The organism is Clostridium sp. BJN0013, from assembly GCF_040939125.1.
Taxonomy (GTDB): Bacteria; Bacillota; Clostridia; order Clostridiales; family Clostridiaceae; genus Clostridium_B.
Window position 1 is genome coordinate 3,395,297 of record NZ_CP162495.1, and the last position, 706,395, is coordinate 4,101,691.

General features: G+C 30.6%; 663 protein-coding genes, 37 tRNA genes, 3 rRNA genes, 1 other RNA gene, 35 pseudogenes, 6 riboswitches and 6 other annotated features (1 of these 751 running past the window's edge). Of the genes and pseudogenes, 193 read left to right on the forward strand and 546 right to left on the reverse strand.

Translation table 11 applies throughout. The features are described 5' to 3' along the window. A protein-coding gene (locus AB3K27_RS17595) for a winged helix-turn-helix transcriptional regulator (protein WP_368488652.1) crosses the window boundary here: on the reverse strand, positions 1-376 show its 5' portion. 26 nt of this gene lie to the left of the window's left edge; 376 of the gene's 402 nt are visible here — the first part of the coding sequence; it begins with the start codon at positions 374-376; its stop codon lies beyond the left edge, outside the window. Between the two features lie 123 nt (positions 377-499). Here AB3K27_RS17595 and AB3K27_RS17600 point away from each other — a divergent pair, with 123 nt between their 5' ends. Next, positions 500-658, forward strand: a complete 159-nt coding sequence (locus AB3K27_RS17600) for a pyridoxamine 5'-phosphate oxidase family protein (protein WP_368488653.1) — start codon at positions 500-502, stop codon at positions 656-658. Then, the gene (locus AB3K27_RS17605) at positions 643-900 is read left to right on the forward strand and encodes a hypothetical protein (RefSeq protein WP_368488654.1); all 258 of its coding nucleotides are present in this window, start codon (positions 643-645) and stop codon (positions 898-900) included. Before AB3K27_RS17600 ends, AB3K27_RS17605 begins: the two co-directional genes overlap by 16 nt. A gap of 81 nt (positions 901-981) precedes the next feature. Here AB3K27_RS17605 and cobC read toward each other — a convergent pair whose 3' ends face one another. Genes cobC through AB3K27_RS17715 form a run of 22 tightly spaced genes read right to left on the reverse strand, consistent with a single transcriptional unit; the run spans position 982 to position 21,698 of the window. Continuing rightward, positions 982-1,563 (reverse strand): alpha-ribazole phosphatase, encoded by a 582-nt coding sequence (gene cobC / locus AB3K27_RS17610; RefSeq protein WP_368488655.1) that lies wholly within the window; start codon positions 1,561-1,563, stop codon positions 982-984. A 48-nt stretch (positions 1,564-1,611) separates the two neighbouring features. Then, positions 1,612-2,169, reverse strand: a complete 558-nt coding sequence (gene cobU / locus AB3K27_RS17615; RefSeq protein WP_368488656.1) for a bifunctional adenosylcobinamide kinase/adenosylcobinamide-phosphate guanylyltransferase — start codon at positions 2,167-2,169, stop codon at positions 1,612-1,614. Positions 2,170-2,224: 55 nt separating this feature from the next. Next, positions 2,225-2,944, reverse strand: a complete 720-nt coding sequence (gene cobJ / locus AB3K27_RS17620) for a precorrin-3B C(17)-methyltransferase (RefSeq protein WP_368488657.1) — start codon at positions 2,942-2,944, stop codon at positions 2,225-2,227. Between the two features lie 14 nt (positions 2,945-2,958). After that, a complete protein-coding gene (locus AB3K27_RS17625; protein WP_368488658.1) occupies positions 2,959-3,747 on the reverse strand; it encodes a cobalt-precorrin-6A reductase in 789 nt (262 codons plus the stop codon). After that, positions 3,744-4,499, reverse strand: a complete 756-nt coding sequence (gene cobM / locus AB3K27_RS17630) for a precorrin-4 C(11)-methyltransferase (protein WP_368488659.1) — start codon at positions 4,497-4,499, stop codon at positions 3,744-3,746. The genes AB3K27_RS17625 and cobM overlap by 4 nt, the downstream gene beginning before the upstream one ends. A gap of 15 nt (positions 4,500-4,514) precedes the next feature. Beyond that, positions 4,515-5,180: a cobalt-factor II C(20)-methyltransferase gene (locus tag AB3K27_RS17635; protein WP_368488660.1), complete on the reverse strand. Its 666-nt coding sequence runs from the start codon at positions 5,178-5,180 to the stop codon at positions 4,515-4,517. Between the two features lie 13 nt (positions 5,181-5,193). Next, positions 5,194-5,754, reverse strand: a complete 561-nt coding sequence (gene cbiT / locus AB3K27_RS17640) for a precorrin-6Y C5,15-methyltransferase (decarboxylating) subunit CbiT (RefSeq protein WP_368488661.1) — start codon at positions 5,752-5,754, stop codon at positions 5,194-5,196. After that, entirely contained in the window at positions 5,751-6,365 is a 615-nt protein-coding gene (gene cbiE, locus AB3K27_RS17645; RefSeq protein WP_368488662.1) for a precorrin-6y C5,15-methyltransferase (decarboxylating) subunit CbiE, read from the reverse strand. Before cbiE ends, cbiT begins: the two co-directional genes overlap by 4 nt. 30 nt (positions 6,366-6,395) lie before the next feature. Then, positions 6,396-7,493 (reverse strand): cobalt-precorrin-5B (C(1))-methyltransferase CbiD, encoded by a 1,098-nt coding sequence (gene cbiD / locus AB3K27_RS17650; protein WP_368488663.1) that lies wholly within the window; start codon positions 7,491-7,493, stop codon positions 6,396-6,398. Between the two features lie 11 nt (positions 7,494-7,504). Next, positions 7,505-8,131: a precorrin-8X methylmutase gene (locus tag AB3K27_RS17655; protein ID WP_368488664.1), complete on the reverse strand. Its 627-nt coding sequence runs from the start codon at positions 8,129-8,131 to the stop codon at positions 7,505-7,507. Between the two features lie 7 nt (positions 8,132-8,138). Then, positions 8,139-9,461: a cobyrinate a,c-diamide synthase gene (locus tag AB3K27_RS17660; protein WP_368488665.1), complete on the reverse strand. Its 1,323-nt coding sequence runs from the start codon at positions 9,459-9,461 to the stop codon at positions 8,139-8,141. Between the two features lie 4 nt (positions 9,462-9,465). Then, positions 9,466-10,965 (reverse strand): cobyric acid synthase, encoded by a 1,500-nt coding sequence (locus tag AB3K27_RS17665; RefSeq protein ID WP_368488666.1) that lies wholly within the window; start codon positions 10,963-10,965, stop codon positions 9,466-9,468. Beyond that, complete coding sequence (locus AB3K27_RS17670; protein WP_368488667.1) at positions 10,950-11,810, reverse strand: sirohydrochlorin cobaltochelatase; 861 nt, start codon at positions 11,808-11,810, stop codon at positions 10,950-10,952. Before AB3K27_RS17670 ends, AB3K27_RS17665 begins: the two co-directional genes overlap by 16 nt. Positions 11,811-11,821: 11 nt before the next feature. Beyond that, positions 11,822-13,294: a uroporphyrinogen-III C-methyltransferase gene (cobA, locus tag AB3K27_RS17675; protein ID WP_368488669.1), complete on the reverse strand. Its 1,473-nt coding sequence runs from the start codon at positions 13,292-13,294 to the stop codon at positions 11,822-11,824. Between the two features lie 28 nt (positions 13,295-13,322). Beyond that, positions 13,323-14,195: a hydroxymethylbilane synthase gene (gene hemC / locus AB3K27_RS17680; RefSeq protein WP_368488670.1), complete on the reverse strand. Its 873-nt coding sequence runs from the start codon at positions 14,193-14,195 to the stop codon at positions 13,323-13,325. Between the two features lie 28 nt (positions 14,196-14,223). After that, positions 14,224-15,090 carry a kinase gene (locus AB3K27_RS17685; RefSeq protein ID WP_368488671.1) on the reverse strand — a complete coding sequence of 289 codons (867 nt, stop codon included), beginning with the start codon at positions 15,088-15,090 and terminating at the stop codon, positions 14,224-14,226. Next, entirely contained in the window at positions 15,087-16,133 is a 1,047-nt protein-coding gene (gene cbiG, locus AB3K27_RS17690) for a cobalt-precorrin 5A hydrolase (RefSeq protein ID WP_368488672.1), read from the reverse strand. Before cbiG ends, AB3K27_RS17685 begins: the two co-directional genes overlap by 4 nt. Positions 16,134-16,165: 32 nt before the next feature. Then, positions 16,166-16,705 (reverse strand): cob(I)yrinic acid a,c-diamide adenosyltransferase, encoded by a 540-nt coding sequence (locus tag AB3K27_RS17695; protein ID WP_368488673.1) that lies wholly within the window; start codon positions 16,703-16,705, stop codon positions 16,166-16,168. A gap of 56 nt (positions 16,706-16,761) precedes the next feature. Next, positions 16,762-17,829, reverse strand: coding sequence for a histidinol-phosphate transaminase (locus AB3K27_RS17700; protein ID WP_368488674.1), 1,068 nt, complete (start codon positions 17,827-17,829; stop codon positions 16,762-16,764). Positions 17,830-17,861: 32 nt separating this feature from the next. Continuing rightward, positions 17,862-18,830 carry a porphobilinogen synthase gene (gene hemB, locus AB3K27_RS17705; RefSeq protein ID WP_368488675.1) on the reverse strand — a complete coding sequence of 323 codons (969 nt, stop codon included), beginning with the start codon at positions 18,828-18,830 and terminating at the stop codon, positions 17,862-17,864. A gap of 4 nt (positions 18,831-18,834) precedes the next feature. Further along, positions 18,835-19,722 (reverse strand): uroporphyrinogen decarboxylase family protein, encoded by an 888-nt coding sequence (locus tag AB3K27_RS17710; RefSeq protein ID WP_368488676.1) that lies wholly within the window; start codon positions 19,720-19,722, stop codon positions 18,835-18,837. Positions 19,723-19,748: 26 nt separating this feature from the next. Then, the gene (locus tag AB3K27_RS17715) at positions 19,749-21,698 is read right to left on the reverse strand and encodes an ASKHA domain-containing protein (protein ID WP_368488677.1); all 1,950 of its coding nucleotides are present in this window, start codon (positions 21,696-21,698) and stop codon (positions 19,749-19,751) included. Positions 21,699-22,061: 363 nt separating this feature from the next. Here AB3K27_RS17715 and AB3K27_RS17720 point away from each other — a divergent pair, with 363 nt between their 5' ends. The 3 genes from AB3K27_RS17720 to AB3K27_RS17730 all read left to right on the forward strand — a co-directional run bounded on the left by AB3K27_RS17720 (position 22,062) and on the right by AB3K27_RS17730 (position 26,780). Beyond that, positions 22,062-25,124: an insulinase family protein gene (locus AB3K27_RS17720; protein WP_368488678.1), complete on the forward strand. Its 3,063-nt coding sequence runs from the start codon at positions 22,062-22,064 to the stop codon at positions 25,122-25,124. 190 nt (positions 25,125-25,314) lie between these two features. Further along, a complete protein-coding gene (locus tag AB3K27_RS17725) occupies positions 25,315-26,121 on the forward strand; it encodes an amino acid ABC transporter substrate-binding protein (protein WP_368488679.1) in 807 nt (268 codons plus the stop codon). A gap of 20 nt (positions 26,122-26,141) precedes the next feature. Continuing rightward, a complete protein-coding gene (locus tag AB3K27_RS17730) occupies positions 26,142-26,780 on the forward strand; it encodes an amino acid ABC transporter permease (protein WP_368488680.1) in 639 nt (212 codons plus the stop codon). Positions 26,781-26,840: 60 nt separating this feature from the next. Here AB3K27_RS17730 and AB3K27_RS17735 read toward each other — a convergent pair whose 3' ends face one another. From AB3K27_RS17735 to AB3K27_RS17755, 5 genes are all read right to left on the reverse strand, one after another. Next, entirely contained in the window at positions 26,841-26,963 is a 123-nt protein-coding gene (locus AB3K27_RS17735; RefSeq protein ID WP_368488681.1) for a hypothetical protein, read from the reverse strand. A gap of 451 nt (positions 26,964-27,414) precedes the next feature. Next, on the reverse strand, positions 27,415-31,149 hold the full coding sequence (addA, locus tag AB3K27_RS17740; RefSeq protein ID WP_368488682.1) for a helicase-exonuclease AddAB subunit AddA: 3,735 nt from the start codon (positions 31,147-31,149) through the stop codon (positions 27,415-27,417). A gap of 16 nt (positions 31,150-31,165) precedes the next feature. Beyond that, on the reverse strand, positions 31,166-32,230 hold the full coding sequence (locus AB3K27_RS17745) for a diguanylate cyclase (protein ID WP_368488683.1): 1,065 nt from the start codon (positions 32,228-32,230) through the stop codon (positions 31,166-31,168). A 488-nt stretch (positions 32,231-32,718) separates the two neighbouring features. Continuing rightward, on the reverse strand, positions 32,719-34,209 hold the full coding sequence (gene thrC / locus AB3K27_RS17750; protein ID WP_368488684.1) for a threonine synthase: 1,491 nt from the start codon (positions 34,207-34,209) through the stop codon (positions 32,719-32,721). A 140-nt stretch (positions 34,210-34,349) separates the two neighbouring features. Next, positions 34,350-35,525 (reverse strand): MFS transporter, encoded by a 1,176-nt coding sequence (locus tag AB3K27_RS17755; RefSeq protein ID WP_368488685.1) that lies wholly within the window; start codon positions 35,523-35,525, stop codon positions 34,350-34,352. 220 nt (positions 35,526-35,745) lie between these two features. On the opposite strand from AB3K27_RS17755, the gene AB3K27_RS17760 reads away from it, so the two are divergent. Continuing rightward, positions 35,746-35,949, forward strand: coding sequence for a cold-shock protein (locus AB3K27_RS17760; protein WP_368488686.1), 204 nt, complete (start codon positions 35,746-35,748; stop codon positions 35,947-35,949). 105 nt (positions 35,950-36,054) lie between these two features. Here AB3K27_RS17760 and sdaAA read toward each other — a convergent pair whose 3' ends face one another. The 4 genes from sdaAA to dhaL all read right to left on the reverse strand — a co-directional run bounded on the left by sdaAA (position 36,055) and on the right by dhaL (position 38,791). Beyond that, the gene (gene sdaAA / locus AB3K27_RS17765) at positions 36,055-36,933 is read right to left on the reverse strand and encodes an L-serine ammonia-lyase, iron-sulfur-dependent, subunit alpha (protein ID WP_368488687.1); all 879 of its coding nucleotides are present in this window, start codon (positions 36,931-36,933) and stop codon (positions 36,055-36,057) included. Between the two features lies 1 nt (position 36,934). Then, complete coding sequence (sdaAB, locus tag AB3K27_RS17770; protein ID WP_368488688.1) at positions 36,935-37,618, reverse strand: L-serine ammonia-lyase, iron-sulfur-dependent subunit beta; 684 nt, start codon at positions 37,616-37,618, stop codon at positions 36,935-36,937. Between the two features lie 86 nt (positions 37,619-37,704). Beyond that, positions 37,705-38,103 (reverse strand): dihydroxyacetone kinase phosphoryl donor subunit DhaM, encoded by a 399-nt coding sequence (dhaM, locus tag AB3K27_RS17775; protein ID WP_368488689.1) that lies wholly within the window; start codon positions 38,101-38,103, stop codon positions 37,705-37,707. Between the two features lie 34 nt (positions 38,104-38,137). Next, positions 38,138-38,791: a dihydroxyacetone kinase subunit DhaL gene (gene dhaL, locus AB3K27_RS17780; RefSeq protein ID WP_368488690.1), complete on the reverse strand. Its 654-nt coding sequence runs from the start codon at positions 38,789-38,791 to the stop codon at positions 38,138-38,140. Between the two features lie 288 nt (positions 38,792-39,079). Between dhaL and AB3K27_RS17785 the strand changes: the two genes are divergently transcribed. Further along, the gene (locus AB3K27_RS17785) at positions 39,080-40,396 is read left to right on the forward strand and encodes an aminotransferase class V-fold PLP-dependent enzyme (RefSeq protein ID WP_368488691.1); all 1,317 of its coding nucleotides are present in this window, start codon (positions 39,080-39,082) and stop codon (positions 40,394-40,396) included. Between the two features lie 133 nt (positions 40,397-40,529). On the opposite strand, the gene AB3K27_RS17790 is transcribed toward AB3K27_RS17785, so the two are convergent. Continuing rightward, entirely contained in the window at positions 40,530-40,961 is a 432-nt protein-coding gene (locus tag AB3K27_RS17790) for a hypothetical protein (RefSeq protein ID WP_368488692.1), read from the reverse strand. 120 nt (positions 40,962-41,081) lie between these two features. On the opposite strand from AB3K27_RS17790, the gene AB3K27_RS17795 reads away from it, so the two are divergent. After that, positions 41,082-41,921: a sulfite exporter TauE/SafE family protein gene (locus AB3K27_RS17795; protein ID WP_368491274.1), complete on the forward strand. Its 840-nt coding sequence runs from the start codon at positions 41,082-41,084 to the stop codon at positions 41,919-41,921. Then, entirely contained in the window at positions 41,921-42,289 is a 369-nt protein-coding gene (locus AB3K27_RS17800) for a DUF1634 domain-containing protein (protein ID WP_368488693.1), read from the forward strand. The genes AB3K27_RS17795 and AB3K27_RS17800 overlap by 1 nt, the downstream gene beginning before the upstream one ends. Positions 42,290-42,350: 61 nt before the next feature. On the opposite strand, the gene AB3K27_RS17805 is transcribed toward AB3K27_RS17800, so the two are convergent. After that, on the reverse strand, positions 42,351-43,811 hold the full coding sequence (locus tag AB3K27_RS17805) for an aminoacyl-histidine dipeptidase (protein WP_368488694.1): 1,461 nt from the start codon (positions 43,809-43,811) through the stop codon (positions 42,351-42,353). A 458-nt stretch (positions 43,812-44,269) separates the two neighbouring features. On the opposite strand from AB3K27_RS17805, the gene AB3K27_RS17810 reads away from it, so the two are divergent. Both AB3K27_RS17810 and AB3K27_RS17815 read left to right on the forward strand, forming a co-directional pair. Continuing rightward, positions 44,270-45,148 carry a DMT family transporter gene (locus AB3K27_RS17810; RefSeq protein ID WP_368488695.1) on the forward strand — a complete coding sequence of 293 codons (879 nt, stop codon included), beginning with the start codon at positions 44,270-44,272 and terminating at the stop codon, positions 45,146-45,148. 409 nt (positions 45,149-45,557) lie between these two features. Then, positions 45,558-45,974, forward strand: coding sequence for a hypothetical protein (locus AB3K27_RS17815; protein WP_368488696.1), 417 nt, complete (start codon positions 45,558-45,560; stop codon positions 45,972-45,974). Positions 45,975-46,695: 721 nt separating this feature from the next. Here AB3K27_RS17815 and AB3K27_RS17820 read toward each other — a convergent pair. Together AB3K27_RS17820 and AB3K27_RS17825 are read right to left on the reverse strand one after the other, a co-directional pair. Then, complete coding sequence (locus tag AB3K27_RS17820; RefSeq protein WP_368488697.1) at positions 46,696-47,382, reverse strand: response regulator transcription factor; 687 nt, start codon at positions 47,380-47,382, stop codon at positions 46,696-46,698. 507 nt (positions 47,383-47,889) lie between these two features. Beyond that, a pseudogene (locus AB3K27_RS17825) lies at positions 47,890-48,072 on the reverse strand (IS3 family transposase); the annotation flags it as partial. 37 nt (positions 48,073-48,109) lie between these two features. Here AB3K27_RS17825 and AB3K27_RS17830 point away from each other — a divergent pair. From AB3K27_RS17830 to AB3K27_RS17860, 7 genes are all read left to right on the forward strand, one after another. After that, positions 48,110-48,367, forward strand: coding sequence for a hypothetical protein (locus AB3K27_RS17830; RefSeq protein ID WP_368488698.1), 258 nt, complete (start codon positions 48,110-48,112; stop codon positions 48,365-48,367). Positions 48,368-48,464: 97 nt separating this feature from the next. After that, entirely contained in the window at positions 48,465-49,130 is a 666-nt protein-coding gene (locus tag AB3K27_RS17835) for a YidC/Oxa1 family membrane protein insertase (protein WP_368488699.1), read from the forward strand. Continuing rightward, on the forward strand, positions 49,127-49,384 hold the full coding sequence (locus tag AB3K27_RS17840; protein WP_368488700.1) for a hypothetical protein: 258 nt from the start codon (positions 49,127-49,129) through the stop codon (positions 49,382-49,384). Before AB3K27_RS17835 ends, AB3K27_RS17840 begins: the two co-directional genes overlap by 4 nt. A 166-nt stretch (positions 49,385-49,550) precedes the next feature. Beyond that, positions 49,551-49,775 (forward strand): hypothetical protein, encoded by a 225-nt coding sequence (locus tag AB3K27_RS17845; RefSeq protein ID WP_368488701.1) that lies wholly within the window; start codon positions 49,551-49,553, stop codon positions 49,773-49,775. An 862-nt stretch (positions 49,776-50,637) separates the two neighbouring features. Further along, entirely contained in the window at positions 50,638-51,054 is a 417-nt protein-coding gene (locus AB3K27_RS17850) for a hypothetical protein (protein WP_368488702.1), read from the forward strand. Between the two features lie 296 nt (positions 51,055-51,350). Continuing rightward, complete coding sequence (locus AB3K27_RS17855) at positions 51,351-52,037, forward strand: response regulator transcription factor (RefSeq protein ID WP_368488703.1); 687 nt, start codon at positions 51,351-51,353, stop codon at positions 52,035-52,037. Beyond that, on the forward strand, positions 52,024-53,391 hold the full coding sequence (locus AB3K27_RS17860) for an ATP-binding protein (RefSeq protein WP_368488704.1): 1,368 nt from the start codon (positions 52,024-52,026) through the stop codon (positions 53,389-53,391). The genes AB3K27_RS17855 and AB3K27_RS17860 overlap by 14 nt, the downstream gene beginning before the upstream one ends. A 348-nt stretch (positions 53,392-53,739) precedes the next feature. On the opposite strand, the gene AB3K27_RS17865 is transcribed toward AB3K27_RS17860, so the two are convergent. After that, positions 53,740-54,315, reverse strand: a complete 576-nt coding sequence (locus AB3K27_RS17865) for a hypothetical protein (protein ID WP_368488705.1) — start codon at positions 54,313-54,315, stop codon at positions 53,740-53,742. 107 nt (positions 54,316-54,422) lie between these two features. On the opposite strand from AB3K27_RS17865, the pseudogene AB3K27_RS17870 reads away from it, so the two are divergent. After that, positions 54,423-54,569: pseudogene (locus tag AB3K27_RS17870) on the forward strand (IS982 family transposase); the annotation flags it as partial. A gap of 101 nt (positions 54,570-54,670) precedes the next feature. On the opposite strand, the gene AB3K27_RS17875 reads toward AB3K27_RS17870, so the two are convergent. Further along, positions 54,671-55,030 carry a GerW family sporulation protein gene (locus AB3K27_RS17875; protein ID WP_368491275.1) on the reverse strand — a complete coding sequence of 120 codons (360 nt, stop codon included), beginning with the start codon at positions 55,028-55,030 and terminating at the stop codon, positions 54,671-54,673. Positions 55,031-55,051: 21 nt separating this feature from the next. Continuing rightward, complete coding sequence (locus AB3K27_RS17880; RefSeq protein WP_368488706.1) at positions 55,052-55,738, reverse strand: DUF2953 domain-containing protein; 687 nt, start codon at positions 55,736-55,738, stop codon at positions 55,052-55,054. A 174-nt stretch (positions 55,739-55,912) separates the two neighbouring features. Here AB3K27_RS17880 and AB3K27_RS17885 point away from each other — a divergent pair, with 174 nt between their 5' ends. From AB3K27_RS17885 to AB3K27_RS17895, 3 genes are all read left to right on the forward strand, one after another. Further along, entirely contained in the window at positions 55,913-56,491 is a 579-nt protein-coding gene (locus tag AB3K27_RS17885) for a hypothetical protein (protein ID WP_368488707.1), read from the forward strand. Positions 56,492-56,688: 197 nt separating this feature from the next. Next, positions 56,689-56,997 carry a DUF4491 family protein gene (locus AB3K27_RS17890; RefSeq protein WP_368488708.1) on the forward strand — a complete coding sequence of 103 codons (309 nt, stop codon included), beginning with the start codon at positions 56,689-56,691 and terminating at the stop codon, positions 56,995-56,997. Positions 56,998-56,999: 2 nt separating this feature from the next. Next, a complete protein-coding gene (locus AB3K27_RS17895; RefSeq protein ID WP_368488709.1) occupies positions 57,000-57,785 on the forward strand; it encodes a lecithin retinol acyltransferase family protein in 786 nt (261 codons plus the stop codon). 72 nt (positions 57,786-57,857) lie between these two features. Here the strand turns inward: AB3K27_RS17895 and AB3K27_RS17900 are convergent, their stop codons facing one another. After that, complete coding sequence (locus AB3K27_RS17900) at positions 57,858-58,352, reverse strand: spore coat protein (RefSeq protein WP_368488710.1); 495 nt, start codon at positions 58,350-58,352, stop codon at positions 57,858-57,860. 383 nt (positions 58,353-58,735) lie between these two features. Here AB3K27_RS17900 and AB3K27_RS17905 point away from each other — a divergent pair, with 383 nt between their 5' ends. The 3 genes from AB3K27_RS17905 to AB3K27_RS17915 are packed head-to-tail and all read left to right on the forward strand — an operon-like array spanning position 58,736 to position 59,799. Beyond that, positions 58,736-58,957, forward strand: a complete 222-nt coding sequence (locus AB3K27_RS17905) for a spore coat associated protein CotJA (protein ID WP_242951402.1) — start codon at positions 58,736-58,738, stop codon at positions 58,955-58,957. A gap of 2 nt (positions 58,958-58,959) precedes the next feature. Then, entirely contained in the window at positions 58,960-59,214 is a 255-nt protein-coding gene (locus AB3K27_RS17910; RefSeq protein WP_011989245.1) for a spore coat protein CotJB, read from the forward strand. 12 nt (positions 59,215-59,226) lie between these two features. Beyond that, the gene (locus AB3K27_RS17915) at positions 59,227-59,799 is read left to right on the forward strand and encodes a manganese catalase family protein (protein WP_368488711.1); all 573 of its coding nucleotides are present in this window, start codon (positions 59,227-59,229) and stop codon (positions 59,797-59,799) included. Between the two features lie 107 nt (positions 59,800-59,906). Here AB3K27_RS17915 and AB3K27_RS17920 read toward each other — a convergent pair whose 3' ends face one another. The 6 genes from AB3K27_RS17920 to AB3K27_RS17945 all read right to left on the reverse strand — a co-directional run bounded on the left by AB3K27_RS17920 (position 59,907) and on the right by AB3K27_RS17945 (position 66,311). Continuing rightward, positions 59,907-60,782 (reverse strand): SDR family oxidoreductase, encoded by an 876-nt coding sequence (locus AB3K27_RS17920; RefSeq protein WP_368488712.1) that lies wholly within the window; start codon positions 60,780-60,782, stop codon positions 59,907-59,909. Between the two features lie 146 nt (positions 60,783-60,928). After that, positions 60,929-61,013, reverse strand: a tRNA-Leu gene (locus tag AB3K27_RS17925). A gap of 133 nt (positions 61,014-61,146) precedes the next feature. Beyond that, positions 61,147-61,725 carry a lytic transglycosylase domain-containing protein gene (locus AB3K27_RS17930; RefSeq protein ID WP_368488713.1) on the reverse strand — a complete coding sequence of 193 codons (579 nt, stop codon included), beginning with the start codon at positions 61,723-61,725 and terminating at the stop codon, positions 61,147-61,149. Between the two features lie 44 nt (positions 61,726-61,769). Beyond that, on the reverse strand, positions 61,770-62,369 hold the full coding sequence (gene coaE / locus AB3K27_RS17935; RefSeq protein ID WP_368488714.1) for a dephospho-CoA kinase: 600 nt from the start codon (positions 62,367-62,369) through the stop codon (positions 61,770-61,772). A 24-nt stretch (positions 62,370-62,393) separates the two neighbouring features. Next, positions 62,394-65,036: a DNA polymerase I gene (polA, locus tag AB3K27_RS17940; RefSeq protein WP_368488715.1), complete on the reverse strand. Its 2,643-nt coding sequence runs from the start codon at positions 65,034-65,036 to the stop codon at positions 62,394-62,396. Between the two features lie 78 nt (positions 65,037-65,114). Continuing rightward, positions 65,115-66,311 (reverse strand): DUF116 domain-containing protein, encoded by a 1,197-nt coding sequence (locus tag AB3K27_RS17945; protein WP_368488716.1) that lies wholly within the window; start codon positions 66,309-66,311, stop codon positions 65,115-65,117. Positions 66,312-66,591: 280 nt separating this feature from the next. Next, positions 66,592-66,731, forward strand: a riboswitch (cyclic di-AMP (ydaO/yuaA leader). 6 nt (positions 66,732-66,737) lie between these two features. Here AB3K27_RS17945 and AB3K27_RS17950 point away from each other — a divergent pair. Then, a complete protein-coding gene (locus tag AB3K27_RS17950) occupies positions 66,738-67,499 on the forward strand; it encodes a cell wall hydrolase (protein ID WP_368488717.1) in 762 nt (253 codons plus the stop codon). Between the two features lie 89 nt (positions 67,500-67,588). On the opposite strand, the gene AB3K27_RS17955 is transcribed toward AB3K27_RS17950, so the two are convergent. The 6 genes from AB3K27_RS17955 to AB3K27_RS17980 form a co-directional block, all read right to left on the reverse strand. Next, positions 67,589-68,245, reverse strand: a complete 657-nt coding sequence (locus tag AB3K27_RS17955) for a methionine ABC transporter permease (protein WP_368488718.1) — start codon at positions 68,243-68,245, stop codon at positions 67,589-67,591. Position 68,246: 1 nt separating this feature from the next. Beyond that, positions 68,247-69,203 carry a methionine ABC transporter ATP-binding protein gene (locus AB3K27_RS17960; RefSeq protein WP_368488719.1) on the reverse strand — a complete coding sequence of 319 codons (957 nt, stop codon included), beginning with the start codon at positions 69,201-69,203 and terminating at the stop codon, positions 68,247-68,249. 230 nt (positions 69,204-69,433) lie between these two features. Further along, positions 69,434-69,534, reverse strand: a riboswitch (SAM riboswitch). A 101-nt stretch (positions 69,535-69,635) separates the two neighbouring features. Continuing rightward, positions 69,636-71,456 carry a glycosyltransferase gene (locus AB3K27_RS17965; protein WP_368488720.1) on the reverse strand — a complete coding sequence of 607 codons (1,821 nt, stop codon included), beginning with the start codon at positions 71,454-71,456 and terminating at the stop codon, positions 69,636-69,638. Between the two features lie 56 nt (positions 71,457-71,512). Beyond that, positions 71,513-72,238, reverse strand: coding sequence for a DUF6385 domain-containing protein (locus AB3K27_RS17970; protein ID WP_368488721.1), 726 nt, complete (start codon positions 72,236-72,238; stop codon positions 71,513-71,515). Positions 72,239-72,341: 103 nt separating this feature from the next. Next, entirely contained in the window at positions 72,342-73,187 is an 846-nt protein-coding gene (locus AB3K27_RS17975; RefSeq protein WP_368488722.1) for a DUF6385 domain-containing protein, read from the reverse strand. 73 nt (positions 73,188-73,260) lie between these two features. After that, positions 73,261-74,112 carry a DegV family protein gene (locus tag AB3K27_RS17980; protein ID WP_368488723.1) on the reverse strand — a complete coding sequence of 284 codons (852 nt, stop codon included), beginning with the start codon at positions 74,110-74,112 and terminating at the stop codon, positions 73,261-73,263. Between the two features lie 171 nt (positions 74,113-74,283). On the opposite strand from AB3K27_RS17980, the gene AB3K27_RS17985 reads away from it, so the two are divergent. Beyond that, positions 74,284-75,921 (forward strand): glycosyltransferase family 39 protein, encoded by a 1,638-nt coding sequence (locus AB3K27_RS17985; RefSeq protein ID WP_368488724.1) that lies wholly within the window; start codon positions 74,284-74,286, stop codon positions 75,919-75,921. 49 nt (positions 75,922-75,970) lie between these two features. On the opposite strand, the gene ald is transcribed toward AB3K27_RS17985, so the two are convergent. The 7 genes from ald to AB3K27_RS18020 all read right to left on the reverse strand — a co-directional run bounded on the left by ald (position 75,971) and on the right by AB3K27_RS18020 (position 84,242). Further along, positions 75,971-77,086 (reverse strand): alanine dehydrogenase, encoded by a 1,116-nt coding sequence (gene ald / locus AB3K27_RS17990; protein ID WP_368488725.1) that lies wholly within the window; start codon positions 77,084-77,086, stop codon positions 75,971-75,973. 16 nt (positions 77,087-77,102) lie between these two features. Then, complete coding sequence (locus AB3K27_RS17995; protein ID WP_368488726.1) at positions 77,103-77,558, reverse strand: Lrp/AsnC family transcriptional regulator; 456 nt, start codon at positions 77,556-77,558, stop codon at positions 77,103-77,105. A 177-nt stretch (positions 77,559-77,735) separates the two neighbouring features. After that, complete coding sequence (gene hemL, locus AB3K27_RS18000; RefSeq protein WP_368488727.1) at positions 77,736-79,004, reverse strand: glutamate-1-semialdehyde 2,1-aminomutase; 1,269 nt, start codon at positions 79,002-79,004, stop codon at positions 77,736-77,738. Between the two features lie 23 nt (positions 79,005-79,027). Further along, positions 79,028-80,227 carry a glutamyl-tRNA reductase gene (hemA, locus tag AB3K27_RS18005; protein WP_368488728.1) on the reverse strand — a complete coding sequence of 400 codons (1,200 nt, stop codon included), beginning with the start codon at positions 80,225-80,227 and terminating at the stop codon, positions 79,028-79,030. 385 nt (positions 80,228-80,612) lie between these two features. Next, the gene (locus tag AB3K27_RS18010) at positions 80,613-82,844 is read right to left on the reverse strand and encodes a glycosyltransferase family 39 protein (protein WP_368488729.1); all 2,232 of its coding nucleotides are present in this window, start codon (positions 82,842-82,844) and stop codon (positions 80,613-80,615) included. A gap of 14 nt (positions 82,845-82,858) precedes the next feature. Next, entirely contained in the window at positions 82,859-83,290 is a 432-nt protein-coding gene (locus tag AB3K27_RS18015) for a GtrA family protein (RefSeq protein WP_368488730.1), read from the reverse strand. After that, the gene (locus AB3K27_RS18020) at positions 83,274-84,242 is read right to left on the reverse strand and encodes a glycosyltransferase family 2 protein (protein WP_368488731.1); all 969 of its coding nucleotides are present in this window, start codon (positions 84,240-84,242) and stop codon (positions 83,274-83,276) included. The genes AB3K27_RS18015 and AB3K27_RS18020 overlap by 17 nt, the downstream gene beginning before the upstream one ends. 274 nt (positions 84,243-84,516) lie before the next feature. On the opposite strand from AB3K27_RS18020, the gene AB3K27_RS18025 reads away from it, so the two are divergent. Together AB3K27_RS18025 and AB3K27_RS18030 are read left to right on the forward strand one after the other, a co-directional pair. Further along, on the forward strand, positions 84,517-85,194 hold the full coding sequence (locus AB3K27_RS18025) for a response regulator transcription factor (RefSeq protein ID WP_368488732.1): 678 nt from the start codon (positions 84,517-84,519) through the stop codon (positions 85,192-85,194). Between the two features lie 3 nt (positions 85,195-85,197). After that, the gene (locus AB3K27_RS18030; protein ID WP_368488733.1) at positions 85,198-86,415 is read left to right on the forward strand and encodes a sensor histidine kinase; all 1,218 of its coding nucleotides are present in this window, start codon (positions 85,198-85,200) and stop codon (positions 86,413-86,415) included. Between the two features lie 231 nt (positions 86,416-86,646). Here the strand turns inward: AB3K27_RS18030 and AB3K27_RS18035 are convergent, their stop codons facing one another. From AB3K27_RS18035 to AB3K27_RS18045, 3 genes are read right to left on the reverse strand one after another with little or no spacing between them, the layout of a single operon-like run. Then, positions 86,647-87,855: a M20 family metallopeptidase gene (locus AB3K27_RS18035; RefSeq protein ID WP_368488734.1), complete on the reverse strand. Its 1,209-nt coding sequence runs from the start codon at positions 87,853-87,855 to the stop codon at positions 86,647-86,649. A 41-nt stretch (positions 87,856-87,896) separates the two neighbouring features. Further along, positions 87,897-91,103: a carbamoyl-phosphate synthase large subunit gene (gene carB / locus AB3K27_RS18040; protein ID WP_368488735.1), complete on the reverse strand. Its 3,207-nt coding sequence runs from the start codon at positions 91,101-91,103 to the stop codon at positions 87,897-87,899. Positions 91,104-91,151: 48 nt separating this feature from the next. Beyond that, the gene (locus tag AB3K27_RS18045) at positions 91,152-92,201 is read right to left on the reverse strand and encodes a carbamoyl phosphate synthase small subunit (protein WP_368488736.1); all 1,050 of its coding nucleotides are present in this window, start codon (positions 92,199-92,201) and stop codon (positions 91,152-91,154) included. Positions 92,202-93,047: 846 nt separating this feature from the next. Between AB3K27_RS18045 and AB3K27_RS18050 the strand changes: the two genes are divergently transcribed. The 8 genes from AB3K27_RS18050 to AB3K27_RS18085 all read left to right on the forward strand — a co-directional run bounded on the left by AB3K27_RS18050 (position 93,048) and on the right by AB3K27_RS18085 (position 103,488). Further along, positions 93,048-94,460, forward strand: a complete 1,413-nt coding sequence (locus AB3K27_RS18050) for an amino acid permease (protein ID WP_368488737.1) — start codon at positions 93,048-93,050, stop codon at positions 94,458-94,460. Positions 94,461-94,889: 429 nt separating this feature from the next. Then, positions 94,890-95,861 carry an HlyD family secretion protein gene (locus AB3K27_RS18055; RefSeq protein ID WP_368488738.1) on the forward strand — a complete coding sequence of 324 codons (972 nt, stop codon included), beginning with the start codon at positions 94,890-94,892 and terminating at the stop codon, positions 95,859-95,861. Between the two features lie 24 nt (positions 95,862-95,885). Next, complete coding sequence (locus AB3K27_RS18060; protein WP_368488739.1) at positions 95,886-96,539, forward strand: HlyD family efflux transporter periplasmic adaptor subunit; 654 nt, start codon at positions 95,886-95,888, stop codon at positions 96,537-96,539. 14 nt (positions 96,540-96,553) lie between these two features. Beyond that, positions 96,554-98,143: a DHA2 family efflux MFS transporter permease subunit gene (locus tag AB3K27_RS18065; protein WP_368488740.1), complete on the forward strand. Its 1,590-nt coding sequence runs from the start codon at positions 96,554-96,556 to the stop codon at positions 98,141-98,143. Further along, positions 98,115-98,597, forward strand: a complete 483-nt coding sequence (locus tag AB3K27_RS18070) for a MarR family winged helix-turn-helix transcriptional regulator (RefSeq protein ID WP_368488741.1) — start codon at positions 98,115-98,117, stop codon at positions 98,595-98,597. The genes AB3K27_RS18065 and AB3K27_RS18070 overlap by 29 nt, the downstream gene beginning before the upstream one ends. Positions 98,598-99,078: 481 nt before the next feature. Continuing rightward, on the forward strand, positions 99,079-101,001 hold the full coding sequence (locus AB3K27_RS18075; RefSeq protein ID WP_368488742.1) for a serine protein kinase: 1,923 nt from the start codon (positions 99,079-99,081) through the stop codon (positions 100,999-101,001). A gap of 4 nt (positions 101,002-101,005) precedes the next feature. Then, on the forward strand, positions 101,006-102,217 hold the full coding sequence (yhbH, locus tag AB3K27_RS18080; protein WP_368488743.1) for a sporulation protein YhbH: 1,212 nt from the start codon (positions 101,006-101,008) through the stop codon (positions 102,215-102,217). A 5-nt stretch (positions 102,218-102,222) separates the two neighbouring features. Next, complete coding sequence (locus AB3K27_RS18085) at positions 102,223-103,488, forward strand: SpoVR family protein (protein WP_368488744.1); 1,266 nt, start codon at positions 102,223-102,225, stop codon at positions 103,486-103,488. A gap of 75 nt (positions 103,489-103,563) precedes the next feature. Here the strand turns inward: AB3K27_RS18085 and AB3K27_RS18090 are convergent, their stop codons facing one another. From AB3K27_RS18090 to AB3K27_RS18115, 6 genes are all read right to left on the reverse strand, one after another. Further along, on the reverse strand, positions 103,564-104,409 hold the full coding sequence (locus AB3K27_RS18090; RefSeq protein ID WP_368488745.1) for an HAD family hydrolase: 846 nt from the start codon (positions 104,407-104,409) through the stop codon (positions 103,564-103,566). 213 nt (positions 104,410-104,622) lie between these two features. Next, a complete protein-coding gene (gene panC / locus AB3K27_RS18095) occupies positions 104,623-105,501 on the reverse strand; it encodes a pantoate--beta-alanine ligase (protein WP_368488746.1) in 879 nt (292 codons plus the stop codon). Between the two features lie 14 nt (positions 105,502-105,515). After that, positions 105,516-106,343 carry a 3-methyl-2-oxobutanoate hydroxymethyltransferase gene (gene panB / locus AB3K27_RS18100; protein WP_368488747.1) on the reverse strand — a complete coding sequence of 276 codons (828 nt, stop codon included), beginning with the start codon at positions 106,341-106,343 and terminating at the stop codon, positions 105,516-105,518. Further along, a complete protein-coding gene (locus tag AB3K27_RS18105) occupies positions 106,333-107,199 on the reverse strand; it encodes a Rossmann-like and DUF2520 domain-containing protein (protein WP_368488748.1) in 867 nt (288 codons plus the stop codon). The genes panB and AB3K27_RS18105 overlap by 11 nt, the downstream gene beginning before the upstream one ends. Positions 107,200-107,671: 472 nt before the next feature. Then, positions 107,672-108,490, reverse strand: coding sequence for a transposase (locus AB3K27_RS18110; protein ID WP_368491276.1), 819 nt, complete (start codon positions 108,488-108,490; stop codon positions 107,672-107,674). Between the two features lie 51 nt (positions 108,491-108,541). Then, entirely contained in the window at positions 108,542-109,087 is a 546-nt protein-coding gene (locus AB3K27_RS18115) for a hypothetical protein (RefSeq protein ID WP_368488749.1), read from the reverse strand. 385 nt (positions 109,088-109,472) lie between these two features. On the opposite strand from AB3K27_RS18115, the gene AB3K27_RS18120 reads away from it, so the two are divergent. Together AB3K27_RS18120 and AB3K27_RS18125 are read left to right on the forward strand one after the other, a co-directional pair. Next, entirely contained in the window at positions 109,473-110,048 is a 576-nt protein-coding gene (locus AB3K27_RS18120) for a PadR family transcriptional regulator (protein WP_368487476.1), read from the forward strand. A 5-nt stretch (positions 110,049-110,053) separates the two neighbouring features. Beyond that, positions 110,054-111,652 carry a hypothetical protein gene (locus AB3K27_RS18125; protein WP_368487477.1) on the forward strand — a complete coding sequence of 533 codons (1,599 nt, stop codon included), beginning with the start codon at positions 110,054-110,056 and terminating at the stop codon, positions 111,650-111,652. A 192-nt stretch (positions 111,653-111,844) separates the two neighbouring features. Here AB3K27_RS18125 and AB3K27_RS18130 read toward each other — a convergent pair. The 13 genes and pseudogenes from AB3K27_RS18130 to AB3K27_RS18190 form a co-directional block, all read right to left on the reverse strand. Then, positions 111,845-112,120 (reverse strand): annotated as a pseudogene (locus tag AB3K27_RS18130) (IS982 family transposase); the annotation flags it as partial. A gap of 602 nt (positions 112,121-112,722) precedes the next feature. Continuing rightward, positions 112,723-113,070, reverse strand: a complete 348-nt coding sequence (locus AB3K27_RS18135) for a FlxA-like family protein (protein ID WP_368488750.1) — start codon at positions 113,068-113,070, stop codon at positions 112,723-112,725. Positions 113,071-113,354: 284 nt separating this feature from the next. Beyond that, the gene (locus AB3K27_RS18140; RefSeq protein WP_368488751.1) at positions 113,355-113,735 is read right to left on the reverse strand and encodes a DUF134 domain-containing protein; all 381 of its coding nucleotides are present in this window, start codon (positions 113,733-113,735) and stop codon (positions 113,355-113,357) included. Between the two features lie 183 nt (positions 113,736-113,918). Beyond that, positions 113,919-115,628 (reverse strand): acyl-CoA dehydrogenase family protein, encoded by a 1,710-nt coding sequence (locus AB3K27_RS18145; RefSeq protein WP_368488752.1) that lies wholly within the window; start codon positions 115,626-115,628, stop codon positions 113,919-113,921. Positions 115,629-115,755: 127 nt separating this feature from the next. Further along, positions 115,756-116,163, reverse strand: coding sequence for an iron-sulfur cluster assembly scaffold protein (locus AB3K27_RS18150; RefSeq protein ID WP_368488753.1), 408 nt, complete (start codon positions 116,161-116,163; stop codon positions 115,756-115,758). 23 nt (positions 116,164-116,186) lie between these two features. After that, complete coding sequence (locus AB3K27_RS18155; RefSeq protein WP_073537709.1) at positions 116,187-116,633, reverse strand: DUF134 domain-containing protein; 447 nt, start codon at positions 116,631-116,633, stop codon at positions 116,187-116,189. 3 nt (positions 116,634-116,636) lie between these two features. Beyond that, positions 116,637-117,077, reverse strand: a complete 441-nt coding sequence (locus AB3K27_RS18160; protein WP_368488754.1) for a Fur family transcriptional regulator — start codon at positions 117,075-117,077, stop codon at positions 116,637-116,639. Between the two features lie 11 nt (positions 117,078-117,088). Next, complete coding sequence (locus AB3K27_RS18165) at positions 117,089-117,445, reverse strand: NifB/NifX family molybdenum-iron cluster-binding protein (RefSeq protein WP_368488755.1); 357 nt, start codon at positions 117,443-117,445, stop codon at positions 117,089-117,091. A gap of 41 nt (positions 117,446-117,486) precedes the next feature. Beyond that, the gene (locus AB3K27_RS18170; protein ID WP_073537706.1) at positions 117,487-117,846 is read right to left on the reverse strand and encodes a C-GCAxxG-C-C family (seleno)protein; all 360 of its coding nucleotides are present in this window, start codon (positions 117,844-117,846) and stop codon (positions 117,487-117,489) included. Beyond that, positions 117,821-118,720, reverse strand: a complete 900-nt coding sequence (locus AB3K27_RS18175; RefSeq protein ID WP_368488756.1) for an ATP-binding protein — start codon at positions 118,718-118,720, stop codon at positions 117,821-117,823. The genes AB3K27_RS18170 and AB3K27_RS18175 overlap by 26 nt, the downstream gene beginning before the upstream one ends. Next, a complete protein-coding gene (locus tag AB3K27_RS18180; RefSeq protein WP_368488757.1) occupies positions 118,711-119,541 on the reverse strand; it encodes a P-loop NTPase in 831 nt (276 codons plus the stop codon). Before AB3K27_RS18180 ends, AB3K27_RS18175 begins: the two co-directional genes overlap by 10 nt. A 25-nt stretch (positions 119,542-119,566) precedes the next feature. Beyond that, positions 119,567-119,926: a NifB/NifX family molybdenum-iron cluster-binding protein gene (locus AB3K27_RS18185; protein ID WP_368488758.1), complete on the reverse strand. Its 360-nt coding sequence runs from the start codon at positions 119,924-119,926 to the stop codon at positions 119,567-119,569. Further along, positions 119,923-120,759, reverse strand: a complete 837-nt coding sequence (locus AB3K27_RS18190; protein WP_368491277.1) for an Mrp/NBP35 family ATP-binding protein — start codon at positions 120,757-120,759, stop codon at positions 119,923-119,925. Before AB3K27_RS18190 ends, AB3K27_RS18185 begins: the two co-directional genes overlap by 4 nt. A gap of 177 nt (positions 120,760-120,936) precedes the next feature. On the opposite strand from AB3K27_RS18190, the gene AB3K27_RS18195 reads away from it, so the two are divergent. The 7 genes from AB3K27_RS18195 to AB3K27_RS18225 all read left to right on the forward strand — a co-directional run bounded on the left by AB3K27_RS18195 (position 120,937) and on the right by AB3K27_RS18225 (position 126,690). Beyond that, entirely contained in the window at positions 120,937-121,512 is a 576-nt protein-coding gene (locus AB3K27_RS18195; RefSeq protein WP_368488759.1) for a class I SAM-dependent methyltransferase, read from the forward strand. Between the two features lie 26 nt (positions 121,513-121,538). Further along, a complete protein-coding gene (locus AB3K27_RS18200; RefSeq protein ID WP_368488760.1) occupies positions 121,539-121,955 on the forward strand; it encodes a HutP family protein in 417 nt (138 codons plus the stop codon). Positions 121,956-122,526: 571 nt separating this feature from the next. Continuing rightward, complete coding sequence (locus tag AB3K27_RS18205) at positions 122,527-123,543, forward strand: ABC transporter substrate-binding protein (protein ID WP_368488761.1); 1,017 nt, start codon at positions 122,527-122,529, stop codon at positions 123,541-123,543. Then, a complete protein-coding gene (locus AB3K27_RS18210) occupies positions 123,543-124,433 on the forward strand; it encodes an ABC transporter permease (protein ID WP_368488762.1) in 891 nt (296 codons plus the stop codon). The genes AB3K27_RS18205 and AB3K27_RS18210 overlap by 1 nt, the downstream gene beginning before the upstream one ends. Further along, positions 124,408-125,205: an ABC transporter ATP-binding protein gene (locus AB3K27_RS18215; protein WP_368488763.1), complete on the forward strand. Its 798-nt coding sequence runs from the start codon at positions 124,408-124,410 to the stop codon at positions 125,203-125,205. The genes AB3K27_RS18210 and AB3K27_RS18215 overlap by 26 nt, the downstream gene beginning before the upstream one ends. Before the next feature lie 271 nt (positions 125,206-125,476). Continuing rightward, positions 125,477-125,827, forward strand: a complete 351-nt coding sequence (locus AB3K27_RS18220) for a hypothetical protein (protein WP_368488764.1) — start codon at positions 125,477-125,479, stop codon at positions 125,825-125,827. Beyond that, positions 125,824-126,690, forward strand: coding sequence for a diguanylate cyclase (locus AB3K27_RS18225; protein ID WP_368488765.1), 867 nt, complete (start codon positions 125,824-125,826; stop codon positions 126,688-126,690). The genes AB3K27_RS18220 and AB3K27_RS18225 overlap by 4 nt, the downstream gene beginning before the upstream one ends. 208 nt (positions 126,691-126,898) lie before the next feature. Here AB3K27_RS18225 and AB3K27_RS18230 read toward each other — a convergent pair whose 3' ends face one another. Then, on the reverse strand, positions 126,899-127,447 hold the full coding sequence (locus AB3K27_RS18230) for an HD family phosphohydrolase (RefSeq protein WP_368488766.1): 549 nt from the start codon (positions 127,445-127,447) through the stop codon (positions 126,899-126,901). Between the two features lie 872 nt (positions 127,448-128,319). Between AB3K27_RS18230 and AB3K27_RS18235 the strand changes: the two genes are divergently transcribed. Continuing rightward, positions 128,320-129,708 carry a radical SAM protein gene (locus tag AB3K27_RS18235; protein ID WP_368488767.1) on the forward strand — a complete coding sequence of 463 codons (1,389 nt, stop codon included), beginning with the start codon at positions 128,320-128,322 and terminating at the stop codon, positions 129,706-129,708. An 84-nt stretch (positions 129,709-129,792) separates the two neighbouring features. On the opposite strand, the gene AB3K27_RS18240 is transcribed toward AB3K27_RS18235, so the two are convergent. The 9 genes from AB3K27_RS18240 to proS all read right to left on the reverse strand — a co-directional run bounded on the left by AB3K27_RS18240 (position 129,793) and on the right by proS (position 151,245). After that, the gene (locus tag AB3K27_RS18240) at positions 129,793-130,524 is read right to left on the reverse strand and encodes a protein kinase (protein WP_368488768.1); all 732 of its coding nucleotides are present in this window, start codon (positions 130,522-130,524) and stop codon (positions 129,793-129,795) included. A 524-nt stretch (positions 130,525-131,048) separates the two neighbouring features. Next, complete coding sequence (gene trpS / locus AB3K27_RS18245) at positions 131,049-132,059, reverse strand: tryptophan--tRNA ligase (protein WP_368488769.1); 1,011 nt, start codon at positions 132,057-132,059, stop codon at positions 131,049-131,051. Between the two features lie 450 nt (positions 132,060-132,509). Continuing rightward, positions 132,510-141,131, reverse strand: a complete 8,622-nt coding sequence (locus AB3K27_RS18250) for a glucoamylase family protein (protein ID WP_368488770.1) — start codon at positions 141,129-141,131, stop codon at positions 132,510-132,512. Between the two features lie 95 nt (positions 141,132-141,226). Further along, positions 141,227-142,522, reverse strand: coding sequence for a diaminopimelate decarboxylase (gene lysA / locus AB3K27_RS18255; protein WP_368488771.1), 1,296 nt, complete (start codon positions 142,520-142,522; stop codon positions 141,227-141,229). 44 nt (positions 142,523-142,566) lie between these two features. After that, the gene (locus AB3K27_RS18260) at positions 142,567-143,766 is read right to left on the reverse strand and encodes an aspartate kinase (RefSeq protein ID WP_368488772.1); all 1,200 of its coding nucleotides are present in this window, start codon (positions 143,764-143,766) and stop codon (positions 142,567-142,569) included. A gap of 229 nt (positions 143,767-143,995) precedes the next feature. Next, a riboswitch (Lysine riboswitch) is annotated at positions 143,996-144,169 on the reverse strand. Positions 144,170-144,275: 106 nt separating this feature from the next. Then, positions 144,276-145,319, reverse strand: coding sequence for a [FeFe] hydrogenase H-cluster radical SAM maturase HydE (gene hydE / locus AB3K27_RS18265; protein ID WP_368488773.1), 1,044 nt, complete (start codon positions 145,317-145,319; stop codon positions 144,276-144,278). A 256-nt stretch (positions 145,320-145,575) separates the two neighbouring features. Further along, positions 145,576-147,705, reverse strand: a complete 2,130-nt coding sequence (locus AB3K27_RS18270) for a UvrD-helicase domain-containing protein (protein ID WP_368488774.1) — start codon at positions 147,703-147,705, stop codon at positions 145,576-145,578. Positions 147,706-147,769: 64 nt separating this feature from the next. Continuing rightward, positions 147,770-149,602: an ATP-dependent zinc metalloprotease FtsH gene (ftsH, locus tag AB3K27_RS18275; RefSeq protein WP_368488775.1), complete on the reverse strand. Its 1,833-nt coding sequence runs from the start codon at positions 149,600-149,602 to the stop codon at positions 147,770-147,772. 206 nt (positions 149,603-149,808) lie between these two features. After that, positions 149,809-151,245 carry a proline--tRNA ligase gene (gene proS / locus AB3K27_RS18280; RefSeq protein WP_368491278.1) on the reverse strand — a complete coding sequence of 479 codons (1,437 nt, stop codon included), beginning with the start codon at positions 151,243-151,245 and terminating at the stop codon, positions 149,809-149,811. Between the two features lie 63 nt (positions 151,246-151,308). Beyond that, positions 151,309-151,537 (reverse strand) — a binding site (T-box leader). Between the two features lie 136 nt (positions 151,538-151,673). On the opposite strand from proS, the gene AB3K27_RS18285 reads away from it, so the two are divergent. Beyond that, positions 151,674-153,287, forward strand: coding sequence for a GxGYxYP domain-containing protein (locus AB3K27_RS18285; protein WP_368488776.1), 1,614 nt, complete (start codon positions 151,674-151,676; stop codon positions 153,285-153,287). A 77-nt stretch (positions 153,288-153,364) separates the two neighbouring features. On the opposite strand, the gene AB3K27_RS18290 is transcribed toward AB3K27_RS18285, so the two are convergent. Both AB3K27_RS18290 and AB3K27_RS18295 read right to left on the reverse strand, forming a co-directional pair. Next, positions 153,365-154,150 (reverse strand): polysaccharide deacetylase family protein, encoded by a 786-nt coding sequence (locus tag AB3K27_RS18290; protein WP_368488777.1) that lies wholly within the window; start codon positions 154,148-154,150, stop codon positions 153,365-153,367. Further along, positions 154,129-155,067, reverse strand: a complete 939-nt coding sequence (locus AB3K27_RS18295; protein WP_368488778.1) for a phosphatase — start codon at positions 155,065-155,067, stop codon at positions 154,129-154,131. The genes AB3K27_RS18290 and AB3K27_RS18295 overlap by 22 nt, the downstream gene beginning before the upstream one ends. Positions 155,068-155,220: 153 nt before the next feature. Here AB3K27_RS18295 and AB3K27_RS18300 point away from each other — a divergent pair, with 153 nt between their 5' ends. The 5 genes from AB3K27_RS18300 to AB3K27_RS18320 all read left to right on the forward strand — a co-directional run bounded on the left by AB3K27_RS18300 (position 155,221) and on the right by AB3K27_RS18320 (position 158,911). Further along, complete coding sequence (locus AB3K27_RS18300; RefSeq protein ID WP_368488779.1) at positions 155,221-155,367, forward strand: hypothetical protein; 147 nt, start codon at positions 155,221-155,223, stop codon at positions 155,365-155,367. 18 nt (positions 155,368-155,385) lie between these two features. After that, positions 155,386-155,508, forward strand: a complete 123-nt coding sequence (locus AB3K27_RS18305; protein ID WP_368488780.1) for a hypothetical protein — start codon at positions 155,386-155,388, stop codon at positions 155,506-155,508. 91 nt (positions 155,509-155,599) lie between these two features. Continuing rightward, positions 155,600-156,994, forward strand: coding sequence for a hypothetical protein (locus AB3K27_RS18310; RefSeq protein WP_368488781.1), 1,395 nt, complete (start codon positions 155,600-155,602; stop codon positions 156,992-156,994). A 467-nt stretch (positions 156,995-157,461) separates the two neighbouring features. Then, positions 157,462-157,818, forward strand: a transfer-messenger RNA (tmRNA) gene (ssrA, locus tag AB3K27_RS18315). Between the two features lie 115 nt (positions 157,819-157,933). Next, positions 157,934-158,911, forward strand: a complete 978-nt coding sequence (locus tag AB3K27_RS18320; protein ID WP_368488782.1) for a tyrosine-type recombinase/integrase — start codon at positions 157,934-157,936, stop codon at positions 158,909-158,911. Positions 158,912-159,150: 239 nt separating this feature from the next. On the opposite strand, the gene AB3K27_RS18325 is transcribed toward AB3K27_RS18320, so the two are convergent. From AB3K27_RS18325 to AB3K27_RS18340, 4 genes are all read right to left on the reverse strand, one after another. After that, the gene (locus AB3K27_RS18325; RefSeq protein ID WP_368488783.1) at positions 159,151-159,624 is read right to left on the reverse strand and encodes a DUF3888 domain-containing protein; all 474 of its coding nucleotides are present in this window, start codon (positions 159,622-159,624) and stop codon (positions 159,151-159,153) included. Between the two features lie 183 nt (positions 159,625-159,807). Continuing rightward, entirely contained in the window at positions 159,808-160,308 is a 501-nt protein-coding gene (locus tag AB3K27_RS18330; RefSeq protein ID WP_368488784.1) for a GNAT family N-acetyltransferase, read from the reverse strand. Between the two features lie 144 nt (positions 160,309-160,452). Continuing rightward, positions 160,453-161,688, reverse strand: coding sequence for a DUF2164 family protein (locus AB3K27_RS18335; protein WP_368488785.1), 1,236 nt, complete (start codon positions 161,686-161,688; stop codon positions 160,453-160,455). A gap of 231 nt (positions 161,689-161,919) precedes the next feature. Further along, complete coding sequence (locus tag AB3K27_RS18340) at positions 161,920-162,498, reverse strand: CD3072 family TudS-related putative desulfidase (protein ID WP_368488786.1); 579 nt, start codon at positions 162,496-162,498, stop codon at positions 161,920-161,922. 699 nt (positions 162,499-163,197) lie between these two features. Here AB3K27_RS18340 and AB3K27_RS18345 point away from each other — a divergent pair. Together AB3K27_RS18345 and AB3K27_RS18350 are read left to right on the forward strand one after the other, a co-directional pair. Next, positions 163,198-163,575 (forward strand): DnaA N-terminal domain-containing protein, encoded by a 378-nt coding sequence (locus AB3K27_RS18345; RefSeq protein WP_368488787.1) that lies wholly within the window; start codon positions 163,198-163,200, stop codon positions 163,573-163,575. Between the two features lie 63 nt (positions 163,576-163,638). After that, positions 163,639-164,061, forward strand: coding sequence for an HTH domain-containing protein (locus tag AB3K27_RS18350; protein WP_368488788.1), 423 nt, complete (start codon positions 163,639-163,641; stop codon positions 164,059-164,061). Between the two features lie 207 nt (positions 164,062-164,268). Here AB3K27_RS18350 and AB3K27_RS18355 read toward each other — a convergent pair whose 3' ends face one another. The 4 genes from AB3K27_RS18355 to AB3K27_RS18370 all read right to left on the reverse strand — a co-directional run bounded on the left by AB3K27_RS18355 (position 164,269) and on the right by AB3K27_RS18370 (position 167,855). Further along, positions 164,269-164,985, reverse strand: a complete 717-nt coding sequence (locus AB3K27_RS18355) for a stage II sporulation protein P (RefSeq protein ID WP_368488789.1) — start codon at positions 164,983-164,985, stop codon at positions 164,269-164,271. A 308-nt stretch (positions 164,986-165,293) separates the two neighbouring features. Continuing rightward, positions 165,294-166,496 (reverse strand): hypothetical protein, encoded by a 1,203-nt coding sequence (locus AB3K27_RS18360; RefSeq protein WP_368488790.1) that lies wholly within the window; start codon positions 166,494-166,496, stop codon positions 165,294-165,296. After that, complete coding sequence (locus AB3K27_RS18365; RefSeq protein ID WP_368488791.1) at positions 166,489-166,824, reverse strand: hypothetical protein; 336 nt, start codon at positions 166,822-166,824, stop codon at positions 166,489-166,491. Before AB3K27_RS18365 ends, AB3K27_RS18360 begins: the two co-directional genes overlap by 8 nt. Before the next feature lie 491 nt (positions 166,825-167,315). Further along, entirely contained in the window at positions 167,316-167,855 is a 540-nt protein-coding gene (locus AB3K27_RS18370; protein ID WP_368488792.1) for a hypothetical protein, read from the reverse strand. Between the two features lie 632 nt (positions 167,856-168,487). Between AB3K27_RS18370 and AB3K27_RS18375 the strand changes: the two genes are divergently transcribed. Continuing rightward, a complete protein-coding gene (locus AB3K27_RS18375) occupies positions 168,488-169,396 on the forward strand; it encodes a DUF3888 domain-containing protein (RefSeq protein WP_368488793.1) in 909 nt (302 codons plus the stop codon). A 309-nt stretch (positions 169,397-169,705) separates the two neighbouring features. On the opposite strand, the gene AB3K27_RS18380 is transcribed toward AB3K27_RS18375, so the two are convergent. Further along, complete coding sequence (locus AB3K27_RS18380; protein ID WP_368488794.1) at positions 169,706-170,107, reverse strand: hypothetical protein; 402 nt, start codon at positions 170,105-170,107, stop codon at positions 169,706-169,708. A 947-nt stretch (positions 170,108-171,054) separates the two neighbouring features. Continuing rightward, a complete protein-coding gene (locus AB3K27_RS18385; RefSeq protein WP_368488795.1) occupies positions 171,055-171,861 on the reverse strand; it encodes a zinc ribbon domain-containing protein in 807 nt (268 codons plus the stop codon). 486 nt (positions 171,862-172,347) lie between these two features. On the opposite strand from AB3K27_RS18385, the gene AB3K27_RS18390 reads away from it, so the two are divergent. After that, complete coding sequence (locus AB3K27_RS18390; protein WP_368488796.1) at positions 172,348-172,755, forward strand: hypothetical protein; 408 nt, start codon at positions 172,348-172,350, stop codon at positions 172,753-172,755. Between the two features lie 83 nt (positions 172,756-172,838). On the opposite strand, the gene AB3K27_RS18395 is transcribed toward AB3K27_RS18390, so the two are convergent. The 9 genes from AB3K27_RS18395 to AB3K27_RS18435 all read right to left on the reverse strand — a co-directional run bounded on the left by AB3K27_RS18395 (position 172,839) and on the right by AB3K27_RS18435 (position 180,561). Continuing rightward, on the reverse strand, positions 172,839-173,243 hold the full coding sequence (locus AB3K27_RS18395) for a hypothetical protein (protein WP_368488797.1): 405 nt from the start codon (positions 173,241-173,243) through the stop codon (positions 172,839-172,841). Between the two features lie 19 nt (positions 173,244-173,262). Next, positions 173,263-174,033 carry an N-acetylmuramoyl-L-alanine amidase gene (locus AB3K27_RS18400; RefSeq protein WP_368488798.1) on the reverse strand — a complete coding sequence of 257 codons (771 nt, stop codon included), beginning with the start codon at positions 174,031-174,033 and terminating at the stop codon, positions 173,263-173,265. Between the two features lie 24 nt (positions 174,034-174,057). After that, the gene (locus AB3K27_RS18405) at positions 174,058-174,348 is read right to left on the reverse strand and encodes a hypothetical protein (protein WP_368488799.1); all 291 of its coding nucleotides are present in this window, start codon (positions 174,346-174,348) and stop codon (positions 174,058-174,060) included. 53 nt (positions 174,349-174,401) lie between these two features. Then, positions 174,402-174,530, reverse strand: coding sequence for a hypothetical protein (locus AB3K27_RS18410; RefSeq protein WP_368488800.1), 129 nt, complete (start codon positions 174,528-174,530; stop codon positions 174,402-174,404). A gap of 36 nt (positions 174,531-174,566) precedes the next feature. Then, positions 174,567-177,044, reverse strand: a complete 2,478-nt coding sequence (locus AB3K27_RS18415; RefSeq protein ID WP_368488801.1) for a hypothetical protein — start codon at positions 177,042-177,044, stop codon at positions 174,567-174,569. A gap of 143 nt (positions 177,045-177,187) precedes the next feature. Then, positions 177,188-179,008 carry a phage tail protein gene (locus tag AB3K27_RS18420; protein WP_368488802.1) on the reverse strand — a complete coding sequence of 607 codons (1,821 nt, stop codon included), beginning with the start codon at positions 179,006-179,008 and terminating at the stop codon, positions 177,188-177,190. Then, positions 179,008-179,712, reverse strand: a complete 705-nt coding sequence (locus AB3K27_RS18425; protein WP_368488803.1) for a distal tail protein Dit — start codon at positions 179,710-179,712, stop codon at positions 179,008-179,010. Before AB3K27_RS18425 ends, AB3K27_RS18420 begins: the two co-directional genes overlap by 1 nt. Before the next feature lies 1 nt (position 179,713). Beyond that, complete coding sequence (locus tag AB3K27_RS18430) at positions 179,714-180,199, reverse strand: hypothetical protein (protein ID WP_368488804.1); 486 nt, start codon at positions 180,197-180,199, stop codon at positions 179,714-179,716. A gap of 11 nt (positions 180,200-180,210) precedes the next feature. Further along, complete coding sequence (locus AB3K27_RS18435) at positions 180,211-180,561, reverse strand: transposase (protein ID WP_368488805.1); 351 nt, start codon at positions 180,559-180,561, stop codon at positions 180,211-180,213. 146 nt (positions 180,562-180,707) lie between these two features. Between AB3K27_RS18435 and AB3K27_RS18440 the strand changes: the two genes are divergently transcribed. The 5 genes and pseudogenes from AB3K27_RS18440 to AB3K27_RS18460 form a co-directional block, all read left to right on the forward strand. Beyond that, positions 180,708-181,934, forward strand: a complete 1,227-nt coding sequence (locus AB3K27_RS18440) for an IS256 family transposase (protein WP_368488806.1) — start codon at positions 180,708-180,710, stop codon at positions 181,932-181,934. Positions 181,935-182,154: 220 nt separating this feature from the next. Beyond that, complete coding sequence (locus AB3K27_RS18445; protein WP_368488807.1) at positions 182,155-184,062, forward strand: FtsX-like permease family protein; 1,908 nt, start codon at positions 182,155-182,157, stop codon at positions 184,060-184,062. Positions 184,063-184,284: 222 nt separating this feature from the next. After that, complete coding sequence (locus tag AB3K27_RS18450; RefSeq protein WP_368488808.1) at positions 184,285-184,545, forward strand: hypothetical protein; 261 nt, start codon at positions 184,285-184,287, stop codon at positions 184,543-184,545. A gap of 94 nt (positions 184,546-184,639) precedes the next feature. Beyond that, positions 184,640-184,750, forward strand: a complete 111-nt coding sequence (locus AB3K27_RS18455; protein ID WP_368488809.1) for a DUF2442 domain-containing protein — start codon at positions 184,640-184,642, stop codon at positions 184,748-184,750. Positions 184,751-184,858: 108 nt separating this feature from the next. Continuing rightward, positions 184,859-185,053, forward strand: a pseudogene (locus tag AB3K27_RS18460) (transposase); the annotation flags it as partial. Between the two features lie 759 nt (positions 185,054-185,812). On the opposite strand, the gene AB3K27_RS18465 reads toward AB3K27_RS18460, so the two are convergent. After that, on the reverse strand, positions 185,813-186,379 hold the full coding sequence (locus tag AB3K27_RS18465) for a class I SAM-dependent methyltransferase (protein ID WP_368488810.1): 567 nt from the start codon (positions 186,377-186,379) through the stop codon (positions 185,813-185,815). A gap of 722 nt (positions 186,380-187,101) precedes the next feature. Next, complete coding sequence (gene hcp / locus AB3K27_RS18470) at positions 187,102-188,802, reverse strand: hydroxylamine reductase (protein WP_368488811.1); 1,701 nt, start codon at positions 188,800-188,802, stop codon at positions 187,102-187,104. Between the two features lie 117 nt (positions 188,803-188,919). On the opposite strand from hcp, the gene AB3K27_RS18475 reads away from it, so the two are divergent. Next, on the forward strand, positions 188,920-189,615 hold the full coding sequence (locus tag AB3K27_RS18475) for a Crp/Fnr family transcriptional regulator (RefSeq protein ID WP_368488812.1): 696 nt from the start codon (positions 188,920-188,922) through the stop codon (positions 189,613-189,615). A gap of 126 nt (positions 189,616-189,741) precedes the next feature. Here AB3K27_RS18475 and asrC read toward each other — a convergent pair whose 3' ends face one another. From asrC to AB3K27_RS18505, 6 genes and pseudogenes are all read right to left on the reverse strand, one after another. Further along, a complete protein-coding gene (gene asrC, locus AB3K27_RS18480; protein WP_368491279.1) occupies positions 189,742-190,689 on the reverse strand; it encodes a sulfite reductase subunit C in 948 nt (315 codons plus the stop codon). 18 nt (positions 190,690-190,707) lie between these two features. Next, positions 190,708-191,499, reverse strand: a complete 792-nt coding sequence (asrB, locus tag AB3K27_RS18485; protein WP_368488813.1) for an anaerobic sulfite reductase subunit AsrB — start codon at positions 191,497-191,499, stop codon at positions 190,708-190,710. Then, a pseudogene (asrA, locus tag AB3K27_RS18490) lies at positions 191,500-192,499 on the reverse strand (anaerobic sulfite reductase subunit AsrA). Positions 192,500-192,740: 241 nt separating this feature from the next. Further along, entirely contained in the window at positions 192,741-193,295 is a 555-nt protein-coding gene (locus tag AB3K27_RS18495) for a hemerythrin domain-containing protein (RefSeq protein ID WP_368488814.1), read from the reverse strand. Between the two features lie 4 nt (positions 193,296-193,299). Beyond that, positions 193,300-193,599 carry a hypothetical protein gene (locus AB3K27_RS18500; protein ID WP_368488815.1) on the reverse strand — a complete coding sequence of 100 codons (300 nt, stop codon included), beginning with the start codon at positions 193,597-193,599 and terminating at the stop codon, positions 193,300-193,302. 22 nt (positions 193,600-193,621) lie between these two features. Further along, entirely contained in the window at positions 193,622-193,834 is a 213-nt protein-coding gene (locus tag AB3K27_RS18505) for a DUF1858 domain-containing protein (protein ID WP_368488816.1), read from the reverse strand. A gap of 280 nt (positions 193,835-194,114) precedes the next feature. Here AB3K27_RS18505 and AB3K27_RS18510 point away from each other — a divergent pair, with 280 nt between their 5' ends. Continuing rightward, positions 194,115-194,525 carry a stage II sporulation protein P gene (locus AB3K27_RS18510; protein ID WP_368491280.1) on the forward strand — a complete coding sequence of 137 codons (411 nt, stop codon included), beginning with the start codon at positions 194,115-194,117 and terminating at the stop codon, positions 194,523-194,525. Positions 194,526-195,061: 536 nt separating this feature from the next. Here the strand turns inward: AB3K27_RS18510 and AB3K27_RS18515 are convergent. From AB3K27_RS18515 to AB3K27_RS18575, 13 genes and pseudogenes are all read right to left on the reverse strand, one after another. Beyond that, positions 195,062-196,714: an ABC transporter ATP-binding protein gene (locus AB3K27_RS18515; protein WP_368488817.1), complete on the reverse strand. Its 1,653-nt coding sequence runs from the start codon at positions 196,712-196,714 to the stop codon at positions 195,062-195,064. Between the two features lie 1,017 nt (positions 196,715-197,731). Next, positions 197,732-198,583, reverse strand: a complete 852-nt coding sequence (locus AB3K27_RS18520) for a pentapeptide repeat-containing protein (protein WP_368488818.1) — start codon at positions 198,581-198,583, stop codon at positions 197,732-197,734. A gap of 330 nt (positions 198,584-198,913) precedes the next feature. Beyond that, entirely contained in the window at positions 198,914-199,105 is a 192-nt protein-coding gene (locus AB3K27_RS18525; RefSeq protein WP_368488819.1) for a DUF6366 family protein, read from the reverse strand. A gap of 57 nt (positions 199,106-199,162) precedes the next feature. Then, entirely contained in the window at positions 199,163-199,924 is a 762-nt protein-coding gene (locus AB3K27_RS18530) for a PhzF family phenazine biosynthesis protein (RefSeq protein WP_368488820.1), read from the reverse strand. Positions 199,925-199,962: 38 nt separating this feature from the next. Further along, positions 199,963-200,142: pseudogene (locus AB3K27_RS18535) on the reverse strand (methyltransferase domain-containing protein); the annotation flags it as partial. A gap of 148 nt (positions 200,143-200,290) precedes the next feature. Beyond that, the gene (locus tag AB3K27_RS18540; RefSeq protein ID WP_368488821.1) at positions 200,291-201,121 is read right to left on the reverse strand and encodes a prephenate dehydratase; all 831 of its coding nucleotides are present in this window, start codon (positions 201,119-201,121) and stop codon (positions 200,291-200,293) included. Between the two features lie 571 nt (positions 201,122-201,692). Further along, on the reverse strand, positions 201,693-202,991 hold the full coding sequence (locus AB3K27_RS18545) for an IS110 family transposase (RefSeq protein ID WP_368487541.1): 1,299 nt from the start codon (positions 202,989-202,991) through the stop codon (positions 201,693-201,695). Between the two features lie 550 nt (positions 202,992-203,541). Then, the gene (locus AB3K27_RS18550; RefSeq protein ID WP_368488822.1) at positions 203,542-204,069 is read right to left on the reverse strand and encodes a DUF2127 domain-containing protein; all 528 of its coding nucleotides are present in this window, start codon (positions 204,067-204,069) and stop codon (positions 203,542-203,544) included. A 182-nt stretch (positions 204,070-204,251) separates the two neighbouring features. Continuing rightward, positions 204,252-204,449 (reverse strand): alpha/beta-type small acid-soluble spore protein, encoded by a 198-nt coding sequence (locus AB3K27_RS18555; RefSeq protein WP_368488823.1) that lies wholly within the window; start codon positions 204,447-204,449, stop codon positions 204,252-204,254. Positions 204,450-204,893: 444 nt separating this feature from the next. Beyond that, on the reverse strand, positions 204,894-205,040 hold the full coding sequence (locus AB3K27_RS18560) for a hypothetical protein (protein ID WP_368488824.1): 147 nt from the start codon (positions 205,038-205,040) through the stop codon (positions 204,894-204,896). Between the two features lie 302 nt (positions 205,041-205,342). Then, on the reverse strand, positions 205,343-205,873 hold the full coding sequence (lepB, locus tag AB3K27_RS18565) for a signal peptidase I (protein WP_368488825.1): 531 nt from the start codon (positions 205,871-205,873) through the stop codon (positions 205,343-205,345). Between the two features lie 144 nt (positions 205,874-206,017). Beyond that, positions 206,018-206,263 (reverse strand): hypothetical protein, encoded by a 246-nt coding sequence (locus tag AB3K27_RS18570; protein WP_368488826.1) that lies wholly within the window; start codon positions 206,261-206,263, stop codon positions 206,018-206,020. A gap of 164 nt (positions 206,264-206,427) precedes the next feature. Further along, positions 206,428-206,637 carry a hypothetical protein gene (locus AB3K27_RS18575; protein WP_368488827.1) on the reverse strand — a complete coding sequence of 70 codons (210 nt, stop codon included), beginning with the start codon at positions 206,635-206,637 and terminating at the stop codon, positions 206,428-206,430. 72 nt (positions 206,638-206,709) lie between these two features. Between AB3K27_RS18575 and AB3K27_RS18580 the strand changes: the two genes are divergently transcribed. Beyond that, positions 206,710-207,054: a transposase family protein gene (locus AB3K27_RS18580; protein WP_368488828.1), complete on the forward strand. Its 345-nt coding sequence runs from the start codon at positions 206,710-206,712 to the stop codon at positions 207,052-207,054. A 43-nt stretch (positions 207,055-207,097) separates the two neighbouring features. Here the strand turns inward: AB3K27_RS18580 and AB3K27_RS18585 are convergent, their stop codons facing one another. Continuing rightward, a complete protein-coding gene (locus tag AB3K27_RS18585; RefSeq protein ID WP_368488829.1) occupies positions 207,098-207,649 on the reverse strand; it encodes a sugar O-acetyltransferase in 552 nt (183 codons plus the stop codon). A gap of 512 nt (positions 207,650-208,161) precedes the next feature. Here AB3K27_RS18585 and AB3K27_RS18590 point away from each other — a divergent pair. After that, positions 208,162-209,411 (forward strand): IS3 family transposase gene (locus tag AB3K27_RS18590; RefSeq protein ID WP_368488830.1). Its coding sequence is split into 2 segments (ribosomal slippage): positions 208,162-208,450 and positions 208,450-209,411, totalling 1,251 coding nucleotides; the frame shifts between segments, so codons are not numbered across the junction. A 23-nt stretch (positions 209,412-209,434) separates the two neighbouring features. Here AB3K27_RS18590 and AB3K27_RS18595 read toward each other — a convergent pair. The 5 genes from AB3K27_RS18595 to AB3K27_RS18615 all read right to left on the reverse strand — a co-directional run bounded on the left by AB3K27_RS18595 (position 209,435) and on the right by AB3K27_RS18615 (position 214,974). Next, positions 209,435-210,151: a hypothetical protein gene (locus AB3K27_RS18595; RefSeq protein WP_368488831.1), complete on the reverse strand. Its 717-nt coding sequence runs from the start codon at positions 210,149-210,151 to the stop codon at positions 209,435-209,437. A 47-nt stretch (positions 210,152-210,198) separates the two neighbouring features. After that, the gene (locus AB3K27_RS18600; RefSeq protein WP_368488832.1) at positions 210,199-210,705 is read right to left on the reverse strand and encodes a hypothetical protein; all 507 of its coding nucleotides are present in this window, start codon (positions 210,703-210,705) and stop codon (positions 210,199-210,201) included. A 538-nt stretch (positions 210,706-211,243) separates the two neighbouring features. After that, positions 211,244-212,515: an APC family permease gene (locus AB3K27_RS18605; protein WP_368488833.1), complete on the reverse strand. Its 1,272-nt coding sequence runs from the start codon at positions 212,513-212,515 to the stop codon at positions 211,244-211,246. Between the two features lie 57 nt (positions 212,516-212,572). Next, on the reverse strand, positions 212,573-213,007 hold the full coding sequence (locus tag AB3K27_RS18610; protein WP_368488834.1) for a MarR family winged helix-turn-helix transcriptional regulator: 435 nt from the start codon (positions 213,005-213,007) through the stop codon (positions 212,573-212,575). Between the two features lie 530 nt (positions 213,008-213,537). Next, positions 213,538-214,974 carry an MFS transporter gene (locus AB3K27_RS18615; RefSeq protein WP_368488835.1) on the reverse strand — a complete coding sequence of 479 codons (1,437 nt, stop codon included), beginning with the start codon at positions 214,972-214,974 and terminating at the stop codon, positions 213,538-213,540. 131 nt (positions 214,975-215,105) lie between these two features. Here AB3K27_RS18615 and AB3K27_RS18620 point away from each other — a divergent pair, with 131 nt between their 5' ends. Beyond that, entirely contained in the window at positions 215,106-215,633 is a 528-nt protein-coding gene (locus AB3K27_RS18620) for a LysR family transcriptional regulator (RefSeq protein WP_368488836.1), read from the forward strand. Here the strand turns inward: AB3K27_RS18620 and AB3K27_RS18625 are convergent. Next, positions 215,563-216,812 (reverse strand): IS3 family transposase gene (locus AB3K27_RS18625; protein ID WP_368488830.1). Its coding sequence is split into 2 segments (ribosomal slippage): positions 215,563-216,524 and positions 216,524-216,812, totalling 1,251 coding nucleotides; the frame shifts between segments, so codons are not numbered across the junction. The genes AB3K27_RS18620 and AB3K27_RS18625 overlap by 71 nt on opposite strands. A gap of 77 nt (positions 216,813-216,889) precedes the next feature. Here AB3K27_RS18625 and AB3K27_RS18630 point away from each other — a divergent pair. Next, positions 216,890-217,345 carry a LysR family transcriptional regulator substrate-binding protein gene (locus AB3K27_RS18630; RefSeq protein WP_368488837.1) on the forward strand — a complete coding sequence of 152 codons (456 nt, stop codon included), beginning with the start codon at positions 216,890-216,892 and terminating at the stop codon, positions 217,343-217,345. A gap of 74 nt (positions 217,346-217,419) precedes the next feature. Here the strand turns inward: AB3K27_RS18630 and AB3K27_RS18635 are convergent, their stop codons facing one another. Beyond that, a complete protein-coding gene (locus AB3K27_RS18635; RefSeq protein WP_368488838.1) occupies positions 217,420-217,956 on the reverse strand; it encodes a GNAT family N-acetyltransferase in 537 nt (178 codons plus the stop codon). A gap of 270 nt (positions 217,957-218,226) precedes the next feature. Here AB3K27_RS18635 and AB3K27_RS18640 point away from each other — a divergent pair, with 270 nt between their 5' ends. Then, positions 218,227-219,498, forward strand: a complete 1,272-nt coding sequence (locus tag AB3K27_RS18640; RefSeq protein ID WP_368487573.1) for an IS110 family transposase — start codon at positions 218,227-218,229, stop codon at positions 219,496-219,498. A gap of 100 nt (positions 219,499-219,598) precedes the next feature. On the opposite strand, the gene AB3K27_RS18645 is transcribed toward AB3K27_RS18640, so the two are convergent. From AB3K27_RS18645 to AB3K27_RS18655, 3 genes are all read right to left on the reverse strand, one after another. Then, positions 219,599-220,048: a MarR family winged helix-turn-helix transcriptional regulator gene (locus AB3K27_RS18645; RefSeq protein ID WP_368488839.1), complete on the reverse strand. Its 450-nt coding sequence runs from the start codon at positions 220,046-220,048 to the stop codon at positions 219,599-219,601. Between the two features lie 511 nt (positions 220,049-220,559). Continuing rightward, positions 220,560-221,204, reverse strand: a complete 645-nt coding sequence (locus AB3K27_RS18650) for a flavodoxin family protein (RefSeq protein WP_368488840.1) — start codon at positions 221,202-221,204, stop codon at positions 220,560-220,562. A gap of 436 nt (positions 221,205-221,640) precedes the next feature. Continuing rightward, the gene (locus AB3K27_RS18655) at positions 221,641-221,793 is read right to left on the reverse strand and encodes a CPBP family glutamic-type intramembrane protease (protein WP_368488841.1); all 153 of its coding nucleotides are present in this window, start codon (positions 221,791-221,793) and stop codon (positions 221,641-221,643) included. A gap of 800 nt (positions 221,794-222,593) precedes the next feature. On the opposite strand from AB3K27_RS18655, the gene AB3K27_RS18660 reads away from it, so the two are divergent. Together AB3K27_RS18660 and AB3K27_RS18665 are read left to right on the forward strand one after the other, a co-directional pair. After that, complete coding sequence (locus AB3K27_RS18660; protein WP_368488842.1) at positions 222,594-223,442, forward strand: site-specific integrase; 849 nt, start codon at positions 222,594-222,596, stop codon at positions 223,440-223,442. Beyond that, positions 223,435-224,619: an IS91 family transposase gene (locus tag AB3K27_RS18665; RefSeq protein ID WP_368488843.1), complete on the forward strand. Its 1,185-nt coding sequence runs from the start codon at positions 223,435-223,437 to the stop codon at positions 224,617-224,619. The genes AB3K27_RS18660 and AB3K27_RS18665 overlap by 8 nt, the downstream gene beginning before the upstream one ends. A gap of 439 nt (positions 224,620-225,058) precedes the next feature. Here the strand turns inward: AB3K27_RS18665 and AB3K27_RS18670 are convergent, their stop codons facing one another. Next, entirely contained in the window at positions 225,059-225,310 is a 252-nt protein-coding gene (locus AB3K27_RS18670) for a hypothetical protein (protein ID WP_368488844.1), read from the reverse strand. A 259-nt stretch (positions 225,311-225,569) separates the two neighbouring features. Here AB3K27_RS18670 and AB3K27_RS18675 point away from each other — a divergent pair, with 259 nt between their 5' ends. The 8 genes from AB3K27_RS18675 to AB3K27_RS18710 all read left to right on the forward strand — a co-directional run bounded on the left by AB3K27_RS18675 (position 225,570) and on the right by AB3K27_RS18710 (position 230,616). Further along, positions 225,570-225,740, forward strand: a complete 171-nt coding sequence (locus AB3K27_RS18675) for a hypothetical protein (RefSeq protein WP_368488845.1) — start codon at positions 225,570-225,572, stop codon at positions 225,738-225,740. A 135-nt stretch (positions 225,741-225,875) separates the two neighbouring features. Then, the gene (locus tag AB3K27_RS18680) at positions 225,876-226,385 is read left to right on the forward strand and encodes an arsenate reductase ArsC (protein ID WP_368488846.1); all 510 of its coding nucleotides are present in this window, start codon (positions 225,876-225,878) and stop codon (positions 226,383-226,385) included. Between the two features lie 271 nt (positions 226,386-226,656). Continuing rightward, a complete protein-coding gene (locus AB3K27_RS18685) occupies positions 226,657-226,995 on the forward strand; it encodes an ArsR/SmtB family transcription factor (RefSeq protein WP_368488847.1) in 339 nt (112 codons plus the stop codon). 23 nt (positions 226,996-227,018) lie between these two features. Then, positions 227,019-228,077, forward strand: coding sequence for an ACR3 family arsenite efflux transporter (gene arsB, locus AB3K27_RS18690; protein ID WP_368488848.1), 1,059 nt, complete (start codon positions 227,019-227,021; stop codon positions 228,075-228,077). An 18-nt stretch (positions 228,078-228,095) separates the two neighbouring features. Further along, positions 228,096-228,506: an arsenate reductase ArsC gene (locus tag AB3K27_RS18695; RefSeq protein WP_368488849.1), complete on the forward strand. Its 411-nt coding sequence runs from the start codon at positions 228,096-228,098 to the stop codon at positions 228,504-228,506. Between the two features lie 188 nt (positions 228,507-228,694). After that, positions 228,695-229,903 (forward strand): mercury methylation corrinoid protein HgcA, encoded by a 1,209-nt coding sequence (hgcA, locus tag AB3K27_RS18700; protein WP_368488850.1) that lies wholly within the window; start codon positions 228,695-228,697, stop codon positions 229,901-229,903. A 10-nt stretch (positions 229,904-229,913) separates the two neighbouring features. Beyond that, positions 229,914-230,213 (forward strand): mercury methylation ferredoxin HgcB, encoded by a 300-nt coding sequence (gene hgcB / locus AB3K27_RS18705; protein ID WP_368488851.1) that lies wholly within the window; start codon positions 229,914-229,916, stop codon positions 230,211-230,213. Positions 230,214-230,412: 199 nt separating this feature from the next. Further along, positions 230,413-230,616 (forward strand): C-GCAxxG-C-C family protein, encoded by a 204-nt coding sequence (locus AB3K27_RS18710; RefSeq protein WP_368488852.1) that lies wholly within the window; start codon positions 230,413-230,415, stop codon positions 230,614-230,616. Between the two features lie 799 nt (positions 230,617-231,415). Here AB3K27_RS18710 and AB3K27_RS18715 read toward each other — a convergent pair. From AB3K27_RS18715 to AB3K27_RS18725, 3 genes are all read right to left on the reverse strand, one after another. Then, positions 231,416-232,063: a CatA-like O-acetyltransferase gene (locus AB3K27_RS18715; protein ID WP_368488853.1), complete on the reverse strand. Its 648-nt coding sequence runs from the start codon at positions 232,061-232,063 to the stop codon at positions 231,416-231,418. Positions 232,064-232,744: 681 nt separating this feature from the next. After that, complete coding sequence (locus tag AB3K27_RS18720; protein ID WP_368488854.1) at positions 232,745-234,844, reverse strand: M1 family metallopeptidase; 2,100 nt, start codon at positions 234,842-234,844, stop codon at positions 232,745-232,747. A 351-nt stretch (positions 234,845-235,195) separates the two neighbouring features. Next, on the reverse strand, positions 235,196-235,564 hold the full coding sequence (locus AB3K27_RS18725; RefSeq protein ID WP_368488855.1) for an ArsR/SmtB family transcription factor: 369 nt from the start codon (positions 235,562-235,564) through the stop codon (positions 235,196-235,198). A gap of 221 nt (positions 235,565-235,785) precedes the next feature. Here AB3K27_RS18725 and tlp point away from each other — a divergent pair, with 221 nt between their 5' ends. The 4 genes from tlp (at position 235,786) to AB3K27_RS18745 (ending at position 238,857) form a co-directional block, all read left to right on the forward strand. After that, positions 235,786-236,013: a small acid-soluble spore protein Tlp gene (tlp, locus tag AB3K27_RS18730; RefSeq protein WP_368488856.1), complete on the forward strand. Its 228-nt coding sequence runs from the start codon at positions 235,786-235,788 to the stop codon at positions 236,011-236,013. Positions 236,014-236,475: 462 nt separating this feature from the next. Then, positions 236,476-236,952, forward strand: coding sequence for a rubrerythrin family protein (locus AB3K27_RS18735; protein ID WP_368488857.1), 477 nt, complete (start codon positions 236,476-236,478; stop codon positions 236,950-236,952). A gap of 130 nt (positions 236,953-237,082) precedes the next feature. After that, on the forward strand, positions 237,083-238,072 hold the full coding sequence (locus AB3K27_RS18740; protein ID WP_368488858.1) for a hypothetical protein: 990 nt from the start codon (positions 237,083-237,085) through the stop codon (positions 238,070-238,072). Next, positions 238,069-238,857, forward strand: a complete 789-nt coding sequence (locus AB3K27_RS18745; protein WP_368488859.1) for a protein-glutamine gamma-glutamyltransferase — start codon at positions 238,069-238,071, stop codon at positions 238,855-238,857. The genes AB3K27_RS18740 and AB3K27_RS18745 overlap by 4 nt, the downstream gene beginning before the upstream one ends. 115 nt (positions 238,858-238,972) lie before the next feature. Here AB3K27_RS18745 and AB3K27_RS18750 read toward each other — a convergent pair whose 3' ends face one another. From AB3K27_RS18750 to AB3K27_RS18795, 10 genes are all read right to left on the reverse strand, one after another. Further along, positions 238,973-239,233: a hypothetical protein gene (locus tag AB3K27_RS18750; RefSeq protein ID WP_368488860.1), complete on the reverse strand. Its 261-nt coding sequence runs from the start codon at positions 239,231-239,233 to the stop codon at positions 238,973-238,975. Positions 239,234-239,520: 287 nt separating this feature from the next. After that, positions 239,521-239,667 carry a hypothetical protein gene (locus tag AB3K27_RS18755; protein ID WP_368488861.1) on the reverse strand — a complete coding sequence of 49 codons (147 nt, stop codon included), beginning with the start codon at positions 239,665-239,667 and terminating at the stop codon, positions 239,521-239,523. Positions 239,668-239,863: 196 nt separating this feature from the next. Then, positions 239,864-240,445: a flavodoxin family protein gene (locus AB3K27_RS18760; protein ID WP_368488862.1), complete on the reverse strand. Its 582-nt coding sequence runs from the start codon at positions 240,443-240,445 to the stop codon at positions 239,864-239,866. A 90-nt stretch (positions 240,446-240,535) separates the two neighbouring features. Continuing rightward, on the reverse strand, positions 240,536-240,910 hold the full coding sequence (locus tag AB3K27_RS18765) for a DUF6262 family protein (RefSeq protein ID WP_368488863.1): 375 nt from the start codon (positions 240,908-240,910) through the stop codon (positions 240,536-240,538). Then, positions 240,910-242,550, reverse strand: coding sequence for a tyrosine-type recombinase/integrase (locus tag AB3K27_RS18770; RefSeq protein WP_368488864.1), 1,641 nt, complete (start codon positions 242,548-242,550; stop codon positions 240,910-240,912). Before AB3K27_RS18770 ends, AB3K27_RS18765 begins: the two co-directional genes overlap by 1 nt. 68 nt (positions 242,551-242,618) lie before the next feature. Further along, entirely contained in the window at positions 242,619-242,858 is a 240-nt protein-coding gene (locus tag AB3K27_RS18775) for a hypothetical protein (protein WP_368488865.1), read from the reverse strand. Beyond that, entirely contained in the window at positions 242,859-243,986 is a 1,128-nt protein-coding gene (locus tag AB3K27_RS18780) for a tyrosine-type recombinase/integrase (protein ID WP_368488866.1), read from the reverse strand. Positions 243,987-244,249: 263 nt separating this feature from the next. Further along, entirely contained in the window at positions 244,250-244,585 is a 336-nt protein-coding gene (locus tag AB3K27_RS18785; protein ID WP_368488867.1) for a branched-chain amino acid transporter permease, read from the reverse strand. Then, a complete protein-coding gene (locus AB3K27_RS18790) occupies positions 244,582-245,298 on the reverse strand; it encodes an AzlC family ABC transporter permease (protein WP_368488868.1) in 717 nt (238 codons plus the stop codon). The genes AB3K27_RS18785 and AB3K27_RS18790 overlap by 4 nt, the downstream gene beginning before the upstream one ends. A gap of 19 nt (positions 245,299-245,317) precedes the next feature. Continuing rightward, on the reverse strand, positions 245,318-245,785 hold the full coding sequence (locus tag AB3K27_RS18795) for an Lrp/AsnC family transcriptional regulator (RefSeq protein WP_368488869.1): 468 nt from the start codon (positions 245,783-245,785) through the stop codon (positions 245,318-245,320). 296 nt (positions 245,786-246,081) lie between these two features. On the opposite strand from AB3K27_RS18795, the gene AB3K27_RS18800 reads away from it, so the two are divergent. The 5 genes from AB3K27_RS18800 (at position 246,082) to AB3K27_RS18820 (ending at position 249,829) form a co-directional block, all read left to right on the forward strand. Next, a complete protein-coding gene (locus AB3K27_RS18800; protein ID WP_368488870.1) occupies positions 246,082-246,990 on the forward strand; it encodes a PhzF family isomerase in 909 nt (302 codons plus the stop codon). Positions 246,991-247,548: 558 nt separating this feature from the next. Beyond that, positions 247,549-247,926, forward strand: a complete 378-nt coding sequence (locus AB3K27_RS18805) for a GntR family transcriptional regulator (RefSeq protein ID WP_368488871.1) — start codon at positions 247,549-247,551, stop codon at positions 247,924-247,926. Between the two features lie 5 nt (positions 247,927-247,931). Beyond that, positions 247,932-248,792: an ABC transporter ATP-binding protein gene (locus AB3K27_RS18810; RefSeq protein WP_368488872.1), complete on the forward strand. Its 861-nt coding sequence runs from the start codon at positions 247,932-247,934 to the stop codon at positions 248,790-248,792. Then, positions 248,789-249,439, forward strand: a complete 651-nt coding sequence (locus tag AB3K27_RS18815) for an ABC-2 transporter permease (RefSeq protein ID WP_368488873.1) — start codon at positions 248,789-248,791, stop codon at positions 249,437-249,439. The genes AB3K27_RS18810 and AB3K27_RS18815 overlap by 4 nt, the downstream gene beginning before the upstream one ends. Before the next feature lie 201 nt (positions 249,440-249,640). After that, on the forward strand, positions 249,641-249,829 hold the full coding sequence (locus AB3K27_RS18820) for a hypothetical protein (RefSeq protein ID WP_368488874.1): 189 nt from the start codon (positions 249,641-249,643) through the stop codon (positions 249,827-249,829). Between the two features lie 170 nt (positions 249,830-249,999). Here the strand turns inward: AB3K27_RS18820 and AB3K27_RS18825 are convergent. The 10 genes and pseudogenes from AB3K27_RS18825 to AB3K27_RS18870 all read right to left on the reverse strand — a co-directional run. Beyond that, positions 250,000-250,166 (reverse strand): annotated as a pseudogene (locus AB3K27_RS18825) (carbonic anhydrase); the annotation flags it as partial. 55 nt (positions 250,167-250,221) lie between these two features. Then, entirely contained in the window at positions 250,222-250,443 is a 222-nt protein-coding gene (locus AB3K27_RS18830; RefSeq protein ID WP_368488875.1) for a YdbC family protein, read from the reverse strand. Positions 250,444-250,745: 302 nt separating this feature from the next. Continuing rightward, positions 250,746-251,573 (reverse strand): lysophospholipase, encoded by an 828-nt coding sequence (locus AB3K27_RS18835; protein ID WP_368488876.1) that lies wholly within the window; start codon positions 251,571-251,573, stop codon positions 250,746-250,748. Between the two features lie 165 nt (positions 251,574-251,738). Next, on the reverse strand, positions 251,739-252,245 hold the full coding sequence (locus AB3K27_RS18840; RefSeq protein WP_368488877.1) for a DUF1097 domain-containing protein: 507 nt from the start codon (positions 252,243-252,245) through the stop codon (positions 251,739-251,741). Positions 252,246-252,257: 12 nt separating this feature from the next. Then, positions 252,258-253,019, reverse strand: a complete 762-nt coding sequence (locus tag AB3K27_RS18845) for a 5-oxoprolinase subunit PxpA (protein WP_368488878.1) — start codon at positions 253,017-253,019, stop codon at positions 252,258-252,260. 2 nt (positions 253,020-253,021) lie between these two features. Beyond that, the gene (locus AB3K27_RS18850) at positions 253,022-254,386 is read right to left on the reverse strand and encodes an acetyl/propionyl/methylcrotonyl-CoA carboxylase subunit alpha (RefSeq protein WP_368488879.1); all 1,365 of its coding nucleotides are present in this window, start codon (positions 254,384-254,386) and stop codon (positions 253,022-253,024) included. A 13-nt stretch (positions 254,387-254,399) separates the two neighbouring features. Next, positions 254,400-254,618 (reverse strand): acetyl-CoA carboxylase biotin carboxyl carrier protein subunit, encoded by a 219-nt coding sequence (locus AB3K27_RS18855; RefSeq protein ID WP_368488880.1) that lies wholly within the window; start codon positions 254,616-254,618, stop codon positions 254,400-254,402. Positions 254,619-254,652: 34 nt separating this feature from the next. Further along, positions 254,653-255,570, reverse strand: a complete 918-nt coding sequence (locus AB3K27_RS18860) for a biotin-dependent carboxyltransferase family protein (RefSeq protein WP_368488881.1) — start codon at positions 255,568-255,570, stop codon at positions 254,653-254,655. A gap of 91 nt (positions 255,571-255,661) precedes the next feature. Further along, on the reverse strand, positions 255,662-256,651 hold the full coding sequence (locus tag AB3K27_RS18865) for an allophanate hydrolase subunit 1 (protein WP_368488882.1): 990 nt from the start codon (positions 256,649-256,651) through the stop codon (positions 255,662-255,664). 127 nt (positions 256,652-256,778) lie between these two features. Continuing rightward, positions 256,779-258,028, reverse strand: a protein-coding gene (locus AB3K27_RS18870; protein WP_368488883.1) for an IS3 family transposase whose coding sequence is annotated in 2 segments (ribosomal slippage) — positions 256,779-257,740 and positions 257,740-258,028 — 1,251 coding nt in all. Because the reading frame shifts where the segments join, the coding sequence is not laid out codon by codon here. Positions 258,029-258,581: 553 nt separating this feature from the next. Here AB3K27_RS18870 and AB3K27_RS18875 point away from each other — a divergent pair. From AB3K27_RS18875 to AB3K27_RS18890, 4 genes are read left to right on the forward strand one after another with little or no spacing between them, the layout of a single operon-like run. Next, positions 258,582-259,967, forward strand: coding sequence for a flavodoxin family protein (locus tag AB3K27_RS18875; RefSeq protein ID WP_368488884.1), 1,386 nt, complete (start codon positions 258,582-258,584; stop codon positions 259,965-259,967). Then, positions 259,967-260,497 carry a hypothetical protein gene (locus tag AB3K27_RS18880; RefSeq protein WP_368488885.1) on the forward strand — a complete coding sequence of 177 codons (531 nt, stop codon included), beginning with the start codon at positions 259,967-259,969 and terminating at the stop codon, positions 260,495-260,497. Before AB3K27_RS18875 ends, AB3K27_RS18880 begins: the two co-directional genes overlap by 1 nt. 18 nt (positions 260,498-260,515) lie before the next feature. Continuing rightward, positions 260,516-261,064 (forward strand): LytTR family DNA-binding domain-containing protein, encoded by a 549-nt coding sequence (locus AB3K27_RS18885; RefSeq protein ID WP_368488886.1) that lies wholly within the window; start codon positions 260,516-260,518, stop codon positions 261,062-261,064. 12 nt (positions 261,065-261,076) lie between these two features. After that, positions 261,077-261,511, forward strand: a complete 435-nt coding sequence (locus AB3K27_RS18890) for a hypothetical protein (RefSeq protein WP_368488887.1) — start codon at positions 261,077-261,079, stop codon at positions 261,509-261,511. A 129-nt stretch (positions 261,512-261,640) separates the two neighbouring features. Here AB3K27_RS18890 and AB3K27_RS18895 read toward each other — a convergent pair whose 3' ends face one another. The 5 genes from AB3K27_RS18895 to AB3K27_RS18915 all read right to left on the reverse strand — a co-directional run bounded on the left by AB3K27_RS18895 (position 261,641) and on the right by AB3K27_RS18915 (position 267,233). Then, positions 261,641-263,140, reverse strand: coding sequence for a nitrogenase component 1 (locus tag AB3K27_RS18895; RefSeq protein WP_368488888.1), 1,500 nt, complete (start codon positions 263,138-263,140; stop codon positions 261,641-261,643). Between the two features lie 12 nt (positions 263,141-263,152). After that, positions 263,153-264,487 (reverse strand): nitrogenase component 1, encoded by a 1,335-nt coding sequence (locus tag AB3K27_RS18900; RefSeq protein ID WP_368488889.1) that lies wholly within the window; start codon positions 264,485-264,487, stop codon positions 263,153-263,155. 42 nt (positions 264,488-264,529) lie between these two features. Next, entirely contained in the window at positions 264,530-265,480 is a 951-nt protein-coding gene (cysK, locus tag AB3K27_RS18905; RefSeq protein ID WP_368488890.1) for a cysteine synthase A, read from the reverse strand. A gap of 30 nt (positions 265,481-265,510) precedes the next feature. Beyond that, entirely contained in the window at positions 265,511-265,936 is a 426-nt protein-coding gene (locus AB3K27_RS18910) for a NifB/NifX family molybdenum-iron cluster-binding protein (RefSeq protein ID WP_368488891.1), read from the reverse strand. A gap of 469 nt (positions 265,937-266,405) precedes the next feature. Then, positions 266,406-266,514: riboswitch (SAM riboswitch) on the reverse strand. Positions 266,515-266,774: 260 nt separating this feature from the next. Next, on the reverse strand, positions 266,775-267,233 hold the full coding sequence (locus AB3K27_RS18915; RefSeq protein ID WP_368488892.1) for a hypothetical protein: 459 nt from the start codon (positions 267,231-267,233) through the stop codon (positions 266,775-266,777). 266 nt (positions 267,234-267,499) lie between these two features. Here AB3K27_RS18915 and AB3K27_RS18920 point away from each other — a divergent pair, with 266 nt between their 5' ends. Beyond that, positions 267,500-267,994 carry a prolyl-tRNA synthetase associated domain-containing protein gene (locus AB3K27_RS18920; protein WP_368488893.1) on the forward strand — a complete coding sequence of 165 codons (495 nt, stop codon included), beginning with the start codon at positions 267,500-267,502 and terminating at the stop codon, positions 267,992-267,994. 192 nt (positions 267,995-268,186) lie between these two features. On the opposite strand, the gene AB3K27_RS18925 is transcribed toward AB3K27_RS18920, so the two are convergent. The 16 genes from AB3K27_RS18925 to AB3K27_RS19000 all read right to left on the reverse strand — a co-directional run bounded on the left by AB3K27_RS18925 (position 268,187) and on the right by AB3K27_RS19000 (position 288,417). Continuing rightward, on the reverse strand, positions 268,187-270,022 hold the full coding sequence (locus AB3K27_RS18925; protein WP_368488894.1) for an SGNH/GDSL hydrolase family protein: 1,836 nt from the start codon (positions 270,020-270,022) through the stop codon (positions 268,187-268,189). A gap of 333 nt (positions 270,023-270,355) precedes the next feature. Continuing rightward, complete coding sequence (locus tag AB3K27_RS18930; RefSeq protein ID WP_368488895.1) at positions 270,356-270,595, reverse strand: hypothetical protein; 240 nt, start codon at positions 270,593-270,595, stop codon at positions 270,356-270,358. 125 nt (positions 270,596-270,720) lie between these two features. Beyond that, a complete protein-coding gene (locus AB3K27_RS18935) occupies positions 270,721-271,974 on the reverse strand; it encodes a DUF6273 domain-containing protein (RefSeq protein WP_368488896.1) in 1,254 nt (417 codons plus the stop codon). Between the two features lie 36 nt (positions 271,975-272,010). Beyond that, positions 272,011-272,748 (reverse strand): OmpA family protein, encoded by a 738-nt coding sequence (locus tag AB3K27_RS18940; protein WP_368491281.1) that lies wholly within the window; start codon positions 272,746-272,748, stop codon positions 272,011-272,013. A 37-nt stretch (positions 272,749-272,785) separates the two neighbouring features. Next, positions 272,786-273,715, reverse strand: a complete 930-nt coding sequence (locus AB3K27_RS18945; protein WP_368491282.1) for a MotA/TolQ/ExbB proton channel family protein — start codon at positions 273,713-273,715, stop codon at positions 272,786-272,788. Then, positions 273,688-274,056: a hypothetical protein gene (locus AB3K27_RS18950; RefSeq protein ID WP_368488897.1), complete on the reverse strand. Its 369-nt coding sequence runs from the start codon at positions 274,054-274,056 to the stop codon at positions 273,688-273,690. Before AB3K27_RS18950 ends, AB3K27_RS18945 begins: the two co-directional genes overlap by 28 nt. Before the next feature lie 24 nt (positions 274,057-274,080). Next, on the reverse strand, positions 274,081-275,907 hold the full coding sequence (locus AB3K27_RS18955; protein WP_368488898.1) for an Hsp70 family protein: 1,827 nt from the start codon (positions 275,905-275,907) through the stop codon (positions 274,081-274,083). A 34-nt stretch (positions 275,908-275,941) separates the two neighbouring features. Next, positions 275,942-277,432 (reverse strand): Hsp70 family protein, encoded by a 1,491-nt coding sequence (locus AB3K27_RS18960; RefSeq protein ID WP_368488899.1) that lies wholly within the window; start codon positions 277,430-277,432, stop codon positions 275,942-275,944. Positions 277,433-277,471: 39 nt separating this feature from the next. After that, positions 277,472-278,308: a nucleotide exchange factor GrpE gene (gene grpE / locus AB3K27_RS18965; RefSeq protein ID WP_368488900.1), complete on the reverse strand. Its 837-nt coding sequence runs from the start codon at positions 278,306-278,308 to the stop codon at positions 277,472-277,474. Positions 278,309-278,361: 53 nt separating this feature from the next. After that, on the reverse strand, positions 278,362-279,930 hold the full coding sequence (locus tag AB3K27_RS18970; RefSeq protein ID WP_368488901.1) for an Hsp70 family protein: 1,569 nt from the start codon (positions 279,928-279,930) through the stop codon (positions 278,362-278,364). 24 nt (positions 279,931-279,954) lie between these two features. After that, positions 279,955-281,517 carry an Hsp70 family protein gene (locus AB3K27_RS18975; protein WP_368488902.1) on the reverse strand — a complete coding sequence of 521 codons (1,563 nt, stop codon included), beginning with the start codon at positions 281,515-281,517 and terminating at the stop codon, positions 279,955-279,957. Positions 281,518-281,625: 108 nt separating this feature from the next. After that, entirely contained in the window at positions 281,626-282,960 is a 1,335-nt protein-coding gene (locus tag AB3K27_RS18980) for a DUF445 domain-containing protein (RefSeq protein WP_368488903.1), read from the reverse strand. A 14-nt stretch (positions 282,961-282,974) separates the two neighbouring features. Then, entirely contained in the window at positions 282,975-284,204 is a 1,230-nt protein-coding gene (locus AB3K27_RS18985; RefSeq protein WP_368488904.1) for a DUF445 domain-containing protein, read from the reverse strand. 161 nt (positions 284,205-284,365) lie between these two features. Next, positions 284,366-285,355 (reverse strand): D-cysteine desulfhydrase family protein, encoded by a 990-nt coding sequence (locus tag AB3K27_RS18990; RefSeq protein ID WP_368488905.1) that lies wholly within the window; start codon positions 285,353-285,355, stop codon positions 284,366-284,368. 234 nt (positions 285,356-285,589) lie between these two features. Beyond that, complete coding sequence (locus AB3K27_RS18995) at positions 285,590-286,771, reverse strand: cation:proton antiporter (RefSeq protein ID WP_368488906.1); 1,182 nt, start codon at positions 286,769-286,771, stop codon at positions 285,590-285,592. Between the two features lie 44 nt (positions 286,772-286,815). Then, positions 286,816-286,872, reverse strand: a sequence feature (sodium ion sensor (DUF1646 type); this cis-regulatory element may regulate processes involved in with the transportation of sodium ions). Positions 286,873-287,052: 180 nt separating this feature from the next. Beyond that, complete coding sequence (locus tag AB3K27_RS19000; RefSeq protein WP_368488907.1) at positions 287,053-288,417, reverse strand: alanine/glycine:cation symporter family protein; 1,365 nt, start codon at positions 288,415-288,417, stop codon at positions 287,053-287,055. A 932-nt stretch (positions 288,418-289,349) separates the two neighbouring features. Here AB3K27_RS19000 and AB3K27_RS19005 point away from each other — a divergent pair. Next, entirely contained in the window at positions 289,350-291,266 is a 1,917-nt protein-coding gene (locus tag AB3K27_RS19005; RefSeq protein ID WP_368488908.1) for an ATP-binding protein, read from the forward strand. Between the two features lie 600 nt (positions 291,267-291,866). Here the strand turns inward: AB3K27_RS19005 and AB3K27_RS19010 are convergent. The 9 genes from AB3K27_RS19010 to AB3K27_RS19050 all read right to left on the reverse strand — a co-directional run bounded on the left by AB3K27_RS19010 (position 291,867) and on the right by AB3K27_RS19050 (position 298,649). After that, entirely contained in the window at positions 291,867-292,313 is a 447-nt protein-coding gene (locus AB3K27_RS19010) for a C-GCAxxG-C-C family protein (protein WP_368488909.1), read from the reverse strand. Between the two features lie 102 nt (positions 292,314-292,415). After that, positions 292,416-292,721, reverse strand: a complete 306-nt coding sequence (locus tag AB3K27_RS19015; RefSeq protein WP_368488910.1) for an NIPSNAP family protein — start codon at positions 292,719-292,721, stop codon at positions 292,416-292,418. 68 nt (positions 292,722-292,789) lie between these two features. Continuing rightward, positions 292,790-293,221, reverse strand: coding sequence for an Lrp/AsnC family transcriptional regulator (locus AB3K27_RS19020; RefSeq protein WP_368488911.1), 432 nt, complete (start codon positions 293,219-293,221; stop codon positions 292,790-292,792). A 390-nt stretch (positions 293,222-293,611) separates the two neighbouring features. Then, positions 293,612-294,064, reverse strand: a complete 453-nt coding sequence (locus AB3K27_RS19025; protein ID WP_368491283.1) for a transposase — start codon at positions 294,062-294,064, stop codon at positions 293,612-293,614. 157 nt (positions 294,065-294,221) lie between these two features. Then, positions 294,222-294,446, reverse strand: coding sequence for a hypothetical protein (locus AB3K27_RS19030; protein WP_368488912.1), 225 nt, complete (start codon positions 294,444-294,446; stop codon positions 294,222-294,224). Between the two features lie 582 nt (positions 294,447-295,028). Next, positions 295,029-295,226, reverse strand: coding sequence for a cold-shock protein (locus AB3K27_RS19035; protein ID WP_368488913.1), 198 nt, complete (start codon positions 295,224-295,226; stop codon positions 295,029-295,031). Positions 295,227-295,547: 321 nt separating this feature from the next. After that, entirely contained in the window at positions 295,548-295,904 is a 357-nt protein-coding gene (locus AB3K27_RS19040) for a hypothetical protein (protein WP_368488914.1), read from the reverse strand. A 304-nt stretch (positions 295,905-296,208) separates the two neighbouring features. Next, positions 296,209-296,898, reverse strand: coding sequence for a DUF421 domain-containing protein (locus tag AB3K27_RS19045; RefSeq protein ID WP_368488915.1), 690 nt, complete (start codon positions 296,896-296,898; stop codon positions 296,209-296,211). Between the two features lie 290 nt (positions 296,899-297,188). Next, positions 297,189-298,649: an IS1182 family transposase gene (locus AB3K27_RS19050; RefSeq protein ID WP_368491284.1), complete on the reverse strand. Its 1,461-nt coding sequence runs from the start codon at positions 298,647-298,649 to the stop codon at positions 297,189-297,191. A 785-nt stretch (positions 298,650-299,434) separates the two neighbouring features. Here AB3K27_RS19050 and AB3K27_RS19055 point away from each other — a divergent pair. From AB3K27_RS19055 to AB3K27_RS19065, 3 genes are all read left to right on the forward strand, one after another. Further along, positions 299,435-299,884 (forward strand): hypothetical protein, encoded by a 450-nt coding sequence (locus AB3K27_RS19055; RefSeq protein WP_368488916.1) that lies wholly within the window; start codon positions 299,435-299,437, stop codon positions 299,882-299,884. Positions 299,885-300,087: 203 nt separating this feature from the next. Then, entirely contained in the window at positions 300,088-300,354 is a 267-nt protein-coding gene (locus AB3K27_RS19060; protein WP_368488917.1) for a hypothetical protein, read from the forward strand. A gap of 523 nt (positions 300,355-300,877) precedes the next feature. Further along, positions 300,878-302,338 (forward strand): IS1182 family transposase, encoded by a 1,461-nt coding sequence (locus AB3K27_RS19065; protein ID WP_368491285.1) that lies wholly within the window; start codon positions 300,878-300,880, stop codon positions 302,336-302,338. Positions 302,339-302,537: 199 nt separating this feature from the next. Here AB3K27_RS19065 and AB3K27_RS19070 read toward each other — a convergent pair whose 3' ends face one another. Further along, the gene (locus AB3K27_RS19070; protein WP_368488918.1) at positions 302,538-302,876 is read right to left on the reverse strand and encodes a hypothetical protein; all 339 of its coding nucleotides are present in this window, start codon (positions 302,874-302,876) and stop codon (positions 302,538-302,540) included. Positions 302,877-303,361: 485 nt separating this feature from the next. On the opposite strand from AB3K27_RS19070, the gene AB3K27_RS19075 reads away from it, so the two are divergent. Continuing rightward, on the forward strand, positions 303,362-303,574 hold the full coding sequence (locus AB3K27_RS19075) for a hypothetical protein (protein WP_368488919.1): 213 nt from the start codon (positions 303,362-303,364) through the stop codon (positions 303,572-303,574). Positions 303,575-303,677: 103 nt separating this feature from the next. On the opposite strand, the pseudogene AB3K27_RS19080 reads toward AB3K27_RS19075, so the two are convergent. Continuing rightward, positions 303,678-303,755 (reverse strand): annotated as a pseudogene (locus AB3K27_RS19080) (hypothetical protein); the annotation flags it as partial. Between the two features lie 181 nt (positions 303,756-303,936). On the opposite strand from AB3K27_RS19080, the pseudogene AB3K27_RS19085 reads away from it, so the two are divergent. The 11 genes and pseudogenes from AB3K27_RS19085 to AB3K27_RS19135 all read left to right on the forward strand — a co-directional run. Further along, positions 303,937-304,221, forward strand: a pseudogene (locus tag AB3K27_RS19085) (ISAs1 family transposase); the annotation flags it as partial. After that, positions 304,218-304,463 carry a transposase gene (locus tag AB3K27_RS19090; RefSeq protein ID WP_368488920.1) on the forward strand — a complete coding sequence of 82 codons (246 nt, stop codon included), beginning with the start codon at positions 304,218-304,220 and terminating at the stop codon, positions 304,461-304,463. The pseudogene AB3K27_RS19085 and the gene AB3K27_RS19090, both read left to right, overlap by 4 nt. Positions 304,464-305,979: 1,516 nt before the next feature. Continuing rightward, positions 305,980-306,192, forward strand: coding sequence for a methyl-accepting chemotaxis protein (locus AB3K27_RS19095; RefSeq protein WP_368488921.1), 213 nt, complete (start codon positions 305,980-305,982; stop codon positions 306,190-306,192). Positions 306,193-306,261: 69 nt separating this feature from the next. Then, positions 306,262-306,444, forward strand: coding sequence for a hypothetical protein (locus AB3K27_RS19100; RefSeq protein WP_368488922.1), 183 nt, complete (start codon positions 306,262-306,264; stop codon positions 306,442-306,444). A 34-nt stretch (positions 306,445-306,478) separates the two neighbouring features. After that, positions 306,479-307,248, forward strand: a pseudogene (locus AB3K27_RS19105) (IS5 family transposase). Then, entirely contained in the window at positions 307,130-307,519 is a 390-nt protein-coding gene (locus AB3K27_RS19110; protein ID WP_368491303.1) for a hypothetical protein, read from the forward strand. The pseudogene AB3K27_RS19105 and the gene AB3K27_RS19110 overlap by 119 nt, the downstream one beginning before the upstream one ends. A gap of 730 nt (positions 307,520-308,249) precedes the next feature. Next, positions 308,250-308,411 (forward strand): hypothetical protein, encoded by a 162-nt coding sequence (locus AB3K27_RS19115; protein WP_368488923.1) that lies wholly within the window; start codon positions 308,250-308,252, stop codon positions 308,409-308,411. Positions 308,412-308,652: 241 nt separating this feature from the next. Next, positions 308,653-308,895, forward strand: coding sequence for a hypothetical protein (locus tag AB3K27_RS19120; RefSeq protein WP_368488924.1), 243 nt, complete (start codon positions 308,653-308,655; stop codon positions 308,893-308,895). 478 nt (positions 308,896-309,373) lie between these two features. Then, positions 309,374-309,985 (forward strand): annotated as a pseudogene (locus tag AB3K27_RS19125) (DNA polymerase IV); the annotation flags it as partial. Between the two features lie 194 nt (positions 309,986-310,179). Continuing rightward, on the forward strand, positions 310,180-311,304 hold the full coding sequence (locus AB3K27_RS19130; protein ID WP_368488366.1) for an IS4 family transposase: 1,125 nt from the start codon (positions 310,180-310,182) through the stop codon (positions 311,302-311,304). Positions 311,305-311,320: 16 nt separating this feature from the next. Continuing rightward, positions 311,321-311,563: a hypothetical protein gene (locus tag AB3K27_RS19135; protein ID WP_368488925.1), complete on the forward strand. Its 243-nt coding sequence runs from the start codon at positions 311,321-311,323 to the stop codon at positions 311,561-311,563. Positions 311,564-311,893: 330 nt separating this feature from the next. Here AB3K27_RS19135 and AB3K27_RS19140 read toward each other — a convergent pair. From AB3K27_RS19140 to AB3K27_RS19175, 8 genes and pseudogenes are all read right to left on the reverse strand, one after another. After that, positions 311,894-312,067 (reverse strand): annotated as a pseudogene (locus tag AB3K27_RS19140) (GMP synthase (glutamine-hydrolyzing)); the annotation flags it as partial. Between the two features lie 219 nt (positions 312,068-312,286). Next, entirely contained in the window at positions 312,287-312,856 is a 570-nt protein-coding gene (locus tag AB3K27_RS19145) for an Ig-like domain-containing protein (protein ID WP_368488926.1), read from the reverse strand. A 143-nt stretch (positions 312,857-312,999) separates the two neighbouring features. Next, positions 313,000-313,428 (reverse strand): hypothetical protein, encoded by a 429-nt coding sequence (locus AB3K27_RS19150; RefSeq protein WP_368488927.1) that lies wholly within the window; start codon positions 313,426-313,428, stop codon positions 313,000-313,002. 8 nt (positions 313,429-313,436) lie between these two features. Continuing rightward, positions 313,437-313,787, reverse strand: a complete 351-nt coding sequence (locus AB3K27_RS19155) for a hypothetical protein (RefSeq protein ID WP_368488928.1) — start codon at positions 313,785-313,787, stop codon at positions 313,437-313,439. 92 nt (positions 313,788-313,879) lie between these two features. After that, positions 313,880-314,146 carry a hypothetical protein gene (locus tag AB3K27_RS19160; RefSeq protein ID WP_368488929.1) on the reverse strand — a complete coding sequence of 89 codons (267 nt, stop codon included), beginning with the start codon at positions 314,144-314,146 and terminating at the stop codon, positions 313,880-313,882. A 398-nt stretch (positions 314,147-314,544) separates the two neighbouring features. Beyond that, positions 314,545-315,876: a hypothetical protein gene (locus tag AB3K27_RS19165; protein ID WP_368488930.1), complete on the reverse strand. Its 1,332-nt coding sequence runs from the start codon at positions 315,874-315,876 to the stop codon at positions 314,545-314,547. A gap of 137 nt (positions 315,877-316,013) precedes the next feature. Next, positions 316,014-316,199 (reverse strand): hypothetical protein, encoded by a 186-nt coding sequence (locus AB3K27_RS19170; RefSeq protein ID WP_368488931.1) that lies wholly within the window; start codon positions 316,197-316,199, stop codon positions 316,014-316,016. Positions 316,200-317,068: 869 nt separating this feature from the next. Next, positions 317,069-317,287 carry a phage portal protein gene (locus AB3K27_RS19175; RefSeq protein ID WP_368491286.1) on the reverse strand — a complete coding sequence of 73 codons (219 nt, stop codon included), beginning with the start codon at positions 317,285-317,287 and terminating at the stop codon, positions 317,069-317,071. 91 nt (positions 317,288-317,378) lie between these two features. Between AB3K27_RS19175 and AB3K27_RS19180 the strand changes: the two genes are divergently transcribed. Both AB3K27_RS19180 and AB3K27_RS19185 read left to right on the forward strand, forming a co-directional pair. Next, positions 317,379-317,510, forward strand: a complete 132-nt coding sequence (locus tag AB3K27_RS19180; RefSeq protein ID WP_368488932.1) for a transposase — start codon at positions 317,379-317,381, stop codon at positions 317,508-317,510. 159 nt (positions 317,511-317,669) lie between these two features. Continuing rightward, positions 317,670-318,179 (forward strand): IS3 family transposase, encoded by a 510-nt coding sequence (locus tag AB3K27_RS19185; RefSeq protein WP_368491287.1) that lies wholly within the window; start codon positions 317,670-317,672, stop codon positions 318,177-318,179. Positions 318,180-318,361: 182 nt separating this feature from the next. Here AB3K27_RS19185 and AB3K27_RS19190 read toward each other — a convergent pair. Further along, a pseudogene (locus AB3K27_RS19190) lies at positions 318,362-319,520 on the reverse strand (IS3 family transposase). A 63-nt stretch (positions 319,521-319,583) separates the two neighbouring features. After that, positions 319,584-320,114, reverse strand: coding sequence for a hypothetical protein (locus AB3K27_RS19195; RefSeq protein WP_368488933.1), 531 nt, complete (start codon positions 320,112-320,114; stop codon positions 319,584-319,586). Positions 320,115-320,377: 263 nt separating this feature from the next. Here AB3K27_RS19195 and AB3K27_RS19200 point away from each other — a divergent pair, with 263 nt between their 5' ends. Further along, on the forward strand, positions 320,378-321,649 hold the full coding sequence (locus tag AB3K27_RS19200) for an IS110 family transposase (protein WP_368487573.1): 1,272 nt from the start codon (positions 320,378-320,380) through the stop codon (positions 321,647-321,649). A 91-nt stretch (positions 321,650-321,740) separates the two neighbouring features. On the opposite strand, the gene AB3K27_RS19205 is transcribed toward AB3K27_RS19200, so the two are convergent. The 3 genes from AB3K27_RS19205 to AB3K27_RS19215 all read right to left on the reverse strand — a co-directional run bounded on the left by AB3K27_RS19205 (position 321,741) and on the right by AB3K27_RS19215 (position 323,483). After that, positions 321,741-322,727: an ATP-binding protein gene (locus AB3K27_RS19205; RefSeq protein ID WP_368488934.1), complete on the reverse strand. Its 987-nt coding sequence runs from the start codon at positions 322,725-322,727 to the stop codon at positions 321,741-321,743. A gap of 190 nt (positions 322,728-322,917) precedes the next feature. Beyond that, the gene (locus AB3K27_RS19210; RefSeq protein WP_368491288.1) at positions 322,918-323,097 is read right to left on the reverse strand and encodes a CFI-box-CTERM domain-containing protein; all 180 of its coding nucleotides are present in this window, start codon (positions 323,095-323,097) and stop codon (positions 322,918-322,920) included. A gap of 29 nt (positions 323,098-323,126) precedes the next feature. Beyond that, positions 323,127-323,483: a hypothetical protein gene (locus AB3K27_RS19215; RefSeq protein ID WP_368488935.1), complete on the reverse strand. Its 357-nt coding sequence runs from the start codon at positions 323,481-323,483 to the stop codon at positions 323,127-323,129. Positions 323,484-323,694: 211 nt separating this feature from the next. Here AB3K27_RS19215 and AB3K27_RS19220 point away from each other — a divergent pair, with 211 nt between their 5' ends. Continuing rightward, on the forward strand, positions 323,695-323,880 hold the full coding sequence (locus AB3K27_RS19220) for a hypothetical protein (protein WP_368488936.1): 186 nt from the start codon (positions 323,695-323,697) through the stop codon (positions 323,878-323,880). 74 nt (positions 323,881-323,954) lie between these two features. Here AB3K27_RS19220 and AB3K27_RS19225 read toward each other — a convergent pair whose 3' ends face one another. The 12 genes from AB3K27_RS19225 to AB3K27_RS19280 form a co-directional block, all read right to left on the reverse strand. Further along, positions 323,955-324,281, reverse strand: a complete 327-nt coding sequence (locus AB3K27_RS19225; RefSeq protein WP_368488937.1) for a hypothetical protein — start codon at positions 324,279-324,281, stop codon at positions 323,955-323,957. Between the two features lie 40 nt (positions 324,282-324,321). Further along, positions 324,322-325,014, reverse strand: a complete 693-nt coding sequence (locus AB3K27_RS19230; protein ID WP_368488938.1) for a metallophosphatase — start codon at positions 325,012-325,014, stop codon at positions 324,322-324,324. Between the two features lie 132 nt (positions 325,015-325,146). Beyond that, on the reverse strand, positions 325,147-325,383 hold the full coding sequence (locus AB3K27_RS19235) for a cyclic-phosphate processing receiver domain-containing protein (protein ID WP_368488939.1): 237 nt from the start codon (positions 325,381-325,383) through the stop codon (positions 325,147-325,149). Between the two features lie 43 nt (positions 325,384-325,426). Further along, positions 325,427-325,657 carry a type II toxin-antitoxin system MqsA family antitoxin gene (locus AB3K27_RS19240; protein WP_368488940.1) on the reverse strand — a complete coding sequence of 77 codons (231 nt, stop codon included), beginning with the start codon at positions 325,655-325,657 and terminating at the stop codon, positions 325,427-325,429. A gap of 530 nt (positions 325,658-326,187) precedes the next feature. Further along, complete coding sequence (locus AB3K27_RS19245; RefSeq protein WP_368488941.1) at positions 326,188-326,745, reverse strand: helix-turn-helix domain-containing protein; 558 nt, start codon at positions 326,743-326,745, stop codon at positions 326,188-326,190. 6 nt (positions 326,746-326,751) lie between these two features. Next, positions 326,752-327,123: a hypothetical protein gene (locus AB3K27_RS19250; RefSeq protein WP_368488942.1), complete on the reverse strand. Its 372-nt coding sequence runs from the start codon at positions 327,121-327,123 to the stop codon at positions 326,752-326,754. Further along, the gene (locus AB3K27_RS19255; RefSeq protein ID WP_368488943.1) at positions 327,123-328,094 is read right to left on the reverse strand and encodes a tyrosine-type recombinase/integrase; all 972 of its coding nucleotides are present in this window, start codon (positions 328,092-328,094) and stop codon (positions 327,123-327,125) included. Before AB3K27_RS19255 ends, AB3K27_RS19250 begins: the two co-directional genes overlap by 1 nt. 128 nt (positions 328,095-328,222) lie before the next feature. Continuing rightward, a complete protein-coding gene (gene guaA, locus AB3K27_RS19260) occupies positions 328,223-329,755 on the reverse strand; it encodes a glutamine-hydrolyzing GMP synthase (RefSeq protein ID WP_368488944.1) in 1,533 nt (510 codons plus the stop codon). A gap of 175 nt (positions 329,756-329,930) precedes the next feature. Next, the gene (gene guaB / locus AB3K27_RS19265) at positions 329,931-331,385 is read right to left on the reverse strand and encodes an IMP dehydrogenase (RefSeq protein WP_368488945.1); all 1,455 of its coding nucleotides are present in this window, start codon (positions 331,383-331,385) and stop codon (positions 329,931-329,933) included. A gap of 362 nt (positions 331,386-331,747) precedes the next feature. Beyond that, positions 331,748-333,388, reverse strand: a complete 1,641-nt coding sequence (gene groL, locus AB3K27_RS19270; RefSeq protein ID WP_368488946.1) for a chaperonin GroEL — start codon at positions 333,386-333,388, stop codon at positions 331,748-331,750. A gap of 65 nt (positions 333,389-333,453) precedes the next feature. Further along, on the reverse strand, positions 333,454-333,738 hold the full coding sequence (gene groES / locus AB3K27_RS19275; protein ID WP_011989032.1) for a co-chaperone GroES: 285 nt from the start codon (positions 333,736-333,738) through the stop codon (positions 333,454-333,456). Positions 333,739-334,094: 356 nt separating this feature from the next. Beyond that, positions 334,095-334,814, reverse strand: coding sequence for a TVP38/TMEM64 family protein (locus tag AB3K27_RS19280; protein ID WP_368488947.1), 720 nt, complete (start codon positions 334,812-334,814; stop codon positions 334,095-334,097). A gap of 207 nt (positions 334,815-335,021) precedes the next feature. On the opposite strand from AB3K27_RS19280, the pseudogene AB3K27_RS19285 reads away from it, so the two are divergent. Beyond that, a pseudogene (locus tag AB3K27_RS19285) lies at positions 335,022-335,791 on the forward strand (IS5 family transposase). 33 nt (positions 335,792-335,824) lie between these two features. On the opposite strand, the gene AB3K27_RS19290 reads toward AB3K27_RS19285, so the two are convergent. The 9 genes from AB3K27_RS19290 to AB3K27_RS19330 form a co-directional block, all read right to left on the reverse strand. Beyond that, entirely contained in the window at positions 335,825-336,733 is a 909-nt protein-coding gene (locus tag AB3K27_RS19290; RefSeq protein ID WP_368488948.1) for a DNA-3-methyladenine glycosylase, read from the reverse strand. A gap of 193 nt (positions 336,734-336,926) precedes the next feature. Beyond that, entirely contained in the window at positions 336,927-338,318 is a 1,392-nt protein-coding gene (gene gltA, locus AB3K27_RS19295) for an NADPH-dependent glutamate synthase (protein WP_368488949.1), read from the reverse strand. Next, positions 338,318-339,211: a sulfide/dihydroorotate dehydrogenase-like FAD/NAD-binding protein gene (locus tag AB3K27_RS19300; protein ID WP_368488950.1), complete on the reverse strand. Its 894-nt coding sequence runs from the start codon at positions 339,209-339,211 to the stop codon at positions 338,318-338,320. Before AB3K27_RS19300 ends, gltA begins: the two co-directional genes overlap by 1 nt. Positions 339,212-339,458: 247 nt before the next feature. Next, on the reverse strand, positions 339,459-340,301 hold the full coding sequence (locus AB3K27_RS19305; protein WP_368491289.1) for a 3-hydroxybutyryl-CoA dehydrogenase: 843 nt from the start codon (positions 340,299-340,301) through the stop codon (positions 339,459-339,461). 199 nt (positions 340,302-340,500) lie between these two features. Further along, positions 340,501-341,505 carry an electron transfer flavoprotein subunit alpha/FixB family protein gene (locus tag AB3K27_RS19310; protein ID WP_368488951.1) on the reverse strand — a complete coding sequence of 335 codons (1,005 nt, stop codon included), beginning with the start codon at positions 341,503-341,505 and terminating at the stop codon, positions 340,501-340,503. Positions 341,506-341,524: 19 nt separating this feature from the next. Continuing rightward, positions 341,525-342,304 (reverse strand): electron transfer flavoprotein subunit beta, encoded by a 780-nt coding sequence (locus tag AB3K27_RS19315; RefSeq protein WP_368488952.1) that lies wholly within the window; start codon positions 342,302-342,304, stop codon positions 341,525-341,527. 16 nt (positions 342,305-342,320) lie between these two features. Then, positions 342,321-343,460: an acyl-CoA dehydrogenase gene (locus tag AB3K27_RS19320; RefSeq protein ID WP_368488953.1), complete on the reverse strand. Its 1,140-nt coding sequence runs from the start codon at positions 343,458-343,460 to the stop codon at positions 342,321-342,323. Between the two features lie 182 nt (positions 343,461-343,642). Then, complete coding sequence (locus tag AB3K27_RS19325; RefSeq protein ID WP_368488954.1) at positions 343,643-344,422, reverse strand: short-chain-enoyl-CoA hydratase; 780 nt, start codon at positions 344,420-344,422, stop codon at positions 343,643-343,645. Between the two features lie 214 nt (positions 344,423-344,636). Next, complete coding sequence (locus tag AB3K27_RS19330) at positions 344,637-345,269, reverse strand: redox-sensing transcriptional repressor Rex (protein ID WP_368488955.1); 633 nt, start codon at positions 345,267-345,269, stop codon at positions 344,637-344,639. Positions 345,270-345,588: 319 nt separating this feature from the next. Between AB3K27_RS19330 and AB3K27_RS19335 the strand changes: the two genes are divergently transcribed. Further along, positions 345,589-347,499 carry an ABC-F family ATP-binding cassette domain-containing protein gene (locus tag AB3K27_RS19335; RefSeq protein WP_368488956.1) on the forward strand — a complete coding sequence of 637 codons (1,911 nt, stop codon included), beginning with the start codon at positions 345,589-345,591 and terminating at the stop codon, positions 347,497-347,499. Positions 347,500-347,698: 199 nt separating this feature from the next. On the opposite strand, the gene AB3K27_RS19340 is transcribed toward AB3K27_RS19335, so the two are convergent. The 6 genes from AB3K27_RS19340 to tsaD form a co-directional block, all read right to left on the reverse strand. Next, a complete protein-coding gene (locus tag AB3K27_RS19340; protein WP_368488957.1) occupies positions 347,699-348,238 on the reverse strand; it encodes a two-component system response regulator in 540 nt (179 codons plus the stop codon). 135 nt (positions 348,239-348,373) lie between these two features. Then, the gene (locus tag AB3K27_RS19345) at positions 348,374-348,661 is read right to left on the reverse strand and encodes an MTH1187 family thiamine-binding protein (RefSeq protein ID WP_368488958.1); all 288 of its coding nucleotides are present in this window, start codon (positions 348,659-348,661) and stop codon (positions 348,374-348,376) included. Positions 348,662-348,845: 184 nt separating this feature from the next. Continuing rightward, positions 348,846-351,767 (reverse strand): insulinase family protein, encoded by a 2,922-nt coding sequence (locus tag AB3K27_RS19350; RefSeq protein ID WP_368488959.1) that lies wholly within the window; start codon positions 351,765-351,767, stop codon positions 348,846-348,848. Between the two features lie 79 nt (positions 351,768-351,846). Then, on the reverse strand, positions 351,847-352,707 hold the full coding sequence (locus AB3K27_RS19355; RefSeq protein WP_368491290.1) for a patatin family protein: 861 nt from the start codon (positions 352,705-352,707) through the stop codon (positions 351,847-351,849). 406 nt (positions 352,708-353,113) lie between these two features. Next, complete coding sequence (locus tag AB3K27_RS19360; protein WP_368488960.1) at positions 353,114-356,563, reverse strand: pyruvate carboxylase; 3,450 nt, start codon at positions 356,561-356,563, stop codon at positions 353,114-353,116. Between the two features lie 479 nt (positions 356,564-357,042). Then, entirely contained in the window at positions 357,043-358,068 is a 1,026-nt protein-coding gene (gene tsaD, locus AB3K27_RS19365; protein WP_368488961.1) for a tRNA (adenosine(37)-N6)-threonylcarbamoyltransferase complex transferase subunit TsaD, read from the reverse strand. A gap of 157 nt (positions 358,069-358,225) precedes the next feature. Between tsaD and AB3K27_RS19370 the strand changes: the two genes are divergently transcribed. Next, entirely contained in the window at positions 358,226-358,858 is a 633-nt protein-coding gene (locus AB3K27_RS19370) for a RusA family crossover junction endodeoxyribonuclease (protein ID WP_368488962.1), read from the forward strand. A 58-nt stretch (positions 358,859-358,916) separates the two neighbouring features. Here AB3K27_RS19370 and AB3K27_RS19375 read toward each other — a convergent pair whose 3' ends face one another. From AB3K27_RS19375 to AB3K27_RS19405, 7 genes are all read right to left on the reverse strand, one after another. Beyond that, positions 358,917-359,537 (reverse strand): DUF1836 domain-containing protein, encoded by a 621-nt coding sequence (locus tag AB3K27_RS19375; RefSeq protein WP_368488963.1) that lies wholly within the window; start codon positions 359,535-359,537, stop codon positions 358,917-358,919. 171 nt (positions 359,538-359,708) lie between these two features. Further along, a complete protein-coding gene (locus tag AB3K27_RS19380) occupies positions 359,709-360,968 on the reverse strand; it encodes an NAD(P)/FAD-dependent oxidoreductase (RefSeq protein ID WP_368488964.1) in 1,260 nt (419 codons plus the stop codon). A gap of 279 nt (positions 360,969-361,247) precedes the next feature. Further along, a complete protein-coding gene (locus AB3K27_RS19385) occupies positions 361,248-362,102 on the reverse strand; it encodes a bifunctional 5,10-methylenetetrahydrofolate dehydrogenase/5,10-methenyltetrahydrofolate cyclohydrolase (protein ID WP_368488965.1) in 855 nt (284 codons plus the stop codon). A gap of 69 nt (positions 362,103-362,171) precedes the next feature. Next, entirely contained in the window at positions 362,172-362,804 is a 633-nt protein-coding gene (locus tag AB3K27_RS19390; RefSeq protein WP_368488966.1) for a cyclodeaminase/cyclohydrolase family protein, read from the reverse strand. 20 nt (positions 362,805-362,824) lie between these two features. After that, positions 362,825-364,501: a formate--tetrahydrofolate ligase gene (locus AB3K27_RS19395; RefSeq protein WP_368488967.1), complete on the reverse strand. Its 1,677-nt coding sequence runs from the start codon at positions 364,499-364,501 to the stop codon at positions 362,825-362,827. A 353-nt stretch (positions 364,502-364,854) separates the two neighbouring features. Next, the gene (locus tag AB3K27_RS19400; protein WP_368488968.1) at positions 364,855-366,045 is read right to left on the reverse strand and encodes a PLP-dependent aminotransferase family protein; all 1,191 of its coding nucleotides are present in this window, start codon (positions 366,043-366,045) and stop codon (positions 364,855-364,857) included. A 453-nt stretch (positions 366,046-366,498) separates the two neighbouring features. Beyond that, the gene (locus AB3K27_RS19405; RefSeq protein WP_368488969.1) at positions 366,499-367,752 is read right to left on the reverse strand and encodes a dicarboxylate/amino acid:cation symporter; all 1,254 of its coding nucleotides are present in this window, start codon (positions 367,750-367,752) and stop codon (positions 366,499-366,501) included. Between the two features lie 161 nt (positions 367,753-367,913). Between AB3K27_RS19405 and AB3K27_RS19410 the strand changes: the two genes are divergently transcribed. Further along, a complete protein-coding gene (locus tag AB3K27_RS19410; RefSeq protein ID WP_368488970.1) occupies positions 367,914-368,774 on the forward strand; it encodes an AraC family transcriptional regulator in 861 nt (286 codons plus the stop codon). Between the two features lie 70 nt (positions 368,775-368,844). On the opposite strand, the gene AB3K27_RS19415 is transcribed toward AB3K27_RS19410, so the two are convergent. After that, complete coding sequence (locus AB3K27_RS19415) at positions 368,845-369,807, reverse strand: hydroxyacid dehydrogenase (protein ID WP_368488971.1); 963 nt, start codon at positions 369,805-369,807, stop codon at positions 368,845-368,847. Positions 369,808-369,965: 158 nt separating this feature from the next. Here AB3K27_RS19415 and AB3K27_RS19420 point away from each other — a divergent pair, with 158 nt between their 5' ends. Next, complete coding sequence (locus AB3K27_RS19420) at positions 369,966-371,411, forward strand: DEAD/DEAH box helicase (protein WP_368488972.1); 1,446 nt, start codon at positions 369,966-369,968, stop codon at positions 371,409-371,411. A gap of 32 nt (positions 371,412-371,443) precedes the next feature. Here the strand turns inward: AB3K27_RS19420 and AB3K27_RS19425 are convergent, their stop codons facing one another. After that, positions 371,444-372,571 carry a class I SAM-dependent RNA methyltransferase gene (locus AB3K27_RS19425; protein WP_368488973.1) on the reverse strand — a complete coding sequence of 376 codons (1,128 nt, stop codon included), beginning with the start codon at positions 372,569-372,571 and terminating at the stop codon, positions 371,444-371,446. A gap of 193 nt (positions 372,572-372,764) precedes the next feature. On the opposite strand from AB3K27_RS19425, the gene AB3K27_RS19430 reads away from it, so the two are divergent. Both AB3K27_RS19430 and AB3K27_RS19435 read left to right on the forward strand, forming a co-directional pair. Then, a complete protein-coding gene (locus AB3K27_RS19430) occupies positions 372,765-373,043 on the forward strand; it encodes an ArsR/SmtB family transcription factor (RefSeq protein WP_368488974.1) in 279 nt (92 codons plus the stop codon). Between the two features lie 40 nt (positions 373,044-373,083). Then, positions 373,084-375,558, forward strand: a complete 2,475-nt coding sequence (locus AB3K27_RS19435) for a DsrE/DsrF/DrsH-like family protein (RefSeq protein ID WP_368488975.1) — start codon at positions 373,084-373,086, stop codon at positions 375,556-375,558. 59 nt (positions 375,559-375,617) lie between these two features. Here the strand turns inward: AB3K27_RS19435 and AB3K27_RS19440 are convergent, their stop codons facing one another. The 6 genes from AB3K27_RS19440 to AB3K27_RS19465 form a co-directional block, all read right to left on the reverse strand. Then, positions 375,618-375,983 (reverse strand): P-II family nitrogen regulator, encoded by a 366-nt coding sequence (locus AB3K27_RS19440; RefSeq protein WP_368488976.1) that lies wholly within the window; start codon positions 375,981-375,983, stop codon positions 375,618-375,620. Between the two features lie 112 nt (positions 375,984-376,095). After that, entirely contained in the window at positions 376,096-377,325 is a 1,230-nt protein-coding gene (locus AB3K27_RS19445) for an ammonium transporter (RefSeq protein ID WP_368488977.1), read from the reverse strand. Between the two features lie 658 nt (positions 377,326-377,983). Next, positions 377,984-378,433, reverse strand: a complete 450-nt coding sequence (locus AB3K27_RS19450; RefSeq protein ID WP_368488978.1) for a DUF134 domain-containing protein — start codon at positions 378,431-378,433, stop codon at positions 377,984-377,986. 418 nt (positions 378,434-378,851) lie between these two features. Further along, a complete protein-coding gene (locus AB3K27_RS19455) occupies positions 378,852-379,697 on the reverse strand; it encodes an Mrp/NBP35 family ATP-binding protein (protein WP_368491291.1) in 846 nt (281 codons plus the stop codon). 405 nt (positions 379,698-380,102) lie between these two features. After that, on the reverse strand, positions 380,103-381,341 hold the full coding sequence (gene ilvA / locus AB3K27_RS19460; protein ID WP_368488979.1) for a threonine ammonia-lyase: 1,239 nt from the start codon (positions 381,339-381,341) through the stop codon (positions 380,103-380,105). A gap of 93 nt (positions 381,342-381,434) precedes the next feature. Further along, positions 381,435-381,717, reverse strand: a binding site (T-box leader). A gap of 66 nt (positions 381,718-381,783) precedes the next feature. Further along, the gene (locus AB3K27_RS19465; RefSeq protein ID WP_368488980.1) at positions 381,784-382,287 is read right to left on the reverse strand and encodes a QueT transporter family protein; all 504 of its coding nucleotides are present in this window, start codon (positions 382,285-382,287) and stop codon (positions 381,784-381,786) included. Positions 382,288-382,718: 431 nt separating this feature from the next. On the opposite strand from AB3K27_RS19465, the gene AB3K27_RS19470 reads away from it, so the two are divergent. Further along, on the forward strand, positions 382,719-384,017 hold the full coding sequence (locus AB3K27_RS19470; RefSeq protein WP_368487541.1) for an IS110 family transposase: 1,299 nt from the start codon (positions 382,719-382,721) through the stop codon (positions 384,015-384,017). Positions 384,018-384,162: 145 nt separating this feature from the next. Here AB3K27_RS19470 and queC read toward each other — a convergent pair whose 3' ends face one another. The 3 genes from queC to AB3K27_RS19485 are packed head-to-tail and all read right to left on the reverse strand — an operon-like array spanning position 384,163 to position 386,640. Continuing rightward, positions 384,163-384,858 carry a 7-cyano-7-deazaguanine synthase QueC gene (gene queC, locus AB3K27_RS19475; protein ID WP_368488981.1) on the reverse strand — a complete coding sequence of 232 codons (696 nt, stop codon included), beginning with the start codon at positions 384,856-384,858 and terminating at the stop codon, positions 384,163-384,165. Continuing rightward, positions 384,855-385,619 (reverse strand): acyl-CoA dehydratase activase, encoded by a 765-nt coding sequence (locus AB3K27_RS19480; protein ID WP_368488982.1) that lies wholly within the window; start codon positions 385,617-385,619, stop codon positions 384,855-384,857. Before AB3K27_RS19480 ends, queC begins: the two co-directional genes overlap by 4 nt. A 4-nt stretch (positions 385,620-385,623) precedes the next feature. Next, a complete protein-coding gene (locus tag AB3K27_RS19485) occupies positions 385,624-386,640 on the reverse strand; it encodes a 2-hydroxyacyl-CoA dehydratase family protein (RefSeq protein ID WP_368488983.1) in 1,017 nt (338 codons plus the stop codon). Between the two features lie 519 nt (positions 386,641-387,159). On the opposite strand from AB3K27_RS19485, the gene AB3K27_RS19490 reads away from it, so the two are divergent. Together AB3K27_RS19490 and AB3K27_RS19495 are read left to right on the forward strand one after the other, a co-directional pair. Further along, on the forward strand, positions 387,160-387,387 hold the full coding sequence (locus tag AB3K27_RS19490) for a hypothetical protein (RefSeq protein ID WP_368491304.1): 228 nt from the start codon (positions 387,160-387,162) through the stop codon (positions 387,385-387,387). Next, positions 387,350-388,723: pseudogene (locus AB3K27_RS19495) on the forward strand (IS1182 family transposase). The gene AB3K27_RS19490 and the pseudogene AB3K27_RS19495 overlap by 38 nt, the downstream one beginning before the upstream one ends. Positions 388,724-388,816: 93 nt before the next feature. Here the strand turns inward: AB3K27_RS19495 and AB3K27_RS19500 are convergent. After that, a pseudogene (locus AB3K27_RS19500) lies at positions 388,817-389,338 on the reverse strand (DNA polymerase IV); the annotation flags it as partial. Between the two features lie 56 nt (positions 389,339-389,394). After that, entirely contained in the window at positions 389,395-389,724 is a 330-nt protein-coding gene (locus tag AB3K27_RS19505) for a tRNA-binding protein (protein ID WP_368488984.1), read from the reverse strand. 229 nt (positions 389,725-389,953) lie between these two features. On the opposite strand from AB3K27_RS19505, the pseudogene AB3K27_RS19510 reads away from it, so the two are divergent. Then, positions 389,954-390,894, forward strand: a pseudogene (locus tag AB3K27_RS19510) (IS982 family transposase). Between the two features lie 615 nt (positions 390,895-391,509). Here AB3K27_RS19510 and AB3K27_RS19515 read toward each other — a convergent pair. Then, complete coding sequence (locus tag AB3K27_RS19515; protein ID WP_368487541.1) at positions 391,510-392,808, reverse strand: IS110 family transposase; 1,299 nt, start codon at positions 392,806-392,808, stop codon at positions 391,510-391,512. A 433-nt stretch (positions 392,809-393,241) separates the two neighbouring features. Here AB3K27_RS19515 and AB3K27_RS19520 point away from each other — a divergent pair, with 433 nt between their 5' ends. Next, a complete protein-coding gene (locus AB3K27_RS19520; RefSeq protein WP_368488985.1) occupies positions 393,242-393,439 on the forward strand; it encodes a hypothetical protein in 198 nt (65 codons plus the stop codon). A gap of 461 nt (positions 393,440-393,900) precedes the next feature. Here the strand turns inward: AB3K27_RS19520 and AB3K27_RS19525 are convergent, their stop codons facing one another. The 4 genes from AB3K27_RS19525 to AB3K27_RS19540 form a co-directional block, all read right to left on the reverse strand. Next, a complete protein-coding gene (locus AB3K27_RS19525; RefSeq protein WP_368488986.1) occupies positions 393,901-394,212 on the reverse strand; it encodes an aminotransferase class I/II-fold pyridoxal phosphate-dependent enzyme in 312 nt (103 codons plus the stop codon). Next, a complete protein-coding gene (locus AB3K27_RS19530) occupies positions 394,212-394,352 on the reverse strand; it encodes a hypothetical protein (protein ID WP_368488987.1) in 141 nt (46 codons plus the stop codon). The genes AB3K27_RS19525 and AB3K27_RS19530 overlap by 1 nt, the downstream gene beginning before the upstream one ends. Positions 394,353-394,453: 101 nt before the next feature. Beyond that, positions 394,454-395,443, reverse strand: a complete 990-nt coding sequence (locus AB3K27_RS19535) for an NAD(P)-dependent oxidoreductase (RefSeq protein WP_368488988.1) — start codon at positions 395,441-395,443, stop codon at positions 394,454-394,456. Positions 395,444-395,542: 99 nt separating this feature from the next. After that, positions 395,543-395,962 (reverse strand): GyrI-like domain-containing protein, encoded by a 420-nt coding sequence (locus tag AB3K27_RS19540; RefSeq protein ID WP_368488989.1) that lies wholly within the window; start codon positions 395,960-395,962, stop codon positions 395,543-395,545. A gap of 87 nt (positions 395,963-396,049) precedes the next feature. On the opposite strand from AB3K27_RS19540, the gene AB3K27_RS19545 reads away from it, so the two are divergent. From AB3K27_RS19545 to AB3K27_RS19565, 5 genes and pseudogenes are all read left to right on the forward strand, one after another. Next, on the forward strand, positions 396,050-396,340 hold the full coding sequence (locus tag AB3K27_RS19545; RefSeq protein WP_368488990.1) for a transposase: 291 nt from the start codon (positions 396,050-396,052) through the stop codon (positions 396,338-396,340). A gap of 11 nt (positions 396,341-396,351) precedes the next feature. Continuing rightward, a complete protein-coding gene (locus AB3K27_RS19550; RefSeq protein WP_368491292.1) occupies positions 396,352-396,897 on the forward strand; it encodes an IS3 family transposase in 546 nt (181 codons plus the stop codon). A 572-nt stretch (positions 396,898-397,469) separates the two neighbouring features. Next, on the forward strand, positions 397,470-398,951 hold the full coding sequence (ltrA, locus tag AB3K27_RS19555; RefSeq protein ID WP_368488991.1) for a group II intron reverse transcriptase/maturase: 1,482 nt from the start codon (positions 397,470-397,472) through the stop codon (positions 398,949-398,951). A gap of 94 nt (positions 398,952-399,045) precedes the next feature. Further along, positions 399,046-399,327: pseudogene (locus AB3K27_RS19560) on the forward strand (IS3 family transposase); the annotation flags it as partial. A 598-nt stretch (positions 399,328-399,925) separates the two neighbouring features. Continuing rightward, a complete protein-coding gene (locus AB3K27_RS19565; RefSeq protein WP_368488027.1) occupies positions 399,926-401,047 on the forward strand; it encodes a transposase in 1,122 nt (373 codons plus the stop codon). A 244-nt stretch (positions 401,048-401,291) separates the two neighbouring features. On the opposite strand, the gene AB3K27_RS19570 is transcribed toward AB3K27_RS19565, so the two are convergent. From AB3K27_RS19570 to AB3K27_RS19665, 20 genes are all read right to left on the reverse strand, one after another. Then, positions 401,292-401,432, reverse strand: a complete 141-nt coding sequence (locus tag AB3K27_RS19570) for a Fic family protein (protein ID WP_368491293.1) — start codon at positions 401,430-401,432, stop codon at positions 401,292-401,294. Between the two features lie 2,065 nt (positions 401,433-403,497). Beyond that, a tRNA-Arg gene (locus AB3K27_RS19575) sits at positions 403,498-403,574 on the reverse strand. 23 nt (positions 403,575-403,597) lie between these two features. Then, positions 403,598-403,671: transfer RNA gene (locus AB3K27_RS19580), tRNA-Gly, on the reverse strand. 87 nt (positions 403,672-403,758) lie between these two features. Beyond that, positions 403,759-403,834, reverse strand: a tRNA-Pro gene (locus AB3K27_RS19585). Positions 403,835-403,843: 9 nt separating this feature from the next. Further along, a tRNA-Lys gene (locus AB3K27_RS19590) sits at positions 403,844-403,918 on the reverse strand. Positions 403,919-403,923: 5 nt separating this feature from the next. Next, positions 403,924-404,000 (reverse strand) — tRNA-Arg (locus AB3K27_RS19595). Between the two features lie 5 nt (positions 404,001-404,005). Then, positions 404,006-404,079: transfer RNA gene (locus tag AB3K27_RS19600), tRNA-Gly, on the reverse strand. Between the two features lie 18 nt (positions 404,080-404,097). After that, positions 404,098-404,172: transfer RNA gene (locus AB3K27_RS19605), tRNA-Gly, on the reverse strand. 69 nt (positions 404,173-404,241) lie between these two features. Continuing rightward, positions 404,242-404,325 (reverse strand) — tRNA-Leu (locus tag AB3K27_RS19610). Between the two features lie 40 nt (positions 404,326-404,365). Then, positions 404,366-404,441 (reverse strand) — tRNA-Lys (locus AB3K27_RS19615). A gap of 2 nt (positions 404,442-404,443) precedes the next feature. Next, positions 404,444-404,518, reverse strand: a tRNA-Gln gene (locus tag AB3K27_RS19620). A gap of 6 nt (positions 404,519-404,524) precedes the next feature. After that, positions 404,525-404,600: transfer RNA gene (locus AB3K27_RS19625), tRNA-His, on the reverse strand. A 10-nt stretch (positions 404,601-404,610) separates the two neighbouring features. Beyond that, a tRNA-Lys gene (locus tag AB3K27_RS19630) sits at positions 404,611-404,686 on the reverse strand. A gap of 5 nt (positions 404,687-404,691) precedes the next feature. Continuing rightward, positions 404,692-404,768 (reverse strand) — tRNA-Arg (locus AB3K27_RS19635). A gap of 5 nt (positions 404,769-404,773) precedes the next feature. Beyond that, a tRNA-Gly gene (locus AB3K27_RS19640) sits at positions 404,774-404,847 on the reverse strand. A 51-nt stretch (positions 404,848-404,898) separates the two neighbouring features. Beyond that, positions 404,899-404,974: transfer RNA gene (locus AB3K27_RS19645), tRNA-Pro, on the reverse strand. 127 nt (positions 404,975-405,101) lie between these two features. After that, positions 405,102-405,572, reverse strand: coding sequence for a metallophosphoesterase (locus AB3K27_RS19650; RefSeq protein WP_368488992.1), 471 nt, complete (start codon positions 405,570-405,572; stop codon positions 405,102-405,104). 3 nt (positions 405,573-405,575) lie between these two features. Continuing rightward, entirely contained in the window at positions 405,576-406,184 is a 609-nt protein-coding gene (locus tag AB3K27_RS19655; RefSeq protein ID WP_368488993.1) for an XTP/dITP diphosphatase, read from the reverse strand. Then, on the reverse strand, positions 406,181-406,930 hold the full coding sequence (rph, locus tag AB3K27_RS19660) for a ribonuclease PH (RefSeq protein WP_368488994.1): 750 nt from the start codon (positions 406,928-406,930) through the stop codon (positions 406,181-406,183). Before rph ends, AB3K27_RS19655 begins: the two co-directional genes overlap by 4 nt. A 45-nt stretch (positions 406,931-406,975) precedes the next feature. Further along, entirely contained in the window at positions 406,976-407,965 is a 990-nt protein-coding gene (locus AB3K27_RS19665; protein ID WP_368488995.1) for an AIR synthase family protein, read from the reverse strand. Between the two features lie 94 nt (positions 407,966-408,059). On the opposite strand from AB3K27_RS19665, the gene AB3K27_RS19670 reads away from it, so the two are divergent. Beyond that, on the forward strand, positions 408,060-409,469 hold the full coding sequence (locus tag AB3K27_RS19670) for a hypothetical protein (protein WP_368488996.1): 1,410 nt from the start codon (positions 408,060-408,062) through the stop codon (positions 409,467-409,469). Between the two features lie 579 nt (positions 409,470-410,048). Here the strand turns inward: AB3K27_RS19670 and AB3K27_RS19675 are convergent. Further along, complete coding sequence (locus AB3K27_RS19675) at positions 410,049-411,665, reverse strand: peptide ABC transporter substrate-binding protein (protein WP_368488997.1); 1,617 nt, start codon at positions 411,663-411,665, stop codon at positions 410,049-410,051. Positions 411,666-411,836: 171 nt separating this feature from the next. Here AB3K27_RS19675 and AB3K27_RS19680 point away from each other — a divergent pair, with 171 nt between their 5' ends. Further along, on the forward strand, positions 411,837-412,049 hold the full coding sequence (locus AB3K27_RS19680) for a hypothetical protein (protein WP_368488998.1): 213 nt from the start codon (positions 411,837-411,839) through the stop codon (positions 412,047-412,049). A 21-nt stretch (positions 412,050-412,070) separates the two neighbouring features. Here the strand turns inward: AB3K27_RS19680 and gatB are convergent, their stop codons facing one another. The 10 genes from gatB to AB3K27_RS19730 form a co-directional block, all read right to left on the reverse strand. After that, the gene (gene gatB, locus AB3K27_RS19685; RefSeq protein ID WP_368488999.1) at positions 412,071-413,501 is read right to left on the reverse strand and encodes an Asp-tRNA(Asn)/Glu-tRNA(Gln) amidotransferase subunit GatB; all 1,431 of its coding nucleotides are present in this window, start codon (positions 413,499-413,501) and stop codon (positions 412,071-412,073) included. 16 nt (positions 413,502-413,517) lie between these two features. Continuing rightward, positions 413,518-414,936, reverse strand: coding sequence for an Asp-tRNA(Asn)/Glu-tRNA(Gln) amidotransferase subunit GatA (gene gatA / locus AB3K27_RS19690; RefSeq protein ID WP_368491294.1), 1,419 nt, complete (start codon positions 414,934-414,936; stop codon positions 413,518-413,520). A gap of 93 nt (positions 414,937-415,029) precedes the next feature. Further along, a complete protein-coding gene (gene gatC / locus AB3K27_RS19695; protein WP_368489000.1) occupies positions 415,030-415,317 on the reverse strand; it encodes an Asp-tRNA(Asn)/Glu-tRNA(Gln) amidotransferase subunit GatC in 288 nt (95 codons plus the stop codon). Between the two features lie 232 nt (positions 415,318-415,549). After that, entirely contained in the window at positions 415,550-415,819 is a 270-nt protein-coding gene (locus AB3K27_RS19700; protein WP_368489001.1) for a hypothetical protein, read from the reverse strand. A 152-nt stretch (positions 415,820-415,971) separates the two neighbouring features. Then, positions 415,972-417,963, reverse strand: coding sequence for an NAD-dependent DNA ligase LigA (gene ligA / locus AB3K27_RS19705; RefSeq protein WP_368489002.1), 1,992 nt, complete (start codon positions 417,961-417,963; stop codon positions 415,972-415,974). 77 nt (positions 417,964-418,040) lie between these two features. Next, positions 418,041-420,278, reverse strand: a complete 2,238-nt coding sequence (gene pcrA, locus AB3K27_RS19710; RefSeq protein ID WP_368489003.1) for a DNA helicase PcrA — start codon at positions 420,276-420,278, stop codon at positions 418,041-418,043. 155 nt (positions 420,279-420,433) lie between these two features. Further along, positions 420,434-420,736 (reverse strand): YerC/YecD family TrpR-related protein, encoded by a 303-nt coding sequence (locus AB3K27_RS19715; RefSeq protein WP_368489004.1) that lies wholly within the window; start codon positions 420,734-420,736, stop codon positions 420,434-420,436. Positions 420,737-421,131: 395 nt separating this feature from the next. After that, complete coding sequence (locus tag AB3K27_RS19720; protein WP_368489005.1) at positions 421,132-421,848, reverse strand: pseudouridine synthase; 717 nt, start codon at positions 421,846-421,848, stop codon at positions 421,132-421,134. A gap of 357 nt (positions 421,849-422,205) precedes the next feature. Beyond that, on the reverse strand, positions 422,206-422,889 hold the full coding sequence (locus AB3K27_RS19725) for a lytic transglycosylase domain-containing protein (protein ID WP_368489006.1): 684 nt from the start codon (positions 422,887-422,889) through the stop codon (positions 422,206-422,208). Positions 422,890-422,958: 69 nt separating this feature from the next. Further along, a complete protein-coding gene (locus AB3K27_RS19730; RefSeq protein ID WP_368489007.1) occupies positions 422,959-424,965 on the reverse strand; it encodes a triple tyrosine motif-containing protein in 2,007 nt (668 codons plus the stop codon). Between the two features lie 137 nt (positions 424,966-425,102). Here AB3K27_RS19730 and pulA point away from each other — a divergent pair, with 137 nt between their 5' ends. Continuing rightward, positions 425,103-427,217: a type I pullulanase gene (gene pulA / locus AB3K27_RS19735; RefSeq protein WP_368489008.1), complete on the forward strand. Its 2,115-nt coding sequence runs from the start codon at positions 425,103-425,105 to the stop codon at positions 427,215-427,217. A 7-nt stretch (positions 427,218-427,224) separates the two neighbouring features. Here the strand turns inward: pulA and AB3K27_RS19740 are convergent, their stop codons facing one another. Further along, complete coding sequence (locus AB3K27_RS19740) at positions 427,225-427,683, reverse strand: YaiI/YqxD family protein (RefSeq protein WP_368489009.1); 459 nt, start codon at positions 427,681-427,683, stop codon at positions 427,225-427,227. Positions 427,684-427,958: 275 nt separating this feature from the next. Next, positions 427,959-429,307 (reverse strand): annotated as a pseudogene (locus AB3K27_RS19745) (glucose-6-phosphate isomerase). A 493-nt stretch (positions 429,308-429,800) separates the two neighbouring features. On the opposite strand from AB3K27_RS19745, the gene AB3K27_RS19750 reads away from it, so the two are divergent. Then, positions 429,801-430,412 carry a MerR family transcriptional regulator gene (locus tag AB3K27_RS19750; RefSeq protein WP_368489010.1) on the forward strand — a complete coding sequence of 204 codons (612 nt, stop codon included), beginning with the start codon at positions 429,801-429,803 and terminating at the stop codon, positions 430,410-430,412. Positions 430,413-430,531: 119 nt separating this feature from the next. Here AB3K27_RS19750 and AB3K27_RS19755 read toward each other — a convergent pair whose 3' ends face one another. Together AB3K27_RS19755 and AB3K27_RS19760 are read right to left on the reverse strand one after the other, a co-directional pair. Continuing rightward, positions 430,532-431,173 carry a YidC/Oxa1 family membrane protein insertase gene (locus AB3K27_RS19755; protein ID WP_368489011.1) on the reverse strand — a complete coding sequence of 214 codons (642 nt, stop codon included), beginning with the start codon at positions 431,171-431,173 and terminating at the stop codon, positions 430,532-430,534. Positions 431,174-431,215: 42 nt separating this feature from the next. Next, on the reverse strand, positions 431,216-431,452 hold the full coding sequence (locus AB3K27_RS19760) for a hypothetical protein (protein ID WP_368489012.1): 237 nt from the start codon (positions 431,450-431,452) through the stop codon (positions 431,216-431,218). A 109-nt stretch (positions 431,453-431,561) separates the two neighbouring features. Between AB3K27_RS19760 and AB3K27_RS19765 the strand changes: the two are divergent. Together AB3K27_RS19765 and AB3K27_RS19770 are read left to right on the forward strand one after the other, a co-directional pair. After that, positions 431,562-432,549 (forward strand): annotated as a pseudogene (locus AB3K27_RS19765) (M56 family metallopeptidase); the annotation flags it as partial. A 159-nt stretch (positions 432,550-432,708) separates the two neighbouring features. After that, positions 432,709-433,422, forward strand: a complete 714-nt coding sequence (locus tag AB3K27_RS19770; protein ID WP_368491295.1) for a DUF5301 domain-containing protein — start codon at positions 432,709-432,711, stop codon at positions 433,420-433,422. 58 nt (positions 433,423-433,480) lie between these two features. On the opposite strand, the pseudogene AB3K27_RS19775 reads toward AB3K27_RS19770, so the two are convergent. Further along, positions 433,481-434,844: pseudogene (locus AB3K27_RS19775) on the reverse strand (MATE family efflux transporter). Positions 434,845-434,950: 106 nt separating this feature from the next. Then, a complete protein-coding gene (locus tag AB3K27_RS19780; RefSeq protein ID WP_368489013.1) occupies positions 434,951-435,388 on the reverse strand; it encodes a MarR family winged helix-turn-helix transcriptional regulator in 438 nt (145 codons plus the stop codon). A 436-nt stretch (positions 435,389-435,824) separates the two neighbouring features. Between AB3K27_RS19780 and AB3K27_RS19785 the strand changes: the two genes are divergently transcribed. Further along, positions 435,825-436,088 (forward strand): helix-turn-helix domain-containing protein, encoded by a 264-nt coding sequence (locus AB3K27_RS19785; protein WP_368489014.1) that lies wholly within the window; start codon positions 435,825-435,827, stop codon positions 436,086-436,088. Positions 436,089-436,374: 286 nt separating this feature from the next. Then, complete coding sequence (locus tag AB3K27_RS19790; RefSeq protein ID WP_368489015.1) at positions 436,375-436,512, forward strand: hypothetical protein; 138 nt, start codon at positions 436,375-436,377, stop codon at positions 436,510-436,512. 65 nt (positions 436,513-436,577) lie between these two features. On the opposite strand, the pseudogene AB3K27_RS19795 reads toward AB3K27_RS19790, so the two are convergent. From AB3K27_RS19795 to AB3K27_RS19850, 12 genes and pseudogenes are all read right to left on the reverse strand, one after another. Continuing rightward, positions 436,578-437,347 (reverse strand): annotated as a pseudogene (locus tag AB3K27_RS19795) (IS5 family transposase). A 353-nt stretch (positions 437,348-437,700) separates the two neighbouring features. Further along, the gene (rodA, locus tag AB3K27_RS19800) at positions 437,701-438,822 is read right to left on the reverse strand and encodes a rod shape-determining protein RodA (protein WP_368489016.1); all 1,122 of its coding nucleotides are present in this window, start codon (positions 438,820-438,822) and stop codon (positions 437,701-437,703) included. Positions 438,823-439,266: 444 nt separating this feature from the next. Beyond that, a pseudogene (locus AB3K27_RS19805) lies at positions 439,267-439,530 on the reverse strand (integrase core domain-containing protein); the annotation flags it as partial. Between the two features lie 86 nt (positions 439,531-439,616). After that, on the reverse strand, positions 439,617-439,802 hold the full coding sequence (locus AB3K27_RS19810; RefSeq protein WP_368489017.1) for a reverse transcriptase N-terminal domain-containing protein: 186 nt from the start codon (positions 439,800-439,802) through the stop codon (positions 439,617-439,619). A 277-nt stretch (positions 439,803-440,079) separates the two neighbouring features. Further along, positions 440,080-441,243 (reverse strand): ABC transporter permease, encoded by a 1,164-nt coding sequence (locus AB3K27_RS19815; protein WP_368489018.1) that lies wholly within the window; start codon positions 441,241-441,243, stop codon positions 440,080-440,082. Beyond that, positions 441,221-442,138, reverse strand: a complete 918-nt coding sequence (locus tag AB3K27_RS19820; protein WP_368489019.1) for an ABC transporter ATP-binding protein — start codon at positions 442,136-442,138, stop codon at positions 441,221-441,223. The genes AB3K27_RS19815 and AB3K27_RS19820 overlap by 23 nt, the downstream gene beginning before the upstream one ends. A 348-nt stretch (positions 442,139-442,486) precedes the next feature. Continuing rightward, positions 442,487-442,663: a hypothetical protein gene (locus tag AB3K27_RS19825; RefSeq protein WP_368489020.1), complete on the reverse strand. Its 177-nt coding sequence runs from the start codon at positions 442,661-442,663 to the stop codon at positions 442,487-442,489. A 150-nt stretch (positions 442,664-442,813) separates the two neighbouring features. After that, complete coding sequence (locus AB3K27_RS19830) at positions 442,814-443,071, reverse strand: integrase core domain-containing protein (protein WP_368489021.1); 258 nt, start codon at positions 443,069-443,071, stop codon at positions 442,814-442,816. 130 nt (positions 443,072-443,201) lie between these two features. Continuing rightward, positions 443,202-444,683, reverse strand: a complete 1,482-nt coding sequence (ltrA, locus tag AB3K27_RS19835) for a group II intron reverse transcriptase/maturase (protein WP_368488991.1) — start codon at positions 444,681-444,683, stop codon at positions 443,202-443,204. Between the two features lie 525 nt (positions 444,684-445,208). Then, positions 445,209-445,847 (reverse strand): IS3 family transposase, encoded by a 639-nt coding sequence (locus AB3K27_RS19840; protein WP_368489022.1) that lies wholly within the window; start codon positions 445,845-445,847, stop codon positions 445,209-445,211. Next, entirely contained in the window at positions 445,844-446,128 is a 285-nt protein-coding gene (locus AB3K27_RS19845) for a transposase (RefSeq protein ID WP_368489023.1), read from the reverse strand. The genes AB3K27_RS19840 and AB3K27_RS19845 overlap by 4 nt, the downstream gene beginning before the upstream one ends. Positions 446,129-446,526: 398 nt before the next feature. Beyond that, entirely contained in the window at positions 446,527-448,290 is a 1,764-nt protein-coding gene (locus AB3K27_RS19850) for an ABC transporter ATP-binding protein (protein ID WP_368489024.1), read from the reverse strand. Between the two features lie 422 nt (positions 448,291-448,712). Between AB3K27_RS19850 and AB3K27_RS19855 the strand changes: the two genes are divergently transcribed. Further along, positions 448,713-448,973 (forward strand): transposase, encoded by a 261-nt coding sequence (locus AB3K27_RS19855; RefSeq protein WP_368489025.1) that lies wholly within the window; start codon positions 448,713-448,715, stop codon positions 448,971-448,973. A 489-nt stretch (positions 448,974-449,462) separates the two neighbouring features. On the opposite strand, the gene AB3K27_RS19860 is transcribed toward AB3K27_RS19855, so the two are convergent. Continuing rightward, positions 449,463-449,624: a hypothetical protein gene (locus tag AB3K27_RS19860; protein WP_368489026.1), complete on the reverse strand. Its 162-nt coding sequence runs from the start codon at positions 449,622-449,624 to the stop codon at positions 449,463-449,465. Between the two features lie 170 nt (positions 449,625-449,794). Between AB3K27_RS19860 and AB3K27_RS19865 the strand changes: the two are divergent. Beyond that, a pseudogene (locus tag AB3K27_RS19865) lies at positions 449,795-451,088 on the forward strand (transposase). 344 nt (positions 451,089-451,432) lie between these two features. Here the strand turns inward: AB3K27_RS19865 and AB3K27_RS19870 are convergent. The 3 genes from AB3K27_RS19870 to AB3K27_RS19880 are packed head-to-tail and all read right to left on the reverse strand — an operon-like array spanning position 451,433 to position 454,151. Further along, positions 451,433-451,624 (reverse strand): hypothetical protein, encoded by a 192-nt coding sequence (locus AB3K27_RS19870; protein WP_368489027.1) that lies wholly within the window; start codon positions 451,622-451,624, stop codon positions 451,433-451,435. Between the two features lie 43 nt (positions 451,625-451,667). Further along, positions 451,668-451,955, reverse strand: a complete 288-nt coding sequence (locus AB3K27_RS19875; protein ID WP_368489028.1) for a CXXX repeat peptide modification system protein — start codon at positions 451,953-451,955, stop codon at positions 451,668-451,670. Positions 451,956-451,979: 24 nt separating this feature from the next. Continuing rightward, positions 451,980-454,151 (reverse strand): radical SAM peptide maturase, CXXX-repeat target family, encoded by a 2,172-nt coding sequence (locus tag AB3K27_RS19880; protein ID WP_368489029.1) that lies wholly within the window; start codon positions 454,149-454,151, stop codon positions 451,980-451,982. A gap of 506 nt (positions 454,152-454,657) precedes the next feature. Between AB3K27_RS19880 and AB3K27_RS19885 the strand changes: the two genes are divergently transcribed. Continuing rightward, positions 454,658-455,974, forward strand: a complete 1,317-nt coding sequence (locus AB3K27_RS19885; RefSeq protein ID WP_368489030.1) for a helix-turn-helix domain-containing protein — start codon at positions 454,658-454,660, stop codon at positions 455,972-455,974. 178 nt (positions 455,975-456,152) lie between these two features. Here the strand turns inward: AB3K27_RS19885 and AB3K27_RS19890 are convergent, their stop codons facing one another. The 4 genes and pseudogenes from AB3K27_RS19890 to AB3K27_RS19905 form a co-directional block, all read right to left on the reverse strand. Beyond that, complete coding sequence (locus AB3K27_RS19890) at positions 456,153-456,551, reverse strand: transposase (RefSeq protein WP_368491296.1); 399 nt, start codon at positions 456,549-456,551, stop codon at positions 456,153-456,155. Then, positions 456,533-456,706 carry a transposase gene (locus AB3K27_RS19895; protein ID WP_368491297.1) on the reverse strand — a complete coding sequence of 58 codons (174 nt, stop codon included), beginning with the start codon at positions 456,704-456,706 and terminating at the stop codon, positions 456,533-456,535. The genes AB3K27_RS19890 and AB3K27_RS19895 overlap by 19 nt, the downstream gene beginning before the upstream one ends. A gap of 310 nt (positions 456,707-457,016) precedes the next feature. Continuing rightward, a pseudogene (locus AB3K27_RS19900) lies at positions 457,017-457,155 on the reverse strand (IS982 family transposase); the annotation flags it as partial. 3 nt (positions 457,156-457,158) lie between these two features. After that, complete coding sequence (locus AB3K27_RS19905) at positions 457,159-457,293, reverse strand: hypothetical protein (protein WP_368489031.1); 135 nt, start codon at positions 457,291-457,293, stop codon at positions 457,159-457,161. 716 nt (positions 457,294-458,009) lie between these two features. Here AB3K27_RS19905 and AB3K27_RS19910 point away from each other — a divergent pair. Then, the gene (locus AB3K27_RS19910) at positions 458,010-459,134 is read left to right on the forward strand and encodes a transposase (RefSeq protein ID WP_368489032.1); all 1,125 of its coding nucleotides are present in this window, start codon (positions 458,010-458,012) and stop codon (positions 459,132-459,134) included. A 209-nt stretch (positions 459,135-459,343) separates the two neighbouring features. On the opposite strand, the pseudogene AB3K27_RS19915 reads toward AB3K27_RS19910, so the two are convergent. Then, positions 459,344-460,490 (reverse strand): annotated as a pseudogene (locus AB3K27_RS19915) (multidrug efflux MFS transporter). Between the two features lie 386 nt (positions 460,491-460,876). Here AB3K27_RS19915 and AB3K27_RS19920 point away from each other — a divergent pair. From AB3K27_RS19920 to AB3K27_RS19935, 4 genes are read left to right on the forward strand one after another with little or no spacing between them, the layout of a single operon-like run. Continuing rightward, positions 460,877-461,554, forward strand: a complete 678-nt coding sequence (locus tag AB3K27_RS19920) for a TetR/AcrR family transcriptional regulator (protein WP_368489033.1) — start codon at positions 460,877-460,879, stop codon at positions 461,552-461,554. A 17-nt stretch (positions 461,555-461,571) separates the two neighbouring features. After that, a complete protein-coding gene (locus AB3K27_RS19925) occupies positions 461,572-462,690 on the forward strand; it encodes an HlyD family secretion protein (protein WP_368489034.1) in 1,119 nt (372 codons plus the stop codon). Between the two features lie 12 nt (positions 462,691-462,702). Continuing rightward, entirely contained in the window at positions 462,703-463,500 is a 798-nt protein-coding gene (locus AB3K27_RS19930; protein WP_368489035.1) for an ABC transporter ATP-binding protein, read from the forward strand. Then, the gene (locus tag AB3K27_RS19935; protein WP_368489036.1) at positions 463,497-464,630 is read left to right on the forward strand and encodes an ABC transporter permease; all 1,134 of its coding nucleotides are present in this window, start codon (positions 463,497-463,499) and stop codon (positions 464,628-464,630) included. The genes AB3K27_RS19930 and AB3K27_RS19935 overlap by 4 nt, the downstream gene beginning before the upstream one ends. Before the next feature lie 182 nt (positions 464,631-464,812). On the opposite strand, the gene AB3K27_RS19940 is transcribed toward AB3K27_RS19935, so the two are convergent. From AB3K27_RS19940 to cdaA, 16 genes are all read right to left on the reverse strand, one after another. Beyond that, a complete protein-coding gene (locus tag AB3K27_RS19940; RefSeq protein ID WP_368489037.1) occupies positions 464,813-465,358 on the reverse strand; it encodes a 3-oxoacyl-[acyl-carrier-protein] synthase III C-terminal domain-containing protein in 546 nt (181 codons plus the stop codon). Next, entirely contained in the window at positions 465,289-465,798 is a 510-nt protein-coding gene (locus tag AB3K27_RS19945) for a hypothetical protein (RefSeq protein ID WP_368489038.1), read from the reverse strand. Before AB3K27_RS19945 ends, AB3K27_RS19940 begins: the two co-directional genes overlap by 70 nt. 67 nt (positions 465,799-465,865) lie before the next feature. Then, on the reverse strand, positions 465,866-466,198 hold the full coding sequence (locus AB3K27_RS19950; RefSeq protein WP_368489039.1) for a hypothetical protein: 333 nt from the start codon (positions 466,196-466,198) through the stop codon (positions 465,866-465,868). 146 nt (positions 466,199-466,344) lie between these two features. Then, positions 466,345-466,434, reverse strand: a riboswitch (cyclic di-GMP riboswitch). A gap of 111 nt (positions 466,435-466,545) precedes the next feature. Beyond that, positions 466,546-467,952 carry an FAD-binding oxidoreductase gene (locus AB3K27_RS19955; RefSeq protein ID WP_368489040.1) on the reverse strand — a complete coding sequence of 469 codons (1,407 nt, stop codon included), beginning with the start codon at positions 467,950-467,952 and terminating at the stop codon, positions 466,546-466,548. A 23-nt stretch (positions 467,953-467,975) separates the two neighbouring features. After that, positions 467,976-468,974: an electron transfer flavoprotein subunit alpha/FixB family protein gene (locus AB3K27_RS19960; protein ID WP_368489041.1), complete on the reverse strand. Its 999-nt coding sequence runs from the start codon at positions 468,972-468,974 to the stop codon at positions 467,976-467,978. 2 nt (positions 468,975-468,976) lie between these two features. Next, positions 468,977-469,780 (reverse strand): electron transfer flavoprotein, beta subunit, encoded by an 804-nt coding sequence (locus AB3K27_RS19965; RefSeq protein ID WP_368489042.1) that lies wholly within the window; start codon positions 469,778-469,780, stop codon positions 468,977-468,979. 82 nt (positions 469,781-469,862) lie between these two features. Continuing rightward, positions 469,863-470,063: a binding site (T-box leader), on the reverse strand. A 49-nt stretch (positions 470,064-470,112) separates the two neighbouring features. Then, positions 470,113-470,232 carry a hypothetical protein gene (locus tag AB3K27_RS19970; protein WP_368489043.1) on the reverse strand — a complete coding sequence of 40 codons (120 nt, stop codon included), beginning with the start codon at positions 470,230-470,232 and terminating at the stop codon, positions 470,113-470,115. Next, entirely contained in the window at positions 470,223-470,567 is a 345-nt protein-coding gene (locus AB3K27_RS19975) for a hypothetical protein (RefSeq protein ID WP_368489044.1), read from the reverse strand. The genes AB3K27_RS19970 and AB3K27_RS19975 overlap by 10 nt, the downstream gene beginning before the upstream one ends. A 108-nt stretch (positions 470,568-470,675) precedes the next feature. Then, positions 470,676-471,212: a hypothetical protein gene (locus AB3K27_RS19980; protein ID WP_368489045.1), complete on the reverse strand. Its 537-nt coding sequence runs from the start codon at positions 471,210-471,212 to the stop codon at positions 470,676-470,678. A 163-nt stretch (positions 471,213-471,375) separates the two neighbouring features. After that, a complete protein-coding gene (locus tag AB3K27_RS19985; RefSeq protein WP_368489046.1) occupies positions 471,376-472,452 on the reverse strand; it encodes an ATP-binding protein in 1,077 nt (358 codons plus the stop codon). Then, positions 472,449-473,099, reverse strand: a complete 651-nt coding sequence (locus tag AB3K27_RS19990) for a response regulator transcription factor (RefSeq protein ID WP_368489047.1) — start codon at positions 473,097-473,099, stop codon at positions 472,449-472,451. The genes AB3K27_RS19985 and AB3K27_RS19990 overlap by 4 nt, the downstream gene beginning before the upstream one ends. Positions 473,100-473,407: 308 nt before the next feature. Continuing rightward, entirely contained in the window at positions 473,408-475,234 is a 1,827-nt protein-coding gene (gene glmS / locus AB3K27_RS19995; RefSeq protein ID WP_368489048.1) for a glutamine--fructose-6-phosphate transaminase (isomerizing), read from the reverse strand. Positions 475,235-475,800: 566 nt separating this feature from the next. Then, positions 475,801-477,150, reverse strand: a complete 1,350-nt coding sequence (glmM, locus tag AB3K27_RS20000) for a phosphoglucosamine mutase (RefSeq protein ID WP_368489049.1) — start codon at positions 477,148-477,150, stop codon at positions 475,801-475,803. A gap of 776 nt (positions 477,151-477,926) precedes the next feature. Then, positions 477,927-479,528 carry an NAD(P)/FAD-dependent oxidoreductase gene (locus AB3K27_RS20005; protein ID WP_368489050.1) on the reverse strand — a complete coding sequence of 534 codons (1,602 nt, stop codon included), beginning with the start codon at positions 479,526-479,528 and terminating at the stop codon, positions 477,927-477,929. Next, entirely contained in the window at positions 479,509-480,762 is a 1,254-nt protein-coding gene (locus tag AB3K27_RS20010; protein WP_368489051.1) for a YbbR-like domain-containing protein, read from the reverse strand. Before AB3K27_RS20010 ends, AB3K27_RS20005 begins: the two co-directional genes overlap by 20 nt. Further along, a complete protein-coding gene (gene cdaA, locus AB3K27_RS20015; protein ID WP_368489052.1) occupies positions 480,729-481,580 on the reverse strand; it encodes a diadenylate cyclase CdaA in 852 nt (283 codons plus the stop codon). The genes AB3K27_RS20010 and cdaA overlap by 34 nt, the downstream gene beginning before the upstream one ends. 136 nt (positions 481,581-481,716) lie before the next feature. Continuing rightward, positions 481,717-481,850, forward strand: a riboswitch (cyclic di-AMP (ydaO/yuaA leader). A 2-nt stretch (positions 481,851-481,852) separates the two neighbouring features. On the opposite strand from cdaA, the gene AB3K27_RS20020 reads away from it, so the two are divergent. Beyond that, on the forward strand, positions 481,853-482,377 hold the full coding sequence (locus AB3K27_RS20020) for a cell wall hydrolase (RefSeq protein WP_368489053.1): 525 nt from the start codon (positions 481,853-481,855) through the stop codon (positions 482,375-482,377). 52 nt (positions 482,378-482,429) lie between these two features. Here AB3K27_RS20020 and AB3K27_RS20025 read toward each other — a convergent pair whose 3' ends face one another. The 73 genes from AB3K27_RS20025 to AB3K27_RS20385 all read right to left on the reverse strand — a co-directional run bounded on the left by AB3K27_RS20025 (position 482,430) and on the right by AB3K27_RS20385 (position 538,504). After that, positions 482,430-483,287 carry an NAD(P)/FAD-dependent oxidoreductase gene (locus tag AB3K27_RS20025; RefSeq protein ID WP_368489054.1) on the reverse strand — a complete coding sequence of 286 codons (858 nt, stop codon included), beginning with the start codon at positions 483,285-483,287 and terminating at the stop codon, positions 482,430-482,432. 74 nt (positions 483,288-483,361) lie between these two features. Next, on the reverse strand, positions 483,362-483,679 hold the full coding sequence (gene trxA, locus AB3K27_RS20030) for a thioredoxin (RefSeq protein WP_368489055.1): 318 nt from the start codon (positions 483,677-483,679) through the stop codon (positions 483,362-483,364). Positions 483,680-483,765: 86 nt separating this feature from the next. Then, positions 483,766-485,001, reverse strand: coding sequence for a tetratricopeptide repeat protein (locus tag AB3K27_RS20035; RefSeq protein WP_368489056.1), 1,236 nt, complete (start codon positions 484,999-485,001; stop codon positions 483,766-483,768). Then, positions 484,994-485,770 carry a DUF4652 domain-containing protein gene (locus AB3K27_RS20040; RefSeq protein WP_368489057.1) on the reverse strand — a complete coding sequence of 259 codons (777 nt, stop codon included), beginning with the start codon at positions 485,768-485,770 and terminating at the stop codon, positions 484,994-484,996. The genes AB3K27_RS20035 and AB3K27_RS20040 overlap by 8 nt, the downstream gene beginning before the upstream one ends. A 101-nt stretch (positions 485,771-485,871) precedes the next feature. After that, on the reverse strand, positions 485,872-487,488 hold the full coding sequence (ptsP, locus tag AB3K27_RS20045) for a phosphoenolpyruvate--protein phosphotransferase (RefSeq protein WP_368489058.1): 1,617 nt from the start codon (positions 487,486-487,488) through the stop codon (positions 485,872-485,874). 128 nt (positions 487,489-487,616) lie between these two features. Further along, positions 487,617-488,330, reverse strand: a complete 714-nt coding sequence (locus AB3K27_RS20050; RefSeq protein ID WP_368489059.1) for a tetratricopeptide repeat protein — start codon at positions 488,328-488,330, stop codon at positions 487,617-487,619. A 93-nt stretch (positions 488,331-488,423) separates the two neighbouring features. After that, positions 488,424-489,119, reverse strand: coding sequence for a citrate lyase holo-[acyl-carrier protein] synthase (gene citX, locus AB3K27_RS20055; RefSeq protein WP_368489060.1), 696 nt, complete (start codon positions 489,117-489,119; stop codon positions 488,424-488,426). Positions 489,120-489,332: 213 nt separating this feature from the next. Next, positions 489,333-489,899 (reverse strand): Fe-S-containing hydro-lyase, encoded by a 567-nt coding sequence (locus tag AB3K27_RS20060; RefSeq protein WP_368489061.1) that lies wholly within the window; start codon positions 489,897-489,899, stop codon positions 489,333-489,335. Positions 489,900-489,975: 76 nt separating this feature from the next. Then, complete coding sequence (locus AB3K27_RS20065) at positions 489,976-490,818, reverse strand: fumarate hydratase (protein WP_368489062.1); 843 nt, start codon at positions 490,816-490,818, stop codon at positions 489,976-489,978. 41 nt (positions 490,819-490,859) lie between these two features. Further along, positions 490,860-492,149 (reverse strand): methylaspartate mutase subunit E, encoded by a 1,290-nt coding sequence (locus tag AB3K27_RS20070; protein WP_368489063.1) that lies wholly within the window; start codon positions 492,147-492,149, stop codon positions 490,860-490,862. Between the two features lie 68 nt (positions 492,150-492,217). Next, positions 492,218-493,195, reverse strand: a complete 978-nt coding sequence (locus AB3K27_RS20075; RefSeq protein ID WP_368489064.1) for a GntR family transcriptional regulator — start codon at positions 493,193-493,195, stop codon at positions 492,218-492,220. 288 nt (positions 493,196-493,483) lie between these two features. After that, positions 493,484-494,119: an N-acetylmuramoyl-L-alanine amidase CwlD gene (gene cwlD, locus AB3K27_RS20080; protein WP_368491298.1), complete on the reverse strand. Its 636-nt coding sequence runs from the start codon at positions 494,117-494,119 to the stop codon at positions 493,484-493,486. Between the two features lie 348 nt (positions 494,120-494,467). After that, a complete protein-coding gene (rpsI, locus tag AB3K27_RS20085; protein WP_368489065.1) occupies positions 494,468-494,860 on the reverse strand; it encodes a 30S ribosomal protein S9 in 393 nt (130 codons plus the stop codon). A gap of 24 nt (positions 494,861-494,884) precedes the next feature. Continuing rightward, a complete protein-coding gene (rplM, locus tag AB3K27_RS20090; RefSeq protein WP_368489066.1) occupies positions 494,885-495,319 on the reverse strand; it encodes a 50S ribosomal protein L13 in 435 nt (144 codons plus the stop codon). A gap of 178 nt (positions 495,320-495,497) precedes the next feature. Then, entirely contained in the window at positions 495,498-496,232 is a 735-nt protein-coding gene (truA, locus tag AB3K27_RS20095; protein ID WP_368489067.1) for a tRNA pseudouridine(38-40) synthase TruA, read from the reverse strand. Then, positions 496,229-497,041, reverse strand: a complete 813-nt coding sequence (locus AB3K27_RS20100) for an energy-coupling factor transporter transmembrane protein EcfT (RefSeq protein ID WP_368489068.1) — start codon at positions 497,039-497,041, stop codon at positions 496,229-496,231. The genes truA and AB3K27_RS20100 overlap by 4 nt, the downstream gene beginning before the upstream one ends. A gap of 12 nt (positions 497,042-497,053) precedes the next feature. Further along, positions 497,054-497,908 (reverse strand): energy-coupling factor transporter ATPase, encoded by an 855-nt coding sequence (locus AB3K27_RS20105; RefSeq protein ID WP_368489069.1) that lies wholly within the window; start codon positions 497,906-497,908, stop codon positions 497,054-497,056. Beyond that, positions 497,893-498,738 carry an energy-coupling factor transporter ATPase gene (locus tag AB3K27_RS20110; protein WP_368489070.1) on the reverse strand — a complete coding sequence of 282 codons (846 nt, stop codon included), beginning with the start codon at positions 498,736-498,738 and terminating at the stop codon, positions 497,893-497,895. The genes AB3K27_RS20105 and AB3K27_RS20110 overlap by 16 nt, the downstream gene beginning before the upstream one ends. 276 nt (positions 498,739-499,014) lie before the next feature. After that, positions 499,015-499,356 (reverse strand): 50S ribosomal protein L17, encoded by a 342-nt coding sequence (gene rplQ / locus AB3K27_RS20115; RefSeq protein WP_368489071.1) that lies wholly within the window; start codon positions 499,354-499,356, stop codon positions 499,015-499,017. 52 nt (positions 499,357-499,408) lie between these two features. Continuing rightward, the gene (locus tag AB3K27_RS20120) at positions 499,409-500,356 is read right to left on the reverse strand and encodes a DNA-directed RNA polymerase subunit alpha (RefSeq protein ID WP_368489072.1); all 948 of its coding nucleotides are present in this window, start codon (positions 500,354-500,356) and stop codon (positions 499,409-499,411) included. A 65-nt stretch (positions 500,357-500,421) separates the two neighbouring features. Beyond that, entirely contained in the window at positions 500,422-501,042 is a 621-nt protein-coding gene (rpsD, locus tag AB3K27_RS20125) for a 30S ribosomal protein S4 (RefSeq protein WP_368489073.1), read from the reverse strand. A 22-nt stretch (positions 501,043-501,064) separates the two neighbouring features. Continuing rightward, on the reverse strand, positions 501,065-501,463 hold the full coding sequence (gene rpsK / locus AB3K27_RS20130) for a 30S ribosomal protein S11 (RefSeq protein WP_368489074.1): 399 nt from the start codon (positions 501,461-501,463) through the stop codon (positions 501,065-501,067). Between the two features lie 17 nt (positions 501,464-501,480). Continuing rightward, complete coding sequence (rpsM, locus tag AB3K27_RS20135; protein ID WP_368489075.1) at positions 501,481-501,852, reverse strand: 30S ribosomal protein S13; 372 nt, start codon at positions 501,850-501,852, stop codon at positions 501,481-501,483. A gap of 199 nt (positions 501,853-502,051) precedes the next feature. After that, positions 502,052-502,165 carry a 50S ribosomal protein L36 gene (gene rpmJ / locus AB3K27_RS20140; RefSeq protein ID WP_102365587.1) on the reverse strand — a complete coding sequence of 38 codons (114 nt, stop codon included), beginning with the start codon at positions 502,163-502,165 and terminating at the stop codon, positions 502,052-502,054. Positions 502,166-502,183: 18 nt separating this feature from the next. Then, positions 502,184-502,402 (reverse strand): translation initiation factor IF-1, encoded by a 219-nt coding sequence (gene infA, locus AB3K27_RS20145; RefSeq protein WP_011988826.1) that lies wholly within the window; start codon positions 502,400-502,402, stop codon positions 502,184-502,186. Between the two features lie 102 nt (positions 502,403-502,504). Next, positions 502,505-503,254, reverse strand: coding sequence for a type I methionyl aminopeptidase (map, locus tag AB3K27_RS20150; protein ID WP_368489076.1), 750 nt, complete (start codon positions 503,252-503,254; stop codon positions 502,505-502,507). Then, positions 503,251-503,904, reverse strand: a complete 654-nt coding sequence (locus tag AB3K27_RS20155; RefSeq protein WP_368489077.1) for an adenylate kinase — start codon at positions 503,902-503,904, stop codon at positions 503,251-503,253. The genes map and AB3K27_RS20155 overlap by 4 nt, the downstream gene beginning before the upstream one ends. Before the next feature lie 26 nt (positions 503,905-503,930). Then, positions 503,931-505,211 (reverse strand): preprotein translocase subunit SecY, encoded by a 1,281-nt coding sequence (gene secY / locus AB3K27_RS20160; protein ID WP_368489078.1) that lies wholly within the window; start codon positions 505,209-505,211, stop codon positions 503,931-503,933. Position 505,212: 1 nt separating this feature from the next. Continuing rightward, positions 505,213-505,653, reverse strand: coding sequence for a 50S ribosomal protein L15 (gene rplO, locus AB3K27_RS20165; protein ID WP_368489079.1), 441 nt, complete (start codon positions 505,651-505,653; stop codon positions 505,213-505,215). Positions 505,654-505,674: 21 nt separating this feature from the next. Then, positions 505,675-505,854 carry a 50S ribosomal protein L30 gene (gene rpmD / locus AB3K27_RS20170; RefSeq protein ID WP_368489080.1) on the reverse strand — a complete coding sequence of 60 codons (180 nt, stop codon included), beginning with the start codon at positions 505,852-505,854 and terminating at the stop codon, positions 505,675-505,677. 12 nt (positions 505,855-505,866) lie between these two features. After that, complete coding sequence (gene rpsE, locus AB3K27_RS20175; RefSeq protein ID WP_368489081.1) at positions 505,867-506,364, reverse strand: 30S ribosomal protein S5; 498 nt, start codon at positions 506,362-506,364, stop codon at positions 505,867-505,869. A 16-nt stretch (positions 506,365-506,380) separates the two neighbouring features. After that, complete coding sequence (gene rplR / locus AB3K27_RS20180; RefSeq protein ID WP_368489082.1) at positions 506,381-506,740, reverse strand: 50S ribosomal protein L18; 360 nt, start codon at positions 506,738-506,740, stop codon at positions 506,381-506,383. An 18-nt stretch (positions 506,741-506,758) separates the two neighbouring features. Then, on the reverse strand, positions 506,759-507,301 hold the full coding sequence (gene rplF, locus AB3K27_RS20185) for a 50S ribosomal protein L6 (protein WP_368489083.1): 543 nt from the start codon (positions 507,299-507,301) through the stop codon (positions 506,759-506,761). A gap of 75 nt (positions 507,302-507,376) precedes the next feature. Beyond that, positions 507,377-507,775: a 30S ribosomal protein S8 gene (rpsH, locus tag AB3K27_RS20190; RefSeq protein ID WP_368489084.1), complete on the reverse strand. Its 399-nt coding sequence runs from the start codon at positions 507,773-507,775 to the stop codon at positions 507,377-507,379. A gap of 32 nt (positions 507,776-507,807) precedes the next feature. Then, positions 507,808-507,993: a type Z 30S ribosomal protein S14 gene (locus tag AB3K27_RS20195; protein WP_368489085.1), complete on the reverse strand. Its 186-nt coding sequence runs from the start codon at positions 507,991-507,993 to the stop codon at positions 507,808-507,810. Positions 507,994-508,005: 12 nt separating this feature from the next. Beyond that, a complete protein-coding gene (gene rplE / locus AB3K27_RS20200; RefSeq protein ID WP_368489086.1) occupies positions 508,006-508,551 on the reverse strand; it encodes a 50S ribosomal protein L5 in 546 nt (181 codons plus the stop codon). 23 nt (positions 508,552-508,574) lie between these two features. After that, positions 508,575-508,892: a 50S ribosomal protein L24 gene (gene rplX / locus AB3K27_RS20205; protein ID WP_368489087.1), complete on the reverse strand. Its 318-nt coding sequence runs from the start codon at positions 508,890-508,892 to the stop codon at positions 508,575-508,577. A gap of 18 nt (positions 508,893-508,910) precedes the next feature. Beyond that, positions 508,911-509,279: a 50S ribosomal protein L14 gene (gene rplN / locus AB3K27_RS20210; RefSeq protein WP_011988813.1), complete on the reverse strand. Its 369-nt coding sequence runs from the start codon at positions 509,277-509,279 to the stop codon at positions 508,911-508,913. A gap of 25 nt (positions 509,280-509,304) precedes the next feature. Then, complete coding sequence (gene rpsQ, locus AB3K27_RS20215) at positions 509,305-509,559, reverse strand: 30S ribosomal protein S17 (RefSeq protein WP_333861065.1); 255 nt, start codon at positions 509,557-509,559, stop codon at positions 509,305-509,307. 19 nt (positions 509,560-509,578) lie between these two features. Beyond that, a complete protein-coding gene (rpmC, locus tag AB3K27_RS20220) occupies positions 509,579-509,794 on the reverse strand; it encodes a 50S ribosomal protein L29 (RefSeq protein ID WP_011988811.1) in 216 nt (71 codons plus the stop codon). After that, positions 509,784-510,227, reverse strand: coding sequence for a 50S ribosomal protein L16 (rplP, locus tag AB3K27_RS20225; RefSeq protein WP_368489088.1), 444 nt, complete (start codon positions 510,225-510,227; stop codon positions 509,784-509,786). The genes rpmC and rplP overlap by 11 nt, the downstream gene beginning before the upstream one ends. A 17-nt stretch (positions 510,228-510,244) precedes the next feature. Then, positions 510,245-510,916 (reverse strand): 30S ribosomal protein S3, encoded by a 672-nt coding sequence (rpsC, locus tag AB3K27_RS20230; RefSeq protein WP_368489089.1) that lies wholly within the window; start codon positions 510,914-510,916, stop codon positions 510,245-510,247. 15 nt (positions 510,917-510,931) lie between these two features. After that, positions 510,932-511,267 carry a 50S ribosomal protein L22 gene (rplV, locus tag AB3K27_RS20235; RefSeq protein ID WP_368489090.1) on the reverse strand — a complete coding sequence of 112 codons (336 nt, stop codon included), beginning with the start codon at positions 511,265-511,267 and terminating at the stop codon, positions 510,932-510,934. Between the two features lie 23 nt (positions 511,268-511,290). Beyond that, on the reverse strand, positions 511,291-511,578 hold the full coding sequence (gene rpsS / locus AB3K27_RS20240) for a 30S ribosomal protein S19 (RefSeq protein ID WP_368489091.1): 288 nt from the start codon (positions 511,576-511,578) through the stop codon (positions 511,291-511,293). A gap of 132 nt (positions 511,579-511,710) precedes the next feature. Then, on the reverse strand, positions 511,711-512,544 hold the full coding sequence (gene rplB / locus AB3K27_RS20245) for a 50S ribosomal protein L2 (protein ID WP_368489092.1): 834 nt from the start codon (positions 512,542-512,544) through the stop codon (positions 511,711-511,713). 62 nt (positions 512,545-512,606) lie between these two features. Then, on the reverse strand, positions 512,607-512,903 hold the full coding sequence (gene rplW / locus AB3K27_RS20250; protein ID WP_368489093.1) for a 50S ribosomal protein L23: 297 nt from the start codon (positions 512,901-512,903) through the stop codon (positions 512,607-512,609). After that, entirely contained in the window at positions 512,903-513,523 is a 621-nt protein-coding gene (gene rplD / locus AB3K27_RS20255; protein ID WP_368489094.1) for a 50S ribosomal protein L4, read from the reverse strand. The genes rplW and rplD overlap by 1 nt, the downstream gene beginning before the upstream one ends. 24 nt (positions 513,524-513,547) lie before the next feature. Beyond that, positions 513,548-514,177 carry a 50S ribosomal protein L3 gene (gene rplC / locus AB3K27_RS20260; protein WP_368489095.1) on the reverse strand — a complete coding sequence of 210 codons (630 nt, stop codon included), beginning with the start codon at positions 514,175-514,177 and terminating at the stop codon, positions 513,548-513,550. An 87-nt stretch (positions 514,178-514,264) separates the two neighbouring features. Continuing rightward, positions 514,265-514,573: a 30S ribosomal protein S10 gene (gene rpsJ, locus AB3K27_RS20265; protein WP_011988802.1), complete on the reverse strand. Its 309-nt coding sequence runs from the start codon at positions 514,571-514,573 to the stop codon at positions 514,265-514,267. Positions 514,574-514,937: 364 nt separating this feature from the next. Continuing rightward, positions 514,938-516,131: an elongation factor Tu gene (gene tuf / locus AB3K27_RS20270; protein ID WP_368489096.1), complete on the reverse strand. Its 1,194-nt coding sequence runs from the start codon at positions 516,129-516,131 to the stop codon at positions 514,938-514,940. A gap of 44 nt (positions 516,132-516,175) precedes the next feature. Next, positions 516,176-518,242, reverse strand: coding sequence for an elongation factor G (gene fusA / locus AB3K27_RS20275; RefSeq protein ID WP_368489097.1), 2,067 nt, complete (start codon positions 518,240-518,242; stop codon positions 516,176-516,178). 78 nt (positions 518,243-518,320) lie between these two features. After that, positions 518,321-518,791 carry a 30S ribosomal protein S7 gene (rpsG, locus tag AB3K27_RS20280; RefSeq protein ID WP_368489098.1) on the reverse strand — a complete coding sequence of 157 codons (471 nt, stop codon included), beginning with the start codon at positions 518,789-518,791 and terminating at the stop codon, positions 518,321-518,323. A 144-nt stretch (positions 518,792-518,935) separates the two neighbouring features. Further along, on the reverse strand, positions 518,936-519,313 hold the full coding sequence (gene rpsL, locus AB3K27_RS20285; protein ID WP_011988799.1) for a 30S ribosomal protein S12: 378 nt from the start codon (positions 519,311-519,313) through the stop codon (positions 518,936-518,938). A gap of 226 nt (positions 519,314-519,539) precedes the next feature. Next, on the reverse strand, positions 519,540-519,779 hold the full coding sequence (locus tag AB3K27_RS20290) for a ribosomal L7Ae/L30e/S12e/Gadd45 family protein (RefSeq protein WP_368489099.1): 240 nt from the start codon (positions 519,777-519,779) through the stop codon (positions 519,540-519,542). A gap of 114 nt (positions 519,780-519,893) precedes the next feature. Then, entirely contained in the window at positions 519,894-523,430 is a 3,537-nt protein-coding gene (gene rpoC, locus AB3K27_RS20295) for a DNA-directed RNA polymerase subunit beta' (protein ID WP_368489100.1), read from the reverse strand. A 17-nt stretch (positions 523,431-523,447) separates the two neighbouring features. Continuing rightward, the gene (rpoB, locus tag AB3K27_RS20300; protein ID WP_368489101.1) at positions 523,448-527,152 is read right to left on the reverse strand and encodes a DNA-directed RNA polymerase subunit beta; all 3,705 of its coding nucleotides are present in this window, start codon (positions 527,150-527,152) and stop codon (positions 523,448-523,450) included. Between the two features lie 307 nt (positions 527,153-527,459). After that, on the reverse strand, positions 527,460-527,831 hold the full coding sequence (gene rplL / locus AB3K27_RS20305; protein WP_368489102.1) for a 50S ribosomal protein L7/L12: 372 nt from the start codon (positions 527,829-527,831) through the stop codon (positions 527,460-527,462). Between the two features lie 30 nt (positions 527,832-527,861). Further along, entirely contained in the window at positions 527,862-528,362 is a 501-nt protein-coding gene (gene rplJ, locus AB3K27_RS20310; protein WP_368489103.1) for a 50S ribosomal protein L10, read from the reverse strand. A 49-nt stretch (positions 528,363-528,411) separates the two neighbouring features. Then, positions 528,412-528,540 (reverse strand) — a sequence feature (ribosomal protein L10 leader region). A 38-nt stretch (positions 528,541-528,578) separates the two neighbouring features. Next, entirely contained in the window at positions 528,579-529,268 is a 690-nt protein-coding gene (rplA, locus tag AB3K27_RS20315; protein WP_368489104.1) for a 50S ribosomal protein L1, read from the reverse strand. A gap of 58 nt (positions 529,269-529,326) precedes the next feature. Further along, on the reverse strand, positions 529,327-529,752 hold the full coding sequence (gene rplK, locus AB3K27_RS20320) for a 50S ribosomal protein L11 (RefSeq protein ID WP_368489105.1): 426 nt from the start codon (positions 529,750-529,752) through the stop codon (positions 529,327-529,329). Between the two features lie 78 nt (positions 529,753-529,830). Continuing rightward, positions 529,831-530,352 carry a transcription termination/antitermination protein NusG gene (gene nusG, locus AB3K27_RS20325; protein ID WP_368489106.1) on the reverse strand — a complete coding sequence of 174 codons (522 nt, stop codon included), beginning with the start codon at positions 530,350-530,352 and terminating at the stop codon, positions 529,831-529,833. A 48-nt stretch (positions 530,353-530,400) separates the two neighbouring features. Further along, entirely contained in the window at positions 530,401-530,631 is a 231-nt protein-coding gene (gene secE / locus AB3K27_RS20330) for a preprotein translocase subunit SecE (protein WP_368489107.1), read from the reverse strand. Positions 530,632-530,673: 42 nt separating this feature from the next. Continuing rightward, a complete protein-coding gene (gene rpmG, locus AB3K27_RS20335; protein ID WP_368489108.1) occupies positions 530,674-530,823 on the reverse strand; it encodes a 50S ribosomal protein L33 in 150 nt (49 codons plus the stop codon). Between the two features lie 195 nt (positions 530,824-531,018). Beyond that, the gene (gene tuf / locus AB3K27_RS20340; RefSeq protein WP_368489096.1) at positions 531,019-532,212 is read right to left on the reverse strand and encodes an elongation factor Tu; all 1,194 of its coding nucleotides are present in this window, start codon (positions 532,210-532,212) and stop codon (positions 531,019-531,021) included. Between the two features lie 88 nt (positions 532,213-532,300). After that, positions 532,301-532,376, reverse strand: a tRNA-Thr gene (locus AB3K27_RS20345). A gap of 7 nt (positions 532,377-532,383) precedes the next feature. Further along, positions 532,384-532,458: transfer RNA gene (locus AB3K27_RS20350), tRNA-Gly, on the reverse strand. Positions 532,459-532,545: 87 nt separating this feature from the next. Further along, positions 532,546-533,178 carry an RNA polymerase sporulation sigma factor SigH gene (gene sigH / locus AB3K27_RS20355; RefSeq protein WP_368491299.1) on the reverse strand — a complete coding sequence of 211 codons (633 nt, stop codon included), beginning with the start codon at positions 533,176-533,178 and terminating at the stop codon, positions 532,546-532,548. Between the two features lie 83 nt (positions 533,179-533,261). Continuing rightward, on the reverse strand, positions 533,262-533,774 hold the full coding sequence (locus AB3K27_RS20360) for an NYN domain-containing protein (RefSeq protein ID WP_368489109.1): 513 nt from the start codon (positions 533,772-533,774) through the stop codon (positions 533,262-533,264). Then, the gene (rlmB, locus tag AB3K27_RS20365) at positions 533,771-534,589 is read right to left on the reverse strand and encodes a 23S rRNA (guanosine(2251)-2'-O)-methyltransferase RlmB (protein WP_368489110.1); all 819 of its coding nucleotides are present in this window, start codon (positions 534,587-534,589) and stop codon (positions 533,771-533,773) included. Before rlmB ends, AB3K27_RS20360 begins: the two co-directional genes overlap by 4 nt. Positions 534,590-534,629: 40 nt before the next feature. Then, positions 534,630-535,055 carry a Mini-ribonuclease 3 gene (locus tag AB3K27_RS20370; RefSeq protein ID WP_368489111.1) on the reverse strand — a complete coding sequence of 142 codons (426 nt, stop codon included), beginning with the start codon at positions 535,053-535,055 and terminating at the stop codon, positions 534,630-534,632. A 34-nt stretch (positions 535,056-535,089) separates the two neighbouring features. Then, complete coding sequence (gene cysS, locus AB3K27_RS20375) at positions 535,090-536,487, reverse strand: cysteine--tRNA ligase (protein ID WP_368489112.1); 1,398 nt, start codon at positions 536,485-536,487, stop codon at positions 535,090-535,092. Positions 536,488-536,697: 210 nt separating this feature from the next. After that, positions 536,698-537,387, reverse strand: a complete 690-nt coding sequence (ispD, locus tag AB3K27_RS20380; protein WP_368489113.1) for a 2-C-methyl-D-erythritol 4-phosphate cytidylyltransferase — start codon at positions 537,385-537,387, stop codon at positions 536,698-536,700. Between the two features lie 4 nt (positions 537,388-537,391). Beyond that, entirely contained in the window at positions 537,392-538,504 is a 1,113-nt protein-coding gene (locus AB3K27_RS20385; protein ID WP_368489114.1) for a PIN/TRAM domain-containing protein, read from the reverse strand. A 401-nt stretch (positions 538,505-538,905) separates the two neighbouring features. Between AB3K27_RS20385 and AB3K27_RS20390 the strand changes: the two genes are divergently transcribed. Then, positions 538,906-539,307, forward strand: coding sequence for a DUF1573 domain-containing protein (locus AB3K27_RS20390; protein WP_368489115.1), 402 nt, complete (start codon positions 538,906-538,908; stop codon positions 539,305-539,307). A gap of 36 nt (positions 539,308-539,343) precedes the next feature. Here the strand turns inward: AB3K27_RS20390 and disA are convergent, their stop codons facing one another. The 17 genes from disA to murD all read right to left on the reverse strand — a co-directional run bounded on the left by disA (position 539,344) and on the right by murD (position 557,568). Further along, on the reverse strand, positions 539,344-540,408 hold the full coding sequence (gene disA, locus AB3K27_RS20395) for a DNA integrity scanning diadenylate cyclase DisA (protein WP_368489116.1): 1,065 nt from the start codon (positions 540,406-540,408) through the stop codon (positions 539,344-539,346). 14 nt (positions 540,409-540,422) lie between these two features. Further along, entirely contained in the window at positions 540,423-541,778 is a 1,356-nt protein-coding gene (gene radA / locus AB3K27_RS20400) for a DNA repair protein RadA (protein ID WP_368489117.1), read from the reverse strand. Between the two features lie 178 nt (positions 541,779-541,956). Then, positions 541,957-544,395, reverse strand: a complete 2,439-nt coding sequence (locus AB3K27_RS20405) for an ATP-dependent Clp protease ATP-binding subunit (protein WP_368489118.1) — start codon at positions 544,393-544,395, stop codon at positions 541,957-541,959. A 20-nt stretch (positions 544,396-544,415) separates the two neighbouring features. Then, positions 544,416-545,453, reverse strand: a complete 1,038-nt coding sequence (locus AB3K27_RS20410) for a protein arginine kinase (protein ID WP_368489119.1) — start codon at positions 545,451-545,453, stop codon at positions 544,416-544,418. 2 nt (positions 545,454-545,455) lie between these two features. After that, the gene (locus tag AB3K27_RS20415; RefSeq protein WP_368489120.1) at positions 545,456-546,004 is read right to left on the reverse strand and encodes a UvrB/UvrC motif-containing protein; all 549 of its coding nucleotides are present in this window, start codon (positions 546,002-546,004) and stop codon (positions 545,456-545,458) included. A gap of 55 nt (positions 546,005-546,059) precedes the next feature. Further along, entirely contained in the window at positions 546,060-546,545 is a 486-nt protein-coding gene (locus AB3K27_RS20420) for a CtsR family transcriptional regulator (protein ID WP_368489121.1), read from the reverse strand. Between the two features lie 168 nt (positions 546,546-546,713). Continuing rightward, positions 546,714-547,349, reverse strand: a complete 636-nt coding sequence (locus tag AB3K27_RS20425) for a histidine phosphatase family protein (protein ID WP_368489122.1) — start codon at positions 547,347-547,349, stop codon at positions 546,714-546,716. A 103-nt stretch (positions 547,350-547,452) separates the two neighbouring features. Continuing rightward, entirely contained in the window at positions 547,453-547,692 is a 240-nt protein-coding gene (locus AB3K27_RS20430; RefSeq protein WP_368489123.1) for a hypothetical protein, read from the reverse strand. Between the two features lie 144 nt (positions 547,693-547,836). Further along, positions 547,837-549,927 (reverse strand): elongation factor G, encoded by a 2,091-nt coding sequence (gene fusA, locus AB3K27_RS20435; protein WP_368489124.1) that lies wholly within the window; start codon positions 549,925-549,927, stop codon positions 547,837-547,839. Between the two features lie 277 nt (positions 549,928-550,204). Beyond that, positions 550,205-550,280 (reverse strand) — tRNA-Ala (locus AB3K27_RS20440). Positions 550,281-550,283: 3 nt separating this feature from the next. Beyond that, a tRNA-Ile gene (locus tag AB3K27_RS20445) sits at positions 550,284-550,360 on the reverse strand. Positions 550,361-550,369: 9 nt separating this feature from the next. After that, a 5S ribosomal RNA gene (rrf, locus tag AB3K27_RS20450) occupies positions 550,370-550,486 on the reverse strand. A 111-nt stretch (positions 550,487-550,597) separates the two neighbouring features. Then, a 23S ribosomal RNA gene (locus tag AB3K27_RS20455) occupies positions 550,598-553,494 on the reverse strand. Positions 553,495-553,799: 305 nt separating this feature from the next. Then, positions 553,800-553,876: transfer RNA gene (locus tag AB3K27_RS20460), tRNA-Ile, on the reverse strand. 6 nt (positions 553,877-553,882) lie between these two features. After that, a tRNA-Ala gene (locus tag AB3K27_RS20465) sits at positions 553,883-553,958 on the reverse strand. Positions 553,959-554,068: 110 nt separating this feature from the next. Continuing rightward, positions 554,069-555,579, reverse strand: a 16S ribosomal RNA gene (locus AB3K27_RS20470). The 16S, 23S and 5S rRNA genes sit together here with 4 tRNA genes alongside, the layout of an rRNA operon. Before the next feature lie 612 nt (positions 555,580-556,191). Then, a complete protein-coding gene (gene murD, locus AB3K27_RS20475) occupies positions 556,192-557,568 on the reverse strand; it encodes a UDP-N-acetylmuramoyl-L-alanine--D-glutamate ligase (protein ID WP_368489125.1) in 1,377 nt (458 codons plus the stop codon). A gap of 640 nt (positions 557,569-558,208) precedes the next feature. Between murD and tnpA the strand changes: the two are divergent. Beyond that, positions 558,209-558,666: pseudogene (tnpA, locus tag AB3K27_RS20480) on the forward strand (IS200/IS605 family transposase). Between the two features lie 298 nt (positions 558,667-558,964). Here the strand turns inward: tnpA and AB3K27_RS20485 are convergent. The 38 genes from AB3K27_RS20485 to purR form a co-directional block, all read right to left on the reverse strand. Next, positions 558,965-560,356, reverse strand: coding sequence for a glycine--tRNA ligase (locus tag AB3K27_RS20485; RefSeq protein ID WP_368489126.1), 1,392 nt, complete (start codon positions 560,354-560,356; stop codon positions 558,965-558,967). 320 nt (positions 560,357-560,676) lie between these two features. Continuing rightward, positions 560,677-560,751: transfer RNA gene (locus AB3K27_RS20490), tRNA-Asn, on the reverse strand. Between the two features lie 151 nt (positions 560,752-560,902). Next, a complete protein-coding gene (lysS, locus tag AB3K27_RS20495; RefSeq protein WP_368489127.1) occupies positions 560,903-562,411 on the reverse strand; it encodes a lysine--tRNA ligase in 1,509 nt (502 codons plus the stop codon). 18 nt (positions 562,412-562,429) lie between these two features. Beyond that, complete coding sequence (gene greA, locus AB3K27_RS20500; RefSeq protein ID WP_368489128.1) at positions 562,430-562,909, reverse strand: transcription elongation factor GreA; 480 nt, start codon at positions 562,907-562,909, stop codon at positions 562,430-562,432. 237 nt (positions 562,910-563,146) lie between these two features. Next, positions 563,147-563,911, reverse strand: a complete 765-nt coding sequence (locus AB3K27_RS20505) for a hypothetical protein (protein ID WP_368489129.1) — start codon at positions 563,909-563,911, stop codon at positions 563,147-563,149. 59 nt (positions 563,912-563,970) lie between these two features. Beyond that, positions 563,971-564,933, reverse strand: coding sequence for a tRNA dihydrouridine synthase DusB (gene dusB, locus AB3K27_RS20510; RefSeq protein WP_368489130.1), 963 nt, complete (start codon positions 564,931-564,933; stop codon positions 563,971-563,973). Between the two features lie 8 nt (positions 564,934-564,941). After that, the gene (locus tag AB3K27_RS20515) at positions 564,942-565,721 is read right to left on the reverse strand and encodes a type III pantothenate kinase (protein WP_368489131.1); all 780 of its coding nucleotides are present in this window, start codon (positions 565,719-565,721) and stop codon (positions 564,942-564,944) included. 156 nt (positions 565,722-565,877) lie between these two features. Beyond that, positions 565,878-566,261, reverse strand: coding sequence for a thioesterase family protein (locus tag AB3K27_RS20520; RefSeq protein ID WP_368489132.1), 384 nt, complete (start codon positions 566,259-566,261; stop codon positions 565,878-565,880). A 133-nt stretch (positions 566,262-566,394) separates the two neighbouring features. Beyond that, positions 566,395-566,688 (reverse strand): UPF0236 family transposase-like protein, encoded by a 294-nt coding sequence (locus AB3K27_RS20525; protein ID WP_368489133.1) that lies wholly within the window; start codon positions 566,686-566,688, stop codon positions 566,395-566,397. 316 nt (positions 566,689-567,004) lie between these two features. Beyond that, positions 567,005-568,807: an ATP-dependent zinc metalloprotease FtsH gene (gene ftsH, locus AB3K27_RS20530; protein ID WP_368489134.1), complete on the reverse strand. Its 1,803-nt coding sequence runs from the start codon at positions 568,805-568,807 to the stop codon at positions 567,005-567,007. An 82-nt stretch (positions 568,808-568,889) separates the two neighbouring features. After that, entirely contained in the window at positions 568,890-569,435 is a 546-nt protein-coding gene (hpt, locus tag AB3K27_RS20535; protein WP_368489135.1) for a hypoxanthine phosphoribosyltransferase, read from the reverse strand. A 4-nt stretch (positions 569,436-569,439) separates the two neighbouring features. Then, positions 569,440-570,828, reverse strand: a complete 1,389-nt coding sequence (gene tilS / locus AB3K27_RS20540; RefSeq protein WP_368489136.1) for a tRNA lysidine(34) synthetase TilS — start codon at positions 570,826-570,828, stop codon at positions 569,440-569,442. A 178-nt stretch (positions 570,829-571,006) separates the two neighbouring features. Continuing rightward, positions 571,007-573,394 (reverse strand): stage II sporulation protein E, encoded by a 2,388-nt coding sequence (gene spoIIE, locus AB3K27_RS20545; protein ID WP_368489137.1) that lies wholly within the window; start codon positions 573,392-573,394, stop codon positions 571,007-571,009. Positions 573,395-573,664: 270 nt separating this feature from the next. After that, a tRNA-Met gene (locus AB3K27_RS20550) sits at positions 573,665-573,741 on the reverse strand. Positions 573,742-573,754: 13 nt separating this feature from the next. Then, a tRNA-Met gene (locus AB3K27_RS20555) sits at positions 573,755-573,830 on the reverse strand. 8 nt (positions 573,831-573,838) lie between these two features. Further along, a tRNA-Leu gene (locus tag AB3K27_RS20560) sits at positions 573,839-573,927 on the reverse strand. Between the two features lie 15 nt (positions 573,928-573,942). Beyond that, positions 573,943-574,019, reverse strand: a tRNA-Met gene (locus AB3K27_RS20565). A 14-nt stretch (positions 574,020-574,033) separates the two neighbouring features. Then, positions 574,034-574,109: transfer RNA gene (locus AB3K27_RS20570), tRNA-Met, on the reverse strand. Positions 574,110-574,116: 7 nt separating this feature from the next. Beyond that, positions 574,117-574,205 (reverse strand) — tRNA-Leu (locus tag AB3K27_RS20575). Between the two features lie 125 nt (positions 574,206-574,330). Further along, positions 574,331-574,741, reverse strand: coding sequence for a S1 domain-containing RNA-binding protein (locus AB3K27_RS20580; RefSeq protein ID WP_368489138.1), 411 nt, complete (start codon positions 574,739-574,741; stop codon positions 574,331-574,333). 179 nt (positions 574,742-574,920) lie between these two features. Next, positions 574,921-575,193: a septum formation initiator family protein gene (locus AB3K27_RS20585; protein WP_368489139.1), complete on the reverse strand. Its 273-nt coding sequence runs from the start codon at positions 575,191-575,193 to the stop codon at positions 574,921-574,923. A gap of 127 nt (positions 575,194-575,320) precedes the next feature. Further along, positions 575,321-575,731, reverse strand: coding sequence for a spore cortex biosynthesis protein YabQ (yabQ, locus tag AB3K27_RS20590; protein WP_368489140.1), 411 nt, complete (start codon positions 575,729-575,731; stop codon positions 575,321-575,323). Positions 575,732-575,762: 31 nt separating this feature from the next. Continuing rightward, positions 575,763-576,053: a sporulation protein YabP gene (gene yabP, locus AB3K27_RS20595; RefSeq protein ID WP_073537217.1), complete on the reverse strand. Its 291-nt coding sequence runs from the start codon at positions 576,051-576,053 to the stop codon at positions 575,763-575,765. A gap of 64 nt (positions 576,054-576,117) precedes the next feature. Further along, a complete protein-coding gene (locus AB3K27_RS20600) occupies positions 576,118-576,363 on the reverse strand; it encodes an RNA-binding S4 domain-containing protein (protein WP_368489141.1) in 246 nt (81 codons plus the stop codon). Between the two features lie 100 nt (positions 576,364-576,463). Beyond that, positions 576,464-576,739, reverse strand: coding sequence for an HU family DNA-binding protein (locus AB3K27_RS20605; RefSeq protein WP_011988753.1), 276 nt, complete (start codon positions 576,737-576,739; stop codon positions 576,464-576,466). Between the two features lie 411 nt (positions 576,740-577,150). After that, a complete protein-coding gene (gene mazG / locus AB3K27_RS20610) occupies positions 577,151-578,599 on the reverse strand; it encodes a nucleoside triphosphate pyrophosphohydrolase (protein ID WP_368489142.1) in 1,449 nt (482 codons plus the stop codon). Positions 578,600-578,612: 13 nt separating this feature from the next. Next, positions 578,613-580,148, reverse strand: a complete 1,536-nt coding sequence (locus AB3K27_RS20615) for an oligosaccharide flippase family protein (RefSeq protein WP_368489143.1) — start codon at positions 580,146-580,148, stop codon at positions 578,613-578,615. A gap of 305 nt (positions 580,149-580,453) precedes the next feature. Next, on the reverse strand, positions 580,454-581,005 hold the full coding sequence (gene spoVT / locus AB3K27_RS20620; protein WP_368489144.1) for a stage V sporulation protein T: 552 nt from the start codon (positions 581,003-581,005) through the stop codon (positions 580,454-580,456). Positions 581,006-581,270: 265 nt separating this feature from the next. Next, positions 581,271-582,296: a peptidylprolyl isomerase gene (locus tag AB3K27_RS20625; RefSeq protein WP_368489145.1), complete on the reverse strand. Its 1,026-nt coding sequence runs from the start codon at positions 582,294-582,296 to the stop codon at positions 581,271-581,273. A gap of 75 nt (positions 582,297-582,371) precedes the next feature. Further along, positions 582,372-585,893, reverse strand: a complete 3,522-nt coding sequence (mfd, locus tag AB3K27_RS20630; RefSeq protein ID WP_368489146.1) for a transcription-repair coupling factor — start codon at positions 585,891-585,893, stop codon at positions 582,372-582,374. Positions 585,894-586,030: 137 nt separating this feature from the next. Continuing rightward, entirely contained in the window at positions 586,031-586,594 is a 564-nt protein-coding gene (pth, locus tag AB3K27_RS20635; RefSeq protein WP_368489147.1) for an aminoacyl-tRNA hydrolase, read from the reverse strand. A 99-nt stretch (positions 586,595-586,693) separates the two neighbouring features. Next, positions 586,694-587,881 carry a S1C family serine protease gene (locus AB3K27_RS20640; protein WP_368489148.1) on the reverse strand — a complete coding sequence of 396 codons (1,188 nt, stop codon included), beginning with the start codon at positions 587,879-587,881 and terminating at the stop codon, positions 586,694-586,696. Between the two features lie 83 nt (positions 587,882-587,964). Continuing rightward, a complete protein-coding gene (locus AB3K27_RS20645) occupies positions 587,965-589,380 on the reverse strand; it encodes an ATP-binding protein (protein WP_368489149.1) in 1,416 nt (471 codons plus the stop codon). Further along, a complete protein-coding gene (locus AB3K27_RS20650) occupies positions 589,381-590,067 on the reverse strand; it encodes a response regulator (protein WP_368489150.1) in 687 nt (228 codons plus the stop codon). It lies immediately after the preceding gene. Between the two features lie 440 nt (positions 590,068-590,507). Then, positions 590,508-591,467 carry a ribose-phosphate diphosphokinase gene (locus tag AB3K27_RS20655; RefSeq protein ID WP_368489151.1) on the reverse strand — a complete coding sequence of 320 codons (960 nt, stop codon included), beginning with the start codon at positions 591,465-591,467 and terminating at the stop codon, positions 590,508-590,510. Positions 591,468-591,490: 23 nt separating this feature from the next. Next, on the reverse strand, positions 591,491-592,861 hold the full coding sequence (gene glmU, locus AB3K27_RS20660; RefSeq protein ID WP_368489152.1) for a bifunctional UDP-N-acetylglucosamine diphosphorylase/glucosamine-1-phosphate N-acetyltransferase GlmU: 1,371 nt from the start codon (positions 592,859-592,861) through the stop codon (positions 591,491-591,493). Between the two features lie 137 nt (positions 592,862-592,998). After that, positions 592,999-593,289 carry a septation regulator SpoVG gene (spoVG, locus tag AB3K27_RS20665; RefSeq protein WP_011988741.1) on the reverse strand — a complete coding sequence of 97 codons (291 nt, stop codon included), beginning with the start codon at positions 593,287-593,289 and terminating at the stop codon, positions 592,999-593,001. 103 nt (positions 593,290-593,392) lie between these two features. Further along, entirely contained in the window at positions 593,393-594,205 is an 813-nt protein-coding gene (purR, locus tag AB3K27_RS20670; RefSeq protein WP_368489153.1) for a pur operon repressor, read from the reverse strand. A gap of 283 nt (positions 594,206-594,488) precedes the next feature. Between purR and murC the strand changes: the two genes are divergently transcribed. The 5 genes from murC to AB3K27_RS20695 all read left to right on the forward strand — a co-directional run bounded on the left by murC (position 594,489) and on the right by AB3K27_RS20695 (position 599,250). Further along, on the forward strand, positions 594,489-595,862 hold the full coding sequence (murC, locus tag AB3K27_RS20675) for a UDP-N-acetylmuramate--L-alanine ligase (protein ID WP_368489154.1): 1,374 nt from the start codon (positions 594,489-594,491) through the stop codon (positions 595,860-595,862). 82 nt (positions 595,863-595,944) lie between these two features. Then, positions 595,945-596,265, forward strand: coding sequence for a hypothetical protein (locus tag AB3K27_RS20680; RefSeq protein ID WP_368489155.1), 321 nt, complete (start codon positions 595,945-595,947; stop codon positions 596,263-596,265). A gap of 369 nt (positions 596,266-596,634) precedes the next feature. Beyond that, positions 596,635-597,978 (forward strand): [Fe-Fe] hydrogenase large subunit C-terminal domain-containing protein, encoded by a 1,344-nt coding sequence (locus tag AB3K27_RS20685; protein ID WP_368489156.1) that lies wholly within the window; start codon positions 596,635-596,637, stop codon positions 597,976-597,978. A 141-nt stretch (positions 597,979-598,119) separates the two neighbouring features. Beyond that, positions 598,120-598,812, forward strand: a complete 693-nt coding sequence (locus tag AB3K27_RS20690; RefSeq protein WP_368489157.1) for an HAD family hydrolase — start codon at positions 598,120-598,122, stop codon at positions 598,810-598,812. A 33-nt stretch (positions 598,813-598,845) separates the two neighbouring features. After that, positions 598,846-599,250 (forward strand): hypothetical protein, encoded by a 405-nt coding sequence (locus tag AB3K27_RS20695; RefSeq protein ID WP_368489158.1) that lies wholly within the window; start codon positions 598,846-598,848, stop codon positions 599,248-599,250. 29 nt (positions 599,251-599,279) lie between these two features. Here the strand turns inward: AB3K27_RS20695 and AB3K27_RS20700 are convergent, their stop codons facing one another. The 3 genes from AB3K27_RS20700 to AB3K27_RS20710 are packed head-to-tail and all read right to left on the reverse strand — an operon-like array spanning position 599,280 to position 602,101. Then, complete coding sequence (locus AB3K27_RS20700) at positions 599,280-599,990, reverse strand: 2-phosphosulfolactate phosphatase family protein (protein ID WP_368489159.1); 711 nt, start codon at positions 599,988-599,990, stop codon at positions 599,280-599,282. Between the two features lie 36 nt (positions 599,991-600,026). Continuing rightward, positions 600,027-600,947, reverse strand: a complete 921-nt coding sequence (locus AB3K27_RS20705) for a TIGR01212 family radical SAM protein (RefSeq protein ID WP_368489160.1) — start codon at positions 600,945-600,947, stop codon at positions 600,027-600,029. A 47-nt stretch (positions 600,948-600,994) separates the two neighbouring features. Then, positions 600,995-602,101, reverse strand: a complete 1,107-nt coding sequence (locus AB3K27_RS20710; RefSeq protein ID WP_368489161.1) for a hypothetical protein — start codon at positions 602,099-602,101, stop codon at positions 600,995-600,997. Positions 602,102-602,439: 338 nt separating this feature from the next. Here AB3K27_RS20710 and AB3K27_RS20715 point away from each other — a divergent pair, with 338 nt between their 5' ends. Beyond that, complete coding sequence (locus AB3K27_RS20715) at positions 602,440-603,480, forward strand: transporter (protein ID WP_368489162.1); 1,041 nt, start codon at positions 602,440-602,442, stop codon at positions 603,478-603,480. Between the two features lie 131 nt (positions 603,481-603,611). Continuing rightward, positions 603,612-604,511: a radical SAM protein gene (locus AB3K27_RS20720; protein ID WP_368489163.1), complete on the forward strand. Its 900-nt coding sequence runs from the start codon at positions 603,612-603,614 to the stop codon at positions 604,509-604,511. Positions 604,512-604,557: 46 nt separating this feature from the next. Here AB3K27_RS20720 and AB3K27_RS20725 read toward each other — a convergent pair whose 3' ends face one another. The 3 genes from AB3K27_RS20725 to murI form a co-directional block, all read right to left on the reverse strand. Beyond that, on the reverse strand, positions 604,558-606,357 hold the full coding sequence (locus tag AB3K27_RS20725) for a heme NO-binding domain-containing protein (RefSeq protein ID WP_368489164.1): 1,800 nt from the start codon (positions 606,355-606,357) through the stop codon (positions 604,558-604,560). Positions 606,358-606,749: 392 nt separating this feature from the next. Beyond that, entirely contained in the window at positions 606,750-607,418 is a 669-nt protein-coding gene (locus AB3K27_RS20730; RefSeq protein WP_368489165.1) for a helix-turn-helix transcriptional regulator, read from the reverse strand. 73 nt (positions 607,419-607,491) lie between these two features. Continuing rightward, a complete protein-coding gene (gene murI / locus AB3K27_RS20735) occupies positions 607,492-608,265 on the reverse strand; it encodes a glutamate racemase (protein WP_368489166.1) in 774 nt (257 codons plus the stop codon). A 340-nt stretch (positions 608,266-608,605) separates the two neighbouring features. On the opposite strand from murI, the gene AB3K27_RS20740 reads away from it, so the two are divergent. Further along, the gene (locus AB3K27_RS20740; RefSeq protein WP_368489167.1) at positions 608,606-610,504 is read left to right on the forward strand and encodes a glutamine synthetase; all 1,899 of its coding nucleotides are present in this window, start codon (positions 608,606-608,608) and stop codon (positions 610,502-610,504) included. Between the two features lie 339 nt (positions 610,505-610,843). Here AB3K27_RS20740 and AB3K27_RS20745 read toward each other — a convergent pair whose 3' ends face one another. Both AB3K27_RS20745 and AB3K27_RS20750 read right to left on the reverse strand, forming a co-directional pair. Continuing rightward, positions 610,844-612,061, reverse strand: a complete 1,218-nt coding sequence (locus tag AB3K27_RS20745) for an IS256 family transposase (protein ID WP_368489168.1) — start codon at positions 612,059-612,061, stop codon at positions 610,844-610,846. Between the two features lie 118 nt (positions 612,062-612,179). Then, positions 612,180-612,728, reverse strand: coding sequence for a 2'-5' RNA ligase family protein (locus tag AB3K27_RS20750; RefSeq protein ID WP_368489169.1), 549 nt, complete (start codon positions 612,726-612,728; stop codon positions 612,180-612,182). A 218-nt stretch (positions 612,729-612,946) separates the two neighbouring features. Between AB3K27_RS20750 and AB3K27_RS20755 the strand changes: the two genes are divergently transcribed. The 16 genes from AB3K27_RS20755 (at position 612,947) to AB3K27_RS20830 (ending at position 629,264) form a co-directional block, all read left to right on the forward strand. Beyond that, entirely contained in the window at positions 612,947-613,111 is a 165-nt protein-coding gene (locus AB3K27_RS20755; protein WP_368489170.1) for a DUF1540 domain-containing protein, read from the forward strand. A 235-nt stretch (positions 613,112-613,346) separates the two neighbouring features. Beyond that, positions 613,347-614,609 carry a UDP-N-acetylglucosamine 1-carboxyvinyltransferase gene (locus AB3K27_RS20760; protein WP_368489171.1) on the forward strand — a complete coding sequence of 421 codons (1,263 nt, stop codon included), beginning with the start codon at positions 613,347-613,349 and terminating at the stop codon, positions 614,607-614,609. A gap of 22 nt (positions 614,610-614,631) precedes the next feature. Next, positions 614,632-615,429 carry an MBL fold metallo-hydrolase gene (locus AB3K27_RS20765; RefSeq protein WP_368489172.1) on the forward strand — a complete coding sequence of 266 codons (798 nt, stop codon included), beginning with the start codon at positions 614,632-614,634 and terminating at the stop codon, positions 615,427-615,429. A gap of 5 nt (positions 615,430-615,434) precedes the next feature. Further along, on the forward strand, positions 615,435-616,001 hold the full coding sequence (locus AB3K27_RS20770) for a GerMN domain-containing protein (protein ID WP_368489173.1): 567 nt from the start codon (positions 615,435-615,437) through the stop codon (positions 615,999-616,001). Then, entirely contained in the window at positions 615,985-616,146 is a 162-nt protein-coding gene (locus AB3K27_RS20775) for a CxxH/CxxC protein (protein WP_368489174.1), read from the forward strand. The genes AB3K27_RS20770 and AB3K27_RS20775 overlap by 17 nt, the downstream gene beginning before the upstream one ends. 56 nt (positions 616,147-616,202) lie before the next feature. Beyond that, complete coding sequence (locus tag AB3K27_RS20780) at positions 616,203-616,703, forward strand: SEC-C metal-binding domain-containing protein (protein WP_368489175.1); 501 nt, start codon at positions 616,203-616,205, stop codon at positions 616,701-616,703. Positions 616,704-616,803: 100 nt separating this feature from the next. Continuing rightward, a complete protein-coding gene (locus tag AB3K27_RS20785) occupies positions 616,804-618,024 on the forward strand; it encodes an exonuclease SbcCD subunit D (RefSeq protein ID WP_368489176.1) in 1,221 nt (406 codons plus the stop codon). Further along, a complete protein-coding gene (locus AB3K27_RS20790; protein ID WP_368489177.1) occupies positions 618,011-621,505 on the forward strand; it encodes an AAA family ATPase in 3,495 nt (1,164 codons plus the stop codon). Before AB3K27_RS20785 ends, AB3K27_RS20790 begins: the two co-directional genes overlap by 14 nt. Before the next feature lie 40 nt (positions 621,506-621,545). After that, complete coding sequence (locus tag AB3K27_RS20795) at positions 621,546-623,366, forward strand: DUF4434 domain-containing protein (RefSeq protein ID WP_368489178.1); 1,821 nt, start codon at positions 621,546-621,548, stop codon at positions 623,364-623,366. A 30-nt stretch (positions 623,367-623,396) separates the two neighbouring features. After that, positions 623,397-623,870, forward strand: a complete 474-nt coding sequence (locus tag AB3K27_RS20800) for a methylated-DNA--[protein]-cysteine S-methyltransferase (RefSeq protein ID WP_368489179.1) — start codon at positions 623,397-623,399, stop codon at positions 623,868-623,870. 97 nt (positions 623,871-623,967) lie between these two features. Beyond that, positions 623,968-624,212 (forward strand) — a binding site (T-box leader). 51 nt (positions 624,213-624,263) lie between these two features. Next, positions 624,264-625,655 carry an asparagine--tRNA ligase gene (gene asnS, locus AB3K27_RS20805; protein WP_368489180.1) on the forward strand — a complete coding sequence of 464 codons (1,392 nt, stop codon included), beginning with the start codon at positions 624,264-624,266 and terminating at the stop codon, positions 625,653-625,655. 24 nt (positions 625,656-625,679) lie between these two features. Then, positions 625,680-625,925 (forward strand): TM1266 family iron-only hydrogenase system putative regulator, encoded by a 246-nt coding sequence (locus AB3K27_RS20810; RefSeq protein WP_368489181.1) that lies wholly within the window; start codon positions 625,680-625,682, stop codon positions 625,923-625,925. Between the two features lie 310 nt (positions 625,926-626,235). Further along, entirely contained in the window at positions 626,236-626,715 is a 480-nt protein-coding gene (locus AB3K27_RS20815; RefSeq protein WP_368489182.1) for a dUTP diphosphatase, read from the forward strand. 140 nt (positions 626,716-626,855) lie between these two features. Continuing rightward, complete coding sequence (locus AB3K27_RS20820) at positions 626,856-627,287, forward strand: DMT family transporter (protein WP_368489183.1); 432 nt, start codon at positions 626,856-626,858, stop codon at positions 627,285-627,287. Between the two features lie 99 nt (positions 627,288-627,386). Further along, positions 627,387-628,586 (forward strand): S8 family serine peptidase, encoded by a 1,200-nt coding sequence (locus AB3K27_RS20825; RefSeq protein WP_368489184.1) that lies wholly within the window; start codon positions 627,387-627,389, stop codon positions 628,584-628,586. Positions 628,587-628,754: 168 nt separating this feature from the next. After that, on the forward strand, positions 628,755-629,264 hold the full coding sequence (locus AB3K27_RS20830; RefSeq protein WP_368489185.1) for a ferritin: 510 nt from the start codon (positions 628,755-628,757) through the stop codon (positions 629,262-629,264). A 320-nt stretch (positions 629,265-629,584) separates the two neighbouring features. On the opposite strand, the gene AB3K27_RS20835 is transcribed toward AB3K27_RS20830, so the two are convergent. The 13 genes from AB3K27_RS20835 to AB3K27_RS20895 form a co-directional block, all read right to left on the reverse strand. Then, on the reverse strand, positions 629,585-630,430 hold the full coding sequence (locus tag AB3K27_RS20835; RefSeq protein ID WP_368489186.1) for an acetyl-CoA carboxylase carboxyltransferase subunit alpha: 846 nt from the start codon (positions 630,428-630,430) through the stop codon (positions 629,585-629,587). 73 nt (positions 630,431-630,503) lie between these two features. After that, on the reverse strand, positions 630,504-631,379 hold the full coding sequence (gene accD, locus AB3K27_RS20840; RefSeq protein ID WP_368489187.1) for an acetyl-CoA carboxylase, carboxyltransferase subunit beta: 876 nt from the start codon (positions 631,377-631,379) through the stop codon (positions 630,504-630,506). A 122-nt stretch (positions 631,380-631,501) separates the two neighbouring features. Beyond that, positions 631,502-632,845, reverse strand: coding sequence for an acetyl-CoA carboxylase biotin carboxylase subunit (locus AB3K27_RS20845; RefSeq protein ID WP_368489188.1), 1,344 nt, complete (start codon positions 632,843-632,845; stop codon positions 631,502-631,504). Between the two features lie 25 nt (positions 632,846-632,870). Then, positions 632,871-633,323: a 3-hydroxyacyl-ACP dehydratase FabZ gene (gene fabZ, locus AB3K27_RS20850; RefSeq protein WP_368489189.1), complete on the reverse strand. Its 453-nt coding sequence runs from the start codon at positions 633,321-633,323 to the stop codon at positions 632,871-632,873. A gap of 14 nt (positions 633,324-633,337) precedes the next feature. After that, on the reverse strand, positions 633,338-633,850 hold the full coding sequence (gene accB, locus AB3K27_RS20855; protein ID WP_368489190.1) for an acetyl-CoA carboxylase biotin carboxyl carrier protein: 513 nt from the start codon (positions 633,848-633,850) through the stop codon (positions 633,338-633,340). Position 633,851: 1 nt separating this feature from the next. Beyond that, the gene (gene fabF / locus AB3K27_RS20860; RefSeq protein ID WP_368489191.1) at positions 633,852-635,090 is read right to left on the reverse strand and encodes a beta-ketoacyl-ACP synthase II; all 1,239 of its coding nucleotides are present in this window, start codon (positions 635,088-635,090) and stop codon (positions 633,852-633,854) included. A gap of 24 nt (positions 635,091-635,114) precedes the next feature. Continuing rightward, positions 635,115-635,861 carry a 3-oxoacyl-[acyl-carrier-protein] reductase gene (gene fabG, locus AB3K27_RS20865; protein WP_368489192.1) on the reverse strand — a complete coding sequence of 249 codons (747 nt, stop codon included), beginning with the start codon at positions 635,859-635,861 and terminating at the stop codon, positions 635,115-635,117. A gap of 10 nt (positions 635,862-635,871) precedes the next feature. After that, positions 635,872-636,810 carry an ACP S-malonyltransferase gene (gene fabD / locus AB3K27_RS20870; protein ID WP_368489193.1) on the reverse strand — a complete coding sequence of 313 codons (939 nt, stop codon included), beginning with the start codon at positions 636,808-636,810 and terminating at the stop codon, positions 635,872-635,874. Between the two features lie 15 nt (positions 636,811-636,825). Continuing rightward, a complete protein-coding gene (gene fabK / locus AB3K27_RS20875; RefSeq protein WP_368489194.1) occupies positions 636,826-637,770 on the reverse strand; it encodes an enoyl-[acyl-carrier-protein] reductase FabK in 945 nt (314 codons plus the stop codon). 23 nt (positions 637,771-637,793) lie between these two features. Next, entirely contained in the window at positions 637,794-638,018 is a 225-nt protein-coding gene (locus AB3K27_RS20880; RefSeq protein ID WP_368489195.1) for an acyl carrier protein, read from the reverse strand. 24 nt (positions 638,019-638,042) lie between these two features. Continuing rightward, positions 638,043-639,020 carry a beta-ketoacyl-ACP synthase III gene (locus AB3K27_RS20885; RefSeq protein WP_368489196.1) on the reverse strand — a complete coding sequence of 326 codons (978 nt, stop codon included), beginning with the start codon at positions 639,018-639,020 and terminating at the stop codon, positions 638,043-638,045. Then, positions 639,013-639,489, reverse strand: a complete 477-nt coding sequence (locus tag AB3K27_RS20890) for a MarR family winged helix-turn-helix transcriptional regulator (protein WP_368489197.1) — start codon at positions 639,487-639,489, stop codon at positions 639,013-639,015. Before AB3K27_RS20890 ends, AB3K27_RS20885 begins: the two co-directional genes overlap by 8 nt. A 41-nt stretch (positions 639,490-639,530) precedes the next feature. Then, positions 639,531-640,595: an NAD(P)H-dependent flavin oxidoreductase gene (locus AB3K27_RS20895; RefSeq protein ID WP_368489198.1), complete on the reverse strand. Its 1,065-nt coding sequence runs from the start codon at positions 640,593-640,595 to the stop codon at positions 639,531-639,533. 214 nt (positions 640,596-640,809) lie between these two features. Here AB3K27_RS20895 and AB3K27_RS20900 point away from each other — a divergent pair, with 214 nt between their 5' ends. Together AB3K27_RS20900 and AB3K27_RS20905 are read left to right on the forward strand one after the other, a co-directional pair. Then, positions 640,810-641,802, forward strand: a complete 993-nt coding sequence (locus AB3K27_RS20900; RefSeq protein ID WP_368489199.1) for a DnaD domain protein — start codon at positions 640,810-640,812, stop codon at positions 641,800-641,802. Then, positions 641,795-642,781 (forward strand): ATP-binding protein, encoded by a 987-nt coding sequence (locus tag AB3K27_RS20905; protein ID WP_368489200.1) that lies wholly within the window; start codon positions 641,795-641,797, stop codon positions 642,779-642,781. The genes AB3K27_RS20900 and AB3K27_RS20905 overlap by 8 nt, the downstream gene beginning before the upstream one ends. A 37-nt stretch (positions 642,782-642,818) precedes the next feature. On the opposite strand, the gene AB3K27_RS20910 is transcribed toward AB3K27_RS20905, so the two are convergent. The 8 genes from AB3K27_RS20910 to AB3K27_RS20945 form a co-directional block, all read right to left on the reverse strand. Further along, positions 642,819-642,894: transfer RNA gene (locus AB3K27_RS20910), tRNA-Thr, on the reverse strand. A gap of 4 nt (positions 642,895-642,898) precedes the next feature. After that, positions 642,899-642,975 (reverse strand) — tRNA-Asp (locus AB3K27_RS20915). A 6-nt stretch (positions 642,976-642,981) separates the two neighbouring features. Further along, positions 642,982-643,057, reverse strand: a tRNA-Val gene (locus tag AB3K27_RS20920). An 8-nt stretch (positions 643,058-643,065) separates the two neighbouring features. Next, a tRNA-Glu gene (locus AB3K27_RS20925) sits at positions 643,066-643,140 on the reverse strand. Between the two features lie 107 nt (positions 643,141-643,247). Beyond that, a tRNA-Asp gene (locus AB3K27_RS20930) sits at positions 643,248-643,324 on the reverse strand. A 6-nt stretch (positions 643,325-643,330) separates the two neighbouring features. Further along, positions 643,331-643,406: transfer RNA gene (locus AB3K27_RS20935), tRNA-Val, on the reverse strand. 9 nt (positions 643,407-643,415) lie between these two features. Then, positions 643,416-643,490 (reverse strand) — tRNA-Glu (locus tag AB3K27_RS20940). A 206-nt stretch (positions 643,491-643,696) separates the two neighbouring features. Next, the gene (locus AB3K27_RS20945) at positions 643,697-644,068 is read right to left on the reverse strand and encodes a CoA-binding protein (RefSeq protein WP_368489201.1); all 372 of its coding nucleotides are present in this window, start codon (positions 644,066-644,068) and stop codon (positions 643,697-643,699) included. 291 nt (positions 644,069-644,359) lie between these two features. On the opposite strand from AB3K27_RS20945, the gene AB3K27_RS20950 reads away from it, so the two are divergent. Continuing rightward, a complete protein-coding gene (locus tag AB3K27_RS20950; RefSeq protein WP_368489202.1) occupies positions 644,360-645,589 on the forward strand; it encodes an NAD(P)/FAD-dependent oxidoreductase in 1,230 nt (409 codons plus the stop codon). Positions 645,590-645,602: 13 nt separating this feature from the next. Here the strand turns inward: AB3K27_RS20950 and AB3K27_RS20955 are convergent, their stop codons facing one another. The 3 genes from AB3K27_RS20955 to AB3K27_RS20965 form a co-directional block, all read right to left on the reverse strand. After that, positions 645,603-646,352: an acyl-[acyl-carrier-protein] thioesterase gene (locus tag AB3K27_RS20955; RefSeq protein ID WP_368489203.1), complete on the reverse strand. Its 750-nt coding sequence runs from the start codon at positions 646,350-646,352 to the stop codon at positions 645,603-645,605. A 166-nt stretch (positions 646,353-646,518) separates the two neighbouring features. Beyond that, on the reverse strand, positions 646,519-647,805 hold the full coding sequence (locus tag AB3K27_RS20960; protein ID WP_368489204.1) for an adenylosuccinate synthase: 1,287 nt from the start codon (positions 647,803-647,805) through the stop codon (positions 646,519-646,521). A gap of 106 nt (positions 647,806-647,911) precedes the next feature. After that, complete coding sequence (locus AB3K27_RS20965) at positions 647,912-649,315, reverse strand: NAD(P)/FAD-dependent oxidoreductase (protein ID WP_368489205.1); 1,404 nt, start codon at positions 649,313-649,315, stop codon at positions 647,912-647,914. A 395-nt stretch (positions 649,316-649,710) separates the two neighbouring features. On the opposite strand from AB3K27_RS20965, the gene AB3K27_RS20970 reads away from it, so the two are divergent. Further along, on the forward strand, positions 649,711-651,018 hold the full coding sequence (locus AB3K27_RS20970) for a M18 family aminopeptidase (protein ID WP_368489206.1): 1,308 nt from the start codon (positions 649,711-649,713) through the stop codon (positions 651,016-651,018). Between the two features lie 86 nt (positions 651,019-651,104). Here AB3K27_RS20970 and AB3K27_RS20975 read toward each other — a convergent pair whose 3' ends face one another. The 3 genes from AB3K27_RS20975 to AB3K27_RS20985 form a co-directional block, all read right to left on the reverse strand. Then, positions 651,105-652,454 carry a citrate/2-methylcitrate synthase gene (locus AB3K27_RS20975; protein ID WP_368489207.1) on the reverse strand — a complete coding sequence of 450 codons (1,350 nt, stop codon included), beginning with the start codon at positions 652,452-652,454 and terminating at the stop codon, positions 651,105-651,107. Positions 652,455-652,839: 385 nt separating this feature from the next. Then, the gene (locus AB3K27_RS20980) at positions 652,840-653,568 is read right to left on the reverse strand and encodes an EcsC family protein (protein ID WP_368489208.1); all 729 of its coding nucleotides are present in this window, start codon (positions 653,566-653,568) and stop codon (positions 652,840-652,842) included. 64 nt (positions 653,569-653,632) lie between these two features. Beyond that, positions 653,633-654,229, reverse strand: coding sequence for a TraR/DksA C4-type zinc finger protein (locus tag AB3K27_RS20985; RefSeq protein ID WP_368489209.1), 597 nt, complete (start codon positions 654,227-654,229; stop codon positions 653,633-653,635). Between the two features lie 157 nt (positions 654,230-654,386). Here AB3K27_RS20985 and AB3K27_RS20990 point away from each other — a divergent pair, with 157 nt between their 5' ends. Further along, entirely contained in the window at positions 654,387-654,650 is a 264-nt protein-coding gene (locus AB3K27_RS20990; protein WP_368489210.1) for a hypothetical protein, read from the forward strand. Positions 654,651-654,847: 197 nt separating this feature from the next. Continuing rightward, positions 654,848-656,158 (forward strand): annotated as a pseudogene (locus tag AB3K27_RS20995) (2-isopropylmalate synthase); the annotation flags it as partial. 97 nt (positions 656,159-656,255) lie between these two features. On the opposite strand, the gene AB3K27_RS21000 reads toward AB3K27_RS20995, so the two are convergent. The 7 genes from AB3K27_RS21000 to AB3K27_RS21030 all read right to left on the reverse strand — a co-directional run bounded on the left by AB3K27_RS21000 (position 656,256) and on the right by AB3K27_RS21030 (position 658,878). After that, positions 656,256-656,759: a GNAT family N-acetyltransferase gene (locus AB3K27_RS21000; protein ID WP_368489211.1), complete on the reverse strand. Its 504-nt coding sequence runs from the start codon at positions 656,757-656,759 to the stop codon at positions 656,256-656,258. Between the two features lie 367 nt (positions 656,760-657,126). Beyond that, positions 657,127-657,252 (reverse strand): DUF2992 family protein, encoded by a 126-nt coding sequence (locus tag AB3K27_RS21005; RefSeq protein WP_368489212.1) that lies wholly within the window; start codon positions 657,250-657,252, stop codon positions 657,127-657,129. 180 nt (positions 657,253-657,432) lie between these two features. Beyond that, positions 657,433-657,639: a tyrosine-type recombinase/integrase gene (locus AB3K27_RS21010; RefSeq protein WP_368489213.1), complete on the reverse strand. Its 207-nt coding sequence runs from the start codon at positions 657,637-657,639 to the stop codon at positions 657,433-657,435. Between the two features lie 24 nt (positions 657,640-657,663). Then, complete coding sequence (locus AB3K27_RS21015) at positions 657,664-657,942, reverse strand: hypothetical protein (protein ID WP_368489214.1); 279 nt, start codon at positions 657,940-657,942, stop codon at positions 657,664-657,666. Between the two features lie 58 nt (positions 657,943-658,000). Beyond that, positions 658,001-658,162, reverse strand: coding sequence for a hypothetical protein (locus AB3K27_RS21020; protein WP_368489215.1), 162 nt, complete (start codon positions 658,160-658,162; stop codon positions 658,001-658,003). A 27-nt stretch (positions 658,163-658,189) separates the two neighbouring features. After that, positions 658,190-658,327: a hypothetical protein gene (locus AB3K27_RS21025; RefSeq protein ID WP_368489216.1), complete on the reverse strand. Its 138-nt coding sequence runs from the start codon at positions 658,325-658,327 to the stop codon at positions 658,190-658,192. Continuing rightward, positions 658,327-658,878, reverse strand: coding sequence for a DUF4334 domain-containing protein (locus tag AB3K27_RS21030; protein ID WP_368489217.1), 552 nt, complete (start codon positions 658,876-658,878; stop codon positions 658,327-658,329). The genes AB3K27_RS21025 and AB3K27_RS21030 overlap by 1 nt, the downstream gene beginning before the upstream one ends. 334 nt (positions 658,879-659,212) lie before the next feature. Here AB3K27_RS21030 and AB3K27_RS21035 point away from each other — a divergent pair, with 334 nt between their 5' ends. From AB3K27_RS21035 to AB3K27_RS21050, 4 genes are all read left to right on the forward strand, one after another. Beyond that, entirely contained in the window at positions 659,213-659,782 is a 570-nt protein-coding gene (locus tag AB3K27_RS21035) for an HAD-IC family P-type ATPase (RefSeq protein WP_368491300.1), read from the forward strand. A gap of 68 nt (positions 659,783-659,850) precedes the next feature. Continuing rightward, positions 659,851-660,975 carry an IS4 family transposase gene (locus AB3K27_RS21040; RefSeq protein ID WP_368488366.1) on the forward strand — a complete coding sequence of 375 codons (1,125 nt, stop codon included), beginning with the start codon at positions 659,851-659,853 and terminating at the stop codon, positions 660,973-660,975. Positions 660,976-661,351: 376 nt separating this feature from the next. Further along, positions 661,352-663,028 (forward strand): MFS transporter, encoded by a 1,677-nt coding sequence (locus AB3K27_RS21045; RefSeq protein ID WP_368489218.1) that lies wholly within the window; start codon positions 661,352-661,354, stop codon positions 663,026-663,028. 27 nt (positions 663,029-663,055) lie between these two features. Beyond that, a complete protein-coding gene (locus AB3K27_RS21050; protein WP_368489219.1) occupies positions 663,056-663,490 on the forward strand; it encodes a MarR family winged helix-turn-helix transcriptional regulator in 435 nt (144 codons plus the stop codon). 430 nt (positions 663,491-663,920) lie between these two features. Here the strand turns inward: AB3K27_RS21050 and AB3K27_RS21055 are convergent, their stop codons facing one another. Further along, a complete protein-coding gene (locus AB3K27_RS21055) occupies positions 663,921-664,118 on the reverse strand; it encodes a hypothetical protein (RefSeq protein WP_368489220.1) in 198 nt (65 codons plus the stop codon). Positions 664,119-664,351: 233 nt separating this feature from the next. Here AB3K27_RS21055 and AB3K27_RS21060 point away from each other — a divergent pair. Continuing rightward, positions 664,352-666,176 (forward strand): annotated as a pseudogene (locus AB3K27_RS21060) (ABC transporter ATP-binding protein). Beyond that, the gene (locus AB3K27_RS21065) at positions 666,169-667,920 is read left to right on the forward strand and encodes an ABC transporter ATP-binding protein (protein ID WP_368489221.1); all 1,752 of its coding nucleotides are present in this window, start codon (positions 666,169-666,171) and stop codon (positions 667,918-667,920) included. Before AB3K27_RS21060 ends, AB3K27_RS21065 begins: the two are co-directional and overlap by 8 nt. A gap of 390 nt (positions 667,921-668,310) precedes the next feature. Here the strand turns inward: AB3K27_RS21065 and AB3K27_RS21070 are convergent, their stop codons facing one another. Further along, positions 668,311-668,631 (reverse strand): hypothetical protein, encoded by a 321-nt coding sequence (locus tag AB3K27_RS21070; protein ID WP_368489222.1) that lies wholly within the window; start codon positions 668,629-668,631, stop codon positions 668,311-668,313. A 196-nt stretch (positions 668,632-668,827) separates the two neighbouring features. Between AB3K27_RS21070 and AB3K27_RS21075 the strand changes: the two are divergent. From AB3K27_RS21075 to AB3K27_RS21085, 3 genes and pseudogenes are all read left to right on the forward strand, one after another. After that, a pseudogene (locus tag AB3K27_RS21075) lies at positions 668,828-669,187 on the forward strand (ABC transporter permease); the annotation flags it as partial. A gap of 6 nt (positions 669,188-669,193) precedes the next feature. Continuing rightward, positions 669,194-669,527, forward strand: a pseudogene (locus AB3K27_RS21080) (undecaprenyl-diphosphate phosphatase); the annotation flags it as partial. A 123-nt stretch (positions 669,528-669,650) separates the two neighbouring features. After that, a complete protein-coding gene (locus AB3K27_RS21085; RefSeq protein ID WP_368491301.1) occupies positions 669,651-670,637 on the forward strand; it encodes a tyrosine-type recombinase/integrase in 987 nt (328 codons plus the stop codon). Between the two features lie 131 nt (positions 670,638-670,768). Here the strand turns inward: AB3K27_RS21085 and AB3K27_RS21090 are convergent, their stop codons facing one another. Beyond that, the gene (locus AB3K27_RS21090; RefSeq protein WP_368489223.1) at positions 670,769-670,948 is read right to left on the reverse strand and encodes a hypothetical protein; all 180 of its coding nucleotides are present in this window, start codon (positions 670,946-670,948) and stop codon (positions 670,769-670,771) included. Positions 670,949-671,140: 192 nt separating this feature from the next. On the opposite strand from AB3K27_RS21090, the gene AB3K27_RS21095 reads away from it, so the two are divergent. Further along, the gene (locus AB3K27_RS21095) at positions 671,141-672,199 is read left to right on the forward strand and encodes an IS4 family transposase (protein ID WP_368489224.1); all 1,059 of its coding nucleotides are present in this window, start codon (positions 671,141-671,143) and stop codon (positions 672,197-672,199) included. 239 nt (positions 672,200-672,438) lie between these two features. On the opposite strand, the gene AB3K27_RS21100 is transcribed toward AB3K27_RS21095, so the two are convergent. The 7 genes and pseudogenes from AB3K27_RS21100 to AB3K27_RS21130 all read right to left on the reverse strand — a co-directional run. After that, a complete protein-coding gene (locus AB3K27_RS21100) occupies positions 672,439-673,131 on the reverse strand; it encodes a hypothetical protein (RefSeq protein WP_368489225.1) in 693 nt (230 codons plus the stop codon). A gap of 49 nt (positions 673,132-673,180) precedes the next feature. After that, the gene (locus AB3K27_RS21105; protein ID WP_368489226.1) at positions 673,181-674,032 is read right to left on the reverse strand and encodes an HAD family hydrolase; all 852 of its coding nucleotides are present in this window, start codon (positions 674,030-674,032) and stop codon (positions 673,181-673,183) included. Positions 674,033-674,038: 6 nt separating this feature from the next. After that, entirely contained in the window at positions 674,039-674,278 is a 240-nt protein-coding gene (locus AB3K27_RS21110; RefSeq protein WP_368489227.1) for a DUF2188 domain-containing protein, read from the reverse strand. Positions 674,279-674,698: 420 nt separating this feature from the next. Beyond that, positions 674,699-675,634: a recombinase family protein gene (locus AB3K27_RS21115; protein WP_368489228.1), complete on the reverse strand. Its 936-nt coding sequence runs from the start codon at positions 675,632-675,634 to the stop codon at positions 674,699-674,701. Between the two features lie 126 nt (positions 675,635-675,760). Next, positions 675,761-675,836: transfer RNA gene (locus AB3K27_RS21120), tRNA-Thr, on the reverse strand. A gap of 283 nt (positions 675,837-676,119) precedes the next feature. Continuing rightward, positions 676,120-676,341, reverse strand: a complete 222-nt coding sequence (locus AB3K27_RS21125) for a hypothetical protein (RefSeq protein WP_368489229.1) — start codon at positions 676,339-676,341, stop codon at positions 676,120-676,122. A 208-nt stretch (positions 676,342-676,549) separates the two neighbouring features. Then, positions 676,550-677,035 (reverse strand): annotated as a pseudogene (locus AB3K27_RS21130) (IS21 family transposase); the annotation flags it as partial. 300 nt (positions 677,036-677,335) lie between these two features. On the opposite strand from AB3K27_RS21130, the gene AB3K27_RS21135 reads away from it, so the two are divergent. Beyond that, entirely contained in the window at positions 677,336-678,607 is a 1,272-nt protein-coding gene (locus AB3K27_RS21135; protein ID WP_368487954.1) for an IS110 family transposase, read from the forward strand. Between the two features lie 413 nt (positions 678,608-679,020). Here the strand turns inward: AB3K27_RS21135 and AB3K27_RS21140 are convergent, their stop codons facing one another. Both AB3K27_RS21140 and AB3K27_RS21145 read right to left on the reverse strand, forming a co-directional pair. Continuing rightward, positions 679,021-679,371 (reverse strand): hypothetical protein, encoded by a 351-nt coding sequence (locus tag AB3K27_RS21140; protein ID WP_368489230.1) that lies wholly within the window; start codon positions 679,369-679,371, stop codon positions 679,021-679,023. Between the two features lie 141 nt (positions 679,372-679,512). After that, positions 679,513-679,833, reverse strand: coding sequence for a UPF0236 family transposase-like protein (locus AB3K27_RS21145; protein WP_368489231.1), 321 nt, complete (start codon positions 679,831-679,833; stop codon positions 679,513-679,515). 337 nt (positions 679,834-680,170) lie between these two features. Between AB3K27_RS21145 and hsp18 the strand changes: the two genes are divergently transcribed. Then, the gene (gene hsp18 / locus AB3K27_RS21150; RefSeq protein WP_368489232.1) at positions 680,171-680,617 is read left to right on the forward strand and encodes a heat shock protein Hsp18; all 447 of its coding nucleotides are present in this window, start codon (positions 680,171-680,173) and stop codon (positions 680,615-680,617) included. A gap of 285 nt (positions 680,618-680,902) precedes the next feature. Here hsp18 and AB3K27_RS21155 read toward each other — a convergent pair. The 12 genes and pseudogenes from AB3K27_RS21155 to AB3K27_RS21210 form a co-directional block, all read right to left on the reverse strand. Then, positions 680,903-681,778, reverse strand: a pseudogene (locus AB3K27_RS21155) (transposase). Positions 681,779-682,128: 350 nt separating this feature from the next. Then, a complete protein-coding gene (locus AB3K27_RS21160) occupies positions 682,129-683,463 on the reverse strand; it encodes a replicative DNA helicase (RefSeq protein WP_368489233.1) in 1,335 nt (444 codons plus the stop codon). Between the two features lie 49 nt (positions 683,464-683,512). After that, the gene (lonC, locus tag AB3K27_RS21165) at positions 683,513-685,408 is read right to left on the reverse strand and encodes a Lon family ATP-dependent protease (protein WP_368489234.1); all 1,896 of its coding nucleotides are present in this window, start codon (positions 685,406-685,408) and stop codon (positions 683,513-683,515) included. A 12-nt stretch (positions 685,409-685,420) separates the two neighbouring features. Next, a complete protein-coding gene (rplI, locus tag AB3K27_RS21170; protein WP_368489235.1) occupies positions 685,421-685,864 on the reverse strand; it encodes a 50S ribosomal protein L9 in 444 nt (147 codons plus the stop codon). Further along, complete coding sequence (locus tag AB3K27_RS21175) at positions 685,865-687,850, reverse strand: DHH family phosphoesterase (protein WP_368489236.1); 1,986 nt, start codon at positions 687,848-687,850, stop codon at positions 685,865-685,867. 19 nt (positions 687,851-687,869) lie between these two features. Then, positions 687,870-688,856: a YybS family protein gene (locus tag AB3K27_RS21180; protein ID WP_368489237.1), complete on the reverse strand. Its 987-nt coding sequence runs from the start codon at positions 688,854-688,856 to the stop codon at positions 687,870-687,872. An 11-nt stretch (positions 688,857-688,867) separates the two neighbouring features. Then, entirely contained in the window at positions 688,868-689,185 is a 318-nt protein-coding gene (locus AB3K27_RS21185; protein WP_368489238.1) for a MazG-like family protein, read from the reverse strand. Between the two features lie 144 nt (positions 689,186-689,329). After that, a complete protein-coding gene (gene rpsR, locus AB3K27_RS21190) occupies positions 689,330-689,584 on the reverse strand; it encodes a 30S ribosomal protein S18 (RefSeq protein WP_368489239.1) in 255 nt (84 codons plus the stop codon). Positions 689,585-689,605: 21 nt separating this feature from the next. Further along, complete coding sequence (locus AB3K27_RS21195) at positions 689,606-690,046, reverse strand: single-stranded DNA-binding protein (RefSeq protein ID WP_368489240.1); 441 nt, start codon at positions 690,044-690,046, stop codon at positions 689,606-689,608. A 12-nt stretch (positions 690,047-690,058) separates the two neighbouring features. Then, a complete protein-coding gene (rpsF, locus tag AB3K27_RS21200) occupies positions 690,059-690,346 on the reverse strand; it encodes a 30S ribosomal protein S6 (RefSeq protein WP_368489241.1) in 288 nt (95 codons plus the stop codon). A 117-nt stretch (positions 690,347-690,463) separates the two neighbouring features. Beyond that, on the reverse strand, positions 690,464-690,673 hold the full coding sequence (locus tag AB3K27_RS21205) for a DUF951 domain-containing protein (RefSeq protein WP_368489242.1): 210 nt from the start codon (positions 690,671-690,673) through the stop codon (positions 690,464-690,466). 4 nt (positions 690,674-690,677) lie between these two features. After that, positions 690,678-691,526, reverse strand: a complete 849-nt coding sequence (locus AB3K27_RS21210) for a mechanosensitive ion channel family protein (RefSeq protein ID WP_368489243.1) — start codon at positions 691,524-691,526, stop codon at positions 690,678-690,680. Between the two features lie 377 nt (positions 691,527-691,903). Here AB3K27_RS21210 and ytvI point away from each other — a divergent pair, with 377 nt between their 5' ends. Together ytvI and yyaC are read left to right on the forward strand one after the other, a co-directional pair. Beyond that, positions 691,904-692,959 carry a sporulation integral membrane protein YtvI gene (gene ytvI / locus AB3K27_RS21215; protein WP_368489244.1) on the forward strand — a complete coding sequence of 352 codons (1,056 nt, stop codon included), beginning with the start codon at positions 691,904-691,906 and terminating at the stop codon, positions 692,957-692,959. 77 nt (positions 692,960-693,036) lie between these two features. Beyond that, entirely contained in the window at positions 693,037-693,624 is a 588-nt protein-coding gene (gene yyaC, locus AB3K27_RS21220; RefSeq protein ID WP_368489245.1) for a spore protease YyaC, read from the forward strand. Between the two features lie 171 nt (positions 693,625-693,795). Here yyaC and AB3K27_RS21225 read toward each other — a convergent pair whose 3' ends face one another. The 13 genes and pseudogenes from AB3K27_RS21225 to rpmH all read right to left on the reverse strand — a co-directional run bounded on the left by AB3K27_RS21225 (position 693,796) and on the right by rpmH (position 705,781). After that, positions 693,796-694,299, reverse strand: a complete 504-nt coding sequence (locus tag AB3K27_RS21225; RefSeq protein WP_368489246.1) for a DUF4446 family protein — start codon at positions 694,297-694,299, stop codon at positions 693,796-693,798. 323 nt (positions 694,300-694,622) lie between these two features. Further along, positions 694,623-695,483 (reverse strand): ParB/RepB/Spo0J family partition protein, encoded by an 861-nt coding sequence (locus AB3K27_RS21230; protein ID WP_368489247.1) that lies wholly within the window; start codon positions 695,481-695,483, stop codon positions 694,623-694,625. A gap of 7 nt (positions 695,484-695,490) precedes the next feature. Next, positions 695,491-696,216: pseudogene (locus AB3K27_RS21235) on the reverse strand (ParA family protein); the annotation flags it as partial. A 326-nt stretch (positions 696,217-696,542) separates the two neighbouring features. Then, complete coding sequence (locus AB3K27_RS21240) at positions 696,543-697,934, reverse strand: reverse transcriptase domain-containing protein (protein WP_368489248.1); 1,392 nt, start codon at positions 697,932-697,934, stop codon at positions 696,543-696,545. An 837-nt stretch (positions 697,935-698,771) separates the two neighbouring features. Further along, a pseudogene (locus AB3K27_RS21245) lies at positions 698,772-699,539 on the reverse strand (ParB/RepB/Spo0J family partition protein). 96 nt (positions 699,540-699,635) lie between these two features. After that, on the reverse strand, positions 699,636-700,349 hold the full coding sequence (gene rsmG / locus AB3K27_RS21250) for a 16S rRNA (guanine(527)-N(7))-methyltransferase RsmG (RefSeq protein ID WP_368489249.1): 714 nt from the start codon (positions 700,347-700,349) through the stop codon (positions 699,636-699,638). A 31-nt stretch (positions 700,350-700,380) separates the two neighbouring features. Continuing rightward, positions 700,381-702,267 carry a tRNA uridine-5-carboxymethylaminomethyl(34) synthesis enzyme MnmG gene (gene mnmG, locus AB3K27_RS21255; protein WP_368489250.1) on the reverse strand — a complete coding sequence of 629 codons (1,887 nt, stop codon included), beginning with the start codon at positions 702,265-702,267 and terminating at the stop codon, positions 700,381-700,383. A 10-nt stretch (positions 702,268-702,277) separates the two neighbouring features. Further along, complete coding sequence (mnmE, locus tag AB3K27_RS21260; protein ID WP_368489251.1) at positions 702,278-703,657, reverse strand: tRNA uridine-5-carboxymethylaminomethyl(34) synthesis GTPase MnmE; 1,380 nt, start codon at positions 703,655-703,657, stop codon at positions 702,278-702,280. A gap of 65 nt (positions 703,658-703,722) precedes the next feature. Further along, complete coding sequence (jag, locus tag AB3K27_RS21265) at positions 703,723-704,349, reverse strand: RNA-binding cell elongation regulator Jag/EloR (RefSeq protein WP_368489252.1); 627 nt, start codon at positions 704,347-704,349, stop codon at positions 703,723-703,725. Positions 704,350-704,365: 16 nt separating this feature from the next. Beyond that, positions 704,366-705,031, reverse strand: coding sequence for a membrane protein insertase YidC (locus tag AB3K27_RS21270; RefSeq protein WP_368489253.1), 666 nt, complete (start codon positions 705,029-705,031; stop codon positions 704,366-704,368). A 20-nt stretch (positions 705,032-705,051) separates the two neighbouring features. After that, positions 705,052-705,261, reverse strand: coding sequence for a membrane protein insertion efficiency factor YidD (gene yidD / locus AB3K27_RS21275; RefSeq protein WP_368489254.1), 210 nt, complete (start codon positions 705,259-705,261; stop codon positions 705,052-705,054). Next, positions 705,258-705,596: a ribonuclease P protein component gene (rnpA, locus tag AB3K27_RS21280; protein WP_368489255.1), complete on the reverse strand. Its 339-nt coding sequence runs from the start codon at positions 705,594-705,596 to the stop codon at positions 705,258-705,260. Before rnpA ends, yidD begins: the two co-directional genes overlap by 4 nt. A gap of 50 nt (positions 705,597-705,646) precedes the next feature. Then, positions 705,647-705,781, reverse strand: coding sequence for a 50S ribosomal protein L34 (gene rpmH / locus AB3K27_RS21285; RefSeq protein WP_012104240.1), 135 nt, complete (start codon positions 705,779-705,781; stop codon positions 705,647-705,649). Positions 705,782-706,395 lie beyond the last annotated feature (614 nt).

A 706,395-nucleotide genomic window follows, 5' to 3' on the forward strand; every position in this document is an offset into this window, starting at 1 on the left:
TTTTATGGCACCTTTGACAGGGGAATTTATTTAATATGCAAATATCCATATTGCAGTTATTTACTTTTTCAATATATTCTGCACCCCATTCTATAATTTGAACCATTATCGGAATAAAGTTTTTTCCAATTTCTGTAAGGGAATATTCCACTTTTGGTGGTACCTCTCTATATACCTTTCTATTAACAAGTTTATCCCGTTCCAATTCTCTCAATTGTTGTGTAAGTACACCTCTCGAAATTGTAGTCATCAATTTCTGTAGTTCATTAAAACGTTTTGTCTTATCTTTAAGAATCCATAAAATTGATAATTTCCATTTTCCCATCAATATATTTTGAGCTACAGATACCGGACAAAATTTAATTTTATCATCCATCAATACCCTATCCTTTCTCAATAGTCTATTTTTTATGACTATGTAATATAAATATGCGTACTTGTACTATATAACATATGTATTATACTAATAATGAGTGAAAAAATCAAGGAGGTATATATAATGGAAGAGGTAATAAAAATTTTTAAAGAAAATGGCTATGGATTTCTGGCTACAGTAGAAGATGGAAAACCCAGGGTTAGGCCCTTTGGATTTATGTTTTATGAAGATGGCAAGCTCTATTTTTGCACTAGTAATACAAAAAGGTGTATAAACAATTAATTAAAACTCCTTATATAGAGTACAGCACCACCTCTAAAGATATGGTTACAGCAAGAATAAGTGGTGAAATTATATTTTCAGAAGATATAGATAAAAAACAAAAAGCATTGGATTCATCAGAACTTGTAAAAAGCTTATATAAATCAGCTGATAATCCTATCTTTAAAGTATTTTACATTGAACATGGCACAGCATCAATTTCATATTTAACAGGAGAGCCCCCTAAAGAAATAAAATTTTAAACCATATTATTTTTTAAATTCCAGACAACAGACCCTCTTAAACAATATAGTTAATTATTAAGAGGGTCAAAATCATTATAATTATCCATTTAACTCTGTTAATACAGCATATCCGTCTGTTATTTGAATTTTAGTTATACCACAATTGTCTATACGAAAACGCCAGGATCCTGTCCTGCCCATACCAAGCAAGTGTGCTACAATATTTCTTATTAAGCCTCCATGGGTAACAATCAAAACAGTACCCTTTTTTTGTTTTTTGATTATATTATCAATAATATTTGCCGCCCTTTCCTGCACATCCTTTATGCTTTCTCCCTGTGGAAAAATAAATTCCTCTCTGTCATCTTCCATCCATAGTTCATACTCTTTTGGATATTTTTTTTCAATTTCCTCTAAGGACAGGTTGTCCCATAATCCAAAATTAATTTCCTTAAGTCCTTCATCATAAATTATATTTTTACTGATAATCTCAGCAGTTTTTTTAGCCCTTTTAAGTGGACTAGCTACTACGAGATCAAAATTTATGTTTTTTAGTTTATCTCTCACCCTCTCCGCCTGACTAATTCCATATTTATTAAGTTCTACATCTGTCCACCCTGAATATGTTCCCTTTCTATTGCTGTCAGTTTCCCCATGTCTTACCAAAATCAACTCTAACATTTATAAATTTCCTCCATAACCTAAAATGATATAAAAGACTTTCATCATTTATTTAATCCTCACCGGTATGCCAGAAATACAAAAGTATACTTCCTCTGCTTCCTTTGCTATAATCTGATTTATACTGCCTGCCAGTTCTCTAAATATTCTCCCCAGTTTATATTCCGGCACCAGAGCCATTCCCACTTCATTGGTAACCACAATAAAAGGTATGGATATGTTCTTTGAAATATTTATAAACTCTTTTATCTCCTCTTTAATGTATTCTTCAATCTCTACTATTTGAGAAGCTTTAATCTTTTCAATATCCCCACATTTTTCTAACAGAAGATTGGAAACCAAATTCGTTATACAGTCTAAAATTACCCCGGACTTTCCAGAAAGCATAGGTATTAATTTACTGTGAAAATCCTTATAAGCTTCCAGTGTACTCCAATTAGAAGGTCTTTGCTCCATATGCCTCTTTACTTTGAACTTCATTTCATCATCAAAGGGGATAGAGGTGGCCACATATAAAATATCACCCTTAATTTCCTTCGCCAGTTTTTCTGCATAGGAACTCTTGCCGCTCTTTGCCCCGCCTGTTACAAGAATCAACTTTCCCATTAACTATCTCCTTTCCGACTGTAATTGTGCATTGTAAATTGTGAATTGTAAACTCCTACAATACATATCCCCTTGGAGTTATCATTTTATCCCCCCTTATAAAGGTATTGCTATTTCCAATAACAACTATAGACAACATATCAACTTTATCTTCACAAAAAGTATCCAAAGTACACAATTTTACCTTTTCATTATCCCTTAAGGCATTTCTAACTACACCTACTGGTGTAGTTCCATGTCTGTATTTTCTTATTAAGTCAGTACATTCTTTTAAATAATAGGGTCTTCCCTTACTTCTAGGGTTATAAAAGGATATTACAAAATCCCCACAGGCTGCAAGTTCAACTCTCTTTTTTATTAGATTATAGGGAGTCATTAAATCACTTAAGCTTATATAGCAGCTATCATGCATAAGGGGTGCTCCAAGTAATGCCGCCCCTGCCACAGCTGCAGTTACTCCAGGTACAATTTCTACAATGTGACTTTCCTCCTTCATCTCAAAAATCAATCCCGCCATACCATATATTCCTGCATCACCTGTACTTATTATAGAAACTATTTTATTTTGTGACAGTTCCAAAGCTTTCTTACATCTTTCTATTTCACCTTTCATTCTTGTTTGAAATACTTCCTTATCCACAATTAAATCTTCAACTAACTTAATATATTTAGTATAGCCCACAATAACTTCACTTTCCTCTATAACCTGTTTTGCCTTCAATGTCATATGCTCTATACCTCCAGGTCCTATACCTACTACATATAATTTACCCAAATTTTTTCACCTTCTCAATAAAGTTCCTTCCCTTTTATGTATTTAACTAGTTCTTCCTGATCATAAAAAACATTTTCATATATTTTCTTCTTTCTTTCAATTATAAAAATATATATTCCTTTATGTAAAGCTGCTTTAATCTTTTCTTCTGTACCCCCTTGAACTCCGCTGTCCTTTAACACTATTGCCCCTGCATTATACTGGTCTATAAATCCTAAATTAAGTTCATAGCCTACAGGCCCTTTTATGGCAATAATATCTTCTGTATTTATGCCTAACTCAAAACAATTTTTTATTGCCTCAAGTGAAGGCAAAACCCTATGGACAATTCTATTTGAAATACCCGAATAAATAAATTTATCTATATTTTTACTGCCTGTAGTATTTAAAATAGTACTATTTGTATTCTGAAGTTCTTTAATGCCTTTTATTTTATCTATTAATTCTTCATAATCATCAGCAAAAATTATTTTATCTTTGTTTCTATACTTATTACATACAGAAGGCCTCTCATATCTCAAATAGGGTATATGAAGCTCCCTGCATAATTTTTCGCAGTTACAGGATATATCCAGGGCATAGGGATGGGATGCATCTACCAGAACTTCTATATTATTTTTTAAAAACAGTTCTCTTAATTCATTAAGGGTCAATACCCTTGTATTTAAAACTTTATATTTATAATTAGTAAATAATTCCCCACCATAGGCTGTAGCTGTAGAAATTAAGATATTATCAGTAAATCTATTGAGCCCCTCCACTATATTTTTTCCTTCAGAAGTGCCTGATATAAGTCCAATCATTTATGCTCACCTTTTCTAAACATGTGGGTAAAATTTTTATCATAAAGTAAACTCTTTTTATATTTACAATCTATAAAATCTCCCACCAATATTTGTGCACATTTTGTGATATTGGCTTTTTTTACTTTTTCACATATATCATCTAAAGTTCCAATTATAGCCCTTTCATCTTCCCAGGAAGCTTTTTCAACTACAGCAATTGGAACATTCCTTCCATATCCTTTTCTTAATTTTTCTACTACTTTATCAATCATACCAACTGATAAAAATATAGCCATTGATGCCCCGATACCCGCCAATTTTTCTATATCTTCCCTATCAGGCACCGGTGTTTTTCCCTCTATTCTCGTAAGAATTACTGTCTGACTTACCTCTGGCAAAGTAAATTCTTTTTTTATAGCTGCAGCAGCTGCTGTAAAAGAACTTACCCCGGGAACAATATCATATTTGATATTTCTTTTATCTAATTCATCCATCTGTTCTTTAATGGCACCATAAATAGAAGGATCTCCCGTGTGAAGTCTTACTGTTAACTTATTCTCCTTTTCGGCTTTTTCTAATATCTGAATTATCTGCTCTAAATTCATAGAAGCTGAATTATACATACTTACCCCTTCCCTACAAAAATCCATATGGGTACTACTCACCAGTGAACCTGTATATATAACCACATCTGCTTTTTTTAAAAGTTTTCTTCCCTTTACTGTAATTAAATCCACATCACCGGGACCCGCTCCAATAAAATAAATCATATTAAAATATTCATCTCACTTTCTATGAGCTATTATTATAGACATATATTCTTTGTCCTTTAATATTTCATCTTTATTTCGTGTAACCTTCTGCCCTTCTCTGCCGGCTTTTTTTACACACACATAATTAAAGCCTCTTTCTTCCAGATAATTTACTATTTCTTCTTCTTTTTTATAGACCTTCATTATTACCACATTTTTTTCATCTCTTATAGCATCCAATCTGTTTCCAGGAACTATTAAAAGAGGTTCGTCACCTATAACTAAAGCCTCCTTTGCAACACTGGCACAAGCACAAAAAGATGTAATTCCAGGAACTGTTTCTGTGCTATATCCTTTTTCTTCAATATATTTTAACAAATAAATATAAGTACTATATATCAGTGGATCACCAATGGTCAAAAAGGCTACATTTTTTCCTTCTTGTATTTTTTGCTCTATAACCTGAAAAGCTTCATATATTTTTCCCTCTTGCTGCTCTCCCCCCATTGGAAAATGCTTTACTATTATCTCTGAGTCTTCTCTTATAAACTGTTTTGCCGTGTCTAATGCAATACTTCTGCCACCTGCCATAGAACTTGGTGCCACTACAACCTCACACTTTTCTATTACCTTTAATGCCTTTAATGTCAATAACTCACTATCCCCTGGTCCTACCCCTACTCCATACAATTTAGCCATGCTGCAACCTCCATTACTTTTTTCCACTTAATATGTAAATTGAATTGTTTGAAAATAACATATAACCCTTATTCTTTGTTTTACTTATGGCCACTTGAATACATTCTGTTTCAAATTCCAGTTCTTTTAGTGTTTTCATAGCCTTATAAAGATTATCAATAGTTATAAAATTCATTACAATTTTTCCGCCCTTTTTTAACTTTGAACAGTACTTGATAATTATATCTTTAATATCCCCTCCGCTTCCCCCTATAAAAATAGCATCAAATACTTTTTTTATAGAAGATTCTACCAAAAGTGCATCTCCTTCTACTATATTGAGATTAAAAGCTTTAAATTTTCCCTTGTTTTTCTCCAGTATTTCAAGGGCTTCCCTATCTCTTTCAACAGCCGTTACACTACCTAAGGGACTGCATTTGCTCATCTGTATACTGAGGGAACCTGTCCCTGCACCAATATCCAGTAATGTATCATCCTCTTTAATTTCCATTTTTGCTATACTCAATATTCTAATCTCTTCTTTTGTCATAGGACAATTTCCTCTTATAAATTCTTCATCTTTTATATATATCATCTAATATCCTCTCCATTTTCAACCACCACTACACATAAACTGCTGTAATCACCTCTATACATTTCTTCTTCAGTTCCCTTTGAGATTTTCTCATCTTCATAGGACAGGTTTTCACCTACATATACTAAAGCTCTGATATGATTTTTTATCAGTTCACCGCAAATGTAATTAGGTGTATTATTCTTATCTGTGAGCCATACAGACAGCTTATTATTTCTAACTTCTTCAATAAATTTTTCATTTCTGCCATGCAAACTGCATAACTTGGCATTTTGCCAGGGCTTACCTAATTTTGACATTAAATATTGAAAAGAACTTATGCCCGGTATTACCTGGAATTCTCCATTGAAATTTCTATTAAAATATTCTGTAATACCATAAAAGCAGGGATCCCCCGAAGCTGCCACAGAAATATTTTTATCTTTGTTATCATCTATAAATTCAAATATTTTCACAAAGGAATTAAATATAATTTTCTTCTGCTTTATATAGTTTAAACTTTTTATAGCCCTTTCAAAGCCAATTATCACATGGCAATTTTCCATAATTTTTTCTGCTTTAGGTAGAATATACTCTCGTGCCCCTGGTCCAATTCCAACAATATAAATCACAGCATCTTATCTCCTTTTAATTTTTTTACTTTAGTTGTTTTCACATATTTTACTTCTTCCATCCCACAAAACTCCACTTGCCATACAATACATGATCACCTCAGCTTTTAAAGCCCCATAAGTAAAATTTTCTATTCTTTTTTTTATTTTACAGCCTATTCTCCTGTATATATCTTTATATTCCTCACTTATAATTTTCACTGCACCTTCTGTGGTTTTCTCATTATATACAGCTTCCACAATCTTCTTATCTGCTCCCATAAGTGCAAGTTCAAGAGCCATAACCTCAAGTCGTACATCACATACCCTGCTGTGGGTATTAAAACATCCTGCAGCAATTTTAGAGAGCTTCCCTATATGTCCTACTATGAGTACTTTCTCTATTTTATTTTCTACACAACAATCTAAAGCAAACCCCACATAATTAGACATTATAACGGATTTTTTCATATCAAGCCCAAGTTTTCTAGCTTTATCCTCCCCCATATTTCCAAATAAAAGTATTAAATCCTTGTAGCCACTGGCAACTTTTTGAGAAATTTCAAGCTTTACAGACTCTTTCAATGCTTCTTCAGACATAGGTACTACTATTCCCGTAGTACCTAAAATAGATATGCCCCCTACTATATTTAATCGTGGATTAAAAGTTTTTTTTGCAATTTTCTCTCCTTCTGGAACGAATATGGTTATGGTAACCCCTTTTCCCTGGGGTAGAACATTTCTTACTTCTTTTTCTATCATAATCCTGGGAACCGGGTTTATTGCAAAGTCACCTTTTTTAACATATAATCCTTCACCCTTCACTATTCCTATGCCTATCCCTGCCTTTAATGTATATTCCTTTTCACTTTTTTCAGCCCTGGCCCATATCTCAATTCCATCTGTTACGTCCGGATCATCTCCACCATCTTTTATTATGCAGCACTCTACATAGTCTGAACCTTTTTTTACACTTTCAATATGCAAATCCAGTTCAACATTTTTGGGTGTGCTTATGCTTATATGCTCTAAATTTTCCTGTGAATAAAGCATTTTAGCGGCAGCCTTTGCTGCAGCTGCAGCACAAGAACCTGTAGTATAACCGCATCTTAACTTTTTTCCTCCACAATTTATATATAAATCAAACATATGTATACTCCTTATTTCCTATTTACCAACATATATAAAAGGGCATTTACAATTGCCGCCGCCACTGTACTGCCTCCTTTTCTTCCTCTTACCGTAATCATGGGCAGTGTAAGTTCTTCAAAATCTTTCTTTGATTGTGCCGCACCAACAAATCCTACAGGAACCGCTATTACAAAAGATGGATTGCACTTTCCCTCTTCAACTAATTCTTTTAATTTATATAAAGCAGTAGGAGCATTTCCAATTACAAAAAAGTTTATTCCCTCCTCTGAAGCTCTTTCTATGGCTGCCATAGAACGGGTTATTCCTCTGTCTTTTGCAATTTGGGCTATTTCATCTTCTGCCACATAGGATACTACACTGCAATTTAAAGTTTTCAGTGCTCTTTTATTTATTCCTGCCAAAATCATATTTGTATCTGTATAAATTGTAGTTCCTTCTTTCAAAAGTTTAAGTGCATCATCTATAGCTCCAGGTCTGATATATAATAAATCCTTATATTCAAAATCCGCAGTGGTATGTATTACTCTCTTTATTATAAGTAATTCTCTATATGTAAAATTATTAGCTCCTAGTTCTTTCTCGATAATTTGAAAACTTTTTTCTTCAATTACCCCTGGCTTTTTAATATAATCCATGAAACTTTCACTTCCTTTTTATAATAACTAGATACTTCAAAAAATCCATATTCCCCCAAAAATGCACATGGGCATAAGCTGCCAGGGTATTATTTTTCAAATAACCGCATCTCCATTTTTTTTGTTTTCCATCATAGGTATCTTTAATCAATGTATATATTGTATTTTCTTCCGTTTTTACATAGGATTTATGAAATTCATGACAACTTATTTTCATACCTTTGGGAAATATATAATTATCAGTTTCAACTTTGATTTGTGCATATCCAAAATTATAGAGCTTTGTACCCATATAGGCATTTCCTTTTAAAAATCCCACCATACTTCTATGCTCTATACTTTCCATTAAATACATAAGTCCCCCACACTCTGCATAACATCTTGTACCTTTACTTAATAAAGTATTTATACTTTCAATCAAAGTTTTATTGTCACTTAATTCTTCTTTAAATATCTCTGGATAGCCCCCTCCAAGATATAAAAAATCTATATCCTCCGGCAAATTTTTATCACTTAAAGGACTAAAGTATTGAACTTCTCCAAGCTCTTCTAATAACTCCAAATTTTCCTTGTAGTAAAAATTGAAAGCTTTATCCTTTGCTACTGCAATTTTTAAATGTTTCCTTTCTATATGATAAAGATCCTTAAATTGCTGTGTCTCTGAAAAATATTTTAGTAATTCATCAATATTCACATATTTTTCAAGCAATTCACTGCACTTTTCAATTTTCTTATCCAGATCTCTTACTTCACTGCTTTGGATAAGTCCTAAATGTCTGCTTTTCAACCCCAATGTATCATCTTTAGGAAGGTAACCAAATACTTTAATTTTTCCCTTAAAGTTTTTTTCAATTATGGTTCTTAAAAGTTTATAATAGTTTTCATTTATATTATTTAAAATAATTCCAGCTATATTTACTTGTTCAAAATTTATAAGTCCGCTTATCTCTGCACAGAAGGTAACACTTTGAGCTTTCGGTGTAAGTACCAATACTACAGGAATTTTTAAAAGTCTGCTTACCACGGCTGTAGAGTACTCTGAATTTATGCCTTTTCCATCGTAAAGACCCATTACCCCTTCAACTATGCCATAATCTCCACTGCCCCTTGCATAAGAAGCCTTAACCCCTTCTTCACCCATTAAATATAAATCTAGATTTCTGGAAGCCTTTCCCGTTATATGTTCATGAAATGCCGTATCTATGTAATCGGGACCTATTTTATATCCCTGGACCAAAAATCCTCTTTTTATAAGTGCTCTCATAAGCCCTAAAGTTACTGTAGTCTTTCCCCCTCCACTGCTGCTTGATGATATAATTATACTTTTCATATTTCTACTCCATAAATTTACTTTTTACATTCAGTATCTCATATACTTTTTTCATATCCAAACTACTTCTCACAATATGAGCTAATTTATCAATTTCCCCATCTCTTAAATTTTCATAGATTATTGAGTTCTTGTGTTTTATTCCCTTTTTATCCCTTAATGTATTCATTATGTACTGTCTAAACTCAGCTCCATCAAAAATTCCATGAATATATGTACCCATAACATTTCTCTCTAGATTAATGGCCCCTTCTTTAAAATTACAGCTGCAGCCATTTTTATCAATTATCTCTACTAAAGGTTTTGCATTTTTACCATAATTACATAACCCCATATGGATTTCATATCCATAAATATTAATGTTTTCAGTCATCCCGCAAACTTTGCCCTTGACTCTTGTAGTCACTTTTTCCTTTTCAAACACAGTACTCACATCCAAAATATTCATTCCTTCTACAGCTTTAACTTTTGTCTCCACCTCCAAGGGATCTTCTATATATGTGCCAAGCATCTGATATCCCCCGCATATTCCAAATATAAATCCATCTCTACTGGCATACTTTTTAATCTTATCTTCTATTCCTACTTCTCTTATATAGAGTAAATCTTCTATGGTATTTTTACTTCCCGGTATTATAAGCATGTCAGGATTCCCAAAATCATCTGCATTTGTTACATAACGCAGTGACACATCCTCTTCAATTTTTAATGGATCCACATCCGTAAAATTTGAAATGTGAGGCAGCTTTATAATGGCTATATCAATAGGCGCGTTAATTTTTGTATTAAAATCCACTGCACTGTCTTCATCCTCTAAAGCCAGCCTAAAATATGGTATCACACCTATACAAGGTACTTTTATCTTTTCTTCTATCATTGATAAGCCCGGCTTTAATATATCCACATCTCCTCTGAATTTATTGATAATAGTTCCCTTTACCCGGCTTCTCTCCTTTTCAGTCAGCAGCATTATGGTACCTAAAAGTGACGCAAATACTCCCCCTTTATCTATATCTCCTACTAAAATAACAGGTGAATCCACCATATCTGCCAAGCCCATATTGACAATATCATTATCTCTCAAGTTTATCTCCGCAGGACTTCCGGCACCTTCAATTACAACTATGTCAAATTTATCTTCCAATATTTTAAAGTCTTTTTTTAACATTGGTGCAAATTCCTTTTTCATATTATAATATTCCCTGGCACTGGAATTGCAATAAATTTCGCCCTTTATAATAACCTGGCAATTTTTATCTGTAGTAGGTTTTAAAAGTATAGGATTCATATATACTTCCGGTTCAAGTCCTGAGGCATAAGCCTGAAGCACCTGAGCTCTGCCCATCTCTCTGCCATCTAATGTAATATAGGAATTTAAGGACATATTTTGAGATTTGTAGGGACAAACTTTAAAGCCATCCTGTTTGAAAATCCTACATAAAGCTGCGGTAATTATACTTTTGCCCACAGAAGAAGCAGTGCCTTGAATCATAATTTTGGGCATTCATATTCCTTCTTTCTGTGAAGTTTATAATCATATTTTGAATTTATAACATCTTGTATATGAGATATATAAATATCCTGAAACTCTTCAATTTCCCCCAATCCATGAACATAAGCTTCTACTTGGAACCCAAGTCTTGTTAAAATATTTTTCCAGGAATCTTCTTCATCCCCGGCCATATCAACCAAGGCATGGTTTCCAGCTACCAACATAAGAGGAATCAATTTAATTTTTTTATGTTCTTTTTCGGTAAAAGTATAATTTTTAGTTATATGGTTAACTACATTGTTAAAATCAGGGTAACCTTCTACATTGGCAATAAAAGAATTATTAAATCCCCTTTCTCTTAAAACAAGCTGGAGACAGGAGTAACAGGCATTAGCCCAATGGGTACTGCCATGGCCCATTAATATGCTTAAATTATCCTTTGGGATTATGTTTTCAATTGCATCTGCCATGACACCATAATCATCTGGAACTTCTTCATCTATTCCCTTATAAAATAATACCGGCCTTCCAATTTTTATTTCTTTAAAACTTCCTTTATATCTTTGAACTTCTCTTACAATAAAATCGTACTCTCCTCCAGGTATTATATGAAGCGGCTGTACAATTACCTTTTCAAATCCTTCATTTTTTAACTTTTCCAGAGCATCCCCAGGGGTATCTATCATTATTTTATCTCTTGACTTTAATGTACTTATTATTTTATAGGCCGTAAAAGCTCTTCTTATTTCATAGTCACTAAATTTTTTTCTTATTTTATTTTCAATAATATCAATGGTAAGTCTCCTTGTGTTTTCATAAGTTGTTCCAAAACTGATTACCAAAATTGCCTTTTTCACATAATCACTTCCTAATCCTTATTTTGCTTAAATTGCAAAAGCTTTTTAATCATACCTTCAGTAGTAAATTCATCACTTATAAGGCTGGATATACTGTGCTTTTCCAGTTCTTTAAAGGTAATAGGCCCTATGGCTATATTGATTTTTCTACGAAGCTTATCTAATCCCACCATATTTATCATATTCCTTACCGTAGAAGGGCTGCTAAAAAACACCACATCTACTTCATCAAAAGCTTTCTCACCAGACATTTCTCCCTGTACCGGTTCATAAATATGTACTTCATCTACCTGACACCCAAAATCAATTAAACTTTGTGCCACTTTTCTTCGTGATAGTTTGGAACAGGGTATTAATATGCTGTCAGATTTTTTAACCTTTTCCATAAGCGCTTCCTTTAAATTTTTACTTGAAAATTCTTTAGCCCTTATATCCGCATATATACCCTTTTCCATTAAAGCCTTTTCCGTAGCAGAGCCAATTACTGCAAATTTTCCTTTTATATTTCTCACATCATATTTTTTCTCTTTTAAATAATTGAAAAATATATTTACACTATTTACACTGGTCATAACTATAAAGTCATACCTGTGAAGTTTATTTAAATAATCATCCATATTTTCTGAGGTATTTAAAATTTTTATTGCATTGATTTCCGTCACTTCTGCCCCCAATTTAATCAGTTTATTTTTAACTTCATAAGATTGTTCTTTGCTCCTTGTGATACACACATTAGTGCCATATAATTCCATATTGTTATACCAGTTTAAATATTTACTAAGAGAGACCACTTCTCCAACTACGATAATACAAGGTGCTTGAAGCTTTTCATATTCTACCTTTTGTATTATATTTGTCAAATTACCTGTCACCATCTTTTGTTTTGAGGTTGTTCCTCTCATTATTACTGCCGCAGGGGTATTTTTATTTTTCCCATTTTCCATAAGTTTTCTAAATATTTCTCCCACATGCTCCATTCCCATAAGGAAAACCAAGGTTCCCGATAACTTGGAAATATATTTCCATTGGAGACTTGTTCCTTCCCTGGTCATAACTGTAAACACATGAAAACTTCTTGAAATGTCCCTATGGGTAATAGGAATTCCAGCATAATTTAAAACAGCTATGGCAGATGTTATTCCAGGAACAGTTTCGAAGGGAATATTCTCTTTGCTTAATCTTATGCCTTCTTCTCCCCCTCTTCCAAATACATAAGGATCTCCTCCTTTTATTCTTCCCACTATATGACCTTCTTTTGCAAACTTAACAAGCATATTATTTATTTCCTCTTGAGATCTATAGTGGCAACCTGGTTCTTTTCCACAATAAAATATTTTGCAATCCTCATTTAAATACCTAAGCAAGCTTTCCCCTGAAAGCCTGTCGTATAGCACTACCGTACATTCCTTTAAAACTCTTACTGCCTTTAAAGTAACTAATTCTTCATTTCCAGGTCCTGCCCCTATCAAGTACACTTTTCCCATAGTAGATATTTACTTCCTTTCACTTTAATTAACCATTTATAATCTTTTCTCCCAAACTTTTCCCTAATGCAACATAATCCCATTTATTTCCATGAATATCTTTTTTTATAAGTTTATTGCCCATTTGAAAGATACCGGTTATATTAAGAATTTCACCCTCAATTACGGAATACGCTCCCACAGGAGTATGACAATCCCCTTGAAGCTTTTTTAAAAAGCTTCTTTCTGCTTCAACACTTATTCTTACATCTTCATTATCAATTTTCTCTAAAGTATTTGCATATTCACTATTTTTTAGAACTTCTACTCCTATAGCCCCCTGGGCCACTGCAGGAACAAATTGAAAAGGATTAAAATATTCTGTTATAATTTCTGACATACCCAACCTTTTAACTCCAGCTGCTGCAAGAACTATACCATCCAATTTTTCTTCCTTCATTTTTCTTACTCTTGTTTCTATATTTCCCCTTATAGGAACTATTTCTATATCATGTCTTAAATTTTTTATCTGAACTGCCCTTCTTATGCTGCTGGTACCTATTACCGCTCCCTTGGGAAGATCTAAAAATTTTATACCTTCAGGGGATATAAAAACATCCCTTACATCTTCTCTCACAGGCATTGCAATTATTTCAAACAAATTTAGTAATTCATTTGGCATATCCTTCATGCTGTGTACTGCTGCCTGGGCACGTTTTTCTATTAATGCCCTCTCAATATCCTTTACAAAAACGCCCTTTCCTCCAATTTTATCTAAGGATACATCAAGTTTTCTATCTCCTTCAGTTTTTATCAAAACTTTTTCACATTGCATCTTAAACTTCAAAGTCAATAAGTCTATTACATAATCCGTTTGTACTAATGCCAACTTGCTTTTCCTTGTAGCAATTTTAAGACTCAAAGTATTACCTCCATAAATTATTCTGCTTTTATCCTAGACAATCACTACTGATCGCCTGAACAAGCTCCTCTTTATCAATGGTTTCAAGTTTATATATCTTATAATTTAAAATACCTTCAATACTTTTTATGGCCTTATCCACAGTTTGTGAATTTTCATAGATTATGGCAAGGCAATCTCCCGTATGGGCACCTATAATACCAACTCCCCCTGTGAAATCTTTAATGCTCATAATCTGGGACAATATATTATATTTAAGCCTGCTTTCATTTCTCAATATACTTTCTGTAGATGCTAAAGCCATATCTTTTAATGCTCTTTTTCTTAAGCCGTTTTTAAATATTTTTATTAAATCATCTACAGCATTCAAAGACTTATCTACTCTATTATTAAATTCTACAGTATCTATTGTTTTAATTCCTTCAAATACTAAAAGATAAAACTTAAAATATTCTCCTATACTCTCTTTAAAAGCTCCTTTTTTATAGTCAAATATGGTCATGGTATGAAATATTATACTGTCTGTAGGTTCCACTTCAATACAGAAGTCTATTAATTCCCTTTCATTGAATGTTTTGTTGAAAAGTTTTAAAAGTGCATAATAAGTGGCGCAAAGATCTGCAGTACTGCTTGCAAACCCCTTTCCCTTTGGAATTTGAGAAGTTATAAGCATATCCATATTTTTTTCATAAACGTCATAATTCCATCTTTTTAAAATATTGTTCATAAACTGCATGCTTTTTGGATAATTATATTTAAATACCGGACAATTACTTTCAAATAAAGTTACTCTGGTAAAGAAATTCACAGGGCAAGATATTAATACATCTTTCCCTCTAAAATTTCCCTGTATCATTTCACCTATGCTGCCTGGATAACTGGCGGTAGCTTTCATAATTTTCCTCTTTTCTTATCTATCCAAACATCATCAATTGTGACTTGTGAATTGTGCATTGTATCTACTCCTATACATAAAGTCATTCCTGATAAATTAAGTTTGCTAACCAAAATTTTACCCCCTGAAAGCTCAACACAAGGTTCACATACTGCTTTTACGCCAATATGATCCTCTACAAATTTACTCCCTTTATATTTATACTCAATGGATTTTATATCTTCCCTGCTGAAAGTTTTAAACTGTGCCCCCAAAAATTTCCCCAATTCTATAATAGCCTTTTCTTCACTTTTAATGTTACAAGATGTAACTGTTTTAACAGCTCTTTCATCTATATTGTATTCTTTAAGTTTTTCTCTTACTGTCTTTTGCATAGCTTCAATTGAATAATCTTTTCTGCAGCCAATTCCAATAATTACATTTTTTCTTATAAGCTTAAGCACGGCCATTTTGCCATAAGTATTAAAATAGTTTAATTTATTTGTTACATATACAACTCCACTGGCAGTTTGTAAGTTGCCTCCATAGCCTTTTGGAGTATGAATAAGATTTTCCTCATCTTCAAAAACAATATTTTCACCATTTACCATAAGGGCTGAAATGCACTTTGCATCATCCATATTATCTATTATAAGATTATTTTCCTTTGCAATAATATCTGGTGCTTTTAAATTCAAATTATCCGTTGCAGTGGTAATTATAGCCTCTGCATTCATTATTTCAGCTATTTTTTCTGAAAATTCATTGGCACCGCCTAAATGCCCACTTAAAAGGCTTATGACATATTTGCCCAGTATATCCACTACAATAATGGCAGGATCTTCAGACTTACTTTTTATAAAAGGCGCAATAGTCCTAATTGCTATACCCGTAGAAGATACAAAAATTATGGCATCATAATTTTTCATAAGTTCCTCTACAAGTTTTACAATATTAAAATTTTTAATTTTGTTTTTAGAAAATATATGTATGGGAATGGAATCCCCTATCTTCTTGCCAATTATATCTCCATATTTATTTAAACTAATTAGTGCCACATTCATACTTAAGATCTCCTCTAAAAACCCCTTAATTTTTAATATTCTATGCCTTCTCTTGCTAGTATACCTTTATCCATATAGTGTTTTATATTTTTCATCTCTGTTACAAGATCTGCTTTTTGTAAAATTTCTTCCGGTACATCTCTTCCAGTCAATATAAGTTCCATATTATCTGGTTTGTTATCTATAAGCTTGATAATTTTTTCTACAGAAAGAAGTCCATTTGAAAGTATAGCCATGATTTCATCCATTATTAAAATATCACAGGTATTATTTTGAAGAGTTTCCAAACAAAATTTATAAGCTTTTTCTACTTCTTTCCTTAATTCCTCTTTTTCACAATCATTTAACGTCCAAAAAAAGCCTTTTTTCTTTTCAAATCTATATATTTTAAAATTATTTTCCAGCTTTTTTGCACTTTCAATTTCACCTGTTCTAGATGTCTTAAGGAACTGAACCATACATACGCTATAATTATTTCCTGCAGCTCTCAATGCCAATCCTAGAGCTGCTGTAGTCTTGCCCTTTCCATCCCCTGTATATATTTGGACAAAACCTTTTTTCAATTTACCCATATTTTATTCCATCTCCTTTTCAAATGGAAACTTTACTTGTATTGTTATATAAAAATCTAGCATACAGGATAACTGTTTCTCTGAAAATGTCTTAAAACAGTTAACAATTTTTCATTAGAAATTCTATCTTTTATTGCAAGTCTTATAAAGTTTTTATCAAGTCCCTTAAAATTGCCAGCTTTTCTTATGATTATTCCTCTGTTTATACAATAATCATATACCTGCTGTTCATTTACATTTCTTATTTTACATAATACAAAGTTTGCATAGGTTGGAAATACCCTTTCTATAAAATATAATTTTTTAAGTTCTTCTGTCATGAATTGTCTCTCCCTATTAATCAACACAACAGATTCACTAATATAATCTAAATCACTTAAACAATATTTGGCGGCTATTTCTGCAAAACAGTTAATATTCCATGGATTTTGTCTATTCTTTATTCCATCTACAATACTGCTGTTTTTAGTTATACCATATCCAAACCTTATACCCGGCATGGCGAAAAATTTAGTCATTGCTTTTATTATAAAAATACTCTTATATTGTTCTATTTTATCCATAAAACTAAATTCAGTTTTTCCTGTAAACTCAATAAAGGTTTCATCTAAAATAATTGCCTTATCATTCTTTTCGCAAAAATCTAATATGGGTTGAAATTTTTTCTTGTCAATCACCCCTCCATTTGGATTATTGGGATTTCCAATTATAATTGAATCTACTTCTACCATTTTATCCATTATATCATCATAATCAATTTCCATATTAGAAGACAAATAAGAAAATTTAATCTTGCAATTCCATCTTTTTGCATCTATCTCATACTCTATGTAAGAAGGAACAATAACAAGTATACTTTTAAACAAACTTATAGATAGATCAATAAGTTCAGAGGCACCATTGCCTAAAAGGATACTTGCATTTTCAAGTCCAATATATTTTTTTATATATTTTCTTAAATTCCTATATTGAATGTCAGGATAAACTGCCACATTTTCCAAGGCTTCTTTTATATTTTTCAAAAAAACTTTGGGAAGCCCAAGAGGATTAATATTAGAACTATAATCCAATAATTTTTTCCCTTTGAAAACTCCTTCAGTGTAAATATCCCCTCCATGAATCATCCTCATATTCTCCCTTTAACTGTAGTTAATTATCAAGTTCTTCTAATCCACTTTGCTGCATCCATTGCATGATAGGTTATTATTATATTCGCTCCTGCTCTTTTAATGGATGTAAGCGTCTCAAGTACTATAGATTTTTCATCTATATCTCCAAGAGCCACCGCCGCTTTAATCATAGCAAATTCTCCACTTACACTATAGGCTGCTATTGTATTATCAAATTTATCTCTTGCCATTTTTATTATATCCAGATAGGACAAGGCCGGCTTTATCATAATTATATCTGCTCCCTCATCAATATCCTCCTGAATTTCCAGCATGGCCTCTCTGCTATTTGCAGGATCCATCTGGTAGCTCTTTCTATCTCCAAATTCAGGACAAGAATCTGCAGCTTCCCTAAAAGGTCCATAAAAAGCAGAAGAATATTTGGCACTATAGGCCATAATACTTACATCCTTGTAATTATTCTCATCTAAAATGCTTCTGATTGCCCCTACCCTTCCATCCATCATATCAGAAGGTGCTACCATATCAGCTCCTGCCTGTGCATGGGAAAGTGCTATTTTAGCTATATATTTTAATGTTTCATCATTATCTACATCATTATCTACTACTATGCCGCAGTGTCCATGACTTGTATATTCACACATACAAACATCTGTAATAACCCACATATCCGGTGCAATTCTTTTTATTTCACGCACTGCTTTTTGAACTATACCTTCATCATCATAGGCTCCGCTGCCCAAATCATCTTTATAATTGGGAATTCCAAAAATCATTATTCCTTTAATCCCCGTTCTAATTATGTCATCCATTAATTCACAAAGCCTATCCACAGACCAGTGGAAATTTCCTGGCAGAGATCTTATTTCTTTCTTTATATTATTTCCTTCTACAACAAATAAAGGATAAATAAAATCTTCTTCATTCAATACTGTTTCTCTTACCATACTTCTTATTGCAGGATTTTTTCTAAGTCTTCTATATCTTCTAAACATTTTCTCATCCTCCATAGTTATTATTTAAACTAAGTTTCCACACCACAGAATTTTCAACTATTTTATTAGTACACTGCATACATTTATGACCTAATATCTTAACATCTTTTTCATCTAACAAACTACAAATAGCTTCTCCATATTTAATATGTTCTTTAATTTTTATAGGGCTTGAACTACAAAAGCCTAACTTTTCTAAAGGCAAAGATGTCCTTGCACAAAGATGCATTATAGAATTATCCATATAATCTTCTAAGGTCTTTATAAGATTATAGGTTAACTCTCCACTAAATTTTCTATAGATTTCAGGACCCAAAATATTTATATCACCGCTAGGATCTGAATAAGATATTATTCTAGCACCTTTTTCCAAAGCTTTAATAATATATTTTTTAATACTATTTTGTATAGTTAAAAGTGAATCATAAATAATATCACTTTGATTTTTTAATGCTTTATAAATACTCAAATTATCTATTAACAAGGTTAATATAGTAAAAGGCCCTTCTACATTTAATACTACTGTATTTCCTCTTTTGCTTAATATTTCAATGCAATCTAATATTTCTTTTATTCTACCCTTATCTATATCAAATTCAACAAGATTTGAAATCTCTTCAATTGTAGTGTATTTAAAGCCATCTATCAAAATTCCATTGCTGCATTCATCTAATCTTACCTTGGAGCCAAAAGCTTCTGCTTCTACAGTTACAGAAAAAGGTACATAGCAAATACAGTTTTTATCAATTTGTTTTATCTTTTCAGAGACAGTTGCCATACAGTCTTTCTTAAAATGTGCATCTGCAAAATATATGCCAGTTCGTTTTAAGGCCTCTGCTGGAATCTGTTCCATACTTTCCCCTTTACATATTGAATCAACATTAAAATTCATCATTTGTCCTCTCATTCCCCGAAGTTTCACTTGATTACAGGAATACTATCAAGAATATGTTTAATATGTGGAAATTCATCCTTGCTATGTGGAAAATTCATAGCATTATAAAATTCAGCTTCAAAATCTTTTTCCGCTGCAGATTCAACAAAATGCACATTTTTAGCCACTTCTTCAGCTTCAGCTCTTTTATCTGTATTTAAAAGAGTTATTTTAGCTCCTTCGCTTGCTGCATTTCCCACAACTACTACATCATTTAAATCACAATCTGGAAACAATCCTATAACAAGAGCATTTTCTTTATTAATATAACTGCCAAAGGCACCTGCCAATATAATCCTTTCTACAGAGTCCACATTCCTTTTTTTCATGAGTATCTTTGCCCCTGCATATAATGCTGATTTGGCAAGCTGGACAGCTCTTACATCTTTTTGTGTTATGGAAATATCTTTTCCTATAGATGTGTGTTGTTCCCATACAAGGACATATTCCTTTCTTCCTTCTTCATCCCTGCGTATTCTAGGACATACTATGTTTTTATTAAATGTTCCGTCTCGTCCAATTATGCCGCTTTTATACATCTCTGCAACAGCATCAATTATTCCCGAACCACATATTCCTTTTGCTCCTCCCACTTTAGCTGTATTATTCCATTTATCTTCTCCAATCACCTTAAAATCAGGTTCTAAAGACAAAGGATTTATCTTTACTCTCTCAATGGCTCCTAGAACTGCCCTCATTCCATATTTAATTTGTGCTCCCTCAAGTGCAGGACCCGTTGCACAGGAAGTGGAAAACAACTTCTCTCTATTTCCAAAATCTATTTCCCCATTTGTTCCAATATCAATTATCATAAGCAGCTTCTCTTGTTTGTAGGGTTCCTGAGAAATTAATACAGAGACATTATCTGAACCTACAAAACCACCTTCAATAGGCAGACTGTAAACATAAGCACTATCACATATATTTATACCTAATTCCCTTGCTTTAATATTCAGTCCCTGTGCTGTGACAGGTGAAAAGGGAGATTGTCCAAGATATTCAGGATTTATGTTTAAAGCTATATGATGCATAACAGTATTAAATACCAATACCATATCATAAATCTGATTCACACCTGCATTTACTGAAGCAGCCATTTCCTCTAATAGTTTATTTATCTCTTTAATAATTAAATTATGCATTTCTTCAAGCCCATTTTTATTTATACTGCAATGGGAAATTCTTGATAGTACATCCTCTCCATATATAATCTGTGGATTCAAACTTGAGGCCTGCTTTACCACTTCACCGGTAGATAAATCACATAAAGTAGCTGCAATAGTTGTGGTACCTATATCCACAGCAGCTCCATATACCTTCTCATTCAATCCTGACTCCACAGATATAATTTCTTTATCCATCCACAATGTCACAGTTATTTTATACTTTTCTTTCCTCAATAATAAAGATAAAGTTTGCAGCACTTTATAATCAATAGATATATGTTTTTTTAGATTTCTGTATTTATGTAACAATGCATCTTTAACCCGGGTAAAATCATCTCTACAGTCCTCCAGTGTAGGTCTCTTTAATTCTATATAATATTTTTTCACCCCAGGGTTTAGATGAAATGATTTTGATTGTGAAACTTCAAGAACTTTTTGCTTTCCCATCTTACTTTCCATAGGCACAGAAATCACTATATCTCCAGTTATTTTAGTACAGCAAGCCAATCTAAAATTCTGTAATTGTTCTTCTTTTGTCAATATTTCTCTCTCTTTTTCTGTAATCAGTGAAACATTACTGCCATTAGAATTGATTCCTTTCTCAAAAGATACCTTTTCCAGTTTAACTTTACATTTTCCACAAGTTCCATTCCCACCACAAGGTGATTCCAAATTAATACCAAATTTTTGACAGGCCTCTAAAATAGTTTTTCCTGAACATATTTTACCTTTATGGCCTGTAGGTTGAAAAATAACATTTACCTGCATTAGTTCCACCTCTTTTAATTTAAAAGTTAAAGAATATGGTGATTCATTTTTTCTTATTATAACATAATTATTATAATTCTCCGTACAAAAGCTTAAGTCTTCTCACTCAAACTATTAATTCCCCCCAAATATACAATATATAAAATCTATAATTAAAATATAATTCGTGTTTGTCAATATATGTATAAAATTGAACAACTGGAAAATACATGTTATAATTCACTTAAAGTATCTATAATAATCTTTAAAAAGCATATCAAAAATAGATTTTTAATATATTGAAATTTTTTCACCTTAAAAAATTATTAAATTTAATAAAAAGTCAAATAATATATATATATAAATATAAGGGGGACATATGCTATGAAAATATTTTTTAAAAAAATCACTGCTGTTATGGTAATATCTTTTGTGTTATTTTCTTCCTTCGGTATAGTATTTACCGACGAAACTGTTTATGCATCAGATACAAACATTACAGCCTGTAATGAAATAGGAAAAACCTATTATGGATTTAAACTTACTTCAATTAAAGAAATACCAAAGATTAACTCTTCTGTTATGCTTTTTACTCATGTAAAAACAGGTGCAAAGCTTATGTATGTTAGTAATGAAGATATTCAAAGAGTCTTTGATATAAGTTTCCGTACGCCTACTTTAGATAATACTGGAGTAAATCACGTTATTGAGCATTCAGTTTTAGACGGCTCTAAAAATTATCCTGTTAAATCTCCATTTACAGAACTTCTAAAAAGTTCTTTAGGTTCATTTATTAATGCCATGACAAGCAGTGACTATACTACATATCCTGTAGCAAGCACAAATGAAAAAGATCTTAAAAATTTAATGAGTGTATATTTAGATGGAGTATTTTATCCAAACTTTACTACTAATCCCACTATATTTAAACAAGAAGGCTGGAGATATGAACTTCCATCTACAGACTCTAATCTTTCAATTAACGGTGTAGTATATAATGAAATGAAAGGTAATTACTCAAATCCAGATTATATTTTACATAACGCAAAAATGCAGTCACTTTTTCCTGATACTTCTTACAGGTGGGATGCAGGAGGAGCCCCTGCAGAAATTCCAAACCTTACAATAGACCAATTAGTATCAACATACAAAAAAAATTATTCACCTTCCAACAGCTATATATATCTATATGGTAAATTAAATATATCAGAATATCTTGAATTTATTGACCAAAATTATTTAAGTAAATTTGACAAAGTTGAAGTAGATACCTCCATAAAATCACAGGAGCCTCTATCAAACATACCTGCAAAAACAGCTTATTACTCCATACCAGAAGATAGTGATACAAAAGATAAAACCTATCTTTCCTTGAATTTTGTTACAGGAACTATAGATAATAGAGAAGAAAATATAGCATTAAGCTTTTTAAGTTATCTGCTTATAGGTACAGATAATGCTCCACTAAAAAAAGCTCTTACAGATAAAGGCATTGCGGTAAATGTAACTTCTTCCTTTAATATGGAAGGTATTCAGCCTGTATTTTCCATTGATGCTTCTAATTCAAATGAATCTTCTAGTGAGATTTTTAAAGAAACCATTTTTAATACATTGCAGGATATTTATAAAAATGGATTTGATCAGGATTTTCTTAAATCCGCTCTAGCATCTTATGATATAAGCGCTAATTCTAAAGAACTTATACTACCTTCTCTAGGTGGAACAGGTCTTGTATTATCACAGACTGCATTAGCTACATGGATATATGATAAAGATCCTACTATGTATTTTGATACAGATGACATAATGGAAAAAATTAAAGAAACAGATGAAAATGAGTATTTTAAAAATCTGATTAACAAGTATTTTCTTTCAAACAATCATTATTCACTAGTTATGTTAAAACCTGAAGCAGGTCTTGAAAGTACAAATTCCAAAGCTCTGGCAGAAAAACTTACAGCTTATAAAAATAACTTGGATGAAGCAACCATTAATTCTTTGGTAAAGGATACAGAAGATTTTACCTCATGGCAAAAAAGTGAAGATTCTAAAGAAGCATCAGACACCTTGCCAAAACTTTCTTTAGATGACATTGAACTTGAACTTCCTAATTTAAGCTATAGAGTTGAAAATCAATCTGGTGTAAAAGTTCTCAGTCATGTTCAAAATTTAAATGGACTATCCACTTTGAATCTTTACTTTGATACATCCAAGGTTCCTCAAGATGAATTGCACTACTTAAGTTTATTATCCTCCTTACTTGGAAATGTAGACACCAAAAAACACACTTCCAAGGAACTTTCAAATGAAATGCTGGAAAGTGCAGGAGCACCTATAAGTTTTATTCCATCTGCAGTAACAAATAGTAAAAATCTTAATAACTATTCTCCTAAAATGATAGTATCCATACTAATACCAGAGGACAATATTGGTAAATCTCTGGATATAATTAAAGAGATTATAAATGAAAGTAGCTTTGAGAACAAAGAAAAAATAAAACAGACCATACAACAAAATAAATCGGCCCTTCAGTCAATTTTTACTTCTGGTTCTGGAAGTGCTGCACTTATGGCCATGAACTCCTATATGAGCGAAGGTGGAAAATATAATGAAGAGCTTTCCGGTCTGTCATATTACAAGTTTTTGCAGGATTTGGATAATAATTTTGACTCAAAATGGAACGACATCTATAAAAATTTAAATGATACCTATAAACTTGCCTTTAATAGAAATGGACTTATAGCAAGCTGCAGTGGAAGTGACTCCTTCATCAAAAAATTTAAACCTGAATTAAACCGTATAAGTTCAGAAATTACAGCTAAGAATATTCCAAAACAAAAGTATACTTTTGTCGAAACCAATAAAAATATAGCCTTTTCCTCTTCTGCCAAAGTACAAACAATATTACAGGGAGGAACTTTAAAAGGTACCAGCTATAGTTACAGTGGAAAAATGATGGTACTTCAGAATATATTAAATACAGAATATCTATGGAATGAATTAAGAACAACAGGAGGTGCCTATGGGGGGCAGATTTCCATTTCATCCGATGGAGAAGTTATTCTTGCATCTATAAGAGACCCCAATCTAAAAGAAACTTTACAGACCTTTAAAAATACAGCAAACTATCTTAAAAATTTTGAAGCTTCAGATGATGAAATGACAAAATACATTATAGGAGCTATTAAGGAATTTGTAAATTTAAAAATTAGTGGACCTCTTGTGGAAAGTGCCCTTTGTGATTCAATATACCTTACAGGTTTTTCCTCAAACGATCTTTTGAAATATGAAAAAGAAGCTCTTTCAACCACACCGGAAGACATACGGGATTATGGAAATATGCTAGATAAAGTTTTAAATCAAGATATATATTTCTTAGAAGGTTCTAGTGACAAAATCCAGGAAAATAAAGAATTATTTAACGAAATTGTAGATACAGGAAGATAAAGATTAGCCATTCCCTTAAAATAGGTTAAAGTATTTAACCATATTTTAAGGGATTTTTCTTTTTGATATATTTTTCTATGAATTACTACATTATCATTGTTGATATGATAATTTATTGGTTTACAAATTTAATACAGTAAATTATAATGTTTAGTGTAATTAAAATTCTACAAATAGGGGGATATATAAAATGAAGAAAAAATTTGGAATTTTAACTATGGTAATATTCTTAATGGGAATATTGTTTACAGGATGTGGACAAACTCAAAAGTCAGATGATACATCCTGGGATGATATAAAGTCAAAAGGTAAATTTGTAGTAGGACTGGACGACAGCTTCCCTCCAATGGGATTTAGGGATGAAAAAGGTCAAATAGTAGGATTTGACATAGATATGGCAAAAGCAGTAGCAAAAAAACTGGGGGTTAAAGTTGAATTTAAACCCGTTGAATGGGATGGAGTAATACTTAGTTTGAATAATAAAGATATAGATGTTATATGGAATGGTTTAACTATAACTGAAGAGAGACAAAAACAAATAGACTTTTCAAAGGTATATCTTCAAAATAAACAGATAATCGTAGTACAGAAGAATTCCAATATAAACAGTAAACAGGATCTATCAGGCAAGACAGTAGGACTACAAATGGGAAGCAGCAGTGAAAAAGCATTAAAAGCAGATACTACCGTTTCTAATTCCTTAAAAGATCTTAGAAAATACTCAAACAATACAGAAGCACTTTTAGATTTAAGTCAAGGACGTACAGATGCAGTAGTAGTAGATGAGGTTGTAGGAAGGTACTACATAGAAAAGAAACCTGATCTATACAAAATACTGGATGATAACTTTGGAGTAGAAGATTATGGTGTAGGTATAAGAAAAACAGACACCAGTTTTAAGGAAAAATTAGATGAAGCCTTGGATGCTATAAAAAGTGATGGAACCGCAGATAAAATATCTCAAAAGTGGTTTGGTAAAAATATAGTTACAAAATAATTGATTAGGATGTGATTTGCGTGTCTGAACTTATGGACATTACAGGATTTATACTAAAGGGAAGCTTAATAACTATAGAATTGTTTTTTATAACTGCTATTTTTTCTATACCCCTTGGCGGTATAGTTGCTGTAGGAAAAATATCCAAGATTAAGCCTTTAAAAGTTATATTAAGTTTATATACCTGGGCTTTTAGAGGGACTCCTTTGTTGTTACAACTATTTTTTACATACTTTGGTCTTCCTGTAATTGGCATAAGATTGTCACCATTAGCCGCTGCAAGTTTAGCCTTTACCATAAATTATGCTGCATATTTGGCGGAAATATTCCGGGCAGGCATTGAGTCCATAAATAGAGGCCAATTTGAGGCTGCAAAGGCTTTAGGAATGAATTATTATGAAACTATAACAAGAATAATCATTCCTCAAGCTATTAGAAATGTACTTCCTGCCGTGTGTAATGAAAGTATAAATTTAGTAAAAGATTCAGCTTTAGTAGCTACTATTGGAGTTGGTGATCTTTTAAGGGCGGCAAAAGAGGTGGTAACCCGTGATTTTACAATTACTCCTTTTTTTATAGCTGCTGCTTTATATCTTCTTATAACTTCAGTTTTAGTTATTGGTTTTAGGCAGTTAGAAAAAAAATATTCAGTAAAATAATTTTATTTATACTCATTATAGACTTTATATTAGAACTAAATTTTGAGAAGTCAAATTTTGCTATCTACTGCTAACAAAATTTGGCTTTTCTTTGTTCTTATATATATTGTCATTTTCAAGACATTCTTCTAGACACTCTTCTATTACTTCCATGGTTATTTTAAATTTTTTAGTATCCTTCATTTTATCCCTCCTTACTTATAACCTATGTTAATTCTTCTAAAATCTTAACCTATTAAATTCTAAATCACTGCTTTGGAAAACGTATACATGTTTCATCCAATGGCTACCTGCTAATCTCCAACTTCTCTAAAAGCATACGATAAACACACCCTTTTATAAGTTCTTCTAAGTTCCAAAAGGAAAAGCATTGTTCACGAACAAACTCCATATAAAACTTTGAATTACTTGATATATTTACTCAAGAATTTACTTATATAATTAAGTACACTATAAATAACTATTAACTTAAATGAAACATTTTGGCTCTATAATAAAATTCACTTATTATACAGCCATAAAAATTTGTATATATTAAAATCTTTTATATTTATATAATATTAAAAACAGATAAAAAGGTTACTAAAAATTGTACTTTAAGTCAAATTACTTTTCTAACTATAATCTAATATCTTTAAGACAAGTCTAGTACACAGTCCTTAGAAAATAAATACAAATATTTGTTTTTAACTTTCTTATCTGTTAATTTTTCCAGTGCTCTTTGATAATAATAGATTTGAACTTGGTATCTTTTTTTTATTAAATCTATATCTTCTACATAATCCGTTTTATAATCTACAAGTATTAATTCATTGTTTTCTTCAAAATAACAATCTATTATTCCCTGAATTAATACTTTCTCATCTTTATATATATGCTGTGGCAACTGCTTATATAATTCTGTACTCTCTACTTCCATATAAAATGGAACTTCTCTATATACATTATTTGACCTTTTCATCCTTATTCCAACTTCAGAATTAAAAAATTTTAATATTTTATATATGGATATGGACTGGGCTTCTACTTCAGTTATAAATTCTCTAAATACTAGTTTATCTACTTGCTCTTTTATCTGTCCATAAGAACTAACTCTATCAATATCAATATGCTGCATAACTAGATGCATAATAATTCCTCTTTCAGCCGGAGTAAGTCCCTTGCTCTCCTTTAAAAAAACTGGCTTTTTTAAATATATTGGCTCCATAAATTCTATACTATTTTCTGTATCCATTAACTTGAATCTCCTTTTTAACTCCGATACTGAAAATTTAGCAGCTATTTTAGAAGATTCTTCATATCTATAGGTCCAATTAAGTCTTCTATTCACTTCATCTTGGTATAATTCTTCATGATGATTTAATTCTAAGCTTTTAATTTGATTTATTATATCCTCATCTATATTTTCATCAAATGTATTTTTAAAATTATCTTTACTGTATATAAATACTTTCCATTTAGAGTCATCTTCTACTATGGAAGTTAAATTATATTCAAAAGGACACATTTTTCTAATAAGTTCCCCACAAGGATGTCTTGCTACTGCAGGCCCTATCCAGTCTAAAAAATTCCTTGAATTTACAAGTGAATATTCCGGAAGTTTATCACCTTCACAGCAGGCAACTTCACACCATTTTTGAAAAGTATTTTCAATATTATCTACCGTTCCTGTTATTATAAGTTTTTCTTTAGCTCTGGTAAAAGCTACATAAAGTATTCTCATCTCCTCAGAAAGAGTTTCCATTTTCAATTTTCTTTTTAATACCTGCTTAACAATAGTGGGATAGGAAATGTGCCTTTTAAAGTTTACATACTCTGGTCCAAGTCCTAATTCTTTATGAAATAATATATTTTTATTTATATCTGTCAAATTGAATCTCTTTCCTGCTCCAGAAAGTATTATTACAGGAAATTCCAGACCTTTACTCTTATGTATACTCATTATTCTAACTACATTTTCATTTTCTCCAAGTATTTTTGCATTTCCCATATCAGTACTGCTGCTTTTAAGTTTACTTATAAAATTTATAAAATTAAAGAGTCCTTTATAACTAATATTTTTGTACTGTTTAGCTCTTTCGAACAACATTCTTAAATTTGCCTGTCTTTGTATACCTCCAGGCATAGCACCTACAAAGCCATAATAACCTGTTTCTATATAAAGATGCCATATAAATTCATCTATAGGCATATGTATTACTTTCTTTCTCCAAAGGCAAAGTTTATTCAAAAATTCTTCCACCTTGTATTCCAATCTTTCATCTATATGCTCTAAAGAATATTTTAACTCCAGACTGTGTTCCTTTATGGCCTTTAGTATTTCATAAAAAGATACATCTCTATTAACTATTCTTAAGTCTATAAGATCCTCTGGAGAAAATCCTCCTATAGGAGAACGAAGTACTGCTATAAAGGGAATATCCTGCAGTGGATTATCTATTATTTCAAGAAGAGATATTATAGTTTTTATTTCAATAGTCTGAAAATACCCTACAGAAGTATCTGCAAATACAGGTATTCCTGAATTATTTAGTTCCTCTACAAACACAGGTGCCCAATTTTGTGTAGTACGCATCAATATCACTATATCTTTATACATTATAGACCTATAGCTATTGATTTCCTTGTCATATACTTTAAAGCCATACTGTTCTGATGACTGATTTACTAGTTCATTTATCTTTGATGCCACCAATCGTGCCTCCACGGAAATAGCATCTAGAAGCTCTTCCTCATTTTCATCCTTTTCTAATTTATTTTTACTTTCTTTCTTATCCACTATATGAAGTTCTACATACCCACCGCAATTTCCTTCATAAGGTTCATAGCTTGCTGAACTCTTTAAACATTCTTCTTCACCATAATCAAGTTCTCCCACTTCTCTACACATTATTTGTTTAAATATATAATTTATGGCATCTATTATTTCTTTTCTACTTCTGAAATTTTCAGACAACTTTATTTTTCTATTTTTACTACCCTCTTTCTCACTATAGCTATTGTATTTTTCTAAAAATAATTCTGGTCTTGCCTGTCTAAACCTATATATACTTTGTTTTACATCTCCTACCATGAATAAATTTGCGCGATTTTCTTTTCTGCTTATCATACTCATTATAAACTCTTGAACTTCATTACTATCTTGATATTCATCTATAAATATTTCTTCAAAATATTCCCTATATTCTAAAGCAGCTTCTGAGGGAATTATATCTCCATTTTTATCTCTACTGGTTAATATTTGAAGACAAAAATGCTCTATATCATTAAAATCTATCATACCTCTTTCACTTTTTTTATCATGGTATTTTTTATAAAAATCCATAACAAGGGAAACCAGAGATTTCATTAAAGGATATACTTCCCTCAAATTTTCACATATATTATCTGTACATGAAATTAGATCTTCTCTTATACTAATTAATTTCTTTTTTACTTCATCTCTTGTATTCCTAGCTTTATCCTTATAGGATTTCAACAGAGGATCTGTTTTTTTAGAAGGAAGTTTATCAAAACTTAATTTAATAAATTCATTTCTTATTTCATCCCAAGAAGCAATTTCTATGAATCTATCTATGTTTTCAATATCATTTTTAAATGGTTCTAAATAATATTCCAATCCTTCTATATTTTCAATTATACTCAGCATATTTTTCATCTTATTTTTACAACCTTTAAGTTCTACAGTTATACCATGCATCAGTACTTTAGCCCACTTAGTAGCTCCAAAATTAAAATCATTGCCTACATTGAAGTCTTTCAAGACATCCTGAAGCCATTTTTCAGGCCATGGGTTACCCTGGGAAAATTCATATAGAGAAAGTATAGTATCTTGGAGCTTACTATCATTTTTCCCTCCATATCCATCCACAAGATTTAAGAATTCCAGATCTTCTTCCTCATACTTTTCCTCAAAAAGTTCTAAAATGGCATCCTGCTTTAATAGTTTAGATTCCGTGCCATCACATATTCTGAAATTAGGATCTAAATCTATTCTATGAAAGTTATTTTTTATAACCTTAAGACAAAAAGAATGTATTGTCATTATATTAGATTGGTTTAATAAGGCAAGCTGTCTTTGAAGATTTTTAGAAGTACAATTTAACTCCAACAGTTTAGAAAGTGCCTCTCCCACTCTCTCCTTCATTTCAGAAGCCGCTGCATTCGTAAATGTAACCACCAATAATTTATCTATATCAACTTCTTCACTGTTATTTGTTATTTTCTGTAGTATTCTTTCTACTAATACCGCAGTTTTACCAGTTCCAGCTCCTGCTGCCACTAATAAGTTGCAGTTTGGGGTAAATATGGCACTTTTTTGAGTTTCCGTCCACCTTGTATTCACACTTATCACCTTATCCAATTCCATAATTATTATCATCCTATCAGCATACTACTTTATTTTTTCCCGTATTTTTTGCCTTGTACAAATTTACATCAGCCTTTCTTATCATGTCTTCAATACTTTCTGCATTATTAGAAGATATGCTTATTCCCATAGAAACTGTCACATGAGATGAATTCTCATTATATTCTATAAGTTCATCTTCTATACGCTTTCTTATTACAGTCATTCTGTTATAAACATCTAAAGTTCCTTTAATATCATACATATATATTATAATTTCTTCTCCACCATACCTAGCTACTAGATCTTCCTTTCTAAGACTATTTTTTATTATACCACTTACAGTTTTAAGCACTACATCACCATACTGGTGGCCAAAATTATCATTAAATCTTTTAAAGTTATCTACATCCACCATTATAATAGCAAATCCACAGCCACAATTCTTTATTTTTTCTTTTATAACAGAAAAAAAGTAATTTCTAGTAAAAAGACCTGTTAAAAAATCTTTTTGAGAGTTTTCTTTTATCTTATTATAAAGTCTGTTATTTTCTATACATATGGCAATTTGGTTACTAAGTGCCGTCAAAAGTTTAATATGATCTTCATTTAAGTAATTATATATTTTATGTTCCACTATAATTGCACCAAGAAGACTTTGTTTTAAATATATTGGCATGAATATTGAAGAATGGATTTGAATATTATCATCTTTACATATATTATCAAAAGAATTATTTAATTTAGTATCTAACTTGTGTACTACTTTACTGTTATATTCATTTATACTGTAATGATGTTTAGTACTGCTTAAATTAGTACACTTTAATTTCAGCTTTCTATTTTCTAAAATATATACGGTAGAATAAGTTACTCCTAAAATTCCTATCATTATATCATGTATTTTAGAAACTATTTCCACACTGCCAAGACATTTATTTATATACTGACTTATCTCAACTATTAGAGACAACATATCTAGCTTCTTATCTAACTCTACAATTTTCATATTTTGTCTTTGTATAGTTTCTTCAGCCATTTTTTGATAACCTTCATAATCAAGCTTTAGTTGATTATACTTCTCTAATAATGATGCTAACATAAAACTCTCCTCTATTTAAAACTATTGATAAATTAAACTATTGGATAATTAATATAGTCATAAAAATTATTATATTCTATAATTATACTTATAAAAGTATCTATTCACAAGAAAATTTTTCCTTATAAGTATATATAATATTATCTAAATTATTCTTAATAATTTATACCACTTAAACAGCTTATTTAAAATAATATATAATAAAATTAAAATTTATATTACAATTATACCTCTTAATTTCACATTATACTACTTATAATGGATACCTAATAGATTTTTTATATTAAATTAACAGAGTATTTACGACTTTATTCTCCAAAATTCTAGTAATTTCTACTTAAATCTTTATATTAAAGTTTATTGACAATACAACTATAACCGAGTAAAAATCATAACATAATTTTATAAATAATTGATTAAAAAAGAATTTACCAAATAAAAATATAGAATTATCTGGTAAATCAAATATTATTTCATTATACAATCAATTATAATAAAAATTTTCTAATTTCTTCCTTCATATCTTCTCTCTTACATACAGTATTATGAACAACTTTACTATCTTCCAATTTTCTTATAGGTGCTGGAATTTCAAGTGATGCAATTTTACTCATCACTTCCACAAGTTCCATATCTTCGTCGGCACTATACTTAGTGTCCAAAGCACTCATTACAGATTTGGTGAACTTAAATGGACTTGCTGTTGAAACCACTATAGTCTTTGTATTATCACAGGTATCCCTTAAATAATTTTTATAAACAGAATATGCAACAGAAGTATGGGTATCCATAAGATAATGGTATGTATTAAAAGTATCTTTTATACACTGCAAAGTTTCTTCTTCACCCGCAAATCCCCCATAAAATATCCCTAATTCATCTTTCATATTTTCACTAATTGTATACTTATTGTGTCCATTTAAATTTGTCATTAATTTATTTACAACTGAGGAATCCCTGCCACTTATATCATATATAAGCCTCTCGAGATTACTGGATATAAGTATATCCATAGAAGGGGATATGGTTAAAATAAATTCTCTTTCTGCATCATAAGTTCCACTTTTAAAGAAATCGTAAAGTACCTTATTTTCATTTGACGCACATATGAGTTTATTAATTGGAAGTCCCATATTTTTAGCATAATAAGCTGCAAGTATATTGCCAAAGTTTCCTGTAGGAACAGAAAAATTTATTTTATCTCCAAAGTCTATTTCTCCTCTTCTTAAAAGTTCCATATATCCATAAAAATAATAAACTATCTGAGGAACAAGCCTTCCAATATTTATAGAATTGGCAGAGGAAAACATATAGGAATTCTTATCTAGTTCTTCTTTTAATTCATGATCATTGAAAATTTTCTTTACTTCGCTTTGAGCATCATCAAAATTTCCTTTTATACCTATAACCTTTGTATTTTTTCCCTGCTGGGTAACCATCTGCTTTTTCTGAATCTTGCTTACTCCCTGTTCCGGGAAAAATACTACTATTTTAGTTCCCTCTATATTTGCAAACCCCTCCAAAGCAGCCTTTCCCGTATCTCCGGATGTAGCTGTAAGTATTACTATTTCTTTATGTAGTTTCTGTTTTTTAGCAGCAGTCTTCATCAAATGTGGTAGAAGACATAGTGCCATATCCTTAAAAGCTAAAGTGGGGCCATGAAATAATTCCAGACAAAATACATCCCCAACCTTTTCCAAAGAAACTATTTTCTCTGATTCAAATTTATTATCATAGGCTAAATCTATGCATTTTTCTAATTCTTCTTTACTAAAATCTGTAAAGAATTTTTCAATTATACACAAGGCCAATTCCTTGTAAGTCATATCCTTAAGTTTTTTTAATTCCTCTTCATCTATAAAAGGTATGGTATCTGGAACAAACAATCCCCCATCCTCTGATATTCCATTTAATATTGCGCTGGATGCAGTAAAATTTTTATTTAAACCTCTGGTACTAGTATAATAAATCTCCTTCAAAATATATCACTCCTCCTAAAATTATAACACCATGTAATTAACACATATTAATATATATAATAACATATGATATATAACTTGAAAATTATAATCGAAATATATTCTTACTACTATGAGCAAACTTCATCTGAATTTCTGGATCACTTAATAGTAATTACATGATTAATTAGAGCAATAAATAAGAAAGTCAGTCCTGATATACATACTCCCGTCCAGCCGTATAAATTCCAGCTATAAGTACCTATAAAAGAGCCCAATGCTCCCCCGATAAAATAAGCAACCATAAAAACCGTATTCAATCTATTTCTGGCTTCTGGAGAAAGACTATGTACACGGGTTTGATTTGAAACCTGACCTGATTGGGTACCAAGATCTAATAATATTAATCCAATTATAAGTCCTATAATCTTATGTCCAAATATAAAAAATATTACAAATCCTGCTGCAGCAAAAAAAATAGAAATACCTACAGTAAATTTAGTTCCTTTCTTATCACTAAAACTACCTATAATAGGAGCAGCAATTACCCCAGATATACCAATTAAACTAAATAACCCTGCAGCTTTACTTCCCATATTATAATTGGGTGATTCTAAAAAAAATATAATAGTTGTCCAAAATATACTGAAAGCTCCAAACATCATAGCGCCACTTAGAGATGCCTCTCTAAGCAGGGGTTCTTTCTTAATTATATCCTTTAAAGAAATAAGTATATTTTTATAAGATTCCTTGGATAGGGGCTGACTTTTAGGTAAAAATTTAATTACTGCTACATATAAAATAATCATAAGTATAGTGGCAATATAATACATACTTCTCCATCCTAAAAAAGTTCCTATAAATCCACTTATAGTGCGAGCTAATAAAATACCTGCTAAAAGCCCGCTTAAAACAGTTCCTAAAACCCGCCCCCTTTCTTCAGGTGATGAAAGTTCTGCTGCAAAAGGCACTATAAGTTGAGGAATTACTGTTGTAAATCCAACTAAAAAACTACAGCCAATAAGAACCTTCGCATCTTTACAAGAAGCAAATAAAAGTAAAGATATTGCAGAAGCCAATAATAATTTTAAAATCATTCCTTTTCTTTCTATGATATCACCCAAAGGTATTATAAAAAACATTCCCATTCCATAACCTATTTGAGTAAAAGTAGATACTAAACCTATATCCTTTGTAGGTACATTGAGGCTTCTAGATAAATCTCCAAGCAAAGGCTGATTGTAATATAGATTTGCTACCGTTACTCCACAAATTATAGCCATAATCCAAACAAGTCTGGAATCTATACTCTTATGATATATTTCTTTATGTTCCATGATAAATTCCTCCATAAATGCTGATAAAATTTATTTCGATTATATCATAAATCTAATGTATAATGTTTTTACTAAATACCAATAATAGAAATAAATACTTTAAAATATGTTGTTAATTTTATTTCTTTATGATATACTAATATAATCAATAATTAATAAACACCTATATACGAAATTAAGATATATCAATTATAAGTGTTTTATCTTAGGAGGATAATAAATGAAAACAGGAACAGTAAAATGGTTTAACTCTGAGAAAGGATTTGGATTTATTGAAGTCCCAGGTGAAAATGATGTATTCGTACACTTCACTGCAATTCAGAGTAATGAGTCAAGAAAGAACTTAGAAGAAGGTCAGAAAGTTCAATTTGATGTTGAAGAAGGACCAAAGGGTCTTCAAGCTGCTAATGTTGTAAAATTATAATATAATTTTATAGCATAATAAAACATCTTAACATAAATGAACGAATGTTTTAACCACCTTTATTTTAAAAGGTGGTTTTTCATTTTTAGAAATAGCTTTTAATTCTTATATATTATTCCCTAGAACTTTTTCCTTCAATTTAAGCCCTGTATCTGTAACTGCAACCCCTCCAAGAGCCGTTTCCCTTAATTCACAGGGTAATTGCTTTCCCACTTTATACATGGCCAAAACAGTATTATCAAAAGGAATGTTACTGCAGACTCCTGCCATAACCATATCTGCTGTAGTTAACGCACTCACTGTTCCACCCACATTTCGCTTGGCACAGGGAATTTCTACAAGCCCTGCCACCGGGTCACATACTAAACCCATTATATTTTTTATTACTATAGCAGCAGCATCTAATGCTTGTTTGGGAGTACCCCCCATAATTTCAACTATTCCTGCCGCTGCCATGGCTGCCGCAGAACCACATTCTGCCTGGCATCCACCTTCTGCCCCGGACATACTGGCATTTTTAGCTATTATTATACCTACTCCAGAAGCAGTAAACAATCCCCTAATCATATCCTCATCTTTTTTATCTAGTATTTCTCCTGCAGTTATTATTGCTCCTGGGATTATCCCGCAGGAACCGGCTGTAGGTGCCGCCACAACTTTCCCCATAGCAGCATTTACCTCTGAACAAGATAAAGCTCTTGCCATAGCCTTTACCATATACTTGCCTGTAAGAGTTTCTCCCCTTTCATAATATTTATTTAATTTATAGGCATCTCCTCCTGTAAGTCCACTTATAGATTTCATTTTATGAGTTAACCCATACTCTGCAGAATCTTTCATCACATAAAAATTTTTTGTCATGGCCTTAAAAACTTCTTCTCTACTTCTATTCTCTGATTTCATTTCTTCTCCAATTACATATTCCCATATTTTTATCTTCTTTTTACTGCATATATCTATTAATTCACTGCCGGTATCAACCATATTACTCCTCCTCATTTACAGGATTTATAGCCCTTACCTTATATATATTAGGTATATTTTCTATTTCATCCACTACATCTTGCACAATAAAATCATCCACTTCAAATACCATAACTGCTCTGGAGCCTTTTATACTTTTTCTATATACTTTCATAAAAGCTATATTTATTTTATGTATATAAAGTATTTCCGATACTCTGGCAACCATACCTGGCATATCTAAATGATTTATAAGTATAGTAGGATAAACTCCTGTAAATTCTATTTTATCCTTATCCACTTCATTTATTACTATATTACCCCCTCCTATAGAGGAGCCCATTATTTGTGATACTTCGCCATTTTTTTTAGTTATAATAAATTTAACTGTATTTGGATGTACATCTCCTAAATCCTTTTCTATAAATTCTATGGAAATACCTCTTTTCTCTGCTATTTTCATAGAATTCTTTAAATTTTCATCCCATGGACTCATACCTAATATTCCAGCAACTAGTGCTTTATCTGTACCGTGTCCTTTATAAATTTTGGCAAAAGAACCATGAAGTAAAAACTGAACTTTTGAAATGTTACCTCCTGCAATAACTTCTGCAACTTTGGCCAATTTTGCCGCCCCTGCTGTATGAGAACTTGAAGGACCTATCATAATAGGTCCTAAAATATCAAAAACACTATATTCCCTCATAATTTAAACCAACCCCTTCACTGGAAGCTTTATATTTAAAATTAGTATACTATATTAATTTACATAAAATAAGTCATATTATACTATTAATTTGGTAAGGGCATTTTATCTATACACATACATTTTAAATGTTCCTTTATTTCTTCTATACTTTTACCTATACTGGCATCTACTACAGCTATTAGTGCTGATTCTACCAGTGCCCCATTTATTATTTGAACCTTAGATTGCATACTCTTATCTAAAAATTCAATTGCCATCTCCGCATTCATATATGCACTGCCTAAATCAAATAATATTAGCACTCCATCTTCACTATAAACCTTTTCTATAGCACTTTTTATCTTACATGCATCAGTACCAAGTCTGCCATCTTTTGTACCTCCAGCAGATGCTACATTACTATCTGGAGAAATTTGCTCAACCAGATTTTTTACTCCTCTAGCAATTTCACTACTATGGGATACGATTACAACGCCAACCATTAAAATAACCTCCTAATAAATTTAGTTAACTAAATTAACTCTTTTCTACTGCACATAGTTTTTTAACTCCTTCATAAACAGCATTCAATATAAGATAACTGGATGTAGCTCCAGGGTCTGGATACCCTATGCTTTTTTCTCCCAGATAACTGGCTTTTCCATTTTTACAAATTATACTTTCAGTGCTCTTTGCCCCTTTAAAAGCAGCATTTTTTACATTCTCAAGAGATTGTATACTATCTAATCCTTTACTTATAGAATATCTTAAAGAGTTCACCGCTGGTTCTATGGCATCTATCATAGTCTTACCTCCAAGCCTTCCTCTCCCTCTCATTTTAATCCCAGATAAAGCTTGTTCAAGCATTTTTAAAAAATCATTTATATCCACAGTTTGTTTTCCCTCTACTGTCATACCTGCTCTTATAAAAGCAGTACCATAAAGAGAACCTGACGCTCCTCCTGTATTTGATACCAAAATCATGCCAACTTTTTTAAGAATATATCCCACATCGCTTAGATCCTTATCCCTTAGTTTTCTTATCACAGCCGTAAATCCCTTGTCCAAATTCAAGCCATGATCTCCATCTCCTATAGCTGCATCAAGTTCAGTTAAATAATCTACATTTTCATTTATCAATGTAGCCATTCTATTTATTATTCCTATTACCTGTACTCCATTTATGCTCATATATATGTATCTCCTTCTACATTTATATTTTATATAAATAGCCATTTTTAGCAGCTACGTTATCGTTTACAGCTATACTATCTCACCATCATAATATCCTCTTTATATTTGTTACATATAATATATAAGAAATATAAAAAATGTGCAATGTTTTATTCATAAAATAAAAAAATAATTTGGTACATTTATAATTACAGCTACATAATATAAATAGAAGTAAAAGTACGCCAACTATACTTTTTAAATACTTTTACTTATTATAATAAAGCTAACAGGAAGTGATTTCAATTGTCCTATGGTGAAATAAATTACGGCTACAGAGGACTTATAACGGGCGTAAATGCAAAAATTCCTTTAAAAAATAATAAATTTGTAACTGCCATAAATTTTGATAACGCAGCTACTACTCCACCTTTTAACTATGTTTTAAAAAAAATAAATGATTTTTCACCATATTATTCCTCAATTCATAGAGGAACTGGTTTTAAATCTCAATTTTCCTCTGAAGCTTATGAACTTTCAAGAAATACTATATGTAATTTTGTCCACTGCGACAGCAAAGAAAATACAGTGATTTATGTGAAAAATACTACAGAGGCTATAAATAAATTATCCTACATTTTCAACGACTTATATAAGGATTCAATTATATTGACCACTCGAATGGAACATCATTCTAATGATTTGCCCTGGAGACATAAATTTAAAGTAGATTATGTGGAATTGGACGAGCTTGGGAAATTAAATTTATCAGATTTAAAATATAAATTAAAAAAGCATAACGGTAAAATCAAACTAGTATGTATAGCAGGAGCTTCCAATGTAACAGGCTATAAAAATCCAATATATGAAATAGCAAAAATTGCCCACAGCTTTGGAGCAGAAATTCTTGTAGATGGTGCGCAAACTGTAGCTCATTATCCCATATATATGAATCGTCCATTAAAGGAAGAGTGTATTGACTATCTAGCTTTTTCTGCCCACAAAATGTATGCTCCTTTTGGCATAGGTGTACTGATAGGCCCCAAAAAAACCTTTCAGAATAATATAGATCCAGAATACAGTGGAGGTGGTACAATAAAACTGGTAACAGATGATTATGTACTTTGGGCTGACCCTCCTGAAAAAAATGAAGCCGGAACTCCTAATGTAATAGGAGTAATAGCCCTCACAGCTGCAATAAAAGTATTAAATAAACTAGGTATGGATGCCATAGATAATAAAGAAATGCAGCTTTATAATTATGCTTTAAACAAAATGATGAAACTTCCAGATATTATTTTTTATGGTGATATAAAGCCCAATTGTGATAAAGTTGCCATATTGCCTTTTAATATAAAAGGCATTCATCACGAAACCACTGCAAAGCTTCTTTCAAGCCTTAGTGGCATTGCAGTAAGAAGTGGATGTTTTTGTGCTCACCCCTATGTACAAAGACTTTTGAAACTTTCTCCGGATGAAATAAATTATTTTAAATATAACTATAATGATTTCCGTCCCGGTATGGTTAGATTAAGTTTTGGATTATATAATACTTATAATGAGGTGGATATTTTAATTAATACCTTAAAAAAGATAATTAAAAACAAAAGTACTATAATATAATAAATTTGTCTTTATAATACAACATATATTTCAACAGAATATGTTGTATTATAATTTTTTGCATTATTAAAAGATAATTAATGTGTAATTAAATTCACAAGTTCCATAGTATACCTTAGATCTTTAATACCTATCATTTACCAGAAAGTCCTGCAGACAATATAAATAACATAATTATTGGAGTACTGTCACATATAATCCACCCTAAAAATATAAATATAAGGTTCATTTTACCATATCTTCTGTAAAAGTATAGTATAAGATTATATATAAAAAATAAATTGGTCATAATAAATATAAGTATTATCGGAATTGGGTTTGATATTCCATAAACTACTACAATATGGAGCATAAAAATTAATGCTAAAACAGTAGTTATTATGAAAAATATTTTAAGTCCGTCCCTATTTTTAACTTTAAAAAATATATAATATCCATCATATATACATAGTGCCAGAGGAATCAAAGCAATAATTTCTAATTTATCCACATAAAAATATGCTGCAGTCAAAGCTGCTACAAAAAACAATATTTTAATATTAAAATTCAAACTTTTGTCATTCATTATAAACTATCCCTTACCTCCATATATTTTTGATACTTTCATGTTTTTAAATATACCAAGTACATATTCCTTGTTATAATAATACTTGAAAAATAAAATTTATTCAACATAGGAGATGATATATTGTCACTTTTAATATTACAGATTTTTATTATATCTATACTTGCAGGCATAGTTGGATCCATATTAGGCCTAGGTGGTGGAACTATAATTACTCCTGCTCTTACTATTTTGTTTGGTATAGATATAAAATACGCTATAGGTGCCAGCTTAATATCAGTAATCGCTACCTCCAGCGGTTCTGCTGTAGCCTACATAAGAGATAAATTAACCAATATAAGAATTGGAATGTTTCTTGAAATAGCTACTACCCTAGGTGCTACAACAGGTGCTTTTCTGGGTGGAATTATAAATCCATATTATCTCTATTTTTTATTTGGTATACTTCTTCTATATTCTGCCTTTGCCATGTTTAAAAAAGGTAGGATGGAATCCACTGAAATTATTCAGGCTCACCCTCTTGCAGAAAAACTTAAACTAAATGGACAATATCATGATAAATTTTTAAATGAGGATATATCATACAAAGTATCCGGAGTCCCTTCAGGATTTGGAGTAATGTATGGTGCTGGAATTATTTCAGGCCTCCTTGGAATTGGAAGTGGAAGTTTTAAAGTTATGGCTATGGATTTATTCATGAAATTACCTCTAAAAGTTTCCAGTGCCACCAGTAATTTTATGATGGGTGTTACTGCCACTGCCAGTGCAGGAATATATCTTTCAAGAGGAGAAATTGACCCTAAAATTTCTGCTCCAGTTGCCCTTGGAGTTTTATTAGGTGCCACAATAGGCGCTAGAATTATGGAAAATATGAAAAGCAAAACTATCAGAAAAATATTTGTGCCTTTTCTTATTTATATTTCAATACAAATGATATTAAAAGGATTAGGAGGTAAATGATGAAGGATCATACCAGTAATGAAAAAAATGTACATAATATAGAATTAATAATAGGAATATTTTTAAGAATAGGAATAATACTAAGTTCAATTATAATCCTTACAGGTCTTATAATGTTTTTGACATTAGGTTATACAGGATATTCACCAAATTATTATCCCACCTCTCCTTTGGAAATATTAAAAGACAGCATCTATTTAAAACCCTATGCCATTATAATGTTAGGGTTATTGTCCTTAATATTGATACCTATGCTGCGTGTGGCAATATCTATACTAGTATTTTTAAAAGAAAAAGACTTTTTATATGTAAAAATCACCACATTAGTACTTTTAATACTTATATTAAGTTTTTTTACAGCAAGATGAGTCAATTTATAGTTTTAAATGCTTATCCTCCAGCTAGAAAAGTTGGAGGATATCTTAAAATCTATTTAAGTTCTTTTAACACCTCTAATAAATACTTCCATATTCTCTGTGTAGAAGATATGCTTAAGTGTTCATCTGGACTATGAATATCCAAAATATTAGGTCCCATGGATATCATATCTAATTCATCATTAAATTTTTCTGAAAAAATTCCACATTCAAGTCCCGCATGAATTGCACTTATTACTGGTTTTTTCCCAAATAATCTCTCATATACTCCTACCATAACCTCTCTTATTTTAGAATCATCTCTATATTTCCATTCTGGATAACTTGATTCAGCTACCACTTTAGCCTTTGTAAAATTTCCTATAGTCAATATGACACTAAATATATTATCTCTTAAACTTCTCACAGAGCTCCTTATTGAACTTAGACACTCCACACTATTCTCCCTAGTTACAACTGTACCTAAATTTAGTGAGCTCTCTACAAGTCCTTCTATATCCATACTCATACTTTGGACTCCATTAGGAATTAAATACATAAAATTAATTACATTTTCTGTAGTATCATTAGACATAACCTTTTCCGGTAATATATCTATAGATTGTACTTCTATCTTCAAATCTGAATCTGAGGTTTTAAATTCATCTTTTAAAACTTTTTCTAACATTGTCACCTTATCTTTCACTATAGATTCGTATTTAGAACATAATACTATAATAGCTTCTGAATCAGAAGCTATAACATTATGTTTAGTTCCTCCCTCTATCTTATATATTTTAAAATCTGTATCCTCCTTCAGGTTTTTGAGTACACGTGCCATAATCTTATTTGCATTTGCCCTACCCTTGTGTATTTCTGCACCAGAATGGCCACCTTTTAAACCTTTAATTTTTATTGAAAAAACTTTATCACTTTTATCTGGATTATCCCAGTTTATGGGAATACTTGCTTTAGCTGAACATCCCCCAGCACAACTTACAAGTAATACCCCTTCTTCCTCTGAATCTATATTTATAAGAATTTTTCCTTTTATATTTTGGGGATCTAATGCTACAGCTCCATTCATACCAGTTTCTTCAGAGGTAGTAACCAATAATTCCATTGGAGGATGAGGTATATTCTTAGAAGCTAAAATAGCAAGCCCCATTGCAACCGCTATACCATCATCTCCTCCAAGAGTGGTACCTGTAGCATATATCATGTCATCTACTACCTTTAACTTTAGTGGATCCTTAGTAAAATCATGCTCTACTCCTGAATTTTTTTCACATACCATATCCATATGTCCCTGTAGTATTACACCTGGACTATTTTCAAATCCTTCAGTCCCTTTTTTCCTTATGACTACATTTAATTCTTTATCCTGTATAGCTTCTAAATTATACTGTTTTGCAAAAGAAACTAAATAATCACTTATTTCTTTTTCATTTCCTGATTCTCTGGGTATGCTGCTAATTTCCTCAAAGTATTTGAATACTTCAATTGGTTCAATATCCTGTAATACTCCACTCATATTAATCATCCTTTCCTAGGGTAATAATAATTTTATTAAGTTTTCCTTAAATTCAAATAAAGGTTTTTTCCATTTAAACCTCAGAAGAATTTATCCTTAGACACAACATCGCTTACCTCTACTTTAAAGAAAATGGAGGTTATTGCACTGGTAACCTTAGGATAAAATTGAAACATACAACAATATACTTAATAAAGTATACTTACATTATACCACTTAAAGAAAACCATTTTATAGTTATATAGCATATCAAGTAATTTTTAGGTCCAGGTGGAGTTTACTCATTAAGAATGCCTTTTTCCATCTAGCCTTAGAAAAACTTATAAAGAGGTGTTCTTTAGATAAATCCTTAATTGGAGCATTTGACATAAAATATAAATATATCTAAAATATAATTGTATAATATATGAAAAAACAATTTAAAATATCCAAACACTTTATTTAAATGAGGTATACAAATGAAAATGTCTAAAACCATAATAGCAGATTTATCTTTATTATTTGCAGCCATGTTATGGGGAGGAGGCTATACTGCCACTAAAAATGCTTTAAATAATATAACTCCTTTTTATATGATGGCTATAAGATTTATTTGTGCCGGAATTTTAATTTCGGCTATATTTTTTAAAATAATTATAAAAACATCTATAGAAGATATTGTTCGTGGTTTTGTAATAGGCATATTTTTATTTTTAGCCTTTGCCGCCCAAACTATAGGGCTTAATTATACTACTGCAAGCAAACAATCTTTTTTAACTTCAGTTTATGTAATTATACTTCCATTTATATACTGGAGAGTATTCAAGACAAAACCAAAATTAAATGCCTTAGTTTCTGCAATAGTTTCTCTTATAGGAATATTTATTCTAAGCTTAAAACCTGGCATGCATTTAGATATGAATATTGGTGACTGGCTTACCCTTTTAAGTGCAGTATTATTTGCATCCCATATAATTTCCATAGCCTGTTTTGCTAGAAAATCAAATCCTATAATACTATCTGTATTGCAGATGTTTTCGGCTGGCATTCTTTCCATTATATTTGCCGGTATATTCGAGCCTAATTTGAGTCAAATACCAAAAAATGCCTTATTCTCGCTTTTATATTTGATAGTTTTCAGTACCATGATAGCTTTTTTAATTCAAAATATAGCTCAAAAATATACTAATCCTAATCATGTAGGTATACTATTATCTCTTGAATCTGTATTTGGTGCTATTTTTTCAATAATATTTTTAAAAGAAGTATTTACTTTAAATATGATGTTGGGATCAAGTATAATATTTTTATCTGTAATAATTGCAGAAATGGATTTTAATATATCTGTAAATAAATAATAGTATTATACCATCTTAAGCATATTTTCCTAAATGATTCTTAGATTAAAGTGAAATTTTCTCATAAGGAATGATTTTCTTAGAAGAACTTATTTAGGCGCGTAACAACTCCTATACCTCACTTTGATTTTGTATCTGAAGATATGTTAATTTTATTTTTATCTACAAAACTAATCTCAACAGATTTTTACTTGTATTTATGTTCCAATTTATATATAAATTGGAACATAAACTTTTTACCCGAATTTTTATAAATTTTATCTACTATATCAAATTACACAAATTTCACATTACTATGTCATATCATAGTCATAATCCTTAATTATAATTTGTATTGAAAAGAAACTTAAATAAAAGAAAGACTTAAAAAACATTACTGTATAATAAAAAATTTTAGGAGGTATTAGAAATGTTAAAAACAAGATACAAATTACTTTCAGCTTTAGTACTTGCAGCACCACTGCTAGTAAATACAGGGGTTGCTACAACGGTACAAGCATCTTCTGTTAATAATGCAAAGGCCAGTATAGTTTACAAATCTTATTATTCTTTTGAAAACTTTGAAACTAAATTAGATGGATTAGTAGCATCAGGAACTATAAGTCCAAGTCAGGAAAATATAATATTGAACCTATATTATAATAATAAAATAACAACCAGAGAAACTTTTAAGGCTCAATTAGATGCTTTAGTTGCAGCAGGAACTATAACACAAAATCAAGCAGTGTCTATATTAAATGCATTTAGTGGTTGGGGGCCTAGTTGGCAAATACCGGCACATAATAATCAGACTCATAATATAAAACCACATAATCCCTCTAAATAAAGTTTATTAAATTTAAAAAATTTTAAGTAAATATATAAACTTTAGTCAAAGGAAAATTATGCTTTTAGTTAAAAATGCACTTTATGAATAGGTGCATTTTTAACTCTAATAATTCTTTATCTTTTTTGATCTCTAATCTTTCTTTAATTGACGTGACATCTTGACCACATTCTCAGTATTTTTTTGCCTGTAAATTTACCAATAATTTATTCATTTCTTAGTTTGTAACTTTATAACTTTTGTATTCTTGTACTATCCCAACCATTGTATCAATTTTATTTTTATATTCCTAGTCTAACGCTTTAATATTATCATATTTTAAAATTTCAATCTTAGTTTGTAAATCCTTTAATTGTTTTTTGATTTTTCTAGTATATTAATACCAAATGCCAAACCAGCTATTTTTATAACTCCCTTCACGTTTCACACCAAGTCAAATAAAGTGTTGTTTAAAAGAAGAAAAAAGAATCAAATTGGGAAAGGAATTGTAAAGAACGATTAAAATTATTATCTTCTTTGCTATAATAACAAATGACAAAAATAACTGCATATTCCGTATATATAATAAAAGAAGCAATTAACCTAACCAAAATGATATTTCCCAAAATACAAATGCGTATTAACATACGCATCTTGTGAATAAAATATCAGCACGCTGATAACTAACAATTTTAGTGTTTAACAAAAAACTTTTGAACACCTAGCTATTAATGATTTTGTCTTAAGTATCTTTAGGGTTAAAAACCAACTTATATCCATATCCATATACCGTTTCTATAGTTAATTTACTTAATTTTTTCCTGAGTCTTCTTATTGTATCATCTATAACTCTATCAGAACCAAAATAGTTAATACCCCAAACATTTGTCAAAATTTGTTCTCTTAAAATCAAACTATTCTTATTTTCAGCAAGATAGCTTAATAATTTAAATTCCTTATTAGTAAGTCTGAGTTCTTCACCTTTAAATAAAACCATTCTTTGTTTTTTATTAATGAAATATTCTCCAATTTGTATGTTTAAATTTTGTGTTTCATTATCAGTACCATAAATTTTTGCCATAAGGTTATTGATTCGTATAATTAACTCCCTGGGTAAAAATGGTTTTGGTAAATAGTCATCACTGCCAAGTTCCAACCCCACCACTCTATCAAATTCCTCATTTCTTGCGGACATAAATATAACAGGTGTATTTTTGTTATTTTGTTTTATACATTTAATTAATTCATATCCATTTATATCCGGAAGCATTATATCTAGTATCCAAAGATCTGGCATGTCTTTTATCCTGTTTTTCGCACAACTTCCATCAGAAAAGGTAGTTACATCATAGCCCTCATTTTTAATATATTTTTCAAGTAAAATATTTAAATTATATTCATCTTCAACTAAATATATTTTTTTAGCCAACTCTATCACCTCAACTTAAATCAGCATTATAGTTGAGTAAAATTCTAAGGTCTTTATTTTAATAAATTCATAAGATTTATAAAAAGTAATTTTTATTATTAAAATGTACAACTAGAATTTCTATATATTCAAATTTTTTACATTACGACAATCACGTGATTAATGATTGTATGGTCATCTATAAAAAGTTAGAGAGAAACCTTTGACTTCTCTCCGATTTTTCATAAAATATCATTTATCGAGATACTTATTTAGATACTTTGGTATTATTACTGCTATCACATACATGTACAGTTATGACAATCTTTGTATTTACTAACAGTGGTGATGCAAGTATTAAAGCTGAAATAATTTGCATTTCATTTTTAATATTTTTGATCCCTCTTAAATTTTTTATTGTTATTTAATATTATAACTAAAAATTATAGTTATAGTATCAAATAGTAATGTGAACTTTATGTGATCTATAAATCAAGAACATAGTTTCTATCTATATATAATAATTCATTCTCTTGTAAATATATCTTTTACAGTTGCAAGGTATAGCCAGCCTTCATGTGTACCAATATAACTGATGTCAGTCACCCACACAGAATTTGGACTTTTAACTTTAAAACCTTGATTTAAAAGATTTTCAGCTACCGGAAGTTTATAAGCGGAGTATGTAGTTGCCTTGAATTTTCTTTTCCTTTAAATCTTTACAAAGAAGATATACCAATGTGATGCCATGCGTTTTATTAAAAAACTTAAAGTATTGGATACAATAAAATCTACAATTGATACATTAAAACTTAGAAATATAATTATCAATCGTTTAAATTTTCCTGTAAATACTTACTATAATAAAATAATGAAATATGAAAGATTTCTAAAAGCATGCCCTAGAATAATGATTGTAAATTTAGAAATTATAAATCAAAATATTAGAGGTGTAGTAAATGATAAAATCTATAAAATCAAAATTGCATTTAAAAATATATTCTAAAATTGATCTTAATAAGGGTACTAAAAATTATATTAAAAAGATAGAAAAAATATATACCTAATAACAATATTAGAAAAGATAAGAAAGGATAACTATTATGTTTGATTTTATTGCATATCCTACAGGGCATATTTTAAGGTTCATGTATGAAGTATTATCATTTAAAAATTACGGAATTGCCATTATTCTGTTGACAGTTATTATAAGAACATTACTGCTTCCACTATATATAAAGCAGTATAGATCAACCTCAAAAATTAGCGAAATTCAGCCGAAAATAAAAAAGATTCAGGAAAAATATAAAAATGATAGTGAAAAGTTAAATCAGCATATGATTGAACTGTATAAGGAAAATAACATAAATCCGGCAGAAGGATGTCTTCCACTATTACTACAAATACCTATTTTATTTTCTCTTTATTACGTTGTATCCCAGCCTCTAAAATATATGTTTGAAATAAATTCATCCATAATTGACAAATTATTCAATACTATACCTCATAACATGATTACTATAAAGAATATGCTTAATACATCTGAAAATAAAATGCAAGATTCTATTCAGAAAAATATGCTTTTATTATCGCCAATCATGACTGGATTTATTTCATTTCAGGTACCTGCAGGCATGGGACTTTACTGGATAATAAGCAATATATATCAAATATTTCAGCAGATGTTTATGAACAAATTTATTATAAAAAAAGAGCCAAATTTAAATGTAAAATATAATAATAAAGTTAAAAGGAGGACTTTTTTATGAAATTTGATTTAGACAATTCTAAAAGAAAATTAAAAGAAACCGCAATAAGAACCGGCTTTCAAATAATTAATAAAAATCCAGAAAAAGATGTAAATAAATTATTTGAGCTTGCTGAAAAGACAAGTAGAGATGAATTCACAAAGAGCAAAATTATAAGTATAAAAAAATACTACAATGAAATGCCATCAGTAAAAGAATATATCGAAAATATATTAAAAAATACAAATTGGTGCTTCAGTGGCGGTATCAAATAAGAATATAAAAACTGTTACTTCAGATGAGTTTATAGATATGTCAGTTGAAAATGGGACGAATATGTCCGACGGTTAAAAGAGTATCCAACTTCAATTTAAAAAAAGGTACTACAGAAAGTGAAAGAACAGTATATTTAATAGAATATTTCAAAGAAATTCAGAATCCTTGAAAAAACTTCTTAAAAATCTCTTTGATGGGCTAACTAAATTAATTGAAAAGTATATATTAAATAATTTTATAAATCATGAAGAACTAAAGACATATTCTTCAATTTCATTATCTAAGTTGATATTGGGTACACTTTTTAGAACATCCGTTCAAATGATGTTAAGTGATGAAAAAAAAGATTACATGAATACACTGTCTACATTAAAATTAATACTTATTTAAAATCAATCTTAGGTGCAGATTTGTTTTTGACATAAAAGAAATGAATTTGTAGAAAAATAGAAGATCTTATTACTCTTTTGCAAATTTTAAATCTAAACTAGATGCTTTAGTTGCATCAGGGACTATAACACAAAGTCAAGCAGTGTCTATACTAAATACATTTAGTGGTTGGGGTTCTAGTTGGAAAATACCAGCTCCATCTAAAGACTCACATAATAACAAAAAAATACTTGATAAGACAAACAATACTACTTCGTCATCTAATGTAGCTGGACAAAATAATGTTCATTAAACAAATTAAAAATTGATTACATTTATAAAACAATACCACATCGGCAAAAATAAGATATTGTTGTGTTAAAAATTAAAGTATTTCTTAAATTGTAAATGAGCTGTTGCATAATTAAATTATGCAATAATTCATTTTTTATATAAATTCAGAAATAGAAGAAGATTACTATCAGATATCAGTCAATATTTTGGTGTATTTTTCTTTATTGAATTTATTCAGTTGTATGTTGGCTACTTCACAGAGGCAAGGAAGCTTCTTGATCCAACCTTAATTTTAGTATAAAAGAGTTGGAGAGCTACACATAAATTACGAATTACAGATAAAATATTTATAAATTAAAAATACTTACTTAAATCATAAGTGAAAAATTAAATAAACATTTTTATTCTTTTGTAAACTTACTCCAGATACAAGAATGCAAGTTTTTACGGGTTGAACTATAAATTACACAAACTTCACATAACTATTTGATACTATGCCCACAATCATTAGTTATAATTTTTTAAAAGAAACAATTAAATAAAACAATTCATCACATATTATGTGGTAAAAAATTAGGAGGTATTAGAAATGTTAAAAATGAAATACAAATTACTTTCAGCTTTAATACTTGCAGCGCCCCTACTAGTAAATACAGGGATTGCTACAACGGTACAAGCATCTTCTGTTAATAATGCAAAGACCAGTATAGTTTATAAATCTTATTATTCTTTTGAAAACTTTGAAACTAAATTAGATGGATTAGTAACATCAGGAACTATAAGTCCAAGCCAGGAAAATATAATATTGAACCTATATTATAATAATAAAATAACAACCAGAGAAACTTTTAAGGCTCAATTAGATGCTTTAGTTGCAGCAGGAACTATAACACAAAATCAAGCAGTGTCTATATTAAATGCATTTAGTGGTTGGGGGCCTAGTTGGCAAATACCGGCACATAATAATCAGACTCATAATATAAAACCACATAATCCCTCTAAATAAAGTTTATTAAATTTAAAAAATTTTAAGTAAATATATAAACTTTAGTCAAATAATATTTTGTTAAATATAACACATAAAAAATTAGGGGGAAGTTAATAAAAAAACTTTTCTCTAATTTTTATGTATAACCATATAATTCTAATTATGTGATTAATCCTACGTAAAAAAATTTGAGTATAGAGGAATATCTGTATGGTTTAATAAAAGTCACCTATTATAAGTATTATGAACCTATTAGAATAAAAGCCTTAGAATTTTGCTCAACTATAATACTAATTTAAGTTGAGGTGATGGAATTGTCTAAAAAGATATATTTGGTTGAGGATGAATATAACTTAAACATTTTACTTGAGAAGTACCTTAAAAATGAGGGCTATGATGTAACTACTTTTTCTGATGGAAGTTGTGCGAAAAACAGGATAAAAGATATGCCAGATCTTTGGATACTAGATATAATGCTTCCAGATATAAATGGATATGCATTAATTAAATGCATAAAACAAAACAACAAAAATACACCTGTTATATTTATATCCGCAAGAAATGAAGAATTTGACAGAGTGGTGGGGTTGGAGCTCGGCAGTGATGATTATTTACCAAAACCATTTTTGCCCAGGGAATTAGTTATACGGACCAATAACCTTATTGCAAAAATTTATGGTACTGATAATGAAACACAAAATTTAAACATACAAATTGGAGAATATTTCATTAACAAGAAACAAAGAATAGTTTTATTCAAAGGCAAAGAACTCAGACTCACCAATAAAGAATTTGAATTATTAAGCTATCTTGCTGAAAATAAGAATAGTTTGATCTTAAGAGAACAAATTTTGACAAATATTTGGGGTAATAACTATTTTGGTTCTAACCGGGTAGTAGATGATACTATAAGAAGGCTTAGAAAAAAAGTAGATAAGTTAACCATAGAGACAATATACGGATATGGTTATAAATTGGTTAGCAGCCATGAAAATATTTAAGGCAGAATCATTAATGATTAGAATATGGGTAGTATTTACAATCGTAACTCTTACAATAATTTGCTGCATTTCATTTCTATATTTAGTGACTTTTAGAGTTTTTGATGAAAATGCTAAGATTGAAGATTTAAAAACGGCTCATGAAATATTATTAAAAAATAATATTTTAAATCAACCCTTAAAGTTTGATAAATTAAGAAATCTCACTAACATGCAAAATTTGATTGTTGATATAGATAAAAATAAAGTAATAATGATAGATGTACATTTCCCTCATGATAAATCACATTTACCAGAAGACTATAGAAAAAATGAAGAAAAAAAATGGTTAGCAGGCTTTATTAAATATATAGAAAAAGATGAGAAACAGTTTAAAAAATACCATAATAATGTTAAATTCCTTTTTATAATAAGTCCAATAAAAAGTCAAAATTCCGAAAAAGCATATTTGATCACCTATATGCCATATTTTTTAGATAAAAGTATACTTTATAAAGCTACCCTTACAGGTATTATATTTATCTTTATAGCTTTTTTTACTTCAAAACTTGTTGCAGGATACATCTCAAAACCACTTAAAGAATTAGAAGATTATACTAAGAAAATAGCTAATAAACATTGGGGAGAGCCAATTAAAATAAGAAGTAATGATGAAATTGGAAGCCTTGCAAATTCTATGAATGTGATGCAAAAAAAATTAAAGTATGCTGAAGAAAGTGAAAAGCTATTTTTTCAAAGTATATCCCATGATTTAAAAACACCAGTTATGGTTATCATGAGTCATGCTGAAGCAATCATAGAAGGTATGTATATAGATTCTGTTGAAAAAACAGCTGAAATAATAAAAGATGAAGCTATAAGTCTTGAAGAAAAAATCAAACAAATATTATATTTAAATACCCTAGACTATATGTTAGAAAATAATACAGAAAATAAAAATATGAATTTAGAAGATGTTCTTAACAAAATAATACACAGGTTTGAAACATTTAACAACAACATTAAATGGGATCTAAATATTAAAAAAAGTATCATTTGGGGCAATAGAGAAAAAGTAATAATTTCTATAAAAAATATACTAGACAATGCACTAAGATATGCAAAAACTACTATAAAAATAACGCTAAAAGAGGAAAATAATTTTGCTGTTCTTGAAATTTATAACGATGGAAATACTATTAGAAATAGTGATATAGAACGCATATTTGATAGCATGTACAAAGATAAAAAAGGGAATTTCGGTCTTGGACTTGCTATATCAAAGAAAATAATTAACTTTTACAGAGGAGACATTAAAGCAGTAAATAGATCAAACGGTGTAAGCTTTATAATTAAATATCCAAATTTATGCTAAACATCAAGTGATTCTTGGGTTCAGGTAGAGCTTATGAGAAATGCTCTTCTCCATCTGAACGTTAGAAAAACTTATCCATGCGCGTTATCTGTGCTTATCTCCCACTTTGAAAAAAATGAGAGTATTAGCTAATTACCGCGTTCGGATAAATTGTAGGCATATATTTATCTTTATTCAAATACATGTCTACAATATTTTTTATAGTTCAACAAAACTATAGACATTATCAATATAGTCTTAAAATATAGTTTAGTTATAGTTATAGATTGGTTAATCATTAAAATCCGCTAAATTCCATCTAAAACTTCCTAGGTTGTCCAAACTATTTAGATACATTAAGAGATACATTTATTTTGAATGCTTGTATCCTGAACAATTATTGGATGACCCACTATTGTGTCCTGAATTATTAGATGCAGAATCATTATTTTTAAAATTATTAGATACATGTTTGTCATTTTTTGAATTATTATCTAATGTTGGTGACGGTATTTCAAAAGTAGGCTGCCAGATAGTAAATAAATTTAATATAGATACTGCTTGACTCTGTGTCATAGTTCCCACTGCAACTAAAGCATCTAATTGAGCTTCAAAAGTTTCAAGCGTGATTTTACCGTCATAATATAAATTTAATATTATTGTCTCCTGAGCTTGCGTTATAGTTCCTGCTGTTGCTAAAGTATCTAATTTAGCTTTAAAGTTTTCGAAAGAAACATATGATTTATAAATTATATTTGAGCTATTATGTTTAAAAGCATTTTCGTCAAATATATTAGACGAACCTGTATTACGGAATACTACATTAGATACTTTGGTATTATTACTGCTGTCACATGCATGTACTGTTGTGGCAATCCCTGTATTTACTAGTAGTGGCGCTGCAAGCACTAAAGCTGAAAGTAATTTGTATTTCATTTTTAACATTTTTGGTCCCCTTTAAATTTTTATTGATATTTGTTACTATTTGATATTATAACTAAAAATTATAGTTATAGTATCAAATAGCAATGTGAACTTTATGTGATTTATAAAGAAGTTTTGGAGCCACTTATTGTAAATGTGCTTCCAAAAAGGAAACCTATCTTGGCTACAAGCTGCACATGCTGACTACATTAAATGGATTTATAACCGATTTTGTTCTTACTCCTGCCAATATAGATGGCCGTGATGGCATTTGGTTAATTAATCCAAGTATATTTTATGCCAGGGATACTCTGAATATTTTTGTTACTATAATATTCCTGATGGCTAAAATTTTTATTTAGCACAACAGGTTAACTTATTCACTTTTTCCTTTATCTTTTCTTATTTTACTAATTATTTCAGGTACTAATTCTATAAACTTGTCAATATTGGCCTTATTCTTTATAGGGAGCATTTTAACTGTATCATCTTTTATTACAAGTACAGCATCCGGAGTTATCTTTGCACCTGCACCAAGTCCTGAACCTACCCCTTCTTGCTTGTTTCCAGAATCAGAACCTTCTCCTCCTCCAGTTCCACATCCAAAGGTCACAGTTATAAATGGTACTAAAATAATACCTTCTACATTTATAGGTTTACCTACAACAGTTTCTGTTTTAAAAAAATTTTCTAATTTTGAGAATAATACTTCTGCATTTTCTTTGATATCCACGATAATTACCTCTCCTCCATTAATTTATTTTATTTCATCTGCACTTTTAAATTTACTTTTTCTCATCTTTGATTTTCTTTTAAATTTTACTTTTAATTTAATTATTATATTTTCACATGCATTACATACAAGGAATTTAAGTATTAAAATAATTAAAAGTATGATTCTTGTTTTTCCACTAATCTTTACTTTTAAATTAAAAACTTTATTGAGAAAGTCAGGATTTAATTTTATGGAATGTGAAGGTAAAAGTAAAGAAATAGCTCCTACAAATCCACTTAGTATTCCTGTTATGTAAGGATCTTTAAATCCATAACTTCCTTCTATTTTCATATATTTAGGTTTAATTATGGAGATAAATTTAACTAAATAATCTTTATGTTTATGAACTATTTTAATTGTATCTGCTACGTTAAAGGATATACCTCCCATATCATATTTTATCTTATCTTTATTGCGTTTATCACGTTTAAAATCTGTTTTTAATTTCTTTTTATAAAATAATATTTTTATGAAAATTTCTATATTTTCATTAGTACCTTTTCCTATTATGGAAATGATATTCAAAAATGTACTTATTCTTATATCATAGTCTATTTTATGTTCTATATAAATTAATTGAACTTTATACTTTATATTATTAAATATTATAGCCATAAAAAAAATCATAAGGAGCAATATTATAATTCCTATTATTTTAAGAAAAACCAAATCAAATATCCCCTCCCTAATTTAATACAATTTGATCTTTTCATCCTTACTTTCTATTTTAAAACTAAACAAGTTTATATGGCAATAACTCTTAAAAAAATATTTAAATATATATATTTTTGATATAGTTTCTGCTAAACTTTATATAAAGTTTACTTTATAGGGGGGTAAATTGTGCTTTTCTTTTTATATTTATCAGGAATATTAAGTATTTTATTAGGCTCATTGTTATTTAGAAGACAAAACAGAAAATTAAAAAATAAAAAATTTAACAAAAAACAACTGTTAGAATATTGGATAAAAAGAATGTTTGTAAATATAATTGTAATGTGCATATTGTGTATATTTTTATTAGTTATTGTTCCACTTTTAATATGGCTTATATCCCCTAAAGAAGTAGGTATTATGGACAAGATCACTGAAACTAAAAATTTATCTCCAATTTCAGCTTCTAATAAGAATTATACAAAACAAATAATAAAAAATAATATTAAAATTTACACTGTAAATATAGGAAATGCTAAAGAGCCAAATCTTATAGATTTTGAAAAGGATTCTGTAGAAATAGTATCTACTAAAAAAGAAAGTCCTAAATACGAAAAAATAGCTAGATATAAAATGACAAAACTAAAAGGTGATAACATAATATCATCTGCTGTAAATGATATATATGCTAATATATACACTCAATATGATGAAGGAAAATTTATAGAAAATAAAGTGAAAATATTTATACCATCAAGTGGCTCTTAGCTTCAGGTGGAGTTTGCTTATAAGAAATGCTTTTCTCCATCTGCTGAACCTTAGAAGAACTTATCCGAGCACGTAGCAGTGCTTATCTTCCACTTTGGAGAGGCTGGGAGTATTTGCTAATTACCGTATTCGGATAAAATATTACAGCATTTGTATATTAAAGTCATTATAACATATAAACTTCAAGGAGGTACTAAATGTTCAATTACTATGGGTTTATTATAGGATTATTTATGTTACTTTTAACAGGTATTGGTCATATTGTCGTAATAAAGGGTGAATATCATTTAGGAGCACGCATATGGCCTATATTTCTGATTATAAGCATCAGCAGCATACTGCTTTCTACCATAGTAGAAAATAATATACTATCTGCATTCTTGGGAATTTTAGGATTCACTTTCCTTTGGGGAATACTAGAGTTATTCAAACAGAAAAGAAGAGTTGAAAAAGGTTGGTTTCCTAAAAAAATAATAAAAACATATTTTAAAAGATTCAGAGGTTAAACATGAACAAACACTTTTTTATAAAACTAATAGGGTTATTGGCAGTAGTTATATCCTTACTTTTAATTTTTATATATAGAAATTATATATTAAAAAATGAAATAACCTATATCTATAAATACAGTCAAATTCAAATTCCCTTGAATAATAAAACTAAATTAAATAATAATGACACAAAAAATATTTCCATAAAAGACGAAACTAATAATAGTATTTATGCCTATGTATTTCTAAGTGTTGATGGTAAAACCCTCATAATAAATCCTCCTATAGATGGATTTCATGAAAATAGCAAAATTTGTATTGAAATAAATAAAGATAAAACATTATATTTTAAAGTAAAAGAACATCCTCCCATTAAAGTATCTAAATTTATAGGAGAACCTAAATATGGCGATATAGTAGGAACTACTGATAAATTTATGGGGTACAAGTACGATCATCTGGGAATATATATAGGCAATAACAAAGTTATTCACTATTGCAGCAGTACAGGTAATGCCATAGACGCTAAAATACAAGAAACAAACATGGAGCCCTATTTTAGAAAGGGAAATTACTTTATTTTAAATATAGAAAACACTGTGCCATTTAACTCTCGAGAAACTGTAAGAAGGGCAAAGACAAGATTGGGAGAAAAAAATTATAATTTACTACAAAATAATTGTGAGCATTTTGTTATATGGTGTAAAACAAATAATTCAGAATGCTTCCAGCTAGAAAATTTATCTGAAAAAGAAATGGTTCAAATAAAAATATTTACATCACTAGGTATAAATTTACAATAAAAGGTTGAGAGTTATGGAAAAATATTTTCCACAACTCTTAGTTAAATCACCGCTTTAAACTTAATACACCTTTTATTGAATTGTATACAGTCCTTTGCTTTCCATATACTTATAAATGGATTCTCCATGCTTTTGTTCTTCCTTTTGTATATGATTTAATACATCCCTGACATTTGTATCTTTAAATTCAAATATGGAAGTATCATATGTACCTGAAATATACTTTTCTGTCATAAGCATATCCTTGCACATATCCGCATCAGAAACCTGATTACCTGCTGGTAAAGAAGAACTAGAAGAATTATTCATACTTGAATTCACATTAGTTGTACTTTGTTTGTTATTTGTATCAGGCACCTGACCCTGTAAAAGGCTGTTAATGCTGTTTAAATGTTCCTGCTCAATTGAAGCATTATTTAAAAATAGCTGTTTTAACTGAGAATCCCTTGCCTGATTAGCGTAATTTGTATACTTCTGTATACATACAGCTTCATGGCTTTTCTGATCTTCTAATAATGACCTTTCCTTATTACTTAAACTTACCGAATTAGCTAAATTCATTGACATAAAAAACACCTCCAAAATTATTATGTATCCCCATTAATAAATTTATACAAAAAAAACTTCAAATAAAATATATTTTCATTTGAAGCCATACTAGTTACTTAATCGTATAATATATAGAAAGATTTATGTAAACTCCCGGTAAATAATAAATATATAAATTGGAGGGTACACAAATTATATAGTGAAAAACATTTATGGGAGTTTACACAAACTTATTTATTAAATTAGTCATTATAATATATTCATTAACATGATTATATCATTAAACCAATATATTTAAAACCTCTATATTAATAAATTTTTCAAGATATATCTTTGAAATAATTTACGTTAACACAATTTACAGCTTTGAATATATTATCATTGTAGAGAGAATATACGAGGTGAAAATATTGTATTCAAGATTTATTCCCTATGTAAATCCCCAGTTTATGCGTAATTCTAATCTTCCTCCTTCTTCGGGTAGAAGGCTTGCAAGAGCATACGTTCCTATGCAGCCTTATATAGGCCTACTTCCTTTAAATATTGCATTAAAAAAAGGTACTATATTCCCAAACCTTGTTATGCCTTACCCTGAAAATGAAGATTGTGTAGGAGGAAAATAAATATGGATAACCGCGAAAATTTACTGAATAAAATTCGTCAATTGGAATTTGCTACACTAGATTTAAGTATATTTTTAGATAACTTTCCCGATAACAAAAAAGCATTATCAGACTTCAATACATTCTCAAAACAGCTTATGAAACTTATAAGAGAATATGAACTAAACTTTGGTGCTCTATTTAATTTTGGCTTCTCCCAAAGTCAGTACCCCTGGACATGGGTAAATGAACCCTGGCCTTGGGAATCTGACATGTAGGAGGTAGTATATATGTGGATTTATGAAAAAAAATTACAACATCCTGTAAATATTAGATGTAAAGACCTTCAAATGGCAAAATATCTGGTTGCCCAATACGGAGGTCCCGATGGGGAATTAAGTGCCGGTATTAGATACTTGAATCAACGTTATACTATGCCTACCGGTAAAACCCAAGGACTACTTACAGATATAGGTACTGAGGAATTAGCCCATGTTGAAATTATAGCTACAATGATATATCAACTATTAAAAGATGCTACTATAGATGAAATTAAAGAAGCAGGACTAGCTTCCCACTATACCCAGCATGGTAAAGCTACTTTTCCTGTAGATGCCAATGGCGTTCCATGGACAGCTGCATATATTCAAGCTTCAGGAGATCCTATAACAGATCTTCATGAAGATATGGCCGCTGAACAAAAAGCCAGGACAACTTATGAACATCTAATAAAGTTAACAGACGATGCCGACATAATAGATGTTTTGAAATTTCTATGGGCAAGAGAAATTGTCCATTTTCAACGTTTTGGAGAAGCTCTTGTACAAATACAGGACTTCATGGATACTAAAAAATGCTTTTAATAATGATTGATAATTAACAAATTGAGAGTTAAGGATTACAAATAAGTATTTCTTTAACTCTTAACTTGTTATTTGAGGACTATTATTTTTTAGGAGTACTTGATATTCTACCCTCCTATAAATTGTCCTCCATTTATATGTATAATTTCACCTGTAACATAAGAAGATTCCGGTGAAGCAAGAAATACATAAGCTGGTGCTATTTCCACTGGCTGTGCAGGTCTTTTTATAGGACTATTGGAACCAAACTTACCTACTTTTTCAGCACTAAAGGATGACGGAATAAGAGAAGTCCATACTGGTCCCGGTGCTACTGCATTTACCCTTATATTTCTGCCTATCAAAGATAAAGCCATAGAACGGGTGAAAGACACTATGGCACCTTTTGTGCAGGAATAATCTAAAAGTGTTTCATTACCACTATAAGCAGTTATAGATGAGGTATTAATTATAGAACTTCCAGGATTAAGATATGGCAATGCAGCCCTGGTAAGATAAAACATACTAAATATATTAGTTTTAAAAGTCCTTTCCAGCTGTTCATTTGTTATATCTTCAATACTATTTTGGGTAAATTGTACTCCAGCATTATTTACTAATATATCTATCTTATTAAACTTATCCATGGTATTTTTAACTGCAGTACTGCAAAAATTATCATCTGAAATATCCCCTGGTAATAACAAACACTGTCTCCCATTTTTTTCAACAATTTCTTTTGTGTATTTGGCATCATCATGTTCGTCATAATAAATTATTGCCACATTGCACCCTTCCTTTGCAAAAGCTACAGCAACTGCCCTTCCTATACCGCTGTCTCCTCCCGTAATTAATGCGACCTTGTCTTTTAACCTATTGTTTCCATTGTAATTTGGATCTTCAAATACAGGTCTGGGATTCATTTGAGATTCTATACCCGGATGTCTATTTTGTATCTGTTCAGGAACAGCTTTAGGAAAGTTTAAGTAAAATTCATTATTCATATTTTATAAATCCTCCTATACTATTTTAAAATCAATTAACAATAGTATTGGTAGATATAAAAATTATAATTCATAAAATATAATAAATTAAAAAAGAGCAGGTTAAACCTTACTCTACTATTAGAAACTACTTAAATCATTTATTTTGGTGCGAAGGATGGGACTTGAACCCACACGATGTTACTCGCTACCCCCTCAAAGTAGTGCGTCTGCCTATTCCGCCACCTTCGCATTCTTCACATTATTTACATTCTTAAAATAATAAAAGTATTATTTAATTCATACAACTTCAAACATACCATATCTCCCAGCCTAACATTACAATAGTATTATAATCACTTTTCATAGGGCTGTCAACTAAGATTTAATAATGTATAATTGTTAAATTACTCATTAAGGGGTCTTTATATAAAAATTTGTAAATCCTATAATTTACCTCAACCCTTTTAATATATTTATCTGTTTCCTTAAACGGTATGTAATCAAGATTTTTTCCATCTGTTGAATGCTCCGAATTACTTAACCACTTTTGTACATTTCCTCTCCCCCCATTATATGCTGCCAGTACAAGCTTCATATCATTGTTAAATTCTGCCTTCAAGTCATTTAAGTACCAACATCCCATTTTAATATTAAATTCCGGATCATATAGCATGTCTTCATTAAAATCAATTATATTCATTTTTTCTGCTGCCCATTTAGCTGTATCTGGAGTTATCTGCATGAGACCTATGGCATCTTTATTTGATTTTACATATCTTTTAAAATTACTCTCTGTTTTAATTACAGCAATTACAAAATAAACATCCAGATTATACTCTTTAGAATACTTTACTATATAATCTGAATATTTTAAAGGAAAATAATATTTTACCACACTTTTTGCACTGAATATTGCCATTATTATTAATAGTACTACTACTATTTTCATTTTAGATTTCAATGTTATTTATGCCTTAAATATTGTATTTTAAGGCACTCCACCCCCTACAATTTCATAGTTATCTTATTTAATATTTCTTTTAACTGTTTTTTGGTTTCATCTAAGGTATTTGAGTTATCCAATACAAAATCAGCATATTTTCTCTTTTCTTCTAAAGACATTTGAGAATTTATTCTATCAATTATCTGATTTTTTGTCAATTGATCTCTCTCTTTTACTCTAAATATTTGAGTTTTTTTATTTACCCACACCAGTATAATTATATCTATATATTTATAAAATCCGCTTTCTATAAGAGTTGCCCCATCTATTACACAGATCTTATCTCCCTTTTTATATAACTCATCTATTTTTTCAAATATTTCTTTTTTAATAAAAGGCATTATTATATCTTCATATATATTTTTTTTATCCTTATTTGAAAATATATAATCTCCAAATTCTCTTCTTTTTAGCTTTCCCGAATCATCAATAAATTTCTCTCCAAAAGTAGACTTTATTCTATCCGTTATTACAATATATTTTTCCATTACACCTCTAGCTATAATATCAGCATCTATTATAGCTAGACCCTGTTCCCGCAATATATTAGAAACAGTACTCTTTCCACTTCCTATACCTCCAGTAAGTCCTATTTTAATCATATCTTCCCCTCACCCTTAACTATTTTATTTAACCTGATACCAATTATCTCCTATACTTATATCCACTTCAAGAGGAACTTTTAGATTAAACACATTTTCCATTTCCCATTTTACGATGTCCTTTACATTCTTTAATTCATCTTTATACACATTTAAAACCAGTTCATCGTGAACTTGAAGTATTATTTTACTTTTAAAATTATTCTCTTCCAACCTATTATAAACATTTACCATGGCTATTTTTATAATATCCGCTGCACTTCCTTGAATAGGGGTATTCATGGCAAATCTTTCCCCTAGAGCTTTCACTATTTTATTAGAAGATTTTATTTCTGGTATAAATCTTCTTCTATTTAGAATTGTGGTAACATAAAAATCCCTTTCAGCCTGATTTACTATATTATTCATATATAGCTTTACCTTAGGATATTTCTCAAAATAAGCATCTATATAAGATTTTGCTTCCCTTCTTGATATATTTAAATTTCTGGCCAAACTAAAATCCCCAATACCGTATACTATGCCGAAATTTACAGCCTTTGCATTGCTTCTCTGTGTAGGTGTAACTTCCTCTAAAGGCACATTAAACACCTCTGATGCAGTTTTAGTATGAATATCACTATGATTTATAAATGCATTTATTAAATTTTCATCTTCTGATATATGAGCCAGTACCCTAAGTTCTATTTGTGAATAATCTGCAGAAAGTATAACACAATCTTTATTATCCGGTATAAATATTTTTCTTATTTCTTTTCCCATCTCATATTTTATAGGTATATTTTGAAGATTAGGCTCGGTGCTTGAAAGTCTTCCTGTAGTAGTTACAGTTTGATTAAAATTTGAATGAATTTTACCATCTTGCTCTATTACTCCTTTTAATCCTTCAATATACGTAGAATATAATTTAGTAAGTTGTCTATAATAAACTATTTTTTCAATTACAGGATGTTTACCATGTAATCTTTCCAACACATCTGCGTTAGTGGAATATCCCGTCTTAGTCTTTTTTATAACAGGTAAATCCAACTTTTCAAATAATATTTTACCAAGCTGCTTTGGAGAATTTATATTAAATTCTTCCTCAGAGAGAAAATATATTTCCTTTTGTATCCTATCTATTTCTATTTTAAATTTTTCCTCCATCTCAGTTAACTTATTCTTATCTACCTTAAATCCTTCACATTCCATAGATGCCAGTACAAAAGTAAGTGGCTGTTCTACTTCATACAACAGTTTATCCATAGAAGAATCTGATATTTTCTCTTTTAAAATAGAGTATAATCTGTTAAACAACAAGGTTTCTTTTATAAAACAATCTTCCATTTCCTTAGAGATTTCTATACCCAGATACTCCTTAATAATATCTGGTAGTTCATAGTTGGTTCTAGCCGGATCCATTAAATAAGCTGCTATCTTTATATCAAATTCTATGCCTAAAAGCTTTATTCCTATTTTATGCAATATACTGCAAGGTACTTTTACATCATAACTCACTTTACTTAAGCTAGGATTTTCAAACAACATTTTAGCTGTTTCCACTGTTTTAATTTTATTTTCATCATATATTTTTTTTATGTGTATTTCAAAATTTTTTTCTCCTATATTTACAAATATTTCATCTATATAGTTTTTAGAATAACTATTTTCATTTATAACTTTAAAATTAATGTAAAGCAAATTATCTCTTGCATCATTAGACTGTAAAGAATCTATAAAATTATGAAATTTATTTAAATTATCTATAATATCACATTCTACTTGAAAGCTTTCCACTTCTATTTTATCCTGTTCCTCCACTTTAGGTATTTTATCTATTAAGGATTTAAACTGAAGTTTTTCAAATAATTTTCTTAAGCCTTCAGCATTATACTGTTCTTTGGATTCAATAGATTGTAAATCCATTTCTATAGGAACATCTGTGACAATAGTAGCAAGTTTTTTACTAAATACAGCCTGTTTCATATAATTTTTTAAATTTTCTTGAACTTTTTTTCCTTTAATGTTATCTATATTCTGAAGTACGTTTTCTATGCTTTTATACTCTTTTATCAACTTAAGGGCAGTTTTCTCTCCTATACCAGGCACTCCTGGTATATTATCTGAAGCATCTCCCATAAGCCCTTTTACATCTATAAATTCTGTGGGAGTTATTCCATAATTATCTATAATGCTATTTCTATCGTATATTTCCTTTTGTGTTATACCTTTTTTGGTTATGACAATCTTTACTGAATCTGTAGCCAGCTGGAGGGCATCCCTATCTCCTGTAACTATATATACTTCCATCCCTTTCTTTTCTGCAAAAACAGATAATGTCCCCATAAGATCATCTGCTTCAAATCCATCTATTTCAAAAATACTTATGGATAAAAGCTCCAATATTTGCTTAAGTATAGGAAACTGCTCTGACAGTTCAGGGGGCATTCTTTTTCTTCCTGCTTTATATTCACTATATTTATCATGTCTAAAGGTAGGTGCACTTCTATCAAAAGTACATACTATATGACTGGGCTCAATTTCCTTTTTCATTTTTAACAGCATATTTACAAATCCATAAATTGCATTTGTATGAATTCCCTCTGAATTAGTTAAATCAGGCAGTGCATAAAAAGCTCTATTCATTAAACTATGTCCATCCAATATCAATAATTTTTCCTGAGACATAAAATTACCTCCAAAATTCTACTTAAGTATCTAAAAATTAAATTTTTCTAACTTCTCTATTATAACATCTTACTATATTTACTCTCTACTGTTATTTTTCCCCAATGTACTATTCGGGATTTGTAAAATTTCAAACAGTTTTCTATAATTTATATCTGTTTGAATACCACTTTTATGCCAGTGATTTTTACATCCACAATAATCAAGAATAACACATTGAGGTACCAAATTCAAATTTCTTGCCTTTAATCCTCCTTCTATTAAATTCAACACACAGGCAATACCTACAATACCTACATCTCCATATCTTATATGTTTTTTATTAGAAAAAGCATTACTTTCATGAGGAACTATATAAACTTTAAAATTATACTTTTTCCCTATTCTATCCAACATATTAACTTTACAGTTTTCAGAGCAGTTCATACATACAAAACCTTCATCTGATTTTTTTCTTCTGCATACTCCATAAGGTTTTAAACACATACATGCAGGAAGAAGCACTTTTTTATCATTTGTTTTTAAGAATGTCTTTCTAAAAGCCTTATTTAAAATTTCTGCTCCCACCATATTGAGATGATATTCAACTTCTCTTCGCCCACAAAAAATATTATCTTCTCTTGTTCCATAAAACTTATATTCATTGTTTAAAAAACTTTTTACATTCAAAGTATACCTTCCGAGACTTTCCATAGATTCTTTCTCGAACCAATCTGCTATTTCAACAATAAGTTTACCTGCATTAAGTACATATTCCTTATTATTATGCTTAAAAAATGAATTCCATATCTCCATTCTTCTAACTTGAAATTTAAATTCTCCTGTAGATTTAAGCCATATTATCAATTTTTGAAAGTCACTTTCTATATATACTGTATTATAAATCCTATCTTTATGAATCTCTCTGTTTAAAAGATATCTATATGCCATTTTTCCTCTTATGTTATCTATACACTTTTTAAAAATCCAGGAGCGTTGTCTCATAATTGAAAGTAAAGATAAAGTTTTACAAGGTATTTTAGGTAAATCTAAAGATTTTTCTGAATACACATTCCACAAAACTCCTATGATCAAGACTTCTAGTTGATATTCTTCCCTACTTCTCAATTGTTCTATATTAAAATCTATAATATATGCCCTAAAATCGTCTATTATATTATTTGCTTTAATTTTGATTTTTTGTAACACCTGTTCTGAAAAATCAGGTATAAATTTATAATACTCATCAGAATCTTTTAATTTATCTCTAAGATTATAAGTTATATAATTTTTCATATATTTTCTCTCCTAATTGTGATTAACACACATTTTTACTAGAATTGATAACAATAGTTTTTACTTTTATAATTATTTCATTACTTTTTATTTATCCAAACACAACAATTAGCTAATATTTCCATATTCTTCACAGTGGGAGAAAAGCATTCTCATAAGTAAACTCCACCTTAACCTAAGAATCACTTTATTTTACATAATGATCCACATGATCATTTTAAACCCAATATATCCATCAATTTAATAAGGATATATTATAAAAATGCTGTTAAAATAACAACTATAAAACAAGCCTAAACTTCCAAAACTGGAATGAAGTGCGGGGGATAACAATATTTGAGGTGAATCTTTTTATTAAAAAGTAGGACAATCCCTCTCCGAACCTGTCAACTAACCTCGTAGGCTAATTAGGGAGGATATCTATTTATGAATTTCAAAAAAATCAGAACACTACTATTTGCATTAACTTTTTCTATGTTGTCTTTTACACAGGTATATGCTGCTAATTATACAGTAAAGTCAGGAGATTCTCTATTTAAAATAAGTATACTATTTAAAACCGACGTAGACACCATTATAAAAAATAATAATCTAAAAGGCAGCGAGATATATCCAAATCAAGTTTTATATGTGGATTCTAAAACATATACTGTAAAACCTTCAGATACCCTTTATTTAATAGCAAAAAAATACGGCATATCTCTTAGCACACTAATTGCGGCTAACAGCAATGTGGACAAGTATATTTATCCAAGTGAAGTATTAAACATACCTGCAGGCCGAATTTTTAAAAGTACAAGCTCCTTAGATCCTATAGTACCCTACAGTGAAAGTGACTTAGATTTACTGGCCAGATTGGTAACTGCTGAAGCTGAAGGAGAAGTTTACAAGGCCAAAGTAGCTGTAGCTGCTGTAGTATTAAACAGAGTTCAAAGTTCAAAATTTCCATCTACTATAAAAGATGTAATATATGAAGTATCGGGAGGTTATTATCAATTTACTCCTGTATATAATGGCTGGATAAACAAGTCCGCTTCCGAAGATTCAAAAAATGCTGCTTATGAAGCACTCTATGGTTCCGATCCAACAAATGGTGCATTATATTACTTTGATGATAGTACAACAAATACCTGGCTCTGGTCAAAACCCATTGCTTTAAGAGTTGGTAAAATGGTATTTGTATATTAGTATGAATTTGATTACATAAGTTCAATTAATTTTTAAAAATTAAGGCATGAGTAAAACTATAGTTTAATTTACTCACGCCTTATATATTTTTATCTATTAAGTTTTTTATATATTATATCTCCAATAGTTTGAAGCAGTTGGACAATTATTACAAGTATTATTACTGTATATACCATTATGTCAGTCTGGAATCTGTAGTATCCGTAATTTACCGCTACATTTCCAAGTCCACCTCCCCCTACTGTACCTGCCATAGCAGAATATCCTACTACACTTATAACTGTAAGTGTTATTCCAAGTACTATAGATGGAAGAGCTTCTTTTAGCATAACTTTAAATATTATCTGAGTATTACTTGCCCCAAAAGATTTAGATGCCTCTATTACTCCAGGATCCACTTCTTTAAAAGAGGATTCAATTACCCTTGCTGCAAAAGGTGCTGCAGCTATAGTAAGTGGAACTATCGCTGCTGTAGTACCTATAGCTTTTCCCACTATAAACTTTGTAAAAGGAAAGATGGCTATCATAAGTATTATAAATGGAAAGGATCTAAGCAAATTTACCACTACATCTAAAACTTTATAAACTGCTTTATTAGGTCTAAGCCCCCCTGGCTGCGTTATTATTAATAAAACTGCAGGTATAAACCCTATAATTACGGCAAATACTGTAGAAACTATTACCATATAAAATGTTTCTCCTACAGCAGGAAATAGTACCTGCTTAAATATTTCACTAAAACTCATACTATTCCACCTCCCATGTTACATTTTTTGAAGAAAGATAATTACATATTTGTTCCTTATCTTCTTGGTTTATATTTATCACTAGGCTTCCCAGTACATTATCTCGAAATCTCTCAAGTTTTCCCCATACTATGGAAAATTTTATATTTAAATCTATAGCCATAGAAGTTATTAAATTATCCTGACTTATTTCCTTTGGGAAAAATATTCTTATGTTCATTCCTTTTTCCGGCAATAAATTTTCACTTCCCAACAATTTTTTCAAATATTCGCCTGGCCTTAGGAATACTTCTTCCACATCTCCTTCTACCTTTATCTCCCCGCTGTCAATAATTGCCACCTTGTTACATATTTCTTTTATCACTTCCATTTGATGTGTTACTACTACTATGGTTAGTTCAAATTCCTTATTTATTTTCTTTAAGAGTTCAAGTATAGATTTGGTAGTATTAGGATCTAAGGCTGAAGTAGCTTCATCGCAGAGTAATATACTGGGATTTAAAGCAAGTGCTCTTGCAATAGCCACTCTTTGTTTTTGCCCTCCACTTAATTGCCTTGGCATGCTCTCGGCCTTATCCTCAAGTGCTACTAATTTTAATAATTCCCCTACTCTAGCTTTTATTTTCTTTTTATCATATCCCCATACCTCCAGAGGAAGTGATATATTATCATATACACTTTTCCTATTTAGTAAATTGAAATTTTGAAATATCATACCTAAATTTTTCCTAAAAACTCTTATTTCTTTTCCTTTTAAATCTTTTACCTCTTTGTCCATTATCTTTATACTTCCAGTATCATAGGTTTCAAGGCCATTTAAACATCTGAGCAGTGTAGATTTCCCCGCTCCGCTCTGTCCTACTATTCCAAATATTTCACCTTTTTTTATATTAAGGTTTATATTTTTAATTACAACTTTATTATCAAAACTCTTACCAACATTATTAATATTTATCAATAATATTCACCTTCCCTCCATAAATCAAGTAATTCAGAGGTTCAATTGGAGTTTGCTATAGAAAAATGCTTTTCTCCATCTGAACCTTAGAATAACTTATCCAGACGCATAGCAGTACTTATCTCCCACTTTGAAAAGGATGGGAGTATTAGCTAATTCCAGCGTTGGGATAAAATTATACAGCACTAAAAAATCTGAGGAAAACCTCAGATTTAACATCCATAACATTTCTCTCATCTTTCAGCCTTCGCTGCAGGACTTGGCACCATTATACAACGTATTGGTTGCCGGGCTTCAATGGGCCTGTTCCCTCCACCTCTCTTGATAAGTTCAAGATTCATATTCAATTTACGGATTTAATTATATCAATTTAATCCCATAATGTCAATGGTTACATTGTACATATCCCAGCTAAAAGATGACGGAGGAATTTCACAGCTTCAACTTAAATTGCAATGATTGTTTCATCATTTCGAGTCCTTCCACATCAATTTTATCATATATTTTTATAGTTCTTAAAAATTCATCATAAGCCAGATTCATATATCCATTTTTATAATACAATTTTGCAAGATACAAAAGTACATTGTCATCTTCAATTAAATTTAACAGCTGAAGTCCTTTCTCAAATTCATCAAAATAATTTATTTTTAATAATATAGCCAACAAATTAAATATAGCTTCTGAAAATTCTGTGGAAGATTCTTTATCTTCAGCCAGAGGTGTACACTTCTTTTCTTCAAGTAAATCCTCAAATTTCATATATACTAAATACTTTCTATCGTTATGAATACCTTTGGAATTATCAACTAATAGATTTTTAGTTGAAATATTATTTCCAAATGTAATGCAAAGCATACTATAATAAAAAGCTTTATCGATAAAATCATATTCTGTAATCTTCTGAAATGATTCATAAGCCTCATTAAACTTTTTCTGATAAAATAAACAAACTCCTTTATAATAGTATATTTTAGATGTATAATAATTATCTTTACACACTTTCTCCGCTTTTTCAGCATAATCATAGGATATACCAAATCTATTTTGGCTGTAAAATACATCCGATAAAAACAAATACACCTCTTCATCTGTATTTACGTCAAGATAGCTGTCAAGCTTGGATTTCATTTCACCTATAGAAAATTTTTTAATGCCCATTATTTGGGGAAATTTAGAAAATGCTTTAATATATTTAGGATTTACTTTTAATGTTTTATCACAATAATATAAAGCCTTATCATAATCTCTAAGATCAAAGTATACATTGCATAGTGTATAATAAGTTCTATAAGATCCTACTCCAATTAATTCTCTTATTTCGATTGGAGATTCACCCATTTCAATACATTTATTAAGTGAGTTTATGGCTTCTAAATATTTGCCCTGACCTACTAAAGTATTTCCTCTCATAAATTCTAATTCCGTAAAATTAGGGTAATATTCTAATCCTTTATTAATAAATTTATACTCTTCTTCAAAATTTCTCAATATTTGATTGCAAGATACCAGTCTTAATATAAGCTTAGAACTGAACCCCTCCTGAGGGACGAAATTTTCATAACTTCTCATATAATACTTTAATGCCTTTTCATACTGTGCCATAGCATAGTATTCATTTCCCATATTAAATAACATAAAAGAGCTATCAGGTTTTTTATCCAGTTCTTTTTGTATTAAATCCATATTCCTATTTCTCTTGTTTTTAGCATCTATAACTTCATTTAAATATCCATAATGATAAAATCTTACATTTCCAATTTTTACTGCCTGTGGATTATTCATATGCTTTGGTGAAGGTATTATCTGTTCATGTATATTACCTACAAATTTATATCCCTCTTTATTTCTTATAAGTCTTATATTTAAATTCATGGTAACATCATTATGGATAGGCCTTTTTCCAGAATAACTCAAGGTCTGTAGAAAGTATACATTGGTGTTATTATCTTCATTATTAATTAGTCCAAGTAGTTTGTCCGTATCTTCTTTTTCGAACTCATCATCTGCATCCATTATAAGAATCCATTTCTTGGTGGCTTTCTCCAGAGAACAATTTCTAGCATTGCTAAAGCTTCCATCCCATTTATAATAAAAAATTCTGGCACCATATTTTTTTGCAATTTGCACTGTAGAATCTGTAGAGCCTGTATCTACAATTATAATTTCATCTACAAAATGTTTCACACTTTCAAGACATCTATCCAGTACATTTTCTTCGTTTTTAACTATCATGCATAAACTTAAGGACACATCATAACCTCCTAACAGTACTAATTATGATGCTGTCAAAAACAGCATCATAAATACTAAACACTTGCATTATAATATGCTTCAAAATTAGCGGTATTGTCTCCCGTATCATAATACAGTCTTGTATATTGCATATAATACTCCGTAACTAAAACTGTAGCAGTGCTTGTACCTAAAGTAACAAATCCTGCACCATCATTAATAAAATACTCTGAACTACTAGTTGGAGAAATTTGAAGTGCCACTGTAATGGTATTTGTATTGTCATTATTTCTAATATAATATGAATACATCTTTTGTTGTGAAGTATCCTCCTGTAGTACTGAGCCTTCACCTATACCTGTATTTACGATAATATTATCTGTAGTAAACAAAACTCCACTAGTTATTGAACTTATGTTTCCAGCTACTGTCACCGTATTTCCTATATCTACTGTACCTGCTACTGTCACCGTATTTCCTATATCTACTGTTCCTGTTACTGTCACTGTATTTCCTACATCCACCGTCCCTGCTACTGTCACTGTATTTCCTACATCCACCGTCCCTGCTACTGTCACTGTATTTCCTACATCCACCGTCCCTGCTACTGTCACTGTATTCCCTATATCCACCGTTCCTGTTACTGTCACTGTATTCCCTACATCCACTATCCCTGTCATCATTAAGTTTCCTGAATTATCCATTTGTAGTGCTTCAATCTGGTTTGTGCTGATATTATATGCATACATTTGAGTTTTCAATTGCTCTGTCACTCTATTAAATACTAAATTATTGGGCATAACCTTCATCTCCATTTTACTATTAGAATATATTTAAAATGTTCTAAACCTAATAATTATAGTATTCCTTATTTTAGTAATTGTGATTTTATATTAAGTATATTTACTTATACACCTGATATATAAATCTTAGTTTCACACAACCATACTTTGAACAATTGAATCTTACCCTATAATATTTTGCATAATATTTGGCTATGAGAACCTCAGACTTATTAACATTGACTTCTATTTTCACATCTTCAATCCAATTACACAAGTCGGAACTTACCTCAACAGCAGCTTCAATATCATTATTTCCAACATTATCAACAAAAAATGTTCCCTGAATAATACGTTCCACATTTATTGGAGGAGAATATTTTACACTGTAGAATTCTAAATCCCAACATTTTTCTATTACATCTAAAATTCCCTGAAAATTATTATGACTTAATTGTGATATGTGAATTTCCAATTTAGGAATAAATTCATAATCGTAAATAAAGTTAGAAATAAAACTTCCCATAACTTTCTTTTTCTCACCAGATTTTATAATTATCCCTTTATTTTTCACATAATCCCTATTCCATTCATAGAATAACGAAGTTATATCTATGCGGAGTAACCCTTTAAATTTTCTATTTACCTCAAATCTAACTTGTCTGTTATAATATTTAGGCTGATTTTTGAATGTAGTATATTCATTAAACTCTTCTTCAAGAGGCTGTATATAAAAAGTCTCTCTAGAATGTACTGCATCAATTCCACTTAAATATATACATAGGTAAACAAAATTTACAATTAGATTTTTAGGTATATCATCTATATTAAAATACATATAACTTCTATAAATATTTTCTCCATCAAAGCCAACCTTTAAAATATTATCTTTTATATTATTTTGGGGTTGAAAATCTGTTATAGTAAGACTTTTCATACATATACTCTGTATTTTTTCATGCTCCATATTTAATTTCACCTCCCCTATACTATATTAGAATATGTATGAAATGAAAAAATTCTTTTATAAATATAAATTTTTATATTTTATCCTTATAACATATTCCAACTGTTCCTGGACCGGAATATACCCCAACTATAGGACTTATTTGACCTATCATATGTATATCTTCCACATTAGGCAATTGTGAAACCATATCATAAATTCTATCTGCATCTTCTCTGGCATTACCATGTACTATATATACCTCACATGGACTTTTATCCGAAAAATATTTACCCATATCTACCATTCTATTTAAAGAACGTTTTCTTCCCCTAACCTTGTCATAAGTACAGCAAACACCATAATTATCATCAAAATAAACAATAGGCTTTATATCTAACATTTCTCCAATAGTACCAGATATTTTTCCTATACGACCACCCTTTCTAGCATATTCCAAAGTACCAAAAACAAAAAAGAAATGCATTTTACTTTTTATTTTTGGTATATTATCTACAATTTGCTGAAAATTTTTCCCTTGTTCAATGAGTTTGCCACACTCTTTTAAAATAATTCCTTCCCCTACAGATGTTGATTTTGAATCATATATATGCGTGATCAAATTTTTATGTTTTTCGCTTACTATTTTCAAAGCATTATATGTACCTGAAAGTCCACTTGAAATAACTATGGCAATTACGTGAGTATAATTTTCTTCCTCAAGCTTTTTATAAATTCTTTCCATATCCTCCATTGATGGCAAAGAAGATTTAGGAATTTCAACTTTCATATTATCGTATACTTCCTTTGGAGTAATTTCAATTTTATCTATATATTCTCTATCTTTATATATAATTCTAAAGGACAGAATATTTATATTATATTTAGTTATAGTTTCTTCATCTATATCACAGGCTGAATCCGTCAATAATGCAATTTTTTCCATAAAAATGCCTCCATATATTTCTATTTATTTAGATTATAATATATCACAAAATATTATTAAAACTATATTAACAGAATTTTGTATTACTTTTTAAGCTTATTTTAAGCTTTGTTTATGAAAATATATTTAAATGGTAAAAATATAATTCTAGAAAAGGAGATTTAATAAAATATGATAAAAATATTTTTTAGAAAAAATCTACTTAAAATCGGTCTAATTCTTTTAATATTATTATCTGCATTTTTATGTATTTATAATATAAAAAATTACTCAACCAACACTAATACATACCATGGCAGATTGGAACAATTCAATTCAAACAATGGACAGAGAATGCAAAGGGATAATAATCAAAAAACAAAAGCGGGAAACAATTCAAATACACCTGATCAGAAAGCTGGCAAAAACTTTTCATCAAATAATAACAGTGTACCCGGTAATAACACTCAAATTCCCGGAGGAGGAAATCAAAGAGGCGAACTCATGGCCTCAAATGACAAATATGCCCCACTACTCACTTTATATTTAATAATATTTTTTACACTATGTATTATAGCATTTTATTTTTTTGCCTATAAAAATTTAAAAATACATAGTAATAGTACAAAAATATTAATTTTTTCACTACTTTGCGTAGGCTTGTTTTTAAGAATTTCATTATCCACAGTTATGGAAGGATACGGTGGAGATATAAGTTTGTTTAAAAGTTGGGCTTCCTCTGCTGCAAACAGTTTATCTCAGTTTTATGTAAATTCTAAATCAGCTGACTATCCTCCACTATATATTTATGTACTATTTTTAATTGGTAAATTAGCAAAAATAAGTTCAATAACTCCTTACTATACATTACTTTTAAAATTGCCTTCTATAATAGCAGACATTGTAACAGCTTATATAATATATAAATTGGCTAAAAAGTATTTTTCTTTAGAAATGGGTATTCTTTTAAGTGCTTTTTATATTTTTAGTCCAGCTATTTTTATAAATTCATCCCTTTGGGGACAGGTAGATTCTTTTTTCACTCTTTTTTTAGTTCTGTCTTTATTCTTTTTGTCAGAAGGGAAATTTGTTTTTTCATCTATACTTTTTACCTCTTTAGTACTTATGAAACCCCAGGGAATTATATTTTTTCCTGTACTCTTATTTGAACTTATAGCCAGGAAAAATTTAAAGACCCTTATTAAATGTGCAGCTTCATGTATTGTGACTTCTTTAGTTATTATACTCCCATTTTCCTTTAATCAAAATGCACTGTGGATTTTTAAATTATATAAAAATACCATATCAGAATACCCTTACGCTTCTGTAAATGCTTTTAATTTTTTTAATTTACTTGGCGGAAATTATAAAGAAAGTTCCACTACATTTTTTATATTCAGTTATAAAATTTGGGGAATAATTGCAATTATAGCAATTGCAGCTTTTTCCTGGTATATTTATATTAAAAGTAAAAACAAAATATTTTCCTTTTCCTGTGCACTTGTTCAAATTTCAGGAGTTTTTACTTTTTCTACCGGAATGCATGAAAGATACTTATTTCCTGCTGCAGCACTATCCATCTTATCTTTTATATATTTAAAAGATAAAAGGCTGCTAATACTACTGGCAGGATACACCCTTACAATCTACAGTAATATTTATTCTATACTTTTTGGAGGCTTTGGAAATACTACTTCACATACTTTAGTAAGTGATGGAACTTGCATATTGAACATAATTCTATTTGCATATCTTGTAAAAATATTGCTTGATATAGTACTTAAGAAGAAAGAATTTAATCCTGAATCTTTTGATATAAAATTCTATTAATCCAAAAGAGATGTTTCAGAACAAACTCTGGAACATCTCTTTTTTTACATTAAAATAAGCTTTCTGGTGCTCTATACTCAAGTTTTAAACTATCTGCCACTGCTTTATAAGTCACAAACCCTTTATATACATTGAGACCTTTTAAAAGAGCCTTATCATCTTTCATTGCTTTCTCTGCTCCTTTGTTAGCTATATCCTCCAAATAAGGAAGAGTAGAACTAGTAAGTGCATAGGTAGATGTTCTCGATACAGCTCCAGGCATATTAGATACAGAATAATGAATTACTCCATATTTTTCGTAGCATGGATTATCGTGAGTGGTAGCCCTATCTATAGTTTCCACAGATCCTCCCTGGTCAATAGCTACATCAACTATTACAGATCCTTTTTTCATTGTTTTAACCATTTCCTCTTTAACAATTTTAGGTGCTTTTGAACCTATTACCAATACTGCCCCCACTAATAGATCTGCTTTCTTGACCATCTCAGCCACATTAAATTCATTACAAACTAATGTAGACAATCTACCGTTAAATATGTCATCTACATAGGCTAATCTATCCTTATTTATATCAAGTATTGTAACCTTTGCACCAAGTCCTAGAGCCATTTTAGCAGCATTTGTTCCCACACCGCCTGCTCCAATAATTACAACTTCTCCAGGCAGTACTCCCGGAACTCCTCCAAGTAATATACCGGCTCCTCCATTATATTCTTGAAGCAGGTTTGCTCCTATCTGTATAGACATTTTTCCTGCTACCTCACTCATAGGAGTAAGTAATGGAAGACTTCCATTATCAAGCTGTACTGTCTCATAGGCTATAGATATAATTTTCTTTTTAATTAGTAATTCTGTAAGAGGTACATTGGCAGCAAGATGAAGATAGGTGAATAAAATTTGATTTTCTCTAAAAAGTTCATATTCTTCTTCTATGGGTTCTTTTACTTTCACTATTATATCTGATTCTTTAAATATTTCTACATTTGTATCTATTATTTTACCACCTACATCCTGGTACTCTCTATCCTCTATTCCACTTCCAATTCCAGCAGATTTCTCTATTAACACCTGGTGTCCGCCTTTTACTAAAGCATGTACTCCTGCTGGTGTTATAGCTACTCTGTTTTCATTATTTTTTAATTCTTTAGGCACTCCTATAATCACTATATACTCCCCCTAATTATTTAATTTGCTCAGGTATTATTGAATGGTTATTTTTAATTGTAGAAAGTGTAACTATTGTCTTAGTCTTTTGAACTCCTTTAATACACTTTATTTTATTTAAAACTTTTTCAAGGGTTTCTGTATTTTCAGTAATAATTTTCAATGCATAATCAAACTCACCCGCTAAATAATGACATTCAACAATTTCATTTTCAACCTGGATGATCTCTATAAATTTATCAATAAATGTTGGGTTTTCAAGACTTACAAACATTATAACCATGAGATTCTTATTAAATTTTTTATTGTTGATAATTATTGTATATTTTTCAATTAAGCTTGAAGCATCTAATTTTTTCAACCTGTCACTTACTGCAGGTATTGACAGATTAATCTTGCTGCTCATTTCCGAAATAGAAATTCTAGCATTTTCTTGCAGCAATTTTAGTATTTTAATATCAATATTGTCCACACCGTCACCCTCTTAAATTTATTAAGCAAATTATAATACATATATTAAAAAAATTAAATATATTTTATATAATTACATAAAAAATAAGGTTAAAAATTTTTTAACCTTATTTTATTAATCAATGTATATAAAATTATACCTTCAAATTAAATATTTTAAGTATTTCTAAATAAAAGCTTAAAAAGTATTAACTGCCTGTAAGAATTTATCAATGTGTTCTTCTGTATGTTTCACATTTAAAAATATAGCTTCAAACTGGGAAGGTGCTATATAAATACCTTGCTCAAGCATATGCTGAAAAAATTTAGCAAAAACACTGGTATCACATTTTCTGGCATCCCTATAGTTTTTAACTTCTGAGTCATTTGTAAAAAATATGGAAAACATGGCTCCACATCTATTTATTACCATAGGTATGTTTTTATCCTTTGATATTTGTTTTATACCTTTGTCTAATTTTTTACCCAGCTTTTCAAGCTTAACATAATAATCAGGATTTTCATTCAGCTTCTTCAAAGTTGCAAGCCCAGCAGCCATTACAATTGGATTACCTGACATGGTTCCAGCTTGATACACAGGTCCTAATGGAGAAAGTTTTTCCATTATATCTTTTCTTCCACCGTAGGCACCACAAGGCAGTCCTCCCCCCATAATTTTTGCAATGGTAGTAATATCAGGTTTTATTCCATATAAACTTTGAGCACCTTTATAGGCAACTCTAAATCCACTCATTATCTCATCAAAAATAAGTAGACTTCCATATTCATCACAAAGTTTTCTCAATCCTTTTAAAAAATCTATTTTTCCTGGAATTACTCCCATATTTCCTGCTACAGGCTCTACTATAATAGCTGCAATATCCTCACCATACTCTTGAAAAATATTTTCTACATTTTCAAGATCATTATATTCAGCTATAATGGTATTTTTTATACTATCTTCAGGAACTCCTGCACTTCCCGGGATTCCTTCTGTCATAACACCTGAGCCTGCTTCTACAAGAAAATCATCAAAATGGCCATGATAACAACCTGCAAATTTTATTATCTTATTTCTCTTTGTATATCCTCTGGCAAGTCTTACTGCACTCATAGTAGCTTCAGTACCTGAATTAACCATCCTAATCATTTCCATATTGTCTATAGTAGTACATATATATTTAGAAAGTTCTAATTCAATTTCTGTAGTAGCTCCAAAAGATATAGCACTTTCACTGGTGTATTTTATAGCCTTCACTACATCCTCATCACAATGGCCTAAAATCATTGGTCCCCAGGAACAGACAAAGTCTATGTATTTATTACCATCTTCATCATATATATAAGCACCTTTGCCCTTTTTTATTATAGGTGGATTTAAAGGGACATCCTTAAAAGCCCTCACTGGACTGTTCACCCCACCGGGCATATATAGTTTTGATTCTTCGAATATTTTATCATTTCTCATTTCATACTCTCCTATACACAATATTATTTACAGAATATCTTGTTTATCAATCTAAGACACTCTTCCTCCGTACCCTTTAATTTTTCTTCCTTCATTACCTCTATGGCTCTGTTGATATAGAATCTAGCAGTACTTTCTATCATCGTCTTTACAAGAATATCATTATCTTTGGTATACTTTTTATTTTTAAATGTATTTATTCTTTTTTCACATATTTCATGACCATACTCTTTTACTTTTTGTATTTCAGGAGAAAGTTCATATAATTTTTCCCACTTCACAAATTCATCTATGTGTTTTTTAAGGATATACTTATATTTTTCCATGATTTGTTTTCTTTTAATCTTGTTTTTTTCATCTATGACACTTATATCGTCAATATCATAAAGGTTGACATTATCCAAAGTTAACACATTCTTATCTACATCTTCAGGTACTGCCAAATCAAATATGGTTAATTTTTTACAGGGAAGATCTACTTTAGAAATTATTTTACAAGGTGCAGAAGTGCAACTTACAATACAATCTACATCACCATAATAATCTTTTCTATCCTGAAAAGGTATAAATCTAGCCCACCCATACTTTTTATACAAATCATCAATCTTGCTTAAATCACGCACTGCAATATATATGATTTCAACATGTAAATTATTTAGATATTTAAATAATAATTGTCCCATTTTTCCAAAGCCAATTATCATATATTTTCTAATATTCATATTTAAAATTTCTTTTGCAACTATTGACGGAATTGATACAGGTGTCTTATAACTTTCACAAATATGTTTAAATTCTTTGCCGCAGGTTACTGCATTTTGAAAAAGTCTCTGAAGTTTACCTTTTATAGTTTTAGCTTTCAAGGCTGCCTCATAGGCTGTTTTAATTTGTCCTAAAATTTGATCCTCCCCTAAAATTTTAGAGTGAAAACCACAGCTAACTTCCATTAAATGCTTAATTGCATGCTTATCTTTTATGTAAAAAATATACTGTACAAGCTCATAATCCCAACCCATTCCACAAAATACGGTATTAATAAGTTCTTTTTCTTCTAAATTTGAATCTACATATATTTCTGTCCTATTACAGGTACTTAAAATTAATACATCTCCTACAAGTTCATTAATATATTTTAATTTGCTCTCCAATACTTTGGAAGTAATAGAAAATTTTTGTCTTATTACAATATCACACTGACTTCTTATGCCAATAAGTTGTATCATTTTATCAACTCCAACATTTACAACTACAAAATATTCAGTTTCATTTTTAAAGAAAAAATCCTCTTAACTAAAGATGTTAGAAGGAATTTTATAATGTAACATCAAATAATTCTTAGATTCAGATAGAGTTTGCTTATAAGAAATGCTTTTCTCCACCTGAACCTTATTAACAGTATTCTTAGTGTCTTTAGCACTTAGAATACGTTATCCTTTAGGGGAAGAACTTATCCAGAGACGTAGTGCTCATCCCCACTTTGAAAAAGATGAGGGTGATAGCCAGAATTGCCGCCTTAGGATAAAATTATTTTTATTATAACATTATTGTAAAGATAATCAACTAAAATTAATAAGTAAAATTTTTTATCTCAAGATAATTATCAAGAGATTATTTCACACTACCTTTTAGATCATACAATACCTGTGAAGTCATACCATCAAATCCACCAGGACTATTATTTCTCATGCTGTTACCCAGTTTATCATTTATATTACTGTACATATCATAGTAGTTTATACCTGCATTTTTACTATAATTATCTATTTTAGAATTTACATCTTCTTTATTACCAGATTCAGTAGAATCCTTCCACTGATTTTCTGACACTATCTTGCCATTTTTCTCTACCCAATTCATAATATCATCCATGGAACCTCTTCCCATTCCTCCTGTAAGTACATATCTAACTTCCCCATTTTTAACCATAGCTTTAAATTTATCTAATGTAAGTATCTTATCAGAGCCTGTAAAACCACCTAATGCCATTATCCCCTTACCAGTTTGTAGTATTATATCTTGGGCAGAAGTTGCACTGGAAACTACAAGAATATATTTCTCATCTGTAATATTACTCTCAAGGAATTTTATAAGTTTCTTATTATTACTGCCCTCGGAACCTCTTCCTCCCATCATAAAATTACCAGATTCACTATTTGATAGAAGCTCCAATCCTGCTGAAGGCATAGTACCGTTCATCTTATGATTTATAGTAGCCGCAGAGCCAATAGCAGGTGTTATTAAAATTCCTATAAAAGCAATGGCTGTCAATACCTTTCCAAACTTTATATTCCCCGGCTGCTCCAAGTTACCTTTCTTTATTACCTTATATATTATAAGCAATACAGATGCTGCAAAACACAGTATTAAAGAAGATACAATGACAGTTTTAATTGCAGAGGATATATTGCTGTAATAAGATAACATTAAAAGCTGTACTAATCCATTTGCAATAAGAGATGCAGGTAGTAAAAGCCACCTTATATTTATACTCTTTTCCTTATAAAGTTTCCACATAGAGGCAAGTCCTATTCCTGACAAAGCTGCAATAGGCGGAGCCATCATGGTTAAATAGTATTGATGGAATAGTCCTTTGGTATAGCTGAAATATAAAAATTCAGGAACAAGCCACAAAACCCATAACATTAAATCTAGTTTTTTTCTATTGTTAAAAGGAAACTTCAGCTTTTCCACTATTGCTGCTGCAATAAATCCAAATACAGCCAGAGGTAAAAACCACACTATCTGATCTGATAAAATATTTTTAGAGAACAATCTGGTAATGCCTGATTCTGTCTGACCTCCAAAGTTTCCTGCCATTCCTCCTTGACCGCCTCTTCCTCCAGGCATCTGACCTTCTGGTAATTTCATTTCCTCTGGAATGTTGTCATTTCCACCTAGAAAATTAGGCATACCTCTATTTTTACTGCCCTCTGCAGTCTTTTGTCTATTAGCCCAATTCCCATTTTGAGCATTTCCATTGCCTCTTTGATTTTGTGTACCGTATATATTACTATTTCTAAATTCTCCCGGTGCTTGTCTTCCTCCCATACCACTATTATTAAATCTCTCAAGTCCATTATGTCCTAATATAAGTTCCATAACAGTATTATTTGTACTACTTCCTACATAAGGTCTATACTGTGCCGGCACAAAATCTACTATTACTGCCCAAGACAGAGATACTACCACAAGTACAACTGTACCTAAAGCTAGATGTTTTATTCTCTTTTTTACAGGTATTGCTGATGAAATGAGATAAATTACATATGCTGCCGGTATAATCATATAGGCTTGGAGCATCTTTATATTAAAGCCTATGCCTATAAAAACCAAGCTTATTATAAGATATTTAAATCTACCCTTTTCTGCAGCCTTAGAGAGGAATACACAAGCAATAAGCAGTGTCATTACCAAAAGATTATCTATGGTATTATTTCTACTGGCAGCCACAAAAACAGGGGTAATTGCAAGGCAAAGAGCTGAAATAGTTCCAGCTGTATTTCCAAAGGACTTTTTCACCATACAATATACAAGCCCAACAGATATAACTCCTGCAAGAGCCTGTGGAAACAATATACTCCATCCACTGAATCCAAATATTTTAGCTGATATAGTTTGTATCCAAAAACCTAAAGGAGGTTTATCAATAGATACAAATCCTGAGGGATCAAAAGATACAAAGAAAAAATTTTTAAAATTTACAAGCATGCTCTTTACACCAGCAGCGTAATATTCATTTCCATAACCTTCTATACTTAAATTTGTAAAATTCAATATGGCAGATAAAATTAAAACCACTGCTATTGGAAATTTTTCTTTTTTTAATTTTATGCTTTTCACACATCTTCCTCCCATTAACTGAACACCCAGAATTTATATAATGAAAAATTTATAACTTGAGCTATTAAAGTAACCATTACTTTGGATATATAAACATTTATACTAAAAGTATTTACTAAGAATTTCATACACAATACTGTAGTTACAAGAGAACAAATATTAACTACAATAAATTGAATCAATTCACGATATACTTTCTTGTTAGAGGTTTCACTTTCAAATGTCCATTTTTTATTCAATATAAAACTATTTATTATTCCAAAACTATAGCCTAATACCTGACTTAAAGTATAATATATACCAAATAAACTTTCACATATAGTAAATACGCAAAAATCTACCAGAGTATTTATTACTCCTGTAGCAGAGAAGCGACTTAGGCATTTAAGTTTACCATTAAAAATACGATTAAATATAGAATACTTTGCTTTAGTTAACTGAGTCATGATTTTTATCAACCTTTCTATCATTTATAATACTTTCAATAATATAGTTAGGCCTTCTTTTACTTTCATCAAAAATTCTACCTATGTATTGGCCAATTATTGCTATACAGCTTAACATTATACCGAACATAATTAAATCAATAGATATGATAAAGTTAAAATTTATTATATTTATTCCTCTAGTTAAATGTTTTATAATATCTAACACCATAATTAGTATTCCTATAAAAAAAGATATTCCCCCCAAGTACCCGGAAATGACAAGAGGTTTATATGAAAATGAAGTTATGCCATCAAAAGCTAATTTTAGCATTTTTTTAATGGGATATTTACTATCCCCTGCAAATCTCTCCTGTCTTACAAACTCTACAAAAGTCTGTTTATATCCAATCCAGCTTACCAGTCCTCTTACATACCTATTCTTTTCCGGCAGTGAGTTCAAAGTATTACACACCTTTCTATCTATAAGCCTGAAGTCTCCTGTATCCACAGGTATATCAACATTAGTTATGTTTTTTAGTAACCTATAAAAAGTTTTAGCAGTAAATCTTTTAAAAAAAGATTCCCCTTCTCTTTTTATTCTTTTTCCATATACGACATCATAGCCTTCTTTCCATTTTTTAATCATTTCAAGAATAACTTCCGGAGGATCCTGAAGATCTGCATCTATTACAACTATTGCCTCTCCTACAGAAAATTCCATTCCTGCAGTTATGGCACATTGGTGTCCAAAATTTCTAGAGAAATTAACAAGCCTTATATTCATATCCTTAACACACATTTTCTCTACCTTTTTTCGTGTACTATCACTACTTCCATCATTTACAAATATGATCTCGTAATTTTCTAAAGTAGAATCCATTATTTTTTTTAATCTTTTATAAGTTTCATCAACAACTAGCTCCTCATTATATAGAGGTACTATTATAGAGTAAATAATACTTTTATACATTTAATTCACCTCATATATAGTTTAATATAATTTTTATATTAAAACCTTAAAAAACACTTAAAAACACCATTAATAAATGTAAACTAACTTTGAACATATAGTATATAATCCCATAATTTTACTTAAACATGTATTCAATGTTGTTTATATTGAGAATTTATCGTATATTGTTAATATATAATATATAGTATTGTTACTAAAAATTTTCAAAGATTTAAAATTTACCAATTATAATTTTTATGTAGATATACCTTATCATAAGGAGTGAATTACTATGAGACTACTTTTAATTGAAGACGAAGTAATGCTTTCAGAGGCCCTAGTTTACATATTTAAAAAAAACAATTACAATGTGGATGTTGCCTACGATGGAATTAAAGGCCAAGAAATGGCAGAAATAGATATATATGATGTTATAATACTAGATAGAATGCTTCCTGGAAAAGATGGCCTGGAGATTTTAAAGGATATTAGAAACAGGGGCATCAGAACTCCTGTAATTATATTAACAGCTATGGATTCCATAAGCAGTAGAGTGGAAGGTTTGGATCAAGGTGCAGATGACTATTTAATAAAACCTTTTTCCACGGAGGAACTTCTAGCAAGAATACGAGCTCTTGGAAGGAGACATATAGATTTTATTCAATATGGAACCATACAGTTGGCTTCTTTAACTTTTGATCCTTTAAGAGGAGAACTTCAGTATAAAGAAAATAAAGTTAAACTTACCTCTAAAGAGTCCCAGCTTTTGGAACTTTTAGCCCGTAATAAAAATCAAGTACTGACCAAAGATCAGATACTAGACAGGGTCTGGGGACCTGATTCGGATGTAGAAATGAACAACAATATTGAAGTGTACTTTTCCTATCTTAGAAAAAAACTTAGAAAATTAAATTGTAATATTATTATAGAAACCATAAGGGGTATAGGTTACTGTCTAAAAGAGGTTTAAATTATGTTTCGAAAATTAAAAATAGAATTGATTCTAATTAATTTAGTACTAACAGGCTTGGTTTTAATAATCATATTTTCAGGTATATATGTATTAATGGAAAGAAGTTTTGAGCGTTCCTCATATATGCATATGATTAAAACATCACAGATGGAAGATATTCCTCCACCTCATCAATATCCAGACAAAGAATTGATATCCTCGGAAAATTTTTTTATTAAGACAAGCAAATCTGGTAAAATCAAAGAAACTTCTACCAATTTTGCACTATCTGAAGAGGTATCTTATAACATAATAAAAAATGTTTTTGATAATAAAAATCCAAGAGGTACAATTATCTATGAAAATTTCAATTTGAGGTATCTTAAAGTTCCAAAACAATATGGATTTATCATAGTTTTTCAAGATAAATCCTTTGACAGTAAAGTATTAAGGCAATTAATTATTATATCTGTACTAGTATGTATAGCAAGTCTTATACTGGTATTTATAATAAGTTTATTTCTGGCTAATACATCTTTAAGACCTATTATAAGTGCATGGGAAAAACAACAATCTTTTGTTGCAGATGCTTCCCATGAACTTCGTACTCCCCTAGCAGTTATAACTACCAATCTGGACATAGTTTTAGATAATGAAGATGAAACTGTAAAAACTCAAAGTAAATGGCTTGGAAATATCAAACTGGAAACAACTAGAATGACTAAACTTATAGAAGAACTTCTTTTTCTGGCAAGATCAGATTCACATAACACTGCATTATCTAGTTCCACCTTTAATTTAAGTAATGCTGTTACTGAATCAATAATACCTTTTGAGGCACTTTATATAAAACACAAAATAGCTATTGTATATAACATACAACAAGAGGTAATTTTTTCAGGAAATGAAGGACGTATCAAACAACTTGTAGCTATTCTCATGGATAATGCTATAAAACATACTCAGGAAAAAGGTTCTATAGAAGTAAAGATGTATACCGTAAAAAATAAAATTGAACTTACTGTATCCGATACAGGAGAAGGTATTCCAGGAGAACACCTAGATAAAATTTTTGAAAGATTTTATAAGATTGATAAATCCCGTTCAAACAGAAATGGTAATTTTGGTTTAGGTCTGTCTATAGCAAAATCTATAGTTAATGAACATAGAGGAAATATAACTGTATCGAGTACTTTAGGCAAAGGTTCTACATTTAAAGTTATACTTCCTCTCAATTAAGTTTTTATTCTTATGGTGTTATTAATTCATAATTATAACACCATATTTATCCGAACGCTGGAATTGACTAATACTCCCATTTTCTTCAAAATGGGAGATAAGCACTGCTATACACCTGGATAGGTTCTTCCCCTAAAGGATAACGTATTCTAAGTGCTAAAGACACTAAGAATACTGTTAATAAGGTTCAGATGAAGAAAAGTATTTCTCATAAGCAAGCTTCACCTGAACCTAAGAATCACTTGATTTCAATTTAGAAAGTAATTTTAAAGCTGCATTGGACATAACTTCAACTCCATATAGCAATGCCAATTCATCTATATCATATTTAGGATGATGTTGAGGATAAACAATCCCTTTTTTAGGATTCCCTATACCTATAAAAATAAAACATCCTGGTACTTTTTGCAAGTAATAAGAGAAATCTTCACTACTCATACACGGCTTTACTTCATGAGCTCCTTCTCCCATTATTTCTTTTCCCGCCTCAAGTACAATATCTGTAATTTTAGAATCATTGTTAAGCACATAGGTACATGAACTTCTTTCAAGCCTGCAGTGCGCTCCTGCCATATCACATATGTGTTCTACAATTTTTTTAATATGCAGAAGTACTTCTTTTCGCACATCTTCATCAAGGGATCTAATGGTTCCTTTTAATATAGCTTTTCCTGATATAGCATTATAAATATGTCCCGACTGGAATACCCCCACTGATACTACAGCCTGTTTCATAGGATCTACATCTCTTCCTACAATTGTATTTAAGGCAACAACTATTTGAGAAGCTGTTAATATTGAATCTATAGTTTGATGGGGCATAGAAGCATGCCCTGCTTTTCCCTCAATAACTATTACAAATTCATCACTGGCAGCCATTACAGGTCCCTTTGATATTCCTACGGTTCCAATTCCAAGGGGCTGCCATAGATGAGCTCCTATAATGGCCTCCACACCTTCTAAGCCTCCATCCGCTATAATGGCTGCGGCTCCTGAACCATCGGCGACCTCTTCTTCACTAGGCTGAAATATAAATCTTAAAGTACCTTCAATTCTATGGCGAATATCATACAAAACTTTTATAACACCTATGAGCATAGCAGTGTGTCCATCATGACCACAAGCATGACATACACCTTTATTTTTAGATTTATAATCTTTGTTAATTTCATCATCTATAGCTAAAGCATCCATATCCGCACGAATTGCCACTATTTTTCCAGGCTTTTCACCCTTTAGTTCCGCAATAACACCAGTTCCAGCTGCCTTTCTAATATTTAAATCCAAACCATTCAATACCTCAATTATTTTCTTTTGAGTGTTAAACTCCTTCTTGCTAACTTCAGGATATGTGTGAAAATATCTTCTTAATTTTACTACCTCAGAATAGTATCTATTGGCCAGATGCTTTATTTCTTCAACTTCGCACAACTGTTCCATAGCATAAACCCTCCCCATTTTACATTATCTTTTGATTTTATCTATTTATACTCTGAAAATACTTCCAGTGCATTATCACTTATATCTTTCTTTTTTACATAAGTCATAGCTCTAAAAGTATCCAGTGATGTTATAACTTCTATGTTCCTCTCTACAGCCAATCTCCTTATATGAAATCCATCTCGCGTAGAATCATTTCCCTTGGTAGGTGTATTTATTACTAAATCCACTTCTTCATTTTTTATAACATCTATTATATTTGGACTCTCCTCTTTCATTTTTCTAATCTTTTTTACTTCAATTCCATTATCACGTAAGAGTTTTGCTGTATTTTCCGTAGCTATAAATTTAATACCTAGTTTATGTATTTCTCTTGCTATAGGCAAAAACTCCTGTTTATCATGATCTCCTATAGTTGCAAGTATTACTCCATTTTTCATATTAAAAACCATATCTGCAGCCAAAAGTCCTTTATAAAGTGCACCTTCAAGGTTACTAGATACTCCTAAAACCTCCCCTGTGGATCTCATTTCAGGTCCCAAGGAAACTTCTACATTAGGAAGTTTTTCTGTAGAAAACACTGGAACCTTTACTGCTACTATATTAGGTTCTCTGCATATTCCAATTCCATATCCAATATCTTTTAATTTTTCCCCCAGCATTACCCTGGTAGCAATATCAACTATAGGTACATTACTTACCTTGCTTATATAAGGAACAGTCCTTGAAGCCCTAGGATTTACTTCTATAACATAAAGATTGCTTTCATATTCTATAAACTGAATATTTATCATACCTTTTATTCCTATACCTAAGGATAATTTCACAGTATACTCTAAAACTTTTTCTCTTATATCATCATTTACGTTTTGAGCAGGATACATAGTTATGCTATCTCCAGAGTGTACACCTGCCCTCTCTAAATGTTCCATGATTCCAGGTATAAGTACATCCTCACCGTCACATATGGCATCTACTTCTATTTCCCTGCCCATTAAATATTTATCTATTAATATAGGATTTTTCTTATCTTTATTAAAAGCCACAGAAAGATAATATGCAAGTTCTTTTTCCGTGTAAGTTATTTCCATGCCTTGTCCTCCAAGTACATAAGAAGGTCTTACAAGCACAGGAAATCCCAGCTTTCTTCCTTCTTCAAGTCCCTCGTCTATAGTCCATACTCCTTTTCCTTTAGGTCTTTTAATGTTTAATTTTTCAAGAAGATCATCAAATTTTTCCCGATCTTCTGCCATATCTATCTGGTCCGCAGTGGTACCTAATGTAACTATATTTTTTTCTTTTAAGAATTCTGCCAGTTTTATAGCAGTTTCTCCCCCAAATTGCAATATAACACCGTAGGGCTTTTCCTTATCCAATATACTTAGAACATCTTCTTCCGTTATAGGTTCAAAATACAGTTTATCTGAAATATCAAAATCTGTGCTTACAGTTTCCGGGTTATTATTTATTATTATAGTCTCTATACCGAGCTTTCTAAGTATTTTTATGCAGTGTACGGAAGCATAATCAAATTCTATACCCTGTCCTATTCTGATAGGCCCCGATCCTATCACTATAACTTTTTTATTGTTTGAAACTTCCACCTCATCATATTCTTCGTAGGTAGAATAATAATAAGGAGAAAGTGCTTCAAATTCCCCTGCACAGGTATCTACCATTTTATAAGAGGGATTTATATTCCATATTTTTCTGAGTCTATAAACCTCATCTGGTGAAACCTTAAGCATGTCTGCTATTCCCTTATCAGAGAATCCTTTTTTCTTCAGCAGGACAAACCATTCTTTATTAATATCACTTATACTGCTGTTTTTCAATTTTTCCTCTTCATCTATAATCCCTTTAAATTTATTTATAAAAAATTTATCTATACCGGTGATTTCAGATAATTTTTCAATTTTGTACTTTCGCCTTAATAGTTCTGACAGGGCAAATATTCTTTCGTCATCTGGATATGCTATTCTATTTTTGAGTTCGTCCATACTTAAATCTTTAAACTTTTTGTAATCTAAAGAATAAGTTCCTATTTCAAGAGATCTTATTCCCTTTAAAAATGCAGCTTCAAAATTACTTCCTATGGCCATTATTTCCCCTGTAGCCATCATTTTGGTTCCAAGTTCCCTTTCAGCTCCTTGAAATTTATCAAAAGGCCATTTAGGAATTTTTATTACCACATAATCCAGAGAAGGCTCAAAACAAGCATAGGTTTTCTGGGTAACTGCATTTTTTATTTCATCCAAACCATAACCAAGAGCTATTTTAGCTGCCACTTTTGCAATAGGATATCCTGTGGCTTTTGATGCAAGAGCTGATGAACGGCTAACCCTAGGATTTATCTCTATAACTACATATTCAAAGGAATGCGGATTCAAGGCCAGCTGAACATTACATCCACCTTCTATTTCAACTTCATTTATTATGTCAATAGATGCAGTTCTAAGCATTTGATATTCTTTATCTGATAAAGTCTGACTTGGTGCTACAACTATACTGTCCCCTGTATGAATCCCCACAGGATCTATATTTTCCATATTACATACTGTTATGCAATTCCCAAAACTATCTCTCATAACTTCATATTCTATTTCTTTCCACCCTTTTATGCTCTTTTCAAGTAATACCTGGCCTATTGAACTAAGTTCTAATCCAGATTCCAGTATGCTTTTAAGCTCCTCTTCATTGTCTGCTATTCCCCCTCCTGTACCTCCAAGGGTATAGGCAGGTCTTACTATAACAGGATAACCTATTTTTTCTGCAAATCTTATGCCACTTTCCATATCTGTAACTATATCACTTTCTACAACTGGTTGATTTATTTTATTCATGGTATCTCTAAAAAGTTCTCTATCCTCACCTTTTTTTATAGACTTTATAGAAGTACCTATTATTTTTACATTATATTTTTCAAGTATTTTATTATCGTATAATTCAACAGTAAGATTTAGTGCTGTCTGCCCGCCCATTCCTGCTAAAAGGCTATCCGGTCTTTCCTTTTTTATAACTTTTTCTATGAACTCTACTGTAAGCGGTTCTATATAGACTTTATCTGCCACTTCCCTATCTGTCATTATAGTGGCAGGATTACTATTTACAAGTACAACTTCCACTCCTTCCTCCCGTAGTGATTCACAGGCCTGAGTTCCTGAATAATCAAATTCTGCTGCCTGTCCTATTATTATAGGTCCTGAACCTATTACCAAAACTTTTTTAATATTTTTATTTAAAGGCATATAATCTTGCTCCCTTCTTTTCAATTCACAATGTACAATTTATAGTTTTTAAAGTGAATATTTACTAAATTCATCAAATATATAGTTATTATCCGAAGGTCCTGGACATGCTTCTGGATGAAACTGTATTGAAAATATAGGTAACTTTTTATGCCTCATCCCCTCAATAGTTCCATCATTTAAGCTTATATGAGTTACTTCCATCTCGTCAGGTAATTTATCCACATAATAACCATGATTTTGAGAAGTTATGTGCACTTTGCCACTGCCTAAATCCCTTACAGGATGGTTACAGCCCCTGTGACCAAATTTAAGCTTTGCCGTACTTCCCCCAAGTGCCAGAGCTAAAAGCTGATGGCCCAAACATATACCTGTAATAGGCTTTTTTCCTATAATTTTTTTTATATTTTCTATTTCCCAATTTAAATCACAAGGATCTCCTGGTCCATTAGACAAAAATATTAAATCAGGATTTTGTTTAAGAATATCTTCTGCCTTATAAGTTGAAGGAAATACCGTTACTTTATAATCTCTATCTAAAAATTCCCCTATTATGCTTTTTTTTATGCCAAAATCCAGTATAGCTACATGCTTTTTACCTTTACCTAATGTATAATTTTTCTTTGTACTTACCCTCTTCACTGCATCCTCATTGGAAAAACACTGTATTGTATCCTTTACTGTAGAAAAATTTACATTTTTCACAGTTATAATTCCTCTCATGGTACCATTTACCCTTAACATCTTTGTTAGTGCCCTTGTATCAATCCCCGAAAGCCCTACGATTTTATTTATCTTAAGATAATCCTCAAGTTCTAATTCAGCTCTAAAATTACTGGAATAATTACAACTTTCTTTTACTATAAAACCTTTTACCTTGGGACTATCAGATTCCACATCTTCTAAATTTACTCCGTAATTTCCTATAAGAGGATAAGTCATAGTAACAATTTGTCCATAATAAGATGGATCAGTAAGTATTTCTTGATATCCTGTCATACCCGTATTAAAAACTACTTCACCTATACTATCATTTAAATAGCCAAAGGCTTCTCCTCGGAATATATGCCCATTTTCTAATATAAGTTTTGCTTTCATAAAATATACCTCCTGTATTTTTACCTGTAAAAATACACTTAACTGAACCTAAATTAATACACAAAAAAGGTAATAGAAAAATCTCACTTGAAAATTATTTTTCTATTACCTACATCTAATTTTTTAATATAAAACATTTCACTTTTTTTAACAAATAATAACACCCATACATTATAGATATATACCCCTTTCTGGCCTCACAGGACCAATTTAAAGTGTATTTTTTACTTGATTCTTACGTTTTATTCTAATTAAAATACATTTCCATGTCAAGTACTTATCAACTTTTTAAAATATAGTTTTTAAAATATATTTTAAAACTATAAATTCACTCTTATATTATTAATATACTAAAAAATTTTTATACTTTTAAGAATAACTGCAAGTTAATTTTCATTATATTATTAATTTATTAAAATTATATCAGAATATTAGCTTGCAAAAAAATATACCTTGATATATTATTAAGACTTAAAAATATTAATTAAATAAATAAAATGACATAAATATATTAATTATAAATTTAATATCAAATAAATATTTACATAATAAATTTCATTTGAAATACGAGAAAACATCTCCAAAATCAAGAAAAATACTAGTATTTTATTAATATATCTAATTACTTGTAAAATGATATTTAAATATTATAAATTTTAAATATAAAATCTATTAATTCAACATGTATTTAAATAATAGTTGTTAAAAAGAAAAAAATATGCTAGTATTTATTTAAAAATGTTCTTAATAATGCATAATAAATACGAAATTTGAATGAATAAAATTTAAGCTGAATAATTTTGAATTAATACTTGCAAAAATTGTTTGGCTAGTAAGGAGAGTACGATGAGTAAACAAGATGCATTAAAAAATGAAAACTTAGAACGTGGTCTGGAAGAACGTCACATCCAATTGATTGCTCTAGGTGGAGCAATTGGAGTAGGATTATTCTTAGGATCAGCTACTGCTATTCAAGCAGCTGGGCCAGCAATTTTATTAGTATATAGTATAGCTGGATTTGCCATGTTTATTATTATGAGAGCTTTAGGTGAACTTGCAACTTCATATCCAGTTTCTGGTTCCTTTAGTGCTTATGCCAATGAATTTATTGGACCTCTAGCAGGATACTTGACTGGATGGACTTATTGGCTTATGTGGGTTGTAACCTGTATGGCTGAAATTACTGCAGTAGGTGTATATGTAAAGTTTTGGATTCCAAATATGCCTCAATGGATACCAGCCTTGGCAGCACTAGTTATTATGACTTGTGTTAATTTAATTGCCGTAAAAGCTTATGGAGAATTTGAATTTTGGTTTGCACTTATTAAAGTAGTTACAATTATTGTAATGATAGGCTTAGGTTTGCTTATGATTATATTTGGCATAGGTAATGGTGGAAAACCTATTGGTATTTCAAACCTATGGTCTCATGGAGGCTTTTGGCCTAAAGGTTTGTGGGGACCAATGCTTTCAATAGTAATGGTTATGTTTGCATATCTTGGCACAGAGCTTATAGGTGTTACAGCCGGTGAAGCAAAAAATCCTGAAAAGACTATACCAGCTGCAATCAACAAGGTGTTTTGGAGAATACTTATATTTTATGTAGGAGCACTTTTCGTAATAATGTGTCTCTATCCCTGGAATAGCCTTGGTACAATAGGAAGCCCTTTTGTACTCACTTTTAATAAACTTGGTATTTCAGCAGCAGCAGGTATTATAAACTTTGTAGTATTAACCGCAGCACTATCTTCCTGCAACAGCGGTATATTTAGCACAGGACGTATGCTTTACAATCTTTCTCTGCAGGGATCAGCACCAAAAGTATTTAGCAAACTTAGTAAATCACATGTTCCAATAACAGGAATTGTAGTTTCAGCATTTTTCCTATTAATAGGAGTTGCCCTTAACTATCTTGTCCCTGGTAAGGTATTTACTTATGTTACTAGTGTTGCAACATTTGGAGCAATCTGGGTATGGGGAATAATTTTAGTGGCTCAAATTAAATTTAGAAAAAGGCTTAGTCCTGAAGAAGTAAAAAAATTGCATTTTCCTGTATTTGGTTACCCATATTTGAACTGGATTACTTTAGCATTTTTAGCCTTTGTAGTTATAATGATGTTTTTTAATAAAGATACACTAATTGCCCTTATAGTTGCACCTATTTGGTTTGCTATCTTAATAGTTTGCTACTATGTGTTTGGTGTTACCAAAGTAAAATCTGTAAAAAATACTTCCTCAGTTGAAATTATGGGTAAATAAAAAAACTGACATGGCTACATATTGCAGAAACTGCAAAATAGACAAGCAGTTTCTGCTTAATAGAAACTTTTATATTATTTCCTATCAATGTTTTTATTTTCTATTCTATTTACATCAAATCATCCTAGGCTTAGTTAGAGTTTGCACATAAATAATACTTTTCATTTAAACCTTAGAGGAACCAAATTTAAAATATATAACTTTCCTCTTAATATCTTTAAAATTAAAAATAATTCTTACCTTTTACTATTTTTTTAAATAAATTATTTTTTTATCTTCCAAAACTACTGATTACTGCAAAATAATCAAAAAATTTCATAGTAGATAATTTAGAATAATTTTGTTGAATATGTAACTAAATGATCATATAATAAATATTGTTAATATACGAACAGTATCTATACAAACAATATATGAGGAGGGATAAGAGTGAAATACTCTATTTTATCTTGTCTAGTTGCAGCAATACTTTTAAGTGGTTGTAGTTCTGTTACTAGTACAAGCACCATTACCAATAAAATTGTTAAACAAAGTACCAGTACCCAATTTTTAATGGGTGGTAAAATTGCGACAAATGAAGAAGCAGATGTAACTGCAAAGGTGTCAGCAAAAGTTTCCGAAATATCAGTAGATTTAGGTTCAAAGGTAAATGAAGGAGATATTATTATTAAGTTAGACACAACAGACCTACAAGGTCAGGTTGACCAGGCAGAAGCTGCCCTCAATACTGCAAAAGCTAACTTAACAAATGCACAAAATAGTACACGCCCTGAACAAATAGCACAAGCACAAGCTACCCTAGACAGTGCATCCCAATCCTATGAAACAGTTAAAAAGAATTATAATCGCGTGCAAGCTTTGCTTAATGAAGGAGCAGCAACTCAACAAGAACTAGATACAGCTAATCAACAGTTGTCTGCAGCTGAGGCACAATACAAAACTGCCCAGGAACAACTTATTATGTTAAATAATGGCCCTACCAAATCTTCTATAGATGTTTATCAGGCTCAAGTAACTCAAGCTGAAGTAGCCTTAAAAACTGCTCAGACATCACTTAATAATGCTATTATTACTGCACCTATTTCAGGGATAGTAAATACAAGAAATATCAATGTAGGAGACGTAGCCTCTGCAGATAAAGTACTTGTTTCTATAACTAATGTCAGCAATCTGTATGTAAATGCCTATGCACCAGCAGATATAATAAGTAAAATTTCTGAAGGACAAAATGTAATTATTAAAGTATCCGAAGTACCTGACAAAAAATTCCATGGTAAGATAGCTGTTATAAATTCCACCTTAAATTCCCAGAGTAGAGACATTCTGGTGAAAGTAACTTTAACAGACAAAGATCCAAATCTAAAACCTGGAATGTTTGCAGAAATTGGTCTGGATAAATAAATCAAGAAAGAGGGTACCTTAATTATGAAAGAAAAACGGAAAATATTGATTATAGGAATATTAATAGTAATTGTAGCAGCACTTGGTAGTATTGGATGCTACTATTGGTATCAAAATACCTATTACGTTTCCACTGACGATGCAACAGTAAGTGCAGATTTAGTTAATGTAACTCCACAAATTAGTGGAAAATTATTAGAACTTAATGTAGAAGAAGGAGATACTGTTATAAAAAATCAAATACTGGCACGCCAGGAAATGGTTAATCTTCCTGATTCAAGTGTAGATGAATCTTTAATAAGATCTCCTATTGACGGTATAGTCATTAAAAAGCAGGGAACCATCGGTGAAATTTGGTCATCGGGTCAAACCTTGGCTACATTAATAGATCCAGATAAGCTTTACATAACTGCTAATATCGAGGAAACAAAACTGGGCAAAGTAAGAATTGGACAATCTGTTACCATTACCATAGACCAATATGGCTCAAAGAAATTTACAGGGAAAGTAAAGTCTGTAGGGGAAGCATCACAATCTGCCTTATCTATACTACCTTCCTCAACTAGTGGTACATTTACAAAAGTAGTTCAAAGAATACCTGTAAAAATCTCCATTAATAAATTTAATAATAAAATACTTCCAGGCACCAATGCTGTTGTGAAAGTCCATGTTAAGTAATGAGGTGATACATAATGGAAGAAAATAATCATGATTCTCTATACAGCTGGCTGGCATTAATTGTAGTTGTAATTGGTACATTTATGTCTATACTAGATAGTAGTATAGTTAATATTGCAATTCCCAAGATGATGGCTGTTTTTGGAGTATCAATGGATGATTCAAAATGGATACTTACAGCATATACCCTGGCACTGGGAGCAATTATACCTCTTACTGGATATCTTCAAGATGTTTTTGGCTCTAAAAAAATATATATGTTTGCACTGGCAGTGTTTACTTTAGGCTCTATGTTGTGTGGATTTGCCTGGAACAACACATCAATGATATGTTTCCGTATTATTCAGGCCATTGGTGGAGGCATGATAATGCCTGTTGGGATGGCCATGATATATGAAATATTCCCAAGAGAAAAAATAGGCCTGGCCCTTGGCATCTGGGGAATAGCCGCTATGGCAGCCCCTTCCATAGGACCAACACTAGGTGGATATATTATTGAAAAAATGGATTGGAGACTTATTTTTAATATAAATGTACCTATAGGCATAATAGGTGTATTATTGGCTGCCATTTTATTAAAAGATTCAAAAAGAAAACAATTGAAATCCTTTGATATAATAGGGTTCTTATCTTCTACAATAGGTGTAGTCAGTCTACTATATGTACTAGGTGAATGGACCTCCATTGATTGGGGAGAAGTAAAATATCCTATACTTTTGACTCTGGGATGTTTAAGCATTGTATTATTTGTAGTAAATGAACTTACTCATCCGGATCCACTGCTTGATTTGCGGGTTTTTAAACTATTTGATTTTAGTGCAAGTCAAATTATAACTTGCATTTTAACACTGGCATTAATGGGGGGAGTATATGTATTGCCTCTATTTTTACAAAATATAAGAGGTTATACTGCTATGGAAACAGGCATAATTATGCTGCCAGCCGCCCTAGTCACGGGACTTTTAATGCCCATAAGCGGTAATTTATTTGACAGAGTTGGTGTAAAACCACTTGTAATACCTGGTATAATAATATTAGGACTAAGTTCCTATCATATTTCAACTTTAATAAACATGAATTCCAGTAGAGAAATGATAACTCTTGTTTTATGCTTGAGAGCAGTTGGAATAGGGCTGGCTATGATGCCAATTAATACTGTTGGAATGAATGCAGTGCCAAAAAATTTAATTGGAAGGGCATCCGCTCTTTCCAATACTATACGTCAAATATCAGGTTCACTCAGCGTAACTATAATGTCGACAATAATACAGAGTAAAACCAATTATAATTACTTGAAACTATCTGAACAAATAAATGTTTATAATGCAACTTCTAATAATACTATAAGCACATTAACACAAGCCTATATGTATGAGGGAGAATCTTTAAAAACAGCTAAGTCTTCTGCAATATCCACATTAGCAAAAATGCTTCAAGGTCAAGCTACAATAGATGCCATGGCCTATTCCCTGGCCATAATTTCTATTGTATTAGTTTTAGCTATAATTTTAACTTTAATGATGAGAAACAAAAAAATACCTAAAAAACAAAATAAGGAAGGTGAGCAGAACCATAATGAAGGAAGAACCGTCATGTTGGAATGATGAATTAATAACCAAACAATCTGATGAAATAATTAATCTTTTTAAAACTATCCATAGAACTTTTAGGTGCAAATTTAAAAAGATAGCACAACAATATGGATTCACAGCCCCTCAGCTTACTGTTATATTTCATTTATATAAAACACCGGATATAACTCTTAATGAATTAAGTGACCGTCTAATGCTCACTAAAAGCACAGTTTCAGGTATAGTGAACCGATTGGTCAGCCAGGGTGTAGTAATAAGAGAAATACCTGAAAACAACAGAAGAATCGTAAAACTCTCTGTTTCTGAGGATTTTAAAAGAAATAATGATATAGTCAGAATGAAAGAACATTTTATTACCTACTGCATATCTAATACTATAAAGAATATAGATCCAACCAGCGTAGAAAAAATTATTCATGCATTAGAAAGTTTTATTTTATTATTAAATGAAGAGAATTGTAATTAATCTACATTATCTAACTTTTTATATAACTGGGAATTAAATTTTCCAGTTATATTTTTATTTTTAAATATTTAATTATAAGTGCCAAAAAAATTTAATCTTCATATAATTTAGTAAACCTTTATTACGAAAATAATACTCAGTTAAAATTTACCTATGACAAATATATTGACAATAATAACGGAAAACCATATAATAGTTGCAATAAACCCCTCATTATAATAAATTAAATACTTAAATTATTAAAGTATAAATTTATCTAATTGCAATTATATAAAAATAACTATTTTTATTCTACTTTAAATCAACTCTTTGAAAATCTAATAATATATACTCCTTTTTAACATAACAACTACGTAAAGGATGATTTGAACATATTTACTTAATTAATTTGAATTGTACAGTTATCTATTATCATAATCATACATAATAAATATTCATCATGCGTAGTATGTAATAGATAAAGTAAAAAGGAGAGGAGAATATGAACTTTAAAGATATAATTGAAAAAGATAGAGAGCTAAGAAAAAAACATGAATTTGAAGGCACTTTTTTAGAATATCTACAAATCGTGAAGGATAATCCTCAAATAGTAAAATTAGCTCATAAGAGAATGTATGATATTATAATAGATAAAAAATACGAGGTATTAAACCCTGAAGAAAACCCTAAAATTAAAAAATTGCATGGAAATGAACCTATAAGAAGATATAACTTTTTTAAAAATGATTTTTTTGGTATTGATAAAGTGATAATGAAATTGGTTAATTACTTCCATTCAGCTGCAATGAAAGGAGAAGAATCAAGACAAGTACTCTACCTAGTAGGACCTGTAGGTGCTGGAAAATCTTCTTTAGTTGAATCCATAAAAAAAGCCCTTGAAACATCAGAACCAATATATGCACTTAAAGGTTGTCCTATGAGAGAAGAACCTCTTCATTTAATACCCAATCATTTAAAACATGATTTTGAAAAAATTTTGAATGTTGAAATCGAGGGAGATCTATGCCCTATTTGTAAATACAGACTTAAACATGACTATAATGGGCAATATGAAAAATTTCCTGTAATAACTACTGATTTTTCTATTCGTTCCAGAAAAGGAATCGGCGTAGTACCTCCTGTGGATCCTAATAATCAGGATACTTCTGTACTCACAGGTTCTATTGATATATCAAAGATGGACATTTACCCTGAAGATGACCCTAGAATATTTTCTCTTAATGGTGCATTCAACGTAGGAAATCGAGGATTGGTAGAATTTATAGAGGTATTCAAAAATGACGTTGAATATCTTCACACTATAATTACAGCTACCCAGGAAAAATCTGTTCCATCTCCTGGAAAAGGATCAATGATTTATTTTGACGGAATTATTTTAGCACATTCTAATGAATCAGAATGGAATAAATTTAAATCGGATCATACCAATGAAGCAATTCTTGACAGAATAGTAAAAATAGAAGTTCCATATTGTATGGAATTAAACGAAGAAGTTAAAATATATAAAAAAATACTTGGTAAAAGTCAATTTAACGCCCATATAGCACCACATACTATGGAAATTGCAGCAATGTTTGCCATTTTATCCAGGCTTTCGCCTTCGAACAAGGTGGATCCTATGACAAAATTAAAAATTTATAATGGAGAAGATATAGTAGAAAAGGGAAGTACTAAAAAAATTGATTTTTCAGAATTAAAGGAAGAAGCTGGCATGCGAGAAGGTATGACAGGAATATCCACAAGATTCATTATAAAAGCTTTAGATCAGGCACTTTCTAATTCAGAATATAATTGTATAAATCCCCTAAGTGTAATGGAAAGTTTAATAAAATCAGTTAAGGATTTAGATATTGCAGAAGACGACAAAAAGAAATATCTAACATTTTTAAAAGATACCATAAGAAAAGAATATAATAAACTGCTTGAAAAGGAAGTGACTAGAGCCTTTATACACAGTTTTAAAGAACAGGCAGAAAGTCTTTTTGATAATTATCTGGATCATGCCGAAGCTTATGTAAATAAAAATAAAATCAAAGATCATTCCACTGGAGAAGAACTTGAGCCTGACGAAACCTTTATGAGATCTATAGAACAGCATATAGGAGTTTCTGAAAGCTCCTCCAAAGGTTTTAGAACAGATGTCACCTCATATATGTTCTACATTATAAGAAATGGGGGTAAAATTGAATATACTTCCTATGAACCACTTAAAGAGGCTATTGAAAAAAAGCTTACGGCATCAGTAAAAGAATTATCTAGAATTATAACTAAATCCAGAGTTAGAGATAAAGACCAAGATGTAAAATACAATTCCATGGTAGAAGAACTAAAGGCAACAGGTTACTGCGATCACTGCTGCGATGTTATCTTAAAATATGCTGCCAACAATTTGTGGAAGGATTGATCTTATGGCTATTTTCAGAGAATTTGATGTTAATGATCATCATGACAGATCTTTAGAAGATAGAAGACGCCATAGACAATTGGTAGAAAAATCTATTAAAGATAATTTGGCGGACATAATATCTGAAGAAAGCATCATAGGTCAAAGTAAAAACAAAAAAGTTAAAATTCCCATAAAAGGTATAAAAGAATACCAATTTATATATGGAGACAATAATTCCGGAGTAGGCAGCGGAGATGGCTCCCAAAAAAAAGGGGATAGAATTGGAAAAGCCATAAAAGACAGAGATGGAAAGGGTAATCAAGGTGCAGGTAATCAAGAAGGAGAAGATATGTATGAAATAGAAGTTACCATAGAAGATGTTTTAGATTACCTGATGGAAGATCTGGAGCTTCCTCTAATGGATAAAAAGAAATTTTCACAGATTCTCTCTGAAAATTCTCCTAAAAAATCCGGTTATCAGAGAAGAGGAATAAACCCAAGACTTGCTAAAAAAAGAACCATGGTAGAAAAATTAAAAAGACAGCAGGGTACTAAAAGAGCTTTACGTGAAATTCATGGGGAATTGGAGTCTGAGCCTAAAAATAAACTGCCAGAAGATACAACTATAAAATCCAGATTTCCATTTAAACAAGATGATTTAAGATATTTCAGAGTAAAAAGGAAACCAAAACTAGAACTAAACGCTGCAATTATTTGCGTAATGGATACATCAGGTTCTATGGATAGTACTAGAAAATTTTTAGCTAGATCTTTTTTCTTTGTCTTATATAGATTTATAAAAATGAAATACAATAATGTAGAAGTAAAATTTATTTCTCATTCTACTTCTGCTAAAGTAGTTACAGAGAATGAATTTTTTCATAAGGTAGAATCTGGTGGAACTTATATATCCAGCGGCTTAAAAAAAGCTTTAGAAGTAATTGAAGAAAATTATAACCCTGCTTACTGGAATGTCTATACTTTTTATGTTAGTGATGGAGATAATTGGAGTGAAGATAATAGTCTGGCATTAAAATGTGCTAAGGACCTATGTAAAGTATGCAATCTTTTTAGCTACGCTGAAATTATTCCAAGCCCTTATGGAAGCAGCATAAAACACATTTTTCAGAATAAAATTACTGATAATAATTTTACCGTAGTGACTATTCATGAAAAACAAGACTTATGGAAATCCCTGAAAAAAATACTGAGTAAAGAATTGGAAGAGAGGTGATTTCCGTGGAATATACAAATAAGGACTTAGAAACCTGGGGGCATATCATAGAGTCCAAAGCTGAAGAATCAGGCCTTGACTTTTACCCTCAGGAATTTGAAATCATAAGTTATAAGGATATGATTGCCTATGAAGCTTATGTGGGCATGCCCTCTAGGTATCCCCATTGGAGCTTTGGAAAGGCCTACGACAGATCAGAATCACTATATAAATATAATCTTACAGGTCTTCCTTATGAAATGGTGATAAATTCAAATCCTTGCCTTGCCTATTTGATGAAAGACAATACACTGCTTCTACAAATTCTTACTATGGCCCATGTATATGGTCATAATGATTTTTTTAAGAATAATAGACTATTTAAAGAAGGTACTAATGCATCCTATGCTATCGAAATGTTTAAAAACCACGCAGATATGATAAGAGAATATGTAAATGATCCTAGCATTGGATATGAAGAAGTAGAAAAAATTTTAGATACCGCCCATGCCATAAGATTTCAAACAGTGAGAACTGTTGGAATTAAAAAAACAGAAGAAGAATGTAAAGATGATATTATTGCATTTATAATAAATCACGGTACTTTAGAAGAATGGCAAAAAAATGTTTTAAATGTGGTTAGAAATGAAACCTTATACTTTATACCTCAGATTGAAACAAAAATTATGAATGAAGGCTGGGCAAGCTACTGGCATTACAAAATTTTAAATCAACTTAATCTCACAAGTTCCCTTTATGTAGAATTTATAAAAAGGCATAATGACGTCATAGCACCTACTATGGGAAGTGTAAATCCTTATTATGTTGGTTTTAAAATGTTTGAAGATCTAGAAAAAAAATATGGACTGGATAAGATATTTGAAGTACGGATGTTGGAACGGGATGAGTCCTTTATAAGAAGATACCTCACCGAAGAACTATGCTATGAATTAAACTTATTTGAATATGGCAAAAGAGGAGATGACTATGTAGTAAGAGAGATTCCAGATGGAGACGGCTGGCTTAAAATTAGAAATACCCTTTGCAATCTATGCGGTATGAATTTAATCCCTAATATTGTTGTTGACAGCATATCAAAAAAAGATACTGCCCTTGTTTTAAATCATATTTATGAAGGAAGGGAATTAAATTCAAGTTATATGGAAGCCACTTTAAAATACCTTTATGAACTTTGGGGATATCCAGTTAAATTAAATACAAAGTTGAAAGATGAAAGTGTACAGGTTTGCTGTAGTGAAAATAAAAAAATTTCATATACAACTTTGAGATAATTTTAAAAAAGTCTTTAATAAATTAAAGAGCATTTAGCATTTATTGAAGACTTTTTTAAATTCTAATTTTCATACCTAAATTAATTTACCTTTAAAATTTTTATATTTATGGTAAAGAAATTTAGCTACTCCATCCCTATCATTAGAGGGAATAATTCCAGTGGCAATATCCTTCAATGGTTTGTAAGCATTTTCAACTGCATACCTTTCATCCGCTAATTCAAAAAGAGATTTATCATTTAAGTTATCTCCAAAACAAATAAGTTCATTAATCTTTAAATAATCTTTCAAAAATTCTGCAGCAGATTTTTTATTAGCATAGGAATTCGTAACCTCCAGCCAGAAAAAACCTTTTGAATAAATTTCTTCTGTATAATGGCAGGTAGCATCTATAGTATTTTTAAATAATCTATAAGAATAATCTAATTGACTTCTTTTTTCTATGGCAAATATATTTATAATATTGTATTCTCCAATCTTTGAAAAATCCTTTACTATAGTGAGTCTCTTATCCTCTTGTCTTTTTCGCGAATTTATATATATTCTCTGACCTTCATTAAAAATACCTTTATAAAATATTTTTTTATTTCCATTAAAATCTATTCCAGATACAAAAGGAGAAATTTTCTTTAAACTATAATGCCTTAAAATAAACTCAACTATACTTTTATCTAAATAATTTTCTCTGATATTTTTATTCAAAGAAGGATCATATATAAAAGATCCATTATTTAAAATTATAGGTAAATTCAAATTCAGTGGCTTTAATATATTTTTTGAAGCCTCATAGGATCTGGCAGTAGCAACAGTGAATTTTATACCCAGTGCTATTAATTTATTTACAATTCTAATGGAATACTCACTTATAACCTGCTCTGAATTTAACAATGTTCCATCTAAATCTGAAATATATAAAGTCAAAATATTTTCCTCCAATTTAATTAAATCATCAATATTGAATTTAGGTACATTCTTTATTTCATTGTAATTTATCTTTATTATATTCTAGCATAAATAATTGCTCTACATACATTAGAGTATTTTATTGTATTAAAAAAGTGGATATCAAGAAATAAAATGCCATTTAAACATATTTAATCTTAATATCCTAAAATACATAAATATATTACACCTTTATGCTTTAAAAGTAAAATTATCTATAAGCCTAGTTATTCCTATATATACTGCAATTGCAACTAAAATAGAAGAATGTATACTCTGTACAGGTTTCAAGCTTAAACTATCCACAATTTCAATATAATCTATCCTGACTAAAGGCTCTAAGCTTAACTTTTCAGTAATTATATCCCTTATTTTATCCGCATTTCTTTCTCCTGAATTTAAAGCCTTTTTAGCTAAAACAAGACTTTTATTTAATATAGAAGCTGCCTTCCTTTCTTTTAAAGAGAGATAAGTATTTCTTGAACTTTTTGCAAGACCATCAAATTCTCTCACTATAGGACAGCCTACTATTTCTATATCAAAATTTAAATCTTCTACCATTTTCTTTATAACTGCAAGCTGCTGTGCATCTTTTTCACCAAAATAGGCCCTATCAGGAGTTACAATATTAAATAATTTTGAAACTACCAAACAAACTCCCCCAAAATGAACAGGTCTTTTTGCACCACATAACCCTTCTGTCAAACCATTTACATTTACAACAGTACTTGCATCTTTATAATACATCTCTGAAGGTTCTGGATTAAATATTAAATTAGCCCCAGCTTTTTTACACAAAATCTCATCTCTATTTATATCTCTAGGATAGGATCCTAAATCTTCATTTTTGCCAAATTGTGTAGGATTTACAAATACACTAACTACTACCTTGTCATTTTCTTCTGCCGCCCTTTTAATAAGACTTTCATGACCTTCATGCAAAAATCCCATAGTTGGTACAAGACCAATAGTAAAGCCTGCTTTTTTCCATTTTTTTATCTTCCTTCTCACTTCTTCTACTGTCTGTACTCTTTCTATATTACTATATTTTTTTAATACAACCGTTTCCATTTTATACACCTTCTTTAATACAACTTATCTATAATACTATCATCTATTTTAAAGCTGTGTTTTTCATCAGGAAAAATACCCTCTTTAACTTCAGTAATATAATCTTTAAATGCTTTTCTTATAACCTCTCCTGCATTTCCATAAGATTTCACAAACTTAGGTCTAAAATCGGAAAATAATCCCAACATATCCTGATATACCAGTATTTGTCCATCACAATACTTTCCTGCACCTATTCCTATAGTAGGTATAGACACTGTTTCTGTAATAATTTTAGCCAATTTATAAGGTATTCCTTCCAAAACAATAGAAAAAGCTCCTGCTTCTTCAAGTCTTTTTGCATCTTCAATTATATTTTTTGCCTTAGATTCATCCTTGCCCTGAACTTTAAAGCCACCAAATACATTAACAGACTGAGGGGTAAGACCTATATGTCCCATTACAGGAATTTGAGCTTTAACAATGGCTTTTACCTGTTCATACACTGAAACACCCCCTTCAAGTTTTACAGCTCCTGCCAATCCTTCCTGGATTATTCTTCCTGCATTTTTTACAGCATCATATACTGAGGTTTGATATGACATAAAGGGCATATCTCCAACTACAAGTGCATTCTCTGCCCCTCTTGTAACTGCTTTTATATGGTGAAGCATATCTTCCATAGTAACACTTAAAGTATCCTTATATCCCAGACATACCATTCCCAGAGAATCACCTACTAAAATACCATTGATGCCAGACTGATCCATGAGTTTAGCCATAGAATAATCATAGGCAGTAAGCATTGTAATCTTTTCATTATTAAGCTTTGCATTAACAAAAGTAGAAACATTATTTTTCATGACATTCCGTACCTCCAAGTTCATTTTTTATTTTATTCCATTTTGTTCCCCCATGTTTTTTTTCCGATAAATCTACTAGATTTAAAGATAATATTCTATATAAATTTTTATGTGCCTCTGGTATAACTTCAAGATGATGTCTAATAGTCTCTATATCCCCACGCTCCACAGGACCAGTTAATGCATTTATAAAACCCTTGTTCTTTATATTAGTTAAATTATTGTCAATCAAAGGCATAAGTGCAGTAATTGCATCATCTTTATTAATACCACAGTCTTCTAAATACGCACATCCTATATTCAATAGAGAAAGCACTAAATTAGAAACTGTCACATTAGCAAGGTGATATAAGGGTTTTTTGCTTTTATCCAGTACAATAATTTTATTGCCCATTTTTTCAAAAAGCCCTTTTAAAGCTGTAATATAAGTATTATGTCCTTCAATGGAAAAATAAATCTTATATAATGTTTTATAGGTATTAAACTTATCTGAAAAAGCACACATGGGATGGATAGAATATCCGAATGCTCCTAAAGTGTCAATATCTGAAAAGATTGAAGAGGACAAAGAACCACTTGAATGGCAGATTATTTTATCTTTTAGTTTGTATTTTTTTATTTTATTCCATATTTCTTTTATAATATCATCAGGGGTTGTTATAAAAATAACATTACAATCTTCTATTAAGGTTTCCAGTTCTTCATAATAATTGCTGGATGTAAAATCAGCGGCTTCTTTTGCTGAACCTTTACTTTTACTGTAATAACCTTTCAATTTTAATCCATTAACAGAAAAATATTTACCCAAGGTTACTCCTACTCTACCAGCTCCAACAAAACCAATATTAAATTCCATGGCATCACCATCTCTTTACAATACAAAAATACAAACAAAATTTTAAAATCAAATCGTAACCTGTCTCTTTCAAAAATTGATATGAGCAGAATATAAGTTATTAACACTTATGGTGCAGCTCAAAATGATACTACCCAAAGTTATTTTAGCACACATTAAATTTCTATTCAAGTACTTATATTTTGTTTAATTTCACGGTATAGTATGTTTAAAGTCCAGATAGAGAAAAGCATTTCTTATAGGGGTAATACCCCATAGCCATCAAGCTAAGCCATATTAGATAATAATGGACTCTCATTAGGGACTATATTTTACTAATATTGTTTGACTTCTATGAGTACCGATAATATATTATTAAGTATACATTAGTATTTAAACAATTTTATGGCATAACAAAAAAAGCCATGTATGGGGTGGGAAAAATTACAATTATATTCAGTTAATTTACGAAGATAATTTAAACTATGCCGATTTATGCTACGATTTTAGTCCTCTCTAATATTCGTTTACAACGAATTCCTAAAATATCAAAAACAGTTTTCTTGTCTTTCCTATGAGCTTTCACACCATTTTTAACTACATTTTCAAACACTAATTTTATAAGTTCAAAATATAGTCTTTCAATATATCCATAGACTATCTGAGAAACTTTCATTTCACTGACTTCAAGTCCTTTGTTTTCTACAGCCAGAGTCCTCATTTTAAACATCACAGTAGAACTCAAGAGCAGCAAAATGAGCTTCTCATAAAGCTGACATTGAAACCGTTCTATTTTAACTGGCCTTACAATCTGTACATGAAATATAGATTTCCATGTTTTAAATATTATTTCCACCTGCCAGCGTAATGAATAAAACTCATGAACTTGTTCTGTACTTAAAACTTGTCCATCAATATTCATTATATAAATAGATATACCCAACAATCCAATTGTTGTAGCACTCTTTTGAATACCTTTCTTTTTAGAATTTTTCTCGCATTTTTCTGTTCTTTTTTTCAATTGTTCTTTTGTTAGTTTATATAAAATAAGTCTGGTTTTTAACTTCTTTTCCTTGCTTATATAGGCATCCTTAATTTCATAGCGTTCCTCATCTTCCATCTGTTTCATAATGTCAGAAATATAAATTCTTTTAAAGAGGCCTGATTTTTTAGGGGTGCCATTCTTATAATACTCCATATCATTATTTTCTATATATACTGCTATATTAGGTTTGAGTCTTGATATATAAAAGGCTTTTTTCTTCTCCATATCCAAAAAATCTTCAAAGCTAAAATATCCAGATCTCTTAATATAAGCTCCCCTGCTTTGATGCTATCTCTTACCTTGCTTCCAAAAGTATTATCATTTTCTGAACCAGCGCCCTACTTCTAAATTAATAAAATTTCCTGATCTTAATTCATATTCAAGTCGTATTTTTACCCCTGAAGGTTGAGAGCACCCACCAGAACCCGGATAAGTATCTTTATATCTTTCTGGTACTTGGAAAGCAGTAGAATCAAGTATTCTTATCCGTTTAAAATGCTTATCCCATGCACTTTTTACACAAGTATTTTTTATTATTGTCTGACGTAATAGTTTTTCAAAAATCTTCTTTAAAAACTCCACACATGCTCTATTTAAACGTTGATCTAATGCCTGACTAGAAATAACTACACCTATTTTGGCACTAAGTTTTGTACATAAAATGACGGGTGTATTATGAGCAACCTCTACATCCATAAAACAGCATAGACAAACGAATTGCCATGCTTCAATTTTGCCTTTTCTTTTCACAAAACCTGTTTCTCTTGCTATTTCTTCAATTTCCTCTTTTGAAAAACATTCTTTGAGCTCATCTCCTAAATGTTTTATATTTTCATCCAATGTTAATTTCTCTTCTTCTATCATTTGTAAGTTTCTCCCTTATGATATAATATTTATAAGAAAATAAAAGATTTTTAGTTAGCCACCTTCCAGGTTTTATTTCTCACAAAGAGGTCATTGCGATTAATTGACAACAGAAGAGGTGGCACAATGAGTGATGATATTGTTATTACATCTATAGTACGGGTACAGCCGACATACATGTAAAAATAGGCCACATACTGGAATTAATCTCCACAATGTTGCCTATTTTTATTTCATTAGTAACTGGTGAACATTATTAGAATAATGAGAAATTAGCATAAATGAGTAAATCTTTTATAAATGCTTAAAACATTATTTGCTTTAAAATTGATTATCTATTCTACTTATGCTATAGTGAATGTATAATAGTTTAAGGAGTGATTTCATGTCATTATCATACACCCTATTAGGTTTGCTAAATTATGCTTCTATGACTGGTTATGATTTGAAAAAGATTTTCGATGATTCTATTAACTTTTTTTGGTCGGCTCAAACAAGTCAAATTTATCGTGAATTAAAAACATTAGAGGAAAAAGGTTACATAGTTTCTGTAGTAAAACCAAGTGATAAGGGTCCATCTAAGCGTATATATAGCATTACTGAACAAGGGTTATCTTACCTGAAAGAATGGCTTACTAATGTCCCTGATGAAATAAACGAGGATAACCGTAATGCTTTTTTATCGAGAGTTTTTTTATCCTCAAATGTAGGTTTTGAAGAATTATTTTTTCAGCTTCAAGAAAGATTAAAAAAGTATAAAAGAGATTATGAAAGCCTTAAATCAGTTGAAAATAAACTTGGAGAATATCTACAAATGTTTGATAGAAAGGATGAAGTTTATTATTGGAAAATAGCACTTAGTAGAGGTTTTCATGATGTTGAATCTCACATTCATTGGGCTGAAGAAAGTTTAGATTATATTCGAGAAATAATTAATAATAAGAAAAGTGAGGATAGTTAAATATAATGAAAAAAAAACGTTTAATTACAATAATATCTATACTTGTAATGATAATTTTAATTTGTTTAGGAAGTTTTATTTATAAAAGTGTTACGTCAATTTCAGAAATATTTCGTTTAAACAGCAAACTTCAAGCTGAAGGCTACTATATGGGGCAATTTGAATTTAAAATGCTTGGATGTGCTTATTATCTCGACAAGGGACATTACATAACAGCATTTTCTAAATTGAATCAAATACATAAGCAGTTAGAGACTAAAGAAGGTTTAATAAAAGTTCCGAAATTCACTAGCAAAAAAGAGGAATTTGAGTTTTATATTGGTCTACAAAATCCTAAAACGGGGGCGTTTATGGATAACTCTTACCCACTTTTTACATATATTGGCTCAACTTTAAACATGATTAAGCATCTTGAATCTTTATCAGATGATACAGGTCAGCCTATAAAACTTAAATATCCAATTAAATTTTTGGATGAAATCAATTCACCTGAAAAGCTAAAGCCCTTTTTAGATGACTTATCTACAATTGGGTTTATAGCATCTAAACTTCCAAGAACACCTTATGTTGAAATAGCTGAACTATGCTATTATAACGACTTTGAACATACTAATTTATACACTTTTTCTCCTGAGTGGAAACAAGCACTCTTACAATGGCTATACAATAATCAAGATAGTAAAACAGGCTTTTGGGGTCCAAGATTAAGGAGCAACGGAAAGCTTTTAGATTCTGGGGACTTAGGATCTACTTTCCATATTATCAAGTTGTTTGTAAATGAAAATGGAGACAACATACATAGTGAGTTTCCTTTACGCTATAATAATGAGATAATAACAACAGCCATTAATAAACTTTCTCAGCCTGCACCTAAAGATGCAAATTTGAGTGAACTACATGACTGGAACTTAACAAGGTATCAAGGAATAAGCTTGATTACAAATTATTTGTGGCAAGGCATTTCCACTGAAAATAAAAATAAATCTAAGGAATTCATGGAGAATATCGTAAGAAATAAATTCGAAAAATATTATATTGAAAGTGAAGGAGGTTTCAGTTACTATCCTGGATTAGCAGAGGCTACTTTAGATGGTACTGGAGATGCATTATCTTTACTTAGAATTGTTGGTGCATTATCTCTGAACAGGCAAAAGCAATTATGGACAACTCCAACGAATAACATCATAGACTTAGGCGTGTACAAAATTTCAGAGTTAAAGGAAAATGACTTTACTTCAATTAAAAAATTCCAAGACATAAATTCATTACGTTTATATAGTAGTGAACCAGGTCCAGATGATTATTTATCTAATGTTGTTGGTATTATTTATCCTAAAAAGACATCAGTCCTTGATATTATGGACTTGTTGCTAAGAGTAACTCAATGGGTTAGTACAACATCACAGAGCATGGGAAACTGGACAACAAAAGAACAGATTATACAAGACCTTTCTACTGTAAAAATATCATCTGTTCAAGTTTTAAATAGAAATAATTTTCTTAAACAAGCAAATGGACTGCTAAATAATAACGGGAAATTGATCGTAATTGGATTTGATATTCTCCAAGTACCAAAATACAAAATAACATTTTATATTAAATAAACATTTAATATCTCTTAATAATTTTAGTAAAAAATTAAATGAAGTTTTATACCATATAAATTTAATAGCCATTACTTAAATTAACCCGTTGAGCTAAAAGATGAATTTTCATAACCAGAATATATAATCCATAATAAAATAGTATAGTATTCCTAAAAATTCTAGAATATATATTTATATATTTAAGAAAATTTAATCAAATATCAATTCTTTGATTTTTGATATATTTGGATTAATATTTAGTGTTTTATTGATAAAATAGCACAGATTGTGAACTAAAATTTTATTTGTTATTCTGCTTATTAATCCCCAAATAGATTTGGCAAGTACTCTTTGTATACTTAGATGAATGGATAATTGAGAAAAAGTTGTTTCAATTCTCCGTCTTGCTTTAAATATTAATTGCCTGAATCCTTTTGGAAATTGATTTGTATCTTTCTTTCTCTTTATTGTAACAAGGTTGATATTTCTGTCAGATTGTAAATGTTGCTAGTCAATTTAACTAGCACAACGGGTTAATTTAATTATGAAATATCTATACCATTTTTTAATATAGCATTTTTCATACTAATACCTTTTGTATTTGAAGGTCAACCAAGGTATAACTTTCCTGTATTATTTTTACTTGCAATATGTACAACTAATTATATAGAAAAAATATTTAATTTTATAAAAAACAATCAACTTATAACAAATTTAATTGGAAGATTCCGTTTAAATTGATATACTCAGCAGAAACTTCATGGGGTAATGGAAGGGTATAACTGATGTGTACTGCAAAGTAAATGAAATTAATTTGTATAGTAAAAGCTATAAGGGATGTAGCCAACATTTCCGACATATCTATACTTCACCTTATGAAAGCAGCTTACTTAGCCAACTTCAACGTTACTAATATGTACTCAATGTAGTGTTAGAAATGCCTCCAAGATTTGAAGTTGGAGGCTAACTTTTATCATAAATTTTTCCCTGTAAATACATAACTACTTTGCCCCTGGTTACAGAGCTGCTGGTATTACCCCTTATAAGCAAACTCCACCTGAACTTTAGAATCACTTGATAAATATTCCTTAAGCAAATACATCAACTATATTATCAGAATTATTCCCAGTAGTATTTGTTTTATTAGTATTGTTATTTTCCATTATTTCTGACTTTATATTATTCATAGAAATTTCACTTTTTGATACTTTTTGTGATTGCATTTGCTGAATTTGTGATTCAATTTGCTGTAATTGCGCTTGTAACTGCTGAATTTTAGCCTGTTTTATCTGCTCATCATCATCACTTGCACTTTCTTCTTGTATTTGCTGCTTAATACTAGCTGCTTGCTTTTCTAACTGGCTTGTATCACTACCGCTATTATATGAAGTTATAGTTGTACTGGTTGACATAGAAGAAATTGATGAAATATTCATATTAATACCTCCTAAAAATTTCATTATTATATTCCTTTAGGTAAATTTACTATATTAATATTAATATTTCCTTAAAATTTATATCTTTGTCGAAGATACAAACTAAAATTTTTTAAAATTATAATGTTCTTAATATATTTATCAGAATTCTATCTTTACTAACATCCTCAGCTTCTTCGAAGTGGGAATGAGTAATGCTACGCCCTTTATAGATTCTCTAATTTTATAAGTTCTTTAAGGTTTAAATGGAAAAAACATTCCCTATGAGTAAATTCTATCTGAACCTATGAATTACTTGATTTAACACAGCCATCATACTGTCTATATTTATTACAAATACACTGACTGCAATTCTCTTTATTATTAAAATCACTGCAAAGTTTATAACTACCTCCCTCTATTTTTAATATTTTCCCATTTACTAGGCTTTTTGCTATCTTTCTACGGGCATCATCATATATTCTTTGTATAGTAGACCGTGCCACTCCCATTACACTTGCGCTTTCTTCTTGATTTAATCCTTCCAAATCCATAAGCCTTATAGCTTCGTATTCTTCTACAGTCATTACTATTGATTCATTTATACATTTTGATACATCTACAGGCCCAAATTTGCTGATTTGTGGCAATTTACAGACTTTTCTCCATTTTCTCGGCCTTGCCATTTTATCACCTCTTTAGTTTTATCATACCAGAATATTATAATGCAATTCTTGACTTTTTTACATACTAAAATAAGAGGTGAACAATCACCTCTTACAAAATTATCCGAACGCTAGAATTAGCTAACACCCCTAATTTCTTCAAAGATGGGGAATAAGCACTGCTATGCGCCTGGATAAGTTCTTCTAAGATTCACTTGATAAATTCTTTTTTAAAGCCTCAGTAAGTAGTGGTACAATTTCATATAAATCTCCTACGATACCATAATCTGCATTTGAAAATATAGGAGCATTTTCGTCTATGTTTATAGCAGTTATAATTCCAGCATTTTCAATACCTTTTAAATGTTGAACTTGTCCTGATATACCAATGGCAAGATAAAATGTCCCACTGAATTTCTGTCCCGATATACCTACATAATGATCAAGTGGCAGCCACTCTCTTTCCTCAGCCACAGGCCTGGAGCAGCCAAGTTCAGCACCAATCGTATCCGCTAGGGATTGTATTAAAGGCAAGTCCTTTTTATCCTTTAAGCCCATTCCTATACTGCATACTTTATCTGCATCTCTGATACTTCCTCCAGAAATTACAGTTCTACTAATATTTATATTTTCACTTTTAATATAATTTAAAAATGCATCTACCTTTTCTTTTGGAGAGCCTTCTTTTATAATAACCCTCCTACGGTTTCCCGTTATAGGTTTTGCTTTATTAACTTTATTCTCTTTATTTTCCTCAATGGGTTCTTTTTTAGGTTTGCCTAAAATATCACTGGAGATAATAAGTTTTTGAATCTCATTAGTTCCTTCATATATTGTACAGATCTTAGCATCACGGTACATACGCTCTACAGGGAAACCTTTAATAAAACCTGAACCACCATATATTTGTACTGCATCATTAACAACTTCCAGACAAATATCAGAAGCGTACAATTTCGCCATAGCAGATTCCATTCCATAATTTTTATGTTCCTGCTTTAATACAGCTGCACTATATACCATAAATCTAGCCGCCCGAATTTTAGTAGCCATATCCGCAAGTTTAAATGCTATGGATTGTTGTCTTGAAATAGGTTTTCCGAACTGAACCCTTTCCTTGGAGTAGCTTAGTGCTTTCTCATAAGCACCCTGGGCAATTCCAAGTGCCTGTGCCGCAATACCTATTCGCCCGCCTTCCAAAGTCTGCATGGCAATTTTAAAACCTTCATTTTCTTTTCCCAAGAGATTATGTTTTGGTACCTTCAAATTTTTAAATAAAAGTTCTGCAGTAGCGGAAGAACGTATACCCATTTTATTATAATGAGTACCAAAAGTAAATCCATCCATACCCTTTTCAATAATAAAGGCACTTATCCCTTTGGTTCCCAAACCCGGAGTTGTAACTGCAAATATTACATAAGTATCTGCATAATCCGCATTTGTTATAAATACCTTAGAGCCATTTATGACATAATGATCACCTTCTAAAACTGCTGTAGTTTCTGTCTTGCCGGCATCACTTCCAGCATTAGGTTCTGTAAGACCAAAAGCAGCAATTTTTTTGCCAGAAGCCAATGGAACCAGATATTTTTCTTTTTGTTCTTTCGTTCCAAATTCCATAATAGGCCATGTTCCAAGGGATGTATGTGCAGATAATATAACACCCACACCTGCATCTACTCTTGATAATTCTTCTACAGCAATAGCATAACTTAACACATCTTTGCCAGCTCCCCCATATTCCTGGGGATAGGGAAGACCCATAATAGATAGTTCCCCCATTTCATTAACTATTTTTTCGGGGAACATATTTTTTTCATCTAGTTGAAATGCAATAGGCTCAATTTTTGTTTCTGCAAATTTTCGAACAGTGTCTCTAATCAATTGCTGTTCTTTAGTAAGTTCAAAATCCATAAAATCATCTCCCTATAATATAATTTTCAACATACATGCAAATAAGAAAAGCACATTCACTAATTACAATAATAGTTACAAGTAAATTATATCATTATGTACCTGAATTTACTATATAGTATAACTCTTAGCCTCCATATTTTAAAGCATTTGATTTTTTATCCCTATGCAGATAATCTTCAATAGCACTTCTTAAGGCTTTAACACCAAGATTAGAACAGTGTTTTTTATGATCCGGCAATCCTCCTAGGGCATCTATTATATCATCTTCTCCAATGGATAATGCCTCTTCCAAGGTTTTCTTCTTTGCTAGTTCTGTTGTCATACTGCTTGTGGCTATAGATGCAGGACATCCATAAACTAAAAAACTGATATCTTCTATTATATTGTTTTCTACTCTAATATATATATTTAATGAATCTCCACAGGATGCACCTCCAGCTTTTCCCTCACCATTTGAATCATCTATGATACCTACATTTCTAGGACACATAAAGTGCTCAATAACAGTATCTGTATATTCACTTGTAAACATACTTTTCATCCCCCTAAAATATACTACTCACACTTATTATTCTTACACCATTTTGTGCAAAAATCTGCTTTTTTACTGCATAAAACCCTTTGTGAACCACAAACAGGACAAAGAAGTCTGTCCTGTTCATAATTCACTTCATATAGTTCACCACAATCAAAACACTTGAATTTACAAAAATTAGTTGTGTAATTTCCTCCACTTATTCTTATAGCATTTCCCTGTGTCAAAGCTACAGCCACCTTTTTTCTTGCACTATCAATTATATTTTGAAAAGTCTGTCTGGATACCTGCATCTTTTCGGCACATTCTTCCTGATTCAATTCCTCAATATCTTTTAACCTCATGGCCTCAAGCTCTTCCACTTTTAAGACTGTTTCACTAATTTTGCATTTAGCCTTTCCCCAAGGTACAAAATAGGTGCTTTTAGGGAAAAATTCTACTTTCCTAAATTTTATTGGTCTTGCCATGTCTTATCCTCCTTTGCATTTACTGCATAGTCCTGTTAACATGATATCTACATCGTATATTTCTAAATTATTTTTCTCTTCAATTTTTTTATTTAACTTGATATATGAAAGATCTAGATCAAAATTATCTACATCTATTATACTATTACACTTATTACATTTAAAATGTATATGGAGAGGTTTCCCGCTAAAAATTTTTATTTCATAGTAATTGATATCATCAATATTAATTTTTTTTACTATGCCCAATTCATTAAATATCTTTAGACTTCTGTATATTGTAGCAAGGCCAATATTTTTGTCTTTAATTCTTTCATAAATTTGCTTTACAGATAAATGAGTATTGGCATTTATCATCTCTAAAAGTAAAATTCTCTTTTGTATAGTGAACTCATATCCATTATTTTTAATTAACTTCTTGTATAACGAAAGATCCTTATCCATATTATAAAATATTACTCGCCGCAGTGACCTTCATGGGCATGTTCAGTACATACACTACCTGTGGATTTAAGTTCACCTTTTATAAATTTTTCTACGGCAGCACCGCATAAACCTTCAGCTCCTACCACAACCTCTATTCCATTTTCATTGAAAAGCTCTTGAGCAGTAACACCCATTCCTCCTGATATTACTACATTTACATCAAGTTCCTTTAAAAATACCGGTAAATATCCTGGCTTATGTCCTGGATTAGGTTTAAATTCCTCATTTTTTATTTTTTCATTGTCTATCTGATAAATTGTAAATCCATCACAATGTCCAAAATGTCCACTTATATATTTTCCCTCACTTGCAACTGCTATTTTCATAAAAATATCCTCCTTAAATAGTATGTTTTATTATTATAAAATTAATCTATATACTCTTTTAAAACACCATGGGTATATTCAATTATTTCAGCACAGGATACACCCTTTTTCTTTAATTCTGCACACTGGAATGTTCCATATTTCTCCTTTATTTTACCCATAATTTTTTTTGTATAATCTCTTGACTGATTAGGTTCCACTGCTTCTTTTCTTCCTTTTATTGCACCTAAAGCCATAAGTGCTCCTGTTATTGCCCCACAACTGCTTCCCACAGTCATACCCCTTCCAAAAGGACTTGCTATTGATACGGGAATATTTAAATTCTTTTCCTCATTTACCACCTTTATTATAGATTCTGCGCAATTATATCCTTCTTCATAAAAGTCCACTGCTTTTTTCATTTATATATTCCTCCATTCTAAAATTTTTAGTAAATATGTTTTTTATGTTAACCCACATTTCCTTAACGGATCTACAGGCCTCACTATCTTCATAGTATATAATTGATTTCAACTCATTTATTGATTTCATTACGGTATCATCATAAGGTATTTTTCCCACTAACACTAACTCTTTTTCTGCCACAAACTTTTCTATTTCTACGGTGATATTGTAATTTATATCATACTTATTTATACACACCATAATAAATACCCCAAAACTCATACATAATGCAGTTACTCTCATCAAATCCTCAAGTCCAGATTTTGTAGGTTCAGTAACAAGTAATACTGCATCACTGCCAGTTATAGATGAAATAACAGGACATCCTATTCCAGGGGAAGCATCAATAATTGTCAGTGTATCTTCTGCAGCAAATTTTTTTCCATTATTTCTTAAAAAAGTAACTAACTTTCCTGAACCATCGCTGCCTATATCTATCTGCGCTCTAGAAATTATACCCTTGTCTGTACTTGTAATAAAAGTTTCAGCTGACTTATTCTCCACCAGCTTAATTGCTTTTTCAGGACATATTAAAGTACATGCCCCACAGCCTTCACAGAGAAAATCATCTACCATATAATCTTTTATGACATTAAATTTACATGTGATTTCACATTTTCCACATCTATTACAATAATCCTCATTTATAACTGCCTTTTTACCACTATAAAAACTTTTTTTTTCTATATCCACACCCTTGTAAAAAAGATATAAATTAGGGGCATCTACATCACAATCTATTCTGACCACATCTTTGGCAAGTTCTGATAACGCTGTTGCAATTGTGGTCTTTCCGGTGCCTCCTTTTCCACTTAATATTACTAGTTCCATTTTAGCACCTCCAATACACTTTCTGCCATGTCGTCAAACGCCTTTTTATATTCTGCATTATTATATAGAATTTCTCCCTTTGAATAAATTTCAGCTATATTTTTGCTATAGGCAATACTGCCTATTAAAGGTATATCTTTTTCCCTGCAGTACTTTTTTATTATATTGTCTTCACCATTATCTTTATTTATGACTATTCCAAAAGGAATATTAAACACTTTTACCAGTTCTATAGCCATTTTAAGGTCATGAAATCCAAATTCAGTTGGTTCTGTAACGAGTATTGCCCCTTTTGCATATCTCATAATGTTTACTACATTACATGAGGTACCTGGACTGCAATCAACTACATTTACTCCCTGTGGAACATTTTCCAAGAGCTGTTTTATTACAGGTACTGCCATAGGTTCTCCTACATTAAGTACTCCTCTTAGACATTCTATATTTTGTGCGTAACCCTTTTCTATTTTACCGGTATTTCTATACCTATAACTTAAAGCATCCTGTTTACATATAATTTTACAGGCTCCACAACCATGACATAACTTCTGAAATAATATAATATCATCTTTAACCTTTGCAAGGGCATTAAATTCACAGACCTTTACACATAAGCCACAGGAAATACATTTTTCATCATCTATAAATGGATATTCTACCTTAACCTGTTCTGTCTCTTCAATATGTGGTTTCAAAAATAAAAATCCATTTGGTTCTTCTACATCACAATCTACATAATTGGCCTTTAATGCAAAGGCAATATTTGTAGACACAGTAGTTTTACCTGTACCTCCTTTTCCACTTAATACTGCTATATTCAAGTTACTTCCTCCTTAAAATTCTATTTTAAATTCCATGATGCGCCGTTCCTGACTGTGTTAGCTCTTTAAGTTCACCCTTTTGAAATTTTTCTAAGGCAGAACTCACAGCAATACTTTCGCACTTATAAACTTTAATTCCTGATTTATCAATAATTTTAAAAGCATTAGGTCCTAGACTTCCAGTGATTATAGCCTCCACATTTTCATCAAGCACTTGTTGTGCCGCCACAATACCGGCACCTCCCCCTGAAAATTGGCCTTTATTTTCCAGTATCTTAATTTCTCCTCCTTCAGTATTATGAATTTGAAAATACTTACACCTTCCAAATCTAACATCCAATAAACTGTCTACTTCTGCTCCATGTGCCGAAATTGCTATCTTCATTTTTTTTCCTCCAAACCATTTATAATATTAGTAACAATAGGACTAAAAATCTTTTTAAGACTTTCATCTATATTCTCATTTCCCTGCTCTGACAAATTGCTTACACTGTTTAGCATAGGAAGTTCTCCTAAAAACTTCAAATTCATCTCTTTTAAAAACTTCTCTGTATTTTTCCCATTGAAGAATTTTATCTTCTTTCCACAATCAGGACAAGTTATATAACTCATATTTTCAATAACTCCCAAAATATTAATATTCATAGCTTTAGCCATATTCACAGCCTTTGAAACTATCATAGAAACTAACTCCTGCGGTATAGATACCATGACCAAACCACTTATAGGAATAGACTGCATTACTGTAAGTGCAACATCTGCTGTTCCAGGCGGCATGTCAATTACCAGATAATCAAGTTCTCCCCATATTACATCTGTCCAAAATTGTTTTACTGCTCCAGATATTAGCGGTCCCCTCCATATAACCGGTTGGTTTTCATCTTGTAAAAGTAAATTTAATGATATCGTTTTTATTTCACTTTGTGTTTCCACAGGTAATATAAATTCTTCATTGGTTTCTGCTTTCTTCCCTCTTAAACCCATTAAATTAGGAATACTTGGTCCTGTCACATCTGCATCTAAAATTCCTACACTATAACCCATATCTTTCAAGTGTCTGGCTATAAGAACAGATATTGATGATTTTCCCACTCCCCCTTTGCCACTCATAACACCAATAATTTTCTTCACATTGTTATAGGGATTGTTTTTAACCATACAATTTTCCTTATCCTTGCTGCACCCATCATTTGACGGGCATGAATTGCACTCTGACACAAAATCATCTCCTATATCTATATTGGCATTTGCCATTTTCATAATATCACTATTTATCGTTATTGTCAAATGCTAATTTAAAAAAATTGAAAATAAATTATTCATATAGTATTATGAGAGAAGAAGCACTAAAAAATAAACTCATTAATAATATATTGGGAGGTGATTTTGTAACTTATGGCTCATAAATTTGATGCAAAAAACAAGCATAAATTGGATAATGCCACCAGGAGGAGATTACTTCCCCCTGAAGAAACCCTTATAAAACTTGGATTACAACAGGGCGATATAATGGCAGATATAGGCTGTGGAATTGGATATTTCTCAATACCAGCATGTAAAATTGTAGGAGAGAGGGGAAAAATATTTGCAATGGATATTCTGCCTGAAATGCTCCAAGAAGTTGAAATAAATAAAAAGAAACATAACATTGTTTCTAGTATAAAGACTTTATTAACAACAGAAAATAATTTAAAATTGGAAGACGGCACAATATCTTTTGCCTTTATAAGTAATGTACTTCACGAAGCATTAGATAAAGAAAAACTTCTAAATGAAATTAGAAGAATTCTCTCTCCTAAAGGACGACTAGCTATTGTAGAATGGGAAAAAATTCAAGGAGAATTTGGCCCTCCCCTAGAACATAGATTAGATAAATTTCACCTTATGAAGGTATTAGATAAAATTAAATTTTCAAATATATCCCTTGTAAGTATAGGTGAAAACTTTTATGGCTTAACGGCACAAAAATAATTTATTTAATTATGGAGGCGAAATATATGATTATAGAAAGTACTGATGTGGCAAAGGCTTCTATAGAAATGTCCATCTCCTCTAGGGAAAATGAAAAAAAATTAGAGGAGTTTTTTGAAAATAAAGGTATTTTAACTGCTGCTGTAGACATAGGTGGAAATATCAACAACAGTATACCAAAAATAATTGAAAGAGCCCTGGTAGCATCTAAAAAGAGAGGACTTATAAGAGAAAATTATCATGTACATGATGGTGCTATAGCAGGTGCTACAAGAGAGGCACTTTTTCAGATTATTCAAAAAGCAAATGGACTGAATGTAGGGGGTAAAATTGGTATAGCCAGAAATAAGGAACATATAAGTGTATGTATATTTATGAGCATAGGATTGTTGCATTTAAATGAAGTAGTGATTGGCCTGGGACATCGTTCTATTCCCATATAATCTTTTGCAAAATAATTTAAAAATGATGATAAAGGCCGCCAAGAAGTACATTTATGGTGTTTGACAAGCTATGATATATAAAGTATAATTATGTCGTGTATTTTATATATTGTAGTATTGTAGGCTAGTTTTATGTTAAAGGACATAATGTAGTATAACAAAATTTGTAGCATAGTAATTTTTTAATAAAAATACTATATTAAACTTAATTAAGTAGAATTGGTAGTTTATGTAGAACATAATATAGTCTAAAGATATAAAAATTTTAAGTTTCACAAAATTTTTTTGTTATCTAAGTTCTGCTAACACAGAACTTTTTTTATTTTTATTATATAACGTATACACTGCAACTAAAATTCATAGCAAAAGTATATGTTGTCAAGTAATTTTTAAATTCAGATGGAGTTTCCTATAAAAAATACTTTTCTCCATCTGAATCTTAAAAAAACTTATCCAGGGACACAACAGTGCTTATACCTCACTTTGGAGAAAATAGAGAATTAGTTACTTCTGGCCTTCGGATAAAGTTTTTTTCAGTATATATAAATATTATTTTTGGAGGATGAGTAGTATGGTAGGAAAGAAAAAACTTTCATTTCTTGCAGCATTTTTATTGGCTGCATCAATTTTAGGTGGATGTACTAGAACATCGTCAAGCAATTCTAAATCAACTCTTAAAGACAAAGAAGTAATTAAGATTGGTATTACCCAGGTTACAGAGCACCCGGCTCTTGATTCTGCTAGAAAAGGTTTTATAGCGGCATTAAAAGCTAAAGGATATGAAGATGGTAAAAATATTAAGATAAATTATCAGAATGCCCAAGGTGACATGCCTACAACCCAGAGCATAGCTCAAAACTTTGTATCCCAGAAAGAAGATTTAATCCTTGCAATAGCAACTCCTTCTGCCCAGGCAGCTTATAATGCTACCAAGGATATTCCTATACTTATAACTGCAGTAACAGACCCAGTTAAGGCAGGAATTGCAAAATCTCTTAAAAACTCTGGAACTAATGTAACAGGAACTTCAGATGATCTACCAATAGGAAAACAATTTGAGCTTTTAAAGAAATTAGCACCTAATGCTAAAAAAATAGGTATTGTATACAATACCAGTGAAACCAACTCACAAATTCAGGTGGAAAATGCTAAAAAAGCTGCTCCATCTTACGGAATGGAAATCGTAACAGCAGGAGTTACAAATGTAAGTGAAGTCCCTCAATCTTTAGATTCTATAGTCGGAAAAATTGATGCATTATATGTACCTACAGATAATGCAGTGGTTTCATCCATAGCTACAGTAGTAAACACATGCTACAAGAAAAATATACCTGTAATTGGTTCTGAAAAAGGACAGGTAACCAGCGGTGCTCTTGCCACTACAGGTATTGATTACACTAAATTAGGTTACCAAACAGGTCTTATGGCAGTAGAAATAATAAATGGTAAAAAACCTAGTGAACTTCCTATTACAACTTTAAAAGACATGCAGCTTGTTATAAATGAAGATGCAGCTAAAAAGCTCAACATAACTATCCCAAGTGATTTAAACTCCAAAGCTGAAAAAGTAAAGGGAGGAGTTAATTAGTGGATATACTAGTAAGTGTATTACAACAAGGACTTATATTCTCCATAGCAGCTTTTGGAATATATATAACATTTAGAATATTGGATTTTCCGGATTTATCCGTAGACGGTACATTTCCTTTAGGCGCCGCTGTAACTGCTATGTTCATAGTAAAAGGAATGAATCCCTTTGCAGCATCTATTTTATCCTTTGGAGCAGGATGTATTGGAGGACTTTTTACAGGAATTCTCCATGTTAGATTAAAGATAACTAATCTTTTATCAGGTATTTTAGTTATGATAGGCCTATATTCTATAAATTTAAGAATAATGACAAAATCCAATGTACCTTTATTTGGACAAAAAACTATATTCTCGAATAATATAAATCTTCTATTAATACTGTTTATTATTATGATTATAGTAAAAGTAATTTTGGATTTATTTTTAAAAACCAAAATGGGATTTGCATTAAAAGCCGTAGGAGACAATGAACAATTAGTAACTTCTCTTAGTCTTAATAAAGATACTATAAAATTAATCGGACTTGCCATCTCAAATGGACTGGTGGCTTTATCTGGTTCGATGATGGCTCAATATCAGGGCTTTTCCGATGTGGGAATGGGAACTGGAACTGTAGTAATGGGTCTTGCAGCAGTTATTTTAGGAGAATCTATATTTGGAAAGATAAAGTTATTGAAACCTACAACTACGGCATTATTGGGATCAATACTATATAAGGCTGCAATAGCATTAGCTCTACTATGTAACCTTCAGTCCAACGATTTAAAATTGGTAACTGCCTTAATAGTAATTTTGGCTTTATCTTTAAATGGAAAGAAATTGAGCTTTAAAACCAAGAATAATAATCTTGGAGGTGAGTCTTATGTTAAAAATACAAAGACTGCGTAAAGTATTCAACAAGAATACTTTAAATGAAAATATATTATATGATAATTTATCCTTAACTGTAGAAAAAGGCGATTTTGTTACCATAATAGGCAGTAACGGTGCTGGAAAATCAACCCTTCTCAATTTAATATGTGGCACTTTAAGTGCCGATGAAGGTTCTATAATATTAAATGGTGAAGACATAAGTAAACTGCCTGAATATAAAAGAACCAGACACATAGGAAGAGTATTTCAGGATCCTTCAAAGGGCGTTTTGCCCAATATGACTATACTAGAAAATATGTCTATAGCCTACAATAAAGGAAAGAGATATGGACTCACAATGTGTGTAAATAAAAATAATACTAAACTTTTTATTGAAATGCTGTCCCAAATCAATCTGGGATTGGAAGATAAACTCAATACAAAAGTAAATCTTTTATCCGGCGGACAAAGACAGGCTTTATCTTTAATAATGGCAGTAATGTGTAAACCAGAACTCTTACTTCTAGATGAGCATATAGCAGCTTTGGACCCCAAAACTTCAGAACGTATAATAGAAATTACAGATAAAATAATAATGGAAAATAAAATAACTACACTTATGGTTACCCACAACTTGAATCATGCCATAACCCTAGGAAATAGATTATTTATGATGCACGAAGGAAAAATAATTATGGATGTAAGAGGGGAAGAAAAAAGCAGACTAACTATAGATAAACTATTGAAATCCTTTGAAAGAGTTCAAGGAAAACAAGAAGGGTTAAGTGACAGAGTTTTATTTTCCTAAAATAGTAAGAAAAAAGGTCATGAGATAAAGGTTAAATCACCTTTAATCATGACCTTTTTAATTAAATGACTCTTAGGTTTAAATGGACTTTGTTCATAAGCACTGTTTTTTCCATTAATAATAAATGACTAACTTTGACATAATAAACACATAGGTAAATTGTTTCATCAAAATTTTTAAATAATTTAACTTAAAATATAATATGTATAATAGAAAAATTAGACAAAATATGATAACATAATATGTGAATTATGTAGAAGGTGGCAAGATAATGAAGAGTAAAATAGAAGGAACAAAAAGAGCAGAGATAAATATGCATTTTTCAGAATTTGAAATGCCTCCAATGCAGGATATATTAATAGTGGGCAAACATGCCCCAATTGGACCTGAAGCTGCAAGAAGAATGGTAGACGTATTATCTCCGGAACAATATGACATAATAAAAATTAAACATGATTATATCGAAGCAATTGTTGTTAGAAAATCTCTATTAAATATGCTTTCAGAAGATAAACTTATTCCCATAATAATGGAGGAAGGAGGAAAGATTGCTAACGAATCAATTATTGTAAAAGCACAGGTTAATATTATTTTACATGTTAGTAAATCTGTAGATTTATGAATAAAAAGGCTATTAACATAGCAGAAAAAAATTTTATGAAGGTAGACATTTTAGATGGGGTAAGGAGAACTCAAAATATTTTTTGTGAAAATGATATAGACTGCTTCATAGTCTATGAAAACAAAAAATTAGTAGGTATAGTTACTAAGAAGGAATTAGTCAGAGCACATCCAAATAGGATACTTGCAGATATTATGTCTGATAGATATATTTGCATCAATTGCTATGTACATATTTGGAGAATTAAAGAAACTTTTGATTTGAATAAAAATATTAACGTTATACTTTTAGAAAATGAACATGATATTATTGGTTACATATCAAGGACAAGCTTAAATGTTGAATTTAACAAACATATTGACTTACTTACAGGACTATATAAAAGTGACTATATATTTTACAATGCACATAAATTTATAGAAAATAAACAAAATACAACCATTATATTTTTAGATCTAAACAACTTTGGCTTTATAGATAAGAAATACGGTCACATAAATGGAGACATTATATTAAAAAATGTGGGTAAAATATTGAAAAAAAGCATTCCATCAGACTGTTATCTGTGTAGATATGCAGGAGATGAATTCGCCATATTAACCCCATATTGTATAGATAAAAGCAAATTAATTTGTCAAAACATATTAAGCACTATTAATTCATATAAATTTCCAAATAATATACAAGTTTCTGCATCTATTGGCATTGCAAGTTGTAATGTACATAATTGTAATAAAACAATTGATAGTTTAAACATAATAAATAAATTAATAAATACAGCAAGTTTATTATCTACAAAAGCAAAACAAAACACCAACACTCCAATTATTACTGGTAATTTAGATATAGATGCAATTGCTTAAATCATGATAAAAAGCTGCTAAAATTCAATTATTGGCAGCTTCCAAAATTATATAGTATTTAATTTAAATTCACATGCAGGTCATAATGTTTAATATTACATCATCTGCTTCTTTTAATCCCTTTGTACCAAGTTCACATAAATTTTTTATGGTCTTTGTGCAATGATTTAATCATTCCTTCATACATAGCAACATTCCTTTTTTAATTTTATTTAAATACCTGTATATGGTAGCCTTCTGATGAAATTTTATTCATAAGCCTGTAAATACTATCCTTACTATGAAATTTAACAACTTCCGTAGATGCACAATATTTATCCACGAGCATCACTATAAAAGATTCCTTATATTTAGGTAATTTCAACGTTAAAGGCCACATGTGTTTTACTATAATATCTTTTTCCATGTCATTTAACTGAAAAATCCTGCTTGCATTCTCTAGTGCAGTATAGGGATGGGTAAATCCATGCAATCCCTTATCATACCTTTTTACATGCCAGTCATATAGAAAGAAATCATGCAGTAATCCTCCTCTGGCAGCAGAATTATAGTCAAGACTTAAATCCTTACAAACTAAATAACTTATATATGATACATATATACTATGTTGAAGACAATTTATATCACTATGCTGTATGAAATTTCCCATGGAAATTACATCTTCATGTTGGATCAAATCACTAATACATTTCTTATATTCATCATAATTATCTGAATCTCCTTTTAATGTCCAAATTGATTTTATTAAATCTATCACTATAATCCTCCTCTGTATAGCGGAATAATGCTATAAAACTTAATTTAAATTAAAAATATATATCATTATTGATTTTACTTCATTTATAAAAAAATACAATTATATAAATGTTAATTTTCCCGAAACACTCTAATATAATACACAGGCTCATACCATCAGGTGTTAGCAATAATAGATTTCGAATAAAAAAAGATTGATAACCATGTATGTATAGGTTTATAATAATCTTATTATAAGAAGTAATTATAGCCCTAAATATAGAAAAGGGGGTGATAAAATATAATAGAAAAGATGTCATTTAACTCAAAAAATACTAAACACAACTTTTAATTTCATGTACTCTAAAGGTTTACGGTAATGTATCTTTGAAAAGTATATTAGTAAAGATTAATATTTATCTTCCACTTTGGGAAAGGTGGAAGTGTTAGGTAATTGCAACCTTCAAATAAAAAGCTAAAACCCAATATTATTCTGAAGTACTGTCTAAATGATACTGGAAACTTTTATAGGTACTGTAATTCAGGTTGTAGTTGACCATGAAAAGTATCCTTTAATTCATTAAATGCACTCATACTATATTTAAATGAAAACACTATATTAAATCGACAATTTATTAAGTAAGCTACAGTATAATTGGTAATACTTAAAATTGTTATGTTACAACTTTTTTAATCCAAGCATCTTAATTATTATTGCATAAATTAAAATATTTTATTTAAAATAAATAGGATTACTACTTCTGACTATTGCATTTTCAATAGGATGGTTCTTAGAATTTATCCATAAAAGTACCCTACATTTAAAAATTATAAATTTTCTGTGAGAAAGGGATGAATTTAAGGAATAACTTAATTATAAGGAGGAACTTTTATATGGAACTTAATTTAGATAATTTTAAAAGAAAATTAAAAGAAACCGTAATAAGAACTGGCTTTCAAATAATTGATAAGAATCCAGAAAAAAATATAAATAAATTATTTGAGCTTGCTGAAAAGGCAAGTGGAGATGAATTCACAAAAAGCAAAATTATAAGTATTAAAGAATACTACAACGAAATGCCATCGCTAAAAAGATATATTGAAAATATATTAAAGAATACAAATAAAAATTGCTTGAAAAAATTCTATTCCAATTTTATTGGCAATGCTATATGGTATGGGGTTGCTAAAAGAGAGACAATAGGTATAAAAAATGACACAAAGATTCCCTTTGTACTACTTATCAGCCCTTCAATGAGATGCAACCTAAGGTGCACTGGATGTTATGCTGCAAATTACAGTAAAAAAGATGATATTACTTACGAAGAAGTAGATAGACTTATTAAGGAAGCCAGAGATGCAGGGATATACTTTGTAATTATTTTAGGTGGGGAACCCTTTTTCAATGAATATATGTTAGATATTTATAAAAAATATAATGATATGTATTTTGCACCATTTACTAATGGTACTCTATTTAATGAAAAATTAGCTGATAAATTAGCTGAATTAGGTAATGTAATGCCAATGTTGTCAATTGAAGGATGGCAAAAAGAAACAGACTCAAGACGTGGAGGTGGAATTTTTAATTCTGTTATAAGAGGTATGGAGATGTTAAATGAAAGAGGCATACTCTTTGGGGCTTCTTCAGCCACATCTAATAGCAATGTTAATGTTGTTACTTCAGAAAAATTTATAGATATGCTTGTCGACAAGGGATGTAAAATGATCTGGTATTTTATGTTTATGCCTGTTGGAGATAATCCAGTGAAAGAAATGGATTATATGCTTTCTCCAAAGGAGAGGATAGAGCTTGGAAGAAGAAGTAGAAAAATCAGAACCACAAAGGAAATATTTACAATTGACTTTTTTAATGATGCTCCCTATGTAGGAGGATGCATCGCCGGTAAATATTATTGTCATATAAACTCAAAAGAAGATGTAGAACCATGCATATTTTCTCACTTCGCTACAATAAATGTTAAGGATAAACCTCTCATGGAGGCATTTAAATCACCTTATTTTAAGAACTTAAGGAACAGACAACCCTATAACAAAAACTTATTAATGCCGTGTCCTATGATTGATAATCCTCAGTGTATTCGGGATATTGTAAAAGAAACAGGAGCTTATCCTACTCATCCTAGTGCAGAGTTGATGATTAAAGATAAAGAATTTATGGAAAAATTAGATAAGCTAGCCGAAGAATTCAATCCTGTTGCAAAACAAGTATTTAAAGAAGATTTTGATAATAATGGTAACTACAATATGTCAAAAGGTTAGACATAATATTATAGAAAATAGGGTCTTGATATAATTTAACTTATTTTATCAAATTATTCATTTAAATGGATAAATATATTTTTTCTATAACTGAGTTATCTTCAATTTTAAAAAATCTTTTTCTATATCAAAAATATTTTTATAGGCACCACCTAATCTCAGTAACTTTTTTAAAAAATTTAGTTCTTCTAATGATAATTGAAGTTCATTATACCAGGGCCTTGATTTTCTACTAGTTCTCTTAAAAGAAGAATAGTATAGATAAATAAGCAAATGACCTAAATATGAAAAATCCTCATAACATACATATTCTTTGTTATCTATAGGTCTTGCAAGTCCAAAATCAATAAGATACACATTTTTTTCATTAATAATCACATTGGGCAATCTTATATCTCTATGCACAATATTCTTTTTATGAAGATATTTTATTATTTCTATAAGCTTAATTCCTATAGTATAAATTTGATACGATGTAAATTTATGATTATCACCAAAAATCATCTGCTCTAATGTACTACCTTCTTTATACTCTAAAATATAACCATACATATTATCTCTATTTATTATATCAATTATTTTAGGAATCAAAGGATGATGAACATCTGAAAGTATTTGTTGTTCAAATATAACTTTATTTTTATATTTTTTTATAATTTTAGGTTTAATTTCTTTAAATACATACTCTTTGTCATGGATATGAACTAGGTAGCATATACCAAACCGTCCTTCACCTATTAATTTTATAATTTTGTATTTGCCAACTAAATAGTCTGGTGGATATATTCTCTGCCTAAAAATAGGAATTAAGACCACGAGCTTTTATATCTTTTCCTATAATATCCTCTGGGTGGATACTTTCTTTCGTCATAATGGTATCTTTCACCTGGACTATAAGAATAATATTTTTTATATCTTCTACGTGAATTAGAACATGAATCAAACATCCTTAATATACGGCTAAAGAACCCCTCCCTTTTATAGTACCTGCTTCCCTGGTGATTATTTGCATATTTTCTTTTTCGTGATGATCTTGAAAAAAAACCCATTATATACACCTCTTTTTAGACTATTTTCAAATATACACTCAACTAATTATCAATTAAAAACATTTTTAATATTTTCATAATATGATATTCTTTTATATATGTCAACATTCATAACAATAAGTTAAATCAAAGTTAATTGTTAATTAATAAAGATAGATACCATTACTCATCATTCCCTTTAAAGAAACCGGTGATGTTAGATGATTACATCCTTGGGATAAAATAAAAGGAACCGGTAATAAAATATGCATTTACTGCCCTCATTCTAATTCCTTTTATTGAACCATATATTTATTTTGATACAGGTATACATCCTATTTTCTTTTGCATCTTTCTCAATATTTTGCTAGATACATAGTATGCTTTTTCTGCTCCTCTTTTATATATATTCTCTAAATACTCTTTATCCTTAAGTAAATCATTTACTCTTTCTTGAAGAGGTTTAAGTTCATTTATTATAGACTCTGCAGTATCATTTTTAAACTGTGCATATCCTTTTCCTACATATTTTTTTTCTATTTCTTCATGAGTTATTCCAGTTATTGCACTTAATATAGTTATGAGATTTTTTATTCCAGGCTGATCGTCACTATATCTTACTTTTCCAATACTATCCGTAACACATCTGTTAATCTTTTTTCTTATAATTTCAGGACTATCCATAATTAGTATATAGCTGTTCGGATTATCCGAGGATTTAGACATTTTTTTTGTAGGATTTTGCAAGTCCATTATTTTTGCACCATCTTCTGGTATATATCCTTCTGGTATATTAAATGTAGGGCTATAAAGATTATTGAACCTTTCTGCTATATCCCTTGTGAGTTCAATATGCTGCATTTGATCCTTTCCCACAGGAACAAGATCTGTATTATAAAGCAATATATCTGCGGCCATCAACACAGGATAATTAAGAAGTCCTGCACGTACAGAATCTCCTCCTCCAGAGTTTTGCGATTTACTTTTATATTGGGTCATCCTTTCAAGTTCCCCTACATAAGTAAAACAATTCAAAATCCAAGCTGCCTCACTATGTGTTGGCACATGGGATTGAATAAATATTGTATTCTTATCCGGATTTATCCCTGCCGCCAAATATATAGCCAATACTTCAAGGGTTCTTCTCCTTAGATCTTTTGGTTCTTGTTTTACAGTTATTGCATGTAAATCCACTACACAAAAATAACAATCATATTCATCCTGAAGTTTTACCCAATTTTTTAAAGCTCCTAAATAGTTACCTATGGTTAAATTTCCTGAAGGCTGAATACCACTAAATATTACTTTTTTTTTCTCTTCCATAATTTTCGCTACCTCCATATTTCAACGTCTAATGTATGAAAAATCCCTATGATACATAATCATAGGGTATTATTGGCACTGTATCACCTAAATCCCAAAAGATTTAAATTTCACTAAATATCATCATATATTGTACTATAAACATTTAAAAATTGCTATGTTAATTTCTACCATATAATATTATATAATATATACTCCTAATTATTAGATTTATCCGAACGCTGAAATTAGCTAATACTCCCATCTCTTTCAAATGGAGATAAAGCACTGCTACGCGCCTGGATAAGTTCTTCCCCTAAGGGATAATGTATTCTAAGTGCAAAGACACTAAGAATACTGTTAATAAGGTTTAGACGGAGAAAAGCATTTCTTATAATCAAACTCCATCTAAACCTTAGAATCACTTAATTTAAAATTATAACCTCCCAAATAAATTTAGGAGGTATAATTCTATATATTTACTTTTACTTCATGTTCTCCTCCATTTAGAAAGGGGACAACTTTATTGTGAATCATATTTCCATCAAGCCATATTCCTTTTTTGGAATCTCTCTCTACTTTTATATTATATATACATTCTCCTCTGGTATATTTTATAGTATATCCCTTCCAGCTAGTTGGTATACAAGGGGAAATTGTAAATCCATAATTTTCATTAAGCTTCAATCCCAGAATTGTCTCTATGCCAGTTCTATACATCCATCCCGCAGCACCTGTATACCAGCTCCAGCCCCCCCTTCCCATCTGGGAGTCTATTGCATATACATCTGCTGACATTACATAAGGTTCTACCTTATAAATCTCACAATTCAAATAGGTTTTAGTATGATTTATAGGATTTATCATGGAAAAAGCTTTATAAGCTCTATCATTGTGACATATCTTAGCAAGTGCCAAGACAGACCATATAGCGGCATGGGTATATTGACCTCCATTTTCTCTAACTCCAGGTATATATCCTTTAATGTATCCAGGTTCCAGGGAAGATTTATCAAAAGCTGGAGTAAGCAATAACATAACTCCTTTATCTTCTCTTATAAGATTTCTTTCCAGAGCATCTACAGCCTCTCTGGCCCTTGATTCCTTTGCAGCTCCTGATATAACTGCCCATGATTGTGAAATTGCATCAATCTGACATTCATCATTTTCAACAGAACCAAGTGGAGTCCCATTATCAAAATATGCCCTTCTATACCAGCTTCCATCCCATGCATTTCTTTCTATATTCTCTCTTATAAATTCTTTTAACTTAAAATACTCATCTGAATGTTTATCGTCTTTCTTAAATTTACATATGGATTGAAATCTATCCAATATACTATATAAGAACCACCCTAGCCATACACTTTCACCCTGACCTTTATTTCCCACGGTACTCATACCGTCATTCCAATCTCCTGATCCCATGAGAGGTATATTGTGAGGGCCAAATCTTAGAGATCTTTCAATAGCCTTTATACAGTGTTCATAAATTGTTCCTTTCTTATCAGAAACATTGGCTATCTTATATCTTTCATCCTCTCCCTCTTTCAACTGTTCATCTTCAAGATATAGAACTTCTTCATCCAATATACTGTAATCTCCCGTATTTTGTATATAATCTGCTACTACATAAGGCATCCACAACAGATCATCTGAAAACCTAGTTCTTATTCCACTCTCCACATAAGGATGCCACCAATGCTGCACATCTCCCTCTAAATACTGTCTGGAAGCACTATATACTATATGCTCTCTTGTTATATCAGGATTTAAATAACAGATAGCCATTACATCCTGAAGCTGATCTCTAAATCCATAAGCTCCACCAGACTGATAAAATGCAGTTCTTGCAAAGTATCTACATGCTACCACTTGATACATAAGCCAGCCATTTAACATAATATTCATAGAAGTATCCGGAGTAGTAACCTGTATAACATTAAATAGTTTTTCCCAATAATCTTTAACTTTACCTAATTCTTTAACACAGTTTTCTATATTACTGTATTTTTTAATAATTCTGCTTATTTCTTCAAAACTGTCTTCCTGTCCCAAAAGAATTAAAATCTCATTTTCACTATTCTCATCTAACTCTATTTTTATACTTTCAGCAAAGCAAGGGTCAAACCCGACTCCTATCTTACCAGAAAAATTTTCATATTTTAAACCTTTTGGAGTTGATACGTCTCCCCCTCTTCCTATAAACTCTTCTCTACTTGAAGTATAGGACAAGTCCCTTCCTCCTAAAATCTTCATATAACATATGCCTTTGTTGAAGCATTCACTATAAGGATTTATAGCATATATATATTCTTCTTTACTGTTGAATCCTGTGTATATATACTGAGCTGTTTGTTCATGGCAAACTCCCAGTACTAACTTTGCATAATAAGTCAATGAAAGTTTTCTCTTACCTGCTCCAATATTTTTTAGTTTCACCCGACAGATTTTCACACTTTCCTCCATATCTGCAAATACAGTCATTTCCCCCAATATTTCATTAGCCTCATGCTTGAATGTAGAAAATCCAAAACCATGCTCTATTATATATTCTCCCGAATCTCTCACTGGTTTAGGAGATACACTCCATATCTGTTCTGTAATATCATCTTTTATATATAGCGCTTCAGCTTCTCCATCCACAATTGGATCATTTGACCATGTGGTAAGTTTATTTTCTCTGCTGTTTTTATTCCATGTATAAGACACTCCATTTTCAGAAATATGGAATCCAAATTTTTTATTTGAGATTACATTTATCCAGGGAGCAGGGGTATTACTATAATTTTTCAGTATTATAAAATATGATTTTCCATCTTTAGAAAATCCCCCTATATCATTAAAGTACTGAAGTTCCGAAATTTTAAAACTATAATTTGAAGTATTCTTCTTATACCTCTTATTTGTATTTCCATAAAGCCCTACTTTTTTCTGTTCAGTATCTTTAATATGCTTTATTAGTTCTCCCCTTTCAGCATCTATTACAACTCTGGATACAGCCATAAAAAATTCTATATCCTTCTTATTCATAGTACTGTTGTTATATATAAATATTCCTCCATGTATATTCTTTTTACTTGCTCTTCTTGAATTTACTGTATCCCTTATCTTATCCTGAAGTAATTGTACATAGGAGGTACCCTGCAGGTTCAACAAAACCAGATCTACTGACAATCCTTTTAAACTCCAATATTCATGTGCACTTATAAGCTGCCTTACCAATTCCATATGTTTTTCATCTCTTATAATAAGAAGAACTATAGGTAGATCTCCTGAAATTCCATAAGGCCACAGTGCTGACTGGCCTTGTTCTATTTTAGTAATATATTCATATTTATCTTGAAACAAATTATTTATAAATAGAATCTTTGAAGCTATTTTTTGATACATATTTGCCTGATTTGATTTTATGCCCAAATATTTCATCTCCAATTGAGCTTCTGTCCAGGAAAGCTGGAATATTCTATCCACGTTGGACATATTCCTATACTTATTGGCAAGTTCAATTGCTTTTTCTCTGGAATTTGCAGTTATAGTGCTATAAGCCACTTTACAAGTCTTCCCAGGCTCTATAAGTACTCTAACTCTCATACTTATTATAGGATCAATTACTGCACCTACAGATTTAGTTAACTGTGCATCGGCATCCATAGCTCTGGGATTTGTAAGATTTCTATTCCTGCCTATAAAGTTAACTCTGCTGGTCTCATATTGAACAGAGCCTATCTGCTTTCCTTCTACTGCTATGGTTTGCATAAGCCACAATCTCTCCTCCTTCGATTTAGGCCTTCTGCTTGCAATAATGCACATTGGTTCTTGAACAAATTCAGTTTCTATAAACAGATTACCAAAAGCAGGATGAACTAAATCTGCATTATAGGGTGCAAGAGTTACTTCTAAATAGCTGGTAATTTCAACTTCTCTTTTATGACTACTGCTATTTGTAATTGAAATTCTTCTTACTTCTCCTTCATCCTCTTGAGATACGGTAACTTCAGTATAGGTTCTTAAATTGCCATCCTTTCTTTTAAATTCACACTTATCAGGAAGAAATACAACTTCATAATCTTCTCCCTCATATTTACAAGGTTCAAAAGTAGCACTCCAATACTCATTTGAATTTATATTTTTTATATAAAAGAACATTCCTGTATTATCGATGGTAACATCTTCGCGCCATCTATATACCATAATATCTTTTCTTTTACTATATCCGCTGCCGCTATTTGTCATCATTAAATAATAATTTCCATTTGAAATTATATTTGTCTCCGGAGCTTTAGTAACTGCAGTAGTATATTTTCTCCCCACCATATTTTCCTCTTTAAATAAAGGTTTGGCTTCTTTGCTATGCTCTTCTCTATTATAAATAATAGTTTTGGTAACTTTTTCTTGCAGAAGAAGTTCCACAGATTTCACCCTTGGAATTTTATGAAACCTTTCTTGTAAAATATTTTTCATAAGTACATTATCCAGAGACATAAAACTCATTCCCTGATGGTGTATCATAAAACAATTTACTATAGCACTTTTCCTACCTTTAGACAACCTTTCGGAAGTATAGTCTATAGCATCATAAAATCCATATATTCCTTCAGCTTTAAGTTCTATAAGTCTTTTTATATTATCCAGTGCATTTTTAAAATCAACCTGAAGTGCCATTACAGAAGCATAAGGAGAAACCACCAACTCATTAGTAAGGCCTCTTTTTAATCCTATGCCCGGAACTCCAAAAGCCTTATATTGATATATGGAATTTATATCAAAATCATAATATGCGGATTCTGATATACCCCAGGGTACATGTTTTTTATCTCCATAGTTTTTTTGTACCTCAACTATATATTCATAAGTTTCACTAAACAAAGTATCGGGAAATTTTTTCATAATTATAAGAGGCATCAAATATTCAAACATAGTTCCCGACCAAGAAACTAATCCTTTACCTCCGCCTACAGAAGTCATGGCCCTTCCCAGGTTAAACCAGTGGGCCTGCTCCACTTCACCTTTAGCTATAGCTACAAAACTGGCTTGCCTTGCTTCTGATGCAAGCAGATCATAATAATTTTTACCCTGAGTATCTTTTTCCACATCATATCCTATGGCAAAAAGCTGTCTCTTTTTATTATATAGCATACTGAAATTATGTTCTTTTCCCATATTGGATAAAGTATTTTTTATAGTTCTTATTTCAAATATAATCTTTTCTATATTTGACTTAGTCTGTAACAAACTCTCTTTCAAAGCATTTACATTATTATTTCCCTTTTGATGATCAAATTCATTAATTAATTTATCGACAGCTGCTGGAACTTTTTCTAAAGGTACTTTAACTGCTAAATCATTAAACCTATGTTTAAAATCCTCAAATTGTAAATTTTCATCTATGAATCCAATGCAGGGGAAAATATTATTTAATTCTTCTAAAAACTTTATAGCCATATTGTAGACTTTCATATTCCAATACAACTTTACAGATTTTTTATCGAATTCCATAGATTTTTTTATTAATTCATACAAAAATGACCTCAATAGGAATACATCGATTTTACCTTCTCCTCCAAATTTATTCAAATCATCACTAGAAAGCTTCTCTATAAAACTTTTGTATACCTGTTTAACTTTAAATTCTTTATAAATTTCATCTTCTGCTAATTTCAAAGTATCCTTTAAACCTAGAGGTAAATTTTTATTTATCAGTGGATATCCCATATATTCATCTAAACTTTCTTCTACAAGCCATATATATCCTACTAGATTGCCACTATCTACTGTAGATACATACCTAGGATAAAGAGGAGTTTTATTCTTTATATTATACCAATTATAAAAATGACCCTTATACTTTTCTAAGGATTCCATATTTAAAAGTATATTATGGAGTCTGTACTGCAGTTCTGATATGCCTATATATCCCAGGTCATAAGCCACTATATTTGAAGTAATACCCATAGCCATGTTAGTTGGAGAAGTCCTATAGGCTATTCCTTTATAGGGTTTTTCCTGATAATTATCCGGTGAAAGCCAATTGGTTTCTGAGGTTATAAAGTCTTCAAAATATGCCCAGGTTTTTCTGCTGAGTTTTCTTAATAAATCCCTATCTTGACTGCTTATTTGTTCATCTTTGTTATTATTTCTATCTGCACTTATATTAAACGCTATCCATGGTGAAAAGAACCAAACTAAGCAAAATGGCAATATTAAAAATGCTGTCTCTAAAGAATTCATGAATCCCAGAAAACCCACCATAACTGCAATAGCACTACCTATCCACATTGATTTCAAATAATGGCCAAATTCTTTTTTTGAAGTTGCTTCCACATCTGCGGCAGTTTGCCATTGAAGCAAATTTTTCTTGCTTATAAAAACCCTATAGAGTGTCCTTATTATAGCATCTAACATTAAATATGCCTGATAAGGCAAAAAACTCAATATAAGGAAAAACTGTTCTATAGCAACTTTAAAATTGCTTACTTTTCCTGAAAGACTTATACCTTTTACAGGAGAAACAACACTCTCTGATACGTCAAAAAATATAGGACAGAGTAGTGAAATAAGGGCTATTAAAAGCAAATTATCTGAATTAGAAAATAGAGTTAAAGTTGCTATAATAAGTATTATAACTGCTGGACTTACAGCACTTCTCCTCAAGTTATCTACTATTTTCCATTTAGATAGTTTATTTAAAGAACTTTTCTTGAACAGCCATGGTAGAAGCTGCCAATCTCCTCTAACCCATCTATGAAGCCTCTTACAACTGGAATCATAATAAGCAGGATATCCATCTATAAGTTCTATATCTGTTACCAGCCCTGCCCTTACATAAGATCCTTCCAGCAAATCATGACTCAACACAGTATTTTCAGGTATTTCATTTCCTAAAATATTATTGAATATATCCACATCATAAATACCTTTTCCTGTGAATATACCTTCATCAAATAAATCTTCATATACATCGGAAATAGCACAGGTATATATATCTATACCTGTTTCGCCGGAAAAAATATTAGAATAAACTGTTTTATTTGCACTTAATACACTTACACTTACCCTAGGCTGCATTAATCCATGCCCTCTTAATACCTTTTTACTGTCTTTATCAACATAAGGAACATTTAATGGATGGGCCATAGCTCCTATAAGCAATTTAGCCGTATCCTTTGGAAGTTTGGTGTCTGCATCTAATGTTATTATATATTTTGCACTGCATAAACTGGTTATATCTCCACTGATAACATTATAGCTGGTATTGTCGTTCCCCCTTATAAGGGAATTAAATTCCATAAGCTTTCCCCGTTTTCTTTCCCAGCCGATCCATTTTTCTTCTTTTTCATTATATTTTCTATATCTACTCAAAAAATAAAATTTATCTTTTTCGCCATTGCCATATTTTTTATTGAGATTTTTCATTTCCTTTAAGGCAGTTTCTACTATTAATTTATCTCCGCTTTCCTCTTCATAGAAGCTATCTTTAAAATCCCCCAATAATGCAAAGTACAAATTCTGTTCCTCATTAGCTAAATAATATACCTCCATATCATTTATAAGGCTTTTTAACCTATCTACATCGTTTATAAGAGCTGGAATTACAACTATAGTACTAAATTCCTGCGGTATACCCTGTTTAAATTCCATTTTAGGTATAAACCTGGGTTCTACAAGTTTATTTATACTCCAATTAAATAAGGATATAAATATTTCACTACTTGGTATTAAAAATACTATAAATGCAACTAAGTATTTCCATAAGGACAGATTCTGAGTATAGAAGTTCATCCCATTTATCAATAAATCCAAAAAAATGGTACCAAATATTATAGTCCCTATGTAGAGATCTACTGTTATATTATTTCCAATTTCAGAATTAACTTTTTGGTACTCTTCTCCACTGGATTTTATCTTTTTCTTAAGGCAGGATATACCTTTGTCAATGAGATAATATCCTACATGCTTTTCATATACCTCTCCCGATGCTTCCTTTGCACATTCTATAGCCTTCCTTGCTATGAAGGATTCAGGTACATTTATCTTCTTAGATAATTTCTCTACTTTATGTCTGTAGTAATCTCTGGAATTAAAGTCCATAAGTTCATACATCCCTGAAGGATCTTTCCTTAACACCTGTTCTACATAACTTAAGCGTTCAAAATTTTCCTTCCAGTTCAACGCACCTACTTCCCTTATTCCATTAATGGAATTTTCCATGGATACTTGATATATAGCCTGCTTTTGATGGTTGATATTTACCACTCTTGTAGCATTGCTATCTTCTTTGTCTAATTCTTCATCTATCCAATCATATATTTCAGCACTATCTATAAAATTATCTCTTAATATTTTTATAAATCTTTCTGTAAAGGGTGAAGTAAATTTTATTCTCTTTTTTCTGAACCGTTCAATTTCAAAATCTACATTACTGCCAGAATTTATAATACCTTCTGCTACAGATTCTGCTCTTTTTCTTTCCTTTTGCATAAACACTATATTTTCTGTTATATTACTTATATTCTGAATCAAGGCTATTCTAAGCATTATAGGCAATGCCCAGAGTTCACAGCTTTTTAATACTGTATTTTCCTCATAGGCATTTATAAAAGTCTCTATAGTCTCTTCACTTACTGTGCCATAACTGCACTGTAACATTTCCTTTGCTATGTAATATATTCTAGGGTATCCTTTCATAGCTCCTTTGGTGATTACAGGAAGATCCCTGTAATAATTTCCTGGCATATTGGTCTTTATATCTTTATACTCTTTTTTAATCAAATACAAATTATCTAAAAGCCATTCAGCACAAAATACTATATCCCCTCTGTTTTTAATTTCCATGTTAAAAAAATTATATCCATCTAAAATATTTTTATAACTTTTATCTAAACTATCAATTAATTTTTTCTTACAGCTTCTTTTCTTAACTTGTGCCGGTATAATTGATATTTCTCTAGCATAATTTTTTAATTCTTCCTTACCTAAATTAAGTGTAGGAATATCATCTACCATATTTTCATCCACATCACTACACTTATTTAAATTTTTATAAATTATTGCAAGGAATATAATTATAGTTATACCTATAATATAAAGCATAAAAAATCCATCCTTTCTTGTGAAAAAGAATTGTACTTTCATTATTGTTCCCAATAAAGGTGAAAATATAAATTCCCAAGCAGGATGGAATTAAATTACAACATTATTTGATTTTCTATCATATTATCAAAACTCTGTCTTTTAGAGATTAACTTTGCCTCTCCATCTTTTACTAAAACTACTGCTGGAATTGGAATCTTATTGTAATTACTCGCCATAGAATATCCATAAGCTCCCGTAGTAAATACAGCCAATATATCTCCTGACTGAATCTCCGGAAGTTGTATATCTTTTATCAATATATCTCCTGATTCACAGCACTTTCCAGCTATAGTCACCTTTTCTTTATTGCTATCCTCTACTCTATTTGCTATGGCACACTCATAGGGAGCATTATAGAGTGCAGGTCTTATATTATCTACCATCCCCCCATCTACAGACACATATTTTCTTATACCTGGAATTTCCTTTATTGCACCTATGGTATAAAGAGTTGTTCCTGCATTCCCTATTATAGATCTACCAGGTTCTATTACTAAGGATGGTAATCTTATATTTAATTCCTTTGATTTCAATTCCGCCCTTTCCAGTATAATACTACAGAAATCTTCCACGGTCTTAGGCTTATCCTCCGGAGTGTAATATATGCCAAATCCTCCACCAAGATCCAGCTCTTCTACTTCATATCCAGTTTCATCCTTTATCCTCCTTACCAGATCCAGCATAATTTCAACTTCATCTTCATAAGGCTTGGTTTCAAATATCTGTGAACCTATATGACAGTGAATACCTGTAAGTTTTATATTAGAAAGACCTATAGCTTTTTTTACTACATCCATGGTTTCACCGTTTACCATAGTAAACCCAAACTTTGAATCTATCTGTCCTGTTTTTATATACTCATGGGTATGAGCTTCTATTCCAGGAGTTACCCTTAAAAGTATCTTCTGTATTTTACCTTTTGCCTTTGCCAGAAAATTTATCTTATCCATTTCATAAAGATTATCTACTACAAATCTTCCCACTTCAAGATCTATTCCCATTTCTATTTCTTCTAATGTTTTATTATTTCCATGAAAATAAATTTTTTTCATAGGAAAACCACTTTTCAACGCAGTATAAAGTTCTCCCTCTGACACCACATCTAAATATAGTCCTTCACTATTTATTATCTGACACATAGCTAGATTTAAAAAGGCCTTACCAGCATAAGTGACTTTATTATTTTTATGTGCTTTAAAAGCTTTATAATATCTTTTGCATTTATCTCTAACTAGTTTTTCATCTATTACATAAAGTGGGGTTTTATAGTCTTTTACTAATTTTTCCGCACTTATTCCCCCAATGTATAAAACATTATCTTTAATTTCCATATTACCTATTAATCTCACACTGGTTTCCTCCTAAAAGTTTTGCTAAAGACATAATTAAACCACTATAAATTAAATTTTTCTGCTATGATGCTTATTGTTTTCATTTTATCTTCTTGCTTTATAGCACAGGTAATTCTTATTTCCGATGTAGTTATCATCTTTACAGTTATATTATTTTCTCTAAACAACTTAAACATTTTTGCAACTACTCCTGAAGTAGTTTTCATTCCTATACCTACTACTGAAAACTTGGTTATGTCTTCATCTATATCCACCTGATTATTATCAAAATAAGATTTTAAAATATTTAAACATTCCTTCATATCATCTTTTGGTATGGTAAAGGATACATTAACCTTACCATTTATAGGTGCAGTCTGGCTTATCATATCTACATTAATCTTTTTCTCTGCTACACTTTCAAATAAATTTGAAATAATATTTATATCATTTTTAATATCTTTTACTGTAATTGCAATATCCTCATCACTGGTAGCAAGCCCTGTTACTGGTTTACTTTCTAAATTCATTGTATCTACCCCCTTAATAACTGTTCCTCTTATATTACTATTGCTTAACCCTACATACACAGGTATATTATATTTTTGTGCAAGTTCTATAGATCTAGAATGCATAACCTGAGCCCCTAAACTTGAAAGCTCCAACATTTCTTCATAATCTATTTCGTCTAATTTTTTAGCATTTTTATATTTTCTAGGATCTACACTATATATTCCATCTACATCAGTGTATATTTCACACACTCCATTTAATTTTACAGCTATAGCCACTGCTGTGGTATCCGAACCTCCCCTGCCAAGGGTAGTTACATCTCCCTCATCATTTATGCCTTGAAAACCCGCTGCAATTATAATTTTGCCTTCATCTAAGCTTTTCTTCATTCTATCTGCATTTATATCATCTATAAGAGATTTACCATATTGACCACTGGTTTTTATTCCAATTTGATAAGCTGTATAACTTATAGCATCATATCCCAAATCTTTGATAGCCATTGCAAGCAGTGCACAGGACATCATTTCTCCTGTGGATAAAAGTGCATCCAGCTCTCTTTTATCCGGATTATCCGCAATTTGTCTTGCCAGAGCTATTAAATCATCCGTAGTATCTCCCATAGCTGACACTACAACTACCAGACTATTTCCGGCCTTTACTTTATTTACTACGGTATTTGCTACATTTTTTATTTTTTCTGGAGTGCCTACAGAACTTCCTCCATATTTTTGAACAATAATTGCCATAATACTCCTCCCTAATTTTTTAATCATCAAGTAATTTTAGGTTCAGGTGGAATTTGCTCATAGAGAATACTTTTCTCCATCCGAACCTTAGAAGAATTTATCCATGTGCACAGCATTGCATATCACTCAACCTTAAAAAAGCTGAGGTGTTAGCCAATTGCCGTCTCAGGATAAAAAATAAGTGCAGTAAAGGAACACAGACCTATACTGCACATTATGCACAGCTGTGTACCTTTGTAGCTCTCCACCAAGATATATCTCAGTGACAGCCTTACACATATTATATGCAAAGCCAAAGTTAGATTCGCCAAACTAACTTTTCGGCTGTAATTCCTTTCTTTATTCCTCAAACATCTGCCGATTAAAAATAAATACTATTAATTACAGCACCTCTACCCTAGGCAGCCAAATTATTAAATTGTCCTAAGTTTATCATAAACTTTTACTAATTTCAACTTTTTTAGTCAGAAAACTTTTTTCCATTATCTTCAGACAATTGTTTTGATTTACTAAACCACTGATTTTATTCTAAATCCTTTAGAGTCAGAAATACTTCTACCTATATTATTTATTTTTCCTGTAATGCAGCTTCTGCAATGAGCCGGTGTATCTCCGGTACAAATTTTACCTGGATAAAGAGCATAAAGTTTTCTATACACCCCTTCTGTTACATTGGGCATAACTACATTTGCCCCACTTTGAAGAGCTATTTCCCTACCATTTAACTCCAAACTTTCCATGGCTGTTGTAGCCGGAATATTTATATCCGGCATTAACAATCTAATTACAGCCATAACTTTTATGCTAGTTATAAAATTCCCTCCCATTTCATCTTTTAATGGAGTATCTTCATTTGGAATGAAAGGCCCTATTCCTATCATATCCGCATCTATTTCTTTAAAAAACAATATATCCTCTGCCAAAGATTCAACACTCTGATTTGGAAGTCCTATCAAGCATCCTGTACCTACTTCATATCCTAAAGTTTTAAGATCTTTTAAACATCTCTTTCTATTTTTATAACTCATACCCGGATGCATCTCCTTATATAACTTTTCATCTGTAGTTTCTATCCTTATTAAATATCTATCTGCACCCGCTTCTTTAAAAGATTTGTATTCTTCAAAGGTCTTTTCTCCTATACTTAAAGTTAGTGCCATATCCATTTTCTTTATATTTGATATTATATATTTAAGCTTATCTACAGTATAGTAATCATCCTCTCCAGACTGCATAACTATTGTTTTATATCCATATCCCTCTGCCTTTCTAGCCAGTTCAATTATATCGTCTGGAGATATCCTATACCTTTCAATATTCTTATTATCACATCTCAGCCCACAATACATGCAATTTCTTTTACATATATTTGAAAACTCTATTAATCCTCTTAGATGAACCTTATCCCCCACATATGTTTTTCTTACCCTGTCTGCTGCCTTAAAAAGTTCTTCATTGCATCTATCATCCTCAATCAAATGAACTATTTCATTTTTGTACAATCTATGGCTATATTCTGCTTTTTCAATTAACTGCACTGATTTATCTATCATAATTTTATAAACTCCTTTATCAAGTGATTCAGAGGTTCAGGTGAAGTTTACTCATAGAGAATACTTTTCTCCATCTGAACCTTATTAACAGTATTCTTAGTGTCTTTAGCACTTAGAATACGTTATCCTTTAGGGCAAGAACTTATAAAGGGGCATAACATTGCTTATCCCCCACCTGAGGTGTTAGTCAATTCCAGCCTTCGGATAAAACACTAAGCTTCAGGATGATTTAACAAAACCTGAAGCTTAGAAATCTTTAATTAATCGAGGAAGTCTTATACACATATAACTCATGTAGAGCTCTTGTAGCCATTATATATTTTAATGTATCATTATTACTTTGAGAGGTATCTACCATTATAACAGCATCAAATTCCAGACCTTTAGCAAAATAAGATGGAAGTATAACTTCTCCACTAGAATAAACCATATTTTCTCTGTCTATAAGATTTATATGCATTCTTCTTTTAATTAAATTACTTAAAGCTTCTGTATTTTTTAAATCCCTACATATTATAGCAATACTTTCGTAACCTCTCTCCTTTAATTTTACAACATCATAGAGTATTTTGTCCACAAGTTCTTTATGATTATCTATTTGTTTTTCTATAACTTCCTTTCCATTCCTCACTAAAGATATTATTTTGTTATGTTTTAAATATTTATTTGCATAACTGATTATTTCATCAGTGGATCTATAACTTCTGTCCAATGAAAAATTCTTCACTTCTATATCAGTAAAAATATCTTTCAATCCCATCATGGCAGATTTGCCCTGTGAAGGTATAATTCTTTGATTTACATCCCCTACTATGGTAAATGACTTACAATCTGTAAGCTCTTTAATAATCCAAAACTGCAGGGGTGAATAGTCCTGAGCTTCATCTATCACTATATGCCTTATTTTATTGTTGTATTTGAATCCCTCTAATTTTATTTTTAGGTATAAAATAGCGGCTAAATCATCATAAATCAGCGGCTTATTTTTATTAAAGTAATTATATATATCAAGCACATTCGGTTCATTCATCCATTTTAATTTTTCCTTTTTAATGTTTATTATCTCATATATTACATTTCTTATTTTATTTCGCCTTTTATATTCTAAATCAGTTTGAAAATCATTAAGTTCTCCCTCTGTCATATTTTCAATTCTGTCTTTATAGTCTTTTTGAATAAGGTCCACTAAAATATTTCTTTCATCTCTTATTTTTGAATAAATAACCCTTTTTAATCTCCTAACTCTTTTAAATAAAGGCATACTTTTAAAATCATATGTTAACATTTTATTTATCTGTTCCTTAGACACTATTACTTTATTATAAAATAGTACATCCTCCATTTTAAAATAAGATTTTTCCATAACATCAATTAATTTGTTCATATCATCAATATAACTCAAAGAGCCTTTATATATAACTTCACTAATAAACTCACTATTCTTATTTACAATATTTTCTGTATACTCTCTGAAACTCATTATATATGGCAGGTTTATCATACTGCCAAAGAATTCTCTGAAAGTTGTTTGAATAACTTTTTCCTCTCCTAAACTAGGAAGTACTCTTGAAATATAGTCTATAAATATGCTATTAGGTCCTAGTATAAGTACCTTTTCCTGTAATATTTTTCTGTAATTATACAGAAGATATGCCACCCTATGTAAAGCTATGGTAGTTTTACCACTTCCAGCTACTCCATTTACCACAACTGCCCCTTTTCTAGGCTGTCTTATTATATTATCCTGTTCTTTTTGTATAGTCATTACTATATCTTTTAATTTTTCTCCGGCATTTTTACTTAGTACCATTTGTAATATTTCATCTTTTATATCCAGACTGGAATCAAACATTCCCAAAAGTCTGGATTTTTTTATAATAAACTGTCTTTTTGAAAGTACTTCTGCCTCTATTTCGCCTCCAGGAGATTGATATTTTATAGTTCCTAATCTTCCTTCATAAAATAGGGCACACACAGGAGATCTCCAATCTATTATAATGGGTTCATAGTCTTCCTTTCCTGTCATGCCAAATCTTCCTATGTATATACTCTCTTCTCCATAACTATCCTTAAACTCAATCTTCCCAAAATAAGGTGAAGACTTAAGTATGGAAAGTTCTCTTATATTTTTATTTACCAGTCTGTATTGTTCTTCTCTGGCATACATTTCATGGCTAAAATATTTTACATATTGGTCTTCATCATCTCTATATTGTTCTAAATTTTTTTCCCTCAAGTCAAGTATGGAACTGACGATTTCCTTTCTAAGATTTATATAGTTCAATATTTGAATTTTAATTTCCTTTAATACTTCTTCCAGCTTTTGCTTTTCTAAATTGAGCTCAAATTCTCTGTCTAAATCCTTTTTTGAATTCTCCTCATACATATTTATATCTCCATTTCATTGACTTTTAATTATTAAAGTCTGTCACTTTAACTATGATAAAGATCTATCTTCCCTTATCTCTGTACTCTCTTATTATGCCCATAAACTCATCTCCCATTAAAGTTTCCTTTTCCATAAGTTTTTCTGATATTTTTACAAGTAATTCTATATTATTTTGAAGAAGTTCTCTAGCTTTATTATGACATTGCTTTATTATATTTAAAGTTTCCTCATCAATAATCGAAGCTGTTTCTGCACTACAATTTTGTACTGGACTGCCATTTAAATATCTGTCTTGTATGGATTCCAGTGCCATCATGTCAAATCTTTCTGTCATCCCATAAATAGTAACCATGCTTCTGGCAGTTTCAGTTGCTCTTTCAATGTCATTTGCAGCTCCTGTGGATATACTATTGAAGTTAACCTCTTCTGCGGCCCTTCCAGCCAGCATAACACATATCTGATCTATCATCTCTTCCCTGGTAATTAGATATTTCTCTTCTATAGGAAGCTGCATTGTGTATCCAAGGGATCCCATAGTTCTTGGCACTATAGTTATTTTATGAACGGGATCTGTATGTTTTAATAGTGTTGCTACCAATGCATGCCCTACCTCGTGAAAAGCAACCTGTCGTTTTTCTTCTGGGGAAAGTATTCTGTCTTTTTTTTCCTTACCGGCTATAATTAGTTCTACAGCATTTTCCAGATCATCCTGAGTTACCTCACACCTGTGATTTTTAACAGTTTTAAGTGCTGCTTCATTTATTATATTGGCAAGGTCTGCTCCTACAGCCCCAGGGGTGGATTTTGCTATAGCATTTAAATCTACATCCTTTGAAACCCTAACTCCCTTTATATGAACCTTTAATATATCTTCTCTGCCCTTTAAATCCGGTCTATCAACTACTACTCTCCTATCAAATCTTCCTGGCCTTAAAAGTGCCTTATCTAAAACTTCCGGTCTATTTGTAGCAGCTAATATTACCACACCCTTTGAAGAATCAAATCCATCCATTTCCGCCAGAAGCTGATTCAAAGTCTGTTCTCTTTCATCATTTCCTGATATATTTCCTCCCCTGCTCTTACCTATTGCATCTATTTCATCTATAAAAACTATGCAAGGGGCTTTTTCCTGTGCCTGTTGAAATAAATCTCTTACCCTGGCAGCACCCATACCTACAAACATCTCTACAAAAGCAGAACCGGATATGGAGAAAAAAGGAACCTTTGCTTCTCCTGCCACCGCTTTTGCCAGTAAAGTTTTTCCTGTACCTGGAGGACCTACAAGAAGTGCACCCTTAGGTAACCTAGCTCCTATGGAGGCATATTTTTGAGAGTTATGCAGAAAATCTACTATTTCAATAAGAGATTCTTTGGCTTCTTCTTGACCTGCTACATCTTCAAAATTAACACCAGTCTCACTTTCGGCATATATCTTAGCAGTATTTCTACCAAAGGACATAACTCCGCTGCCCATCCTTTTACCTAATGCTCCCAAAATAACTTTTGCAAAAAACATAAGTATAATTACAGGTAAAATCCAACCTGTAAAAATGTTCTTCATTACAGCATTTTCCTGGGATGCCCCTTCAAATTTAATTTTGGCATTATTTAATCTCTGTACCAAATCAGGATCATCTAGTTTTTCCGTATAAAGTATTTTTTCTTCTTCTTCATTTTGCTTATTCTTAAGTGTTATGAACAATTTATCTCTTCCTATTTTAACTTGCGATATTTTATTCTGGTTAATATAATTGACAAAATCACTGTATTTTATATGCTCATATTTTAATTCGTTAAAATATTCATTAACTATAAATACAATTATAATAGCTAACAATGCATAACAAATAAAATATATAAATTTATTGTTTTTGAATTTTTTACCATTCAGCATAATTTGTATGAGCCTCCACATCACTATGACTTATAATTCTAGTTATATTATAACAATAAATGTTTTCTTTCTTAATACTTTATAATATATTTTCAAAGTTATTTATTGATATAAAAAAGAAATACTATGAAAATTCACAGTATCTCTTTTCATTATAACTATTTACCAAGTCATCTATATCTAGCAGTATTTTCTAAATAATTATTTTAATATGCCCTACCCCAATAAACCAATTTATCTGCTTTCTTTCCACAGCATACACAATTATCTGAAATATGCTCCTGATTAAACGGAATACACCTTGAAGTTGCACCAGTAAGTTCTTTAATTTTCTCTTCACACCTGGCATCCCCACACCACATAGCTCTAATAAAACCTTTCTTATTGGTCTGTATATCCTTAAACTCTTCTATATTTACAGCATCATGTGTATTTTCTTCTATAAATTTCTCTGCTCTTTCCAGCATGAAATTGTGGATATTATCCAATAATGCTGGTATTTCATTCTGAAGGTCACTCATAGGTACTACTATCTTTTCTCTGGTATCTCTTCTTACCAGTACAACCTGATTTTTTGCAATATCCTTAGGTCCCACCTCTAAACGAATAGGTACACCTTTCATTTCATGTTCACTAAACTTCCACCCTGGCATTTTATCACTATCATCAATTTTTACCCGTACAATTTTACTTAATTCTTCTTTTAATTCATTTGCCTTTTCAAGTACTCCTTCTTTATGCTGTGCTATAGGAACTATAATCACCTGCAGGGGAGCTATTCTTGGTGGAACTACCAACCCATTGTCATCTCCATGCACCATTATAACAGCACCTATAACACGGGTGGTAATTCCCCAAGAAGTTTGATATACATACTGTAGTTTACCATTTTTATCTAAATACTGTACTTCAAAAGGTTTTGCAAAATTCTGACCAAAATAATGTGATGTACCAGATTGCAGTGCTTTTCCATCGTACATTAATGATTCTATAGTATAGGTAGCTTCTCCACCTGCAAATTTCTCACTTTCAGTTTTCTGTCCTTTTAAAACGGGAATGGCCAACATTTCTCTGCAGAGATCTTCATATATATTAAGCATACTTATAGTTTCCTCTTCTGCCTCTTCTTTAGTAGCATGTATTGTATGACCCTCCTGCCACAAAAATTCTGTAGTCCTTAAAAATGGTCTTGTGGTCTTTTCCCATCTTACCACAGAACACCATTGATTATATAGTTTTGGAAGATCTTTGTAGGATTGAACTATTTTAGCATAATGCTCACAAAATAAAGTTTCTGAAGTAGGTCTCACACATAATTTCTCTGTAAGCTCTTCATTTCCTCCCTGAGTCACCCAGGCCACTTCAGGGGCAAATCCTTCTACATGATCTTTTTCCTTCTCAAGGAGTGACTCTGGAATAAAAAGGGGCATATATACATTTTCATGACCTGTCTCTTTAAATCTTTTATCTAGATAACCTTGGATATGTTCCCACATGGCATAAGCATAAGGTCTTATTATCATACATCCCCTTACACTTGAGTAGTCAGCCAGCTCTGCCTTTTTTACAATATCCGTATACCACTTAGCAAAATCCTCATCTCTTGATGTTATTTGCTCTACCAATTTTTTATCCAATTTAATTACCTCCAAATTTAATTATAATTTTTATCAATTATTTTAGATACAAAAAAGCCTCCAATCCCATAAAGGGACCGAGGTTATATCGGCGGTACCACCCTGATTAGTATATCTGCTGATACTAAATATACTTAATATACTCACTTAAAATTTTAACGGTCATCACCGCTGTATTCTAATAATTAAAATACAGAAACTCCAGGGCAGGTTCAAAATAATTCTTTAAAAACTTTCACCATATGTTTCCTCTCTCAAAAAGAATATAAAATTTACTAATCCCCTTCTTTGCATTTTTAATATTCAATTAAATGCAATAACATTTTATATAATAGGTTATAAAAAATTTATTGTCAATATATTTTTTCAACAATAATATATACACATAAATTATTTAAAAAATTTACATAATAAGCACTAAGGAGGTGTAATTTTTGAAATTAAAATATAAATTTAATAAAATTTTCACCATAGTTATTATTTTCACCCTGTGTATCAATATATTTAATTCAGGTGCAAGTGCTTCTTCTCTACACTCTTATTATATAAAAAATCCAAAAAAACCTACTCATCTTTATGCAATATATGAAAATAATTTAACTCCAGAAGAAAAAACCATGATAGCTACCCTGCAGGGAGTACTATCAAATAGTTCATATTCCCAGATATATATTTTAAGCAAAAGTCACCCTGATTACAATATATGGCTGGATGACTTAAAACAAAACTATGGGGTAACTTATGATATAGTAAAAGATCCCTGGTATTTGTTGGACAAATTTAAATCACATGTAAAAGGATATGTGCTTTACAGTAATTCTTCCTCTAAAGATCCTTCAATAAATAACGCCTGTTCTCTAGCTTCTTTAAAAAACTACTTAGCCATTGATGAATCTATAGAAAATAAGCTTAAAGATCATGGTATAAAAAAATTAAAAGGTGATTGCAGAAACACTGATAAATACTGGGCTTATAATAACCTATGGAATTCTAAATTAAGTCATTCTACTGCAATTGAACTATCTCCAAATAAAAGCATAGCTTTAAGAGATTATGCCATAATGAATAAGTGTCTTGTATTTTATGAAGATACCCCTAAAGAATTTCCCCTGCGGGATAAAATATTTAGTTCTATGGAAAAGGACTCTATTTGTTTAGGTTGGGGACCAGACGAATATGAAAATGTAAAAGAGGCCTCAAAACACGGTGTGAGCGTCGTTCCCGCAGACTGGTCCTATAATTTAACTGTACTTAGTGCATTTCCTTCCACACCTATAACCCAAAAAGGTACTTCTTTAAATAATTTTTCTTCAAAGAATAACCACTATGTAACATTTATTATGTCAGATGGTGATAACCAACAGTGGACCCTTGGAAGCAACTATAGTTCTGAAAAATGGTACGGTTCTTCCAGCCGCGGCAAATTCAACATGGGATTTACCATAAGTCCTTCCATATATGAATTAGCCCCTACTGCATTTAAGCTGTATTATAAAAGTGCCACTTCAAATACCTATAATGATAATTTTATTGTATCTCCTTCTGGAAGTGGGTATATGTATCCCAGTGAATTCAAAGAAGATGCTCTTAAACTAAATATTAAAAGATTGAACAATTATATGAAAAATGCAGATCAAAAATACGTGTCAATTTTAGATAACTGGTCTTTTGATAATATAGATCTATGGAATAAGTATACTATATATCCTAATATACAAGGTATATTTTATTTAAATTATCACAGACAGGATGATTATAAAGGAAAGATCCTTTGGAGCAATGGTAAACCAATAGTATCATGTAGAAATCTTCTATGGGCTAAACTAGAAGAAAACAACACTTTAATTGAAAAGATTAATTCTTATGTAGAGCAAGGATATACTGATATAGCCAACCCCAATGCCTATACTTTCGTATATGTGCATGCCTGGAGTAAAACTATGAAAGATGTTGAAAAAGTTATAGATGAATTAAATAAAAATCCTAAAATAAAAGTAGTTACACCGGATATTTTCATGAAACTTATAAAAACTAATATTAAACATTAGCACCATTATGAAAATAAAAATATAAAATTGCATAGTTAAAGCAAGACATATTATAATTTAATGTCTTGCCTTAATTTTTAATTTGTAAGTATTTTTTTGAAGAATCCTGAAGTTCTTTTAGTGGATATAGAAAAATATAACTCTTCCGTATCTTCCGTTATAACTTTAAATTCATATCCTTCATCTTTATAATAGTCTATTATCTTAGGAAGAGCAATACAAGTATTTTTATGCATATAATCACAGTGCATTAAAAGTATAATTGAATTAAGATTTTCTGGGTTAGTGGTAGTCTCTTTAAATAATTTATAAGGAGATGTCTTAGCATTAATCCCATCAGAAGCCTGTATGTTCCAATCATATATTTTAAAGTTCTTTTCATGCAACTTTTGTAAAAGCTTATTATTTAAATGCTTTCTGCTGCCACCTGGAAACCTTATTATGTGACTTTCCACTCCTGTGACCTCTTTAACCATATCACTTGTAATAGTCATCTCTTTAATAAAATTATCATTATTTTTATAAATACTATTATATTTATGAGTATATGTGTGAAGCCCTATACTATGTCCTTCACTTGCAATTCTCTTTATTATATTCTCGTTATCCGGTATTTGATTTCCTATAACAAAAAATGTGGCTTTTACATTATTTTCCTTCAACGCATTCAAAATATTACCGGTTATATTACTGGGACCATCATCAAAAGTTAGATAAATAACTTTTTTTTCATTGGCACTTATGGATTTCTGTGTATCTTGCTTTGCATTCTCTGCCATAACTGCATTTACTCTTAAATTAACTGCTGCAAAAACCATAATAAATATCATAACATTTATTATTATGCTGTTTTTATATTCCAATCCAATACGCCTACCTCTCTCTCATCCTTTATCCATTGAGACCAGCTGGTATTAAATCCATCATTATTTTCCTTTACATATTCATAAAAATCTTTTATAAACTCAGATCTTTCTGAAGAATGACTTCCTGGTTTATAGGAAGGCTTAAGAAGATTTTTTCCTCCAATTGACACCTGTCTTTCCATTATATCCTCTAAACTTACCTCTTTACCATTTTTCATAATATCATACATCACCATAAAAGTAGTAGTTCTTCCAATACCGGCTTTACAATGAAAGTGCATCCAACTGTCTCTGGGAAGTTTTTTCACTAATTTTATAAAATAGTCTACCATTTCATCTCTAGGTTTCTCATTGTCAGTGACAGATATTCTTATATAAAACATCTTATTCTTTTCTACTAATTCCTTTTCACTTTGCACTTCAGTAGGTATTATTTCCTTATTTTTGATGGTAATTGGTTTATTTAATTTAATGCTTTTCAATCTCCTTGCTTCATCCTTTAATACTTCTTCTTTTGTCAATCCCTTATTAGCTTTGTTTTTTCCATCTTCCCCTAGCCAGCTCACTGCAAAATGATTAATAAATCCATGGGATTCCTCTCTTAAATCTACTATAAATATAGGTACATTACCTATAGCCTTTTTCATAAGTCCTATATTTTTTGTAGTAAATTGTGCACTTCCCGACTCATTTAATGAAGAAAATCCTGTTAAATTCGGGAGATCATCTTCATCTTTAATAGTATCTGTTGTCTTTCTAAACCTTTTTGGCATCTCATCTTCCCTTTTAGAATCTATTCTAATCTGTACATCTTTATTTTGTGATTTAAAAATACCTTTAGAATATACTACAGACATTGATACAAATGATACTGCAAATATAATCAACATAAATATGCTAAGTTTTTTCTTCATAGATAGCACCTCTCTTAAAAATTAATAGTTAAATTTAACAGTATATCTTTTTAATAATTCATATATATCTTTTCAATTTTTCACAAATAATATTACTGAAAGGAATATAAAATATAAATTATATTTCAAATAAATTTTAAGGAGGATGTCTCTATGGCTAAAGCAGGTACTAGAAGACCTGATCCAAAAGACCCACATGGAACTGAAAGCAATAGAAAAACACACATTAAAAAGAACGCCTTAGAACCTGTTCCGGAAATTCAGGGAAAAGCTAAAACCGGAAATAAGAAAGCATATTAATTTAGGAGGTTTAAAATAATGCCAAAAGATAGTCAGCCTGACAATAAAAAAGCCAGGAAAAGAAAAAGCAAAGGACAGATACCTATTACGGAAGAAGCACAAAACCATAATAAAAATACAAAAAAACAATCAGCAAAGTAAAGTATTTTAGATGATCACCTAACTTTTTAATCACCAGGAAAATTTTCTCCGCATAAATTATTAGTATATTTATTTTATGCGGAGGATGAATATGAATGTTGTATTGACCAATTTGCACTATATATACCTCATTTTTATTTTAGTGATAATCATAGCTATGATTCTAAAAAAGGATATATCTCTCATATGTATAGTTGGTATTTTCACACTTGGAATATTCTCAACCCATTCTATATATATATCCATTATACAAATTTTCAATAGTCTTATTTATGCTACTAAAGAACTTATGCCTACCATCTTTATTATTTCCATAATAACCGCCATGAGCAATGTGCTAGTTGTAGCAGGAATAAATAGAGAATTAGTATCACCTTTTAAGAAAATAATTAAATCCTACTGGATGTGCTATTGGATCATAGGTATAGTTATGATGGCATTGTCCTGGTTTTTCTGGCCTTCTCCTGCAGTAGCCCTCATAGGTGCGTTATTTTTACCTATAGCCAAAAAAGTGGGTCTTCCACCTATAGGAGCTGCAGTAGCCATGAACTTGTTCGGCCACGGTATTGCCCTGTCCAGTGATTTTATAATACAGGGAGCCCCTAAACTTACGGCAGATGCAGCAGGAATAGGAGTCTCTAGTGTAATATCTGCAAGCATTCCATTAACTATAGTAATGGGAGTAGTAACTACAATGACAGCTTTTTATATGCTGAGAAAAGATATAAAAAATAACAAATTGGATACTAACTTTAATAAAGAAGAAGTTGAAGAAACATATGAAGAAAAAAATATCATATCATCCAATATATTTAGAAAAATATTAACTATATTAATTATAGCTATATTTTTGGGAGATATAATAATAATGTATATATATAAACTTCAAGGTGGAGATGCTACTGCTCTAATAGGAGGAACTTCCTTATTTATTTTAAGCTTTATTTCAATTATAGCTTATAGAAAAAAATCTTTGGAAAATATTACAACTCATATTGTAGAAGGGCTTCAATTTGGTTTCAAAGTATTTGGTGTGGTTATTCCTATAGCAGCATTCTTTTATCTAGGTGATTCAGCCTTTATTGAAATATTCGGTAAGGTATTACCTCAATCTTCCCACGGGATAGTTAACGACCTTGGAATGGCTCTTTCAAATATAGTACCTTTAAATCCACTGCTAGCTTCTGGAACTTTAACTGCTTTAGGTGCCATAACAGGATTGGACGGTTCCGGTTTTTCAGGAATATCCCTGGTAGGATCCGTATCCAAATTATTTTCTACTGCAATAGGCGGAGGAATAGCTACGTTAACCGCCCTAGGTCAAATAGCAGGTATATGGGTTGGCGGTGGAACTATAATACCCTGGGCAGTAATACCTGTGGCTGCTATATGCAAGGTAGATGCCTTTGAACTGGCCAGAAGAAATCTAAAACCTGTAATTATAGGTTTACTTGTAACTACTTTATTTGCAGCATTTTTGATATAATGTATAATAGATGAAATTGGTTTAAGAATTAATGTATTTACCATAAATATAACTTAATATACTTTTGTATACTATTGATAATTTTACGGTTATAGTGTAATATTGATACTGCATTTAGCCGAACATATTTCATTTATTATCTACTTTAAGATAATTAAATTATACTTTATATAAGTATAATGAAAGTGATTTTTTAAAATATGCTTGAATATCCATTTATCCAAACGCTAACATTGCTAATACTCCCATCTTTTTCAAAAGGAAGTAAATATTGTTACACGTTTGGATAAGTTTTTCTAAAGTTCAGATGGAGAAGAAGTATTCCTCATATACAAACTCTGCTGAACCTCTGAATTACTTGATATTAGAAATTTTCATATTTAAATAAGTTGACTTAATGTAACTTAGATGATATAATTTAATACTACATTGGCTTACTGCCATATGTAGTATTAAATTATCAACTTGGGGGCGTAATTGGTTTCGACGGGGGTAAGATGTGTTTGAGAAGCGAGTCGAGGGAATCCTGTGGGCCCGCGTTAAAAAACTATGGGGTTAAATATAAACGAAAACGATAATTTAGCATTAGCTGCCTAATATAGCAGCTCGTCAGCCTAAGATTCCCACGACTTAGGGTCTGGCGTCGACAGTGGGGAAACGAGTCCAGGAAAGCTTTGACCTGGAAACGGAATTTATGAAGCTACTGAACTTAGAAGCCTGTCCTTAGGCGTCTAAGAGAGGGAATTCTAAAATAAGGACTGCACTCGGAGATACTCAAATGTTTCTGCTTTCGGACAGGGGTTCGATTCCCCTCGCCTCCACCATACATACAGTATTTTCAACATGTTACAGCAACTCTACAGATTTATATTACAGTCCGATAGGGATTAAATTTTTCAGTGTCCGATAGTACTGTAATAAACTTTAGAGGTGTTGGAAATGGCTAAAAGACTACAATTAACAGAAAAAGTAACTCCGATAGGAGTTGAAACAGAAGTAAAAGAATTAAGAACAATCTATTTTACAATTCAAGATTTCATGAATAAACAGAATGAATTTCTTATCTACAAACGCTCTCAAAACCTTTCACCACGCAGTATGTACGATTATGACAGAAGCTTCCTGTATCTAAATAATTACATAAATGAAGTCTATTCGGATAAGCAAATTCGATATGATATAACTTTGATTAGAGGTTACATTTCATACATGTTGGAGAAGGTAAGTCCAAATACTGTTAATATCCGCATTAGGTATTTAAAGGTGTATTTGCAGTTCTTGGAACAGGAAGGATATGTTAAAGAGCGTATTAATGAACGAGTTAAAAAGGTAAGAGAAGTAAAGAATGAAAAGCAACCCTTAACCAATTCAGATATAAAGAAGCTATTAAAAGTAATAAATATGAAGTCCTACGCAGGATTAAGAGATTACACACTGGTACTTTTAATGTTGTCCGTGGGTACAAGAATAAACGAAACAATAAACATCAAAGTTAAAAACATAAATCTAAAAGAAAAGTACATTGTTATAAATGCTGAAACTGCCAAGAATAGGACACAGAGAGTAGTCCCATTAAATAGCAAGTTAATAGTATATTTAAAGAAGCTTATAGAGATTAGCAATGATGTCGGCAGTGAGTATGTATTTTTATCCAGCGTATCTCATGACAAGGTTAATCTATCACACATAAAAGGTCAGTTAATAGATTATGGTAAAAAGGCAGGATTAGACAAGAGTTCTTCTGCTCATAAACTACGACATACAGCAATAACTAATTTAATCAAAAATGGAAGTAATCCGCTAGATGTAAAATCAATAGCTGGACATAGTTCACTGGAAATTACTATGGGATATTATCATAACAACTTGAAGGATTTACAGAAATGTATTGCTAAAGATACGCTTTCAGATATTTAAAAATGTAGCAAAAATTTTTATGGCCAGCTTCAATTGCAGAACAAAAGTCACCTTCTATTGTGGGGGTGACTGTTATTTTTTTATGTTTATACATATTATATTTTTCTGGAAACATTGGTATTACTGACTTATACTATTTATATATCTAAAGTTTAGGCTATATTAAAAAATAATGCTGATAGTCTATTATTTTTTAAGAGAACTTTTCATATTTAAAGAACATTATAACTTTATTTATATTATGGTAATTTCTTCTTTATAATATTTTGATAGTATGATGGTAACTCATAATTCTTAATATGCTCAAACTTTTCAATTTTAACTTTATCTACTGGATTTATTTTAATAGTAATATAATCAAGTCCTACATCAAGGTGTGGACCAACATACGGATGGAGCTCTAACTTTAAACGGAAATCAAATGTCTCATTCTCACCTAGTCTATCCATTCTTAATACAGAAATATCATAAGGTGCTACCATAGGAGATACTGATAAATATTCTTTATAGTAATTATCAACTGTATTCTGTAAAATAGGCAATAATAGTGTCATAAGCATATCCCTATATAATTTCTCTTTTGAATTTTCAGGTGTAATATAATGTTCTTTTAATCCAAATTTAACATAATTATATGAAGCTGCCTTAATATTTAATGGAATATTAAAAGTTATTAATAACACTAAAAATAAAGCAAAAAGTGATTTTCTCAAACTTATCACCTCAATAGTAATTCTTTTTAGTAGGTTACCATTATTCCAAAGTAGTTATACAATAATCTAATATTCCATTAATACATCACAAATTATTTGTGACCAAGTTAAGAATGATACGACATAACTGAATATAAAATTATCTTACACCAACCCTACAAGCTAGAATTTGCAAGCAGAAGATTATTCTTGTAATCTCCACCAAAGAGTTTTTCCTTCTTTATCCTTTTTGAATCCACAACGCTCTAAAATCTTTTGAGAAGCCAAACCTTCTAAATCAGTTTCAGCAATTACACTTGTAACGCAATTTTGCTTCAATGCCCACTCACATATTGCTTTTGCAGCTTCTGTCATATAGCCGTTGTGTTCAAAATCTTTACCTAAGCCATAACCAATCTCAACTTCACCATTTTTATTAGGAATATCCTTAAAATCCGCTGAACCTACTACAATCCTATCATCCTTGCGAATTAATAAAAAAAAGCTATGCCACAAATAATTGTTAGGGTCTTTTCGAGTTATTTCGTACTGCCCTTTTACTATTTCAAGAAAAAAGCCTTCCATTAATTCTGCCTTATAGGTACAGCCTAATTCCTTTTCAAGTGCAGGAATATCTTCAATCCATAGTTCTAATTGATTAGGAGTTAACGGAATAAGCTCCAAACGTTCAGTCTGTATTATCATTTTATTACCCCCATTAAATAAAATCTTCCTGTAAAACAGCTCTACAAATTACTATTTAAGTTGTTTTACATCTTTCATATATAGCATCGGATTACTCTTGTGAAGTTTTATGAAAATGATACGAACTAACATTATTTAATTTTTCTATTTATATAGTGTATCATAGTCAATTTCCATATCCTCTATTCTTCTACAAAACCATATTTTCGCTTCATCCAAAGATTTATTGTAAATAAACGCACCTAAATTTTCTAGAAAGAATTCTAAAACCGTTCCAGCTGCAATGATACCTATTTCTTCATTCCTTTCCTGGAGAAAAAAAGTCTGAATCTCATTTATCAACTTGTTTTTTTCTTCTTTGGTTAGCTCCACTAAGTTTTTTCTATCCCGATTTCTAATATTAGGTTTGTCACCATTTGCCTTTATCATTTTCATGAACTCCTTTACTAACAACTTATTTTCTTGATGAGGTTTATCCACATTAGATGTACTTACAAAGATTAACTGCAAGTCAGGTATTACATAAAGATATTGACCTCCAAATCCTCCTGCATAAAAAGTTTTATGTTTTTCAATGTCATTTACCCACCACAGATAACCATACGGACTACTTTCAGGGAAGTTTCCATACACATGCTCTCTCGTTGATTCTTGTATATATTCTGATGAAATAAGTTGATGATTTACCCACAGACCATTATTTAAATATAAGTATCCTAATTTTGCAATATCTCTTGTTTTCATTAATAAACATTCATCTTCATGAAAATTGGTATTCCATAAGTAATCTTTTATACCTAATGGGGAAAACAGCTTCTTGTCAGCATAGGAAACAAAATCTATTCCTGATAGTTTTTCTATGACATAAAACAGAATATGTGGGTCAGGTTTATATTCAAATATGTTTCCTGGCTCATTTTTTACTGTTAATAAAAAAGGAAGCCTGATATCATTAAATCGCTTATTCTCTGGGAATCGATAGTTTTTAGGAGGCCACTTAATACCTGATGTTTTTGTCAAAAGATGTTTTAATGTTATCTTATTAAAGTTTTTATCAATATTTTCTGGAATATCATCTAAAAAGAAATCAACTACTTTTGTTTCAACGTTTTTTATAAGATTGTCTTGAAGTGCTGTACCAACTACGGCGGATAAAAAACTCTTAAATACACACCCTGTTTCATGAAGAGTATTTTGCGAGCAACCGTTTAGATATTTTTCATAGATAATTGAGCCATTTTTTACAATTAGGACGCTTGTTAAATGAGAAAAGTCCTCTTCAATCATATTGTTTAGGGTATTTACAATTTCTACATTAATATTATGTTTTTCAGGACTTTCTTTCTTCCAACATTTTGTAGGATAATATATTGTTTTCATTCTATTTCTCCTTATAACAACCTTGAAATTAGCTCATCTAAATTTACACTTGTGATACAAATTAAAAACATTTCTACAAGATGTTTAGTTTAATACACATAAATCAACCTGTTGTATTAGTTAATTTCTGAAACCATTGAAAAGACTAACTTAAATTTTTAAAGACAGAAGATTCTAGCTTAGAGAAGCAAATATTTTCAAAGGATAAATCAACTAGCACAACGCATTAAATTAATGTGTATCTATCAATCTTTGTATTGATATTAGTGCTTTATCTGTCTCTGAAGCTTTTATACCAATCATATCTATACTAATACTTTTCTTTTCTAACGCTTCTCTAAGTATTTCAATAAAAATACCTTCGCCATAGACTTCTTGATTGTTTTTTGAAGTTGTATTAACACCACAACTTGGCGAACGATTAATTCCTATAATCCCTAATACAATAAATCCATTTTGAATGTATTCTTCTATTTGAAATATAATTTGGTTTGCAAGATTATTAATTACTTCAATAGAGGTTGGATTCTCTAAATTATGCCTAATTCTTGTATTCTCTACAACAACTTCTCTTTCTCCACCATGGATATCACCTCTATCAAGTCCCAGACATATCATTTCAGGACATGGCATTTGTATTATGCCTACTTTAGATTGAATAAGCAGTTTTAAAACATTTTCATTTGTACTCGGATAGTCAGCGGTACCATCTGAAATTGAGTTTTGGTTTAAAATACAATGTGATACTAATATGATTTTTTTACTTCTAACATCAGAAAACATAAAATTTCTACTCCATTCTCTAACCATTAATTAAATTTTAATGAGCAATGATTTACAATTGTCTACTTGTTTAATTATATATCACATAAGTGCAAAATTACAAATATTTTACACAGATTACTTTCTATCATACCTGATTTAAAGGTTGTAGTGAATTTTGGACACCATTCTTTAGTAGAGTGGAAGTTTAGAAATGGTATACACATCTTCAATAGGCAGGATGTCAGGATATCTGTGGGTACTCCACCGTTGGTTGGGTAATATACTATAAATTTTATATATTGGTAAATAAAACTATTTAAATAGTTTAAGTGAATTTACAGGAATTAAATAGAAATGGAGTGTATTTATGAGGTAACACTGACAACAATCTATAACAAAATTATGTCAACAGTGCGTTAGCGAGAGATTATGTAATAATAATCTAATAATAGATATTATTTACAGCAATGTAGATTTAAAGCAGTAACATTATAATAATGACAAGAGTATATATCTGTTAACTCCTGCCAATATACACCATAGGGACAAGCGGATAGGGTATCCGATATGCTAAAATACAGGAAATGGTATAAAAAGTCCACGAAGTACAGGACACAGCACCTACATCGCACCTACATGATTTCTAATCAATATTCACTAAAAGATAGTATAATATTTTCCCTTTAGCTTATTGTATAATATGATTATGATAAAACTTGTAATACATAAATGGAGGAATTTAAAATGAATGAAGAAATTTTAGATATGTTAAAGGTTATATTAGAAAAGGTTGAGAGAACTGAAAAGGCCATTATTATCAAAGAACAAGCAACACCCTGTAATGAAGATACAATTATCTCCAATATAGTGAAAAGTAATACTGCTAAAACCGCTTGGGAAGAAGCTAAAGCTATAATTAAAGAAGAGTTAACTTCAATATCATATAAGCAATTCATTGAACCAATATCTTTAAGTACAGTTGAAGCAAGAGAGAAAATAATATTAAGTGTTCCTAATGAACATATAAAGGAAACGATAAATAAACACTACTATAATTTGATAATACATGCACTTAAATTAGTAAATAAAAATATTAAGAAAGTGGCTATTTCATGGAATTAGTTCCTAAATTATAGATAAATTCCAATTAAGTTTCAAAAATACCAATTTGAGGAGGTAATGACAATGGCAGAAGAAATCCAAGCGATTGGAAACAAAGATATAGAAGAAACAATAAATACATTGAAGAAAGATTATGGAATGAGTACAGAATGCTTATCATATTTGCTGAGAGTAAAAAGTGACGGAGATAAGATTGAAATACCAACAGGGTTTGAAGAAAAGCGTTCCTTTACTAATTTAATATTTATGTTAGACACTCTTTCAAAGGAAGAACCAGATTTCAAGTTTAAAGCATTTTTAGAAGTTCTAGTTGAAGTGCATAAGATTAGTGCCGATACCATTGCCAAACTTGCAAAAATTCCTACGCAGTATGTTTTAGATTTCATGATTGACAGTAGTACAGTTCCGATTGAGATAAAATATAGAGTTGCCTCAGTTATAATGGTATTAAGATTTATATTTAAAACCGTTGAGCCTAAAATATAGTAAATGTTATATTAAGAAATCTCAAATAAACTGAATATTATCTTATCAAGTGTTACAACGCTAACCTATTGTTCACAAAATTTCATATTAAAACTTCTAATTCATTAAAAGATTCTAAGAAAAAACTGTGCAAAAATATAAACACACAGTATTAATTTGTTAATTTTGAATAACAACCGATATTGTGTGCTTATGTTTTCATAGAAACTATTTATTTTGTATGTTCTTTAATGACGCAGCTAATACATTTACACCTTGTTGAATATCACTGTCACTAGAATTATCATTTCCAATCTCAATAAGGACAGTATTATTAGACAAATCCTCATTTAAATACGACAATGTATCTATATTAAATTCAACTATTTCTGACGTAACACCATTAGCCTTTTTTAGCTGTTCTAACAATTGGTTAGCGAATTTCTTATTTTCTTCATATCTTGGACTGGCCTGAGTAAGTATTAACTTTATTTTTTTTGTATCTGATGTACCACTATCAACTGTATCTCTAGATACATCTAATAAAGTTGTGTTAGCATAGTTCTTTACATTTTCTTTTATTATATTACGTGTATTTTCATATGATTTTGTATATTCTTTAGGTGCTGTAACTTTTATAAAGCTACTGTTTAATCCTAATTTAGTAAGTTCATCATTAATTAAAGCACCAACATCAGTTACATTCTTACCAGATAGATAAGTTTCATCTGGATGGGAATTGTAAATTACAATATCTGATGAAAATGGAACTATAGAATTTTCAGTATAACTATTTGATGAAGTTTTTGTATTGTTTGGTACTGTACTACTGGTTACTGCTTTATTAACAGTTAACTTATTCTGATACTTTGAATAAGTATATCCTCCAGCAGTTAAAGTAAGAAGGGCCACCACTACTACAACACTTTTGTAAATATTCTTCACTTCCGTATACACTCCTTTCTTTTAATTATATTTTTTTCCATATTTCATATACTTATTCATATAATTACAAAAATGTGTTGAATATACCTTGATATACTACATTAGGTCGTGACGTTCTCATATTGTTAAATAACAGCAAAATATTAACAAATAGAAAGTAGGGAAGAATATTGAAAATCCACTTGAAGTTTAAAAAAGTAGTAGAAAAACCTATAGCAGTTTTTTGCCTTTTTACTATAATAACTCGATAAATTTTTGCCTATAAACAAGAAAAAGAAGCCAATGTATAATACTGGCTTCCTCCGTTTTTAGCTTAACCAGCCTTTTAACAGACCCCTCATTCTTTCACTTGGAATATAAAGGTTGATTTCTTTGCCTTCTCTTATAGCACTTCTGAAAATCCATTGTACTAATTCGGACAAGGCTATCTTATCCTCATTGATTTCTATATCGTGAGCCTTAAAGAATTGCTTAATATGTGGCTGTGTAAATCTATTGGCTATATATGCCAATGCTGTTCTATCCTTAAATTCATTAGTGGCTCTAGAATTAACTGGAACAAAACCCTTAGTATATCCTTTACCTTTTAGAGAGTTCTGAGTGTCTTTAAATGTTGTCCACATATTCTCATTTGATTTGCTATTCAATATATGTTTAAAATAGTTTGACATATTATTCTGTACTAACCTTAATAGTACTGGCTTATTCTTTAGCCTTTTTAAATCTGTAGCAGAGAAAGTGTATTCGCCTTTACCACAATCATTTAATTTTCCCTCATAGATTTGAAGTAATTCGGCAATAGATATCAAATCAATATGTTTTTTGTATTCAGTTAGTTCGTATCTATCTCTTACTTTTGTAACGGATTTATACGTGTATTCAGTGCTAAAAATATCAAAGTAATATTTTTGTAAACTTCCTTCAAACATATATGTGAGTATGAATACATTATCAAAGGAATTAAATATCTGTATTGGAAATGTCCATATATAGAATTTTTTGCCATAGTGGTATACATTATTTAAAAAACAGGCTTCCATAGTATCTTTAAGTCCACCATTATAAGACCTGCCAGTTCCAACCCACTTAATCCACTTCTTATCATCTTCAATAATTGTCTGGCTTTTAAATAGTATGCTAATATCTTCCTCTACAATTTCAAACTGTTCCACAACATCAGCTACTTCGTCTAATATCAACGTATAGCCTGTTTTTTGTAATAACTCTATAACTTCTTCATCACATCTTTTAAACAGTGCATGGGTTGATACTATGTTTTCTCCTTTGGAAAGTAACTGCTTTAATCCTTCAAGTTTGCTCCCCTTTCTATTCTTAACGGAAGGCTCTTTAAAATTCATGTCAGATAAAGAAGTTTTAACTCTTTCTACCTCTGACAAAAATGGTGTTATATAGATGAACTTCTCTAACAAAGGTGCTTCGCCCATATATTGAATTGCCCAGCTTGTCTTGCCAGTTCCCATTATTGAGTCTATTACAGTGATTTTAGACATTTGCAATACCTCCCTCAAGCTGTTTAACAACTCTCAAAGTAAACACAGTACCCTCTATTAAATCTAATTCCGCTATTCCCTTAAAATCCAGTGTCTTCAATTGCTTGTTCACATTATTTATTTTTGTAGAAGTTAAAGCACACATTGTTTTCTTGTTTAGGACAACAGTACCGCCATTGCTTAGGGCATAAACAAATAATCTCAGCTCAAAATTTCCCAATTCAAAGCTAGCTCTCTCTAATAAGCTTTCCTTTCCCATAACAGATACCCCCGAATATTTAAAGTAAGCAGTATTTTCATGTCCTACTGCTCCTACCTTACTATCCATGTACCTTTATCTTTTACTACCTATACTTAGTAATCTTTTAACACTATCTAACTAAACCTTTTGCGGATTCTTCGCAGATTCATAGACATGATAAATATACCTTTGCCACTTTTCTGTAAAAAAAAGTTCCAAAACAATTTTAAAATGGCTCTATCGCTGGGTTTCACAAGTAATCCCTTAAAGAAAGGTATATATCAACATAACCACTAATAACTGTTAACTAACGCCCTTCGCTACGCTTCGGTTGTTGGATTCACCTCGTTATCACTCGGCTCTCCTACTCATCTTTGTAAATCTATAAAAAACTCCTTATTTAATTACAAAAATAGGTAGTAGGACTGGTACGTAGTAACAGGACTACGAGGATTGTTAAGGATACCTCCTAACCAGTTTGTAACACTAGTGGCAGGATAATAGTTCTCATAGCAATATCTATGGTTACTTGAAAAATAGAAGAAGCCACGGAAATTAATCTGTGGCTTATCTTGTCCTTATAACTTGTTGTTAACTTTAGAACTAGCCTTATTTTGTTTTAATATTTGTTTTTGAAAATTTAACTCATCTTTTAAATATTGTATTTGATGGTTTGTTTTTTCTATCTGGATTTTATTGTAAACATCTTCAGGCATAGTATAATAAAGTGTCTTTATACAATACTTATATTTATACAACTGTGCCTCTTTATCTTTAACTTCTCTACTTAGTAAAGCTATCTTTCTAGCGTATGACAATAGAGTATCCTGACATAAGTTTTCGTGTTCCGCCAAGTAAGTAGTGGCAGTTTTCAATTTCTTTTTTGTTGCTTTTAAAACTTTTTTTGTTGGATTGAAAAGTTGGTCATAAATTTGCTGAATAACAAGATAGTTAATATCGTGTGGTAACTTTTTAGAAAATATATCTTTAATGTATATAAAATCCATACGTTCATAACAATCTTCTTCATAGTCATACTCGTGAGCTGTAACACATATAAATTTTTCTTTATCCTCTGGTCTTATTTCTCTTTCTAATTTAATTTTATACATCATCATTTTATTTCCTCCTGCGTTCCTACCCGCCGGTATTTTATTTTGTTTCTCATTAATCATGTAGGTAAAAACTTTATTTTGTGACATGGAATATTGTTGAATTTAAGTATTTTTATTAACCCATGCTCATACCTCCTTGTTTTTCGCTCGTCAACTTCACTTTGTTTAACACTAACCATGTAGGAGAAAAATTAATTTTGTGACAAAAAAATAAGAGGAAAGTTATACCTCCCTCCTGTTTTTACTGTTTATTTCCTTGGGAATGATTGTCTGAGTATTCAAACAATAGTGAGACTGGCGTGTGACTCCATATCTTAGTTTTTTTAATGTGTGTTTCACGGAACTAGCTGTAATGACTTAGTATTTTAGTCCCTATTTTTATAAATTTTTCATATAACTGGATTTACACCGTATGAACACGAATTACGGAAATATTGGCAATATTGTGAGAAATATGTGTCTCGTGTGTGAGAAGTGTGATTTGGGCAGTTTATGAAGTTATCTGAAAAGAGGTACACCCTTTTGAAATACATTTTTGGTATTCCATATAAATACAATGCTTAAACACATTGCCAGAAGATAAAAATTGTTTTTGGGGATAATAAGTAGTAAGAATATTTATGAGAGTGATGATAATGAAAAAAAATTATAAGAGTATCCCAATCTTGATAGCTTTAATTTTATGCTTACAACTTCCATGTTTTACTTTTGTGTCAGCTAATAAAATATATGGTGATAACATACTATATAAGTCACCAGAACAATCAAGAGAAGAACTATATCAAGATATTTCATTCTCGCTACTTTCGCCATATATACAGAAATCGGTAGAGGATTATTATACAAAATTTCTAACTGATATACCCACAGTTGACCCTTGGGCAATTGATATTTTAAGTGCTGAGAGACCTAATGGTTATCGTACATTTGTTTTTGTTCTTAAAATACAGGTAAAACCATATGTTGGGCCACATCTTGGGGTAGGTGTTGACCGTATTACAATTACAGTAAATGGAGCGGGTGATGTTGAAGTCAATAGTTTTGAGCATATCAAAAATTACGATTTACCATCGCATTATCAAAATATTATTAAGAAAAATGATATCTTGAATAATAAATCTTTATATTTTGAAAAAGCGATAAAACAAGGAAACTTTGTAGAAATTACTTCTTCCAACTTATCATCAGATACGACACAATATCATACTGAAATTTATAATATTGATAAACTAGAGGACTTTATTAAGAATATTAAAGATAGAAAACCAGTTAAAATTCGCATTGTTAAATACGCTAGTGAGCATGGAGTTATATGGGCTAATAAATTATATGATTTAGAGTATAATGGCGAGAAAATAATAGATACTGTATATGATGTGTATTCTAATCCCAATGCCTTTCTCCCATCAACAATATACTATTTTGACCAAATAATAAAAAAGGATTACCCAAATGATATATGGTATGGAATTTGTGCAAAAACCGATAAAGGAGATAACTGCACTACTCTTACCAGCTTTAAAAAGAGTAGTATAATTAATTAGAGAATAGGTAATATTCTTTTATTGTTCCATCATATTGTATTTGATGACCTGAGTTCCAGCGGAAAATTCCGCCCATCTAATTTTTTTATATTGAGTTTCTATACTTACCAACTTCATCCTGTTTTATAGGTACTTGATATGAAAAAAATCCCAAAAACGGGACTTTCCATTTTCTAAATGTTGAATATAGACTTTGGTTTTGACTGCCCAAACTTGAGCCGTACTCTAAAACTTTTATATTCCCTTAGAAGAAATCAGATGAGTTCAAAATTGCACCTATGTATTAATATCCTGCTTTATCTAGCTCGTCTACAGCCTGTAGGCGACCCTTTTATTTCTCCGAGTTTTTCTTTCTCTAGTGTAGGAACTCCATCCATCAATCATTATTCCTGTTTGAATGATTTTCACAGTCTCGTCATCTTGACTATACTGTTCATGAAACTCTTTACCCTTAATTTTTACTGCTCCATCTGGAACAAGTTCGTCTTCATGTCTTTGAATGATTTTGACAATTGCTAGCTTATCAACTTCATAGTAATCAGCACCACTCATATTTATATTGGAGTATCCTCTTGCTTTTTTGTGGAGACATCTTGCCCCAACGAGGAAGGTACCTATACCATCTACCTTTACACCTGTTTTTACTACCCTCTCGGTACTATCATCTTGATAGCACTGTTCACATCTCTTCTTGCTATCCCACAGTTCCAACCGAAAAAAGATTATCTTTCTATCGTTCTATAAACCCTTCTCCTGTAATCTTAAAAGCACCATCTAAAACAAACAATGACTTCGTTACACTTACCTATGTCATATCATTTATCTGTTTTTGTTTCCAAGGAACTCAATGAGATTCCATATATCATATAGGCTTTTTTATTTATTTGTGTTTGTGATTTGTGAATTGGTGGATGTATTGGGGGTGTTTTACATAGAATGGCTTAATTTTGTCTTCCCTCTTTAAAACTCATTTTAAAGCCCCTCAAGAACAGTGGCTTTCACAGGTAACTTATATCCAGAGGTCATAACAAGGTTTAGGATTGATTATTCGCAGTCTTACAGAGAGAATATTGTGAAATTGAAGAATAGGCAATGTGGGAAGAACCCCTTGTAAACTGGATATAGTTCAGATAAAAGAGGTAAAAACATCCTGCAACGTGAAAGATAATTTATAACGTGAAAAGTAGTATTATCAATAGATTATCAATTGGTATGTTTTATTTTGGTTACATTTGGTTGCATTGTAACTATCTTCGGTATAACCAATATTTTCTGGTATGTTACTTTCAACTCTCTTATGCTATAATGTAAATAGCAGTAAAAATCAGACACTCCGATAAGGACTTTTAATATAAAACTGTGAAACACATTGATAATGCTGGGTTGAGAACTGCAATGGCGGTCTTTCGGACAGGGGTTCGACTCCCCTCGCCTCCACCAATCAAGTCCACAATTAACATAAAAAATTATAGGCATGAAATATTACATAAATGAAAAATATACTCCAGCTAAAATAAAGCTGGAGTTCCTACATTAATATATATATATATATACTATTTATCCCACTGTAAATTATTTATAGACTGTCTAACTCAAAACAAAACCTCCAGCTTTATTTTACCTGGAGGTTTTAATACTAATATTATTATAAGTGCTTATTAATTTTGTGGCGCTAAATCAACTTGATTCAATGACATTACTGTAATTACATCCCCATCATCCAAATTTATAGTTACTTGTTGCACTCCACCATCACCTAAAATTTCATTTACCTTAGGTATTCCCATTTTATCATAAACTATAAAATTTCCAGCTCCACTTGTAGGCGTTGCTATATACCTGCCGTTACCAACATCTTCTCCTACTACCCATCTCCCACTATAGAGTGATATTGCTTTATGCTCTGTTACAAAGGCTGCTGTGACAGGCTCAAAATGTGTGTTATTTATACTAGCTAACTGTATTTGTTCATCTTTTACAAGTTTAACTCTCACTTTAGAAATACCCATGTTGTTCGCATCACCCAAAATCTCATTAACAGATAAATCTGGTTGAGTTGCATTTTGAATTATAAAATTCCCAGCTCCATCAGTTGGAGTTGCGTCATACAATCCTTCTTCTATGTCCTTACCTACTGTAAATGTACCTGCTCCTAAGTCGGTGGCCTTCCCTAGGACTTGCCTTTGTTTAACTTCAGTGGTTGATTTATCCGTATTGCTATCAGTTGAAGTCCTTGTGCTAGCAGTATTGCTACTTGTATTTTTATTTGCTGTATTAGTAGGCTTACTATCTCCTGAACTTGCGGCTTTTACTAATCCTATAACTATAATTATTAATATTACACTTAATATCTTATGTCGAATGAAAAAGTTTCTCTGGTCTTCTCCACAATGCGGACACTTTTTAACACTCTTCGCAATATCTGCACCACAGGCTTTACATTTTGTCATATTCTTATTTTCCAATATATACTCCTCCCCTATTTATGTATATTGTAATTATATTGTAACAATATAGTAACAGTTTGTCCATATTTAGACGTAAAAGTAAAGCCTACCAGAAAGATCTCTAGTAGACTTTAAATAAATTTACTATTTGGAGTGTAAATTTGGAAGAATTAAGCTTATGTTAGGTTATAACGAATTAATTAGGAATGTTAACCTCATAAATATATAATATAATATACTATTTTACATATATTGTAAATAATTTTTATTGTTTTAAATATAGTAAATTGGATATAATAATACTATTCCTATAAATGTTTTATTATCTCACTCAATATGTTTTTACCATAATTCATAAAAGCTCTGGTGCTGCCAGGGCTTTTATTATAGAAATTTACTTTTAAGGTTAAGAGATGTATCAAGAAAAATCGAAACGTAAACATTCCAAATAACAGTTTTTTGAATAGTATACTATTGTGAGAAAAATTTTATTGGAGGCTTTTCATGTATAAATACCTGTATCCACCATTAGAAACAACACCACCAATGTGTTGTTACTGTATGATGGCTAACAGAACTATGTATCCGCCTGTGATGCGCAAAGAACCTAAACCTTTATTCAAGGGGGAAGAAAAATTTAAAGAAAACAAAATTAATAAAGGAAGTACAATGCCCTCTATGGAGAAGAAATCAGGCATGAAACAAGAAATGCCGGATATGATGGATATGTCAAAAAAAGATATGGAAAAAATGAAATTAGATGTACAAGAGATTGTAATGATGTTCGAGCAGCACCATCCTGATATGTTAAAGACATTAACAAACTGCGGCATGTCAATAAATCAAGCAAGGGAATATTTAAGTAAAATTGTTGAAATGTCCCTCATGCATCATATGATGCATCAAGTATAAATTATATACTAAAGAAATTATAAAGAGTGCTCAATTGCACTCTTTATAAAATATAGTGGTCTTAACAGGCCGCTAGAGTTAACTTACACTGTTTTATTTACCACATCTGCACTATCTGTATTAGGATTAAACGCAGGAGCCAATAACTTATTTTCCTTAACTTCTGTATTAATTTTACCGCAAATAGCCTCTCTAAAATGGTCAAGTTCCTCTTGAGATATTCCTGGAATCTTCTCAATTAAAAGCTTGTCAAATTCCTTCCTTTTCTGTTCCCCTGCTGCTGGAATGAATTTGAATTGTTGCTCTACTCCATAATAAATATCCTGTGCAAGTTTATAATCTTCATTATACTGATCCACTCCTATTTGCTTTATAAGAGCCTCTCTTTTCTTCTTTAAATATGCTACACCAATTGTAATAAAATAAGAGGCTAAAGCCCCTAGAATACTTAAAACTCCACTTGTAATTATACTTGTTATATTTTCCATTTTTATTTACCTCCTAAAATTAAAATAATCTCTTAGATCCACCAGCCCCCTGGTTATTATTCCAATATACCTCTGGCGCTCCACCCTTACGAATAACAATATAATTTCCTCTATCTAAGTGAATGGCCATATCTCCGTCTGCCCTTAATTCAATATAAAAAGGCATACCTGGTACCTGCCAAATATTTGGCCCTGTAGGTACAGTTTCCTCATAGGTTGGAGCTGTTTGTACTATTGGTTGGGTAGATGCATTAGTCTGTGTAGATGTATCTATTCCAGTGATTCCTTTTACAATAGCTGTTGCCAGTTTTTCGACATTGTATTTGTCGCAATCCGCCTTATTATCACAGAAAAATGGCTCTATAAGAATTGCTACCATGTTTGTATATTTCAATACATACAGACCTGGTTGACTTTTAGCTCCTCTGTTAGTTAATCCCAAAGCTGTAGAAATTTCAGATGACACTCTATCTGCATAAGCCTGTCCTGCGGCACTGGCATATTCTACTTCACATCCTGTAGCTTTGTCAGTCTGGAAAGCATTAACGTGCATACACAAGTGTAATTGAGAGCCTATAGAATTAGCCTTATTTACCCTATAGGCAAGGCTCTGTCCTAAAGTTAAGGCTGGACTAGATGCTGGTGTACAATCATAACAAGTATGTCCTAGAGACTGTAATTTCTTTATGGCCAATGCTCCATATTCTCTGCAATCTTTCTCCTCATTCCTATAACCAGATGCGCCCCTGTCTTGCCCGGTGCCATGACCAAAATCGTAAGTGATTATCATGTTATTACTCCCTTTCATTTTTATTTACCAGTGAAATACCTTAAATGCTTGCAATAAAAAAGCAGCTATAACCGTAACGGCTACGCCACTTGCTATTCCTGTGATGAATTTATTTTTTGACTTATTAATTTCATCTACACTTTTTTCTATTTTAGTAAGCATATTAAATATTGTTTTAACCTGTTCTTTTGTTTCCCCTGCCCCTACCTCCATCTCCACTACCCTTCTATCCACATCTTTAACATCACTTTTTAATTCATCAACTCCTTGCTTTAGATTCGTTACATATACACAGTCCTTGCAGCTATTTTCCATGTTGCACCTCCGGTTTTAAGTATTAAAAAGAGCCTTGAATTTCTTCAAAGTCCTTAATTTCTTGTTGTATCAAAATGGCAATTTGATATAACAGAATTTTTATTTGCTACTATTTTATTTTTATCAATAAAAATATTTTTTAATACAAATCCCTTATTTCCTTTAGTTGGAGTTATTTTCAATTTAATCACCTCTTTTCTTGATTATATTTCTACCAATTAAGTCAAAGCAGATACTTTCCATTCGCTATTGACATATATATAAAAAGTATTTGTATCTGTATCGAAGTATGTTACACTCTCTCTTGCACTGATTGGTCTTAGTGATGTACCACCTTTTTTCCTATAAACTGACGATTGGCACACATTTTTAAAATCTCTTGGAAAATATAAACCATACGTTGATAAATCCGGATAAGCGGAACTATCTTTAAGGCTGCAGTTAATAGCATTAAAACTTAAGAGCATTACCGGTGCTGTGGCATCGTACATATTTAGAAAACTGTATGATATTTTGTAATTATTAAACGATACAGTTTGCGCACTAGGTAACGAAAATACACAACCATAAAATGTTCCATTCTTAATAGTTCCAGAAACTATCACGAAAGAACTTGTAAGAGTATCATTCTGAAATATGGATCTATAAATTTCATAGTTACAATAAGACGAACAATTAAATTCTCTTATTGTACTATCTTCAATTGTAAGTTTACATGGAACATTAGCGAAATATAAGGACAAATCCTTACAATTTTTTATTTTAAAAAATGGCAATTTCCTTTTATTGTAACGAATAGCATCACTCGTATAAGACGATTGAGAAACCGTTGAATACCCACCAGCTGCAAATAAATTAACTTGTTGTAATAAGTTATCATATTTTACTAATTCAACATTGTCTATGTTTATATCTAAATTAGTTTTCATTGCAGATATATCATTATCTGATTCTCCAAGCATTATATTAGTTGCTGTTCCTAAAATAGAAACCCCATATCCCGAATCAGTTGTAATATTTTTATAAGTAAGAGAATCAGGAAATAAGTAAGGATATTCAACTGAAGAAATTGAACCTATATTGGATGAATAGTTAAGTAATAATGAAATTGGTTCAGATGAATATGTTATATTAGCATCATGTATAGCAAGACCATCGATCGTAACTTCTGGATAATGACAATCATACCCAAAGTCATGATCTCCCGTATTCACGGCAGAAATAACCGATGAAGCTGGTTCTAATAAATACCAATCTATATTGGATAATTTTAAATACCCTTCAAAATTACTACCATAATCCGACCGTAAATTCACAATAGGAGAGGAATAGATTTTACAATTACGTATTTCTGCATTTTTTCCAATAAGATTAACTCCTTGATGACCTATTTTACAATTATCTATTATTAAGCCATATACTCCCATATGACTATCAAATCTATTAATTTTAGAATTACTTACAATTACATCTTTTATACAATTTGTATCAATCCAACCCCATTTTGTTGTATTATTAATATCTGAAATAATAACATTATCGATTTTTAAATTGCAACAATAGGATATTAATAATTCATAACTTCCTAAACTATTGAAGTATTTATGGGGTTGCAGTTTACAACCCTTGATATCTAAATTTACGCATTTATTTACAATAAAAAGCCCACTGCTTGAATAACCATAAACTAAATCATCATCATTAAAATAATGTTCAATGTTTTCAATGGTAATATTACCGCCAGTCACTGTGATATTCATATTGTTATATTCATCGACATTTGTAGTAGGCTCCCTTAATAGAGTTTCTATTACAAAATTTTTAAATGTAATAGATGTAGGTTTAAGTAATGTAAATGATGCACTACCTACACTTGAAATATCAAATCTTAAATCGTCTATTATATTTCCATTTTCAACACGAAAGATATCAGTTTTATATTGTCCAGTATCTTCATGCACACCTTTACGAATAAATACTTTTTCAGAATCACTATCACCTTGGACATAAACATATCCATTGCCTGGGGGGCATTGTATTGTCATATCTTTTTTTAATAAACTTGTTAGTGAAAATTGTTCAATAGATTGATAATTTTCAATCGAAAATACAGTTGTACTACTTGAAATAGATGTTTCATCAAATATAAATTTTGCACCACAACCATCAGTATTCGTTTTTACTACAATACCTCCAGATTTTAGTGTGTAAATTCTTTCAGGATTAGCTTTTACTGGTAAATTATTTGCATTTGCATAGTCGTGTGCTTTTTTTATCCCTATTGCATCATCATTATCAGATTCTTTTATATAATCATCATAATATACAAAATTTTTTTCTGCTTTATCTGTCAATTGTAATGCATGAATATCTAATCTTTCTTGCAAAGTACCATAGGTTACATTGTTTACAGTATCTGTTCTAGCTGCCACTGTTTCCATATTGGAGGGGTCTTCTACACTTTGATTTGCAATTTCTTGATTGAAGGTATTCTCCAAATTTGTTTGTCTTGTTTCTACATTGCCTTGTCTTCCAGTTATCTCTTGTTCATAACTATTCTGCCTATTAATCAAACTCTGTTCGTATGAATCTTGCTGATCACTTATAGCTTCAATTCCTGAAGCTATGCTTTCTCTAACGTCTTTACCAAACACAGCTTGCCTTATGGATTGAACTATAGTGCTTATACTCGCCACATCATCACTCCCTCTACATATTAATGTAATAATTAATAAGCAAAGGATAGGAATTAATATATACTTTCTCTTATAAAACATAAAACCACCCGTTAAATAATTACTTAAAGGTAGTTTTCCCTAATTTTGCTTATTAAATTCTTTTAACTTGAAGGCATGTTATCTGCTATATATTCAGCCACATATTGTTCTACCCAACTTTGAGTAGCAATAGTTTCGCTATTAATTTTCCCCGAATCTTGTCTTATAAAAGTTTGGGTATGACCACTTTCATCCAAAACAAAAAAGCCAGGGCCATTATTACTATCGGCATATACTGCCGCCCTAACTTTACCGTTGCTATCTAAAAGATTTATAACTCCACAATCTTTTTCCTTATCTATTCCTAATTGAAACCTTGGTTTGCCATCACCTTTATTATATCCAATTAAGGTAGCTCCAACATTATCAGAAGTACCTGCCTCCACACCGAGCTTAAGGACTAAATTACCGTCTATATCACGGATATTAGTAAGTCCCCCATACTCGTTAAATGTGTTTTCTATAATTACATTGCCATTCTTAGTTATCTGTTGTATACCATCCATTACTAGATTTCCCTGTAAATCTACATAGAATATTTTAGTATTGCTTTTTTTAATCTCTATCCCAACTTGTGGGTCTATATTTATGGTAATATCTCCCCTAGTTAACTTTATATAGCCATCTACAATATTTACATTACCGTCTACATCTAAGTAAAATACTTGCTTGCTATCTTTAGTTATCTTTAATCCTTCCTGCCCGTTTATAAGTATTTCTACAGACTTGTCGTGGCTTACAACCCTAAGACCATATCTATAACCTAGTTGTACACCCCCGTAGGTAGCCATCCTTGTAATGTTATTGGATTGTATATCATTTATAGCGCTCTCTAATTTCTCTGGTTTATTCGATAATGTAAGGGTTGGATTCCATGGTTGGGATAAATCCACTTCCATTTCAGCTACTTTATATATATCATCTACACCAAGTAAAGGACATATAGCATGTATAGATGTTGTAATGTCTATATTATCTGCCGGAATACCAGTTAAGGTACTTAAATCAAGCACGGATATATCTAAAGAACCGGCAGGCTGCGTATATTGACTTAGGTCTGCCTGACACTCTGTTTTTAGCTGTTGGTCGTCCTCGATATCACTGTAATCAGCCTTTTGATAAATAATTCCATACTTAGCTACTGCAACAGAGTCTTCCAGATAGTTTTTACCATCATTCACATTTTCTATTGTAAGACCATTTGCCCCCACCGGAATAATCCTGGTGCCAAAAACAGAGCTATCATCTACACTCAAGCTCTTTAAGTTCTCTCCTAAATTAACCTCTACAATTTTATCAACAGGGGCATTACTCAAATAGTCCAAATAATTAACTCCATTTTCTGTTCTAAACTGGAGTACCCCTTTATTTTCATTGACCACATATTTCTGTATTGCTTCTAGCGTTGTTTCAAAGTCAGATGTAAAAAAGAGCCAGTCCTCAACATTTATAATGCCTGGATAGACTTTTTTATAATTTTCAATACCAGAATTGTTATGTGCATTTAAAAATTCCGTTATAACCTCCTGCGGGGTTTTGTCCTCATATATTACGCTTTCCACCCTGGTGTCATGCAGGTAATTCATTTCCCCCTCACATATTACATCTTTAGATAAAAGTCCATCATTACTCATACCTTTTGTACTTGCATATACCCTACCCCTGAATATCTCTCTACTATCTCTTACGTCTGTTACAATTACTTTGGTTACAAATCTAGTTATTAAATTATAACCTGGGTTATTCGGATATAAAGTAAAACTAGCACTTCCCGCTTGACTTCGTTTAGGATTAAGTTTTGGATTTATTACTTTAGGAGCTTCCGGGTCTGGATAATGCACAACTATTTCCTGCCCGTTGTTATAAATAGATATCTTATACATTATAAAGCTTCCCATCTAAATAAAATCCTTACCGTACCATTACCAGAAAACACTAAATCATTTCTACCATTCTGCAATTTTAATCCCCAGGGTTTATTGTCTCCGGCATTTAGGCTATAGGTTTTACCACCATAAGTTAAAGTCATGGCAGCACTGCAATTTATAACCGGTGTTATTATTCTTCCGTTGTTATACATAATTATTGTTGTTTCTCCATCTATCTCAAAAGTATTGGCATATTGCGTGTAATCGGTCAAGAAACAGAATGTATCCCAAATATCGTCTCCCATGTAAGAAGTAGAATACTTAAATGGGTCGCATACAAAATCCACAGTTAATAGTCCATATCTTAAAAATTTATCCCAGTCCGGAACATCTTGTACCTCTCCCATAAAATAAAATTCTGGCATAAAATCGAACTGTAACTTCTGTTTGCCGGAATCCATTAGCCAATCTAAAGTCTGCCTATATATTATGTGTAATTCTTCTACGCTATAGGCTATTATTCTCAATGTAACTGTTACCGCCCTAGCATCAAATACCTGTTCCCCGTTACTTCCTACGGTGCTAAAATCATATTGGCCTTGCATAAAGGGCACACTATCGGTTATTTTCTTTTTAGAAGGGGCGTTTATAATTTTATCTTCTGCGTATAACCCAAAATCTCTAAGGCTGTGTTTGCCATTAAATGTTATGCTATACATATTATAATCCCCTCCCATTCAAGGCTATATTTTTACCCTGTATTCTGCTTGTGTATGGTGTTGTAATTTTTGCTACTTGTTCACCTTCTAAATACACAGGAGTTATTATTGTAGTTGGCTGGGATGCTTCCAAATTAATACTCTGTACCCCGGTGGTAACTGCACCTGCCAAATTCAAAGAACTTGCGGCATTTTGGAAACTTGCAGATGTAGGCACAATTCCTGAATTTTGTACCTCGGATATAGCAGCCTTAAGATTATCAAACATGGCCTGTAGCTGTGTCAGTGGTCCTTGGAATCCTTCCACTAATCTTGTACCTAAGTCTTGCTCTTCCAGTTTATAATCTTCACCATAACTATGTAGTAAAGATACAAGTTCCTGCTGGCTGCTGTTCATAAGAGTTTTTTCTGCTTCTGCCTCTAAACTTGCATCAGATAATTTCGGATTAACCCCTTCGTTTTGGACAGAATCTAATAAATTCTTCATTTCTCTTAAATTTAGGCCCTTATTTGAATATTTGTTAGGTTTTCTCCAAAATAAAGGTTATAAAATTCATGTGGAGCCATAAATCTTAAACTTGAATGTAATCTCCTATTATTGTAGAATTCCATAAATTCATTTACTATTTTGTATGCTTTCACATAGCTTTGAAATTCATTAATTTTTAAACACTCATCCTCAAGTATTCTGTGAAATGATTCTACATGTGCGTTTTTATTTGGCGTCTTCACTGGTATTCTCTCATGTTCAATTTTAAGTTCTTCACAGCATTCATCAAATTTATGACTTATAAACTGAGGTCCGTTGTCTGTTCTTATTACTGGCTTTTTAGAGCCTTCCTCAAACAAGTTTCTTTTTATTAAGCACTTTCTAAGTAGGGGAACGTACCTAGGTTTGTGTAAAAGAAATCAAGGTACGTTATTTTAATGTATGGGTAACTGGTAATGATGGTAATAATAAGTATGAAATATTACTAGAGAGGAGAAAGAAAATCATGAATGTATTGGAAATACCTGATATAGACTTAAAAAAAGAATTAAAAAAATGCAGCAGTATGGAAGATTTAGTTGGAAAAAATGGGCTGATGCAAAGATTGTTCGGAGGCATAATACAGCAATTCTTAGAGGCAGAAATGGAAGAACATCTTGGAAGAGAAAAATATGATAAACTGTCAGGAGAAGATAAAAATTATAGAAACGGATATAGTTCTAAAAATATTAGAACCAGCTTTGGCGGCGTTAAGGTGGATGTGCCAAGGGATAGGAAAGCTGAATTTGAGCCTAAAATAGTGAAAAAATATGAAACAGTCTGCAATGAGCTTGATAAAAAGATTATAGGGTTATATGCCAGGGAAATGTCTGTAGATGATATCAAATCAGAGATAGATGAACTTTATGGTATAGATATATCTCCTTCAATGATATCTAAAATTACTGATAAGGTTATGGATACAGCTGTAGCATGGCAGAATAGATCCCTGGATGAGATCTATCCAATAGTATATATGGATGCTATACATTTTAAAGTAAGAGAAGAACATAGAATCGTTAGTAAAGCTGCATATATATGCATGGCACTTGATGTAAAAGGTCATAAAGATATACTTGGTATATGGATTGGTGGGGCCGAAGGTGCAAAGTACTGGCTCTCTGTATGCAATGACCTTAAAAATAGGGGAGTTAAAGATATACTAATAGCATGTATGGATGGACTCAAAGGACTTCCACAGGCCATAAAAGCAGTCTTTCCTGAAGTAAATATACAAAATTGTATAATACATCAGATAAGAAATTCTATGAAGTATATACCCTCAAAAAATATTAAAGCTTTTATGAAGGATTTAAAAAATGTATACAAAGCAGTTAATGAGACAATGGCTATGCAGGCACTTGAAGTATTAGAAACTACATGGGGAGACAAATATCCTGTAGCTGTACAATCATGGAAGAACAACTGGGAAAATCTATCTACTTATTTTGATTTTCCACCAGAAATAAGAAAAATAATATATACTACTAACGCTTTAGAAGGTTTCAACAGGCAGCTTAGGAAATTCACTAAGGTAAGAACCGTATTTCCTACTGACGATTCCCTTATTAAGGCCCTTTATCTGGCTACGGAGCAAATAATGGTCAAATGGACATCAACATCTCCAAACTGGGCTAATACCTTGGCTCAACTGACTATAATGTTTCAAGAGAGGATTGAACCCTATATATAAAAATAAAGCCTGTACTATTTTGTATAAAAATGAATAATAATAGTATTATTGCAAACAATACTATTATTACAAACCTACACTATCTTATTATTTAGTTATTCCCTAAAAAATAAAAATTACTACAGAAACGTATTCTATAGTAATTTCCAATTAGTTTTATCATTTCTATTTTATTTTACACAAATCTGTGTATGTTCTCGCAATATGGGAGGGGAAAAGGATGAATTGCTTTAAACTTTCCTATAAGCTTTTTAAAGACAATATAAAATTATATAAGATCTATTTGCTTATTACCATCGTATCGGTTGCAGCTTTTTATAACTTTTTATCAATAGAAAATAATGAAGCATTTATGTCAATAAGTGAAAGATTTCAGGCAGCAAGCACAGCTAGCATTTCCTGTGGATTTATCTTAGTATGTACAGTACTATATTTTATATTTAATGCGGACAAATTTTTTATGTTAAATAGACAGAAAGAGACAGCCTTGTATATGCTAATGGGAATTACACAATTAAAAATCAGTCAGGTATTTGTCATAGAAAGCTTGTTTATCGGAATCTTATCAATATCCAGCGGTCTTGTATTTGGAATAATATTATCTAAACTATTTTTTATGCTTTTAACCAAATCAATTCATTTAAATGTGGCAGTGCCTTTCCAAATATCATTAAATTCCATAGTTACAGTAATTTTAGTATTTTTATGTATTTTTACAGCAGTAGCTTACAGAAAGTATAGAATAATAAAAAAGAGTAAGTTAATAGATATGATCAATGCTTTAAAGGAAAAAGAGGAACTTCCAAGCTTAAGATATTTTAAAGGAATTTTAGGATTAATGTTAATTTTAGCTGGGTACTTAGTTGCCATAATGATCAAAAAGTGGGAGATAGACTTGATGCTTTCCTCTATGACAGCTTTATTATGTGTTTCAATTGGAACTTACCTTTTCTTTGGAAGCTTTATGTCCATAGTTTGTGATAAGATAATGAAAAATAAAAAATTAGTATACAAAAATGTTAGATTAGTAAGCATTTCTAATGTGTATTTTAGACTCAAAGATAATTATAGGAATCTGGCAATGACAGCAATACTATGTGCAGCAGCACTAACGGCCTTTGGATTAAGCCTATCCTTTAAGGAGATTGCAGCAAGAGAGGCTATAAAGGAAGCTCCATATAGTTTTTGCTATGAAACTTATGATGAAAAGTCAAAGGAGAAAGGGGCAGAAATAATTAAAGGAGCTAGAATTAATGAAAATAAATTTATATTAGGAAAAGTTAATTATAAAAACTATCCTAAAAAAATAGATTACAATCATGAAGCCATAATAACAAGCTATTCAACTTTAAAAAAGAACTTAGAATTTTTAAATTATAAAGTACAGGATAATATTGAACCTAAGGGAAAAGAGGTTCTCTTTATATCAAGCGCTACAACTTTAGCATCTCCCCTTAACCTTGTGGGAAAGGAAGTAGAAATAAATAATAAGGATTATTCTATAAAAGTGCAAAAGGATATTCCTTTTACCGGGGTTATAGATAAATTAGGATATAAAAATATATATGTATTAGAAGATAGTGAATATGAAAAGATACAGGAAGGTTTTAAGGAGAAAACTTTAAACTGTGTTCAAACAATTAGGGATGAAGATTTAAATCAATTAATATTCAATATAAGACAAGCCTTATCTGAAGGAACGGTATATCCCTATATTAATGAGCGTACCTGGGATTACTATGTAATTGAAATATTTCATTTTCTCGGTATGGTAATGTCTATAATATTTATGCTTTCAACCTTTAGTACAATATATTTTAAAATATTAAAGGATGCCTTTATGGATAAAAAGCACTACATAACCTTGAAAAATATAGGTATGAGTAAAAAGGAAGTAAGAAAATCTGCGTACATGCAGGTGGCAATATCCTTCATTTTACCAGGCGGTATAGCAATATTACACAGCATAGCTGCAATGAAGATGTTAGAACAAATAATGAATTTTTCTTTTAACCTCCAGCTGATCATCTCTTTAGGATTATATCTAGCAGCAATGATTTTATTCTATATTTTCATAAGTAATACTTATGTCAATATGGTATATGAAGAAGGTAAAAATAATGATTAGGAAGACAGGAAAGATATTAAAAAAGTTTGGGCTGTTATACTAGCATTGTTAATAGTTATGTGTATAGTGGGTCAGGTCCGAAAATACATGGAAGGAGGATGTTAAACCTTTAGGCATATTGGTAGAGGTTGAAAATAAAAAGATGCATGTATATTCTGATAAGGAACGGAGTGTAAAAAGGCCCTAGTTAAAATGGGAGTTCAAAATCCCTTTAACAAAACTATGGAAAATGAATTTAGCATGGTTTTAAGGAATTGTGAAACTGTGAATAAAACTAAAATGTCAAAGGACTTGCCCATACTTAGATTTATTTCCATTAAATCTATGAAAGATATAAATAATGGGAAATACACGAATGTAATAAATAAAAATTTAGAGGAATTCAAGGGATATGATAAGTTCAATTATTGTCTTTTAGAAGGAGGGCATTATATCTACTATGCAAAATCGAAGGAGATTGGGAAAAAACTATGGAGTTTTTAAGTAGATATGATATTTAATTATGGTAGTCCAAATTGGAAGCTATGGATAGTAAATTGCCATTTAAAATTGAACCATTGAAGTAGGGAGTGATAATATGTATTTATCGGTTAAGGAAGTTAAAACATTGGATGAATATAAATTATTGTTGACTTTTGAGAATGGCGAGATAAGGTTGTTTGATATAAATCCATATTTAGGGGCTTGAGAGAAAGTAACTGGTACTAAAAAATCAAAAAGTAGAACTGGATATGTAAGTGAGAAAACTTGTTATACCTGCGAAGACTGCAGTGGATGCTAATTAAAATTAAAGTGTATCAAAAGCAGAAATAGTAAAATTCCACTGGAAGAACGTACTAAATATTTAGAAATCTCTAAGTTATTCCAAGAAAAACGAGAAAAATCATTAGAAAGAATACTTAGCGATAAAGGAATAGAACTGAGAATGAACAGAAGTATTCAATCTGAAGGAGCTTTTGCTGAAATAAAACAAGATATGGGATTCCGTCGTTTCCTAATTTTCTATACCCTTTTTCAAAATATAGAATTTGAGAAAATAATTTTGTCTCCAAAATTATTCTTTTGAGTTACAAAGGTGCTGTTCATAGCAATCTAAAAAATTGCTAATGCAACAGCACCTTAAAATAAATTTACTATTTGGAGTGTGAATTTGGATAAATCAAACTTACATTAGGTTATAACGAATTAATTAGGAATGTTGACCTCATAAATATATAATATACTATTTTACAATATATGTAAATAGATTTTAGACATAAAGCTCCCTTTTTGTTTTAAATATAATAAATTGGATATAATGACTAACATCATAAAAATCCTTTAATATCACTAAATTAGTTTTATCATGGATAAAAGCCCTGGTGCTACCAGGGCTTTTATTATAAAAATTTTTATTTAAAGAAGACCTTGCATTTTAATTAAAATTATTTTCTATATATTGTATGCAATTTTAAAATTTTGAACATACTATTAACTACAGTTATCCTTTCAAATTTTTTTAGCTGGCCTTTGGTCAGCTTTTTATGTGAAATAAAGATTCCAGCTTAAAACTAAGCTGGAGTTTTCATTATATTAAATACCAAGAGTATGTTAAATAATATTAAAGATATCTCTTTTAATTATGAATATAGTTAATATGGTTAAAGGTGTAAAAAATAATTTATAAAATAAGAAAAATTAAATATGAAACCTTTTTTTATATAAACATATTATGAAATATAAGAATTGTATAAGAATATTGTAAATATATCTATTTCTTATGTATGACAAACCCATAGTGATAAGGTGGTAAGTTAATATAGTTATATCCTATTTGTTTAAATCCAGCCTCTAACGCCCATTCTTTCATTTCAATAGGCTTTGGGCGAATATCCATACTTGGACCTCTTGGAGTAGTGGGATCATAATTCCAATGAATAAGACCAGCTTTTCCTCCTGCCTTAAGTATTCTGTATGCCTCGTCCAAAAGTTCTAATGGCTTGATATGATGTAGTATGTTGAACAACATAACATAATCAACCGAATTGTTAGGTATCCCTGTACCATTAGCTATAAAATCACGCTTTACGAAAGTTATATTATTTTTAGAAACAGTTCTTGATGAAGCTATATTAAGCATTTCATCTTCGATATCTATCGCAATAATATTACCACTAATCCTTTCAGCACTCGGCAATGTAAATGTTCCATAGCCACATCCAAATTCTACAAGAGAATTTACATCTTGATTTATTTCCATCTTATCAAGAATAAGTTCTACGTTAAATAAACTTTCCCAATATTTTTGTTCAGGCATTCCACTGTCACGAACCTTCACTTTTTACACCTTCTCTCATTAATTATAAATATAACCAAAAGGTGAGCATTCCTATAAAGAAAAGCTCGCCTTCAGTTTTCTGATTAGCAAGTGAAAATCGAAATATATAATTGTGCCCAAAAATCCTGATATACATATAATGTTGCTTCCTGTAACACTTTCGAACTTCATTTTATTTTTGAGAGTATGATACTTTTTTTCAATTTCCCATCTCTTAAAATATAGAGTCTCTATTTCTTTTCCACTAAATTCAATCGGAAGTTCACTTTCACTTGTTTTGATAGAGTCTATTTGCAAATCCAAAAAAAATGATTAAATACATCAAAAATGCCACTTACTAAAGCTCTTATTTCAGTCTTGGCACGATTATTAAGCACATTCACCAAAAAATGCTCTATTTTCATCGGAGTTTGGAACTTCCGCTTTACTTCCATCAACCGCAAACACTAATCTGCAAGTGGCATTTTTCTTTTTCTAATAAAACTATTTTGCTTATCTAGACGTGCATATGTTTTCATAATATCTAAATTAATAGAGTTAAACATTTTTTTAAATCTATTAATATAGATATTAAACATATAACCACCCCTACTTATATTTTAATGCATATATAGAAATAAGGAAACCTGATAAATCAAAATATTAAATCAAGTTTCCTTAAGTTTATGATGTTAAGCTTAGCTGGTGGATATTTATTATATTCTTTGATATTTGTTTATTAATTACCCTAAAAACAGTTTTAAATCTTCATCAACAGTTCCAATTCCTGCTATTCCAAAATTCTCTACTAGAACTTTAGTCACATTTGGTGAAAGGAAGGCTGGAAGTGTTGGTCCTAGGTGAATGTTCTTAACCCCAAGATGTAATAATGCTAATAATACTATTACAGCTTTTTGCTCATACCATGCTATATTATAGGATATTGGAAGTTTATTAACATCATCCAATCCGAACACTTCCTGAAGCTTTAATGCAATTACAACTAGTGAATATGAATCATTACACTGTCCTGCATCAAGTACTCTTGGTATTCCACCGATATCTCCAAGTTCCAATTTGTTATATTTGTATTTTGCACATCCTGCAGTTAATATAACTGTATCCTTGGGCAGCTTTTCTGCAAATTCAGTATAGTAGCTTCTTGATTTTGCTCTACCATCACAGCCAGCCATTACAAAAAATCTCTTTATTGCACCAGTTTTAACAGCATCTACAACCTTATCAGCAAGAGCCAATACTTGATTATGAGCAAATCCGCCCACAATTTCTCCCTTTTCTATTTCAGTTGGAGCACTGCATTTTTTAGCCATAGCAATTAATTCTGTAAAATCCTTGTTTCCAATTTCGTCTGCTTCAATGTGCTTGCAACCTGGTACACCAGTTGCCCCTGTTGTGAATAATCTATTCTTATATGAATCTTTTGGAGGAATTACACAGTTTGTAGTCATTAAAATTACTCCATTGAATTTTTCAAACTCTTCTCCCTGCTTCCACCATGCGTTTCCATAGTTTCCTGCAAAGTGAGCATACTTCTTGAAGGCTGGGTAATACTGTCCTGCAAGCATTTCACCATGAGTATAAACATCTACTCCTGTTCCTTCTGTCTGCTCTAATAACATCTGAAGGTCCTTTAAATCGTGACCAGAAATTAGTATTCCTGGGTTATTTCTAACTCCAATATTGACCTTTGTAATTTCAGGATTTCCATAGGTTTCTGTATTAGCTTTATCAAGTAAAGCCATAGCAGTGACACCGTATTTTCCTGCTTCTAATGAAAGTGCAACTAAATCATCTGCTGATAATGAATCATCTAACGTAGCAGCTAGAGCTTTAGCCATAAATCCATGAACCTCTACATCATTATATCCTAAGTTCATAGCATGCTTCGTATATGCTGCCAAACCTTTAAGACCATATACTATAAGTTCTCTTAAGCTCCTTATATCCTCATTTTTAGTTGCCAATACTCCAACTTGCTCAGCCTTAGCATCAAATCCACTAACATTATCATCTGACCATACTGCTGCATCAGGAATAGTGATTCCACTTGATGCCGTTTTTAATAACTTTTTAAATATTCCACTACCTTTAGTTTCTCCAAGTTGTCCACCAGCTTTTACAACTTTAGCTTTTAATTTTTCTCTTAATTTTAAAGTTTCTTTTACTCTATCTAAAAGTGCTTGTCTATCAAAGTTAGCATTAGTAATTGTAGAGAATAAGTTTTCAGTTATATACTTGTCCACATTAGCATCAATCACCCCAACTTTTCTTCCTTCATTACTTACTACTGCCAATCCCTTTGTTACATAAACTAATAAGTCCTGAGCTTTTGCTACATCTCCAGTTTTTCCGCATACACCTTTTACAGTACATCCCTTTCCTCCTGCAGCTTCCTGGCATTGAAAACAAAACATATTTGACATAATATATACCTCCTAGTTCGTTATTTACTATTTTTCCCTTGTCATTTCTATAAGATTATTATATTATATCTATTAAAACAATTCGGTAACCGAGGATACAAAAAGGATGGTAATTAAATGATAGAAGAATATATTGAAATAATAAAAAAATCACCTTTATTTTACGGTATAAAAGAAGAAGAAATCCTTTGCATGTTACAATGCTTAACTCCCAAAATACATAGCTTTAGTAAAAATGAATGCATAGTAAATTCAGGTGAGTCAATTGACAGGTTTGGTATAGTTTTAGAAGGGGAAGCAACTATTCTCAAAGAAAACTCTGAAGGAAATAGAGTAATTATTTCTGTAGTAAAAAAAGGAGATTTATTTGGGGAAATGTTGGTATTTTCAAGTCGTAAAATATGGCCTGCAACAGTTAGAGTACAAAACACTTGCAAAGTTTTATTTCTTACGAACTCAGACCTTATAGCTAGATGTGGAAAGATGTGTCCATGGCATACTGCAATGCTGCAAAATTTTATGAATGTAATATCAGATAAGGCATTATTATTGAATAAGAAAGTTGAATACCTTTCAATTAAAAGTATACGTGGTAAAATATGTTCATATTTGTTGGAACAATATCAAAATACCAAAAACAACACTATAATTTTACCCTTAAAGCGGAACGAACTCGCTGATTTTTTAAATGTATCAAGACCATCTATGTCAAGGGAAATGTGTCGGATGAGAGATGAGGGTATAATCGATTTTCACTTGTCTACGTTTAAAATAAAGGACATTCAAGCCTTGCAGAGCTTTTGCGAATATTAAAAAATATTATTATTATATATAATACCAATTTAGTTAATAACAACAATAGTCAATATCACAAAAATAGTCAATATCACAAACTATAGTTAAAAAACGGGCACCAATGCCCGTCCCCTAAATTAGCTATTACCAATTAATATTTTTTTGTATCTCAACCCTATTTCCTAGTTTTACATCTTTTAATGCCCATTTTTTAAATTCATGATACCCGGTTCTATCTACAATATATCCAATATGTTCTTTTCCTAATGGTGCATCTTTATCAATATACTCTTCTATATAATCATAAGTATTTAATATAATTTTTATTATACTTTCTTCATCTATCCATTTGGCAAAGTCCTGGGCAAGTCTTGGATTTTTCTTCCCCGTTCTTCCCATTATGACCAGCTTAAAGTATTTTTCATCACTTCTTGTCCATGCACCTGTTGGACATTTCCCAACACATTCTCCACAGCCAATACACTTGTCATGGTCTCTTATAACCTTAAAATTTTCAAATGTTAGTGCTCCTGTAGATCTTTTCTTACAGTTCTTAACACAGGCTTGACAGCCTATACACCTATAGCTGTCATATTGTGGTTCAGTCATTCCTATAATTCCAAAGTCCTGCATTCTAGTTTTTATACAATCATTTGGACATCCAGTTAATGCAATTTTAACATGACGGTCGTTAGGGAAAATAGCCTTTTCTATCTTCTTTGCAAATGCAGAAGTGTCATAATTAGCAAAAGGACACACCCTATTTCCTATACATGCAGATACATTTCTTGTACCGGAGGAGGCATATCCTGTATTTGGATCTACCTGATTTATCTCTAATCCTTCTATTACAGGCTGAATAAGTTCATTTATCCTAGGAATATCCTTCATATCTATTCCAGGTATTTCAAATCCTTGTCTGATAGTTATATGAACAGTTCCATTACCATATTCTTCAGCAACCTTTTGTAGTATTTCAAAGTATTTTGCTTCCATATGACCACCTGGAACTCTTATTCTTATTGCAGTTTTTCCTCTTTCTTTAGTTACTCTAAATGCATTCTTTTTAAGGCCTTTTGTATTAATATCTATAGACATTATCTCTCCCCCCTAATCCACTAAGTTCTTAGCCTTAGTATAATTGAAAACCGGACCTTCTAGGCAGATATAGGTATCATCAATCTTGCAGTGCCCGCATTTACCAAGTCCACAACACATCTTTCTTTCATAAGAAACCCAAATATTTTCTTCTTTAATTCCTCTTTTAATAAACTCAGCTAATGTGAATTTCAGCATTATTGGAGGACCAACAGCCACCACTTGTGCTTTCTCCACATTTTCAATTTTTAAATCTTTAATATAATTAGTAATTAACCCTACATTACCACTATATCCTTCTTCAGCTTTATCTACAGTTATTGTGACCTGTAAATTGCCACTCCATTTTTTGATAGATTCTTTAAACAATATGTCATTTGGTGACTTGAATCCAGCTAAAAGATTAAAGTTCTTAACTTCATTTCTGTTAGCTGAAAAATAATCTACAATTCCCTTAACCGGAGCTAGGCCAGTTCCACCTGCTGCTACAATAACTTCTTTTCCTTTATATATATTTACATCAAATCCATTGCCATAAGGTCCCCTCATGAAAAGTGTATCTCCTTTGAAGAAGGTATGAATAACATCTGTAACTACTCCCACACGTCTGATTGTTAAGTCTATATATCCCTCTCCTATTTCACAGACAGAAATGGGAGCTTCTCCGTATTTAGGTATAGAAACCTCAAAGAATTGACCAGGCTTCACATCACCTGTAAATTCCATTCTAAAGGTGTAATCAATATCTGTATGTGGAGTAATACTAATTATCTTACTAGACCTTGGTAAATATATATTCTCCATTTACTTCACCTCTTCCATTGCTTTGTTCAACTTATTTACGCAGTTTGAAAATGAGATATATTCAGGACAAGCATCATCACATCTTCCACAGCTTACGCACATATGGTAGCCAAATCTCTTTTTAAAATCATAAACCTTATGCATAACCTTAAACCTCATTCTATCACCTTGCTCTTTTCTAAAACTATGTCCACCGGCCATATCCGTAAACCCATCTATTTGACAAGAAGCCCAAACCCTTCTTCTTTCCCCAACATTTCTATTATCTTTATAGAATATATCCTGCATTGTAAAGCAAGCACAGGTCCCACACAGTATTACATCTGCCACAAGCTATACACCTTTGTGAATACTCTTTCCATCCACTCCAACTAAATATATTTGTATCTAAGTTTCTAGGAACTTTTACTTCTTTTTCGTTAGCTTCTATAAATTTTGGACTTACTTCATACTGCTCACAAGTGTGAAAATATGACTTAAAACTTTCATCTTTACATTCAACAAAAACTTGTCCATCTTTTACTTTTACAAATAAATCATATTCCTCTGTTTTATTAGTTCCCATACTTACACAGAAACAATTCTCAAAGCTGTCTTCACACTCCATAAGTATGAATTTGACTTTTTCTCTTAATTTCTTGTAATATGGATCTTCAGCACCATTGTCTAAATATATTTGATCCAATCTCTTAACAGCACATATATCACAGCTTCTTAAAAATATTAAAATCTTCTTGTCCTCTGTTTTAGGTTCTGTTACACTGTCTTCTGTAAAATAGAACAAAGTTTGCGTAATTGGAAGTATCACTTCCTTTGGCGAGAAATTAGATTTTTTATCAAAAACTATTTCCTTAACATGGTTAACTTGTCCATACCTAACAGTATCCGTATCTGAGAAAGTGCCTTTGCCTTTTAAAAGTATAGGAGCATAAATCTTATATTCATCTCCTATTTCAGTTAAAAAATCATTAAACTTTTCTGTGGTTAACTTATATCCCATCTTCGTCCTCCTTATACCACTTTATTTATTATTTAATTCTTCAAGCTTTCTTATTAGATATATGATGCTTTTAAAATAAATTGTGCCATTGCGCCCTTTCAAAGTCCAGATTGTACAAATAACCCTGCCAATACTATAGAAACTAAAACGTTTCCAATATAGCTAAAAATCCAGCAGAAAATCCTATGAAAATTGATTATTTTTCCCCTATAAACCTTACAGTATCCTTTGAAACTACAAGTCACTTATATTTTTGTTCAAGCGATTCCAATATTTGAATATATTTATTTTGAACACCAGCTCTATTCATTTCCTCTTCAAATTCATGGCATTCCATATTGAATTTATTTAATATTTCTTCACTGAGAGTTCTTTTGGCAAAAGAATATACAACATTGTCTTCTTTATCTATATGCCTATTTAATAGATGTGTATAAGATACAGCATTGGCTATTACATCAAGTTTTGACTCATCATTACCAGCCTTAACTCTGGCAAGTGCTTCTTCAAGCTCGTTAATATATAACCTTCCAAAATCATGCTCCACAAGCATTCCAAACTTAACTAATTTCTCAGCTATACCTCCAATTTCATCCACCATTTTATTAAATAACAATTTTTCTTCCTTTCCATGATGATGGTTATCTGCATAATTTCTTACGAAGTCAATCATCATTTCAAAATCCATATAATCAATTTCCCTGCCATTCATTATACTTAAACATGCTTTTCTTATAATTTGCAGCATCCTTTTTATATTTTTATGTTCTTCAATCATTAAGACAATTCCATCCATAAACTCACACCTCTCTTATGGTATTTATTCCATTTTCTTTTCTAGTATACTTATACCCTGTACCGCTTGCACTTAAGAATCCGTTAATCCATATATCTCTAAAATAATAATAATTATTAATATCCCCGCTAGCTTCATCCCAGTAAACTTTATGAATATCTCTTGTAGTTTCCCATGTAATCATAGTTTTGCTATTTTCAATGATTTCATTTACTCTATCGCATGGCATTCCTTCAAGCATATAATCAAAAATCAGCTTAAAGAAATCTTCTGGCGAGTCTTCATTGATTCCAAGTTTCTTCAATGAATTTTTCCTAAAAATGCACTCATATAAGTTTACCTCCTCGTTTTGTTGCTTCATTCAATGCTTTAATAAGTTTTTCAACATCCATATTATGAACTTTACACGCTTCTTCTATTGTTTCTGCTTGTGCTGATGGACATCCTACACAACCCATACCAAAACTAAAGAGAACTTCTACACTCTCTGGATAATTTCTAACAACTTCACTAATAGTCATATCTTTTATAATTTTCATAAGCTTTGTCCTCCATCATTCATTTATTTTTTATTATAATAACACATGAAATATTAAAATTCCGTAGCCTATGTTACGAGTATTAATAATTTCCATATATAATTTATAGCTATAAATGAGCGAACTTGATTGAATAAATTCCCAGTGAATAAAAAAAGAAAAACATTTATGTAATTTCCTGTTATAATTAAGTTGCCACACAAAACATAACTAAGGAAAAAACCATAAACGTTTACCAACTCAGTAGTATCTCATTAAAGCAGGATTAAACAGTAGCTTTATAAAAGTTACAGCACCTAAAGAATATACAAGATCATATGAAAATACACGTAACATAATAACAAAAAATGTAAAGAACTATGCTAACACAACTCTCTTAGATGTATCTCGCGATGAAAGTAATAATACTACATCAGATACAAAAAAAATAAAGTTAATACTTACTCAGGCCAGTCCGAGATATAAAGAAAATAAGAAATTTGCTAACCAATTGTTAGAACAGTTAAAAAAGGCTAGTGGTGTTACGTCAGAAATAGTTCAATTCAAGACAGGTACATTGTCATATTTTAATGAAGATTTGTCTAATAATACTGTTCTTATTGAGATTGGAAATGATAAATCTAGTGACAGTGACATTCAAGAAAGTGTAGGTGCATTAGCCAGGTCATTAAAGAACATACAAAATAAATAGTTTGCAATATTTGTATAAAAGCATAAACACATAGCATTCAATTGTTATCTAAAGTTAACAAATTACTGTGTGTTTGTATTTTTGTACAGTTTTTTTGGAACATAGAAAACATGACAACATACACAGAACTGTGCAAAACAAAGGAGCGTATCTAGGTTTGTGTAAAACAAATCAAGGTACACTCTCTTTCCACAAATTACCCATAATTAGAAGAATACAAATTACATTCTTATGGCAAATACTTAATAATTTATAATACCCTTGTTATTAAATTTCTTTAATAATTTTAGAAAAACTCCCTATAGTATTACAAATAATTTTAATTATAAGTACAATAGATACTCCTATAATCCTATAAGAACTATACTAAACAGCAAATGACTTATATATAATAAGCCAAAACTAAACATTAATACAATATGTTTTATACAGAAAATTGCTAATACAATTGCAATTATTTTAGGGTTAAATGTTAATATTGCTATTCCCATAGAGTTTCCCATATCATACCAATAAATTAAGCATTGCTAGGTCAATTATTCGCTAGTTTCTTTCTTTAAATATAGTGTTTTATTAACAAACTCCATACCCTCTTCTTGATGAGAGATAATCATTAAAATGTTACATATATTTCTTTCTTGAAGTATTTTAAGAATAATTTTTCTAGTTTCTACATCCATATTACTTACTCCCTCATCTAGAATAATTACATCTTTTTTTGCAATAGTTGCCCTTAAAAAGGCAATAATTTGAGCTTGTCCTCCTGATATTCCAACACCATTTTGATTAATTTCAGTTTCCAGACCATTTTCAAATCCCTGAATATATCTTTCTAAATTGTATTTTTTGATCAAAGATACTACATCTTCCTTACATTTATCAGATTGCCCATATAAAATATTATCTAAAACACTCCCCCTAAATAAAAATACATTTTGAGATACAACTCCTATTTTATTCCTCACACTTCTTTTATCAATAAGTGAATACCTCTTATCATTTATAAAAATTTCACCTTCTGTTGGAGAATATAACCCTAAAAGATTTTTAATTAATGTGGACTTGCCTGTACCATTTTCTCCTTTTATAAGAACTTTATCCCCTTTATTCATTTTAAAATTTAATTTATTTATTACATTTTCACTATTTTCGTCATATTTAAAGCTTAAATTTTTACCTGAAATACTAATTATATGTTCATTCATTATTTCATGCTCTCCTGTATTTTCATCCTCCATTTCTAAAAATTCTTGTATTCTTTCAATGCTTACACATACAGGTTTTACAGTCATACCTAAACTTGCAAAACTTGACGTTGTTGAAAATATTTTACTCATATATGCAATAAAAGCAGTATATATACCAACAGTTAATTGATTATCTAAAATTAATATTCCTGAAAATAACAATATTAAAACCGATGCTAAATTATTTACTAAAAGTATATTCTCCATAAAAAATAAGATTTGTTTACTTTGCTTTATACTGTTTTTTACCATCTTATTCAATTTGTCTTTAAACTTTTTAAGTTGAACTTTTTTGCCATTTAATATTTTTATCTCCTCTATACCATTTAATACTTCATAAGTCTCCCCATTTAAAACAGCCCCTGTTTCCAACATTAATTTTGTACTTTCTGACAATTGATTAGATGAATGTTTTACAGTTAAAAAATATATTGGAACTATAATCAAAACTATAATACTTAGCTTATAACTTAAAGTAATCATCATAATTAGTGCAAATATAAAGTCAAAGATACTTAAAAATGTATTTACAAACATAGGCGAGAATAAACTTCCTATATTTCCACATTCAGATATCCTGCTAAGTATATATCCTTTTTCCTTTTTGCCTAAAAAACTCATAGGCAGATCTATTATTTTATCCATCATTGATACCCTAACTTCATTAACTACAAAGTTTTGAACTTTTATAAAAAGACTTTTTGAAACAATACTTATGCAATACCTTAACATATGTAATAAAATTAATACAGAAATAATCTTATATAATTCCATATAACTTTTATGTGGTATCAGAACCTTGTCTATTACATACCCCATTAAATATGGTACGGGAGTATACATAATTGAACAAATAATCATTCCTGCTATGCCGGCAAAAAAGTTAAATTTACATCTTTTAATATATGTATTTAGTTTTAGTAAGTTACTATATCCACCCATATTATTCATTTCTCCCATCATTGTTATCCTGTTAATACTGAAGTTTAATTTAAAATTTTCCAAATTCATTAAAACTAAATTAGAGTATTTGCCCAATCATATAAAGATGGAAGTAGTTATCCAACCTTTATTTTTTCCTATATACGAAATTAAACGAGTTTGTAAATATTTCCTAGACATAAATTCTTCACAAAATCCAACAGTGGAAAAGTATACTGATCTCCAAAAATAACTAATGTTTAACTTGGCCATTACTCTAATAATATTGACATTCATGTAAATCAAAGATAATATTAAGTATATAATACCTGCAATTATACCAATGGTAACTGATTTTTTAAATTATGTTTTGATACTCCTGTACTAGCCCATGACTGTTTCAAAAATTTTTTTGTTAACAATACAGGACTTATAATTATTAAATACAAAATTATATTTGACAAAACAACAGAAAAATTATAAGTTACATTAGTTTCAATTCCTGGAGTTGAATTACTAATACTTCTTGAATGAATTAAAATTATAATTAAAATTAAAAAAATACTTGTACAAGTTGCAGCAAGAGCATATATTGCATTTTTCCTGGGATTATTTAAATTCCATCCATTGTACTTAAATTTTAATTTTAAAATTAAAATATATACAATGACCCCTAAAATTAAAAAATATATGCCTCTAATGATGAGTTCTTTTATACAAAATATCCTTTCTAAATAAAAATATTAAAGTAATTTAATATAATACTTTTTTAGAATTATAAGAAACAACCTCCATAATTCTTCCAACATCATTTCCGACAGTTCTTTTCCCATATTTATATTCCTTCCACCCCAAAAACATAAAAAATTTTTACTTCACAATAATTTACTGTTTTGTCACAACTTATTTGAAGTACGACGTAAAAAACACCGCAAAATTTCAAACTTGAATAATACAGTGTTTAGGTAAATTATTCGTTTTTTAATTGTTACACTAAATAAGAGATTTGTAACACAAAAATGTCAATCTAACAGTTAATTATTTCAACCAATAGGTTGGGCGAACTATCATAATAGGTAACCTTGTATGTGAATTCCCCTTAGCCGTATTGATTTGAGCTTGAGTAAGAAAAATACTATTTGTTAGATTAGCCCCACTAAGATCGGCATCTCTTAAATCAGCTCCAATTAGATCGGCCCAACTTAAATCGACTCCTCTAATGTTTGCCGCAATAAGACAGGCTCCCCTCAAATCTGAACCTCTAAGGTCGATTTTTCTCAAATCTGAACCAAAATAATCTAATCTAAGAGAGGTGGCATTACGATTTCTTAAAGCAATATTCTTTTCTCTGTGGAACTTAGTACGTACTAAGTCGCTGGTATTTTTAAGCAGTACGTTAACTTTAGTTCGATGAGCTACTATATCCAATGTTAATAGAGAATCAACATCAAGAAGAGTAAATTGTTCAGTATTGTCTATTAATGAAATTATCTTCTCTTTAATATAAGGGTCTTTTTGCAGAATAAATGCTTGAGTAAGATACCATAGCATTTCATGAAGCTGCCGCATAATCAAAAATGCTTCAAACATTTCATTAGCACATTCTGGGTTTTTAAGCCAGTCATGTCCACTAAAAGTAACTTGTGATACCTTCTGACCAGCACCAAAACAATCATAAGCAGTACATCCCTTAAGCCCATTATTTCTCAGATTTTTGTGAACAGAGCAAATAAAGTTAGGCTGTAAGTTTATGCAAGGTTTACCAGCCTCTTTATTCGCTGGAAAGCCTTCTGAAGCTGAAAAATACAGTGCTACACAACACAGACCGAAACATTTTTTACAATCAACCCTTAATTCTCTAGTATACTTATCTTTGTGTATATATATCATAGTTATTTACCTCATTTTAGAAAAATAGGAATGATTTTTTCTCTTAAATAATTATATCATATACAGCCTGTACTTCAATGCCTGTATAATACTTTCGTCATAATTATTTACAATCATGATTCAATCTTTATAAAAATCATACCATAATATCCATGTATTTTCACTGTCTTATAGAAAACATAAAAGTTTTTAACACGGCATATCTGATTTTCAAAGAGCATTATTTGCATTTTCAATCTTATTAGTTACATCGTAAAGAATTCAGAATGTGTCCTAAACTATTTATAAAATCATTTAGACATACAACTGTAATAGCCTTAACAGCTGTTATTAATTGTTAATAGCAAAGAATATTAATGACAGTATTCCAATAACTATAATACTAATAATAATCCTTGTAAATAAATTTCCCTTTGTTAATTGACTTAAATCACCTATCTGTGAACGATTTACTGAATCAGCAAAGTTAGCCATTGGATTTTTTTTACATTCTTTCATTTTACGTCTATCTTCTTTATCCATAATTTTACCCCCATGGTATTAATGAGTTAATGAACATTTTTATACATTTATATACCCTTACAAATAAGAAATAGCTTGGCCTGATATTTCTATATTTTCTCCTTTATCAATGCAATATAATTTCCCTCCTCTATCAGATAACTGATATGCTACAAATTCATTCTTATTTAAAACTCTCTTCCAATACGGAACTAATGTACAATGTGCTGAACCTGTCACAGGGTCTTCATTTATTCCTGACTTTGGGGCAAAATATCTTGATACAAAATCTACTTCATTACCTTTAGCTGTTACTATTATTCCAAATACATCTAATTTCTTTAATTCCTCCATATTTAGTCTAAGACTTTTTATATTTTCTTCTTTTTCGAACACTGCCATGTAGTCTCTAGACCTATATAATTCTTTAGGTTTCTTTCCTAGTCCTCTTATTAATTCTTCTGGTATTTCACTTTTTTCTCCTTCTCTTGATGGGAATATCATTGTAATTAACTTATCTTTTTTTAGTACCTCCAAAATTCCACTCTTTGTATTAAAACTTATCTTATTTGAATTTTTATCTAAATACTCAAATATAGTGTAAGCAGCTGCTAATGTGGCATGCCCACATAAGTCAATCTCTTCTTCTGGAGTAAACCATCTTAACTCATATATATCATTCTTTTTGGTAAAAAAAGCAGTTTCAGATAAATTATTTTCTTTAGCAATCTTTTGCATTAAACCATCTTCAAGCCATTTTTCTAATGGACATACTGCTGCCGGATTCCCTTTAAATTCTTCCTCTGTGAATGCATCAATCTGATAAATTGGTATTCTCATTTCCATCGCTCCCTCATTATTAACAGTTATTCTATATTTACATTACCATGAAAAATACTAATATTAAGCCCATTTTGCCTTGCCAAATCAATCGCTGTTTTTGAAATCTCAATGCCCGTTATATTTATTCCATTGTCAATAAAAAACTTTGCATTTCTACCATATCCAATACCTGGTATCAATATGTCCTTAACATTCTTTTCAAGGAAAAAGTCCTTATTTTATAATTTGTGGTATGGTAACTCTCAATTTATATGCTTTCAAGTTATATTTTATATTTCTCCCGCTAAGATTAAATCTATCTCAAAATTAAAAAAGAACTAATTGATGTTGGATAGGTAAGAATATCCATCTATTAAGTATATATTAAATCATCGAATAAGAGCCAAGAATTTTAACTATATTGTTTTCACTTATTTTATCAATTGCTTGCTTAATATTTTTTTCTTCTGGATAATGTCCCTCAATATCAATAAAAAAATAATACTTGCCAAGTGCTCTTTTAGTTGGACGTGATATTATTGAAGTTAAATTAATATTTCTTTCAGAAAATTCATTTAAAATTTTCGAAAGCATCCCAGGTTTATCGTCTGCAGCATCCATAATAATTACTGAAGTTTTATAACTTTTATTAATATCATACTTTATAATATTTTTTGAAATCACAATAAATCTTGTTTCATTATTTTCTGAATCAGTTACATTTTCAATACTGAAAGGAAATCTATTTTCTGCGTTTAGTATATGTCTTGGAATTATAGCAGACTCTTCTAAAATACCTTTCTTTACCTTTTCAAAGGATTCCCCATTACTTGCAGTTGTTATAATTTTAGCTTCAATAAATTGATCTAGAAAACTATAACATTGCCCTTGAGTTTTAAACTGAACATATATTTTTTTAATATCAGATACATTCAAATTATTACTGACAAAGGAAAATTGAACCTGAATAACAAATTCATGTATTATGTATAAATTCACCTGTGAAAGTAAATCCAACGTAATCTGCACATATCCATCAAGAGTATTTTCAATAGGTACAATTCCTAATTCACATTCCTTGCCAATGGCATCAAAAACTTTTTTTATAGTAGGATAAAAAACTACTTTTATATTTTTATTAAATTTCTCAATGTATTTCTTTGCTGCGAATTCACTAAAAGTGCCTGATGGTCCAAGTACAGCAATTTCATTCATTTATTTAGCCTCCAGAACTTATTTCTTAAATATACGCTTATATTACCACACATCGCAATTTTATTGTATATTAAATATTTTATATAAATTAATTATTCATACATCTTACAAAATGAGTTATATTTCATATTTTCATTCCAGATGATATTCATGAGCAAACACATATGGAATCCATCCCAAATAATTTTCAGCAGAAGAATTAACCTGAATTAAAACATTACCAAATACATTAACTCCTTGTACACCATTCTGCCATCCTTTAGTCGTAGTATTTTCATCATCTAATTGATAAACTGCGATATCACTATTGTATCATCATCATAATATAGACATGAAATAATACATAAAGCAAACATATAAGTACTAGTTTAATCGTTTAATATGTCTTGTAAATATAAAGACCAGCTAGTAAAAGTCAATAGTTAATTTAAAAAATTTATTTACTAAATTTAAGAGCAAAAAAGAGCATGGCAAACAAACCATAAAAAAATACGAACTATGGCAAATTTTTACTAAAACTAAATTGGAAATAATTTATCCAATTTGGACCATAATTAATTTGTCTAAGTGGTTAAGAAACTGATCTTGAAAAATTAGTAACATACATTTGGTTGTGCAGTTTTGGTTCACGAATTTCATAAGGCTTTTGATCTCTAAGAACTGCAAATATGTACTTTACAAGTTTGTGCATAATTGCACAAAGAGCAACTTTCTTCTTCTTACCATTTAAGTTTTTATTGCGATACTGGTAAAGAACACTGTTAATTGGTTTACCAGTTTTGGATTTTCTTATTGATGCAAGAGCAGCAGCATAAAGTGCTCTTCTACCAAAGCGTGTACCACGCTTGGACATTTTATTTTGGTCACTATTAAATTTCCCGGATTGACTAACTGAAGGGTCAATTCCAAAGAAAGCAACCATTTCTTTTGGATGCTTGAACCTTGTAGGATCGCCTATTTCACTCATTATGGTTACAGCTGTAATAAAGCCTATACCTTTGAAAGAAAGAAGCAATGCTATGTTGTTCTTAAATGAAGCAGGTGTTGAGTCATTTTTAACTGCTGATTCTATTTCATTTACTAGAGTTTCAATTTGTTCATTAATGATGTTTAAAAGCTTTATATTTATGCCTATAGTTACTTTAAAGGAATTATTGGTTATTCCTATTTGTACAGCACTTAGTGCAGCGTTTAAAAGTTTGTTATATGTGTTTGTACACCAGTCAATTGATTTACAAGAATTTTCCTTTAGTAAAGCAATTAAATCATCTTTTGGTGCATCAACAATTGCTTTAGGGGATGAAAATTTACTTAAAACTGCTAATGAAGTAACACCAGCTACGTCAGAAAAAACATTATGATATCCAGGAAAAAACGTTCTAAGATCAGAAGATAACTTTTTCTTGAACTGGGAACGGTTATCTATAAGGCTGTAGTAATCACGACAAAGTGATCTTACAGCAAATATTGGGATATCTAAATAATCAGACATTTTTATATTTTGAAATTTTGCTATGTTTGCAATAGTTAAGGCATCCATTTTATCATTTTTCACTTTTCTTATTCCTAAATTTTTGTTACTATTAGTAATAAGAGGATTTATAACGAAAGTTTCTAATTCGTTATTCTTTAGGAAGTGGAAAAGAGTTAAATGGTAAACACCAGTTGATTCCATGAAAAGTGATGGTTTCATGGAGAACTCTTTTTCCACTTTTCTCATTTCTTTGAGAAGATAAGAGAAACCATCAGAAGTGTGCATTATCTTGAAAGCCTTTCTATAAACTGCTCCATCAGGGGCTAGTATTGCAACCATAGAATAATCAGCAGAAACATCGATACCTACTACAGGTAAATTAAAAAATTTTGACATTGTAAATATCTCCTTTTCATATATTTTTGAAGATAGAACAGAGTATCCATACCTAACAGTGAGCTAACAACCTCGTTTGTGACACGAGTAATTCTTCCGCAAGGGAAGAAACTCAACCAGCTAAACATCTAATCTCACTGATGGAATGATACGCTTTTTCACGGGTATAGGAACTCCGAAGGAGTCCTCCCAGGAGGAATACATCTAACCTCTATTCAGAAGATATTATACAATGATTTAACTATTAATCAAGTTACCCTTGTGGAAGATACACTCTTATTATTTTTAGACTTACTAAAGGATATTGCAATTTCCAGAACGGAACTTGAGATGTACGAACAATAATTAATTTATATTTATAAATATCCGTTAGTAGAGATGATCTAATCTCTATTGATTGGTACAACTATATTATACGAGAGAGGAATATTATACTCCTCTCTTTGCTATAGCTTGTTTATTTTATGTACTAATGTCCTTATTGATTTAAGCTGATTTAAATAATGTAAAAGTCTATCAATTTCAAAAATTTTTATCCCATATGACAATTTCATCTAGCTATATTATTTTTTCTAGATTTATATTCTATTAATGTTAACACTATCATTACAGTATCAAAGATAGTCAATATCATAAGCCATATTGAATGATTAATCATATAATGATACACCTGATAAAAAATAAATAACAGAAGAGAAACAGCGGTAAGAGGATAAGTCCAAGTTTTTCTTTTCCAAAGCATAGTAACAAAAAACATTTTTATTATTCCATGTGATATTAAATAAAAAATGCCAAAGTGTTGACTACTAACAGAAAAATTTAAGCCTAATTTTATAGCAAAATTTGCAACAACATCTTTAGGATCTTCTAATAATTCATGTTGTGTTAATAAAACAACTAATTTATTCAGTCTGCTAGGATTTAAAAATACTAATAGTATGCCACCCATTATTTCCAACACACCATCAATTCCTTTTACCAATATCCCAATCTTAAAACTTTTATGAAATATGTTATTTCCTTTGTGGAATATATTCATTCTTAATAAAGTATTATTAAATTTTTTATAAAATATCATTCGCTTTTCTCCTTAATATTAATATTGCAATATTTGAAGCTTTTGACTTTATTCTTTATTATTATATCATTTTAATATTTATACTTTATTAAATATCTATTAGAATTAAATAGTTCCTAATTTTTTAAATATAAATAAAAAGCCTGCACCCCGATAAAGGTACAGACTCTCTTATCACATCATTATTTTAAGCCCTGCTCATAAGCTTCAATCATTTTCTTAACCATATTTCCACCTATGGATCCAGCTTCTCTAGCAGTTAAATCTCCATTGTAGCTATTCTTTAAATTTACTCCAACTTCTTGAGCCGATTCCATTTTAAATCTATTGAAAGCTTCTCTAGCCTGTGGAACTACTAAATTATTACTGTTACGTGCCATAACTAACACTCCTTTACATAGTAATCTTTACTGCTTATACTTAAAGTTTGTACATTTCTATAAAAAATACTCTAGGTAATTGGATGAATATGTGGAAGATAAATATAAAACATGGTAAATTGGGTATAATGATTAATGCTCATAATAATACTCATGTTAGTTCCTTAATATTATCTTAATATGTTTTAATTAGTAAAAGCTCTGGCATTGCCGGGGCTTTTACTATAAAAATTTTTATTTAAAGAATACCTTGCATTTTAATTAAAATTGTTTTCTATATATTGTATGCAATTTAAAAATTTTGAATATACTATTAACTATAGTTATCCTTTCAAATTTTTTTAGCTGGCCTTTGGTCAGCTTTTTACGTGAAATAAAAAAGAAACCTGTACCTCATCAGGATGCAGGTTTTCATAATACTTTACTTTAGATTCTGTCCATAATTCAATCATTCTCATTTTCGACAACTCTCTTTACAGCCTTACTGTACATTTTCTCGTGTTGTTCATCTGCTATAGAAGCAGCTTTACAAAGTTTCAAAATCACTAACATAACACAAAAATATACTATAGTTAATATAATTATCCACATAAAAACTCTCCTAAAATTTTACTTGTATAACACCATCATCCAAACGTTCTTTTTAATTAAACTTTTCTGTATTAAAATAATACTTGAGAATTATGGCTTTTATATGACATGGTAATGTGAACTTAATGTTATGAATCGTATAATAGATTAAAAAATATAAGTGGTCTGTTAAGAACATTAAAATTGCTTTATGCTGTTTTATTTACCACATCTACACTATCTATATTAGGGTCAAATCTCTATGATTTTAAATAGCGTGATATTCTTTATTTTTACTATCCCATTTTTGATTATCATTTAAGCTAAAATGTGCTAATATTTTTAAAAGGATATACCCTCAAAATTACATGCCCCTTTACATCTTTTATATTTATCAAACCAAGTATCCTGCTATCAGTACTATTTCCTCTATTATCTCCTAGCACAAAAATATATCCTTTAGGTACAACATATTCTGTAGTAGAAGAATTAGCTTCAGTAGTAGTACCTTGTGGAAGATAACTTTCCGCAAGTATTTGCCCGTTTAAATAGACTTTTCCGTCTTTTATATTAATTTTATCGCCAGCTATGCCTATTACCCTTTTTATATAGATATCATTATTTTCATTATTAGAATCAAAAATAATAATTTCCCCTCTATTTATATTTCCTATTTCGGTGCTAATCTTCTCTACGAATAGTACATTCTTATCATTGAGTGTGGGTTGCATAGATGGTCCTGTCACAGTTACTCTGGCAAAAACATAATTATGAAATAAAAATGCAAATCCAACAACTAATGAAATAATTAACACGTATTTTTTTATCATCTTAAATATTGTCCTATTATGCAATTGTTATCCTCCTCTCTTATTTAACAAACTTACCCTATTAATTTATAATGAGATTTCTCCATAAAAATTTTATATATTTGCTCAATTTTATAAAAATAAGCCTACCGAGAAAATCCCAATAGGCTTATTCACATTGTAATACTACTATCTATGAGCATTTACTGCTGAATGTACTACTTTTGGTGCTGGTTTAGCTTGTGGTGCCTTAACTTTATGCTTGTTTACTACCTTTTGTACTGGTCTGGCAGGTGCTTTGTATTTAGATTTACAAACTACACCTGGTTTGTTATTGGGAGAACATGCGCTAACTGTCGTAGCAATTCCCGTATTAAGTAACAATGGTGTTGCAAGCATTACAGCTGAGAGTACCTTATATTTCATTTTTAACATTTTTATTACCTCCTGAATTTTTAAATTATTTATTGCAGCTGCTATATTTAATATTCTAGTTATCCTTTATGACAATTTAATGCAACACCCATGTTATTCCAATGTTATCTTAATGTTTTTCTATGTGAAATATTAAGAGATATTGAATATTTCTTGAACTGTTGCTACTCAGTTTGAGCAATAGAAGTATCCTGTGTTGTTTTATCTTCCGCATTTACAACAACTGTAGAGATATTCGTATTCTGCACAACATCAGTTGGTCTTTCCCAGTTCTTCTGGAGTTCTGCTACTGTCTGAAAAATTAGTTCGTCATATACCATCTCTTTATAATCTCCAACTTTTAAATATCCATATTGAACTAATTTCTGTTGCAACCATAAAACTAATAGTATAATTATAATATTAAGTATGCAAGAAAGAGGCTTATTTAAAGAAGTTTTCAGGATTTGCCTATACAAGGAAAGAGGGTAAAAATAATTATTAGAAACAGAAAGACGTTTTGCAATAACCCTGAGTGTAGCCATACAACTTTTGCTGAAAGATTTGATTGGCTTGCCAATAAATCCAAAAAAACCAAGCGCCTTGAAGATGAGATAGTGCATATGTCGCTTAACTGTAGTTCTACAGCTGCAGCAAATTTTTTAAGTAAAAATACAGCTGCTGTCGGTAAAAATACCATCTGTAATCCTTTAAAAAAAGGAAAATTGATAATAAATAAGGATGAAGTTACTGCTGTATGTATAGATGATTTTGTGGTCGTGAAAATAATTATGTGTATTCTTTCTCTTTAGACAAATAATTATTTTCACGGCCAAATAAGAATATTCCGTAGCATTAAATATTTTTAATAATCCTGCATGGATTTCCAGCCGCAATTACATTATCAGGTATATCTTTAGTCACGACACTACCTGCTCCTATGATTACGTTATCTCCAATTTTTACTCCTGGACATATTATTGCTCCACCACCAATCCAGACATTATTTCCTATAGCAATTGGCTTAGCAAACTCTTTACCATTGAGTCTTTCAATAGGGTCAATAGGGTGAGTAGCGGTATAGATTTGAACATTTGGTGCTAAAAGTACATTATCTCCGATTCTAACCTTATTCACGTCGAGTATTATGCAACTATAATTAGCATAAAAATTTTCACCAACTTCAATGTTATAACCATAATCACAATTAAAGGGTGCTTCAATATAAAAAGAGCCTTTAGCATTAATCAATTGCTTTATAATTTCCCTTCTTTTATCTTTTTCACTTGGTCTTGTATGATTAAACTCAAAAACTAAGTTTCTTGCGTATTCTCTTTCTTTGCTCAACTCTTCATCACCAGCGTTATAATAAACACCTGCTAACATTTTTTCCTTTTCGCTTTTCATAATCTTTTCTCCTATCTTCAGTTCAATGATAATATTATCTTTACCCAAAAACATAAATTAAGACATAATAAATTACACTCGTGACGTAAATTAAAAAGATTACGAATAAGTAACATTAATGTTTCTTATTAATTATGTGATTTGGATAATTACTCTTGAGCCCCTAAACCAGTTTAGAGGCTTAAGGAATATTAATCTTCACTTAGATTACTATTTACTATTTTTTATCCGAAGGCTACCATTGCTAATACCCTCATCTTCTTCAAAGTGGGTGATAAGCACTGCTACGCTCCTGGATAAGTTCTTCTAAGGTTCAGATGGAGAAAAGTACTCCTCATAAGCAAATTCCACCTGAACCTAAGAATCACTTGATTTCAATACTACTATACGATTTGTAAAAATCATTTCCATTGTTTATATCATCTATTAATTGTAATCTCTTAAGCCCCTAAATAGGTTTGGACGATTACATCTATATTTATTATAATGTAGAAAGTGATTGGAGGTAAACTATGAAAGGAAAAAGTTATACGAAAGAATTAAAAGAAGAGGTATTAAGAGAAGTGAAAGAAGTAGGAAATGTTTCACTGGTATCAAGAAGACATGGGATCTCAAAATCAACTATATTTACGTGGATAAAGAATTCTAAGGATGAGATTAAAGTTAAGCCTGGTAGAAAAGCTTTAGTTGAGGGAGAAAAAGAACTTGAAAATGAGTTAACAGAGGTAACAAAAGAGAATGATCAGCTAAAAAAATTGTTAGGAGAAAAAGATTTAGAAATAGCAATTCTTAGAGACTTAATAAAAAAATCAAACCCTCAATTAAAGAAAAAGTAGAAATAGCCAAAAAGTATATAGATCAAGGATATAATTCGGTATTTGTACTTAAAGTAGTTAAACTTGGAAGGTCAACATATTACTATAATTTAAGCGTAGAAGGCAGAGAAAAGGCTAGACCTAAGGGTGGAAAGCCAAAAGGATACAGCATAAACGGAGATGGTGAAAAAGTATGCGATGATCAGATTAAGGAATTTATTCTGGAGGCCATTGACGGGGATGCTATTAACTATGGATATAGAAAAATAACTTATCATTTAAAAAAATATTATAATCTTGTGATTAATCATAAGAAGGTTTATCGGCTTTGCAAGGAGCTTAGAATACTTAAAGACCAGAGAATAATTAAAGCTAAAATAAAGAGAAATATTGCGGTTAACAGAACTATAACAGGCTCAAATCAACTATGGGAAATGGATATAAAATATGGCTACATAGAAGGTGAAGATAAATTCTTCTACTTACTAAATTTAATTGATATCTTTGATAGGAGCATTATAGATTACCACATGGGTTTACACTGTGAGGCTAAAAATGCTACAGCACTACTTAGAAAGTGCTTAATAAAAAGAAACTTGTTTGAGGAAGGCTCTAAAAAGCCAGTAATAAGAACAGACAACGGACCTCAGTTTATAAGTCATAAATTTGATGAATGCTGTGAAGAACTTAAAATTGAACATGAGAGAATACCAGTGAAGACGCCAAATAAAAACGCACATGTAGAATCATTTCACAGAATACTTGAGGATGAGTGTTTAAAAATTAATGAATTTCAAAGCTATGTGAAAGCATACAAAATAGTAAATGAATTTATGGAATTCTACAATAATAGGAGATTACATTCAAGTTTAAGATTTATGGCTCCACATGAATTTTATAACCTTTATTTTGGAGAAAACCTAACAAATATTCAAATAAGGGCCTAAATTTAAGAGAAATGAAGAATTTATTAGATTCTGTCCAAAACGAAGGGGTTAATCCGTAATAAACCTTTCTGACCTACAGTAGATAGCCATTTATGTACTTCATGTTTTGCTAAGGTATAATTTAACACTCTTATATCTAAATCATTTGCATAGAATTGCGTATATGAATCTAATTCAGTCATATTAGGTACTTTCACACCATTCTCAGTTTTCCTTATCCACTGCTCTTCAGAATATTGGGGTCTATTATCTACTTGCATTGCCATTCCCTCATCAAACCACACTGGAATCTTTGAACATTTGATCTTATCAATTCTATATGCTAATTCGCTGTGAGTAAGTTCATGGGAAATTACGTTAGTATTTAACCCGTCTGGTCCTAAAATTATATAAGTTTCTACTATAGTTTTTTGTGTAGCACTTGTCCTATTTTCAACGCCAAATTTTTTTAGAGCTGTTGTATCTTTACTAATTATAAAGATAGGGTTAGCATTAAAGCTTCCATATAATTGAGCCACAATATCTTTAGATTTAGAAATATCATTCAATATATTACTTATATCTCCATCAGTAATATCACGTTGTATATAAATATTTTTAGTTACCTCCTTAAAATTTGACAAACTTACCGTATAACAGTTTAATGCATAGACAACTGATCGATTTGATAATATAAAAAATAGAGAAAGAATTGTCATAAGCACTATAGAACTCATAATAACAATTTTCCTCTTTTTCACAAGTAAGTACCTCCCTATAGTTTATTTTAACCATATTCTACTATTTACTAAAAATAGTTAACAAAAATGTTCTCTTTAAATTTACCCCTTTGATTACTATATAAAACATTTATAGTGATCAAATTTGCTGGTATTCCACCTCTAACTCCCCAATTTTCTAAAGGTGGTTCGTTAATAACTATTGATATAGCATTGCCATCTATGCAGCGGTTTATTTTCAAATTATTTACGATTTCCTTTAATGGGTAAATTGCAATTACTATTGTATCATCGTCATAATTAGGAAGTACATTCAATGCCCTTATAAATTCACCTTTAATTATATTAAGATTTATTTCTTTCATTAACTTAATTTGCTGTTTCAATTTACCTGTATCCTTCATTGGTTTTGGTTTTCGGTCAGACATATCAAATGATGCCCATTGACTAATTTTCTCCCAGTAAGGCTGAATAGCATATTTATCCCATAATACCTCATAATCTGCACGTTTTTTTTCCATTTCTAAAATATAGCCCTCCAAATTTTCATAAACTGCTATTATTTCTAACTCCATTCTTTTCTCCTTCTAATAAATTTATAATTAGTTCGCGATTACTTACAACTGTATCTTGTTCTATATTCAAATACTATTAAACACCCTAGACTTATCACTAGTATCTATAACAAGTTCCACATGTTACTATAATAACGCTATATGTCTACATAATGCCACAAATACCTTAATTGCTATTAACTACATGGTATATAATTATATGTATTAAGTAAGGCACTAAAAATACCTTGAAACTATTTTAGATAGATCTGCGTTTTAATATATTTATATCAACTTCATGTTTTCCTGTTATTTCCTTTAAAACTTCTATACTTTCGCCAATATTCTCTGTATCCTTTGAAACAATTGATATTATATATTATTATTTTATTTCTAACAATTATTTTTAAAGCCATAATCTTTTGGTTTAAAATTATTAAATAAAAATATTTTTACTCTAATTACCAATATGTGAATCAACATATACTTGTTTTACCAGCTTTCATAATATATTAGTTCTTGAGGTATATTCATCATATATATGATATATGAAAATTGTTTATCTACATCTATTATGTAAGTTATTTCTGTAATTTTTTATTACTTTATTAATAATAACTCCGGTAAGAATTATCACTGGATATAATATAGCCCAACCTGAAAAAATAAATATAAAAGCTGTTGTAACTAATGAAATAAGACTAATCATAAATTTTTTCTTGTTATCTTTAAATAATGCAACTCCAGCAGCACATCCAGTTAGATATGTCAATATGAAAGTTGCATTAGGAATCTGTATTAGTTGAGTAAATGATACAATCTTAAAATAGTATAGTGTGATTACTACAACAAAACATAGAAATAAAAATACAAGTCCACCTATTGGTGTGTGATACTTTTTTGAAACATATCCAAGAATTTCAGGTGCATCTTTATTTTTAGATAATGAAAAAGCTAATCTTGATGCAGTCCCAATATAAGATATTACGGTGGCAATACATATAAGTAAACTTGTAATTCCTATTATGATAGCTCCAGATGAACCAAAAATTTTGCGTGTTACAATAACTAAAGATGCTTGTGTTTCAATCCCGTAGCTATCAGTCCCTACAGTAACTAGAGACGTCATAAAATAGAGAACCCCTATAATTATAGCAGAAATCACAGTTGCTTTAATAATATCTTTCTCAGGATTGATAAATTCTTCAGACAAATGAGAAACTGCTTCCCAACCAATGAAGCACCAAAATAAAATTGGAGATGCTTTTCCAATACCTGCAATACCATTAGGCATAAAAGGGGTAAAATTTACTGCTTTTATATTTGGAATAGAACCAATTATGGCAAGAATAAGAATAGATATAATACTTATTACAACCGCCACTTGAATTCTTCCGGCTATATTCATACCCATGACATTAATAACTAGAGCGAAAATAAGGATTATGCAGGCAACAATGATTCTTGAATTTTGTGGCAAACCAAGAGCAAAACCTAAATAACCTCCGCCAGTTAAAGCTGCTACTGGAGCTCCTATAGGCACGGACATAAGAAAAAACCAACCAATAATTGTTCCTAATTTATCTCCAAATGCTTTAGTTACAAAATAAGACACACCACCTACATTTGGATACTTTTGTGATAAAAAAGCCATACAAAGTGCAAGTGGAAGTACTAAAATCATCATTACTCCCCAATCTAATATAGATGCTGGGCCTGCAATCTCTGCTGCAATACCAGGGACTATAAGTACACCGGCCCCTAATACTGCTCCTATATAAAGTGCTATTGCTTGAGGCAGATTTATAGTTGCTTTAAAATTGCTATTCATATAAAAACCTCTTTTTCCTGACTCAAATAGTTCGCCATCGAACTATTTTTGCAAAAATTATTGGGTAAAATTGTGTATTACCCGATCTAATAATAAAAGTAATATTTCAACTTCCTCTTCAGTAAAATTTTTAAAAAATTCTTTAATTACATTTTGTGAAATATCTTTGAAGTCTTTTTTTATATTTAATCCCTTTTCAGTTAAATCTATATAAGAGTATCTTTTATCTTCTAAATTTGATTCTTTAGTAACATATCCAGCTTTTAATAATCTGTCCACTAATTTAGTAACTGTAGACTTTGAACGATCAATTCCTTCACTTATTTCTTTCATAGTTAATTTCCCATTGTTCTCATAGAGTATATCTAATATATTACCATGTGATACCATAAGCCCTTCAATACCACGTTTTTTTAGTTCGCACTCAATATAATTAGAAACCTCATTTCTTATCTTTGAGATTTTAGATATGGCTAAATATTTATTCATCATAAACAATACCTTCACTTTTGTAATTTAATTGTTACTATAAATATAGTTCACCATCGAACTATTGTCAAGTTACTTCCTTATTTTTTTAAAATTTTTTAAAAAATCATAATTTATTTAATATTACTGCAATACAAAAAGTTCCATTCGATTTATTTGTTAAAGGCATTAATTCATCAAGCTTTTTTTATTATTAATTTCATTACGAAAAAGCGTATATGAAACCTCGTTCGGCTCGCCTCCACCACTCAAATCCACAATACATATAACCGTACTGAAACCCGAGGCCACTGAAAAAGTATTAATTTCTTAAAAATCACATCCTTCAAACCCGCATTGCTACGTTGTGATTTTGTTGAAAAAAGGACTTTTTCAGTGGCCTCCTGAAACCCAGTACGGTTTTTTACTTTTTTATAATAAAATGAAGATATGATTACCAAACATGGTGGCAGTGTAAATCTACCAAATTAATACTTTGCCTAATAAGAATGTTCCGACGTAACTGTTATTCTAAATCAATTTCATTATATATATTAAAAATACTCTTCATCTAACCCTTTATCTGTCATAGAATGAGGAAGTAAAAATACAAGAACAAGTGCCACTACTAAAATAAGAATTCCAAAATAATAAGTATCCCTCTGTGCAAGGAGGTAAATACTCTTCACACCCAGATGTGTGTTTTTATTATAAACTAACTGACGAGATGTTAAGATAACGCTACTAGATGCAACTCCCATTGTTTGTCCAAAATTACGCATGGTTGCTAGCATTCCGGAAGCGACACCAGCATGTTTCCTAGGGGCTGAATTTAAAATAGCTGTATTAATGGAAGAAACACTTAGGCCATTTCCAATTCCCATAGCAATCAATGTAAGAATCACCATAGCATAATTGGAGGATTCTTTTAATGAACTCATAATTAGACAACTGGCACAGATGAAAATCAATCCAATACCCGATGGTAAACGTGTTCCATGTTTATCAGTCATACTTCCTCCAACAGGAGACATTACCATCATAGCAATTGGTGATGACAACATTATTAATCCTGACTCATCCGATTGTAATGATAGTATATTTATTAAATAGAATGGCACCAAGTAGGTAATTAATTGTTGTACTAGATACGAAAGCATACAAACCACATTTGCCATAGAAAATGTTTTGTTTTCAAACAACTTCAAAGACATCAACGGTGATTCTATACGTTTTTCACGCATGATGAATGCATTCAATCCTGACATGCTTAAAAGCATACATCCTAAAAAATAAACTGATTTCCATCCCCAGTTATTGCTAAAATTAAGTCCTACTGAAAAAGCACCTACTGATATTGCAAATAAATCCGCACCAAGCCAGTCCATACTTTTACCTTCAGAAGTCTCCGTGCTGTCATCTGACATAACAAAACAGGTTGAAACAAAGCCAAAAATACAGAATGGTACATTAAAATAGAAAATGGCATGCCACGAAAAATGAGTTAACAAAAAGCCGCCAATTGTAGGCCCTGCAGCCAACCCTATGGAAATAAATACAGAATTCATACCGAGAGCTTTACCGCGTTCCCTTGAATCAAAAGTTCGACTAACAATTGCCTGTGTAATAGAAACCATAATGCTATACCCAACTCCCTGTAAACATCTAAAAAAAATCAATACTCCTAAATTTACTGACAATAATGGTGCTGCAATACACACTACTCCAAAAAATAAAAAACCAGTTTTAAACTGTCGTTTGTATCCATAAAGTTCTGCCGTGCGCCCCAAAATCAGCAGGGTACAGCATGGTATCAATGAGTATACTAGTGCTAGCCAGCTGACGTTGTTCTGACTCACACCAAATTCTTTTGCCAATGTTGGAAGCGCAAGATTCAAACTGTTTATAGAAAATGATACAACTAGATTGGCCATGCCAGTCACTGCAAAGATCATCCATCTTTTATATTTGTTTTCATGAGTTTCATTCATTTCAACACATCTCCTTTCACTCTGTTTCCCTGGCACTATCTTGACTTATTATAATACGTGTGTTAGTATTTGTTAAATGAATTTTATAAATACTATTAATTCGTTTATCGAATAATAAAAGGAGTTTTAAAATGAACACACAGAACTTAAAGACTTTTCTTATACTCTCAAAGTTAAGAAATTTTTCACTTACAGCCGAAAAATTATTTGTAGCACAATCAACTGTCACAAACCGCATTGCCGAATTAGAAAAAGAAATAGGTAAGAAATTATTCATTCGAGATAAAAAACATATAAAACTGACTTCCGAAGGTATTCTATTCAAAAAATATGCAAAAAGAATTCTGGAATTAGAGAAAAACGCCATACAAGAAATGACTCAAGCAGATTTTTATAAAAACACACTTCGAATTGGAAGTACCAATACTATTTATGAATGTCATTTATATCCCATTATCCATTCTTTTCTACTCTCTAGTCGCGACACATCAGTCAAAGTAATACTTGATCATTCGCAGGACCTACTGCAAATCGGATTAACCCCTTCGTTTTGGACAGAATCTAATAAATTCTTCATTTCTCTTAAATTTAGGCCCTTATTTGAATATTTGTTAGGTTTTCTCCAAAATAAAGGTTATAAAATTCATGTGGAGCCATAAATCTTAAACTTGAATGTAATCTCCTATTATTGTAGAATTCCATAAATTCATTTACTATTTTGTATGCTTTCACATAGCTTTGAAATTCATTAATTTTTAAACACTCATCCTCAAGTATTCTGTGAAATGATTCTACATGTGCGTTTTTATTTGGCGTCTTCACTGGTATTCTCTCATGTTCAATTTTAAGTTCTTCACAGCATTCATCAAATTTATGACTTATAAACTGAGGTCCGTTGTCTGTTCTTATTACTGGCTTTTTAGAGCCTTCCTCAAACAAGTTTCTTTTTATTAAGCACTTTCTAAGTAGTGCTGTAGCATTTTTAGCCTCACAGTGTAAACCCATGTGGTAATCTATAATGCTCCTATCAAAGATATCAATTAAATTTAGTAAGTAGAAGAATTTATCTTCACCTTCTATGTAGCCATATTTTATATCCATTTCCCATAGTTGATTTGAGCCTGTTATAGTTCTGTTAACCGCAATATTTCTCTTTATTTTAGCTTTAATTATTCTCTGGTCTTTAAGTATTCTAAGCTCCTTGCAAAGCCGATAAACCTTCTTATGATTAATCACAAGATTATAATATTTTTTTAAATGATAAGTTATTTTTCTATATCCATAGTTAATAGCATCCCCGTCAATGGCCTCCAGAATAAATTCCTTAATCTGATCATCGCATACTTTTTCACCATCTCCGTTTATGCTGTATCCTTTTGGCTTTCCACCCTTAGGTCTAGCCTTTTCTCTGCCTTCTACGCTTAAATTATAGTAATATGTTGACCTTCCAAGTTTAACTACTTTAAGTACAAATACCGAATTATATCCTTGATCTATATACTTTTTGGCTATTTCTACTTTTTCTTTAATTGAGGGTTTGATTTTTTTATTAAGTCTCTAAGAATTGCTATTTCTAAATCTTTTTCTCCTAACAATTTTTTTAGCTGATCATTCTCTTTTGTTACCTCTGTTAACTCATTTTCAAGTTCTTTTTCTCCCTCAACTAAAGCTTTTCTACCAGGCTTAACTTTAATCTCATCCTTAGAATTCTTTATCCACGTAAATATAGTTGATTTTGAGATCCCATGTCTTCTTGATACCAGTGAAACATTTCCTACTTCTTTCACTTCTCTTAATACCTCTTCTTTTAATTCTTTCGTATAACTTTTTCCTTTCATAGTTTACCTCCAATCACTTTCTACATTATAATAAATATAGATGTAATCGTCCAAACCTATTTAGGGGCTTAAGAGAAATGTTAGAAGACCAACTACTGGATGTAGTTTTTTCCTACATATTTTATAAAAAGGCTGGATATCAATGTATTCCTTTTGTTTCAGATAAGCTGCTTCTCGTTACCAGTCCTAAAAATAATTCCTTTGTAAATGGCATCTATAAGAATGATTTGTTAAAAATAGATTATCTCATGTGTGATCTTATATTACAAGAAACAGGACAATTTATACGTACACTATTTCCACCTTATTATCAATTTCTATTTGAGATTGATAACAGCACAAAGCTCGTGCAGTATTTACTTGACGGTATAGGTTATAGTTTTTTGCCCAAAAGCATCGTTAAATCCCATATAGAAAATAATTCCCTGATTTACATACCCTTAATTGATTTTGACGCACCTCAAATAAACAGTTATTTTATTTATAGGACTAATAACCACCCGGTACAAAAATTTTTATCTCAGCTTTGTTAGCACCTTTCAAAATATAAAATGAGACTGAATCATGTGGGTTCGTAACTTCACATAATTCTTATTTGAACTATAATCTACTTTTCTTTATTCAATATTTTTTCATAGCAATAAAATGGTTTCTCCCTTTCTAAGAAGCTCATTTCTCCAACAAATTCATAACCACATTTTTTGAACAGTGCATTCATTTTCATATTTATTGAATAGGTATCTGTTTTTAAATATCCTATATTATTCTCCAAAGCCAATTTATCAGCAAATTTCATTAATTTAGTACCAATTCCACTTCTTCTATAGATAGAATTAACCGCCATTCTATGAACAACTATACAATGTTTGTTTAATGACCAGTTTAATCCATTATACTCAGCTGGTTCTACTTTATTAATACATATGAAACCAGCCAACTTTCCTTCTTGCTCTGTCACAAATAAGTCACCTCTTTGGATATCATTCATAAAGTCCTTTTCATGAGGGTAACTTTCATCCCATTGAGTGTTGTTATAGGTTGCCATTTCCACAATAGCTTGCTTTATTATTTCCATAATATCTCTTAAATCTTCCATAACTGCTTTTCTTACCATAATAACATTCATTCCTTTCGCTGTGCTCAAGGCACAAAAATTAATGAAAGAGTGATTAAAATTACCAATTACTGTGAATAATATAGACAAGTATACAGGTGTACTACAGAGCACGGCGGGGTGAGTGTGATTGCACTTCACTGTAATCCGTATAATAACATGTGCCGATTACTCTTTTAAGTACAAATAAGTGTGCCCTAGGGCACGTAAGTTAATCTTTGTTTAAACAAAGACCGTTTAAAAGTATGAGTATTCAGTCAACACCTGTGTACTTTATTTTTTTATTTGTAGGTGATATAAATGTTAAAAATCGTTTATCCTATTTGTTGCGGTATTGATGTTCACAAAAAATTTGTAGTTGCAACTGTAACATCAACCAATGAGAATAACATCACTACCTATGCAACCAAACAATTCAGTACTTACTCAAAGAATCTTTTCCATTTAAAAGAGTGGTTATCTGAGCATAACTGTAAAGAAGTTTGTATGGAAAGCACCGGAAAGTACTGGATACCTATCTATAACATACTTGAAGATTCCTGTAATATTACTCTGGCTAACCCAAAGTACGTTAAAAACATTCCCGGCAAAAAAACTGATAAAAAAGATTCTCTATGGCTTGCAGACTTACATAAGCATGGATTAGTTAAAGGAAGTTTTATTCCTCCAAAGGCCATAAGAGAACTACGAGACCTTATGCGCTATCGCTTTAAACTTACAAATTTCCGTTCAAGTGAGAAAAACAGATTCCAAAATTCATTAACAGTTTCAAATATCATGATTTCAAGCGTAGTATCAGATACCTTTGGTAAATCATCATCAGCTATAATTAAATATGCCATGGAGCATCCTGATAAATTAGATATAGACTATACTCAATTTCTACACAAGAGTATGTTATCTAAGGCTGACGAAATTAAGATTGCTATGCAAGGAAGCATCTCTAAAAATCAAACAGCAAAGATGTCTGTATGCTTGAATCATTATGATTATATTAACAATTGTATTTCTCAACTTGATACTGCCATTTCATTAATTTCAAGTGAATTTAAGTCACAAATTGAGCTTATTGCTTCTGCCCCTGGGATAACTACACAATCTGCTACAACTATAATTTCTGAAATTGGAGTGGATATGTCAGTCTTTCCAGATGCTAAACATCTGTGTTCTTGGGCAGGTCTTACACCACAAAATAATGAAAGTGCTGGCAAAAAGAAAAGTGTTCGTATAAGCCGTGCCGGAGCTTATTTAAAGCCAATACTTATTCAGTGTGCTAATGCAGCAATAAAAAACAAGTCCTGCCCATACTTTAAATATCGTTATGAAAGTATAAAGAAAAGACGTGGGCACAAAAGAGCAATTATTGCTATAGCAAGAATGCTTTTAACCTGTATTTATAATATGCTTTTAAAAAATGAAGCCTTTGATAATTCTATTTATGAAAAATATCTAAAAAGAGAAAACACTTCTCGACATTTTCAACCTGATATAGATAGAATTATTTTATTTCTTCAAGCTCAAGGCTTTGAAGTAACAAAAGTAAGTCAAGAGATATCACCGAAAATAAGTTGATTTTTAATTATAAATAATATAAGTCTCTTTTTTTGACCTCATTTTAATAGGTCTTTTTGTCATGTTCAAAAACACCTGAATTTCTTTCAAGTTATCACCTCTAGAAACTTTTTATTTCTTTCCAATCATTTTCAATATTCTTTCTCATTTTCTTAACTAATTTACTGACCAATTCCTTTTCCTCCACGCTGAAACTATTAAAACAAACCTCAATATTTTTATTTTCTTCTTCAATAATAAATGTATATATCTCCAATGCTTTTTCCTTGGAATAAAGTCTCCACATTCTTTTATCAATATCATCTCTTTTTTTATATATATATCCTGCTTCAATAAGTTTTTGTATAGCCTTTGTGGTTGTGGTTTTGTCAACTTTTAAAAGGTTCGATAAATCAATTTGGTTAATTCCTTGATTTTCACATATTCTTGTTAAAAATGTAAATTGACCTTTTTGCAGATTTAACTCTTTAAATTTAAGGTCACTTATAGAATGAATACAGCGTGATAGAGTTCCTATTTCCCTTAATACATCGCTATCTAGAGTTTTCATTAATCCTCGCCTCCTATAGAATAGTTGAACTTTCAACTATATCATATTTATAATAGCATACATTGGTTGAAAGTTCAACCTATATATGCTGTATCTTCTCACTAGAGATAAATAAGCAGTTTTAAAAATTTGTCCACCTAAATTAATTGCACATGTATTAAATCAAATGTTCTCACAAACATGAAAGATATATATTTTCATATTTATGCCTGTGTAAAGTAATATAATTTTATATTCACTTATGTTGATTACACTACATTTGTGACACAAATAATTCAAACTGTAAATTACTTATAGAACCGATATAGAAAAAGGACTGCCAAGCCGCAATCCTATTTCTATTTTTTATTTTTCAAATTTTATACTGTCGTTATTTTTTTCACGGGTTTCAAGCATAATTTTTATGCTTAATTTAAATCTATAAGTAAAACATTCGTAGCAATTTATTGATAGCAGTCTGTAATGTATATTATACTGCCTAATTTTTAAACCGTTTTCAAATGTCAATTAATTATGATTTAATAAGTCTGACTCCTAAATCAAATGCTTTTTGCAAATCCTCAGCTGATATTTTTTCGACACGATTAGATTTTTCTTCTTTATCCGGCATCAGATAAACGTACTTTGAATAATCATCAAATTGAACGGTATTTGTTAAAGTTAGTAGTTCACAACTACCCAATGTGCGGCCCATAATTCCCGCAAAACTAGTTAAAGTATCCTCAAACCCTCTTTCAACATAAATTTCATCACTGACATTCATTGTTGCAATCAAAGCTGTTTTAAAGTTTTTTGGTTTAGGGCCTGTAGACGTACCACCATAATCAAGATATTGAAAAAGCAATCTATCTGTAAATGAACGCATTTGCCCTGATAGATTTCCATAATAAATAGGCGAACCAAGCACAATAACATCTGACTCCTCAATACTTCCCAGTAAGGGTTTAAGATCATCATCTACCACACAATGTCCATAAGATTTACTATTTTTCAATTTACAAGAACAACAACCGATACAGTCCTTATAATTTAAATCAAAGAGATTTATAAATTCAGTCTCAGCACCCACTGATTTTGCTCCTTCAATGACTTGGTGTAACATTTTTGAGGTATTGCCATGTTTTCTTGCACTACCACACACAGCTATGAGTTTCATAAATTATCCTCTTCTTTCTATCATTTAGTTGAAAATAATTTGTCAGCCAATCTTAAATTTACACATCTGCCCCATACATGCCAAATACCCTCGGCATCTTCCAATCTCATGTGGGAGAAGAATGGATACGCTATGCTTATGACCTCCCCGATACATCGGCCCCGTATTTCACCCCTTCCAATTAATTATACAATATCACATTTATAAAGTATATAAAAATACATCTTAACTAAAAGTACTACTTAAAAATACCTATAAATAAACTATTTTTAATACTTCGAAGAGAATCCCAAAAACCAACATTTATAGGACATTAATAAAAAATAGCAACAAGAGCTTTATCACTCTTGTTGATGAACAATAATTTACTCTTGTGACGCAAGCTAAGAAATATTCCGAATTAACTTTAATGATGAATTATATTCTTCCTTTACAATTACCTTCCAAAAATGTTCATAAAGCTATGTATTAATATTGTAGCATAACAATTCTTTAATTTATAACGAATAAAACCGATAATAATACCAAAACAAAGACCTGTGATAACTTTCATAAACATTACAAAAGGCAATCCTGAATTACTTCCCATAAGTATTGTTTTAGATAAAATACTATCAAAAATCTATAGTCATATAATCCCTATGGAAATTTCGACTTATATATGAAACAGAGAATACCTATTGACACATATACAATTATAAAAGTACAAAATCGTTGTTAGTTCAATTATAGTAACATTTGTATTTTTATCCATCTATTTATAGATACTTTGCAGTTCTAGCAGCAATGCTGGTACTATCCCTTGTCTTGAAATACTATAAGTATCTAAATGATATCCAAGTTTTACGTAGACTATAACAGCCAATATGTTCTTTTATTCCAACTGCTTTAGAGGTCCCCTTTATTGTTTCTATAGCCATATAATGGGTGATTGGTCTATTTTGTCCCTCTCTGCTCTTAAAAATGTATTGTAAAATTTTTTAATTTTACTAGTTTTCTTTTCCTTAACATAAACATGAATTTTAAAATACAATTTCACATTTTAAAATATAAAAAACAGGTATAAAACCTTATATATCAAGGTTTCATACCTATCTTATCAGTTCCACACAATATAAATTCTGTGGAATTGGTACTCTAATTATAATTTACCACTTAGTTAATATTATGGTATATCTTATATGTGTATTTATATCGTAATTGTAAATAAGAACGAAACCACTATTAAGTGGTGGCTGCGTTGTAAGTAATTTAAACTTCTGTGGTAAAATCTAAAGATATGTATTTTAAAAGTGGTATTTATTTTTATCTAAATACCACTTTATTATCATGAACACTTCAATTATTATTATTTTAGGACAAAAATCAAAATAATTGAGGAGTGTTATCATGTCAGAATTAAGAAAACAAATGAAAATCTATATGGATTTGAAAGGGTACAGTCCAATTACTACAAAATATTATATTAATCACGTTGGCAATTTTGCAAAATACCATAAAAAATCACCTAATTTATTGGGTGAAAAAGAAATACAAGAGTATTTACACTATTGTATCACAAAAAGATGTTTGACAGAAGGATCTGTAGGTTCAATTTATACAGCCCTTAAAATTTTATATACAAAAGTTTTAAACCGGACCTGGGATATTAATAAAATCCCGAGAATAAAAGAACGTAGAAGGTTACCTGTTGTATTATCGCCTGAAGAGATAAAAGCTATTTTTGATGCTGCCCCAAATATTAAACACAAGGCAATTTTTATGACAATTTATTCTGCAGGATTAAGAGTAAGTGAGGTTTGCAATCTCAAAGTAACAGATATAGACAGTAAAAATATGCAAATATTTATAAGGCAGGGTAAATGTAAAAAAGATCGATATTCACTTTTATCAGAATTAAATCTTCAAGTTCTAAGGGAGTACTGGAAAGAATATAAACCTAAAGAATATTTGTTTTCAGGAAGATATAGGACTGATGCCATAACACCACGCAGCGTTGAAAGGGTATTTCAGAAGTCAAAGGAAAAAGCAGAGATTACTAAACCTGCAACAGTACATACACTGAGACATAGTTTTGCAACACATCTTTTGGATACCGGAACGGATATTTGCTATATTCAGAGACTTTTAGGACATACAAGGATAACTACTACCACCATATATCTACACCTCAGAAGAATGGATTTATTAAATATAAAGAGTCCACTGGATATACTTATAGGTATAGAAAATGATTGAGCTGCAGGATATTTTTATTAAGCATGGAGACGAGTATTGCCAAAAACATAAACTGCCATTCCACATTAAAAAGGTAATTTGGAATATTATCTCATGCAGGACGTCAAAGTTAGGCGGTCACATGGATGAATGTGAAGAATGCGGACATATTAGAATTTCTTATAATTCTTGTAGAGATAGACACTGTCCTAAATGCCAGACATTAAAAAAAGAAAAATGGATTGAAGATAGAAAAAATGACTTATTACCAGTACCATATTTTCATGTTGTATTTACTATACCTGAAGAACTAAATTTTTTGGTACTTACAAATCAGAAAGAGATGTATTCTATTTTGTTTAAGTCTGTATCAGAAACTCTTCTGGAACTTTCAAAGGATGCAAAGTATCTTGGTGCAGAAATAGGTTTTACAACAATACTGCATACTTGGGGACAAAATCTTATGAATCATCCCCATATTCATTGTATAGTTACCGGTGGCGGAATATCTTTTGATGGGGTAAGGTGGATTAATTCCAAGGAAGATTTTTTTATACCTGTTAAGGTCCTGTCTGCAAAATTTCGCGGAAAATTTTTATACTATCTTAAAAAAGAATACTACAGCAATACCAAATTAAAATTTACTGTCGGTATTGAAGATTTAAAATACAAGGATGTTTTTCACTGCTTTTTAGACAAGTTGTATAAAAAAGAATGGGTGGTTTATTGTAAAGCTCCATTTAAGAGCAGTGAACATGTATTTGAATATTTAGGAAGATATACACACAGGGTTGCAATTTCAAACAACAGAATTCTTGCTCTTGAAAATGGACTTGTGAGTTTTAAATGGAGAGATTACCGGGATAATAATAAAGAAAAAGTTATGACAGTTACAGCTGAAGAATTCATACGTAGATTTTTAATGCATGTGCTGCCACCTAAATTTGTTAAGATAAGACATTATGGAATCTTAAGTAATCGCAACCGTAGAACAAAACTTAAAAAATGTAAGATGATTCTTAAAGCTCCGGTGAGTGAAAGCAAAGCTAAATTAAATTTAACAACAGCAGAGTTTATTTTAAAAGTTGCAGGAATAGATATAAATAAATGTCCATGCTGTAGTGGCAAAATGGTAACCATGAGGAAAATAGAACCGAGGATTTCGGGACCACCAGATAAAAATTCTAAAACGGCATAGATTATGGAAATTGTTATTAGTTTATTAACTATGGGGAGGGGGAAAGTATGTATGTGGTTAAGTGAAAATTCAACAATTGTAGGGGTATCTTACAGTTTTACTCTAAATTCTGTGCTAAAATATAAGAAAATATTAAACTTAAGGATATGTGAGGGATATTGAAACCCCATAGTAACTGCCCCGTGGCTTCGTCCTATAATTCGTTTCGGAAATTGAGCAACTTTAGCATCTAACACCATTTAAGGTATACATTTTATGGTGTTAGTTTTTATAAGCTCAAAATCCGAATACGAATCTATTCATTCCATGACATAAATACTGAAATAAAATAAACAACCAAACCATATATATTTAATTTCAAAAGTAAAATTTATTTTCTTATTTTATACCTCTCATCTATTCTCATGTATAAAAATAAGTACTGGTTAACTACCAATACTTACATAAACATAAAAAATCCTATATAAATTATTCCCATTATAATTCCCAATACTCCAGCTGACCCTGTATCTCCTTTACAAGGTTTTACAAGACTTAAAACAGCAAAAACAATAGTATTGATAGGAATAACTATAAATATACTTCCTAAAACCGTATGCAATAATCCTGCAAAAGCAAATAAGGAAGTAGCTAATATTAAAGAAATTATAGCAAACTTATTCATTTTGTTTTGTCTTATGGCTTCTGGCATAATTATTACCCCCTAAACTAATCTTATTAATTATAACATTTAGTTCATTCGTTATCAATATTTACCTTTTAATTAAATTATAATGTCCACGACAAATTAAATCCATATTTCATTAATAGTTACTGAACAATATTCATATGCTGACATGTACTGCAAAGTAAGCGTGATATGTTAAATCAAAAATATTGAAAAGTTCGAGTGAACACTTACCGCAAACAAAGGTTTTTTGTTTGTGGTTTTTTATTTTAGGAGGTATATTATGATTGATTTATTTTGGCCTATTATAATTGTTGTAGCAGCAAATACTCTATATAATATCAGTGCGAAATTAACACCTAGTGAAGTACACCCTTGCGCATCACTTTCTATAACCTATTTTACAGCTGCTTTATTATCTATACTATTATTTTTTATTACAAAGGTAAAATAATAAGATATTATCTATTTTATTCCTTAGCCTGGGTTTTGTCGGAAATGTTGGCGATACCCCAATCATACTGAATTTTAAATTAATGTTAAATAATTATTATAATTATTGATAACTAATATAATCTATCATATGATTATGAATAATTATATAAAAAAATTAGGAAGTGATATTGTGCAAAAGAAGGTATTGTTTTTATGTACTCAAAATTCTGCAAGAAGCCAAATGGCAGAGGCCATACTAAATGATAAGGGTAAAGACAAATTTATTGCTTTTAGTGCAGGAAGTCAGCCAGCCGATGATATTAATATTTATGCTAAAATTGTTATGAAAGAAATGGGTATAGATATTAGTAATTACAAACCTAAGTCAATAGAGCAATTTTTAAATGAGGAGTTTGATTTTGTTATTACACTATGTGATAAGGCTAAAAATGAATGTCCTATTTTACCAAAGGATGCTATTTATGTACACTGGGGAATAACTGACCCAAGAGACTTTAAAGGCAACGAGGAAGAAACAGTTACTCACTTTAAAAAAATAAGAAATGAGTTAAATACAAGAATTAATTTACTTATTGATCTACCAGTAGATAAATTAGACAAAGCAACTCTGAGGAAAAGATTAGATGAAATAATTTCAAAATAATCTTTTAGTACATGGTTATAATAAAAGATTAATGTACTTTATTTAAGAAATGTTCAGCTGATGATGTTCATGAACTCATGTAAAATGAGAAAAATGTTACAGTGATATTATCTTAAAGTTATTTATTAAAAATTGATAAATATAGGTAACAAATAAATATTCACTACATAGACTATTATATATATAATAGTCTATTATTTTTTATTATTTCAATAATTATATTGACACTATATAGATAATAGTCTATATTATCTATATAAGGAGTGACTTTATGAATTTGGATTATAAATTAAACGCAAAAATATTCAAGGCACTGTCTGATCAAAACAGGTTAAAAATTATTGATATACTTTCCTGTGGTGAAAAATGTGCATGTGATTTATTGGAAAATTTTAATTTTACACAGCCTACTCTATCCCACCACATGAAGGTGTTGATGGATTGTAACCTTATTAAATGTAGAAAAGAAGGGATCTGGAATTACTATTCATTAGACAATGCTAATGCAAACAAGCTGATGCTGTTCTTGATGAATATTATAACAGATACCGAAGAATGTATATGCAAAGGTCAGAGTACTGGTTTATGTAAAACTGATAATGAAAAATAAATTTATAAACAGGAGGAATATATATGAAAGGTAAATCATCTAGATTATCGTTACTTGATCGTTATTTGACACTTTGGATATTTCTTGCCATGTTTATAGGAATTCTATTTGGGTGGGGAATACCAGGAATATCAAAAGGTTTATCTAATCTATCTATAGGTACTACATCCATACCTATAGCCATTGGACTTATTGTAATGATGTATCCACCCCTTGCCAAAGTAAACTATAAAGAATTCCATAAGGTTTTTAGGAATCCTAAAGTTTTGGGGTTATCACTTTTACAAAACTGGATTATAGGACCAATTTTAATGTTTATACTTGCATTTGTTTTTTTAAAGTCATATCCAGCATTTATGACTGGACTTATATTAATTGGTCTTGCAAGATGTATTGCTATGGTTATCGTTTGGAATAGTTTAGCTGATGGTGATACAGAATATGCAGCTGCTCTTGTAGCTTTCAACTCAATTTTTCAAGTTATATTTTATTCAATGTATTGTTATATATTTATAACTGTTTTACCAACATGGTTTGGACTTACCGGTTACAGGGTGGATATTTCTATAGTTAAAGTAGCAGAATCCGTAGCAATTTATCTTGGGATACCATTTGCGGCTGGTTTATTTACAAGACTATTACTAGAACCTAAAATGGGAACAGAGTGGTATACAAAAAAATTCATACCTAAGGTAAGTCCACTGGCATTAATTGCTTTACTATTTACTATAATAATCATGTTTACTTATAAGGGAAAATATATAGTTGAACTTCCTTTTGATGTTATAAGAATAGCTGTTCCACTTTTAATATACTTTGTAATAATGTTCTCAGTCTCATTCTTTATAAGTTATAAATCTGGAATAGATTATAAAAAAACAACTACACTGTCATTTACCGCAGCAAGTAATAACTTTGAACTTGCAATAGCAGTTGCAGTTGCAGTATTTGGAATAGAATCAAAAGAAGCTTTTACAGCTGTTATAGGTCCATTAGTTGAAGTGCCCGTTATGATAGGTCTTGTAAATGTAGCACTACATTGGAGAAAAAAATATTTTAAGATACCTACAAAATTAGGTTAAATATGGAGGAATACAATTATGAAACCAAAGGTAGCATTTATATGCGTACACAATTCTTGTAGATCACAAATGGCAGAAGCTTTAGGAAAATTATTTGCAAATGATATATTTGAATCCTATTCTGCTGGGACAGAATTAAGACCAACTATAAATCAAGATGCAGTAAGAATTATAAAGGATTTATATAATATTGATATGAATAAAACACAGAAGTCAAAATTGCTAAAGGATCTTCTCAAAATTGATATAGTAGTAAAAATGGGATGTAATGTAGTATGTCCTTTCTTACCTTCAAAGTATACAGAGGATTGGGATTTGGAAGATCCTTCTGGGAAAAGTAATGATGAGTTTATAAAAACAGCTAAAGCCATTGAAGAAAAAATTAAAGACTTAGCTAAAAGAATTGAAAATAAAGAAATTAAATTATAAGATGTAACAAAGATAAAATACTCTCTAAACTTGTTCAAATTTGGAGCATTGGAGAAGTCTGTGAAGGATATCAGTGAAAATACTGAGATTGATATGTAGGAATTACTATAACAATCTAAAAAAATGCTCTAATGATTCTGAGTGCAAATAAGTTTTATAGGAAATTAGAGGTTTGGGAGGTTAGAAAATTGGATAACATTAATTGCTGTAATTCTGGAAAAAAGCTTGAGAAGAATACAAAAGTTAAAATAGTAAGAATAAAGCAAAAACCTACCGATGGATCTATTTCTTCTAAGTGTGAGACAACTCAAAATTCATATTGTTGTGGAAATGGAAGTAAGGAATCATGTGAACCCATTACTAAATATGATACAAAGCAGAAATGGATAATTGGAGAGATAAGTACCTCACAAGGCTGTATACCACGTATTTCTACTAAATTGGCATTTACTGATACATTGGGTACATGGAAAGTACGCTTCGGAATAAACAGGATGAATTATAAAATCAATCCAGGACTCTATGCAGTAGGAACACCTGATGACACAGCTCCTGTTCTGGTAACAGCAAACTATAAACTGACCTTTGATACTTTGAGAAAAGAGCTGGGTGGACTTAATGCATGGATAGTGGTGTTGGATACGAAAGGGATAAATGTATGGTGTGCAGCAGGTAAAGGAACATTTGGAACTAAGGAACTTGTGAGCAGAATTTCAAAAGTAAGGCTTTCTCAAATTGTATCACACAAAACGTTGGTACTCCCTCAGCTTGGGGCACCTGGAATAAGTGCTCACGAGGTTACAAAGAAGTCTGGTTTTAAAGTGGTATATGGTCCTGTAAGAGCTGAAGATATAAAAAAGTTTTTAGAAGCAGAAATGAAAGCCACAGAAGAAATGCGTGAAGTGAGGTTTAATATAATTGACAGGGTGGTTCTGACACCAGTTGAATTTGTAAGTACTTTTAAAATTGCCATGTTAGTTTTTGGAGTAATGTTTCTTATAAATTTATTTGCCGTTAATCCTTTTGGAGTAATTGATTTTTATGCATTTATAGGTGCATTGCTGGTAGGCTGTGTTATAACCCCTGTATTACTGCCATGGATTCCAGTAAGGGCTTTTGCTGCAAAAGGCTGGATTATGGGACTTATTTGGGCAGTCACTGTAAATATACTTAATGGTTGGTCTGCAATACCGGAATATGGTGTATTAAAAACTGTTGCATATTTATTGATTTTACCATCTATAGCCTCATATTATGCTATGAACTTTACAGGATCTTCTACTTATACATCTTTCTCAGGTGTAATAAAGGAGATGAAGATAGCAGTTCCTGCAATTGCTGTTTCAATAGGACTTGGGGTGGGGTTACTTTTGATAAACAGCCTTATTCATATTTAAGGAGGGTGCTATGAAAAATAAGTATTTGAAAAATGTCTGTACACTTGAGGTTGATTCAGATAAATGTGTTGGCTGTGGAAGATGTATTGAGGTTTGTCCACATAAAGTATTTAATCTAAATAAAGGTAAGGTTGAACTTATCAATAAGGATAGTTGTATGGAATGCGGCGCATGTGCAAAAAACTGTTCCTTTAATGCCATTGAGGTAAAATCAGGTGTTGGATGTGCCTACGCAGTTATAATGGGATGGCTTTTAGGTACTGAGCCTACATGTGATTGTTCAAGTGATAATAGCAACGGGTGCTGTTAAATAAGATTGAAGGAAAAATTAAAGACCTAGCTAAAAGAATTAAAAATAAAGAAATTAAATTATAAGGGCCAATAAAAGTGAGTAAGATAGAAATTTTTATTTCGGCCATGTGCTATTGCTTTATTTTAATAATTTTATTGATACCATATAGAATATGATCTATTCTATAATAAAAAATATACAAATGAGAGGTGTTCCTATGAGTATACAAATTTTTGAAGCATCTAAAGAAATACATGATAAGTTCAAAGAGAAATTTAAATACACTTGCTGTCGTGCACTTACTGAAGATGTTGAATGGGGAAAATCAGAACATCACGAAAACTGTGAAAAATATGTTGTTTACACATCTGAAGTTACTGAAAATATATTAAAAATAATAGACAAAAGTATATATATTTAACATAATAACTCTAAGCTTAAATTTTAAATTATTAAAAAAGGAAGAGTTGTTTTGGCTAACTTAATAATTGAATTAAGTGTATTAGTACAATTAGGCATGAAAAACATAACTAGTTTAATATTCAAGCTATTGATTTTTCTATGATTAAATCATTCTGCGTAAGTACTGTTTAGAATAAAAACTATACTTTTTCAAGATCTTTTAAACCTCTTGTTTTTATAAATAAAAATAATTACGAGTTAACTTGGAATATACGTCCGCACTCCATTTTGTAACACCCTATATCCCTTCTCCCTATAACAAGTAAAGTATGATAAATCTCTAGCTACCTCCCAAGGATGATTTAAAAGATGATTTTACTAATGCATTTGAATCAAGAGCAACTCAAGTTTCAACCTATCCTTTTATTGATTTTTCCTATGCCAACAACAAAAGTAAGCCTTTAGGGAAAAAGATAAAAAAGCTTTTTGAATATCTTGAGACAGTAGGTGAAGAACTTCAGTGTACTAGAACTGCTGTATGGACTTTTGGCAAGAAAGATGTTCCTAAATATTCTTCTGTTACAAGAGATAATTTTATAGGCTTTGGCCCAAGCGCTACTACTGTTTTAAGAGAACCTATAAATATCATTTAGTTGAACAGGCCTGTATTCATCAATACATAGATAAAACTTGATATTTAAACTCAAGAACTCATCTATGTCAATTGATTAGATTGTCATATTTAGGGAAATCAGTTCTATGCACAAAAATTATTGGACTCATCTCACAGAACTTAGATAATAAGGAGGTTGCCGTAATTATAGTACCATATCAAATTTATCTATTGTTGTTTGAATGCTGTTAATCAACTTACTTACGTGATATCCATCAGCCACTGCATGTGATATTGTCACAGAAAATGGCATTACCCATTTTCCATTTTCTTTATTGTACTTTCCATATGTTATAATGGGCATTAATGGTGGATTAGAATCACTAGTGTATGTTGAATATCCTGTAAAACTAAGCCATGGAACACAAGATATGCAGTAAAAATTTTCAGGCTGATTTGGCTTAGTCTTCATGCCTTTAGTATTTGAGTACTTTTGAATATCACATTTATAATTATCATAGAATTTGTAAAAGTCATCTGTATATTCTGACCAAATATCTGAGAAGGTATGATCATCTTCATGAAAAATTGTATAATTAGGATGAACAATATCATATAAAATTAGCGTATTATTTTTTCTCCAACTCATTCGAAACTCTGGCATTAAGTTAATGTTATAAGTAACGCAATAAATGAAGGAAGGATAAAATTTTAGATTATTATTTTTTAACGACTTTTTAAACAAAGTAACATCAATCTTTGCAGTAATACTATAACCACATTTAAGCTTTTCTGTATAATATTTAAAATGTTCTTTTCTTTCCCATTTTTCGAAATCAATTATATGAAACATAATCTAGGTCCCCCTTGATAATTGTATTTAATATAAGCTATAAATTATCTATATGACTTATATCTTCTTTATTATGTTATACAATATTTTGAAACAACTTTTTAATTTATAAGAATTTAATCTATATAAATTAAAATCCCAAATACAATAATTAAAATTATTAAAATAAGTAAACATTTTAATCAGGAAATTTCTTGTTCATGGTCATTAAGCTAAGAAGAGTATATAAAAATACTACAAGGATTAAAATCACTAGAATTTTTCATATAATTCATATTATTTATATTATTTATACAAGTATATCTAACATTTTTTAGGATTATTAATTAATAATTTTATAATTTGATAATTTTCGGTATCCTCATAGTTAACTTTTTTTATAGTATTATCCAACTCATAGATTATTGAATCTGGATAGGTCGTTACTATTGGAGAATGGGTAGCAATTATAAACTGAGAATCATTTTGAATTAAATCCATATACTATGGCAATAGCTTCAAGTATTTATGAATCAAAATAACATAGCTTTTTAACTATTATTTTTGTAGATTGCCGTAATTACTCCAGGACTTATTTAATACTACAACCGTAAATAAAAAAACTTCAACTTAGAACTCTAAGTTGAAGTCAAATTAAAATTTTTTATGTCTTCTTCTTTTTTAAATACTGACATATAATCTCTAAAATTTCCCGCTGAAAAATTGTTTGTTTTCTATAGATATTGTAAATTGAGAATTTGTAACTAAATTCAAATCTGTATAAAATGAATTATCTTTCGTCCAAAAAAATACTAACATTAATTTATCATCATTTTTAGGATTTTTAATAGTAAAAGCTCCATTTATGTCCTCACTTTTAAAAGAAAAGCTGTTACAAGAAATAGTATGTTTAGTTACAAGTATTGGAAGATCATTTTTCATAGAATCAAAGACTTTATTGTTCCATGGGTTTCCAAGAAGTATTATATTATTATTTTTTATATCATTATCTGTTAAATCTTTATCTTCTTTTACTGATATATTGCTGTTAAGTGTCATAGTTTTTATAATACCATCTAAAGACTCTTTTTCATCTGTAGTTAAGTTAGATGGTTTTACTAATAGGGCTTTCTCACCATTTAGTACCCTAAGCTGAAGACTACCAAGGATTAATCCGTTGTTTTTTTCCAAATTTTTAAGCATATTTTTATATTGTTCATTTGCCAGTTTTTCTATTTGTTCGTCTGTAAGCTTTAAGTTTTCCGCAGTGTAATTATCGGAATTCAGAGAAGCTTTAATGGTATCACTTACATTTTTACCTGCTTTTTTTTCAACGACACTTAAAAATCCTTCTATGGATGAATTTTTAAATTTATATTCTTTGAAGTAAGTTTGCATTATATCTAAGAATACAGTATCTCCCACCCTTTTTCTTAAATCTTCAATTAAAAGAGGACCTTTGCCATATATAACCAGAACATATCCAGCTCCATTACTATCATCGTCAAATTTGTCTACCCCTGACCCTATACTTGGAAATTTATATTGGGATGAAAGTGTCCCCATATTTTCATTACTATATGTAGGTATCATATTCAATATACCATTTTGGGAATATTCACCTTCAGTTTTTTCAAAATAATAGGCTGTGGAAAAAGTAGCTAAGGATTCATCTAAAAAGGGTTCTTTAAATTCATTGTTGCCTACAGTTACATACCACCACTGATGACCTACTTCATGTACTGCAGCTTGTGATATAAATGAATTTTCATATAAACCAGATATATATTGATCATTACTTTTAGAACTTAGTATTTTTTCAGGGTATATTGGCATTTGAATTATTTGAGGATATTCCATTGCTCCTCCAGATAAGTGACTTTCCATCAAATCTAACTCATCGTAGGGATATTTACCAAATTGCTGGCTGAAAAATTGAACTGCACTTACGGCCGAATCTAGGACATCCTGAGCTGTACTATTATCGTTATCATCTTCTTTAGTTAAATAATAAATGTTTACTTTTATTCCATCTATTTCTTTGGACAGAACCTTGTAATTAGGACTCATTATAATAACAAAATCTCTTACATTATTAGCGTTCAAGTTCATTATTTTACTATTCTCGTCAGAAGATTTTTCATTTTCCTCTCCAGTAGATGCCACTACATAATCTTTAGGAACTTTTAAGTTTACATTATAATCTGCTATATCGCTGTAATTGGATTCTCCTACTACATTGAAAGTATTTTCATCCCATTTATTTTCTTTATTATCGTACATTGATAGTATAGGATACCAGTTGGTTAATGAATAATCATTATCCATATAGCCCAATCTTGAAGTTCCCATAGGTAATTTTAATTTAAAGCTAATGAAGATTTTTATATTTCCATTGCGTTTAAAAGCCTCATCTAAGCTGATTTTAAGGATTTGATCATCTTGAGTAAACTTCACATTTTTTTCATTTACAAGGACTTTATTTATATATATATCCCCTTTTTGTGCTTCAGTTAAGTCCTTAGTGCCGATGATACCAACTTGAGAAGGCATAGTTTCCTTTTTATTATAGGAGTCTGGATAAAGGTGAAATACTATATCCTTTAAGCTTGTACCAGTGCTGTTTTTAATAGTAACTTCTTCACTTCCTGTTAAAGTTTTGGTATTTGCATTAAAGTCTAGATCCATACTGTACTTTGCAGGAAGAGTTGAAGCCTTAACAATTCCAGTGTCAAATAAACACAGAGTAAGTAAACTTAGAAAAAAAATGAAAATAACATTCTTTGTTTTTTTTAAGTTCATTTTTATACCACATCCTTTACAATACATTTGTTCCATTCACTAAAATAATTATAACATATATTTTAGGGGAAATTAATATGAAAAGGAAAGGGATGTCAAAAATGGTAAGTATGGAACTACCTACTGGCAAGTGGTAATTCCTCTTCTACTTTAGAAGTGAAAGTATCCTTCCTTGTCATTTACCATATTAGAGCGTAAAACGGCTATTTTTACTCATAGTTGGATCAAGCCCTGTTGGAAAATCACCATCGGAAAGAATTAGCTTCGGTTTCTGTTGCTCCTTTTCCACAATCGGGTATGCTTCATTTTTATATGTACTAACCTTGGGTTTGCTATGCTTCATAGTATCAGTTATTTCTCCAATACATGTGCCAAGCCTTGTCTGAACAATGGCTCTATATGCTTGTCATCCAGGGAATAATAGACAATTTTGCCCTGGCGCCTATATTTAATGAGCTGAGTTTGACGCAGCACCTTCAAATGATGAGAAATGACGGGCTGATTCATATCCAGCAATGCAGTAATGTCACACACACACATTTCAGACAGAATTAGAGCATTTACGATTTTGAGTCGGGTGGGGTCATTGAGAGCCTTAAAGAGTTCGGAAATTCTACATAGATAATAATCATCTGTCATTTTATCTTTAACTTTATTTAATATGTCTTGGTGTATTATGGTACAACTGCAAAGAGCATCCTCTTCTGGTCTCACTGCCATATTATTATCCTCCTCATAAGTAAACATATAAGCATTTGTTCATATTATAATGTGCCTATGTAATACTGTCAAGCAATCTGACTATGGGTCATAGTAAAACAATATTAAATATTAGACAAAAAACCTAGAATCTTGTCTACATTAAAATTTGAATAATAATTTTGTACTATGGTGATACTAATTTTTAATAGATATTAAATCAAAAAAGGAGATATAAAATTATGGAAAACAAACCAGATGATAGAAGAGATAATGTAGATAGAATTCAACATAATATTAATAATAATATTGAAAATATCGGGCATGCAGAAGAAATGATTGAAAAAACAGATGATGAAAAAATGAAAAAAACACTCATAGAAAAAAATAAAAGAAGAAAAGAATCTCTTAATGCTATGAGAACAGAAATTAAAGATGAGGCAATAGACAAACGGAACGGATATAATTAAATAAAAACTGCTTAAGGAAATATAAGATACTATTAATTCTATTTAAAAAATAGTAGATTTTATCCACTATGCCTTTTCTATGTCAATCAAGCCTACAATGACCATAAAAGAATCTAACCCCAACTTGGTTTTAGCTGGGGTTTTAATATACAGTATTACTCCTCCAATTGCTGCAATAGTCATAAATATTCCTCATAATTTTCCTTTAATTCTAATGATACCCACCTAATATTAACTTATATAATGTTAAAAAGAATAGAATCCAAATAATTGATTGAAATACTTGGAATTAAGTGTTATATTTACAATAAATGTGCCCTAAAGAATGTTTTGGGTTAATATCTCCATATTCAAGGCGTATACAAATGAATCAATAAGAAAGAAAAAATTTTAAAAGAAAATCGTCTCTTATGAGCAAAACTTCATTTAAACATCCAAATTACTTAACAGGAGTTGGCTAATATGACCTATAAAATATTTGATCTGCTTCAAAGTCTTATTGACATTGAAGATATGTCATTAAAACTATACTTAAAAATAGAAGAAACCTTTAAAAACAAATCCCAGGAAATCAGTATACTTGCTAAAACTATTGCAAAACAAGAACAGAAACACATTGAATATTATGAAAATCTATCATCTAGTTTAAAGGATAAATTAGATGATTCTATCGATTTTTACTTTTACGATAAAATTTCAGGACTTTTATTTGAATTTAAAAAAAATATCAAAGTACCTGAAGTAAATACTCCCAGAGAATTGATTGAATTTGCCGTAAAATTCGAAAAAAACAACGTAGCACTTCTTTTAAACATTCAGGGTAGATTACTACAGAATATAAATGATATGAATAATAGAATTTATAAAGTTATATCCATTATCATAAAAGAAGAAGAAGAACATGAAAATATGTTCATAAAACTGCTAAATTATAAATAAAGCAAAAATTTTTTAATTATATATAATCATTAAAAATAATTTCTAAAAAAATTCATCACATAATAGTATAAATTGTATCTATAGAAATAAATATGTATGGATAGATATATTAAGGAGATATAGAATATCCATGTATAATTTAGATCCAGATACCTTAAGCTTTCTAGATAAAATTAGAATTGACAAGGGAATAGATGACTTAAAAAACTTTTTCTTTCAGCTATCTAAAAAAAATTTAAAAAAAGCACTAAATTTTATTAACGATAAGCATTTACGGTTTAATATTTTATTTATTCTTAAAGAAATGCTTCAGCAAAACAACTTATTTAACAGTTTAACAGAAAAAAATAAAGTAGCACTATTGATCATCAAAGAAATACTAACAGATAAAAAATATGATTTGGCATCAGAACAAATATCTTTTGATTATATACAAATAATTCATTCAGTTTTAAAGTGGATATTGGAAACCGGGTCTCATGATGATGGTATAAATGATGAATATGATCAAGTTTTAGATATTACATCCATACTTCTAACAAAAGTTTATAGAGATACCACTCTGCTACCTATTATGGCAGATATGATTTTTGATAGATATAAAAAAGGATTTTTAATCCATGATTTAGTATGGGGTTTTTTTGAATCTGCAGATCCCAATAGTTTAAATATTATTGGAGAACACTTATTATCCTCCAATATAGAAGATGTTAAAATAGCATCCAGATTATTAAACTTTATACCGGAAATAGATAAAGCTATTAGCAAAGAAAGAAAATATACAATCTTTTCAAATTGGATGAAAGAAAATAGTGCATTTTTAGAATATACTGGTGAAAGTTTTCAACAGACTACGAATCCTAAACCCTATAGAATAGTTCTTGAAGGTAAATATTTATGTAAAAGCATTTGCCCTAATACCGGAAAAGCTTTATGCTCCCCATCAAAAAAAGAGCACAGCTTATTAAATGAATTTAAAAAGTTAGATTATAATAATAAAATACTGCTTGCAAATTTTTCATTTAGAATACATCATAAAAATATATATTTATGGCATATATGGCGTGAATACTCCTTAGAAAAACAGATAAAAATTGCTAGAATAGGAGTATTACAATGATTAAAATTTCAAATAGTAATTTTGATATAAATTCAATAATAGCTCAATATAAAGATAACAGCATAGAAAAATACATTCTTAATGAACTTTCTTCAAGCAGCCAAACTTATTATTATAATTCTCTGGAAGAATTGAAATTTGAACTAAATTTAAGAAAAAATATTGTAGATGCATCCATAAAATTAAGTATGAGTCAATTTCGTTTTCGTACTTTTCGTAAGTCCATGTGCAACCCGGAATACTGGGAAAGAACAAAACAAGGTGGTTTTTTATTGAAGGAAGGTGTAAGGTCCTCTACTGCCATTAATGACATCTATAAAAACAGCAGCAAATATGGTACAGAATGTGCTACAGCAATAGTCATAGTATATTACAAGGGCTGTCTTAGCTCTTTTCAAGAAAAAATTTTTGACTCTACTTTTAAAAAGATATATTTAATGGATTGGCAAAATATAGATGAAAATTTTTCTTTAAATGTTATTAGTGATATAGAAGATTATCTGCCGGGAGATTGCAGATACTTTAGAAATCCTGAAGTGAATCCTTTAACTCCGGAATGGCAAGGTGAAAATGTAATTGTATTGGGAAATGGAAAATATTATGGTCATGGAGTAGGTATAAGAACTGCAGATGAAATAGTTGGAGCATTAAACAAACGTCGAATCATAGGAGCTACACAATCAGCATATTTATTAGATTCTGTTACAAGGCCAGATTTTAAACAATTATCAGATATTTATTTTCATGCAACTTCAAGATTTGATAAGATATCCTTCATCAAATAAAAAGTCAGAGATAATAAAACCATTTTACAAGAAAAAAGATTCCCATGATAGCAGTCATAGGAATCTTTTAATGTTGCAAAAAACCAATTAGACATTGAATCTAAGAAAAACTCAGCTATCCCTCAATTAAGTCCCCTTCTATATTTCTAATAATAGCAGTTTCATCTGGCAAATCTCCAATTTCAATTTTTATTTCTGTACAAATATCTATTAAATCTTCATTATAATTTTTAAGATATTCAAACAGATTATTGGAATTAATACAACTGCGTTTATTTACAATAACAGACATACTATTTACTTTTGAAATTCTTTCTTTTTTGCAACATTCATCTAACCCTCTTGATATTTTACTCAATAACATGGTATCCTGCATAAAAATCCTCATCTCCCCCAATTAATTTTTTATTATGAACAAACTCCACCTGAATCTAAGGATCACGTGATATTTGGCTAGTTTGCCACCTTCATACTTAATTTATAGTAGTTAATTCTCCATAAATCCAGCTTATAATTAATAATATATATTCGATATTATTTATATATTCAAATTTATTATATTTATGTATAATAAAAATTTATTGGAGAAATATTTTTAAGCAGTTAACCTTTTAATATATTACATGAAAAAATGTCCAATTAATTAGAGATTCCCTCACTTTTTTAATATTCATTAGCAATAACTTCCAATTTTCCTGTCTCGGGATCCATTATTAAACCATGAATTTTTATATCTCCTAGAATTATTAGTAAAATATAGGCTTTTCTTTTAAAGATAGAAATAACTCTACAATAGGCTGTTAAAAACATTTGTGTTCTTATATTAGAATTTCCAATACACATACACTCATTTTATAAATAACTAAATATTAAACTATGTATTACTTTAATAAGGATGAACAATTCTATGTCTAGTTAAGATATACACTAAAAAATAAAACTAAAGCATTTTTTACTCTAGTTAATAAACAAGGTAAGGAAATTATAATCCAAGAAGCATATCAGATTATACTTTATTACTTATTAGCTGTCGAGCAAATGATTTGGAATGCTCAATTTTATCATCCGTTATAAAGATAGATTTATACCCAAAATCTCTTTCAACAAGCATTCCAACATATTTTAATTGAGAGTGCTTACAATACCGTTTGATGCCTTCTTCAAATAAATCAGCTCCTTTTTCTGGTCTATACCCGCAGGTAGTTATGACAGCTAACTTTTTACCCTTCCAAAGAGAAGGACCTTTTTCATCACCATAATACTTATTCATTCCATACACCAAACGGTCCAACAGTGCTTTCATAGGCGGTGTACAGTACCATGAATAAATAGGTGTAGCTAAAATAATGACATCACAATCATATACTTTATCAAAAATTTCCTGCATGTCATCGGAATATCCACATCCAAAAATTGTCCAGTCTTTTTGACAGTTCCGACAAGCAATACAAGGTTCAATATGTTTATCATAAAGCCAAATTAAATCATACTGAATTTGATGGAGTTCAAGTTCTTCAGTAAACGGCTTTAATAATTTAAATGTATTTCCATTTTTACGTGGGCTTCCCATAAGAATACAATACCTCATTTTATTACCTCCAATATATATCTCGTGTACAAGGTATTATAAGCCCCTTGTCATAGCTATTTATATATTGACTACATATAATTTATGTAGTCATACTTTTTCATATAATTTACCTCTTAATATTTCTAATTCCCTTTTTAATTTCTTATTTTCATATTCTAATTCTTTAATCTTTTTATCTTTTGCCATTATAATAATATCCTTTGATTTATCTGTCTTATCATATTTGAGTTTTTGTTTTATAGTTTTTTCAATTTGTTTATCTCTAAGTTCCTCAATCCTTCTTTTTACCTCTTCATTCTTATACATAAATGTCTTAGATACTCCACTTAAAGCTGATACACTATTAAAATTAATCTTTCTACCATTCAAGGAAAGTTCTCTAATAGCCTTATCTACTTTCTCTAAGGTTAATTGTGTTTTTTGCTTTGCATATTCTTTAAGTCCTTTAGTATGATCTGCCATTATATTTCCTCCCTTGACTTACCGTTTTTATGAACAATCTTCTGTTCTTTTATTTTTTCAAGTGTTCTTTCTAAAACATCTAAATACTGCTTATTTTTCTCTGCCCATAATTCCCTACCACACCTATTACTTATCTCTATCTGAGATTTTACTTTCTGTATTTCTTCTTCATATTCAGATATATTTTCAGTAGTAGTACAAAAACTACCGCAATTCAAACAATGGTTCATTTGTTGTCTACATGGCGATTTAGTTGGTTTAAAACATATTCCAAAAGGAACCCTAACAGCATCTAAGTTCTTTTTAACATACTCATATCTGATTAAATTTTCTCCATCATCAGAATTTAAATTTACATGCTCAAGTTTATTAGTTTCAATATTAACCCTAAACAAATTTAAATTCTCTGTATTCTTCCATTTCTCGTAGAGAGTATTTTCTGTAACTGTTGCATAATGAACAGTCATTTGAAGACTCTGATGTCCTAATATTTGTTGTATTATACTAATTCCCATGCCTTGCTCAACATATTCTTTTGCTCTTGTATGACGTAGCGAATGTACTTTAAAATGATATAACTTACCATTAACATCCCTAATATCTTTTTGATTAATAAGCCTTTTTATAGTATTTAATAAAGTATGTTTTGGTAAAGAGCTTCCTTTTAACTTGCCTCCATAAGTATTAAACAAATATTTCTTTGGATTATTTTCTTCTGTACTCAATTTTTTAGCTTTATCGATAGCCTTTTGAACCATTTCAGCAACTTTATTTCTTATTGAAATTCTAAGTAATGCTATATCCGTTTTAGTTATTTCACCACAAAGATAATAATTATATTTCTGTTCTTTACTGTTCCAAATTTGTTCTAAACAATTATGATATTTAAGATTTAATATATCAGTACCTCGCCATCCCGTTTCTCTAAGTAGAATGTAAATGGGTATATATTGTGGTCTATCTAAATCCATAATATTATTGTCTAATTGTTTTAAAATAGGTTCTGGAATAAATTTAGCAGTTTTGACCTGCGTAGTCATTGAATCTCTCTTAGGAATGTCATCTTGAAATATTAAAAATGATACTTCTTTTTCAGGTGATTTTTCATATTGAGCCATTTGGATATACTCTAAAAATGTCCTTATATATGAAACAAACTTGCTTCTGTAATGATTATTTTTATCTTTGTAGTCATTATTTACCCAATATAAATAGTTTTCTATGTCTTGCCTTGATAGTTTTTTTATAAATCCATCACTATATCCATTGAAATAAAATATACTAAAAAAATAGTTTATATGTTTTAAAGTTTCATAGCAATGACTCCATGATTTTTTAGTTATAAATGTTTTAAAATACCTTTTAACTGTTTCATTATAATAAACAGGAATATTGCTAAAGTTTAGTGATGCTATACCGCCTTTAGCTCCACTTGCAGGAATTTTAGCACCTTTAATATTTTTTGAATACCATATATCTTTTTCTGTTTCTTCTCTGTCGTCATAAAAATCTTTGATAAAATCTGTTAAATAATTTGAAAACCAAAAATAACTTTTTTCATTTATATCAAATTTAATATTTTTGTTTATTAAAAACATTTTCCACTTTTGAAATGTTTTTTCTCTATCTAACTCTAACAAAGACTTTCCATTATAAAATTCAGAAAAATGTTTTAATGGAGCATTTAGTCTTATTAATCCTTTATTTGTTAGTAATTTTTCTTTAAATTTATATAGAAAAAATACTTAATTTCATTTTTTAGAACATCATTTTTAATATAAGAGAAGTCAATGTATCTACATCCATTTACAACTTTTCCTATAAAAAACTCCTTAGTTAAATCCCATATATCATTTTCCAACCAATATCCATCGTCTTGTTTTAAATATTCAATAATTTCATCATATTTATTTTGTTGATTATCTTTTATCAGTTGTAAATTATCCACTTACTTTTCCCCCTCATCATATATAGCTAAATCCAAATTAGGTTGAGTTCTTTCAAACTCTTTTGTTATATCTTCTTCTGAGGGGTGAATATAAGTATTCATAGTTGCATAAATATTTTTATGTCCTGCTCTTACTCTAAGCAATTCAGGCTTCCATCCTGCCACTCTAAGTACTGTTAGAGAACTATGTCTAAACATATATGGTGTTACATATATACCTGTTTTCTTTTTAAAACTTCTAAATAGATTATCTACATCTACATAGTCCATTGCTTTGTATTTGTTATTACCACTTATCTTTATGAAAATATGATTTGTTTCTACTTCTTCTGTATGATATTCAGCTATATATTCCATAAACATATCAGCTAAATTCTGTGATATATCTATTCTACGAGGACTTGATACAGTTTTAATCTCTGCATTATTTTCAAGTTGCCCTCTATCTTGTAAATCAATAGCCATACCACTTATATCAATATCTTCAACCCATAGTGATAATACTTCACCTATTCTCATTCCTGTTTCATATAGCAATGACAATAAAAATTTATCTCTTAGATTATTGCAAGCTTTGACAAGTATTTCTATTTCATTCTTAGAAAGTGTCTTAGGTTTATTCTTAGGTACTTTTAATTTAAGAATGTTACTGGTTACTTTTTTCTTATCATAAGCTATTCCATACAAAAATCCTTTAAAATTTCTGCTTGGAGCAGATACAAACTTTTTAAGTCTATCTGATATATTATTGCTATACTCTTCATGCCTTAAAATATAATCATAGAACATCAATACTGTATTAACTATAATATTTACTGTTCTTGGACTTCTTGCTATTTCTACTTGATGTACAGGTGTCACTTTTAAACTCTTATATGGATTCTGTAACCAATTAACAAATAATGATAAATCATCAATAGTAACCTTCTGAAAATCTAATCTTCTCTGCTCCAAATACTCAAAATATAGTTTTAAATGTTGACAATACATCCTTAACGTATTTCTTGCATAATTAGTATTATCCTTAAATTTAATAAACTTTAATATTGATTCTACAGGCAGCCCATTGTCATCTGCAACATAATATCTTTCTTTATTATCTTCTGTTTTTACCTTCACCACTTCCATACACATACACACTCCTACAGTTCGATTATCTTCTACATATAATTTACTATATAGACTATAATATTACAAACTATATTTTTAGTAATCACTGTGTAATATCTATATAAAAGCAGTACATAAAATACTATAATTACTATTTAATTATCTACACTATATTTCATTCGTTTATAAATACTCATGTAAAATGTATCCCTCTTAAAATAAAACAATACATTAAAAATAAGAAGAATACGTCTTAATTTAGAGAGTTTTTTAATCAATTCTTAAATAAAAACAGCTTGAACAAGCACCATGTAGATAACCGTACCTACCCCAATACTTAAAAGTGTATTACCTTTCCAATAATGAAGCACAGTAATGCAAATGATAGCTACTGCCTCCGGAATCCCATATGTAGGATTTTTAAAATTAACGCTTTTAAGACAATATACCACCAACAGACCTATAGCAGAATAGGGTAAAACTTTGCCAAGGTAACCGATATATGAATTATTTGATTTAGTATCTTGAAATAAAATAAAAGGCAAAACCCTTGTTATAATTGTGCCAGCAGTTACCATGCAAATAATAATGAAAGTTTGAACAGGTACTAAAATCATTGTACGTCCTCCTCTGCAAGTTCTTTCTCCTCTAAATATTTTTTTCGAAATACTGTCAATACTATCAATATAACAATCATGGAAGGAATAATGAAATTATCTTGTCCAAAAACAATCAAACAGATAACAGAACATAAAACTCCGATTATTGCAGGTTTATGCTTTTTCTGAGTCTTCCATTGTCCGACAAATATTACCACAAAAAGAGCAGTTAAAACAAAATCAAGACCCTTTGTATTAAATGAAACCATAGAACCCAGTATCCCGCCGAGAGCTGTGCCTAATACCCAATAGCTGTGATCAAGGAATGTAATAAAAAAATTAAACCAGTTTTGATTTACACCCTCTGGAGGCTCCGCCGAGCAGACAATAGAAAATGTTTCATCACACAAGCCAAAAATAAGATATGGTTTTAATTTACCAGTATTTCCATATTTATCCAGCATTGATATTCCATAAAATAAATGACGAGCATTTACCATTAATGTCATTAACAATGCATAAATAGGATTAAAAACTGATGTAAGAAAAGTAATTGCTACATATTGTGCTGATCCTGCAAATGCCATAAAGCTCATCAAAACCGCCCAACCAACACCATAACCCTTACTGTTCATTAAGATGCCATAGGCAATACCCAAGAAAGTAAATCCAGTTAATACAGGGATAGTACAGGGGAAGGCGGCCTTTAATGCTCTAGTTTTTTCTTTCAAGTTTTTCACCTCACTAAACTTAATCAATGGGTACGTTGACAGTTCTTTTTTCTATCCCCATAACCATACTCGTTTCAACACTGCTGATTGTAGTATTCTGCATTAATGAATCAATTATAAAGTCTCTATAGCTCTCCATATCTTTTGCTATAATTTTAAGAAGATAATCGTGGCTTCCCGTAAGTGTGTAACACTCTTGAATCTGTGGAAATCTATTTACATCCTCTAAAAATGAATGTATTGTTTGTCTATTAAGAGGTGTTATATTGACGAGAACAAATGCAAGGACTTCCATTCCCAATTTTTTCTCGTCTATAATAGTAGCGAATTTTTTGATAGTACCAGTTTCTACTAAATTTTTTGTTCTTGCCAGGCAAGCTGATGGTGAAAGTCCAATTTTTTTTGATAAATCTAAATTTGAGATTGAACCATCTTCCTGCAATTCTCTTAAGATTGCTTTATCGATATTATCAAGAATAACCTCCATATTATATTCTCCTTTTAATGCTTTTTAATAAATTATATTTTGTATATAAGATATATTACCACATTATATATGTAGCGTAAATAAAAAATTGTATTTAATACTTTAATATAAAGAAATAGAGAATGTACTTTACATTTATTACTTAATTGTATGTAAATAATGGATCATTGAAAATTGAATACTGCGATAGTTTAAAGAAAAATATCGATACTCAGGTGTTAAAATATGGTATAATTTCCGTATATAAAGAAACTGAATTGCAATCTACAAATTCATAATCGGTAGGAGGAAAAAGCATGACAAGAAAATATAACTTATATCAAATAGACTCATTCACTAAGGATAAATTTGTTGGAAATCCAGCTGGAGTTATAACAAATGCTGATGGATTAACTTCGGATGAAATGCAGAAAATAGCCAGGGAGCTTAATAATTCTGAAACAGCTTTTATCTTTTCTTCAAATAGTAATGAGTATGATGTTCATATAAGGTTCTTCACGCCAACAAATGAAGTGCCAATTTGTGGACATGCTACTATTGCTGCGCACTATGCCCGCGCTATTGAAAATACGCTTAACACTTCAAGAGTTTATCATAAGACAGGTGCAGGGATTCTGCCTGTTGATATAGTGAAAGAAAATAAAGATTACAAAATTACTATGACGCAAGGGAAAATTGAATTTGGCGATATTATTGAAAGGATAAATAGAAAAAAGCTTTTATCAGCACTAAATATAAGTGATGACGACTTATTAGAAAGTTATCCAATTCAGATTGTTTCGACAGGCCATTCTAAGGTTATGATTGGTATAAAAAACATTGCAACCTTAAATGAAATGAAGCCTAATTATGATACCCTTTCTAAATTGAGCCATATTATTAAATGTAATGGATATTACGTTTTTACAGTTGATTCTCAGGATAGTGATGTTTTGGTTCACGGTAGAATGTTTGCTCCTGCTATAGGTATTAATGAAGATCCTGTAACTGGTAATGCAAACGGTCCTTTGGGTGCATATTTGGTTCACCATAAATTGATCAATCATAATAATTCTTTACTTAAATTTAAAGCTAAACAAGGCGAAGCTATAAAACGTTCAGGTACTATTGAGGTGGAAGTAGTTATAGAAAATAATAAACCTGTAGAAGTTAAAATTTCAGGAAATGCTGTAATAGCATTTAAATCCGAGTTGTTGTTGCAATAATTATTCAAAGTGGAAGTCACAGTATTACTATTTGGGTTAGCTCACTATCTTCTTATTTAATGTCATCACTGAAAAGACGAACGATTTGCTAGAACATTGATGAAGAATTACAGGAGCCATTTGTGGGATATGGGGATATTATAAATGCACAGATGGAATTATATACAGAGAAATTTATATATGTGCTCTTAAAGATACTTTGAAGTCTATTGGAATTATTGAAACTATAAAAAGATAAGTAGAATGTTTTCAATGGATATATGTGGTAATATTGTTTAGAAATGAATTACAACTGCAATTTGATGTGAAATAACTATAAATACTGAAGAAAAAATTAAAACAAAATAATTAACATTTAAAACGCAATAGGAATTAAAATTATTTCTGAACTGGAATATTATTCACTTCCAACACACTACCTCTTATTATGTTATAAATCTTATTAATATACCTATCTACTATTCAATTATTTAATATTAAACTATATTGACAAAAGAATTTGTGTGTAGTATAGTGTACTTATTGAATAAGTACACTATAAATGATAGGAGGGTCACTTTGAATATTATAATAAGCAGCAATACAAGTAAGCCCATCTATGAACAGATTACCTCACAAATGAAAGCTATGGTGATGAGTGGTGAATTAAAAACAGGAGACCAAATTCCATCTATGAGGGCTCTTGCAAAATCACTCCACGTGAGTGTGATAACTGTACAAAAGGCATATGAGGATTTACAGCGTGACGGGTTTATTGAGACAACAGTTGGACGCGGTAGCTTTATATCAGCTCAAAATAAGGATTTTGTTCAAGAGGAACAGCAACGAATAGCTGAAGAACATCTACAGGAAGCTGCTGATATCGGCCGTACCAACGGCATCAAACTCGAAAAACTTATTGAACTTTTAACAATGTTTTATCAAGGAGAGGAATAGGCACTATGGATAGTATTTTACAAGTTAGAAACTTAACTAAACAGTATCCGGGTTTTAAACTTGACCATGTTTCATTTGACATTTTCAAAGGAACGATAATGGGTCTAATTGGTGAAAATGGAGCTGGTAAAAGCACTACAATAAATGCAATTTTAGACTTAGTAAAAAAAGATGATGGCGAGGTGATCTTTTGGGGAAAGAAATTATCCGATGATCCCAAACATCTCAAAGAGGACATAGGTGTTGTTTTTGATGATATCAATTTTTATGAAACACTGACACCTGCAAAAATAGAGAATATTTCTCGAGCTGCTTATATTAAATGGGATAGAAGAGTGTTTAATAAATATATAAGAAAATTCAATTTGCCACTTAACAAAGAAATTAAGACTTTTTCCAAAGGCATGAAAGTAAAACTTTGTATTGCGGCTGCCCTTTCCCATCATCCTAAGTTCCTTATTTTAGATGAAGCAACCAGTGGTCTTGATCCAATTATGCGGGATGACATGCTTGATGTGTTTTTAGATTTTGTTCAGAATGAAAATCATTCTATTCTCATTTCTTCTCACATTACCAGTGATTTAGAAAAGATTGCTGATTATATTGCTTTTATTCATCAAGGAAGACTTGTTTTTACTAAACCCAAAGATGAACTAATTTATAATTATGGCATTATCCGTTGCGATACTTCTACATTTGAAAAAATCGATAAATCTGAAATCCTTGCTTATCGAAAAAAAGACTACGAATGGGAGGTTCTAGTTTCCAATAAAAAAAAGGCGCAAGAGAAATATAAAAAATCGGTGATAGATAACGCCTCTATTGATGATATTTTGCTTCTTTTCATAAAGGGGGCGAAAAAATGAGAAGCTTAATCTTGAAAGATATTTATAACATCATGCACGGAGCAAAGTCCATGTTGTTACTAACAATTGTTTTAACCGTTGCAATTATTCCACTCGCTGGCTTGCCCTCTTATGTTGTTGCCAATATTGTTATATACAGTATGATGGTAGTTACAACATTTGCTTTTGATGATAACTCAAAATGGACGAGATATGCTATGGTTATGCCCATTACTAAAAAAGAAGTTGTGCGTAGTAAATTTTGCATGCTAATGATTTTTTGTTTGTTGGGAATTCTATCTGGTATCTGCTTTGGTATTGTGGGTGGAATCATTACCCAAAAATTTAGTATCTCAAATACGGATAATATTAGTGATTTAATATTTTCGGGAATAATTGGAGTAATCATTTCAGCTATTTGTGGAAGCATAAACATACCTCTTATTTTTAAATATGGCTCAGAATCAGCGCGTCAATTAATAATAGTTGCGTTTGTCATGCCTACAGCTTTAGCTTTTACCATTTATAAAATCGGTATGCTCTTGAACATTACTATTCCATCTGAAGTCGTTTCTATGTTAAAATATATCGCACCCATTTTAATCATGTTGTTTATGTATTTTATGTACAAGTTAAGTTGTAATATTTTTATAAATAAAGATCTTTAAAATTATATTTTAAAGTCATAGAGGTCGTTTAAGTTGTGTAAATTGAACTCTTCATCAAAATAATGTCCGTCACAGTAAAATATTATTAGGCAGAAAAAAAGGAAAGGCCGCCAGCAATTACCTAGCTGAAAGGCCTTTTATTCATACTAAAGACTTTTTATAATTAATTTTGAGAAAACAAATATAGAAAGGAGCTTTAGTATGAATAATATAATTTTAAAGGAACAGTTAAAAGAATCTAAAAGAGCCATAAATGTTGAAGTGAAGGCACTTATAAAAGAACAGAAAAAGACCAGAAAATATAATGAAAATATGCAAAGCAGCATAATATATGGACAAGGCAAAGTTACAAGAACTAAACAAATATTAAAGGGTCTATCAGGTTTTTGATTTTATGTTAATGATATTACGATAAATTTTTAAAATGCATTATAAAATATAATAGATTATTTCTGTCCAAAATTAAAAAGGAAAAATATTGATGTTAAAGAAAAATTTGTGACATATAAAGTTTTACTGTCTCGTTTATTAATAGAATTCCTATTTTATAAGGGTTCAATTCTTAATAAGTTTACATCTCCATTCTTAAGATTCAGAGCCTTTTGAAGAAGTTCTGTTAATCTAGTATCCATACATGACAAAATCACCAATTTTTTATCCGGGTGTTAGAGGTAACATATTTATTATACCTTTTATTCTCTACAAAACAACGATTATAATCCAATATTTGCTATAATTTATTCATAATATTCCTCCAAAATTTTTGAATAACTTCACATTTTCTATAATTTCATTTCATTTAATATATCCCTTAGTTTTTTTAATTCCTCATTGGTTAAAGTAATACCTTTACCCATTTTTGTATGTTCAGGTGACCAATCTCTAATATCAAATTTAGGTGCATTATTATTCCAGCTCATTAGGTTTAATTCTTTTTTCCATCCCTTTGGTGATTCTGAAATGATCCCTATAGTTTCCTTTATTTCATATTTTATATCCGCCATAATATACCTTCCTCTCATATTGATTAAATTAGATTATCAAGTGATTCTTAGGTTCAGGTGGAGTTTGCTATAGAGAAATGCTTTTTTACATCTGAACCTTAGAAGAACTTATCCAAGCGCATATCAGTGCTTATCTGTCACTTTGAAAAAGATAGGAATATTGTTAATTCCAGTGCTCGGATAAGTATATTATACTAAATATCAATATTCCAATACACTATATAAAAAATTCAGCTTAATCAAAATACATTTAAGCTGTAATTTATGAAAAATTATTCTTTCAAATATATCTAAAAATTTCTCTAAATTCTTTCTTCAATCCATTGATGTATATCTTCTATAATACTTTCTTTTTCATCTTTTTCACTTAATATTTCATGATAACATTCAGGATATATTTCTATGGATTTATCTCTTGAACTTATGTTGTCAAACAACCATTTAGCTTCCTCTTTTTTAACTATTTTATCCTTTTCTCCATTAAGTATAAGACATGGATACTCGTAACCTTTGATATTCTCACCAATCCATTTAGAACCTTTTATAAATGATTCTCCCAAAAGTTTTATATTGATTTCTCTTAGTACAAGAGGATCATTATTATAATCTTCAATCACTGCTGTATCTCTACACATAAATTTAACTAAAAGATTAGGAGATTTCTCTCTTGGATTTTTTTCAAAATAATTATTTTCTTTTAAACTTTTAAAAGCTGGAGGTTCTAAAACTGCAGCTCCTGACAGTATTTGACCTTTTAATTTATCTCTATATTTTATTCCATAGCCTACGGTAATAAATCCTCCCATACTGTGGCCAAACATAAATACAGGTAAACCTTTATTTTCTTCCAGAGCCATATTCACCACTCTATCCGTATCCTTGAAAAAATACTGAAAATCTTCCACATAGCCTCTTTCTCCTCCAGATTTTCCATGTCCTCTATTATCGAATCTATAAACTGTATATTTAAAATGATTTAACTGTTCTGTAAAATACTCATATCTACCTGAATGTTCACAAAGTCCATGTACTATTACAACTACTGCCCTGGCAGAATCTACTATATCTTTAGTATAAAATAATTCAGTATCATCAAATGTATTGAATTTACCTTCTAAATGATTTAACATATACACCACTCTCCTTTATTAAATTATTCTACAAAAGATTTGGTTTTCCTTCAAACTACTTTTGTGAACTACCATCACTTAGTTAAAGAAAATAACGCAAAATTTAACCCAGTAATTTTATTTATAAATCTATAAATCACCGGGTTGAATTAAAAATTAATTTAATCATTGTTTATCTTTAGCTGGCATAGTAAAAACTATACTTAAATATCCAAAAATAGGTCCTAATGCATTACCAATTAATGCCCATACTAAAGCCATCAAAATATCATAACTCTGTACTCCCATCTTTGGGAAAAATCCTCCATAGAACACTGCAAAGGTTGTGGAATAGGCATTAAATGCAGATAAAGAACAATTAGTATAGGGAATCCTTAAACAAATCATAAGTAGAAAAACAGTTATAAGTACTGCTATCATCATTGCCGGCATTGATGGCATAATCTTTCCAAAGTCATTAATAAGGAATATGCAAAGTACTGCCAGCAAAGCCCCAGGTAACATTGAAGGATATATACTCTTCATAGTAGAAGGAGTTGCACCTAAAGCAAAATACCAGGCCCATCCTATAAACAGTGCCCATACTGGAAATCCTAGTCCAGGCAATGAAACTAAACAGGAAAGAGCAGCAAGTACAGCAACTACAATTTCTATAGGAATTTTTGCCTTCATATACTTCCTCCTTTAAACATATATATTTGATATACTACTTAATTCTACGCCATTTGATATCAACACTTCTTTAATTTCCTTTACTACTTCAACAGCATTGGGAGAATCTCCGTGGACACATACTGTGATTGCATCAGCCTTTATAAGCTTGCCAGTTACGGTTTCAATTTTCTTATCTTTAGCTACCATAAGTGCCCTCTCTGCAACTTCTTTAGGAGAGCGAGCTTTTTTGGTTCTCTCAAGTACCCAATTGCCAGAATCATCATAATCTAAATCGACCAGCATTTCCGAAACCATTTTAAGTTCTTTTTGCTTTCCCCTCTCAAAGGCAATGGTATTTTCGGGAAGTACAACATAAAGCTCTGGATTATATTCTTTAACTGTATCTAAAAAACAATCCACATATATCTCATATTCAGAAACCATACGATACAATATTCCATGAGGCTTAATATGCTGCATCTTTAAATTATTTACTTTTAGAAAACCATCTAAAGCTCCAAGTTGGTAGATGACATCTGCCCTCAATTCTTCTGAAGTTAAATTAATTTCTCTTCTGCCAAAGCCCTGTTTGTCGTTAAGCCCCACATGTGCACCAATTGCAACATTATATTTTTTAGCAAATTGTATTGTCTTTTCCATTACTAAAGAATCTCCTGCATGAAATCCCGCAGCTATATTAGCAGAGGTTATATACTTCATGACTTCCTCATCATTGCCTAATGTGTATCTACCAAAACTTTCTCCCATGTCAACATTTATATCTATTTTCATAATCACACCTCCACCGTAGATTTAACCGCATTCATACTAAATATGAATGAAGTATCAAAATCACCTGAAATATACTTCTGATTTTTTAATATATTTAAATTTATAGATATATTTGTTTTAATACCTTTAATTTTAAAATCATTTAAAGCTTGTATCAATATTTTAATAGCCTCATCTCTATTTTGTCCCCATGAAATTACCTTAGCCAGCATTGGATCATAATAAGGTGGAACTACACTTCCTTTTTCAAGTGCATGCTCAATTCTTAAATACTTAGAATCAATAGTTGGAAAACTTATGTCCTGAATTGTTCCTGGAGAAGGTATAAATTTTACGGGATCTTCTGCATATACTCTACATTCAATAGAATGACCATTAAGCTTTATATCATCTTGGGTAAAATCAATCCTTTCTCCACAGGCAATCCTGATTTGATTTTCTACTATATCCACCCCTGTTACAAATTCGCTTACAGGATGTTCTACTTGAAGCCTTGCATTTACCTCAATAAAATAGAACTTTCCACTTTCATCCCTTATAAATTCCATTGTACCTGCGCCTTTGTATTGCATTTTAGATGCTAATTTTTTAGTATAATCATATAGTCTTTCTCTATCTTCTTGTGTCACAACAGGCGAAGGAGATTCTTCAATAATTTTTTGATATCTTCTTTGAATAGAACATTCTCTTTCACCTAGACACACACACTTTCCAAATTGGTCCATGATAAATTGTATTTCAATATGCCTTGGATTTTTTATAGCTTTTTCTACATAACAGTCAGAAGATGCAAAGGCAAGAGTTCCAACTCGACAAAGACGTTCAAATATATTTTTTATGTCATTACCATTTTCAGCAATTTCTATTCCCTTTCCTCCGCCGCCCTTATCCAATTTTAAAAGAATAGGATACCCTATGGAATTTGCTATATCTAATATTTCATCAACGCTACTTACAAGCTTATCAGAACCTGGAACTACAGGTACCCCCACATCATTGGCAATTTCTCTGCAATAACATTTGGATTCTATTTCTTCAAGTATTTTAGGAGATGGTCCAATCCAGCTTGCACCAAGTTCTGAAATAACATTTGCAAAGGAACTGTTCTCAGACAGAAAACCATACCCGGGATGAACTGCATCTGCATTTGATATTTTCATCACTTTAACTATTTCATCAATATTTAGATAACTTTTCATTGGATTAGCCGGTCCAATATTATAAGCTTCATCTGCCCTCTTTATATACGTGGCATTTTTATCCGCTTCGGAATATATAACTACAGTTTTTATACCCATTTTTTCGCAAGTATTTATTATTCTATTTACAATTTCTCCTCTATTTGCTATAAGAAGTTTCTTAAACATAAATCTCCCCCCATTAAACCTCCAATATGACCATAGGAGTTCCTATTTCCATTTCATCCCACTCTTTTGCCAGAATACTTTTTACTACACCATCATCATTGGCACATACAGGTATTTCTACTTTCATGCAATTTAACACGGCAACTTCCTGATTTTTTGTAACCTTATCTCCTTCATTAACCACTACACGGGCAACAAGTCCAGGCATATGTGCACATACTTTCTTTTCCATATATATTCCTCCTAAAAACATCTATTTTTTTATTTTATAATAGTGAATCTTCTGTAAGCATCTTATTTCTGTCTATTCTTGCTTGCACAGCTTCATCTCTAGTACAATAAACTAATTTTATGTAATCTCTAGATGGAGTGCCCTGTCCTATCTTCCACAAATCTGCATTAATTATATTTGCAACACATATATATCCTCCAAGGGTTGGACCATCTGCAATTAAAATAATTGGAGTATTTCCACATATGTTTATATCACCCCGCATATTATATCCATGATCAACAATATTTGAAGGATGACTTCCACCTTTTCCACCATCCTCTCTTGAGAAAAAGTAAGATGGTATCTCTGAAATTCTATATGCAGAACGATTCGAACTATAGGAAATTTTAAATTCATTACTGAATAAATAGTTCATACCTTCTTCTGTTACATAATCCGGGACTGAATTCATTCCTGGAATAGCTCTTAATTCCCATGTTCTTGAATACTCTGGTATTATTTCTGATTTTAGCTTTCGTCCTTCCAGGCTGCTAAGTTCACCCAGTGGTTTTCCAACTTTAATTTTGTCCCCAGGGACTAGCCGTCTACCTTCAAAGCCTCCATAAGAACCAAAAACACAGGTAGATTTGCTTCCTAAATATTCTGGAACGTCAACTCCTCCGGCAACACATATATAACATCTGAATCCAAATTCTCCAAAGTGAGAAAATTTTAATACATCACCTTTATTTACTTTAAAAGATTCCCATAACTTAATTTTTTCATCATTTATAATAGGATTCATATCCGTACCGGTAACAGCTATAACCATATCCTCTTCAAACTGCGCTTGAAAGTACCCTCCTGCAACTTCTATTCCTGCTTCACCTATTTTATTTCCCACAATTAAATTTCCTAGTTGAAGTGCCAAATTATCCATAGCACCTGCCGCTGCCATTCCAAGTCCCATATAGCCTAATCTTCCCGGTCAATCCTCAACAATAGCTTCTATTCCTCCATTTTGTATTTTTATCATTTTTACTCACCTCACTTTATAATATTTAAAGCCTAGGGGCTTTTTTTGTACCTTCTTCTTGTTTCTTTTGAAATTCTTCAGTGCCTTTTACAACATCGTCTCTTTTTAAAAATTCAAGGTAATCCTTAACAATTATTTCACCATCTTCAATTTCGTATTTATAATCGGTTTTATCGTGGACGTGATCATATATGTTCAACAATTCTTTCTCTGTAATTTCATAAAATTTAATTCTGTCTCCCGAAGGCCTATATAAGAATGGACTTTCCTTAAATTGAGGATGCTTCATGCTGAGCTGAAATGTAGGTATAGTTCTTCCAAAGAGTTGATACCCTCCTCCAGTAGGAGTAGTATAGGTAAATACACATGGTCCCCCAATTCCCACTGCTCCTTCCGGTGTCCAAATTCTAGGTGGGTTATACTTTGGAACTACAATGGCACACCTTGGATCCATGGGCCAGAAAAATCCACCTCCAGGCCAGAATCCGCAACCGCTGTTATACCAATAGGTGTTTAGTAATGTTTTCTTAATCTCATCCACTGAAATCCCATTACACATAGCCATGTACTCAAGATTATAGCCATTAATTACATTTGGAGCTTTAGGTCTAACCTCCTTTTCATACTTTTCCACTGCTTTTTTTGTTTCACTATCCTCAAATGCAATAGGCAGGTGTATAATCCTTGAATCAATTACCATATCCTCTATACTTGTTATGGAATCCTCTGCATCTTTTATTTCATCGATTATTTTTTCCGCTGAAATTTCTACAGGATCAAAATGTATCATATTTGTTCTGATACCAGGAAGGGTTTCAATAAGCCCCTTTATATTTTTCTCTTTTATCAATTCATCTACAGCAAGCATTCTAAAAGAATCCAATATATCTGCCCGTTGTTCCCTGCCGTATTCAATTTGGATAAAACCATCACCCGCCTGCCTAAAAAGTACCTCTACTCTATTTTTTGCCTCAGGCAGGGTGGATAAAATTACTTCATATTTACTTTTTGCCATTTGTTTATCCTCCTTTTACATAATTTTTTATAATTCTTTATGTACACATTTTACGTTACGATCCGCAAAATCGGATTAACCCCTTCGTTTTGGACAGAATCTAATAAATTCTTCATTTCTCTTAAATTTAGGCCCTTATTTGAATATTTGTTAGGTTTTCTCCAAAATAAAGGTTATAAAATTCATGTGGAGCCATAAATCTTAAACTTGAATGTAATCTCCTATTATTGTAGAATTCCATAAATTCATTTACTATTTTGTATGCTTTCACATAGCTTTGAAATTCATTAATTTTTAAACACTCATCCTCAAGTATTCTGTGAAATGATTCTACATGTGCGTTTTTATTTGGCGTCTTCACTGGTATTCTCTCATGTTCAATTTTAAGTTCTTCACAGCATTCATCAAATTTATGACTTATAAACTGAGGTCCGTTGTCTGTTCTTATTACTGGCTTTTTAGAGCCTTCCTCAAACAAGTTTCTTTTTATTAAGCACTTTCTAAGTAGTGCTGTAGCATTTTTAGCCTCACAGTGTAAACCCATGTGGTAATCTATAATGCTCCTATCAAAGATATCAATTAAATTTAGTAAGTAGAAGAATTTATCTTCACCTTCTATGTAGCCATATTTTATATCCATTTCCCATAGTTGATTTGAGCCTGTTATAGTTCTGTTAACTGCAATATTTCTCTTTATTTTAGCTTTAATTATTCTCTGGTCTTTAAGTATTCTAAGCTCCTTGCAGAGCCGATAAACCTTCTTATGATTAATCACAAGATTATAATATTTTCTTAAATGATAAGTTATTTTTCTATATCCATAGTTAATAGCATCCCCGTCAATGGCCTCCAGAATAAATTCCTTAATCTGATCATCGCATACTTTTTCACCATCTCCGTTTATGCTGTATCCTTTTGGCTTTCCACCCTTAGGTCTAGCCTTTTCTCTGCCTTCTACGCTTAAATTATAGTAATATGTTGACCTTCCAAGTTTAACTACTTTAAGTACAAATACCGAATTATATCCTTGATCTATATACTTTTTGGCTATTTCTACTTTTTCTTTAATTGAGGGTTTGATTTTTTTATTAAGTCTCTAAGAATTGCTATTTCTAAATCTTTTTCTCCTAACAATTTTTTTAGCTGATCATTCTCTTTTGTTACCTCTGTTAACTCATTTTCAAGTTCTTTTTCTCCCTCAACTAAAGCTTTTCTACCAGGCTTAACTTTAATCTCATCCTTAGAATTCTTTATCCACGTAAATATAGTTGATTTTGAGATCCCATGTCTTCTTGATACCAGTGAAACATTTCCTACTTCTTTCACTTCTCTTAATACCTCTTCTTTTAATTCTTTCGTATAACTTTTTCCTTTCATAGTTTACCTTCAATCACTTTCTACATTATAATAAATATAGATGTAATCGTCCAAACCTATTTAGGGGCTTAAGAGATATAATATTATTAATATTACCACATCATAATTACTACTTTTGTTAATAATTATGTTATTTATTATTGATTTAATAATAAATTTAGATACATAATATCACATTGTCAATTTAGTGTATATGTTCAAATTGAACAATTGTATGCGAATTTATTTATCCTATTATTACAAATGAGCATCCTAATTCATCCATTAATGCATCTTATCCATTAAATATTGCATGTTAAAAGAAATCTATAGTTTTAATTTGGGTAATTCAATAAAATAAAATTATCAAGTGATTCTTAGGTTCAGGTGGAGTTTGCTCATGAGGAATGCTTTTCTCTATCTAGACCTTATTAACAGTATTCTTAGTGTCTTTAGCACTTAGAATACGTTATCCTTTAGGGGAAGAACTTATCCAGACGCGTAGCAGTGCTTATCACCCACTTTGAGGGAGCAGGGGTGTTAGCAATGGTAGCGTTCGGATAAAGAGCAGGAGGTGTTGTTTTTGAAGATAATTGTCTTAAATGGAAGTCCAAAATCACAAAAAAGCGTTACAATGCAATCAATGAAATATCTGGAACAGAATTATGAAAATCATCAATTTGAGTATATCCACACTATAAAAGATATAAAAAAATGTGAGCAATCCAAGGAAGGATTAGAAACTTTATGTAAAAAAATTGGAGAAGCAGATGCTGTCATATGGGCTTTTCCACTATATTATGCCCTGGTACCTTCTCATTATAAAAGGTTTATTGAATTAATATTTGAAAATAATTTAACAGGTTATTTTTCAGCAAAATATACCAGTGTATTCTCTACTTCTATTCATTATGCAGATATTCATGCACATAATTACATGAGGGCAATATGTGAGGATCTGGGCATGAACTATGTAGAATATCTATCCCATGAAATGCAGGATTTAACAAAAGAAAATAGAAGGCAGGAACTTAAGTTATTCTTTGAAAATTTACTTATCTACGTTGATGAAGGTTTAATTACTAATAAGTTATTTAACACCTTAAGTGAAAGCACATTTAAATATAATGCAGGAAAAACAGATAAGTTTATTCATACTACTAAAAAAATAATTATTTTAACAGACGCCCAAGAAAAAGACAGTAATCTTAATGAAATGATTAATAAATATAAAAGCTATTTACAAAATTCAGTAGAAGTATTTAATCTTTATCAAATAGATATAAAAGGTCCTTGTTTAGGCTGCTGCAACTGCGCCCAAGAAAATATATGTGTTTACCATAACAGGGATGGTTACCGAAAATTTTTAGATTATATTATTAAAAATGGAGATATAATTATTTTTGCCGGCACTATAAAAGATAGATTTTTATCCTCACGCTTTAAACTCTATTATGACAGAAGTTTTTGTTACACCCATATTCCTTTCTTAAAAGGTAAACAAATAGGCTATATTATTTCAGGAAAATTAAGTGAGCACCAAAATTTAAGACAAATATTAGAGTTATATACTGGAGAAGACAGAAATTTAATCGGATTTGTCACTGATGAAAGTGAAAACAATGATATTATAGATAAGCAAATATATACTTTTGCTAAAATTAGTGTAAACTATTGTGAAAAAAATTATTTTAAATCCGAAACTTTTTTAGGCGTAGCTTCAAGAAAATTGTTTTCCGATGCCATAGAAGGGCACTTAGGAGCCATATTTACAGCTGATTATAAGTACTATAAGAAAAATGGACTGATAAAAAAAATATCCTTTAAGCAAAAAATGCAGGTGAAAGTTATGAGATACTTTATGGGAAAAGAAAAATTCAGAAAAGAAGTTCAGAGAAATATGGTTGATCATATGATTGCGGGCCATAAAAAAGTTCTTCAAAAAATAGGTACTAAGTAATGGTTAATAGTTTAAAAGCAAGTTTGAATGTAACACTGGGCTTTGTGCCTTTAATATTTCTCTGGAGCATCTCAAATAAACTAGGACTTATTTTAGGTTTAGGCTCTATTGTAATATTATTTATAAAAAATGTAATAAATAAGAATATGGGAATTATGTCTTGTGTGTTACTAGTATACTTTATCACATCTAATATATTATATTTTTATTTTCAAATGGACTTTATTGTTGAGTATAGATACTTAACTTCTTATATAACATTGGGTTTAATGGGATTTATTTCTACTATAATAAAAAAACCCTATACTATGTATAAAGCTAAAAGTGGATACAAAAAAGACTTTGGAGAATCTCCCTTATTTATAGAAGTTAATGTTTTGATAACAAAGATATGGACGACTATCTACTTAATCAATGCTATTATAGAATTAACAACTCATAATACTATTACTGTTATAGTTATAAATATATTAATAGTCTTGGGAATTGCATTGTCTATTATAATCCCGGGATTACTTCCAGAAGCTTAAAATAGAAGAGGGTTTTATATGGAGATGGATTTAATTTGCTCAGAAAACATAAAAAGAATATTAGAGGAAGTTCTTACTAACCGAAAAATAACAATTAGTAAAGATGCCAGAGTGTGCATTATCGAAAAAGGATTTGATTTGGGACCAGGGAAAATAGGCATATATTTTGATATGAGCACCCTAAACCTTTTAATGGACTATTTAGATCAGAGCACCGCCAGTAAGGAAGAAATTAAAAATATAATAACAGGAAAATGTGAAGAAGATGAACTTAAAGTACTCACTTATGATAGCATTTATTATTTTGAATCTGTAGGAAACAATGTATTTTGTAAGACAAAAGATAAAAAATATAAGGTAAAGGAAAAACTCTACGAATTGGAAAAAAAGTTGGAAAATAAGGAATTCATAAGAGTGAGCAAATGTTTTATTGTAAACATAGTGAAAGTAGATCGTATTATTTCATGGTTTAATAGTAAGCTTATATTAAGAATCATGGATATAGATGAGGAGATTTATGTTACACGAAAATATTTAAATGATTTCAAAAAATTTCTTGGATTCTGAGGTGAGCTAAACATGAAAGGAAATTTAAAAGATTTTTTATTTAATTTATCAATATCCATGTTTATAGGATTATTTGTAGGTATGGTTCAAGTAACCGCTGTAAACATAAACAGTGAAACTATAACTATATTAATTATATCTTCCATAATTGGGGGAGCTATTGGAACAATTTCTATGTTTGTTTTCATATATATATTTGCCATAAAACAAAAAGATGTAAAACTGGCATTTATATCAGTATTTATAATAATAGGAGCTATTTCCTATATGCCATCTTTTTACTATTATTTAGCTTATAATAATACTATATCCATGATACAATTAATATCAATTTTAATATCAGCAGAACTTCTTGGAATGAGTTTTTGTTACTATTCCTATAGAAAATGTTTGGATTTAAATTCAAAACTAAAAAATAAAAAACAGCAATTGAAAAGAAAATCCTAATTACATTAAAATTTTTTACTATATAAATATGTTACATATAAGGGGTATTTTTATTGTAATACCCCCTACTTTTTACACTATTTTTTATTTTCAATTCACTTTATTTATACTCTCCATTTCTCATTTTTTTTAATCTTCTTTTATATAGGTAAATGGATCCTTATCATACCATTCTCTTCTATAAGGAAGTGATCTATTTTTTGAAATATTTTTATTGAATTGATTGTTTTTGATTTTTCTATTGAGTCTACAGGCAATTTCAAATACACCTGCATATCCCATATAAATATTGGTGGGTCCAAACAGAGGCAATATAGGTAAGCCTTGTTTAGCAGTAATATTATTAACTCCACTATGAATTACAATTACATCTGGTTTTAGCTTATTCACAATATTTACCTGTTCAAAAGGTTGTTGAGTTGCTACATTAAATACAACATCATCTATATTTTCCAGGGCCTCAAAGATTGGCTCTATGAATTTATCTATATGATGTCCTTTAAATCCTACAATCTCCATTCCCAAATCCTGTAATACTTCTGCAGTAGCAACTATTCTGATAGCCCCTCCCCCCAAATACACTCTTTTACCTTTAAGATTCTTTCTATATGGTTCAAGACTTTCATTAAGTAATTCATCTTCTTTTTTCAGAAAACCTTCTGCTTCTTTTTCTAGATTAAAGTACTCTGCAATTTTTAAAACCCAACGTGCCGTATTCTTTCTTCCAATTGGAATTGTATCGATTATAAAAGGAATTCCATATTCTTGTTCTACATATTTAATATAATAATCATCATGTGTTCCACAGATGCTTACATTTAGAGAACTTTCCAAAGAATATGCAAAATCTTTTGGCGCAGAGTAACAAGGCAGAAAAGTTACAGTTAACCCTATGGCATTTAACAACCTTTCTAGTTCAAGTTCATCAGCTCTACTCATAGAGCCAACATTAAAAATATTAACATGTCTGGTAAGTAAATATTTTCTTTTTATTTCTTCAAAATCATCTTGAACTGAATTTTCTTCCCTGACTATGTCTTTTAAAAGTTTTTTCATTATACCATTATAAGCTGCATCATATGCCGTAGCCATTACTTTTGTTTTAAATCCTTCACAAGTAACAGGTATTAAAGCAGCGGCAACTTCTGATTGCAGATCAGAGATTATTCCATCTATATCATCTCCAATTAATGCCGGAACACATCCACTCACTGCAATAATCACTTCTGGTCTGAATTCCTTATCAGCATATATAATTGTATCTCTCAGCTTTTTTTCTCCTCCACTTATTACATCTGATTCATCCAGATTAGTACTCAGCCATATTGTTCCTTCAGCTTTAGGATCTCTTAAACGCTTAAAACTAGAACCTTGTCCTACAGAACTATTAGTAGAGGCTCCACATCCTAGTGGAGAATGCATTACAACAACAGCATTTCTTAATGTATTTAAAATCCCAAGACTTAACCCATGTTGGCATCCATAAGTTTGAGAAAAGCTGCGATTTGCATTATTTAAACATGCTTTATTCAAGCAATCTTTTAAATTGGCACATGTTCCTCCAAAAGCAATACCAGCTTTCAATCTTTCTTCACGTGCTGGTGCAGTTGTACTTAATTCCATTTTCATATATTACCCTCCTTATCTACCTGTAATCAATGAGCTCAGTATGTCTTCAGTAAGAGTTAATCCTCCATTAAATCCAACATAGGATCTATTAAGAACAATTCTGTTTGTAATGGGAAATGAAACTGTAACTAAAGGTACATTTATACTGGCTGCCAATTCCTTTTCAAATATACTTCCTATAACCACAAGAGGTACCATAGCCTCGTAATACCTTTGATTTTTGTTAGGCTCCCATACTTCTCGTAAATATCTTTTAATAGAACTTGTATCAGTATCAAATTTAACTGTTGTCTTCAATCCCGATTCAAATCCTTTAAATTGTTCTTCTACTTTATCTTTTTCATTTAATATATCAGTAATCACAGCAAGCTCTGGCAGCCATCCCAATTCATCCGATACAAAACGTGATAAAGAAGGTGCATAATTGGAATCTCCAACTACAAGAGCATATCTTTGCAAATCTGCATCAGTATAAATATCTAAAAATCTTTCAAAATAATCGTAATAAATATTTCTTTCCTTCTCCAGTGCTTTGTCTATTGTGCTTTCTGGTATATCAAAATACCTTCCTACTTTTCTTATGAATTTTTCTGTTTGAATATATCCAATAGGAACTTGAGCTGTTATATATGGTATATTATGAGCTTCTTTATACTCTTCTGCTGTTTCCTTTCCAAATACTTTTGAAAGTACAATATTTAAGCTTGCATTAGCTGAATTTTTAATATCTTCAATATCTTCACCTTCCCCAAATAATGTATTAGCTTTTATACCTATAAGACCAAGAATACGTTTCATTTCTTTCAAATTACCTTTCCAAAATATATCTTGTCCAGGCACAATACCCAATATATTTACTTGTTTTTCAGTTTTTTTCTCCTTTGGTTCAACATATTGTTTCACCAAGCCCTGTAAAAGAAAATCATAACCATAATAGGAATTTCCTTTAAAGCTAGGTGTTGGAACTGCTATAACTGGTTTTTCAGTACCAGTAAAATCTTTAACAACTGCTTCTATATCATCACCAATCATTTCTACCATACATCCTGTTACAACAACATATATATCTCCATCCATTATCTCTAATGTACTTTTTATTTGTTCCTTCAATCTTTTTTCTCCACCAAAAACAATATCCCTTTCCGTCACATTTGTGCTAGGCAGGGATGTTGCTCCACAATAACCTCCTCCTAGATAAGCTGAACCAGAATTAGTTGCATTGTGTAAATTATAGCCACAACCTGAAGCTGCATGTATAATGGGTATTGCTCTAGAAATAGCTCTTAATGTAGACAGTGCACCTCCTAGTGCACATGAGTATCGTGGTCTGTCAACAAACTTGCTCATCTTTCCTCCAATCTGCCATCCGGCTGACTAATATTTTATAATTTAAAATTGTATTTTATCTATTCTATCAAAGAGATCTGTAGACAGATATCTCTCTCCTGTATCAGGCAATAGAACTACCACATTTTTTCCTTTAAATTCTAGACGTTTTGCAATTTGTGTGGCAGCAAAAGCTGCTGCACCTGACGAAAAACCTACTAATAACCCTTCTGTCCTAGCCAAATCTTGTGCAGTTTCAATTGCTTCTTCATTTCTAACCTTGTATATTTCATCAATATTTTCAAATTTAACTAATTCTGGCACAAAATTTGCCCCTATCCCTTGCAGTTTGTGGGGACCAGGTACTCCTCCAGATAAAACTGGCGAATCATATGGCTCTACTGCAATTATCTTTATATTAGGATTTTTTTCTTTTAATCCTTCACTAACCCCTGTAATTGTCCCTCCTGTCCCAATTCCAGCAACAAAAGCTGCAATCTCTCCCTCTAAATCATTCCAAATTTCAACTGCTGTTGTTTCTTTGTGTATTTTAGGATTCACTTCATTAAAAAATTGCTGAGGTTGAAATGAATTTTCAATTTGAAAAGAAAGTTCTTCTGCCCTTCTTATTGCGCCCTTCATTCCATCTTTTGCGGGTGTTAGTATTAGTTCAACATTTAATGCTTTCAATAGCTTTTTACGTTCATCACTCATACTTTCAGGCATGGTTATGATAATATGATATCCTTTTGCAGCAGCTACAAACGCTAGGCCAATTCCTGTATTACCACTTGTAGGTTCAATAATTACAGTATCTTTATTTATTAATCCCTTTTCTTCAGCATCTTCTATCATAGCTAGAGCAATACGATCTTTAACTGAACTTAGAGGATTAAAATATTCTAGTTTTGCAATTAAATTACCCCTTATTTTTTTTTCTCTGTTATAATCAGTCAACTGTAACAATGGTGTATTTCCCACCAATTCAGTTAACTTTGTAGAAACTCTGTCCATGTAATCACTCCCTATTTAATACCTTCTTTCTTAAAAAGAATTCATTTTCTGCCTTTTTACACCTTTTAATGATTTATGTTCATCACTTCTCTTGTAATATCTTATTATTGTTTTTAAGGTCTCATCAAGTTTCATATTAATACCAAATACAGAAATGTTATTTTTCCCTAATTGCTTTTCTGAACCAGGTCCGCATCTACTACATAATAAACATCTGCAATCAGAAATAGTTTCTATTTTTCTTTGAATCTTGGGATTAATGTTACCACAAGAATGTTTAGATAAATATGAACTACAATTTCCATTACTCTTTTGATTCTTCTCAACTAATCTTTCTCCTAAATTCTCATAGGTTTCATCATCATTTACTTTTATTATAAAAAAAGAATTTGAAGCTCCGAAATGTTTATCAATGTTGACTCCATCTGTTGAAGCAACTGCAATATTATATCCCATTAATACCATCTCCTTATCTAAAATACTTATCATATCTAAATTTTTAAAGTATCTCGTCTGAAACTTAACATATCTTCTTTCCTGCTCTAATGTATTTAACACTCTTAAATTAAATATGTTAAAGATTAACTATATAATACATATAGAAACTCTAAAAATAGAAAAGGCTATATTTTTCAGTAAGAAAAACATAGCCTCCAGTTTCCTAGTCAACCATTTTTTAATATTTTATCCGATCGCTACCATTGCTAACACGCCCATCTTCTATCAAAGTAGGGGATAAGCACTGCTACGCGCCTGGATAAGTTCTTCTAAGGTTCAGATGGAGAGAGTCATCCTTATAAGCAAACTCCATCTGAACCTTAGAATCACTTGATTATATTTAGAGTTCTCAAAATAAAAAAGGCCTTATTCTTCAATAAGAAAAATAGCCTCTATTAACAAAAATAATTCAATAAAATTTCTACTTTTCTTATCTCTCAGAGTATTAAATATACTCTGTAGGAATTAACACCGATACATAAAATGTCGGTTGTCGGGTTTCACAGGACCTATCCCTCCACCACTCTTGATAAGAGTAACTGTATTAACTTAAATTAATTTTTTAAATATTTATAACAATCATTATGTAATTAATATTATATTAATTATGCTTTACTATGTCAATACTAAATTTGTAAAAACTCACAGTATTTGTTCAAATAAAAGCCCCGATTTAAATCAGGGCCTTTTATCTAAAAGTTTATCACAAGTATAAAACATACTTTATATTCTCATTAAGTTTAAATTGCTTTCTATATATTATATACGACGTCTTCATAAATAGTTACAGATTTTATTATTTTAAAAAAAACAAGTTTTTATAATTCTTTATAAGCCCTTCTGGTTTTTTTTCTCCAAAAAACTTATACCTTAAATAATCATCAACATATATGTTAAATGGAACTAATAAAAACCATATTATAGCATAGAAAATACATATCTGTCCCAAAATATTTCCCCAAATATTAGAATAATCCCATATTTCAAGCTGAAGCCATATATTTAAAATAATCCCTGCTGCAAATTCCAACACTAAAATTATAAGGGTGCCTATCAAACACTGTTTCCACATCTTACGATTAGAAAAAGCATTGCTTTCATTTAATTTTCCAATAAAGAAAGCCGCTATACCTCCCACTATCAGCATAGATATATGTGTCCATCCACGCCATAAGCCTTCTAAAATCATATAAATGCTACCCATTATAAATATTAAGATTAAATCCTTTTTTAAATTTTTATACTTATATGTCATAATATATCCTCCAAATTATTTTGACCTAAAATTTATTCTTTAAATCATATTTATAATTTATCAATATTATCAAGTATGTGATAAATACTCCTTTATTATGAATAATTTATACACCAAAACAATTTTTTATGTTGTGAATGCATTTATCCGAACACGGAAATCAGCTAATACTTCCATCTTTTTGAAAAAGATTTATCTTGATTTCCATAAACAATTGTTTTAAAATTTAATAAATCATGATAATTACCATAGAGGTGTTACAATCAATGTTTTCAGACAATGTACAAAAATTATTTTATATATTGGATAATTTAAAAATTGAATATAAACTATATAATCATGTAGAAATGAATACTGTTGATGACATCAACAAATTAGATATACGATTCCATGGACAGTATTGTAAAAATCTTTTTTTAAAAAACAGCAAAGGTGATATCCACTATCTTGTAATTTTGATGGATTGCAAACGGGCGGATTTAAAAAAATTGGCACAGACTATACATAGTACAAGGCTGTCATTTGATACAGAAGAGAACCTGTACAAGTATCTTAAACTGAAACCAGGCTCTGTTACTCCTTTTGGATTAATAAATGACTTTCAAAGAGAGATTGTGGTATTAATAGATAGTGATTTAATCGATATGAATGCAATTAATTTTCATCCTAATATAAACACATCGACAATTACTGTATCCTATATGGGATTAAAAAAATTTTTAGATTGGCATGGAAATAAAGTATATAATGTTTGTATATGATTAAACAATTAAAAGAAATTGCATTTTTGAAGAAATCTTTATGTACATCACAGTAAATATTAATTGATCATAAGGATATATAATCTACAAATTCATCATTTCTCAATAAATCTCTCAATGATGATATTTTATTATTCTATCAATGACAGGCTTATACATTAATAAAACTATTTAATACATCTTAATTTTCTATTACTGATTATATAATGTATCAGTAGTAACTATAGCATATTCATTATCACTTTGATTAAGTATTTTTATAAAATTGGCAAATATACCCGAACCAATAATCTTTCCATTAGTCTCATAATCTAATACAGGTGATGATTTCAAATCTGTATATATTTTAATATAGGTGGTATTGATTTCAACATATAATCCTGAAGATTTCACTAATTCCTTTGAACTTGATCCAATATCACAACATAATAATTGATTTAAATTTTCAATATTATCCAGAGACGAGCTATTTCTATCGTATGAAAATAACTTTATTGTATTATCTTTAATACCTAAAAGTAATCCTGAATTTATTCTATCTACAATAGGGATAAATACATCTGTTGAATCAGATATATTAGTGTCTAATTTAAGCTTAAATAATACTTTATGTTCAAAATAATTTTGTAATTTATATGGAGCTAAAAACTGTTTTGTAACAGTACTATTATTTTGAGATATAGATATTTTAGAAGTATAATTTTTAAAATCTTGTGAGATGTAAAAACCAACTGCTGCTATTCTATTAAATTGTCCAGAGTATAATTTTATTTCATTCAGACCAAATTTTAATTTATCAACTAAAAATAATTTATACATATTTGCCAGAGAGAAATAGCTATCTATAAAAGTATCATTTAAAATATAATTTTTATCATTGAATGTAACATATGGCTTTTGAATATCTGATGAAGGTAAACTGTACCCTGGATTTTCAGGTATCTGAATCTGTATACTATATAAATTCAAATTATTCGACAAGTTTAAAATTATAAAATCTTGAAGTAAAACATCAGACATATCTTCTTTATCACAATAAATGAAATTATTAAATAAATAATTTGTATACCAAAGATTAATCTGATTGTCCTCCAATGACACCTTATCACTTGATATGTTACTTTTTATGTACTGTGAAGTAAAATCTAATTTCATTTGTTTCTTGCCATCTAATATAATTACTCTTGGATTAAAGTATGCAAACAATACTTCAGATTCAAATTTATGGCCCTTATCAACAAAATGGAGATGATCGGTACTAATTATATCTTTCAAAGTATCGCTTTCATTATTTGCCAGAAGTTTTGAAGTATAATAATTCATATCTATTAATTCAATATTATACTTTTTAGATAACTCTTTTTTTACTGTATTTGCTATAGAGTTTATATTTTCACTTGTACGATATGGATAATTTAAGTTATCAATACTTCCAGGTTCCACTGTAGCCTGAGTAGTAATTAAAAATGGTTGTATATTATTTTTAAGACACCATATTATAATATTTTCTATGTTTTTCTTGAACTGCTCCTTATAATCTTTAGTTGAAGTTTTATTAAGCCTATCATTGATGCCAAAACCTATACCAATCATTTTCACATCTGAATAAGTTCCTGAAAAAATATCACTGATATTTGAATATCCCCAGTCAGCAGTTTGTCCAGAAAATCCAGCATTATATATTCTGGCCACAGTAGAACCTGTATATTTTCTAATTAAATCTTGTAAATATGTCGTAAAGGCATTAGGTGGCTGATGATCTTGTCCTATTTCATTTTTAATCCATCCTGATGTTTGATTGCCATCAAATGTACTATCTCCAAAAAATGCAACAGGAAATTTCTCATTATTTTCCCAAGATACCCAAGCATCGTGAAGTGTTATTCTGTTGAAATTATTAATATTTTCCACTTGTGATTCATCTCTTCCTATTGAATTAGTATTATCTGCAGCTAACACTATTTTAGCTGATACTATAATAATAACGAGCATAGTCAAAAGGAATATCTTATTTAATATCTTCATCATAAGTAAAATCCCACCTAATCAAGTGATTCTTAGGTTCAGGTGGAGTTTGCTATAGAGAAATGCTTATCTCCATCTAAACCTTAGAAGAACTTATCCAGAGGCATAGCAGTACTTATTCTCCCACTTTAAAGAAGATGGGAGTATTAGCTAATTCTAAGCGTTCGGATAAATTAAATAAATCTAATATCATATTACCTAACTCTTCTCTAAATAATTATACTTAACAATTATAGTAATAATGTTAAATAAAAATGTGAATTTTATATTATTTACAATATTAATAGGAATCTTGTATCAACATTTTATCCACATCAAATAGATAAAGAGATAGTTCTACACTACCCCTAAATCATTTGAAGTAGTCTTGTCCTTTAAATATCCCGGTAATTCTATATAATCCGTAACATTGCCATTTAACCTCTTATCATATTTCCAGGTAACGTAGGCCATTTCATAAGCCCTTTCCTGTGCTTCTCGCCGTGAAATAGAAGAAGCAGCCTTAGCACTGAATGTAATAGGTGCTGTAAGCATAGTACATGTGATTAAAAATGTTAATAATTTCTTTATCTTCACCAAAAGCCTCCAATTATTAAAAAATATCTAATTATATACAAAAATTGTACTTTAAGAAATGGCACAACTCAATACAAAAATAATGACAGGATCGCCATTAAAAACATAAACTAAATATTTAGAGATTACTCCATAATCCTATAGGGACTATCTTTAGTTCCCTCACCATTAATTGGAGTTACTTCACTTTTTAAATATAGGACAGGTGCCACTCCACCCGTACCATCATTTGCATTATCACCATATATACCATCTTCTCCTACGGCCCGTACAATATCAGAATAATCTGCAGAAGGAGTGCGTAACCAGTACCAGGAAATACTGTTATCTTCTATGGAACTTTTTTTATATTGCCATGTTCTATCATAAACAAAATTTTTCACTTCTTTTGTTGAAAGTAAAAAAACTTTATCTGTAACGTTCTTATAATAGCTGGAATCATAATTTTTTATACAATCTGTAATTTTTGTATTGTATTTATATAATTCTCTACCTCCCTCCATTATCTCCTTATCTATGTGGGCCAGTATGCACCTATGGGTTACTTCCCTTATACTATTCCTCTCTTCATATGTAAAATTATACAGAAATCCTGGTTGCTTATCATAAGAATTATAAGATACATGATCCCTATCTGGTAATTGACTGCTGTATTTCACTTCTCTATCATGGGAATTAAGCCACTGCCTTAAATTGGATTTCTCCCAATAATTACTTCCAAAACCTATCCTGTCATCATCCCCTCTGCCATCCGTTTTATCCCCACTGGCATCAAAAGCTTTAAAACAGATTATTTTTTCTGAAAAAATCATATATCCATTTACATCTTTATTTATTACTCTCCATAATATAGGACTGCCATTATATTTTCCAAATTCAATATAATCTCCTATATTTATTGATAAATGTACATTCTTAACCTGAGTAGGAGTAAAAAAAATTCCTGCATACCAAACAGCTGTTCCAATAATAAAACAGATAAAAACATACTTTATTTTTATAGTTATTTTTGACTTAACCCTCTTATTTTTTTGTAATTTCAATACACCATTATTTTTTGCAGTTTGTTGGTACTTAAAATCTATGGATTTTAACCAGGTGTCTATAGCCCATAGAGCATCTTCCTTTGTGAAATCAAAATTATTATGGAGCTCATTTACTAATTGGTTATAATCATATTCATCTATTTCCTTTTTAGTGCCATTCAAAATTTTAGACATAATATATGTATCTAAAACTTTAATCAAAATTCTAACTTCTCTTTCATATTGGCTGCATAAATCCATCAATAGTCCCTTTAGTCTTATTTTGTCATTACAAAGCTCCTTACCATATTCCTCAATTAAATTTTTCAATACTATTTCCACATCTTTTTTCATTTAAGGTTCACCTCTTACCTGTGAAGCGACTAAAAATTATTTTGAAAGAATACTGTCTATTTGTCTAATCGATTCTTCGTCTTTTAATCTAAACTTGAATATTACTCTTCTTGATTTTTCCTGATTCACGCTTCCATCAGAATTTTTAATAAGCTGACTTTTAGATTTTCCATTTGCAGTAATAATATTTTTTAAGATCTCCTTGCTGTAGCTGTCTAAATTTTTAAAATTATTATTTAATATATAGTTTACTATACTATTTGCTCTTTTCTGTGATAGGTCCATATTGTAATCATAGTCTCCTACATCATCAGTATGTCCTTCAATGACTATTTCTGAAACTGAACTTATATACTTAGGGGAAGTAAGCACATTAACATACTGAGGTATAAATTTGTCAAGACTGGATTTAAACTCCGGTCTTATATCTGATTTATTGAATTCAAAAAGCACATCACTGCTAAACACAATATCTCCTGTATTCTTATCTATATTAATATCCAATCCCGCACTTTGAAAAGATTTTCTTATATCCTCAATGATACTTTGCCTTACTCCTATTATTTTTTCCACTTGCAGCCTGAGATTTTTCAATTGTTCCTGTTTCAAATTTAATTGGGCATGTTTTACAGCATTAGTATAGATAAAAAATAATAATATAAATAACAATATGGTACTTAAAAGATCCGTAAATATGCGCCATATATTGCCATCATCCTTTGATGTTCTTATTATTCTACTATACCTGCCAAACATTCTATCAAATCCTCTCATATCCAAGTTTTTATCTCGTTTTAACCAATATATGGTACTACTTTTTATAATCTTTATTGAAATATTCCATCTTATCAACTATAGTATTTAAAATGGCTTCATGATTACTCTGATATTCTTTCATATCTTTATATATCTGGGCAAACATTTCACTTTTTTGTTCATTATATGCAACCATATAAATTTTAAATTCATCTATATATTTTACTTTCACACTATTATAAAAATCCTTCACTTCTTCTAAAAGTTTTTTCTGGTTACTTTCTAAATTATCAAGAGAAGAATAAAAATTATCAGTCAAATTATCTAATTTCTCGTATATATCCACATAACTTTTTTCCACCTTTTTTTGACCTTTATTAATATCTCTAACACAACCCTCTAAAATATCAAATTTTTTATCCAAATTATTTATACTTTTATTAAAAGTACCTGTAAGTCTACTAAAGCCTTTAAAAATCAAATCAAATCCTTCTACAGATTCTTCTAATCTTTTATTAAAACTTGTCATATATTCAATAGATTTTTGGAATTCCTTTGGAAAGTCAGAAAACTTTTTCACAAATTCATGAGTTTTCTCCATAGTATCTAAAGATTTATTCATAATTTCCCTGGAGATTTTGCCGAATTCATTTATAGTTTCATTATTTGATGCAGACAATTTTTCAATGGCTGTTTCTATTCTTTGAAAGGACTTCCTAAAATTATTTTTACGCAGTTTATTATCCATATAGTCCTGAAGCTTGACCATAATATTCATCAATAATTGTTCTGCATCAAATACTCTGGTAATAAATGTGAGTATTAACGAAAATGCAATACCTACTATGCTGGCATAAAAAGCTACTCCCATGCCTGACAATATAGGGCTTATATTGTCTACAGTAAATTCTCCTGTTCTAAGAGAATTTAAAGATATGGTAAGCCCTGTAAATGTTCCTAAAACCCCCAGAGAATAAATACAGATATGGTCATATTAATTACACTTATAATATTTATTACAGGAATGTTCAATTTATTGAATATCTTGTTATTTGATAAATATCTATAATTTGAAAAGTAAGCTTCTATATAAGATCGGGTATTGATATAATCGGATTTATTCACCATATTGCTATATCCTTCTATTAGATCTTCCACCCCATAAAAGGATTTTTTACAGATGCCTTCATCTATACTCTTTAGCCCCCTATAAACTATTCTGTAAAGAAATATATCAACTAAAAACATTATAACTTCTATAAAAAAAATTGCACTACTAACATCACTGCTGAATATACCCTTTATAAAATTGGCCAGACCTGTCATTAAAATTCCTCCCTTGAAGCCCTATTATTTATTTTCAGATGCTTTAAGTAAAAGTCCTCCTTTTATTTTCTTCTCTGGAAATTTGCCCGGAGATTCTATATTTTTATTATATTCTTTTATAAATTTATCCTTCACACATTCTACATCATTTATGGCTCGAGAACATATACTCTCAATTATATGTTCTTTTTGTAGTACCCTTTTAGGTACTCTTGATATATCATCAATAAATTTACACATATACTCTTCACAAACATCCTCACCAAGGGCAATAACATCCTTATAAGCATTTTTCGCCATAAAATTACCTGGTAATTGTTCCACTGCTTCGTCATAATGATCCGTGGGCATTCCATCAGTTATGAGAAATATTACAGGTAGTAAAGTTTTGTCATTTATCTTTAACTGATTTAATCCACTGGAAACCATCTCTATGGCACTACCCAGAGATGTTATACCCTCTGGTTTTATATCCTCATAAATACTATCATTTATTTTTTCTCCTATTTTTACGCTCCACACAGCAGTATCAGAAAATTTTATAATACCAAAATTCACAATAATATTATCCAACCTGCATTTTTCTTCTATTTCTGGTATTACAAGCTTCATTCCTTCTTTCACATAGGTTAACCTATTATCAATATTCATAGATCCTGAACAATCTACCAGCCACATAAAATAAAGAGATTTTTTCATATTATCCATGGAAATAGAAATTTTCCTATTTAATGTCAGTATATTTGTTTTATAAGCCGCATAAATGGCTGCTCCATTTGATACAACTTCCTTGTAGTCTATATATTCATAAGTTTCTATTTTTCCCAGGGTACCTTCTAGAATATTATCTATTATTTTAATTTTGCTGGAACCCCCTGCCTTAATTATTTTATGGATATCCTTTTTGGAGATTTTTGATAAGTCAATAGTATATTCAAGCATATTTTTTATGGATAATATATAGTGTTCAATACATCTATTTAGTTCCTTCAATGTAAGGGTTGTATCTAAAAAGTTTCCTGGAGGTATATTATAGAGCTTTATATATGCCACTTCACTATCATAAGAAAGTATCTCCTTTGCTCTAACTATCTGCTCCATCAAATTTCTTCTACACAGATTAGCGGTTTTATGGTCATAATTACTAAAATCAAGGTGTTCTTTTTTAAGTATATAATCATAAAGTTCCTCATCAAAATCCAGTCCCCCTAAATTGCTATACCCTTCTGAAGCTAATATATTGAACTGAATTTCATCTTTTGTCTCTATAATCTTAAGAACAGTTATATCAAGACTTCCTCCCCCAAAATCAAACACAAGTATATTTTCTTCCCTTTTTTTATTTACAGGTATGTGCATTCCATAAGCTAGGGCCGCTGCTACAGGCTCTTTAATTGTTCCAACAAGTTCAATATCTGCTAATTTTGCCGCTTCCTCTATGATATTACATTGCTTATCCTTAAAATAACAAGGTACTGCGATCACTGCTCCCTGACATCTAAACTTACCTTCTGGTACAGTAGTCTTGATATTATTATAAATATATTTCAATATGGCAGAACATATATCTGTTGTTGTAAATTCCTTATTATCCAAAAATACAGTTTTTTGTCCATGCGCTATCATTCTTTTAATACTTAAAATATAATTTTCAGGATGAAATACTCCTTTTGCCAAAGCCCCATTACCCACATCAAATTTTCCCTGTTTGAAATAAACTGCAGAAGGTACTGTATATTCCCCCATTGCACCATATATTTCTGCCTTTTTTCCATCCCATTTTGACACAGAGCTGTATGTGGTTCCAAAATCAATACCTACAACTGGATGATGCTGACAGTCATAATACAAAACTTACATCCCCTTCATTCATGATTTTACAATTTTAATATAACTTTAAGATCTCGGTTTTTTTTATTTTACTTTCCTTTTGCTCTACAATTACAATAACAATTTGATCTTCCTTAACTTCAAAGGTTATATTTATCTCAAGAGTACGCTTAGGTGATGGAATAAGGCCTGAAACGTGTACTGTACCTATATGGGCATTTTCTTTTGCAATTTTATGGTTTCCCTGATAAACTTGTATATCTACTTCTGTACAATTATCCTGATCTGTATAAAAAGTAAGAGTTTTTTTTGCAGGAGTTCTTCTATTTTCATGAATCAACACTACAAATTTCCCTTTGGCATCTTCAACCCCCAGGGCATGTGCAGTCACAGGAATAATTGCTATTTTCTTTCTGGTATTTAAATTTCCAGTAAGATATGCCGCATATATGGCCGCCCCTTGAGAAACACATAAACTGGGATCAATGTCTGAATAAACCTTACCTTTTCCAACTATATCATTTAACAGATTGTCAAACATGGGAATTTTACTGGAGCCACCAACCTTGATAACCTTATCTATATCCTCTGGTGTTGTATTAGCCTTATTTAATGTATTTTTAATTATATTTTTTATCTTTTCATAGTAACTTTCTATAACTTCTTCAAATTCATCTCTGCTAAAATTTCTATCCACATTTACTCCTGGTATAACATTGAGAACTGCCATATATGCATTATCTGTAAAGCTCAATGTCTCCTTGGTTTTTATAGCTTCTGCCATAAGTGCCTGTTTTCCTCTCTTTCTCAATCTTTCATTAGTTTCAGATTGAAAATCAATACCTTCAACTTCTATAATATGTTTTAAAAGGGCTCTATCAAAGTCCATACCTCCCAGCCTATCATCTCCTCCAATTCCAAGTACTTCAAAAATCAAATTTTCATTGTCCTCTTTCAATCTAAAGATTGTAAGGTCAAAAGTTCCTCCCCCTAAATCAAAAACAAGTATTGTTTCTTCTCTTTTAATATTATCTCTGCTGTGAAGACATCCATAGGCCAGTGCAGCAGCTATGGGTTCCTGAATTATACCTACAAGATTCAATCCTGCTTTTTTAGCTGCCTGTGAAGTATTTTCCAGCTGATTGGCTTTAAAATAATAAGGCACAGTAACTACAACTCCAGAGGCATTGTACACTCCTTCTGGAAACATATCCTGTACACTTTTATATATATATTTGAGTATCATAGCAGAAACATCTATAGGTGAAAATTGTCTATCCCCGAATTTTATTTTTATATCTTTATTATCCATTAACCTTTTTACACCAATACAAACATTTGAAGGTTCAAAAATTCCGCTGTCAAAAGCCACAGTATCATAAATGAATTCCTTGCTTCTTTCATCAAAATAAACTACTGATTGAAAAACATTACTTCCTCTTGGAGAATATGTCTGAACCCCCTGCCCTGTCCAGAATGAAATAGAACTAAAAGTTGTTCCCAGATCAATTCCAATGACTGGTCTATTTTGACTGTCATAAGGCATGTTATTACCTCCCTCCTAAATATGAAATCTATATTCACATCAATGATCCTGAGCCATGTACTTATACACTATTACTTCTGCAGGCCTTACTATATGCCTATACTCTTCCGTATATATCATATCTTTGTAAATATATCCGTACCTGGCAACCTCATAAATCCTTCCATGAAAATCACTATTGTCAGTTTCCTGAACATCAAACACTTTATGAGTTGTATAATTATACATTTCAAATTTTTCTACTTTGATTCTAGTTATATCCAGAGACTTTAACAACTCTTCCATTTTTTCAAGTAATTTTTCATAGACGGTTTTTATAAGTTCAATAATTTTGTTAACCTCTCCATTTAAATCAGTATAGTCAATTCCTGCCTTTATACCGTCTATAATATTTAGTAAATACATATTTATAAACTTAAAATAATCCTCACTTAGTTTATCTCTATTACCTCTTACGGTACACATATTATTATAGTTTTCATTTGCAACGGCTTGAATTTGTAATAAATCTTTTTCCTGTACTTCACAAAACTCTATTAAATCAGGTATATCCAGTAATGAACTACCATGAAACATTTTTCCATTAACCTCTAATACGTTATTTAACATCCTTGGCACCATATAAATACCCTTGCTCTTGTCCTTATATAAATTTTTGATATTTTCTTTCACAAGTATTTTTTCTAAATTGTTGTATTGAATATTGAATTCGTTTATAATACCGGAAATTTCCCCTATATACTTTTCCATATTTTTCGAGAATTTCTCCCACCTTTGGATCCAGTCATAATATTGTTCTTTTAATATATTAAATTGTTTCAAATCATATTGAAACTGATGCTTAAATTTTATAACATCCTGATTTATATCCTCCAATTCATCTCACCTCCAACTATTACTATATCTATTTCACTGTATGTTAAGCATTTCTATTCCTTAATTACATTTAACGTTATTTCTTCCTGAGATCCTGTACCTAGTGCAGCAGCAGTTACCTTTACAATATTTTCCTCATTTACTTCAAACTTAACAGTTATTTTTTCGGCTCCTTTTGGTGCAGGAGGAATATTACTTAATTTGAACTCTCCTATAAATGTTGCTTTGTCCCTGCCTTCATCATCTTTTTCATTTACAAAAGCTATATCTTCTGATGATTGATATACGTATATAGTAACTTCTGTCTGTGCATCCTTTTGGGTTTTATATTCCTTTTCTCTAATTACAGAAGCCTTTTTGGGTATTTCTGTGCCCTTTTCTATTATATTAGAAAATTCCATACCTTCTGTCATAATACCTAGATTATGAGTTACAATATTAAAAACATCTCCTTCACGAGGAGTTCCCATAGAAGCTGCAAATATTGCCGCCCCTTCTGCTACTATAGTAATAGGATTAAAATCACTATAAGGTTCTACTTTAAAAACTTCTTTAATTCTACTTTTAACTAAAGGAACTAAAGAGGAACCCCCTACTAAGATCACCTTGTCAATATCCTCCATAGAAAGTTTTGCATTATCAAGGGCTAATTTTACACTTTCATCAGTCTTATCAATTAGAGGAGAAATAGCCTGTTCAAAAGTATCTCTGGTAATTTCCATATCCAAATGCAACAGCTCCCCTTCTCCTGTCTGAATTATATTAGGTAAAAGTACATTGGCGCTATTGTTAAAACTCAATTCAATTTTTACATTTTCAGCAATTTCTTTTAATTTTTGCTGTGCAGCTTTCATTTTTTTCTTGCTGATGCCTTGATCTCTTTCCATATCCAATAGGTCGATACCCTTATTTTTCAGTTTAAAATCCTCATTTATAATTTCCATAATACTTCTGTCAAAATCATCTCCCCCCAGCTTTGATATACCTTCTTTGGATAAAATCTCATACTTATCTCTATCTAAATTATTTTTTTTAGTCTGTATCTTTAGTATACAAACATCAAAAGTTCCCCCTCCTAAATCATATACTAAAACATTCTGATCTTTATTGGAATCAAATCCATACATAATGGCTGCAGCCACAGGTTCTTCCAAAAGAGCCAACACATTTAAGCCTGCCATTTCCGCTGCCTTTCTAGTAGCTAATTTTGCATTGTCTGTAAAATTGGCCGGCACACATATTACCACATCATATAAACTTCCTTCTGATTCAAAGTCTTTCTGCTCATAGGCTGCATCTACAAGTTTTGAAAGAATTTCAGAAGCTATTTGTTCCGGACTATAGGTTTTTTCAAAAATAGACAGTTCATATCCTTCCTCCCCCATATGTCTTTTAATTGAACTAACAGTATTCATAGGATCAAGCATAGCCCTGCCTTTAGCTTCTTCTCCTACAAGTTTTGTATTCTTATCAATAAATGATACCACCGATGGCATGTACTCTTTTCCATTTATTTTAAACACTCTAGTTCTACCATTTTCATACACTGAAACTACTGAAGTTGAAGTACCCAGATCTATACCTAATTTATATTTACTATACTTTATTTCTAAGCCTGCCATTTCTATTCCCCTCCTAAAAAATTATCATTTTGTCTTTATATCAATTTTTTTAGACTTAATCTTTTCACTTCTAATTAACTCTTCTACTAAATTCAAATCCAATTGTCCATCATTTTCAAAAGCCTTACGGATAATAGGCATTGTATAACTATTTTCCATTAATTCTACCCCTGTAAAATGGATTATATTATCATCATCCATCTCAAAAATGGCTCCTACAGCTACTTCTTCTTTTTCAGGTTTGGTAATAGAAATTTTCAACTGTCCTACCTCCTCATCTTTTTCCAGTTCTTTATGTTCTCCCCTAAAAACTCTGAATGTAACAACTTCTTGGTATTCATCCACAGTATAGGCAATCAAGCCTGCCCTACATGGTAATAGTGTATTTTTATAAACAACCGGACAAAATTCCAGTACATTTTCGTTATTTAACAAAGCTACTCCATAACTGAAATTAACTTTTTCATCCAACATAAGATCTTCCTTAAATATATCTGTAATAGCACTGCTTTCTTCACTGGCTATAGAATTTGAAAGACTTACTGCTAATATGGCAGCTCCATTTGATACTACTTCATCTACATTAGGTGCAGTAAATGGGTCTCTTACTTCTTTTTTTAATATTTCTCTAATTATTGGAGTCTTAGTGGCTCCCCCCACTAAAATCAATCTGTCAATATCTTCTGAGGTCATATTGGCATCTTTTAATACACTTTTCACCTTCTGTATGGTTTTATCAATGAGAGGTTTTATCAAATCATAATATTCATCCTTTGATAATTCAAAATCCAGATGATAATCCTTTAAAATATTAGGAATAATAATTGAGGTATTCTCCTTCGAAGACAGTTCAATTTTGGCATTTTCAGCAGCCTCTTTAATTTTCTGTCTAGCGGCTGCATATTCTCTTTCTTTTCCCATTTCAATATCAATTTTAGTATCTTCCTTTATTCTTTTATATACAACACTACATATTCTCTCATCAAAATCATCTCCTCCAAGCCTTGAATCTCCATCAAGGGCAATGGCTTCAAATCTATTTCCCTTTACCTTCATTATGGAGACATCAAAGGTTCCTCCCCCTAAATCGTATACCATTATAATTTGGTCTTTATTTTGATTTATCCCATAACTCACTGCAGCAGCAGATGGTTCTGCCATCAACCTAAGTACATTGAATCCAGCTTTCCTGGCTGCATTTTTTGTTGCTTTTCTCTGTTCCGATGTAAAATATGCCGGTGTAGTTATTACTGCATCGGTGATTTTTTCACCTAGTGTAAATTCTGCTTTCTCCTTAATGGCCTTTAATATTTCACAGGCTATATCCTGTGAAGTCATTTTTTGCTTTCCTATAATGTAGGTAGTGTCCTTTCCCATATCCCTTTTTGTTGAACTTATGGTATTTGAAGGATCCATTATAAGCTTAGCCTTTGCTGGATATCCTGTAATAATTTTGCCATTACTGATTGATACTACGGAAGGAAAAGTATTTTTTCCATCTAAAAGTATAGTTTTTACTTTTCCCCTCTTTACATAAGAAATAACTGAATTAGTAGTACCTAAATCAATACCTACAACTACTGACATATTCAATGTCTCCTTTCTATTAGAAAAATAATGACAATATTATCAATAACAAACTGTTAAGGACTATATTGTCACGTTAATACCTACTGTATATTTTTATTAAAAATATTATAAATGAAACATTTTTGTAATTAAAGGTAAATAAACCTGATTTATAAAAAGAAAAACAATAAAACCAAAAATTGCTCCAATTATACATCCATTGATGCGTATCCAATTTAATTCATTGCCAACCTTTAACTGGATAAAATTATTCAATGATTCATCTGTCATATTATTCAATACTTTTTTTATAATAGCGCCAATAACACCATAGCTTGATTTAACCACATTATAAATTAATTCCTTTATACATTCATTAACTGTGTTTTTAAATTTATTGTCAGTTTTAAGGTGATTCCAATAATTATGCAGTTCATCTTTTACCCATGCAATTAAAGGCTGTATGTTATCTACATGAGATTGAATTTTTTCATCAGGTTCACTTTTAAAAATATAAGAAATACTTGTTATGATTTTTTCCAATTCATCCTGTATTTCAATTTTTGCTATAGTTTTCTGCTTCCATTTTTCAATATTATTTATTAATTCTTCATCCTCCTTAAGTTTTTCTATTAAAATTTCAATTTTATTTAAGAATTCAGTATGAATTAACTGTTCTTCATCCTTTAAACTATGAAGCGTTTCTATTATCTGTTCCTGAATTGAAGAAGCAATATCATTTACATTTATAGTATTGGTCCCCTTGCCTACCCCTAAAGCAAATTCCATTAGAATTTTTTTAAATCCCTTTACCTTGTTTACATTATCTTTTATAAGTTTATCTATAATTTTACTAATTTCTTTATTGACTTTTTCTTCATCTGTTTTAATAATTAATTCTTCCAATATAGATTTAAATAATATTTTGCAATGTTTATCTCCTATAGCAAATTTAAGTATCTCACTAAGCCATAAAGATAAATTAAATTCTTTTAATTTATGTCTAAGATTTTTTTCAATAAATAAGGCTACATTACTTGAATCAATGCATCCAATAATATTTTCAGCAAGATCTTTTAATTGATCATAAAAAACAGTTTTATCTTTAGCACTATCTTCAATAAATTCAATTATATTATCTGTAATATTTAATGCATCTATTTTTTCTTTCAATATTTTCCTACTTAAAAGTTCATTTTCTACTACATTAACTATTTGCTCTACAACTTTAACCCTGTTTCTAGGTATTACAGCAGTATGCCATGAAAATCCCAATGGTTTTTTAAACAGTGCAGTTACGGCAAACCAATCAGCTATGCTTCCTACTAAAGCTGCTTCTATAATAAAGCCTGCCATTCTCACATAAAAATTATTATCAAAATGTATTTTTAACAGAATACTTATACCAAAAGCAATAAATAGAATTATTAAAAGCATATCTGCTATTTTCTTGTTTTTCATCTCATTTCTCCCATTTAAGATATGTAAAATATACTATTTAAAAGAAAAAACAGAATCCCTACCAGGCCACCCACTACAGAACCATTGATTCTAATCAGCTGCAGATCATTGCCTGCTTTTGATTCAATTAATTCTATGAGCATATCATTTGAATATTTATTTAAATTCTCCTTTATAACCTCACCTATGCTATTATGGAAATTATCAATAAATTTATTTAGCAATGTTTTTAAATAAATATCTACTTTTTTCTGCACATCTATATTATACCTAAATCTACAAATAAAACTATAAATTTCATTTTCTATTTCACCCACAAAACTTTTTACTATTTTATTTTCTTTGAATTGTTTCCCTGTATAATGGTCAATACTAATATCTTTAAATCCGCTTATTTTCCAGGCTTTAAATTTTTCTTCCATATCCTCATCTGAAACTATATTATTTAGTTTAATGACAATCCATTTCTTAAATTTAATTCTTTCCTGATTATCCAAATCCTTAATATTATTTAAATATTGAACCAGATCTTTTTGAATTATTACAGCAATTTTATCTGGAGATAAATTAAGTATAAAGTCTAATACCACTGTATTCACTATTGCCCTTCTTCTAGCACCTCTTTCATAAGACACCTTTGTTTTACTAACAAGTTCCTCAAGTATTTTACTGGCCTTTTCCGTCTTTATAATTGTTTGTATTTCTTCAATTATAAAATTAATAACTTTATCTCCACTTCCTTTTATAAGAGAAATCTGCAAAGAAGAAATTATGACTTTCCATAAATTAAACTCCATCAATCTATTTATAAGTGAATTGGAATTTATACCTCCATTACCTGAATTATCTCCAGTTAAACTTTCTTCTACTATTAATCCAACTATTTTTTTGATATCCTTATCCCCATTATCTTCAAATAAAAATTTTAAAATAGGTTTAGAAGTATCATATTCCAATAAAAATTTCTTTAAATATTCCTTAGACAATAATTCTTCCGTAACCATATTAACTAGACCCTCAAGTATTTTTTCCCTATTTCTCGGTATTATCTCTGTTTTAAAAGGAATTCCAAGAGGTTTTTTAAATAATGCAGTAATACCATACCAGTCAGCAAAGCCTCCAATCATGGAAGCACAAAAAGCACTGCTTATTAATCCGCCCCAAAAAGTCTTATAAAAAGGACAAGTTATTAAATATCCAAGGGTAACTATAATCAATATTATTGTTGCCTTATAGCGATTCATCTTACAATAACCCACTTTCATAGCTTTATAGTTTTATCCGATATCTTTTAATATATGATTTCTAGAATTATACGGCATATTTACTATTATCCTATGTCCCTGCCAATTTGTAAAAAGCTTCCTTTTTATTTTTTCCTATTTACTCAAATATGGATCACAAATTAAACTCTAAACTGAGATTTTTGAGGAAATATTCCAAATATTCCTCCAGTATGGATAAATAATAAATTTTTATATTCACTGAATTTCCCCTTTTTAATTTCCTGGGTCAATCCATACATTGCTTTACCTGTATATACAGGATCCAATATTATCCCTTCTAACTTTGCAAGTTCCTTAATAAATTCCAGTTCCTCTTCACGGCTCAAGGCATATCCTCTACCTACATATCCATCTATGATATTTATTTCATCCTTTGAAAAATTAAGGTTCACATCAATATATTTCATGCTATCATGTAATATTTCATAAATCCTATCCTTAAAATATTTCTCATTCTGGCATACATTAACTCCATAAATTTTAGCATCATAATTTAATATTCTGCTGCCTAATAACAGTCCTGAATAGGTTCCCCCAGAACCTGTAGCAATAACAATTCCATCAAAATGTACTTTCATTTCTTTTTCCTGGAGCATTATTTCCTCTATAGCTCTATAATAACCAAAACCTCCTATTCCATTTGATGCACCCTCTGGAATAATATAAGGTTTCAGCCCCTTATTTTCCATATTGGTTTTAATTTCTTTCATAACTTCCATTCTTCTATTTTCATATTCCTCTTGAGAAACAAAATAAATTTCGGCTCCTAAAAGCTTATCCAATAAAAGGTTTCCGTCGACTTCTGTATCTTTACTGCCATTTAGAACCAGACAACACTTAAAACCGAGCTTTACAGCCACTGCTGCAGTAGCCCTACAATGATTTGACTGAATTCCACCACAAGTAATTAATGTATCATATCCTTTATCCGCAGCTTCTGCTGCAGAAAATTCTAACTTTCTTATCTTATTCCCAGAAATCTCTGTTCCAGTCTGATCATCCCGTTTTATGTATATATCTGGTCCACCTAGTTTTTTCGATAGTTTTTCCATTTTCTCTATTTTAGTTGGCAAATTAGCCATATTTATTTTTTCTGGAATTTTAATCATTTAATTATCTCCACCTTTAAAAAATCTTTCCTACATTGTAATTATAACAAATAAATCAATACAATATAATACTAAATCCATATCTAATAGTTTTTATAGAAATTACTGCAATTATTTTTTATAACATTTATATATAAAATAACTATTCAAGAAGTGATGATATCACTGCCCAAATAGTTATCCACAATTAATAATTCCATACTTTGCACACAGCAGCTGCTCATATGTAACGCTTCAATTCAATTTAGCCATTCTTTTATGAGAAAAAGATAATTTGAGTAGAATAGGTGTTATAATCGTAGTCAATATCACAACAATCAAAGTTGGAAGAAATATTTCCTCTGAAATTATCCCCTTTTGAAGGCCTATATTAGCAGTAATAATTGCTACTTCCCCCCTTGAGATCATACCAGCTCCAATCTGTACGGATTCACTTTTACTCATCTTCATAAGTCTGGCAGCAGCACCACATCCTATTACCTTGCCAATAACTGCTATGACAAACATAACTAGGGTAATAAGAACTACTTCTAAAGTTAATCCCTTCAAGTTTGCTTCAATTCCAACACTTGCAAAAAATATAAGAGATAAAAAACCTGATGAGATTGCTTTTACATTTCTCTCTAAATATTCTCTATGAACAAATGATGAAAGTATGAGTCCAGCTATATACGCCCCGGTAATAGCTGCTATACCTAAAATTTCAGCAATATATGCTATGAGTACGGCAAATGCTATAGAAAATGTAAGAAATTCTCTTCCCGGTTTTATATAATTCTTAAATTTATTCATATATTTTGGCATATATACCAGTGCAATTATAGAAGTTATACAGAACAACATTACTTTTACAAATACATATACAATTGACAATGTACCTGAAACCTCAGTATTTGAACCGGAAGTTTGTGCTACTGCAAGAACTATAGATATAAGTATAAGCCCGAGAATATCATCTATTACTGCTGCTCCAAGAATATTTATGCCTGCCCTTGTATTTAGTTTTCCAAGTTCTTTAAGAGTTTCTGCTGTAATACTCACGCTGGTGGCAGTCAATATAACTCCTACAAATATATTCTCCCAAAAATCACTAAAAAACATATACGCCCCTAAAGTCCCCAAAACAAGAGGAAGTATTATGCCGCCTAATGCAATTATAAATGATGACAATCCAGCTTTTTTAAACTCTTCTACATTAGTCTCCAGTCCCGCAAGAAACATAAGCAAAATTACTCCAAGATTTGAAAGCAATTTTATATTATCATCATATTGTACAATATTTAATACAACCGGTCCAAGTATTACACCTGCAATCAATGCCCCCAACACTTCCGGCATTTTCATCTTTCTGCTTATTATTCCTCCTGTTTTTGTAAATACAAGTATCAATACAATATTTAACAATGCCTTTTCCATAGCTACCTCCTAAATTTAAAAAAATAATGGAAAGTCCTATAAAGGACTTTCCACCCTAAAAGCCATATTTATCTTGAAATCAAATTAAAATTTGTTCAACCGAAATTATATAGTCAGTATTCTATTATGCACATATGTTATGCCTACAATAATAACATATTCAAAAATATTCCGCAAACATATAATAATCTAAAGGATATCTACATATGCAATCCAATATCATATTACAGTTTATTTTAAATTTTTATAAAAATAATTAGTTTTCCTAAATCACTTCCAAATCAAGATACCTTTTCCTTATCTTCTGAAGGTAAATCAAGATTGTTAACATACTTCTTGGTTTCAGCTGCAATAACTCCACTGAGAAGAAACATTGCTACTACATTTGGAATTACCATCAATGCATTCAATATATCTGCAATTGTCCATACAAGATCAAGACTCACAAGTGTACCTATCAAGGCTACTATTACCCATGCGACTCTGTAAGGTCTAATAACCTTCTTACCAAATAAATATTCAGCAGCTCTCTCTCCGTAATAAGACCATCCTAATACTGTAGAAAGTGCAAATATAGCTAAGGCAATGGCTATTATAATCGGGCCTATTACAGGAATTTGATCCCAAGCAGCACTTGTAAGTAGGGAAGAAGTGTTTGTATCAATAGCAGGATTCTTAATTACGCTGCTTACAATTACAAGTCCTGTCATTAAGCATATTACTACTGTATCCCAAAAAGTACCTGTCATAGACACAAGGGCCTGTCTCACAGGATTTTTAGTTTTAGCAGCAGCTGCTACAATAGGAGCAGAACCCATACCTGACTCATTGGAAAACAAACCTCTTGCAGCACCATAACGGCAAGCAATGGCAACAGTAGATCCTATAAACCCACCTCCTGCAGCCTGTGGAGAAAACGCTGCTTTAACTATAGTAACAACTGTTTGTCCCAAAACGTCTGCATTCATTACTAAAATAATTAAACATCCTAGTACATAAAATATAGCCATAAAGGGTACTAACTTTTCACATACTTTAGTAATAGATTGTACCCCCCCAATAACAACAGCACCTACAAAAATAGCAATTACAATTCCTGAAATCCATGTAGGAATTCCAAAGCTGTTATGTAAAGTTGCTGCAACTGCATTTGTTTGAGTAGAACACCCTATTCCAAAAGCAGCCAAAGCAGTAAATATACAAAAAATTATTCCAAGCCATTTCATTTTAAGTCCTCTTTCAAGGGCATACATAGCTCCCCCAAGCATAGTTCCATCTTCAGTTTTCACTCTATATTTTACAGATATAAGAGCTTCGGCATATTTCGTAGCTATACCAAACACACCTGTAAACCACATCCAAAGCACAGCACCAGGTCCCCCTAAAGTTACTGCTGTTGCAACACCAATTATGTTACCTGTACCTATAGTGGCTGCTAAAGCAGTACTAAGGGCACCAAATTGAGATACATCTCCTTCACCATCAGGATCTTTAGTAACAGATAATTTAATTCCTGTAAATACTTTTTTTTGGATAAATCCAGTTCTGAAAGTAAAGAAAATATGTGTCCCAAAAAGTACGACAATCATGGGCACACCCCATAAAACGCTGTCTATACTGTTCAAAGCATTAATAAGTCCTTCCATTAAAACAACACTCCTCTCATAATAATATTGATAAAAACATAAAAATCAATCGTAAAAATTAATTATATTGTTAATATTGTATCAAATAAACTCATATTTATCAATAATACACAAGTCCCCACTGTTCACAATTATTTGATATTTCTTAAAAATACTTTTATTTTCTTGCAGTATGGGCATTCTTTATAATACAAAATTGATGAAGGATTTTTATATATTAACATTGCTTACTTTTAATATGATGATCATATGTATTCTATCGCTTATAAAGTATATCCATATCCTTACTGGGTCAACACACCATGGTATAATTTTTCTAATGAGTTTACTGATCAATATATTCCTTTTACTGATGAAATGGATTATAACTTAAGATTTGATATTTGGCAATCTGGAAAGGATGATAGTTTAATTGAGTTAAAGGAAAATCTATAATGACTTTGCAATCTTGATACCTATTGGTAAATGATGGCACAATATAATCAATACCGATAATAGACCTCTTAAATTGTACTCTATCTACCCTCCACCTCAGCATCTGCATGATACTAGAGCTAAAGCAATTGCACAAGCTGCTGAAGAAAACCACCACCTGTAATATAAAAAGGGATTGTGAAAAAAATCTGTAAAATAGCTTTTTATAAGTAAAATCAACTTAATTATAAAAGGCTGTTTTTTATAGCAAAATGCGTTAGTTAAATATTTTCTACCTTCTTAAACCAATCTTTTTAATAAATACACATTATCATCTATATTAATTAAGCATCTTTTTAATTTCTTTTATTTCATAAATTCTTCTCTTTCTATTGTGAAAATTACAATCAATTAGTTCAAATAACACAGAATGGAAATATGTCCTATATGGTGGTAAAATATTCTTATGTAATTATAAACATAAATTACCATGCTTTGGAATCCTGGGAGGTATTATTATGCATGATGAAAATTTCCTTAACACCTTGAATAGAGTTGCAGTTATATTCGTAAAGGGTGGAGGAATCATAACAGTTAGTAAACAATTCATTGAAATGACTGAATATACTTATGATGAACTGCTAAATAGAAATATAGCAGATGTATTTAGAACTTTAAAAGTCGGTCCAAATATTAATATTGACAACATTGACGAATATAATAACTATTTTTTGTTTACCAAATCACTTCAAGTTAGATTTGTTAGTATTGAGGTAGTAAAAGAAAAAAATGAACAAATATATATTTTAACAGAAAAATCAAATTTACGATTTGAGCATAGATTTAGTTTTCTTTCTCAAATATCTTCGGAGAATATATATGGAGTAGCAATATATAGCATTCCAGATTATATTTTACTTAAAACTAATCAAATGTACCTTAATTTTCTTGACGCTCCGTATAATACTCCGGAAAATGCATTGGGTAGATTTATAGGCGAAATTATCAAAGGATGGTCATACAGTGGTGCCGATGCTATATTTAATATAGTTACAAATGGTAAATCAGAACATTTAAAAGAGTTTGAACTCCATAAATTTTCAAGGGGTACAACATACTGGGATATTACTTTTATGCCTTTATATGAAAACCAAAATGTTAGATATATTTTAATTTTCTGTGATGAAGTAACTGAAAGAGTTCTTTATAGAAGGCAACTGGAAAAAAAGAATAGAGTAATAGAAAAACAAAAAAAACTGCTGGAACTATTTGTTGAAAATATGGCTGATGGATTGCTTTTATTGGACAAGAATAATAAATTAACTATGCTTAATAAAGCAGCTGAAGATTTATTATACAAGTCAGAGAATATCATTAATAATAGAGATAGTTGTACTCAAACTAGATACTACAATCAAGATGGAAATGAGATTGACATAAGTAATTCTCTAGGTTTAAGAATATTAAAAGGTGAAAAGATAAATGAATTCTTTGTAACAGCAAAAAAGCCTGATAAAACTGTTTATTATAGTATCACTGGAACTCCTATTTATAATGTAAAAGGAAGAATAGACTACGCTGCCCTGTGTGTACATAATATTTCAGAAAAAGTTAAATATGGTCAAAAGAAACGTGAAGCACTTGAAAATACTATAAAAATGAAAGACGAATTTCTCTCAATAATATCACATGAACTTAGGACACCACTTAATGTTATTAGTAGTGCTACTCAAGCAATGAACTCTATTTGTCATGAGGAATTATCGGATAAAGCTAAAAAGTATATAGGTATGATAAGACAGAATACCTTTAGACAACTAAGATTAGTAAATAACCTTCTTGATATTACCCGTGCTAATGCAGAACATATCAAGATTAATAAAAAAAATATTGACATTGTATTTCTGACAAAAACCATCATTGATTCTGTACGCAGTTATGCTTCAAATAAACAAATCGAGATAAAACTTACATCTTCATTTAAAGAGAAGGTAATAGCAATTGATGATGAAAAATATGAGAGAATACTTTTAAACTTACTTTCTAACTCTATTAAATTCACACCAGAAGGTAAATTTATTGTTGTAAATTTGTGTTCTATAAAAGGAAATATATGTGTTAAAGTCAAAGATAATGGAATCGGTATACCACCGGATAAAGTAGATATAATCTTTGAAAGATTTGGACAAGTGGATAGCTCACTATCAAGACAAGCAGAAGGTACAGGTATCGGTTTATCACTGGTGAAAAAGCTGATTGAAGCATTAGGAGGTAGTATATCTGTTAAAAGTAAAGTTGGTATAGGTAGTACTTTTTCGCTCTTACTTCCCGATGAAAAAATAAATCAGAAATGCAAAGAAAAAGAAATGATAAATTTATTAGATAATCATCTTATAGAAAGTATCAATATAGAGTTTTCTGATATTTATTTATAGTTATTTACAATCAACTGATTCCTAAGTTTAGATAGAATTTGATCATGCGAAATGCTTTTTTCCATATGAATTGAAAATTATAAACAGCCAAAACCAAAGAAAGAGGAAGGCAAATTAAATTATCCTCCTCTTTTTATTTATCCTATCTTTCTATATCGGCAAAGACAGCCCTGCCTCTTTGAGGGTCCGAGAAAGTGCCTCTATATACTGATTGCTACCATGAAATGAACCACACACGCCAAGTGCAACTTCAACGACTAATTTTAAACTCTACTGGTTCCCAATCAGGAAATTTGAGTGAGTATGCTTTTGCTTCCATAAAACAATTTTAGGGGATTATATTCAATGCAAGAAATATAAAAAATTGGAAACTCAATTATTAGAGGTACAAGATAAGTTAATAAACACGATTGATGAAAAACTACAAGAGCCATTTGTGGAATATGGAGATATTATAAATTCACAAATAGCAATTATATACAGATAAATTTATATATGTGCTTTGAAGTCTATTGGAATGATTGAAACTATAAAAAAATAAGTAGAATGTTTTTAATAGATACATCTGGTAATACTGTATTATTCAATTTTCAAAGAGCATCACTCATATTTTTTATGATAATTTTTTTCTATACTATTAATATAATTGTATGTAAATTCAATTGCTTTTTTAGTAATTTCTTCACAAACATGAGGAGGGTCATCTGATCTAAAGCCTTGGACACGTAAATCCCTGCAAACTATACTTCCAAAGCTATTTTCAAATTTGCTTGCAAAATTATAACAATAACTCACAATACTTTGATTTCCATACCCAAGTTTTCTTCCAAAGATACCTATAAACATAAGAGAACCCTCTACTAATCCACATTGAGCACCAAATTTCCCTGCACCATGCATTCCAATTGCAGAATCTATGACTTGAGAAGTTAAATCTATCTTGCATATTTCTGCTAAAGTTTTTAAAACTGTAGTTGCACAATTTATATCATCTTCCCAGTAATACTTATGTACTCTATCATTAATCATGGCTCTGTAATTTCCCATTACTTCCCCTCCTACCTCAATTACAGTACTGTTGCAAACATAAAAATATTTCTTAATAAGTCTAAATACTTAAATTATAAAGTAATAAAACTAATTATAGTTTTACTCAAATACTGGACGCATAAAACTTCTTTCAAAACTAATAATGCATCTTGTTTCTTCTGCGTATGCCAATACTGCTTGACATTCCTTATCTGTATTAATTTCTTTTCGATACTTCTCATATTTAGCGAGATTGGGAAAGCTAAATAAATCATAAGCAATATTATTAGCACCTTCATGTGGCATAAAATATCCATGATGAATACCACCCATATGATTTACAAGTTGTATCCACAATTTTGCGTATTTCTCAAATTCATTCAATTTATATGGGTCAATTACATATTTTAAGTAACTTGTAACCATTATTTCACCTCATTTATTAATAATTTTTTTATTGTACATTTCTTAATTAAAATAATTTCTATATGATATTATTCGATAGAGGATAAGATAAAAGTTGTTGATGTCCCTACCATTCCATTTATCTTTAATAGTTCGTCAATATAATCAGTTATATTATGTGGTGAAATACTTCTTACTTTTAGCACTATGCACCATTCACCTGCTAACCTATGACATTCTTCTAAAAATGTACCATTAACATTGATCTTCTTAATTTTCTTAATAATATCTTTAATAATTACTGCATTTATTTTTAAATGTATAAAGACATGTATATTTTGCCCCAACTTATCCCAATCAACTATTGCTTTATATCTTTTAATTACCCCGCAGTCTTCAAGTTTTTTTACTCTTTGGCGAACAGCAGGTCTGGACAAATTTAGATTTTTGCTTATACTTTCATGTGATTCTCTACCATTATCAATAAGTGCTTTAAGGATTTTTTTATCTATATCATCCATGAGCTCACGTCCTTTATAATATATAGTAACATATTTCTTAAATAATATAACTAATAGTAATTAAATAAATCTATTAGTAACTTATAGTTATATAAATAAGTATAAATTATTATTACTTATAACATTAAATTTTTATATTTTGTGTTTTATTATTACGATTAGTAAAACAGGATATAATTAACAAAAAAATTTTATATTAAATATAGAAAGGGCTGACCTACAGACAACGAATTTACATAAAATTCTATTAAAGTATAATAATCAGTACTACTGCTTATATTTAAGAATTCAATCATATTTCTAATTGATTATTATTGAATAAATTAATTAAAGTGTAAATATAAATTTATACTTATGATAGTGTTTTATGTCAATATAAATATAAAGGAACTAAGATTCATATAATGTAAAAGCAACTTTTAAATAATATTTACTTTTTAAAGAATAATAACATCTTTTAAACCATTTAACACCAGATTTAAAGTCCCTAAACATTTCTTCTATATCAAATCTCTTTTTATATTCTCTAATTGCAAAGGGCTGTTTTAAATTATTGGTTATGAACCAGATATCATCGGAATCCTTTGCTCTGTGGACTGCCATGCTACATACATAATTTTTAGATGTTAATTTTATATTGTAAAAGTGTTTTGTCTTTCCTTTTAAAGGAATTATATCTCCTGGCTTTTTTATATCATTTTTGTAACATATTGATATTTTTAAATTTTTTATACTTCTAATACAATATTTAGATTTTAAAGTCTCATCTATAAACTTAAACAAATCAACACTTTTAAATCCTCTGTCTGCTAAAATTGTAACATCAAAATCATAGGGAACTATATTTTATGTATAAAATTAAGTCCCTTGTTTAATATACTTGAAACGTTTATTTCCATCATCTTCATATAAGAACACCTTATACCACAGGGGAACTGCCCTTTTTCCTATTTTCAAAGAAAATTGTAATATGACAAATTTATCTATAATAGTTGTATGATCAAAAATTATATATATTTTTTTGAATGATTTTTATAGTTTTGTAGTAGCCTATATGAAAAAACTCATATATTTTCTCACAATTAATAGCTTTGTTACTTAAAAATCTCCTCAATCCTTTAATTTTACTTTCTTCTGTACCTGAAGAATAAGAATCTTTTAGTTCTTGAGATATTTTAGATAATATAACTGACTGTGCAACTATTACTCCCACTCGATAGTACAAAATATTGTTGTGTTACTTTGGCTCATTTTTATTATTAAAATTATTTATATTATCGGTTCTATTTCTCTCTTGGGATTTTTCGGGTACGTTTTTGGAACACTTTTCTGATTCCTTTTCTTCCTATGTCATCCTGCCGAGCGTCTTCAGGTAGGCGACAGCCAGCTCGTTATAAAAATATGATAATCATTGATATGTATATAACTAATGTGTTAAAAATGTGTTAAATGTACTATTTGTAACAATTCTTGAACTGTATATGTCTAAGCATATATAAGAACAAATGTAACTATGGTGTAAAAAAGGTGTAAATTTTATAGAGTAAAAAGTTCCTAATTACTTTAAATATATTTTATAGTTAAATACTGCAGTCGAAAATAATAACCTGCTTCCTGAAGCTGCTCAGGAGCTAGAAGAATTTGTAAAGAACATAAAACAAAAATATAAGTGCTAGTTTAATTGTTTAATATGTCCTGTAAATATAAAGAGGGGAATATCGAAATTCCCCCCTTTACTACATCTCATTTATTCTATATAATTCAAAAACCCCTTAGATATATTTCTAAGGGATAAATTATTCACTAATTAAAGAACAGTAATATTTTCTGCTTGTGGTCCTTTTTGTCCATTCACTTTATCAAAGGAAACTTTTTGACCTTCATCAAGTGTTTTATAGCCTTCTGAATTTATTTGAGAAAAGTGTACAAAAACATCTTTTCCATCTTCTCCTGTAATAAATCCAAATCCTTTGTTCTCATTAAACCATTTAACCGTACCTGTCATAATAAGTACCTCCAAAATTTTATTTCTTAAACTCTTTGTAATAACCATAATACACTAAATAAAATTTCGATAATAATAAATATATATATTATTTAAGTACTTATTGAAATATACCTGTGTTTAAATTAATTACGATTCATTTAAGTATTTGCTAAGTATATCACACATTATTAAAGAAAGCAAATTATTTTTGTTCAGTTATTAGATTCCAATATCTCTAACATTACATTTCTATTTATAGAATGTATATGTCTCTAAAAAAGAAAAAATTCCTCCTTTTAAAGAGAAATATTTAGTAATTATTTAATGTACTTTTATATTTTAATTAAACTTGCATAATTTATTATCCCATTCAGATATTGCAACATATTCAAGAGAATTATCATAGAAAAACCATTTAGATATAGGATGTTTTAACTCGAATGCTTCATTATGTTTTTGAAGTAAATCATTAAATTTATCGTCAGGATGCAGATGAGGATTATTTTTATTCAGTTTTATACTATATCTATATCGAAAAAAATTACTGCCATCATCATTTTCAAGAAACATTTCAGGATTAGTAGTTAAAAACAATACTTTTTTACCCGTAATATTTTCTTTTCCAAATCGCCTTTTTTCTCCTAGTTTTGGAACCAGTTTGCCATGTTTTTCATTTGAGAAATGATAAAGTATCATTCTTTTACACCTCGTTTCACTTATAATATTATCACTAATTAGTACATATGTATAATGCAAATAATGTATATTTAATATTATTCTATATAAAGTATAGCAAAATAAAAAATAAGTTCCGGGGAATTACATGGCTTTACAAGGGTTTTAGATTAGATATAATTAAAATAAAAATGGGGTACAGTTTTATGCATACGGGTATGGATATGTTTTAAAAATATTCTGAAATAATTGAGTGTAAATAGTCTATATAACAACCTTCTATTTAACATATCGTTTAACCAGATAATCTAAATTCTTCTTTAATTTATTTCTTTGTTTTTGTTGAAACATATAAAATTCCTGCAGCATTTACGCCAGCATAGAAAACTTCTTTCACATCACAAATATTATGAGTCTTGAGCTGTTCTCTAATCCATTCCTCATCATGATTAGTTGATTTTAAATTATCATACATTATTTTGCCATCGATAATTATATCACTCGTCAAACCAGTATAGTTTATTGAAATATTTAAATCACCAGCTGTTATTGGTTGCTTATTTGTTTTAGGAAGTACAGTTAGTTCTCCATCATTTTCTATAACTGCAAATTCTACATCTTCTATATTAAATATATCTTTTTCTCTTAACTGCATCATTAGTTCATTTATTGCAATTTTCACTTTTTTTAAATTATAATCCAATACTTTCCCATTACTTATTAATACTACAGGCTTTCCATCTACTAAAGTTCTAAATTTAAAACTTTTAATACTTAAATAATCTGTAATAACAACTAATATAGTAATAACAATTACTGAAATTGTAGCTAAAAATGGTGATTCTTGTGAACCTAATGCTATTCTTACTGCAATAGACCCAAGTGCAACTCCAACTATAAAATCATAAAATGTTATCCTTGATATCAATTTTCTTCCAATTATTCTTCCTAAGGTTAATAGAATAATGTAAGTAGAAACACTCCTAAGAATTATTTCTATAATTTTTCTTGTCATAATATACTCCTTATATTAAATATTTTCATATTTATATATTCACCTCGACCTTAAGAAATATTCATCTCCTATTAGAGATTCTCTTATATAGAGGAAAGACAGCAATTCATACAAATATGCAGTCTAGCTCTAACATCAAAACTAAAAAACCTAGTAGGATTTTTCCGAGGCCACTGAAAAAGCTTCGCTTTTTTCCTAAAGATTGATTTAAGCAGTAAAAAGAGCACGGAGTATTTCATTTCTTTCTGAAATATTTCGTGCTCTTCTCTCATTAATGTGTTACTTAAAGCTTATTGCTCCGTTAGGAGCTTTATGATTCTCTTGATATTAACAGTGAATATTGTAAGTGCACCTTGCATTTGCATGTTAATTAAGCCCGACGATAATGCCATATCATAGCCGTGCTGGTGTTTAAGTTCACTGTTCTTAGCTTCAATCATATATCGTTGTCTTGCTCGTTCCTTAAAGTATTCTGTTTCTTGAAAAGCCATTTGATCTTTATGAATATCAGACTTTATAGATACAGAATAGGTCTTGGACTTGCAACCTTCTTTGTAACATCCTTCTCCTCGAGAACAGCATTTGCATTTATTAACATCAAAATAGTATGTAGTAACTTGATTTTTATTATGATTTTTCTTACCCTGACGGGCTTTTCTTATGGCTATATGACCGGCAGGGCAAATAAACATTCCAGCATCCTTGTTGAATTGGAATTCTTCCTCTTTCGTACGAGATCCACATGAAATTATTGGATTAAGTTTTGAAATCAACTTGATTTGATTTTCTTTGGCATACTCTAAATTTCCTTTTTCCGAATAAGCAGTATCACCAATTATCTCATCAACTGTCATGCCTGTGTTTTGACTTTTTTCAATTAACTCTTGAAGTTCTTTACCATCGGATTTTTCTCCGGTAGTAATAGTAGCTCCTGTAATTATGCGTTCTTCACTCATTGCAATGTGTGTTTTGTACCCAAAAAATGAAGAATCGGCTGTCTTATGCCCTACTCGGGCATCTTCATCCTTTGAAAGCGCTAACTGCTCCAGGTCATCTTCGATGGCCTCGTTTAAATAATTGAGTCGTTCTTTAATCTTCTCATATATCACAAGCTCAGGTGTAGGTTCAACAACATTGATTAAATCTTGGCAGTATCTTATAATATCTTTAATCTTATCACCTGTAACCTTTTGAGGAAACTTTTCTTTTATCTCACTGTTAACTGCGTAGATTTCCTTCCTCAAAGACTTTGCCCGTTCCAATAGCACTTCCTGAGCAGACTTCTGGTTATATCTTGCTTTGGTATGTGTGGAATCAACTATAAGAGTTCTACTGGCTAAAACTCCCTTAGCAATTGCAATTTCAACTGTTTTCTTGATTAATAAATCAAGCATATTCGTATCTTTCAAGCGCAGCTTTCTAAATTTTGTTAATGTACTTGGATGAATCAGATCAGCTTCCTCAGGTGCAAGATTCAGAAAGTATTTAAATGACATGTCATAAAGTGTTCTTTCAACTACGTCTTCATCGGAAAGTTCATAGGTTGTCTTCAATATAAGGTATTTAAACAGCATGATGGGATCCTTGGCACCACGCCCCATGTCAACACTGTAATTATTGAGTAGTTCATCGTATATGAATGAGAAATCAACCAAATCATTGAGTTGTCTTAGAAAATGGTCCTTTGGAATAATCAATTCATATAGTCCTTGATACTTACTCATTACAAATTGTTGCTGCACCTTTATCATATAGTTCATTCCTTCCAATCAATAAATCATTATCTTCTTAGTTATATTATTCGCCATGACGTTTCAAAATCCTTTTTGTTTGAACAACTTAACATAAAAGAAATATCATTTATTGGTAAAAAAGGCAAAACCGCCATCACTTTTGTGATGACGGTCAATATTCTTAGTTTTTCAGTGGCCTCGATTTTTCCCACTAGGTTTTTATTATCATACTTTATTTTAAATCCTGCTCATAAGCTTCAACCATTTTCTTAAGCATATTTCCAGTTATTTTGTTAAGGTTGAACATTTAGGAATGTAGATGCAACGAAAGATCAATTAGAATTAAATACAAATCCTGTTACAGTTCAATAATGATGGAATTAGAAAGTATTTCAACATTACAGAATTTAAATACAACACTTGTTAAGGTTCAACGTAATTCCATGTAAGCACTTTTATTTTATTCAAACACATTCCATGTTACGGTTCATTATTGATGATGCTTGCAGGAGGGCATTTGAATATGGTGCATTCAGCTACAAAACAATAAAGAATATTTGTGAGAAGAACTCGATTTCCCTACCGGCAAGCTATCATGAAAACTATATTAATCCTAATGGTACTAATGTGTCAAGAGATCTATCGGAATCTGACCTACGGACAGTAAAAAGGTGTTATTAGGATAGAAAAAGAAGATTATGCAAAAGTTAAATAAGTTACCAATGGAAAAGTGTAAAAAAATATAGCCAAGCTCTAAAATATAAGTTAAATTTATAGCAACTTATAAAAAAGGAGAGCTGGCTATGATAAACAACCAAGAATATATTACATCAGAATTAGAAAAAATACTATACAAAATATTGCCCATAACTGCTAAAAGATTGAAGAACCTAGTTTATATAATCATAGGGATTATATTATCAAAATCAGTTGTAATCTCAGATATTTCTGAAAAGTTAAAAGATGATTTCACGGGAGCAACTGAAGAAAGTAAAATAAAAAGAATATATAGATTTTTTACAAGTTCATCAATAGACCCTGAGTATTTATACAGCCTTTTTATTGAAGAAGTACTGAAAAAATATATAAAATTAAGCAGCAGCAATAAAGTAATTATAATATTTGACCATACAACTATTGATAACAGATTTTTAATATTAAAATTTTCATTAAAAGTAGGTAAAAGATCAATTCCCATATGGTATAAAATATTTAGGTATGGTGAAAAGGCAATAAGAGTTTTGACCACATAAAACAAGGATTAAGTGAACTCAAGGAGATATTTGCCCCTTATGATTATGAGATTATAGTCCTTGCAGACAGGGGTTTTAAAAGTATAGATTTATTTAAATTCATAGACTCACTTGGTTTTAAATATTATATTAGATGTACTAATGATATGCTTGTAAAAATAGAGGGTAAAAAGGAAATTAAGTATTTAAGAGATATAACCCCTATGAAAAAAGTCGTAAGGAAATTTAACGGATTTTTTTTGAGTGCTGAAGAATATGAATGTAATATAGCAGTATGTAAGGCAGAAGGGTCAGAAGATACCTGGTATCTGGCAACTAATATGGACAGTAAAAAAGCCTTGAGAGAATATAAAAAGAGATTCATAATGGAATTCCAGATTCCTGAATCTATAAAAATTTTAATAAAGGCATTTAAAAATGCAGGAAGTAAGTGGAAGAATGAATTTATTGATACTTTTAAACAAATATAAGAGTATTCTTTAAAAAATAAAAATTTTTTACACCAAAAGCCCTGGCGATACAAGAGCTTTTATAAATTATGGTAAAAAACTTGAGTGAGATATTAAAGTATTCTTATGACATTAACCATTATATCCAACTTTAAATATTTTATATTTATCTCCCAAAAGTTCTGTGATATAATAACGCTAATGAATTGTAACATGGAATGTGTTTGAATAAAATAAAAGTATTTACATGGAATTACGTTGAACCTTAACAGAATAACTGGAAATATGCTTAAGAAAATGGTTGAAGCTTATGAGCAGGATTTAAAATAAAGTATGATAATAAAAACCTAGTGGGAAAATCCGAGGCCACTGAAAAACTAAGAATATTGACCGTCATCACAAAAGTGATGGCGGTTTTGCTTTTTTTACCAATAAATGATATTTCTTTTATGTTAAGTTGTTCAAACAAAAAGGATTTTGAAACGTCATGTCGAATAATATAACTAAGAAGATAATGATTTATTGATTGGAAGAAATGAACTATATGATAAAGGTGCAGCAACAATTTGTAATGAGTAAGTATCAAGGACTATATGACTTGATTATTCCAAAGGACCATTTTCTAAGACAACTCAATGATTTAGTTGATTTCTCATTCATATACGATGAACTACTCAATAATTACAGTGTTGACATGGGGCGTGGTGCCAAGGATCCCATCATGTTGTTTAAATACCTTATATTGAAGACAACCTACGAACTTTCCGATGAAGACGTAGTTGAAAGAACACTTTATGACATGTCATTTAAATACTTTCTGAATCTTGCACCTGAGGAAGCTGATCTGATTCATCCAAGTACATTAATAAAATTTAGAAAGCTGCGCTTGAAAGATACGAATATGCTTGATTTATTAATCAAGAAAACAGTTGAAATTGCAATTGCTAAGGGAGTTTTAGCCAGTAGAACTCTTATAGTTGATTCCACACATACCAAAGCAAGATATAACCAGAAGTCTGCTCAGGAAGTGCTATTGGAACGGGCAAAGTCTTTGAGGAAGGAAATCTACGCAGTTAACAGTGAGATAAAAGAAAAGTTTCCTCAAAAGGTTACAGGTGATAAGATTGAAGATATTATAAGATACTGCCAAGATTTAATCAATGTTGTTGAACCTACACCTGAGCTTGTGATATATGAGAAGATTAAAGAACGACTCAATTATTTAAACGAGGCCATCGAAGATGACCTGGAGCAGTTAGCGCTTTCAAAGGATGAAGATGCCCGAGTAGGGCATAAGACAGCCGATTCTTCATTTTTTGGGTACAAAACACACATTGCAATGAGTGAAGAACGCATAATTACAGGAGCTACTATTACTACCGGAGAAAAATCCGATGGTAAAGAACTTCAAGAGTTAATTGAAAAAAGTCAAAACGCAGGCATGACAGTTGATGAGATAATTGGTGATACTGCTTATTCGGAAAAAGGAAATTTAGAGTATGCCAAAGAAAATCAAATCAAGTTGATTTCAAAACTTAATCCAATAATTTCATGTGGATCTCGTACGAAAGAGGAAGAATTCCAATTCAACAAGGATGCTGGAATGTTTATTTGCCCTGCCGGTCATATAGCCATAAGAAAAGCCCGTCAGGGTAAGAAAAATCATAATAAAAATCAAGTTACTACATACTATTTTGATGTTAATAAATGCAAATGCTGTTCTCGAGGAGAAGGATGTTACAAAGAAGGTTGCAAGTCCAAGACCTATTCTGTATCTATAAAGTCTGATATTCATAAAGATCAAATGGCTTTTCAAGAAACAGAATACTTTAAGGAACGAGCAAGACAACGATATATGATTGAAGCTAAGAACAGTGAACTTAAACACCAGCACGGCTATGATATGGCATTATCGTCGGGCTTAATTAACATGCAAATGCAAGGTGCACTTACAATATTTACTGTTAATATCAAGAGAATCATAAAGCTCCTAACGGAGCAATAAGCTTTAAGTAACACATTAATGAGAGAAGAGCACGAAATATTTCAGAAAGAAATGAAATACTCCGTGCTCTTTTTACTGCTTAAATCAATCTTTAGGAAAAAAGCGAAGCTTTTTCAGTGGCCTCGTAAAATCCTACTAGGTTTTTGAATTTTGATGTTCAATAAATCACGCATTCAAGTAAAAAAATGAGTTGAAATAACTACTCGAAATCTTCATCTAAATGTCGACCTCCGCCCTGAGGTGGCCTTCCTCCTTGAGGTGGAGGTACATGAATTGGAGTAATACGTAATATGTCACGACGGTGAACACGAACAGGTTGACTACCAGAATGTGTAAATATGGTTAAAGATACTATGTCTGTACGCCGATTGTAACCATTTATATGCGCTGTGACTGTGCCACGCCCCCTAATATCAACAAGTGCAGTTTGACCAACATGTGATTGTATTACTTCAGGAGTAATACGTTGTCTAAAATAGTCATAGTAGTTATCATAGTAATCATCATAATAATCAAAAGGACAATAATAATTTTCCAATGTCTATTTTCTCCTTATATTTATCATTTCAATATTTATATTATGTTAGTATAATATTTTTGGGAATTGATTATTAATAAAGTTTGGTAATAAGAATTATTGAAATAATTACTAAAAGCCATGGGGCATCTCTAAAACTTTTATTCATGATAAAATTATTTAGTAGATATTAAAGTATTTTTATGATGTTAAGCATTATATCCATTTAATTCATACTTATACACAACGTGTAAATCCATGTAATTCCCCAAAATCCCCACATACCTGTGTTTTATGTTAAAATTTACTCTATATTAGAGGGGATAGTGTATGACTGTTAGATGAGTATAATATGAATATTGTTCATTAATTTAATCATGTGTTTTTAGCTTTAAATCTAATATTATATTCACTATTTAGTTGTTTCTATGACTACTTCAAATCTAGTGGATTTCGCTTCTATTGTATTATGATTTCAAATTATAAATAAAAATGCTGTAAATAAAATGGATGAGATTACTATTTCGGTTTTTACATATTTGTTTGCCAATTTAGGAAAGTCTTTTATTTCACCTGATAATTTCATAATCTCACTAAAGGCTCCAAATAGCTTACACAAGATGGATGAAATAGAAGCTGCTATGGATAATATACGCAGAAAGTATGGTACTTTTATAATTAATCGAGGAATATTGATGAAAAAAAATAGTGAGAATTAATTACATTGAGTTAATATAACGTGAGTTTGAAAATTTGAGCTTATATATGGTTAAGATTACCACATATAAATACAAAAAAGTAGCCTCACTAATGTGTTACATTTTATTCCAATACATTTTCAGGGGTTAAGTAGAAGGATAAAATTTCACCTTTATGATTTACAACTAGATGAAGATTAAACCCATAAAACCATCAGGGCTAAATCATGAGTTAACAAATTGTAAACAAACAAAAAAAGTGAGTGGATAATTCTAAATATAGGAGTTTAATCCACTCTTTGTTTCTTGATTTTGTATAAAATAATATATAATCGGTTTATATGTAACTTTTATATAAATACAAAGAAGAGAAGGATAAACTTATGAGCAACAAAGAGTCTCTATTTTTTAATTATTTTAAAATAATCAAAGACGTAAGGCAGCAAGCCAAAGTATGTCATTTACTAATAGATATACTTTTTATTGCAGTAGCTGCAACCATTGCTAATGCAAGTGGTTGGGAGGAAGTTGAAATATTTGCAAAGAAGTGAGAAGATTGGTTTGGCAAGTTTCTTGAACTTCCAAATGGTATACCATCTCATGATACTTTTGAGAGGGTTTTTAGATGGATAGATCCAAAACAATTTGAAAAGTGTTTTGTTCATTGGCAGTAAGAAAACATTGGGGAATAGAATCAACTCATTGGATTCTTGATATTGTATTTAAAGAAGATGGTCGTAGAGTAAGGAAAGATTATGGTCCGCAAAATTTAGCCATGCTAAAACGATTGGCTCTAAATATAATAAAAAAATACACTACTGAACCTAAGTATAGTTTAAAATCTAAAAGGTTTGCTGCTTCTGTAGACAATAATTATCTAGAACAGGTACTTATTAAAAACTTCATATAAGACAATACAGGGAAAATTTGTATAACAAGTACTAGGCATATCCGAAAAAGACTGTCTGGTTTTCTATGCAAAAAATCTTGACTAAATTAATGAAGTTCCCTGAAACGCTTCAACTCCATATCATTGTAATTTCAGGGTTGCCACAAAAAAATATTATCATACCACATATATAGATGCAATGGTTATTTTTTAAAAATTTTCTATTGGGGATGTGATTAAGAAAAATATTCATGCGTAACCCCTGACGAATTCTTTAATACTACTTTACATGAATTTTAAAATATGATATCATAAAAAATATATAAATATATCTAATTGTTTAAATTTATATTATATCAAAAAGTTATCAATCATTTTATGGCCATCTATATTTAAAAATAAGTATTTGATTTTTCAAGTACTTATTTTTGCTTTTTGAAATAGTTATCAACAGCATTATGTTGATAATGTGGACAACTAATGTAAAAATCATAGGGAAATGAAATTATAGTGGAAAATTATATACTGAATAAATACTTCATATTGAAGAACTATATTTGATGTGGGCTTAATTATGAATGATATAAAGCAAAATGTGATTTCAGTAAATGTAGATGGAAAAGATATAAAAGCGATAAATATGAGTAATGGTATGTTTAGCTGTGCAATGTGTGGTGGAAATGGAAAGACATAATGGACAATTGTTCATAGACCGGATTGTCCTTATCTCAAAAAATAAAATAAGAAAACTGTCTTAAAGTGGTTGGGAATATGAGTAAATCATTTGAAAGACATCTTCTTAAATTTTTTTGGGTTTTTAGTATTCTGTTGATTATAAAATTCTTGATTATAAAATTTTGATAAAATAAAGTTATTACATGGTATTTAAAATAATATGATGAAATTTGTAAAAAATACTTTATTTTTTTTTAAATATATTGAAAAAATACGGAAAGGAGGAAATGAAACATGTTTTAGTAGAATTCGGAGGAATATCAGGAATAGAATTTTGTAATAATGTACTAGACAGTATGCTGCTATATGGAAATCTTTAAAGATTTATACGAGAAGGCAATTTGTGGCTAAGGAAACTAAGTGCTGGGGTGTAGAGGATTGCACATGTAAATTTAATGTAGTTTCCGTATAATATTATATAGGAGTAATGTATGGCAGAATATATTACTATATTATGATATATGTGAAATAAACAATTAATTTTTTGGAGGGTTTACTGTGAAAATTAATAGTATATCAAGTAAGATATCTTTGTTAAAAAAGTTATCTATTAATCGAATAGGTTTGATAATTCCCCTAGTATTTATAATGATTTTAGGTATCATTTTCATTTAAGATCTCTAATTGTAAAAAAGTAAAGGATATTACTGCTATGTTGAAAGATATTGCTGAGGGACAGGGATTTGATAAAGCGAGTTGTTATCTCTTCGGAGGATGAAATTGGAGAAATGTCAAACTATTTTAATTTATTTATTGAAAATATCCATAGTATAGTAAAAAGGTTATTTGTGAAATTGATAATATGAATAAGGTAGTAATTGAAGCTAATGCAGACAAAACTCGTAAAGATATTAAAAAAACTATAGATGAAATTTTGGACAAGATCAAAGAAGTAGAGAAAATAAAAGCTTTATCAGATGTTATTTTAAATATATTTTCTCATACAAATTTTCTAGCTTTAAATGCTTCAATAGAAGCTGCCAGAGCAGGAGAGGCAGGAAAAGGTTTTTTGTAGTAGCAGGGGAAATACAAAAATTAACTGAAGACTCTAAAAATACTGTAAGTAAGATACAAAGTACATTAGATGGTATATTTAAAAGCAGTAGATAATTTTGTAGCTATTGCAAATAGTACTTTAGAATATATTGAGACAAAAGTTATGAATAGTTATAAAGAATCTGTGAGCATAGGTGAAAACTATGATAAGGATGCAATGTATATTAGGGTGTGTCTGAAAACTAAATATTGCGAAAGAACCGAGTTTTAGGTAAAATAAGATAAAAAACTTGGAGGGTGCAAATATGTCACAGAAGCGTTATGAAATATCAGATGAACAATGGGATCAAATAAAAAACTTAATTCCAATAGCAAAAACAGGACGACCTCCAAAAGACAACCGACTTATATTTAATGCCATACTATGGATTGCAAGAAGTGGTGCAGCATGGCGTGATTTACCAGAACGCTTCGGTTCATGGAAAACTGTATACAGTCGTTTTTGTAAGTGGCGTAACGATGGTACTTTATTAACAATTTTTAAAGAGTTAACCTCAGATGCAGATTATGAAAATTTAAGCATTGATTCAACATGTATAAAAGCCCACCAGCACAGTGCTGGTGCTAAAAAGGGGCTGTAAACAGCGAAACAAAACAGCATATTGGACTGAGTCGCGGCGGACATACAACAAAAATTCATGCAGTTGTTGATGGACTTGGCAATCCAATCTATTTTCAATTATCATCTGGCAATCTACACGACAGTACACAGGCCGTAGATGTTCTTTCCAACGTTGATATAGAAGGCAGCAATATCCTGGCAGATAAGGCATATGGCACAAATGAAATTAGAGAATATATTACTTCAAAGAAATCCTCATATACTATTCCACCAAAATCAAATGTAAGAGAACCATGGAATTGTGACTGGTGGCTGTACAAGGAACGTCATTTAGTTGAATGTTTCTTTAACAAAATCAAACATTTTAGAAGAATTGCAACTCGTTATGACAAGCTTGCTGATTCTTTCCTTGCTTTTGTTTATATTGCTGCTATTTTTATTTTATCTAAGTAATTTATTGTTGCATTGTTTTGAGACACACTCTAATAGATGGGCAACAGATTTAAGTGCTACTTCTGAACAGCTTCTTACATCTATAAAATCAGTATTTGAAGCAATGAATGAAGTTTCAAAAGCAAATAATTCTGGATCTGAAGGGACTAATCACATTGTACAGCAGATTTTAAAAATAAAGGATAAAGGAAATAAAATTCAGAATGAATCAGACCATGTAAAACAAAGTGCTGATAATTTGAAAGATTTGGTTGTGAAATTTAAAGTATAAGGTTAATTTGTATATTTAACCTTATTGGGAACAAGAAAGGGTATTGGCTCTACTGAGTTTTAGGAGAACTTGTTCAGGGGCATAGTAGTGCTGATACCCTATTTTGAAAGAGCCGAAATGTTAGCTAATTGCTGCCTTTGGATAAATTTTATATTGTTTACAAATAGTTAATTAATATGGCATTAAATTGTAACAAATATCATATATAATAATACAAAGAAATTAATTTTAAAGGAAAATAAGGTGTGTTTACATAAGAAAAGTAGCGGAAATTACTGAATTAGTGTCTGTAGTTGTAGGACACTTTAAACTCAAATGCAATTGCTAGGATTAGTATACATAGTAAAGCAATAATCGATTTATAATTGTCTCCTTTAAAATAATATTGTATAAAAGTAAGTGCCCTTTATTTAGGGTGCTTATTTTTATATTTTTTAACACAAGCATAATAACATCATAACAATTAGTGAATATAATAATGTTCAAATACCAATCATAACAACACTAAAGACAATACTCGTAATTAAATATGTCTTGTTATTCATATGAATATAATTTCTTAATAGTATAATTATGCCTATTAATTTTACTAATTAGAAACCGTAGAAAGTACCAACATTATTTTGGTACTTATTTTTTTATTTCAAGAAGTTAATGGAATATTGTAGATAATGTGTATAACCTGTGGATAAGTTGTTGATAATCTGTGGATTAATAGAAGGTGAGAGGTATGAAGATAAGAGAAATCTTGAAAGAAAAGCTTAACCAAGATAAAAAATTAAATAAAGATAAATCCAGGAGAGGCCAATACCTCTCCTTTTCTGATATAGAAAAATTGATGGTTCATGACTGCTATAGGAGGGTCAAGGGTGCTGTTAGGAGGGTGAGATAAGCAATAATGTTAAGGAATATATTAAGTTTTTATTTAGTAAAAGTCAAAGGAGGGCTGAGATATTGCTGGCTATTGCTATAATTATGCTATTTATAAATGGTAAGGTGAAACAAGGAATAGCTGCGTTACTAGGTGGTGGCCTGATAATTGCTTTAATAGAGATATATTTGAAAATATAAATTTAAAATGAATGGACTGGAGTGAGGGAGATGAATGAAATATGTTGAAGGAGGAAATTATAATGCTTGGAATAATATTAGGTTTAGCTGCGTGGTTAGCAGTAGTAAATGGTGTACTAAACGCTATAAGTAAAGTACATTCAAATGGATTTACTAATAAATATGTAATACAGGAAATGGATAAGGAAGGACAGGTTGTAATATATAAGAATATTAAAACAAAGAATATTAAAACAGGAGAAATAAAAAAGGAACCATTTAGTGAATTTAGATTAGATATGAGATCAAGGTATATAGATATATAAGTAAAGAGGTATACATTAGATATTGAAACATACTCGAAAATTTAGAACTAAGAAGAAATTATTCAATTGCAATTATGATAACCACTTCATTATCAAATCGTTTTTTTATGTTTATTAGAGGATTTATAATTGTAGGGCTTGTCATGAGAGACACGTGTAGTATTTTTTCAGGAATTGAAAGATATGAATGAGAAATCAACCAAATCATTGAGTTGTCTTAGAAAATGGTCCTTTGGAATAATCAATTCATATAGTCCTTGATACTTACTCATTACAAATTGTTGCTGCACCTTTATCATATAGTTCATTCCTTCCAATCAATAAATCATTATCTTCTTAGTTATATTATTCGCCATGACGTTTCAAAATCCTTTTTGTTTGAACAACTTAACATAAAAGAAATATCATTTATTGGTAAAAAAGGCAAAACCGCCATCACTTTTGTGATGACGGTCAATATTCTTAGTTTTTCAGTGGCCTCGGTATTACAGAGCTTTGGAAAAAGGATATTAAACTTAAATTGTGGCCATTGCCGGTACAATTTATGCATGGAGTAGGAAAGCAAACTGCGCAAAAACTGCAAAAAATGGGGATAAAGACTATTGGAGAACTTGCACTTTTTGACAGAAAGTATCTCGTAAGAAAACTTGGCAAATTAGGTGACGAGCTTCATCAACTTGCTAATGGAATTGATATTTCCACAGTAAAACCTCATTCACGAAAAGATGTAAAGTCTATTGGTAAGTCAACTACATTAGCCCATGATATTTCAGATATAAACAGTGCAAAAATTATTCTTATGAAACTTTCGGATGAAGTTGGAATGACCGCTCGTAAGTATAATAAAAAGGGGCGTACAGTACAAATTAATATTAAATATTCCAATTTTCAATCCATTACCAGACAAACGACTATACCTGCAACTTATCTTGTGAAAGAAATTTATTCTGCGGGAATTGAAATGCTTAAGAAAAACTGGAATAAACAGCTATCAGTACGTCTATTGGGAATAAGTCTTAGTGGATTTTCAAAAGATAATGAAAATGAACAGATATCTATGTTTAATATGCTACAAATGGAGCATGAAAAAAATAGAAGAAATGTTTAGAGATTTAAAATCTAATGGATTTCATGTGGAAGATACATGGACAGAAAATATTGTTTATTTAAAGACACGAGTGTTGATTATCCAAAATACGTAAATAAAAAGGTATGAAAATGAGGTCATCCTATGGTAATATTAATTTGCTGAGAAAAAATACTACTGTTTAGGAGAGTGACCTCATGAGAAATAATACCACTATATTTGATATATTTCAAACACTTTTAAAAAAAGAAGAAGTAATTACAGTATGTGCGGTTTTAGGCTATAAGGATACATCAAGAAAATTCACAGTATATGATTTGTTTCAATTTTTTATAGCGACAGCAACTAATGAATACAAAAGTTTTAGAGCTGGTTCAGATTTTATGAATGAAGCTGGATTAAGAGCAGTTGATTATTCCACAATTTCGAAGAAAGCAGCAAATGTAGATTATAAAATAGCTAAGAAATTATTTGAGATTCTTATAACTAAATGCAATCGTTCAACTCGAAGAATACTTAAATTACCAAAAGATTTATTAGCAGTAGATTCCACTACTATAACTGTTGGTGAAGGCAGATTGAAATGGGCAAAGTTCAAAGGTAATAAGTCAGGAATAAAGCTGCATGTGGCTCTTAATGTAAATACTTTAATGCCTCAAAAAGTCATTGAAACTACTGCAAACAAACATGATGGTCCAATAGGTGAAAAACTTATTAATACAGATTGTATCTTGGTAGAAGATAGAGCTTATGGGAAACATAAGAGATATGATATGTTTAAATCTATAAAACAAGCATTTGTCATAAGAATCAAAGACAATATAACTCTAAGTTATCCAAAAAACATAAAAAGTTTAAGAACTGAAAATTCTAATATAATCAAGGATGTTACTTGTTATCTTGGAGAAGGCTCTTCTAAAACTGAAAATAGATTTAGAGTTGTTCAATTTAGTGACTTCTATGGAAAATCCATAAGGGTATGTACTAACTTAATGGCCATTACACCTGAAAAAATTGCAGATATCTATAAAGAAAGATGGAAAGTTGAAAGCTTTTTTAGATTTATAAAGCAAAATTTGAATGTTAAAAGATTGTTTGGAACAAGTGAAAATGCAGTTTACAATCAACTTTTTATAGCTTTAATTGCGTATGTATTACTTCATTTTTCTTATGTTAATGTGTCTCAAAATTTGAAATTTGTTAAGTTATCATTTTGTGAGTTTGTTAGAAAACTTCTTAATTCTACACTTCAAGACGAAGTTCAAGTATGCATTGACTTATTATTTAAAAATATCAATAATTATCAAATTTGTTTATGGTGAAAAATGGTTAATCAACATGTGTGATTTAAAGAATCTATATTTATGCTTAAGTATAGCATATACGTGGATAATAATATTAGGGGCAGATTGTTCTAAAAATAAGAAAAGCAGAATTATAGGTGCAACCAAGAAAATAAAGAATAAAGTAACTAGAATATACAGTCTGTTTAGAAGTGGATTGACATGGTTTAACAGATGTTATGATTCTAGTAGAAAAAAGTATAGACTTAAATTTAATTTTGTGCTTTATGATATATAGTATGGAGAAGCAGTATATTCTATGGTTAAAAATGAAATATTTACCTTGAATTAAAGGACAAGTATACCTATACTAATTTACATAAATTTCATTTATATTAATATATACACTTTTTAGGTTATTAATGAAATTATACTATATGTATTTATATTCCTAAATATAATTTCTGTGTAAATTATTTATTATTTATCCAAATAACTGTCCGTAAGTCAGCTAAGACACCTCTTTTTTTTAGAAAAATATATAAAAAAAGAGTTCAAGATTACTTCAATTTAAGAAATAACCTTGAACTCTTTAAGTTCACATATTCATTTATATATCTATGTTTGGTCATTCCCACTCGATAGTAGCTGGAGGTTTTGAGGTTATATCATAAACAATTCTGTTTACTCCTTTAACTTCATTAACAATTCTCCTTGAAACTTTATCTAAAACTTCATAAGGTATCCTAGCCCAGTCAGAAGTCATAGCATCCGTAGATATAACTGCCCTTAGTGCAATAGTATCTTCGACACGTTTTATTAATACCTTCAAAACTACTTTTAAAATCCCTTTGATACATCATAAAAAGCATTTATGACGTTTTTCTAAATTTATTATAAATTTAACTATTTATTTAGTCAATATTTTTACGGAAATTTAGAGATTTCACACCTAAACTCCAGTAAAAAATTTACTTTTACTGAAACTATATTTTATTACACTTAATTAAATAAAATGGTATTACCACACCCCTGCTAATCGTATAGTAATACTACCTACAACACTACTATCTACATCTGAAGTTGCTGTAATCGTCAAATATTCACTACCATCTCCATTGATATTTGTTACACTAAAATTATTACCATCTATAATGGTTCTTATGTAATAACTTATGTCCACACCACTAAAACTGAATGTAAATGTATCAGACTGTTGTGAACTATTACACGCATATACAGAAATATTAGCAGTACGACCTTTTAATAAGCTTAATTGGATTTTAATTTCTCCAATATTCTGATAAGTTGTTGAAAATTTAATTGTTTTTGCTACTACAGCATTAATTGTCGTAGGTATTGTTTTTGTATATGTAATGCTATCCCCATCAATAAATAATACTGTTATATTACAAGTACCCTGAGAAACAGCATTTACGATTCCAGTTGAATCCACAGTTGCTATATTTTCATTATCACTCGAATATATCAAAGTTGGATTACTTACAATATTTCCATTATGTGTTATTGTGGTTGTTATTTGTTGTGTAGCTCCAACATCTATGTTTATTTCTGTAAGATTTACAGTCATAGAATAATTATAAAAATGACCTCCTTCTGGTATCTCATTTATTAAGTCATCAGTTGGGAGTATGGAATCCTTTTCTGCAGTAAACTTAACTAATCCTTCTAAACTAAGATCAACTCCTATGATTTTCCATGCACTTTTCAGCTTTATATATTTATTTTGATCTGCTCCGTAATAGAATTTAAAGGGACTGTAACTATGATGATTCCTTTTGGTAAAATCATAAACTGATTTGTTTGAGTATCCAATGTTATTATTTCTATATACCCAGGGATTACATTCATGGATGTATTAATGTTAAAATTAATGTTATATGGACACTTTCTCACAGTATATGTATTATAGCACCCATTAACATTCTCACTTTTTGTAATAATCAGATAATTCATATCGTTATACTTTATCATATCACCCTGTCTAAGATTATTTATAGCAAAGAAATACTTTGTATCTATAGAATTGAATTTATCATCTATCTTTTTAAATACACCAGTGATATTAGTAGTATTATTTAATACACATATCTTTCCAACTCTTTTTAATGCTTGATTAAAGTGATTTAATAATGTATTCATTCTACCACCTACCTATTCTTAGTGAATAACATAAATACATTGGAATATTCCTCTGTATCACTATCAGGAATTGAAGCAATTCTATCTTTTATTTTTTGAATTCTTACCTCTAGCAATTTATAACATTCAGCTACACTTAAATTAGTTGTACCATCTTCTATTTTACGCATTAAATCAACATCATTACTTAAAGCTTCCAGTATATCAATTATAGTAAGTAATAAATCACGCTGCATTGCTTCCTTATTATATGTATCTGTAGAAGTTAAATTATTCTCCTCTAAATACATTGTATATACATCATCCGTAAAGTAATCTTTATTGTTTAATTCTACTTTTAACCTTTCTAATACCGTCATTTTATATCTACTTCCTTTCCTATTTTTAAATATAAAAAAGGTATCCTCTAATTGGATACCCCTTTTAAATCTTTCATTTCATATAATTATGTTTAACATTTTAAAATTTTCATTACTTCTTTTAGTTTATAATGCTGATAGAACTCTTCCCCTTTTTCATCAATTGTTTTTAAATGCTTGTTAATCATAAATTTAATTATAGACGTATCTTCTAAATACTTTCTATACGAGCAAGTACACTCTACTAAAGTATTTTTGTATTTACATTTTACTCTTAAAGTATCATCCCACCTAAAAACATGACATTGAATTTCTTCATTATTGTGCATTACATAATATGGGAAATCATCATATTTCATAAAATCACCTCTTAATTATTAATGATTGATATGTTTCTCATCATATATCAATATAAATTTATTGTGATTATTTAAGATTTTTCTTTAAGTGTATATTTTCACTTTATCTATTATGTAATATTCTACAAGATAACTAAATATCCTTCTATTTACATAAATAATTTAGTATCATCTGCACTATTAAAATTAACTACTCCATTGCTGGATTTTATTATACTATATTTTACATTTCTTATCAAAATATCATTTCTTTCTTATTTTCAGATATAAAAAAGCAAGCCATTTTTATAACCTGCTTAATGATTAAATCTCATTCTAAGAGGTACTGAGTATGTATACTTAAAAAAATAAATCTTATATAAAAATTTCTATGCTACTGTTTTAGGCAGTACCTTATGTTAGTTGCTTATAATAATATGATACTTATAAGCTTTATCCCAGTCATATTCATTAGGAATAATATTTATATCTCCACCACCTACAGATATCGCTTTCATGGCTATTGGTGATACTGATTCCATAACATTAGCATCAAATAAAACTCTTTGCGAGGATTTCGGAGAAACATCTCCTACTAAATTAATTAATTGTCCTTTTTTTACTTGTATACTTGATCCATCTGGATAATTAGTATTCATTATATATCCATATTCATCTATTGAATATTTTATTACAATAGAATTGTTTATTGCTTGTTGCTGCTCTTTAGCTTCTTCCTCTTCTTTAGATTTTTCTTGTGCTTGTGTAATTGTATTCTTTAACTGCGTTGTATCATTATTATTAGCATCCACCTCCAATATATTTTCAATATATTTATTTGCGCTATCATAATCTCCATTTTTTATTGCATTATTAGTAGCTTGAATATTATCATTTATAATATTCTTCTTACATTGTAATATTTTATTTTGTGCATTATTATATATTTGTAGTGCATCCTGATTTATTGTATTAAGTTTTTGTATCGCATCTGAATATTTTTTATCATTTATTAGCTTTAAACCCTCATTATATATATTTTGATATTGTTTATACTTTTGTGCTAATGTAAGCTCTTTTTGAACATTGCTATCATTTCTATATGTTAATGCTTTACTATATAATTGTATTGCTTCATCACAGTTCCCTGCATTTAATTTTTGACTAGCTATTTTAACTAAATTATTAAATTCTTTAGCTTGTACATATTTATATCCACCAAACCATGAACTACATATAAGTATTAATGAAATTAAATCTATAATTACCTTTTTAACACTTAATTTTTTGAGATCAGGTATCTTTATTTGTGTTATTTTTTCTACCAATGTAGAACCATCTTTATTTTCAACTAAGGTTGCTTTATTATTATTTATTTTTGTTCCACTTAAAACAATTGCAACTATTATAGCTAAAACACTAACACCTAAGCCCCTAACAAACATAGCAAAACCCTTTAAAGCTTTTCCGACATCTTGATAATATACTTCTGCTAGTGATATACCAGCTTGGGATTGAAGCGTTGTCATATCATCCCCAACTTTACTTATTTGCTCTGCTGAAATGAAAAATAATATACATCCCGCAAATGCTGTAATAATATAAATTACGAATAAACTAGATTTATTTCTAATATTAGTGTTCGTATTATTTAATGGTATTTGCCTAACTCCTGTTCTTAAACCACTTCCACACACACTACAAAATAAACTATCATCTTCAATTTTATGTAAACAATTTGGACAAATCATAATTATCCTCCTAAATATTTGATTAATCTAAAACATATTGAACTTGTTCTTTATCCAATGTTGCAGTTGTCCCATCCATATGAGTTATATTAATATCAGTTATTTCAGCACAATCATCATATGAGTACTGTGTATTATCACATAATTTCATTTCTTTCTAACATCATTATCTTCCCTACATTTTTTAAGGCATCTTCATAATATTCTTTTGCCTTAGTAAATTTATCTGATTTATTACATTTTTCAGCTTGAACAATATCGTCAGTAAAATTTTTATCATTTGCATATACTTTATACTTATAAATTTCAAAGACACCAACCACAATTATTATAAATATTATTATAATTGTTAGCTAGTGTCTTTTCATGAATAATATATCATTTTTACTACGCAATTGAATCTTTTCCATTTGCAACACCTCCATATCATTTAGATATTCATTAACATTTTATTTATGCAATATTAATATTCTACAAATTATAGTAAAATCCTTCTAAAATATTCTATTATATTAATTCTTTTCTCTAAATATCCATAATAAGATAATAATATCAAGTACATTAAAATACCCTCAAACGGATTAATGGGGTACATTTGAAGGTATTTTGGTATATAAAAACTCAAATTTTGCTGTGGGTAAAAAAGTTACTAACTAAAACGATTTTTTAAGAAAAGGGGTAATTTATTCCTTTTGATGCCATAAGAACATAATTTTATAAAAACATTCTTCTGTAATTTTATGCATTTTTACCAGGAACTCTAAATGATAATTTAATTCAACTGAAATAACAACTTCGCTAAATAAGATAATTTAGCGAACTTGTTATATATACATAAATTCTCTTTAAGCCATTGATATTAATGGATTTATACAACTTTGCACTTTTATTATCCAAAAATTACTATTGAGAATAGATTGTATTCAGTATATTAATACATTATTTTATGTATATAATTGTATATTATACGTTAATTTCCATTATTTATATATGTATATTATTGCGTAAATAATGTATATTATGCATAATATATATCGTTATCTCTTGTAATTATTTTTAAAAAATTAATTGGAATTTTTTGTTTTTTTCATTTTTTTATAACACAGGTGTTTTTAATTTTATACTGACCAGTCAGTTTATATTTTGTTATGTTAACTATATTCAATCTGCAAGTTGACAATGCTAATATTAATTATATCCCTCCTATATTACTGTTTTGATTAATGGTAGTATCATTACTATTTTCATTTTCCTCTTTCAATCTATTCAATTCCTGAGTAACATCTGTGGTTATTGGCGACTTCTCAATGATTGTTTTCTTGCTAATAGCATCCATATTATATTGAGTATTAAGTTCCTGTAATAGTTCTTGTGCATTCACAGGTCTACTATAATTGAATTCTACATCAATATAATCTGTATCACTGAATTGGTGCTAGTATAAAAATGTAGACACAAAAATTCGAACAATATAGAATAAAAGAAAAGGAGTGTCTACAAAGATGTCAAATAAATCCAAAAGATATACAGAAGATTTTAAAAATACAATAGTAGAACTTTATAAATCAGGTAAATCTTTAAGTGAGTTAAACAGCGAATATGGCGCATCTAAATCAACAATAATCATGGGTTAAAAAATCAACACCTATACAGATAGATAATAACAAAACTATTACGACAGCTGATTATCAGGTATTGATGAAAAAAATGGCCAGGTTGGAGGAAGAAAATGAGATATTAAAAAAAGCTATGGCCATATTTGCAAAGAAAAATTAAATGTATTATACAAGTTTATTAAAGATAACAAAAATAATTATAGTATTAAGTTAATGTGTGAGGTTTTTAATGTACCAAGAAGTTCTTTTTATAAAAATTCCAGGTGCAGCCAGAGTACACGAAGTATTCAAAATGAACAGATTAAATCCTCTATTCTAGATATTTATAGAGATAGTAAGGGACGTTATAGTGCAATAAAAATAAATCATAAGCTTAGGCAGCTCAATATAAATATAAGCATTAAAAGAACCCAGCGACTTATGAGAGAATTAGGTATACGGGCTATTGTATGTAAAAAATTCAGGCCGGTTCAATCCAGTTCCACGATACATGGAAAAGAAAATATCTTAAAAAGAGACTTCAATTCAAGTACTATTAACGAAAAATGGTGTACAGATATAACTTATATACATACTGTAAAAGATGGATGGTGTTATCTTGCATCTGTCATGGATCTCTACAGCAGGAAGATAATTGGTTACAGTTTCTCTAGAACTATGGATTCCAAACTGGGAAATCACATATAATTTTACCTTATGATTAGTTCCATTATAATTATTAAATATTATCTCTCTACCATTATTAATATTAATTGATTTTATATATTTGAGCTTTTCTCGAAAAAGTGGACACTTTATAGTTAGAAATTCTCTCAATATCGCATAATTACTATTGTTATTATTGACTATAGTATTTTCCCTAAAATCAACTATGATGCCATTAAAATATTAAATTCTTTTCTGAACTGAGATGGTACCTTATAGCCAATTGCCTGGTTTCTCCTCTGGTTATTGTAATATATTTCAATATACCAGAATATATCACGCCTTGCCTCTTCCCGTGTTTTATATTCCCTCTGGTAGAGCAGTTCGCACTTTATGGTGCTGAAGAATGTTTCAGCACATGCATTATCATAACAGTTACCTTTGCGGCTCATACTGCATATTATTTTATTTTCCCTTAAAAATTTCTGATATTCACTGCTGCAGTACTGTACCCCCTGTCCGAGTGGTGTATCAATCCCGGTGCAGGCCTGTATCTTTTTATAGCATTTTCAAGTGCTTTTATACACAGCGATGTTTTCATATTATCTGCTGTTGACCAGCCTACTATTTCCTTTGTACATATATCTTTTACAGTCGCAAGGTATAACCAACCCTCATGTGTACTAACATAACTGATATCGGTCACCCATACAGAATTTGGAGTTTCAACTTTAAAATTTTGATTCAAAAGATTTTCAGCTGTTGGAAGTTTGTGAGCAGAGTATGTAGTTGCCTTGAATTTCCTTTTCCTTATGGAGTAAAGTCTATTTTCTCTTTGTATCCTGTAAAGCCTTTGCCTGCTGCAGTGTGGAAATTTCTCTCTTACATCACTAAGAAGCTTGTCAAGTCCGCAAATTCCATGATTTCTATGATAACTGTCCTGTGCTATCTTCCGTATCTGCTCATTTTCAGCTTTTGTTTTGCTCTTTGTTGGACTATTCCACAGATAATATCCACTGCATGACACATTGAATAGCCTGCACATCTTTGTAACCGAATGTTTGTCACACTGACTTCTTATAAACTTATAGATTACCTTCGGTTGTCTTTGACAAAGAGTGCAGCAGCTTTTTTTAGTATATCAACTGATTCCTCAAGTTCATCTATTCTTTTCTGCTTTTCTTTAAGTTTCCTCTCAAGCTCATCCATTCTTGAGCTCGAAGGATCCTCTATCCTCTTTTTGTTTTTTATCCAGTTTCTTAAGGTTTGAGCATTTACTCCTAAATCTTTTGATACACTTATGACAGATCTTCCTTCTTCCAGTACAAGTCTTACTGCATCTTTTTTGAATTCTGCATTATACCTATTACCGTTACCTGACATTTCTTATCTCCTCCATATGATTATTATAGCTAACTCATATGTGTTCATCAATTCGAGTACAGGTCAGTTCGAGAATTTTTTTAAATACTTTTCTGATGCACTTCTGATTTGTCTTTCATTAATATCCCAACAAAGTATATAATCTATATTATTACTGTTATGTGAATGAATGAAAAAATCATTTAATGTTTGTTCAAATTCTAAAAAAGCAATCTCACCATCTATAATAATAACAGCATCAGGTGAATCACTTGAAGTTACTTGCATTATATCAAAATCTATTAAATTTTTTTGCCACATTTGAGATATTATGATAATTAATTCTATTTCTGATTCTGGTGTATAACAAAATTTTATCCCTAAATTTTCTAAGTATTTGTTAGTAGTTCTTGATCTTATATGTGCTTTTTCTCTTCTTTTTTCTTTATTATAATATTCTTTATTTTGTACAGAAATACTTTCTGTTTTTCTCTGTACTAGTTGAATTTTTTCTATTTTTTCATTATCATTACTTGATTTAGTATCTTCTTTATTTGCAGATGTAATCTGATTTTCATAATAACATTCATTCCTTTCGCTGTGCTCAAGGCACAAAAATTAATGAAAGAGTGATTAAAATTACCAATTACTGTGAATAATATAGACAAGTATACAGGTGTACTACAGAGCACGGCGGGGTGAGTGTGATTGCACTTCACTGTAATCCGTATAATAACATGTGCCGATTACTCTTTTAAGTACAAATAAGTGTGCCCTAGGGCACGTAAGTTAATCTTTGTTTAAACAAAGACCGTTTAAAAGTATGAGTATTCAGTCAACACCTGTGTACTTTATTTTTTTATTTGTAGGTGATATAAATGTTAAAAATCGTTTATCCTATTTGTTGCGGTATTGATGTTCACAAAAAATTTGTAGTTGCAACTGTAACATCAACCAATGAGAATAACATCACTACCTATGCAACCAAACAATTCAGTACTTACTCAAAGAATCTTTTCCATTTAAAAGAGTGGTTATCTGAGCATAACTGTAAAGAAGTTTGTATGGAAAGCACCGGAAAGTACTGGATACCTATCTATAACATACTTGAAGATTCCTGTAATATTACTCTGGCTAACCCAAAGTACGTTAAAAACATTCCCGGCAAAAAAACTGATAAAAAAGATTCTCTATGGCTTGCAGACTTACATAAGCATGGATTAGTTAAAGGAAGTTTTATTCCTCCAAAGGCCATAAGAGAACTACGAGACCTTATGCGCTATCGCTTTAAACTTACAAATTTCCGTTCAAGTGAGAAAAACAGATTCCAAAATTCATTAACAGTTTCAAATATCATGATTTCAAGCGTAGTATCAGATACCTTTGGTAAATCATCATCAGCTATAATTAAATATGCCATGGAGCATCCTGATAAATTAGATATAGACTATACTCAATTTCTACACAAGAGTATGTTATCTAAGGCTGACGAAATTAAGATTGCTATGCAAGGAAGCATCTCTAAAAATCAAACAGCAAAGATGTCTGTATGCTTGAATCATTATGATTATATTAACAATTGTATTTCTCAACTTGATACTGCCATTTCATTAATTTCAAGTGAATTTAAGTCACAAATTGAGCTTATTGCTTCTGCCCCTGGGATAACTACACAATCTGCTACAACTATAATTTCTGAAATTGGAGTGGATATGTCAGTCTTTCCAGATGCTAAACATCTGTGTTCTTGGGCAGGTCTTACACCACAAAATAATGAAAGTGCTGGCAAAAAGAAAAGTGTTCGTATAAGCCGTGCCGGAGCTTATTTAAAGCCAATACTTATTCAGTGTGCTAATGCAGCAATAAAAAACAAGTCCTGCCCATACTTTAAATATCGTTATGAAAGTATAAAGAAAAGACGTGGGCACAAAAGAGCAATTATTGCTATAGCAAGAATGCTTTTAACCTGTATTTATAATATGCTTTTAAAAAATGAAGCCTTTGATAATTCTATTTATGAAAAATATCTAAAAAGAGAAAACACTTCTCGACATTTTCAACCTGATATAGATAGAATTATTTTATTTCTTCAAGCTCAAGGCTTTGAAGTAACAAAAGTAAGTCAAGAGATATCACCGAAAATAAGTTGATTTTTAATTATAAATAATATAAGTCTCTTTTTTTGACCTCATTTTAATAGGTCTTTTTGTCATGTTCAAAAACACCTGAATTTCTTTCAAGTTAACTCTTAGCTTCTTTATATATATTTGATATATACTTTTTTAATTCATTACAAATTCTCAATGATAAATTATTATCCGTAAGCCCTTTCCTAGAAGCATCTATTTTATCCCTAAGTTTATTAGCAGTTATAATTCCATTTATCCTAGAATCTACAGATCCAGCGGTACTTATAAAACTTCTTATGTCATTATATATATTCCAATCAATTATTCTATCATCTACTTTTAAAAATATACCTCTATAATAATAATTATCAATTGGGAAAGAAGAGTAGCATATAAAGCATCGAAAATCTATTCCATCTATATCAAAATTGAAACTTTTCTTATAACAATTATTATTAATAGTATATCTTTTTATCGTTTCACCGCATAAATTTATTCTAAAATTATCACTTATAGGAAGGTATGACAATTTATTTTTAAGTAAATCCATATTAGTTTTTTTATTTCTATAATCCATAAAAATAGAATGTAAAATTTTGCAATTTCTAATTATTAGTTTACTTCCAGATTCATATGGAATTACATTATAATTATTCAAATATTCTGTCTCTCTAAATTGTGTATTATTATTAGTAGTTACTATCGATTTATGAAGAAGTTTTTTATTATGTATTTTACTATAAATATCTACATGGTTTCCTAACCTTTGAAAGGAACTAAATGCAATACCGTAACATCCTAATTTAACTCGTTTAAATTTTTTAGTATATATATCTTTCTTTTTTGTGCTATTTGCTAACTCTCTAAGATTCTCCAAATCATTTTCTGAAAATCCATCTCCATCTCCCCAAATTATTATTTCAATAATATATCTTTCCTCATTTTCTTTTTTTTCTTTAAATTCGATATTTACTTCATTAGCATCTACATTATAAAAATTAGCTACATTTTCAACAAGTGAACTTACAGAATCATAAATATGTTTAGAAAATAAAATTGCTGCATTATTTCCATCTATAATATATCCATTATTTTGCATATAATCATCCCTTTATCTAATTGATCAGTTACTATTATACTATTTTTTATAATTTTATACAATATATGTAATTTAATATTATTAGATTCAGTTCTAATTTTAAAATTATTTTTATTCATTAAAGGTATATGCTATTTAGGCAAATATTAATTTTTATAAAATTCAATAGATAATATGTATGTCCAATTTTTTATAAAAATTTTACAAATAAGTCCAAAATACTTTTTATAATCCTACAAATTCTTTGATGTGGTTTAATTATTAAAGACAATTTTTCTCCATATTGATAATACAGTTTTATAAATGATCGTCCTACAACACTTTTCTTTAATCGTGTATCTCTCCAAATTCTTAATTTATTAACTTCAATACAATCGTTATCATTATAAACAACCGTAGCTACAAAACAAGCACTATTTTTTTAGCTTCTCGAATAATTTGTAGCAATTCTTCATCAGTTTTATTCTTGTACTCTGGATGTTTTTTGCTATTTCGAAAGATCCTTACCATTTGTTTCTCGCTTTCTGTAGGTTTCATTGGTGCAATAGCATAAGTTTCATTATCTGGCACAATGCTACTTATGTAATTATTTCGTTCCTTATAAATCCTTTCTATAAACCTGAGCGATGTTATTGGACATGCAATAGAAATAGTTTCAGGAACTCTTGTAGCTACATCCCAATAATTAATTATAAGTATATATGATTTTACATATTTATCTCCTATTCCAGACACCCCACCTACTAAAACTCCCAATGATCAAACACTTTGTTGGTATATTGATTACTACCATTACCACCTGCACTACCTTATCTAATTCCATAAATCCTCTCAAGCTCCAGGATACATTCACCAATTTTTATTGGATTTATATTACCTATTCCTCTTTGCATAATGTTAGTTGATTAACTTACATATTATGGTATAATTTTATCAATGACTAATATATGTAAAAGGAGTGTTGCATATGTCACTAGAGACAGAAATTTTTGCAGAACTAGAAAAACTGATTAATTCTCATCATAATGACCTACCTAAAAATGGTTTTAAAATCACTTATAAAGAATCAAATGTTGAAATAAGCTTAGAATTATCTGTTACACCTATAGTTAAAAGGAAAGTAATGAAGAGACAGCTCTTTGACGATATATGAATTCCTAAAAAATAAAAGAGTTTATTAGTAATAACATCTTACTAATAACTCTTTTAACTTTTTTCTATTAACATTCAATTGTTATTCTCTTTTTCAACATTATCTTCTAAATCCCACCTAATATTTATTATCTTAGCACCATTAAATTCCAGCAGTTTGGTTCTAAATCCCAAATTCTGAAGTTCTTGAATCACATTATCTACAATATTAGATTCAACTTTATCGCATATACAACTTGTGGAATAATCTCCTTTTCGAGCCATTATTTCAACCGTATATAACACTTTTCTTAGTGTTTTTTCAGTTTCTTTTTTAATATCTAACAATTTAGTATTCTCTTGGTCTGCTAACCCTTTCATTTGTTTAGCTGTTTTATATTCATATCCTTCTTTTTTATCCATATATTATCATCTCCTCCTACTATTTTAACGCACTTAAATCTCACTTTATCCTAATAATTTTCTCATACACTAAAGTATGCTTATCATCTATATTAATGTCTTCATGGAAATGTCCAAAATAATGATGTTGATATCTAGAATTTTTCTGTATCACGTCCAGATATTTATTAACGGAATCATCCGGTTTGGGTTGAAATCCAAAAATTTTAGATATCCAGTTAAGAATATCACTAGAACAAGTATGAGTTATTATATAATCAACTTGCCAATTATTCCTCTCTAAATTGCTTAGTCCTTCTTCATATTCAGTATAATTTGGTACTTCTGCTTCCCACCAAGATATACCCCTAATTCGACTTTCCTTATCTACTGATACAGCACCACCCATAGTAAAAAACTTTAAACCATCTATAGTAAATACCTGCCCTCGCATTAAATGGATTATACTATTCGAAATTTTATGTATCTTTCCACCATTCCATTCTGTTACTGGATACTGATTTAATAATTCGAAATTTTCATGATTACCATCGCAAAATAAAGTTCTGAAATTCTTATTATCAAGCCATTTTCGCCAATATAATTCTTGTTTACTGTTATTCCAAACTAAACCAAAATCACCGCATATAATTACATAATCTTTCTTAGTTAAATTTCTTTGCTCAGGAAAATTTTTGGTATTCAATTTAGATTTATCTATGTGACCATGTAGATCACCAGTTACATATATCATATGTATGTCTACCTTTCTGTATATTTATTTTTAGTAAAAGGGTAATTATAAATTTTAATATCACTATCAATAAATCCTCTTCTTTGTGCCCCTATTAATGTATGATACATATTTAATCTGCCACAGGGGTTATCAGTATGAATATATCTTATCAGCTCTCAGTCCTTGTTTACATATATATTTAACTAAATCATACCCTGTTGACAATAAATTACCTTTTTCATCTTCTCCTAAATCATGGTTAAGAGAAAGAATTTCAACGTTATAATTTTCCAAATAATATATTGCTTCTTCCACTGTTCTTGCTAATATAAAACTTTCAGGACAATCACGTAGGTCATCTAAGTAGAGGTTTATTTTTTCCTTCATATTTTTACTTCAATCCTTTTTTAATATAATATGGGGCATCACTTTAAGCAGCCACTTCAGAATAATTGAGTACCAATATTTCAGCTTTATTCTTTTTCGCTTCTTCCACTATTTTTTCTATTTTTAAGGCAATATCATTTTCAAGAAAATATTCCCCACATTGTTTACAAACATTGGCCGGAACACCTTTAATTATAATAATATTTCCGTTTAAATCTACAATATAATTAACTTTATCTTTTACTAAATTCCCTTTACATAAAATGCAATTCATATATAATTACTTCCTTCTTGTTTTTAAATAATTATATCATTCATACATATTCCTGACCAATAGCAATTAATATTAAAAATATAGATATAGATAGTATATATATTTCTGTAATTTCATATTAACATCTTAATTTAAATCCTTGTTCACTTTTGGATGTAAACTGACATTATCATTGTCCAAAACTACAGCTTACATCCAGAAATGAATAAGGTCAATTTTGAGAATTTTAATAATAGAATTGTCAATTTGAGGTATAAAGATAGTATTATATTTTAGAGTTGATATTATTTAAGAATTATTATTTGGAATTCCATAATATATATTTAGATATGTATATTTTTACGAATAGTAAATAAAACCTTTTAAATTTTTTTTAAAAAAAGTTGACTTTAATAAACCTAAATTTTTTAAAATTTTTTGATGAAATCTTTAAAAAATAGTGATATAATATATTTAATGATATATTATATTGTATTTGTTGAGATTATATGAGGGTATAACTTATATAATCTCTTTGACTTTTTGTATTTTTATTCTGTATCATCCGATCCCAATAATTGCTTTTCTAATTTCTCAAAATCATATGTTCGCTGTTTAAAATTAGTACCATTATTATAGTTTTTATATTTTTCCCTCTGCTTGTCCTGCTTTTCTTTACCTTTAACTTTTGATTCTTCTTGTTGTGCCTGAAATATTTGTTTAAGCAGCTCTACCATTTCTTTTTTCTTTCCCATAATATAGTAGTTGCTTTTGTTAAGACCTTGTCTAATTTTTGTAAAAATACAATTTTCTTTTTCACTCATTCTATTTATACAATTAGATACCCATTCCCTACTTAGCCCTAATTCATCAGCTATTTGTTGTTGGCTCGCATAACAAATCATGTAGTTATCTTTAGTATCATCAGTATTAACCCTAGCTTCAAAGAAATCTAATATCCTACTACAAGTACCCCTTATACCTTTTGAGAGGGATTTTAAGAAGGATATTTTGAGATTTAAGGCATCTGCATTACTAAAAATTTTAAGGTTTTTTAGGGGCATGAATTCATTTCTTAATCTCTCTTTTAACTGTTCACTTAATAACATAATTCTCTACCCCCTAACCTGCAATCTCATTTTTTTAAATCTAATTTTCCACTTAGGTTTAATATAGATTGTCTCTATCCATTGCCAATGCTTGTTTATGGCAACAATATATTTATTAAAAGCTTTATCTGTCTTAATTTCTAAGTATTCTTTTAATTTGTCATAACTTGGTATTTCTCCGAAATTCCAAACATGATATTGAAAGTACATAGTAAATAAATAACATTTCTTTTTGTCGTGTTTCTCGTAACTCCCACCATTTGTTAATATTGAATGTCTATAATTTTCGGTATAAGGGGTAGAACCTGGGTCAATGAAACCATTTAACACCTTAAATATAATTTTGTCTATATTTATTTGTTCTCTTTTTTCAGCCATTATATTCTACCCCCTCTCTTTTTAAAATAATTTTCTTTTCTCTTTAATTTAGGGGCAATATTATCTATAACTTCAACCATACTTGACATTCTTGAATTATAATAATTGTTTAATTGTTTAAAAGTTGCGTGACCTGTAATATTTTTCAATATAAGTGGGGAGACATTCTTTTCAACTGAACGAGTAATAAAGGTATGTCTATATATATGGATTCCACTTTTTTTAATACCTCTTTTATGTGAATACTCAACTATGCCTTTTTGTAGAAAAGTTCGGCTTAACATATCTCCATAGACAGTAGGAAATAAATAATCCTCACCATCACCTTTTCTTAAATTTAAGTAATTGTCTAAAACTTCATAAAGAGAACTACTTATTGGAAGATATCTAGCTTTTTTGTTTTTAGTATAATTACAAGTTATTATTCTATCTATCATATTTACATTATTGACTTTTAAGTGCCTTAATTCACTAGCTCTTAATCCCATACTAGCTAATAACCAAACACAAGTATATACCCTAATACTTACAAAATCTTTACTTTTAGGAGGTTGTAAAAGTGTGTTAAGTTCATCTTCTGTAAAAATTTCTTTATGTTCTTGTTGTACTTTAACATAAGGTATATTCAAATATTCAAATATATATCCTTTTTTCATACAATATTTTAAAACTGGCGATATGTTTTGTAAATAACTGTTAATAGTAGTCCCCTTCATACCTTTTTCCTGTAAAAAAAGTACGTATGATTCTATTGTTTTGACATCTAAGCCACCGCAATTTTTATTTTTTCCCAGAAATTTACAGAAATATTTATTATGATAATAATAAGTTTTTATTGTATCTTGCGATAATCCTCTAACCTTAGACATAGCAATGTATTCCTTAAATGCTTCTTGGTATGTTTTTTTAATAATTTGATTTTCATTTTTAAATAATTGCTTTCCTTTTGATATACCTTTTTTCAATTTCATGACCACCCTCATTTTTTATTAAAAAACATCAAAAAAGCGCTTATGAAAAACTAATTTAACAACACTTTTCATAAACACTTTTATTAACTTATTTTATTGATATATCTAGGGTTTAAGCCATTCGTATCCTATTCCCACTCGATAGTAGCTGGAGGTTTTGAGGTTATATCATAAACAATTCTGTTTACTCCTTTAACTTCATTAACAATTCTCCTTGAAACTTTATCTAAAACTTCATAAGGTATCCTAGCCCAGTCAGAAGTCATAGCATCCGTAGATATAACTGCCCTTAGTGCAATAGTATAGCAATAAGTTCTTTCATCCCCCATTACTCCTACAGAACGTATGTTGGGAAGACAGGCAAAATACTGCCATATAGTTTCATCTAAATTAGCTTTTGCTATTTCTTCTCTAAATATTGCATCTGCATCTCTGGTTATTTGAAGCTTTTCCTCTGTAATATCTCCTAAAACTCTTATAGCAAGTCCCGGTCCCGGAAACGGTTGTCTCCATACTAATTTATGAGGTATACCAAGTTCTTCACCTACTGCCCTAACCTCATCTTTAAATAGTTCCCTTAGAGGCTCTACGAGTTCAAAATCCATATTTTCAGGTAGTCCGCCTACATTATGATGACTTTTTATAGTAGCAGATGTTCCAAGTCCACTTTCTACCACATCAGGATATATGGTTCCCTGAACTAAAAAACCTATTTCTCCTAACTTCTTAGCTTCTTCTTCAAATACCCTTATAAATTCTTCTCCTATTATTTTTCTTTTCTTTTCAGGATCCGATACATCTTTTAACTTTTGTAAAAATCTTTTCTCTGCATTTACTCTTATAAAATTCATATTAAACTGTTTTTTAAATATATCTTCAACCTGATCTCCTTCATCTTTTCTTAGAAGACCATGATCTACAAATATACAAGTAAGCTGCTTTCCTACAGCCTTATGTACAATCATTGCTGCTACTGAAGAATCTACTCCACCGGACATGGCACATATTACCTTTTTATCTCCAACTTCTTCTTTTATTGATTTTATCTTTTCATCCACAAAAGAAGACATAGACCAATCTCCTTTTAAATTGCATATGTCAAATAAAAAATTAGAAAGCATTTTTTTGCCAAAAGGCGTGTGTTCAACTTCAGGATGAAACTGAACTCCATATATTTTTTTATTAATATTCTCTACGGCAGCTACAGGACTTTCTCCTGACTTTCCTATTATTTTAAATCCTTCCGGAGGTTGTGATACAAAATCTGTATGACTCATCCAACAACTTTCATTTTTATCTATACCAGAAAATAAATCACTGCTATTATTGAGAACCACATCCGTTTTTCCATATTCCCTTACCTCTGCACTTTCAACTTTTCCCCCCAATGTAGTACATATAAGCTGATGACCATAACATATACCTAAAACTGGCACACCTATTTCAAATATGTCCTCACTTATTTTAGGAGCATTATTATCATATACACTATTAGGCCCTCCTGTAAATATTATTCCCTTGGGGTTTTTTTCTTGTATTTTATCTACAGAATAAGTATAAGGGACTATTTCACAGTATACATTATTTTCTCTAACCCTTCTTGCTATAAGTTGATTATATTGTCCCCCAAAATCAACTACAATAACTAATTCTCTTCCCATTAGTGTCCTCCCAATGTAAAATTTACTTAACTGCTTTTGTTCAAATTCATCCTTATATTTTGTGAAAATTAATTATAGTTTATTCCTATATTCTACAACTATTAATATCCACCATCAATACTCAAAGATAATTCTCCATTTCATTATAATAATATCTAATATTAATACACTCTTATTATTGTGCAATACTATAATTAGGAGCTTCTCTAGTCATAGATATATCATGAGGATGACTTTCTCTAAGACCTGCGGAAGACTGAACTACAAAAGTAGCTTTTTCATATAAGTCCTTTAGAGTAGGCGCTCCTAATAATCCCATACCTGAGCGTATTCCTCCTAAAAGCTGAAATATAGTGTCTGCTAGAGGTCCTTTATAAGGTACCCTTCCTTCAACACCTTCTGGGACTAATTTTTTATTTCCTTCTTGAAAATATCTATCTTTACTTCCACAAGCCATGGCAGCTAAAGAACCCATTCCTCTATATACCTTATAACTTCTTCCCTTATATATCTCCGTTTCACCTGGGGCTTCTTCACAACCTGCAAACATAGACCCCATCATAACTACCTTGGCTCCTGCTGCCAATGCCTTTACTATATCTCCTGAATATTTTATTCCTCCATCTGCAATAATTGGAACATCATACTTATTAGCTTCTTCCACACAATCCATTACTGCCGTAAGCTGTGGTACCCCCACTCCCGATATTATCCTTGTGGTACATATGGAACCTGGTCCTATTCCTACTTTAATTGAATCTGCACCTGCCTCAATTAAATCTCTGGTAGCTTCTGCAGTTGCAACATTTCCTGCAATAATTTCTATGTCAGGATACTTCTCTTTTATAATTTTCACTGCATTTAACACTCCCTGTGAATGTCCATGGGATGTATCTACAGTTATTACATCTACTCCTACTCTAACTAAGGCATTTACCCTGTCCATCATATCTTTGGTTACTCCTACCGCAGCACCACATAAAAGTCTTCCCTTTATATCTTTTGCTCCATTAGGGAATTTTTTCACTTTTTCTATATCTTTTATAGTTATAAGTCCTCGTAAATTATTTTTGCTATCTACCAATGGAAGTTTCTCTATTTTATGGGCTTTCAATATTTCCTTAGCTTCTTCAATAGTAGTATTTTCTGGGGCCGTTATAAGATTTTTATAGGTCATAACTTCTGAAATCTTTCTATCATAATCTGTTTCAAAAATTATATCTCTATTAGTAATTATACCTACTAATTTGTAATTTACAGTAATTGGAATACCTGATATTCTATATTTACTCATAAGTGCTAATGCATCATTTATACTATTATCCGGTGAAAGATAAAATGGATCTGTAATTACACCATTTTCCTGCCTTTTTACCTTGTCCACTTCCATAGCCTGATGTTCTATAGACATATTTTTATGTATAATTCCTATACCACCTTCTCTTGCCATAGCAATAGCCATTTTTGAATCTGTAACTGTATCCATGCTAGCACTTACAAGAGGTATATTTAATTTTATATTTTTAGTCAAATTAGTATTTAATAGAACCTCCCCAGGCAAAACTTCAGATTTATTTGGTATTAGAAGTACATCATCAAAAGTATAAGCCTCCTTTAAAATCTTTGCCAATTAAAACCACTCCAATTCTAAATTATTTTATAAAATATTCTTAAAATACAATCTAATAAAAAAACCATATTAAATTCACTTAAAGAAAATTAATATGGCTTTACGATAATAATTCCAATGATAGTCAGAAATTTATGGTTTCCTGAAGACATTTCCTTACCATATTCAGGATATATGAATTGAATAAAAACCCTATTTAATTTTTTACGAATTTTAATATATTTCCCTCTATCCTATTAACTATTTACACTATTTTATTCAATTTTTTAGTTTTTGTCAACGTGATTTTATAATATTCTTAAAACAAAAACTAACCCAATATCTACTTAGATACTGGGTTAGTTTTAAGTTATACATCTTTTTTAGTACATTCCTTCCATTCCGCCCATTCCTGGTGCTCCTGGTGCTCCTGGCATTCCTGTATTATTCTTTTCTGGTATATCTACCACTGCTGCTTCTGTAGTTAAGAATATAGCTGCTACAGATGCTGCATTTTGAAGTGCTGATCTTGTTACTTTAGTAGGATCTACAATTCCCTTCTCTATCATATTTACATACTTATCAGTTAGCACATCATATCCTATACCTGGTTCACTATTTTTAACTTTTTCAATTATCACAGAACCTTCTACTCCTGCATTAGCTGCTATCTGTCTAACTGGTTCTTCTAATGCTTTTGTTATTATGTCTATACCAACTTTTACATCAGCCACATCTGAAGTAAGTTTTGAAACCTCTGGGATTGCATTTACATATGCAGTTCCTCCTCCTGGTCCCATACCCTCTTCAACACCAGCCTTTGTAGCTGCAAGGGCATCTTCTATTCTCATTTTCTTTTCTTTCAATTCAGTTTCTGTTGCTGCTCCAACTTTTATTACAGCTACTCCGCCTGAAAGTTTTGCAAGCCTTTCCTGTAACTTTTCTTTATCGAATTCAGAAGTAGTTTCTTCTATCTGTGCTTTAATCTGGGATACTCTATCTTGTATAGATTTTTTATCCCCTCTTCCATTTACTATGGTAGTATTTTCTTTATCAATTTTTACTGATTCTGCTCTTCCGAGATCCTCTAATGAAACTTCCTTTAAGTCTCTTCCCAACTCTTCTGATATTACCTTACCATCAGTAAGTATTGCTATGTCCTGGAGCATTTCCTTTCTTCTATCACCAAAACCTGGTGCCTTTACTGCCACACAAGTAAATGTTCCCCTTAATTTGTTAACAACTAAAGTTGTAAGTGCTTCTCCTTCAACATCTTCAGCTATTATAAGTAATTTCTTCCCCTGTTGTACTATTTTTTCTAGCAATGGAAGTATATCTTGAATAGTAGATATTTTCTTATCTGTGATTAAAATATAAGGATCATCTAATACAGCTTCCATCTTTTCTGTATCAGTTACCATGTATGCACTTAAATAACCTCTGTCAAATTCCATACCTTCAACTACATCTAACTCTGTTCCCATAGTCTTTGACTCTTCAACAGTTATAACTCCTTCATTACCTACTTTTTCCATAGCATCAGCTATTAATTTACCAATTTCCTCGTCAGAAGCTGATATAGCCGCAATCCTTGCTATATCTTCTTTACCTTTCACACTTCTTGAAACTTTCTTTATTTCTTCTACGGCCTTATCTACTGCTATTTTTATACCCTGTCTTATAAGCATAGGATTTGCTCCAGCTGTAACATTTTTTAATCCTTCTCTTATTATAGCCTGAGCAAGTAATGTAGCTGTAGTTGTTCCATCTCCTGCTACATCATTAGTTTTTGTAGCAACTTCTTTTACAAGCTGCGCTCCCATGTTTTCATAAGGTTCCTCTAATTCTATTTCCTTTGCTATTGTAACTCCATCATTTGTTATAAGTGGAGAACCAAACTTCTTGTCAAGTACTACATTTCTCCCCTTAGGTCCAAGGGTAACTTTTACTGTATTAGCTAATTTATCTACACCTTCTTGCATCTTTTTTCTAGCATCTTCACTGAACAAAACACTTTTTGCCATAAAAAACCCTCCTTACAACTTCCGTTATATATACTTATTTGTTTTTAACATTACACTTTAATTTACTACTCAATTATAGCAAGTATGTCATCCTGTCTTAGAATAGTATATTCCACTCCATCTATTTTTACTTCATTTCCAGCATATTTAGAGAACAATACTCTATCCCCTACTTTAACTTCCATTTTAATTTCTTTTCCATCTATCACTCCACCAGGTCCTACTGCCACAATTTCTGCTTCTTGTGGTTTCTCCTTAGCACTTCCTGGCAAAACGATACCACTTTTTGTAGTTTCCTCTGCCTCAATTTTTTTAATTACAACTCTGTCTCCAAGTGGTCTAATTTTCATCTAAACCCCTCCTTAAAAATACTTTGAATTTATTTTAAATTATTTTTAGTCTTATTGTTAGCACTCATTAATTATGAGTGCTAATACAATTATTATAATAATGAATAGCATTTATATTTTCAAATTTGAATTTTCCACTTATTGAACTATTTAGGCTAAAAAATATGGGTTATACTTTAATTATATCCCTATTTCACCTTATTACTAATAATTTCACATATATCATATATTATTAGTATTTTCTAATTACATCTATATATATACAAAATTGGTATAATTTAACTCATAAAATAAAAATATATATTAAAATTGAAATGATGGTAACATTTAACTAAAAAGGAACATATATTAGACCACTAAAGTTGTTCATTGCTTTGAGATGCTTTATTTTTGAAGAACTTGATTAATATTTTTTCTCCTTTAAAAATTCCTACAATAAATAAAAATACAGTTATAACAACTATACTTATTATTACTATTTTATTGCCAGAATATATTTCAGCTCCAAAATAAGCAGATAATACTATTGCCGGTAATCTTCCCAATAAAGAACAAATTATAAAATTTTTAAATTTAATTTTAGATATACCACATATATAGGCTAAAATATCCTTAGGTATTCCAGGAATTAAATATAGTATAAACACTATAATATTAATACTACCTAAATCTAATATTTTCTGAAAGGATGTTAAATTTTTATTGGATATTATTTTATTTACAAAAGGTCTTCCATAGTACCTAGACATACTATAGGCAATTATATTGCCTATAATTATGCCTATAATGGATACTACACTTCCTAAAAATGCTCCATATATATATCCTCCTGCAATTTGAATAATCTCTCCCGGTATGAAAAAAGCCACCACCTGTAAAATTTGAATAACTATAAATGCCAATACACTATACTTGCCATAAGACATTACTAAACCTTTTAGTTTAGTAGGTTCTGAAAATAGATATCTATATTCATGATAATATGTATAGGCTAAAATAATAAATATGGAAAATACAATCAACAACACAAAATAAAGTTTATAATATTTAAAATTTTTCTCAACATGTTTTAACATATAACTTATCCTCTGATCCATCTTATATTTTAATATGAACTATATTCAATTTACTATCTTGAATTAAAAGCTTACTTTATATATTTTAACCTAATACAAAATACTTATTTGTAAAAATTATTTTAACTAGGGTGTGTCTGAAAACTAAATATTGCGAAAGAACCGAGTTTTAGGTAAAATAAGATAAAAAACTTGGAGGGTGCAAATATGTCACAGAAGCGTTATGAAATATCAGATGAACAATGGGATCAAATAAAAAACTTAATTCCAATAGCAAAAACAGGACGACCTCCAAAAGACAACCGACTTATATTTAATGCCATACTATGGATTGCAAGAAGTGGTGCAGCATGGCGTGATTTACCAGAACGCTTCGGTTCATGGAAAACTGTATACAGTCGTTTTTGTAAGTGGCGTAACGATGGTACTTTATTAACAATTTTTAAAGAGTTAACCTCAGATGCAGATTATGAAAATTTAAGCATTGATTCAACATGTATAAAAGCCCACCAGCACAGTGCTGGTGCTAAAAAGGGGCTGTAAACAGCGAAACAAAACAGCATATTGGACTGAGTCGCGGCGGACATACAACAAAAATTCATGCAGTTGTTGATGGACTTGGCAATCCAATCCATTTTCAATTATCATCTGGCAATCTACACGACAGTACACAGGCCGTAGATGTTCTTTCCAACGTTGATATAGAAGGCAGCAATATCCTGGCAGATAAGGCATATGGCACAAATGAAATTAGAGAATATATTACTTCAAAGAAATCCTCATATACTATTCCACCAAAATCAAATGTAAGAGAACCATGGAATTGTGACTGGTGGCTGTACAAGGAACGTCATTTAGTTGAATGTTTCTTTAACAAAATCAAACATTTTAGAAGAATTGCAACTCGTTATGACAAGCTTGCTGATTCTTTCCTTGCTTTTGTTTATATTGCTGCTATTTTTATTTTATCTAAGTAATTTATTGTTGCATTGTTTTCAGACACACTCTAACTAAACTGTTATATTATTTTCCCTGGCATAATAAAATAGATATTGCTGGGCAAATCCTGATAATTTGCCAAATTTGTTTATTCCGAAATCTCTTACCTTTTTTAAAGATACATCTGGTGCCAGATAAAAATGATTCATAGCTCTTTTAACCCATACATCTACAGGAAATGCAGAATATTTTTGCATAGAGAACAACATAATACAGTCTGCTACCTTAGGACCTATCCCCATAAATTTTTGTAGTTCCTTATGACAAGCTTCATCTTCCTGCATCTTAATCCAATCAATATCATATACCTCATCATAATTTTCTTTAGATTTTGTACCATTATTATAAATTTTTGATATAGTATCTATAATATATTTAGCTCTAAAGCCTGTTCCACAAGATTCTATTTCCTTTAATGTAGCCCTATTTAACTTATCTAATTTAGGAAAACTATAGTAAACTTTATTTTTAAATTCTAAAGCTTCTCCCCATTTTTTACTTATATTCTCTATGGCTTTCTTTATCATGGGAATTCTGTTGTTAGCAGATATTATAAAAGAAACAATTAATTCGAAAGGCTCCTGTCTTAAAAGTCTAATACCTCCTCCAAATTCTACAGCTTTTTTTAAAATAGGATCCTTACCTAATATATGCTTTATTTCCCCATAATCCCGGTACAAATCAAAATACTTACACCATATTTCTTTAAAGTCTTTTTCACATGTATTATATATGAATACATCATTACCCTTTTTTTCTACTTCTATAACCTTACCAAAAGCTATCCCTATATAGCTTCCATTTTTTTGTCTATTCCATCTAAAGCATTGACCACAATCAAATATATGGGCTAATTCAAAATTCCTCACATCTTTTACTATAACTCCATTTTGAAAATTTTCTATATAATTAAAATCCATACAATTACTCCTTATCAATTTATTCTCAAATTTAGTGATAAATTTTTAATATCATTATACACTAACTAGCATATGATTTCATTAAATGATTCTTAAATTTAGATGAAGTTTAGTATTCAATTAATTAGTATATATTTCACCAATATTAAAAGGCTGTACTAGGTTAGCCCCCAATACAGCCTTTTTAAATAAACTATTTCTTGCTTAAATATTCATCTATAGCTTTTGCAGCTTTTTTACCTGCTCCCATAGCAAGTATAACAGTAGCAGCTCCAGTTACGGAATCTCCTCCTGCATATACTCCTTCTCTTGTAGTTAGTCCAGTTTCTTCTTCTGCTACTAAACATTTACGTTTATTCATTTCAAGTCCTTTTGTTGTAGATGCTATAAGTGGATTTGGTGATGTTCCAAGTGCCATTATTACTGTATCTACATCTAATTCAAATTCTGAATCCTTTATTGGAACTGGTCTTCTTCTTCCAGATGCATCTGGTTCTCCAAGTTCCATCTTTATACAACGCATACCTTTAACCCAACCCTTTTCATCACCTAATATTTCTACAGGGTTAGTTAAAAGATGAAATTGAACTCCTTCTTCTTTAGCATGATGAACCTCTTCTGCCCTTGCTGGAACTTCTTCTGCTGATCTTCTGTATACTATATATACTTCTGCTCCTAGTCTTAATGCAGTTCTAGCTGAATCCATAGCAACATTTCCTCCACCAATTACTGCAACTTTCTTTCCAACCTTTATTGGTGTAGCATAATCACCTCTAAATGCTTTCATAAGATTACTTCTAGTTAAGAATTCATTAGCTGAAAATACACCATTAAAATTTTCCCCTGGTATATTCATAAACATTGGAAGTCCTGCACCAGAACCTATAAATACAGCATCAAAGCCTTCATTCTCTACAAGCTCGTCTATAGTAATAGTTCTTCCTATTATTACATCTGTTTCTATTTTAACACCTAATTTTTTTACATTTTCTACTTCATGTTTTACTACACTATCTTTTGGAAGTCTGAATTCCGGAATTCCATAAACTAAAACTCCGCCTGCTTCATGAAGTGCTTCAAATATGGTAACATCATATCCAAGCTTTGCTAAATCTCCTGCACAGGTAAGTCCTGAAGGACCACTACCTATAACTGCTACCTTTTTACCATTTGCTGGCTTTCTGTCTGAAAGATCTATATTATTTTCTCTAGACCAGTCAGCTACAAATCTCTCAAGTTTTCCTATAGCAACAGCTTCTCCTTTTATTCCAAGTACACATTTTGATTCACACTGACTTTCCTGTGGACATACCCTTCCACAGACTGCAGGAAGTGCACTGGATTTTGCTATAACTTTGGCTGCTGCTTCAAAGTCTTTATTTTTGATCTGTTCAATAAACTGTGGTATTGTTATTGAAACAGGACATTTTGTAACACATCCTGGTTTCTTACAATTTAAACATCTAGATGCTTCTTTTACTGCTTCCTCTTCAGTATACCCAAGACATACTTCGTCAAAGTTAGTTGCCCTAACTTTTGGATCCTGTTCCTTTATTGGTACTCTTTTCTTTTTATCTACAGCCATTACTTGTCACCTCCGCACTTACATCCTTTAGCATGATGGGTGTCTCCTTCTTCTGCTTGAAGAATTTTCTTTCCTTCTTCAGTTTTGTACATAGCTTGCCTTCTCATAGCTTCATCAAAATCAACTAAATGTCCATCAAATTCTGGTCCGTCTACACATCCAAATTTAACTTCCCCACCTACTGTAACCCTACAAGCTCCACACATACCTGTTCCATCTACCATTATTGGATTTAAGCTTACTATAGTCCTTAATCCATATTCTTTTGTAAGTTTGCATAAAAACTTCATCATAATCATTGGTCCTATAGCAACTGCACAATCATATTTTTTCCCATTCTTATCATCTAAAAGCTCTTTAAGTTTATCTGAAACAAACCCTTTATATCCATAACTTCCATCATCAGTAGCTATATATAAATTATCTGTTACAGCTTTCATTTCCTCCTCTAAAAGTAAATGATCTTTAGATTTACATCCCACTATAGCATCAGCCTTTACTCCATGTTGACTCAACCATTTTACCTGTGGATAAACTGGAGCCGTTCCCACTCCTCCTGCTATAAATATAATATTTTTTTTCTTAAGTTCTTCTAGATCCTCGTCCACAAATTCTGAATGCTTACCTAAAGGTCCTACAAAATCTCTGATATAATCTCCTGTTTCATATTTTGCCAATTGTTTTGTTGATACACCCATTGTCTGAAACACTATTTTTACTGTTCCCTTTTCTGCATCATAGTCACAGATAGTAAGAGGTACTCTTTCACCCTTATCATCTGTTATAACTATGATGAATTGTCCTGGAAGGCAGGACTTAGCTACTCTTGGTGCCTCGATATCCATTGAGAATATGTTAGGTGCAAGAGCCTGTTTGTCTACAATTTTATACATTCCATTCACCCCATCTGAAAAAACTAATAACAATTATAAAACGTTTAACCTTAAGACTTAAATTTCATTTCAAACATAAGCCCTTTATTATATTATATCACACTACTAAAATAATTGCACTACTATAAAAAACTATATAATTAAAAAAAGATTTTAGACTAATCATTAATTAGCCCAAAATTCTTTTTAATTATTATAATTTAAATATTACTTAAAATAGTTTTAAATTTATCTAAATCACATAATCTTAATAAGCAAAAAATCCTTTTCCTGATTTTCTTCCTAACCAACCTGCTCTTACATATTTTCTGAGTAATGAATGAGCTCTGTACTTTGAATCTCCAGTTTCATTATAAAGCACATCCATAATTGCAAGACATACATCTAATCCAATAAGATCTCCTAATGCTAAAGGACCCATTGGATGGTTAGCACCTAATTTCATAGCTGTATCAATATCTTCTGCTGAAGCTATCCCCTCTGCTAAAATTCCTACTGCTTCATTGATCATTGGTATTAATATTCTATTTACAACAAATCCTGGAGCTTCTGCAACTTCTACAGGCGTTTTTCCTATTTTAATAGAAAGATCTTTTATAATATCAAAAGTTTCCTGAGAAGTATTCATTCCTCTTATAATTTCAACTAATTTCATGACATTTGCTGGATTAAAAAAATGCATCCCTATAAACTTATCCTGTCTTTTTGTAGCTGTACCTACTTCAGTTATAGATAATGAAGAAGTATTAGTAGCAAAAATTGTTTCAGGTTTGCATATTTCCTCTAATTTTCCAAAATAGTCTTTCTTTATATTCATATCTTCTGATGCTGCTTCTATTATAAGATCGCAATCAGCCAATTTTTCAAGTTCAGTTGTTGTACTTACTCTTCCAACTATTTTATCAGCGTCTTCCTGAGATATTTTTCCCTTTGATACTTTTTTGTCATAAGCTTTTTTTACTGCTGCTAAACCTTTTCCAATACTGCCTTCAGTTCTTCCACGGATAATTACATCTATCCCTGCTTCTGCAAGAGCTTGCACAATTCCACGAGACATAGTTCCACTACCTAAAACTGCTACACTTTTAATACTCATATATGTCACTCCTCCTCAAAAATTTAATATAATTGAATTTTAGTAATAAATTAATTAAGTCTAGTATGCTTAAAATATAAGCATTTATTTATATAGTTTCCTCCGCTGCAATACCCAAAATATTTGATATTACAGAGGAGGTTTCTAACATATAAAAAATACTATTTATAGATTATAAATATTTACAAATTAATTAAATATTTAAAGCTTTAATCTGAGCTACAAATTCTGGAACAACTTTATATAAATCTCCTACAATAGCAAGATCCGCTACTTGCATTATTGGAGCACCTTCATCCTTATTTACAGCTACAATAAATCCACTTTCCTGCATACCTGCTAAATGCTGTATTGCTCCTGATATTCCGCATGCAACATAAAGTCCTGGTCTTACTGTCTTACCTGTCTGTCCAACCTGATAACTCTTATCTATCCAGCCAGCATCTATAGTTGCACGGGAACCACCTATAGTTCCGCCTAACAAATCTGCTAATTCTTTAAGAACTTTGAATCCATCTGGACCACCAAGTCCTCTTCCTCCTGATACAATTACGTCTGCTTCTGAAATATCTACTGTATCTTTAGCAGACTTAACTACTTCAACTACGTCAACTCTGATGTCGCTCTTAGTAACGTTTGCAGCAATCTTTTCTATCTTTCCAGTTCTTGATGCATCTCTTGGAAGCTTGTCGAAAACTCCTGGCCTTACTGTTGACATTTGAGGTCTTGTCTTCTCACATGCTATAGTTGCCATTAAATTTCCACCAAACGCTGGTCTTGTCATCATCAAGTTCTTTGTTGACTCTTCTATATCAAGTCCTGTACAGTCTGCTGTAAGACCTGTACCAACTCTACCTGCAATTCTTGGGCCTAAATCTCTTCCTATAAATGTAGCTCCTATAAGTAATATTTCTGGCTTTCTTTCTTGTATTAATTCATAAATTACTTTAGCGTAAGCATCTGTAGTAAAATGTTTTAAGAGAGGGCTGTCTGCATATAAAACTTTATCTGCTCCATGTGCAACAAGCTCTTTTGCTACATCATCTATATCACTACCAAGTAATACAGCAGTTAACTCTACTCCTAAAGTGTCTGCTAATTCTCTTCCTTTTCCAACTAATTGAAGTGCTACTTTTTGTAGTTCTCCATCTCTTTGTTCAGCAAATACCCATACACCTTTGTAATCTGCTATGTTCATTCTAAACCCCTCCTATATATTAAATGACATGTTTTTCTCTTAATTTTGAAATTGCATATGTTACTGCTTCTTTTACTGGTTTATTAACGATTTCCCCTGCGCCTTTGGCTTCTTTTGTATGTGATCTCTTAACTTTTGTTGGAGAACCTTTAAGGCCAAGTTTTTCCTTATCTACAGCTAAATCATCAGCACTCCATACTTTAACTTCTTTGTTAAAAACTTCAAATATGTTCTTCATGCTCATATATCTTGGTACATTTAATTCTTTTATAGCAGTTAATAACACTGGAGTCTTAACTTTTGCTATTTCATAGCCATCTTCCCAAGCTCTTCTAACTGTTAAAGTATCTCCTTCTGCATCAACTTTTTCTACATATGTTATCTGAGGTATTCCTAATTTTTCAGCTATTTGAGGTCCAACCTGCGCAGTATCTCCATCTATTGCCTGTCTTCCTGCAAATATTAAATCATAGTCTAAATTTTTAAGTGCTCCTGCTAATGCATATGAAGTAGCTTGAGTATCTGCTCCTGCAAAAGCTCTATCTGAAACTAATATTGCTTCGTCAGCTCCCATAGCTAGAGCTTCTCTAAGCGCATCCTGTGCCTGTGGAGGTCCCATGCTTACTACTGTAACTTTGCCGCCTACTTTTTCTTTTAAAACAATTGATTCTTCAAGTGCATTTTTATCATCTGGGTTTATTATTGATGGAACGCCTTCTCTTATTAATGTTCCTGTTTTTGGATCTATTTTAACTTCGTTCGTATCTGGTACTTGTTTTAAGCAAACTACTATATTCATTATGAACTCCTCCTATTTATTTAAATAAACTTCCTGAAATAACCATTTTTTGTACTTCTGAAGTTCCTTCATATATTTCAGTTATCTTAGCATCTCTCATCATTCTCTCTACTGGATAATCTTTAGTGTATCCGTATCCTCCAAAGAGTTGTACAACTTTAGTTGTAGTTTCCATAGCTACAGTAGCTGCAGCTAATTTAGCTCTTGCAGCATCCACTGTATAAGGAACACCTTTGTCCTTATTTACTGCTGCTTTGTAAACAAGATATTTCGCAGCTTGTATTTTAGTATCTAATTCAGCTGTATACCATGCTAATCCCTGGAATTTATTAAGAGATTTCCCAAATTGCTTTCTTTCTTTCATATATGCAATCGCTTCAGCTAAAGCACCTTCTGCTATACCCAATGCTTGTGATGCTATACCAATTCTTCCTCCATCAAGAGTCTTCATTGCTATACCAAAACCTTTTCCTTCTTTTCCTAACATATTTTCTTTTGGAACTCTACAATCTTCAAATATAAGCTCTGTAGTTGATGATCCTCTTATTCCCATTTTGTCTTCAAGTTTTCCTATTGAAAAACCAGGCATTCCTTTTTCAACTATGAATGCTGTTATTCCATGGTTTCCTTTGCTTTTATCTGTCATTGCAAATATTACAAAAGTATCTGCTGCTCCACCATTTGTAATGAATATTTTTTGTCCATTTAATATATAACTATCTCCATCTAAAACAGCTGTTGTCTGTTGTCCAGAAGCATCAGTACCTGCATTAGGTTCAGTTAAACCAAATGCTCCGAGTTTCTCTCCTTTTGCAAGTGGAATTAAATATTTCTGTTTTTGCTCCTCTGTACCAAATTGGTAAATAGGTGTTGCACAAAGTGAAGTATGTGCTGAGAGTATAACGCCTGTTGTAGCGCAAACCTTTGAAAGTCCTTCTACAGCTAATATATAAGATAGAGTATCTCCACCTGCTCCACCATATTCAACTGGAAATGGTATACCCAACATCCCATACCTAGCCATTTTATCTACTGTTTCTTGAGGAAACCTTTCTGTTTCATCTACTTCAGCAGCTAGAGGTTTAACTTCATTTTCTGCAAATTCACTTACCATTTGTTCTACAAATTGTTGTTCCCTTGTTAATGTAAAATCCATTTATTTTTACCTCCTAAATAGTTTTCATACTAAATATAGCATATAGCTTTTATTTGTCATTTTTTGCAATCTTTATTTGTAAACCTTTAAGCAAAATAAAGATTGCAGCTTATTGAATATGAGTTATCATTATAACCTTAAATTTTATTTAAGCTATTTATCTGATCTATTATAATACTAAATTACTTATTTTTAAAAGTCTTGTCTCTTTTCTCTACGAATGCCGTCATTCCTTCTTTTTGATCCTCTGTAGCAAAACATTCCCCAAATACTTCTGCTTCATAGGCTACAGCTGTATCTATGTCACACTGAATTCCTTGATTTATAGCAGCTTTACACAATCTAACAGCTACAGGTGCATTAGCAGCTATAGTATTTGCCAAATTTTTAACTTCCTCTAATAACTTATCTGGTTCAACTACTTTATTTACCAACCCTATTCTTAGAGCTTCTTCTGCATTTATTATTTGAGCAGTATATATAAGCTGTTTAGCCATACCTACACCTACTACTCTTGCAAGCCTTTGAGTACCCCCAAAACCTGGAGTAATCCCAAGACCTACCTCTGGTTGGCCAAATTTAGCCTTTGATGAAGCTATTCTTATATCACAAGATAAAGACAATTCACAGCCACCACCCAGAGCAAATCCATTTACAGCTGCTATGACTGGTTTATCTAATTTTTCTAGTTTCCTAAATACTTTATTACCAAGCACTCCAAATTTTCTTCCTTCAACTGTATTCAAGTCTTTCATTTCAGTTATATCTGCTCCTGCCACAAAAGCTTTACCTGCACCAGTAAGTATTACAGCATACACATTTTCATCTTCAGCAATATTATCTATTGCCATATCTATTTCTTTTAAAGTTTCTGAATTCAACGCATTCATTGCCTTAGGCCTATTTATTGTCAACAAAGCCACATTTCCATCTTTCTCAAGAATGATATTTTTAAATTCCATATTACTCCTCCCTCCTAAACCTTTTAAAAGCAACATTAACAAAGTATTGTTAATAATATCACAAATACACTTAAAAATAATTGAAGTTTTCACTTCATTTCTTATTATATACCTTAACATTATATATTTCAATATAAATTAATATAAAATATAAATAAATTTTATATTAATATTGCATTTTAACATTTACAGTAAAAATATATACCTTTAGGGTTTATTCTGCATCATTCAAAAGACAACTTAACGTCAATAAACTATCACTTAAATGAACATTCTCTACTTTTACATCTTCTGGTACAATAAGGTCTACTGGAGCAAAATTCCATATACCCTTCACTCCGTTTTTCACCAGAATATTGCAAACTTTTTGGCCATTATTACTAGGTACACATATTATACCTATGTCTATAACATTTTCCTTAAGATAATCAGCTAAATAATCTATATCCCTTATTTCAATATCTCTAATACTGATACCTATAAGTTTAGGGTTTATATCAAATATGGCCCTTAATTCAAAACCTAATTTTTCAAAACCAATGTAATTAGATATAGCTTGCCCTATATTCCCTGCACCTATTATAACTGTTCTATATACTTTCGTAAGGCCAAGTATATTGCACATCTGACTATATAACTCACTTACATTATACCCATATCCCTGTTGACCAAAATCTCCAAAACAATTTAAATCTTGCCTTATTTGAGAAGCTGTAAATCCTATTTTTTCGCTTAACTCCTTTGAAGATATCCTATCTACATCATTTCTCATTAAGTTGCCTAAATACCTATGATATTTAGGCAATCTCTTTATAACAGACATTGATATATCTTTTTTCTTATCCATACTGCACCTCATATCTATAACTATATCTTTTAATTATATATTATATATTAAAATTTATATATTAAAATAAATTATACTATAGTTTATAATTCAATTTTATTGCTATATAGTATTATCTTCAATTATAACATATGTTAATCCCCTGTTTTTTATTATTTTATATTTTTATTAAGGTTTTTCAATTTTTTTGATATTTGTATTATATCTATTATATCAATGATTTCTATTATATCAATAAATAATTTCTATATTTTAAATAAAATCTATAAAAAAATCATTTTACATAGTAAAATATTAAATTAAGGAAGGTGTTATCACTATGATCATTTTAAGCTGTAAAAATATTCATAAGAGCTATGGAGTAGATGTCATATTAGAAAATGTAACTTTCAATATAAACGAAGGAGATCGTGTAGCACTAATAGGTCCAAATGGAGCTGGTAAGTCCACCCTATTTGAAATTTTAACTAATAAGATAGCTCCAGACAGTGGAGATATGTTTATAGATAAGACTAAAACAATAGGATATTTGACCCAACATCTATCATTGAATTCTTCAAATACTATATACGATGAAATGCTCACTGTATTTCAGGATATAACTAACTTAGAGAACAAATTAAGTAAATTGGAAATTTTAATGAACGAACCCTATAATTCCAAAGATGAGAACTATCAAAGCAAATTGATTAATGATTATACTACCTATTCAGAACTTTATAAAAATAGAGGGGGGTATACTTACAAAGCAGAAATAAATAAAGTTTTAACGGGCCTAGGTTTTTCTATGGATGAATTCCATAATTCCATAAACATAATAAGTGGAGGTAAAAAAACAAGAGTTGCCCTTTGTAAACTGCTTTTAACAAAGCCGGACATACTTTTATTAGATGAACCTACCAACCATTTAGATTTAGAGGCTGTAGAATGGCTTGAAGAGTACTTAAAATCCTATAAAGGAACCGTAATTATAATCTCCCACGATAGATACTTTTTAGATATCATAACACAGTCAACTATGGAGCTTATAAATGGCCATGTAAATTTTTACAATGGAAATTATACCACTTCTTTGGAACTTAAAAAGAAGAACTATGAGATTCAATTAAAAGCATATAATATACAGCAGATGGAAATAAAAAAGCAAGAAGAAATTATTGAAAAATATAGATCCTTTAATAGAGAAAAAAGTATAAGGGCAGCAGAAAGCCGGCAAAAAATGTTAGATAAAATGGATAAACTGCCTCCTCCAGATAAAGATATAAAACTTAAAAATATAATGTTTAAAACTCAAATAAATAGTGGTAATGATGTACTCCATGTAGAAAATCTAAGCAAAGGATTTAATGAGAAGTTATTATTCCAAAATTTAAATTTTCAAGTAAAGAAAGGAGATAAAACAGCAATTGTTGGTAAAAATGGCTGTGGCAAAACTACTCTCTTTAAAATAATTATGGGACAAATAAAAGCTAATACTGGAATTTGCAAATTAGGTAAAAATGTTATAATAGGCTACTATGATCAGGAACAGTCTGATCTAGACACTGAAAAAACCACAATAGATGAGGTGTGGGATAAATTTCCAAAGCTCACTACTACCGAGATTAGAAATGCATTAGCCAGCTTTTTATTTACAGGAGATGATGTATTTAAAAAAATTTCTTCCCTAAGTGGTGGGGAAAAATGCAGGATAAATTTATTAAAACTAATGCTATCTAAATCTAATTTTTTGCTATTAGATGAACCTACAAATCATTTAGATATAGCTTCTCGAGAAGCTTTGGAAGAAGCTTTACTAGATTATGACGGCACTGTACTTGTAATATCTCACGATAGATACTTTTTAAATAAATCAATAAATAGAATATATGAATTAAGTGAAAATGGAATAAAAGAATATTTAGGTAATTATACTTATTATACAGAAAAGAAAAAAAATCCATTAAGATTTCAAGAAAAAGTGAGTATTTCTAAGACTAAAACTCAAATACAGCATAATAAAAAGAGAAAAAAAGATTACGAAAAAGATCAGCGTAAAAAAAATCTTATGATAAAAACTACAGAAGAACAAATATCAAAATTAGAAGACTATATATTAGAATTACAACAGAAACTATGCCTAGAAGAAGTTTACTCAGATTCTAATAAAAGCAGTGAAATACACACAGAAATTTTAACTATACAAAATAAATTAGATGACTTATACGACATCTGGGAAAAAATGTTTTAAGGTATAAATCATGCAGGGGAATTAGGCATATATCTAATTTCCCTATACAACTTTTATCTGAAGGCGGCAATTAGCTAAACCTCCATGTTATTCAAAGTGGGGGTAAGTACTGATACGCCTCTGGATAAGTTCTTTGAAGGTTCAGATAAAAAAAGTAATCCTTATGAGCAAACTCCACCTAAATCTAAGAATTACTTGATTATAGTTTTTCACCACAGTATGGACAAAATGTAAAAGAATTATTTACATTATTTAATTCCCCCCTACAGTATGGACAAAACAAAATTGCTTTTTTGAGTATAGAGCCTACATTGTTATGTTCAATATTATCATTTTTTTCATGTTCAATCCCATTATTTTCAGACTCATCATATTTATTTTTGATCTGATATTTTGATATAGCTTTATCTACCAATATAGAAAGTTCCTTTTCTTCTATAGGTGTATTTATAATCTCATCTACGCCTTTTTCTTTAAAATCTTCTGAATTTATCTTATCACAGGATGAAAGTATACAAACAATATTAGGCATTTTAATCTTTATTTTTTCTATAAGCTTATCTCCAGTAATTTCCTTCATTACAAAATTTACTATAACAACTTCTGGATTAAACTTATTAATTCTCGAAAAGGCACCATATTCATTGGAAATTTCTACCTGATAGCCTATATTTATCAATTTATCTTTCATAATAATACTTTCAAGCTTACAATCGTTTACTAATAATATTTTCCTCATGGCTTCACCACCATATCCTTTAATATACTCTATATATTAAATCATAAACTACTATTTTTCAACTAAATTTTAGTATTAATCATACAGTGAATTATACAATGTATATTCCCCTAAATTTAGAAATCTCTTGGATCATTATCTATATTTTTTAATTTTTTCTTCCATAGTAACTCCTTTTGGTTTATAATCTATTTTTATCATGGATACCACCCTAGACGCACCCCATTTTATGCATATTTCCTGTGCGGCTTCTACTATTTTTAAAAGCTCACTTAACTCACCTTCCATTGTAGTTTCCATAGGTCCTACTTCATACTTAACTCCACAAGAGTCTATATATTCTATGACCTTATCCACCACTTTATATAAATTTATCTCATCAACTACAGGCAAGACCTGTATACTAACATTTGCTAACGCCATAATGCCCTCCTGATTATTTAAAATACCTTATAATAAATAATACTATACTAGAATACAAAAGCTTACTCCACAGTATAACATAATAAAATTATTACACTGTGGAATTTCACACCTACACTAAAATATATAGTGATTTTAACTTTTCATAACTTTATATTCTCTAAATATTCTCTAAAATGATGATTTACTCAAATAAGCTTACTAAATTTTTGAATATGTCTTTATTCTCTCTTATCTTCTCTTCATTTCCCATAACACATATATTATCTTTACTCATAATATGAGAAATCAAATCTGCAAAAGCAACTATATCTTCTTCTTTAGTATTCAATATTTCTTCTCTTTCCTTTTGTAAATCCTCATAGGTTATATGCTTTATCTTATATTCTGTAGCACGTTCCCCCTTCATGGAAGGTGATAGTGGAAAGTCTAAATCAGATATGGTTCCTATTATATATTTAGTCATTTGTCTGCTATCTGCCCTGAAATTTTTAAAATATTCTGCTGCATTATTATAAACTTCAACAGTACGTTTTAAATTAGGATCCCTATAGGAGGTAAAAAATGCATTACCATTTTTTTGGAAAGAAGCAAAGCTTCCATAAGCTCCTCCCTGAACTCTTATTTGATTCCATAGGTATTCATAATTAGCTATGGCCTTTAAAACTAAAAGCTTTCCAGTGTAAGGATAGCCAAGTTCCATATAATTATAAGCTTTAGCTATATATTGAACTTTTGAAGAAGTCATAAGTCCTTCATTTTTAGCCTCTAAGTCAAATTTGTATTTTACCTTAGTTACTTCTTCATCTTTTAATTCAGAAATTAAATCACTTACCTTATTCTCAAAAATGCTATAATCTTTCTCTTCACAGGTCAGATTTATAATTAAATTTTTCTTATTAAATATTTCACTAGAAACTTCTTTTAATTTTTTACTTATATCCTCTACTTTATCTTCAAAATTCTTTTCTAACTGGCATACAAAATTATAAAACTCTAGTCCACCTAATATGTCTTCATATCTACTCATAGGTGAAAAATAGGAACAAACATGGTTTGCAACCACTATATGACCCCTTTGAAACATAGTCATTTCCATTCTGGATTTGGTTTCTTGGATTATTTCCTTCAATCTTTTTTTCTCATCAAATTTAGTATAATTTATTATATCTTTTAATAGTAAGATTAATTTTTCTAGGTTATTGGTCAAAACCTTCGATTTCACTATAAACTTAGGATAAAATTCTTTATTGCTTTTATTTTCTCCAAATATCTGTGGTGAATAACCTATACCTCCTGTATATATATTTATTTCTTTTGTCAAATCCTCATAATCATAATTTTTTGTACTGACCTTTCCAAGTACTGTACTTAAAAGTGATATATAAGGAATTAACTCTTCTTTTATTCCCTGCGTATCAAAATATAGATTTACATAATATATGCTATTGGTAAAGATGGGGTAAAACAATATTTTTACTTTATCTTTATTTTTCTCTACAAGTTCCAATTTTTTAGGTTTCGGATCTATATCTGATATAGACAAAAGGGGTATTTTCATTAAGTCTTCTTTACTGTCTCTGATATTTTGCCTTTCTTTTAATTTTAAAGTATCTTTAATTATATTATCTATATCATTATCTGAAATGCTCTCCTTAAAATCCTTCAACTTCTTTTTTAATTCTACTTCCCTTTTCTCTGTCAATCCTTTTTCTGGCTTAACTATTAATATGGAACTGTGATTATTTTTTAAAATATATTTATCTATAATATTTTCAAAATAATTATTATCCACCTGTGATTTTATTTTATTTAATACTGATTCATAGGAGAGATGCATCCAAGGTTCTCCATCATACAGCCAACTATCCATACACTTCATTCCATATATTAATCCCTTAGGATATCCTTTATAATCTGCCTCCCTAAGCTGAAATTCCTTTATATTTATGGAAGATTCTATTAATTTTCTATCTATACCTTTATTCACAATATCTATTAAAGTTTTTTTTACCAATTCTTTAAAGCTATTCTTTTTATCTTCATTGGAATTTTTAACTATTATGCTGAATATAGGTTGAAGCATACTAGCTTCAAATATCCCAAATACATCTTTTCCTATATTAGCATCAATTAAAGCTTTTTTAAGAGGAGAAGAAGGGGTTTCTAAAAGTAAATGTTCAAGTATATCGAAAGCTAGATATAATTCATTATCTATAACTTTTCCCACTGAATAATTCATACTCAGAAAAGTTTTATCTTCTTCTTTTTCCCCACTTGAAATAGGATATTTTATTATCATTTCCTTCTGGGAATCAAAAGGAGCCTGTTCTAATATAGTAGAATCTATTTGTCTTTTGTTAAAATTACTTAAATACTCTCTATCTATGAATTCTAACTTTTCCAATATATCCATATCCCCATATAAATATATATAACTATTAGAAGGATGGTAATATTTACTGTGGAAAGCCAAAAACTGTTGTTGAGTTAATTCTGGTATTACATCCGGATCTCCCCCTGATTCTACTCCATACTGGGTGTCTGGATATAATGATTCTGATATCTTTCTAAACAATATAGATTCCGGAGATGAAAAAGCTCCCTTCATCTCATTATAGACTACCCCTTTATAAGTTATTTCCTTGTCTTTATCATCCAATTCATAATGCCATCCTTCCTGCATCATAATTTCCGGATATTTATATATATTAGGATAAAAAGTTGCATCTAAGTATACGTCCATAAGATTTAAGAAATCTTTATTATTTACACTGGCTACAGGATACATAGTTTTATCTGGAAAGGTCATTGCATTTAAAAAAGTATTTAGAGAACCTTTTACCAATTCTACAAAAGGTTCTTTTACTGGAAATTTTCTAGAACCGCACAGCACAGAATGTTCAAGTATATGAGGTACTCCTGTACTATCATCTGGAGGAGTTCTAAAGCTTATGGAAAATACTTTATTGTCATCCTCATTTTTTAAAAAAAATAACCTTGCGCCACTTTTCTCATGTTCAAAAAGCATTCCTATGGAGTTTATTTCTTCTATATTTTTTTTCTCTAATAGTTTAAAACCATTATATATTTTTCCTAAATCCATATTATCAATTCTCTCCTATAATTTTATATATTTTACTAATATCATTAACTAAAATTAAAACTTATATTTATAATATAATTTATTTTGATTGTTTAATCCATTCCTTTAATTTATCATAACACTGTGATGCTTCTTTATACCCCTGATTATATAATTCTATAAGTTTATTTTTATCTTTTTCTATTCTTTTAACTTTTAAATTCTCCCTGGGTCTCATGACAAAAGCTTTACCTTCTCTTTCCAGTTTCTCTATATAGGCCAAAGTACTATTATATTTTTTATATCTATAAAGTATAGCATTTGTTAAACCTTTATACTCTGAATATATCCTTCGCGTCAAAAATTTCATTTTAAAGGGTTTTTTCACATAACCTTTATTTCTGGTTAAAATAATCACATTTTTATTATTTCCATCTTTTATAGATTTTTTTATAGGTATGGGATCTGCCACTCCTCCATCTAATAGGTTTAATCCCCTAAATTTTACAACAGGTGCCATAAAAGGCAAACTACTTGAAGCCTTCACCACATCGTATACCTCTTTATTTTTACACTCACTTTTTTCAAAATATATAGGTTCACCTTTATCACAATCTGTAACAGCGACTACAAATTTCTCTTTTGCTTTAGTAAAAGTATCTATATCGAATATTTCCAATTTATTGGGCAATTCATTAAATATAAAATCTGCTCCAAATAAACTCCTTTTTAATATTAGATTTTTATAGCTTAAATATCTTGGATCATTCACATAATTAATATTTATATTTTTATTTCTACCTTTCTGTTTGGATATATATGACAATCCATTACAAGCTCCCATAGATACACCTATAACATACGGAAAATACAAATTTTTTTCCATGAAAAAATCCAATACCCCTGTAGTATATAAACCTCGCATACCTCCTCCTTCTAAAACTAAACCTATATTTTCCATGTGTTTTGCACCTCGCTTATCAATAGCTTCATATTTTAACATTTGAAATTTTACCTTATATTACACAAAAATCCACATTATTGTCAAAATAAATACTAAATTACAACAATAAGCTTCTATATTAAATTAGATATACTTTCATTATGAAACTTTTATTGTTAATATATTTTAACATAAGTGGTTAAGTTAGTGAAGTTATCTATTATTAAATAATCAAGTTAAAAAATACGGAGGTATTCGCTAATTACAACTTTCAGATCAAGTGATTCTAAAAAAAGAACACTATTTAAAATCTCTTATTTAAAAAATTTTAAATAGTGCCTACTTATATAATTAAATATTACAGTTATTTTAGAATAAACATTGTTCTTTGGTTAAATCATGAAACTTTTATTTTGAAACCAGCTTACTTTAACTTAACTAAAAGTTCACCAGTTTTAACCCTCTGACCCTCTTTTACAAAAACTCCCTCAACAACACCTGAAACATTAGCAGTAACGTTAGTTTCCATTTTCATTGCCTCTATGACAATTAAAGTCTGTCCTTCTTCAATTTCATCTCCTGCTTTTACAAGTACCTTGATAACACTTCCTGGTATACTTGCTCCTATCTCTTTTTCATTGTCCTTATCAGCCATAACTGCTTCACTTTGCTGAACTGCAGAACCTCCTGCAAAAGCTAATTTATCCTTTATTTGTATATCTCTCTTGTTTCCATTAACTTCAAATACCAGGAACCTACATCCTTCAGCATTAACTTTAGTAATGTCAAGAAGCTGCATAAACAAACTCTTTCCATCGCCTATTTCAACTTCACACATTTCTCCTTCTGTAAGCCCGTAGAAGAATACATCACTGTCCATACGGCTAAGATCTCCGTATTCATCTATAAATTTCAAATAATTTTCAAATACATCAGAATAGAGAGCATAACTTAAAAGTTCCTGTTTATTAAACTTCCTCTTAAACTTTTTAGTTAGATATTTCTCTATTTTTTCAAAATCTTCTGGTGGAAGAAATTCTCCTGGTCTTCCATCTAAAGGTTTTTCCCCTTTTAATACCAATTTTTGTAATTTCTCAGGTAGTCCTCCCATAGGTTGACCCATCATACCCTGAAAATATGATACCGTAGAATCAGGGAAATTCAAATTCTTTCCTTTTTCATATATATTATTTTCATCTAAGTTATTTTGCACCATGAATATAGCTAAATCTCCTACCATTTTAGAAGAAGGAGTAACCTTAACTATATCTCCTACCAAAGTATTTACCTTTTTGTACATTTCTTTTATATCTTCAAATCTATCTCCCAATCCAAAACTTTCAACCTGAGGTTTTAAGTTAGAATATTGTCCTCCTGGAATTTCATATTTATATATTTCTGCAGTACTTGATTTAAGTCCTGACTCAAACTGACTGTATACAGGTCTTACATCTTCCCAATAATTGGCTATTTTCTGAAGATCATCTAGGTTAAATCCAGTATCTCTTTCTGTATTTTGTAGTGCCGCTACTACAGAATTTAATGCAGGCTGACTTGTAAGTCCTGACATACTGTTAAATGCCAGATCCACTACATCTACCCCTGCCTGAGCTGCCATAAGCACAGTAGCTACTCCATTGCCCGTAGTATCATGAGTATGAAGATGTATTGGTATGGATATCTCATCTTTAAGTGCCTTTATAAGCTCATATGCTGCATAAGGTTTCAATAATGCAGACATATCCTTTATACCTAAAATATGAGTTCCAGTCTTTTCTATTTCCTTGGCTAAGTTTACATAATATTTTAAAGTATATTTACCTCTGCTGCTATCAAGTATATCTCCTGTATAGCACATACACGCTTCTGCTATCTTACCTTCCTTCAATACCTGATCTATAGCAACTTCCATTCCCTTTAACCAGTTTAATGAGTCAAATATTCTAAATACATCAATACCGCATTTTGCAGATTCTGTTATATAATCTCTTATAACATTGTCTGGATAATTCTTATACCCTACTGCATTAGCTCCTCTTAAAAGCATTTGGAACAGTATATTAGGTATTTTTTCTCTTAATTTTTCAACCCTTTCCCAAGGACATTCTTTTAGGAATCTATATGCTACATCAAAAGTTGCTCCACCCCACATTTCCATAGAAAATAAATCCTTAGCCAAAACTGATTGAGCATCTGCTATTTTAAGCATATCTCTAGTTCTAACCCTAGTTGCCATAAGAGATTGGTGGGCATCCCTCATAGTAGTATCTGTAATCAAAAGCTTCTTTTGGGATTTTATCCAGTTAACCAGACCTTCTGGTCCTTGTTCATCCAATATCTGTTTTGTACCGCTTAACTTTAGATTTTCATCTACCTTAGGAACTACCGGCACATTAAAGGATGGTTTTTTCCCACGAGTCTCATTTACTACCTTTTCCCCTATATATTTCATTATACTAAACTCTGGATCAAGTTTTGGAGTTATATTAAACAGCTCTGGAGTATCTGCAATAAAGTTAGTATCACATTCTCCTTTAATAAATCTTTCATGTTTTAAAACATTAATTAGGAAATCACTGTTAGTTTTTACTCCAGATATAATGGTCTCCTTTATAGAACGTATTGACTTTCTTATGGCATCTTCAAAGGTTCTTGCCCAAGATATATTTTTTACTAGTAAACTGTCATAATAAGGACTTATGACGGCTCCCGTAAATCCGTTACCTCCGTCAAGTCTTATACCAAAACCAGAACCGGTCCTATACATATCAATTCTTCCAGTGTCTGGAGCAAAATTATTTAATGGATCTTCTGTAGTAATTCTGCACTGTATAGCATATCCATTCAGCTTTATGTCATCTTGAGATTTTATTCCTATTTCTTTAGAACCAAGCTCATACCCCTCAGCAACAAGTATTTGACCTTGAACTAAATCTATTCCTGTAACCATTTCAGTTACTGTATGTTCTACCTGAATTCTGGTATTCATCTCTATAAAATAGTGATTTCCATGTTTATCTACTAAAAATTCCAAAGTGCCCGCACTTCTATACCCTACACTTCTTGCAATTTTTAATGCATCTTCACATATCTCTTTTCTTTTTTCGTCTGATAATGCTATAGATGGTGTAAATTCTATTACTTTCTGATGCCTTCTTTGTATAGAGCAATCTCTTTCATATAAATGAACTACATTTCCATGTTTGTCTCCAAGAATCTGAACTTCTATATGCTTTGGACTTTCAATATATTTTTCAATAAATATATCTTCTGATCCAAAAGCTTTTTTAGATTCACTTTTAGCACTATTGTAGGATTCTAAAAGATCCTTTTCTTCCCTTACTATTCTCATCCCTCTGCCGCCACCGCCAGCAGCTGCTTTAACCATAACAGGATATCCGCAATACCTTGCAAATTCCAAAGCCTGTTCTTCTGTTCTTATAGGCTCCTGTATACCCGGTATTGTAGGAACATCTGCCTTTTTAGCAACAATTTTGGATTTTATTTTATCTCCAAGCATTTCCATCATAGATGAAGTAGGTCCTATAAATTCAATACCTGCTTGTTCACATTTTTTTGCCAACTCAGGATTTTCTGCCAGGAATCCATAGCCTGGATGTATTGCGTCGATTTTTTTCTTTAAAGCTATATTTATTATTTCATCAATATCTAAATATGCCTCAATAGGCCCTTTATCGCTACTTAATAGATAGGATTCATCCGCTTTAGTTCTAAAGAGGGCTCTTTTATCTTCCTTTGAATATATAGCAACGGTAGTTATTCCTAATTCTTCACATGCCCTAAATATTCTTATGGCGATTTCTCCTCTATTAGCTACTAGAACTCTTTTAAATTTATTTACCAAATCAACCATCCCCTTTTATAAAAAATATATATTTTGCATATTTATTAACAACTAGCATTAAATTTAGACAATATAATACTATTATATATAAGTATTAAAATTATTTCAATTGAATTTTATTTTTTTTATCCTTGCATATATTAATTATAACTAATTGCCTTAAAATATCCCTATGCTATCTATATGGTAGCACATGTAAACAGACTTATAGATTTATTTCTTATGAACTAAAGCTATAGATTAAAGTAATATTTGCAACTTCTTTTTATACAAAAAATCAATCTCAACACAAATTATTATATATCTTAAAATTGCTTTTGTAAATAGTGTATTATATATAATAATTATGCTACTCTATATTATATGTAAATATAATAATAATAATAACATATATGAACTTTAATTTAGTGTCATATATGTCACATTTTTTTGAATTGTTTTGATCAAGTTATTCTTAGATTCAGGTGGAGTTTAATAATAAGGAATTATTATCTTTCTCCTATCTTTAAATTTGGAATTGCATTTAAATTTAAAGAACTTGTATTTCCCCTCATGTATTCAAAATAAGCAGCACTACCTATCATAGCTGCATTATCCGTACAAAGCATGGGTTCAGGGAATAAAACATCTATTTTATTTTTACTTCCCTGGCTTTTAAATGTATCTCTAAGACAAGTATTGGAAGCTACACCACCTGCTATGGCTATTTTATTGACATTTTTTAATTTGCATGCCCTCAATGAATTATCTACCAAAAAACTAACTACAGCTTTTTGAAAAGAAGCAGCTATATCTGCCTTATTTACATCTTCTTTTTTCATACTTTTTTGATTTAAATAATTAAGTACTGAAGATTTTAAGCCACTAAAGGAGAAATCCAGAGATTTATTATCATGAAAATTCGCTCTTGGAAATTTAATGGCATCTGGGTTTCCTTCTCTCGCTATTTTATCAACCTTAGGTCCTCCTGGATATCCAAGGCCAATAGCTCTTGCAATTTTATCGTATGCCTCTCCTGCAGCATCATCTCTGGTTTGACCTAGCACCTCAAATTTCCCATAATCTTTCATATACACCAAATAGGTATGGCCTCCAGATACTACCAGACATACAAAAGGAGGTTTTAAATTTTTATATTGTATAAAATTTGCACTTATATGGCCCTCTATATGATTTACCCCTATTAAAGGTTTATTTAAAGCATAGGCCAATGCTTTTGCATATTGAAGTCCTACAAGAAGTGCCCCTACAAGTCCAGGACCATAAGTAACTCCTATAGCATCTATATCTTTAAATGTTACTTTAGCTTCTTCTAAAGCCTGTTCTACTACTACACTTATAACCTCTATATGTTTTCTGGAGGCTACCTCCGGTACTACTCCTCCAAATTTTTTATGAATATCTATCTGGGAAGATATTATATTAGACAATACACTTCTCCCATTAACTACTACAGCTGCAGAAGTTTCATCGCAGCTGCTTTCAATGGCAAGTATTTTTAAATCTTTATCCATGATTTTATACCTTTCTTAATGTTATTTAACTGTACTTATTTTATTATTAGTTTCTTAAAAATACAAGTTAATACATTAAAATACCCTATAGAAGCTAAAATTATGATATATTTAAATAACACAAGCAATAATAATCTATAATACTGGAGATAGAAAAATGAATAAACCCTATGCAAAAATAATTATTAATGGTTCCCCTATATCAAAATCAAATTTTAAATTATTCAACATGCAGGGTAGAGCTATATTACCTTACAATTCAGGCAAATATCATGATAGATATGCCTTATACGAAGAACAGATAGCTTATGAATGTCGAAATCAAAATCCCGGACTAATTATATCTGAATCCTTGATAGCCTTATTGAAGGTATACTATAAAAGTAAAAAAAGACATCCTGATACAAATAATATAACCAAAAGTATATTTGATGGAATTGAAAAAAGTGGATTAATAGTAAATGATGCTCAAATACGAAAAATAATTATAGAAGAATTTTATGATAAGAATAATCCTAGATTTGAATTAGAACTATTTGGAGAAAGTTTATATAATGTAGAATATAAAATTTCAGAAAATCCTGTAATAAAAGAACCTATAAATTATTCACCTCCACCTAATAAAAAAAATAAACTTAAAAAAGCAGAAAAAATATTAAACTATAGTGAAGAATACATAAAATGTCACTGTGAAATCTGTGGAAAAAAGGTATCTAAGGATAATATAATATCTGGAAACAGAGGTAAAACCATACTTTGTAAAAATTGCTTTAATAAATTATTTAAATGATCAAATAAAATATACATAAATTTATTTATAATCTCTTAAAATAAATTTATGTATATTTTTATTCTGTAAAAAAATTATCAATTATCTTTTCAGCCATTCTCTTTTCCATATTAGCTTTTACAATTAACATAATTACAATTAATATGAGATCAATTATATCCTGCTCTTCTTTTAATTGGGTCTTATTCTCCATACTTAATTTTTCATTATTTCCTTCAATTTTCAGAATATTTTCAGTTCCAATCTTATGTTCAAAATCCTTTATAAAATTTTTTATTTCACTTTCCTCTACTTTCAGAAAACTTTTATAGATACCATTTAATTCTTCCCTGCAATCTTTTCCTTTCATTATAGATGTTACTATAGGAGAAAATAGTTTTTGTATATCACCTATAGATAGAATTTGCTTTAAATAGTATGTCAAAACTATCAATATAATATGTTGTTTAGAATACTTTTTCTTTTTAGGAGGCATAAGTATTCCTGATTTAGTATAATTATTTATCATAGTCTTAGTAAGAGTACTTTCTCCTTCTTTTCTTTTTAAATATCCTAATTTTTCTTCAATAAGAGTAGTAACCTGATCCATGTATAAATCTATGTCTGGTATATTTTCAAGCTTTAACTGTGTAAAATCTCCAAACTCCTGTATTAATTTTTCCAATGCATTTTTGTCCATAAATATCCTCCTAATATCAAGTGATTATATAGTTCAGGTGGAGTTTGCTTATGAGAAATGTTTTCTCCACTTGAACCTTAGAAGAACTTATCCAGGCGCGCAGCAGTGCTTATTTCCCACTTTGAAGAAGATGGGAGTATTAGCTACTGGTAGCGTTCGGATAAAAGTATATCAATTTCTTTGTACATTTATAGTTATTTGTTTACATCCAGGATATTTTTCTAATAACTCTTTAGTAAATTTAACTTCTTCCATTTCTGACGGGGTAAGTATTTTCTTTTTAACGTGCATTTCCCTAACACCATCAAAATATACGGATATAAATCTATCTTTAAATACATCTGTAACCCTGAACATAATATTTACTATCTTCTCTACATTTTCTATATTTATATACTGGGGGACCGTATATTTAACACCATAAAGAGACAAAATTTTTATTTTACTGCCATTAAATTTTTTACCTTGTATATATGCTGCCGCATTTTTTCCAGCATTTATACTTTCCAAGGTAACATTGTCAACTAAATCATGAATATGAAGTACATTGCCACAGGCAAATATCCCTTCTATACTTGTAGCTAAACTCTCATTTATCAGAGGGCCGCCAGTTATATTTGATATTTTTACTCCAGCACTTCTTAAAAGCTCATTTTCTGGAAATAATCCTACAGATAGGATTAATGTATCACAAGGTATATATTCTTCACTTTTTGTAATAACTTTTTTATTTCTATCTATTGCAGCAATAGTTACCCCTTCTACTCTGTCCTTTCCTTTTATATCTACTATGGTATGATTTAACTTTAAAGGAATTTTAAAATCATAAAGACACTGTATTATGTTTTTTTTGATCCCACTGCAATAAGGCAAGCGTTCCACAACTGCCTTAACTTTTCCACCTTCTAACATAATTCTCCTTGCAACTATAAGGGCTACATTTCCAGAACCCAATATTACAACTTCTTTCCCCGGCATATAGCCTTCTATATTTATAAATCTCTGGGCAGAACCTGCTGTAAGTATGCCTGCACATTTACTACCAAGTATATTCATAATACCCCAGGGCCTTTCCCTACACCCTGTGGATAAAATTATAGATTTAGCCTTTATCTGAATTATACCCTCTTCTTCATTTACAGCAGTTATGATTTTATTCCTGGTTAAATTAAATACAGTGGTATTTAATTTATATGAAACTTTCATATCTTTTATTTTATCTATAAATTCCCCCGCATATTCCGGACCTGTAAGTTCTTTCTTAAAGGCACGAAGTCCAAAGCCGCTATGTATACATTGATTTAATATTCCTCCCATCTGATTTTCCCTTTCAAGTATCAATATATCATCTATACCTTCTTCTTTTGCAGTTATAGCTGCTGCCAATCCTGCTGGTCCTCCCCCTATTATCACCAAATCATATTTTTCCATATGTAAAACCTCCAATCACCCTAAATTTATCCCAAAGCCGCCATTACTAATATTCTCAGCTTCTTCAAAGTGAAATAAGTGATTCTTAGAATTATTTGACCAGATGATTTATTAGAATGATTTTTAAATTTAATTATCATTAAATACAACTACTTCATATCTATATATTACTTTACCATATTCTTCATTAAAAGAATAATATTATAGAAAAAGGAGTCTATTTAAGATTATTATATCTTAAAATATGACTCTCTTTATCATGTAGTATTTAATTAATCCTTATAAGTTATTGTGGTATTTACATGCTCTTACAATATGTTGTGTCAATATAGAAGAAGTAACTGCCCCCACTCCTCCTGGAACTGGCGTTACAATAACATTTTTTGATTCACAGCTTTTTATATCTACATCTCCACACAGTTTCCCATATTCATCTAAATTTATCCCTACATCTATAACCACAGCCTCTTCTTTAATATACCTCGAATTTATAAATTTAGCCTTTCCTATACCTACCACCAATATATCAGCTTGGGAACAAATTTTATCCAAATTAACAGTTTTTGAATGACATGTTGTAACCGTGGAATTTTCATTTAAAAGTAACATTGACATAGGCTTTCCAACTATCATGCTTCTTCCAATTACTACAGAAAGCTTACCCTCTATAGGAATATTATAATACTTTAATATTGCCATAACTGCACAGGGTGTACAAGGTGCAAAGCCCGTATTATCCCCTGTCATTACTTTAGCCAAATTTATGGGATTAAAACAATCTATATCTTTTTCAGGTGTGATTACATATTTTATAATATTTTCATCTAATTGCTTGGGTAACGGCCTAAATATCATTATTGCATCTACATTTCTATTTTCATTGAAATTTCTTAATTCCCTGATAAATTCTTTTTGTGATATATTTTCAGGAAATTCTTTAACACATGTTTCTATTCCAACTTCATCACATCTCTTTAATATTCCCTTTTCATAAGCAAGGTCACTTGCCTTTGCTCCAACTCTTACTATAACCAGTTCAGGAATAATACCTTGTATCTTTAAATTATCCACTTTTTCAATCAAAGTTTCACTTATAGCATCTGCCACGGGTTTACCTTTAATTATCAGACCCATACTTATGTTCTCCTTTATATTTAAAATTTAATGCAAAGTAAATTACAATAATTATGTATAAATGTACTACTATATAGAAAGTAGATCTATTACTTCGCCATATACTTTATCTGCAATTTCAATGCCTTCCTTAATTAAAGGTTCTATTTCTGATTTTACTTTACTAACATATTCTACATCTTTTATACAATTTATATTGATTATTACATTAAGTTGTGCCCCGATAATTGAAGCTTTTAAACACTGAACTCCTACCCCTACATCACTTATTACAAGTTTTGAACAATTGTCCACTAAAGCTTCATGAAGTTTAATTGCACTATAAGCCTGTTTAATAATATTTACAGGAACTTCACAGGCATCTTTTGAATATTTTTCCAAAGTCTTCTCTTTCATTATTTTTTCTTCTTCTGTATCTTTTGGCATTCCGTAAGCTTTGGAAAGAGGGAGAAAACATTTTGCATCTTCATCTACCATATTTAAAAGTTCTCTCTGCAGCTTATAAGTCTTTTGTAATATAAATTCTAATTTTCCCTCATATTCTGCATATTTTTTCTTCCCTACTGTAAGATTACAAACCATACTGCCAAGTGCCACTCCTACAGCCCCTATAAGAGCAGATGCACTGCCTCCACCTGGAATTGCATTTTTAGATCCCAAGACTTTTACAAAATCTATACAACTTTCATCTGCTAATTTCATAATATTTCCTCCTGAATTATTTAAAACAATCCACTTATTACTCCATTTTCATCTACATCTATTTTTTCAGCGGCAGGAACTTTCGGAAGCCCTGGCATTTTCATTATGGAACCAGTTATTGCCACTACAAAACCTGCTCCCGCGGAAATTGTAACCTGCCTTACTGTGATTTTAAATCCTGTTGGTCTTCCAAGCTTATTTTGATCATCTGTCAGGGAATATTGAGTTTTAGCTATACAAACCGGTGTTTCCCCAAAACCTAACTTTTCAAGCTCATCTATTTCCTTTTCCGCCTGATTTGTAAAGGTAACGTCATCAGCACCATATATTCTTTGAGCTATAGTTCTTATCTTATCCCTAATTGGCAATTTTTCGTCATAGGCAAATTGAAAATCATCTTTACCCTCATCTATAAGTCTCAGTACCTCTTTTGCAACTTCTATTCCACCTTCGCCGCCTTTTGCCCAAACTTCTGATAATTTTACACTTACTCCAAATTCTCTACACTTCTCTTCTACCAATTTAAGTTCAGCTTCTGTATCTGTAGGAAACACATTCACTGCTACCACTGCAGGTAACTTAAATACTTTAGTTATATTTTCTACATGCTTTAACAGATTTGGAATACCTTTTTCAAGAGTTTCTAAATTTTCATTATTTAATTCTGCCTTCGGCGTTCCTCCATTATATTTAAGTGCCCTTACCGTAGCAACTATTATTACTGCATCTGGTTTCAATCCTGCCATTCTACATTTAATATCCAGGAATTTTTCTGCACCAAGATCAGCACCAAATCCTGCCTCTGTAACTACATAATCTCCAAAATGCATTGCCATTTTAGTAGCCATTATGGAATTACATCCGTGGGCTATATTGGCAAAAGGTCCACCATGTACAAATGCCGGCGTTCCTTCAAGTGTCTGAACTAAATTTGGTTTCAAAGCATCCTTAAGAAGTGCTGCCATAGCTCCTTCAGCCTTTAAGTCATGGGCAGTTACAAGATTCCCCTCTGTAGTATATCCCACAACTATTCTAGAAATTCTTTCTTTTAAATCATTTATGTCCGTTGATAAACAAAATATAGCCATTATTTCTGAAGCAACAGTTATATCAAAGCCATCTTCTCTGGGTATTCCATTCACCTTTCCACCTAATCCATCAATTACAAATCTAAGTTGTCTGTCATTCATATCTACACATCTTTTCCAAACAACCCTTCTAGGATCTATGTTCAGTTTATTCCCCTGATATATATGATTGTCTATAAGAGCCGCCAATAAATTATTAACAGCAGTCATGGCATGTATATCGCCTGTAAAATGTAAATTTATATCTTCCATAGGTACTACTTGAGCATATCCCCCTCCAGCAGCTCCTCCTTTTATTCCAAATACAGGTCCCATGGAAGGTTCTCTTAGTGCAACAACTACAGATTTATGAAGTCTCGCCAGGGCATCCGCCACTCCAATTGAAGTAGTAGTTTTTCCCTCTCCGGCAGGTGTTGGATTTATAGCTGTACACAATATAAGCTTTCCATTTTTACTTTTAGTAGTTTTTAAAAGATTGTAATCAATCTTAGCCTTATATTTCCCATATAATTCAATGTCATCTTCAGAAATATTCAATTTTTTTGCAATATCCTTTATGTTTTCCATGCTGCATTCCTGTGCTATTTGTATATCTGATTTAAAATTCATTCAAAGTACCCCCCGTCTCTATTTTTATCATTTAATTCACTTTAAAATGTTAAAATCTTAACGATATCATAAGTAAAATATATAAAAGACATTTTTTATCCAAAATATATTTTATATATTAACATATTAACAAAGGGCTTGCAAAGAAATATACTTTAATATAAAGTTCCATTCTCTTGTTTTATTTTTTGCTTATACCCATATAATAAAACATTCTGATAAAATTTTTTATAGCTGCAATTTCTTTCTTATAATTTTTCGAACTCAGGTGTTTTTGGTAATAAACAGAACTTACACAAGAAATTAAAATTAAGATATATCGGTACTTTTACAACTCAAGATCTTCCAAGAGGTTACCGATTGATAAATTCCCCCAATACTTCACCAATACATTTTATTCCCTTAACAATTTTATCCTCTGGCATATTTGAGTAGTTAATTCTAAAATTATTTTCTTTTCCGCCATTGGGGAAGAAAGAACCACCTGGAACAAACGCAACATTCCTTTCAAGACATTTTTCAAGCACATCCCTTGCATTTATATTTTCTGGCAGTTGAACCCACATAAATAATCCACCATGAGGTCTTGTAAACGTAACTTCTTTTGGGAATTCTGCTTCCATTGTTTTTATAGCTAAATCACGCCTTTTTTTATAAACCTTAAGAATTTCCGCTATATGTTTATCAATATCATATAATTCAAGATACTTTGCAATATCTCTTTGAGCAATTGTATTGCACTGAAGATCAGTAGACTGTTTTACCAATACATACTTTTTTATAATCTCTTTTTCTCCTGCAATCCATCCAATTCTATATCCTGGACAAAATATTTTTGAAAAAGTGCCCAGACATAAAACATTTCCACTTTTGTCAAATGATTTTGCAGAGGGTAATTGCTCACCTTCATAGCAAAGTTCACCATAGGGATTATCTTCAATAACAATTATATTATACTTTGCAGCAAGTTCTGATAATTCCTTACGTTTTTTAATACTCCAGGTTCTTCCTGTAGGATTTTGAAAATTAGGAATAACGTATATTAGTTTAACTCTTTCAGTAGTTTTAAGTATCTTTTCAAGCTCACTTATGACCATACCATCTTCATCTGTAGGTACTTCAATAAACTCACAACCATATGCTTTAAAAGCACTAATTGCTGCAAGATATGTAGGGCTTTCACATAGTACAATATCTCCTTCATCTAAAAAGACTTTTCCTGAAAGATCAAGGGCTTGTTGTGAACCATGTGTAATTAATATATTTTCATAATCAAAGGAAGTACCTAGCATTCTATTCATTCTATCTGCAGCCCATTTTCTCAAGGGATCATATCCCTCCGTGGTTGAATATTGAAGTGCACCTTTTCCATCCTCTTCAAGTACAAGTCTGTTTGCCTCTTTTATCTCATCAATTGGGAAAAGTTCCGGTGCTGGAAGTCCTCCTGCAAATGATATAACTTCCGGTTGTTGAGTAATCTTTAACAGCTCTCTGATTTCAGAAGCATTTAAACCCTTCATTCTATGGGCATATTTAAAATTCATGTTTATCTCTCCTTTTTTAATAATATATAAAAATAAAAAATCCTGTCCTTTGTATAAATACAAAGGACAGGATTTAAATTCATCTTCCTGCGGTACCACCCTAATTGATGTAAAACATCCACTCATTAAAGAATGCAAACACATTCCGGATTTATAACATAATCCCAATGTTGTGAATTACTCAGAACTCTATGAAATCCTTTTGACCCACACTCTCAAAGGCTACTTTTCTATACTGCGTTCTGTCAGCTTTCCACCACCGCCAACTCTCTTTAAGTAGCATATATAGTTTTATCTCCTTATCAACGATTTACTATATTTAACTGTTACTAACATATTTGTAACTTCCACATCATTAGTAATTTATTACCTATCCATAATAGTTTTTATTTAAATAGAATATCACTTTATCCTCAGCTTGTCAACGTAGAAAATAAAGTTAAATATATTATTTCAGCCCACTCTATTACAAATCCACTCTTTCCCCTCTACAAGCCGTGATATCATCATACTACATACTGTGTTTCCCGTTGAATTTAAAACAGTAGCCGGTGCATCTATAATGACACTTATAACCATAATTATAGGAAGTAATCCTTGAGAAAAACCATATATACTAAGTATGAGCATTTCACCAATCATGCCTCCACTAGGAATAGCAGCCATTACAGCCCCTACTAAAAAAGATATAAAAATTATAGAAAATACTGATGACATACTAGTCATATTCTTATTAAGCAATCCAAATAGAAAAGCAATTTTCATAACTCCCCCAATTACAGAACCATCCTTATGAATATTTGCCCCAAGTGGGATCACTGTTTCTGCCACATCCCTTGGAACGCCCATCTTTTTTGTGAATTCCAGGTTAACAGGAATAGTGGCAGCACTGGAACAGGTGGCAAGAGCTGTTATAGTAGGGATTGCAGCATTTTTCCAGAATATTTTAATTGCATTTTCCCCCCCTGCTAAAAAGGCATATAAAGTAAAGAAACCAAAATAATAAATAACAGATATAATTATATAAAGGATAAAAACTTTTAAATAACCCTGCAATATTTGAGGTCCAAGCTCCCCTATTACTGAAGCAAAATAACATCCAAGTCCTATAGGCGCATAATACATTATTATTCTTACCATCTCCATCATTACACGGGAAGCTGCAGTAAAAAATTTGGTAACAGTTTCTGCTTTTTCTCCAAGTGCTGCTGTTGAAATGCCAAAGAGCACTGAAAACACGATTAATTGAAGCATATTACTTTTAGAAAACAAAGATGTAAAATCTGAGACTGTAATAGTATTTACAATCTGCTGGAAAACTCCTACGTGCTTAACTTGCTGCAGTGAATCATTACTTCCAGATACAATTTGTTTTAATGCCATATAGTCTATACCTTTTGCAGGCTCTACTATAAAAACACCTATTATCCCTATTATAGAAGCTGCCAGCGCTGTACATAGAAACACTATAAATGTACTTCCAATAATTTTACCGAATCTTTTCATGCCTTTCATATTAGCTATGGCTGAAGTAACACTAAAAAATACCAGTGGTATTATTATCATAAACATTAGATTTAGAAATAAATCACCGAAAGGTTTTAATACGGATGCCTTATGTCCTAAAAAAATACCTAAAATTGCACCTATGATTATTGAGCCCAACAGTACTATGGAAAATTTATATCCCCCAAGAAACTTGTTCATTGTAAATTTCCTCCTAATTATATTATCTAATAATTATTATATTCTAATTTTTTACTATTTTTATTGCTAAAAGTGCTTGAAATATGGGAAAAAATGCCCTACTATATAACTATATTTATGCTATAACTTCTATAATAAATATTTATTGAGGTAAATTATCTATGGAAGAAAATAAAGGTTTAAAGATAAAAAGAGGTTATTTAAAAACTGATTTTCAAATATTTTATTTAAAAGACCAAAAGGATATTTCCTTTGAATTCCACTATCATAATTTTGATAAAATAGTAATATTTATAGGTGGAAATGTAACTTATTTGATAGAAGGTAAATCCTATAAATTAAAGCCCTGGGATATACTTTTAATAAATAACAATGACATACACAAGGCAATTATAGATCCTGATAAAACTTATGAACGCATAATTATGTGGATAAATTTAGATTTTTTAATAAGATATAATAACAATTGTAATCTACTAAGCTGTTTTGAATTAGCTTCAAAACAAGGATTCAATCTTTTGAGGCTAGAAGATAACTGGATTGACATAATAAAAAAAATACTTTTTGATATTAAAGATACTTTTAAAAACAAAGATCTTGGTTATGAAACACTGAGAATTTCTTTACTTTTACAATTTATAGTGTACATTAACAGATTATTTTTAAAACAAAAAAATATTAAAGAATTATATGACATTAAATATGACGAAGGCATAAATGATATTTTAAATTACATAAATGGACATTTAGATCAAAACCTATCTATAGATTTTCTTTCCTCTGAGTTTTATGTAAGTAAATATTATCTGATGCACAAGTTTAAAAAACAAACAGGTTATACAATACATGCATACATACTTCAAAAAAGACTGATCATGTCAAATTTATTAATAAAAAATGGTAAAAGCATAACAGATGCCTGTGTGCAATCGGGATTTGGTGATTATTCTAATTTTATAAGAGCTTTTAAAAAAATGTTTGGAGTTTCTCCAAATAAATATTATAAGACTTATAAGCAGTAGCTTTCCTGTAAATTTGGGGGAATATATCCGAATTTAATTTATAAAAATCCAAGTACATTCCATTTGCTTATTATAGATTATTTTTGATATTTACAGGCCAGGAAGGCTTATTCCCACTTAAGACCTCATATATGCCAATAGCTGCATGAACAGACATTCTTTTCATGGCTTCTATGGTATGGGCCGCACTATGAGGGGTTACAATTACATTTTCCATCTTAAAAATGGGATTATCCTTTGAAGGTATCTCTCCATCAAATACATCAGTTGCCGCCCCTGCAATTTGTTTATTTAAAAGAGCATTACAAAGGGCATCATTATCTACCACTTCTCCACGAGCTGTATTTATAAGAAATGCATCCTTTTTCATAAGAGACAATTCTCTTTTTCCTATAATTCTTGTAGTAGCTTTAGTAAGTGGAACAGTTAAACTTACAAAATCGGAATTTTCAAGCACATAATCCAGGCTATCTGTAAGTTCAACATAATCCAGTGATTTCGACTCTTCATCAATATGACGTTTAAAGCCTATAACTTTCATCCCAAAACCTTTTGAAGCTTTTAAGGCCAGAAGTTTTCCTATACTTCCAAGTCCCACAATTCCAAGTACCTTTCCTTCAAGATCAATGCCTAGAATATCTCTTATATTGAAATTTCCCTTTCTTAACTCTCTATCATAGAGAAAAAACTTTTTGGCTAATGCTATAATAAGGCCCATGGTATACTCCGCTACTGTATTTCTATTTGACTCTGGAGCATTGGTAATTTGTATGGAAAGCTCCGATGCTGTTTTAATGTCTACATTATTTACACCTACACCAAACCTTGAGATAACCTTTAACTTTTTGCCTGCCCTTATTACCTTTTCCGTGATATTTGCCATTCTAACAAGTATGGCATCACAATCTTTAACTTCCTCTATAAGAACATCCTCGGAGGTACCCTTAGGGCTTTTTATTTCATACCCGAACTTTTTTAGATATTCTACCCCTTCTTCTTCTATACTTTCTGTAATTAAAATTTTGTAACTCATATTAAAACCTCCCTGCACAATCTTTGTTTTCTATTCTATCTTAAATCAATTTACAATTCTACCTTTCACAAACTACATTAATGTAAAAATAACTTTTACTATACTTTATCAGTACATAATAGTATTATAGTGTTATTAAAAACATATGAGGTAAAACTATGGATAAATTAAATTTTAAAGATTTTCAATTAAGTAATACTATATTAGAATCATTACAAAAACTTGGATATAATTCTCCCTCTGAAGTTCAAGAAAAAGTTATACCCCTAATTTTAAAAAATAAAGACATTATAGTGAAATCGCAAACAGGCAGTGGAAAAACCGCAGCTTTTGCAATACCAATCTGTGAAAAAATAGAAATAGAAGAGAAAAATCCACAGGCATTGGTGCTTACTCCTACAAGAGAACTTGCCCTTCAGATTAAAGAAGATTTTTCATACATTGGAAGGTTAAAAAAGATAAACTGTACTGCTGTATTCGGCAAGGAACCTATAAGCCTTCAAATAAAAAAACTAAAACAGAGAGTTCATGTGGTAACTGGAACCCCAGGAAGAATTTTGGATCATATAGAAAGAAATACTTTAGTCCTTGAAAAAATAAAATATTTAGTTATAGATGAAGCAGATGAAATGCTAAGTAGAGGATTTATGGAACAGGTGGAATCCGTTATAGGCAGTCTTCCTAAGAATAGAACTACTCTTCTCTTTTCTGCAACTATCCCTGATGAAATACTAAAATTATGCAATGTGTATATGGAAAATCCACTCAACATAGAGGTTCAGTGTGAAAGCTCAGTAAAAGACAGAATAACACAAGTTTATTACAAGACAGAAGCTCCTTGTAAATTTTCTCTGTTAAATAAAATAATATACACTGAAAGACCTGAAAGTTCCATGATATTCTGCAGAACTAAGAAGAATGTAGATGATTTAGTTCTACAGATGAAAGCTAAAAAGTATTCCTGTGAGGCTCTTCATGGAGGAATGCTTCAAAATGAAAGAATTGATAAAATCCAGAGCTTTAAAAGAGGGGAATTTACTTTTCTTATATGTACAGATATAGCTGCCAGAGGAATTGATGTGGAAAATATAACCCATATAATAAATTATGATATACCTGTAGAAAGAGAAAACTATATTCATAGAATAGGACGGACAGGACGTTTTACAAGTGATGGAACTGCCATAACTTTTGTTACCCCTAAAGAATATCCCTATTTTAAAAAATTAGAAGAATATTTTCATATTACTATTAAAGAAGGCAGGATTCCCTCTTTAGAAGAAGTTGAAACAGGAAAAAAGCTATTTTATGAAAAACTTAAATCTACACCTAAACGGAAAGAAGACAAAGCAACAAAATTAAACAGAGATATTACAAAAATATATATAAGTGCAGGTAAAAAGAAAAAAATACGACCTGGAGATGTAGTAGGTACTATTTCAAATATTCCCGGGGTAAATCCCGAAGACATTGGAATAATAGACATAAAAGATAATTTCTCCTACGTGGATATACTTTTTGGCAAGGCCGATATAGTTCTTGAAGGACTTCAACATAAAACCATAAAGGGTAAAACAATACGAGCTGAAAAGGCTCAAAAGTAGAAAAAATCAGGTGTATTTGGTATACCTGATTTTTACCTTTTATCTCTTTCTCCAAAATACTGGTAATAATAGCATTTTAACCTTCCATTATAAAGTTTTCTATTCTTATGAGATTTCCTTCCAAAGTATTTTTCAAATTCAGTGTGAGCTGTTATTATAAAGTAAGACCAATTTCCAAGTCTTGAAAATACCTCTCCCATATCTTTATATAAATTTTCCACTTCTTTTTTTTCTCCAAGTCTCTCTCCATAGGGAGGATTGCTTATTATAAACCCATACTTCTTACTAGAACTAAACTTTTGTAGGGGCATTTTTTGAAAAGCAATATAATCTTCCACTCCTGCTTTTTTTGCATTGGCTCTGGCAGTTTTAACCACCCTTCCATCTATATCTGAAGCAAGAATTCTAAAATTATTACTGTTAATAGAATTCTGGGCGTGTTTTCTCAAATCTTGCCATAAACTATGAGGAATTATACCCCATTTTTCCGAAACAAAACTTCTATTTAATCCTGGAGCCATATTTTTTGCTATTAATGCAGCCTCAATGGCAATGGTACCTGAACCGCACATGGGATCTGCAAGTATTTGTGAAGGCTTCCATTTGCTTAAAAGCACCAGAGCCGCAGCCAGTGTTTCCTTTATAGGTGCTCCCCCAGAATTTTCTCTATATCCTCTTTTATGAAGTGCTTCCCCTGAAGTATCTAAAGTCAAAGTTACTCTATCTTTAAGTATACCCACTTCTATTTTATATTCCACTCCAGTTTCATGAAATCTTTCTCTGTGATATTTTCTTTTCATAGCTTCAACAACAGCTTTTTTAACTATGGATTGACAATCTGGCACACTATGTAATTTAGATTTTATAGATTTACCTGTTACATGCATAAATGCATCTTCAGGCATGATATTTCCCCACTCTACAGAAAGTGTGCCTTGAAAAAGTTCTTCGAAACTTTCTGCCTTAAATTCTGCCATTTTTATAAGTACTCTATCTGCCGTCCTAAGCCATAAATTACAAGTAACTATATCCATTTCATCTCCACGAAAAGTAACCTTTCCATTTTCAAGTCTCAAATTATCATATCCAAGTTCTTTAAGTTCTCCAGCCACCACAGCTTCCAATCCAAAAGTGGAGGTGGCAATCAATGTATATTCCATATTTTTCTCCTTAAATCATTCAGTTTTACTTGATACTTATAATATAATTAAATTATAAAATATAGTATAAATATATTAACATTTTTTAAAACATCCAACAAATTATTTTTAAATTAAGTTATTGACTATTACATCATTATATTGTAATATATAAATATAACGATGAATAAATTCCATGGAAAAGAGGTACGTTATGGACAGTAATTATATGAAATATACGGAAGTATCAGAAATCCTTAAAGTGATGGCTCATCCCATTAGATTATGTATAATTAAGGGATTACTTGAAACAGGAAGCTGCAACGTAAGTCATATGCAGCAGTGCCTGAATATACCTCAATCTACACTATCCCAGCATCTTCAGAAATTAAAAGCTGCTGGAATTATAAAAGGTATGAGAAATGGGGTAGAAATTAATTATAAAGTCTGCAATGAACTAGTTATTGACTTAATTAATGCTTTGTTTAAATAACTTATAATTAATCGCCAAGATTATGGAGGGAGGAATTTTCATGAGAAAAAAAATATTGATTGTAGGTGGAGTAGCAGGCGGAGCTTCCACAGCCACAAGACTTAGAAGACTAGATGAAAATGCAGAAATAATTATGTTTGAAATGGATGAATATATATCCTTTGCAAATTGCGGTCTTCCCTACTACATAGGAAATACTATTAAAGATAGAGAAAGACTGCTGGTTGAAACACCGGAAGGTATGAAAGGTAAGTTTAATATAGATGCCAGAATCAATAGTGAAGTCATCGGTATAGATGTCAACAAAAACACAGTAAAGGTAAAAAGCAAAGACCTTAGAACCTATGAAGAAAGTTATGATTACCTGGTATTATCCCCTGGTGGAAAAGCCATCAGACCAAATATTGAAGGGATAAACAGTAAAAGGATTTTAACCTTGAGAAATATACCAGATACAGATAACATAAAATCCCTTGTAGATAGGGAAAATATTCAAAATGCAGCCATTATAGGCGGCGGTTTTATTGGCATTGAAATGGCAGAAAATTTAAAAGAAAGAGGTCTTGACGTAACTTTAATTGAAGCTGCACCTCATATTTTAGCACCTTTTGATTCAGATATGGTGACTGCTCTTGAAAAAGAGTTGGAGGACAATGGCGTAAATATAATTTTAAATGATGGAGTTAAATCTTTTAAAGACAATGAAGGAAATGTGGAAATAACCCTTGGCAGCAATACAAAGGTTACTACGGATTTAGTTATACTCGCCATAGGTGTGGCACCTAATACAAATTTTATAAAAGACAGTGGAATAAACCTGGGAATTAAAGGACATATATTGGTCAACAATAAAATGCAGACAAATATTAAAAATATTTATGCTGTGGGAGATGCCATAGAAGTAGTAGATTTCATAAATGGTAATAATACTGCAATTGCACTGGCAGGTCCTGCCAATAAGCAGGGAAGAATAGCAGCAGACAATATATGTGGAGTAGATTCTACCTACGATGGAACCCAAGGTACTGCAATAATTAAAGTATTCAGTTTAGCTGGGGCAAGTACAGGAAATAATGAAAGAACTTTAAAAAAATTTAACATTCCATATAAAGTTATATATGTTCACCCAACATCCCACGCATCCTATTACCCTGATGCACTTCCGTTATCTTTAAAACTCATCTTTAATCAGGAAGGTAAAATTTTAGGTGCACAAAGTACAGGTTATGATGGTGTGGATAAAAGAATTGACATTATTGCCACAGCCATTCGCCTTGGGGGTACAGTAAAGGATTTGACCAAACTTGAACTAAGTTATTCTCCTCCATTTTCATCCGCAAAAGATCCTGTGAATATGGCAGGCTTTGTGGCAGAAAATGTTTTATCCGGGAAAGTAGAAATTATAACTCCAGAAGAATTTTTAAATTATAACAAAGAAAATATCCTTATTTTAGATGTACATGCAAAAATAGAATTTGACAACCAGCACATTGAAGGTGCCTTAAATATTCCTTTAGATGAACTAAGAAACAGACTGGAAGAACTAGATAAAAATAAAGAAATCATAGCCTATTGTAAGGTGGGTTTAAGAAGTTATACTGCAGCTAGAATACTTTCTCAACATGGATACAAAGTTAAAATTCTAACAGGGGGATATAAAAGTTATGAATTATTAAATTTCAAACCTAAAAAATTTGATGATACCAAAGTTTCACCAGAAAAAAAATCAAATTTCAATAATCAGACTATAGGTTTAAAATTTGATTCAGAGGAACCTTCTTATAACAAAAGTGTAAATGCCTGCGGTCTTTCCTGCCCGGGACCTCTTATGCAGACAAAATCCTCTATTGATGATTTAGAACAGGGAGAAATTCTTAAAGTAACTGCTTCTGATCCAGGCTTTTATGAAGATATTAAGGCATGGTGCAGGAGAACTGATAATGACCTTATTAGTTTGAGCAAAAATAATTGCAATGTAACGGCTTTTATAAAAAAAAACAATGAACTAAATTCGAAAAATGCTAAAATCCGTAAAATATCATATAATGATAATAAAACTATTGTGGTATTCAGCGGTGATTTAGATAAGGCACTAGCCTCTTTTATAATTGCCAATGGAGCTGCTTCAATGGGTAAAAAAGTTACAATGTTTTTTACCTTCTGGGGACTAAATATATTAAGAAAACCTGAAAAAGTACCTGTAAAAAAACAATTCATGGATTCTATGTTTGGAAAAATGATGCCCCGTGGAAGCAAAAAATTGAAATTGTCCAATATGAATATGTTAGGAATGGGTACAAAAATGATGAGAAAAGTTATGAAGAATAAAAATATAAGTTCCCTGGAAGATTTAATAAAATCTGCCATAGACGGTGGTATTGAAATAGTAGCCTGTCAAATGTCCATGGATGTCATGGGACTTAAAAAGGAAGAACTCATTGAGGGAGTTAAACTAGGCGGAGTAGGCTACTATCTGGGTGAAGCAGAAGACTCAAATGTAAACTTGTTTATTTAAAATTGTGTAAAAAATTCAAGTATTGAATTTAAAATTCAATACTTGAATTTTTTTAAGATCTAAGATTTTTTATACTGCAGAGCCGCTCTGCCTTCATCACCGGTACTTATACGTATAACATTTTCCACGTTATATACAAATATCTTTCCATCACCTATTTCTCCAGTATGAAGTACTTTTTTGGCAGTTTCAACCACAAGATCCACTGGTACTTCGCAAACAACTACCTCTACTTTTACTTTAGGTATAAGATTAATATCCATAGCCAAACCTCGATAGTATTCCTTATGACCTTTCTGCATACCGCAGCCTGAAACATTGGTAACAGTCATACCTGTGATGCCGATATCATCTAGTGCTTTTTTTAATTCCTCAAATCTGTCTTTAGAAGTAATAATATCTACTTTAGTAAGCTTATCACTCATTATTTTACCTCCTTATTAAACACATATTTCAATATCCTGAAATGACGTAAAAATATCCTATACAAATTTATATTATTCTATTCATCAATAAATATACAGATAGGGTCTATCTTTAAACTCCTATTCCTCCATAAGCCTCTTCACCGTGTTCTGTAACATCAAGACCTGTCTGTTCGTCTTTTTCAGTTGCTCTCATACTGCTTACTGCATTAATTACTTTAATTATAATAAATGTAACTACTGCTGCGTATATAACTGTAGCTAAAATAGCTATAAGCTGAATTCCAACCAACTTTGGATTTCCATGTATCAATCCATTTGATCCAGCTGAATTTATCGCTGTCCATGCAAATATTCCCGTAGCGATTCCTCCCCATATTCCTCCTACGCCGTGGCATCCAAAAGCATCTAGTGCATCATCATATCCTAATTTGGATTTAACAAAAGTAATTGAAATATAACATATGGCTCCGCCTATTAGACCAATAATCAATGAAGCCAAAGGACTTACAAATCCTGCACCTGGAGTTATAGCTACAAGACCTGCTACTATTCCACTGGCAACTCCAAGAGAAGTTACTTTCTTTCTATATATATATTCACAAATAGCCCAACTTACAGCTGAAGCCGCTGCGGAGGTATTTGTAGTAACAAACGCATTTACTGCTACACCATTTACGCCAAGACCACTTCCAGCATTAAATCCATACCAGCCAAACCAGAGAAGTGCAGCTCCAAGACAAGTTAAAGGAAGATTACTAGGTTTGCCTACATTCTTTCTTTTACCCAGCATCAATGCTGCCACAAGTCCTGATACACCTGAACTTATATGAACTACATTACCACCTGCAAAATCTAAAGCTCCAAGGTTCTTAAGCCAGCCGCCTGTTCCCCATACCCAATGGGCAATAGGATCATAAACAAAAGTTGTCCAAAGCAAAAGAAACGCGATCCAGTGCATAAATTTCATTCTCTCTGCAATAGATCCAGATATAAGTGCAGGAGTTATTATTGCAAACATAAGCTGAAACATCATAAATACTTGTTGAGGAATTGTACCTGCATAATCTGCATTTGGTGCAAATCCCACTCCTTTTAAACCTGCAAAATTAAAACCACCTATGAATCCACCAATATTGTTTCCAAAACACAGTGTATATCCTATAAGTATCCACTGTATGGATATTACTACCAGGGCTGAATAACTATGAAGAGTACTATTTAATGTATTCTTGCCTCTAACCATTCCTCCATAAAATAAAGCTAGTCCCGGAGTCATTATCATTACTAAAGCTGCACTAATAATGACAAATACAGTATCTGCTGCATTCACTCCACTCATAAAAATACCTCCTTAAAAATAAATTAATAAAAAAATTATAAGTTTTTTAAATATATTTTTTCTGCAACCTTTAAAAAACTTATTTATATAATACTAACTTTTATACAAATTATCAATAGAAATATTGAAATTTTATTAATTTATTATTTTATATATATGTATATTAATAATTGCAAATTTTAATGCATATATAGAAATTTAAGGGAGTATATTAAAATTGTTGTATTATACTTTAAATGATGAAATAAAAATACAATTTTATAATTTTGAATTTTTTGTGTTCATATTCCATAAGGTGAATACTGGATAAATAATGATTTGAAATATACTGTATTTAAAATTACCCTAATAAAATCATTTTCATAGTAATATATTCTATATTTTCATATATAAATAATTACTTTATTTTTCCATATATTGATTTCATTTAAAATAATATAGTTAAAAACACTTTTATACAATTTTTTGTAATGCAATAATATATTCACCATTTGACATATATATATATTAAAATATCAATTTTCTGCAATTTATATTATGATTTTATTATTATTTTTACGTATATATATGATAATTATCATATATATATTAACTTTTTATAAAAATATTTTTTTATTATAGTTAATATAAAATAAAATTTTTTTATAACCTATTTGTATTAAGAATGTTTATTTTCTTTTACGCACCATTTATCACAAAAATTTGCTTTTTTATTACACACAATTTTCCTGGAACCACAGGATGGGCAAATATTTCTATCCTGTTCATAATTTACTTCATATATATTACCACAATTAAAACATTTAAATTTACATAAATTAGTGGTATAGTTTCCTCCTTCTATTTTTATAGCATTTCCTTGAATTAAAGCAAGAGCCACTTTCTTTCGTGCACTGTCTATAATATTTTGAAAAGTTTGCCTTGACACTTTCATTCTTTCAGCACATTCTTGTTGATTTAATGATTCTATATCTTTAAGTCTTATTGCTTCAAGTTCCTCTAATTTTAAAGAAACTTCCTTTATTTCGCATTTAGGTCTTCCAATCGGTGTGAAACACGTATATTTTGGGAAAAATTCTATTCTTCTAAACTTTATAGGTCTTGGCATATTTTCTCTCCTTTATATTTAATACATAGTATTATCTCATTAAATAAGCATTTTACAAGGGATACAATTGAAATACTACAATAAATTTATTATAGTATTAAATTCATTAATAAATATCCTCCCACTACTATATTGGATAATGTTTGTTTATAGTAAAAAATAATACTACACCACAATATTTAATATTAAAAATAATAATTTATCAATGAGATGCTATTATATTAATTAATTCAGTTTATAATAAATAATATAATAAAAATAACTCTGATTTTCTGCAATCAAAAGCAGGACAACTATACCTGCCCTGCCATAAAACTCTATATTTTTAAAATTAAATGCTGTAACTACCTTAAGTTACTATGTACTCATATACATTTATACTTATAACATTTTACTTGTGAATGTGAAACTCCATCAATTATTTCTTTAAAGATATATCCTTTAAACTATCAATTATATTTTGAACGATAGGTTTAAAAATGTTCTCAAGACTTTCACTTATACTCTCATCTCCCTGTTCTGACAAACTGCTTATATCGCTTAACATAGGAAGTTCCCCTAAAAGTTTTAAATCCATATCTTTTAAAAATTTATCTGTACTTTCACCGTTAAAAAGTTTTATCTGTTTACCACAGTCTGGACAGGTTATATAACTCATGTTTTCAATAACCCCCAGTATGTTAATATTCATAGTTCTTACCATATTTACAGCTTTTGAAACTATCATAGATACTAAATCCTGTGGTACGGATATCATAACTATACCATCTATAGGCATAGATTGCATTACAGTAAGTGCTACATCTCCTGTTCCTGGAGGCATATCAATTATTAAATAATCCAGCTCCCCCCATATTACATCTGTCCATAATTGTTTAACTGCACCACCTATTACCGGCCCTCTCCATATGACCGGCTGGCTTTCATCTTCTAAAAGTAGATTTAATGATATAGCCTTTATTGCATCTTTTGTGTCTACAGGTACTATAAATTCCTCCGTAGTTTCAGCTCTTTTGCCTTTTAAACCCATTAAATTAGGAATACTTGGTCCTGTTATATCTGCATCTAAAATTCCTACACTATATCCCATCTTTTTCAACTGTTTAGCCACAAGCACAGAAATTGATGATTTTCCTACACCTCCTTTACCACTCATAATACCAATAAGTTTTTTTACCTTATTATAGGGATTAAAATCAATATCACAACTTTCCTTATCTTTGCTACATCCATCATTTGATGGACATGAACTACAATCTGACATAAAATCATCTCCTATATCTACATTGGCATTTGCCATTTTTATATTACGCCTATTTATTATTATTGTCAAACACATATCAAACTATAAGATTTATTGAAAGTATATTAAATATATTAATAGGTCTTATAATAGAATTAACCTATATAAGACCCTGTATTATATTTTTTGTATAATAGCATAACATACTCTAAAGTCTCAATTCAATATTTTTTACACATTTAAAAAATAAATATCTAGTAAATAGTTATTTAAATATCAAATACTTCATAAGGTTCAGGTGAAGTTTGCACAGAGGAATGCTTTTTTCCATCCGAACCTCAGAAGAACTTATAAAGGTGCACAGCAGTGCTTATCTCCCATTTTGAAGAATATGGGAGTATTAGCTAATTCCAGCGTTGGGATAAACTAATATACCTTATCAATATTATATCCATGTTCATTTAAGGATTTAATTATATCTTCTATATGATCATGTCCATTAGTCTCAACTGTTACTTCTAAGGCTACGTGTTTTAACCTATCAATAGCTTTAAACTGATTATGATCTAATTTTATTATATTTGCACACTTTTCTGCTAAAATTTTTGATATCTGTAAAAGCTGTCCTGGAGTATCCTTCAGTTTAACTGAAAAACAAAATATCCTTCCCCGTGAAACAAGTCCATGATTTAAAAGCGCCGACATTGTTACTACATCTATATTTCCACCACTTATTAAACAAACCACTTTTTTATTTTTAAATTTCAGCTTGCTTAATGCAGACAGTGACATCGCTCCTGTGGCTTCCGCCACAAGCTTATGCTTTTCCAAAAGAATATATACGTCCTCCATAAGTTCTTGATCACTTACTGTAACAATTTCATCTACATATTTTTTTATAACTTGAAATGTTAATTCCCCTGGATTTTTCACTGCTGCCCCATCTGCAATGGTATCAATATTTTCCGCACTGACCAGCTTTCCTGTATCAAAAGAACGCTTCATAGGATTAGCCCCTTCAGCCTGAACTCCTATTATTTTTATATTGGGATTAACGGACTTCGCAGCCACCGATATGCCACTTATCAAGCCTCCTCCACCTATTGGTACTACTATAGCATCCACATCCTTCAACTTTTCTATAATCTCAAGAGCTATTGTTCCCTGGCCTGCCATTACATCCAAATCATCAAAAGGATGTATAAAAGTATATCCTTTTTCTTTCTCAAGTCTCTTAGCTTCTTCATAGGCCTCATCATAAACTTTTCCTTTAAGTACTACTTGCGCTCCATAATTTTTAGTGGCCTGCACTTTAATAAGTGGTGTAGTTTCAGGCATGACAATTGTAGCTTCAATTCCAAGTTTGTTTGCAGCATAAGCAACTCCCTGGGCATGATTTCCTGCTGAAGAAGCAATCAATCCCTTCTTTTTATTATCCTCACTTAATTTAGAAATTTTATTTAGAGCACCTCTTAATTTAAACGCCCCAGTTATCTGTAAATTTTCTGGCTTTATATATACCTGATTTCCACTTTCCAAACTATATTCCGAGCTATATATTAATTCCGTATTTATACATATGTCCTTTATTCTTTTTCTAGCTTCCAATACATCTTCTAAAGTTAAATGTGCTTCTTTTGTTTCTAAAGTTAACATTTCTTTCATAATTTTAAGTCTCCCCTCTAATTATTCGTATTAAAAGATTATATTTTTATAAATAAAAAAATCTTTCATACTCATAAACACTTTACATATGCTTATAAGGACGAAAGATTAACATTCCGTGATACCACCTTATTTGCAATTAGATACTCTAACTGCCACTCATTTTTCAGGTCAGTTTCAAACAATTAAATATATATTATCCACTATAACCCTAACCAAGTACCGCTGGTAGACGTCCTCGTTTACTAGACAAAAGTCTTTCTACTCGGAAACTCCGGAGTGATTATTATATATTTATATTAACACCAACTTTCACCATCCGTCGGCTCTCTGAAGTTAATACGTTAAATATTTTTCTCTCCATCTTAGTTTTTTACTTTTACTTAATTATATAATCTTGTAAAAAAGTATATTATTTTTATTGAAAAATGTCAATATAAAATTAATAAAATTTTCTCAATTGTTTAACTAAAAATACGGCTAAAATAGCGGGAATTATCTGACCTACCAAAAGACTAAATACTAAAACTATATATTTGATATGTAAAAGATAAGATAACCATATAGGTACCCCAAATCCAGGTATAAAAATAATAGGTAATGCAATAAACCAATCATTAAATTTATACTTACTTATTAAATATACTAAAAGTGAAGTTATGATACCTACAATTGCCCCTCCCAGCATATCAGGAAGTCCAAGGCCTCCCATTAAAGTATTGCTGATAAGATTACTCAATCCCATAGGCAAAATAAGAAATGGAAAAATGGCAGACAAACCATATAAAGATGTAGCTATCCTTATCTGAAATTGCATAAAAGCAAAGCTTTGGGTAAAATACATAACCACCACATATATTGCTATAACAATGCCAGAGATAGCAATTTTATTTATTTTTGACAGAGATTTTTTATTTCTGAAAATATCTTTCTTTTCATATTGCATTTACTTCTCTCCTCGTATAATATAGTTGTACCAATCAATAGAGATTAGATCATCTCTACTAACGGATATTTATAAATATAAATTAATTATTGTTCGTACATCTCAAGTTCCGTTCTGGAAATTGCAATATCCTTTAGTAAGTCTAAAAATAATAAGAGTGTATCTTCCACAAGGGTAACTTGATTAATAGTTAAATCATTGTATAATATCTTCTGAATAGAGGTTAGATGTATTCCTCCTGGGAGGACTCCTTCGGAGTTCCTATACCCGTGAAAAAGCGTATCATTCCATCAGTGAGATTAGATGTTTAGCTGGTTGAGTTTCTTCCCTTGCGGAAGAATTACTCGTGTCACAAACGAGGTTGTTAGCTCACTGTTAGGTATGGATACTCTGTTCTATCTTCAAAAATATATGAAAAGGAGATATTTACAATGTCAAAATTTTTTAATTTACCTGTAGTAGGTATCGATGTTTCTGCTGATTATTCTATGGTTGCAATACTAGCCCCTGATGGAGCAGTTTATAGAAAGGCTTTCAAGATAATGCACACTTCTGATGGTTTCTCTTATCTTCTCAAAGAAATGAGAAAAGTGGAAAAAGAGTTCTCCATGAAACCATCACTTTTCATGGAATCAACTGGTGTTTACCATTTAACTCTTTTCCACTTCCTAAAGAATAACGAATTAGAAACTTTCGTTATAAATCCTCTTATTACTAATAGTAACAAAAATTTAGGAATAAGAAAAGTGAAAAATGATAAAATGGATGCCTTAACTATTGCAAACATAGCAAAATTTCAAAATATAAAAATGTCTGATTATTTAGATATCCCAATATTTGCTGTAAGATCACTTTGTCGTGATTACTACAGCCTTATAGATAACCGTTCCCAGTTCAAGAAAAAGTTATCTTCTGATCTTAGAACGTTTTTTCCTGGATATCATAATGTTTTTTCTGACGTAGCTGGTGTTACTTCATTAGCAGTTTTAAGTAAATTTTCATCCCCTAAAGCAATTGTTGATGCACCAAAAGATGATTTAATTGCTTTACTAAAGGAAAATTCTTGTAAATCAATTGACTGGTGTACAAACACATATAACAAACTTTTAAACGCTGCACTAAGTGCTGTACAAATAGGAATAACCAATAATTCCTTTAAAGTAACTATAGGCATAAATATAAAGCTTTTAAACATCATTAATGAACAAATTGAAACTCTAGTAAATGAAATAGAATCAGCAGTTAAAAATGACTCAACACCTGCTTCATTTAAGAACAACATAGCATTGCTTCTTTCTTTCAAAGGTATAGGCTTTATTACAGCTGTAACCATAATGAGTGAAATAGGCGATCCTACAAGGTTCAAGCATCCAAAAGAAATGGTTGCTTTCTTTGGAATTGACCCTTCAGTTAGTCAATCCGGGAAATTTAATAGTGACCAAAATAAAATGTCCAAGCGTGGTACACGCTTTGGTAGAAGAGCACTTTATGCTGCTGCTCTTGCATCAATAAGAAAATCCAAAACTGGTAAACCAATTAACAGTGTTCTTTACCAGTATCGCAATAAAAACTTAAATGGTAAGAAGAAGAAAGTTGCTCTTTGTGCAATTATGCACAAACTTGTAAAGTACATATTTGCAGTTCTTAGAGATCAAAAGCCTTATGAAATTCGTGAACCAAAACTGCACAACCAAATGTATGTTACTAATTTTTCAAGATCAGTTTCTTAACCACTTAGACAAATTAATTATGGTCCAAATTGGATAAATTATTTCCAATTTAGTTTTAGTAAAAATTTGCCATAGTTCGTATTTTTTTATGGTTTGTTTGCCATGCTCTTTTTTGCTCTTAAATTTAGTAAATAAATTTTTTAAATTAACTATTGACTTTTACTAGCTGGTCTTTATATTTTATTGGGTCTTTATAGCCAGCCTCTTTAAAAGCTTTTAATCTTAACCTACAACTATCACAAATACCACAGGCAAATTCTTCTCCATTGTAGCATGTCCATGTTTTTTCATATTTTACTCCTAAATCCATACCTATTTTAATCTCCTCTGATTTTGTTTTATACAGAAATGGAGCATGTATTTTTATATATTTTTTATACTCTACAGCACACACAGTTCCTAAATTTATTGTTTTTTCCATGGAATCAATAAATTCATGTCTGCAATCTACATATCCTGAATAATCCACCTCGCTTACTCCTATAAAAATATCATAGGCTCCTATTGTCTCTGCATAAGAAGCTGCATAAGATAAAAATATCATATTCCTTGCGGGTACATAGGTAACAGGTATTTTCTCATTTTCTTCATTAAATTCAGGTACCTTTATAGAATCATCTGTAAGTGCAGAGCCCCCCCAAGCATTCATATTTGTAGTAACCAGGACAAAATCTGCTGCACCTGCACCACTGGCAATATCCTTTGCACACTGAATTTCCTTCTTATGTCTCTGACCATAATCAAAACTCATGGCATAAACTTCGTACCCCTGACTTTTAGCTAAATATAAAACTGTAGTAGAGTCAAGTCCGCCAGACAGTAAAACCACTGCTTTTTTCATTTCAAATCCATCCTTTCAGCATAATAACAACAACCTATAGCCCCATTAAATTGAGATTCTTTTAAAACTATTATTTTTTCATAATCATTTTTTAAATAGTTGTATATAGCCTGATTTTTAGCCACTCCACCGGACAATACAAGACTTTGTCCCTGAAATCTATTTAAAAAAGGCTTAATTCTTTTGTAAAGTGAATAGTTAACCCCTGCACAAAGTCTTTCAATTGCAATTCCCTCTGCTACTTTTCCAATTAATTCTGATTCAGAAAAAACTGCACAGGTAGAATTTAATTCCACAGGATCTTTATAAAATTTACACAAATCCTCTAAAGAAATTTCCAGCATATTGGCCATATTTTCAAGATATCTTCCGCTCGATGCTGCACATTTTTCATTAAGTTCCAGGTCCGTTATCAATCCTTTTTCCACTCTTACCACTTTAACATCCTGTCCTCCTATATCTAGAAGTATAAAATTTTTTAATTCTGTTTGAAAAATTGCCCCGTAAACATGGGCCTTTATCTCATTTATGGACTTGAATAATTTTAAATCTGTGTTATTTCGCCCGTAACCCGTTGAAACTGCAGAATCAATATGTTTGATATTTAACCTTTCAAGATTGACTATCATCTTTCCATCATAACTGCAAAAATCCCTATAAAAAATCATAGTACTAATTTTATCTTTAAATACAATATGTCCATTTTCCATTACCACTATTTTTACTTCTCTGCTGCCTAAATCCATACCTAACCTTCTCAAAACTTTATTCCTCTTTTCCATTCATAACAATTAAATCTTCAAGCATATCCAGAAATGCCTCTAATCTTATTTTAGTTCTGGCATCTAAAAAATTAAGTTTATCCCCTTCTATAGTTAATATAGGTATATTGATTTCATTTTTTATAACTATATCCTCAATTTGTCTATGACAAAATGCCTGGGTATAATGGATCAAAGCATCTATCTTTCTCTCTTTAATTTGCTTTTTTATTTCACTGAGTCTAAATTTTATATCATAGGGATAAGTGTAATCATAGTATTGTTCATAAATATCCTTAGCCCCCATAGCTCTTGAAAATGCGAATTCTCTCTGAACCTCATTATAAACAAAGCGTGCATTAAATTTTTCAACATAATCATATATATCACAGGGCATAGGGGGTACTCCTATAAAGCCGAGTCTTAATTTCTGAGTAAAGGGTTTTCTTTTTTTTATCTCTTCCAATTTATTTTTTATATCCCCCTCAAATTTACAAATATCGCTGTTAAAATCACTGGCACTTACCTGATAAAGATGATTTTCAAAACCCGAAACCTTGTTTTCTTTATAAGTCAATTCATCCAAGTATTTGATAAGGTATCTTATCTTATTCACTTTCTTTCTCACTCTTTCAACTTCACTATAGGAAACATTAAAAATGTTCATAAATTTATCAATAGATGCCTTAATATCACAAATATCATGACTTTGTGGAAATGCAAATGAATATATTTTTATACCTTTCATATCCAGTATGCCCTCTAAAGCCTTAGTATTAGAACAATCACCTTCAGTGACTCCTACAATTTCACTAATCTTTTTATCCATACATACTCCAAAAATTCCTTTTTGCCATGCACAGCAACTTTTAGGAAAACCTTGTCTTTCTGCTATATCAATAAATTTTCCATAATCTTTTGAAGTAACGAAAATATTATTTAAGTCAACTACTTTATATCCTGCAGCTATCAAAACTTCATAAGGAACAGTAGTAGTTATTCCTATAGTTTTATCTCCCATTTATTTCACCTTATCCTTAATTTTAATCAAGTGATTCTTAGATTCAGTTAGAGTTTACTCATGAGAAATGCTTTCCTCCAATTTGAACCCTAGAAGAACTTATCCAGAGGCGCAGTAGCGCTTATACCCTCACTTTTGAAGAAGCTGGAGGTATCAGCTAACTGTCACCTTCGGATAAATTAACTTTAAATATTCACATAACATAAAAAGGCAGAAACAATCCCGCCTTTTAATCACAAAATAAACTATATAATTATACAGTTTCCCCCTAGTTTTGTTTATAGACAGGATGGTTTCGAACTGTCATTTATGTAATTTTAAATATTATTATATTCTATAAAGTGGCTAAAATCAAGGGTTTTATAGTGAATATAATTTTTTATTTCTTGTTAAATGCTACCAAATCTTATTAAAATTCGTATTTTACGTTTGCAAATATGTTAGCAAATATGGATTTTACAAGTGATCTTACAAATAATAATTTTGCTAGTAATTATGTAGTAGAAAGGAAATGATAATATGAGCCAAGGAATAGTTTCACTTTTTACACCTATAATAGTCATTGTCTTAGCTATGATTACAAAGAGAATAATAGCTGCACTTATTGTAGGAATTTTAGCTAGTAGCATATTACTTGCAGGAGGAAATATAATTAATGGATGTATTTTAGCTACAGAACATTTAGTTAACGCAACTGCAAATAAAGAAAATGTTTATATAATAATGTTTCTATTTCTATTACGATGAACTACTCAATAATTACAGTGTTGACATGGGGCGTGGTGCCAAGGATCCCATCATGCTGTTTAAATACCTTATATTGAAGACAACCTATGAACTTTCCGATGAAGACGTAGTTGAAAGAACACTTTATGACATGTCATTTAAATACTTTCTGAATCTTGCACCTGAGGAAGTTGATCTGATTCATCCAAGTACATTAACAAAATTTAGAAAGCTACGCTTGAAAGATACGAATATGCTTGATTTATTAATCAAGAAAACAGTTGAAATTGCAATTGCTAAGGGAGTTTTAGCCAGTAGAACTCTTATAGTTGATTCCACACATACCAAAGCAAGATATAACCAGAAGTCTGCTCAGGAAGTGCTATTGGAACGGGCAAAGTCTTTGAGGAAGGAAATCTACGCAGTTAACAGTGAGATAAAAGAAAAGTTTCCTCAAAAGGTTACAGGTGATAAGATTAAAGATATTATAAGATACTGCCAAGATTTAATCAATGTTGTTGAACCTACACCTGAGCTTGTGATATATGAGAAGATTAAAGAACGACTCAATTATTTAAACGAGGCCATCGAAGATGACCTGGAGCAGTTAGCGCTTTCAAAGGATGAAGATGCCCGAGTAGGGCATAAGACAGCCGATTCTTCATTTTTTGGGTACAAAACACACATTGCAATGAGTGAAGAACGCATAATTACAGGAGCTACTATTACTACCGGAGAAAAATCCGATGGTAAAGAACTTCAAGAGTTAATTGAAAAAAGTCAAAACGCAGGCATGACAGTTGATGAGATAATTGGTGATACTGCTTATTCGGAAAAAGGAAATTTAGAGTATGCCAAAGAAAATCAAATCAAGTTGATTTCAAAACTTAATCCAATAATTTCATGTGGATCTCGTACGAAAGAGGAAGAATTCCAATTCAACAAGGATGCTGGAATGTTTATTTGCCCTGCCGGTCATATAGCCATAAGAAAAGCCCGTCAGGGTAAGAAAAATCATAATAAAAATCAAGTTACTACATACTATTTTGATGTTAATAAATGCAAATGCTGTTCTCGAGGAGAAGGATGTTACAAAGAAGGTTGCAAGTCCAAGACCTATTCTGTATCTATAAAGTCTGATATTCATAAAGATCAAATGGCTTTTCAAGAAACAGAATACTTTAAGGAACGAGCAAGACAACGATATATGATTGAAGCTAAGAACAGTGAACTTAAACACCAGCACGGCTATGATATGGCATTATCGTCGGGCTTAATTAACATGCAAATGCAAGGTGCACTTACAATATTTACTGTTAATATCAAGAGAATCATAAAGCTCCTAACGGAGCAATAAGCTTTAAGTAACACATTAATGAGAGAAGAGCACGAAATATTTCAGAAAGAAATGAAATACTCCGTGCTCTTTTTACTGCTTAAATCAATCTTTAGGAAAAAAGCGAAGCTTTTTCAGTGGCCTCGTAATACCTAGGGGCTTTTTCATTTCAGAAGCCATCTTTGCCAGAAATTTGTTTTCAGATATACCTATGGAACAATCCAGACCTAGCTCACGATTAATATGTCTCATAATATGCTTTGCTGATTGATATGGTCTTCCAAATATTCTTTCACAACCCGTCATGTCAAGCCATGCTTCATCAATACTATTTTGTTCAATAACAGGAGTATATTCAGATAGTATATCCATAACCTCTTTGGATTTCTGTTTATAAAAATAATGATCAGGAGGAATAATTATCATATTTGGACAAAGTTTTAACGCCCTATGTAAAACCATAGTTGTTTTAACTCCAAATTTTCGTGCCTCATAATTTGCAGTTAGAATAATACCTGACCGATTTTTTGGTTCTCCTGCTACGGCAGCAGGTTTTCCAATAATTTCAGGATGTCTTGTTGATTCACGACTTATGAAAAAAGCATTCATGTCTACAAGAAAAATTATTCTATGCATAACTACACCTACTTATTCTAAAGATCAATTTTACTGATTATCCCAAATTAATATAATTACCCTAATTTATCACCTTTTTCAACAGGCTGCTGGGGTTGAATCATCACAACTCCTTGCTTGGAATAAGTTCCTAGTACCAATACCTCTGACATAAAATCTGCAATTTGTCTTGGTGGAAAATTTACTACTCCTAAAACTTGCCTACCTATAAGCTCTTCTTTTTTATAACATTCAGTAATTTGAGCACTTGATTTTTTTATGCCAATTTCATCGCCAAAATCAATCCACAATTTGTAAGCAGATTTCCTTGCCTTTTCAAAAAATTTCACTTTAATAATTTCCCCTACTCTTATATCTATTTTCACAAAATCCTCAAAAGCAACCATAACAACACACTCCTAACGATATAATTAATATGTAACAGTATTCTAATTATAATTCTAATGATCTAGCATGTATTTTTCAATATGGTTCTTTTCTTACTTATAAGCCGTAATTTAACCCATTGTGCTAGTTGAATTGACTAGCAACATTATACAAATAGAAAACTCCAGCAATTTATGTTACCGTATCATTAAAAAATGAGCAAAAATTCTAATGATGGGGGGAACATATATGCTAGAGTTCAAAAAATATTATACTATAGAAATAAATAATCTTAAAGACTTCATTACTGTTATATTCGAATAATTGATGATTTTTACTACAAAGTTACTCCAACACATATTAAAAATCGTAGAAATATTGATAAAGCAATTATGAGTGACAGTGAAATAATTACTCTGTCACTAGTTGGTGAACTTCTTTCTATTGATTCTGAGAAATCATGGTTCAGTTTTTGTACTAGAAATTTAGGTGATTTATTTCCCAAGTTTTGTACAAGAACAAGATTTCATAGGACAAGAAAATCTCTTTATGAGGTTATGGAGCAAATTCGTCAAGAACTAACCCGATTTCTTGACTATACCCAGGAACAATATAGGATAATTGACAGTATGCCAATTCCTGTTTGTAAATTTGGAAGAGCCCATTTTCATAAATCCTTTAAACCGAAGGCTGCCTACGGCAAATGTGTCTCCAAGAAAGAAACATATTATGAATTTAAGCTGCATACTCTAACAACATTTGATGGATATGTTACTGATTTTGTTCTGACTCCTGCCAATGTTGATGATAGAGCCGCAGTATGGGAATTAACTTATACTTTACCTTCATCAACTATAATAGGGAATAAAGGATATATGGGAAATAAATTTGCTTTAGAATTAAAATCTGACAGAAATATCAACCTTGTTACAATAAAGAGAAAGAAAGATACAAATCAATTTCCAAAAGGATTCAGGCAATTAATATTTAAAGCAAGACGAAGAATTGAAACAACTTTTTCTCAATTATCCATTCATCAAAATATACAAAGAGTACTTGCCAAATCTATTTGGGGATCAATAAGTAGAATAACGAATAAAATTTTAGCTCACAATCTGTGCTATTTTATCAATAAAACACTAAATATTAATCCAAATATATCAAAAATCAAAGAATTGATATTTGGTTAAATTTTCTTAAATATATAAATATATATTCTAGAATTTTTAGGAATACTATACTATTTTATTATAGATTATATATCCTGGTTATGAAAATTCATCTTTTAGCTCAACATAGGTAATCTAAAATTCATAGATTCAGTGCCATAATCAGTATGAGCCTTAGAAATTTCAATTCCTTATAAGTAGTCTAAAATTTCTAATTGCGTATTTACAATTATGTTATTAATACTTAATTTCAATTCCTTATAGGTAGTTCAGAGATATCTTTTTATCTTTATAAGTAATTTAAAGAATATTCACAAAATACAAATAATTTCATATTATATTATATAAAGAGATCAATAAGCTATTTTAAGTTTTTACTAAAGTATGGACACTATTGTAAACGTATGCTTAAATGCTAAAATTAATAAAAAGGAAATTTTCATCTAAGTATGAAGTTATTATAAGACCAGCTAGTAAAAGTCAATAGTTAATTTAAAAAATTTATTTACTAAATTTAAGAGCAAAAAAGAGCATGGCAAACAAACCATAAAAAAATACGAACTATGGCAAATTTTTACTAAAACTAAATTGGAAATAATTTATCCAATTTGGACCATAATTAATTTGTCTAAGTGGTTAAGAAACTGATCTTGAAAAATTAGTAACATACATTTGGTTGTGCAGTTTTGGTTCACGAATTTCATAAGGCTTTTGATCTCTAAGAACTGCAAATATGTACTTTACAAGTTTGTGCATAATTGCACAAAGAGCAACTTTCTTCTTCTTACCATTTAAGTTTTTATTGCGATACTGGTAAAGAACACTGTTAATTGGTTTACCAGTTTTGGATTTTCTTATTGATGCAAGAGCAGCAGCATAAAGTGCTCTTCTACCAAAGCGTGTACCACGCTTGGACATTTTATTTTGGTCACTATTAAATTTCCCGGATTGACTAACTGAAGGGTCAATTCCAAAGAAAGCAACCATTTCTTTTGGATGCTTGAACCTTGTAGGATCGCCTATTTCACTCATTATGGTTACAGCTGTAATAAAGCCTATACCTTTGAAAGAAAGAAGCAATGCTATGTTGTTCTTAAATGAAGCAGGTGTTGAGTCATTTTTAACTGCTGATTCTATTTCATTTACTAGAGTTTCAATTTGTTCATTAATGATGTTTAAAAGCTTTATATTTATGCCTATAGTTACTTTAAAGGAATTATTGGTTATTCCTATTTGTACAGCACTTAGTGCAGCGTTTAAAAGTTTGTTATATGTGTTTGTACACCAGTCAATTGATTTACAAGAATTTTCCTTTAGTAAAGCAATTAAATCATCTTTTGGTGCATCAACAATTGCTTTAGGGGATGAAAATTTACTTAAAACTGCTAATGAAGTAACACCAGCTACGTCAGAAAAAACATTATGATATCCAGGAAAAAACGTTCTAAGATCAGAAGATAACTTTTTCTTGAACTGGGAACGGTTATCTATAAGGCTGTAGTAATCACGACAAAGTGATCTTACAGCAAATATTGGGATATCTAAATAATCAGACATTTTTATATTTTGAAATTTTGCTATGTTTGCAATAGTTAAGGCATCCATTTTATCATTTTTCACTTTTCTTATTCCTAAATTTTTGTTACTATTAGTAATAAGAGGATTTATAACGAAAGTTTCTAATTCGTTATTCTTTAGGAAGTGGAAAAGAGTTAAATGGTAAACACCAGTTGATTCCATGAAAAGTGATGGTTTCATGGAGAACTCTTTTTCCACTTTTCTCATTTCTTTGAGAAGATAAGAGAAACCATCAGAAGTGTGCATTATCTTGAAAGCCTTTCTATAAACTGCTCCATCAGGGGCTAGTATTGCAACCATAGAATAATCAGCAGAAACATCGATACCTACTACAGGTAAATTAAAAAATTTTGACATTGTAAATATCTCCTTTTCATATATTTTTGAAGATAGAACAGAGTATCCATACCTAACAGTGAGCTAACAACCTCGTTTGTGACACGAGTAATTCTTCCGCAAGGGAAGAAACTCAACCAGCTAAACATCTAATCTCACTGATGGAATGATACGCTTTTTCACGGGTATAGGAACTCCGAAGGAGTCCTCCCAGGAGGAATACATCTAACCTCTATTCAGAAGATATTATACAATGATTTAACTATTAATCAAGTTACCCTTGTGGAAGATACACTCTTATTATTTTTAGACTTACTAAAGGATATTGCAATTTCCAGAACGGAACTTGAGATGTACGAACAATAATTAATTTATATTTATAAATATCCGTTAGTAGAGATGATCTAATCTCTATTGATTGGTACAACTATATTATACGAGGAGGTATATATTTATGGCAAACTTAGATTCTCTGGATCAAAAATCACTAGAAAAAAATCATACTATACTACAGTCAACCGAAGAATTAAATAAACTTAATAGCTCCGTACCAGAAGATAATAGTTCTGTATCAGAAGATGATATATCGCCTATATTATTAATTTTGTGTACAGCTATTCCTATGATCATATTAATTATATTATTTATATAGAGCCTTAACAGGTTCTTTTTTGATTGATAAACAGTGTTCTTAATAATATAAAAACATAGTAAATTGAGTATAATAATTAACACCCATAAAAACACTTTAATATCATCTCAATATGTTTTAATATAATTTATAAAAATTTTATCTAATATTTAAAATATAGTACCTCTTCATTTCAAAAACCTACGTTCGTATAATAGGCAAAAAAACATAGTGACCGCTAATAAATTAATTTTGTATTACTTTATCTTCTAACAGTTACTCCAATAGCTTAAATGTCCATTCCACCTTTGATGTATAAACTTAACAGTCCATCACTGCAGCAGATACTGTCAAACCCCATACGTCCATAACAGAGTCATATCCCAATATATAAACAGACATATCCGTAATTAAATCCACCACTTCCGCCACAGCAGATTGAATAATGGAATATGATAATTATTACCTATATCTCTAAAAGTCTACCCGCACATACTGTCAATCAAGTCAGAATCTACGCAGACAGGATCTACTGCAATATATCTGCGAATAATCTCTGTAAGTTTCTCAACGGTGTTTTTGGAATAAACAACGCGAGATGGATTGTTAGGAGAATTAATCAATACTGCTGCTACCTTCTCAGTTAACATTTCTTCAAAGAGAGTAAAATTAGCCTGAAAATTTTCCACATTTGGAGGGACTACTTTCAGTACAGAAGCACCTGTTAAATCAATATAAGGATGATACTCAGGAAAAAAGAGGGCAAAGATAATCATTTTGTCTCCAAATTCCATTACGCACCTATTGCATAGGCTATGGCATCGGTAGTCATAAAAATATGGTTTTCAGTATAATTCATATCAAAATACTGGTTTAAAAATTGTGCTATTTTTTTTCCTGACAGATGGAATTCCCAAACTTGGACTATATCCATAAAACTCTGCAGAACTTTTACTAAACAGTATTTTAATCATACACAAGTAGACTCTTCTAGAACAGAAACAGTTTGAAATCATTATGTTTCCTCCTTAATTTTTATAATCCGTTGACAATATGTTTAGGATGCTGACCTTTTAATGCAGCATCAATATTAATCCAGTTTCTCCTATGTGCCTGGTAGAAGTAACTTGTAGTAATTCCACCGATATGTGGTGAAAAAATTATTCTGTCAGCATATTCCTCTGGCAAATTTAAAAGTATGTTATCCCGCGTTGTAGGCTCTGGAGACACGGTATCTAAGCCGGCACCTTTAATCTGTCCGGATACAATAGCCTGGTAGAGTGATTCATTATCAATTATTTCCCCCCGAGCTGTGTTGACTATATAGGCCGTCGATTTCATTTTACTTAGAAATTCACTATTAATCATTCCTGTAGTTTCAGTGCTCACAGGACAGTGAATACTAATAATATCGCAGATATGTGCCATTTCACCCAAATCCATGTAAGATACATGATATTCTTTTTCCACATCTACCGGTTTTCGGGTTTTAGTGTAATAGTATATCTCACATTCAAAGGGCTTTAGTCTTTTTGCTGTTGCCTTTGCGATATCACCTAATCCAATGAGGCCAATTTTACAATCACCCAGTTCTGTGATACCTTCCACCATCATTTTTTCCTTCATATATATTTGTTTGCCTTCCCTCTCTGTGCGGTCACCAACAATAATGTTACGAAGTAAAGCCAGCATTAAAAGTACTGTCTGCTCTGCTACAGCACCTGCATTTGCACCTTTGCAGTTGCAAACGTATATTCCTCTTTCTTTTGCAGCCCAGCAATCAATACCATTAAATCCCACGCCTTCCGACTGGATTATTTTTAAGTTCGACATCTGACGGATAACATTTCCCGAAAGATTTGCTATAGGATCAATCGCAATAGCATCTGCGTCAGAAGCAGCTTCTAACAATTCTTTGTCACTTGCACCACAAGGGCAGAAAACCATAGTAATCTCTTTCACAATATTCAAGTCGGGCATATATTTTTTATATCGATCTTCATTTCCAATAATCAAAATTTTCATACTGTACTCCTTTGCATCTTAAATAATTTAATAATATAAATCCTCTGGTAACTAAAGAGTTAAGTAAAAATTTAATTTTTTAACTCAATTGCAAAAACTTTATATACGGGTATAAGGCAATAGTATTTCAGTTACATATTTATCTATATCATTAGTAATACCATAATTAATTAGTGTTACTTCAATAGAATCGTCTGTTAGTTCATAATCATGTCTTTTCATATGTGCAAATAATTTTTTATAGCAATCTGCTGCATCCACATGAATTCCTTTAAAACGAATTCGTAAATATCTTCTTGATGGAAAAGTGGTTTCAAAAGTAATTATTTTATCTTCATCTTCAAGAACTATAAAAATACCAGAATACGTGTCAAACTTATGGCTTTTAAACTTGAAACAGAAATAGGAATATCTATTTTCTTCAAGAAAATATCTCCATCTATACCATAGTTTATAAGTAATTCTAATCGGGTATTCTATGTCGTCACCAAGAGAATATTCACGGCTTAAATAAGCCACACGCCATCCTAGAAGTTTTACTGACCTGTACTCGAATTGATGAACACATATGAGTTAGCTATAATAATCATATGGAGGAGATAAGAAATGTCAGGTAACGGTAATAGGTATAATGCAGAATTCAAAAAAGATGCAGTAAGACTTGTACTGGAAGAAGGAAGATCTGTCATAAGTGTATCAAAAGATTTAGGAGTAAATGCTCAAACCTTAAGAAACTGGATAAAAAACAAAAAGAGGATAGAGGATCCTTCGAGCTCAAGAATGGATGAGCTTGAGAGGAAACTTAAAGAAAAGCAGAAAAGAATAGATGAACTTGAGGAATCAGTTGATATACTAAAAAAAGCTGCTGCACTCTTTGTCAAAGACAACCGAAGGTAATCTATAAGTTTATAAGAAGTCAGCGTGACAAACATTCGGTTACAAAGATGTGCAGGCTATTCAATGTGTCATGCAGTGGATATTATCTGTGGAATAGTCCAACAAAGAGCAAAACAAAAGCTGAAAATGAGCAGATACGGAAGATAGCACAGGACAGTTATCATAGAAATCATGGAATTTGCGGACTTGACAAGCTTCTTAGTGATGTAAGAGAGAAATTTCCACACTGCAGCAGGCAAAGGCTTTACAGGATACAAAGAGAAAATAGACTTTACTCCATAAGGAAAAGGAAATTCAAGGCAACTACATACTCTGCTCACAAACTTCCAACAGCTGAAAATCTTTTGAATCAAAATTTTAAAGTTGAAACTCCAAATTCTGTATGGGTAACTGATATCAGTTATGTTAGTACACGTAAGGGTTGGTTATACCTTGCGACTGTAAAAGATATATGTACAAAGGAAATAGTAGGCTGGTCAACAGCAGATAATATGAAAACATCGCTGTGTATAAAAGCACTTGAAAATGCTATAAAAACAGGCCTGCACCGGGATTGATACACCACTCGGACAGGGGGGTACAGGTGCGACAAGAAGTCGCGTAATACATTGTCGTAAGACTGCCCCATCCATTCGGGGTAACTCTATCGTGACTAGCGTGAATGGTAACGTTTGGGTTAGAAAGCTCACGAGACAATGTGGAAGTTCGAGTAGCCTAAGCTGGGACAACTGCTAGAGTAAGAATGCTATGGAGAACGTAAAGTGAATCATTGTAGGAATCGTTACGCTGGAGAAAGCGAAATAGGCTGAAACGCTTTGACCAAAATGGTAAGGAGTCGAGCAAAGGCCAACTGTTAAACCAATGCGAATGGATAAAGAACTCCCGGTTTAAAGATGACTCCTAAGGCATTTACAATTATGTATTATGTGGAACTTGGTAAACCCTATATGTTCCTCCATCGAGAGGTATCTAACCGTAAGGGGCGAAATGACATAGAGGGCAGAAGAAAAGGATAAAAAGCGAATGCTGATTTTGTAATGAAAACAGATAAGGGTTCAAAATTTGCCCTAATTCGAAAGAGTGCAGACTTATCCTATGGTATTTCTTAGCAGGAAAGGAGTATATATTTATGAATTTTAGTAATTCAACGACGGATAAAACCGAGAGACTAAAAGACACGAAATCACTTGAATTTCAATGGGAAACAATTGACTGGAAACAAGTTGAATTCGATGTTAATAGACTACAAACCCGAATCGCTAAGGCAACAAAAAAAGGGGACAATAATAAAGCCAAAAGATTACAATACTTATTAACCCACTCTTTTTCAGCTAAGGCTTATGCTGTAAGAAAAGTAACAACAAATAAAGGGAAGAATACGTCTGGAGTAGACAAAAAACTATGGTCTACCTCTGCTTCGAAGATGAAAGCTGTGCTTTCACTTACTGACAAAAACTATAAAGCAAAACCTTTAAGACGAGTATACATCGAAAAGAAAGGTAAAAAACAGAAACGTCCATTAGGTATACCAACAATGTATGATAGAGCAATGCAAACATTATATGCACTAGCGCTTGAGCCAATCGCAGAAACAAAAGGTGATTCCATTTCCTTTGGATTCCGCCGTGGACGAAGTGCAAAAGATGCCTGTGAGCAGATATTTTGTGTATTAGCTAGAAAGTGTTCTCCGACATGGATACTTGAAGGCGATATTAAAGGTTGCTTTGATAACATTAACCATGAATGGTTACAAAACAATATACCAATGGATAAAATTATTATGAAGCAGTTCCTAAAATCGGGATATATATATGAAGAAAAGCTGTTCCCAACGGAAACAGGGTCGCCACAAGGCGGTGCAATCTCAAGTATATATGCAAATATGACATTAGATGGACTCGAAAAAGTGATTCAAGATAAATATCATAGAAATTCAAAAGGTAAAATAGAAAATCATTACAGAGCCAAAACTAAAGTGAACTTGATTCGGTATGCTGATGATTTTGTTATTACTGCAAACTCAAAAGAAATTGCTGAAGAACTTAAAACTACTGTTAGTCAATTCCTCCAATCAAGAGGTCTAACACTATCAGAAGAAAAGACTACAATCACACATATCGACAAAGGGTTTGACTTTCTTGGCTGGACATTTAAGAAATACAGTGGGAAATTAATAGTTAAACCTTCTAAAAGTTCTATTAAAAACATAATTAGGAGATGTTCCACAATAATCCTTAAGGAGGGGAAAGCTAGCACCCAATCTGACTTAATAAGAAGGCTTAATCAAGTCATAAGAGGTTGGACAAATTATCACAAACACGTGGTTGCTAGTAAAGCCTTTTCAAATATTAACAACACCCTTTATCACTTACTACAGCAATGGGCAAAACATAGACACCCAAATAAGAACAAATGGTGGAGACTAAATAAATACTGGCATGAAAAAGGTTGGAAAAGATGGCTTTTCAAGACGGACGAGTACAGTCTAATTAATTTGAGACGGATTAAAATCGTCAGATATCCAAAATTGCAGATCATAAAAACACCTTTCTTAGACAAGGACTATTTTGATAAAAGAAAGATAAAACTGCATACATTTGTTGCTGCCTGAAAGGGTGAAGAAATGCTTGAGCCGTATGAGCGGGAAACTCTCACGTACGGTTCTTAGATGAGGGAAAGGGAGCAATCTCTTTTTCTTAATCGATTACTGCAGCAGTGAATATCAGAAATTTTTAAGGGAAAATAAAATAATATGCAGTATGAGCCGCAAAGGTAACTGTTATGATAATGCATGTGCTAAAACATTCTTCAGCACCATAAAGTGCGAACTGCTCTACCAGAGGGAATATAAAACACGGGAAGAGGCAAGGCGTGATATATTCTGGTATATTGAAATATATTACAATAACCAGAGGAGAAACCAGGCAATTGGCTATAAGGTACCATCTCAGTTCAGAAAAGAATTTAATATTTTAATGGCATCATAGTTGATTTTAGGGAAAATACTATAGTCAATAATAACAATAGTAATTATGCGATATTGAGAGAATTTCTAACTATAAAGTGTCCACTTTTTCGAGAAAAGCTCATACCTCCTCAATAGTATCCAATGGAGTATTAGTAGCATCTTTAATTTGCATTAAGCGACGAGATATTTTGCGCTCAATTTGCTCCAACTCTCTCTTTGTTTGAACAATTTTAATCTGCTATCTTTCCAATATTTCAACTAGAGTGTCTATTTTACAATAGTACTTTATTGAATTCAATCATTCAAACTGTGGAGTTAATAATAACGGTAGTTGGTTTGCTTATCTGTATATTGGCGTTTCAAGACACTAATTTCATCATAATATCTAAGTGTTACTTAAAGTGGACCCTTTGTCAAGACAATTTTTTAATATATTTATAGTTAGCTCAATAAACAGAAATCTAATAAAATATATGGATATCTAACCTACGGACAGCTAATAACCATATAAATGGGAATTAAAATTTGTATAGAAATATTCTGAAAATAATAAAAAGCACCAATTCATAGTATAAAATTGATTTGCAGCACAATTTTACTAGAAAAGGTGGCTTATTATGATCAATGATCAAGAATATATTACTACAGAATTAAAAAAAATACTAGAAAAAATGATAATTTTATCATCATACCGTTTAAATAACTTAATAGCTATAGTTGTAGGAATAATAGTTTCACAGTCAGTTATATTATCCAAAATATCTCAAGAGCTGAAGGATTCCTATTCTTCAGGTACAGAAGAAAGTAAAATTAAAAGATTGAGAAGATTTTTAACTAACAAGGCTATTAATTGTGAGAAAATATATGAATTCTTCGCATATAGGTTACTACAAAAGTATAAAAGTCATTCAAAGAAAATATATATAATTTTTGATCACACAACTATTATAGATAAATTTGTTATATTACAGTTTTCTTTAAAAGTGGGAAGAAGGGCAGTTCCCCTGTGGTATAAGATGTTCTTATATAAAGATGAGGGAAGTAAAGATTTCAAGTATATTAAACAAGGACTTAATTTTATACATAAAATAGTAGTTCCCTATAATTTTGATGTTACAATTTTAGCAGACAGGGGATTTAAAAGTGTCGATTTGTTTAAGTTTATAGATAAGACTTTAAAATTCAAGTATTGTATCAGGTGTACAAAAAATTTAAAAATATCAATATGCGGTAAACCAAATATAAAAAAGCTGGGAAATATAATACCTTTAAAGGGAAAGACAAGACACTTTTACAATGTAAAATTAACATCTAAAAAATATATATGCAATCTGGCAGTCTGCAGGGCAGAAAGTTCTGATGATACCTGGTTCATAGCAAATAATTTAGAACAGACCTTTTCAATTAGAGAATATAAAAAAAGATTTGATATAGAAGAAATGTTTAAAGATTTTAAATCTGGTGGGTTCAATTTAGAAGGTACCTGGACACATAATATCCAGTATGCAAGAACCTTATATTTATGCATTTGTATAGCTTACTGCTGGATGATAACCCTTGGAACATCTTGTACAAAAGATAAGAAAAATAAACTTATTGGGGCTACAAAAACATTGAGAGACAAACAGGTAAGAATCTACAGCTTATTTAGGGCTGGAGTTAAATGGTTCAAAAGATGTTATTATTCTTTAAGAAATACCTATTATTTAAAAATTGCTTTTACATTATATGAATATTAGTTCCTTTTATTTACATTGACATAAAACACTGTTATAAGTATAAATTTATACTTACATTTTAATCAATTTATTCAATAATAATCAATTAGGAATATGATTAAATCCTTGAGTATAAACATCAACATCAATCATTATACTTTAATGGAATTTTATATAAATTTACTGTCCGTAGGTCAGACCATAAACCCAAATCAACTAATTCTTTTTGTCCAAATTTTAATTTAATATTAATTATACTCAAGCATTACATCACATATATACCTGTTCTTTTGTTGCAATCTAAAAACGCATGATTCTTCATTATATTAAAACATATATTAGCATATTTAAATTCAATAGTTGGATATAATTCTTCTCCATAAAATGTAGCCTTAGAATTTTCTATTCATGATTTCAAAAGTTCCATATCTTTAAGCCCCTTCAAACCACCTGTAATATCTATCATCTTATCATGCAATTTAATATATATTTTACTGAGATACATTTTATTTATCTGCTAACTCCTTAAATACTTCTATATTTTCTATTAAAATTCTATCGGGAATTTTATCAAGTATTTGTTCGTGAGATACAGCTTCTTTGGCAAATTCTTCAAAATTCAAAAATACATAATTACAGATTTATTCTCATCAACTATCTTAGAGCTACTTTAGAAAAATTCTGATTAACTTCTGATATTGAAACTATCTTCTTAGTATTTACTAACATTAAAAACCCTCCTTAACATTGTGGTACTTGAGTATTCATTTTAAAATAATCCTCCTCTTAATTTTAATTCTTCAATTAATTTCTTTGTAGATATATCTTTTTAATTCATCCTTCTCACCTCACCCTCCTACGGCAGTCTTCATAAATTTTTTATATCATAAAATGAGAAGTATTCGCTTCTCATTGCTTTATTTTTATTTAATTTTTTGTCTTGAGTAAGCTTTTCTTTCAGAATTTCTCTTATCTTCATACCTATCACTTTCCTATTAATCCACAGGTCATCAATAGCTTATCCACAGATTGTCAATATTATTCATAATATTCCATCAAGTAAACTTTTAGAACAAAAATAAGCACCCTAAATGATGGATGCCTACTTTGTGCCTAAAAAGTTTATTTTTTATGATTATGTGGTATCAACATAATCATATTGTATATAAAGATTGTTATGTAAAAATATTTCCCTCGTTAAGTCTTTGTTAAAAAGGCACCTGACTAAAAACTAAATGTCTCTCTCCGCACAAAATAAGTACCCTAAATAATGGGTACTCATCTTTTTATCTAAATTTTAATAATTTAGGATATTTTTATTATGTACCAATTATTGCAGTAATATGTATTAAATATCAAATAATGTTTGTATTTTAAATACTTTAAACATAAAAATAAGTACCGGGGTTAAGTGTAGCACTTATTCTTTATATTGAATTTAGAGTTAGATTTAAATAGTGGTTGCATTTAAATTTAACGTGCCCTGCAACCACAGACACAGCCTTACATATCTTCAATGCCTGGGATATTATATACTTTACTATGTATTATATTTTATATTCATTAATTGTTATAATATTATTTATACAGGTTAAATAAATATTTACACATATTAAAAGACACCTGAACTTAATCAGGTACCTCTAAAATTATATACAATTTTAACTATACTTTAAATACTTTATACATAGAGAAATAAGTAGCAATTTATTATTTTAGGTACTTATTTTCTGTAATAGTTCGCAATGTGTGTGATAAAAAATTTAGAACTTGGAGATTTTTATTAAATTGTATTGCACTTATAATAATATACAATTTAGCATATATACAATCGTATTAATTTAAAAGAACTTTATGAATAAAGATAATTTTTTTATAGCAAAAGGCACCTAGATTTCCTTAATTTTGAGTTTAGTAGTTTATCAGCTTCCTTCATTTGATTTATATAATTGTCAATATTTCTAATTAAATGACCATGTCTTATATCAAACATTGGAGCAACTTTTCTACTGCTTAAAGTAATTTTTTTCAGGAATTAAAGCATTTAAATTTAGCATTTATTTAAAGTAAGTAAAATATTTTTAGGTAGAAAAAAAGGAAAATATACCAGCAATTACCTTGCTAATAGGCCTTTTATTTATACTAAAGACTTTTTATAATTAATATTGAGAAAACAAACTTTTTTACGTTATAACAGGTAAAATTATTTTTATATAATTTTTCCATATAACAACACTTTTAAATGGTTTAACTTTCTTTCAGAGCTATATTGCTTATTCTGTGATCTAATATAGGGTATTTGTCATTTATTTCTTTATTATTGTGTTAAATGATGGGTACTTATTTTTTATCCAAATTTTAGTAACTTTGGTTTTTAGTAACTTTGGTTGTGTTGTTCTTATAAAAACTTCTGTGGGTTGTGTTATTTTGCATTAAAAAAGACCTTTACACATAAGCAAAAGCCTTGATATTGGCGCACCCAGCAGGGCTCGAACCTGCGGCCTCTGGATTCGAAGTCCATCACTCTATCCAACTGAGCTATGGGTGCTAATTTTATTCTAAAAATGCAAATGGAGCGGGTGAAGGGAATCGAACCCTCATAACTAGCTTGGAAGGCTAGCACTCTACCATTGAGTTACACCCGCATAACTATTAAATACTTTCTTTATAAAATAATACCACAAAAAAGAAATATTATCAAACATAAATTACCTTATTTCTATTTAGTCAAATGGTCGGGGTGACAGGGATTGAACCTGCGACCTCATGGTCCCAAACCACGCGCGCTCCCATCTGCGCCACACCCCGTTACAAAACTGGTACACTATTGGGGCTTAAACTCCAGATAACCTGATTAAGAATCAGATGCCCTGCCAGCTGAACTAATAACGCATATCTGGTGCGTCTTAAGGGATTCGAACCCCCGGCACACGGCTTAGAAGGCCGTTGCTCTATCCAACTGAGCTAAAGACGCACGTTTGGAGCGGGTGAAGGGAATCGAACCGTCATAACTAGCTTGGAAGGCTAGCACTCTGCCATTGAGTTACACCCGCATGAAATTCTTCTTTATTTGGAGCGGAAGACGGGATTCGAACCCGCGACGTTCACCTTGGCAAGGTGACGCTCTACCACTGAGCCACTCCCGCAATATATATAAACGTATACTTTCCACACTATTTTAATTAGCTATAATAAAAACACATTATTAATAAAATTGGTGCAGATGAAGGGAGTCGAACCCCCACGCCATAGGCGCTAGATCCTAAGTCTAGTGCGTCTGCCAATTCCGCCACACCTGCATTTAAAACAAACATAAGTCAAACATTTTTGAACACCAACTGGTGGCTTACCGGGGAATCGAACCCCGGACACCATGATTAAAAGTCATGTGCTCTACCAACTGAGCTAGTAAACCATTGGCTGGGATGGCAGGATTTGAACCTACGAATGGTGGAGTCAAAGTCCACTGCCTTACCACTTGGCTACATCCCATTAAATTGGGGTGAGCGATGGGACTCGAACCCACGACAACCAGAACCACAATCTGGCGCTCTACCAACTGAACTACGCTCACCATATTACTTTGGTACGCCATCGGGGACTCGAACCCCGGGCAACCTGATTAAGAGTCAGATGCTCTACCAGCTGAGCTAATGGCGCATACTTGGTGCGTCTTAAGGGATTCGAACCCCCGGCACACGGCTTAGAAGGCCGTTGCTCTATCCAACTGAGCTAAAGACGCACGCTTGGAGCGGGTGAAGGGAATCGAACCCTCATAACTAGCTTGGAAGGCTAGCACTCTACCATTGAGTTACACCCGCACAAATTACTCCATAAGCAAACTAAACTCGGATAGCTTACTTAGAATTAAATGGTCGGGGTGACAGGGATTGAACCTGCGACCTCATGGTCCCAAACCACGCGCGCTCCCATCTGCGCCACACCCCGATATAAAAAGTATTAAAACCATTAATACTTTAAATTAAAAATTGCTTGAAACTCTTGACGACATTAATTATTCTACACGATATATATTAATTCGTCAATACCTATTTCTTAGTTTTTCTATTTTTCTTTAAATTCCTTTAATATCTGGACTTATAACTCCTTTCTGTATATCTATAGTTACTACACTATTAAAACCATCCCTAGGTATAGACGGACTCCCAGGATTAATAAACCATATTCCCTCTTCATAAACTATCTGGGATATATGAGTATGTCCGAATAAAACTACATCTGCTTTCTGTTCTAAAGCTCTGAATTTTAACCTGGATAAACTATATTTAACATCATATCTATGTCCATGAGTTATAAAAAATCTTTTGCTATTTATAACTTCTAATCTTTCACTAGGAGCATCTACATTAAAATCACAGTTACCTCTTACATTAATAATAGAGCCTGTATAAATCCTTTTTATTTCATTAGCATCCTGAACATTATCTCCCAAATGAATAATTAATTCTGTATTATACAGCACATCTACAACTTTCTTCATAAACTTTTTATACCTGTGAGTATCACTTACCACTCCTATATGCAAAATTTAAACCTCCTTCATAAGGTATCTCATTTCCTTTTCCAACTCTTTTAATGCCATGGCTCTATGACTTATACAATTTTTAAGTGTAGAATCCATTTCCCCAAAGGTCATATTATATTCTGGTATGTAAAATAAAGGATCATATCCAAATTTATTCCTTCCCCTTTCTTCATCACATATCATACCGGCTATTTCTCCCTGAACCTCTAGAACTTTACTGTCATCTATTATTAATGTAATGGCACATACAAATTTAGCCTTTCTATCATCATAACCTTTATGTTCTAAAAGCTTTAAAAGTTTTTCGTTATTTTTCTTATCATTTCCGTGTTCCCCGGCAAACCTTGCAGAATATACTCCTGGCTTTCCATTTAACCCACTTACCATAAGTCCTGAATCATCTGCCAGTACCATACATTTAACTTTCAACAAATCATATATGGTTTTAGCTTTTTTATAGGCATTTTCTTTAAATGTAGTTCCATCCTCTACAATATCAATATCTATATTAGCCTCTTTCATAGATATGACTTCTATTGGATATTTAGAAAGTATTTGTTTTATTTCTTTTATCTTGTTAAGATTATTGCTTGCTACTATTAATCTTTTCATTGCTCCCCACCTGTTCCTATCCATAAAGAATCCATTTTTAAACTATCCTTTTGTGCACTAATCATATTTTTTATTCCTTTTTCTGCCAAGAGCAAGAGTTCCTTTAAATCCTCCCTAGTAAAAGGATTTTGTTCTCCTGTACCTTGTATTTCAACAAATTCTCCCGAATCTGTCATCACCACATTCATATCTACCTTAGCCTTAGAATCTTCTAAATAACATAGATCTAGCATCCTTGTATCATTTACTATTCCTACACTTATGGCACTTACAAAATCTCTTATGGGATATATTGTAAAAGGATTTTGTCTATGAAGTTTATTTACGGCATCAACCAAAGCTACAAAGGCGCCGGATATAGATGCGGTTCTAGTACCACCATCTGCTTGGATTACATCACAATCAACCCATATGGTTTTTTCTCCTATAGCCTTTAAATCTACTACAGATCTGAGAGCCCTGCCTATTATTCTCTGAATCTCCATGGTTCTGCCATCAATTCTACCTCTATTTATATCTCTAGCCTTCCTTACTTGGGTAGCCCTAGGAATCATATTATACTCACAGGTAATCCATCCTTCTCCTTTTCCCTTTAAAAAAGGTGGTACTTTATCCTCTATAGAAGCGGTACATATTACCTTTGTATCTCCATTTTCTATTAATACAGAGCCCTCTGCATACTTTGTATAATTTCTGGTTATTTTTACAGGTCTAATTTGGTTACATTTTCTACCATCGACTCTCATATTCTACCTCCACAATTAAAACTATATTCTTCAATTATACCCTAATTACTTTAATTTTTCCTCTAATATAAATAATTCATCTCTTTTAGGAGCAACCACTTTCTTTTCCTCACCATTGCAAATTAGTTTATACCCATTTTTAGTGATTTTCCCTACAACACAGGCCTTAATACCTTCAGACTCCAACATATGAACTAATTCTTCACCTTTTGAAGTTGTAATAAGCATACTTCCCGAGGAAATGAGTTTTAAGGGATCTACTAAATACTGACTGCATATTTTTTTTGTTATCTTAGTTAATGGCATTTTGTCTTTATATACTTTAAAGCCAACTTTACTAGCTTTAGCAATCTCCCATAAAGCCCCTAATATTCCCCCTTCTGTTATATCATGCATTGAATTTACTCCAAATTCTCCTGACAGTATTCCCTCTTTAACCACACTTATTTGTTTTATATAATCCTTAGCTTCACTTATCTCTTCTGGAGTAAGCAAACCAATTAATTTATCTTCATAGTCATTTACTATAATACTAGTACCTTCTAAACATAAATATTTAGTTACCACTATATCATCTTTTTCTTTTGCCCCTGATGTAGACACTGCTTTTCCCTTATCGCCTTTTCCTATGGCAGTACAGGATATTACTATTTTATTCACTGAACTTGTTACTTCAGTATGTCCCCCTAAAATTTCCACATTTAACTTTTTAGCCTCTTCACTAACTTCTCCCATAAGTCTATTTATATCGTCTAAAGAAGCTCCTTCGGGTAAAAGCATTGTAACCAAAAGACCTACCGGCTCAATTCCACAAGATGCTATATCATTACAGTTTATATGTACTGCAAGTTTTCCACTGTTTATATTGGCTCCAGTAATAGGATCTGTAGAAACAACACACTCTTTATCTCCAAAATTTATTACACTACAATCCTCTCCTATTCCACTTCTTATTCTAACATCATTTCTCTTAACAGATCTATTTTTATCTATTATACTTTTTAAATCTTTCCAATCTAGCTTTCCAGCTTTCATAAAATTTCTTCCTTTCCAAAAATAAATAAGAACTATTTTTCATCCTATTTCATATTATTTATATAAGGATTAATTTATGGTAGGTGTAAATATTTTGAAATATATAGGACCTTTCTTGAGAATTAATAAGATAAAACCTTATAATATTAAACATCAATTATTTTATTTTTCAAAAGAATCTTTAAAGGAAATTGTACTACACTCAAAATGTGGAATTTTCACTCCAATTAAAGAACTAAATATAAAAAATATATCTAACTTTGATATTACCACATTTAAAGATGTTTCTCCACTTCTATGTATATATAAAAAAGCAAATCCTGTTCTTATAAATATGGATAACAAACTTTGTTGGAATGAGGACAAATTCAAAAAAGAAATAAACATAGATAGCAATGCATTTATGACCTTATGCTTGCTGGAACTTTCAGACTACTATACCTCTTTTTATAACATAGATAAAAATAAATACAATTTAAAAACACTTTACAACTTGATGTGTAAAAATCAGCTTGAATTTTACGCTTTACATTTTAGAAATGTCCAGGGCATTTTTACTGACAAAAAATGTGAGAATATCTCTTCTCCCGAAGATTTGAGATTCATAGAAAAGAATAAAAAATTTAAATTCTCATCTCAGGCTCTTTTGATGGCGGCTTATTACAAGTGCAGTCTCCTTCTTGAAAATCAAGAAAAAGAAGAATTTAAAAACTTTTCTTTTGATATTTTAAATATGCTTATTGATTCAAAAGAAGAATTATATGATTTATCTTTTGAAGAACTTACAAAATTATGCTTTGGTTTGAATATATTTTATAATTACTCAAAAGATAATCAATGTAAAGATTTAATATTGGATATATCTGAACTTTTGTTTGAAAAGTATTATAAAGAAGATTCCCAATCCAGTATATTAAAAAACATAGATGTGGAAAATGATGCATTAAACTATATAAACTATACTTTAATATATAGAAACACAAATATTATGAAATCTAAGGACAATACAAAATTTATATCAGAAAGGCTTCTAAAACTCTACGATGCAGAAAAAGGGTTATTTATAAAAAATACATCCAAAAAAAATATAGAATTTACATCCCTAGAAATTATGCTTTACCTTATGGTCTTTATGATAGATACAGCTCTATATAGAGATGAAAATAAAAATGACTTAGTAGTATTAGATATTTTCAAACGCCAACTACTAGATTCAGGTATAATTTTAAGTTGGCCTGAAACTCCTGACTTAAACGATGTAGAAAGATATAGAGGTTTTTCTCTTAAGTCAGAGGATTTAATTGAAGAACAAAATTTTAGACCATCTTCAATTCCATCGCCAGAGTCTTGTGAACTGGCACCTATTTTTGCTAAATATGTAACTTACAGTAGAAAAAAAGAAAATTTTAAATCTATAAAAGCTTCTTTTGATACCTACAAAAATATGTTTATATTTTTTATTATAATACATTTTTTTAAGCCAGAATCGCCTCTAAATCTATAAGTGACTTTTAGCTTCAGGTGGAGTTTGCTCATGAGGAATGTTTTCTCCATCTGAACCTTAGCTAAACTTATCCAAGGGCGTAGCAGTGCTCATGCCCCACTTTAAAAAAGCTGGCTAATATTAGTAATGATAGCGTTGGGATAAATTAAAGATATTTTTAGAAATAAATTTTATAATTTTAGGACATAATAATATAACCCAGAGTACAAGCATTTTAAGTATATAAAAATAATTAATAAAAAAATCATACTTTAACCATTTTTTTAATACTTTACGATTCTTTAAATTCATCCAACTTCTATAAGGAAGGTGATAACTAATGATGGATATTAATTGTTCTGAGAATTGTGTTCATCAGAAAAATGGAAAATGCACTTTAAACTACGTTACTCCTATTACAAACCTTTCCTCTTTAGAAACAAATTGCATATATTTTACTCCTAAAAAAAAATCTAATAATAAATTTACTCGTCTTTAAAATATGGAAAATAATTTAGTTAAAATTGATCTATATTTCTAACTTAACATAGGATCTCATAAATAGTAAATGAGATCCTCTTTAAATATTCTTTACATAATTTAATCTTTCGACAGATAAACCTTATCCAATTTTATATTACCCATTTTATTAGTATATACATCTTTTACATAATTCCTTGTAACAATAATTGTTTTATTAAAATATAGAGGTACTATTGGCATATCTTCAAGTAATATATTTTCCATATCTTTAAACATTTCTATTTTTTTATTTACATCCTTCTCTAAGATCGCACCAGTGAACTTATTGTCAAATTCTATATTACTATACCCATATAAATTATATGTAGAAGAAGATTGCCACATTTGGAAAAAAGGTATAGGATAATTATAATATCCCTGGTAAAATATTTCCGCCATATCATAGCTGCCATTTTTTATTTCGTTATTAAACGATTTTAAATCATATCCTACACACTTCACATTTACTTTTATATATTTTTTTAGACTATTTGCTATTTCATCACATACCTTTTTATTTTCAACTGAATTTATATATATAAGTTTCAAAGATTTTTTTCCCTCATCATAATCTAAACTTTTCATAACATCTAAAGCTGCATCTCCTTGAGCATTTTCTGAGAAAAAGGATTTATTTATAAAGTTACCATTTAACCCATTACCTACATAACTAGGTATATAAGAACTTGCTGGTATTGAAGTATTTTTTAATATATTTTGGACTATATTGTTTCTACCTATAGAAAGAGATACTGCTTTTCTGAAATTGACATTGCTTACAATACCTTGCTTTTTTAAATTAAAAACTATCCCTGTACCTTTTAATTGGGTTTCAGATATATATTTGTCTTTTTTCTCAATATTACTAATTTCCCCCAGGGGAGGATCTGTGAATATACTTATCCTGTAATTTTCAAATCCTGCCAGTGCACTTTCACCGGTTTTTAAAGATGTTACTACTATAGTGTCACTTTTCACTCCACTACTATTCCAGTACTTAGAATTTTTCTTTAAAGTTACTTCTTGTTCATCAGACAAATTAAATATAGTAAAACTTCCCGAATACAATATTGAATTATAATATTTTTTCCAATTTATAAGTTTGTAATCAATTATTCTAAGTGCATATATAGGTTGGGCAAGTATATTTAAAAAATAATTACAGGGATAATTTAATCTTATAGATAGAGTATCTTTATCTATAGCAGTAATAGCTACATTCTTAAAATCACATTTACCCTTTCTATAATCTTCCGCACCAAAAATGCAATTTAATTGATCTTCATATATATTTTTTGTATTTGGGTTTAATATACTAGAAAAGAAATCCACAAAATTATACGCAGTTATATCAGTTCCATTACTCCACTTTGCATTTTTTCTTATTTTAAAAGTATAGCTAGTTCCTTCATCACTTATGCTCCAACTTTCTGACAAAGATGGAATTATCCTTCCATTACTATCACTGCTTACCAGACCTTCAAAAGCATTGGCAAGTATATCCTTTTCTCTCACATTATCTGAATCCAACATTATTAAATCATCTGGCAACTGGCCTAAATTATATACTACACTATTTTTATAACTATTGGTCTGAATTTCCTTAGTCTTTTTCTCCAGTGCGCCTCCACTTAAAGTTATAGAAACCATACCAATTACTAATACAATTATTATTATATAAATAAGCTTTTTCATAATTTTCTCCTCATCTTATCTATGGGATACTAATTAAATTATTGTCACTTAACTATGAAAATAAACAAATTGTATTATAATATTTTTAATATCATTTTTTTATGATATAATGTTCACGTATATTTAAGTGGCCTCATGTCCTTAAAATTGATTATTATGGAGGAGTATAAAATGATACTTACTATAGAGATATTAGGCATTTTAACTATGTGCACTATAATATTCGTGTTAATTTGGGGGCTTATAATAATTAAACAAACACTATCTCAAATAAAGTACAAAAACTATCTTCTGGAAAAGATAACTCAATATATGCATATGCTTATAAAAAAAGATGATAATATAATGAAACAAGAAGAAAAAATAAGAGACCTTAAGGAATAAGTCTCTTATTTTTTATGAAATTTAATATTTATCTATTTCTTCATCTACTAACTCATTTACAATCATAGGATTGGCATTACCCCTAGTTTTTTTCATAACCATACCCACTATGAATTTCACTGCTTTTTTCTTGCCATTTTTATAATCTTCAATAGACTTTGGATTTTCTTCCATAACTTCTTTTACAACTTTTAAAATTTCCTCTTTACTGTTATTTTGAACAAACCCTTTTTCTTTTATTATTTTCTCAGGACTTCTACCACTGTAAAACATTTCTTCAATGACTTTTTTACCTATATTATTGGAAATAACATTACAATTTATAAATTCAATTAGTTGGGCTAAATCCTTTTCTGTAAATTTTAATTTATTCAAAGGGGTGCCTGTTTCCTTTGCAAGTCTTGATATATCCCCCGTAATCCAATTAGAAACAGACTTTGCATCTCCACTTAATTTGGCGGCATTTTCAAAGAAATCTGTTATTTCTATGTTTAAAACTAAAATTTCTATTTCCTTTCTAGAAATTTTGAATTCTTCAACAAATCTATCTATCTTTTTATCAGGAAGCTCTGGAATAGTTTTTCTTATATTATCTATGTAATCATTTGAAATGTTTATAGCTACCAAATCTCCTTCCGGAAAATATCTATAATCATTGGCATATTCCTTACTTCTCATAACTTCAGTTATATTTTTGGAATCATTCCATCTTCTGGTCTCCTGCTTCACTTTTTCTCCAGATTCTATTATATAACTTTGCCTTTTATACTCATACTGTATAGCCTTCTCAAGAGCCTTAAAAGAATTCATATTTTTTATCTCTGTTTTCACTCCCAATTCCAAATTACACTTAGGCCTTACAGATATATTACAATCACACCTAAAAGAACCTTGTTCCATTCTACAATCTGATACTCCTATAAATTTAAGTATATTTCTTAACTTTTCAAGATATAGGAGTGCCTCCTTTGAAGTTCTGATATCTGGTTTTGACACTATTTCTATAAGAGGTATTCCTGCCCTGTTATAATCAATTAATGTACCTTCATCTGTATGTATAAGTTTCCCTGCATCCTCTTCTATATGTATTCTTTCAATACCTATTTTTCTTTTTTGGCCTAAATGATTTCTTATTTCAATAAATCCTTCCCTGCAAATAGGAAATTCCTGCTGGGTTATTTGATAATTTTTGGGACAATCAGCATAAAAATAATTTTTTCTGTCCATTCTACTTTTATTGTTTATAGAACAATTGAGAGCAAGTCCTGCTTTTATGGCATATTCCACTACTTTTTTGTTTAACCTTGGAAGGGCTCCTGGAAGTCCAAGACATACGGGACAAACATGTGTATTTGGTTCACTTCCGAACCCAGTACCACATCCACAATATATTTTAGTTTTTGTCAAAAGTTCTACATGAACTTCAAGACCAATAACAGCTTCAAATTCCATAGTACTCACCTTTCTGTTATATATTAGGAATAATATTATGCCATTTAGTAGATTGTTCAAAACTATAGGCTATATTGAAAAGTATGTCTTCCCTAAAATAATCAGACATGATCTGAAGTCCTACAGGAAGACCATCTACCATGCCACAGGGAATAGATATAGCAGGTATACCTGTTATGTTAACTGGTACGGTATATATATCTGACAAATACATAGTCATTACATCTTCTTTTTTTTCTCCTATTTTAAAGGCTGTAGTAGGACATGTAGGAGATATGATTGCATGAAATTCCTTCATTATATCCTGGAATTGCATTCTCATAAGTTTTCTAATCTTTAAAGCTTTTTTATAATAATCATCATAATATCCTTCAGAAAGCACATAAGTTCCAAGGATTATTCTTCTTTTCACTTCACTTCCTAACCCTTCACTTCTAGATTTAAAATATATATCTACTGAATCTTTAAAGTTTTTTGCCCTATAACCATATCTTATTCCATCAAATCTGGCAAGGTTTGAGGAAGCCTCAGCACTTGCAATTATATAATAAGCTGCCAGTGCATATTGTAATAGTGGAATAGAACATTCTCTAATTTCCGCCCCATTTTCCTCGAGTACATAAACTGCTTCTTCTACAGATTTTCTAACTTTATCATTTAATCCCTCTCCAAGATATTCCTTAGGTATCCCTATTTTCATTCCCCTAATATCTCTACTTAATCTTTTACTGTATTTAGGTACCTTTATATCTGCCGTAGTAAAATCCTTCTTATCAATTCCAGATATACATTCAGTTAAAAGTGCACAATCTTCTACATCTGCTGCTATAGTTCCTATTTGGTCTAAGGTTGATCCAAAGGCAACAGCTCCATATCTTGAAATTCTCCCATAGGTTGGTTTTAAACCCACTACCCCACAAAAAGATGCAGGCTGCCTTACAGAACCTCCTGTGTCTGTGCCAAGGGATAATACAGCCTCTCCTGCTGCCACTGAAATTGCAGAGCCCCCCGAGGAACCCCCCGGTACCATATTTAAATCCCATGGATTTCTAGAGAGCTTTATAGAACTATTTTCTGTAGAAGATCCCATTGCAAACTCATCCATATTAGTTTTACCTATAATTATTCCCTGGTGAAATTTTATCTTTTCTATTACATGGGCATCATAAGGTGATACATACCCTGTTAACATCCTGGAAGCACATGTATTTTGCATACCTTTAACACTTATATTATCTTTCACAGAAATGGGTATCCCAAAAAGCCTTCCCAAGTCTTCACCTTTACCGATTCTTTTATCTAATTCTCTTGCCTTTTGCAATAATTTTTCCGATGCTATATATAAATAGGCTCCTAGCTTGCCATCTACTTTATCTATTCTATTCAAATAAGTCCTCGCAATTTCTTCCACGCTTATTTTTCTGTTTTTTATCATATCTTTTAATTTATGTGCAGTTAGCCTCACCTATTTCACTCCCTTGTAAAAGTTCATAGTAGTAAATATAAAATATTTCATAATATCATAAAATTATTTTACTACTTTAGGTACTACTATATATCCTTGAAAATTATCAGGAGAATTATCCAATACCTGTTCTATATCTAAAGAAGGTTCTAAAATATCCTCTCTAAACTTATTTTCCATATAATACGGATTTACAACTATATTCTCTTCTTCTATATGCGTCTCCTTTAGTTTTTCCATATATTCTAATATTTTATTTAAATCTTTAACAAGTTCCATTTTCTCTTCTTCCTTAAACTCCAGCCTGGAAAGATCTGATACATATTCCACATCTTTTTTTGTAACTGACATATGAATCCCTCTCTTTTATATTTTATCCTAAGGTGGAAATTAGCTAATACCCATCAAATTAGGGGATAAGCACTACTACGTCCCTTAAATAAGTCTTCTAAGATTCAGTTGAAAAAAGCAGCGTTTATGAACAAACTCCACCTGAATCTTTGAATTACTTGATATTAAATAATTATAAGCTTTATTGATATAAAAAACGAGACAATCTTTTTTTTAGATTGTCTCTTAATTTTTAATAAACTTTCATATACATAAAAAACATAGTTACACAGGCTATTAATACACATGTTAGAGGATATATTACATTTTTAAAACGGGTTTTAAAAACCACCATATTTATAGCCCATATTATCATTGTAATAAATATACTCCACTGCAGTGTATAATAGTCATTAAAATATTTTACATACGTAAACTGATATGTAGTAAGGAGTGTTAATATTAGTGCAAGAATAGTAAATATAACCCCTATCCACCCTAATAAATTTATTGTATTTTTCATGTTTCTCCTCCAAAGTCTTATACCAAAGTTTAACTGTAAATTAAAAATTAAACTATTTTTATAATAATCCTTTTTTATAGTTTTGTAAATATTTATATATAGTTTTAAAAATTTATTATCAATATTAATGATTAATTTTGTATACCTGAAAACTATTTAATCATATCCATGAATTCTTCCTCATCTATTATAGTTATCCCTAAATTCTGAGCTTTATCCAGCTTACTCCCTGCCTCCTTACCTGCAAGTACATAGGATGTTTTTTTAGATACACTACTTGAAACCTTTCCTCCACAGTTTTGAATAATCTCTGATGCTTCTGACCTTTTTAATGTAGGTAAAGTGCCTGTTATTACAAATGTTTTACCTTCAAGCCTATTATTTTTTTTATTATATGAAATTTTAGAAATAGTATTAACTCCTGATTCTTCAAGTCTTGAAATAACTGAATTAAATTTTTCCCCTTTAAAATAATTAATTATATCCTTTACCATAGTATCTCCAAAATCCTTTAAAATAATTAGATTATCATATGTAGCATCTGCAATATCTTTAATACTTGAAAAATTTGCTGCTAATATCTTTGCAGATTGTTTTCCAACATTTCTAATTCCAAGTCCTGTAATTAATCTATCTATGTCATTTTCTTTAGATCTTTCTATGGTACTAATAAGATTATCCACTGATTTTTCTTTACCTATTATACCCTTTTCTATAAGCTCTTCCCTATAATTTTTTAAGTAATATATGTCTGCCACATCCTTAATGTATCCTTCTTTCATTAAGGCCTCTACAGAACTTGGACCAAATCCTTCTATATTCATAGCATCTTTTGATACAAAATATTCTATACTTCTAACTACCTGTGCATAACAGTTAGAATTGCTACAGCGAATATCAGATCCTTCAGGTTCTCTTAGGGTTTCAGAGCCACATATGGGACATTTATCTGGTATGATATACCTTTTAGAATTTTCAGGTCTTTTTTCTGGTATGCTTTTTATTACTTCTGGAATAATATCTCCTGCCTTTTGTATTATTACAGTGTCTCCAATTTGAATATCTTTTGAATCTATAAAATCTTGATTATGTAAAGTAGCTTTAGATACTGTAGTTCCTGCTAATTTAACTGGACTTAAAATTGCCAGAGGAGTCAATCTTCCAGTACGCCCTATTTGAACGATTATATCTTCCACAACAGTTTCTTTTTGTTCTGGAGGATATTTATATGCAATAGCCCATTTAGGTGTTTTGCTTGTACTTCCTAATGATTTTCTATCTTCCAGGCTATCTACCTTAACTACTGCACCATCAATTTGAAAGGGCAATTTCCATCTTTTATCCTGAATTTCACATATGCTATTCCAAACCCCTTCTGCTGTTTTACAAAGTGCAAAATCAGGACTGACTTTAAATCCCTGTGCTAAAAGCCAGGATAATGATTCTGAATGATAGCTAAATTGTTTCCCTTGTACAGTTTCAAGATTAAAAATAAATATGTCAAGATTTCTGTGCTTAACAATAGTTGGATCCAATTGTCTTAAAGTTCCTGCTGCTAGATTTCTGGCAGTTTGATATTTTCTTCCTCCCTGTTGTTTCTGCATTTCATTAATTTTTATAAAAGAATCATTAGACATATATACTTCTCCACGGACCTCTAAGTACGGCAATCTCTCTGGAATAGTTTTGGGAATGGTTTCAATCTGTAAAAGATTCTCATATACAGATTCACCTATTATGCCATCTCCTCTTGTTATTCCCTCTTTAAATTCACCATTATAGTACCTCAATACAACCGAAAGCCCGTCAATCTTTTTTTCAACTACAAATGCTGGATTATGAAGTTCACTACTTATTTTATAAATAAAACTATAAACTTCTTCCTTTGAAAACACATCTTGTAAACTCATAACAGGAATATCATGATTTACTTTTTTTAATTCCCTCTTTGTTGTTCCCCCTACTTTCTGCGTAGGTGAATCTTTACGGGCATATTCTGGATACTCCTTTTCAAGTTTTCTTAATTCAAGAGATAGCTTGTCATATTCATAATCTGTAATTTCTGGTTCATCTTTATTGTAATATCTATCATTATGATATTCTATTAGCTTACTCAATTCTTCTATTTTATTTTTAATATCCACAAACGCTCTCCTTTTCCTGCATAATCATTCTTTTAAAGAACTAAATTTTAATGTAAAACTCCATACATTTTCTATATTTATACTGCCTCCAGTGGAACTACCCCATACATTAAATTTTTTATTCCCATATTATCAAAAACTATAGTAAGCTTTATATCTTCATCTCTTTTAGATATACTTACGATAGTACCTACTCCAAATTTTTTGTGTTTTACTTTTATTCCTTCTTTTATATTTTCTGGTTTTAAATAATTGCCTTGAGGAATATTATTTACAGATAAAGTCTCTCTCTTAGGAGGTATATTATTTAAAACACTCTTTTTCGTAGGTGAAAATATATTTTTACTTAAGGATTTATTTACAAAACTACTAATATCCGATTTCCTGAAATCATCATATTCTTTTAATTCACTGGATATCTCATCTATAAAACTAGACTGTTCATAAGATACCATCTTGCCAAATACTCTCCTTGTATCTGCAAATGTCATATAAATATTTTCTTTTGCCCTTGTTATTCCCACATAACAAAGTCTCCTTGACTCTTCCATCTCTTTAGGGTTATCTAATGACTGTATCCCCGGAAATATGCCATTTTCCATTCCCACCATAAAAACCACAGGAAATTCCAGACCCTTTGCACTATGCATTGTCATAAGCACCACTGAATCTGCATTATTATCAAAATTATCTATATCAGAAACCAGTGTTACCTTTTCCAAAAATGCAGAAAGTGATGTATCCTCCGAAGTAGCTTCAAATTCTACAGCTGCAGATACCAGTTCTTTAAGATTTTCTATTCTACTTATACTATCTGGCTCTTTAGAGTCTTTCAATTCTTCCAAATATCCTGTAGTATTCAATATTTCTTTTATTAAATCAGATACAGAAATTTTATCCCTACTTTTTATAAAACTATTTATAAGACTCACAAATTTTTTTATAGAATTAATACTTCTTTGTGTCAAATTTACGCTTTTATCAATATCTAAAAGGGCATTATATATTGATTCATCCATAGAATCTGCAAGACTTTGTATTTTTTGTACTGTAGCTTCTCCTATATTCCTTTTAGGTACATTTATTATTCTTCTTAAACTTACATTATCTAAAGGATTATTTATAAACTTCAAATAAGCCAAAATATCTTTTATTTCTTTTCTATCATAAAATTTTAATCCCCCAATAATTCTATAAGGTATATTAGATTTCATAAAAACATCTTCAAATATACGGGACTGAACATTTTTTCTATAAAGTATTGCAAAATCTCTATAACTCTTATCTTTATCTGTATTTAAAATTTCCTTGATCTTAGATGCTACATATCTTCCCTCATCCATATCAGAATTAGCTCTGTATAATTTTATTTTATCTCCATTATCATTGTTGGTTTTAAGTACTTTTTGTTTTCTATGGAAGTTATTACTTATAACATCATTGGCAGCTTTTAATATGTTTGCCTTTGATCTATAGTTTTGTTCCAACTTTATAATCTTTGAATTTATGTAATCACTCTCAAAATTTAAAATATTTTCTACATTTGCACCCCTCCAGGCGTAAATGCACTGATCATCATCTCCCACTACACATATGTTTTTTTCTGCCTGGGCTAATAATCTTACAAATTCATACTGTGACTTATTGGTATCTTGATATTCATCTACCATTATATATTTAAATTTTCTCTGATAAAATTCAAGTACATCTGGATGTTCTTGAAAAAGCTGTACTGTTTTAAATATAAGATCGTCAAAATCCAAAGCATTGTTTTCCTTAAGCTTCTTTTGATACATTACATACACATCTGCTATTTTATTCATTCTAAAATTGCCTTCATTTTCTTTTTTAAACCTATCCGGAGATATAAGATTATCCTTTTGCCTGCTAATTTTATTTATTATTTCCTTATCAGTTATACTATCCTCTATATTTAATTCCTTCACACACTGCTTTATAAGTACTTTTTGGTCATAGCTGTCGTATATAGCAAAATTTTTATTATATCCAAGCTTATCTATTTCTCTCCTCAATATTCTTACACAGCTTGAATGAAATGTAGATACCCACATGCTGTCCACTTCATCCCCCACCAGTTTTCTTATTCTATCTTTCATTTCCCCGGCGGCTTTATTTGTAAAAGTTATAGCTAATATTTTAGAGGGATATATATTTAGATCTTTAATCATATGGGCTATTCTATAAGTAAGAACTCTAGTCTTACCAGAACCTGCTCCGGCTAAAATTAATAACGGACCTTCTATAATTGTGGCCGCTTCATATTGTTCTTTATTCAAAAGATTTTTTAAATCCATAAAAACCACTCCTGTTTTATATACACTTTTATTATTAAAATTTTTTTATACATCATTTATGATATATTAATATTATATCATTTTAATAATTATTTAATCATCTGAATTACCTTAGGCTCATAAAAAATGTGCTGACCTCCATCAACACACTTAAATTAAATATTGTTATTTAATCTCTCTAAAACAATTCTATATCCATCACTTCCATAGTTTAAACATCTATTTACTCTACTTATAGTGGCAGTACTTGCACCAGTTGCAGATGCAATATCTAAATATGTTTTCTTATTCTTCAACATTTTAGCTACCTGAAGTCTTTGTTCTAACGCTTTTATTTCATTTATAGTACATATATCATCGAAAAATCTATAACACTCTTCCTTTGTTTTAAGACACAATACTGCTTCACACAAATAATCCATTGCCTTACTTTTTAACTTAGATTCATAATCTCCCATGAACGCCACTCCTTATTCATGTACATTTTTTCTTTAATTCTATCATGTATTAAACTATTAATCTATAAAATTGCAAATAATTTTGTAATATATTATATTAATATAACTCATATATCCAATTTTTCATTTAAAAGAATATATTCTGATCACATACTACATTAAATTTATTCTTTCATTAATATAAAAATTTCAAAATAAAAAACAGCCCATTTGGGGTATAGGCTGTTTAGTCATAAATAAAAAGGGGGCCATTATTCCTTTATATTTATTTCTATGTTTTAATTATAATAAAACACAGTAAAAATATCAAGCCCATCTACTTTTATTTTACTTATTTTACATATATTATATGACAGCTAACTTGCAATATATATTGTGCTATGATTTTAACAATTTCATATACTCTTTAACATTTTAATCTCTTCCTGGTATAACTCTCTATACTCTCCTTCCTGCAAATTCTCATCTAAATTCAAAGGTCCGAATTTTATTCTCTTTAAATAAACTACATTTTTTTCTAAGGCATTAAACATCCTTTTTATCTGATGAAACTTTCCTTCTTGAACAGTTACTTCTACTCTAGAACCATTTTCATCAGATTCTATAATTTTTAATTCTGCTGGCAGACAAGTATATTCGTCTTTTAATACTATACCCTTTTTAAATTTTTTCACGTCAGCTATATCTGCTTTTTTATCTATTTCTGCATAGTAAACTTTATCTACATGATTTTTGGGAGATATCAATCTATGATTTAATTCTCCATCATTGGTAATAAGAAGTAATCCCTTAGTATCCTTATCCAGTCTTCCTACAGGGAAAGGCTTAAATGCCTGATATTTAGGTTCTAAAATATCTATAACAGTTTCATCGTAATTATCAAATGTTGCAGACACTACTCCTTCAGGTTTATTCATTAATATATATATGTATTTTTTATATTCTACATTAATTCCCTCTACCTCTATTTTACATTTATCTGGATTTATTTTTATAGAATTATCTTTTACCACTAAACCATCTATTTTTACCGCTCCACTTTTAACTATGGATTTTATTTCTTTTCTAGTTCCATATCCTAAGTTTGCTAAAATTTTATCCAATCTATCCATAGATTTTCCCTCCTTTTTATCTATATACTTTTACATAAATTGATTGTCTATTTAAAAATATTTTAAACATAAAAATACAGAATATTAAAATATATTATTAATATTCCGTAACATAAAAATACTTTTATACAGTTTAAATTTAATATTTTACTGTATTTATTAAAAAAACTTTAATTTTATCCAAAAGCGGTAATTAGCTCATACCCATCCTCTTCAAAGTAGAATATAAGCACTGCTATGCCCTTTATAAGTTACTTCCCCTAAAGGATAACGTATTCTAGTGCTAAAGACACTAAGAATACTGTTAATAAGGTTCAAATGGAGAAAAGCATACCTTAGTGCAAACTCCAACCAAATCTAGGAATTACTTGATTTTCCATAGTAATTCATAACTTTTTGCACATAATTTCTAGTCTCATAAGATAAATTTGAAATATCCGAACTATTTTTTACCCCTTTATATTGCAAGGTTCCGGGCCCCGCATTATAGGCAGCCAGTACCAGTTCTTTAGAATTTCCATACATATTCAACATATTCCTTAAATACTCAGTGCCCGCATCCACATTCTGATCTATATTGTAAGCATCTGTCACTCCTAATTCACTGGCCGTTCTCGGCATAAGCTGCATAAGTCCCATAGCTCCCGCAGAAGAAGTAGCTGTTGGATTAAAATCAGATTCTTGTTTTATAACTGCCATTATCAAATCCTTATCCACACCATACTTTTTAGAGGCTTTTTCCACTGCTTCATCTATGTCTGAAACACCACTTTTCAAATAATCTTTTACACTATTATAAGCAGTATTAAGCCGCTGTCCTCCACCGTATCCCAGTTTACTTAAATCTTCTTCTCCCAGTGCAAGTTTAGATATATCTATATTTCCATTACTGTCAGATGCCGCCTTTAGCAAACTTTCCATCATAATCTGAAAGGAATCTGAGTCTCCAAAGGCCTGTTCAAATATTTGGGTCATCATCTGAAACTGTAAGACTTTTTCTAAAGTTTTATCCTGATCATTACTTGTAACGTTTATACTCATTTTCTCACCTGCCAAAAAATACACTATAATTTTTATCGTACAGAAATATATATACTTTACAGAATTAATTTACTGTACTTTAAATAAAAATATATTATAATCCTCATAAAAATCCTTATTATACTGACTTTTACACAAAACCAGTACCTTATATTCATCTTTATGAAAAGGAATAAAAGTATAATAATTTTTTTTACTATAACTTTGAACTAAATTCCAGTCTCCCTTTTCCATTATATAAAACTCATATACTACATCTTTACCCCCTTCACTATGAACAGTGAAAACAACTGGTTCGTTGCAGAAGAAATTTGCATTATCACAGGTTATTCTCGTATTGGTCACAGGTAGTGCTTCATTGATTCCAATAGTTACCTCCCTCTTACAATCAAATTTTTTATTGCTTTTAATATTTCTTGCTAAAATTTCCACCTTATAAGTACCGCTATATTTAGGTATAAAAGCATAGGATTTTCCTGTAACAAAATCTGTCTCTTCCACTTTGCGGTTATTTATACTCAATATATATTTCATAATAACATTTTTAGTATCTTGAGTTATACAATTTATAACAATCCTTTCACCTACTAAATGATACTCTCTCACAGGATAAAGTATATAGTCAATAACTGCTGGTATATAGTCAAATACATCTATTTTCATTATAGAATGACAATCATATTCTCTATCAGAATATTTGTCCTTCACCCTGACTTCCAATTCATAATTTCCATTCTCTTCCGGAATAAATCTCATAAAGCTATTTTTATTATATTCTATCGTTTTTATTTCAGTTCCATTCCTCTTTATAATAAAAGAATACCTTAATTCTACTCCTCCTGAAGCATTTACCTTAACATTAATATTTTGATTTTTCAATATACCTTTATTTTTATCTAACATAACCCTCTCAATTTTAACGGGCTCCCCACTCTTTTCATCTATAACATAATCTAAATGTTCTATAGCTTCGTAATCTCCTGAAAAAGATTTATCTTTAACCATCAAAGTTATGGTATAATTTCCTGCCATTTTACTTTCCCATACATAACTAGTACAAATAGTATATCCTGAATCTTCTCTACTATAACTTCCCTGAATTATATATCTATACAAAAGTTCCCTTCCCCCTATGGTATCTGCCATTAAAGTAACCTTTGTTCCACATAACTGGGGATAGTTAATGTCTGTGGTAAAATTTTTTATATAGATTTTGCTATATTTTTTTACACTAAAATTTAATACTGCTCTATCATCGAATTTATTAATAGAATACATATCCTTAGCCATACATAAAATCTTATAATCTCCACTTTTAGTTTCAACATAACTTACTATTCTCTGGGTGGAATAATTCTGTATACATTCCACTTCCCTGTTAGAATTAACTTTAAAAAATTTATAGAGAATAGTTCTATCTTCATCATGCTCAGAAGTTACTTGAAAAACCAATTCGGAATTTTCTAAAATTTCGGAAGTTAAGCATTTAAAATCTGTTATTTTTACTTCTTTCAACGGTATCACCTGAAACTTTACACTTTTAAAATCATCAAAATCGTTTTTTGAATCAATATTTTTACACTCTACTAATATTTCACCTTTTCCTTCAGTTTTAACTACCCAGGAAAGCATATTATCCACTGAGTAGTCTTTTATCATTTCCCATTCATCCTCTATTCTTATCAAATATCTAAACATAAGTGGAAATTTAACAGTATCTACGGTTACAATTAACTTATCACCTAATACCAATTTGTCTTTATCTATACAAACATTACTTATCAATTTTTCTTCCACTTTTCCTATTACATAATCCATCCTAGATACATAATCAAAGCTTTTACTGCTATCTGGTTTTTTAGCTTGTACCATTAACACATATTTTCCATCCTGTACTGGAGCCCATTCAATTTTTTCTTTCTCTGAAAAATCTTTTATAGTATTCCATATTCCATTATATCCTACCATATACTTATATAAAAGTTTTTCCTTTAAATTATTATTTATATTTATAATAATTTTTGTCTTTTTCTCCTGTGGACTTTTCACATCGCAGCTTATGGCCAGTTCATTCATTTACATCATCCCCCATGTAAAAATCTTATAAATACTATTTCTCTTAAAATATATTATACTATAATACCATATTTTGTAATAGTATTTTTTGTATATTTATATTATATTCTACTATACTAATAAGTAGGTGAATATGTATGAAAATAATAAATGCTTATACTAACTCTTTTAATAAGATAATTTTAGTATCAGATAAAATATTTCAATTTAAATCTTATAGGTTAAATATAAAAAATGGCACAGAAGAAATATCTATACTTAGTTATTCTATAGTTGACGATACTATAATCTTAAATCTAAGCATGGATATAAATATAAAATACTATTGTTTCATAGAATACGAAAATATTCCTTATAACGTATGGTACTATCCTCTATATTCTACAGAAGAATTCAATAGAAAATTTTTCCATAATACACCTTTAGGTGCCATATATACTGAAGAAAAGACTACCTTTAAACTCTGGTCCCCTCCGGCCACCTGTGTAAAGCTTGTAATATATAAAAAAACTTCTCCCGATAATTTTAGTATTAGACACATGATAGATATGAGGGAATATAGAGGACTTTGGTATACTTCCGTAAAAGGAGATTTACATGAAACCCACTATAATTATCAGGTAACTTTATATGATAATTCAAATATAGTAGTAGATCCTTATGCCACTGCAGTAAGTATAAATGGATTAACAGGAGTTGTATTAAACTTAAAAAGAACAGATCCTCCTATGTGGCATAATGACACTTGTACTGTTATTAAAAAATATACTGATGCAATAATATACGAAGTCAGCTTAAGGGATTTATCTTCTCATCCCAGCAGTGGAGTTTCAAACAGCAGAAAATTTTTATCCTTAACAGAAAAAAACACAAAATCCCCACAGGGTCTCAGTACCTGCTTAGATCACATACTGGAACTGGGCATTACCCATGTTCAGTTAATGCCTATATTTGATTTTAGTTACAAAAGTGTAGATGAAAGATATGCTGATAAAGATTACAATTGGGGGTATGATCCCCAGAATTATAACGCCCCTGAAGGAAGTTATGCCACAGATGCCTACCATCCTCTATGCAGAATAACAGAACTTAAAAAAATGATCTACTGCCTTCACAAAAATAATATAGGAATAAATATGGACGTAGTTTATAATCATATTTATCATGCCTGGGCAGATAACTTCCAAAATATATTCCCGGACTATTATTTTAGATTTTCACAGGAAGAGATACTTTGCAATGGAAGTGGATGTGGAAATGATCTGGCTTCTGAAAACCTAATGGTAAGAAAATTTATAGTAGACTCTGTAACATTTTGGGCTAGAGAATATCATATAGATGGATTTAGATTTGATCTTATGGGGCTTATAGATATAGATACCATGAAATTAATAGAACACGAACTTCATAAAATAAATAAATCCATAATGATCTATGGTGAAGGTTGGGATTTGAATACCTCACTTTCAAATCATAATAAATCTACTTTTGATAACGCAAAATATTTAAATAATATAGCCTTTTTTAACGATAAAATAAGAGATTGTTTAAAAGGTAATGTATTTGATTTGAAAGACAGAGGTTTTATAATGGGAAATATGGATCAAAAACAAATATTGGAAGAATGTATAATGTCACAATATATTTCCCCTGAGCAATCTATAAATTACGCCAGCTGCCATGATAACCACACTTTATGGGATAGAATAAATTTGAGCTGTACTGATGAAACCATAGAAGAAAAAAAGAAAATGGTAAAATTGTGTTCAACTATAATTTTAACTTGTCCTGGCATCCCATTTATATATTCAGGAGAAGAATTTTGCAGAAGCAAACAAGGGGAATTCAACAGCTTCAACAGTCCAGATTATATAAATTCCATTGATTGGAATAAAAAAGCTGAATTTATAGATGTGTTTAATCACTATAAAAAGTTAATTCATATGAGAAAATCTCATAAGCTATTTAAATTATACTCCATAGAAATTTTATTAAATAACTTAACCTTTATAAAAAATACTTCTAAAGATATTCTTGCCTTCATATTAAAAGACAGTACAGGAAAAGATCCCTGGAAACAAGCTCTCATAGCGGTTAATGCAGGAAAAAAAGATATGTATATAAATATTCCTGATATAAAATGGAAATTAATTTTAGACAGTAATCACAGTAAAAATGAAAATATACTTTTGAAAGATAAACTTCTAGTAAAAGGACTGTCTTCTTATATATTATACTATGGAAAGAATTAGTAAAATGCTACCAATCCTCCCCCTTATAAATTTTGCCATTTGAGATCAATTGAAGCAAATTTTTTCTAAGTCTTTTGTCATCTTCTTTTGTCCTTTTTTTAGGATTTGAAGTTTTTCCACCTGTCCTTCTAACTTTTGAAGATATATACCTTTCAAATAAAAGCTTATCCATGTTACCATCATGATATATATATCCTTTAGGATTTATTGCATAGGCTTTTTTACCTAATGCCATGGCTGCAACCCCATAATCTTGACTTACCACTATATCTCCACTTTTAACTTTATTTATAATCATCATATCTACACTTTGAAAACCACTATCAACAGTAACTACAGTACTATAATTACTTTTTAAAATATGATTTGTATCACAGTATATCACTACTTCTATACCCTTTTCTCTTGCTGTATTTTCTATTATATATTTTCCAGGACAAGCATCCCCATCTACTATTATTATCATTACAATTTATAGTATAAAATTTTATAGTAACTATTAAAATTTTACCTATTTCTCCTTCCAATACTTAATCAATCTTTTCCCTTGTAAGCTTTTGTAAATATTATATTTAAATTATACACCACTATAATAAAATTATCATCTGTTAGTTTTTAGTGAAACTGATAATCATACTAACTTTATTTTAAATAAAACTCTACAATAGACATGCTATCATAGAGTTTTACTATATTATCTAAAAAATTATAACTATATTCAATAGATTTATATCCTGATATTTATATTTTTTGTTTCAATTTTAAACTTATATTATTATATTCAGGTTTTTTAAGTAATGCAAACATATTATTTTTATAGGCTTCGACTCCAGGTTGATCAAAAGGATTTATTCCCATTAAATATCCACTCATTGCACAAGCTTTTTCAAAAAAATATACTATATATCCAAAGTAATAAGGTGTTAACTCAGGTACATTTAAAATCATTACAGGAACTTCCCCATCACTATGGGCTAACACTGTTCCTCTTAAAATCTGCTGATTCACAAAGCTCATTGACTTGCCTGCAATAAAATTTAATCCATCTAAATTATCCTTACTCTCTTCTATAGTTATATCTTTTGCGGGTTTTTCTACACTTATAAAAGTTTCAAATAATATTCTAAGTCCCTGTTGTATATACTGTCCCATAGAGTGTAGATCCGTTGAAAAATCTCCGCAGGCAGGAAATATGCCTTTGTTTTCTTTTCCTTCACTTTCTCCAAAAAGTTGTTTCCACCATTCTCCAAAATAGTGGAGACAGGGCTCAAAATTCACCATCATTTCAGTAGTCTTACCTCTTTTAAACAATATATTTCTAACTGATGCATATCTATAGGCGGCATTTTTGTTTAAATCTTCACTGCCATAGACCTCTCTGGCATCAGCTGCACCTGTCATAACATCTTCTATATTAATTCCTGCCACTGCCATTGGAAGTAATCCTACTGCAGTCAATACGGAATATCTTCCTCCTACATTATCTGGAATAATAAAGGTTTCATATCCTTCTATATCTGCCAGAGTTTTTAAAGCTCCTCTCTTCTTATCCGTAGTAACATATATTCTATGCTGTGCCTCTTCTTTACCATATTTTTTTCTAACAAGTCTTTTAATAACCTAAATGCAACAGCAGGTTCTGTAGTGCTTCCTGATTTGGAAATAACATTTAAAGATACGTCCATACCTTCTATAGCCTGAAGCAAGTCTTTCATATAAGCCGCACTCATATTATTTCTTGCATAAAGTATTATAGGACCCTTTCTTTTATTCTCAGGCAGCATATTGCTAAATGCATTTGAAAGCATTTCAATAGCAGCTCTAGCTCCTAAATAGGACCCTCCTATACCTATAACTATAAATACTTCTGAAGTACCTCTGATTTTTTTAGCCGCTATTTTTATTCTATTAAATTCTTCTTTGTCATAATTCACCGGTAGATTAACCCATCCCAAAAAATCTTTGCCTCTACCTGTTCCATTTTCTATCATATGGTGGGCAATAGATACAAAAGGCTGCAGACTATCCATATCATTCTTACTCACATAAGAGTAAACCTTACTTAAATCCAAACTTATACCTTTTTCCAACATGACTTTGTTTGCACCTCCAGCATTTTATTTATATTAGAATTATATTAATTCCCATTATGATCTTATACAGGGAACCTAATAATTTTTATCTCAAGTTTTACTAACACCCTAAGTTTCCTTAAAATGTGGGATAATCATTGCTGCTATCCTCAATAAGTTGATCTAAAGTTCAGATAAATCATTCCTTGTAAACAAGCTTTACCTGAACTTAGGAATCACTTGACGGCTATTTTAGTTATATTACCTATATATTCATTTTATTCTTTACATTTTCCTATCAATTTTATTCATTATATATTATTTATATTAATTTAACATTAAAAATTTCTATAATTTGAAAATACATATTACTGACAATTATATAACCTATTTGTTGTCCAAATATCAAAAATTTATGTGAAATTTATGTGATTATGACTACTTATTATATTATGAATTATATTGATATTATTTCCAATTAATTGTATAATATTTCAAGGAGGTGCCAACTATGGAAAATAATACAATTAACATAAGTGATTTTAAAAATGTTACCTACAAAATTAGGGAAGTTGCTAAAATGTTAAATACCAATACTCAGACAATCAAGACTTACTGCTCAACTTTTAAAACCATATTAAATAGAAGTAATATTTCAGGTAAAAGGGGAGATTTTTCTGGAGACGATATTAACAAGTTAAAAATGATTCAATATTTATCAAAACAAAAGCATTATAAGCCTCAACAAATTATAGAATATTTCTTGTACAATGATTCTACTTCCTTGGGGAGTAAGAAAGAATTAGAATTTATAGCAGAAACAATATATAATTTAATTAAACCTGAAATAGAAAACACTATTAAGAATTCCATCGATACTACTATACAAAAACATAGTACTAATATAAGAAATGATATCAAAATTAATAGGAAAGAGATAACTGGAAGTATGAATAAAATATTAAGTACTAATGATTCTTTAATTAATTCTATGACAGAAACTAAAAATTTAATTAAAAATATTGAAGATAATCAAAATCAATATCTTAGCAGAATGGAACGAAAAAAGCAAAAAAATAAATGGTATAATAATTTATTTAAACTATCCCCAAAAAATAAATAGTAAAAATCCCCTCCAAGAAAGTATGTTAAAACCAAAAAACAGTACAGTCTTTAAATACTATACTGTTTTTTGGTTTTTTAACTCTAATTTGCTAAAGTATAAAACTCAATTCTTTAAATTTAATTCAGGCATTTATTCTTCATATAGAACCTATATACTATTTCTTCAATTAATGAGAATAATCCTGTAGTAATTAAATAAATTCCTATAGTTATTGGTGCTTTAAATGTTATTAACAGACTTATAATACTTGTAACAACAAGATTTATTTTCTGTACCTGTACTTCTTTAACTATTTTTAAAAATGGTATATATGGTATAAAATTTGGACTTAAAGAAATGAAGGTATAAATAATTGGAATAATAAAATAATTATCCGGCATTTTCATGTTTGTTATCCAAGGAACAATAACAGTTCCAACTTGTACTGGCATTTTATTAAAAACTATAAACAATGAAGATATTACAGGTAATTGTAGTAAAGTAACAAGACATCCAAACATATTTTTAGTATTTTGCTCATAATATTTTTTTACTTCCTGTTGAAATTTCTGTTTATTATATTTATATTTTATTTTTAATTTTTCTATTTTTTGAGATAATATCTGCTGCTTATAAATATTCTTCCTTTGTTTTAAGGACATTGGCAGCAAAATAATTCTTACTAGTACAGTAAGTAAAATTATGCTTATACCATAATCTCCTGTTATACTAAAAAAATAACTTAATGCAGTATTTAGTATACTTAAAATAATGTTCATATAAATTCTCTCCTTATTCAATATTTAGATTTACTTTAAACATCATCTTATTTGAAAATATACACAATACCACCATATTCTATATTTTTCATAAACTAAATAGTCTTTAGGATACAATTTTTTCATATACTGCAGTATTTGTATCAAACTACATTTTCCATATTCATCATAAAAATAACTTACACTCTTTCTATAAATGGTGTTAACATAGAGCAGTATACTTAAAGCACACAAAAAAATTATAATAATTTGCATTATTAATAGAGTATCTATTTTCATTAAACTACCTCTTAACACAGATTCCTTCATTATTTATATATTGTATGGAATACCATCATTTTAACACAAGTACATTTTTATTTACAAATTATTATTGAAATTTTTCAACTTGACATGTAGTGTAAAACTAATATCACAACCTGAAATCAACACTGGAATAAATGATGTTAACTCATCTATAAATACTTCACTGCTCAGTTTAACAACTCACACTGGTAATAACCCCATACATGGTATTTTATCTGCAATTTGGGTTTTAGGATTTATTTCACTGATAGTTTATAGTATCATATCCTATTTAATCTTAAAACATAAAGTTTGTACTGCAATAATTATAAAAGATAATATTTTTCAGTGTGAAAATATTTCTTCTCCCTTTGTACTAGGATTTATAAGACCTAAAATTTATCTTCCCACAGCACTTAAAAAAAACAGAACAGGGTTACATTTTAAAGCATGAGCAGATCCATATAAAACGATTTGATTACCTCATAAAACCCACTGCATTTTTGGCTTTATGCCTTCACTGGTTCAATCCTCTTGTATGGATTAGTTTCATGCTTATGAGCAAGGATATGGAAATGTCCTGTGATGAAAGAGTATTAAAAGAACTTGGAACACACATAAAAAGGGACTACAGTATATCTTTATTATCTTTTTCAGTGAACAAAAATACCATAAATGGAAACCCTCTAGCCTTTGGTGAAAACAATACAAAGACAAGGATTAAAAATATACTTAATTATAAAAGACCTGTTTTTTGGGTACTGGCAGCCTCTATAATAGCTGTTATATGTATTAGCGTTGCACTTATTACTAACCCCTCAGCCTCCTCAAAATCAGAGAAAAATAACTTTACAGAAAAAATATACAAATACAGAACTCCCTATGTAGGGGATAATAGCAAGGTAGTTAATATAATAACTGCTCTTCCCGTACCAGAAACATTACACCATGCAAAGATACAGCTTTTTACGGATAAAGAACCTTATGGAATTCAAATAACTTATGAAACTACAAATGATGTTAAAGAATCCTTCCTAAGAAAAGAAAATCAACTGATTTTTGATGAAAATGCTGCCATAATATTTTCTTTGGTAGGTAATGCCGACTACATTGATTTTGTGCTAAAAACAGAAGGTCAATTTGATAGAACAATTAAGATAAACAGATCCTGGTTAAACAATACTCTGGGCAAAGATTTATGGAAAAGTTCCATTAACTTTCAAAGATTTGATACAATATATAAAGAAATTATGACTAAATTTGTAACCACTTATTCTCTTCCTATATTACTTGAAGAAGGTAAAAAAACTAATACTCAGAGCGTAAATGATGTACCTTTGGCAGCTAATTACGATAAGATAAAAAATAATAATAAAACTTATTATATATATGAAAAGAATAGAAAATATTATGTAGAGAAACCCTATGAGTTTATCCATGAAATTACAAAAGAAACCTATGAAAAGCTTCATACACTGATTGTATCTGAAAATTATTATGAAAATATAAAAAATCAACTATCATTAGATTCAAAAAAATATTTTCTACAAAATACCATTGACAACTCCTGTATTCTAGACGGGGATGGTTTAGTAAACAAGGGCAGTGAATTGGCAAACAAATTTATATCTGACACTGAGAAAGGGAAAAAATCCTCCATCAAGATTATTCACCAAATGCCAGATAGTTATTCGAAAGAGATCCTGGATATAACGGAGGTAATGTATGACGGGGAAAACTATTATGGGGTTAAATATATTCCAACAGCTTATTATTCAGGAACTCCTGGTTTTTATTATAAATTTAGATTTAAATATATTAAAACCTTTGATATATCAATATATAAATTTGTGTATTTGTTAGAAGATAACAAAGTAACCTATGATGATATATATAAAAGAGGACTATCTAGAGACCCTAAAGACTGGGTAGACTATCATTTTCTCTATGCTGTTGAAAAATGAGTCAGAATTATTTCACCCCATATTTTACATCTTATAAATATCAACCTCAATTAAGATTTTAAAAGGCTTCCTTCACTTTTAAATCTTTAATTTTACTATTAAAATAAATATAAAGTATGCATCCTATTACGCAGGTAATTATTTCCGTAACAGTCATGGACCATATAACTCCATGCAGTCCAAATAAATTATGGAGTACTATTATAACCGGAATATAAAGAATACCCTGTGTAACGGACATAATAGTAGTTGGTATGCCCTGGCCTGAAGCCTGGAAAATGCCTGTAAACAGTCCGGTAAATCCATTAAACAGCGCAGATATAAACATAGCTGTCATAATATATGTCCCAATACCAATCACTGAAGAATCATTGGAAAACAACTGGATAATTGGCATTCTAAAAATATAGACTACCCCGATAAAAACTATGGACAATATGGCAATACATAAAGCTGATTGTCTTATTCCACTTTTTAATCTTTCAAAATTCCTATTGGAGAAATTATATGCAATGAGGGGTATAATTCCAAGGTATAACCCCATTGAAAGAAATTCTGGAACCTGTACAATCCTTAAAGCTATACCAAAACCAGCTACTACATTATATCTCCATATACAATTGAAAAATTATTTAAAAGAAGGGTTGTGATAATAAGAAATACAGTCATCAATAATTCAGAAACCCCAATTTTATATATTTCCATTTTATCTTGAAAAGAGATTTTGAAACAATGGATAAATCCTTTTAAATGTTCACTTTTTATCTCCAAATAATAAATATAATAAATGGATGACCCTAAATTGGCCAAAATCATTGCAAGTGCCGCACCTACAACATTCATATTCAATAATAGTATAAATAAGGGATCAAAAATAAAATTTAGTATTGTACTTATAAACATGCCATACATGGATTCCTTCGAAGCCCCTTCAGCTCGTACTATTTGCTGCAAAGCAAAATTTAATACAGTAGTAAATCCACCAAAAAACATAGTTAAAGAGTAACTTTTTGTGTAAAAGACAGTAGAAGCATCTGCCCCTAAAATTTTAACAAGAGGGTCAATTATAAACAAGGCAATAATGGCAATTAAAATTGATGCTATTATACTGCTGTAGAAAGTATATCCAGCTATATGTTTTGCTTTTTCTATTTCCTTTTTTGCTACGAGTCTGGTGACAAATGTTCCCCCTCCTACTCCAAACATATTTCCAAAAGCCATTAATATAGTAAAAATCGGCAGTGCCAAAGTAACAGCTGTAAGCATTTCCGTATTATGCATTAATCCTATAAAAAAAGCATTGATTACATTATATATTGTACCCACAGACATTCCAATCATCATAGGAATTGATAAATGTGCAATTGACTTTAAAATCGGAGCACTTTCCAGGTAATACTGATTCGTTAAATTATTTTCCATTCCTTACACCCCTTTATCCAAGATATTATTAGACTTGATATTATTATATATCTAATAATTAAAATTCTAATTATATAGGTATAAACTACTGTAGATTTTATAGAAATTATAAATTTTTGTTTACCTTTATCAGTAAAGATAAAAAACATTCTTTTTCATCATCGGTCAAATTTTCAGTAATACTTTTTTCAACTTGAAAGAATATCCTGTTAAATTCTTCTATTAACTCTGCACCTTTTTCAAGTACATAGATATTTTTCTGCCTTTCATCATCCTTAGGAATACTCCTTTCAATATATCCTTTTCTCTCCAATCCCTGAAGCATACTGGTAATACTCGCTCCTCTGCGCTGGAAAACATCTGCCAGGTCCTTTTGAATTATCCCCTCATCCTGATGTTCATATATATAACTTATCATACGCCCCTGCTGGGAGTTTAACCCCAACTTATTTATATTTTCATCAGATTTGAATTTTATTTTTAAAGCAATATTTCTTATCAAATCCGAATAAGGACTTTCAAATGAAAATTTAGGCTTATTCATATTCATACCTCCTACAGCTTACCTAATTAGAACTCTAACTATATTAAATTATATTAGTTAGAGTTCTAATTGTCAATAATTATCTTTATAGTTTACAGATTAAATGCATCTTGATATTTCGTCCTATGGTCATTCTTTTACCATAGGATTTTATCATAGTATTTTTTTAAGTGGGGAATTTTCGTTCCGGTTTTCGGGTATTTTTATGGTAGCATTAACATAAAAACAACCTTTTTTAAGTATCTTTTATCTAAAGTACATCTAAGTTTCTTTAAATTCAAGCTTTTCTTTGAAGTTTTTTCTTCTCTAAGTAAGTTTAATGCTATATAGAAAGTAGCAAATATATAAAGAGCATTCCAACAGATTCCAAGATAAAATTGGCTAAATAGTGGAACTATAAAAACATAATAATTGTAGCTGTAGGATGGTGAATGGAATGAAAAAAAGAAATGATAGAATAAATTATTATGCTGAAAAATCAGATTTTGAAGAAGTTTATCAGGTATTAAAAAATAATTCTGACAAGAGGATGTATATAAGATATATAGTTATTCTTAACTATCTCCAAGGATATAAGCTTAATGAAATTGCTTATATGAACAACATATCTTCTCAAACTGTAGATATTTATGTTAAAAAGTATAAATTGTTGGGATTAAATGATCTTGATAATGGGCAAAAGTTCAGGGGCTCAATGTGAACTATATAAATTTCATTAACAGATGGCTATAAAAGTTCTTCCAAATAACCTTGCTAACTCTTTACTAGTTCTTCTAACAGAAAATATAACTGTAGATCAATATCAGGTATTCTTTCTTAACGAGTAAAATAAATATTCGATAATGTAAGAATTCCAATAAATATCTATAAAATTTCAGTACAAGCATAATAGATTTATAATATAAAAATCTACTTTATACATGTATTGAAGTGGTGTAGATTTCTACTTCGCCACTAATGACACATTCACTGTTACCTCTATTGAAATGATTTGGGATAAAATTCATGAAAATTTTTTTAGAAATAAATTATTTAAGACACTAACTGCAGTTTCCGATAAATTATGTGAAGCTGTTGTTCATCTTATACATAATAAAACTATTATTAAATCCATTACAGGTTGACATTGGATAATATCGACACTTTCAAAACTTAATTAGGGTGTGTCTGAAAACAATGCAACAATAAATTACTTAGATAAAATAAAAATAGCAGCAATATAAACAAAAGCAAGGAAAGAATCAGCAAGCTTGTCATAACGAGTTGCAATTCTTCTAAAATGTTTGATTTTGTTAAAGAAACATTCAACTAAATGACGTTCCTTGTACAGCCACCAGTCACAATTCCATGGTTCTCTTACATTTGATTTTGGTGGAATAGTATATGAGGATTTCTTTGAAGTAATATATTCTCTAATTTCATTTGTGCCATATGCCTTATCTGCCAGGATATTGCTGCCTTCTATATCAACGTTGGAAAGAACATCTACGGCCTGTGTACTGTCGTGTAGATTGCCAGATGATAATTGAAAATGGATTGGATTGCCAAGTCCATCAACAACTGCATGAATTTTTGTTGTATGTCCGCCGCGACTCAGTCCAATATGCTGTTTTGTTTCGCTGTTTACAGCCCCTTTTTAGCACCAGCACTGTGCTGGTGGGCTTTTATACATGTTGAATCAATGCTTAAATTTTCATAATCTGCATCTGAGGTTAACTCTTTAAAAATTGTTAATAAAGTACCATCGTTACGCCACTTACAAAAACGACTGTATACAGTTTTCCATGAACCGAAGCGTTCTGGTAAATCACGCCATGCTGCACCACTTCTTGCAATCCATAGTATGGCATTAAATATAAGTCGATTGTCTTTTGGAGGTCGTCCTGTTTTTGCTATTGGAATTAAGTTTTTTATTTGATCCCATTGTTCATCTGATATTTCATAACGCTTCTGTGACATATTTGCACCCTCCGAGTTTTTTATCTTATTTTACCTAAAACTCGGTTCTTTCGCAATATTTAGTTTTCAGACATACCCTAGTATAAATCAACAGACTGTAGACAAAAGCCAAATTCTAAGTATGAGGATTTAGCTTTTGGAATATAGTGCAAACTAATAAATATTTGGAAAGATATTTAATTAAAAAACAAGAAAACATGACTATGACACCTTCTCTTTCATAGTCTATTTGCTAATTTTTTTAAATTCATGCATGCAAAAATAAGCACGACTTCCATTTTTATTGTAGCCATATCTTCAATTACTGTCACACCAGACCAAGAAAGGTTACCTTTACACTATAAATAACTACATTAAAAATTGATTTTTTTTCTCCGCATTCCTATATTTAAAACTAGTGCAATACTGACAAATGCTGTTAGAATTGAACTACCCCCATAACTCATAAAAGGAAGAGTAATTCCCGTTACAGGTAATAATCCTATTGTCATTCCTATATTTTGAAATATAGAAAATAACATAGTTGAGGCAACTCCTATACATACTATAGCTCCAAATATGTCTTTGGCTTTTATAGATATATTCATTATTCTATAGAGTATAATTGCATAAAACAAAATTAAAACTACTGTACCTAAAAAGCCCCATTCTTCGCCAACTACAGAAAATATAAAATCTGTAGAAGCAAACGGAACATATCCTCCTAAAATTTGTGTACCCCTCAAGAATCCCTTACCTAATATTCCTCCAGAGCCTATTGCTATCTGTGATTGTATAAGTTGAAGCGAATAAGACATCTCATATTTTTCAGGACTAAATAATGATATAATCCTCATTTTCATATATGGATCTATAATAGAAAATTTCCATGTTATAAATACTGATACAGACACAATCAGTAAACCTGTGCTCATGGCTTTTATGTTTAACCCTGAGGAAAAATATATTCCAACAACTGTAAAAAAGCAAATCATTGTCATCCCCATATCAGGCTGTTTTACTATAAGTACTATTGGAATAGCTGCATAAAGAGTTAGTATACAAAAATTTTTAAAATTATTTATATTTCCTCCCATTTTTTGTAATTTTTGAGCAAGTATTAAAATTATACCTATTTTAGCAATTTCCGATGGTTGGAAGGTTATTCCCGCTATTTTTATCCATGATGCGGCTCCATTAACTGTAACTTTGATACCAGGAATACGATTTAAAACTAACAAAAACACTCCAAACCAATATATTATATTTGTATAATTATGTATTGTTCTATAATCTATAACAAGTATGATATATGCAAGTATAATACCAACAATTATCCATATAATCTGACTTTTAAAAGTAGAAAATTCATTATATATTCGTGTGGCACTATATATATTTAAACTTCCAAATACAGCAATTAAAATTACTGTTATTATTATTGTAAAATCCAATTCCCTTAAAAATCTTCTATTAATAGCCAATTTTTTCATCATATTATTACCTACTTTCTATACAAATATATACAATATACACTATATATAGAATAATAACTACTATACAATTATATAGTAAATGATTTGTTTAGGCTGTAAGATATGAATTATTTACGTCAATCCAAATAGGGCTTTAGGTTCTTATAAATATGTATTTTGGCATGAAATAACTATTTAAATAATCTAAATTTTCCTTTAATCCTACACCCGTATAAAAATTATCTTTTGTTTTAATGAATGCTATGTTTTACCATCTTTCGTTTAAGAGAAAAATTACCTCTTTAAATTGAACTTTTTCTTTATTGCTATCACAGTAATCTCTACATTTGAAAACTACATGACCATTCTCAAAAGCTATAATTCCATTATTGAAAATTGCTACTCTATGCCCTTTTCCCAATAAATTAGATAATCCAAACTCGTTGTTTCTGGCTTTTTTGTAAATTAACTTGTTATTTCATTTTCTATTGGTGTTAAGTAGTCATTAGAAGCATGAATTCTTTGCCTATTATAAAAAAAATATATGTACTCAAATACAGATGCACGAGCTTCTTGGCGGGTTTTAAAATGTTTATCATAAAGCCATTCACATTTCATTTTACCCCAGAATGATTCCATAGGAGCATTGTCCCAGCAATTACCTTTTCGAGACATACTGCATACAAAACCGTACTCTTTTATTAAATTTTGGTAGTCATTAGAACAATAATCGACTAAAGAAAAGGGATTACTCCCTCTCCCTCGTCTAAGAACCGTACATGAGAGTTTCCCTCTCATACGGCTCAAGCATTTCTTCACCTTCCCAGGCGGCAACAAGTGATTTTAACTGCACCTTTTACTGTTGCCTTATCAATTCTGGATTGTAGCCTATTAACATTATTTTGTACTTGTGCCCAGTCAATGGAATCCCATTGATTTGCAAGTGCTTTTATGTTTTTTAGCCTCTCGGTTTTATCCGTCGTTGAGTTACTAAAATTCATAAGTTTACCATCCTTTCATGCCAAGAAATACCGTAGGATAATTCAGCACTAGGGACTATACTTCATACATAAGGATAGTTTATAAGATTCTGTCCACATTAAAGTATAGTAATAATATTTTTATTTCTCCTTTTTTACTAGCATTTTTATTATGCATATTATCAATTCCTGCAATAGCAATTTTATTTTATTATATCATTATTGAAGTAGAGTTTTGAATGATATTTTTAAATATGCTTAATCTTTTATGTGTTATATAGTATTCATTTTTTAAATTTTAATCATCTTTTTTTAACGTTGATAACATACTTAAAATTATAAATAAAATTGACCATAAAATCATAATTATTATAGAAGAAATTGTATTAATATACACAGCTCCTGTATTTTTTATAAAATCTCTATTAATAATGCTAGGAAAATTATATAAATTCATAAAAAATCCTGATAATATTGGTGCAATATTATTAAATGAAGAAAATTCAAAAATAATAAAAACATTTAGAAAATATACGATTATTGGTATAATCATTGACGCTATATTATTTCTTAATAATGATGATATAAAAATGCAAAAACTAGCTGAAACAATAATAAATAGAATTTGAAGAATCCAATGTTGAAGCAAAAAGCTATAAAACGGAATAATAGTAGATGAATTCGGAATTAAAGATATAAACTTATGAAGTGTACTATTTAACATATTACTAGATACAAATTTAGGTCCAATGATTATTGGAAATTTTAAACTACTAAATCCAAATGCTATTCCACTTGCAAGATAAACAATTATATCAAAGATTGTTACAATTACAGTTATAGATAAAATTCCAGTAAAGAATTTACCTAATATTAGCTGTATTTTGCTTATAGGACGGGTTAATAAAAATCTTATAGTTTTTGATGAATATTCATCAGAAACACTATCTGAAATCATGAAAACTACAATAATAAAGATCAATATATTTAATATATTAGAATAATCACTAAAAAATACCAATTGAGTTTTGGAAAATCCATTCATTGGTTTAATACTATTTTTTATAAGGTACTCATTTCGTGCTATGGTTTCATTTATTTGTTCCTTTTCAATATCACTTAGATTATTTATATTCTGATTTTGTAATTGCTTTGTTATTTTTACAAGGTCTGTTTTCCAATGAGTAGAATTATTTTGTAGTTCAGAATACTGTTGCATGCTTTTTTCAATAGAATTTATTTCTGTTTTTATCTTATTTTTTTCATCAATGGATTTACTTGATGCTTCTTGAATTTTTAAACTTTTAATATATCGTTTTGATCTAGCAATACCAGCTTCGCCCCTTTGCGAATTGAAAGAAATCATTGTTAATATTACTATGATTATTAAAACTATACAACAACCTAATACTTTTTTACGGTAATACATTTTTATTAATTCATTTTTTATTATTTGAGTCATTTCTAATAACCTCCAAATATCTTTTTTCTAAGGTTTTATTTTTAGGTATAATTTTATCAAATACAAGATTATTACTTATAAGTAATTTAGTTAATTTGTAATAACAATTTTTATTAATGGTAATATCTACATAATTTTTATTAATTGTAATTTCTTTTATAAAATCAAATTTATTTATTATGTTATTATATTTTTCTGATTCAGTAGTTTCAATTTGGAAAGTTTCATAATCGTTGTCAATATTTTTAATATTTTCAATTGATTTTACCTCACCATTATTTATAAATACGATTTTATTACACAATACTTCTATTTCACTCAGTATATGTGATGATATAAGAATAGAAATATTATTTTTTTTGGCACTATTTTTTAAGAGTTCTCTAAATTCAATTATTCCATTTGCATCAAGACCATTTGTTGGTTCATCTAACACCCAAAGCTTTTTTTCACCCATTATTACTTGAGCTAGTCCTAATCTTTGTTTCATACCTAATGAATATGTTTTAAATTTGTCATACATCCTATCCTTTAGACCAGTTATCTCTAGAGCTTTAAGTATATCATCATCACTAATATTTTTATCTAATCTTGCTAACTGTCTTAAATTTTCAATTCCACTTAAATAAGTATACATTTCAGGAGTTTCAACAATAGTACCTATATTTGAAATATACTTTTTCCTTTCTTTCTTTATAGTGTTACTACAAACATATATGTTTCCGCTATCTGGAGTTAAAAGCCCAACAATCATTTTTATTATGGTTGTTTTTCCAGATCCATTAGGTCCAAGTAGTCCACAAATTTCTCCTTCTTTTACATTTAAACTTATGTTGTTAATAATTTTTTTATTATTAATATTTTTAGACACGTTTTCAATTTTTAATACTTCCATTTTTTATCTTTAGTGAGAGAGTGTATAGTAAGTACCAAACTCCCACTAAATCCGCCTTTCTTTCTTACTATTCACCTTTTAGTGTCTAATAAGTTATTTTATATTTCTAATTCTATCTAAATTTTCTCTTAACCTTTCATTTTCATCTTTAAGTTCTTCCATTTCAATTAATTTAATAATTAAGTTTTGTTTATCTTCTTTAAGTTTCTTAATCTCTTCATATAGTTGTTTTATCTTATCGTCTTTAGCCTTTATTTTATCTTTAGGTGTAGCAACTATACTATCATTAGAAACACCTTTTTTAATGGCTCTAAGACTTAATATTCGTTCCTTAAGAATGTCATTATTCTATAGAGTAGCCTTAGATACTCCTGCTTCCTCGGCTACTACTTTAAAATTAATTTTCTTAGTTTTAGAACACTTTAATTTATCTATTACTTTATTAATCTTTTCGATAGTCTCTTGGTTCTTCTTTTCCGCAAATTCCTTTAAACCTTCTGTATTTCTATTACGCTTCTTTACCATTCATTTGCACCTCCAAACTATCTACAAGTGGTTTCAAATATTTCCATTTAACATATTGTCTTTCCCAAGACCTTTGTTGACCTAATTCTTTGGTACTATGTCAAGAAAAAGCACAAATTAAAATGAGAAAATTCTAACAAGTCCTATATTTTAACTTGCAATTGATTCACTAAATTTTGCAGCCTTTTCATATGCTTTTTTAAACTCGTTTGGTGACATATAATTGCAATGGCTGTGAATTCTTATGGTATTATAAAATGTTTCAATATATTCAAATACAAGAATATATGCATGACGATAATTTTTAATTCTAAAGCGATTTATCCACTCACGTTTTATAATTGCATGGAAGGATTCAATACATGCATTATCCCATGGATGTGCTTTTTTAGAATAACTAAGTACCATTTTTGAAGCAGCTTTTTTATATTCTTTGGATACGTAATCGATTAAGAAAAAGAGATTGCTCCCTTTCCCTCATCTAAGAACCGTACGTGAGAGTTTCCCGCTCATACGGCTCAAGCATTTCTTCACCCTTTCAGGCAGCAACAAATGTATGCAGTTTTATCTTTCTTTTATCAAAATAGTCCTTGTCTAAGAAAGGTGTTTTTATGATCTGCAATTTTGGATATCTGACGATTTTAATCCGTCTCAAATTAATTAGACTGTACTCGTCCGTCTTGAAAAGCCATCTTTTCCAACCTTTTTCATGCCAGTATTTATTTAGTCTCCACCATTTGTTCTTATTTGGGTGTCTATGTTTTGCCCATTGCTGTAGTAAGTGATAAAGGGTGTTGTTAATATTTGAAAAGGCTTTACTAGCAACCACGTGTTTGTGATAATTTGTCCAACCTCTTATGACTTGATTAAGCCTTCTTATTAAGTCAGATTGGGTGCTAGCTTTCCCCTCCTTAAGGATTATTGTGGAACATCTCCTAATTATGTTTTTAATAGAACTTTTAGAAGGTTTAACTATTAATTTCCCACTGTATTTCTTAAATGTCCAGCCAAGAAAGTCAAACCCTTTGTCGATATGTGTGATTGTAGTCTTTTCTTCTGATAGTGTTAGACCTCTTGATTGGAGGAATTGACTAACAGTAGTTTTAAGTTCTTCAGCAATTTCTTTTGAGTTTGCAGTAATAACAAAATCATCAGCATACCGAATCAAGTTCACTTTAGTTTTGGCTCTGTAATGATTTTCTATTTTACCTTTTGAATTTCTATGATATTTATCTTGAATCACTTTTTCGAGTCCATCTAATGTCATATTTGCATATATACTTGAGATTGCACCGCCTTGTGGCGACCCTGTTTCCGTTGGGAACAGCTTTTCTTCATATATATATCCCGATTTTAGGAACTGCTTCATAATAATTTTATCCATTGGTATATTGTTTTGTAACCATTCATGGTTAATGTTATCAAAGCAACCTTTAATATCGCCTTCAAGTATCCATGTCGGAGAACACTTTCTAGCTAATACACAAAATATCTGCTCACAGGCATCTTTTGCACTTCGTCCACGGCGGAATCCAAAGGAAATGGAATCACCTTTTGTTTCTGCGATTGGCTCAAGCGCTAGTGCATATAATGTTTGCATTGCTCTATCATACATTGTTGGTATACCTAATGGACGTTTCTGTTTTTTACCTTTCTTTTCGATGTATACTCGTCTTAAAGGTTTTGCTTTATAGTTTTTGTCAGTAAGTGAAAGCACAGCTTTCATCTTCGAAGCAGAGGTAGACCATAGTTTTTTGTCTACTCCAGACGTATTCTTCCCTTTATTTGTTGTTACTTTTCTTACAGCATAAGCCTTAGCTGAAAAAGAGTGGGTTAATAAGTATTGTAATCTTTTGGCTTTATTATTGTCCCCTTTTTTTGTTGCCTTAGCGATTCGGGTTTGTAGTCTATTAACATCGAATTCAACTTGTTTCCAGTCAATTGTTTCCCATTGAAATTCAAGTGATTTCGTGTCTTTTAGTCTCTCGGTTTTATCCGTCGTTGAATTACTAAAATTCATAAATATATACTCCTTTCCTGCTAAGAAATACCATAGGATAAGTCTGCACTCTTTCGAATTAGGGCAAATTTTGAACCCTTATCTGTTTTCATTACAAAATCAGCATTCGCTTTTTATCCTTTTCTTCTGCCCTCTATGTCATTTCGCCCCTTACGGTTAGATACCTCTCGATGGAGGAACATATAGGGTTTACCAAGTTCCACATAATACATAATTGTAAATGCCTTAGGAGTCATCTTTAAACCGGGAGTTCTTTATCCATTCGCATTGGTTTAACAGTTGGCCTTTGCTCGACTCCTTACCATTTTGGTCAAAGCGTTTCAGCCTATTTCGCTTTCTCCAGCGTAACGATTCCTACAATGATTCACTTTACGTTCTCCATAGCATTCTTACTCTAGCAGTTGTCCCAGCTTAGGCTACTCGAACTTCCACATTGTCTCGTGAGCTTTCTAACCCAAACGTTACCATTCACGCTAGTCACGATAGAGTTACCCCGAATGGATGGGGCAGTCTTACGACAATGTATTACGCGACTTCTTGTCGCACCTGACTGCCTCTGTCACTATGTATAATAAGGGGATTAAGCAACTTCCTATTTTGTTTAGCTTTATTAATTGTGTCAATAACACAGGAAACAGCTAATGTTTCTGCAAGAGTCCAAGCTATAATTTTTCGAGAGTATAAGTCCATAATACTTGTAAGATATACAAAACCTGTGTTGGTCCAAAGATATGTGATGTCTGTACACCATACTGCATTTGGTGTAGATGGGTTAAACTTCTCATTTAGGATGTTTTCAAGTTTACTGCTGAAATCAGAATCTTTTGTAGTAACGGTATATGGCTTTACATATTGAGCTTTAATACCAAGCTCCTTCATGTATTTTCCAACGGTGCGTTCTGATATTTTTTCGCCAGTTTTTTGTATTTCTTTTGTAATTTTAGGAGCACCATAATTTTGATGTAATTTATCATAAATTTCCCTAATTTCTTCTTTTACAGCTTTCTTTCTCTTTTGCCTGCTGGATGGCAGGCGATGCAGCCATGAATTATACCCTGAACGTGAAACGCCTAATATACGAAGCATTCCGCTGATAGAAGCCCGGCGTTTCCCTTGAAGTTCTTCATGTTTATTCAAGACTTCAAGATAGATTGCTTCTGTCATTTTCCCAAAATGCCTATGGCTTTTTTTAATACATCAAGAGCATCCTTTGTGTTACGAAGTTCACGCTTTAATCGTACAATCTCTTTTTGTTCATCGCTGGAATAATTACCAGAACCACGAACTTCGATACCATTTTCACTTTTAGAATCCCTAATCCATTTTGATAAAGTACTGGCACCTATATCAAGGTTTAGGGCACAACCTCTTATTCCAAGTTCTTTATGATCCATATAGTATCTTACGGAATCTTCTTTAAACTGTTTGTCATGTTGTTTTCTCATGATAAGTTCCCCCATTTCTTATATTCATTTTAACCTCTATCGGGAACTTTCTCAATTTATCTTGTACTATTTTTATTCTAGCATCAGTTTTTTAACTATCCTCATCTTATTATCCAATACAACAACAATATTTTTTCCTTTGTGCTTTACTATACTCAATTCCACTTCTATTTTTCTCCATACTTACTTTACATATCTAATAAGTTTATATTACTATCATAATACAATTTAACATAACCATCAATAATAACATATTCCTTATCAATATCTATAACAAATATAGTACTCATTCATTTTTATATTCTTTCTATCTATACTCTCTAATAGCACTATATCACTAATATTTTTTATAATTATATTAGTATTTACTATCTATACTATAATCACTAAAGATAACATTATTTTAACACCACATTTCTATTTATATATTTATTCCAATGTTCTCCATATAATTTTTTATACTCATCACAATATTGAATTAATTCATAATGACTTCCATTGCCAACTAACTTGCCATTACTCATAACAAATATATTATGAACTTGTAATAATGTTGTAAGCCTATGTGCAATTACAATTATAGTTTTATTTTTTGACAATAAATTTAATGTATTTAATATATATTCTTCCGATTCACCATCTAAGCCTGATGTTATTTCATCAAATAAAAAGATTTTTCTATTACTTATTATAGCTCTTGCAATTGCTAATTTTTGTTTTTGACCACCAGATAAACTCATTGCACCGTCACCAATACGGGTTAAATACTTTTGTGGTAAACTTTCTATATAATTATCAATATGTGCTGTTTCACATGCTTTTTTGACATCTTCAATTTTTACATTATGATTTAATATTGCTAAGTTTTCAAATATACTTCCACTAAAAATAAATGGATCCTGTTGAATATATACTATATTATTTCTTAATGAGTTTAATGATATATCGTTAATGTTGTACCCATCAATTATAATGTTACCATTGTTTACTTCATATAATCTGCAAATTAAGTTTAAAAGTGTACTTTTTCCACATCCATTTAATCCAACAATTCCATATAAAGAATTTGGCTTTATTTTTAAAGAAAAATTATTTAATAAATAATTATTACTATCATCATATTTGAAATTTATATTGTTTATAATAATGCTTCCTCTTTTAAATAATATATTATCCATTTTTTCAACAGGTTGTTCATAGCTTAGAGAATTTATATATTCAACTCTTTCCATAGAAACTTTTAATGTTTTCATACTTATATGAAAATCTGAGAATTTATAAATTGAATTTACAAATTTACCTAAATAGCTGTTAAAAGCAACGTAAGATCCAACTGTTAGTTTATTACCAATTATAAGGATAGATGCATAAAAAAGTATCATCCATTGAGAAATTGATGCAATAAACTGATTAACAAGATTATAGATTAATGTTATCATTTTAATAATAAATGTATTTTTTATTGATTCATTTAAGAATGATGAATATCTATTCATAACATTTTGTAAAATATTCAAACACTTTATTTCCTTATAAGAATTTAATACTTCGTTTAAATAAGCAAAATATGAATCAGCAATTTTTTTGCCTTTTCGTGTATTAGTATCGATACTCTTTCCCAAAAAAAACATGAATAGAAAATTAATTGGGATTATCATTATTGCTATTAATGATAATTTCAATGATATTTTTAGTATAAAGTATAAGGAAACAACTATATCTATAATATATATAATAAAATCTGACAAATCATTTATAATAAATTTACAAATAACCGATGCATCTCCTTCAATCCTAGAAACATATTCACCAATTTTTAGTTTTTGATACTCAGACATAGTTGTACTCATAATTTTATTAAACAATTTAGTTTTTATATCATATGTAATTTTATTATTTAACTTAGCAGAAAGATACGTTTCAATTGAACTTAAAATTGAATTTACAAAAAAAATTATTATCATAAATATTATTATTTTTTTTATGTACACTAGATTTTTACAAATAACATAATCTACACTTTTACCAAATAAATATAGTGGTAATAAAGTTATTACATCAGATATAATAGCTATAGTATATAAAATTAACAACTGAAACTTATATTTACTAGAATACATGTAGCTATGTTTTATTGAAATAATTAAATTGTATAAAAACATTATTAATAATTCCTTTCAAAATATTAAATTAACGTGAGTTCGATGAAAAACCTTAGTATTTCCAGCACTTGAAAGACTGTAGACTATACTATTCTTATAATTATGTAAACAATAGTTTTATATTTTTGTTTTTTATATAAATCTCATTATTAGGTAGCCACTAAAAATTCTCCAAAATTCACACACTAAAAAAATACAGTTTTGGAGATGATATTTACTATGAACAAAAAGCTTGAAGTTAATATTTAACATAGTTCTTATGCTATGTTAAAACAATTATATAAAACTGAAAAGGATGTAAGAATGAAAATTAGACTACTTGTAATTCTATACTTTTTTGAAGGCTACTCAAATATAAAAGTAACTAAACTGGTTCATCAATCTAGCTCAACGTTAGAAGATACCTCTATGGGTATAATAAATTGGGATCAGTTGGAACTGTTAACCCTAAAACTGGTGATTTATCACAACAGTTGAGTGACAAAGGAAATACCGAAAACTTCAAGTATTTTTTTTATACAGTATCTAAAGATTATTCCAATAAAAAAGTGATAATCATTGCTGACAATATAAAGCACCATCATTTTAAAAGTATAAACAAATACTTAGAAAAATTAAAGAACATTGAATTTTTCTACTTACCCCTATACTGCTCTGAACTAAATGCTGTAGAACATTTGTAAAAAAATATACGTGCTAATATTACACATAATACACTTTTTAGTGCTTTTACAGAATTAATACAGCAGGTGAATTCTTATTTTTATTGCCTGAAAGAGGATTAAAGAGTAAGTTACATAAATTGTGTGCATATATATGCTAACCTTCCCATTTGGAAGTTAGCTATTTGTTATTTTAAATTATATGGCATACTTTAAAATAATGTAATCTTATAGCATTGATATTACACAGTTCATCACATAAACTTCCGTCAAACTCACATTAAATTAACATATTAGGAGATGTTATGTATTGGGGAGCTAATTTTTTATCATATAATATCAAATATATATATTAACTCTATAATAGTACAAAAGTGATTGAATAATTTTAAACTTGTAAAATACTCAATTAAAAATGCACTATTATAGATTGACTCTATTAGTTATTGGTTTACTCCCAATAAGTAGTTAGCATAATATATTACAAATTTTTTATTTATAAATTACTAATTACCACTTAAGTGCTCGACATCCTTCACATGGTCCCAAACAGTGACCTTCACATGAAGTACATGAGTTTGAGCAACCTATAACACAACCACTACCACAAAAAATCAAAGGATTAATATCCTGTGATTTGTTTTGTAAATCCTTTTTTACATCTAATTTCATAAAATTTCTCCTTTCATTTTATTATTAATTAGGCGTTTGTGAAACGCCGCAATCCGCATAAATGCGGGATATTTTTTGTTACAAAATAAAATAGCTCCTCACTGATTTATGGTAAAATTGAATTGACAAGAAACAAAATCACCATTTCCTCGGAAAGGAGTTACATATACATGATATCATATAAACAGCTTTCTTTGGCAGATGTTTATTCTGATTGCAAAGAAAAATTTGAAAGCAACAAATGTCAGTTTCTTTCTTTACTTGAAAATAGTATTGATCTTGATGATTTGGTTCCTGTTTCTTTCATAAATCATTTTTACGCTTCCACCAGAAGGCCTCGTAAATATAAGCTTTATGCCATGATTCGTGCTTTGATTTTGCAACATATTTTTTCTATCCCTATAGACTCTCTTTTAATCATTTTTCTTAAGTATTCTCAAGAGTTAAGGGATTTCTGCGGTTTTCTTAAAGTTCCTGATGCTTCTAAGTTTACTCGTTTTAAACAAGACTTCCTTTTGGACTTACAATACATGTTCGATTATCTGGTTGATATCACCGAACCGATATGCCAACAAATTGATGCAAAACTTGCTTCTATGACTATTTTTAATACTTCTGGTATTGAAGCTTTCGTCACTGAAAATAATCCTAAATACGCTAACCGCATCATAAAACAACTTAAAGCTTTTAAGAAGGTACATGGTTTGGATGATTCTTATGATCCTTATAAAGCTGCCTATGGTTCTATGCCTTCACATGCTGCAGCTAACCTAGCCATTCAGCAAATGTACATTAACGGGTATTTCTGCTATTCTTTTAATTTGGTATTATAACCAACGGTCTTGGCATTGTAAGAAACATTTCGTTTTACAATAAAAATTTTCTTGAGACTCATCCAGATATTGTTATTGAGAAAAAATCTGATTCACCTGATGAGGATAAGTCTCTTGCTGATGCTAAAGCATTTATACCTGTTCTTAAGGATTTTCTTGAAAAACATCCTTTGATAAATCCAAAAACCTTTTTAGGTGATGCAGCCTTTGACAGCATTGAAATTTATCGCTACCTTTTGCAGGAATTAAAGTCTGAAAAAACATACATACCTCTAAAAACTAAGCTTGCATCAGAAGAATCTGATTGTCCTTTAAACGAAGATGGTATTCCCTGCTGCCCTCATGACCATTCACTACCCATGAAACGAGAAGGAAGCAAAACACACTTACGTTCAGGAATTCCAACAATGAAATTCGTCTGTCCTAAAATGAAATGGATCTACAATAAAGAGACTAAAAAAGTCGACGAGTAACTTTATGTGAAAACCCATGCACGAAATCATCTTGTGGCAGAATGTTCTACATTTATCCTGGAAAGAATCTGCGTGCATATCCTAGAACCACTCGTGGTTCTGAAGAATGAAATTATACCTATAGAATTCGTTCTGCTGTAGAAAAAAGCATTGATTAATTTAAACATAGTTACTGTATTGCTGGCCGCAGAACACATAATGAAAAAACTCTTCATGCTGACTTGCTTCTTTGCAGGTATAACTCAGCTAATAACGGTTGTTATATCCAATAAAATACACAAGTATGATATATTCGAAGGCTAAAACCATTGATTGCGTAGATATTAGCTATACTTAAATTTTCAATTAAGCATAGTTCTATTTCTTGCACCATTTTTTTCAATTTAACTATTCCAAATCGTAAAAATTTGCCTTTAATCTTCTAATTGCATTTTTGAAACTTCTAGTCATCTTTTATTGATTTTTACCAGTGAGTTTCGCAATTACCTATATTATTAAATAATTACGTAGCATAAGATAAACAACTATATTTACATCCTAAACACTGTCCAGTACAAGTTAATGTGCATGTATTTGTACAAGGTAATCCACAATATCCGCTACAAGGTCCATAACAACTTCCAGAACAAACACATCCTGATAATGAAGCATTGTTTTCACCTGAATATACATCTTGTTTTTTATCAAGTTTCATTTTTTCACCTCCTTCTAATTCTTAAAAGTTTACTGTTAAGTTCTTAAGCATCATAATAGATACCTTGTTTATCAAAATCTACATTTAATTTTGAAGGATCATAAGCTATATCATATTTTTTTAATATATTAGTCCACCATAAATCATAGGATTTTGTTGCACTTGAAAAGTCACTTCTTAACTTATTATAAAACCAATTATTTTCATCAATATCCAGTTGTGATTGAGTTAATGTAATTAATAATGATTTTAATGAATTAATCTTTTCAAAATGTATTACTATTTCATTTCTTTCTTCTTCTGTAATATTTACCAACAGCTTCTTTCCCATCTATTTATTCCTCCAAATTATTATTTATAAAAATGCTTTTATATTGTACGGATTAATATTTTTAGTAGCAAAAAGTTTTTGAATAGGATCATTAATGTTTGAATCGTGAAGTTTATTATAATGTTCTAATGTATAACTGTTTGGATTTATCTTATTCAATAGACTTACAGCAATAGATTTTTCAATCATAGATAGTTTACATTGCATTGAAGAAGGTGTATTAAATTCATTAGTTAATTTTTTATTCAAATATATGCATCTATTGCAATTAAACATATCACATCCCTTACATATAGGTGCAGAATCTAATTTAAACAAATTAGGTTCTTTAATATTAACGCCATTTTCTAAATCTCCTATATAACTTTGCTTATTATCAAAATAAAATTTAGGACAGACATATATTTTTCCATTTGGTGCCAATGCAAAAGTATGACTTCCAGCATTGCAATTATCCATTAAATCTAATAAAATAATATCTGTTAATTTATTAAACTCTTTAGGCTGTCCATTCCTGTAATAATCCAAAATAATATCTGATACTTTTTCTAATTCACCTCTATATAATTTGTAATCAATATCCTTAGATTTTATTTTTAAATTTAAATTTATTCTATAATAATTCTTAAATGCCTTTTCAACTAAAGTATGTAAAGTATCTAATTTAAATTGGGACACATTTAAAATACATATATCTATATTACTATTAGAATTTAAATTAAAAGCAATATTTTCTTCATCAATTACCTGTATTTTTTTGCAATTGTTATTTCTTATTGTAGTATTATTTTCATATATTTCAATTCTATTTATATATGAAAAATCATTTATATCCATGATATTATCATTATTCTTAGAATGTAAAATTATTGGCATATAAAAATTATCCTCGCAAAATTTTATTCCATTTTTAATAATGTCCACTGGCATCTTTCTCGAAATTTTCATAGAATCATAATCACAATATTCTACACAGTTGTCATCCATTATAAAAAATAAATAATTCCTTTTATCTAATTTATGATTTCGTTCTATGGCGAATGTTTCTCTTAATTTATCCCAATAATAATCATTAGCCCTACATCTTGCTTTATGCATTTTACATATAAATTTTGCTCTTTTATAGTTTGTAGGAATTTCCGAACTATCATAATTAAACCCTTGACACCAACCACACCCTTTTGCAATTTCACAATCTATACATTCATTATCACTTTGTGTCTTAGTAGTCACTCCTATGAAAGGCCTTACTTTATCAAAATCAATTCCATCGTTTATATTCCCAATTGTATAGCCTTCATTATTTTCCATGCAAAAGTCAGAGTACCTTAAGCAAGGATATAAATTTCCATATGGATCTATAGAAAGCATTAGACCTGCTCCACAATTATTTCGATTTAGATCTTCTTTGTTATAAGGACGACCAATACTTTCATCGAATAACGAAGTATTATAATAATTCCATAACTTATTATCTATTATGTAATCAGCCAATTGTTTTAGTTGCTCCTCAAAAATCAAATCATCTCCGTCCTTCCAAACGTCTTCAAATACAACGTTAGCAGGAACATCTTTTATACCTAAATTCCATAAATGAATTATGCTATCTTTTACATATTTTAAATCACTACTGCCTATAGTTACTTTTGTTTGTGCGTTATTAGGGAATTGACTTAACCATAAAGGTATATTTTTAACAACATCATCATATGAACCATGTCCATCTTTATATACTCTCTGTAGATCATGTTTAGTTTTAGTACCATCAATTGAAATTCCTATACTAACTTTATTAGGATTCTTTTTTAGGAACTGCTGCACTTTATCATTATTGTATAAAATACCATTAGTTGATATACAAAATCTATACATATAAGCCCAAGGATGGTTTTCCTTAAAAGTTTTCATTTTAATATAATCTGCTATTTTATCAATTACATCAATCTCTAATAATGGTTCTCCACCTATAAAATTCCAAATGACAGCTTGACTTTTAAATATATTTGAATTTTCTATAATATAATCTACAGCTTTTTTTGCAACAGAGAATGGCATACTTTTCTTATTATTTTTATGTATCTCATAACAATATTTACATCTAAGATTACAATCTTCTGTAACTATAAAGGTTATATCATAAGCTTGTCCATCCATCCAACTCTTTATTTGTGTGCCAAGTTTATATTTATCATTCATTTTATTACCTCCTTGCATTTAATTCAATTATAGTATAATTACCTAGATTGCATTATATTTAGTATATATTAAAATCAATGTAACAATTTCATTATATATGTTGTTACATTTTTGATCAACTGTTTTTAATCAACCGATTTTTACATTTTATTTATTTATATTATTTATTTCTACATTTTATTTACTTATATTATTTAAGTGATATAATAAATAAAGATTGAACATTAAATCTTGTGAGTCTTACAAATCACATAAATTTCACATTGATATTTTTCATTATAATTACAACTTTTATATATAATATTAAAAAGTTTTTTAATGATAATTTTTATGAGCAAGGGACTTTTGGTATGTAATCATTATCATAGATCTGCACAAAACAAATATTACTTTTTAAAATTATATGAATTGTTTTGTATGGTTTTTCATGCCAAGATTCTTTTGCCTTATTCGCTTTTACAAGATTCCAAAATCAACTCAAATAAAAAGTTAAGGTGATATTAATTATGGAATTTTTAACTCCTGGACAAAAAATTAGGAATATAAGAATAAAGCTAAATATGAATCAACAAGATTTGGTTTCAGAAAATATAACAAGACCACTTATAAGTATGATAGAAACTGGAAAAAGAAACTTAACATATGATACTGCCAATACCATAATGGGAAAATTTAATAAAAAAGCTAAAAAGTTAGGAATTGATTTGAACATAGATATAGACTATTTACTAAGGCATCAATATGAAGATGCTAATATATATTGTTTGCAAAAACTTAAAAACAATAATATAAATAATGTTATTAGCGAAGTTCTTCAGATATCAGATAAATTTAACTTGTTAGAAGTTAAAGCTATAGCATATAAAGCTATGGGGGATTTATACTTTGATAACAAAAGTTTTATAGAATCTTTTATTAAATACATTAACTCCATAGATGTTTATAAAGAAATAAAAAAAAATGAAGATATACCATATCTTTATTGGAAAAGTGGTCTTTGCAAAACTTATTTACTACAATATAAAGAAGCTTTAACTTATTTTAATCTTTCACGTTATTATTCAATACTTTATGATAATAACAAAATTAGAACAATTTCTTTATATCATATAGCTGAATGTTATATAAAGTTATATGATATAAATTCAGCTAAAATTCATATAAATAATTATTTATATGAATTTAATAAATATAACAAAAGTAAAAATTCAAATTATTACATTAATGCTAATATTTTAAGGGCTAACTGTGATGAAATTGAAGAAAGATTTGATAGAGCTATAGTTATATATAAGTCTTTGATTAGCGAAATTCAAAACTTTGAAAGTCCGTTATTAGGTATTATTTATAATAATTTAGGATTAGCTTACTTTTATAAAAATGAGTTTAACAAAAGTATTAAATATTTTGATATGGCTATAGAACTTAGGACTAAGCTAGATAAATTTAATTTATCACATACACTTATAGAAAAATCAAATATTTTATTACATGAAAAATTATATACTGAAGCTATTAAAACATTAGAATTAGGATTAAAATACGCTGAAATGTATAATGATATTCAATATTTAGTAAAAGGAAACTATATGCTTGCAAATGTATATAATGCTCTAAACGATAATAATAACTTAGAAAAGATATATTTAAAAATTGCTGTTTTACTACAAAATACCGATAGTTTAGATATTATTTTAATATATAATAAACTATTAAATATCTACTTGGATCAAAATAATTTCTCACAAGCTAAAAAGTATGCATTATTATGTCAGGATTTAATTAGAAATAATGTAAATTTACTATATTGTAAAGGCATGTAAATAGACTATCTAATTTTGGTAAAGGAAACATATGATAATATGTGTTATAAGGGAATATGGCAACACATCCATTAAGCTAAATTAACGTGAGTTCGAAAATATAATCACTAATATGGATAAACTTTCCTAATAAAAACACAAAAAAGTAGTCCTGTAAACACATGGCTTAATTTTCCACTTATATTAAAGCAATGCGTTTATCTATTTTTAAAGATGATTTCTTAGGAAGAAAGCTATATGCAGCTAAACCTGCAACAACATTTACCATAAAATTAACAAAGCTTCTATGATTGCTGTGTTCTATCTGGCATATGTTTTTCAGATGATCATTTATGGTTTCAATAATGGCTCTCTTCCTTAAAAGAATTTTATCTTCCATCGGCACAAGCTTGTTTTTCATATTTTTCTTAATCTTTGTTATTACCTGTATGCCTTTAGGATACAAAATATCAAATATCTTTTGAGAGAGATAGCCTCTATCACCAAACAGTTTTCCAAACAAATTTTTCGTTAGATTCTGAATAGTATTGGTTTCTCTATTATCTACATTTCCAGGGGTTAAATGAAAAGAAAGAATTTCTCTCTCACATCATTAACCACAAGATGAAGTTTAAATCCGTAAAACCATCCTGTTGAACTTCTGCCGAGTTTCGCAATTTCTTTAAAAACCTTATGCAAATAAATTCTCCTGTTATTACATACATCTAATGCTGTAGAATCTATAAAGGGAATTCGTTACAGTAAAATATTTTTAGGTAAAATTTATTATACATTTATAATATAATGGAAAAAACATGTGTAAAGCCTTATAGTTGTGTTGCTTTAGTTAAACTGTATATTAAATATACAAAAAATAATTATAACGAAAAAGATAACATTCTATTAACAAAGCTTTAAAAACGTTGAAAATAGTATGTTTAGAATATGGGATTTATGTAAATATTTTTACCTAAAACTTTTTGACAGTGACGGAAATTCCTGTGCACTTGTCAGTCCTAAATTTTACCATGTATAATAGTAATGGAATTAATGCTTCCTGCATTAACTCAACAAATCTATTATAGCTCACAAGCTTGGGAAAATAAGGTTTAAGTACAAGTAGAAACATGTTCTTTATAATAGGTTTTAAAGGTTCTATAACCTGATAAGTGAAAATATATTGTAATTGTCATAACTTCACTTAATTATAAAGTTTTACTTTTAATCATTATAAATTTACTGTCAGAATTATCGGTTAGGAAATAACTTTTACAGTAATTTTCAAGTCCGATACAATAATTGTCTACATCATAGAATATTGCTATCAATAAATCTTGCATATAATCCCATCCTTTTTTATTTTGTTTGTTTCGTCACTTACAATAATAAAACAAAGGAGGGATTTTTTATACCTTAAAATTTTTCCATCGAACTCACGTTATTTTATATAAATTTTTATATAAAAAGTAAATATATAAAAATTAATTCGTTTTATATAATACTGTATTCTGCAATTAATTTTAGGTCAAAATATAATTAAAATTAGACCACTCCATTCAGTGAAAATTTCCAATCTTAAACCTTAGGCTTGTTCTTTACAATGAGGATGCATATGATATTTTTATCATCAAAACTAGTATATATCTTGCCTGCTTTGCACACTGGCTTTAAATCATATGCATGAAGGCTCGTTGTAAAGAATTTAAAATTAGAAATTTTAGCTTCTAACTTTAGAAGAGTTTTAAATTACAAAATACAACTATTTATAGGTATTAATATACAAATACACAAAACATGTAACTAAGGGCTAACCCATAAAATTTTATATGCGTTTGCCCTATTATGGTTTCAATAATATAAAACTAAACAAACGCTTTCAACTTTCTATATGCAGCTTTATATCTGACCTACGGACAGTAAAAAGGTGCTATTAGGATAGAAAAAGAAGATTATGCAAAAGTTAAATAAGTTACCAATGGAAAAGTATAAAAAAATATAGCCAAGCTCTAAAATATAAGTTAAATTTATAGCAACTTATAAAAAAGGAGAGCTGGCTATGATAAACAACCAAGAATATATTACATCAGAATTAGAAAAAATACTATACAAAATATTACCCATAACTGCTAAAAGATTGAAGAACCTAGTTTATATAATAATAGGGATTATATTATCAAAATCAGTTGTAATCTCAGATATTTTTGAAAAGCTAAAAGATGATTTCACGGGAGCAACTGAAGAAAGTAAAATAAAAAGAATATATAGATTTTTTACAAGTTCATCAATAGACCCAGAGTATTTATACAGCCTTTTTATTGAAGAAGTACTAAAAAAATATATAAAGTTAAGCAGCAGCAATAAAGTAATTATAATATTTGACCATACGACTATTGATAACAGATTCTTAATATTAAAATTTTCATTAAAAGTAGGTAAGAGATCAATTCCCATATGGTATAAAATATTTAGGTATGGTGAAAAAGGCAATAAGAGTTTTGAACACATAAAACAGGGATTAAGTGAACTCAAGGAGATATTTGCCCCTTATGATTATGAGATTATAGTTCTTGCAGACAGGGGTTTTAAAAGTATAGATTTATTTAGATTCATAGACTCACTTGGCTTTAAATATTGTATTAGATGTACTAATGATATGCTTGTAAAAATAGAGGGTAAAAAGGAAATTAAGTATTTAAGAGATATAACCCCTATGAAAAAAGTCGTAAGGAAATTTAACGGAGTTTTTTTGAGTGCTGAAGAATATGAATGTAATATAGCAGTATGTAAGGCAGAAGGGTCAGAAGATACCTGGTATCTGGCAACTAATATGGACAGTAAAAAAGCCTTGAGAGAATATAAAAAGAGATTCATAATAGAAGAAATGTTTAGAGATTTAAAATCTAATGGATTTCATGTGGAAGGTACATGGACAGAAAATATTGTTTATTTAAAGAATCTATATCTATGCTTAAGTATAGCATATACGTGGATAATAATATTAGGGGCAGATTGTTCTAAAAATAAGAAAAGCAGAATTATAGGTGCAACCAAGAAAATAAAAAATAAAGTAACTAGAATATACAGTCTGTTTAGAAGTGGATTGACATGGTTTAACAGATGTTATGATTCTAGTAGAAAAAAGTATAGACTTAAATTTAATTTTGTGCTTTATGATATATAGTATGGAGAAGCAGTATATTCTATGGTTAAAAATGAAATATCTACCTTAAATTAAAGGACAAGTATACCTATACTAATTTACATAAACTTCATTTATATTAATATATACACTTTTTAGGTTATTAATGAAATTATACTACATGTATTTATATTCCTAAATGTAATTTCTGTGTAAATTATTTATTATTTATCCAAATAACTGTCCGTAAGTCAAAGCTTTATATACCCAAAAAGATTTGCCAGAAGCAGGCTACCTGTAACAATAAATACACTGCGGATTCCAAATCGTGATGCTATCTGGCCACCTAGTATTGAACCGCTGAAAGTACCAAGATACTGTGCCGATATACTAAATCCAAATATTCTTCCTATCAAATGCTCCGGGCTAATCTTTCTAACTATTACATTAACTGAAGGAGTCAATCCTGCAGTTGCAAGTCCTAAAATAAATCTGAGCAGCATAAGCTGCCATGGATTTTTTACAAAGGCTTGAGGTATAAATACAATTCCCGCTGCAATAAGTGCTATAAGAATAACTTTTCTAGCTCCAATTCTGTCTGAAAATTTTCCAAGTCTTGGTGCCGCTATTATGCTGGCTAATCCTGATGCTGAAAATATAAGCCCTGAAATCAGTGCCACATGTTCAGAAGAATGGGCAAGCTTAGTAACATACACCGTTACAATAGGTTCTATGGAATAAAGAGCCAATTGCAAAATAAAAGATGTTACAAACATAATTACTATCAAATTATGCTTCTTTAATATTAAGCACCCTTTTTTCTGAAGGTATAAAATTCTCTTTAACAAATACGGCTGTGGTTATAAATACAATCATCATAAGAGTTCCAGTTACAAAAAATACACTTTGCAGTCCCAGAACCTCTTCTAGATATCCTCCAATGGTAGGTCCTATAAGTGAACCCGATACAGAAGCTGTAGAAAGTGTTCCAAGAGCAAAGCCTACATGTTCCCTTTCAGTCTGGGTAGCAATTAATGTAATACAAGCTGTACTATACCCTGTAATAACCCCCTGAAGCAGCCGTAGCACTATAAGTTGATAACCATTATGTGAAAATCCCATGCAAAATATTACAATTGACATTCCCAAACTGGCTCTCAAAAGCATTAACTTTCTTCCATATTTGTCTGCGGCTTCACCCCAAATTGGCGAAAAAACAGCAGAAACTACAAAGGTAACACCAAAAGCAATTCCTGAAAGCTGCTCAATAGAATTTGTATCATGGATTCTAAGATACTTAATGTAAAGGGGCATCACAGGAGCTATCTGGCTCATCCCTATTAATGTTACAAACATACCAAACCAACAAACTATCAAATTTCTCTTCCAAATCTTCATAAATTAAGCCTTCTTATATTCACAGTGTTTAACTCTATCATAAATAATACCATAAACTTTTCTAAAAATATGCGTAAACTTACGCTTATAGAATAATATTTTTTCCCTATCAAGTGATTCTTAGGCTCAGGTGGAGTTTGCTTATAAGGAATACCTTTCTCCATCTGAACCTTATTAACAGTATTCTTAGTGTCTTTAGCACTTAGAATACCTTATCCTTTAGGGGAAGAACTTATCCAGGGGCGTAGCAGTGCTTATCCCCCACTTTGAAGAATATGGGGGTGTTAGCAATGGTAGCCTTCGGATAAAAACCTAATTGACAACAATATTAAAAAGTAGTACATTGTAAGTGAGTACTTACTCATTTATTTACATGGAGGTATAATATGAATTTTTCAGATGACAATTATGAAAAACTTTTTGAAGATTTTTTAAATGATAACAATTTAAGCGATAAAGAATTCACAGAAAGACAATGGCAAATTCTCAATGCGGCTATTAAAGTATTTTCTCAAAATGGCTATGGAAACAGCAGAACCAGTGAGATTGCAAGAGAGGCATCTGTGGCTGAAGGAACAATATTTAGATATTACAAGACAAAAAAAGATCTACTTATGGGACTTATAATTCCTTTTGCCACAAAATTTATGAAACCACTTGTACTGGAATCTGCAATAAAAATAATGGAAAGCAGTGAGGATAAACCCATAGGTGAAGTTTTAAAAGAACTTATGGCAGATAGAATAGAACTTGTGAAAAAAAATCTTCCACTGATTAAAACTGTTCTAGTGGAGGCATCCTATCATCCGGAACTTTTAAGTGTACTTAAAGAACAAATAATATCTAAAGCTTTTCCTGTAGTTGAAAAATTTATAAATGAATATGTTAAGAAAAATGAGCTACGGAATATTGATTCTTCTTTGATATTACGAAGTATAGTAAGCATTATAGGAGGTTACATATTCTTGAGTAGTGTTTTTCCTGAATATTTTGCAGGAGAAGGAGACAAAAAAGAAATAGATAAATTAATGGATATTTTGCTCAATGGTATTAAACAAAAATAAGAAGGGGAGGCAGGTCCGTGAAAAACAAATTAAAAAACATGAAACCAGTTATTATTTTTACTGTAATTTTAATAGGCCTATCAACATTTTTTATTATTAAAAATACTATGGATAAAAGCTCCAATGAATTTCAGTTTTCAGGCACTGTAGAAGCAGATGAATTAAATGCCAGTAGCGAAATATCAGGGAAAATAAAGGATATCAAAGTGGAAGAAGGTACTAAAGTTAAATCTGGAGATATAATAGCAGTACTAGATTCAGATGAAAATACAATTAATGTGAATCAGGCTAATATTTCACTTGAAAATGCAGAAAATGAACTGGGGAAAGTCAACGACGGCACCAGAGTCGAAGAAATAAATGCACAAAAAGAGCTGGTAAAACAAAGCGAATCTCTGGTAACACAAGGGGAAGCTGCCCTTGAAACTTCCCAGAATAATCTTAATAACGCCCAGACTAACTATGATTATAAGAAGAAAATATATGATGACCATTTAACTCTTAATGAAAAAGGATATGAATCTAATGAAAGTTTAGACAAATACAAAAATGATTTGGATAATGCCCAAACAGCCCTAAATAATGCAAAAAGTGCCTTATCATCTGCAAATGCTCAGCTTAAAAGCTATAAAGCCCAACTGGCAGCTGCCACTGATAAACTTACTCTTTTAGTTAATAGTGCTACAGCCAGAGATGAGGCCACAGCCAAGTATGGTATTGATCAAGCTGAGCAGAATATAGCACTATCTAAAATTGCTTTGGAGAAAAGTAATATAAAAGCTTCATCAGATGGAATTGTAGAAACAGTTAATTTTAAAAAAGGAGAATATGTATCTTTAGGTTCCCCAATTATAACCCTCCTTGACAGCAATAATATGTATATAAAAATATATGTTCCTGAAAAAATACTTCCATATGTAAAACTTAACAAAAAAGTTACTATGAAAAGTGACTTTATAAAAGATAAAGTTATAAAGGGAAAAGTATGCTATATATCCAAAGAAGCAGAATTTACACCTATGAATATTGTGACCAAGGAAGATAGAATGAAACTTGTATATGAAGTAAAAATAAAAATATCAGATAATCTCGAGGCTGTGAAATCAGGCATGCTTTTAGATGTTACTCTGAAATAAAGGAGAATTACTATGGATTATGCAATTTCTATCAACAATCTTACAAAAAAATTTGGGGATTTTACAGCTGTGGATAATCTGTCCTTTTGTATTCCAAAGGGAAAAATATTTGGTCTTTTGGGTCCAAATGGCTCTGGAAAATCCACAACTATAAGGATGATATGTGGGGTTTTAAAACCTACTTCAGGAGAAGGTTCAGTTTTAGGATATGATCTTATTAAAGATTCTGAAAAGATAAAACAGAATATAGGATATATGTCTCAAAAATTCAGCCTTTATGAAGATCTTACCGTAGAGGAAAATCTAGATTTTTATGGAAACATATATATGCTCCCCAGAGAAAAGCTTGATATAAGAAAAAAAGAACTTATTCACATGGCAAATCTTACAGGAAAAGAAAAAAACCTGGCAGGAACACTTTCCGGGGGATGGAAACAGAGATTGGCACTAGGATGTTCCCTAATACACAACCCCAGCCTGTTAATTTTAGATGAACCCACTGCAGGAGTGGACCCGGTTTCAAGAAGAGAATTCTGGTATACAATAAGTAATCTGGTATCAGATGGAATCACCGTACTAGTAACCACCCATTACATGGATGAAGCCTCTATCTGCGATATAATAGGTTTTATATTTAACAGTAAACTTATAACCATAGATACCCCTGAAAATTTATACAAAAAAAATAATATAGAAAACTTAGAGGATATATTTATTAAATACGTTAAAGAACTTTCAAATAGAGAAGTAGTGTCCTCCTTTACCCAATTGAAACAAATAAAAAATGAAAAAGGAGGGCATAAAAATTGAAACTTAAAAGACTAATCACAGTTACAAAAAAGGAATTTATCCATATAAAAAGAGATAAACCAAGCCTTATTATAGCCCTTATAATGCCAATAATGATGCTGCTTTTATTTGGATTTGCAGCAAATACAGATGTAAATAACGTAAATCTCATGATATATGACGGCAGTAAAACTTTAGAAAGCAGACAACTTGTAAATGCATTTATAAATTCATATTATTTCAAACTTTATGGTTCCGCAGATTCATATAATGAGGTAGAAAAATATATTGACATGGGAAAAGTAAAAGTAGGAATTGTAATACCATCTGACTATTCTAAGAAATTAAATAGAAATGAAACAGCCAGTGTTCAAGTGTTGGTAGATGGCTCTGATCCTACTATAGCAAGAACTGCCATGTCTTATTCCATGCTTATAGGAAATAACTATTCCACTAAAATAAAAAAAGTAGAACTAAAAAAATCTGAAAGTAATATACCAACAAGTGCAGGAATAAATATAAAACCTCTACTACTTTATAACCCTACCCTGGAAAGCAGTAAATTCAACGTACCTGGTGTTATGGGATTAATTCTTCAAAACATCACCATTATATTGACTTCCTTTGCAATGGTACGTGAACGTGAAAAAGGTACTATTGAACAGCTTATTATGACACCTATTACTCCCTTTGAACTCATAATGGGGAAATTGGTGCCATACACAATAATTGGCTTTTTAAATATGGTGACTGTATTGATTTTAGGTAATTTGCTGTTTGGTATAGTTATAAAAGGAAGTGTGATACTATTTATGGTACTTGGAACCTTATTTTTAATATGCTCTCTAGCCATAGGTATGTTTATTTCTACTGTTGCCAAAACTCAACTACAGGCAATGCAGGCTTCTTTGGCACTTTTACTTCCAAGTGTGCTGCTGTCGGGGTTCATGTTCCCAAGAGAAGCCATGCCTAAAATAATCTATCTCATAAGCTGTGCTCTGCCACTAACTTATTTTCTTCAAATTCTAAGGGCTATAATAGTAAAAGGAGTGAGTTTGTCATATATTATAGGTCCCATAGTATCTTTAAGCCTGTTAATTATTATAATTATAGGTTTAACAATGATTAAGTTCAATAAGACATTAGAATAGTAGTACATCATTTTTATACCCAAACTGCTACTGCCAACATTTTTACATTCTTCAAAGTTGAGATATCCACATTGCTACGTTCCTTTAAAATTCTTTAAAATTCTTCTAGGATTCAGATAAAAAATATTATCTATAGTAAACTCTACCTGAATCTTAGAAGAATTTAATAAATTTATATATTTTTAATATTTATAAAGCATAACTATACTTTGAGAACCGCTGCCAATGGTCCAGAACACTACATAATCTCCTCTTTTAACTTTTCCTTGTTCTATAGCTTCATATAATGCTATAAAAGGACTGCTTGTACTAGTATATCCATATCTATCTCCTACGTAGATACTCTTGTCCTCATCTATATTCATAAGCTCCCTTATATGCTCTATATTTGCAAATGCAAATTGTGAAAAACAAAACATACTAATATTATCTTCTGTTAATCCTTTCTTCTTTAACATTCTAGTCATAATTTCAGCTGCAGGATAAACGCATGCCCCTCCATCAAAAGGAAGCCATTTGAAACGAAATTCATCTACATTTTTTGATTTAAAAAAACTGGAAAATCCATTCCGTGGACACATAATATTTTCACTTTCTTCTGTGTTTATATAATATTCCGCATCAAGTATCCCACAATTTTCATTTACTTTTTCTAGAACTACTGCACAAGCAGCATGTCCATAATTGCCATAACAAAGTTCATTATTAGGAGCAACCAAGGAATGCATATCATCATAACCCACAACAAGGCTTTTTTTGCTCGATTTGATGCTATTAAATAATTTGATGCGAGTTCCAGAGCAACCGTCATACCAGCACAATTGGCATTCATATCAAAACACATTACATTTCTTCCTGCATTTAACTCTTTATGTAATAAAATTGACATTGAAGGTGCAATATATTCCGACAATATAGAGGAACATATTATCATATCTATGTCATTACCGGTCAAGTTTGCCTTGACTAATACAGATTTTGATACTTTTAGAGCTAAAGATAAAGTTGTTTCATCATCGTCAAACATAAATCTTTTATCCCTACCCATTATATCCTCTAACAAATGATTTACATGTTTACCTTGCTTCTCGAAGTGCTTTAAATAAAAATCATTTGAAACAACTTTAGAACCATGACAGATATCAATACAATTCAATTTTACACCCATATTAGCCCTCCTTAAACAACAAAAATAATAAGTTTATAAGATTCCACCTAATTTCCTCTATAGGCTATTATACTATCTCCACATCAAGTCCTGAATTTCTGGCTATTCTTGTAAACTGCATCTTTAAAGTTGCATTGTTTCCCGCATTTATGATAACTTTCTTGAAATTCAAATCTTTATACATCTTAAAGCAGCTTTCCAACATCGGCACCATATCCCGGGTAGAAACCTTTAATTCTTTGCAATCAAAAGATAAAATGTACTGAGAAGGTTGTATAGTAGATACTATTTTTTGGAATTCTTCCATAAAACTTTCAGCATCTTTCTCTTCATACATACCCCATACTTTTACATCCAATTCTTTTTTTCCCTTGTCCAAATTAATTTCATGTTTTTTCATAATTTAATACACCTGTCCTTTCATTTATTTAAATTTATTATTAGTATTAATAATAATTATCATCCTGATCAAAAATTAAAAGGTGCCTATATAGCATAGGCACCAAAAAAGTATAAATACACATATTAAAGTCTTATAATTATAATTTTGGCAACCTGGCAATCATAGAAAAATAACTTTTCTTTAGACCCATAGCTTTGCGACCTTATTTTTCAATAAGTGTGCTATTATCAATATATATTCATAATTTTACATGTAATTTTTAGAATTTTCAAGAATAATATCTAAACTTTACCTTAATTTTTTCATTTTTTAAAAGATTATTCATTATTTAATTAAACTTTTCTTCAATCCACCATATCTCCTTGATTTAAAATGCCATTTGGATCAAATACTTTCTTAATTCCTTCCATAATTTCAATTTCCTTTTTACTGAATTGAAGAGGCATATGTTTTTTTCTCAGTTTTCCAGTTCCATGTTCTGCAGTTATTGTTCCTCCATATTTTATAGCAGTTTTATATATGGCTTCTTTAAGTTCTTCATAATTAGCAGGTAGCTTCCCATTATCACCCATAATAAAATTATGAATATTTCCATCTCCTATATGTCCAAGAGAAACAATTTTATTGTCATATTCTTTAGTTAATCTTTTTACATCATCAAAAAAATCAGGTACAGATGAAGGTGGTACAGCTACATCCATAATATCTGCTATATTATTTTTGTAGGGACCATATGCATTACTTCTTATCTCCAAAAGATGTCTCTGCTCTTTTTCAGTTTCTGCTATAATGCTGTCTACAGAGTTATGTCTCTCACATATTTCTACTAATTTTTCACTATTTGAATATAAATCCTCTTCACTGGCATAATCAAGTATAAACATTAAATCTACTGAACCTTTAACTGCGGGCCACTTAGTTCCAAGCTGCTTGGCTGATTCTTCACATATGATCCTGTCCATATACTCAATAGCAAGAGGTGTAATTCCCTCCTGTAGTATTTCAGGTACTGCATCACAAGCTTCTCTCTGGCTATTGAATGAAACCAGTAATGTTCCATTATATTTACTTGCAGCATATAATCTCAATGTAACTTTTGTAATAACTCCAAGGGTTCCTTCTCCGCCTATCATAAGTTGAAGCAAATCATAACCCATATTATTCTTTAATAACTTTCCACCCAGTGTAACTATTTCTCCTGTAGCAAGAACCACTTCCAATGCCTTAACATGATTTCTCATGATTCCATGTTTTACTGCCCTGGTGCCTCCAGCATTTGCTGCCACCATCCCTCCAACTTGTGCTCCTTCATCTCCTGGATGCACTGGAAAAAACAGCTTACCATTTTTACTTAATACTTCTAATAGTTGTGCCAGTGTTGCTCCAGCTTCCAGCGTAATCATAATATTCTTTTCATCAAATTCCACAACTTTGTTTAATCTTTCTATGGATAAAATAATACTTGGCTGCGTGGGTATGGCTCCTGCAACTACTCCTGTTCCGCCACCTCTAACTACTACAGGCAATAATTCCTTGTTTGCATATTTTAATATTTTTGATATTTCCTCTGGGGACGCCGGTTTTACCACCACACAATCTTTACATGCTTCAGGACGAAGTAAAGATTCAGTTTCATCATAAAGATACCTCTGCATCTTAGATAAATCACTTGTAACCCAATCTTCTCCTACAATTGCTTTTAAATTTTCAACTACCTTCTCGGGTGAATTTTTAATTAAATCTGTATTCATTTTTATCCCTTCTTTTTTATTATTTAACAATTTATAGTTTCTAAACTGCTTTCTTTTATTTTAGTGATCAAATCAGGTATTACCTTATACATATCATCAACTATTCCATAGTCTGCTATATTAAATATAGGAGCTGAAGGATCTGTATTGATTGCAACAATAAAACCCGATTCTTTCATTCCTGCAAGGTGCTGTGGTGCTCCTGAAATTCCACAAGCTATATATAATTTAGGTTTTACCCTGTTGCCGCTGTATCCTACTTGAAAATCTTTGGATATAAAACCTTCTTCAACTATTTCCCTGCTGGCTCCAACTACACCTCCTAATAGATCGGCTAACTCCTTTAACATAGCCATATCTTCTGCCTTTTTCAATCCTTTGCCAGCTGCCACTACTACATTTGCATCAGATATATTAATTTCCTGGGATCTAATGTGTGTTATCACTTTTACCAGTTCATTTTCAGGTCTTAAAGCCTCTACCTTTAAAATATCTCCCTGTCTTTTATCATCCCTTATACCCTCGTCAAATTCTTTATATCTCACTGTAGCCATCTGGGGATATGTGTATGTTTTTATATGGGCTAGTATATTTTCGCTAAAAGCAGGTCTTATCTGAACCAATTTTCCATCTTCATCAATTTCAAGACCTGTACAATCTGCTGTAAGCCCCGTATTTAAGGATGCTGCCAATCTAGGAGCTAGTGATCTTCCAAGGGTAGTGGCACCAATCAGAAAAATTTCAGGTTTGATATCTTCAATTAAATTCTTCAGGTTAATTGTATAGGTTACTTCTTCTGGTAGGTTAAACATATCATCCTTTATATAAAATACCTTATCTGCTCCCCTATATATAAGTTCTTCAGCCTCTATAGCATCTGCTCCTAGGACAACACTGTACACCGAAGCATTTAATTTATCAGAAAGCTGCCTTGCTTTTCCCAGAAGTTCATAACTGACTTTATGAATTTGTCCATCTTTTTGTTCTGCAAATACCAATATACCACTATATTCCTTACCCACTACTATACCTCCAAAACCTTAATCTTTTTAAATATATCAATTAATTCATTCTCTGCCTTAGCAGTATCTGACTCCCTATAAATTTTACCCTGTCTTTTTTCTATTTGAGGAATTTCTATTTTCTTTACTTTTGTAGGTGAACCCTTAAAGCCAACATTATCCTCATTCAAAAATTCTTCTAAATCCTCAAGTTTTAACATCTTAATCTCTGCTTTTCTGGCTTTCATCTTATTTTTAAAAGAAGGCAATCTTGGATGATTGATATCCTTTGTAACTGTAATAAGACATGGAAATTTTATACTTTTTAAATAAGTTCCTTCCCAGATTTCAGAATGTAACTCCATACTGTCCTTATTCATTTCTGTAATTTTACTCACATAACTTGCATGAGGTATATTTAAAAATTCTGCAACTTCGGGACCAACCTGTCCTGTATCCCCATCTACAGTCTTTTCTCCAGCGATTACCAGATCATAGGCTCCCAACTTTTTAATGGCACTGGCAAGTATTGTAGAGGTTGCCTTTGTATCTGAACCTCCAAATTTTCTATCACTTACAAGCACTCCTTCATGAGCACCCCTTGCAATACATTCTTTTAACGCACTTTCTGTATTTGGAGGCCCCATACTTACAGCAGTAACTCTGGCATCGATATTTTCAGCTATTTGAACTGCTGTTTCCAGGGCATTTAAATCAAAAGGATTGATTTCTGCACTGGCAGATGTTCTATCTACTACTCCCTTTTCTCTGTCAAACTTTACTTTTTCCATATCCGGAACTTGTTTAACCAAAACTATAATATTCATTAAAGTCTCTATCCTTTCTATAAATTATTACATTCTTTATATATTAGGAAAATAAATGGCAAATAAAAAAACAGACCTATTTCGCTGGGGCGAAATGTCTGCCGCGGTACCACCCATTTTTTTACTTAACTTAAATAACGATTTACATAACCGGATCAGCTTACTTAAATTTCAGCCTACAGCTTCAAGATGATTTTCGAAATGTGTATTTATGGGCTCACATCCCTATCCCACTCTCTTTGAAATACTTGCCATCTCTACTTTATCTTATCATTGCCTTTATCTATTTGAACAACAGTCTACTATAAATTTAAGTTCATGTCAATAAAAATTTACTTAAGCTTTTCAATTAAAACCTTACTTATTCTCTTCTTATTACACTTTAGCATAGTGAATTCATAATTTCCATAGTTAATTTTATCATTGATCTTTGGATATGAACTTAACTGCAAATAAATCCAGCCTCCCAAAGTATCCACTTTGGAACAAACTTAACCTTGCGAATAATGTCTTTTATATTTTTATCTCCCTGAATCTGTTGTTTATACAGAGCTTTAATATGCATGAATCCAATAATATTATCCTTATTATCTGTACAGATAGGATACCTTGTATATTGTCTATCCTGTATAACCTTTATAATATCATCCAAAGAATCCTCTAAAAAAATACAGGTTATATCAGTTGCACTGTTTTCAAACTGAAGCTGCAACTGGTTAAGTTCTACTTTTTTCCAACTTCCATCCAAAGTTTTTATACCCATCTGCCCATAAAGATTCCATTTCATGCTTAACTATTACATCCTTGTACTCATAACCTATAAATTTGTTTTCTCTTTTTATAATTATTTTCTCCTTTTAAATAAAAACCTTTCAACATATTTTCTAGTACATTATTATCCATTTGGCAATAACGCATTTGCCTTCTGGCAGATTTTATAAATCATATCGTATTGCTTATCAATTAACGGATTTATCTGCTCTGTTTTATGATTTCGTATTTTAACATAACAAAAATATGGCAAAATCCATCCTAAGAATCCTGGAACGGCCAAAATGATACTGAGTAAAAGCATGCCTGCCAGATGGCTAAAAACAGAACCTGCCATAAACACTGTTCCAACAATTCCAATAGTGTAAGCTGTAATGCTGGCTCCTATAGATTTGGAGTTTTCCAGCCTCTCAATTTCCTTTGCGCAGCTTTCAAACTGACGCTGCAGCCTGGTCAATTCCACTTTGTTTCGTATTTTACGGTCTCTTTTGAATTTCAAATTCACTGAATTAATCCCTTGAATAGCAGAAGTACTTCCATCCAGAATCCAACCGAAATTTCGGTAGCTATCTGCATATAATGCCTCCATGTCGCATTTTACCGTCACATCTTTATACTCATAGCCTATAAAATTATTTCCGTTTCTGGTAGTTTCACCCATTTTTATCCTTCAATCTGCCACACCCTTCCTCGCGGCATTAAAATTAAAATTTTTTATCAGGATTCACAGGTAAATATTTTTCTATGATCCATTTAATGTTCTTATTATGCTGGAAAAATGTTTTTAAGTTGTCAGAGAAATATTTACAAAATATTAATTTGAATCATGCCACTTTTAATTGCACAATAAAGGTGGTACCAACACCTGGCGTACTTTTTACCGATATGCTGCCACTTACTAGTTCAATGGCTTTCTTGGAAAGCGCGAGTCCAAGGCCATTTCCTTCCTGTGAACGGGAAGTATCACCCTGATAAAATCTATCAAAAATGTGATTCATTATCTCTTTATTCATACCACAACCACTGTCCTCAACAGTTACCGTTGTCGTATCAAAATCTGAAGTCTGTATCATCTTAACAGTTCCTCCGTACTCTGTAAATTTGAGTGCATTTGAAAGCAAATTGTTCCATACAATTTCTAACATGCTTTCATCCGCATAGATGATTGCACGATCTTCAATATCTGCCTCAAACGTAATATTCTTTTCTTCCCACAGCTCTTCAAAAGACAACGCACATTCACAAAGCTGTCTGCATAAATCATAAGGCTCTGCTGACGCATGGATTTCCTGATTTTCCAATTTATTAAGTTTCAGAATATTCGTTACCAGTGTAGTAAGCTTTTTGGATGCCGTTATGATGGTATCTGTATATTCTTTTCTCCTTTCAGGAGTTAAATCTTCTTTCTGCAGTGCCATGGCGTAACTTTGAATGACAGAAAGAGGTGTTTTTATCTCATGAGAGACATTTGCAATAAAATCGCTTTTTAAAATTTCCGTGCTTCCAAGTTCTTCTACCATTTTGTTAAAGTCATCAAACATTACTTCAACATAATCCTTTTTGCCATCTTTTCTAAGTGGTGGAATCCAGACAGAATAATCTCCCTCTGCCACTTCCTTTGCAGCTTTGCTGAGTATTCGCATAGGCTTGTCATAGGCAATATAACGCTGTCTTGCAGTTATCAAACAAAATATCAGAGTAACTATTGCCCAATATCCCATCATACCAAAAATATATTCTATTGGTACCGCTTCCATATATACATAAGCACTATATATCATAGCTTGACCAGCAGCCAGAACTGATAATATAAAGTATGTCAGCACAAATCCTCTGGCAGAGATATGTTTTGTATTAACCCGGTTATCTTTTTCCTTATTTTCATGCTTTTCTTTATTCATGACAGCACCGCTTTATAACCAAGGCCATGAACAGTCACAATCTTAAAATCCTTGCACCTGGAAAATTTATCTCGCAGCTTTGTTATGTATACATCCACAGCTCTAAGGCTTGTATTGCTTTCCACTCCCCAAAATTCATCCATCAACTGTGCACGTGCAAAGGTATGCTTTGGATAAGATAACATCTTATAAAGAATATTAAATTCTCTTACCGTAACAGGAATTTCCTCTCCATTAACTGCTGCTGTTATTTCGTCAGCATTCATAACAAGACTTCCTACAACAAGTTTTCTTTCATTGGCAATATTTGCACGTCGAAGAAGTTCATCCATATTTATGGGTTTTACCATATAATCATCTATTCCTGCACGAAACCCTTTTTGTTTTGATTTAATATCATCACGAGCTGTTATAAACAGTATTGGTATGGTCTGATTGATATTTCTAACAGTCTCGGCAAACTCAAACCCATCTATTTCCGGCATCATAATATCTGAAATAATCAAATCATATAACCTATTATACATAGAATCATAAGCTTCACGAGGATTGAAACAACCTGTTGCATAATAGCCATTATCATTTAAATATGTGCATACAATCTGATTCAGCTTTACATCATCTTCCACTACAAGTATATTTACCATAAAAATTCATACCTTTCTATATAAAAACATTCTTTTTTATACATAAATATAAGAATGTTACAAGTCTATTTCATCATATATTGTGCAATAATATCACACTAATGTTAAAGAAATGTTAAAGTACATTATTATTTACTATTTTTTTATCACTTCAAAAAATAACAAAAGGCTAAACATTTCAATTTCCTTAAAATGCCTAGCCTTTTATGACTCAGCTTCAATTTAATACTAAACATTTAAATCTAGTATTAACCTATTATTTAATTTTGATGCGACTTTGTTCTAAATCTATATCCCACCATTTATATCTACTCTACTGTAACGGATTTGGCCAAATTTCTAGGCTTATCCACATCACACCCTTTTTGTATGGATATATAATATGCTAAAAGTTGCAGTGGAATTACTGAAATCACCGGTGCAAATATATCCATTACTTTTGGCAGATATATTACAGAATCTACTGTTTTCTCAATTTCACTGTTTCCCTCTGGTGTAAGAACTAAAACTTTAGCTCCTCTTGTAGTCACTTCTCTAATGTTGCTTACCATTTTTTCCATCAGTTTCTCCTGAGTAGCTCCTGCAATAACTACGGTTCCATCTTCAATAAGAGCTATAGGTCCATGTTTTAATTCCCCTCCGGCATAAGCTTCTGAATGGATATAGGATATCTCCTTCAACTTTAAAGAACCTTCTAAAGCAACTGCATAGTCAAGTCCTCTTCCCAAAAAGAACAGATCTTCTTTTTTAAAAATTTTTGCTGCAAATTCATGGATTACTTCTTTATTTCCCAAAACTTCTTCCGCCTTTATAGGCAGTGTAAGCATTTCTTTCTTTATCTCTTCCATCTGTTCCTTACTAATAGTATTTTTATTCTGTGCAAAGAAAAGAGCTATTATATAGATTGCAATAAGCTGGGTTACATAAGCTTTTGTAGAGGCAACTGCTATTTCAGGACCTGCCCAGGTATATAAAACATCATCTGCTTCTCTGGATACAGAACTTCCAACTACATTGGTTATAGCAATAACTCTAGCTCCACGAGCCTTTGATTCTCTTAATGCCGCCAATGTATCTGCTGTTTCTCCAGACTGACTTATAATTATCATAAGTGTTCTTTCATTTATTATAGGATCTCTATATCTAAATTCAGAGGCAATATCGACTTCTACTGGCATTCTAACTAATTTTTCAATTACATATTTTCCAACTATCCCTGCATGATAGGCAGTTCCACAAGCTACTATATATATTTTATCTATATTTTTAATTTCATCCTTTGTTATCTTTATATCATCCAAAGTTATAGGCTTATCCATCATAATCCTAGATGTCATTGTATCTTTAATAGCCTTTGGCTGTTCATGAATTTCCTTCATCATAAAATGTTCAAATCCACCCTTTTCGGCGGCATTTGCATTCCAGGTAACATGATATATATCCTTTTTTACTTCATTTCCATCCTCTGATAAAAGTTTCACACCACTTTCGGTTATAACTACAAATTCATTCTCATTTAAAAGATATATCTCCCTGGTATGATTCAATATAGCAGGTATATCTGAAGCTATATAGTATTCACCTTCTCCAAGGCCCACTATAAGAGGGCTGTCCTTTCTTACTGCCACAAGTTTCCCTGGCTCTTTTGAACAAATAACTCCCAGTGCATAACTTCCTCTTAATTTAGATACAGCTTTCATAACTGCATCAACTAAGTCTCCATTGTAAAAATAATCCACCAACTGTGGTATAACTTCAGTATCTGTTTCAGATACAAATTTATATCCTTTAGAAATAAGCCATTCCCTAAGTTGTGCATAATTCTCTATTATTCCATTATGAACTACACTTATCATTCCATCCTGACTATTATGGGGATGTGCATTCAAATCTGATGGTTTACCATGAGTTGCCCATCTGGTATGGCCAATTCCAACTATGCCTTTCAAGGGATGTCCTGATAATTTTTTTTGAAGATTTTTAAGCCTTCCCTTACACTTCATCACATTAATATGATCATTATCTATTATAGCAACACCTGCAGAGTCATATCCTCTATATTCTAGTTTACTTAATCCTTCAATTAAAATAGGTGATGCATCCTTTTTTCCAACAAAGCCAACTATTCCGCACATATTAATCTTCCTTTCATATTTAATATAATAAATTTGAGCATAGTTTTTAATAAAACTCCAATATTAACTATTGAATACAAAAATCACAATCAAATAAAACCTAATTATTATCAAAATTTAAAACAGGCAACTATGCTATTTAGAACCAGTTATAAGGCTCTAATTTATTAAAGGTTTTAACACCAGGCTGATGTTGTATCAAAAATCACTTTTTGGTTTTATCAGCTGTTAACGGTAGTGCGATACCGTGGGGCACCCGCCGAAGATTCGATACTCCCCATCCTCGTCAACTCAAAGTAAATGATACATTTAAAATAATTATATGTATTTTATTTTAAAAAATCACCTGAGTTCTGGCGCTTTTTATATTCACATTTTATAATAAAATATACACCTTCCTTCAAAAATATTACAGTATTAAAGCTGTTAACTTATTATATTCTCTTCACTTATTTTTTGTCAACTAATAATTCATACCTTATAAAATTTTCTGATTCATAAAATGTACATAAATAAAAAACACACCGTCAAATTTTATGACAATGTATTTTATTATTTTGATACCATTAATTTAGTTTAATTTCAATTAATTCCGCTAAATTATGAGCCATTTTATCTATTTCACTTTGTACCTCTCCTTCTAACATAACTCTAACCAAAGGTTCTGTTCCTGAAGGTCTTATTAACACTCTTCCACATCCATCCAGTCTTTTCTCTATTTCCTTAATCTTCAATACTATTTCTTCATCTTCCATATATATCTTTTTCTTATGATCAGGAACCTTAGCATTTACAAGAGTTTGGGGGAAATTTTTCATCATGGAAGCAATATCAGATAATTTTCTACCACTTTTTTTAACTATACCCGCTATTTGAAGGGCAGTGATCAATCCATCTCCTGTAGTATTGTAATCCAGCATAATTATATGTCCGGACTGTTCTCCTCCTAATTTATATCCTTCTTTTTTCATTTCTTCCAGTACATATCTATCTCCCACCTGAGTTTTTACTACGTTTATTCCTTCTTCTTTCAATGCTATATCAAAACCAATATTACTCATTACAGTAGATACCACTACATTCTTATATAACTTTCCCTGCTCTTTTAAATATTTTGCTATTATGGCCATAATAAAATCTCCATTTATAAGATTTCCTTTTTCATCTACTGTCAGACATCTATCTGCATCTCCATCAAAGGCAAGTCCCATATCATAACCTTCTTCTACTACAGTTTTCATGAGGTTTTCCGGATGTGTTGAACCGCAGTTATGATTTATATTTATTCCATCAGGCTTATTATTTATAACCTTTACTTTTGCTCCTAATTCTTGAAAAGCTTTTACAGAAGTTACATAAGATGCTCCATTTGCACAATCTAATACTACTTTTAAATCTTTTAAGTCTGTATCTATAGTAGATTTGGCAAATTCTATATAGGCTTTTCTGGCCTCTCCTGTTTCTACAACTTTTCTTCCTACTTTTGAGCCTACAGGAATAGATATATCCTTAAAATCACTTTCAATAACATGCTGTATTTTATCTTCCAACTCATCTGATAGCTTATATCCTTTAGCATTAAAAAACTTTATCCCATTATATTCTACTGGATTATGAGATGCTGATATAACAACTCCTGCATCTGCATTATACTTTCTAGTTAGATATGCTACCGCCGGAGTAGGTATTATTCCAACACAAATAGCTTCTGCTCCTATAGAAAGGATGCCTGAAACTAATGCATTTTCAAGCATATCTCCAGATATTCTAGTATCCATTCCCACAAGTATTTTAGGCTTATGGCACTTACCTGTCAGTACATATGCTCCTGCTTTTCCTAATTTATATGCTAATTCTGGAGTTAACTCCTTATTTGCAATTCCTCTTACCCCATCGGTCCCAAACATTCTATGCATATTAATACCTCGCTTATTAAAAGTTAATTTTCTTTAATTAAAATATCCATATTATATTATATTATATTAGAAATATTTCTACAATGTAATTTGAATCTATCGATTTATAACAATATCAAGTGATTCTTGAGTTCAGGTGGAGTTTGCTATAGAGAACTACTCCTCTCCATCTGAACCTTAGAAAAACTTATCCAGGAGCGTTATCTGTGCTTACCTCCCACTTTGAAGAAGATGGGAGTATTAGCACTGTTAGCGTTCGGATAAAAATCCCATCAGACTGTCCTATTATTATCACAGGGTAAAATAGAACAATTTGATGGGATTCTTATGCAAGACTTATTTATTAAAATTTTTATTATATAGATAGCATATTAATTAAAAAATCTGTTCAAAATTCACAAATTCTTTACAGTTATAGAATTAAAATTAAATTATACAAATTGTTAATATATAAACAATCTATTTTAAATCGACATATCACAGCTTAAAAATACAACCTATATATAACCTTAAATTATAAAAATCTTTCCCATAATTTAAGTTAAATTACATTTACTTGTAATATATATTTTATAATTCTTAATACATTATACTTATATTGGTATTATCAATTATTCATATTGTTAATATGTAAACAATCTATTTTCTTTAGTATATCATGTTTTATAAATAAATGGAATACAAAATAACATTATTAAAACAATTTTTTTAATTTTGAAATTGAAAATTTATATTTATTATATATTTGACTGTATACCATTCTTGTAAAAAGGCTATTATATATCAAGATTACTATAAGCTTTTATTATATTTTCAGCCACTTTTAAACCATCCACTGCAGCAGATACTATGCCTCCTGCAAATCCTGCCCCTTCACCACAAGGATATAATCCTTTTACTGAAATACTCTCCAAATTAGCATTTCTGACTATTTTAACCGGTGCAGATGTTCTAGTTTCAATTCCTATCATAACTCCATCCCCTTGGGAAAATCCTTTTATTTTTCTTTCAAAATCCATAAATCCTTCTTTTAACGATAAAGCTACCTTTTCAGGAAGACATAGATTTAAATCCCTAAATTCATATCCCGGCTTATAAGTGGGTTTTACATCTTCTAGTTTATGAGATACTTTATCCTCTAAAAAATCTTTAATTAACTGTACCGGAGCGATGTAATTTCCTCCTCCAGTATTATAAGCTAAATTTTCATAGTATCTTTGAAATTCTATACCTCTAAGTGGAGAATCTCCTGAAAAATCTTTTTCTCCCACAGTTACAACTACAGCAGAGTTTGCATTATTTGATGCCCTATTATAATAACTCATACCATTAGTTACAAGCCTGCCCTCCTCTGAAGCCGCAGCTACCACTTCTCCTCCAGGACACATACAAAAACTGTAGACTCCTCGTCCTTCTTTACTTTTGTATACTAATCTATAATCTGCAGCCTTTAATTTTGGATGCCCTGCAAATTTTCCATATTGATTTACATCTATCATATGCTGAGAATGCTCTACTCTGACCCCTATGGCAAATGCTTTAGGTTCCATAAATACATCTCTTTTATAGATCATTTCATATGTATCTCTTGAACTATGTCCTATAGCTAATATTAAATTGTCACAGGAAATTTGACTGCCATTTACCACTACAGCTTTTAACTTTTTATGTGCTATAATTAAATCTTCTAATTTACTTTTAAATAGTATTTCTCCTCCCAATTCCAATATCCTATTTCTTATATTTTTAACTACTATTTTCAAATTATCTGTTCCTATATGTGGCTTGCCACTATATATTATTTCCTCTGGAGCTCCATATTTCACAAAGGTATCTAGAATAAATTGACATTTCTTATCCTTTATCCTGGTAGTGAGTTTTCCATCAGAAAAAGTACCTGCCCCTCCCTCTCCAAACTGTACATTGGATTCAGCATCTAATTTTCTGGTATTCCAAAACTTATTTACAGTTAACGTCCTTTCTTCAATTTTTTCTCCCCTTTCTATTATCAAAGGTTTATATCCATTTTCCGCCAGTAAAAGACCTGCAAACATACCTGCCGGTCCTATTCCTACAATTATAGGTCTAGTTTCCATTTTTTTTGTGCCGCAAATCAATTTTTCTGTTAAATTTTTCTCTTCTATTTTTATATCTTTATTCTTTAACTTTGATACTATTTTCTTTTCATTCTCACAAATTACTTTTACAGAATAGTTAAGTTTTATATTATTTTTTTTCCTGGCATCTATGGATTCTTTAAGTATTTTAAAGTTTTTAATATATTTATTACTTATCTTCAGCTTTTTAGCAACTTTTATTTTTAGTTCATCATAATCCTCATCCAAACTTATATTTAAATTATTGATTATTATTGGCATTTTGTTCCTCCAATGTTTTTTTACTAACTTGTAAATTAATATTTTGTACATCCTGAGATACTAGAGATACTCCCTCTGGAAGAGATACTACTACACTTACAGTTTGTTCCCCTTCAGTTGCAGAACTGGCATCTACATAACAGGATACACTATTTTCACTTAAATTATTTATAATACTTTCAGATCCAGAAACTACTACAGATACACTATTAGAACTTAATTGGGCTGTATAAGCATCATTTAAATTTTTAATCTGTATATTTAGATTCATTTCCTTCTGAGAGGTTTTATTAGAATTATTTAATTCACTTGAATTTATTTTTAATTTCACCACTCCAGTACCAGTAACCAGTTTTACACCTTGTGGCACTATCAACTTTGCCTGAATGTTTTCTTCACTTTGAATTTTACTTAAATCGATAGATTCCGTATCTATTCCATTTATATCTTTAATAATCCTTTCCTCTCCTGCTATATCCACCTTTTCCGGTTCTGCAGTTATCAATTTACTAACATCTGAAACATTGTCCTGTAATTTAATATTTACTGGAACAGTTTTAATTTTAACCACAGGTATAGTAATCTTAACGGAAGATGGCTTAATAACTATATCCTTTAATACATTGCCTGATGTATCTTGTGCCTGTAATGTTAGTGAAGTATTTATATCTGACGATGTAGATTTTAAATCACAATTTCCTACAACCGTTTTTACTTTGTTTATTACATTTTCTGCCCCGCTAATTTCTGCCTGTTGTGTTTTTAATATAGGCTCCAAAGGATAATATCCTTCTTTAACTTTTCCCTGTAGTAATACTTTTATAGAAAAAGTTTTTTGTTTTAATTTATCTAATTGCAATTTTATCCATAAATTCTCATTATTGATTATAGTTATATTATCAGGACTCTTTTTTACTGATACAGGTACAGTATTCTCTCCTTTTTTCATGGCATAAGAATTTAAATCTGACTGTAATTCAAAATCAGTAGCTTTAATGGAATATAAATCAGAGGCACTTCCTTTTATAAGAAGAGATACCCTAAATTCTTTTTCTCCAACTTGTACAAGTTTTGATTGAGTAAGTATATTTTTATTGACTATAGTTACAGGCACTACAATTTTTCTTTCTATTGTAGGATTTTCTACATTAAATATGTATAGCCATAAAATAAATGCTGCAACAATACAACATATTTTTATTAAAATTTGATTTTCTTTAATTTTTTCTTCCACTCAATCACCCTCTCTCTCCATGTAGCTTTGCTTTGAAATCTTTTTCTCATTATAGCAGTAAGAACTTTCTTTAATCTGTCTTTTGTATAATTTCTCATAAGCTTTCCATTAGCAACAAAAGAAATTATGCCAGTCTCTTCTGATACTACTATAACCAAAGCATCAGAATTTTCCGATATTCCAATTGCTGCTCTATGTCTTGTACCCAATTTTTTATTTAATTGATTGTTATTTGTAAGTGGCAGGAAACATCCCGATGACACTATCCTGTCATTTCTTATTATAGTTGCCCCATCATGTAAGGGAGTATTTACCACAAATATATTCTCTAAAAGTGCAGAAGATACTATTGCATCTAGTTTTGTTCCTGTATTTATCACATCTCCAAGACCTGTAACCTGCTCTATTACAATAATAGCTCCAGTTTTACTTTGTGACAAATTTTCTACAGAAGTTACAATTTCTGTTATAACTTTTTCCATTATCTCCTCATCTGCCAATATATGCTTATCATTAAAAGCTGTTCTCCCTAAATGCTCAAGTGCCCTGCGAATTTCTGGCTGAAATATAATTACAATAGACAAAACTCCTATAGTTAAAGTTTTTGTAAGTATCCAATTAAGCATTACTAAATTGAAAAAACTACTTATAGGTATGAGAAATATTATAAGCATAATTCCTTTTAAAAGTTGTTCTGCCCTAGTCTCCTTTATAAGCATATATGCTTTATAGAGTATATATGCTACTACAAGTATATCCATAATAGAAGTTATACTTATATTTTTTATTGAATTAACCGTTAGTTGCAATAGTTCCACTAATTTCACCATCCTGTTGTTACTGACATCTATATTAATTATATACCATTTAATATTGTTTATATCTTTATCATATTTATTTTAATAAATTTTTAATAAAGTATATTTTTTAGTATTTTATTTTACCAAGTGGGTACAATATCATTAGCCTAAGTTTTACAAAAAACACGGGGAAACCAGTAATATTTGGGGTGAATCGTATATTTATTACGTAGGTTATGCCTTTTCCGAACCCGTCAGCTAACCCCGTCGGTAACAAGGAGGATATAATTTTGAAAAAATTTTTTTGTTTTATAATTTTTTCGTTATTACTGTTAACACTCTCTGTAAAAGTGAATGCAGAAGAATCTAACAATGATAATTCTATGTTATTTAATCAACAAGATGAAGTTGTGCAGGTATTTAATTACTCCAATCAAAAGATATACATAACTCAAGATGACGTGGAATTAATGGCTAAAGTAGTTTACGCTGAAAGTAATTCTGAACCCTTTGAAGGTCAGGTAGCTGTAGCATCTGTAATATTAAATAGAGTGCAATATCCTGAATTTCCAAAAACAATACAGGGTGTTATAAAACAAAAAGGAGCTTTTTCTTGTGTAAAAAATGGAGATATAAACGTAACTCCAAACCGAAATAGCTACACCGCAGTAGCACAGGCATTAAAGGGAGTGGATCCTACAGGTAAATCTACTTTCTTTTATAATCCAAAGATAGCTACATCTCAATGGATGAAAAATATTAATAAAAAAAATGTTAAATCTATAGGAAATCATGTATTTTTTATAGTCGACTAAAATTAAACCTCTCCATCTTTTAAAGATGGAGAGGTTTAATTTTAATTATAAATTATTTGCTATCCAGATATGAAACAACATTAAGTGCAGCTATCTGTCCCTGACCTACAGCTTTCATATACTGATATGGTTTTCCTGTACAATCTCCTGCTGCAAAACAACCCTCTATATTTGTCTTCATATTTACATCTACTTTTATATGCCCTGTTTCCAAAATAAGTCCTGGCATGAGCTGATCCGGTGCAATACTGCTTTTCAATACAAAAACTCCGTCTGTACTTATTGATTTATATTTTAAAATAACTCTTTCTACTTTATCTGTCCCATATATTTCTAAAACTTTATCCCGTATTACTTCTATATTGTCTTTTAAACTAGGACTTTCTCTATATATAGGTATATAATATACTTTCTGGGCAAGTTCACTTACATAGTTAGCTTCTCTTTCTGCTTCTTTATTGTACCCAATAACAGTAACAGTTTTATCCTTATAAAGAGGTGCATCACAGGTTGCACAATAGCCTACTCCTCTGCCGAGAAATTCTTCTTCTCCTTTTAAAGGTTTTGTATATTCTATTCCTGTAGCTAGTACAACTGCATTTGCTTCATATATCTTTTCATTAACTGCAAGAGCAAAATATTGTCCCATAGCATATATGGAATTTATTTTTTCAAATGTTATATTTATTCCCATAACATCTAAATGATTTTGAAATTTACTTTTTAATTCCAATCCTGTTATATCTGGCAATCCAATATAATTGCTGATCTTAGGAGCTTTAACCAATTTATCACTAAGTTCTTCATTGCCAAAAATAATAATATTTTTATTTCTTATCTTAGCATTAATGGCTGCAGAAATCCCGGCAGGACCACTACCTACTATGGCGATATCATACCTATGTTCCAATCAACCTCACCCCCTAATACATTTTTATTTACAATTATAAAATAGCTAAAGTTATACCCTATAAAATACTTAATCTATATGTGTTTTTCTAAAACATCTTTTATCGTATCTTTAGGTCTAAAGCCAATAAACTGTTCTACTACACTTCCATCTTTAAATACCATTACAGTTGGAATACTTCCAATTTTAAATTGTGCTGTTGTAACAGGATTTTCATCCACATTTATCTTAAAAAACTTAGCTTTTCCTTCCAACTCACTAGCAACTTCTTCCATAACAGGTGAAAGCATTTTGCAAGGACCACACCATGAAGCCCAAAAATCCACTACTACCGGAGTTGACGATTCCTTAACAGATTCTGAAAAATTTATATCTTTTATTTCCTCTACCATTTTTCACCCTCCTTATACCCCATAGGGGTATGTCTTTTAATTATATTTTATATTATATTATTTGTCACGTCAACTTTTTTTAGTCTTTAATTTATTAAATTATTTATTTGTGAATTATTATAAATAGATTGAGGATAATTGTTTATTAACTTTTCAGCATAATTTTTAGATTGTGTTATATTTGAATCTTTATATATGATAGCAAGCCTATACAACACTGTTTCTTCATAACTTCCATCAGAAAAACTATGATCATATTCCTCATAATATTTTATAGAGCCTTTTGAATCCCCTAATAAATCAAAAGAAGTCCCAAGCATATAAATTATATGAGGATATAATTCATTTCCTGTTCCAAATTCATAGGCTTTTTTTAAATAGATCCCTGCATTATTATAATCTTTATTTTTCAAATAGTTACACCCTAAATTATAAAAATAAACACATCCTTCTGTAGTTAAAAGTTCATATGCTTTAGATAACAAATTTTCCTCATTAGAATTCAGTTTCTCATTTCTCCAATTCATAACTTGTACATACATAGAATCATAATCTTTATTTTCTATATACCTTTTCATACCTTCAAGTGGAAAAATTTTTTTTATATTTTTATCAGTTCTTTCATCCACATTTTGAACTTTTTTATTATTACCTTCAGAATTTACATTTTGTGTTTTCATATTTTCTGTATCAAAAAATTTTGCAACACTTACAAATGCTTTATTGCCATTATTCACAATTAGAAATATACCACATGCTATTAAAATTCCAATAAAAGAAATACAACATATTTTTTTAATATTATTTTTTTTGCCTATTATATTTATGTTTTTAAGCAGTTTTATGTTCTCTTTAGCCTCAACATTTTTAACATCCAGTTTAAGTACATTATTTATCTTTTCCAAAGCCCTAGCATATTGACCCTTCTTCATATAACACAATGCACTGTAGTTATTTACATTAATATAATTAAAATCACTTTCAGCACATTTTTCTAATAATACTAAAGCTTCATCTATTTTAAATTTCTCAATTAGTATTAGAGCTTCTTTATAAAATTGAATTTTCTCATTATCTTTCTTTGAACTCTCAAGATACTTTTGGGCAACTTCATCTTCATTAACCTGATAATTCATTTTCCAGAGCTTTTGTGCTTTATCTAAATCACCTTTTAAATACAACAGAAGTCCTTTAAGATTAATGGATGATTTATTCTTTATATCTATAGATATACTCTCCTCACATAACTTTATGGCAGAGTCTATATATCCATTATTATATTTATTTAAAGCTCTACTATATATCTTCTGAGATTTATTCATTTATCTTATATACTACTTTCCCATCAGAATTTTTAACTTCTATTTTGCCACTTAAGCTTGTATTAAAGGAATTAATAACCCAATCTTCTACATGAGATTCATTATATGCATCATCATCATAAATATTCACTTTTAAATTTATATTATTTCCATCTTTTTGTACAGACATTATCTGCTGTTTTTTACTTGAATCCTTTATTAAAAGTGAAACTTCTCCTGTATTTACATTAAGCATGTACAGATCTCCACCTTTTGCCAGTGTTCCATGAGAAGATGCTATAATTACCAGTAGATTTTTTCCATCAGCCCATTCTATATATTTAGGTGATATTTGAGTATTATTCTCTATTTCATAACTGTAAAGATTTTGGCCATTTTTTATTATTATTTTTCCTACGCCTTCCTCTGAAGCTTCACTACCTTTTCCTTCTATACAAGCACTGTAATTTCCATCTTCTGAATCTTTCCACTCAGTATTAAAAGTTATATCTGTATTACTATCTAATTGTTTTTTTATAAAATTTATTCCACCTGTATTTTTAGTACTATTGGAGGAAAAATTATCGTTTTCTGTTGTTTGTTCATTATCTTTATCCTTAGTGTCAACAGCTGCAGTATTTGAATTTGTCTTTTTATCATTATTATCAGAAGAAGTATTAGTATTTACCTTAGTAGAAGAAGTATTCTTATCAGAAGAACAAGCTGTAAATGCTAAAGTCAAAATCATTAAAAATAAACATATTAGAAAATTTACTTTTTTAAATTTCATGTGCAATCCCCCTTTTATATAATTTGGTATTGTTACTATAATATATCTTAACTAAATTATATCATAATATTTTCCTACTAAGAACTATGCTAGTTCTACTCTTAACAATAACTTTTAATAAGTTGTTTTATTTTTAATATAGATTGAGGACTCATGGAAAACTCATCTAATCCATATTCTACTAAATACTTAATGGCATTCTCATCTGATGCCATTTCTCCACACATACCGCATAATTTTTTATTTTTATGTGCAGCTTCTATAGTAGTTTTTACGAGAGATAATACTGCTGGATGCATTGGATCATAAAGATATGCCACTTTTTCATTCACCCTGTCTACAGCTAGAGTATATTGTATTAAATCATTAGTTCCAATACTAAAAAAATCTGCATATTTGGCCATTTCATCTGCATTTATGGCCGCAGCAGGTACTTCTACCATTATTCCAGTTTGTAGATCCTTATTAAATTCTTTTTTTTCTAAAGTAAGTTCTTCCATACATTCTTTTAGTACTGCCTTAGCTTGTAAAAATTCTTCTACAGAACTTATCATAGGAAACATTATTTTTAAATCTCCAAAAACCGATGCCCTTAAAAGAGCTCTAAGTTGAACTTTAAATATATCTTTTCTATCAAGACACACTCTAATAGATCTGTATCCCAAAAAAGGATTACACTCTTCTTCCATAGGAAAATATGATAATTTTTTGTCTCCACCTATATCCAAAGTTCTTATAACTACAGGTTTACTTTTCATCTTTTCAAGCACATACTTATATGCTTCAAATTGTTCATCTTCCTCTGGCATAGTATCTCTATCCATATATAAAAATTCAGTTCTAAAAAGTCCTATACCCTCTCCTCCATTTTTTATGACCTGCTCTACATCCTCACATCTTTCTATATTTCCTAAAAGTTTTATTTGCTTTCCTGACTTTGTAACTGTCTTTAAATTTATTATACTCTTAAGTTTTTCTTTTTCTTTGCGATACTTTTTCATTTTAATTTTATACTTTGCCACTAAGTCTTTGCTAGGATTTATTATAACTACACCTTCTATCCCATCTACAATAACCAAATCTCCATTTTTAACGGAACTTGTTATATCTTTCATACCTACTACTGCAGGTATTTGGAAAGCCTTCGCCATAATAACACTGTGAGAAGTCTTTCCACCAAGGTCTGTAATAAAAGCTATTACTTTATTTTTATCCAACTGAACTGTGTCTGATGGTGTTAGATCATGAGCTGCAACCACTGTATTGCTGCTCAAATTTCCTAAGGATGTTATATTTCCTGTGAGATTGGAAAGTATTCTGTCGCCTACATCTTTTATATCCATTGATCTCTCTCTTATATATTCATCTTTCATAAGCTTGAAAGTTTCCATATACAAATTTACTACATCATAAACGGCTTTTTCTGCATTTATATGTTCATTTTCTATTTTTAATTCTATTGCTCCTGCAAATTCTATATCCTCCAAAAGCATAATGTGACTTTCAAATACTTCTGCTTTACCCTTTCCTAACTGATGTTTAGTTCTTGTTTTTATTTTTTCAAGCTGCTCTTTAGATAAACTTAGTGCTCGTTCAAATCTTGTTTTTTCTTCTGATACATCTGACACATATGCATTTTGAATCTTTAATCCACTTTCTTCTTTTATAACTATCCTACCTATTGCATAACCTTTAGAAGCTGGTATACCTCTCTTCATTTATTTTCCTCCTGAGATTATGTTATTTAAATAAAATTTTATCTAGGATTTAAAATATATAGATTTAATTATTAATATAACTTTTATTATTAATTATAGATTAACACAAGTTACAAAAAACAGATATGCTATTTTACTAAATCCTGAAATTCCTGTGAGTCTTTTACAGGATTAAAATCCTCTTCTTCCCTAGCTATTTCTTTAATATCTGGTGACATATCTACAGCTATCCTTAAAAATTTCACTGTATTTGAAACATCTCCTCGCCTTCCATATATGCTTGCTTTACCATAATAACTCCATATATAATTTTCTACTTCCAAAGCCTTATCATACCAACTAAGGGCTTCTTCATATTTTCCATAAAGTTCATAAGCAAGAGCTTTATTAAATCTTGCATATCCAAAGTTAGGATTTAACTGAAGAGATTTATCTATATTGTCCATTCCCTCTTCATAATTGCCGCTATAGCATAATGCTATACCTTTTATATTATAAGCCTTATAAAATGTATTATCTTCACGAATTATTTCGTTTGCTTTAGCTATAGTATTTGAATACTGTTTATTGCTAAAAGACTCTTCTGCTTCTTTATAATTTTGTTCCAATTTTCTGTTATTTTCACTTTCAGCTTCGCTGGCATCTGCTTTTTTTATAACTGAATCCTCAGTGGTAATTTTTTGTAAATTTTCATTGCTATTTTTATATCTATTATCATAATAAATTTTTGTTATTAGAGTTCCTGCTACAATACACAAAATACAAAATATCAAAATTTTAGTTTTCAAAGTAATTTTACCAAATAGCTTTGAATTTATACTTTTTTTCCTATTAAAAGCCATTTAAATTTCCTCCTAAATAGCTTTAATTCAGTCCCTCAAAAAAATTTCCCCAAAAGACTAAATTATTTATTAAAAATTAAATTTTCAACTGATTTAATTTTTAAGTTCATTATTCTTTAAGTACTTTTCAAGTTCATTTTTTATGCATTGTTTCATTTCATTTACATCATGTCTTTTATCATTTATACAATCTAAAAGTTCCTCATCACACATATAACATTTCTTCGGTTTAAATCCAAGACTTTTTCTATTAATTTTAGTTCCGTCACTATTATATACTTCTATATCAATATATTTCCCTAAGACATGGTTTTCTTCTATTTCAATAACTTTTCTTTTTATATTACAGACATCACCATTAATAACTAAAGTTAGTATAGGTCCTTCACTTGTTACTTGTAAATCTTTATACATTATTCTATCTTTAAATTCATCAATTACCAAACTGCAGAATATCTTCATTATTCTAAAGCTTACATAATTATTCTTACAGATTCCTGGATAATTGACTTTCATAGAGAGTAGAGGCGACAAATAGTCTTTTATAAGCCATTTTCTCCTACATTCTCTTTCTTTTTTATCTTTAATAATATCTTCCCTGGTATATTTTTTATCTATAATTGCATCTATTCCATTATAATTTTCTGAAATACAATTTACATATATAGATTTAATAAGTTCTCCCTCTATATCATTAGCAACTTCATTTTTATTTGTATTATCATCATTTTTTCCTTCATTTACGCCGCCTTTAGCATTAAAATCATTTACAGTTAAATCAATACCCATAATTATATTAATAAGAACTGTTAATTCTTATATACTCTTAACCTCCTTTTTTATATTTTAAAACTTAATAGTATACTCATAATTATACTTTTTTCGGTGAATCTCTACAAGCTTTATGTCGTAAATAGGCAGAATTTTTTTAAGATTCCACTGTATTTTTTAGGTTACTTATAAAAAAATCATACCAATTCACTTGATAAATATTTTGAAGCTTTAAACTTCATAAATACTAAGGTTTAAGTAATTTTTTTGTCCTAGCTCATATAAATTATTACCTTCAGAATCTATTGCTACAATTACAGGTAGATCTTTTACTTCCAATTTTCTTATAGCTTCTGAATCCAAATCTTCATAGGCCACTATTTCTACTTTTTTTATACACTTTCCTATAATTGCTGCCACACCTCCTATGGCCGCAAAATAAATTCCTCTATTCTTTTTTATAGATTCTATAACCTCTTTTGAACGAAGACCTTTTCCTATCATTCCCCTTAGACCTCTATCTAATAACATAGGTGTAAAGGAATCCATCCTATAACTAGTAGTTGGACCTACAGATCCTATGACATTACCTGGTTTTGCAGGAGTAGGTCCTGCATAATATATTATAGAATCTTTTATATCTATAGGAAGCTCTTTACCTTCCTCTATTAATTTTATCAATCTTTTATGAGCAGCATCTCTAGCGGTGTATATGGTTCCAGATATCAATACACTATCCCCCACTTTTAAATTTTTAACTTTTTCCTCTGTTAAAGGACATATAATACTCTTTTCCATTTATGCTTATCGTCAATTAAACGATTCTTCAACTCCTATCATTACTATGTAAATTTTATATCATATAATTATAATATTATAATTCCATTTCTTTATGCCTTGTAACATGACAATTTATATTTACTGCCACAGGCAATCCAGCTATGTGTGTAGGATAAGTTTCTATATTTACCGCAAGAGCTGTAGTTTTACCTCCAAACCCCTGGGGACCTATTCCAAGAGAATTTATTTTAATCAGAAGTTCCTTTTCCAAATTTTTGTAAAATTTGTTTTTATTTCTTAGATATAAGGGTCTCATAAGTGCTTTTTTAGCAAGATTGGCAGCCTTATCAAAGGTGCCTCCTATACCTACCCCAACTACCATAGGAGGACAAGGGTTGGCACCAGCATTTTTCACTACATCTACTATAAAATCCTTAACTCCCTCTATCCCATCTGCTGGTTTTAACATTTTAATTTGACTCATATTTTCCGAACCAAATCCCTTGGGAGCTACTATTATATTTAATTTATCTCCTGAAACTATTTCATAATATATTACCGCTGGGGTATTATCTTTAGTGTTTATTCTATCTAAAGGATCTTTGACTATGGATTTTCTTAAATACCCATCTATATATCCTTGTCTAACTCCTTCATTTATAGCATCTTCTATATTTCCACCTACTACATGAACATCCTGTCCAATTTTTATAAACACACAGGTCATTCCTGTATCCTGGCACATAGGTACATCTTCATCATTGCATATATCTACATTCTTAAGTATTTTATACAATATATCTTTTGCCATAGGCCAATTTTCTTCTTCTGCATACTTTTGAATTTCTTCTTTAACATCCTTTGGAAGATAATAGTTGGCATCTATACAAAGTGCTCTTACACTTTTTACTATATCGGATACATGTATTTCTCTCATAATTTAACACTGTTCCCCCTTAATATATTGCTTGAACTATTTTAAAATTTATTTTTGATATTTTTATTCTCCATTTTTTTCCTATTAAAATTTTTTAATTCTTGTGTAAAAGGTATATTACCAAATTTCATATACCTTATTGCTCCTGTATTATCTCTTGCAGAAACCATTTCACCTGTATTATATCTACCAGAAGCAACGGGAATATCTATAACTCCATTTTCAAAAGCCCTCACTACTCCTATAGCTAGATCTCCCTTACCCAATTCCAAAACCTTGTCTAATATACATTTCACTTCTGCCTTAATTATAACTATCTCTGTTTCTAATTCCTTTGATGCGGCAAGTCTTTGTCCACCTAAAATATTTACAGGCATTTTTGCAGCACGTATTATGGCGCTGTTAACTTCTTTAGTTAATTTAGAGGTTTTTATTACAACTTTTGTAGCTCCTGCCAAAATTGCTGTAATTGTTCCTACAGATATAATTCCAAAAGTTTTCCCTTCATCTTCAGAAGATTCTAGCATACATTGATGGAATGCTGTAGTTATGTAGACATCTTTATACCCATAATCTTTCATGTACTCGCCTATCTGTTCTTCTAAAGCTTTTATAGATGCTACATCCTGAATTAAATTACCACCTTGTCTTACCCCCACAGTTATATTCTTAACACCTTGTTCTGCAGCAAGCAATCCTTCTATTATAGATATGGCATTCGAAATACTTGGAGGAATCAAAGTATTATAATCAACTATTCCAAAAGTCTCCCTATTTATGGATATACCCTGTTCTTCATAAAATCCAACTAGTCTATCGCAATATTGCCAGTCTAGAATTGATTTTTCTATAGGTACATTTTTTACATCAAGTATATTATGAGATATTGCCCCTCCTTGACTAGAAGTAAAACCACATGAATAAATTACTTCTGTTAAAAGTTTACAGTTCAAAGTACTATATGTAACCTGAAGGGGCAAATCGATTGATTCACATATTTCTTTACATTCTTCAATAAAATATTTTAAATTTGGAGATCTATTATTTTCATTTTGTACTGCATTATTGCGTATATTGACCAAAAGTAAATCTGGTTTACCTTCATCTTGTAAATATTTTAATAATCCAACTTGTTCTTCTGGTACATTAGGTATTCCTGGTTGTATTAAAGTTATACAATCCTCTTTTGCTATCATAAGTTTTTTCGAGAAGTTTCTATAATCTGGTACCTTTTTTAAATAATCTACAGTATCTTTAATATTATACCTTAATATTTCATTTCTAGCTTTAAAAAAATATTCTTCCGACCATTTCTTATTTCTTAGTTCCATATATATTCCCCTCTATATTTTTAACTTATTATCCCTTTCGCTTAATATACAAAAGTATCCCTAAATTATCATTTATTATACTTAATTTCAATTATTTTTGATTTTAAATCTCTTATAGAATTATTATCTATATTATATAAAAATTTCATTATATGTTTATGATTTACATCATATGACTTAACATCTTTATATCTCCCTGGTGACACAACCAGCACATCTGAATTATTTATTATCTTTGAAAGTTCTTGCTTATTTATAGTATTAGTAAACTGCATATTTATATTATGAAGTCCGGCTTTTTCAAGTGCTCCCCTAGCCTTAAACATGAATTCATTTGATATACAAATAAATGCAAATCTAGTTTCCTTAGGATATCTTGCAATTTTAACTATAGTTTCTAAATCTACACTTATTGAAACTCCTATTATTTCTTTTTGAAATTTTTTAGTTAATATAGCTACTTCATTGACGTGATTAAATGTAGTTATTATAACCTGGCTTTTTTCTATAATTTTGCTAATTTCATTACCGCCATTATTTATATCCTCAAGTGTAATAGAAATTATATTCATATCTGTATTTTCCATAAGTTGTTTACCAAATATTTTAGCTTGTTCAATATTACATTCCACATATATAGCAGTTATCTTACTCATAAAATCTTTTTTTTCTCTTACTCTTTGAGTGACAACTTCTAAAAATTCTTCTGCATCCATTCCTATTCCAACAGCTTCTTCAAATCCAAGATCTATAAATCTCATTATTTTTTGTTTTATATTTTGGATTTTCCAAATATTTACTTCTCCTTCGACAAAAGTTCCTCTTCCCTGATAGGATCTCAATATACCTTCCTGTTCTAACTCATTATAAGCTGTACTTATAGTATTTCTACTTACCTTGAGTTTGTCAGATAATTCCCTTTCCGTAGGCATTTTATCACCTACTTTTAAAATATTCCTTTTTAATAAATTTATTATTTGTTTTTTAATCTGTAAATATAGCGGGACACTGCTATCCTTATTTATTTTAATGTCTATGTTACTCACCTCAAAACTTACTGAACTATTATATAAATCAATTTCTTTACCTAAATGTTAGCATAGTGCAAGATAAATATCAATATTCTTTCAATGCTATTACAATTAGAAGGTTTGTGAATTAAATATTTCATTTTTAATACTATACTGAACATACTAATACAAGCTAAATTACATTAATTACAACATACAGCTGGTAATTATATTTTCCTGCATATAATTCAGTAACTGCAGTTACCTATATTTAAGTACTGCAGTTTGATTTTTTCTAACTTGCAAACTAAATATTTTTAAATCTTAATTTAAGTTATAATATTCATCAATAGATTTCTTTATACATTCTGCTATTTTATCTTGATACTCATCCTTTAACAATTTATTTTTTTCTTCAGCATTAGATAGAAAGCCACACTCTACTAGTACAGAAGGCATACTGTCTTTACATCTTAATACTTTATAGGAATCAAAAGCTGCTTTTTCTTTTCTATTATTATTATTATCTAAATCATTAACTAAATTTTTTTGAAGAATATTAGCTAGCTTTCTACTATTCTCATTTTTAGAATACCATACTTGAGCGCCATAATACTTAGACTGTGGAAACATATTTAAATGTATACTTATAAACATATTACATTTAGAATCCTCTTTCAACTTACACCTATTATTTAGATCTTCTATCTTTTTCTTCCTTATTTTACCATCATCTGTATAAAGACCTTGATCCTCAGACCGTGTCATAACCACTTTATATCCTTTTCCCAATAACTTGTCCTTGAGCTTATTACTTATTTTTAGATTTATATCTTTTTCCATTATACCATCTTTTGATACAGCACCACTGTCTATTCCCCCATGTCCAGGATCTAGAAGTATTGTAATACTCTCCTTTTCTATAGCCTTAACAATATTACTACTTAATCCTAATGGCATATATATATTATTTAATATAAAAACAAATACTAGTGTTAAAGTCACAATAAATACAAAACCTATATTTTTTGTATTCAAAAAAATCACTCCCTACAATCATTTCAATTTTAATATATATATTTTTACCTAAGGATTTAAAAGTTATTAATATATTTTTTACAAGTAATAGTTTAGATTTGTATACTCAAAAAATTGCATATACTTCTTATTCAAAATATCATAAAAAAATAGGGATTGTAATTTAAATCATTAAAATCTAAATTACAATCCCCTAATTCAAATTCCTTACACTGTGAACCTAAGATAAGAATTTTATGATATAAACTACAAAATTTATATGTATCTTCTTTATCTCTTGGAGAACTGTGGAGCTCTTCTTGCTTTTTTCAGTCCATATTTCTTTCTTTCCTTCATTCTTGGATCTCTTGTTAAGAATCCAGCTTTTTTAAGTTCTAATCTCAAATTTTCATCTGCTCTTAAAAGAGCTCTTGATATTCCATGTCTTATAGCTCCAGCCTGACCGGTAAATCCTCCTCCATGAACATTTACCAATACATCAAACTTTCCATTTGTTGAAGTCAAAACCAGCGGTTGGTTAACTATAACCCTTAAAGTTTCTAATCCAAAATATTCTTCTATACTTCTCTTATTTATAGTTATCTTGCCTTCGCCTGGAACAAGCCTAACTCTTGCTATTGACTTTTTTCTTCTTCCCGTACCAAAATATTGAACTTTAGCCATTTTTATCCTCCTTCCAGCTTTACCTTAATATTTTAATTCTAATACTTCTGGTTTTTGAGCTTCGTTATTATGCTCAGCGCCTCTATATACTTTCAATTTTTTCAACATCTTTCTTCCCAATATTCCCTTTGGGAGCATTCTTCTTACAGCTTCTTCAAATACGAATTCTGGTTTCTTATTTAAAGCTTCTCTATATGGAGTTTCTTTTAATCCGCCTGGATATAATGAATGATGCCTTAGCATCTTTTGATCCAACTTTTTACCAGTCAAAAGTACTTTTTCAGAATTTATTACTATTACAAAATCACCTGTATCTACATGTGGTGTAAATATAGGTTTGTGTTTACCTCTTAATACTGAAGCAACCTGACTTGCCACTCTTCCGAGGGGTTTTCCGGCAGCATCAACAACATACCATTTTCTTTCAATCTGTTCAGCTTTTGCTATATATGATTTCATGGCTTTCCCGTTATATGATTAACGGTTTTCAACTCCTCTCTTATCTCTAATCTTACAAAAATGAAATTTATAAAACTCGAATATACTTATTCTCTATATAAAGATCCGGGGCTAATGAATCCTTTATACTCAAAATACAAACATTTATATTATAATATAATGCTCCTGGCGTGTCAATCTAATAAAATACTTTTTCCAAGCAGAGCCCCCTAGCTGGTACAGGCTTTCCTGCCTTTGATCTGTCTTTGGATTCTAAAATATCTTTTACATATTCTACACTAAACCTACCTAATCCTACTTCTAAAAGAGTACCTACTATTATTCTTACCATATTATACAGAAATCCATCTCCAACAATATTAAATTTAATTATATTTTTCTCTTTTAAAACCGTTAGTTTCTTTATAGTTCTAACTGAAGACTTGGCTGAGCTTCCTTTTTTTTTAAATGCAGAAAAATCATGAGTCCCTATAAAATATTTACATGAATTTCTTATTTTTTCCATATCTAATTTTCTTCTAAAATAGTATACATATTGTCGTCCAATAACTGGTGGCCTGTCTCCTGTTACTATAGTATAACTATACTCTTTACCTGTTGTAAAAAATCTAGAGTGAAAACTACTATCTACCTCTCTTGACTCCAATACAGCTATATCTTCAGGTAATAATGTGTTTAACACCATTTTAATATTTGAGGTAGGTATTTTACTAGTAGTAAAAAAATTACATACAAATTCCTTGGCATGTACACCTGCATCTGTTCTGCTGGAACCGATAACTTGTGAAAATTCACCTGTAGCTTTTTCAACTGCCTCTTCTAATCTCTGTTGAATAGTAATAGCATTATGTTGTCTCTGCCACCCGGAATAATTTGTTCCATCATATTCTATAACCAATTTTATATTTTTCACTTTCCCCACCATATTCTACTCAATATGGAAATACAGACTAACACTAAGGTGCATGAGGAAGCTATAAAGTCCCTATTGCTTAATTTAAGTTCTTTCATTCTGGTTCTGCCATCTCCTCCTCTGTAACATCTAGCTTCCATGGCCATAGCTAATTCATCAGCTCTCCTAAAAGAACTTATAAAAAGTGGAACTAAAATAGGAACTAAATTTTTAGCTTTCTGTATAAGATTTCCCGATTCTAAATCGGCTCCTCTTGCAATTTGTGCCTTCATTATTTTATCTGTCTCATCCATTAAAGTAGGTATAAACCTTAATGCTATAGTCATCATCATAGCTAATTCATGAGAAGGTACTCCTATTCTACTTGCCGGTTTTAAGAGTTTCTCTATTCCATCAGTCAATTCAATGGGAGAGGTAGTCAAAGTCAGTAGCGATGTTCCTATAATTAAAAACACAAGCCTTAATGCCATAAATGCAGCCATAATAAGCCCTTCTCTATACACTACTAAAAACTTCCATTTAAACAAGGGCGGATTAGCTCCTCCAGTCATAAATATATTTAATACTGCAGTTATAAGAACCAATATAAATATAGGTTTAAGGCCTTTATATATATATGTAAATTGCACTTTAGATACAAGTATCGAAATCAAGGTAAATACTACTATAAATATGTATCCTTTAAAACTATTTACTATAAATAAATCCACAATGTATATTAAAGATATTAATATCTTAACTCTTGGATCTAATTTATGTATAAAAGAATCACCAGGTACATATTGGCCTATTGTAATATCTTTAATCATTTCATAGCTCTCCTAACCTTTATTTAGTAATCTGAGTATTTCTTCTTTTGCCTGTTCTATAGTAAATATGTCTTCTGATATATTTATTCCTTCATGTTTAAGCTTTCTTACCATATAAGTCACCTGAGGTACTGCAAGTCCTACACTTTCCAAAGTATCAATTTCCTTAAAAACCTGTACCGGAGACCCATCAAGTATACACCTTCCATTGTGCATTACAATTATTCTATCTGCAAGTTTAGCTACATCTTCCATACTATGAGATACTAATATTATAGTCAATTTATATTCTTTCTGCAGACTTTTTATTTCTCCTAGGATATCATCTCTTCCCTTAGGATCGAGGCCTGCCGTAGGCTCATCTAATATAAGAACTCTAGGTTCCATAGCAACTACACCTGCTATCGCAACTCTTCTTTTTTGTCCTCCACTTAAATCAAAAGGGGATCTATCTTTATATTCCTCATATTTTAAACCAACTATATTCATAGCCCTTTTTACTCTATTATTTATATCATCATCACTTAATCCCAAATTTTTAGGACCGAAAGCAATGTCTTTTTCTATAGTCTCTTCAAATAATTGATATTCAGGATATTGAAATACAAGTCCTATTTTTTTTCTTATAAAACTTAAATTAATTTTCTTTTCAGTTATGTCCACTCCATCTACTATTATTTTCCCTGAATCTGGTTTCAATAATCCATTTATATGCTGTATTAATGTTGACTTCCCTGAGCCCGTATGCCCTATTAAGGCAACAAACTCCCCATCTTTAATTTCAATATTCACATCATCCAATGCTTTCTTCTCAAAAGGCGAATTTTTCATATATATATGAGTTAGATTTTCTATTTTAATCGACATAATTCACTCACCATCTCATCTATAGTTAATATATCTGATCTTATATTTACTCCATTAGCTCTAAGTTCATAAGCCAATTCTGTCATCTGAGGTACATCAAGTCCAATATCCTTCATTTTACCTACCTGGCTAAATATATTTCTAGGAGTACCCTCCATTATAATTTTCCCCTCATCCATGACAATTATTCTATTTGCTTCTACTGCTTCTTCCATATAATGTGTAATCAAAATTACTGTCATATTATATTTGCCGTTTATTTCCTTTATAGTATTCATTACTTCACGCCGGCCGGAAGGGTCCAACATAGCAGTAGATTCGTCAAATATTATACAATCCGGTCTCATAGCAAGTACCCCTGCTATAGCTACTCTTTGCTTTTGGCCACCTGAAAGTAAATGTGGTGCATATCTTTTATATTCTTGCATATTTACTCTCTTTAAACAATCATCAACCCTCAATCTTATTTCTTCAGGAAGCACTCCTAAATTTTCTGGTCCAAAAGCCACATCTTCTTCCACAATAGTGGCAACTATTTGATTATCAGGATTTTGAAAAACCATTCCTGCCTTATTTCTTATATTCCATATATTTTTTTCATCACATGTATCAAAATTTTCTACATAAACTTTTCCACCAGTGGGAATTAAGAGAGCATTCATGTGCTTAGCTATAGTAGATTTTCCTGAACCATTCCTTCCAAGAATCACAAGAAATTCTCCCTTTTTTACTTCAAAAGTAACATGATCTACAGCTAATTTTGAATTTCCTTTGTCAGCATCCTCATATTTATAACTTACATCTTTACATAATATCATATTTTTTTCCACAGAAAACACCTCTCTAATTTGACAATATACAATCAAATGTTGGTTTTTACTTAAATCTTAATTCCCCGGTAAATTTACCTGTATTTTATCCTAAGGCTAATTAGCTAACACCCTCCAGCTTCTTCAAAGTAGAGAAGGAATACTGCTACGCCTATGGATAAGTTCTTCTAAGGTTCAGATGAAGAAAAGTATTCCTCATGGACAAACTCCACCTAAAACTAAGAATCAATTGATAGAAAAACAGGGTTAAGCTAGCTTTACTTAACCCTTTGAATTTTATACTAACTCCAGTATAACTAACTCTGCTCCGTCCCCTCTTCTTGGTCCTATCTTATACATTCTAGTATAACCCCCATTTCTTTCCGAGTATTTAGGAGCTATATTAGTAAATAAATTTTTTACAACTTCCTCCTCAGTTACAAAAGAAAGTACCTGCCTTCTAGCATGAAGATCTCCTCTCTTTGCAAGAGTAATCATCTTTTCAGCTAAACTTCTGGCTTCCTTTGCTCTAGTTACCGTTGTCTGTATTTTTCCGTGCTTTAAAAAGCTAGTAACTAGGTTTCTTAACATTGCCCTTCTATGATCAGATGGAAGTCCTAATTTACGATGTTGTGCCATTTATATCCCTCCTCACTACATGCATATTATCCGTTCTATATTTTAATAATTTTTAATCTTCATTTTGTTTTAATGATAATCCTAAAGTATCAAGTTTTTGTTCAACTTCTTCTAGAGATTTTTTACCCAAATTTCTAACTTTCATCATATCATCCATGGTTCTCTCAGTTAATTCTTGTACAGTATTTATTCCAGCCCTCTTTAAACAATTATAGCTTCTTACAGAAAGATCTAATTCTTCTATGGCCATTTCAAGAACTTTCTCTTTTTTATCTTCTTCTTTTTCTACCATTATTTCAACATTATTAGCATGATCCGTAAGAGTCATAAATAATTTAAAATGCTCTATAAGAATCTTAGCTGATAAACTTACAGCTTCATCTGGCAATATAGTGCCATTAGTCCAAACTTCCAGTGATAACTTATCATAATCAGTTATTTGACCAACCCTTGTATTCTCCACATTAAAATTAACCCTTTTAATAGGAGTATATATGGAATCTACAGGAATTGTACCTATAGGCATATCTTCAAATTTATTCCTTCTTTGAGAAACATATCCTCTGCCGCTATTAACAGTTATTTCCATATAGAGTCTACTATTTTCATCTAAAGTAGCTATATGTAAATCTCTATTAACTATCTCAACATCACCATCAGTCTTTATGTCCCCTGCAACAACCTCCCCAGGTCCCTGTGCATCTATATATATAGTTTTAATATCATCGCCATTCATCTTTAAAGCTAGTTTTTTTATATTTAGAATTAACTCCGAAACATCTTCTTTTACTCCACGAACAGTTGAAAATTCATGAAGCACACCATCTATTTTAACATGACTGGCAGCAACTCCTGGAAGGGAGGAAAGCAGAATTCTCCTAAGAGCATTGCCAAGAGTAGTGCCATAACCTCTCTCTAAAGGCTCTACTACAAACTTCCCATAATTACCATCTTCACTAGTTTCAACACATTCTATTTTGGGTTTTTCTATTTCTAACATGAATATAACCCTCCTTCTATTTATCTAATAATGTATCTTCTGAGGGCAACTGGTTCCATAATTAATTACTTACTATACAACTCTACAATCAATGTTTCATTAACAGGAACATCTATTTCTTCTCTCATCGGTTCTCTAATAACTTTTCCTTCAAAATTTTCGATATTTCCTTCTAGCCAAGTTGGTAAAGTCTTTGGATTTTCTGCAAAAGTTTTAAATTTTTCTGATGCCTTACTAGTGTCTTTTACAGTTATAGTATCATTCACTGATACTTTAAAAGAAGGAATATTTACCTTTCTCCCATTAACTTTGAAATGTCCATGAGTCACCAACTGTCTAGCTTCTGTTCTTGACTGACCATAACCTAATTTATAAACTACATTATCAAGTCTTGTTTCCAGTAAAACTAACAAGTTTTCACCTGTTATACCTTTTTTTCTGTCGGCCTTGTCATAATATTTTCTAAACTGTTTTTCTAATAAACCATATATTCTCTTAGACTTTTGTTTTTCTCTTAACTGTAAACCATAATTGGATACTTTCTTTCTTCCCTGTCCATGTTGTCCTGGTGCATAGCCTCTCCTTGAAAATCCACATTTATCTGTATAACATCTATCCCCTTTAAGGAATAATTTTAAACCTTCTCTCCTGCAGAGTCTACATACCGCTCCAGTATATTTTGCCATTAAATTTTACACCTCCTATTAACTAAACTCTTCTTCTCTTTGGTGGTCTGCATCCATTGTGTGGTATTGGAGTAACATCTTTAATTAAAGTAACTTCAAGTCCTGCTGCTTGGAGTGATCTTATTGCTGCCTCTCTGCCAGATCCTGGCCCTTTAACATATACTTCAATACTTTTTAAACCGTGTTCCATAGCCGCTTTGGCTGATGTTTCAGCTGCCATTTGTGCGGCAAATGGAGTGCTTTTCCTAGAACCTCTGAATCCTAAGCCTCCTGCACTAGCCCAGGACAAAGTATTTCCAGCAGCATCCGTAATTGTAACTATTGAGTTATTAAATGTTGATCTAATATGTGCACAGCCATGCTCAACATTCTTTCTTTCTTTTTTTCTTCTAGTTGTTCTTTTAGCTCTCCCAGCTGCCATCTTTTTCCCTCCTTAAATTATTTAGATTTTCTCTTAGCTCCTACAAGTTTCTTAGGCCCTTTTCTAGTTCTTGCATTAGTTTTTGTTTTCTGTCCTCTAACTGGAAGGCCTTTTCTATGCCTTATACCTCTATATGAACCTATCTCTATCAATCTCTTTATATTAAGTGCTACTTCTCTTCTTAAGTCACCTTCGATTTTCAGATTTTTTATATAATTTCTTAATAAATTAACTTCTTCTTCTGTCAAATCTTTAACTCGAGTATCTGAATTAACTCCTGTTTCTTTCAAGATTTTTTGAGAAGTCGGTAAACCTATGCCATATATATATGTTAAACCTATTTCAACTCTTTTTTCTTTTGGTAGGTCAATACCTGCTATTCTTGCCATTAAAATTTACACCTCCTGATTATATAATCTGTAGCATTAAGTTTATTTATTGTATAAAGTTTTAAAGCCAACACAATACTTATTATCCTGTTGCAGCCGCACTTTAAAACATGATTACTTGATAAATTATAAAAATTTATAATCACATATAATCTTATTTCAAAAAGTCACCAAATATCTACCTCAAATTTGTAACAATCTATCCCTGTTTTTGTTTATGTCTGGGATTTTCACAGATAACCATTACTTTCCCTTTTCTTTTTATAATCTTACATTTTTCACATATAGGCTTAACTGACGGCCTCACTTTCATAGCTAACCCTCCTTAAAATTACTTTGCTCTCCAGGTTATTCTCCCACGGGTTAAATCATAAGGAGAAAGTTCTACTGTAACTTTATCACCTGGTAATATCCTTATAAAATTCATTCTTAATTTGCCAGATATATGTGCTAATATTTTATGTCCGCTTTCTAATTCTACTTCAAACATTGCATTAGGTAAAGCTTCTAAAACTGTACCTTGCATTTCAATAACGTCGTCTTTTGACATAAGGTAATCAAACCTCCTTATTATTGTTGGCTATAAAAACTTAATTAACCTAAATTTAATACTAACCAACAGCACATTAACACTTTAATTAAAGTCAATATTTTAGATTAAAGTTAATATTTCCGGACCATTTTCCAAAATAGCAACAGTATTTTCATAATGAACTGATAAACTTCCGTCCACAGTAACAACAGTCCAATTATTAGATTGTATGGTCACATTATATTTTCCCATATTCACCATAGGTTCTATAGCCAATGCCATGCCTTTCACAAGTTTAGGACCTCTCCCAGGTTTCCCATAGTTGGGTATTTCAGGATACTCATGCATATTACTACCAATACCATGACCCACATAATCCCTAACCACAGAAAAACCAAAACTTTCTACATACTCTTGAACAGCAGCAGATATATCAGTTAATCTATTTCCTAGTACCGCTTTTTCAATACCTTTAAAAAAGCTTTCTTTTGTTATTTCAATTAACTTTTCTGCTTCATGGGAAATTTTACCAACTGCAAAAGTTCTCGCTGCATCTCCATGATATCCATCTAGAACAGCTCCACAATCTATACTGATTATGTCACCCTCTTTTAAAACTTTATTTTTAGATGGAATGCCATGAACTACTTCTTCATTAACAGAAGTACATATAGAAGCCGGAAATCCATAATACCCTTTAAATGATGGTTTTGCATTATGTTTTGTTATATACTTCTCTGCAATTCTGTCCAATTCTTTAGTAGTTATTCCTGGCTTCACTGCATTTTTAATTTTCAACAGTGTTTCACCTACAAGCCTACCTGCACGTCTCATAAGCTCAATTTCCCTATCTGTTTTAATTATTATCATTTACAAACAGCTCCTAAAACACTTTTCACTCTTTGAAAAACCTGATTTATTTCTCCATTACCATCTATCGTTGAAATTACCTCCTGCTTTTTATAATAATTAATTAAAGGTTCCGTTTGTTTTTCATATACATCCAATCTATCCTTCACAGTAGATTCTGTATCATCTTTTCTCTGTATAATGTCATTATTACATATATCACACTTATCTTTTAGCTTAGGAGGATTAAACTTTACATGATAACTTGCACCACAAGATGGGCAGATTCTTCTACCTGTCATTCTTTCAAAAATCAACTCTTTAGGAACATCTATAAGTAAAACCACATCTATCTTATTATTATCCACATTCAAAAATAAATCTAAAGCTTCAGCTTGATACACAGTCCTTGGAAATCCATCCAATAAAAATCCATTTTTACAATCATCCATACTCAATCTATCTTTAACTATATTTATAGTAACTTCATCAGGTACTAGCTGACCTTTATCTAAATACTTTTTAGCTTCAACTCCAAGAGGAGTATTATCTGAAATATTTTTTCTAAAAATATCCCCTGTAGATATATGAGGTATGGAATACTCTTCACTGATAAATTTAGCTTGAGTTCCTTTCCCTGCCCCTGGAGGACCTAATAAAATTATTTTCATCTGTACCACATCCCAAATATACTTTTTTAATTCAAAAATCCACGATAATGACGTACCAGTAACTGTGATTGTAATTGTCTTACCGTTTCAATAGCAACATTTACTATAATAAGCAATCCCGTTCCACCAAAATATATACCTTTAAAATTAGTATACGTTTCTGCTAATATAGGGGATATTGCTATTATTCCCGCAAAAGCTCCTCCTAAAACTGCTACTCGTGCTAAAACTCGTTCTATATATATAGCTGTAGGTTCTCCTGGTCTTATTCCTGGAATAAATCCAGAGGACTTATTCATATTTTCAGCCATTTCTTCTGGCTTGAGGGTTACCTCTGTATAAAACCATGTAAAAAAAATCGTCAGCAGAAAATAAAGCACAGGATATTGCCAATTACTTTCCTTAAATGGACTAAATGAACTTGCTGTTACAAATTGAGTAAAAGCAGAATTGGGCCAAAATCCACCTATGGTCATTGGAAATTGCATAACAGATATAGCAAATATGATTCCAATAACAGCTGCACCATTTACATTAATAGGAATATGTGTTGATTGCCCTTTATACATTCTTCCTGCATTAGTCTTACCCGCATACTGTATAGGAATCCTACGTTCTGATAAACTCATAACCACTACTGCTACAAATAATAAGATTATCACCACCATAAATCCTATTGTCTCTACAAAATTAACTATTTCCACTTCCTGAAGTTTCAACATCCCTGATACTGCAGATGGAAATCTAGAGATAATATTTACAAATATTATAAGAGAAATTCCATTGCCTATACCGTGTTCTGTAATTTTATCGCCAAGCCACATAAGAAAAGTTGACGCTGTAGTTACTGTAAATACTATCATAAATATACTTAATTTATTCCCCGGATCTACAAGAGCACCTGCTCTGCTTATTATAGCATATATACTAAATCCCTGAATCACTCCAAGAGGGATTGATGCATATCTAGTATATTCTTGTATTTTTTTTCTTCCCTCTTCTCCTTCTTTAGATAATTGCTCTAAACGAGGCACTGCAACATTAAGAAGTTGCATTATAATAGAGGAATTAATAAATGGAATAACTCCCATAGCAAATATACTAAATCTACTAAATGCACCTCCTGATAAGAGATCATAAAATCCTAACAATGAGCCACTACCAGTTAATTCTGTTAACTTGGAAGTGTCTATCCCTGGAACAGCAATAAAATTTCCTACTCTAAAAATTATTACCATAAATAGTGTAAATAGTATTCTTTTCCTTAATTCCGGAACTTTCCAAGCATCACGCAAAGTTGATAGCATATTATATCACCTCTACTTTTCCTCCAGCCGCTTCTATTTTTTGTGCTGCAGCTTTTGTAAATTTAACTGCCTTTACTGTAAGTTTTTTTTGCAATTCACCATTTCCAAGTATTTTTAAACCGTCTTTAGATTTCCTAATCATTCTTTTCTCTAGCAACAGTTCTGGTGTAATTTCTGTTCCATCTTCAAATATATTTAATCTCTCAACATTTAATTCAGAATATTGTTTTGCAAATATATTAGTGAATCCTCTTTTAGGAACTCTTCTATAAAGTGGCATTTGTCCGCCTTCAAAGCCTATTCTTACTCCACCGCCAGCTCTAGCTTTTTGTCCCTTTTCACCTTTTCCAGCATTTCTTCCAAGTCCTGAACCAGTACCTCTACCAACTCTTTTACGTGACTTTCTCGATCCTTCTGCCGGTTTTAATTCATGAAGTTTCATATTTAATTTACACCTCCTTTACTATACTTCTTCTACTTCTAAAAGATAGCTAACTTTTTTAATCATGCCTTTTATTTGAGGGTTATCCTCATGTTCTACAACTTTTCCTATCTTTTTTAGTCCTAGAGCATTAACAGTGGCAATATGATCCTTTTTTCTTCCTATTAAACTTTTTTTTAAAGTTATCTTAAGTCTAGCCAAAGCTATTCCCTCCTAACCTAAAATCTCTTCGACAGTTTTACCTCTAAGACTAGCTATATGTTCTGCTGTCTTTAGCTTTGACAAACCATCAATAGTAGCATTTACCATATTTCTTGGATTATTAGAACCAACAGATTTTGCTCTAACGTCTTTTAATCCTGAAAGTTCAAGAACTGCTCTTGAAGGGCCCCCTGCTATAATTCCTGTTCCTTCACTAGCTGTCATTATAAATACTTTTCCTGTTCCAAATTGGCCAGTTATATTATGTGGCACTGTAGTACCAACTATTGGAACTTCAATCAAATTTTTCTTTGCATCTTCTATTCCTTTTCTAATTGCCTCAGGTATTTCTATAGACTTTCCAGTTCCTACACCTACATGGCCATTTTCATCTCCCACTACAACTAGGGCACTGAATCTAAAATTTCTACCACCTTTAACAACCTTAGCAACTCTGTTTATGAATACAACTTTTTCTTTAAGATTTAAAGTGCTAGGATCGATTCTCATTTATTTCCCTCCTTATTTAGAATTGTAATCCACCTTCTCTTGCTCCTTCTGCAAGATTTTGTACTCTTCCATGATATATATATCCACCTCTATCAAAAACTACTTCTTTAATTCCTTTCTCGATAGCCTTATTAGCTATCATTTTACCAACAACTTTTGCTGCTTCTTTATTACTTCCATTACCTTTAAAATCTTTATCTATACTTGAAGCAGAAACCAGAGTTGTTCCTTTTATATCATCTATTATTTGAGCATATATATTTTTTTCACTTCTATATACTGAAAGTCGTGGTACCTCACTGGTTCCAAAAATTTTTTTACGAACTCTTAGATGACGTTTTTCCCTCAGTTTTTTCTTATCATATTTTTTAAACATGAAACTCACTCCTTTCTACTACTTCTTACCTGTTTTACCTTCTTTACGTCTTATAACTTCATTATCATATTTAATTCCTTTTCCCTTATAAGGTTCAGGTTTTCTCCAGGATCTTATATCCGCCGCAACATTTCCAACTAACTCTTTATCAATACCTTTCACTACAATCTTTGTAGCAGCTGGTGTTTCAAAAGTCACTCCCTCAACTGCTTCTATTTCAACAGGATGTGAAAATCCTAAATTTAAAACTAATTTTCTCCCCTGCAATTGGGCTCTATATCCTACACCTATCAATTCTAATGTTTTTGAATATCCTTCAGTTACACCCACAATCATATTATTTATCAATGCTCTAGTTAACCCATGAAGGGATCTAGATTTCTTTTCATCATTATTTCTTGTAACTACTACTGAATTATTTTCAACAGCAATATTAATATCTTTTGCCATAGCTTTCACAAGTTGGCCTTTAGCTCCTTTTACAGTAACCACATTATCTGGTGTTACTGTAAAATCCACACCACTTGGAATAGCTATTGGAAGTTTTCCTATTCTTGACATAATTACACCTCCTGTACTCCTTGTTTAGCAATAAATATTATTCATATTTTTACAAATTTTGTATTATACCTAAAACTACCATATGTAGCAAAGTACTTCTCCGCCCACTCCTAATTTTCTTGCTTCTCTATCTGTAATAATTCCCTTAGAAGTGGATATTATTGCAACTCCCAACCCATTTAAAACTTTAGGAATTTCTTCTTTTCTACAATAAACTCTTAACCCAGGTTTAGATATCCTCTTAAGTCCAGTTATAACTCTTTCTTTATTTTTACCATATTTCATTGAAAGTCTTATCATATTAACAGAACCATCTGCATATTCCTCTAAATTTTTTATATACCCTTCCTGAAGCATTATGTTTAATACTGCCTTTTTAATAGTTGAAGAAGGTACTTCCACTATTTCATGTCTAACAACATTGGCATTTCTTATACGTGTAAGTAAATCTGCTATAGGATCAGTCATTACCATTGATTGTGCCTCCTTTCATCAATAACTAATAATTACCAACTTGCTTTTTTACAGCCTGGTATTTCACCTTTATATGCTAATTCTCTGAAACATATACGACATATACCATACTTTTTTAATACAGCATGAGGTCTTCCGCATATTCTACATCTTGTATAGGCTTTAGTCGCATACTTAGGCTTTTTTTTCCATTTTTCTATTAAAGCTTTACGTGCCACATTTCTCCCTCCTTATTTTTGAGCAAATGGCATTCCAAATAATCTCAATAATTCTTTTGCTTCCTCATCAGTATTGGCAGTAGTAACAAAAACTATATCCATACCTCTAACTTTGTCTATTTTATCATATTCTATTTCTGGAAATATTAATTGTTCTTTAATTCCTAATGAATAATTTCCTCTACCATCAAAGGATTTATCAGATACTCCAGAAAAATCTCTAACTCTTGGTAATGCAACATTCATTAGTTTATCTGCAAACTCATACATATATTGCTTTCTTAAAGTAACTTTACATCCTATAGCCATATTTTCCCTTAATTTAAAATTCGCTATAGATTTCTTTGCCCTGGTGAGCACTGGTTTCTGTCCTGTAATTATAGTTAAATCATTAACTGCTGATTCTAAGACTTTTGGATTATCTTTAGCTTCTCCCACACCCATATTTATAACTATTTTCTCAAGCTTTGGTGCCTGCATTATATTTTTATAGCCAAACTTCTCCATTAATGCTGGAACTACTTCTTTTTTATATTTTTCCTGTAACCTTAAACTCATACTTTGGGCCTCCTTTCAAAGATTTATAGTGTTTCTCCGCACTTTTTACATACTCTAACTTTTGTTCCGTCTTCTAGTATTTTATTACTTATTCTGGTTACGTTTTTGCATTTTTCACAATATAGCATTACTTTTGAACTATATATAGGAGCTTCCTTACGGATTATACCACCTTCCATATTTTGCCTGTTAGGCTTTTGATGCTTTGAAACTATATTAATACCACTAACAAGAACTTTACTTGCTTTAGGCATTACAGCTAAAACTTCACCTGTTTTCCCTTTATCTTTTCCAGAAATAACCATTACCGTATCTTTTCTTCTAACATGTACTTTTGCCATCGTAGCCACCTCCTTACTTTATAAAACTTCAGGTGCTAATGATAATATTTTTGTAAAATCTTTATCCCTTAGCTCTCTTGCAACCGGTCCAAAGATACGAGTTCCTCTCGGTTGTTTATCTTCTTTTATTATAACAGCAGCATTCTCATCAAATTTTATATATGAACCATCTGTTCTTCTTAGACCTCTGGCAGATCTAACTATAACAGCTTTAACAACTTCTCCTTTTTTAACAACACCGCCTGGTGTTGCACTTTTAACGCTAGCAACTATTATATCACCAATGTTTCCCCATTTTCTTTTGGATCCACCTAAAACTCTTATACACATAATTTCTTTGGCTCCAGAATTATCTGCAACCTTCAATAATGTCTGTTGCTGAATCATTAAAAACACCCTCCTTTCAGCTATACTATTTAGCTTTTTCTACTATTTCTACAAGCCTCCATCTTTTATCTTTTGATAAAGGTCTAGTTTCCATTATTAATACTTTATCATTATTTCTTGCCTCATTATTTTCGTCATGAGCTTTAAATTTACTAGTCTTCTTAATTATTTTTCCATATAATGGATGGCGAACTTTATTCTCAACTGCCACCACTATAGTCTTATCCATTTTATCAGAAGTAACTGTTCCTATTCTAGTTTTTCTATATCCTCTTTCCACGAATAAACCTCCTTTCAACCTATTGTTCAAACGCCCTTAGCTCTTTTTCTCTAAGGATGGTCTTAATTTGGGCTATAGATTTTTTAACTTCCCTTATTCTCATAGGATTCTCCAATTGACCTGTTGCCAATTGAAACCTTAAATTAAATAATTCTGATTTAAGATCCTGTACCTTTTCCTGTAAGTCTTGAGGGCTACTGCCTTGTCTTAGTTCCTGTAATTCTCTAGCCTTCATCGCTTTCACCACCCACTTCTTCAAAATCTCTCTTTGTCACGAATTTAGTCTTTATAGGTAATTTGTGTGATGCAAGTCTCATTGCTTCTCTGGCTGTCTCCTCTGGAACACCTGATAACTCAAACAATATTCTGCCTGGTTTAACAACTGCTACCCAATATTCTGGTGAACCTTTACCAGAACCCATACGTGTTTCTGCAGGTTTTTCTGTAACGGGTTTATCAGGAAAAATCTTTATCCAAAGTTTTCCTCCTCTTTTAATATATCTATTTATAGCTATTCTAGCTGATTCTATCTGATTATTTGTTATCCATGCACATTCCGTAGCCTGTATAGCGTAATCTCCATATGCTATAAAATTACCCCTTGTAGCCTTGCCTTTCATTCTACCACGCTGTACCTTACGATGCTTAACTTTCTTAGGCATTAACATATGTTATTCCTCCTTCCCTATGCTTTAGCTTCTTCCTTATTTTCAATAGGTTTTTTAGCAGGAAGCACTTCTCCTTTATATACCCATACCTTTACTCCTATTTTACCGTATGTAGTATCTGCTTCTGCAAACCCATAATCTATATCGGCTCTTAAAGTCTGTAATGGAATTGTTCCTTCATGATAGGATTCTGATCTTGCTATTTCAGCACCACCAAGTCTTCCTGAACATGTAGTTTTAACTCCTTTAACCCCGGATTTCATTGCCCTTTGTATTGTCTGCTTCATTGCTCTTCTAAAAGAAATTCTTTTTTCAAGCTGCAATGCTATATTTTCTGCCATAAGTTGAGCATCAGCTTCTGCTACCTTTACCTCAACTATATTTATAAGTATAACTTTTTCTGGAACTATCTTTTTCAATTCCGTCTTTAAGGCTTCAATTCCCTGACCGCCCTTTCCTATTACCATTCCAGGCTTAGCTGTAAATATATTTAACTTAATTCTCTTAGCTGCTCTCTCAATTTGAATTTTTGAAATTCCAGCCATGGCACCTTTTTTCTTTACAAACTTTCTAATTTTATTATCTTCAACTAGATTATCTGCGAAACTTTTTTTATCTGCATACCATTTGGCATCCCATTCTTTAATTATGCCAACCCTTAAGCCGTGCGGATGTACTTTTTGTCCCATCTGTTTCCCTCCTTCTTACTCTCTTTCCTTAACTACCAAAGTTATATGACTACTTCTTTTATTAATTCTAAAAGCCCTTCCCTGAGCATGCGGTTGAAATCTCTTTAATGTTGGACCTTCACAAGCATACGCTTCTGAAATATATAAAACATCTCTATTTAAATCTAAATTATTCTCTGCATTAGCAACTGCTGATTTTAAAAGTTTATTAACTACTACAGCTGCATCTTTTGGAGTATATCTTAATATGGCAAAAGCTTCATTCACATTTTTACCTCTTACCAAATTAAGTACAACTCCTACTTTCATTGAGGACATTCTCACATATTTAGCTATAGCCTTAGCTTCCATCTTACCTAATCCCTCCTTTCCAATTACCTAGAAACACGAGTTGTTTTTTCAGTTCTATCAACGTGTCCCCTGTATGTTCTGGTTAACGCAAACTCTCCCAATTTATGCCCTACCATATCTTCTGATATATATACAGGAACATGTTTTCTCCCATCATGTACTGCTATAGTATGACCTATCATCTGAGGAAATATAGTTGAACTTCGTGACCAAGTTTTTATAACTTTTTTCTCGCCTTTTTTATTTAATTCATTTATTTTTTTTAAAAGTGATTCCTGGACATAGGGTCCTTTTTTTATTGATCTGCTCACTTTTTAGCCTCCCTTCATACAATTTATCTAAATAAAAAACTTTTTTTAAATCCATATAATAAAAATTTATCATATCCTACAAATTCAACCTTTTTATTTAAATCAACGAAGAGAATATATATTCTCTTCAAATTATTTTCTATTTCTTCTTTTAATTATAAATTTATCTGAATATTTCTTATTTTTTCTAGTCTTCAATCCTAATGCCGGTTTGCCCCATGGAGTAAGAGGTCCTGGGTGTCCTACCGGTGACTTTCCTTCTCCACCACCGTGCGGATGATCATTAGGGTTCATTACAGAACCTCTAACTGTAGGCCTTATTCCCATATGTCTCTTTCTACCTGCTTTACCTATGTTAATTATTTCATGTGTTAAATTTGAAACTGTACCTATTGTTGCCCTACATTCTATTCTTACATACCTTACCTCACCACTTGGAAGCCTTAAAGTAGCATACTTTCCCTCTTTAGCCATAAGCTGTGCTGAAGTACCTGCTGATCTTACAAGCTGTGCTCCTTTCCCTGCCTGCAATTCTATGTTGTGAATTGTTGTACCTACAGGTATGTTAACAATTGGAAGACAATTTCCTACCTTTATATCTGAATCTGCACCTGATACTATTACATCTCCAACTTTTAATCCAACTGGAGCTATTATATATCTTTTTTCACCATCTGCATAAGTCACAAGAGCTATGAATGCCGACCTATTAGGATCATATTCTATAGTTGATACCTTAGCTGGTATTCCATCTTTATTTCTTTTGAAATCTATTAATCTATATTTCCGTTTTGCCCCGCCACCTATATGACGAACTGTTATTTTACCGTGAGCATTTCTACCACCACTTCTTTTTAATGCCACAAGAAGCGATTTTTCTGGAACATCTGTAGTTATTTCCTCAAATGTATTTACAGTCATATGTCTTCTTGAAGGTGTGGTAGGTTTAAATCCCTTAACTGCCATAACCGGTATTCCCTCCTTTTTTCGCTTATCTGGATTTCTCCAATAACTGCTTTATCTATTACTTATTGTATTCCTTCAAAAAATTCTATTGTTTTACTTTCTTCTGTAAGTTTAACAACAGCTTTTTTATAATCTGGTCTTTTTCCTATATGGACACCTACTCTTTTTTTCTTTCCCTTATATCTTGATGTATTTACAGTTTCAACAGTTACTCCGAAAACATCTTCAACAGCTCTCTTTATCATCGATTTATTAGCACGTATATCAACTATAAAGGTGTATTTTTTTTCATTCATAGCGCCCATGCTTTTTTCCGTTATAACAGGCCTTCTTATGATATCATAATTAGTATATTTCATTATGCATACACCTCCTCAATTTTTGATACAGCATCCTTAGTTATTATAAGCTTTTCAAATTTTAATAAGTCATATACATTTAAGTTATTAACCGGAATTACCGATACTCCCTGTATATTTCTTGCTGACTTATATACATTTTGATTTGATTCTGCTGTAACAATTAATGCTTTTTTAGTTTCAAAAGCATTTAATATTTCTATTATGTCTTTTGTTTTTGGAGCATCCATTTCTAAATTTTCCAACACTATTATCTGATTTTCTTCAACTTTACTTGACAGAGCAGATTTCATAGCTAATCTTCTTGCCGACTTTGGAACTGAAATTCTATAACTTCTAGGCTTTACTGCAAAAACCATACCACCGTGAATCCATTGTGGTGCTCTTATAGAACCCTGTCTTGCTCTACCAGTTCCTTTTTGTCTCCAAGGCTTAATTCCACCTCCGGAAACTTCAGCTCTCGTCTTTGCTGACTGTGTTCCCTGTCTTCTATTGGCAAGTAGCGCCACAACTACTTGATGCATAACATATTGATTTACTTCAACTCCAAATACTTTATCTGACAACTCAAAATCTGTAATTTTTTGACCTTCTTTGTTAAATAATCCTACTATAGGCATTTTGTATCCTCCTTTCTAATGAAATTAAGCTTTAACCGTATCTCTTATTGATACAAAACTTTTGTTAGGGCCTGGTACTCCACCTTTTATCAAAATAATATTTTTTTCAGGAATAACCTTTGCAATCTGTAGATTTAATACAGTAGTATTTTTATTTCCCATATGTCCTGGCATTTTTTTGTTCCTAAAAGTCCTGGATGGATCAGAAGATGCTCCCATTGAACCAACAGCTCTATGAAATTTCGAACCGTGAGACATAGGACCTCTTTGAGCATTCCATCTTCTTATTACCCCCTGAAATCCCTTACCTTTTGAGATTCCAGATACATCGATTCTATCTCCTTCTGAAAAAACATCTGCCTTTATTTCTTGCCCTATTTCATATTCACCTATATTATCAACTTTAAATTCCTTCAAGAATCTTTTTAATGAAACTTCTGACTTTGCAAAATGACCTTTTAATGGTTTGTTAACAAGTTTCTCTCTTATATCACCAAAACCAATTTGTATAGATTTATAACCGTCCTTTTCTTCAGTCTTCTTTTGTACAACTACACAAGGTCCTGCTTCAATTACTGTAACAGGAACTACTCTACCATTTTCATTAAATATCTGGGTCATACCTAATTTTTTACCCAATATGGCTTTTTTCATTTACATACACCTCCTAAACATATTAGCGGATCGTTTAAAATAAACGGTCATAATAGTTAACAATAACAATTTATTATAATTACACTTTTATAATTTTATCTCAATATCAACACCCGCCGGCAAATCAAGTCTCATTAAAGCATCAACAGTTTTTGGGGATGGACTTATTATATCTATAAGTCTTTTATGAGTTCTTATCTCAAATTGTTCTCTTGAATCTTTGTATTTATGTGGAGCTCTTAGAATTGTAACTACATCTTTTTCTGTAGGTAACGGTACAGGTCCTGCTACCTTTGCTCCTGTAGACTTGGCAGTTTCTACTATCTTTTCAGATGATTGATCAAGTATGGTATGATCAAAAGCTTTCAACCTTATTCTTATTTTTTGTTTTGCCATTATTATTTCCCTCCTTTTCATGCACGCTATACTTCTTACGTACAACAGCGGATACATTCTATAAACTGTTCCAGGCGTTTCATACATTTTGATACAAAGAACACCCTATAAAATAACTGTCGCCTGGTTCAAGACCCTGGCATACTCAGTCAAGAATTACCCGGAAGCCCGGCAACCTCTTGCCTCATCGCTGTTATAACCTCACAACTTCTTAAGTATACACTAAATTCTTATTTCTGACAAGTAAAAATTTATACTTTTAAAATAAGCAACATTAGACCACTCAATAATTGGTTAAATTAAGGAAAGAGAAGCCTCTTTCCTTTTCACTAAAATACTACTATCTTAAATTGTCTTAACACACTTATTCAGATACTGTAGTAACAACACCCGAACCAACTGTTCTACCACCTTCTCTTATTGCAAATCTCAATCCTTCATGCATCGCAACAGGTGTTATAAGTTCTACATTCATATCTATATGATCCCCTGGCATTACCATTTCTACTCCCTCTGGTAATGATATTGACCCTGTTACATCTGTTGTTCTAAAATAAAACTGTGGTCTGTATCCATTGAAAAATGGTGTGTGTCTTCCACCTTCTTCTTTCTTCAATACATACACCTGCCCTACAAATTTCTTATGTGGCTTTACTGATCCCGGTTTTGATAATACCTGCCCTCTCTCTATTTCTTCTCTCTGTATCCCTCTTAATAATGCTCCTATGTTGTCTCCTGCCATAGCTTGATCCAGAAGCTTTCTAAACATTTCTACTCCTGTACATACTGTCTTTTTCTTCTCTTCTTTTAATCCTACTATCTCTACTTCGTCCCCTATCTTAAGCACTCCACTCTCTACTCTTCCTGTAGCTACTGTTCCTCTTCCTGTAATTGTGAATACATCTTCTATAGGCATTAAGAATGGCTTATCTATAGGTCTTTCTGGTGTTGGTATATAAGTATCTACTGCTTCCATTAATTCATATATACATTTAGTCGCTTCTGCATCATCTGGATTTTCAATTACCTTTAATGCACTTCCTACTATTATTGGAACATCATCTCCCGGGAATCCATATTCATTTAATAATTCCCTTACTTCCATTTCTACCAACTCTATTAATTCAGGGTCATCTACCTGATCTGATTTATTTAAAAATACTACTATATACTGTACTCCTACCCTGCTTGCCAGTAGTATATGTTCTCTTGTCTGTGGCATTGGACCATCTGCTGCACTTACTACAAGTATTGCTCCGTCCATCTGTGCTGCTCCTGTTATCATGTTCTTTACATAATCTGCATGTCCTGGACAGTCCACATGTGCATAATGTCTATTTTCTGTCTCATATTCTACATGTGCTGTATTTATTGTTATTCCCCTTTCTTTTTCTTCCGGTGCCTTATCTATTTCATCATACTTTGTAGCAGATGCTTTCCCTTCTTTTGCTAATACCATTGTTATTGCTGCTGTCAATGTAGTTTTACCATGGTCTACGTGTCCTATTGTTCCTATGTTTACATGTGGTTTTGTTCTCTCAAACTTTTCTTTTGACATTACTTCTTCCTCCTCAAATAAATCAGTATATTATTTAAAATTAATTATTTCTTTTCTCCTGTAATTTTTTCCTGAATACTCTTTGGGACCTCTTCATAATGATCAAATGTCATAGAATGGACTCCTCTACCTTGTGTTTTTGATCTAAGCACAGTAGCATATCCAAACATTTCAGAAAGTGGAACGAAGGATCTTATAACTTGTGCTCCTGCTCTTGGATCCATTCCTTCAATTCTTCCTCTTCTTGAATTTATGTCTCCTATTACATCACCCATATACTCTTCTGGTACTGTAACTTCAACTCTCATCATTGGTTCAAGCAAAACTGGATCTGCTTTTAACATAGCATTTTTAAATGCCATAGATGCTGCAATTTTAAATGCCATTTCTGATGAATCCACATCATGATAAGAACCATCATATAATTTAACCTTAAAGTTTATAGTAGGATATCCTGCTACTATTCCTGTTTCAGAAGCCTGCCTTATTCCTTCATCTATTGGTGAAATATATTCCTTTGGAATAGTTCCTCCCACAATAGCATTTTCAAATGAATATCCTTCTTCTGAAGGTGACATTTCTATCCAACAATGACCATATTGACCATGTCCACCAGACTGTCTAACAAATTTACCTTCTGCCTTAACAGTTTTTCTAATAGTTTCCTTATAAGCAACCTGTGGTTTACCAACATTACACTCCACTTTAAACTCTCTTTGAAGTCTATCTACAATTATCTCTAAATGAAGTTCACCCATTCCAGATATAATTGTCTGTCCTGTTTCTTGATCTGTATGAGTTTTAAATGTCGGATCTTCTTCTGCAAGCTTTGAAAGTGCAATACCCATTTTCTCTTGGCCAGCTTTTGTCTTAGGTTCTATTGCAACATGTATAACTGGTTCAGGGAATTCCATACTCTCAAGTACTACAGAATGCTGTTCATCACAAAGTGTATTTCCTGTAGTAGTGTCTTTTAATCCTACTATAGCTCCTAAATCTCCTGCACGAAGTTCATCAACTTCTTCTCTACGATTTGAGTGCATTTTTACAAGTCTTGCTATTCTTTCTTTCTTACCTTTTGTTGAATTATACACATAAGTACCACTCTTCATAACTCCCGAATAAATTCTCGTAAATGCTAACTTACCTACAAATGGATCTGTCGCAATTTTAAACGCTAATGCTGATAATGGTTGGTCATCATCTGCTGGTCTCTCAGTTTCTTCTCCTGTTTCAGGATCAGTTCCCTTTATAGGAGGTATATCAAGTGGTGAAGGCATAAAATCAACTACTGCATCTATCATTGGCTGTACACCTTTATTTTTATAAGAAGAGCCACATAAAACTGGTACTATATTATTTGAAATAACACCTTTTCTAATTGCAGATACTATCTCTTCCTCTGTAAGTTCTTCTCCTTCTAAATATTTCATCATTATATCTTCATCTAATTCAGATATTGCTTCAATCAATTCGGTTCTGTACTTTTCAGCTTTATCTTTTAAATTATCTGGTATTTCAACTTCGTCCATAACAGTTCCCAAATCATCTTCATATATTATAGCTTCATTTTTTATAAGATTAACTATACCTTTAAATTCATTTTCTGAGCCTATTGGAATCTGAATAGGTATGGCATTACAATGAAGCCTATCTCTTAAGGTATTTATACACATATAAAAGTCTGCCCCAGTTGAGTCCATTTTATTTACATAAACTAATCTTGGAACTCCATAGTTGTCTGCCTGCCTCCATACAGTTTCCGTTTGCGGCTCCACTCCACTTTTAGCATCCAGAACAGTAACAGCTCCATCAAGAACTCTTAAAGACCTTTCAACCTCTACAGTAAAATCCACGTGTCCTGGTGTATCTATTATATTTATAGCATAACCTTTCCATTTACAAAAAGTGGCAGCGGAAGTTATTGTTATTCCTCTTTCTTGCTCTTGGGCCATCCAGTCCATAGTAGCCTGCCCCTCATGTACTTCTCCTATTTTATGAGTTCTTCCTGTATAGAAAAGTATACGTTCCGTAGTAGTAGTTTTTCCAGCATCGATATGTGCCATTATTCCTATGTTACGAAACTTTTCTAGCGGATATTCTCTTCCCACTTAATTTTCCTCCTCGCAAGTGTAAATTTAAAATTTGATAAAACTGCTTCAGTAAAATTACCAAAACAGTTTTGAATATTAATACCTATAATGTGCAAAGGCTTTATTAGCTTCAGCCATCTTATGAGTATCTTCTCTTTTCTTAACAGCTGTACCTGTATTATTTGCTGCATCCATCAATTCTGCTGCAAGCCTTTCTCTCATATACTTTTCTCCTCGTTTCCTTGATGCCACAAGAAGCCATCTTATTCCTAATGTCTGTCTTCTTTCTGGTCTAACTTCTATTGGAACTTGATATGTTGCACCGCCAATTCTTCTAGCCTTTACTTCTAGAAGAGGCATTATATTATTCATTGCTTCCTCAAAAACTTCTATTGGTTCCTTATTTGTTTTCTGCTTGATTATATCAAAAGCTCCATAACAAATCTTTTGAGCTATTCCTTTTTTACCGTCTTTCATTATATTGTTTATTAATTTAGTAACAACTTTACTGTTGTATACTGGATCTGGTAGCACATCTCTTTTCCCTATATGACCTTTTCTTGCCACTTTACTTCCCTCCTTAACAAAATTAATTTAAGTTCATCGGTACTCGACTTTTAAGAAGCCGCAAAGTGCTTTGTGCTTCTGCAAAATAAATATATATATGAACGCTGAAGACATAGCACCTTTATCAACTTGCCTTAAGCTAAATTATTTCTGCTTAGGCCTTTTAGCACCGTATTTTGATCTTCCCTGTAGCCTGTCAGCAACTCCTGCTGAATCCAATGCTCCTCTTACTATATGGTACCTAACGCCTGGAAGATCTTTAACTCTTCCTCCTCTTATTAGAACAACGCTATGTTCCTGTAAGTTATGTCCTATACCTGGAATATATGCACTAACTTCATATCCATTTGTTAACCTAACTCTGGCAATTTTTCTCAAAGCTGAATTTGGTTTTTTAGGTGTAGTAGTTTTTACCACTGTACAAACACCTCTTTTTTGAGGACACTCTTTTAGTGCTGGTGCTGTTGATTTTGAAGCCACTGTCTTCCTGCCTTTTCTTATTAATTGACTTATCGTTGGCATATTCACACCTCCTTTAAAATAGATTTATAGTATAAAATTTATAATAATTTATTGTTAAACGCTATTTGATTTATCCAAAGGTTGGAATTAGCTAACACCCTCAGTTTCTTCAAAGAGAAGATGAGCAGTGTTACACATCCCTGAATAAGTTTTTCTAAAGTTCAAATAGAAAAGCATTCCTTGCGACAAACTCCACCTGAATCTAAGAATCACTTGATAAAAATTATTATTTTAATATAGCAGCTGTAGCAGCTCCCACATCTATACCACATAACTTGCCTAATTCTTTCATAGTATCTACATAAACTAATGCCGGGGAATCCTGAGTAATTAATGCTTTTACGGACTGTATTATTTTATCATCAGCATCCTTAGCTATATAAACAGTTTTCACATTATTATTTTTTATAGCTTTAACTGTCTGCTTCAAGCCAACAACTTTATTTCCTGTAAGTCTATAAATCATTATTTTTATTCCCTCCTACAATACTATAGAGACAAAGTATGTATTGCTTTGTCTCTTTAAAAACATACAGATGTATTTTATCATTTTAGTATTACTATGTCAATAAATTATACATTAAGCTTCTAATTGATTTTTAGATTGATTCTCCAATACTTCACCTTCCGTGTTAATCTTTATTGATCTATATCTAGTCATACCTGTTCCTGCAGGTATGAGTTTACCAATAATTACATTTTCCTTTAAGCCTAAAAGTGGATCTACTTTTCCTTTTATAGCTGCATCTGTAAGAACTCTTGTAGTTTCCTGGAAAGATGCCGCAGAAAGGAAAGATTCAGTGGCAAGTGCTGCTTTAGTTATTCCTAGCAAAGCTACTCTGCCTTGAGCTGTATTACCCCCACTAGCTTCTACCCTCGCATTTTCTTCTTCAAAATCAAATATATCAATCATAGTTCCCGGCAATAATTCTGTATCTCCCGATTCTTCTATTTTAATTTTTCTTGTCATTTGCCTTATTACTACTTCTAGATGTTTATCATTTATATCAACACCCTGAAGTCTATAAACTTTCTGGACTTCAGATAGAAGATAATTTTTAACTCCCTGAACACCTTTTATTCTTAAGATATCATGTGGATTTACAGACCCTTCTGTTACTTCATCACCGGCACTTATTACATCCCCATTTGACACTTTGATTCTTGACCCAAACGGTATATCATAAGTTACTTCTTCTCCACTATCTGTAATTACAGAAACACTTCTTTTTTTCTTAGTCTCTTCCATTTTTACAGTACCTGAAACTTCACTTACTATAGCAAGACCTTTAGGCTTCCTAGCTTCAAATAATTCTTCGACTCTTGGAAGACCTTGAGTTATATCTGACCCTGCAACTCCACCGGTATGGAAAGTTCTCATGGTAAGCTGCGTACCAGGCTCTCCTATACTTTGAGCTGCTATTATGCCTACTGATTCACCTATATCAATTTTCTGGGCAGTAGCCATATTCATTCCATAGCATTTTGAGCATACTCCGTGTCTTGATTTACAGGTAAAGACAGATCTTATCTTTACCTTTTTAATTCCTGAAGCTTCTATCCTATCTGCTAATTTTGAATCCATATAAGTATCTTTTTCTACTATTATTTCGTGAGTATTAGGATTTATAATATCTTCTGCCGAATACCTTCCCGTAAGCCTTTCTGACAAACTCTCTATTACTTCATTACCTTCTTTTATTTCTGAAACATCATATCCTTCATAGGTGCCACAATCCTCTTCCCTAACTATAACATCCTGACTTACATCAACAAGTCTTCTTGTAAGATATCCTGAATCTGCAGTTTTTAAGGCAGTATCTGCATTTCCTTTTCTTGCTCCATGAGTTGATATAAAATATTCTAGTACATCTAATCCTTCCCTAAAAGATGCCCTTATAGGAAGTTCTATTATTTTTCCTGACGGATTAGCCATAAGCCCTCTCATACCTGCAAGCTGCTTAATTTGACTTTTAGAGCCTCTGGCTCCTGAATCTGCCATCATAAATATAGGATTAAATTTATCCAGGTTATTCATAAGCTCATCTGCCACATCTTCTGTAGTTTTAGTCCATCTTTCTATAACCCTTTGATATCTTTCATCTTCCGATATAAATCCTCTTCTATACATCTTTTCTATTTTATCAACTGCTGCATCTGATTCACTTAAAAGTCTTTTCTTGGCTTCAGGTACTACCATATCCGAAGTAGAAACTGTTATTCCACTTATAGTGGAATAATGGTATCCTCTTTCTTTTATTTTATCCAACATTATAGACGTTTTTGTAGCTCCATGTTTCATATAACATTTATTTATTATTTTACCTAAGTTTTTCTTAGCTACAAGAAAGTCAATCTCCAGCTTAAATTCATTTTCAGGCTTACTCCTATCTATAAAACCCAAATCTTGTGGTACACATTCATTAAATATTATTTTTCCTGCTGTAGCATCAATTATACCACTTATATATTTTCCTTCTATATTTTTCGTTATTTTTACTTTTATTTTAGCATTTATATCAATTTGTTTTAATTGATATGCCATTATTACTTCATCCGGTGAAGAAAAGTATCTTCCTTCTCCCTTGGCCCCTTCTCTCTCTACAGTCAGATAGTATGAGCCCAATACCATATCCTGGGTTGGTACAACCACTGGCTTACCATCTGAAGGTTTCAATATATTATGGGCAGCAAGCATTAAAAATCTAGCTTCCGATTGAGCTTCCACAGACAACGGAACATGAACTGCCATCTGGTCTCCATCAAAATCAGCATTATATGCTGTACAGGATAATGGATGAAGTTTTATAGCTCTACCCTCTACAAGTACAGGTTGAAATGCCTGTATCCCTAATCTATGAAGTGTAGGAGCACGATTTAAAAGTACCGGATGATCGGATATTACTTCTTCTAATACATCCCAAACTTGAGCTTGAACCCGTTCTACCATTCTTTTTGCACTTTTAATATTATGCGCTAATCCTCTTTCAACTAACTTCTTCATCACAAAAGGTTTAAAAAGCTCAAGTGCCATTTCTTTAGGCAGTCCACATTGATACATCTTAAGTTCTGGACCAACTACTATAACAGAACGCCCTGAATAGTCAACACGTTTCCCAAGTAGATTTTGTCTAAACCTTCCTTGCTTACCTTTCAACATATCTGACAAAGATTTTAATGGCCTATTTCCAGGTCCAGTTACTGGTCTTCCCCTTCTTCCGTTATCTATAAGAGCATCTACTGCCTCTTGAAGCATCCTTTTTTCATTTCTTACTATTATATCTGGCGCCCCTAAATCCAATAATTTTTTAAGTCTATTATTTCTATTTATAACTCTCCTGTAAAGATCATTTAAATCCGAAGTTGCAAATCTTCCTCCATCTAATTGAACCATAGGTCTTAAATCAGGTGGTATAACAGGAATTACATCTATAACCATCCATTCAGGTCTATTTCCTGATTTTCTAAAAGATTCAACAACTTCTAATCTTCTTATTATTCTTACTTTCTTTTGTCCTGTACTATTCTTTAAATCCTCTTTTAATACTAAAGATAACTGTTCAAGATCTATTTCCTCTAAAAGTTTTTTAACAGACTCTGCCCCCATACTAGCTACAAAATTTTGTTCCCCATATTTATCTACAGCTTCCCTATACTCTTTTTCAGTTAACAATTGTTTTTTTAATAATTGAGTTTCTTTTGGATCTAAAACAACATAAGATGCAAAATACAACACCTTTTCTAAGGCCCTCGGAGACATATCAAGAATAAGTCCCATACGAGATGGTATTCCCTTAAAATACCATATATGAGATACTGGAGCCGCCAGTTCAATATGCCCCATTCTCTCACGTCTTACTTTTGCCTTAGTTACTTCTACACCACACCTATCGCAAACTATACCTTTATATCTAATTCTTTTATACTTACCACAGTGACATTCCCAATCCTTTTGAGGTCCAAAAATTCTCTCACAGAACAGTCCATCTCTCTCAGGTTTTAGTGTCCTGTAATTTATTGTTTCAGGTTTTTTCACCTCACCTCTCGACCATTCTCTTATTTTTTCTGGTGAAGCTAAGCCTATTTGAAGTGCATCAAAGTTATTTAATTCAAACAAGGGTACATCCTCCCTTCCTAATGTTCATCATTAAAATCTTCTATTTTTAGATCATCTTTCAAATCATCCAAAGTCAAATCGTCATAATCCAGATTTAATTCATCATCCTCATCATTTTCTTCTGTTTCTTCATAATCATTATCTTGAGATGATAAAACAAAGTCTTCATTTCCTTCTATATTCACATCTAAATTTTCTATTTCTTCATCTACAGACTCTTTTAATTTAATTTCCTGGTTATCATCATTTAATACCTTCACATCCAGACATAAGGCTTGAAGTTCTTTTATAAGTACTTTAAACGATTCTGGAACACCTGGTTCAGGTATATTTTCACCCTTAACAATTGCTTCATAAGTTTTAACTCTTCCAACTACATCATCCGATTTAACAGTTAGTATTTCTTGAAGGGTATGAGCAGCCCCATAGGCTTCTAATGCCCAAACTTCCATTTCGCCAAATCTTTGCCCTCCAAACTGAGCTTTACCACCTAGTGGTTGTTGGGTTACTAGTGAGTATGGTCCTGTAGATCGTGCATGAATTTTATCATCAACTAAATGAGCCAGCTTTAAAATATACATATATCCTACCGTTACAGGTCTATTAAAAGGCTCTCCTGTTCTTCCATCGTATAGGATAGTCTTACCATCGTCCCTATATCCTGCCTTTTTTAAACATTCTATAATATCTTCTTCTGTAGCCCCATCAAATACAGGAGTTGCTATATGCCACCCTAACTCACTAGCAGCCCATCCCAAATGAACCTCAAGCACTTGACCTATATTCATACGTGAAGGTACCCCAAGTGGATTAAGACATATTTCAAGAGGTCTACCATCTGGCAAAAAAGGCATATCTTCTTCCGGTAATACTCTTGATATAACACCCTTATTACCGTGCCTTCCTGCCATCTTATCTCCTACAGATATTTTTCTTTTTTGAGCTATATAACATCTAACAAGCTTGTTAACTCCTGGTGAAAGTTCATCTCCATTTTTTCTTGTAAATACTTTTACATCTACAATTATACCTGCTTCTCCATGAGGTACCCTAAGTGAAGTATCTCTAACTTCTCTAGCTTTTTCTCCAAATATAGCTCTTAACAGTCTCTCTTCTGCTGTAAGTTCGGTTTCTCCTTTAGGTGTTACCTTACCTACCAATATATCTCCTGCTCTAACTTCAGCTCCTATTTTTATAATTCCTCTCTCATCTATATCTTTTAACGCATCTTCTCCTACATTAGGTATATCTCTCGTAATTTCCTCTGGACCTAGTTTTGTATCTCTAGCTTCTGATTCATACTCTTCTATATGAATCGATGTAAATATATCTTTCTTGACAAGTTCTTCTGATATAAGCATAGCATCTTCATAATTATACCCTTCCCAGGTTGTAAAGCCCATTCTGATATTTTTTCCAAGTGCTATTTCCCCTAGATCAGTAGAAGGTCCATCAGCAAGAACTGTTCCCTTTTCAACTACTTCTCCTTTTTTAACTATAGGTCTTTGATTTATACACGTACCTTGGTTAGATCTTTGAAATTTAAGAAGTCTATAGATATCAGTTTCTCCATCCGAATTCCTCTTAACTCTTACTTCATTGGCACATACATAAGATACTACTCCTGCATTTCTAGCTTTAGGAAGCACACCCGAATCTACCGCTGCTTTATATTCAATACCCGTTCCTACAATAGGAGCTTGAGGTTTTAAGAGTGGAACTGCTTGCCTTTGCATATTTGATCCCATAAGAGCACGGCTAGCATCATCATTTTCAAGAAATGGTATCATAGCAGTAGCAACGGAAACCAATTGCCTTGGAGATAAGTCCATATAATCAACATCTTCAGCAGGTACTACAATAACATCTTCTTTATCCCTAACTGTAATTTTACTATCTATAAATCTGCCATTTTCGTCAATAGGTTCGTTTGCTCTTCCTATTAAATATTCATCTTCTTCATCTGCAGTCATATATACAATTTCATTTGTAACTATTTTTTCTTTTTTATTTACTTTTCTATATGGTGTTTCTATAAAACCATATTCGTTAACTTTAGCATAAGTCGCCAAAGAATTAATAAGCCCTATATTAGGCCCTTCTGGTGTTTCTATAGGACACATTCTTCCATAATGTGAATGGTGAACGTCTCTAACTTCAAAGCCAGCCCTTTCCCTAGAGAGTCCCCCCGGTCCCAGGGCAGATAATCTCCTCTTATGCGTAAGTTCTGATAAAGGATTAGTTTGATCCATAAATTGAGAAAGTTGAGAACTTCCAAAAAATTCTTTTATAGATGCAGCTACCGGTCTTATATTTATTAAAGCTTGAGGTGTTATTACCTCTTGATCTTGTATAGTCATCCTCTCTTTGACTACTCTTTCCATTCTAGAAAGGCCTATTCTAAATTGATTTTGTAATAGCTCTCCTACTGATCTGAGCCTTCTATTTCCAAGATGGTCTATATCATCAGTATGCCCTACCCCATAAGCTAATCCTAATTCATAACTAACAGTGGCATATATATCGTCTCTAATTATATGTTTTGGAATTAAATTATGAATATTCTTCTTTATCTGCTCTTTAATACTTTCCTCACTGCTGTAATTATCTAAAATTTGTTTTAGAGCAGGATAATATACACTCTCCTTTATATTTAAATCATCTATATTAAAATCAATAAAATTATTTATATTTACAAAATTATTACCTATAACCCTCAACGTGGTATCTTCAATTTCAATGTCCACCGAATTTACTCCACACTGTTGAATCTGCACTGCCTTCTCTCTGTCTATCCTCTCACCCTTTTGAACAAGTATTTCCCCGGTTTCTGGATTTACTATATCTCCAGCAGTTATTTGATTTACAATCCTAAGATGCAAAGATAGTTTCTTATTGAATTTATATCTTCCTACCCTTGAAAGATCATATCTTTTCGGATCAAAAAATAAAGATTCAATAAGCGAACGTGCACTATCTACTGTAGGCGGTTCCCCAGGTCTTAATCTTTTATATATCTCAAGTAAGGCTTCTTCATGAGTCTTAGTATTGTCCTTTTCAATTGTAGCCTTTAACCTTTCATCCTCTCCAAAAAAATTAGTAATTTCTGTATCTGTTCCATAGCCCATGGCTCTAACAAGAATAGTTATAGGTAATTTTCTCGTTTTGTCTATTCTCACATATATTATATTATTAGAGTCAGTTTCATATTCTAACCAAGCTCCCCTATTAGGTATTACAGTTGAAGAAAAAAGATTTTTACCAGTTTTATCAACTGACACATCATAATATACACCTGGTGATCTAACAAGCTGGCTGACTATAACCCTTTCAGCTCCATTGATTATAAAAGTCCCTTGCTCTGTCATAAGAGGAAAATCCCCCATAAAAACCTCTTGTTCTTTAACTTCACCAGTTTCCTTATTAAGTAATCTCACCTTTACCTTTAAAGGTGCTGCATAAGTAGAATCTCTTTCTTTACATTCTTCCACAGAATACTTAATATTATCCATATCCAATTTATACCCTACAAACTCTAAATTAAGATTTGCCGTATAGTCTTGAATAGGATTAATGTCCTCAAATACTTCTTGAAGTCCCTCTTTTAAAAACCAGTTATAGGAATCTAATTGAACTTCAATCAAATTAGGCATATGGCCTATTTCCTTAAGCCTAGAAAAACTCATTCGCGTTCTTTTACCAACTCGGACAGGATGTACCATTGATTTTTCACCCCTTGCATAAACTAAAAATAACCAAAAACACTAACATTTCTTATATATGTATGTTTATGGATTTATTCACTGCCATCAGAATATTATAACCTATTTATTATAATTAATTCAAATTATGTTAAATTTTAAAGCATTGGAAATTAAATTTACAACTAATCAATGCGATTTATTATTTTATCATAGTATAAAAATATTGTCAATGATAAAATTCCAAAATTTATTAAAACTATAATTAAAACTATAAAAGAGGTACTTTTTTGACTAAAGCACCTCTTTTATAATATTTTATTAATTTTTACTTTAATTCTATCTCAGCACCAATTTCTTCAAATTTAGCTTTTACAGCTTCAGCATCTTCTTTACTTACAGCTTCTTTTAATGGTTTAGGTGCGCCATCAACTAGAGCCTTAGCTTCTTTCAATCCTAATCCTGTTACTTCTCTAACTGCTTTTATAACTTTTATTTTTTCTGAACCTGAAGCCTTAAGAACTACATCAAATTCTGTCTTTTCTTCCACTGTATCTCCACCACCAGCTACTGCACCGCCAGCTACTGCTACCGGAGCAGCAGCACTTACACCAAACTCTTCTTCACATGCTTTTACCAATTCATTTAACTCTAAAACACTCATTCCTTTTATGGCTTGAATAATTTCTTCTTTACTCATATTATAGACACCTCCAAAATTTTTCTAAAATTAAGCTTCCTCTGATTTTTGTTTTTCTTCAATTGCATTCAATAAGTATACGAAGTTTGACAATGGAGCTTTGAAACTTCCAAGCAATTTTCCAATAAGAACCTCTTTTGATGGTATAGTAGCAAGTTGCTTAACTTTATCTACATCAAATATTTCTCCCTGTACAACTCCACCTTTTAATTCCAATGCTTTATATTTTTTTGAGAAATCATTAAGAATTCTTGCTGGAGCAGTAGGTTCATCATATCCAAAAGCTATAGATACCGGCCCTACAAAAATATCCTCTAATTTATCAAAGCCTAATTCTTTTGCAGCTCTTATAGATAATGTATTTTTATAAACTTTATATTCTACACCTGATTCTCTTAACTCTTTCCTAAGACTAGTGTCTTCTTCTACAGTCAATCCTTGATACTTAGCAAATATTATACTCTCAGCTTTTTCCATCTTATCTTTAATCTCTTTAACTTTAGCTTCCTTTAACTCCCTATTTTTGCTCACTTTATATCCACCTCCTAACAGTATAAACTAAAATAAACTCCAAAAATGCATATAAAAATTAAAAGCCTCCCTATAGACACAGAGAGACCACCTTTACTTTATATTGGAATCCTGGATAGGTTGGTTTTACCGTTACGCATTTTGCACCTATTGTCTAAGGAAAATATACTTATTCAATTTTTAATATTATATATAAAATAACTATTTATGTCAATATTATTCCAAAACCTTAACTGAATTTATCTTTATACCAGGTCCCATAGTACTGGAAACTGCCACAGATTTCAAATATTGTCCTTTAGCAGCTGATGGTTTAGCTTTTATTATAGCTTCCATTAATACACGAAAATTATCTAAAAGTTTTTGTACTTCAAAGGATTTTTTTCCTATTGGTACATGAACTATAGATGTTTTGTCAACTCTGTACTCAACTTTACCAGCTTTAATTTCTTGAATTGCATTTGCAACATCAAAAGTAACTGTACCTGACTTTGGATTTGGCATTAATCCTTTAGGTCCCAATATTCTACCTAGTCTTCCTACAACTCCCATCATATCTGGAGTCGCTACTACTACATCAAAATCAAACCAGTTTTCCTTTTGAATCTTTTCAACATATTCTTCTGCTCCTACATAATCAGCTCCAGCATCCTCTGCCTCTTTAAGTTTATCCCCTTTAGCTAATACTAAAACTCTAACTTTTTTACCAGTCCCGTGAGGAAGAACTACGGCTCCTCTAACCTGTTGATCTGCATGCCTTGGATCTACTCCAAGTTTTATTGATAATTCTATAGTTTCATCAAAATTAGCTTTTGCTGTTTTTAATGCAAGTTCTATTGCTTCCAATGGTGTGTAAAGCGTTTTTCTATCAATAAGCTTAACACTTTCTTTATATTTTTTTCCCAATTTTAATTCCTCCCTTGTGGTAATAACGGCATTTCACCTTCCACTACACTTCAATTAATTATCCTTCTATAGTTATTCCCATACTTCTTGCAGTTCCTGCTATCATTTTCATAGCAGTTTCAATAGATGAAGCATTTAAATCTGCCATTTTAGTTTCAGCAATTTGTTTAACTTGTTCTTCAGTAACTTTAGCAACCTTAGTTTTATTTGGTACACCAGAACCACTTTCTATTCCTGCTGCCTTTTTAAGTAATACCGCTGCAGGTGGAGTTTTTAATACAAAACTAAATGATCTATCCTGATATACAGTAATTACTACTGGAATTATCAATCCCTCTTGTTTAACAGTTTTAGCATTAAATTCCTTACAAAAGCCCATAATATTTACTCCATGTTGCCCAAGGGCAGGACCTACTGGTGGAGCTGGAGTTGCCTTTCCTGCTGGAAGCTGAAGTTTTATCATTCCCACTACTTTTTTAGCCATAAATATACACCTCCTATAATGTGGTTACATAAAAACTCTATTTTCCGCCACTCATTTTTAAAATTTTAACTTTATAAATTATTCTATCTTTTCTATTTGATTAAAATCAAGCTCAACAGGAGTTTCCCTACCAAACATATTGACCAAAGCTTTAACTTTTCTTTTTTCAGTATTTATCTCTTGAATAACAGCTAAGAAGTTCTCTAGTGGTCCAGACCTTACCTTTACATTTTCTCCTACCAATATATCTACATTCACAAGTTTTTCATTAATACCCATATCTTTTACTTCTTCATCAGTAAGAGGCACAGGCTTAGATCCAGGCCCAACAAACCCTGTAACTCCCCTAGTATTTCTAACTACATACCAAGAATCATCAGTCATTATCATGTGCACTAAAACATATCCTGGAAATATTTTTTTTAATGTTATTTTCTTTTTTCCATCTTTAATTTCCACTTGTTCTTCCATAGGAACTTGAACATCATCTATACAATCATATAGTTCTCTGTTTTCTATAGTCTTTTCAAGATTCATCTTAACTTTATTTTCATAACCAGAATATGTATGAACTACGTACCACTTAGCTTTATCTGCCATAACTTTAGGGACAAAATCTTATCTTATCCCTTACCTCCTTATTCTTTCTTATTTTAAAATAGTCTTAACTAAAGAGTTCAATCCAAAGTCTATTATTGCAACAATGACCACATAAATAGCACAAAATGCAATAACCGCTATTGTTGCTTTCTTTACATCTTCTTTAGAGGCCCAAGTTATCCTTTTAAATTCCACTACTAATCCTTTAAAGAAATTAAAGAATCCCCCTTCAGGCGTAACTTGCCTATCAACTTTTTTGGCATTATCACGTGCAGACATTTCGTTCACATCCTCAAAATTTTTCACCTGTGCATCTTAATATTATTTAGTTTGTTTATGGACTGTATGTTTATTACAAAACGGACAATATTTTCTTATTTCTAATCTGTTAGGATTATTCTTTTTATTTTTTGTTGTATTATAGTTTCTCTGTTTACATTCTGTACATGCTAATATCACTTTTACTCTCATTAATTTCAACACCTCCCAAGTATATGTATAAGTTCATATATACTCTATGTTCAATTAAAAATCCACCTTTAAATTAATACATTACCTAAACAATTTATCACAACTTAGTTTTTATGTCAATGCTATTGAAATTATAAAAAATACCATTCTACACTTTCAAAAGGACTAGGTCTAGAAACCCAGTCCTTAACACACTTATTCAGATACTGTAGTAACAACACCCGAACCAACTGTTCTACCACCTTCTCTTATTGCAAATCTCAATCCTTCATGCATCGCAACAGGTGTTATAAGTTCTACATTCATATCTATATGATCCCCTGGCATTACCATTTCTACTCCCTCTGGTAATGATATTGACCCTGTTACATCTGTTGTTCTAAAATAAAACTGTGGTCTGTATCCATTGAAAAATGGTGTGTGTCTTCCACCTTCTTCTTTCTTCAATACATACACCTGCCCTACAAATTTCTTATGTGGCTTTACTGATCCCGGTTTTGATAATACCTGCCCTCTCTCTATTTCTTCTCTCTGTATCCCTCTTAATAATGCTCCTATGTTGTCTCCTGCCATAGCTTGATCCAGAAGCTTTCTAAACATTTCTACTCCTGTACATACTGTCTTTTTCTTCTCTTCTTTTAATCCTACTATCTCTACTTCGTCCCCTATCTTAAGCACTCCACTCTCTACTCTTCCTGTAGCTACTGTTCCTCTTCCTGTAATTGTGAATACATCTTCTATAGGCATTAAGAATGGCTTATCTATAGGTCTTTCTGGTGTTGGTATATAAGTATCTACTGCTTCCATTAATTCATATATACATTTAGTCGCTTCTGCATCATCTGGATTTTCAATTACCTTTAATGCACTTCCTACTATTATTGGAACATCATCTCCCGGGAATCCATATTCATTTAATAATTCCCTTACTTCCATTTCTACCAACTCTATTAATTCAGGGTCATCTACCTGATCTGATTTATTTAAAAATACTACTATATACTGTACTCCTACCCTGCTTGCCAGTAGTATATGTTCTCTTGTCTGTGGCATTGGACCATCTGCTGCACTTACTACAAGTATTGCTCCGTCCATCTGTGCTGCTCCTGTTATCATGTTCTTTACATAATCTGCATGTCCTGGACAGTCCACATGTGCATAATGTCTATTTTCTGTCTCATATTCTACATGTGCTGTATTTATTGTTATTCCCCTTTCTTTTTCTTCCGGTGCCTTATCTATTTCATCATACTTTGTAGCAGATGCTTTCCCTTCTTTTGCTAATACCATTGTTATTGCTGCTGTCAATGTAGTTTTACCATGGTCTACGTGTCCTATTGTTCCTATGTTTACATGTGGTTTTGTTCTCTCAAACTTTTCTTTTGACATTACTTCTTCCTCCTTGTTTGTTACACATTTTATTTAAGTAAACTCATCCTGGTGTGTTGTAAGAACTTCATAAAATTACTACCTAAATTGGAGCCCATGACCAGGATTGAACTGGTGACCTCCACCTTACCAAGGTGACGCTCTGCCTACTGAGCTACATGGGCAATTAATTGGAGCGGAAGACGGGACTTGAACCCGCGACAGCCAGCTTGGGAAGCTGGTGTTCTACCACTGAACTACTCCCGCCTGAAACCTTTGCTTTTAATACTAATAAATGCTACATACCGATTATCAATTTTAATACAAGTACATTTTTTTGTCAATATGTATTTTCTATTTATTAATTAAGCATTTTTCTAACTTCCTTTTAACCCTTTGCAAAGCGTTATCTATGGATTTGGCATGTCTATCCAAATCACAAGCAATTTCTTGATAAGATTTACCATCTAAATAAGACATAAGAACTTCCATTTCCAAACTGGACAGTACTTCACCTATTTCACTATGTATATGCTTTAATTCTTCTCTACTAATTATTAATTCTTCTGGATCGGCAACTTTAGCTTCTGATAAAACATCCAATAAGGTTCTGTCAGATTCTTCATCGTATATAGGTTTATTTAAAGAAACATACGTATTTAATGGAATATGCTTTTGTCTGGTAGCAGTTTTTATGGCTGTTATTATTTGACGTGTCACACAAAGTTCAGCAAAAGCTTTAAAGGATGATAATTTATCTGTTTTAAAATCCCTTATTGCTTTATAAAGCCCTATCATACCTTCTTGATAAATATCTTCCTTATCTGCTCCAATTAGGAAATACGATTTTGCTTTAGATTTAACAAAATTTTCATATTTATTTATCATGTATTCTTGAGCTCTTACATCTCCTTTTTTTGCTTGAATAACTACTTCCTCATCCAATTTTTCTTCAAAGGAGGAAATTTTCTTACCATTATAACTCATATCCACCAAGATATCCCCTCCAAAACAAATATAAAGAACATGATTTAATTATACATTAAAATTAAATTTACAGTCAATAGATTTTAACGACTTTTGCGAATTTTTTCAAGTTTTTCCAGCATATCCTTTGCTATTCTATCCTCTAAAGTATGTTTTTGTTTAGAGTATTTATTCTCAATTTTACTTTTTATTTTTGATTCTATTTGTTTAACTTCATGATAAAATTCAATAGAAGACATTCTTACAGCTCCTCTTTGAAATGTTATCTGTTGTTCTAAAGAATCAGAAGTTACCACAAATACTTCACTTCTACGTCCTATTCTATTAACCGTTTTCTCTATAAAAGAGTCTGCTGTTTCATTCTCCTTAGTAAATACTACTATAACATTTTCACTTATTTTTTTCTTCTTTTCTAAACTTCCTGCCACCTTATGAGCATCAAATACTATAAAAATACTATAACCTTTATAGGCCGCATAATTACTTAAAGTTTCTATAAGTTGTTGTCTTGCAGCTTCAAAACTATAATCTTTTATATCATTTAATTCAGGCCAACTATTTATTACATTATATCCATCTACAAAAATAATTCTCAATTTTTATCACTTTTTATTTTTTGCTTTAGTATTTCATACATTAATATGCCTGATGCCACAGAAACATTTAAAGAGGATATATTCCCTATCATGGGTATCTTTACTAATTTGTCACACTTTTGCTTAGTTAGCTTTGATATCCCTCTTCCTTCACTTCCTATAATTAAAGCTATAGAACTGTTAAAATCAACATCAAAACAATAGCTTTCTCCAGTCATGTCGGCCCCATATACCCATATATTCTGTTTTTTTAGTTTTTCTATTACGGTATTTAAATTTGTAACTTTGCATATTCTCATATAGTCTACTGCTCCAGCGGAGGATTTATACACTGTAGGAGTTATACCAACATTTTTCCTTTTAGGTATTATAATTCCATGAGCTCCACATACTTCAGCGGTTCTTATTATAGCTCCAAAATTATGAGGATCTTCTATTTCATCTAATATAATTATAAAAGGAGCTTCCCTTCTTTTTAAAGCATAATCCAATATATCTTCCAATTCACAATATTTATAAGGGGTTACATGTGCAATTATCCCCTGATGCACTCCTGTTTGAGAAATTTTATCTAATTTTCTTTTATCCACTTTTTTCACAACTACATGTTTTTCCTTAGCAATTGCAAATATTGTATTTATAGAACCCGACATATTTCCATCTGATATGAGAATCTGTTCTATAGTTACATTATTGGATTTTAAAGCTTCAATAACTGCATTTCTTCCTTCAATTAAATCTTCCCTAAATTTAGGTTTATTTTTTAAATTTTCTATTTTATTTTCGCACTCTACGATATTATGCTTATTTTTCATATCTATACCCTTTATACTTTAAATTTAATTATTTTTTATTTTAAAATTCACCCTTATTATTCAAAGTTATTATAAATTCAAATAAGTAATTTAATCTATCAAATTCACCAGTTAAATATAAAAATCCCACTAAAGTTTCAAATCCCGTTGCAAATCTATATTCCTGTATATCTGCATTTTTAGGAACTGTTCCAGATTTAGCATTTCTTCCTCTTTTAAAAAAATAAAGCTCCTCCTCAGATAATTGTTTTTCTAATCTCTTTATAATTTCACTTTGAGAATGAGCTTTTACAAACTTTATAGCTCTAACATGAAGATTATGCACAGACATATTTTGAAACTTATTTACTAAATAAGTTCTTACAAGTACATCATATACAGCATCTCCCACAAATGCAAGTGTAAGGGGATTTAATTGTCTAATATCTATTTTATCAAATTTTATTTTCAGCAAATTACTTTCCATTTAATTTCTCCTGATTCAAAAAATACAACTATCCTTATATCCTTTTCCATCTTACTCCACCTGAAGTATCTTCTAAAATTATTCCTTTATCTTTTAAGTCATCCCTTATTTTATCTGCCAATGCCCAATTTTTATTCTGTCTAGCTTTTTGTCTTTTTTCTATCAAAAGCTCAATTTCTGTCTCTATATTTCCCCTTTTGGATCTTTGAAGTATTCCAAGAGGAAATCCTAATTCTCTTATTAAATCAAGTGAATATTTAATCATATCCATAGATGAGTTTTCATCTATATTGGTGTTTACATCTCTTATTAAATCAAAAATTACCGATATGGCATCTGCAGTATTAAAATCATCATCCATCTTCTCTATATATCGTTGTTTGTACTTATTTAGATGTTCTTTATATTTTACTTCACTTTCCAATATTCCATTATCCTTAGCTTTACTTAAAAGCTCTTCTAAATTTGTAATTGAATTATAAATTCTATCTAATGCTGATTTAGTAGAATCTAAAAGTTCAATACTAAAATTTATAGGAGTCCTATAATGACCCGACAACATAAATAATCTTACAACATCTGGTTCATATTTATCTAAAATTTCTCTTGTAGTAAAGAAATTATTTAAAGACTTAGACATTTTTTGATTATTTACATTTACAAATGCAGAATGCATCCAATATCTAGCAAAAACCTTTCCAGTTCTGCCCTCACTTTGAGCTATTTCATTTTCATGATGAGGAAATTTCAAATCGGAGCCACCTGCATGTATGTCTATAGTTTCGCCTAATATGTTATAAGCCATGCAAGAACATTCTATATGCCATCCAGGCCTTCCCATTCCCCAGGGACTTTTCCATGAAGGTTCCCCTGCTTTTTTACTCTTCCAAACTGCAAAATCCATAGGATTTTTTTTTCTTTCATCTACATCTATTCTAACTCCTGACTGAAGCTGTTCAATATTTTGTCCTGAAAGCTTACCATAATTATTAAACTTCTTTGCATTAAAATATACATCTCCATCTACTTCATAGGCATAGCCTTTGTTTATTAAATCCTGTATAAATTCAATTATCTTTGATATATAAAGTGTAGCTCTAGGATTTACTGTAGCTCTCTTTATATTTAAAGCATCTGCATCTTTGTAGTATTCATTTATGAACCTATCTCCAAGCTGCTGTACAGTTATGTTTTCGTCATTTGCCTTCTTTATCATTTTATCATCTATATCCGTAAAATTTTGAACAAAATTCACCTTATAACCTTTATATTCAAAATATCGTCTTACAGTATCAAATACAACAAAAGTTCTGGCATTACCTATATGAAAAAAATTATACACTGTAGGACCACATACGTACATTTTTACTTCTCCTGAAGTCAACGGAATAAATTCTTCTTTTTCTCTAGTCATTGTATTAAAGATTCTCACTAAACTTTATACCTCCCTTAATCTTATCCTTATGCCATCTACTAATATCATATAATTAATGTGATAAAATGTTTAATTTTAATTCCTTAAATATTTTATCACATTATTGGAACTTATTTAAGTCCCATTCATATGCTACCCATTATTCTTTAATATAAACAAAACCTGCAGCTTATATTAAGTACATAAAACTGCAAGGTTCCATCTCAATTACTTATGCATTTTTAATATATTTTCTGCTATAAATAAATCTTCAGGTGTAGTTATTTTTATGTTATCGTAACTTCCTTCATATAGATAAACTTTATTCCCAAAATATTCTACCGCTGTAGTATCATCAGTAACTTGAATTCTATTGTTTATGAGTTTTTTATGACAATCATAAATCAAATCATACTTAAAACATTGGGGAGTTTGAGCCATAAATAATTCCTTCCTTTTCAATGTCTTATAAGTAAAACCTTCTTTGTTTTTAATCTTTATGGTATCTTTAGGCATAATTCCACAGGCACAGGCTCCATACATATTAGAATATTTTATCCCATCCTCAATTATCCTATCTGTAACAAAAGGTCTTACCCCATCATGAATTAAAACTACATCACAGTTCTCTAATACCTTTAATCCATTAAATACTGAATCTTGCCGTTCCTTTCCCCCGATAACTATTTTAATCACTTTATCTAAATTATACTTTTTAACTATCTCTTGTTTACAATATTCAATTTCATCTTCAGCACATACCAATACGATTCCATCTATTAGTGGATTTTTCGAAAATACACTAATAGAATAATACAGGATTGGCCTACCTTGAATATAAATAAATTGTTTATTTATTGGCATTTTCATTCTTTTTCCTTTACCTGCAGCTACAATTATAGCATAGTTACTTTTCATAAGATTATAACTCCTCTTTTTGTTTTGCGAATATCATTCTTCCCGCTGCAGTTTGTAGTACAGAAGTTACTACTACATCTTTTGTTTCTCCAATAGACCTCTTTCCTCCCTCTATAACTATCATGGTACCATCATCTAAATAAGCTATACCCTGTCCTGATTCTTTTCCATCTTTAATTATCTGAACATTCATTTCCTCTCCAGGAAGTACCACAGGCTTTACTGCATTAGCAAGTTCATTTATATTAAGTACTGGTACTCCTTGAAATTCTGCAACTTTATTTAAATTATAATCATTTGTTACTACCTTACCATTTAACACTTGAGAAAGTTTTAAAAGCTTGCTATCCACTTCAGCTATGTTAGGAAAATCTTTCTCATATATTTGTACATCAATATTCAATTCTTTCTGTATTTTATTTAATACATCTAATCCTCTTCTTCCTCTAGTCCTCTTTAATCCATCTGAAGAATCTGCTATATGTCTCAATTCTGCCAGTACAAAATCTGGAATTATTAATGGTCCTTCAACAAATCCAGTTTGACATATATCGAATATTCTACCATCTATTATCACAGAAGTATCCAGAACCTTAGGATATACCTTTTGTTTACACTCATCTTTAATCTTCTTATCTTTACTGCTTCCTTGAAATCTCCTATATCCAACATTAGATAGCAAGGACATAAGTTCTTCTCTCTTCCTTATGGCTATATTAGCACCTAAAGCAGCCATAAGTACAGCTACTACTACCGCCAACATAGCCCCTACAATGGGCACCTTTGCCAATAAATTGAGAAATACTACAGATATAAGAAGTCCTGTTAATGCCCCTACAACTCCTAATAATATTTCTGTTGCAGGAAGCTTTTGAATTCTTTTTTCAATATAATCCATAATTTTCATAATAATTGAATTAATCCAAGGTGATATTAAAAATAGTATAATTCCAAAAAATAAAGTTAATAAAATTAAAAATAAAATCTTTTTTACAGGATTATCACTCACATAAAATATTTGTGTAAAGTACTCAGAATTTATGACAATATCTCCTACCAAATATCCTAGTATTAAGCCTATTATTGTAAAAAGCCCCCTAAGTGTCTTTTTTAACAATAAATACACCTCCTTATATGTTAATTACATTTTTTTCATTTTATTTACTTAATATAATATATTAAGTAGATATTTTTTTCAATAAAACTGGTTTTATTTAATAAATTATTTACTTAAATACTTTATTTAATCAATACATCTGTATAAAAATACTAAAAATACAAACTAAAGGCAAATCTTAACTATTATATTTTATATACAATTCCCCCTATTAATAATAGCACTATTAGTTTATTATATATATAAAGTAAATTTTATAGATTTATAAATACATATCTATTGTTAGTAAAATATGGTATCATAGAACTTAGAAATAAGTTTATTTTACTAACAAACGCCTCTGACACTACAATTTAAATATTGTAGTTAATATGCTAAATCTATATAAGGAGTTGAACTGGATGAAAGATATAATATTTGATGACTTTCAAAATGCTGTAAATGAATCATTATTAAGACATAAGAGTATTTTAGATATAATTACTAAACTTCAAGAATCAAATGCTCGAATAAATAGGGCTATTGCAAAGTCTATTACTAATTGTGGATGCATAGAAGTTTGCGCTAAAAAACAACACATATCTGAAGATAACACTTTAAATATTGAATTTTTAAAAAATTGTTTAAATACACACATAAAAGGATCTCTGTGTGATAATTGTAGAGATGTGATACAAAATGAAATAGGAAATAATTTATTTTATCTTACTTCCTTATGTAATATACTTGACTTAAATCTATACGATATACTTTTAAAAGAATATGATAAAATAAATACTTTAGGAAAGTATTCCTTTAGATAATTTTTAGCACAAAATAATATTAAATATTATTTTGTGCTAAAATTTATTATCTATCATAATCTGTTCTCTAAGTCTTCTCAATCCATTTTTTATAGCTCTAGCTCTAGCTTCACCTATTCCTTCAACTCTATCAAGCTCTTCATAGGAAGCTTCCATAATGCCTTTCAATTCCTTAAAGTTTTTAACTAGATTATCTATTACAGCCGCTGGTATTCTAGGAATTTTACTTAACATTCGATATCCCCTTGGTGATATAAGTGTATCAACTAATGGTACTCCCAAATATCCCATAGCTCTGGAGATAAAATCAAGATTTAAAATATCATCAGAGCTTATTTCTTGAATTTGTTTATATATCTCGTCATAATCCATATCAGCTTGACAATAATCCCTTATCATCAATATCCCATCCCGCTCAACACTTTTAATAAGTTCATTTAATTGCATGGAAATTAGTCTTCCTTCATTCCCTAGTTCACATATGTATATTTCAATTTCAGCTACTATTTTCATTACCATTTCAGTCCTTTGAATAGCTGTCATTACATCAAATAATGTAACTATGTCTTGAAATTCAAGAATATTAAGATTATTGACAACTCTATCTAACACAGCTACATATTTTTCTAAGGTCTGAAGTGCTTGATTAGCTCTTCCTAACATAACACTGCTATCCCTTAAAACATATTTAATATGTCCCTTATATACCGTTATAACATTCCTCCTCTGAGAAATTGCAATAACTATAACTCCTGTTTGTTTGGCGACTCTATCTGCTGTCCTATGCCTTGTTCCAGTCTCAAAGGTTGGAATAGTTGGATCTGGAATAAGCTGGGTATTGGCATATAGTATTTTTTTTAAGTCACTGCTAAGTATTATAGCACCATCCATCTTTGCAAGCTCATATATGTAAGAGGGACTATACTCTGAGTTAATGGTAAATCCACCATCTACCACTTTTAGTATCTGTTCACTATCCCCAAGTACTATAAGTCCGCCAGTTTTAGCTCTTAATATATTTCTAAGCCCTTCTCTAAGTTGAGTTCCCGGTGCTAAAAGTTTTAATATACTTTTAAGTTCTTTTTCTTTTTCCAATCTCAAAATTATCACCCTAATCAAAAAACTTTATTTAAGGATTCCTGTAAAGAAGATACCCCTATAATATTTATTTTCCCATTGTTTATTTTTTCCTTGTTTCTACTAGGTATTAATATATTTTTAAATCCCATTTTTTCTGCTTCATTTACAATTCTATCACAAAAAGATACTGATCTAATTTCACCTGTAAGACCAATTTCTCCTACTGCCAAAAGATTATCCAATACTATTTCTTTAGATCTAGAACTGGATATGAGAGCTAGTGCTAATCCTAAATCCCCAAATGTACCTTCTAGTTTAAGTCCTCCTACTACATTAGCATAAACATCACAATTATAAAATGGAATTTTAATTTTTTTTTCCAATACTGCTAAAATTAAATTTAACCTAGATATATCCACTCCTACCGCTGTTCTTCTTGGAATAACTGCTCTAGTTTCACTAACTAAAGCCTGTATCTCAACCAATATAGGTCTTCTTCCTTCCATTATTCCAATAACTACAGAACCTTCTTTTTGAAAGTCTCTATCTCCTAAAAATGCTGTAGAAGGATTGGGTATTTCTCTAAGTCCATTTTCTATCATCTCAAATACACCAATTTCACTGGTAGTACCAAATCGGTTTTTTACAGTTCTAAGTATTCTAAATTCCTCCGTTCTCTCTCCTTCAAAAGACAATACTGTATCAACTATATGTTCCAGCACCCTAGGTCCTGCAAGTTCCCCCTGTTTTGTAATATGTGCCACTATAAAAAAAGATATATTGTTTGATTTTCCTATGCGCATAATACGATTAGAAGTTTCTCTGACTTGGGATACACTGCCTGGAGCAGAACTTATACACTCTTTAAACAAGGTTTGTATAGAGTCTATAACTACAAACGTAGGTTTGTTTTTTTCTATATAACCTTCTATTTTATCTAAATTAGTTTCAGAAACTACATAGAGATTATCTGATAAAGAATTAAGCCTATCACCTCTCATTTTTATCTGCTCTTCCGATTCTTCTCCAGAAACATATAATACCTTTTCATATTTATCTGCAATATTACTAGCTGCTTGTAGAAGCAATGTTGATTTACCAATACCAGGAGCCCCTGATATAAGTGTAATAGATCCTCTAACAATACCTCCCCCAAGAACTCTATTTAATTCCATTATACCAGTGTCCAGTCTTTCATACTCACTAGATTTTATACTATTAATACTTTTAGGCATACTTTCAAACCCCAAATTTGAAAAGCATGTTCCTTTAGTTGGTTTAATTTCTTCTATCATACTATTCCAGTTATTACAACTAGGACATTTTCCTAACCATTTTGGAGATTGATATCCACATTGTTGACATATAAAAATAGTTTTTTTCTTTACCATGTAATCATCCCCTCCTGTATAAGATATTATTATACAATATAATTATATAATTTTGTGAAGAATTATATAAATTTTTTAAAACTATTTAACTCTTCATAAAAATAAGCCTTATACTCTACATATTATAAAGTATAAAGCTTATCTATATTCAAAAAATTTTTTATCATTGAATCAGCTTTCAATTCACCTTATTAAAAGCTAATTCTTTTCCTTGAACAATTACTTCGACTTTATCACCTTTTTTAACATTACCCTTTAACATTTCTTCTGAAAGTCTGTCTTCTACGGTCTTAGTTATAGCTCTTCTAAGTGGTCTTGCTCCATAAGTTACATCAAATCCCTCTTTTGCTAATAATTCTTGTGCCTTCTCATTGAAATTAATATCTATTTCCTGCTCTTTAAGTCTCATAGAAACATCATTTAGCATGAGTTTCACTATTTGTTTCAAATCATCTTCTTGTAATTGGTGGAATACTATAATATCGTCAATTCTATTTAAAAATTCAGGTCTAAAAGAAGTTTTCAACTCTTCCATTATATTGTCTTTCATTTTATCATATTCATCTTGTTTTTCATTATCGCCTATAAATGTGAATCCCATAGATTTTTGCTTCCTAATAGTAGCTGCTCCTACATTAGATGTCATTATAATTATAGTATTTTTGAAATTTACAGTTTTTCCTTTTCCATCTGTTAATCTTCCATCCTCAAGTATTTGCAGCAGTATATTAAATACCTCAGGATGTGCTTTTTCTATTTCATCAAATAATACTACTGAATAAGGATTTCTTCTTACCTTTTCTGTGAGCTGTCCTCCCTCATCATATCCTACATATCCCGGTGGAGATCCTATAAGTTTAGATACGGTGTGTTTTTCCATATATTCAGACATGTCAATTCTTATAAGATTATTTTCATCACCAAACATAGCCTCTGCCAAAGCTTTAGATAATTCAGTTTTTCCAACTCCAGTAGGTCCTAAGAATATAAAGGATCCTATAGGTCTCTTAGGATCCTTTAGTCCAACCCTAGCTCTTCTTACTGCCCTTGCTATGGATTTAACCGCTTCATCCTGTCCTATTACTCTTTTATGAAGAATATCTTCTAATTTCAACAATCTCTGTAGTTCTTTTTCAGTTAATTTTTCTACAGGTATATTAGTCCACTGTGACACTACAGAAGCAATTTTTTCTTCTCCTACTAATAATGTAGATACTTCTTTTTTAGTCTTCCAGTTAGTTTTTAAACCTTCTAACTTATCTTTCAATTCTTTTTCTATATCTCTTAACTTAGCAGCCTTTTCAAAATCTTGTAATCTAATGGAATCTTCTTTTTCTTTGGTTGCTTTTTCCAATTCAACTTCTAAATTCTTCAAATCCGGTGGAGCAATTAAATTTTGTATTCTTACTTTAGCAGCTGCTTCATCAATAAGGTCAATAGCCTTATCCGGCAAATATCTATCTGTAATATATCTATCAGATAAATTTACTGCAGCCTCAATAGCTTCGTCCGTTATTTTCACCCTGTGATGGGCTTCATATTTATCTCTTAAACCTTTTAGTATCAAGACTGCTTCTTCTTTAGTGGGTTCTCCTACTAATATAGGTTGAAATCTTCTCTCAAGCGCAGCATCTTTTTCTATATATTTCCTATACTCATCTATAGTAGTTGCTCCTATACATTGTATTTCTCCTCTGGCTAAAGCTGGCTTCAATATATTAGAAGCATCTATAGCTCCTTCTGCAGCCCCAGCTCCTATTATGGTATGAATTTCATCTATAAATAATATTACATTTCCTGATTTTCTTATTTCTTCCATAACTTTTTTAAGTCTTTCTTCAAACTCTCCTCTGTATTTGGAACCTGCTATCATTGAAGAAAGATCCAGAGTAACTACTCTTTTTCCTTTTAAAAGTTCAGGTATATTGGCTGCCACTATTTTTTCCGCTAATCCTTCTGCTATAGCAGTCTTACCTACTCCTGGATCTCCTATAAGACAAGGATTGTTTTTAGTTCTTCTACTTAATATTTCTAAAACTCTTTGAGTTTCTTTTTCTCTGCCTATAACAGGATCCAATTTTCCTTCCCTGGCCATATCAGTTAAGTCTCTGCCAAATTGATCTAAGGTTGGGGTAGGCTCTCCATTTTCTTTTTTAGAATTATTTGAACCAACAGATTGTTCTCCTGAAAGAGAATCTATAAGCTGTTTTCTTAATTTATTAAAATCAGCACCTAGATTATTTAAAATGGTAAAGGCTACTCCTTCTGCTTCTCTAATCAACGCAAGCAGAATATGCTCTGGACTAATATAGTTGTGATTTAAATTTCTAGCTTCAAATAAGCTCAATTCCAAAAGTCTTTTTGTTCTTGGAGTAAGAGGTATTTCTTTATTGTATAAATCAATCTCTCCTCTGCCTTCATACTCTTCTATAAAGCTTCTTACTGTTTCTATAGTAATATTCATATTATTTAAAAAGTTCTTAGCCATTCCATCCTCTTTTAATACTCCTAAAAGTATATGCTCTGTCCCCACATAGCCATGTTGAAGTGCTTGTGCCTCTTCTTGAGCATAAATTAATACTTTTTGTGCTCTTTCCGTAAATCTTCCAAACATCATAATGTATTTCACTCTCCTTTTTAAGCTGTATTTACAGCTAATTTTTCTCTAACAAATTTAGCTCTATTAAAATCTCTATCTTTATTTGATAAGCTCTCTCCGTATATTTTCTGTATTGTAGCTGGCTGGGTTTCCACCAAGAGTTTATTTAAAGTCATACCATTTACATCTTTAATTATCCCCATCTCTACTCCCAATCTTACATCTGATAAAAGTTTTAAACATTCACTTGAGTTTAGAAGTACTGCAGACTTCAATATTCCAAATGCTCTATAAATTTTATCTTCTAACTCATATTTATATTTCTTCATAAGATTTTCCCTAGAAATTATTTCTTGATTTATTATTTGAAGAACTAAAGCTTTTAAATTACTTAATATCTCTTCTTCACTACGTCCTAAAGTTACCTGATTGGAAATCTGATATATATTCCCTATAGCTTTTGAACCTTCACCATATAATCCTCTAATGGTCATACCAACTTGAGCTAATGCATTTAACAATCCATTTATTTGATTATTTAAAGAAAGTGAAGGTAAATGAAGCATAACAGAAGCCCTAAGTCCTGTTCCTACATTAGTAGGACATGCTGTTAAATATCCTAGTTTTTCATCAAAAGCATATTCCAAATTTTCTTCTAACAGATCATCTATTTTTTCACTTACATCATATAATTCCTCTAAATTTAGGCCTCCTGTTATACATTGAATTCTGACATGATCTTCTTCATTTATCATAATACTTATGGTTTCTTTATCATCTAATATAAAAGCTGCTTTAGATGAATTATCTATCAAAGCTTTACTTATAAGATGTTTTTCTAAGTAAATATTTTTATCATTGTCATTTCTATCCCATAAATAATTACTTCTAAACTTTTCTTTGGTATTTGAAGATGTATAAAAAGCATTTTCTACATCTTTAATTATCTTTTTACTTTCTTCTATATTTAATTTATGTGAAAAAGGAATTTTAGCTAAATTTCTGGCTAATCTTATCCTACTACTTATTACCAAGCCATAATTATCACTTTCATAAGTAGTCATCCAATTATTCATAACTACTCCTCCTTCTTGCTGTCTTCATCTAAATAAATTTCTTTTTCAATCTCTTTTATTCTATCTCTTATAGTGGCAGCTTTTTCATATTCCTCTAAAGATACTGCTTTTTGAAGGTCTTCTTTTAATTTTAGAAGATTTTTTTTCTCTATAATATTTCTTCCCGTTTTTTTAGGAACTTTACCTGTATGATCTAAATTTGCCTGTACTCTTTTAATTATCGGTTCTAAAATATTACTAAAATTTTTATAACATTCACTACATCCTACAAGCCCTGTCTTTTTAAATTCACTATAGGATGTATTGCAATTCTTACAACGTATATCAAAAGTTTTGTACTGCTCATTATTTCCACTACTCATATAATCCATAATTCCACTTAAAATATTCTGAAATCCAAATGAAGAAACAAAGTCTATTGGGGGTACAAAACTTAATTCTCCCTTCTCCTTTGCACATTTTTCACACAGATTGATCTCTTGTTTATGTCCATTTATTATTTTTGTTACATGAACTGTAGCATCATTTTTTTTACATATATCACAAAGCATATCATCACTCCTATACATGCAAATATAATATTATACTAATTATTATATCACATATTTATCTATTAATAACAAATTTAGGGGTATTAAATATAACAAGCATCAAAGCTTTCAATATATCTGCCCTTAATTTATTCTTATTTTCCATTACAGTATTTAATGTTCTATCATTTATAACTGCCTTTAATATTATAGCTTCTCTTTCTGTTATGATTTCTTCCTCAAATAATCCTTCTATAATTTGTACTCCAGCATTATAAGTTATACCATCTCCTATCTTTTCCATTATAATATCAAGTAAATTCTTATTACAGTTAAGTTCTACTTTTTTTATAATTATATATCCTCCCCCTCCTCGTTTACTCTCTATATAATATCCTTTATCTGTAGTAAATCTAGTAGTTAATACATAGTTTATCTGTGAAGGAGCACAGCTAAAATAATTTGCCAATTCATTTCTTCCAATCTGCAGTTGATCATTATTATTACTGTTATTAAACATATCTTTTATAAACTCTTCTATTATATCTGATAATCTTGCCAACCCATCACCTTCTTGACTTTGACTTTCTTTGACTTTCTTTAATAATATTATTAATTGAATCTTAAATCAATATTCATATATATTTAAATTTAGTATTTTTTAGTCAAATACTAAATTTAAATATACTTTTCTCCATATTTCTAAGATATACTATAAATTTTATATTATTTATATTGTATTTATACTTTTTATCTCCCCTAAATGTGATGTATCTCCATATAACAAAATATTATAGTGTCCATTCTCTATTTCAACTTCACTTAAACTTGCCTGATGAATGTAAGAACCTTCCCATAATTTATCTAAAGGTCTATTTTCAAAATACGCCATCATAATTCTTAATACTACAGTATGAGTAACGATTAAGACATTTTTACCTTCATGCTTATTAATAATTTCTTTAATTAAAGATACTACTCTAATTTTTACCTGTATAAAACTTTCTCCCGTATCGGGAACATACATTTTAGGGTTTGTCCAGAAATTATTAAGTTGTTCTGGATTTTTTTCTCGAGCTTGTTCTTTGGTTAATCCTCCCCATTCTCCTATGTCTATTTCCATAAGCCTATCATCTTTTATTATAGGTACATTTCTCTGTGCCGCTACTATTCTAGAAGTTTTTACTGCCCTTTCTAATGGACTTGAATATATTATATCAAAATTTATATTCTCCATTCTATTTTTTAATAAATTAGCTTGTTCAATACCCTTTTTAGTTAGAGGTGAATCTTTTGTACCACCCTGCATTTTTCTTTCTATATTCCATATAGTTTCTCCATGTCTTACCATATATAATTTAATCATAGTATTTATCTCCTTTTAATTTAACAAATATTATATATTAAAATTTTTATATAAGCTCTTATAATTTTTTATTATATCACATAATAAACTGAAAAATTATACTTTAATCTATATTTTTAAATGCTTTTATATAATATTTATCTTTGCTACGAACTTTACTTGAATTAATTATAAAATTTTTATTTTCTAACATATTACATATAATTTTTATATTTTCATCATCATTTTTATCTATAACTATGGTTAAATCATCATCTCTATTTACTATTGATATATAGTCTTGTATGCTGCTATAATCCTCTAAACTAATTTTTCCTATTATATTCATCTTGTATTTGGACATACAATCTCTCCTTAACTAAATACATTAGACTAACTGATAAAATTATTATTTAGTTTAGTGAATCAAAATATTCATATTATTTTAATTTAAAAAGGGACTGTTACACAGCCAACTATTCGGTTAGCTACGTAAAGCCCCTTTGAACTATTCATCCTTAACTTTTTCATTTTTCCTGGATTCTATTATTTTATTAGCTTGAAGAGGTGGAACCTCCTCATATCTTTCAAATCTCATAGTAAAATCTCCTCTAGCTTGAGTCATAGATCTCAAATCCGTAGCATACCTAAACATTTCTGATTGAGGCACTTCTGCTATTATTACTTGATTCTCTCCAGAAGAATTCATCCCAAGAACCCTTCCTCTTTTTTTGTTTATATCTCCTATTATATCCCCCATGTAATATTCAGGAACAGATACTTCTAAGTGTACAATTGGCTCTAACAGTACAGGTTCAGCTTCTAATAATCCTTTCTTATATGCAATAGAAGCAGCTGTCTTAAACGCCATTTCTGAAGAATCTACAGGATGGAAAGATCCATCATGAAGAATAGCTTTTAATCTTATTACAGGATATCCAGCTAAAACTCCCTGATTTATGCATTCCCTAAGTCCTTTTTCAACAGCTGGTATATACTGCCTTGGTACTACTCCTCCCACTATTTTATCCACAAACTCTAAATCATCTTTTCCATCTACCCTAGGTTCAAATCTAATCTTTACATCTCCATATTGTCCATGTCCCCCAGACTGTTTTTTATGTTTACCCTGCACATCAGAAGCTTTTTTTATAGTTTCCCTATAAGGTATCTTGGGATCTTGCAAAATAACATCTACACCAAATTTAGATTTCAATTTACAAGATATTATATCCGTATGTGTTTCTCCCATTCCAAAAACTATTACTTCTGCATTCTCCATATCTCTAGTTACTTTAAAAGTAGGATCTTCTTCCAACAATTTATTTAATCCACTTAATATCTTATCTTCATCATTTTTTGATTTAGGTAAAACTGCTTTTGCTATTACCTCTGGTGGAAATTTGATATCTTCAAAAATAATAGGAAATGAAGTTTCACATAAAGTATCTCCCGTACTTGTAAATTGTAATTTAGCTACAGCACCCAAATCACCTGCTATTATTTCAGATGTAGATGTTTGTTGCTTACCCTTTAAAAAATACATAGATCCTATCTTTTCACTTTTATCTTTTTTAGCATTATACACTGTCATATCGGATTTCAATTTTCCTGTCATAACCCTAAACAAAGATAATTTTCCTACAAAAGGATCAGCTATAGTCTTAAAAACAAATGCTGAAAAAGGTTCTTTTTCATCTATGTTAATTGTAATTTCAGAATTATCTTTTAAATTTTTAGCAGTAATAGATTCCACATCTGCTGGAGATGGAAAGCACTGAACTATATTCTCAAGCAGAGTTTCAACTCCTATTACATTAGCGGCAGAACCACACATTACAGGAACTACTTCTCCTTTAGTACAACCATTTATCAGTCCCGTATAGATATCTTCATCACTTAAAGTACCTTCATTAAAATATTTATCTAGAAGCTCTTCATCTGTTTCTGCCACAGCCTCCATAATCATATTTTTACAATCATTAACTTTTTCTAGAATATCTTCTGGAATATCCACATCCTTCATTGTTTTACTTTTTTCATCAAATATTTTGGCCCTTCGTGAAATAACGTTTACAATACCTTTAAAATTATTTTCTTTACCTACAGGATATTGAATAGGCACTACGGATAAGCCAAACTTTTCTTTTAGATCAGTCAATACTTTATCAAAATCTGAATTTTCTCTATCTAATTTATTTATATAAAATGCCCTTGGAAGCTCTTCCTTGTTTACATAATCCCAAGACTTTTCAGTTCCTACTTGGATTCCTGACACACCTGATACAACAATTATAGCTAAATCAACTGCTCTTAATCCTTGAAAAGTTTCTCCTATAAAATCAAAATATCCTGGCATGTCAACTAAATTTATTTTTACATCTTTCCATTTACATGAAGCTATTGAGGTTGATACAGATATTTGTCTCTTCTTTTCTTCTGGCTCATAATCACTAGTTGTATTTCCATCCTCAATTTTTCCTAATCTGTCTATAGTTTTTGTATGGTAAAGTATCGCTTCTGTCAATGTGGTCTTTCCAGAACCACTATGTCCAATAATTCCTATGTTTCTTAAATTTTTTGTTAAATATGTTTTCATAGGCAATTCCTCCTTGTACTTTACATTTAATTTATATATTTTACTTCATTAATTATATTCTATTTATATCATATTCTACTTAATAATTAAAAATTCCTTTTAAAAATCAAATAATTTTCATAATAATTTTCATAATAATATTATGCTTCTATTTTAAACATATATTACATTTTATTCAATGATAAAATGTATTCAAAATTTCCATATCATATCTCTAAATACACAAATTTGATAAATTTAAACATAAAAAAACGAGCAACAAAATTGTTACTCGTTATGGTGGAGATAAAGAGATTCGAACTCTTGACCCTCTGCGTGCAAGGCAGATGCTCTCCCAGCTGAGCTATACCCCCATATGGTGGACCTTCAGGGACTCGAACCCCGGACCAACCGGTTATGAGCCGGTTGCTCTAACCAACTGAGCTAAAGATCCTTATTTTTTACCCGGCAGCGACCTGCTCTCCCACAGGGCCTCCCCTGCAGTACCATGGGCACTGTGGAACTTAACCTTCCTGTTCGAAATGGTAAGGGGTGTTGCCTCCACGTTATTGCCACCAGATTTTTATCATTTTTCTCACTACAGTTTTATATTATACTGTCATAACTGCTACCTGTCAATACTTTTCTTCAGAAAACTTATATCCTCTGAAAATTGCACAGTAAATATATTTTGGTCAAGCCCTCGACCTATTAGTATCAGTCAGCTTAACACGTTGCCATGCTTACACCCCTGACCTATCTCCTCCTCTTCTCGGAGGGGTCTTACTGGCTTTCGCCATGGGAAATCTCGTCTTGGGGTGGGCTTCACACTTAGATGCTTTCAGCGTTTATCCCTTCCCGACTTAGCTACCCAGCTGTGCTCCTGGCGGAACAACTGGTTCACCAGCGGTCAGTCCATCCCGGTCCTCTCGTACTAGGGACAGCTCCCCTCAAATTTCCTACGCCCGCGACGGATAGGGACCGAACTGTCTCACGACGTTCTGAACCCAGCTCGCGTGCCGCTTTAATGGGCGAACAGCCCAACCCTTGGGACCTACTCCAGCCCCAGGATGCGACGAGCCGACATCGAGGTGCCAAACCTCCCCGTCGATGTGAACTCTTGGGGGAGATCAGCCTGTTATCCCCGAGGTAGCTTTTATCCGTTGAGCGATGGCCCTCCCACGAGGTACCACCGGATCACTAAGCCCGACTTTCGTCCCTGCTCCACCTGTTTGTGTCGCAGTCAAGCTCCCTTTTGCCTTTGCACTCTCCGAAGAATTTCCAACCCTTCTGAGGGAACCTTTGTACGCCTCCGTTACTCTTTTGGAGGCGACCGCCCCAGTCAAACTGCCCGCCTATCATTGTCCCGTGTCCAGTTTCATGCACTCCGGTTAGAATTTCAGTACTGCCAGGGTGGTATCCCAACGTTGGCTCCACAAATGCTGGCGCACTTCTTTCCCTGCCTCCCACCTATCCTGTACAGGCAATACCAAAATTCAGTGATAAACTGCAGTAAAGCTCTACGGGGTCTTTCCGTCCAATCGCGGGTAGCAAGCATCTTCACTTGCACTTCAATTTCGCCGGATTTGTTGTTGAGACAGTGCCCAAATCATTACGCCATTCGTGCGGGTCGGAACTTACCCGACAAGGAATTTCGCTACCTTAGGACCGTTATAGTTACGGCCGCCGTTTACTGGGGCTTAAGTTCTTGCCTTCGCTTTCGCTGAGCAGTCCCCTTAACCTTCCAGCACCGGGCAGGCGTCAGCCCCTATACTTCAGCTTTCGCTTTAGCAGAGACCTGTGTTTTTGATAAACAGTTGCTTGGGCCTTTTCTCTGCGGCCACTTCCGTGGCACTCCTTTTCCCTAAGTTACGGAGTCAATTTGCCGAGTTCCTTAACAACAATTCTTCCGATGGTCTTAGGATTCTCTCCTCACCTACCTGTGTCGGTTTGCGGTACGGGCACATTCCTGCTCCATAGAGACTTTTCTTGGCAGTGTGAAATCAGATACTCGCCCTTGCGGACTCCCCTTCAAAGCTCAGGATTACCGGACATATGGTTTTTCCTCTATCTCCTCCCTCACTCCTTGGACACACATCCATTCGTGTGCACATCCTATCCTTCTGCGTCATCCCTTCTGTTCTTTTTCGCAAAAATGTGGTACCGGAATTTCAACCGGTTGTCCATCGCCTACGCCTCTCGGCCTCGGCTTAGGTCCCGACTTACCCCGGGCGGACGAACCTTCCCCGGGAACCCTTAGGTTTTCGACCAATAAGATTCTCACTTATTTCTCGCTACTTATGCCAGCATTCTCTCTCCTGCACCGTCCACCACTCCTTCCGGTATGGCTTCTGCCTGTGCAGCATGCTCCCCTACCGCCCTTTCAGGCCCATAGCTTCGGTGGTAAGTTTTAGCCCCGGACATCTTCGGCGCATGACCTCTTGACTAGTGAGCTATTACGCACTCTTTAAATGTATGGCTGCTTCTAAGCCAACATCCTAGTTGTCTTCGATATCACACATCCTTTTCCACTTAACTTACACTTCGGGACCTTAGCTGGTGGTCTGGGCTTTTTCCCTTTTGACTACGGATCTTATCATTCGCAGTCTGACTGCCGGGATTCAAGTATATGGCATTCGGAGTTTGATAAGGTTCGGTAACTGTTGTCAGCCCCTACCCCATTCAGTGCTCTACCTCCATTACTCACTCCCGACGCTAGCCCTAAAGCTATTTCGGGGAGAACCAGCTATCTCCGAGTTCGATTGGAATTTCTCCGCTATCCACAGCTCATCCCATGGTTTTTCAACACCAACGTGGTTCGGTCCTCCACGGAATTTTACTTCCGCTTCAACCTGGCCATGGATAGGTCACCCGGTTTCGGGTCTACAGCATACAACTCCCCGCCCTTTTCAGACTCGGTTTCCCTTCGGCTCCATACCTTAAGTATTTAACCTTGCTGCATGCCGTAACTCGCTGGCTCGTTCTACAAAAAGCACGCCGTCGTACTTTAACGTACTTCGACTGTTTGTGGACACACGGTTTCAGGTTCTCTTTCACTCCCCTCCCGGGGTTCTTTTCACCTTTCCCTCACGGTACTCCTCCTCTATCGGTCACCAGGTAGTATTTAGCCTTGGGAGGTGGTCCTCCCTGCTTCCCACAAGGTTTCTCGTGTCTCGTGGTACTCCGGTACAGGTTATTTCGTTTCTGCTTTTCACTTACAGGGCTTTTACCTTCTGCGGCTCATCTTTCCAGTTGTATTCAGTTAAGCTTCCACAATTTTTTTTACCTGACCTCTACCCCGGAAACAAGTTTCCGGTTTGGGCTCTTTCCCTTTCGCTCGCCGCTACTTAGAAAATCGATTTTTCTTTCTCTTCCTCCGGGTACTTAGATGTTTCAGTTCCCCGGGTTTCCCTCTGCAGACCTATATATTCACCCTGCAGTACCTATTGTTTTTTAGGTGGGTTTCCCCATTCGGATATCTCTGGTTCTCTGGCTATTTGCGCCTACCCAGAGCTTTTCGCAGCTTATCACGTCCTTCTTCGGCTCCTGGTGCCAAGGCATCCTCCATGCGCCCTTTGTAGCTTGACCTTTGGTTTAAAAATTGCTACTAACTTCGCACAGCTGCGTCAAATGCCTCACTGTGGTGCTCATTTACATAAGTAAATTCCGCTCCTCCTTCGGCCTTTTCCTTGCCGTACTCGTTATTACCAATTTTTATCCTTAGTTATTTATTACAATGTAAACATAACTTTAATTATACTTACTACTACAAAGGTTATTTCTAACCTTAGCTTTACTTCTTTTATTTACTGTGCAATTTTCAAAGGACAAAATTCTTTCAATTCACAGTGCACAATTTACAATGTGAATTATAAATATTTTTTTCTTGTACTTGGTGGGCTTAAATGGACTCGAACCATCGACCTCACGCTTATCAGGCGTGCGCTCTAACCAGCTGAGCTATAAGCCCATAACATGGTGGAGATAAAGAGATTCGAACTCTTGACCCCCTGCGTGCAAGGCAGGTGCTCTCCCAGCTGAGCTATACCCCCAAATTAACTAGAAGGATATGATCCCTCAAAATTAAACAGAATAAATGGTAACTTACTTATCTATATTCCCCAGCTTTTAAGGCAAGCCTTCCTGCCTTTCGACTCCTTAGAAAGGAGGTGATCCAGCCGCAGGTTCTCCTACGGCTACCTTGTTACGACTTCACCCCAATCACTAACCCCACCTTCGGCCGCGTCCTCCTTGGTTAGACTACGGACTTCGGGTGTTGCCAGCTCTCATGGTGTGACGGGCGGTGTGTACAAGACCCGGGAACGTATTCACCGCGACATGCTGATTCGCGATTACTAGCAACTCCAACTTCATGCAGGCGGGTTTCAGCCTGCAATCCGAACTGGGAGCAGTTTTTGAGATTTGCTCCTCCTCGCGGTATTGCTTCTCTCTGTTCTGCCCATTGTAGCACGTGTGTCGCCCTGGACATCAGGGGCATGATGATTTGACGTCATCCCCACCTTCCTCCACGTTAACCGCGGCAGTCTTGTTAGAGTGCCCACCTTTCTGTGATGGCAACTAACAACAGGGGTTGCGCTCGTTGCAGGACTTAACCTAACATCTCACGACACGAGCTGACGACAACCATGCACCACCTGTCTCCCTGCCCCAAAGGGCTTCCTCCATTACAAGTTATTCAGGGGATGTCAAGTCCAGGTAAGGTTCTTCGCGTTGCTTCGAATTAAACCACATGCTCCGCTGCTTGTGCGGGTCCCCGTCAATTCCTTTGAGTTTTAATCTTGCGATCGTACTTCCCAGGCGGAGTACTTATTGTGTTTACTGCGGCACAGGAGGGGTCGATACCCCCTACACCTAGTACTCATCGTTTACGGCGTGGACTACCAGGGTATCTAATCCTGTTTGCTACCCACGCTTTCGTGCCTCAGCGTCAGTTACAGTCCAGAGAACCGCCTTCGCCACTGGTGTTCTTCCTAATCTCTACGCATTTCACCGCTACACTAGGAATTCCGTTCTCCTCTCCTGCACTCTAGATATCCAGTTTGAAATGCACTGCCCGGGTTAAGCCCGGGTCTTTCACATCTCACTTAAATATCCGCCTGCACACCCTTTACGCCCAGTAATTCCGGACAACGCTCGCCACCTACGTATTACCGCGGCTGCTGGCACGTAGTTAGCCGTGGCTTCCTCTTCCGGTACCGTCATTATCGTCCCGGATGACAGAGCTTTACGATCCGAAAACCTTCTTCACTCACGCGGCGTTGCTGCATCAGGCTTTCGCCCATTGTGCAATATTCCCCACTGCTGCCTCCCGTAGGAGTCTGGACCGTTTCTCAGTTCCAATGTGGCCGTTCACCCTCTCAGGTCGGCTACGCATCGTCGCCTTGGGGGGCTTTTATCCCTCCAACTAGCTAATGCGACGCGGGCCCATCTCAAAGCGGATTTCTCCTTTAAGGTATCCTCCATGCGGTTTTTACCTTCTATGCGGTATTAATCTCCCTTTCGGGAGGCTATCCCCCTCTTTGAGGCAGGTTACCCACGTGTTACTCACCCGTCCGCCGCTATTCCACCCCCGAAAAGGCTTCCTCGCTCGACTTGCATGTGTTAGGCACGCCGCCAGCGTTCGTCCTGAGCCAGGATCAAACTCTTATTTTAAAAGTTTTATTTGACTCTGTTGAAAATTACTATTAGCTTCGCCCAGCTTCGTCAAATGCCTCATTCCGGTGCTCAATTACACAAGTAAGTTCCGCTCCTCATTCAGCCTTTTCCTCGCTGTACTCGCTACTAGTAATTTTAGTATATCTCTTTCAGCAAAATACTGCTTAAATATACTACACTACGAAATTACTTCCTCTACTGCTCTCGCAGCTCAAAAGAATTGCTGGTTTATTCTTAATAAATAAGTTTACCTATCTTCTTTATTCTGTTTAATTTTCAAGGATCACATGCCATTTTTATTCAACAGCTTTTGTAGTTTATCATATACTCTTAACTTTGTCAATAAATTTAAAAAAAATTTTTATAGACAAAGTCATTTATCAACTTAATGACATTTGATATAATACCACAACTTAATTTATATGCTATACACATAACCATCATACATCCTATTTATCTAATCAATTCTATTAATTCCTACGAAAAACTATTATATTCATATAAAGATACACTAGGAAACGTTATCGTATATACTTTACACCAGCTCTAAATAAAAAAAGAAAAACTTACTATAAAAGTTAGTTTCTCTTTTAAAATACCCTACACTAATTACATATCATTCACTATTTCTTTAAACATATTTCCTCTTATTTCAAAATTAGCAAACATATCAAAACTAGCACAAGCAGGAGATAAAGTAACTACATCACCCTTATGGGATACTTTCCTTGCTAAATTTACTGCTTCTACTAGAGAATTTGCCATTATAATGGGTATGTGAATGTCTTTTTTTAATTTAAGGTTTTCAAAGGCTTCTTTTATTTTATATTTTGTAGCTCCCACAAGTATTAAAGTTTTAATTTGTAAATATCCTTCTTCAGCTAAAATATCAAAAGGTATTTTTTTGTCATATCCACCAGCTATTAATATTACAGGTTTTTCAAAAGCTTTAAGTCCTGCCAATGTTCTGCTAGGACTTGACGCAATAGAATCATTATAATATTTTACTCCATCTACTTCCCTTACAAATTCACACCTATGCTCCACTCCCGAAAAAGTAATAGCAACTTCTCTCATACTTTCAATACTTACATCATCTTTTAGGGCACAAAAGGCTGCCAAAAGATTTTCTACATTGTGCATTCCTTTAAGTTTAATTTCTGATAATTTACATACTTCATCTCTATCTATATACAAACTACCTTCATTTAAATATCCACCTTTATTTAATTTTTCTTTACTACTAAATTGTCTAATCCTGCCTAAGGTCTCTTTCGCCATAGAGTTTGTTAAGTTATTATCCTTATTTAATACTAATAGATCTGAATTACTTTGATATTTAAATATATTCTTTTTAGCCATTATATATTCTTCCATGTCTTTATGAACATCCAGATGATTAGGACTCACGTTAGTTATAACTGCTACTTGAGGTGAAATATCCATAGTCATTAACTGAAAACTGGATAATTCAAGTACAACTCTATCATCATTTTCTATTTCTTCTACTTTAGAAAATAAAGGAGTACCTATATTTCCTCCTATCCAACTTTTATAACCTTGCTTTTTTAAAATATTATACATAAGTGTAGTAGTAGTAGTTTTTCCATCACTTCCAGTTATACCATATATTTTAGCAGGACAATATCTTATAAACTCTTCCATTTCAGAGGTTATATATGCTCCCTTTTTCTTAGCTTTTATAAACGCAGGACTATCTATTCTCATAGAAGGCGTTTTAAATATTATATCAAAATCACTTAAGCCATTAAGATATTTTTCACCCAACGCCAAACTTACACCTTTTTCTTTCAATTCTTTAACTACTTCTCCAATCTCATCTGAATTTTTTTTATCAAAAGCACTTACTTTAGCACCTAATTTTAATAAAAAATCAATCAAAGGTCTATTACTTATTCCTATTCCTACTACTCCTATTTTTTTATGTTTTATAAATTGTTTAAAGTCATCAAAATTTCTTTTCATTTAAGAAAACCTCCAAAATAAGCCTATTACAATCAAGTGATTATTAGGTTCAGGTGGAGTTTGCTTATAAGAAATGCTTTTTCCATCTGAACCTTAAAAGAACTTATCCAGGCACATAGCAGTGCTTATATCCCACTTTAAAGAATATGGGAACATTAGTTAATTGCCGCGTTCGGATAAATTTATACTTAATTATATAATAACATAATATTTCATAAAAGCCTATGCTGATAGTGTAAATATTGGAAATAAAATCGATATGATTTTATGAAAAATATAATATATATTTACTCTTAAAATGAAATTGTCGAATAAAATCAAAATTATATGAAAATATTTAATTTACTGATTTTATGTTTCACTATTGAAAAATATCATTCACTTGTGATATACTTTACTTGTGTCGTAAGAAAACATTAATATAATTCCCCAAGTTTTAATTAAACATATAACATATCCCCATGATTAAACCCTAATTTACCGGACTTTGGTCCGGTAAGTTTTTTGTATCTAGAATACCACAGGTTTTACCTGTGGTTCCGGAAAGCTTATAGCTATGAGTAGGAAAAAGAAAAACTCCAATATAAAATAGAAGTAGGTTTGCCAACCACAACTAAAATATATTGGAGGTGTGTCCGAAATGGACAATAGTAGTTTAGCACACAGCAAGTGGAATTGTAAATATCATATAGTTTTTGCACCAAAGTATAGGAGACAAATAATATATGGAAAGATAAAAGCGGATATAGGTGTAATCTTAAGGAAACTATGTGAACAAAAAGGGGTTAAAATTATTGAGGCTAATGCATGTAAAGATCATATACATATGCTTATAAGTATACCACCTAAATTAAGTGTATCGCAGTTTATGGGATATCTTATATGATTTTTGACAGACATGCAAATTTAAAATATAGATATGGAAATAGACAGTTTTGGTGTAAAGGGTACTATGTTGATACTGTAGGAAGGAATAAAAAAGTCATAGCAGAGTATATAAAAAATCAGATACAGGAAGATTTAGCATACGAACAAATGAGTTTGAAAGAATATATTGACCCGTTTACGGGTGAGACAGTAAAAAAAGGTAAAAAATAAAGCACCTTTTAGGTGCAGCCTGTAAAGGCATATGCGGTTGGCACACCGTTCAGTGTGCGAGTAGCACAGCCAGTAACATGCCCTTATAGGGCTAGAGCAAACCACCCGTTTTACGGGTGGTGATGATTGTCGTAAAATATTTATTCGAAGGCGACAATCAGCTGACGCCCCCAGCTTCTTTAAAGTGAAGGATGAACACTGCTATGCCCATAGATAAGTTCTTCTAAGGTTCAAGATGAAGAAAAAAGTATTCCTCATGTTGAACCTTAGAAGAACTTGATCAATATTGATATATTTACTAAAACTGTATCTTTTCTTGTATGAAATCTCTCAATTCATTTATTTTTACTCTAAATTGTTTCATGGTATCCCTATCCCTTATAGTAACAGTGTCATTATCCATGGTATCAAAATCTATAGTTATACAATAAGGTGTACCAATTTCATCCTCTCTTCTATATCTTTTACCTATGCTTCCTGCATCATCATAATCCACATTAAAATCTTTTTTTAAGATATTATAAACTTTTAAAGCTTTTTCTGATAACTTTTTACTTAAAGGTAAAATCGCAGCTTTAAATGGAGATATAGCAGGGTGGAAATGTAACACTGTTCTTAAATCTCCTCCCTCTAGTTCTTCTTCATCATAGGCATCAACTAAAAATGCAAGTACTGCTCTATCAGCTCCCACAGAGGGTTCTATGCAATAAGGTATATATCTTTCATTAGTACTTGGATCTAAATAAGTCATATCTTTTCCCGAATGGTTTTGATGTTGAGTTAGATCATAATCAGTTCTATCTGCTATACCCCAAAGTTCTCCCCATCCGAATGGAAATAAATATTCAATATCTGAAGTGGCATTACTATAATGGGAAAGCTCTTCTTTTTCATGAACTCTAAATCTTATATTCTCCTCTTTTATACCAAGCTTTAATAAAAAGTTCCAACAATACTCTTTCCAGTAATTATGCCATTCCAAATCAGTATCAGGTTTACAGAAAAATTCTAGTTCCATCTGTTCAAATTCTCTAGTTCTAAAAGTAAAATTTCCTGGAGTTATTTCATTTCTAAAAGCTTTTCCTATCTGAGCTATTCCAAAAGGTATTTTTTTTCTACTTGTTCTCTGAACATTTTTGAAATTCACAAATATACCCTGAGCTGTCTCTGGCCTTAAATATATTTCTGCTTTTGAATCCTCCGTAACTCCTTGAAAAGTCTTGAACATAAGATTAAATTGTCTTATGTCCGTAAAATTTGTTTTTCCACAATCAGGACACACGATATTATTATCATCTATATATTTTTTTAATTTTTCATTGCTCCAGCCATCTGCACTAGCTTTTTCTACACCTTTTGAAGTCATATGCTCTTCAACTAATTTGTCAGCTCTAAATCTTGATTTACATTCTTTACAATCCATAAGTGGATCTGAAAAATTTCCTACATGACCTGAAGCAACCCAGACCTCATTATTCATAAGTATAGCACAGTCTATACCCACATTATACTGACTTTCATGTACAAATTTTTGCCACCATGCTTTTTTTACATTGCTCTTTAATTCTACTCCAATGGGACCATAATCCCACGTATTAGCCAATCCTCCATATATATCCGACCCCGGATATACAAATCCTCTATTCTTAGCTAAAGCTACTATCTTATCCATAGTTTTCTCAAAAGGCATAAATTATTTCTCCTTCCCATAATCAATTTAAATTATATTTAAATTTTTAAGTATAAAAAAAGCCCGCCCTCAAGGGACGAATTTTATATCCGCGGTTCCACCCTTTTTAGCACAAGCTCATCTTTTAAATATATAGCTCCAAAGTTCCTTCACAATAAAACCTCAGTTGTTTACACCATCCACAACTTCTCTTTTTATATAGAGATTTAAATTGCTACTATCCTTTATCAAAGCACTTTATTAGATTATAATACCTATATTTATTACTTATTATGTGTAAACACAATCAATTACTCTCTCTACCATTACAAAAAATAAAATGGCTCCGTGGAGAGGATTCGAACCTCCAACCCTTCGGTTAACAGCCGAATGCTCCACCATTGAGCTACCACGGAAGAACTCACATGTATTATTATATCACGCAATTTTAAAAATGCAATATTTTTTTACTAATAAATCTAAAAATTTATAGATTTTAAATTTTTATACTATAATATTAAGTTATTCTTAGGTTAAGATGAAATTTACTTATTCGAATAAAATAAACTACTGTTGGCTTGGTTTCATAGTAGGGAATAATATAACATCTCTTATGGAATAAGAATTTGTAAGGAACATTATAACTCTATCCAGACCTATTCCAAGTCCTCCTGTAGGAGGCATACCTATTTCTAGTGCATTTATGAAATCTTCATCCATCATATATGCTTCATCATCGCCTAATTCTTTTTCCCTTATTTGCTGCATAAATCTTTCTCTCTGAACTATAGGATCATTTAACTCAGAATATGCATTACATACTTCTCTACCAAATATAAAACCTTCAAATCTCTCAGTATATTTATCATTTCCTCTTTTCTTTTTAGTTAAAGGTGATATTTCAACAGGATAATCCATTACAAAAGTTGGTTGAATAAATTTATGTTCACAAAATTCCTCAAACATACTTACTAATATATCTCCTTTTGTGCAGTCCTTCAATTCTTTTTTAAGCTCAATACCCTTTTCTACAGCAATTTTTCTAGCTTCATCATCGCTTTCAATCTCATTAAAATCTACTTTTGTAAACTCTTTGACTGCATCTACCATAGTGATTCTATTCCAAGGCGGTTTAAAATCTATTTCTGTATCCTGATATATAACTTTTGTAGTGCCAAGTACCTTTTCACATACATATGCCAGCATATTTTCAGTTAACTCCATCATGTCATTATAATCTGAAAAAGCTTCATATAATTCCATAGCTGTAAATTCAGGATTATGCCTTACATCTATTCCTTCATTTCTAAAATTTTTACCTATTTCATATACCTTCTCAAATCCTCCTACTATTAACCTTTTTAAATATAGCTCAGTTGCTATTCTTAAATACATATCTATATCTAAAGCATTATGATGAGTTATAAATGGTTTCGCAGCTGCTCCCCCAGCTATTGATGAAAGTATAGGAGTTTCTACCTCTATATAGTCTCTACTATCTAAAAATTCTCTTATAGCTCTTATTACAGCAGTTCTTTTTAAAAAGGTATCCCTAACATCTTGATTTATTATTAAATCTACATATCTTTGTCTATACCTTAAATCCGGATCCTTAAGTCCATGCCATTTCTCTGGAAGAGGTTTAAGTGACTTAGCTACAAGTTGAAAGTCGATAATATGAATTGATACTTCCCCAGTTTTAGTCTTAAAAACTTTACCACTTACAGATAAAATGTCTCCTATGTCATAGGATTTATATTCCCTTAATTTTTCTTCTCCTACATCATTTATCTTTATATACAATTGAATTTTACCATATCTATCATACAAATCTGAAAACCCAGCTTTTCCATGAACCCTCTTAGACATCAGTCTTCCAGCCACAGTAACATCTGTGCCTTCTAAAGTCTTATATCTATCTTTTATTTCTTTGGAAGTATGAGTTCTCTCAACCTTATATACCTCAAACGGATCCTTATTTTCCGCTTGTAAATTTTTAAACTTTTGTATCCTCTCCCCTATTAATTGATTGAAATTTTCTTCCAGTACATGTAAATTTTTTTCCTCTTTTGCCATTGACATTACCCTCCAAAATTATCTTCTTATATTAAGTATTTTGTACTTGCTAACTCCATCTGGAACCTGTATCTCAATTACATCACCAGGCTTTTTCCCTATAAGTCCTTTACCTACAGGGGATTCATTTGATATTTTATTATTAATAGGATCTGCTTCCGCAGACCCTACAATTAAGTATTCTACTTCTTCATCTAAATCATAATCCTTAACTTTCACAATTGAACCTATACCTACTATATCTAATGGGACTTCATCTTCATCCACTATACTAGAATTTTTTAGCATAGTTTCAAGTTGTACTATTCTCCCTTCTACAAACGCTTGTTCGTTTTTAGCACTATCGTATTCTGAATTTTCACTTAAATCTCCAAAGGAAAGAGCCACCTTAATTTTTTCAGTAATTTCTTTTCTCTTAACTGTTTTTAAATATTCTAATTCATTCTCCAATTTTTTTATACCTTCATAGGTCATAACATACTTTTTTAATCCGCTCATTTTATTCTCCCCTTTTAATAATTTATATAAAATTCTCCTATACCCCATTAATGTCTTAAAATCTTTAATATATCTTGCCCTATTTACGCCAATTATCATTTAAGTAATTATAAAACAGCAATATTACAATGTCAACTTTTTCAAAATTCAATTAAAATATTATAGAAATTTCATTGTTCTATAATATTAATACATTTTTATTAAATTTTATTTTATCTAAAAATATACCATTATAACTTAAAGATTTTTTACATCCTGCTCATCCATTTGTGAAAGTATAGATCCTAAAAGTTCAAATGATACTTCATTATACTTAAATTTCCAAGGAATTTTATAGCTAATATCGTTTACTATATTATTATTTATATTATACGGTATGTAGCTATTATCTACATACCATACACATTTATTATTATCTATAGTTATTCCTTTAGATGTTATTATAAAATCCCCATTTTTAAAAGAAAACTCTATATCAGAAGTAATTATAGGTGTCACTCCATAGTTTGCCATAATATATTTACTGATATTATTTACTTTTGTAATCTCTTCAGAGAGAAGTATTATGTATTTAGCTTCCTTGGCCAAATAACATATAGTATCAAATAAAATAGGGTCTGAGGCATCATAAACCACCATACAACTACGTCTTATACTCTTTTTTTTATTTCTCAGTATAATTTTAGAACTTTCCACAATACTAAAAGCCATTAGATTTTTTTGAAATTTACTATATAGAGTATAATCTAAATATCTATATACTTTAGGTGCCAATTCTATGTCTTTGATTTTACACATTTTTTTAGCTCTTAAAATATTATTATTATATGAATTTATATTAATATTGGGAGGAAATTTTATATTTTTAATTTTTAATTTCAATTCTTTTATAAAAAGTTCTTCCTTCATTCTGATTTTAAATCTATCTTTTATACTTCCCCAAAAACTATCATCATCATAAAATTTAGTTATATTGGAGTCAGCATATAGAACTGATTTCACATTTTATATTCTCCTTAAATTACTTACAATACTATATTATTCTTCTATAAAATTAAAAATTACAATATAAATTTGTATTCATTTAAAATTTCAAATACAACCTCACTTCGTTCTTCGCGGTTAATTTTTTCTTTTATTTCCTTACTGTTTTTTAGACCCTTTATATACCAGCCTATTTGCTTTCTCATTTCTCTTACAGCTTTATATTCCCCATTATAATAAATAGCCCTATTATAATGTTCTATGCAAATATCTATTTTTTGCTGAGGAGTAGGATATGTAATAGGCTGGCAATTTCTACTCTCATATATTTGGGAAAATATCCATGGATTTCCCAAGCTCCCTCTTCCAATCATTATACCATCACATTTAGTAACCTTAAAAAGTTTATTTGCATCCTCTACAGTAAATACATCGCCATTACCAATTACCGGAATTTTAATTGATTGTTTTACTTCACTTATTATATTCCAATTTGCTCTATCATTATACATCTGGGTACTAGTTCTCCCATGAATAGTTACAGCATCTGCTCCGGATTGCTCCATAATTTTAGCAAAATCTATAGCATTTATATTCTCAAAATCAAAACCCATTCTCATTTTTACAGTTACTGGCTTTAAAGATACCTTTTTAACTTCTTTCACTATTTCTGATGCAAGCCTGGGATTTTTCATAAGTGCAGAGCCTTCTCCATTTTTTACTATTTTAGGAGCTGGACAACCCATATTTATATCTATAACACAAATGTCTTTATTTTCATTAAAATAATCACAAGCTTTAGCCATTATAACTGGCTCACTTCCAAATATTTGAACACCTATGGGCGCTTCTACTGGAGATATAGCTAACATATCTTTTGTAACCTTGCTGCCATAAAATAAAGCTTTAGCACTTATCATTTCAGTATAAACAAGTCCACATTTGAATTCTCTACATAATTCTCTAAATGCTCTATCTGTCATACCTGCCATTGGAGCTAAAAACACGTTATTTTGAAATTCCATTTCTCCTATTTTCATTAATATACCTACTCTTTATTTTTTTCATAGATTAATCTAAGTCCTGTTAAAGTCAATATGGAATCAATTATATCTATGGAATTTGTTCCTTCATTTATAAGTTTGGCAAGTCCTCCTGTAGCTATTACCAAAGGCTCCTCTTCTCCTAAAGCCATCATTTCTATTTTCATCTTCTTAACTATATAATCCACCTGACCAATATATCCATATATTATGCCAGCTTGCATACTAGAAACCGTATTTTTTCCTATAATATTCTGCGGTCTTATTATCTCTACTCTTGGAAGTTTAGCTGCCATTTCAAAAAGAGCAGAAGAAGATATTTTTATACCTGGACATATCGCTCCTCCTAAATAATCCCCCGCAGCTGTAACTGCACAAAATGTAGTAGCCGTTCCAAAGTCTATAATAATTAGAGATCTACTGTAGATTTCATGAGCGGCTACAGCATTTACTATTCTATCAGCACCTACTTCTCTTGGATTATCATATTTTATATTTATCCCCGTTTTTACTCCTGGTCCAACTATAATAGGACTAACTTGAAAATATTTTATTATCATATGTTCTAATGAATACATAATAGTAGGAACTACAGATGATATTATAGAGCCAGTTATATCCTCCGGTTCTAGTTTGCTTTTTAAAAATAGATCCATTACCTGGACTCCATATTCATCTGCGGTTCTTTTAGAATCTGTAGATAATCTCCAAACTGATATAAGTTCCCTGTCATCATAAACCCCTAAAACAATATTAGTATTTCCAACATCTAAGACTAAGATCATTAAACAAAACACCGCCTTTCTAAACACTTGCCTATCAATATATACATAATTAAAGAGCAGATTTTCCACTGCCCCAAAACATTAATTTCTCTTAAAATAACAATTTAATTGTATCAATAAAATTTTATTTGTCAAGGTTAAATAACAATCTATACTTTACTGTATTTTTTTCATAAAATCCTCACTATTTACTATATATCTAGTATGAGATCCCTCTCCAATTTTTCCATTTTCATCCCAAGCTTCAACTTGAAAAATTAACTTTTTCCCCTGAATTTCTTTTAGAAAAGCTTCACATCTAATCTTAGCACCAACTAAAGATGCTTTAATATGCTTTACATTTATTTCTATTCCAACAGTAGTATACCCTGTAGGTAAATGAAGATCTATACTATTTTTAGACGTATTTTCCATAAGAGTTATCATAGCTGGTGTAGCAAATACATTCAAATTACCTGATCCTAATTTTTTCGCTGTATTATTATCAGTTACATGCATTTCCATAGTAGAGGTAATTCCTGCTTTTAAATTAAATTCCATAATAATCATCTCATCTCATTTCATTTAGATTTATCACAAAACACATATTTTTATTATATCACTGTTACTTAAATTTTAAAATTGTAAAAAATAAAACGGTCACAGTAAAAATTTATATGGTATAAATTCTTCTTTAATATGAATATCTTTCCTTTTTCATCTTGGACAGAAATACTCCCCGATTATTGCACTTATCTATATAATATCTTCTACTGAAGGTCAAATCCCCCATCATTGTCTGAATAGTTTTTTCTATTTTAAACTTATATCTATATCTTTTAGTATCTCTGCTTTCAAATATTAAATTATCTACATTCTCCAAGATGAGCTTAATCCTTGATAAACCTATCTTGCATACAACCTCAAAAATTTCCTTCTCTATACTGTTGAAATTCAATTCCAATTCATCTAAAATTATATTATTCATACTAAAGTTTTTTTCTATATTCGTTTTCTCAAAATTAATTATAAAAAGTCTTCAGTATAAATAAAAGGCCTATCAGCAAGGTAATTGCTGGTGGCCTTTTCTTTTTTTCTGTCTAAAAATATTTTATTTACCTTTCAATTTGTCTAAAACTAATATTTTCAATTATTAGGTGATTTTCAGGTTTAGTGGACTTTGCTCATAAGAAATACTTTTCTCAATCTGAATCTTAGAAAAACTTATAAAAGAGCATAACAGTGCTCATCCTCCCCACTTTGAAAAAGATGGGGGTGTTAGCTAATTGCCACCTTAGGATAAATTAAACTTGAGCAAATATCTCTTCAAATTCACTTGCTTCAAGTTTTTCTTTTTCTAAAAGTTTTTCTGCCACAGCTTTAAGTCTGTTCATATTTTCCGAAAGAAGCTTTTCAGCTTTATCGTATCCTTCATCTATTAATTTTCTTATCTCTTTATCTATTTCAAAAGCCACTTCTTCACTGAAATTTCTTCCTTTTCCTAAATCTCTTCCCAAAAATACTTCATCATGACCTGAACCAAATGCAATAGGTCCCAAATCACTCATACCATAATCCATTACCATCTTTTTAGCTATAGTAGTTGCTCTATCAATATCATTTTTAGCTCCTGTACTTATATCACCTATAACCAATTTTTCTGCTACTCTACCTCCCAAAAGTCCTACAATCTCATCTTTAAGCTTAGCACTTGATGTATAGACACTATCCTTTTCTGGAAGATGCATTGTATATCCTCCTGCCATTCCTCTTGGTATTATACTTATTTCATGTACAGGGTCAGAATTAGGTAACAACTTCATTACCACTGCATGACCTGCTTCATGATAAGCTGTAAGCCTTTTATCTTCATCATCGATCACTCTACTTCTTTTTTCAGGACCTGCTATTACTCTAGTCACTGCTTCCTCCAATTCATTCATACCTATTAGATCTTTATTATTTCTAACTGCCAAAAGTGCAGATTCATTCATAAGATTTTCTAAATCCGCCCCTGTAAATCCAGGTGTTCTCTTGGCCAGAACATCTAATTTTACTTCATCTGCTAAATGTTTGTTTCTAGAATGCACTTTAAGAATTTCTTCTCTACCTTTAATATCAGGTGCCCCTACAAGTATTCTTCTATCAAATCTTCCCGGTCTTAAAAGTGCAGGATCTAATATATCAGGTCTATTTGTTGCAGCTATCATAATTATTCCCTCATTGACTCCAAAGCCATCCATTTCAACTAAAAGTTGATTCAATGTTTGCTCTCTTTCATCATGTCCTCCGCCAAGTCCTGCTCCTCTTTGCCTTCCAACTGCATCTATTTCATCTATAAATACTATACATGGCGAATTTTTCTTTGCCTGATCAAACAAATCTCTTACCCTTGAAGCTCCCACACCAACAAACATTTCAACAAAATCTGAACCTGATATGCTGAAAAATGGCACTCCTGCTTCACCAGATATAGCTTTAGCCAAAAGTGTCTTGCCAGTTCCTGGAGGACCTACAAGTAAAACCCCCTTAGGAATTCTAGCTCCCATTTCTATATATTTTTTAGGTTGTTTCAAAAAATCCACTATTTCCGCTAATTCTTCTTTTTCCTCATCTGCTCCAGCTACATCTGCAAAAGTTACTTTTTTCTTATCTGGTGTAGCCATTTTAGCCCTACTCTTACCAAAATTCATAACACTTCGATTTCCTCCACCACCTTGAGATTGTTGCATAAACATAAACCAAAATGCTACAAGCATAAGTATTAGAAGAATTGTCGGCAAATATTGTACCCACATAGGTATTGTAGCGGGCTTGAGATATATTTCTTGAACTTCTCCCTCTTTAGGATGTTCACCTATAAATTGAAATAATCTTTCAGATGGAACTACTGTTTCATATGCTGTTCCATTTTTCAAACTACCTTGAACTGTCATTTTATCTTCTCTAAGCTGAAAATTTTTAATATCATTACTTAACCAATATTTCTGAAAATCACTAAAACTAATGGCTGTTGAACTTTCATTGGTTCTTACCAACCACAATGCTGAAAGAATCACTAATATAAAAACTATAACCCAGGCCGTTGCACTTGAAAATTTTTTCATTAAAGGCCCCCCTCTCTTTCTAGTTTTATACTGTAAAATTGTATCATAAGTAAAATTCCTTTACAACAAATTTTAATACTAATTATTTATAAATTTCCTCTTTTAATATACCAATATAGGGAAAATTTCTATACTTTTCTGCATAATCCAATCCATATCCCACCAAAAAATAATCTGGAACTTCAAATCCTATGTACTTGGCTTCAATTTTAACCTTTCTTCTTGCAGGTTTATTTAAAAGACAAGCTATTTCTATACTCTTAGCTTTCCTGCCTTTCAAATATTCAATCAGATAAGATAAAGTTGTACCTGAATCTATAATATCCTCTACTATCAATATATATTTATTCTCTATTTCAAAATCTAAATCTTTTAATATTCTAACAACTCCTGAACTCTTTGTAGAACTTCCATAACTCGAAACTGCCATAAAATCCATAATGCATGGAATAGTTATTTCTCTAAGTAAATCTGCCATAAAAGGAACTGAACCTTTTAAAATGCCTACAAGCATTAACTCCTTTCCTTCATAATCTTTACTTATTTGTTTCCCTATTTGTTTTACCTTTTTCTTAATTGTATTTTTATTAATTAATATTTCTTTAATGTCATCACCCATATTACTCATAATGTTATAGTTCCTCGCTTTCAAACTTTACAGCCAAAATATTTTTAGTATTTTTATCCACCTTAAAAAGTTCACTTATTCTATACCCAACAATCCATCCAATATCGTCTCCAAAACATATTAATGGAATTTTATTCCTCTTATCTTTAGATATCTTTAGATCTATAAATAAACTCTTTAATTTTTTATTTCCAATCATCCCAAGTGGTATAAATTTATCTCCCTTCCTTCTATTCCTTAATATAATACTCCCTTTTATCTTATCATAATCAAAATACTGAATAAATCTATCTTTCTTATAATATGCATATTCTTTTAAATCAATTAAGTTTATATAAACTTTAGACCTAATGTCAGTAATATTATTAAATCCCATTCGTAAAGTATATTGTATCTCACAATTTTTCATACATTCTTTTATATTTTTTTTTACTATTATATTTCCATAATCATTTGATGCCAACAAATTATGGGGTAACATTATCTCTTTACCTGTAGAACATTTTTGAATATCTATTATATTAAAAATATGAATTCTTTCAATATCTTTTAAATCTCCAGCCACAGTTTCCAGTGACATCCTGATTATTCTAACTAATACAGCTTTATCCTCTAAAAATGCTCCTTTAAATATTATAACCTTTTGTGCTTTTATTTCACAATATTTTTTGAATTTTTCCTGTGAAATATAATTCAAATAATCATTATCTATTTTTATTATATCAGAAAGCCTATTTAACACCGTAATTATATCTCTATTAAAGTTATTTTGTATATATGGTATAAGCTCTAACCTTATTTTATTCCTTGAATATATGGTTTCCAAATTAGTTTTATCAATTCTAGGATGAAGATTATTATTATCACAATATTTTTCAATTTCATCTCTAGTAGTACGTATTAAGGGCCTTACAAAAATATTATCTCTCACAGGCCTTATGCCAGTTAAACCCTGCATGCCAGCTCCTCTCATAATTCTCATTAAAACAGTTTCTGCCTGATCATTAGCATTATGAGCTATGGCTATTTTTTCGGCTTTTAATTCCTTTTTTAATTCTTCAAAAAATTTATATCTTGCTTCTCTTCCTGCACTTTCACAGGATATTCTTTTTTCTTTGGCAATGTAATTTACATTTATTTTTAAACTTTTAAATTCAACAGATAAACTTTCACAAAATTTTTTTACATACTCCTCGTCCTTATCCCCTTCTTCTCCTCTTAAACAATGATTTACATGAGCTGCATATAAAGTTATACCTAATCTGTTTTGCAGAACATATAACATATGTAATAAACATATGGAATCAGGCCCTCCTGACACGGCTACTATTACCTTATCACCCTTATTAAACATTTTATTTTCTTCTATAGTCCTAAGTACATTTTTTATCAACAAACACACTTCCCTAACTCTATTTAATTCTTACAGCATAAGTGTCTCTGATGTATAAATTATCAGTTCATTTATTATCATAATTAATATTTATTTAACAACCCAATTATAACATAAACATAGTATTTTTTAACCTGTATTAATGCAAATCTATATTTTGGACTACTTATAAAATGCTTTAATAAAGAGTATAAACTTTTTCTACTATTACTGTCATATCATCTTTTACCTTTCCTCCAGATAATTCTTTGGATTTATCCATGATTTTCTCGCACATATCCTTAGGTTCAGTACAATCTAATTCCCTTAAAAATTCTACTATCCATCTAAAATTCCCTGCTGATTCACTATTATAGTCAATTACACCATCACTAACCATTATTACAAAATCTCCATTTATTACTGATTTGCTTATTATGTCTATATCAGGTTTATCTAATATGCCTATAGGAAGTGTCTTTGATTTTATTACTAGAATATCTTCTCCTCTCTTTATAAAACTAGCTGTAGCTCCAACTTTCATAAAGTCTATTTCTCCCTTATACAAATTTATACTGCTTAAATCTAATGTAGAAAATTTTTCATCCTCAGTAAATTTAATGCCCATGATAGAGTTAACTGTATTAATAGCAGTCATCTTATTAAAACCTGCCTTTGCAAATTTTTCTATAAGTTCAACGGCAGCACTGCTCTCTTCTCCCGCCTGAGGGCCAGATCCCATTCCATCACTTATAATTGTCATATAAGTACCATCTGGTAGTTTACAAAAACTATAGCTATCTCCATTATACTTTTCTCTATACTTACATTGGCTACTCACATGAGTGACAATATGGTACTTTGGAGTTTCTTCAAAAGTTACACTACAGCTATTAGCAGAAAAATTTATATCACAGCTATCTTTACTTAACGCCATAAGCTTCCCAGTTACATTATTAATTAAAGGTAATATTTTCTTTATACAATCTTGCTTTCCTCCGCAGGCCTCCATGGATAAATTTATAACTAGATGTTCATTTTTATCGTTAAAACAAAATACATCCTTGTACCGTATATTATTTTTATTTAAAATCCTCCGTATATTATTTTCTATTGATGAATTAAACCTTATATCTAAATTTAAATCCTGTACTATCTCACCTACAGTTTTCCCCATATTACCTATCTGATATGCCAATAATTCTCTGCATTCACTTAATCTACTCTTCCACATCTCATCTACAATATAATTATTTACAATTTCTTTAGTATTTTTTAAAAGCAAAGTTCTCCTGGTACATTTTTTTTGCAGTTCTTCTGGAATAAACTTTTTATTGTCCTGGTAGTTCTGTATTAATTCTAAAAATGCATTATAAGTATAAAAAGTCTCCCTTCTCCAACACATATTGTTCATATCACAATTTGAACAAACTCTATCTGCTAAATTTTCTATAAGTGCACTACTCTTAGTTTTCATAGTAAGTTTATCATTACTAGCCAACCTTGAAAGAACAGAAGATATATCATTAAGTACATGAGAAAAACTATCAAGCCTATGCATAAAAATAGATTTAATTTTATCTGCATAATTTTCTTTTAAATGTTCCTGCTTTTTTTGCCAATCTAATTCTAACTCTATTTTTCTATATATACTTTGCGGTATTGAAAAATATATAATACAGCTTATAAGTACCTCTATTATTTTAAACTGGGAACCTATATTAGAATACATCTTTAATACAGCAAATCCTATAATGTAGCCTGTACCACTCATCCATTTACCTGTTTCTCTAAACAGGCCTGATATAAGTCCACATAATCCATAAACCGAAACATAGGTCATCATATCATTAGATGTCACTCCTATTATTGTACCCATAGCTACACCAGCTGCAGCACCCGAAGCACTTCCCTTTACATAACCTAGTATAAGTATAAAAGTCAATGCCACTACATTTCTAATAGATACACCTTGAATAGCCGTTCCCCAAGTACCCGCTATAATTAATGAAGTAGTTATAGACATGCTAATTATTTCTTCACTACTATAAAGATGTCTAGTCTTTAATTGATTAAAACATATTATAGAATAATTAATAATAAAATATAATGGGAATATACACATAATTTCAAACATAGAATTTAAAATAGCCACTCCTGGTGAAATATTGACTACAAAAAATTTATAAGCAAAAAACTCTAAAAAAGTAATAGCAAAAAATAAAATTAACTTTTTAACCTTAATACTATTTTTTAATATATAATTTAAAGTTACTAATGTAATAGTTACTATACAATAAGAGGGAAGATATTTTATATTTCCATATATTGAAATATATCCGAGTAATGTACCAATTCCTGTTACTAATGCAGGTTTTCTTTTTCCACACAAAGCCATAGATATAAAAAAAGCTATTCCAAAAGGAGCCATAAGATTTACCATCATAACTCTTGACACTAAAAATCCACATAAAAAATAAAATATTAATTTTATTATATTCCTCAATTGTTCAAATTTACGGTTTTTTTCTTCACCTTTTAACTTTTCTGTTCTTTGATAAGTAACAACTTCTACTCCACATTGCATTATTATACCACCCACCTTATAAAATTACTGTTATTAATTATATCAATAACTAATGGAAATAAATGTCATAACATGAAATAATAGTATATTTTTTTTAGGACAATAATATCCATGTTTTTTATCAATTTTCACTTTAAGGCAGGTATATTAAAAACACTACTTATATTTTCCATACAAATCCTATAAAATTTTGAACATTATAAAATATTTTAAACATGTAACTCAAATATTATAGAATCGTAAAAAAGCTTGCAAAAATTTGCAAGCTACTGGTAGCGGAAATAGGAATCGAACCTACGACACTTCGGGTATGAACCGAATGCTCTAGCCAACTGAGCTATTCCGCCTTATATACAATTTTGGTTGCGGGGGAAGGACTTGAACCTACGACCTTCGGGTTATGAGCCCGACGAGCTACCAACTGCTCCACCCCGCGCTATATTTTGGTGCTGAAGACCGGAATCGAACCGGTACGGGTTTTAAAGCCCGCAGGATTTTAAGTCCTGTGCGTCTGCCTGTTCCGCCACTCCAGCTAAATTTTTTTTAAATGGTAGCGGAAATAGGAATTGAACCTACGACACTTCGGGTATGAACCGAATGCTCTAGCCAACTGAGCTATTCCGCCTTATTATACAATTTTGGTTGCGGGGGAAGGATTTGAACCTACGACCTTCGGGTTATGAGCCCGACGAGCTACCAACTGCTCCACCCCGCGCTATTTTTGGTGCTGAAGACCGGAATCGAACCGGTACGGGTTTTAAAGCCCGCAGGATTTTAAGTCCTGTGCGTCTGCCTGTTCCGCCACTCCAGCAATAAAGCCTCAATTTGACGACATAAGTTATTATATATGATAACTATTTTATTGTCAACCATTTTATGAAACTTTTTAATTTTGCAAAATAATAAAGAGGCACCTAGCCTCTTTAACTCACTTTACTAATAATTAGACGATTTTTTGTACCCTTTGCCTTTTGAATCCTGATGCTTTTTAATATCTTGAAATCTTTCTTCACTATCTTTCAAGAATTTAGATAACCTATCTTCAAAACTACCTTGATTATTTCTTGCTTTTTCCTTTTGCCAGTCTATTTCCTGAGGTCTCAAGCTTTTTTTATCTTTTTCCGCTTGTTTCATAGATAAACTTATCTTGCCATTATCATCAATAGAAATTATTTTTACCCTTATCTTATCTTTTTCCTTCAAATAATCTCTTATATTTTTAACATAGGTATCTGATACTTCAGATATGTGCACTAATCCCGTTTTACCATTAATGTCTACAAATGCTCCAAAACTGGTAATATTAATTACTGTACCTTCTAGTATGCTTCCTGCCTTCAAGGTCATATTAAAAAGACTCCTCCTTAAAAATAATACTATATAATATAATCTTTCTCTCCTCATTCAGAGTAGGACTCCTTGGATCCTTACCTGAAATTTTTTCTAATTCCACAACAATTTATCCTCCATAATTTCTGTAGACATTTAAAAGTCTACTTTTATTATTTATTATATATTAATGACTATCATTTCTTTTTGTCTATTACAGGAGTTTCACCTTGATTAATAAGACCTAATTTTTCTCTAGCTAATTTTTCTATGTAAGCATCAGATGTAGACATCTTAACTTCATCCTGTAATTTTTGATTTTTTTGTTTAATCCTAGTCTCTTCAGCCTTTCTCTCAGCAATCTGTTTTTTTATATTACACATAGTAATTTGTTGACTTATAAAAATATATACTACATATAGAATTATTAATAAAAAAAATATATTCTTCCATTTAATTCTTACTTTCATTAAATACTCACCAGTTTCCCATGATTTAAAATATTTATAGTATATACCTTTTCCAACCAACATTAATAATTTATTAACTACATAACATTATATTTATATTGTAATTTGATTTTTCATTTTCTTCAAGTTAATTTTTATAATTTTTTTTATTTTTTCGTATAATATTATAAATAATATACTGAAATGGATACCATAATATATTTATAATTATTCTAAAAGTCCTTCCCAATACTTTAAATAATCTCTTATGAAACTTTATAAACACATTGCTGAAAAATTTCATGTATATATATATGCCTACAGCTAACAATATATATGCATATATGCCCATATATGCATAATTAGTATAAAGTAAAAATACAAATACAACTATAGCCGTAAATATCCAAAATAATGTATCTTCTATAAACATTATTATTCTACTTAAATTAGAGTATCCCCGTATTAATCTATAAAAATCAAATAATATTCCGGTTATTATTCCTGCCATAATACTAAATATTATAAGTCGAATTTGATCTTCTATTGATATAATCATAATAACCCTTTCCCAAATAACTATATCTTTATTACTTAAATATCTTTGATATTAAATTCTGCCTCTTTTTTTTAGGTTCACTACTTGTATATACACAGGCATTTATAACTCCTATAATAACAACATCACCATTTTGTACATCCAACTTATTCATTTTCAGATCTTTTCCTTTTATATTGAGGGTTCCAAGATTAGTATTTAAAACTATTTGGTCTTCGTTAAAACTGACTACTTCTATAATACCCGTTAAAATTAACTTTCTTCTACTTTCAAGACTCAAAAGACTTTTTTTATGTTCTATATTTATTTCTTTTTTTTCCATAAAACATCCCCTCCACATATAATAAATATATGTGAACTAAATAAATTATATTACCATATATCCTTTAACCAGAAATTATTTCATACATATTTTGAACTTCTTCTTTCTTAACATGATTTTGAATATCCAGGATCTTTGCCTTTACAGATCTATTTGCATATTTAATTTCTATTATATCTCCTTCTTTAACTTCCGTACTGGGTTTTGCTATTTTACCATTTATACTAACTCGTCCTCCTTCACAGGCTTCTTTTGCTATTGTTCTTCTCTTTATTATCCTGGATACTTTAAGATACTTATCTAACCTCATATTTATTTTCCTCCTAATCTAATACTTATTTAAGTTGTTGTTATTATATTCTTAAAAGAAAAAGCCCAGATTTTTATCCAGGCTTTTTGTATAAACTATACTATTTATTTACTTTATCTCTAAATTCCTTACCAGCTTTAAATACAGGAACTGTTGATTCTGGTATGTTTATTACTTCTTTAGTCCTTGGATTTCTTCCAACTCTTGCAGCTCTTTTTCTTGTTTCAAATGTTCCAAACCCTACTAATTGAACTTTTTCTCCTTTTTCTAATGTTTCCTCCACACTTTCTATGAATCCCTTTAAAGCTGCCTCTGCATCTTTTTTAGTTAACTTGGATTTTTCTGCTATACCAACAATTAATTCTGATTTATTCATCTTTTTACCTCCTCTTATTTTTATAGATAAAAGTACACAAATATACATACCTATACTATAAACGAAGCTTTGGCTATTCTTAAATTAAATTTTTTAACTAAAGTTTAATTTAATCAATAAATACAGGTTCATCCCTATATTTTATGATAATTAATATTTATTATCAATTGTATGTTGAGAATACCTATTTTAAATACATTTGTATTACTTACAAAATATCATATTACAAAGTATGTGGATGAACCTTAAATACACTTAGATAACATACGAGAAATATTTACTATTTATGTATATTTGTATATATCTTTGAAATTGCTATTATTTCCTGATTTACTAAACATACTTTTTATATAGACATATTAGCATATTCTATACATAATTAAAAATTCCTTCTTTATTCATACAAAGTATTTAAAACTTATTTTTGGCTTCCTCCCAAAGTTCATCCATTTCATCTAAAGTCATATTTGCCATATCTAGTCCATGCTTTTTGGAACTTTTCTCTATATATGCAAAACGCCTTATAAATTTCTCTATACTATAATTTAATGCAAACTCGGGGTCAATGTCAAGGAATCTTGCAACATTTACACAAGCAAATATTAAATCCCCTATTTCTTCTAGTATTTTTACCTTTTGTTCGCTTTTATATACCTCTTTAACCTCATAATATTCCTCTAATATCTTATCTAAAGCATATTCAACTTTTTCCCAGTCAAAACCTACCTTCGCTGCTTTCTCTTGAACTTTAACAGCTCTCATTAAAGCCGGTAAAGTTTTAGCTACATGTCTAAGTTCATCTGTATATGTTTTTAATCCCTGTTCTTTTTTCTTTATTTTATCCCAGCTTATTAACACCTCCTTAGAATCGCCAATTTCCATATTCCCAAATACATGTGGATGTCTCTTTATCATTTTATCACATATAGCCTTAATTACATCATTGATATTAAAAAAACCCTCCTCTTTTCCTATTTGACAATGAAAAATTACCTGTAATAATACATCTCCCAATTCTTCTACTAATTTTGTATCATCTTTTTCCTCTATAGATTCTATAACTTCATAACTTTCTTCTATAAGGTATTTTTTTAAACTATCATGATTTTGTTCTCTATCCCAGGGACATCCTGTTTCACTTCTTAATTTCTCCATTATATCTAATAAATCCTTTAAATCATAGGTAATTTCTACATCTTTAGGTATATAAATTGATGTTAAATAATCTATATCACTTTGCCTATCTAGTTCATATAATTTTATTTTCCTTATGCTTTCCATTTTCTCAACCCCTGCAGCTTTTATAAAAAATATATCTGTGTCATCTTTATAATACTCCATAAGCGCCAACTTTACCTCTGATGCAATCAATCTATCATATACTTGTGTTATTATTATTCCTGCTCGTTTATCCATCAGATGACTTTTTATATCAAAAGCATCTATTATTTTTATTCCTTCAACTACATCTATTTTTAATCTTTCCATAATTATATCTATAAAACTAACTGAAGGTACTATTTTTACATCTATAGCTTGCTTTTTACACAGTTTTAACAACAACCTAACAGATTTTTCCGCTACCAATGGGTGACCTGGTACCCCATAAACTATTTCTTTAAATTGTTTTTCCTTAAATATTAAATCTTTTACAATACTACTATATACATCTTCAAACTTTTCTTCTCTTTCATATACATAATCATAAGTTTCAAAATTAATATCTAATTGCCTCAAATAGCTTACAGTAGGGTGCTTTTCTGTTCTTAAATAAATTCTATCTGCATTTTTCAGTATATCAATAGTGCCAATGGTAAGGGAATCCGGTGAACCAGGGCCCAATCCTACTATTTTAATCACTTGTAATCTCTCCTTATTTCTTTAAAAATTTATCTTTTATATAACTATATTTAAATATGCCAAATACAACTATAAGAGGCACATATATAACTAAACCTGAAATAATAGATAAAAAACAGGCTATTCTGCTGCTCATGGTATAATTATAGACGTACCAATATATAATTACAACAGATCCTATCATAAAAAAAGAAGCAAATGCTGGTTTAACCATAGTCTGGAAGTAATTTATATTTATTTTTAACTTTCTACTTAAAAATACTATATTTAAAACACATGTTATTGCATACCCTCCTATACTTCCTAAAATAGCTCCATAAATATTTATAGAAGAAACAGGTACCATAAATAAAGTTATGATTATTTTTACAATACATCCTACAGCTAAATTAAACACAGGTCTAATATAATATCCTACTCCCTGTAATATGGCCGTAGATGTCTGCACTAATATTATAAAGGGAATAGATAAGGCCGAATACTGTAGTATATTAAAACCTGCAGACTGACCGGGAAATATTAAATTTAAAATTGGATATGCCAAAGTATATAATCCTAACATAGATGGAAATGCAATCACATTAGAAAGTTTAAAGGATAAATCCACTTTGTTTATAACATCAATCTTCTTGTTTAATATATGAGATTCTGCAATTATAGGCATCAGAGAGGCACATAATGCAGAGGATAATGTTAAAGGTACATTTATTAATATAAAGGCCTTCCCAGTGAGTTGTCCATATAATATGGCAGCATCTTTATATGTAAATCCCGCTTCTAATAATTTTTGGGGCACTAAAGCTGAGTCTATGAGACTCATTATGCTGCTTACAGCTGCCCCTAAAGATACAGGAACTGCTATGTACAGTAATTTAGTCAATATCTCTTTATTATCTGATACTTTAAATACCTTTATCTCTTTTCTTACATGAACATATTTAAATATTAGATATATTCCAGCAAATAGTCCTCCAGCAGCAGCTCCTAATGCCGCCCCTCCGGCAGAATACTCTATGCCCTTAGGTAAAAGTAAATATGCAAGTCCAACTCCTACTAATATTCTTCCTATTTGTTCTACAACTTGAGATATAGCAGTATAATTCATATTCTGGAGTCCTTGAAAAAATCCTCTAAAGGCACTCATTATGGATATAAACATAGGTGCAAATGCAATTGCCACCAAGGAATAATAAGATTTTTTATCCCATTTTAAAAAATGTATAATAGGTTCAGAAAATATAAGAAGTATGGCTGTAAAACCTGTCCCTAATAGAAACATCAAAAGCACAGATTTTCTAAATACTTGAATTACTCCTTCATAATCTCCTGTAGCATTTCTTTCAGATACCATTTTAGATACCGCTACCGGTATGCCCGATGCCACCGCAATAAAAAACATATATAATGGAAAAGACATTTGATAATATCCTACACCCTCATCTCCAATAAGCATTTGAAGAGGCCATCTAAAAAATAGACCTAAAAATTTAGATATTATACCTGCCATCCCTAATATAATAGTTCCTTTTATAAGCGATTGTTTTTTCATAAATATACCTCCAGCTCACTATATTCCCAAACAATTTATTCCCATGTTTATAATTATTTAAAACTGGAAGGCATTATTACTTTAAGTGAATATTTTTTATATTTCAGTCAATAATGTTTTAATGTGTCAAGTAATTCTAAGATTCAGGTGGAGTTTATTCATAAATAATGTCTTTTCCATCTGAACCTTACAATCACTTATCCAGGAGCGTAGCATTACTTATCTTCCGCTTTATAAAAGATTGGGATTTAGCTAATTGCAACCTTCAGATAAAAATAAAATGGCAGCTATGCTGCCACTATTATCTATTGTTCCATTTGCTTTCCTAAAAAGGATGATGCAGTTTCAGCTAATTTAATTTCTACATCCCCAAATTTAGTTTCTTCTTTGGATACTATTATTACGGCGCCAATTGCATCTCCTCCTGCTATTATAGGACATATAACTTGTGCTGAATACTTTCCTTCTATGTCTTCATCATCATATAATGGAATAATTTGATTTTCATCTCTACATGTTGATACTGTTCTTCTATCTTCTATAAGTTTTTCTAATTCAGGGCTTATTTTCTTTTCCATATATTCTTTTTTTGGTGTACCAGTTACGGATACTACACTGTCTTTATCACAAATCATAATTATATGACCTATCGTCTGCTGAAGTGATTCTGTATACCCTTTTGAAAAATCACTTAATTCTCCAATAGGAGAATATTTCTTCAGTATGACTCCTCCTTCTCTATCTGTAAATATCTCTAAAGGATCTCCTTCCCTTATTCTAAGAGTCCTTCTTATTTCTTTTGGTATAACAACTCTACCTAAATCGTCTATTCTTCTAACAATTCCTGTTGCTTTCATGCTTAATTGATTCCTCCTTAAAAATTATATATAACTTGTATTATTATTATCTTTCTAAACATGAAATTTTATACACAATTGTTATTTAAATTAGAAAAAACCTTAAAAAAAACTGTAATAATATGCACTATAGTTCTTTTTTAAGGTTTTTTATTTTTATCTTAAAGCTATTATTTACAATACTTCCATTCTATTCAAAATTAGAGATAAAAGCTGTCATGTCCCAGATAAGTTTTTATAAAGACTACTTGATATGTAAGCTCTGCTATATAATATTTTTCTCTTTTTTAGTTATTGTAGAAGCTTTTTTCCACTGCTGAATTTTTTCAGAAACTAGGCTGTTCTTTTTATCACTTTCTAGTTGTGTTTTTATTTGATCTTTAACTGCACTAAGAGCCTTAACTGGATATTCTTCCTTTTTTATACACTTTATTATATGATATCCAAAGCTACTTTTAACAGGTTCTGATATGGTACCTTCTTTTAATGCCAGAGCTCCTGCCATAAAATCAGCATCAAAACCTGAATCATTATAATTTACATCTCCTAAATCGCCGCCATTATCTTTAGTAGCTGCATCCTGTGATACTTCCTTTGCAACTTTTGCAAAATCTTCTCCATCATCTAATCTCTTTTTTACTTTCTTAGCCTCATCTTCAGTTTTTACCAGTATGTGGGCTAAGTGCATTTTATTAGGTTGTTCTGTGAATTTACTTTTATTGGAATTATAATAGTCTTCTATTTCTTTATCTGTTATTTTTATATTTTTTGCAATACTTTCAGTTACATTTTCCAGTGTCTGCTGAGTTCTCAATTGGGACAAAAACATAGTTTTAAAGGATTCTTCAGTAAATCCCTGTGCCTTTAATGCAGTATTAAATTGTTCTGCATCATCATTAAAATTCTGCTTCTTAAGCTGTGCAATTTGAGTCTCCATATCAGATTTAAGTTTAGTCTCATCCGGTAAAAGTTTCAATTCTTTAGCTTTTTGTGCAATTACCTTATTTGTAATTAAATCATCAAGTATCTGCTCTTTTTGAGTCTTTACAGTGTTAACTGCATCTTCATTTTCTTTATAGTTTTCCCCGTATTGCTGCTTAACTTGGCTTATTAATTGCATCGTATTTGGATCCTTATCTAAATCACTTCTTGTTATCTTCTCTCCATTAACCTCTGCCACCGTACTATTAGCTATGGCTTCTGGTGTTTTTTCTATCATATTACATCCAGCCACTGAAAATATAAATACTGTTATAAATGCAGTAACTGCCAATCTTCTTATATTTTTCACAGTTTATTCCCCCACTTTCTTCACATTTTACAAAATACAAATTTATTTTAACATAAAAGCATTTTTACTACAAAACTATTTTTGTTCATATATTTGTATCATATATTTAACAATTTCCTTAATATTGCTCAAAAGATTTTCTCTCTTTACATCTTTTAATGTATATCCAAAACTAAGCTTTTTATTCATTTTTAAAACTATTTTACCAAAATAAGTTTTAATTAATTCTTTTAATACATTTTTATCTATTCTATCTTCATTTTGAAAAGTAAAAATCACTTCATTTTTTGATTCCTTTATAGATTCTATACCAAGTTCCTTACTTATGCTTCTTATATAGGCTATATCCATCAAATTATATACTGATGGTGGTATATCATAGAATCTATCTTCTAATTCCTCTTTTATATCCAACATGTCTTCATAGGAACTTATAGCTGCTATTTTTTTATATACTTCTATTTTTTGAACTTCATTTTCTATATAATTATCCGGTATATATGCATCCACTTTTAATTCTACTGTGGTTTCTACCGGTTCTTTGTCTATCTCACCCTTTATTAATTTTATAGAATCTTCTAACATTCTACAATATAAATCATATCCTATAGCTGCCATATGTCCATGTTGAGAGGAGCCCATCATATTACCTGCTCCCCTTATCTCTAGATCTTTTAATGCTATTTTAAATCCAGAACCCAATTCAGTAAATTCTTTAATAACCTTAAGTCTCTTTTCTGCCACTTCTTTGAGAACCTTATTCTTACGATAACTTAAATAACAATAAGCTATTCTATTAGTTCTTCCCACTCTTCCTCTTAATTGATATAACTGAGATAGTCCCATTTTATCCGCATCATATATTATCATGGTATTTACATTTTGTATATCCATGCCAGTTTCTATTATAGTAGTAGATACTAAAATATCATACTTATTTTGCATGAAATCCATTATTATTCCCTCAAGTTCTCTCTCTTGCATTTGGCCATGAGCCACTGCCACTTTACCTTCTGGAATTAACTTGGCTATATAAGATGCCATTTCTTTTATATTTTCCACTCTGTTATATACAAAGTAAACCTGTCCTCCTCTACTTAATTCTCTTAATACAGCATCCCTGATTAGCTGATCATTATATTCCACTACATAAGTTTGTATAGGATATCTTTCATCTGGTGGTGTTTCTATAACACTTATATCCCTAACTCCTACAAGGGACATATGCAGCGTTCTAGGTATAGGTGTAGCACTTAAAGTTAATACATCTACATTCTTTCTTATCTGCTTAATTTTTTCCTTATGACTAACTCCAAACCTTTGTTCTTCATCTATAATAAGAAGCCCCAGGTCTTTAAATTGTACATCTTTTTGAAGTATTCTATGAGTTCCAATAAGTATATCCACATCTCCTATTTTAACAGCTTTTATAGTAACCTTTTGTTGTGCGGCAGTTTTAAATCTACTTATCATGTCTATTTTTACAGGGAAATCAGAAAATCTTTGAATAAAATTATTATAATGTTGTTGTGCCAATATTGTAGTTGGAACTAAGAAAGCCACTTGCTTGCCATCCATCACCGCTTTAAAAGCAGCCCTTACTGCAACTTCCGTTTTACCATAACCTACATCTCCACAAAGCAATCTATCCATTACTTTATCTGATTCCATATCTCTCTTTATATCCTGTATAGTTGATAACTGATCCGGAGTTTCTTCATAGGGAAATTCATCCTCAAATTGTTTCTGCCATACAGTATCTTTTGAATATTTATATCCTTTCAAAGTAGACCTGATTGCATATAATTTTATCAAATCTTCGGCCATCTCTTCTATTGACTTCTTTACCTTTTTTTTAACCTTACTCCATTCTGAGCTTCCTAGTTTATTTATCTTTGGACTTTTTCCCTCTGAACCTATATACTTTTGTACCATATCAAGCTGTTCTACCGGTACATATAATTTATCCTCACATTCATATACAAGTTCTAGATAATCCTTTTTATGTCCCTGAAGTTCTAGCTGTTTTATACCTTTATATATTCCTATACCATGATTTACATGAACTACAAAATCTCCTGTTTTTAATTCTGTAAAACTTTTAATCTTACTTGTTCCTTTTCTATTAGTTTTCCTTATACTTTTTCTTTTAGCTTTTCCGAAAACCTCTTTATCGGAAATAACACTTATTTTAAGTTTAGAATACTCAAATCCTTTTAATTGATTCCCAAAAGTTATAACTACTTCACCAGGCTTAATTTCATTTACCATATCCTTATAACTACTTTCAATACCATTATCTCTTAAGGTATCCACTAACCTTTCCCCTCTTGCTCTAGTACCAGACAAAATTAAAATTTTAAAGTTTTTAGATTTTTTATGTTTTATTTCTTCAATAAGTAAATCTAATTTACCTTGATAATTATTCAAAGTTATCTGGACAAAATTCACTATTAGTTTTGGTGAAAAGGTTTTAGTAGATTTAGCAATAGCATCTAATATGATACTTTCTCTGTGATTAAATTTATCGATTAACTCAGATCTATCAACTAACATTTTACTTTGTCCTGGTAATACATTGCCTCTTTCTAGAAAACTTTTATAATTCTCGTGAAACTCAAAATATACACTATCTAACTTTCCACTACATCTTTTTATATCATCTACAATTATAAAATAATCTTTCACATAATCTAAAAAAGAAGACATATGTTCATAAAAATAAGGTAAAAAGCTATCAATACTCTCAAATGTCCACGTTTCTTGAAAAGTTTCTAGATTTTTGTTTGTTATTGTTCTTATCTTTTCCAGTGCTTCATTGCTTTTATTCTTTTTTAGTTTTTCTACTATTATTGCTAAGTCCTCTTTTATTTTGCTTTTTCCTATTTCAACTCGCTCTCTATCAAATATAATCTCCTTTGCAGCAAATATCTCTATACCATTTATTTTCTCAATACTTCTTTGAGATTCTAAATTAAAATTTCTAATAGATTCTACCTCATCTCCGAATAATTCAACTCTATAGGGTTCTGGAGAAATAGGAGAATATATATCCATTATACCCCCTCTTATAGAAAATTGTCCTTTTCCATCTACCATTTCGGTTCTCTCATACCCACATTGTATTAACTTTTCACTAATATTTTTAAAATCTACTTTATCTCCCACAGATATATTGAATATATAATTTTTATATAATTCCACAGGCATATATACAGAAGCTAATGATTCCACACAAGTTATTATGATTTTTTTACCTGGATTTAACATCTCTCTTATTACCTTTAATCTTTCCCATCTTAAATCTCCAGATATAGCATCTATATTATAGAACACTACTTCTTTAGTAGGGAAATAATATACTTGTGGTAAATAAAAACACAAATCTTCATATAACTTTCTAGCCTCTACATCACTATGAGTAATAACTAAAAAAGGCTTATCCTGCTCATTATATACCCCATATATTAAATAACTTCTAGAGGATTCCGAAAGTCCAAATACTGCTATAGGAAACTTCTTTCTGTCTATCCCAGTCATAATATCTTTAAATTCACTGCTTTTTCTAATAGGTTCCATAAGTCCATCTAGTCTCATTTTAACAACCACCCTATAAAATTTATTCATAATTAAAATAATCTTTCTCATAATAACAAATAAAATCAAACGCACAATAACCGTTAGTTTCTTCAATATTAAAGAAACTAAACGGTTTAAAGCAATATTATAAAATTTTATAGCTTAAATCCATTAAATTTATTCATAGCTACTTCTATGCCAAAATTCACCATACAATTTAACGCTTCTACACTAGTTTCTAAAACCTTTTCTATACTAATTCTGTCCTCTTCAGAAAACTTTCCAAGAACATAGGATACAAGATCTACAGTAGGATGTCCAATACCTATTTTTATTCTCGGAAATACATATGTTCCTAGATTTAATATTATATTCTTTATCCCATTATGTCCTCCAGCACTTCCATGAGCCCTTATTCTAAATCTTCCAATATCTATATCTATATCATCATATATAATTATTATATGGTCATTTTCAATTTTATAAAAATTTACAGCTTCTCTTACACTCTCCCCGCTTAAATTCATATAAGTATTAGGTTTCAATAATATAACTTTATTTTGTCCTATAAATCCTTCTCCACAATTTCCTTTAAATTTTTCCCTATTTAAGGCAATATTATACTTCTTGCTTACTAAATCTATAAAATCAAATCCTATATTATGTCTCGTATGGTGATATTTAACTCCTATATTTCCTAACCCTACTATTAAAAACATGTTCTTACTCCAATCTTAGCTCCAAATTAAAATTACCATCTCAATAATATATTATACTAAAAAACACAAATAATAAAGAGACTTACACCAGTCTCTTTATTATTTACTTTCTTTATTTTCAGAAAGAACTATTTCTGTTTCTATGGTCTTACCATTTCTCCATATTTTCCCTAGGACCTTGTCTCCTACCTTATGTCCTTCTAGTACTTCCTTTACATCAGATAAACTCCTTACCTTTTTGCCATCTATTTCTATCAATATGTCCGTAGGTTTTATACCAGAAGCTGCAGCACCACTATTTTTTTCCACCTGCTGTATATAAACACCCTGAATCTTATCATTCTGTGATGTCACACTTTCACCATATATACCTAAATAAGGCTTTGAAACTTCCCCGTAACTCATAAGTGACTTTATTATATTTTTTGCATCATTTATATTTATTGCAAAACTTATACCCTCTACATTGGAATCAGATCCCATCTTTAAACTGTTAATGCCTATAACATAACCTTTTATATTACAAAGAGCGCCGCCACTATTTCCAGGATTTGTAGCTGCATCTGTTTGAATAACTTTGTATACAGTCCCGTTATACTCTATTTTTCTATTTAATGCACTTATTATGCCTGCAGTAACACTTGGAAATTCCTGACCTAAAGAATTTCCTATGGCAATTACAATATCTCCTACTTTCATCGTTGAAGAATCTCCGAATTTAACCACGGGAAGATTTTTGGCTTCTACCTTTATTACAGCTAAATCAGCCTGCTGATCAACTCCCAATATAGAAGCATCCAGAATCTTTCCACTTGAAAGTCGCACTGTAACCTTATCTGCTCCTTCTATTACATGATAATTAGTTGCTATATATCCATTGGAATCAATTATTATACCAGAGCCACTTCCTAAATCCTGTAACCCAAAATATCCTTCTGCTTTATTGCTTATACCAACTACGGATAAACCTACCGTTTGAGCTACCTTCGATATAGAATTTGCATATATATCCTCGGATGTATCTTCTTGTTTTTTAGTATCTCCATTGGATTCAACCAACAATTGATTATTAGGTGTATATACTTTAGTATTTTCCTTTTTATTTACTATATATGCTCCAGATATGCCTCCCGAAACAGCTGCCACCAATATAAAACAAAACAGTTTAATCAATGCTCTTGCAGTTGACCGCCTTTTCATATTTATAAATTTTATTTTTCCACTCTCTGCATCTACTTTTTCCCAGTAAACGTCTTTTATGTCATCATATCTGTTGTTATCATCCATTAAATACACCTCATAATCTCTAAAATTTAGAGTTATTATAATAAAAAATTTTTACACAAATATGAACGGAATGTAATAATTTCTTAAACCCTTTTTAAAGTAAATGCAAATATAATACCACCAGATTCCTTATTTTCAACCCATATATCTTCTCCTAGTTGTGTTAGTATACTCCTTACAATGGAAAGTCCAAGTCCTGTACTTACTTTTGAAGTTCTTGACTTATCCGATTTATAAAATCTATCCCATATATGTTTTAATTCTGATTCTGGTATTCCTTCCCCATCATTGTAGACAGATATAAATGCCTTATCCCCCTTAATTTTAGTTGAAACTTTTATATTTCCACCCTTATTTACATACTTAACAGCATTATCTATTAAATTTGTAACCACTTGATTTATTCTATCTCTATCCGCAGCTACATAAAGTTTATCATTTTCCATAACTACATCTACATTTAATCTTTTTTCGTTTATTTTAGTTTGAAATTTTATAATACACAATCTTATAATTTCATTTATATCTAACTCCTCTATTCTAAGCTTGAATTGCCCTGCCTCAATGGCAGATAAATCCAAAAGATCATTTACAAGTCTTGTAAGCCTTTGTATTTCAGAGTAAGTAACCGACAAATAATAGTTTTGTTTTTCACGTGGGATAACACCATCAATTATCCCCCCTATGAAACCTTTTATAGAAGTTAAGGGAGATCTTATTTCATGAGATACATTGGATATAAATTGTCTTCTATTTTTTTCTACCTGTTCCAGTGAATCTGCCATACTATTAAAAGACTTAGCTAGTTCTCCAATTTCATCATTTGAATTTATACATACTCTTTTTTCCACTTCTCCTTTTGATATTTTATCTGCTACATAATTAATTTTCTTAAGTGGATATATTATTATCCTTTGAGAAAAATAATAGATTACAACACAACATATTATAATAGCTAAGATAGCAGATATCCATATAATTTCATATACTCTCTTTAAGGGTTCTCTTAACTCACTTATAGAAGTATGCATAAGTATAGCACCTTTAAAAACTCCATTTGAAAAAATAGGTATTTCAAAGGTATGTACTGGATCCACAAATATATCTGAATCAATTTCTTTTTTATCTACAGTCTTATTTTCTCTAAGCTCCTCTAAATCTTTAGTAACTATTTGTGTGGGAGTAGCTATTAATTGTTTATGTTCACTTTTTGATACTGAATACACATAACCATAATTATCCACAAGCCATATATCCGCAGACAAATACTTGGCTATGTTATTTAAAGTTTCATTTATCTCATCTGCAGTTAAGTCTCCTGCTAAATATTGAAGTGCTTTATAACTTATAAACTGGGATTCTTTAAGCAGCTGACTTTTTCTCTCTTCAAAATAATAGCTTTCAAACCAGTAAGACAAAAAAGCTGCTGTCATTACAAAACTTACTATAATAATTGCAGTAAATGCAGCTACAAGCTTTGAAAATAATCCCTTTTTCATCTACTTCACCTCAAACTTATATCCTACACCCCAAACTGTTTCTATTTGCCAGTTAGGCCCTCCTTGAAGTTTTTCTCTCAATCTTTTTACATGTACATCTACAGTTCTAGAATCTCCCGGGTAATCATATCCCCACACTTCACATAAAAGCTGTTCTCTAGTAAACACCCTATTTTTATTATTAGCCAAATAGTACAGCAATTCAAACTCTTTGGGAGGCATTTTTATATCATCATTTCTATAGGTAACAGTATATGAATTTATATCAATAGTTAACTGGTCAAATTTTAATACCTCTTTATTTTCAGTATCTACACTATATCTTCTAAGTACTGCTTTGATTCTTGCCAACATTTCTTTAGCTTCAAAGGGTTTTACTATATAATCATCCGCCCCAAGTTCAAGTCCTAAAACTTTATCAAAGGTTTCTCCTTTTGCCGTAAGCATGATTACAGGAGTTTCATAGTCTTTTCTTATCCATTTAAGAACATCTATTCCATCAATGTTAGGAAGCATTATATCCAGAAGTACTAAATCTGGTTTATATTCTAGAAATGTTGTTTCTGCTGACTTTCCATCATTAGCGATTTGTACTTCATAGCCAGCACTCTCTACATACATTTTTATTACTTCACATATATTTTCATCATCATCTACAATTAAAATTTTTCCTATTGAGCCTTCCATTTTATTCCCCTCCTAAAATTGTAAACACATACTTATATTTATCCGAAGGCTGCAATTAGGCTAATACCCTCTTGAAGTCGGAGGATAAGCACTGCTGCGCCCTTTATAAGTTCTTCTAGAGTTCAATTAGAGAAAATTATGAGCAATTCCATCTAAACCTCTAAATTACTTGATACTATAAGTTACATGGTTTTTACCCCTATATATAATTTAAAATCAAATATTACCATATAATTATACTTAAACGATTATTCCTATATTAAATCTATCATATATTTTAGGGTAAATAATAATGTATCTTGAAAAGTTACAAATAAGTTACAAATATTTATCTCATAAGATTTAAATGAAGAAAAACATTCTTTATTGTCAAACTTTACTTAAACCTTAAAATCACTGATATAAAGGCATGTGGGAATAAGCCACATGCCTTTATATCATTAATCTTCAAATAATTTACTTACTGAAATATCTTCATATATTCTTCTTATAGCTTCAGCAAATACTGGAGCTATAGATAGTATTTTGAAGTTATCCAATATCTTGCTCTCTGGCAGATTTATCGTATTTAACATTACTAACTCTTTTATGGCAGAATTCTTTATTCTCTCTATTGCAGGACCAGACAACACAGCATGGGTGCAGCATGCATAAACTTCTTTTGCCCCTCGCTCTATAAGAGCATTAGCCCCATTTGTTATTGTACCTGCTGTATCTATCATATCATCCACTAATATAACAGTTTTATCTTTCACATCTCCAATTATATTCATTATTTCTGACACATTAACTCTTGGTCTTCTTTTATCTATAATAGCTATTGACGCATGTAATTTATCTGCAAATTTTCTAGCTCTAGTTACGCTTCCAAGATCTGGAGAAACTACAACTACATCATCCTTTTCATCAAATCCTTTTTGTATAAAATATTTTGCAAGTATAGGTGCTCCTAAAAGATGATCAAGAGGTATATTAAAATATCCTTGAATTTGGGAAGCATGTAAATCCATTGTAAGTACTCTATCTGCACCAGTAGCTGTTAATATATCCGCCACCAGCTTTGCTGTAATCGGATCTCTCGCTTTAGCTTTTCTATCTTGTCTTGCATAACCATAATAAGGCATTACTGCAGTTATTCTTCCTGCGGATGCCCTCTTAAAGGCATCAATCATAATTAAAAGTTCCATTAGATTATCATTTACAGGATTATTAGTTGATTGAACTATAAATACATCCATTCCTCTTACTGTTTCATTGATATTTACACATATCTCACCATCACTAAAAGTTGTAACTTTAGAATCTCCAACTTTAATACCTAAAATATCCCCTATTTGTTTAGCTAAATCAGGATGAGAATTTCCTGCAAAAATCTTAATATTTTTACCATGGGTTATCATTATGTAAAGCCCTCCTAAAATTTTTATTTCTTTAATCCTTTTTTATACACCCAACTTTTTTTATTCACTTGCCGTGCCCTGGCTATTGCCAGTGCTCCTTCGGGAACTTCATCTGTTATGGTAGAACCTGCAGCTATATAGGTATTGTCATTAATTTTAACTGGAGATACTAAATTTGTATTACATCCTATAAATGAATTATTTCCAATTAAAGTTTTATTCTTACTTTTTCCATCATAGTTTACCACAACAGTTCCACAACCAAAATTGCACTTATCTCCAACCTCAGCATCCCCTATATATGTTAAATGAGATACTTTTGTATTATCTCCTATAGTAGACTTTTTAACTTCTACAAAATCACCTATCTTCACAGATTTTCCTATTGTAGTTTCAGGTCTTATATAAGCAAAAGGCCCTACACTAGTATTTTCCCCTATTGTGCTTTCCAATATTACAGAATTTTCCACTGTAACATTATCCTTTATTATACTGCTTTGTATTCTAGAATTAGGATAAAAAATACAATTTTCGCCTATAACAGTATTACCCTGAAAAACATTTCCAGGATATATTATAGTATCTTTTCCTATTTGAACATCTAAATCTATATAAGTATTATTATGGTCAATTAACGTAACTCCATTTTCCATATGTATTTTATTTATTCTGTTTCTCATAATATTCTCAGCTTCTGCAAGTTGTACTCTTGAATTGACCCCCATAGTTTCCTCAAAAGAGATAGGAAATGCCCCTACTTTTTTTCCTTTTTGCTTTAATATCTCTATAACATCCGTTAAATAATACTCTCCTTGAGCATTATTATTATGTATTTTATTTAAGCTTTCAACTAAACTTTCTATATCAAAACAATATATTCCTGAATTTATTTCTTTAACCTGAAGTTCTTCTTGTAAACAATCCTTATGTTCTACTATCTTAAGTACCTGTTGATTTTCCTCTCTTATAATTCTTCCATATCCATAAGGATTTTGTACTATAGATGTGAGTATGGTAGCTCCATAACCTCCAGCACTATGAAAATCCAGCATGTTTTTTATAGTACCTTCTTTTATTAAAGGTGAATCACCAGTAAATACAGCCACAGTTCCTTTTTTATTTTTCAAAAAATCGCCAGCACAAAGAACCGCATGTCCTGTACCTAATTGTTTGTCTTGAAAAGAATAACTTGTATTTTTAGCTTCCGTAGCTTTTTTTACTCTTTCTGCATTTTTACCAACTACAACATTTATATCTTTTATTTGTGCCTTTTTTACAACATCAATAACTATATTTATCATTTCCTTGCCGCAAATTTTATGAAGTACTTTAGGTTTAGAAGATTTCATCCTTTTACCTTCACCTGCAGCTAGTATTACAGCACAATTATACATCTTAACACCTCTTTAATGGTTATAAATCTTCACTTTTCTACAATATGTCATTAAACATCCCTTAATATTATATTTTATATAAAAATTATTTGCAACCTCATAAAAATAATAAAAAGGAGTAATATTACTCCTTTTTATTATTCCTCTACCTTTTCTTCGGTAACAGTTTCCTCATTTTTTACTTTTTCATACTCACCAAGAATTGCTTTTTGTATCTTCTCTCTTGTTTGAGTATTTATTGGGTGAGCAATATCCTTAAACTCTCCATCAGGAGTTTTCCTACTTGGCATTGCTATAAAAAGACCATTTTGACCTTCTATAACTTTTATATCGTGAACAACGAATTCGTTATCAAAGGTTACTGAAACAATAGCTTTCATCTTACCCTCGGCAGCAATTTTCCTCACTCTGACATCTGTAATTTGCATATAATCCACCTCCAAGATGCTTATGTATATACTATTCTCTATATCTTATATTTTTCCTCCTTATTTTTTAAAAAACTAATAAATTTTTTGAAAATTTTATTAGTTAAACATTTTCAGAAGGAAATAACAGTGCATTACCATTTTCATCAATACCTTTAAAATCTACTATAGATTTATAATCCTGTACTAATTTTTTAGGGGTTTCCACGTTATCTATTAAAAATCCTATACCTAAGAGTTCACTTTCAAATTCTTTCAATAAATTTATTATACCCATGGCAGTTCCTCCTGCCCTCATGAAATCATCAATAAAAATACATTTACTTCCCTTCTTTAACGCCTTTTTAGACAAGGACATAGTTTGAATTCTTCCTGTAGATCCTGAAACATAATTTATAGTTAAAGTAGATCCTTCGGTAAACTTTTGCTCTCTCCTTACTACTACAAGTTGGACCCCCATTATTCTGGCCACCTCATAAGCTAAAGGAATCCCTTTAGTTTCAACAGTAACTACATAATCAATATTTCTCTCTATAAAAATAGATGCTAAGATCACTCCTGCAGTATGTATTATAACAGGATTAAACATTATATCTGTCATATATAAAAAATTACCTGGTATTATTCTTTCTCTATTTTTCAAAATAATACATAATTTTTCAGCAAATTCTCTTCTCTTTTCATTAGATATTCCACAGACATACTTTATACCCCCTGAGGCTCCAGATATGGTATCTATTCTTCCCATTTGGAATTTATTTAAAGTATCTTTTACTACTAATATATCTTCACTTACTGTAGACTTAGCTGTATTAAACATAAGAGTAAAATTATTCAGACTCATTACTTTATTAGGATTTTCCAGCAAAATTTTAGTTATTGCCGCTATTCTATGGTTTCTACTGAATTTTTGCATCTTATCACCTATCTATAAATTTTACGAATAATATCTTAAGATTTTATTCTATTATTCATATTGTATTCCAAAAATCATTATTAATCAACTCTTATTTAGTTGTAATACTAATACAAATACACAAAAATTGATTCCATCTCAACTTTCACTAAAGACGTTCATTTATAAGTGATTCTTAAGTTCAGAATGTTTTTATTTTAAAAAGTACAATTTTTTGTGTTTTTTAACTAAGTTTTGTATATAATTAGTAAATAGGTTAAGTTAATTATAAGGAGTGATTTAATTGTCATTTGATTTTATAAAAAATAAAAAAGTTCATTTTATAGGCATAGGCGGAATAAGCATGAGTGCACTGGCTGAAATTCTACTGGAAAAAGGCTTTAAAGTCTCCGGTTCAGATGTGAAATCTTCTGAAACCACAGAAAGATTAAAATCAAAAGGAGCCAAAGTGTATATAGGACAGATAAGCCAAAATATAACCCCTGATATAGATCTTGTAGTGTACACTGCTGCAATTTCAAAAAACAATGAAGAACTATTAAAAGCTAAAAATTTAAATATTCCCCTTATGGATAGAGCTGAATTCTTAGGTGAAATAATGAAAGGACATAAATACAATGTAGCAGTATCTGGTACTCACGGTAAAACTACCACTACTTCCATGTTATCCTCCATAACACTTGAAGCCAATCTGGATCCTACTATACTTGTTGGTGGAAATTTAGATATAATAGATGGAAATGTCAGAATTGGACATAGTCCTTACTTTATTACAGAAGCTTGTGAATATAAAGAATCTTTTCTTAAATTCTTTCCATTTATAGGTATAATTTTAAATATTGATGCAGATCATCTAGATTACTACAAGGATATAGAAGAAATACAAAATGCATTTATAAAATTTGCCAAATTAATTCCTAGAGAAGGATATTTGGTATGCTGTGCTGATGACAGAAGAATGAAAAAAATCATATCAAATGTAAATTGTAACATAATGAGTTACGGTATAGAAAGTGGAGATATTACTGCTAAAAATATATGCTTTGATAGAGAGGGACGTGCTTTCTTTGAAGTATATAAATCTGATAAAAAATTATTTTCTCTAAATTTAAGTGTTCCAGGCAAACATAATATATTAAATGCTTTAGCAAGTATATCTGTTTCTTTGATTTTAAATATATCAGTTGATAATATAAGAGATGGGCTAAAAAACTTTAAAGGTACACATAGAAGATTTGAAATTAAAGGTAAAAAAGAAGGTATAGTAGTTATAGATGATTATGCACATCATCCTACAGAGATCAAAGCAACTTTAAATGCTGTAGAAAATTATCCTCATAAAAGAATAATTTGTGTATTTCAGCCCCATACCTTTTCAAGAACTATAAGCCTATTTGAAGAATTCACCGCTGCTTTTGATAATGTAGATGAACTAATATTAGCAGATATATTTCCTGCAAGAGAAAAAGATACAGGTGAAATAAGTTCATCTATGCTATGTGAGCAAATTATAAAAAGAGGAGTTAAATGTAGGAACATAAAAGACTTCACTTCCATAGTCCAGTATTTAAATGATATTTTAACAGAAGGGGATGTACTTTTAACATTAGGTGCAGGAGATGTTTTTCAAGTTGGTGAATTATATTTAAATCAATAACTCCATCAAAAAATTTATAATTAGGTGTAAAACATCTCTTATAGGGTAATACTATATTTGATATCCTATTGGAGGTGTTAATATGAAAAATTTTTTAATATCTGCCGCTGTAGATATTTTCTTGATTTTAATATCTTATTTCTTATTTGTAAAAATAATCAATGGCCCTACAAGACATAAATTATATAAAAAATTTTTTAGTTCTTTTGCTAAATTTGTAATCTATATATTTATTATAAGTACACTTATAACTGGTATAACTGCCTTCATATTATATAGAACTTCTTACATAGCTTATATAAATATAATATCCCCAGCTTTAGTATCTATATTAGTGGGATTCTTAATGTCAACAGTACCCACAAGAGGTGAGGGAGATAATGAGAATTTACCTGTAAAATAATATTTTCTTATACAAATGGATATTTATTTTAGATTTCATATCTAGTATCTATATTTCACTAAGAAATAGCTAAGAACTAAAGTGATGACACATTTTAGTTCTTAGCTACCTTTTTATTTATTCCAAGGCTACCCTTTTGATAATCTTCTGCTTCTTTAAAGTAGGAGATAAGTATTATCATAACCTGAATAAGTTCTTATGAGGTTCAGATGGAAAAAAGTATTCCTTATCGGCAAAATTCACCTAAACCTAAAAATCAATTAATATAAAATTACATTACTGAAAATTTTGAAATTATACGCTATTCTGTAACTATCTAAATATGTTATAATTGTAGAATAAAAAACTTGAAAAGGGGTTGTTAAAATTATGAAAGACAAGTATAGGGATCTATTTAAGTCAATTGTAAAATCCCACTATGACGGAAACTTTGAAGAGAAAATAGAAGAAATTCTATCGCAAAATAAGCTTGATAAAGAAGAATTTTGTAAAATCATATCTTCACTATGTGGTACTAACATAACTTACAGCTCAAATTTCATGGAAGAATTAAAGAAAGCAATAAAATCTTATAATAAAAATGAAAAAATAATAAATAAGATTACCAACTGCTCTCAAGAGTGTAAAAATAGCGGTGAAACTCCATGTGAAAAATCTTGTCCTTTTGATGCTATATTTATTCACAAGGGAAAAAATTCTCCATCTATAGATAAAGACAAATGTACTGATTGTGGTTTTTGTGTAGATGCCTGTCCTAGTGGTTCTATAATGGATACTGTTCAATTTCTGCCACTTGCTAATATCCTAAAAGGTAATTCTCCTGTAATAGCCATAGTAGCTCCTGCTATAACAGGTCAATTCGGAGACAATGTTACAATGGACCAACTAAGAGCATCTTTTAAAAGAATAGGCTTTACCGATATGATTGAAGTGGCATTTTTTGCAGATATGTTAACTTTAAAAGAAGCAGTAGAGTTTGACAGCCATGTAAAAGACAAAAGTGATCTTGTAATAACCTCTTGCTGCTGTCCTATGTGGGTAGGTATGTTGAAACGAAAATACAATGATTTAGTAAAACATGTATCTCCTTCCGTATCGCCAATGACTGCCGGGGGAAGAGTCCTAAAAAAATTGAATCCCGAATGTAAAGTAGTTTTTATAGGTCCTTGTATAGCAAAAAAAGCAGAAGCAAAAGAAAAAGATATAATTGGCGATATAGACTTTGTACTTACTTTTTCAGAAACAAAGGATATCTTTGATGCACTTAATATAGATCCTTCTAAGATCAAAGGTGATGCTTCACCTGAATACGCTTCTAAAGGGGGAAGATTATATGCTCGTACCGGTGGTGTATCCATTGCTGTAGGAGAAGCTGTAGAAAAGATGTTTCCTGAAAAGCAAAAATTATTTAAGCCAATCCAAGCAAATGGCATAAAGGAGTGTAAAGACTTACTTAACAAAGCTGAAAAAGGAGAAATATCAGCTAATTTTATTGAAGGAATGGGATGTATTGGAGGGTGTGTAGGTGGCCCTAAAGTGCTTATACCTAAAGAAAAAGGAAAAACTAAAATAGATGCTTTTGCCGAAAATTCTGAAATTAAAGTTTCCATAGATAGTAAATGCATGGATAAAATACTGGAACTTTTAGATATTAATTCTTTAGAGGATTTTAAAAACGTTGAAAAAATTGAACTATTAGAAAGACACTTTTAAAATATAATAATTATAAAGCCCTACTTATCACCTTATTATATTAATTTTGTTATATATAAATTATTTTACTATTACATTTATAAAATTTTAGTATTTATGTTATCTTATTTCGATGTTATACTTAGATATGAGGTGATCATAATGCTCAAAAACACTAAAGGGGTTATTTTTGATATGGATGGAACCCTTGTAGATTCTATGTGGCTATGGGAAAGTATTGATAAAAAAATTTTAAATAAAAGGAACATACCAATGCCCGAAAATTTAAAAGAGGCTATACAAACTATGAATTTTTACGAAGTTGCTAAATACTTCAAAACCAGATTTAATCTACCGGAAAGCGTAGAGGAAATTCAAAATGAATGTTATGAAACATGTGTTTATGAATACTCTACAAATATACCATTAAAGCATGGTGCCAAAGAGTTTTTGCTTCTATTAAAACAAAAAAACATTAAAATAGGCCTAGCTACAAGTAATTATAGGGAGTTAACAGAAATAAGCCTTAAGAAGAATAAGGTATATGATCTTTTTGATGCTATAACCACGGTATCTGAAGTCAAAAGAGGTAAAAGTTTTCCTGATATATTTCTTTTAACTGCTAAAAAATTAAATTTATCTCCTAAAGATTGTATAGTATTTGAAGATATCTTGCCTGCAGTTAAAGGTGCCAAAGCTGCTGGTATGGCTGTAGTAGGAGTATATGATTTCTATTCAGATTATCAATGGGATGATATAATAAAACATGCAGATATGTATATATTTAAATACAAAGATTTAACAGAAGATAGTGTGAAATTTTCATCTTTAAGTGAGCTATTGAATATAATGTAATGTTATAGAAATAATTAAATGGAGAAATTAAAAATGCTTACTTTTTTATTTTTACTATTGATAATAGGTAATGCGGTTATTTTATATCGTTTTTCAGACAAAGTTTCGTCACAACGCAGACAAATAATTTCTTTAAAATATGAAAATGATTCTTTAAAATCAAAATTATCAAAAGAATTTCCAAGGAGAATAGATGTTAATTATATTACTCCTCAAAACTTAAGTGGAATAGTTACTATAAAAACTAGCCTCTATTTAGCTCCTACTTTAAAATCTAGTATAGTAAACATTTTAGAAGAAAATACTCTACTAAAAATTGAAGATGCCGCTAAAATTCAAAACCAACTTTGGTATGAAATATCCCTAAATGGAATTAATAGATCATCTAGAATAAATTCTAAAGGATGGGTAAAATCTAATTATATAAAAATAACTTGACTAAACTCCAGCATTGTATAAGCTGGAGTTTATATATATTTGATTATTCCATCTATATATTCTGGAACAATTTTTATTATATCTTTCCTGCAGCAGTATTCTAAATCATCACATAATTTTAACTTTTTTATTCTTTTATAATGAGATGCTTTTTTTATAAATGTTATAATATCTGGATTCTGTTCATAAATATATAATGCAGTCTTAGATATATCTGTAAGATTAGCTTTTATCTTTTTTATTATACAATTTATTATGTATCCACTGCATATAAAATCATCTATAGAAAATTGTCCATAGGTACCTGCATTAACTATTACCACATCATTATTTAAATTTATACTTCTACTTGCTACCTCATCTGCATTTATAAGAGCACCTATCAATATATTTTTAGCCATTATACTTCCCTTTATAGCTCTAGTTCCATTACTTGTGGTAATTACTAGTATCTTATTTTCTACAACCTGTCTACTATATTCCAAGGGAGAATTAGAACAATGAAATCCTTCTATTTTTAAAGCTTTCCTCTCTCCTCCCATTATATATTTTTGTTTATTTTTATTGTATATTTCCAAAGCCTCTTCTATTGTTAATACTGGTATTACTTCCTTGCATCCATTATTAATAGCAGTAATTATTACAGATGTTGCTCTAAGCATATCTACTATTATTACAGATTTATGCAAAATCTTTTCTTCCTTTATATCATCTGCTGATATTATTATATCTATTTTCAATTGAACATCAGCCTTTCCTAAAAATGGTTTTATATACTAACTACAATATATTCCCTGATATATATTTTTATCTTTCATGGCTTTATCAATTTCATTTAAGATTTCCCACTTTTTTAAGCTCCACTTAGGTTCTATAAGTAAATCCTTGGGAGCATCTCCTGTTAATCTGTGGATTACAATGTCAGGACGAATATTTGATAAAGCCATGCATATTATATCTACATATTCCTGCTGAGTCATAAATTTCAGTCTACCTTCATTATATAATTTAATCATAGGAGTATGTTTCATTAAATGAAGTAGATGAAATTTTAATCCTTGTATATCTTGTCCTGAAATATATTTTACTGTATTTATCATATCATTTTGATTTTCTCCCGGCAAACCCATTATCACATGCGTTACTACATCAATATTCCTCTTCCTAAGGTTATATACAGCCTTTTCAAAGGTATATAGGCTATACCCTCTATTTATCTTTTTAGCAGTATACTCATTAGAAGTTTGAAGGCCAAGTTCTACCCAAATATAAATTTTTTTATTAAACTCATGTAACAGTTCTAAAACATCAGCCTCAAGGCAATCAGGCCTGGTGGCTATTGCCATACCCACCACTCCTTCCTGCCTTATAGCTTCTTCATATTTTTTCCTAAGAATTTCTACAGGAGCATACGTATTTGTATAGGCTTGAAAATATACTATATATTTTCCCTGTTTCCACTTTTTATTCATCATTTTTCTTATATTATAAAATTGATCCGTTATAGAAAGATTCCTATCTCCTGCAAAATCTCCTGCTCCTCTTTCACTACAAAAAATACATCCTCCCCTACTTATTTTACCGTCCCTGTTAGGACAGGAAAATCCCCCATCTAAAGATATTTTAAATACTTTACATCCAAATTTTTTTCTTAAATAATAATTTAAATTATAATATGCTTTATCTCCCCATTGCATTATAAGTTTTCATCCTTCCAATGACTATAGATACTAGGATTATTATATCACATTTTAACTACCTTAAAATCCTTTAAGTTCAGTCTCCATTTTCCAATTATGTCAGGAAGGGATTCACTATTATTAGCTTTAGATATAACATCAAAATTCAATATATCTGTATCAAAAGAAGAAAAAACTATATCTACCTTATTAACGGGAAATTTATCTTCAAATTTAAAATTTATTATATCTCCAGAATCCATTTTATACATTCTTATGCAGTGGCCTATACTATCATTTGTATATTGAGCTACAATAAATTTTTCATCAGGAGAAAATGTTAAAAATTCTACTCTAGCATTTTTTAGCATATCTAGATTTATTATATTTTTCCCTACAATTTTTTGATTATATTCATCTATTTGATCTTGTTGTGCATTTTCACTTTCACTATTTCCCTGGCCATTTGAAGAACCAGAACTGTCAGATTGTACTTCCATGCTTTCATCTATTTTTACTACCCCTATATATGAATTCTTATCATAAGTAACTAAGGCTAGATAATCACCATCGTAAGAAAAATCAAGTATTCCAAAATTACTTCTTGGCACAGATATCTTATTCATATTTGCTTCGTCGTCTTTAGAAAATACATACTGAGGCATATTATTTATACCTATTATTACATTTACATTTATATTATCTTTACTCCTCATTTTTATTCTATTTCTTTCAACAAAAGCTTCTCTATCTAAAATACTATTAATTTCACCAATTTTATAATCACTACCTTCTTTTATAACTTTTACTGAATATTCATCCAAAGTTGAAAAAGGCTTACTTAAATCAGATCTTACAATTTTTACTTTAAAAACTCCAGATCTACCAACTTCACTATTATCATTTAAGCTATAACCCATAATATTCAAATTTTGATTTCCATTTGATACAGGAGTTTTTAAAAGTTCCTTAGAATATAGCTTTTTTATATTTTCAATATCATTTTTCATAAGATATTTCATATAGGTATCTACGGTATTAGCTGCAGCTTTCATATCGAAATTTTCATTTATATCGATAGCATTTGGCTTTTTATTTAAATTACATCCAAACAGTATACCTGAAAAAAAAATCATAACAAATATAATTTTAAATATATATCTCTTCTTCATAAATTTTCCACTAGTTAATTTTAATCTATAGTAGAAATTTCACCCCCTTTATTAAAAATAATAATTCATTTTACAAATCTTATTTTTCCCTTAAATAAAATTTTAATTTATAACTCATTATTTTTATTTAACATTTATATACTTAATATTGAGATAGCTTTATCCGAACGCGGCAATTAGCTAATACTCCCATCTTCTTCAAAGTGGGAGATAAGCACGGATAACGTGCCTGGATAAGTTCTTCTAAGGTTCAGATAGAGAAAAGCATTTTTCATAAGCAAACTCCACCTGAACCTTAGAATCACTTGATTAATTGTATTTTATGGGGAGGGATATTTTTGAAAGAAAAAATAATTTTAATTTTTCAGTTATCTACAGTTTTTATAGGAACTGTAGTTGGAGCAGGCTTAGCATCCGGACAAGAAATTAGCCAATTTTTTACACAGTATGGTTATAAGAGCTTTATAGGTATATTAGCCTGTTCTATTATTTACATAATAATGTCTATCATAATAATAAACATAAGTATAAAATACAAATTAAACTCTTATGATGGTCTTATAAAGTTGGTCAGTCCTGGATTTTTAGGTATGGCTACTAATTTTTTGACTACCTTTTTTTTAATTGGAAGTTCAGCAATAATATTAGCTGGAAGCGGTGCTTTAATACATCAATACTTCAACCTTCCTAGATGGGTAGGTATGCTATTGATGTTAATTATATCTACAATTGTACTATCTAGAAATATTAAGGGTCTTATAGAAATAAATTCAATCATAGTACCTTCCCTTATATTAGTTATACTCACTTTATTTATACTATATCTAGCTTTTTATAAGAATATAAACATTTCCTACTTAAAAAGTATACCTCATTATAAAAATAATTGGTTTTTTTCTGCACTAATATATGCAGGATTTAACATATTATGCTATAGTGGGGTGTTAATACCCCTAACCCTTTCCATAAATAAAAAGAAAAGTCTTATAGCTGGTTCCATTATAGGCTCTTTAGGTCTTACTATATTGACTCTTATTATAAATTTTTTATTGATTTTAAACATACCCTATATTTTTAAATATGAAATTCCACTACTTTATATAGCCAATCGTTTTGGAAAAGCACTTCAGATAATGATACTCCTTATAATCTGGCTCGAAATGTTTTCTACCGAAGTGTCTAATATATATAGTGTAGGAAAAAATTTTCAAGAAATATTTAATATATCTTATAAAAAATCGATATTTATAATAATTCTTATTACAATTCCCGTATCTCAAATTGGTTTTGTAAATCTTATTTCTTTTCTATATCCAGCTTTTGGAGTAGTTAGTCTTATATTTATAATACAATGTATAATTTTTTACCTTAAAAATTAAATTTACAATAAATTCAGTAGTAATATTTCATTTAAACACTATTAATACTTAATTTTAATACTGGACACATCTCTACAACCGGAATATACTTAAAAAGTACTAATAACACATTACTTAAGGAAGTGCTTTTTATGATGAATTATCTTAAAAATTGCCAATTATGTCATAGGTATTGTAAGATAAATAGATTGGAGGGAAACACCGGATTTTGTAATGCAGGTAAAAATATAAAAATAGCTAAAGTATGTCTGCACAATTGGGAAGAACCTTGTATCTCTGGAAGTAAAGGTTCTGGAACCGTATTTTTTTCCAACTGCAATTTAAAATGTGTTTTTTGTCAGAACTACCCAATAAGTGCCAATGGTATTGGAAAGGAAGTATCTATAAAAAAACTCAGTGAAATTTTTCTATTTCAACAAAACAAGGGGGCTCACAACATAAATTTAGTTACACCTACACATTATATTCCTCAAATAATTGAAGCTTTGGATATAGCAAAATCACACGGTCTCAGTTTGCCAGTGTTATTTAATACAAACAGTTATGAAACTTTATCTGCATTAAAAGCTTTAAAAGGACACATAGATGTATATCTGCCAGATCTAAAATATTTTAGTAATAAATATTCCATTAAATACTCTAGTGCTCCAGATTATTTCATTCATGCTACAAAAGCTATAGAAGAAATGTTCAATCAAGTAGGCAGTGTAAAATTTGATAAAAATGGCTTAATAACAAAGGGAGTTATAATAAGGCATCTTATGCTTCCCGGGCTACTATTTGACTCTAAAAAAATAATAGATTATATTTATAATACCTTTGGTGATTCAGTATACATAAGCATTATGAATCAATATACTCCTCTATATAAATCTTTCAAATTTCCTGAAATAAATAAACCTCTAAATTTGAAACACTATAATTCCTTTATAAATTACTGCCTTTCATTAGGTATAAAAAATGCATTTATTCAAAGCAGTGGAACTTGTTCTAAAAATTTTGTACCCCATTTCGACTTACAGGGAATTTAGTTTAAAATATATAAAACTGACTAAATATAAATTAGCCAGTTTTACATTATATTTTATATTTATATAATTCTGCTTTAAAAGATTCTGTTATATTTTTAAATTCATGTATATTACTCATAAGATTTTTAATTTCATTAGTATAACTGGATACACTAGCACTTACTTCTTCAGAGGATGCTGAATTTTGCTGTGCAATTGCAGCTAAAGACTCCATATTTTCATATATTCCAGATATAGCTTCTGACTGTATATTCAACTTATCTATAGTTTTTATCATAGATTCAGCTACTGTTGCCGCTGCAGTAGTTGCTTCATAGCTTATATTCCTGACATCTTTTAAATTTTCGTTTTCTTCTTTAAGAACATTAAATTGTGATTCTATTTTATCTACCAATACCTTTATTTCATCTACAAATTCAATTAAATTAGAATTTATATCCTTAACTGCACCTTGAGATTGTTTTGCTAAAATTCTAATCTCCTCTGCTACTACTACAAATCCCTTCCCTTGTTCTCCAGCTCGAGCTGCCTCAATGGAAGCATTCAGTGCCAATAAATTAGTCTGTTCTGAAATCTCTGAAACTACCGAAACTATACCTGTAATATCTTCTACTTTTGACTGAAGTTCTAATCCTCTATCATTAACCTCTCCAAAACTCTGTAATATAGCTAGTATATTTTTACTAGTATTGTCTATATTCTCATAACTATTATTTATTTTATCTATTGATTTTTCTAATTCCAGTTTATTATTATTCTCATCCTCCACTATATCCTTTAAGTGTGTAATATTATCATTCAATACTGTCACCACATTCTGAGTATTTTCTGCCTGATCCACAGCACAGTTGGCTACTTGTTCCACCACGTCCGATATTTCACTTGAAGTACTGTTCATAGAATTAGATATTTCATTTATATTAGACACAAAAGTACTCATCTCATCAGTTACACCCTTAAATCCTGTAAAATCTGCTTTAATAACATTTTTATGTTTTTTAAGAAGATTAAATATATCCTCAAAAAAATCATTTGTCTCTATATCCCCATCTTCAATATAATTACTGTTATTAATTTTATCTATGGTTTCCATTATGATGGATTTAGGTCTCATAAGTATAGAACAGGAAATATATGATGCAAAAAAAACTAATATTGAAATTACTATAGACTTAAGCCAATCATTTAATCCAAATATTAAAATAGACATTATTAAACAAAATACAAAATTAATTATTCCCATTTTTAACCCTATATTATTTATAATTCCAAATGAAAGAAATTTGTTAAGCCCATATACCTTCTTATAATATATTTCCTTATCAAAGGTAAATTTGAACCTTGCTGAATCATTATTTCTATCTATTTGTTCTATTTTCAACTTTTCACCAAAAAACTTAGCACTTCCCTCTATCATTCCTATAAGATAATCAAACATACCTCTTTCGGATTTATACTCAAATACAGCAGTTTTTGAAGATATAGGATTAATCTTTACCAAAGGTGGTTTAGCTCCTGGAAATTTCTTAGTCATAGCTACATGGACATCAAACATTGATCTTAAAAATGAATATAAATTTTCATGTTCAAAAAAAGCTGGATAATCTTTGTAAAAAGCATTTATATTATCAAGGCCTATTTTTTTCCATAATTCTTTTATATCTTCATCATTAGCTTTTGCTATATATTCTATTACTTTTTTTACTTCTCCGTCATTTACATTCTCTACAGGGGAAAATATCTTGGATGCCCCCCACCTAACTGAATTCATAGCATCATTTACAGTTTTGTCATTATATAATTTTCTGCAAGTTCTCATCCATGTAGCAATAACAGTACCTTTCATTTTTTCTTCCTCCTTTCAAAATTTTTATCAATTTATCCGAAGGTAGCAATTAGCCAACACCCTCATCTTTTTCAAAGTGGGAAATGAACACTGCTGAAAACCTGGATAAGTTCTTCTAAGGTTCAGATGAAAAAAACATTCCTTACGATCAAACTTCACCTGAACCTAACAATCACTTCATTTGTAACAATTATCTCTAATTTTCAAAAAAGTCTCATTTAAAATGAAAAATTTTTTCAAAGGAAACTTATATAACATAATTAATTATACAACAGAATTGGTCTTTTACAAAATTCACTGTAAAATCTTGTAGCCCTTATGAAATAAAGATTCTAACCATAATAACATTTTAGGTTAGAACTTTTTAATTATGTACTTAATAATTTTTTACATTATAATTTTATTTCCAACTTATCTAATTTTGCAATTACTTTTAAATCTTTGATTTCTAATGTTTCAGTTCTTATACTATTTTTACTACTTATGAGTAGAACTTTTTTATTATCCAATTTTTTTATTTGTCTTAACTCTCTTTTCCCATTATATTCAACAAGGCATATGGAATTATTCTCAATTTCTCCAGTTATATGTGCTAAGGCTAGATCTCCATGTTGTATTCTAAAGCCTTCCATATCATTACTTTCTATTTGTAAATAAATAACCTTGTCTTGAGCATATCCTTCTACTTTGTTATTTATTATGAGTAACTGCTTAAAATTAATTACTCTATTCATATTATATCCATAAATAGGTATCTTTTTTAAAACTGAACTAAATGCTTCGCTCCAAACATCCTGAACTTTTTCTTTTTTAGATACAGGAGAAAATTTCTCATTTTTTTCTTCTTCATACACCTGTTCCTCAAAGAACATAGTTATATCATTTATATTTTTACCTAAAATTTTAGACAATTTATCAATTATACCTTGACTTGCTATTTTCCTTCCTAATTCTACTTCATTAATAAATTTTTCTGATACACCTAATTTTTTACCCAATAATTTTTGACTAATTCCTAATTCTATTCTTGCAGATTTTATTTTTTCTCCTACTCTACTCATTTTCTCCTCCTGATTTAATCTTGTAGATAATAATTATTTATTATAATTAAATTCTATATAGAATTTAAAAACTTTACTCTTTTAAAAGTTTATAACTTAACTTTATTATATATTGACTATTCATAGAGTTAAATATCTTTATCTTTCCAATTTTATTTTTATTGCCTTCTATATGATATTTAATAAGTTGTCTTTTCAATTGTCTAACGGTTCCTTTACTTCCATCTAGTATAGGGACATCCTGATTTAAAACTTTGGATATACTTTTTTTTATAAAAGGATAATGGGTACATCCCAATACTATTGCTGCAATTCCATTTTCCTTTAAAGGATTTAACTTTTTTTCTAAATAATGCTCTATTTCCGCTCCTTCTGTTTTTCCCTCCTCAATAAGTTCTACTAAACCACTGCAGGGAAGTGGTAAGATATTTGAATTACTATATCTTCTCATAAGATTATTAAATTTACTTTCCTCTAGAGTCATAGGTGTTGCCATTATTATTATATTTCCTTTTCTATTACATTCTACTGCAGGTTTTAAGGCTGGCTCTATACCCACTATAGGCATATATTTACTGTACACTTTTCGTAGATCTATTATAGCAGCACTAGTCGCCGTATTACATGCCACTACTAAGGCCTTTATATTTTTCTTTAATAAAAATTCTACAGCATTAAATGTGAGTCTTTTGACCTCTTCTACAGTTCTGACTCCATAAGGTGCCATCTTTGAATCCCCGAAATAAACAAAATTTTCATTGGATAAGATTTTAACAGCTTCTTTTAATACACTTATTCCACCCACTCCTGAATCAAAAAAACCAATTGGTCTATCCTCAGAATCCACTTTATCACCTCACTACTTAAATAAAATATTATACATTTTATTATATAATATAGATTTAAACCACACAAATTTTAAAAAGTATGGATAAATATATTTAATTTTTAAACCTTATTCCTTAAAATTATATTTTATATTTTTTTACTATTGCAACTTGACCTATAAATTTATTCAAAATCTATTGACATCTATGAATATTAATTATAAAATCATAAATATATAAAATTTAAATAATTAATAAATAATTTATATTTTATCGATTAAAATATAAATTAAATTGACTATACACTGACAGAGTATTAAAAATTCATACTCTTCTAATCATTTATAGGAGGAAAAAACTATGTTAAAAGATTTAATCTATGTAATACCTAAGACCATGCAATCTGAAGATAGCTTAAAAGAAACACTAACTTCCCACCCTGAGATAAAATTTGTATCCCTTGTAGGTATAGACCTTTCAGGAAATGATACTGATGAAAAAATCCCCATTAAAATTTTCCTAAAAGATATATCTGGATTTTTAAAAGGCTCAATTCAGACTGATGGTTCATCTGTAGTTCTTCCAGGTATAGCTACACTAAACAATGCGAAAGTTGACATGGTATGTGATTGTGATGTAAATTGGTATGTAGACTATAATACTAATAATATCGATCCTGAAACAAATAAACCCGTAGGAACACTTAGAATCCCATGCTTTTTCTATCATGAACACAAGGCTGTGGATTCTAGATATGTACTAAAAAATTGCATACAACACTTTGAAACAAACCTTCTAAATCTATTCAAAGAATATCCAAATTCCCTGTCTTCTTTTGGAGTAAAATATGAAGATATAGATGATGTAGTTGCTACATGTGCAACAGAGTTAGAATTCTGGGTAAATACTCCTAATAACTCTGCTGAAATTGAAGAATTATCTACATCTCAAACACTACAAGAACAATATTGGACTAGAACTAAGGGTGCAGTAAGGACTGCTTTAGAACAAACACTTTCAGTCATGGAATTATACGGATTGGAACCTGAAATGGGGCATAAAGAAGTAGGAGGAATAAAATCTAATATTGATGATAAGGGAAGATTTAATCATATAATGGAGCAACTTGAAATAGATTGGAAATATTCTACTGCAGTACAATCTGTGGACAATGAATTGCTGGTAAAAAGTATAGTTAAAGAAACTTTCAGAAATAATGGATTAGAGGTTACTTTCCTAGCTAAACCTATAGATGGAGTAGCTGGAAGTGGAGAACATACTCACATAGGCATGGCATTGAAACTGAAAAGTGGTAAAATGATAAATTTATTTTCTTCTACTAAAAATCACTTTTTAAGTATTTTTGGTTACGCTTCAGTAATGGGAATACTTAAAAACTATGAGGTTATAAATCCTTTTGTTTCTTCTACAACCGATGCCTTAAGAAGATTAAAACCTGGATTTGAAGCACCTGTTTGTATAGTAACTTCTATAGGACATTCTGTCGAGATACCTTCAAGAAACAGAACTGTACTCATAGGAGTCGTAAGAGATTTAGAAAATCCTTTAGGTACAAGATTTGAACTTAGAGCACCAAATCCTCGTACTAATACTTATCTTGCTGTAACAGGATTATATATGGCTATGTTAGATGGAATAACCTATGCAGTAACCAACGCTAAAACAGAAGATGAGCTTTTAGCTGAGTTATCCAAAAAACCTGAAGAAGATGCATCGTATCTAGAAAAAGGAAGAGCTTATAGAAGTGAGGAAGATGTATTTGAAGATTTTACTGATGAAGAAAGAACTAAGTTCTTTGGTAAAGCTCCTGCAACTGTATACGAAAATTTAATTGCCATCGATAAATATCCAGAAAAGAAAGCTGTGTTAACTAAAGGCAATGTATTAAATGACAAATTAATAAATAGCTTTAAATTAGGTGCTATAAAAAGATGGTTAGTAGAACTAAATCATAGAATTTTAAATGAATATATTAACGAAATAAGGAATTACAAACTTCTCCACTCTGTGGATAAAGCTCTAGATTTAGACGTGGCTACCTGGATGAAAATAGATACTTTGAAATGCTACTTAATGAAAGACTCTTACTCTAATAAAAGTTTATTCTCTAAGATAAGAATTGCATCAGAGGAGGAAAATTATGAGGAAGTATCTAAACTTCAAATAGAAGTAGAACAAAAAATGTCAGAATTAAGAGAATTATACTCTATATACAAAAAAAATTTACTTGATATCTAATATAGAAAACAGAGTAAGCTTTAAACTTACTCTGTTTTAAGGCCGTGAAAATAATTATGTGTATTCTCTTTCTTTAGACAAATAATTTTGAAATGTTGTGATTTGTAAGTTAATGCAAATTAATATGGATAACTGCGAATTATTAATCAGTATTATATTGTATATTATATCCACTTTTGGTCAATAATATACATGCCAATAACAATATAGGGCAATGCTGAGGAGCAACCTGAGCGACTATTGGTGTTCTATACAGGAACGGATAGGATTAAAACTATCCGTTCCTGGAAGAACATATGCGATAAACCTCAGGGGTCCGGGGACAGAGTCCCTGGTAGATTAAGCTCCTTTGTTCAATACTTCGCTGAATAGTATGTTAAGCTGGTTTACAACCATATCCCAATTTTCATAGGAACGAGTCCATTTCTTGCTTATTCTCTGCGTGGCAAGGTACAGCATTTTCATGAGACTATCGTCATTTGGAAATATAAGCTTAGCTTTGGTTACTTTCCTGAACTGACTGTTAAGGCTCTCTATGGCATTTGTAGTATACATGATTTTACGGATATAATCAGGAAACATGAAAAAAGTTACAAGGTTATCCCAGTTGTCTTCCCAGCTTTTTATGGCATTTGGATATTTACCTTCCCATTTTTCTTTTGCATCCATGAGATTCTCAAGTGCGGCATCCTCATTTACTGCACCATAGACAGCTTTTAAGTCTTTTGCAAATGCCTTTTTATCCTTATAGGGTATATATTTCATACTGCTTCTCAGCTGATGGATTATACATCTCTGGATTTTGGCAAAAGGATATACAGCTCCTATTGCCTCCTTAAATCCATTAAGTCCATCCACACAAAATACAAGTACATTGCAAACTCCCCTATTTTTAAGGTCATTGAGTACTGAAAGCCAAAATTTACTGCTTTCATTTGCACCTATCCATATACCAAGGACTTCTTTTTGTCCATCCATATTTACACCAAGTACCACATAGGCAGCCTTAACTATAATTTGCTTATCTTCCCGCACTTTATAGTGAATTGCATCCATAAATACAAAAGAATAAGTTTTTTCAAGTGGTCTGTTTTGCCATTCTGCAACCACTGGAAGAATTCTATTTGTTATATTTGATACCATTTCTGGAGAAAGATCTACGTCATAAAGATTTTTCACCTGTTCTGATATATCTCTTGTAGTCATTCCTGCTGCATATAGAGCCATGACTTTATCTTCAATGCCAGTCGCATTTCTTTTATACTTTGGAATAATTTTAGGCTCATATTTACCGTTTCTATCCCGGGGGATATTAAGCTCAACGGCACCCAACTCGGATTTTATAGTTTTCTTGGAATACCCATTCCTACTATTAGTTGTTTGTTTTTCAGTTACATCATATTTGTCATATCCAAGCTGGGTATCCATTTCTGCTTCCAATGCTTCTTGAAGAACATCTTTAAACATTTCCTTCATGGCAGCCAGGACTTCATCAGGACTTTTAAATTTTTGTTCATTCACATAATTCCTTAAAATTTCTTTAGAAATATTCGACATAAAAAATCACTCCTTCATGTTAATAATTGTAAATTTATCATCTAAAATTATTGCCTTGAAAGAGTGCTTTTTATTCACTTTACACAAAATTTTTTATAGGCTCGTTTTTAAATATAACTTAAAAATCTCTCAGCGGGAAATTCTTTACTACTACTTCTTTTTTGCTATTTACAGCTTTCCAAAGTTCCATCCTATCTATTCTAACCATCCTATGAGCATCATCTATCTTAATGTTTTCATAAAATGTACTATTATATTCCTTAAAATTCAATTCTCTCATTTGATAATTAGTGTTTGCCAATAAAACTTTTAAATCTATATTATTTAAATTCTCTTTTACATTAAACCTATGTAATCTTAAAATTTCATTTATTTGTCTAGCCAATCTTATAATATATCCTTTATTCGCAATTTTTAAATTAATAGATTTATAAAGCGAATCAATACTAGCATCATTTATCTGTACTTTAAATTTTTTGTAAGGCTTTAATATATCCGAAACAACTTTAATAAGTTTTTCCAAATCAGGATTTTCTATAACCTCAAGATTTATATGTAACATGGGTATATTTTTATATAATTTATATTTTCTACATACGTTTTTCTGTATACGTTGAATATAAAAATACGAATCTCTATCAAATAAAGCTACCAAATAATACTTCATTATTTCCTCAGTCCTTCGGATAAATTTACAAATATGCACTCCGTTTAGGTAATATTATAACATAAAATTACTATATATAACATTAAATATTTACATTAATTCATAGAATATAAACTATATAAAAAGACAATACTATTAATGTTTAAAAATTTATATAGAGAAAGAGGTGGCAAATCCTGCTTACTAAGAATACAATATTTCTATAAGCAGGTAAAATTATGAACAATGGTAAAAATTCTAGTATAGGATGTATAGTTAACGAATGTAGATTTCATGCGAAAAACACTAATTACTGTACACTCGACAAAATAGAAGTCACTAAACACGAAACAATGGCCAAAGATATACAATGTACTGACTGTGGAAGTTTTAAAAAGGAATAACTACTTCTACAGCATCTCCTAAAAAACACAAATTGCACTAAAAAACCCGGTTTTACTTTTTAAAGCCGGGTTTTAAATTTACAAATAAATAATTTTAACACACCCTTCATATTTTTAAATTTATTGTTAAAATAATATAGAATTATGTTATAATAAACTTTGTGTAATATGAATTAAATTTAATATTTTTTAAGATTTTATATAAATTAAATTTATGATAAGGATGGATACATAAATGAATAAATTAGTAATTAATGGCGGAAATCCTCTTTCCGGTTCTATAGAGATTAACGGTGCTAAAAATGCTGCCGTTGCAATATTGCCAGCATCAATACTAGCTAGTGAAGGTACATGTTCCATTGATAATATACCTGATATAGAAGATGTACACTGCATAGAAAAAATCTTGAAAAGCTTAGGTTGTAAAGTAAAAACAGGCAAAAACTTAGTAGTCATAGACAGCACTACTATAAATAAAATAGATGCAGATACTGATGATGTAAGAAAAATGCGAGCTTCTTACTACCTTATAGGTGCACTACTAGGTAGATTTAAAAAGGCAAGAGTTGAACTTCCAGGAGGATGCCCTATAGGGGTACGGCCTATAGATCAACATATAAAAGGTTTTGAAGCTTTAGGTGCCAAAGTAGAAATCAAGCATGGTTGTGTGTCGGTAAGTGCTGAAAAATTGATTGGCACAAGTATATTTTTTGATGTAGTAAGTGTAGGTGCCACCATAAATGTGATGTTAGCTGCTACCCTGGCAGAAGGAGTAACCACCCTAGAAAATGTAGCAAAAGAACCTCATGTAGTAGATGTAGCAAACTTCTTAAATAGTATGGGAGCAAATATTAAAGGTGCAGGTACTGAAATAATACGTGTAGTAGGAGTAAAAAAATTAAAAGGTTGTTCCTACAGTGTTATACCAGATCAGATAGAAGCAGGTACATATATGATTGCAGCTGCCGCTTGTGGTGGAGAAGTAATAATAGAAAATGTTATACCCAAACATTTAGAATCCATATCTGCAAAACTAATAGAAATGGGCGTTGAAATAATAGAAAATGGTGACTCTATAACTGTGAGATCAAAGGGTAGATTAAAAGGTGTAAATATAAAAACCCAGCCCTATCCAGGTTTCCCTACTGATGTACAACAGCCTTTAAGTGCTCTTCTAACAATTGCAGAAGGAAGAAGTATCATAAACGAAAGTATATGGGAAAGTAGATTTAAACATATAGATGAATTAAAAAAAATGGGTGCAAACATTAAGGTAGAAGGAAGAATTGCTATTATAGACGGTGTAGATAAACTCAGTGGGGCTATAGTAAAAGCTACAGACTTAAGAGCCGGTGCAGCAATGGTTATAGCAGGTCTTATTGCAGATGGCACCACTGAAGTTTTAAGTATTGATCATATTGATAGGGGATATCCTAATATAGAGGATAAATTTACAGCTTTAGGTGCTGATATAAAAAGAGTATCTTATATGGAATAATTAAAATTTAGGAGATATTATTATGATTTTTTGTCCTTTGTACAGCGGAAGTAGTGGAAATAGCACCTTTTTGGCTTCAGACAATACTAAAATTTTAGTAGACGCAGGTCTCTCAGGTAAAAGTGTAGAAACCGCCCTCTTAAAAATAGGATTCAATCCTAATGAAATAGATGCCATACTTATTACTCATGAACACACCGATCATATTAAAGGAGTAGGAGTTTTATCCAGAAAATATAATATACCCATTTATGCGAATGCCCTTACCTGGCAATGTATGTCAAAGTGTATTGGGAAAATAAAAGAACATAACATAAAAATAATCTACAACAATCACATAAGCATAAAAGATATGGATATAACAAGTTTCAGCACATCTCATGATGCTGTAGACCCTTATGGCTATGCCATTGATTGTAAAAATAAAAGAGCTTGTATAGCAACAGACTTAGGATTTATTTCAAAGGAAATCAAATATATTTTAAAAGACTCTGATGTAATACTTTTAGAAAGTAATCACGATGTTGAAATGCTAAAATTCGGGCCATACCCCTATGATCTAAAAAGACGAATTCTAAGTAAAATAGGACATTTGTCCAATGATGATTGTGGAAAAGCTATATTAAATATTATAAATAATAAATTTAAAAAAATTGTTTTGGGACATCTAAGCAAAACAAATAATTATCCTGAATTAGCATACCAAACTGTAATAAATACTTTAATTGATGCTGGTGTAAAATTAAATACGGATGTAACTATATCTATGGCAAGACGTGATAAACCTAGTAATTATATAAATTTGAATAGAAAAAGGTGAGACATATGAAAAAGATTTTTATTATATTTCTATGCTTTATAATTACATTTTCTATTTTAATATTAGCTGCTTGTGACAAAAAAGATAATTTAAGTATAAACAATAATGAAAAAGAAAAGACTATAGCTCTTTCAAAAGAAACAGATAATCTTCTTGATTTAAATATTTATTTTAATTCTTCTAAGGATCCAAATACGGTTGAGATATCCAAGGAAAGCCGTATAATAAAAAAAGATGAATTATTCGCAGAAACCATAATAAATGAATTAATAAAAGGTCCTTCTGTTAAAAGTAATCTAATTCCTATACTTCCTAAAAATGCTAGAATTATAAGTATGTCAATAAAAGATAATATTGCTTATTTAAATTTAAGTGAAGAAGCTAATATTGAAATGACCTCAATTGAAGAAGAAACTTGTTTGAAAAGCATAGTTTTTTCACTTACCCAAATTTCAACTATAAAAAAAGTTAAGATTTTTATAGATAATAAGGATTCAGATATTTGGAGCAATAATTTTGACCTCTCGAAACCTATTGGAAAGGACGATATTGAAAATGCCAGAAAAAAATAAATACTGCTGCAGTGAACATATAGATATATCTTTTGATGATTTTATATTGGATAATGAAACCTTTCCCTATTTAATAAGTACTGAAAACCACAAATGTACTTATTGTAATAAGGAAGCTAAATACATTTTAAAATTAAAACCTTAAAGTAAAAATTTTTGAAGGGAGGTACTGCTACAAAAGTACCGTAGCAGAATAAAACTATGGGTTTGTATAAAAATTGGACAGATATGGTTGTAGACTTTGTAAAAACTAACGGAGAAGATGCATTCTGGAAACAATATGGAGCAATTGAAAAAAATATTTATACAAAAATATTATGTGAAAATGAAAATATTATAGAAGGAACCATAGAAGAACTAGCAAAAAATTTTGAAACTTCAACAATATATTTTATGGGGTTTCTAGATGGTGTAAACACTAGCTTAGATACTCCTCTTGAGTTAAATGATTTGGAAGAAAACTCTAAAATCAATATAAATATTAACCTTGAAAAATTGTATTATAATATGCTGGATTCAAAAGCAGATTATTTATATAAGCTTCCTCAATGGAATTCCATATTCTCCAATGAGAAAAGAAAAGAAATCCGTAAAAAATGGCTTAATTCTAAAACAATAGTAAATAAAAATAAAATAGGTAGAAATGATCCTTGTCCCTGTGGAAGTGGCAAAAAATATAAACATTGCTGTGGAAACAAATGATGCTATTAAAGCTTTTATAAATTACATAAAAACGCCACTAATATTTAAATGTTAGTGGCGTATACTATAACCTTATTATTAAATTTGAGAGGAGAATCTAATGAGAATTTTACATACTTCCGACTGGCACCTTGGCAAAAGTTTGGAAGGTCACAGCCGTATGGAAGAACAGGAGACATTTCTCAAAGATTTTATAAATATAGTCCAGAAAAATCATGTAGATCTAATAATTATTGCAGGAGATATTTATGATAATTCAAATCCACCTGCAAAAGCAGAAAAAATGTTTTACCACACATTAAAGAATTTGTCCTCAAATGGAGAGAGGATAACCCTGATTATCGCAGGAAATCATGACAATCCTGATAGATTGGTAGCAGCAGAACCTCTAGCTAGAGATCATGGTATCATAATGATAGGGACTCCAAAATCCATAGTAGCCCGAGGTAATTATGGAAACAATAAAGTGGTGAATTCTGGTGAGGGCTTTATTGAAATTGAAATCAAGGGAGAAAGGGCTGTGATTATAACAGTACCCTACCCCAGCGAAAAGAGATTAAATGAAGTCTTATATAATGGCATGGAAGAGGAAAAAAACCAAATAAAATCATATAATGATAGAATTAAAAAATTATTTCATAATTTAAGTAAAAATTATAGGAAAGATACCATAAATATTCTTGTTTCTCACTTGTTCACCCTAGGAAGTGACCAGGCGGGATCCGAGAGAAATGTTCAGCTGGGTGGAAGTTTTATTGTAGATAGCGATTGTTTTCCTGAAAGTGCACAGTACATTGCCCTAGGGCACATCCATAAAACTCAAATAGTACCAGGAACTAGTGGAAAAGCCAGATATTCTGGTTCACCCATTCAATACAATAAAAAAGAAATTAATTTCAAGAAAAAATGTTTTATTGTAGATATAAAAGCAGGAGAAGACTGCAATGTCCAGGAAGTTGAATTCAAGGTGTATAAACCCATAGAAGTCTGGAAATGCAGCAGCATTGAAGATGCTATAGAAACATGTTATAAGAACAAGAATAAAAATTGCTGGGTCTATTTAGAGGTGGTTACGGACAGGTTTATAAGGGAAGATGAAATAAAAGTCATGAAAACCACAAAAAAAGACATACTTGAAATTGTACCAAAAATGAAAAACAGTTCTTCTGAAAATATAGATATACATGATTTTTCCCATAAATCCTTTGAAGAAATTTTTAGAGAATTCTACTTTAAAGAAAGAAAAGTGGAACCTCAATCAGAGGTAATAGATTTATTATTATCTATTATTAAGGAGGAAAAAGAGGATGAAACCTATTAGCCTTAAAATAAAAGGATTGAATAGCTTTGAGAATACTCAGGAAATTGATTTTGAAAAGTTGACGGAAAGAGGCATATTTGGTATATTCGGACCTACAGGCAGCGGAAAATCCACTGTACTTGATGGAATTACCCTATCTCTATATGGCGAAGTAGCCAGGAAAAGTTCAAATTTTATAAATGTAAATTGCAATGATTCACATGTAAGCTATCAATTTCAGATATCTGAAAAAGAAGTAAAAACTTATAGAGTAGAAAGGGAATTCAGAAGAGACCAGAAGAGTGGCAACGTAAGAAGTAAAGGGGCTAGAATAATAAGTATTGAGGGAAATACGGAAAGAATTCTAGAAGAAGGAGCCAAAAATGTAACTGAAAAATGCCAGGAAATACTGGGACTGAAACTGGAGGATTTCACAAGAACTGTAGTGCTTCCTCAGGGCAAATTCAGTGAATTTTTGAAACTAGAAGGTAAAGATAGAAGAAATATGCTTGAAAGATTATTTGGTCTACAAAAATATGGAGATGACCTCTCATTTAAATTGAATTTAAAAAATAAAGAGGAAAAAAGAAAGTTCGATGAACTCAATGGACAGCTCAAGGGTTATGAAGGCATCAATGAAGAGATTCTGGAAACTAAAATACTACTAATGAAAGAATTGGAGAATAATTATAAAAAAACTAAAAAGGAATATGATGATTTAGAAAAGAAATATAATTATGAAAAAGAATTGTGGAAGCTTCAATTGGAATTAGAAGAAAAGTACCGTGAACTAGAAATATTAAAAAAAAGAGAAAATGAAATAAAAGACTGTGAGAAAAGAGTTAAATTGGCAGAAGGAGCTTTAAAGGTAAAACCTTATATAGATAACTTTCAAAGTATATCTGAACAAATAAAAAGTATTAAAGATGAACTATCAAATTTAAATATTAGAATAAGTCTTATAAGAAAAAATAAAAATGAGGTAGAAATGTTGTTAAATAAAGCTAGGGATAGAAAAGACAAAGAATTACCCGAGTTAAAAGTAAAAGAACAAAAAATTAAAGATGCCATGGATGAGCAGAGACTACTTGAAAAGCTCAAACAGGAAAAAAACTCTCTAGAGAACCACATTAAATCTTTAAAGGAGAAATTGAACAACAATGTTAACCACATGATAATAAATGAGAATTATACAGACAATTTATTAAATAAAATAAAAAGTAAAGAAAACTTAATGGAAACTTTAAAAATTTCTGAAGAATATAAGAGAAAAATAAATGAAGGTATAATTATTCTAGCTAATTATGAAAATAGAATGATACACAGAGACGAATTAGTAGAAAATATAAAAAATTGCCAAAAGAATATAAAAACAGCAGCTTACAAAGACGAGATATTACTGAAAGATATCAATGAAAAGGAAAACACATTAAGGCACTATGAGACACGTTTAAATACATTGATTAAAACATGCCCTGGAGATGAAAATACACTGTTATCTTTTCAGCAGAACCTGTCTTATTTGAAAACAAAATGGGATAAATATGATGAGTATATAAATTTGTTGGATAAAAATAAAGATATGTTAGAAAATTTGGAGAAAGACTTAAAACATATAACTTCCATTAAATCTAAGATGAAATATAATACAGAAGAACTAGAGAAAAAAATTTATCAATTTGAAAAAGAAAATATGGCAATTATGCTGATACATAATCTACAGGAAGGTGATTTATGTCCTGTATGTGGTTCTGTATACCGTCAGAAAAAAGAAATCCGTGAAATCGACAAGGAAAATCTTGAAAAATTAAAATTCCATTTTATTGAACAGAAAAGTAAAATGGAAGAATTGACTAAAAAAGCAATAGAAATTCAGACTAATATTGTATCAGAAAGAAAAAACACAGAGGAAAATGAACGCAAAATTAAAGAATTGGGGGAAGATTTTAAATCAACTCCCACAAAAGTTCTTGAAGATAAATTCTATAAATTAAAACAGGATTTATATAAATTTAACGAAGAAAAAAACCTTCTGGAAGAAGAAATAAAAAAGCTGAAAGATAAAAAGAATTCTCTTGATATTAATCATAATAGAGAAGCTACAATACAAATCCAGGAAAAGACTCAGCTTATAAAATTACAGCAAGATTTAGAATTGGAAGAAGAGAAAATAAAATTACTAGAGGGCCAATTATCTTCATTAAAGACTGAGCTATCTGCAGAAGATTTTAAAAACAAAGCAAATGAAATAATGGAAAGACAAAAACGTATATCCAAATTGGAAAGTGAAATAAAAGAAATGAGGAAAACCTTAGAAATAAAGCAAAGTGAAAGAGATAAAATTAGGAGTTATATCACAGTTCTAAAAGAAAAACTGAGTGAAAAACAAACAAGAGCCCAGGAAATGGATAAAAGCATAATCGAAAAAGAACAAAACATAAAAAATAAAGTAGGTGAAATAGGTGATCTTACCTACTTCAGTAAAAAAGTATATACGCTTATAGAAAAAATTAAAAGTGAATATATAAAAACTGAAAAAGCTGCCAGAGAAATAGGAACAGAATATGATGACCTCAATAATAAGATAATATTAGATCAGAGTAAGCTAGTCAATTTAAATGAAAGAAATATAATAGAAGAAAAAAATCTTAAAAATGTACTGGAAGAACAAGGATTTGAGGATATTTATAAAGTTGAAAAATTTTTCATGAATAAATTAGAAATGGAGAAATTCAATAAAGAAATACAGGAGTATAAGAATTCTATTGCAAAAATAAAAGGTGCCATAGAAAATATTTATAAAAATATGGAGGGCAGAACTTTAACAAAAGAGCAGTGGGATAAAACACAAAATGATAAAAATGAAAAAAGTTATGAGCTAAATAAATTATATGAAAATAAAATAACATTAAATAAAGAAGTAGCTTCTATAAATACAAAATTATCAGAACTAAAAAAACTCTTAAGTGAAAAGAAAAAAATGGAACATAAATTAGGACTCCTAGGTGATTTAGAGAAATTGTTTAAAGGTAAAAAGTTTGTGGAGTTTATAGCAGCAAATCAGTTAAAATATATATCTTTAGAGGCAGATAAGAAATTAAGGGAAATTACCTGCGGCAATTATGGACTGGAAGTAGATGAGGATGGTAAATTTTTTATTAGGGATTATAAAAATGGAGGTAAGGAAAGAGATGCTTCTACATTATCAGGAGGCGAAACTTTTGTCACATCTTTGGCACTAGCACTAGCATTGTCATCTCAAATACAGTTAAAAGGCAGGTCACCTTTGGAATTGTTTTTTCTGGATGAGGGCTTTGGAACCCTAGATGATAATTTACTGGAAATAGTTATGGATTCACTGGAAAAAATCCATAATGATAAATTGTCCATAGGAGTCATAAGTCATCTGGAAATTATAAAGGAAAGAATGCCTGTAAAACTTATAGTAACTGCCACTGAATCCGGAATGGGAGGCAGTAAAGTAAAAATAGAAAAAAATTAATCCAAATTATTTAAAAAGGAGAAAGGAATACTTATAATATATGTGGAATAAAAAATTCATATCAATAAGTTTAATTTTAATAACTTTACTTTTTACATTAATGTACTTTAATAGCCCCTTAAGAAATAATAAAAATTACCCCATAGTAGCTGGTTCTTTTATACAATTGGATTTAACCCAAAATTGGAATTCAGATAAGTGGGAAAAAGAATTGACCTATCTTAAGGAAAATAAAATGGAATATCTGGTAATAACAAATGTTTCACAAACAGAAGGGGATATTACTAAAACATGTTATAAAAGTAAAAATGAAAACTTTCAAAAACTATATGGCAATGTAGATCCTGTAGACTTATGTCTAAAGAATGCTGAAAAACTAAATATTAAAGTCTTTATAGAGACAAATTTTAATAGTCAGTGGTGGCAAATATCAGGAAATGATTCCTTATGGCTAAATTCTCAAATGGAAAGAGCTAATCTTATAGCCGATGAACTATATGAAAATTATCATTCTAAATATCCCGATGCATTTTATGGATGGTATTTTCCCTATGAAGTGGACAATGCTAAGTTCAATAAATCTAGTGATTTTGACACTCTAGCCAATGCCCTTAACATTCATATAAATTATCTTAATACAAACCAGAAACGCTTGCCAATTTTACTATCACCATTTATGAATTCTTCTGTAGGGAGTGCAAAAGAATATTCTTCAAACTGGGAATATTTATTCTCAAAAACTAATTTTAAAAGTGGAGATATATTTTGTCCCCAAGATTCTATAGGAAGTGGCAGATTAAAGCTAGATGAAGTCAATTCCTGGTATACTGCCCTTAGAAAGGCGGTAAATAAAAAGCCTGGAATGTTATTCTGGGCTAATACAGAAACCTTTGACTATGTTAATAATTCTACTGTACCACTAGATAGATTTTTAAAACAACTTAAACTAGAACAACCTACTGTAGATAATATACTCTGTTTTTCATACAGCCATTACTACAGTCCAAACAACATATCCAGTGGATTTAATGAAGCATATTCCTATTATGTAAAAAAAGGAAAACTTCCTAATAAAAAATTAGATATACCCCAAAATCTTAATGTAGCTGTCATAGAAAAAAATAAATTTAAAATAACCTGGTCAGCTCCAAAAAAAACTGATAATATTTGTGGATATGAAATTTATAGAAATAATATTTTAATTTCAAGAATTATGGTCCAAAGAAAATATGGCGGTGATCCTAAAGTATTTTCCAATACTATTGTAGATATGCCTATACTGAAAGAAGATGTAAAATCCTATACCTATAAGGTAAGAGCTTTAGACTTTTCAGGTAATCTATCAAAACCATCTAATTTGGTAACAGTTAATGTGGATTCTATCAAAAAGCTGCCTAATATAGTTTCTAAAAATTGTACCTATACTCTTTCCCCTATGCCCCATGAAAATTATAATGACCCCAAACTTACCAAAATTACAGATGGAAAATATTCTTCTATAAACTCGGTAAAAGACAAAAGTTTTATAGGGTGGTACAATGATGCCTTAAATATAAATATAGATTTAGGGAAGGTAATGCCTGTACAACAATTTATGGTAAGCTATCTAAGAGATCCTATTCCTTGGGCTGAGCTGCCTGATAGAGCTTCTATTTCCATATCACAAGATGGTATAAATTTTACTCCAGTAGGACTTATAAGAATTCCCTCTATCCCCTTTTCTGATAGATATGGTTCTAAATATCCCTTGTACCTTACACTGGATACCCCTGTAAATGCCAGATATGTAAAGCTATTTTCTGTTACTAAGGCTAATCACTATACTTTTATAGATGAATTTGAAGTAAGAAATACTCAATAGAGATTTCTATAATAGAAAGAAGGTATTAATATGAAAATTTCACACACCTGCTATTATCCTTCTCCTATTGGAACTATCAAAATAGATAGTGATAATATAGGAATAACTTCTATACTATTTTTAGACTATGAACCAAAAATCATAAATAATAATGAATGCTGTACGTATATAAAAAATTGTATAACTCAGCTGGAGGAATATTTTAAAGGCACTAGAAAAACTTTCTCAATTAAATTGCATATCTCTGACACTCCCTTTAGAGAAAAAGTGTGGAAGGAACTTCTAAAGATCCCATATGGCCGTACCTGTTCTTACTATGATATAGCTAACTCAATAAATAATAAAAATGCTGTTAGAGCCGTAGGGGGTGCAAACCACCATAATAAAATAAGCATAATTATACCCTGCCATAGAGTTATAGGTAAAGATGGAAGTTTAACTGGATATGGCGGTGGACTATGGCGAAAAAAATGGCTTTTAGAACATGAACAGAAATATAAATGATACCAACATATTTTTTTATAATCATTGACAATAAATTTCATAAATATTATAATTTTAAAGTAAAGATTTAAATTATGATAAATTTTAACGTATAGAACTAAAAACGATGATGAGAAGAGTAGGTATAGAAACTTTCTAAAGCGAATTGGTTATGGTGGGAGTCCAATGTAAGCCTATATTAAAGAACATCTCAAAGTTTCTAACTGAAACCTTTACGGAAGTAGGCTTAGAGGTATTCAATGCCTTAAAATTGAAGGATAAAATATTTAGATTTTATCCTAAGAGTTGGTCATGTTTATGACAAATTGGGTGGTACCGCGAACTAAGTCTTTCGTCCCTTTAGGGATGAAAGACTTTTATTAATAACATAATAAATTTACGGAGGAAAATACCATGGAAAAAGCATTAGTAAAATCTCTTTACAGAGAAACTGAAAAATTTATAAATAAAGATATCAACATCTCAGGCTGGATAAGAACTATAAGAGATTCTAAATCCTTTGCTTTTATAGAATTGAACGATGGATCATTTTTTAAGAATGTTCAGATAGTTTTAGATGATAAAATAGAAAATTTTAAAGAAATAATAAGATTACCTATCAGTTCATCATTATCTGTGAAGGGTACTTTAATTTTGACTCCAAATACAAAACAACCTTTCGAAATTAAAGCTAAAAAAATATCTTTAGAAGGAACTTCATCCTCAGACTACCCTCTTCAAAAGAAAAGACATACTCTTGAGTATTTAAGAACCATAGCTCACTTAAGACCAAGAAGTAATACCTTTTCCGCTGTATTTAGAGTTCGTTCCATCGCAGCCTATGCCGTACATAAATTCTTCCAGGAAAAAGATTTTGTATATGTAAATACTCCTATAATCACAGGCAGTGACTGCGAAGGTGCTGGCGAAATGTTTAGAATAACTACAATGGATTTAAATAATATACCTAAAAAAGAAGATAAAACTACAGACTTTTCTAAAGATTTCTTTGGTAAAGAAACAAATCTAACTGTAAGTGGCCAGCTATCTGCTGAAACTATGGCTCTTGCTTTTAGAAACGTATATACCTTTGGTCCTACTTTCAGGGCAGAAGATTCAAATACTTCAAGACATGCAGCTGAATTTTGGATGATAGAACCTGAAATGGCTTTTGCAGAACTGAAAGATTATATGGATATTGCAGAAGAACTTGTAAAATATATAATAAATTATGTACTTGAAAAAGCTCCTGAAGAAATGGCATTTTTCAATTCATTCATTGATAAATCTCTCTTTGACAGATTAAACAACGTAACTAATTCAGAATTTGGAAGAATAACTTACACTGAAGCTGTAGATATTTTACAAAAAAGCGGTGCATCTTTTCAATATCCAGTAGAATGGGGTATTGACCTTCAAACAGAACATGAGCGATATTTAACAGAAAAAGTATTTAAAAAGCCTATATTTGTTACAGACTATCCAAAAGCTATAAAAGCCTTTTATATGAGAGAAAATGAAGACGGAAAAACAGTTGCCGCTGCAGACCTTTTAGTACCAGGGGTAGGAGAAATAGTAGGGGGAAGCCAAAGAGAAGAAAGACTATCTATTCTTGAAAATAGAATAACAGAATTCGGTCTTAATAAAGAAGATTATTGGTGGTACCTGGAACTTAGAAAATATGGTGAAACCAAACACTCTGGTTTTGGATTAGGTTTCGAAAGAATAATTATGTATATAACAGGTATGTCTAATATAAGAGATGTAATTCCATTTCCTAGGACACCAGGTTCCGCCGAATTTTAAAATATTAATTGGAGGAGAAAAGCTTTGGAAAAAAGAATTGCTGTAGTTGGAATAGTTGTGGAAGATCTTGAGAATGCTTCAATTGTAAATAGTATACTTCATTCTTTCTCAGATATTATAGTGGGAAGATTAGGTATTCCCTACAAGGAAAAAAATATTTCAGTTATATCAATAATAGTAGATGGAACTTCTGACGAAATAAGTTCTATGACTGGAAAATTAGGCAGAATAAATGGAGTAACTGTAAAAACAGCTATTACCAAAAAATAACTTTCCTAAAAATACACAATTATCAAATAACATACTTTTATTTAATAAGACTTCTATGATTTCATATAAAATTATAGAAGCCTTACTTTTATATACATATAAGGTATATTTGATCATAGAAAAAACAGTCCTATATTTTTACTACAATTTACAGTAATCGTTATAAATCAATTTATTTTAAAAATTTAAAATAAATTTTTACTGTAACCGGTTGCACATTGTTTTAATATATATCAATTTTAGCTAAAATATTATTAAGTGAAAAAATTTCTTTACAATAATTATATCAATATGGAAAGGCGGTCTGTTTATGGATCTTGTAAAATTATTTGAATTGCAAGAAAACTTAGATGAAAGAACAAAAAAAAATATTCCTATGAAAAAAAAAGATTTACTTTCACAAAAGACTCTTGCACTTCAAGTAAAAATAGCTGAACTGGCTAATGAAACTCAATGTTTCAAATTCTGGACTAATGATGCACCTACCAATAAGGATTTAATTTTAAAAAGTTATGTAGATTGCTTATACTTCATATTGACTTTAGGACTTGAAAAAGGGTTTACAGATATTAAAGTAAACATAAAAGTTAATGAAGATATTATTACATCACAATTTTTAAACATATATATTGATATAAATGATTTTATAGTCTGTTCTTCCAAGGATCACTATATCACTCTATTCGAAGATTTTATAAGTTTAGGGGAAAAATTAGGATTGTCTATAAATGAAATAGAAACTGCTTACTGTTATAATAATTTTCTCCATAAAGAAAAATTCAAATGTTAGGAGACCATTCTCTGTATGTTATTTAATACAGAGAATGGTCTCTTCAACTAATCAATCCATATTTAAAACTTCATATTTATTTAATTTTAATAATATATCATCTTCATGGTTAAACTAACCTTCAGGAAGGTGATATATTTATGCTTGGTATATTATATGCAATAATATCAGGAGTCAGTATGAGTATACAAGGTGTATTCAATACAAGACTCAGTGAAAAAATAGGACTATGGTTAACAAACGCAATAGTACAAGGCATTGGTTTCATAATAACCCTTATAATAGTTTTTATGATTAAGGATAAAAATTTATCAAATTTAAGTTGTTGTAGAAAGCTATATTTTCTAGGAGGAGCCTTAGGGGTGGTTATAATTTTTACTGTGATGCAGGGAATTAAACTTTTAGGGGTAACTCACTGTATTGCTATAATTCTAACAGCACAGCTTATAGCCGCAGCTGTAATTGACTTTTTCGGTTTATTCGATTCTCCCCAAATTAATTTTACCTTAAATAAAATAGTAGGCATTGCAGTAATGATAGTAGGTATTGTTATATTGAAATGGAAAGGATAATTTATATTTTATAATTATATATTAATTATTACACTTAATATCACATATATTATTAAATAACATTATAATATTATTGTAATTAATTTTAAGGTGAAAAATATGTTTTCTATTAAAAACAAATTAGAATCTAATTTAAAAATATCCTTAGATGAGGGACTATATAAAAATTACAGAGTAATAATAAAATGTACTTCCTTACCAGAGGCTATAGAAAAAAAAATAAAAACATATAATGGTACTATAATACATTCTATTTCAATGATAAACTGTATATGTGCCACATTAACTCCTCGTTCTATAAATAGGATAATTGAATTTCCTCAAGTAAGTTTTATAACAAATGATTATTTTGCTTTGCTTTGTGGCGAAAAAGGTGTTCTTGCTTCAAATGGAATAACATTTCAAGGAAGATATAAGCTTACAGGAAAAGATGTATGTATAGGAGTAATAGATTCAGGTACTTACCCACATTCAGATCTTTTAAATCCTAAAAATAAAATAAAAAAGTTTGTAGATTTGGTAGGTAATTATAAATATCCCTATGACGATAACGGTCATGGCACTTTTATAAGTGGAATTATATGCGGAAGTGGTATTCAATCTAAGGGTCTATACAGAGGCATTGCAGAGGGTAGTAGTATTTATTCTGTGAAAGCTTTTAATTCTATTGGGAAAGGTTATATATCTGATATTTTATTTTCACTTCAATTATTAATGCAAGAAAGTATTGATGAAAATATAAAAGTGATTTGTCTACCTTTCGAATTAGAAATAAATGATTATTTTATACTATCCTTATTTGAAAAATTTTTTGAAGAAGCTGTAAAATCAAATATAACTGTTGTAGTTCCCACAGGACATCAAGGCGATTCAGAGGGTAGTATGCGAGGTATAGCTACCTTAAAGAATTGTATAACTGTAGCAGGCATAGACACAACCTCTAAAATTCAAAAACCGTATAAGTACTCTTCTTGTGGCCCTATTAACAAAATAGAAAAACCCAATCTGGCTGCCGCCTCTGTAAACATATGTTCTATAAATGCAAATACAAGTTATATTTCTGAAAGAAATGGAATGAAATTATATCCTAAAGTATTAGAAAAACCCTATACATGCTATAGCGGAACTTCCTGTGCTGCCGCTTATATAAGTGGTGTCTGTTCTCTTATGTATGAAAATAATCCCGAACTTACATTTAAAGATTTAACCTCCCTTTTAAAAGTATGCTGTAATTCTTTAGATATGACAAAATATTGTCAGGGTTCTGGTATGCTGGATCTTGAGAAATTATTGCCATAAACAAACCTAAAATTTACAAACTATTTAAACCTTAGTTAAAGTATGCTATTATGAATATATACTTTAATTTAATAACTATTAAAAATTAAAATTTATAAGGAGGTGTAAACTGTTATTTTAAAACAATTATAAAAAACAGTTTTTATAAGTTTTAATAACGGTGTTGCTATGATAAGCGAAAGATTAACAAATTTTATAAACGATCAAATAAATTTTGAGTACTACTCTGCTAATATTTACTTAGCTATGCAAGCATATTTTGCAGGACAAAATCTAAACGGCTTTACAAATTTTTTTAAAGTTCAAATAGAAGAAGAAAATTTTCATGCTACAAAACTTTTCAATTATTTAAATCAAGTAGGCGCCAGGGTTATTATAAAAGGTTTCCCAGATCCTGAAAATAATTATGAATCACCTCTGGCAGCCTTCGAAGCAGCTTTAGCCCACGAACAAAAAGTTACACAAAGATTTAATAATTTAATGGAAATAGCCAGAGAAGATAAAGATTATGCTTCAATAGGTTTTCTTCAATGGTTTATAGATGAGCAAGTTGAAGAAGAAGATACTTTTAATAATGCTATACAGGCATTAAAAAGAATAGGTGATAATCCTGCCGCACTTTACTTATACGACCAGGAACTGGCAAATAGAACTTTTACTCCACCAACTACTGTATAATCCATCAAGTGATTTTAAGGTTCAGGTGGAGTTTGCTTATGAGAAATGCTTATCCCATCTGAACCTTATTAACAGTATTCTTAGTGTCTTTAGCACTTAGAATACGTTATCCTTTAGGGGAAGAACTTATCTAGGCGCGTATCAGTGCTTATCTCCAACTTTGGATAAAATGGTAGCATTAGGATAAAAATTCACATAAATAAAAATAACTACACAAAGGAATAGTTTAGTCTATTCTTTGTAGTTATTTTTATTATTAGACTCTTCACTTAAAATATATATTCTTTTGCATATACTTAACACCTAAAATTAAAAATATCTTATTCTATAAATTCACCCATATCTCTAAACTTATTATATCTATGTTGAAGCAACTCATCTATAGAACACTTTTTAAGTATATCTAATTTTTTTACAAGCTCTTCTTTTATAGTTTTAACCATTGTATCTACATCTTTTTGTGCTCCCCCTGAAGGTTCTTTTAGTACTTTATCTATTATACCATATTTTATTAAATCCTGAGCTGTAATCTTCATAACCTCTGCAGCTTCTTTGGATTTAGATGCATCCTTCCAGAGTATACCTGCGAATCCTTCCGGAGATAAAATAGAATATATTGAATTTTCAAGCATCCACACTGAATCTGCAACAGCAAAAGCAAGCGCTCCTCCACTTCCTCCTTCTCCAATTACTATAGATATTATAGGTACCTTTAATTTAAACATATCCATTAAATTTCTAGCTATGGCCTCACCCTGTCCCCTTTCTTCTGCTTCTACACCGCAAAAAGCTCCTGGGGTATCTACAAAACATATAATAGGTCTATAAAATTTATCAGCCTGTTTCATAAGTCTTAAACTTTTTCTATATCCCTCGGGTTCCGGCATGCCAAAATTTCTTTTTATATTTTCATTGGTATTATTACCTTTTTGTTGACCTATTACAGTTACAGGCTCTCCTTCTAATAATGCAATTCCTCCTACTACAGAAGGATCATCTCCAAAATATCTATCTCCATGAAATTCTATAAAAGAATCAAATATCTTACATATATAATCTAAAGAAGTAGGTCTCTCAATCATTCTCGCCAGAGTTACCCTGTTCCAGGCATTTTTTCCTTCAAGTTTTTTATTGAGAGCTTTTTGCACCTTTCCTAACTTTTCCATACAAAACTTCCTTTCATCTAAAAAACTTATAATAAAATAAAAATAGTACCTATTTATAAACAATTTTTTAATGCTAGCTATTTCTACTATGAATAACTAATATTTTTCTCAAAGTTTCTTTTAAATTTTCTCTGGAGACTATATTATCAATAAATCCATGTTGTAGTAGAAATTCTGCTCTTTGGAACCCCTCAGGAAGTTTTTGCCTTATAGTCTGTTCTATTACTCTTTTTCCTGCAAATCCTACAAGAGCACCAGGTTCCGCTAAAATTATATCTCCAAGCATGGCAAAACTAGCTGTTACCCCCCCTGTTGTAGGGTCTGTAAGTACCGATACATATAAAAGTCCTTCCTCATTCAGTTTATTGATCGCGCCGCTTACTTTTGCCATTTGCATTAGTGAAAAAATTCCTTCCTGCATTCTTGCTCCCCCAGAAGTTGTAAAAATAATTAGCGGTAATTTTAATTCTATAGCTTTTTCTACTGCTCTGGTAATTTTCTCCCCTACCACAGAACCCATACTTCCCATCATAAAATTACTATCCATAATACATATTATAGCCGGTTCTTGTCCTATAGTACCTTTGCCTGTTATTACAGCTTCTTTTATACCGGTTTTCTTTTGAATATTTTTAATTTTATCTTTATACCCTTTAAATTCTATTGGATCAGCAGTAATCATATCCTTATCAAATTCATAAAAACTTTCTTTATCCAAGATAAGATCTACTCGTTCTAATGCACTCATTCTAAAATGGTAACCACAGTAATAACATACCTTATTATTTTTCTCCATATCATTCTTATATAATACCTTACCACAGCCATCACACTTTACCCACATACCATTTGGTATACTGGGCTTCTTACTAAGATCATCATGAATATCCTTTAAAGCTCGTTGACTAACTGTAATATACTTAGTTTTTTTAAAGAATTTATTTAACAAGCTCCCTATCACCTCTTTTATAAAATCACCAGTTAATTAAATTACCATTTAATTTATTATATAGTAAAACATTGAAAAAATAAACTCTACTTAATATGCGCTCACTGCTCTTAAATTCTTTATTAATATTTAAAATTCTTCTCTATAAATGTTGTGTCGTAGGTTCCCTTTATAAATTCATCACTACTTATTAGTTCAAATTGAAAATCTATATTTGTATTTACTCCTTCTATAATAAATTCACCTAAAGCCCTTCTCATCCTGTATATAGCTTCCTCTCTATCCTTACCATATACAATAAGCTTTGCTATCATGGAATCATAATAGGGTGGAATATTATATCCTGAATACACTGCACTATCTACTCTAACATTAGGTCCTCCAGGAACATATAGTTCAGTTATTTTCCCAGGGGAAGGCATAAAACCTTTTTCCACATTTTCTGCATTTATCCTACACTCTATGGAATGCCCATTTATTTTTATATCTTCTTGTGAAAAACTTAACTTCTCTCCTGCTGCAATTTTTATCTGTTCTTTTACAAGGTCTATACCTGTTATCATTTCAGTTATAGGGTGCTCTACTTGTATACGGGTATTCATTTCCATAAAATAATATTCCCCATTTCTATCTAAAAGAAATTCAACAGTTCCAGCATTATTGTAATTTACAGCTTTAGCTGCTCTTATAGCCATTTCACCCATAGACATTCTAAGCTCCTCCGTTATGACTTTTCCAGGAGCCTCCTCTAAAAGTTTCTGATTTCTTCTTTGCATGGAACAATCTCTTTCTCCTAAATAAACTATGTTTCCAAAATTATCTCCAAGTATCTGAACCTCAATATGCTTTGGATTTTCTATAAATCTTTCAAGATATATGGTATCATCTCCGAAAGCTACTTTTGCTTCAGCTTTAGCATTTTCATAATTTTTTATAAGTTCATCTTCTTTATGCACAATTCTTATGCCTCGTCCTCCACCTCCAGCGGAGGCTTTTATCATAACAGGATACCCTATATCCTTAGCCACTTCTAAAAGTTCATCACTTGAATCTATGGCCTTTCCTGAACCCGGTATTATAGAAACTTTTGCTTTACTCATTATATTTCTAGCATTGGATTTATTACCCATATTTTCAATGCACTCTGCAGTAGGTCCTATGAAAATAATATTGCATTCTTCGCATATTCTGGCAAATTTACTATTTTCAGATAAGAAACCAAATCCAGGATGAATAGCCTCTGCACCAGATAAAACTGTAGCACTTATTATATTTTGTATATTTAAATAGCTTTCTCTTGGTGCAGCAGGACCAATACAAATGGCTTCATCTGCCATTTGTGTATGAAGAGCATCTTTATCTGCTTCTGAATATACTGCTACAGTCTCTATACCCATTTCTCTACAGGTTCTAATTATTCTAACTGCTATTTCTCCTCTATTTGCAATCAAAATTTTATTAAACACTTCTAAAACTCAACTCCCTGACAATTTAATTTTTGTCCCCTATCATAAACATCAATTCTCCTTCTGCAGCCTTTTTTTCTCCTACATAAGCTATTGCCTTTCCTATTCCTGCAGGACCTTTAATTCTTACTATTTCTACTTCCAATTTCAAAGTATCTCCAGGTACTACATTTTTTCTAAACTTTGCTTTATTTATACCACCAAAAAAAGCTATCTTACCTTTAAATTCTTCTTTGCTTAAAATAGCTACAGCCCCTGCTTGAGCTAGTGCCTCTATTATAAGCACCCCTGGCATTACAGGCATTTCTGGAAAGTGTCCCTGAAAAAAATACTCATTTGCGGTAACATTTTTATAAGCTATAACTTTTTTTCCCGGCTCCATATAACTTACCCTGTCTATTAATAAAAAGGGATATCTATGAGGAATAATATTTTTTATATCCTGTACTCCAAAATCCACTTTGAATTGTTCTTCCATATGTGCTCCTCCTTTTAATTACTAGTTTTTATCTTAAAAATAAGCTGTCCATACTCTACCATCTGCTCATTTTTAGCTAAGATTTCCACTACTTCTCCCTCTACTTCACTCTGAATTTCATTCATAAGCTTCATAGCTTCTATTATACAAAGAACATCTCCCTTTTTTACTTTAGATCCTATATTTACAAAGGGAGGTTTGTCAGGACTAGGTGAACTATAAAAGGTGCCTACTATAGGTGCTGCTATTTCTTTTATAGAATCGTCTTTTTCAGTAGCTAGTTCGCTCTTTGTAATCTCTAATTCATCTATTTTTTCTTCTCTTGTTTTTATTATTTTATCTTCATAATTTTGTGAAATAGTATTTAGTTTTTCCTTATTCTCTCCCAAAATATTTATATTTTTTATGTTGCCTTCTTCCCCTTGTTTTTTCATTATTATGGATATTCCCTCCCAATTAATTTCTAAATATCCCAGTTGTGAATTATCCATAGTCTTTATAATATTTTCAATTGCCTTAACGTCCATATTATTCACTCCACTTTTTTAATAAAATTACTGCATTATGGCCTCCAAATCCAAATGAATTAGACATTGCATACTTAACTTCTGCAGCTCTTCCTTCATTTGGAACATAATCAAGATCACATTCCTCATCCACCTCTCTATAGCCTATGGTAGGTGGAATGTAATTATTTTGAACAGACTTAACACATATTATAGCCTCTATAGCCCCTGCCGCCCCTAAAAGATGTCCTGTCATAGACTTAGTTGAACTTACCGGTATACCTTTGGCTTTATCTCCAAAGGTTAATTTTATAGCTTTAGTTTCTGATTTATCGTTAGTTGGGGTACCTGTACCATGGGCATTTATGTAGGAAACTTCACCTCTATCAATTCCTGCTTCCTCTATTGCAATTTTCATAGCTCTTGCAGGGCCTTCTCCCTCAGGATCTACTGCCGTTATATGATAGGCATCACAAGTTGAACCATACCCTACTACCTCAGCATATATATTTGCATTTCTTTTCTTTGCATGTTCCAGTGATTCAAGTATGACAATTCCTGCCCCTTCTCCCATAACAAATCCTCCTCTTTCTTTATCAAAGGGGATAGATGCTCTTTTTGGATCATCACTTCTACTAAGTGCCGTAAGGGATATAAAACCTGCTATGGAAAGAGGTGTTATAGATGCCTCTGCACCTCCTGCAATCATCACATCCGCCCTGCCATCTTCAATCATTTTGTAAGCTTCACCAATTGCATTTGTACCTGTAGCACAGGCTGTAACAACTGTAGTACATACTCCTTTGGCTCCAAACTTTATAGCTATATTGCCTGCTGCCATATTGCCTATAATCATAGGTATAAATATCGGACGAACTCTGCCAGGACCTTTTTCTCTAAGAGTATCATGTTCTTTTTCTATAGTACCTATCCCTCCTATTCCAGACCCTACCAAAACTCCAAACCTATATTTATCTACGGTATCAAGATCAAGTCCTGAATCCTCTAATGCTTCCAGAGCTGATACCATGGCAAACTGTGAAAATTTATCCAGTCTTCTAACTTCTTTTTTGTCAAGAACTTTTCCAGGATCAAAGTCTTTCACTTCTGCTGCCAACTTTGATTTAAAATTTTTTGTATCAAATGACTTAATAAAATCTATTCCACAAACACCATTTTTTATATTATTCCAAAAAGTATTTACATCGTTTCCTACGGGCGTAACTGCCCCAAGTCCTGTAATCACAACTCTTTTTTTCATACATTTCACCTAACCTTTAAAAGTTTACATTACCATTCCGCCATCTATATTTATTATTTGTCCTGTTAAATAATCTGCACTTGAAGAAGCTAAAAAGGCTACTACATTTGCTACATCATCAGCTGTTCCAAATCTTTTTAATGGTATGCTATTTAATGTGTTTTCCTTCACTTTTTCCGATAGACTTTCTGTCATATCCGTCCTTATAAATCCTGGTGCCACAGCATTTACATTTATTCCCCTTGAAGCCAATTCTCTGGCTGTAGATTTGGTGACTCCTATTATTCCTGCCTTTGCTGCAGAATAGTTTACCTGTCCTGCATTACCTGTTATACCTACCACCGAAGATATATTTATTATTTTTCCACTTCGCTGTTTTACCATTATTGGACTTACATGTCTTATACAATTAAATGTTCCTTTTAAATTTATCTTTATAACCTGATCAAAATCTTCTTCTTTCATTCTAAGTATTAATCCATCCTTAGTTATTCCAGCATTATTTACCAATACATCTATTCTTCCAAAGGCATTAACTGCCTCTTTCATAATATTTTTCGCATCTTCAAATATACTTACATCCCCTTGAATAGCAATAGCTTTACTTCCTCTTTGTTCAACTTCCTCTATTAATCCTTCTATAAGATTTGAACTACTCCTGTAGTTAACTACTATATCAAACCCCTCTTCTGCTAATTTAAGCGTAATAGCCTTTCCAATGCCCTTGGCGCCTCCTGTGATTAAAGCTACTTTTTTATTTAAATTATCCATTTCACCTCTCCTATCTATTCTTTAATTTTTCCACAGTACTGTTTAAGGATTTAATGTCTTGAACATTCAACGTAAGAACCTTTCTATTTACTTTTTTTACAAATCCACTTAATACTCTTCCAGGACCTATTTCTACAAAAGTATCCACTCCGAATTCCATCATGGTATTTATACTTTTTTCAAAAAGTACTGTACTCATGACCTGTTTTTTCAGATAAGGTTTTATATCTTGAACTTTTTGGACTATTTCTCCAGTTACATTTGTTACAACTGGAATAGAACACTGACCCATATATACATTTTTTAGTTCTTTTTCTAATTTTTCTGCAGCAGTTTTCAACATAGATGTATGAAAAGGTCCACTAACAGTAAGTTCTACTACCTTAAGTGCTCCATTATCCTTAGCTATGCTGCAGGCAGCTTTCACTGCTTCTATTTCTCCTCCAATTACAACTTGACCTGGACAATTAATGTTTGAAAGTTCTACTGTTCCTAAATAGCTGCAGTCATTACATATTTTTTCCACATCTGAATAATTTAATCCCATAATAGCAGCCATAGTACCCATACCTTCTGGAACTGCCTCTTGCATATATTTCCCTCTTTTTTTCACTAAAGCCACAGCTTCCTTGAATCCAATAATACCACTGCATACAAGAGCTGAATATTCTCCCAGACTCAGCCCAGCAGTGATATCAGCCTTAATATCAAAACTTTCTAAGGCTCTTAAAGCCGCTATACTGGTTGTTAAAATTGCAGGTTGAGTATTTTCAGTTCTATTTAAATCTTCTTCAGGACCTTCAAAACATATATTACTTATGGAAAACCCTAATGTATCATCTGCATCTTGAAATATCTTTTTACATACATCCATATTTTTAAAGAGATCTATTCCCATACCTAAATATTGTGCTCCCTGACCCGAAAATAAAAATGCTATTTTACCCATGCTTACCTCCAAATATTATTTTTGAAACATATTATTTATTTTTTCTACACTAAGTTGAAATTCCTTAAATATCTCTTCTATTATCTCACTACAACTTTGTTCTTTATTTACAAGTCCTGCTATCTGTCCCGCCATAACAGAGCCATTTTCTACGTCACCTTCTACTACAGCCTTTGCAAGAGCTCCTTTTCCCAATTCTTCATATTCTTCAAGAGATGCTCCCTGTTTTTCCAGCAATTGAAACTTTCTTGTAAGTTTATTTCTTAAAACACGAACAGGGTGTCCTGTAGCTCTTCCTGTAACTTGAGTATCTATATCTTTTGATTGTAATACCTTGTTCTTATAAGCTTGTGGCACTGTACATTCCTTTGCAACTAAAAATCTGGTTCCAAGTTGTATTCCATCTGCTCCCAACATAAAGGCTGCCGCTGCCCCTCTTCCATCACCTATGCCTCCAGCTGCAATTACAGGAATATTTATAGCATCTACTACCTGTGGAACTAATGCCATAGTTGTGAGTTCACCTATATGTCCTCCCGCCTCACAACCTTCTGCAATAACAGCATCTACTCCTGCTCTCTCCATTCTTTTAGATAATGCTACAGATGCCACCACAGGTATAACTTTTATATTATACTTTTTCCACATATCTATGTATTTTCCAGGATTCCCCGCACCTGTAGTAACAACTTTTACATTTTCGTCACATACCATTTTAGCTACAGCCTCAGCAGTTTCTGACAATAACATTATGTTCACACCAAAAGGTTTATCTGTAAGCTCCTTAGCCTTATGTATCTCATTTCTTACCCACTCAAGAGGTGCATTACCTGTAATTATTCCAACACCTCCTGCATTAGATACCGCTGCTGCTAAAGAACTATCTGCAATCCGGGCCATTCCTCCCTGGATAATTGGATATTTTATTCCCATCATATTGGAAAACACAGAATTAATCATAAACTGAACCTCCTATTTTTATATTAATTTTTAATTTTTTCCTCTACAATTTTTATTGCATCCTGAACAGTTTTTATTGATTCAGCATCTTCTATTTGAATCTCAAATTCTTCTTCTATTTCAATTATTATTTGAAATAATTCCAGTGAATCTATTTTGAGTTCTTCAAAAGAAGTATTCACAATTATATTCTTCTCATCTAAGTCAAGCTGTTCTGCTATAATTTTTCTTATCTTATTAAAAATCATTTTTATCCTCCGAAATATTACTTACTAGATTACATTAATCAATAATCCGCCATAAGTTAATCCTCCCCCAAAACCTATAATAAGAACTTTGTCTCCCTTTTTTACTAAATTCTTTTTATATACTTCATCTAAAGCTATTCCTACACTGGCCGCAGATGTATTCCCATATAAATCCAAATTAATATAAAATTTACTCATATTTGTTTTCAATATTTTAGCAGCACATTCTATTATTCTATAATTTGCTTGATGAGGAATTATGTACTTAATTTCTTCTAAAGTACAATTTCCCTGCTTAAGTAAAATTTTTACAGTTTTCGCTAAAATCTTTACTGCAAATTTAAATATTCCCTTTCCATCCATTTCCACTACACTTTTATGAAAATCCGGTACAACATCTACATAAGGATTATTTACCGGTATTGCAGGGCATGTGAGAGCATCTCCTTTAAATCCATCTGAACCTGTATATATAGAAAGTATACTCTCTTGACCACCTCTTTGCAAAATAGCAGCAGCAGCCCCATCCCCAAATAAAATACAGGTACTTCTATCTTGCCAGTTAAGTATTTTAGAAAGAGTTTCAGCTCCTATTACAAGAGCTATTTTAAATCTTCCTGAACGTATAAATTGTGTTCCAATATCCAATCCATATATAAATCCGGAACAAGCTGCAGATATATCAAAACAAGTAGCATTAATAGCTTTAATATTCTTTTGTACTATACAGGCTGTAGAAGGTATAAAATTATCTGGTGTAGCCGTTGCAAGTACTATAAGATCAATATCTTCCACTTTTATATTTGCACTTTTTATAGCATTTACAGCTGCTTTTGTCGCCATATCTGAAGTGTTTTCTCCCAGTGATATTCTCCTTTGTCTTATTCCAGTTCTACATCTTATCCATTCATCATTGGTATCTACTATTAAAGACAAGTCATTATTATCTAAAATCTTAGGTGGAACATAACTTCCTACACCTGAAATTTTTACTTTATTCATTATTATTCTCCTTTAGTTTAATTTTAAGATTATACTTTGATTTAAAGAAATTATTAAGTTTTTCTAATGATTTAATTAAGATCCTCTCATCTTCTTCTGTAAATCCTCTTATAGTTTCTTTAACCATGTCAGAATGAAACTTATGATGTACTCTAAAGGCAAGTTTCCCCTTTTTAGTTAACTGTATATATACAATTCTTCTATCTTCCTGACTGCGCCTTCTGAGGGCATATTCCTTCTTCACTAGTTGATCTACAGCTTTAGTTAAGGTACCTAGTGTTATGTCTAACTGACAGGCAACTTCAGTCATTTTTCTGGGCTTATACATACCTATGGCTTCTATGGTATGTATTTCTGTAATAGATAAATCATCAAATGCTGTATATTGAAGAGCCCTTTGTTCTATTTCTAAAATATCGTTAAAAATGTCTACCATTAATTCATTTATAACATTTATACCCTTGCTCACTAAATCACCACTTTAAATAAATAATCTATTTTAACATATATTCAGCATCTTTTTGCTTCTTCTATAAGCTGCTTTATAAGTTCCTTAACCTTTACAATTTTATTTACTCTATACCCATTACTTCCTATAAATACAAGTCCATCCTCAACATTTCCTTTAACTGAATTGATTAAAGCTTTAGATATGCAGTAGGGTGTTTTGGCAGGATTACACTTTTTTAAGCAATTATAACATTTATCAGAAGTAATTACATCAGTAACTTCCGTTTGCTTTATGAATTTATTTCTTATAGCCCTTCCTGGAAGTCCTACAGGGCTTTTTATTATACCTATATCTTCTTTTTTTACATTTATATAGGCATTTTTGAAGTTTATATGTGCATCACATTCTTCAGTAGCTACAAAACGTGTTCCCATCTGAACCCCACTTGCTCCTAGTTTTAAAAATTTTACAATATCACATCCTGTATATATACCACCAGCAGCTATAACTGGAATATTATCTCCATTCTCAAAAGTTCTTACAACCTTAATAACTTCTACCACTATATCCTCCAGTGACTCTTTACCTTCTTGAAGCTGTTTTAAATGAAATCCAAGATGTCCACCTGCTTCAGGACCTTCTACCACAAGTGCATCTGGCATTTTGGAATATTTTTTAAGCCAATTTCTAATTATAATAGATGCGGCTTTCCCAGAAGAAACTATAGGAGCTATCTTTATAGAACTTCCCTCAACTAGCTTAGGTAAATTAAGCGGTAGACCAGCCCCAGATATTATTATATCTGCCTTCTCTTCCACAGAGGCTTTTACCATTTCATCATACTCACTTATGGCTACCATTATATTTACTCCAATTATGCCTCTTGGACTTAACTCCCTGGCTTTTCTTATTTCTTTTCTTAGAGCTCTAATATTTGCTTCCTTATGATTAGTTTCAAAATCTGATTCTCTATAGCCTATTTGAACTGTAGAGATCACACCCACGCCACCTTCATTTGCTACTGCCTGTGCTAAACTATATCCGGAAATCCCCACGCCCATCCCACCTTGAATAATAGGTATATTAGCCTTTAAATCTCCTATAATCAATGAAGGTAATTTCATCTAACTCTCTCCTTTTTAAATTTTTGATTATCAAATATTTTGATAATCAAAGTATATATTAAAAACTTTTAACTGTCCAGCACCTTAAAATTCCCTAACAATCTATCATGATTATCGACCTTTTACCCTATTATACTTTTTGTATTTAGTCTGATATAATAATTTAGTAATACATCTTTTAAAACCCTATTTAATAAAGGCAGGTAATTAGAATATGAGTACATTTATGTTTAAAACAAAAGAAAGCAACTATACTCCTGTAAGTAATATATTCATAGATAAATATATGACTAAAGCCCGTGGAGAATTTGTAAAAGTATATCTTCTTGGATTAAAGTATTGCAAGTCAGGAGAGTTAGGAGTGAACTCTCAAATAATAGCGAATACTCTACATCTTTTGGAAACAGATGTATTAAATGCATGGAATTATTGGAATGAGGAAAATGTAATAAAAATGCTTCCAATTGATGATATGGGAAATTACAATATAGAATTTTTAGACTTATCTGATTGTGATACAGAAACTGAAAAAGAGGTCAATATAAATTTACTGGAAGAACTAAATAATCACTCTGTGAAAGATATGTTAGAAGATATAGAAAAATCCATAGGGAGACCACTATCATCAAAAGAAATGACAATGTACATAAGCTGGCTGAATGATTTAAATTTTTCTCCAGAAATAATACTCTTATTAGTGCAATATTGTACTTTAAAAGGCAAAACTAATATAAGGTACATAGAAAAAACTGCTCTATCCTGGTTTGATGCCAAAATAAAGGATATAGATGACGCCCAAGCTTTTATAAAAAAACATGAGGATAAATGGACTAAAATAAGAAAAATTTTAAATTACCTTGGCATAAAAGATGGAGAAATAATGAAACCCCAAGAAGAATTGCTTTCTAAATGGATAGAAAATTATAACTTTTCTATAGACATTATATATAAAGCTTGTGACATATGCTTTCAAAGAATAAATAAAGCAGACTTTAAATATATTGATGGCATACTTACAAGCTGGTATAAGGATAACATTAAGACTACTAAAGACATAAGAAAAAAAGACATGAAAAAAAATGTATCTACTAATCATAAAAATTTAAAAAATAACTCCAATCAAGGATCTTTTAATAATTTTAAACAAAGAAACTATGACTTTAAAGATTTAGAAAAAAAATTACTAGGATGGGATAGGAATGATTAAAAGCTATCACTCAAATATAACAAAAATTTATGAAAATATAAGACAAAAAAATGAACAAACTTTAAACTTAAGAAAAGAAGAGATCAGAAAAACTGTTCCTGAAGTACTAGATATTGAAAATCAGATAGGAAAACTTTGTATAAAATTATCAATAAATATATTAAATAATGTAAAATACAAAGACAAATATTTAAGGGAGCTTAAAGAAAAAATTAGAAATCTAAGGAGAAAAAAAGCTGAACTTATGTTAGCCAATAATTACCCTGTAAATTATCTAGACATGATTTACAAATGCAGCAAATGTAAAGATACTGGATTCATAGGTACTAAAAAATGTCTATGCTATAAGCAAAAATTAATCAAATTATATTACAACAATTCTGATTTGATGAATATACTAAGTAAAAATAATTTCGATAATTTTAATTTTCGATTATATTCCCCTTTAAAAAATGAAGGAGAACCAACCAGCCCTAGAAAAAATATAGAAAAAATAGCTTCTACATCATGGAAATACATAGAAAATTTTTCTTCTTCTAAAGAAAATTTATTATTTTACGGAAATCCAGGAACTGGAAAAACTTTTTTATCAAATTGCATAGCAAAAGAACTATTGGACAGAGGATTTTTAGTGGTCTATAGAACTTCTGAAGCTTTAATTCAAGATTTAAAAAGCATACGATTTAAAGAAAATAATAAATTAGAAGATCTTATAATAAATTGCGATCTATTAATAATAGACGATTTAGGTTCAGAACAGATAACAGATTTTTCCAAGACAGAATTGTTCAATCTTATAAATAGAAAATTACTAAAACAAAATAAAATGCTTATATCTACTAATTGTGATTTGGAAGAACTTTTAAAGTGTTATTCAGAAAGAATTTCCTCTAGATTATTAGGTGAGTTTAAACTATTTAAATTCTTCGGAGAAGACATAAGAATCCGAAAAAATATAAAAAGCAAAAATTTAAAATAAAACATAAACCCCATGATACAATTTCATGGGGTTAACATGGTGCTGGCAGTAGGCTTCGAACCCACGACCTACTGATTACAAGTCAGTTGCTCTACCAGCTGAGCTATGCCAGCAAAATGGCGACTCAGAAGGGGATCGAACCCTCGACCTCCGGCGTGACAGGCCGGCACTCTAACCATCTGAGCTACTGAGCCTCATGTTGGTGGGCACAACAGGGATCGAACCTGTGACCCCCTGCTTGTAAGGCAGATGCTCTCCCAGCTGAGCTATGCGCCCACATACAATGGTGACCCCTAGGAGAATTGAACTCCTGTTACCACCGTGAAAGGGTGGTGTCTTAACCGCTTGACCAAGGGGCCTAAAACAAATTTAGCTTTTTAACTTAAATCAAGTAACTCTCTCATACTAGAGTAGACTTCTCAATTTAAGTTAAAGGCCTATTATAACAAATAAATGTTACAAGGCATGGCGACTCAGAAGGGGATCGAACCCTCGACCTCCGGCGTGACAGGCCGGCACTCTAACCATCTGAGCTACTGAGCCTTATGTTGGTGGGCACAACAGGGATCGAACCTGTGACCCCCTGCTTGTAAGGCAGGTGCTCTCCCAGCTGAGCTATGCGCCCATATAATAATGGTGACCCCTAGGAGAATCGAACTCCTGTTACCACCGTGAAAGGGTGGTGTCTTAACCGCTTGACCAAGGGGCCTCTACTTATGCATCAAACCTATCCAGCGGTCCGACATAGTCTATAATACAAAATATTTTCCAAAGTGTCAACACTTTTTTTTATATTCTTAAATATCTTTTTCTATATTTCTACCAAGGACCTTATATATCAACACTTTACGCTAATTTGAAAATTATATAAGTTTTTATTTACGCCGAATTAAAATCAAGATTTTAGCTTGTACTCTATCTTCGGGAAAGTTCAACAAGTGCACATCCCTCTACAAAATTTATTCTATTATTATTACAAAAACTCAATATTTCATCACTTTCTGCGCCAGGTTGTATTAATATTTTATCTATTCCCAATTTACTGGCTTCCTTAACCACATGTATTCCTATTGCAGGATTTATACATAAATCTAGTACATTTATACTAAAAGGCACCTCTGCCAAAGATTTATAAGCACCTCCTTCAAAACTTTTAGGGTTTACCCCTGCTACATTAAATTCATTATCTTTTAGCGAATTCAATATCTTAAAAGCATATTTTTTATTATTAGCCACATTACCAGCTACCACCCAATTTTTATAATTCAAAAATTCAGAAGCTACCATAAGTGTCTCTCCTTTTACTTCTAATTTAATTATATTATACACAAATTTAAAATAAATATATGATTTTTAATATAAACTATATAAAAAAAAATATAAGTAAGCTAAAATATATTTGTTGTAATACATTTATCCAAACGCAGATTAGCTAATACTCCCTTCTTCAAAGGGAGATAAACACTGCTACGCGCCTGGATAAGTTCTTTTAAGGTTCAGATGGAGATAAACATTTTTCATAAGCAAACTCCACCTGAACTTAAGAATCACTTGATTTTAACTTAGGGAGGTATATTTTTGTTTCATGAAATAATGATAATTGGTGCTGGTGCTTCCGGTATAATGGCTTCAATTACTGCAAAAGACAATGGAAAAGATGTAGGAATTCTAGAATCACAAAAAAGAATTGGGCAAAAATTATTATCAACTGGAAATGGTAGATGTAATATAACTAATAGAAATATAAATTATTCTAGGTATCACAGTAAAAATCCTGATTTTTTTAAGGATACTTTAGATAATTTTACTCTAAATGATACAATTAAATTTTTTAATTCTCTAGGATTACCCCTTACAACTTTAGAAAACGGTAAGATGTATCCACTTTCACTTCAAGCGTCCTCTGTACTAGACATACTAAAGATGGCTCTTGAAGATAGAGATATTCCTATTTATTTAAATTCTGAAGTTAAAGATGTTATTCCTACTAAAAAATATTTTAAAATATTTTGTCAGGATGAAATATATGAATGCAAAAAAATTATTTTATGTACTGGAGGTAAATCCGCTCCTAATACTGGATCTAATGGTTCTGGTTTTAATATATGTAAAAAATTAGGTCATAACATAATTCACCCTATTCCTGCTCTGGTACAGTTAAAGCTGGACTACAATCGCTTAAAAGCCCTTTCAGGAGTGAAATTTAATGGCAGTGTAAACTTACTGATAGATAATAAAATAAAAGAAAAGGATGAAGGTGAATTACTATTTACTGATTATGGGATATCAGGTCCTCCTATACTGAATATAAGCGGCACGGCCTCTTATAATTTGCTCAATAAAAGGTTAGTTGAACTAGAAATTGATATGCTTCCAAACTTCAATAAAGAGGCATTAATAGAGTTTTTAGAAAATCATTGGGGAATTTTTAATTATAGAAGTATCTACAATTCTTTAATAGGAATAATAAATAAAAAAGTAATACCTATACTTTTAAATGAAGCTACGGTAAAAAATATCCATAAGCCCTGTGATGAATTAACCTGGAGAGAGAAAAATAATATATATAAATTAATTAAATCCTGGAAGTTCAAAGTATATGATACCAATTCCTTTAAAAATTCACAAGTTACTTCTGGTGGTATTGATTTATGCGAAATAAACCCAAAAACCCTAGAGTCTAAAAAGATAAAAAATTTGTATTTTGCTGGAGAAGTATTAGATGTATATGGAGATTGTGGCGGTTTTAATCTACAATGGGCCTGGAGTTCTGGATTTATGACAGGAAAAAGTGCTGCTGAAAAATAATTCACCAGCTCTTTTATTTTTTTTGTAAAACAGCTTCTATAGCAGATAACTTTTTACCTTCTTTATCTACAATTTCATGTAGAGATATGTACCCTTCATCTTGTTTCTTTAATTCAGTGTATATTGTTATATTTTCACCATACAGAGCTTCTTTTTCATAAGTTATGTTTAAATTTTTTATAGAATAGTTAAGTACTATATCTAAAGGAATAGTTTCTATCATCCAATCCACATATTTAACATTATTAACATGCCTATTAGTATCTATGTCACTGTATCTTACTTTAAAACTTTTTTCTATGGAAAATTTTTTCGGTAACTTTATTTTTTTGACATACAATAATTCCTTATTTTTTTCGCTTATACCATACATTTCATACATATCTTCAGTTATTCTAAGTATTTTACGTCTATCAATATCTATTAAAATCCACACAGAGTCTGCACCAGCTATAATATTACCTTCTTTATCCAAAACCTCAAAAGTTCTATAGGCATAGAACTTTTTAAAAGAGCAAGCTTTAGTTCTCACAGTAATTTTTTCACCATAATGGGGGTATCTATCTATATGTATATTCCACTTGTAGAGAACCCAAGCTATACCTTTCTCTTTTAAATACTCAAGACTCCCTCCTATGACCTGAGAATGTTTTGTAGCTATATCTCCAAAATAATTTATAAGACTTGTTACAAGTAATCTTCCCTTAAAATCTATTTCATAATATTGAACCTCATATTCTTTTTCAAAAGTTGATTTTTCCAATATTCTCCCCCCTATAATATCTTCAAAATTAATATTAATTTTAAAGGCACTATTTTTTATTATACCTTATTTTATAACATAATTTTTATTTTTTCTATAGAATAAAAATTTCACCTTTAAATAAATTTTAAAAATTAATAGAATTTATTTAAAGGTGAAATTCAAATTACATATTATTCAAATTTATTGTTTGATCTCTTCCTGGTCCTACAGAAACTATGGATATTTTTGTATTAGTAAACTGCTGTATTTTATCTAAATATTTTTTAGCATTCTCCGGCAATTCATCATATGTCTTAGCATTTTCAATATCTTTATCCCAGCCATCAAATTCTTCATATACAGGCTCACATTTGGCTAAATCCTGCAAACTAGCAGGTACATAATCTATAATTTTTCCATTAAATTTATATCCTGTACATACCTTTACCTTTTCAAGTCCCCCTAGAGTATCTATTTTAGTAATAGCAAAATTAGTAAGTCCTGAGACTCTACTACTGGTTTTAAGTATTACAAGATCCAGCCATCCGCATCTTCTAGCTCTTCCTGTAGTAACTCCATATTCACGTCCACTTTTTCTGATCCAATCTCCTGTATCATCAAAAAGTTCTGTTGGGAAAGGTCCTTTTCCTACTCTTGTGGTATAGGCTTTTGCAACACCTATGGCACCTGTTATAAGTGTAGGTCCTATTCCTGCACCTATACATACTCCCCCTGCAATGGTACTTGAGGAAGTAACATAGGGATAAGTTCCATAATCTATATCCAGCAAAGTACCCTGAGCCCCTTCAAATAATACCTTTTTATTATTTCTAATGTTATTATACACCTCTACAGATGTATCCTTAACATAAGATACCAGTTTTTTTCTATATCCCATATACTGATCACAGATTGAATCAAAATCTAAAGTTTTTTCTCCATAAACTTTTGTTATTATATCATTCTTAATTTTCAAATTCTCTTTCAAATTCTCTTTAAATACATCTTCATTTATAAGATCACAAACTCTTATACCGCTTCTTTCCATCTTATCTGTATAACAAGGGCCAATTCCTTTTCCAGTAGTACCTATATCTTTTTTACCTCTGGATCTTTCTTTTATTCCATCTAATACTTTATGATAAGGCATAATAAGCTGAGCCCTGTCACTCACTATTAAATTCTCAGGAGAAATATCTACTCCCACTTTTTCTAAATAATCTATTTCCTGAAATAATGCCTCTGGATCAAGTACTACCCCGTTTCCTATTATATTTACTTTATCTTTATAAAGTATTCCAGATGGTATAATATGAAGTTTATATTCATTATCCCCTACCTTAACTGTATGGCCTGCATTATTACCGCCTTGAAACCTGACAACTACATCCACATCTTTTGCAAGATAATCTGTCATTTTACCTTTTCCTTCGTCACCCCATTGGGAACCTAAAACAATAAATGCTGACATGAGAATTTCCTCCCCTTTTTTATATAGCCTGAAACTTATAATTAATATAATTTCAATTGTAAAATAATGTTAAAAATTTATAAAAAACTTAATAGAATATCTAAAGTTATTTATCAACTATATCCCTGGCAACTACTACACCAGTTACAGAAGCTTGCATAAGTCCCCTTGTAATACCAGCTCCATCTCCTATAGCATATAAATTTTTTATAGACGTTTCAAATTTATCATTAGTTTCAAATTTACTTGAATAAAATTTAACTTCTACACCATAAAGTAATGTATTTTTGCTGTAAAGCCCCGGTGCAATATTATTAAAGGCTTTTAATGCTTCAACTATAGAAGTCAAATATCTTTGAGGTAGAACAAAACTTAAATCCCCTGGTACTGCTGATTTCAGAGTTGGTATAGTAGTAGACTTTCTAAGTCTGGAATAATCAGTTCTTCTACCATTTAATAAATCTCCCAATCTTTGAACCATTATGCCATCTCCAGTAAGCATATTACCAAGCTTTGCAATATATTTACCATAAGTTATAGGTTGATTAAACGGTTCTGTAAAAGAAGTAGAAACCAACATAGCAAAATTTGTATTTTCCGTTCTCAATTCCTTTTCTGAATAGCTATGACCATTTACAACCGCTATAGTGCCATCATAATGTTCCTCAGATACAACACCACCTGGATTCATGCAAAAAGTCCTAACTTTATTATCAAAGGTATCTGAATAGTAAACAAGCTTTGCCTCATATAAATCTTTAGTTAGATGATCCATTATGGAATTAGGTACTTCTACTCTTACCCCTATATCTACAGCATTATTTGTAGTTTTCAAGTTTAATTTTTTAGATTGAATTGAAAACCATTCCGCTCCACCTCTACCCGGTGCAACTATTACATATTTCGCTGAAATCCTTTTTTCTCCTTGCTTATTTTTAACTAAAACTCCTGCCGCTACATTATCTTGTACTAATATATCCTCTACTTCCGTAAGTTCACTAAATTCTGTATTTGTATTATTTAAAATATAGTAATACATTTTCTTTAATACTTCATAAGCCAGCTCTGTTCCTAAGTGTCTTACAGCACATTCTATAAGACGAATATTATATTTACTTGCTTCATATTTTATTTTATCTACTTTTTCATTGTTTAATCCGTATACAGTTTTATTAGCACCAAAATTTAAATATATATCATCACAATATTTTATTAATTCCATGCACTTATCTTCTGAAAAATACTCTAATATTCTCCCTCCCACTTCTGGGCTCAAGGAAAGTTTTCCATCTGAAAAAGCTCCCGCGCCTGACCAGCCAGAAGTGATACCACAAGGACTACAATTTATGCATTTTCCATTTATTCTTGCGGGACATTTTCTTTTTTCTATACTTCTACCTTTATCAATTATCAATACGCTTAAATCCTTATTCAATTTTGTAATCTCCAGGGCAGCAAATATTCCTGCTGGGCCTGCTCCAATTATTACAACATCATATTTTTCCTTCAAGTAGCATCCCTCCTACAACATGGTATCAAAATTGAATGTTACAGTCAACAAATAATACGAATATTTTTTATAAAATTTCTATCAAAATTCGTGAAATGATGGTGAAAAAACTGTTCTTTAACTTAAAAAGTTCATATTATCAAAAAAATAAGCACTAGCCAACTTGCCAGTACTTATTTTTTAATAAGGGAGATCTATACTATTTAAAATTTCCGATAAATTCTATATCAATATAATTATTTTATATAATTATTGTGACAATATTATGTCATATATATTAAATAGTTATTTACTTTTTTAACATTTTATAAATAATATTTTAACTATAATATTGAATATTTGTAATTTGACTAATAAAATATAAATTAAAATCAAAGTTATTTTTAGGAGGAATTATGGAAAATTATGAAATTCAAGAAGCAGAAGAGCTTATAAATTATATTTACGAAAGTCCTACCGCATTTCATGCAGTAAAAAATGCTGTAGATCTGCTTAAAAAATCAGGATTTACTGAAATTAAAGAGGAGAATTCATGGAATTTTAAAAAAAGTGGAAAATATTTTATAACTAAGAATGATTCTGCACTTATAGCTTTTGCAGTGGGAAATGGAGAACTAGAAAAGAATGGATTTCGAGTAATAGGAGCTCACACTGATTCCCCCTGCTTTAAAATAAAACCCAATGCAGACATAAATGTAGAAAATAATTATATAAAAATAAACACAGAAGTATATGGTGGCCCTATACTAAATACATGGATGGATAGACCTCTTGCAATGGCAGGTAGAGTTGTATTAAAAAGTAAAGATCCTTTTTATCCACATACTAAGCTAATAAATATAGCTAAACCCCTTATGATAATACCTAATCTAGCCATACATATGAATAGAGATGTAAATTCAGGTATTAAATTAAGTAAACAAAAGCATATGCTTCCTCTTTTAGCCCTTATAAATGATGAGTTTAAAAGCAAATATTATCTCACTGAAATTATATGTAAAGAATTATCTGTAGTTAAAGAAGACATTCTTGATTTTGACTTATTTTTATATGAATTTGGGAAGGGGACTATAATGGGGGCTAATAGAGAGTTTATATCTTCCAGTAGATTAGACGATTTGAGTATGGTATATTCAGGTATAAAATCCATTTCAGATGCTAAAGTCAAAAGTAGCACAAATATAATGGTATGTTTCGATAACGAAGAAGTTGGAAGTACTACAAAACAGGGTGCAAATTCTCCCATGCTATTATCTTTATTAGAAAGAATAGCTTTTAATTTAGGTAAGAATAAAGATGAATTTTATAGGTCTATATCAAAATCTTTTATGGTATCCTGTGACCTGGGGCATGCACTTCATCCAAACTATGTAGAAAAGTCAGATCCGGCAAATAGACCTATTATAAACAAAGGACCTATTATAAAAATAAGTGCCAGTCAAAATTATACTACAGACGGCATGTCCGGTGCTATATACAAAAACATATGTAATAAGGCTAATATTCCAGTTCAAATATTTGTAAATCATTCAGATGAAAGAGGTGGTTCAACTATAGGTCCCATTTCCTCCAGTCATATTAATATGACATGTGTAGACATGGGTATTCCTATATTATCCATGCATTCTATAAGAGAATTAGCAGGGGTAAAAGATTATGTATATGCAATGAATTCTTTTAAGACATTTTATAATTTAAATTAACATCTAATACAGAATAAACAAAAAATTGTAAGTAAAAATTAAATTTAATTTTATGCTTACAATTTTTAATTAAGGCAAGAAATAGTCTACCTATCCTCTAAAGAAATATAATTTCGTCTTCTAGAAACACATTTAAAAGCGGGTCTGACAATTTTACCATTATTTATAATTTCTTCAATACGATGTGCACTCCAACCTACTATTCTTGAAATAGCAAAAATAGGTGTATACATTTCAATTGGTATGTCAAGCATTCTATATACAAAACCAGAATAAAAGTCAACATTTGCACTGACATTTTTATTAACCTTTGACAGATTTTTCATTAGCCTAGATGCTATATGTTCTACTTTTGCATAAAGTCTATATTCATCTTCTAAACCTTTTTCCTTAGCAAGCTTTTCTACATGCTTTTTAAAAATAACCGCTCTTGGATCTGAAATAGAATATACAGCATGTCCTATTCCATAAATAAGACCAGACCTGTCAAATGCTTCCTTGTTAAGCAATTTGGTAAGATAATTTTCAATTTCTTCATCATCATCCCAATCCCTTAAATTCTCTTTCATATCACTAAACATCTCAACTACTTTAAGATTTGCCCCTCCATGTCTTGGTCCTTTTAAAGAGCCAAGAGCTGCTGCAATTACTGAATAAGTATCTGAACCTGAAGATGTTACAACATGGGTAACAAAAGAAGAATTATTACCTCCTCCATGTTCAGCATGAAGTACTAAGGCAAGATCTAAGAGCCTAGCTTCAAGTTTAGTATATTTACAGTCATTTCTAAGCATATGCAAAATATTTTCAGCAGTACTTAAATGTGGTTCAGAACTGTGAATAATAAGACTCTTATTTTTATGATAATGAGAAAAAGCATGGTATCCATAAACACCAATTAAAGGGAAACAAGCTATAAGTCTAATACACTGTTTCAATACATTATCTATGGAAGTACTATCTGCATTATCATCAATACTGTAAAGAGCCAGTACACTTCTTGCCATTGAATTCATTATATTTTTACTTGGCATTTTCAATATCATATCACGAACAAAATCCTCAGGTAAATTCCTATACTTTGAAATAAGTTCTGTAAATTCATTAAGTTCTTTCTTATCAGGCAGCTCACCAAAAAGCAATAAATAACAAACTTCTTCAAAACCAAAACGATCATCTTTTAAAAAACCATTGACAATATGTTGTATATTAATACCTCTATACATTAAACTGCCAGGAATGGGAATAACTTCATTTTCATCTATAATGTATGAATGGACTTCTCCAATTTCTGTTAATCCTACAAGTACTCCCCTACCATCTGCATCTCTAAGACCACGTTTAACTTGATATTTATTATATAATTCCGGATCAATAGAATTCTTTAACTTTTTAGATAGATTTCGCTCAAATTTTTCTAAATCCACATTATCCATAATACATTACCTCACAAATTATTAATTTATAGCCCTACCTATAATTATAAAGTTTTAATTTTAACATACTAAAAAGTGCTTCTTTATGTTAATATTAATCTTCAAAACAAATAAAAACACATATTAAGGAGCACTAACATAACAATAAAATTAATTTTCTGTATAATTGAGTGTATTATATAAAATTGTATTATATAATACACTCAATTATACAGAAGAAAGTTACACTTTTCAATTAATTTTTAATAATTAACTTTAATCCACTAAATTTGTAAGGTAATAGCCTGCTGCATTAAATTAATCAAGCAGTTCAATATACTTAAATACCACTGTCACAAAACTGTAATAAAAATTCAGTTACTTATATGTATTAAACTGCATTTTATCAATTAACAACATGGTCTAAAATCCTAAGTCTATATGCATTCATAGCAGTGTTTCCTAGTTTATCCATGAGCTTGTAATTGGCATAAGCGCCCACTACTGCACCAATTCCCGGTACCATTTGAAGCATTTTTGCAATATCGATATAGTCTCTATATTCCTGCTGGAAAGTTCTCCAGTCAAAATCATCTTTATTCATTGGAAGAGATTTAGAATGATCTTTCCAATGTGATATAATATCATAAATTTCATTTCTTCTCTTTTGACTTGAGAATGCTATTTGAAATATATATAAAATATATAACCTTTCCTTATAATTTTTTAAATCAAAACCATAAATTCCTGCTACATCAAATAAAAATTTTATCTTTAAACTTAAAAGTATCGGAAAATCTGCTAAACTTAAAAGAATACCCCCTGCTCCAGTTCCTGCTCCACTTAACATTGCAGCTTTTCTGTAAGATTCTATTTTTTCCCTTACTAGATTTTCTCTATTTTTTAAACTTAAGCTGTGAAGTGGATTTTTTGAAATATACTTGCAAGTAAATATTACTATTTTAACCATATTTTTTATGGATCCAGTAATTATGACATTAGCTTTTTCCGGAATAATACCATTTAATTTTTTCTGGATACCCTTAGTAAAATTATTTGTGAAACTGGAATTTTGGGTCATTTCCTTCTGCCAAACTAATAATTCTTTTAAAACTTTACTTTCATATGAATTCATATATTCTCCTTATAAAAATAAATTTTACAACTATGTTTAATATACCTCAAAACTTATTTAAGTTCTAGTATAATTGATTTTTATACTGTTCGTTACTTATTTTTTCTATAGGCTCAACATATTCTTCATCTTCGTCCTCGTATTCTTCAATTGTATTTTTTCTTCTATTAAATTTTCCCACCGATTGGTAGCTATCTTCTGCATCAAATTCTGTTTGGCTATCATACCCTAAATCAAGAGTATGTTCAATAACATCTTCTTCTACAGGTCTATTTCTTTTTTCCGCAGGTTTCATATTGTCAATAGTTCTTTGACAATCAATACAATACTCAGCGTAGGGAATAGATTCTAACCTACTTTCGCTTATATTTTTTCCACATTTTTTACATATGCCATAAGTCCCATTTTCTATATTTTTTAAAGCATCCTCTATTTTTCTTATAATAATTTTTTCATTTTTTTCAAACGCCATTCCTCTTTCTTTATCATATATACTACTAGCACTATCTGCAGGATGATTGTCATAAAAAGATAATTCTGCAGACATTTCAGTATTGGATTTTATGGTTTCATTTTTTTCCATTTGTTTCAATAAATTATACGCTTCATTCTTCTGTGATTCTAATTTGTATTTTAGATTTTTTAGCAATTTATCATCCATATTAGCATAACACCTTCCATTTATATTTAAACATATACTTATTTTAACTTAAAAAATATCATTTATTCCGTAATTATAAATTATCATGTAAGAACAACAAAATTCTCTTGATAAGGAAGACTAAATAATGTAAAATAAATACAACAGGATAAAGGATATGAAAAGGAATAGTACCTATAGTCTAAATTTTAGAAAGCTGTTGGCTGATGTGAAACAGTATAAAGAATATAGGGAACTCGCCTTGGAAACTTCTACTCAAAATTCAGAACTAGGCTATATGCAATTTCTGAAAAGTAGATATAGACAGAAACCCTCTGTTATAAGGGAAAGACATCAAGTTCTTCTGAGATTCAGGTGGAGTTTGCTATTGAGAAATGCTTATCTCCACCTGAACCTTAGAAGAACTTATCCAGGCGCGTAGCAGTGCTTATCTCCCACTTTAAAGAAGATGTGAGCGTTAGCAATGGTAGCGTTCGGATAAAATTTATTTAACTTGTGTCTCTAAAATATAAACTTAAATTTATAAATTAGAGTGGTACAGCGAAGATTTAATCTTTCGTCTCTAACTGCAGTATCAGCAGAAGACGAAAGATTTTTTTATTACTATGAAAAAGGAGAGAAGGTGCTCTTAAAGCAATTGTTCATTTATATAATTCCACTTCTGTTGCACAAAGGGAGCAAGTATTCAAAAAAACAAAAGAAGAGGTTAAACAACTAGCTATAGAAGGAGCCAAATTATTAAAAGAATTATCATCAGATACAGAGGGCAATTTTTCTTTTCAATACAGTCCTGAAAGTTTTCCAGGAACTGAAGTAGATTATGCACTTGATGTGTGCAATAATATACTTGATATTTGGCAGCCAGATTGTGGACATAAAGTAGTTATTAATATCCCTACAACTGTTGAAAATGCTATGCCTCATGTATTTGCCAGTCAAGTGGAATATATAAATAATAATTTAAAATACAGAGAAAATGTTATTTTATCATTACATCCTCATAATGATAGGGGCTGTGGAGTTTGTGATGCAGAACTTGGATTATTGGCAGGTGCAGATAGAATTGAAGGAACCTTATTTGGAAACGGAGAAAGGACAGGCAATGTAGATATTATTACAGTTGCCATGAATCTTTATTCTCACGGCGTTGATCCCAAATTAGATTTTAGCGATATACCAAATATTTGTAATAAGTATGAAAAACTCACCAAAATGAGTGTACATGAAAGACAACCTTATGCTGGTTCACTGGTATTTACAGCTTTTTCTGGTTCCCATCAGGATGCCATTGCAAAAGGTATGAGCTGGCGTGAAGAAAAAGATTGTAAACATTGGACAGTACCTTATTTACCTATTGATCCTAAAGATGTAGGAAGAAAATATGACTCGGATGTGATACGCTTTAACAGTCAATCAGGAAAAGGTGGTGTCAGCTATATTCTTAAACAGAATTTTGGCATTCAATTGCCTGAAAAGATGAAGGAGGAAATGAGTTATATATCCAAATCAATTTCCGATGCCCAGCATAAAGAGTTAACTCCAGAATGGATCTATGAAGTGTTTGAATCAGAATATATGGGAACCAGTCACATTTTCAGAATAGATGAATGCCACTTTAAGCAGCAAGATGGTATAATTGCAGAAGTTACAATTGAATATAATAAGCGGTATAAAGTACTAAATGGCAAGGGAAATGGAAGATTAGACGCCGTCAGCAATGCTTTAAAGCAATATTTTTCTGTGAACTATGAAATATCCTGTTATGAAGAACATGCCCTGGAAAAAGGTTCTTCTTCAAAAGCTATATCTTATGTAGGAATTACCTGTCATGATAAATTGTATTGGGGGGTAGGGGTCGACCCAGACATTATAAAATCTTCTATTCAAGCTTTAATTGCTGCAATTAATCGTTCGGGACAAATATCATAAATTAATAAATCACTTGTAAAATAATCTTAATCTTTCAATTTTAAATTATATAATATTGAAAGATTACATAGATTATTTTACTTTTATATTTTTGGTTTTAATCTTTTAACTTCAATTCCATAAATCTTGTACCTTTTATTGGATTATATACATATGGTTCAATATCATAGAAACCAAAGGATACATATAAATCCTGAGCTTTTTTCATCGCTTCAAGAGTATCCAGTCTCATGTAACTATAATTAAGCCTTAAGGCCTCTTGAATTATTATATTAACAAGTTTTTTTCCAATACCTAATTTTCTATAAGTATCTCTAACGTACAATCTTTTCATTTCGCATATATTTTTAGAAATTTTGCGGAGTGCAATAGTACCTGCTGCTTTGTTATCAACCAGTGCTAATATTAAAATTCCATAAGGTGTCCCGTATTTTCCCGGCAGTACTTTAACCTCTGTCTCGAAATTCTGAAAGTATAGATCTATTTTAAGTGATTGCGCATATTCTAAAAAAAGTTTCCTTACTTCTTCTACCATGATGCTTTGTTTATATACATGTTCAAATCGAATAATAGAATTACTAATATTAAAATTAGATTTCATAAATTATAAATCACCTCACTTGAAACTATTTAGCTCCACTTTTAAACAAGTTCAACAACAGATATAATCCTATACTATCTATAAATTTTGAATAATTGCATAACTTTCAATAAATGCACCTATGAGCACAAAAAACAAACCTAGCAAAACAATCCACTTATATAAAAAAATTTGTATGGTTGAAACAATAAAACTTTTTGATGTTTCCCAGCTTTGTAAAAAATTTTTACTTTTCAAAAAACCATCTGGCAGCAAATAATAACTTACAATTGAAGTGCCAAAAAAAATCATAAGATATAAAGCAGCGGTTGTAAAAATTCTTATTGTTACTTTTTCATGAACTAAACCTTGTTTTATAAATTTTATATTAAAAACCTCCCATAACAAACATTAAACTTGCCACTTCTAATTTTTCATCAACTACCCGTTCACAAACACCTATCCAAAAACATTCATCAAAAAATACTGTGAATTTACTTCTTACTATATTCATAAAGTTCTTCCTAAGTAAATTAACTAAAGAATGGACAACCTTAGGAGGCAGGTTACTGACAGTTAAATCCTAACTGCGTCCGGACTATCAACCGGAATTGTATTTTTATCTTTGCTGCTTAAATACTAGCTTTTTTAGTGGTGCCTGTCAAGGTTGACACCAATTTCACACCAATTTGTATTATATCGCTTCGAGCAATTCCAATGCTTCTTCTTTCTCTTTTTTAAATACATGAATATAGGTGTCATATGTTGTTGATATAGCAGCATGACCAAGCCACTGACTTACAACACTGATACTGACACCTGATTTCAATGCTCTGCTGGCAAAGGTATGTCTAAGTTGATGAATAGTTAAAGGCTTATCAATATCTGCTTTTTCAAGCACCCTTGAGTTGACTTTTTTTCGGAATTACGACATTGACCATTGGATTTCTTGCAATATCGCTCCAATATAGTCACTTAGCATAATCTTTTTATTTTCTATCACACCACAAGCAACAGTTTTCTTAAACACCTTTAATTTTCGCTTTACCTCTGCTCCTGTTTTTCCATATTCATAATGTGGTTTCATCATGTTTTCATCTTTATATTTTGCTATCCATCTCCCATCTTTTCGTTTGTAAATACTACCTTCACCATAATCTCTATATTTTCTGTTTTTCTGCTCAACTGTAACCATTAATCTCATTCACTTTCCACAAAATCAAGATACACAGAATCAAATTCGTAATAGCAGTTAATGCTTCTCAGTTAACTTCAACCATTCTTAATTCATCTTCTAGAGGAACAGCGCCTATTTCACCAAATATACCATAGTCTACGCAATTGGCTAAAAAAATAATATTAGGATTTTCTTCTTTAACAATTGCTTCATATTTTTCATATGACTTTTTATCAGACAAATCCATATGAATAATTTCGGATGCAATTGGTAATTATTTTTGAAGATCCTCCAACAATTTTTTATCCTTATCAATCAACCAAATTTCATCTATATCTATTTTGTTCAGTTCTCTTACAATTTTCCTACCAATTCCTAAAGCAGAATCGGTAATAACAGCTATATTTTTCATTAAATTGTACCTTCCTGTACTCTATCCAAAATAAAAAAATATGATTTATCCGTTTTAATTCCTTTAATGTCCATAATTCCCATGAGCGTATTATCATCCACCTTCCTGAAAATATCAATAATCCCTTTTGTATCATAAACCATAGCTGAAGTCACTTTGCCTCTATAATTTACTTCTCTTAATCTTGCCGAGCTTTTATTAGTAGAAAGAATCGGAACAACTACTTTCATAGCTAAGTTCACAATCCTATGAGGAATTTTATCGAATGGCAATGTGATTGGAATTAAAGTAGGATTACCCGCATATAATTTTCCGTTTTGTTTTTCAAAAATTAACGGATAAACTTCTTCGGAATTGACGAATCTTTTTCCATACCAGCCAGCTGCTTTCAGAAGTCCTTCGAACGGATGTCCAGTCTTCATTTCCGAACCCTTCCATAATCCCCACATTTCATCTGGAATAACAGGTTCTAAACTATCATAAAATGCAAAAGCATCTTCTTGAGAAATAGTTTCCTTAAGAATTTGATTAACTTTTTCACGATTATCCATCGGATCATTTCCTCCTTTAAGAATGAAAGTAAAAAAATTCTAAGTTTTTTCATTAACCTTTAAAACAACTAACATAACAATTATAATTAAAATTTAGCTATAAAATTTTATATTTTTATTATAGCCTTTAGGCCATTTAAATCAATGACCAGTTTTTTAATAATGTAGCTTATTATGCAAACGGGTTATACCTTGTATAATATCAAAGTTTTTAGATATTATTGTTAAATCTGTACCTACCATAAATACACTACATATTATGCCGCTCAAACGACCTGTTTGTGGGCATTTCCAGAGTTTATATTTCTTTGATAAGACAGTCCTGTATTTGAGTATGGTTTACCTGCCAACCGGAACTGTGTTTTTATCTTTTCTTTTATTCTATCAGGATCATAAGGTAATAGGTATTATTACCTTATCAGATATTCTTAAACAAAATATCAAAGAAGCAATAACAGAGCTTCACTCTGCTGGTATACACCGCACCGTTCTTTTAACAGGAGATAATAAAAATGCTGCAGAATACATTGCCACAAAATCAGGTATTACAGAAATAAATGCCTCTCTACTTCCCGAGGATAAAGTTCGTATTATATCAGAAATAGAAAATGAAGGTGATTACATATGTATGATTGGTGATGGAATCAATGATGCAGCTGCACTAAAAACAGCTTATGTAAAACGGTTGTCAAATGCTACCATATACAATATCAAAGTCAATATTTCAATATCTATGGTAATTAATGTACTAGCAATTATATTATCCTTGTTAGGAGTGTTAAATCCTACTACGGGAGCACTAGTACATAATGCCGGTTCCGTACTGGTAGTAATGAATGCCGCAAGATTATATGATAGAAGCACGAGTGTTGATTATCCAAAATACGTAAATAAAAAGGTATGAAAATGAGGTCATCCTATGGTAATATTAATTTGCTGAGAAAAAATACTACTGTTTAGGAGAGTGACCTCATGAGAAATAATACCACTATATTTGATATATTTCAAACACTTTTAAAAAAAGAAGAAGTAATTACAGTATGTGCGGTTTTAGGCTATAAGGATACATCAAGAAAATTCACAGTATATGATTTGTTTCAATTTTTTATAGCGACAGCAACTAATGAATACAAAAGTTTTAGAGCTGGTTCAGATTTTATGAATGAAGCTGGATTAAGAGCAGTTGATTATTCCACAATTTCGAAGAAAGCAGCAAATGTAGATTATAAAATAGCTAAGAAATTATTTGAGATTCTTATAACTAAATGCAATCGTTCAACTCGAAGAATACTTAAATTACCAAAAGATTTATTAGCAGTAGATTCCACTACTATAACTGTTGGTGAAGGCAGATTGAAATGGGCAAAGTTCAAAGGTAATAAGTCAGGAATAAAGCTGCATGTGGCTCTTAATGTAAATACTTTAATGCCTCAAAAAGTCATTGAAACTACTGCAAACAAACATGATGGTCCAATAGGTGAAAAACTTATTAATACAGATTGTATCTTGGTAGAAGATAGAGCTTATGGGAAACATAAGAGATATGATATGTTTAAATCTATAAAACAAGCATTTGTCATAAGAATCAAAGACAATATAACTCTAAGTTATCCAAAAAACATAAAAAGTTTAAGAACTGAAAATTCTAATATAATCAAGGATGTTACTTGTTATCTTGGAGAAGGCTCTTCTAAAACTGAAAATAGATTTAGAGTTGTTCAATTTAGTGACTTCTATGGAAAATCCATAAGGGTATGTACTAACTTAATGGCCATTACACCTGAAAAAATTGCAGATATCTATAAAGAAAGATGGAAAGTTGAAAGCTTTTTTAGATTTATAAAGCAAAATTTGAATGTTAAAAGATTGTTTGGAACAAGTGAAAATGCAGTTTACAATCAACTTTTTATAGCTTTAATTGCGTATGTATTACTTCATTTTTCTTATGTTAATGTGTCTCAAAATTTGAAATTTGTTAAGTTATCATTTTGTGAGTTTGTTAGAAAACTTCTTAATTCTACACTTCAAGACGAAGTTCAAGTATGCATTGACTTATTATTTAAAAATATCAATAATTATCAAATTTGTTTATGGTGAAAAATGGTTAATCAACATGTGTGTGATAGAAGGATATAATAATTTCTTTTGACTCATAATCACCATCAAGTAATTCTTAAGTTCAGCTAGAATTCTCTCATAAGGAATGCTTTTCTGAATCTTAGAGGAATTTACCTATAGACGTAATAGTGCTTATCTTCTACTTTGAAGAAACTGGAAGTATTAGATAATTGCAATTTGGGGATAAATCAAATTAGTTGACTGAACAACTAATTTTTGATATAATCTCTTATAAATTGCAAATTAAAAATAGAATTACCCCTCATTTACCTGAAAGGCAATGCTATTAATCGCAATTAAATTCAAGAAAGGTAAATAAAAAAATGCTACAATTTATTACTGGGAAAAAAAGCCAATGAAACAAAAACATCGCAAGGAACATTATAAATGGATTGCTCTTTCCAATACAACGCTTGGTGTACTTATGGCTTCGTTAAATAACAATATAATTCTAATTTCACTTCCTGTAATTTTTCGAGGAATGAATGTAGATCCATTATCAGCAAATGGTGCTTCATATATGTTGTGGATGCTCATGGGATTTACTGTGGTAACCGCTACACTACTGGTTTCCTTTGGTAGGATTTCGGATATCTATGGTCGTGTACGTCTGTACAATTTAGGCTTTGCAGTCTTCACAGTAGCTTCCATTTTACTATATTTGACTCCTGAGAACGGATCAAACGGCATCATTCTAATGATTTTGTTCAGACTTCTACAAGGAGTGGGAGCAGGATTTTTGTTCTCCAACAGCACTGCTATTCTTACTGATGCTTTTTCTTCCAAAGAACGTGGAATGGCTATGGGACTTAATCAAATTGCCGGTATTGGAGGATCATTGCTTGGCCTGGTTATCGGAGGAGTTCTTGCTGAAATTGATTGGCGCCTTGTTTTTCTTGTGAGTGTACCTGTTGGATTATTTGGAACCATATGGGCGTATATCAAACTCAAAGAACAGTCTGTACCGGATAGAACTCAAAAGATTGACTGGTTAGGAAATAGTACGTTCGCTGTTGGGCTAACTCTACTGCTATTGGCACTAACTTATGGAATTATGCCATATGGTTCATCCAAAATGGGCTGGGGCAATCCATTTGTGATTTTGGGAATAAGTTTGGGTTTATTACTGCTTATTGCATTTGTCTTTATCGAACGAAAAGTCAAGATGCCCATGTTCCATCTAGAATTATTCAAAAATCGTGCATTTGCCTTTGGTAATTTAAGTCTGTTTATATCATCCATCGCACGAGGTGGTTTACAATTCATGTTAATTATTTGGTTACAGGGAATATGGCTTCCACTACATGGCTACAGTTTTGAATCTACCCCATTGTGGGCTGGTATTTATATGTTACCCATGATGATTGGTTTCTTTGTAATGGGACCATTATGTGGAAAACTATCAGATCAACATGGTGCTCGATTTTTTGCCACAGGCGGGATGTTGTTTTCAGTACTTGGTTTTATCCTTTTGACGCTTTTACCAGCTAATTTTGGATACAACATTTTTATTGTGATCTTATTAATCTTGGGCTGCGGAATGGGCATGTTTGCCGCCCCAAATACAACTGCAATCATGAATTCTGTTCCTGCTTCTCAACGGGGAGCTACCTCCGGAATGAGGTCAACCTTTCAAAATACTGGAATGGCTTTAAGTATGACGCTTTATTTTGCAATTATTATTCTTGGACTTGCACATAACTTGCCCTCTATCCTATATAATGGATTGACTAATGTTGGCATTTCATCAGCAATGGCACAGCAGATTTCAAACATGCCTCCTACATCAGCTTTGTTTGCAGCATTTCTAGGATATAACCCAATGGGATCACTCATTGATCAACAAACTCTTTCTACTATTCCACAAGCTACTAAAACAATTATTTTGGGTAATCATTTTTTTCCATTAACTATAGCACCAGCAGTAATGTCGAGTCTACGTCTTGCATTTTATATTTCAGCTGTTATGTCTGCCATCGCTGCAGTTGCATCCTATATGCGAGGAAAACAGTATGTATATGACGAACCATAATATCTGTAGTAAGAGAGGAGAATTAAAATGGCATGTAACCAAAATTCTTTGAACATTTGGATATCTATTCTATATCGTTACCGTAAAAACTATATGAACAAAAGATTGGAGGCATATGGGAGAGCAAGTAGTTTTTCTCTACTAATTTTATCAATCTACAAAAATGATGGAATCAATCAGGAACAAATCTCAGCTTTACTAAAAGTAGATAAGGGTTCTATTGCAAGAGCAATAAAAAAATTAGAACAAGAAAATTATGTGAGGCGTGAGGATGATGTAACTGATAAAAGAGCCAATAAGGTCTATTTAACTCCAAAAGCATTGGCTCTCGTTCCTGAGATCCAATCTGCAATTGTAGATTGGAATAAACAAATCATGGCAGGTATTCCAGTGGAATCACAGAAAATTTTCTTAAATTGTATAGAACAAATGTCAAAAAACGCATGTAATACATGCCTTTAAAGTAAATTTACGTTAATTTTAAACATCAAGAACAGAAGGCAGACCTCCAGGTCTGCCTTCTTCATTTATGAAGACAATAGTATTTACTAAACTAAAAGTTGAGGGTAGGTAGATTATCTTACTTATGTAACACAAACAATCTACAATTGCTGAAGATGGCACATCAACACAATTTTTCATATATTCAAAATATTTTTGCTCAATGCTGCTTTTGATTTTTCATTCTTTAAGGTTTCAATGGCTGCATCTTTATTATCATTTAGAATTTATTCAATTTAAAAACAGCAAGCCTGATCGTTAAAATTTCAAATAATGGGAATAGAAGCAAACAGTTTACCTCTGAAGGAGTGTTTTTTCATTTCACAATTAAAACTCTTTTCATAAACAAGTTTCAGACCATCACAAAGTTTTTCAACTTCTTTTCCTGACTTCACACTCCATTTAAATGTTGCATCTGTATTTTTGACTGGCTCATAAATTTATCATATTGGGAAGTGTCCAAATTCAACTTTTCTATGATCTCCACAACCTTTAAATCATGTATCCTTGCATTGAATTGTTTGGTTTCGCTTCCCTTAATGGCGAGGGGTATTAACAGAGTTTCCTGCACACCGTTTAACGAAATCATTTTTTTCCTCCTTATATAAAATTAATTTAGTTAGAGTAAGCAAGGAATATAAAAATTTTCCACATTTATCAACAGCTCTATCAAATTTATTTTGGGGATTGAAAAAACAGAGAAAAGGGAGTATCATTAAGTTAGTTGAGACTAACTTAATGATACTCCTTAAAGCTTTCAAGCGTTGTACGCTTTCAGAGTTTAGAAATGAAACTATATTTTTTAGAAAAGAGAGGTTGCCCATGAAACAGAAAACTGCAATAGCCAAAAAACCGAAAACTGGAATGGCAAGGCTAATGGAACTTGCGACCACAAAAAAACCGCTTATGATCACTTCGGTGATTTTATCCGCACTGGCCTCTATTGCTTCTTTTATTCCGTATATTGCTATTTACTATATCGTTTTGGAGATCATGGGAATATATCCCGAATTCTCAGCCCTCGATGTAGAAAGGACAATTGGATTCGGCTGGATTGCTTTTGGAGGTATTATTTTGAATATCCTATTGTACTTTTTAGCTCTGATGTGTTCACATCTTGCAGCCTTCGGTACACTGTACGAATTGAAGGTAAATTTTGCATCACATCTTGCCAAAGTACCACTGGGCTTTCACGTTTTAGTCGGCAGCGGTAAACTACGCAAGATTATGGATGAGAACATTGAAAAGATCGAAGGATTTATCGCCCATCAACTTCCCGATATGGTAGCATCTTTTGTTGCACCGCTTGTCATGTTCGTCATTTTACTTGTTGTGGACTGGCGCTTTGGTCTCGCAGCAATCGTAGGCATTGTCATTGCCTTTGTTATTCAAATGATTGCCTATGGAAATGATGGAGCAAAGACCATGATGAAAAAATATCAAACCTCACTAGAAGATATGAACAATGCATCTGTAGAATATATAAGAGGCATTACCGTAGTCAAAGCCTTCAAACAAACCGTATATTCCTTTCGCAGGATGCACAAAGCAATAAAGGAATATACTAATATGGTGATTCCCTATACATTAAGTTGGGAAAATTATATGTCAGCCTTTATCACAATTGTAAATAACATTTATTTATTTTTAATACCAGTAGGTATTCTAATTGGACTCAATACAACAGATTATGTTCCATTTGCCAGCAAATTTATTTTTTATTTGATCTTTGTACCCTCCATCGCAACCATTATGACGAAAATTATGTATGTTTCTACCAGCGGGCATCCAAATCATCGGTGGAGTGGAACGAATGGATGAAATTCTGCACACTGAATCACTGTCTCAACCCAAAAATCCAAGAACAACTGAAAAGCATGAAATTATTTTTGAAAATGTGTCTTTTTCTTATGCAGAACAAGAAGTTGACGCCCTGTCCCGCGTTTCATTCAGCGCGGAGGAAAATCAAATTACAGCTATTGTGGGCCCTTCCGGGGGAGGAAAAAGTACCATCGCCCATCTGATTCCACGTTTTTTTGATGTAACGGAAGGAAGCATCCGAATTGGCGGGGTGGATATTCGCCATATGAATACAAATTATTTGATGGAAAAAGTTAGCTTTGTATTCCAGGATGTATTTCTCTTTAAACAGAGTATTATGGAAAATATCCGTATGGGAAATCAAAATGCAACAAATGAACAAGTAATTGCTGCGGCCAAAGCCGCCCAATGCCAGGAATTTATTGAAAAGCTGCATAATAAATATGATACTATAATTGGCACAAAAGGAATTCATCTATCAGGAGGGGAGCAGCAGCGCATTGCCATTGCAAGGGCCATTGTAAAAAATGCACCAATCATTATACTAGATGAAGCAACTGCATTTTCAGATCCCGAGAATGAACATCTTATCCAAAGTGCTTTTAAAAAGCTAATGCATGGCAAAACAGTGGTTATGATTGCACACCGTTTGTCTACCATACGGAGTGCTAATAAAATAGTGGTGATTGACAAGGGCCATCTTATCGAGCAGGGCACCCATGATAAACTACTTGCAAAAGAAGGAAAATATTTCACCATGTGGAATATGTATGTCAAAATGTTGGATTGGAAGATAAACAGAAAGGGGGGCGAAACAAATGCTTAATCTCAAGGAGATGTTGATGCTTACAGATAAAGGCTATTCCGATTTGAAGAAGGCCATAATAGCATGTACTATTACCAATCTTTCACTAATGCTGCCCTTTGGCGTGACCATTGGAATTTTTACCGAACTATTAAAACCGCTCATGGGTCAGAAAATTTCATGGACAATAATGTGGATACTGCTTGGAGCCGGCATCATATCGGCAATTTTGGTGTTTATCGCCAGCAAAAATGATTATAAAAAGACCTACGTCACCTCTTATATGGAGGCTGAAAATACGCGAATCAGCGTCTCTGAGCATATACGAAAGCTTCCCATGAGCTTTTTTAATTCCAAGGATTTATCAGAGCTTACCACGAATATCATGGGAGACTGCTCTACTACTGAACATGTATTGAGTCATATAATTCCGCAATTGTGCGCCAATGCTATTTCTATCACCATTATTTGTGCCATGCTTGCCATATTTGACTGGAGACTTGCACTTTCTATATTCTGCACTGTACCCATTGCGCTTCTTGTGATTTTAGGCAGTAAAAAAATTCAGAATAAATTGGGAGAAAAACATGTGGATGCAAAGCTAAAGGCATCCGGACAGGTGCAAGAATATCTGGAGGGTATCAAGGTTATCAAGGCGTGCGGTTTGGACGGTTCCAAGTTCTCATCACTAGATAGCGCTTTGCGTTTGATGAAGAAAATGGCTATTAAAATGGAATTTGGCACTGGGATTTTTGTTACAGGGGCTCAGATGATTATACAGGCTGGTGTGGGACTTACAGTCTTTGTTGGCGTTTATCTACTGACAGGGGGTAAAATTGAGCTCATCCCATTATTAATGTTTTTGCTCATCGCTGTAAGAATCTATGGACCAGTTGTTGTTGAACTTACCTTATTGCCAGAGCTATTTTATCACCGTATTGCTACAAAGCGAATGCGTACTTTAATAAATACACCGATTATGGAGGGCGATACTCAAACACATATTACAAACTGGAACATTGATTTTGAAAATGTGTCCTTCAGCTATAATGAGAAGAATCCTCATGAAGATGTGGTAATCAAAAATCTTACAGTATCCATCCCCTCAGATGCTATTACAGCTCTGGTAGGTCCTTCAGGATGCGGAAAAAGCACAATTTCAAGACTAATTGCACGGTTTTGGGATGTAAACAAGGGAACGATTAAAATCGGAGGTGTGGATGTTAAAACACTGGATCCAGAATATCTTATGAGTTATATGTCCTTTGTATTTCAGGATGTTATTCTCTTTAACGATACGGTATACAATAATATCCACATCGGAAATCTAGATGCACCAGAACATCAAGTGATGGAGGCTGCAAAAGCAGCTTGCTGCGACGAGTTTGTAAATGAATTGCCTAACGGTTATCAAACAATGCTCGGTGAAAACGGCAGTACCCTTTCAGGCGGTGAGCGGCAGCGAATTTCAATTGCTCGTGCACTTTTAAAGAATGCACCTATCGTACTGCTGGATGAAGCTACGGCCTCTTTAGATCCTGAAAATGAGGTATGGATTCAGCAGGCCATCTCTAAATTAATTGCAGGAAAAACGGTTATTGTAATCGCACACAGACTGAGAACAGTTGCAGGGGCAGATAAAATCATTGTTTTAAATGAAGGTAGACTAGTAGAGGAAGGTACCCATAATACATTGATCAAAAATAAAGGCCTATATAAAAGACTATACAATATTCAGCAGAAAAGTCTAGGCTGGAGTGTATAAAAAATCATGTAAATACAGGGACAAAAACGACAGGAGCATCTTTGAAAGATAAGCCTGTCGTTTTTAATTTTTGCCAGTCATACAGTAGATGCTGCTGTGTCTGCTAAAAAATAATTTAATTTCCACTATCTTTTTTCTTTTGTAAGTCGTTATACATAATAGAAAGTATTTTCAAAAATGAATCTGAAAGACCAACTATAAAAAGTCAATAGCTGAAACTCTCAAGTCCCCAAATAAGTTTAGACAATTACATCTACATTTATTATAATGTAGAAAGTGATTGGAGGCAAAGGTTGAAAAAGAAAGTACACTTTACTAATAGTATAAGAAGGCATAACAAATAGACCACCTTTCGCTGGTCAAAAAATTGAATATTGAAACAAGTTAAGGTTAAGAAGCTGACTTGATTTTATAACCTTGGAACTGTGCCATTAGTATTGCTTGCTCAACAGTAATTTCACGATCAATATGAACCTTGCCAGAATGATTCTTATATTTCTTGAAAAGAGTCTTTGCAAAATGGTATTGAACCATATCTGTATTTATTTTATCATTTGTTAAGAATCTGGAAATCCTTTTTACTTTACTTGATTCAGTTGCCTCACTGAAATCGTTCTTTAATTCTTGCACAATTTTTGATAACACAACTGAGCCTGATTCTATAATTTCTATTATGATTGCTACTAAAATCCTTAATCTAGGTGCTGTCAAAAAATCATAGATTCTAGGTTTTTTTGAGTTCTGTGATAATATATTCTTGAGTATTTAACATACTTGTTAACCGCCTTCCTGTTGATATTGGTTGCAATCATATTTTATAGGGTTTTAAGGCGGTTTTCTATTTATAATTTTATCCTGCAAATCGTTTCATTCATTTACATTAAACTGTCCATACGTCAGATATGATGACAATCTGCTGTACATTATGCTATTAACAAACATGATGATTTTTGTGGCGATTACCGCCTACTTGCTTAGCAGAGAGTATACGGAAAATACATTAAAAAATATGTTGCCAATACCGATTTCAAGGACAAAACTTATGCTCGGTAAGTTTTGTACCCTGTTTCTTTGGATTGCTATGCTCACCTTGGTAACATGGGTAGGTATTCTAATTTTATCCGGGCTATATCATGCTGTTTTTGGCATGGAGAGCTACAACTTGCGTGTTGCAATCGGGTGGCTTCTAAAGTTTCTACTTGGCAGTATACTTATGTTTTTAACAGTTTCCCCCTTTGCTTTTATCGCTCAAAAAACAAGAGGATTTGAAATAATGGCACTCAACTTTATAGAAATTTTGAAAGCTATATTTCTTGGTGTTGTAAAGGGAATAACAGAATGGCCACCCATCAGCAGCACAGGGCATATGCTTCTCCTAGACGAGTTTATTACTCTTAATATGAGCGAAGCATTTAATGAAATGTTTTTTGTTGTCATTCAACTTGGAGCAATATTTGCAGTCGTCGTTATGTTTTGGAAGAAAATGTTTCCGTTTCAATTTAGGGATAAAACACAGCCTGTCATTAAAAAAGATACTTTTTCGCTTTGGTTTAAAGTAGTGATTGCCTGTATTCCGGGGGGCTATCATAACTATCCTTTTCGACGATCATATTGAAGCCAATTTGCATACTCCAATGGTGATTGCGGCAACTCTCATTTTCTATGGTATAGCCTGACCTACGGACAGTAAATTTATATAAAATTCCACTACCTGCTGTTGATAATATAATATATATACCTTCTACGAATATATATCCAAAGATCACCTTATCCCGGCTTTTGAAAAAATGGAGCTTACAAAAATAAAACCTATAAATGTACAGGATTTCTACACAAAAAGTTTAAAGAAGGTATCTGGTACCACAGCAAGACATTTCCATACACTTTTAAATATAGCCTTCAATCAAGCCATAAAGTGGCAGATGATATATATAAATCCATGTTTTTATGTAAGTAAACCCAAGAACAATAAAAAGAAATTAAATATATGGGATAAAGAACAACTAAATAAATTTTTAAATGTCATACAAGGACTTATAATATATTTACCTTGTGTTATTACCGCAGCAACCGGTATAAGAGAAGGCGAGATATGTGGTCTTAGATGGGAAAATGTTGACTTGGATAAAAAAATTATCTATGTAAAGGAACAATACCAATGGGATGAAAATGGTTTGGCCTTATCTGATTTAAAAACTCCAGATAGTATAAGAAATATAAGCATATCAAATAATTTAGCTGCCGTATTGGAGGTTGAGTATACTAGACAGGAAGAGAATAGAAACTATTTTAAATCTGCTTATGACAGTAGGGGTTTTGTTGTATGCCAGAATGATGGAAGGCCCTATGACCCAAAATATATAAGTAGAAACTTTAGAAGGATACTAAAAAAAGCTAACCATAAAAAAATAGAACCAGATGGCGTTATAAAGAAGGTAAAACTATATGAGCTACTAGATATACCTATAATAAGATTCCACGATTTAAGACATACACATGCTAGTCTACTGCTTAAAACTGGAATTAATCCAAAAGTAATAAGTGAAAAGCTCGGACACAGCACAGTAAAAATGACATTAGACACTTATGCTAGTATACTTCCTAACATGCAGAAAGAAGCTGCAGAAAAGGCGGATAATTTTTTTGTCCTAGTTTGCCAACAAATTGCCAACAAACGGAGGATGACAACAAAAATGATAAAAAATAGAACCCTTTAATATGTTGATATTACAGGATTCCATTGTGTCATTAGTACAAAATAGATGCATCCTTTTAGAACAAATAAAATCAAAATCCTCTAGTTTTATGGAGTAGCAAGTATACGAACATTAGAGAAATTTCATGATTTTCATTTAATATCCAGTTTGTCAAAAGTTTTACGAATAGTATTTTTCCACTTCTCGATATGTATAATTTTATCGACAACTACTCTAGAATCAATCAATTCCTGCTTTGTTTTTTGGCTTAATACTTCCCAGTTTTCTTTTGGGATAATATAAGTTGCATTGCCATAAATCGCCAATTCCAACACACAGTATTTTGTAAATATATATGCATAATATCCGTTAAAACCATTTACCCCCTGACTTACGGACAGTAAAAAGGGCATGTTAACCAAGGGTTAAATTACCAATAAAAAAAGTATAGAAAAAAACATAGCCAAGTCCTAAAATATAAGTTGAATCCACAAAAAAAACTTATAAAAAAGGAGAAGTTGGCTATGTTGAACAATCAAGAATATATTACAACAGAATTAGAAAAAATACTATATGAAATTTTACCCATAACAAGTAAAAGATTAAAAAATCTAGTTTATATAATTATAGGGATAATACTATCAAAATCAGTTGTAATCTCAGATATTTCTGAAAAACTAAAGGATGATTTCACAGATGCAACTGAAGAAAGTAAGATAAGAAGAATATATAGATTTTTTAAAAGGTCAACAATAAATCCAGATTATCTATATAGCTTTTTCGTTGAAGAAGTTTTAAAAAAATATGTAAAACAAAGTAACAACAATAAAGTAATTATAATATTTGATCATACAACCATTGATAACAGATCTTTAATATTAAAGTTTTCATTAAAAGTTGGCAGAAGGGCAATTCCTTTATGGTATAAAATATTTGGGTATAATGAAAAAGACAATAAAAGCTTTGAACACATAAAGCAGGGATTAAAAGAACTTAAAGAGATGTTTGCTCCCTACAACTATGAAGTTATAGTTCTTGCAGATAGAGGCTTTAAAAGCATAGATTTATTTAAATTCATAGATACACTTGGCTTTAAATATTGTATAAGATGCACTAATGATATGCTCATAAAAATAAGAGGTAAAGAGGAAATTAAGTATTTAAGAGATATAACCCCTATAAAAAAAGTTGTAAGGAAATTCAATGGAGTTTTATTAGGCTCTAAAGAATATAAATGTAACATGGCAGTATGTAAAGCAGAAGAATCAGAAGATACTTGGTATTTAGCAACTAATATGGATAGTAAAAAAGCTGTTAGAATGTATAAAAAGAGATTCATAATAGAAGAAATGTTTAGAGATTTAAAGTCAAATGGATTCAATATGGAAAATACGTGGACAGAAGATCAAATATATTTTGAGAACCTATATTTATGCCTATGTATAGCATATACATGGATGATAGTATTAGGAGCAGATTGTTCTAAAAATAAGAAAAGCAAAATTATAGGGGCTACAAAAAAATTAAAGAATAAAGTAGTTAGAATATATAGCTTATTTAGTTGTGGCATAAAAGTGGTTTAATAGATGTTATGACTCTAGCATTAAAAAGTACAGGCTTAAATTTGATTTCGTACTTTACGATATATAACAACAATAACAAAATTTAAATTAAGTAAAGCATTGTAGGATACTTTTAGACTTTTATTCTTACATAAATTTCATGTAGACGTATATTTATCATTTTAAGTATAGTATTGCATTAATTTACAGTGTAAATATTATCTACAATAGGATTATTAATTAACTTAAACATAATCTATCTAAATCACTGTCCGTAAGTCAGCATTTACCCCTTCAACTATTTGCTCCGATTTATATTTTTCAAGGAAGCTTAGTCGGGAAATATCAAAGGTGTCGATATTTTCCCCTTGCATTTTTAGCTGGTTGGTTAAATGTACACTTGGTTTTTCTCCTGGAGGAAGTATCTCCCAATTGCAACGCTGCCTTTTCATCACTTCGCTAAAATTTATTTCATCGCTAAAAATATAACAGAAACCATAGATTTCAAGGAAAATATTAATAGTCTCCTTCAAGTAATTGTTCCTTATAGTCGAAGTCAGATTGGCAACAACAAACCTACGTTTGCTTTTATCCTCAAACAATACAAGTTCTATCTCTGTTGGAGGAACTTCAATTTGCAAATAACATGATTTGTATATATCTACAGCAACTGATGAGGCATATGCATTTCCAAAAGGTTGAATCCAGTTGGTAGAAACATAACGTCTTTTTGGGGGTTGTGATTTGTCAGGATAAGAATAGCCATAAGCATTACACCTACAAGCAGACCCAAATTTTCCAGAAGGCAATATAGTATCACCAACATTTTGTAGACCAACTTTACTTGCCTCATTTCCCATCACGGGTATTCCAATCTGAATTTTATTTAGATCATATCCTTTTGGTAACCGAAATTTCAAAATCCTACTTTGCTTTATACGGTACTGCGCCATATGCTTATCCTCCCATCCTGTTATTAAACTCAATCACGAACAAATTAAACTACTTGCTTATTGTATTTAACTGCACACTGTTTTTCCTTTTTAATGAGTCCACCATAGCCATTTTACAGATTATGTCTCGTACAGTATTATCAAGTTCGCCGTTTTCTGAATAATCCGCTAACTCCAAAAAATCAACTCTTCCGTATTTTAATAGTTCTTCAACTTTTGCTTTTTTCCCTTTTTGGTATACCGCAATAGAATATCCACCGTTTGCTTTTACAAGTTTCATACACGGAACATCTGTAAGTCCATCACCAATATAAATCATATTACGGAATGGTATTGGCCGGTCATCTTCTGGAGTGAATTTATTCAAATCCTCATCATTTGATAAATCAAGTACTCCTTTATTAATACGAAATAAAAACTGGGTTTTTGTTGTGTAGTTCACAACATTCTTTGGCCAGCATGCAATTCGGTTTTCATCGTACAAAAATTCGCAGGCGAAAACTTCTCGAAAATATCTATAGATATTTGAACCTTCAATAATTTCGCGAAGTCCAGAAGAAATAATATAGTGTTCGATTTTTACACCTAATTCTCTTCCAATCCGATTTATTCGGCTAAACCAGTCTTCAACACCAGGATAAAATTGAAGATCTTTTCCAAGCTTTACAAATTCCTCGCGACAAATACTTTTTTTGGCTGAGTGAGCCCGCTCAAGCATTACACGCATGTAAGCAAGAATGCCATCCATTTTATTTTCTTTAGCAAGATTATTAGATTCTTCCCAAAACTCGCCCGGAGTCATACCTACATTAGGAATAAATGTATATTCCTGCATATCTGTAGTGCATAAGGTTTTGTCAAAATCGTACATTAAGGCCAATACGGGCTTTTTAGAACGCATTTCGTATCACCTCTCATTCTGATCCTTGGGTGGACATGGATCATTGCCATGACTATCTGAACGCTGAATTTTCCCATTTGTACCGTGAATAACAAACTCACTTCCAGCCCGCTGACTAATAACTCTGCCAACCTTTATTGCTTCAGCTTTGGTCTCTGTATGAACGCTTGCACGTTGTGCACCTCCTCGCTTAACATCCCATCCACCTTTGTCGTTTGGTACAACATGATGTGTCACTTTAGCCACGAGAACTTACCTCCCCATTAAATTTGTTTGTTGAAAAATGATTTTAATTTACGCAATATGTCACGAATCCAGTTGGTGATTATTGCTATAATGAAACAATATAAAAGTAATAACGCTTTTATATATAAATGGTTTTGTATCAATAACTCACTTAGCTCTTTTAAGCATCTTTGGACAATTCAAAATTGAACATCTCTCTATTTCCATTAATACAAGACACCTGTAAACAGTGTAGTGTTAAGTACCCGTTTCCAACTGCTTCTTTCGCTGTCATATAACCCATTAAAAATATCCTTTACCAAATAAATATTGTATATATTATATATCACCATGACGAATAAAGCAATTAAATCTGTGTAAATCATGGAAATATTCACGGTATTATGCTGGAATTCATTGAAAAATAGCAGAATTTCTACTTCAGAAACAGATTTCATTTATAGTTACCTCTTTGCTCTTAATATTTCCTTTTAAGTTCTGTACAGCATTAAACATCTCTTGACTAATAATCGCTTGGTGAGAATCCTCAATGATAATCATATCAATCTGTCCTTGGCTTTCTTTTTGTTTACCCGTGAGAAAATCAGGAATATGGGTTTTGGGAGTAATATTACGACCAATATATTTTTCATTGGATAAGATTCGGTCAATGGTTGATGTACTCCATTGCTCTTTACCAGTGATAGTTTTTATACCGTAATCTTCAAGATATTTCTTGATCTTACGGCAGCCATAGCCTTGGAGAAACAAATCATAAATAAGCCGTACGATTTTAGCTTCTTCTTCAATGATTATAAGGTTTCCATTATCATCTCTGCCGTAGCCAAGAAACTGTGAGTGGTTTAACTTTATATGTCCGTGGTGACTGCTCTGCCAGATACCCCATTTGATAGCTTCACTTTTTTGTCTGCTTTCTTCCTGATAAGCCGCTGCTGCCATGGTAATGTACTTTTTTACCCGAGAATCATTAGAGTAAATATTCTCAGTTTCAAAGTAGACAACAATATTCAATTTTGATAATTCATCAAGCATTAGTAAAACATCCAATGTATTGCGCCCAAAGCGGCTAAGAGATTTCATCAAAACCAAATCTATTTTTCCATCTCTGCAGTCTTTCATTAATCGCTGAACCTCATCTCTATTATCTACTCTTGTGCCAGATTCCTGTTCAGCGTAAATACCGGCAAAATCCCAATCCGGGTTATCGCAAATTTTCTGCGTATAGTAAGCTACTTGTGATTTTAGACTCTGTCTTTGTTCCTTATGCTCAGTACTGACACGGCAATAGGCAGCAACCTTTAATCTTTTATCAAATTGATTTTGTCTTGAAGGGATAGCAGTAACTTGTTTACTCATCGCAAATCCTCCTTAACGCAAAAATGCAGCACCTACTTGGGTACTGCAAACTTCAATTATTATTTTAGATATGAAAAAAGCTACATCTTCATTGGTTTACTACCAACAAAAATGTAGCTTATAACTTGGTGCTCCCAACAGGAATCGAACCTGCGACCTATTGATTACGAATCAATTACTCTACCATCTGAGCTATAGGAGCATATTTATTAATTTATACATATATTATGTTACTACTTTTTAATATATTGTCAATATCATATATTATAAAAAGCCTTGATTTATAACATATTATATCTTTATCTATGTTAATATTACAACCTTATATAATAGCAATTTTAACATATAACTATACATTTTTTCTACATAGTTATATGTTATTTTTTGGATCTGTAGCCAATTATATTTTTTATACCATATTTAGACTTTTAGTTAAACATTTATGCAATCCATCTCTATTATTTTTGGCCATACTATTCAGTTGTTTATGTTTGACTATAACCTAATAATTGCATAAATTCATACAGTGAAGCTCCACCTTCTTCCGAAAGAGTTTCTACTGTACATCTTATCCTGTGTAGTCGAAGTCCATTTATATCATTAATATTTTTCTTTATATATCTATTTAAACTGGTATAAGTCCAATGTTTATTTTTTGAATTTCCAAATACATAATCATTGTCTATTAATCTCTCTGTTACCTTCATTATTGTAAAAATTATATACCCTACAATTTAAAAAATATTAAAAACACTAAGATTTTTCATTATTAAGAAACAGCAGAATTATAGACTTTATAGATGTTAATGAAATTATCAAGGAACAGTTAAAAGAATCTAAAAGAGCTATAAATGTTGAAGTAAAGGCACTTATAAAAGAACAGAAAAAGAACAGAAAATATAATGAAAATATACAAATTTTAGATTTAGACATGATAAATTCTTCCTTCAGCAGATTTACCAAATTCTTTTTTTCTACAGTTTGAAAAACTTTGAGGGGAATTTTATGTGTAGTACCATGTCTCCTTACATTGGCAACAGTATCAAGCCATTTGGATAAAGATTTCTTTACCCCCTCATGATCTTTAGATTCCCTGCCTTTGAAACAATTATCTTTAACATAATCAACATTGGATTCTACTTTACCCTTGTCAGTTGGTGTCCTGATCCTACAGGGCTGGGCCCAGAAACCATAATATGCTGCAAATGCAGCATAATTTTTTTGAATTACAAGTTCATAAAAATCATTTTCAAGTACTCCAGCCTTCAAGTTATCTATTTTAATCGTTTCAGGTACACTGATGAAGTATTCAAATGACTGCTTGTGACACTGGATAAAAGTCTTGCCGGATTGATCAAATGATATTTGAACATACATATATCTTGAGTAGCTTAAAGACATAATAACATTCATTCCTTTCGCTGTGCTCAAGGCACAAAAATTAATGAAAGAGTGATTAAAATTACCAATTACTGTGAATAATATAGACAAGTATACAGGTGTACTACAGAGCACGGCGGGGTGAGTGTGATTGCACTTCACTGTAATCCGTATAATAACATGTGCCGATTACTCTTTTAAGTACAAATAAGTGTGCCCTAGGGCACGTAAGTTAATCTTTGTTTAAACAAAGACCGTTTAAAAGTATGAGTATTCAGTCAACACCTGTGTACTTTATTTTTTTATTTGTAGGTGATATAAATGTTAAAAATCGTTTATTCTATTTGTTGCGGTATTGATGTTCACAAAAAATTTGTAGTTGCAACTGTAACATCAACCAATGAGAATAACATCACTACCTATGCAACCAAACAATTCAGTACTTACTCAAAGAATCTTTTCCATTTAAAAGAGTGGTTATCTGAGCATAACTGTAAAGAAGTTTGTATGGAAAGCACCGGAAAGTACTGGATACCTATCTATAACATACTTGAAGATTCCTGTAATATTACTCTGGCTAACCCAAAGTACGTTAAAAACATTCCCGGCAAAAAAACTGATGAAAAAGATTCTCTATGGCTTGCAGACTTACATAAGCATGGATTAGTTAAAGGAAGTTTTATTCCTCCAAAGGCCATAAGAGAACTACGAGACCTTATGCGCTATCGCTTTAAACTTACAAATTTCCGTTCAAGTGAGAAAAACAGATTCCAAAATTCATTAACAGTTTCAAATATCATGATTTCAAGCGTAGTATCAGATACCTTTGGTAAATCATCATCAGCTATAATTAAATATGCCATGGAGCATCCTGATAAATTAGATATAGACTATACTCAATTTCTACACAAGAGTATGTTATCTAAGGCTGACGAAATTAAGATTGCTATGCAAGGAAGCATCTCTAAAAATCAAACAGCAAAGATGTCTATATGCTTGAATCATTATGATTATATTAACAATTGTATTTCTCAACTTGATACTGCCATTTCATTAATTTCAAGTGAATTTAAGTCACAAATTGAGCTTATTGCTTCTGCCCCTGGGATAACTACACAATCTGCTACAACTATAATTTCTGAAATTGGAGTGGATATGTCAGTCTTTCCAGATGCTAAACATCTGTGCTCTTGGGCAGATCTTACACCACAAAATAATGAAAGTGCTGGCAAAAAGAAAAGTGTTCGTATAAGCCGTGCCGGAGCTTATTTAAAGCCAATACTTATTCAGTGTGCTAATGCAGCAATAAAAAACAAGTCCTGCCCATACTTTAAATATCGTTATGAAAGTATAAAGAAAAGACGTGGGCACAAAAGAGCAATTATTGCTATAGCAAGAATGCTTTTAACCTGTATTTATAATATGCTTTTAAAAAATGAAGCCTTTGATAATTCTATTCATGAAAAATATCTAAAAAGAGAAAACACTTCTCGACATTTTCAACCTAATATAGATAGAATTATTTTATTTCTTCAAGCTCAAAGCTTTGAAGTAACAAAAGTAAGTCAAGAGATATCACCGAAAATAAGTTGATTTTTAATTATGAATAATATAAGTCTCTTTTTTTGGCCTCATTTTAATAGGTCTTTTTGTCATGTTCAAAAACACCTGAATTTCTTTCAAGTTAAGCCTTTGATAATTCTATTCATGAAAAATATCTAAAAAGAGAAAACACTTCTCGACATTTTCAACCTAATATAGATAGAATTATTTTATTTCTTCAAGCTCAAAGCTTTGAAGTAACAAAAGTAAGTCAAGAGATATCACCGAAAATAAGTTGATTTTTAATTATGAATAATATAAGTCTCTTTTTTTGGCCTCATTTTAATAGGTCTTTTTGTCATGTTCAAAAACACCTGAATTTCTTTCAAGTTAATCACCCAGGCTTTTCTATTTCTACCGTTTACTTTTATTGTTCCTATGTATCCAAAATCCACTTGAGCTTCTTATCCAGGCAGGCTTGTAAGGACCATATGTGCTTTTGGCGGCTTTTTCTTGATTCTGACAGCGTATCTTTTTACCGTATCATAGCTCCCAGTATATCCATGTTCATCCCGAAGATCCTGAAATATTCTCCTTGCAGTTAGTTCTTTTAATATCTGAATATTTATATATTCCTTATACGAATCAAGTATGGATACATATTTTTTCCTTTTTACTTCTCCGTATTTTTCAATCTTCTGAAATATCGTCCTTACTGTTTTTCTGTCTATACTCAAAATATTTGCTATTTGTGTTTTGTTATAACCTTTTTTGAATAATGTTTTTATTGTTGTCTGCATTTCTATCCCCACCATATCTTTCATCTCCTTTACAGCATTTATTTAATTTAACTATAAAGACAATTCTTTTTCTGGATTCCTCTTTTTTAATCTTACAGCTGGCTTTTTCATATATGTGGAATAAGTCCAGTTGATATATCTTTTGGGTATTATCTTTTACTTCTGTACTAATCCATGGTGACTTACTTTTGTTAAAGTTGATTCCTCAATCTTTAATGCCCCCTTTCTATAAAAATTGTCCGTTGCATTATCTATCATTTTCTCAATCAAATTCTGCCTGGTTCTTATTATTAAACCTAAATCCAATGTTTGGTCTAAAAGAAAAATACCCCGGCATGTATACCTGTTAATGTAATATCTCCTGCTAAAGGTTGAATCTTCCATTATTGTTTGAATTGTTTTTTCTCTTTTAATTTTATATCTATATTTTTTCCTGTCTCTATCTCTAAACAATACTTCATCTAATTTTTCCAGCATATCTTTAATTCATTGAGGTTCTGCTTCACAGACTACGTCAAAAACTTCCTTTTTTGAATCCTTAGAATTTATTTTTATTTCATCTAAAATAATATTATTTTACTGTTATCATATTTTTTTATATTTGATTCATTTATTCAGTAAAAATCATTAAAATTTTCAGTTTATTTTTAAATATATTGTTTATACTAAATTATATAGCTCTTAATAGTAATTTCTAATTCTTAGTAAAAAAATCTACACTTTTTAGACTTTGACTTTCTTTGACTTTTAGTATATTATGTAATTGTAATAAAAATTAATAAATAATAAGGTTATATACAAGGAGGTATGTATTATGTTTGATATGGTTCCATTTAGAAGAAATAATTCTATAAGAAGAGGTGATGATGTCGAAAACTTCTTCAATTCTTTCTTTAATAATGATTTTTTAACACCATTTAATACGAACTTATTTAATAGTGAATTCAAAGTCGACCTTAAAGAAACTGATACTTCCTATTTAATTGAAGCAGATCTCCCAGGTATAAAAAAGGATGCTATAAACTTAAGCTTTAACAATAACTATCTAACAATATCTGCTAAGCGAGATGATACCATAGAAGATAATAAAGAAAATTTTATAAGACGTGAAAGAAGATATGGCGAATTTAATAGAAGCTTTTATATTGACAATGTAGATGAAAAAAATATTAATGCTTCTTTTGAAGAAGGAGTTTTAAAAATTGAACTTCCAAAGTTAGAAAAAGGAAAAGGGAATAATAACAAAATAGAAATACACTAATTTGTACTTTATTTTACAAACTCATAATAAAATATAAGGGGCTTGTCGCATAATTAAATTATGCGGCAACTTATTTTTTGCTCAAATAAATATAGAAGATATTATCAACTGATTTTATCACTTAATATCGAAATGTTAATACCTGAAGATGATTCAGCTCGCCTGCTAAGCCAAATATTGGAGGGTTTAAAGGTTGAAAAAGAAAGTAAATTTAGCTAATAATACAAATAGGGCATAACAAATAGAGCACCTTTCGCTGGTCAAAAAATTAAATATTTAAATAAGTTAAGATTGGATAGCTGACTTAATTTTGTAACATTGGAACTGTGCCATTAAAATTGCTTGTTCTACTGTGATTTCGCGTTCAACAGGGATAACATCTGCCTTTCTATAAAGTTCAGCATTATAATTTTCTTTATTTTTTAACATGTTGTATAATGCTGTTAGAAGCATTCTTGCTATTGCAATGATTGCTTTTTTGTGACCGCGATGTTTCCTTATGCGGAGGTAGCGGTTACGGATTTCAAGATGCTTTTCACTTCTAATCACAGAACTAGCACATTGTACTAAAAGTGGCTTGTGTAGCATCCGGCTTCGGAAACCCGGACAGATCTTTTCTTCCCTGCACTTTCATTATCGGTAGGAGTTAGACCTTGCCCATGAACATAAGTACTTCGCCGAAGGAAAAGCCTCCATGTTGACACCAATTTCTGAAATAACGGTGATTGCGGAAAAGATGTTTTTAAAGGATGGAGCGGTTAGAATTAGGTCGAGTTCTTGTTGATAGGGACTGGTGATCGCAAGAATCAATTCTTCCAACTCTGTTTTCCGGGATTCCAAATCCTGAAAATGTTTCTTGTCAGTTTTTTTACCACGAGTAGCCTTAACGTATTTAGGATGAGCAAGTACAATTGAACAACTTTTTTCTAAAACATTGTATACAGGAATCCAATACTTACCTGTAGATTCCATACAAACATCCTTACAATTTGAATCAAGTAGCCATTGTAACAACTCTTTCAAACCTTTCGTGTAGGTAGAAAAGTGATAGCTCTTATAGGTGGTAATACCTTTAGAATTAGTGGTTGCAATACAAGCAACTACAAAAGTTTTGTGGATATCAATGCCACAACAGATTTTGTACACGATTTTTAAAGCCATAGGGATTCCTTTCTGAACTAAAAAGTTCTAAAAAATTATAGGGAGAAACGACGTGGAAAGAAGAATGTTAAAACTAAATTCATGCTACTATGTTTTGGGTATAATGTAAATAAATTTCATAATAAAATTCAAAATAAACGATGTGGACAAATACTTCATGGATTAAAAACAACATAAATATACTGTAAAAATTCATAAAATATCATATGGGTTATTAAAGTACGCCAAAAATTCAGCTAGTATAAGTTCTTTAAGCAAAAAAAATTTTCTTACTGATTTTTTCCGATATATAAAAATGAAGCGCTGAAAAACTACTTTAAAAAAGTAGTTTTTCAACACCCCCTTATATTTTATTCCTGATGTATCACATCTAAATTTCCAAATTTGCTGAATTGCCCCATCCAAGCTAATTTTATGGTACCAGTAGGACCATTTCTTTGTTTTGCAATAATGCATTCTGCCACATTTTTTTCTTCTGTTTCTTTATTATAATATTCATCTCTATATAAAAACATAACTATATCTGCGTCCTGTTCTATAGAACCTGATTCTCTTAAATCTGAAAGCATAGGTCTGTGATCCGATCTGGCCTCTGGAGCACGGGATAATTGTGAAAGTGCTATAACAGGGCACTGCATCTCTTTTGCAAGTGATTTTATAAATCTAGATATTTCCGATACCTCCTGTTGTCTACTTTCCGAATTTCTTCCACCACTCATAAGCTGCAGATAATCTATAATTATAATATCTATACCATGCTCTATTTTTAATCTTCTACATTTGGATCTCATTTCCATAATGGATATTCCTGCAGTATCATCTATGAATATCTTTGCTTCAGCCAAAGGTCCTGAAGCTCTAGCAATATTTTCCCAATCCTTATCCTCTAAATTTCCAGTTCTAAGTTTTAGCATATCTATATGTGCTTCAGAACATAATAACTTATATGCTAATTGCTCCTTTGACATTTCAAGAGAAAATATAGCCACTTTCTTACCCTCTCTTAAAGCTGCATATTCTGCTATATTCAATGCAAAAGTCGTTTTACCCATAGATGGCCTGGCAGCTACCAAAACCATATCACCCTTTTGAAATCCTGAAGTTTTAGCATCTAATTCCCTGAATCCGGAAGCTACCCCTGTAGTCTGCCCTTTATTGTTGAACAATCTTTCTATTTCTAAAAATCCTCTTTCCAATACAACATTCATAGGCTCAAAATCAGATACCTTTCTATTATTGGACAAGTCAAATATAGATTTTTCAGCCATATCAATAGTTTTCTCTACATTATTTTGATTATTATAACTTTCCTCTATTATCTTTGTAGAAGCTTTAATAAGTTTTCTAAGGGTAGATTTATCTTTTATAATCTTTATATAAGATTGTAAATTAACAGTTGATACTATAGAACCACTTAACTCACTTATATATGTTATTCCTCCTGCAGCTTCTAGTTTAGATTTAGATTTTAAACTTTCAGTTAATGTTATTATATCTACAGCTATATCTTTTTTATATAAATCAAGAATAGCTTCAAATATAACCTTATGTGATTCTCTATAAAAGTCATCAACTTTTAAGATTTCCATAGATTCAACTATGGAAGACTTGTCAACAAGCATCGAACCAATTACACTTTGTTCAGCTTCCAAATTATGAGGTATACTTCCTAAAGGCGCATCCATGGATATCTTCACTCCTTAAACTTATATATGGTCATTTTCATGTTATTCATTAAAATACTATTTTCATTAATTCTTCAACACTAGACACTGGTTCAACTTTTATATCATTAATATCTGTAGGCACCTCTTTTAAATTTTCTATAGGTACAACCATTGTTTTTATTCCATTTCTTCTTGCACCATAGATTTTCTCGAAAATTCCACCTACAGGCTTTATATTACCTCTTAAAGATATTTCTCCTGTAATAGCAATATCTTGCCTTAAAGGTTTATTTAAAAGAGAACTTATTATACATACTGTAATAGCAGCTCCTGCAGAAGGTCCGTCAATTCTTCCTCCTCCTATAATATTTACATGAATATCATAATCACTTATATCCTTATCAGTTATTTTCCTTATTACTGAAGCAGCATTAAACACTGAGTCCTTTGCCATACTCCCTGCCGTATCATTAAATCTTACAACTCCTTTTCCTTTTTCCTTAGCTTTAAATGCCACTGATTCTATTTCTATAGTAGAACCTATGTACCCACTTACTCCTAATCCATAAATATGGCCTACCTCATATTTTGATTTCAAAGATACCTCTTCAAAAGATTTAAATCTACCTATAGATATAACCTTTTTTAAATCTTCTACCGTAATCTTAATTTTATTATCTAAATCTTTAACACCACTATTATACAATACATATCCATACACGTCTGATAATATGTTAATAGCCCTTCTTCCCTCAATAGTATACTTACTTATAAGTTCAGATACTCCCCTTTCCATTTCTATATTTAACTTTATTGCTGCATTTTCCACTATATTTTGTATATCTTTTATAGAAAGAGGCTCAAAATAAACTTCCGTGCATCTTGACCTAAGAGCTGGATTTATTTCGCCTGGTTCTTTGGTAGTAGCCCCTATAAGTAAAAAATCTGCTGGAGCTCCCTTATCAAATAAATATTTTATATATTGGGGAATGCTTTCATCATCAGGATCATAATATGAAGATGAAAATTCAACCCTTTTATCTTCTAATACTTTTAATAATTTGTTCTGAAGCATTTCATCTAGTTCACCTATTTCATCGATAAAAAGTACTCCTCCATGTGCTTCTGTAACAAGTCCAGGCTTTGGTTCTGGTATACCTCCCTCTGCCAAATCCCTTCTTGTACCCTGATATATAGGATCATGTACAGAACCCAAAAGAGGATTTGTAATTTCTCTAGGATCCCATCTCAAGGTAGTACCGTCGACTTCTACGAATTTAGCATCTTTATTAAAAGGAGTAAATTTTAACTTTTTTGCTTCTTCAAGAGCAATTCTAGCAGCAGTAGTTTTACCTACACCAGGAGGTCCATATAAAATTATATGTTGTGGATAAGGAGAAGCTATTTTAGAAAGTATAGATTCTATAGCTCTTCTTTGACCTATAATTTCATCAAAAGCTTCCGGTCTTAAAAGTCTTTGTATATTTTTGCCAAGTCTTTTAGAATCCAGTACTTCAAGCTTTGCGTATTTTTTTAAGGTTTTCGCATTCTCAGGTCCTCTTTGTTTCTTTATAATACTTAATCTTACCTCGTCCATGTATTTGTCCTGACGTTCTGTAATATTCTTTTCTACTTCTCTTTCAATTTTAGTTCTTACATACCTCTCTGCTAAAGTCTCCGCGAGCCAATTATTGGTATCCTCTAAAGCATTATATATATTAGACTGATTTGGTATAATACTTAAGCCTTTTCCATCACTAACTATTTTATTTAAAGCATATATTCTCTTAAATACATCTTCACTATTTATGTAATCTTGAAGATTGTATTTTTCTACCTTATCATTTATAGTAACTTCATCCATAACTTTCTTCAACAAATCATATAACACTTTAACTTGAATATCTATTGGTATGGAATTATTCATTTCTTTATCCAACCCATCAATAAATTGTAACTTCACGAGTTCTCCTCCTTATTTTTCTGCAATAATTACTTTTATTTTTGTAGATATTTCAGGATATAATTTTACTTCTACATCATAAGTACCAAGCTGCCTTATATTACCAACTGCTATTTTTTTCTTATCTATGTTTACTTTAAACTTTTTATTTAATTCATCTGAAATATCCTTTCCGGTTATAGAACCGAATATCCTTCCATTTTCTCCTGATTTAACAGTTAAATTTATTTCTTTTCCCTTTAATTCTGCCGCAAGCTTTTGCGCTGCTTCCACTTCTGCAAGCTTCTGTTTTCTTTCCGCTTCCTTTTTGTTGTTCCATACATGAAGATTAGCTTTATTTGCCTCCTCTGCAAATCCTTTTGGTATTAAATAATTTCTAGCATATCCATCCGAAGTATTTATAACTTCACCTTTTTTCCCTAGAGTTTTTACATCTTTTAATAATATAACTTTCACTTACTTTTCACTCTCCTTAACATATTTCTTTATGGCATCTTTTAATTTCGACAAGGCCTCATCTATAGTTACATATTCTAATTTTGCCCCTGCCATAGTAATATGTCCTCCACCACCTAAGGTTTCAAGTATAACTTGCACATTTATATCTCCTAGGGATCTTCCGCTAATAAATACTTCATCTTTTATTTTAACAAAAACAAAAGATGCTTGAATACCTGTAATATTTAGCAATTCATCCGCTGCCTGAGCTGCCAATAGTATACTTTTTATTTGCTTAGGACACACTGCTATGGCAATATTATTATATATATTGGCTGACCTTATAATTTCAGCCCTTTTCAAATAAGTTTCTAAATCATAAGAAAAAAATTTTTTTATTTCTATGGTATCTGCTCCTAGCCTTCTTAAAAACGAGGCAGCTTCAAAAGTCCTTACTCCAGTTTTAAAGTAGAAATTTTTAGTATCTACACATATTCCTGCAAGAAGAGCTTCTGCTTCTATAGTTTTTATGGCAGGCTTTTCTACCATATATGGTAACATTTCGGTAACTAATTCAGAAGTAGATGAAGCATAAGGTTCAATATAACTTAAAAGTGAACCTTTAATAAAATCTGTAGTTCTTCTATGATGGTCAATTATAACCATCCTACCAAACTTCTTGACTAAATCCATGCTTTCTACATACCCTTCACTATGTACATCTACAATTATAAGAAGACTATTTTCATCCATTTTATCTTCACAATCTCTACTATGTATAAATACATCTTTATATTCTTTTTCTTCCTTAATTTTAGCCAATATAAGTTTTGTACTTTCATTTGGATCATTTAATATAATAGAACACATCTTACCCAGTAAACATACTACACTGTGTATCCCTACAGCAGCGCCTAAACAATCTATATCTGGCTTAATATGTCCCATTATGAATATATTGCTGCTATCATTTATTATATCTACAAGTGCTTGAGCTACCACCCTTGCCTTTACCTTAGTTCTCTTTTCAACTTCTTTGGCTTTTCCTCCATAAAATAATAATTTATCTCCACTTTTTACAACTGCTTGATCCCCACCTCTACCTAATGCCAATTCTTTAGCTGATACTGCATATTTTTCATTTTCTAAAGGAGTTAATCCTCCTCTACCTATACCTATACTTAAAGTTACTGCAAGCTTGTTTCCCATATTTATTTCTCTTACAGTATCTAATATTTCAAATTTTTTTTCCATTTCTTTTTCTATATATTTATTTTGTATACAAAATATATATTTATTTGATTCATACTTTCTTATCATTGCATTTAAGCTCTGTGCATAAATATTTATAGTCCTTTCTATCTCTGCTATTATAAGTGGCCTATCATCTTCATCCATAGTTTTAACTACATCATCAAAATTATCAACTTCCATTAACATTATAGTATCTTTATTTGCATTTATTGAATTTGCCATATCATAGGATTGACTTACATCATAAAGATATAATATAACAATCTTATCCTTAGATTTTTCAGAAGTACCTACTATATTTGTATATATATCATAATATTTATCTTTGATTCTTATGTATTTAAACACACTCTCCTTGCCATTTACTGCCTGTTTAATATTAAAATCTCTTGCAATATTTTTAATGTTTTGACCTAATATATCTTTTCCTTTTAATATAGAAGAAAAGTTTTGATTATACCAAAGCACATCCCCAGTCACCTTTATTATAACAAGTGGGAATGGGAATTTAACAAGTGTACTTGTAGTAGTTATATCAAGTTTAGAGGAGAAATCTTCTATAAATTTTTTCCATTCATTTTTCCTGAATTTTGTGTTTTTTATATTATAAATTACAAGCAGCACATATAAAACAATAGTTATACTACCAATTATTATATGTCCATACAGCATTAATAATAAAATAAGCACTGCAATTATTACCATATATACTTTATTACTAGTTATAAAATAATTATAATTATCTTGCATTAAATAAAACCCCCGGTTACTATTTTTTTAGCTTTCTATAAGGGTCAAGTTTTCTAAAATCAAATATCATATCTATAAATCCTATAATAGTATAAAATAAAGATAATCTTGACATAGCTGTAAATATTATTATTAAGGCAGCAATCTTTTTAGACATTTTATATTTATCTACTAAATAATATGTAATCAATGCTATTCCATCTAATAAAAGTATAAATTGAAGTATAGTACCTGATGAATTAGCCAAATACTCTCCTATAACTATATTTTTTCTATGAAGCAACATTCCTATAACAAGGATTACACCAACTAATGTACCTATCCTAGTATTAATATACCATTGACTAATAGGTTTAATTTCTTTAACTTCATACCTTAACTTCTTAAGTACACTTAGTGTTACTATACAATTTAAATACGATGAAATGAATGACATAATTATAATCACAGCTGGAATAAGTTTCATAATATACTCCGGTGTAAATATTCTAAATATTTCTTCCATTGCAGCAACTTGACTGCTTGACATTTTAGATTTTTCATACATATCCTTACTTAATTCCATTGACTGCCTTAAACCCGTTACTATCTCATTAATAAATCCATATATGCCGCCTTTATTTATAAACATAATATAAACAAACAAATAAAATATCATTCCTAAAGCAAAAGATATAGCTACAAAAACAATTGTATTCCCAAATTCTTTTTTATTTTTTATACAATATCCTAAAGTCATTCCTGTAAGTCCTATTAATAATATTGAAGATAATGCACTTATAGGATTATAGAGTATTGCTATAAATATACCACTAGCTGCTATAGAAATCAAAGTAACTTTATAATTTTGTCTTATATATAGTATTGTTATAGGAATAGGTACTATAAAACTAATAACTATAGATAATATAGGTATATATATATTTATAAGAGTTATTACTACTGTAAATGCCGTTATAATACTCGCTTCTGTTAAAGCCTTTACATTATATGTTTTACCTTGCATATCTACCTCCATTAATTCCTACCTTTAAAATAATTATATAATTTAGTCAAATCTTTCCCATCTTTTTCTATTTTATCTTCTTCAATTATACCAACTTTTAATTTTCTTTTTATAGTTTCATCTACAGCTGTATGGGAGTAACCTAATCTTTCTGCAAGCAAGTATAATATTATTATTGCCCCGGAAATACAATCTAGTATAGCCTGTTGTGCCACATTGCTTCCTTTCGTAAGTAATTTAAAAAAATCTCCTATTATACATAGAAGATCTGCTTTTAAATCCTCTATCATTTTAACATTATACATTATGTTAAAATTTTGTTTTTTCATACAATTCTCCTCCTATTCTTTAATTATATTTTAGTTTCTTTTATATTTTTGTGCAATAAAATAGAAGTGATAGATTTAAACTTAATTGTATAATTTAAGATTAGGTTTAAAAAAAGTGAAGAATACAAATTCTTCACTTTTTAACTACTCTGTTGTAAATGGTAGTAAAGCTATGTTTCTAGCCCTTTTAATGGCTCTAGTGAGTTCTCTTTGATGCTTTGCACAGTTTCCAGAAATTCTTCTTGGAAGAATCTTTCCTCTTTCTGTAACATACTTTCTTAATTTATTTATATCCTTATAGTCTATATACTCAGACTTATCCATACAAAAAGCACAAACTTTTCTCTTGGCTCTTCTTAATTTTCCGGAATTTCTTCTTCCGCCTTCTCTATTTGCCATACTGCTTCTTCCTCCTTACTCTTAAAATGGGATATCTCCATCATCAACTGGAGTAATATCTTCCCCATAGATATCTTCATTAAAACCTGAGTTTTTACCAAAATCTTCAGATAAAGTTTCAGTATCGTTATTTTTTACAGACTTCTGTCCCCATTCAAGAAATTGGACTTCTTCTGCAATAACTTCAGTAACATATTTTCTAATACCATCTCTAGATTCATAGCTTCTAGTTTGGATCCTTCCACTAATACCTATAAGCTTTCCTTTACTCATATAATTAGCAGTAGATTCAGCTTGTTTTCCCCATACAACAATGGGAATAAAGTCTGCCTCTCTCTGTCCATCTCTAGTAAATCTTCTATCAACAGCTATAGTAAAGGTAGTAACTGCTTTGCCCATTCCCGGTGTAAATCTTAATTCCGGATCTTTAGTTAATCTTCCAATTAAAACAACTTTATTCAATTAAAACACCACCTATTTTTCATCCTTTACTATTATATGTCTAATAACTGTATCTGTAATTCTAAATACTCTATCTAATTCTTTTGGTAATGTAGGATCAGCATTAAAAGTTATCAGAGTATAATATCCTTCGTTAACTTTCTTTATTTCATAGGCAAGCTTTCTCTTACCCCAAACATCAACGTTTTCTATTACACCTCCACCATTTTCTATTACACTCTTAAATTTTTCTATATTAGCTTTATACGCTTCCTCATCTAATGATGGATGTAATATAAATATAGTTTCGTATTTACCCATTGAATTCCACCTCCTCCCCTCGGACTAATGGCTATGATTTTCACAGCAGGGACTACGTTTTCTTATTTTACTACTTTTCTTATATAAAATCAATTAATTTTTTTATACAGTTAAAATTTATATTTCCTGTATATCAGGGGAGTTCTGTTTTATAATTTTTTTTACATTTTTTTCAAATTTACTTCTTGGAAGCATTACTATTCTACTACAACCACAACATTTAATTTTTATATCAGCACCAAGCCTTATCACTTGCCATTCATTGCTACCACAAGGATGACCTTTTTTCATCTGTACTATATCACCAATATAAAAAATTTTTTTCATATACTTATTCCTCCTTTAAAATTTTTACTGATGAATAAGGAATTTTAATATTCTCTTGTTTTAAGACTTCCCATATTTCTTTTCTAAGTTTCATTTCCATATCCCATTGTGTCATTGTCTTTGTCTTACCAGCTATTCTAATAGTCACTCTATCATCTTTAATATTCGTTATACCCTGAACAGTTGGTCCTTCTACAATAACAGAATTTTCACTTTTAAACCTTTCACATAATTCTGACATTATGCTCATAACTCTATTTATATTTTCATCATAAGCAATATCTGTATCTATAATAATCCTAGCATTTCCTTTAGAATGATTAGTGATTTGGGTTATAAGACCATTTGGTATTATATGTAAATCGCCATTAAAATCTCTTATTTTGGTAATTCTTAATTCTATGCTTTCTACGATACCACCTTTATCATCTATATTTATGTAATCACCTACTGCAAATTGACCTTCAAATAATATAAAAAAACCATTTATCATATCTTTTATAATACTCTGTGCTCCAAGTCCAAGTGCTACTCCACCTATACCTGCAAAAGTCAGACCAGTTATACCTATTTTAGGCGATATTACTGTAATTATACTAAATATTCCAAAAAAATATACTCCATATTTTAATACACTTCTTAAAATAGCTCCTATGGTTTTAGCCTTTTTATCATCCAATGAAATTCTGAAATTTTTTTGTTTTGAAACATATTTATTTATTATTTTATTTCCAAGTTTAATGACAAGATACATAATAATCAATATTATTACTATTTTTAAGACTATCTTTCCAAAATTATATATACCTTCCTTAGGTATTTTTTTATATATTTCGATTACATTTTCCTTCATAATTCAACCTCCCATTTTAAAAATTACAAATAAACCTAAATTATCTATAATTCTATCATCCCTCAGTTTATACTAAAATCTATTATATTTGATTAAATACTTTTTATCCTTCCTTGCTCATGTAAAATTTTACTATAATAAGTATATACAACAACTCTATATTATTTTATAATTATTATACATAATTATTTTAATATATAAATTTCATCTAAAATTCATATATTAAAAAATTTAAAATCTATTATATAATTATATAACAAATATGCTTTATTTTTAATAATATATCTATTACTATTATGTAAATTAAAAATATATCCTAGTATAATTATTAATAATTAAAATAATAGTAAAAGATTTAAAGGAGTTGATATATACTCATGAGTGATTTAATAAATAAAATTGATAAAATCAGTATATTTTTTATAATTTATACTATACTTTTTTTAGCATTTTTTAATACTCTTGATTACACTTTACCCTTTGTTTTAGCCTTCCTATGTGCATTAATACTTAAAAAACCTACAATTTTTATTTCACAAAAACTAAAAATTAAAACTGGAATTGCCTCTTTAATTACAACTATAATATTTTTTACAATAATAATAACTTTACTGGTCCTAGGAATAACTACAATAAGTCAAGAAGCTATACAACTTGGAAAGAACACCCAAATGTATATTTCTAAAAATTCCACTGATATATATAATTCATTTTATAAACTGCAAAAGTACTATAATAATTTAGATCCTTATATAATAAATACTTTAGAAAAAAACTTTGCAAATTTTGTTACTAAAACCTCAAATATAGTAGTAGATCTCTCTGGCAAGTTAGTGTCTTATATAATAAATTTAGTAGCTACAATACCTTATATATTAATGGTAATACTTTTTACTTTATTAACTACATATTTTTTTACAAAAGATATGAGTTCCTCTAAGATAAATATGCAAAATTTATTACCAAATGATAAAACAGATAAATTATTAAAAATATATTCCGAAAGCAAAAAAATGTTAGGTAATTATTTACTTTCCTATATGGTTATAATTTTATTTACATTTTTAGAAACACTAATAGTATTTTTAATTTTCAAGGTTAAATATGCTGTAATACTTAGTATAATATGTGCCATAGCAGATTTACTTCCTATTATAGGAATTGGAGCTATATATATACCTCTTGCTTTTATTTACTTAATAGTATTCAAAAATTATGTTACATTTATTGGATTATTTATATGTTATATATTAGTTTCTATCATAAGACAAATTATTGAACCTAAAATAGTTTCATCTTCTCTGGGGATACATCCAGTAGCAGTTCTTGCAGCATTATTTATAGGGTTAAAATCAAATGGAATATCAGGAATGATATTTTGTATATTTTTAGTAGTATTTTTTAATATATTTAAAAAATTAGACATGTTTTAAATTTTTATAATAAAATATATAAATTCAAGGTATAAAAAACCTCTATATGGTAAAGATTCTAATATAGGAGGTTTTTTATGATTAAAAAATTAATAATAGATCCTACAGCTAAAAATTCAATATATACCTTAAGAGATACTATTAGTAATGAAATATTTCCTATGGTCAAATCTAAAAGAACTATAGTAATACTATGTATAGGGACAGACAGATCTACTGGAGATAGTTTAGGGCCTATAGTAGGAGATAAATTAAAATTTCTAGTAAGAAATAGGGTTGCATTATATGGAAATTTACAATATCCAGTACATGCTAAAAATATTTCTGATGTAATGAATGAAATAAATTCTAAATATAATAATCCATTTACAATAGCAATTGACGCTTGCTTAGGTAATATTCAAAATGTAGGTAAAATAATACTAGAATCCAAACCTCTTCATCCTGGATCCGCTATGAATAAATCACTTCCTGAAGTAGGGGATTTAAGTATAACAGGTATTGTAAATATATGTGGTGCAATGGAATTTATGGTTTTACAAAACACACGATTATTTACTGTTATGCAATTAGCTGATACAATTTCTAAAGGTGTATATCATTCTATATTAAAAACTATAGGTGGAAAAAGTAATACTACTTTTCTTCAAAATATAGAGGCTTAATACCAATATATTTTTTAATTAATATAGAACATTCCATTCACTACAATATCTTTTAAAAATCTATATATTATTTACCAATGAAATTATCTGTTTGGAATAAACTTTTAGGACAACCATAAAAAACTCCTTAGATTTAGAATTATTTCAAAGGAGTTTTTTATTAAATTAACACTATATTCTCTTATTTATACAATCTTCTAAAACCTGTTGTTCCTCTTGAGACAGACCATATCTTGATAAACCACTATCTATAGGTTTAGCATAAGTAGTACTTTCATCTCTTCCATATATTCCTGTAATTATTACTCCGTCATTTTTTTCATCTAGCAAAGCGATTGAAAAACTCAAATCACTTCCTACATCTTCAAAAGCTCTATATCTTATAACAGATATTTTTTGAATACAACAACTTACTTTAGAATTTAATTCATTATAAAGATTTTTAATGTCCTTACATTGATTTTTTACATTATCTATGCTATCTAGATATCCAATAATAAATTCCTCTAAATTTTTATTATTGGATCCTCTCATGAATTTTCTATATCTTTTTTCCAACCTATTTAGAGATTTTAAAATTACTAAATTCATAATAAATAATATTATTATCATTATAATTAATCCAATTATAATATATATCTGTAATCCATTTATTGAGTTAATAACATTTTGCATATTTTTCTCCTTTCATAAAGAAAACTTCTAACATCATTAGAAGTTGTTACCATTTAAAAGTATATATCCATTAAATGATAATCAAGTAATTTTTAGATTCAAATGGAGTTTGCCATAAGAAATACTTTTCTCCATCTCAATCTTAAAAGAACTTATCCAGTGGCATACCATTATCCATGCTTTTAAGAAGCTAGGTTGATTAGCTAATTACCGCCTTTGGATAAATTATAATTCAATAACACATCATTTATTTAATAACATGCTCATTATATATGAAAGAATTTTTATTTAGAAATGTTTCACATGAAACATTTCTAAATAAATTAAATTTGTAATATATCTAATATTCTCTGCAAATCCTCCTGAGAATAATATTCTATTTCTATTTTCCCTTTATTTTTTTTATCCATTAATGAAACTTTCGTACCAAATAAGTTTTCTAATTTGTCTTTTATATCTAAGTAATAAACATTTTGTTCTTTACTCCTATTTTGTTGTGGTTCTTTATGCGAATTAAAATTTCTAATAAGTTTTTCTATATCTCTAACAGTAAGATTTTTCTCTATAATAGTTTGAGCTAATTTATATTGTAAATCACCACTTTCTAAACTTAAAAGTGCTCTTCCATGTCCCTCAGTAATAATTCCATCTATAAGATAATCTTGAACTCTATCATCTAAATTTAAAAGTCTCATACAATTAGTAATTGTAGTTCTAGATTTTCCTATTTTATTACTCAATTCTTCTTGAGTTAAATTCAAATCAGTAACCAATTTTTTATAGGCTAGTGCTTCCTCTATAGGATTTAAATCCTGCCTTTGTATATTTTCTATTAAAGAAACTTCTAAGATTTCACTATCAGATAAATTCATTATAATTGCAGGTATTTCTTTTATATTAGCTAATTTAGCAGCTCTCCATCTTCTCTCCCCTACAATTATACTATATGTATTATCTTCAATTTCATTAACCACAATAGGTTGTATTATACCGTGTTCCTTTATTGATTGAGAAAGCTCTAGTATCTTATCTTTATCAAACTTTTTTCTAGGCTGACTTTTATTTGCAACTATTAAATCAATATTAACATATTTAATATCTTTTTGACTTTCTTCTCCAATCTCTAAAGTATTCTCAGGTATTAATGCTCTAAGCCCTTTTCCTAATCCATATTTTTTATTCAAATCACATTCACTCCTTTTGCTTATGCAAAAATTCTTTAGTCAATCCCTCATAAGCTTCCGCACCTTTGCACTTATCATCATAAAGCACTATAGGTAATCCAAAACTAGGAGCTTCTGCTAATCTTATATTTCTAGGTATAGTAGTCTCATAAACTTTATCTTTAAAATACTTCTTCACCTCTAAAACAACCTGATTTGATAAATTAGTTCTGGTATCACACATACTCATAACTACTCCCTCAATTTTTAAATTCGAATTCAGTGACTCCTTAACTAGTTTAACTGTATTTATTAATTGTCCTACACCTTCTAAAGCATAAAACTCACATTGAATTGGAATAAGTACACTATTTGATGCAGTAAGTGCATTTATAATTAATAGTCCTAAAGACGGTGGACAATCTATAAATATAAAATCAAAATCCTGTTCCAAATTTTTCAACTTGTTTTTTAATACCTTTTCTCTGTTTTTTTTACTTATTAATTCTATTTCACATCCAGCCAATTCCATTATTGAAGGAATTATATAGAAATTCTCTATGAGCTCACAAGGAATTATTGCTTCATTTATGTTAACTCTTGATGTCAATACATCATATATTGAAATTTCTATATTTCTCTTATCAAAACCTAATCCACTGGTAGTATTACCCTGAGGATCAATATCTATATTTAATATTTTATATCCTTGCATAGCTAAGTACGCACTTAAATTAATACAAGTAGTAGTTTTGTAGGGTAGGAACCCAACGTCTTACTATAACTAAATTATAGCAGATTTTTGTGAACCCCCCTCCGAACCGAACGTACACCTTTTAATGTATTCGGCTCTCCAGTTATTTATATTAAAAGATAAATCTATATAAAGTGACTTTTAAATTCAAGTGAAGTTTACTATGAAAAATGTTTTTCTCTATCTGAACCTTAGAAGAATGTATTTATGAATATATCATTGCTTATTCCCTAACTTTAAATAAATTGAAGATGTTGACAATGGTAGCTTTGAGATAAATACATTATTAATTTAACGGCTAGATATTAGCAACTATTATATTTAGATTATTTCCAAATTATATCATTAACATTAATAAGAGGTTCATTTTTCTTTTTTAAAGGCTCATTAAAATAAATTATACTTTCTATTCCACTTTTTGTAGCATATTTAATTCCTATAGTCTTTTTTAGTGTGTTTCTATTTTCTCCTTTAGATTCTATCCCATATTTATTTATAACCTGTTTAACTGATATTTGTTCTTTTCTTGCCAGGGTTTTTATCAAACTCAAATAATGATAAAATTTAAATTTTCTAATCTTTACATTGACATCTGTAGCTAAACAGTAATAATTGTATAACTCCACAATTTCTCTATTATAGAGAGAAATTATTTCAAATACAGACAAGTTAATTCTAGAATTATTATGTATTGGTTTTCCACTTAAAATAAAAGGTCTAATTCTTTCTCTTATTACTGCAGCAGGTATTAATAATTGTAATGTTTCCTTATCTTTTTTTTCTTTAAATTTAAAAGACTTATTCTTTTTAAAATTACCCTTCGATTTAGCTATTTCATAGCCTAAAAAGTTTACTCTCTGTTTATCTAAATTAATCATAAAAATTTCTTTTTCTGTAGTTTCTATCTTTAATTTCTCTTTTAAAAAAACATTTATATTTTTTATTATATATTCAGCTAAATCTTTAGTTTCAAAAATAAAAATAATAAAATTATCTAAATATCGTATATATTTTGCTTGTCCAAATTTTTTATCCATATATCTATCAAATTTATCTAAATATATGTTAATTATCATATTAGCTAAACTTTCTCTTTGTGGTATCCCTGACCATGTATCACAGGCTCTTTTCTTATTCATATATCCTGCCATAAGAAACTTATTGATAAGATTTATAAAACGTCCATCAGATATTTTTTCACTTAATAACTTCATAACAAAATCATAATTTATATTATAAAAATAACTTTCTACACTACCCTTAATAACCCAATTAGCACCATTACAAGTAGTTTTTATCTGACAAAGAGCAGTATAACAATTTTTATTTGACACAAATCCATGAGAATTAACACTAAAATTCACACCATATATAGATTGAAGAATTTCCACAATTATTTGTTGTATTAGATCATCATATAGATTTGTTATTTGTAAATATTTTTTATCCTGCTCATCTAATTTTTCCAATGGCTTTGGACAATAACTCTCATCTTTTAATTTTTCAATTACTTTATGAATATCTTCAATGCTAAATCTATGTACTTTTTTTGCAATAACAGTATCCCGCATATTTTGACCTCTAGAATACATTTTGGAATATGCCTTTAAATAGAAATCTATATTGAATAAATACCTATATATCCTTTGAAATTTATAATTTGGATTCTTATTAGATTTATCTTCCAATATTGCCAATATTAATTCAGCTTTTTGCATTTCGCATACCTCCTTAATTAGACAATAAAAATAACCTACCTTCCTTCGCCATGTAATAGGCTTTCCCTATCCCGGACTACTATGAAGGTTCCGTAGTCATAATGGATATTCAGAATTTTTTAATTCATAGTCCATAAGACATTCCATCTTAGACTATCTCCGTTTAGATTAATAAAAGCGATAATATGACTTAGGTCTTCCGTTCGTTTCTTGTACATTCTATACAGAATGCTGGGAATATTTACAACATTAATAAAACATAGGTAAAATTTTACTTTCAAATATTCCATTTACGTATTCAAATGGTTTTCGTAAACCTCGGCAGTTAGAGCTAAGAAACTAGAATTCAAGCAATACAGCCTTGACCTTATCATATCCTAACCTCGCATATCAGCATCTTAACCATTTTTAGAAACTATATGCTTTAATAAACATGCTATTGTCCCCTTTATGTTTCCACTCTTAGGTAAGTCTATTGGTTAACAAGGTATCGTTGTAACCTTGACTGTATTTAAACAGCGTTCTTTTATAATCCTCTACGGACGCACACCTACCCCGCCTTTTTGATTAAATATGGATATTATTTTCATTTAAGTTCCTCCTTTCTAAGTTTTCTATTTTCTTATTTTTAATTATATATTTTTATTTATGATAATAAAAGAGTTTTTACCATAAATTCTTTTATTTATAACAAAATACATGTAAAAATCATTCTTCTTAAATTGTAGAGATGCTTTTCATAAATTTAAAAATTTAACATATAATATTATAGTTTTATACATTATCTTTAAATACACAGTACAAAAAATTAAAGTAAAATGTTTCATGTGAAACATTTTACTCTTTAAAAATTGTGATTATTATTTGTATTCCATCTTCCAAATCTTTATAAAGTATATTTTGCATTTAAGCCATATCTGTCGAATACTTGTTTCACTGTATTTATATATACTGTAGGAGAAAATATTCCTTTAATTTTTTTATTCTTTAGAACTTTATTAATATTATTCAGTTCCCTATTAACAAGTTCTTCTATATCTTTCACATTTAAAGATTTTTTAATAATCATACTCAAAACTTTTTTCTATAACTTCACATTCCCAAGTCTTAATAATGCTCTAGCATGTCTTTCAGATAAATTATTTTCTAATAATATATCTATAATCTCTTTATCCAATTTAAGAAACCTAATTTTATTTGTAATAGTAGATTATTTTTTTCCTATAACTTCAGCTAATTTTTCCTAAGTATGCTTATGATATTTTATTAAATCATAATATGCCCTTGCCTCTTCTAAAAAATTCAGATTTTCCCTCTGTAAATTTTCTAGAAGTGCTATTGCAGCAGATTTCTTATCATTTATATCCACTATAATCACAGGTACTCATTTTAGTCCTGCTTTTTCCGCTGTTCTAAGTTTTCTTTCTCCTGCAATTAATTCATATTTATTTTTATCTATTTTTCTCACTGATAGAGGCTGAATTATTCCATATGAGTTTATAGACTGAGCTAATTCAGCTAAACTATCTTCATTAAAATACTTCTAGGCTGATATGCATTAGGTGAAATCAAATCTACAGGCATATACTCAATATTTTTTCGCATATTTACTATCCTTTTTACATTTTCTACTATGCATTTCTTCATTGCCTTATAAAATCCTGCTGATCTATACTATTTTCGTGCGACAAATTATTATATTTATCTCAATGGGTTCTTAGATACCCTCCCTGACTTCCGTGGATATTTACTAGAAGTATGTGTTGTTTTTTTTACTATTACTAAATTATGATTAAACTCATCATCTTCAATTTTTATTATATCTTCAATTTTGCCACCTAAGATATTAATTGCATTCTTGCTTTCCATAATCTCATTTTCAACAGAAGGTCCCTTCATAGCTATAAAATATCCTCCTATTTTTATATATGGAATACAGAACTCACTTAGAACTGTTAAATTTGCTACAGCCCTTGATACCGCAACATCAAATTTTTCTCTATACTCTATTTTTTTTGAAAAATCTTCAGCTCTTCCATGTATACATGTTACATCATTTAATTTAATACTTAAGACGACTTGATTTAAAAAATTTATTCTCTTACTTAAAGAATCTAAAAGTATAAGTTTTACTTCTGGTTTAATTATTTTTATGGGTATCCCTGGAAATCCAGCACCACTTCCTACATCAATAATACTATAAGCATCTTTCAAAGGAAAAAACTTGAATATTTTTATACTGTCTATGAAATGCTTTTTAATTATATCTTCATCATCTATTATAGCAGTAAGATTCATTTTCTCATTCCACAATTTAAGTATATCCTTATATTTAATGAACTTATTATACTTTTCTTGGTTAAAATTTAGTCCCATATCTTTACACACACTATCCATAATATCAAAATAATTCATAATACTTCTCCAAAATTTATTATTATATTTTTTATAGAAACTTTTCTCTATGTTTTTTCTCCATATGAATTAACAAGACAGAAATATCTGCCGGCGAAACTCCAGAAATTCTAGAAGCTTGACCTATACTTATAGGTCGTATTTTCTTTAATTTCTGATTTGCTTCTATTCTTAATCCCTTAACTTCATCATAATCCATATTCTCAGGTATGAACTTATTTTCAAATTTTTTAAACTGTTGAACCTGCTCTAGCTGCTTTTTTATATATCCCTCATACTTTGAAATAATATTTACTTCTTCTTGAACGTCTTCACTTAATTCAGGTCTATCTGTATCAAGTAACTGAAGCTTAAAATAATCAAGTTCTGGCCTTTTTATCAATTCATATAAACTTATACTTTTTTTTAACTCAGATGAATTTAATGAATTTAAGAACTCAATTACTTCTTTCTTAGGTGTTATATAAAAATTCTTTATTCTTTTTATTTCTGCTTTTATACTATTTTTTCTTTCTAGATATTTATTATATCTTTCTTTAGTAACCAATCCTATTTTATATCCTATCTCTGTAAGTCTCAGATCTGCATTATCTTGTCTAAGTATAAGCCTGTACTCAGAACGAGATGTCATCATTCTATAGGGTTCTTCAGTTCCCTTTGTAACTAAGTCATCTATTAAAACTCCTATATAAGCATCAGATCTTTTTAAAATTAAAGGTTCTTCTCCTTTAACTTTAAGTGCAGCATTAATCCCTGCAATTATACCCTGAGATGCTGCTTCTTCATATCCTGAACTTCCATTTAACTGACCTGCTCCAAATAAACCCTCGATTTCTTTAAATTCTAATGTAGGTTTTAATTGCAGTGGATTTATACAATCGTATTCAATAGCATATCCTGTCCTTAAAAATTCTACATTTTCAAGACCTATTATAGTTTTATACATGGCAATCTGAACATCCTCAGGCATTGACGTGGATGCACCATCTACATATAACTCATCTGTATTTTCTCCCTCAGGTTCAATAAATATTTGATGATTTTCCTTATCTGGAAATCTAACTATTTTATCTTCAATAGAAGGACAATATCTTGGTCCTACTGATTTAATAGATCCATTAAAAAGAGGAGATCTATTTATATTTTCTCTTATAACCCTTGTAGTATTCTCTGTAGTATAAGTTAAATAACAGGATATCTGTTTTCTATCCAAATTTTCACTCATAAAAGAAAAAGGAATTATCTTCTTATCTCCTGGCTGTTCTATCATTTTAGAAAGATCAACGCTACGTCTATTTACCCTGGCTGGCGTACCTGTTTTAAATCTTCTAAGTTCTATGCCTAAATCCAATAAACTCTGTGAAAGATCATTAGCTGGCATAAATCCATTTGGACCTGAACTATAACTTACATCACCTATAATTACTTTACCTTTTAAATAAGTTCCTGTGGATAAAACAATAGTTTTTGTTTCAAAATATGCTCCATTTTTCGTTACAACTCCACAAATTCTACCCTCATTGTCAACTCTTATACTTACTACTTCTAATTGTTTTAAATCTAAATTGTATTGTTTCTCAAGTACACTCTTCATTCTTCCTGAGTAATTTCTCTTGTCTGCTTGTGCTCTTAATGAATGTACAGCAGGTCCTTTAGAAGTATTAAGCATTCTTGATTGTATAAAAGTATCATCAATATTTACACCCATTTCTCCACCCAAAGCATCTATTTCTCTTACTAAATGTCCTTTGGCAGTCCCCCCAATATTGGGGTTGCATGGCATAAATCCTATACTATCTAAATTCATTGTACACATTAAAGTTTTACAACCCATTCTAGCTGCAGCAAGTCCTGCTTCACATCCAGCATGTCCTGCACCTATAACTACTACATCATATCTTCCTGAAAAATACTCCAACTCTAATTACCTACTTTCCTAAACAAAATTGTGAAAATATTTTATCTATTATATTTTCTTCTAAAGTATCACCAGTTATTTTTCCTAAATTAACCCATGCATTTTTTATATCTATAGATACCAGATCTATAGCCAAAGTACTTTTTAGTGTGTCTAAGGCTTCAATACAACTTTCCTTAGCTCTAATTAATCCTTCTTTATGTCTGGTGTTAGTTATAAACAAATCTTCAGATTTAATTTCCCCCTTAAAAAATAACTCTTTAATACAGCTTTTAACTCTATCTAAGCCCTCTCCTGTTTTAATTGAGGTTTTTATTATAAATCTTGAATTTAAATTACAAATATCTTTTAAATCTATTTTATCATCTATATCGGTTTTATTTAATAAAATAATATATTTTCTATGATTTACATAGTCTATAATTTCTTTATCTTCCTTATCTAACCCTTTACTTGAATCTAACATTAATATAACTAAATCTGACTCATCTATTTTTTCTTTAGATTTTTCCACGCCTATTTTCTCTACTACATCATCAGTTTTTCTTATGCCAGCCGTATCAATTATTTTTATAGGAATTCCTCCTATATTTATATACTCTTCTATAATATCTCTAGTTGTACCTGGTATATCTGTAACTATAGCTTTATTTTCTTCAATTAAGGAATTCAATAAAGATGATTTTCCCACATTGGGTTTTCCTACAATTACTGTATTTAAACCTTCTCTAACTATTTTACCCTCTTCTGCATTACTTAATATATAATTTATTTTATCTAATATTTTGTTTAACTTTAAAGAAATCTGCTCTGAAGTTACCTCTTCTAAATCTTCTTCCGGATAGTTAACAGTAGCTTCTATATGTGCAATTATCTCTAGAAGTTCTTCTCTTAATAGATTGATTTCTCTAGAAATTTTACCTTGTGACTGTTGTACAGCTGACTTCATTGAAATATGGCTTTTTGCTCTAATTATATCAATTACTGCCTCTGCTTGACTTAAATCAATTCTTCCATTTAAAAATGCTCTTTTTGTAAATTCACCTGGTTCAGCAATTCTAGCACCTGCTTTAATAACTTCTTCCATTACCTTTCTTGTAGCTAATACCCCACCATGACAGTTTATTTCTACTACATCTTCAGCAGTATAGCTTTTAGGACCCTTCATAAAACTTATCAATACCTCATCTAATATTTCACCAGTATCTTTCTCTATTATAAAACCATATCTCATGGAATATGGTTTTATATCTAATAAGTTTCTATGATTTTTTCCTCTAAATATACTATTAGCTATGCTAAGAGAATTTTCTCCTGAAATTCTTACAATAGATATACCACCCTCTCCTAAAACAGTAGCAATAGCCGTTATTGTATCAAATTCTAACATAATTTTAATTTCCTCCAAATAAAATTATATAATCTTCCTTTTACAGATTTAAAAAAAGAAAGCCTTTAGGCTTTCTTAAAATCTACTACAACTCTTCTAAAAGGTTCTTGACCCTCGCTATAGGTATTTACGTAAAAATCATTTTGAAGAGAAGAATGAATTATCCTTCTTTCATAGGGATTCATCGGTTCTAATTTTACAGTCCTACCTGTCCTTTTAACTTTTTCAGCAACTTTTCTTGCAAGTCTTTTTAATGTCTCTTCTCTTTTTAATCTATAATTTTCTGTATCTAAAATCACTCTTTTATATTCTATATCATGATTCTTATTTACTACAAGACTTATAAGATATTGAATAGCATCTAATGTTTCTCCTCTATAGCCAATAAGTATTCCCATATCAGGACCGGTTAAATATATTTTTATAACATTATTATTTTCTTTAATTTGTATTTCGGCTTCTACTTTCATACAATGTAAAATATTTTTTAAAAACATATTTGCTTCTTTTATGTAATCTCTTTTTACCTTAACCTTTATTTTAGCAGGCCTAACCCCTATAAAATTTAAAAAACCTTTGTTACCTGGATCTAATATTTCAATTTCCACTTTATCTCTTTCAACTTTCAATTCCAGTAATGCCTTCTTGATTGCTTCTTCAACAGTTTTTCCAGTAACCTCTATAACTTTCATAATACACAGCCACCCCCTAAGCCTTATTAGGACTAGTGTTTTTCTTAGTTCCGATCCTCTTTATAACTAAAGTTTGTGCTATTTGGATCAAATTGCTAACAACCCAATACAATACCAATGCAGATTTAAATCCCAAACTCATAAATACCATAAATCCAGACATTCCTATATTCATAGTCTGCGTCTGTTTTGCCTGTTCATTATTATTTGAAGACATCATAAAATATGTAGACAAATAAGTAGTTATTCCGGATAAAATAGCAAGAAATATATCTCTTCTAGCTAAATCACTTATCCATAAAAAGCTAACACCATTTATTCCAGATAAATTATTAAAAACATAGTAGAGGGCAATTAAAATAGGCCATTGAATAAGAAGTGGTAAACATCCACTGAAAGGGCTGGCACCTTTTTCCTTATATAATTTCATCATTTCTTGTTGAGCCCTTTGTGGATCTTTTTTATATTTTTCCTGCAACTTTTTAACTTCTGGCTGAATTTCATTCATTATAAGTGAAGACCTTAATTGTTTTACACCTAATGGAAGTATTATAATTCTAATTATTACAGTCATCAAAATTATTGCTATACCATAAGATATATTTTGATTAGGTATAAAAAAAGTCACATTACGGTGTAAGAACTCAAAAAACTGAACAAAAGCATTATTTAGATACTGCAAAACATTACTCCTCCTGAAATTTATTTAACTGGGTCATATCCACCCTTACAAAATGGATTGCACCTCAATATTCTCTTTATAGACATAAATCCACCTTTTATAATACCATGTTTTTGTAAAGCTTCCAATACATATTGTGAACAAGTAGGATAAAATCTACAACAGGGTACCTTCAAAGGGGAGATGTATTTCCTATACGCTTTGATTAAAAAAATTAAAAACTTTTTCATTTATATAAACCTGCTTTTTTAATTAAATTTTTCACAGAATTATTTATCTCTACATAGCTTTTTCCATTAGATGATTTCCTAGCTATAAATACTAAATCATACCCACTTCCAACTTTTATATAGTTGCTATTTAATCTAAAACTTTCTTTAATTAATCTTTTAATTCTATTTCTAACAACACTTTTACCTACTTTTTTACTTACCGACACACCTAATCTATTTACATTCTTTTTATTCATATATACATATAATACTAACAAAGTATTAGAAAAAGACTTTCCTCTTTTATATACAGCTCTAAATTCTGCATTTTTTTTTATCCTATAAACATCCATCTGTCTTTGCTCCTTTTTTCTGCTTGCAGAAAAAGGCCACAAAAGCGGCCTTATGCTGTTAATCTTTTTCTACCTTTTTGTCTTCTTCTCTTAATAACATTTCTTCCTGATAGAGTTCTCATTCTCTTTCTAAAGCCATGCTCTCTTTTTCTTTGTTTCTTTTTTGGCTGATAAGTCATCCACATAACCACACAACTCCTTTCTTTAAATTTAGTAAAATTTATTTAAGATTATAAAATTCAATAATTATACTTTACTTTTAAAACTAAATATCAAAAACAAAAAATCTAGCTTTTTAAATATATTTGTAATAAAAATACTAAATTCATCCTAAAGTTTCACTATTAAATTATATATTCACTAAGTTATAATGTCAATACAAATTAGAAAGTATAAAATTTAATAAAAAACTTCACATATCAACATTTTTATTTATTTTTGTGGATAACTTATTGAATAGGTAGTTATGTTTTGATATTATATTATAGAGACTTGTGGATAAATTTATAATATATATCACTTATCCACAATTGTGGATAAGTGTGTGTATAACTTTCTAATTTATGTGTATAACATATTTCTATATATGCATTATTGCCTAATTTATCTAGTATTATTCACTGTAGATAATGTTAATATCTATTTTGTTAAAAATGTGGATAACTTTTTTTATTTAAAAATATCCACATTATTATACACATGTGAATATTTTTATACACATATGTCAAAGAAATATAATATACCTATAATTTTCTGTGGATATATTGTGAATTATTTTTCTAAGACTGGAGGATACAAA

Bases quoted from the DNA above. Each gene is read 5' to 3' on its own strand.
- AB3K27_RS17600 (WP_368488653.1), top strand. From the start codon at position 500: ATGGAAGAGGTAATAAAAATTTTTAAAGAAAATGGCTATGGATTTCTG.
- cobC (WP_368488655.1), bottom strand. From the start codon at position 1,563: ATGTTAGAGTTGATTTTGGTAAGACATGGGGAAACTGACAGCAATAGA.
- cobU (WP_368488656.1), bottom strand. From the start codon at position 2,169: ATGGGAAAGTTGATTCTTGTAACAGGCGGGGCAAAGAGCGGCAAGAGT.
- AB3K27_RS17625 (WP_368488658.1), bottom strand. From the start codon at position 3,747: ATGATTGGACTTATATCAGGCACTTCTGAAGGAAAAAATATAGTGGAG.
- cobM (WP_368488659.1), bottom strand. From the start codon at position 4,499: ATGATTTATTTTATTGGAGCGGGTCCCGGTGATGTGGATTTAATTACA.
- AB3K27_RS17635 (WP_368488660.1), bottom strand. From the start codon at position 5,180: ATGGCTAAATTGTATGGAGTAGGGGTAGGACCAGGGGATAGTGAGTTA.
- cbiT (WP_368488661.1), bottom strand. From the start codon at position 5,754: ATGATATATATAAAAGATGAAGAATTTATAAGAGGAAATTGTCCTATG.
- cbiD (WP_368488663.1), bottom strand. From the start codon at position 7,493: ATGTTTGATTTATATATAAATTGTGGAGGAAAAAAGTTAAGATGCGGT.
- AB3K27_RS17655 (WP_368488664.1), bottom strand. From the start codon at position 8,131: ATGGATTATATTAAAAAGCCAGGGGTAATTGAAGAAAAAAGTTTTCAA.
- AB3K27_RS17660 (WP_368488665.1), bottom strand. From the start codon at position 9,461: ATGAAAAGTATAATTATATCATCAAGCAGCAGTGGAGGGGGAAAGACT.
- AB3K27_RS17665 (WP_368488666.1), bottom strand. From the start codon at position 10,965: ATGCCCAAAATTATGATTCAAGGCACTGCTTCTTCTGTGGGCAAAAGT.
- cobA (WP_368488669.1), bottom strand. From the start codon at position 13,294: ATGGGAAAAGTGTACTTGATAGGGGCAGGACCTGGAAATGAAGAATTA.
- AB3K27_RS17685 (WP_368488671.1), bottom strand. From the start codon at position 15,090: ATGAAAGCTACCGCCAGTTATCCAGGCAGCATAGGTGAAATGATACAG.
- cbiG (WP_368488672.1), bottom strand. From the start codon at position 16,133: ATGAATGTGGCACTAATTAGTTTAAATAAATATGGAGATATAATTGGC.
- AB3K27_RS17695 (WP_368488673.1), bottom strand. From the start codon at position 16,705: ATGGGTAAATTGAAAAAAGGTTTTGTCCAAATATATACAGGGGATGGA.
- AB3K27_RS17700 (WP_368488674.1), bottom strand. From the start codon at position 17,829: ATGATTCATGGAGGGGATATTTACACTGAAGGAGTTTTCAAAGGGAAA.
- hemB (WP_368488675.1), bottom strand. From the start codon at position 18,830: ATGTTTAGAAGATATAGAAGACTTAGAAAAAATCCTGCAATAAGAAGT.
- AB3K27_RS17710 (WP_368488676.1), bottom strand. From the start codon at position 19,722: ATGAATTTTAATGTTGATTCAATATGTAAAGGGGAAAGTATGGAACAG.
- AB3K27_RS17715 (WP_368488677.1), bottom strand. From the start codon at position 21,698: ATGCAGGTAAATGTTATTTTTCAACCTACAGGCCATAAAGGTAAAATA.
- AB3K27_RS17720 (WP_368488678.1), top strand. From the start codon at position 22,062: ATGAAAATATTTTTTAAAAAAATCACTGCTGTTATGGTAATATCTTTT.
- AB3K27_RS17725 (WP_368488679.1), top strand. From the start codon at position 25,315: ATGAAGAAAAAATTTGGAATTTTAACTATGGTAATATTCTTAATGGGA.
- AB3K27_RS17735 (WP_368488681.1), bottom strand. From the start codon at position 26,963: ATGAAGGATACTAAAAAATTTAAAATAACCATGGAAGTAATAGAAGAG.
- addA (WP_368488682.1), bottom strand. From the start codon at position 31,149: ATGGAATTGGATAAGGTGATAAGTGTGAATACAAGGTGGACGGAAACT.
- AB3K27_RS17745 (WP_368488683.1), bottom strand. From the start codon at position 32,230: ATGTTAGCATCATTATTAGAGAAGTATAATCAACTAAAGCTTGATTAT.
- AB3K27_RS17755 (WP_368488685.1), bottom strand. From the start codon at position 35,525: ATGGAACATAAAGAAATATATCATAAGAGTATAGATTCCAGACTTGTT.
- AB3K27_RS17760 (WP_368488686.1), top strand. From the start codon at position 35,746: ATGAAAACAGGAACAGTAAAATGGTTTAACTCTGAGAAAGGATTTGGA.
- sdaAA (WP_368488687.1), bottom strand. From the start codon at position 36,933: ATGGTTGATACCGGCAGTGAATTAATAGATATATGCAGTAAAAAGAAG.
- sdaAB (WP_368488688.1), bottom strand. From the start codon at position 37,618: ATGAGGGAATATAGTGTTTTTGATATTTTAGGACCTATTATGATAGGT.
- dhaM (WP_368488689.1), bottom strand. From the start codon at position 38,103: ATGGTTGGCGTTGTAATCGTATCCCATAGTAGTGAAATTGCTAGAGGA.
- dhaL (WP_368488690.1), bottom strand. From the start codon at position 38,791: ATGAGCATAAATGGAGTACAGGTAATAGGAATAATAAATAGAATGGCT.
- AB3K27_RS17790 (WP_368488692.1), bottom strand. From the start codon at position 40,961: ATGAATGACAAAAGTTTGAATTTTAATATTAAAATATTGTTTTTTGTA.
- AB3K27_RS17800 (WP_368488693.1), top strand. From the start codon at position 41,921: ATGAAGGATCATACCAGTAATGAAAAAAATGTACATAATATAGAATTA.
- AB3K27_RS17805 (WP_368488694.1), bottom strand. From the start codon at position 43,811: ATGAGTGGAGTATTACAGGATATTGAACCAATTGAAGTATTCAAATAC.
- AB3K27_RS17810 (WP_368488695.1), top strand. From the start codon at position 44,270: ATGAAAATGTCTAAAACCATAATAGCAGATTTATCTTTATTATTTGCA.
- AB3K27_RS17815 (WP_368488696.1), top strand. From the start codon at position 45,558: ATGTTAAAAACAAGATACAAATTACTTTCAGCTTTAGTACTTGCAGCA.
- AB3K27_RS17830 (WP_368488698.1), top strand. From the start codon at position 48,110: ATGCGTTTTATTAAAAAACTTAAAGTATTGGATACAATAAAATCTACA.
- AB3K27_RS17835 (WP_368488699.1), top strand. From the start codon at position 48,465: ATGTTTGATTTTATTGCATATCCTACAGGGCATATTTTAAGGTTCATG.
- AB3K27_RS17840 (WP_368488700.1), top strand. From the start codon at position 49,127: ATGAAATTTGATTTAGACAATTCTAAAAGAAAATTAAAAGAAACCGCA.
- AB3K27_RS17850 (WP_368488702.1), top strand. From the start codon at position 50,638: ATGTTAAAAATGAAATACAAATTACTTTCAGCTTTAATACTTGCAGCG.
- AB3K27_RS17860 (WP_368488704.1), top strand. From the start codon at position 52,024: ATGAAAATATTTAAGGCAGAATCATTAATGATTAGAATATGGGTAGTA.
- AB3K27_RS17865 (WP_368488705.1), bottom strand. From the start codon at position 54,315: ATGTTAAAAATGAAATACAAATTACTTTCAGCTTTAGTGCTTGCAGCG.
- AB3K27_RS17890 (WP_368488708.1), top strand. From the start codon at position 56,689: ATGTTCAATTACTATGGGTTTATTATAGGATTATTTATGTTACTTTTA.
- AB3K27_RS17895 (WP_368488709.1), top strand. From the start codon at position 57,000: ATGAACAAACACTTTTTTATAAAACTAATAGGGTTATTGGCAGTAGTT.
- AB3K27_RS17900 (WP_368488710.1), bottom strand. From the start codon at position 58,352: ATGTCAATGAATTTAGCTAATTCGGTAAGTTTAAGTAATAAGGAAAGG.
- AB3K27_RS17910 (WP_011989245.1), top strand. From the start codon at position 58,960: ATGGATAACCGCGAAAATTTACTGAATAAAATTCGTCAATTGGAATTT.
- AB3K27_RS17915 (WP_368488711.1), top strand. From the start codon at position 59,227: ATGTGGATTTATGAAAAAAAATTACAACATCCTGTAAATATTAGATGT.
- AB3K27_RS17920 (WP_368488712.1), bottom strand. From the start codon at position 60,782: ATGAATAATGAATTTTACTTAAACTTTCCTAAAGCTGTTCCTGAACAG.
- coaE (WP_368488714.1), bottom strand. From the start codon at position 62,369: ATGATTAAAATAGGACTTACTGGAGGTATAGGAAGTGGAAAGAGTACT.
- polA (WP_368488715.1), bottom strand. From the start codon at position 65,036: ATGTCTCAGGAAAAATTATTGATATTGGATGGACATAGTTTAATGAAT.
- AB3K27_RS17945 (WP_368488716.1), bottom strand. From the start codon at position 66,311: ATGAAAAATTATATAACTTATAATCTTAGAGATAAATTAAAAGATTCT.
- AB3K27_RS17950 (WP_368488717.1), top strand. From the start codon at position 66,738: ATGAATTTCAAAAAAATCAGAACACTACTATTTGCATTAACTTTTTCT.
- AB3K27_RS17955 (WP_368488718.1), bottom strand. From the start codon at position 68,245: ATGAGTTTTAGTGAAATATTTAAGCAGGTACTATTTCCTGCTGTAGGA.
- AB3K27_RS17970 (WP_368488721.1), bottom strand. From the start codon at position 72,238: ATGCCCAATAATTTAGTATTTAATAGAGTGACAGAGCAATTGAAAACT.
- AB3K27_RS17975 (WP_368488722.1), bottom strand. From the start codon at position 73,187: ATGGAGCATGAAAAAATACAGAGTATATGTATGAAAAGTCTTACTATA.
- AB3K27_RS17980 (WP_368488723.1), bottom strand. From the start codon at position 74,112: ATGGAAAAAATTGCATTATTGACGGATTCAGCCTGTGATATAGATGAA.
- AB3K27_RS17985 (WP_368488724.1), top strand. From the start codon at position 74,284: ATGATAAAAATATTTTTTAGAAAAAATCTACTTAAAATCGGTCTAATT.
- hemL (WP_368488727.1), bottom strand. From the start codon at position 79,004: ATGAGAAATGATAAAATATTCGAAGAATCAAAACTATATATGCCCGGT.
- hemA (WP_368488728.1), bottom strand. From the start codon at position 80,227: ATGATACAACTTATTGGCATAAGAAGTCAGTGTGATATTGTAATAAGA.
- AB3K27_RS18015 (WP_368488730.1), bottom strand. From the start codon at position 83,290: ATGACTCAGTTAACTAAAGCAAAGTATTCTATATTTAATCGTATTTTT.
- AB3K27_RS18020 (WP_368488731.1), bottom strand. From the start codon at position 84,242: ATGTATAAAAGTATTATTTACTCTATAATAGTACCTCTATATAATGAG.
- AB3K27_RS18025 (WP_368488732.1), top strand. From the start codon at position 84,517: ATGAGACTACTTTTAATTGAAGACGAAGTAATGCTTTCAGAGGCCCTA.
- AB3K27_RS18030 (WP_368488733.1), top strand. From the start codon at position 85,198: ATGTTTCGAAAATTAAAAATAGAATTGATTCTAATTAATTTAGTACTA.
- AB3K27_RS18035 (WP_368488734.1), bottom strand. From the start codon at position 87,855: ATGGAACAGTTGTGCGAAGTTGAAGAAATAAAGCATCTGGCCAATAGA.
- carB (WP_368488735.1), bottom strand. From the start codon at position 91,103: ATGCCTTTAAATAAAAATATTAAAAAAGTTTTGGTAATAGGTTCAGGA.
- AB3K27_RS18045 (WP_368488736.1), bottom strand. From the start codon at position 92,201: ATGAAAGCAAAACTTATATTAGAAAATGGGCATATATTCCGAGGAGAA.
- AB3K27_RS18050 (WP_368488737.1), top strand. From the start codon at position 93,048: ATGAGTAAACAAGATGCATTAAAAAATGAAAACTTAGAACGTGGTCTG.
- AB3K27_RS18060 (WP_368488739.1), top strand. From the start codon at position 95,886: ATGAAAGAAAAACGGAAAATATTGATTATAGGAATATTAATAGTAATT.
- AB3K27_RS18065 (WP_368488740.1), top strand. From the start codon at position 96,554: ATGGAAGAAAATAATCATGATTCTCTATACAGCTGGCTGGCATTAATT.
- AB3K27_RS18070 (WP_368488741.1), top strand. From the start codon at position 98,115: ATGAAGGAAGAACCGTCATGTTGGAATGATGAATTAATAACCAAACAA.
- AB3K27_RS18075 (WP_368488742.1), top strand. From the start codon at position 99,079: ATGAACTTTAAAGATATAATTGAAAAAGATAGAGAGCTAAGAAAAAAA.
- yhbH (WP_368488743.1), top strand. From the start codon at position 101,006: ATGGCTATTTTCAGAGAATTTGATGTTAATGATCATCATGACAGATCT.
- panC (WP_368488746.1), bottom strand. From the start codon at position 105,501: ATGGAAACGGTTGTATTAAAAAAATATAGTAATATAGAAAGAGTACAG.
- panB (WP_368488747.1), bottom strand. From the start codon at position 106,343: ATGAAAAATAATGTTTCTACTTTTGTTAATGCAAAGCTTAATAATGAA.
- AB3K27_RS18105 (WP_368488748.1), bottom strand. From the start codon at position 107,199: ATGGAATTTAATATTGGTTTTGTTGGAGCTGGTAGAGTAGGAGTAACC.
- AB3K27_RS18115 (WP_368488749.1), bottom strand. From the start codon at position 109,087: ATGATAGAAGAAGAGAAATTAACATTGGATGAAAATATAAAACATTTA.
- AB3K27_RS18120 (WP_368487476.1), top strand. From the start codon at position 109,473: ATGTCATTATCATACACCCTATTAGGTTTGCTAAATTATGCTTCTATG.
- AB3K27_RS18125 (WP_368487477.1), top strand. From the start codon at position 110,054: ATGAAAAAAAAACGTTTAATTACAATAATATCTATACTTGTAATGATA.
- AB3K27_RS18135 (WP_368488750.1), bottom strand. From the start codon at position 113,070: ATGAATATTTCATCAATTTCTTCTATGTCAACCAGTACAACTATAACT.
- AB3K27_RS18140 (WP_368488751.1), bottom strand. From the start codon at position 113,735: ATGGCAAGGCCGAGAAAATGGAGAAAAGTCTGTAAATTGCCACAAATC.
- AB3K27_RS18145 (WP_368488752.1), bottom strand. From the start codon at position 115,628: ATGGATTTTGAACTTACTAAAGAACAGCAATTGATTAGAGACACTGTT.
- AB3K27_RS18150 (WP_368488753.1), bottom strand. From the start codon at position 116,163: ATGTTTACAAGTGAATATACAGATACTGTTATTGAGCACTTTATGTGT.
- AB3K27_RS18155 (WP_073537709.1), bottom strand. From the start codon at position 116,633: ATGGCAAGACCAATAAAATTTAGGAAAGTAGAATTTTTCCCTAAAAGC.
- AB3K27_RS18160 (WP_368488754.1), bottom strand. From the start codon at position 117,077: ATGGATAAGGATCTTTCGTTATACAAGAAGTTAATTAAAAATAATGGA.
- AB3K27_RS18165 (WP_368488755.1), bottom strand. From the start codon at position 117,445: ATGAAAATAGCAGTTGCAAGTGAGGGAAAATATATAAGTGGACATTTT.
- AB3K27_RS18170 (WP_073537706.1), bottom strand. From the start codon at position 117,846: ATGAAAAAAGCAGTGGACTTTTATGAAGAAGGATATAATTGCGCAGAA.
- AB3K27_RS18175 (WP_368488756.1), bottom strand. From the start codon at position 118,720: ATGGAACTAGTAATATTAAGTGGAAAAGGAGGCACCGGAAAGACCACA.
- AB3K27_RS18185 (WP_368488758.1), bottom strand. From the start codon at position 119,926: ATGAAGATAGCAATTTCGGCACATGGAGCAGAAGTAGACAGTTTATTG.
- AB3K27_RS18195 (WP_368488759.1), top strand. From the start codon at position 120,937: ATGGCTCATAAATTTGATGCAAAAAACAAGCATAAATTGGATAATGCC.
- AB3K27_RS18200 (WP_368488760.1), top strand. From the start codon at position 121,539: ATGATTATAGAAAGTACTGATGTGGCAAAGGCTTCTATAGAAATGTCC.
- AB3K27_RS18205 (WP_368488761.1), top strand. From the start codon at position 122,527: ATGGTAGGAAAGAAAAAACTTTCATTTCTTGCAGCATTTTTATTGGCT.
- AB3K27_RS18215 (WP_368488763.1), top strand. From the start codon at position 124,408: ATGTTAAAAATACAAAGACTGCGTAAAGTATTCAACAAGAATACTTTA.
- AB3K27_RS18220 (WP_368488764.1), top strand. From the start codon at position 125,477: ATGAAGAGTAAAATAGAAGGAACAAAAAGAGCAGAGATAAATATGCAT.
- AB3K27_RS18225 (WP_368488765.1), top strand. From the start codon at position 125,824: ATGAATAAAAAGGCTATTAACATAGCAGAAAAAAATTTTATGAAGGTA.
- AB3K27_RS18235 (WP_368488767.1), top strand. From the start codon at position 128,320: ATGGAACTTAATTTAGATAATTTTAAAAGAAAATTAAAAGAAACCGTA.
- trpS (WP_368488769.1), bottom strand. From the start codon at position 132,059: ATGGAAGAGAAAAAAAAAGTAATATTTAGTGGTATTCAGCCTTCAGGA.
- AB3K27_RS18250 (WP_368488770.1), bottom strand. From the start codon at position 141,131: ATGCTTTATATTATAGGTATAACTATAATTATATTCCTTGCAATAATT.
- AB3K27_RS18260 (WP_368488772.1), bottom strand. From the start codon at position 143,766: ATGGCAATTATTGTTCAAAAATATGGAGGAAGTTCTGTAGGCACTCCA.
- hydE (WP_368488773.1), bottom strand. From the start codon at position 145,319: ATGATAGATAAATCAGTGCAGTTAATTGAAAAAGCAGAATATAGCCAT.
- AB3K27_RS18270 (WP_368488774.1), bottom strand. From the start codon at position 147,705: ATGTATGAGGAGAATTCAAAAAAGGATTTAGACAGAGAATTTGAGCTC.
- ftsH (WP_368488775.1), bottom strand. From the start codon at position 149,602: ATGCTGAATGGTAAAAAATTCAAAAACAATAAATTTATATATTTTATT.
- AB3K27_RS18295 (WP_368488778.1), bottom strand. From the start codon at position 155,067: ATGAAGAAAAAACTTAGCATATTTATGTTGATTATATTTGCAGTATCA.
- AB3K27_RS18300 (WP_368488779.1), top strand. From the start codon at position 155,221: ATGGCTAAAGCAGGTACTAGAAGACCTGATCCAAAAGACCCACATGGA.
- AB3K27_RS18305 (WP_368488780.1), top strand. From the start codon at position 155,386: ATGCCAAAAGATAGTCAGCCTGACAATAAAAAAGCCAGGAAAAGAAAA.
- AB3K27_RS18310 (WP_368488781.1), top strand. From the start codon at position 155,600: ATGAATGTTGTATTGACCAATTTGCACTATATATACCTCATTTTTATT.
- AB3K27_RS18320 (WP_368488782.1), top strand. From the start codon at position 157,934: ATGGCTAAAAGACTACAATTAACAGAAAAAGTAACTCCGATAGGAGTT.
- AB3K27_RS18330 (WP_368488784.1), bottom strand. From the start codon at position 160,308: ATGATAATACAGACTGAACGTTTGGAGCTTATTCCGTTAACTCCTAAT.
- AB3K27_RS18335 (WP_368488785.1), bottom strand. From the start codon at position 161,688: ATGAAAACAATATATTATCCTACAAAATGTTGGAAGAAAGAAAGTCCT.
- AB3K27_RS18340 (WP_368488786.1), bottom strand. From the start codon at position 162,498: ATGGTTAGAGAATGGAGTAGAAATTTTATGTTTTCTGATGTTAGAAGT.
- AB3K27_RS18345 (WP_368488787.1), top strand. From the start codon at position 163,198: ATGAATGAAGAAATTTTAGATATGTTAAAGGTTATATTAGAAAAGGTT.
- AB3K27_RS18350 (WP_368488788.1), top strand. From the start codon at position 163,639: ATGGCAGAAGAAATCCAAGCGATTGGAAACAAAGATATAGAAGAAACA.
- AB3K27_RS18360 (WP_368488790.1), bottom strand. From the start codon at position 166,496: ATGTCTAAAATCACTGTAATAGACTCAATAATGGGAACTGGCAAGACA.
- AB3K27_RS18365 (WP_368488791.1), bottom strand. From the start codon at position 166,824: ATGGATAGTAAGGTAGGAGCAGTAGGACATGAAAATACTGCTTACTTT.
- AB3K27_RS18370 (WP_368488792.1), bottom strand. From the start codon at position 167,855: ATGATGATGTATAAAATTAAATTAGAAAGAGAAATAAGACCAGAGGAT.
- AB3K27_RS18375 (WP_368488793.1), top strand. From the start codon at position 168,488: ATGAAAAAAAATTATAAGAGTATCCCAATCTTGATAGCTTTAATTTTA.
- AB3K27_RS18390 (WP_368488796.1), top strand. From the start codon at position 172,348: ATGTATAAATACCTGTATCCACCATTAGAAACAACACCACCAATGTGT.
- AB3K27_RS18395 (WP_368488797.1), bottom strand. From the start codon at position 173,243: ATGGAAAATATAACAAGTATAATTACAAGTGGAGTTTTAAGTATTCTA.
- AB3K27_RS18400 (WP_368488798.1), bottom strand. From the start codon at position 174,033: ATGATAATCACTTACGATTTTGGTCATGGCACCGGGCAAGACAGGGGC.
- AB3K27_RS18405 (WP_368488799.1), bottom strand. From the start codon at position 174,348: ATGGAAAATAGCTGCAAGGACTGTGTATATGTAACGAATCTAAAGCAA.
- AB3K27_RS18420 (WP_368488802.1), bottom strand. From the start codon at position 179,008: ATGTATAAGATATCTATTTATAACAACGGGCAGGAAATAGTTGTGCAT.
- AB3K27_RS18425 (WP_368488803.1), bottom strand. From the start codon at position 179,712: ATGTATAGCATAACATTTAATGGCAAACACAGCCTTAGAGATTTTGGG.
- AB3K27_RS18430 (WP_368488804.1), bottom strand. From the start codon at position 180,199: ATGAAGAATTTATTAGATTCTGTCCAAAACGAAGGGGTTAATCCGAAA.
- AB3K27_RS18440 (WP_368488806.1), top strand. From the start codon at position 180,708: ATGAATGTATTGGAAATACCTGATATAGACTTAAAAAAAGAATTAAAA.
- AB3K27_RS18445 (WP_368488807.1), top strand. From the start codon at position 182,155: ATGAATTGCTTTAAACTTTCCTATAAGCTTTTTAAAGACAATATAAAA.
- AB3K27_RS18450 (WP_368488808.1), top strand. From the start codon at position 184,285: ATGGAAAATGAATTTAGCATGGTTTTAAGGAATTGTGAAACTGTGAAT.
- AB3K27_RS18455 (WP_368488809.1), top strand. From the start codon at position 184,640: ATGTATTTATCGGTTAAGGAAGTTAAAACATTGGATGAATATAAATTA.
- hcp (WP_368488811.1), bottom strand. From the start codon at position 188,802: ATGTCAAATATGTTTTGTTTTCAATGCCAGGAAGCTGCAGGAGGAAAG.
- AB3K27_RS18475 (WP_368488812.1), top strand. From the start codon at position 188,920: ATGATAGAAGAATATATTGAAATAATAAAAAAATCACCTTTATTTTAC.
- asrB (WP_368488813.1), bottom strand. From the start codon at position 191,499: ATGGAGAATATATATTTACCAAGGTCTAGTAAGATAATTAGTATTACT.
- AB3K27_RS18495 (WP_368488814.1), bottom strand. From the start codon at position 193,295: ATGGATGGAATTGTCTTAATGATTGAAGAACATAAAAATATAAAAAGG.
- AB3K27_RS18505 (WP_368488816.1), bottom strand. From the start codon at position 193,834: ATGAAAATTATAAAAGATATGACTATTAGTGAAGTTGTTAGAAATTAT.
- AB3K27_RS18515 (WP_368488817.1), bottom strand. From the start codon at position 196,714: ATGGGTGGATATAGTAACTTACTAAAACTAAATACATATATTAAAAGA.
- AB3K27_RS18520 (WP_368488818.1), bottom strand. From the start codon at position 198,583: ATGATATATATACACAAAGATAAGTATACTAGAGAATTAAGGGTTGAT.
- AB3K27_RS18525 (WP_368488819.1), bottom strand. From the start codon at position 199,105: ATGGATAAAGAAGATAGACGTAAAATGAAAGAATGTAAAAAAAATCCA.
- AB3K27_RS18530 (WP_368488820.1), bottom strand. From the start codon at position 199,924: ATGAGAATACCAATTTATCAGATTGATGCATTCACAGAGGAAGAATTT.
- AB3K27_RS18540 (WP_368488821.1), bottom strand. From the start codon at position 201,121: ATGAATGAAATTGCTGTACTTGGACCATCAGGCACTTTTAGTGAATTC.
- AB3K27_RS18545 (WP_368487541.1), bottom strand. From the start codon at position 202,991: ATGTCAAAATTTTTTAATTTACCTGTAGTAGGTATCGATGTTTCTGCT.
- AB3K27_RS18550 (WP_368488822.1), bottom strand. From the start codon at position 204,069: ATGATATTTTATAAAAAATTTAATAATACTTTATTAAGAATGAATATA.
- AB3K27_RS18555 (WP_368488823.1), bottom strand. From the start codon at position 204,449: ATGGCACGTAACAGTAATAATTTAGTAGTTCCACAGGCTAGAGAAGCT.
- AB3K27_RS18560 (WP_368488824.1), bottom strand. From the start codon at position 205,040: ATGTGGATAATTATATTAACTATAGTATATTTTTGTGTTATGTTAGTG.
- AB3K27_RS18570 (WP_368488826.1), bottom strand. From the start codon at position 206,263: ATGTTAAAAATGAAATATAAGGTACTCTCAGCTGTAATGCTTGCAACA.
- AB3K27_RS18585 (WP_368488829.1), bottom strand. From the start codon at position 207,649: ATGAAAAGCGAAAAGGAAAAAATGTTAGCAGGTGTTTATTATAACGCT.
- AB3K27_RS18600 (WP_368488832.1), bottom strand. From the start codon at position 210,705: ATGGAGTTAGAAATAATAGCAGTTTATGAAAATTTGGAGGGCTATATT.
- AB3K27_RS18605 (WP_368488833.1), bottom strand. From the start codon at position 212,515: ATGAATAGCAATTTTAAAGCAACTATAAATCTGCCTCAAGCAATAGCA.
- AB3K27_RS18610 (WP_368488834.1), bottom strand. From the start codon at position 213,007: ATGATGAATAAATATTTAGCCATATCTAAAATCTCAAAGATAAGAAAT.
- AB3K27_RS18615 (WP_368488835.1), bottom strand. From the start codon at position 214,974: ATGAATGAAACTCATGAAAACAAATATAAAAGATGGATGATCTTTGCA.
- AB3K27_RS18620 (WP_368488836.1), top strand. From the start codon at position 215,106: ATGAACACACAGAACTTAAAGACTTTTCTTATACTCTCAAAGTTAAGA.
- AB3K27_RS18630 (WP_368488837.1), top strand. From the start codon at position 216,890: ATGTTAGAAGACCAACTACTGGATGTAGTTTTTTCCTACATATTTTAT.
- AB3K27_RS18640 (WP_368487573.1), top strand. From the start codon at position 218,227: ATGTTAAAAATCGTTTATCCTATTTGTTGCGGTATTGATGTTCACAAA.
- AB3K27_RS18645 (WP_368488839.1), bottom strand. From the start codon at position 220,048: ATGAAAACTCTAGATAGCGATGTATTAAGGGAAATAGGAACTCTATCA.
- AB3K27_RS18650 (WP_368488840.1), bottom strand. From the start codon at position 221,204: ATGAAACTCATAGCTGTGTGTGGTAGTGCAAGAAAACATGGCAATACC.
- AB3K27_RS18655 (WP_368488841.1), bottom strand. From the start codon at position 221,793: ATGGGAAGTAATTCAGGATTGCCTTTTGTAATGTTTATGAAAGTTATC.
- AB3K27_RS18660 (WP_368488842.1), top strand. From the start codon at position 222,594: ATGTCAGAATTAAGAAAACAAATGAAAATCTATATGGATTTGAAAGGG.
- AB3K27_RS18665 (WP_368488843.1), top strand. From the start codon at position 223,435: ATGATTGAGCTGCAGGATATTTTTATTAAGCATGGAGACGAGTATTGC.
- AB3K27_RS18670 (WP_368488844.1), bottom strand. From the start codon at position 225,310: ATGCCAGAAGCCATAAGACAAAACAAAATGAATAAGTTTGCTATAATT.
- AB3K27_RS18675 (WP_368488845.1), top strand. From the start codon at position 225,570: ATGATTGATTTATTTTGGCCTATTATAATTGTTGTAGCAGCAAATACT.
- AB3K27_RS18680 (WP_368488846.1), top strand. From the start codon at position 225,876: ATGAATAATTATATAAAAAAATTAGGAAGTGATATTGTGCAAAAGAAG.
- AB3K27_RS18685 (WP_368488847.1), top strand. From the start codon at position 226,657: ATGAATTTGGATTATAAATTAAACGCAAAAATATTCAAGGCACTGTCT.
- arsB (WP_368488848.1), top strand. From the start codon at position 227,019: ATGAAAGGTAAATCATCTAGATTATCGTTACTTGATCGTTATTTGACA.
- AB3K27_RS18695 (WP_368488849.1), top strand. From the start codon at position 228,096: ATGAAACCAAAGGTAGCATTTATATGCGTACACAATTCTTGTAGATCA.
- hgcB (WP_368488851.1), top strand. From the start codon at position 229,914: ATGAAAAATAAGTATTTGAAAAATGTCTGTACACTTGAGGTTGATTCA.
- AB3K27_RS18710 (WP_368488852.1), top strand. From the start codon at position 230,413: ATGAGTATACAAATTTTTGAAGCATCTAAAGAAATACATGATAAGTTC.
- AB3K27_RS18715 (WP_368488853.1), bottom strand. From the start codon at position 232,063: ATGTTTCATATAATTGATTTCGAAAAATGGGAAAGAAAAGAACATTTT.
- AB3K27_RS18720 (WP_368488854.1), bottom strand. From the start codon at position 234,844: ATGAACTTAAAAAAAACAAAGAATGTTATTTTCATTTTTTTTCTAAGT.
- AB3K27_RS18725 (WP_368488855.1), bottom strand. From the start codon at position 235,564: ATGGCAGTGAGACCAGAAGAGGATGCTCTTTGCAGTTGTACCATAATA.
- tlp (WP_368488856.1), top strand. From the start codon at position 235,786: ATGGAAAACAAACCAGATGATAGAAGAGATAATGTAGATAGAATTCAA.
- AB3K27_RS18735 (WP_368488857.1), top strand. From the start codon at position 236,476: ATGACCTATAAAATATTTGATCTGCTTCAAAGTCTTATTGACATTGAA.
- AB3K27_RS18740 (WP_368488858.1), top strand. From the start codon at position 237,083: ATGTATAATTTAGATCCAGATACCTTAAGCTTTCTAGATAAAATTAGA.
- AB3K27_RS18745 (WP_368488859.1), top strand. From the start codon at position 238,069: ATGATTAAAATTTCAAATAGTAATTTTGATATAAATTCAATAATAGCT.
- AB3K27_RS18750 (WP_368488860.1), bottom strand. From the start codon at position 239,233: ATGCAGGATACCATGTTATTGAGTAAAATATCAAGAGGGTTAGATGAA.
- AB3K27_RS18755 (WP_368488861.1), bottom strand. From the start codon at position 239,667: ATGTTTTTAACAGCCTATTGTAGAGTTATTTCTATCTTTAAAAGAAAA.
- AB3K27_RS18760 (WP_368488862.1), bottom strand. From the start codon at position 240,445: ATGAGGTATTGTATTCTTATGGGAAGCCCACGTAAAAATGGAAATACA.
- AB3K27_RS18765 (WP_368488863.1), bottom strand. From the start codon at position 240,910: ATGGCAGATCATACTAAAGGACTTAAAGAATATGCAAAGCAAAAAACA.
- AB3K27_RS18780 (WP_368488866.1), bottom strand. From the start codon at position 243,986: ATGGAAGTGGTGAAGGTAAAAACAGAAGATAATAAAGAAAGATATTAT.
- AB3K27_RS18785 (WP_368488867.1), bottom strand. From the start codon at position 244,585: ATGATTTTAGTACCTGTTCAAACTTTCATTATTATTTGCATGGTAACT.
- AB3K27_RS18795 (WP_368488869.1), bottom strand. From the start codon at position 245,785: ATGGAGGTTATTCTTGATAATATCGATAAAGCAATCTTAAGAGAATTG.
- AB3K27_RS18800 (WP_368488870.1), top strand. From the start codon at position 246,082: ATGACAAGAAAATATAACTTATATCAAATAGACTCATTCACTAAGGAT.
- AB3K27_RS18810 (WP_368488872.1), top strand. From the start codon at position 247,932: ATGGATAGTATTTTACAAGTTAGAAACTTAACTAAACAGTATCCGGGT.
- AB3K27_RS18815 (WP_368488873.1), top strand. From the start codon at position 248,789: ATGAGAAGCTTAATCTTGAAAGATATTTATAACATCATGCACGGAGCA.
- AB3K27_RS18820 (WP_368488874.1), top strand. From the start codon at position 249,641: ATGAATAATATAATTTTAAAGGAACAGTTAAAAGAATCTAAAAGAGCC.
- AB3K27_RS18830 (WP_368488875.1), bottom strand. From the start codon at position 250,443: ATGGCGGATATAAAATATGAAATAAAGGAAACTATAGGGATCATTTCA.
- AB3K27_RS18835 (WP_368488876.1), bottom strand. From the start codon at position 251,573: ATGTTAAATCATTTAGAAGGTAAATTCAATACATTTGATGATACTGAA.
- AB3K27_RS18840 (WP_368488877.1), bottom strand. From the start codon at position 252,245: ATGAAGGCAAAAATTCCTATAGAAATTGTAGTTGCTGTACTTGCTGCT.
- AB3K27_RS18845 (WP_368488878.1), bottom strand. From the start codon at position 253,019: ATGAAAATAGATATAAATGTTGACATGGGAGAAAGTTTTGGTAGATAC.
- AB3K27_RS18850 (WP_368488879.1), bottom strand. From the start codon at position 254,386: ATGTTTAAGAAACTTCTTATAGCAAATAGAGGAGAAATTGTAAATAGA.
- AB3K27_RS18855 (WP_368488880.1), bottom strand. From the start codon at position 254,618: ATGGAAAAGAAAGTATGTGCACATATGCCTGGACTTGTTGCCCGTGTA.
- AB3K27_RS18860 (WP_368488881.1), bottom strand. From the start codon at position 255,570: ATGGGACTTGGAATGGCAGCGGCAGGTGCTATGGATAATTTGGCACTT.
- AB3K27_RS18865 (WP_368488882.1), bottom strand. From the start codon at position 256,651: ATGGCAAAAAGTAAATATGAAGTAATTTTATCCACCCTGCCTGAGGCA.
- AB3K27_RS18880 (WP_368488885.1), top strand. From the start codon at position 259,967: ATGGTTAATAGTTTAAAAGCAAGTTTGAATGTAACACTGGGCTTTGTG.
- AB3K27_RS18885 (WP_368488886.1), top strand. From the start codon at position 260,516: ATGGAGATGGATTTAATTTGCTCAGAAAACATAAAAAGAATATTAGAG.
- AB3K27_RS18890 (WP_368488887.1), top strand. From the start codon at position 261,077: ATGAAAGGAAATTTAAAAGATTTTTTATTTAATTTATCAATATCCATG.
- AB3K27_RS18895 (WP_368488888.1), bottom strand. From the start codon at position 263,140: ATGAAAATGGAATTAAGTACAACTGCACCAGCACGTGAAGAAAGATTG.
- AB3K27_RS18900 (WP_368488889.1), bottom strand. From the start codon at position 264,487: ATGAGCAAGTTTGTTGACAGACCACGATACTCATGTGCACTAGGAGGT.
- cysK (WP_368488890.1), bottom strand. From the start codon at position 265,480: ATGGACAGAGTTTCTACAAAGTTAACTGAATTGGTGGGAAATACACCA.
- AB3K27_RS18910 (WP_368488891.1), bottom strand. From the start codon at position 265,936: ATGGGATATAATATTGCAGTTGCTTCAACAGATGGAGTCAACATTGAT.
- AB3K27_RS18915 (WP_368488892.1), bottom strand. From the start codon at position 267,233: ATGACATATAAGTATAAAAATTTAAAAAAGGATTTAATCTTAATATTT.
- AB3K27_RS18920 (WP_368488893.1), top strand. From the start codon at position 267,500: ATGTTTTCAGACAATGTACAAAAATTATTTTATATATTGGATAATTTA.
- AB3K27_RS18925 (WP_368488894.1), bottom strand. From the start codon at position 270,022: ATGATGAAGATATTAAATAAGATATTCCTTTTGACTATGCTCGTTATT.
- AB3K27_RS18935 (WP_368488896.1), bottom strand. From the start codon at position 271,974: ATGAAAAAAGATGTGGAAATAGTATTGAAAAATTTAATTGAGGAATAT.
- AB3K27_RS18940 (WP_368491281.1), bottom strand. From the start codon at position 272,748: ATGAGAGGATTTGATAGAATGTTTGGCAGGTATAGTAGAATAATAAGA.
- AB3K27_RS18950 (WP_368488897.1), bottom strand. From the start codon at position 274,056: ATGACAGGTCTGGCCAATTTTATAAAGGGTATATTCAGCAGTGATGTT.
- AB3K27_RS18960 (WP_368488899.1), bottom strand. From the start codon at position 277,432: ATGCCTTATGACAGTCAAAATAGACCAGTCATTGGAATTGATCTGGGA.
- AB3K27_RS18970 (WP_368488901.1), bottom strand. From the start codon at position 279,930: ATGGCAGGCTTAGAAATAAAGTATAGTAAATATAAATTAGGTATAGAT.
- AB3K27_RS18975 (WP_368488902.1), bottom strand. From the start codon at position 281,517: ATGTCAGTAGTTGTAGGTATTGATTTAGGTACTACTAATTCAGTTATT.
- AB3K27_RS18980 (WP_368488903.1), bottom strand. From the start codon at position 282,960: ATGAAAAACAAGAAAATAGCAGATATGCTTTTAATAATTCTATTTATT.
- AB3K27_RS18985 (WP_368488904.1), bottom strand. From the start codon at position 284,204: ATGAATCGCTATAAGGCAACAATAATATTGATTATAGTTACCCTTGGA.
- AB3K27_RS18990 (WP_368488905.1), bottom strand. From the start codon at position 285,355: ATGATTAAAATTCCAGAAAAAATAAATATGGCTAATTTGCCAACTAAA.
- AB3K27_RS18995 (WP_368488906.1), bottom strand. From the start codon at position 286,771: ATGGAAAAGGCATTGTTAAATATTGTATTGATACTTGTATTTACAAAA.
- AB3K27_RS19000 (WP_368488907.1), bottom strand. From the start codon at position 288,417: ATGGAAGGACTTATTAATGCTTTGAACAGTATAGACAGCGTTTTATGG.
- AB3K27_RS19005 (WP_368488908.1), top strand. From the start codon at position 289,350: ATGCATGATGAAAATTTCCTTAACACCTTGAATAGAGTTGCAGTTATA.
- AB3K27_RS19010 (WP_368488909.1), bottom strand. From the start codon at position 292,313: ATGGGAAATTACAGAGCCATGATTAATGATAGAGTACATAAGTATTAC.
- AB3K27_RS19015 (WP_368488910.1), bottom strand. From the start codon at position 292,721: ATGGTTACAAGTTACTTAAAATATGTAATTGACCCATATAAATTGAAT.
- AB3K27_RS19020 (WP_368488911.1), bottom strand. From the start codon at position 293,221: ATGGATGATATAGATAAAAAAATCCTTAAAGCACTTATTGATAATGGT.
- AB3K27_RS19035 (WP_368488913.1), bottom strand. From the start codon at position 295,226: ATGACAGGTACGGTTAAATGGTTTAATGAGAACAAAGGATTTGGATTT.
- AB3K27_RS19040 (WP_368488914.1), bottom strand. From the start codon at position 295,904: ATGATACTTTATCATTTCTCAAATGAAAAACATGGCAAACTGGTTCCA.
- AB3K27_RS19045 (WP_368488915.1), bottom strand. From the start codon at position 296,898: ATGACAAGAAAAATTATAGAAATAATTCTTAGGAGTGTTTCTACTTAC.
- AB3K27_RS19050 (WP_368491284.1), bottom strand. From the start codon at position 298,649: ATGATAAAGGTGCAGCAACAATTTGTAATGAGTAAGTATCAAGGACTA.
- AB3K27_RS19055 (WP_368488916.1), top strand. From the start codon at position 299,435: ATGATAAACAACCAAGAATATATTACATCAGAATTAGAAAAAATACTA.
- AB3K27_RS19060 (WP_368488917.1), top strand. From the start codon at position 300,088: ATGAAAAAAGTCGTAAGGAAATTTAACGGATTTTTTTTGAGTGCTGAA.
- AB3K27_RS19065 (WP_368491285.1), top strand. From the start codon at position 300,878: ATGATAAAGGTGCAGCAACAATTTGTAATGAGTAAGTATCAAGGACTA.
- AB3K27_RS19075 (WP_368488919.1), top strand. From the start codon at position 303,362: ATGGATGAGATTACTATTTCGGTTTTTACATATTTGTTTGCCAATTTA.
- AB3K27_RS19095 (WP_368488921.1), top strand. From the start codon at position 305,980: ATGAATAAGGTAGTAATTGAAGCTAATGCAGACAAAACTCGTAAAGAT.
- AB3K27_RS19100 (WP_368488922.1), top strand. From the start codon at position 306,262: ATGGTATATTTAAAAGCAGTAGATAATTTTGTAGCTATTGCAAATAGT.
- AB3K27_RS19115 (WP_368488923.1), top strand. From the start codon at position 308,250: ATGAAGATAAGAGAAATCTTGAAAGAAAAGCTTAACCAAGATAAAAAA.
- AB3K27_RS19120 (WP_368488924.1), top strand. From the start codon at position 308,653: ATGCTTGGAATAATATTAGGTTTAGCTGCGTGGTTAGCAGTAGTAAAT.
- AB3K27_RS19130 (WP_368488366.1), top strand. From the start codon at position 310,180: ATGAGAAATAATACCACTATATTTGATATATTTCAAACACTTTTAAAA.
- AB3K27_RS19135 (WP_368488925.1), top strand. From the start codon at position 311,321: ATGTGTGATTTAAAGAATCTATATTTATGCTTAAGTATAGCATATACG.
- AB3K27_RS19145 (WP_368488926.1), bottom strand. From the start codon at position 312,856: ATGACTGTAAATCTTACAGAAATAAACATAGATGTTGGAGCTACACAA.
- AB3K27_RS19150 (WP_368488927.1), bottom strand. From the start codon at position 313,428: ATGAATACATTATTAAATCACTTTAATCAAGCATTAAAAAGAGTTGGA.
- AB3K27_RS19155 (WP_368488928.1), bottom strand. From the start codon at position 313,787: ATGACGGTATTAGAAAGGTTAAAAGTAGAATTAAACAATAAAGATTAC.
- AB3K27_RS19160 (WP_368488929.1), bottom strand. From the start codon at position 314,146: ATGAAATATGATGATTTCCCATATTATGTAATGCACAATAATGAAGAA.
- AB3K27_RS19165 (WP_368488930.1), bottom strand. From the start codon at position 315,876: ATGATTTGTCCAAATTGTTTACATAAAATTGAAGATGATAGTTTATTT.
- AB3K27_RS19180 (WP_368488932.1), top strand. From the start codon at position 317,379: ATGTCAAATAAATCCAAAAGATATACAGAAGATTTTAAAAATACAATA.
- AB3K27_RS19200 (WP_368487573.1), top strand. From the start codon at position 320,378: ATGTTAAAAATCGTTTATCCTATTTGTTGCGGTATTGATGTTCACAAA.
- AB3K27_RS19205 (WP_368488934.1), bottom strand. From the start codon at position 322,727: ATGCAAAATAATGGATATATTATAGATGGAAATAATGCAGCAATTTTA.
- AB3K27_RS19220 (WP_368488936.1), top strand. From the start codon at position 323,695: ATGTCACTAGAGACAGAAATTTTTGCAGAACTAGAAAAACTGATTAAT.
- AB3K27_RS19225 (WP_368488937.1), bottom strand. From the start codon at position 324,281: ATGGATAAAAAAGAAGGATATGAATATAAAACAGCTAAACAAATGAAA.
- AB3K27_RS19230 (WP_368488938.1), bottom strand. From the start codon at position 325,014: ATGATATATGTAACTGGTGATCTACATGGTCACATAGATAAATCTAAA.
- AB3K27_RS19235 (WP_368488939.1), bottom strand. From the start codon at position 325,383: ATGAAGGAAAAAATAAACCTCTACTTAGATGACCTACGTGATTGTCCT.
- AB3K27_RS19240 (WP_368488940.1), bottom strand. From the start codon at position 325,657: ATGAATTGCATTTTATGTAAAGGGAATTTAGTAAAAGATAAAGTTAAT.
- AB3K27_RS19245 (WP_368488941.1), bottom strand. From the start codon at position 326,745: ATGTTATTAAGTGAACAGTTAAAAGAGAGATTAAGAAATGAATTCATG.
- AB3K27_RS19250 (WP_368488942.1), bottom strand. From the start codon at position 327,123: ATGGCTGAAAAAAGAGAACAAATAAATATAGACAAAATTATATTTAAG.
- AB3K27_RS19255 (WP_368488943.1), bottom strand. From the start codon at position 328,094: ATGAAATTGAAAAAAGGTATATCAAAAGGAAAGCAATTATTTAAAAAT.
- guaA (WP_368488944.1), bottom strand. From the start codon at position 329,755: ATGGGAAGAGAATTAGTTATTGTAGTTGATTTTGGGGGACAATATAAT.
- groL (WP_368488946.1), bottom strand. From the start codon at position 333,388: ATGGCAAAAAGTGTTTTGTTCAGTGAAGATGCTAGAAAAAAGATGCAA.
- groES (WP_011989032.1), bottom strand. From the start codon at position 333,738: ATGAAAATTAGACCACTTGGAGACAGAGTTGTAATTAAAAAAATTGAG.
- AB3K27_RS19280 (WP_368488947.1), bottom strand. From the start codon at position 334,814: ATGTTAAAACATGTTGAGAAAAATTTTAAATATTATAAACTTTATTTT.
- AB3K27_RS19290 (WP_368488948.1), bottom strand. From the start codon at position 336,733: ATGGATTTTAATTATATAGAAAATTTTCAAAATGGAGTTATAGTAAAA.
- gltA (WP_368488949.1), bottom strand. From the start codon at position 338,318: ATGGCTGTAGATAAAAAGAAAAGAGTACCAATAAAGGAACAGGATCCA.
- AB3K27_RS19300 (WP_368488950.1), bottom strand. From the start codon at position 339,211: ATGTATAAAATTGTAGACAAACAGGCTCTTGCACCTAACATATTCTCA.
- AB3K27_RS19310 (WP_368488951.1), bottom strand. From the start codon at position 341,505: ATGAACATAGCAGATTACAAAGGTGTATGGGTATTTGCTGAACAAAGA.
- AB3K27_RS19315 (WP_368488952.1), bottom strand. From the start codon at position 342,304: ATGAATATAGTAGTTTGCTTAAAACAAGTACCAGATACGAACGAAGTT.
- AB3K27_RS19320 (WP_368488953.1), bottom strand. From the start codon at position 343,460: ATGGATTTTACATTAACAAGGGAACAACAATTTGTAGAACAAATGGTA.
- AB3K27_RS19325 (WP_368488954.1), bottom strand. From the start codon at position 344,422: ATGGAATTTAAAAATATCATTCTTGAGAAAGATGGAAATGTGGCTTTG.
- AB3K27_RS19330 (WP_368488955.1), bottom strand. From the start codon at position 345,269: ATGGATAAGAAAAAAGATATATCAATGTCTGTTATAAAGAGATTGCCT.
- AB3K27_RS19335 (WP_368488956.1), top strand. From the start codon at position 345,589: ATGATCATTTTAAGCTGTAAAAATATTCATAAGAGCTATGGAGTAGAT.
- AB3K27_RS19340 (WP_368488957.1), bottom strand. From the start codon at position 348,238: ATGAGGAAAATATTATTAGTAAACGATTGTAAGCTTGAAAGTATTATT.
- AB3K27_RS19345 (WP_368488958.1), bottom strand. From the start codon at position 348,661: ATGGCGTTAGCAAATGTTAGTATACAGGTCTTGCCTGTAGTTGATGAG.
- AB3K27_RS19350 (WP_368488959.1), bottom strand. From the start codon at position 351,767: ATGGATTTAGGAAAAATATATAATGGTTTTAAACTATTAGAGAAAAAA.
- AB3K27_RS19355 (WP_368491290.1), bottom strand. From the start codon at position 352,707: ATGGAAAATATAGGTTTAGTTTTAGAAGGAGGAGGTATGCGAGGTTTA.
- AB3K27_RS19360 (WP_368488960.1), bottom strand. From the start codon at position 356,563: ATGGTTGATTTGGTAAATAAATTTAAAAGAGTTCTAGTAGCTAATAGA.
- tsaD (WP_368488961.1), bottom strand. From the start codon at position 358,068: ATGGATAAAGATTTAAAAATACTTGCCATTGAAAGCAGCTGCGATGAA.
- AB3K27_RS19370 (WP_368488962.1), top strand. From the start codon at position 358,226: ATGAATAAACCCTATGCAAAAATAATTATTAATGGTTCCCCTATATCA.
- AB3K27_RS19375 (WP_368488963.1), bottom strand. From the start codon at position 359,537: ATGGACAAAAATGCATTGGAAAAATTAATACAGGAGTTTGGAGATTTT.
- AB3K27_RS19380 (WP_368488964.1), bottom strand. From the start codon at position 360,968: ATGGAAAAATATGATTTGGTGATAATAGGGGGAGGACCAGCAGGATTG.
- AB3K27_RS19385 (WP_368488965.1), bottom strand. From the start codon at position 362,102: ATGGGTCTGATAATTAAAGGTAAACCCGTGGCAGATGCTATAAGTGAA.
- AB3K27_RS19390 (WP_368488966.1), bottom strand. From the start codon at position 362,804: ATGAAATTAGCAGATGAAAGTTGTATAGATTTTGTAAAAGTCTTGGGA.
- AB3K27_RS19395 (WP_368488967.1), bottom strand. From the start codon at position 364,501: ATGAATTTTAAATCAGATATACAAATAGCACAGGAATGCAGCATGGAA.
- AB3K27_RS19400 (WP_368488968.1), bottom strand. From the start codon at position 366,045: ATGAATTTTAAATATGCCCATAGAATGAAGGGTTTAAATGCTTCTGAA.
- AB3K27_RS19405 (WP_368488969.1), bottom strand. From the start codon at position 367,752: ATGAACAAGTTTCTTGGGGGATATAAATTTTCCATAGTACTGTTGGGC.
- AB3K27_RS19410 (WP_368488970.1), top strand. From the start codon at position 367,914: ATGGAAGAAAATAAAGGTTTAAAGATAAAAAGAGGTTATTTAAAAACT.
- AB3K27_RS19415 (WP_368488971.1), bottom strand. From the start codon at position 369,807: ATGAGTTACAAAATTTTAATTACAGAAAGTATAGAAGAAGAAGGGGTA.
- AB3K27_RS19420 (WP_368488972.1), top strand. From the start codon at position 369,966: ATGGATAAATTAAATTTTAAAGATTTTCAATTAAGTAATACTATATTA.
- AB3K27_RS19425 (WP_368488973.1), bottom strand. From the start codon at position 372,571: ATGGAATATACATTGATTGCCACCTCCACTTTTGGATTGGAAGCTGTG.
- AB3K27_RS19430 (WP_368488974.1), top strand. From the start codon at position 372,765: ATGGACAGTAATTATATGAAATATACGGAAGTATCAGAAATCCTTAAA.
- AB3K27_RS19435 (WP_368488975.1), top strand. From the start codon at position 373,084: ATGAGAAAAAAAATATTGATTGTAGGTGGAGTAGCAGGCGGAGCTTCC.
- AB3K27_RS19440 (WP_368488976.1), bottom strand. From the start codon at position 375,983: ATGAGTGATAAGCTTACTAAAGTAGATATTATTACTTCTAAAGACAGA.
- AB3K27_RS19445 (WP_368488977.1), bottom strand. From the start codon at position 377,325: ATGAGTGGAGTGAATGCAGCAGATACTGTATTTGTCATTATTAGTGCA.
- AB3K27_RS19450 (WP_368488978.1), bottom strand. From the start codon at position 378,433: ATGCCAAGACCTATAAAGTTTAGAAGAATAGAATTTTTCCCAAAATAT.
- AB3K27_RS19455 (WP_368491291.1), bottom strand. From the start codon at position 379,697: ATGTCAGATTGTAGTTCATGTCCATCAAATGATGGATGTAGCAAAGAT.
- ilvA (WP_368488979.1), bottom strand. From the start codon at position 381,341: ATGAAAGAAATGTTAACTTTAGAAACAAAAGAAGCACATTTAACTTTA.
- AB3K27_RS19465 (WP_368488980.1), bottom strand. From the start codon at position 382,287: ATGCAATATGAAAAGAAAGATATTTTCAGAAATAAAAAATCTCTGTCA.
- AB3K27_RS19470 (WP_368487541.1), top strand. From the start codon at position 382,719: ATGTCAAAATTTTTTAATTTACCTGTAGTAGGTATCGATGTTTCTGCT.
- queC (WP_368488981.1), bottom strand. From the start codon at position 384,858: ATGAAAAAAGCAGTGGTTTTACTGTCTGGCGGACTTGACTCTACTACA.
- AB3K27_RS19485 (WP_368488983.1), bottom strand. From the start codon at position 386,640: ATGGGAGATAAAACTATAGGAATAACTACTACTGTTCCTTATGAAGTT.
- AB3K27_RS19490 (WP_368491304.1), top strand. From the start codon at position 387,160: ATGAGCCAAGGAATAGTTTCACTTTTTACACCTATAATAGTCATTGTC.
- AB3K27_RS19505 (WP_368488984.1), bottom strand. From the start codon at position 389,724: ATGGTTGCTTTTGAGGATTTTGTGAAAATAGATATAAGAGTAGGGGAA.
- AB3K27_RS19515 (WP_368487541.1), bottom strand. From the start codon at position 392,808: ATGTCAAAATTTTTTAATTTACCTGTAGTAGGTATCGATGTTTCTGCT.
- AB3K27_RS19520 (WP_368488985.1), top strand. From the start codon at position 393,242: ATGGCAAACTTAGATTCTCTGGATCAAAAATCACTAGAAAAAAATCAT.
- AB3K27_RS19525 (WP_368488986.1), bottom strand. From the start codon at position 394,212: ATGGAATTTGGAGACAAAATGATTATCTTTGCCCTCTTTTTTCCTGAG.
- AB3K27_RS19530 (WP_368488987.1), bottom strand. From the start codon at position 394,352: ATGGATATAGTCCAAGTTTGGGAATTCCATCTGTCAGGAAAAAAAATA.
- AB3K27_RS19535 (WP_368488988.1), bottom strand. From the start codon at position 395,443: ATGAAAATTTTGATTATTGGAAATGAAGATCGATATAAAAAATATATG.
- AB3K27_RS19545 (WP_368488990.1), top strand. From the start codon at position 396,050: ATGTCAGGTAACGGTAATAGGTATAATGCAGAATTCAAAAAAGATGCA.
- ltrA (WP_368488991.1), top strand. From the start codon at position 397,470: ATGAATTTTAGTAATTCAACGACGGATAAAACCGAGAGACTAAAAGAC.
- AB3K27_RS19565 (WP_368488027.1), top strand. From the start codon at position 399,926: ATGATCAATGATCAAGAATATATTACTACAGAATTAAAAAAAATACTA.
- AB3K27_RS19655 (WP_368488993.1), bottom strand. From the start codon at position 406,184: ATGAAAAGATTAATAGTAGCAAGCAATAATCTTAACAAGATAAAAGAA.
- rph (WP_368488994.1), bottom strand. From the start codon at position 406,930: ATGAGAGTCGATGGTAGAAAATGTAACCAAATTAGACCTGTAAAAATA.
- AB3K27_RS19665 (WP_368488995.1), bottom strand. From the start codon at position 407,965: ATGAAAGCTGGAAAGCTAGATTGGAAAGATTTAAAAAGTATAATAGAT.
- AB3K27_RS19675 (WP_368488997.1), bottom strand. From the start codon at position 411,665: ATGAAAAAGCTTATTTATATAATAATAATTGTATTAGTAATTGGTATG.
- AB3K27_RS19680 (WP_368488998.1), top strand. From the start codon at position 411,837: ATGATACTTACTATAGAGATATTAGGCATTTTAACTATGTGCACTATA.
- gatB (WP_368488999.1), bottom strand. From the start codon at position 413,501: ATGGAATTTGAAGCTGTTATTGGTCTTGAAGTTCATGTAGAACTTTTG.
- gatA (WP_368491294.1), bottom strand. From the start codon at position 414,936: ATGATAAAAAACAGAAAAATAAGCGTGGAAGAAATTGCGAGGACTTAT.
- gatC (WP_368489000.1), bottom strand. From the start codon at position 415,317: ATGTCAGTTACAAAAAAAGATGTGGAATATGTATCAGATCTTTCCAGG.
- AB3K27_RS19700 (WP_368489001.1), bottom strand. From the start codon at position 415,819: ATGAAAAATACAATAAATTTATTAGGGTGGATAGGGGTTATATTTACT.
- pcrA (WP_368489003.1), bottom strand. From the start codon at position 420,278: ATGGATTTAAAAAATCTTTTGAATAAAGAACAATATGAAGCGGCCACA.
- AB3K27_RS19715 (WP_368489004.1), bottom strand. From the start codon at position 420,736: ATGGGAGATTATGAATCTAAGTTAAAAAGTAAGGCAATGGATTATTTG.
- AB3K27_RS19720 (WP_368489005.1), bottom strand. From the start codon at position 421,848: ATGGATAGATTGGATAAAATTTTAGCAAACTTAGGATATGGAACTAGA.
- AB3K27_RS19725 (WP_368489006.1), bottom strand. From the start codon at position 422,889: ATGAGTATAAACGTTACAAGTAATGATCAGGATAAAACTTTAGAAAAA.
- AB3K27_RS19730 (WP_368489007.1), bottom strand. From the start codon at position 424,965: ATGAATGAACTGGCCATAAGCTGCGATGTGAAAAGTCCACAGGAGAAA.
- pulA (WP_368489008.1), top strand. From the start codon at position 425,103: ATGAAAATAATAAATGCTTATACTAACTCTTTTAATAAGATAATTTTA.
- AB3K27_RS19740 (WP_368489009.1), bottom strand. From the start codon at position 427,683: ATGATAATAATAGTAGATGGGGATGCTTGTCCTGGAAAATATATAATA.
- AB3K27_RS19750 (WP_368489010.1), top strand. From the start codon at position 429,801: ATGGAAAATAATACAATTAACATAAGTGATTTTAAAAATGTTACCTAC.
- AB3K27_RS19755 (WP_368489011.1), bottom strand. From the start codon at position 431,173: ATGAACATTATTTTAAGTATACTAAATACTGCATTAAGTTATTTTTTT.
- AB3K27_RS19760 (WP_368489012.1), bottom strand. From the start codon at position 431,452: ATGAAAATAGATACTCTATTAATAATGCAAATTATTATAATTTTTTTG.
- AB3K27_RS19770 (WP_368491295.1), top strand. From the start codon at position 432,709: ATGACTAAATTTGTAACCACTTATTCTCTTCCTATATTACTTGAAGAA.
- AB3K27_RS19780 (WP_368489013.1), bottom strand. From the start codon at position 435,388: ATGAATAAGCCTAAATTTTCATTTGAAAGTCCTTATTCGGATTTGATA.
- AB3K27_RS19785 (WP_368489014.1), top strand. From the start codon at position 435,825: ATGAAAAAAAGAAATGATAGAATAAATTATTATGCTGAAAAATCAGAT.
- AB3K27_RS19790 (WP_368489015.1), top strand. From the start codon at position 436,375: ATGATTTGGGATAAAATTCATGAAAATTTTTTTAGAAATAAATTATTT.
- rodA (WP_368489016.1), bottom strand. From the start codon at position 438,822: ATGATGAAAAAATTGGCTATTAATAGAAGATTTTTAAGGGAATTGGAT.
- AB3K27_RS19810 (WP_368489017.1), bottom strand. From the start codon at position 439,802: ATGAATTTTAGTAACTCAACGACGGATAAAACCGAGAGGCTAAAAAAC.
- AB3K27_RS19815 (WP_368489018.1), bottom strand. From the start codon at position 441,243: ATGACTCAAATAATAAAAAATGAATTAATAAAAATGTATTACCGTAAA.
- AB3K27_RS19820 (WP_368489019.1), bottom strand. From the start codon at position 442,138: ATGGAAGTATTAAAAATTGAAAACGTGTCTAAAAATATTAATAATAAA.
- AB3K27_RS19825 (WP_368489020.1), bottom strand. From the start codon at position 442,663: ATGGTAAAGAAGCGTAATAGAAATACAGAAGGTTTAAAGGAATTTGCG.
- AB3K27_RS19830 (WP_368489021.1), bottom strand. From the start codon at position 443,071: ATGGTACTTAGTTATTCTAAAAAAGCACATCCATGGGATAATGCATGT.
- ltrA (WP_368488991.1), bottom strand. From the start codon at position 444,683: ATGAATTTTAGTAATTCAACGACGGATAAAACCGAGAGACTAAAAGAC.
- AB3K27_RS19840 (WP_368489022.1), bottom strand. From the start codon at position 445,847: ATGACAGAAGCAATCTATCTTGAAGTCTTGAATAAACATGAAGAACTT.
- AB3K27_RS19845 (WP_368489023.1), bottom strand. From the start codon at position 446,128: ATGAGAAAACAACATGACAAACAGTTTAAAGAAGATTCCGTAAGATAC.
- AB3K27_RS19850 (WP_368489024.1), bottom strand. From the start codon at position 448,290: ATGTTTTTATACAATTTAATTATTTCAATAAAACATAGCTACATGTAT.
- AB3K27_RS19860 (WP_368489026.1), bottom strand. From the start codon at position 449,624: ATGAAATTAGATGTAAAAAAGGATTTACAAAACAAATCACAGGATATT.
- AB3K27_RS19870 (WP_368489027.1), bottom strand. From the start codon at position 451,624: ATGAAACTTGATAAAAAACAAGATGTATATTCAGGTGAAAACAATGCT.
- AB3K27_RS19875 (WP_368489028.1), bottom strand. From the start codon at position 451,955: ATGGGAAAGAAGCTGTTGGTAAATATTACAGAAGAAGAAAGAAATGAA.
- AB3K27_RS19880 (WP_368489029.1), bottom strand. From the start codon at position 454,151: ATGAATGATAAATATAAACTTGGCACACAAATAAAGAGTTGGATGGAT.
- AB3K27_RS19885 (WP_368489030.1), top strand. From the start codon at position 454,658: ATGGAATTTTTAACTCCTGGACAAAAAATTAGGAATATAAGAATAAAG.
- AB3K27_RS19905 (WP_368489031.1), bottom strand. From the start codon at position 457,293: ATGCAAGATTTATTGATAGCAATATTCTATGATGTAGACAATTATTGT.
- AB3K27_RS19910 (WP_368489032.1), top strand. From the start codon at position 458,010: ATGATAAACAACCAAGAATATATTACATCAGAATTAGAAAAAATACTA.
- AB3K27_RS19920 (WP_368489033.1), top strand. From the start codon at position 460,877: ATGAATTTTTCAGATGACAATTATGAAAAACTTTTTGAAGATTTTTTA.
- AB3K27_RS19930 (WP_368489035.1), top strand. From the start codon at position 462,703: ATGGATTATGCAATTTCTATCAACAATCTTACAAAAAAATTTGGGGAT.
- AB3K27_RS19940 (WP_368489037.1), bottom strand. From the start codon at position 465,358: ATGCATTCCTTGGTTGCTCCTAATAATGAACTTTGTTATGGCAATTAT.
- AB3K27_RS19945 (WP_368489038.1), bottom strand. From the start codon at position 465,798: ATGGGTGTAAAATTGAATTGTATTGATATCTGTCATGGTTCTAAAGTT.
- AB3K27_RS19950 (WP_368489039.1), bottom strand. From the start codon at position 466,198: ATGAAAAAACATGAAATTAATTTGGACAAGGGAAAAAAAGAATTGGAT.
- AB3K27_RS19955 (WP_368489040.1), bottom strand. From the start codon at position 467,952: ATGAATACAGATTTAATTAAAAATTCACCCGAGAAGGTAGTTGAAAAT.
- AB3K27_RS19965 (WP_368489042.1), bottom strand. From the start codon at position 469,780: ATGAATATTATAGTTTTGGTTAAACAAGTTCCGGATATGGAAAAAGTA.
- AB3K27_RS19975 (WP_368489044.1), bottom strand. From the start codon at position 470,567: ATGAAATGGAATCTTTATGGGCAGATGGGTATAAAAACTTTGGATGGA.
- AB3K27_RS19980 (WP_368489045.1), bottom strand. From the start codon at position 471,212: ATGGGTGAAACTACCAGAAACGGAAATAATTTTATAGGCTATGAGTAT.
- AB3K27_RS19985 (WP_368489046.1), bottom strand. From the start codon at position 472,452: ATGAATAAAGAAAAGCATGAAAATAAGGAAAAAGATAACCGGGTTAAT.
- AB3K27_RS19990 (WP_368489047.1), bottom strand. From the start codon at position 473,099: ATGGTAAATATACTTGTAGTGGAAGATGATGTAAAGCTGAATCAGATT.
- glmS (WP_368489048.1), bottom strand. From the start codon at position 475,234: ATGTGCGGAATAGTTGGCTTTGTTGGAAAAAAGGATGCATCACCTATT.
- glmM (WP_368489049.1), bottom strand. From the start codon at position 477,150: ATGCATAGAATGTTTGGGACCGATGGGGTAAGAGGAATTGCAAATAAG.
- AB3K27_RS20005 (WP_368489050.1), bottom strand. From the start codon at position 479,528: ATGCCAATAATAATCAATAATTTAAATATAAGTTTGGATGAGGATTAT.
- trxA (WP_368489055.1), bottom strand. From the start codon at position 483,679: ATGGTAGAGGAAATAAAAGATATAAATTTTTCAGAATCTGTTAAGGAA.
- AB3K27_RS20035 (WP_368489056.1), bottom strand. From the start codon at position 485,001: ATGAATAAATCTCAGAAGATATATAGTAGAGCTTTAAATAAATATAAT.
- AB3K27_RS20040 (WP_368489057.1), bottom strand. From the start codon at position 485,770: ATGAAATTTAAAAAAGTAAATTTTCTAATATGTTTATTTTTAATGATT.
- ptsP (WP_368489058.1), bottom strand. From the start codon at position 487,488: ATGAAGAGAGGTATACCAGCTTCTAAAGGTTATGCAATAGGTAGGATA.
- AB3K27_RS20050 (WP_368489059.1), bottom strand. From the start codon at position 488,330: ATGGCTTTTAATAGGAAAAAAAGTATAAATTCAAAGCTATTTGGTAAA.
- citX (WP_368489060.1), bottom strand. From the start codon at position 489,119: ATGGGTATTGATTTAACTGTAAATGATTTTAATGCTAAAGGCGGCGTA.
- AB3K27_RS20060 (WP_368489061.1), bottom strand. From the start codon at position 489,899: ATGGAAAAGAGTATTATATGTCCTTTAACAGAGGAAAAAGTTAAAAAT.
- AB3K27_RS20065 (WP_368489062.1), bottom strand. From the start codon at position 490,818: ATGAGAGAAATACATGTATCCGATATAGTAAAAAGTGTAAGAGCACTT.
- AB3K27_RS20070 (WP_368489063.1), bottom strand. From the start codon at position 492,149: ATGGAACTAAGAAATAAGAAATGGTCGGAAGAATATTTTTTTAAAGCT.
- cwlD (WP_368491298.1), bottom strand. From the start codon at position 494,119: ATGCCATTAGGATTAAGTAGTAATATTGTTAAGGCTATAGAAAAGGAG.
- rpsI (WP_368489065.1), bottom strand. From the start codon at position 494,860: ATGGCTAAAGTTCAATATTTTGGTACGGGAAGAAGAAAAAAGTCAATA.
- rplM (WP_368489066.1), bottom strand. From the start codon at position 495,319: ATGAAATCATATATAGCAAAAGCTGAACAGATTGAAAGAAAATGGTAT.
- AB3K27_RS20100 (WP_368489068.1), bottom strand. From the start codon at position 497,041: ATGATTAAAGATATTACAATAGGCCAATATGTACCTGGTGATTCTTTT.
- AB3K27_RS20105 (WP_368489069.1), bottom strand. From the start codon at position 497,908: ATGTCGATTAAAATAGAAAATCTAACTCATATATATATGAAAAATTCG.
- rplQ (WP_368489071.1), bottom strand. From the start codon at position 499,356: ATGGCACAACATCGTAAATTAGGACTTCCATCTGATCATAGAAGGGCA.
- AB3K27_RS20120 (WP_368489072.1), bottom strand. From the start codon at position 500,356: ATGTTAGAAATAGAAAAACCCAAAATAGAATGTGTTGAAACTAGTGAA.
- rpsD (WP_368489073.1), bottom strand. From the start codon at position 501,042: ATGGCAAAATATACTGGAGCGGTATGTAGACTCTGCAGGAGAGAAGGT.
- rpsK (WP_368489074.1), bottom strand. From the start codon at position 501,463: ATGGCAGCTGGGAGAGCTAAAAGAACAACTAGAAGAAAAAAAGAAAGA.
- rpsM (WP_368489075.1), bottom strand. From the start codon at position 501,852: ATGGCAAGAATAGCAGGTATTGACCTACCAAAAGAAAAAAGAGTTGAA.
- rpmJ (WP_102365587.1), bottom strand. From the start codon at position 502,165: ATGAAAGTGAGGCCGTCAGTTAAGCCTATATGTGAAAAATGTAAGATT.
- infA (WP_011988826.1), bottom strand. From the start codon at position 502,402: ATGTCAAAAGACGACGTTATTGAAATGCAAGGTACAGTTTTAGAAGCT.
- map (WP_368489076.1), bottom strand. From the start codon at position 503,254: ATGATAATAATTAAAACAGATAGGGAAATTGAGCTTATGAGACGTGCA.
- AB3K27_RS20155 (WP_368489077.1), bottom strand. From the start codon at position 503,904: ATGAAAATAATTTTATTAGGTCCTCCAGGGGCAGGGAAAGGAACTCAA.
- secY (WP_368489078.1), bottom strand. From the start codon at position 505,211: ATGCTATCAACTTTGCGTGATGCTTGGAAAGTTCCGGAATTAAGGAAA.
- rplO (WP_368489079.1), bottom strand. From the start codon at position 505,653: ATGAAACTTCATGAATTAAAACCGGCAGAAGGATCGAGAAAGTCACGT.
- rpsE (WP_368489081.1), bottom strand. From the start codon at position 506,364: ATGAGAATCGATCCTAGCACTTTAAATCTTAAAGAAAAAGTTGTATTC.
- rplR (WP_368489082.1), bottom strand. From the start codon at position 506,740: ATGTTTAAAAAATATGATAAGAAAAAACTGAGGGAAAAACGTCATCTA.
- rplF (WP_368489083.1), bottom strand. From the start codon at position 507,301: ATGTCAAGAATAGGAAAACTTCCAATAGCTATTCCAAGTGGTGTGGAT.
- rpsH (WP_368489084.1), bottom strand. From the start codon at position 507,775: ATGGTAATGACTGATCCTATAGCAGATTTACTTACACGTATAAGAAAT.
- rplE (WP_368489086.1), bottom strand. From the start codon at position 508,551: ATGAGTTTAAGGTTACAGGAAAAATATAAAAAAGAAGTAGTTCCAGCA.
- rplX (WP_368489087.1), bottom strand. From the start codon at position 508,892: ATGGCAAAAGTACATGTTAGAAGAAAAGATACGGTAATGGTTATTTCT.
- rplN (WP_011988813.1), bottom strand. From the start codon at position 509,279: ATGATTCAGCAACAGACATTATTGAAGGTTGCAGATAATTCTGGAGCC.
- rpmC (WP_011988811.1), bottom strand. From the start codon at position 509,794: ATGAAGGCTAGAGAATTACAGGAACTAAGACAAGGCAGTAGCCCTCAA.
- rplP (WP_368489088.1), bottom strand. From the start codon at position 510,227: ATGTTAATGCCTAAGAAAGTTAAGCATCGTAAGGTACAGCGTGGTAGA.
- rpsC (WP_368489089.1), bottom strand. From the start codon at position 510,916: ATGGGACAAAAAGTACATCCGCACGGCTTAAGGGTTGGCATAATTAAA.
- rplV (WP_368489090.1), bottom strand. From the start codon at position 511,267: ATGGAAGCTAAGGCTATAGCTAAATATGTGAGAATGTCCTCAATGAAA.
- rplB (WP_368489092.1), bottom strand. From the start codon at position 512,544: ATGGCAGTTAAGGGATTTAAACCTACCACACCTTCAAGAAGACATATG.
- rplW (WP_368489093.1), bottom strand. From the start codon at position 512,903: ATGAAATATACTAATTATGATATCATAAGAAGGCCTGTTATAACGGAA.
- rplD (WP_368489094.1), bottom strand. From the start codon at position 513,523: ATGCCTATAGTAGGATTATTTAACAAAGAAGGTCAAAAAATTACAGAT.
- rplC (WP_368489095.1), bottom strand. From the start codon at position 514,177: ATGAAAAAAGCCATATTGGGTAAAAAATTAGGTATGACCCAGATATTT.
- rpsJ (WP_011988802.1), bottom strand. From the start codon at position 514,573: ATGGCAAAACAAAAAATAAGAATAAGGTTGAAAGCTTTTGATCATACC.
- tuf (WP_368489096.1), bottom strand. From the start codon at position 516,131: ATGTCAAAAGAAAAGTTTGAGAGAACAAAACCACATGTAAACATAGGA.
- rpsL (WP_011988799.1), bottom strand. From the start codon at position 519,313: ATGCCAACGATAAGTCAATTAATAAGAAAAGGCAGGAAGACAGTGGCT.
- AB3K27_RS20290 (WP_368489099.1), bottom strand. From the start codon at position 519,779: ATGATTTATAGACTTACAGGAAATAAAGTTGTTGGCTTGAAGCAGACA.
- rpoB (WP_368489101.1), bottom strand. From the start codon at position 527,152: ATGGTACATCCTGTCCGAGTTGGTAAAAGAACGCGAATGAGTTTTTCT.
- rplL (WP_368489102.1), bottom strand. From the start codon at position 527,831: ATGAGTAAAGAAGAAATTATTCAAGCCATAAAAGGAATGAGTGTTTTA.
- rplK (WP_368489105.1), bottom strand. From the start codon at position 529,752: ATGGCTAAAAAAGTAGTGGGAATGATAAAACTTCAGCTTCCAGCAGGA.
- nusG (WP_368489106.1), bottom strand. From the start codon at position 530,352: ATGGCAGATAAAGCTAAGTGGTACGTAGTTCATACATATTCTGGTTAT.
- secE (WP_368489107.1), bottom strand. From the start codon at position 530,631: ATGTCTGCACGTGATAATGCCAAAAAAGTTGATAGGCAAGTTACGCCT.
- rpmG (WP_368489108.1), bottom strand. From the start codon at position 530,823: ATGAGAGTAAAAGTGATATTAGCATGTACAGAATGTAAACAGAGAAAC.
- tuf (WP_368489096.1), bottom strand. From the start codon at position 532,212: ATGTCAAAAGAAAAGTTTGAGAGAACAAAACCACATGTAAACATAGGA.
- sigH (WP_368491299.1), bottom strand. From the start codon at position 533,178: ATGAGTTATAATGGTAAGAAAATTTCCTCCTTTGAAGAAAAATTGGAT.
- rlmB (WP_368489110.1), bottom strand. From the start codon at position 534,589: ATGAAAAATAAGCATAATATCGTAGAGTGCGAAAATAAAATAGAAAAT.
- AB3K27_RS20370 (WP_368489111.1), bottom strand. From the start codon at position 535,055: ATGGAAAGTAATTTGCTGAAAATAAAATTTGATAAAATAGATATTAGA.
- ispD (WP_368489113.1), bottom strand. From the start codon at position 537,387: ATGAAAAGTAACTATGCTATAATTGTAGCTGCAGGTAAAGGAAAAAGA.
- AB3K27_RS20390 (WP_368489115.1), top strand. From the start codon at position 538,906: ATGAAAGATATAATATTTGATGACTTTCAAAATGCTGTAAATGAATCA.
- radA (WP_368489117.1), bottom strand. From the start codon at position 541,778: ATGGTAAAGAAAAAAACTATTTTTATATGTCAACAATGTGGATATCAA.
- AB3K27_RS20405 (WP_368489118.1), bottom strand. From the start codon at position 544,395: ATGATGTTTGGAAGATTTACGGAAAGAGCACAAAAAGTATTAATTTAT.
- AB3K27_RS20410 (WP_368489119.1), bottom strand. From the start codon at position 545,453: ATGAATAATTGGATGACTACTTATGAAAGTGATAATTATGGCTTGGTA.
- AB3K27_RS20415 (WP_368489120.1), bottom strand. From the start codon at position 546,004: ATGCTTTGTGATATATGTAAAAAAAATGATGCTACAGTTCATGTAACA.
- AB3K27_RS20425 (WP_368489122.1), bottom strand. From the start codon at position 547,349: ATGATTAAATTATATATGGTAAGACATGGAGAAACTATATGGAATATA.
- AB3K27_RS20430 (WP_368489123.1), bottom strand. From the start codon at position 547,692: ATGTCCAAATACAAGATGAATATAATAGGAAAAATTAGTTTAGAGGAT.
- fusA (WP_368489124.1), bottom strand. From the start codon at position 549,927: ATGAAAACATATTTAACAAAAAATTTAAGAAACATAGGAATTATTGGA.
- murD (WP_368489125.1), bottom strand. From the start codon at position 557,568: ATGAAAAGAAATTTTGATGACTTTAAACAATTTATAAAACATAAAAAA.
- AB3K27_RS20485 (WP_368489126.1), bottom strand. From the start codon at position 560,356: ATGCCTTTTGAGAAAACTATGGATAAGATAGTAGCTTTAGCTAAGAAT.
- lysS (WP_368489127.1), bottom strand. From the start codon at position 562,411: ATGGCAAAAGAGGAAAAAAATTTACATGTACTGGAAGAAAATTTCAAT.
- greA (WP_368489128.1), bottom strand. From the start codon at position 562,909: ATGAGCGGATTAAAAAAGTATGTTATGACCTATGAAGGTATAAAAAAA.
- dusB (WP_368489130.1), bottom strand. From the start codon at position 564,933: ATGAAAATAGGAGAAATGGAATTTCAAAATAACGTGTTTTTAGCTCCA.
- AB3K27_RS20515 (WP_368489131.1), bottom strand. From the start codon at position 565,721: ATGATCTTAGTCTTAGATGTTGGAAATACTAATATTGTTTTAGGGGTT.
- AB3K27_RS20520 (WP_368489132.1), bottom strand. From the start codon at position 566,261: ATGGAATTTAATTTAAAAGCAGGAATTACCTCTACTATGGAAATGCAT.
- AB3K27_RS20525 (WP_368489133.1), bottom strand. From the start codon at position 566,688: ATGAATAATATAATTTTAGATGAATTGGAATTGAATTTCAACAGTATA.
- ftsH (WP_368489134.1), bottom strand. From the start codon at position 568,807: ATGAAAAAATTTTCAAGTGCAACGGCCTGGGTTATAGTTTTTATATTA.
- hpt (WP_368489135.1), bottom strand. From the start codon at position 569,435: ATGAGTAATATGGGTGATGACATTAAAGAAATATTAATTAATAAAAAT.
- spoIIE (WP_368489137.1), bottom strand. From the start codon at position 573,394: ATGCAATGTGGAGTAGAAGTTGTTACTTATCAAAGAACAGAAAAGTTA.
- AB3K27_RS20580 (WP_368489138.1), bottom strand. From the start codon at position 574,741: ATGACCTTGAAGGCAGGAAGCATACTAGAAGGTACAGTAATTAATATT.
- AB3K27_RS20585 (WP_368489139.1), bottom strand. From the start codon at position 575,193: ATGAAAGTAAGAATTAAATGGAAGAATATATTTTTTTTATTAATAATT.
- yabQ (WP_368489140.1), bottom strand. From the start codon at position 575,731: ATGATTATATCAATAGAAGATCAAATTCGACTTATAATATTTAGTATT.
- yabP (WP_073537217.1), bottom strand. From the start codon at position 576,053: ATGGAAAAAAAAGAAATAAATATAGAACATAAAAAAAGTCTTTTGAGT.
- AB3K27_RS20600 (WP_368489141.1), bottom strand. From the start codon at position 576,363: ATGAGGTTAGATAAGTATCTTAAAGTATCCAGGATAATAAAGAGAAGA.
- AB3K27_RS20605 (WP_011988753.1), bottom strand. From the start codon at position 576,739: ATGAATAAATCAGAATTAATTGTTGGTATAGCAGAAAAATCCAAGTTA.
- AB3K27_RS20615 (WP_368489143.1), bottom strand. From the start codon at position 580,148: ATGAAAAAACAATCGCTTATAAAAGGAACTATTATATTAGGGATGGCA.
- spoVT (WP_368489144.1), bottom strand. From the start codon at position 581,005: ATGAAAGCAACAGGAATTGTTAGAAGAATAGACGATTTAGGTAGAGTT.
- mfd (WP_368489146.1), bottom strand. From the start codon at position 585,893: ATGAGACTAGATGGACTTATGGAACCTATTAGAAAAAGCAGTGAATTT.
- pth (WP_368489147.1), bottom strand. From the start codon at position 586,594: ATGTTTTTAATAGTAGGGTTAGGAAATATAGGAGTTAAATATCACCAT.
- AB3K27_RS20640 (WP_368489148.1), bottom strand. From the start codon at position 587,881: ATGGATGATAACAACAGATATGATGACATAAAAGACGTTTACTGGGAA.
- AB3K27_RS20645 (WP_368489149.1), bottom strand. From the start codon at position 589,380: ATGAAAAAGGGATTATTTTCAAAGCTTGTAGCTGCATTTACTGCAATT.
- AB3K27_RS20650 (WP_368489150.1), bottom strand. From the start codon at position 590,067: ATGGAAGGCTCAATAGGAAAAATTTTAATTGTAGATGATGATGAAAAT.
- AB3K27_RS20655 (WP_368489151.1), bottom strand. From the start codon at position 591,467: ATGATAACCCATGGTAAAAATATTAAGATTTTTGCAGGAAATTCTCAT.
- glmU (WP_368489152.1), bottom strand. From the start codon at position 592,861: ATGTATAATTGTGCTGTAATACTAGCTGCAGGTGAAGGTAAAAGGATG.
- spoVG (WP_011988741.1), bottom strand. From the start codon at position 593,289: ATGCAAATTACAGATGTCAGAGTGAGGAAAATTGCTGCCGAGGGTAAG.
- purR (WP_368489153.1), bottom strand. From the start codon at position 594,205: ATGCAAAAATTCAGTAGAAACCATAGAATAGCGGCAATAACTAAAATT.
- AB3K27_RS20680 (WP_368489155.1), top strand. From the start codon at position 595,945: ATGAAAAATTTTTTAATATCTGCCGCTGTAGATATTTTCTTGATTTTA.
- AB3K27_RS20685 (WP_368489156.1), top strand. From the start codon at position 596,635: ATGAAAGACAAGTATAGGGATCTATTTAAGTCAATTGTAAAATCCCAC.
- AB3K27_RS20690 (WP_368489157.1), top strand. From the start codon at position 598,120: ATGCTCAAAAACACTAAAGGGGTTATTTTTGATATGGATGGAACCCTT.
- AB3K27_RS20695 (WP_368489158.1), top strand. From the start codon at position 598,846: ATGCTTACTTTTTTATTTTTACTATTGATAATAGGTAATGCGGTTATT.
- AB3K27_RS20705 (WP_368489160.1), bottom strand. From the start codon at position 600,947: ATGCAATGGGGAGATAAAGCATATTATAATTTAAATTATTATTTAAGA.
- AB3K27_RS20710 (WP_368489161.1), bottom strand. From the start codon at position 602,101: ATGAAGAAGAGATATATATTTAAAATTATATTTGTTATGATTTTTTTT.
- AB3K27_RS20720 (WP_368489163.1), top strand. From the start codon at position 603,612: ATGATGAATTATCTTAAAAATTGCCAATTATGTCATAGGTATTGTAAG.
- AB3K27_RS20725 (WP_368489164.1), bottom strand. From the start codon at position 606,357: ATGAAAGGTACTGTTATTGCTACATGGATGAGAACTTGCAGAAAATTA.
- AB3K27_RS20730 (WP_368489165.1), bottom strand. From the start codon at position 607,418: ATGAGTAGAGTAGGAGAAAAAATAAAATCTGCAAGAATAGAATTAGGA.
- AB3K27_RS20740 (WP_368489167.1), top strand. From the start codon at position 608,606: ATGTTAAAAGATTTAATCTATGTAATACCTAAGACCATGCAATCTGAA.
- AB3K27_RS20745 (WP_368489168.1), bottom strand. From the start codon at position 612,061: ATGTCGAATATTTCTAAAGAAATTTTAAGGAATTATGTGAATGAACAA.
- AB3K27_RS20750 (WP_368489169.1), bottom strand. From the start codon at position 612,728: ATGAAGTATTATTTGGTAGCTTTATTTGATAGAGATTCGTATTTTTAT.
- AB3K27_RS20755 (WP_368489170.1), top strand. From the start codon at position 612,947: ATGAACAATGGTAAAAATTCTAGTATAGGATGTATAGTTAACGAATGT.
- AB3K27_RS20760 (WP_368489171.1), top strand. From the start codon at position 613,347: ATGAATAAATTAGTAATTAATGGCGGAAATCCTCTTTCCGGTTCTATA.
- AB3K27_RS20765 (WP_368489172.1), top strand. From the start codon at position 614,632: ATGATTTTTTGTCCTTTGTACAGCGGAAGTAGTGGAAATAGCACCTTT.
- AB3K27_RS20770 (WP_368489173.1), top strand. From the start codon at position 615,435: ATGAAAAAGATTTTTATTATATTTCTATGCTTTATAATTACATTTTCT.
- AB3K27_RS20775 (WP_368489174.1), top strand. From the start codon at position 615,985: ATGCCAGAAAAAAATAAATACTGCTGCAGTGAACATATAGATATATCT.
- AB3K27_RS20780 (WP_368489175.1), top strand. From the start codon at position 616,203: ATGGGTTTGTATAAAAATTGGACAGATATGGTTGTAGACTTTGTAAAA.
- AB3K27_RS20785 (WP_368489176.1), top strand. From the start codon at position 616,804: ATGAGAATTTTACATACTTCCGACTGGCACCTTGGCAAAAGTTTGGAA.
- AB3K27_RS20790 (WP_368489177.1), top strand. From the start codon at position 618,011: ATGAAACCTATTAGCCTTAAAATAAAAGGATTGAATAGCTTTGAGAAT.
- AB3K27_RS20795 (WP_368489178.1), top strand. From the start codon at position 621,546: ATGTGGAATAAAAAATTCATATCAATAAGTTTAATTTTAATAACTTTA.
- AB3K27_RS20800 (WP_368489179.1), top strand. From the start codon at position 623,397: ATGAAAATTTCACACACCTGCTATTATCCTTCTCCTATTGGAACTATC.
- asnS (WP_368489180.1), top strand. From the start codon at position 624,264: ATGGAAAAAGCATTAGTAAAATCTCTTTACAGAGAAACTGAAAAATTT.
- AB3K27_RS20815 (WP_368489182.1), top strand. From the start codon at position 626,236: ATGGATCTTGTAAAATTATTTGAATTGCAAGAAAACTTAGATGAAAGA.
- AB3K27_RS20820 (WP_368489183.1), top strand. From the start codon at position 626,856: ATGCTTGGTATATTATATGCAATAATATCAGGAGTCAGTATGAGTATA.
- AB3K27_RS20825 (WP_368489184.1), top strand. From the start codon at position 627,387: ATGTTTTCTATTAAAAACAAATTAGAATCTAATTTAAAAATATCCTTA.
- AB3K27_RS20830 (WP_368489185.1), top strand. From the start codon at position 628,755: ATGATAAGCGAAAGATTAACAAATTTTATAAACGATCAAATAAATTTT.
- AB3K27_RS20835 (WP_368489186.1), bottom strand. From the start codon at position 630,430: ATGGAAAAGTTAGGAAAGGTGCAAAAAGCTCTCAATAAAAAACTTGAA.
- fabZ (WP_368489189.1), bottom strand. From the start codon at position 633,323: ATGGAAGAACAATTCAAAGTGGATTTTGGAGTACAGGATATAAAAAAT.
- accB (WP_368489190.1), bottom strand. From the start codon at position 633,850: ATGGACGTTAAGGCAATTGAAAATATTATAAAGACTATGGATAATTCA.
- fabF (WP_368489191.1), bottom strand. From the start codon at position 635,090: ATGAAAAAAAGAGTTGTGATTACAGGACTTGGGGCAGTTACGCCCGTA.
- fabG (WP_368489192.1), bottom strand. From the start codon at position 635,861: ATGGATAATTTAAATAAAAAAGTAGCTTTAATCACAGGAGGCGCCAAG.
- fabD (WP_368489193.1), bottom strand. From the start codon at position 636,810: ATGGGTAAAATAGCATTTTTATTTTCGGGTCAGGGAGCACAATATTTA.
- fabK (WP_368489194.1), bottom strand. From the start codon at position 637,770: ATGATTAATTCTGTGTTTTCCAATATGATGGGAATAAAATATCCAATT.
- AB3K27_RS20880 (WP_368489195.1), bottom strand. From the start codon at position 638,018: ATGATTTTTAATAAGATAAGAAAAATTATAGCAGAACAGCTTGACTTA.
- AB3K27_RS20885 (WP_368489196.1), bottom strand. From the start codon at position 639,020: ATGAATAAAGTAAAAATTTCAGGTGTAGGAAGTTATGTTCCACCTAAG.
- AB3K27_RS20895 (WP_368489198.1), bottom strand. From the start codon at position 640,595: ATGAAATTACCTTCATTGATTATAGGAGATTTAAAGGCTAATATACCT.
- AB3K27_RS20900 (WP_368489199.1), top strand. From the start codon at position 640,810: ATGAGTACATTTATGTTTAAAACAAAAGAAAGCAACTATACTCCTGTA.
- AB3K27_RS20905 (WP_368489200.1), top strand. From the start codon at position 641,795: ATGATTAAAAGCTATCACTCAAATATAACAAAAATTTATGAAAATATA.
- AB3K27_RS20945 (WP_368489201.1), bottom strand. From the start codon at position 644,068: ATGGTAGCTTCTGAATTTTTGAATTATAAAAATTGGGTGGTAGCTGGT.
- AB3K27_RS20960 (WP_368489204.1), bottom strand. From the start codon at position 647,805: ATGTCAGCATTTATTGTTTTAGGTTCCCAATGGGGTGACGAAGGAAAA.
- AB3K27_RS20970 (WP_368489206.1), top strand. From the start codon at position 649,711: ATGGAAAATTATGAAATTCAAGAAGCAGAAGAGCTTATAAATTATATT.
- AB3K27_RS20975 (WP_368489207.1), bottom strand. From the start codon at position 652,454: ATGGATAATGTGGATTTAGAAAAATTTGAGCGAAATCTATCTAAAAAG.
- AB3K27_RS20980 (WP_368489208.1), bottom strand. From the start codon at position 653,568: ATGAATTCATATGAAAGTAAAGTTTTAAAAGAATTATTAGTTTGGCAG.
- AB3K27_RS20985 (WP_368489209.1), bottom strand. From the start codon at position 654,229: ATGGATGATAAATTGCTAAAAAATCTAAAATACAAATTAGAATCACAG.
- AB3K27_RS20990 (WP_368489210.1), top strand. From the start codon at position 654,387: ATGAAAAGGAATAGTACCTATAGTCTAAATTTTAGAAAGCTGTTGGCT.
- AB3K27_RS21000 (WP_368489211.1), bottom strand. From the start codon at position 656,759: ATGAAATCTAATTTTAATATTAGTAATTCTATTATTCGATTTGAACAT.
- AB3K27_RS21005 (WP_368489212.1), bottom strand. From the start codon at position 657,252: ATGAATATAGTAAGAAGTAAATTCACAGTATTTTTTGATGAATGTTTT.
- AB3K27_RS21015 (WP_368489214.1), bottom strand. From the start codon at position 657,942: ATGAGATTAATGGTTACAGTTGAGCAGAAAAACAGAAAATATAGAGAT.
- AB3K27_RS21020 (WP_368489215.1), bottom strand. From the start codon at position 658,162: ATGGATTTGTCTGATAAAAAGTCATATGAAAAATATGAAGCAATTGTT.
- AB3K27_RS21025 (WP_368489216.1), bottom strand. From the start codon at position 658,327: ATGAAAAATATAGCTGTTATTACCGATTCTGCTTTAGGAATTGGTAGG.
- AB3K27_RS21030 (WP_368489217.1), bottom strand. From the start codon at position 658,878: ATGGATAATCGTGAAAAAGTTAATCAAATTCTTAAGGAAACTATTTCT.
- AB3K27_RS21035 (WP_368491300.1), top strand. From the start codon at position 659,213: ATGGTTTACCTGCCAACCGGAACTGTGTTTTTATCTTTTCTTTTATTC.
- AB3K27_RS21040 (WP_368488366.1), top strand. From the start codon at position 659,851: ATGAGAAATAATACCACTATATTTGATATATTTCAAACACTTTTAAAA.
- AB3K27_RS21045 (WP_368489218.1), top strand. From the start codon at position 661,352: ATGAAACAAAAACATCGCAAGGAACATTATAAATGGATTGCTCTTTCC.
- AB3K27_RS21050 (WP_368489219.1), top strand. From the start codon at position 663,056: ATGGCATGTAACCAAAATTCTTTGAACATTTGGATATCTATTCTATAT.
- AB3K27_RS21055 (WP_368489220.1), bottom strand. From the start codon at position 664,118: ATGATTTCGTTAAACGGTGTGCAGGAAACTCTGTTAATACCCCTCGCC.
- AB3K27_RS21065 (WP_368489221.1), top strand. From the start codon at position 666,169: ATGCTTAATCTCAAGGAGATGTTGATGCTTACAGATAAAGGCTATTCC.
- AB3K27_RS21095 (WP_368489224.1), top strand. From the start codon at position 671,141: ATGTTGAACAATCAAGAATATATTACAACAGAATTAGAAAAAATACTA.
- AB3K27_RS21100 (WP_368489225.1), bottom strand. From the start codon at position 673,131: ATGGCGCAGTACCGTATAAAGCAAAGTAGGATTTTGAAATTTCGGTTA.
- AB3K27_RS21105 (WP_368489226.1), bottom strand. From the start codon at position 674,032: ATGCGTTCTAAAAAGCCCGTATTGGCCTTAATGTACGATTTTGACAAA.
- AB3K27_RS21115 (WP_368489228.1), bottom strand. From the start codon at position 675,634: ATGAGTAAACAAGTTACTGCTATCCCTTCAAGACAAAATCAATTTGAT.
- AB3K27_RS21125 (WP_368489229.1), bottom strand. From the start codon at position 676,341: ATGAAGGTAACAGAGAGATTAATAGACAATGATTATGTATTTGGAAAT.
- AB3K27_RS21135 (WP_368487954.1), top strand. From the start codon at position 677,336: ATGTTAAAAATCGTTTATTCTATTTGTTGCGGTATTGATGTTCACAAA.
- AB3K27_RS21140 (WP_368489230.1), bottom strand. From the start codon at position 679,371: ATGGTGGGGATAGAAATGCAGACAACAATAAAAACATTATTCAAAAAA.
- AB3K27_RS21145 (WP_368489231.1), bottom strand. From the start codon at position 679,833: ATGCTGGAAAAATTAGATGAAGTATTGTTTAGAGATAGAGACAGGAAA.
- hsp18 (WP_368489232.1), top strand. From the start codon at position 680,171: ATGTTTGATATGGTTCCATTTAGAAGAAATAATTCTATAAGAAGAGGT.
- AB3K27_RS21160 (WP_368489233.1), bottom strand. From the start codon at position 683,463: ATGGATGCGCCTTTAGGAAGTATACCTCATAATTTGGAAGCTGAACAA.
- AB3K27_RS21175 (WP_368489236.1), bottom strand. From the start codon at position 687,850: ATGCAAGATAATTATAATTATTTTATAACTAGTAATAAAGTATATATG.
- AB3K27_RS21180 (WP_368489237.1), bottom strand. From the start codon at position 688,856: ATGCAAGGTAAAACATATAATGTAAAGGCTTTAACAGAAGCGAGTATT.
- AB3K27_RS21185 (WP_368489238.1), bottom strand. From the start codon at position 689,185: ATGAAAAAACAAAATTTTAACATAATGTATAATGTTAAAATGATAGAG.
- rpsR (WP_368489239.1), bottom strand. From the start codon at position 689,584: ATGGCAAATAGAGAAGGCGGAAGAAGAAATTCCGGAAAATTAAGAAGA.
- rpsF (WP_368489241.1), bottom strand. From the start codon at position 690,346: ATGGGTAAATACGAAACTATATTTATATTACATCCATCATTAGATGAG.
- AB3K27_RS21205 (WP_368489242.1), bottom strand. From the start codon at position 690,673: ATGAAAAAAATTTTTTATATTGGTGATATAGTACAGATGAAAAAAGGT.
- AB3K27_RS21210 (WP_368489243.1), bottom strand. From the start codon at position 691,526: ATGAAGGAAAATGTAATCGAAATATATAAAAAAATACCTAAGGAAGGT.
- ytvI (WP_368489244.1), top strand. From the start codon at position 691,904: ATGAGTGATTTAATAAATAAAATTGATAAAATCAGTATATTTTTTATA.
- yyaC (WP_368489245.1), top strand. From the start codon at position 693,037: ATGATTAAAAAATTAATAATAGATCCTACAGCTAAAAATTCAATATAT.
- AB3K27_RS21225 (WP_368489246.1), bottom strand. From the start codon at position 694,299: ATGCAAAATGTTATTAACTCAATAAATGGATTACAGATATATATTATA.
- AB3K27_RS21240 (WP_368489248.1), bottom strand. From the start codon at position 697,934: ATGCAAAAAGCTGAATTAATATTGGCAATATTGGAAGATAAATCTAAT.
- rsmG (WP_368489249.1), bottom strand. From the start codon at position 700,349: ATGAATTATTTTGATATTATGGATAGTGTGTGTAAAGATATGGGACTA.
- mnmE (WP_368489251.1), bottom strand. From the start codon at position 703,657: ATGTTAGAATTTGATACAATAACGGCTATTGCTACTGTTTTAGGAGAG.
- jag (WP_368489252.1), bottom strand. From the start codon at position 704,349: ATGAAAGTTATAGAGGTTACTGGAAAAACTGTTGAAGAAGCAATCAAG.
- yidD (WP_368489254.1), bottom strand. From the start codon at position 705,261: ATGAAAAAGTTTTTAATTTTTTTAATCAAAGCGTATAGGAAATACATC.
- rnpA (WP_368489255.1), bottom strand. From the start codon at position 705,596: ATGGATGTTTATAGGATAAAAAAAAATGCAGAATTTAGAGCTGTATAT.
- rpmH (WP_012104240.1), bottom strand. From the start codon at position 705,781: ATGTGGATGACTTATCAGCCAAAAAAGAAACAAAGAAAAAGAGAGCAT.